Source organism: Paenibacillus sp. Z3-2 (assembly GCF_054161325.1).
Genome location: NZ_CP096397.1, coordinates 115,343 through 1,038,088, shown reverse-complemented (window position 1 = coordinate 1,038,088; position 922,746 = coordinate 115,343). Strand labels below are relative to the sequence as shown.

Sequence of the window (922,746 nt, the reverse complement as noted above, 5' to 3'; positions counted from 1 at the left end):
CCCGTTCAAAAAGTTTAATTAACGGTTCATATATGTCTAGATACTGGCTGATGCTCGGAGTATTCTCTGCGTACTTCGCCAACTGTAGATAGTATTCAAATATTCTTTTCACATATGAGTTTTGATTCAAATACGCAACAGCCTCCGAACTACAATAAGCTGAAATATCTAATTCCTCATCTTGATCTCCTAGCAGTTTCGCCACATTTGTAAATGCAGGTGGCATAGGCTTCAGCTGCTCCGCTTTATAAAATTGAGCCATTCTTCTGAGAAATTCATATCCGAGTTTAGTATCCTCCTCAGAGATAACAGTACCTACTAAAGCCCAATTTATATTATTTAGTTTGAATACTGCATTTTCCAATAACATTCTATTTCACCTCAACATTTAGTAATCAATCTCATCATCGTAGTACTTACCAAAATCCTTACTAGGATCGTAACCTGGAAAAGGTGGAGGATTGGGAGCTGTTACAGCAGCTTTATCATGAGCATTTTTCTCTGTATCTATTTTAAATGTCTCTAATTCCGCACTCCAAGTCGTCCGATCCCTCAAGGGCATTCCTTCACCCATTAACTCTTTTTCTCTCAATTCATGATTCGCTAATGTCTTAAACCAATCCTTCTCAGCTTCATTAAGATCACCATTTTGAGCTTTCTTCCAAGCATATGCTATATCCCCGTCGGCTTGAAAGTAGTTTTCTTTATACGGTTTACCTTCTATGGACAAATTATAAGTGCTCAAGAATAGATGTCTTTTCATGTTAGTAACTTGCTCTTCTGTCAGCCCTGTATTTTTAGCAACAATAGGTACATCCTCAATTCCTTTTGTTCTAATTTCAATATAATTTCTTTCAAGATACGCCTGAAATCCATCTTTAGGAGGTGTAATATATTTTTTCATTTCTCCAGGGTCTGTACTAAACGTGATTTCTTTATTATGTGAGTCTTTCTCCCCTTTCTCCGGCTTACCTCCACCAGACCCAATGTCGTCCTTCGAACGAAAAGCTTTGCCAAACAAAACATACGCCAAGGCCTGTCCCGTCATCGCTCCACCATAATAACCCATTCCATCCTGATCAATCTGTTTCTTCTGCTCATCCACAAATTGCTCTATATCAGACCTAGCCGTTCCCGTACCCCAGGCGGTATCCCATGCAAACTGAATTCCACGCCCAACGTCAACAACTTTGCCCACTGTCATGGCATATGCAAGACTGGTTACCGTACTGAACGGTTGATAGATGAGAGCCTCAGCCGTCTGTCCCATTCCAGTGATCGTTTCTCCAACGGATGTATTGAGCAGTCCAACTAGGAAGCCTCGTTTCAGCTCTTCCGGAATCTGTAGAGCAACCTCACCTGATCCATCCGTTGTTCTGAAGTTCATTGCAATAAACGTAAACTCTTTCTGGATTTCGTCCAATAGCCCGAGTGTAGTCGGGAACACTTCTTTCACCTGCATAAAATCCCAAAAGAAACGCTCTCCTGTCACACCCGACCAATCGGATTGCAACATATAGATGGATTTCTCCAGTTCCCAGACCATTCGCTCCAGTTCCTGTTTCTTCTGCTGGACCAATCGAGCTTTCTCGTCCAACACATCGGGATGTACCTGAATACGTTGCATTCTATCCTCACCGCCAACCTGACCGTAGTAGTTATACCTAAATTTTAACAAGTGAAGAGTTCGATTGGAATCAACCGGAGGATTCATTTTCTCGTTAAAGATTCAGTAAGCAGGAAATATTCATTAGCCAGATATTTTGCATATTCGTGCACTTTATATTCGATGGATGTACATCACATATGGACCAGCAAATCAGACGTGTATCACCCTCTATGAGTGTTCAACGAGTTCAACAAGAAATTGGGCCCCTCACTTCTGCTCCTTTCCCGGAACCGCTTATAGTCGAAGATAGGGACCTTTTTTGATGTTTGAATATAAGAAAAGGGAGCACTCTCTATCGCCTCTGAACGGCAGGAGAGCACTCCACTTTGGGTGGGAACTATTTATGAAATTAGCATTAATAATCTGCTTCCTGCCCAGAGTAAGTATCCAATTTGAATGGTTACATACATATTGTATTCTATAACCGTTAGTTTCCTTTGCCTTTTGGTCTTACTTAATTCTAGAAAATAAAAGAAGGTAACAATGAGTATAAGAATCACTGCTAATTCATTAATTGTTTCTAGGATGGATATACTCCTCATCTCCTTTCATACGAAAGAACCTCACCAATTTATTAGCCTCTATCACACTCACAATGATCATTCGTACCGTGGATTTAACGCATCTCTCCAAACGTCATCATCGTCGAAATCAACATTTTCCTCTTGAAAATAAGCTCGGCTCTCTTGCTCCAGACCATTCAAGATTTGGGGCCAATCGTTCTCGGTGATTTCTCTGGATTCAAAATCCCCAACAACGTTCAGCCATCGATGATTTAACTGTTGATACTCCTTAATTCTTGTTTTAAGCTCAGGTTTTACAGGATAATTAACGATATCCAATCTCTCGAACGTCATTCGCATACGATAAAGCGTAGGTGGAAATATGTCATCTTGACCTAAGCCATTTGTAAATAATGCTGCGGGTTTTGCCAGCCAGTTAGCTTCTTCGCTGAAACTTAGATTCATTAAGTTATACTTATTAATAATCTGTGTCATATCTGTAAAGTTGTAATAGATCTGGCTCGCTTGCTCTCCATCCTCAACCAGCTCATTTGTTATTTTCTCATTCTCCAGTATGCGGCTGAATAAAATATCATTATTGATAATCGCACTCTTCATATCAACGATATCTTGGCGGACATTCATCGTTAGATACTGTTCATACATTCGTTTTTCTTTATAGAAGCTATAGGTTAGCACGAGCAGGATCGCCAGTCCTAAGCATCCTATAATTAAAAGTCGCTTCTTTAGTATCATGTTTACATATTCTCCTAGGATTTTAATAGAAAGAAGCACCTCTACGTTTGATCTGGTAGAAGTGCCTGTAAGGGGTATCTGTAATTCAGTTGAAAGGTATGCGTCTGAAGCAATTCAAGGGTTGCGATTAGTTTAGGAGCCGCTTAATCTGCTTAGCTTCGCCTATCTATTCACATTGCGATCTCTCATGGCACCCAAAACAATGTTGTAATGATCTGGATCTTGGATATATACATTGATGAATTCCCAATCACCATGAGACTCACTGATCGGTTGGAACGGGATTATCCCGCCCTTGCTCCGTATGTCTTCAACGAGTTCATCGAGATCATCCCAACGTACATGAATATACGTATCCCATCCATAATCAGGGCCTTCCCACTCCGTTGGGTAATCTGTATGTTTCATCGAAGGTTTATTTGGACGTACATCTTCAGGAGATTTGGCTTGCTGAAGAATAACGATCATCCCATCCCGTTCTGCATGACCCCAACCATCGACCTTGCATCCAAGAACATCACGATAGTATTCCTTTGACCTCTCCAAGTTAGAAACCAGTCGAACCTGAATCGTTTTACCAAGCTCCAATTGACGTTCATCGATACTGCTGGCTAGCAGATTATCCAAACCTCATCCCTCCAACTATTCAAATATTGGATTAATCACTTGAATCCCCATCTTGAACGAATCACCCTTTTCTAATGGGAAAATGCAACTTGAAGTCGGCTGTCCTTCTCTCCAATCCGAAGTATAGCCCGTTGTACAGCTCAAATCCATAGGATCCTGATAGTTCATATTCGGATTGGTTAATCCAATCAAATAGGATGCCGTAAGCCTCACCAGCTTGGTCGATATCCCCTTTATACTCGTACGCAGCATATAGTCCTGCCGGAATATCATAACTGACCAGATCACCTGTTGAGCTTTGGTCTTGCCTTACTTCCACCCCAGCGATCCATTTGAATAAATCCGTATCCGGTTTGTAGTTGGGTGGGTCAATAAATACGCCATAAGTCACTGGCAAGCCTATGGGATCAGGCACTTCATTTTTTCTTTCATTGAATGACTGTTGTAACTTCGGAATAATCATTTGTTCTTTCGTATCCTTAAGAAGCGTCTCCACCATTAGCCCGATAATTCTAGTTCTTTCTCTGTGTATGATCTCTACAGATATCATCTACTTACATACCATTAAAACATTTCCATAGGGATCTCTGATATTAAACCAATGATTATTTTGAATTTCGGTGATGACTTCCACATTTTGAGCTTGTAGAAGTTCATATGATTTCTCGATGTCGTCTGATGCCAGTTGGATCACAGGAACGTTATGTATGCTTTCCGATGAATGAATCTTGCTGTCGAGTATGATATTCGTTCCCCCTTCCATTGGCAGGACGTAGATATGCCCGAAGAAAATCTCGCCATCAGATGGTAACCCGAACAATTGACAATACCAATCCCTTGCAGTTTCGATGTTACTTACCGGAATAAATACGCCTCTAACCTGGTTCAGCACTGACTTTACCATGCATTTTTGTCTCCATTCCATTTAGGATTTCGATTATACAACCGGGGACCCCTTTGAAAACTGCAGCTTGAAAAAAGGGGACATTTGAGGTCAATAACATTCAAATATATTCCAATACTGGGGTATACCCATATCTTACTTCCTCTTGCCCATGAGCACAAGCGTTCTTATCAAAACAATGAAGGAAGAATATCTTCCCTTCAAAAGGCTGGGGTCATGCGCATTGCCTCGTGTCAATTCACCCCGGGATATTCTTTTCGCCATTGATTATGCCACTTTTCCTTTAGCATGGAGGGCAGAGGTATGGGAACAGACAGTAATATATTCCCATATCACACAAGAGACAAATTCCGTGATAAACTAACGCTATGCTCCATTACAGCACCGATGCGTTGCTTGATAAGATTTTATATTGAAACTCGGAGGAATATGGATGAGAACGGCATTAACGAAATGGAACCGAATGAGTCTTATTAAACGAATTTTACTAGGAATTGTCTTGGGGATTATCTTGGCCCTGATCGTACCTGGTGCAACGGGAATTGCGCTTTTCGGTTCCTTATTTGTCTCAGCATTGAAGGCGGTTGCCCCAATCTTGGTGTTACTTTTGGTAATGGCCGCTATATCCAACCATCGAAAAGGTGTTCAAACCAATATGAAAAGGATTATCGTCCTTTACGTTATGAGTACCTTTCTGGCTGGGCTGCTCGCGGTTGCGGCAAGTTTCCTATTTCCGGTTACATTGACTTTGGTATCGGGCGTGCAAGAATTGACTCCACCTGATGGCATTGTCGAGGTCCTGAAGAGCTTGTTATTGAAGTTGGTTGATAATCCAGCAAGCGCACTGATGAACGCTAACTATATTGGTATTCTGGCTTGGGCCGTGCTGCTTGGTGTTGCTCTCAAAAGCTCCAGTGATAGCACCAAAAACCTGATTACTCAATTCTCGGAAGCTGTATCGAAGATTGTGAAATGGGTAATCCAATTTGCACCGTTCGGGATTATGGGTCTTATTTTTGACTCCATTACAACAAGCGGACTTTCGTCTTTGTTGGGTTACGGCAAATTACTTTCCGTTCTTGTTGGATGTATGTTGTTTACGGCGCTTGTTGTCAATCCGCTCATCGTGTATCTGAACATTCGTAAGAATCCATACCCCCTCGTCTTGCAGTGCTTAAGAGAAAGCGGGATCACGGCATTCTTTACACGAAGTTCTGCGGCGAACATTCCAGTCAATATGAGATTATGTGAAAAGTTAGGATTGGACAAGGATACGTATTCGGTATCCATCCCGTTGGGCGCTACGATTAATATGGCGGGGGCAGCCGTTACCATATCGGTCTTATCCCTTGCGGCCGTTCATACGATGGGTATTCAGGTGGATTTTGGGACAGCATTGATTCTCAGCGTGTTGTCCGCTGTCGCCGCTACGGGCGCCTCGGGTGTGGCAGGTGGCTCTCTTCTTCTTATTCCTATGGCATGCAGCTTGTTCGGTATATCGAATGATATTGCGATGCAAGTCGTTGGGGTTGGCTTCATCATCGGAGTGTTGCAAGACTCATTTGAAACGTCCCTGAATTCATCCTCGGATGTCTTGTTTACCGCGACAGCAGAATACGCTAAGAAACGTAAAGAAGGTAAGAAAACAGCAGTTCAGCACTAAACCAACAGCAGTTGGCCTACCATATCCCCTCCTGGTTACAGTGAAAAAAGGTCGCATGATGACATGTGATCAACACCGTAGACCCGAGGGGATTTCTTCGTTACAACGTAAAATGGAACAATAACTTCTGCAACATTTTTTCTCCATAGAAGAAGGCATGAGCACTCCGTTTTCTTGCATCAGCGATACACATTATTAAAAAATCCCCTTCAAGTAACCACATGTTCTGAACGAACACCGTTTACTTGAAGGGGATTGATCTGTACTCTACTTCTCGAATCGGAACCAGCCGAAGTCAAACTGACTGCCTGGCAGGAAGATAAAGCTTACTTTCTGTACATCTGTCACTTGCTCAAGCTCAAACACCCGTTCCTCATATCCACCCGACTGCGTGAACTCAACTAGTTGATTGCTCTGTCCGTCCGCACCTGCAAAGCGAATATGAATCGTATTCTTATCAATCGGTGAATGGCCGTAGATCACGAGCTTCGATGTGCCTTCTGCCGTAAAGTCCATGTTTTCAAACTCCAGCGACACATTGTTCCCGATACCTTCAACACGGTCACCCTCAATTTTGAACGTATCTCCATAGAGATGGTCACAGGATGCAGCAGCATTCTGTTCAAAGGCGCGGCTCTGGCGCTCGAAGGAGAATCCTTTAATATGAATCTTCTGCTTCAGTACAAAACAGATCGACGTAATTCCGCTAAGGCGTTTGGATAATTGGTACGTCTCTTCCTGGTACACATTCCAAATGGACTCTTTGTCATACACCACATCTGCGATCATCGTACTTCCTTCTTCATCCGGCATACCTTCCCAGATCTGAATGAAGTAGTCCTCCGTGGACAACGTAAAGATTGGAATGGTAATCGTATCGGAACCATACGGCCCGAAGTCAATATTACGGAAGCCTACGTGCGTCTCTCCGTCCCGACTTGTCGCTACTCCGCGTTCGTTGCCGTTACCAACCTCACCTTTGGTGTAATCGTACAGTCCGCCCGTGATGAAGCCGTATGGATCTTTGTACGCTGTGCCGAGACCGTCCGCCTTGAATTCCAGCTGGGAGATCAGTTTCGTTTTATCCGTACCGTTGGTACTGGTTGCGCGAAGCCGGAACTCCCCGTCTCCTATAGCCGATACTTTCACCGTATGTTGATGTTCACTGTTGTCGCCCGTTTCTGCTTGAACAGCTTCCACTTTAGCAATGTTAGACTCGATCCCAGCATCATTCACAACGGCCCACTCGATATCGCGGTAAGAAGTGTTCTCCGGATACAGCTTGGCGGTTACGACTAACTCCGGGTTGGACGGATCGAGCAACTGTCCTGCTTTACTGATAATCTCGATTTTCCGCAAAGGAATCTCCTGAGCATTCCCCGTAAGCACAGGACGTTCTTCATTGTTCATGAAAACAGGTTGTACTTGTTTCTCATCATTAAGTTCAGCCGCCACAACTAGAGATCCAAATTCAGCCGTAGCTCCTTCCAACCCTTCGGAAGATACCTCAATCCGTACCGTTCCAGGTTCATTCGTCGCTCCGATGATAGCCATCAGTTTGCCGCTGAATAGTCTTCTGCTAAGACCCTTGTATGGATCGTAGTCCGTGCTGTCCCCATTATCCAGACCCAGCAATCGTCCTGCACCAGTCACCTGAACTTGCACGCGGTTGTTCGCATTGTGCACCGGATTACCCGCTTCATCTTCCACATCAATTTCTACAAAAATAAGATCTGTGCCATTCGCTTGCAACTGCTCCCGATCCGCTTGCAGACGAATCTTCTTCGCATCCGTATAGGATCTTTGCACATCGGTTGCAATGATCTGGCCGTTCTCATCGTAAGCGATCGCTTTCAGCTCACCCTCTTCATAAGGCACTTTCCACCAGCCTGAAAGCTGTGTTCCATTAGCATGATCGATATCGTACGTGCCAATCGTTTTGCCGTTGAGTTGCAGCTCAATCTTCGGTGCGTTGCTGCACACGCGTACATCAATAATCTGCCCAGGGCTGAAATCCCAATAAGGGAACAGGTGAACCATCGGACTTTTCTTATAATCCGTCCAAGCCGCTTGGTAGATGTAATAGGAGTCTTTCGGGAACGTTGCGGTATCCAGCTGTCCAAAATACGAATTCTTCGTATGATACGGTGTCGGTTCTCCAATATAATCGAATCCGGTCCACAGGAACTGACCCAGCGAATACGGTGTATCCCGCTCTGCCAAAATGCAGTATTCTGCCGACTTCGCGCCCCAACTGGTCGTACTGTTACCCAAAGCCGAACACTGCTCATCATCATCTGCCAAAATCGGCTGTTCGAATGGGAAGTGATAAATACCACGACTTTGCACTACAGAAGACGTTTCACTACCATAGATGATCCAGTCCGGATGCTCTTCATGATGTTTGTCATAATATTTTTCCGCGTAGTTGTAACCTGCCAGCTTCACAATATCCGCGCATTTTTGTGCATTTTCCCAAGGCATATAGTTCGAACCAATCGTCACGCCTGCATTGCCTTTCGGATCAAATTCCAGCACATAATCCATCAGCATCCGGGTTACTTCCTGTCCACGCTCATCCGCATGGGTATCGTAAATTTCGTTCCCGATACTCCACATAATCAGACTGGCATGATTACGGTCGCGTTTCACCCAACTCTTCACATCGGTATGCACCCACTCCGGGAAAAATCTCGCATAATCGTATGGTGTTTTGGCACGTTCCCACATATCGAAGGCTTCAGACACAACCAGCATACCCATCTCATCCGCGAGTTCCATGAACTCTTTGGCAGGCATATTATGCGCGGTTCGGATAGCGTTAACGCCCATTTCTTTGAGCAAAACGAATCTTCTACGCAATGCCGTCAGGTTAAACGCAGCTCCCAGTGCCCCGAGATCATGGTGTTCACACACGCCGTTCAGCTTCATCTTGACTCCGTTCAGGTGGAACCCTTCATTGGCATCCAGCTTGATATTCCGGAATCCAATGCGCTGTGATACCGACTCCACTGTCCGATGTTCCTGATCATCCGAGGTCAATCGCAGCTCCGTCACTAGTTCATACAGATGTGGCGCATCCGGGCTCCACAGGTTAGGATTCACAACAATAAGCTGTTGGCTATCTGCCGATACAATCGCATTCTCACCCACCGAAGCCGTAACATTCGCCTGGCTGGATGCCACCACCTGACCTTCATACAAGATCGTATGCACCAGCTCTGCCTGCTGATTCTGTTCCAGGTTTAGCTCGGTATCCACTTCCACCTGCCAGCCATCCGGCTGCTGCTGAATCGATACATACGTTCCATCCGTAACAATATGGTTGCGGTCTCTCGTTTTCAGCCATACATGGCGATAGATTCCGGCTCCGGAATACCATCTGCTGTTCGGACTCTGATGCACTACTTTGACTATAATCTCATTGTCGCCTTCCACCAGTGCATTCGTGATCTCATGTTCAAAAGCAGAATATCCATACTTCCACTCCCCAACCAGCTGCCCGTTCACATACACCGAAGAGTCCATGTATACGCCATCAAAACAGAGCAAAAGCTGCTGCTCATCCTTCGTGTAATGGAACGTCTTGCGGTACCATCCAATGCTGTCTTCATACAGTTCAAGCGTATTATATATCAGCCAATCATGGGGAAGTTCCACAGGTTCATATACCAGACCCGCAGGTTCCGTAACATCAAGCTTGCTTTTCGCAAATTGCCATCCATCATTAAAAAGCCTCTTCTGATTCATGGTAGATTCTCACTTTCTTCATGTAAATTATGATTACGGTTACAACCTAAATATCGCTTTTTACGAAAACCTTTTCGGAAATAATCAAGTACCACTGTAACACATAACCCGATTATACCACCAGTCTCTTCCCTGTACCTCCATTTCATAAGATTTTTCAGCCATAATGATGAACATTTTATTCCACCAAGCATCGGACGCTCGATAACAACAAACCAAAAAGGCAACCCAATAAACGGGTCACCTTCTATATTTTATAAAGGCCAATATATCTTCTTTAGAGGCATTAATGATTTAGCCTCTGAATCAAATTCATCATAATGCTGATTAATCAACTCTACTAGCAAATCTGCATCTACCAAAGAAACAGGAATGTTAGAGCGTTCTGCTTCATATTTAGCCTCTCTGGTGAATCCACCTGTTGAAACATAAACCCCTTGATCACCGGGTCTTAAACCTCCGATAAAACTTCGAATTTCATTGGAGCCCATCGCGTTTTTTCTATGTTTAACTTCCACCATAATTCTAGGCTGTTGCAGCCCTAAACCATCTGGTGATGCAATAATATCTCTTCCTCGATCAGGTCCTTTTACAGATATTCTTGTTTTATATCCCATACCTCTTAAGACGCCAGCGACCAGACTCTGCATTTCTTCCCAATCCAGATGATTGAATTTGTCCTTTATAAATTCATGCGCTCTTTCAATGACATCTTCCTTGATTGTATCTAGTTCTGCCTGTTCTTTCTCAGTTTCTTCCGGTTGTGGCTGAAGAGGTTCGTGGTGTTTCTGTCTGAGAAAGTGCTCAAGCTCCTTCACTGTTTCATTCTGTAGTGCAAAAAGCGTCATGATAGACCCCAAACAATTGCGCGTATTCGCTGTCAGAACATCCCGTTCAACTAGTCCAGACCATGTCACCCTTCTATAGTGACTCTTGTCTGAGATCATTCCTTCTCCATAATGATAATCTGAATTGATTTCTCCAATAAGATATTCGCGTGTTTGCGGATTATATGTAACGACCAAATCTCCAGCTTTCATCTCTTGGGCAAATCTGTATAACTGACCCGCTGTAATGTTAACTTTACCGTCCTTATAATCAGGATATTCGTGGCGGAGCTTTTTCTTCACATCATCAATGTGTCTTATCTGTTCTAATGAACCTACTTCATTCCAGCCTATTGCAATCATCTGTGTGGATTTAAACTCTTCAAAAAGGTAAGCATTCTCACCCGCTCGAATAAACCAATTATTTCTGCTCATAACTTCCTCCATTATTTCTTATTTCTTATTTCTATTGTATTGTACTGTGAATTTTCGGCATGGATGTAGCATTCCCCTGCATGATTCTATAATAAAAAAGTGACCTGGATTATCCAAGCCACCACTTGTTACATAACATTATTCACTTCTTACATCTTTCCATCTCTTCATCCTATCCCTTGTAAAAAGGGTTCCACCCGTTGCCTTTGCCCGATGGCATCGCGCCTGGCACCCCATCCGCTTCAAGCAGCGGACGGACAACTAACTTCACGGGCCACTCCTTGCTCTCGAATATCGCATGAGCAAGCGCGGCCCGATCTGATTCGGGAAGCTGCACTTGTTGCAGCGCTTCCTTCCAAGCCTGCTCCGTGATCTCCCATAACTTCGTTTCGGGAATGTGATATACCTCGCTGAGTGCCTCCATGATCGCAGCCAGATTCACCTGCGTCCCCAAAGACTGCACATAGAAGATCAGCTTCTGAACCGTCTCATTATACAGGCTGTTCGAGTAGCCTGGACGAATATGATAGGCAGGATCTGCAATGCCATGCTTGTCCAGATAAGGCTGATGCAGACGCACGGAATCATGATCGCGGAACAAAAGACCTTGTACCTGATTATCTCGTAACACCAAACAGCAGTTCTGACCATGAATCTCAGGTACAACGCCCACCTTGAACAGACGCATCACGATATCATAGAACGTAGTAGCTATACTATTGTATAAATGGGGCACGTCCTCACTACTCAGGTCATCCCCCAGAATTTCCGTTAATAGATGATGCCCTTCCAGATTCACACCCAGTGCGGCCATTGGGATCACTTTATATGCTTCATCCAATAGCTCTGGGGGATACACTCGAATCTGCGCGGCCAGATGCCGGGGATGATCATCGAACAGTCCCATGGATTCCGGCATAAAGCCCCACCAGTTCTGTTCTTCACACATATACACCTTGTCCTTCAACGTCTCGTCACAAGCCACAGCCTGCCTTAGCATCCGTTCTCCAGCAAGACCATTCAGCAGCTTCACTACCGGAAGATAACGAGCAGCACCCAGTGACAGCACACTAACCGGAAGCTTGAGCATCCGAGTGGACTCGTTTGACGGGGCCATTGAGCGCAGAGACGATGTTGCCTGTACGTCGCCCACTTCTACATCCAATACGACAATGCTGCCTTCTTCGATCTCTCCAGTGAAGCGGGGCAGAATCACATGCTGCAATTGCCATGGATGAACAGGCATCGGCAGATATTCGTCCAACGTGATCCCTTTGCGGTCAAACTCGGCTTCCACTACTCCACGCTGAACATCGTCTAACACGTCCAAAATGGATAATCCATCTTCACAACCTTGCTGCACGGCATCCAGTCGTATAGCCACCCAACGCAGCGAAATCGCCTTCCCGAATTCCGCTGCATACCGTGTGACATCTTCTGGGTTGAATCCCACCTTGGCTTTGGACGATGGGTGAAATGGACGATCCCGCAATGCCGCAACGCGCTCACCTTTGATAAACCATTCATAAGCAGTCGCCGGGACGTTGGCGGACAGATACTGGACTTGTTCCCAGCCCAGAGCATACTGCTCCACAGCAATGTTCAGACTAGCAAGGAACTCCGCCACTCCGGGCTGCGCATAGGCCTCATCCGACAAAGCCTTCTGTAACACGGCACGCCCAACCTCTACCGGAGAATCAAGGAGAACCCAGCTTCCATCTGGCTTCTCCTCATAGATCGGTGAACCCTGAACCCATTGAATCGACTGTCTTACTCCTGCTTCAACCAGGCATAGTACACCTTGCGTATGCAATCTATATCGAGAAGTTACATTCTGATTGTGCTTTTCGCTATCATAGCCCTTGTACAATCGTCGGAACGGTGCAGGTGCCGTAGCAAAATCAATGAACGAATAACCCTCCAGTGGAAGCAGTTGCTCCGCCAAGAATGAATTCATCAGATCCGCCATAATCCGGCGTTCAGCGGCTTGCAGACTGGAACGCTTCATCAGTGTTGACATGATTATTGTCCTCCGTTAGATAATGGAATGCCGGGTGCGGATGCCCCAGAAAATCATGATGCGAGATGGTCCAGCAATAAGCTCCAGACTTTTCAAACAAAACAATGTCTCCCACGCGTAGCAGCGCTACCTCCGCATCGGAATGCATGCGATCCTTCGGTGTACATAGTTCACCTACCACATGAACTCGTCCATCCCTTACCTCAGGTCGAGCAAACGAGTGGTTCCATCGATCCGTCGCCATAATCTGAAACGGGTGGTTATGCCCCCATGAAGCAGGCAGACGACTGTGGTGCGTACCTCCCCTTAACACGGCAAAATACTGATCATGAGAAGTTTTGATATCCGTAACCTCTGCTGCATAATATCCGTGGTCTGCCACCAGCAGTCGACCCGATTCAAAATACAGCTGACCCCCGCGTGAAACAAGGCGCTGTCTGGCTTCACTTTGCTCCAGCAGAGAAGTGAATAATGGCCAGTCGAATCCGGGGCTACCGTCGTAAGTCACGCCGAATCCGCCTCCTGCATTCACTACTTCCACAGGTAGATCATACTTGTACTGCCACTGCTCCACCTTTTGCAAATACAGCTCAATCATCTCGGCATGCAGCCTGGCGTCCATATTGTTGGACAAGGAGTGAAAATGGAACCCGCTTAACCGAACCACACCCGCGCCTTCCACACGAATGAGTTCAATGGCTTCTTCCACTGTCTCTTCATCGATGCCAAAAGGACTTGGTCCACCGCCCATAACGATCTTCGTCCGAGGCAACGTACTGCTCCGCAGATTGATTCGGAGCAGTATGCGCACTTCCTGCGCTTGCTTCAGTTGTTGCTTGTGCACATGCTCCTTCTCTCGCTCTTTCGCAATCGCAATGATGCGCCGCAGCTCCAGCAGACTCTCCACATGGATATAACTCACGCCATTCTCAATTGCCAGCCGCAACTCGTTCTCCTTCTTGCCGGGACCTCCGAACAGAATCGGAACCTCTCGGCTTACAGCTCTAACCTTCAGCAGCTCTCCAATTGACGCCACTTCAAAGCCCTTCACGAATGGAAGCAACGCCTCAATGATCCGCGGATCTGGATTCGCCTTGATGGCGTAGAACAATTGTGTGTTCCGGGGCATGCTGTCCAACATCTGACGAACCTGTTCCTGAATGCCAGCCAGATCGTAGACATACGCACATACCGGGTCTTCCATCCCGCGTTGCAGTTCATCAATCGCATGCCATACACTTGGTTTCATATCTGCTCACCCGCATTCCTGTAGTCATTCCGTTTTTGAGCATATGCCCGAAACGCCGTATTCCGATCATCACCAAGCACGTATATATGTACTCCCCGCTCAGCCCAGAGCGACATGTCTTCCACGCCTCTAGCGACTGTTGCATAAGGTACTCCGCACTGCTGGGCGGTAGCATGTAATTCATCCAGCGCACGTCTCACATCCGGGTGCTCCGTCTGCCATGGAACGCCGAGGGATTGCGACAGATCCGCCGCCCCTTCCAATACAAAACTCACCTGAGGGTGAGAAAGGATCTGTGCACTTTGTCGAACGCCCTCCACACTTTCGATCATGGGTACAACCATCACTTGTTCGTTCGCTTCCTCAATATATTCGGTGAGCGGATATTTCCCGAATACACCGGGACGACCACTATTCAAGCTTCGCATGCCGAGCGGATGATAGTAGGCGTGACGAACCGCTTCCTCCACCTGCTCCATTTGCTCGACATGCGGAATGACGATGCCTTGTGCGCCACAGTCCAGCACTTTCAGAATCTCCGCTCGCTCCACTTTCGAGATGCGTACCAGCGGGGTTAGGCCGACCAGTTCCGCCGCACGGACCAACTCTTCCACCTGCTCCATGGATGTTACGGCATGTTCCAGATCAATAATGACAAAATCATATTCCGCATGTCCGATCATCTCAATGATCACCGGGTGTGGTATGGAAACAAAAAGGCCATATACGGGCTGTTTGCGTGCAATCTTTTCCTTCAGCGTGTTCATTCTCATTTGACTATTCCCTTTAATTCGGGTGTTCTCTTTGATTCAAGTGTATCCTTCGATACCTTGAGCGGATTGCTTGCCTTGCGGAAATATAACTCCCCATCCCCATACAGACGGCGCTTGGTCATCTCTTCGATCAATGCATCTTCGGCAAAAAGGTCAAATGCAGCGAATCGCTCTTCGTACTCCGGGTGCTCTCGCTGATAATCCACAATAACTCCCGCACATAGCTGCCAGAACGCTTCTTCCGACAGACCAAACTTCTCAAAGGCCAACGCAATATCTGTCATGCAGATAAAAAAGAATGCATCATACGTATAGTCACGAACTTCCGACACATCTCCCGCATAGATGAAGGAATACCGATTGAACTTGCGATGAGTTTCCGGCTCGGGGTTCAGCTTCGGTGCCCGTTCCGGGTACAAGAGTTGATCCGGCACATAGCGAACACCATCATGCAGATCCTTGATAATGATTCGTTTCGGCAGATCATCTTCCAGCACCAAAATGATATTCTGGGCATGGGATTCCAGCGCAATCCCGTGTGCATAGAGCAAATGTATAATCGGCAGTGTAACCGTGCCAACAAGGGCCTCGCTCCACTTTTTCACACCATGTCGTTCTACAGCATCCTGGATAAACGGAACACCATCCGGTTGTATCAACATCAACGCATTCAGCGGCCATGCCGTCTCACCTTCCTTCAGATGAACCGACACATTCTCCCGCCAGATGGCACCGAGTGTACCATAGGCCCGTCCATATTGGGTTGCAGGCAACTGCTCATACCGGAATGACAGTCCCATGATTTCTTTCAAAATGCCAAACTGCGTCTGCTGCAACAGCTCATCTTCACGAACAAGTTCTTCCAGCCAGTCGCTGATTAGCGGTGCGTTCTGGGTCGTGTGCTGTGCCAGAATACGTGTGCTCGACGTATTGGTGATGCTGAGGGCCAGCTTGATGTAAGGGGCTTCCGGATTCATCCGGTTCGAGAGTGAACGGATCGATTGCTGTGCGCGATAGGGCGAAGACGATGGACCAAGATACACGATGTCCCCATCCATCAGTTGCCGGGCATATACCGATTCCAACTGATGCTCCCACTGCCATGGATGAACTGGAATGAACACATAGCGATCACCAGCGTCAGCACTTATTTTTCCATCCACCTTGCTGCCTTTGCCACCAACGCTAGAGCCTATTAAGCTATCTTGTTGCAGGATCTGATGAAATCGCTGTACGTCCTCCGCGGTAAGATGCTGCCCTACCAATTCTTCAGAGCTATACCCCGCGGATACAGCGGTCTGAGCCAAATCTTTTTTCACAGCAACCCAGACTAATGCAACCTCCGTGTTAAACTCAGGGCCATAAGCCAGATTGTCTTTTAGGGAAAATCCCAACCTCGACTTATAGCTCGGGTGGTACAGATGGCCGTCAGTCATGTGACTTTCGAGCGCATCATAATGCCGATCTTCACTCGGAATGTTTAAGGGTAATATCGCCCGGCACTGGCTGTCTTTTGCCATCGTTTCGAGTAGTTCCTGGATAAAAGCTGTCACATTCGCACCCTTCAATGAGTTCAGCACGATTTCCTCCAGAAACAGATCCAGATCGATGCAGCGGACGCCTTCCCTTTGAATCGTTCCCTTCTTCACCTTCACCCGGCCAAATGAAAACTTCCGCTCGGCTTCACACGTGTACGCCACAGGTTTTCCTGACGATGTAAGTCCCTCGGTTCGCCATTCGCTCCCACTTACATGACTTTCCAGAATGCCTTCGAACCACATCGCCTCCAGTGTCTGCCGCATGATCCGTTCCTGTACACCCACGTAGACTGCTTCTGTCCTGCCGCCTGCTTCAGCCCTGTATCCCACGACTCCCACGCACTTCACTCCCTATTCGTTTCATTACATTGCTCACCGGCACGTAGGCCGGGGTCTGGCTGATCCCTCTTAGACAACTCACCAAGTTTTGTTTGGCCAAGAATGCATCCGTTGTCAGCAGATGTCGCACATAATCATTGCCCGTTCGTTCCAGTTCATCCACAAGTACCTCACGTACCTGCTTCCAGAAATGCTCCTCCGGTACGTTCACATCTCGCGCCATTGCATGAATCAGTGATCCTAGATGATTGACGATAAAATAGTAAGATGTCCGCGCCCAGGCTTTCTCTCGCGAATAAAACAGTAAATCGGACACGACGCGATCTTTCTCACGGATAAGTTCCTCATCCACACTGACCCCTTCCAGATCGCGAACGGTAAAAGCGACAGGCATGCCATCCTTTAAGGTCACAAGGGTATTCTGCAGATGAGCTTCAAAATGAATGCCTTTCTCACCCGCCGCCCGTACAATCGGCAGCAAAGAACATGCCAGATAACAATCCAGCCAGCGCTCCGCTATCTCACGTCCACCACCCAGCATTGTCATCAGTCGCGATCGCATCCCAGGAAGCGGTGCTTCAACCAGACTGGATAAGACATACGTATTCGCAGGCTCAAACTCAATGGGCCGATAAGCTATCGTAAACAGACTGGTTAACTCTTCATCATCAAAGGCACATGTCGCTATGCCTGTCTCATACGCAATATGAGTGTTCGGTTCAGCGCCGAAGCAGTCATGCTGGCTGACGTATTTGGAGGCATCCAGTGTTCTACGCATCTGCTCTGAGCTATTGGTACGAATCATGTTGGTGATCTGCATGTTCAATGACAACTTGATATTGCAGTTCCATGCGGGAACATAGACTGTGCGGACCGAAGAAGTTGGATAAACGGTTGGCCCCGCACTGCCGAGCAGAATTAATTTTTGATCTCGAATATAGTGCTGTACCTCGGACAGCTGTGATATGTACGCGTATTGCCATGGATGAACGGGCAGCAGCCCATACATTCCACTCTTTTCTTTTAAAATAGGCTCCACATGGCTCTTCAGGAGATCATGCAAATCCATTACCGCCTCATCATCCACCCATTCCTGCACGTAGACATCCTGCCTCACGGCGATATAACAGAGTTGAAACGATGTCCGTAGCTCCGGACTGTACTGCTGTACATCCTGCTCGCTGAAGCCTTTGGAGTTCTTCGGAAATGGATGAAATGGGTGACCATACAACAGAGACTGTTCCGATGTGCGATAGTCGTGGATGTCGAGACCGGCTGCTTGTTCGATATACAATGTAAGGTTGCCCACACTGTTATCTACCTTTTGTGCAAAATCTCTGGCATACGCCACCTCTACGCGATTCGTATTCTCATCAACTGGATGTACATTCTCCAACTCAAGTGAACTCTTCATTTCTATCGCACTCTTCAGCATTCCATGTTGATCCCAACTCTCACCCTGTGCCCCATCTCCACTTAGCTCACATGTGATCCAGAGAATCAGGTCGCGATAATGCACCGCATCCCCGCCAGATTCCATGCTGAGGTATTCATGCTCCCCCATGGCCGAATAGTAGGATAGCTGCCCTGTCACCGTCACCCCGCTGGCTTGAAAAGCAACAGCGTACGTCTGCGCAGTCGGATTGATCCGAATATCGCTTTTCTTCTCTAGCGCAAGCTCACGGATGTAACAGTTCAGCAGCAGCTTGCACGAATGTTCATGAGCCTGCTGCTCAGCTTCAGACCGGAGCTTGTTTTCCATCTCGAACAATGATGCCAACCTTCTTTCGGGTTATAAGTAAGACCAGGGGAAGTGTAAGCAGTATGGCGCAGCCAAGGCCGATACAGATCTCTTTGAGCGCTCCCCATTTGGCCATCTCCATGGATGTTCCTGCCCCGGCAAGCCATTGCCAGCGCATATCGTAATACAGGGTCATGCCCATCACTGCAAATGAAGAAGCCAGTCGCTCAATCGTGGTCGATAACACCGAGCCTTCATGCATGTCTTCCTCCGGTAACGCTTGCAAACCAATAGCAGAGATACTCATGCCTGATAAGCCAACGCCAATTCCCCGGCAAGCCATAAGCATACCAATGATCCAGATCGATGCTCCCATGGGCAGAACCGCAAACGAAAGGATCGATATCGACACCAGCAACGTGCCCCATGCGATAAAATGTATGGACCGACCACGATCCAGCAAGCTGCCGCCAATCCACATGAACAGACTTGTGCAGATGGATAAGGGAATGAACAGCGCACCGGACAGGGCCGGCGACAGGTGGAAGACATCCTGGAACAATAATGGCAATGCAAAGATCACGCCAAACATCACACAATCCTGAATCGTCGAGATCAGTACCGTCAGTGGAAATACAGCATTACGCCGCAGCAACTGGTATCGGATCAATGGTTCCTTGCGACCGTTCTCTGTCTGGACAAAACGAATGAGTAAAACCACACCCAGTGCAATCAGCAGCCAAGGTACCCATACCACCACAACAGGACTCGCGTACAACTGTACCCCCAGACTAAGAGCACCTACAGCACTGATCAGCATTATCACACTGGATGGATGCCATTTTTTCCTGCGGGCAGGGATATAGGTCTGAATGACTCGACCGCACCCAATGAACGAGAACACTGCCAGTGGCACATTGAGCCAGAACAACATTTCAAGCCGTCCATACTGAATGATGAATCCACCCAGCGTAGGCCCGGCAGCCGGAGCCAGCATAAGCAGCAAGCCCCACGCTCCAGTAATTCGTCCTCGCACCTCCGGTCCGTATACATCAAACAGCAGCACAAGTGATAACGGAATCATCAGCCCCGCGGCAACGCCATGCATGAAACGAACCAACAACAGTACTTCGATGGAGTGATAAAACAACGCACCTGCCACCGAGAACAGTCCATAGATACTGATGCCCAGCATGTATGTCTGCTTACGTCCCAGTCGGTCCACGATCAGGGAAGCCAGCGGCATCGTTAACGTCATGGCGAGCATGTACAGCGCGATGATCCATCCTCCTGCTGTCGTAGAGATCTGATAGTACTGCACGAAATAAGGTAGCAGCAGGTTAAATGCACTGTTGGTCAGCACCAGCGAAAAGGCACCGAGCAGAATCGCGAATAATACCGCATGCCTCTTCATCAGGGACAGTTTCAGCATGCCGCCGTTGCCAAGGCAATGGCTTCAGCCACCGATTTCTCAAAGATCGCAAGAATCGCGCTCGATTCCTGCTCTGTAATATTCAGTGGCGGCAGAAAACGAACAACAGCCGAATGACGCCCACCCAGTTCCACAATCAATCCATTCTTAAAGCATTCACGTTGAATAGATTCGGCCAGCGTTCCGTTTGGCAGATAATGTCCCAAGCGATCTTTGCGTCCTGTTGGATCAACCACCTCAACGCCAATCATCAGCCCTCTGCCTCGTACGTCACCAATCTCTGCATATCGCTCTTTCAATGCATTCAGTTGATTCATGAATTGCTCGCTACGCAGTTGCACGTTGTGCAGAACATCTTGCTCCCGAATATAACGAAGTGTCGCAAGTCCCGCAGCCATGGCCAGCTGATTGCCACGGAATGTGCCGGTGTGCGCTCCGGGCTGCCATTGATCCAGCTCTTCTTGGTAGATGACAACAGACATTGGCAGACTTCCGCCAACTGCTTTAGAACAGATGATCACATCGGGTATGATTCCGGCATGTTCAAATGAAAACATCCGGCCTGTACGTCCGATACCCGTCTGAACTTCGTCAATAATGAGTGGAATACTTCGCTCCGCCGTAATTCGGCGCAGCTCCTTGAGCCATTCGATATCCGCCGGAATCGCTCCACCTTCTCCCTGCACCGTCTCCACAATGACCCCGCAAGGTGCCGCAATACCGCTCTCGCAATCATCGAGCAAGTTCTCGATATACTGTGCACTTAACCGAGCCGTCATGCCGTCACCAACACCAAATGGGCAGCGGTACTCGTAAGGAAACGGCAGGAAATGTACATCGGGCAGCAGGCTTTGCAGATGTTGTTTCTTGCTCAAATTGCCACTCATCGACATCGTCGCTTGGGTTGAACCGTGATAACCGCCTTGAAAGGCAAGAATGGATTTGCCACCTGTAGCATGTTTGACCAGCTTAATGGCAGCTTCTACCGCATCGGCCCCGGTTGGACCACAGAACTGAATTTTGGCTTTATCTCGCATCTCTTCCGGAAGAATGGAGAATAGTTCTTGCATATATGAAAGCTTCAGCGGTGTTGCCAAATCCAGTGTATGTAGCGGAATCTGCTGATCCAGGACATCGCGAATGGCGTTGATCACCGTGTCATGGTTATGTCCCAGCGCCAATGTTCCTGCACCAGCCAGGCAGTCGTAGAATACGCGGCCTTCCGTATCGGTAATCTTCACCCCATGCGCCTTGCTAATGACTAGCGGGAAATGTCTGGGGTACGATCTTGCATTGGATTCCTTCTCATTTTGCAGCTTCAGATATTCCGTCTGTACCTCTACTGACATAGCCCTCTAACGCTCCTTATAATCGATTCAGGCTGAACCAGCTGCCTGTGACTCTTGTTCTGCATCTTTTAGCCGTTGTTATACGTCTTATATTCGAGTTGCTCCTGACACAGGTATTCCAGGTATAACCGAACCACATCACGTGTTGTTCCACCATGGGGAAAGACGTGGTGGGTCAGATCTGGCAAAGCGTTGACTTCCAGAATGCCCCCCTGTTCACCCGAGATGGGAGTTCGGATATCACGACAACGAACATCGATGCCTGCTACATCAATCTGAAGCGTTTTGGCCGCTTGAATGATCATTCGCGTATTCTCGGGATGAATGAATTCGGTACAATCCCTGTAGAACTCACTGATTTTTCCGGCGGCTGAATTACGGAGATCATATAGCTCGATTTCTTTTCCGGCGGCAGGTACCTCATCCATTGTTGTCCCTTGTGCACGCAATACCTCCAGCAGACATTCAGCTTCTGCATTAACCTCGGGAAATGCTTCATACTCGCCAATGGACGTCATCTCAATTCGATCCTGATTCAACTGTTTGATCAACGCCCGAACGGTTGAAGTCCCGTCACCCTCGACATAGACAGGCCGATACTCATTCACAGCTGCCACTTCACCGTTGATGATCAGCACTCTGTAATCAATTCCGGTCACATATTGCTGCAACATAATGCTGCTGCCATGGACACTTGCAAGACGAATGGCTGCCTCCAGTTCAGCTTGGGTTCGAACATCCAGTGTCACGCCCAAGCTGCTGCTCGCATCCAGCGGTTTCACCACAATGGAGCCGTATCTATTCAGAAAAGCTGCTGCATCGCTCCCCATCTCCGGGATCACGATAAATGATGGTACAGGCATCCCCTGCTCATGCAGCAACATATTGCATGCCTGCTTGTTCTTCGCGAGCAGTCCAGCGATTAACGGTAGACGATGAGATCTGGTTTTGTTAATGATGATCTGCTTGTCCCCTACAGACAGCTTCAGGAAATCTTCGCATCCTTCGACAAGGGGCTCACAAGTGATGCCCATTTCCGTTGCTTTTCTTATAATGAGTCGGTTTTGCAGATTATGAATCCCTTTCGGAAACACTGAAAATCCTCCTCGATCGAATGAAAGTATTCGCTCCTATATAAGTTGAAAAACTGCTTTTACACGAAACCACTGCGCGGTCAGAACCATCTTCCGATCGCTGTTATCACCAGATTTTTTTGAATCCCTTATACAAAGGGGAATTCCGGTGATAAAGGCGAAGCTTATGCTTACGATGCAGCTTTCTTGCAGAAAGCTTGTAGCTCCGCTTCTTCAGATCTGTTCTGCCCCCTCCGTTAACGTGTGAAATTTGAATTAAACTTATATTGCTCATACTCTCATCAATTTTTTGTAATTTGATATTGATAATGATTATCAATATCATACAAATTCTATTTTATGGCAATTCGAGATAGGTTGTCAATAATAAACTTTTAAGGAATAATGGTGCACCTTCTCCGGCGGTGAATACCCGTGAGGGAACGTCAAGCGGTAGAAAGGCCGTGCGGGCAATATTATGGAGCGATCAGGCCTCAGCCAGATATACACCTTGTTGAACCCTGTAACTTCTGAAAACAACACTACATAAAGACATATTAGCTAAACACATATAATATTCATGAATACAATCCATTTTCCAGAAACCATATATGTAAATTTTTTTCTACAACTTAACATGCAAATTTCTCTTCTTACTTCTAGCTTCATCTAATACATGTCTTTTTTGCTGGTGAATCATTATTCAGTAACATGCATCTAATCAAGATACCTACTGTAAAACAATTCCTGTAATTTCTTGTTGTACTATGATAGATTATCCATTGGAATAAAATCACATCTATAGATAGGGGAAATTGTAACGTGAAAAAGTCTTGGATTTTATCAATTATTATGAGTTTTGTCTTGCTTGGCGGGGTATTCGCACCTGCAGGGTCCTATGCCGCTGCTGCGGATGACTCAACCACTACATATTCGGAAGACGAATACTATGAAGTTGACACGACAGAAGAAGAACCGGAACTTACAGCAGAGGAAGCAGAATTCCTGGACTATCTGGATGCATTGACTACTCCTGCCGTTTACGAGAAGAAAGCATTGGATGCAGTAGGTGGCAGTACGTACATTACATCTTCCAATCGCAAATCCTTCTATCTGAAACTGAACAATACAGCCATCCCTAACTACACCAAGTATGTTTCCATGCTGAAACAGATCAAACCGGAGAACGCTGAACTGAAAAAAATCCATGCCAAACTGATCAAAGGAAGCTATGCTCAGCTTGAAGGATATCAATTGTTCAAAAAGTCTGTTGCCAAAACAAAAGTAAACAGCAAACTCCTTAAACAAGGTAATGACAAGATTGCAACGGGGATCAAAAGCATTCAACAATATCATGCCGAAATCAGAGCCTATGGCGAAAAACTGGGCTACCAAATGTAAAACAGCCACACATGTGTAGCGTTAGAATGCACTATTCTGGCGTTCACCGTGTGGAATGGAATCATCGCTTTATCCTTTTTAAATAATTTTGAAATTTAAGGAAAAAAAGTGTTTTCTTTTGCTGAGTTAGTTCGTATAATAACACTATAATCAAAAGGCTATGCTGCCGAAAGGTACAACCTCGTGAACAATTGAGGTTGTGCCTTTTTTGCGTTTAATGGCCACATTTATCTGAATTTCATCATCTAATGAGGAGTGATTCACATGATTCTTGAAGCCGTTTACCATCGCCCAAAACTCAATTGGTCTTATGCTTATGACCGCTCGACCATGCACCTCCGACTTCGGTCCAAACGTGGGGACCTGGATGCGGTGATTGCCATTACCGGAGACAAATATGCCTGGGATCGGACGATCACGCACATCCCCATGCATATCTTTGCTCAAGATGAAATGTTCGATTATTGGGAAGCTGAGACTTCACCTCCCTATCGCAGATTACGGTATGGATTCCAATTGATTCAGGGAGAGGAATCCGTCTGGATGACGGAGCGCGGATTCGAGCAGGCGCTGCCTGATCATCCACTCGAATTCTTTGATTTTCCATTTATGAACCCAGTCGACATTTTTGAACCGCCTGCCTGGGTTAAGGACGCTGTGTTTTATCAGATTTTCCCTGAACGTTATGCCAATGGCGATCCATCCATCAGTCCCAACCATGCAGAACCCTGGGGAGGGGAACCCACACCCGTGAACTTCTTTGGTGGAGACCTGCAAGGTGTGCTGGATCATCTGGATCATATAAGCAAACTTGGCATTAATGCCATCTACTTCTGTCCGCTGTTCGAGGCCACTACGAATCACAAATACAATACAGGCGATTACATGAAAGTTGATCCCCACTTTGGAACCAATGAACAGTTCAAGTCCTTTGTAGAGGCCTGTCATCAGCGCGGTATACGCGTCGTTCTGGATGCGGTGTTCAATCATTCCGGCAGAGAGTTCCCTCCTTTTGTCGATGTCATGAAGAATGGAGCCTCTTCCCCCTACGCAGACTGGTTCTATATCAAAGACTGGCCGCCGCGTGTCGAGGATGGCATTCCAACGTACGATACCTTTGCCTTTGAACCTCTCATGCCGAAGCTGAATACGGAACACCCTGAAGTGAAGGCGTACTTGCTCGAGGTAGGGCGGTACTGGATTGAGGAGATGGACATTGACGGATGGAGGCTCGATGTAGCCAACGAGGTGGATCATCAGTTCTGGCGCGAATTTCGTCAGACGGTAAAAGCCATCAAGCCCGACGCCTACCTGCTCGGTGAGATCTGGCATGATTCGCTCATGTGGCTTCAGGGAGACCAGTTCGATGCCGTGATGAATTACCCGTTTACCAATTCGGTATTGGACTATACGGTGCATGGCAAGCTCGATGGACTTGGCTTCGCGAATGAGATCGGCAAACTTCTCGCAGCTTATTCACAGCCTGTCACGGAAGCCGCCTTCAATCTGCTCGGAAGTCACGATACACCCAGACTGCTGACCTTGTGTGATGGAGATGAGCGCAAGATGAAGCTTGCGGTTACGTTGCTACTTACGTACCCAGGCGTGCCATGTATCTATTATGGAGACGAAGTGGGACTTGATGGGGGATATGATCCGGGTTGTCGCAAGTGTATGGAGTGGGATGAGGCCAAGCAGAACCGTGAGCTTCTGGAATTCTTCACCCGTACCATTGCCCTTCGTAAAGAGCACCCTGCTCTACGCAGCACGGAACTGAAGATCGTATATGCGAAAGCCGGTGATCCCTGTCTTGCCATCAAACGATTGGATTCGAATTCGGGTGAGCGTATCCTTCTTGTGCTTAATGCCGGTGATGAGCCGTGTACCCTTGAACTCCCCTTGGCAGATCGTAACGTCTGGCGAAATCTGTTCACATCCAACGCCGTGCAAGCTCGGCAAAATAAACTGACACTCGATCTGGAAGCATACGGATTCTCCTTACTGCAAATGGAGGTCAAACAACCTGCGAAAGCCTGATATGAATACGGCTAACAAGGGAATATAACCCTAAATAGGCTGTCCCTAGGTCATATTGATGACCAGGGACAGCCTATTTGGAGTCTTAAAAGTATGGATGCGGTTCTCTACTCTCCCGCCTGGTGTTCAGTGGTGGCCGCGACCTCTTCCCCAGACGAGGCGAAAGGCACCGAAATCATCGGTTTTCGTATTTTCTTCATTCTCGAACTTACGAGCACCTCTTGCGTAATCACGATTTTCTGCGGAATTTTGTATGAAGGCAGCTTGTCCCGACAATATGCCCAGATAGACCGCCGCAGATCTGTAAGAGTACACTCTGTAGCCAGTCGTACGGTCACCTTCACCCTCTGACCAGTGATACCGCTCTGTTCTCCCGAAACTACGGCTGCTTCTATACATTCCATCTGTTCCAGAACACCCTCAACTTCGGCAGGATACACTTTCCGTCCGCCTATATTAATGATCTCGGAACGACGTCCCAGAATGCGAATGTACTCCTGCTCCAACACAGCTTCATCGCCTGTTCGCAGCCACCCGTCCTCGGTAAAGGGGGATGGTGCATTCAGATATCCGATCATCGCGGTTTCTGTATAGATCTGCAATTCTCCTTCCACGGCCCGGCACTTGACCCCTTCATCTTGAATAGAGAATAGCAATGAGCCTGGCTCTTTGGAGCGGGTTGGCAGAATGCCAAGTTCAGACATGCCATAGGCTTGGATCGTCCGTAGTTGTGGAAACTTCCGGTTCCAGGCTGTCAGAACAGCTTCTGGCATCACTTCCGATCCGTACGACACCACTTCGAGACTGGACAGATCGTACCCCTCATCATTTCTGCCCAACAATAACAGATTCATGAATGTTGGGGAGACTGGCAGGGCCTGCACACGAAATTTCTCAATCGTCCGGCACACTTCTTCAGGTGATCGATCCGCAATGATACACAGACAACCCCCACTGGACAGGGTCTGTAACATGGTATTCACACCGCCGATATGATCAAACATCATGAATGGAATCGTTCGCAAGGGCCGAACCTGTCGCCGAAAACCCTGTAATAGCCGGTCTGCACGATGAACAGTCGCCTTGCTTACTCCGGTTGATCCAGATGAAAAGAGTACCAGTCCCCCAACGCCTTCCTGTTCAAGTGAAGATAACAACAAAGGAACCTCTCCAGAGGAGTCACATGTTTGCCGAATGCACAACTTGCCTTCTTCAACACCCAAACGCCTCTCCACTTGTGCCAGCAGGATATATTCCTGTCGTTTGACTTCAACCAGATGCCGATCCATCGGAAGCACGATACAACCTTGTCCGAGCAAAGCAATCAATGCTGCCGCTGCATAAGGGGAATAGTCTTCCTCCAGCGTGACGAGTTGCCCTGTCAGCCCTTCTGCCGTAATCCACGCACTCATGATGCCAACCTGTTCCAGCAGCCACCGATAGCTGTACTCCTGATCCTTCCAGATCAGCGCAGGATGCTCTCCCTGTTCTGCGAATCGCTCAAGCAAGAATTGGTTCACCATTCTGCATCCTCCTCACGGGCAGGTGACCATTGCTGTGCGAGATAATCAACCAGGGAACCTACGGTCTGATAGGGGCTTTCCGGCAAAGAAGCAGCTGCCATCTCCGCCAGAGCAGCTCCCATACCCGTGCCCCATCGATCTTCGATTCCCTGCTCTACCACTGCAAGTAATGACACGAGTTCCAGCGAATCCAGTTGCCCACTTCGTCCGTACAGCGGAGCGTTACCACCCTCACCAAGTGGAATCGATGTATTATGGTACGCATTCAACTCCTGGCAACTATCCAACACGATACGGAGCAGAGCCTCCCTGTGTTCTTGTCCAATCATCGGTACGGTCTGACGTTGGAAGCAATCTGCTTGAGGTATGGACTGTCGAAGTGACTCATACCATTGCCATTCATCGGTAACCAACATTTTAATTACACCTGTTAGCTGTACTTTCCACTGCTCACGCTGCTTTATCCGACTGACCTGAAGCATATTGTATGCCTTCTCCCACCGGACGATAATTTCGCTAAATTCTCTCGCATATTGATCAAGTGGAGAACCTAGCCATAAGACTGACTCCTGAAGCAAATCCCGCAGAAAATACCGGCTCCATCTCATATCAAACAGCAGACCGGATATCAGCATTTCATTGGCCTGCTTCCCTTCATCCTCCGCATACAATGCATCTATCAGTTGCAGAGACACCGCATGTCCAAAATAATAATCGCGCTCTCCTTGTGTAATCGTCCTGCCTGTCAGAAATTCTTCAATCTGTGTTGTCAGCGCCTGGGTCAACATATCGCGATAACCCGCAGAGTCCAGTTTCACAGTCGCCCGAATGTCCATGGTGCCATACGTTCGAAGTTCTTTGCGCTTGGCTTGTGCAAGCTCGGGGATGCTTTGGTTACCTTTCCAGAAGTCATGAAAGGCTGCTTGAGCAACCTTCCCCATATACTTGGAGGGAACGGGATCATAGACGTGGACATACTCATCTTCCATACCATACACGGCAATCCAATGGTCTACCAGATGTAGTCGGGAGCCTTGCTTCACGTGTTTGCGAATGTACTCGGGATTCTGATAATCCTCACCATAAGGCAGATGATAACTGGTTCCTGTAGCCAAAAAAAGCTCATCCTCGCTGATATGCTGCCGGATCAGCGTCTTCCCCTCTTCGAAGCTTCCCAGCTCCCGCTGACCATACATCTCCCAGATCGGTTCTGCATAGTCCAGCTTGTGAAAATAAGGCTTCACCAGTCCGTTATCCCCGCACGAAGGAAGGCTGTACAACCGACTTGCCGCCAGCAGTGCCAGACTTGTGATGGATCCTTGTCGATGGAGCACTTCATGAATCAGAGGAAAATTGCAGGGATAATGATAGGGAATGTCCAGCACCGGAGCGAATGAGTGAATGATCATTTTTTGCCTCCTGTTCCCATTTTGGCAGACGTACTGCCCCAGGATTGGATTAGGTAATGCACAGACATATCCTCTGTTGCTCGAAATACCCGATTGGCAATAGGCTTGCCATCCACATTAGTCTCAAAACGCCGGAAACCACGTGTAAACCGGAAGGAAAAGCCACTATCACGCGGGACTCGGTAACAACCTTCATATCGACCTTTACCGGAACGAACCAGCTTCATGCCCATGCCACCATATATCGTTTCCTGCGAATCTTCGTCGGGAGCTACCTCTGCACGAATGCAAACCTCTACGTGCGTAGACAATTCAGGAATGACCGTATAGATGCGTGTAGTAGACAGTTCCCCCACAGTCAGAGTGATGGATGCACTCCCAATACCGACCGGAATTAACTCTCCACTCGCACGAACCTGAAGTACATCCGGGGCACTCGATGAATAGTGCCCTTGCAACAGACTCTGAACCAATCCGCTTTCGTAATGCATTCGTGCATTAATGCAGACATTCATTCCACCCTGTAGCCCGATGACATCCCTGCCAAGCAGTTCGAGCGAAGATGGCTTACCCATGTGACCGAACATGTACAGTAACGGAAGGTGAACGCGTGCTCCCCAGTCGCCTTCCTGGTGACAAGCATCCGGCTGTTCCAGAAATGCCAACTCCTCACCCGATTCGACTCCTCGTTCAAGCAGTTGATGAGCTACCCTTCTGACCTGGGAGGGCAGAAACAAACCTTCCGTATCTCCAATATCCATCCACATTCGAACGGCGGGTACCTCCTCTGGCAAGCGGTACATGTCTTCTTCCAACAGTCCGCTTTCCGATGATTCGTCCAATTGCACATCCACATAGAATGGCGACATCATGATCAATTTTCCGAAAACATCCGGATTTCGCATCCCCATGTGCAATGTACAAAGTGCCGCGGCAGATGAACCCATCAGCCCGGTATTCGACTTGTCCGGCAGTGTACGGTAACGATGATCAATGAGCGGCTTGAGCTCATGAATGATGAAATGCTCATAGGCGATGCCTGAGCACCCCACACTCACGGCCTCTCTCTCAGGAGCAATGAAGTGGTAGAATTCGTTGCGCGTGACTGGACGGACATGTGCAATACCGACAATAATCAGTGATTCGATCTGCCCGGAGGCAATCAGACCGTCCGCTGCCTGATCCATATTCCACGTTTCATTGCCTGGTCCAGATGGGCCAAACGCCCGTTGCCCTGCATGTACGTACAGCACAGGATACTGCCGGTCTGTCTGCTCATGATAACCTGGCGGGAGATACACATAGATGTTGCGGATATTACCGAGCTGCGAGGCCTGAACGCCTTCCAAACATTCGATGACAGAATGGGTACTCAACTGATCATCAACCGCCTTTCTTCTCCCGATTCGACTGCATCATAGACAAATAACCCCGCCTCAGAAGAGACGGGGTTGTCCCAGAACACGTGAATGTCCCTGGAATACATAGCCCTTATATTGTGAATCTGCGAATAGTTTAAATCCCCGGACATGCTTTTGTAAACATAAAAATAGAAAATAAATGCTCTCAAAAAAGTTATTGACATAAGATCCAATATTTCTTACGATAGCGTTGTGATCATAACTCGAGGGCCATGCTTTTAAACCAGAGCGGTTTAGGACAACCCCGGTAACTCCCGAAGGAGATGCCGGGGTTGTTGGCGTGTCAAAAGGGGGGAAGTCTTCAATCCGCTGCGTATCATTCCGTTGTATTGAAAGCGCTATTATTCAAGAGCCAGGTTGGTTGTTTATCTAAACTACTACATTCACGAGAAGGGTGGATTACTATGTTTCAAATGGCCAAACGCGTACTCCTCAGCACAACACTGACACTCAGTTTACTTGCAGGGGGCGCACTTCCCTATCTGCCTGCTTCCGCGATCTATGCCGATGCGGATACCGCGGTTACCAACAAGCAGAACTTCAGCACAGACGTCATCTATCAGATCTTTACGGACCGCTTCCTGGACGGCAATCCTTCCAACAATCCCACTGGAGCTGCCTACGATGCCACTTGTAGCAACCTGAAGCTGTATTGTGGCGGTGACTGGCAGGGTTTGATCAACAAAATCAACGATAACTATTTCAGCGATCTGGGCGTTACGGCACTGTGGATCTCCCAACCAGTTGAAAATATCTTCGCTACGATCAACTACGGCGGCGTGATCAACACAGCATATCATGGCTACTGGGCACGTGACTTCAAGAAGACCAATCCAAATTTCGGAACAATGGCTGACTTTCAAAATCTGATTACGACCGCTCATGCCAAAGGTATCAAGATCGTAATTGACTTTGCACCGAACCATACGTCTCCTGCCATGGAAACCGATACGTCCTTTGCTGAGAATGGCAAGTTGTACGATAACGGTAATCTTGTTGGCGGATACACGAATGATACGAATGGATATTTCCATCACAACGGCGGCTCCGATTTTTCCTCCCTGGAGAATGGTATCTACAAAAACCTCTATGACCTGGCTGACCTGAATCACAATAACAGTACCATTGATCAATATTTCAAAGACGCGATCAAGCTCTGGCTTGATATGGGCGTGGACGGCATTCGCGTTGATGCGGTGAAACATATGCCTCTCGGCTGGCAAAAGAGCTGGATGTCCTCCATCTATGCACATAAACCTGTATTCACCTTCGGTGAATGGTTCCTGGGATCTGCTGCATCGGATGCGGATAACACGGAATTTGCCAATGAATCCGGGATGAGCTTGCTTGATTTCCGCTTTAACTCTGCTGTTCGTGACGTCTTCCGGGATAACACATCCAACATGTATGCTCTGGATTCGATGATTACGGGCACAGCCGCAGATTACAATCAGGTGAATGATCAAGTTACGTTCATCGACAACCATGATATGGATCGCTTCAAAACAAGTGCCGTGAACAATCGTCGTCTGGAACAGGCGCTGGCCTTCACGCTGACTTCACGCGGCGTACCTGCCATCTATTATGGTACCGAGCAGTATCTGACTGGAAACGGGGACCCTGATAATCGGGCCAAAATGCCATCCTTCTCCAAAACAACCACTGCCTTCAACGTGATCAGCAAGCTGGCACCTCTGCGCAAATCGAATCCGGCTATCGCGTATGGATCCACTCAGCAGCGCTGGATCAGTAATGATGTGTACGTCTATGAACGTAAATTCGGTAAAAGCGTAGCCGTGGTTGCAGTGAATCGCAATCTCTCCAATTCAACAAGTATCACGAATCTGAGCACTTCACTTCCAACAGGCAACTACACCGATGTACTGGGCGGCGCACTGAACGGTAATAACATCACTTCCACCAATGGCACCGTCTCTTCATTCACGCTGGCTGCCGGAGCAACCGCGGTCTGGCAGTATACCACGAGCGAAACGACACCAACTATCGGACATGTGGGTCCTGTCATGGGCAAACCGGGTAATGTCGTTACGATTAGCGGACGTGGATTCGGTTCCACCAAAGGTACGGTATACTTCGGTACATCAGCAGTTACCGGTGCAGCCATTACATCCTGGGAAGATACACAGATCAAAGTTACCATTCCAGCTGTTGCAGCAGGCAATTACGCTGTAAAAGTAGCTGCGAATGGCGTCAACAGCAATGCGTATAACAATTTCACTATCCTTACCGGTGATCAGGTTACTGTACGATTTGTCATTAACAATGCGTCCACCACACTCGGTCAGAACATCTATCTGACAGGCAACGTGGCAGAACTGGGCAACTGGAGTACGGGCACAACAGCTATTGGGCCTGCTTTCAATCAGGTTATCCACGCCTACCCAACCTGGTACTATGATGTGAGCGTGCCAGCCGGGAAACAACTGGAGTTCAAATTCTTCAAGAAAAATGGTGCGACCATTACGTGGGAAGGTGGTTCCAACCACACGTTCACCACACCAACCAGCGGTACAGCCACAGTCAATGTAAACTGGCAATAAGATAATCCGTCTACAAGCTAACCCGGAGTTACGCTAACACAGCGTATGCTCCGGGTTTTGCTATTGGATTATGCTATATAAGTTCCTCACATTTCTAATGATAGGTTCGGATGGACTTCAATGTGGTGGCTGCCAGAATACCTGTCGCCAGCAGCAATATGCCGACCCCTTGTAGCACAGAAGCTGCCCCCCATTGATCTGCCAATACGGAGACCACCGTCAATCCCAGAATGGGTGCCGTACTGGTAATGGTGCCGACCACGCCATAGACCCTTCCTTGCAGTTCGTCCGGAACCGCTGTCCTGAGCATAATCTGGGTGAGCATTGTGCAGCAGGCGAACATCGCACCTCCACCCACGATGAACGGCAGTGCCATCATTGGCGAGGATATGTTCGATAAAAGAATATATATCGGTCCCAAGACAATCAGCCCGATAAACACCCATCTCCCTCTTCGCTTCAATCGTTTTCCCGAAGCAATCAGCAACGCAGAGCCAATCATGTATCCCAGCGGAATACAAGTCTCAATCAATCCAAACTGTACCGGATTCGCCTCCCATACCTTGACCGCCATCACTTGAACCAGCATCATCTCCGACATGAAAAACAAAATCAGGACGGGATTGAGTAATACAATGGATCGGATCAGACGATTCCGATAGATGTAGCCAAATGAACTGCGCCACTCCTGAGCAAACGTGGTCACCTGACTAACGGATCGCTGTACCTCTGGAAAGCGGCCCGCCATCACTACACAGACTGCGGACAACAGGAAGGTTGCCCCTGTAATTAATATGGCAACGAATCCGCCAAATGTAGCAACAGCCACTCCCGCTGCGGCTAGTCCACTGATCCGGGCAAGGTTATCCACCATATGAATGGTTCCGGTTGCTTGTTGAATATGTTCCCTGCCTACCATACTTGCTACAGATGCGTGGAATGCAGGGGCCTGAAAAAGACTTGAAAACATGGAAAGCGAAAACAACAGCAGCACCACCGGGAACGGCGCATGCCAACCGAACAAGCTAATCGCAATCAGTACAGCCATTACGCCCCGAAATACATCCGAGGCCAGCATCAGTTTCCTGCGATCCAATCGGTCCGCGACCGTACCCGCCACCGATCCAAACAGAAAGCTGACGGCCATATTGCAGATCTGTACGGCGGCCATGCTCTTCGCACTCCCTGTGGTCTGTAGCACCCACAGGCTGATCGCAATCCCATTGAAGCAATCCCCAAAGACCGAGATGCCGTAGCCGTACAATATCCTGCGGAAGGTGACATTATGCCATAGTGTTCGCGGAGCTTTCGTATTATGCAACACAGCTTGTCCATTTTGGTATCCCGTAATCTCGGGCTCACTGGACGGGTTCATGCCCATACATCACGTTCCTCCCTAATCGTTATTCGAGCCCATACAGAACCAGGCACTTCCGCAGCAGTGTCAGTCGACAAAGACATGACATCACGGAAGTGCCTGGTTGGAGTGCCGCAGGTATCGCGGCTGACTATGCTGTTATGGCACGGTATTACCCTTTGGAAGCTCCTGCCGTCAGACCCTGAACAAGGAATCGCTGCAGGAAAACGAACAGCAGTGTAATTGGAATGGCGATCAGAACTGCACCCGCAGCGAACATCGTAAAGTTACTGTCCTGATACCGGTTGACCAGATCCCACATGCCTACTGCAAGCGTCCAGTTCTCCTTCGTTCGCAGCACCAGCCGGGCGAAGATAAAGTCCATCCACGCACCCGTGAAGCTGGTCAGCGCTACATAAGTTAGCATTGGCTTGGATAAGGGTAGGATGATGCTGGTGAATACCCGCAGGTGACTCGCACCATCCATGCGCGCCGCTTCGTCCAGGCTGCGCGGGATGGTGTCAAAGAAACCTTTGACGATAAATCCGCCCAGTACCGCTCCTGATGAATAGACCAAAATGAGCGCAGCGTGGGTGTCGAGCAATTTAATTTGCAGCAAAATGATATAGATTGCAATCATGCTCATGAAGCTCGGGAACATGCCGAGGATTAGCATGGTGGAGAGAATCGTTTTACGTCCACGGAAGCGGAAGCGGGACAAGGCATACATTCCGAGTGTCACCATCAACGTGGAGAAGATCATTGTGAAAAAGGCAATTTTCAGCGTATTCATATACCATCTGCCGTACATAAAGGACGGGTTATTGAACAGCTCGCCGTAATGGGTCAGCGTGAAAGCTTCCGGCCATAACCGTTCACTGAACAATGCCGCGCCGGGTCTCAGGGAAGAGAGAAAGATCCAGAGTACCGGATAGATGGAGACGACGGCGATGATCAGCAACAGCACATAACTCAGGCCCAAACGCAGCGGATTATTACGTGTCTTCATTGAATCATGTCCTCCTCCTTGAATGATTTGGAGCGGCGGAAGTTCCAGATGGAGAATGAAGCGATAATGAGGAAGATGATAATGCCTACCGCTGAAGCCATGTTGAATTTGTTATTGTCGAGCGTGAGCTTGTAGAGCCAGGTCACCAGCAGGTCCGTTGCCCCTGCGTACTGGTAGTCTCCCCGCAGCGGATTCCCGTTGGTCAGCAGGAAGATGACATTGAAGTTGTTGAAATTTCCGGCGAACTGCATGATGAGTACCGGGGTTGTGGCAAAAAGAATGAACGGCATTGTAATGATACGGAACTTCTGGAATGCCGATGCACCATCCACTTCGGCAGCCTCGTAAAGATCACGAGGGATGGCTGTCAATACACCCAGAATCAGCACCATACTGACCGGAATGCCGATCCACATGTTCACGACAATGACGGTGACCTTGGCCCAGAATGGATCTGTCAGCCAGGGTAATCCTTCCAGCCCAAACGCTCTCATGTACGTATTGATCGGACCAAACTGACCATTGAACAGATTACGCATGAGCAGCAAGGAGATGATCTGCGGGATCGCATAAGGCAAAATAAAGATCGTCCGCCACAGCTTCTTGAAGCGTATGCCCCGCTGTTCAATCAACAGCGCTACTAGCACGCCACCAAAATAGGTGGTGACTGTCGCCAGGATGGCCCAGATGACCGTCCAGGTCAGAACGCCGTAAAATGTCTGACTCCAGGATTTCAGCTGGATCAGATCACTGAACGTCTTGAAGCCTACCCAGTCCACGAGTTTTGCTGGCGGAATATGATCCGGGGCCGAATAGTTGGTAAACGCGATCGTGATCGTAAAAAGGATGGGCATAATTGTGAAGAAAAGAATGCCCAGTGCCGGGATGGACAGGAACAGATACGGAAAGTTTTTGTCCATCATGTTCCGAAGCGATGCCGCTGCGCTCAGGGTCTGCTTGCCTTCCTCCCTCGCGAGCCCCGTGACATACGCATCCCGAATATTCAGGATGTAGATCAGGATAAACACAAAAAACACCAGCAGTACGATAATGCCATCAAGCAGCAAAAAGATGGAATGGTCTCCCCTTTGAAGTACGGTGGATCCATTCACTTTGACAAAACGCTGTGTATTTTCCCCCAGTGTCCATATGCCCCATACGGCCTGTGACAGGCGAGGAAGCAGGTACGCAAGCCCTGCTCCCTCCAGTAACAGTAGACAAATCCCCTTAATCCATTGTCGATTGTACAGCTGTCCAAGACCTTGCAGTATGATGGAACATATAGCCGCTGTCATCCGGTGCTGTCTTTCCCTGTTCGGTCCAACAGGCACCGGGACATGCTGCTGTTGCATTCGCTCTCTCCTCCCCGCCTATTGCTAACCTGTATACATTGAACAAAAGAGCACTTACACTGACCACTCCGATGACAGAATAAGCTTCCGATCGCTGTTATCCCCAGATTTTTTTCGATCCCTTTTCCAAAAGGGAAAATCCGGTGATAAAGGCGAGTATATACTTCCGAAGTAGCTTTCTTTCAGAAAGCTTTTAGTTCCACTTCTTCAGCTTCCTTCTGTCCTCTCCGTTTTTGTGTAAATACGAAGTTCAATTTATGCAGCTCTTATGCATATCTTCGTATTCGTCGTTCGTCCTCATTGGACGGTTGCAAGGCTTTCCTGGATCTGTTTCACGGCGTTATCCAGTGATGCCTTCACATCCTTATCCGTATCCCATATATCCGTAATGGCCGAAGTGATCGGTCCCCATACGCTGTCCATGGCAGGAAGCGAAGGCATCGGTGTCGAGTTGTTGAACTGTTCCAGGAATGCCTTGTTGATCGGGTCCTCCTGCAACTTCGGATCAGCAGCTACGTTCTTGTTCGCAGGAAGTGTACCGTTCAGGTCAAAGTTCTCCATCTGTGCCTCTTCATTGGAAAGGTAAGCCGCCAGAAGTTTGGAGGCATTTGGATATTGCGTAAATGCATTCACATAATAAGCTTTAACGCCTGAGAAGGAGGTCATCGGTTTGCCATCGATTGCAGGAAGCGGAGCAACGCCAAAATCAATACCTGCATTGCGATAATCGGCAATGGTCCACGGACCGTTAATGTCCATAGCCAGCTTGCCGCTGGAGAATAATCCTTTTTTGATATCATAGTTCACGTCACCCATCTTGAGCGGCAGCACTTCCGACTTCAGCGTCTGCAAGAACTGTCCACCCTTCTGGGCTCCTTCGTTATTCAGACCGAGATCCGCACTGTCCATCCCGTTGTCTCCGAAAATATAACCGCCCTGCGAAGCCAGGAACGCATAATTATAGTAAAATTGCTGCAATTCCCACATCAACGCATATTGATTGGACTTCACATTATTGAACGTCTTGGCGAAACTGATGATCTCATCGAAGTTTTTCGGAGCTTCCGGATAGAGTGCCTTGTTATAGAAAAGGGCATAGGTCTCAACGCTGTACGGGTAGCCGTACAGGATATCCTTGAACGTCACTGCCTTCAGTGCGTTGTCGCTGGTGTTCTCTACGGTCTCTGCTTCGAATATGTCATTGGGCAGAATAAGTCCCGCCTCTGAAGCGCTACCAATCTTATCATGCGGGAAAACGACGACATCTGCCGCGAGACCCGCCGGGCCATCCGTTGTCAGTTTGGTTACCTGATCGGTTGGAGGCAACTCCTCCATTTTGACCGTTACCCCATACTTCTCTTCGAATTTTTTGGCTCTTTGCTCAATAAAGCTGCTTTGATTTTTGTCCTCCCAGATCACCAGGGTTGCGCCTTCTTCAGGCTGCAGGTTCTCGGCTGTCAGCTGTACAGCTTCCTCCGGATTCTCACCTGCCGTAGTTGGAGATGTGCTTCCACCTCCCGTAGAGCACGCAGCCAGCGTAAACGCCATCATAACGGACAATGTTGCCCCTTGCCATTTTCTCATGTAAAATGTCCCCTTCCCTCTGCTTGGTCCAACAAAGTTCGCGCTTTTCACCCTTTTGTCTGCGTAAGTTGGCAGGTTTTGCATTCCAAGTTCACTGTTGTACAAACGTTTGCTCAAATGGAAGACAAGATTACCTATCCGTTCAATATGTAGGGAGAAACAAGTCAACAATCATGTAATTACACTGATGTAAGCGCTACAATAACAATCACATCATACAATACTGCACTTTCTTTGCACAAACGTTTGCACAAGCCATATTCGTTCAATTTTAACCATTTTCCTTCTTCTACCTACAGTAATTTCCTGTTTCCTTGTTCTGACTCTTTCTTCCTTAATTTCACTTCGCGTACATCCCTTACTCGGCAGTTAGCAATTGATTTCTCGTATCCTTTGGATTACCATAGGAGAATATTTATACGATTGTTCAGAAGGGGTTTTTTTACATGATTACGATCAAGGATATTGCCAAATTGGCGGGTGTTTCCCCTTCTACAGTGTCACGGGTGATTTCCAACCATCCCAGAATCAGCACCGAGACGTCTCTCAAAGTGAAGCAAATCATGAAAGAATTGAACTACCATCCCAACATCATGGCGAAGAGCCTCGTTTCCAAAACTACGAATACCCTTGGGATTATGCTTCCGCGTCCTGCAGAAGAGTTGTTTCAGAATTACTTTTTCGGAGAACTGCTGCGAGGTATTATAACGCATGCCACCCGTATGAATTATGAATTGCTGCTAACAACCGAGACATCATCAGACAATGAATTGCATGCGATATCCCGCCTTGTGCACGGCCGTAGGGTGGATGGCATTCTGCTGCTCGGGTCCAAACGGGACGATCCCATCATTTCATTTTTGGAAGCGGAAAAGTTTCCTTTTGTGTTAATCGGGCGCAGTGAAGCTCATCCAAATGCCCCCATGGTGGATAACGATAATGTGCAGACCGCATATGATGCGACTCATCATCTGATCGCTCAAGGGCATACTCGAATCGGATTTGTCAGCGGCCCACCGGACATTACGTTATCGCATGATCGCATGCTAGGATACCAAAAAGCACTTGCCCAAGCCGGGCTGGATGCGAATAGTGATTGGATTGTGGAAGGAGAATTCCTGCAGGAAAGTGGATTCAGAGCCATGTCGCTGTTCATGTCCTTGCCGGACAGACCCACCGCAATTGTTGTCATTGATGACAATGTGGCCTTTGGGGTATTGAGAGCTCTTGCCGAGCTCCATTATCTGGTGCCTGAAGATATTAGTGTCGTCAGTTTTAACAATATTGCTTTATCGGAACTGGCTTCACCCCCACTAAGCTCTATAGATATCGGAACCTATCAGCTTGGTTACACAGCCGTTCAGGTGTTGTTGAAAATTCTAAGCGGGGAATCACAGCCTCATAATCCGGTCATTATTCCCCATCGTCTGATCGTGCGTGAATCCTCACTCTTTTCCAAGCCAAAGCCACCCTCAGATTGATTCATTTCGAGCATCCGTGTAGTAATGCAAACGTTTGTCCTACACGGGCTATGATGCTGTTATCTACAGTACATAGGTGCATAGGTGCATAAAAAAGAAGCCGCATAACTCATGCGGCTTCCTGACTTTACATACTATTTCTGTACTCCATGCTCGACTGCGCTTGAATGAATTAGTAAGAGCTCCAGCCAGCATCTGCTGTAACGACCGTTCCGTTCACGAAGCTGGACTCGTCAGATCCAAGGAACAAAGCCACTTTGGCGATCTCTTCGCTCGTTCCGATGCGAGGGTTGATTGCCATGCCAAGCTGTTGCCGCCCTGCACCGAAATGGCTAATACCTGCCATGGAGGCGCTGATGTTGGTTGCCACAGCGCCTGGAGCAATCGCATTACAGCGAATGCCTTGCTCAGCATACATGTACCCTGTATTTTTGGTGAAGCCCACGACCGCATGTTTGGAAGCCGTATAAGCTGCTCCTGCACGTCCGCCGTGTAGGCCACCTGCCGAAGCGATGTTCACGATGACGCCCTTTTGTTTTTCCAGGAAGATCGGCAATACTTTACGCGTTGTCCGCATCACACTGGTCGTGTTCACAGCGAACAATCTCTCCCACTTCTCATCCGTTACATCCGCTGCTGGCTCCATGCCATCCATAATTCCCGCATTGTTAACCAGAATATCTACTGTACCGTATGTGCTCACCGTCGTATCAATCAGATTTTGCACATCTTCTTCTTTGGCTACATTGGCCAGAACGACAATCGCTTCTCCGCCCTGTGCCTTAATATCATTGACTACCGCTTGTGCGGACTCTTCGTTAATATCCGATACGACTACTTTCGCACCTTCTAGAGCATACAACGTAGCAATTGCTTTCCCCATACCTGATCCAGCACCTGTAACAACTGCAACTTTATCTTGAAGTTTCATTTCATGTATCCTCCTTTGTCTATTCGTTTACAATAAGTTAACAAACAAATGTTCATTAACTCCTATCCTTAGTATAATAAGTCATAGCGTTTTACTTCAATCAGTAAAAGCTTGTCCAGTTGTACGTTAAACAACACTTATAAGCCTAAATGTACTTTAACTATTAAAGTAAACTATATAAATTGAACTAAACATTTACACGAAACGGAGAGGACAGAAATAACTTGAAGAAGCGCAAGCGTTCGCCTTTATCCCCGGATTTACCATTTATAAATGAATCAAAAAAATCTGGGGATAACAGCGATCGGAAGGTTGTTCTGTCATCGAAGTGGCCAGTGTAAATATTCTTTAGTTCAACTTATATAGCGAGGAGGAAAATAGATGTCTGAAACTCTAAGTTCAATGGACCGAAGAATTAAAAAATCAAAAGCTGCACTGAAGGATGCACTCATCCATTTGATGCAAAAACATCCCTTTAAAGAAATATCGATTACGGATATTGTGCAGCGTGCCGACCTGAATCGGGGAACTTTCTACCGACATTATCAGTACAAAGAAGACCTGTTCAACGAGATTATCGATGATGTGATTCAGGATCTGGTGACTTCTTTTCGCAAACCCTATCAAGGCTTGAAAGAGTTCGAGGTTGGTCTGATGCCTTCTTCGGCAATCACTATATTTGAGCATGTGCACCAACATGCACAATTCTACACACTGGTTGTGCAATCCGAGGCTTCTTCCAACTTCCAGCGCATGATCTGTGATGTTCTTCGCGATCTCTCCTTACAGGATCTGAACCAAATCTTCCCACAGCACATTAACCATGAACTGCTGGCAAGCTATCAATCTCATGCGATATTCGGCATGATCATGGAGTGGATTAGACAAGATTTCAAGCACAGCCCCGCCTACATGGCTGAGGAATTGTTCAAAATCATTCATTACAAGCCTGACAATGTCGTGTTGAAAGACTGAATATTCAAATCGCCATTCTTCCCTATAGCGTGGTCATTGAGAGGGATTTCAAGAAAGGTTTATCACCATAATAATGTAAATACATTCCTGTAATTTCTGGTATTGATATGTTAGATTATCCAATGGAATACAAACAAAAGGAGGATGACAATACATTTGAAGAAGTCGTGGATTATATCATTGATTACAAGTTTTGTTTTGCTTGGCGGAGCGCTTCTCTCTCCAGCCGCTTCTGCTGATGCAGCCAAAGTAGCAACCTCTACATATTCAGATCAGAGTTATGAAGAATTTAAAGAGTACACTACTCAGTTATTTGCTCTTGAAACTTATGAAGCCAAAGCCTTTACCGCTTTGGAAAGCATCGACACCCAGGTAACTTCAACGAATCGCAAGTCCATGTATCTTAAACTTACGAATACAGTGATCCCCAATTATACGAAATTGGTATCCAAGGCAAAACAAATCAAGCCTACCAACCCTAAACTTAAGAAAATCCACGACACATTTATCAAAGCAAGTTACACTCAGCTCGAAGGGTACCTCTTGTACCAAAAGGCAGTCTCCAAGAACAAAGTGAATTACACGTTACTAAAACAGGGTAATGCCAAAGTAAATACCGCTGGTGTTCTAATGGATCAATGCGAAGAACAGTTATACGCTTATGCAAGAGGCTTGGGGTATGACAGCTAGTACCTATCTTCATAGATGCCCAAAAAGCGACCATTCCCCATGCTTAATGAGGACCGGTCGCTTTTCTAGTTATAAAAAAAGATAACAATATAATGCGTATTTATTTCTCACTCTTTCTGATTACAGCCCCAACTTCTGCCCTTTCTCCAACCGCTGAATCTGCTGCTCGCCAGTATCCGCAAGTTCACGGAACTGGTTAATCGTCTCGCGCATTCTTGGTAGAGCTTCCTGCTTATAAAGACTGATGGAGTCAAGCGCAGACAACACATCGGTGAACGCCTGTTTCATCGTATCCACGGAGATGCTGGCTTCATACGCTTGCTTTTGGATGGCAATCCCCTGATCCTTGAGCATCTTGGAAGTACCTGCAATCAGATCATTGGTCGTCTGGTTCAGCAATTCAATCTTCTGCAATACAATCTTCTGATTATACAGAGCACTCGCTACAGTAACGGCAATTTTCAGTGCCGAGATGGTTACATTCTTCGCCCGGTCTACCCCTCGGATCAGTTCCTTGTTATTGCGGATGACTACTTCAATCGCCATGATACCCTGCTGGTTCACAACCAACATCTGCTGCAGATCCATGACCCGTTGGCGGAGCGGGAACAGCACTTCTTCCGTGATGAAACGAACTTTCTCGGGGTCCTCATTGCGGACCTTCGCCGCTTCAATCTGGGCGTCGATGGATTCATCCATAAGCACACCAAGCTGGATTTCCTTTTGCAATCGCTTGGTGAGCTCTCTCAGATTCTGTTGCTCAATCTCCAGCGTTGTATTATCGTTTCGGAGTGTGGATCTGCCCTTATCCAAGGAGGTTACGATGTCAGCGATGACTGTATCAGCCTTTTGGTATTTCAGGAAATAAGCGCGAAGCGGATTGAACAATTTCCCGAGGAAACCGGTCTTGGCGAAATCGACCACGCTCGGGTCGAGATCCTTCAGTTGCATATGCAGCTCGGTCAAGCCTTTGGCGACCTGACCGCCCTCGTCTCCTGTCTTGGACAGATGTCCAACGGAGACTTGAAGCAAGGCGTTTTTCTCAGAGGAGGATCTCATCGTGTTCATGCCAAAGCCGTCAATGGATTGCAGAATCTCTTTGCGTTTCTCCAGGGATTCAAGATCCAGTGTCATGATCATCTCTACGTTGGCATTCGCCACTTGTTGGAGCTCCGCGACCTCGGCGGGCACGGGTTTCACCTCTTCCTCAATCACCTTCTGAATTTCCTTCTGGCTCGGTATTTCCATTGAAAATGACATCTGCAGTTCCCCCTTTAGATTACATCTGTACGTTAAACAGGTTACCGATCTTGTACACGACATCGTCGGTATCGGCATTGATGCTTGCCGCTTCGTTAATGCTGGAGATGCTCTCCAAAGCTTTGATGTCCGCGTTGTATCCAATCGTATAGATCGGCACTTTGTACGTCTCGACCAGATCCCGGATATCCTTGAGGGTATGACCTTCGTTGGTCTCGCCATCACTCAAGACAAAAATCAACGGCTTCACGTTCGGATTAGCAGCCATATAATCTTCCAGCATCTTCATTGCTACTACGATCCCATCAAAAGTTGCCGTACCACCACCAGCTTGCAGACTATCGACGGTTCCGACAAACATGGACTGCTGGTTCGTATCATACTTGGCAATTGGCAGATTCACGGTTACCCCGCTGGAGTAAGAAACCAATCCAATACTGTTCTCTGTGCCCAGATACTTCTGACCTTTGCGCAAGGACTCCTTCAGTCGGTTAAGCGGTTCGCCGTCCATACTTCCGGATACGTCCGTCACGAACACGGCGGCAATGGGTTTGCTGCCGTTCTTCTTCTCTTTCCATACTTTCTGTGCGGACAGCAACGTTCCGCCATCCACGGTAGCCAGCTCGGATTTGTAATCCTGTAACCCGTTGAAACCGAACTCTTCCGCCGATTGTTGGTACTTCGCCTGAGTTACGAATTCCGCGAATTTCTGGATAATCTCCTGTTTGTTCTGTGGCAGTTGTCCCAATGCATACAGCGGGCTGTCATGTCTCACGCCAAATGGTGTAAAGACGTAACCACTCTTCAGATCAGCGGTATTCATATACGTCTGGTATTCGAGTACAAAGGCATCCAGTCTGCCTGACTTGGCAGCTTCCCGCATCTGAATCGTTGTTGAAGCGGTAAACGGCACATTGGTCTGGAACTTTTCGAATCCTTCAATGGCCTTCTCGCCAAGTGGATTGGTACTGTCATACGTATTCAGTGCGGTCACCAGGAAGTTAAGTCCTGTAGAACTGGCAAACGGATCGGTATATCCCATCGCGAGTTCATTGTTCGCAATCGCTTCGGTTACGGTTTTCACATTAACGGAGCCGTACGTATCAACCAGTGCGTCATATTTGGCTTTCGAAATAACAATCCCCGGAACATTCCCGACCAGTCGCTCGGACACCATCTCGGTCTTCACCCCACTGGCCTCAACCATCTCGCCCCACAGTTCGTTGGAGGGTGTAAATGCATCAGGTATATACTTGCCAGACTTGATATAATCGGTAGCCGTACCGGAGGCTATGTTGCGAATTTTGACCGATACCTGTGTGCCACCAACGGTAATATTGGCCTTGTTGAACTCCTCACTCACCTCGGTTAACCAGCCGTCTACCCCACTGCCCGACTTCTCTGTGGAAGAGAAGATTTCGACATAATCATTCGTTGTATTCTCTACAGCAATCGGAAATTTCGAGATATCCGGAAGTGATTCTGCCACATCGACCGGGTCGAGATCAATCTGCCCTTTGACCGGTTCCGCCGTTGCTGGCGCAATATCCGAGTACAATTCACCAAGCGCTTTACCTGCATTCTCTGTGCTCACCTGTGTCGTCGACTTGCCAAAGTTCGATGTTAAAGTAATTCCTGCATAGACCAGACCGAATACGAGTACCAGCATTACAATCGATATGAAAAAAAACTTTCCCTTCTTCGCCATACGAGCAACCCCTCACTGTCTGTATAATTTGGTGTGCTTGATTAACTGATCAATCTCCTGCATACAAGGCATCTGTTCAATATCTCCGGCTTCGAAGCTGTCGAGGCGTGAAATCTCCAATAACAACTGATCGAGCTTGAGCAAAATTTCCTCATTGGTGTGAAGCGAATTCTTCACATAAGACAGATAATCGTTGTATACCTTTGTTTTTTCCTGAAAAAGCTTCTGGGGAAGTGTGGAGGACTTGGATTTCATCATGTTGGCATAGTCGGCTTCATCGAATACATTCAACCGGTTCAACACACTGCGGATGTTCAGGTACAACAGCTTCTCCACTTCCAATGTGACCGAAGCGAATTTCTTGTAGCTCAGTTCCCCTGGATCAAAGCGTTGATGAAGCACGTTCAGGAGTGTTTCTTTTTTCTTTTTCATCCGGTTCAGTTGGGACAGTCCCAGCGTAATATCTTCTTCGAGAACTTTGATGCGTCTATAAAAAGATAATGCTTCCACATAATCTTCATGTGTTTCGATATGCTTCACGGGCAGGACTACCGGCTGTCTGAACAGCAAGGTGTAACTGCCATATAAGAGTGCCATTGCACTGCCGAACAGAAGGGTAACGGATAGCGCAGTTGTGAATGCACCCTCCTCGAAATTCAGCCCGATAAAGCCGGGTGAGAATGCCAGAACATTCACAGCCACAATACCGAAGATTAACCCCAACCATTTTATGTACTTGATCATGTTCAATCATCTGACCTCCTTTCATGTTAATTTCGGTGCTTCATGTCGTTATTTTCCTAATCAACTTAATCTTATTGTACATGATGTTAACGCTCCCAGGTGGATAACATTGGATATTTGGATACTCATAATATACGTGGTTTGGGCTTATCCCATTTCATATTTTCAGGGACAACGTGGAACTTGGCAGGGAAATTTTGTGGAAAAAGAAATGTTATCAGGTAATACGTGGAAAATAGCTACGCGTGTCATTTTTTATATAAGACTTGTCTGAAAAAAGAGCAAAATAAATACCCCGGCTATGGAGCCGGGGTAACACGTACAGCTGGCTGACATCGTGCACTACCGAAGCTTAAACAACGAATCCAGCGGAATGTGCAAGTCAGGATACACGACGGATTGAATCGTTTCCTGTTCTGTATACAGATGACGGGTCTGGTAACTGCCATCCTCCAGCGTGTACACATGGACGGTCTGATTGCCAGGATCAACGATCCAGTATTCATTCACGCCATATTTCTGATACAGGTTAAATTTTTCGTTAAAATCCTTTAACGCAGTTGAAGGCGATAACACCTCTATAATTAAAGAAGGCGCACCGTGGCAGCCACTTTTGGAAATCTGGTCTTTGGTGCACACCACAGATAGATCAGGTTGTACAACTTGATCTGGTACGTCGTATTGTTCATTTTCGCTAAAATACACATCGAAAGGGGCTACAAACACGAAACATTTTCGATTTTGAAAAAAAGTCCGTAAGGAGAAGTGCAGCTCACCCACAATAAACTGGTGCAATGAGGTGGGCGCTGGAGACATATTAAAGGCTTTGCCATTAATTAATTCCCATGACCCCTCCCATGTTAACCAATCCTGAAAGCTATACGTACCTTTATTATCTGGTTTGGCCACACTTCCAACCTCCTCTTTTACCTAATCCGTATTTTTGCTTTCATTATACCATTGTGTTTGCGCCTTTTCACACAACGCCTCTTTTCACGAAAAGATGGATTCCGGTTTGCTTCGCGTGGTGCGTACCTCTACGACTTTCCCAGCACAGCCATTGTCACCCAACGCTTGGAACACCACTGTAACGCTATCTTTACCCGCTGTAACGGTATCAGGAATATCATAGGTCACATAAAATACGTCGCCGATTTTGTTCATGTGAATTCGCTGCTCTCCGATAACAGTTCCATCCACGGTAATGCTGAATCGTCTATCATATAACGTACCTTCCCTTTCAAATGGAGAATGATCTCCGCCCCAATAGGCCACACATAGATAATTGGATGCCGTTCGATCCACTGCCAGTTGGTAACTGAAATAAGCCCCGCTGACACCAAAAGCCTCCCGCCACATATGCAGCTTGTTACGACTGTCCGTATACGACCCGTTGTGATGCTCCCCACGGCAGTTGCTATCCAGTTGATGTCCGATCTCATCCTGCTGACCATCCGCCTGAACCCTGTCGATCGTAATATCATTTAATTCTTTCTCAAGTGCATCACCTTCATCGTTAAACGGCCAATACACCGTATAGAACTCATGATGCACATCATAGAAGGGAACAAGCTTCACGGCTTCGCCCGTGGAAGTGACATCCTTGCTAAGTTCAAATGTTAACGTGCCTGCATCCACGACCTTGATCCACTCTCGTACATGCTTCTGCTTCGTCCAGATTACAGGTACGGGTGCGGTCTTGGGATTCAGCGCTGTTTCATCCACGATGGTGTCCTCGGGTAGACCCTCGCTTCCGAGTGCACCGGCGAGTACAATCGGGCCGTAGAGGAAGGCCACTTTGTGGGCATCATCCCGGGAGGTATACTGGCGGAGTGACATCGGCAGTGTGATGGTAATGACATCGCCCACTGTCCATGTGCGGTCGATGGAAAGATAGCCGGGTTCCATCCGTGTATACCGATGCTCCGTATCCCCGTTGACGGTTGCCGTCATTGGCTCTTGCAGCCATGAGGGCACGCGTAGTCTTAGATGGGCCGAGGCACTGCCTCCGGTGATCGTCAGGGTTACCTTTTCCGAATAAGGAAAATCGGTTTCGAGCTTCAGGGATATCCCCTGAGACGTCCAATCCAGCTGGGAAGCGATATACAGGTTGACGTACAGGTCATGCTCGTCTTCGAAATAGATGGCCTCGGCATATTTGCCCGGGTTCTCCATGCCTGACCCTGTACAGCACCACCAGGCCGTATCGTGTGTACCATAGATTTTGTAGTGACCTTGCAGCGTGGATGCAAAATACGTTTTGTTCCCGGTATCCGGGTCCTGCGTGCCCAGGATGTGATTGTAGATGGCGTTTTCATAATAGTCCATGTAGGCGCTATCGTGATTCCAGGCGAAAAGTTGTTTCGTCAGATGCATCATGTTGTGGGTACAGCAGCTCTCTCCTGTCTTGATCCCGAGACTCTCCATACCCTTCGCTTCATAATGCTCCGATATGCTCGTCGCGCCAAAGACGTAGGAACGATGATGAATGGTTGTATCCCAGAAAAATTCTGCCGCTGTCCGGTAACTCTCACGGGAGTGATCCTGATTGTAGATTTCGGCTGCACCAATCACTTTGGGAATCTGGGTATTGGCGTGTCTGCCTTGAAGATCATCCTGCTTGTGTTCCAATGGTCTAAGGATCAATTGATGAGTGAATTTATTAGCGATCTCAAGGTATAAGGCTTTGCCCGTGATCCCATACAAATGTGCAAATACTTCATTCATGCCCCCGTGCTCACTTTGAAGCATCGTCTGCATCTGTTCTTCTGTCATCGGGAGCAAACCTTCTACTGCCCAATCTGCAAATCGAGTCACCACCTCAAGTGCCTGTCCGTTGCCCGTCAGTTTATAGGCGTCAATCAGACCACGATAGATTTTGTGCACACTATACCAGGGAACCCAGTATTCACCGATGTTGAATCCACCAATATGTTCGGCGCGGAATGCGATGTGGAATGCTTCTTCGGACAAACCGCCGATATATCCGCTCCCCGTAGTCTGCTGGATTCTCGCCAGTTCGGTAACGGCATAATCCAACGTTTCTTTTAACGTGATATTCCCGGTCGCCTGATACGTTACAGCCAGCGCCGACAGATAATGTCCGAGGGAATGCCCGCTGATGGTGCGTGCCTCCCATCCCGCGTAGCGTTCTTTTCGGGCTGGTAACCCATGGGCTTCGAAGCACGGAGCCAGAAATCGATCAATATCCAGCGATAACAGGTAACGCTCCCCAACCTCTTGTGATGTTTGAAAAACACCATTTAACAGATCTACATGTTCCGGTCCCAAAAATCCTTTTTTCGTATCAATCATTACATTCACTCCTTCTCGGGATGTACTAGATAAGTTGAACTAAAGATTATTTACACTGACACTACGATGACAGAATAACCTTCCAATCGCTGTTATCCCCAGATTTTTTTGATCCCCTTTCTCAAGGGAAAATCCAGGGATAAAGGCGAACGCTCCGCTTTTTCAGGTTTTTTCTGTCCTCTCCGTTATCATGTAAATGATTAGTTCAACTTATATAGTTATCCATTCATTCTTGAGGGGTAAAATCCGTTTTATTATCCATATGACTAATACTCTTCAAACCACTGTAGAGCTTGAATATCCTCATATTATCAAATAGAATACAATTACATCAGACTCATAATCCAAGAAAAGGTGGATAAATCCGTCCTATGCAAAAGCTACTGGAACATTACCTGTGCGGCAAGTTCATATCCGAAGGGAACTGGAGCCACATGAGACGCAGCATGCCTGTTCACGAGATCATTTTGATGCTGGAAGGTGAGATGTACATCGCGGAAGAAGAGGAACAATATGTGGTTCGTGCCAACGATCTGTTGTTTCTGCGCGCTGGTCGCACCCACTATGGCTACCGGATCAGCGACGTACCTGTTAGCTTTTACTGGGTTCACTATGATGCCTTTCAGGCTGAATTCAATCACTTTAGGACACATGCCACCATTCAGGTGCCTTCCCTGGCCAATCAGTTATTTAAGCAATTGCTGCATGTGTCCTCCTTTTCACCGGAGGAAGCAGACGCAGCTTTGCTATTGTTGTTCAGAGAGCTGGAGCGTAATATTGAGACGGATTATCGCCCCCACAATGCGATTGTGGACCATATCTGCAAGTGGGTCGATATTCATCTGCATACGAACATTACGGTGAGTCAGATTGCGGAAAATTTTAATTTTAACAAAGACTATATCTCCAAAATGGTGAAACGCGAGAAAGGTACTGGACTCAAAACCTATATCCTCACAGAACGAATTCGTCGGGCGAAACAGTTGCTGCTGAATACCAATGCCAGTGTAAAAGAAATTGCCGGACAGTGCGGTTTCTCCGATTACAAGCTGTTCCTGCGCATGTTCAAGCAATACGAAGGCAATACGCCAACCGAATATCGCAATCACCTGTATTCTACACAGCTCAATCGTTGAGTCGCTTTGATCTATAGAAATGACTGAGTTAACTATGAAAATTTGAATTAATCGGATGGAGTCAATTATGATAAAATGCAAGAAAACTATATCCCACACTTAACCTATAAGAGAAGAGGAATTATAAGATGACAACGGCTGCCGTTACAATTCAACCTGCCACAGAGGCTGACCATCCAGAGATTGTTGATATCCTTGTTGCAAGTTACGCCGAGTACCGGGAAACATTTGAACAAAATGATCGATGGGAAGCATACCTGAAAGACATTAGAGAGTCTCTGGACAACCCTCATCTCAAACAATTGTGGATTGCCAAGATTGAGGATCACATTGTTGGGACCGTTCAATTATTCGAAACCGCGCACAAGGCTTATCCAAATTTTGAATTACCAATTGATTATCCGTTTATTCGGCTGTTGGGTGTCGATCCACAATGGAGAGGCCACGGAATCGGCAGAGAATTGCTCCAGCAATGCGTAGATTCTGCCAAAGAGATGGGCAAAAATACGGTGTACTTATATACGGGCGGTCAGATGGTTAACGCCATCCGGTTATATGAACGTTTCGGTATTGTAGAAGATGCGGAATTCAGCTCTGAGGGTACTGAAGGCAAGGCCATCTGCTATCGGTATGATTCCTAATGGAGTGTAACAGCGCACCGCGATCAGCGAGTGGAGAATGAAACATAAAACAGACCGCTCATCAATATGAACGGTCTGTTTTATGTTTATAAATGTCAACTATATAAGTTGCACTAATCATTTACACGATAACGGAGAGGTTATTCTGTCATCGAAGTGTCAGTGTAAATAATCTTTAGTTCAACTTATATAGCATTTGAATGTCAGCAATACTACAATGTCCGTCCATTCGTCTTCCTGAATCGAATTAGGGACCAGATAATCAGGAGCGCAAGCACGGCAATACAGATGCTAATGCTGAACCGATTACCTGCATCAAACACAAACATGACCGCAATGACACTGAGACACAACACGACGACTCCGGTTATATAAGGAAATCCCCAGACTTTGAATGTCGGTTGAACCGGATATCTCTTCCGCAGTTTTAGCTGTGATGAGGCAATACAGATCCATACAAGCATCACCACAAACCCCGGAACCGCAAGCAAGACACGGAACAGTTGATCCTGCGCGAACAGACCAAGCATGGAACCTGCGAGCAAGACTACTGCGCAGACCAACAATGTATTAACCGGACTACCGTTGCGATTCGTTTGCGACAATGCCTTAGGCGCTTCCCCACCCACTGCCATGGAGTGCATCATCCGGGATGCACCGTAGATCCCTGAGTTTGCTGCAGATAGGACCGCCGTCACCAAAATAAAGTTCATAATGTGTGCCGCTCCCGGCAGTCCCGTGGAGGCGAGCACCTGTACAAACGGACTGCTCTCCGGGCCAATCTCATTCCATGGAATGAGACCACAGATGATGAGAATCGGCAAGGTGAAGAACAGAATAATTCTGAGCATGAAATTGCCTACGATTTTGGGCATGACTTTTTCTGCATTTTCCGTCTCGGTCAGGGTCAGACCAATCAGCTCCGATCCCCCATAAGAGAACATGACCACAAGCAGTGCCGAGAAGATCGATGACCATCCATTCGGGAAGAACCCGCCTGCTTGCGTATAATTTTGCAGATAAGGGGTGTTATCACTTGGAATAATGCCAAAGATCAGTCCTGCGCCCAGAAAAATAAAAATAATGATCATGGCGATTTTGATCCCGGCCAGCCAAAATTCAAATTCCCCGAACACACCCACACTGAGCAGATTAACCAGTATAATAAACGCTGCACAAGCCAGACTCAGCATCCACAGCGGTACTTCACTGAACCAATACTGCAAAAAGCTCCCGGCGGCAATCACCTCAATGACACACACCGATAACCATAGAAAGCAGTACATCCATCCCATAACAAAGGAAACTCTGCTTCCGAATGCTTCCTGTACGAAGTCTTTCATATTTTTGTTCTTGTACACCGTAGCCATCTCCGCCATCGCGGCCATAACAACCAGCAGCAACAATCCGGCAAAAATGTACGTGACGATCACGCCCGGACCTGCGAGTCCGATCGTCTCTGCACTGCCTTTGAAAATTCCCGTTCCAATAACACCACCCATAGCCATAAAACTGATGTGTCTTGGTTTAAGCTTCTTCTGTAGTGTTCCTTCTGTCTGAGCCAATTCAAGTCCTCCTGATGTAAAAAACGTCTATAATGCTGTCTTGTTTCATATTTTTGCACAATTCCATAAACATAATGTCCAGTATACCCTATTGTCCATCAATCAGCCCAGAAGTTCCTTATGGCCAATTCATCCCAAACGTATAAGGACATAACCTATGTTTTATACCCCGCAATGGCATGAAGCAATCTGTGTACAATCCAGCTGATCAAACCACCAATATATCATACACGACTCCCTCCACCCTTTTCATAGCATGGTCCAGGTTTCATCATTGAGTTTATTCTACTCTTTTTCCAAACTTCAATATGTGTGATATGTTGCAAATAAAAAAACCAGCATTCTGTAACAACAGAATACCGGTTTCTCATGCGAATCCATTTAGATTGTCTTTGTCATAAACGCGCTGTTCGGGTCCAAAATATAATCTGCGAATGGTTTGCAATATTCGAATCCGAAGTCTTCATACAACTTCCGTGCCGGGATGAATGAATCCATTGAGCCCGTCTCCAGACTGATTCGCTTATAACCACGTTCTACTGCAACGTTCATAATATGGGACAAAATCTTCCTCGCTACACCTTTTCTCAAGTGAGCCGAAGCGGTACGCATTGACTTCAACTCTGCATGCTCTGGATCAAGTTCTTTGATAGCCCCGCAACCGAGTAAGTCGTCCCCTTCCCATGCACACCAGAAAGTAATTTCAGGCTTCTTGAGTCCATCCAGATTCAACGCATGAATACTCTCCGGTGGTGAATCGGCTACCATCCCTTGCAAGTGCTCTGCAATTAACGCCTTAACCTGTATTCCACTCAAATCATCCACTTTGATCTCCAAAACGTATCACTCCTGCCGACATTTTTATTGTATCTGTCATTGAATGTATATCGATTATTTCATATTACTACCATGTTAGGTTTCATGACAAGAGGCTGCTTATATCCACTGAAATACGCTATTGTGATTCACCTATAATTTCCAGTATGATGAGGCTATTCATACCAACAAAGGGAGACGCCTATGACACTAACAACGGATAACCTGTTCTATAGCACACGATTGAAAATGACGCCACCACGTCCTGAAGACGTGCAAACGATGCTGCTCTGGAACGAAGACCCGGAATATCTTCGGCATGTGGATACCGATATGGCCATCCCCTATTCGGAGAAACAGTTGGAAGATGAGGGAGATACGAAGAACAAGGAAGTGTACTTCAGACTTCGCACGCATGAAGACGATACCCTGATTGGTTTTGTCGTCATTCACAGCATTGAGTGGAATAACCGCTGCGGGCAGCTTGCCATTGGCATCGGACTTGCCGAACATCGCAACAAGGGATATGGCACCGAAGCGTTGAATCTTATTTTACGATATGCATTCCATGAGATGAACCTGGACCGGGTTGGCCTTGATGTCATCGCCTACAATGCCAAAGCAATCCGTTCCTATGAGAAGGCTGGTTTTCAGTTGGAAGGTCGGGCACGCTCAGCTGTATACCGTGATGGTAAGCGTTACGACCGCCTGATGATGGGAATTCTAAGACCAGAATGGGAAGCACACAATCAGATCCATACGGAGGGTGAACCAAGATGACCAAGAATGCAGAAGTCACTGAGTTTATTGAACAGATTCAGATTCCCTGGCAAGTTCAAGTCGCTGATCAATTGCGGCAATTGGTACATGATTCCATCCCTGATGTGCAGGAACGCGTGCAATACAAGAAACCTCATTTTCTGAAAAACGGGAATTACGCTGCGGTCATCTCGCCATCCAAACAGGCCGTATCCTTCACCATCTTCCATGCAACCGGACTCGATCTACCCGATGGGATATTTGAAGGCCCGGAAGAACGTAAAACGATCAAGATCAAGGAAAAGGATACGCCCGATTATGAATGGCTGGGCGGTCTGCTGACGCAGGCATCTGCAGAATTGTAGGAAAATCTGACGTACATTAAAGAGGCATCCCATGAAGTTCAAGAACTTACGGGATGCCTCTTTATGTCATAGTCTGTATACTACTGTCATTACAACCTAATTGGTCTTGTAGTACTATAGATAAGTTAATGGCTTATCATAGCTTCCACCATCAAGATTGTTGATAGGTTACGGCGGTCATCTGGCATGGCTCGCATATGAACATGTAGTACATTCCTTCACCGTATTCCTCGACCTCGCCCCAATCCAGTTGTGCGACAGCCTTCAATCGAGTAGAACAGCGTGGACATGTTGGGTACTCCGCATCCTGAACCCATCCCGGATGGCCACCGACCTGAGATAGCGATGGCTCCATCGCCCACTCACTGGCATGGAATGCATGACGTGGTGCGTTCGCAATCCGAAACTGTCGGCCCACATCTGGTGCAAGTTTTACATCGTCCTCCGGGTCAATGTCGTCCGCTCCCAAGGGCATGACATTATGTGAACTCCATAACGGTTCCCCCGCTGCATCCATCTCCATGTAAACCACACCGTAACTGCTGCATATCACGCAAGTCTGTATCTGAAGTCGCTGGGCATGCCAAGTCACGTCCTGCAGAACTGGATGCTTAACATCCAGACTAATTAAGGTCGTTAACATACCACCACACCATGGACAGCAATTCGTGCTCGGAGTCAGCATTGAGATTGAATCTCCGGTTATTGCCGCTTTATTTGCTTCACTCTCTTTTACTTTATAGAGTGAATAACTTGGCGTGGTGAATAATTCCCTGCGTTGCCCGTCTTTTGTGAGTTCCCAACCAGCTTCCGTGGTGTAATGCTCTGGTGTCACGAACAACTCACTCGCCCAGGAGGGCGGAGATTGTCTCCACTGCCTGAACTGCTGTACAACAACATCGTCACCGATATAGGCCAGTATGAGCAAAATATGGTTACGATTCTCGTCATCGGTGTTCACCTGCTGCAAAAGATGATTCCGCACTTCTGCCGAGGCACTTTTATATAAAATCGCCGGATAATAGATCTCCTGTTCCAACAACTCAGGAATTTCGGCGGTCAACGATACATCATGATAACAGACCAGATACAGCAGAATATCTTTGCCGGTATCTTCATCGCCTGTACGAATCCGTTGCATCGCATAATCCTTCATCTCATCTTGTTGTTCAACTGACAAAGACAGATACACCCGTTCCTTGGATTGTTCATATGGCACATAGCGAATTAATGGATCGCGAACCTGAGGTTCGTGCATGATTTTCAAAACTTCAACCGGGTCTGTGATGCCCGCATACAAGTTTACGTCACGCCGATTCGCTTCAATGTATCTCTGACGCTCTTCACGCTCCAACTCCTGCTTGCAAGGCATGCAATACCCACCTGTTCTAGCAGCCGTTGTTGGCAAAATGGTATTTGCACACCCTTCCCGTATACACAGAATTCGTTCTGTCATCCCTCCACCTCCTCTACGGTCTGATCGCTTGATCATGAAAAACACGCCACAACGTGGCGTGCTTGTCTCATGATCGTACACTAGTTACCCGTCTCTTATCTTAATAAGGAGATCAGTGATGTCCCAGCTGGTCCTTGGTGAACTCATAAAAGGCAAGCGCATCTTCACTGCTCGCAAAGCCTGCCTGAGCCATTTTTTCACTGCCTCCACCTTTGCCCTGGTAGGCTCCAAGATTGCCTTTGAAGAACGGTCCACAAGCCCATTCGGGCGGTTGTCCATTCTGTGCGAGAACAACTTTGGCCTCCGAGATACTGGCGAACAGTACAAGCCCTTCATGTTCTGCTGTCAGCTTGGTAGCCAGGCTCTGCATATCCTTCAGCGATTTGTCTTCAAAGACCTGAGCAATAACCAGCCCTTGCCGAGCAGCCAGCAGTTCCTCCGCATAATAGGCATCATTGGTTGTTTTCACTGCATTCAGCTCGGTTTGCAGCTGTTTTTGCTCCATTTCCATTTTCTCAATGCGCTCCAATAACTCGTCCTTACTGGTCTTTAATTTCACCATGATGCTATTGAGCACATTTTGTGTGGATGTGAATTCATTCAGCGCCCTTGTTCCACATTTGAAATAAATGCGGGTGCCGCCCTTCACTTTTTCGGTTTTCAACAGTTTGATGATACCGATCTCGCCTGTCGCCGACACATGGGTGCCGCCACAAGCATTATACTCCACACCCTCGATCTCGACGATGCGAATGTCTTCCGTTACCGTAGGCTGCTTCACCAGTGGCAATTGTGCGGCCTCTTCTGCTGTAACCCATGAAGTGTTGATACGAGCGTTACGATAGATCTGGCGATTCACCTCTTGTTCAATGGCGGTCAATTGATCCGCTCCCAGGTCAGCCGCAGCCACATCAATCGTGTCATACTCCGCTCCGAGGTGAAAACTGAGCGTCATCGCTTCCGTCAGCTTGAGCGTGATTGCCGATAACAAATGCTGTCCGGTATGCTGCTGCATATGATCGAATCTTCGCTCCCAGTCAAGCTCACAATGTACTTCAGTCTGTTCAGGCGCGCGTTCCAGCTTATGCCACACGTCACCATCTTCAATGTTCACATCCAGAACAGCGATGCCACCAATTTGTCCCAGATCACAAGGTTGTCCACCCCCATGCGGGTAAAAAGCAGTCTCCGCCAGTGTGACATATACGCCGTCTTCCTTGTCCACTCTGCCTGTAATATGTGTATTCCACTCCCGTGTGTAAGCAGAGTCATAATAGATTTTTTGCGTCATTAATGATCCCAATCCCTTCTCGTTCATATGGATTATCATAATCTCCAGATTACACTATCTGGAACCCTCAATCCAGTTTATGGCATACAAGATCGCACTTCATATCCAAAAGAACGCTCTGTGAGCGAAAATACCTTCTGATCAAGAATGAAACGTTGCAGGGGGATGCTTCTGGTCGGGGTATGCTCGACTTTTATCAAAAAAAAAAAAAAATAGAGTGATTAAACACTCTACTTTCTGAAAACTGTTTTAATAAACAACTTTTTATGAAGCCCTGTATCTAATAGATCGCTATCGGTCCGTAAGGTCCATCAATAATTTCAATTTTCGTTTCAAAAATATCTGTTAAAATTTCGGGGTCCATCACTTCTTTTACTGTTCCAAAAGCAGCGATTTGTCCGTCTTTCATCGCACATATTCGATCTGAATATTTGGCGGCAAAATTGATATCATGCATAACCGTCAGAATGGTTCTGCCAAATTCATTAGCAGCATATCTCAAATGCTCCATCATCCGAACAGAACGAGCAACATCAAGGTTGTTTAGAGGCTCGTCCAAAAGTACGTATTCCGTCTCTTGGCACAACACCATTGCGACATAGGCTCTTTGCCTTTGACCACCAGAAAGTTCATCTAGATATCTATTTTCCAAAGCAGTTAAGTCTAGAAAATCAATATATTTAGATATAATAGCTTCATCCTCATCCGTTAATCTTCCCTTAGAATAAGGAAAACGTCCAAACCCAGCAAGTTGTCTAACGGTAAGCCTTGTAACAAAATGATTTTCTTGTCGTAAAACCGTTACAATTTTAGCCAAGTCTTTTGACTTGGTCGTGGAAACATCCATATTGGCAACCTTAATTTGACCTTCATCCAAATCCAACAGTCTTCCAATCATTAGAAGTGTCGTCGACTTCCCCGCACCGTTGGGTCCAATTAAAGAAGTAAGACCGGCTTTGGGTATATGAATATTCAAAGGGCCTATCTCTACCTCGGCTGCATAGGACTTTTTGACATTATTGATCTGTATCATAAAGAACCCTTCCTTAAAATCACAATTAAAAATGTTAGTCCGCCAACCAATTCTATAATGATGGAAACAACACCTTGGGCATTGAAGACATGATTCATAATAAAGTATGCACCGGTTAAGATCACAAACCCTATAGCAAGAGCCATTGGGAAAACATATCTGTGATCATAGGTTTGCGCTGCCTGATAACTCAAAATCGCAACTAAAAATCCATAGAATGTAAGTGGTCCAACCAAAGCCGTCGAAATGGCCATCAAAATGGAAACCAGGACCAGCGTATAAATCACACTACTTTGATGTTTAGTTCCCAAGGAAGTCGAGACATCCTTACCCAGCGACAGTACATTTAACCTCTTGGCATTAGCAAGTAGCAGGATTGCTGCAATGATGACGATAGGAATCGCAATCGGGAAATAGGCAGAATCCGCATTATTCACGGAAGCAAACATTCTTGCCTGCAAAATATCAAATTCGGACGGTGCAAGAAGTCTTCTCATAAAAGAGGATACAGATCTCAGACCGGTCCCGATAATGATACCGACTAAAAGTAGAAGTTGTAAATTGCCGTATTTTCCGGAAAGCAACCATCCATAGAGGATTAAACACATGATGACCATTGCAGCAACTTGATATAAAAAGGAATCAACACCGCTAAAATTCACAAATACCGTAGCACCAAGGAAAAATATAGTACTCGTATGAATGGTTGAATAAATAGCATCAAAACCTAAAAGGGACGGAGTTATAATTTTATTATTCGTAATCGATTGAAAGGCAACCGTAGATAAACTTTGGCAAATTGCAGCGATGAGCATTGAAACCAGAGCGACTACTCTTCTTGTAACGACAGGTATGAAAGAAGGAGAAGATACCGGGACCGGATTGTTATAAATCAGCAGTCCAATCGATGCAAAAACGCCCAGAACAATCAATGTTATCAGCAAAATCCAATAACGCTTTTCTTCTTTCTTGGTACGGAAAGCTCTAGCTGATCTTTTTTTAGGACGACGGCTAGAATCGATTTCGATATTTAGTGGATTTCTACTTGCTAAGTCGCTCATCTTACCCTCCTTGTTGACCTCCTTTGTCTTAACAAAATGACAATAAATACGACGGCTCCCACTGTTCCAAGGATCATCGAGACAGGTATTTCAAAAGGCATGATAATGACTCGAGACAGGATATCACACACAATGATGCTGCCCATCCCTAATAAGCACACCCATGGCAGATTGCTCCTGAGATCGTCACCTCTAAACATGGAAACGATATTTGGGACAATTAACCCAAGAAAAGGCAGGTTCCCAATGACAGCTGCAACAATTCCAACGGCTAGTGAAATAAGCGCAGTCCCCATAAGAATGATCCTGTCATAATTTACGCCAAGACTGGTAGCCACATCTTCCCCTAGTCCGGCTAAAGTCAACCGATCAGCAAAAACAAAAATAAGAATAGTCACCAATACAATGAGCCAGAGATATTCATACCTGCCAATTTGCACAGATGAAAAGGAGCCTGCAAACCAGCTTTCGATATTTTGAGTCATTTGGAATACAAGCCCAACGAAAGTTGAAAATGCAGAAATGACTGCTCCAAGCATCATCCCAATAATGGGGACAACTAAAGACGAACGGAGTTTAACTTTCTTTAGAAACATAAAAAAAATCATCGTTCCTATAAAAGAAAAAATGATTGCGCCGGTCATTCTTAGTGTTAAACTCGGGGCAGGAAAGACCAGATAAATAAACATGATCCCCAGACCTGACCATTCCATTGTTCCTGTTGTGGTCGGTTCCACCAAGCGATTCTGTGTAATAAGCTGCATGACCAGGCCTGCCATGGCCATTGCGGCACCGGTAAGCATTAATGCAACAGTTCTTGGGACACGAGTGATGAAAAACATCTCCATTCCATCCGCTTGTCCCCGTATGTCATAGACTCCAATAAGCAGTGATGTAACGCCTAAAACAATAGTGGCTATAATTGCAATGATAAAAGGCAGGGTCCATAACCTTTTGTGATTATGACGCTGGGGTTGAGAATTCTCAACCCCGGCTATTTTTGGTATTAAATTTTTCAGCACTGCAGTATGCTCCTTTTACTGTTTAGCTAAAGCTTTCGTAAGGTTGTTAATCAACTCCAAGAAAGTTTCGATAGATTCATTAGTGTACGTATCGTTTGGAGCATAGACCAGTTGCTTTTTAGTAATAGCAGTGGTGTTTTGCAGAGCAGGTGAGTTATCAATAACGTCCTGAGCCGGAACCGAACCTTCTTCAGCAGATACAGCTGCATCACGATCCAGTACGAAAATCCAATCCGGATTGCTTTGTGCGATCGCTTCAACAGAAATATCATCACCTTGATGATCAGAAGAAGATTTGTCCACTTCTAGTGCCGGAACCCAGCCGAAAATGTCATACAATGGTCCCCACACGCGTCCAGTAAGAGGAGCCGAGAAACCAATGTTTCCACCAGATACGACAACACTCATAATTTTATCTTCACCGTTATAAGCGGCCTTAGCTTCTTCAATAGCCTTATCAAAATCAGCAATCAATTGAGTAGCTTCTTCTTGCTTTTCAAAAATTTTACCTAGATTGGTTGTTGCATCTTTAAGACCATTAACAAAGTTTTCTCCAGGTGATGCAGTTTCTTCAAGCTCAATATTAAGGTCAATTACTGCTGCATTAGGCACTAATTTTTTGATGTCTTCATAAAAGCCAGCAAATCTTTGACCAACAATGACAAGGTCAGGCTGTATAGATGCCAATAGTTCAAGATTTGGTTCGCGATGATTTCCAATATTTTGTACCGATTCATCGGACACATATGGTGAATCTGCTGGCATTACATCCTTCGGCGCTGCTGCTAGTTTGACTCCCCAAGCTGACAGAGTCTCAAATGTTCTGTTATCCAGAGCAACGACCTTCGTTGGATTTACAGGTACAGTCACTGTTCCATGAGCATCCGTAATTTCAACGGTTGTAGCTGCAGTAGCAGCATCGGAAGTTGCGGCCTCAGTATTAGCAGTACCAGAAGTAGCAGGTTCATTACTTGAACATGCTGCCAACACCAGAGTTAAAGCTGCAACCATAATAAACATTAATTTTGAAGAAATAGACTTTTTCATTTCATTTATATCCCCCTAGAATTCAGAAAATTTTGACTCAAACGCAACCTATTGTATTTGGATAAAATCAGTATCATATACCTCCTCAGCAACAAATGATAGTGATTATCAATATCAATAGTTTACATTATAACAAGTTAGCAGGCATTTTCAATACCTAATCGTTAATTTCATGGAAAAATTATGAAACAAATATTAAATTGTATGTGTTTATATGTATAAAAAACGACATTCTACCACAAAAAAAGAAGTATCACTATGTGATACTCCTTTTGCAGTAAGAACACTTTATAAATTTATATTTCTCATCGAGAACACTATTATTTCATCGACTCAGACAGTTCTGTGAAAATAACGCCCAGCGCATACGCGCCAGCGTCAGGGTAGCCCAGACTACGATCGCCGACGGTACCTGCACGGCCCATACGTGCCACGATATCTTCAGTTTTCTTCGCACCTTCAACAGCTGCTGCTGCACCTTTGGCAAAGGCGGTTTTGAAGTCATCTCCAGACTCCGCACTTTGCGTCCAGGAATCGGCACATGGAACGAGTGCATCGATCAAGGTTTTGTCGCCTACAACGGCACCACGTCCGAAGGAACGCTCTCCAGTAGACTGAATCCCTTGCACAGCTGCATGGATCATCTCCGCAAATTCAGCAACGTTCAATTGCTGTTTATCTCCTGCAGCTTTGCCAGCCGCACGGAATGCCGAACCCCAGATTGGGCCGGATGCGCCGCCACAATATTCCATGATGACCAAGGAACATGCATCGAGGAATGAACCGATATCTTTTTTATCTTCGTTAATGATATGATTCCATTCGCGTTTCAACTGGCGGAAGCCTTTTGCCACACTCATACCGAAATCGCCATCACCCGCATGGGAATCCAGTTCACAGAATGGTACTTCATTCTTGATAATGATCTCGCCCATTTTATCGATCAGATAAACGATGTTGTCCAACGAGAATTGATTGTTGCTAATCACCGCAGATGTTGCAGGCGTCTCCACTTCGTAGGATACCGGAGCGTCTTCACCCACGACAGCTTCAAGAGCCTCGGAATACGCCACTTGTGCCACTGGAGGACCGGATACTTTAAACGCAGGTGTATCACTTTCCTTGAACAACAGGGTTTTCAGCTCATCATCCAGTTTCAGGATCGTAACCGACGCACCCGCCATATCGATGCTTGTCATGTAGTTGCCGACAAACGTTGTAGCGACCTTCAGACCTGTATGTCCGGCAAGCTCACGTTGAACGGAATTGTTGAGCAGGTACAGTTCTTGCAAAGGTGTTGCGCCAAAACCATTCACAAGCACGGCAATCTCAGCAGAAGCATCCGTATCCAGCTTCATATCTGCGAGCAACGCCTCGACCATACGCCCTGCCAATTCATCCGCAGAAACGATCTTCTCCCGGCGAATTCCTGGCTCGCCATGTATCCCTACGCCGAATTCCATTTCATCTTCAGCAATCTCGAATGTAGGCGTGCCTTTGGCGGGTACGGTACAGGATGTGAATCCAAAACCAATACTGCGAACGTTCTGAGCTGCTTTCTCAGCAGCGGATTTCACATCGGCCAGACTGCGGCCTTCTTCCGCTGCTGCTCCGGCTATCTTGTGAACCAGTACAGTTCCGGCAACGCCGCGACGTCCAACGGTATACAAGCTGTCTTGGACAGCGATGTCATCCTCAACACGCACATACTGTACGTCGATGCCATCTTCTTCAGCCAGATGCGCTGCATTCTTGAAGTTCATCATGTCGCCGCTGTAGTTCTTGATGATCAAGAGTGTTCCCTTGTTGCTGGCTGTTGCCTTGATCGCTTGGTACACCTGGATTTGGGAAGGAGATGCGAACACATCTCCACATACCGCTGCATCCAACATGCCTCTCCCCACATAACCTGCGTGAGCCGGTTCATGTCCACTGCCGCCGCCACTGATCAGGCTGACTTTATCGGCCTGAATCTCTCTGCGCTTGATAACTTTATATTTTTTCAGGAATTCCAGCTCCGGGTGCGCGAGCGCAATTCCGTTGCACATTTCCATAACAACATGTTCTGCTTGGTTAATAATTTTCTTCATTATTTTGCCTCCCGGCGAGTTGCTTTGTACTCACGGCCCATGCGGTCAGCCGCTGCAATGGCAGCAGCCACTTCAGGAACGGTGATCGGGAACGGCATCGCGTGAATGGATTCTTCCGGAATACAAGCGATCTCTGCAACTTTCAACAGCTCTTCCTGACTAATGGTGTCTACACCAATGTCCGCCAAGCTGATAGGCAGTCCCACTTCGAGACAGAAGTCCATGACTTCGTGCAGCTCTTCGGTTGGTGCATTTTCGAGCACGAGTTGTGCGATCGTACCGAAGGATACTTTTTCACCGTGGAAGAAGTGATGTGTTCCCTCCAGAACAGTCAAACCGTTGTGGATTGCATGTGCTGCGGCCAGACCGCCACTTTCAAATCCAAGACCAGACAACAGAATGTTGGTCTCAACGATGTTTTCCAGCGCTTGTGTCACGACGTTGCTGTCACTGGCTACTTTCGCTTTTGCACCGTCAGTCAGCAGCATTTCATAACACAGTTTTGCCAGTGCAAGTGCCGCATTCGTCCCTACTGCAGATGGGGTATATCCTTCGCGGGAACCCATTGGCAGACTTGCGTTTACACGGGAGTAGGATTTCGCTGTTGCTCTTGCTTCGAAGTATGTAGAGAGCGCATCTCCCATACCGGATACGAGGAAACGTGTTGGTGCGTTGGCGATTACCGTTGTATCGACAAGAACCACACTTGGGCTTTGTTTGAAGTAAGCATAGTCATCAAAAGCACCTTCCGGTGTGTACAATACAGCAGAGTGACTTGTCGGTGCATCCGTTGCTGCAATGGTTGGGCAGATGATCAGTGCTTCGCCTTCAGCTACACATTTGGCAGCATCGATCGCTTTACCGCCACCGAGACCGATGGTAGAGTGACATCCTTTTTCTTTTGCAATCTCTTGCAAACGCGCAACTTCCTCACGGGAACATTCCCCTTTAAAACCGCTTTCAACAAACGTAATATTGAATTTCTCAGCAGTTGCATCGAGCTTCGCTTTTACACGCTGTACATCATCCGGATGTGCAATCAGTAAGGCTGATTCTCCGAAGGATTTAACAAAGTAACCCAGGTTCAACAACTCATCTTCGCCTTGTACATATTTGGTTGGGCTGATAAATGCTTTTCTCATATTAATATATGCCTCCTAAGGATATGGAATGGTGTAGTAAATACATTAAATTTTAATTTCTTGCAATTGACCTTAATATAACGCATGGGCAGCAGCTTTACAGTGGACTTTGATAACAAATTATTATAATTTACAATCGTAATTTTTTGCTTTTTAGTGCAATCATGGTATGTTATTGTCATGAGATGGTTGAATTTTGACCTCCCATAATACATTACCCGTCATCATTACATCTTAATATGTACAACTTGCTAACTTTTAACGGCCTAAATCATGAATCAGGTTAGCTATGGAGGTCTCGTCCAATGATTAAAGAATACCTGCATATCAATAAAATTCTCGACCTTAATAAATGGAAGCGTCTACAAGATTCTCTTGCTACAGTAACCAAACTGGCGATCCTCACCGTTGATTATAAAGGCATTCCCGTAACCAGTCACAGCAGCTGTCAGGCCTTCTGCCAGAATGTACGCAAAGACCCCGAGCTTCTCCCCTACTGCCAAAAATGTGATTCGCGTGGTGGTCTGGAAGCCGTTCGGTTAAATGAGCCCTATGTGTATCTATGCCATTTCAATATTATTGATATCGCCATTCCGATTACGATTGATGGCAAATATATCGGTGCCGTGATGGCAGGACAAGTGAAACTCGCCGACCCGGACAAGGGTAGTGATCTGGAACAGATTGTTACGTCCAAGAACGTACCCCTGCATGCAGCCAAGCTGGAGGAATTAAAGGATGATTACGCACAGCTGCCTGTGATGACCTATGAAGAGATTGTGAAAATCTCCAACATGTTATCCCTGCTCTGCAACTACATTGTAGAAGAAGCGCTCAACAAAAATCTGTTAGTTGAAATGTTCGAGAAGGCTTCAGGTCATCAGGAGTCACTGAACCTCTCCACCATACTGCCGGGTTATTCCATTCGTAATATCGAGTCGATCAAAAAAGAGATGACGAATGCGATTGCGGACGCCTATCTCAAAAATAGCCCAAGTGACACGGAAAGCTCCAGCCCGGTGCTTCAACCTGCTTTTGAATACATTCACAGTCACAAAAGCGAACAAGTTTCGCTCAAACAAATGGCCGACCTATGCCACCTGAGTCCGAGTTATTTCAGCAGGCTATTTGCCAAGGAAACAGGCGAAAACTTCACAACCTACCTGGCACAGCTCAAAATCAAGTGGGCCAAGCAATTGCTGGAGGTCACCGACATGCCTGTCTCACAGATCAGTGATGAGCTGGGATTCAGTGAATCAGGATATTTTATCAAAATATTCAAAAAGTTCGAGGAGATTACGCCCGCCCTCTATCGCAAATACATCCAGGAGAATATTCACTGACGTGCACAAAATACCCTGTCCAGCATGTGGACAAGGCAGGTATACATCTTTTCGTTTATTTCGTACATCATTTCTCTCTTTAGCTTATTATCTCACCTGTTTACGCAACTCGTGATCCAGCCATACCAATGCTGCAAGCAGTTTGTCTTGAGGAACTTGCTCATACCGATCGCCCGCAGAAAATTCAAAGGCGCAGCTGTTCCCACTCGTCTTGTTCAGATATGAAGTCATTCCAATGCCATACTGCTGAGCCATTTGCACCAGAATTGGTTCAACTTCGGCAGCAGCGAGCGCAAAGTGCACATGGAACATATTCGATACCGGTACCTCGGGCAAGGTATGTATCCCATGACACGCATTTAATAAGGAGGCCAGTTCTAGAGTCTGCTCGTAATAACGCTCCATTTTGCCAATCCGTTCATTGAAGTAATACTGGGAACTCAGAATATACGGATACAGACCGATCAGATCGCCCCCGTGCCGACGTTTCCATACTTTCGATTCCTGCATCACATCCGGATCACCCGCCAATATAGCACCCGCAATGCCTCCGATTCCTTTGTAAAAGGAAACATACACGCTATCAAACAGACTGCAGATCTCCGCAGGTGTCTTCTGATAATAGGGAGTAATCTCAAACAGGCGCGCCCCGTCCAGATGCAGCTTAATCCCGCGCTCACGGCAATAGGCCGAGATCGCTTCCAGTTCTTCATATGCTGGCAATTGCCCGCCAATCTCGCGTTGCGGAAGTTCCAACAGCAGGCAGGCAATGTCCTGATCGAGCGCCTGTATATCTTCCAATCGAATCAAGCGTTCCTTGTCCGCAAGTAAAATCGATTCAATCTGGTGAAGCTCTTTCAGTCCGTCTTCCTCATGGATTTCCAGATGGCATAGAGGGTGGTAAGCTACTCGCTTTACCCCTTTGCGGTCACACCAGATCCGTAATGCAATCTGCTGTGCCATCGTTCCACTCGGGAAAAATACAGCCGATTCCTTTCCCAGAACGTCCGCCATCTGTTGCTGAAATTCTTCAATGATGGGGCCGTTACCGTAGTGGTCACTGAACATCTCCCCATCGATCTGCTCCAGTACGTCCTGAAGCACCTTCACTTTGCGACTGCCATGACCCCCTACAATAAATTCTGCCTGATTAAAGGCATCAGCCAACGTTAACGCAGTTTCTTTCAAGATCACTCACTCCCTTATAGTGCATGTTCGTAAACGGACTTTTGAACAACCTCTTATAGTTCTGGTTCTGTAATGATCTCCACCAAAGCGCTGAGCGCACTAGATATATGTTCACCACGGGAATACACAAATCCTACTTCCAATCGGCAATAGGGATCAGGCAAAGACATCACTGCAATCTCACCTCTTGATTCTGCTTTGGTAACTGAAGACCGTGGCAGCAATGATACGCCTAGCCCGGCAGATACACCATTCAGAATCGTGTCCAGTGTTCCATATTCCATGATGTTAAGCGTGTGTATACCCTGATCTTTTAAAAAGGATTCCGCCTGAGTGCGATGTGTGCATCCGATCTCAAAAAACAACATCGGCCTGGACAATAACGTGCTTAATTGATGTACTCCAGGTTCGGCGATCAGCACCATTTCTTCGTCATACATCTTCATATAGTTGAGATCAGGATGGTCAATCGGGCCATATATTAAGGCACCATGCAATTCATGTTGAATGACCTTCTGGTTCAGTTCATGGGTCCCACCCGTGACAAGCGAATGCTGTACTGCCGGGTAGCATGAACTGTATTCAGCCAAGAGCGGCGTCAGAAAAGTGGAAGCTGCTGTCTCTATGGCACCCAGACGTAGCATGCCAGCTGGTGGGTTACCCACTTGCGTGGCCTGCTCTGCTTCATATAATAATTCCAATATTCTATCCGCATACCCAAGCAGGTTCTCGCCCGCTGGTGTGAGCGACATTCCTCGATTGGAACGATGAAAGAGCGGTACTTGCAGTTGAGTCTCCAACTGTTTAATCCGTGTTGTTACATTGGACTGCACATAATTGAGTGCGAGCGCAGCTTTACTGATGCTACCTTCGCGGGCAACCGCCTGAAATATTTTCAAATCACCTGCATCCATACCCTGATCACCTGCTTGATATCTATGATTTTAAATGATACTGACATTCATTTTTGTTCATTTTACGTGAATCTGTCCGATCTGTACAATGAGGCTCAGTAGTGAAGTACGGCTACATAGACAGGAGGAATATTGATCATGAAAGCTATTGTCCATTCAGGCCAGAGCGGCCTTGGAGGTCTTCGATATACAGAGTCAACATCTCGCACACCAAAGGCAGGGGAAGTACAAATCCAACTGAAAACTGCTGGAATTAACCATCGTGATCTGTTCATCATGGCAGGACGCACCAGTCAGGAACCCCCGCTCATTCCCGGTTCTGATGGGGCAGGTATCATCGTTGACATTGGCGAAGGCGTAAGAGAATTCACAATAGGAGATGAAGTCATTATCCACCCTACGCTCGGTTGGAACTACGCATCTGATGTACCTCTCGTTCCTGATATTGTGGGTGGTCCTACGGATGGAACGCTCGCACAATATATTACGTTGCCTGCCGAAAATGCTCTGCCTAAGCCAGCCCATCTATCCTGGGAAGAAGCAGGCGTGCTATCTCTCTCGGCGTTGACTGCCTACCGCGCCTTGTTCACTCGCGGTGAACTGAAACAAGGCGATGATATCCTCATTCCCGGCATTGGCGGTGGTGTAGCGACCTATGCCCTGCTCATGGCCGTAGCCGCTGGTGCACAGGTTACCGTCACCTCCAGAGGTGAAGCCAAAAGAAAAGAGGCGCTGCGCCTGGGTGCTACCCATGCGTTGGATAGTCATGGCAATTGGAGCATGCAGAACGATTTGGAATCTGTGGACATGATCTTGGACAGCATCGGACAAGCCATGTTCCCGAAATATTTTGATATAATCAGACCAGGTGGACGTATCGTGATGTATGGTGCAAGCTCAGGGGATAATCTAACCGTTCCGATTCGCTCTATCTTCTTCCCACAGGTCAGTCTGATCGGGACCTCTATGGGCAGCCGTGAAGAGTTTGTCCAGATGCTGCAATGGGTCGAGCAACATGACATACATCCTGTCATTGATGGCGTATATCCGTTGCAGGACACAGTGAAAGCTTTCAAGCGTATGGAAAAAGGCAAGCAGTTTGGCAATCTGGCTATAATTATGGAGTAACATCTGTCTGAGATGAATGGGGTGAATCTATCTGATCCGTATCGTTAAACGTATACTCATTGTTCTTGTCGCTATTATGCTTTTGGCCCAGATTCCTATATTGAAAGAAACCTTTGCCCGAGGAGTAACTACGTTATATGTGAAGATAAAGTATCCCGAACGTTCCTTTCAATTCCAGGATTTCATCTACGAATCTCATTTCGGAAGCTATATCATTTCTTATGCAGATCAAGACGGAACACCCATTCACCTGATGCTTGAACCAAAATTATTGCCTATTATGGTTACATATGATCCATTAGATCAGCCCATGAAAGACTAATCATTCTAAGACACTACCCAGCCTGTTTACCTTACCCAAGGTGAAATCAATGCATTGCAAAAAGCCATTCTGTTCCTCAAGTTTGAATCCGAGGAGACTCATTCCCTGCTCTATGCGGAAGTTCCCTCTGCCCAATTTCCATAATTTCGTTATACTGGTAAGCAAGACATCATGCTATTGGAGGAGAATCATGGAAACGGAAGCTTTGCGCAACGTGGAACAGTTGGCTCTGAAGAAACACAAGATTTACAAACAAAGCTTAATCAGGTACCTTGCACGCTCCATGCTGGCCAGTATGTTTATCGGATTCGGCGTCATCGTGGCGTTTAAGACAGGTAACTTCTTTTATACGGAGCAGTCCCCTTTCACCTATCCTATGGCAGCAATTACATTTGGCGCGGCCATCATTCTGATCGCATACGGTGGGGGTGACCTGTTCACAGGCAATACGTTCTATTACACGTATGCGGCGCTGCGTAAGAAACTTCGCTGGTTCGAAGTGGTCAAGCTGTGGATTGCGAGTTATAGCGGTAACCTGATGGGCGCAGCCGTATTTGCCCTGTTAATTTACCTGACGGGGTTGTTCGACTCGTCTGAGGTGAATGGGTTTCTGTTAAGCGTGGTGGAGCACAAGATGGAAGTTCCGACCATGCAGCTCTTTTTCCGGGGAATATTGTGTAACTGGCTCGTATGTATGGCGTTCTTTGTGCCGATGTTCATGAAGGAGAATGGCGCGAAAATGTTCGCCATGATGCTCTTTGTCTTCTGCTTCTTCATCTCGGGATATGAGCACAGCATCGCCAATATGTGTACGTTCGCGATTGCGCTCGTGCTGAACCATCCGGGGACGATCTCATTTGAAGGTGTGATTCACAACCTGGTTCCCGTGACTTTGGGTAATCTGGTGGGCGGTGTGCTGCTGATGGGCTTTATGTATTATGCGGTGAACAAACCGTTTCTGGATGAAGAGACGCATTAATCTTTGGCAAAAAAAGATCCCCTCCCGGCCCGTCATCGACCTTGGCTAACCGGTAAGGGAAACCATAAACACCCCGGTAATCTTCCCGTCTCAGGGAAAGTTGCCGGGGTGTTTATGTATGGACAGGCTCACGGATAAGCAGCCTGCCCTCCTTGCTATTAGCCATGTGTCACATGAACCACACATGGCCCCCATCCCGTGGGGTGACTAGCTGGCAGCAATCAGGTAGCCCTGCGTTGCCCGCTTGTCGACCCATCCGCGGCTTAGTAGTAATCCCGCCACGGAGTATATTCAATATCGTTGTCGCCACGCGTGACCACGATCATATTTTCCATTTTGCCCGTTTCCTTATTGGTACGGTAGATCATCGTACGCGTCTCGCCTTCCTCCGGCACAGAGAACAGGAATTTGTCCGCGACGAAGGATGAACCGAGTCCTGTCGCATGTTCCGTGAAGGCAGAGCCCGTCTTGCTTGTGAGCAGCAGACCAATGCCGTAGGCTGTAGCCGTTTGTGCCACTTTGCCAAAGAGATGCTCGCCTTGACTGGTCGTGTGCGTCTGCTCCGAATACTTATACTTTTCCGTATCTTTGCTATAGTCCACCACATTGCCCTGTTTATCCAGACTGATGCCGGTCGTTTCGCCCTTGTCGCTTTTCACCTGATACGTACCCACGATGGAATCCTCGGTAATTTTCACCGTCTTGCCCGTATTGGGGTCAGTCTGATAAATTACATCTTCATACTGAAGCCGAATGATATTCATGCTGGCCTGAATCTGCTGCGCCAGTTGTTCGTCGCCCATCTCTTCGGCTTTCTTCAGCATTTCTTCATAGTTTTGGTATTTCTCGGCATCCTTCTCATCCCATTCCTCCATGTTCTTTGGTGGGCCTGACGTTTTGTCTAGACCTTCGCCTTTATTTTTGCCCATGGTGGATAGCGCCCGCGCTGCGGTCAGGGCCGTCATGATTGCCTGGCTCACCGCCTCTTCATCTGTCGTGCGGAAACGCTCGGCAATTTTCTTAAGCTCCGACTGAATGGACAGAACCAGTTCCAGAACAGATTTCATCGTGCCTTGAGCCGTTGAATAATCGTTATAGAAACGTTCCCGTTCCATCCCGTCCCAATTGCTGCGCATGACACTCATCTTGCTGTCCAATGTGGACATGAATCCCGATAATTGCTGATGTGCCTGAGCGAACTGCCCACTGACCGTCTCCAGTTGTTCCGGTGTCACCTTAATTTGTGTCATTCTGCACGCTCCTCATCCTGGTCATTTATAACTCATGGCTATCAATTACCGACGATCTCTCGGCCTGTTCCTATTTGATCTCCAGATGCAATAGCGGAAACGGATTACCGGAACTATCCAACTCGGACCGTCCTATCTGTACAAATCCTATCTTTTGATAGAATCGGGCTGCTCCACTATTCTGCTCATTAACATCTACCTTGAGGTGATGACCTTTGATTTTGAAGGGCTCACCACTTGTTGATAGAACAGAATGTGATGCTCTTCCAAAAACGTATGTGTTTCCCGAACAGCACTCTCCCAGATTCCAACCAACTTGTCATGATCCTGTTCCCGATATGCAACGAGATTAACATGTCCAATGTATTCTCCCTTTTCTAGTAAAAGTAAAAGGCTATGTAAAAGCCCGATCCTGAGATCGGACTTATTTAACACATCAAATTTGAATTAACTCTACGTATATTTTACCATGTCCATTATTCAATCTGTATCCATAATTTCAATCTTGAGTCAACGCTCTACCCCCGTTTTCGGATTCCAGCGGAAGGTTGCTGCCGATTGGGAAGGCAGTACATATCGAAACGAATCTCCATCCATGACTACATCAAAGGAAACTTCTGCCTCACCCGTGTTAGCCGCAACCAGCACCATCGTTCCATCCGGATTGCGGAAGGCTACGTTCTCAATCTGACCCTGTTCTTGCGTGGAATCCACTCTTACAGCTCCCGGACGCACATAACGGCTGATGTGACCTAACGCATAATACTCTACATTTCTAGTGATTTCATTACTCTTCGGGTCAATCGTCACAACCCCACGGCAGTTCTCACAGCCGCCGTTCGTGGGTCCACCTTGCGGATCGAGTGCGATGTTCCAGAGCAGCACATTCTTCGCCCAGTTGCGAGGTGCACCTATGATGAGATTGGACATCTGCCAGCTCAGATTCTCGCCAAAATCAGGACTCCACTCCCCACCACTACATTCGGTAAAATAGATATTTTTGTCTGGGAAGCGCTCATGCACTTCCGACATGGCAGATGCATCACCTGCATAACAGTGGAAAGCAGATCCATCGATATAGGCAGCAGCCTGCTCATCACCGAGCACCTTGCTGGTATATTCGACCGCCTGATCCCAGTTATGGTCATACGCGATGATTCGCGTATCCAGTCCCGCATCCTGTAGCGCTGGGCCGAGATAATCCCGAATGAACATGGCTTGTTCTTCGGCTCCCATACTCATACTCGGATATTTATCCGAGGTGAACTCCGGTTCATTTTGCAACGTCATCCTGTAGATGGGAATGCCCTTCGCCTGATAAGCTTCGATATATTTCACAAAATATCTCGCGTACGCTTCATACACCTGGGGATCGTTGTAATCCAGATACCAGCCGTTAGTCGTCTTCTCCCCATATTTCATCCATGCAGGGGCTGTCCACGGGGTACCCAACACTTTAAGATCTGCTTTCAGCCCTGTCACACGCTCCAGCATATTCACAACTTCCTGATCCTTTTCAATCGAAAAGTGTTCCATGTCATAATCCGTGCCGGACTCGATATCATTATAGGTATAACTTGAAGCCGTGCCTGATTCATCTACCGAATAATCGGAGGCACCAATCGTATGACGTACCATGTCCATATTTAGCCCTTCCGTCGAGAACAGTTCCTTTAGTAGTTGTTCTTGCTGTTCCTCCGGAAGCTGGTTGATCAGATGCGCAGATGAACCCGTCATCGCTGCGCCGAAACCATCCATGGTCTGATAGGTCTTGTCCGGATCAATCTGTATGCTAAACCCCGACCGGGAAGGTTCAGGCTCCTGCGTTGTAGAATCTGAAGAGCTTGTGTCTGTATCATGATGATCTGCAATTGGAATGGGGTTCTGTGGTGTAAGCAGACTTTGCTGATCTCCCGTTGTTAACCAGACTTCGGCCGCTCTCTGCTTGTCTGCAACCGGTGGCGGAACGTGTTGTTCACTTCGGTTGAGGATAAGCCAGATTCCTACACCGACACAACAAACAGCGATTAACAGGATGATCCATCGTTTGGAATGCTCTCGCCAGCCTATGTTCATCACGCTTCACTCTCCTTCCATTGTGCAAAAAGCCGCGGCCACTAGGCCACGACTCATTTTCACTATATATATGAATTAGAACAAACTGCATTTCACACCGATGAATTCAATGGGGAGAACCACTTTTCGATCTCCTTTATTGCACTTTTATTTACCGGATTTACTTCCAATATTCACACTACCTGTCAGACGAATATCATCGGATGCACTGCCGACATACACTTGAACTTTACCCTTAGGCATTACCCATTCATGCGATGCTTCATCCCAATAGGACAGTGCGCTGCGATCCAGTTGAATGTTGACCCGTTGCTGCTTGCCAGCTTTGAGATCGACTTTCGCCCAGCCAGCAAGTTGTTTCTTCGGAGTCTCGACTTTGGTTGGCAGATTGCCGACATAGACCTGTACGACTTCTGCACCGTCAACTTTACCGGTATTACGCAGATTGAGGGATACTTCTACGGTTTCCTTATCGCCTTTACCTGTATTTTTCACATGCAGATTACGATAATTAAAATCGGTATACGACAGCCCGTGTCCAAAGGCGAACGCTGGTGTCATACCTTCTTTGTCATATCCTTTATACCCTACAAAGATACCTTCGGAATAGGTGCCTACCCCATTCACACCCGGGAATTGTTCCGCAGTGGATACCGGGGTCTGGGAATCATCTGATGGGAACGTCACCGGCAACTTACCGGATGGATTCACATCACCGAACAGCACACGTGCCACTGCGTTACCTTGTTCCTGACCTGCATACCAAGCCTGAACGATGGATGGCACTTCTTTTTGCCAGGAATCCATTTCAACAGCACGACCACTCATTTGCACCACGATCGTTTTCGGATTGGCTGCCGCTACCTTACGGATCAGCTGTTCCTGGTTATTCGGCAGTTCCAGATCGGAACGGTCCACGTAACCTTCACTGTCATACGTACGTGTCACGACAACCGCGACATCTGATTTTTTGGCCAGATCGACTGCTTTTTGCATTTTGGCATCCACAGCATCTTCAGGAGCTTCCCAGCCGAAACGAACTTGGGCTCCCATGTCATTACTGGATTGTACCGGGAAATCTGTACGATATTCAATCCGAATGTTGTGAGACTCGCCTTCTTTAAGTGTAATTTCTTTCTTTGTAGTGCTCAGTGTCGTACCTTGATTGTCTACCAGCAGCTGGTCATCCACGTATAGTTTTGCAGAACCCAGACTGGTCAGAGACAGTTTGTAATCACCTGTTTTCGGTGCCTTAATGGAACCTGTCCAGCGGGCGGACATTTTGCCATTGAACTCCGTGGGCGTCGTTGGAAGCTTGGATGACTGTGCATTGAAGCCTTCATAGTTGTAAAATCCAAGATTCATGTTGACCTGATTATCTGTACGAACCAGAGAAGGATTGCCTTCCATATCTTTGTTTGTCCAGTATTCGGCACGCAGGCCATATTCGGCACGGTCTGTACCATAGTCTCTTTCACTTTCCTGAGCATCCCCAGGCGATAAAAGAGTCGAAGGTACAGCCGATGGTCCATTAAATGCATCTCCTGCGGAGATTGGATCCGTTCCGGCTGCATATTTTACATCCACATCATTACCGGCACGATCACGAATGCCTTGCAGTGGACTTACGGTATACGTTGGATTAACCAGACTGCTACCTCCACCAGCAGCCGATGCGTTATCAGCATCCGGTCCGATGACAGCGATGGATTTCACGTTTTTATTGGACAGCGGTAGCGTATTATCGTTGTTTTGCAAAAGAACCATGCTCTCTTCTGCAATTTCACGTGCTTGTTTGCCGTCTTTCTTAGCATTGATTTGTGTATTCGTTACAGGGTTATCGAACAGCCCTTTATCGAACATTTGAAGCAAAATCCGTCTGACCTTTTCATCAATGGTTTGTTCGCTGACTTCACCTTTGTTTACGGCTTCAAGCAGCTTGCTTCCCCATTTGCCATATGGTTCACCCGGTGTTTCCAGATCGAGACCCGCGTTCGCGGATTCCACTGTACTGAAGTTGGCACCGTAGTCACTCATGACGAACCCTTCGAAGCCGAACTGGTCCTTAAGGACATCGGTCAGCATCTCCTTGTTCTCACAAGCATATGTACCGTTCACCTGGTTAAATGAACACATCGCGGAACCGAGATCCGCTTTTTCAACCATGGCTTGGAATGGACGCGCATAGACTTCCTGAATGGCACGCTCACTGGCTGTAGCATTGGTGGTGAAACGCTCTGTTTCCTGATTGTTCAAGATGTAGTGTTTCGCCGTTGCAATCACCGGGTTGCTTTGAATCCCGTTGACATACGCTGCACCCATGCCGGAAGCCAGCAGCGGATCTTCACCCAGGGATTCGAAGTTACGGGAACCCCACGGCGTACGTGCAATATCCAGTCCAGGACCCAGAACTACATTATGTGTTGTATCATGTGCTTCCTGACCGATCAGATCGCCATATTTCTCGGCAAGATCAGTATCCCAGGATGCTGCCAGCGCGATGGGTGCAGGCAGTGCCGTGGACTTTTTGTCCTGTACATCCGGGTTCGCAACCCGCACCCCTGCTGGTCCATCCGCCATCTGTAATGCCGGAATGCCGAGGCGCTCCAATCCATCATTATAGAAACCATAATAGTTATTTACTTTACCAGTTACGAATCCAACTTTCTCCTCCAGCGTCATCTCCTTGAGCAGCAGCTCGGTGCGTTCTTCCGCAGATAGAGATGTGTTCATCCATGGCCGATCGGCCCCGGATTCCGCCTCCGCGGCGAAGGCGTGTAGCGGCATAGCCGCAACCGCCACGATGATTAATAGCATAAACCATCGTTTGAGGAAAATCAGATTGAGTCTTCTGTTCATGTTGTAAGCTCTCCTTCTCTCTTGATCATTTTTCTCGCATACATCCTGAATACATGTATACAAGGGAATGCATACTGGTTGATCCCAGCCTTTCAAGCATTCAGGTCGTCCTGCACATGGCTTCTGAAACCGCAGCCTGCAAGCAAGTCAGCAGATTTCGCTTCCTAACGATAGCCGACCTGTTCATGAATTACATCCCCTTAAATTTGGTAAAAGCTTGATTGGAACGAGCCTAGTCCTTTGGAATCATCTCTATTTGAATTCAGATAACAGAATAAGAAAACGAATTATTTACATTTCCGTAACTACTTTAGAACAGATTCTTTACTTTTAAAAACAGTCAGTTCGACCCACTCCCGATCAACCAGTTAATGCAATTAATTATCAGATTAAGGAATATATTGAGATACTTTGGGTCCTAAGACTTTTCTAAATCGGTTTCAGATTCACTCCACGAGATAAACGAAAATAAAAAGCAACTGAAGTCCCCTTTAACAGGTTCTTCAGTTGCCTTTTATGATCCAAACTATAGTGATTAACCTTCAAGTTATACGCCGCCCTTAATAGGGCGATTCAATCGCTTCCTAGTTCTGTAATTGAGCCAGAATCTGCGGATCCTTGATCTTCTTATCTTCGGCGATCTCTGCAACATAGCCTGCCAACTCAAGCTGCACCCCTGTTAACGACTCGGCTCTTTCCAGCAATCCATCCATATACACCTGTACTCGAAAGGGCAGTCTGCCTCAAAATAAAATAAAAAATACGTACATATGTACCCCTAATGGACATCATAACTAAAATTCAATCCATATTCATGAGCCAATCCTCATGTTTACGTGGAACCACGGAACTATGGCCTACTTGCGTACATATACGCAAAAAAGCCGCACAGCCTCATATAAATATGGACTGCGCAGCTGCTAAGTTACCATTAGAACAGCTCATTTGGCTAATCGCAACGGACGAATGGTTACGGCCGCTGTCTTGAACCCAGGCATCCGGCAGAACGGGTCCAGTTCCGGTCGGGTTGCCCGATTCACATTCTGAACGCCGCCCCAATGCATCGGCACGAATAAGGTATCCTCCCGTATGGAATCCTTGATTCGCGAACGAACCGTGAAGCTTCCGTACACCGATTGAATCTCTACCCACTCCCCATCGTGAATGCGATGACGGGCAGCCGTAGCCGGATGAAGCTCAACGAAGTTCTCCAATTCACGGGCTGCGAGTGCCGGGCTACGATGTGTCTGCACCCCAGTAAGATAATGAGGAAGCACACGGCCATTGGTCAGAATCAAGGGGAATTCCGGAGATATATCATTCCATCCCGGACTGGATTCGAATGTGAATGCCGCTTTGCCATCCGGGTGGGCGAATCGTTCCCCAAACAGCAGCCCTTCTCCCTTCTCTTCCGGGGCAGAACACGGCCAGTACACACCTTTCTCGTTACGCAAACGCTCATAGGTAATGCCATAGTAATCCGCAACTCCACCACGGCTCGCCACACGAAGCTCATTAAAGATATCCTCAGCAGTGTCATATTGAAAGTAAGAGGCTTTGCCCACTTTTGCAGCAATTCGGCATAATATATCCCAATCATCGAGCGTTTCTCCTGGCGCAGGTCGCCCCTGTTCACGGAGTAGAACACGCCCCTCCAGATTGGTGAGTGTGCCTTCATTCTCCATATAAGATGTGACCGGCAGAACCAGATCGGCCATGCGCGCTGTCTCGGACAGAAACATATCTGCCACGATCAGAAAGTCCAGCTTGCGCAGACCTTCTTCCACCAAACGCACATTGGGATTGGATACGACCGGGTTGGAGCCCATTACGAGCAACGCCCGTATCTCCTGATCATGGACCTTCTCCATCATCTCATAGGCCGATACCCCTTTGCCTGGCAAACTTGCAGGGTCCACACCCCAGACGGATGCCACATAGGCACGATCGGCTTCATTTTCAATGGATCGATATCCTGGCAGCTGGTCAGCCTTCTGCCCATGCTCCCTTCCGCCTTGCCCATTCCCCTGACCTGTGATGGCGCCATATCCGCAGCCTTCTCTGCCGATTTTTCCAGTCGCCAGTACCAGATTCAGAAAGTGCCTCACGGCCATATGCCCATCCGTCTGCTGCTCCACACCACGTGCTGTCATGATCATGCCTGTCTTTGCCTCACCGTAAGCCATCGCCGCCTGACGAATCAGCGCCAGATCAACCCCGCACGCTTGTGCCGCCAGTTCGAGTTGCAGATCAGCCAACCCTTGTATTAATTGCTCGTAACCATGCGTTCGTTCGCCTATAAAATGAGGGTCCACCAATCCGGCATCCATAATCACTTTCAACATGGTATCCGCCAGCAGAGCATCCATGCCGGGCTTCACCTGCAAGTGAAGGTCGGCAATGGCTGCGGTTGCCGTCTTGCGTGGATCAATAACAATAATGAAGGCTCCGTTCTCCTTCGCCTGATTAAAGTACGGCAGAAGGGTAGGTTGACATTCTGCAATATTGGTACCTGCGAGTACAATGCAACCTGCCTTGGGAATATCAGACAGTCGGAACGTCAATCCGCGGTCCATCCCGAATACTTTACTTCCGGCAGAAGCCGCAGCTGACATACAGAACCGTCCATTATAGTCGATATATTTCGTCCCCAACGCAACCCTCGTGAACTTGCCCAGCAGGTAGGCTGTCTCATTCGTCAACGATCCGCCTCCGTACACCCCGACCGTATCTGCTCCATAAGAGTCTTTCAAGTCCTGAAACCGCTCTGCGATGGTCTGAATGGCTTCTTCCCAGGAACAGGGTTCAAGCTCGCCATCACTACGAATCAGCGGATGCATTAATCGTTGACCACTGAGCGCATGCTGATGAGCATTCATACCCTTGATACACAGTCTGCCCTGAGAGGCTTCATTCGGAACGCCCTGGACCGTGTACTCACCACGACGCTGGCCTGCAACAGGTGCAGCCAGTTCTTCAACAGTCATTTTGCATTGCACACTGCAATACGGACACTGGGTCTCCTTTACATAGAGCTTGGAGGCTGTTGGTTCTGAACTCACGGATAATCCCATCTTCCATCCCTGCCTTTCATCTATATATCAGCTTGAAGTGTAGCTGCAAGTTCCTTCTGCAACTGATCATCCAGCAGCGTTTCCCGAATCGACATGAATCCCAATCGCTCTGTCCATGCCCATAACGGCTCATCATACCAAGCCGTTTGGCGATACCACTGAAGACAGGCTGTTGCAAGCATAGCCGCTTGCCACTCCGTTTCAGCCACTCCAAGCAAGCCACCTTCCTTGACCGGATGCTCTGCATGACCGCCTGCATAGATCTCCCACCCAGCTGGTGAAGCCAGCAAGCCGATACCCTGCACCAGTGCGCTCACCAAGGACCCCGGCCCTGATGCGACGCCTATATTCACGGGTGCTGGCATCGCTGCACCGATCCAACGCGTACGAAGCTGTACAGCCAAGCTCCCTGCAGGCCTTGCATAGGATGAAAGCGGGATATGATCATCCCAGTGCACCTGAACCTCTGAGTGGCCTTCGATCTCATCATCCCTTGAAAGTTCAGCCTGATTTCCATTTTGTTCAACTAAATGATATCCCGTATTCATGATCTCTCTGTCATTAATCGATCGATTGGATACCTGTAAGTAATAATGGATTACGGGGCGACATACCGCGCAGCCTTGTTCCGACCCCCAATCCATTTTCTGCAGAATCAAAGGTATGTCTGGTAGGTCAATCTCCATACCAACGATGTCGTCCAGCATTTCCTTTAGTTCTGCATGCCCCAGCTCCGTACAACTGCAGACCGGCATTGAAGCAGGTTTATCCGGTGTAGCCACTGCACCACCGCTTTTTTTCAGGTTATGCGTATGTTTCAGCAGAGCAGCCACCATCGGGCGACAGCCACCGCATGAACCAGAAGCCTTCGTCTGTTCCTTCACCTGATCTGTCGTCTCGAGGCCCTGTTCCTGAATAGCCTTCATAATGGCAGCCTTGGTCACATTGTTGCAGGCACATACGGTCTCCTGAGCAGGTAATGCCGCAGCAGCCATCTCAGCCGGGTCCGGGGCCCCTTCACGCGGAGCCAATTCCGCTACATCCGCACCTCGTTGCACCAGTCCAAGCAATGCCGTTCCTTCAGCTGTATCTCCAAATAAAATGGCGCCGCGTACTTTGCCAGCCTGCATCAGTACTTTTTTGTATGTGCCTCGAATGCCATCCAGATGTTGAATTGCAGTCTGCATGCCTTCCCCGTTAATCTCACCCGCCGAGAAAACATCAACTCCCGATACCTTCAGTTGTGAGTAAGGAATTGAACCTTTGTATTCAGGCGTTTCCTGTCCACAGAGCTTACGTGCGAGCACCTTCCCCTGCTCGTATAAAGGGGCCACCAGCCCATAACTGATTCCCCGATGTTCGGCACATTCCCCAACTGCGTAGATATCCGGTACACTAGTGCGCATATAATCATCCACCATGATTGCCCGATTCGTAGCGATTCCGCTTCGTCTGGCCAGGTCCACATTCGGCCGAATCCCAACAGCGACAATGACAACCTGAGCTTCAAGCTTGGAACCATCTGTGAACAGCAGCCCTTGGGCCTGCGATCGCCCGGTAATTTTCTGCGTATTTTTGGCCAAAAGAAAGGACATGCCCTGCCCTTCGAGTTCCTGTTGAAGCATCGCGGCAGCCTTCTGATCCAACTGCCGATTCATAATGTAAGGGGCGTTATGGACCACCACAGCTTCCATGCCCAGATGCAGTAACCCACGCGCAGCCTCTAGTCCAAGCAATCCACCACCAATAACGGCGGCCTTGCGATATGCTTTGGAATAATCAGACATGCGCGTACAATCATCAATCGTTCGGAAGGACATGACCCGCTCTTTATCAATTCCCGGAATCGGTGGGATAAACGGTGAAGACCCTGTCGCCAGAATCAGAACATCATAGGTTTCTTTTATTCCGGATTCCGTCTCTATATATTTTCCACGGGTATCAATGCGGTGCACCGTCTCACCTGTACATAGCCGTATATGATGCTCGGCATACCAGGTCCAATCATTGATAATGATATCCTGTAACGAATGCTCACCCTGCAATACTTTCGATAGCATGATCCGATTGTAGTTGGGACGGGGTTCATTACCGTAGATTACAATCTCATACGTATTAGGCTCCAGTGCGATGATCTCTTCAACACACTTCACTCCAGCCATGCCATTCCCGATAATCACCAGTTTGCTTCTGCTCATGGGCTGCCCCCTATCTCTCTCACTCCTGAAAATAAACAGAAAAATCCCTTCTCCATGATTCGGAAAAGGGCACCGTTGCCTCCGGAATCCACACGCCATTGTGTGGATTCATATTAGATTCAGATTAAGGGAATCTCAATCATATGTCAACATAATTAACATGATAGTCCCGAAACATGCTTCAAAAATGCATTATTTAAAATCGCGTGTAATTTTTGTTGACATCTCTATTTTCTCTTGATTATAATTTGAATCAAAATCACAGTGCTGTGATCAACTCAGATGCGGGAACACAATGACGTGGACCGCCTGTCGGCAACGGGGCCGCAAATCGTTCATATCTGGACGAATTGCGGCCTTTTTCTGCCTCAACACGCACATAGACAAATCACGAAGATCTCAATTGGATGAGGAGCGATGATGGATGATGGAGAGCAAAAGTTTTTGGAAAAGCGGGCATAAGCCCACCCTCTTCGGGGCGTTTATGTATTTTGACATCAGTTTTATGATATGGGGGATGCTTGGTCCACTCGCAGTTGTCATAGCATTGGACTATCCGATGACTCCGCTGGAAAAGGCTAATCTGGTCGCGTTGCCTATCCTTGGTGGTTCCATCCTGCGGCTTGTGCTTGGCTTCATGTCTGATTATATGGGTCCGAAACTGACCGCACAGATCGGGATGCTCGTCACGCTGGTTCCTTTATTACTCGGCTGGTTATGGGTTGATTCTTTAAGCCAACTATACGTGGTAGCACTCTTACTGGGTGTGGCAGGTGCCTCCTTTGCCGCTGCGCTACCTCTGGCGGGTCAATGGTATGGCAAGGAGCATCAGGGTCTGGCCATGGGTATTGCCGGGGCGGGTAACAGCGGAACCGTACTCGCGACGTTGTTTGCCAATCGCTTGGCTACGCATTTTGGCAGCTGGGAAGTTGTGTTCGGACTTGCTATTATACCAATTGCAATCGTATTTGTTCTATTTTCTCTCTTTGCCAAGAATAGCCCTGACCGGCCTGAACCCAAGAAATTGTCCCAATACGGAAGTCTGCTCAAACAAAAAGATGCCTGGGTATTCTGTGCCTTCTATTGTGTAACCTTTGGCGGCTTCGTTGGATTATGTAACTATCTCACCATCTTCTTCAACACCCAGTACGGGCTCTCTCCTGTTCGTGCGGCAGACATTACCACCTTCTGTGTGATCGCAGGCAGTTTCTTCCGGCCTGTCGGGGGTTACCTGGCGGACAAAATTGGCGGAACACGTATGCTGACTTTCCTGTACACAGGAGCCTGTATCATGCTAATCGGTGTATCCTTCATGCCACCGCTTCCTGTTGTAGTCGTCATGTTGTTCCTCGGCATGATGTGTCTGGGAGCTGGAAATGGCTCCGTGTTCCAACTCGTACCCCAACGCTTTGGCAACGAGATCGGTCTGATGACAGGCATTGTAGGTGCCGCTGGCGGATTGGGCGGATACGCACTGCCGCTAATTCTCGGTCAACTGTATAGCAGCTATCAATCCTACACACCAGGCTTTGTTATTCTTAGCCTGATTGCAGCAGCTTCCCTGATCCTTGTGCTCTTCATGCAATCCCGCTGGCGTGTGAGCTGGTTGAGTCGAGGCAGCAAAGGCATGGCAGAATCGACGTCCCTCTCTTCGTGACGCATACAACAACTCGGCTGTTAACCACGGTACAGTGTTTGCGGGTGATCCATAAGTAACTAAAGGAACAGCGCAGCCCCGTCGGGGCAGCGCTGTTCCTTTGGTTACGGCTGTTCTTTCCACTTAAGATAAATACTTTTGAAGAACAATAACGGCATTATGGCCTCCGAATCCAAAGGAGTTAGACATCCCAATCCGTAGCTCTGCTTTTCTTGCCTTGTTAGGTACGTAATCCAGATCACATTCGGGGTCCCTCTGCTCTTGATTGATAGTTGGAGGAATGATGCCATGCCGCAGGCTTTGAATAAGGGAGATAGCCTCCGCACCTCCTGCTGCACCAAGCATATGTCCCGTCATGGATTTATTCGCCGTAACCGGTATGTCATAGGCAGCTGTCCCGAAAAGTTGCTTAATCGCTCTCGTCTCGGACAGGTCACCCGCCTCTGTACTGGTGGCATGAGCATTTATCACATCAATGTCTTCAGGTCCAATCTGAGCCTCTCTCAGTGATGCTTTCATCGCCAGATATGCACCCCGGCCTTCCGGATGGGTAGCTACCATATGATACGCATCTGAACTGGCACCATATCCAATCACTTCAGCAAGAATATTTGCCCCTCTTGCCCGTGCATGAGATAGTGACTCAACGACTAGAATTCCAGCGCCCTCCGCCATGACAAAACCGTCTCTCCCCGCATCAAATGGACGGCTTGCTGCTTGGAATGCTTCATTTCGTGTAGACAACGCTGTCGCATTACCAAAGCTCGCCAGTGACACTTCTGTAACAGCCGCTTCTGTCCCTCCAGCAATAATAACATCTGCTCCGCCATGACGGATTAACCGGAAAGCCTCTCCTATGGCTGTATTGCCAATGGAACAAGCCGTTACTGGCGACAATGTCGGCCCCCAGCAGCCAAACCTCATACTGACCATAGCCGCAGCCATATTGGAGATCATCATGGGTACCAGGGTTGGGCTGACTCGGGTGGGTCCCCGATCGGACAGAACCTTGCCTTGTTCCATCAATGTCTGGATGCCGCCTATGCCCGAACCAATATATACCCCTACGCGTTCGCGGTCCAGTTCGTCCATCACGAGGCCTGATTGCGATACAGCCTGATCCGCAGCAGCAACAGCAAATTGAACGAATCGATCCATGCGCCTTGCTTCCTTGCGTCCAAAACGCTCTTCACCATCAAAGTCACGGACCACACCAGCGATTTTCGTTTTGTACGAAGCTGTATCAAAATGTTCTATATGCGATATCCCTGACTTGCCCTTAATCAATCCGTTCCAGAATGTATCTACATCATTTCCCAAAGGAGAGATAACTCCCATCCCCGTAATCACGACTCGTTCCATGTCCATCCTCCTTCAGTGCTGTTGTCTACCTTACGCTTACGCTCTGCTACTAATAGTGCACTTTCGAATATCCTATTACAAGTTGTCAATTATAATAGTATAATGACTACCATGATAACGAGGATCGAAGGTGATGGATTGAACTACGATGTCAGGTTACAGGCCCTGTCCACTTTTCTGAAAACACAGCGTTCCAAAATTTCTCCGGAATCGGTGGGTTTACCCACAGGAAGTCGGCGCAGAACGCCTGGTCTGAGGAGAGAAGAGGTCTCCCAATTGGCAGGGGTGAGCACAACATGGTACACCTGGCTTGAGCAAGGTCGGGATATTCAGGTATCCCATTCCGTATTGGATAACATTGCTTCAGCACTAAGGCTTACTGCGGATGAACGAAAATATCTGTTTTCGCTCGCCATGGAACATCATTCGGAACTTCCCACGCTAGAAGAAGACCCTGTTCAACTTCACCCTTCCTTGCGTAAAATCTTGCAGGAACTTCAATATTGCCCTACGGTGATCTCGGATCGGCGTTGTTACATCGTCGGCTGGAATGACGCAGCCAGACATGTTTTTATGGATTTTGAACAGATTCCCCCCGAACAGCGGAATATGATCAGTCTGTTATTTGATCGAAAGGAATTTCGCAGGCTTGCGGTGAACTGGGAGGATTTTGTTAGCGGATTTCTGGCGATTTTCCGTGCCTATTATGGTCAGTATGTCGATGATGAATGGTATAATTTATTTCTGGATGACATGATGAACAAACATCCCGATTTCCATACCCTTTGGAAACAAAGCAGTGTCAGCAGTGCACCGGATGTCTTAATCGAATTCAGACATTCCAAAGCAGGCAAAATGTTGTTTGATCTGACTTCGTTGCAGGTTCAAGGCAGCTCCGATCTGCGTTGCAGTGTCTACACCCCGGCACCAGAAACTGCTACCGAACGCAAACTGATGCGCCTGATCGAGCGTGAAGCTGATTCACATCTTGGCAAGCATTAGAATCTCCCCCCGCTTGTCCAAGTCATGTTGGAACTTGGTATCCTTTTGTTGCAAGTTTTAATAATCAGGGTATACCATTAAACAGGTATATTACGTTAACACATGGATCGTAGACCTTCTACACGCAATGGGTTCAGAAAGGAATATCATGAACAAAGTGCTTATGATTGAGGAAGCAGGATATCAGGCCGCGCTTGAAGCTGTAGAAGACCATCTCTTACGTTATCGGCGCGGATAACATCATACCCCTCACCCTGCAAATACAGGGATAATGTATCTCCTAACATGTTATCGTCGCATACGAAGCATTTCGAGCATCTCCTGATCCCTTTGAATGACCAGGTGCCTGTATCGTTGATTTTGATTCAAATAGTACAGAAATAGGACAACCACAAAGAGGCAAATACACTGAAACAGCATAATTATCCCCATAATTGAAAGGGAAGGAGAATATGTCTTCACCACAATCGACTCATAAACAGTAATTAGCAGCAACGCTCCCAATACCCATTTGAGTATAAATCCCCTAATATAGTTAAAACTCAAGCTTATTGCGACAACAAACATCAGCTCTAACAATGCATACTGCCAATTCTCAAACAAGGGGTTAACCCCCATGTTCAATCCTGAAAACCCACATGCCTGCAAAAGTAGCAAATATGACCAAATTGTTAACTTTCTAAACACTTGTTAATAGCCTGCGGATTCCATAAAAAAAAGATCCAAGCGTTATCGCTCAGATCTTCAAATCTGTTCACATTAGGACTACATATTCACTATTCAAATGCCGGGATAGCAATATCTGCATATTTCTCTTCAAAGAAAGCTTTGACCTCTGGACCCGCCATACGCTTAGCCAACTTCTGAATGGCTTCAGAGTCCTTGTTATCCTCACGGGCAACCATGGTGATCGCAAAATGTGAATCATCCTTCTCGGTTAACAGTGCATCCTTCTTCGGTGTAAGACCGAGCGGACTGGCATATGCCGGAGTCATGGCTACCAGATCAGCATCATCCATCATGCGAGCCAGCATCAGCAAGTCCACTTCCTCGAACTTGAAGTTCTTCGTATTCTCGGTGATATCTGCCTGTGTGGCGTTAAAAGCTGCGCCGTCTTTCAGCTTAATTAATCCGTTTTGCTCCAGCATCACAAGAGAGCGACCAATGTTGGAAGGATCGTTCGCAATCGCAATGGTTGCACCTTCTGGCAATTCCTCAATGGATTTGTACTTCTTGGAGTAGCCTCCGTAGATGGCGTTATAGATGGGTTGTACTGCCACCAGATTCGCATTGTTTGCTTCATTATATTGGGTCATGTAGGGAACATGCTGGAAGAAGTTTGCGTCTACTTCCTTGTTCGCCAGTGCCGTATTCGGCTGAACGTTATCGGACAGTACAACAACTTCCAGATTGACGCCATCTTCCTTCAACAACGGTTTTACAATGTCCAGTACGTCTGTCATCGGTGGAATCAAAGTTGCTACTTTCAACGTAACTTCTTGTCCTGCCTGATCTTCCTTTGTTCCTTCTGCCGCAGGTGTTTCTTCTTTTTGTCCACAAGCAGCTACAACCAGCATCACTGCGAGCAACATAAGCATCATTTTTGCTTTCATTTCATGTCTACCCCTCATCGTATAATCTGTATTGGTTATTCTTAGTCTTGCTGAGTCTTGCTACCGACTACTGTACTTAGCCTGATTGGATTCAACCCTGTTCAGGATCTGCGATCCAGCCAGTGGGACAGTCTGCTACCTGTGAATTGGATCATCTGTACCAGGATAATCATAATGACGATCGTAAATACCATAATCTCCGTTTCGAAGCGCTGATAACCGTAGCGAATGGCAAAATCGCCAACCCCGCCGCCACCTACAATGCCCATCACCGTCGAGTAAGAGATGAAGCTGATGGTCGCTGTCGTAAGTCCAAGTACAAGGCCAGATCGTGCCTCCACATATAGGAATTTCACGACAAGCTGCATCGTCGATGCCCCCATGGATGAGGCGGCTTCAACCACTCCCTTGGGTACATCGAGCAACGCTTGCTCCACCAGTCTGGCGTAGTAAGCAATCGCAATGACCGAGAGTGGAACGGTTGCCGCCAGTGTACCGATGGACGTTCCCACGACGATTCGTGTGAATGGAATCATGAATACAACCAGCAGTAAGAACGGAAACGAACGAACGATGTTGACGACACTGCCGAGGATAAAGGACAGCGTTTGATTCTGATACCGTTGTCCTCTACGGAATAGGTACAGCAGTGTACCCAGAGGTAACCCGATCAGAACCGCTGCCGCAATGGAGATGCCCACCATGACAAAAGTCTCCCCAATCGCCTGCCATATCTCATGCTGATACTTCAGCACAGACTCAGGTAACCTCATGGCTTGTCCTCCTGTTCTGCCGGACGTGATAGAGTCGAACCTGTCATCCCGTATTTGTCACCCGCAAGTAAGGAGGTCAGCAGATCAGGCTGCGGGGCGGGGATACTGCTCACTTCCGCCTTAGACAATGTTCGAACGAGTCGCCCATCCTTCATCACGGATATCCTGTGACATAGTCTGCGAGCCACTTCCATTTCATGTGTCACTACGACAATGGTCACGCCCAGCGTTTCATTGATATGACGCAGCACATCCAGTATGCCGTTCGTAGTCTGTGGATCAAGCGAAGACGTCGGTTCATCACAGAGCAGCACATCCGGACGACTGGCGAGCGCTCGTGCAATGGCCACACGTTGCTTTTGCCCTCCGCTAAGCTGTGCAGGATATTGATCTGCCTTGTCTTCCAGTCCAACAAACCTCAGCACCTCAAGGCCACGTTCGACTCGCTGCGCACGGGATACACCCGCGAGTTCCAATGGCATGCAAACATTGCCACTCACCGTTCGGTTACTGACAAGGTTGAAGTGTTGAAAGATCATGCCAATGGACCTCCGTGCCTGACGCAGACTCCGCTCATTCATCTGGGTCAGGTGCTGCCCATTCACAACAACCTCACCATCATCCGGCTTTTCCAATCCGTTGAGCATCCGCAGAAGCGTGGATTTGCCTGCACCACTCGATCCTATAATGCCATGTATTTCTCCTTGTCCCACTTCGAGGGACACCGAGTTTAATGCTTCGAATCCCTGATCTGCACGAGAACCGCGCTCGTTATAACGTTTGCTTACACCATATAATGAGATCATGGAGAGTCCTCCCGTGAATGATCATGCATGGTTCTTCAAGAACACATGAAGAAAGCCCGCACAGCCGATAACCGGAGCGCGAGCAAGCCTGTTCATTTATAATAAATCAACATTCCATACGAAACAAGCCTTTAAGGTGAGATTGCCTCCTGCAGATGGCTAGCTTCATACAGACGAAAACGTCCGTTGGACGAACCCACATACACTTCATTTCCGATTCGGTTGATCATTCCATTCTTCGCATCCCGGTCCCGGTGCTCCGGGCTTCCCATCACAACGTCATGTACACGACCCAGCAGCGCTCCATTCTTTTTATTCAATACGAGCAAATTCTCATCCATAGGCAGCAGCAACTGATCACCAATGACCAGATAACTTCCCTGATTCGTTGGATACCTCAGAGCTGCAATTGTATCTTTGGCATTCCAGCGGGTCTTACCTGTCTTATAGTCCAAAGCTGCCGGGTAACCGTTTTTAATCACATATAATTGATCGTCCTCCACAAGTCCCCGTTCAATCTTGTTGTTTAACGTCCAACGTTTTTCCCCACTCTTGGCATCGTACAGGTTGGTTGTAAAGTCTTCATATTTTCCGTAATGATCGCCGTTTATGTTCTCACGGATCAACAGCATGCCATCATTCAGCTCTTCAAATCTCTGTCCTGCCCGAGCAGGAAATTGTGCAAGCTTCTTGCCCGTGTTCAGATCAAGCAGTTGCCACTGATTATCTAACAATAGCCATCTTTCCGTATTCGCGGTGGCAAATGGATCAAGACGCTCAATTCCATCAAAATATGCATCATTCACAACTTGTTCCAAGGTGGATCGTTTGGCCTTCAAGCTCCACACCGTTCGGCCTGATCGGGGATCAGCTGCAACCAGCTTATTTTTTTCCCAATACAACACATAAGGGTCATCTGCGCTCTTATTCAATAATTCATAACCCGTAGCCAGTTTTCGCGTCCACAATGTTTTTCCGTTTGCACTGTCCAGAACCGTCAACCAACTGTTGCTTGAACCCTCAACAACCGGGCTATCCACAACCACAACGTTCTTCGCAGCGGTGATGCCATTCAGTCTGAATTTCTGCTTAGGATTATACGTCCACGTAACCTGTCCGTTCTTCAAGTTCAGATGACGAATACGATCCACGTATTTTTTCTTGTCAGAGTCATAATCGGTGTAGATTGTAACGTATTGGCGTCCTGTATCCATCTCTGCCTGCTGTCTTCCAACCCCCCCGTTAATCCCCCATAATTTCTGGCCGGAATGTCGGTCAAGGGCATATATAGAACCTTCGTAGTAACCCCCGCTAAATCCACCGTCATCCCCTTTCATCAGGAGAACATCATCCGTGGCTGCTTGTAAAAAAGTGTAGTTAATATCCCCCCGGTTGGTCCATACCGGTCTCCAGGGGATGGTCATTGGCAGCGTTGTGCCATAGATTTTTGTCGTGAAATTATATTCATCTGCCCGACTGATGTTCCCATCGGAAACGACAGCATTTCGATCATTCTGTGGTAGATTCCAGCGTGTTCTGACCAGCTTGCCATTCTTATTGAATGTGACCAGATACTGCGCATCTTCCCGCTCATATCTCCAGGTCTGGCCGATACTCATCGCATAACCCGTGTCATTCAAATTGGCCGAACTCTCTTTCCAATCCGGTTCACCAAGCCATTGTTCGACTTGTTTGGAGGTGATTCCTGGACTCAACTTGATATCCGTCAAATGACGAAGCACCGAAGTCGGCAACGATGCATCCTGTTGGAACCAACCATCATTCACATTCATCTGCTGTTCTACAGCCTGTGCCTTGATCCAGAAGAGTCCTGGCCGATACGTGGAGGATTCCTTATTCCAGATTCGCGGGGCAATGGAGACCCCATACCATCCTTTCCACTTCGCAACAATAACAGCCTTATCTGTTAGCGCTTTCCCAAAAGGCCAGGTTGTAGAACTTTCTGGAGCCAGATACAGCTTACTGCCTGATTGGAGCGTGAAGCTCTGGGGAGCCATTTTCGTCATACTTCTGCTCTCCTTCAGCGCATACCACCTTGGCAGCCAGAAGTCTCCATGATCAGATGACTTGAGCTGTACCCACTCGCCACGATCCGATGCCAACGTATACTTTTCGCTTTTCGTCGTATAGTATTCAATCCTCATCTGGTCAGCAGCCACACTGCCGTCCCTCCTGTTTTTGAACAGAGGGATGTCATTCATGAGCGTAACGGTATCTCCTTGTCTGTAGGCCAACTTTGCAGTTAAGGCTTGGGAACTTGCCCCCAACGCTTGTGGCGTTGTAGCCGAAGCTTGTCCTCCAAGGGCGACCATTATGGAATCCAGCAGCATCCATCCCGTCAACAGCACAGCAGATACTCCAGTCAAGGTAATCCATTTGTAGCCTATTCTCTGCCAGTCAGGAACCGTCTTCACGCTCGTTCATCCCCATCCATTAGAAGTTATTTCCATATAGACGTCGCAAACAGGAAAAAGTTACCTTACACCTCAATATATTTCTCGCTATCTTCCAGTATTACCTTACATCCAACATCGTAGCATGATAAGGAAAGGTGACCCCCATGTAATAAGCAGCTGTTAAGGTGAGGATATAATAAAATACGAACCACAGATCTGCCCGGGAATAGCCGATCTGAATGTAATATGTTCGACGCGCGCCATCCGCGAACCCCTTCGCTTCCATCGCTACCGCCATTCGTTGTGCACGGCGAATACTCTGAGCCAGCAGCGGAATAGCATAACGCTTGAGTGTACCATACACGTTCCAGCGTGAGCCGCGTTGCCTTGTTCCACGAATACGAATGGCGTAACGGAGCGTCTGGAATTCATCCAGCAGAATCGGGATCATACGCATCGCGGCCAAAAAGCTATAGGCATATTTGGCGGGAAGCTTCCACTGCTGCATTAGGGAATAAAATAGTCTAACCGGCTTGGTTGTCAGTCCGAACAGCAAGCCAGCCACTGCCATGCTCAGCGAGCGAAATCCCAAGTGCAGTCCGCGATAGAAGCTCTCTTCTGTAATATGAATAAGTCCCCACTTATACCACGTGGTCTCTCCCTTACCAAACATCATCATACCTGTAGATGTGGAGATAAATACCAGAATGAATGGTGATGCATACAGCATCAATCTGTACCACGGGTGACCAGTCCAGCACAGTAACAGCATCATAGCCACAGCAACATTGGTCATTACATTCAGGTTATGAATGAGGATAACGATGACAAACATCATCGTCAGAATAATCATTTTTAATCCGGGATTGACGGCATGAAGCCAGGTTTCACGATGAGGAAACGACAGCTGCATCAGATAACCTCCCCTTATCCACCATCCACACTCGGGTGCAATATCTTTTTACAATCTCACGGTCATGAGTAACCATCACAATGGCTGTTCCTTCACGCCGCAATTGCTCCAGTTGTGCTAACATGGCGAACGTATTGCGGGCATCCTGCCCAAAAGTCGGTTCATCCAGCAGCAGAATTCGCTGCTCTCGGACCAGTGCGGAAGCCACGCTCAAGCGCCGCTTCTGTCCCATTGATAATTGGTAGGGATGACGCTCGGACAGGTCAATTAGTCCAAATTGCTTCAGCATGTGATCCGTTTTGACACGTCTTTCTTCCGCTGTAAGCCTGCCTCCAAGCAGGGAGAATCCCACTTCTTCCGCGACGGTGTTGGTCACAAATTGAAATTCAGGATTCTGAAATACAAACGCAATTCGATCTGCGAGTTGTTCCGTCCTGCCGGAGGGCTGACCATCAACCTGGTAATTACCTGTCGTTTTCAAAATATTCATCAGGGATAATAACAACGAACTTTTACCAGCTCCATTGGCTCCGACAATCCCAATCCAATCCCCATGCCATACCTTGGCCTGTTCCACCTGGATGAAGGGCGTTTTCCCACGCCATCCAGTGAACTGGTGTAAGTCCAGTGCAGGCTGATGTGGCGGTGATAAAGGCGATAGGGATGATACGTGAGATATCGGGGATATACCCGTTGTTTCGGATAAACCAGATGCTCGCTGTCTTTCCAAGCTCCCAAAGCCCTGATCCGCACAGGCCCGGAGTTCTCCAGCAATACTTCCCTCTTCCTCCTTTGTTGCCTGCTCCTGTTCCCGCTCTTCCCACACGCCTGGATACCAAATTCCATAAGCCTTCAATTTTTCCCTTTCTTCCGTAAATACCTGTTGCGAGGGGCCATCCGCCACGATCTCTCCCTCTGGAGATAACACAATAATCCGATCAACCATATCCACAATCTCATTAATTTTGTGTTCAACAATGATTAACGTTTTGTCACTGGCAATCCGTTTGACGGTATCCCACACCTGGGAAGTCCCTTCATCATCCAGTAATGCCGTGGGCTCATCCAGAAATAGCACCTCCGGGTCCATGGCCAACATCGATGCAATTGCAAGACGCTGCTTCATGCCCTGAGACATGGATTGGATCCATGTCCGATTCTGTTCAAAGGATAACCCGACCTGGTTCAGATAATATTCAATCAGATCCGCCATTTCTTCACGCGGTATATTTCGGTTCTCCAGCACAAATGCGATCTCTTCATCCGAATAGGACATACAGAATTGGGTGTCCGGGTCTTGAAAGACCACTCCGGCTTTGGCAGGAACCTGAATATCATCACATTTCATCGGGATCTCAACCGAACGTGGTATCAGACCGCTCAGGATTTGCAACAACGTCGATTTACCGGAGCCGCTAGGACCAAGCAACAATACTTTCTCCCCTTGACGCACAGAGAGAGACAAGCCCTGAAATACCAAGGCTTTCTCTCCCGGGAACTTGCATCTTAGATTCGTTACACTTACCGCTTGCGAATTCCCTTCCCCGTTCATCTAATCCAGAGCCTCATAATCCTGTTTGGATACCGGTCTGAGTGAGCGGGTTACACCTGTCAGTTCCAATGCTTTGGCGAGATAATAAGCGAACACTCCGGCAATCAGGATACTTCCAATGAAGCGGAAGCCGATAAATAACGTATAGTTCCATGCCGAGAGTGAATCAATATACCCGTACTGGTAATCCAGCACAAGCGAAGCCGCCGCTGCACCTATGGCTGCAAGACAGGTGACGAACAGATTGGTTTTTCGATACAGAAATGCGGCGAAGAATATCTCGGCTCCCAATCCTTGCAACAGACCATACACCAGTGTGGACATGCCCCATTCGCTGCCCAGAAAAGCACTCACCGTTGAAGCTGCAACCTCAGCAAGAATCGCCACCCCCGGCTTACGAATGATGACAAAAGCAAACGTGCCGGCCATAAACCACATGCCGTAGATCATCTGCTCTGCATGAACGCCGAATGGTTTCATCAGGTCATATGTAGGTCCCCATATCTTATAAATCACGCCAAACACCACTGCGATCACGATGGTTACCAGAATATCTGTTAGTTTCAATCGCTTGTTGCCTGCTGTTGTTGCCATCTTCTCTACTTCCTTCCTCTGCTCCCCGTCGGGTTTATTAAAGTAAACAAAAAAAAGCCTCCCCGGTTCCGGGCAGGCCTTACGTACAGTGTACAATTCTCACAATCATGTATTGGATGGTTGACGCAAAGACGGAATATCAATCCTTCTCTCTGTTGTAGCAAAAAGTTCACCACAGCCGAAAGAAGTCCTGTTGTTATCCCACGTTAATTTTCCACAATTCACCCTTACACATTGTAAATCCATGTTCTCTACGCTGGCATTACCCAGATCAGATGTACGGTCAGCGGCACAAGGCCACTCTCTCAGCCCAACTTCATTGAGCTCCCGGTTCACTTTATTTCATTGCTTCTAATGTACATCAGATGGGTATTTGTGGCAATGCCTTAATATTGCGTATTCCCGGACTGACTCGTTTTTCCTGAAGCGAAACCCTTGAACAACGTTGGTACTTTGGAATACCGTGTATTCGTGATTTTTCCTTGTGATGTACTGCTGTCTGTACGCATAATTGCATCTTTCACATTGGAAATGTTGGAGTTATCCAGGGTCATGTTAACTGCGAAGGAAGTTCCACCATTTTGGCGAACCAGCTTGCCAATATCATCTGCACGGAAATTTTTGATGTTAATCGTTCCGGCTGCATTCATCTGGAACACTTTATCATAGGCCTTGTACGCTGCTCCGCCGGTAATATTGACCGTTCCGGCCGACTTCAATGTTAGTGCATCCTCGCCCACGTCCTGCCAAACCACATTCGATATATTACAGTTTCCATAACAGTGAACACCATCGGCAGCAGGTGATCCGATATTTACATTTTTGAGCGTGGCCCCTGCCTCCAGGCGAAAGACTGGCTTTTGACCCTCTGCTTGAGATCCGTCGCCCAGTGTGGAGGGATTGGCTACAAAGGTTTTGCCTTGACCGTCATAGGTCGTATTCTTTGGAACAATAATAGTTGAATTTACAACCGTAGGTGCAGCCGCAGCCGGAACTGCACCAAATATGGAAGCAACCAAACCAGCGGACAGCAACAGCGTCAACATTTTTTTCATAACTTTATTCCTCCCTTATTCTCGTTTTTTGGTAGTACTAGCCTGAGCTTGTACTGGAAGTTCGCCAGAGGTGCACCTCTGTCTGAAATACAACCTAATCCTACCAAATAAGGAAGGGGACAAGAATAATCATTAGATCACGTTTACACTTCCCAGCATAGAACCTGATGTTTCAGCATGCTTTGTGGTCCCGTGTTTACTTGTTATGTACCGATATCAACTTCGGATATGCTCTATTTACAACCTCAATATACACAACAAAGACCACATCATCTGTTACAGACAACGTGATCTTATGAAAACATGATGGTATTCACTTTATATTCTAGGCTCCAAACCGCTGACGATACCCGCACTTCCGGCACAACTCTTCCACCGCTTCACGCTTGGAAAAACCATACACCAGATTGCTCGCTCGCTCACCCTCAATAATCTCCGAGAATGACTTCTCGTGCACGTTACCGAGGTTAATGACACCCTCACCATCAAGACAGCATGGAACCACCGTTCCATCCACTAGCACAGCCGCCTGACCGCGTAGTGCATGGCAAAATCCTTTCCCGTCATCTTCCGGTGCATCCAGACTCGGCCACTGGAACTCATGATCCTGGTTCAGGTATACATTTGGGGCGATTTTGACCCCGCTGCCTGGAACCACTTTTTCTTCAATACGAAAGTCCAGATTGAACTCACGTTCCAGCACTTCAAGGGTCTCCCGATTTCGATTCATCTGAGCATTCGTAAAGTTATCCTGCGTCAGATTCCACAGCCGGAATGAGATGATAACATTGTGCTTCACCGCTTCATGTACAAAAGACAAGATGTTGCTCAGGTACCCGTCACGATCGGTTGAACCTTCATGCCCATCGAAGCTGTGCAGAGAGAAGTTCATCTGCCGCAGCGCCGGTTTGCCAAGCAATTTATGCTGAGTCTTGGGCAGCAGCGTACCATTCGTTGTAATGTTCACCTTGAGTCCCTTCGCATGTGCGGAATCAAGCAGCAGATCTATTTTGGGATGCAACAAGGGTTCACCTTTGACATGTAAATAAATATGGTTGGTATGTGGTTTAACTTGATCCAGTATATTGTTGAAGACTTCAGGGTCAATGAATCCTTTGGCACGCTGTGTCTGCGGACAGAAGCTGCATGCCAGATTGCAGATACTTGTGATCTCAATATATACTTTTTTGAACGTTTTCAACTCGGGTCCCCATTCTGCTTAGGAGGGAGAAATCCCACCTGCATTTGTGATCCGGCCAATATGCGCCATCCCTATTATATCGGGTTCTTGAAACGAGGTAAATTGTTCGATTGTTCTAAGCACAACGAGGGACAAAAGAAATTCATTCCAACTGAAATTTGTATGATTACAACCTCGCTCCTCGGATCTGACTCCAAGTTCACCTCAACAATTCCATCATGCTGCCTCTTTACAGTTCATGTTCAAGTGATATATGCTGAACATACAACTGCATATCTTGTACATTTGCACTAGGGGAGCCCTGCGGCTGAGACGAATATGACTATTCGGACCCTTTGAACCTGATCTGGATCATACCAGCGGAGGGAAGTGGAGCGGCCTTTTAGTAAGCGGAATTTTATCATGTATATGTGAAGATAAATTGCGGATCTAACTTACAGACCCACTCATTTCTCCGGAAATGGGGGGGTCTTTTTTGTTTCTTTTGCAGAGCACAGGATGTCGTTGTTATTTCACCAGTCTGACATTAAGGGGGTGAGGATCAGATGGCCAACCATGTAACCATTCACAACGTAAGCTTCGCTTTTCCCGAAAAAAAAGATCCACCCGTACTCTCCAATGTGTCGCTTCAGGTTCAACAGAGAGAATTTGTCTCACTCATTGGCTCCAGCGGATCAGGTAAAAGCACGCTCTTCAAGCTGCTCGCAGGCTTGCATGAGCCAACCGTCGGCACCATCGACATTGCCGATGTACCGCAAGGACAACGGCTCGGACGAGTCGCCTATATGCCGCAGAAAGATCTGCTGTTATCCTGGCGGACCGTCTTGGAGAACTGCATGCTGCCTGCCGAGTTGGCACCAGGCCGACAGAACAAGGACAAGCTGCGGGCCGACATCATGGCTGGATTAGCCAGGTTCGGCCTGTCAGGTTATGAACATTCCTATCCGGATGAGTTATCCGGTGGCATGCGGCAGCGGGTAGCACTGCTTCGTACTTTGCTTACAGGCGGACAGCTCATGTTGCTGGATGAACCCTTCGGTGCGCTCGACGCCTTAACCAAACGAGAAATGCATCGCTGGTTGTTGGAGCTGTGGGAGGGCTTTGGCCAAACCGTCCTGTTTATTACACATGACATTGAAGAAGCATTGCTTTTAAGTGATCGTATTATTCTACTAACTCCAGGCGGACAAGGTCAGCAACTGCGGGAAATGACGGTTCCTTTGCCACGTCCAAGGCATTCGGACCTGATCTACGAACCGGCTCTCGTGCAGATGAGACGACAACTGGAGGAACAATTGCATGCGAAGCGATAAGGTTAGCGTCCAGACGTGGCTCTCGAAGTGGTTTTCCCAATATGGTTTGTTCATTCTGCTCATGCTCTTTTTACTGGCGATCTGGGAAACGATTGTACGTATGGGATGGGTGCCTTCCTTCATCATTCCTGCACCCACGGCCATCGCAGGCTCACTGGTTGAGCATCGTCGTCTGCTGCTGACCATACATCTGCCTGCTACCTTTATGGAGGTTGCTGTTGGTTTTGGCTTGTCCATAGTGACCGGAATTGCGCTGGCGACAGGCATGCATATGAATCGCTCGATTGAAAAGGCCTTATATCCCTTCATCGTGATCAGTCAGACGATCCCGCTGATTGCCCTGTCCCCCGTATTCATCCTGTGGTTCGGCTACACGCTGTGGAGTAAAGTCGCCGTGGTGTTCCTGATCGCGTTCTTCCCCATTGTGGTCAGTACCTACGATGGACTCCGCCAAGGCGACCCAGAACAGCGTGAACTACTACTCACCATGGGCGCCAGCAAATGGGATATTTTTCGCAAACTCCAGGTTCCGCTGGCACTCCCTTCATTTTTCTCGGGGCTAAAGATGTCTGTGGTGTACTGCGTGGTTGGGGCAACGATTGGCGAATGGCTCGGTGGCAGTAAAGGGCTCGGCTACTTCAGCCGCCGCATGTCCAGCAATATGAATACGGATGCGATGTTTGCCGCTATTGTGCTGTTATCCTTGCTGGGAATCATTTTGTTTGCACTGATTGCTTGGCTGGAGAAACGGTTTAGCTTACGGCGTCATCGTCATGGAGCCAAAAGGAAAGTTGGATAAAACTTAGACAGAAATTAGATGTAAATACAGGAGTTACGATCTTCAAAATATACCTTATGCACAATTTCAGCAGATCTTCAATCAGTACATTGTCACATTGTCCGTTAACATGCTGCTGTCCATTTTCTACAAATCAAAACGATGAAATGAGGAACTTCATTTATGAATAACAAAGGCATATATTCCCTGCTTCCCATCATGCTCATAAGCCTGTTGCTGATTGTTAGTGGATGCAGCACCACGAGTACTAGCAAAAACACGACAACAACAGATTCGGCAACCAATGCACAGCAAACAGACTCGTCTGTAACAGAACCAGCATCAGACGCCAAAGATAAACTGTCCATCATGCTCGACTGGTACCCGAATGCAGTACATTCCTTCTTCTACGTTGCTCAAGAAAAAGGATACTTTGCAGATCAAGGTCTCGATGTCGATATTCAGATGCCTGCGGATACCAATGATTCACTCAAACTTGTTGCTGCCGGGAAAATCGATCTGGCTCTAAGCTACCAACCCCAAATATTGCTCGCGCGTGGCGAGAACATTCCTGTACGTTCCATTGCTGCTGTCGTTCGGCATCCGCTGGTGCATCTGTTGACCGAAGCGAATGGCAACGTGAATTCACCCAAAGATCTTGAAAGAAAGACTGTCGGTTATTCCTCCATTCCTCTGTATGAAGCGATGGTGCATACGATGATTAGCCACGATGGCGGCAACCCCGACAACATGAATCTGGTCGACGTCGGGTTCGATCTGATTCCTTCGCTGGCTTCCGGACAGGCGGATGCGATAATGGGTGGTTTTATTAACCATGAACAATTGATTTTGGAGAAAGAAGGACATGCCATGAGATCGATTAACCCCGTCGATTATGGTGTGCCTGATTATTATGAATTGGTTCTGACCGCAAGTGAAGCTGGCATTGAAGCGAAAAAGGACCAGCTTACCCGGTTCGTCAAAGCGATCCAGGAGGGCCAGACATATGTAACGGAGCACCCAGAGGAAGCCTTGAATATTCTGCTGGCTCATGAGAATGAAACATCTCCGCTAGACGCCGAGATCGAAACCAAAAGTCTGGCTATTTTACTGCCACTTATGAATGAAGAAGGACAATCGTTTGGTCGGCAGGAAATGGAGTCGTGGGAGAATGTACGTGCATGGCTCGTTGTAAACGAATTGATTCCTGAAACAGTGAAAGCCGAGGATGCTTTTACTAATTTGCACGGAGAGTAAGTAAAATTTGAAGCGGTCTCAGAAATCTAAGGAACCTGAGCCACGCTATATCGGAATAACAACCGTTTGTAGCTTTTTAGTCAGAAGATTCTGGAAAGCATACAAAACAAGGAGGAAATTATATGTCTTATCTGGAACGTGTTCGTACGCAAAACCCGTTGGTACACAATATCACTAACCTTGTCGTGGCTCCCTTTACAGCCAATGGTCTGCTTGCACTTGGTGCGTCCCCTTTTATGGCCTATGCTCATGAGGAAGTTGCCGATGTCGCCAAGATGTCAGGAGCCGTGGTACTCAACATTGGTACACTCGATGACAAAGTAGTTCAGGCGATCCGATTGGCTGGTCAATCAGCTAATGCGCATCACGTGCCTGTGGTGCTCGATCCCGTCGGTGCAGGTGCAACCACCTATCGTACAGAAACCGTTCAGATGCTCGTTCGTGAACTCCGCCTCACGGTATTGCGCGGCAATGTGGCCGAAATCGCCAATGTCATCGGTGAGAGCTGGAGCATCAAAGGTGTGGACGCAGGATCAGGTGAGGGTGACCGGATCGGCATTGCGGAGCGGGCAGCACATAAGCTCGGCTGTGTCGTGGTCATTACGGGGAAAGAAGATATCATTACCGATGGACAATCCACATTCCTCACGAGTAATGGACATGCCCTGCTCACTCAGATCACGGGTGCTGGCTGTCTGCTAAGTTCGGTGATTGGCGCTTTTACAGCCATAGTGGAATCGGAAGCCGATCTTCTAGGCAGTGTTGTTGAAGCGCTCGCTTTTTATGGCGTAGCGGCTGAACTAGCGGCAGAGCACACGGCACATCAGGGGCCAGGCAGCTTCCAGATTGAGTTGTTGAATCAACTGGCACAAGTGACACCTGAACTCTTGGCAGAGCACGCACAGATACGTCAGATCCGTGGAGGTGCAGTATGAGCATTGCTCAAGCGCTAACCATTGCAGGCTCTGATAACGGGGGCGGCGCAGGAATTCAGGCTGATCTGAAAACGTTCCAGGAGCTTGGGGTATATGGCATGACCGTCATCACCGCTATTGCTGCTCAAAATACAACAGGTGTGCAGGGTGTCTTCCCCATCCCTTACGATGGTATCAAACAGCAACTGGACTCGACAGGTGAAGACTTTCAACCAACTGCAGCGAAGACCGGCATGTTATATAGTGCTGAGATTATTCGGCTTGTCGCTGAAAAATGGCAGCAATACCGTTGGTCTAATCTGGTCATCGACCCCGTGATGGTCGCCAAAGGTGGTGCTCCTCTACTTCAGCAGGAAGCTGTACAGGCGCTGGTCACGGAGCTATTGCCTCATGCCCTGATCACAACACCCAATATTCCGGAAGCAGAACTGCTCACTGGAATGTCCATTACGAATCTGAACGCCCGGGAAGAAGCCGCAAAGCAGATCGTACAGATGGGCTCGACGTATGCTTTGCTCAAAGGAGGCCATGATGAGGGTAGCGGCATGATTATTGATGTGCTCTACGATGGACAGACTTTTCACTATCTGGAGAATATTCGTGTGATCACACGCCATACGCATGGAACGGGGTGCACGTACTCTGCTGCCATCACCGCAGAGTTAGCTAAGGGTTCCTCGGTTCTGGCTGCCGTTACGACCGCGCGAGCATTCATTCAGGCAGCCATTGAAGATGAGCTGGGGATTGGGGCCGGACATGGGCCGACGAATCATTTTGCGTATCAGCGCAGACAGCGGGGTGAGCAGTGATGCGCCTTTGGGATGCAGAAGCCGTGCGACGCGCGATGCAGGTGTATTTGGTGATGGGCAGCGTCAATACGACGCAAGACCCGGTGGAAGTGCTGCGCCAGGCCATTGCTGGCGGCATCACGCTGTTCCAGTTCCGCGAAAAGGGAACTGGCGCCCTGGTCGGCGAAGCTCGCATCACGCTTGCGATGCAGCTTCGCGAGGTGTGCAGCCAGCACGGGGTCCCGTTCATCGTGAACGATGATGTGGAGCTGGCTGTAGCGGTGGAGGCCGACGGCGTGCATGTCGGCCAAGGAGATGCGGACGCGGCGCTGGTACGCGCCCGCATTGGAGAAGGGCGGATGCTTGGCGTATCCGCCCACTCTGTGGATGAGGCGCGCCGTGCGGTGCAGGCGGGCGCCGACTATCTTGGCGTCGGGCCCATGTACCCGACGCGCTCCAAAGCGGATGCCCACGCTGTGCTGGGCCCCGCAGGGGTGGCGGAACTGCGCGCCGCAGGCATCGCAGTTCCGATTGTGGGTATCGGCGGCATTACGCCCGATACCACGGCCGCCGTGATGGCGGCTGGAGCCGACGGCGTAGCCGTCATCTCCGCCATCGCGGGCGCGGCCGACGTGCGCGCAGCGGCTTCGCAGTTCGCTGCGGCAGTGCGCGGGATGCAGGCGTAGCCATGCTCTCCCTGCACTGCCAGCCCGTGGGCTGCACCGAATGCATATATGCAGCCCACACAACTGCTCGCTCTCCTCTCCATAACAGAGGAGCCTCACAAGCCCCTGCCGGTGCGGCAGTCTATGTCTTCGACTCAGAAGCGCATCCGCTCCCCTAAAGTGACTAATACAATAATCTAGTCACTTCTAGTCACCTAATCCATGAACAAGATGCAGCCTCCATGCTTGCATCTTGTTTTTTTTCATTTTCAACTGTTGACTCTCACGTAACGTGACACTGTACAATCGGTGTTGTAAGGAGGTTTCACACATGGCCATGAAGGTAAAAGAAGTTGCCGAACTCGCCTCGATCAGTGTGCGCACACTGCATCACTATGATGAGATCGGACTATTAACCCCGGACGAAGTAACTTCTGCCGGATATCGATTATATTCAGATGCCAATCTGGAACGGTTGCAGCAGATTTTGTTTTTCAAGGAACTCGACTTCTCTCTGAAGGAGATCAAAGACATTATAAACAACCCCTCCTTCGATCCGGAGGAAGCGCTAAATATGCATCGACTAATTCTATTGGAGAAGCGTCAACGCTTAGACCAGATGATTGCCACCATTGATAGAACAGTTTTACATGTGAGAGGAGAAATTAAAATGACAGCCAAAGAACAATTCGAAGGATTTGATTTTAGCCAGAATCCGTACGAACAGGAAGCGCGGGAGCGCTGGGGAGATCATGCCGTTGATCAGGCAAACCAGAAGCTGCACAGTCAGTCGGGCGAGAAGCAGAAGGCTCTATCCGATCAAATGAACGAAATCTACAGACATCTGGCTGCACTTCGTCACACAGAACCAGCATCTGCGGAGGCACAGGCCGGCATCAAAGAGTGGTACACTTGGCTGAACCAAATGGGAAACTACACACCTGAAGCCTTCAGAGGACTCGGTCAGATGTATGTGGACGATGAACGCTTCACACGCAATATTGATCAATTTGGCGATGGTTTGGCAGTATTCATGAGAGATGCCATGGCTGTATTTGCGGACCAAAACAAATAATGTAGACCTGTCTGCGCCGATTGCAGTATTAATCATCACTATTTCCATATGCAACGCCATTGTCATCAAGGGAGACATCTGATTCATGCTGTTTCAATAATCATGGACACGATATCGATATTGCCAATACTGTCGCCCATATACAAAAGGGACGTACGCCCTCTAAACTGTACCCCTTGTAAAGGACAATTAAAAAAAGGTTAGGCAACTTCAAGCTGCTGTCTGTATCGTACAGGCGGCAGTTTGTTTAAGTTCCATTGACCTCGATAATGATTGTAATAGATCATGTAGCTCTTCACTTCTTTCCTAACTTCTGCCAAGGTCATGCACGTTTTGAAATTCGTTTCATCTTTGAAATGCCCAAAGAATGACTCTTGTGGAGCGTTATCCCAACAATTTCCTCTACGGGACATGGATTGATTCAGCCCCATTTTCTTCACAAGCTTTTGGAACTTCGGATTGGTGTAGTGAAATCCTTGATCCGAATGAATCAAGGCATCCGGGGTGAGATGGCGATGTTTCTTGAGTTGTTTCAACGTGTCGATTGCAATGTCCAAACCAAGTGAAGCAGAGACTTCAAAGGCCAAAATCTCATTCGTTTCGGCATCTTTTATCGTTGATAGATAGGCACGCTTGTTTTTCCCATAGGTTAAATACGTGATGTCGGTTAAGAGAACTTTACCGGCGATCCCTTGCTTAAAAGCTCGCTTTAATATGTTGGGACAGGTTCGATGTTCTTGGGTCGCTTTAGCCAAACGACGCGCGGGATTTGCTTTTCGAATTGGACAAACGATGTTGTACTTTTGCATGACTCGACGGATGCGCTTGAGGTTGTATGTGACTCCATATTGATGCTCCAGCGTCATTTTGATTTGACGAGCCCCCTTCCTTCTTCCCCGGTAACGGTAGGCTTTCAGAAGAATCGCTTTGACTTTTTCATCGTTTTGTTCCTGTTTTTGACGATGTAATTGAGCATTTCCACTACGATATCGGTAATAGCCGGAACGTGAGACCCCTGCGATTTCACAAAGAACATGCACCTTTCTTTGGAAAGGGTATGTCTTCATCATCTGTTGGAATCAGTTCGAACTTTTGTGACGTACATAGTTTGATTTCTTTTTTTTCATCTGCCTTTCGAGTTGATCGAGCTTTTTTAAGAATTCATTCTCCGCCTCAAGCCATTTCATTTTTGCTTCCAAACGGGTGTATTTTTCTTCGAGACTTAATTCACGGGTCAGAGGACGGCCTGAGGCGTGTGTTCTAGCGTCTGTTAATCCAGTCGGCCCTTGTTCTTGAAAAGCTGTGAGCCAACGATTGGAAGCCTTCCGAATCCGGGTTGCACCCAAAGCATCAATGTCAAAACCCGCTTCCTGAAAAATCTCACTTGGAAGTTTACCTTGACCATACTCTTGAATAAATCGTTCTTTAAAAGCATCCATATATGTAATGGCTTTAGCACTGACATTTTTCACATAGGGATTTGTTCTTAACTGCATTTGCTCTTGAGTTGTAAATAACTTTTTAGACATCTGCTTCGACCACCGCTCCGTTTTTTTATTAATTGTACACAAAAAAGACCCTACAAGATGACCTTTTTAAAGTGTCTATCTTATAGGGTACAGTTTACTCAGGCGTCACGTCCCTTTATGTATCCAAGTAACTCAGCCGCAATGTGAACAACTCATATTGGTGTTCACTCTGAGCACTTTCTGAATATCTGCGATTGTTACCTTTACGAGTTCTCCGTGGTTTTGCCAACGGCAAGTGCAGCATAACGTAGATTGCTCTTTACTACGTTTTTCTTCCACTTCCTACATCCACCGTCTATCGAATTATGCTCTTGGTGCGTGATCCGTTGACGACGCGTCCGAAGCCAGGCTGGTTCTCGCCATCCGGCCAGGAATCTGCCATGCAGACACAATCGCAAGCACAATGAATAACAAATCAATCGGTTGACTGAAATACTCCTGGAAGGTTTCCACAAACGCACTGATCATCTCGCTATCAAACACGAGTTCCATCACGCTTACATCACCAAACAGTTCCGAAGTAAAGTATACCACCGTCAGATATTTACCCAGCAAAATGCCTACGAGAGCAAAAAGTACAGCTATGATCTTATGTACTGTCGCAATTTGTTTGTTCGAGAACAATACAACTGCGTAGCCCGTGAGCGCTCCAATCAAAATGGCAATGAGCCCTACCTCATACTCGGTCATTGCAGCAATAGCTGCCCATACAATGCCTCCCAGAATGGCTGCAATTAAGCCACCAATGATCGGCATACCGATTTTAATTCCTTGTTTCTCTTCCACGTTGTCTTTCCCTCCTGAGTCATGCTTATGCTTATTTTCCAGAATTCACCTATCTATGAAACCACAAAAAGACCTATTATTCAACAACTTTCTACTTTTAGTGACCATGTATCCATTATATTAGAATAGATATGTTAGGTGTCTGTTTCCATATTTACTTAGAAAAACGATTTTACATCTATCCAGAAACATCCCAAGCATTCTCATGATACGAAAAAACATCCCTTTAGCAGCCTAATAGCCGTAAAAGAGATGTTTGTCGTTACTTGTATCTTATTTTTATATTTGAGCTTCCTTGGAAGGCTGAATGACAGCTGCAATCTGTGCCAAAATGGCATCCACCGATGCCGGATCATGCACATCATACTCATCAATGTTCAGGCGTAACACAGGGCAGGCCGTAAACTGGTTAATCCATACCGAATAGCGCTCATGCATGTGCTCCCAGTACGAACGATCCGTTTGAATTTCCATCTCGCGTCCGCGTTCGGTAATACGGCTCAAAATCGACGGCAGACTGCCTTCCAGATAGATCAGTACATCTGGATGTGGGAAATACGGTGTCATCACCATCGCTTCAAACAAACTGCTGTATGTCTCGAAATCTGTAGCAGACATGGTTCCTTGATCCGCATGCATCTGTGCAAAAATGCCCGTATCTTCATAGATGGATCGATCCTGTACGAATCCTCCACCCAGTTCAAAAATCTTCTTCTGTTCCTTAAAGCGCTCCGCCAGGAAATAAATCTGCAAATGAAAGCTCCAACGCTCGAAATCATGATAGAACTTCTCCAAATAAGGATTGTGATCGACTTGCTCCAGAGAGGTCTTAAAATTCAAACGCTGTGCAAGTGCAGCTGTTAACGTGGATTTACCCACCCCAACCGTACCTGCTACCGTAATTAATGCATTCGTTGGAATGCCATAGTTATTCATATGATATACTCCTTTACCTGATTAACAATCTGCCTGAAGTGCTCAGGATGTTCTACAAAATCGAGTTGCTCCGCGTTGACTTTAATGATTACTGGCGGATTCGAGCTTTTGGCCAAATAGTCCATGCCAGTTTTGTAATCGACGATCAGTTGTTCCATATATGCCGGGTCCATGTCCTGCTCAAATGAGCGTCCACGTTTGTTAATGCGGTACATCAACGTTTCGAGTTCAGCTTCTATATAGAGCACCAGATTGGGCTTCGGCAGATCATCCGTTAACAGATGATAGATTTGACGGTATTTATCCCGTTTCGTTCCCTTTAAGGTACGATCGGCAAAAATCATATTTTTATAGATATGGTAGTCCGAAATGACAGGGGTATTCTGCTCTACGTAGTGAGCGCCCGTGTCTTCCAGTTGTTTAAACCGATTACACAGAAAAAACATTTCCAATTGGAAACTCCACTCGTCGATATCCTGATAAAAGGAAGCCAGAAATGGGTTCTCTTCTACGATTTCTTTAACCAGCGGAAGGTTCAATTCATGGGAAAGCATCGTTGCCAGCGTTGTTTTCCCCGCTCCGATCGGACCTTCCACGGCAATAAACGGGGCTGATTTCATCGTGTTCACTGTTCCTCCTCGTACTTATGCGTGTTTCCGTTTCTATATAGACCTCACCTATTGTATCACAGCTTTAAGGATTGGGACGCCAGTATTTTATGTATATAACAAGTCAAATCGGAACCAATACGATGCAAACCTTCTGTCACATACGTAATTAGTTCTCTATCTATTAAAATAACACGTTGTACACAATGTAATAAAAATAAAAAAAGACACACTCGAAATCATTCAAGTGTGTCTCTCTGTTGCTTGGCGGCGTCCTACTCTCCCAGGACCCTGCGGTCCAAGTACCATCGGCGCTAGAGGGCTTAACGGTCGTGTTCGGGATGGGTACGTGTGGAACCCCTCCGCCATCGCCACCAAACGCATAGCTTAGCTTACATTTCAGAGTTGTTGTTCCCTGAAAACTAGATTCGAAACGAAACATGCGATTTCAAACTTGCTATTGGATAAGCCCTCGACCGATTAGTACTGGTCAGCTCCATGCATTGCTGCACTTCCACCCCCAGCCTATCTACCTCGTCGTCTTCAAGGGGTCTTACATACTGGGAAATCTCATCTTGAGGGGGGCTTCACGCTTAGATGCTTTCAGCGTTTATCCCTTCCGTACATAGCTACCCAGCGGTGCTCCTGGCGGAACAACTGGTACACCAGCGGTACGTCCATCCCGGTCCTCTCGTACTAAGGACAGCTCCTCTCAAATTTCCTACGCCCACGACAGATAGGGACCGAACTGTCTCACGACGTTCTGAACCCAGCTCGCGTACCGCTTTAATGGGCGAACAGCCCAACCCTTGGGACCTACTTCAGCCCCAGGATGCGATGAGCCGACATCGAGGTGCCAAACCTCCCCGTCGATGTGGACTCTTGGGGGAGATAAGCCTGTTATCCCCAGGGTAGCTTTTATCCGTTGAGCGATGGCCCTTCCATGCGGTACCACCGGATCACTAAGCCCGACTTTCGTCCCTGCTCGACTTGTAGGTCTCGCAGTCAAGCTCCCTTATGCCTTTGCACTCTTCGAATGATTTCCAACCATTCTGAGGGAACCTTTGGGCGCCTCCGTTACTCTTTAGGAGGCGACCGCCCCAGTCAAACTGCCCACCTGACACTGTCCCCGCACCGGATTACGGTACCAGGTTAGAACCTAGATACGATCAGGGTGGTATCCCAACGTTGCCTCCACACAAGCTGGCGCTCATGCTTCAAAGGCTCCCACCTATCCTGTACAGATCGTACCCAAATTCAATATCAAGCTGCAGTAAAGCTCCATGGGGTCTTTCCGTCTTGTCGCGGGTAACCTGCATCTTCACAGGTATTAAAATTTCACCGGATCTCTCGTTGAGACAGCGCCCAAGTCGTTACGCCATTCGTGCGGGTCAGAATTTACCTGACAAGGAATTTCGCTACCTTAGGACCGTTATAGTTACGGCCGCCGTTTACTGGGGCTTCGGTTCACAGCTTCGGGATTACTCCCTAACCACTCCCCTTAACCTTCCAGCACCGGGCAGGCGTCAGCCCGTATACTTCGCCTTACGGCTTCGCACAGACCTGTGTTTTTGCTAAACAGTCGCTTGGGCCTTTTCACTGCGGCCCCCTCGTGCTATTCACACTACCGGGGCACCCCTTCTCCCGAAGTTACGGGGTCATTTTGCCGAGTTCCTTAACGAGAGTTCTTCCGCGCGCCTTAGAATACTCTTCTCGCCTACCTGTGTCGGTTTGCGGTACGGGCACCATCACCTGGCTAGAGGCTTTTCTTGGCAGTGTGAGATCATGACCTTCGCTACTGTAATTTTCACTCCCCATCACAGCTCAGCCTTACAATGTGCGGATTTGCCTACACATCAGCCTTACTGCTTAGACGGACATCCATCAGTCCGCGTCACTACCCTACTGCGTCCCCCCATTGCTCATAACGGCTTACGGTGGTACAGGAATTTCGACCTGTTGTCCTTCGACTACGCCTTTCGGCCTCGCCTTAGGTCCCGACTTACCCTGAGCGGACGAGCCTTCCTCAGGAACCCTTAGGCTTTCGGCGGATCAGATTCTCACTGATCTTTTCGTTACTCATACCGGCATTCTCACTTGTATAATGTCCAGCGCTCCTTACGGTACACCTTCAATCCTTATACAACGCTCCCCTACCCCTGATGCAAAGCATCAAGCCATAGCTTCGGTGGTGTGTTTAGCCCCGTTACATTTTCGGCGCAGAGTCACTCGACCAGTGAGCTATTACGCACTCTTTAAATGATGGCTGCTTCTAAGCCAACATCCTGGTTGTCTGTGCAACTCCACATCCTTTCCCACTTAACACACACTTGGGGACCTTAGCTGATGGTCTGGGCTGTTTCCCTTTTGACAATGGATCTTAGCACTCACTGTCTGACTCCCGGAAGTAAGTCTATGGCATTCGGAGTTTGACTGAGCTTGGTAACCCTTGCGGGCCCCGCACCCAATCAGTGCTCTACCTCCACGACTCTGTTTTCCGAGGCTAGCCCTAAAGCTATTTCGGGGAGAACCAGCTATCTCCGAGTTCGATTGGAATTTCTCCGCTACCCCCACCTCATCCCCGCATTTTTCAACATGCGTGGGTTCGGGCCTCCAGTGCGTGTTACCGCACCTTCACCCTGGACAGGGGTAGATCACCCGGTTTCGGGTCTACGTCCACGTACTAAGTCGCCCTATTCAGACTCGCTTTCGCTGCGGCTCCGGCTCTTCACCTTAACCTTGCACGGGAACGTAACTCGCCGGTTCATTCTACAAAAGGCACGCCATCACCCCTAAAACGGGCTCTGACTTTTTGTAAGCACACGGTTTCAGGTTCTATTTCACTCCCCTTCCGGGGTGCTTTTCACCTTTCCCTCACGGTACTGCTTCACTATCGGTCGCTAGGAAGTATTTAGCCTTGGCAGATGGTCCTGCCGGATTCATACGGGGTTTCACGTGCCCCGCACTACTCGGGATCCGTCTCGGAGGGAACCAACTTTCAATTACAGGGCTTTTACCTTCTTTGGCGGGCCTTTCCAGACCTCTTCGCTTAACCGGTTCCTTTGTAACTCCATGTGAGACGTCCCACAACCCCAAAGAGCAAGCTCTCTGGTTTGGGCTTCTCCGCGTTCGCTCGCCGCTACTGACGGAATCACTATTGTTTTCTCTTCCTCAGGGTACTTAGATGTTTCAGTTCCCCTGGTATGCCTCTGCACAACCTATGTATTCAGTTGTGAGTAACTGGAAATTACCCCAGCTGGGTTTCCCCATTCGGACACCCCCGGATCAAAGCTTGCTTACAGCTCCCCGAGGCAGTTTCGTTGTTCGCCACGTCCTTCATCGGCTCCTAGCGCCTAGGCATCCTCCGTGTGCTCTTAGTAGCTTAACCATATTGCTCCGGTTTTGACTGCTCGCTTCCCTTGTTTTGCTTGCGCAAAGCCAAAAGTCACTCCCATTCAATACCATCGCAAAAGCAATTAACTACCGTTTTTATTGAAACTTGTTTACACAAGTTCAGCTAAAAAGGAATGTTCTAATTCGCATTTACTTTCGTTTCGATATCTAGTTTTCAAAGAACAAGCTCCATGCAAAAGCAAGCTGTTTGAGAGTTTGAGCTCTCAAAACTGAGCAACGAGTGAGTGTTTTGCTCTTCATTTCATCCACACCAAGGTGAAGGACCGAAATGAATTGCGGTCGCAGGTTCAGTGAACCTGCTTATTTGAATGTTTCCGTTACAGGAAACGATTCTCCATAGAAAGGAGGTGATCCAGCCGCACCTTCCGATACGGCTACCTTGTTACGACTTCACCCCAATCATCTATCCCACCTTCGGCGGCTGGCTCCTTGCGGTTACCCCACCGACTTCGGGTGTTATAAACTCTCGTGGTGTGACGGGCGGTGTGTACAAGACCCGGGAACGTATTCACCGCGGCATGCTGATCCGCGATTACTAGCAATTCCGACTTCATGCAGGCGAGTTGCAGCCTGCAATCCGAACTGAGACCGGCTTTGTTGGGATTGGCTCCATCTCGCGATTTCGCAGCCCGTTGTACCGGCCATTGTAGTACGTGTGTAGCCCAGGTCATAAGGGGCATGATGATTTGACGTCATCCCCACCTTCCTCCGGTTTGTCACCGGCAGTCTATCTAGAGTGCCCACCCAAAGTGCTGGCAACTAAATATAAGGGTTGCGCTCGTTGCGGGACTTAACCCAACATCTCACGACACGAGCTGACGACAACCATGCACCACCTGTCTCCTCTGTCCCGAAGGAAAGATACATCTCTGTACCGATCAGAGGGATGTCAAGACCTGGTAAGGTTCTTCGCGTTGCTTCGAATTAAACCACATACTCCACTGCTTGTGCGGGTCCCCGTCAATTCCTTTGAGTTTCAGTCTTGCGACCGTACTCCCCAGGCGGAGTGCTTAATGTGTTAACTTCGGCACCAAGGGTATCGAAACCCCTAACACCTAGCACTCATCGTTTACGGCGTGGACTACCAGGGTATCTAATCCTGTTTGCTCCCCACGCTTTCGCGCCTCAGCGTCAGTTACAGCCCAGAGAGTCGCCTTCGCCACTGGTGTTCCTCCACATATCTACGCATTTCACCGCTACACGTGGAATTCCACTCTCCTCTTCTGCACTCAAGTCACCCAGTTTCCAGTGCGATCCGGGGTTGAGCCCCGGGATTAAACACCAGACTTAAATGACCGCCTGCGCGCGCTTTACGCCCAATAATTCCGGACAACGCTTGCCCCCTACGTATTACCGCGGCTGCTGGCACGTAGTTAGCCGGGGCTTTCTTCTCAGGTACCGTCACCTTGAGAGCAGTTACTCTCCCAAGCGTTCTTCCCTGGCAACAGAGCTTTACGATCCGAAAACCTTCATCACTCACGCGGCATTGCTCCGTCAGGCTTTCGCCCATTGCGGAAGATTCCCTACTGCTGCCTCCCGTAGGAGTCTGGGCCGTGTCTCAGTCCCAGTGTGGCCGATCACCCTCTCAGGTCGGCTACGCATCGTCGCCTTGGTGAGCCGTTACCTCACCAACTAGCTAATGCGCCGCAGGCCCATCCCCAAGTGACAGATTGCTCCGTCTTTCCAGTTCTCTTCAGGCGAAGAAAACAACTATTCGGTATTAGCTACCGTTTCCGGTAGTTGTCCCAAACTTGAGGGCAGGTTGCCTACGTGTTACTCACCCGTCCGCCGCTAGGTATCCAGGAAGCAAGCTTCCTATCAACTCCGCTCGACTTGCATGTATTAGGCATGCCGCCAGCGTTCGTCCTGAGCCAGGATCAAACTCTCCAATAAAGATGAATTTCAGTAGCGTGGTTAAACGCTATGAAAATCATCTCAAGTATTTGAAAAGAGCGATAAGCTCATTTTGAATCTGACGAGATTAAAAATCTCATTTGTGCTCCAGTCGATTCAAGCCAAGGCTTGTCTCAAACTTTCGCGTTCATTCTGCAAGCAGAATGTTTACTCACTCGTTGTTCAGTTTTCAAAGATCAAACTTGTTTCGTTGCCGAACGTTGTTCTCTTCAGCAACTCTTATATATTACCATGTCCGAACCAACTTTGCAAGCTCTTTTTTTAAGTTTCTTTCGAAGCTTATTTTATTCGCTTGCCGCACCGTGTAAACCGTGTTTTCTTGGCCGGATTAATAATATATCACGTATAGATATTAATTACAACACTTAATTTAATTAAATTCAATTTTGAAAATTGACTACCTTTTACTGTGTTGATCTCCATTTAGATTTATTAGGACTAAATCTCCTCTGATATATTTTAGCTTCATTAATAAGCTCAATTAAACTTATCCTTTTATCAACGTCATACAAGATTACAGGGGTACACTGAACGTTACCACGTGTATAAGTAGCAGTATTATAGAAGATAAACAAAAAAAGTGATGCACGCATATAACTATACGTGAACCACTTTTTTGTGTGTTATTACATTATATACCCTTTAATGCTGTGCCTGTGCTGTTGCTGGAGGCGTCATCGTCATTTGTCCATTACCCGCTTTTTGCATGCCAACTCTCAGCAATGTAATTCCCCACGTTATAACGGAGATCAACAGAAGATGAACCACGTATCCACCCACAGCTTCTCCACTATAGATCAAACGCATAAATCCCTGTACTCCATTGGAAGCAGGCAGAAAGTTTCCAATATAACGATAGAATGGCGCCAGCATCTCGGCTGGAATGATATTTCCTGCTGTCATCAACTGGAGCGGAACCATCGCTACATTAAATAGAGGGCCTGCATTGCCAAACAGGGCAAAACTCATTTGTGTAAAACAGATACAAGCCAGACTTACAAGCACATGATACAAATACAACGCGCCGAAGGAGCTCGCAACATCCGTGAACTGAAGAGCTACTGTATCCACAATTAGGGGAACGATCACCGCTATACACAATAACAGCATTTGCCGTCCCCAGAAGATTTCCCATTTGGAATGGTTACGCTTCATGATATTCGACGTAATATTGAACTGAATATTCATGGTCATTGAAGCAATGTAGGTGATAAAACCCAGAATCATGGGCAGCATCGATGTTGCAAAATCACTCACACTGTTCGTTTTATTAATTTCAGCCTTCACAGGCCCTTCATTCATTTTCGCCATCGCTTGTCCAATGGCTGCACTTAAATCGTCGCTGTTTATACTATCGTTATGGAGTGTCAATTCTACCTTGGATTCCAGAATCCCTTGACCCATTTGTGCGGTCATTCCGGTCGCAGCATGTTCCACAATGGATTTGGCTACATCCGCATTACCCTGATTGATATAAAAGGACAAGCTCGCCTCTGTTCCGCTACCAATCTGGTCAGCAAACCCTTCCGGAATCACAATAACCATCGCATAGTTACCCGCATTCATCTGTTGCTCGGCTTCCTTCGTAGAATCCAGCACATTTACCTGGAACGGGGCGAGCGTCTCAATCTGCTTCTGCACTTCTGTTCCCTGTGTCCCATCTTCGTTCACCAGCGCTACTTGAAGCTGATCTACTCTCTCCGTAGCTTGATGATAACCCGTCATCCAGATCACAACAAATAACAACGGAACAAGTAGTGCAAAAACCAATCCTATTTTCGTCTGTGGTACTTTCAAAAATTCTTTGAAGCTTTTCATTCGTTCACGACTCCCAATGGTTAAAATTAAAATAATTGCACTACATATATATGCACATGCACATATTTGGCCAAAAAAATTTATTTCATCTTCTCATAGATTCGATTCATCACATTCATGAATGCTTCAAGCTCTTCAGGGGAACATTCGGCGAGTGCCTCTTGCTCTTGTTGTTTTGCCTTGGGTGTCAGAACGTTATTCATTTCCAGTCCTTCCGCCGTCAAACAAAGCAAAACCGCTCGGCGATCCTGCGGATCTTCTTCTCTGGTCACCAGACCTTTGCGAATCAACTTGTCTATAATTTTCCCCACAGTTGTCTGGTCCCGAACGGTTAATTCAGCCAGTTTCTTCTGTGATATATGACTTCCCGCTTTGCTCAATTCGTTCAGAACTGCAAATTGTTCCGGCGTAATATCCTGTTCACTCAGATTTCTGGTTGTTGTTTTTTTGTATGCCAGATACGTACGTGACAAAATCAGCCCAAGTGGATTTTCATCCATATTTACAGGCATGCTGATGCTCCTTTCTCCATATAGTAGCACTACCATCTAATTTGCGTAAGATCTATATTATTACCAGATCTACAATACTGTCAATTTAATTTTTTATAATTCCAAACAAAAAGAGACCCACCCGATAGTCAGGCAGCTCTCTCCTCTGGCATCGTCAAGCCACACTTACTCGGGCTTGCCACTTGAAGTTTCGGTATCATCCTTCTTCTTCGTGCCTTTACTTTTATAAGGCTTCGGGGCACTTTTCGCCCGGTTAGCAGCTGCTTGCCAACGGTTCCAGCCTTTTTTGCCAGTACCGCGGCCGGTGCCGCCTTTTCCTTTTGCTTTGCTCATCTTATCACTCCATTAATCCTGTATATGCTTAAAAATGACCGTCCTCGGTAACCTATTATGCAACCCAGCCCATCTAATTCACTTCCAGCAATCTTATTATACCAAAAATCCACGTCTTTACGTCCATTTCCAGAAATCAATGTATTGTTATTCTGCTATGAAAGCGGTATAGTGGACATAATTGAAAGAGGAAGCTGCGTCTTCTTCGGGATTGTTACTGGTCAGCAGGCGATACCCAAACCAAGGCTGTTTATTAAGCCTTAGTTTGGGTTTTTTTGTTATTATTATGACCAATTGAGGTGATCAAGCAAACGTTATGGATTCATCTATGTGGACCGTGAGGAATTCGATATCAAGGAATTGAGACGTATCCGCAAACAGAGCTTCCACTGGTATCAAAAACTGATTGAAACGAATGGAGAAATCCGTTAATACCGTAATATCAAAAAAGTCGACTGCACATGTTTTTCCAAGTGTAGTCGACTTCTTTGGTTAATGCATTTATTTCCCAAAATGAAAATTACATTTCAGCCTTCGGTTGTTTTACCGTTTTGACCCCTCTGAGTACCCGTAAGGATAAAAGGAAACAGATTGCCAGAACGGCAGCTGCCGAAACGTAAGGATAGTTAATATTGACATCAAATAGTGCTCCAGCTACGATTGGACCTGCGATATTCCCCAAACTGGTGTACGCCGAGTTCAGTCCGGCCACAAAGCCCTGTTGTTCTTGTGCCAATTTGGACATCTGCGTACTAATTGCCGGACGCAAAATATCCATACCCAGAAACACGATGAAGGTTACGACAAGAATGAGCCAGTACGTATGCACGAACAAGGTCAACAGTACAAATACCGCTACAAATAACAGACAGACCGAAATGACCATCTTTTCACCAAACCGGTTGAGCAACCAACCGATCAATGATACTTGCACAACCGCGCCCGCGATGGAACCAAATGTAATAATGAATGCAATGTCTTTCGTCGTGAAACCAAACTTGTGATCCACAAACAGTGAAAATACCGTCTCATAGTTCGCCAGACCAAATGCCATAACAAACACGATAATCAAGCTGAAAAAGTACGGTTCACGGTACGAATTCAGCAATTGTGTTACCATACCCGGACCTTTAACCTTCGCTGCGCCAGCCACAGGTTTACTTTGCTCTCCTGTGCTTCGTGCCGATTCAGGCAAAATAATCATTGTAATGATCGCTGCCAATAAACCGGCAACCCCTGCCGCATAGAATGGAATTCGAATGCCAAAGTCTGCAATGTATCCACCAATTCCTGGACCAATGATAAATCCGGTTGTTATGGCTGCATTAATCAAGCCCATACCTTTGCCGCGTTCTTCCTCTGTCGTAATATCCGCGGTGTAGGCCATAACTGCCGGGAAGATCATCGCGGCTCCAATACCACCCAGCATACGGGCTGCGAAGAGCAACACCGGTGCATTAACTGCACCAAACATGAACTCCGATACAGCAAAGATCAGCATGCCGCCAACTATAATTTTCTTACGTCCCCAGGTATCCGACCAACGTCCTGCAAGAGGCGAGAACAGAAACTGGGTGAAGGAGAACGCCGCTACTAGCAAACCAACCGTGAACCCCGTGATATGCAGTAGATCCATATATGCAGGCATGATCGGTACAACCAGACCAATACCCGTAAAAACGAGAAAAATATTAAACATTAACAGCAGCAATGCGCCCCTGTTCCGTGTTAGTAATGCCATGATTCCATCCTCCGTAGTTGTCAGAATGTTGCTTAATCTTTATCTTTTGCAATGCCGTGCAAAAATACACTGGCAGCTTGACGGTACAAAGCGAGGGCCTGGTCAGACTCCATACCCCGTGACATCTGACTAAGACCAATAATGGTACTTTCTAAAATCAGTGCGAGATGATCTACATTGTCTGGTTTGAACTCACCGCTCTCAATCCCTTGTTCTATCATTTGTTTGTTAAATTGAAGATGCCGCTTGAACATCAAGGCAATTCGTTCCTCGATATCATTCTCTTTCTTCTCCCCGGTGAAGAACTCATCTGCTGCTTTGGTCAAAGGATGATTCATGTCATCCAGTATCAATTGTTCCGCCAAGCCGTAAATCTTCTCCGTGGAGGTGCGATAAAGATGCTCTTTAGCGGCCCAACTCTCTTCCCACTCCCGATCCCACTCATCGATTAGATAGAGGAACAGACCTTCTTTACTTTTAAAATGGTAATATATATTGCCCTTGCTGCTGCCCGTTGCAGCTACAATATCCTCAATGGACGTTGCTTTATAGCCTTTTTGTACAAAAAGGGCTTTGGAAGCATCCGCAAGTTTTTTCTTGGTCTGCTCAGTCTGAAGTTGTTTTTTATTCATATTCATTCGTTTCACTCCGTTCCATCCATACTGAACATTCGTTCTGTATTTTAACAGATACACTCAATATATGCAATCAAATAAAGGAGAATTAGCCATAGGCCAACTCTCCTTCCGCGTCTGATGGAACGGTAACGATAACTTTTCATAATTGAACCAGTCATCGTGGATAAAAAAATAACCTTCCTATATAAAGGAAGGCTCTACTTAATTTCATTTTATCACTCTGAAGGAAAAGCACTTAGATCCATATAGGAGACTTCCCATAGGTGATCATCCAGATCCTGAAAACTCCATCCATACATGAATCCGTGATCCTGTGGTTCGTTGTATGGCTTCGCTCCTGCATCTAGGGCAGCTTGTACAATCACATCCACCTGCTCACGGCTATCTACAGACAGGGCAACGATAACTTCGGTTGTATCGGCAGCATTGGAGATTTTTTTCGAGATGAAGGATTGGAAACGCTCCTCCACCAGAAGCATGGCATAAATGTTATCTCCGATGATCATACAGGTAGCGGAATCATCCGTAAAATTGGCATCAAACTCAAACCCCACCTTAGTAAAAAAATCAACGGATTTCTTCAAATCTTGGACAGGTAAATTGACAAAAATCTGCTTAGCACGAATAGCCACCATCGATCACCTCGAACTTATATAATAGATTCCACCTCAAAATAACATCTCGCGTATACGCTGTCAATTGAATATAATTAGTGATATTCCAACCTGTGAGGTGACACGGATGTTGTTCCGAATTGTTCGAAGTAAGTAGTCGTCGGGCTGGGTCAAAACGCGTACCAGCTATCACGGGACACGTCTGTCCTTTTGATCCTGTTCGACCATCTACACTAGAATGATAACGCACAACACTCCTGTCCTGTTCAAGAAAACTCACATTGGAGGAATACTAAAATGAAGAACAAAATAAACTATGCTGATTTTTATGAACGAGTAGGTCGCAAGAATGGCTGGAACTTCAGCTCTATGAACGTGGTCTCGGAAAATGTCGGATGGAACTTCTATGAGGAAGTTGTTCGCCATACGCGATCGTCCGATCTATTGTTGGATATTGGGACGGGTGGTGGAGAAGCTATTCTCTCCATTGCCAAAGAAGCCTTGTTATTAGTGGGAATCGATCTCTCTCAGGGAATGATTGAAACGGCACAGCATAATCTTCAGGCTACGGGCCCTCATCCCAATGTACGCTTTGTGCATATGGATGCAGAGAAACTGGCATTTCCCCAAAACTTTTTTAATCTGGTCTCCTCCAGACACTCCGGATTCTCTGCTTCAGAAGTCTTCAGAGTTCTTGCTGAGGGTGGGATATTTCTAACCCAGCAGGTCAGTGAACACGATAAATCCAACATTTCAGAAGCTTTTGGCCGTGGACAAAGCCTTGGCATTCGACCTGGCACATTGATGGAACGGTACACGCGTGAACTTCAAAAAGCAGGTTTCCATGACATTCAAGCCCGTGAATATAATGTAGTGGAATATTACGCTACACCCGAAGATTTGATGTTTCTCCTGACCCATGCACCAATTATTCCTAATTTCGGAGAAATTGAAACTGACTTGGAGCGCTTCCAGCAGTTTGTGGAAGAAAACCACGACGAGAAGGGCATTCGTACCAACTCGGCACGATTTATGATTACTGCAAGAAAATAAATGATTTCATATCTATAAAATAATATAAAAAAGCCCGGTCACATGTGAGAACCATAACATGATGGTGACCGGGCTGTTTATTATAATTGCACAACTATTCTATTGATTGCATCAGACTAATGCCTAATCTCCAACTTTTCCAGAAAAGGCTTCAATTTATCCACGACATAATGGCTTCCGCCCCGGCCGTTCACTTCTTCAATCACAGCGGATAACAGGAAGTCCCGTGACTCGGTATCAAACACCACGAAAAATCCGTTCTCTTGCCCCTTCTCGCCTTTCTTCGCTTTCAGTTCGGCTGTTCCTGTCTTACCGGCGAGTCCTCCAGGTATTGAGTTTAAGGTATGTGCCGTGCCTCCCTGTCGGGAGACAACTTCTCCCAAAGCATCCTTAACCGTATTCGCAACTTCGGGAGTAATAACCACCTCTGGGTCAGAAGTTTCTTTTCCCTCGATCAGGACAGGTCTCACCAATTTTCCTTCATTAATAAAAGGTGTAAATGACGACGCCAGATGAATCGGCGACATCAACATTTCTCCTTGTCCGTAGGACGTGTCAGCGAGCAACACCTCGGATGACAGATCCAGATTCGCTTCGTTAGCATACTGGCTCGGCTTCAGGTACAGTTCATCCAGTCCAAAGTTATCGCCAAAACCAAACTTCTGGATCCCCTCAATAAACTTGGTGCTGCCCATCTCTATGGCTTCCATTGCAAAGTAAATATTGTCCGAATACACCAGTGCATCGACCATATTCACCGGGGATAAACTCTTCACACGCTTGACATAATAACCGCCCCAACTATCGTCTTTACGCCATTGCAAGCCAGAGATATCATGTGTTTTGTCCGCTGTGGTCACCTTTTCCATTAGTCCCGCTGCGGCTGTAATCGCTTTGAAGGTTGATCCTGGTGCATACCGGGTAGTGACTCTGTTGATAAAAGGAAGCTTCTCATTCGCCGAGTAAGCATCCCACTCTGCCTGTGTAAGTCCTGTAACCATCTTGTTCGGATTATAGGAAGGCGCACTGACCAACGCCAGCAGGTTGCCGTCCGTCGGATTCATCAGAACCATCGCTCCGGCGTCTCCTCCGCTGGATAATGTCTGATACAATTTCTTCTGCTGCTTGGAGCTAATGGTCAGTTGAACATTCTGTCCATCTACAGCATCTTTTCGAATAAGCTCAGAAAGTGAGTTACCGGATTCATCGGTGATTTCAATCAGACCACCACGCTCACCGCGCAGCTGCTTCTCCATGGACTGCTCCAAACCTGCTTTGCCGATCCAATCTTCTGCACGATAATATCCTTCCGTATCCTTATCCAGATCTTCCTTGGTGGCTTTACGTACGTAACCAATCAGATGCGCCGCTGCCTCGCCGAGTGGATAATAACGGATTTCCTTGCTTTGCATTGTAACCCCACTTAAAGACGCCGGGACGTCAAACTCCTCTGTGGATGCAATCGGGACAAAATATTCCGGCTTCACCCATGTCTGCGCAAGCGCCTTGTGAATGGCATCTTCCGAAACCTGATAATGGCTCGCGATTCGGGCAATCATCTGATCCGGGTTATCACCGAGTTTCTCGGGTACAATGCCCCATTCATTCATCGTGCCCTTGGTAGCCAGCGGCAAACCATCACGATCCACAATGTTTCCACGATCCGGGAACAGTGTCCTCACTCGTACCTTACTCCCCTTAATCATGTCACTCAGGATCAGCGAAGGCTGCCAGTTAATTTGCCAGTTTTTTCCCCCATCCTCAAGCTCTTGTCGGACCAGTTTCAGTGTATGCGTCTCGCTGACTTCTCCCAAAAAGGTTGTCAGTTGCAGGTTATAGTCCACCTCATACGTATCCGTGTTTTTATCCTCAGCATCTGTTTTACTTCCATCGGCGGCCGTTTCGGTAACTTCCACAGGCTTAACCTCCGCCTTGATGGTGGATACTTCCATACCCGAATAGATCGCATTGTATTTCTCAACAAATTGTTCTTTGTTCATGCCCGACTCTTGCAGTGAAGCAGGTGTCATCAAGGTATATAGCTGATCGAACTCTTTTTTCTGCAGATGCTCTATGTACTGATTCACGGTAGTCTGGGGCTTCGCTTCTGCTTCTTTGTTATTCTGCATGTATAGATACATTCCGATGCCACCTGCAAATAATATGGGTAGCAGTCCGTACATTAACTTACGTTTGGATTTCATGGTTACATCACCTCTAATATACACTATAGATTTCCAGAGCCATTTAAACAATGAAACAAATCTGACGAATTTATCATTAAAAATAGCCGAAAGCTCACATAATATGTTTAAATAAGAAGAGTGAGATTACATACTAAAGCTTTTTTGCTATGCAAAAGGCTGAAAAGGAGCCCGATGATGGAAATCAGCTATTTTTTACTCCCCAAAGCCGAAGTGGCCTATATCAAGTCTACCGCTTCCATGAAAGATGCTATTGAGCAATTGGAATCGCACCACTACACCGCCATTCCCGTGATTGACCAGGATGGAAAATATGTTGCTACTCTGTCCGAAGGCGATTTGTTATGGAAAATGCGAAATACACCCGGCTTGACTTTCGATAATATGGATCAGGTTCAAGTCCATGAGATTAACAATCGGGTATATAATGAATGTGTCTACATTGAGGCTGAAATGGAGGATATGCTGACACTTGCAGCAGACCAAAATTTTGTACCCGTGGTAGATGTCGATCGTGTCTTCCTGGGTATTATCCGTCGTAAGGATATTATTGAATATTATACGCGCAACATTTCGGATTAGATTCAAGCGGACATCCCGTAATAAACGAATATTCAACTCGAAAGGGTACGCCTATGGTCAATGATTGGCCAACTGGGGTACCCTTTTCGTTGTATGGTATGGTCAGAATGGTCAGAATTACTCTACTTGCGCTTAGCCCGCTCTTCCTTGTAATAACTCAACACGTCTCTTGGGCTTGGTGTTAGATCATTCATTGCACCGTCTCCTCCTCCAGAACGAAGAACCACTCCAAAAAAGCATTGAAATCAGCCCACTGCGGCTTACTCTCGCCATTGAGAAACCGTTCGATCGACTCACCCAGTTCTACCAGCACCACTTCTCCCGTCTGACGGTTGTAGAAAAATCCACCTTCACCTTCAAAACTGTCCATAGGAATATACGCCTCGGGTAGCCCCAATGTGAGCTGTGCTACATTCACGTCTTCCATATATACGGTGTTCTCCATAAACCAGCAGATCTGATACAACTCCTGATGTCTGCTGTAAAAGGTCGGTCCATCCTCTGCATGTAAATAAAATTGTGCAAAATCCGACTGAAGATCAATCTCAAGCTTTTGCAGTGCTTCTTCGTATGCTGCGGGAACATCTTCATGCCACCAGCCTTGCTCCTGGCAATGATCAATCACTTTATTGGATAACATTGTAGGCCTCCTAATTCAATTTTGCTCATATCCAGATATGAGGAGGTGCACCATGACCTCTGTACACTTCAAGTTCCGGAATCCCTGCATGCTGATATGAAGTGGAAGGAAACCATTCAAAAAGGTGTGCTCTTCTGCACGCGCATTGTCCTACAGATACTGTATCAAAAGAGCAAGACGATTGGAAATACAACTCCATCTCCTAATTCTGGTGCAACTTTCTCCATAGTCATTCGTCTAACTACTGATTAAATCTAAAGGAGATGACTATGCGAATAACTTGCAGCCCCGGTTTTCCAGGAAGCATGATTGGATCGATTGATCTTCAACCATCGAAGTATTACACCGCACCCTCCATGAACAGCAAGATCACAGATCATGTTCATCCTGAAATCGTTACCCTTCCCTATGTGGAAGATCCGGAATTTGGATCACACTTTGACAGCATGAAGGTCATGAAGGGGACGTATAAAGATGAAATGCATGTGAGCTATGATGTGGAGTTTACGATTGATGTGGACAAAAAAGGGTACATAACGCAATTTGAGCATACGTTTCAGCTGGAACGTTATCTGGATCTGATCCGCACACAGTCCTATAAAGTAATTAAGACGAACTGGCGTGGACAAGCCTTTCACGTGATGACATATAGCTATCTGGAGGAAGTCATTAATCCGAAGAATGTTCTTTTTAAATGTAATCGCGTGGAGGATGTGTTTGTGGTAGCTGAGCTTGTCTCCAATCGCTCCGATGGAAATATGGCAGAGCACGATATCAGGGATCTTTACTTCCGTGCATTAATCTCGTCCCGAGATGATCTGTACCCTTTAGATTATATGTGTGAGCCTGATTTTGACCTGAGTCTCGACTGAATATAATATATACATGCCAGTTTTTTTCATTTTATAAAATTAGAAAGCATAGTATCCACTCCAGTTAATGTGATTAGTCGAATAAAGCCCCTGATCCTGTTGATCAGCGGCCTCCCTTGGTTTTATAACTATTGTTTCCCGATAGTTTAATCCATGCTTGTTGAAGCTATTCAAGACTAAAGACAATCTTTGTTCCCGTCTCCTTTTCACTGAATGGCTTAAAATATTCTATGAACGTTAACTCAAGTCCTGGAGTTTTATCAGGTATTGGCGGTGATACTACATAATTAGTAAAAGCATGACCTGAATGACCACCACCTTTTAGCATTCGGCAATCATATTCTTCTCCAATTTGCAATTCAAAATGGTGGTGATTATTAGCAAATGAGGGTACCTCAAACTCATCCCAATCAATATTGAAAGTCACTACACTTGCATTATTATATTGCTTTATTGAATTTAAAGTATAAAAGAAATTCCCTTTTTCGACTGATTTTAATACCGGTATATGTTTTCTGAAATCCGATGGATCAACCATTGGTTTATAATGCTCTTCACTTCTCAATGTTCCAAAAACGACTTTCAGAAAATCTTCGTAAAGTTCAAAAGTTTCCGCCCATTTAGAGATATATTCAAATGGTGGGAAACCAGGATTTTTGTTTGAAAGCTGTTTTCGAAGTTTCAACATTACACAAATTTGTTCGTCAATTTTATAAATTCGTTCGTCATAATGCTCCGTTGGGCGTTCAAAAGGCATTCGTTTCAACATTGATCTCCCCTTTACAATTGTAAAATTATAAAGTTACCTTGGCTTTGTTATCGAGTTCTATCAGAAATTATTCTCCGCCTTCAATAAACTATCCTGCCCGTTAGTTCAATGAAAAAGACAGCCGATTACTTGCCGGCTGTCTAAATTTAATTATCATAAGTCGTCCTAATGGGACTCACTGCAACTTTATGCTTACAATTTCGACTTATGGCAAACTTATGCTTTCAAATACATTTAAAATATAACGAAAACACCAAAATTCTAAGAATTTTCTGACATTATGGGTAAATATCTGATCCCTTTATGGCTTAAGTCTCAATCTGCACTAGAAATTAAATCGGATGACCGAATTGCTCCGCCCTTTCTGTCATTTTTCTCTCCAACCTCGCTCTTAGTCCGCTCATCCACTCCGGCTCATTTGACCACTGCTCTGCAACAGACCGAAGCACACGCACATAACCGTACAAGTCGGCAAAACGACGACATGCGGGGAACAACCTCTCCAGATCATAACGTTCTCCTGCCTTGGACCAATACCCGTTCAGGAATAGTTGCTTCTTCTGCTCCCATTGCTCAGGCTCGATCTCCTCACGTAAACTATCCAGACTCTGCTCTACATCCATCGCGTACCAGTGATACATCGAGTCATCAAAATCAATGGCATAACAAGCCTGGCTCCCTTCGTCATAGAAGACATTGTCCAGTTCAAAATCGTAGTGGATGAGTCCGAAATTATGCTGGGTTATCGGCCAAGTCTGAAAGTACGTTCGGAGAAACTCTACTTCGTTCAGAGCAGCCGTCTCTGTTGGAAAATCCTTCAGATTCTCCTGCATCCAATTCAATACATCCATGTAACTCCAGCGCCGCTTCTCCTCCTGCTCAGGCGTGAAAGTACGCGATAGCTGGTGCAGCTCGCCCAATGCCTGACCATAGCTGTACAGGATGGCATCATTCAACTCTATGCCTCCTAACTGTGATCCGGGTACTCGCTTGAAGACGGAAGCATAGTACGTCCCCCATGGCGTGTGGGCCTCTACGAGTTCTGTTCCAGAATGGGAAGGCACAGCCTCCATCGCTCCATAATGATTCATTCGAAGATATCGGAGGAACTCCAGTTCCGCGCTAAGATTGATTTGATTTTTTTCCTCTACCGGGGCAAAACGAAGCAATCGAACTTCCCCCTGATCTCTGAACGGATACACAGCATTGGAGGATATACGATAATACTGAAACATGTCCAACGACTCGGGATCGTAACTCCAATTCTTCAGAATCATCTCGGCAAGATCGTTATTTTGAAATAAATATTTTAATGTTAACATGGGCATTTCTCCTTTTTGATCGTTCATGTGCATTCCTTGTAGCCTTCGAATACCTATTTTTGCGCGCAAAAAGCCACAGGCTATACCTGCGGCTTTAAAAAATTCTGAGTGTATGAGAAATTTGCACAAGCAAATAAACCTCGCATACGCCAGAAAAAATGAGCAGTTATATCCCTATATATCGGCAGATCTCAGATCGACTGGGAAACTGGATGTGTTCCACCCTGCATCTGATGGTCTGCCGGAATTATTCAGTTCGTTCTTACCTTTATTGTAGTAATAGAACATACCATCTTAGACCGTCGTTTCATGACGCTCACTCCCTTCAAAAAACAACTGTTTCCATAATAACCCATATCCCGAATGTAAGCAATTACAAAATGACGATATTCCCAGCATCTTTTACTGGACAACCACCATCCGTTCGACCCTCTCGGTGTTGTCCTATTTCCATTCCGGTACCCTTCCATTCCCTGCTCGGAGATAACTCTACCTGTAATGTCGGCATTCATCACTCCCTGCATCATATCCGGTCTGCCTGTACGGTCATTCATACCGGCGGCGCCTCTTTCACCTCTAGGGAGTAGTCAACAGAGCATACAGCCCGATACCTGAACAGAGAAGCAAAAGAATGACCGAGAGAAAAATACTCCACTGCTGCATACCCAAAATGGGATTGTCCCCATACAAGGCATAGTTGTACTGTGCCCGAACCAACAAGGACGAAACAATAAACACCGCAACAAACACGAGCAGAATGAGATAAAACGATTTTTGCAGAATCTTAGACATGCCAAAACTCCTTTTCGAATACAGGATTCCGTGAGTATTATAATGGCTCTGGCTGAAAAATCGCTGAATTCAAACAAACTATTCAATTCGAAAACTAACGAATTATCCCTTTAATGTCGATAAAATACATTGGATACATAATATTAATATTTTTAACTAAAAGGAGATCAGAACATGGTTATTCAAAAAAGGTACATCCGCTCGTTACTCTCTCTTCCTCTGGCAGGCCTATTATTCATGCTGCTCGGGACCCAGCAGATCACTGCAGCCCCTGTCGACAGTCTGCTGCCTGAGCGAAGTGAGCAAGAAATTAGTCAGAAATGGACGCAATGGATGAGTGGTAAGGACCAGACAGCCACCTTCACACAGAACCCCTCGACCAAGGCACCTTACGTTGCTGGTGTAGTAAGTGATTCCACATTGGAACAGGCTCTAGGCGCAGCGAACTTTTATCGTTATCTTTCCGGGCTAGAGGGCGATCTTGTTCTGGACGCTACGCTCAATCGTCAAGCCCAACATGGAGCGGTTGTTGTTTCTACCGGAGAATTAACTCACTTCCCGGCTCGTCTGGCAGATATGCCGAAGGACTTTTTTGATCTGGGTGCCAAGTCGACTTCCAGTTCCAATCTGTACGCTTCTTATACTGCTACCGGCAACCTTGCTGTCAAAAGTGTTGAAGCATATATGGATGATTCGGATGCCAGCAATATTGGGGCACTCGGCCATCGCCGCTGGATTTTGAGTCCGCAACTGAAGAAGGTCGGTTTCGGGATTGCATCCCGGGACAACAAAAACTATGCAAGCCATTTCAGCACCATGCAAGTTATGGATACAAGCCGCTCAGGAAAACTCAATTACAATTACAACTTGTATCCGAACAAAGGGGCATTCCCTGTTGAAGCATTCCATGTGTCGCAAGCCTGGTCTGCACAGCTGAACCCGGACGTCTTTGCAAAGCCTACCAATTCCGAGGTACAGGTGGAGATCGTCCGTTCATCGGATCAGAAAACTTGGGTATTGGGATCTAAAACCCCGGTTAGCAGTGATCCTGCCAAAGCATTTTTCAACGTAAATACTGATGGTTATGGATATAACTACGCTGTCATTTTCCGCCCAGATAACTTGAAATCCCTGAAGGCAGGCGATACGTTCAACGTTCGCATTACCGGTTTGAAAAAGAAAGACGGGTCCAAAGCAGAAATTTCATACCAGACACGTTTCTTCTCGGTTAGCAACGCTTCTCAGGAGCCTGTGACCGATCCACAGAATCCTGGAACAGAACCACAAGACCCTGGAACACAGCCACAAGAACCGGATACGGGGTACGAGGATTACCTGGATAATCATCTGATGCAGTTCGAATATACAGCGGATCGCACACTGAAAGTACGGGGAACGCTCGCGGCTTATGCGAATAAAACGTTCTCTTTCCAAATCCACGGTCCTTCACCTGAAGAAAAACATATTCGCACTGAAACGGTGAAGCTGGATGCTAACGGTCGGTTCAGTCTGACCGTCCGCAATCTGGGTGTGTCTGATCTGACCATCTACTTGCAAGTAGACCCAAGCTTCATGTATTTCATTCCTACTGCCAGCAATTCAAACGTCACGTATTCCTTTGAATAGAAGTGAAGCAAGAGAATAGAAATAGAACAAAGTAAAATGAAGTAACGACCAAAGTAAAACCTAAAATCTAAATAAAAACAGTCGGAATGCATATGCATCCGACTGTTTTTATTGGTTTATGATATGAGTTTTAGTTGTAGGAGCTCAGTTCTTACGTTTCTTTTCCAGCACGATCTCCACATTTTCTTTCACCCGAAACTCCACAATCCGGCGGATGAGATCCTCAGGCAATGGCTGATCCAGCGGAAACTGTACTGATCCTTTCGCTCCTTTATACTTGGAGAGTTCCTCCTTGAACGCCAGGATTCCACTGGGAGCAGGGTAAAACCCAATATGATGCTGGTATGCGGCGAAATGAACCAGATTCCCATGCTGCGCATACGTGGGCATCTTGTAACTGATCTTCTCCTCGGCGTGTGGAGCCGACTCCCGAATAATCTGTCTTAACGCCTGCAATCTCACCTGTACATCGGGCGCAAACTCCGAGATATACTCATCTACCAACACAGAATAATGGTTACTCTCAGCCATCTGGGGCTCCTTCCACCACGGGGACATCTAATGGTTCGTGGTACGGGTATATTTGCTTATATTGTACTCCAAATGTACAAGCAGAACAGCTGGTGTGGAGAAAAATTCCACCCATCGATGTAACAAGCTGGACTGAGGTGTTCAATCAAGGGATCCGTACAGTAGAGCAGGAAGAACTTCATGCCCTGTACTCGTAAAGTATCTCCTATGCACTCGCCGGATTGGTCAGTACTATAGCGTCATAGCTCGACCATTGCGCATCAGATAATCTTCTTTCGTTTTGTAATCCGGCATGATGCTGCCGATCCGCCGCCAGAAAGAGCGATCATGATTCATGTGGTGAATATGGCACAGTTCATGAATGATGACATAATCAATCACTTCCAGTGGCGCCATCGCCAGGCGATAATTGAACGTAAGCTTTTTGTCCCAGCTGCAACTGCCCCACTTGGTGGGAGAATCTACGATCTCTACTGACTTCGGCTTCACCTTCAACTCCTGCTGATAGCGTCCGATGCGCTCCCCAATCATGCGTTTACACTCGGCAAAATAAAACTTCTTCAGATTCGCCCGCAACTCTTCTTCTGTAAGCCCCACTACAGGAATTAATTCATGCAATGCGTGCTCCTTGCCAAAAAGCAGAAACTTCCCCTTGCCCTCATCTTCGTATTCCTTGGCTTGAGGACCATCAAGCGCCCGCTGCATCAGAGCGGATTTCTTCAGAATCACATCCCCATGTTGCTCCACAAGTTGCCGGAGCATGTCTTCACTGGTACCATTGGGTGCTTTGATCGTGACCATGTAAGGCAAATCCATCGTGATGGAAACTTTTTTTCGTTTGCCGTATTCAACAAGACAGTTAATACTGTGATTATTTAATTCTATAGTTAGCATAACGCGCTCCACTTCTAAAAGTTATTCATTCAACCAAATCAAATTGTATACCATCTCCGGCTATAATGCATACTGTTCGGCGATATATATGTTCACATTGTATTTTCATTCATTAATATGTATTATTATTTAATTATGAAATCGGAGGTTTGATATGACTCATACAATAGATTCAGAACACAAAACCATTGAAGAACTATCGCTTAATCACTGGCAACCTTTGTCTACCTTACTATATGACGGCTGGGTACTGCGTTTTGCCAAAGGATATACCAAACGTGCCAACTCCATTCAACCCATACACTACTCGACTCTGGATGTGCATGAAAAGATTGAAGAATGTGAGCGCATCTATGCTTCCAATCAGTTAAGTACCATATTCAAAATCACGCCGTTTATTCAGCCGGATCATCTCGACCAACTTTTGCAAGACAAAGGGTATGCTGTTGTGGATCTCAGCCACCTCCAGACTCGGAGTCTGGAACATATCAAAGAGCCTGAGCACGATGCTGTACAGATTGACGAACAGTTAACCGGAGAGTGGCTGGATCACTTTTGCAGGTTAAATCAAGTGAATGATTTGCAACGGGAAACGACAGAACTAATGTTACATAACATCCGTACGCAGGTAGGTTTCATCTCGCTGTTGATCGACGGGCAAGTCGTCGCGTGCGGGTTCGGTGTAATCGAGCGTGGCTACATTGGATTGTATGACATCATTACAGACGTTAATTTCCGGAATCGGGGACTCGCTGAGCAGATGATCCTGCATCTATTGCATTGGGCAAAAAAACAGGGTGCCACGGCCAGTTATCTACAGGTTGTAGCCAATAATGCACCTGCGTTGAGGCTCTACGCCAAGTTGGGTTATTCGGAGATTTATAGCTATTGGTACAGAGTCAAAGAAATGAGTCAGTCCTGATCAAACTGAAACCAAAAACTGCCCTCCTCCTATAAAGGAAAGGCAGTTTTTAATTGCTCCGTGATTCTGAATAACTCTTCACACCGTTCAGCAGTTACTCCGTGCGCTTTTCTAAAATGGTAGCTTCACCAACACCTCATATTTCACGCCGGCTTGTATATTCTTGATGATCTCGCCTTCAATTCGTTGACCGTCAACATGAACTTCAATCGTCTGGACAGTTGCATCCTTCTTCATGTTCACGTTCAGCTCAGCCCCGCGGAACAAACGCGTAACCGATGCTTCGTTCCAATCTTCAGGCAACTGCGGACGCACTTGAAGTCCTTGGGCATGACCTTGCAGTCCGAACAGGCCATCGATCAGGCAACGATACACCCAAGGCACCGTACCGGTGTTGAACAGATGACTGGAGCGTCCAGCTGTACGTGGGAATTGACGATAAGCTCCGCGATAATAATTCGGGATAAATACAGGTAGCTGACCCCGCTGGAGAATATCCTCGGCATCGGGCCCCGGAATCATTTTACGCAGCAAACGATACGCCTTCTCCTTCTCTCCCACCAGGTACAACGCATAAATATAGAAAGCCGCCGCGTGATTGTACACTGCACCATTCTCTGCACTTCCCGGATGTTTCTGCGTAACACGACCTACATCCTCCCGCATGGCTGTGAAGGACGGCGCGAGCTTCTCGACACCATATGGCGTCTCCAATTGCTCCTCTACCGCACGGATTAACTTCTCCTGTTTCTCCTGATCCGCAGCACCGCTCATAAGTGCCCAGCTCTGAGGATTGATATAGATGCGTCCTTCTACGTCTTTGCTTACACCAAACACTACGTTATCATCCGTAATGCCGCGCGTATACCAGTCCCCATCCCACAAATACTCATTCGCTACCGCATTGGTCTGATTGGCTTCCTGACGGAATTCCTCTGCCACCTCGGCATGCCCTGCCTGTTCACCAATATCTGCCCACACATTGAATGCATATGCCGTCGCAATGGTCAGCCAGCCGGATACGCCTTTGCCTTTGTATCCCACCATATTCATCGGATCACACCAGTCACCCTGATTGATATAATTCAACCCGCGCGCATCACGCTCATGGATCAACCAGCGCATCGCAAGATTCATATGTTCCAGTACAGTAACCTTCTGTTCACTGTCTGTAAAAGGAACCAGTTCCTCCAGAATGCTATAGTCATTCGTTTCATCCAAATAGGTCTTCATACAGACCGGAAGCCAGATACAATGATCGGTATGAGGAACCTGATTAATATATTTCAGTTCTGCGTCCGGGTGCAAAATAATACCGTCTGGCATGGCGCCGCTTATATGCTGTTGAGACAGAGCAGTCAAGAACGCAGCCCGCGCAATCTGTGGCTGTATGTAACTCATGCCCATGTTGTCCTGCAAATAATTCCGCGTCTGCGGATCGGTTGTGAGACGATTGGTTTTGCCATGATAGTACATCTGGCGAGGTAGCCAGTGATTCACGACATTATCTAGCCAGCTGTCCGGTGTCTCAATCTGGATGTTCCCTTGCCCTTCTGCAATATAATCAGCATATTCCTGCTCGGCTCTGGCGAAACCATCCTGTCCATCCTTATTCTGTTTCACAAAGTAATGCTGACGAATGCTCTCAATCTCTGTCTCATCATGAGCCGGGCCAAAGATAAATCGATACGCCTGCTCAGCTCCCGCTTCCAACTCTACTCTGTATTGCAATGCAGCCACAGGTGTCTCATATCGCGCATCTCCACCAGCGAGTGTCTCCGACTGAAGTCCGGAAGGATTATGAAGTCCTCCTTCGCCTTCAAAGCTCTCATGATTCACTTCCCACGCGGTCGGTTGGTGATCTGCAAGCAGATAGGTTTTGTCACTGTAATTTTTGATTTTGCTATAATCCTGATATTTCTGATACGGCGTAATCGCTGAACAGACAATGCCCTGCAAATCTTCCACATATGAACCGGATTGGTTCATCCAGGACATATAACCGACCGTATAATACGGGTAGATACTCAGCTTGCGTTTTCTCGAAGACAGATTGGTCACCTTCACACGCCACAGCTCCATCACATCTTCCTTCGGCAGACGCAGAGACATCTCGACGCAAATGTCGTTCTGAATCACTTTCCAGTGAATATCGTGTTTACCGACAGCGAACGTATAGCTATCCGCTTGCTTGCGAACCGGTTCATACGGGGCGGAGAAGATTTCGCCATTTTCTTCATCTTTAATGTACACAAATCGTCCCGGATGGTGAGCATAGTATGGCTGCTCCGGTTGCATAAACGTCTTCGCTTCCAAGTTGGGCGCATACGAGTATTTGGCAGGTTCGGGCTGCATAAATTGGGCCACAGCGTACCCCCGGCAATTCACATGAATCATCATCTTTTCATTCCAAAGGAATCCGGATGCCTTCGGTAAACTTGTCGGGCTTGTCAGTTCAACATATTGATTATCTTCCGTTGCTTTAATCATCACTGAACCTCGCTTTCAGATTTTGGAGTCAAAAGACAGAAAACGTTTTAGGTAACTTGTATACAACTTTGTCCATTATAACACGGGAACGCTTACAAAGGGCTGAAAACTAAAAAAGAGCTGAGAAACTCAGCTCCGATTACGTTCCAATTGTTTTTCGATACCAAACCTGTCGATCTGTATCCAATACTCTGCAATTCGTTCGTCCTCTACTCGGTATACTGCGCTCGCAATTTCAATAACCGGGAGGTTCGTTGGACTGTATCCGTTCACTTCGCCAACATGGGTACCCATTTGTCTCCAGCGCACATAGACTTTATCGCCTTGCGTCAGCAACTCCTGAATTTCGAGTGGAAATCCCCCGTAAGCTTCGATCATTTCTCGCACATGATCCGCATAATCGGAAGGTGTTCGGGTCACCGTGACCTCTTCTTCAGATATCACTTGATGAGCCAGTACCTGTTCCGCCATCACGCTGCTTGCATAATCAGGATTTCGGCCTGATCGGACCTCTTCAAAAAAGGTTCTGACAATCTGTTCTGCTGTCATACGCCACCCCAGCCTCCCCAAATTATTCTTTTATATATATAAATATGTAGTAACTCTTCTATTTTACCATTGAACTCAAGCTACGGAATTACAACTGTTCTATTGTTCTACAGGACTTAGACCCTATTCTGGCATCCCATACTTCCTGTACAATGCCAACGATGAGACTGCTGCAAGTCAGAAAACGATAGCGGATAAGGATTACTGGCTTGATTCCGAGCTCGCTATGTTCAATGGCGAGAGCGATGCCAATGATTATTATGTGCAGAATGATCTCGAAGTCGCATCCATAAATGAGTACAAAACTAAGGCTGAGACTGAACTCAAAAAAGGAGAGAACCGGGTCATTCTCCGTTTCGCCTCACCTGTTGACTCTGATGAGCTCATGACAGCTGCTGGCGAAGCCCTTGCTGCAGTGGATGAAGCCCTTCTGAATACAGCACAATTAGCCACGCTCGGCAGTTATGCCATTTTGGAACCGAAACCAGATCAGAAATAATCCCATAATCATAAAAAATAACATAACCACAAAGAACTCCATTCACCTTCATCGGGAATGGAGTTCTTTGTTTAACTGGCCTATAATCGCTGGTGAGGATCCATAGGCCTTTTAAATTCAACGTTTACGGACTAACTGTACCGCCGTTAGCATTCAGTGTCTCGCCACTCACATAGCTGGATTCCTGGCTCGCCAGGAACACAAAGGCTGGAGCCATCTCGGCAGGTTGTCCTGCACGGCCAAGTGGTGTATTGGAGCCAAACTCAGCCAGCTTCTCAACTGGTTGTCCACCCACGACCTGAAGCGGTGTCCATACTGGACCTGGAGCAACAACGTTGACACGAATTCCTTTGCTACCCACCTGTTGAGCCAATGCTTTGCTGAACGTATTGATCGACGCCTTCGTAGTAGCATAATCCAAGAGGATTGGGGAAGGACTATACGCTTGAATGGAAGACGTGTTGATAATGGAGCTGCCCGGCTTCATGTGTTTTACAGCTGCTTTGCAGAGCCAGAACATGGAATAAACATTCGTTTTGAACGTCGCATCGAATTGCTCAGTGGTCAGATCCGCAATCTGCTCCACAAACTGCTGCTTACCCGCCACGTTAGCGAGGATATCAATCCCGCCAAGCTCTTTTACCGCAGATTCAATGAGTTCCTCGCAGTATTTCTCATCCTTCAGGTCACCTGGCATTTTGATCGCTTTACGCCCAGCTTCCTCAATCAGCTTCACGACTTCCTGCGCATCTGCTTCCTCTTCCGGAAGATATGCCAGAACAACATCTGCACCTTCACGGGCAAAAGCAATCGCTGCCGCCCGGCCAATTCCGCTGTCGGCTCCGGTCACAACCGCTTTGCGGCCAGTTAGACGTCCGCTACCTTTATAACTTTTCTCACCCGCATCGGGAACAGGTGTCATTTCACGCTGGAGCCCCGGCTCATCCTGTTGCTGTTTCCACTTTGGTGTAGCCTTCGGATATTGAGTCGTTGGATCTTGCATGGTGTGCTGGTCTTGATTCGCCATGATCAATTTCCTCCTCTGTTATTTACACGATACCCACCGTATAAACGTCTTTTTATTATTTGTTCTGAATTTCATTTACGTAAAAGTTGCACTCTTTCCTTTGTAACCGAGATGGGTGGAATTTAAACTGGACCTGCTACATTTCCTTGGCAACTATTCCGGCATTGAATCTCCCCTGACTGGAGATTGTATAATAGAACATGAGGTGATCTCGTTGAATACAAACAAAGTATCCATCGGTGAAACAGCCAAACTGATTGGCTCCACGGTGAAAACGATCCGTTATTATGATGAGATTGAACTCTTACAACCCTCCAGTCATAAGGAAGGCGGGCATCGACTCTATACAACACAAGACCTATGGCAACTCGAACTGATTACAACACTTCGTTATTTGAATTTCAGCATACCGGATATTCGAACGCTCATGTCTGGTGAACTGGCAGTAGCACAGGCACTGGATCTGCAGATTGAAGCTTTGAAAACCCAGATCGGCACAATGAATTCCATGCTCTCCATATTGCAACAAGCGAAGCAGCATGAAGAGAAACCTCACTGCATTCAGAACAGTCTCTCACCTATATCTCCAGTCTGGTAGAATCCCTAACGGCCAATGCGAGTAGACGGAAACCGAAAACAATTCGTTGCTACCAAGGTGGATGAATCTCATCTACTGGACAGCATTCCACAGGTTTGGAGAGTCTCGTTCCTGCACTTTTTCGACAAATACATGATGAAAACATGGGATTTCATCTCTACCCTAACTTGTAAAACATCGTTCTCCGATCCAAGTCTGCTTCTGAATCTGCCTAACTTAAAGAAAGTGCGATTGTCTGGCAGCGAGGTAAACCCCGAAGCTGGCAGCTTCAAAGTGTTGGAGGAACTGATGTTGCAGCGTGAAGGTAATCTGATCATGAAATAGAGCTCTAGAAAATAATAATGAATAAAGTTGCTGTATAAGCGGTACTGAAAACCACTCTTTTTGAACATGCACTTATATAGTAAACTGTTGAAAATGTGTCTATATTCAGGAGGTCGACTTATGCAGGAGCATCATGCAGAACGAGTTGAATTATTCGTTTCCAATACCCAGATCATCAAGAAGTCGTTCAAATGGCAACATGCGATGATTCATCGTCTGGTCGCCTTGCTCTATGCAACGGAGAATAAAGTTGCTGATGGGGAAGCCATTCGTCACAGCCATGAGTTGATTAAGCAAAACACGAAACTCTTCTCTGCATTCAGAGGTAATTCTTCCATCAGCATTGCTGCCATGCTCTCTCTTACCACAGATGAAGACACGAAGCTGGCAGACACCTTACATGTCTATGACTTAATGAAAGAGATCAAATTCCGCAACTCTGATTATCTGGTTATTGCTGCCTATCAGATCGCTACTCAGGCATCACCTGACCAGTTTCAGCATATGGTGGAGCGGGCCAAATCGTTTTACGCCGGCATGAAAGCGGAGCATCGTTTCCTTACTGGACAGGATGACTACATTTTTGCTGCCATGTTAGCCCTTTCCGATCTCAACGTGGATTCCGGTGTGGTACGCATGGAACAACTTTATCACGAATTAAAACCGGAATTCTCCTCCAGAAACAGTGTGCAGGCGTTAACACAAGTGTTGGTTCTTGGAGATGACAGCCCGGATGCAAGCGCTCGTGTGATTGCTTTGAATGAAGCTTTTCGCAAAAGGAATCTCCGAATGGACAAAACGTACACATTACCGTCTCTCGGAATACTCTCCCTGTTGCCTACTAACAGAGATTCATTAGTGGATCAAATCGTCGAAACACAGGACTGGTTACGGACTCAAAAGGGCTTCGGTGCCTGGTCGATCGATAAACAGGAATTGCTCCTGTTCTCCTCTGCGTTGATAGCCATTCAATATGTGGAGAATCTGCGAAATGGTGTTCTCACTTCGGCGATCTCAACCAGTATCACGAATATTATCATCGCACAGCAGGCCGCCATGGCAGCAGCTGCCGCAGCAGCGGCTGCAGCCGCTTCTTCATCATCTTCGAACTGACACTTAGAACTGACTAACGACTTGATAATCATTCCGCTGAGCAGTCGTAATGTTCATCTGAAACTCATAGCTCAGGTCGGCACGTGCGATGTCCAGCCTGAATTTGTCCTGAATGGTATAATTTCTATTCAAACCGAAAAAAGCCGCCATATTGGCGGCATGATGATGACTTTATTCTATTTTTCTTTGAATGATTAACCAACGAGACCTGCATCTCGGAACTCTTCCACGAAACTATCCAGCCAATCCGAACCATAGTCCAGCGCACCCATATCACTCTCAATAAAAGCAACATCCAGACCCATCACCCAGAATCTGCGAGCGATAATAAAGAGATCAACCGCCTGCTCATCTTCCGAAGAGAAACTTCTGACTGAACGATATCCCGCCATCAGTGCTTTCCATAACACTTCTTTTTGCTCACCGGACTGCCTCTTTCGAGCTTTCACTTGAGCTAAATCATAGGCACGCCAGCTATTGGCTGCCCACTCGAAGTCATAATGGATGAACTGATGTTCCTGTTGAAACGCATTGTTATTCCCATGCATATCGCCATGACACAAGCCGAAGTCGAGACCTTGATTAGAGACGGCAACAATGCGCTCTTTTAATGTTCTCGCAAACGTTTGAAGAAATGCTCCTGCTTCATTGTTCTCACCGATATAGTTGATAATTCGCTCAAGAGGTTCGTCTATAAGAAACTTCAGATCCAACTCATATCGTGGCAACTCCACGGTCACCTGATCCATGGTCATATGCAATTCAGCGGCAGATTGACCAAAAGCGTAACAGGACTCTTCATCCTCCAGATTATTTTCCGTACCCTCAATGTACCTAAACATCACACCCACCCGCTTGCCTTCCGCAGCCTCTAGCACAGTATATCCAGTGTCATCTTTCTTCTCGATGTATTCCCCAATGTCGGTGTGTTCCGCAGATGCTAGAACGTTCTTCAGTTGAGACAATACTGACAGCTCGTACTGAACATCTGCTTCCGTAATTTCAGTACGGTAGATTCGTAGAATATACAAACCTTTCGATGTGCGTACGCGATATGTATCATTCAATCCTCTGAGCCAAAATAAACATTCTTCCCACGTTCCAATGTCATACTGATCACTCAATGCAGACTCCAGGTACCTGGGGTTAAGCACTGAACGTAAAGCAGTCGGTTGAGTGGACATATATATGCTCCTTCAGTTTAATATACTATTTCTTTTTTGAGGAACGATGACACCTATTCACCGCCCAACCTATAACATAGTATATTTTTAATCTATTTTCCAGAATATATATTTTAATCTCACAAAATGCTATACTCCTATAACTCTTCTCTATTCATCCGATTAAACAGGGGTATTTGCACGGACTCGATTTCCAGATTTGAGAGCCCTCTTTGACTCTGAATCGGCATCAGCGTTCGACAAAGCAGCACATTCACGAAAGGCAAAATGTTTGCATCCCCTGCATTTCTGATCATCCAGATGCTTTAATGCAAAATGGATAGCTTTACCCGTGTGCTCAAACATATGATCCGTACCGATTTTTTCAACCAATCCCGTTCTCTTCAGCATCTCCAGAGGTTGCGTCTGAATGCCTGAAAGTAGAACCCTTCCCCCAAATCTCTCCATATGTTTGACAACATGGGCCAGATTGGACTCACCTGTCGTATCCATAAAGGGCACCTTGCCCATTCGCAACAGCAAAATACCTGGTCGCCGATGAATCGAATCCATGACCGACTTCTCAAACCTATCCGCTGCACCAAAGAATAACGGCCCTTCAACCGTATACAGGTTTATTTGCGGACAATCATGTCCTTCGTGGACCATGTGGGCCATGACTTTCTCATGTTTATGATTGGGATCGGGCAGCACTTTGGCAACCTTCATCATCTCACTCATCCGCTTAACAAATAAAAGGACGGCCATTATCAACCCAACCTCTACAGCCGTCGTTAAACTCGTGAATACGGTGAGTAAAAAGGTGGTGATCAGAACAAGCGAGTCGCTCGTTTTGGTTTTCATAACATACATGAACGACCTCCGTTCACTCATATTCCAGGCAACCATCATCAGGACTGGAGCCATACTGGCAAGTGGAATATGGGAAGCATATGGTGCGAACAGAAGAAGTACCAGTAGAACCACGATGCCATGAATAATTCCCGACAATGGCGATACAGCCCCGGATTTAATATTCGTAGCTGTACGTGCAATCGCTCCTGTTGCAGGAATACCACCGAATAGCGGGGCTACCACATTAGCGATCCCCTGCCCAATTAACTCTCGATTACTGTTATGCCGACTTCCAGTCATGCCATCAGCAACAACAGCAGACAGTAACGATTCAATTCCGCCCAACATGGCGATAACAAAAGCCGGTTGCAGCAAGCTCACAATTCGTTCCCAAGTGATCTCTGGCACCTGAAACTGAGGCAAGGAGTTAGGTATGGCGCCAAAGGATGATCCGATCGTCGCCACCTGCCCTTCAAAAAACAAAGCTGCAATAACTGTCGATAGAACCAACCCGACCAGCGATGCAGGCACCTTCGGCGCAAACCTCGGCACAAGCAGAATAACAGCCAGACAACTGCCTGCTGTCAGCAAACTATATATATTAATGGTTGAGATATGCATCCCGATTTCTTTCATATTGGACCAAAAATCTTCATGCTTCTCAATCCCGCGTAGTCCCAGAAAATTAGCAATCTGCCCACTGAAAATAATGACGGCAATACCCGCCGTAAATCCAATGGTCACGGGTCGTGGGATAAATTTAATCAACACCCCAAGTTTAAACAGCCCCATACATACAAGTATCAATCCGGCTATGATTCCAGCAATCAATAAATTCTCATATCCATACTGCATCACAACGGCGAAGAGGATCGGAATGAATGCCCCCGTCGGCCCGCCAATCTGGAACTTCGACCCACCCAGCAAGGAAATGAGAATCCCAGCGATTACCGTTGTGTACAAGCCATACTCCGGTTTGACGCCGGATGCGATAGCAAACGCCATACCGAGTGGAATCGCAATGATACCTACAATTAGTCCCGATAACAGATCCTTACGAAAAGCAGAACCGTTATATCCTGCATATCTCCCCGACCATTTCATCTGACTTAACCTTCTTTTCTTTATATATTTGAATATTTGAATATAATAGGAAGACTACGCCCCTGCGAGCACTCTGTCAATCGTAATGCTCACACCTGAGGCGTTGATTACATGCAAAAAACAAGAAGTTACCTGAATATTTCCGGTTCCTCTTGTTTAGCATGTTTATGTTTCTTTTCGGATATCTTCCAACATGGAAATGGCATCGACCAGATGATTGTCAAAAATCTGTTTGGCAACCTCCAGCAAGTCTTTAATCAAAGGGTCCCGTAGAGAGTATATGACCGTAGTCCCTTCTTTCAGTCCCTGCACAACATTTTTGCTGCGTAATACAGCCAATTGTTGCGAAACAGCAGAGCCTTCTGACCCCAGGATACTTTGCAACTCGTTGACGTTCTTCGCCCCTTCACTCAGCAACTCCAGAATCTGAATCCGCATGGGATGAGCCAAGGCTTTGAAAAAGTCCGCTTTAAACTGTTGTATGCTCTGATTCATACGTTATACCCCTTCATTCAAACTTTTGAATATATAAAGATCATACCATAGTTGTGATCAAAAATTTCATTCTATGTATTACTATAGGCGCTGTATCATAGGAATAGACAGGAATCAGCCTTGACCTTTAAGTATACTTCAACCTTTATACTACACATATAAATTAGCCAAAGACGCTAAGCGCAAAATCATTGACAATATCTCCAAATGAAAAGATGTCGGAGGGAAGCGACATCGACACTTGTCATAGCAATAAGCCCACGTCTCGGCTAAATCACCGCAGACCTGGGCTTATTATAAATATACCAATGGTAGGAGCTCTGACTGTCCTACACTAATTTCAAATCTCCAATCTTGGTAATCACCGTATCATACGGATATAATTCCACAGTTTGTTTCGCATGCTCCGTATCAATCGTCGTGGATTGAACCTGGTCGCTATTATTGATCACGACCAATATATTGCTCTCAGGGTAGTAGGCACACTCGGTATACAAGTTATCCGTGATATACTTCTCGTCACTCACTTCATTACCAGCAAAACGAATGAGATTATGCAACAATCTTGTATTTTCCCAATTGAATTCGAACGAAGACAGATAGATTCCTTGGCCTTTTCCGAAGGCGTGTGTGGTCAACGTAATGTTGCCATCTGTCTCGTGCAATACCTTGGCTGTTCCATCCGTAAGATATATGCTACCTGTACCTTTTGACGCGATAGTAGCAGCTTCCGGCACCAAACCATGCTCATCGTGAGCCTCATACGACCATTTTCCATGAACAACTCTTGCACCCGTATCCTCATCTACTCCAAGCACATGCGCCATTCTGAAAAAGCTGTCATACCCTTCAATCGCTGAAGGCTGGTTGATACCCATAAAGGTACCGCCTTCGTACACCCACTGGGTCAGGATGTCTACACATTGGTGGTCCCTCCAGTGCTCTCCACCACTCCAGGCAGATCCAGCGGAACCGGCATTAATGACAACATCCACATCCTTCAATGCGCCCTGACGAATATCTTCAAAATCAATGAATTTGACCTCGATCGGCAAACCGGCTAACGCCTCATTCACATGAATCAGATCATGCATATGCGTTTCATGGAAATGACCGGACAAGGTCCACGATCTTAACTTGCCCCAGCTATGCAGAACGGCCACCTTCGTCTTGATCTGATAAGGCTTTCCAGCCTGATGCAGCTCTTTCATTTCCCTGAATTCATGAGCGATCTTCTCGATGTAGTCCACAAAGTCCGGGTAAGGCTCAACCAGATGCAGATATCCACCCAGTCCAATCCGGTCAATCGACTCACGCAGCAGCGCACGCCGTATATTAATCCAATATTTCTTCGCATCAAGGGTAGGATCTCCGCCCTCTTTGAAGGTAGGAAGCCCGCCTAAGCCAACTGGGAACAAGTATGGATGTAATCGAATCTCATGGGTATCCACCTTAACGCCCGAGCACATTCTTGCCTCATAGCCGGAGAACACACATTTGATCATGCCGTCGAATCCAAACTCCTGAAAGCGATCATTATACGGCTCCATGCCTACCCAGCTGTCATCATAGAAGACATACGCCAGCTTGTCATGCTTGTGCACAATATCAATCAACTTTTTACCGAATTCAATCACAAAATCATTGATAAATGCCATCCAGTCCAGTTTGCGCTGATCCGCAGGCATATGAGTGACCTGAAATTTACCGCCATTCACAAAGTCTTCGGCAGAGAGCGAGTATCCATATTTCTGAGCAAACAGATCCAGCGCTCTCGAACTTACCGTGAAATCATATGAACCCCAATCCGAGAACAGATGGCGATTCCGCTCATCACTACCCCAGATCCAGGCGAAATTATAGAATAAGGAGGTGAACCGGACAACCGTTGTTTCCGGATGCTCTTGGCACCACTTTTCCATCCAGTCCAGCAGATACGTTTGCGTTTCTGTATAGATCGGGTCAATCTGCATCAGATGCTCTTTGTCCCAATTATTCGTTGTATGATTGTACATGGAAATCTCTTCCCATATCCGATAAACCATGAAACTCACCGTGTATTTATGCCAAGGAGCAACGCCAGTAATCACAACATTGCCAGATTCCCTTTCATAATTCCACTGTCCTCTAGGAACTTCTTCCCCAGTCGTTCGGTCGTACACCTGCCAATATTTAAACGCTTCTTTGGAATCATTCACCCTGAATTGTTCTGCGAAGAAGTCCTCCATCAGATAGATGGATACATAATCTTGCACAGCCACCTTCGGATTCGTAATGAGAAAACATTGCTGCAGCTTATCCAGATTACGGGATGCCCACTCATTATGATCCCGAATAATGCAGATGGTTGAATAGATACCGTATCCGGCATTGATAATCTCATCGGACAATTTTGTACCGTCACTGTCTCGAATCACATCGGCACCCCAGCGATCAGCAAGTTCCAGCGTCAGTGCCTCATAACCGGATTCTCCCGGTAGTGTAAAGGAGCCTTTGGTTGGTTTGGACATTTTGGTTCCCTCCCTATCTCAACATATCGGACAGAAAAGCGAGTGCCAGGCCCTGACCCCAGCCCTGAATCCAGTCTTTTGGAATATTGCGATAGCCATCCCGATCCTTCATCACCGCTGTACCGCCAGATACACCAAGCACGCGTCCATCTTCGCTAATGTTGCTCAGGATGCCTTCCAGTGCCTTTTGCACATATTTGGTATGCAGGGGATTCCCGTTATTGATCATGGCTGCTGCAATACCAGCGGAAGCCGACACCTCTTCATACGAATCTTCGTCATCCAGAACCGTACGCCACAAGCCGTTCTCGGTCTGCACCAGCTTGAGAGCCGCCAGTTGATCGCGAAGTGCACATTCAACATCCATACATTGCGGATACAAGTACCAATCGTTCAATTGCGGCTTCACTTGAGACATCGTATAAGCTCCCCAAGCGTTCGCTCTTCCCCAGTAAAATCCGGACATGTGGTCCTTGTTGATATTGTTATAGCCGTGATACCACAGACTGCTGCTCGGATCTTGCAGGTATTTGATATGCCAGTAATACTGATTCAGAGCATACTGAATCATGGCTTCGTCTTTTAATTTGCTACCTACGCGGAGTAAGAAAAATGCCGCCATAAACAGGGTATCTGCCCAAGCCTGTTCCGGAAAATCATTGGAAACGGATACCGTATGCTGAAGCACATGGTCTCCAAAGCGAAGCGCATGATTTTGGAGATAATCAACCTTACTCATGACAATATCCCAATATTTCTGATCCCCGGTTTCTTCATATAAAGTGATAAGCACATGGCCCATGGCACAAGTATTAACCGTCCAACTCGGCAGCCCCAGCTCGATATATTCGTCTGCCCATTTCACCAGCCTGTCCAGAATCTCTTGGTTGCCTGTCGTTTGATAGGCTCTGGATACGCCATAATAAGCCACACCGCCGGGCCAATCCCATGTCAGATCCATATCCAGTGTTTTCTTGGTAACGTTCTCGATTACGTGTAGAATCTGTTCCCTGTCATATTTCACTTGAAGCATTGTTATTCCCCTCTCCCTGCGCACACGCCCCCAAGTGCGCCCTGAGAGGTGTCCGTCCATTTTTGTAAACGCTTTACTTATTCCATTGTACGCAGTAAAATAGTCTCAATCTAAGCATATTCACAACAAAACTGCGCAATTTCAATCATTTATGAATGGGAGTACCGAATATGCCCAAAAAAAAGAAGCCTGTCATTGAATATCGGCACTATAGTCTGCCGATGAATTTTCCTATCCTGTTGTTAAGCGGAGAGCGTTGGAAGATTTCCGATATCAAAAGCGAACATCTTCATTTTCATAACCTTCTGGAGATTGGTGTCTGTCATTCGGATAGCGGCATCATGGAAATTAAGGGTGAATCCGTCCCCTTTCAAGCAGGTGATGTGACTTTTATTCCCAGATATCTGCCTCATACGACGTACAGTTCACCTAATACAGCCAGCCTGTGGTCCTATATCTTTTTTTCGCCAGACGAACTCTTTCAGCATACATTCAAAAGTACATATAGCGACTTCGAGCCAAATTTGCTGGCAGTAACGGGATCTAACTGTATCTTGAACAAGGAACAACATCCCAGGGTATACGCTCTTGCCACATCAATCATTGCGGAATTGGAACAACAAGATTCGTATTATCAGGAAAGTGCCTATGGACTATTATTGTCCCTTTATATCGAACTGCTTCGGATCCATTCAAAGAAGGAAAATATGATTGGTTCTGAACCCGAATCAGAGTCTGGCGTGAAAGGTGATCTTGTCATTTCTCCTGCTCTGGAGCATATCAACAAACACTATATGACAACCATATCCATCCATTTCCTGGCAGATTTATGCCATTTGAGTACAACTCATTTTCGCAGAAAATTCCATGAAATCATGGGTACAACTCCTCTCGATTTTCTCAACAGCACCCGAATTGAGGAGGCTTGTAAGCAATTAAAAAGCACAGATGCTTCTATTCTTTCGATCTCCGAACAGGTCGGTTTTCATTCCATTTCCAGTTTCAACCGTTGTTTCAATAAACTCATGGGGATATCTCCCAAAGTATGGCGCAAAGGTGCACAATCCGAAGTGCAATCCGCGAAAGCGTCGATATTGGAATTTACAGGGTGGGTGTAGCATATGGAAACGATCTATCAAGCAATTGCTATTGACTTGCTGTTGAACTGCCTGGATTGACAAAAAAACAGACCACAATCCAACGGAGGGATTACAGTCTGTTCCATTCTTCTAGTTGTTTTGCAAAACATCATTGCAGAGTTGTCCTTGGATTGAACGTATTTAACTCAAAGCGTCTCCGTAGTGAGCGTAAAGCCTTCGATCACGACATCTTCGTCCACTTCAATCATGATGCATCGTCTGCCTTGATGATTCACCTGCTTCACATACCTCAGATCTTGCGGGCTAACCGTAATCGTGGCAACCTTGGTTTCAATCTTGATGGACTTGGACGTAAACTTCGGCATAACGCTGGTTGCTTTCATTTCATAATTCTTGTTGTCCACGATGGTCTCGAATGCACGTTCCACTTTCTCTGTCGTCAGATCCTCTACACCGCTTGCGGTTAGTACACGCTCCAGATCTTTATAATCCAGCTTCGGAGGTTCTTCCTCATGGGACTCTTCGTTAATTTCGATGACTCGGTTAATCTCCTCGTATACATGTGCAATGGTGGCTGAATCGAGCTGTTCACCAGCCACTTCCTTCACGATATCTTCGAAGATCGCCCGCTCTTCCAGTGCGGTCACGGATCTTTCTCCATTCAATACATTTTCAACGAAATGCGGATCCGGGAAATTGGATTTTCCTGTGCAATATAGTACACGATTCACATCGGAGTAGTTGTCCGTCACGCTAGGGTACAGGAATCCTTGCTCTGGCGTGCTTAATTTGATAATCGGATCGACAATAACGTTGTATTTGAATTCTCTCTCCACGTAATCAAACAAGAGCGTTTTTCGCTGCTTCTCCGTGGAGTTTACACTGCACAGGATGAATGGATGGGCGAACACTTCATTCTTCTCGCTCTCTTCCGTAGCTTCGTTTCTAGCCTTGGTCGGCAGATAGTACTGTCCACGCACGAACGTGGCCACCATGTCCCGCTCATACTTCGCATCCACCAACATTCGATCCACGATCAGCAGCATCAGATCCTGCCATTCATCCGGATCACCTGTTACCAGAGCCTGGTGAAGCAGCACCTGCGCCGGGTCCTCCGCCGCTTCCTGGAACTTCAACTCAAACAACTTCTGATCCAATTCACCCATCAGCAATTTTTTGAAATTGCCCATGTAGAGCTCCTGCTTCTCTCTGTCCACCAGTTCGAACGGGTGACGCTCCCAGTGATAGACCTCATTCGTTTCCTTCGTAATGTACACGTTGAGAATATCGTAAATATTCAGTAGATCATGATCCAGTTTAAACTGCTTGCGTATATGCGCGACTTCTTTTTTATTCATATTGGATTCGGCAACTCCTTAGATATGTTTCTGGCTTTATTAGTATAAAGGATCGACAGAGAATTTGTTGACTAACTTGTTGCTTGACGGTTACTAGATTTGGGTTACCCAAGTACGTGATATTCACAACAACACAAAAAGGGAGACACTCTCTACATATACGAGCACCTCCTGTATGTGTTACATCTCCTGTTGTTCGAATCTATTGCAGCAATTACTATTTAACACCTTACATATTTGCGTTTGAACCCCGTCCGCCCTTTATCCACTGCCTTTTGGATATTCTCAGAGGCATTCAGCAGCTTGATCTTGGGTTTGTCCTTGTTCACTTCGACATTGCCAACAGCCTTGGCTATCTCCACCGCCTGATCGTGCAACGGTTGATAGGATGTTGCAACGGTAAACAGGAAGTTGTTCATCGAATATTTCGTTCGTTCCGGAGATTCATGAATTGTCTTTTTCACCTGTTCGAGCATCGCCATAATTTTATTTTCGGAAAACTCAGCATCCTTCCGGCTTCCGAGCAGCCAACAGTAACAGCTCCATCCCGCTGACATCCTCAGCTCGTCACCACTTGCAATCCACGCATCGGCTACCTCTTGCGCAATGTCTGTCTCGGATAACGTCACAGCAACGATGTAGTCGGAGATCATGTAAAAATAAGCGGCATCGATCCAGCGATCAAAATCGGCTGAAGTCATCACTTTGGGATCAGCAATTACACCTGCAAAGTACATCGCATCATAATTCCCCGTCGCGTATAGTTGCTCCGCCAAAGGTTGATCCTTTTTGATCTGCTTCGCGATTGGTTTCATCGCACCGGTTGCCACGCCAAAGAGCGGCTCATGCGCACCGTTGGAGATGTAGATTTTTTTCATTCGTTCTTTACCCAACGCTTCAAGCTCTTGCATAACCTCTTCCAAATTCATTTTAGCTGGCCCCTTTCTTTTGTTACTTTCCGTTACTACTGATCTAGCATCAAATTGTCTTCATTGTATCACAGCCAGTAGTCATGCTATACTTCCAAATCCTCACTATAAGATTACTTCACGTATAGATCTTCTTGGACTAGGGTGTGTTTCTTTTAACGGGTAACCACATCTAAAAATAAATAATCCTCCCCAAGAAGGATCGCCAGCAACCTTTTTGAACTCCGTTCTGAAAGGTGCCGGTCCACCAAGTTTTGTTTCACGGTCAATCATCTCATTTAATTGATTTAGTGGTTGCATGGCTAGCCCGAGATTTGTCCCGTATAGGTGAATCCTTTGCCATGCTCTACCTGCTCTTGCACGTTGTTCATTATCATTCATGTTTCTTACTGAGATTAATCCATAGGCTGTGGCTGTAGCTGTATGCGTATTTTTAGTTGATGATAACCAAAATTGATTATTTCTTTCATGTGACATGGGGGGTAATATTTTACCGAGTGCCCTTATCAAAAAGGAGCTGCCTTGTGCATCTAAAGTAATACCATCTCGTTCATCTTGTATGTCTTTCCAATTCTCTTTAAACCATTTATTACTTTCTACACTCATTTCCTCATCGGCTATAATGGCTTCTGTTGATTTTACAATTAAATTTCCTATCAATTTCTTTTCTTCTGAGGTGGAGAACCACGAGATTTTCACCGTTTCCTCATCGGCAATTAGATCTATTATATCTGTAAGTATTGATTTAGAAATCAATTGGTTAGGGTCATATTCTCCTCGGTGTGTATGTCTATGGGGAATGGCTTGATATAAGGGAGAGTCATATTTGGTCCCTTGAATAAGGTCAATACGAGCAATACAGTAGGGCTCAAGCTTGTTTGGCGAATAGGTCAATTTTGGATCATACCCATGTGCATTTGCAGATAATAGAAGATTCTCAATGGCACATCCGAGACCAATAAACATTTCCCTCCTCAACGGATCAAACGCTCCAAGATTTCTGCTCTCGTCTGCATATAATTCGATATACGTATCCGTTACTTTAAAGAGCCATGGTTGCGTGTTGTGTGGATTAGAAGCTAAGATTGCATCACTTACCAGGGCAAGTGGACCTTCTTCTATTTTTTCTTCACTCCTACTCCATGGTTCATAGGCAGGACCTTTTCCGGTGCTAAAGACACCTTGGTCAAACATCCTCCACGTTAACCCTGCAAATGAAATGACGAATACGGCCCCCCCTAATTTCTTTAAAAAAGATCTCCGAGTAACTTTTTCAGATTCAGCTTTCTCTGTACTGCTCATCTGATCTCCTCCAATCTCATTTTATGTATGGACCAATTACCGTCATAATGAGTTGAATACCCTGTTCCATTTGCTCTTTAGAGACAGTTTCATTATTGGTTTCAAGAAAAGCAAGCCAGTAGTTACTTATAATCCAGCATATGGTTAATAACGAATCCATCTGTGATGGGTCTTCAGGTAAGCGTAGAACACCAACTTCTATAAAAAGTTGAATAAATTCTTTTTGTTCATCCATGCGTTGTCCTTGTATTCGTTGATGTCTGTCTTTCAGGAGCGGATCCATCTTCATCAACACAATCAGTTCTCGATAGAAAAATCGGTATTTCCACTGTAATTGAAAGGTATATCTAATGATTGATTTCAGGTCCTCCAAGGTAGGCTGCCAATTCGAAACGGGAACCTGCCAAACCATATCCCATTCTTGAATCATTTTTTCTAATATAGCCCTAATGATTTCTTCTTTATTTTTGAAATGATAGTATAAATTCCCTGTGCTAATTCCCAATTCCTTTGCGATATGGTTTGTCGATACAGAACTAGTGCCTTCTAGATTAAACATGGCAATAGCTGTCTCCATAACTTTTTCTTTCGTTTTATTCAACTAACTCTCCCCCACCACAAAAATAGAGTAAATACTCTAACGTTAAATTTAGAGTATTTACTCTATTTTGTCAAATGAAAACGAATTAAGTGTGGGCGTATAACACAATAGCAGCTGAAATCAATTCATTACTGCTGGGATTAAAGCATTCCAATTCACTCCATTGACCTCACCTTCGAATCGATAAACTGGCTGATAATAGCCTTTCGAATCATAGGTGTAAGTCAGTTCATACTTGTTCACATTTAGTTCGTCCCCTTTTTTTAAGTTGTTATAGATCGAAAAGTTCCCCTTGAGAATTTCTTCGTATGCCTTAGCCGGACTGATAATATCAACCACTCGTACATAAATATTTTTATTCATAGAATAAAATAAATTCTGCGGAATCATAGGTTCTGCTGATGGGACAATCATAATCAGTCCGGTATCATAATCGCGGTCCCCCTTCGCGATATCTGTAACTGTTTTTCTGATATCCCATCGAACCGTGTCTCCATTTTGTGTGCTGAATATCGCTTTCTGAGGCAATAAGCCATTCTGAATCAACCAACTGCCATACTCTTGTCCTTGTTTGATTAAATCTTCCGGCTCTACAGGAGTGCTTGCTTCGGTATTAGATGAGAGCGACCATGTACCGCTATTTACGTCATAATTAAATGTATATTCTTTCCCCGCATTGTCAAGAAAACTCCAAACTCGGTTGTATCCATCAATAGATATGCTACCTTTCTGATGTAATTCAAAATAATCCTTCATTAGAGAGGAAACTCGTTTGGCATATTCCAGGTTGTGAATTTCACTGCTCCGATAAAGAGACACTTTCTCAGCCTCATCCGGTAACTTTGTGTTAAGCGTTATTTCGACTTGATTCATATTTTGAGAAGTAGCTGGACGTATGGAGAGATTACCGAGTTCTTTGTTGTAATAAATGATAAAAGCACTAGAAAAAATAAGCGTAAAGACTAGTGGTACGCAGAGTGCCTTCAATAGTGACCTTAGGGTGATCTTTCTTTGCTCAACACTGTCGAGGATCGCTCTCATCAACAAATATCCTGCAATACTGCCGAGTGTATTATGTAGAATATCATCAAGTTCAAATATTCCCCTGCCGGTGATCATCTGAAAAATTTCGATACCCAGCGTTACCAACAGCGATATGAGTAACACGGGCTTAACGTGACGCGTTTTCATTCCGATATGCGGAAGTATGAAACCGAGTGGTGCGAACATCAACATGTTAAAAATGATGAGCTGGAATTCGCTCACCGACCATTTATTCCATGCGTTTATATAGCCACTGAATAGCTCTAAATTGATCCAACCCTCATAATTAGCTCCTCTGCTAAATGTGGTTAACGTCATGACAATGACAAACCAACCCAAGATCAAAAATGACGCTATAAATTGCCTACTGGTTATGCTTCTTTTACCCCCTCTTTTCCTGTATGCAATGTATACTAAATAAGTAATACCGATTACAACAACTCCTGCGGCCAATGCAATAGCTAAGATAGGCAATAATCTGCCTATAACTTGTATTAAATCCATTTGTAACCCCTCCATTTATTTTATGTTCATGTCAGCATCTATTTGTTTAAAGTATAATCACTGTTGGTTTTAACTCCTATTTATCTATCTTTCACGAATCTTTCAAAAATGTAAGATTGCATGAATAAAAAAAGCATCCCTTGTTGAAGGAATGCTACCCCACTATTTTAAGTATTTCATTTCACATACATAGCAGCCTATGAATTAATTAACTTTTGTTACTGAAGATAATTTTCTACTCCAATTGTGGTTGGGGTAAACAAATGACAATACTGTCGCTCCAACAACACTTGGTAGTAAAATAAATGCAAAGAATCGAAGCGTAAAAACTCCACTCACATCGAAGTGTCCGTGAATGGTGCCTAAAATTTGTGTTGCAGTCATAATTGCAACATGAAATCCAATTGATGTCCATACATTTCCCGATATCGCCCTAAACACTCCTAGAATAATTGCAAAGCCAGGAATAAATTGAAGCTGTTCCACTGAATACATCGCCCCTATAAAATAGGCAAATATTGAGAACATCAGTGATTGTAAAATGATTACGCCCCAATGAGGGACTAATTCATTTAAGTAACGATATATATATCCTCTAAATATATATTCTTCAGGTAATGCTTCTAATAAAAATATAGTGATGAATAAAATCAAAATACTTAGCAATAGGTGATTCCAATCTGTATTTACTTTTATTTCAGCCCACCCAAGTATTAAACAAAAAAATAATCCAATAGATGCGGGTACCGTCCAGAGAAAGAAACCTAGACAAAATGAAAAGAGGTTCGTCCTAACATCTGCTTGCCCAAGTTGTTTCCACGGAATTTTGTCAATGTTCAGTCCCACTTGTATAAGAATAACGGTTAAAACAGTCGTGATTACAGCAATTAGAAAGTGCTTTAGAGGACTATATTCTTGCCCAATAAATGTGTCACTGAGATATGTTGTAAAATTCCAGATACTGATACCTAAAATCAGTACAGCAACAACTCTTATTAATATGTCTTTCATTTTGAATACCTTCATCCTATATCCTCCTTTAGATTTTAATTTCTACGAAATTTGGCACCATTCATTCTATGAAATTCTTCAATAAAAAAGAGCCTTTCAATTGCTTAGAAAGGCTTTAAACTCACTGCTAGATCATTTATTTCCCATAATACATTAGTTGTTACAGCACTCCACATGTGTCGAAAGCTCAATGAGATTATCCCTGACACGATGCGCTGTGAATGAAAGTGATTGAAGTTTACAACGTACTTCTCCGTAATTCATAAAAATACTGCACGGCTGGATGCTTTAACTTCACCTGCTCGGACATGTTCAGAATTCTCTTTTTGCCAACTCGTCTGTCCATTAAAGCCAGAATATTTAACAAAATATCCTTGCTCTCCAGATTATCTTCTATAGAAGTAGATAAAAACGTTGTAGCGACCACGGTAAAATTAGTTTTACTTAATGCGGTCTGTGCCAACAAAAGCTCTTTAGCATGTACAGAGATTTTTCTGCTTCTTGCCATGACTTCAAGACGATCCTCGGGAACGGGTCCTTTGACCTCTTTTCGTATAGCTTCAATCTCTTCATTGTTGACAGGAATCATGATCTCAGGATCGTTCTTGATCTCCTGCTCCGTCTGATACCAACGGATTGTGGTAGTTGCATCGCTCATATTGAGTACATTCTTTTTATCTACGGTAATATAACAATTGCCTGATTTATCAGGTGAATACCGATAGCTGGTTGCACGGTACTCTACTCTCCCAATTAACGCCGGACTAAGGAAACTCTCCAGTTGTTGCTTCAATTTGCTCCAGGACATAGATCCTCCTATTTTCAAAAGCCTACCGCACGAATTGCGGCGATCATTTCAAGTATCTTTTTTTCAACCCATCTCCGATATGGACACTCATCTAAAATTATAACACAGCCAAACTGAGCAATTCTCATGTTGATTTAGAGCCAGGTCCTATAGCTTACTTTGTTCGTTTAATAATACCGTTGAATCCAGTTATTGGTTTTAAATTCCCCCATGTGATAAACTTGCAGAAAATTATCTGCTTTCTATCAATCTTTCATTGCCTATCATTACGAAAATACGATGTTATTCAGAAGGAGAGGGTTACTTTAGTGGCTAAGAAAAAGACAACCTTACCTGCCCATATGGAGCAACTTATTAAAGATAATGGTATTTCTGCTGTAAAAGAGGTCTTTGAGCAATGTGAATGGGATGCCTCCGGGGGCTACAGTAAAGGTACAGCTCTCAGCTTTCGTCATATATCGGATGAATTGGTCCGCTGGCTGGTAGAGCAAGGGGCAGATATTAATGCACGGGACAAATATCAACGCACACCTTTACATGCCCATGCCTCACACTGGTCAGGAAATGTACCCCTGTTCCTTGAATTAGGTGCGGATCTGGACGCTGTGGATTACCAAAATGAAACACCGTTACATGCAGCGGTCAATGGGTATAGAACCAAAGTGGTTCAAGAGTTGGTAAACCAAGGCGCTACTATTAACGTAGAAAATAAACAGGGAAATACGCCATTAGCTAAGGGGTTAGTCAATTGCAGGAATAGCGATATAGTCAGTATATCGAAAATTTCAGCGATTCTGCTGGATGCTGGCGCAGCAGTCACCCCGGAAATGAAAGAGTCTGTGAAGCGGATCGGTAAGGATTTTCAATTCGTCCGTGAAAAGTTCAATAAGGACAAGGTAGATGAAGTTTCAGACGCGCTGAACAAACTGTACCAGTTATTTGATGTCGAGCCGGTAGCGAATCGGATCATGCACGATGGGACTGCACCCATTCAGGTAAAGGCAACCACTTGGCCTAAGCAACACCAAGAGTTGTGGGAATATCTCATCCCGGCCCAGGGACATGCGCAAACAGTGCAGGGAGAGGTCATCCGCATCACAGGGCGCGTATCCCATGAAATATTGGATAATGGCGGTGGAAACTGGGATGCGGAATATCGCAAGATGCTGGATGCACTGATTCGTCACCTGGGTACTGGCGCGCCACTATCTCCTGCACTTCTCCAAGAGGCAACAGACTTGGTCAGCAGGCTTCGCAATGGATCAGATTTTGATGCACCTGCCAGATTATCCGTGTTGGCAGTATTATGGGTGCTTGCGAATCCTCAGCCGGTTGCGATGGCACAGCCGGAGTATACGCGATAAATTCTAACCAAACATAAGTACAATACCTAAAAAAGAAGCGGAATCGTTCCCGCTTCTTTTTTTGTAATTTTCCAATCCATCTCAATTATTAGTCCCAACTTTGGTAGCTTAAATCCCGCGTTCCTCCGCCTCATCTTGATCCTTACTCCCAAATTCATTAAGTAACGTACGTACTTCACTTGTCGACTTGGCGTTCATTAAGCTGTTTCTGAGTTCACTTGCCCCTCGAAATCCACGGACATAGATTTTAAAGAAACGGGCAAGCGCGCTGAACGAACGTGGCGCCTGTCCTGAATATTGATCATGGAGATCCAGATGCAGCCTTAGCAGATCAAGCAACTCCTCACTGCTGTGTTCCTTCGGCGCCTTCTCAAAAGCAAACGGATTCTGGAAAATACCGCGTCCAATCATAATCCCATCCACACCATATTGCTCCACGAGTCTGAGGCCTGTCTCACGGTCAGGAATATCCCCATTAATCGTCAGCAGTGTATTGGGCGCTATCTCATCACGAAGCTTCTTAATCTCCGGGATCAGTTCCCAGTGAGCGTCTACTTTGCTCATTTCTTCTCTCGTCCGCAAGTGAATAGACAGATTCACAATGTCTTGTTGCAAGATATGAGTTAACCAGTCGCGCCATTCGTCTACAGCTGTGAAACCGAGCCTTGTTTTTACACTGACAGGTAGTCCCCCAGCTTTCGCTGCTTGAATAATATCGGCTGCGATTTCGGGACGGCAGATCAATCCGCTTCCTTTTCCATTCTCCGCTACATTCGCTACAGGGCACCCCATATTGATATCTATCCCTTTAAATCCTTCTTTTGCCATACCGATACTCATCTCACGAAAGAATTCCGGTTTATCTCCCCAGATATGAGCCACAATCGGCTGTTCATCCGCCGTAAATGTCAACCGCCCTCGCACACTATGGTGCCCCTCCGGGTGACAATAACTCTCTGTGTTCGCAAACTCCGTAAAAAATACATCCGGTCTGCCCGCTTCACTTACGACATGCCGAAACACAACATCCGTCACATCTTCCATCGGTGCCAGTATAAAAAATGGGCGTGGCAGTTCACGCCAAAAGTTTTCCTTTGTCATATCCAAACTCCTCTATACATACCAGGACAGACTATGTCCTCATTAATAGTAAAAAATCGTAACTCTTGCATCTGCTTGCCTATCATCTACATTAGAATTAACATTAACAGTTTTCGTTGCCATTCACATTATGCTGTCCTTGCTTCTTCACTTATACCATGCAAATGAACTTCATTCAAACATCAGTATCTGTTAGCACTTCCATTAGACCTTCAGATTATTGAAAGTTCGGTGATTTCGAAATTGCCCTTTCCCGATTTTATCACGTCTTCATTTGATTTTCAGCACGATTGCTCTTGCCGAACTGGACAAGCTCCTCTAAAATGAAGCTCGGCAGGCTTTTAACCTGTAAATCGTAATTTGGAGGAGGCCTGGATTATATATGGAAATTTCACTGGATATGATTAAAGACAAAGTCGAATGCTTGCAGGCTTATGACTTCCGCGAACTGGAACGAGCCATCGAAGAACGAATCGGAATGAACAAAGCGCTGCTGCTTCGGGTGAAGCAAGTTCAGCATCAAGTGACGTTTGACCCCTTTCGCAACAAGATGTTATATAGTGCAGTCGTACATTTTGCCGTAGATTGATGGACTAGAGTAGGGAATATGCGATTTCGCAAAAAGGAAATGGGCAGGTTATCCATTAGATAACCTGCCCAGCCAAAGCAACATGTAGCTAATCCATGGTCGCTGTTTCAGTTAATAAGGGGGAATACATCATGAGTGCATTGTTCTCTGTGATGAATTCATCTCTAATCAGTTCGCCCTCCTGATTGAAAACCTGCCGATGAAGCACATTTCTCCTCACGTAATCTCCCCAATACTGCTGCTCAATGCGGTGCTGCTTCTCATAGATTTCATAAGAATGCAGTGCTTTCTCGTCTGCACGCCATTCTCCTCGCAGCACATGATCTTTCAATTCCAGATGAAGCTGGTAACATGTTCTCGTCGGATTAGAGATCATCAGATCCAGATAATTATAAGCACACGTTGCCCCGCTTCCAAACGGTTGTGTGCGGTTAGAATCCGGGAATACATCATAACTGTGCCGATGACGCTCAACAACGGCGAGCGGTGTGTGCAGCGTCATCCAATAGATTCAGGTTAGAAAGCTGACAGAGCCCTCCGCCAACCCCAGGCTTGAAGCCGCCATAAAATAATACCATGCCCGGAACGTAACCTTTGCGTTCTGTAGTTTTACCAATCAGCTTCCAGTAGGACATCGTTTCACCAGGCTGAAGGAGAAGTCCATTCAGACGTGTAATTGCAATTGACAGATTGATTTCTTTGTTATGCTGAAGCCACATATCCACGTCCTTCAATTTTCGAAGGGTTGGTGTCTCATGCTTAAATACAACATGCGGGAGTCTTTCCTGCGAGAAGGATTTAGCGAATGAAGTGCCGTAAACCAGCCATTTGGCATACCTTCGCCAAGTATAGTATGTTTTTCCCAACATCAATCGCAGCTTGGATCTCGGAATGGGTTTCTTCATTACTTCATCAATCCTTCCTTCATATTCTTAAACACCATCTATCTCTTATAGGACGTTCTCCTCTTCACTCTGGTTACGACAAACTTACAAATCCGAAGTTATTTTTTTACATAGAGAAGGTTTCATAGAATAGACCGGGTATAATGAAGTCAAATGACAGTTCAGCATGATCTTTATTTTCATAATGAAGGAGGAGCATCCGTGGCATTTATTCCGTTAAACTGCCCCAATTGCAACGGAAGAATTGAATACAAGGAGGATGAAGTTTTAAAGTGTCCCTATTGTGAAACAGAGCTTTTATTGAAACAAAATCATGTCTACTATGTGGATCAGACCATTAACCATTACCACGGAACGCCTCCCAAGGCACCGCTGAAGCAGGCTGTCTCCGTAAAGCTAATGCTGATACTGATGTTAGTCCTAACTGGCGCCATCGGTACTTATTTTTATTATAGCAACAGCTCCACTCATCCAAAAACAGAGGCGGTTCTGCTCTCCTTTTTGCGGGATATCTTCGATAAAGGATCTGCCTTGCCGACAGAGGAGGAATTGGCTCGTCTGCGCTATTTGACCGTGGAGTATTCGGATAATGACCAATGGCAGTTTACCTACAGCTTCTCCGATCCCTTCAGCGATGAGCAGGCCGAGAAGATCACTTATATTACTCAGGACAAGAAACTGAATACCCAGAAGATCGATCAGAAAGATTTTGAAGCCTTTACGGGACTGACGGCATTGGATCTGAGCGGAACCTACGAAATCTCCCAATCGAATCAAACCACTTTCGCCCATATATCCGGTTTAAAAAGCTATGGCGGTGCTTTTAACGAATCCTTTAGCAATTTTTCAGGCTTCTTTGGTGACAAGTCTACAATTACGGAGCTTTCTACCCAGCTTCGCAGCAATCAGGAATTAGCCTTACTGCTGGAATTCCCTAATCTAAGCTCGTTATCCATTACCTATGTGGATGAGTCCGTAACAGATTTTTATCTATTGAACAAGCTGCCGCTCAAGTCCCTGTCGCTCACCTATGTCAATGAACTGGGATGGTTGTCGTCCATGACCGGGCTGTCATCCTTGTCCATACATTACAGTGAAGCTACAGACCTACAGCCGCTGTATGCCTTAACCCAGCTTGAGGAGCTTCAGCTTTCCTATTTAACGAATGTAAAGTCCATCGACTTTGTACAAAATATGCCTGCTCTACAAACGCTAGATATTGAAAATGTAAACTTTTCCAGTCTAGGGCGCTTGGCCGGTAAAAACTCCATTACTACACTACGCCTGGCTTCTCTAAGTCAGCTTAGCTCGGTAAAGTCCATAAACAGTCTACCCTCTCTGCGGGATTTAACGTTGTCCGGTTATTACAAGGAGGCAGAAGCGCTGACTTTGCCTAATGTAGTGCGGGTTGAAATACCGACCTCCTTTCTCCCGGGGCTGAAGGCTCCCGACGCAACCAGCCTGACGCTCCGTGGCGGAAGCGGAGCGTTTAATTTGGCGGCTCTGGCGAAATTCCCAAAACTGGAGCAGCTTTCCCTCTGGGAAATCAGTGAAATAACCCGTCTTGGCGCCCTGGACGGTTTGCCACGCCTACAGACTCTAAAAATTTACGACTCGTCACTGTACAAGGAGAGCGATGCTTTATTTCGTTTGAAGCAGGTGAAATCTCTGGTGTGCTCCGAATGCAGGCTGGATTTTGAACAAAAGGTTGCCGCAACGAACAGCGTGATTGAACATTTGACCTTAGAGCAGCCATATTTCAGCATAAACAACACCTCTGTTACTGAAGTTGACCAAATGATGCCTTACTTTGCCAACATGTCCGCTCTACGTTCCTTCACTCTGCAAGACAGCAATTTGGCTTCTCTTGAATTTATGAGTAACTGGCAGGCCATAGAAGAGCTTCATCTCGAGAACAATGCCATTTCCAATATCGAGACCCTAAGCCAGCTGCCTAATCTAAGAAAGGTATATCTATCCGGTAATTCCGTACAAAACAAATCCGTGCTTGGTACGGCTGTGCATGTATATTAACTATTTTCGCTAATACATCTGTATGATCAGTTTGTATGCCATAGATTGAAACAAAGACAAGAAGGGGTTCGAGAATCATGTATAAATTCTCGAACCCCTTATGTTTAGCTTCTAACCAACATCGCAACCGACTCCACATGCACCGTATGCGGGAACATGTCCACTGGCGTGACCTCCACCGTACGATACCCGCCATCCTCCAGCACACGTAGATCACGTGCCAATGTGCTTGGATTACAGCTCACATAAACCACTCGCTCCGGCTTCATCTCCAGAATCGTATCCAGCAAACGTGGATCGCAGCCCTTACGCGGTGGATCGACAACGATCACGTCGGCTTCGATGCCTTGTTCTTTCCAGCGCGGAATAACGTCCTCGGATGCACCAACTTCAAACTTCACGTTCTTCATGTCGTTCAACATCGCATTGCTGCGGGCATCTTCAATGGCTTCAGGCACAATCTCTACCCCGTACACCTGATCCGCATGTTGCGCGAGGAAAAGAGAAATCGTACCGATGCCGCAATAGGCATCAATGACTGTCTCTTTGCCACTCAATCCTGCATACTCTACCGTTTTCCCATACAGCACTTCCGTCTGCACCGGATTCACCTGATAGAACGAACGCGCCGAGATCGCAAACTGCACATCACCGATATAATCATAGATTACATCACGGCCCCAAAGGACGCGGGTCTCATCGCCAAAGATGACGTTGGTCTGCTTCTTGTTCACGTTCTGGCAGATACTCGCCACATGCGGAATCGCTTCACGGATACTGCCAATCCATTCGTCTTTGTACGGGATGTCTCGGCCATTGGTGACCAATACGAGCATCATCTCGCCTGTACGGAATGCCTTCTTCACGACTACGTGGCGCAACAAGCCGCGACCTGTCTCTTCGTTATATGCGCTGATTCCAAAATGACTGCCGATCTCCTTAACCTTCGCGACCACTTCGTCATTATGCTCATGCTGAATAAGACAGCTCTCCATATCAATGATCCGATGACTTCCTTTAGCGTAAAATCCACCTACTAAACCGCCCTCGGTCACTCCAATTGGCACCTGCGCCTTGTTCCGATAGCGCCATGGCTCGTCCATGCCCATCGTAGGTAGTACACGGATGCCCTGCTCCGCATCTTCTTCGTTCATGACACCTTCGAGCCGAAGTCGAATACGATTGCTCCCATTTTGTAATTCAGAAGGGGTTTGTTCAGGTTTGATCACCTGCTCCGCATCCTCCATCATCACGTTCAACTTGCCAATCCGTTGCAAATTATCTACCACCAACTGGCGTTTCCACGCAAGCTGTCCGGCATAACTCATATGCTGAATCTGACAGCCGCCGCACTGATCGTAGATTGGGCAAGGTGCGGACACACGATCCGGGCTTTCCTTCACGATCTCAAGCAGTTTGGCGTAGCCATACTGCTTCTTGGTTTTCATCACGCGCACACGCACGGTTTCACCTGGAAGGGCACCCTGCACGAAGAGCGTGTATCCATTCGCACGACCTACACCCTCACCGTCATGGTTCATACCAATGATGTCGATGACGGTCTCTTCATTTTTGTTAACGGGCAGTCCTTCGATTGGTGCAGATTCACGCGCTCTCCCCTTTGGACGAACGGCAGAAAGAGATGCGCCTTGTGGCCGCACCTCTTTTCCTTGCTGACGTGGTGATGGACGAGATGATTGACTTGGCTGACGGGACGCTGAAGCGTTCCCTTGCCCCTGAGAGGCAGCCGAATTCCGGCGGTTTTTTCCACGACCGCTGCGGTTCGTATTAGACAACGTACATTCACTTCTTTCTTTTTAGTATTTAACGATACAGCATCAAATGATGACGCAAATTTGTAAACGTAGCTGGCAGCGTGCCACCCAGTTCTCCATCGAGGTTCAACTGCACATAACCCGGCGACGTAACTTCCATATGACTCGTCTGGAAATGAACCACTTTCTTGTCGTTCAGATGCTCCCCACGTAGCGCGAGCGTTACAAGGCGGATCATATCGGCCAGATTACATTTGCGCACACCGATCACATCGAACAGACCATCATCAATGGTTGCACCCGGAGCCAGCTTCTCGAAGCCCCCAACCGAATTGGTATTGGCGATGAGGAATAACATGAATTCATCATGGATCTCTTCCTGACCGTCGGCGCGGATAATCAGCTCCTGTGGAGACAGGCTCGCCATTTTCTCAATACCCTTCATATAATAGGCCAGTTGCCCAATCATCGTTTTCAGACGACTCGGTACCTCATAGGTAAGTTCAGTCAATGATCCGCCACCGGCGATGTTGATAAAATATTTATCATTCGCTTTGCCCAGATCGAGCGGACGAAGCTGCTGGTTAATGACCAGATCCACGTAATCTTCCCACTGTCTAGGAATGCCAAGTGCACGTGCAAAATCATTTGTCGTTCCCAAAGGAAACACACCCAGCGGAGGACGATTCTCCCGCTCGGCCATACCGTTAATGACTTCGTACAATGTACCATCGCCGCCAGCAGCAATAATCATGTCATATCCGCGCTCAATTGCGAGTTCGGCTTCCCGGGTTGCGTCACCTTCACCCGTTGTTGCGTGACATGAAGCTTCAATACCACCTTGATCCAAACGCTGCAAAATATCAGCCAGACGTTTCTTCATTTCTTCCCGGCCTGAGGTCGGATTATATATTAAGCGAGCTTTTTTCATCTCATACGCCACCTATTCCACATTATCCATGAGTCTGAACGACCTCATAATCTTACGTTGCACGAGTCCACAGAAGGGCATATTTTTTACACCATAATGATCTTCCGTTAATTCTGCTCGAATCTTTCGTCTTACCTATATCTATGCATTAGGAATTCCGTCTCATTCCAAAGCCTTTATCTCCTATCATATCATCAAATGTAAAGATGTCCTAGCCTGTAATATATAAGTATATTTTTTCATATCCGTGCCTACTATTCCGTCCATTACCCAATAAACCTCTCGCACCGATCTTGAATCTGTCCCACTTACTTTTCTGTAAAATAGTCTCATTAATCAACCATTCTGCCCGCTTGGGCAGGAATTAGTCTCCGATAACCTCATATTATTATGACATAGATATGCTACAAATTTACAAATCTTGAGATGAAAAGATAAATAGTACGAATCATTTTCCAATATAGTCTTATTGCAACCTCAACCCAGTACCACATCATACCCCTGAAGGAGAAGTGTAAATGAAAAAAATCGTGTTAATGTTCATGGTTTCGCTTATGGCCTGTATTCCTTGGGTCACCGTTATTGAAGCGGCAGAAATTAATCATGATCAGGTTGTCGGATTCCAGGAAGTTACGCCTGTCACCGTAACGCAACAAGCAGCCAAGCGTTTTCAGCCTTTTCTGAAAGTCTATCATGGTTGCGTGCCTTTCCCCGCAGTGGATCAACAGGGCAATACCAGTGCTGGCTTGAACACATCCGGGTCATCCAATGGAAACTGTAGCTCAAGTACAGGCCAGGTCTACTCCCGTTCCACCTGGCACAATGGGGTATGGGCCATTATGTATTCGTGGTATTTCCCTAAAGACTCCCCTTCCACTGGACTCGGCCACCGTCATGATTGGGAAGGAATCGTCGTGTGGGTAGATAATCCGGCAGCGGCCAATCCTCAAATCCTCTCCATCGCGTATTCCGGTCACGGACAGTTCACCAAAGTCACACCGAGCAATACCAATACACAAGGCAATAATCCGTTGATATCCTATAATAGTACCTGGCCACTGAACCATCAGCTTGGCGTTACCAGCGCTGTAGGTGGAACACAGCCTTTAATCGGGTGGGATGACCTGACTCCCGCAGCCCGTAATGCGCTCAACACCACGGACTTTGGCAGTGCCAACGTGCCCATGAACGATAACAATTTCACGAACAATCTGAACAAAGCTTGGTTTAGGTAAAAAAGAGTAAAATCCCCTTCAAGCAGACACGGAGCTTGGAGGGGATTTCGTATGGATTGCTTTACCCAGATTCGTTCGAACCTGCTATTTCGCAGTCATACTGCGGGGACTTCACTTTATTTTAGAGCAGAAACTGCCTTTTTAAGCTCATCCCAATGAGGTGTGGGCCTTTGGGTTGTCTTTTTCCAATCGGCAAATGCATCATTTAAAGCTTCTATTTCGCCAAAAGAACCCGCCATCAGCTTATACATCGGAAGCATGCTATAGATTTTCAATATCAGATACAGCATCCGCTTATGCTTGCGGATCAGCTTGGCCTGTGCTTTCGGGATCATGGCGATGCCCATCGCCTCCAGTACAGCCATTCCCTCGTTCATGGCCCCGATCATGTGCAGGAGCTGTTTTTTGTTACCCTCCAGCTTCTTCAACTCTCGCTCTTCATTAAAACTCACCGCATTCAGCATCAAAATCGGGATGAGATGGCTTTTCAGCCAAGCATCGATATCTTCATTCACATCCAGCTTGTATTTTGCATTAACAAATGCCTGATCCAGCAGAGGTTGAAAAGGAATCTCACCGTCCAACGCGCCGATCACCATCAGTCCCTTTCCCACGCCTATGGACAGCATCCGATTGCCGTTCCGCTTCCCACCGCTAACGTGAAAACCAAACGCCACTCGCTTTTCCACCCGGCTATTCTCTTCCAGAAACGTCTGCATGCTTCGCGCATCCGCGTTGTTGCCTACAATCACAATGTTGTTACTCTTATTTTCAGCGAGAATGGGTAACACCAATGGAAAATCATTATATTTCATGACGACGAAAATTAGATCATAGATATCATCCTCTTTTAATTCTCTTGTTACACGAACCGGATCGACTGTTGTTTTAAACTGAAACACATGACGAATGACGATGCCATCCCTCTCCAACTCTTCAGCCCGTTTCCCTCTAGCCAGAACCGTAACGTCATTTCCTCCACGTACCAGAATGTGGGCCAGTTGACTGCCCAACACACCTGCGCCATATACTAAAATTTTCATTCGATATCCCTCTATTTCGAATTTTATGAATAATCGTTGCTTTATGAACATCTGTTGATAAAATAAGATTAACAAAGCACCTGCTGTGCTTCAATCGTTAAAATATCTGTTTCTGTTGAATAATCAACGAAATGCACATTATTGTTGAAAAGTATTATAGAAACATGAGTAGGAGGGGCCATGGACAGACGCGTATTCAAGACAAGAAAGGCCATTATGGAGGCTTTGGTGGGGCTACTGGAAGAGAAGGATTTCGAGCAGATTACGATCAATGACATTGCTGACCGTGCCAATGTCAACCGTGGCACCATTTATTTACACTACACGGATAAGTTTGATCTACTTGACCGATGCATTGAGACGTATTTGCAGCAATTGGTGGATACCTGTCTCAACGATAGTCCTACATCTCCGGTTACCGCCAAAGATGCGCTGCTGCGCACCTTCCGCTACCTTGAAGAGCATGCGGCAATTTATACCACACTTCTAACGAAAAAGGGGATTCCCGCATTCCGAAGCAAGCTGATGACACTTATGGTCCAGGGAGTCGAAGAACAAATGCACGCATGTGGCATCCAGCAGGGCATGAAAATGGAGATTACCGTGCAATTCCTGGCTTCAGCCGCCGTGGGCCTGCTGGAATGGTGGATCATGCATTCCATGCCTTATCCGGCGGAGGAAATCGTTGAGCAATTAATATCTATGCTGGAGCTTCATCTGAGTCTGCATGCTCCGGTAAATGGATAACCATCAAATAGCTTATCGTTCATATTGCCTCTCCCAACCTAGCCACATATTTACTTAATGAAAAATCCCACCAGATGGTGGGATTTTATACATATATAATTGCTTAAGTGTTAATATACTCAATCAGTAGTCTGGAATTCATTATTCACAAAGGAAATTACCAAGTATTTGAACCGAAAATAACCATACCAAAATTAAAACTCCATTTACTATCTTCACTACGTTGAAGGTTAGTTGTGAAATGGATTCCCACCTGAGTTCCTACACCAATAGCCAATACATCGATCCATCCCAGTCTATCGAAAGTTATTAAATAAGTTTCCCCAGAGATAGGATGTGTACCATTAACAGGTAATCCGTTCATTTGTACTTTATTATTTACACCCGGTCCAATTTGTTTGGCAGTTCCAGTATATGATGGAATTGAGATTCTCTGGCTATCAAGTTGATCCCAGCGGTAATAGGCTTTATCCATGCCTATGTAGTTTGAGTCTGTCGAATTTTCGTGCCAAAAAATTCTTACAGTTAATCTAACAGACTGGCTACTATCGGTTTTATCACCTCCGTTATCAAAGAAAGGAGTTATAATTTCACTATCATTTAAGGGAGATACTTCGACCGTTGAGGTAGTAACATACTGATGTTGTATTTCTCCAGTTTCTATATTTTTCAAATCCCTGTAAATACGAGTTTCATTTTTGGTAACTTCTACCTCACTTAAGACGTTAGAATCAGTTCCAGAGAAAATACTGTTTTTGTTCTTATCTTGAAGATCCGTAATAATCTTGGCGGGTATTTCTCTTATACTGTTTTTATCATTCAAGTCATATTCTCTTAAAACTTCAAACCCCTTAGGAATATCAGAATTATCAAGATTCGAACTTGCACTTATAGCTCCTCCTAATGGCGTAATGGATAATACCAAGCATAAGATACCGGAAAAAAATTTCTTGCTTTTTAACAATTTCATACTTTTTCCTCCTAAAATGATCTTATTTTCAATATTATGGTAACATTGGTTGTAAATTATTTCAAGTTTTTTCGACATTATGGTATAATTCATCTAAATATGGAGGTGTTTTTATGAAAAAAATAATAAGATTCGTTTTACTCATGGTTTTAACTACCATTTTTCTTGTAAGCTGCAATGATAATAATAGGGTTTGGAATGGTAAGAGCGAACATTGGAATGCTACCTTCCAAAGTAACGGTGAATATACTATTCAGTATATTGGAACCGAATCAGTTATTAATGATTTTTCTTATAAATTCAGTACGGATAATAATCTCAATGTGTATGGCAATATGAGTACTTTGTCACCTAAAACACATATCAAAGCGCAGGTGATCACCGACAATAATATAAGTGACGGACCAATTTATCTAAAAATAAATTGGAACGATAAAGACGAAAACCTTATATTGGAAAATGAATAGTACATCTAACAAAAAAGAAACCCCATCCAATTATTTAAATACTTGTTTTTTGGTTCTTTCTGGTATCCCCCACCCCAATCGGCCTCTATTCAATTCTGTTGAATAATCAACGAAATGCACATTATTGTTGAAAAGTATTATAGAAACATGAGTAGGAGGGGCCATGGACAGACGCGTATTCAAGACAAGAAAGGCCATTATGGAGGCTTTGGTGGGGCTACTGGAAGAGAAGGATTTCGAGCAGATTACGATCAATGACATTGCTGACCGTGCCAATGTCAACCGCGGCACTATTTATTTACACTACACGGATAAGTTTGATCTACTGGACCGATGCATTGAGACGTATTTGCAGCAATTGGTGGAAACCTGTTTCAACGATAGTCCTACATCTCCGGTTACCGCCAAAGATGCGCTGCTGCGCACCTTCCGTTACCTGGAACAGCATGCGGCCATTTATTCAACACTTCTAACCAAAAAAGGAATTCCCGCATTCCGAAGCAAGCTGATGACACTTATGGTCCGGGGAGTCGAGGAACAAATGGACGCGTGCGGTATCGAGGAAGGCATGAACAAGGAGATTACCGTGCAATTCCTGGCTTCTGCCGCCGTGGGCCTGCTGGAATGGTGGATCATGCATTCCATGCCTTATCCGGCGGAGGAAATGGTTGAGCAATTAATATCTTTGCTGGAGCTTCATCTGAGTCTGCATGCTCCGGTAAAGGGTTAATATCGCTTTAATCCCATGATTAATAAGGAGCCACGGATTGAATGAATAGGAGATCATAAGTTGCAGAGACTCCCCCCTGTATGCTGAATTTATCTTCGTACTCCTTATACATATTGATGAACAAACGTCGTAAACTGTGCCCAGATATCGATACTGCTTCTGAAGCGCTAGCTCCCATTCCTTTAACCGAATATAGAAAATCTCTTGCGGAAGCATACTTCTCCATATGAATCGAACGCTCACAAGCGAAACTAGAATATCCGGTTTCCTGAAGCATGGTTTCCCATTGAACAGGCGATTGAAACGAAAGTCCATGCCGCTGTGCTTCCATTTCATTGGCTCGATAAACTTCATTAAATGCCTCATGCATCTCATGAAATGTATCAGGCCCAAATGTTGTAAATATGAGCAAGCCCCCAGGGCGTAGCATTCGCCGAAGGTGACCCAGTGTTTCCTGCGGAGAACTTAGCCATTGAAAACAGGCGTTGGAAACAATGATATCCACTGAGCAAGCCGGGGCATTTACTGCCCACATTTCGATATCTGCTTGTAGAAGACGTAAACGATCCGTTGTACAACTCCCAGAACCTGGATGCTGCGCTGATAGGAACCGTTTTGAAGCCACTTCGATCATCTCGGGTGCAATGTCAAGTGCAGTAATATTCGCACTAGGCCATTCATTCACTACAATTTGAGTCAAAGCCCCCGTGCCACAACCGATCTCAAGAATGCTCGGATTACTTATGAACCCTTTGTTTTTCCATCCTGCGAGAGATCTTGCTAGCTGATCAGCCATAGAACGCTGAACATGAGCATGTGCATCATAAGAAATGGCACTACGATTAAATTGGCGTTGAACAGCCCTACTTCTACGAATGGTCATGCCACCATCTCCTCCATTCATCAGCTATGTGTACTTCCTTTCCCAAAAAGGGCGCATGTCCGCAGGCGGTTAATGTAACTAACTTAGCTTGAGGTAATTGAGTCATAAGCTCCAATCCAGCGCCGTAAGGACAAATCACATCTTCATTCCCGTGAATGAGAAGAACCGGACAATCGATATTTGACAGTTGAGACAAGCATTCCTCGCTTCGTAAAATCTGAAGACCTGCTAGTAGTGCTCGAGTTGTCCAGCTACCCATTTGAGGTAGACGTTCAGCAAGGCCTGTCTCCCATTCTTGCTCCGTAAACATGATCTTTCGAAATTTGGTTTCAACTGCATATCGATCCTTTAAGATCCCTTTGATCATCTGCCTAACGTATGCATCTGCCAAGCCGCGGTCAAACTCTTCTTCTGAGCGGGTAAAACGAGCCGTTGCACCGAACAGTACAAGGCCATCCACGTAACCTTTAGCCGCTAGTCTGAGCGCCAGTAAACCTCCGAGCGACCAACCTGATATCAGAAGCGGACGGTGAAACATTCTTTCCCTGCAAGCTGATCCTTCAATAAATAACATATTCCTAACTGCTGTTTCAGTTAAGCACAGCATTTCCTCTGGAGAATTGACAGCACTGTAATCTACAGAAATATGGCGAAAATCAGGCAATAACAGGCGAAGACGGTCAAACACCACATCTGGCATACTCCATCCCGTTAGCCATAATATGGTTCCGCTTGTCTCTTCTTCAATTTGCAGCGGATTATTATCTGAAGCATTCATGAGCTCAGCACCCTAACTGAAGCCCGATTTTGCAGATTAGTGCGCTGGCATTATTCAGTTCCTCAGGGGTATGGTCGGCTGATAAGGAGAAGCGAATTCGCGCGGTGCCATCAGGAACGGTAGGCGGCCGGATGGCGACCCCAGCAATACCGCCTGCTTCAAGTGCCTCACTGAAACGAAGAGCCCTTTCGTTATCACCGACCATTAGCGGTACAATAGGAGAGTCCCCGGTTCCAACGTTAAACCCGGCATCATAAAGCGAAGAACGAAATAATCTACTTGCCGAGTGGAGGCGTTCGCGACGCCAATGATCCGCCTGTACCAAAGTTAACGCTGTTGAAATACCAGCTACGAGAGAAGGCGGCAATGCCGTTGAGTAGATGAGCGGCCTGGCTTTGTTGATGAGAAAGCGGATTAATATTCGGCTGCCGCAGATATAAGCTCCATATAAACCGAATGATTTGCTAAACGTCCCCATATGCACATCTACATCATTTTGCAGACCAAGCTTAAAGCAAAGTCCTTCGCCCCGTTTCCCGTAGATGCCCCCGCTGTGCGCCTCATCCACCATCAGAATTGCCCCGTACTCATGTTTGAGGGCAACGAGTTCAAGCAAGTGTGCTTGATCACCATCCATTGAAAAGACGGCATCCGTAACAATCAGCTTACGTGGTTTATCCCGATGTTTGTTCAATAACACCTTCAGATGCTCTATATCATTATGTCGATACCGAGCATGTTCCGCACGGCTCAGCACAATACCGTCCACTATGCTGGCATGGTTTAATTGATCACTAAAAACCACATCACCCCGGCCTACAAGTGCACGAATGACACCAGAATTAGCCATATAGCCATTTGCAAAAACAAGCGCGGCTTCACTATGCTGCCAAGTGGCCAGTGCTTCTTCCAAGTGACCATAATGCGGCCGATTTCCAATAACAAGACGAGATGCCCCCGAGCCTCCTCCTTCGGTGAGAAGCATCTCGCGAATCGTATCAATGATAGCGGGATGTCGTGCAAGTCCTAGATAGTCATTGGAGGCCAGGTTGAGGAGCACTCGGTCTCCCCTCAACGTATAACCAGGACAATCTGGAACCGCGGCACTGTCACGCAAGTAACGTTCATTGGAGGCATCAGCCAATAACCCAAGTTCTTTTTCCATCCAGTTCATATTCCGTACCGCCCTAAAGTGCATTTAACTCAATCTCAAAACCCAAATCTTCAATCATTTGATAATCGTTCGATATTTCTTGACCTGCAGTTGTTAAATAATCACCTACAAAGAGTGAATTTGCAGCATACAGTGACAAAGGTTGCAGCGTACGGAGGTTGATTTCGCGTCCACCCGCAACACGAATCTCTTTAGATGGACAGATGAACCGAAATAGTGCCAGTACCTTTAGCGCCTTCATAGCCGGAGTGCGTCCTTTTCCTTCCAGAGGGGTCCCTGGTATCGCATTCAGGAAATTAATCGGAATCGAATCCGCATCAAGCTTACGGAGCGCGAAAGCCATCTCGACAATTTCCTGATTACTTTCCCCCATACCGATAATGACACCGGAGCAAGGGGACATGCCGTATGCTTTTACCTTTTCCACTGTTTCAATTCGCTGATCATAGGTATGAGTTGTGGTGATCAACGGATAATTGGTCTTGCTTGTGTTCAAGTTGTGGTTGTATCGGTGCACACCTGCTTCCGCCAAACGTTCTGCTTGGCCTTCCTTCAAGATTCCTAGACAAGCACAGATTTTAAGTGGCATCGTTTCACGGATTTCTTTTACCGCCTCTACAACTTGATCCAGCTCCTTATTCGTGGGACCTTTTCCTGAAGCTACAATGCAATAGGTTCCTGCTTTACGCGCCATAGCTTCGTGTGCTCCTGCAAGCAACGTTTCTTTGTCGAGCAAGCTATATTTTTGGATGGGTGCGGTGGATACGATGGATTGTGAGCAATAACCGCAATCTTCGGGACAAAAACCGCTTTTGGCGTTGATGATCATATTCAGCTTCACTTTTTTGCCGTAAAAATATTGTCTCACATGAAAAGCAGCTTGCATCAGCGGTAATACCTCATCGTCATTTGCTTCAAGTACGGCAAGCCCCTCTTCAATGGTTAAACATCCACCATTCAACGATCGATTCGCAATCGACAACCATTCTAGATTACTTACCGTTGTTTTCATATTTATTCATCCTCCCATGGATTGAACTGTTATTGCCTGTCTGATTGGTGTTAAACGGATCTTTTCTCGAATCACACGGATCAACAATTCCGTATTTATTTCGTCCATTAAGCGGGGAATGCGTCCAAGAAAGGATATGCCGCAATAACGTTCAATCAGATCCGCGTTCGTTGCAATGCTTGAGTCGTTATAAATCTCGTCAGATTCACCGTCGTTCAGAATAAAACCTACGATCGGAACCCCATGCTGCTGCAGGTATGACACAGTAAGAAGTGTGTGATTAATCGTACCTAGACCCGTCCGCGCAACGATCAAAGCCGGTGTCCGAAGCTTCGAGATCAAATCCACTACAAGAGAGTCTTCGGTCAGTGGAACAGCGACGCCGCCTGCCCCTTCGATGAGTACCCATTCGTATCGACTTGCCAACGACTGACCAGCGCTGATTATCTCCTGCAACGTAATAGCAACCCCAGCCTGCTTGGCAGCGAGCATCGGGGTAAGATGAGCTTTGAATGTAAATGTCGCAACATCCTCGGCACGCTCATGAATTCCGGTGTATTGCAAAAGACGTTCCGCATCGGTTTCTCCGCTACCAAGAAGTCCACCGGACTGCACGGGCTTCCAGACGCCTATATTCCGCTTTTCAGCACGAAGGGCGGCGACAAGAGCACCTGTAACGATTGTTTTCCCAACACCTGTGTCCGTACCTGTTACGAATAATCCGCGAATTACATTCATGTTTCCAAACCACCTTCGGTGACGTCACAAATTGATTTCATTAAGATATCGATCATTGCATCAAGCTCTGCCTCTGTGCTAGCAAGAGGAGGAATGAACACAACAACATTGCCAAGCGGTCTTGTAAGCATGCCAAGCTCTCTGGCCCGCCCGGTTACACGAACGCCGATACGTTCGGCCCAATCGTACGGTTCCCGAGTAGCTTTATCCCGTACAAGCTCAATTCCTAACATCAGTCCCTTTTGCCTGATATCACCGACGTGCGGAGAATCTTTAAGCGCTGAGAGCTTGTACTCTACAAAAGACGCCTTTGCTCTTACACCTTCTAACATGTTGCGCTCTTCAAACCGTTTCAAGCTAGCCAAAGCAACGGCGCAGCCGAGCGGGTTACCTGTAAAGGAATGACCATGGAAAAATGTTTTTTGCTCTTCATAATCGGCATAAAATGCGTTGTACACCTCATCTGTTGCCAGTGTCGCTGCCACAGGTAAATAGCCGCCTGTAAGGCCTTTGCCTACCACCATCAAATCAGGTGATACCTCTTCGAGATCACAAGCAAACATAGCGCCTGTCCTACCGAAGCCTGTCGCCACCTCATCGGCTATGAAAAGTACGCGATAAGTACGGCAAAGTGCCGCCATCTCGCGTAGACAGCCCTCTGGCATAATAAGGATGCTACTAGCCCCTTGCACAATCGGCTCCACGATGATAGCCGCGATTTCATCTGCACTGGTTTCAAGTAAATTACGTAATGCGATTAACGTAGCTTCCATTGCTTCCAGTTCGCCGTCCTCATGTCGATATACGTAAGGATATGGAATGACATAAGTAGGAAACATCATGGGACGGAACACAGCATGGTACAACGGAATTGCACCGACACTAACCGCACCAATCGTATCTCCGTGATAGGCTTGATTCATCGTAATAAACTTCGTTTTACCGGTTTCTCCTCGGTTCTTCCAGTATTGAAACGCCATTTTCACTGCGATCTCAACACCGGTTGCTCCCGAATCGGAATAAAATACTTTATTTAATCCTTCTGGGGAAATCTCTACTAGTTTCTCTGCAAGCTCAATAGCGGGCACATTAGCCATTCCGAGTAGAGTAGAATGTGCGACACGTTCCAACTGATCCGTTATTGCTTGGTTCAGCTCCGGTACGTTATGTCCGTGAACATTAAGCCAAACCGAGGAGAAGCCATCATAATAGGCACGTCCTTGGACGTCATACAGCATGATGCCTTCGCCTCGTTCAATAATGAGAGGATCGGAGTTATTGTAATCTTTCATCTGCGTAAAGGGGTTCCATAAATGAGCCTTATTTATAGCTGCAAGCCGTTCATAATGCGTCACAAGATATCACCTTCCGTTAGATCTTTTCAATTGTTAACCAAATTAATTATTTAGGTTAACAATTGAATGTTGACATCTTATCAGACAAAAACGTACCTGTAAAGAGAATCATTTCAGGATTTGTTTTGATTTATCCCCCCTAAAATTTACTAGATGGAACCTACGTGAGTGCGGACTGGCGGACTTCGAGAGATAGATTCAGACGACAATATTCCTCCATTAGAACCCTGATCCTTCACTCTCTCTGCGCGGATTGAACCCGGAATTTCGCCTCGTAGAGGGTTTTGCCAAACACAAAAAAAACACGCCTGATTCGGCGTGTTTTTTTGTGTTTGGCAGAGATTGAGCAGGAGGTACGAATCCTGATTATATAACTTAGGAGAATATTCGAGGACTATGATATAAGCCGTATCTCTTGACTGATTTCGCAGCCTTCATACTGAGCACTCCACATGTCTAAAGTGCAACAAAAACAAAAAAAAACGGCATCTCTGCCGTTTGTGTTTAAGCTGTTGTTAGAGCTGCAGGGAATAATAACCGCTGGTAGCGACCAGTTTTCCCTAAACTAAACCTTGACCTCATTACATCTCTCCAGCAAAATCTGGATCTGGCGCTCCAGCCACTGTCCAAGCAATGGATGCGGCAACAGCGTCTCACCACTGTACACATAGTCCAATTCCTGCAGTCGATCCGGAATTACATTCCTTGTGAAGTAACCAGCACTCAAAAACAGCGGCGCCACAATGACTCGGTTCCCCCGCTCTTCGCTCCAGTACTTCACTTTGTCGTGCACGCTCTCTGGATTAAGCAACGCATAATCGGTATGAGCTACACTACTCAACTCCTGTACGCGCTGTGCCAGGGAAGAAATCCCGGCTTCCCAGCGCTCGCGAAATCCATCATGAATACTCCCGTGCCCAACCAGCAGAATCGTCTCCTGCTCAGGTAGTTGTGAGAGTAACTTGACCTTGTCCCACACCATCACCGCGATATCCGGATCGTTATCCACTGGATAACCGAAGTGAACCCGAGCCTTTACATTAAATGGTTCAAGATCCGTTTCCCGCTCCGGTGCTTCCTTTGCGCCAATCGCAAATTCAATTTCATCCACATGTGTACTGCCAGACGACACGAACAGAGGTACAACCAGAATATCGGTTACACCTTGCGCTTCCAGTCGGTCGATACCGTCCTGGATCAGGCGTCCTTCCACAAGTTCAAGAAATCCCGCTTCAACTGGCAACGGGCTGGGCAGACTCAACCGGGAGATCGCGTCATCGACGGATTCCACCCAGGTCTGCTCCTGAGAACCGTGACTGATGATGAGTACACCCGGCTTCTTCATATTAACGTCCCAGGCGTTCCAGCGTCATTTTATAACCATCATTGCCGTAATTCAGGCAGCGTTTCACACGTGAAATCGTGGCTGTACTCGCGCCTGTCTCTGCTTCAATCTGGTTATACGTATTGCCTTTACCCAACATACGTGCCACTTCCAGCCGTTGGGACATGGATTGGATCTCGTTTACCGTGCAGAGGTCATCGAAAAAAACATAACACTCTTCAATATCTTTTAGAGTCAAGATAGCCTCAAATAGTTGTTCAATGCTTTTATCATTTAGCTTTTTCAGCTGCATTTCATCATCATCCCCTAGCGGTTACTGTGTACCTACATTGTACTCACCCTGAGTTGGTATTTCAAGCGTTACCGATTTCACGCACTACAGAATAAAAATACATGTTACCGCTTACAAAAGGTACTATTGTCCTCCCCTCGCGGACATCCAGTGAGATTATAGCGCTATATCCCAGTTTTCACCTGTATATTTCCGATTACTTATGTAGGAGTTCGACCACCCCAAATGTTACAAATTTGTGTCTAAACTTCATTTTCCTGTATGGAAACCTGCCAGCATGTCTACGCGCCCAAATCCGCAAATATCCCGTTTTCCGTGATACTCGCCTACGCCGTCTCTCCGCGAATGACATACAGTATAGCAAAAGGGAGTTCCACTAGGGTCTATGATGTACATCTGTCATGCAACTCATGGAACGCAATTCCGAAATCCAACATAGAAGGAACGTGATCGTTCATGCCACAGCATTATTATCACCGCCAGCCAGCACCAGGGCAGCGCCCGTCTTCTCATGCTCATCGGCAGGCGCATACTTCTGCCTATATGCCACACGGTGTGGTCCCGCGGTCTTTGAATGAAACTCAGATCCAACCGATGTATCCTGGCGTTGATCCACAATACCCGAATTTTGGCGAAGTCGAAGCATCTGCAATCGTACCGTATGGGCAAGGGGCTTCCGGCGGGAACTTTTATGGAGGGGGAGCTCAGGTGGTACCCCCAGTTCCGGTACAGGCGCCTGCTGCTTCAAACAGTTCCGGATTTTCATTAGCCAACATCGGTGAGTTAAAAGGAATGATCGACCGCTTCGGCGGAATTGACGGAATCATGAGCGGAATAGGCAAAATGCAAAAGGTCGTCGGTGGCATCCAGCAGATGGCTCCGATGATGAAGCTCGTTATGGGCATTCTGCCTTTTGGAAAAGGAAAAACGAATAAAAGCGCGGCCGATGCAGACTATGAAGAATATACGCCGCCACGAAAACGTACGCGCAAGCGTCGGAACAAACCAACAAGTCCCCCACGTCGCCGCAATACGACTCCAACCCGTCGCAAATCCAATTCCACGAAGCGCCGTCCCAAAAGTCGCAAAGGTTAAAAAAATCCAGGCACCCCCTTATAGAAGGCGGGTGCCTTAACGCCGTTTATCCATATACATAGAAAAATCCAGGAACTTACGTTCTTATTCTGTGAATTGAGGTATACTGGATAATAACGAAGGAGGCGGACCATGGAACTTTTCAAAGACAAATACACTCCCGCATTAATCGATCGGACCGGTGAACTGTTACGTCAATTCTATCCCAAGCTGGATACACAGCAATTTCGTGAATTGATTTTCGCTGAAGGCTGGGAACAGTTGGAGTTCAAAGCACGGATTCGCCGAATCACACTGGCCTTGACCGAAGTGCTGCCCGACAATTATGAAGAAGCCTTACATATCATCGAACAAGCAGCCCCTAATATGAGAGGTGTTGAATATCTGTTTGTACCGGATTATATCGAAGTGAATGGACTGGACCCCGCGGACTACGAGCTATCCATGAAGTATCTGACCGTCTTCACACCTTATTCCAGCTCCGAGTTCGCGGTACGCCCGTTTATTGAACGTTATCCCATCCAAACCATGAAGCACATGATGGCGTGGGCAGATAGCGACAACGAACATATCCGTAGACTTGCCAGTGAGGGTAGTCGGCCCCGTTTGCCATGGGGTGCCAAACTTCAGGGATTCATCACCGACCCCACACCGGTACTTCCAATTCTGCATGCGTTGAAAGCGGACGAGTCCCTGTATGTTCGCAAAAGTGTGGCCAATCACCTGAATGATATCTCCAAGGATCACCCTGAACTCGTCATGGATATGGCCACGACCTGGTACGGACAACATACACACACAGACTGGATTGTCCGGCATGCAAGTAGATCATTACTGAAGAAAGGACATCGCAAAGCGCTTAGTCTTTTTGGTTACAATGAGCAGGATTCCATTCACATAGAGCAGCTTCAGCTTGCTCACGATACAGTCGCTATTGGCGAGGATCTTCATTTTTCGTTTGATGTGGTCAACGAGAGTGGCGAGTCACAGATGCTCAGAATTGAGTACGAGATGGGCTATATGAAGGCAAACGGCAAACAGGCCCCTAAACGATTCAAATGTTCCGATAAAATGTACCCGACAGGCAGAACCAAGGTAGCCACCAAACAGTCGTTCAAAGTCATTACAACGAGAAAATATTATGCCGGCCTGCATACGCTTACCATTCTTGTGAATGGTAAAGAGGCAGCAACGACTTCTTTTGTTCTTGAGATGGAGTAACAGGAAGACATCGTAAGTTATACACAGCTGCTTGTAGCGGAATAGTTATTCACATGTGGATATCATTAAAAACATATTTAACCGAATGCAAAAGTCTGATACAGACGGGTATTCGGTTATTTGTGCGCTCCCGTCCCGATTGCTTCTTCCAAATTCCCCTGTTGACTTGGAGCACACTCCAAGTTGTACCATTCGGTGATCACCACCCCACATGCTTATACATTACTCATGAAAAGAGGAATAACAGATGCAAACGAAAAAGTACGCTCTAATTACTGGAGCCAACAAAGGAATCGGATTTGAAACCGCTCTGCAGTTAGGAAAAATGGGATATGTCATTCTCCTGGGAGCGAGAAATGAACGAAAAGGCGAGGAAGCAGCTCAACTCCTGGTTAACAAAAATATCGAGGCTCATGCAATCGTGCTTGATGTAACCCGCCAAGCTACCATTGAGGCAGCTGTCCATCAGATTAAGCAAAAGTTTGGCTCCCTGGACGTGCTGATTAATAATGCAGGAATCTCTGCTGGAGGGGCCACTCCGCCCAGTCAGATCTCTCTGGAGGACATTCGGAAAACCTACGACACCAAACTCTTCGGTATGATCTCCGTTACTCAGGCGATGCTGCCTTTATTACAGCAATCCTCTGCAGGCCGAATCGTCAACCTGACAAGTGGCCTCGGCTCACTTGCATATAATAGCGATCCCAAGCACGAACATGCCCAATTTAACCTACTCGCTTACAACAGCAGTAAAGCAGCCGTTAACATGTTCACCGTTACGCTTGCCAAAGAATTCAGAAACACACCGCTTAAGATCAATTCTGCTGATCCCGGCTTTACAGCAACCGACCTGAACGGCTTCACAGGATTAGGCACCGTGAAGCAAGCAGCTGCTATAGTTGTTAAGTTAGCTGTCCTGGATGAAAATGGTCCCTCAGGAGGATTCCATGGAAACGATGGAGAACTACCTTGGTAATTCCAATACTAAGGAGTCTGATCTCATGCAGAACATTCCAGACATCGTTACTTCCATCCGGGAAGCAGCTAATCTAACGGGTTTAACTGAAGATACCATCCGATATTATGAAAAAGTAGGCCTACTACCTTATGCAGAGAGAAAAGCGAACGGGCATCGACAATATAGCAAGGATCATATCCTTGGCATTATTTTTTTGACAAGACTCAAGGCCACCGGGATGACCATAGAACAAATGAAGCACTATCGAGAGCTATCTGAACAGGGACCTGAAACTCTGTCTACGAGATACTCCATCCTTGAAGAGCATCAGCGTAAAATTCAGCAGGAGATATCGAGACTGCATGAAACCTCAGACATTATAACGTATAAGCTCCAGCATTACCGGGAGATTTCAGAACATCCCAATCTTGATGACCCTCACTGTGACGCTAAATTCTAGAACATCCAGCGGCCTGCTGGAATTTTGGAGACCATAAGCGATGATCTTTTTTTGTGTATCCACATGTGCCAAAAAGATCATCGCTTGTTACATTATATACATTTTGATAACTGACACATTTGCCCTACTTAAACCAACCGCGCCTTACAAACCAGGCCACCATGCTGCCACCAAGCACAAACATCAACAGCAGCACCGCCCCGTACCCGAACTTCCACTGAAGCTCAGGCATATAGGCAAAGTTCATGCCATAGATTCCGGCGACCAGCGTGAGCGGCATAAATACAGTCGTTATTACCGTGAGTGTCTTCATGATCTGATTCATCCGGTTGGAGTTCAGGGAAATGTAACTGTCGCGCAGATCAGCCGTCATCTCCCGATCGGCTTCGATCATGTCCGTCAGCTTCAATAAATGGTCATAGATATCGGTAAAATAAGCCGTATGTTCCCCTGTTCGCTGCACATGCTGGGAGTTTACCACCCGATAGAGCAGATCCCGCATCGGTACTACTGTTCGTCTGAGCTTTAGCAATCGCGTGCGCAAGTCAAACACCTGGTTCATTAAGTCTTCAACCGACTCTTGTCCACCCCGGTTCTCCAGTTCAGCCAGTTCATCTTCAATGGCAAATAAAGACGGAAAATAATGATCGACCAACTTGTCCATCACCGTATAAGCTGCTGCCACTGGACCTCGCGCCCAGATGGTTCGTTCATGTGCATGATGCAACAACCGTTCCCACGCTTCATCCACTTCTTCCAATACACCATGATGAAAAGAAACAAGGAAGTTCGCTCCGAGAAACAAGTCAACCTCCTCGGCTTCCAATGTGGATGGATTCAGTGCATGCAGCACAAGAAACTGCAAATTATCATAATAATCGAGCTTAGGCCGTTGCAACACATGCAGACAATCCTCTATAGCTAAGGGGTGAAAATGAAAATATGTATCCAGCAAACGGCTTTCCTCTTCCGTTGGCTGGTTAAAATCTGCCCATACCCAGGCGTAATCGTTCAGATCCAGCTGTGTAAGCGGAACGTTAACGAAGACTTGATGTTCTCGTGTAATGGCGAGTGTACGAATCATAAATTAGACCACGTCCTTGTCCTGTATCTTTACGTTATTGTACACAGGTACCTTCAAACTCGACAACAAAAAAAGCCAACCCTGTTGGCTTCTCTCATTTCCCTATCCACAGTTCCCTGTATCCACAGGAATATCTTCTTTTGGTTTATCATTCCACGGATGGCTATCCACATATCCAGCCTGTCCACACGTTCATGCACAGGCGTCTCTTGATTTTGGTTGTATAATTGTCCACATATCCCGATATTCACACAGTTATGAACAGATTGTCTGGTAACCCCGAATTCGTTCGGGATAACTTCTGTATTTAGAAAATAATCCAGTAGAGCAATCCTGCCAGTCCCGCAGTAATCGGAATCGTAATGAACCATGTAATAATGATACGTCCAGCAAGTCCCCATTTCACAGCAGAGAAACGTTTCGCGGAACCTACACCCAGAATAGCCGATGTGATCGCGTGCGTTGTACTCACTGGAAGATGAAGCAACGTTGCTGTGAAAATAACGGATGCAGCTGACAGATCGGCGGCAAAACCGTTGATTGGTTCAATCTTAAAGATCTTGGTACCCATCGTTTTGATGATTTTCCAACCACCGATCGATGTACCCAGAGCCATTGCCGTTGCCGCAGAGATTTTAACCCACAGCGGAACATCCAGATTATCCTGCACACCTGCTGCTACGAGGGCAAAAGTAATGATACCCATTGCTTTCTGAGCATCATTGGTGCCGTGCGTGAATGCCTGCAATGCTGCCGTGAAAATCTGTACCGTACGGAAACCTTTGTTCACGTTATGTGGACTGCGTTTGGCGAAAATATATTTGAGAATTATCATGACCACATAACCGATTGCGAATGCAATCAGAGGCGATAACAACAACCCTCCGACAATATCCGTAAATCCGCTCCACTTCAGCTTATCCGATCCGGCACCTACGAATACCGCTCCTGCCAGGGCTCCAATAAGTGCATGTGACGAGGAAGACGGAATACCAAACCACCATGTAACCAGGTTCCAGATAATCGCTGCGATCAAGGTGACGATGACGACCTCGATCCCGTTATCCAGCGTGGTGGGGTCGGTCACACTCCCCCCAATCGTCTTCGCAACGCCTGTAAACATCATCGCACCGACAAAGTTCATCACCGCTGCCAGGAGGATCGCACGACGTGGCGTTAGTGCCCGTGTGGATACCGATGTGGCAATGGCATTGGCTGTATCGTGAAAACCATTGATGAAGTCAAACGCCAGTGCAAGGAAGACGACTATACCTAATACCCAAATCGTTGTTTCCATTATTCTCTGGCTCCTTAAGAATTACGCATAATGATGGATTCGAGCACATTCGCTACGTCTTCACAAGCATCCGTTGTCGTCTCAAGACGCTCGTAAATTTCCTTACGCTTGATCAGTTCAATCGGATCAGACACGGTAGCGAAGAGATGTTTGATACACATGCGCAGCACTTCGTCGCCCTGGTTTTCCAGATCATTCAAACGAATGGTGTACTCACGGATGGCCAGCAATTTTTTCTGTGACAGCAAATGAATCGCCTTCTGAATTTCGTAAGCCGATTGGCGCAAAATTTCAGAGAACTGAACGATGAATTCGTCCGGATCCGTCAGTTGGTACATATAGAAACGGGAAGCCGTTGCTTCGAGCCCGTCCAATACGTCATCAAGAGTTGTTGTCAGCTCCATAATATCATCGCGTTCGATCGGCGTGATAAATGTTTTGTTGAGTTCTGTAATGATCGTATGCACGTAATCATCACATTTCGACTCGTACTTCTTCATTTCATTGGCAAAAAGAGTCACATCCTGAAGGTTGGAAACATGCTGGGAGAAATAATCTGCCGCTTGAACAACCGTATCTGCCATGTTCTCCAGTGTCTCAAAAAATATATCCTTCTTCTTCTTAAGCTTCATAGCTCTATCCCCTTTACGAGAAATTGCCGATAACCGATGAAACATGAAATGACAACCTTTGATATCTTATCATATTTGTTTCAAGGTTTGTACAAAAGGTGCGATCCTTTTTTATATTCTTATCACATTAATCTGAAATGAATCTTAATTATTTGGAATAATGGCAAATTCAAGTCCATATTTTACACTGCGTTTACAATTCGACACCAAAATTTGGATCCGACACCATTCTTCTTTTCACGCAAAGGTAGAATTTAACGCCTTTTTGACGGCAAAATGGATCCTTCTTTCATCGTTTTCTTTCATTGCATTCGACTTTATTGAACTTATTGAACCGCCAATTTTACATGACTCGCAAACTCAGGTTGATTCGGAACAATGCTGATAAAGGTTTTGCCTGGCACAAGAGCCACTTCACTGCCACCCTGAACAAAACGGATAATGTCACCCTGCTTCTTCACCCACTGTCCACGGATCATTTTGCCCTTCTGAAACAGCATGGCCTCACCGCCCTGCTCCAGATTGACGGACAACCTGCCTACACTGTCGAGCACCTTATGATCTGCACCTGCCACTATAATGTTCGCTGCACCAAGCGGATTCCCGTTATCGAGATCCTGATCTGCTTTACCATTTACCATTCTCATATATCGTCCGCTAACTTCATCATAATCATACGTCACTCGATAACTATCCAATAAATAATGGATATCGAATTGCTTCACCGTCTCTCCTGCGGACGTCGCGCCTTCTTCGTTATAGATGTATACCGGGGACTTGAAGTCATGGCTGTATCCCTTGATATCTGCCCCCTCTCTTAGCTTGTCCGCTGAAGTATACAGATTATGTGGAGCTTTACGATCAGAGGAACGCCAGAAATATGGCCCACCATTCGAGATCTCATCCATATGCTGTTTCTGCTGCCTTTGCAAAATGGAATACGCCTCCGGGCTGCCTCCGGCATGAACAAGTACCCCATCGTAACTCTCGCCTAGTTCAATCAGATACGGACGTATGCTGCGTACAGGTCCAACCGTCTCAGCACCACCTTCACTCTGGAAGATTGCTATGAAACGGGTAATGCCTCCCTCTGCGAGGACTTCCAGAATGATATCCGCTGAACTCAGACCCGATTGGGGACGAGCTGCAGGGGCATTATTAATCATCACGGCGAGTGGACGCCGCGTAATGGCTTCATCTACAGGTAGACCAGTTAGAGGTGCTGTGAAAAGAGACGTACTGGGTTCCTCTACAGTCTGTTCTTCTTGCACAGGTGCAGGTGTCGGTTCTGGCTGAAGTGGCATCTGGGTCGCCTCTTGATTTTGGCAGGCAACAAGACTCAATGAGAGAATAAACAGCGATGCAGCCGATGTTGCTTTGTTCCATTTAAAAAGCTTCAATATAGGACCTCCTGAACGATATGGCCTAGTTCTAAGTTGTGATATATGTCTCATGTAGGCAACCATTTCACGTATTTCTTTCCATTTAATCACACACGATCTGATTTGTCTGCGCCCAGAAGGCCTTGATACATCATGTAATTCACATTTGAAACAGCATATCGCGGGGAAAATATGTCCTAAATGTGAACTTCTTAAACCTTACTTAAAATTTGAACTAGATTGTGATTTTAATCACAAACAAAACGACTTTTGAACTATACAATAAAGACATCAAAGGTGATCACTTAGAAAAACAAAAACAACACACACTAGATTCCATGAAGGAGTGGTTCATATGTTCAGCTTCAACCAATGGCTTAGAGAAAACAAAGTGGCAATGTGGATTTTGACAGTACTTCGGGTATACATCGGGTATGATTGGATGACTCACGGATGGAGCAAATTGACTGGCGGATTCCAAGCTGGCGGGTTCCTCGCCGGAGCAGTCGGCAAAGCAACCGGTGAAAACCCTACAGTTCAAGCATGGTGGGGAACATTTCTTGAGAAATTCGCTGTACCGAATGCAGGATTGTTCGACTTCATCATCCCGCTCGGTGAATTCCTTGTAGGTGTAGGACTCTTACTCGGCTGCTTTACAACACTGGCTGCCCTGATGGCTCTCGTCATGAACTTCGCGTTCCTCTTCTCGGGTACAGTAAGCACGAATGCTCAACTGGTTCTGATGCAAATCTTCCTGGTTGTTGCTGGTGCAAATGCAGGTAAAATCGGTCTGGATCACTGGGTACTGCCTTACCTTCGCGGATTGATCACTCGCAACAAAGGCAATCATCCTAAAGACACACCAACCATTAGCCCAACTCAAAAAACAGCTTAAGCAATCATTCATAGCATTCTCGGCCCTGCTCCCAATCCCCCTGGAGAGCAGGGCTTTTTGCTTTCCAAGATCATCCTGAATGCCCTGCCTGACTTGCCCATCCATAGAAAATCGTATTATGATGAACGTAAAGTTGAATATCAAAGGAGTACACGATATGCCGACACAGCGACGTCTTGAGACTGATGCGGACTTTCAGGAAGCCATGAATATGAAGTATAAGGTTCGCGTTTTCAAAGATAATCACCAGATTGATTCCGGTGGCATCATTATCCGTTTTGACAGCAACACCGTAGTTATACAATCCAGTGTCAGTGAACTCGCTTATCACTCGCGTACCGACTGTGAATTGTTCGAAATCCGCAAATAAGGACCCATTGCATAAATAAGGCTTCGTATCGAAAAAAGGTTCCTGTAACCCATCAAGTGGGTACAGAAACCTTTTTTTGTTTATTTATTATAATCGTATACTTTAAAACACGTTATCCTTACACACATCTATCTTGTTAGCCATAATCAGGCTGTTGTCTGTTCCAAGTTACACGCCGTCTCCAAACTGCCAGCAGTTCAAACTGAGCGTTCCATAAGGGTAAGACTGGAATAGACGCTTCGCTGATCGGGACATATCCGCTGTGCCCATCGCGTAGAACAAAGGCGCAAGATGTTCAGTACCATACGATGGAACTGCCGTACGTGCATGAGGGGCTTTTTTCTCATATTGAAACAGCTCTCTCGTGTTCCACTGCTCCAAGCGCTCCCCGATCCAGTTATCAAATTCCACTGCCCACTCTTGCGGTTCATCATTATTGCCAAGCAATCGTAAATTGTGAACCGTTCCACCACTACCGATAATCAGGACATTATCATGACGTAGCTGTTCCAGCATACGGCCAATATCATACTGTTCCTGCGGCGTACGCAACGAATCGACCGATACGGCGATCACAGGGATATTAGCCTTGGGGTACATATGCAGCAGGGGTACCCATACGCCGTGGTCCAAGCCCCGGCCTCGAATTGGCTGATGCGCCAGATTGCTGCGAGTGAACAACGCACATATCTCGTTCGCCAGATCCGGCTGACCAGATGCTCCGTACTCCATGGTATACATCGTAGAGGGAAATCCGTAAAAATCATGCAGGGTCTGATGTGTATCATCCATCGTCACAGACGGTTCGGGACAATCCCAATGCGCCGTAAATACGACAATGGCTTTTGGAGCCGGCAGCCTGCCTCCAAGCTGGTTCAGAAAATGAGTGTAGTCATTGCTCTCCACCGCCAGAGCGGGAGAACCATGCGCAATGAAAAGTGCGGGTAATGTCATTGCTGCCAACCTCCAGACACGGATAGAATGCTTACTCTTCTATTTTACCCTTAAGAAGGCGCTTTTCCAAGCTGACATCCCCAAACAGTTGCAATCCTCCACTTATATCATCCAGTGCTGCCAATCCTGCTCGATCTTCTGGCGCTCGCCCAGCCACTCTCTGGTACGCGTAATCAGCTGTTCCCGCTCTTTCCCTGAAGAGAAGGTGTGATCGCCCTGGAAGATGATCTCCTTGTCGCAGCGGCCCTCCTGGCGCATCCAGAATACCTTTTGATACAGGAATGCGTAGTCTACAGGGATAATCTCATCTGACGTACCGTGCACGACGAGTACATCGCCGCTAAACTTGACTGCTTCCTGGAATGGCTGTTGTTCAGCGAGAGACTCGAAGAAGGTCGGTGTGAATTTGTATCCGAGATAATCAGCCGCACCCAATTTCACACCTTGATCGTATACTTCCCGCCCCGTAATCTTCACGATATCATTGAATGGATAACCTACGGAGGACCACATAACCAGGTTCTTGACACGTTTGTCACGCACAGCAGTTAGTAATGCAACAGCACCACCCAGACTATGACCAATTAGTGTGACACGAGTCGGATCCACATCACTGCAATTGACTGCGTAATCTAGCACCGAACGGGTCTGTAGCACCATGGACTCCAGTCCCTCCGCTCCATACTCACCACTGCTCTCTCCGCAACCGATATAGTCGAAACGCAGAACCAGATAACCGTCTTCAGCCAATTCACGGGCAGTCTTCACAAACAGACGATCCACGCCGATGCGGCTACCAACAAAGCCATGGCAAATGACCGCCAGAGGTACTCGTTGCTGGCTCTTCTCCTCCTTGATGTCTTTCACGACCGGATAATGAATCGTGGCTGTTAATTCTTCCTGTCCATGACGGATACTGATCTGACGTTCCATGCCGATTTCCCCTTTCCATTCGTTACTTGTCTATGTTCAAATTGTTAATTATATATAATCCGATAAGTTTAGTGTGTATTAAGATTGTATTCATATATTATCATTCCGTAACCTGCAAGTCAACGTAAGTAGGAATCCTTTATAAATCTATTGCTAGTCTACATTTTATCGGTTTATGAGCGCAAAAAAATGAGCCGAGCTGATTACAGCTGGCCCATATGTTTGGACTTTAACCTACTTGGTAAAGGGTCTCTATTCGTAGCTTCTACGGAACATCTCGTGAGTTTCCACCCGTCCATTCCATTCATGCTCATGACCGGATTCACTGTTATCCCAAAAGCTTCTTCCTTGCAGATTACCGTCGGTCAGTTCTTCTGAGTATTCGGTATCCTCCAAGTTCTCCTCCAGAGGCACAACCTCGTCCAGCACTCCACGGGAGTTGCTGTTTAGCAGCAGCTTACGCGTCAAATCTGTTTGTTTATCCATAACAAGCACACTCCAATCTCGGATTTCTGTTGGAAATGCTACTATTGTGATGGAATCGGCTGCTCTTTATGCATACTTCACACAATCGTTAGAACTGGAAGGCGTGAGGGTATTTTTTTACATGAACCGGGGAAAAACCATAAACAATGCAGGCAGCATATGCCTCGGAATCCTTCCGCCGAAAGGAATGAATTCATGGAACATCTACTGGAGTGGATTCAACATCACGGAAAACTGGTGCTGTTGTGCACCTGTGTCATCCTGGCCTGTGTGTGGATATGGGCTCACCATGAACAGCTTTTTTATAAGGAATGACTTTGCGAAACGAGAGCCCTTCCCGTATACTAAAATACCGTCAGGGTCTTCGGACTTTTGGAAGATCAGAACGTGTGTAGACAGGGGGAGCAGTCATTGGGGATTTCCTATAAGAAACTTAAAGAAATACAGAATCGGCAAATTACCGAGATGAGTCGGATGACACCTGAAAATGTGAAACTGTATGACCAGATCAGCACGATTGCGCGCCATGCGCCAGCAGACGAGAGAGTACAGGAAGAGTGGATTCTCTCTGCAGGAAGAGCGATCGTACAGGCTCAGAAGGATAACAAGCCCGCTCGTGAGCTATATGGAGCTGATCTGGAGCAAGATATCCATACACAGCTCGGGTTAACAGGTACAGCACCCGAGGAGACGGCTGTCGTTGAGATGGGTAAACCGGGTCCATCCCGTAGTACAAGCCCATCAGCTTCAGCGAATAAGAAAGCCAACGTTGCAGAACCGCAACCAACTGAGAATCCAGCACCAGTGAAACGGACACCGAAATGGTATGCCATGATCGCGTGGGCAGCGTTGTCTTTTGTCATGCTAATCCAAGGCGGCGTTGGACTGTTCGTAGGCTGGACTGGCGGAGATACCGAACCTTTCCAACATATTAGCCTATTCTCACTGATCGTTGCCGCTATAGGCGGGATTGCTCTGGTTGTGATGCTTCGTCGGCTTGCAGAGCGACCGGATGATGAAGGAGCGGACAAGAACACCGTACCTAAGGTTAACCTTAAGGGAATCATCATCTATATCGTCATCGTGGTACTTGTGCTGTTTGTAGGGTATCCACTGCGTGATAAACTTCCGGTATTTGCGCTGGCTCCATGGGTGAGCACTCTAATCGGAGTTGTGGGACTTGCAACGTTACGTCCGTTCTTTGGAGAGAAGAAAAAAGCATAACATGGTATATGATCGATTAAGGGGCTTCACGAATTCGTGAGGTCTTTTTCCATTTGGAGCTGATTGCGATGCTTGATTCCTTGGCCTGGCGTCTCTCCAAACTCTCGCTTGTACATCCGAATGAAATAGTTCACTTCCATGCCTACGGTCTCTGCCGCCTCCCGTACACTTGCTCGTGGATGCTTGTTCAGCCAGTCCGAAGCCTTCTGCAAACGCAATCGCTGCATATACTGATGTCCTGTCACACCATAATGCTGGTGAAATAATCGGTTGAGATGCTGCACCGAATAACCCACTGCGTCAGCAACATGTTTCAATAACAGGTCGTCCTGGTAGTGCGTATGCATCAATGCTACTGCTCGGATGAGCGCCTCCTTGCCCGGATCGGACTCCTGATTAGAACGTGTTACAGCCACGTCCTCGGCCATAGATGATCCAACACCTACGATACCAACGTCAGAGGTGATCTTGGATTGTGCTATATCCAAAATAAGCTGGTAGATGAGGGCTGATGTGTTCCACATCTCCGTTGCTCCTTGATTCAGTGCGTGCCATAGATCTGTCATGCGTGACCAGATGATTTCAAAATCGGAGATGTGACAAGGCTCGATCTGAAGCAAACCAGCGGATTGAAGTACCGATCCCGCCGATGCACCGCCAATACCGATATAACCCAGTTCACCACTTGTTTTGGCATGTGGCACATACTCATGCGCAACCCCAGGTTCCATAACGAACAACTGTCCGGCTCCCATAGTCCATGCTCCTTTTCCAGGTAGCCTGAACTGCCCTTCGATGCCGCGTGACAAAAACAGCTGATACACCGGAAACCCATCCGGTCTGTGCCGTACTTTCTCTTCCTGCGTGCCCACACAATACAGGTATAGCGGCAACCGGGAATCCGGCAGGCCCGTCAAACGAAATGCAAGCATTCCATCATTCCTTTCGCCTCATAGGCTTCTACATAAAGTGAACTAAAGATATTTACACTATCCACTCCGTTTCGTGTAAATGTTTAGTTCGATCTATATAGCCATTTTCCCTTTATTATCCATTATTTTTTCCCGATGTAACAATGGTCTAAGGAACCTTTTTGGCGACAAGATTTTCAAAATGGAAATAAAAAAACTCCCCTTCTCTTTTAGAAAGGGAGTCAGCATTGTTACTTTCACTGAATGATATATTGTTCTTCTTGTAATGGCCGTTCCGGTCACGGATCGTTCCTTCGATCGCTGTTGTCTCCAAAATTTCTTGATTACCCTCTAGAAGGTAGAAATTCGGAGACAAAGGCGACCGCTGCCGCTTCTTCAGAATCGATTCCGTGCCCTTCACTACCTCTGGTCAGTTTCCAAAAAATTTATGCATCCAAACGTTAAACTTTGTTTTTATGGGGTATCTCCAGCAGATGCTTGTGTACCAGTACCATTGGAAGCACTTACTCCGCTATCCGTATTGGATGTTTGTGTATTGTCGCTTCCTTGGCCAGTTCCAGAAGAAGCTAGCGTGATAGGGAAATTAAATATTTCTGACCTGTTGTTTGTATATTTTACAGGATCATTAACTACGGATACTACCCTGATTTTATAATCTCCTGAACCGAGAACAACTCCATCTGAATCCGTTGAAGTACTGGTAATGTCAATGGATGCTGTTGAAGGATTGTTAGGACCACTAATTACATTCCCTATTGGGCTGCCCAGACCGTTATCGATTGTACTGCTCGATTTCTTAACAATATATATATCATAGCGTGCAATTCCAGTTTCGTCTTTAGGTTTAGTGAAACTAACATTGATTGCAGATGCACTTGCAGATGCTGTCACATCTTTTACACTCTCAACAGGCGTTGATGCCTGTTTCTTGGCATTAATTGTGAAAACAGGCGACGTAGTTATACTTGAATCCCGTTTACCATCAGATGATTCGGATAAAATAACAAACTTGTATGCTCCAGCTTTGATCTCGTCACCATTGCTATCGGATAAAGAAATGGGAAGCTCTGTTACTATACTTGTAGAAACATCTAGTGAATTGCTGGATTTCGCAGTTTTTTTAGCCGCATTTAGATCGAAAGTTGTAGATGCAGGTACTACCATTAACACATAGCGTCCAATGGCTTGCTCAGGAATTGGTTTTGTATATGTCACTTTTACATCGGTAGCATTACCTGCAGCTTGCTCTTCTTTCTTAACTTCAACGTTAGTGATTTTAACTGCCCCAACTGCACTAGTTACAGACAATTTAACATCTGCATAGGCCGTTGACAGCACATTGGATGAATTACCGGTATTACTTACCGCAAGTACAAATATGCGATAGTTCTCATCATTGCGAATATTTGTACCATCTGTTGTCTTTGTACCATCTAAAGTCAGGGTGTAATTTCCGCTTCCTCCAGCTTTATTTACCACTTTAAAATTGGAGTTCCGATTAGCTTCCGCCAAATTAAATCCACCCAAGTTGGATGTTTTAACTACAAATACACGGTAATGATACACGTTCGTCTCATTCGACGATCGATTAAATGTCACTCGCAGATCACGTCCATCTCCGTTATCCGCGATGTCCGTTGCAGTCACAGTGGTCGGAGCGGTAACAGCCGTGTTCGCAGTCAGTGTGATCTGAGAAGAATATGAAGACAACGCATTTTGACTTGAGTTCCCGCTATTGCTTACTGACATAACGAATACACGATAAGAAACACCATTGGTGATCCGATTCCCGCTTGTATCATACGCATTACTAGGAAGCGTAACGGACAGGTTACCGCCCGTTTTGTTCACTTGCGTGTAGTTGTTCGATGCATTTGCTGCGCTCAGCGTAAAGTTGCCCACATTACCGGAGCGTACAACGTATACTCGATATCCAGAGATTCTGGATTCGTCGGCTACTTTGTTGAAAGAAACCCGCAGATCGCGCCCATCACCGTAGTCGCTGATATCTGCAACAGCCAGGTTGCTAATGACTCCCGCATTACCGTTCGTTGTCAGTCTCAGCACTGTGGAGGAAGCTGACAGCGCATTGGTATATCCATTCTGCTGGTTGCCCACCGCCATCACGAAGATGCGATAATCTTGCAGATTCGTTACGTTATAACCACTCGTGTCTTTCATGGATGAAGGCAATGTTGTTGTAATGTTGTTGCCTGTTTTGTTCACCGTATAGTACAGACTGGAGGACAGGTTACTTGCCGTCGTCAAGTTAAAGCTGCTGGCAACCGAGTTGCGCACCACGAAGACCCGGTAGTTCGCCACCTTGGACTCATCCGATGAACGGTTGAAGCTCACCTGAATATCACGGCCATCTCCATAATCCGAGTTATCTCTCACTTGAGTAATCACTGGAGACGTTGCTGTGTTCACCGACAGCGTAAGTGAAGATGATGCTGCGGACAGCTTGCTGTCTGTTGTAGTATTTGTGCTTACCGACAGGATGTAAACGACATACGCTGTACCGCTTTTAATCAATTCGCCGGACGTATCCCGTGTCGAAGAAGTCAGCTTGCTTTTGACTGCAGAAGTGTTGCCTTTGTATATGATCGTGGAGTTCGCACTGGACACTTTGTTCGCTGCAGCCAGATTGAACGCGGAAGAGTCCTTCGCTTTAACAACAAATGCACGATAATACGTAATGTTCGATGTCGTGCTCGGCTGGGTGAAATTAATCTCCAGATCGCGTCCATCGCCATAGTCGCTAACATCTGCAGCACGCAGGCTTGTAACCGCCTGTACTGTGGATTTCACATTATTGAGCTTCAATGCTTGGGAAGACCAGTTCAATGCATTTTTATAGTTATTGCTGCTGTTTCCAACAGTCAGTACATACAAGCGATACGTTTCATTGCTATTGAGCAAATCCCCGTTCACGTCACGTGTCTGTGCATTGAGCGTCAGTTTCGGGTTGCTGCCATTCGGTGTAACCGATGTATAGTTCGCAGAAGGTACGGCAGACGCTGCCGACTCCGTAAAGCTATTCACATCGCGAGTTTTCACCAGCATAATCCGGTAAGCAGATACAGCCTTCTCTGAAGTTGGACGTGTGAAGCTCACGGTCAGGTCACGACCATCTCCATTACTTCCGGATACCGAACCGTAGATGTTCCATGCAGCATATTGTGTCTCATCCACTGGAGGCGTTGCCGTTGTCTTGATATCTACACGCTGATTGCGCGAGTTCCAGAACACTTTCTCTCCAAAAGCTTCACTGACAAAACGAATTGGAACCATCGTGTTGCCCTTAATCGTGTTCGCAGGTACATCCAGCGAGATCGCTTCCCCGTTGATGTATGCCGTTTTGGAACCAAGTTTCAAAGTAACTTCCTGATCATCGCGAGTTGCAACAATCGTTTTGGTTCTGTTGGTGTACGATACCTTCGCGTCCAATCCTTCAAAAATCGACCGAAGTGGAACCAGTACACGTCCACCTTTCATGACAGGTGCCTGAGCAGATGATAACTCTGCATCATTAATATATATACTGATTCTCGCGGCTGCATCCATAACCGACGTTGGAAGTGCGGACATCAGCATGGCCGATACAGCCAGAGCTGACATTACCTTCTTCACTTGTTTTCCTCCCGCTTTCCTCATATCCCATATCCCCATTCTCGCAATTAGTTAACATCGAAATAGATTCGCTGTTCATTTCATTAATTCCTGTATTTTCCTATGCACAACTAAGACGTTCCGATCAGCTCAAAAGTTTCCAGTTGTACAAAAAATATTTTCGCAGAAACATTCCTCTATCTTCCACCCTCCAAAAGTTAAAAATAACAGAAGAATTTGTCACCATTCCGCAACCACATCCTGTCCCAATTGGGTTAATGTAAAGTAACTAGTGAACAACGCCTATCATTTTCTCAACTACGGGAGGTTCATATCTATGACATCATCGTTCCAATCTGCCAAATGTAAAGGCATGCGCACCTTCATTACAGCTACCGCTATCGTCTTGCTGCTCCATACGGCTGTCGCTCCATTATCCGGAGTCGCTGCTGCCGCTTCTTCCAGTACAGATACCAAAGTCACAACTGCCAGTTCAACAAACATATATAAAACATTTCAGTCCATGCTCTACAAAAAGAACGGCTTGCCTGCCGCAGATACCTATCTCGAATCTCATATCAATCAAGTCACCACTCATCATGCAACCCTGATGGTCTTACAACTGGAGAATGCTCGCAATATGGCGCTGACAGCCATGACGGACCGCTTACTTGTACCTAATGTTCAGGACAAGATGATCAAGGCCTACAAGTGGAATGACAGCTTCACCCAACTCATGTCTCGCACCAAAGACACCAGTCTGCGTGCACTACTTCAGCAGGCACGGGATAGCGGCTATCGCCTGGTCATGCTGGAAGGTTCCCTTTATCCAATCATGAACTATATGTCTTTTCAGAAATATATCTCGTACGTAAAGCCGGACATCAAACAATACATTAATATCATGGCGGTCGAAACCAGTAACCTTGCCGCCGACGATGGTGCACTGGTTATTGGCTATCAGGAAATACTCAATCGCGCTTTGAATCAGGAACGATTCCTGAATGAATATCCCAAGTCCAATCGGGTACAACAGGTGAAAAACCTGATGAATAACTATACCTTGTATACGTTTTATGGCCTGAACAACACACCTCTATTTGACTATGAAACGAACAAAATGACTGCTAATGCCCAGAAAGGTTACAAAGCTGTCTTACAACGTAACTCATCCGAAGAAAGTGCCTTGCTGACCAAGCTCGAAAAGTTCATGGACATCGTAACCGAAGCCCAATTCGAGAAAACGGCTGCTGTCGAGAAATGGCTAGATCAGAATGTACCGGTTAGCAACTATGCGAATTATTGAGTTAATCCGTTCCCAGGGTTAAATCAGGGCCAAAATACAGCTAAGTTCCAAACAGATAACCACGACAAAAACCGCCACAGGATTCGCTCCTTGTGGCGGTTTCTTCTTGCTTCTATCGTCAAAACTGCTTAACACTTCAGCGCTCCGCACGATTGAATCGGTTTGACCATATGATTATACTCATGTCCCGCGATGACAATCACATCGTCTTTGACATATCCCTGCCGTTCGTACAGCATTAGCGCACGGCCGTTGTCCCGTTCTACAATCAGGGATACCTGCGAGTGACCCAGGTCTCTGCCCTGCTGCTCAAAAGCAGCCATCAGTGCCCTGCCGATACCCTGCCCCTGATAAGCTTCACTTACCGAGAGAGTATCCAGATAATACTCCCCCGGACGGGTTTCTTTGACCAAGGCATACTTCTCTTCCCGACTTCGTCCAGTTCGATTCAGAATCGGCTGATCCAGACGATCTGCTTCACCGCCATCATAGGCTACCAAAATCCCCGCAATCAGCCCATCCTGCTCCATCACTGTCACATGACGATAGCTAATCCGATTGTCTTCCTGCACATAGAACTCCTGCAAAATTTGCATCGCCTTCTCATGATCCGCCTCACCCGCAAGCGCGTATGCAATGTCCCCTATCGCCTGATACAACAATGGAATGACCTGATCTGCATCTTCTATGCACGCAGGTCTGATCCGAGGAGATGTTTCGTGGTGATCTGATTGCATTTTGGAATCATTCATCAGATTAACATGTTGAACAGATTAAGATTTTTGTTCAGCTCGGTATAGGCGATACCTTTGCGGTTCATGCGTTCAATGAGCGGGTGGTAATCTTCCTTGTACATCAGCTCGATGCCCACCAAGGCAGGGCCATTTTCCTTATCATGCTTTTTCGTATATTCAAAGCGGGTAATATCATCATTCTTTCCTAGAACTTCCTCCAGGAATTCACGTAAAGCTCCTGCACGCTGCGGGAAATTAACCATGAAATAATACTTCAGACCTTCATAGATGAGGGAACGTTCCTTGATCTCCTGCATCCGGTCAATATCGTTGTTTCCGCCGCTAATAACGCAGACCACCGTTTTGCCCACAATTTGCTCACGATATTGCTCAAGCGCCGCAACAGCCAAGGAACCGGCAGGCTCGACTACAATTGCATTTTCATTATATAGCTCCAGAATGGTCGTGCAGGCTTTGCCTTCTGGTACTTTCACAATATCATCCAGTGCACTGCTGCAGATCTCAAAGGTCAGATCACCAACCCGTTTCACCGCGGCACCATCCACGAATTTATCAATATCATCCAACGTAACCACCTGTTTGCGGAACATCGCCTCACTCATGGAAGCTGCCCCAAGTGGCTCCACACCAATGATGCGCGTCTCCGGACTCACGGTCTTCATGTAGGTTCCCACGCCGGCTGCCAGCCCTCCGCCCCCAATCGTCACGAACACATAGTCGGCATTCTCTTCGAGACTTTCCATGATTTCCATCGCTACCGTACCATTACCTGCAATAATTTTTGGTTGATCAAAAGGATGGATGAACGTCATACCCTGTTCGTCACATACACGCATCGCTTCTGCGTATGCATCGTCATAGGTATCCCCGATCAGCACCACTTCAACGTTGTTTCCGCCAAAGCGACGTACCTGCTTCACCTTTTGATTCGGCGTTGTACTCGGCATGAAGATTTTGCCGTTAATTCCGAGCGCATTACAGCTAAAAGCAACACCTTGAGCATGGTTGCCTGCACTCGCACAGACAATACCTTTCTCCATCTCGGCTGGTGTCAGACTGCGAATCATATTATAGGCGCCCCGAATTTTGAACGAGCGCACCACTTGAAGGTCTTCCCTTTTCAGATACACATTACAGTTATATTTGGCCGACAATACAGCATCCCGCTGCAACGGCGTTCTAACAATGACCTCACGCAGCACATGATGTGCGCGCACGATATCTTCCATGCCAACACTGGCACGACCGGGACTTGTGGTTCCCGTTGGTTCTTGTTCAACTGGTTTCATGTTGTCTCCACACTCCGCTTTTATGGTCTAGCAATGTCGCGCACTGCTTTTCTTTGTATTGTATCACTTTTGTTCTGTTCTTGCGCCTGAGCTCTTATCATTTATCATTCGTAAAATTTCGTCAATAATGACCTGTGGGTCTGTATATATAACCATATGACCGGACTGATCGGCTGTAATCCATCTCGCATTGGACAGCTGGCTCACTGTATGGCGATGCGCCGTGATGAGGGCCGGTCTGATTTTCCCCTCTCCCTTGCCCGGTTTCGTGCCCGAGATCACGCTGACTTCCAGATCACCCAGAGCCGGAGGATGTTCCAGCAACGCTGCCATGTCATTCAGAAATGTTTTGCTTTCCGCAAGCATCGTGCTGGCTGCCTGTACAGTGAAATCCTCCTTGAGGTGATCCGCAGCCACATCGTCAGGCTGAACACGTCCAGCCTTGCTGCCGAGCAACCGGTATAAGCCCGTTCGCGCCATGATTGGAATGAGGAAACCATTAATGGCAAAACTCTTTTTGGCCGTGTTCGAAAAATACAATTCACAATGCTCGTCTGATGGATCCACCAGAATAATGCCTCGTAATCGAGACCGATGTACAGCCGCAGCAGCCCGTACGATCGGACCTCCCCAGCTATGTCCAACCAGAATGAATGGACCCGAACCAAGAGCCGTCAGCAGATCCCCAAGATCCCCTGCAATGCGTTCAAGGCTGCGGGGAGCCGAGTCGACATCACTTCGTCCCGCCCCTGCCCTGTCATACACGACTGTGCGTACATGCTCAGCAATGGCTGGTGCAACCAGTCCCCAGTTAGATCTGGAGGCGCCCATACCGGACTCAAACACCACCGTCAGATCGCCTGTTCCCCTGGACATATAATGTAGTTTGCGACCATCGCGGGTCTGAACAAACGCACTTGAACCAAACGTATGTGAAGTAGGGTTAGGATTCATGTTCCCCTCCTGATTACATGCATAGTCATCTTTCACCGAATCTAATTGAAAATGATTATCAATTACTTCATTATAGAATAATCCATGCCTTACGACAACCATGTTGCTCAGCAAGTTACAGCCGTCCTGTCGCTACTATCACGTTTCAAGGATCTTTCCCCTCTCCACCGTTCTGCTAAGCCTCCTTTTTCCTTGTGAAAAAGAAAACCCGATCCATGATCGGATCGGGTAACTGTACCAGCCGCATAGTGGCTGGAGCTCACATAAACATTCTTACACCTGTGTCTTGAACCAAGCTGCCGCGGCTTCTGCCTCGGTACGAGTCAACTGATGACCCTGACGCTCCCAGTACATGTTTACCTCTGCACCTGCACCGCTGAGCAGCGAAGCAAGTTCCTCGGTTTCACGTCTTGGTACAATCGGATCGTTCTCGCCCGCACCAATGAACACAGGCAGACCTTTCATGTCCGGCAATTCCAGTCCGCGCAGCGGTACCATCGGATGATGCAAGATTGCACCTTTGAATACATCCGCTTGATGGAAAATCAGGCTTGCCGCAATGTTGGCACCGTTAGAGTAACCCAGTGCATACACGTTGGATCGATCGAAGCCATATTCCACCACAGCTGCATCTACAAAAGATCCCAGCTCAGCCGTACGAGCAATCAGATCCTCTTCATCAAAAACACCTTCGGCCAAACGGCGGAAGAAACGGGGCATCCCGTTCTCCGATACGTTCCCCCGCACCCCAAGTATGCCAGCTCCCGGTGCGATCATTTCTGCCAGACCAACCAGATCAGTCTCGGTTCCACCTGTGCCATGAAGCAACAGGATTGTTGGCGCATCCGGCTGAGCACCTGCTTTATAGATATGTTTCATTGTATTGGTTGTGGTCATGATTTGGACTCTCCTTTCCATTCACGTACTTCAATTCGTGGCAACAATTGTTCGATCTGTTCGCGCTGTGGTTCATACCATTCAGGCAGCATCAGTTTCTGGCCCATGCTCTCTTTTGGTTCATCCCGTGCAAATCCCGGAGGATCCGTCGCCAGCTCGAACAGTATACCTCCCGGCTCCCGGAAATACACAGCGTTGAAGTATTGACGGTCAATGACCGGCGTTGGATGATATCCCGATTGTTCAAGATCCTGCTGAATTTGTTCATGCTCCGCGTAATCTTTCGCACGCCATGCGATATGGTGGACCGTTCCGGCTCCGCCAATCCCGCGTTGGATGCCTGTAGACTGAATATCGATGATCTGACCAATATCGCCGCTTGCCTGAAGACGAAAAAGTCCGTTCTCTTCACCGACCTGCTCCAGACCCAGTTTGCTCACCAAGACGTCCATGGTTTTCTCAGGGACGTGACTGAACAATACGGCACCGCCAAATCCTTTGATGGCATGCTCGGGTGTCACACCGTTGAAAGTCCAGCTGCTTGGCTGACCACCTTCGCGCTCAACCAGTTCAAGCAGCAGACCGCCTTTGTCGAAGAAACGAATGTACTGCTCACCGAATCTGGTTTTATTTTCATATGGAATATCGAAGGAAGCAAGACGTTCTTTCCAGAAAGGCAGGCTTCCTACAGGAACCGCATATACGGTAACTCCAGTCTGACCGGAACCAATGACACCTCTTCTTGAATTTTGCTGTGGGAAAAAGGTAATGATTGTGCCCGGTGCACCCTGCTCATTCCCGTAATACAAGTGATACACGTCTGGTGCATCAAAGTTAATTGTTTTTTTCACCAGTCTGAGCGCCAATACACCTGCATAAAAATCAACGTTTTTCTGTGCATCGTCTACAAAAGCTGTAATGTGATGAATTCCTGAAGTTCTGAACATAATCTCCACTCCCTTGGTTTATTTACACAGACACTACGATGACAGAATAACCTTCCAATCGCTGTTATCCCCAGATTTTTTTGATTTCTTTTCCTAAGGGAAAATCCGGGGATAAAGGCGACCGCTTCGCTTTTTCAGGTTTTTTCTGTCCTCTTCGTACGTTTAAGTTCGACTTATTTCGCTTCTTTTATTTATTGCTTTTCTTATTTATCTTTAAATTAAGATTCTTTAAATTTATATTAGTCCATTAAACCACAATATGCAAGCTTTTATTTTAAAATTAAGATTTAAATAAAAAAAGAAAACAGGCCCCGATTACATCGGGAACCTGCTTAGCGTTAGAACGATTACGTTGATTCTTGTATTACATTTGTCTCACTGCTTCTTAAACCAGTTTCATTCTTTTTGGTGAATTCACCAAATCTTTGTGCTCGTATTCATCCTTGATATCTCCGACAATCTCTTCAAGGATATCCTCCATCGTAACCATACCTACCGTAGCACCTGCCTCGTTTTTCACGGTTGCAATGTGTACACGGCTTTGCTGCATCTGGATCAGTACATCCTTGATTGGAGAACGTTCGGAGAAACTCGGCGTATTGTGAACAAATGTCTCCATATTGAAGTCTCTGCCCGCAGCCACACTCGTCAGCATTTCTTTCGTGTTAATGAAGCCAACAAAATGAGCCTGATCCCCATTCGCAATAACAGGGTATCTCGTGTATTCGTGTCGATTCAGCATCTCAATGATCTGATCAAGCGGCATTTCTTTATTCAAGGTAACGATTTTATCTCTTGGAATCATAATTTCCTGAAGCAGACGCTCATCAAAAGCAAAAATGTTTTTGAGGTAGTCCAGCTCCGTCTGGTTGATCTCGCCACTCTCATAGCTCTGTGCCATAATCAGCTTCAGCTCTTCTTCCGAGTGAACGGTATCATGCCCGGCAGGTTTTACACCGAATATGCCAAGCAACAGACGAGCAGCTCCATTCAATGCATAGATGAACGGATTCATGATTTTACCGAACCAGTACAGTGGTGGTGCCAGCAACAACGTCATTCTCTCTGCAAACTGGATCGCCAGGGTTTTCGGTGCCAATTCACCAATAACCACGTGCAGGAACGTAATGATTGCCAGAGCGATACCGTAGGAAAGCACGGTAGACAACGCAGCCGGTACTTCCATTCGCTCAAACAGCGGATGCAGCATTTTCTCAACGGTAGGTTCACCCAAGGCTCCCAATACCAACGCCGTGATGGTAATCCCCAATTGACATGCAGACAGATAATAATCCAGGTTGTGCGCCACTTTTTTGGCCAGTACTGCCTTTTTGTTCCCTTCCGAGATCAATTGATCGATTCGGGACATCCGTACTTTAAGAATTGCAAATTCGGCTCCAACGAAAAAGGCTGTCAGACCTATAAATACGGCTACTAAAAATAAATTCAAGGCTATTATTCCGTCCAATGATTTCCCTCAGGTTGAGGGATTCACCTCCAAGTAAAATTTATATTAAGGTTGCACGATTGATGTTCCGGTGACGGCTCGTTCTTCCGATCGCCATTGCCTCCAAATTTCCCTGATTGTTGTTTTCAAAGGTTTAAAATTGGTTTGCAAACGCGAACGCTACGCTTCTTCAGAATCGATTCCGTCCCCTACACTGCTACGTTGCCAAAACACTTTAAATTTCTGAGGGCAATATCACGCCAGATCGCTTGTAGCTTCCTCAACCTGCGCACCGCTCACTCGTTCCAGAAGAACTTGCTTGATGTGATAATTTTCGGTGTCCACAACGGTCCAGACATAATCACCATGTTCTACCGTGTCGCCTTTTTCCACACCTACACCCTTCTGGTACTGAATCCATCCGGCCACGGTGTCCATCTCTTCATTACCTTCAAAGATAAGTCCGAACTGCCGCTCCACTTCATCCAAAAGTACCCGGCCGTTGATGAGATATTGATTCTCTCCGGTCTCCTGGATATCGGCCACCTCATCGGCATCGAATTCATCGCGAATCTCACCGACAAGCTCCTCCAGAATATCCTCCATTGTAATGATTCCCGAGGTACCGCCGTATTCATCCACGACCACGGCCATGTGTACACGTTCCTGCTGCATTTTTATCATCGCATCCTGGATACTTGTAACTTCGGAAACGAACGGGATCTCGCGAACGAATTCACTTAGTTGATACGATCTTGCAGCAACCATGTCAGGCAAAATCTTTTTCACATTCACGACGCCGACAATACGATCCTTGTCCCCATCCTCGATGACAGGGTAGCGTGAATAGTTATGTTCATCCAATATAGGAATAATATCGTCATAGGTCATATCCTGACTTAATGTCACCAGTTCCGTTCGCGGGACCATGATATCTTTAGCATCACGTTCATCGAACACAAATACATTTTCCAGATATGAAAGCTTGGTCTTGTTGTTCTCGTCACCTTCATAACTCTGGTTCATAATGATTCTGATCTCGTCCTCCGAGTAAGCTTGATCATGTTCCGCAGGTTTCACACCGAATCCCCGCAGAAGAACACGTGAGGCTCCATTCAGCGCCCAAATGAATGGGTACATGATTTTACCAAACCAGTATAATGATGGGGAGAGCATCAATGTCAGTTTTTCCGAAAACTGAATTGCCAGCGTTTTGGGCGCCATCTCACCTACAACCACATGCAAGAACGTGACGAGTATAAAGGCGATCGCATAAGAAGCAATCGACGAGACTGAAGCAGGTACGTCTAAATAATTGAATACCGGATATAACAATCTCTCAACCGTCGGTTTTCCGAGTGCACCCAGTCCCAATGCGGTGACCGTAATACCGAGCTGACAGGCCGACAGATAATAATCCAGGTCCGAGACAACTTTTTTGGCGAGTACTGCCTTTTTATTGCCTTCCGCAACCAGTTGATCCACTCTTGATGTACGAATTTTGACTACAGCAAACTCTGATGCTACGAAAAATGCAGTCAATGCAATCAAGATAATAAGTAATGCGATATTCAATATGGTAATTATGTCCAATGATTTCCCCGGTTCTCAGGGATTCACCTCCAGAGATAGTTACAGCGTGATCCGTTAACTACGTTAACCATTCATCCGCTGTTTGTCGTTCATCATGGCTTATAGCTTATGCCTTATATGAAATCGAATAATGATCATATTTGTAAATTTCGTACGGTTTGACCTTGTAAAATACAAAACAGGAATTCAAGATGAAGTCAATGACTTGCAGAAACTTCTCCATTCAAATCGGGTTACCCCTCATGCTGTCAATTGTTCCTCGCTTAACTCCACCTAGATTCGCCATTTGGACAATTTACAATATCGCCTACCCAATAGATATCCACCTCCCCTCATACTCATTCCTGTTTCCGAAAAGTATACCACGATTCCAGCACAACCATCCAGTTGCACGTTATGGTTTGGCACAAGCTTACAGTTTAATGTTCACAAATTAGTCTTTATGTATGTTATGTGCTTTATATAATATGTTTAGTATTACCTTATAATGTGATATTCTTCACATAATTAGTATAGTCCAATTTATAAAAATACTACCCTTTACTTTGGGTCATTAAACATGTGTGTTTACATAGCATACATCTATATACGCAACAAAGAGCCCGCAGGATGCAACAACCTTACGGTGCACATCTTTACGGGCTCTTCTATTTATCCTACACCAGTGCTTTAGCAGCAATATCCGTCCGCTGATGTTTGCCATCAAAATGGATACGTTCTGCCTGTGCATAGGCTTTGTTTCTAGCTTCCGCAATATCCGCGCCAAGGCCAACTACGCCCAGGATTCGTCCACCATTGGTGACCCAGTCTCCTGCTTCACTACGCGCTGTACCTGCGTGGAATACCACGGCATCATGTACTTGATCCAGTCCTTCAATGACTACGCCTTTGGCATAAGGACCCGGATAACCTCCTGAAGCAAGCACCACACATACTGCGGCTTCATCGCTCCATTCAATTTCAATGTCAGCCAGCTTGCCATGAACGGTGGCCCAGAAGATATCGAACAAGTCACTCTTCAACCGTGGCAAAACAACCTGTGTCTCGGGATCACCGAAACGTGCGTTGAACTCAATCGTTTTGGGTTTACCATCTGGTGATATCATCAGCCCGGCAAACAACACGCCTTGGAATGGGCGCCCTTCGGATACCATGGCCTTGGCTGTTGGTTTGATGATTGTCTCCACGGCTTCTTCAATAATGGATGCAGAGATATGTGGCAATGGTGAATATGTACCCATACCGCCTGTGTTTGGCCCCTGGTCATTATCGAATACAGGTTTGTGATCCTGTGCTGCAGCCATTGGACGAACCGTCTCACCATCGACAAAAGCCAGAATCGACATTTCCTGTCCTGCGAGGAATTCCTCGATAATCACTTTGGCTCCTGCTTCACCAAATACTTTCTCCACCATGATACTGCGAAGTGCCTGATCAGCCTCTTCACGGGAATAAGCTACCGTCACACCTTTGCCCGCTGCCAATCCATCTGCCTTGATGACAACCGGAATCGCTTGCTCATTCAGGTAAGCCTGTGCCTGTTCGTAATTATCGAATTTCTCATAGGCTGCGGTTGGAATATTGTATTTGTGCAGTAGATCCTTCATGAACGTCTTGCTACCTTCGATCTCTGCTGCATTACGACGTGGACCAAATACCGGAATACCTGTCGAATCAAATGCATCCACGATCCCATCCGCCAGCGGATCATCCGGACCAATAACCACCAGACCCACTTTAAGCTCTACAGCAAGAGCCTTTAGTTTATCGAATTCATTCACCGCAATGGCATGACACTCAGCGAGCTGAGCAATGCCTGCATTTCCCGGTGCACAGTGAATCTTGCCTGTCTTTGGACTCTTCGCCAGCGCCCAGATGATTGCATGTTCCCGGCCACCGCCGCCTATTACCAGAATATCCATTCGCTCTGTTCCCCCTCCGTGCATAACTGGATTTGCTACGCTATTGTGTGTTGAAAAACCTAAAAAAGAGGGGGTGTACCATAAGTCATTAGCATGACAGGCGACACCCCTTATTAAACCTTTTTCGCTCTAGTGTTTGAAGTGACGAACGCCTGTGAAGACCATGGCAATTCCGTATTCATTCGCTACTTTGATGGACTCTTCGTCTTTGATTGAGCCACCAGGTTGAATCACTGCCGTAATTCCGGCTTTTGCTGCCAGTTCCAGCGTATCACCCATTGGGAAGAACGCATCGGATGCCAGAATAGCACCTTTTGCTTGCTCGCCAGCTTGCTCAATCGCAATTTTGGCTGCACCCACACGATTCATTTGTCCAGCTCCCACACCTACGGTCATGTCATTCGCAGCAAGTACAATCGCGTTGGATTTCACGTGTTTAACTACTTTCCAGCCAAATAACAGCTGTTTCAGTTCTTCTTCCGATGGCGCACGATCGGTTACCACGTTCAGCTCGCTCGCTTCAATGGAGTGCACATCGGACTGTTGAACGATCATACCGCCGTCGATGGACGTTACCACGAATTGGCTCTCCCGTTTACGAGCAGCATTCAGTTCGCCCGTTTTGAGCAAACGAATGTTTTTCTTCTTCGTCAGGATATCGAGAGCCTCTTGCGTAAAGTCAGGAGCAAGTACGATTTCCAGGAAAATCTCGCTCAATTTGCCTGCTGTATCGCTATCGATAATGCGGTTCGCTGCCACAATGCCACCAAAGATAGACGTTGGATCTGCAGCATATGCTTTGCTGTAAGCTTCATAGATACTTACGCCAATGCCCACGCCGCATGGGTTCATATGTTTAACCGCGACAACGGCCGGTTCTTCAAATTCCTTGACGATCTGCAGAGCTGCATTCGCATCGTTGATGTTATTGTAAGACAACTCTTTGCCATGCAATTGCTCGGCTGTTGTCAATGTGTCTTGCGCCGCTAGCGGTTTGCGGTAGAATGCCGCCTGCTGGTGTGGATTTTCGCCGTAACGCAAATCCTGGAGTTTTTCGTAAGTAACCGTCAGACGCTCTGGCAACGGATCACCGTTCAGGTTGGAGAGATAGTCAGAAATAACTGCATCGTAAGCCGCTGTATGGCGGAACACTTTTGCCGCAAGCCGTTTGCGTGTTTCGAGTGTGGTATCTCCATTGCTGCGAACTTCTTCAAGCACCTTGCCGTAATCTGCTGTGTCAACAACGACACTAACAAAAGCATGGTTTTTGGCAGCAGAACGAAGCATCGTTGGACCACCGATATCGATGTTCTCGATCGCGTCTTCGTATGTTACATCCGGTTTGGCAATGGTATCTTGGAAGGGATACAGGTTTACGACAACGAGGTCGATATAATCCAGTCCGTTCTCTTCCATCTGGCGTTTATGCTCTTCGCTGTCACGAACAGCCAGCAACCCACCATGCACTGCTGGATGCAATGTTTTGACACGTCCGTCCATGATTTCCGGAAATCCGGTCACATCCGAAATTCCGATGACAGGTACGCCTTCCTTCGACAACAGGCTGCTTGTACCTCCTGTCGAAATAATCTCCACACCCATTTGCGACAGCTCTCGGCAAAAGTCCACGATGCCTGTTTTATCCCATACGCTGACCAGCGCTCTTTTGATACTCACAATATGCTCCTCCTTTAATGTCCCATGGCTTCGCGTTTCATGACGAAACACAGCCGATTTATTTCCCGAGAAATATCACAAAATGCGTACCAATATTCGACTTCTGTTATATAAGTGGAACCAAGATGTTTACACGGGACACTCCGATGACAGAACAACCTTCCAATCGCTGTTATCCCCAGATTTTTTGATTCCCTTTTCTTAAAGGGAAAATCCGGTGATAAAGGCGAACGCTTCGCTTTTTCAGGTTTTTTCTGTCCTCTCCGTTAATGTGTAAAAAAATTTCAACTTATATTAAACCGGTTTCTGTACTGTGACGTGACGTCCGTCTAACTGAACCAGACCTTGAGCGAACCAGGATACCACTTCAGGGTATAACTGCTGTTCGGCCGCATGAATGGAACGGCTGATTGATTCAGCAGTATCCCCTGGCAAAATGGGAACGGGATGCTGGGCAATAATCGGTCCTGTATCCATGCCACCGTCCACAAAGTGCACGGTCACGCCCGTAACTTTCACGCCATAGTCGAGAGCTTGTCCAATCGCATCCTTACCTGCAAATGCCGGTAGCAAGGACGGATGAATGTTAATCAACCGTCCTGCGTAACGATCCACTACAACCGAAGTCAGCAATCTCATATATCCCGCAAGAACGACCAAGTCGATCTTTTTGGATTCAAGCACTTCCACGATCTCTGCCTCATAGGCTTCACGGGAAGCATAATTTTTCGGAGTAAATAGATGACAATCCACGCCTGCGTGGTGTGCCCGCTGTACAACGCGTGCAGCCGGTTTATCACACACGAGCAGATCAACGGATGCATTCAGCCCACCGTTTCGTACTGCATCGACCAGTGACTGAAAGTTGGATCCTTCACCCGAGGCAAATACAGCTATGCGGTAGTTCGCCATTAAACATCCGCTCCCGTGAAGGTTACTCGCGCATCTCCTTCAATAACACGGCCAATGATGTACGCTTCTTCACCAGATGATTTCAGTTGTTGCAGAGCTTCCGCTGCATCTGCTTCGTTAACGACCAGTACAAGCCCAACACCCATATTAAATGTGGTGAACATGTCACGGTTCGAGACAGATCCCTTCTCCTGTAACAGGTTGAAGATCGGCAGGATCGGCCAAGAGCCGTAATCAATATCCACATTCACGTTGCTAGGCAACATACGTGGGATATTCTCGATGAAGCCGCCACCTGTAATATGAGCCATACCTTTTACTTTTACCTTTTCCAGTAGGGATAACAGAGGTTTAACATAGATCTTCGTAGGTTCCAGCAGGGAATCACCCAGCTTGGCGCCTAATTCCGCCACTTCATCATGCAGATCAAGTCCCGCATCTTCCAGCAAAAGTCTGCGTACCAGCGAGAATCCGTTACTATGGACACCGCTGGAGGCCAATCCAATCACTGTGTCGCCAGGGGCGATGGTTGTGCCGTTAATGATCTTCGCTTTGTCCACGATGCCCACCGTGAATCCGGCAATATCGTATTCGCCTTCACTGTACATGCCCGGCATCTCTGCCGTTTCGCCACCGATCAACGCACAGCCCGACTGATGACAGCCTTCAGCGATTCCCGCAACAATGGCTTCGATCTTCTCTGGAATGACTTTGTCACATGCCAGATAGTCAAGGAAGAAGAGTGGTTCTGCACCCTGTACCACAATGTCGTTCACACACATCGCTACCGCGTCGATTCCGATGGTATCGTGACGGTCCATGGCAAATGCAATTTTCAGCTTGGTGCCTACGCCGTCTGTACCAGATACAAGTACAGGCTCATCGTATTTATCTTTGTTCAAACCGAACAGGGCACCGAATCCACCCAGATCTGTCATCACTTCCGGACGGAAGGTACGTTTTACGTGTTTTTTCATCCGTTCAACCGCTTCATTACCTGCCGCGATATCGACGCCGGCCTTTTTATATGCTTCAGACAAGTGGAATCATCTCCTTTTTTTCGCCCCTCCTAAATCCTCCCGCCTGGGAGGACCCCATAGGACCTTGGCAGGCCCTCTGGACACCCGCCAAACAAGCGGTGCAGGGGTGGCTGGTGTGATCTTGCTATGGTTGGTTCGTACGTGTGCTCGCGGGGTTGTTCGCCGATTCCGTTGGCCGCAGGCCATCGGTCAGCGAACCCCGCGCGGTTGCGTCGCGAGGCAAGCCCGCAGGGCAGCTGCTTCGCCTGGCTGCCCTGGCCCCTGTTGCTCCGCAAGGCGGGGCTTAAGGGCTCGGGCTATGCCCGCTGGGCAGCTGCTTCGCCTGGCTGCCCTGGCCCCTGTTGCTCCGCAAGGCGGGGCTTAAGGGCTCGGGCTATGCCCGGGGGCAGCTGCTTCGCCTGGCTGCCCTTGCCCCTGTTGCTCCGCAAGGCGGGGCTTAAGGGCTCGGGCTACGCCCGGGGGCAGCTGCTTCGCCTGGCTGCCCTTGCCCCTGTTGCTCCGCAAGGCGGGGCTTAAGGGCTCGGGCTATGCCCGCTGGGCAGCTGCTTCGCCTGGCTACCCTGGCCCCTATTGCTCCGCAAGGCGGGGCTTAAGGGCTCGGGCTACGCCCGGGGGCAGCTGCTTCACCTGGCTGCCCTTGCCCCTGTTGCTCCGCAAGGCGGGGCTTAAGGGCTCGGGCTACGCCCGGGGCAGCTGCTTCGCCTGGCTGCCCTGGCCCCTGTTGCTCCGCAAGGCGGGGCTTAAGGGCTCGGGCTATGCCCGGGGGCAGCTGCTTCGCCTGGCTGCCCTTGCCCCTGTTGCTCCGCAAGGCGGGGCTTAAGGGCTCGGGCTACGCCCGGGGGCAGCTGCTTCGTGCGGCTGCCCTTGCCCTGTTGCTCCGCAAAGCGGGGCTTAAGGGCTCGGGCTATGCCCGGGGGCAGCTGGCTTCACACCGCTGCTTGGGCCCCTATTGCTCCGCAAAGTGGGGCTTAAGGGCTAACAGCTGCAGCCGAATTTTTCCTCGCCGCCAAAGTCGAGGCGGGTTGGGTAATCATTATCAAAACATGCGAGGCAAAGCCCGCCCTTGGGATCATTCTGATTATCTCCCTGTATCGATGCAATCAGTCCATCCGGACTGAGGAACGACAGGGAATCGGCATTAATTTCACGGCAGATTTCTTCCACAGACAGCTGTGAGGCGATCAATTCGCGGCTGTCAGGCGTATCAATGCCATAGAAACACGGGTTTTTGAAAGGTGGTGATGTAATGCGCACATGGACCTCGGTTGCTCCTGCATCACGTAGCATGTTCACGATCCGCCGGGAAGTTGTTCCCCGTACAATGGAGTCGTCAATCATGACCACACGTTTGCCTTCCACCACGCGACGCACAGCGCTCAGCTTCATCTTCACGCCTTGTTCCCGCAGTTCCTGGCTCGGCTGGATAAACGTACGTCCAGTGTATTTGTTCTTGATCATACCCATTTCGTAAGGAATACCCGTTTGCTCCGCATAACCTATTGCCGCGGAAATACTGGAGTCCGGTACACCTGTGACCAGATCCGCATCCACAAATGCCTCAATCGCCATCCGGCTTCCCATCCGTTTACGGGCAGCATGCTGGTTCGCACCATTCATATCACTATCCGGACGGGCAAAATAGATATACTCCATTGCACACAGCGCCTTGCGGTGTTTGTGATGATCGAAGCGATCCTCGTGCAGACCATCGGCATCCAGCACAAGCAATTCACCTGGTTCAATGTCACGGATCAATTCTGCCCCGATCGTTTCGAGTGCACAGGTCTCGGATGCAAACAGATACGCATCACCCAGCTTACCCATCGTGAGCGGACGAAGTCCGTGTGGATCAGAAGCAACAAGCAGCTTGTCATTGGTCATGATCAGAAATGCATAACCGCCCACAATGCGCTGGAACGCCTCTTTTGCCGCTTCAACAAGCCCTTTGGAGGATCTTGCAATTAGATGCGCAATGACCTCGGTATCACTTGTTGTTTGGAAAATGGAACCACTCTGCTCCAGCTCACGCCGGATCGTTGGTGCATTCACAATGTTTCCGTTAGTCGCTACTGCCAGATCACCATCACGGTATTTGAATACCAATGGCTGTGCGTTCGTCAGTTTACTGTCACCACTTGTTGAATACCGAACATGTCCAATGGAAATATCCCCGGTCAACGTCTGCATCAGGTCTTTGGTGAAAACTTCCTTCACCAGACCCATGCCGCGATGATAATTAAACTGGCTTCCATCACTCACACACATGCCTGCACTTTCTTCGCCCCGATGTTGCAGAGCATGCAGTCCATAATAGGAGAGCGAGGCTGCATCAGGGTGTCTGAACACCCCGAACACGCCACATTCTTCCTTCAATTTGTCGAGTCCTTCCTTGCCGGACCCTTCATTATAATAATCGCCTGTCCACAACGGTCCTGTCGTCAGTTCATGAGACATGGAATCGCATCCTCCCAGACCTGAGCCAAACCTCCTACAGGTTCGCTCACGGCTGATGTTCCGTTCAATTCAATCGTCAGGTTACTTCCTTCTACACGTCCAATCACAGTTACAGGTACACCGCGCTCACGTACAAATGCTTCAAGTTTCCCCGCTTGCTCTGGCGTAGCCGACAACAAGATACGGGATTGGCTCTCACTGAACAGGGCGTGATCTCCACGCAATGTCGTCTCTACATTTACCTGTGCTCCTACGTTACCGCTGATGCAAGACTCTGCGAGTGCAACAGCCAATCCGCCTTCAGACAAGTCGTGTGCCGAGCGAACGAGACCGGATTGAATAGCTTCCAACACCGTGCTGAGCAACGCTTTTTCCGTTTGCAAATTCAGCTCTGGCGGACGGCCTTCCGTTTGACCATGAACCGCGTATTGCAGCTCGCTGCCACCCAGTTCAGCTTTTGTTTCGCCGAGGAGGATGATAACATCGCCTTCGGATTTGAATGCTTGTGTCGTGATATGATCCGTATCATGAACGAGACCTACCATACCGACAACTGGCGTTGGATAGATGGAGCCTTTGGCGTTTTCGTTATACAGACTTACGTTACCACCGATAACCGGCGTATCCAGCACACGACAAGCTTCCGCCATACCGTCTACGGCTTTCTCCATTTGCCAGAAAATATCCGGCTTCTCCGGGTTACCGAAGTTCAGGTTGTCCGTGATCGCTAGCGGCTCCGCACCGGAACATACAATGTTACGCGCTGCTTCACTCACGGCAATCCGTCCACCAACTTCAGGATCAAGGTACACATAACGTCCATTACAGTCCGTTGTCATCGCGAGACCTTTGCGTGTGCCACGAATCGTAACTACGGCTGCATCCGAACCTGGACGAACTGCAGTGCTTGTACGCACCATGTAGTCATATTGATCATACACCCATTTTTTACTTGCTACTGTTGGTGAAGCCAGCACTTGTTTCAACGCTCTGCCGAGATCCGACACTTCGTCGTAACGAAGCGTGTCGATGGAAGCACTTTGCTCGTAGTACGCAGGCACAGAAGAAGGTTTGTCATACACTGGACATTCGTCGACCAATGCTGTTACTGGCATATCTCCGACCACTTCGCCATGGTGGATCAATTTCAGGCGACCGTCATCCGTTACTTTACCGACTTTGGCACAGATTACGCCCCAACGTTCAAAGATTTCCATCGCCTGCGCCTCATCCTTCGGCTCAACGACGAACAACATGCGTTCTTGGGATTCAGACAACATCATCTCGTAAGGCGTCATGCCTTCTTCACGCTGTGGTACCTGATCCAGATACAATTCCAGACCGTTACCCGCTTTACTTGCCATCTCTGCACTTGAACATGTCAGACCCGCAGCACCCATATCCTGAATACCGAGCACGATGCCCGTGTCGATCAACTCCAGACAGGATTCCATCACCAGTTTCTCCATAAACGGGTCACCGACCTGAACCGCTGTCCGTTGGGACTCGGATTCTTCCGTCAGTTCAACCGATGCAAAGGTTGCTCCATGAATACCATCCCGGCCTGTTGGTGGGCCCACATAGTAAACCGGGTTACCTACACCTTTAGCTACACCGCGCTGAATCTTGTCATGATCAATCAGACCCACACACATGGCATTTACCAGTGGATTACCTTCGTAGCTCTCATCAAACATGACTTCGCCTGCGACGGTAGGAATACCGATACAGTTACCGTATCCAGCAATACCCGCTACAACATGTTCGAACAAATATTTAACGCGATCGCTCTCCAGCTTGCCGAAACGAAGAGAGTTCAGCAAAGCTACTGGTCTTGCGCCCATGGAGAAAATATCACGGATAATGCCGCCCACACCTGTTGCCGCACCTTGATAAGGCTCAACCGCGGAAGGATGGTTATGGCTTTCAATTTTGAATACAACGGCCTGGTTATCACCGATATCCACGATACCGGCACCTTCACCTGGTCCCATCAGGACACGTGGTCCAGTAGTTGGGAAACGGCGCAGCAATGGCTTGGAGTTTTTATATGCACAATGCTCGGACCACATTACACTGAACACACCAATTTCCGTGTAATTTGGCTTGCGCCCCATGAACTCACAGATCAGCTCATACTCGCTGTCAGATACGCCCATTTGTGCGTAAAGTTTATGTTCTGCGACCTGTTCTGCTGTCGGTTCCTTAGCGGATAGCTGCTGCGTCATGCCGATCCCTCCATGCTTTCAAAATAGATGTAAACATACGTTTGCCGTCTTCCGAACCAAACAGTGAATCCACTGCACGCTCTGGATGCGGCATCATGCCGACCACGTTTCCAGCTTCGTTACAGACTCCTGCAATATCACCCAGGGAACCGTTCGGGTTGGTACCATACGTAAATACGATCTGGTTGTTCGCTTGCAGACTCGCGAGCGTCTCCTCATCGCAATAATAGTTGCCTTCGCCGTGAGCAATCGGGATGATAATCTCTTCACCGGGTGCATAGTCACGTGTAAAAGGAGTATCCGCGTTCGCCACTTTCAATACCGTATCGTGACAACGGAATTTCAGGGAGGTGTTGCGGATCAATGCACCTGGAAGCAATCCCGCTTCCGTCAGGATCTGGAATCCGTTGCAAATACCCAGAATATATTTACCTTGTTCAGCAGCTTTCGCTACCTCGTTCATTACCGGTGCAAAGCGGGAAATCGCTCCGCAGCGCAGGTAGTCACCATAAGAGAAACCACCCGGAACTAAAATACAATCATAAGCCGATAGATCTGTAGCCGTGTGCCATACATAATCAACCTCTTGCCCAATGGCATCTTCTACTGCCTTGTAACAGTCGATGTCGCAGTTGGAGCCAGGGAACACAAGAACTGCAAATTTCATGAGATTAACCCTCCAATTCGTAGCGGTAATCTTCAACAACGGTGTTGGCCAGCAGCTTTTCACACATGACTTTCAATCGTTTCTCCGCTTCCGCACGATCTGTTGTATCCAGGTTCAGTTCCATGACTTTACCGATCCGTACACTTTCCACTTCGTTGAATCCCATTGAATGCAGGGCTCCTTGAACAGCTACGCCTTGCGGGTCGAGTACGCTTTGCTTAATAGTGACATATACGGTTGCTTTGATCATGATCCTTATGTTCCTCCTCAGTAATGAACGGGATAAATGCTTTACGCTGTTAAAAAAAGTGACTTTTGGAGCTTGCTCCGGGGCGGATTGTTCTTCCGGTCGCTTGTTGTCCCCAGGTTTTTTGATTGTTTTGAACCGCTGTGCGGTCAAAACCCGGGGACAAAGGCGAACGCTAACGCTCCTTTAAGAACAATTCCGCCCCTCCGCTAGTCCATGCGACGTTTTTTAAAGGCCCAAACCTTTTACGTTGCACGGTGTGTAATGGTAGGGACTAACCATTACGTGAATTACATTAGTAACTATACTGTTTTTATATTGGTAGGCTTCCTGTATGGGAAGAGAAGTCTTTGTTCTTCAATTGCCTCATCCCCCAGTTTGACACTGGCGGAGGAAAGATTTGAGCTGGAGAAGCGTAAGCGTTCGCCTTTGCAACCGGAATGTTTCCTTTTGAAAAAAGGATCCAATCAAAACATTCCGGGGGCAACAGCGATCGAAAGCCAAACTTTCTCGTAGCACGCTCAAACGCTAGTCTCCTCAAACTTTCCCGAAGCTCACCTCAAACGTTAAACTTTATTATCTTGTTAAACGTTTATAAATATCGACGTATCTTGCGGTTGTTGCTTCAATTACCTCTTGTGGGAGTGGATCAGGTTTACTGTTCTTGTCCCAATCCGTTCCGGCAAGATAGGTGCGCACTGGCTCTTTATCCATGCTGTCGATCTCGATGTCCAGTTCATAGTTCTCTTTAGCCCAGAAGCGTGAAGCATCTGGAGTGAAGATTTCGTCAATCAGGATGACCTTGCCATCCACAATGCCGAACTCGAATTTGCAGTCTGCGAGAATGATGCCACGCTGATCGCAATAGTCACGAGCGAATTCGTACAGGCGCAAGCTTTTTTCCTGAAGCTCAACCGCGAGGGCGTCCCCGACTAGCTCTTTCATGCGATCCATTGGAATGTCTTCATCATGACCAACATCATTTTTCGCTGCCGGTGTGAAAATGGGCACTTCGAGCTTGGCGTTCTTGCGAAGTCCATCAGGCAGCTTAATACCGTTCACTTCACCGCTTGTCTCATATTGTCTCCATCCACCACCAGTGATGTATCCACGCACGACACATTCAATATCAATGCGTTGTGCTTTGCGGGTTACCATGATGCGGTCTTTGAGCAATTCGGGGTCTGTGATGAGATCACCCAGTTGATTCACATCGGTATGAACGACGTGGTTCTCCATCATTTCACCCGTCAATTCAAACCAGAAGCTGCTGAGTTTATTCAGTACGTTTCCTTTCTCAGGAACCGCCGGGTCCAACACGTAATCGAATGCCGAGATTCGGTCGGTAACCACGATCAGAAAATGTTCACCCAGATCGTACAATTCACGTACTTTTCCTTTATATAACAGAGGTGCTTTAACGAGATCTGCCGCAGTGGACAGTGCCATGGGCTCACCTTCTTTCAGGAGATGTAAAATATAAGTTCAATTCCCCTTATCACGCAGGCCACTCCGAATGCAGAACAACCTTTCGATCGCTGTTATTCCCGGATTTTTTTGATTCTACTTTTTCAAAGTATAAATCCGAAAATAAAGGCGAACGCTTCGCTTCTCCAGGTTTCTTCTGCCTTCTCCGTTCAGCGTGAACACATAATCAACCTATACTTTTAGGGAGTAGAATAATTCAAAGCCTAATATATTAATCGTTCAAGCCGAGCTTTTTGAAGATCGTATCCACGTGCTTCAGGTGCCATGACGGGTTGAACGCATCTGCAATTTCTTCTTCGTTCAGCACTTCCGTGATTTCCGGTGTGGATTTCACGATATCCTGGAACTGACGTTGTTCTTCCCATGCTTGCATCGCACGTGGTTGAACGGTATCGTATGCCTGCTCGCGGCTGAAACCTTTGTCGATCAGCTTTGTCATGATACGACCGGAGAATGGTACCCCGTAGGTACGCTCCATGTTGCGTTTCATGTTCTCAGGGAATACCGTCAGGTTCTTCACGATGTTACCAAAACGGTTCAGCATGTAGTTCAGCAGCATCGTTGCATCCGGCAGAATGATACGTTCTACGGAAGAATGTGAGATATCGCGCTCATGCCAGAGCGTTACGTTCTCGTATGCGGATACCATGTGTCCGCGAATAACGCGGGACAGACCTGAGATGTTTTCACTACCAATTGGGTTACGCTTGTGCGGCATTGCTGAAGATCCTTTTTGACCTTTAGCAAAAGCTTCTTCCACTTCACGGAACTCACTCTTCTGCAGTGCACGTACCTCAGTAGCGAACTTGTCCAGGGACGTTGCGATCAACGCCAGTGTAGCCATATATTCCGCGTGCCGGTCACGTTGCAATGTTTGAGTCGAGATCGGCGCAGGCTTCGTGCCCAGCTTCTCGCAGACAAACTCTTCGACAAACGGATCAATGTTCGCATACGTTCCAACTGCGCCTGAGATTTTGCCGTATTGTACATTGTCTGCTGCATGACGGAAACGCTCCAGGTTCCGTTTCATCTCTTCATGCCACAACGCCATTTTCAGTCCAAATGTTGTTGGCTCTGCATGTACCCCGTGTGTACGTCCCATCATTGGTGTGTGCTGATAAGCCAGTGCTTTTTCACGAAGAATTTCAATGAAATTCACGATATCCTTTTCCAGAATCTCATTGGCTTGACGCAGTACATAACCCAGAGCTGTATCCACGACATCTGTGGAAGTCAGTCCGTAATGCACCCATTTCCGCTCTGCTCCCAGACTTTCAGATACCGTACGCGTAAATGCGATAACGTCATGACGTGTTTCCTGTTCAATCTCATAGATTCGGTCGATGTCAAAAGATGCATTCTGACGAAGCAATGCCGCTTCTTCCTTAGGGATTACACCCAGTTCGGCCCATGCCTCACATGCACAAATTTCAACTTCCAGCCACGATTGGAATTTGTTTTCTTCTGTCCAGATGGCTCTCATTTCGGGTCTGCTATAACGTTCAATCATGAATTTGTATTCCTCCAGAGGTTAGTTTGTTCAATCCATTGTAATCCTTCTTCAACATCCTGACAGAGCAGATTCACATGCCCCATCTTCCGTCCTGTTTTCGCTTCGGTTTTACCATATATGTGAAGCTTGGGAATCACACCGAGTTCTATCGCTTCCGCATCAGGTTGCCCTGTTCTTGCGATAATGCCTTCCAGATGTTCTCCAAGCACATTGACCATAACGACCGGACTCAATAACGAAGTGTCACCCAGCGGTAATCCGCAGATCGCACGGATATGTTGTTCGAACTGTGATGTTGCACAGGCTTCCATCGTATAGTGTCCAGAATTGTGAGGTCTTGGTGCCAACTCGTTGACGTACAGTCTTCCATCCGCTGCTACAAACAGTTCCACAGCCAGCAGTCCAACAGCCTTCATCGATTCTGCCACCGCCGCTGCCAGTTTCTGTGCTTCAATCTGGATGCCTGCTGCGACTCTAGCCGGCACGATTGATGCATGCAAAATGTTGTTCATATGAATGTTCTCCGCTGGCGGGAACGTCTTGATCTCCCCATTTGTGCTACGTGCCACAACGACCGAAATCTCGCACTCAAACTTGATGAATTGCTCCAACACCAGTTCCGCACCAGCAGCTGCAAGTTCTTCGTATGCCGCAACAGCCTTACTCGCTTCCCGGATTACCCGTTGGCCTTTGCCATCGTAGCCTCCAGTCACCGTCTTCAGTACACATGGAACCCCAAGTTCGCTTACAGCTGCAAGCATTGTATCCGCACTTGTGATTTCCCGGTAAGGCGCGACTCTTACCCCAGCGGCTTCAATCGCTCGTTTTTCACGCAACCGATGTTGTGTGGTGTACAATAACGCACTTCCTTGCGGAACGTAGGACTCACGTTCGAGTAGCGCAGCGACTTCTGCATCTACATTTTCGAACTCATACGTAATGACATCGCATTGCCGAGCTAACTCAAGCGCAGCTTTGGCATCGTCATACCCGGCTTCGATCTGACGAGCAATTTGACCACAAGGTGCATCCGAGGCGGGATCCAGGGTAACCAATCGATAACCCATTGCCGTGCCTGCGAGCGTCATCATGCGTCCGAGCTGTCCGCCTCCAAGAATGCCAATGGTTGTTTTCCCGGGCAGCAGGACTTGCTGTAGTTCTCCTGCTATACCGGATTGGTTCCCGGCCCTACTCATAGTTCTTCACTGCTTTCGAGTACTTCTTGCTTGATCCGCTCTCTTCGAGCTTCAGAGCGACGTTGGACATCCGGGTCAAATGCACCGATCATCTGAGCTGCGAGCAGCCCTGCATTGGTAGCTCCCGCCTTACCGATTGCAACGGTTGCAACGGGAATTCCGCCAGGCATCTGAACAATGGACAACAAGGAATCGAGACCATTCAATGCTTTGGACTGAACCGGAACGCCAATGACTGGAAGCATCGTTTTGGCTGCTACCATCCCTGGTAGATGTGCTGCCCCGCCTGCACCTGCAATGATCACCTTGAATCCCCGATCAATCGCTTGCTCTGCGTATTCAAACATCAAATCCGGTGTACGATGGGCGGAGACCACCTTTTTCTCATACCCAATCTCCAGCTCGTCCAGCACCTCGCATGCATGTTTCATCGTTTCCCAATCCGACTTGCTGCCCATAATTACAGCGACTTGCAGTGACATGAATACATCCAACTCCCGTCTGAGCTTTTTTGATTACATCTGGTATTAATGAATTCATTTTACATGTGAAATGAAAAAATCCGCTACCCGCGAAAACATCACATTTTCTCCGGACACCGGACTCCAAGAAATACGTATCCCTCATTTGGGCATGCCAAAAGGGGCTTGCTGTCCGCATCTAATTGCATGCGACTCTCAGCCGTATCTCCTCGTAGTCCGGAAATTTACGGTTCCCGGGTAGATACTTCCGGGCCCTATTCCCGGCGTTATACGAGCAAATATCTATTCAAACCAGCTTGATTCGTTTTGTTATATCTTATTACACATTTCGTTCCTACTCGACCTTATTCTTACCTGATCGACACATCTAACATTCTAACAATCCCCTACAGCTAATGTCAACTTAAAGACGAACATTTAACATATTGACAAATATAATGTTCGGGAATTGCTTCATTAAATTCACTTAGTCATCCATTTCATCCCATAAAAGAAAGCCGGCTCCTCTTCAATCTCTCGAAGACAACCGGCTTCCTGCTTTTAGTGTGTTCACACACTTCATCTATTATTTTACGATTAGTACTGGAACCTGAGCATGCTGAACTACATTGTGACTGACACTACCCAGGACAAATTCCCGAATTCCACCCAGTCCGCGGCTACCAATAATAATGATATCAGAATTATTTTCTTTGGCAAAATCAAGCAACACTTCTGCAGCAGCCCCTTGAATCAGGTCCACGTTGGCCGTTACACCAGCAGCCCGGATTCGCTCTTTCGCTTCATCCGTCGTCTGCACCGCCAGATTGTAATAATCATTATTAAGTGAAGGTGGCAGCGGGGCCAACCCCTCACCAATGAATATACGCGGGAAATCAAAAGCATGAATGACATCCAATACAGCGTCCGGGGACACTTTAGCTAGCTCAATCGCACGATCAAGAGCTTTATTTGAAGCTTTGGAACCATCATAAGCCACTAATATTTTGGAAAATAACATGTGAATCCCGTCCCTTCCTTTATATGTAGAACACGCGAAGCAAGCTTCGGTCTGACATTCAATAAACTAACAGATAAATAAGAGAACCATATAACTCCTTAAACGTTCGGGAGCTACTATGAACCATTCATACGAATAAATTTACATATCAGACGAACCAACGATACACCTTTCACTCAGCTTGAAGGAATGGTTACGCCTGTGTTCCATGTGTTCATTGAATAAAGTAACCATAAATTACCGCATTCAGGAACAACAACAACGGAATACCAATGGTGAAGCTGGGATGTTTGGTTTTGTGCCTTTTCCGATACATCGCGATCCAGACTCCCAGAGCTCCGCCTATAAATGCAAGCAAGAATAACGTCCGTTCGGGTGTACGATCACGACGTTGCTGTGCACGCCTCTTATCATCCGACATCACCAGATAACCAACTACATTAATAAATAGAAACCACAATATAAGTCCAGTTTGCATAAAATTCTAGCGGTCCCCCTATCCCGGGACATCTCCCTGTCTTCATTATAGTCCTCAGCAGAGACATGTTCAACGTGGGCAGGGAACCGCATCATTTTGAAGAGACAATCTTGTTAGATCGACAGTTTAGATGATTTTAAGACTCCTGCTTGGGAATACCATTCAGACTTGGCACTCTTTTGGCTGCTTTGGCTGGACGAACAGCGATGTTCTCTTCCCGAATGCTATCTTTGTTCTGCTGGTTATGGATCTTTTCGGGTTTGTTATGCGGCATATGGGTATCACCTCCTTGGCTTACGTTGCCTGAAAACAGAGGATCTTATACCGCATCACATGTATGATTAGAGATACGCACAGCAATCACTCTCCATAACGTCAGTTATTCGCAACTAGCGTGAAATGCATGATACGATCTCCACTACCTCAGAGCTTGCTCTACTTTCCCTTTTTCTCCATAGCCGCCTTCAGCAGATCTCCAAGGTTAGACCCAATGGACTCCTGTTTCGCATATTGTTTCACCAGCTTTTGCTGATCCCGCTTATTCACATGCTGTTTGTCCTTATCCAATGTTTCTGTAATACCGCATGGTAGACATTGCACGTATAGCCCCGCCTTGCCTTCTTTGATTTCCATCTTTTTGTGGCACTGCGCACAACGACGATTGGACATTCTTTTCTCTGCCGAACGACGATAACCGCAGTCCTCGGTAGGACATACAAGGAATTTGCCACGCTTGCCCTTCTTCTCCAGTAATCGTGCATTACAGTCCGGGCAATGGCTATTCGACACATTATGTGGCTTATACTCCGCTTTGCTTCCTTTCACCGTAGACACAAGCTCTTTCGCCATTGAACGGATACTATCCAGGAATGGTCCTGGTTGCCCTTGCCCACGAGCGATGCGTTCCAATTCAGCTTCCCAGCGGGCCGTTAGATCCGGTGTACGCAGCTGCGGAGCAGCCAGTTCAATCAACTGTTTTCCTTTGCCGGTTGGATGCATGCTGTTGCCTTGACGATCTATGGTATCGGAACTAACCAGCTTCTCAATAATATCCGCTCGTGTCGCCGGAGTACCCAGCCCATACTTCTCCATTTGGGAAAGTAAAGCAGCTTCGGTATACCGTTTGGGCGGCATCGTCCGGCCACTTTTAATATGACAACGCTGAACTGTCACGGACTGTCCTTGCTGCACATCTGGCAAAAGCGCACGCTCATGGTCGGATGTATCATCAGCCCGGTCATCGTCATCATCGCTGTAATCACCGCCGTAGACTTCACGCCAACCACTTTCTTTCACCGTTGTGCCTTTGGCATGAAATGAGTCGTTCCCCACCTGAACCGTGATCGCAACCGAATCATACTTCGCTGCCGGATAGAACAGGCTGATAAAACGACGTACGATCAGATCGTACAACTTGCGTTCCTCCGGGTTCAGTTGATTCAGAAGCACCGTCTGCTCGGTGGGGATAATCGCATGGTGATCGGTTACTTTGCTGTCATCCACAATACGTTTGGTGATATTCAGATTTTTGCGCAGCAACGGACTTGCCAGCGATGCGTAAGGTCCAATGGCTACACTGTCCAGCCGTTCCTTCAACGTTGCTGTCATATCCGAAGTCAGGTATCGACTGTCCGTACGCGGATATGTCACTAGCTTGTGTTGTTCATACAAACGTTGCAGGACATTTGATGTTTGCTTCGCCGAGAAACCGTATTTCCGGTTGGCATCCCGTTGCAGTTCCGTCAGGTCATATGCCAGTGGATGTGGTTCTACCTTCTCGCTTTTCTTCACTTGAGCAATCGAGCCCTTGCGCCCGTCTACCCGTTTCTTTAATTCCTGAGTTTCTTGAGGATCGAAGATTCGCGAATCTCCTCCAGCCGCCCGCCACACAGCCTGAAAACCTCCCAGATCTGCCGTTAATGTCTCATACTCCTGCGAGCGGAAACCGTTAATTTCATTTTCCTTGTCCATAATCATGCCCAAGGTTGGCGTCTGAACCCGCCCAGCAGATAACTGTGCATTAAAACGAACGGTTAGTGCCCGTGTCACATTAAGTCCAATCATCCAGTCGGCTTCCGCCCGGCAACGTGCTGATTCGTAGAGACGGTCGAACTGACTGCCTGGCTTCAGCGATGCAAATCCGTCTTTGATCGCCTTATCCGTCTGGGATGAAATCCACAAGCGTTTAAAAGGTTTTTTCCACCCCGCCATCTGCATGATCCAACGGGCCAACAATTCTCCCTCACGGGCCGCATCCGTCGCAATGACTAGCTCACCTACATCTTGACGCTTCATCAGCTGCTGGACCGCTTTATATTGATGGTTGGTCTCTTTGAGCACCTTCAGTTTCGTACGGTCTGGCAGAATTGGCAGGTCCTCCAGATTCCATGTTGCATACTTCTTATCGTAATCCTCCGGCTCAGCTAATCCAACCAGATGCCCAAGCGCCCATGTAACGATATATTTTGGGCCTTCCATATAACTTTTATGTTTATCACGCGCACCCATGACTCTGGCTATTTCACGTGCTACAGATGGTTTTTCTGCGAGTACTAATGTCTTCACTTCATATCTCTTCCTCTCTGATCAAACCTTATGTCACTTTTATTCTATCTTTTCATTATATCATTTCGTGGTAAAGGTATGCTCTGTCTCCGTTCTTGCCTGTCTATTTCAGCATCTAGCCTCACATTCAAGTCAAGTGTAACATACATGTTATATTTAGTAACACATACGACTTTAATAGTTTTCCTGAGTACACGTAATCGGAAGCATCTATAAGAATTAATACTATAAAGTATTGATGTATACGTTTTTTTGGATAAATATAAACATTGTAAGATTACCTAACATAACTATAGAATGTGTCAAAAGCATATAAACCAGATTAACGAACACACACATCAATGGGACACACGAAGGGAGCGTGGATGCATGACTTATCATGGATCTGTATTGAAAAAAAGTGGGCCTTTGTTATTGGCGGGAGCTGTTGTTGCCACAACATGGGGAGGAACAGTTCCATCGGCATCCGCCGCAACGGCAACGCCTACGAGCAAAACTACGGTTGCAGCTGTAACCGCAGGTAAAGCGCCTGCTACTGCCGCAGCATTTGCTAAGGCCATGGAAGAAGCCGCAACACTTGCAGGTGTTCCTTTTACCATGGACAAGCTCTCTGGCTCAAGCGTACAACGTAAAGATGCTGCGATCGCCTTGCAACAATGGCTCGAACTTGATTCTACTGCGGAATCATTCAAAGATGTTCCAGATCAAGCTTCCTACGCGGGTGCTGTCGGTGCATTGAATACCGCAGGTTTAATGAGAGGTTATACCGAATCCCTCTTCCTTCCAAACGCTGTGCTTACGGAGAATGATCTATCTGTACTGAAAGACCGAATTTATAATTACATAAAACCGTTTGTCCTGGAGGAAGCAACCATCATGGATCTCCAGGCCGCGATGACGCAAGGAAAACTGACATCGAAAGAACTGGTTCAGAAATATCTGGACCGCATTGAAAAATACGATGATCAAGGTGTAAGCATAAACGCCGTATTAACATTGAACCCGGATGCACTCCAAATTGCGGAGCAGTTGGATGAAGAACGTGCAGCTCAAGGTGCTCGTGGACCTCTGCATGGCGTTCCGATTCTGGTCAAAGATAACTTCGATACCAACGATATGCCGACAACCGCAGGCTGTATCTGTCTGAAAGATTCCATTCCTGCTCACGATGCTGAACAAGTGAAGAAGCTCAAAGCATCTGGCGCCATTATTTTGGGTAAAACAAACCTGCATGAATTCGCATTCGGCATCACGACATCCAGCTCATTGGGTGGACAAACATTGAACCCTTACGCCCTGGACCACTATCCAGGTGGCTCGAGCGGAGGAACAGGTGCTGCCATTGCATCTAACTTTGCTGCAGCTGGCATGGGTACAGACACTGGCGGTTCGATCCGTATCCCGTCCAGCTTCAACAGCCTTGTGGGTATCCGTCCAACCATCGGACTGTCTAGCCGTGAGGGCATTATCCCATTGGCTTTGACACAGGATGTAGGTGGACCTATGGCTCGTACGGTTAGTGATGCTGCAATCATGTTGGATGCTACAGCCGGATATGACAAAAAGGATGTGGCTACAGCTTACGCAGTTGGAAAAATTCCTTCCAGCTATACGGACTTCTTGGATGTAAACGGGCTGAAAGGTGCACGCATAGGTGTGGCCACAGAACTCATCCCAAGTACCAAAGCTGAAGAAAAAGCCGTAGCTGACGTGATCAACACAGCTGTGGAAGAGCTGAAGTCACTAGGTGCTACCGCAGTTCCTATTTCCATCCCCAACTTGGCTGAGATCAACAAATACCCAAGTCTCAGCGGATATGAATTCAAGTTCCAACTGAATGACTATCTGGACTCATTAGGTGCAGATGCTCCATATCACAGTCTGTCCGAGATCATCGCTTCCGGAGAGTTCGACAAATCTCAGGAGCAATCCATGAAGACGCGGGATGCTCGCCAAACACTGGAGACTACCGAATATAAGGATATTGTTCTGAAGCGTACCCAAGTTACACGTGAGTCCCTGCTGAAAGTTATGGCAGACAACAACCTGGATGCTATCATTTATCCTACGTCTACACAGGCTGCTGGTGTTATTGGTGAAGGGCAATCATCAGGTGGTAATAACCGACTGAGTCCTTTCTCCGGCTTCCCGGCGATCACGGTCCCTGCTGGTTTCACAGCCGATGGTTTGCCTGTAGGTATGGAATTCCTTGGCCGCGCCTTTGATGAAGGAACCTTGATCAAGCTGGCTTACAGCTACGAACAAGGAACTCATCACCGCCAAGCCCCTAAGCTTACGCCATAAAGCATTTATGGGATTAAGCAATTCGTGTTAACTCAAAAAGAAACATAGCCATAATCGCATTCCTTCAAACGAACTACCTCACAAAAGAGCACCCAGACTTCATGACTGCATGAAGTCTGGGTGCTCTTTTATATTTTCTCCATTTATCTTTGTTACATATTGTTTAAGTCATTCTAACCCCTATCCGGTACGCCCCATTTGAGCACCAGACCCGCGTAAGTCAAGCCACCGCCAAAGCCAAATAGAGCTACGCTCTGTCCTTCTTTCAATTTCCCTTCATCCACTGCAAGTTGCAGCGCCAGCGGAATGGAAGCGGCAGATGTGTTCCCACGATACTCCACACTGGTTAAAGTACGTTCCAAGGGAACCGGTCCACGTTCGCATACAGCCTCAATCATTCTCATGTTGGCACTATGCGGGACAAACCAGTCAATCTGCTCAGGTCTTAATCCAGCTTTCGTTATAAGATTACCCAATTGCTCTGGAATCGTCCGTACAGCCCACTTATAAATCTCCCGGCCATTCTGAACTAAACAACCTTCACCCTGTAATGGTACACCATTCATCTCTGAAGACAGGCCACTCTTATAGAGATGTACACCACCCTCTCCATGCGTACCTGATATGGCTGCCATAAAGTCACCTTCTTCAGCCGCCGATCTCTCCACCAGAAAGGCTCCCGCTCCGTCACCAAACAATACGCAAGTCGTGCGGTCCGTGTAATCCGTAATTTTGGATAAAGTCTCTGCTCCAATAACCAGTACTTTACGGTACATTCCACTGGTCACCAGACTATCGGCTAGCTGTAGCCCGTAGGTAAAACCAGCGCATGCAGCATTTAAATCCAGTACGCCCGTGTGTGGGATTTTAAGGTTAGCTTGTACCCGGGATGCTGTACTTGGAAAAGCATATTCAGGTGTGCTGGTAGCCACAAGGATCATGTCCACATCTTCTACACTTACTTGGTAACGATGTATCATGTCTTCCACAGCCTTCGTAGCCAGGTCAGATACATATTGATCCTCAGCTGCAATTCTCCGTTCTCTCATGCCTGTACGCTGTACGATCCATTCGTCACTTGTCTCGACCAATTTCTCCAGATCAGCATTCGTTAATATTCGATCCGGTACATACGTCCCCATTGCCGTGATGGTTGCCTTTGATTGATGATTCATACCGGTACTCACCTCATTTGTTTTTTATTATTATAGCACTAAGTCTTAGAACTTGGTACTAATTTATGAGAAGACAGCTCAAATCTTTGCGAAATATAAAAGATGTACTCTCCTTGCTCCGCATAAAAACCGAGCCATCTCCACACCTCAGAGTCAATCTTGCCTTCAAGTAAAATATACAAGATACTTCTGCTTGTGGAAGGATGGAAGCATCGTTCAAGAGCGTTCAACACTAACTTTGCCCGACTGCTGGACTGTGGTTGTGTCCTGGCATATTGGGCAGCCACGCTTGATGAAACGGATACGATATCACATAGAGAACAGGCTATCGCAGAATCGGCAGCCTGTTCTCTAATTATAATAGCTAGTTTACGAACTTCACCTCCGGAAAGCGGCTATCCGGTCCTTTCATTAAGTTTCCGCCTTGATTTTTCAGATACATATCGAAGAAATCCAGCATATAGGCATTGATCACGGAGTTCGCCCTTTCGGGTGCAATCTTTCCTGTAATGCCCAGCATGTTGAAAATCGGAGAAATGAACTGTACATCGGCAAAATTCAAATGCTCCGTATTATCGATATAGAGGACTTGTCCCCCTTCGTCGACCGTTTCGCGCATCCGTTCAAGCTCTAACTTTTTATCTTCCGTTACTTGATCCTCCCACTCTCTTGTCGAGCCTATACGGTTAAGCTCTTCATCCGTGTAGACCCGGTTATCCATCACCCTTTTTAATTTTTCGGAATAGCTTTCCGAGTTGATGAACAAAAACGGCTTTCGCAGCCCCTCTCTTTCACGCAGTCGATAAAGCCCTCCATCTAAGTCTATTCCAACCGTGATTCTCGGATCGTAAGAAGCGTCATAGGCCGTCGCTCCGCCTATGGAATGACCGAACACCCCGACATGACCGAGATCGATCCTCCCTTTTAGATGACTTGGAATTTGCCCCGATTGAATGAGCTCGAATTGGTCCAGCGCAAATGCCACATCTTCGGTTAAAACTTTTCCCAACTTGTCTCGAACTCCCCTTCCCGTCCGGTAATCATGATCGGGCGAGAATAAGTTGTCGGTTGTGCTGGTCGTGATTCGACCGTCCGGAAACTTGGTCGCAAATGTATTGTAGGTGTGGTCGATCACAGCCACGATATATCCGTGACTCGCGAGATTTTCGGCTTGCGACGTGTGGAGGAACCTGGAAGAGACGTTTCCAGGATTTGAAAGGATCAACGGGTATAAGGCCTGTTCCAAGGAGACTTCGCCCCCCGAATATGAATGACTGGATACATACTTCAGGTGTTGAAAAGTAAATGCAGGAAGACCAAAGTTCTCCCCCATATAAGATAAAATTCGGGTATCAGGGATAAAGGGAGCGTACTCCCCAGTGCCGGCTTCAGTCGGATACCATACCTGAACCATCAATTCTCTCTTGCCCGTCGCGGTTTTTCCAAATGTCTCCTCCCGGTTAGGATCGACGAAATGGAAGACTTGCGTACCTACCTTCAACTTGCCGGTTGGCGCCGGAAGGTCGAATACGGGAAACACATAGTTAAGGCACGCTGTTGCGATTAACCCAATCACAATTAAAAGGGGACCCAGCACTCTACGGATTCGCGAGGTAGTCCGTACGGCTTTCTGCGTTATGAAAACATCTATAATTGAAAGCATAAGCATCAGGATCGTAAATCCGTATAAAAATAAAAGCTGAACCCTGTATCCTTCGACAAGAAGATGTATCACTAAAAAAAAGGAGCCTGCTCCGCTTGTCAGGAGCAAAGCAGATCTCCTGATACGTTGATTGAAAATAAATGGAATTATCAACAAAAAAACACTTGAAAAGAACAGCAGAATTTCAAAAAGCCTCACGCCAACTCCCCCTAAAAATTAATCCCATCAATGGATAGGATTAATATACAGGAGCAACAAGATTGATACCTATTGATCTAGATTACAATCGCCTTACACTCTTGTAAGATTGTTGTAAGTTGCCTACAATGGGGCAGAAAACAGCATGTTATGTGCTGGCTTCTTCCTTTCGGCAAAATTAGTTGTTTGTTTGTTTGTTTGTTTGTTTGTTTGTTTGTTTGTTTGTTTGTTCATCTATCAAGTATGTATCCAGGTTGCTGATTAAGTGCACACCTGGATATTTGAGGTGAATGGGTAGTAAAAAACAGCCCATCAAATCTGAGCTGTTCCTAATTTCATAGATCAAATTAGACAAAAAGAAAAACCACCACCGAATAACATCGGCAGTGGTTCTTTGCTTGGCGGCGTCCTACTCTCCCAGGACCCTGCGGTCCAAGTACCATCGGCGCTAGAGGGCTTAACGGTCGTGTTCGGGATGGGTACGTGTGGAACCCCTCCGCCATCGCCACCAAACGCATAGCTTAGCTTACATTTCAGAGTTGTTGTTCTCTGAAAACTAGATTCGAAACGAAACATGCGATTAGAACTTGCTATTGGATAAGCCCTCGACCGATTAGTACTGGTCAGCTCCATGCATTGCTGCACTTCCACCCCCAGCCTATCTACCTCGTCGTCTTCAAGGGGTCTTACATACTGGGAAATCTCATCTTGAGGGGGGCTTCACGCTTAGATGCTTTCAGCGTTTATCCCTTCCGTACATAGCTACCCAGCGGTGCTCCTGGCGGAACAACTGGTACACCAGCGGTACGTCCATCCCGGTCCTCTCGTACTAAGGACAGCTCCTCTCAAATTTCCTACGCCCACGACAGATAGGGACCGAACTGTCTCACGACGTTCTGAACCCAGCTCGCGTACCGCTTTAATGGGCGAACAGCCCAACCCTTGGGACCTACTTCAGCCCCAGGATGCGATGAGCCGACATCGAGGTGCCAAACCTCCCCGTCGATGTGGACTCTTGGGGGAGATAAGCCTGTTATCCCCAGGGTAGCTTTTATCCGTTGAGCGATGGCCCTTCCATGCGGTACCACCGGATCACTAAGCCCGACTTTCGTCCCTGCTCGACTTGTAGGTCTCGCAGTCAAGCTCCCTTATGCCTTTGCACTCTTCGAATGATTTCCAACCATTCTGAGGGAACCTTTGGGCGCCTCCGTTACTCTTTAGGAGGCGACCGCCCCAGTCAAACTGCCCACCTGACACTGTCCCCGCACCGGATTACGGTACCAGGTTAGAACCTAGATACGATCAGGGTGGTATCCCAACGTTGCCTCCACGCAAGCTGGCGCTCACGCTTCAAAGGCTCCCACCTATCCTGTACAGATCGTACCCAAATTCAATATCAAGCTGCAGTAAAGCTCCATGGGGTCTTTCCGTCTTGTCGCGGGTAACCTGCATCTTCACAGGTATTAAAATTTCACCGGATCTCTCGTTGAGACAGCGCCCAAGTCGTTACGCCATTCGTGCGGGTCAGAATTTACCTGACAAGGAATTTCGCTACCTTAGGACCGTTATAGTTACGGCCGCCGTTTACTGGGGCTTCGGTTCACAGCTTCGGGATTGCTCCCTAACCACTCCCCTTAACCTTCCAGCACCGGGCAGGCGTCAGCCCGTATACTTCGCCTTACGGCTTCGCACAGACCTGTGTTTTTGCTAAACAGTCGCTTGGGCCTTTTCACTGCGGCCCCCTCGTGCTATTCACACTACCGGGGCACCCCTTCTCCCGAAGTTACGGGGTCATTTTGCCGAGTTCCTTAACGAGAGTTCTTCCGCGCGCCTTAGAATACTCTTCTCGCCTACCTGTGTCGGTTTGCGGTACGGGCACCATCACCTGGCTAGAGGCTTTTCTTGGCAGTGTGAGATCATGACCTTCGCTACTGTAATTTTCACTCCCCATCACAGCTCAGCCTTACGATGTGCGGATTTGCCTACACATCAGCCTTACTGCTTAGACGGACATCCATCAGTCCGCGTCACTACCCTACTGCGTCCCCCCATTGCTCATAACGGCTTACGGTGGTACAGGAATTTCGACCTGTTGTCCTTCGACTACGCCTTTCGGCCTCGCCTTAGGTCCCGACTTACCCTGAGCGGACGAGCCTTCCTCAGGAACCCTTAGGCTTTCGGCGGATCAGATTCTCACTGATCTTTTCGTTACTCATACCGGCATTCTCACTTGTATAATGTCCAGCGCTCCTTACGGTACACCTTCAACCCTTATACAACGCTCCCCTACCCCTGATGCAAAGCATCAAGCCATAGCTTCGGTGGTGTGTTTAGCCCCGTTACATTTTCGGCGCAGAGTCACTCGACCAGTGAGCTATTACGCACTCTTTAAATGATGGCTGCTTCTAAGCCAACATCCTGGTTGTCTGTGCAACTCCACATCCTTTCCCACTTAACACACACTTGGGGACCTTAGCTGATGGTCTGGGCTGTTTCCCTTTTGACAATGGATCTTAGCACTCACTGTCTGACTCCCGGAAGTAAGTCTATGGCATTCGGAGTTTGACTGAGCTTGGTAACCCTTGCGGGCCCCGCACCCAATCAGTGCTCTACCTCCACGACTCTGTTTTCCGAGGCTAGCCCTAAAGCTATTTCGGGGAGAACCAGCTATCTCCGAGTTCGATTGGAATTTCTCCGCTACCCCCACCTCATCCCCGCATTTTTCAACATGCGTGGGTTCGGGCCTCCAGTGCGTGTTACCGCACCTTCACCCTGGACAGGGGTAGATCACCCGGTTTCGGGTCTACGTCCACGTACTATGTCGCCCTATTCAGACTCGCTTTCGCTGCGGCTCCGGCTCTTCACCTTAACCTTGCACGGGAACGTAACTCGCCGGTTCATTCTACAAAAGGCACGCCATCACCCCTAAAACGGGCTCTGACTTTTTGTAAGCACACGGTTTCAGGTTCTATTTCACTCCCCTTCCGGGGTGCTTTTCACCTTTCCCTCACGGTACTGCTTCACTATCGGTCGCTAGGAAGTATTTAGCCTTGGCAGATGGTCCTGCCGGATTCATACGGGGTTTCACGTGCCCCGCACTACTCGGGATCCGTCTCGGAGGGAACAGACTTTCAATTACAGGGCTTTTACCTTCTTTGGCGGGCCTTTCCAGACCTCTTCGCTTAACCGGTTCCTTTGTAACTCCATGTGAGACGTCCCACAACCCCAAAGAGCAAGCTCTCTGGTTTGGGCTTCTCCGCGTTCGCTCGCCGCTACTGACGGAATCACTATTGTTTTCTCTTCCTCAGGGTACTTAGATGTTTCAGTTCCCCTGGTATGCCTCTACACAACCTATGTATTCAGTTGTGAGTAACTGGAAATTACCCCAGCTGGGTTTCCCCATTCGGACACCCCCGGATCAAAGCTTGCTTACAGCTCCCCGAGGCAGTTTCGTTGTTCGCCACGTCCTTCATCGGCTCCTAGCGCCTAGGCATCCTCCGTGTGCTCTTAGTAGCTTAACCATATTGCTCCGGTTTTGACTGCTCGCTTCCCTTGTTTTGCTTGCGCAAAGCCAAAAGTCGCTCCCATTCAATACCATCGCAAAAGCAATTAACTACCGTTTTTATTGAAACTTGTTTGCACAAGTTCAGCTAAAAAGGAATGTTCTAATTCGCATTTACTTTCGTTTCGATATCTAGTTTTCAAAGAACAAGCTCCATGCAAAAGCAAGCTGTTTGAGAGTTTGAGCTCTCAAAACTGAGCAACGAGTGAGTGTTTTGCTCTTCATTTCATCCACACCAAGGTGAAGGACCGAAATGAATTGCGGTCGCAGGTTCTAAGAACCTGCTTATTTGAATGTTTCCACGCGGGAAACGATTCTCCATAGAAAGGAGGTGATCCAGCCGCACCTTCCGATACGGCTACCTTGTTACGACTTCACCCCAATCATCTATCCCACCTTCGGCGGCTGGCTCCTTGCGGTTACCCCACCGACTTCGGGTGTTATAAACTCTCGTGGTGTGACGGGCGGTGTGTACAAGACCCGGGAACGTATTCACCGCGGCATGCTGATCCGCGATTACTAGCAATTCCGACTTCATGCAGGCGAGTTGCAGCCTGCAATCCGAACTGAGACCGGCTTTGTTGGGATTGGCTCCATCTCGCGATTTCGCAGCCCGTTGTACCGGCCATTGTAGTACGTGTGTAGCCCAGGTCATAAGGGGCATGATGATTTGACGTCATCCCCACCTTCCTCCGGTTTGTCACCGGCAGTCTATCTAGAGTGCCCACCCGAAGTGCTGGCAACTAAATATAAGGGTTGCGCTCGTTGCGGGACTTAACCCAACATCTCACGACACGAGCTGACGACAACCATGCACCACCTGTCTCCTCTGTCCCGAAGGAAAGATACATCTCTGTACCGATCAGAGGGATGTCAAGACCTGGTAAGGTTCTTCGCGTTGCTTCGAATTAAACCACATACTCCACTGCTTGTGCGGGTCCCCGTCAATTCCTTTGAGTTTCAGTCTTGCGACCGTACTCCCCAGGCGGAGTGCTTAATGTGTTAACTTCGGCACCAAGGGTATCGAAACCCCTAACACCTAGCACTCATCGTTTACGGCGTGGACTACCAGGGTATCTAATCCTGTTTGCTCCCCACGCTTTCGCGCCTCAGCGTCAGTTACAGCCCAGAGAGTCGCCTTCGCCACTGGTGTTCCTCCACATATCTACGCATTTCACCGCTACACGTGGAATTCCACTCTCCTCTTCTGCACTCAAGTCACCCAGTTTCCAGTGCGATCCGGGGTTGAGCCCCGGGATTAAACACCAGACTTAAATGACCGCCTGCGCGCGCTTTACGCCCAATAATTCCGGACAACGCTTGCCCCCTACGTATTACCGCGGCTGCTGGCACGTAGTTAGCCGGGGCTTTCTTCTCAGGTACCGTCACCTTGAGAGCAGTTACTCTCCCAAGCGTTCTTCCCTGGCAACAGAGCTTTACGATCCGAAAACCTTCATCACTCACGCGGCATTGCTCCGTCAGGCTTTCGCCCATTGCGGAAGATTCCCTACTGCTGCCTCCCGTAGGAGTCTGGGCCGTGTCTCAGTCCCAGTGTGGCCGATCACCCTCTCAGGTCGGCTACGCATCGTCGCCTTGGTGAGCCGTTACCTCACCAACTAGCTAATGCGCCGCAGGCCCATCCCCAAGTGACAGATTGCTCCGTCTTTCCAGTTCTCTTCAGGCGAAGAAAACAACTATTCGGTATTAGCTACCGTTTCCGGTAGTTGTCCCAAACTTGAGGGCAGGTTGCCTACGTGTTACTCACCCGTCCGCCGCTAAGTATCAAGGAAGCAAGCTTCCTATCAACTCCGCTCGACTTGCATGTATTAGGCATGCCGCCAGCGTTCGTCCTGAGCCAGGATCAAACTCTCCAATAAATTGAAAAGAGCGATAAGCTCATTTTGAATCTGACGAGATTAAAAATCTCATTTGCGCTCCAGTCAATCCAAGCCAAGGCTTGTCTCCAACTTTCGCGTTCATTCTGCAAGCAGAATGTTTACTCACTCGTTGTTCAGTTTTCAAAGATCAAACTTGTTTTGTTACCGAACGCTGTTCTCTTCAGCAACTCTTATATAATATCATGTCCGAACCAACTTTGCAAGCTCTTTTTTTAAGTTTCTTTCGAAGCTTACTTCACTCGCTTGCCGCACCGTGGATCTCGTGTTTTTTTTTGGCCGGAAATAGAATATACCATGTACAGTTATGGAACGCAAGTCTTTTTTTCGAAAATATTAATCTTCAGAAAATAAGCACCCTATAATCCTTTTAACAAGTATCTCCTTATTATCGGCCAGATGATACATTTGGTTATAACTTTTAATAAATCGGAATAATCAACAAACTTGTACAGAGGGCATCCCGTAGAATCCCGCTCTGTAACATCCTTCTTTTATTGAAAGGAAGAACAGTATAGAGTCTTCATAATCATAGAAACTTATTACCCGATGATTTAAGTGGGTAAACAACCAAGAAATCATAGATCATTTTACGCGTTCCTTCTATTATAGAAGGAAACCATTTTTGAAATTCATTTTTTCCCATGAAAAGAATACAAAAAAAAAAAGCGAAAGCTTCGGGTTTGAACCCCGTGGCTTCCGCTTCTTTCGTTTATAAGATAAAAAGCTTATCTCAGCATTCTTCATAAAACTAACTTTAGTTTATTCCCCGCCAATAAATACGTATCGGCAGACTACAATGAGCGCCAAGATCCACATGAGCCAGTGAATCTTCACTTTGCGTTCTGTAACCAAGTTACTGAATACCGCCAGAATCACATAAGATACGATACCTGCAGAGATTCCGTTCGCGATTCCGCCTGTGAAAGGCATCAATACAATAGTAAGGAACGCGGGGAAAGCTTGCAGGAAATCATCCCACTCGATGCTGCGGACTTGACTCATCATAAGTACACCCACGATGATCAATGCCGGAGCAGTGGCAGCAGACGGGACAACCAGCGCAAGCGGCGCGATAAACAGGGCCAAAATGAACAGCAAACCTGTCGTTACGGAAGTCAGTCCTGTACGTCCACCCGCTTCAACGCCTGAAGCACTTTCAACGTATGCCGTAATGGTACTTGTACCCAGTGCAGCACCTGCGCTGACACCAACTGCATCGACGAGCATCGCTTTACCGATGGTTTTCTCGCCTTTTTTCTTATCCTTCATAATGCCCATACGTGTTGCCGTACCTACCATCGTACCGAACGTATCGAACAATTCAACGAAGGTAAAGATAAAGATGATCTCGAACAATCCCAGACTGATAGCACCTTTCAAATCCAGTTGTCCAACCGCCAGATCACTGAAGTTAGGCAACCAGCTTGCGCCCGAAAGACCACTCAGATTCGTAACACCCATCGGAATACCAATCAGCGTTGTTGCTACAATTCCGATCAGCAGAGCGCCTTTAACACGCATAACCATCAGAATAGCAATAAGGAGCAAACCGATCAGTGCAAGCAATGCATCATGGTGCGTTATAAAGTTACCCAATGATAGATTGAAGCTACTGCCTGGAATCGGCTGACTCAGATCTGCGTCTGGCGCAACATTAACCGTTACTGCCACAAGATTAGCAAGTTTGAAACCAATAATCGTAATAAAGAGACCGATACCAACCGTAATGGCCATTTTGATCGACTGCGGAACTGCAACAAGCAGCATTTGCCGAACTTTGGTTACGGTCAGGATAATGAACACAATACCAGAAAGGAACACTGCTCCGAGAGCTGCCTGCCAAGTAATCGCGCCATTTGAACTTAGAACGACAGTCATGAAGTATGCATTCAATCCCATACCTGGTGCGAGCGCAATCGGAATATTCACGAACAATCCCATAATAATAGTCATTAACCCGGCGCCGACGGCTGTTGCAAAAAATACGGCATTATCCGACATCCCCGCCCCGGCTTGACCCAAGAACAACGTATTCACAAAAAGAATGTAAGCCATTGTCATAAAGGTAGTGAGACCCGCAACAATCTCCGTTCTAACGTTTGTTCCGTTTTCTTTTAGTTTAAAAAAACGATCCATAATTCACTAACTCCCCCTTAGAGATGTTGAAGCCATATTGAAAAACGACAAATGACCCTGAAGATGATTCTTCCCCCAGGGCTCAGCTGATAAGGAGTGGCACTACGGCCTTTACTAAGAACAAAAAAAATTCTAATGTGCGTGATGTCCCCGCAATCATGTAGAATTCCTGTGCTCAGCCTTCTCCTCTTCGTAGCCAGATCATTAGGGTGATCTCGTAGAGACTCCCGGGCCAATTCCCGGGATTATACGAATTAGTATGCGCTATTTGTTTGTTTCCCATCACTATTTTAGGAGGGGAGTATCTGTTTTGTCAATGAGAAAAACGAATGTTAATCTCGTTGACCTCACATATCGTTCGTATTATTTAACAAAAGGAACCAGTTCAGCGGTTTACTATCCAATTAAATATGCTATACTCGGCAGATTTCCCACAGCCTATGTTCATTATGTCAGGATGGGATTTCTGTAGATTAATATAGAAAAGCTACTCTGATCAAAGGCTATGAAGCACTCTGATCAGGGTAGCTTATGTGTCTGATGCGTTTTAGCAATCAGTGAATGATGATATAGGAATAACGATGTCTCGTATTCCGAAGGCGTATACTCATTAGGTATATGGAGCACTTTGCGACATGTTCCAGTTCTCATTTTCACTGGATCAGTCCTATGTCAATTATATCTCTGTGTTCTGAGCATTCTCTATCTCTTGTTGTTCCAGATCTGTGTTCGTTGTTAAGTCAGAGGATAACTCCTGGTTTCTAGTCTGATCGGAAGAAGCATCCGCTGCCTCTAAGTTCACAAATGGAAATTCTCCCGAACCGGAGGCCAAGTCTTGCATTTCTGAACCGTATCCTGCCAGCATCACCATCAGAAACGCACTTCCAATGCCCATCTTCCATTTGCTCATATAGTCGGTTTTACGCATACATTCAATTCTCCCTTCAGTAGCCATATAGCTCTTAGTATGTACTTATTGTACAGGCCCGACCTGAAAGGATCATGAAGTGAACTTTAAAATGGGATGAAATTTTAAACAGAACCCTGTCATAAAAAAACTCCCTTCTATTTGCGAAATGCCGCAGATAAAAGAGAGCTTTTTTCAAAATATTCTTACGGGTGTATATCCTACTCCCACTCGATCGTTGCAGGTGGTTTGGATGTTACGTCATAGACGATACGGTTTACATTATCGACTTCGTTAACGATCCGTACGGAGATTTTCTCCAGCACATCCCAAGGGATACGTGCCCAGTCAGCAGTCATACCGTCGATGGACGTTACAGCACGGATACCTACAGTGTAGGAATACGTACGCGCATCACCCATAACGCCCACACTCTTCATGTTCGGAAGAGCTGTGAAGTATTGCCAGATCTCGCGATCAAGGCCGGCTTTAATAATTTCTTCACGCAGGATGTAATCCGAATCACGAACGATTTTGAGCTTGTCCTCGGTTACTTCGCCAAGTACACGAATCGCAAGACCCGGACCTGGGAACGGCTGACGCCATACGATAGCTTCAGGCAGACCGCACTCTTCGCCGACTTTACGCACTTCGTCCTTGAACAAGGCACTGAGTGGCTCGATCAGTTTGAAGTTCATGTCCTCAGGCAAGCCGCCCACATTGTGGTGGGATTTGATGGTCTGCGCAGTCGCTGTGCCACTTTCCACGATATCCGTGTACAGTGTACCTTGTGCCAAGAATTCGAAATCATCAAACTGCTTGGATTCTTCGTCAAATACGTAAATAAACTCGTTACCGATGATTTTACGTTTTTGTTCCGGATCATCTACGCCTGCCAGTTTGGACAGGAAGCGCTCCTGCGCATCGATTTTAACCACTTTCATGTCGAATTTGCCGACAAACGTCTCCATTACGCTTTCTGCTTCGCCTTTGCGCAGCAGACCATGGTCGATAAACATACATGTCAGTTGGTCACCAATGGCTTTGTGAAGCAGCGCAGCAACAACAGAAGAATCCACGCCACCACTCAGTGCACACAGTACTTTACCGTCGCCCACTTTTTCACGAATATCTTTGATCGTATCATCAATGAATGTCTCCATACTCCAGTTGCCTTCGCAACCACAGATTTCGAACAGGAAGTTACGAATCATATCGTTACCACGAACAGAGTGACGTACTTCCGGGTGGAACTGAACAGCATACAATTTGCGCTCTTCGTTACTCATTGCAGCGATTGGCGCACTTTCCGTGCCTGCATCCAGCTTGAAACCCGGAGGAAGTGTAACCACGTGGTCACCGTGACTCATCCATACCGTGTGCTCACCGTCGATACCTTGTGCGAGAGCAGCACCTGCTGCGAACTCGATGTCGGCTTTACCATATTCACGCTTCTCGGAACGTTCTACTTTACCTTCAAGCTGTTGGGCCATAAGTTGCATCCCGTAACAGATTCCGAAGATGGGAAGTCCAAGATCATAGATAGCCGGGTCCACATGCGGTGCATTTTCTGCATACACACTGGATGGTCCGCCAGAGAAAATGATTCCTCGTGGTGACATTTCTGCGATCTTCTCTGCCGGTGTGTTATACGGCAAAAGCTCGCTGTATACGCCGAGATCCCGAATTCTTCTGGCGATTAACTGGTTGTATTGGCCCCCGAAGTCAAGGACAACCACTATTTCATTTGGCTTATTCATTACCGTGCCTCCCTCAATTCAATGAAACTAATTATACGCAACGACAAAACATACCGTCAAGGAAAGGCGAAACTCCTTTTTTCGACATTTCAAAACAAGGGATACCGAATACCTTCGATTATGAGATTTCGAATAGAAAGCTTGGCAGCAAGATGATGGTTCAAGTGTATGATCGTGGAAAGACGCCTCGTTCTCAGCATAGCGAGAAAGGCGTCTTATGTATGGCCTACAACGATAAACTAAACGCTGCATTTAAAAACAGTGCGCCAGCCAATGGTGATCTTCATCTGCCCACAAATAGCCAAGCTCTATTGGAAAGCGATAGCGTTTGGTACCGCAGGTGCTTCGCATCTTTGGTGTAACGTTGTAACACCCTTGAGTTACAACGCCTGCAACCGCTGAGCCAGACGAAGTGCACGGCGCAGGAAGTCCAGACTGTCGGCGCGAAGCGGACGGTCTGGCCCGTACAGCAGCCGTTCCCAGTCGGCTGCAAACCGCGCGATGTCCGCGCCGTCCGCGCCTGCGGCCAGAGCCGGTGACGCTGCATATTCACGCAGCGTCATGCCCTGTGGCCGCGGACCGTACCGGCGCGCGAGCGCGGCCCAGACCGGAGCGGCTGCACGCAGTAGCCGCTCGCGGTCCGGAAAGCTGCTGCGTGGCCACGCCAGCAGCAGCCTGATCCGCAGCGCGGGGCGTAGCCGCCGCATGCGAACCAGAGCAGCGGCGACCAGCAGAGCCGCTGCCACAAGGGCTGCCGCGAGCCATGGCTCCGTGGCAATGGCCCGTGCGCGGGCGAGCAGCCACGCGCCCGCGTAAGCCACTCCGCCGCTTATATACGGCGGAGTCTCCGCAACAGGCTGCGCCCCGGCGAGTGCTGCGACATAATCGCCCACGCCTTGCGCCATGGTGAAGCCCGGCGTGGCCTCAAACGGCATCCAGCCTGCACCGGGAAAATACACCTCTACCCAGGAATGTGCATCTCCCTGGGAAATCATATACTGACCGGGTACATCCGGGTCAGCAACTCCAGGACCAAAACCTTTAACCCAGCGTGCGGGGATTCCTTCTGCACGCAGCAACACAATCATGGCTGTGGAGAAATGATTGCAATACCCCTGCCGTGTGACGAATAGAAAATCGTCCACAAAATCTGTTCCGCGCGGCGGCATACGGGTATCCAACGTGTATTCGGCATGATCAGCCAGGTAAGTTTTCACAGCTTGTACAGCATCATAACGGGTCTCACTGCCTTGAATGATTTCCTTGGCAAGAGTCTGCACCCGATCGGGAAGTGTCGTGGGCAATTGCAGATATGTCCTTCGAATGGCTGCCGGATCTTTCCCTTTATTCGTTTCCCCAAGCAGACGTAACTGTTCCGGGGATGCCACAGGAATCATGACGTCTGCCGAATAATTTTTAACCACCTTATCGCTTCCAGAGCCTGCGAGCCACAATGTTGCCGAATCGCGATTAGACAGCAAAGAAAGCATGTTTTCCTGGTTATCCTTGTTCTTATCCTGGAACGATACGTTGACCGGTATGCCCCCGGTAAAGAGTGGATTCGGTCCTTTCCACTCACGCTGCATCGTAACGGTTTGGCGAATGCGACTCCAATAGGTTGGATTCTCCCATCCATCTGTTCGCAGCAACCCGGATGAACTCGCCGTTTCGAAGCTTTGACCAGGATCACTCCAAGTACTACCGTTATAATATGAACGGGTCTCCCCTCGCCAATACGTCACTTCCGGACTCTTCGCTATAAAAAAAATGGAGTTCCCCTGTACCAACGGTGCTCCCATCGGCGCATCCGCTGTGCTATATCCTGTGACTGCCGTTGCAGCAGGGATACTACTGTGCTGTGTATAACCCGCCCAGCGAGCTAAGCGTTCACCAATCTGCTCCAAGGATATGCGTTCCGGTTGAGGAATGGAAGCAAACTGGCCAGGTAACGATGAGAATAGCACCATACCTGCGGAAGCAACGATAGTTACTGCGCTCCAACGACCATAGGGACTTCCTCGATAACTCGGAGTAGTGACTCCTCCGTTAAGGCGGAGTAACTGAAGCAGGGCCTGAATAAGAAGAATCCATAATACAGAACGTATCACTGAAGCATACACATCCAGACCCGCAAAGGATTCAAGCAGAAGCAGATAGAGCAGCGTTGCACTGCCAAACAGCATAACGCTTCGACGGTGCAATACAAGGGATTGTACCGAAGCCATGAGCATGCTCCAGCCGCACATCATGAGCAAACCTCTCGTTTCTGTGCTCATGGCGTGAAATCTCCAGTTGTTTATAAAAGTGTCCATGTCCGCTGAAAGTATTCCCAGATAAGCGGCCGCCCATCCGACAGGATCACTCCCTCCGTACATCAGACATAGTGCAGCAAGAGCAATGAATAATCGGATCAGTACTCCCATGATCCAACCTGTACGAATCACCCCCGCCAGCAACAGAGCTCCCGTTAATCCAGCCATCACAGACAAGAACCGTTCACTGCCCTGCTGATCTGATGATGTAACAGGATATATCCATTCCAGAGACAGTATGAGTAAAATGAATGAGATAAAGATTTTGTACAGGACAGGTACTATTACATATCCCTCATCCTTCGTGTCCACCACGGTGGAATTCGGTTGCTGGTTACCATTACGCTCCCACATCCGTTACCTCCGCCTTTCCCATTGAGGATAACGCGCTATCTGTAACCGAATGAATCGGCACCCCGCTGTGACGAAGCTGCTCCAACCTATCATATCCCAATCCATTCATCGATCTATCCGTTGATCCTAACTGGGTCGCCTCAGTCAGTTGCACCTCTACACTATAACCCGATCCGATTGCAGACAGGATCCAATCGGCCAGAACCTGATCCATTTTACCTGTGAGAACTATAATCCGTGACCCATTCGCCAATCTATCCAGCATCTCCGTGCGGAGCGAAACAGGGACAGATGGTACCTTGGATATCCGTGCTCCCGCGAGCTTGTCCAGGCCATGGCTTTCTGCATGCAATGGTCCCTGTTGCCATTGATCCTGTGCATCATAGCTCTTATCGCCGCCTTCCATCCAGAGATGATAAGGAATTTCATCCCGTTCTGCGGTATGAATCCAGCGGGCAGCCGCACGAACCACACGTTCAAAGGCAGGGGTATCCATGATCTCGGTCGGTTTCACGTTATAACCCGAAGCCCCTTCATAGACAAGAATGCCTAGCGAAGCTAAATCAGAGGTGTCCGGCAAAAAGGTCTGAAGTCTTCCCGTTTTGGCTGTACTTTTCCAATGGACACGTCCAAGTGGGTCCCCCTGCTGATATTCACGAAACTCAGGGCTACGGTTACCTTGGCTGGTTCTTCGCTCAGACAGAGCCCCTTCCATCATCGCAGCGAATCCTAAAGACTCACCATTCCCTAAAGCCGTTGCTTGAGGAACAACAATTAGGGGTGTATCACCTGCGGTCTCTGCGGAGAGCGTATTCCAGCCAAACATATCACCCCAGTACAATCTGCCCGTATCCCAGCTGTAGACCCCTCTGCGTAAACCGGAACATTCATATTGATAGGTGAATTGACGCCGTATTCCCGGAAAAATCAATTTGCGATGTACACCAGCAGGTGTGTTCTCACACAGGATGATCCATAACAATGGAACTCGGCACTTGAATTTCAACTCCACCACTACCTGTATTCCCTCGCCCGCCTCAATCCGGTTCGTGTGCATCTTTCGACGAATGTTAATTTGGCGTGGTCTGAACCAATGGAGAAGCAGACCTCCCGTGAACATCAAGAAAGCCATAATGGATAGGAACAACGCTGCTCTGCCTCCATGCCACTGATACAAAGAAGCGAAGGCCACCACCAAGACAGCACTCAAAATCCGTTGTCCCAGTGCAGTCATTGCCTCCGTCCCCTTCCCTGTGATGCCATTTGTACAGGTACCGGGACAGATGATAATGCTTCTTCAATGACTTGTACTTGCCCCCAAATCTCCGCTCTGTTCTGGGCCTTCAATTGAATACGATGAGAAAGGACAGGCACTGCCACCTCTTTCACATCATCCGGTATGACATAACTGCGTCCCTGAAGGTAGGCAAATGACTGCGCGGCTGCCATCCAGGCCAGTGTTCCGCGCGGACTGATACCCAGCCTTACTGCCGGAAGGCTGCGAGATGCCACAGCAACTGCCACCAGATACTGTTTGACGACAGGATCAACATGTACCTGTTTGACTTCACGCTGCATGGCTACGACCTCTTCAGCAAGCAGGACAGGGCGAAGTTCTTCGAGTACTTCCCTGCTTTGCATGCGGGTTAACAATTCCAGTTCCTGCTCTGGATCTGGATACCCCAGTCCAATCCTCATGATAAATCGATCCAGTTGTGCCTCAGGCAGACGGTACGTACCCCCGAATTGTAACGGATTCTGTGTCGCCAGCAGAAAGAAAGGGCGTGGCAAGGCGTAGGTTGTGCCATCGACCGTAATACGTCGTTCCTCCATTGCCTCCAGAAGGGCAGACTGAGTGCGGGGTGAAGCGCGATTTATTTCATCGGCCAGGACGATGTTGGACATGACAGGTCCGGGCCGAAACTTGAATTCAGCTGTATGCGGTTGATAGATCGAAGTACCCGTAACGTCTGCTGGCATCACATCGGACGTGAACTGAATCCGGCCCATGGAGCAATCCAGTGCAGAAGCAACAGCACGAACCAGCATCGTTTTCCCCGTACCCGGCACATCTTCCAGTAATATATGACCTCCACTGAGCATTGCAGTGAGGACATAACGAATCTCTTGTTTTTTACCGATAATCACACTTTCTACTCGCTTCATGACCCTGTTTAGCAATTCGACCGCATGTTCATGTTCCATTCGAATATAAGACATTTCTCCTGATCTCCTTCCGTTCATCAGCATTTTTGAGCATAGTAATCTATGATTCAGTGTTGCCCGGAAGTAGAGAGAATAGTCCTGCAAGAATGACTTTCTTTAGATCATTTTATACATAAATATGCTGTTCATCGCCGAAATAGATATCGATGGGCCTGCTTTCACAGTCCACTCTGTTTCATTGCTGTTTAATCCATGCACCCTTAATCCCATCTGCTCTAGTAATTCACGTAACGGAACCCAGGTGGTCCCCCCTTGACTCTGTACTGCTCCCGGTTCACTTAACCCTTTCGTTGTTAGTGTTCCGCTCACAACGTCTGCATGAATCGTTCTTTCCTTCCACACAGCTGTAGCTGTCTTTGATTCAGGGTCCCAGCGAGTGCTGCCCCCGAATTTTTTCATAAAGGTACGCAAAGGCACCATGATTCGTTGATCCTCCATGCGGAATTCGCCCGACTGTAGGGTAGCCGCAGCCAATCCCACCTCTACCTTCAGCTTCTTGCTCCCGAGCCACAACGTTGCATTCGCTTCTACATGCTCTGCAATCCAGGCTTTTCCTGGCACCTTGCGCCCTTTATACTTATCATCTGGATGTACACGGAATTGAACCGGCTGATCCGAACTCTTCATGATGTCAAAACGATATCCGTGATCACGATAATACTTGATGATACCCGGGAGTGCTTTCACCGTTTCAGCATGCGCACCTCCATCATGCATAAGCACAATGACAGAACGTGCTCCCGCAGGAACTTTGGTCGAATTTTTAAGGATTTCTTTTGCCGGAACACCTTTGCGCTTGGAATCCCCGCTGTCGACGTTCCAGTCCATGACCGTGTATCCGCCCAATTGCAGCAAATCAAAATAGCTTTGGTCAAAATGTCCGTAGGTTCCTCCTGGTGCTCGCACCAGATTCGGGCGGAAGCCAGTTATACGCTCCAGCACTTCCTCTGTCTGCTTAATCTGCTTCCAGAACACTTTGAAATCACGATACAGCTGTTCGTATTGATGATTGAACGTATGATTGCCCAAAGCATGTCCGTCCTCCACAAGCGCCCGAATTAACTCGGGATAACGTTCTGCCTGTTCACCCAGCACAAAAAATGTAGCCGGAACTTGCTCCTTGCGTAAAATATCCAATACGTCACGGGTATGGTTACCCGGTCCGTCGTCAAAACTCAGATAGACTACCTTGTCTTGGGCATTCTTTTCTGCGGAGATAGGCTCATCCGAGCCGGAAGCAGAAGACGCGTAAGCTACGCCTGCATAGGCAGCAAATGCACATAGCAAGATCGCAATTCGCAGGAGAATGCCAGACCATTGTCCAGATAAAAACGTATGTATGGATGTTACGGAGACTTCCCCTTTTTCCTTGATTCTGAATTCCGGTCTCTGTACCATTTACGAATCGACCTCCACCGTCTCTAGTAATTTGCTGATAGACTTCAGCAGATTTGTTAGAATTATATGGAGGCTTCATCGAAAAAAGACGCGATTTTGTTTAATATTTTTTCACAATTTGCTATGTAGCATGATTGATTCTTCGCTTCGGATTAGGTAGCATAATGGACAGGCAGAACGTATTCAAAACACTATGGAGAGGAATTATGCTCCCACCCCGTTTTCAGGAGAGTGAAATCTATTGGAATTGCTTGAGAAGATCCAACATTTGTTTGGGTCCTACGGATACAGCGTATTGTTTTTTGGCTTGTTGCTTGAATTCATCGCACTCCCCTTTCCGGGTGAAACGACGATGGCTTACGCCGGATTTCTCTCCTACAAAGGACATCTCGATTTCGGAATCCTCACCATACTGGCTTTTCTGGGAACGACGATTGGCATGACAATTACTTATTTTATTGGAGCCAAAGCAGGTCTGCCCTTCATCACTCGGTACGGAAAATGGTTTCTGTTGAAGCAGGACAAGCTCGATAAAACACAAAAGTGGTTTGGCAAGTATGGGAATGCCTTGATCTTCATCGGTTATTTCATTCCGGGGGTAAGGCATTTCACTGGATATTTCGCGGGCATAGCCGCGGTTCCTTTTCGCAAATTCGCCCTCTACGCCTATTCAGGCGCGCTCTTCTGGGTTGTGCTATTTCTGGGCATTGGTAAAATATTTGGCCCCCAGTGGAATGCCGTATTCCATCTGGCTCATCAATATGCTGCATATATCGTGGGAGGAATAGGCCTATTACTCATCGTGGCTGTGCTCTACCGTTACCGCAAAGCATGGGCAGCAAGATCCGTATCCAAGCCTGCCCCTGTTCGACAAAGACAAAAGTAAATTCGAATGAACGTCTATCTATAATTTCAAGTAAGGAGCCGCATGTCATCGCGGCTCCTTTTTGGTGTTATCCAAACGGAGGGAGAACCTTTCATTCTTTTTGTGATAATCCGAATTCATCCAGGTCATACTAACTTGCAAATATAGGATATATAAGGAGGATACATGATGAGTGCATCGGTACAGGACGGCCAAGATCTGAAGAAAATCTCTCCAAATCTGAATGAAAATACAACGTACTGCAAGCAAGTGATGGGACACAGCAATGACTTAATGATTCGTCCTCTGCAATGTTTGCATAAATGGCCTGCTGTCATGCTGTACATCGATGGAATGGTGGATGTAAAAATTCTGAATCACTCCATCATGGAATCCTTATTACATAAACGTGATCTTCCTGATTTTTCAGCGGATGATGAACATCTGAGTTACCTCCAAAATGATGTTCTGATCGCAAGTGATGTCCTGCTCGTCAATGATATGGATGAAGTGCTGAATGCCCTGCTGTCGGGATCAGCCGTACTTCTGCTTGAAGGTTCTGTACGAGGGCTGAAAATCGGTGCAGCCGGTTGGGAAGACCGGTCCATCGGGGAACCAGTCTCCCAGACTGTCGTTCGGGGTCCGATGGAAGGCTTTAATGAGAATCTGCGTACCAACACTTCATTAATTCGAAAACGAATCCGAGATTCACATCTCTGGATCGAAGAAAGAGAGATCGGTCGAGTTACCAAGACCCGAGTTGCTGTGCTCTATCTGGAACATGTCGTGGATCAGGAGATTGTGCAGGAACTAAGGCGAAGACTGGATGAGATTGAAATCGATAGCATTCTCGAGGGAGGATACATTGAAGAGCTGGTTCAGGATAAGACAGGGACCATTTTCCCAACAGTATATAATAGCGAACGACCCGATACCGTGTCCGCAGCACTGCTGGAAGGCCGGGTTGCAATCATTGTCGACGGGACACCCTTTGTTTTAGTTGTTCCCGCCTTGTTTGTTCATTTCTTTCAGTCACCTGAGGATTATTATCAGCGAGCTGATATCAGTACACTGATCCGATTGATCCGATATCTGGCCTTTTTTATCGCCTTGCTCTCTCCCTCCTTTTATATTGCCATTACTACTTTCCATCAGGAGATGCTTCCTACCAACCTTCTAATCAGTTTGGCGGCTCAGCGAGAAGGCGTACCTTTCCCCGCTTTTATTGAAGCCCTACTGATGGAGCTAACTTATGAGATTCTGCGAGAAGCCGGCATTCGGATACCGAAGACGGTCGGTCAGGCTGTGTCCATTGTGGGTACGCTTGTTATTGGTCAAGCCGCGGTAGATGCTGGGGTTGTATCCGCTGCAATGGTCATTATCGTATCCATCACTGCGATATCCAGTTATGTTATTCCGGAAAATGGGCTCTCTATCTCGGTACGCATGTTACGGTTCGTTCTGATGATCTTGGCCGCTGCCTTCGGATTCTATGGCATCCTGATTGTGCTGTTAATTACTGTAACCCACCTTTGCAGCTTACGTTCTTTCGGGGTACCGTATATGTCTCCTTTAGCACCCTTTATTCAGAAAGACCTCAAAGACACGATCTTTCGTGTACCCTGGTCCCACATGAAAACTCGGCCGCTCTCTACCAGCACAACAAATGAAGTTAGACAGTCCACTAAAAAAACGAAGCGGTAATTCGGTAAGGAGCGCACACCATGAATAGATGCTTACGCTTAATATTATATTGTGCCATTCTGCTTCCTCTCCTTACCGGATGCTGGGATCGCCAGGAACTGAATGGACTTGGCATTATGCTTGGTCTCGGTGTGGACAAAGATGGAGATATGATCAAAGTCAGTGCTCAGGTCGTTGTTCCAAATGAAGTATCTTCCAAGGCCGGGGGAGGGAAAGGCACACCCGTTACACAGTACGAAGCATCCGCTACAACCTTGTTCGAAGCCATTCAGAAATTAACGGAAACCAGCCCGCGCAAAATCTTCCTTGCACATATCCGGGTTCTGGTATTTGGCGAAGAATATGCACGCAAGGACGGAATATATGATGTTATTGAGGCGTTAATGCGCGAACCTACAGCAAGACCTGATTATTACGTCTTAGTTGCCAAAAATACTACTGCTTCACAGCTGCTTGACGTACTTACCCCTTTAGATAATACTCCAGCTGAAAAAATGTTTAACTCTCTCGATATATCTTCCAAGATCTGGTCTCCCACTACCACGGTAACCGGGGATGAATTACTGGAGTTCATGATATCACCTGGCATCCAACCCGTCATTATGGGGGTAGAGATCCTCGGTCCCAAAGTCCAAAGTGGGAATAAAGAGAATATATCGACCATCCGGTCGCCAGCTCGCCTCAACATGACGGGACTGAGTGTATTCAAGAAAGACAAGCTGATCGGCTGGTTAACGGAGGATGAATCCAAAGGCTACAACTATATCCGTGACAATGTAGTATCAACGGTCAGCCATATGCCTTGTCGCAAGAAGGGCAACGTGACGTTTAAGGAACTACGCACAACAACAAAAAGAAAAGCGGAAATCGTAAATGGTAAACCTGTAATCCACATTGATCTCAAGAATGTCTCATCCATCGGTGCAGTTGAATGTGGAATCAAGATTGGTTCGATGGAAGTTCTCAAAGAACTTGAAGCCGATAGTGAAGAACGGTTAATTGAACTGATGCAGAACTCTGTCAATTCAGTAAAACGCAAATTCAATGTCGATATATTTGGTTTTGGACAGGAAGTGTACCATGCAGATCCCAAGTTCTTCAAGAAGATAGAAAATGAGTGGGACAAGCATTTTGAAGAACTGAATATCAAATACAAAGCCAATGTGCAAATAAAACGTGTAGGTACACTGGATGATTCATTCAGAAATGAAATGAAGGAGTGAGAGAAGCGTGCTGATTACACTTGCAGTTATCGTCGTAGCAGCTATCATAGGCTGGATCGATCTTCCAGGTCTCATTCACCGGAAAGAGTGGCGAGAAACGGCCGTATACAGTGGAATGCTTCTCACCGCAACGGGGTTCGGCGTTATAGCTTCCAATCTATGGGAGTTCCCTAGTCCACTCTATATCATCATGTGGATCTACGACCCAGTGAACCATATATTAGCACGACTGACTGGAACCTAGGAGATAAGGGAGGGGCATATCATGCTTGAAAAGGGAAGGATCGGAACAAGACAATTATCCACCCTTACATTTATGTTGGTGGTTGGAGATATGATGCTGATCTACCCTTCCGTTATCACGTCCTATGCCAAGCAAGATGCCTGGATCTGTGCTCTTATTGGCGTTCCAATCGGTATGGCTCTCATGGCTATGATTATGAAATTGGGCAGTATGCATCAAGGGGAAAATCTGGTACAGATTTCCCGAAGTATTTTGGGTTTTTGGCCAGGCACCCTGTTGTCCTGTTTCTACTTGTTCTTCTTCATGATTGGTACATCTACACATACCCGGGAAGTCGGGGATTTCATGACTTCCCAGATCTTTCAGCACACCCCTATTCGTGTGATCATCCTTATATTTGTTATTGCTATAGGATGGGGCGTATATCATGGCTTGGAAACGATCGCAAGAACCAGTGAATTGCTTATGCCCATCATTATACTGTTCATCGTAATACTCGCCATATGCCTGCTACCACAGGTAGAAACCAGTAACCTCAAGCCAGTAACGGACATTGGCGTTGTCTCCCTAGCACAGGGTATTCTGGTGAGTATCATCTATCCAATTGGTGAAACCATCCCCATTTTGATGATCCTGCCCTACGTCGAGAGAAGCACTCACCGCATGCGTGATATTATCATTACAGCAGGGATTGGTAATCTGATCCTTGCCGTTCTGGTTACCATATCCATGCTCGTGCTCGGCCCTTTTCTAACCCAACATAATATATACGCTTCTTTTAATCTTTCTCAGAAGATTAGCATCGCCGGATTCTTCGAACGAATCGAGGTGATCATGGCTTGCTCATGGCTTATCTCTACCTATTTCAAAGCAATGATTTACTTATACGCCTTTATAGTCGGGTGCGCAGAACTCTTCAAGCTAAAGCATTTTAAAATGCTCATTCTGCCATCGACATTGCTCGTTTACGGAATGGCCAATCTCGTCGCGCCCAATTTGACATTTATTATCATTACAGTCGTTCCGTACTGGGTAGATTGGGATACCACGCTAGGTATCATTTTTCCCGGTATGATGATTCTAATTGCGTTAATGAAGTCCCGCAGAAAATCCAATTCGCAAGCTCAGCCAACCACAGAAGGATAATTCTAGAGGGTGCTATAGACATCAATCCATGGGAAGGAGCAGAAGAACATGTTGATGAAGGAAAAACTCACAATTCGGCAATTCACTCTGCTCACCTTCCTGGTTATGATTGGAGATATGGTTCTAATCTACCCTTCACTTGTTACCACAGTAGGCAAACAGGACGCATGGTTCTGTTCTTTCGTTGGTCTGCCAATTGGTCTTGGTATCATGTGGGTTCTATATAAACTGCATCGAACACATCCACAGTTGTCCCTTTTTGAAATATGTAACAAATTACTCGGAATATGGGCTGGCTCCTTACTTTCAGTTGCTTATCTATTTTATTTCGCTGTAGGTGCAGCCATAGGTGTTCGTGAGGTGGGTGACTTCATGACTACCCAGATTTATCTAAAGACGCCTATCCGAGTTATTATTCTGATGATTATTTGTACCCTTGCCTGGGGGCTAATTCATGGTTTCCGTACGATAGGGTTAAGCTCCGAACTGTTAGCCCCCATCGTTGTGGTATTTATAGCTTTTCTCTTCCTGGGGCTTCTTCCTCAAGCCAAAAGTGCTAATCTTCAGCCATACTTTGACATTCCCTGGATACATCTTGTAGAGTCAATGATTCGCGGAGCGTTTACCTCTTTTGGCGAACTTATCGTTCTATCCGTGTTTCTCCCTTATGTAAATCCCGGGCCTCATTTCAAACGGGATTTCTTGCTCGCTACTCTCTTTGGAGGATTACTGTTAAGCTTGCTATTGCTCCTCTCGCTTATGGTGATGGGACCTACATTGACGCAGCACAGCATCTATATCTCATACGCGCCCTTTCACAGAAAATTAATATCGGTAATTTCTTCGAACGAATTGAAGCATTCATGGCTATCGCCTGGTTGATCTCTACCTATTTCAAAAGTCTGCTGTATCTATTTGCCTTTGTGCTGGGAACAGCACAATTATTTCGATTAAAGACGTATAAGCCTCTCATTCTGCCTTCGTCCCTGCTGTTATTTGCCCTGGGTGTCCTGATTGCTCCGAATGTTATTTTCTATACGGATACGATCATGCCTGTATGGGTAGACTGGAATATCACCGTCAGCTTCATCATTCCATTGTTCCTCTTGCTGGTATATCGCATTCGTTCACGCAAAAGCAAACCATCACCCTCGGATCGCATACTTTCTTAAGCAAAAGCAGCATTTTTGAAGTACTCGGAATGCGGATATGCAAAAGGCTGTGTTCACGGCAACTTCCGCGAGCACAGCCTTTTAATGGTTTGTGAATATTTAACTGGCAGCCTATATGGCCTTCACAGCCTCAAGTGCAGCCTCAATATGTCCTTTGACCCGAACTTTAGACCAATCCTTGATCAAAGTCCCCTCTTCATCAATCAAGAAAGTGGAGCGTACGATGCCCATGTACTCCTTGCCATACATTTTCTTGAGCTGCCATACACCGTATTGCTCAGCTACGACGTGCTCTTCATCGGATAATAAAGTGAACGGCAGTCCATATTTGGCAATAAACTTATCATGCTGTTTCATCGGATCTGTACTGATCCCGAGAATGACCGTGTTCAGTCCCTCAAATTCAGCATGTCGATCCCGGAAATCACAAGCCTGTTGCGTACAGGACGACGTCATATCCTTGGGGTAAAAATAAAGCACTATCCGCTGTCCGCGGTAATCTGAAAGCTTTACCGGTTCTCCCGTACTGGACGGAAGCTCAAAATCCGGTGCCAATTGGCCTACATTTAACGTCATGTCAGTTCCCCCTAGTCTCGCCCCTGTATTATTATCAGGGCGTTATTATGATCCTGCTCCGCGATACCGCTTCACGCCATAATTCCATAGAAGTAAGCCCATGGAGCCAAACACCAACCCCATTACAGGTGTAAGCAGCGCCATACGATGCATCTCGGACCTCTCCAGAAACAATGCTGCAGGATAGATTCCCACAAAGGCAAACGGAATGATCCAGGTTAACAGCACCTGAATGGCACGGTTATAGATTGTTACCGGGTAACGTCCATACCCCTGAATGTTATACATCAACGGCAGGATACCTGTCGGCGCGTCCGAATAAAAGGACAGTGAAGTTAATGTGGTGTAGATGCCGGCATAGATCATTACAGAGCTGAGTGCCAAAATAATCAAGGCAGGAATATGCCACCACTCCAGCATCAGACCCATCTCTGCTCCGCTGAAGATCATGATGATCAAGCCGATAAGGGAGCCCACGAGTGCAGGCGGGTCTACATTTTCAAGCAAGATCTGGAACAGGTTATGTGCAGGGCGTGTCAAGATCCGATCCATCTCGCCTTTGACGATATATCGCTCACTGAATCCCCACAGATTGATAAAACAACTAAAGATGCCATAGGGCACCATAAAATATCCATATACAAAGAGTACTTCGCTCTCACTCCAGCCGCCGAGGTTATCCGTATGACGGAAGACCACAAAAATAAAGATCAGGTTGGTCGCCTGAAACAGAAGATCCGATAGGATCTCCACCCAGAAGTCGGCACGGTACGTAAGTCGTGTTTTCATGTAGTTCTTCAAATATTCCCAGATCAAACCCATATAGTACATATCTGTTATCCCCCTTGCACGAACAGACGCTTGCGCGCCTTACGCCAGATCAGTACCATCGGAAGCAGCAGCACGGCAAACCAGAACACCTGAATACCGAGCACACTCCAGATGGCTGTACCTTCCACTCTTCCAGTGAACACGGAACCGGGCAGATACGTAATGGCCTGAAAAGGCAATACTTTCATCACCGCAGACATCCAGCCTGGATATAAGCTGATCGGGATGATCAGACCGGAGAACAAATCGACCACGACGCGTTTCATGCGCATCATGCCTTCATTATTTTCCACAAAGAATGCCGCCAGTCCCGTTATCACATTAATCTGGGAATTAATGAGGAAACTGAAGAACAGCATGACGAGAAAGCCAATCCACGCTGATGGTGCCGTAGGCAGTTCAACCGGGAACAGCAGAATGGCAATGAGCATCCCCGGAATCATGAGGAGCAGAAAGCGGAAAATGCCTTCGCCAAGACCTTGCATCATTTTGACCATAACGTAGTTGATCGGTCTTATGAATTGAATCGCAATCGAACCATCACGAATGTCTGCGGCAATCTCGCGATCCAGGTTGTTGAAGTAAAAGGCACGTGCCATCCAGGATACGGCGATATATGTGGTCATCTGCGCTGCCGTGAAGCCACCAAGTTCACCACTGCTACCGTAAATGGCTTGCCAGGTAAAGTAATACACGCCGATATTCAGCGTATATATCAAAATGCCGGAGTAATAATTCACCCGGTATGCCAGCATCGTTAGAAAACGGATGCGCATAAAATCAATAAATGCACTATTCATCTCAGGATACACCCACCGCTTCTTTCCCTGCTCCCACAATCTCAGGACGCTCGGCGGAACCGGATTGGTAAATACTGCGCACAATCTCATCCGTGTTAATCTCAATAATCTGAATATCAGTAATATCGGCCTGTCCAACGACACGTCCAAGTACATCCGAAACATTCAGTTCCAGTGGAATCCATACGGATGCAGACAATTCGTTCTCTACTGTCCAACGCACAGGCAACGCAGCAGTCCACTCCTGCATCTGACTGATGTTGTGACCCGAGCCGAACTTGAAGCGGATTTCCCGTTCCTTGCCCCACTGGGACTTCAGATGATCCAGACCTCCATCATAGATGATGTTGCCTGCATCTAGCATAATGACCCGGGAACATAGCGCTTCAATGTCCTGTAAATCGTGGGTTGTGAGCAAAATGGTTGTCCCATGCTCTTTGTTCATGTCTTTCAGGAACTCCCGAATCTCCGACTTCACGACAATATCCAGACCAATGGTTGGCTCGTCCAGAAAAACAATACTCGGGTTATGCAACAAGGCTGCTACCAACTCACAGCGCATGCGCTGACCGAGACTGAGCTTCCGTACCGGACGGCTTAACAGATCCTGAAGCTGCAACCTCTCAACCAATTCATCCAACCGTTTGCGGAAGTCGGTCTCTCCTACACGATATACTTTGCGCAATAAATGGAAGGATTCGATAACGCCAATATCCCACCACAATTGACTGCGCTGACCAAAAACAACACCAATATTCTGTACAAACTTCTCCCGTTCCTGATACGGAACATATCCACCAACCGATATTTGCCCGGAAGTAGGCACCAAAATGCCGGTCAACATCTTGATTGTTGTTGATTTACCGGCACCGTTCTCCCCAATATATCCGCATATTTCGCCTTGCGGAATCTGAAATGAAATATCATTTACAGCCAATACCTCCTGGTATTGACGTGCAAACAGGTCCTGGAACGCGCCCTTAAGCCCACCTCGGCTTTTCTGGACGCTAAACGACTTGCGCAAATCTTTGACATCAATCGCCAGCATGATTATACCTCACTTGGATTTTGTTGAAATTGCTTGTAGCCCAAAAAGAAATTATAATGGTATCAGTCAAAATTCAGCAAGCTTTAAAAATAGTCTGGAGCCGCGTCCCGTGCCTGATGACGATGGAGACGTGAGCGGAAGGCTTCGGCTAGATTATACCAGAAACAACTTTGGACTTATTTTATATTTTATCTCAAATACAAAGGAGAGCTAGCATGACCAGAAAGACGAAGAGAACCATCTGGATTTCTCTTGCCGCCTTCGTGTTAATTATCGGTGGGGCAGCGGCATATTATTTCGGTTCTATTCTCAATCAGTTGGACGGTTTGGCAAAAGACGGTGATGAATCACCATTCGCAGGTATCGAGAATGTGGAGAAAGTAAATACTCCTGACCCTCCAAAATGGGAAGGCACAGAAACGGTAAATATTCTCGTTATGGGTGTCGATGCGCGCGGATTGAATAAAGGTGAAGTTCCCCGCTCCGACAGCATGATGGTTGTATCGCTTGACCCACTCACCAAAAAAATTAATCTGTTCTCCATTCTGCGCGACACATACGTCGATATTGACGGTTACGGTAAGGAGCGGATCAACACCGCGATTACTCATGGCCCTAACACAGCGATGCAAGCTGCCGGTGACCTGCTTGGTATTCCTGTACAGTATTATGTGTATACGGATTTCCAGGGATTCATCAAATTGGTGGATGCCGTTGGCGGCGTGGATTTTGATGTGGAGAAGGACATGCATTATACAAGTAAAGCAGACAATAATGAATACGATATTGATCTCAAAAAAGGTTATCAGCATCTGGATGGCGAAACGGCCCTCATGTACGTTCGTTTCCGTCATGATGCGATGTCGGATTTCGCTCGTTCCGAGCGTCAGCGAGAATTACTGAAAGCTGTGACGGCGAAAATGCAGTCCACAACAACCATTGCCAAGCTGCCTTCCATTCTGGAACAGGTTAATCCTTACGTGGATACGAATCTGACGCTCTCCGATATGTGGAAGCTGGGTGGCCTCGGTTACCAGAGCAGCATGAACGGTAGTGAGCAGATCCCGCCAATGAACCTGCTGAAAGAAGAACGGACAGCTGGTGGAGCACAGGTATTGACGGTTACGAATGAAGAGAAACTGAAGCAGCATATTCAGGATATTATTCATCCACCTGCTACAACGGATGATAGTACGACCAGCACCGAAGACAAAACAGCCAGTGGTGACGATCAAAAGTCAGAGCAACCGGCTCAGTAATGTAAAACATGCAGAGGGCAGCCATCACGCTGCCCTCTCGTTGTGCCCGGCTATATCATTATGAGAAAATCATCATATCTTTCTATGGCTTGTTACTTTATTATATTTTGAATCACGAAAGGAAGTTATCTTATGAATACATCACGTTCCCGTTCCGAACTTTTATACGCAGAAGCACTTGAACATATTGTAGGAGGTGTGAACAGTCCATCCCGCTCGTTCAAAGCCGTGGGTGGCGGTGCACCTGTATTTATGAAAAAAGCCCAAGGGGCCCACTTCTGGGATGTCGATGACAACCGTTATATTGATTATCTGGCCGCTTACGGACCGATTGTTACGGGACATGCCCACCCGCATATTACACAGGCGATTACGGAAGCAGCAGCAAATGGCGTTCTGTACGGTACTCCGACTGAACTTGAGATCAAACTCGCCAAAATGCTGAAGGAAGCGATCCCTTCCATGGACAAAGTACGTTTTGTAAACTCGGGTACGGAAGCGGTTATGACCACGATTCGGGTAGCTCGTGCCTATACCAAGCGCAACAAGATCGTAAAATTCGCTGGATGCTACCACGGTCACTCTGATCTCGTACTTGTGGCTGCCGGTTCTGGCCCGTCCACGCTGGGTATACCGGATAGTGCAGGCATTCCAACCAGTATTGCACAAGAAGTCATTACCGTGCCTTACAATGATCTGGATGCCCTCAAAGCTGCACTGGAGCACTGGGGTGACGATGTTGCTGCAGTCATGGTTGAACCGATCGTTGGTAACTTCGGTATGGTTATGCCGGAACCTGGCTTCCTGGAAGGCCTCTGTGCCATGACACGGGCTAACGGCTCACTGGTTATCTATGATGAAGTCATTACGGCTTTTCGTTTCCATTACGGTTCTACGCAGACGTACGCCGGGCTCGATAACCATGCAGAGATCGAACCAGATCTTACGGCTCTTGGTAAAATTATCGGCGGCGGCCTACCAATCGGTGCGTATGGCGGACGCAAACACGTTATGGAGCAGGTTGCTCCGCTCGGCCCTGCTTATCAGGCAGGAACGATGGCTGGTAACCCTGCATCCATCTCGGCTGGTATCGCATGTCTAGAGGTCCTGCACGGTGCGGGTGTATACGAAGAGATGGAACGTCTCGCTATAGACCTGACCGCAGGTCTGCAAGCTTCAGCTGACCGTCATGGGATTGCATTGACGATCAACCGGATTCGCGGCGCATTCTCCACCCACTTCTGTGACCATCCGGTTACGAACTACGATCATGCCCAAGACACGGACGGAGAACGTTTTGCTTCCTTCTTCCGTCACATGCTTGATCGTGGCATTAATCTGGCTCCGTCCAAATATGAAGCCTGGTTCCTGACAACTGCTCATACAGACGAGGATGTCCAAGCTACATTGGAAGCGGCAGAAGCTTCTTTCAAGGCGATGGCTCAGGAATAAATCGAATGAATTCTATCAACAATTTAGCGTACAAGCTGGTTGGTTGATGGTTAGCAATTCACCGAAAAAGGCGTCCAACAAGTGATCAACTTGTGTGGGCGCCTTTTGTTGTTCTTTGCAGTTTTAAAATCTCCTCCCGGATCTTCAGCATCCCTTCTTCAATTCGCTGCTTGGGCACATTGGAGATGTTCAATCGAAGCATTTGATCCTGATGCATCTGATATGTTGCCTCCGGATAATACCGTTCTGTCGTATCTACGATGACTCCGCGCTGTTGGAGCCGTGACACCAGAACACGAACTGGCATATCACCCGCCAAAGGTAGCACTGTGTGCTCTCCTCCTGTACGAGGGGCGTTCATAAATGGAGTAAAGTCTGGATATGCCTCCAGTTGCCCATGCACCGTGTGCATCCGGGCAGCATAGCGGTTACGAATCACTTTCCTGTGATGAGCAAACATTCCGCTGTGAACATAAATCTCCAGAGCAGCTTGAGACAGGACGGAAGTCTCGATATCGAGCATTTTTTTATAAGCACCGAAGGACTGGATTAGAGGTGAGGGCAGAACAGCTACGCCAATACGCAGGCCTGGAAACAGAATTTTGGAGTAACTTTTCAGATAGATCACCCTACCTTCTGTATCATAGGACCATAGCGGGTCCTGTTTCGTGTTGTCCTCCAGATCAGCCAGATAATCATCCTCCACCAGATAGACATCATACCGCTGTGCAAGCCGGATCAGTCTCTTCTTCTCAGCAACAGTCAATGAAGTCCCTATTGGATTGTGAAACCGCGGCATGACATAGAAAAACTTGATATCTCCTTCAGCGAACTGACGTTCAAGCGATGCCCAATCCAGCCCATCAAGAGCACGTCTCACACCTGCTATCGGCACATTCAATCCACTCAGTAGGGAGGGCATATTGTGATAGGTCGGTAGTTCCAGCAGCACTTTTTTCTTACCATTGGGAAAAGGCATCAACGCCAGTACAGCCAGTGCCTGTTGTACACCTGATGTGGTGAAAAACTGCTCCGATCTGGCAAATACCTGATAATCCGCAAACTGCTTCTGTAATAGCAGAATAAGCGAAGGTAATCCCTGATCTGTGCCGTACATGAACAGCTCCGCCTGCTTCTTCTCCATCGCCTGATCTACACAGTGACGAAAGTCAGCATAAGGAAATACCCTTGGATCGGGAGCAGCGGAAGCAAAGTCCAACGCCCCCTGCCAATCCATATCCTGAGCACCTGTCCCATTCTGTACGGCATAATAGCCGGATTGAGGTATGGCATACACCAAATGCCGCTGTTCCAGCCACTCATATGCACGAATCGCTGTACTTACACTGCATTGATACTGTTCTGCTACAACTCGAATGGCTGGAAGTCGAATGCCCTTGTCTGTCCACTGCCGACGATCTTGCTGCAACATTTGTTCCTGAATCCACTGCTCTAATGCTTCGGCAATTACTTCGTATTTTCTCACTGCACTCGCCCCTTCTCCATAATTGTACCGTTACAATTCATGCTTTTATCTATTGTAGCACGATGCACCCGGCAGTATATTAAATAAGGCCAGCACGTGCCTCGAACCTGATATGTTTCAGGACAATCAAAGATAAAACGGTATGACTACTGTATTGGAGGAGCATTCATGAACACAGCACACACTCGGGGATACGCTTATATCGCAGCTGTACTGTACGCAGCCATAATCGGCCTTTCCTTTTTATTTGTTAAAATGACCGTTACTGTAGCACATCCGATTGATGTGCTTGCCCACCGATTCGCCCTGTCGCTGATCGTTGTCAGCATTCCTGTAATATTCGGTTGGATCAAGATTCGGCTTAGCTTTCGTGATCTGTGGCGAATCATTCCACTGGGCCTACTGTCTCCTGTCTTATTTTTTGCCTTTCAAGCCTTTGGACTTGTGTCGTCGAACTCATCGGAGGCGGGAATTATTCAGGCCATGGCCCCTGTATTTACACTCGTTCTCGCTTCGATCTTCTTGAAAGAACGCACATCCACCATGCAGAAGATATTCCTGCTTCTGTCTGTCGCTGGAGTGGTCTTTATTTTCATGATGCAAGGAAGCGGCGTATCTGTGAGCAACCTGAAGGGCATTGCATTATTGCTGCTATCCACGGTCTGCTTTGCAGGTTATGGTGTGCTTGCGAGACCACTGACCCAGAAGTATAAACCGATAGAATTAACATGGGTCACACTGATGGTTGGCTGTATTGTGTTTAACGCCGTTTCCCTGATCCGACATGCTTCCAGCGGCTCCATGATGGACTATATCCAACCACTTGGAGACGTATCCTATCTCGGTGCACTCGCTTATCTCGCGATCCTCTCCACCATGATCTCCACCCTTCTCGCGAGCTATGCCCTAGCCCATCTGGAGGCATCCCAGATGAGCGTATTCAGCAATCTGTCCACACTTATCTCCATCGTAGGCGGAGCTTGGATACTGCATGAGCCGGTTGGTGGCTACCACTATATCGGGGCATTGCTAATCATCGCTGGTGTACTTGGCACCAATATGAGCGGCCGGAAACATAGGCTGGTCAGTGGGATCAAAGCGTGATATAATTCTGGAAATTGTAAATTGTTGTCATCCACGATGATGAAGAAAAGTACATATATCAGGATGTTACAGAGAGCCGGCGGTTGGTGGAAGCCGGTGCATCGGATGTGTGGAATGGACTTCGGAGTTCCAAGTTGAACAGAGTCTGTAACCTGTACCAGGAAAACAAACTTTCAGTAGGCGAGGCGGCATGTCCTGCCGTTATCCATGGACAGGATATCGATAGGCATAGGCGCTCGTAAACGCGCTTCTGGTAGATGCCTTAATCCATATCCCTCAAGTGGGCCGCAACAGAGCGGCCAATGAAGGTGGCACCGCGAGGCATAAGCTTCGTCCTTTATTCTGTTCCCTACCGGGGAATGGGATAAAGGACGAAGCTTTTTTTATTGAATACCTGCAGGCTGAAAGGAGGTGATGGTCGTGGAAGATGGCTGGTGGCGACAGCTCAACGTTGAAAAATTACTCAACCAAAGGAGAATAACCCATGAACAAAAACAACGATATTATTCTGACAGGAGATCGGACTACCGGACAGCTTCATCTCGGCCATTACGTAGGCAGTCTGCGCAGTCGGGTGCAATTGCAGGAAGAGTACAAAACGTATATTTTACTGGCAGATGTTCAGGCTCTCACCACCCATTATGATCAACCTGGGTTGATTGCGGATAGTGTACATCAAGTCACGTTAGATTACTTAGCCGTAGGCATTGATCCGAACAAGGCTACCCTGTTCATTCAATCCATGATTCCGGAAATTGCGGAATTAACCGTGATCTTCTCAATGTTTGTTACCGTCAATACACTTCGACATAACCCTACCATCAAGAGCGAAGCGCGTGATCGTGGATATACGGATCTATACTACGGATTCCTTGGGTATCCTGTTAGTCAGGCTGCAGATATTGCATTCTGCAAAGCAACCCTTGTTCCGGCAGGCGAAGATCAGATTCCTCATATTGAGACAGCGCGGAAGTTGGTCCGTCGATTCAATGAGCTATACGCTCCCATTCTGCCTGAACCCCGTATTCTGACCGGAGAGCGGCTTGGTGGGCTGGATGGCGTCGGTAAAATGAGCAAAAGCATGGGTAATGCGATCTCATTAAATGCAAGTCCAGGGGATGTAAAAGCCAAATTGACCAAGGCCAAGACAGATCCCGCTCGCATCCATCGATCTGACCCAGGACATCCGGATATCTGCCCTGTTTTCGCCTATCATCAGCTTTTCCGCAAGGAGAACGCAGACGAAATACATGCCAGTTGTAGCCAGGGGAAGATTGGATGTAAAGATTGTAAACAGATGGCAGGTGAAGCCATCAATGATCTGCTTGCTCCTTTTCGTGAACGACGGAATTATTATGAACAGCGTAATGATCAAGTGAAAGAGATTCTTATCGAAGGGACCCGTCAAGCAAGGAATGCTGCCCGTGAAACGATGCTGGAGTTACGAGAAGCCATGGGCATTCAGTATTTTTAAGCTCTAAGTGCTTGTATGAAGGGCTTCAATCACGTTAACACTGCTGAGGACAGTCTATTGGGAAAAGGGGACTCCTCAGCATGAAACGTACACAGCCATCTTTTTTGCAAGCCATGATGTTAATCATGTTATCCGTTGGTCTAATCTGCCACGTTCTGATTATTCCTGCCCTGTTGTCTGCGGCTAAAAGGGATTCCTGGATCTCTGTTCTTTTGTCTACAGGACCCTACCTTGTATTTGCGCTCATGCTTGCCTATGTTTCTCGTTTTCTCCAGCACCAAACGCTGCATGATTGGCTGACTTCCCATCTGGGTAAGCCTCTTGGCTTGCTATTACGGATTGGAAACAGCCTCTTTTTTCTGTCCATCATCTATTTCACTTTACACGATACCACCACCTGGGCAAAAACCAGTTACCTGACGGAAACACCTGTATTGGTTACAAGCATTGCCCTGATGTCTCTCTGTGCCTATGCGGCTTATAAAGGGATACGTTCTCTAGCATTTACAGCAGGATTAATCCTGCCACTTGTGGTGGTGCTTGGCTTCTATGTCGCAATCGTGAATACCCAATACAAGGATTACAGCCGTCTCCTCCCTGTGCTTGAACATGGATGGCATTCCGTTCTTCATGGCATGGTATACAGTCTATCGGGCATGTTTGAACTATTGTTCCTCTGGTACATACAGCCTCACCTGACCAAACGTATACGTGTATGGCAGTACCTGATGCTCGCACTCATTATTGTCGGACTGACCGTCGGCCCACTCATTGGTGCAATTGTGGAATTCAATCCTTATGAGGCTGCCAAAATGCGATATCCCGCTTTTGAAGAATGGCGAATTGCTTCTTTGGGAAAATACATCGCTCAGACCGACTTTTTTTCCATCTATCAATGGCTCGCTGGATCTTTCACTCGAATTAGTCTTGCGATGTATATTGTGGTAGAAATATGGAATATTAAGAGCGCCACCCGAAAGCTCATCAGCTGTATCTCATTAGGTGTCTTATTTATTGTCACCATGTTATACCGTCTGGCTGATTTAACATTTGAGAACCTGCTTGTCCATTACATATTCCCATTCAATCTCTTGTATCTGAGCGGACTGGCGGTTATTGCAACGATTGTGGCATTCATCAGTTCACGCCATCAGAGGAGGAAACATCATGGAGCACCAGAAGATTGACACCACGTCCCATGAAACACTGCTCGCCTCTTTGAAAGAGCAATTCAATCCCTGCGCCGATGTTGTTATTCAGACTTTTCCAGCCAAAGATGATACGGTGCTTCCAGTGATATTGCTGTATTGCGACGGTTTGGTCGATGCCAAACAAATCAATCAGTTCATTATCCCTCGGCTGGAACAGCATTCCTTGCTTATGGAAGAATCACGTCCTAAAGAAACGGAATTAACACTGAATCCGGTGAAAGACCTTAATAATGTCGATAATCTAAATCTTTTGATTTTTAGTGGGCAATTGTTGATATTTTTGGGGAGTGGGGGCCCGTCTTTCAGTATGGATATTGCGAGCATACCCGGTCGTAGTCCCGAGGAATCTGCCCTTGAGTCTTCAGTAAAAGGGCCACGTGATGGATTTACCGAAGAGCTATCCGTGAATATTGCTCTCATTCGCAAACGAATGAAAACATCCTCAATGTGTTATGAAAAATACGTAAAGGGCGGTCGTACACAGACAGCCATTGGTCTGCTATATATCAAAGATATTATTAATCCAGAAATCCTGAAAGAAGCAAGACACAATCTTGATCAGATTGAGATTGATGGCATTCTGGGCACCTCAATCATGGAACGGGCTGTTATGGGAGGGGTTCGCAGTATCTTTCCACTCACAGATAACACCGAACGTCCTGATTTTGTCGTTGATTCTCTATTAAACGGTCGTTTTGCTGTTTTGATCGAAGGTTCTCCTGTAGCGGTCATCGCGCCAACTACACTTTTCAATCAATTGAAGTCTCCGGAGGACGAGAGTACACCCTTTTTCATCGTTACTTTTGAACGGATTTTACGTATTTCCGGACTGCTGATCGCCTGTTTCTTCCCAGGCTTTTATATTGGCTTGACCAGCTTCAATGTGGAACAGATTCCCCTGCCTCTTCTGGCAACGATTGCTGGTACTCGAATGGGCCTGCCCATGCCGGTGACACTGGAAGCGTTCCTGATGATTTTTATGTTCGAGCTATTTAACGAAGCAGGGCGTAGGTTACCACGTGCGTTAGGGCAGACGGTCAGCGTCGTCGGCGGGCTTATTATTGGGGATGCTGCCATTCGCGCCGGGATTACGTCCCCTACCATTATTGTCACGGTAGCGATCTCAGTCATCTCTAGCTATATTCTCGTGAATACTGTGCTAAGCGGGGCTACTGCCCATATCCGGATCGGGATGCTACTCATCTCTTCCATTCTTGGATTATTCGGATTTATGATCGGACTATTCGCCCTGTTGGTGCATCTCGTATCCTTGGAATGTTATGGAGTTTCTTACTTGACGCCTGTTTCTCCCTACATTCCCGGAGACTTCACCCAGGCAGTATCCATGCCCCCTTCCATGAAAAGAACCCAGCGTCCAGCTGCACTTCATACACAGGATTCCACCCGCCGGAGGAAACGTCCGTGAAAAGTTGGGTATCCATAAGCGGCCTTCTTCTAAGCTGCTTAATCCTGCTAACGGGGTGCTGGGATTCCAAAGAGGTGCAAAGTATAAACTTCATTACGGCGATAGGAATTGACTATGTGGACAACCAGTATATTGCTTATGCCCAACTGATTGACTTCTCCAGTATTGCAAAACAGGAAACGCCAACTTCCCGGGAGACAAGGGATATATGGACTGGACGAGGCAAGGGTAGAACACTGAGTATGGCTATTAACGACTTGTATGAAACGTCACAGCAGCAAACGCTCTGGACTCATGTTAAAGCTATTGTTTTATCCAAAAAAGTGCTGGAAGGTCGACTGGAGGATATCTTTAACACACTTCTTCATTCAGGCCAATTAAGATATACACCCTGGATCTATGCTACAGAGCATAACATTCCGGATATACTCTCTCCCTCTGCATTGTTGAACCAATCCGCCCAGACCATTGAATTATTTGAGCCCATGAGGCTATACAAACAGCATTCCGGTTACGAACCTATCCGGCTCCATCAGCTTCTCGATGGATTACGGGAACCGGCTTCCGTCGTTCTTTTACCCTCGGTTTCAACGAGGAACGAGACCTGGTTCAACGGCGATAAAACGCCACCCCTTGTTAGAATGGATGGATTTTATGTGATATCCAAAGGCACAAGTCAGGGTAGAGTTGCAGGAGCAGACGCAGATGGTACACGATTAGTAAATTATGGGCGTGTGTATCAGTATCCATTGTATGTTTATGGGAACGGTGAGAAGACTCCAGACTTGACGCTGATGCTTCAAAATCCCAAGACTAGAATCAAGGCGAGGAAACAAGGAGAAGGCGTCACATTCGATCTGTTTACCTCGGTCAAAACCGCCATCACCGAAGATCATGGGGCTCCTCGGTCTCCAGATGCCATGGAACAAGAAGCCGAGAAACAGATCGAATCCCAAATCCGAGATACGTTCGAAAAAACCAAGTCACGCATGATTGATTCCTATGGTCTTGTGGAACACTTATATCGCCACAACCTTCCCTTATGGAAACAGGAAGTCTACAACCGGGCGGATCCACTCAAACGTTTTAAACTTGGTAAAGTGGAGGTCCACGTGGATATCCTGAATGCGAGCACGTATAAATACAGCGAAAAATGAAGAAAAAGAAGCCCCGTCCCTGCATTGGATGCAAGGTTACGGGGCTTCTTACCATCTCCAGCTATGCTGTCGATTGGCGAAGTTATCCTGATGGGTACGCCATGACACTCATCAAAGCCAATTCAGGCTGGGTCGTGTCCAAACGGCTGTACTGAATGATAACAGGGATGCTGCTCGAAACCGTAATCGCATAAGGCACGCCTGGCGGAATAGACTGCTCCCCGGATCGTAGTGATGCAGTGCGAATATGCTTTGTCCTTCTCGCTGGCACGTCAGCAACAATATCTTCAAGTGGCTCTCTGTCTTCAAAGTAAATCGTGATGCTCAGCTCTGCATCCGTTGCACTGGTGTTCAGGACACAGATACTCTCATGACTCTCAAGTGTACCTCGGCTCTCTGGGGGAATGTAGCCATCCGGAATAACCCAGTAGGTGTGACCTGTAGGTGCTGAAGCGTTCTTACGGGCAGACGTGCCTGCATCTGTCTGGTCAGGTGTCATTGAATATATCCTCCTCTTTTGCGATTGCAATATAGGTTAAAATCAATGGGCTCGCGGGGCAGACGCTTCGGCGGGCGGATCGGGCTGCGGGCCGCTGTTGGCTCGGGATTTCTATTATTTCCCCTTAGCAGAGGAAATCCCGCTCCAAAGGCGGACGCTTCGCTCCCTCTACCCGATTCCGCCCTCCTCCGCTGCTACGCTCGCCGGACTGATTTAAAAGTATTGCCTTCGCTATTCGCTGGGCAACTTTTGATGGCTCTTCACTTCGTTTACCTCGCTTAATGAAAATACAGACGCACAGGACTTAAAATCCTGCGGTAGCTTATCTCCTAGAGTAGTAAAATCAAGTCCTCTACAACTTCTGGGGTTACTCTCCTACCGCAGATACATCTGCAGCGGTTGCAATTGCAACTCACGGATGGCTTCTGCCACCTGATGGGCAAGGCGACGGGCGCCACGTTCCTGAAAGTGCGTGTTATCCTCCACGCCTGACGGGAAGTTCACATACTCGCCTGGCAGCACCCACATAAAATCTTCCTTGGTGCCTTCCACACCCGCCTGCTCGAACAGAAGGCGGCTCCGCTCAGCCAGATCGATCAGCGGAATATCTTCCTCTTCCGCCAGCTCACGCACGGCGATGATATAGTCGCCATGGGTATCATTCAATGTGCCATCATCCGCGAAATAGCGACGATGCACCGGGGTCACGAGTACCGGACGAGCCTTGGCTTCCCGGGCAGCATCAATATACTTTTTCAAATACTCCTTATATGTTGTGAATGGATCCGTCCCTCGTTCAGGGTCCGGCTTCTCATCGTTATGTCCAAATTGAATAAACAAAAAATCCTCTGGCTTCATTCGCTCCATTATAACGCTCAATCTGCCTTCATTAATAAAACTGCGGGAACTTCGGCCTGACTGGGCATGATTATCCACTGCCACATCATGTTTGAACTGTGCAGGCAGCAGTTGACCCCAACCGCAATACGGGTATCCACTTTCCGGCTGATCCGTTACGGTAGAATCCCCAGCAAGAAATACGGTCATGGTCTGATTCGCGAGAGTAATCTCCAATGCATTAATTCTTGGTGCAGGACCAGAGAATGACAGACGGAGCCTGCCCCCGCGAACAACCACCGAGAATCGGACCTCTGCGCATTGCCCAGGAAGTGTACGGATGGTTGGCAGTACGACCCTGCCTTCACCGGCTTTCACACGGGTTACCGTCTCGGCCAATTCATCACCTGTAACAAGTAAAACTTGATAGGTTCCATCAGGAAGATCCACGATGAACGATGCTTTGAGCGGAATACAAAAGCTTGAACGCAATCGGGCAGACACGGTCGTCTGCCCCTGATTGCTATGATATTGTTTGGTGGGATCCGACACATCGTCATCACCGCTCCGTTGTTTCTCATATACCAGAGAACCTGCTTCGAATCCATATCCTCCGCGATCCCCATACGAGGTTGCTGCAGTCACTTGCAGATAATCCTCTGTATCATCTGCTCTTCCCGAGTCCGGTCCAAAGTTAAACTTCCAGCTGGTCACGGACACTGCCTGGCCCTCTGCCGCTGCCTCCATGGCAACGGCCTGACTACCCTGAGCTTTATTCAAAAGGAACATCCTCCTTGTTTAACTTTCGTAAACGTTCATTCGGGCAAGAGGCAGAAAATTCTGCTTAGCCTTTCAGTCCGCTGGTGCTCATTCCTTGAACAATTTGTTTCTGGAAGATGAAGAACACAGCTACAACTGGAACCAGACTGACGATGGACATCGCGAACATTGCACCCCAGTTGGAAGCAGATTCGCTATCCAGGAACATTTTCAGTGCCATGGATACGGTATACTTCTCAGGCGAGTTCAGGTACAATACCGGACCGAGCAGATCCTCCCATCTCCAGTAGAAGGAGAAGATCGCTGCTGTCGCCAGAGAAGACTTGATCAGCGGCATAATAATCTGAATATAAAGCCTGAATTTGTTACATCCGTCGATGGTTGCAGCCTCATCCAGCTCCTTCGGAATGGTTCGTATGAACTGCACCATCAGGAAGATGAAGAATGGCATTCCGAAGAATGTTGGTACAACGATTGGCAAGATGGTATTCAGCCAGCCCAGCTTCGTGAAGATGATGTACTGAGGAACCAATACCACGTCATGCGGCAGCATCAGCGTCAACATCATCAAGGAGAACCAGAACGTGCGTCCCTTGAAATTCAGTCTGGCAAAACCGAAAGCGATCAGCGATGACGATATTACGGCACCGATGGTGGAAATAACCACGATTACAAGTGAGTTCGTGATGTAATCCATAAACGGTCTTCCCGCTGTGCCTTTCCAACCATCCACATAGTTGCTCCAGATCCACTCCGCAGGAAACAGGGTATCCGCGGTAACGAAGATTGTACGGCTTTCCTTGAATGAACTGAAGAGCATCCAGAGTACGGGATAGAGCATCAGGAGGGCAAGAGCTGCAACGAACAGGTGATAAACGGGCCATTTTATATTTCTCCAAACCATCGTTACTTCCCTCCTTCAGATTCGTAGAACACCCAGAACTTGGATGTCAGGAACACGGCTACCGTGAGTATACCGATCATGATGAGCATGATCCAGGCCATTGCCGAAGCATACCCCATGTTGTTAAACATAAATGCCTGACGGAACAGATACAGGGAGTACAGCATCGTACCGTCCATTGGACCGCCTTCGCCTTTGGAGATAATGTAAGCAGGTACGAAAGTCATGAATGCTCCAATCGTCTGCATAATCATATTGAACAGGACGATCGGGCTAAGCAGTGGCAAGGTGATGCTGAAAAATTTCCGTATAGGATTCGCGCCATCCACACCTGCTGCCTCGTACATCTCAGTGGGGATATTTTTGAGACCAGCCAGGAAGATCAGCATGGACGAACCGAACTGCCACACAGACAGTGAGATGAGCATAACCAGGGACGCATTCGGGTCACCAAACCAGCTTATAGGCCCGATCCCGATTGCCGTTAGAGCGCTGTTGATAACACCCTCATTACTGAAGAGGTTACGCCACATAATGGATACGGCCACACTACCACCGATAATAGATGGCAGGTAATACAGCGTCCGGTACGTTCCGATCATACGAGAGCCAGTGTTCAGGACCATCGCTACGAAGAGGGCAAAGATCAATCTTAACGGTACCCCAATGAATACATACAGAAACGTCACTTTGACCGAGTTCCAGTATTTCGGGTCATCAAAAAACATTTTGGTGTAGTTGTCGAGCCCAATCCACCGTGGAGAAGTGAACAAGTTATAACTTGTGAATGACATATATAAGGAAACAAACATGGGGATTAGCGTAAAGCCCAGGAATCCAATAATAAACGGGCTAATAAACGCATATCCGGTTAAGTTTCTACGTAACGACGAATACTGCCTCAATGGAACGAACCTCCTTCGTGGATCAGCTTGCCCCCAATCCTTGCTTCGGTTATCTGGACGGGGAGAAGGCCCTCGCATTCGCGAGTAGCCCCATTCCCGACCATCCCTGCAGTGGGATGAGCAAGCCATCATTCAACTGTTATTTATTGTTCGCAAGTACAGATTCGGCGTTCTTGCGGAATGTTTCTGCTGCTTGTTCGGCTGTGATCTTGCCAAAGTTCAACTCTTCAACCACATCTGCCAGCGATGAGATTACTTCTGGTGAACCCACAGGTGGCGGAGGGCTCATCGGGGAAGCCTTAGGCTCCATGGCTGCTACGAATTCAAAGACTTGTTTCGTTGCATCACTCAGCTCAGGTGCGATAGCTTCTTTGATAGCTCCTGAGATGGGTACGCCACGCTCACCTTTGATCAATTTGTTCGCTTCCACGTCATTCACCCAGAAATCAATGAATTTCGCTGCTTCTTCCTTCACTTTGGAGTTAGATGTTACACCCCAATACATACTTGGCTGCATGTAGAGACCCTTCTCCATGTCCGGTCCAGGCATAGGAGCGAACTCCAGTGGACGGTCAGCTACTTGCTGTACGGCTACAAACTGGTTAGACCATTGCCATATCCCAACGCCCTTACCCTTCACCAGATCTGACTCCTCAATAATGCCTTTGGTTTGGTTGGCTACATCCGGCGTAGGTGCTGCGCCCTGCTCAATCATGCGGCGCATAAGTCCAAAGAATTCCACAAACAATTGGTCATCATCATAACCAAGACCCGTTCCTTCTGCATTGTAAAGGGAATGTCCTTTGGTACGCAGGAAGTAATGGAAGAAAATATCCGGGGCTACGCCTCCATCCAAATACAGACCTTTCTCAGCGGCTTGTTTACCCAGTGCTTCGTACGATTCCCATGTCATATCTTCAGGAATTGCGTCGGCTCCCGCTTTTTGAAGTAGCGCAGGATCATATTGGAAGCCCAGAACGTTAACACCGGCAGGTACGCCGTATTGTTTACCGTTAATTACACCTGTGCTAATAACGTTTTCGGATACATCGTCCACTTTGATCTGGTTACCCAGATAAGGGGCCAAATCCTCTAGCTGACCATTCTGTGCATATTGGCTGATGTAGGAAATATCCATCTGAACGATGTCAGGCAGTTGATTTGCTGCTGCTTGTGGTGCAAGTTTTTTCCAGTAATCATCGAATGAAGCATATTCCACGTCGATTTTGACATTCGGGTTTTTCGTTTTGTACAGGTCGATGACCTTCTGTGTATATTCATGCCTTGCATCCGAGCCCCACCAAGCGATCCGCAGAGTAACCGAGTCATCCCCAGATGCTCCTTCAGTTCCTCCACCTGAGCTACATGCCGCTGTAAACACGAGCAATGCAGCCATCATCAGGAATATTGCCTTTTTCACCATGCCAATCTCCCCTTTTTATGTTGATATGGTTGTGCGAAGCGTTGCCTTCGTTACTGATAACGCTTTCACAAACTTGTTAATGTCATTTTCGCAAATGTACGACCAGAGTTGAATACACAAAACCGTCTTGTTGGTTCAAAAAACAGAGGAGGACAACAGTCCCCCTCACGGCGCTGTTCATCCTCCCCAGACACGAATCATATGATTGGTAGTGCATTGTTATATGCCGATCCTGCGGAATTCCGTAGGCGTCATCCCCGTCCACTTTTTGAACACCTGACTGAAATATTGTGAATTACCGCCGAATCCGAACAATTCGGCAAGCTCGAATACTTTCACATCCCCACCTCTGCGAATATGATCACACGCTCGTTCGATGCGCAGACGATTCACGTAGTTGGAGAAATTCTCGCCCGTGACTTTTTTGAAAATTTTGCCCAGATAATCTGGATTCATATATAACATCTGATGGGCGACTCCATTGAGTGAAAGATCTGCCTCTCCATAATGACGATCCACGATATCCATCATCTTCTCCACGGCTGAAGACTGACGACTTATATGGTTTTTATAATAACCAGAGGTTAACCGGGCTGCACTGCTCGCGACAAAAGACTTCAAAGCAGATAACGTATCCATGTGGGGCAACTCCGCCATACGCTGAGTAAATTCTGTTGCCTCTTCGGGCGGACAGACATGAATCATCGCCGAGTACAGCTGCACTACATACGAACGCGTCACTTCAATTTCCAACTGCTGACCCGATAATAGATCGAACAGACGATCTACCTCTGCGGCTGTTTCCTCGCAATTGCCCGATTTGATCAACTGACACAATTGCTCGGCATCCTGTTCTACATGCAACCCGTCGCATTCTCCGGCCAGAACCAGATCATTCTTCGTAATCAACTTGCCTTCACCGATAAAGAAGCGATGATTCAGATATTGCAATGCCTCACGGAACAAACGCCGAGACTCGATCATTCGATCTGCCTCGCTCAGTGCAGCGGTCACTTCCAATTTATATAGTCTGGTAAATGCATCCCGAACCTCTTCAATGCTCTCCTTCAGTCCAGCGGGATCAGCTGAATCCGCAAGTAGAATCAAGAGTCTACCTTCAATCGTTGTGCTTAACAGTACATGTGGGAGCAGATCGCTGGCGATATTTTTGATGGCAAACAAATGACTGTAATCATGTTCATCCGCAATCCGGAACAGCAGTAACCGAACTGCAGTATCTTCAAGTTTCAGATCAAATAGTTCCTGGTAATATTCCAAATCGACCGGCCCATAGGTTCGGTTCGTCATGAACTCCAGCAAAAATTGCTCCTTTACATGCGGAAGGACCCGTTGCAAACGCTGTTTCATCTCACCAGCGACATGCTCCTTCACCTGCGCATCCTGATGTTCCTGCAATAGTTCAGCCAGCGCGTCATGGATCTGATTCTCGTTACAGGGCTTGAGCAAATAATGTTTCACACCATACTGCATCGCTCTGCGGGCATATTCGAACTCTTTATAGCCAGATAACATAATGAACCGTACTCCCGGGTATGCTTCGGATGCTTTCTCTATGAGTCCTAGGCCATCCAGACCCGGCATGGATATATCCGTAATGATAATATCGGGCCTCGACTGCCCGATTTTGTCCAGTGCTTCAATCCCATTCCTCGCCGTACCCACTAATTCCGTACCTGCTGCGGCCCAATCGACCACTTGGGATATTCCCTCCAGAATGACACGTTCATCATCTACGAGCATCACTTTGTACATCGTCATCGTCCTCTCTAATCCAAGGTATGCTGATCGATACTACAGTTCCTGATCCGGGCTTGCTGCTCATCACCATTCTGCCTTCTTCGCCAAAGGTCAGCCTGATTCGTTCCTGGATGTTAGATAACCCAATGCCCTGTCCTCTTGTCTGTATGCGTCCCTCATGTAATTGTTCCAGGAATTCCGGTGTCATCCCTGGACCATCGTCCTCGACTTCAATAATGACTTGGTCTCCCTCTGCTCTCGCCCTTATTCGAATTCGGCAAGGATCAATGCTTGGTTCGAGTGCATAATGTATGGCGTTCTCCACCAGAGGCTGCAATGTTAACTTGGGAATTCGTGCTGAACCCACCTCAGGGGCAATGTCCATGTCAAAATCCAATCTTTCTTCAAAACGGGTGCGCTGAATTATAACGTAGCTGCGGACAATGTCCAGCTCTCTTTCCAGTGTGATCCACTTCTCTGTCATATTCACAGAGCTGCGCAGCAGGAATCCAAGCGCCTCAACCATTTCAGAGATCTGACGTTGTTTCTGTACTTTGGCCATCCAATTAATTGATTCAAGCGTGTTGTATAGAAAGTGAGGATTAATCTGTGCTTGAAGCGCTTTCAACTCAGTCTCACGAATCACCAGTTGCTTCGAATAATTCTCATCAATCAATTCACGAATCCGCTGAAGCATCATCTTGAATGTGCGATGCAGCAGCCCAACCTCATTCTGCGGAGACATTGGAACGTTACCAAGGGCAGCCTCCTCCAGTTTATCCAGATCACCTTTTTCGATATTACGCATCTTCTTGATCAACTGCGCAATCGGGTGGGTAATACTGCGGGAGAACTTTGCTCCAATGATGAGTGCTGCCAGAAAAATCATGATAAAAATGACCGTGACCAACTGTTTAACAAACTGAATTTTTTTAAACATCTGATCAAAAGGTGTGGTGTACAGGTACGTCCAGTCTGTGTAGGAAGAATTGGCACGGGCAACAAAGTGTCTACCCTGCTCAAACATGGCAATTCCATAGGGCTGGCTACGCTTCAGTTCCGATTCAATCTCAGCTTCACTTACCGAAGATTCGGTTGGATAGATTACTTCTTTTCCATCCGAGATCAATAACTGTGAGTCCTCTGCCGGTTCCTGCATCTGATCCTGTACGATTCGGTCCAGGCGTACTCGGATAATAAGAGTCCCGAGCTTATCCAGTGTAAATGCACCCCCAGTAAAAGATTTCACCTGTCGTACAGATAAAAGCCTTGCTTGTTTATCCCCGCTGGTGTGCCAGACATTAGAGCCTGTATATTGATCTCCCAGTGATACGAGTTCCTTTTGCTTCGACTCCGAAATCCCTTCGCGGTTCCCTGCAGCCATAACGTTATTATCATTATCGATAAATAGCATAGAATAGACGTATTTCTCAGAACCTGCATAAGCAACCAATCGGTTGGTAATTTTCTTGCGCAGACCATTTCTCTCATATCCCGTCTCGGCCTTTTCCAGTTGAAGCAGATATTGTTGAAGCGGCTCGTCTGACATCACCTTGAAGGAAAGATTGGAAACTTCACGTAGTTGATTCTCAATGCCTACTGAAGACATATTGAGGACCTGCGAGGATTTCTCATAGATCTGCCGGTCATAAATACTGAACACATATCGGAGTACGGATGCATAAAACGTAAAACTGATTAACATCAACAATCCGATAAGGAGAATCGTCTTATTATGAATCGGCATTGTTGTGAAAGCGTTCTTAATTTTGCTCATCCTAAGCGCTCCTTTGGCCTGCGAAGGGTGCTGTCTTGCTATGGGTTAGTGGTTATATTGTAAGTTATTTTCATATTTACACATCCATGGTCATCTGACAAGTCATATTTATACAACAATATAGAGATGAGTTTTGCACAATGCTCAAATCCAATTAAATAAGAAAGTTAGGGAAAAATGAAAGCCATTTCTATACTACACAAACTCTCAACAAGAAAAATGTATTATATTGTATATAAATGACTTTTTTTGTCTTTAATGTAGACATTTGTTTTTTATCGTGCTATAAATAGCATAGCGCTGAAATACAGGGATTATAACCCATTTTTTTAATAAAATGGAGGGTACAATCTTGAAATTCAAAAAAACAATTACTTCTACTTTAGCCGCAGCAATGCTATTAGGCGCCTTATCTGGGCCGGCTACTATTTTTGCAAGTCCCGCTCCTACGAAAACAGTTGTATCTGTTAGTTCAACAATCGTTCCCAACAATCTAACTACAAGATCTTTCCCTACTGTTTCATCTAATACAGTTACTATAACTCCAACTGCTGTAAATAATGGTGATGTAGGAGCACAAAATCTTATTTCAAATGTTATTAAAAAAGCAATCACTTCTGCCCTTCGCTACGGTGGAGACTACCTAGGTAAATTACTCTCAAAACTTAGTCCTAGTGCAGGTAATTTTGTGATCAAATATTCAAGTAAAATTGCAGATTTACTCGATTCTATTACGAACTGGCAAGAAAATATTATTGCTTCTGGACTTGTTAGTATTGGAGTCCCACCAGCAGAGGCTTATGAAATTGCAACATACATTGTTTGGTTAGCAGGACTTTAAATTAAAGGTAGTTGAAAAATACTTTTACCTCAATCAGACTTTATTACCAGTAATTTATTTAAAATTACTTTTTTAGCATAAACTTGAGGTAGTTGAAAAAATATACTTTACTTCTTAAGAAGTAAAGTATATTTTATTTTTATGGCAATTAAAGTAATTTAGATGTTAATAATCCCATAGGAGGAAATATGAATTCTACCCACATACTTATTCTCTTTATTTTGATACTTTTTCTTTTTGTATCACTAAATGAAATCATTAAGTTTATAGCTCGCAAAGATAAAGAATCACCCCCACCAGTACACGTAAGACTTTGGCTTATCCCTTTGTTATCTCTATTGATCATTGTGCCTGTTGCCTTTTTCACAGCATTATATAGTTTGTTCTTTTATACTTTTGGTGGAATGAGTAATTCGTTATATTTTGAACAGATTGGTGATGGGATTATATTTTCTGTATTTATTTTAATTGGATTTATATTCTTCGAAACAATCATTCATCCTATTATCATTGCTGCCTTGAACTATGGTGTGCAAAGACGGGTTTCAGTTTATACCAGAAATTCTGTCACAATAATAATAGACAGTATCATTATTTACTTTTTGGCCTCTATCTTTGAAGGGGTGTATATCCAAGATTTCTGGTCCGCTCTATCCATTTCAGTTTTCTATCATATTATGGAATGGATCTTCACCTGGATTCACCATCTGTACAAAAAGCGCAAAAGTAGTACAACCTTATAATTTCATTCAGTCTGCCAAGTAAAAATGCCGACGCCTTCCTAATCATAAAGGAAGGTGTCGGCATTCTCATTTTAATTAGTTTCGTATCTCCAAACCTTATTAATAAATACGTATATACGTTTTACGGATTCACAAAAACAGTTTTCAACTTCGCTACATATAGCACGTCAAACCCAAGGCCTTCGGCTACCATGGCAAGGGGGACGTACGTTTTGGACTCTTTGCCTACCTTGTTCAGGAATGCAGGTGTATCCACGGTAACGGATGCTCCGTTAACCTTCACTGCATTGGCACCGATCTTCACGGCAACCTTCCGGTCTTCGTATGTAATGGTTGCTGTTGAAGTTTTGTTATCCCATACTGTAGTGGCACCGACCGCGTTCACGATATCCTGGATCGCGACAAAGTTTTTGCCATTGCGGATAATCGGTTTGTACGGTGTATTCAATGTTTTACCACTCACGATAATATTCATCGGTTCACCTGTATCAGGTGCAGTCAGCTTCGTGTAGTCGCCCCAGATCGTTTTGGCAAATTCTTCGGCAATGGCTGCATATCCGAATTGATTCGGGTGGAAATCGCGATTTTTGATCATATGTGTCATGGTGCCTTCACCGCCAATAAACTCCTTAGCTACGTGAGCCACCTTTACATCGGTACCCTGAGCTGTGAATTGAGCTGCAATTCCATCAATAGTCTGGGTGAAGCCTTGCGATGCCTCCATAAGTTTGGCATAGAGGGCCTTGCCGGCTACTTCTGGCATCGGTTGATACTGGTCAGCGATGACCATTTTAGCTGTCGGATTGATCTCATGGATATCATTTATCGTTGCACTAACATTGGCTGTATATGTTGCGAGTAATTCTTTTACCTTCTCTTCCAGTTCCTGATCACTCAGTTTGTCTGCTGTACCGAGAAGCTCAGATACGTCATTTCCCCCAATGGTGATTGCAACCAGATTAGCCTGTGCTATGCTCTCTCGAATTGCAGCAGTATTTGCTCCAATCTGTCCCGCTCTTGGATCGGGAAGACTCGGCTGAATAGTTTCGGAAGTGAGTGTCTTGCCTTCCTTAATTGCGGTAGTGAAGTTCTTGAGGCCGCTGGTTTTCAAACCAGCAATCCCGTAGTTATCCACCTGTGTACGTCCATGCAGCAAACCCTGCTCATGCAGTCGTTCTACATAACCATAAGGCAATTCTTTCGTGTTGGGCTCATACCCAACCGTTATGGAATCTCCCAATGTGACGATGCGGAACTCCTGGGTTACAGCTACTGCATCATTCGTCGCAGTCAGCGAAGCCTCGTTTGTACCCGCTGGCGATACGCCAGTTTTGACATCAGCAGCATGTGCAGGCAATGCGGATGATGTGAAGAACAGCATTCCTGCCAACATGCTCGCCGTTATACCGGCAGCTGTATTTTCCCATATACGTTTACGCTTCATTCGGGGTAACACTCCTTTAATCGAATCTATAATTTTACACTAATGTATAGTACATCTGTCGCTCCAATGACATAAATTTGTGTAACTCTATTCTATCATTTAAGGGCAGGCCTTGTCCTCTCTGTCAGAAACACACATGAAAATAACAGACTCCCTGAGAGGAGCCTGTTATTGGTTATCTTACAACTATAGAGTTCGTGGTTCGTTAAGATTCGGGCTTTTCCGAGTCTACCGAATTCGTATGACTCGTGTTGCTCTCCGCTTTTTTCCCGGCAGCTCGATCCAGGTACCGATCATAACGATCGTCCACTTCGCGTACCATCTTCCGGTACTTTAATGTTTCCTCGACAATTGGATCACGTTCCGTCTGTATCCGAACTTCATATTTGGGAGGAATCAGCTGGCGTTCACGCTGATCGGTGTCGCCGGACTCTTCCATGTCCCCTTCCGTCAGCATTTCACTGAGCCGTCGTTCCAGTTCTTTGGATTCATCCATTGTTTTCGCTCCTTTAATTAAAGTCATACATGCGTTAACCATACTATTGGACGTCCACTTCGTGTACAGAACCATCTTCCGATCGCTGTTATCCCCAGATTTCTTTGATTCCCTTATCCAAGGGAGAAATCCGGTGATAAAGGCGAGCACTTCGTTTCTTCAGATGCTTTCTGTCCCCTCCGTTAATGTACAATTTACAGGTTATTAAAGCATGGATGAGTTGAATCAACTCACTCCAAGCCGGTAGCCTTCGCTTCCTTCAACACATCTGTCAATGCATCATGGATGTGGCCGTTGCTGGCAACCAGATGACTTACAGACAATTGATAAGGCGTTCCGATGGTGTCGGTAACCTTGCCACCGGATTCTTCCACCAGCAGCGCGCCTGCCGCAATATCCCATGGTTTCAATCCAATTTCAGTGTAGGCACTGAGACGCCCTGCAGCAACATATGCCAGATGCATGGCAGCAGATCCGCCTGCACGCAAGTTACGAACTTGCGGAGCAAGAGCCTGCACAGCGGCCATATTAAGCGGTAGCGCATAGGTCGTATCTGCCGGGAAACCAACCGCAATCAGACTCTGATTCAGTTCCTGCTCACCAGATACAACCATACGGTTTCCGTGAACGTATGCCCCTTTACCTTTTTCCGCAACAAACATCTCATCACGGGAAGGGTCGTATATCACGCCGACAATGACTTCACCTTTATGGGCCAAAGCAATGGATACCGAGTAAAACGGAAATCCATGTACAAAGTTCGTCGTTCCATCGACAGGATCAACAATCCAAAGGAACTCTTCCTCCTCTGCCTCTTTCAGTGCTTTTGCTGAAGCTTCCGGTCCCGGTTCTACGCCTTCTTCACCCAGAATAGCATGGCTGGGAAAATGGGTCAGAATCAGGCGGCGGATCATCTGCTCCGCTCCTTTATCCACTTCGGTGACCAGATCCTGAGGTGAATATTTGGTTCCCAGTTCGCTTACCGTTCCAAGACGACTCTTGATCCATTCACCGGCCTTGGAAGCTGCATTAATGGCAACGGCAGTATAGCTTTTGCTTGTCACGACATAAGGTTGCTTTTCCTTCTCATTCAAAGCGTTCACTCTACTTTCTATATCAATCTATGAAAAGTTGAAATTCTTGTTAAAAGTATACGCCTCACAGGTCGTAAAGTTTCTCGTTGCCCAGGCCCCTTTTGACACTACGGATGAATGATGACGGTAGACTCGTCCACCCACTCCACACCCTCTTCGTGATAGAATGCCAGCTTCTGCATCAGTTGCACAAGAGCCTCATCCTTACGTTTGGCCTCAATCATCACGTCAAGCCTCGGGGTGTCTGCTGCAATATGACGCAAGAAGTCGAGCACAGGCTCTACCTCTACACCATCAGCATGCCCTCGCAGATCCTTCTCGCTCTTCGGACTGGACACATGAATTTTGGGTGGCAATGGCTGATCAGCCGGTGAATCTGCCTGAGCGAGCGGTGAATCCCATGTTTTCAGGATATCAGGCCACAGATCCCATGGCTGTTCACCCTCATTATTGACCCACTGGTGATGAATATCCAGCACCATGGGCAATCCCAAGTGCTGACATACAGCGAGTGTCTCGGCCGCATTGAACGTTTTGTCATCATTTTCGAGTGTCAGTCGCTCCTGAATGTCCCGATCCAGCTTCAAAAAGTTCTCTTCAAAACGAAGCCCCGCCGAAGGCTTGTCCCCGTATGCACCACCAATATGTATATTGTTCTTGGCAGTGGCATTCAGACCCATGGCATCCAGCATCCGAACATGATGGCGAAGGTCGCGAATCGAGTTGTGCAGAACTTGCTCGCGAGGTGTACTAAGTACGGTAAAATGATCCGGGTGAAAGGACACACGCATATGATTCGCCTTCACAAAATCACCAATGGCCGCAAAGTCCTGCTTCAGTGCCGGGAATGGATCCCAGTCATTCAAGTCCTCGTGTGTCGCCAGTGGAATCAATTTGGAAGAGAAGCGATATACATGAATATGGCTACCCTTGTTGTGCCGGAGTAATCGTAGTGTATTGTGCAGGTTCTCGGCTGCAATCCGTTCGAGCTTGCGGATGGCTGCTTCCCTGTCATCAATTTTGTTAAAACTGGACATGGTCATGGTCCGGGAAGGTGAGGCATTCTCAACAAGCACGGACATTGCCACATAACCAAAACGTACGAGCATGAATTTCTTCCTCTCTGTTAGGGCGGAAAACCTGCACGGCATATTCAACCGTTAGGATGTACCGTCACTGTATATAACCAAGTTTTACCCTAAAAGAGTGACCATAATCGTATTCTGGCAAATCAGTCCATCCGCCCTACAATCACACTGAGCAACTATTCCTGTGCTTGCTCTCCGAAGAACATCTCATCCGCGAGTGCGGTCTGAACGCGTGATTCTTCCTCGGTCAGTTTGCGGATCAACTGCATCTCTACCTCGGTTACTTCTTGACCCTGGAAGTTGATCTCTGCAATGGAAACCACGATCTTCACGATGGCTACAGCCACGTTATCGGGTGTATAAGCAATGACTTTCTGGCCGGTAGGAAATACCCGAAAGCCTTGTTTAACCATTTTGCCGCGACCGTATTCAAGCAGTTCGTACAGTTCCTGCTCACTCTTGAACTTGCATACGGAATTGAATTCAGTCTGAAATCCCATGCATACCCCTCCTGATCTTGTCGTCTCAGGCTACGCCTGTACGCCGTTCTCGTAATTCAGTGCCTGCTTGCGGTTATAACGCTCCAGTGCCAGCTCAATCATGCGATCCAGCAGCTCGGCATACGACACACCTGTCTCGCGCCACAAGAGTGGGTACATGCTGTATGGTGTGAAACCAGGCATGGTGTTGACTTCATTAATAAGCAATGCACCGTCATTTTTCCGAATGAAGAAGTCCGCACGTGAAATCCCGTTACCTTCGATCGCACGGAACGCCTGCAATGCTGCTTCGCGAATGCGATCTGCAGCTTCGGGGTCAAGTGGTGCCGGAATCAGCATCTGTGACTGACCATCGATATACTTGGCTGCATAGTCATAATATTCACCGGAGGATACGATCTCCCCTGGAACGGAAGCCATAGGCTCGTCATTGCCAAGGACGCTTACCTCAACCTCGCGTGCTTCAACGAATTCTTCGATGACTACCTTCGTATCGTACCGAAGTGCGAACTCGACAGCGGTTTTCAGCTCATCACGGTTACGCGCTTTGGAGATGCCCACGCTGGAGCCCAGATTAGCCGGTTTGATAAAACAAGGATATCCCAGTTCATCTTCCACCTGTACGATCATTTCGTGCTCTGTCTGCTTCCATTGTGTCGCGTTAAAATACGTAAAGGCACACTGGTCAATACCAGCCTGTGCGAACAGCTTCTTCATGACCACTTTGTCCATGCCGCCAGCTGAAGCGAGTACACCTGCACCTACATATGGCATATCCGCCATCTCGAACATGCCCTGAATGGTGCCATCTTCACCAAACGTACCATGCAGCAGAGGGAACATCACGTCCAGGGCTTCTGCTCCGCCATACAATCGGCCAAACAGTGCATTCAGTGCATCTTGAGTTCCACCCGCCGATTGCTCCAGCTTCAAATCTTCAATCTGCGCGAACGGCGCATGCATGACAGGTCCTTTTTTCCATGTACCTTGCTTGGAGATATAAAAAGGAACCAGTTCATACTTCTCATAATCAAATGCGCTCGTTACAGCAAACGCCGTTTGCAGCGACACCTCATGCTCGCCTGACTTGCCGCCGTACACGACGCCTACTTTTAATTTATCCATACTCATGCGTAACCTCCGATTATCTGTGCCTGATGCTGTCACCCTTGCATGCTCAGCACCCTTGTTATTCTGCTTGCGTTACCTGGTCTTATTTTACACGGAACTGGATGTCTGCGTCACCGCATCCCGAAAATCTTTCGTCATTAAAACTCATCTGCAATATGAAAAAGCCGGTATACCGTCCGCTCTGTCCAAGCGTAAGAATCCCGGTAATCCCAATATCGGTGACGACTGCTCACCGTATGTGCGTTAACAAGCGGCATGCCGCCCGCATCAAATGCGGTCACAACGGTGCTGTGCTGAAATCTGCCGTCTCCATCCCAATCGTAAAGAATAACATCTCCGAGCATCAGCTGCTCGGGACGATCTACTGCTGTGGCAGTCAGACCCCAGCTGCTGCCTGACAAGTAACGCTCCAGACTATTGGAAACCGCCCAGCTGAAACTCCACATTTCGGAGCCGTTCACATACCCCTTATACCACCAGCCAGCTTCTCTTCTACCAGTATAGTGGATGGGTGCGCCCCCTGCAAAGAGACATTGGGACACGTAATTGGTGCAATCCACATCAAATTCCTCATATGCCGGATTCCCTGCATTCCACCATCGATCTGCATAGGCAACTGCCAGATCTCTACGATACGCCTGCTGCCTTGAGCTTCTGCCTTGACCCAGAACTTCCCGATTCAGCAGCGGCCGGTTCATCGCCTGTACAAAATCGGCTTGTTGAAAGGGACGCCCTTCTCCAGCTGGGCGACGCTCCGGCACTTCCCGCTCGACCCGTCCAATGATCCATCCATCACTCTGCCGCAGAAAGGTTAACCGCTCCCGCTCAATCCGGTCCTCCCGATGGGTGATCCCGTTCTTCTCGTAGAACAGCCTGCTGTACAATTGTACATCCACCACCGCTTCTTCCTGTCCATCCATGAGAGTGCGCACAAGCTTGGCGCTGGTCTCGCTGCGAAGAGGCACGGCGCGCCGCTTACGGTACCATTCGTCCAGCCTTGCCATACGCTCTCCCCGTTCTACCACGAAGTCAGGATCGGTAACAATCCGTTCGCTGGTCTGTGGACGGTAGTCGATCTCACAGCGATTGTACTGGTTCACGTAAGTGTATAAGGCACTCTTCCATTCCCGTTCCAAGCCTATGTCCCCCTTTGGCATGAGTTCTGTCTGAAGTATTTCATTGCGTATATAAACTCCTACTATTCATATGAGAGGGTCTTCGGTTGTATGTACGTGTCTCGGGATGAAGTCTCTGAATTCGGTAAATTCAGGTACATGCGATATCTTATTCCTTCTCGCTTCACGAAAACGCCTTCATTGGTTCAAAAGCTTGCTTGAACAGGCAAAAAGCCCTTTACGTACAGAGGTGAAAACGGTATACTTAAAACTAAAGTTATGATTATGAAATTACGTTTCACCTGATGAAACTAACAAACGAGAACACGGAACGATGAAGGCCTGTTCTTCACGTAAATGAACGTTTTCTTCATCTCACCGACACATCCCAAGGAGGTACATGTATGTCAGCAAAGAATCATTTCTCCGCCGCTCGCAGTCTTGAGGTTGGAGGCAAGTCTTACCGCTACTACAGTCTCGATGCTCTTCAGGAAGGCGGCCACGGCGATCTTTCCAGGCTCCCTTTCTCCATTAAAGTGTTGCTTGAAGCAGCAATTCGTCAATTCGACGGACGTGCCATTACCGAAGAACACGTAAAACAACTGACCGGCTGGGCAGATGGCCGTGACAATAACAAGGAAATTCCATTCATCCCTGCACGTATCGTTCTGCAGGATTTCACCGGTGTACCGGTTGTCGTTGATCTCGCTGCAATGCGTGATACTGTGAAAAAAGCAGGCGGCGATCCGAAACAAATCAACCCGCTCGTGCCCGTCGATCTCGTTATCGACCACTCCGTCATGGTTGATGCTTTCGGTACCAACGATGCACTTGATTACAATATCAAGGTCGAGTTCGAGCGTAATGAAGAGCGTTACCGCTTCTTGCGTTGGGCACAAACGGCATTCAACAACTTCCGTGCCGTTCCACCATCCACAGGGATCGTTCACCAGGTTAACCTGGAGTATCTCGCTTCCGTGGCAGCAACAAAAACCGTGGACGGTGAAACCGTTGTATTCCCGGATTCCCTCGTAGGTACAGACTCCCACACCACCATGATCAACGGACTTGGTGTTGTTGGTTGGGGTGTTGGTGGAATCGAGGCCGAAGCAGGCATGCTGGGCCAACCGCTTTATTTTGTAACACCGGACGTTATCGGTTTCAAACTGACAGGCAGCCTGAGCGAAGGCGCAACAGCAACGGATCTGGCACTTACCGTTACCCAATTGCTTCGTAAAAAAGGTGTTGTTGGTAAATTCGTTGAGTTCTACGGACCAGGTCTTGCCAACATCGGTCTGGCTGACCGTGCAACGGTAGCCAACATGGCACCTGAGTATGGCGCTACCATCGGTTTCTTCCCGGTTGATAGCGAAACGTTGAACTATCTGCGCAGCACTGGCCGTCCTGACGAACAGGTTGAATTGGTTGAAGCTTACTACAAAGCTCAAGGCATGTTCCGTACTTCCAGCACCGTTGATCCTGAATTCACAGATGTGATTGAACTGGATCTCGGCTCTGTTGTACCAAGTCTTGCAGGACCAAAACGTCCACAGGATCGCATCGAGCTGAAACAAATGAAAGAAAGCTTCAACAGCATCATTCGCACACCTGTAGATAAAGGCGGCTACGGTCTGAGCGATGAGAAAATCGAACAAACCGTACCTGTGAAGCATCCGAACGGTTCCACCAGTGAACTGAAAGCAGGCGCTGTTGTGATCGCGGCGATCACAAGTTGTACGAATACTTCGAATCCAAGTGTTATGGTCGGAGCAGGATTACTCGCGAAAAAAGCAGTTGAACGCGGCCTGACCAAACCAGGATATGTGAAAAGCAGTCTGACACCAGGTTCCCTTGTGGTTACCGAGTACCTGGAAAAAGCAGGTCTGATCACGTACCTCGACCAACTCGGATTCAACGTTGCCGGCTACGGTTGTGCAACATGTATCGGTAACTCCGGCCCACTGCCGGACGAAGTGAGCGAAGCCATTGCTGAGAACGATATGACCGTAGCGGCTGTATTGTCTGGTAACCGTAACTTCGAAGGCCGTGTGCATGCACAGGTTAAAGCCAACTATCTGGCATCTCCACCACTCGTTGTTGCATATGCACTTGCGGGTACTGTGAATATTGACTTTGAAACCGATCCAATCGGTTATGATACGAACAATGAGCCTGTATTCCTGAAGGACCTCTGGCCTAGCTCCGAGGAAATCAAGGATACCATCGCAAGTTCCCTGAACGCTCAGATGTTCCGCAACAAGTACGAGAACGTATTTACAGCCAACGAGCGTTGGAATGCGATTTCTGTACCGGAAGGCGAATTGTACGAGTGGGATCCGAATTCCACGTACATTCAGAATCCTCCGTTCTTCCAAGAGCTTGGCGACACGTTGAACGATATAGCGGATATCCGTTCTGCACGCGTTATGGCATTGCTTGCGGATTCCGTGACAACGGACCATATCTCGCCAGCAGGTAATATTGCAGCATCCAGCCCAGCTGGACTGTACTTGAAAGAGCATGGCGTAGAGCGCAAAGACTTCAACTCCTACGGTTCACGCCGTGGTAACCATGAAGTAATGATGCGTGGTACGTTCGCCAACATTCGTATTCGTAACCAGGTAGCTCCTGGTACAGAAGGCGGTATTACGAAGTACCTGCCGACGGACGAAGAAATGTCCATCTACGATGCTTCCATGAAGTATCAGGATGAAGGACAGAACCTGATCGTTATCGCTGGTAAAGAGTATGGTACAGGAAGCTCCCGTGACTGGGCGGCAAAAGGAACATTCCTGCTCGGCGTCAAAGCCGTTATCGCGGAAAGCTTCGAGCGGATTCACCGCAGTAACCTGGTGGGCATGGGCGTAATGCCATTGCAATTCCAGGAAGGTCACGGCTGGTCCAGCCTTGGTCTGAACGGACGTGAAACGTATGACATTACGGGTCTCAGCAATGATGTGAAACCAGGACAAGAGTTGAAAGTAACCGTAACTCGCGAGGACGGTACACAGTTCGACTTCCCTGTCATCGCTCGTCTGGACAGCATGGTCGACGTGGATTACTACCATAACGGCGGTATCCTACAAACCGTATTGCGTCAAATGATGAAAAAAGCTTAATTACATCAATATTTAATGTGATGAAGTTATACCAAAAAGCTCCCCGCTACGTGCGATTTGCACGTGATGGGGAGCTTTTTTTATATTATTTAATTGTCGATATGCTCGATCAATCTAATTTTAATTAGGTTCATATCATTTAAAAATCAATTCTCAATCCAACTTCCAACTCATCAAGTGGCTCGGCAATACGATATATACCCCTACAATTTAATTTTTCCACGTTAATCCAGTCCACAAAATCATCTCCACCATAACTACGACAAAAAATAGCGTATTCCAACTTACCCTCATAATTAATGGACTCCATATATTCTGTAAATGGATGTTTCCCCTCTATACTCTGCAAAAAATCGGAAAATTCAATTCTCCACTCTTCTATCTCCTCTGCGTATTGATCGGGGACATAATAGTAGAAACCATCTGGCGTATAATACGAAATTTTCATTATCATTTGGAAGGCCTCCTAGTAGCTCGTCGAATATTGATTTAGAGTTTTAAAATCTCCATACCTTCTTTCAATTGTTCCAACACAGCGGTATAGTACTCAATGCTATCCGCAAGTTCGCGTTCAGTCTTATGTATTAAATAATAGGAATATTTCTGCATCAACTCATGCTCGTTTAACTCAATGGGTAGGTGAATAATCTCAATGTCATCCGAGTTAAAATGGTATCGATATCCTCTTTCCGACCATCCCACTTTCATTACTGTTTTTATAACTAACAGCTCATCACGTGTACAGGATCTTATCAGATCTGATCTTTTCTGTTCTAAAGCACGCACTACTTCTTCATCGTAGTGATTATTTTTAGCTTCAGCAATTTCGCTTTCAATTTTAATAATGGCTTTCATTGTTCCTGCTAGTTCTTTAGCCAATGAATACAATGTGTGCCCTCCTTTTTTGTAAGAAATAGGTCCTAACGCGTCTTCTCTACTCTAACTCATTGGCAATGTCACTCGCAAAATTTACTGATTCTATCCTTAATTTGATACCTTATGAAAATACAAAAAAACTCCCCGTTACATGCATTCTGCACAATGATGGGGGAGCCGTGGGTCCAGTATGTGTGTGTCCTCTATTTCTATTGCTTCAAGGCCGACTTTCTTCTAGTGTCCAATATAATGTGATGCTTGATCCAACAGTTGAATTTTACCCATGATGAGAAACAAACACGACAGGGCAATTAGCGAGCCTCCGACCCATCTCGACATGATCACTCGCTCCGTGATCTGTTTTTCCGAAGCATCCTTTACGCTGTGTGGATACACGAGAAACATCAGCCCTGCGCTAATAAACAGTACAGCCATTATAATCAAGTTGATCCCCTCCTTACACGTGACTTTCCTTAGAATTTAACTTCTTCGCCGTCACACGGGATTCTCCTACCACCAACAACCTTTTCAGGCCGATGGCCGTGGTCATAATAATATATCCAATCAAGCCGCCGAGCGTATTGAGCATTAGATCATCCACATCAAATATACCCATACCCGTCAACAACTGTGTCACTTCATAGCCCAGACTGAGCAGCAGGGACAGCAGGAACACCTTTACTCCAGAATATAATTTGTTACCCGTCAGCACAGGAATGAAGATGCCCAGCGGGATAAAAGCCAGTATATTCCCTAGCAGATGGATTGCGGTGCCTGGACGATGTAACGACAGGCTGTTCCAGTCTCGTGAGATTTCCTGAAATGGCGTCAGGTTTACGGTTCGCGTATGGATCAGATCCGGTTGTTGCAAGAATGCCATAAGCCGAACCTTCACGATGCCAAAGTCGACGGGACTTCCTTTGAACAGAATCAGCTTGGTAAGTAAGTATACGTAGACAATGAACACGGCAATCCAAAGGATGTAATGTTTGGTTTTCTTCTGGTTGTTGTGCTTCATGTTGCTCTTCCTCCCTGGTGTTGCCCTGTTATTTCTTAACGGTAACGATGACGCCATCCATGTTATCACCCGATATTTCATATTGGCCTTGTTCAGGTATGTAAACGGTTGTATCTTGGGTGGCCCGATAATAGCGGATATGATACGCCTCATCCTCTACTTCCACAGTAATGTTCTCTTTCTCTTTTAGCAAATCAAGGTACTCCTCCAGCACCAGATTGTTCTTATGCATAACAGCACTATGTGGCAACCCCACATATCGGAAGTGCCATGGTTCATACTGAATACCCGTAATGCTCACCTTATCCTTCGGGTAACGTAGAATGAATCCGTACCTCCATGCATTTTTCTCCAGCCAAGCCCCCTCGGGTGCTTCATTCATGCTAGCCAATGTGGAGCCGACATCCAGGGATAACCCCAGATTGTGCTCACTGTGACCCGCAGGAAGTGCGTAGTCTGAACCCTTTTCCCGATAAAGCTCGTCCTGCTTCGCAAAGTCCCTGTAGCCACTACTGATGAGGAAATATCGTACTCCCTCTTCTCCTGCTGCCTCAACCATCTTCCGAAACTCCTGTGCCACCTGCCGTGATAACATAATTTTCTGATCCTGTATTCCATATCCACGAAGCAGATCATCCTCATGCGCCACATATACAATATCGGATTTGACCCCTTCCGCATGAACCGGGTATTGCTTATTAACCAGTAACAAGTTGCCCTTATGTACCTGATCCTGAATGTTTCCGGTGACGGATACGGTATAACCTGCCGGGTTTTCACGCGTATTCTGAATCTCAATGGGTAATTCATCCTTCTGCTGAAGCCATCCCGGTGACTGCGTAACGATATATCCGATCAAAATGATGCATATCAAAAAGCCCCACTTTTTCATGCTTGTTCCTCCTTTTACCTCATACATCAAGGATAGAGAAAACTAGTTAAAGAAAAAGCAGGGCAATTCTAAAGTTTTTCTTAAATTTGCTGTCAGACCTCAATGGAATACAGGTAAACGAACTTCGAATTGCGTCCGTACCACATCACTCTGGGCCGAAATCGTACCATCATGCTGTTCCACTATATTGCGTGCGATAAATAGGCCGAGACCTGTCCCACCCTCCTGAGGGGTCCTGGCACGATCTCCGGTGTAATACATATCGAAGATATGCGGCAATTCCTCCGGACGAATATGTCCACCATAGTTAATCACCTGAATGATAACCTGATCTGCATCGTGATATCCGTTAATATCCACATACATACCATCCTTGCCGTGCCGTGCAGCGTTAATCAGCAGATTCTCGAACACACGAGCCAGCAACTCACCATCACCGGAGATGGTAAGTTCAGTGTCTATTTTTAATCGGGTGGTCAGATGATTCTTCTCGAATACAGGATAGAGTTCTTCGTTCATCTGTTTTAGCAGTTCACTAAGATCCAGTGGTGTCTTGTTTATAGGCAGCATGCCATAATTCATGCGGGTAATTTCGAACAAATCATCAATCAGCTTCTCCAGACGCTGTGACTTGGTGAATGCAATCGACGTAAAGTGCCTGACCTGTTCCTCCGTCAGCTGATCATCCTTCATGAGCAGATCCAAATATCCAAGCACAGAGGTCAGCGGTGTTCGCAGGTCATGCGCCAGATTGACAACAAGCTGGTCCTTACTATTTTCAGCAAAATCCCCTCGTTCCACCGCTTCCCTTAGTTTCTCACTAGCCAAGTTTACATCCTCTGCAATCGTACCTAATTCGTCCTTGGATGAGATCTGTACACGATGCTGAAAGTCACCGTTGGCCAAATGCCTGATCCCTGTGGAAATATCCTTGAAATACGTCGCGTAAGGCTTGGTAAACCAGAAGAAGAATAGAATGGCGAGCGGGATAAATAAGATCAGGAAGAAATAGATATCTCCGATACTTTTCATAAAATGACGATATTCAGCGAGCTGATCTTCAGCACGGACACCCGAATAATAGGCTTGTAAAAGCTTGTAAATCCCATAGGTGATTGCGCCAGAGGCAAGCATGCTTAACCCTAACAACATAATCATGGTCGTGCGAAAACTTCTTCGTTTAGTCATTAAACGTATACCCCACACCCCAAATGGTTTTGATAAACTTATTCTTGTTCACATCTTCCCCAAGCTTTTTGCGCAATGTGCGAATATGGACCATCACCGTGTTCCCGCTCTCATAATAGGCTTCTCCCCACACTTGCTCAAAAATGCTTTCCGCACTAAACACCTGTTTGGGGTGGCTCGCGAGCAGATACAGAATGTCGAACTCCTTCGGTGTTAGTTCCACTGGTTTGCCGTAGAGTGTAACGCGATGTTGATCTGGCATGATGATGAGCCCGCCCTTCTCCAGATTGGTGCGCTGCATAGGCGCCGATTGGCTGAACTGCAGGGAACGACGCAACTGAGAGTTGACCCGGGCAACAAGCTCCATCGGATTGAAAGGTTTGGTCATATAATCATCGGCGCCCATCACAAGTCCCGTAATTTTGTCCATATCCGACGTTTTGGCACTCAGGAAAATGATCGGCAGATGATGCTGCTCCCGAATTTTGCGGGTTACTTCGTATCCGTCCATGCCAGGCATCATGATGTCCAGGATCGCCAAATCTATCGCCTGGGTCTGGACGGCTTGAACCGCCGCCTTCCCATCGAAGGCTTTAATGGTGTGATATCCTTCTTTTTGTAAATGCAATGCAACCAGGTCAGCAATCTCAACTTCATCGTCTGCGATCAGAATCGTAATTCGCTTCATTGCTTATTCCACTCCTATGTGTGATGCTCAACAATATAACATATTTGAATCCAACAGATAAACCAATGAAAGGAATCCATAGATATGAAACTGGAGCGTTTGTTAGCTATTGTGGTGCTACTCATCAATCGCGGACGAGTACAAGCCAAAGACTTGGCAGATACGTTCGAAGTATCCATCCGTACCATCTATCGGGACATTGATACATTGGGTCAAGCAGGCATTCCAGTGGTGACGTATCAGGGCGCAAGCGGCGGGATTGGTCTGGCAGAGGGCTACCGTCTGGATCGAAACGTATTAACAGACAAGGACCTCGCGTCCATCGTCACTGCACTGCGCAGCGTATCCACCTCCCATGCCAATGCGGCGCGTGAGCTTCTGGTGGAAAAACTAAGCAGCATCGTGCCTGAAGCCAAGAATGATGATTTTCAGGCCAATACCAATCGTTTCATCGTCGATTATTCAACCTGGACACATCCCGAAGCACTGCAACTTAAGCTTCAACTAATCGAACAGGGCATGGATCAATTACGACCTGTCACCTTTACCTACTGCAGTGCGGAAGGTACACAGACTCACCGAACTGCCGACCCTCATACCATCGTACTCAAGAAGCATTCCTGGTACCTGTATGCCTTTTGCCACGAGCGAAATCAGTTTCGCATGTTCAAGCTTGTACGTATGCAAGATGTCACGCTTGCGAATGAGCACTTCGAGCGTAAAGTTATTAACCCACAGGACAGACCCTGGCAGCAGGAATGGACCCGTCCGGGCAGTCAGGCTGGGTTAACCTTGAGATTCCATGCTCGCGTCCGTCATCTAGCGGAAGAATGGTTCGGGATTGAGAACGTCATCCCTGATGGAAATGGCTATTACATCAGCCAGGTTGCTTTTCCCGAGGATGCCTGGTTATACGGGTTCATTCTGGGCTTCGGCGCGGATGTTGAAGTATTGGAACCTCAGCATATTCGGGACGAAGTCTGCCGTATCGCCGAGCAAATTGTACAAAATTATATAACCCCGACTCAAACCTGACAGACAGCTGTCCAGTTCCTCCCCGTATACTTCAGATATATTCAATCTGTACATATCCAAGGAGGAATTAATAATGAACGTCACTGTATGTCAAAGCTGCGGAATGCCGCTGACAACCCCTGCTCAATTGGGCACCGAAGCAGATGGAAGCACGACCCGTGAATACTGTATCTATTGTTACAAGGAAGGCACGTTCGAACAGCCTGGTATTTCAATGGAAGGCATGACCGAGATGTGTACTGCCATTCTGAAGGACGAGGGCATGGACGAGGAATCTGCTCGGTCGATGCTGCGTAACCAGCTGCCCTTTTTGAAACGATGGCGTACTACTCCGGTTGATCAACATGCGGAATTCCTAGCGGGGAACTCAGCTGCTGATACTCATCCAGGTCAGGTAACAACAGACAATTCGTTCTCTACCCAGCCGGTTCGTTATGTCACGCTCCCAAGCAAACGTCTTGCTGGCGTATCCGCCCGTACAACCAATGCCATTGAGATCAGTGGCAAAGGCTGTATTCAGGGACTCTGGAACAATTATTTTGCCTCAGAGCACCTCCCTGCACCGGAAGCTGCCCGCTATGGCTGTTACGCGGATTACACCGATGGCATAACCGGAGAATACACCATACTGGTGGGGCATGAGGTCAGCTCCGATGAATCCTTACCTGAAGGATTGGATGACATTCTGCTCCCTCCTGCGACTTACGCCGTATTCACTTCCAGAAAAGGACCCATGGCAGAAGTTGTCGGCGAAGCATGGGGAGCCGTGTGGGCATGGGACAAACAAAGCGACCGGACCTTCACAGGAGATTTCGAATTGTATGATGAGCGCAGCCTGAATCCCGAAAGTGTACAAGTCGATATATACATCGCTGTTCGTCAAAATAGATAAAGAATACGATATACATCTCAGACAGAATCAAAGTTAGTTCGCATCCTTCTTCATATCACATCAGCTGCCGAGTTTGCTCGGCAGTTTTTTGTCATAACCGGAACTACATAACCACCTAAGCAACCCGACTATGGTACCAAGTTAGTTAGCATGCTTTGCATCATTCAACCAGATAATATGCCTCATATGCCGGTACCATTGACTTCCTTAGAATTAGGACTATTCACATAACAACCAATTCCATCCTCCCACATGAAACCTGTCATATCAGGTTCTTTACTCCTGAATTTCCCTAAAAACGTTTACATCTGCTCAATACGGGGTAAAATCACTACAATCCAATTGGATTTACATTCTAAAGTCATCTATTTCGTCTAACAAGTCATATGTACCTATATGCGCACCTGGCAACATAACCAGTCGAAATACATAATTTAAAAATAATGCATCAAAGGAGGAACCAAGATGATCCGCATGCCTATTCAGCAAATGATCCCGTACCACCACCAATATCCGCGCAACACGGCGACCACTGCTCCTAAAAAGGAGAATGAGAACACTCAAGGTCTATCCTTTCATGAAATTCTGCAGCAAAAAATGGCGAAGAAGAATGCGTCTCCTTCCCCTCGATAAAATGGCCACCGGACCTTATTCGAGTACGGTTATCAACCGTCTTTCCGCAGCTTGGCGGAAGGGCGGTTATTGGCGTTGAGCAACAAACAACTGTACAGTCCTCAGTCATGTTTTTATAATGGTTTAAATATCTTCAAGATCCATGACATATACGAACTGTAAAAGGGGACTTAGCCTATGATCACCATTGGTTGTTTTCACGCACACTATTCCAACATCGCTTTAATTGAAGAAACGCTTGCTCCTTATGGTGTTGAATTGGTCCATTACGTCGATCCAGGTTTGGATCGTCTTAAACATGATGCTGACTTTTCTGATGTGGTCATTCACGAAAAAGTAGCACAGACGCTCCACTGGATCGCTGAGTGTCATGCAGATGCCATTCTGGTCACGTGTACCCTCTTTGCGACAGTACTGGGGCAAGAAGCCAAACAGGTCCCTGTGCCTGTGATTGGCATAGATGATCCGCTATTGCAGGAAATGCGGCGAATATCAGAGGATTACATCATCGTTTTCACCAACCCCGCAACCATTGAAGGAACGATGGCACGGGTGAATCAGGCGTTACAGCAAGAGGAGGAAAATGGGCAACTATACGTTTCCCAGACACCTCAGACGGAAGCAGTGTGCATTCCGGGTACATTCGAGTTGATTATGCGCGGAGATAAGCGAGGGTATCACGAAGCGGTACGTGAAGGATTACAGCAGATTGCTGTGCAGTATCCCGGTAAAAGGGTAGTCGCAGCCCAGCTCTCCATGGCTCCTGCAGCTTCACAGGTTACAGCAGACATGGGCATTGATATCCACAGCCCGTTGGCATTGCTTGCGACGTATTTGGAAAAGAATTTGGGGTTAGTTCGTCAATAGTAGCGGATTTGGGGTGAAGTATTACAATCACTAAAGACATGTGAAAACCAATATATAGGTTCCTTTTGCAAAATATAAATGCTCTCGAATAAGAGCGTTTCAAATGGTATAACCACTTTGTACAGCCAACCTATGGTGGAAAATAGACTTACTTCCATCTGTAGGTAGTCCTATGAACTTCTCTTTTAACGACGTAATCGTGTTCCCCATGTTAATTATTGCGCTCCTAACATATATCGATCGTAAAAATAAGTGACCCGGCCACAGGTTGACAGCTTGACGGGTCACTTCATCTGAAACTGCTGCACTCGGAGGGATATCTACTGCAAATCCTGTTCAGGTCAGAGCTGATTACAAACAATTAAGAAACTGACATCACACAACATTCTTATTATCTACTCAGACTGTCTAAAATGCGCTGTAACGACGCCTAGGGCGTTTCGGTTTCGGAGAACCATCGTTTCGTTTGCATTCCGATTGTCACTGTATCAATCTCTTAAGACATTGATTAGGTAAAATTCAGCGAACATGATATTTTGCGTGTCGAGAAATAATACTTACACACACATTCTAATTGCTGACCTCAGCTCCTTGCCAAACGCTGGCATTAATCCTTTTTGTTATTTTTTTTAATAAATTCTGCAATTCTGATAAAACTCAGGTTCGTTAGTACATACAGGTCTTCTTGCAAAATTACTTCAAACTTTTTTTCAATATTAACAATAACTTTGATAAAATCAAGGGAATCCATATAATGCGACAATTCTAGATTCCCTTCCAGACTGGTCAGCAATTTAACCTCATTCAAAGTTCCTGACTCTTCAGCTCTTTGCAATAGATGAGCATTAATGATTTCAAGTAACTCTTGAGTAATCGTATCCATAGAATACATAAGACGCTCCTTTGTTCTAATATGTTGACACCCACAACAAAAAAATGTCTTTGATCCTCTTATTTCTTCAATAAAAAATTTTCATAAAAATTAAGCTCGGCATTATAAATGTTGCTGATTCGATCAGGCAATTGAGAAAATTGTTCAACTTTGAATTGATTGGAGTACACATACTTGGCCACGATCGCTCTAATAATGCTCCATTCATTAATAATACCATCTAGTATGACACATAAGGGCTCCTGTTCTATTTGCAAAAGTTCCAGCTTATAACGCTCGGCTTGTTTCGCCAAAATGAGTGAATTCAGCTTATCCAGTTGTTGCTCAGCATAATCTATGGATAACGGTTTTTTCTGCATTAACTTCCCATATAACAATTCTGAAACTTCTAGCAGTTGTTCTAGACCTGCTGTAATTACGTTCATATTTGCCCTAGTCATTTCTTGGTATTTTTCAGCTTCGTCAAGTGCCATTGAGTTAACTTGATTTAACTTGTAAAATTCATAATAGGAATCCTGTTTCATTGGTCCCTGATTGAATTTATAATCAAATGCAAAGTACGCCCGTTCCAAAGCATCCACCCCAATCGTTTTTTTGTCATAGGACAGATTCTCCATCTGTAAATGTTCAATTACATGGAAATCATCAGTCGAATCATCATATCCATGAACTAAAATGGTGTGTGGCAAATGTTTTTTTTGGAAAGTGTCTTTGCGCATCGGTATTTCGTAACAATCGACCCATAGCACAACAGGTCTCTCCATATCTATCGCATTCTTAATTTTATCAACGACTGTTCCGACAAACCGTTCCTTCTCGGCTGCGACTCCAAGCTCTACAAGAGCTTCTGAAAGGTCCTTGTTGGTCCTGTGAGAGATTCCGCAAAGCACTCCTCCCCCTGTCCGGGTCGTTTCGTACACAGCCCAATCGTTAATTAGTAATGGTAATATACCACGCTGAAAATGCCTTATAACCGGAAATAAAGAATTATACAAGCAGCTTTTATAATAAATTTCATTAAAAGGTTCTATGGGTTCAATGATCTTTTGCATCCCTTTTTCCCCGCTTTCGTTAGAGCACCCACTTAGTCCTCCACCTTAAAATTCGATTTTTTTAGAGCTCTCGCTATTTTTTCAAGCGTTTGGTCTCGTTCAATATCCAAATGGTCTACCGCAACTCCATGCTTTTCTAGTTCAACCTCGACCCGAACGACCAGTAAGGAGTGTCCGCCTAAGTCGTAAAAATTGTCATCCACCCTGATTACATCACGTTCGAACAGTTCGCCCCATATGCATGCCAAACGTTGCTCAAGTTCCGTATACTCACCGGACTCTCTTCCAACCAATAGTACATCATTGAAGGACTGTTGTTCGCGTATCGATCCTTGCGTCATTTGTTGATTTACATTCGCAGGGATGATCTCACTTAGAATTATTCGTGGTCGATTCGAATGTAAAATCAGGTCAAGTGCAGTCAACGCAGAATAAGGTTTAATATGATGGCTGATCATACTATTATTTTCATTGACGCTATCATCGACTGCCACTCCAAATTCCTTCCAGGCTGGCCAGTTAATAGAACAAGCCGTCATTCCTAATCTAGTTCGGTAGGATGCGAATGAATCCAGAAATCGGTTAGCAGCAGTATAGTCTCCCTGCCCCACTCCTCCGCTAAGCGAAGCAATCGACGAACACAGCACAAAAAAGTCAATGTCATTCTCTTTCGTGAGCATGTGTAAGTTCCACGTCCCCATTACTTTTGGGGATAAGACTTCTTCAATTTGCTCTTGGCTTCTTCTGAACAACATACCCTCTCCAGCGATTCCTGCTGCGTGAAAAATACCATTTACTTCTCCCAAGCTATCCCTAACTTGCTGGAAGAGCAACTTCATTTGATCGTAATCAGAAATATTTGCGCTGTAAGAATATATGGAGGAACCTCGGCTCTCCATTTCCTCGATGCTCTCAATAATGCGTTTTTGCTTAGGATCATCCCCCGCTTTAATTAAATTCCAATTTTCGCGGCTCGGTATTGGAGTCCGGCTTACAAGTACAATAGAGATTTGGCATTGCCTCGCCCAATGTTTGGCCACTTCTAAGCCAATATCTCCATGTCCTCCAGTAATAATATAAACACCATTGCTGCGAAGGGCACTCGTTTCCGTTTTCTTGAAATCTGCTCTTTCTAAGCTTTCTATATAACTAACACCGTTTCGGTACGCGCATTCCATCGTTTCTCTGATTGGTGATAAAATTTGTCCAAGTGTACGAGGCTCAATTGTTGTATCCAAATCAAAGCTGCGAGTATATAAGTACGGATGTTCTTGATGAATAACCTTCGCCATTCCAAGCATAGCGGCACCGATAGGATGAACGTTCTTTTCTTCTCCTATCACAGAGTTTGCTAACCTCGTAAGCATGGTAATCACCACTTCTTGCCTTCGCTGATTCTTGAGCAACGCTTTCGTTAAAGAAGCCAAACTATACAAGCCACGAACGAGACTTTCCTGCAGCTCCAAAGTTTGATGTGCCAACCTTTCCTCGAGATCAAAGCTATGAATGATATGTCCAATCTTCCCTACTTGTTCAATTAATAACAGGTAGTCTGAATCTTTGCTCGAAATTACATAATTACAATCAGTTACTTTTTTGAACTCGGATCCATAATAAACTTCAATATAATCCACGTTTTTATTTTCCAGAAATGTACTGATACGGTCGCATATTGGAGCAGTCGTTCGAAAAAAAACGGTTTTCCCGTCTATTTGTTCCGGGATCTTGTCCGTGAAATTTTTGGGGACCCATTTCGGCTGATAATAGTAACACTTCTCTTCATGTATGGATGTTAGAGTCTCTTGCCTCTCAACTGGCTGTACATGGTCTTTCGGAATGTTGATCCAGCATCTACTTTTAGAATAGCTGTAAGTTGGTAAACTTACTTTATTATAAGAATGTTTTGGATACAACTTTTTCCAATTCATCTCTGCTCCTTGCGTATAGGCCTGAGCAAAATCATGAAATATCCTTCCCGCATTAGATGTATCTTTGTTTACACTGAACAGCAGCTCCTTGACATGCTTAGAGTCGGCCGCAATTTCAGGATATTTTCTGCTAGCTTTATTAGCACTGACGTTATGGCTACCATAATAAATATGATGATCTTCCATCGTAACAAATGGAGTTCTAACAAACCGTTTCAATTGCTTAAGTAATTCTTCTATACTGCACACCTTTAATACTAAGCGATGAGTGTAGTGGCCTCTCCCCGTAGTAACGGTGTAACACACATCCCCTATGTTATAATGGTTGGCTGAACTCGATAGAAAACTTATATAATTATTAACAATATCCAACATGTTATCTTGCTCCATAGCAGATATCGTAAAAATATGAGAAAAACCGTCTACAAATGTCTCTTCTCGTTCAGGAGCCTCCTCTAAAACGACATGGCAATTCGTTCCGCTTAAACCAAATGCACTTACCCCGCATCTTCTTATCGAACTTGTTGAACGCTCCCAATGAATTAAATGGTTCGCAATATAAACTGGCGAATCAATCAATGATATATTAGGATTAAGATTTTTGAAATGTAGCATCGGTGGAATTTTTTCGTGCTTTAGGGCGAGCACTGCTTTAATAAAACCTGCAATTCCCGCTGCATGATCCAAGTGACCAATATTCGTTTTGACGGAACCGATAGCGCAAAATTTTGTCTTTGAGGTATGTCTGCGGAATGCATTATGTATTCCTTGGATTTCAATAGGATCACCCAGTTTTGTTCCCGTACTATTAGCTTCCAGGTATGAAATCGACTCGGGATTGATTCCGGCATCTTGCCATGCTTTGAGTATCACGCGCTCCTGTGCAGTCGGATTTGGTGCTGTCAGCCCCACTGAACTCCCATCATGATTCCATGCACTGCCCTTCACTACAGCATAAATATGATCATGGTCTAAAATCGCCTGATGAAGTGGCTTCAGCAAAACAGCTGCGACTCCCTCTCCCGAATTTGGTCCGCCCGAATCTGCATCGAATGGCCGAGTATACCCTTCTGACGATTCATAGCTCATTTTGTAGTCGTTCGAATGACTGTTCGGCAACATATCAATCTTGACGCTTCCAGCTATCGCCGTATTACATTCACCCGTTCGAATGGAACGACATGCCAGATGAAGTGCAGACAAAGATGAAGAACATGCAGTATCCACTACGCTGCTGGGTCCCTTAAAATCAAACGTATGGGAAATTCTACCTGCAATAATCGATTTTAAGTTTCCTGAATTTGTAAGACTCTCAAGCTCTGGAGCGGACATTTGCGCAAATGTTTTGTATTCAATTGGCCCGTCGCTTGATAATCCGACGAACACTCCAGTTTCGCTGCCAAACAGTTCCTGTCCCCCATATCCTGCATCTTCCATGGTAGCATAGACAGTCTCCAGAAAGAGCCTTTGATGCGGATCCATTAATCGAGCTTCAGTAGCGGTTAAAGAAAAAAACTTATAATCGAATGTATCAATATTGTGAAGATAAGTAGCTTTCTTGAATTCCTGATAAGTGAGACCTCTTTGTTTTAGCACGTCTGTAATATCTTTTTTGCGTATTTGTGGCAGTTCTTCAATTAAAGCTTTCCCTTCAACCATAGAATCCCAAAATTCATTTTTATTTTTTGCGCTTCCAATCTTACAAGATAAACCAATTACTGCAATATCTTTATTTGAGATTTGTTCAATTTGAATATTCTCATTCGTTAATAGCACTTCTGAAACATCAAAGTGGACTAGTCCTTTTTTCACAATGTGCCCTCCAATCTGAAACTTACTCTAATGTATGAATTGTAGAACAAAGGAGGAGAAGGAGATTTTCTCCCCTTCCCCTATTATCAATGTTCACTTCATACCCTTCATACCCTTCATACCCTTCATACCTTTAGTAGACCGGCCTTTTTTTCACACTGTTCAAGGATTTTCTCCAATAAGCTTACGAACTGACGAAGCAGTCTCTCAACCGAAGCTTGTAAAATTCTGCTGCGGTTGTACTCACATGTCATGGAAAGGATACGGCCATCCCCTCCACAGTTGAGCACGAGATCAAACTGTTTAGCAAATCCTGCCGGTAATGGGACAGCGTCTATAAATGCACAAAGTAACTGACCTTCTTGTTGTTCATAAGTAGTATACTTCACCTGGTCCCAATCAAATCGATCTTCCGTTTTCAGGTATCTGTCTACTATTTCAAAAACTTCCTCCAACTCTTCAGCTTCTTGGAACGAAACCTCAACTTGGCATAATACCTCACTTTCTAATAAGCAAGGCAAAATAACCGTTTCTGTTTGTGCGTATTCTGACATCAAATATGCAAAAGCAGTCATCAGCACAGATACCTTTTGGACGCTATAGTGACTTGAAACGCGTGCCAAGCTCTGCCCCATTTTTTCCGATAACTCAAAGCGCATTACATCGCCTGGAATGTATTCTCCCTGCTCTACCAAACCTAAGGTTGGGACTGCAAGGGGCTTCCAATTAAATGCTTGTTTCTGCGCATAATTCGTTTCGACGTACCGAGCCAATTGACGTACGTTCGGCTTTCCGAACAAATCAGCTAAAACAAATATGCCCGGATACTTTTTCTCTAACTTGGTATACACATCTATAATGCGCAATGAGTTCCCGCCCACATAAAAGAAGTTATCCAAAACCCCTATGTCACTTTTGTGAAGAACTGCCTGCCATATTTTTATAATTTCAGATTCAATCTTGGTAATAGGCGGTAATTTCTCTTCTTGATCATTCATTGTAATATCTGGAATAAGAAGCAATTTACGGTCGACCTTGCCGTTATTATTGAGTGGAATATTCTCCATCTCCACAAAATAGGACGGGATCATATAGTCCGGCAAACACTGAGACAAGTGAGCATGTATTTGGGCTACAGTTAGCGGCATGCTACATACCAGATACGCGCATAAATATGTCTGCCCTTGCTCCTCTTCATGGGCCAAGACGACTGCTTCGCGGATATGCGCATGCGCCAGAAGCTGCGTCTCAATCTCCCCGCATTCAATCCGGTAGCCGCGGATCTTCACTTGGTGGTCCATCCGGCCCAAGTACTCCAGATTGCCGTCTGGCAACCATCTCGCCAAATCCCCTGTCCGATACATTCGCGTCCCCGGCTCGAACGGGTTGTCTACAAATTTCTCCGCCGTGAGGTCCGGCCGGTTGAGATAGCCCCGCGCCAGGCCATCACCTGCGATGCATAGCTCCCCTGCGACGCCCATCGGCTGCAGTTGCCAGTTGTCATTCACAATGTACAGCTGCGTATTCGCGATCGGCCTCCCGACCCTCACGGATTGATCGGCGGTCACTTCTCGCACCGCGGACCAAATTGTCGTCTCCGTCGGACCGTACATATTGAACAGCACAGCCTTCGATTTGCTTTGCAGCTCCGCCAGCAGTTCCTCCGTCCAGGCCTCCCCACCGATCAGTATTTCCGTTACATTTTCTAGCCAAGTCTCAAAGCCCGCTGACAACAGCATCTTCAGTCTCGATGGCGTCATCTGCACCATCCCTATCTGCTCGTACTCGATTAGCGCCGCCAGCTGCTGAGGGTCCCTCTGCTCTTCTTCGTTGACCAACACGACCCGCATGCCTTGCGCCAACGACAGGAGCGTCTCCACCACCGAGATGTCGAACGATAGCGTCGTCGCAGATAAAATTGACTTCGCCGGAGTAAATGGAATCAATTGCCCCATCCCTGCAATAAAATTAACTACTGAACGGTGCTCAATCATGACCCCTTTCGGGTTCCCGGTGGTCCCCGAGGTATAGATCACATACGCCAAATACCCAGAATCCAACTTTATTGGCGGATTGACCTCGGATGACACTTCTCCTCCAGAGCTCAACTCGATGACCGTGCCTTCAAATCCGCAACGATCCAGGCCAGTTTGAACTAGTAGCACAGCCGCGCCACTGTCCTCAAGCATATACCGGATGCGCTCCGCAGGCAGCGATGGGTCGATTGGCACGTATGCCCCGCCGGCCTTCAAGATACCGTAAAGCCCGACCATCAGTTCCAGCGAACGTTCCGCCATAATGGCCACCATTCGATCTGGTCCTACACCTTGTCCACGCAGCGTCCACGCCAGCTGATTCGCCCGTGCATTCAACTCCGCGTAGGTCAATTGCTGATCTCCATACACCACCGCTACCGCATCCGGTGTCTTCTTCACCTGCGCTTCAAACAGTCCGTGGATTGTTGCTTCTCGTGGATAATCCATTGCCGTGTCGTTAAATGCATGTAGCTGCTGCTTCTCCTCGGATGTTATAAGCTCATACGAGCCAATGCTCGCTTTCGGCTGCTCGATCATTTGGGACACGAGCTGCACGAAGTGCCTCAGGTACCGTTCCACCGTCTCTTCGTTAAACAACGCGCGGCTGTATTCCAGCGTCAGCTGCAGTCCTTGCTCACGCTCCACCACATTCAGTGTGAAATCAAACTTCGTAGTCGGGTGGTTCAGTTCCACTGGACGAACCTCAACATTCGCTAACTCAAAGCGCGGCTGTTCCATGTTCTGCAGGATCAACATCGTGTCAAACAGCGGGTTGCGGCTCAGATCGCGTCGCACGTTCAGCTGCTCCACCAGTTCCTCGAACGGATAGTCCTGATGCTCAAACGCCGCCAGTGTCCGCTCTTTCACTTCCCATACGAAGTCCATGAACTGTTTGTCCCCCGATGGCGCGTTACGCAGAGCCAGCGTGTTGACAAACATGCCGATCATCGGTTCCGTATCGCCATGGGTCCGTCCGGACACCGGTGTACCCACCACGATATCGGTCTGCCCGGTATACTTGTGCAGCCACACGTTATACGCCGCCAGCAGCACCATGTACAGCGTTGCTCCGGTCTCTGTCGCAATTCGCTTCAGCCCTTCGGCTACCTCCGCACTGATCTGTGTATGGACCTGCCCGCCTTCGCTACTTGGTACCGCCGGACGTATCCGGTCGGTCGGCAGCTCCAGCACCGGCACTTCCTCCGCATACGCCGACAGCCAGTACGCTCCATGTGCCTGCATCCGCTCCACCTCGAGCGTGCTTTGTTGCCACACGGCGTAGTCTTTGTACTGGATCTGCAGCGGTGCCAACTCCTCGCCACCATACGCCGTGAGGAAGTCCGATACTAAAATATTCATCGACACGCCGTCCGACACGATATGATGCATGTCCCACAGCAACCAGTAGCGATCTTCCGCCAATCGCAGCAACTCAGCCCGCAGCAGCGGTGTCTGATCCAGCACGAACGGACGTACGAATCGTCGGCTGAACTCGCGCGCTTCCGCTTCTGCTACTTCCCGGTATACCCACTCTAACGGCACGTCTTCATGCACCTGTTGCCTCGGTTCACCATCGACCCAGATAAACGATGTACGTAGGGATTCGTGACGAGCGATGACTGAATGAATCGCTTGCTCCAGTCGACCGGCATCCACCTGCCCGACCAGTTCGATCACACCTGGCATGTTATACCGTGTACTCTCCGGATCCACTTCATGCAGTACATACAATCGCCGCTGCGACGACGACAGCGGGTAGGATGCCTGCGTTGCCGCGGGCTCGATCCGGCCGTAGTCGCTTTCATCCGCACTGCGCACATATTCAGACAATGCCTTCACTGTCGGTCGCGCGAATAGCTCCCGCAGCGGTAGCTGCACCGCCAGCTGCTGATGGATGCGTGTCACCAGTGTCACTGCTTTCAACGAGTGGCCGCCGCGCTCGAAGAACGAATCGCCGATACCAACCTCGTTTACGCCCAGCACCTCTGCGAATAGCTCTGCTAAGTGCGTCTCCAGCGCATCCCGCGGTGCTTCATAGGCTTTCGTGTATGCTTCCCGATCCGGTGCCGGCAGCATTTTGCGGTCCACCTTACCGTTATTGTTGAGTGGAATGTTCTCCATTTCCACAAAATAGGACGGGATCATATAGTCCGGCAAATACCGAGACAGGTGATCATGGATTTCGGCTACGGTCAGCGGCAGGCTGTATACCAGATAAGCACACAGGTATGCCTGCCCATGTTCATCGTTTCGAGACAACACGACCGCTTGACGGATGTGTTCATGCTCTTTCAGTCGAACTTCGATCTCCCCACATTCGATGCGATGCCCACGGATTTTCACTTGATGATCCATTCGTCCCATGTACACAAGGTTACCGTCCGGCTGCCATCTTCCCAAATCTCCCGTCCGATACATCTTCGTCCCCGGTTCGAACGGGTTATCCACGTATTTCTCCAGAGTCAATTCAGGTTGATTAATATAACCACGGCCCACACCTTCCCCGGCTATACATAGCTCACCCGCGACGCCAATAGGTTGCAATTGACCGTTTGGATCAACAACATAGTAGCGCATATTAGCATTAGGACTACCGATCGTCACGGTCTGCTCTGTGCTGACGTCCCGCAGCATTGACCACACCGTCGTTTCTGTCGGACCAAACATGTTATATATCGCCGCCGAAGATAGGGTCTGTAATTGATTCAACAGATCTTCTGTTAGCGCCTCCCCGCCAACCATGATGTCGCTCACACTCTCCAGCCAGGAGTAATCAGAACTAATAGCCAATAGCGTATGAAGTCTGGATGGCGTTGCCTGCAGCATCGCTATCTGATGGCGTTTAATTAGTTCGCTCAACTGCTGTGGATCCCTCTGCTGATCCTGGGTAGCTACAATAATCCGCATACCCTGGGTTAATGCCAGTAAAGTCTCCACGACCGAGATGTCAAAGGATAATGTCGCCGCAAATAAAATCGGCTTGGTCGGCTCGAATGCAATCCTCGCTGTCATTCCAAACAGGAAATTGACAACAGAACGATGCTCAATCATGACGCCTTTCGGTCGACCGGTCGTTCCCGAGGTGTACATCACATACGCCAAATGGTCTGGCATTACTATCACACCGGGGTTCGTTTCAAGTAGCTCTCCTGTCTCGGCAGTCTCGAATTCCAGAATACGCCCTTGGAACCCATACGTGTCTACACCCTGATGACGCAATAGTACACTTGCGCCGCTGTCTTTGAGCATTGATCGAATCCGTTCAAACGGCAACACCGGGTCGATCGGCAAATATGCACCGCCAGCCTTCAATATTCCCAGTAGACCGATAATCATGTCCAACGAACGCTCCGCTGCAATGCCCACTACCGTATCTGCTTGAACACCATTGTCTCGCAGTATCCATGACAACTGATTCGCTCGTGCGTTCAGCTCCGCGTAGGTCAGCTGCTTGTCGCCGCATATCACAGCCACCGCATCCGGCGTTTTCTCCACCTGCGCTTCAAACAGCCCGTGGATCGTCGCTTCCCGTGGATATTCTGCCGCCGTGTCGTTAAATGCATGTAGCTGCTGCTTCTCTTCTGATGTGACCAGCTCATACGAGCCAATGCTCGCTTCTGGCTGCGCGATCATTTGGGACACGAGCTGCACGAAGTGCCTCAGGTACCGTTCCACCGTCTCCTCGTTAAACAGATCGCGGCTGTATTCCAGCGTCAGCTGAAGTCCTGGCTCACGCTCCACCACATTCAGTGTGAAATCAAACTTCGTGGTCGGGTGGTTCAGTTCCACTGAACCAACCTCAACATTCGCTAACTCAAAGCGCGTCTGTGCCATGTTCTGCAGGATCAGCATCGTGTCAAACAACGGGTTGCGGCTCAGATCGCGTCGCACGTTCAGCTGCTCCACCAGTTCATCGAACGGATAGTCCTGATGCTCAAACGCGGCCAGGGTCCGCTCTTTCACTTCGCGCACGAAGTCCATGAACGGCTTGTCCCCCGACGGCGCGTTACGCAGTGCCAGCGTGTTGACAAACATGCCGATCATCGGCTCCGTATCCCCATGGGTCCGTCCCGACACTGGCGTGCCCACCACGATATCGGTCTGCCCGGTATACTTGTGCAGCCACACGTTATATGCCGCCAGCAGCACCATGTACAGCGTTGCTCCGGTCTCTGTCGCCATTCGCTTCAGCCCTTCGGCTACCTCCGCACTGATCTGTGTATGGACCTGCCCCCCTTCGCTACTTGGTACCGCCGGACGGATCCGGTCGGTCGGCAGCTCCAGCACCGGCACTTCCTCCGCATACGCCGACAGCCAGTACGCCTCCTGCACTTGCATCCGCTCCACCTCGAGCGTGCCCTGCTGCCAGACTGCGTAATCTTTGTACTGGATCCGCAGCGGCGCCAGTTCCTTCCCGGCATACGCCGCCAGGAAATCCGATATTAAAATTCCCATCGACATGCCGTCCGACACGATATGATGCATATCCCACAGTAGCCAATAACGATCTTCTGCTAATCGCAGCAACTCAGCCCGCAGCAGCGGTGCCTGATCCAGCACGAACGGTCGCACGAATCGTCGGCTGAACTCGCGCGCTTCTGCTTCTTCTACTTCCCGGTACACCCACTCCAACGGCACGTCTTCATACACCTGTTGCCTTGGTTCACCATCGATCCAGATGAACGATGTACGTAGGGATTCATGACGGGCGATGACCGAACGAATGGCTTGTCCCAGTCGACCGGCATCCACCTTCCCGACCAGTTCCATCACACCTGGCATGTTATACCGTGTGCTCTCCGGTTCCATCTCATGCAGCACATACAACCGCCTCTGCGCCGACGATAGCGGGTAGGATGCCTGCGCTACCGCGGGCTCAATCCGGCCGTAGTCGCTTTCATCTGCGCTGCGTACATAAGCTGCTAACGCCTTCACTGTCGGGCGCGCGAATAGCTCCCGCAAGGGTAGCTCCACCGCCAGCTGCTGATGGATGCGCGTCACCAGTGTCACTGCTTTCAACGAGTGGCCGCCGCGCTCGAAGAACGAATCGCCGATGCCAACCTCGTTGACCCCCAGTACCCCTGCGAACAGCTCCACCAATTGCGTCTCCAGCACATCCCGCGGTGCTTCATAGGCTTTCGTGTATGCTTCTCGATCCGGTGCCGGTAGCATTTTGCGGTCCACCTTACCGTTATTGTTGAGTGGAATGTTCTCCATTTCCACAAAATAGGACGGGATCATATAGTCCGGCAAATACCGAGACAGGTGATCATGGATTTCGGCTACGGTCAGCGGCAGGCTGTATACCAGATAAGCACACAGGTATGCCTGCCCATGTTCATCGTTTCGAGACAACACGACCGCTTGACGGATGTGTTCATGCTCTTTCAGTCGAACTTCGATCTCCCCACATTCGATGCGATGCCCACGGATTTTCACTTGATGATCCATTCGTCCCATGTACACAAGGTTACCGTCCGGCTGCCATCTTCCCAAATCTCCCGTCCGATACATCTTCGTCCCCGGTTCGAACGGGTTATCCACGTATTTCTCCAGAGTCAATTCAGGTTGATTAATATAACCACGGCCCACACCTTCCCCGGCTATACATAGCTCACCCGCGACGCCAATAGGTTGCAATTGACCGTTTGGATCAACAACATAGTAGCGCATATTAGCATTAGGACTACCGATCGTCACGGTCTGCTCTGTGCTGACGTCCCGCAGCATTGACCACACCGTCGTTTCTGTCGGACCAAACATGTTATATATCGCCGCCGAAGATAGGGTCTGCAATTGATTCAACAGATCTTCTGTGAGCGCCTCCCCGCCAACCATGATGTCGCTCACACTCTCCAGCCAAGAGTAATCAGAACGAATAGCCAATAGCGTATGAAGTCTGGATGGCGTTGCCTGCAGCATCGCTATCTGATGGCGTTTAATTAGTTCGGTCAACTGCTGTGGATCCCTCTGCTGATCCTGGGTAGCTACAATAATCCGCATACCCTGGGTTAATGCCAGTAAAGTCTCCACGACCGAGATGTCAAAGGATAATGTCGCCGCAAATAAAATCGGCTTGGTCGGCTCGAATGCAATCCTCGCTGTCATTCCAAACAGGAAATTGACAACAGAACGATGCTCAATCATGACGCCTTTCGGTCGACCGGTCGTTCCCGAGGTGTACATCACATACGCCAAATGGTCTGGCATTACTATCACACCGGGGTTCGTTTCAAGTAGCTCTCCTGTCTCAGCAGTCTCGAATTCCAGAATACGCCCTTGGAACCCATACGTGTCTACACCCTGATGACGCAATAGTACACTTGCGCCGCTGTCTTTGAGCATTGATCGAATCCGTTCAAACGGCAACACCGGGTCGATCGGCAAATATGCACCGCCAGCCTTCAATATTCCCAGTAGACCGATAATCATGTCCAACGAACGCTCCGCTGCAATGCCCACTACCGTATCTGCTTGAACACCATTGTCTCGCAGTATCCATGACAACTGATTCGCTCGTGCGTTCAGCTCCGCGTAGGTCAGCTGCTTGTCGCCGCATATCACAGCCACCGCATCCGGCGTTTTCTCCACCTGCGCTTCAAACAGCCCGTGGATCGTCGCTTCCCGTGGATATTCTGCCGCCGTGTCGTTAAATGCATGTAGCTGCTGCTTCTCTTCTGATGTGACCAGCTCATACGAGCCAATGCTCGCTTCTGGCTGCGCGATCATTTGGGACACGAGCTGCACGAAGTGCCTCAGGTACCGTTCCACCGTCTCCTCGTTAAACAGATCGCGGCTGTATTCCAGCGTCAGCTGAAGTCCTGGCTCACGCTCCACCACATTCAGTGTGAAATCAAACTTCGTGGTCGGGTGGTTCAGTTCCACTGAACCAACCTCAACATTCGCTAACTCAAAGCGCGTCTGTGCCATGTTCTGCAGGATCAGCATCGTGTCAAACAACGGGTTGCGGCTCAGATCGCGTCGCACGTTCAGCTGCTCCACCAGTTCATCGAACGGATAGTCCTGATGCTCAAACGCGGCCAGCGTCCGCTCTTTCACTTCACGCACGAAGTCCATGAACCGCTTGTCCCCCGATGGCGCGTTACGCAGTGCCAGCGTGTTGACAAACATGCCGATCATTGGCTCCGTATCCCCATGGGTCCGTCCGGACACCGGAGTGCCCACCACGATATCGGTCTGCCCGGTATACTTGTGCAGCCACACGTTATATGCCGCCAGCAGCACCATGTACAGCGTTGCTCCGGTCTCTGTCGCAATTCGCTTCAGTCCCTCGGCTACCTCCGCACTAATCTGCGTATGAACCTGCCCACCTTCACTGCTTGGCACCGCCGGACGTATCCGGTCGGTCGGCAGTTCCAGCACCGGCACTTCCTCGGCGTAGACCGATAGCCAGTATGCTTCATGCGCTTGCATCCGCTCCACCTCGAGCGTGCTTTGTTGCCACACGGCGTAGTCTTTGTACTGGATCTGCAGCGGTGCCAGCTCCTCGCCACCATACGCCGTGAGGAAGTCCGATACTAAAATATTCATCGACACGCCGTCCGACACGATATGATGCATGTCCCACAGCAACCAGTAGCGATCTTCCGCCAATCGCAGCAACTCAGCCCGCAGCAGCGGTGTCTGATCCAGCACGAACGGACGTACGAATCGTCGGCTGAACTCGCGCGCTTCCGCTTCTGCTACTTCCCGGTATACCCACTCTAACGGCACGTCTTCATGCACCTGTTGCCTCGGTTCACCATCGACCCAGATAAACGATGTACGTAGGGATTCGTGACGAGCGATGACTGAATGAATCGCTTGCTCCAGTCGACCGGCATCCACCTGCCCGACCAGTTCGATCACACCTGGCATGTTATACCGTGTACTCTCCGGATCCACTTCATGCAGTACATACAATCGCCGTTGCGCCGACGATAGTGGATAATCTTCATCCGGGTTCGCCGGTTCGATGGCGCTGTACGTCTTCTTCGACATTCCCTCAAGCTTCCGAGCCTGCTCCTTGATCGTCGGCAGTCGGAATACTTCCTGCAGCGTTAGCTCTAAATTCATCTTTTTCTGAACTTTGGATACCAGCGTGGTTGCCCGCAAGGAGTGCCCCCCGATTGCAAAGAAATCGTCCCACACACCAATGTTCTCTATATTAAGCACGTCCTGCCAAATACTAAGCAGCTTCAGTTCCGTTTCGGTGCTTGCCGCTTCATAACGTTCTTCCGAATGAACTCTAGCAACGGGTTCCGGCAACGCTTTGCGATCTATTTTGCCGTTAGGGGTGAGCGGCAAACACTCAATTGGTATCATGTACCCAGGGATCATGTATCCCGGCAGTGCTTGTCTCAGGTGCTCCCGAATATCTGCCGAAGACGTTTCCTCCTGTAACACCACATAGGCGCTCAAGTAGTTCCCTCCAGCGGCATCCTCTCGGTTTATCACTACCGCTTCGCGGACCGCCTCATGCTTCAGTAGCTGGTTCTCAATCTCACCCAACTCCACCCGGTACCCGCGGATCTTCACCTGGTAATCTTGACGTCCTAGAAACTCCATATTGCCGTCCGGCAGCATCCGTCCAATATCCCCCGTCCGATACATCCATCCTTGCGGTACAAATGGATTGACCATGAACGATGCACGTGTCTTGACCGGATCATTCAAATATCCTCTGGCTACGCCCACTCCCCCGATATACAGTTCCCCGGCCACCCCATACGGCACCGGATGCCGATCTGCATCCAGAATGTAAAAAGTGTTATTTCCCAGAGGCTTTCCGTACGGAATGCTCGTTTGATCGGTCAACACTTCCTCAATCGGGTAGTAGTTAGACCACACGGTTGCTTCCGTCGCTCCCCCAAGTCCTATCACATGAACATTCGGGAAATATACCTTCGCGCGTTCCATCAAATCGACCGGAATCCAGTCCCCGCTTACCAGTGCCAGCCGCAAAGTGTGCTGGCTGATTGCTTCGTTTTGTTCTGCTATACCATGCAGCACATGATTTAGCGTCGTCGGCACCGAGTCCCAGATCGTAATCGCTTCCTCTTCAAGCAGTAGCTGTATTTGTTTCGGATCCTGCACCTGCTCCTGACTTGCAATCACAATCTGGGCTCCAACCGCCAGTGGGCCGAAGATGTCATACACCGACAAGTCGAAGCACACCGAAGTAATGAATAACAGCCGATCTTCCTCATGCACGTCAAACTCCTGATTGACCCAGCTAATCAAGTTTACTGCCGAATGATGCTCAATCATGACTCCTTTCGGCTCTCCGGTCGAACCGGACGTGTAAATAATGTATGCCAGCTCGTGCGAATCTTTAGCAAGCTGAAGCACTTCACTCGAATGCTCGATCAGCGATGGATCCCGGCTATCGATGAATTGCGCAGACGTTTCTGCATACTCCCGATCGACCACAACAATCCGTACGTCTGCATGGCTGATGATATGTGCGATCCGGCTTTGCGGATAGTTCGGGTCCATCGGTACATACGCTGCCCCGGCTTTTAGAATCGCCAGCATACCCACGATCATCTCAAAGCCTCGCTCGGTCATCAATCCGACATGATCATTAACGTTCACCCCGCGTGCCTGTAGCCGCCAAGCCAATCGGTTCGAACGCTCGTTCAGTTCCCGATAAGTCAATAGCTGACCGTTCCAGCGTAAAGCCGGTCGCTCGGGTGTCTTCGCCGCTTGTTCCTCAAATAGTTGATGCAGTGTCTTCTCTACTGCGTACTGCATGTCAGTCCGGTTCCATTCATACACAATCTCTTGCCGTTCTGCTTCCGTCATCAGATGCTCCATCGACAAGAAATCCGTCTTCTCATCGCACAACGCTCCCAAGATGCGCTCGTACCAAACGAAGGCGGTATTGATTTCATGATCCTCAAAATAAGCCGACGCATATTTAATCTGCACGTTCAAGTTCTCAAGGAATTGCGATACCTCAAGGTCAAACCATGTATTCGTCATTTCGTTTGCTTCCAAGCTCATTGCCGCTGTCTCCGCTACCATTCCATCCTCCAGCTGTACTTCCTCCAGCACATGGAAATCCGTATAGTTAAACAGCGTATCGAAGATCGGGTTGACTGACGGGCTCGATACTTCGCCGATCGCATGGGCGATATCGACCAGGAACAGTTCATTCGCCTTCATGTGTGCAAGCTGCTGTTTTGTACGGCACACTAGTTCCGACTTGGACACTCGACGTGTGACTCCCATCCTGATTGGGACCGTATTTAGGAAACAGCCTAACACTTTATCCGCATCCTCAAGAGCTGGGCGGTCGTGGCTGACCACACCCGTGACAACCTCTTCCTCCGTCGTCAGAATGCCCAGCAGATACATATGCGCGCTCAAGCACAGTTCCTTGACGGTACACCCGTACCGCTTCGCCTGACGCTTCAAGGCTTCCAGCAACGTGCTGCTCAGTTGTCTGCGATACATTTTACTGACCGCTCCGCGGTCTCTCTTCTTACCTGCGTAGTTAAATGGCAACTTGTTGCGGGTATACCCCGCCAATTCATTGATCCAATATTGTCGACTTTCCTCATCGCTCTCCCGATATCGGTTGATCGCCACATAATTCTTGTAGCTGCTTTGTAGTGGCTTCATATCGATCTTTTTTTTCTGCAGCAGTTGCAGGTATATGTCTATGGCCTCTTGTTGAAAGGACGCCACGCTCCATCCATCCAGAATCGCATGATGGAACGTAAACACCAGACAATAATCATGCTGTGTATTCAGTCGGAACAAGCGAACTCGCCACAGCACCTCGCCATCGAACCGGAACACGTTACACTGGTCTTGTTCAATATATGCGCTAATGACATGTTCCTGCTCTTCTTGGCCAAGTAAAGAAATATCTTCTATTAAAAAATCAGGCACAATCCGGGCATGCACAATCTGGACTTCTTCCTCGAAATGCGTGAGGTCGAAGGTGGTACGCAGAATCGGATGCTTATCGGATAACCACTGCAGTGCTTCGGTAAACCGATCCGTCGATACGATCTTGAAATAGTATAAAAACTGATCGTGGTAGATTGGTTCCTCCGGTCGCAATCTCGAGTAGAACACCATACTCTGCTGTATTTTGCTCAGTGGATACACGTCCTCGTATGCTGCCGGCAGGTATTTCACCTGTTCTGGATCGTCCGTGATGCGCCGCTTCATCTGCTCCAGCATCTCCTGTCCCAACTCCAGCTGCCGATTTGGCTTGTGCTTCTGCGCTAAAATCTCCGCTAGCTCTTTGATGGTCTGATGCAGGTACAACTCTTTTAACGGGAGGGATGCGTCCAGGTCACGATTGATTCGGCTAACCAAACGAATGGCCTTGATCGAGTCACCGCCCAGCACAAAGAAGTTATCGTGGATACCGACCTGCTCCAATCCCAGCAAATCCTGCCAAATCTCTGCCAGTTGTTGCTGCTTCGGCGTGCTTGGCACCTCGTAATTGCTGCCGGGATGCTGCGCTTTCGGCACTGGTAACGTCTCGCGGTCCACCTTGCCGCTGGTATTTAGCGGGATGTTTTCCACTTCTACAACATAGGACGGGATCATGTATTCCGGCAATTGTACTGCCAAATGCGCCCGTAGTTCTTCAACGGAAACAGCCTCTTCACTCACGAGATATGCGCACAAGTATGCCTGTCCTTTCTCATCCTCGCGGGCCAGCACAACGGCTTCGCGAATATGCGCATGGGTCAAAAGCTGCGCCTCGATCTCCCCACACTCGATCCGGTAGCCCCGGATCTTCACCTGGTGGTCGATCCGGCCCAAGTACTCCAGATTGCCGTTCGGCAACCATCTTGCCAAATCCCCCGTTCGGTACATCCGCGTTCCCGGCTCTAACGGGTTGTCGACGAATTTCTCCGCCGTCAGCTCTGGCCGATTGAGGTACCCTCGCGCCAGGCCGTCACCTGCGATGCACAGTTCACCCGCAACACCCATCGGCTGCAGTTGGCCCTGATCATCCACAATGTACAGATGTGTATTCGCGATCGGCTTGCCGATCGGCACAGTCGCTTCCGCAAAGGTTGAAATACTGTCGTAATATGTGACATCGACTGTAGCTTCTGTCGGCCCATACAGGTTGTGAAGCGTTGTCTCGCTTCCTTCCAGTAGCTTGTAAAAACCCGTCACTTGCTGCGGCTTCAATGCTTCACCGCTGGCAAAGACCCGGTGCAAGCTACTCAGCTTTTCTTGATGGAACATCTTGCCCGCTTGCTCCAGGAAGACGCTCAGCATTGATGGTACAAAATGCATCACTGTGACCCCTTGCTGCTCAATTGTTTCAGCCAGTACCGCTGGATCTTTCTCTCCCTGCGGTGCAAGCATGCTGACCCGAGCACCAGTCATCCCCCACCAGAACAGTTCCCACACCGAAACGTCAAACGTAATCGGTGTCTTCTGCAAAATGACATCCTGTTCTCCAATCGGGTAGCGGTTCTGCATCCAGTAGAGACGGTTAATCACCGCCCGATGTTCAATCATGACCCCTTTCGGGTTTCCCGTGGTTCCCGAGGTATAGATCACATACGCCAAATGCCCCGAATCCAGGTTTAGCGGCAGATTCGCATCCGATGGCACTTCTCCTCCAGCGCTCAACTCGATAACCGTACCTTCAAATCCGCATGAATCCAGGCCAGGTTGAACGAGCAGCACAGCCGCGCCACTGTCCTCGAGCATATACCGGATGCGCTCCGCAGGTAGCGATGGGTCGATCGGCACGTAGGCCCCGCCAGCCTTCAAGATACCGTAAAGCCCGACCATCAGTTCCAGCGAGCGTTCCGCCATAATCGCCACCATGCGGTCTGGTCCTACACCTTGCTCGCGCAGCGTCCACGCCAGCTGATTGGCCCGTGCATTCAGCTCCGCATAGGTCAGCTGCTGATCTCCGTACACCACCGCCACCGCATCCGGCGTTTTCTCCACCTGTGCCTCGAATAGTCCGTGGATGGTCGCTTCCCGTGGATAATCCGCCGCCGTGTCATTAAATGCATGTAGCTGCTGTTTCTCTTCTAACGTGAGCAGCTCATACGAGCCAATGCTCGCTTCCGGCTGCGCTATCATTTGGGACACAAGTTGCACGAAGTGTCTCAGGTACCGTTCCACCGTCTCCTCGTTAAACAGATCGCGGCTGTATTCCAGCATCAGCTGCAGTCCTTGCTCACGCTCCACCACATTCAGTGTGAAATCAAACTTCGTAGTCGGGTGGTTCAGTTCCACTGGACGAACCTCAACATTCGCTAACTCAAAGCGCGGCTGTTCCATGTTCTGCAGGATCAACATCGTGTCAAACAGCGGGTTGCGGCTCAGATCGCGTCGCACGTTCAGCTGCTCCACCAGTTCCTCGAACGGATAGTCCTGATGCTCAAACGCCGCCAGTGTCCGCTCTTTCACTTCCCATACGAAGTCCATGAACTGTTTGTCCCCCGATGGCGCGTTACGCAGAGCCAGCGTGTTGACAAACATGCCGATCATCGGTTCCGTATCGCCATGGGTCCGTCCGGACACCGGTGTACCCACCACGATATCGGTCTGCCCGGTATACTTGTGCAGCCACACGTTATACGCCGCCAGCAGCACCATGTACAGCGTTGCTCCGGTCTCTGTCGCAATTCGCTTCAGCCCTTCGGCTACCTCCGCACTGATCTGTGTATGGACCTGCCCGCCTTCGCTACTTGGTACCGCCGGACGTATCCGGTCGGTCGGCAGCTCCAGCACCGGCACTTCCTCCGCATACGCCGACAGCCAGTACGCTCCATGTGCCTGCATCCGCTCCACCTCGAGCGTGCTTTGTTGCCACACGGCGTAGTCTTTGTACTGGATCTGCAGCGGTGCCAACTCCTCGCCACCATACGCCGTGAGGAAGTCCGATACTAAAATATTCATCGACACGCCGTCCGACACGATATGATGCATATCCCACAGCAACCAGTAGCGATCTTCCGTCAATCGCAGCAACTCAGCCCGCAGCAGCGGTGCCTGATCCAGCACGAACGGACGTACGAATCGTCGGCTGAACTCGCGCGCTTCTGCTTCTGCTACTTCCCGGTATACCCACTCTAACGACACGTCTTCATGCACCTGTTGCCTCGGTTCACCATCGACCCAGATAAACGATGTACGTAGGGATTCGTGACGAGCGATGACTGAATGAATCGCTTGCTCCAGTCGACCGGCATCCACCTGCCCGACCAGTTCCATCACACCTGGCATGTTATACCGTGTACTCTCCGGATCCACTTCATGCAGTACATACAATCGCCGCTGCGACGACGACAGCGGGTAGGATGCCTGCGTTGCCGCGGGCTCGATCCGGCCGTAGTCGCTTTCATCCGCACTGCGCACATATTCAGACAATGCCTTCACTGTCGGTCGCGCGAATAGCTCCCGCAGCGGTAGCTGCACCGCCAGTTGCTGATGGATGCGCGTCACCAGTGTCACTGCTTTCAGCGAATGACCCCCGCGCTCGAAGAACGAATCGCCGATACCAACCTCGTTTACGCCCAGCACCTCTGCGAATAGCTCTGCTAAGTGCGTCTCCAGCGCATCCCGCGGTGCTTCATAGGCTTTCGTGTATGCTTCCCGATCCGGTGCCGGCAGCATTTTGCGGTCCACCTTACCGTTATTGTTGAGTGGAATGTTCTCCATTTCCACAAAATAGGACGGGATCATATAGTCCGGCAAATACCGAGACAGGTGATCATGTATTTCGGCTACGGTCAGCGGCAGGCTGTATACCAGATAAGCACACAGGTATGCCTGCCCATGTTCATCGTTTCGAGACAACACGACCGCTTGACGGATGTGTTCATGCTCTTTCAGTCGAACTTCGATCTCCCCACATTCGATGCGATGCCCACGGATTTTCACTTGATGATCCATTCGTCCCATGTACACAAGGTTACCGTCCGGCTGCCATCTTCCCAAATCTCCCGTCCGATACATCTTCGTCCCCGGTTCGAACGGGTTATCCACGTATTTCTCCAGAGTCAATTCAGGTTGATTAATATAACCACGGCCCACACCTTCCCCGGCTATACATAGCTCACCCGCGACGCCAATAGGTTGCAATTGACCGTTTGGATCAACAACATAGTAGCGCATATTAGCATTAGGACTACCGATCGTCACGGTCTGCTCTGTGCTGACGTCCCGCAGCATTGACCAGACCGTCGTTTCTGTCGGACCAAACATGTTATATATCGCCGCCGAAGATAGGGTCTGCAATTGATTCAACAGATCTTCTGTGAGCGCCTCCCCGCCAACCATGATGTCGCTCACACTCTCCAGCCAAGAGTAATCAGAACGAATAGCCAATAGCGTATGAAGTCTGGATGGCGTTGCCTGCAGCATCGCTATCTGATGGCGTTTAATTAGTTCGGTCAACTGCTGTGGATCCCTCTGCTGATCCTGGGTAGCTACAATAATCCGCATACCCTGGGTTAATGCCAGTAAAGTCTCCACGACCGAGATGTCAAAGGATAATGTCGCCGCAAATAAAATCGGCTTGGTCGGCTCGAATGCAATCCTCGCTGTCATTCCAAACAGGAAATTGACAACAGAACGATGCTCAATCATGACGCCTTTCGGTCGACCGGTCGTTCCCGAGGTGTACATCACATACGCCAAATGGTCTGGCATTACTATCACACCGGGGTTCGTTTCAAGTAGCTCTCCTGTCTCAGCAGTCTCGAATTCCAGAATACGCCCTTGGAACCCATACGTGTCTACACCCTGATGACGCAATAGTACACTTGCGCCGCTGTCTTTGAGCATTGATCGAATCCGTTCAAACGGCAACACCGGGTCGATCGGCAAATATGCACCGCCAGCCTTCAATATTCCCAGTAGACCGATAATCATGTCCAACGAACGCTCCGCTGCAATGCCCACTACCGTATCTGCTTGAACACCATTGTCTCGCAGTATCCATGACAACTGATTCGCTCGTGCGTTCAGCTCCGCGTAGGTCAGCTGCTTGTCGCCGCATATCACAGCCACCGCATCCGGCGTTTTCTCCACCTGCGCTTCAAACAGCCCGTGGATCGTCGCTTCCCGTGGATATTCTGCCGCCGTGTCGTTAAATGCATGTAGCTGTTGCTTCTCTTCTGATGTGACCAGCTCATACGAGCCAATGCTCGCTTCTGGCTGCGCGATCATTTGGGACACGAGCTGCACGAAGTGCCTCAGGTACCGTTCCACCGTCTCCTCGTTAAACAGATCGCGGCTGTATTCCAGCGTCAGCTGAAGTCCTGGCTCACGCTCCACCACATTCAGTGTGAAATCAAATTTCGTGGTCGGGTGGTTTAGTTCCACTGGACGAACGTCAACATTCGTCAACTCGAAGCGCGTCTGTGCCATGTTCTGCAGGATCAGCATCGTGTCAAACAACGGGTTGCGGCTCAAGTCCCGGCGTACGTTCAGCTGTTCCACCAGTTCATCGAACGGATAGTCCTGATGCTCAAACGCGGCCAGGGTCCGCTCTTTCACTTCACGCACGAAATCCATGAACGGCTTGTCCCCCGACGGCGCGTTACGCAGTGCCAGCGTGTTGACAAACATGCCAATCATCGGCTCCGTATCCCCATGGGTCCGTCCCGACACTGGCGTGCCCACCACGATATCGGTCTGCCCGGTATACTTGTGCAGCCACACGTTATACGCCGCCAGCAGCACCATGTACAGCGTTGCTCCGGTCTCTGTCGCCATTCGCTTCAGCCCTTCGGCTACCTCTGCACTGATCTGTGTATGGACCTGCCCGCCTTCACTGCTTGGCGCCGCCGGACGGATCCGGTCGGTCGGCAGTTCCAGCACCGGCACTTCCTCCGCATACGCCGACAGCCAGTACGCCTCCTGCGCTTGCATCTGCTCCACCTCGAGCATGCCCTGCTGCCAGACCGCATAATCCTTGTACTGGATCCGTAGCGGCGCCAGGTTCTCACCGGCATACGCCGACAGGAAGTCCGACACCAGAATACTCATCGACACGCCATCCGACACGATATGATGCATATCCCACAGCAGCCAGTAGCGATCTTCCGTCAATCGCAGCAACTCAGCCCGCAGCAGCGGTGCCTGATTCAGCACAAACGGGCGTACGAAGCGCCGGGTGAGCTCCCGTGCTTGGTCTTCTTCTACATCTCGACATTCCCAGTCCAGTGTCACATCTTCATGCACCTGTTGTCTTGGTTCACCATCGACCCAGATAAACGATGTGCGCAGCGATTCGTGACGGGCGATGACCGAACGAATGGCTTGCTCCAGTCGATCTGCATCCACCTGCCCAGTCAGTTCCACGACACCCGGCATGTTGTAACGCGTGCTCTCCGGCTCCACTTCATGCAGCACGTACAACCGCCGTTGCGACGATGACAGTGGGTATGATACCTGCGCTACCGCGGGCTCGATCCGGCCGTAGTCACTTTCATCCGCACTGCGCACATAAGCTGCTAACGCCTTCACTGTCGGTCGCGCGAATAGCTCCCGCAACGGTAGCTCCACCTCCAACTGCTGATGGATGCGCGTCACCAGCGTCACTGCTTTCAGCGAGTGGCCGCCACGCTCGAAGAACGAATCGCCGATGCCAACCTCGTTGACCCCCAGCACCCCTGCGAACAGCTCCACCAATTGCGTCTCCAACGCATCCCGCGGTGCTTCATAGGTTGCAGTGTACGCCTCCCCATCCGGTATTGGCAGCGCCCTGCGATCCACCTTACCGTTGGTGTTAAGGGGGATGTTCTCCATTTCCACAAAGTGCGACGGGATCATGTAATCCGGCAGCTGTGTTGCCAAATGTGCCCGCAGTTCTGCAACGGGAACTGTTTCAGCACTTACAAGATATGCGCATAAGTACGCCTCGCCTTGCTCATCCTTCTGATCCATGACGACCGCTTCCCGTATATGCGCATGTGCCAGAAGCTGCGCCTCAATCTCTCCACACTCGATCCGGTAGCCGCGGATCTTCACTTGGTTGTCGATTCGGCCCAAGTACTCAAGATTGCCGTTCGGCAACCATCTTACCAAATCTCCTGTCCGGTACATCTTTGTTCCCGGCTCGAACGGGTTGTCTACAAATTTCTCCTCCGTCAGCTCCGGCCGATTAAGATAACCTCTTGCCAAACCATCACCGGCAATATACAACTCACCCACGACGCCTATTGATTGCAGCTGCTGATCCGCTCCGAGAACATAAGCCCGCAGCGTCGGAAGCGGCTTGCCAATGTTGCTGATGCCGCTTGTAATGTCCTCCTCACCCAGCTTCTTATACGTCACATGCACGGTCGTTTCCGTGGTCCCATACATGTTGATTAAATCTGTATTAGGATATTTTTGGCGCCACCCCACTAATTGGCTAGGCGATATGGCTTCTCCACCAAAGATCACCATTCGTACGGATAGCTTAGCGTTCGCTTCGTCCATTTCCCGGTGCGCCAGCGCATAAAACGCGCTAGGTGTCTGGTTCAACACCGTCACCCTCTCGTGTTGTAGCAGGCGGAGCATCTGTTCTGGGTCTCGTGCCGTCATCAGTGGTACGACGACCAGCTTGCCTCCATAGAGCAAAGCTCCGTACATTTCCCATACTGAGAAATCAAAGCAATACGAGTGGAACATCGTCCACACGTCTCGTTCGTCGAAATCAAACGCCATGCGGTCGTTGAACATCAGCCGTACCACGTTCCGATGCGTTATCATCGTCCCTTTTGGCTGTCCGGTCGTCCCTGAGGTATAGATTACATAGGCCAAATGCTCTGAATTCGTCGCCTGCGGTGGATTCTCCACTGGCATCGAATTCATTTCTCCGACATATACCCGGCATCCCTTAAACGGAAGCGCTTGCGTACGAAGCTCGACGTCACGCATTGTCACGAGCCATGCAGCTCCACTATCCGTCAGCGTATAAGCAATCCGGTCAGCTGGATAATCCGGATCAATCGGTACGTAGGCCCCACCAGCCTTCAAAATGCCTAACATCCCGACGATCATCTCTACCGAGCGATCCATCAGGATCGCCACAATACGATCCGGCCCTAGACCTTGCTCGAGCAACGTCCACGCTAGCTGATTTGCCTGCGTGTTCAATTCAGTATAGGTCAGCAGCTGATCCCCGTACACCACCGCAACCGCATCTGGCGTTTTTGCCACCTGTGCTTCAAACAGTCCGTGAATCGTTGCTTCCTGCGGATACGCCGCCGTCGTGTCGTTAAACGCATGCAGCAACTGCTGCTTCTCCTGATTCGAAACAATATCGATTTGGGAAAGCGGCGTATTCATCTGTTCCATCACTAATTCAAGGAAGTAAGTGAGCTGCTGCTTCAACTTGATCAGGCTATCATGAGCATAGCGACTAGCATCATATTGCAGTATAACTGAAAGTGTATCGTCCTCTTTTCGGAAAAATATATGTATGTTGCATTCAGAGAAGGCGGGATCAATAGTTTGATGTATGCTGTTAAGTGAGACAATCGTACTAAATTTCAACAACTCATTCCGGTTCATAGGCAGACCAGTTTTTTCAGAAATGTAAGTATGAGGAAACTTTTGATGTTTGGCGGCTTCAGTTAAGCCATCGCGAACCTGGATTAGCACGTCTCTGAAAGTACTGTCAGAGTTAATCCCGATGCGAATCGGTAATACAACCGAAGCAGATTCTTCACTTTCTCTCTTTTTTAGTGTGGGCATCCCCACTAATACATCCGTAAGATTCAAATACCTTGAAAGAAACGATAGCGTTCCTGACATTAATACCATGAACATTGCTTGTTCGGAATTCTTAGATAGTGACAATACACGATGTAAGGTTTCATTAGTAAGCTGATGTTCAACCTGTCGGAACGACTGATTGCCTGCAACACCTTCCCTCCCTTGAGAGATAGTTGTTGGTGCGGGAGAATCTGCGAGTTTTTCAAGCCAATAACTAACGGCTTCTGAATATCTACCACTAGAGGCCATAAGCCTAACGGTTAAAGAGTCCATTTTTGAACCTCCAATACATTTAATAACTTTATATTTAACCTACATCTCTACCCATCAGTTAAAGTATCTAGCACGAATTAGATGTAAAACCGCTTCCGTTGCTATAAAGTTAGTTCCTTCCCTGAAGCTGTTATTTCTTTTATCATCCTTCGAATAGCCTTATACGGTTCGATAACTTTTTGATATTTGCTTGGAGCTGAATTGTGCTTTTTTTTTGTAGATACGGCAGTAGATAAGCATAGTGTTTCACAATGCCCAGTAGCGATAAAAGCATAAATTAGGCAGTGTTGCCTCTTGTTCATGCACACTGTTCACAAAACCCGTTTCATTAATCGGTCAGCAAGCAAGGGTACAAAATCCCTTATGCTTTTGCAAAGAAACTGAAATCTTCGACACAAGTTGGCCGGTACAAATTGCGCGACTGCATGTAGCATGGAAATCGTTGCTCTTCCACTGCATCCCCCATGTTCTCAATAATGCCTCCAGTATTTGCCTCTGGTATGCACTAGTTTAATAACGCAGGAAACAATGTGGCACTATGCTCGGTGAGGAAAGTCTCTCATTTTCAACCTCTTGAAGTATTTGATAGGAGATCATACTTACGATCAAAGCTGAAAATTGTGCGTTAAGTTTTAACCGTATGTATTTGCGGGCTTCCCTCAAAATAAATTTTCTAAGAACGAAGCCAAGGACATCGTTGGCCGTTTCGAATAATCCGTGCGATCGGTACCAGAGTACCAAGCTTAGCCTACTCCAACATAATGTGAGCCTTGACTAAGAGTGAACTTTTTTTGTGATTAATAATATTTATTATAATTTATAATAAATATTTGGAATTGTATGTGATTACAATTCCAAATGAGAAAATAAAAAAAGAGAACCCTGTAATACCATCACCTTATGAGATGTGTTCTCATAACTAAGAATTAAAAATATTCCGAACGATTATTGTCCACCACTCCTTTTCAGCCACGAAGGGAGGCATCTAACACCCTGATGCCCTTTTCCCATTAAAGCGTATACTTCCAACTTATATTATATTTCATCCAATAATGCCCAGCAACCTGAAATATCATGCTGATGCCGGGGACCATCTCTAATCTTTCAGTTATGTGTCGATATTATATTCATGTACTAAAAGATTCATAAAATGCCTCAATGGAGATTTCCTCCTAATTCAAAAACAGAAAAGTTTTATCCCATTAAATTTATCTAAGAAGCAAAACTCGTTAATATAAGATTATCAAAAAGAAGAAAACAAGCTACTCCCGGTGAGGTACCAGAAACAGCTTGTTTTCTTCTTTTTCTATGTCCCTTTTTTAAATAATAAATCCAACAATAGACTTTTGTTTTGAATCGTCTATTTAATGGAAATAACATGTAATTTCTCGATCCTAATGGTTTTCTAACTTACTAGTGGCATTGTAGATATTCAAGTCTAAGCTGTGTAAAAATTTTTTTCATTTCTATATATACTTCTTGTTGAATACTTGCTTTTTGAAATGACTGAGCATTACCATCATCAAGCTTCATAGTATCAGTTTGCTTTTCAATTTGTCCTACTGCATAATTTTCTAGTGATTCTAATTGATCATAAAATTCCTGACTGTATTTCAACATTCTCTGTCACCTCCTTTAACAAAAAAAATCTCAATACAAGAAACATCCTAGGCTTATAATTTTCGCTTTCTTACCAAACCACTTACATCTACAGTTATTGGTGTTTGATTGAATTGATAATGTCGGTTTGCCTGTCGATTTAACGCTTTATAAATATTTTGGAGCAAACTTCATAAATAATATCGTCTATTGACACAGCAAAATTGTGGCAATACAATGAAAATATATCAAAGTTTGAATAGAAACACAATGTCACCCTTTTTCTCCTAGCTATAAAGAACTCTATAAATTATTGAAATTTTAAATAATTCAAATTTATACAAAAAAAACTAAATAGCACCTGGTTTGGAAGATGCAATGGAACGATGAACCAAAGTAATGTAAGCGTTTGAATAAATACTCTAATATATCGAAACATAAGAGGAGACAATACATATGCAAACTATAAAACTCCCCATTAATCCAACGCCTCCAATCATTGTTTATCAATATAGGGCCTTTCCTCTCTCAATTACATCAAATTACTCCGAAACGCTAACATGGTTTTACAGCAACTTTATTCATTTAAAGTGCAATCTAAATTTCATTAAAAATAAGGATGATTTTGATATTGACTTTATAGCAGGGAATATTTATGGAGGTATTCCTTGGCTAGACTATCTCGAAACTCAACATAAAACTGAAGATGAGCATGATCTATGCATGGATATTTTATCAAAAATCAATGAAGGATATTACTACTACTCTTTTGTAGATGAATATTATATTCCAAATAGACAGGCGTATAAGAAGTTTCATAATACACATGACTTACTTATATATGGTTATGATTTATCAAACAATCTTTTTAATGTAATTGGCTTCAATGAAAGAATGCAGTATGTAGAATCTTACGTTAGCTTTGACGATTTAGCTAAAGCTTTGAAGTTTTCTGAAGCTAACTATTCTAACTATATTAAGAAAAGAGAGAATATCAACTATAGCTTTGATAAATATAATGTAATAGATAAGTTAGAGGACTATCTGTTTTCTAATAATTGTGCAGGGAATCTTTCAAAGTATGATTTTGATAATCGAACAGAACATATGAGAGATCTAAACCATAATTTATCGAACGAAAATTGGGGTTTTGGGGTCGACGTATATACTCAACTTAATTTATTTTTCGATGCACTCATTGCCAAGGAAGTCAATGTTGATATTCGTCCATTACATTGTTTGTGGGAACATAAAAAGTGCATGTTTAATCGAATAAATTTCTTTTTTCAAAATCGTATGATTTATGATTCAGAAATAATAAATTCATATCAAAAGGTTGTATCACAAGCTGAGGTTGTCCGCTCATTGATGTTGAAGTATATGTTGACTAATGATATCTCTATTATAACTAAAATCAAATCTATCACTCATGAGCTTTGCATCAATGAAATTAGTATATTAAATAAAGTTGTCAAGCAACTACATAATAATTAGGAGCGTGAGATTATGCATATAACAAATGTAAATAAATTAGAAATTGATATTACCCATGTGTGTACACTTCAATGTTTTAACTGTGATAGAGGTTTATCTCTAATGCCAGGGGGCAAAGAGACAAATGTAAGTTTAGAACAAATAAATAAATTAATTGAACAAACGATTGATAATAATCATCATTGGGAACAGATAAGGATAATGGGGGGAGAGGCAACGGTTCACCCTGAATTTAATAAAATTATTCAAACTCTATATGATTATAAACAAAAATATAATAGATCCCTTAGATTAATTGTTGCTACCAATGGACATACTGAATTTACAAAGAATAAGTTAAACTGGCTGGAGCTTAACTATCCAAGTATTATTGTCGAGAATACAGCTAAGGTAAACAACTATCAAAAAGGATTTGACTTAATTCATTATGCTGCCAGTGACTTTAACGATGATCCTAATTATCAGTATAAAGGTTGTTGGACAACTGAGGCATGTGGGGTTGGATTAAATGCCTCTGGTTTTTATTGTTGTGCAGTTGGAGGGGCTATAGATAAATTTTTCAAATATGATATCGGGATTAAAGATTTGACAGAGGTAACTGTTGAGAATATGACTAAGATGTTCGAACCTTTATGCTCTAAATGCGGGAGACACGAATATATTCAAGTTGATAACAATAATATCGAAGTAGTTGTTTCTAAAACTTGGAAGGAATGTTTAGATAACTTTGACGCGGATAAAAAACTGGCAAGATATTAATAGAGATATATTTGTGAATATATCATATAACGTTTAACTACTAATTAGGTTGTTTTTCTGTCGTCTGGAATAAAATAGTCCTGCTCTGGTCATCGCCCGTCCATTTAAACGTTAAATTGAATAGTGAACTTTTCCTGAAATTCAAATTGGACGGGGAGATCTCAGAGCTTATCCTCTTAGATTATTCCAATTCTACTCACTTCTCTCTGTAGGCAAAATTCTTCTTTCATGTCTAGTCTGTACGTGAAAGTTCATGACTGTATTCAACCAAACTAAAAGCTCATTCCTCATATAAACTTGCAAATGAAATTAAAAACTTGCTCCTTTCCCGTAAAAACATGTATTGAGATTCTTATCCCGTACACAGTGTAATCTCAAAATCCCACTCATTTCGGCTACGTACTCATGTGATAACCTCTTGCCTTTTGCTTTCAGACCTTCCGATTCTAATATGCCAAACTTTCTACCTATCGCTAACAAATTTCCTCGTTCTTTGATTTCATTGTACGGATTATAATTTCCATTTCACTTTACTGGCATGACAAAAATCCCCTCTGGTTATAAGTGTTGTGTTCATTGTAACATGACCTCTTTCCTTCACTCTTTACCCTGAGGGGACCTTACCATGTTCTTTATTTAGCAACAGTCTGCAGAATAAGCAATCGTTTCGTAAGCAGTTATCACTAAAGGCCTGGGAATACACTATCCCAGCTTTTTCATGTTGTCCTCTGACGTCTAAAGTCCGCTAAATCCATAACAGAGATTCTAGTTCCAGCTTTTTAATCCGATTCCTACAAAAATCATCCCAAGGCTGGAACTAGAATTCTGTGACCTTTCAAATGGAAGTTTACCACACTGTAGTTTAACACAGTAATTCCATTCATATAAAATCATTCAGCATTCATGACTGAAATTAATTTGAATAGTGCAACAAACATTAATATTATTCAAAATGAATATTTTCGAATAATTCGATTTCCTCCTCTTCTTCATGTTGAAAGACTTCCATTTTTAATTCTCTAATACAAATGTAAGAATCCGTTGCAATAACTTTGTTAAGTTCACAAAATCCTTGTAGCAATCTCCTTGCCGTCCCATCATCAAATAAATCACGGCTATACTCTAAAGATAAATGTAGACCTTGTTGGGTTTCGACAACAACCATTGTCAAATCCATTTTCGTTGTCGAGTTATCTTGTTCAACGGTTCGGAGCTCAATATCTCCTAAATGGACTTTCGATTGCTCCATATTCTGCAGCACCAGCATTGTGTCAAACAAGGGGTTGCGACTCTGATCCCGTCGGATGTTCAGCTTCTCTACCAATTCTTCAAACGGATAGTCCTGATGCTCAAATGCCTTCAGTGTCTGTTGCTTCACGTCATGCACGAAGTCCATGAACCGCTTATCCCCGGACGGAGCGTTACGCAGTGCCAGCGTGTTCACAAACATTCCAATCATTGGCTCTGTATCACTATGTGTCCGTCCCGATACCGGTGTGCCGACCACAATATCAGTCTGTCTCGTGTACTTATGCAGCCACACGTTATATGCGGCCAGTAATACCATGTACAGTGTTGCTCCGGTTTCGGTGACGATCTGCTTCAGTCCATCCATTACGTCTGCATGAATCTCTGCATGAACCCGTCCGCCTTCACTGCTTGGTTTCGTCGGACGCATCCGGTCGGTCGGCAACTCCAGGACTGGTGCTTCCTCTGCATAGACTGACAGCCAGTATGCCTCATGTGCTTTCATCTGCTCTACCCCGAGCGTTCCCTGTTGCCACACCGCGTAGTCCTTGTACTGGATCTGTAGGGGTGCCAGTTCCTCCCCAGCATATGCAGCCATAAAGTCCGACACCAGAATACTCATCGACACGCCATCCGACACAATATGATGCATGTCCCACATAAGCCAGTATCGGTCTTCTGCTAATCGCAGCAGCTGAGTCCGCAGCAGAGGTCCCTTATCCAGCGCAAATGGTCGCACAAAATTATAGAGGAGTTCTTGGGCCTGCGCTTCATCGGTGGTATCTCGGAATCCCCATTCCAACGACACGTCTTCGTATACCTGTTGTCTCGGTTCACCGTTGATCCATATGAACGACGTGCGTAGCGATTCGTGGCGAGCGATGACCGAACGAATCGAATGTTCCAGCCGATTCGCATCGACCTGCCCGCTCAGTTCCACGACACCCGGCATGTTGTACCGCGTGCTCTCCGGGTCCATCTCATGCAGCACATACAACCGCCGTTGGGCTGACGAGAGCGGGTACGATGCCTGCACTGCCGCTGACTCAATCCGGCCGTAGTAGCTTTCGTCCGCACGGCGCACATATTCCGCCAGCGCCTTCACTGTTGGTTGTGCGAACAGCTCCCGGAGCGGCAGCTCCACCGCCAGCTGCTGATGGATGCGTGACACCAGCATCATCGCTTTCAACGAATGACCACCACGTTCGAAGAACGAGTCACCAATGCTGATTTCATTTACCCCCAGCACTGCTGCGAATAGATCCACTAGTTGCGTCTCTAACGCATCCCGCGGTGTTTCATAGACATGGGCCTTTGCTTCCCGGTCAGGCACTGAAAGTGCTTTGTGATCCACTTTGCCGTTAGTGTTGAGTGGAATATGATCCAACTCAACAAAATAGGAAGGGATCATATAGTCTGGCAGTTGTTCCGCTAAGTGCGCCCTCAGTTCCGCAACCGAGACTGTTTCGTCGCTCACAAGATATGCGCACAAGTATGCTTGTCCTGGCTCATCCTCACGTGCCATCACGACCGCTTCGCGGATATACGTTTGCGCGAGGAGCTGCGTTTCGACCTCCCCGCACTCAATACGGTAGCCGCGGATCTTTACTTGCTGGTCAATCCGTCCCAAGTATTCCAGGTTTCCATCTGACAACCATCTCGCCAAATCTCCGGTCCTGTACATTTGTTTCCCCGGCTCGAACGGGTTGTCTACGAATTTCTCCGCCGTCAGCTTCGGCTGGTTGAGGTACCCACGCGCCAGACCTTCACCTGCGATACACAACTCGCCCGCGACGCCAATCGGCTGCAACATGTCTTGGCTATCCAAAATATAGACCCGTACATTAAACAGCGGTTTCCCTATCGGGACGGTCCTCAACCCTTCTGCTGCCTTTTCGGCTGGCCACATCGTAGCGCATATTGTTATCTCCGTCGGCCCATATGCATTGATTAGATTAACGTAAGGGCTCCATTTGCGGACCACCTCCTGCGGACACGTGGACCCCGCGGGGATGACCGTTCTCAGTGAACGAACTTGCTCCGGGTCCATCTGCATTAAGTACGCAGGCGGCAGAGTGATTACTGTAATACCATTTTCTCGGATGTATTCTTCGAATCGATCGATGTGATGGATTACTTCAGTCGAAACTGTATGGAGCTGTGCACCATTACACAGGCTCATCACCATTTCCCATACGGACACATCAAACGAGAGTGAAGCAAATTGGAGAACCCGATCATCCTTTGTAACCTGTAGACTAAGTTTAAAGACAGATGTCAAGCTTGCCACACCTCGGTGCTCGATCATAACTCCTTTCGGCCGCCCCGTAGAGCCCGAAGTGTAGATGACATATGCCAGATGCTCTGGCCTGCTGATCGCTTGTAAGTCACCGTGGTCTAAGCTATTTTGCTCATTCTGCATTTCAAAGGTCGTATCTGCTTCGGTTCTTGTTATAGTCGTCAGTCCAAGCTTGGCTCCTGCAAATGCAGTTTCGGCCAGCAACTTCTCATGGCCTACTAGCCACTGGCTACCGCTGTCCTCCAACATGTAGCGAATGCGTTCAACTGGCAGTGCTGGATCAATTGGCAGGTACGCCCCGCCAGCCTTCAAGATACCGAAAATTCCGACGATCATCTCCACCGATCGTTCCGCTATAATCGCCACGATCCGATCCGGCCCCACACCTTGTTTTCGCAGGGTCCATGCCAGCTGATTCGCACGCACATTCAGCTCTGCATAGGTCAGCTGCTGATCGCCGTACACCACCGCCACCGCATCCGGCGTCTTCTCCACCTGGGCTTCAAACAACCCATGGATCGTTGCTTCCCGCGGATAATCCGCCGCTGTGTCATTGAATGCATGCAGCTGCTGCTTCTCCTCTGGCGTGACCAGCGCTATTGAACCCACCGGCCGCTGCACATCTACCAGCATGTGCTGTGCAATCTCTCGGATATGTCCCTCCATTCGCCGGATGAACGCTCCCTCGTATACCTTGGCGTTATACCGGAATTCAATCGATAACGCTTCGCCCGGCACTAACACCACCGTAAGGTCATAGTTCGTCTGCTCGTATGCTTCAACGTCACGGATCCCAAACGTAGCTTCGTCCCTCTCACCTGCTTGGCCCATCACCTCGGCGATCGGATAGTTTTCGAATACCAAAATGTGGTCGATCAACCCTTGCTTCAGTGGGCTCAGCCCTTGAATCTCATACAGCGGGTAATGGCTGTGCGCTTCTGACGTCAGCGCCGCATCCTGCACCTGCTGTAGCAGCGTCAGTACGCTCTGCCCCGGCGTACTACGGATTCGAACCGGCGTCGTATTGATAAACAGGCCAATCATCTGCTCGATCCCCGGCACTTCCGCCGGTCTTCCCGATACGACGGCACCAAATACGACATCCTCGCTCTGGTTGTACTTTTGCAATAGCACTCCCCAGATGGTCTGCATCACCGTGTTCACCGTCACCTGCGCCTCGCGTGCCAACTGCTCCAGCCCGCGGGTCAGCTCCTGATCCAGACGGAAGGCATGGTTCTTGATTCCCCCATGCTCGCTTTTTCCCGACGCTCGTGGCACACCCGTCTGTTGCTCATAGGTCGCCAAGTACTGGCTCCAGTACTGCCGCGCCGCGTCCCGGTCCTGCTGGTTGAGCCATTGCACATAGTGGCTAAATGGCTCTACGGGCCCTAGCTCGATCGGCTGGTTCGTTTGTAACCCCCGATAAATCGCCATCAGCTCCTGCGTCAGAATACTCAGGCACCAGCCGTCCATGAGGATGTGATGGAAGCTCCAGATGACATGCTGACCTCCATCTTCCCCAAGCACAAGTGTGACACGCATTAGTGCATCCTGGCTCAGGTCAAAGCCGCGTTGCCGATCTGCCTGCTTCATCGACTCCAGATCCGCTACCTGATCCCTCACCTGCAGATCCACTTGTCGTTCCTGCAACACTACCTGTACCGGTCGTCTCACCTGCTCGCTTGTGAACGCCGTACGCAGCATCTCATGCCTTTCCGTTAAACGCTCCAAGCTGGTCTTGAACACGGCAACATCCAGCCTGCCTTCCACCCGGAACGTAAACTGCTCGAAATACGTCGTCGCGTCTGGATCCAGCTGGGCATGAAACAACATGCCTTCCTGCATCGGCGTCAGCGGGTAAATGTCTTGCACCTTATAAGCATAGGTTTGCTGCAAGTCGCTCGCTTCCTTCGGTTCCACATCCACCAAACGGAAGTCACTCGCGGTCTTTTCGCTGTGCGTCTGTTGAATGCAGTGGGTCATCAGCCGCCGGAGTTGCGCTATGTACCGCGCCATCCAGCCTTCCACCATTTCTCTCCGGTACGTGTCCGCCGCATAGTCGCACGTAAACACCAGCTCTCCACCGATCACCATCCCGTTCATGCTCAGCTTGTACTCGCTCGGGCGGGTGGGGTCGATGCTGCTACTTGTCCCGTACACTGACGATTCAAATACATCCGTGGTCACGTCCCCATCGAACTGACCCAAGTAGTTAAAGCAGATCTCTGGACGAAGATTGAACTTCAGCTCCCGCTTGTGCTCCGCTGCCGTCAGATACTTCAGCACGCCATACCCGAGTCCTTTGTTCGGCACGCTACGTAGTCCTTCTTTCACCGCCTTGATACAGTCAGACAACGCCTCGCATGCCCCCAGGTCCAGCAAGGTCGGTACCATCGTCGTAAACCAGCCGACCGTACGGCTGACATCCACCCCTTCTCCGATCTCTTCCCGGCCATGCCCTTCCAGATCCACCATAAACCGCTCTTCGCCAGTCCATTCCTGCAGCGCCAGGCCCAGCCCTGTAAGCAAAATGTCATTGATTTCCGTATTGTACGCCCGGCCTACCTGATTCAAGAGCTGCGACGTTTCCTCCTGTGATAGCTGGATCGTAACTACTCCGGCGGTTTGGCCACCCACGAGCCCTTCATCCACGGGAAGTGCCGCAAAGGGCGTCTGCTCCATTTGCCTCCAATAATCGATTTCATTCCGCTGGGCCTCGCTGTCCGCATAGCGCGCCAATACCGCCGACCACGTCTGGAACGCGTCTGTCTTCTCCGGCAAGCGAATCTCCTCGCCTCGCTCCGCCTGTTCATACCCGGTCTGTATATCTTCGAACAGGATCCGCCACGATACCCCGTCCACCACCAGATGGTGGATCACGATCAGCAGATGATCCCCCTCTCGGGTTTTCATCAGCCCCAGGTGCATCAATGGCCCCTGCTCCAGATGCAATTTCCGCTGCAAACGGTCGGCTTCCGCCGGGATGCGTGTATCCAAATTTGTCTCGCTGCGCAAGTCAATCACGTCCAGACCAAAACTTGCCTCGGTCAGCCCGAGATTCCACTGCACGATGCCCTGAACTTCTTCCCGGTACCTCATCCGCAGTGCATCATGATGCGTGACGATCCGTTCAAACACACGCCGCAGGATGCCTTCATCGAATCCGGCCCGGCGATGCAGCATAACCGCCTGGTTATAATGATGTGGCAGCTGCACCGTACCCTCCAACAGTCTCTGCTGGATCGGCGTTAATCCCACTTCGCCTTCAACTGGCCCCTGATTAATCTGGTGGGCCAGCGGCTGCACATGCGAGCTTAGTTCCAGAATCGTCGGATACCGGAAGAGATCCCGGATTGCCAGGTGCAACTGGTGACCTCGCAGCCGCGCGGCGATCTGGACGGCTTTGATCGAATCCCCGCCCAGTTCAAAGAAGTTGTCTTGTATCCCGACTTGTTCGATTCGAAGCACGTCCTGCCATATCGTGACCAGCACGGCCTCTGTCTTGCTCCGCGGCGCGGCGTATTCCCTTGCTGCCTGCCCTCGATCTTGCGGCGCCGGCAGTGCTTTGCGGTCTACCTTACCGTTAGGGGTCAGCGGTAGCTTCTCCAATCCCACAAAGTACGACGGGATCATGTAATCCGGCAGTTGTGCCGCTAAATGTTCCCGTAGTTCTGCAACGGGAACCACTCCATCGGTCACGACATACGCGCACAAGTACGCCTGACCTTGCTCATCCTTCTGATCCATGACGACCACTTCCCGGATATACGCATGTGCTAGAAGCTGCGCCTCAATCTCCCCGCACTCGATCCGGTAGCCGCGGATCTTCACCTGATGGTCGATCCGGCCCAAGTACTCCAGATTGCCGTCCGACAACCATCTCGCTAAATCGCCTGTCCAATACATTTTCGTCCCCGGCTCAAACGGGTTGTCGACGAATTTCTCCGCCGTCAGCTCCGGCTGGTTAAGGTACCCCTGAGCGAGACCCTCACCTGCGATACATAGTTCACCCGCGACACCCATCGGCTGCAGCTGACGATGATCATTCACAATGTATAGCTGCGTATTCGCAATCGGCTTACCAATCGGTACAGACCCTTCCGCAAAGGTCGAAGCACTATCATAATACGTGACATCCACCGTGGCCTCTGTCGGCCCGTACAGGTTGTGAAGTGTTGCTTCACTTCCCTCCATGAGCTTATAAAAGCCGGTCACATGATGCGGCTTCAACGCTTCGCCACTGGCAAAGACACGGCGCAAGCTGCCGAGCTGCTCTCGGTTAAACGCATCTCCAGCCTGCTCCAAAAAGACGCTCAGCATCGATGGCACAAAATGCATCACCGTGACCCCATGATGTTCAATTCCTTCGGCAAGTACCACAGGATCTTTCTCCCCCTGCGGCGGAAGCAGGCAAACCCGGGCCCCGGTCATGCCCCACCAAAACAGCTCCCACACCGAAACGTCAAATGTAATCGGCGTCTTCTGCAACAGAACGTCTTGTTCTCCAATAGGGTAGCGGTTTTGCATCCAGTGCAGACGGTTAATCACTGCCCGATGCTCAATCATGACCCCTTTCGGGTTCCCGGTGGTTCCCGAGGTATAGATCACATACGCCAAATGCCCCGAATCCAGATTTAGCGGCGGATTGACCTCGGATGATGCTTCTCCTCCAGGGTTCAACTCGATGACCGTGCCTTTAAATCCACATGGATCCAGGCCAGGTTGAACGAGCAGCACAGCCGCGCCACTGTCCTCGAGCATATACCGGATGCGCTCCGCAGGTAGCGATGGGTCGATCGGCACGTATGCCCCGCCAGCCTTCAAGATACCGTAAAGCCCGACCATCAGTTCCAGCGAGCGTTCCGCCATAATCGCCACCATGCGGTCTGGTCCTACACCTTGCTCGCGCAGCGTCCACGCCAGCTGATTGGCCCGTGCATTCAGCTCCGCATAGGTCAGCTGCTGGTTACCGAATACAATAGCCACCGCATCTGGTGTCCGCTCAACCTGCGCTTCGAACAACCCATGAATCGTTGCTTCCCGCGGATATTCCGCCGCTGTGTCGTTAAATCCGTGCAACAATTGCTGTTTCTCCTCTGGGGTAACCAGCTCATACGTTCCAATCCTTGCTTCCGGCTGCGCTGTGATTTGGGACACCAGCTGCACAAAGTGCATCAGGTACCGCTTGGCTGTCGCCTCGTTAAACAGCGTGCTGCTGTATTCCAGCACTAGCTGCAGTCCTTGATCAATCTCCGTAACGTTCAACGTTAAGTCAAATTTCGTTGTCAGGTGGTTGAGCTCAACCGGACGAACCTTTACGCCCGCCAGCTCAAATCGTTCCTGCTCCATGTTCTGCAGCACCAGCATTGTATCAAACAATGGGTTGCGGCCCAGATCACGACGCACATCCAACTTCTCCACCAATTCCTCAAACGGATAGTCCTGATGGTCAAATGCCGCCAGTGTCCGTTCCTTCACTTCGCCTACGAAGTCCATGAATCGTTTCTCTCCCGACGGAGCGTTACGCAGCGCCAGCGTGTTCACGAACATCCCAATCATCGGCGCCATATCCTCATGCGTCCGTCCGGCCACCGGGGTCCCGACCACCATGTCTGTCTGCCCGGTATACTTGTGCAGCCACACGTTATACGCCGCCAGCAGCACCATGTACAGCGTTGCTCCCGTTTCATCCGCTATTCGTTTCAGCGCTTCTACGGTCTTGGCATTCACTTCCGTATGGACTTGCCCGCCTTCGCTACTTGGCACCGCCGGACGTATCCGGTCGGTCGGCAGTTCCAATACCGGTACTTCCTCGGCGTAGACCGATAGCCAGTACGCTTCATGCGCTTGCATCCGCTCCACCTCAAGCGTGCTCTGCTGCCACACGGCGTAGTCCTTGTACTGAATCCGCAGCGGTGTCAGTTCCTCTCCCGCATATGCCGTCATGAAATCCGACACCAACAGGGTCATCGACACCCCGTCCGACACAATATGGTGCATGTCCCACACCAACCAGTAGCGGTCTTCCTCCAGTCGCAGCAATGCAGCTCGGAGTAACGGCGCCTGTTCCAGCGCGAATGACCGCACGAACCGCTCACTGAACTCACGTGCTTCTGCTTCGTCTACTTCCCGGTAGATCCACTCCAACGGCACGTCTTCATGCACCTGTTGTCTTGGTTCACCGTCTACCCAGATAAACGACGTGCGTACGGATTCGTGACGATGGATGACCGACCGAATCGCTTGTGCCAGCCGATCTTCGTCGATCTTTCCGGCTAGTTCCATCACGCCCGGCATGTTGTACCGCGTGCTCGCCGGATCCACTTCATGCAGTACGTATAACCGCCGCTGCGCTGACGACAGCGGGTACGATGCCTGCGCTGCCGCGGGCTCGATCCGGCCGTAGTCGCTTTCTTCCGTGCTACGCACATATTCCGCCAATGCCTTCACTGTTGGTCGTGCGAACAACTCCCGCAGGGGTAGTTCCACTGCCAATTGCTGATGGATACGCGACACCAGCGTCACTGCTTTCAGGGAGTGACCCCCGCGCGCGAAGAACGAATCACCGATACCAACCTCGTTGACCCCCAGCACCTCTGCGAATAGCTCTGCTAAGTGCGTCTCCAGCGCATCCCGCGGTGCTTCATAGGCTGCACTGTACGCCTCCCCATCCGGTATCGGCAGCGCCTTGCGGTCCACCTTACCGTTAGTGTTAAGGGGGATGGTCTCCAATTCCACAAAGTGCGACGGGATCATGTAATCTGGCAGCTGGGCTGCCAAGTGTTCCCGCAGTTCTGCAACTGGAACCGTTTCATCACTTACAAGATACGCGCATAAGTACGCCTCTTCTTGCTCATCCTTCCGGTCCATGACGACCACTTCCCGGATATGCGCATGTGCCAGCAGTTGCGCCTCAATCTCTCCACACTCGATTCGATAACCGCGGATCTTCACCTGCTGATCCATCCGGCCCAAATACTCCAAATTGCAGTCCGGCAGCCATCTAGCCCAATCTCCCGTCCGGTACATTTTCGTCCCCGGCTCAAATGGGTTGTCGACGAATTTCTCCGCCGTCAGCTCCGGCTGGTTCACGTATCCGCGGGCCAGACCCTCCCCTGCGATGCACAGTTCACCTGCGACACCCATCGGCTGCAGCTGCCCCTGATCATCCACAATGTACAGCTGTGTATTGGCGATCGGTCCCCCAATAGTTACGGTCTGCTCAGCGGTCACTTCCCGCACTGCGGACCAAATCGTCGTCTCCGTCGGACCATACATATTGAACAGTGCCGCCTTGGATTTACTTTGCAAATCTGCTAGCAAATCGTCGGGCCATGCCTCTCCGCCGACCAGTACTTCCGTTACGCCTTCCAGCCATGCTTCGCAGCCCGCCGATAACAGCATCTTCAGGCGCGATGGCGTCATCTGCACCATGTCGATACCCTGGCGCTCAATCACTCCCGCCAGCTGCCGCGGATCCTTCTGCTGTTCTTCGCTCGCTATCACGACTCGCATGCCTTGCGTAAACGCCAGCAGCGTCTCTACCACCGAGATGTCGAACGATAGCGTAGTTGCCAATAACATGGATTTGGCCGGAGCGAATGGGATCACTCCTGTCATCCCTGTCATGAAGTTAACCACAGAGCGGTGTTCAATCATAACCCCTTTCGGGTTCCCAGTCGTGCCGGATGTGTAGATCAAATACGCCAAATCACTCGGCCTTGCCTGAAGCACAAGATTCTCTTGATCTGCTGTTTTCTCGGCTTCTGCCAAGTCCAGCACTGTACCCGCAAATCCACATGAATCCAGACCAGGATCTAACAGCAGCACTACCGCACCGCTGTCCCTAAGCATATACCCGATGCGTTCAGCAGGCAGCGATGGGTCAATCGGCAGGTACGCCCCGCCGGATTTCAGGATGCCATAGAGCCCGACCATCAGCTCCAGCGACCGTTCTGCCATAATCGCCACGATACACTCTGGTCCTACACCTTGCTCGCGCAGCGTCCACGCCAGCTGATTCGCCCGCGTGTTCAGTTCCGCATAGGTTAGCTGCTGATCTCCGTATACCACCGCCACTGCATCCGGCGTTTTCTCCACCTGGGCCTCGAATAGTCCGTGGATGGTCGCTTCCCGTGGATATTCTGCCGCCGTGTCGTTAAATGCATGTAGCTGCTCTTTCTCTTCTAACGTGAGCAGATCATACGAGCCAATGCTCGCTTTCGGCTGCTCGATCATTTGGGACACGAGCTGCACGAAGTGCCTCAGGTACCGTTCCACCGTCTCTTCGTTAAACAACGCGCGGCTGTATTCCAGCGTCAGCTGCAGTCCTTGCTCACGCTCCACCACATTCAGTGTGAAATCAAACTTCGTAGTCGGGTGGTTCAGTTCCACTGGACGAACCTCAACATTCGCTAACTCAAAGCGCGGCTGTTCCATGTTCTGCAGGATCAACATCGTGTCAAACAGCGGGTTGCGGCTCAGATCGCGTCGCACGTTCAGCTGCTCCACCAGTTCCTCGAACGGATAGTCCTGATGCTCAAACGCCGCCAGTGTCCGCTCTTTCACTTCCCATACGAAGTCCATGAACTGTTTGTCCCCCGATGGCGCGTTACGCAGAGCCAGCGTGTTGACAAACATGCCGATCATTGGCTCCGTATCCCCATGGGTCCGTCCGGACACCGGTGTACCCACCACGATATCGGTCTGCCCGGTATACTTGTGCAGCCACACGTTATATGCCGCCAGCAGCACCATGTACAGCGTTGCTCCGGTCTCTGTCGCAATTCGCTTCAGCCCTTCGGCTACCTCCGCACTGATCTGTGTATGGACCTGCCCGCCTTCGCTACTTGGCGCCGCCGGACGTATCCGGTCAGTCGGCAGTTCCAGCACCGGCACTTCCTCCGCATAGACTGAGAGCCAGTACGCTTCATGTGCCTGCATCCGCTCCACCTCGAGCGTGCTCTGCTGCCACACGGCGTAGTCTTTGTACTGAATCCGCAGCGGTGCCAGTTCCTCCCCGGCATATGCCGCTAGGAAATCTGACACCAACAGGGTCATCGACACCCCGTCCGACACAATATGGTGCATATCCCACACCAGCCAGTACCGGTCTTCTGACAATCGCAGCAACTCAGCCCGCAGCAGCGGTGCCTGACCCAGCACGAACGGACGTACGAAACGCCGTGTGTATTCCCGCGCCTGAGCTTCTTCTACATCCTGGAAATCCCATTCCCATGTCACATCTTCGTGCACCTGTTGTCTGGGTTCACCGTCGATCCAGATAAACGACGTGCGCAACGACTCGTGACGAGTGATGACCGAACGAATCGCTTGTTCCATTCGATCTGCATCGACCTTGCCGGCGAGTTCTACGACACCCGGCATGTTATACCGCGTGCTCGCCGACTCCATCTCGTGCAGTACGTATAACCGCCGTTGCGCTGACGACAGCGGGTACGATGCCTGCGCTACCGCGGGCTCGATCCGGCCATGGTCGCTTTCATCCAAGTTGCGGACATAGTCAGACAATGCCTTCACTGTTGGTCGCGCGAATAACTCCCGTAGGGGCAACTCTACCGCCAGCTGCTGATGAATGCGCGACACCAGCGTCACTGCTTTCAGCGAGTGACCACCGCGCTCGAAGAACGAATCACCGATACCAACCTCGTTGACCCCCAGCACCTCTGCGAATAGCTCTGCTAAGTGCGTCTCCAGCGCATCCCGCGGTGCTTCATAGGCTGCAGTGTACGCCTCCCCATCCGGTATCGGCAGCGCCTTGCGGTCCACCTTACCGTTAGTGTTAAGGGGGATGGTCTCCAATTCCACAAAGTACGACGGGATCATGTAATCTGGCAGCTGGGCTGCCAAGTGTTTCCGCAGTTCTGCAACTGGAACCGTTTCATCACTTACAAGATACGCGCATAAGTACGCCTCTTCCTGCTCATCCTTCCGGTCCATAACGACCACTTCCCGGATATGCGCATGTGCCAGCAGTTGCGCCTCAATCTCTCCACACTCGATTCGATAGCCGCGGATCTTCACCTGCTGATCCATCCGGCCCAAATACTCCAAATTGCCGTCCGGCAGCCATCTCGCCCAATCTCCCGTCCGGTACATCCGTGTTCCCGGTTCAAACGGGTTGTCGACAAATTTCTCCGCCGTCAGCTCCGGCCGATTGAGGTACCCACGCGCTAGGCCGTCTCCCGCGATGCACAGTTCACCCGCGACGCCCATCGGCTGTACTTGCCGATTATCATTCACAATGTACAGCTGCGTATTCGCAATCGGCCCCCCAACGGTCACAGTCTGGTTTGCGGTCACTTCCTGTACCGCGGACCAAATTGTCGTCTCCGTTGGACCGTACATATTGAACAATGTGGCCTTCGATTGGCTTTGCAGATTAGCCAGCAGTTCCTCCGTCCAAGCCTCCCCGCCGATCAGTATTTCCGTTACCCTTTCTAGCCACGTCTCGCAGCCCGCTGACAACAGCATCTTCAAGCGCGATGGCGTCATTTGCACCATCCCGATACGCTCACGCTCGATTAGTGCCGCCAGTTGCTGAGGCTCCTTATGTTGCTCTTCGCTCGCTACCACAACTCGCATGCCCTGTGTCAACGCCAGCAGCGTCTCCACCACCGAGATGTCAAACGATAGCGTCGTCGCAAATAACATGGATTTTGCCGGAGCAAAGGGAATCCTTTGCGCCATCCCTGCAATGAAATTAACTACTGAATGGTGCTCAATCATGACGCCTTTCGGATTCCCCGTGGTCCCCGAGGTATAGATCACATACGCCAAATGCCCCGAATCCAGATTTAGCGGCGGATTGACCTCGGATGGCACTTCTTCTCCCGGGCTCAACTCGATGACCGTGCCTTTAAATCCGCATGGATCCAGGCCAGGTTGAACGAGCAGCACAGCCGCGCCACTGTCCTCGAGCATATACCGGATGCGCTCCGCAGGCAGCGAAGGATCAATCGGTACATAGGCCCCGCCGGCCTTCAAGATACCGTAAAGCCCGACCATCAGTTCCAGCGAGCGTTCCGCCATAATCGCCACCATGCGGTCTGGTCCTACACCTTGCTCGCGCAGCGTCCACGCCAGCTGGTTGGCCCGTGCATTCAGCTCCGCATAGGTTAGCTGCTGATTACCATACACCACTGCCACCGCATCCGGCGTCTTCGCCACCTGCGCTTCAAACAGTCCGTGGATCGTCGCTTCCCGTGGATACGCTGCTGCCGTGTCATTAAACGCATGCAGCAACTGCTGTTTCTCTGCTGACGTGACCAGCTCATACGAACCAATGCTCGCTTCTGGCTGCTCTTTCATTTGGGACACCAGCTGTACGAAGTGTCTCAGGTACCGTTCCATCGTCTCCTCGTTAAACAGCGCGCGGCTGTATTCCAGCGTCAGCTGCAGTCCTTGCTCACGCTCCACCACATTCAGTGTGAAATCAAACTTCGTAGTCGGGTGGTTCAGTTCCACTGGACGAACCTCAACATTCGCTAACTCAAAGCGCGTCTGTTCCATGTTCTGAAGCACCAACATCGTGTCAAACAGCGGATTGCGGCTCAGATCACGGCGTACGTTCAGCTGCTCCACCAGTTCCTCGAACGGATAGTCCTGATGCTCGAATGCCGCCAGTGTCCGCTCTTTCACTTCCCGTACGAAGTCGATGAACGGCTTGTCTCCTGCTGGAGCATTACGCAATGCCAGCGTATTGACAAACATCCCGATCATCGGCTCCGTATCCCCATGGGTTCGACCCGACACCGGTGTGCCCACCACGATATCGGTCTGCCCGGTATACTTGTGCAGCCACACGTTATATGCCGCCAGCAGCACCATATACAGCGTTGCTCCGGTCTCTGTCGCAATTCGCTTCAGCCCTTCGGCTCCCTCCGCACTGATCTGTGTATGGACCTGCCCGCCTTCGCTACTTGGTACCGCCGGACGTATCCGGTCGGTCGGCAGCTCCAGTATCGGCACTTCCTCCGCATACGCCGACAGCCAGTACGCTTCATGTGCCTGCATCCGCTCCACCTCGAGCGTGCTTTGTTGCCACACGGCGTAGTCTTTGTACTGGATCTGCAGCGGTGCCAGCTCCTCGCCACCATACGCCGTGAGGAAGTCCGATACTAAAATATTCATCGACACGCCGTCCGACACGATATGGTGCATATCCCACACCAGCCAGTACCGGTCTTCTGACAATCGCAGCAACTCAGCCCGCAGCAGCGGTGCCTGACCCAGCACGAACGGACGTACGAAACGCCGTGTGTATTCCCGCGCCTGAGCTTCTTCTACATCCTGGAAATCCCATTCCCATGTCACATCTTCGTGCACCTGTTGTCTGGGTTCACCGTCGATCCAGATAAACGATGTGCGCAACGACTCGTGACGAGTGATGACCGAACGAATCGCTTGTTCCATTCGATCTGCATCGACCTTGCCGGCGAGTTCTACGACACCCGGCATGTTATACCGCGTGCTCGCCGACTCCATCTCGTGCAGTACGTATAACCGCCGTTGCGCTGACGACAGCGGGTACGATGCCTGCGCTACCGCGGGCTCGATCCGGCCGTAGTCCCTTTGTTCTGCCCAGCGTATATAGTCCGCTAAAGCCTTTACCGTCGGCCGTGCGAACAGCTCCCGCAATGGCAGCTCCACCGCCAGCTGCTGATGCACGCGCGATACCAAGGTCACTGCTTTCAGCGAGTGTCCTCCGCGCGCGAAGAACGAGTCGCCAATCCCTATCTCGCTTACGCCCAGCACTTCCGCAAATAAATCCGCCAAGTGCATTTCGAGTGCATCCCGCGGTGCTTCATAGGCTGCACTGTACGCTTCCCGATCTGGCGCTGGCAGCGCCTTGCGGTCCACCTTACCGTTGCTGGTAAGTGGAATCGTCTCCAGCTCCACAAAATAGGACGGGATCATGTATTCCGGCAGTTGTACTGCTAAACGCACCCGTAGTTCTTCAACGGAAACAGCCTCGTCACTCACGAGATATGCGCACAAGTATGCATGACCTTGTTCGTCCTCATGGGCCAGCACGACCGCTTCGCGAAGATGTGCATGGGTCAGTAACTGCGCCTCGATCTCCCCACACTCGATCCGGTAGCCCCGGATCTTCACTTGATGGTCCATCCGGCCTAAGTACGCTATGTTCCCATCCGGCAGCCATCTCGCCAAATCCCCCGTCCGATACATTTTCGTCCCCGGCTCAAACGGGTTGTCGACGAATTTCTCCGCCGTCAGCTCCGGCTGGTTAAAGTATCCGCGGGCCAGACCGTCACCTGCGATGCACAGCTCACCTGCCACACCCATCGGCTGCAGTTGCCCCTTACCATCCACAATGTACAACTGTGTATTCGCGATAGGCTTGCCGATTGGCACAGCCACTTCCGCAAAGGTTGAAGTACTGTCGTAATATGTGACATCGACTGTAGCTTCTGTCGGCCCGTACAGGTTATGAAGCGTTGCTCCGCTTCCTTCCATCAACTTGTAAAAGCCTGTCACATGCTGCGGCTTTAGCGCTTCGCCGCTGGCAAAGACCTGGCGCAAGCTGCCCAGCTTTTCTTGGTGGAACACCTGTCCCGCTTGCTCCAAGAAGACGCTCAGCATTGATGGCACAAAATGCATCACCGTGACCCCATGCTGTTCAATGGTTTCGGCCAGTACCGCGGGATCTTTCTCTCCCTGCGGTGCAAGCATGCAGACCCGAGCCCCTGTCATGCCCCACCAGAACAGTTCCCACACCGACACGTCAAACGTAATCGGTGTCTTCTGCAAAATGACGTCTTGTTCTCCGATAGGGTAGCGGTTCTGCATCCATTGCAGCCGGTTAATGACCGAACGATGCTCAATCATGACCCCTTTTGGCTTCCCTGTTGTCCCCGAGGTATAGATCACGTACGCCAAACTTCCAGAATCCTGCTCCAACGGCGGGTTGCTTTCGGATTGTGTTTGTCCCTCTGGTGCCAATTCAACGACGGCTCCTTCGAATCCGCATGGATCTAGGCCCGGCTCTAGCAGTAACACTACCGCGCCGCTGTCCCTAAGCATATACCCAATGCGCTCAGCAGGCAGCGATGGGTCAATGGGCAGGTACGCCCCGCCAGCTTTCAAGATGCCATAGAGCCCGACCATCAGCTCCAGTGAGCGTTCCGCCATAATCGCCACGATACACTCTGGACCTACACCTTGCTCGCGCAGTGTCCACGCCAGCTGATTCGCCCGCGCGTTCAGCTCCCCGTAGGTTAGCTGCTGTTCCCCGTACACAACCGCCACCGCATCCGGCGTCTTTGACACCTGGGCCTCAAACAATTGGTGTAACATCTTCTCTGTTTCATATGGTATATCCGTCAGGTTCCGTTCATATAACATCGCTTGCCGTTCCCCAGCTGTCACCAAGTGCTCCATCGACAAGTATTCCATCTCTTCATTACAAAGCGCTTCCAGAATGCGTTCGTACCAATTAAATGCCATTTCGATCTCTCGATCATCAAAATAGATTGATGCGTATTTGATCTGCATGTTCAAGTTCTGAAGGGTTTGCGATACTTCTAGATCCAGCAACGTATTTGTCATTTCGTTTGCTTCCAAGTTCAAAGCCGTCTCTGATACCAACTCGTGTCCCGGTCTCATCTCCTTCAGCACATGAAAATCCGTATAGTTAAACATCGTATCAAAGATAGGGTTGACTGACAGGCTTGACACTTCGCCAATCGCATCCGCGATATCAACCAAAACCAATTCATGCGCCTTCATTTGCTTAAGCTCCTGTTTCGTACGATTCACGAGCTCCCTCTTGACCACCTGACGCGTGACTTCCATGCGGATCGGCACCGTATTAACAAAACAGCCCAACACTTTGTCCGCATCCTCGATAGCCGGCCGGTCGTGACTTACCACACCTGTTACAATCTCTTCATCCGTCGTCAAGATGCCCAGCAAATATACATGAGCGCTTAAACACAGCTCCTTAACCGTACACCCGTAAAGCTTCGCCTGTCGCTTCAAAGGTCCAAGCAGCGTACTTTTTAGCTGCCTGCGGTATATTTTGCTAGCCACTCCGCGTTCTTTCTTCTTGCTCTCATAGTTAAACGGTAGTTTGTTTCGGGTATACCCCGCCATTTTATTGATCCAATATTGCCGACTTTCTTCATCGCTTTCTCGGAACCGGTTTATGGCCACATAGTCTTTGTAAGTACTTTGCAGCGGCTTGCCCTCGCTCCACTTTCCCTGCAGCAGTTGCTGATAAATGTCTCCAGCCTCTTGTCGGAAGGATGCCACACTCCAGCCGTCCAGAATGGCATGGTGGAATGTAGACACCATGCCATAATCATGCTGGGCATTGAGCCGGAACAAGTGCACTCGCCATAGCACCTCCCCGTCAAACCTGAACAAGTTGCGCTGGTCTTGTTCAATATACCTGCGGATGATGCTCTCTTGCTCCTCCTGGTGATGGGAGCTAACATCTTCGATTGATAATACAGGCGCAATCCGGTCGTGTACAATCTGGACCTCTTCTTCGAAATGCGTAAGATCGAAGGTGGTGCGCAGGATCGGATGCTTATCCGATAACCGCTGCAGCGCCTCTGCAAACCTAGCTGGTGACTCGATCTTGAGCTGAAATATAAATTGATCATGGTAAATGGGCTCCTCCGGCCGCAATCTTGAGTAGAACACCATGCTCTGCTGAATTTTGCTAAGCGGGTACACATCCTCCCAACTACCCGGCAGGTGCTTTGCTTGTTCCGGGTCATCCATAATGCGCCATTTCATCTGTGCCAGCATTTCATGCCCCTGCTCAAGCTGCCGGTTCGACTTACGCTCTTGCCCCAACAGCTCAGCCAACTCTGCGATGGTCTGACGCAGATACAATTCTTTTAACAACAAGTCTGCTTCCATCTCCCGATTTATCCGGCTTATTAGGCGGATCGCCTTAATTGAATCACCGCCAAGCACAAAGAAGTTATCATGGATGCCAATTTGCTTTACCTCCAACACATCCTGCCAAACTCCTGCCAATTGTTGCTGCCCCGGCGTGCTTGGCGCTTCATAAACACTACCTGTATGCGCCGCTTCTGGCGCCGGCAATGCCTTGCGGTCCAACTTGCCGTTGGTGGTGATTGGAATGGTGCCCAATTTAACAAAATAAGATGGGATCATGTAGTCTGGCAACTGTACCGCCAGGTACGCCCGCAGTTCAGGGACCGGAATTACTTCATCGCTCACAAAGTACGCGCACAAGTACGCCTGGCCTTGCTCATCCTTCCTATCGAAGACGACCGCTTCGCGGATATGTACATGGGTCAGAAGCTGCGCCTCAATCTCTCCGCACTCGATTCGGTAGCCCCGTATCTTCACTTGCTGGTCTATCCGGCCTAAGTACTCTAAGTTCCCATCCGGTAGCCATCTCGCCAGATCACCCGTACGGTACATCCTTGTCCCCGGATCAAACGGGTTGTCGATGAATTTCTCTGCTGTCAGCTCCGGCCGATTGAGGTACCCCCGGGCTAGTCCATCGCCCGCGATACATAGTTCACCCGCGATGCCTATCGGCTGCAGCTGCTGCCCTTCACCAAGAACATAAGCACTCAGCGTCGGAAGCGGCTTGCCAATGTTGTTGATGCCACTTGCGATTTCCGCATCACCCAGCTTCCTGTAAGTCACATGCACGGTCGTTTCCGTGATTCCATACATATTGACTAAATCCGTATTTGGATACTTCCTGCGCCATGCCCGCAATTGCCCCGGCGCCAGCGCTTCTCCGCCAAAGATTACAGTACGCACGCACAGTCCCGCGTCCGCCTCGTCCATCTCCCGTTGCGATAACGCATAAAACGCACTCGGTGTCTGGTTCAACACCGTTACTCGCTCTTGCCGTAGTAGCTGCACCATCTGCTCGGGATCTCTCGCCGTCATCAGCGGTACAATTACCAGCTTCCCTCCATACAGCAGCGCTCCGTACATTTCCCATACCGAGAAATCGAAGCAATACGAGTGATATAACGTCCACACGTCTTGGTCTCTAAAATCAAACACCATCTGGTCATTGAACAGGAGCCGTACCACGTTACGGTGTGTAGTCATTGATCCTTTCGGCTTTCCGCTCGTCCCGGAGGTATAGATCACGTAGGCCAAGTGAACTGGATTCACTATATGCGGTGGATTCTCTGCTGGCGACCAAGTCGTTTCTTCGACAAAGACCCAGTTTCCCTTAAACGATATCTCCTCTGTCCGGAGCTTGACGGCATAAGTTGTCACTAGCCACTTCGCTCCGCTGTCCCTTAGCGTATAGGTAATTCGCTCGGCTGGATAATCTGGATCGATTGGCACATATGCACCGTCGGCTTTCAAGATACCGAGTAGCCCGACAATCATCTCTACCGAGCGGTCCATCAGGATGGCCACAATCTGGTCTGGACCCACACCTTGCTCGCGCAGCGTCCACGCCAGCTGATTCGCCCGCGCGTTCAACTCCGCATAGGTCAGCTGCTGGTTACCGAATACAATAGCTACCGCATCTGGTGTCCGCTCTACCTGCGCTTCGAACAACCCATGAATCGTTGCTTCCCGCGGATATTCCGCCGCTGTGTCGTTAAATCCGTGCAACAATTGCTGTTTCTCCTCTGGCGTTACCAGCTCATACGTTCCAATCCTTGCTTCCGGCTGCGCTGTGATTTGGGACACCAGCTGCACAAAGTACATCAGGTACCGCTTGGCTGTCGCCTCGTTAAACAACGCGCTGCTGTATTCGAGTACTAGCTGCAGTCCTTGATCGAGCTCCATAACGTTCAACGTTAAGTCAAATTTCGTTGTCAGGTGGCTGATCTCAACCGGACGAACCTCTACGCCCACCAGCTCAAATCGCTCCTGCTCCATGTTCTGCAGCACCAGCATCGTATCAAACAACGGGTTGCGGCTCAGATCACGGCGCACATCCAGCTTCTCCACCAGTTCCTCAAACGGATAGTCCTGATGGTCAAATGCCGCCAGTGTCCGTTCCTTCACTTCACCTACGAAGTCCATGAACCGTTTCTCCCCCGACGGAGCGTTACGCAGCGCCAGCGTGTTCACGAACATCCCAATCATCGGCGCCATATCCTCATGCGTCCGTCCGGCCACCGGGGTCCCGACCACCATGTCCGTCTGCCCGGTATACTTGTGCAGCCACACGTTATACGCCGCCAGCAGCACCATGTACAGCGTTGCTCCCGTTTCATCCGCTATTCGTTTCAACGCTTCTACGGTCTTGGCATTCACTTCCGTATGGACTTGTCCGCCTTCGCTACTCAGCACCGCCGGACGTATCCGGTCGGTCGGCAGTTCCAGCACCGGCACTTCCTGGGCGTAGACCGATAGCCAATACGCTTCATGCGCTTGCATCCGCTCCACCTCAAGCGTGCTCTGCTGCCACACGGCGTAGTCCTTGTACTGAATCCGCAGCGGTGTCAGTTCCTCTCCGGCATATGCCGTCATGAAATCCGACACCAACAGGGTCATCGACACCCCGTCTGACACAATATGGTGCATGTCCCATACCAGCCAGTAGCGGTCTTCCGCCAGTCGCAGCAATGCAGCTCGGAGTAACGGCGCCTGTTCCAGCGCGAACGGTCGCACGAACCGCTCACTGAACTCACGTGCTTCTGCTTCGTCTACTTCCCGGTATACCCATTCAAACGGCACCTCGTCGTGCACCCGTTGTCTTGGTTCGCCATCTACCCAGATAAACGACGTGCGTAGGGATTCGTGACGATGGATGACCGACCGAATCGCTAGTACCAGCCGATCTACGTCGATCTTCCCTGTGAGTTCCATCACGCCCGGCATGTTGTACCGCGCGCTCTCCGGCTCCATCTCGTGCAGTACGGCCAATCGCCTCTGCGCCGATGACAACGGGTACGTGGACTGCGGCACTGCTAGCTCAATTCGGCCGTAGTTGCTTCGCTCCGTGCTACGCACATATTCCGCCAATGCCTTCACCGTCGGCCGCGCAAACAGCTCTCGCAATGGCAGCTCCACCGCCAGCTGCTGATGAATGCGCGACACCAAGGTCACTGCTTTCAGCGAGTGTCCCCCGCGCGTAAAGAACGAGTCGCTAATCCCTATCTCGCTTACGCCCAGCACTTCCGCAAATAACTCCGCCAAGTGCATCTCCAGTGCATCCCGCGGTGCTTCATAGCTTGCCGTGTACGCTTCCCGATCTGGTGCCGGCAGCGCTTTGCGGTCCACCTTGCCGTTGGTGTTGAGAGGGATGTTTTCCACTTCCACAACATAGGACGGGATCATGTATTCCGGCAATTGTACTGCCAGATACACTCGTAGTTCTTCAATGGAAACAGCCTCGTCACTCACGAGATATGCGCACAAGTATGCCTGACCTTGTTCGTCCTCGCAAGCCAGCACAACGGCTTCGCGAATATGCGCATGGGTCAAAAGCTGCGCCTCGATCTCCCCGCACTCGATCCGGTAGCCCCGGATCTTCACTTGATGGTCCATCCGGCCCAAGTACGCTATGTTCCCATCCGGCAGCCATCTTGCTAAATCACCCGTCCGGTACATTTTCGTCCCCGGCTCAAATGGGTTGTCGATGAATTTCTCCGCCGTCAGCTCCGGCTGGTTCACGTATCCGCGGGCCAGACCCTCCCCCGAGATGCACAGCTCACCTGCGACACCCATCGGCTGCAGCTGCCCCTGATCATCCACAATGTACAGCTGTGTATTGGCGATCGGTCCCCCAATAGTTACGGTCTGCTCAGCGGTCACTTCCCGCACTGCGGACCAAATCGTCGTCTCCGTCGGACCATACATATTGAACAGTGCCGCCTTGGATTTACTTTGCAAATCTGCTAGCAAGTCGTCGGGCCATGCCTCTCCGCCGACCAGTACTTCCGTTACGCCTTCCAGCCATGCTTCGCAGCCCGCCGATAACAGCATCTTCAGGCGCGATGGCGTCATCTGCACCATGTCGATACCCTGGCGCTCAATCAACCCCGCCAGCTGCTGCGGATCCTTCTGCTGTTCTTCGCTCGCTATCACGACTCGCATGCCCTGCGTAAACGCAAGCAGCGTCTCCACCACCGAGATGTCGAACGATAGCGTAGTTGCCAATAACATGGATTTGGCCGGAGCGAATGGGATCACTCCTGTCATCCCTGTCATGAAGTTAACCACAGAGCGGTGTTCAATCATAACCCCTTTCGGGTTCCCGGTCGTGCCGGATGTGTAGATCAAATACGCCAAATCACTCGGCCTTGCCTGAAGCACAAGATTCTCTTGAGCTGGTGTTTTCTCGGCTTCTGCCAAGTCCAGCACTGTACCCGCAAATCCACATGAATCCAGACCAGGATCTAACAGCAGCACTACCGCACCGCTGTCCCTAAGCATATACCCGATGCGTTCAGCAGGCAGCGATGGGTCAATCGGCAGGTACGCCCCGCCGGATTTCAGGATGCCATAGAGCCCGACCATCAGCTCCAGCGAGCGTTCTGCCATAATCGCCACGATACACTCTGGTCCTACACCTTGCTCGCGCAGCGTCCACGCCAGCTGATTCGCCCGTGCGTTCAGCTCCGCATAGGTCAGCTGCTGATCCCCGTACACGACTGCCACCGCATCCGGCGTTCTCTCTACCTGTATTTCGAACAGCTCGTGAATTGTTTTTTCCCGTGGATAATCTTCCGTCGTGTCATTAAATGCTTTTAGCTGCTGTTTCTCTTCTGAGGTGATAAGTGATATGGAACCCACCGGCCGCTCCGCATCCACCAGCATGTGCTGTGTGATCTCTCGGATATGCCCCTCCATTCGCCGAATGAACGCCTCCTCGTATACCTCGGCGTTGTACCGGAATTCAATCGACAACGCTTCCCCCGGGGATATCACGACTGTGAGGTCATAATTAGTCTGTTCATATATGTCGATGTCACGAATCCTAAATCCAGCTTCGTCTGTATCTCCTGCTTGCCCGATCGCTTCGGCAACCGGATAGTTCTCGAATACCAAAATGTGGTCAATTAGACCTTGCTTCATTGTGCTCAGCCCTTGAATCTCATACAGCGGATAATGGCTATGAGGTTCTGACCCCAGCGCCGCATCCTGCACCTGCTGCAGCAGCGTCATTACGCTCTGCTCGGAAGAGCTTCTAATCCGCACTGGTATCGTGTTGATAAACAGGCCTATCATCCGCTCTATTCCAGTTACTTCGGCCGATCTTCCCGATACAACTGCTCCAAATACCACATCTTCGCTCTGGTTGTACTTTTGCAGTAGCAGTCCCCAGATCGTTTGTATCACCGTGTTTAGCGTCACTTGGGCCTGGCGTGCCACCTGCTCCAGCCCTTGGGTGAGCTCCCGGTCCAGACGGAAGACATGCCCCTCCAGTTCGATTCCTCTTTGTTCTGCTTTCCCCGACGCTCGCGACACAATTGCCTGATGCTCATAGTTTACCAAGTACTGGCTCCAGTATTGCCGCGCTGCTTCCTTGTCCTGTCTTTCAATCCACTGCATGTATCGGCTAAATTGTATTGGCGTATCAAGTCGATTTGACTGATTAGTCTTTAAGGAGTGATAAATATGCGTGAATTCTTGCATAAGAATACTTACACACCAACCATCCATTAGGATATGGTGGAAGCTCCAAATCATTATGTATGAATTGGATTCTTTTTTTAGAACTGCTAATCGAATCAAAGGCCCTCTCAATAAGTTAAAACCCTCATCACGATCTTTCAATTTATAATTGTTTACATAAATAGACTTTTCACTTTCACTTAACTGAGAAATATCTTCGAAATTTAAGTCCGTATTTTTATTTTTCAATACAACTTGAACAGATTTCTTCACCTTTTCCCAGACAAAGATGGTTCGAAGTATATCGTATCGTTCAATCAGCTTCGCAAATGTCTGATTAACTAATGTCTCATTCAAATCACCTTCAAGCTCCAAGGTATATTGTTCAAAATACTCGTTTGATTTTTGAAACATCGAATGAAATAACATACCTTCTTGCATAGGCGTTAGATAATACATATCTTTTATTGAATCTCTTCCTATACTCATATTTCCCTCCCGAACATTTAGTTTAGATACTTAATGCCTTATCCTCATATCCTCATTAATAAAAACGTTTGGGGGATGTCTTTGCATCCTCCCCCAAACGTGCACTCGTTTTACCTAGTCTATTTGTTCAAGCAATGAGTAAATACTCTCAACTTCATCAATTTCTAATCCACTAGAACTAAAATCACTTGCAGTCTTTTCACTGTGTACCTGCTGGGTGCAGTGGGCGATTAGGCGGCGAAGCTGTTCTGCATAATGCGTCATCCAGCATTCTACCGTTTCTCGCCGGTACATCTCCGCTGCATATTCACACGTAAATACCAGCTCCCCACCAATCACCATCCCGTTCAAGCTCAGCTTGTACTCGCTCGGGCGGTTCGGGTCAATGCTGCTGCCTGTTCCGTATGCCGACGGTTCAAATACCCCCGTGGTCACATCCCAGTCGAACTGGCCCAAGTAGTTGAAGCAGATCTCCGGGTGAAGGGTAAACTCCAGCTCCTGCTTGTGCTCCGCTGCCGTCAGGTATTTCAGCACGCCATACCCGAGTCCTTTGTTCGGCACCCTGCGCAGTTCTTCTTTCACCGTCTTGATACAGTCAGATATCTCCTCGCATGCTTCTAAATCTAGCAGTGTCGGTACCATGGTCGTAAACCAGCCAACCGTACGGCTGACATCCAACGCTTCTCCAATCTCTTCCCGGCCATGCCCTTCTACGTCTACGATAAACCGATTCTCGCCGGTCCATTCCCGAAGCGCTAGGCCCAGCCCCGTTAGCAGGATGTCGTTGATTTCCGTAAAGTACGCCCGACCTACCTGGTTCAAGAGCTGTGACGTTTCCTCCCGTGAAAGCTGGATCGACACTGCTTCGACGGTTTGACCATCATCAAGCCTTTCATCCGCCGGCAGGTCCGCAACCGGTGTTTGCTCGATTTGTCTCCAATAAGCAATTTCACCCAGCTGGACCTCACTGTTCGCATAGTGCGCCAGTGCCGCAGACCACGTTTGAAACGCGTCCGTCTTCTCAGGAAAGCTAATCGCCTCGCCTCGCTGCGCCTGCTCATACCCGGTTTGCACATCTTCAAACAGGATCCGCCACGACACTCCGTCCACCATCAGATGGTGAATCACGATCAGCAGATGATCGCCCTCATCGGTCTTCATCAGCCCCAGGCGCATCAATGGCCCCTGCTCCAGATGCAATGCCCGTTGCAGGCGATCAGTTTCCGCGACGATTCGCGTATCCACGGCGGTTTCGCCACGCAAGTCGGTCACATCCAGACTAACACTTGCCTCTGCCAGCCCATGGTTCCACTGCACGAGACCCAGTGCTTCTTCCCGGTACCTCATTCGTAACGCATCGTGATGTGCAATAATCCGTTCAAACACACGCCGCAGGATGCCTTCGTCGAATCCGTCCCGGCGGTGCAGCATGACCGCCTGATTATAATAGTGTGGCAGCTGCGGCGACCGCTCCAACAACTCTTGCTGGATCGGCGTTAACCCCACTTCTCCTTCCACCATCCCCTGATCAATCTGGCGGGCTAGTGTCTGCACATGCATACTCAATTCCAGAATTGTCGGATGCTGGAACAGATCCCGAATTGCCAGGTGCAACTGATGGTCTCGGAGCCGCGCGGCAATCTGGACGGCTTTGATTGAGTCCCCGCCCAGTTCAAAGAAGTTGTCTTGTATCCCGACTTGTTCGATTTGAAGCACATCTTGCCATATGGTGACCAGTTCCACCTCTGTCTTGTTACGCGGGGCGAGGTATTCCCTTCCCGCTTGTACCAATCCTTGCGGCGCTGGCAGCACTTTGCGGTCCACCTTACCGTTGCTGCTAAGTGGAATGGTCTCCAGCTCCACAAAGTAAGACGGGATCATATAGTCTGGCAACTGGGCTGCCAAGTGTTCCCGTAGCTCAAGCACCGGAGCAGTTTCATCGCTCACAAGGTACGCGCACAAGTACGCCTGGCCCTGCTCGTCCTTCCTATCAACGACGACCGCTTCGCGGATATGCGCATGGGTCAAAAGCTGAGCCTCGATCTCCCCGCACTCGATCCGGTAGCCCCGGATCTTCACTTGATGGTCCATCCGGCCCAAGTACGCTATGTTCCCATCCGGCAGCCATCTTGCTAAATCGCCCGTCCGGTACATTTTCGTCCCCGGCTCAAATGGGTTGTCGATGAATTTCTCCGCCGTCAGCTCCGGCTGGTTCACGTATCCGCGGGCCAGACCCTCCCCCGAGATGCACAGCTCACCTGCGACACCCATCGGCTGCAGCTGCCCCTGATCATCCACAATGTACAGCTGTGTATTGGCGATCGGTCCCCCAATAGTTACGGTCTGCTCAGCGGTCACTTCCCGCACTGCGGACCAAATCGTCGTCTCCGTCGGACCATACATATTGAACAGTGCCGCCTTGGATTTACTTTGCAAATCTGCTAGCAAGTCGTCGGGCCATGCCTCTCCGCCGACCAGTACTTCCGTTACGCCTTCCAGCCATGCTTCGCAGCCCGCCGATAACAGCATCTTCAGGCGCGATGGCGTCATCTGCACCATGTCGATACCCTGGCGCTCAATCAACCCTGCCAGCTGCTGCGGGTCCTTCTGCTGTTCTTCGCTCGCTATCACGACTCGCATGCCCTGCGTAAACGCAAGCAGCGTCTCCACCACCGAGATGTCGAACGATAGCGTAGTTGCCAATAACATGGATTTGGCCGGAGCGAATGGGATCACTCCTGTCATCCCTGTCATGAAGTTAACCACAGAGCGGTGTTCAATCATAACCCCTTTCGGGTTCCCGGTCGTGCCGGATGTGTAGATCAAATACGCCAAATCACTCGGCCTTGCCTGAAGCACAAGATTCTCTTGAGCTGGTGTTTTCTCGGCTTCTGCCAAGTCCAGCACTGTACCCTCAAATCCACATGAATCCAGACCAGGATCTAACAGCAGCACTACCGCACCGCTGTCCCTAAGCATATACCCGATGCGTTCAGCAGGCAGCGATGGGTCAATCGGCAGGTACGCCCCGCCGGATTTCAGGATGCCATAGAGCCCGACCATCAGCTCCAGCGACCGTTCCGCCATAATCGCCACGATACACTCTGGTCCTACACCTTGCTCGCGCAGCGTCCACGCCAGCTGATTCGCCCGCGCGTTCAGCTCCGCATAGGTCAGCTGCTGATCCCCGTACACCACCGCTACCGCATCTGGCGTTTTCTCCACCTGTGCTTCGAACAACCCATGAATCGTTGCTTCCCGCGGATAATCCGTCACCGTGTCGTTGAATCCGTGCAGCAGCTGTTGTTTCTCCTCTGGGGTAACCAGCTCATACGAGCCAATGCTCGCTTCCGGCTGCTCGATCATTTGGCACACGAGCTGCACAAAGTGTCTCAGGTACCGTTCCACCGTTTCTTCGTCAAACAGCGCACGGCTGTATTCCAGCATCAGCTGAAGTCCTTGCTCACGCTCCACCACATTCAGTGTGAAATCAAACTTCGTGGTCGGGTGGTTCAGTTCCACTGGACGAACCTCAACATTCGCTAACTCAAAGCGCGGCTGTTCCATGTTCTGCAGCACCAGCATCGTGTCAAACAACGGGTTGCGGCTCAGATCGCGTCGCACGTTCAGCTGCTCCACCAGTTCCTCAAACGGATAGTCCTGATGCTCAAACGCCGCCAGTGTCCGCTCTTTCACTTCCCATACGAAGTCCATGAACTGTTTGTCCCCCGATGGCGCGTTACGCAGAGCCAGCGTGTTGACAAACATGCCGATCATTGGCTCCGTATCCCCATGGGTCCGTCCGGACACCGGCGTGCCCACCACGATATCGGTCTGCCCGGTATACTTGTGCAGCCACACGTTATATGCCGCCAGCAGTACCATATACAGCGTTGCTCCGGTCTCTGTCGCAATTCGCTTCAGTCCCTCGGCTACCTCCGCACTAATCTGCGTATGAACCTGCCCACCTTCACTGCTTGGCACCGCCGGACGTATCCGGTCGGTCGGCAGTTCCAGCACCGGCACTTCCTCGGCGTAGACCGATAGCCAGTATGCTTCATGCGCTTGCATCCGCTCCACCTCGAGCGTGCTTTGTTGCCACACGGCGTAGTCTTTGTACTGGATCCGCAGCGGTGTCAGTTCCTCTCCCGCATATGCCGTCATGAAATCCGACACCAACAGGGTCATCGACACCCCGTCCGACACAATATGATGCATGTCCCACACCAGCCAGTAGCGGTCTTCCGCCAGTCGCAGCAATGCAGCTCGGAGTAACGGCGCCTGTTCCATCGCGAATGGTCGCACGAACCGCTCACTGAACTCACGTGCTTCTGCTTCGTCTACTTCCCGGTAGATCCACTCAAACGGCACGTCTTCATGCACCTGTTGTCTTGGTTCGCCCTCTACCCAGATAAACGACGTGCGCAGGGATTCGTGCCGATGGATGACCGACCGAATCGCTTGTGCCAGCCGATCTTCGTCAATCTTCCCGGTGAGTTCCATCACGCCTGGCATGTTGTACCGCGTGCTCTCCGGCTCCATCTCGTGCAGCACGGCCAATCGCCGCTGCGCCGATGACAGTGGATACGTGGACTGCAGCACTGCTAGCTCAATTCGGCCGTAGTCCCTTTGTTCTGCCCAGCGTATATAGTCGGCCAGCGCCTTTACTGTCGGCCGCGCGAACAGCTCTCGCAGTGGCAGCCCCACCGCCAGCTGCTGATGCACGCGCGACACCAAGGTCACTGCTTTCAGCGAGTGTCCTCCGCGCGCGAAGAACGAGTCGCCAATACCTATCTCGCTTACGCCCAGCACTTCCGCAAATAAATCCGCCAAGTGCATCTCCAGTGCATCCCGCGGTGCTTCATAGCTTTCCGTGTACACTTCCCCTTCTGGCGCCGGTAACGCCTTGCGGTTCACCTTACCGTTGCTGGTAAGTGGAATCGTCTCCAGCTCCACAAAATAGGACGGGATCATATAATCCGGCAACTGAGCTGCCAAGTGTTCCCGTAGCTCCGGTACCGGAATCCCTTCATCGCTCACAAGATACGCGCATAAGTATGCCTCGCCTTGTTCATCCTCGCGGGCCAGCACGACCGCTTCGCGAAGATGTGCATGGGTCAGTAACTTCGCCTCGATTTCTCCGCACTCGATCCGGTAGCCGCGGATCTTCACTTGATGATCCATCCGGCCCAAGTATTCTACGTTCCCATCCGGCAGCCATCTCGCTAAATCCCCCGTCCGATACATTTTCGTCCCCGGCTCAAACGGGTTGTCGACGAATTTCTCTGCCGTCAGTTCCGGCTGGTTCACGTATCCGCGGGCCAGACCGTCCCCTGCGATGCACAGTTCACCCGCAACACCCTTCGGCTGTAGCTGCAAATGGTCATTCACAATATGCAGCTGTGTATTCGCGATCGGCTTGCCGATCGGCACTGCATCTTCCGCAAAGGTGGAAGCACTGTCGTAATACGTGACTTCGATTGTCGCTTCCGTCGGCCCGTACAGGTTGTGAAGCGTTGCTCCACTTCCTTCCAATAGCTTATAAAAACCGATCACTTGCTGCGGCTTCAATGCTTCGCCACTGGCAAAGACCCGGTGCAAGCTGCCCAGCTCTTTTCGGCTGAACACCTGGCCCGCTTGCTCCAGGAAGACGCTCAGCATTGATGGCACAAAATGCATCACCGTGACCCCATGCCGCTCAATCGTTTCGGCCAGTACCGCGGGATCTTTCTCTCCCTGCGGTGCAAGCATGCAGACCCGAGCCCCTGTCATGCCCCACCAGAACAGTTCCCACACCGACACGTCAAACGTAATCGGTGTCTTTTGCAACAGAACATCCTGCTCTCCCATAGGGTAGCGATGCTGCATCCACTGTAGCCGGTTGATAACGGAACGATGCTCAATCAAGACCCCCTTCGGGTTGCCTGTTGTCCCCGACGTATAGATCACGTATGCCAAACTTCCAGAATCCTGCTCTAACGGCGGGTTGGTTTCGGATTGCCCTTGTCGCTGAGGTATCAATTCAACGGCGGCCCCTTCGAAACCGCATGAATCGAGGCCAGGATCTAACAGCAGTACTACCGCACCGCTGTCTCTGAGCATATACCCGATGCGTTCAGCAGGTAGCGATGGGTCAATCGGCAGGTACGCCCCCCCAGCTTTCAGGATGCCATAGAGCCCGACCATTAGCTCCAGCGAGCGTTCCGCCATAATCGCCACGATACACTCTGGTCCCACACCTTGCTCGTGTAGCGTCCACGCCAGCTGATTCGCCCGCGCATTCAACTCCGCATAGGTCAACTGCTGATCTCCATACACCACTGCTACCGCATCTGGCGTCCGCTCTACCTGCGCTTCGAACAACCCATGAATCGTTGCTTCCCGCGGATATTCCGCCGCTGTGTCGTTAAATCCGTGCAGTAATTGCTGTTTCTCCTCTGGCGTTACCAGCTCATACGTACCAATCCTTGCTTCCGGCTGCGCTGTGATTTGGGACACCAGCTGCACAAAGTACATCAGGTACCGCTTGGCTGTCGCCTCGTTAAACAGCGTGCTGCTGTATTCGAGTACTAGCTGCAGTCCTTGGTCTTGTTCCATAACATTAAGTGTTAAGTCAAATTTCGTTGTCAGGTGGCTGATCTCAACCGGACGAACCTTTACGCCCGCCAGCTCAAATCGTTCCTGCTCCATGTTCTGCAGCACCAGCATCGTATCAAACAACGGGTTGCGGCTCAGATCACGGCGCACATCCAGCTTCTCCACCAGTTCCTCAAACGGATAGTCCTGATGGTCAAATGCCGCCAGTGTCCGTTCCTTCACTTCGCCTACGAAGTCCATGAATCGTTTCTCTCCCGACGGAGCGTTACGCAGCGCCAGCGTGTTCACGAACATCCCAATCATCGGCGCCATATCCTCATGCGTCCGTCCGGCCACCGGGGTCCCGACCACCATGTCCGTCTGCCCGGTATACTTGTGCAGCCACACGTTGTACGCCGCCAGCAGCACCATGTACAGCGTTGCTCCCGTTTCATCCGCTATTCGTTTCAGCGCTTCTACGGTCTTGGCATTCACTTCCGTATGGACTTGCCCGCCTTCGCTACTTGGCACCGCCGGACGTATCCGGTCGGTCGGCAGTTCCAATACCGGTACTTCCTCGGCGTAGACCGATAGCCAGTACGCTTCATGCGCTTGCATCCGCTCCACCTCAAGCGTGCTCTGCTGCCACACGGCGTAGTCCTTGTACTGAATCCGCAGCGGTGTCAGTTCCTTTTCAGCATATGCCGTCATGAAATCCGACACCAACAGGGTCATCGACACCCCGTCCGACACAATATGGTGCATGTCCCACATCAACCAGTAGCGGTCTTCCGCCAGTCGCAGCAATGCAGCTCGGAGTAACGGCGCCTGTTCCAGCGCGAACGGTCGCACGAACCGCTCACTGAACTCACGTGCTTCTGCTTCGTCTACTTCCCGGTATACCCATTCAAACGGCACCTCGTCGTGCACCTGTTGTCTCGGTTCGCCATCTACCCAGATAAACGACGTGCGCAGCGATTCGTGACGATGGATGACCGACCGAATCGCTTGTGCCAGCCGATCTTCGTCGATCTTCCCTGTGAGTTCCATCACGCCCGGCATGTTGTACCGCGTGCTCTCCGGCTCCATCTCGTGCAGTACGGCCAATCGCCGCTGCGCCGATGACAACGGGTACGATGCCTGCACTGCCGCGGATTCAATCCGGCCGTAGTCACTTTGTTCCGTGCTACGCACATAGTCCGCCAATGCCTTCACCGTCGGCCGCGCGAACAACTCCCGCAGGGGCAGCTCTACCGCCAGCTGCTGATGCACGCGCGATACCAAGGTCACTGCTTTCAGCGAGTGTCCTCCGCGCGCGAAGAACGAGTCGCCAATCCCCACCTCGCTTACGCCCAGCACTTCCGCAAATAGCTCCGCCAAGTGCATCTCCAGTGCATCCCGCGGCGCTTCATAAGCTTTCATGTATGTCTCTCGGTCTGGTTCCGGAAGTTCCTTGCGGTCCACCTTACCGTTGTTATTAAGTGGAATGGTCTCCAGCTCCACAAAATAGGACGGGATCATATAGTCTGGCAAATACCGAGACAGGTAAGCTCGTATTTCAGTTACTACTAGCGGCAAGCTGCATACCAGATAAGCGCATAGATATGCCTGCCCTTGCTCATCGTTCCGAGACAATACCACTGCTTGGCGGATGTGCTCGTACTCTTTCAGCTTAACTTCAATCTCTCCGCACTCAATACGATATCCCCTAATTTTCACTTGGTGGTCCATTCGTCCCATGTAGACAAGGTTACCGTCCGACTGCCATCTCCCAAAATCCCCTGTCCGATACATCCGCGTACCTGGCTCAAATGGGTTATCCACGTATTTCTTCATTGTCAGTTCATGCTCATTAATATAACCGCGTGCTAAACCGTCGCCTGCTATACATAGCTCCCCTACGACGCCAATCGGCTGTAGTTGATTATATGAATTTACAACATAGTACCGCATGTTAGCATTCGGACTTCCAATTGTCGCTGTCTTTTCTACGCTGACATCTCGCAACATCGACCAGACCGTCGTTTCCGTCGGGCCATACATGTTATATATCGCTGCAGAAGACAGTGATTGCAATTGATTCAGCAAATCCTCTGGTAGCGTCTCCCCGCCAACCATGATGTCGCTCACGCTCTCCAGCCAGGAATAATCAGAACCAACAGCTAATAGCGTATGAAGCCTTGAAGGTGTTCCTTGCACCATTGCTATTTTATAGCGCTTAATCAGTTCCGTTAATTGCTGCGGATCTCTCTGCTGATCCTGGGTCGCCACAATGATGCGCATGCCCCGGGTTAATGCCAGTAATGTCTCAACGACCGAGATATCGAAGGACAATGTCGCTGCGAATAGGATCGGCTTGGTCGGCTCAAATGTAATCCTCGCTGTCATACCAAAGAGAAAATTGACGACGGAGCGATGCTCGATCATTACGCCTTTCGGCTGACCGGTCGTCCCAGACGTGTATATCACATACGCCAAATGGCTTGGCATCACTGTGAAATTGGGATTCGTTTCAAGCCGTTCACTTGTCTCTACATCCTCAAATTGCAGCATACGCCCTTGAAACTCATAAGTTTCCATTCCCTGATGACGCAAAAGTACACGTGCGCCACTGTCCTTAAGCATCGATCGGATCCGTTCAAACGGTAACACCGGGTCGATCGGCAAATATGCACCGCCTGCCTTCAATATCCCTAGCAAGCCGATGATCATTTCTAACGAACGCTCAGCTGCAATTCCAATTACCGTATCCGGCCCCACACCTTGCTCACGCAGCGTCCACGCCAGCTGATTCGCCCGCGCGTTCAGCTCCGCATAGGTCAACTGCTGATCTCCATACACCACTGCTACCGCATCTGGCGTCCGCTCTACCTGCGCTTCGAACAACCCATGAATCGTTGCTTCCCGCGGATATTCCGCCGCTGTGTCGTTGAATCCGTGCAGCAATTGCTGTTTCTCCTCTGGGGTAACTAGCTCATACGTTCCAATCCTTGCTTCCGGCTGCGCTGTGATTTGGGACACCAGCTGTACAAAGTGCATCAGGTATCGTTCCACGGTCTCCTCATTAAACAGCGCGCTACTGTATTCCAACACTAGCTGCAGTCCTTGATCACTCTCTGTAATGTTTAGCAGCAGATCAAACTTTGTCGTCGAATGATGGAGCTCAACCGGACGAACCTTTACGCCTGCCAGCTCAAATCGTGCCTGCTCCATGTTCTGCAGCACCAGCATCGTATCAAACAACGGGTTGCGGCTCAGATCACGGCGCACATCCAGCTTCTCCACCAGTTCCTCAAACGGATAGTCCTGATGGTCAAATGCCGCCAGTGTCCGTTCCTTCACTTCGCCTACGAAGTCCATGAATCGTTTCTCCCCCGAAGGAGCGTTACGTAGCGCCAGCGTGTTCACGAACATTCCAATCATCGGCGCCATATCCTCATGCGTCCGTCCAGCCACCGGGGTCCCGACCACCATGTCCGTCTGCCCGGTATACTTGTGCAGCCACACGTTGTACGCCGCCAGCAGCACCATGTACAGCGTTGCTCCGGTATCAGCTGCAATCTGTCTCAGCGCTTCTACGGTCTTGGCATCCACTTCCGTGTTGACTTGTCCGCCTTCACTACTTGGCACCGATGGTCGCGTCCGGTCGGTCGGCAGCTCCAACACCGGCACTTCCTCCGCATAGGCCGTCAGCCAGTACGCTTCGTCCGCTTGCATCCGCTCCACCTCAAGCGTGCTCTGCTGCCACACGGCGTAGTCCTTGTACTGAATCCGCAGCGGTGCCAGTTCCTCTCCCGCATATGCCGTCATGAAATCCGACACCAGCAGGGTCAGCGACACCCCGTCCGACACAATATGGTGCATGTCCCACACCAGCCAGTAGCGGTCTTCCGCCAGTCGCAGCAATGCAGCCCGGAGTAGCGGCGCCTGTTCCAGCGCGAATGGTCGCACGAACCGCTCACTGAACTCCCGCGCTTCTGCTTCGTCTACTTCCCGGTATACCCATTCAAACGGTACGTCTTCATGCACCTGTTGTCTTGGTTCGCCCTCTACCCAGATAAACGACGTGCGCAGCGATTCGTGACGAGCAATGACCGACCGAATCGCTTGTGCCAGCCGATCTACGTCGATCTTCCCTGTGAGTTCCATCACGCCCGGCATGTTGTACCGCGTGCTTTCCGGCTCCATCTCGTGCAGCACAGCCAACCGCCGCTGCGCCGATGACAATGGATACGTGGACTGCGGCACTGCTAGCTCAATTCGGCCGTAGTCCCTTTGTTCTGCCCAGCGTATATAGTCCGCTAAAGCCTTTACCGTCGGCCGCGCGAACAGCTCCCGCAATGGCAGTTCCACCGCCAGCTGCTGATGCACGCGCGACACCAAGGTCACTGCTTTCAGCGAGTGTCCTCCGCGCGCGAAGAACGAGTCGCCAATACCTATCTCGCTTACGCCCAGCACTTCCGCAAATAAATCCGCCAAGTGCATCTCCAGTGCATCCCGCGGTGCTTCATAGCTTTCCGTGTACACTTCCCCTTCTGGCGCCGGTAGCGCCTTGCGGTTCACCTTACCGTTGCTGGTAAGTGGAATCGTCTCCAACTCCACAAAATAGGACGGGATCATATAATCCGGCAACTGAGCTGCCAAGTGTTCTCGTAACTCGGGTACCGCAACCGCTTCGTCACTCACAAGGTACGCGCACAGGTATGCCTCGCCTTGTTCGTCCTCGCGGGCCAGCACGACCGCTTCGCGAAGATGTGCATGGGTCAGTAACTGCGCCTCGATCTCTCCGCACTCGATCCGGTAGCCCCGGATCTTCACTTGATGATCCATCCGGCCCAAGTATTCTACGTTTCCATCCGGCAGCCATCTTGCCAGATCCCCTGTCCGATACATTTTCGTCCCCGGCTCAAACGGGTTGTCGACGAACTTCTCCGCCGTCAGCTCCGGCTGGTTAAAGTAACCCCGTGCCAATGCATCTCCCGCGATGTACAGCTCACCCACCACACCAATCGGTTGTAGCTGCACATGGTCATTCACAATATACAGCTGTGTATTCGCCAACGGTTTGCCGATCGGTATAGCCGTTTTCACCTGAGAGGACATGCAGTCAAAATAGGAAACTTCGGCCGCTTCCGTTGGCCCATACAGGTTGTGAAGCGTCGCCCCGCTTCCCTCCAGTAAGTTGTAAAAACCGGTCACATGCTGCGGCTTCAGTGCTTCACCGCTGGCGAAGACCCGGCGCAAGCTGCCCAGCTTTTCTTGGTGGAACACCTGGCCCGCTTGCTCCAGGAAGACGCTCAGCATCGATGGCACAAAATGCATTACTGTAACCCCATGCCACTCAATGGTTTCAGCCAATACCGCCGGATCTTTCTCTCCCTGCGGTGCAAGCATGCAGACCCGAGCCCCCGTCATGCCCCACCAGAACAACTCCGATACCGACACGTCAAACGTAATTGACGTCTTCTGCAGAATGACGTCCTGTTCTCCGATAGGGTAGCAGTTCTGCATCCATTGCAGCCGGTTAATGACCGAACGATGCTCCATCATGACGCCCTTCGGGTTGCCTGTTGTCCCCGACGTATAGATCACGTACGCCAAACTACCAGAATCCGGCTCTAACGGCGGGTTGCTTTCGGATTGCCCTTGCCCTTGAGGTGCCAATTCGACAACGGCTCCTTCGAATCCGCATGAATCCATGCCAGAATCCAACAGCAGTACTACCGCACCGCTGTCTCTGAGCATATACCCGATGCGTTCAGCAGGGAGCGATGGGTCAATCGGCAGGTACGCCCCCCCAGCTTTCAGGATGCCATAGAGCCCGACCATCAGCTCCAGCGAGCGTTCCGCCATAATCGCCACGATACACTCTGGTCCCACACCTTGCTCGCGCAGCGTCCACGCCAGCTGATTCGCCCGCGCGTTCAGCTCCGCATAGGTCAGCTGCTGATCCCCGTACACGCCTGCCACCGCATCTGGCGTCCGCTCCACCTGGGCTTCAAACAACCCATGAATGGTTTCTTCCCGCGGATAATCCGTCACCGTGTCGTTGAATCCGTGCAACAGCTGTTGTTTCTCCTCTGGAGTAACCAGCGCATACATACCAATCCTTGCTTCCGGCTGTACTGTGATTTGGGACACCAGCTGTACAAATTGCATCAGGTACCGCTTGGCCGTTGCCTCGTTAAACAGCGCGCTGCTGTATTCCAGCCACAACTGTAGTCCTTGATTTCCCTCCGTAATGTTTAGCAGCAGATCAAATTTCGTCGTCGAATGATGGAGTTCGACCGAACGAACGTCTACATCCGCCAGCTGCAAAGAGGCTTGCTCCATGTTCTGCAGCACCAACATCGTATCAAACAACGGGTTGCGGCCCAGATCACGACGCACATCCAGCTTCTCCACCAGTTCCTCAAACGGATAGTCCTGATGGTCAAATGCCGCCAGCGTCTGTTCCTTCACTTCACCCACGAAGTCCATGAATCGCTTCTCCCCCGACGGAGCGTTACGCAGCGCCAGCGTGTTCACGAACATCCCAATCATCGGCGCCATATCCTCATGCGTTCGTCCGGCCACCGGGGTCCCGACCACCATGTCCGTCTGCCCGGTATACTTGTGCAGCCACACGTTATACGCCGCCAGCAGCACCATGTACAGCGTTGCTCCCGTTTTATCCGCTATTCGTTTCAACGCTTCTACGGTCTTGGCATTCACTTCCGTATGGACTTGCCCGCCTTCGCTGCTTGGTACCGCCGGACGTATCCGGTCGGTCGGCAGTTCCAGCACCGGCACTTCCTCGGCGTAGACCGATAGCCAGTATGCTTCATGCGCTTGCATCCGCTCCACCTCAAGCGTGCTCTGCTGCCACACGGCGTAGTCCTTGTACTGAATCCGCAGCGGTGTCAGTTCCTTTTCAGCATATGCCGCTAGGAAGTCTGACACCAACAGGGTCATCGACACCCCGTCCGACACGATATGATGCATGTCCCACACCAGCCAGTAGCGGTCTTTCGCCAGTCGCAGCAGTGCAGCTCGGAGTAACGGCGCCTGTTCCAGCGCGAATGGTCGCACGAACCGCTCACTGAACTCACGTGCTTCTGCTTCGTCTACTTCCCGGTAGATCCACTCAAACGGCACGTCTTCATGCACCTGTTGTCTTGGTTCGCCATCTACCCAGATAAATGACGTGCGCAGGGATTCATGACGAGCAATGACCGACCGAATCGCTTGTGCCAGCCGATCTTCGTCTATCATTCCCGCTAGTTCCATCACACCCGGCATGTTGTATCGCGTGCTCTCCGGCTCCATCTCGTGCAGCACGGCCAATCGCCGCTGCGCCGATGACAATGGATACGTGGACTGCGGCGCTGCTGACTCAATCCGGCCGTAGTCCCTTTGTTCTGCCCGGCGTATATAGTCGGCCAAAGCCTTTACCGTCGGCCGCGCGAACAGCTCCCGCAATGGCAGCTCCACCGCCAGTTGCTGATGGATGCGTGACACCAAGGTCACTGCTTTCAGCGAGTGTCCCCCGCGCGTAAAGAACGATTCGCTAATCCCCATCTCGCTTACGCCCAGCACTTCCGCAAATAGCTCCGCCAAGTGCATCTCCAGGGCATCCCGCGGTGCTTCATAGCTTTCCGTGTACGCTTCCCGATCTGGCGCCGGCAGTGCCTTGCGGTCCACCTTACCGTTGCTGGTAAGTGGAATCGTCTCCAACTCTACAAAATAGGACGGGATCATATAGTCCGGCAGCTGGACTGACAAGTGTTCCCGTAGCTCGTGTACCGGAATCACTTCGTCACTCACAAGGTACGCGCACAAGTACGCCTGGCCTTCCTCGTCCTTCCTATCGACGACGACCGCTTCGCGAAGATGTGCATGAGTCAGTAACTGCGCCTCGATCTCCCCACACTCGATTCGGTAGCCCCGGATCTTCACTTGATGATCCATCCGGCCTAAGTACTCTACGTTCCCATCCGGCAGCCATCTTGCCAGATCCCCTGTCCGATACATTTTCGTCCCCGGCTCAAACGGGTTGTCGACGAATTTCTCTGCCGTCAGCTCTGGCTGGTTAAAGTACCCCCGCGCCAATGCGTCTCCCGCGATGTACAGCTCACCCACCACACCAATCGGTTGTAGCTGCACATGGTCATTCACAATATACAGCTGTGTATTCGCCAACGGTTTGCCGATCGGTATAGCCGTTTTCACCTGAGAGGACATGCAGTCAAAATAGGAAACTTCGGCCGCTTCCGTTGGCCCATACAGGTTGTGAAGCGTTGCTCCACTTCCTTCCAATAGCTTATAAAAACCGATCACTTGCTGCGGCTTCAATGCTTCGCCACTGGCAAAGACCCGGTGCAAGCTGCCCAGCTCTTTTCGGCTGAACACCTGGCCCGCTTGCTCCAGGAAGACGCTCAGCATCGATGGTACAAAATGCATTACTGTAACCCCATGCCGCTCAATGGTTTTGGCCAGTACTGCTGGATCTTTCTCTCCCTGCGGCGCAAGCATGCAGATCCGGGATCCGGTCATGCTCCACCAGAACAGCTCCAATACCGAAGCATCAAATGTGATTGGTGTCTTCTGCAACAGGACATCTTGCTCCCCAATAGGGTAGCAATGTTGCATCCATTGCAGCCGGTTAATGACCGAACGGTGACCCATCATGACCCCTTTCGGGTTCCCTGTTGTCCCTGAGGTGTAGATCACGTACGCCAAACTTCCAGAATTCTGCTCTAACGGCGGGTTGCTTTCGAATTGCCCTTGTCCTTGAGGTGCCAATTCGACGACAGCCCCTTCGAATCCGCATGGATCAAGGTCCGGATCTAGTAGCAGCACTACCGCACCGCTGTCTCTGAGCATATACCCGATGCGTTCTGCAGGCAGCGATGGGTCAATCGGCAGGTACGCCCCTCCGGATTTCAAGATGCCATAGAGCCCGACCATCAGCTCCAGCGAGCGTTCCGCCATAATCGCCACGATACATTCTGGTCCCACACCTTGCTCGCGAAGCGTCCACGCCAGCTGATTCGCCCGCGCGTTCAGCTCTCCGTAGGTCAGCTGCTGATCCCCATATACAACCGCTACCGCATCCGGCGTCCGCCCCACCTGAGCTTCGAACAGTTCGTGAATCGTTGCTTCCCGCGGATATTCCGCCGCTGTGTCGTTAAATCCGTGCAGCAGTTGCTGTTTCTCCTCTGGCGTTACCAGCTCATACGTTCCAATCCTTGCTTCCGGCTGCGCTGTGATTTGGGACACCAGCTGCACAAAGTGCATCAGGTACCGCTTGGCTGTCGCCTCGTTAAACAGCGTGCTGCTGTATTCCAGCACTAGCTGCAGTCCTTGATCAATCTCCGTAACGTTCAACGTTAAGTCAAATTTCGTTGTCAGGTGGTTGAGCTCAACCGGACGAACCTTTACGCCCGCCAGCTCAAATCGTTCCTGCTCCATGTTCTGCAGCACCAGCATTGTATCAAACAATGGGTTGCGGCCCAGATCACGACGCACATCCAACTTCTCCACCAATTCCTCAAACGGATAGTCCTGATGGTCAAATGCCGCCAGTGTCCGTTCCTTCACTTCGCCTACGAAGTCCATGAATCGTTTCTCTCCCGACGGAGCGTTACGCAGCGCCAGCGTGTTCACGAACATCCCAATCATCGGCGCCATATCCTCATGCGTCCGTCCGGCCACCGGGGTCCCGACCACCATGTCCGTCTGCCCGGTATACTTGTGCAGCCACACGTTGTACGCCGCCAGCAGCACCATGTACAGCGTTGCTCCCGTTTCATCCGCTATTCGTTTTAACGCTTCTACGGTCTTGGCATTCACTTCCGTATGGACTTGCCCGCCTTCGCTACTTGGCACCGCCGGACGTATCCGGTCGGTCGGCAGTTCCAATACCGGTACTTCCTCGGCGTAGACCGATAGCCAGTACGCTTCATGCGCTTGCATCCGCTCCACCTCAAGCGTGCTCTGCTGCCACACGGCGTAGTCCTTGTACTGAATCCGCAGCGGTGTCAGTTCCTTTTCAGCATATGCCGTCATGAAATCCGACACCAACAGGGTCATCGACACCCCGTCCGACACAATATGGTGCATGTCCCACATCAACCAGTAGCGGTCTTCCGCCAGTCGCAGCAATGCAGCTCGGAGTAACGGCGCCTGTTCCAGCGCGAACGGTCGCACGAACCGCTCACTGAACTCACGTGCTTCTGCTTCGTCTACTTCCCGGTATACCCATTCAAACGGCACCTCGTCGTGCACCTGTTGTCTCGGTTCGCCATCTACCCAGATAAACGACGTGCGCAGCGATTCGTGACGATGGATGACCGACCGAATCGCTTGTGCCAGCCGATCTTCGTCGATCTTCCCTGTGAGTTCCATCACGCCCGGCATGTTGTACCGCGTGCTCTCCGGCTCCATCTCGTGCAGTACGGCCAATCGCCGCTGCGCCGATGACAACGGGTACGATGCCTGCACTGCCGCGGATTCAATCCGGCCGTAGTCACTTTCGTCCTGGCTACGCACATAGTCCGCCAATGTCTTCACCGTCGGCCGCGCGAACAACTCCCGCAGGGGCAGCTCTACCGCCAGCTGCTGATGCACGCGCGATACCAAGGTCACTGCTTTCAGCGAGTGACCCCCGCGGGCAAAGAACGAGTCGCCAATGCCCACCTCGCTTACGCCCAGCACTTCCGCAAATAGCTCCGCCAAGTGCATTTCCAGTGCATCCCGCGGCGCTTCATAAGCTTTCATGTATGTCTCTCGGTCTAGTTCCGGGAGTGCCTTGCGGTCCACCTTACCGTTGCTGCTAAGTGGAATCGTCCCCAGCTCCACAAAATAGGACGGGATCATATAATCCGGCAACTGAGCTGCCAAGTGTTCCCGTAGCTCCGGTACCGGAATCACTTCGTCGCTCACAAGGTACGCGCACAGGTATGCTTCGCCTTGCTCATCCTCGCGGGCCAGCACGACCGCTTCGCGAAGATGTGCATGGGTCAGTAACTGTGCCTCGATCTCCCCGCACTCGATCCGGTAGCCCCGGATCTTCACTTGATGATCCATCCGGCCCAAGTATTCTACGTTCCCATCCGGCAGCCATCTCGCTAAATCCCCCGTCCGATACATTTTCGTCCCCGGCTCAAACGGGTTGTCGACGAATTTCTCCGCCGTCAGTTCCGGCTGGTTCACGTATCCGCGGGCCAGACCGTCCCCTGCGATGCACAGTTCACCCGCAACACCCTTCGGCTGTAGCTGCAAATGGTCATTCACAATATGCAGCTGTGTATTCGCGATCGGCTTGCCGATCGGCACTGCATCTTCCGCAAAGGTGGAAGCACTGTCGTAATACGTGACTTCGACTGTCGCTTCCGTCGGCCCGTATAGGTTGTGAAGTGTTGCTTCACTTCCCTCCATGAGCTTATAAAAACCTGTCACATGATGCGGCTTCAACGCTTCACCACTGGCAAAGACACGGCGCAAGCTGCCGAGCTGCTCTCCGTTAAACGCATCTCCAGCCTGCTCCAGAAAGACACTCAGCATCGATGGCACAAAATGCATCACCGTGACCCCACGCTGCTCAATCGTTTCGGCCAGTACCACTGGATCCTTCTCTCCCTGCGGTGCAAGCATGCAGACCCGAGCCCCCGTCATGCTCCACCAGAACAATTCCCACACCGACACGTCAAAAGTAATCGGTGTCTTTTGCAACAGAACGTCCTGCTCTCCCATGGGGTAGCGATGCTGCATCCACTGTAGCCGGTTGATAACGGAACGATGCTCAATCAAGACCCCCTTCGGGTTGCCTGTTGTCCCTGACGTATAGATCACGTACGCCAAACTTCCAGAATTCTGCTCCAACGGCGGGTTGCTTTCGGATTGTCCTTGTCTCTGAGGTATCAATTCAACGACGGCCCCTTCGAATCCGCAACGATCCAGGCCAGTTTGAACTAGTAGCACAGCCGCGCCACTGTCCTCAAGCATATACCGGATGCGCTCCGCAGGCAGCGATGGGTCGATTGGCACGTATGCCCCGCCGGCCTTCAAGATACCGTAAAGCCCGACCATCAGTTCCAGCGAACGTTCCGCCATAATGGCCACCATTCGATCTGGTCCTACACCTTGTCCACGCAGCGTCCACGCCAGCTGATTCGCCCGTGCATTCAACTCCGCGTAGGTCAATTGCTGATCTCCATACACCACCGCTACCGCATCCGGTGTCTTCTTCACCTGCGCTTCAAACAGTCCGTGGATTGTTGCTTCTCGTGGATAATTCATTGCCGTGTCGTTAAATGCATGTAGCTGCTGCTTCTCCTCGGATGTTATAAGCTCATACGAGCCAATGCTCGCTTTCGGCTGCTCGATCATTTGGGACACGAGCTGCACGAAGTGCCTCAGGTACCGTTCCACCGTCTCTTCGTTAAACAACGCGCGGCTGTATTCCAGCATCAGCTGCAGTCCTTGCTCACGCTCCACCACATTCAGTGTGAAATCAAACTTCGTAGTCGGGTGGTTCAGTTCCACTGGACGAACCTCAACATTCGCTAACTCAAAGCGCGGCTGTTCCATGTTCTGCAGGATCAACATCGTGTCAAACAGCGGGTTGCGGCTCAGATCGCGTCGCACGTTCAGCTGCTCCACCAGTTCCTCAAACGGATAGTCCTGATGGTCAAACGCCGCCAGTGTCCGCTCTTTCACTTCCCATACGAAGTCCATGAACTGTTTGTCCCCCGATGGCGCGTTACGCAGTGCCAGCGTGTTGACAAACATGCCGATCATCGGCTCCGCATCCCCATGGGTCCGTCCCGACACTGGCGTGCCCACCACGATATCGGTCTGCCCGGTATACTTGTGCAGCCACACGTTATATGCCGCCAGCAGCACCATATACAGCGTTGCTCCGGTCTCTGTCGCAATTCGCTTCAGTCCCTCGGCTACCTCCGCACTAATCTGCGTATGAACCTGCCCACCTTCACTGCTTGGCGCCGCCGGACGTATCCGGTCAGTCGGCAGTTCCAGCACCGGCACTTCCTCCGCATAGACTGAGAGCCAGTACGCTTCATGTGCCTGCATCCGCTCCACCTCGAGCGTGCTCTGCTGCCACACGGCGTAGTCTTTGTACTGAATCCGCAGCGGTGCCAGTTCCTCCCCGGCATATGCCGCTAGGAAATCTGACACCAACAGGGTCATCGACACCCCGTCCGACACAATATGATGCATGTCCCACACCAGCCAGTAGCGGTCTTCCGCCAGTCGCAGCAGTGCAGCTCGGAGTAACGGCGCCTGTTCCAGCGCAAACGGTCGCACGAACCGCTCACTGAACTCATGTGCCTCTGCTTCTTCTACTTCCCGGTAGATCCACTCAAACGGCACGTCTTCATGCACCTGTTGTCTTGGTTCGCCCTCTACCCAGATAAACGACGTGCGCAGTGATTCGTGCCGATGGATGACCGACCGAATCGCTTGTGCCAGCCGATCTTCGTCGATCTTCCCGGTGAGTTCCATCACGCCCGGCATGTTGTACCGCGTACTCTTCGGCTCCATCTCGTGCAGTACGGCCAATCGCCGCTGCGCCGATGACAATGGATACGTGGACTGCGGCGCTGCTGACTCAATCCGGCCATAGTTGCTTTGTTCCGTGCTACGCACATAGTCCGCCAATGCCTTCACCGTCGGCCGCGCGAACAACTCCCGCAATGGCAGCTCCACCGCCAGCTGCTGATGAATGCGTGACACCAAGGTCACTGCTTTCAGCGAGTGTCCCCCGCGCGCAAAGAACGATTCACCAATGCCCATCTCGCTTACGCCCAGCACTTCCGCAAATAACTCCGCCAAGTGTATCTCCAGTGCATCCCGCGGTGCTTCATAGCTTGCCGTGTACGCTTCCCGATCTGGTGCCGGCAGCGCTTTGCGGTCCACCTTGCCGTTGGTGTTGAGAGGGATGTTTTCCACTTCCACAACATAGGACGGGATCATGTATTCCGGCAATTGTACTGCCAGATACACTCGTAGTTCTTCAACGGAAACAGCCTCGTCACTCACGAGATATGCGCACAAGTATGCCTGACCTTGTTCGTCCTCGCGAGCCAGCACAACGGCTTCGCGAATATGCGCATGGGTCAAAAGCTGCGCCTCGATCTCCCCGCACTCGATCCGGTAGCCCCGGATCTTCACTTGATGGTCCATCCGGCCCAAGTACTCCAGATTGCCGTTCCGCAACCATCTTGCCAAATCCCCTGTCCGATACATTTTCGTCCCCGGCTCAAATGGGTTGTCGACGAATTTCTCCGCTGTCAGCTCTGGCCGATTGAGGTACCCTCGCGCCAGACCGTCCCCCGAGATGCACAGTTCACCTGCGACACCCATCGGCTGCAGTTGGCCCTGATCATCCACAATATACAGCTGTGTATTCGCAATCGGCCCTCCGATAGTCACGCTCTGTTCAGTGGTCACTTCCCGCACTGCCGACCAAATCGTCGTCTCCGTCGGACCATACATATTGAACAGTGCCGCCTTGGATTTACTTTGCAAATCTGCTAGCAAATCGTCGGGCCATGCCTCTCCGCCGACCAGTACTTCCGTTACGCCTTCCAGCCATGCTTCGCAGCCCGCCGATAACAGCATCTTCAGGCGCGATGGCGTCATCTGCACCATGTCGATACCCTGGCGCTCAATCAACCCCGCCAGCTGCTGCGGATCCTTCTGCTGTTCTTCGCTCGCTATCACGACTCGCATGCCTTGCGTAAACGCAAGCAGCGTCTCTACCACCGAGATGTCGAACGATAGCGTAGTTGCCAATAACATGGATTTGGCCGGAGCGAATGGGATCACTCCTGTCATCCCTGTCATGAAGTTAACCACGGAACGGTGTTCAATCATAACCCCTTTCGGGTTCCCAGTCGTGCCGGATGTGTAGATCAAATACGCCAAATCACTCGGCCTTGCCTGAAGCACAAGATTCTCTTGAGCTGCTGTTTTCTCGGCTTCTGCCAAGTCCAGCACTGTACCCTCAAATCCACATGAATCCAGACCAGGATCTAACAGCAGCACTACCGCACCGCTGTCCCTAAGCATATACCCGATGCGTTCAGCAGGCAGCGATGGGTCAATCGGCAGGTACGCCCCGCCGGATTTCAGGATGCCATAGAGCCCGACCATCAGCTCCAGCGACCGTTCTGCCATAATCGCCACGATACACTCTGGTCCTACACCTTGCTCGCGCAGCGTCCACGCCAGCTGATTCGCCCGCGTGTTCAGTTCCGCATAGGTTAGCTGCTGATCTCCGTACACCACCGCTACCGCATCTGGCGTCCGCTCTACCTGCGCTTCGAACAACCCATGAATCGTTGCTTCCCGCGGATATTCCGCCGCTGTGTCGTTGAATCCGTGCAGCAATTGCTGTTTCTCCTCTGGGGTAACTAGCTCATACGTTCCAATCCTTGCTTCCGGCTGCGCTGTGATTTGGGACACCAGCTGTACAAAGTGCATCAGGTATCGTTCCACGGTCTCCTCATTAAACAGCGCGCTACTGTATTCCAACACTAGCTGCAGTCCTTGATCACTCTCTGTAATGTTTAGCAGCAGATCAAACTTTGTCGTCGAATGATGGAGCTCAACCGGACGAACCTTTACGCCTGCCAGCTCAAATCGTGCCTGCTCCATGTTCTGCAGCACCAGCATCGTATCAAACAACGGGTTGCGGCTCAGATCACGGCGCACATCCAGCTTCTCCACCAGTTCCTCAAACGGATAGTCCTGATGGTCAAATGCCGCCAGTGTCCGTTCCTTCACTTCGCCTACGAAGTCCATGAATCGTTTCTCCCCCGAAGGAGCGTTACGTAGCGCCAGCGTGTTCACGAACATTCCAATCATCGGCGCCATATCCTCATGCGTCCGTCCAGCCACCGGGGTTCCGACCACCATGTCTGTCTGCCCGGTATACTTGTGCAGCCACACGTTATACGCCGCCAGCAGTACCATGTACAGCGTTGCTCCGGTATCAGCTGCAATCTGTCTCAGCGCTTCTACGGTCTTGGCATCCACTTCCGTGTTGACTTGTCCGCCTTCACTACTTGGCACCGATGGTCGCGTCCGGTCGGTCGGCAGCTCCAACACCGGCACTTCCTCCGCATAGGCCGTCAGCCAGTACGCTTCGTCCGCTTGCATCCGCTCCACCTCAAGCGTGCTCTGCTGCCACACGGCGTAGTCCTTGTACTGAATCCGCAGCGGTGCCAGTTCCTCTCCCGCATATGCCGTCATGAAATCCGACACCAGCAGGGTCAGCGACACCCCGTCCGACACAATATGGTGCATGTCCCACACCAGCCAGTAGCGGTCTTCCGCCAGTCGCAGCAATGCAGCCCGGAGTAGCGGCGCCTGTTCCAGCGCGAATGGTCGCACGAACCGCTCACTGAACTCCCGCGCTTCTGCTTCGTCTACTTCCCGGTATACCCATTCAAACGGTACGTCTTCATGCACCTGTTGTCTTGGTTCGCCCTCTACCCAGATAAACGACGTGCGCAGCGATTCGTGACGAGCAATGACCGACCGAATCGCTTGTGCCAGCCGATCTACGTCGATCTTCCCTGTGAGTTCCATCACGCCCGGCATGTTGTACCGCGTGCTTTCCGGCTCCATCTCGTGCAGCACAGCCAACCGCCGCTGCGCCGATGACAATGGATACGTGGACTGCGGCACTGCTAGCTCAATTCGGCCGTAGTCCCTTTGTTCTGCCCAGCGTATATAGTCCGCTAAAGCCTTTACCGTCGGCCGCGCGAACAGCTCCCGCAATGGCAGTTCCACCGCCAGCTGCTGATGCACGCGCGACACCAAGGTCACTGCTTTCAGCGAGTGTCCTCCGCGCGCGAAGAACGAGTCGCCAATACCTATCTCGCTTACGCCCAGCACTTCCGCAAATAAATCCGCCAAGTGCATCTCCAGTGCATCCCGCGGTGCTTCATAGCTTTCCGTGTACACTTCCCCTTCTGGCGCCGGTAGCGCCTTGCGGTTCACCTTACCGTTGCTGGTAAGTGGAATCGTCTCCAACTCCACAAAATAGGACGGGATCATATAATCCGGCAACTGAGCTGCCAAGTGTTCTCGTAACTCGGGTACCGCAACCGCTTCGTCACTCACAAGGTACGCGCACAGGTATGCCTCGCCTAGTTCGTCCTCGCGGGCCAGCACGACCGCTTCGCGAAGATGTGCATGGGTCAGTAACTGCGCCTCGATCTCTCCGCACTCGATCCGGTAGCCTCGGATCTTCACTTGATGATCCATCCGGCCCAAGTATTCTACGTTTCCATCCGGCAGCCATCTTGCCAGATCCCCTGTCCGATACATTTTCGTCCCCGGCTCAAACGGGTTGTCGACGAACTTCTCCGCCGTCAGCTCCGGCTGGTTAAAGTAACCCCGTGCCAATGCATCTCCCGCGATGTACAGCTCACCCACCACACCAATCGGTTGTAGCTGCACATGGTCATTCACAATATACAGCTGTGTATTCGCCAACGGTTTGCCGATCGGTATAGCCGTTTTCACCTGAGAGGACATGCAGTCAAAATAGGAAACTTCGGCCGCTTCCGTTGGCCCATACAGGTTGTGAAGCGTCGCCCCGCTTCCCTCCAGTAAGTTGTAAAAACCGGTCACATGCTGCGGCTTCAGTGCTTCACCGCTGGCGAAGACCCGGCGCAAGCTGCCCAGCTTTTCTTGGTGGAACACCTGGCCCGCTTGCTCCAGGAAGACGCTCAGCATTGATGGCACAAAATGCATTACTGTAACCCCATGCCACTCAATGGTTTCAGCCAATACCGCCGGATCTTTCTCTCCCTGCGGTGCAAGCATGCAGACCCGAGCCCCCGTCATGCCCCACCAGAACAACTCCGATACCGACACGTCAAACGTAATTGACGTCTTCTGCAGAATGACGTCCTGTTCTCCGATAGGGTAGCAGTTCTGCATCCATTGCAGCCGGTTAATGACCGAACGATGCTCCATCATGACGCCCTTCGGGTTGCCTGTTGTCCCCGACGTATAGATCACGTACGCCAAACTACCAGAATCCGGCTCTAACGGCGGGTTGCTTTCGGATTGCCCTTGCCCTTGAGGTGCCAATTCGACAACGGCTCCTTCGAATCCGCATGAATCCATGCCAGAATCCAACAGCAGTACTACCGCACCGCTGTCTCTGAGCATATACCCGATGCGTTCAGCAGGCAGCGATGGGTCAATCGGCAGGTACGCCCCTCCAGCTTTCAGGATGCCATAGAGCCCGACCATCAGCTCCAGCGAGCGTTCCGCCATAATCGCCACGATACACTCTGGTCCCACACCTTGCTCGCGCAGCGTCCACGCCAGCTGATTCGCCCGCGCGTTCAGCTCCGCATAGGTCAGCTGCTGATCCCCGTACACGACTGCAACCGCATCCGGCGTTCTCTCTACCTGTATTTCGAACAGCTCGTGAATTGTTTTTTCCCGTGGATAATCCGAAGCCGTGTCGTTAAATACATCTCTTAGCTGACTTTCTCCCACTTCATCTAATAGACGTACATCTTGAAGCATAAGACTAGGGTCTTGAATAATATTCTGGAGCATGACAGTGAAAGAATTATATATCTGTTCTACCATCTCATCAGAATGGTCAGCCTTATAATCAAAAATCAATTCTATTTCGCCAGTCTCAGACCAGTCTCTTATAAGCAACTGAAATGGATAATACTGATGCCCACTATGCACCTCGTTTGCTGTTACAGTTAGATTGTCTAACTTTTTAAAAATCCTAGTACCAGAATTATTTACAACAACAGAAAATAGCTGATCTATCCCCTTTTTTCGCAATTCCAACTCTTTTACTAAATCATCGTAAGGATATTTCTGATGAAAGTAACATGATATCAGTTCACGTTGTACATCCTTGCTAAATGAGTCAAAACTCTGCATAGCGCCTATTTGAACACGAAGCGGCATCGTACTGACGAACATACCCAATGTAGACTTCTCTTTCGATCCGGAGCGATTTGAAACTGGAGTTCCAATTACTAAATCGTTTTCCCCCGTAGTCCGATACAAATAAGCAAGCATTAACGACACAAACCAAGCATTTATTGAAATCCGGTTCTCATGAAGTCTTTCTCTGATCCCATCAGAAAGTTCTTTGTTGAGGTGGAACGATTTTCGTCTTCCAATCGATTCGCTTGTCATAAATTTGGAGGTTGGCATAGTCGTGGGAGACTCAAAGTCTTGATACTGTTGTAACCAGAATTTCTTGTCTTTTATGTACCTGTTAGACGCCAGATATTTTTTTTCATTATCAGCAAAATCTAGAAAGTTGCTTGACTTACCAACCGGATATTTTTCACCCTTCGCCAACTTTTCATAAATATCAAGAGTGTCTTCGTGCCACACATACCCCGACCAGCCATCAACAATAATGTGATGTGCCTTGATAATGTATCCGCATTCATTATCACTAATTTTAAATAAGGAAACGTAATATAAAGGACCATTCTCCAATTGGAACGGGATAGTTGCTTGCTTTTCTGTCCAAACTTTAAATTCCTCATGAGGGCTATCTAAATTACTGAAATCCATTAGAGGCAACGGGCTAATGCGGTGAGGCACATAATATTGATACGGATCACCATCCTGCCTACGGGAGAATCGCAATCCAAAACCTGCATGGTTGCTAAGATTATAGTGAATGGCTGTTTCAATCCACTCTAAATTCGCTTCCCCTTTAAAAACAAAATACAGCGTCACATTATTGATCGAAGTATTTGGATAATGCTGCTCCATCATCCAAACCCTCTTCTGTGCGTGTGTTAATGAAAATGTAGATTCACTCCCGCTTAACTGTTTCATACAAGTGAGTCCCCCTCTTAATTGTGCTTACTATGAATGAACTGACTAGTGAATTGACTTTAGATACTCAAATAAACTTTTGTCCCATGGACTTAACTCATCCTAACTATAATGACTCCTGACAACTAGCCAGAATTTAGACCTTTAATAAGAGCTTCTATAACAGATTGCGAATGGCTATGGATAAAAAAATGATCCCCATCAAATTCAAAATAATTGCAATCGCTATCACAAACTTGATCCCACTCTTTTATATCTCCTGACAGATTATCATCCTGCTTACCGTAAAAAATATATGTGTCACACAGGAGTTTGTCGCTTCTCTCTTGGAAACTATAAGTCTCGGATAAACGAAAGTCCGACCTAATGATAGGTAAAAAAAGATTCTTCAGTTCAGTATTTTCAAAAAATTGTGGCGGTGTTCCGCCTAATTCCATTAAGTGTTGTATAAACTCTTCATCCGGGAGCGTGTGAACGATTTTTTCATCCTTGTCTGGTACATGCGGGGCAGATCTTCCAGAGAAAAAAGCGATGCTTGGCTCCTTATAACCCATACTTCTCAGTTTATGAGTCGTTTCATATGCGAGAATCGCCCCCAAGCTATGCCCGAAAATCGCATAGGGATCTCCACTTAATTGCTGCACAATAATTGATGTAACATCTTCCACTACTTCTTCAAAAGATCGATAAAAGGGTTCGTGCACTCTCCTGCCCCTACCAGCCAACTCCACAGGGATAATCTCAGCGATTCCAATTAATTGACTTGACCATTGATTGTAGATGGCAGCAGAACCACCAGCGTAAGGTATACAAAATAATTTCATAATTCAAATCCATCTCTCACAGTTTATTTTTAAAATTCAGTCACTTAATATAAAAGTGTTCTCATCCTAAATGAGTCAGATGAAGAATAAAACTTAACGGTTGAAAACTCAAATTAATTTTTTATCCATTTAATGCCGTTCTCTTCAAATACAACAATTTTTCATAGAGTGTTTAATATAGATTTAAGAATACAAATGACAATACTTCACAAGGAATACTTAAAATCCATTATTGATACGGATTCGTCAAAATTACTATATAACTCTATTAAATTAGTAATTTCCAGGAATTCAGCTCTGTAATTAGATAGAAGAGTACATCCATCTTAAATACAGAAATTGACGGTTGTATACCCACATTTTCCATGGTATCCCTCTATATGCCAGTCGTCAAGTTGATTTTGGCTTTCAAGTTAGAGTTTTCACAAAGACAAATATAATCAGTTGTTACGTCTAACTATGTAATTCTATATTTTACCAAATGTAAGGAACATCCAATCAGAAACGCAACAAGACGGATGGGAGATTAAGATACTAATTGTTTGCCGATTTACACACTTTCTCTGTGTCAGTCTCATAATAGTGTAAGCAGACACAATCCATCACTGTCTTGTGTTATTGATAGTAATTGATCTATCAAACTATACAGACGAATAGGTCTCATAACTGGTATAAAATGAAAAGATCATCAACATCTGTGAGAGCAAGAAACAGATATATTGGCTCTGTAAATAATAATCTTAGAAGCTCAATGTTGTATGAATAATTTAACTATACAGTCTTGGTGAAACTCAATTAATTCGTTACAGTAGATCGTCAGGTAACATATTTGACCTGAGATCTCTCATTTTAGGTTATTTGGTTGATTTGGAATGTAATTTTCTCGTTTAGAGTTTCTTAAATCTCAGTGTTGATAATTCGGGGAATAAAATTAAAAATGATGGGTTGAGCGAAACAGAGCAAATAATCGAAGTTCGCCAGTTTGTCATACAAAGAGCTCGAGATGCCTTCGACCGATTAAATCATAAGTCGCGCATTTACTTATCACTTTGCTCTAGATGATTATGGAAACATGTTAATCAAACAACAAGTTATAGCTTTCAACAAAACAATTATCTGGTTTAACTCGCTTAACAACAACTCGTAGACGAAGAGCTTCCTATTTGCAAAACTTCAGATAAAGAATCCCGGCTCACAATGACATTGTGAGCCGTATTGTTAATTAAATGCACTCATATCGGTGGCAAAGGCACGAATGTCCTGCGTAATGCGCATGCTACAGAACTTCGGTCCGCACATGGAGCAGAAATGAGCTTCCTTGGCCCCTTCGGCTGGCAGCGTCTCATCATGGTAGGAAAGCGCACGTTCAGGGTCCAGTGACAGGTTAAACTGGTCACGCCAGCGGAACTCGAAGCGCGCTTTGGACAGGGCGTCATCCCGGCGCTGGGCACGTGGATGGCCTTTTGCCAGATCAGCGGCATGGGCTGCGATCTTGTAGGCGATAACCCCTTCCCGCACATCATCCTTGTTGGGCAGGCCTAGATGTTCTTTTGGCGTAACATAACAGAGCATGGACGTGCCGAACCAGCCAATCATGGCCGCCCCAATGGCGGATGTGATGTGATCGTATCCCGGGGCAATGTCGGTTGTCAGTGGACCCAGCGTATAGAACGGTGCTTCTTTGCAAATCTCCATCTGCAAGTCCACATTTTCCTTGATCTTGTGCATCGGCACGTGACCCGGGCCTTCAATCATCACTTGCACATCGTGCTTCCACGCGATCTGCGTCAGTTCTCCAAGCGTCGCCAGTTCCGCCATCTGTGCTTCATCGTTGGCATCGTAGATGCTGCCTGGGCGAAGTCCATCTCCCAGCGAGAACGCGACATCATACCTTTTCATAATCTCGCAGATTTCTTCAAAATGGGTGTACAAAAAGTTCTCCTGATGATGTGCAAGGCACCATGCTGCCATAATGGACCCACCGCGAGACACAATGCCTGTCATCCGCTTGGCCGTCATCGGGATATAACGCAGCAGCACGCCTGCATGAATCGTAAAGTAGTCCACACCCTGCTCTGCCTGCTCAATTAGCGTGTCACGGTATAACTCCCAGGTCAGTGCTTCCGCTTCGCCATTCACCTTCTCCAGCGCCTGATACAGCGGCACCGTACCGATTGGCACAGGGGAATTGCGGATAATCCATTCCCGGGTAGTATGAATGTCTTTGCCTGTGGACAGATCCATTACGGTATCCGACCCCCAGCGTACCGCCCAGGTCATCTTCTCCACCTCTTCCTCGATGGAAGAAGATACAGCAGAGTTGCCAATGTTGGCATTGATCTTCACATGAAAATGACGACCGATCAACATCGGCTCACTCTCCGGGTGATTGATGTTAGACGGCAGGATGGCTCTTCCACTCGCCAGCTCCTGGCGCACGAATTCCGGCTCCACGCCTTCACGAATGGCGGCAAACTCCATCTCTGCCGTAATGACTCCCTGCCTCGCATAATGCATCTGAGTCACACAGCGTCCTGTCTGTGCTCGCAGCGGTTTGCCACGCAATCCAGGGTACTCTTCGGCTCCAGCTCTCTTCCCTCCGGGCTTTAATCCGTTATCCTCGGGTTTAACTGTACGGCCTTGGTAAGCCTCGACATCGCCACGCTCTGTGATCCAGCGGGTACGCAGGGCTGGTAGACCTGCCCGGATATCGGCATGAAATTCGGGATCAGTCATCGGACCGCTCGTATCGTAGACACGCAGCGGCTCGTTATGCTCCACCCCTTGGGGAGTATTCGTGTCATGAAGGGCTATTTCACGCTCCGGGACAGCAATGTCCGGCCGTGAGCCCTGAATGTAGACTTTGCGGCTGCCCGGAAAGGGCTGAACCCGTCCGGCCGCCTCTGTTTTCTTTTCCACCTGCTGACCCGTATGTTCCTGTTCCATCGCTTGTTGTCCCGTTTGATTTCCTGTACTCATGTTCACTTTTCTCCTCCTTAGTGTTCCTTCGCTTGGATTGGTTGGTATCATCATTAGCTCGCTTACGTACCTGTCCCAAATCAACGCAATGCAGAGAAGAATGAGCGATCCTACACCAGACCAGAGGAGACATCATTCATGTACAGTTCACAACATAACGGAGGTTACCACAGATCATGAATCTATGAGACTTCTCTCCTTATCCAAGCCCACTTTTGCAGGTTATTGAAAAAGAAGCCCATGGAGTCCGCGCTATATCGCCTGTTCCCTGTATATAAAAAAGCCGGTCCCCGAAGGAACCGACTTTTATGTCCATCACCAATAATGCACCTTCAATCAGCTCCTTAACGGAGCACTGCAAGGGTCACATTATGTGGTGGTTGTGGTCATATCGCCGATTACTTCCCTACGCTGGTATGATCCAGATCAGGTGCAAAGGGTCCGGAATCTCATGCGATTCCGTCTCAGTCCGGACAGTTCGGACTCCCCCAGTAACGTTAACAAGTTGCGGCTTACACAAGCCGCTGTTCATATGCAATGAAGCTGGCCCCGCTGGGCCGTCCATTACAGAGTAGCGCAACCGGGACATAAAAACAACCTTTATATCCCAGATTACTAACTTAATTGGTGACAGACCTTACATCAACATCAGGATAACATGAGCCCCATCTGCGTAGCAGCTTCCTTTAGCACAGGTGCGTATTCGTGCAAAGTCTCCTGCGAAAGTCGGCTGACAGGTCCTGAGACCGAGAGCGCAGCTGCAATATTGCCTCTACGATCCATAATCGGCACCGATACCGCGGCAGCTCCCGGCTCACGTTCCTCGTAACTCGTGGCATATCCGTTATCCCGGATGTCTCCCATCTGCGCCAGATACACCGCTGGATCGATAAATACCGGCCATTCAGGCCCATTCATCAGTTCTTCACGGTCCTCGTCCGACGCAAACGCCATCAAGACTTTGCTGGAAGCCCCGACAGATAGCGGGAGTCTAACGCCGACGGGAGCAACACGGCGAATTGCCTGATCACTTTGTACAGCCTGAATCCGAATCCGTTCACTGCCATCACGCAGGTACAGACTTACGGTCTCTCCCAACCGGTCTCTCAGCCGCTCCATTGCAGGCAGCAGCAAAATCGCCGGATCATCACTGCGTGACATATGGGCTGATAGCTCCCAGATTCGTATGCCAAGTCGGTACTTCTCCGTTGCCGCATCCCGGATGACAAAGCCTCGATCCTCCAGCGTAGCCATCAGGCGATGCACTGTACTTTTGTGCAAACCAATCTGACTGGCAATTTCGGTGAGTCCCAGATCACTGCGCGTGGTAAAACATAATAATATATCCAGCGCCCGTTCTACAGCCCGGACGGTTAACTTACGATCTTCCATGGCATAATGCCCTCCTCATGTTTCATCACATGAAACTTGGTTACATAAATTATATGAGAAACGGTCTCATCTGTAAACCAAAAAGAGTTAAGATCTGAATAGGCCAAGTTATAAATATTTCCTTTTTATAAGACTAAATCCCCTGTAATTTACTCGCTAAGGGAATGTTACCCATATATCTTAAGAACTATATAACAATTGCGTAACAAATGCCCTCAATCAATTGACTTTGACTATATTGGAACATACGATAAAGATATATTACTTTAAGATATCGCTCTGAAGCAGGTTCTGAAATAGACGCAATTCTCTTTTCATGTCGTTGTTATCTTCAACTGAACTTCAAAGGAGGGGCCATTCATGTATCCAACATCCCAGAGCGAAGCCCCGCTGCAAACAAAAGTATCCGATCTGCCCTCTTCGTTATCACCGAGGCTGATTCGGTTCAAACATATTATCGTAGCGTTGCTGCTCTCCGTTGTATTTTTCCTGCTGTTTTGTTTTATTGCACTGCATGGTTATATCGCATGGGTATTATCCAATCCAACCGTAGCGCCTGTCTTCTCCAACCCGATGCAGGCCAAGAACATGAAGTACGAAGACATCACGTTTCCGGCAGCAGATGGCAGCCGGACGATGCAGGGATGGTATATTCCTGCTGACAACACTGCGAGCAAAACGATCATCTTCAGTCACGGATACGGTGCTAACCGGGAAGAAACATGGGTACCTATGTACGATCTGGCCCACTATGCTCATCAACTCGGGTTCAACGTGGTCATGTTCGATTACGGTTTTGCCTCCCAAGTGAACAAAGCTGTAGCCACAGGTGGCAAAGCCGAGTCACAGCAGTTGCTCGGTGCCATCCAGTTTGCCAAGCAGCGTGGTGCACAGGAATTGGTTGTCTGGGGCTTCTCGATGGGTGCCGGTACTGCGTTACAAACCGGACTCATTACGAAGGAAGTGGATGCGATGATTCTGGACAGTTCGTTCTTGCTTGAGCCGGACACACTGTACCACAACATTCACAACCAGATTGACCTCCCGCGTCAACCGACACTGGAGATTATGAAACTGTTGTTCCCCGTTCTGAATGGAACCGGATTACAGCAGATTCCGTATCAGGAAGTAAAAAAAGAGGACTATCCGTTCCCGATCTTCTTCATCCATGGTACGGAGGACGAGAAGGCGCCTTACCCGATTGCAGAGGAGCTCGCCGCCAACCAGACCAATCCGTACTCGGATGTATGGATTGTCCAGGACGCGCATCATGAACTTATTTTCCGAGAACACCCGAAGGAATATATTCGCCGTGTCTCTACGTTCCTGAGTCATGTAACGAAGACAAGCAGTGACGATGTGCAGAACACCAATAGTGGAGAATAACTGTATTTAATAATCGAGTTTCTCGTTGATTCTTGAGCCCTCCAGGGCTCTTTTTTTTGCATACATAGGACAACAGGCTAGTGGAATATACTCTTGGGACGCATTAAGCGACGGTCTGAGCATGCAATGAAATTCATCTGAAGGAGGTCCACCAGATATGAACTGGTATGGATATGGTCACCTGCTGCCTCTGCGGACATTGGAGGAAATTCGTTTCTGGAAAGAGCAGGAGAAAGAACATACACTCGTCATTCGTGCACTGGTCCCTGAACTGGAGCCCCCATACGTTAAGCTCCTGGAGGAATGGGAGGCTACTTTTGAGCACAGTGAGAGAGTAGCGAATCAGCTATTAAAGCAACTATTACCGGGAACCCATCCACCCGCCCCCTACATGATTGGTTGTGTTGATCAACTCATATCGGCTGCCCGCCAGGAATCCAGAGAGTTCATCAAACAGCTGTATGTTCTTCTGGAGCAAAGCGCTGCTGTTCAAGCTGTTCCGCTTGCCAAAGTACTCATTTTGCATTTTATCCGCGAATCAGAGTATTTCCTCGGCGTACTGGATACACTCGGTCAACCTGGCGTCATGCGAGATTCGACCACAGAGCAATCTTTTTCATTGGAAAATGCGTTGCAAACAACGATTTCAGGGAACATCAATCGAGAGGCTGTAGAAGCTCCATCTTCCATCGAGGGAAACGTGAATGCTCCTTCCCCTTCCGCACATATCCAATCAGCAGCCGTCCAACCACCTTCTACCGGAACAACTCAAACCATGCCCAGCACTACAGCACCTCCAGTAAAAGAAAAGCCAGTTCCCATTGGTGGGCACACACTGCCACCACTTCCCTATGCTTACAATGCGCTGGAGCCGCATATTGATGAGCTGACGATGCGTATCCATCATGACAAACACCATCAATCCTACGTGGATGGACTGAATGTAGCGGAGAAGAAGCTGGCTGAGTCGCGGAAAAAGAATAACTTTGAACTCATCAAGCACTGGGAACGTGAACTTGCCTTCAATGGGGCAGGCCACTACCTGCATACGATCTTCTGGACGATTATGAATCCTGCTGGCGGCGGCAAACCTTCCGGTATGCTCGCAGAGCAGATCAAACGGGATTTCGGTAGCTACGAAGCATTCAAGAACCAATTCACGGAAGCCGCGAACAAAGTAGAAGGCAGTGGCTGGGCGATGCTTGTCTGGAGCCCGAGAGCACACCGCTTGGAGATTTTGCAGGCAGAAAAACACCAGAACCTGTCCCAGTCCGACATCGTTCCACTCCTGCCTCTGGATGTCTGGGAACACGCCTACTATCTGAAGCATCAGAATGAACGTAAAAAGTATATCGAGGACTGGTGGAATGTCGTCTACTGGCCGGCTGTGGCCGAACGTTACGAAACGGCACGCAAGTTATTGTGGCCACCTTACTAACATCGGGATAAGAGTGTATGTAAAAAAAGAGATATCTCCAGCCGAATGACTGAAAGATATCTCTTCTAGAACTTCATACAAAAAAGCAAGTCTCCTGTTAAAGAGACTTGCTTGTATTTTGAGAGACTTCCTATTTCAAGATGCTCACTTAAGAAGCACAGCCCTCGCACGCCACATAGTTGTCGCCAACCTGTTTGCTAATTGCGATCAGGTCGCCCAACTTGATATCAGCTTCATCTGTAAACTCCAGATCGGCAATACGTGCAACGATCAGTGTAGCAGCCTCTTCCTTGCTTGTTGCCATTTGGCTGAACTCAGACTTTTCGCCTGTAGATACAACCTCATATAAGTACGTATATCTCAACGTTTCCATCCTAACACTCTCCTTCCGAAATCACATCATATCATCTCTATTACCCAATTCCAAGTCCAAGTAAAAAGAACTTAATCATAGCGCAGTTTCATCTGCTCAGCTGTCTGTCGTACCTCTTCAGAACCGACGCTTAACACGCGGCTTGTCTCCGCCTTGGGATAACGATTGCGCAGGGTTCGAACCAATGAGGCAGTATATGCCGCCGCAGAAGGCACACCTGCCAATTCTTTCAGACTGGCCATCGTGCCCGGCTGAACATCAGGATATCCTTCAATCGCCCCACCTGCTGCATGCTGATAGAATTTACGTACGTCTGCTGCCAATTGATCTCCCTGGCCTTCCACGATGATAAAAGCAGTAATGATATACGCCTTGGCTTGCCTGCGCTGGGCAATACCACAGAATTTAAGTCCACCTACACTGACATCATAATCCCCCGGGCAAAAAGCACCCTGCACTTCGCCTGTCTGCGCCTGATTCGACCACGGCGCTAGCGACTCGGCAATAATCGAAGCCATCTCCCGGAAATCATCATGAATATTAATGGCGTGTCCGGGATTAGGCAGAATCAGTGACACATTGACGATCCCTGGATTTAGAGGAACCGCGGCTCCTCCGGAAGGCCGGACACAGACCGCTGTACCCTGGCTTCTTATCCGTTCCATCGATTCTACAGCCTGTGGCAGCCTGCGGTCACGCAAACCCGCTACAAAGGCATCTGGATGTCGCCATATATGCGCAACAGGCAGATGTCCTACCCCGACCCGTCTGCACATGACTTCTTCCCATGCAAAAGCTTCGAGCACGCTGCTGCCGTGTCGCTTGAGTGGTGTCTCCCAGATTTGCAAACGCATTGTATGTTTATCCGCTTGTAGTCCCTTTTCCGGCTGAACCGGTTGATCTGAATGGGAAGGTACACTCATCGTTCCATTACCTCCGGCTAACGAATTCGGTTGTATGCATTCTATGAATGAGGAAAAACGCCATATATAAATAAGCCGGTTCCCCAGGGAACACGGCTTATTTATATCACATCCAATGGCTTCAGAAACTCGAAACTTCTGCTTCCAAAACCAAGAGGATCTAACCATCCGGCTTGTCCAGCAAGTGGACATACCCGATCTTAATCTTTTACCAAAGACAAGAACTCGGCACGTTGAGCGGGATTCTCACGGAAGGAACCACGTACAGCAGAGGTTACCGTCTTGCTTCCCGGCTTCTTCACACCGCGGGAACACATACACAAGTGCTCGCCCTCCACAACGACCATAACACCGTGTGGCTCTACGGCCTCTGTCAAAATGTCAGCGATCTGTGAAGTAATACGTTCCTGAACCTGCAGGCGACGTGTTACAGCTTCAACCAGACGAGCCATTTTGCTCAAACCGACGATTTTGCCGCTTGGTACATACCCAATATGCACCTTGCCAAAGAACGGCGCCATATGGTGCTCACATTGACTGTAGTAGACAATATCTTTAACGATAACCAGCTCTTCATGATTCTCGTCAAAAGTAACACCGAGCACATCGCGCGGGTCTACTTCATATCCGCCAAAAATTTCTTCATACATTCGGGTCACACGTGCAGGCGTTTCAAGCAGCCCTTCACGCGTACTATCTTCTCCGATCAATTTCAGGATCTGCTCTACATGATACTCGATCTTCTCCCGATTGTCGGACACTTTTGAATTCAAATAATCTTTAACGCCAGCCACTGCCGAACGCCTCCTTTCGAACCACATACGGTAAGCAGTTATTCACTGCTATTATTTTCGGCGGCCCGAATTTTTACGCGCAGGATGTTGTTGCGGCTGGGGCATTTTTGCTCCTGGCTGCTGGTTCTTCATCATCTGCTGGGCACGCTGCATTTGCTTGCCGTTCAGGTTGTAGCCCATTTGCTTCGCCATTTTCTGAAGCATGTCCGGATTGCTTTGCATTTTCTCAAGTTGTTTACGCAAGTAGAACACCCCGATGAAAAATCCCCCGACCAGACCAACAATCAATGTAATAATCGGAATTGCTATCTCCATCTCTTAGACACCTCTGTATGCATTCTAAAAAGCCTTATAGTCCGTGTCACTTCATGATGTTAAACACACATGTTGCAAACCTGACACAGACCGGATTTCCTGAAAGTATCATAGCATTTCCGCACGCCTTGAGCAAACGGATTTTCCAGTTGAACAGACCGCAAGCTAACTCATGACGGCTTCAATGAAAACGGTTGTATGCTGGGCCAGATCGATTTCGACCACATCCAGAGAATAACGTGTACTGCCGCGTGCCACTCGGATTACAGGTCTGCCTGGCAATCCCCGATGCTGACGCACAATGACTCCCGTCTCTTTGGTAGACAGCCTCACGGCTGTACCATTGGGATATACAGATACACTTTTGTTGAATTCAATCAGAATGTCTCGATCCAGCCTGGTGTTAGACATTGCCATCATCTCTTCACAGGCTTCATGTGGCAACAGGCTGTCCTGCGATAATCCATTAATCAGATTATCATAGATGTTAGCCGCACTAACGATTTTTGCAAACAGATGGATATCATTTCCCTTTATGCCTCTCGGCATGCCTGTGCCATCTACATGCTCATGATGTTGTAAGGCTGTATGGGCGACCAGCAGACTGAACTCCCGCTTGTTTTTAATCACTTCGAATCCGCGCCACGTATGATGCAGCGAAGAATTGGCAGCAGAACCACTGCCAGGGGGTTCCCCCACTTTTCCAATATCATGCAATAATGCCCCCACAGCAAGATCCTTCAGTTGGTTATAGTTGAGTCCCATATTCATTCCGATGACCGAAGACAACAAACATACATTCATCGCGTGAACATACTGCGCATTGTCTTTGGTGCGAATATCGGTGAGCTGCACCAGCAACTCACGCCCGTTCAGAACATCATTCAGCAGCTTGTCTATACTGAGAGCTACCCTTCTTGGACTCCAATCCTTCCCGGAACGCACCGCTTCAAGTGTGACACTCATTTCGTTAATTATTGCCCGTTTCGTGGTTTCATCCAGAATGTCTTCTGAATCCACATCTTTGTAAGCTTCATCCTGGATGTACAGCATGGTCACGCCAATACGTTTCAGCGTATTGACCATATATACGGTGAGCTGGACTCCGGCAGACAGCAGTACCGTACCATTACTGGAATATACCGTCTTGCCCAGAAGCTCCCCCGCTTCCACGCTCTCCACGTTTACATACTTCATGAACGTCCCCCGCTCTTACGATCGCTGCTCCAAAGCGAGCAATTGCTCCTTGGTTTGCAGACCGCCTACATAACCCACCAGTGTGCCGTCTTTACCGCTGATGCGGTGACAGGGAATAATAATCGGAATCGGATTCTTGCTAATGGCGTCCAGAACTGCACGAACAGCCTTGGGCCTGCCGATGATTTCCGCAACCTGTTGGTGTGATGAGGCCTCTCCATAAGATATATCGGACAGAACTTGCCATACTTGTAGCTGGAATGGTGTTCCAAGCCGATCAAGCTGCAATTCGAACGTCTTTCTTTCTTCTGTAAAATACTGTTGTAACTGCTTTGCAGCTTCGCTGAGCTTCTCTTCATTTTTCTCATATCGATACTCGCCAATCCAGGTACGGGCCCATTGCTGCAGGTGAGCTTCGCGTACGTGAAAGGCGCCAAAGTCGATGTGACACAGTCCTTCATCCGTAGCACATAACGTTAGTGTACCAATCGGTGTCAGTACCTCATCGTAGTATACTGGCTTGCCATGAAGCCCCGTAACTGCTGAAGGCTTCCACGCTGCGGCTTCCGGTTTGGCTGGCTGTGCAGATTGCTCACTACCCGGTTCAGTCGCAGCTTCCATTTTCAACTCCTGTTGTAATGCCTGTAATGTGTTGCGCTCATTATTCTTCTGTTCCTCTGGCTGCTTCTCACTCACTTGTCCAGCCTGTGGCTGTTTGGGTAAGGTCTCGGACGAACTCAGTCGTTCCTTGGCCTTCTGCAGCATGCTTAGTACGTTCCCATCTTGTTCGTTAGCGGCAGCTTCCCCAATTGCTCTCATGGCGTCTTCTCCTCCAATTCTGCTTAGCGCCCAGGCTGCAGTTCCCCGTAGCTCAGGGCGCGGATCACGTTTTAGTACTTCCGTAAGTTTGGGTACAGCACTTTTATCTTTGAAATTGCCCAGGGCAATAACGGCGTTACGTTGAATCGGCTTCTTGCCACGCCATGCGGCGGAACTCTGACCGAAACGTTCCTTGAACTCCCGGTTGCCAATATCCAGTAGTGGTAGGAGCAGCGGCTTCACAATCTCCGGATCGGGATGAAACTCGGGATGGTGATCCCAGTTCTTACCCCGGTTCTTCGGACAGACAATCTGACAAGTATCACAACCGTACAGACGATTACCGATTTTTAGCATAAACTCTTCATCCACGAACCCTTTCGTTTGGGTTACAAAAGAAATACACCGTGATGAATTTAACTGTCCGGGCCCTACTAATGCTCCTGTTGGACAGGCATCGATACATTTCGTACATTCACCACAGTCCTCAGTTACAGGTGTATCCGGCTGGAATGGAATATTCGTCACCAGTTCCCCGAGGAAAATCCATGAACCGAATTTGGGTGATATAATGGCACAGTTCTTGGCACTAAAACCAATCCCCGCACGCTGGGACACCGCACGATCTACCAGTGCTCCAGTGTCAACCATACTTTCGATCATGGCTTCAGGTACGCGCTCCCGTATGAAATTAACCAGCTTGTCCATGGCTGTACGCAGAACCTGGTGATAATCCTGCCCCCATGCGGAACGGGCAAAGATCCCCCGATAAGCTCCCGGCTCCGACTTCGGTGGATTCACCATCTTCGATGGGTATGCCACGGCTATCGCAATAAGTGAAGCGGGCTCGCCATCCTTCAACTCCGGACGTACCCTTTTCTCAAGATCAGGCTCTTCAAATCCGGACTCATACCCTTTAGCCCGATGCTGTTCGAGTATGGATTTTAGTGTTACGAAGGGTTCTGCCGAAGCAAATCCGATATCATCAATGCCCAGTCCGGGGCCAGCTTCTTTGATCTCCTGTTTTAACTTCTCCCATACGGAGGCTGCTTGTGCCGCCCCGGTCTGTACGCTCGTCATTTCTCTTTCCTCTTTTCTTCCGACACTTATTCCGTAAATAGTGAACGCCCGCCTCACGGTAAGAGAGGACAGGCGTTCATTTCTGTATATGCCTTGCATACTTGAATTCAAACGGAACGAGTCTATATAATTTAACGCAAAATGCGCTCTGAAGTTGTTGTCTCGCCAGTATTTTACAATTTTTTCAATTCAGAAAACGGCCAAAAAATAAATTCAGCCTTGCCTACAATCTCATCGGATGTAATACTGCCAAACACTCGGCTATCCTTACTCTTACCTTCATGACGATTATCCCCCATCACGAAGAAATGATCCGGCTCCAGTGTAATTGGGCCAAAATCCGGGTCTTGTACCTCAATATCAGTATACGTTTCCGCTTGCTGCTCGCCGTTCACATATAGATGGTGATCCCTGACCTCAATCGTATCTCCCGGAAGTCCAACGATCCGTTTAACCAGAAAATCCTTCTTCTCCACGCCTTCGCTTGGATCACGAAGAACAATCACATCTGATCGGGAAGGTGTGCCCAGATGATATACGATTTTGTTGACGAACAGACGATCTCGCTCAACCAGTGTCGGCTGCATGGACTGTCCCTTGACCATCGACAGGTTGAACACAAACAGGTTCAGCAGCATCATGATTACAAAAGCTACAACAATCGTTTTGACCCAATCCCACAGCTCAGCAACCCAGGATTTCCCCGGTTGTTCAGGCCTAGGCGGTTCATTACGTTGGTCGGAACTCACATGTTCCATTGAAAGGTTATTGGAATTCAAAGGGACACCTCGTTTATCAATTAGTTGAATTCAACGTGTATAATGAATGATCCTACTCCCTTTCAGTCTACTTCATTTGGAAGAGTGAAACAATTGGTTATGAGCACCAATCCCTTGGGTATGACGAGCGTACCCGGAACAACCGTATGGATTTAACAGAACTCGAAGACACCGGAGGAGTATAAGAAGGATGTGTGAAAACAGGAGGAATAATGCGTGAAGAACACTCGTATAAATAGAAAGGCACATCCCTCACGTTATTACACGCTAAGATATGCCTAATATGAAATGAAAATCTTTTTTTTATTTCTTTTTAAACATGCAAACTAAGCTTTTGACAAAATACTAAGATTCTGGAAAGCGCTCATAATCTGATTGGCACCGTAACCCATCGCTTCATATAGAGGCATAGCTACTTTGTTGTGCTCATCACCCGCCACCCATACTTGGCTGACTTTACGCTGCTGGAACCTTTGTTCCATAGCCTCGACAAGTGTTTTGCCGACTCCACGGCGACGATAGTCTGGATGTACCGCAATACGGTAGATACAACCCTGGTTGTGATCAATCGTACCGATCAAAGCGCCGACGAGGTCTCCCTCTTCTTCCGCAACCAAGATCAGGTCAGAATCCCATGACAATTGACGGGCAAACGGGCCCATCGTGTTCTCATAACACTCTTCCGATAGTGCAACCTGGAGAAGCTCCGTCATCTGGCTTGCATCACTCAACTGAAAGGAACGAACGTGCATGTCTTAAATCTCCCTTTTCGTTAGCTTAGATGAGGTTTTTTACAAAAAGGATTCCCTTTTTACCAAAAACCCAATGTTCATATAATGACAAAAAACGAGAAAATACCGCTTCTTCGTCAATTAAACCATACTTTACTCCATAAAACACGCATTTTCTTTTGAAAGCGCTTAATTGTAACCGTTTACAATGTAATTCTTCATATTTTCTCTTTTATTTCTATTAAAATCACATAAATATAATCATAAAGGGTAAAATATGTTTGTTATCTCTGGCCCATCATTAGATCAACACCTCGGGGTACTTAATAAACAAAAATGTTGCTTAATTAGCCCGAATGCGGTTTAATATTAGTGGCAAGGGTATTAATACATATGTACCTGTTCAAAAAACCTAAAATCTCAGGAGGTATTTCATTATGGCTTTTCAATTACCGGCACTTCCTTACGCTAACGACGCACTGGAACCACATATCGATGCAAAAACGATGGAAATCCACCACGATCGCCATCACAATACTTATGTAACCAACTTGAACGCAGCTCTGGAAAGCGCTCCTGAACTGCAAGAAAAAAGCTTGGAAGATCTGATTGCTAACCTTGACAGCGTACCTGAAGGCATCCGCACAGCGGTTCGCAACAATGGTGGCGGACATGCTAACCACAGCTTGTTCTGGGAAATCATCGGACCTAACGGCGGCGGCGCTCCTACAGGCGATATCGCAGCAGCAATCGATAGCGAACTGGGCGGCTATGACAAATTCAAAGAAGATTTCGCTAAAGCAGCTACAACTCGCTTCGGTTCCGGCTGGGCTTGGCTCGTAGTTGGTAAAGATGGCAAACTGTCCATCACTAGCACACCTAACCAAGACAGCCCTCTCTTCGAAGGTCTGACTCCGGTTCTGGGTCTGGATGTATGGGAGCACGCTTACTACCTGAACTACCAAAACAAACGTCCTGACTACATCGCCGCTTTCTGGAATGTAATCAACTGGGATGAAGTGAACAAACGTTACGCTTCTGCAAAATAAGACGGTTGACCTTAAACGGTTAACATATTAAAAAAGAGCCTGGATTGGTCATTATGACCGATCCAGGCTCTTTTGCTTTCATATCTTCATTATTCCCTAACATCTTCATAAGCGCCAGCAAAATAACTGCTGATTAGCTTCAAGAATATGTTGGGAAATGCCATCTTCTCCATATCTTCTGGACCGATCCAACGGTAGATCAGGCCATCGCCTTTACCTGTCCGTACATTCTGTCCTTCAGAAGCGCTCAGCTCCGATGAATGCATTGCGGCTGACTCAGGTGGCACAGCTGATGATAAGGCTGTGCCCTCCCCTGCCGCAGCCTGTGCATCGTAGGCGGCTCTCGCTTCCGCTGCGATCAGCGGAAGCTCACTGCTCTGGTCCTGCTCAGTACACTTGTACACCTGCAGGCTCCAGACAATGTGGCTGAACACATGCTCCGCATGGGTAGCCAGCCCTTCCGGGCGGGCAGCGAAGCCTTCCGCCCACAGACTGCCGGCCAGCAATGCCATGGCCGGCTCATCCGCCAGCGGCGCTGCTTTCTTGCCAGCTGCGGCGGGCACCGCGAGCACATGCGGCAGCTCCCACATGCGGGCGAGCAGGCCCGTATCGGGGCGCTGGCGCACAAGCACTTGGCCGCGATGCTCACCGCGGCCTTCCACAATCGCGACCAGCCGCTGCTCAGGGCGCGGCGGCTTTGCCTTGGTCTTGACCGGCAGTGTAAGCTCTCTTCCGGCGATGCGGCCGGAACATTGCTCCATGACCGGGCAAGTCAGGCAGTGCGGCGCTTTGGGTGTACACACCAGCGCACCAAGCTCCATCAGCGCCTGATTGAAATCACGCGCCCGCCCTTCCGGAATGAGCTCTCCTGCAAGCTCTTCCATCAACACCCGGGTGCTGCCCTTCATAATGTCCTCATCGATGAGGAAGTATCGGGACAGGACCCGCATGACATTGCCATCTACCGCAGGCTGCGGCTGGTTGAAGGCAATGCTGAGAATGGCCCCGGCAGTGTACGGGCCAACCCCTTTTAATGCGAAGACGGCCTGCTTGTCCTGCGGCATCTCGCCTCCGTGCAGCTCCATGACTTGTCTCGCAGCTGCCTGAAGATTACGTGCCCGGGAGTAATAACCGAGTCCCTCCCAATTTTTAAGAACATCTTCCTCCGGTGCTTCCGCCAGCGCCTGTACCGTCGGGAAGTTCCCGATAAAACGATTGAAATACGGAATCACCGTATCGACCCGCGTCTGCTGAAGCATAATCTCCGATACCCATGTAAAATACGGATTGTTGTGGCGACGCCACGGCAAATCCCGTCGGTTGATCATATACCAATCCAGCAAATTCACGCTGAAATGTCGTTTCTGTTCCATTAAACCCATTTTTCCGTCCTCTCCTATTGCCAAGCTAACTACTTCTCCATCTGTTCCACGATGGCAAACGCCGCCGCCAGTTCCGTCTGGTGCGTAATACTCAAATGAATGTCATATTGCTTGTCGTATGGCAGCTGCAGGCGTTCCCAGGCTTGACTGGATAGCGAGGCCACTGGACGTCCTGTCCCATCAGGCAGCACTTCAATGTCAGTGAACCCCATAATGCCACCGATCCCGCAGCCAAATGCCTTGGACACCGCTTCTTTTGCTGCAAATCGGCCGGATACAAACTCCGTCATCCGCTTCCCGCGATGGACCGCAATATCCCGCTCTGCTGGCGTTAAGATTCGTTTCATAAAAGCTTCCGCATGGCGACCAGACAGCAGCTTGCGCATACGTCCAATCTCCAGCACATCATTGCCAATGCCATATATCATCAACGTTCACCCGCTTAATCTTTTATACTGTAAGAGGTTATTCAAAAAGTCCGCTTTTGATTACGAAGGATGCCTAATGACATCATCAGCTTCGAACATGGAATTCAGCCAAATAAGTATATGCTTACGAAGGTTGTTTCCTCGGAAACATTGTAGTTGCTCACGTAGCTTATCCTACGCTCCGCTACTCCATTTCTAGCTTCATTCCATCTTCTCGGTACTGAAAACCGCTCTTTTTGAACCTTCATTGTAAAAGATCTCCATTCAATCACATGATCCGTAACTATCCGAACACGTATTCTATTGTAGCAGGAGGGGCGCTCAGAAGCGAGTACCTATCCGCATTACCATATATGCTAAAATATGAATCAGGAATCGTCTGAAACTCTTAGGAGGTCTGAATCATGCCCATAACTTTTGAATTGCCCACTGACGTAGATGCGATCATTCGCGGGGACTTTTTCCCTGCACAACAACCCGCTCAAGGGGTCATCATTCTGGCTCACGGATACAAAGGCTTCAAAGACTGGGGCATGTTCCCCTACGCAGCTTCACAGCTAAGCCAGACGCATCATGTGCTGACCTTCAATTTCTCTCACAACGGTATCGGCGAATATCTGGAGCAATTCTCCGAACTTGAAAAGTTCGCAGTGAATACCTACAGCCGGGAGCTTGCTGATCTCGCTCTGGTACTTGAATATGTGGCTACACAACCTGAACTCGCTGGACTTCCTGTGTACTTGGTTGGACATAGCCGAGGTGCAGGTGTAAGTCTCGTCTATGCACTGGATCATCCCGAGCAGGTGGAAGGTGTAATCTCCTGGAATGGGGTAACCAACCTGGATCTCTTTACACCAGAGCAAAAAGAAGAAATGCGCACACATGGCCGCAGCCATGTCATTAACGGACGTACAGGCCAGCAGATGCCACTGGACGTATCTATCCTGGAAGACCTGGACAAGCATAGCGAACGTTACGCTGTCATTGATCGCTTGGCTTCTTCCCCTGTGCGCGTAGCACTGATTCAGGGAACAGCGGATGGTCAACGTCTGCGTGACGGTTCTGCCGCACTTGTTCAAGCCCGTCCTGATATCCCATGGCACCAGATTCCAGAAGGGAACCACACGTTTAATACCGTACATCCATTCAAAGAAACAACTCCGCAACTGGAGCAAGCCATCACCCAGACCCTGCACCAGATCAAAGAATGGAGTAGTTGAACGTGTTCTCATTCCACTAAACTACACAACAAAAAGAGTCGCTGCTCAGGCAGTGACTCTTTTTTGTATTTCCTAATCTAACAATCATGCAGATCCATCCGTTTTAGATACCTGGAATGGCATTACGTTTGTGATGGGTACGCGTATAGAACGCTTCAAGGCGCTCTTGTGCAGCTGGATCGATCTGTTTGCCTTCAAGGTAGTCGCTGTTTGCTTCATACGAAATCCCCAGCTCCTCCTCATCCGTCTGACCTTCCCACAATCCTGCCGATGGTGCTTTGTCCAAAATGGCCTGTGGCACATTCAGATATGCTGCCAGCTGGCGTACCTGACGTTTGTTCAGGGTGCTCAGTGGCGTGATATCTACAGCGCCATCACCCCATTTGGTATAGAAACCCGTGATGGCTTCGGATGCATGATCCGTACCCACTACGAGCAGGTTTTCTTCAAACGAAAGTGCATATTGCATCACCATACGGGTTCTCGCTTTAACGTTACCTTTACCTTGGTGAGTCATATGGCGTGGGCTGCCCAGTGACTTGAAGCCTTGCTCTACTTCCAGTGCAATCTCGTTAACCGCATCTTCGATATTCGTTTCCAAGACATACTTCAGATCGTATGCTTTCGCTACAGCATAGCTGTGGTCGATATCGGATTGCTCACCATAAGGTTGGAACACACCCAGTGTTTTATACTCTTGATTGCTCTCTTCCGTAAGCTCGTCCGTCGCTTTTTTGCAAAGCGCCGTAGCCACAGCACTGTCAATACCGCCACTGATCGCGATCAGCAGGCCTTTGGCACCCGCATTTTTCACATATGTCTTCAGAAAATCAACACGCTTGCGTACTTCCTCTGCTTCATTAATGCTTGGTTTAACCTTCAATTCAGCGATGATCTGTTGTTGCAAACTCATCGTTAATACACCCCGTTTCTAAATGAATGAAATTTGATGCTTGAAAGGTCCGAATGGTTCAATAACCTTATCTATCCAAAATGAAACGCCCCGGCATCGGTTATCCGAAGAGCGGGGCGTTCTATGGAGCGAATTAACGGCAATAACGTTCAAATGCACTTTTGAGATCAGCCGCAATTTCCTCTGCAGAACGGTCTTCCACTTGATGACGCTCGATAAAGTGAACGAGTTCTCCGTCTTTCATCAGGGCGATGGACGGTGAAGATGGCGGATACGGTGCAAAGAATTCACGTGCTTTAGCAGTTGCTTCTTTGTCCTGACCAGCAAATACAGTGTACAGGTGATCCGGTGTAATATCGTTCTGGAGTGCTTGAGACACACCTGGGCGACATTGACCTGCGGCACATCCGCAGACAGAGTTGATTACGACCAGCGCCGTTCCTTTTGCATCCGGCAGACTTGCTTCCACTTCTTCAGGAGTACGCAACTCCTGAATGCCCAGACGAGTTAGCTCATCCCGCATTGGTTGAACCATATCTTTCATGTATTGATCAAATGACATCGACATTCGGTTTCACTCCTTATAAATGGTTATTCTATGATCTCGATAGAATTAAAGGCGATTAGCTATCCAAACAACGTTACATTCATATCGAATATTATGGATGTAACGATGTGCTATTTCTATTATACATCCATAAGCAATGAAAGCAAGATTCAGACAACGCCTGCGGAAAGGCTTCTTCTATAATATTATGTCTCATTGTCTGGGAAAAGATGCTGATTACCTAACGTTCAAATGCCACTTTGAAGGTAGTCCCCCGACCTTCCTCTGATTCCACGGTAATGGTTCCATTATGTCGTTCCACAATACTTAAACACATGGATAATCCAAGTCCGGTCCCCTTGGCTTTTGTCGTGAAAAAGGGTTCGAACAGCTTTTCCTTCTTCACTCTAGGTATACCGGGCCCTGTGTCACGTACACACAGTTCCACCTTGTCATCAACTATGCGCGTCTCGAGCGTAAGCACGCCTTTCTCATTCATGGCTTCCATCCCGTTACGGGCCAGATTGAGCACCACCTGTTTGATTTCTTTTGGATTGAGGTGCAGCTTCGGAACATTATGGGCCAGCATGAGTTCAATGCTCTGACCACGCAGGTTCGCATCAGCCCATAACAATGGACTGAGTTCATGAATGATATCATGCAACTGGGATTCCTCTTTTTCCGCAATCCGATCCTGGGCCAGCGATAGAAAATCATTAATGATACTATTCGCCCGATCCAATTCTTCCAGGACGATCCGGTAATAATGATCAAGGGAATCCGGACTCTTCTCCTGCATGAGTTGAAGAAAACCACGTACAACTGCCATAGGATTACGCACCTCATGCGTAATGCTTGCAGCCATCTGCCCCACCAGACTGAGACGATCCACATTATCCAATTCACTTCGCAACATCTCAAGCTCCGTGATATCCTGAATAATCAGCATGGCTCCTGTGACCTCTCTTACAGGCTCTGTTGAAAAGGCATAAATGGGCACGGTTCGGGACTGAAATACGTGAGCACCGTAACGAACGGTCAATCCATTAATCTCACCATGAACGACAGCTCTGCGAATGCTATTATCCATCTTGTCCGCCTGACCTTGTTCAACAAATTGGCTGGCGGGCCGGCCAATCAGATTAGGCGTGGTGTTACAGGGTAACTGATCTCTTGCTGTTTGTTCCATCATCTCATTGACGAACATGACTGTGCCTTCTTTATCTACAGTGGCAATGGAGAGAGGAACCGCATTCAGAATCTGATGAAGCTTCTCCATCTCGGCTATGTATCGTTGGTGAACTTCCGAGAGATGATGCTCCAGCCCGTGATAATGCTTCATCCGTTCCAGCCATAACAGACTCAGACTGCCCGCAACTATGGCTCCAACGGTATATCCAACTGCTGTAAGTACCATATAAGTTACAGAGTATGTGGAATCATTCTGAAGGGATGCGATCCACAACAGACTCGTTACAACCCGTTCCAGTGCAATCAGGGTGATCAGGATCGCCATTTTGCGCGAAGGTGTATTATGCTTGAATCGTTTGGCAGACAACCATACAATAGGATAGAGAAGAATGCCCGTATGAAGGAGAAATCCGAACAGATCATAGGGATGCGCGAAAAGGAAATAGAAAAGAATATGTAGTATGGACAGCGTTAAGCCTATAACGGACTTACAATACAAAATAACAAGTATTACAGGTACGATGCTTAGTGATATGGGTACAGTCACTGGACTCTCATGAAGCGCGAACATCAAACACAGTAGCATGCTCGCGACACTCGTCACAGCAAAAACGGTCTGCATCATTCCGGCATGTTCCAACTTGGCCACAGCCCGCCTGGAGAACCCCAGATGGAATAAGGGAATCAGGTATACCGCCGACCCCGCCAGCAGTACTTGTAAAAGAATGTCCTTTAACGCAACCACAATGCCATCTCCTCCTCCGCCTGCACATTCCCCCATGTATTTCTGATTAAAACATAGGCGACAGTATATTACAATATATCCCTTAAGGCTCCATAATAGAACTGCTCATATCTCTATTATATTTCATAAAAGGCCAGGAGTAGACACGGTTTACGTAAAACAGACAAAATCAATGAAAAAAGAGGGTAATAACTTATGTATGATGTTATCGTAATTGGTGGTGGATCCGCGGGCCTGATGGCTTGTGTTGCAGCTGCCGAGCATGGAGCTTCCGTTATTCTGCTGGATAAAGGAGATCAACTGGGTCGTAAACTCGGCATCTCTGGCGGAGGTCGTTGCAATGTAACTAATGCCAAGGAAACGGATGAACTCATCCGGCATATTCCGGGTAATGGACGCTTTTTATATAGTTCGTTTCAGAATCTGGACAATCAGGGGATTATGCGTTTCTTCGAGAATCTCGGAATTGCCCTGAAAGAAGAAGACAATGGGAGAATGTTCCCTGTAACCGATAAAGCAAAAACGGTCGTTGATGCGCTGGTAGGTAAAATTGCCTCCCTCGGGGTCGAGATTCGCACCAAAGAACCGGTCAAGGAAATTATTCAGAACGGTCAGCAGGTACAGGGTGTTAAATTGGTATCAGGTAAAACGATTCTTGGGCGCTCTGTCATTATCGCTACCGGCGGCAAGTCCGTACCGCAAACCGGATCAACCGGAGATGGTTATCCCTGGGCTGAAGCTGCGGGTCACACGATAACGGAGTTATATCCCACCGAAGTGCCCATTGTGTCTGGAGAGAGTTGGATTCAATCCAAAGAACTGCAAGGTTTGTCTTTGAGGGATGTTGCTTTATCCGTAGTGGATGCCAAAGGAAAGACGGTCATCTCCCATCGCGGGGATATGATCTTCACGCATTTTGGAGTATCTGGACCGGTTGCACTACGTTGTAGCCAGTTTATCCGTAAGGTTCAGATGAAGTCTGGAAACCCACAGGTCATGATGAGCATTGATCTGTTCCCGGAGCTGTCAGCAGGTCTACTAGAAACTCAGGTTCAGCAGGTATTGGAACAAGAATCCCGCAAGGCGGTCAAAAACATCTTGAAAACATGGGTTCCTGAACGCATGATTCCGTTGATGATGAAACGCGCCGAGATCAGCGATGACCTTACGTTCCACCATTTCCCCAAAGGCATGTTAAGCAACTTATGCGGGCTAATGAAGGCTTTTACCTTCCGTGCAGACGGAACAAGGTCGCTCAAAGAAGCCTTCGTTACTGGGGGAGGAGTCCACTTAAAGGAGATATACCCAAAAACAATGGAATCCAAGCTGCTGCCTGGACTATTCTTTTGCGGTGAAGTTCTGGACATTCACGGCTACACCGGAGGGTATAATATCACTGCTGCTTTCTCCACGGGATATACGGCTGGCATGCATGCGGCTGAATATAAACACGTTACATCATAATAGAGGTTACACTTTAACCTTATGTTGAATTAGCTCTGATGCCAAAAACCCCGATATCCACTATCTGTGGAGTATCGGGGTTTTTGGGTAGAAAAAATGGCTCGAACTGCTCTTAGCTTGTGATACTTCTATGCTTTGACGCTGCCTGAGAATCCATCAGCCGAATCATCGTATGCTGGGTCCTCGCTATGGTTATGGGTACCTTGCTCAGCCTGAATTCCCTGGTTTCCGCTCGCATACCCCTCATTCCAGTCCTCATTTACGAGATGAGCCGGAATTGAGATATTCTGAAACTGATCCAGCTCTTCCGTTTGAGATGCAAATACGGCACTTCCTCCATGAGACTGTACAATCTCCACGGCTGACTGAGGATCCTGGCGGTCTGTCGGAATGTACAATTCCAGCGGGCCAGACTGATATGGCTTATACCCCAATTCCTCCAAGGTTGCCCGTGCAGCATTCAACGCTGAACCGTCTGAGAAATGCACTTGTAGTTCGCTATTATCCATCATAATCTCTTCCTCCTTGCTACAGCTAATCTCTCATCATCCATAGATGAGATTCTTCTTCTATAGCATGGTCAGTTATAGCGCGTCATATGCTCTGAAGTACAAAGGAATTCTTTTAGGCTCGGGTAAGTCGAACCCATCCGGCAATAGTTAACACACAAAGTCCGAAGACCACCGCACCTGCGGCTGTCAGAATACCGACGATCCAACCAAGCCAGGCCAATCCCAGCGTGAATCCCATAAGAATACCAATGGGGACAAACAACATCTTAACCATCATTGAACCCGCACGATGCAGAGCATCCGAGTCATACGTTATGAGCTGAACATAGTCGGACGTTGCAAACACATCCCAGGAGCGATAAAACATCACCGTTAACATGATAATCAATAACGCACACACAATGACATTGACCGGGAAAGGCGGTAAGGCGACTGCCGCAATGGACAGTCCTCCAAGCTGTAAATACAATTTCATTGTGGCCGAGTTCCGGAAGAAGGCCTTGAATGCGATCTCTGCTGTCCGATTCGCGATCGAACGATTGCGTAATAGTTTACGTGGTTTACGGAAGATGATGGTCCGTGTTCGCGGAGCTTTCGGCTTGCTCACCGCCTGACTTAACATCAGAGCCGTCAATTGCAGCCTGCTTCGCAAATCTTCTCGCACATCTCCTTCAAACGTTCCTTTCATCAAGAGTCTCATCTGTCCGACTGTAATCAGAAGAAGGCCGGTCACCACAATACCAAACATGATTTTCCACGTCTGTTCATGCATCCATGATGTCGCGTGAATGGTCATGTAACCTAGGCCAATGACGAGAGGGATCATCTGAATCCAGCGCCGCCATCCTGTAAGTCGAACCTTCATCATATGTAGTATTATGGCTTGAAACGAAGCTACTGCACCGAACCAGACAGCCATAAGTGCAATCTGGAGATAAGACATCTCATAGACACGGGACCACAGAGGGGCAGTCAGTGCTGTAACCAAGATCATTTTTCCCAAATGTTGAAGACAGGCGCGGTATAGTCCTTGCCTCATCAACGTACGCATCCACAACGGTCTAGATTTCAAAAACAATACATCTGCTTCCTCCACAAAAATCAACACACCCCCGGTAAGCATAACGACGTCGATCAGCCCAGTCAGTACAGGTAAAGGTAAACCGGTCGCCCATGCAGGCAGCGATTTGGTCCACAGGCTCGTGTACCATCCAATCAGGTAGAGCAGACCCGGAACAAGAAGATATACCCACACCGTCCAATCCACTACGAGTCTGAGATTTTTCATTTGTTCCCTGAAATGCTCTTTGCGTCTTCGCCTGTATAAACGAAGTGGTGTATAACGCCCGGAAGTTTCCATCCTCTCTCACCCTCTCTCTATCTAAGACGTCAATATATCGAAACAGTCAAACAAAGAGGCTTCCGGTAATCCTGCTGTTTCACGGATCTCATCCAATGTTCCCTCGGCAGCAGATATGCCCGATGCAATTAAAATAAACCGATCGCATATTCGTTCAGCGGTATCCAGTACATGCGTAGACATGAGTACACCCGCACCACGCCGACGTTCGTCATCGAGTAATTTCAGAAAATCTTTGGTAGCACGCGGATCAAGTCCGATAAACGGCTCGTCCACAATATAGATATCCGGTGAAGCCAAAAATCCGATCATCAGCATCATTTTCTGCCGCATGCCCTTCGAGAAACTGGCCGGAAGATCATTCCTAACCTGATCCATTCCGAAACGAACCAGCAGTTCCTCCGCTCTGGCGACAAAGACCTCTTCCTCCATTTCATATGCCGCTGCGGCCAGATCAAGATGTTCCCACAGGGTCATATATTCGTAAAAAACCGGTTGTTCCGGGATATAGGCATAACGCCCCTCTCCCCCAATCGCCACTTCATAGTTGGCATGTTCCAGCAGACCCAGCAGCGTTTTGATCGTCGTACTTTTACCCGCACCATTTGGTCCGATAATACCCACCAGCTCTCCTCGCGCCACACTCATTCGAATGTTGCGTATGGTCGACTGTCCTGGTTCGTATCCTGCCTCTGTAATATGTACGTCCAATACAGACTCCTGTATCGCTGCACCTTCATGCTCTATCTTCATATCGAACACTCCTGTTCTGATTTGGGGCTTGTTAGATCATCTCATTTTATTGTATACGAGTTGTGTGCCGTTTGTTTGATCATTTTGAGCGTATTTGAAGGCAATCTATCTCTATCATTGTGTTATAATGTTAATACATACTAACGTTATTACATACTTACGTATTACTTTCACAAATTGGATCATACTATAGGAGGAATATACCATGAATGGTGGGGCTCAGATGAAAGAGGAGCATTCCAAAAGAAAAATACTTTCGCGCAAAATAGGAAAAATGGGGAACAGCTTGGGTATTAGCCTGCCTAAGGTTTTAATTGATAAGCTCCATGTTTCTCAGGGCGATGAGATTGAATTTATTGAGAACAGTCAAGGAGAAATTGTATTAAAAAAGGTGAAGCAAATGAAGTTACCCGAAAATGTACGACCCGAAGTACTGGAAGCTTTCTTCGACGTTTTTGAAGAAGATGAGGATATCCTCAATGATTTAAGGGATCGTTAAGATGACTGTATTCCTTACAATTGAAGAAGTAGTAGCCGCTCACCATTTTATGATGAAGAAGATGAATGATACAGCACAAGCTGGTGTAAAGGATTATACTTTGTTGGATTCTGCTATAAATAGACCTCTACAAAGTTTATTTGGAGAAGATGCCTATCCTTCCATATTTGATAAAGCTACAGCATTATTAGAGTCACTGGTTAAAAACCACTGTTTCTACAACGGAAATAAGCGGACAGCTTATCTTGTAACCAAGTCCTTTCTGCGAATAAATGGCTACTACCTGCAAATGGAACGTAAATATGCGGTGGAATTTATGGTCAACATTGCTGAGGGCAAGTACACATTTGAGAACATAGTACGCTTATTAGAAAAGTATTCAGAGGAACGATAGCTCTTTGTCTTATACATGCGAAAAAGAAGCAGGGGTTCTGGATCCCCTGCTTCTTCATGTCCAGAGAAGAAGCGACATCTCAAGGAGGATTTCACGAGATGATTAATGATCAAATTTTAAATGCTAAAAATGCAGATCTTGTGACATATCGCATGTTTTTCGCGGAAACAGAAGTTTACAATAAGTACATGGCGACATCCTGAATCGTCAAACATAACTAACCAACTCATATAAGTTGAAATAAACTTTTACAGGATAGACATAACGAAGAGGACCACCCTTCATCATTTCAACTTATAAAACTAATCTGAAAAGGCGGGATCAGCATGCTGGAATTACAAGAAATCGGAACCGAACGTTCACTTCATCTGTACCGCACCTTGGCCCAGACATTCAAGAGCGTGAATGAACACGCTGTATCCGGAAGCAAAGTGCATGGCTTCAACCCCACCGCTTACGGGGTGCTCGAAGTGTTATATATGAAAGGAGCTCAGCCGATACAACAGGTTGGTGCACAGCTTCTGCTGCAAAGCGGAAATGTGACCTATGTGATTGATAAGCTGGAGCAAAAAGGACTGTTACACCGGAAGCATTGTCCGCATGACAGACGTATCATTTTTGTGGAACTAACCGAAGAAGGTCAGCGCACCATGGATGATATCTATCCAGGTTATGCGGTGAAGATCGATCGTGCGGTCAGCGGACTGAGCGAGGAAGACAAGGAACTGTTGTCTGAACTTTTGGGAAGGCTTGCACACAGTGCAGACCGTTTATCCGTGAGTAGCTAGACCTTGCAAAAAGGATCAACAAAAATAACCGGATTTGCCTGACATCGGCGAATCCGGTTATTCGTATACATCCACTTTTATTTCGAGCCCTGTGGTTGCGGTGGAGCATCTGCATCTTCGGGTACAATTAAACGTTTGCGCAATGCCAGCGTCGTTACCCACGAGACTAGTGCAATGACAAACATAATGACAAACAGAGAATGCAAGCTTCCTTCCAGCACGCTGCGCAGTAGCGCCCATTTGTCATCAGATAGTGCAGCATCCGTATGCGGTGCAAGCAGTTCGTTCAGATCACTCTCCGATATTCCGGCCTCAGCCAGATTCTGCTCATTCGATAACGTTGAGATTCGATAGTTCAACCAAGTACCAAAAGCCGCTGCACCAATTGTCTGTCCCAATGTACGCATGAACGTATGCAGTGCCGTAGAGGAACCACGCTCTTTATACCCTACTGAAGACTGCGCAATAATGGTGAAGATTGTAAAAGCAAACCCGAAACCGAGACCATAAATAAAGGTCAGTATAAATAGCACAGCCTGCGGAGATGTCCCGCCCACCATGAACAGTCCACCCGATCCGATCGCAATTCCGGTTAATCCAATTAGTGCGGTCATACGTGATCCGATTTTCATTAACAGGCGGCCTGCCAACACACTACCAATGAGCCAACCCACTGACATCGGCGCGAGCAGCAGTCCAGATTCCGTCGCATTACCTCCCCGAACCCCCTGCACCCAGAGCGGCAAATAACTGGTCAAGCCGATCATCAGAGTACTGGTCAGTAGTCCGGCGATGTTCGCCACACGGATGTCCCGAATTCGGAACAAATGTAGTGGAACCATAGGGGCCTGAGCTCTTTTTTCCACCACAAAAAATAAAATAATAAACAGAGCGGCGACCACACTCAGCACAACAATTAACGGAGAACTCCAGGCATAATACTGCCCACCCGCCGACAGGACGAACAGCAATGCGGTAATACCCACCGTGAAGGTCAATGCACCGACATAATCAATTTTGGCCGTACGTGGAGAGATATCTTCCTTCAAATAACGGAATACAAACCACATCGCAAGCAAACCAAATGGCACATTAAAACCAAAGATCCACTGCCAGCCCAGATTATCTACAAAATAACCGCCAAGTAGCGGTCCAGCCAGAGAGGAAATACCCCACACGGAGCTAATCCAACCCTGGATTTTGCCACGTTCTTCAATAGCGTAGATGTCCCCAATAATCGTAAAGGTAACAGGGACTACCGCACCCGCACCGATCCCCTGAATGGCACGAAAAATAATCAACTGCTCCATATTCTGCGAAAGGCAGCACAGGAGTGAACCCAGTAAAAATAAGGCACAGCCAATTAGAAATACAGGCTTTCGTCCATACAGATCACTGATTTTGCCGAAAATGGGCGTACTCACAGCCATCGTCAGCAGATATGCGGTGAAAATCCAGCTAAGCAGCTGTACACTCCCCAGTTCACTGACAATGGTCGGTCCAGCTGGACCAATCACTGTGCCTTCAATCGCTGACAGAAATGTCGCCAGCAACAGGCCCGTCAAGATGAAACTGCGCTTCAAACCTCCAGTTGCATTCACAGAAACCCTTCTCTCTTCGTTCTCTATATATTGGTGATTCTCCAGCTTTGTTCTGTTTCTTCGTTTACGTGTAAATAAAAGAAACAATTATATATTGTCTCTTTTATTTACCTCGCTTGCGGAGGAACTCATCATACAACATGGAATACATCACCATATCCTTGTATCCGGTGGACGTATGCTGTACCTGACGCAGCAGTCCTTCCCGTGTGAAACCGCTGTTCGTCAGGAACTCGCCGGACGCCAGATTGCGTGGATCAACCAGCGCCTCGATCCGATTGAGTCCCATGGTCTCATACCCGAAGGGCAACAATGCCGAGAAAGCCTCCGTCATAAAACCGTTGCGCCAGTAGTCACGTCCCAGCTCATAACCGATCTCTCCCCGGAATGCGCCTTCAAGCTGCCATGTGTTGAATCCACAGCTGCCGATGAGCCTGCCTGTCTCTTTGAGTTCGATTCCCCATCGGATCGCATCCTCTTCCCCTGCCATATGATTAAGCAGCCCAATCATGTCCGCCGCCTCGCTTGTCCCAATCATGGGTGCAAGATTCATATAACGGGTTACCTCGCGATCTGACCAACATGCGAACATCTGGGCCGCATCCCGGCGACGCATTTTACGCAGACGAAGCCGCGCAGTCTCCATTTCGGGAATTCTCCCTTTGCATTTATACATATAAGACACTCCGATCCGATCCATCTCTGCAGACCATAAGATTCATTAGTCATCTAATCATAACCTGCGCCGAATGGCAACTATTCAGTCATGGACACACGTCAAAAAACCGGGCCCATTTCGCTCCCGGTCTTGGTGTACGTACGTATGGATCAATTCAAGGTTAAGTGATTCTTGGCCTCAAGGCTTGTCCAAATGAATGTTAGACTTTGGACGGTTTCTTGCCTTTCGCCAGCAATTCATCGCTAACCCGACCAAGCACAGTCGTGATTTCCTTGAATTCTTCAATGCCAGTCCCGGTTAGGCTCCATTGGTCCCCGTGGGCGGTCAGGAAGTTCTCCTGTGTCAGATGTTCAAGCTCCTGCTTGATCTCCCGCTCTCCAACGCGATATCCCCGTTCTTCCAATAGGGGCAGCGCCTCGTTAACGTTCAAATCCTGATTTTGCGCCAAATATAGAAGATGAATTCGTACAAAAAGATTCTGTACCTCTGCATGCATAAGCCAAGCTCCTTCCCGGGTTATAGCCCTCCGTGGTTGCTAAGTAATTACCCCATACAAGAAGCTGAGAAACAGGAGGATTCTTCAGGTATTCCCTTCCCTTTCCGAAATCCTCCGCTTGACTAACCGCATCCTCTGCACTATCTTGAAAATAAGTACCATTTTGCTCAGGAGGGTGATTTACCATGTTTCAAGCTGTTTCCTATGAAGGAACACGAAGTGAGCAGCACACCGCCGTCCTGGGACAGTTAAGTGCTCTGATCCGCGATGAACCTAGTGCGATTGCCAATCTGGCGAACGCTGCTGCGCTGCTCAATGTATTTATGACCGACACCAATTGGGTCGGCTTCTATCTGTATGATGGAAAAGAACTGGTCCTCGGTCCATTCCAAGGACTGCCTGCCTGCATCCGAATACCACTGGGACGTGGCGTATGCGGTACATCTGCTGCCGAAAAACGTACCATGGTCGTTGACGATGTGCATGCCTTCCCAGGCCACATTGCCTGTGATGCAGCATCCAATAGTGAGATCGTTGTACCGATCATCAAAGACGGGGAACTGTACGGGGTGCTGGATATCGACAGCCCGATCAAAAACCGTTTTGATGACGAAGACCGTGTCTTCCTGGAGAAAGCCGTACGTTTACTCACAGAGCAATTGTAGCATCATAACAAAGAGCGCAGTCCTCTAAAAGGTCTGCGCTCTTTGTTATCCATTATAGTTCACACCCATGTTCTTGCACGCCCATGTTACTTTATGCATCTAGGATAAATCCTGTTCCGCTTTAATCATCATCCCTTCACGTAAGAATTCAGCCAGACTCGGGTGGTAACCATCGTACATTTTGCGGAAATCTCGATGCTCGACGTACAGATTGGCCAGATCCCGATAGATATCAGCGGTGGGTGTATAATAACCCTTGATCCATTCAAGATGCCTGCCAATAATCCGTTGTACTTTCGCACTACCAGGTTCCAGTCCATCCTCAATGGCCTGTTGCAAGTCAAGATGAACCTGATCAATTTTCGCCTGGGAATCGAGATAATCTTCCTTTGACTTTAACTCCTGGTTTTCATGTAATGGGGATGAATTGGAAGATTGGATGTGGGACCTCTGATCGCCCTCTGTCTGCACATGATTCAAATCATGATTGACTGCATGGTTAGAACTCGCTTCATTCAGCAACTGGTGACGTCCCTTATTCACAAAACCGATATACAACTCATGTTCATCAAGTTCCTGTTCGCCTTGCAAATGGGAGATCGTTTTGTCCAGTGTCTGAATCAATCCATGCAGACGGAGGGCCTCCTCCAGAATCTCAATACGATGCCGCTGCATGATGCGAATGACATCCTGAGGGTCATCCCGAAGCATCAATTCAATCTCAGTCTCCTCCATGCCTACTTCCTTACAAAAAAGAATTTGCTGAAGTCTCAGCAATTCCGGCTTTTCATAATAGATATCCTCATCCAAACCTCCAAAGGCCGGATTCAGAAGACCCGTCTGCGCATACTGGCTCAGCTCACTCAGACTTACGCCTGACATTCCAGATACGTCAACCATGGAATATGCCATTTGAATACACCTCCTGCCTGTCCTGCAACTTCTAAGTTTAGGTTTATTTCATACTGCATTTTATTTGAATAGTGAGTGATTATAAGACTTTCGGCAATGCTGTACCGCTTTCATTCCGCTCGCGTTCTGGATAGGTACATCATGCTTACTTAGGTGATATGAGCGGCGTTTGATCAAATGAATTGCGGTATGTTAACTATTTATACCCCTCTCCTCAGATGTGAACCCGCAGTCAGGGAAGAATTCGTATGTATTTTTGAAACAGTTTTCCAGGATCTACATATGAAAGATCCTGTACCATTATCATGGCACAGGATCATACGAGAAATGAAGTGAATCACCCTTTATTAAACATGACAAACTTCAATTCCGTCATTTCCTCAACCGCATATTTTACACCTTCACGCCCGACACCACTCTGCTTCACCCCGCCATAGGGCATGTGGTCAACCCGGAACGTTGGAATATCATTAATCATCACTCCGCCTGCCTCGATCTGATCGACGGCATGGAGAGCCGTATGAATATCGTTCGTGAATACACCTGCCTGAAGCCCATAGATGGAATCGTTGACATGTTCAATGCCCTCTTCAACCGAATCCACGGTATTGATCACCACGATGGGAGCAAACACTTCCTGACAGGATACCTTCGCATCACGCGGAACGTTAACGAGCACCGTTGGACGCAGAACGCCTCCTTCAGCTTGATCGCCTGCTGCTACTTCAGCACCAGCCTGTTTGGCTTCTTCAATCCAGTCGAGCGTACGCTGTACATCCTTGGAGGTAATCAGTGCAGAGACCACCGTATCCGGGCTCAGCGGGTCCCCGACCACTACTTGTTTGGCCGCTTCAGCGAAACGCCGGATGAATTCTTCCGAGATGTCACGATGTACGTAGATTCGTTGTAGCGAGATACATACCTGTCCTTGATACGTGAAAGCACCGGTAACACATCGAGGAACCACTTTGTCCAGGTCTGCGTCCTTATCCACGATCACCGCTGCATTCGATCCAAGCTCGAGTGTCACGCGTTTCAGTCCTGCTTTGCTACGAATGCTCGTCCCCACCGCTGGACTGCCTGTAAACGTAATGTGAGCAACACGAGGGTGCTCCACAAGCACATCACCAATCGTTTTGCCATCACCACTCACTACGTTCAGTGCTCCATCTGGCAATCCTGCTTCTTGAAACAGATTAGCGATGTAATAGGAAGACAGCGGTGTCTGCTCTGCAGGCTTGAGAACAATCGTATTGCCCGCTGCCATTGCCGGACCTACCTTGTGAGCTACCAGATTCATTGGAAAATTAAACGGCGTTATTGCTCCAATGACGCCTAGAGGTTGCCGCATCGTATACCCGATGCGCCCTTCTCCACCTTTGGCTGCATCCATCGGAACCGTCTCTCCAGTCAGCCGCTTGGCTTCTTCGGCAGCAAAACGATAGGTTTCCACCGTACGGTCTACCTCAGCCCGCGCGGCGGTAATTGGTTTCGCTGCTTCAAGTGCAATGATTCGTGCCGCTTCTTCCTTCCGTTCTTCGAGCAAGGAGGATACTTTGTACAAAATATCTGCACGCTGATGTGCAGGCATCTGGCGCATTTCCTTCCCAGCTTGCACCGCAGCCGCAATAGCGGCCTCGGCCTCCACTGCTGAAGCCGAAGAGACTTCTGCCAGCGTTTCACCAGAGTATGGTGCCTGAAGTGCTTTATAATCTACGGATTCGGTCGGTTTGCCACCGATAAACAGATGTTGTTTTTTCATGAGCTGCACCCTCCATCCAATAATTACTTCAAATCCATAACGGTATGTTACCTTATCTATTTATACACTACTTTTGTGCCATCAACCCACTACAGTATGCGGCAATCATACCTTGTAACCTACCTGATGAGCCATAGTGGCGATCCTTTGCCAATGTACTATAAAGGATTTCATATCTTATTTAACCGTCAGGACGGGGCACTCTGCATGTTTTAACACACCATGGCTGACACTGCCCAAGATTATCTCTGCAAGCATGCCTTTGCCAGCCGTGCCCATCACAATTATTCCACAATCTCGTTCTCGCGCTACATTGCAGATCTCATTAACGGGGTCACCTGCGCATGATCCGAACCATCAACAGCAACCAATATACGTTTCAGCATGGCAATTCCTCCAGTGAATTAACCTGTGAATTAATGAGATGTAATGGCCGAATCAATATCCCGCAGATGATGGCGACGCACCAGCAGTACCATGACACCAACCAGAACCATGAATGCGCCAAAATAAAACGGCGTTTCCGGCAGGAACCACTCGGATAATTTACCCGCAAGCCATGGAGCAAGCGCACCACCCAGGAAACGGACGAAGCTGTATGCAGCAGAAGCAACAGAACGCTCCACAGGTGCAGCTTCCATAACCGCCGTTGTAATCAACGTGTTGTTAATCCCAAGGAAGATACCTGCTACAATGACTGCTACAATAACCGTAGTCGGTGAACCCATCACAGTACCGAATGCCATAACAACCAGATCAATCGCGAACAATGTAAGCATGACACTCATAGACGGCACCGATCCGAATCGGCGTTGCAATCTTGGTGCGACGAATACCGACGTTATCGCCAGCATCAGTCCCCAGCCAAAGAATACATAACCCAAGCCACGCTCATCCAGATTCATGACATATGGTGAATAAGCCATCAAGGTAAAGAAACCAAAGTTATACAGGAAGGCGGTAATCGCCAATGTTTTAAGTGAAGGATAACTTAATGCTTTGAGCGGATCGGACAGAGAACTGCGCGTTTTTGGTTTGGCCATCTTGGGCAGCATAAATGTAATGGTGATAAAGGCAATTGCCATCAGAACAGCCACCCCATAGAACGGCCCACGCCAGGAGATGGAACCCAGCTCACCACCAAGTAGCGGACCAACTGCAATCCCGAGACCAAGCGCTGCTTCGTACAAAATAATTGCCTTGGCTGTCCCTGATGTGGACAGTCCAACGATTGCAGGTAACGCGGTTGCGATGAATAAGGCATTACCGAGTCCCCAACCGACACGGTAACCAACCAGTGCACCCACCGTGTCTGAGGTACCGCCGAGGAAGGAGAAGATAATAATCAACAATATCCCGCTGAGCAGCGTCCACTTCACACCAATCCGGCTGGAGACAACACCTGTAATCAGCATCGCTACCCCGGTTACAGCATTATAACTGGTAAATAGCAGCGACACTTGGCTTTTGGATGCATGCAGCTGATCTGCAATTGCGGGCAGAATCGGGTCAACCAGGCCCAAACCCATAAAGGATATGATACATGCAAAGGCGACCGCCCATACCGCTCGCGGTTGGGATAACAATCCCCCACGTGATGACGGCAATTCGTCCGGTAATGATGGCTCTCTTTTCATACGTAATTCCTCCTGTGAATGATTTATGTGGTGAAGCATGTATTGAACTTGTTTTGAAAAACACTGTGAAAACGTTGAAAATATTGCGTTCGTTTTCATGAATAGAGGTAACAAAACGGCACAAATGACACCGGAGCCTCCGGTGTTTGTACAGGATCGCCACAGGTACTATGAAACTCACTCCATGTAGCGATTATTTGTTTGCAGTTTTGTTTATATAGATGCTAATTCGGTTAGCCGTCTTCATCACCCTGTGAATCATGTGCCTGTAACTTCTGAATACCGCTCCGGACGCGTTCACGCAGCTCTTCCAGTTCAGTCTGTACGGCATGTATGCTCTGAAGTTTTTGCTCAATCAGTTGCAACTGACCATCCAGCGTTGTTTCCATCGTGGTGAGCTTCTCGAGCCGTTCTCTCACTTCGGTCGTCTGCTGGTAGTCAAAACGTTGTTCGTTCAATGCATCTGCCGTTGCCACATAGGTATGTAGCTCCTGAAGAGAGAACCCCAGCACCTCTTTGGTGCGAACCACCTTTTTCAGATAATCCATATCCTCACGAGTGTATAGCCGCGTTCCGCCATCTGTCCGCTGAGGTGAAGGCATGACACCAATCTCTTCATAATACCGAATGGTTCGCTTGGTCAATCCGCATTCTTTGGCTACGTCGTCGATTTTATATAGACTCATTTCCTCCACCTCTTTCATATGTCTATACTGTTATGTACATAATTATATATAATATTAACGTTAACGTCAACGTTATATTCTATGCATGAAGTCTTAGCGAGTTTAACATCGCCTTCGATACGCTAACTTCAACACCAAAAGACCCGCTTCACACGCGGGTCTTGCTGTTCTAACCTATTCACTCATTGTACTTTATGCATTCTGTTCATTCTGTTGCTGTTGTGCACGCTGCATTTGCTTCAAACGGCCTTCGACTCTGGTAAACAGTCTGAACGTATAAAATCCTGTAGCCACCAGACTCAGAACCAAAGCTCGTACATCTGTAAGCCAGAATCCAATAATGCCGAATATCGTAATGATCACACCAAACTGCATCATCAGGTTGGCGCTATACTTTTGCGCTTCGTCCCATAACTCAGGATTACTCATTGCACGCGGGGTACGATAACCATATATACCGTTAATCATTTTCGGTGGTTTTTTGAACACCATCAACCCCAGAATGAAATAACACACCCCGATGATGATCCCAACTACTGCTCCTGTCAAAATGTTCTCCCCTTCTCTATATAACTTCCTAACTACATAATGCCATAAAAAATATAAAAACGGCTCTACGTATATACGAAGAGCCGCCTGGATCGTTTCGTAAACTTAGATATTCTTCACACGAAGTACACGCATGGCGTTCAGAACAGCCAGCACCGTGACACCGACATCGGAGAATACCGCTTCCCACATGGTGGCAATGCCGAACACTCCCAGTAGCAGGAATATCGCCTTAACACCCAGCGCAAACCCGATATTTTGCCATACGATCATTCGTGTACGCTTCGCAATGCGGATTGCGCTCGCTAGTTTCGACGGTTCATCCGTCATGATGACCACATCAGCTGCTTCAATGGCAGCATCCGAGCCAAGTCCACCCATGGCTACGCCCACATCGGCGCGTGCCAGCACTGGTGTGTCGTTGATACCATCACCGACAAATACCATTTTCTCCTTCGGAGACTTGGCAGCTTCCAGTTGCTCCAGCCGCTCGACTTTGTCCTGTGGCAGCAATTCAGCATAGACCTCATCTACACCCAGCTCGCGTCCTACCGCTTCACCCACAGCTTTGGCATCGCCTGTCAGCATGACCGTTTTGCGGATGCCGAGCTTCTTCAGTGCCCGAATGGCCGCGGCTGCATCATCCTTCACTTCATCAGCAATGATCAGATGACCAACATACGTGCCTTCTTCAGCAACGTGGACTATTGTCCCTGCCGTCTCTGGAGTGCTATACGCTATACCCGCCTGCTCCATTAATTTGGCGTTGCCCGCCAGCACTTCCCGACCATCCACGCTCACCTTGATCCCGTGTCCGGCAACTTCATCATAGCCTTCCACACCTTGCGTGGGAATCTCTTTGGCCCAAGCTGCACGAATGGATTCGGCAATTGGATGATTGGAATTTGCTTCGGCAATCGCTGCAAGCTCCATCAGTTCTTCTTCCGTACGTCCACCTTCGGGACGAATGGCTGTTACTTTGAATACACCTTTGGTTAGAGTACCCGTTTTATCAAAAACAACGACTTTCACATCATTCAACGCTTCAAGGTAGTTACTGCCTTTGATGAGAATACCGTTACGGGAAGCCGCTCCAATGCCACCAAAGAATCCAAGGGGAATCGAGACGACCAGCGCACAAGGACATGAGATAACCAGAAAGACCAGGGCGCGATAGATCCAATCGGCAAATGTTGCACCACTAAGTAGCAACGGTGGAACAAATGCAATCGAGGCTGCAAGGATCACAACAACCGGTGTGTAATACCGGGCGAATTTACTAATAAAATGTTCTGTTTTCGCTTTCCGACTGCTCGCGTTCTGCACCAGATCCAAAATTTTGGATACCGTTGATTCTCCAAACGTTTTGGTTACTTCAATCGTCAACATGCCGTTTTTGTTCACAAATCCACTCAGTACATCACTTCCGGGCTCCAGCTCACGAGGTACCGATTCACCTGTCAGAGCAGAAGTGTCCACCATGGAACGTCCAGTTCTAACGATACCATCCAATGGTACTCGCTCGCCCGCTTTCACTACAATCCGATCACCAATCCGTACGTCTTCTGGAGAAACCCGTTTGGTTTCGTCACCCGAACCCGTCAGGATATTCGCGTAATCCGGCCGAATGTCCATGAGCGCCTGAATGGACCTGCGTGATCGATTAACCGCCATACCCTGAAACAGCTCCCCGAGCTGATAGAAGAGCATGACTGCTACCCCTTCCGGATACTCTCCAATGGCAAAGGCACCCAAAGTAGCCACGGACATCAGGAAGTATTCATCGAATACCTGGCCACGAATAATGTTTTTGGACGCCTGGAGCACAATATCTCCCCCGGCAATCAGATAAGCGAGCGCATAGAGAGCAAATTGTGCCCAACCCTCCAGCGGTGACCAAATCGCGGCTGCGAGCAACACAGAACCTGCAGCAAGACGAGCAAGCAACTCTTTCGTCTGTCCCGCACCATGTTCATGCGAGTGGCCTGCACGGGCATCATCATGGGTATGGCCGTGATCATGTCCAGCATGATTTCCGTGCTCATGTGTATGACCATGTGTGCGTTCCTGTGAATCTCCGTGATCATGAGTATGCGAGTGGCTGCCATGTGAATGTCCATGATCATGTCCGGCATGGTCATGACTGTGGTCGTGCACACCAGCTGCACTCCCTGTATGGGTGTGCGCATGTCCGTTCACATGTTTTCCTTTTTCCGAGATGCGTATATGCGGCTCCAGCCGCAGCACTTTGCGCTTCGCTTCTTCCACTACCTGCTCATCCATGTCGGAAGTGGTGTGCATCGATAACGTTTTGGTAACGAAATTGACAGAGCATTCACTAATGCCTTTAATTTTTTTGACGCCATTCTCAATCTTCAATGCGCAGTTCGCACAATCCAGTCCATCAAGCAGCAGTTCCCTTTTCACCTGTTCCTGTCCGGTTCCCATGTGAATTCTCCCCTTTGCAGTACAAAAACGATGTTATATCCCATTACATTCAATATATGAGCATTCATTCATATGTTTAGTTACTCCTATTATATGCACGCCTAAACATGAGTGTCAACAATCGTTGTTGATTTTTCATACAGATTATGCTAATAGTAATCATTTCGCTTTAGACGGTTTTTGGATATAATAGGCGTATAGTTGTTAACATAGGCGGTGATAGGAAATGGAACAACCGGTTAAAGCACCAAGCGAATGTGATGCAGCCTGCTCAGGCACTGAAGCCGACGTGCTGACGATTCGCACTTCACTCATAGATCGGGAGACCTCTTCCGAGATGGCGGATTGGTTCAAGGCATTCAGTGATCCAACACGTCTACGTATTATTGATGCACTGTTACAGAAGGAATTATGTGTTCATGACCTGACGGTTCTGCTCGACATGGGGCAGTCGGCCATTTCACACCAGCTGCGTTCACTCCGCAACATGCGGATCGTCAAGCGGCGCAAGGAAGGCAAGACAGTATACTACTCTCTGGATGATGCTCATATTGAGCAGATTTTCCTGCAAACGCTCCAGCATATTAAACACAGCTAGGCAGCAGCCAAGCTTGTTCATGAAGAAGAACCCCCGCCTCTCGGCTATATGCCGATGGACGGGGGTTCTTCTTGGTAAGGGTACCGTTTTATCCAGGATGGATATAAAGTAACTACTCCTTCTGATTAACGATCAATTGGAGCTCGCCGCTTCGATTACAAAAGATTGTTCTTGTTCGGATCATACAGACCGGATCTGTCTTTGAACCAGTTGAAGATATGCGATACACATACTTTCAGCACTGCGTATCCTGGAACAGCGAGCAGAATGCCTACGACTCCAAACAGATTACCCGAAGTCAGAATTACAAAGATAATCGTAATAGGATGGATCTTCAGCGTTTTGCCCATGATCTGTGGAGAGATGAATTTACCTTCGATTAACTGCACAATCGTCCATACGGCAACCATCTTCAGCAGCATTACCGGCGAAGTGACCAGAGCCACGATCAACGCTGGTGTAATCGCAATTGCAGGTCCCAGATATGGAACAACACTCGTGAACGACGCGATAATCGCAAGAATCAGTGCGTAATCCAGACCAATGATCATATAACCGATGTAGAGCAGGATACCGATGCAGAAGCTGACGATGATCTGTCCACGAATGAATGAACTGATCTGGTGATTGATGTCTTCCAGCACATGCATTGCACCTGTACGGCTCTTGATCGGCAGGAAAGACAGAATTTTCGCCGGCAGCTTCTTGCCATCTTTTAGCAGATAGAACAGAATGAACGGAACCGTTACAATCGAGAGTACTGTCTCCGTGAAAGCTCCTAGGAACCCACCCAATGTGCTCCAGGTTGAGTCAAGAATTTCCGTGGCCTTCTGGGAGATCGTTCTCCACAGATCCTGCCAGTTCATGTTGAGCGTTTCCTGAACCTGACCGAACAGCTGACTGCCCGTCAATTCCTCAAATTGCTGTCTTACGGTCTCACTGTACGTTGGGAAATTCGCGACAAGCCCCATAATCTGATTACGAAGCACCGGAATGACCGCCAGCACGACGACCGTCAGAATGCCTCCAATCGCAAGATACAGGATCAGAATGGACCAGCCACGCTTAATCTTCGATCTTTCCATGATATCAACAATCGGATTCAGCAGATAGTAAAGTATGCCAGACAGAATAATAGGCAGTACAATGGTCTTGATGAGTACCGCCAGCGGATGAAGAACAAAGGATACTTTGGTCAGAACCATCACGTTCAGTCCCACCAACAGCAAAATTAACAGAAATAGAACAAACTTGTTGTTAAGAAAAAATCGCTTGAACCGATCCGGCCAAACGCGGGGTTGCTCAGGTTGCTCCATAGGCGTGTCGTCCTCTCTTATGACTCTTAATCAAAACTAAACTGTAAACTAGATAAATGCCCCATACATACGAATAAAAAATACCTTTGTACAAGCCAACATATGTATAACACTCTGGATTTATACGTATGGTGCTGATTAACCGTTTCAAATTAAACCGGTAAAGTCATTTTACCCCAAAATGAGTCTTCTGCCCCACACGAATCATTTGCAAAATCTCCCTATTCAAAAACGGCTCGCCTCACTGGGAGACGAACCGTACATTTGAAGCTATAGCTTACCATTAAGCCAGCTTTTACGCTGAAAATTAAGATTAAGCTTTTCCCGCCAATTGTGCGATTAACTCATAGGAGTGCAGACGTGCCTTATGATCATAGATCATCGACGTAATAATCAGCTCATCTGCCTGCGTCTGCCGAATGAAGGATTCCAACTGTCCACGTACCGTTTCTGGTGAACCGTTAACAGCCGCCTTCAGCGTCTGCTCAACACCAGCCTTCTCACGATCCGTCCATTTGCCTTCCATCTCTGCCGGAGGCTGTACCAATCCCGTTGTACCGCGAATAATGTTCAGGAACTGCTGTTGCATCGTTGTACCCAACCACGCTGCTTCCTCATCTGTATCCGCAACAACAGCGTTAACACCAACAATCACGTGCGGCTCCTTCAAGCTATCAGATGGTTGGAAGTTGTTTCGATACATTTCTAGGGCAATCCGGGTGTAATCGGGCGAGAAGTGGCTGGCAAAAGCAAACGGCAATCCCAGCTGACCCGCCAGACGAGCGCTGAAATCACTGGACCCCAGCAGGTAAATCGGAATATTCAGTCCTTCTCCCGGTACAGCGCGAACAGGCGCGTGATAAGATGTCGCCGAAGCATCAAAGTATGCTCTGAGTTCTGCCAGCAGCTCTGGGAAATCTTCACCGCTGTTCAGATCTTTGCGCAGTGCCAGCGATGTACGACGGTCACTTCCGGGTGCACGACCCAGTCCCAGATCGATTCTGCCAGGATACAGGGACTCCAATGTGCCGAACTGCTCTGCGATAACTAGCGGTGCATGGTTAGGGAGCATGATGCCTCCTGAACCCAGGCGAATCGTCTTGGTTCCACCAGCCAGGTATCCAATAACAACCGAAGTTGCGGAAGAGGCAATCCCCGGCATGTTGTGATGTTCAGCTACCCAGTAACGGTGATATCCCCAACGCTCTGCATGCTGTGCCAGATCGAGACTGTTGCGCAGTGCATCAGCAGGTGTTGCACCCACAACGACGGGAGCCAGATCCAGGATGGAAAGCTTAACGTCATTAATATGTTCTTTATGGGATGAAGCCGTATTTTCTGTAGTCATTACTATTTAATCTCCTTAATGATTATATTTTTGTATATCCAGATATATAGATTTATTATACCGCAAATGGATATGATGTGATAATCAACTGGCCGTTTACATCCGGACGGAATCCCTGCCTGCACCATGCATCCTAGCTTCCGTTCCGGCATCCGGCTTATAACTCGTTCTGCACGTACTCGGCAAACTGACGAATTGTCTCTTCGTTCCGTCGATAATACGTCCATTGTCCTCTACGCTCTGAGAGTAGCAAACCCGCCTTGAGCATAGTCAACAGATAACTGGATATAACCGACTGAGCCAGTCCAGCCTTCAGTTGAATCGTACCGACACAGATCCCGTTCTTGCCACCATCAGGATGCTGGGATAGTTCCAGCGGTGGAAAGTGTTGCTCCGGGTTCTTGAGCCACAATAAGATTTGTCTACGTGTCTCATTCGATAATGCTTTGAATATAAGTATAGGTTCCATGGGTACGATTATACCCCCTTTCATTCATTTTGCAAACACATGAACAAACAAACCGACTCTTAATCGAGTCGGTCTGGAATCATATGGAATGCGAATCTGGAATCTACATCTACTTCCGCATTAGAATTTCGTCGTAACCGTCTGTTTAACCTGATCCAACATCGCTTGATATGCTGGTGCATCCAGATACCCAATACTACCGAAGAGCAGATGATCTACAGCTTCAATGCCTACAAAATCGAAAATTCCTACGTCTGATGTTACTTTTAATCCAGCAGTCATGCCGATCTGGTCATATATTTCACTTGGTGTACCATGAGTATTGATGATGAGACCTTTTTTGCCTGTTAACAATTTCTGGATACCTGCTTCATCCGCTACATAAGCAAAACCATAGGCGAATACACGGTCAACATACCCTTTCAGTATGGCAGGAAGACCTGTCCACCAGATCGGGTAGATGAATGTAATGGCCTCTGCATCCGTAACAAACTGTTGCTCTGTAGCGATATCCTGTGGTGTCTGTCCTGCACGCATGGAAGCTGTATCGGCTTCAGTCAGTACAGGTTGGAATCCAAGCTTATATAAGTCACGAACAACCACTTCATGTCCTTGGGCTTCGAGAGCTTCTACAGCAGTATTGAGGATTGCGTTATTAAAGCTGTCTGTGTGTGGGTGAGCATATACGATAAGATGTTTCATAGTGTTAATCCCTCCAGATTTGGTTTGAGTTAGGTTGCAATGATTGGTTCTCGTTAATACATTCCACACACATAGATATCTATGAATGTGAGCAAAAAAATACTTGAGCTCTTCTGCCTCACCCCATCCAAGTCTGGAAGGTTGGCAGACAGAAGAATTCATACCCTATAATCTTCGAACAATAGTGGACAGCAAGCTCTCCAATTGCTCCGATTGTTCATCAGATAGGCCAGCGTAGATGATGTCATTAATCTGCTCTGATACCTGATGGAATATCGGTTCGAGTTGCTTCCCCTGTTCGGTTAGGCGAATCATCGTCACCCGGCTGTCTTCGGCACTCTTGCTGCGTTCAACATAACCGAGCTTCTCCAGCTTGTTGATGAGTACCGTTACCGTTGGTTGCGTACGTTGAACACGTTCCGCCAGCATTTTGATCGACAGCGTCTCTTCCCGGTATAAGAACATGAGTACATCCCCATGAGAAGGAACAATACCTGTCACCTCATGCTTTTCTAATTCGTGAACAATCCGTTTGTTAACATGATCTCTGATTCTTGCAATCAGTGCAATTGCGTTATATTTTGGCATGACCTCATTATACATAGATATCTATGTATTTTCAAGTTCTTTTTTATTAATAAGAAAATAGCCCGATAGTTTCATCCTTATCTTAGCGGAAAATATCGGGTTATTTTAATTTTAAACCTGTTTATATGGTTACACTATCAATGGATTTATTCTGAAATTAGTTAAGCCATTGGGTAACTTTTTCAATCGGTTGTCGGGTCTTCTCACGTTTTGGCTCCTCAGCACGATAACCGAATGCTGCCATTACCGAGATGTCCCATGCGCCTTCCTCCAGCAGCCCCTCTTCTTCCAGAATACGATGGACAGCCTCGCGGTTGAAACCTTCAATTGGACAAGAGTCAATCTCGATCTGAGCCGCAGCCGTCATCATATTGCCAAGCGCAATGTACGTCTGTTTGGATGCCCAATCGAATAGGGATCGTGGATTCTCAAGAATTCTCTGGTTATTCTGAAAATTCCCGTAGGCCGCACTTGTCAGCTCAAATACATCATCTGGCATTCCTTTCATTTCCTTCAGCATGTATTCCGCATAGGGAGAATTATAACTGGCATCTGACCGGGCCAAAATAACCACAAAATGACTTGCTGTTGCCAATTGTTTTTGAGCACCCGAAGAGACTTCCGACAGGCGTTTGCGCATATCCTTATTTTGTACAATCAGAAACTTCCACGGCTCAAAGCCAATCGAACTTGGGGATAATCTGCCTGTTTCCAATATAAATTGGAAATCCTCATCCGCGATTTTACGAGTATCGTCAAATACCTTTGTCGCATGCCGGAAATGATAAGCCTTCAAGATGTCTTCCTTTTTCTTTGCCTGTGTTGTAACTTCCATGGATCTCCACGTCCTTCTCTTTATATTTTTGTTGTATGTGCGATAGTTAGTGAATCTATTCCGAAAATGAAAAGTACGCACAATATGGTTTCTCAGTTTCAGAGGGGGAGTCTACAATTGTTCCATGAATTCTTTTTCCGAAATGACGGTGTATCCCTCTTGTCTCAGTAATGCAGAGGTGACACCTTCCCCCTGTACTTTATGATTGGCAAAGTTTCCAGCATATATGGTTTTCGTGCCACAGGACGGACTGAACTCCTTCAACACAACACACGACACATTCAATTTTTTGGCCCATTCCAATGTCTGATAAGCTCCCTTGATATACAAGTCTGTGACATCCTTGCCACTTTTCTCGATCACTTTCGCAGTGCCTGCCAGTACGTCTTTGCCTGTGCCACCGATAATCTCAGCTGGTTCACGGGGTGTGGAGAATCCGCCAAGCAGCTCTGGACATACCATCTTTGCCTGCTCCTGCTCCACAAGTTCCTGAATCTTTTCATCCAGACTCGCTGTTCCATTGTAACGGCAGGCTACTCCCGCCAGACATGAACTCACCAAATATTTCATTATGATCTCCTTATGCTCAATTCCATCTATGAAGTAAATTGTACCATATAGAATCAAGCCCTATAGCTCGCCTCTGGTAATCATCGAAATTTTTACATCTTCATTGTAGCGAACCCGTATAACATCTTTTGTCGACTCAAGTTCAAATGTGGCCATCCCTGGACTATCGGCTTCCCTATGAAGACTGTATCCCTGGAGGTTGACGTTAAATACTTCTTTAATCATCGGCCCTACCTCGTCCCTAAGGAGGGATTCCTTCACATCATAAATCTTCTGATGGTACGCCTCTACTTCATCCCAATTGGTAAAATCATTTCGATAAGAATTCTCCCCAATAATAGAGTAAACCTTAGTTTCTTCCCCTGTAATCATTTGAACCAAGTAATGATCATTGAAACTAATATTAATTATATCCTTCCCGATCTCATCATCTTTGGTACGACTTACACCCCTAAGTTTGGGAGATGTTTCACCGAATACTGCCTTCACAGCATCCTTGGCGTCTGCCAACACAGAATGAGATACTTGATCAGGACTGAGATCGCCTGAGATTGATACAGCTTTATCCTGCTGCCATACAATCTCTCCATAACTATTCTCATTTTCTAATGTTAATGTCGTATGTGATATCGGCTCCATTTCCCCTTGCTTCATACTCACATAACGTTGGACTGATACAGGTTTAAGCGTTGGAGTGCTGCCTATACTTTGCAAAAGCGATGGAACTTGACGCAAATAACGGTGCTCCAACTCGCTCGGCTGCATCTCACGTCTCATTCCTACTTCTCGCAAATTTCCTGTGGCGGCATCGAGCCATATCTGCGCGTACTCTTTCTCACTTTCATTTCCAGCCTCTACATATATTCTTCCGGAGACAGGCAAGTCTTCCACTTTCGTAATCCGCAGCTGTTTACCCAGATCATCCCGCATGGTGACCGCAACATTTCTTTTCATCTTAACCGTAAGCAGATTCACGCTCAGATCATCGGAAAACTGTAACGCTGCTGTAGGATAGACCTGCTCAATCACGGGCTTCACCAGCTGTCCATCATCCCAGATCCACAGGAACAAACCTGAAGCAATAACCAACGCACCTGCCGCTGCAACTAGAGGGGCACTTCTAGGACGGCCCTTGTGTGAAGAGTTGCCTATTCGCTGTCTAGACGGCCTGGAACGGCCCTCTGACTGCTCTCTCTGGCTTCCCATTTCCGACTTCTTCATCCACTCTACCTGTTGAAGCACCTTTCGCTTGTGATCCTCTGTAAAGGGAGACGACGCAAACGGTTCCTTCCGAATTTCCTTTTCCCATTGCTCATCCTTATGTGTCATTCGCTTCGCTCCTCCCAATGTTTTCGTACCTTGTCCTTACCTCGGGAAAGTCTGGATTTTACTGTGCCTGAGCTGATTTTCAACATCTCAGCAATCTCACTCGTCGTAAGCTCATACTTCAGATGCAGCAGCAGGATCTCCCGAAATTTCTTCGGCAACGCAAGAACAATATCCCAGATTTCATGGACATGCTCCTTACGCATCACTTCCATCTCGGCCGAAGGATGTGTATCTTTCTCTGGAATCATTATTCTTTGGCTTGAATGCTCTCGCTCTGTCTCCATGGAAAGTGTCTCTCCCCACAAGCTGCTACGAAAGAATTTGGATTTTCGATATGTAAACGTCGTGTTCCTAGTAATCGTCAGTAGCCACGTCTTCAGTGAGCACTCTCCCCGATAATGAGCGATCCCCGAGTATGCCCGAATAAACACTTCCTGTGACAAGTCATCTGCTAGTTCGGCACTTTTGGTCAGAAAATAAGCATAATTCCACACATCGTTCCCGTAATCATCCATCATGCTGCCGAGTGTGTAATTGTCGATGGTCTGAGCCTGTGCCAGAAATTGATAATCCAACTGTTGTTCACCTCACTTAATATGACTGAGTCTATTGTGGTTTGGTTCCCTATTTTGGACATTATTTCTTATTATTGTAGCAAAATAAAAAAACAGCATGTTCAATATCACTGAACACACTGATTCCTTCAAGTTTGCTTAGTTAGAAATCTCTATCAGAAGCTTTTAGGCGAACGCTCTTCTTCCTCAGTCTCTTTCTGCCCTCTAGTCTAACGAATCATTTTCATCGTTATACTTTAACCGTAGCAATCATCAGGAACATGGGTCTCCGGTTCTCATCTCGCATGCCAGGAACCAGTTCAATCATCTCCGGTGATGGCTTGGATTCAGCCACCTGCCCAATAGCAAACCCCGCCTTAACCAGTTCATTGAGATGTGTTGCCAGTGTGCGATGATATTTGACCACGTCCTGATTCAGAAAGTTCGCCACACGCTTCCCTTCATCGTGGTAATCATCCACGGGCCAGTGCAGAATCTCACCTTCGGGTCCGTAATGCCAATCCTGCGCAGCACGAGCGGTGAAGATGGGATGTTCAGATGAAAGCACGAACGTGCCACCTTGAACAAGACAGTCATTGATCTTGGCGTAGACCGCGTCTAACCGTTCAATATAATGCAAGGCAAGTGAACTGATCACAACATCAAATTGTCCAGGTGCAAAATCAATATCCTCAATCGCCAGTTGCTTGTACTGGATCTGTGGGTCGTCCGTCATCTCACGAGCACGCTGGAGCATATTTTCGGACAGATCTACACCGATCACTGAACTCGCTTGTTGCTCTCGCGCATACCGGCAGTGCCAACCAAAACCACATCCCAAATCCAGCACACGCTTGTTCTTCAAATCAGGCAACAAGGTCTGCAATTCATGCCATTCCCCGGCCGCATCCAGCCCTTGAATTGAACGAGCCATCTTACTATAGTTGTCGAAAAACTCAGCTTCATCGTATTTATTTTGTTTCATCAAGAGATTCCTCCCGCCTTATGAATATCCACCTAATCTACCACATAAACGATATTTAAACGCAAAAGTTGCCAAGCGAATTCATGCCGTGTTATCATACAGAACGAACGTTCAGTATTATTAAATACAGAATGAACATTCAGTTTACTAACGGAGGTCATTATGAATACGAATTGGACGCATCCATTGGAAGGGCAATCTGTAGGTAAAGCTTTTATTAGCTACCTTGTGCCTTCCGTATTGGGGATGCTGGTAGTTGCTTTTAATTTTATTATCGACGGTATTATGGTTGGACACAAACTGGGTTCTACCGCGATGGCCGGGATCGGCATTGCCTCTCCTGTCTATACGCTTTTTGTTGCCATGTCGCTATGGATTGGTATGGGTGGGGCAACCTTGTACTCCAATGCAATGGGTAGAAAAGATATAACCACAGCCAAACAAATTTTCACCAAATCCATTATGCTCATTATGCTAGTCACGATAGCTATTGGATATACTGCATATACCTTCAAAGACAAGCTGGTATACTCCCTCGGTGCTAACGCTGAGACCTTCCCGTTTGCTTCAGACTACATGAATATCATGTTGTTGTTCGGGTTCGTCTTCACCATTGAGAATGCACTCTCTGTCTTTGTTCGGAACGATGGGAATCCCAACACATCCATGTACGCTCAGATTACGTTTGCTGTAGCTAATATCATCATCAATTATGTAACATTGTATGTACTTGAGTGGGGTGTACGCGGTGTTGCCCTCGGTACAATTGTATCGGCATCCCTTGCGCTGCTTGTCCTGTTCACTCACTTTTTCAAAAAAACAAATAATCTCACATTCACCCGGTTCAAATGGAACAACAAATTGCTGGCCTCCCTGTTACTCATTGGCTTCCCCAGTTTTCTGGCTGAACTTGGTATGTCGGTCTTCTCCGTCTCTCATAACATCTCGATGGACCGCATAGCGGGTACGGATGGCGTAGCATCCTTTACCGTATTGAACTATATTCATGGTGTGGTACTGTTAGCATTCCTGGGTCTGGCATCCGCTGCTCAGCCTCTGGTCAGCTATTATCACGGTGCGAAACAGATGAAACGGGTACAACAAACGATACGTTTAGCCACCAAAACAGCGCTGGCATGCGGTATACTGTTACTGATTGTTGTTCAAATCGGTGCACCTTATTTCGTGCAAATCTTTGGAAACTTCAGTAGCAGCGTTACGGATAATGCCGTTTACGGATTACGCATATTTACATTTGCCTATGTGTTCATGGGTGTTAACTTTGTTATGAGCACCTATTTCCAATCTGTAGGTAATGCCAAAATGGCCATCTGGATCACAGCTGCGCGTGAGATGATCATCATGATTGCATTAATTGCAGTCCTCCCTTCATTCTTCGGTGTTACGGGTGTGTGGCTTGCTGTTCCGTTATCTGAAATGCTGGTTCTCGTCACGATAGCTGTGTACTATAGAAAACGATCCCTTACGGATCGGATAAACGCGTTACATCCTGAATAACGTTAACAGATAGTATAACGGCAACAGATAGAAGATAAATAGAACGTAGATAGAATGTAGGTAGACCTCATAAATAATTAAATAAACAAATACATGAAGCCCTGCACGATCCATATAGATCGGTCAGGGCTTTGTTTTTTTCTAACTTAGATGTAATTAGATGCGTATATCAAATCGGCCATTACTGTCTGTCGTTGCGTTTGCAATCTCCTTAGGTGTAGCTAGACCCAATCCGTTGGACAGAGGTTGGGCAGGTGGCGCATCCTTCGGAACGGCTGTACCGGCTCCTTGAGAGCTTTGCTGTGCAATCTGTGCCTCAATCTGCTTGATCTGCTGTTCAAGTTGTTTAGTCTTTGTCTCCTTAGTCTTCTCATCGTCCTTGCTTGATTGCACTAGAGTCTTCATATAAGTGAAGGTCTTGATACCGTCTTATCTGTAAAGTTAGTTGTTTCCCGATATAAAATAGTAAAACAAAAAGACACACTCGATATCATCAAGTGTGTCTTCATATTGCTTGGCGGCGTCCTACTCTCCCAGGACCCTGCGGTCCAAGTACCATCGGCGCTAGAGGGCTTAACGGTCGTGTTCGGGATGGGTACGTGTGGAACCCCTCCGCCATCGCCACCAAACGCATAGCTTAGCTTACATTTCAGAGTTGTTGTTCTCTGAAAACTAGATTCGAAACGAAACATGCGATTAGAACTTGCTATTGGATAAGCCCTCGACCGATTAGTACTGGTCAGCTCCATGCATTGCTGCACTTCCACCCCCAGCCTATCTACCTCGTCGTCTTCAAGGGGTCTTACATACTGGGAAATCTCATCTTGAGGGGGGCTTCACGCTTAGATGCTTTCAGCGTTTATCCCTTCCGTACATAGCTACCCAGCGGTGCTCCTGGCGGAACAACTGGTACACCAGCGGTACGTCCATCCCGGTCCTCTCGTACTAAGGACAGCTCCTCTCAAATTTCCTACGCCCACGACAGATAGGGACCGAACTGTCTCACGACGTTCTGAACCCAGCTCGCGTACCGCTTTAATGGGCGAACAGCCCAACCCTTGGGACCTACTTCAGCCCCAGGATGCGATGAGCCGACATCGAGGTGCCAAACCTCCCCGTCGATGTGGACTCTTGGGGGAGATAAGCCTGTTATCCCCAGGGTAGCTTTTATCCGTTGAGCGATGGCCCTTCCATGCGGTACCACCGGATCACTAAGCCCGACTTTCGTCCCTGCTCGACTTGTAGGTCTCGCAGTCAAGCTCCCTTATGCCTTTGCACTCTTCGAATGATTTCCAACCATTCTGAGGGAACCTTTGGGCGCCTCCGTTACTCTTTAGGAGGCGACCGCCCCAGTCAAACTGCCCACCTGACACTGTCCCCGCACCGGATTACGGTACCAGGTTAGAACCTAGATACGATCAGGGTGGTATCCCAACGTTGCCTCCATGCAAGCTGGCGCTCACACTTCAAAGGCTCCCACCTATCCTGTACAGATCGTACCCAAATTCAATATCAAGCTGCAGTAAAGCTCCATGGGGTCTTTCCGTCTTGTCGCGGGTAACCTGCATCTTCACAGGTATTAAAATTTCACCGGATCTCTCGTTGAGACAGCGCCCAAGTCGTTACGCCATTCGTGCGGGTCAGAATTTACCTGACAAGGAATTTCGCTACCTTAGGACCGTTATAGTTACGGCCGCCGTTTACTGGGGCTTCGGTTCACAGCTTCGGGATTACTCCCTAACCACTCCCCTTAACCTTCCAGCACCGGGCAGGCGTCAGCCCGTATACTTCGCCTTACGGCTTCGCACAGACCTGTGTTTTTGCTAAACAGTCGCTTGGGCCTTTTCACTGCGGCCCCCTCGTGCTATTCACACTACCGGGGCACCCCTTCTCCCGAAGTTACGGGGTCATTTTGCCGAGTTCCTTAACGAGAGTTCTTCCGCGCGCCTTAGAATACTCTTCTCGCCTACCTGTGTCGGTTTGCGGTACGGGCACCATCACCTGGCTAGAGGCTTTTCTTGGCAGTGTGAGATCATGACCTTCGCTACTGTAATTTTCACTCCCCATCACAGCTCAGCCTTACAATGTGCGGATTTGCCTACACATCAGCCTTACTGCTTAGACGGACATCCATCAGTCCGCGTCACTACCCTACTGCGTCCCCCCATTGCTCATAACGGCTTACGGTGGTACAGGAATTTCGACCTGTTGTCCTTCGACTACGCCTTTCGGCCTCGCCTTAGGTCCCGACTTACCCTGAGCGGACGAGCCTTCCTCAGGAACCCTTAGGCTTTCGGCGGATCAGATTCTCACTGATCTTTTCGTTACTCATACCGGCATTCTCACTTGTATAATGTCCAGCGCTCCTTACGGTACACCTTCAACCCTTATACAACGCTCCCCTACCCCTGATGCAAAGCATCAAGCCATAGCTTCGGTGGTGTGTTTAGCCCCGTTACATTTTCGGCGCAGAGTCACTCGACCAGTGAGCTATTACGCACTCTTTAAATGATGGCTGCTTCTAAGCCAACATCCTGGTTGTCTGTGCAACTCCACATCCTTTCCCACTTAACACACACTTGGGGACCTTAGCTGATGGTCTGGGCTGTTTCCCTTTTGACAATGGATCTTAGCACTCACTGTCTGACTCCCGGAAGTAAGTCTATGGCATTCGGAGTTTGACTGAGCTTGGTAACCCTTGCGGGCCCCGCACCCAATCAGTGCTCTACCTCCACGACTCTGTTTTCCGAGGCTAGCCCTAAAGCTATTTCGGGGAGAACCAGCTATCTCCGAGTTCGATTGGAATTTCTCCGCTACCCCCACCTCATCCCCGCATTTTTCAACATGCGTGGGTTCGGGCCTCCAGTGCGTGTTACCGCACCTTCACCCTGGACAGGGGTAGATCACCCGGTTTCGGGTCTACGTCCACGTACTATGTCGCCCTATTCAGACTCGCTTTCGCTGCGGCTCCGGCTCTTTACCTTAACCTTGCACGGGAACGTAACTCGCCGGTTCATTCTACAAAAGGCACGCCATCACCCCTAAAACGGGCTCTGACTTTTTGTAAGCACACGGTTTCAGGTTCTATTTCACTCCCCTTCCGGGGTGCTTTTCACCTTTCCCTCACGGTACTGCTTCACTATCGGTCGCTAGGAAGTATTTAGCCTTGGCAGATGGTCCTGCCGGATTCATACGGGGTTTCACGTGCCCCGCACTACTCGGGATCCGTCTCGGAGGGAACAGACTTTCAACTACAGGGCTTTTACCTTCTTTGGCGGGCCTTTCCAGACCTCTTCGCTTAACCGGTTCCTTTGTAACTCCATGTGAGACGTCCCACAACCCCAAAGAGCAAGCTCTCTGGTTTGGGCTTCTCCGCGTTCGCTCGCCGCTACTGACGGAATCACTATTGTTTTCTCTTCCTCAGGGTACTTAGATGTTTCAGTTCCCCTGGTATGCCTCTGCACAACCTATGTATTCAGTTGTGAGTAACTGGAAATTACCCCAGCTGGGTTTCCCCATTCGGACACCCCCGGATCAAAGCTTGCTTACAGCTCCCCGAGGCAGTTTCGTTGTTCGCCACGTCCTTCATCGGCTCCTAGCGCCTAGGCATCCTCCGTGTGCTCTTAGTAGCTTAACCATATTGCTCCGGTTTTGACTGCTCGCTTCCCTTGTTTTGCTTGCGCAAAGCCAAAAGTCGCTCCCATTCAATACCATCGCAAAAGCAATTAACTACCGTTTTTATTGAAACTTGTTTGCACAAGTTCAGCTAAAAAGGAATGTTCTAATTCGCATTTACTTTCGTTTCGATATCTAGTTTTCAAAGAACAAGCTCCATGCAAAAGCAAGCTGTTTGAGAGTTTGAGCTCTCAAAACTGAGCAACGAGTGAGTGTTTTGCTCTTCATTTCATCCACACCAAGGTGAAGGACCGAAATGAATTGCGATCGCAGGTTCTAAGAACCTGCTTATTTGAATGTTTCCACGCGGGAAACGATTCTCCATAGAAAGGAGGTGATCCAGCCGCACCTTCCGATACGGCTACCTTGTTACGACTTCACCCCAATCATCTATCCCACCTTCGGCGGCTGGCTCCTTGCGGTTACCCCACCGACTTCGGGTGTTATAAACTCTCGTGGTGTGACGGGCGGTGTGTACAAGACCCGGGAACGTATTCACCGCGGCATGCTGATCCGCGATTACTAGCAATTCCGACTTCATGCAGGCGAGTTGCAGCCTGCAATCCGAACTGAGACCGGCTTTGTTGGGATTGGCTCCATCTCGCGATTTCGCAGCCCGTTGTACCGGCCATTGTAGTACGTGTGTAGCCCAGGTCATAAGGGGCATGATGATTTGACGTCATCCCCACCTTCCTCCGGTTTGTCACCGGCAGTCTATCTAGAGTGCCCACCCGAAGTGCTGGCAACTAAATATAAGGGTTGCGCTCGTTGCGGGACTTAACCCAACATCTCACGACACGAGCTGACGACAACCATGCACCACCTGTCTCCTCTGTCCCGAAGGAAAGATACATCTCTGTACCGATCAGAGGGATGTCAAGACCTGGTAAGGTTCTTCGCGTTGCTTCGAATTAAACCACATACTCCACTGCTTGTGCGGGTCCCCGTCAATTCCTTTGAGTTTCAGTCTTGCGACCGTACTCCCCAGGCGGAGTGCTTAATGTGTTAACTTCGGCACCAAGGGTATCGAAACCCCTAACACCTAGCACTCATCGTTTACGGCGTGGACTACCAGGGTATCTAATCCTGTTTGCTCCCCACGCTTTCGCGCCTCAGCGTCAGTTACAGCCCAGAGAGTCGCCTTCGCCACTGGTGTTCCTCCACATATCTACGCATTTCACCGCTACACGTGGAATTCCACTCTCCTCTTCTGCACTCAAGTCACCCAGTTTCCAGTGCGATCCGGGGTTGAGCCCCGGGATTAAACACCAGACTTAAATGACCGCCTGCGCGCGCTTTACGCCCAATAATTCCGGACAACGCTTGCCCCCTACGTATTACCGCGGCTGCTGGCACGTAGTTAGCCGGGGCTTTCTTCTCAGGTACCGTCACCTTGAGAGCAGTTACTCTCCCAAGCGTTCTTCCCTGGCAACAGAGCTTTACGATCCGAAAACCTTCATCACTCACGCGGCATTGCTCCGTCAGGCTTTCGCCCATTGCGGAAGATTCCCTACTGCTGCCTCCCGTAGGAGTCTGGGCCGTGTCTCAGTCCCAGTGTGGCCGATCACCCTCTCAGGTCGGCTACGCATCGTCGCCTTGGTGAGCCGTTACCTCACCAACTAGCTAATGCGCCGCAGGCCCATCCCCAAGTGACAGATTGCTCCGTCTTTCCAGTTCTCTTCAGGCGAAGAAAACAACTATTCGGTATTAGCTACCGTTTCCGGTAGTTGTCCCAAACTTGAGGGCAGGTTGCCTACGTGTTACTCACCCGTCCGCCGCTAACCATCAGAGAAGCAAGCTTCTCTTCAAGTCCGCTCGACTTGCATGTATTAGGCATGCCGCCAGCGTTCGTCCTGAGCCAGGATCAAACTCTCCAATAAAGATGAATTTCAGTAGCGTGGTTAAACGCTATGAAAATCATCTCAAGTATTTGAAAAGAGCGATAAGCTCATTTTGAATCTGACGAGATTAAAAATCTCATTTGTGCTCCAGTCGATCCAAGCCAAGGCTTGTCTCAAACTTTCGCGTTCATTCTGCAAGCAGAATGTTTACTCACTCGTTGTTCAGTTTTCAAAGATCAAACTTGTTTCGTTACCGAATGTTGTTCTCTTCAGCAACTCTTATATATTATCATGTCCGAACCAACTTTGCAAGCCCTTTTTATAAGTTTCTTTCGAAGCTTATTTCATTCGCTTGCCGCACCGTGTAAACCGTGTTTTCTTGGCCGGACTAATAATATACCATGCGGAACAAGTACTTGTAAAGAGATAATTATTAAAATAACAAATCCATATTTTAACTGTATTACGGACCTTGAATCTAGGATGAAACCTTAGGTTCAATTGTATTATCTTGCAGCTTAATCTTTTCTACTTAATCTGTCTTTCCTCTATATATAGAAGATAACCCTCTCAACTCTCATATTCGAGACGAAAGGGTTACCTTCTAAAAATAATCTACATTTATTTACGTTCTACTTTATACCCTTTATCCTCAAGCAGTTTCACGATCCCGTGATCGCCCAGATAGTGTGCCGCGCCGACAACAATGAAATACTCCTCGCCTTTGCCGTTTTTCAGGTAGCCATCAATTTTATCCGCCATACCGATATTACGATCAACCAGCATTGCTTTGTTGTACTCTTCGTTAGTGGAGAAGCTATTTGTCAGTTCAAGCAGTTGCTCGTCATTACCCGTTTTCCACATCTCAGCCATTTCATTCACACTGCTATCCAGCACATCGAAGTTTTCAATTGTTGCTTTTAGTGTTTCCTCTTGTGTCTCTTTAGAAAAATCGTTAAACATGCCAAGTTGAGATTGATAAGTCTCCAGTTCAATAACTGGGAGTTTACGCTCGATTGCTTTCTGGATGAAATACAGATCCACTCCTGCAGAAGCTTCATACCCAGCCGTTGCCGACTTCAAGCTTGCGAGCGTGCTCTCTACCACCCAAGGCTTAAATGCATCCAAAGCGTTAGGCTCCAGACCATTTTTCTTCAATACATCGCCCAGCTTAGTATACGTTTCACTTGAAATGTGATCTTTCAGTGTTGTTCCATCTTGATACGAACCCAGACTCAGAACCAGCTTTTGCTGCTCTTCATCAGGGGCTTTGCTAATATCAATCTCTACACCGAGATAATCGGCTTCAGCAAAAGCTTCTTCAAGCTCTGGACGCAGTGGGTAGAAGCTCTCGTCGGCAATATGCATTGAGCCTACCAGATAGACCGTGTTTCCATTGCTTTCAACTTCCCACATGAAGCCGCGTCCACCGGTTTGAGCAGTTTCGGTTGCTCCGCCCTTGGATACCAACAGCACTGTGCGCGTTGCAGCATCCCAACGCACTTCATAACCCGCTGCATCACCAACGATGCGGATTGGAGCATACGTTACACCGTTAATGCGTGTAAGTTTGCTTTTGAGTGTAATCGTTTTGCCATCTACCACAGCCGTGATCGTATCATCTGTCGCAGTCGTCAGCTTCACGTCCATGGCATCCAGCGTAGTGCGCAGCGGAACCAATGTTGTGCCTTTCTCCAGGATCGGCGCTCCTGTAGCATATTTCACAGCTTGATCATTGACCATGACCGAAGTTCCCTGAGGAGCCGCCATTGCCGGCACTGCAGATGCGAGCAAACCTACCGAAATTGTAAGAGATAAGAGCGTGCGTTTCCAATTCTTCATATTATGTATTCTCCTTTAATAAATATAGTTGCCAATCATTTTAATAGAAAGGACATACTTAGATACTACGGATAAAGGTAGGAATTGGTGCCACTCCAAAAACGGAGCAGCACTTTCTCCCTTCATCTCTCATTAGATAAGAAACAATAAAAATGAAACCGTCATATAGGTTCAATGCTAGATATTCGCAAAGTTTAAGCTATTCCATGATAAATAGATACTGATCAGCGCCAGGAAAAAGAACGCTATAGAAACCTTCCGATTACCCCGCAGCTTCACTCCATATACGACGAAGAAAATAGCAATAGCTAATTTAGAGATGCTTTGGTAGTTGCCCTGCTCGGAAAAGGCTGAACTGCTAAATACAATTGAAAGTAGCAATGTAGTCAGAATCAATGCTTTAAACCACAGGGGTTCCCTCAAAAACTGTATATAGAACCCTTTTATCTGCTGCATGATCATTAATCCTCTCCTGAACTCGATTTAATATGACAACACAGAACAACACGGCACCATCTATCTTAGATCTTATATGCCTTCATGGCTTTGAATAATTCCTTGAAGGTTGGACGTTTACCGTACATCAGCACACCTGTGCGATAGATTTTGGCTGCAAGCCATCCGAAGATGATAATGGATACGATGAGAATCGCTAATGAAGTGAGAATCTCCCAAGTCGGTGCAACTCCTGCGCCGATTCGTACCAGAATCGCGGTCGGCGACGTGAACGGAATGAAGCTTGCGATTTTCAACAACAGAATGTTCGGCGTAGCAATACTGAAGATCGCAATATAGAAGGAAACGAGCGACAGCATCGTGATTGGTAGAACTGCCTGACCGAGTTCTTCAGTACGACTTACCATTGAACCAATGGCAGCGAACAACACGGCATATAAGAAGTAACCCAGAATGTAGAATATGAGTCCATATACAATAACCGCAATATTCACATCACTTACATTCATATTGAAATCACCTAACACTGCACGGTTATGTGGCAGCAAGACATTTCCGGCAACCACTGCTCCGAATATCCCGATTTGCAGCATACCCACCATGAAGATACCGATGATTTTACCAAACATCTGGCTGAGCGGAGATACACTTGTAATCAGAATCTCCATAATACGCGAGCTCTTCTCAGCTGTGATCTCAGAAGCAATCATATTACCTGTCATCATGGTCGAGGTAAACAGCAGGATGATCAGCAAGTACACCACAATATAGTTAATCGGGCTCATTGCACCTTCAGACTCAGTACCGGCTCCACTCTCATCTGTACTCAGGCTTTGTTCGGTGAGCTTCACAGGTGTTGTAATCAGTTCCTTCTGCTCCGCTGTGAGCACATCCTTTACAACCACATCCAGCTTCACACTTTGCAACGCAGCTTCGATGGATGCAATGATCTGAGGTGAGACTTCTTCGGTTGAATAGAGAATCGGCTGAGGGAACTCCTGCCCTGCAACAGTTTCAAACTTCAGATAGCCATCAGTAAGCCCAGCTTCTGCATCTGCTTTGAGAGCCGCCTCATCTTTGTTACCACTGGTAATGAATCGATAGGCCTGATCCCCTTGGGCTGAAGAGAAGCTCTCCAGTTTCTCGGAAACCTCAGGCTGCCCTGTACTCAGAAGACCAATATTTACAGGGTTGCTGCTAGAAGCCCCACCAATGGAACCACCATTGAATAAGGTAATGAAATATGGAACATTGAGTCCTATAGAAATTAAAAGTGCAAGTACAATGGTCGTCACCATGAATGATTTCGTTTTAACCTTGTTTTTAAAAGTAAACCCCGTAATCGTTCCCATTTTATTCATTCGACTCACCTACCTCACGAATAAAGATTTGGTTAAGCGTTGGTTCCTTGATCTCAAAGTGCTCCACTGTGGTCTGTGCCATCGCAGTTCTCAGAATCTCCTGAGCGGCTTCCACCTGGCCGATATGTATCAGGTATCCACGCTCATTCCGCTCGACTTTCTTCACACCAGGCAATTGCTCCAGTCCATCCACACTTCCAAGCGTACTCAGATACACTTGCTCACGCGGATAACGGCTCTTGATCTCTTTGATCTCTCCTTGCACTACGGTATTGGAGCGATGCAGAATAGTAATCTGACGGCATAATTCTTCAACGTGCTCCATCCGGTGTGTGGAGAACAGTATCGCTGTTCCTTCATCACGCAATTCCTTGACAGTGGATTTAAGTATTTCCACGTTCACTGGATCAAGTCCGCTGAACGCTTCATCCAGAATGAGAATCTGCGGTCTGTGCACAACTGCTGCGATAAAGCCCATTTTTTGCTGATTACCTTTAGATAACTCCTCAATCTTCTTATCGTAATACTCCGGTACTTCAAACCTTTCCAGCCAGTATTTGAGACTCTGGTCGGCATCTTTGCCACTCATGCCACGGAGCCGGGCCAGATAATTGATCTGCTCGCTGACCTTCACCTTCGGGTACAATCCGCGTTCTTCCGGGAGGTAACCCATAATCTGTTGTAATTCCGCGCTGTATGGTTTGCCGTTGTACTGAATACTCCCGCCATCCGGGTGGATCAGTCCAAGCACCATACGCATTGTTGTTGTTTTACCTGCACCATTGGCTCCGAGCAGCCCGTAAATCTCCCCTTCTTTTACATTGAGCGTGACTCCATTAACGGCTGTTTTGTCTGCATATTGCTTGACGACTTGCTTCAATTCTAATCGGTTCATCATTTATCGTCTCCCTTCGGTTATTTCCACTGTACAGGTGCATACCCGGCAATCCAGAATGCCAGCACTTCATCCAATTCCAAGTTACGGATTTTCAACACCCGGTTGCCTGCAAGCTCCAGCCTTTCCTGCGCCTCACTGACCCGGGTTGTTATCACACGAATCAGACCACTCTCTTCCAAATGTGACTCTACAATTCCAGGAATACTCTCTGGCCGTAGGTCCCCTTCATACCAGATCTCTTTCCACTGATCGAGCACGGTATCCTTCTCAGCCATTCCCAGCGACTGACCACGGTGCATTAACACAATGTAATCCGCAAGCCTTTTGACTTCATCCGCTATGTGTGTGGCAATCAGAATCGTGGTATCTCCCCCCGCCATAAAGCTTCGAAACTGTTCAACCATGACCTTCCAGGCGAAGGGATCCAAACCGGATGAAGGTTCATCCAACAGCAATAATCTCGGGCGAGCTGCGAGTGCAGCTGCAATCTCGAATTTCCGCCTTTCACCTTTGGACATTTTGATCAACTTCACATCACTGGGCACACCCATCTCATTCATGAGTTGGTTGAACATTTTCATATCCCAGCGCGGGTACCAATAGGCCCGAAAATGGGCTGCTTCCTGTGCAGTAATCCGATTCTCTTCGAGCCCAGCGTTGTCAGCCACAAAACTGATCTGCTGCCTCATCTCGAGGGGAAGCGATCCCTCATGCTCCTTCCCAAACCATATAATCTGGCCACTATCCGGCAACACCACTTGTTGTAGCATGTTAAGAAGTGTACTTTTGCCTGAACCGTTATGTCCCAGAATGGCAATTACGTACCCTTCCGGAATGGTCAAATCGATAGGGCCAATGACTCTGCGTTTTCGCATTTTGGATACACCGTTTAACTGAACTGCTATGGGTTCCATGTATGAATCACTCCCTCACTTCGAGTAAACAGCCTTCAGGATTTCCCGGAACAGATTCTCCATTTCTTCTTCCGTGCAACCTATTGCTTTTCCGGACTGCACCGCTGCCTGCATCGCTTCCTGCGCGGCCTTCAATCTATAACTTTCCTTGTCCCCTGCTTCGACCTGAGCCACAAATGTACCTGTCCCCTGCTTCGTACGAAGCAAGCCTTCATTCTCCAGATCCTGATAGACCCGTCTAACTGTGATGACACTACAGTTCAACGATCCGGCAAATTCACGAATGGACGGCAGATGTGTCCCCTCTCCTAATTGACCTGTAATAATTAATGATCTTAACTGATTTTCAATTTGGTGGTATAAAGGTTCAGCACTATTTTCATTAATTTGAATGGGTATGTTCACATCTTGCACCTCGCCCTCCGGTACAATCCAGTTTTGACACAACAGTGCCGGTTTCATCCTGTATTCGTACATAAGCTCAAATCTCATACATTTAACTCAGATCTCGATGAACCAGCTTCTTCAGCGTCAGACGACTAAACATCCATAATCCCGCTAAGCCAGCCACCAGAGCAATCCACATGATCGGAGATAGCAACCCCCATGATTTGCTTGCATCCAATACAACCCACAATCCGTAGCTGCCTGACATTTGAATCAGTAACGATATGCCAATCGTGAGAGGTACAAAAAGTGTGCTGAGAACCAAATATTTCTTGCCACTGTGCAGAAACTCTCCGTAAATATACAATCCTGTTACCACAAGTCCGTAACCTGTACAGGTAAGGCTAAAGGCCAGATATTGATCCCACCTGAATCCTCCGGAATGAAGGCTAACCACATATAGTGACCCATAGAAAAAAGCACCATTGTAAGTAAATGCGATCAGAGACTGTTGTAGCCTGGACCACATCACCGTCTGTTCAGGGATGGGAATTCTGCGGTAGTAGGCCAGCATCTGCGTGTAAGAATCTTCCTGTATGTAGCGGAAGGAGCGCCTGCAGAACATAAACCCTTGAAATGGCAACATGATCAAAAAGAAGGCATCTACTACAGGATTAATGAAATCTGACTGTTGTTGTCCTAATAACATCACACCACTCATGCTGCCCGTGTATATCATAAATATTGCAGACCACAGCCATTGGAGTTTATCCTTACTCATCTGGTTACGGGTCAACCACCACGCCTGTTTCCATTCGTTCATATGCCTGCCTGCCTTTCACCTGTCATTCAATCATGTTGCATACTGTGTTGACTGTGATTACTGTATATATCAATATACACAGTATACAGACCTGTTTCTTATCCCGTCAACCCCTAATTTTCCTGGATCAGGAAAATAAATTGGGAGATAGTTCAAGTTTACGTTAAAATAAAACACAATTCGTAATTAGAGAAAGGAACGTCGCATATATGGATTAGCTGGTTGATCCTCCGGGATGAACCTCGTCGTCACCAAGCCAAAAAAAAAAAGGCTGTACCCGTTATTGTGCGTAAACACAATTTCGGATACAGCCCTTTGCCGTTCTCTAGCACCTGTTAGAAGAAGAGGCCTTGCGATTAAACGAGGTTATAACCAATAGGCAGACTGCGATTGCTACGGATCGCACGAATCTCGGCCAGAGTCAACCGCTGATTCGTAGAGATCAGGGATTCCACGTCATTACCTCGGATCAGATCATCCAAATCTCTCAAGTTGGTATTGCCTCGGAAGACTCGGAACCCACCTTGAAAGTTAGGGCGCGTAAACACAACCAGCGTTGCATTCGAACTTGTAGAGAAGAAGCGCAGACTCTCCACCCCGTCCAAAATATTGTCCAGGTTACGAAGACCCGTGTTGCCACGATAGATGCGGCTTCTCCCTCTGTAGTTCTCTTCTGAATACACCGTAAGACGTGGATACGTTTGACTGACGTTGACTGTTTTTTTCATTTTGTTCCCCCCTCTCGAACTCATTCTATGAATGAATGAGAGAGGAAGCGTGGACGAATTATCTGCTAGATTCGTCCATTTTCATATTTTCAGAAGAAATGAGTAGCTTGCACCCAAGAAAGCCGATAGTGAGATGTCTTCTTTATACGCCGAGAATGGCTTCCCATACCGGACGTGTATGGCCACCAGGATATAACAGGTACAACAGGACATACACGATAACACCTGTCAGCGCCGAGCCGAACCAGATCATGGAAGTGAACTTGCCCCAGCGGCGATGCGTTCCGAACTTCTTTTTGAATCCCAGCACCAGTGTGGAGATCCCGAATATGGCAGCCACAGTAGCCAGAATGATATGAAAGATCAGAAATATCCGGTAAAAGATCTCCAGATCCGGGTCCCCGCCCCAAGCCGTATTGCCCACGAATACTGTGCGCGACATATAGATCACAAAGAAGATCAGAGCCGCAATCGCTCCTGCGACCATGGCGGACTGGTGTGCCTCACGTTTGCCCCGAATAATCAGTGCCCACCCAATTCCAACCAGGACTGCACTAATCACAATGAAAGAAGTGCTGATCGTGGGTAGCCAAAAATACATATCCATCGTGTGTTCCCCCTCTTGTCAGAACATTGCCTTAATTATTTGGCAGCCGGATTGAGCGGCCCTCCTGTGTCTCCTGCGGGATATGAATCATCGTCATCTTCCTGTTTCTCTTTCCGATACCATTGGAAAAAGACATAGGCCAGCATGGAGGCAAAAATCCCCTCCTGAATAAACTTCATCACAATGCCACCAACTTGCTGATCTTCTTTCGCCGAAGACAAAAAGTTGAAGAAGGCAGGCCCACCGAATGAGCGAAGTAACGCCGTGGAATCTCCGGATACACAATAACGCATGGCTTCAGCCCATACTGCCGGGTTGCTGTACGTCTGATACAACGGCTCGGACGCAAAGATAATCAATCCACACGCAGGCGTAAGCAGCACCATATTCAAGAAAATAAAACCGATCTTGGATAACCCCGATGCTTGTCTGCCTTCTGGTAACGGATTCAGCAATGTCCACCACATGAGCATGGAAGTAATGAACAGTGCAATGTAATACAACCGGTGAACGGTAAAATTCAGCATAACGTAGTCATGTACAATCGGCAGGTGATACAGCGAGAACAGCCCGTTAAAGAGCACTGCCGCAACGATCGGATGAGCGAGAAACGATAGCTGACGTGTTGGCAACCAGCGCACGATTCTCCGCCATACCCAGATTGGCAATCCTTTCATCATCAGCGGCGGGGCTACCAGATAAGAGAACGCCATGCTTACCATATGGAAGCTAAACATGACGTGACCGAGCAGATTAAAGGGCCCCGCTTGGGCCAGATACAGGACGAACAGCCCTGTAATAAACATGATTTTCTGTGCAGCAGTCGCTGGCTCTGCATCCTTTATTTGCTCGCTTAACGGTCCGACAAGCACTAAGTAGGCTGCAGCAATGATCAGAAATAAAGCCAATATAAGCGGACTCCACAAGTCGTTGAAGCTAAAGTATTGCAACCCGAGCATACGGGAAACCTCCCCGTGACCTAATTTGATTGTTGCCAGCATTCCTTGAATAAGATCCGTTCGCCAAAAAGGGGAAAAGACGGCGGCAATGCGCCGCCGCCATCTCTTTTACCACCAGACCCAATAGAGTGCCATAATGATGCACGTAAAGGCTACAAAAAAGCCAAAAGCCATGAACAGAATTGGCATCAAATGCCCTTTGTCCTTCATGTGCATCCAGTAACCTAATTGAACGAATACCTGAAGAATAGCCATGACGAGCAAAATAATAATCGTAAAGGTCGTGTTGACCCCTCCGGCAGAAGCGGCCGCAAATGCAATCAGCGTGAGAATAATGGAGAAAATAAACACTACGACGTGTTTCTGTGGCCCTTCCGTCCGGTGACGGTGTTTCACAGGTTGTTGATCTGTCTTATCCTGTGCCGACATATATTAGCCCACCTTTCCGAGCAGGTACACGACCGTAAAGATGAACACCCAGACCACGTCAATAAAGTGCCAGTACATTGCGGAGACGTATACTTTAGGTGCAGTTACGACCGTCAATCCTTTTTTGAACAGCTGCCCGATAATGATTCCGATCCACACAATACCGAAAGCAACGTGGGCTCCGTGGAATCCGACCAGTGTGTAAAATGCTGAACTGAATGCACTTGTAGTCATACCGAACTCTTTATGTTTCACATACTCATAGAACTCGTATATTTCCAGTGCGAGAAATCCCATTCCCAGTACCACTGTGATGCCCAGCCACAATGCCAATGCATCTCGTTTGCCCTTATGCATGGCCTGAATGGCAAATACACTCGTCAAACTACTGACCAGGAGAATGAACGTTGCAGCTGCCACGAGTGGCAGGTGGAACAGTTCATTCGCCGTAGGTCCATCATTGGTTTGGCCACGAAGAGCCAGGAAGGTAGCAAAGAGTGTACCGAACAGTACCGTCTCGCCGCCAAGGAACAGCCAGAAGGCAATAAGCTTGTTACGTCCTTCCAGCGTTGCTTTCTCCGGTTCATGCGGCAATTTGTCGTTCACCGGTTCGGCATGTGAGGTTGTCATGTTCTAGCCCCCTTCTCATCCTGATCCTCCGGTTCAATATGCCAGCCATGATCATCATAAAGTGAACGAAGTGCCATTGCGCCGAATGTGATTACGAGACCAATAATAACTACAATATAATTGTTGAAAATGGCATTCATAAACGCGTTTCCAAATTCATCGTTGCTGAACATCAAGCCAAGTCCTGCAATAAAGATACCTACTGACATCACAAACGGCAGCGGCGTTGCTGAAGGCATATGAATCGAACCTACAGGTTCTGCCGGTGTCATCTCCGTATGTCCTGCCATCTTTTCCTTCCAATAAGCATCAATTCCGCGTACCAGCGGAGTCTGCTTGAAGTTATATTCCGGCGGTGGAGATGGAATGGACCATTCCAGTGTACGGCCGTCTTCCCACGGATCGTTCGGTGCACCAGCCGGTTTTCTCGTTGTGATTACAATGTTCACGAGGAACATGATAACCCCAACACCCATCAGAAATGCACCGACGGAGCTGACCAGATTGAGCAGGTCAAAGTCCTGATTCGGCAAGTATGTAACAATCCGGCGCTGCATCCCCATCAGACCGAGGAAATGTTGTACAAAGAACGTTAATTGGAAACCGATCATAAATGTCCAGAATGTCCATTTGCCCAGTGTTTCGCTGAGAATACGTCCAAACATCTTCGGCCACCAGTAATGTAATCCTGAGAACAATCCAAGTACGAGTCCCCCAACAATAACGTAGTGGAAATGGGCTACAACAAAGTACGTATCATGGAACTGGAAGTCTGCCGGAGCAGATGCCAGCATAACGCCTGTAACGCCACCCATAACGAAGGTTGGGACGAATCCAACTGCGAACAGGTTTGCCGCTGTAAAACGGATCTGCCCACCCCACATCGTAAAGAGCCAGTTAAAAATCTTGATCCCTGTAGGTACGGCGATCAACATCGTGGAGATGGAGAAAAGCGCGTTGGCTACATTACCCAGACCCGTTGTAAACATGTGATGCGCCCATACCATGAAGCCCAGGAAAGCAATCAGGATGGTAGCAAATACCATGGAGCTGTATCCGAACAACCGTTTACGCGAGAAGGTCGGAATAACCTCCGAGATAATACCAAATGCCGGCAAGATAAGAATGTATACCTCCGGGTGTCCGAAGATCCAGAAGATGTGCTGCCAGAGTACCGGGTTACCGCCACCTGCGACATCGAAGAAATTCGCTCCCAGAATACGGTCAAACGTTAAGAGTACCAACCCTACCGTGATGGCAGGAAAAGCAAAAAGGATAATAGCAGATGTAATAAATGTCGTCCATGTAAACATCGGCATCCGCATGTAAGACATGCCTGGAGCACGCATTGTAATAATTGTCGCGAGGAAGTTAATGCCCCCAATAAGTGTTCCCAGACCCGCGATTTGAAGGCCTATGGTGTAGAAATCCACGCCATGTGTTCCACTATATTCACTGCCCGAAAGCGGCGTATATGAAGTCCAGCCCGCATCCGGTGCTCCGCCCATAACCCAGCTCAGGTTCAGTAACAGTCCACCAAACAGGAATGTCCAGAAACCAAGCGCGTTAAGAAACGGAAAAGCAACGTCCCGTGCCCCGATCTGTAAAGGCACAACAGCATTCATAATGGCAAAAATAAGCGGCATGACACCAAGGAAAATCATCGTTGTTCCGTGCATGGTAATCAATTCGTTGAAGACCTGTGCTGATACAAAATCATTCATCGGTTTCATCAATTGAATCCGAATCAAAATGGCTTCAATGCCGCCGATTCCAAAGAAAAATCCACCCGCAACCAAATAGAGAATGGCAATTTTTTTGTGATCGACGGTGGTGATCCAATCCATCAAGCCCCTGTACCTCTTGACGCTATGCGCATGAGCCAAGGTTGTGTACCCCCTTCTTCGTCCTTGCTGTTCTATTCATAGTCCAATTTGTAATTGGCCAGATATTCGGCAATTCCGTCGATTTCTTCATCCGTCAACCCAAGATCTTTGGGATTCGGCATGGTGTTACCCGGCTTCACGGATTGTGGATCATGGAGCCATTCTTTCATGTTATCCAGTACCGGATTACCTTCTTCCTGCCCCTCACGATAATTCAGCAGAATGCCTGCGACAGATTCTTTGCCGCCGATTCCCGTCAGGTCAGGTGCAACAGGTCCACCTTGATCGCCAACAGCGTGGCAAGAAAGACAGTTTGTTTTGAACTTTTCGGCCAATTGAGCATCTTCAGGAAGGACTGCGGGTGCTTTCATTTGATTCACCCATCTGTCAAAGGATTCCTGACTCACTGCTTTTACCTTAAATTCCATGAAAGCATGCGATCTGCCACATAATTCGGCACATTTACCGCGGTAAACGCCTTCATTTGGTGCGGAGAAACTGAACTTGTTAAGCGTTCCATCCGGGTTTGTGTCCATTTTGCCCGCCAGTGACGGCACCCAGAAGGAGTGAAGCACGTCAGCGGTTTTCAATTCAAATGCGATTTTGGTTCCGGTCGGGATGATGAGATCTTGAGCGGTGGTTACGTCATATTGAGGATAAGTGAATTCCCACCAATACTGATGCGAGGTGACTTGGACCTTAAGTGCATTTTTGTCATTAGACAGATCTTCGCCTTGGGCAAAAATCGTTTGTACCGTCGGTACTGCCAGAACAATAACCAGCAATAACGGAATGGCTGTCCATATTACTTCCAGCTTGAAATTACCTTCAACCTGTTCGGGCATCTCAGTCTGCCCGGCTCGTCTGCGAAACCGGATCAGGACATAGGCCGCTATGGCGAATACAATGATGAGCACCACGATCATAATCGCGATGGATAGCTTCATCAGATCGTATTGGCCTTGCGCCACAGGACCCTGAGGTTTCATTACCGACAAGTCTTCCCGCCCGCATGCGGATAGCAGCAAAGAGAACACCGCCAGCAAGGGGAGAATTCGCTTTGTAACCTGCCACTGTTTCATCATTGATCTACCCCACTTTTTTACGTTTTCGTAGATTACCGTTGTCGTTCGGTAGAAAGGCAACAAAAGGTACGTTTCAGCACGATACGCATAATCCTCTTCGTCATACAGAACGCTTACAAAAATAACGCTTCCAGTACTCCCGTCATTTCCTGCTCAGGGCATGTCTGCGCATTCTTCCAATTCATTCTATATGCTTCAATCACTTATTAAATATAAGTTGAGGGTATGATTTTGTCAATCTTTGGACACATGTTCACAAATTGTTCACTTTATGTAAAAAACCGCTCTGCAACTTGATTTGTAAACGATTTCAGTTAAAAATATTACACTCTACATTTGAAAATTTTTGCCAAATTTCGGTGATAAAACTTGATTTATTGGCGATTTTTCTCACATTGAAAACATGCGGTATTATGCAAAAGAAAGGTTCGTTTTTATGGAATACATCTTCCATATCAATCCAGAAGCCATACATACCGCTCCATACTGCCTTAATTAAGTCCAAAAACAGCATGGAGCATTTCTGAGAAGTTCAACTCAAGTTATCATCTTCACTGACCTTATCTCACGTGCCATTGGTCAGGATCAAAGGCCCATCCCCAGTTATGGCAACCGTGTGTTCATACTGAACTCCCCAACTGCCATCTACCGTTCTCACCGTCCATCCATCCTCATCCCATATAACGGCTCCGGACCTGCCTTTCGTAAAGATCGGTTCAATCGTAATGACCATCCCCTCGGTGAGCAGCATGCCCGTTCTACGTTTGCCATAAGGCAGTACATTCGGCGGCTCATGAATATACTGACCGATCCCATGACCGATGAGGGGCTTCACAATCCCGTACCGATATAGTCGGGCTGTTCGTTCAATGGCGCTTCCAATATCTCCGAGCGTATTGCCTGGGACTGCCTGTGCTATGGCTCGCTCAAGTGCTTTCTCCGTACGCCTCATCAACTTGCGAATGGATCTGCTTGGTTCACCAATTCCATATGTCCAGGCTGAGTCAGCAAGCCAGGTATCTTTGTTCACCACCATATCGATGGTCACCACATCCCCGCTTGCCAGCTCCTCATTGCTCGGAAATCCGTGGCACACCACTTCATTGACGGAGGCACAAGTCGCGTATGGATATCCTTTATACCCTTTTTGCTCTGGCGTTGCCCCATGTTCTGCGAGGAAATCTTCAACACGCTCGTTGATCTCTGCTGTTGTGATGCCGGGGACCATCCATTGCTCAATATGTTGGTGACAGCTTCGCAAAATTCGTCCTGCTTCCCGCATGTAGCCAATCTCTTCTTTGGTTTTCAAAATAGGGTCCACATGCATTCATCCTTCCCGCTGTAGGTGTACTCTCATATATATGCAGCAGGAACGCAAAAAAAACCGCCTGCCGGAGCTTAACGCCCGGGAGACGGTTCTATTCATTATCGGAACAGTATAATCAGAGTTGTGTGTTGTTTCAGGACACGGAAGAATCCATCTTGACAAGCTCATGCTCCACCACAGAAGTCAATTCTTCCTCATATCCACCCGTAATCCGGTATTTTCTCACGTACTCCTTCACGAATTTTTTTGGATCCTTAGGACGGAAAATCCGAGTCATTTCCCTCAAACTTTCTTTGACCTCATTGTGACCTTTCGTTGCCATTGTAATTCCCTCCCAAAACGTTGAAAGTGAATGCTCCGTTTAGAGAATGCCGAATAAGTCTTAAATGCCATCCATGAAGTTGTGTGCGCGGCTTAAAGCAAGCTTTAGGTCGGGAACCTCGCAGAAAGCAAGTACCTGACACTATAAATACCCGATATGATTCGGAATGAATCATAATCTTATTGTAGCATATTCGGAAGTATCTTACGACTTGACGATTTCCTCTAATAAATATAACGGTTCTTATGCCCAAAAAGTTTAATTCCGAATCATATGTAGTGATTACGAGCATTCTATACGGAATTAATATATCCAGCATAACACTGAACTATTCGGGGGATATTATCACGGACAACCCATACAGTTAAATTACTGGCATCCAAAGGAGGCGTCGTCTCATGGACCGCAAAGAACAGGATATGCTGCCCCTTTCGCATGAAAAGGTGGAAGTAGACGGTGTTTACATCAACGAAGCCGGACGTGAGGAACATCTGCACCGGGGACAACACTTCCCGGCTGACCCCGTTCTAGGCAAGTCGGAATGGAAACTGACCGAATATGCATATGATAATCACCACGAAGGACGAACCGATGAACGTTTGGTTCCCAAAGAAGACGATACCGACAAAAACGGCAAGATCAACAGCCCACGCAGACAGTTTCAGGGCGGGTAGTGATTATTTTCGTTTGAAGTGCTGAATTTTTCATCCGGACAGGGGCAGGTCATGCTGTAACTCAGCTGATCCGTCCCTGTTTCATGTTTTTGACTGTTCTTTCATTTGATCCTAGTAGGTAAATAAATTCACCGGTTCAGTTCTGTCCACCTCCCTCATAACCTAGTTAAAAAGGTCAAAGGAGGCTGGGCCGGATGTCCCCCATGAAATCATCTAGCGGTCTGGATGAAAATATTGCTGGCATGCTCTGTTATCTGTTTACCTTTGTAGGAGGAATTGTCTTTCTCGCTGTGGAGAAACGGAGTCGGTTTGTGCTATTCCATGCGCTGCAATCTGTAACGGTCTTTGGCATCATTATGGTCGGGCATGTATTGTCGGCTTTCCTTCCGTTGTTCGGGCCCCTCGTGGCATCGCTATTATCCCTGCTTGGTGTGGTGGTCTGGCTTATTATGGTCGTCACCAGTCTACAGGGGAAATGGCTGAAGCTGCCGTGGGTTGGGGATTTTGCAGAGAAACAGTTACGTCATCTGTAATCCCCGCTCATCATAGTTAAATAAAACAAAAAACACCGAAAACACGACTCTGCTGAGCCTGTTTTCGGTGTTTCGCATCTAAAAGTTTCTCTTTCATTTGTTCATGTGATTGAACATTCATAGCATAAACGATGTATGTCATTAACTATTCATGCTGTATATCATCATGGTTAACCTGCTTCAATATTCATCTTGTGAATTGTCTATTTATAACAGTTAACATAACAATCCTGCTGAACGATAAGCCTAACCTAATTCGGCTAATTAAGCTGACTTGCCTGTTTCTCCAAGGATGGCATCTGCCTGTTGTTCAGCCATCTTGGCGGCTGTTTCCTTGGTGCCCAGACCATTAAAGAGCAGGTTCATGAAGATCGCCGTGAAGCTGCCTGCGATGATACCATTGCCGAGCATAATCTGAGCCCAGGCGGGTGCACCTGCGAACAACTCAGGTACAACGGTAACTCCAAGTCCCATACCTACAGAACAAGCGATGACAAAAAGATTCTCATGTCGGTTCAGATCGACCTGACTGCCGATAATCCGAATGCCTGATGATACCACCATGCCGAACAAGGCCACCATGGCTCCGCCAAGAACTGCCCCTGGAACGAGCTGTGCGAGCGCCGCAATCTTCGGTACAAATCCAATGACCACCAGGATTCCACCAGCCACCACAATGACATCACGCGTTTTCACACGTGTCATCTGTACCAGTCCTACATTTTGCGAATACGTTGTATATGGGAACGAGTTGAAAATACCACCTAACACAATGGCCAGACCCTCTGCACGATAACCGCGGGCCAGATCCTTGGAAGACAGGTCCTTGTCCAGGATTTTGCCCAGAGCCATAAATACACCTGTGGACTCGGCCACGCTGACAATCGCCACCAGAATCATCGTCAGGATCGGTACAATCTCAAATGTCGGTCTGCCGAAGTAAAACGGCTGAACAACATGGAACCAACTTGCATCGCGAATAGGGGCAAAGTTCACTTCACCCATAAACCCTGCTGCCACTGTACCTACCAGCAGGCCAATCAGTACCGAGATGGAACGGATAAAACCTGTAGTGAATCGAGTCATTAGAATGATAAAGAGCAGCACGCCGAAACCGAGTAACAAGTTCACTCCACTGCCGAAATCTTCCGACCCCTGACCGCCGCCCAGATCGTGGAAAGCAACCGGAATCAAGGTTAGACCGATAATCGTAACCACCGAACCCGTGACCACGGGTGGAAAGAGCCGAATAAGCTTCCCAAAGATTCCGGAGAAGATCAATACGAACAGCCCGGAGGCAATAATCGCTCCGTAAATGGCAGATACTCCACTGTTCATCCCGATTAGGATCATCGGAGACACGGCCTGGAATGCACAACCGAGCATGACGGGCAGCCCTACGCCGAAATATTTATTTCCCCATACCTGAAGCAGTGTAGCCACACCACATGCGAGCAGGTCAATGGCAATAAGATAGGTTAGTTGTTCCTGTGTAAAGCCCAATGCGTTACTGACGATCAATGGGACAACGACGGCTCCTGCATACATCGCAAGCACGTGTTGAAGTCCGAGGGAGAACGTTTTGATTGGATGCCGATGCCGCTGAAAAATACGTTCGCGTGCCATATTAGTTCATGCCCTCCTCGTCCGCAAATGTAACCTGTCCATCCGACAGGGCCCCAATGCGAACCAGCGATTCCACACGGTATCCTGCTTCTTTCAGCAAGCGACCTCCTGGCTGGAATGCTTTTTCAATAACGATACCGATACCCACCACTTCTGCTCCGACCTGCTCCACAATGCGGGCCAGACCAAATGCCGCTTCACCATTCGCCAGAAAATCATCAATGATAAGCACTCGATCACCAGGCTTCATGAATTTCTTGGCTACGGTGATTTCATTCGTCTCCTGCTTGGTGAAAGAGTATACTTTCTCCACCAGAATGTCTTCCGTCAGTGTGAGTGACTTCTGCTTCCGTGCAAAAATCAGCGGTACATTCAGTTCCAACGCGGTCATGATGCCTGGTGCAATTCCTGACGACTCAATCGTCAGCACACGAGTAATATTCTCGCCTTCAAAGCGGCGAATGAATTCCTTGCCCACTTCCTTCATCAGAACCGGGTCCATCTGGTGATTCAGGAATGAATCCACTTTGAGTACTTGCTCGGACAGGACAATGCCTTCCTGTCTTACCTTGTCTTTTAACAATTGCATGCAATTCTTCCCCCTGAATGCCCTCTACACAGAAACCTACATGCCTATCCAATCACATGGTAAAAAAACAAAAAAAACGCCTTTTCACACGCTGCGGAAAAACCGGAGACGGGAAAGACGGACTTGTACGTATATGGACAAGCCGTATGGATGCTGCAAGTGCCTGGAAGGACAGAAAGAAACAAGATGTCACTCTGACACGTCAAACGCCAAACAGTCTATTCAGGATCAGATGTGAAGCTACCTGAACCTGCTTTTCAGTCAAACTGTCTGAGAATGATCTCATTCCAACCATACAAAATGTTGCAGCATCTTTCCCGTAGTCCGATCATTCCGGTGATCGGGTAGAGACATGCAGGCCTATTCCTGCACATATACGAGTAACGGCATATTTAATTTTTGGCTCCATGATTCGTTACAATGTATGATCGCGAACCTGAATATAAATGGTTAAACATAACTGACAATGTTAGAAGTATACCGAATCGACGGCGTGAAATAAAGAAGTATTTTCATGGAAATTGCGGAAACTTGTCTTAATTTGCAAACAAAGGGTGATTGGAATGTGTTTTTTATGTACAATATGAGGACGGAAGCGCGGATCTGAACGGATAATGCATAGAGACGCGGCCTACATCATCAATTAATGATCAAAGGAGATATGCAGACATGAAAGGCGTACTTAACGAATTCAAAGAGTTTGCCGTCCGCGGCAACGTCATCGATCTGGCGGTCGGTGTCATTATAGGGGCTGCTTTTGGTAAAATCGTCACCTCCCTTGTGAATGATATCATTATGCCTCCGGTTGGAAAACTGATGGGTGGAATCGACTTCAGCCAGAAAATCTTCAACCTGGACGGGGATATCAAAACAGCAAACGGAAAGGACATCACCACACTTGCTCAAGCCAATGAAGCTGGCGCTACGGTGATTGCTTACGGTCAGTTCATTAACGTCATGATTGATTTCCTCATCGTTGCGTTCTGTATTTTCATGCTCGTGAAGGGCATCAATTATCTCAAAAGCAAAGAACACAAAAAGCCCGAGCCGAAAAAAACGACCAAGGCTTGCAAGTATTGCCTATCCGAAGTTCCGGTTGCGGCTACCCGCTGCTCGCACTGTACTTCAGAACTCGAAGCAGAAGGCAGCGGCGCTCCGGCGTAATCACGATGAACGTTTAAAGACGCACCGAATTGAATTTCCGATATAAAAATTTTGATGCGGGGGCAACCTCTCACTAGCTAGGGTTTATGTATGAAAAGCTAAACATATGGGCTTAATTAACAATTTATTACGTATCTTAAAGGTTGAAGGTTCCACCGTAAAGGTGGGGCCTTTTTATGCCTAACATACATGTGTTACATGTGCTCCCCCATGAATGTCATTCGCATCCATGCTCGTGAACTAGAAACGGCGTGGCAGCAAATGCTCCAGAATCGACTTCAGATCCTTATCTTCTTTGTAAACTTCTTCCCCGGTATCAAGCTCTGTAACACGAATATATTCAAAGTTTGCCGAAGCATCCACTGGCTTGAACAACAATTGGGCCTCATCTTCCAAACGTACATTGAATCCCATATCCTTAAACATGGTGGTTAACTGACTGTTAGCAGGTTCTTGACCTTGCCCTACAAATATAAGTCCTCTAAGGCTTTTACGTTCCTGAGGTTGCGGATAAATCACCTGAAAGTGTACAATGCATTCCATACGATCGTTCCCCTTTCGTTTAAAACATACTTTGTGAAATTTTGAACTTTAAAAACTGCTATATAAGGAGATACGTTTCATGACCCCAGAACGTTTCGACATTTATGACGATCAGCAACATTGGATCGGTACAGCACTACGCAGTGAGGTCCATGCCAAAGGATATTGGCACCGTTCATTCCACTGCTGGATCGTGCGTGACGAAGGTGAGCAACGACGGGTTCTTTTTCAGCGGCGGCGTGATATTAAGGATACCTTCCCCGGATGTTACGACATTACAGCAGCAGGTCATCTCACCGCAGGTGAACAACTGCAAGACGCCAGTCGTGAGCTGGAGGAAGAACTGGGTGTGAATGCTCCATTCGAGGCACTAACCTATCTATTTACGGCTACACAGCAGCTCCAAGGAGAGGTCCGTGGTGTTCCATTCGTAGATCGGGAATTCAGTGCGGTCTATGGACTATGTCTCAACCAGTCTCTCGAAGCTTATGTTCTGCAGACCAGCGAGGTGGACAGCCTGTATGAAGTGCCCCTGGATGATCTGCTCGCCTTGTTTCGTAATGAGATCGACGTGATCCAAGCTACCGGAGTTCAGACCCAGCCGTTGACATCACCGCCACATTCCATCGGTCATAAGGACCCGTCAAGCGATCATGCAGCTTATGAACCAGAGCGTATCGTTCGCCAGATTCGGGCGAGGGAATTCGTGCCTCATGGTAAAGCTTATTATACGGATGTGCTGGAAGCTTTGTATCATGTGCCCAAAGATTGATCACGTAGAGTCCTGTTCAACCCGATCCAGTACAATCGAATATGTTCATAGCTTCATTTTCTCAAAAATAGCATAACTTCATACCCTTACTATCGACTTGACTGAAAACAGATGCTGTGACGAACATCACTGTCATATCTCAAACCAGCACAAACAGGCGTCTGCCTCTGGGGCAGCGCCTGTTATATGTACACCCGTATTCGTTACAGCGTGAACACTATCTGGCGTCAAATATCCATTCAATCACATGTCGATTAGTTGTCGATCTGCCTAGCTCTTGTCATCCTCTCCTGAAGGAGGAGAAGACCAGTAACGTGCAGAGAGTTCGCCGTACCGATGTCCATAGCGGGACTCCAGTTCCTCACCCATATCCTGTTCCAATTCATACAACACCAGCTCTTGAGCAAAATGATTCAGCAGCAGTCCGGTCATCACCGGATGCTCCGTAACTACGGCCTGTGTGGCGCATGATTCCCCGCGCATGCCCAGCATGCACCAGCGGCGATCCACCACCAAGGAGAATTTCCGACCATGACCTGTGCCATACAAAGGCAAACCCGGCCAAGGTACGGGCTGATCTAGTATACCTTCCCCACCATCACACGACCATAACAGCCGCACACCGCGAGCCTCAGCCTGCTGTAAGTCATTACGCAGTAGCTCCGCCTCTTCACGCCAAACGTCTACGACAATCTCATGCTGAGCTCCGGCCATTTCACGGCTCAGATTCTCAAACACGTTTTTGTCACCTTCGATGTTATAGAAGACAGGCTTCTCCGGTTCACTCTTGGGCATGCTGCTCTGGACATAATCCAGAGAGGTACGCATTTGATCGGAGATCATGCGGGTCAACTCCTCGGGCTTCAGCACACTGTACTTCGCTGGTTCCCCCGGACTACACCGCAAGAATCCACGCTGTTCGAGCCGTTGCAGGGTCGCATATACATTGGAACGGGACACGCCCAGCCGCTTCGCAACCTCATACCCTGAGGCTGATCCCTGGCGGGCGAGTTCCACCATAATTTTAGATTCCATCTCGGTAAACCCCAGATGACGCAAATGATGCAGCAGTTGGTCCATATTCCCGTCCCCCCATGCTGTCAGCCAACCCGCACTGCCTCACATTGATCCGGCAGGGCTTCTACTGCATCAGATCAGATCTGTTCCGCACCACAGCGCGGGCACCATTTCGAACCTTTGGGCAGCTCGGCTGCACAAATCTGACAATTCACCATTTCGCGTGACACTTCGGTCTGTACGTCCACCGTGTTCACAATCGGATTATTTTCTTTCCAGTAGCGGATGCGTTCGTCCAGTTCCTGCTGACGCTCACGTTCCCGTTGCATCTCTTCATCTCTGCGACGTTCCCACTCCGCATCGAACGCTTCCTTCTCTTCCTGGGTAAACTCCGTACTGTTATATTCCGATTCCGTCTCCAGATCGGCTATGGACGGAATGACTGTGTGATACGGCTCATCTTCCTCCAGCTCCACTTCAGGTGGCGCATCGTAGAAGTCCGGCTCCGGATTATGGGCCTGAGTCTGAGCTACAGCTGCTTCCTGTCTCGCGGCTGTGGTGGCTCCTGCCACTCCTGCAGCTCCTGCAGCTCCTACTGTAGGTGCTGGTGTCTTGAATTCACCCAACTTGCGTCCGCATTTAGGGCAGAAGTTAGCATCCAGGGAAGCAACGTGTCCACACTCGCACAACCGTTCATTCTTAAGCTGTGCAATCTTGTTGCGAAGCCCATCAATCTCGTCCTGCAATTCGTCGCACAGCTGCGACAGATCCACCATCTCTTTTTCTGCACGCGTCATATCCTGTGCCCGATAACCCTCATAGAAGATGCGACCCATATCTGTAAAATGGACTTCCTGTTCCTGTTGCAAGCCCACAATCTGGTTGTTCAGTTTCCCAATCTCAACGGCATGCTGGGCACGCTCTGTTGCTTTGTTCGCTCCGTCTTTGATGCGCTGAAGCAGTTTCATGACCATTCCTCCTCTGTCCCGTCAAAAACCAATATTATCATTTTAATTTTTAGTAGATTAGCATATTACATCCTTCATGCAAAATGCTCAGGCCTATAACTTATACGATATCATGCCAAAAAGTTGCGTATTCTCGTGCAGGTGCCCGTTTTATACCGATACTGGATGAAATCGGGGGCTTTCGTCAAGACCATACGTTCGGGTATAATGAAGCTTTGGCCATACTTAACCGCCTGATTAGGCAACTAACTCTATCATACCAATTTACAATGCGATTGTGAAAAGGGCAAATGGTTTACTTTTAACCGGGATAGTCCTATCCCTGAATGCATACAGAGGTGGATGAAACATGTTAAGTCCGAACTCAACGTTCTACCCCCGTCCGCTCGGGGTTACCCCGGCGGCGTCCCTGCCCCAGTCCCCGTCTGCTCCGCTGGAGACCAGTCGGCAACTCGTGGGCAATGATCAACAGGATGCCTTTTACTTTCGTTCTCTGGAAGAGGCAGGCATCAAGTTAAACGCACCACAAATCTCGGCAGTCCGTCACGGCAGAGGACCCATTCTGACCCTCGCCGGAGCCGGTTGTGGCAAAACGACTGTGCTGGCTGCAAGAGCTGGCTACCTCATAGAGGTCAGTGGCGTACATGCAGGCAGTATCCTGCTGGTGACGTTCACCAACAAGGCCGCCACCGAGATGAAAGACCGGATCGCCGCATTGCCAGGAATACGCCCAGCAGCGGCAAGAGCTGTCCAGGCTCGCACCTTCCACTCTTTTGCCCTGACATTGCTGCGTCATTACGGTGTGCAGGAAGAGATCTTTGGCGAGTCGCGAGCCCAGCATACGGTGCTGAAGATGCTTCTTCGCCAAAATGGCATGAGTGAAGCCTTCCAACCTGAAAGTCTGCTGGCCATGCTGTCGGCATGGAAGATGCAAGGATCGGAAACAACCGACCTGCCTGAAAAATCGCAGGAAGAACGCGATGCCAAGCGTGTCCTGCTAGGTTACGAAGCCTGGAAGCAGGATCGGGGCAAAATGGATTTTGATGATATTTTGCTACGCGCAGCTGCGCTGCTTCGTGATCCTGCTGTTCTGGGGCCACTTCAGAAGCGTTTCCAGTATATTATGGTCGATGAGTTCCAGGATACCAATCATCTGCAATATGAGATTGTACAAAAACTGGCTTCCGCCCACCGCAACCTGATGGTTGTGGGAGACGACGACCAGACGATCTATACCTTTAATGGCGCACGCCAGGAATCGATTTTGGAATTCGATAAAGTATACCCGGGTGCACGCATCGTGACGCTGGATATTAATTATCGAAGTGATGCACGCATTCTGGGACTCGGAAGCGAACTGGTCGCCCGCAATAAACGCAGACGTGACAAACGGCTGCGTGCCGCTGGAAACCGCGGCGATGCGCCCCGTTTCGCTACACCTTCCAATGCGGAAGAAGAAGCGGCGTGGGTCGTAAACCAGCTGTGTCAGCAGGTTGAAGAAGGGCAACACACCTATCGGGACATTGCAATTCTGCACCGGACAGCCAGCAGCAGCCGGGCTGTATTTGAGCAGCTTGTGTTGAAAGATGTGCCTTTTGTACAGCATGGTGCTTCTCCGGTCTTCTATGACCAGTCTCTCATCAGACCCCTGATGGATCATCTGCGTCTGTCCCTTGATCCACGCGCCATGGATGCTCTCCCCAGTGCATTGGGACCGCTCTATGTATCACGTGATGCGGGTCTGGAGTGGATTCAGCGCTGTGAACAACAACAGGCGAAAAAATATCCGCTCATCCATCTGGTGAAATGGGACAAGCTGAAACCGTTCCAGCAGGAACAGGTCAAGGAACGCATTAAGCTGATCAAATCACTGCACAAACTGAAGCCCATCATCGCCATTCAGGAGATGCGCAGGCAGTTCTACGACAAGTATATGGAAAGCGGTGATCCCAGCATCTTCACCCATTATAAGGAAACGATGCTGGAAACCCTGGATGAATTCGAAGCTGCTGTCAAAAAATTCGAAACGGTGGAAGAGTTCATTCAATTCGCGGATGAGCTCTCCCGCAGACACCGCGAGATGGAATCTCTGCGCCGTGCACAGGACAGTGACGCGGTACAGTTGATGACCATTCACCGGGCCAAAGGATTGGAGTTCCCCTGTGTATACTGGATTGGAGCCAGTGAAGGTATTGTGCCTCACAGTACAGCACTGCGCCAGGATATTCCTGAAGATCAGAAAGCTGCACTTGCTATGCAGCAGACAGACGCAGAGCTGGACATGGCGCTGGAAGAAGAACGCAGACTCGCCTATGTTGCCATCACAAGGGCCAAGCAGTACTTGTATGTTACCTCACCCGCGAGCCATCACGGAAAACCAGCGGATGTGTCCCGCTTCCTGCTTGAAGCCTTTGGCATGGAAGTTCCGGACAAACGCAAACCTCGTGAGGAGAGCCGGACGAGCGGTCAGACTTCATATGGCAAAGGCAATGGACAGTATGCCCGCTCGGGCTCGGGTGCCCGTTCCGAAGGAAGGGATGCGGCACAGCGCCGTGCTATCAACCACAGTGACCGTCGTGACTTCGAGGTCCACAACGAACGTGACGAGGATCGCCTTGGTGAACGGCGTGGCAGTGGTGAAATCCGCAACCATAAGGCGTTCAGCACCACAGGTGTGAGTCCGACAGCTGCTACCCCCTCCAGTTCACAGTCGCATACTTCAGGTTCAGGTAATGCTGAGCGTACGGAGACCGTTGCGATCTGGAAATGCAGTTCATCCACGTGCAAAGCGTGGCTAAGACAGAAGCCGGCTGTGCCTTCAAAGGCAACCAAGAAGGCATCATCGGGCCCTCCCGCCTGTCCCCTGTGTTCAGGATCGATGGAGGCTGGTACGCGTCAGGTCCCCGTAACGGGGAGATTTGGGAAATAAACGATACGGGATACCGTTATGGCTCGTTTCAGGGCGCTTTTTGCTGTTTATTAACAGTAGAAGCGTCTTTTTTCCATTTCAGAATGGAGGTTGGATTATGCAGGACGGCAAACAGCATCTGTATGTATCGGTAACACATAATCTTATTGAACAAACACAGAACGAATCTACATCCTTTGAAGTATTGGTGGATGATGAACAGTTGGGCCGATTGAAAGATCTGATGAAAGTGCTGGAGGATGACGATGCCTATACCTTGCAACGGGCTCCGGTACCCTACAAGTCGGCAGATCATGATGAGGCAACAGAGCAATTTTCGGATGGCATGACCTTGCTGTACACTTTTCTGTATGACCATGGCACGCCAGACACCCGACAGGCGATCGAGAGCATGAACGTGCTTCCGAGGCTGGAGAATACGGATTACGATGACCCGGGGTACGAGAATTCACCACTGAACAAATAACAGGATGCCAAAAAGCATGCGCAGCCGCAGAACACGGGGATGACGCATGCTTTTGTTATATAAAGCACAACAGGAACGTGAAATGGAGTTAATCCAGACGAATCTCCTGCCCTTTCTCAGCCGATTCGTAGATTCCGCACAGCATGCGCGTGGAAGTCACACCGTCCGCGATTGGACTGATTGGTTCTGTACCGTTCAGGCAGCAATCTACAAAATGGTCGATCTGGTTCTGGAATGCACTATGAATATGGAGACCCGTATTATCCGTCTGGGGTTCAATATTCAGGATGGTATTATTTTTCTCCGTGACGATCAGCGTCTCTGGCTCCAGTTCAAATCCCCCGTGCTCGCCGTATAACTTCACCGAAGACTCATCCTCACGTGCATGCAGGGTAAAGCTCACATCCACTGCCAGCGAAGCCCCGTTTTCAAACCGAATGAGCGCATTCGCCATATCTTCCACATCATTCACAGCTGCACTGTAGTCGGCCGCCTTGTAAAAAGAGAGATGTTCGATATGGGCACGATTGCCCAGCTTCCGATACGTATTACCACTGACCGAAACAGGTTTCGGTCTGCCCATCAGATACCAGCATTGGTCGATAATATGTACGCCCAGATCAATCAGGGGGCCTCCGCCGGAACGGCTTTTGTCAGCGAACCAACCGCCTGGATTGCCGTGACGCCGCAGAATGGAAGCTTTGGCATAATACAGTTCACCAAACTCCCCGGCATCAATGAATCGGCGCATCATCTGCATATTGTTATCATAACGCCGCACAAATCCAACGATAAACGTACGTCCACTCTTCTTCACCGCTTCTTCAATCCGCAGTGCATCTTCCACATTGGTTGCGACCGGTTTCTCCAGCAGTACATGCTTGCCTGCCTCCAGAGCAGCAATGGCAAACTCGGCGTGTGTATTATTCCAGGTACAGATACTGACAGCATCCACATGCGGGTCCTCCAGCATCTCCCGATAATCGGTGTACACGGATTGAGCATCATACTTCTGTGCAGCAGCCTTAGCCCGTTCTTCGTTCAGATCGCAGATCGCATAGATGACAGCATCCTCATTTTTGGCGTAACACCTCATATGAAGATCCGAGATTGATCCTGTACCGATCATTCCAATGTGTAGCATTTGTTTCGTGCTCATCATCGTCCTCCCTTCCTTTTACACAACTTCCAGAACATTATTATCGTCTAGTCTGCCCGCAGCATGCCTTCGTAAATACCCGGCGTCGAATTTTCGATCTTCACGGCACCCAGCGTTCGGGCATAGAAATCCACAGGTCCCGCTGATCCGATAATGGCATATCCGTATCCGTCCGCCTTCATCGCATGCATACAGGCCAGTAACAAGGCTGTGCCTACACCTTTGCCCCGTGCATCCTGGCTCACACCTGTCGGGCCGAAGAAGTTGCGGCATGTCGCTTCGTAACAGGCAAAACCAATCATTTTCCCATGCTCAACCGCAATATAACAAGACACGGGCTGACGTGCAAAAGCGACATCACATTCATCCACCCAAGCCTGACTAAAATGTGACCTTACCCAATCCAGTACAAGCTGTTTCTCTGGGGCAATGGCTCTTCGAATCACAATGGAGGATTCCTCCAGCGTTCTCAGTCCACTCTCTTGTTCCGGCAAACGATAGAGCGCTACCAACATATCACTCATCTAATCCGTTCCTCCTCGTACTTGAATGTGAAATATGGGACAAAGGTTAGGCCACTTACCTGAAATTAACCTGATCCTGCTGCTGATAACCTGGAATACATGCGAACTTTCAAAACTAAACTAACATGCTGCTTACATTCATTACACTCCAACTGCAACAATGGATCAAGTTGTCCCGTCTATAAACATGTAACGCGGCCTTAAGGAAGATTTTACCGCGACAGTACACAGATTAGAAGGGATGATTTTTGATGAAGAACAACATGAAAAAAGTAAGTGCCCTGATGGCCCTATCCATGGCACTGGGCGGTGGAGCCGCTTATGCAGCAACACTGGACAACACACAGCCAGTCCATCAAACATCCGTTTCAGCTAATAGTAACGCAGCTGATCCAGTAAATGTATCCGTGAATGGTGCGTCCATCTCCGATGGTTATTGGAACAAGGATGGCAAAGTAGCCATGATCCCACTGCGTGATCTTACCGAAGCACTGGGTATTGAACTGGAATGGAATAAAGAAACTAAAACTGCAGAGCTGACCCGAGGTGCTCTCTGGACTCAGGTAATCACAGGCAAGGATCAATATTCCGTGAATAAAATGCTGCTCACGCTGGGCACAGCGCCCGAAATCACAGGCGGCAAATTGTATGTACCGGTATCTTTTGCTGAAAAAGCTCTGCATGGACAAGTAAATACAACGGGGAATCAGGTGACCATCTACAGTGAAGAGGAAGTGAATACGGTTACTGAACGCGGTGTAATTACCAGAATCTCGAGCCAAGATAAATATAAGTCCATCCAGATTGGCGGTGCGGGTATGGATGGTATTGTACTCAACCTGAGCGATGATACGAAATTCATCTCAGTGGAGGGGAAAGAGATTGCACTGACTGATCTGGCCATTGGCATGAACGTGGAGGCTGAGCATTCCCAGATCACCACCCTTAGTCTGCCACCACAAACGCCGACCTATAAAGTCACTGTACTGGATGCAGCTGCAGCATCTGAGGCACAACCTAAAGAGGTTCTGGGTACGGCGGGTACAATTGAAAATGTAAAAACTACAGAAGGCCTTATCTCACAGATTGAGATTACAGGTACACGGTTAACAGAAACAGCTCCTGACCATGTCGTGCTGAACATCGACAAAGACACACTGATCGTGAACCACGAAGGTGAAACGGTAAAAGCTGAAGAACTGACCAAAGATGCCAAAGTTATCGGCTTTTATAGCCCTGTGCTGACACGCAGCCTGCCTCCAATCGGAACGGCATGGAAAGTGGTTGTGGAAGCACCTGCAGCAGAACTGGAAGCAAAATAATACGGTTTGTGAAAAGCGCGGGTTAAACATATGCTGGCTGTATATTGCAAACCGCATACATCTTCTGCCATATGTTGTATTGAGTGTGACGCATCACGATGACCAGCCTGCAACTATACGGTTAGCCTATCAAAACAACCTTATCCGCCTGTCTTCTGACAGGCATGGATAAGGTTGTTTTTTAATTTATGGAGTTATTTTTGTGACTATTTGGAGCGATACGTCTATTCGGGCTTACCTTCATCTTCAACGATTGCTTCCGCTTCAATCTCAACCATCAACAAGGGATCAATGAGTGCGCTAACTTCAACCATGGTGGCTACAGGCTGGATCTGTCCAAAAAATTCACCATGCGCCTTGCCAACTTCCTCCCATCTGGAGATATCGGTCACAAACATCCGGGTTCTCACCACATGCGACATGTCAGCACCCAACTCTTTCAGTGCGTTCTCAATCGTCTGCAAAATGAACCTCGTCTGTGCATAGGGATCACCTGCACCAACAACCAGACCCTCTTGCATCGCCGTTGTCCCTGCCACTTCAATTCGGTTACCTACACGGATGGCACGGCAATATCCCACCAACGGTTCAATGGGGAGCCCGTAAAAACCTGCTGTCTGCTCATTCTCTCTTCCCTCGCTAATTCCAACATCATTTTTGAACACAAAAATCCCCTGAATGACTGCCCATTGTTTAGATCAAGGACAGTCATTCAGGGGATTTCAGGAAAATTAGTATCTTATCTTTAAGGATAAGCATCCGGATTACAACTTAATATTAGCCTCATCGAAGTATTCTTCCAGAGTTAATCCACTCTTCGCTACATCCGACGCCAAATCCGTACCGATGTACCGGATATGCCAAGGCTCATAGACGTAACCTGTTGTATCTTCTTCACCTTGCAGATAACGGATAACATATCCATATTCTGCGGCGTGTTCAGCCAGCCACTGGCCTTCCTTCGATGTGCCAAATACCTCTTCCAGCACATTGCCTACACTCGGACTGGATACATCAATGGCTAGACCCGTCTGATGTTCACTTCTGCCTGGTACAGAGCTCACACGATCGGTATATTCTTGACCTTTGGTTTTGACATTGTTGTTGTAGATGGATACCTGACGCTGATATGAACGATAGCCAGACACCGCACGAAGCTCGATGCCATCCGCTTTTGCACCTGCAAACAACTTCTCCAGTGCCTCGGCAGCTTCCTTGCGCATATGCCGCTTCTCATGTGGTTCGTCGAAGGAGAACGGTACATTCGGCTCCACCAGATCGTCCGGCTCGTACCCTTCCGGCAGACTGCGTTGCTTGTTGACAATGACGGTCATAGACTCGGCATTGGTCACCACGGATTGTGCATCAATTGTCGTTTGCAGTGCGCTGATGCTGCGTTTCTCCATCAATGGATCTTCAGCTGTCGCACCATTCCCATCGTCCGAAGAACCCTGCTCTTCGCCCGCTGAAGCATTACCTGACTCACTGCCTGTGCCCTCATCGCTGTTGCCCGAAGATGAGGTATCATCGCCACCAGCATTGTCGCCGTCCGTTCCCTTATCCTCCGTAAAATGAACCGTTGTGCCGTCTGACTCTTGTTGTGTGTTACCTGCTCCATTCGGATCCTGGCTCTCCTCTGTGCCATTCTGGCAAGCGGCAAGCAATGCTCCGCATATCATCAATGAGGACAGCATAACCACAATGCGGCGCTGTCTTCCTGTACGTGATTTCATATAAAAACTCCTATCGCAATAATATAAATGTTATATCGTTGTCTGCGTGCAGTGTTCCCTGCGACAGTATACCTTAATTGGGAGCGAAGCTCCACCTGTAAAGACCTCCTTTAGAAGAGATCCGGATGAATATATATGGGCTGCACAGCTTGTATGATCGTTTTTTGGACTTTTAGAGTAACATCTCAGTGCTGAACACCATAGAAGTGAAATGGGAATACGCCTTCATATATCCAATATGCAAAATGCAAAATGCAAAAAGTGATTATGCAATAAAAACAAGCAGGGGTGATCTGAAGATCTCCCCCGCTCTGATGGGTGCATCATTTGGTTGCCGGGCTGTCCTTCTTCTTCTGGACAGCCTGCCACATCCGCGCCGCTACACGCTCGCGGATCAAATCCAGCCCTGCGGTGGCCGGCACGCCCGGCAGCAGCGCCGTCAGCTCCGGCAAGGCTGGCGGCTTGCCCGGCTGCGCGAGGCGCACCTCAACGGCGCCAAAGCCCGGCCCCGGCTGGTGCATGGCGCCGTCTGCAGCGGCCTCGGCGATCCACTCGCCGACGGCTGCGCCGCCTTCGCCGCCCCGCACTTGCGGGCGGCCAGCCGTTTCCGCTGCGCGGCCGGGGCCGCTGGGATCATGGGCGAGTTCCTCCGCCCATGCCCCCAGCACGCCGGCGAGCAGCGCTTCGCGCGGCAGGCCGGCGTGCGCCAGCTGCAGCAGCGGCTCGGCCGCGAGGCGCACGGCTACGGCGCGCTCAGCGGCCGCGGCATGCGCGCAGCCCGGGCGGCCGCAGGTGCACGCCACGGCCGCGCTGGCCGTGGCTGCGCCTGGCGAGCCCTCGGGCGCGAGCGTTGCCGGCAGTAGCCCGGCAAGCTCCTCAGGCGCCGGGCCGCCGCGCAGCAGGGCGTACAGCGTCAGCGGGCGCTCGCGCAGCTGAGCCAGTACAGCCTCGTGCTGGGCTTCGCTCAGTCGCGCTGGCGTTCCCGTGACCGTGAACATGCCTGCGGCTGATCCGGTCTTACCCTCAGCAGCGGAAGCGGAAACTTTCTGATCTGCATCCGCTGCTGTATTTACTTCTGCTGTCCATCCACCGGGGGACATATGCAGCTCGATCTTCCATTTTTCGCTCACAACAATCCCCCTTTCTCATCATCTATATTCTCCTGAATGTTCAAGGTCACAGCCACGTCTCACCCTGAAGCGAGATCAGACCACGCAGCTCATCATCCGACATCTCTGTCAGCCAGTTCTCACCTGAACCGACGACCTGCTCGGATAGTGCCTTCTTGCTCTCAATCAGTTCATCAATTCGTTCCTCCAGCGTCCCCTGACAGATCAGCTTGTGCACCTGCACGTTGCGATTCTGCCCGATTCGGAAGACACGGTCCGTCGCTTGGTTCTCGACCGCGGGATTCCACCACCGATCATAGTGAACCACATGACTCGCGCGTGTCAGATTCAGACCTACACCTCCGGCACGAAGAGATAGAACAAACATGGACGGACCCTCTCCCTTTTGGAAAGTCTCCACCATATCATCCCTTTGCGCCTTCGATACACCACCATGCAGGAAATACGGTTCTTCCTCATATCGCTGTTTCAGTCGTGACACCAGCAGATCTCCCATAGCAACATATTGAGTGAAGATCAGGGCAGATTCCCCGTTATCACGGATGGCATCCAGCAGTTCAAGCAATCGTTCCATCTTACCGGATGCCTCCGCCTTGCCATGGTCTTTCCGATTGCTGTCCGCCAGCACTGGATGATCACAGATCTGCTTGAGCTTGGTCAGAGACGATAGAACAATCCCCTTCCGGGCAATGCCGTTTCGGCCATCCAGACCACCCATCAGATCGTCTACCACGCGCTGGTACAACACCGTCTGCTCTGGCGTCAGCGAACAATAGGATTTCAGTTCAAGCTTCTCTGGCAGATCCTTGCGAATATCCGGATCACTTTTCAACCTGCGCAGCATGAATGGAGATACCAGTCGATGAAGCTCACGCAAGGATGCTGCATTTTCTTCGGATGGTCCCAGTCCCGTATAACGCTGACGGAACGATGAAGCTGTGCCCAGATACCCCGGATTGAGGAACTGGAAAATGGACCAGAGTTCGCTCAGTCGGTTCTCTACAGGTGTGCCCGTCATCGCAATACGGTGAAGTGTAGACAGACGCATCACACTTTGCGCTTGCTTGGTACGGTAGTTCTTAATATATTGAGCCTCATCCAGCACAATGGTGGACCAGTGTAACGAAGCCAGATCCGGCCCATCTCTGCCTGCCAGATGATAGGTCGTGAGTACAATGTCGTGGGTCTGCGCTTCTGCCTGGAATTCGCTCCCGTGCAACCGTTGTCCGCCATGGTGAATGTACAGCGACAGATCCGGGGCAAACCGTTTCAGTTCACGCTGCCAGTTCCCAAGCAACGAGGTGGGACACACAATGAGCGCAGGCAGATGAACGGGCTGCACATTCGTGTGCTCAGCCGCTGTGAATGAATCATCTGCTTCGTTCAGCATGTCATTCTCACGTGCTTCCTCTTCGGCTGCCTGCCGTTCCTCGTGTTTTCGATCCAGCAGACAGGTGATTACCTGAATTGTCTTCCCTAGTCCCATATCGTCCGCGAGACATACGCCGAAACCCAGCTCACGCATAGCGGATAACCATTGGTATCCACGTTCCTGATAAGGTCGTAATTCACCATGCAATTCTGCCGGAACCTGACGGGGCTCAATACTGCGAAGCACCTGTCCATCGAGTAGGAAAGCGAGTAATCCATCGGATTCTGCACCGAAGACGGAAAGACCCTTCCATGCGGAATCCTCCCCTTCATCCGCAGCCAGATGCAGCCATTCGGAGAGAGGCATATATTGTTCTTCTTCTTTTTTCATATAACGCAGGACTTGGCGAATCTCTTTCGTATCCACTTCAATCCATTCACCGCGGAACATGACATATGGAACAGTCGATTCAGCGAGCGCTGCCAGTTCCTCCGCCGTGACCGGTTTACCATCCAGCATGGGCTCCGCCTTGAAAGCAACCAGTTGTTCCATGCCAAGTGCCGATGTGGCTCCAGGCAACCGCTCTGTTCCCTGATTCAACATCTGCAGACGCAGTCCCGCACGACGTTTCCCGGCACGACTCCATTTGGAAGGCATGAGAACGGTTATCCCGGCCTTTTGCAGACGCGGAACGGCATGTGTAAGAAATTCAAAGAAACCCTGCTGCTCCAGCTTGATTCCCTCTGGACGAGCGATGAGCAGCGCCGTCTCCAGTTCAGGTGCCAGTTCTGCTGCATGCCCGATTGCCATCAACAACTGTTCTGCCGCCGAGGTATATAACACTTTCCCACGGTCGAGATCACGCTCCGGATGTGCCCAGATGGTACGTACAGGCAACCTCAGGCTCGTTTCCTGCTCACTGTCCACCCAAAAGCTGATTCCCCAGATCGTTTCATGCTCACCCAGCGGCGGTTCCAGCCGGAGTACCAGCTTCAATTGGCCTTCGGCAGGCGCCATTTCTCCTGCTCCTACGATCGGCATCGTGGTTCCACCGGCATCCTGTAACGTATGAATAAAGGCTGTCATATCGTCCGTAGGCCCTTGCACCGTTACAGGACGGAACATCGATATAAGACTGTTCCACCAGAGCTCAGCTACCGGGGAAGATCCACGTCGGTATGGCGTGCGGTAACGGGACAACTCACTGTCCATCCCCTCCAGCTCACTCGTCACTACAGCATGAATCATGCCACTCATGAATGAAAATAATACCGCCGCCCCTGCTTCCTCACGTGTTTCCGGTTCCAATGAAGCATAGGCTCCGGGAGCAGCCAAACCAATAGGAGGCATCGCTTCAGCGAGATCGCGGAAGCGTTCAATGTCTTCCTCTGACTGCAAGCGTGGCCGCCATACTCCGGTCAATGTCTCTTGCCCGGTCCGTCGACGTGCGCCCGTCTTGGCTGCGAATTCAGCCGATGGAGCAATTGCCCCCCGCAACAGCAGCTCCTGTGTGAACTGCGCCGCTTTGATCCAGTAACGCATCTCTTCTCCCACCTGAATTCCGGCTGCATTGAACAAACGGTCATCCCATTGCAGCAGCAACCTGAAGGCATCCTTGGGCAAGACTGCCAAGCCTTCCAATGTGCGTCCCAGCAGTTGACGCCGCTTCGTGTTCTTGGCTTCAGCCGTGTTCCTCAGCGGATTCGGCCAGCGCAGCTCTGCAAGACGCAGAGCGGCAGGCTGAAACAGACGACCCCCGTCGCCAAAATTCAACCTTCTTACCACGTGGCTCCATGCATCCACACGCGGTTCCGATGTTTCACCGGAAAAACAAAAAAATACGTCACCAAGCCATACTCCATACAGCGATTGCATCATTAAAGTCTCCCGTCATCCCTTCGCATTGTTACTCTCCATCATATACGAAAATGATCGGATTTAAAAACCTTTACCCATAAAAAGTGGTTATTTCGATGGTTAGGGCGTGTCTCAAAACTCGCTGAAGTGCATCTTTCACCCCCTTTTCGCCCCCTGCTGCGTCACTTTCCCTTGACGTGCCCCTGCACGCCTGCGGAAGACTTTCTTGCTTGGAACGAAAATTCGGCAAAATCTGCTTCCTTCGGAGTTTTCAGACACGCCCTAGCGGCACAAAAAAATGTCCCTTCTCCCGAAAAGCGGATGAGGAACATTTGGGTCAACCGAAGGATAATACTGAATATAGAAAGAATTACGGATCGTTACATTACGATGATCTGATCAAGCTGCCCAGCAGTACATCCAGGTTCAAAATGCCTGCACGATGGTCTTCACAGAACCCGATTTTGTCAAAAACACCAAGCATGAAACGGCGGTGTTCATCAGCCGGTTCCTCGAAACGATCGTAACTTACAACAGAATCGACCATATCTACGATCAGCGGTACGAATCCACCTTTGTAAGGCACCACAATAATACGTGTAGAAGAGGTATCCTCCTGGTCTGGCATGCCTAACAATACACGAAGACTCACAACCGAAACGACCTTACCATATAACGAAGCAAAGCCTCGGATCTCCGGACTTCCAAATGGAACTGTTGTTACCTGTACCATTCTGATGATCTCATGAACTTCATCAATTCGAAGTGCAAAGATCTGGTCTCCTACCGAAAAATTAATATATTGCATTCCCTCATCCATAAATATCCCCATACCCTCTCATTCCGTATAATCAGATCCATGTAAAATATTAAAATAAAATTACAAGAAGAGCACTTTATTTGGCAAAGTGACCTGCTTGTGGTTCACATTCACCAAGTCACCACAGGTAATTTCGTCCCATTAGTTGTTACTTTGGTGTATCGGTTATTTTCAAGCAAATGTTTAGGCTTCAGATCAATTTTGCCAACTTCAGCAGACGTTGCATTACCGGTTGCTGTCTTCGCTCTGCTCATTTGTTTGTGCCCATGCAGCGACTTGGTTCTGATCTGTTCACTTCCTCTACCAAAGGCCATGTAAAATTACCGCATCAACTGCCGATATAAATAGTATATACAGGGGTTGTTTCGGTTATGGAATTCCCCTATCAGAAAAATTGCTGTTGGAAGTCAGTCGTTTCAATACGGAGAGTAAGTAACCTGACATCAATCTCATTATTTTAGTTGCAAATAAAGACCAAAGATCGGCATGAAGCTGATCTCTGGTCTTTTTTATCCCCATATTTATGGATCTGTTTCTATGTTTTCAAATACTTGGAACAAAAAAACGGGATTTCTGTGGATAACTCATGTTTTCACTCCAAAAGGGCTATTTTGTCGAGAGAAAACATGAGTTATACCTGATTTGTGGATAAGTTGTGCACATATTGCACACATGTTGTGGATATCTTTAGTGTTTTATGTGGATATTCATTATTTTAATGTGGACATGTTGTGTATTTGTTTGTAAATCTGACGTAAAATCTGAATTTTCGCCCCAGTTATCCATTACTGTGGACACGTTGTGGACATGCCCGATTTCCTTTACTCTGGTTATTCCACCAGTTCACCCTGACGCATGATTAGCGTGTCATCGATATACACATCCGGCTTTTGCACAACTGCATCGATATGCACACCGGCAGCAATCATTCCACCGAATGTATTATTGCTGCCAAAAGCCACATGAATCGTACCATACACTTTCTCATCTTCCAGCACTACACCCATAATTCTCGCCTTGTTATTGGTCCCAATTCCAAATTCGCCGAGAAAGCGACCATCCCCCTCGCCAAGTGTTGCCAGTAATTGAGCCCCATCCGGGCCTTCAGCTGAAACCAAACGTCCTTCCTTGACGGTTAATATCATCGGTTCACGAAGTGCACCGATTCCAGCAACGGAGCCATCTACAACAATACGGCCTTCGCCTTTACCCTCAACCGGAGCAATATAGGCTTCTCCAGATGGCAAATTGCCTGATTCACCGGGGTTCAAGTACATGCCTGTGCTCGGTACACCGTTACGATCTTCAATGGAGAAGGAAAGACTATGGCCCTGCTTCTCTATTCGTACATGACGACCTGCAGTTAATAGAGCTGTCACCTTCTCGGTTAATGCCTTTACTTGTGAGTATTCAGCCGTAATTGCTCCGTTCATAAACATATCCTCTGTCATACCAGGCATGGTTGCCACTCGGGTTCCTGATGCAGCGGCTTGTTTGCGTGCCTGGGTATGGGTTAATGAATATCGCGTTACACACACGGCTACATCTGCCCGAATCATGGCATCCGCGATTGGCGCAGGTGGCTCTTCGCCGGATCTGCTGCGTTCCTTCATGATTAAGAGGACGGATTCTGCTCCAAGTGCTTTGCCTGCCTCATAGATGGATTCGGCCAAATCCTGTTTCATGTCGTCTGCGACAACCACCAGATTCTCTCCGCTGCGCAGCCCCAGACACTCGATTAGCACATTTTTACTGATCTCCACACGTTGCTGACTCATACATTCATCTCTCCTGTCTTTGGTTCATCTCTTCACAACTCGACTTGACCCTTTCGACAGTTTGCATGGGATTCCTGCATATCCGAACCGAATCTAAACTCATCTCACGTTACCAGACCATTCGACGAGGATTGCAGCTGTTTCCTTATACTGAAACGTCGGAAAGTAATGCCCATAGGGCACATCTATGCGTTTGATCTTCGGGTTCATATCCCGAGGATAGTGATACTCCGGATCTTCCTTGGCCCATACGACCAGCGCATTTTTGGCATAATGCTGACTTTCCATTTTCGCCCACAACATTGAACTGGCGCCTTTCCTCTGACCCGAGTGGATCCACCGCAACAGGTCTGCATGCGCTCCTGCAATGCGAGGGGATTGGAGACTGGAACGTATTCTCTTGCCCATGGTATGGGCCATAACACTGCCGTCGCCTACGCCGCCATATGCACTGAACATTTGAATCCAACTTTTCTCCGATCTGCCACGCAGCAGAGAGCGCATCAGCCCTCTTGGCATACGGGAAATCCATCTCAGCACATTTGGATTCGAATTGTTAGCTACTGGCTGAAGCAACCCCAACCGAATGTCTGTCCGCCCGCTGCGCATCTGTGCCGCAGCTGCAATAGCAGCACCGATCGAATGACCCACCAGCTTCACCGGACCTTCAAACTCACCGAGCGCCTGAAGCAATGCATCCACCTGACCTTCAAATGCTTCATCCACCTGATGCACGGGAGAACGTCCGAATCCAGCGAGATCGATTAGCCATACCGGGTTCCCGGTCCGTTCCCTAAGCTGTTGTCCCAAAGGTAACATCTCATCCGCAGATTGAAGCAAACCATGTACAATAATCCAAGGCTCTCCCTCACCCTCCCAACCAAGCATAGCCATATTTCCGCTCCGTGACCGAATATAATCTGTCGGAAAACCCTCAGGTAACGGCGTATAACGAAGACGATAGTCCAGATCGGCTGTAACCAGCGGAAGCTGTTCCCGGATGTCCGGCCAGGATTGCCCCATGCGTGTGAACAGTGCCTCCGTCTCTTCAACCGGGAATGACCTGTTGGTAATAAAAGCAACTGACTCCGCTGGAACACCACTGATGCGTGTACCCCCAGATTTCATGATCCATTGAATCCATGGTAATGGCACAGCCCCTTTGGGCTTGGGTACGTCCAGTTGCTGCGCCAGAAGTTGCAGCAGTTCCTTCATATTGGGGCTGTCTTCCTTCCGCGCCAATAGTGGATAGGTACCTCCAACTGGAGCGGTTTCCCTGGATAGAAAAACAAGCGTCTGTGCAACAATGTCATTCTCCACAAGCGGTAACCAATAGGATGAACCTCCCGGCACGACCGGCATAAGTCCTTTCTGAATCGCCTGAATGAGCAGCCCAATCCCGCCTGTTTGCTCGGTTTCACCGGTGGGACGCGGTCCAACCACTGTACTTGGATTCACAACGGATAAGGGATAGTTATGCTGCACTGCATGCTCGCGAATATGAAGATCGGCATGAAACTTCATCTCTTCATACGCACTTTCATTGTTATCCACATGCTCAACCTGTAGATAATTCCCCTGTTCATTCCGCTCTCCATAAGGACTCATATAACCAACAACGTGGATAAAGTGTCCCAATCCATGAGTACGGTGGATTTCCTGTGCTAGCTGTGCCACTTCTCTGGCTCCGTTCATAAATATCTGCTCTGCTACTTTTCGGTCCAAGGTAACGTCCATGGTTCCACCCGCATGTATGATTACATTTGCTTCAAGAGCACGCTCCCGATCCGCTGTAGTCATTCCAAGACCCGAATGGGATAAATCACCCGTAATAAATGTAATTTGGTCGAAATTCTTCACTCCATAAGCCTTCAGCACCGTTCTGGCTCGATGTTCCGAACGAACCAACAAGAGCAATTGTGCGTCTAACTGCGTGAGTTGTTTGACCGTTTCTTTGCCAATAAAACCTGTGCTGCCTGTCATGAAAATGATTGTTGCTAAAATATCAGGCTCGCTCCCTACCTGATTTATTTTTGTTGTATGTACACTCATTCTATTACGGCTCCTTTTAGTACTATATAGTACTAGTTATATTCAAAAAAAGAGCTTCGATTAACGAAGCATCTGACAAAACGTACGTGCCGATTGTTCTATGATCCCTACATCACGGGCAGTTCCCGCAAGAATAAGTGAACCTTCCAGGGCAGCAATAAATAACAAAGCGGCCGGTCCTGGCTCGATTCCTTGGCGAAATTCACCCCGATCCAAACCTTGCTGAAACAGCTTTTCCACCATAGGCCTAAGCTCACGAAAGAATCTGGATATGCTCTCCTTCACTTGGGGTGCAGTATCGGGTGTCTGCATATATAGCGTAACGAACGGACAGCTCCCTTCGTAATTTCGGCCTTCAATGCCTGCCGACAGCAATGCCATGAATGAGTAGATGCGTTCTTCCACCCCTCGCTCACGCTGACTGAGCAGCAAGTACAACTCTGATTCATACTGGGCAATCCAGTATTGCACCACGGCCTGAAGCAATTCCTCCTTGTTTTTAAAATGATAATAAATGTTGGACTTGGATACTCCACTTACCCGTACGACCTCATCCATGCTGACGTAGCTGTATCCCTGACGCAGGAATAACTGTGCAGCCACTTCAACTGCCTTCGTCCGGTTCACCGGATTGGAACTTTTTGATTTGGCAGATCCATTAGTCGATTTTTGATTTGTCATAATTAGAACTATATAGTACTAATTAAATAAAAACAAGTTTTCTGTTAACAAAAGATACTCTCTTGTTTTAAGTTCCACTCACTTGTCCACATTTAGAAAATTATATACACAAGATATCCACATATAGTATTAACTCTAGATTAAATACGTCATGGGATCATTAACCCGTTCCAGGTTATCCACATGTCTTCCGCTTTGATACAACAAAAAAGGCCAACCAGAATGTATCTGGCGGACCTTCCTTACACTTTATATCCCAACCGTTACTAACGGAGTGTCTGCTTCAAATCGAAGGTTTACTGTCACCAGCAATGATCGATTCCGTGCCTTGAAGCGGCAATCTGTTCTCCAGTCGGATGGCGACAAACAGGATTATCGTCACCGTAACACCAAGTGTTCCTAGCAGTACACCCGTGTTCTCCTGCCCCATCAGGGACAGCGGAAGTGCCAGCACCAGTGGGACAACAGATCTTGTAAATTGAGTGGCGAACGTTGATCTTCCCGACCACTTCATGGTCTCTTCGCGGCTGCGCAAGTTATCAAACATGACCGATCTTTGCATAATACGTGTCCGGTTAAACACAAACCCAAGCATGAATCCACAGATCAACGACACTGCAAACACTTGAACCGTGCCAATGATGATATCGATCACGCCAATCAGTATAAATAAATACATAGGAATTCGGTGTTCCCATTTACGAATCAGCGTTGCGAGAAAGGCACCCAGACCCATCGCTGCACCCATGGCCCCATACCGGGATGAATCCCAGTTATAGATATCATGGAACAAAATCGGTACGATAAAATTAATTGCTCCCAATTGTACGGTTAATACAACTACTGCCAGTATGGTCATGTTCAGAACTTTTTTCCGAATGGCGTCGGAGTACGTAATCTGCGGAGCCTCCGTTGTTGCTTTCTGTACGTTCTGCTCCACTTGACCGGATCGGGACAGAATCGGAATGAGCCAAGGAGCCATCATGCCCACAGCCAGCGTCACCATCAGTACTGTTGAGATCATTGGCAATCCACCTATACTGAGCAGGATTCCCGTTACTGCGCTCCCTCCAAATGCACCAATCTGAATCGCCGTCTGCAAGTCATGCGAGGCCTTGTGTGATTTGATTTTCCCGTCCAATACCATCTGGGACATGTAGATTTCCAGGCTCTGATTGGACAAAAACAGAATCACGGAGAAAATGCCGCCAATCAGGTATAAACCATACACATTGGTATTGCCTGAAAATTGAATCAAAAACACAAGCAGAAACACAATACCCAGAATACGGGCCAAGCTGAAAATCAGCAATGGTCGTTCTTTAAGGGCCGTTTTAAGGAAAAAGCTATACTTTTGCAGTAAAATAGGCACCAAACTCATTATCGTAATAATGATACTCAGATGAGTAATCGACCCGCCCTGTTCCAGTACAGACCAGATCAGGGTAATATTCAATATGGTATCTCCACATAAGGTAATAGACAGGAAGAGGATGAACAGAATGGTCTGCATCATTGCAGCTGTCTCACCTCAGCAACTTGCAAATCAAGCTTTTGTTCCAGAACTCTTGCGGCCTGTTTTACCGCTTCAATGTCCTCAGGACCCTCATATGGGGTACGCACAGACAGCAGACCTGTGATGTCGAATCCTTTTGGAGCAGAGTGGACCACTCTGCCTTTGGCAGCAACCGGATAATAAGCCCGGTATCTGACATCGCCTGCTGCCTCACCGCTGGTATTATTCAGCACCTTCCCGTCACGGTAGACAAATTTGATACAGGTTGCACACTTCGGAGCCGTTCGTTTCGCAAAATGGGCAGCAAGCGCATCCTCGCCCAGAAGACCGTAAGCATGGGCGGTCACCAGATCGGTCCCGTACACATCGCGGATATTGCGATAGACATGCCCACCACTGATACGACAGCTGAATTCCACCACTTTGTACTCCCCGTTTGCGTTTTGTCTGGCTTCAACGTTAAACAGTCCATTTTCAAGCTTCAGACCTGTGCATATTTGCCGAGCCATCTCACAAAGGTCTTGTTCCACATTGGATTCTCCCTGAAAGGGCAGGGTATATTCGTCCTCTTCAAAATAAGGACCTGGCATTCTGAGTTTGTTATGTACTCCCCCCAGATAAAACCTTCCGTTGACAACTACCCCATCCAGCGTGATCTCCTCACCCGGAAGAAACTCTTCAATCAGTGCTATTGCAGGACATTCATCATCGAAATACAGTCCCGATTGCGAAACGGCAAGTTGCGATATGCTATCAAAGGCCTGCTTCAATTCGGAAAGAGAATGAACGAGTGCTACATGGCTGCTGGATGCCGCCAGTGTCGGTTTGATAATAACCGGATAGCCTACACTTGCTGCTGCCGAAACGGCCTCATCCATCGTATTTACAGCATGAAATATCGGACAAGCTGTATTCTGCTGCTGCAAAAACTGACGTTGTCTGGACTTGTCTCTGGCAATTTCAGCTGCCTGAACAGGGATATCCTGTCTTCCCAATCCTTCATTCAATCTGGCATTCAGTACAATATCCGTCTCCTGCCAGGTAACAAAAAACGGAACTCCCTTTTCTCTCGCCTGCTCGATCATCTCTTCCACATTCTCATACTTGGGAAGAAGCTGAACGGACCGAAAGCGCGGATCTTGTTCATACCCAGGAACAGAGGTCCATAAATGGACCTCCTCAAAAATTCCCCCCAGAGCTTCAATATGATCCCCGTGCAGGGAAAAACCTTTTCTCATGAGCAGACCAACGGAGGACCGACTCATGCCAGAACCTCTTCTTTCGGCTGCTCCACGAACTCCAAAGCAATAATATACAACGTTCCATTCTCTCCAGCCTTGGAGGAGTGCACCGTGTTAGCCGGAAGCAGAATGCGGTCACCAGGCGTGCAATACAGCTCCCCTTCTTCTGTATAGAAAGTAATATCTCCACTTATGATTAAAAGGGTTTCGTCTGTAGGATGGGTATGGGATTTGTGCTCCCTGAATGGGGTATCTCTTTGAACCTCGACCGAACCGGTTACAGGCAGCAATTGCATTACAGCTTCTTCAAGTGTGACGTCAGACCCTTGGATATATTGAACTGAACTCATACTATTCCTCCTCATATGATGAAATGGGCATTGCGCTGTAGCAGAAACTTCGTTGGTATCTGGAATAAAATATTGCAGCCACTCCCGATTATTCGGACTTCCGTAGATCCCTAGATGCGGGAATGGATCAATTGCATCGTATTGCCGAAGCAAGCTTCGCACCAAATCCTTGGATTTATCTCCTTTTGGTGTTCCCAAGCCAATCGAATCAAAGACCCATCGGGGCTGAAAGGTAATCATGTATGTATTCGCACGTCTGCTCCTTCTGATCTCATGTGCTGGTGTGTTACAAACGACAAAAATGGGTTCCCCATGAAAACAAAATTCCCACAAAGGATCGTTCTCTTCATTCGGTATGGATTCTGGCCATTCTTTCAAGTCGATGGTGTGCAGCCGGGTCAGGATGGACCAAAATGTATGCTGATATTCATGGATGGATAAATCCTTGTCAATATTAAAGAATGTAACCATGGAAGTGTAGTTTCCAAAGCTCCTTGCCTGTTCCACATATTCTCTCAAGGCCTTTGCAAGCTCTTCTATGGAATCGTCTTCTACATCATCAAAAAAGGAGAACCGCAGCTCATTGCGATTAAGCCCCATGGAACCGAATATGCAGGGAAACCGTGGACTCTCACCGGTCATGTCCTTTTCAAAATACTCAAATTCCTGCTTTCTCCAATCATGACTATCCAATCTCTTCACATCAGCGTTATCTAGCAACAACCCAAAGCCCTCCTAGAATGGTTTATTGGTGAACCAGGACAAACTTGTCATGTAGTTCTAGAAGTTGTTTTCTAACGAATTCAATATCAGGGCCTTCCACAATGGCAAATCCGGATCTAGACATCGTATCGCGACCACCTGAAATGGACTGACCCGATGTATAGTTAATTCGGATATCAATAAGTCCCTCCATCGATTTAAAATCTTCTGCTGATGAGATACTCTCGATCTTGCCCACAGCAGATGGAAAATTAATCGCACCGGTGTACTTGCCTGAATTAACAAGGGTTGGGGCCTCATATATTCCCAGTTCCGTTTGAATGGCTGCATCAAACAGGTTAACCCGATGGGAATTCAACACCATTGGCGGAATGATGACAATACCCCCAATACGTGCTCCAATCTCTCCGAAGCAGATCTCACCATTCGGCAGAAGAAATACCTCTGCATGGAACACACTGTTACGTATTCCCAGCTTCCGTATGATCTCTTCGTTAAACGACTGCATCCGTTCCACATATTCATATTGGGTGTTAGCCGGATAACAGATCGTGCCGGAAGGGCGATCATTTTGGACGATTTCGAGACAATTAAACAAATATTCAGAGACGGAGGAAAATACAAGCTCACCTTCGGAAACGATGGAATCTATATGGAACTCCCTACCGGTGATAAATTCCTCAATGAGCACCGATTCCCGATTCCAGGAATGGCTGATATACTGCTCAAGCTCCTCTTGATTGCTAAGCTTGTACGTCATGATCGTCGCCCAGCCACTAATCGGTTTGATAATGATCGGAAAGCCAATACCTGCAACAATCTTTCTGATCTGCACGGCATTGGATGCTATACGTGTCTGTGACGTATGGATTCCCGCCTGCCGCAATGTCTCCTTCATGATCCACTTGTTCCGCACTGTCTCGGCCTGGTTCTTCTGAATGCCAGGGATACCAAAACGTGTTCTGAGATACCCTCCTGTTTCCACCACATTCTCAGTGGGGGCAATCACTCGTTCCACATCATACTCATCCAAAATGCGCTCAAAAACCTCTTCCACCTGATCAATCCGAGTAATATCGTTCACTTCGAACACAGCACTGAACAACCCCTCTGGTAATGAGGCAAATTGTTCATATCCTTGTTCCACCAACAAAATGTTGGTTGTATCCGATATTTTGGACAAGGCTTCGAGAAATCCGGTTTTGGTGTTAATTCGCTTGTCACACAGGAATACGATATCCTTCATAAAGAACTTCACCTCCAATTCAAATTTCTTTACTTTCTGCTATATTTTTCTATAATATGGATATTGGATGGGACTGTCAATCTAAAAATTCCAAATATTTAAATTTTGGCTATTTGTTGCCATGTCGTGTACTAACAACAGGTTGTAGACATTATACAAACACCTCCACCTTCTGTATTAGTCGAACCATTCATTCATATTTGCACTTTCTGACTGGAAATTTTCCCATTAAAAAAGGTGACTCCGATTAATAAACTGTACCCTATAAGATAGACACTTTAAAAAGGTCATCTTGTAGGGTCTTTTTTGTGTACAATTAATAAAAAAACGGAGCGGTGGTCGAAGCAGATGTCTAAAAAGTTATTTACAACTCAAGAGCAAATGCAGTTAAGAACAAATCCCTATGTGAAAAATGTCAGTGCTAAAGCCATTACATATATGGATGCTTTTAAAGAACGATTTATTCAAGAGTATGGTCAAGGTAAACTTCCAAGTGAGATTTTTCAGGAAGCGGGTTTTGACATTGATGCTTTGGGTGCAACCCGGATTCGGAAGGCTTCCAATCGTTGGCTCACAGCTTTTCAAGAACAAGGGCCGACTGGATTAACAGACGCTAGAACACACGCCTCAGGCCGTCCTCTGACCCGTGAATTAAGTCTCGAAGAAAAATACACCCGTTTGGAAGCAAAAATGAAATGGCTTGAGGCGGAGAATGAATTCTTAAAAAAGCTCGATCAACTCGAAAGGCAGATGAAAAAAAAGAAATCAAACTATGTACGTCACAAAAGTTCGAACTGATCCAACAGATGATGAAGACATACCCTTTCCAAAGAAAGGTGCATGTTCTTTGTGAAATCGCAGGGGTCTCACGTTCCGGCTATTACCGATATCGTAGTGGAAATGCTCAATTACATCGTCAAAAACAGGAACAAAACGATGAAAAAGTCAAAGCGATTCTTCTGAAAGCCTACCGTTACCGGGGAAGAAGGAAGGGGGCTCGTCAAATCAAAATGACGCTGGAGCATCAATATGGAGTCACATACAACCTCAAGCGCATCCGTCGAGTCATGCAAAAGTACAACATCGTTTGTCCAATTCGAAAAGCAAATCCCGCGCATTAAACCGAGCTTTTAAGCAAGGGATCGCCGGTAAAGTTCTCTTAACCGACATCACGTATTTAACCTATGGGAAAAACAAGCGTGCCTATTTATCAACGATAAAAGACGCCGAAACGAATGAGATTTTGGCCTATGAAGTCTCTGCTTCACTTGGTTTGGACATTGCAATCGACTCGTTGAAACAACTCAAGAAACATCGCCATCTCACCCCGGATGCCTTGATTCATTCGGATCAAGGATTTCACTACACCAATCCGAAGTTCCAAAAGCTTGTGAAGAAAATGGGGCTGAATCAATCCATGTCCCGTAGAGGAAATTGTTGGGATAACGCTCCACAAGAGTCATTCTTTGGGCATTTCAAAGATGAAACGAATTTCAAAACGTGCATGACCTTGGCAGAAGTTAGGAAAGAAGTGAAGAGCTACATGATCTATTACAATCATTATCGAGGTCAATGGAACTTAAACAAGCTGCCGCCTGTACGATACAGACAGCAGCTTGAAGTCGCCTAACCTTTTTTAAATTGTCCTTTACAAGGGGTACAGTTTATAATCTGGAGTCACCTTTTTTATGTTTTTTCTTATTCCCACATTCATTAAATAAATGAATGAATGAATGGGATTCTGTTATTTTTTCAGACTATCCCAGTTCTGTTGTAATGCATCAAGCAATCCGGCTTTATCCGATTTGCCTGCAACGTAAGCTTGAATGGTGCTACCGTACTCCTGTGGAACGCCTTCAGGGAAACGGTTGAAGTTCCAGCTGAGTGTTTTATTTTCCTGACTGTATTTCATAATTTCAGTGGCGAGGTCACCCAGATCCTCTTCGGATGCCGTGATAGAACTGAACGCCGGGATGAACTTGAATTCTTTCGTCATGTACTGTTTCCCGATATCCGAGGTTACGAGCCACTCCAGAAACTCTTTCGCTTCCGGTTTCACTTGGGAATTCTTATTCACAACCCAGTAGTTCGGCACGCCGACAAACAATTTGTCATTCGGTTCATTGTTAATTGGCATTGGCAGGATACCCAGATTCAGATTTGGATCGATTCCATCGATCTGTACTTGAGTCCAGTTTCCTTGTTGCATCATCGCTGCTTCTCCACTCGCAAACAGCGTTACTTGCGTATTGTAGTCGGTTGTCAGCGGGTTTTTGTTGCTATATTTCAACGTTAAGTCGAGCAAGTTGATCCAGTCGGTGAACACCTGGTTGCCAGGAATTTTCTCCGCGCTTTCGTTGAGCCCCTGGATGAATTTCACCGGATCTGCCTGATTCGCAAATGCCACGTTTACGTTATGGTTACCCAGCACCCACCACTCCTGATATCCGTTCGAGAAAGGCGTAATGCCTGCGGCCTGGAGTTTCTGTGCGGCCTGATCCAATTGTTCCAGTGTCGTTGGAATTTCAGTGATGCCTGCTTTTTGGAAGAGGTCTTTGTTATAAATGAAACCATAACCCTCCAGCGCGAGTGGCTGTCCGTAGAGCTTGCCGTCTTTGGTCATTGGCTCTTTGGCTACTTCGAGCGCATCCTTCGCCCATGATTCTCCAGACAGATCTTCCAGATATTCAAGCCATGTATCCAGCTCACGATAACCACCTACGTTGAAAATATCCGGTTGTTCGCCTGCGGCAAACTTGGCTTTCAGCGCAGCACCGTAGTCACTACCGCCACCCACGGTTTGGATATCCAGTTTCACGCCTGGATGGGAGGATTCATATTCCGCCTTAAGGCGATTAAGTGCTTCCGCAATTTCAACTTTGAATTGGAAAATTTTAATCGTTTTGTCCCCGGCAGCAGCTTCGCCACCACCTTGAGCATCCGTGTTGACCGGACTGCCGCTTTTATCCCCGTTGCCACAACCCGCAAGCATTACCGAAAAAGCAATCAGCATAAGCAACGTCAACTTTGTCATTCTTTTCATACATACACTCTCCCTATAGTAGTTTCAGTATAACAGTTCCACTAATGAATATTTACACTGGCACTCCGATGACCGATCGCTGTTATCTGGGCATCTTTCTCTTCAGGAGTCATGCCCAAGCTATGTGGGCATGACTCCCTTTGCACACCTCCATGCGAGGTGGGAACAAAGGGATCAGGATGCGATGCAGGAACGGAGCGTTCGCCTTTGATACTCGGTGGCTTCCTTGCCCTAATACATTCAGGCCACCGAGGAGCAACAACGACCGAAAGCGCAACTTGAGCCCGGCAGCGACCTGCACTCGCATTCCCCGCTTGATCCCGCCAGCGACCCTGCCCTAGCAACCCTCACCCTTTAACTGATCCAGCGGTAATCCCTTGAATGATATACTTCTGCATCAGCAGGAAGAAAATAATGATCGGCATAATGCCAAGTACAAGTGCTGGCAAGGCCAGATCCCATTGCTTCGTGTACTGACCGAAGAGTGCAAAGGTCGCAATCGGGATTGTACGCAGGTTGGAGCTTTGCAAGATCAGGGATGGAAGCAGATAATCATTCCAGATCCAGAGTGTGTTCAGAATAATGACGGTTACATACATCGGCTTCATGAGTGGAAATACAATCCGGAAGAACACCCCATAGACCGAGCTTCCGTCCACCCGGGCTGCCTCCTCAATCTCCAGTGGGACGGATTTCACGAATCCGTGGAACAGAAAGACTGACATCGGTGCCCCGAAACCGAGATAACAGATGATGAGTCCGCCAAGGCTATCGATCAGGCCCAGATTACTGGTTACAGTAACGAGTGGAATCATGATAGACTGGAACGGAATCACCATGGCGGCAATGAACATGCCGAACAAAATCCGGTTGAACCGGGTATTGCTGCGAACCATCCGGTACGCGGCCATGGAACTGATCAGCACAAGCAACAGATTGCTGACCACGGTAACGATAAGCGAGTTCATTAGCGCAGACGGGAAGTTAATTTTCCCCCAGGCGTTCGCATAGTTGCCCCACTGGAATACTTCTGGCCATGCAGCCGAATTGGTGAGCAGATCACCGAAGGTTTTGACCGAATTCACAAACAGGAAGTAGAACGGAACCAGGAATAAAAGTCCAATGAGTACCATGACAATTTCGGTTAGAATGGTACTGAAGCGGTAATTTTTCGTCGTCTCCATTAGGCTTCTACCTCCTTGCTCTTCGTCAGACGTACCTGAATCATGGTGATGATGGCAACGATTACGAAGAACACGAGCGCTTTGGCGGTTCCGATGCCATATCTGTTATTCACAAAAGCTTCATTGTAAATATTGAGTGCAACCGACTCTGTCGATCCGAATGGTCCGCCTTTGGTTAGCGACAGATTGAGATCGAACATTTTGAACGACCACGAGATTGCCAGGAACAGACAGATTGTCACACCCGGCATAATGAGCGGAAGAATGATGCTCCGCAATACCTGCCAGCGACTTGCGCCATCAATCTCGGCGGCTTCCAGCAGATCAGGGGACACATTCGTCAGGGATGAGATGTAGATGACCATCAGATATCCTGCGGTCTGCCACACAAATACAATAACAATACCCCAGAAGGCGGTCGGTTCGTCTCCCAGCCATGGAAGGTTGAAGAAGGACCAGCCGGTCACATCGCCTACTGCTGAAAACCCTTTCACAAATATGAACTGCCAGATAAAGCCGAGCAACAACCCACCGATCACGTTCGGCATAAAAAAGATCGTACGCAGAATGTTTCTCGTCTTAAGCGGTTTGGTCAGGAAATACGCCAGGAAAAAACCGATCACATTGGTCAGTACTACACCAACCACGGTAAAGCGTACCGTAAACCAAAACGCCGTTTGGAACTTGGGATCATTCGCAAAAACATGCACGAAGTTATCGAACCCTACCCAATTAATGTTCTCGGATACCCCGTTCCAGTCCGTGAAGGAATACACCATGCCAAGCAGGAAAGGGACCACGATGATGAGAATAAAAAACACGATGGAGGGACCCACGAACACGAGCTGCTGTAACAGCTGTGAAGATTTGCGATGCTTCATATCGTTCTCCCCTTCTATAGATGGATGAAATTAGTCTCTTTTTCTATTAAACTCCAATATCGCCTAGGGAAACACCGACCCTTGTGAACAGTTGGGGGTAAAATATTGTCCTTTCTTAACCTGCAACCAGAAGGGGTGTTCCGATGTCCAGATACTACAGTATACGCACCAAATTAATTGCTTTTATGCTGATTGCTACCACACTTCCACTGCTCGCATCAATCAGCATGACGTTTATTCAGACCAAGACGGCCCTGCGGGAACAGGCTGTCGAAGAGAACAAACGCCTGATCTATCAAGCTTCCACCAATCTCAACAACTATGTGGATAACGTGGCCAGAGCGTCGCTCGCTGTGTATAACGATCCGAACTTTCTGCGTAACCTGGCAAAAATTCCTGGTGATTATCGTGCGGTTGCCGAGGTGTACACTACTTTGCAGACGATACGCGCTGCTGTGCCGGATGTATTCCAGCTGTATTTGCACTCTTTTGCCGCTGATCAATCGACCTTAATTATGAGCCCCTTTCCGAAACGGGAGGAACGCAAACAAGCTTATTCCGACTCGCTTCATGGAAGAATGGGCGGTGACAACTCGGATATCTGGGTGGAATCGGCCCATATGAGTCACACTTACGGATTCAAGGCCGCCTCCGCCGATGACCCTGCAAGGACAGTCATTACCTTGCATCGGGTGATCAAGGATATTCCGTCCACCGAGCGTCTGGGTGTGCTCGCCATTGATCTGAATATGAATACCATTGCAGCAATCTGTCGCAGGTTGTATGATCCGGCTAAGGAACAGATCTATGTTGTGGATGGACAGAATCAGATCATTTATCAGGGACGGTCCGAGGTCAATCATACCGATGCATTACGAGAGGAAACGGCTAGTGAACTGACTATTGCACGATCTAGCGGTGGTACAGCCCAGAATGTCGCAGGACATTTTGAACAGGATCGTTCCATGTATGTATATCAGCAGCTCGGCAGCTCATATGCCGATTGGACCATCGTCAAACAGATCCCGAATGAGACGTTATACGCCAGAGCGACCACACTCACGTGGAATAACGCGATGATTGCCATTGCGGCACTTGTATTGGTCATTGTCGCAACCTTGTTCATCTCCATTCGAATCACGGGTCCGCTCAAGCAGCTCATGCGGTATATGAACCAGATTCAAGCGGGGCGTCTGCATGTGGATATCCATCTATCCAGCCGAGATGAATTCGGGGTGCTCGCTCGTCATTTCCGAGATATGATGGATACGGTAAATAACCTGATTCTACGGGAATATCGACTGGAAATCGCCAATAAGACCAATCAGCTTAAAGCGTTGCAAGCGCAGATTCATCCGCATTTTCTGTATAATACATTGCAATCCATCGGTACACTTGCCCTTCAACAGCAAGGTCAGCGGGCATATACACTGCTCTCTTCCCTATCGAAAATGCTGCGATACAGCATGCGGGATCAGACCTGTGTGACATTACGCGAAGAGGCGGAGCATGCCCGATTATATCTGGAACTGCAACAGGAGCGGTTCGGTGACCGCCTTGAGGTGAATTTGGATTTTGCCGAAGATACGCTATCTGTCGAAATGCCAAGAATGACGTTACAACCTTTAATTGAGAACTATTTCAAACATGGAGCAGATATTCAGCCTGGCAAAGGACACATATCCCTATCCAGCCGCCGGATCAACGAACATTGGATTGAAATAGAACTGAACAATAACGGCCCCTCCATACCTGAAGATAAGTTACTGGAGATCCAGGGATGGTTCCATCAAAGTCACACAGCAACCGGGTTATCCACGCAGGAATCCGACGAGTCTGAATCCATCGGTCTACGAAATGTGATACGCCGACTTCAATTGAACTCACATCCCGGTCACTCAGCCAGGCTTGAGATCAGTAATCGGGAACCAAATGGTGTGAAGATCACGGTTAAACTATACGCGGGAGAGTGAACAACATGAAGGCACTGCTTGTAGATGATGAAAAACATGTCCGCGATGCCATAAGGTTGCTTGGTCATTGGGAAGAGTTTGGTATTGATACGTTACTTGAAGCGGCAGACGGAGATGAAGCCATAGCTGCCATCACAGCACATCAACCTCAAATCATACTCAGTGACATGCGTATGCCGGGCAAGGACGGTATGGCATTACTTGAATGGATATCGGTTCATGCCACACACAGCAAGGTGCTGGTCATTAGTGGGTATGATGATTTTGAACTCGTGAGACATGCAATCAGACATGGAGGCATGGACTACCTGCTGAAACCTGTGGAAGCAGCCGAACTGAACGCATCCCTATTGAAAGCAATCACAGCCTGGGAAGAGGAGGATGCTGTTCGGATGCAATCCACAAGGCAATCCATTGTGGTTAATCGGATGCGGCCTCATTATCAGGATCGTCTGTTAACCGAACTTGCCGGTGGAAGAGGCAGCAGCCCATCACATATGCAGAGATTACAGGATGAGTTGAATCTCCCCAGTCTAGTCCCTGTCTGTAGTGTCGCTGTCACGAGTCTGTCCCATCTGGATGCAGACTGTCTGTCAAAATACCGCAGTCAACCGGACCTGCTTGTGTTCTCGGTGCTCAATATCTGTGCGGAGATGTTATCCACACCGGACGAAGGCGTAATGTTTCGCCAGTTGGATCAACCTGACGAGATTGTTCTGCTGCATTGGGGCCCACCCGCATCATTGGAACATATTCTGGACAAGGTCAATCATGGATTGGAGCAGACGATTCAGCGTCGGCTTCATTTCGGCATCTCCACCTGTGAATCCTACCCTGGCGGAATCTCAGCAGCCTATCTGGAGGCAAGTTCCAGGTTATGGCGACGTAATGCATTGCAAATCAAGCAGAGAATCCATGCTTCAATGGAATCATCTGGCGGGCTTAAAAATCGGCGTTTAACCGCCCATGAAGAGTCCATGCGTATGGCGGCCATGAGCTGCCGGGCTTCCAGTGTATCTGCTGCGGTCGCCGAATGGCTTGATCCGATCACTGAGCTTGATGTTGTCAGTGCCGAGCAGATTCAGCAATGGATCGATGAGCTGGAATGGATGCTGAGCCGCTGGCTTGATGATACGGCAAGCTCACCTCCCAAAGCAGAAGAAGTGACGGAAGAACAGTCTATCCCCTTTGCCGAATTACCTTTTGACCCTGAAGGAATGTTATCCTTGCCCCTGCTTCGTTCATTGTTGGAGCAACGGTTGCTTGCAGCTGGAAAGGCGCTGACCACTCATCACCACGCCAATCCTGACCCTATGAGCGAGATTGCGCGCTATATGGAAACCCATTATCAGGAGGACCTGTCCTTACAGCAGATTGCCGCGCGTTTCTACTTGAGCCGGGAGTATATCTCACGCAAATTCAAACAGCAATTTGGTCTGAACTGGTCGGAATATCTGGGCAAACTGCGAATCAACAACGCCAAACTGCTACTGCAAAATCCTTCTCTGCGAGTCGCCAAAATCTCGGAGATGGTTGGATTTCAGGACGAAAAGTATTTTAGCAAAGTATTCAAAAAAATGGAGGGCATCACGCCAGCGGAATACCGCAAAACATTATTGCAGGCTGGAACGTAAGAGCTTCAACTCAAAAGGACCCCTAACGGAGTCCTTTTTTGCACTTTATTTTGGAATCAGAAATATAAGATAGCTCATGACGACGGTTTGGCACTTTCTTTTCTAAGATAGGATACGATCCGAAAGATTGAGGCTACAGTCATCTACCCCGTAAAATCACTTCAGGTACAAGTCGTATGTAGATCAGTTCACCTGCAAGCTCCACCATCGTCTGTGTAACGATGACTGCCGCAGCTATAGTTGCCCATTCTGGCGGAAGTGCCAACGCCAGTGGCAGAACAACCAACGAATTCCGTGTAGCTGAACTGAAAATCAACGCCCGCCCTGCACCTGTGTTCAATCGAAACCCATTAGCAATAACACGTGATATCCAAGGCATCAGGATTAGAAAAGCAACGTAGATCGGGATCACGTTCACGATGATCGCCATATCATTATAGACTTTGCCAATCTGGGAGGCGACAACCACGATCAGCGCGAGTGCCATCATTGGAACCGGGAGCCATGCCGTGGCGTTCATGACCCGCTCCCCGCTCGTTTTACCTCTAGAGAGAACTTGTGTTACGACTGCGAGCAGTAGTGGAAGAACGATCAGGAACAGAAAAGCCTCCACGAACGGACCTACCTGCATGACCTGTGCTACCTCAGCACCCATCAATAGCCATAAATAAAACGGCAACAGGATCATTTGTACAACAAATAAAAGGGGTGTTGCGGCGAGCATCAGTTTCTCATTGCCCCTGCCGAGCTGCGTAAAGACAATGACATAATCAATACAGGGCGTTAACAGTACCAGATAGACTCCGATCAGAACGCCTGGTGATTGCGGAAATACCAGTGTAAGCAACCATACAACCACAGGCACAACGATAAAATTAGCTACCAGCAACGCGCCCATAAATCGCAGATTGGACCAAGACTCTTTTAACTGTAGAAAAGGAATCTGTACGAACATGCTATATAACAGAACAGCAAGTATGGGAGACACGGTGTAGTGCAAAGCATTTCCCCATTCAGGATTGCCCAGTCCTATCGCTGCTCCTGCGAACAACGCAATGACATAGAACCAAGTCTGTTGTTTCTCCATCATTTCTCTTGAAAACATTCTTTTCTTCCCCTCCTCTGGTTGGACATCGCGGGCATGGACATATTCCTGCTTCATTGCGCGTACATTGGGACAGAGTGCAACAAGTGAATTTTTTGCGGGTGTTATTAGAGTGTACAAGAACTGGGTATATTCATTGTAGACTGACCCGTGGTTCATTCATTTCGTTAATCCAAGGAGGAAACACAATGTCACGTAACAATCCGTACAAGTGGTTAAATGCCATTGGTTTTATCGTTGTAATTATCGTAAACTACCTTTCCAACGCTCTGCCGATCGGAGGCAAGACCAACAAAGAAGTATCGGATATGTACCCTGTGCTGCTTACACCTTCTGGCTATGCCTTCTCTATATGGGGTCTCATCTACCTGCTGCTTGCAGGATTCGTGATCTATCAGTTCGTGCCCGCTTCCTGGAAAAGGGATTCGATTACTCGTCTCGGGTATTGGTTCCTGGCAAGCTGTGCCTTCAACGTAGCATGGATTTTTGCTTTTCAAAACTTGCAGACTGGTCTCGCCTTACTAATCATTGTACTGCTTCTGTTGTCCTTGATCATGCTATATGTAAAAACACGTACAATTACCGTGCCAACCACTGCTGAGATCTGGCTTGTGAAGCTGCCATTCAGCATCTATCTCGGATGGATTAGCGTGGCAACGATTGTCAATGCAGCTGTCCTGTTATATAAAATTGGCTGGGATGGTTTTGGTATCAGCGAACCGACCTGGACGATCATTATGCTGATTGTGGGCATGATGCTGGCTGTACTCGTTAGCTTCCGTTATCGCGACAGTGTGTACCCACTTGTATTTACATGGGCCTATATCGCCATTGCACTTAAACAAAAGGATGTCACTTCCGTATATTACACGGCAATCATTATTGCGATCGTATTGGCCATCTATGCGGTATGGTTATTCTTCGCCCGCAATCAGGATCGCGATTGAGCGATTTCCTCCATTATAATGCAAAAACATAGCGCAAAAGCAAAAAGCCGATTCTGGTCATTTGACCTGAAATCGGCTTCTTATGTATACCATAGCGAATGAAGGTTGTCCTATTTCAGGGCAATAACCTCAATCTCCACCAGTGCATCTTTTGGCAAACGAGCAACTTCCACTGCACTGCGTGCAGGATACGGCTGTTCAAAGAACGTGCTATACACTTCATTCACAGGAACGAAGTCGTTCATATCCTTCAGGAACACCGTCGTTTTCACGATTTTATCCATACTTGTACCTGCTGCTTCAAGAATAGCCTTCACATTACTCAAAGACAGACGTGTCTGCTCCTGTACATCTGCACCGAATTCTCCCGTTTGGGGATTCAGGCCGAGCTGTCCGGAAGTATAGATGAAATCGCCCGCATCAACGGCTTGACTGTATGGACCAATGGCGCCTGGCGCCTGATCGGTAGAGATTGGTTTTTTCATGGACGAGTTCTCCTTCATGTTCGTTATCCTGCTGCCACAAGGAGTCAGGGTTCGAACTCATTTTTGTTGCCTATTATACCACGATCTACCTCAAGCGAGAAACGCTCCTCCCTAGCCACATGAAGCAAACAACTCGTTCAAAGGTTCTTAACCCCCGTCCGCGCCAAGGACATGAATGACTTCATTCGGGTAAACATGGTTTCCCTTGGCTTGCACCCGCGCAATATTCGTCATGGCCTGTGCAATGGTTCCGGCGTGGATCGCCCGGTATTTGTCCGCTCTGCCTTTCATCCAGCGATCCAGAAACTTCATGGCATGAGCAGCCATCTGCTCACCGAAACGCTTCTCGTTTCGATCTCCCAGGATTAAGGAAGGGCGGAAGATATGCAATGACTGAAAACCGATATCGGACAGTGCATCCTCCATTTCCCCCTTGGTCCGACTGTAGAAGACACGGGAACCTGCGCTTGCTCCCATGGAGGAGATCACAAGCATCTGTGGTACTTCATGCTGCTTTGCAAGTGTAGCTGCACGAACCGGGTAATGGTAATCCACCTGGCGGAAGTTCTCCTGACTGCCTGCTTTTTTAATCGTTGTACCCAAACAACAGTACAGGTCATCGATCCCGTCAAATAAGTGGTCTTGGCTCTCCAACTGCTCCCAGTCCACCACATGCTGTTCCAATTTGGGATGCTGTAGCTCAAGTGGACGTCTAACCAGTATGCGAACCAGGCTGTATGCCGGGTGATTCAGCAGGTTATGAACCAACAATTCGCCTACAAGTCCGGTGGCTCCAAGCACCATGGCTTTCCGTTCGAGACGATTCATATACATCCCTCCACTTCGCTACCTTTTTTGAAGTCAACCGATTCAATATCTATCTTAACAGTACACGACGTCCAAGGGTAAATGTAAGGATCAGCATCACTACACCAACTCCCACCTGAAATCCGTAGGCAGAGATCCAGGACAGTGCATCGGACCAGGTTTCCATCTTTTCATACAACCAGCCACCCATCAGCGGCCCAAGAAAAGAGGTTACTCCGGTTAGCGCCGAATAGACGGCGACAAACATCGGTCTTTCACTTTTGGGTGTGTCTCCGATCGTAAAGTTAAATGCCAGCTGATTGAATCCACCCACACCGATCCCAAGGAAGATATGAGATAGAAAGAGCGCAATCAACACGGGCATGAACGACATTAACCCCCACGATAGACAGGAAAGTGCGATGACGGGCAATGTCCAAAACAACAAGGTTTTGTTACTGAATCTGGCATTCAGATTGCCCCAGACATAGAACCCGGCCATCATGACCAGCGTCTGGACTACCGTGATCAGGGATACGGTCTGGTAATTGATGTTCAGCAGATCCAGCATCACATAGGAATAGAGCGGAACAATCAAGGTCTGGATCAATAACCAGGCAGCCAGGAACAGCGTAGCCTTCAGGAAAGAACGATCCTGGAACGGCTTGATAAACATACGCCAGAAAACCTTTTCGGTAGAACGTTCAAAGGGCACGTCCGGATAAAAGAAATAGATAACTGTGTTGGCAATGGCACAGATCCACACCGGAATAAACAGGATCAGAAAGCCCATTTCTCCGGGGTAACGGTCCAAAATAATGCCTCCTGCGAATAAGCATACGCTTCCAAGTGCATTCAAAATCGTATTTCGAATTCCAAAATAACGCCCTCTCACCTTGGCAGGTACGATATCGCCAATGAGTGAAGTCCAGATCATGCCGCCGATGGTATTCGATATAAAAGCAATCGTATATACACCAATATATACGCTTACCCACCACTCTTTGGGGAAAATGAACGGGATCAGTCCCGTTGCACTCCACAAGATACGATGTGTGCCCACGAACAGCAGCAGCATGCGTTTACGGCTGCGAATGCGCTGCATCCAGTAAGCTGCTCCGATCTGCGCAATGTTCACGAATGTGGTAATCGCGAGCACAAAGCCAATATGTCTCGACCCAGCCCCAAGGTACAACAGAAACCCGGTTAAGAACGGGCCTCCCAGCAATGTCTGTAAAATAATTGCCGGTACACCCTCCCATGTTGCAATCGATAAGTTAGTGCGTTGTGTCGAACCCTTGCGCCGTGGTTTGCTTGCTAACGGGGGAGGGTTAACGTTGACCGTCTTCTGTATGGGGATACACTCCTTAGACCGGGTTTCGAAAGCCGGTCGATGCTAGTTGTCACCCCAAATTCTACTCGCGGCACGAAGGTTGTCAACTCATTTTTTCACGGTTCAATGGAAGATAGAGATGGAAGGTGCTTCCCTTGCCTTCAGCGCTCTCAAGTTCAATCGATCCTCCCAGTAATCTGGCCAGATCCCGACTGATCGAGAGACCAAGTCCGGTTCCACCAAACTTGCGGCTAATCGATCCGTCTGCCTGCTGAAAGGCTTCAAATATAGAATGATGCTTGTCCTCGGGAATACCAATACCTGTATCCTGAACGGAGAAAACGAGCCATCGACTCTGAATGCCTGCATTTTTGATCTGTTTGGTGCTTACGGCCAGCGTGACCTTTCCCCGGTGAGTAAACTTAATGGCATTGGACATCAAATTCCGTAAAATCTGCTGAACCCGCTGGGGATCAGACCAGAGCATCTCGGGTAGTCCTTGCTTTTTGTCCAGAACCAACTGAATTCCCTTTTTCTCAGCAAGGAGCTGAAAATGGTTCATGGCATCTTCTGTAAGTTGTGCCACACTGATATCCTCGAGTGCAATATCCAGTCGCCCTGCTTCTACTTTGGATAGATCCAGAATATCGTTAATGAGCGTAAGCAGTTCCTGCCCGGAGTGGTCGATCATATTGGCAAAACGTACAATATCCTCCTGATCCATCGTATCAGCGTTCTCACTGATCATCTGGGCAAAGTTAATGACGCTATTCAGTGGCGTACGCAACTCATGTGACATATTGGCGAGAAATTCCGATTTGTACTGTGAGGCAATCATCAATTGTTTCGCTCGATCCTCCAGCACAATCTGAGCTTTCTGCAATTCTTCCTTCTGCACAGATAATAATCGGTTTGTGCTCTGTATCAACAATATTCGATTCTGTTCATTCTGAAAATCACGTAGAATAAATACAAAAATAAGACTCAATACAATGCCTGTAGGGAGTGTATAAGGCATAATATGTGAAAAGAAATATGTAGCCGGGATCACACCAAAGATAGCAATATTTACACTATTGACCACATTGACGATAACTGTAACGAGTATTCCTTTAATAATTAGTCTATAGTTGCTGCGCCTCATCCATATATTTAGACCAGCACAGATCACGCCCAGCAAAGACATGTTGAGCACTGCCGCCAATGTAGCATCCGTGATGCCAAAAGTCAGCCTGGACAACCCAATTCCAACACCCACGAGGATCACGCTATAAGGTTGTCTATACGTCAGAACGGCAACAATTAAAGGGACATAACGAAGATCAAAGACCACTTCATCGGTGAGTTGAAAGCCAAAAACTGTACTGATCCAGCCTGCAAAAATAAGGACAAGCACTGAACTGATCTGTTTCACTCGGGAAGAGGTACGTATTACGATATATTTATAGAACACACTAGCAAGATAGGCTATCGTTATAAGCATTCCCATATTCAATACGAACATTTTTGAAAATTGCATTCAACCACTCCTGTTGTCCGACTTTACTGGCCAATTACCTTCGTCCGTATGGTTTCTATCATATCATGCCCATTGAAACTTCGGCATTCCTTCTTCGTCAAAAAAATACACAAAAATACACAAATCAGGATTCAATTTGTGTGCTGGACGTAGTAAAATATATTGTTGTTTAAATTTTGAACAATTTAATTGCTAGGGTCATGTTCGTCGGAACATGGATGAAAGGAGAAAAGGTGTTGTGCAATTGTTAAAAAATAAATCCTATTGGCTGTCATTGAGTCTGATGCTGTCCTTGGCGGTTATGGGGATGTTCTATGATATTCTTAATAGTCCGGAACGCGGGTTCGTTATACTTGATTCGTCACTTGATCGGATCATCCCCTACGTACCTGCCATGTCCATTCCATATTTGGGCTGGTACCCGTTTGTATTCGGTGTGCTCGCTTACCTGTGTGCTAAGGATCGACTGACGTATTACCGCGTCTTGTTATCCATGAATATCTGTGTCTGGATCTGTTATCTGATCTACTTCAACTTTCAGACCATGGTACCGCGCCCGGAATTAACAGGTACAGGGTTGGGGGCATCTGTTCTTGGTTGGCTCTACAGTCAGGATCGTCCTTATAATTGTTTTCCAAGTATTCATTCCCTACACTCATATCTCGTGATGCGTGCTGTTCTCTCGGTTCCAAGCATCCGCAAACCCATCAAGCTCTTGGTAGTTGCCGGTGCAGCAACCATAATAGTATCCACGCTAATGATCAAACAACATGTGATCTATGACGCGCTGGGTGCAGTCATACTTGGCGAATGCGTTCTTACTATTGTAACCGGACTGGCTCTATATCGGAGACGCAGAAAAGAATCGAAGTGGACCGAGGGGATCAGCTGATCCCTCACTTCGACGGTTTCTGCAGATGCTGTTGTCGTCTCCATTCATCAATAAATAAGCCTGCAAAATAGGGATCCCATTGGGTCCCTTTTCCTTCTTCCAAAATCGTTAGCGCTTTCTCGTGACTCATCCCATTCCGGTATGGTCGATCAGACGTCATGGCATCAAAGGCATCCGCCACCGCAATGATGCGGCCAAAAAGCGGAATATCATCGCCAGCCATCCCATCCGGGTATCCTTTGCCATCATATCTCTCATGGTGAGATCTTACTCCTGGCAGGAAGTCCGCCATGGCATCAATGGGTTCTATTTGTAACAAAATACTTTCTCCCTGCACGGGATGTGTACGAATGATCGCGAATTCTTCATCGCTTAGCTTCCCATCCTTAAACAACACCTCATCAGGTATGCCAATTTTCCCAATATCATGGAGCAGGGCTGATTTGTACAATAAATCCGCCTGTTCTTCATTCATTCCGCTCAACTTGCCGATCATCAGCGAATACTCTGCTACACGCATGGAATGCCCTGCCGTGTATTTATCTCGGGCGTCCAATGCTGCCGCCAGCGTAGAAAAATAACTTTGCAGTAGCTGCCGATTACGTTCCTGTCTCATCTCAAGCCGATTAATCATCATATTGAAACCGGAGATCAGTGCAGAGAATTCATCCGCATACAAATCCGGAGCTCTTCTGCCAAGATCTCCCCCCTGAATGCGGTTCATTTCATGCGTCAGCTCAGCAACTGGATCACGAACATCACGAATCAACAGCCAGCTTCCCACCAGCGCAAACCCTGCGCCCAGAACAACGATGAGAATTCCCCACAGAATGTACTCTTTCGCAAATTCTTTGTCCATATACTGAAGCCGAATATATGTAGCCAAGAAAAATAAAAACAGAGGAAATAAGCCGATCAGTGCCGTACTTAGCTGAAATTTACGCTGGATCGATACCAGGATGCGCCCTCCCAGTGAGGGTTCCATCCCATATTGGGTTTTGCCTCGATGACGAATTTCAAGCAACAGGGGTCTAATCGCCCGTACCGTTAGGTAATACTCAATCAGCGCATGCATGATGGCAATCAGAAAGGCGCACGCTGCGGCCACCACAATATACCCGTAAGGGAACTCAAGCCACCCTGTGGATATCATCCAAATTGTTAATCCAGCTGCCGGAAGTGAAAAACCAAGCATGTGCGGACCCATAATCCGATATATGGTCTGTCCCGGAAAACGATGAATACTCTCATACATGCGATTCAAGTCATCTTTTTCATGATGCTCTGAAGCAAAAAATTGCCTTATAGGGCCCAACTGTACCCACAGCGTAATCAATTCTGCGACCAGCATGAACAGGATCGATATCAACACAATGACAATGAGTCGGAAAAATTGAATATTGGGTATCTGTAAGGTAGATACCATAGCCACTGTACCGACAACAAAAACAGCTGCCAGCGAACCGATCAGATAATTGCGTATCAGGCGAAAGATAAATGAACGGTATACTTCCAACTGAACCCCTCACTCTCTATGTGCAACCCGTTCTCCCTTAAGACACGGGGAGATTAAGGGTATTACCTTCTATTTGTTTATCGGTTACTCCGACTAAAAAAATTAATAAAATCCCCTGATCATATGCTGAAGCTCTACCTATCGAATCGTTTAAAAAACCGCCCCATTCCGCAGTACCTTGGTGGTACTCTGAAAAAACAAAAAGGCCGCCAGACCTGGAACGCTTCACTGCCTCGCCTGAAAGCCCATGAACATGTTGTTCCGCTTACGCCTTTCCTTTTTATTGCAAATAATTACAGCCTGTGGTATAATATAAAAGTTGTATTAAACAACCTCATATGATTTCTGTCTTCTTAAACCCCGGAATATTTTCTTCATGCTGCGACCGCAGCGAATTAAGTACAATCAACCTATGAAGATTGAAGAACCTGAATCACAATAACCCGGTATTACAGAGTTTCACAAGATGTTCCCATTCACACTGGCGCGGTCATCGGAGCCGCAAGGACAAAAGAGAGGTAGGGCTTTTGTTGTTTTGGATATCACTTATTCTTGAGAAGATTGAAAACATACACAAAGCACCCGGAATTGGGTTCCGGGTGTTTATCTATGTCTACATACCCTTCCATCACTTATAAAAAATAAAAAAAGGGACACCGCAGGATGAATTCCTATGCTGTCCCAATCTGATTATAAGAGCCTTACGCCTATCAATAATCTCAAGGTTTAGAGCCTTTTGAACCAGCCCCATTGTAACGTTCCACATTCAGCAAAGCTTTCTTGACTCACAATTAATTAGAAGAACATTGTTTTGGAGATAATCACCAGCAAGATGAACAGTACGAGGATCGTACCCATCGAACCCCAGCTTGAGCCACCATGACCATAGGATACTCCACAACCCTGGCTATAACCATGCATCATTGGAGCCTGATTAGGCTGATGTCCGTAACCGTAGCCCATCGGCATTGTACCGCAACCATAACCGTGCATAGTGTGACCTGTGTATTGATATCCATACATGTGTTCATTACCTCCCATATGTCCGTATACATGCCCATGTCCGTTCGGTGAGTTTGGTTTTACTTCGCTCATTGTTCATTCCTCCTTAACATTTGCCTACACCCCTAAGCTATGTATTCTGCCTACCTCTGGACCGGGCTATGGCCCTCATTTTGATAAAATGGGCGTTTAGCCATTGGACGAGCTTCCCCATTATCGCCGCATCCTCCGTCTTCCGCAGTCTATATCACCGTGGCTCTCCCCCCATGCTTGTCCATAACCAAAAAAACCCTACCGGTTGCCCGGCAGAGCTCGCCATATTATACCCAGAAAGATTTAGTGATGATTACGAGCAGAATGAACAGAACCAGGATTGCTCCAGTCGATGTCCAGCCGCCGTATCCTGCGCCTCCAACTACTTCACTCATACAGAACCCTCCTTTACCGATATATTAGGGTCCAAACGGTTTATTAGATCAGGAATGCTTTAGAGATGATGACCAACAAGATGAAAAGAACCAGAATCGCGCCAGTCGATGTCCATGCGCCGCCGTATCCACCTACTACTCCACTCATGTAAAACCCCTCCTTTGATTTGAGGTACAGTTCACTATATGCATCAATCCCATATGGGACCGGGCTCAGCTCGAAAATGGGCTATTCTTTTTCCACAGATTATTCTCGCATTGCGTATATATACAGGATTAGTTCTTAAGTCTGTCCGCTATGTTCAAATATGTTGAAGTCATAAAAAAATCTCACAGTTATATATGTAAAATGAGTGTACTATTGCTCAATAACGATACCAATACGGTATATTATTAGAATCATGCGTGTTAAATTCATACAAATTAACTTTCGGGTTTCGGTATCTCCGATTATAAAAAAATCAGTTACACGAACAAACCTTATAAAGAATATAACGCCGGTGTCTTGGAAGGGTCATATAAACACTCCTCGGGTACAGATGTTGTTCTTGTCCAGTATCTGATCCCGACCAATGCTGAACTCTACAGCATGACGTTAACCTATGCCAAAGATAAGTACGTGTACAAAAAGGACCAGCTTATAAACGCTAAGCTGGTCTTTTTGTCTTTCAGTTTATAGATGTTTATAGATGTCAGAAATTCACGTTAACTACACATATACACAATCTAAGCTTTGATTGATGACTTATAAAATACTGAATAACCGAATATACGGATTTTTACACTAAACCATTAATTCGGATGCGCCTGGAGCGATGTCAGTTTGTCCTGAACCGATTGTAACTTCTGTACGCTTGAGGCATCTGGTCTATCACGACGGTCGTCGATCTTGACGGATGTGGAGACACGCTGAGCTCCTGACAGAAACGGCGCTTCATGCAGAGCCGCAATTGCTGTAAAAATCTCGTGAAGCGGACCCTCAATAATAGTGCTCATGGAAGTTAACTGATATGTAATACCCCGTTGATGTTCCAATACCTTCTGCATGTCTGCCACATAACTGCTCAGACTGGTCGTTGCCGTTCCAATTGGAATGACAGTCACTTCTGCTATTGCCATTGTGCTCCGCCTCCTCTGGGCCCCGTGAACAACCGCTGCCGCTTATTTTTAGTCGATTTTTGACCATTTTTATTCTACCAGTTCAATACGTCATAATTCAAACTGACGTGAAGACGTCATTGGAAATGTTCAAAATTTTTTTTTGATAAATCTTCAAATCTTCCAGTCCTTTTCCTTTGCGGATTCCCCGCTTAAATGGTATACTCGGAATTACGTTTTACTGTATCGGCCCACTTTACAAACACAATATGTTGGGTTACAGTATGTTGACAGCTACAAAATGTAGTAACACTAGATTTCTCCGCTTCTATTAGTCACCTTCTGCAATCTCGTGAAAAACAGGATGAAATCACCTTCAAAGGCACGTCCCTGTAGGTGTAAATCGCTTTCTCGAAACAGAGTTGACATGGAGGTTAACGGGGCTGTTTGGACTGCATCCGGTATCCTCAAAACCACAGGTACATCTGCAATAGACAAAAGCTTACATAAGCACCCTTTTCTGTCGATATCCTGAACACTAAGACAGTGAGGAAGCCAGAGCATCCATGGGCATTTTCAGCCGCGAGGCGGGAGAATGCTTTTTATATGAGCATGTTCTGCGTTGTGCTGCTTTGTGCTCCTCAAGTTGAGCGATTTAAGATATGACCTGTCACCGCCGTTTCAGTCCGCAATACGCAACCTGTATCTTTTTCTCACCGTAAGAAGACACTCAATTCTTTATATAAAGAATTCTCCAATTTATCTCTTAAACATGCGAAAGCGAGGAATATTCATGCCACAAGTTGTGACCAAGCCGAACAATCGCCAGCTTGCCTTTGATGATATGCGCATCTCGGTATATGCCGACCGTATTCTGGAAGGACTGGATATGCTGGACAAGGAACGTCTGGTACGTGGGGTAAACAGCAAGCTCCGCCGTGATGAAGTTACCGGAGACGAGATCAGCAACGCTTTTATGATGAGCGCACTGGAACTGGTAACCAAAGAGGAGCCCAACTGGAAATTTGCAGCGGCAAGATCCCTGCTCACTTCCCTGTACAAAAAAGCGGCTACCAACCGCAGATACAAGTCTTACCCGGACGAGCCTTATGGGGCATTCCATCCTCTTCTTGTAGATCTCGTGAAAAAAGGGATCTACCGCGAAGAATTGCTGGAATGTTACACCAAAGAACAGATCGACGAACTTGCTGAGTGCATCGACTACCGCAACGATCTGCTCTTCGATTACATCGGCTTGCTCACACTGGCAGAACGTTACCTCGCTCACGATTTTGACGGAAAAGTAATGGAGTTGCCACAAGAGCGTTACATGGTTATTGCCATGTATCTGATGCATCAGGAGCCTGCTGAGAAACGTATGGATCTCGTCAAGGAAGCTTACTGGGCGATGAGCAACATGTATATGACAGCAGCTACACCTACGATGTCCAATGCAGGCAAAAAAGTGGCTGGACAACTCTCCAGTTGCTTCATCGATACCGTTGACGACTCACTTGAAGGTATCTTCGATTCCAATACCGATGTAGCGCGTCTGAGCAAAATGGGCGGCGGCATCGGCGTGTACCTCGGTAAAGTCAGAGCACGTGGGTCGGATATCCGTGGTCACAAAAACACAAGTTCCGGTGTAATCCCTTGGATTCGCCAACTAAATAATACAGCAGTCAGCGTAGATCAGCTCGGAACACGTAAAGGTGCTATTGCCGTATATCTGGATGTTTTCCACAAAGACATTCTGGCGTTCCTCGATCTGAAGCTGAATAACGGGGATGAGCGGATGCGTGCGCATGACGTATTCCACGGCATCTGTCTGCCTGACTTGTTCATGGAACGGGTATCCAGCCGCGGCGAATGGAGCTTGTTCTGCCCACACGAAACGAAGAAAGTGATGGGTTGGAAAGACGAGAACGGTCGTGCACTCGGACTGGAAGATTTCTACGATGAGTCCTTTGGCGCAGGTGCGTTCCGTGATAAATACGAAGAGGCGGTCAACCACCCGCTTTTGTCCCGTATCACAGTTCAGGCGATTGATATTATGAAACGTGTGATGAAATCCCAGCTGGAAACAGGTACGCCGTACATGTTCTACCGGGATACCGTTAACCGTGCGAACCCGAACCGTGCACACGGTATGGTCTACTCTTCCAACCTTTGTACCGAGATCATGCAGAACCAATCTGCCACTGTGGTAGAAAAGGAAGAACTCGTAACCAAAGATGGACAGACTCGCATCGTGATTTCCAAAGTGCCTGGCGACTTCGTTGTCTGCAACCTGAACTCCATTCACTTGGCACGTGCCGTACCTCACAATGTACTGGAGCGTCTGGTACCAATTCAGGTACGTATGCTGGACAACGTCATCGACATTAATAATATTGAAGTGCTGCAAGCCCAATATACCAACAGCCAATATCGTGCAGTCGGTCTGGGAACGTTCGGACTTCACCACCTGCTTGCCCTCGAAGGCATTCGCTGGGAGTCCGATGAAGCGGTAACGTATAACGATAATCTGTACGAAAAAATTAACTACCTGCTCGTGAAAGCCAGCATGGAGCTGTCCAAAGAAAAAGGACATTATCCGAAATTCAAAGGTTCCGATTGGGAGAGTGGTCACTACTTCGACCAACGCGAATACACATCAGGTGAGCGCGTAGGCGAGTTCGTAACAACTGAACAATGGAAAGAACTGCAAGCCGAAGTACGGCAAAACGGTGTACGTAATGCCTGGTTGTTCGCCATTGCACCTAACGGTTCCACGTCCATCATTGCCGGTTCAACAGCCAGCATTGACCCGCTCTATGAGCTGTTGTCTTATGAAGAGAAAACAACATACAAGATCGCCAATCCGGCACCAGATCTGTCCGAAAAAACGATCTGGTATTACAAAACGGCATTCATGGTCGATCAACATGCTTCCATCAATATGGCTGCTGCCCGTCAGCGTCATGTCGATCAGGGACAGAGCTTCAACCTGTATGTTCGTCCGGATATCAAAGCAACGGAATTCCTGGAACTGCACTTGCATGCCTGGAGAGCCGGCATGAAGTCAACTTATTATGTCCGTAGCCGGGCATTAACCATTGAAGAATGTGATTCTTGCTCAAGCTAAGTTTTGTCCGTATTAGAGAAGATTGACTAGATCCACGATGACCACCAGGGCATCCTGTTTTGATTGCAAAATGGCGTTGCCCTGGTTCTTTTTTGCCTAAAACACGATCACAGCATCGCAAGATGTTGATATAGATGGTTTTCCAAAGTTCTGTCGGCAGAACATTATGAAATTTCAAGGAGTGAACGGACTATGCAAGTACAGAAAATTTTCAACACCGAAGCCCCTAACCAATCGACCCGTATTATTGAAGGTGAATGCTCCGGTATCCTGAACTGGAATGACATCCGCATGCCTCATATGTACAAATTGTACAAAGTATTGCTGCTCAACCACTGGATCGCAGACGAAATTCCAATGTCCAAAGATGCTTCCCAGTTTGCCCAATTGGACGAGGAAGAACAACGTACGTTTAAAGTCAACATCTCTCTGCTCGCGGTACTTGATTCCATGCAGACGATGTTTGTCGGTGACGTAAAACGTTACTTTACCGATTCTTCACTCGAAGCGATCTCGGCCATTATCGGACAACAGGAAGTCGTTCATAACCAATCGTACTCCTATGTCCTGTCTTCGATCGTATCTGATCGGGAGCAAAAGGAAATTTTTGAATACTGGAAACATGATCCAGTCTTGCTTGACCGTAACCGTTTCATTGCAGACATCTACCAAACTTTCCGGGACGAGCCATCTCCACAGACGTTCTTCCAAGCTATGGTAGCCGATCTGGTACTCGAAGGCATCTTCTTCTATAGTACGTTTGCGTTCTTCTACAATCTGGCCCGTGACCAGAAAATGATGGCAACCAGCCAGATGATCTCTTATATCCAGCGCGATGAAAACCAACACTGTTACTTCTTCGCTGAAGTGTACAAACAGCTGCTGGTAGACTTCCCTGAATTGAACACACCTGAGAACATGGACTACGTATACAAAACAATCCATCGTGCTGTTGAGCTCGAAACTAACTGGGCACACTACACGCTCAGCAACGTACGCGGCATTGACCTGAACGAGTTGGAAGATTACATCAAGTACATCGCCAACAAACGTCTGCGTCTGATGGGTATGGAAAAAGCATATGAAGGTGTGGACGTAAACTGCATGCCTTGGATTAAACCATTCTCCGATGAAGCGTTGAATGCAACCAAAACAGACTTCTTCGAAGCCAAATCCCGTAACTACGGTAAAGTCGGCGACGATAACGGATTTGACGATTTGTAAAACCCTGCAGATTCAGTATTTCCGATATAAATAAGTACAAAATAAAACACTCCCTTCGATGGAACGCCTTCATGGCTATCTGCATGCGGGAGTGTTTTTTTGTCTCTTAACCTTGTAAGATAGTTTGGAAGAGATTCGCATCCCTCCTACGGAAGTGAGGCCTATTCATGGAAAAAGAACTGATGGAACAACTCAACTTATGGCATGAGCAGGACCAATTCAGTCTCATTATTGAACGTATTGAAAGTATCCCTGCCTCAGAGCGGGATTATAATCTGATCGGCCAACTTGCCAGAGCCTATAACAATGACGCACGCTACCGTGAAGCTATTCAACATTTGTTGTCTGTCCAGGAGCGAGGAGCAAACGATCCACTCTGGCAATACCGTTTGGGTTACGCATACTGTCACATAGCAAGCTATGAACATGCACTACTCGCTTTTGAAAGAGCTGACGAACTCCTGCCCCATGATGAATCTACGCTTGAATTCCTTCACCAGATTCGTCCCAGAGCAGAGAAGATGCGGCTGGATCGCCAACGTCATGAAGAGAATCTTGCAGCATTGGAGCAGAGTGGTACACAGAATCATCTAAGAGCCGCATCAGGGACTTACGCTCCAGCAACGTTCTGGGTACAAAGCGATTATGCGCAGGAAAATCATGTCTCGGAACCTTTTGACGAAGAACAAATTCTGTCCATTGAGAAGGAATTGGGCTATAAGCTGCCGGCTTCCTATATTCAACTGATGAATACCCAGAACGGCGGTATCCCCGCACTCACCGTATTCCCCACCCAAGAAGCGACTTCCTGGGCTGAGGATCACATTGCCATTTCAAGCCTGATGGGGATTGGACACGATAAAATATACGCGCTCGGTGGTGAGCTGGGAAGCCGGTTCATGATTGAAGATTGGGGATACCCGGATCTGGGAATTGTGATCTGTGATTGTCCATCCGCAGGTCATGATGTCGTCATGCTGGATTATCGATTCTGTGGTCCTGAAGGTGAACCCTGTGTTGTTCATGTGGATCAGGAAAATGATTATGAAATTACATATCTTGCGCCAAATTTTGAAGCTTTCATCCGTGGATTGGTCGATGAGGATACGTATGACCTGTCTGATGAAGAGGATGAGGACTAAAATCCAGGAGGGTCGAGCCGTATGACAACCCGTATATATTTTGGTTCCAATCAACTCGGTGAAGTGACAGCAGCTTCATTGCAAGATGCGCTGAATGAGTTCGATCTGGGAACCCTTGAAGATTATCGACGAACAGAAAAGGGAGTTATGGGCCAGACACTGCTCATTCGTTCTTCTAGCGGAGAATACATTCTGAAAGGTAACCCTTTATATCCAGGACAACTAGAGGAAGAAAAATTTTTCGTAGAACAACTGGCGAAACACACTTCCACTCCCGTCCCTGACCCCTATTTATTAAATAAAGATACCGATCTTCTGGGCTGGAGTTATGCTCTGATGCCCCGCCTGCCAGGCAATCACCTATATGATCCATCATTCCAGGCTACGCTAACAGAGCAAGATCAGGAAGAGATCGCCTGTATGTTTGCTCATACTTTGGCTGAACTGCACCGCTGGAAGGTGCCTGATGCGGGAGAATATGATCCTGTAGCGAAGCAGATTGTTTCTTTTGCAGGTAATTATCTGGACTGGTTGTACGGAACCATTCGGCACTGGTTACATGATGCTGAGAAGTACTCTGTGATTACGGATGAAGATGTTCAGTGGGTGGACGAGCAATTCAAGAATGCGGAATCGGCGTTCGAGTCCATGACCGTTCCCGGGTTTGTCATGGGAGACTTCAAGGTCGAGAATGTTCTGATTCAAAAAATGGATTCCCCTTCTGCAGACTGGCAGATTAGTGGTCTTTTTGATTTCACAACCTCCTATTTCGGAGATGGCACAGCCGACTTAACCAAAATGTCCACCAGATATATTCGTGAGGGTCAACCAGAGCTCGCCGCACAGTTCCTTCGCTGTTACCGGGATCTGGTCTGCACGGCGGATGTGGAAAAATGCGAACAATTCCGTTCACGTCTGAGTGTGCATCTGCTCTATCAACGTGTCTTGTGGTGGGGTGAAGCCAAAGCGACAGGACAAGTGACGTGGTCCGAGGAATTACCTTTTGCCCAGTGGGCGGAGCAGGACATCGATTCGATTCTCGCATTGCTGGATTAAGAGGTTCGGATGCATCAACTCCACACATCCGGGCTCACGTCATAAAGCCGCCAAAGATCAATGATGATCTCTGGCGGCTTTTGTCATACCACGATGGAATCTCACACGGCTTAAGCTTGTGCGACTGATGCCTCCTGATGTTTTTGCAAAAACGCCAACATCCGGCGGTATACGAGAATCTCATTTGCCTTTCTGGAGAAACCGTGGCCCTCATCGTCCAGAACGATATATTCCACATCAAGTCCCTTTGACTGGAGCGCAGCCACAATCTGATCAGATTCAGCCTTTACCACCCTTGGATCATTCGCCCCTTGAATAACCAGCATCGGATTCACCATCTGATCCAGATACGTGATTGGTGAATCCTTCGTTAACCGTTCGCGGTCACGGACCGGATCCCCCAGCCAGTTATCCATCATCGGCTTCCAGTCTTCCGGCACGGAATCCAGGAACGTGAACAGGTTGCATGGCCCAAAAATATCGACCGCAGCCCGGAACAGCTCCGGATGGCGTCCTGCCAGCAACAGGGTCATATACCCCCCATAACTTCCACCTACCACAAACAAGCGCTCCGGCGAGGTAATTCCCTGGTCAAACAGCCATTGGATCCCGGCAACACAGTCCAGCCTTGGGCCTTCGCCCCAATCCCGCTCAACCATCTTGACGAATTCCGCGCCATATCCGGTACTGCCCCGGAAGTTCGGAGCAAAAATATGATAGCCCTGAGCAAGCATCATCTGGAACATCGGCCGGAAAAACTTCGCTTCCGATGCTTGTGGCCCGCCATGCGGCCAAAATACGGTGTAGCCATTGGCCTGCTCCGGTTTTGCTTTGAACAAAAGAGCTTCAATCTCCAGTCCGTCGTAGGAGTTATACCGAATGACGTCAGGGTACACGAGATCACTTGGTTCCAGTCCGGTCACCCGATTGGCAGTCAGCGGCTCCCAGGACTCAACACCCGCCATTTTACGATAAATGTTATGCGGCTCAATTGCCCCACGCCCCAAAATATACACATTGCCAGCCTTGGTAACGGTCACCTGCTCGACTGTATCCAGCGGCATATCTACGCGCCGAGGCTGATCCGCATTTTTGTATAATGCATACATGCGATTCTCTGGCCCTGTAAGTGTCCAGAAGTATAATGTCTCGGAAGCCTGATGCCAGCGGATGATCTCCACATCTTCCCCTTCGATTCTGCACAATGGACGGAACTCACGGGTATCGATACGGTACTCAGCCACATAGGAATATGCCGAGTCATCATTCGTAATCAGCAGAAGGCGATTATCATCTGCAAAAAGTACATATGGAATCTGACTCTGCCGATCTGAAACGGGCACAATTAATTCGGACTCACCATTCCGATACAGATAGGCCTTCTGGTAGGTATTCGAATATACTTTCAAGATAACATAGGCCTGTTCATCCGCGCTTACAGCAACCAGCTGGCTGGTGGCCTCTTCCCCCTGATGCAGAAGCTCATCCTCTCCCGTCTCCAGATGAAGTCGGCGCGAATTGAGATAGTTCGGGTTACCTGCGCTGGTTATATAATACAATCGCTCTCCATCTTCCGATAAGTGGACGTAATAACAACGATCATTCGGCTCGGCCTTCACAACGGGCAGTGGAACGCCACCTTCCGGTTGGAGTGCATACAGATGATAGTTCTCATCACCATCCCGATCAAACGCGGTAAGAAGATGACGCCCTTGCGGGTCTGCTTTGATAAATTGACTGCTCTGATTCAAGTAGGTTAAAGGATACGGGTACCCCCCGGGCAAATCCATCGCCCAAATATTCGGCTGACCGTTCAGATTGCTGTCCATGAACAAACGTTTCTCGTCAGCCGATACGGCAAAATGCGAAATTCGATACGTCTGAAAATATTGCTCGACATCTGGTTTCGGGAACTGGATCATGACAAACCTCCTTGGATTGAACCAATGAATTTAACATTGGTAAATTAAGGTACTATTTGTCCATATTATAGGTAATGCCAATGTTTAGACAATAGATATGTGAGTTATAATTCTGGATTTTCTCCATTTGCACATCAAACTCATGGATAAAAGGTCATATGAGCTTTGTCTTCACGGTAATAATCCAACCTTTGCTTCATCGTACCTGTATGCAGTTCGAACAGATGACCATCCGGATCGGTGAAATATACAGAAGCTGCATCCCGCGGATCTCTTGGCCTTCCGGGAAGAATGTCAGCTCCGGCTGCTCGCAGATGTTGCACCGACTCTTCGAACTCCTCCTCTTTGACGGTAAATGCAATATGGGTATAGGTTCGTTCCGTATAGTTGCGAATAACATCCTCCTGATTCAGGGCGATCCACAGACCGGCAAGCTCAAAATAAGCCAGTTTGCGTCCTTTCACCTGAATTCGGGCCCCGAGAGCCTGCTCATAAAAGGTAATGGCCCGCTCCAGATTGGATACGGAAAAGCACAAATGATTAATTCCCTGAATATTCATGTGGCTCCTGACACCTCCATCAATTTTAGGATCTATCCTTATTATGGTATATTTTGTGCAAAAAACAACCGCTCTGCTGCTTCCTCCTGCACCTTCTTTTGGGCGAATGCATAGTTTATCCGTATCAATGAACGTTCGAGGAGGATGTAAAGCTCATGAATCCTGTTTATCCTTTTTATGGTGAGAAAACGGTGTGCAAGGAGCAAAAGCTCGCATTCCCGCCCCAGCATCAGGACCAGCAACCCGGACTGGAGACCCTGATGGTACCTGAACCAATCAGTGAAGACCCTGCCTATATCGGTAGCTGCAAACTCGAAGGAAAGGTTGCCATTATTACGGGTGGTGACAGTGGAATCGGCCGGGCGGCCGCCATCGCTTTTGCAAAAGAAGGGGCGGATATCGTCATTGCTTATCTATATGAACGGACAGATGCCGAAAGGACTCGCGAGCGAATCGAGGAATTGGGGCAGCGCTGTCTGTTAATCGAAATTGATCTCCGCTTAAAGAAAAACTGTGATGCTGTCATTCGCACGACCATGGAAACCTACGGGAAGATCGATATTCTGGTCAACAACCATGGCGTACAGTATGTGCAGCCAAGCATCGTTGATATTACAGAAGAACAGCTGTATCACACCTTTCAGACGAATGTGTTCGCCTATTTCTTTTTGATCCAGGCCGCTCTCCCGCATCTGTGCAAAGGCGCTTCCATCATCAATACAGCTTCCGTTACAGCATACAAAGGCAACACCCAATTAATCGACTACTCCTCCACCAAAGGAGCTGTCGTGTCGCTGACTCGTGTACTCGCCCAGTCGCTCGCTGCACAGGGGATTCGCGTGAATTCCATCGCCCCGGGACCTATCTGGACCCCGCTCATTCCTGCCAGTTTCTCTGCTGAGGATGTGCAGGTATTTGGAACAGATACGCCTATGGGTCGGGCTGGTCAGCCTTACGAACTGGCGGCAGCCTACGTCTATCTCGCTTCCCGCGATTCATCCTACGTCACAGGTGAATGCATTCATGTGAACGGCGGCGATATGGTAACAACTTAGGGTGATATCGTTAATTGATGTCACTCCACTTGGCAAAAACATTTCTGAACGATGTGCTGCTGATGTCAGGTTGGATTTGGCAAGTGTGACAGGATATCGGTTGTCCGGTTGCGAAGAAGGTTAGGAGTAGATCCGGTGATCCCGGAGCCTGACATCTTGCGACAAGGAGCTGAACGCCCAGATGAACTTTGATCCACTCTACCAACCGTACCCCTCTTACCGCGTGCCCGTGTATGCCAAGCAGGGCATGGTTGCCACTTCACAGCCACTGGCTGCACAGGCAGGTCTGGATGTATTGAAAAAAGGCGGCAACGCCATTGACGCCGCCATTGCAACTGCGGCAGCACTGACGGTGCTGGAGCCCACGTCCAATGGCATTGGAGGCGATGCTTTTGCCCTCGTCTGGACCGAGGGCAAACTGCATGGCCTGAATGCCAGCGGCCCTGCGCCTCAGGGCATATCCATTGAGGCGCTCCAAGCGGCAGGCCATACGGAGATGCCGAAGCTGGGAATTGTTCCGGTGACGGTGCCTGGCGCACCGGCGGGTTGGGCCGAGCTGAGTCGCCGCTTTGGGCGGCTCACGCTGGCGGAAGCGCTGGAACCGGCCATCCGCTATGCGGAGGAAGGTTACCCGCTTGCGCCAGGGCTGGCCCGCCACTGGGCAAGGGCAGCCGAGCTCTATGCACGCCAGGGTGATGCGGAAGCAGGGCGTGCGTGGTTTGAGACATTTGCTCCAGGCGGGCGTGTTCCCGCAGCTGGAGAGATGTGGCGCTCGTCGGATCATGCGGCGACTTTGCGCCAGATTGGCGAGAGCGAAGCGCGAGACTTTTACGAAGGAGAACTGGCCGAACGCATTCATTCCTTTATGGCAGAACACGGTGGTTATCTGACTCGCGAAGATCTGAAGGCTTTTCAGCCGGAGTGGGTTGATCCCATCTCCGTCTCCTATCGTGGATACGATGTATGGGAGATTCCGCCGAACGGACAAGGATTGATTGCTCTGGCGGCGCTTAATCTGCTGAAAGGTTACGCATTTGACGAGAAAGAATCCGTTCTGGCGTATCATCAGCAGCTCGAAGCCATGAAGCTGGCATTTGCCGATGGGGAAAAATATATTACCGAAGAACGCAACATGGGCGTGAGTGTGGAGGAACTGCTGTCCGAGGCCTACGCGGAAAAACGGCGCAAACTCATTGGTGATACCGCACGTGCACCTGAGGCAGGCGATCCACGCGCAAGTGGAACGGTCTATCTGGCAACAGCGGACGGTGAAGGCAACATGGTTTCCTTTATCCAAAGCAACTATATGGGCTTCGGGTCCGGACTGGTTGTTCCAGGGACAGGCATTGCATTGCAAAATCGCGGACACAACTTCTCACTGGACCCGAATCATGCAAACGCTCTGGAACCGGGTAAACGAACGTATCACACCATCATTCCGGGGTTCCTCACCCGCGGCAGCGAAGCGGTCGGTCCATTTGGCGTCATGGGCGGTTTCATGCAACCGCAAGGTCATGTGCAGGTGGTCATGAATACGATTGATTATCACCTGAACCCACAGGCTGCACTGGATTCTCCACGCTGGCAGTGGACGAAGGGCAAAACGATTCTTGTGGAACCCGGTTTCCCGCAACATATTGCACAGGCACTTGCCCGAAAAGGACATGATATTCAAGTGGCGCTCGATCCATCCCAGTTTGGACGCGGTCAGATCATCTGGCGGAACCCGGACAATGGCGTATTATGCGGCGGTACGGAAACGCGAGCCGATGGCTCCATTGCGGCTTGGTAAAACTCGCGTAACTTCTATTATAAGGACGGTTAAAAATATCCCGATGTGCTTCACATATCTGCTATTCAAATTCAAAGACACAACAGAGATGAATCATCTCTGCTGTGTCTTTTTTATTTTGAACATCGGCAAACAACAGACTGAAGTCATATGCGCCCCCTTTAACCAGATAAATGTAAAACCCATGTACAATTCATGAAACATATTAAGATTTGCGTAAATTTTCAATGTAAACCATAAATCACAGTACCCTTCTGTCCGATAAAGATAAAGGGGAATCTCACCACATATGTCACCCATATATGCGTATTTCTCCACATCTTAAGAACACCTGGAATCAAAAAGCGACTACAGAAATGAGGGTACAACACATGGAAACAAACAAGAGCATCCGATCAGTTCTCACCCTAATGATGATCCTGACGGTGCTGATGCTGGGAGCTTGTTCAGCCAATAATACAACAACGACAACAGATACCAGAACGAAAGTCGGTATTGTTCTTACGGAGGTTGGCCTGGGCGATCGCTCCTTTAATGATGCTGCTTTTAATGGGCTGGTTCAGGCCAGGGACGAGAAAAGTATTTTCTTTGACTATCGCGAACCGGGCGAGAATGGATCTGCTGGGGCTGCATTTGAGGAATTTGCGGTAGCGAAATTCGACCTGATTATTGGTCTGAGTGATACGGTCCAAGCCGACATGGAGAAGATCGCTGCCAAATATCCCGATCAGCAATTCCTGTTGATTGACAGTAAGTCCGAGTTATCCAATATTGCTTCCATCTCATTCCGGGCGGAAGAAGGAAGTTATCTGGCAGGCGTTATTGCCGCTATGGCTTCAACAGAAGATCGTGTCGGTTTCTTGGGTGGCATGGAGATACCCGTCCTTCGCAATTTCGAGCAGGGTTTTGAGCAAGGTGTCCTCGCTGTCAAGCCGAATGCAACAGTGGATGTCGTCTACGCAGGAGACTTCGGTAATGCCGATCTGGGTGAACAGCTCGCTGCACAGATGATTCAGGAAAAGGGCGCTGACGTGATCTACGTAGCTGCCGGACTCACAGGCGTGGGCGCACTGACGGAGATTCAGAAATTAGGGAAATACGCCATCGGCGTAGATACCGATCAGTTCTTTTTAGCGGAAAAAGCCATTCTGACATCCATGCTGAAAAATGTGGATGTATCCATCTATAATGCCGTTAACTCGTTCATTCAAAACAATCACACCTTCCCTCAAAAGGAAATCGTGGAGGGGCTGGCAGAGAACGCCGTAGGTCTGACCGCTCTACATAATATTACGCTTAGTGATGAACAACAGAAAACCTTCGATGATCTGAAAACACAGATCTCTTCCGGTCAAATCACAATTACGCTTGATCAATAACCCATCGGATTCGAGGAGGTACGCATATGAAACTACAGGGAAAACTGATACTTAATGCTTTGATCTCGCTACTTCTATGCCTTGCGCTGGTAGCCTATATCATCATGGAGTTGCTCGGTATGAATGCCAAAAATCAAAATCTGGTCCCTGCCATGCTCAAGGTGAGTGAACTGAACGCCAATCAGATTCAGACCCAGCAGGCACTGGACGTCTATTCATTCTCCATGACAGCAGGAAATCAGGACGCCGTACTCCGCTTGCTGGATGAAGGCCAAACGATGATCCAGGAGCTTACAGACGGATTGCTGGAAACGGATCAGCAGTTGCAGCTGATTCAGTCTATCCAGATGAAACTACAAGCTCTGAACCAGGGAGCCACCGAAGCGATGACCAAAATGAACAGTGCAGAAGCCAAGCGTTATAGCACTCGGGTTCGGGGCATACAGAACGATATCTATTCGTTGGATGAAATAACGCGAGATCGATATGATCAGTATACCGTCGATTTGGAGCGTGACATCCAGCAAACGTGGCAAGTCGCTCTCGGCGGAGCCATCGTGCTGCTCGTCGCCGTGATGTTGTTCAATATGTATACTTCACGTCAGATCGCCAAGCGCATTCGCACGCTCAAAGACGCCGCAGGACAGATTGCGGATGGTGACCTTACCCTGCAATTACCGGAAGCTCGGGGCAAAGATGAACTCGATGACCTGAGCCGTTCATTCCGTATCATGACTCATAATATCCGGGGCATTATTCAATCGATTGGCGCAGCCGGTCATCGTGTCGATCTGATGGCGCAAGACATTGACCGTGGGAATGATACGTCTCAAGCGATTGTGCAGCAAGTATCCCGTACAACCGAGGAACTGGCCGTTGGCAGTCAGAAGATTGCCGAGGACCTGAGTGAAACGGTCATCGTTGTGGACAAGATGCAATCTACCTTCAATAGTAATCTGAAGGCTACTTCCCAATCCGTGATCGATGGTCGTGAAGTATTAACTACCGTTGAAGAAGGTAATAAAGCCGTCGCGGAACAACTCCGCCTGGCCGAAGTGAACCGTCTGGCGATGTCAGAGGTGGAGCAGACGGTCCGGGAACTGGAAGACAGCGCGGTTCGAATCACCACGATGACCGCATATGTATCGGAAATTGCCAAGCAGACGACCATGCTCTCGTTAAATGCCTCCATTGAGGCTGCTCGTGCCGGAGAAGCCGGGCGCGGCTTCGCTGTCGTGGCAGGAGAGGTAAATAAGCTCGCGGAACAGTCTGCGCAATCGGTCAAGCATATCTATGCGGCTGTTGGCGAGATTACAACCTCCATGGACAAGGTGAAGAACTCGGTAGCGCAGAGCATGCAGCTATTCGGCGAACAGGAACAAGCTACCGGCCAGACCCGGGAATCCTTCTCCGCCATTCGTGAAAGTGTAGAGCGCATTAGCACCGGCATCCACCAGCTTGCGGAGGATATGCAGCATTCGAACGAGCTCAGTACACAGGTGCAGCAGGCCATCGAAAATATCAGTGCCATCACTGAGCAGTCAGCCGCCAGCAGTGAAGAGATTACAGCCTCCACGGCGGAACAACAACGTTCCTTCGCCGATGCGAGTATTAAGGTCAAGTCACTGCGTGATATCAGTGCAGAGATGCATCAGGAATTGCTGCGTTTCCGGCTGTAAGCAGGATGCAGGGATAATTCAGTCCGGACGTAGGCCGGATGCAGTTTAGATGCAGATGTTCGGCGAAGCCGGAAGCAGGCAGGATGAACATACAAGCAAATAAAGGGGAGCCTCCGTCATCATCATGACAGGGCTCCCCTTTTTGGTAGCTAACCATTATCGTTTCATCCAACAATCGATTCGTTTCAAAGATAGGAAAGTCGATAACATGACATCAACGCCTCAAATCCAAACGTTTATCGAACCCATCAGGCTTTATTGGGCGATTAATTGCAGATGATAAAATCTAGCGAATCGCAGGCACTCTATTCCCTAATTCAGCCGGTTTTTCAGGTGTTTTCTCTGAAATACACAGAAATAACGTGGATGAGGTTCGTTAGGCATTGAGCATTGAAAAATGAACAATGAGCAACGTGCAGGCATCTACTTTCGGTGCGCTGGTTCGTTGCATCATTTGCAGTTTGGAACCGAGTCGTCATCGGCAGTAGCCCAAAACCACGAGCTTGTCCCACACCTGCCCGTCCTCACAGTGCGTCGATGATGTCTCCAGCCAGCAGGGATGATGGATCGCCGCGCAGCAGGGCTGCTCGTTCGGCAGCCTGTCCGTGGAGATATACGCCGAACGCGGCGGCTTGCTCCGCGCTGAGCCCTTGGGCAAGCAGACCGGCGATGATGCCGGTCAATACGTCTCCGGCACCGCCCGTCGCCATGCCGGCGTGCCCGGTGGTGTTGATGTACGCCTCGCCGGATGTCGTTGCGATGACCGTTCGTGCTCCTTTGAGCACAAGGGTCACGCCCTGCTCGCGGGCGTATCTTGCAGCGTGCCCAATCCGGTCACGCTGCACCTCCGGGGTCGACATGCCCAGCAGTCGGCCCATCTCGCCAGGGTGCGGCGTCAGGATTGTCGCCGCACTTCGCTGGCCCCAGTCGCGAGGCCCATGTGGGCCAGCGTCTGCCAGCATGTTGAGGGCGTCCGCGTCGATGACGAGCGGACGATCCGTTTGTTGCCACAGACGGCGCAGCCAGTCTGTGTCGCCCTTGAAGCGGCCGATGCCCGGGCCGGTCGCGAGCACGTCGCGGCTCTCCGCGAGACGCAGCACGACGCCCGCGGAAGCCGCGTTCCATTCGCCGCTGTCGCCATCGGCGGCGGCGGCCAGCATGAGCTCGGGCACGGTGCCGATGACATGCGGCAACAGTGCCGCGGGCAGCGCCCATGTGGCGAGCCCGCAGCCTGCGCGCAGCGCGGCCTCGGCCGAGAGCAGGCCTGCGCCGCTCATCGGCAGACTTCCTGCGGCCAGCAATACGTGGCCGTAGGTGCCTTTGTGGCCGTCCGGTGCCCGGAGACGGCCTGTGTCCACGCGCAGCGCACCGCGCAGCACCTCGTCCGTCAGCAGACGGACCGAGGGGCCATGCTCCGGCGCAAGACGCGAGGGAATGCCGATGGCGCGCACTACGATGCGCCCCGCGGCAGAAGCGCCCGGGTACTGCACAAGCCCGCGCTTAAGCAGCGCAAGGCATACGGTCACCCGGGCTTGAATGCAGGGCTCGTACACCTCTCCAGTGTCGGCGTTCAGCCCGCTTGGCACATCGGCGGACACGACCGGCTTGCCGCTGTCGTTCGCCGCCTCAATCAGCGCCGCGTAAGCTCCTCGCGGCGCCCCCCGCGAGCCGGTGCCCAGCAGCGCATCCACGATGCCTGTGCACCGGCTGAAGTCCACGGCTTCGCGCCCGTGGACAACAACAGGGATGCCAAGCTGCGCAGCGGCATCCCGTTGCACAGCGGCTTCGCCCCGCAGTGCCTCCGGGGCATCGGCGTAGACCAATGTCACGCCAAGCCCTGCTTCAACCAAATGGCGCGCTGCCACCAGTCCGTCGCCGCCATTATTGCCCTTCCCGATCAGCATGTACCACTGCTGATCACCAGGGCGCTCCATCACCAGCGCCGGATCGGCGATGATGTCGCCACCATAACCTTGCCGATCGCCGGGCCCGGTGTGTGCCCGCCGCGCATCTGTCTTGCTGCTATAGCCAATATGCCCTGAATCCGAAAGCCAGCCTTCTTCCTGCTCTTCCCAGCACAGTTTGATCACTTCCTCGGCAATGGCTCGGCCTGCATTCTCCATCAGACTGGCTGCAGGAACACCCAACTGATGAATGGTATACTCATCCACAGCTCTCATCTGTTCAGCGGTTACGATAAACAACGTTCATCCCTCCCCGTGACATGGTCATCCTACAAGCACAACTTTGCAATCAAACTCTGCATCCTAATTTTATCGCTATCTTTCCCTCTACCTCATCCAGTTACCCCGATCCGTAACTTCTCCAAGCCTGCTACGCTTAATAACCTACCGTGAACCGTGATTGAATAAATTGTGGGTCGTCCAGTTCGTCCACCAAAGCGGCTGCAAAATCACCAACGGAAATGGAGCTCTCCCCGATATCATCCGTAATCACCCGGTTCATGCCAACCCGGAACTGGCCTGTCCGCCGTCCTGTTGTGATCGTTGCAGCAGGACTCATATACGTCCATTGAATATCCGATGCTTCAATCAGATCATATGCTTCTGCATGAGCTTTCGCCAGAGGCTTGACTTCCTCCGGGAATCCCGGCGTATCCATCAGCATATCACCGGAATCAGTCAGCAAGCTTCCTGCTCCACCAACCACAACCAGACGTCCTGCTTTTGCACGGCGCACACCCTCAATTAATGAACGTGTTACTTCCAGCATCTCTTCTTCTCCACCGAACCTCGGTCCATACGCACTCACTACCACTTCTTGTCCTGCTGCAAAATCTGCCACCTGATCCGGGTTAAGCAGATCTCCCTGTTCTACACGCAACCGCTCATGTACCATCTCAATCTTCGACGGATCACGTACTACCGCAGTCACTTCATGACCACGATCCATCAACTCCCAAAGTATCGTCTTGCCAATCGCTCCGGTTGCTCCAAAAATTGCAACTTTCATATTAAATCCCTCTTTTCTGTAAATATCATCTCATCAACTTACCGTTATTTTAATACTTAATCCTATTGTTATATACCTTAAACGGCTCACGCCATCTTAAACCGGATGTGAACAACTTGTAAACCTATCTCTTACAGCTGATATGTAGAAAACCAATCTTCACTTCTCTACCGGATGAAACACCGACACTCAGAAGTATCCCTCTCCCCACAATCAAGCAACATGGATCATGAAAAAAAGCCGCTAATGCGGCTATACTGAGATGATTTCATAATGATATGCAATTTAGTCTCACACCAATAATTCAGTTTCCGTTTCGCTAGGTAGTCGATCCTTCTTCTCCCTGCCTCCACCACATGCCCTCCGATTTCGGGCTGGTGTATTCAAATCCAAATTGAGCATACAGGCGATCAGCCGGAACATCCGCCAGCAGACTGACCAAACCACGTGCAGGTACTGCTTCACGTAGGTAGTTCATAATCTCGCTCATGATTAGTTTTCCATACCCCATTCCCTGAACATCCGGGTGTACAGCGATATCGACGACCTGAAAGAAACAACCGCCATCTCCAATCACTCGCCCCATGCCTACCAGCATATCTTCTTCACGCAGACATACGGCAAACAGACTATTCGGTAGCCCAATCTCAGCCCCCTCTCTGCTCATTGGACTAAGGCCGGCAATCTGCCGTAGAGCAAGGTACTCCACTGCTGCGGGTGGTGTGTGTTCAATATTCACATGATCCATGAATTGTGCCCCTTTCTGCTTGAATTCATCTACTTCCTGTGTAATAGTGAGAGAAAGCTTACGTGAAGCGTGTTTCATGATACGTGAAGTTGGTGCAAAGGAGGAAAAGGTGTGTTACAACGTTGGATTGAAGATCTAACATCGAACTCAGGCGCTGTGGCTGTGCTAGTTGGAATTATAGCTCTGCTTCTGGGAATATACATATGGTCTGCCACTGAAGTTCGCCGTAGCCACGAAAGGCGAATGAGAAGGATACGAGATACATTATACATAAGTACAGCCCTCTTGGGACAACTTACCATCCAGGAAAATCGGAAATATGAACAGTCGGAACATGAACATAACGATCTGATAACGGCAATGTTAGCCTGCAAAGCTGCATCTTACCTATCCCCTCAACTACAGGATCAGATCCGTGACTGTATCAAGGAACATGACCCTGCCAAACTCGGACTCATGCACAGAGCATTGGAACGAGAATGCACCGTATTATCAGATGAACTCAGCCGGGATACACAAACAGACCATTGGGGCACAGCAATCTGGACGATCCTTCGGCCCATAGCCGAGCCAGCGGCACTAGCAGCCACAGGGTTTCTGGTCGCAGATCTGGTATTTCGTCAGCGGATGTTGGACGTACCTGTGGACTCATGGGACAGCATCTTACCATGGATTCGCGCAGTTTCCCTGATGATCACAATAATATATGGTTATCTGCTCTGGGCCAGCCCACGTCAGGATACATCGGGTACAATCACCAAAACGCTTTCTTTGCTAATTGCGCTATGCTCCTTGCTCCATCTGATTGGACTTGTTGCCGCGCCTTATGCCCTTGGATTACAACTGATTTTATTCACCACAGGTTTCGGACTGACTGGAACCCGTTCTCGCAGTGATCGCCCTTATGCAGGGCATACCGAACCGGAACAAGCGAAGGAAGTGTCTACGGAGATTGAAGTGAGTCCATTACGTAAACCAGGTAACCATACTGGTGAATAACTTATGCTTAGCTCCTCCATTTTTTGACTTTAGAGGCTGGACTTTCATTAATTATATCCTGCGTGTTTCTTACAACGTAAAAAAGGGCTGAAACTACAATGTAGTTCAGCCCTTTTCTATATACTGATCTTTTCTTGCGAAGAATGATCGGAAGGTTATTCTGTCATCGAAGTGGCATGTGTAACGGTCTTGAGTTCATTTTATATAATGGATAATTACTTCACTTATTTGGCTACAACATGTGCAATGATACGACCCTTTTCGTACGTGACACTAACGTCATAACCCTCTGCAGTTACACTGTCGAATTCACCTGTAATTCCATTAGCCGTGATTAACGTAATATCTTTGGAACCTTCAATCTTATAGTTGGACAAGTCCAGATTCAGACTCCCTCCATCAATGTAGAGTTTTCTGCCGACATTCAGTTGATTGTTGCCATCAGCCACAACCAATTCCAACGTACCCTTATCCATAGTAAAGTTTCTATTCAAGTTTAATGCTCCGTCGACATCGACGACAACCGTTCCATTTTCTACATACAGATCACCCGAACCAAAAGCAGTTGCAGATTCTGCTACCAGCGTTCCGGCTTGCAGCAATGTTCCGCCTGTGTAGCTATTTTTCCCTGTCAATGTAAGTGTTCCTGTTCCTTTTTTCGTGAGCATTCCAGTACCAGTGATATCATTTCTCCACCAGTCTTGTGCATTGAAGCGCCCTTTGGAAGCGTCCATATCTACAGTTACATTGTTCAAGAATGCACCGTATCCATCCGCTGCTGATACCAGATCCAATCTACCCCAACCTTTGGATTCGTCCAAGACAGGATAACCGGAATCAATGGATGTTGTATACAACACTTCTCTGCGTTGCTCATCTGTTAAATACGGTTGTCGTGTTTCTAACAGAGCTTCTGCTCCTTGCGGTACAACTGGAGCCAAACCTTTGGTTCCTGTTTGTGGTAGACCGTACGTCAGCTTTTCTCTATAGAAGGCTTTATTGGCGTCGTGATCTTCCCATTTATTCTCATCGTATGCACTTTTGAAATTATAATCCTCTGTTACCGTGTGTGCATATTCATACAAACTCATATTTTTTTCCTTGGCTTCTGCTCCAAATACCTCTCCTGCATTTTCATAGGCCTTCTCTAACAATTCTTTGTTGTCGGCCTGATTGAATGCAAATGCAGTCATCGCTGTTGCTTGTATTCTTGCACCTATCACATCAAGCGGTGAGTGCATCCCAGCTACAATTCGATTCTCACCCATCTGAGCTGCTCTGGTTAAGAATTCAGAGAATCGTTCTGGCGTAGCATAAGCAAAAGGAAGCACGGATAAGTATGATGCACTTGTATGACCGCTTGGATATCCGCCGTCTTTTCCTCTTCCATCCTCAGCGATTCGTTTGACATAGCTTAGTGCAGGAATAAGTTCAACGTTCGTTTCATATTGTTGGTACTGTTTTTCACCTGTTGTTTTCTTTCCTCCCGAAGCCAAAGGTACTTCTTTCGTCTCACCTTCACCCAATGTTTCCCATACAGGCAGTCCTTTGCTATCAACAACCTCTTTCACTTCTCCGTTTGAATTCATTCTCCATGGTCTTGGGGAAGAGTAGAAGTATTTCGCAGGGTTAGATGAAGCAGGGATTTTGAATCGAACCAGATCAACTAAAGCGACCATGTCTGCAAGCTCCGTTTTAGCCCAGTCGCTTCCGATACCCTGACTTTCATCTTCCGTCGTTTCTTCTGTCAATAAAATATTCATCTCATCCACACTTCGTTCAACGTTTGTCTGTGGCTTAACGATATCTACATACGTATTAGCCAACGGACCAAAGGCTTCGATCATGCTATAGATCTTATCTCTTTGGTCATCGTAGTAGGCTGCCAAAGCCTCTTCACCCGTGCGGTTTTGCGTGACATCTTCTACATATTTAATATTTGCTTCCCAAGTCGCTTTATTTCGGATCTCTGCATTCGCAAATGTTTTCTGATCGGCAACTGCTACTGTTGGATCGTTCTTAAAGCCGTCATAATATGGGGACGGTCCATCGCCATACTTTGCAACCTTATCATTAACTCCAGGTGTAGTTGCCGCTGTTCCATCTCTCCATTCCGGTTGGTTCATGGACCATACTTGTTCGAAACCGTCCAAAATATCAATAAACGGATTGGATTCCGCAATATTTTTCAAGGTGTCGTCTCCAGCATTGGCTCCATGCTCCACGGCAGATAAACGAGCTTCATCTGCTAGGGGATTAACATTCAGTACGGTTGCCGTTCCTGTTGGCTTAGCTGGTTTGGCAGCTGTCGTAGAATCTGTTTCTACAGCCTTAACGAGTGCAGACACTGCTTCGGCACGAGTAATTGAATTAAGCGGTTTGAAGCTTCCATCTGCATAGCCGGCGATAATTTTCGCTGCTGCCGCTCCACCTACAGCTCCCTTGCTCCACGCCGCAATAGAGGATGAATCACTAAACACATTCGCTGCTGTTTCATTTAACTCCAAATTAAGAATGCCAGCGATCACTTTAGCTGCTTCCTGACGTGTGATCGGATCTTGCGGCTTCATTGTGCCATCGGTGTATCCATCTATATATCCATTCGCATTTGCAATAGAAATTGCTTCGTAATACCATGCACTCTCAGACACATCGTTAAAGGTAATTTTAGCTTGTCCTGAATATCCAAAAGCACCGTTTACCAAGTTCATAAATTCTGCTCTGGTGATATACGTGTTCGGTTTAAATGAACGATCCAGGTAGCCTCGAATTAATCCTTCATCACCCCATGCTTGAATATTTGCTTCCGCCCAGTGTCCTTTAATATCAGAGAACTGAATCTTCTGATCGGCTGCAAAACTTTTCTCTGCAAACGTCGGACCTACCATAGACAACATTAGAAGTAGTGCCAGTGACTTTTTAAGTGGTTTTCTCATGGCTTGCAAATACACGCTCCCATTATCGTAAATTAATTTTTTTGCTTCTGCGTCAGCAAATGAGTAAGAAAGTCTCTATCCAGATGTCTGATCTGCCGTTACTGTAGCATTAGGGGGCGATTGGTATCTATAGAACAAATTCCGTTTTATATCAAAATCGTACGTTCTGGAGCTTTTATGCCAAGAAAAATGGAGGAAATACTATATTCGTCAATTAGAATATCTTTTTTTGTAAACGTTTCATTAACTGAAAGTAAATTATTCAGGTTAAGTTTGTTAAATTTCGGTCAACATGATTTCTAGTCCTCGGCCTACTATATAATGATGAAGTTGTTTAGACATGAGAAGTGAAGGGGGAAAAAAGATGCGTAAGCCATTTCAGTCTGTGAGATCCAGGATGGTTTTTTCCTATCTCGCTGTCGTCCTTGTCATCTCGCTTCTTTTCGGTTCCATTTTATATCTCTTCTTCTCCCATCAATACAGCAAAGAAATTCGAATCAATAATCAGCTGTCGCTGAAAAATACCGTCAATTATATTGAAAGCTCCGTCATCCAGAAGGTGAATCAGGTCTATCTGTCTCTGGCTTTGGGTAGCTCCATCAATATTGATTTAGATAGCATAAAAGGAAACCATGGCAAGATTCTGGACATCGAACAATTACTCAAAAGTAAGGTGCAAAATTATTCCGACCTCATTGAAGCCATTCATGTGTACGATGCGAAGAACCATTGGATGATCTCATCTGTATATGGGCTGTTGCTCTATGAGGACACGCCTTCGAGTGCGGATCATACTACGGATTGGATTGTTGCGATGAAAGAGACTGAAGAAAGCTCCTTATGGATGCAGACTCGCATGGTTCCTCAGGATGCGTATATTGAATCGCCTGAGCAGACCAACGTGAGCCCTTTGATTTCCTATGTTCACAGCTACCCGTTTCAATCTTCTGGACAAGACAGTAAGGTCATGATAGCTATTGATATCAAAGAATCAGCGATCAGTCAGATCATTAAAAATATGATTCCTTCTGACTATGATAGTACATTAATCGTAGATCAGGACGGGACCGTCATTTCTGCCGCAGACAAATCCTTGTTAGGTAGCTCCACGGAGGAGAATTTATCTCAGTCGTTGCTCTCCATTCATTCTTCAGATGAGAGCTTCACGCCTGTATTTAACCATGGCTCTTATGTCGTGTCCCAAGATCAATTCAAAGGAAATGGATGGCGGATTTACACCACCACACCCAATAAAAGTTTTTATAATAAATTGGATAGTTTGAAGGAAATCTCGATTCTTCTTTGCTTGTTAGCTATCGCGGTTGGAATTGCGATGTCGTCCATCTTTACGACCGCCAATTATAGTCCTCTAAAGCGAATCCTGAATAATATCAAGAGCCGGATGGATAGCCCCACCAGCCTCAAACAGGATGAATATCGCTTCATTGATACGGCAATTAACAGTCTGTCCAACAAAGTGGATAGTCTGGAGGAAACCCTGCAAGCCAATCACAAAATGATTAAGCATAGCATCATGCTCAATATGTTAAATAATCGATTCACACCCGAGGAACTTACGGAGCAACTGCAGTCTGTTCACATTTCAATGGCCTACTCTCGCTTCCGTTGCATCATCATTGACCCCGTCAATGAGAAATGGAAGGATCTGCAGCCACGACAGTTGCAGCATACGTTGTATACGATGATCCAGCAACTGGAGATCGCAGAAATGGACGGAACTCAACTGCTGGCAGAGGAATTGCAGGATCACAAAATAGCAGTAATCATCTGTACCAACCAACCCGAAGAACCTCTCTCTGATCACATTGTGGACTTTATTCACACTGAGGCAAGAAACAGGTTCGGTCTGGATTTCGTATTATCACTGGGCGGATGGGTAGAGCATTTCACGAAGATCCACACTAGCTATCATCAGGCGAATACCTTGATTCGATACAGCTATTTCTTTCCCGATCAGTCTGCCATTCAGGATCTTGATCTTCTGAACAGGGAAACCAGCAGCTTGGAAATTCCGGACACATACCTCGTAAACTTTGAGAAAAAATTGCAGACTCGTGATGTACACGATACGGTTCAGGCCATTCAGGAGTTGGTTGCGACGATAAAGGAAGGCATGTATTCAGCCGAATACAGTCGGATCATATTACTAAAAACGGTCTCCATTTACGCTGAGTGTATCAGTCAGGTTCGTTGGCAACCCACCGATGCCAGCTCATTGAATTTGTACAAGCAATTTGCATCGTTCTACAATATCAACCGCTATTCGGAATGGATGATCCATCTCGTGACCGAATTTGTGATGCATATGGAGAAGCGAAGCGAGGTACGGAGTGTGGATACCATCTCGGCGGTCAAAGCCTATATTCACGAGAACTTATCGGGCGATCTCACGCTGGATCATGTCTCAGAACAAGTATTCATCAGCCCTAAATATCTCAGCAAACTCTTCAAGGAAGAAACCGGGATTGTCTATTCCGAATATGTTACGAACCAGAGGATGGAACGTGCACGGGAACTCATGACACAACGCGAAATTACGGTTGAGCAGGTCGCAAATACGGTTGGTTACCGTACCCCTGCTTATTTCATTAAGAAGTTCAAAGAAATTCACGGCTGTACACCGAAAAACTTCATGCGCAGTCTAATGGAATAGGGATCTATATAGGTTCAATTTATAAAATCAGGAAAGGAGCTGCTATGAACCTCAACCTTTCAAAAAAACTATATCTATTGTTTGCTACATCTATTCTTATTGGATTGATGAGCGGTTGTACCGTTCTAAACAGGGAATCAGCACAAGTGCAACAGCAGGAACATTCAGCAAGCTCTGAGAAGGACACAGCACCGGAATACACGATTTCCTGGACCATGCATCAAAATGTCCCTGTTCCTGAGAACGCTGAGATGATTACCTATATTGAGGATCAGTTTGATGTCAATCTGGAGGTGTGGAACCTTGAGAACAAGCGCTATGAAGAGCTGATGGAACTGGAGCTGGTTCAAGGGAAGATACCGGATCTGTTCCGAATCAGACAGCCGCATGATCTGCTCAAGTATCAGATGCAAGGGGTATTAGCAGAAATTCCATCGGATGTTCTTGAAGAACATGCACCGAATATTGTAAAGCGAATTCGCGATTATGATTCACGTTACTTGGAGTACGGAAAAATAAACGGCGGCTTATATGGGATTCCGGTCATCAATCAGACTAACATCTATCAAACCCCTGTCGTATACCGAGAGGACTGGCTTACGCGGCTTGGTCTGGACGTTCCGAAGACATTAGATGAATTCGAAACGGTTATGTATGCTTTTGCCAAAGATGATCCGGACGGAAATGGTAAACAGGATACGTATGGCCTATCCAAGGAGGGCTTAAATGTTGTATTTGGCGCGTTTGGACAGTCCGTTTTTACCGAGCAGCTGTACTTTAATGAGAAGAACAACCAACTCGTAATCGGCGCTTTGGAGCCTGAGATGAAAAAGGCCCTGACTTATATGAAAAAGTGGTATCGGGACGGGATTATCGACCAAGAATTTATAACCGGCGAGAATAAAGGCGGCTATAAGCATCTATCCCATGCCTTTATTAATGGAAAAATTGGGATGACTTCGATGGGCAACTACTATCATTGGAATCAAGCAGGAGATTACAGTGTCCCCAACGAAAATGGCCAAGAAACCCCAGTAAAAGCCTCGTTTAATGTGAATGAGCTGCTACAGAAGAACGCAGCTGCAGAGATTGTATTTGGTTCTCCTGTTATTGGTCCGGATGGACATAGCGGTTCTAAAGGAAATAATCTGCTGATGAATTTTATTGCTATTGGAGCTGAGGCTGCGAAAGAGCCGGGGAAACTGGAGAAAATTCTGGAGATACTGGATTATGTAAGTGCCAACCCCGATCCGGCCGAGCAGATCAAAATGGAGTATGGCCTTCCAGGAAAGCACTGGGACTGGAGCGCTGAACCTTCAAGATCGTTTCATTTACTTCCTCCATATAGCAGTATGGAGAATTACACCAATATGATTGGCTCAAGTATCGGCATGATGGTTCCAGGTACGCCTTCGGACAAACGTGAACAGTGGGCTGCATCTGCAGGGTTGACGGAGCATGGTATCTATAATCGCCTGGAGGTTGCAACCCCTGCTCTGATTCAATATTCATCTGAGTTGATTCGCATGAGAGACAGAGCGTACATCTCCATCATCACTGGCGATCAGCCTGTGGGGTATTTCGATACCTTTGTGGAAGAATTCATGGATGCAGGTGGGCAACAGGTGCTACTTGAAGCGAATAAATGGTCTAAGGAGAATTTGGAGACAAATCCTGCCCAATAGGCGGGACGTATTGGAAGCGACGTCACTCTCTATCCCTTCGCACTCGCATTCGATCCGCGCAGGGATCGGGGTGAAGTGCTTCGTGCAGTGCTGCCGGATTTGGAGGTGCTACCTGAGGGCGTATTTTCAAAACGCTTGCGCTCGGTCCGCTCCATCTGCACAATCTGACCTTCGTGTACCACGATGTGCAATGAACCAAACTCCATGTCATTCAGCTGTCCGGCAATTCGGTCCAACCATACCTCATCCACTTTTAACGGCTTAGCCATAGAGCCGCCTCCTCTTCTCGGGCTACTGCCCGCTATAGTCCTCGATGCGTTGTCATCCAACTGATTTATAATTCATTCTTATCCAACCTATATACTTGGTTTATACATTAGCAGGGCTTCCAGTAGCTGTCAATCTGTATTTTCTTCTTCTCATAATCACTTTTCTGAAACCGCTTTGTGTCCAAGCCAGCTCTTGAGCAGCAACGTGGCGAGAGCCAGAATAAGTAATAAGGACGCCACGGCAAACGAAGCCGAGAATTGATATTCGTTATACAAAATCTCCACATGCAGCGGCAGCGTATTCGTCTCTCCGCGGATATGTCCTGATACCACAGACACGGCTCCGAACTCGCCCATAGCACGGGCATTACACAGAATTATACCGTACAGCAACCCCCATTTGATGTTGGGTAAAGTTACACTCCAGAAGATTCGCCACCCGGAAGCACCCAGCGTAACCGCTGCTTCCTCTTCCCTGGTTCCCTGGTCCTCCATCAGTGGAATCAGCTCCCTCGCTACGAAGGGGAAGGTAATAAACAACGTTGCAATGACAATGCCCGGCAGCGCAAAAATGATTTTGATATCATGCTCGGACAGCCACGGCCCAAACCACCCATTCGAACCAAAGACCAATACAAAAATCAACCCGCCCACCACAGGCGAGATCGAAAAGGGAAGATCAATCAGGGTGATCATGAGCCCCTTGCCTTTGAACTGGAACTTGGTAATGACCCAGGCAGCAGCCACACCAAATACCGTATTCAACGGTACCGTAATCGCCGCAACCAATAACGTAAGCTTCAGCGCAGACATGGCATCCGGTTCGGTAAGAGCCGCGATATATACGCCCCAGCCTTGCTTCAACGCCTCCATGAGCACGATTACCAACGGTAGAATCAACAGCCATATCAACACCAGACTTGCCAATCCGATTAACAACCATTTGACCCATGGAGCTTCCGTCGTTGCACGGTTTGTTCCACGGCCGGTCTTTATGGGTGGAACAGGGCTCAGTGGGACGGAACCCGCCATATGCTGCACCTCCTTTGGTTTGGGTGAGTGACATCTGTTTGTCCCCTTATTCCATCTTGCTTCATCGTCATGCTCTGCCCGCCTTCCGGCTCCAACGCTGCAAGGAATTAATAATCAGCAAGAGGATGAAAGAAACCAGCAGCAGCAGCAAAGCAACAGCTGTAGCACCTGCATAATCGAACTGCTCCAGCTTGGCCATGATCAGCAAGGGGGCAATTTCCGTTTTCATCGGCATATTGCCTGAGATAAATACAACGGAGCCATATTCGCCAATGCCCCGGGCAAAAGCCAGAGCAAACCCGGTCAGCAGCGGCGGAATCAGATCCGGCAGCAGAATGGTACGGAATATCCGCCATCGCCCTGCTCCCAGTGTGGCAGCCGCCTCTTCTACCTCCGCCTCCAGTTCCTCCAGCACAGGCTGCACTGTACGTACCACAAATGGAATTCCGATAAACATCAGTGCCAGCGTAATCCCGGCCTGTGAATAGGCCAGCTTAATACCCAAAGGCTCTACAAATTGTCCAATCCAGCCATTGCCGGCATAGATCGCCGTAAGGGCAACCCCTGCTACTGCCGTCGGCAAGGCAAAGGGCAGATCAATGACCGCATCAAACAGCCTTTTGCCCGGGAATTCATACCGAACAAGCACCCATGCCAGGAGTAGCCCCAGCACGAGATCAATCAGGGCCGCTGCACCTGCGGTCAGGAAGCTGACTTGGAAGGAAGCTAGCACCCTGGGGTTGGTCGCAACCTCAATCATGGTTGCCCACGTCAGCCCTGTGGAGTTAAACAACAGCGCAGCCAATGGAATAAGTACAACCAGGCTCAGGTAGAGTACACTGTAACCCATCGTTAATCCGAATCCCGGCAATGTGCGTCTCCGCGCCACCATCACCTTGCTCATGCACGTTCATCCTCTCTGCCTTCAGCCGGTAAGGCTGGTTGGCCGCTCACAGCGCGATTGATCAGGTGTCCATTGAACAGAGCAACCTTAGCTGCCTGGAACATAGATCTGGTCGAAGATACCACCGTCATTGAAATGTTTGGCTTGGGTATCCCGCCATGTTCCAAATACATCATTCAATGTGAACAGTTCAAGCGCCGGGAACTGATCCTTGAATTTTTCCTCCACGCTATCCAGCGTTGGGCGGTAATAATTTTCAGCAGCAATCGTCTGTCCCTCTTCACTGTACAAATATTTCAGATAGGCATCCGCCACGTCGCGGCTTCCTTTTTTGTCTGCATTTTTGTCCACAATCGCAACCGGTGGTTCAGCCAAAATACTGACGGAAGGCACAACAATATCGAATTTGTCCGGACCCAACTCTTTTACCGATAGGAAAGCTTCATTCTCCCAGGCAAGCAGCACATCACCGATGCCACGTTCAACAAACGTCGTCGTAGACCCGCGCGCACCCGAATCCAGTACAGGCGCATGCTTGAACAATTCTCCAACGAATTCCTTCGCCTTCTCTTCGTCATTGTTGTTTTGCTTGAGGGCATATCCCCATGCCGCCAAATAGTTCCAACGTGCTCCACCGGACGTTTTGGGGTTCGGGGTGATGACTTGTGTATCCCCTTTGATCAGATCATCCCAGTCCTTGATGCCTTTTGGATTGCCTTTACGTACAAGGAATACAATCGTAGAGGTATACGGCGCGCTGTTATGCTCGTATTTATCCTGCCAGCCTTCGTTAATCAGACCTTTATCTTCAATCGCATCAATGTCGTATCCCAGTGCCAGCGTCACCACATCCGCATCCAGTCCGTCAATGACAGAACGACTCTGCTTACCCGAGCCCCCGTGGGATTGCTTGATGGTCACTTCCTGACCTTTCTCTTTCAGCCAATGCGCCGCAAACGCTTTGTTATATTGCTCATAGAGTTCCCGCGTTGGGTCATAGGAAACATTCAGCAGTTCGATGGCCTTGGCCCCTTCTGTGCCGCCTTCCGCTCCCCCTGATGTTCCTGCCGCACTGGACCCGCCGCTATCCGATCCGCATGCTGCCAGAACTCCTGTTAACACCAGTGCCAGACCAACCAGAATACCCTTGTGAATTCTCTTTTTCATTAAATAACACTCCCCCGATATAGATCTGCATGACTACCTCAGGCCGGCTGAACAGGATGGAACGCCCCATAAAAAAACAAGAAGACGGAGGAACCCCCGCGCACTTCTCCCCATAAAGTCATGCCGGCTTAAGGCCGTGCATGCTCCATCCGGAAAGGATGCGCTGCGGTGTTCCTCCGTCTATACGGTGAGAACGTTATTCTGTTCAGGTTGTATTGTTGCATGTGTCTGTAAAATGACCGCTTTCACAATGAAAGCAGATTCATTTTTTATTATTCCTACCTGTTTAGTAAGTTATATACGTATAATAAAGGCAGTCTATATACCTGTCAAACGTTTTTTCCGATTTTTACCGGATTTCTGCACCATTGGCAAAAAAAGAGGAACAACGAACCAACGTCCGTTGTTCCCCTCAGCGATTCTTATCCTTCACTGTCTATTGTAAACATGAACGGAATTGGACTGCCACGCCTAGTCCATTCCTCATCTGCCCGCATACCGGATATTGGGTACCGGTGGTGTGCTCATGCCTTCTCCGAGATAAAAGCCGGTGTGCGGCGGTTGATTGTAGGCTACATTTTGCCAAGCGACGCCAAGACGGTACACCGGATCATGCATCAGCGTGTAGATGCGTTTGTCCGTAACTGCTGTTGTGGTATAGATCCGCAGCGCTGAGCTGTCATTCGTCCGCCATACCACTTCCTCTCTCCAGTCCCCGAACAGATCGGCCTGCAGATTCGGCGTAGACTTGGTTCCGTTATTGGAAGATACGCCGGATGCAGTGAGCAGGTTCACCGTCGTGCTGTTGGCATAGTTCCACTTGTCGATTCGGTTGCTGTCCAGCAGTTCACGGAGCAAGTCACCATCCCACCAGATACCAAAATTCGTGGAAGAAGGTAGGGTTGTTCCGAGTTTCTGCCCTTTGGCCGTGTACAGGCTGCCGTCTGCCCATACTTCGGCGCCTTTATATCTTGGATCGATATCCGCCGCCATGCCGCGTCCAATATCCTTCGTTGTTTTGACTCCCCAGATTAACTGGCCAGTACCTGCATCACGGAATTCCACTCCGGCATTGGATGGCGTCTCATGAACCTGAAATACCTCAAGTCCGGGGCGATCCGGGTCCAGGTCACTCAGATGCATGGCATCGCCATGATGAAGTCCTGTCGTGTACAATCCTTTGCCGTTGTCATCCACCGCCATGGCACCATAGACGATCTCGTCTTTCCCATCTCCATCCACGTCCGCCACACTCAGATTGTGATTGCCTTGCCCAGCATAACCGGAATTGCCAGATGTATTGGAATCAAATGTCCATTGTTTGGTCAGCTGTCCATTCCGCCAGTTATAGGCCACAAGCACACTGCGCGTATAATACCCGCGAGCCATCACCAGACTTGGACGCTCTCCATCAAGGTAAGCAATGGCAGCAAGGAATCGGTCTACCCTATTGCCGTAGTTGTCTCCCCAACTGGATACATTGCCACGTGCTGGCTCGTAGTTCACCGTGGAGAGCGCTTTGCCAGTCTGTCCATTGAATACCGTCAGGAATTCGGGGCCAGACAATACATAACCGCTGGAATTGCGGTAATCCTTGCTTGCATCCCCGATGACCACGCCAGTGCCATCCTTAGTGCCATCGGCTGTTTTCATCGCGACCTCGGCTTTGCCGTCACCGTCGAGATCGTAGACCATGAACTGGGTGTAGTGAGCACCCGCACGGATATTTTTGCCCAGACTAATTCGCCAGAGGCGTGTTCCGTTTAATTTGTAGGCATCGATAAACACTTCCCCCGTATAACCGCTCTGGGAGTTATCCTTGGCGTTGGAGGGGTCCCACTTCACGATCAATTCATACTCACCATCACCATCCAGGTCACCTGCACTGGCATCATTGGCACTGTAGGTGTAGGCTACTCCATCGGGCGTTGTCCCACCTGCGGGTACATTAAGCGGTACAGACAGATAGTTGTTGCCCCATACGCTCACTGCCGCTGAAGCAGCCTGCTCCGTTCCACTGACTACAGCACGAACCGTGTATTTGGAACTGCTTGTCCCACTTGCATCCTGAAGGTTGGTGCTGTTCGTGATGGGCGATGCGTTCACCTTGGTTCCATCCCGATAGACGTTAAACGATACATTCGAACCTTCCGTACCCAAGAGTCGCCAACTGACAAACACACCTGTCCCGGTCTTTACAGCCACCACACCGCGATCCAGAAATTCCATCTGCCTTGCACCCGCTGCATGCGTTACAGGCGTGTTGCCCAAGCCAAGCGAAGTAACCAACAACGCGGAACTCAACAACGATACTCCGGCTGTACGTAATGTGCGCTTCCACAGTGATGATCGATTTCCCATAAACAATTGCCTCCCCAATTGTATTGGTAAGCCCGATGCCCTTGTAGCGCCATCTCTTATGTAAGCGCTTTAATATATTCATTTTAAATTAAACATATAATTCCATCTATAGGTCTAATTTAGTAATTATGTGGTTAGTACATAAACAAGCCGAAGGATTTCTCCCTCGGCTCTAACTAACGTATATCATTTAAAACAAGATTGATTGGTGCAATGTTTCTTTTTCGACTGTTTAGCCTCCACCCCATCCATGTCCCATCAGCACTATAAGCTCAGGATTTATGATGATGGAACTACATAGAAATAGAAGTAACGACCATTTTTTCTGCATTAATCCGATGCACCTCACTTGTTAGAGATTTGAATTTTTGTTTTGCAACTGAATCGGCCTGATCCCTGTATTGCTCAAACAGGGTCATACACGTGATGATATTCCGATCACTATTTATTTTAACTGAAAAATGCAAACCTTCCAAAATTAGATTAATTGCATTACGCCGATGTTTTGTAAGATTATATACTCCTAAATCACTTAAAAACTGTGCGTAATTCTCACCCATAATTGAATGATTGTACTCCCCAAATTCAGTCTTGTATGTACGTAAGGGGATATAGTCGGAGAAACGATCCAAAATGTGATCAATGTTAACGCCAAATTTATTTGCAGCTTGGACTATATATCGAAGGGCGATGAAAATTTCGTCTTTACGTCCCTCAATATAGTCTACATAATCGGGAATGACTTCAACTTCGCCAGACATTAAACGATAGAGATACGTATTAGCCACAGCCCACTCTTCAAACTGCTTCAAGATACGACGGGATTCCTCATCGTCCTCTTTCACCCATCTTTGTCCGTCAGCATATAACTTCACAAAGTCGAGTGCTCGGACATAGTCCCTGTGTTCCTCATATACGGTAGATTGAATTAACCAGGAGTACAATATATAAAAGTATATTGGTCGCTCTGTTCGTTTCAGCTCTTGATCCTTACGTTTACGATTTCTAGGTGCCTCATAATGTATTTGGGCTAAATGAAGCATTCTGTTGGCAAGTTCGTTAACTTTGTTCCACTTATGCACTGAGCCGAAAGAATGAATCAAATGTTTCAGCGCATCCAGTTGATACGACTCATCCAGTCGATCCACATAGGGCTCGAACAAGGTAGCCGTCCTTAGATTTTCCTCCAGGTTCTCACCTTGTCCAATTAGAAACATGCGATACTGACACATGGCAAGCCGTTCAGAATGCTGATATTTCTCAACTTCACTCACACTCTTATATAACAATGCCGCGCTAGACCACTGATTTTGTTCAAACAATTGTTCTGCCATCTCAAATAGTTCTGTCGCATAATCCAGGTCGTCCAGTAGCCGATGAAGAATCTGCTCAATGCAGTCCAGCCGATTCAGTTCGGCACTTCGGAGAATGAACGGTCTGATCCGCCGCATGGATACGGAATAAGCGAAACATTCTTCCACATAGTCGGCAAAAAAATGATCCGCTGCCACGCCCATTCCTGATGAGATCGCTATTAGCTGGCTCACGGATATGGGACGATTCCCATGTAAAATACGGCTAATTGTGCCTGTATTAATGCCAGATACTTCCGAGAATCGGGAGAGCGTCATGTTGTTCTTATCGATAAACTGGGTTAATTGCTCCCGAATTGAATTTGCAGGTTCCAAGGAAAGCACCACCCTTCGTGCAACATCCAGATTTTAGGTTTCATCACCATATATTCTGATCATAATGAACGTTCGAACGATGGTCAATAAAAAAATGTGATAATTGCCACTATTTTCAAGTTAATCCCTTAAAAATACTAAAAAAAGCTGTAAAACCATGCGTTCCTCCATGATTTCACAGCTATAGATCACTTTTCAGATGTAATATTCCACTTACACTTCTCAATTCACCGTATTACAACTCATACCACAGGCGCAATACATACCGGACGAGGCAGTTCCAGCTTGAACCCGTTATGTGTCAGACGCCCGTCTTCTTCACTGATCTGGAAACCTACGAGGTTATTGCTATCCTGGTTCGCCACCACTAGAATGCCACCTGGAAGCAGATTGAAGTTACGCGGTGTCTGCCCAATCGTGGACGTCCACTCTACGGCTTCCAACTTACCGCTCTCCTGATCAATGTGATAGAGCACGATGCTGTCATCTCCCCGATTGGATGCATACAGGAAACGACCACATGGAGATACACGGATGTCCGCAGCCGTCCCTTCTCCCTTATGCCCTTCTGGAAGTGTCGAGATGTGCTGCAACGTAGTGAACTCACCTCTGCGCTCATCGTACAGGAATGCCGTAACCGTGTTGTCCAATTCATTGATTACATAAGCCCACTTGGAGTTGGGATGGAACACAAGATGCCTTGGGCCAGCGCCTGGCCGCTGATTCGTCTCACGATGCGTAACCAGACGTCCTTCTTCCAAGCGATACACAATAATCTGATCCAGGCCAAGGTCACACACGACAGCATACTGTCCGGAGGGATCTGGCTGGATGGAATGTGCATGTGGCCCTTCCTGGCGTTCTTCGTTGATTCCACTTCCCGTGTGCTCCACCCATGCACTCATCTCACCGAGCGTCCCCTGATCGCCTACCGGGAATACATTGACACTGCCGCTACTATAGTTGGATGTGAATACCCATTGACCATCCTTCGAGACAGACACATAACATGGGGAAGCCCCTCTGGTCTGCTTTCGATCCATCAGGTGCAGTTCACTCGTTGCCGCATCTCTCCGATAAACCAACACTTCTCCCTCGTCTGTCTCACTCGCCACATATAGACAGTTTGCGTCCGGGCATACCGCCAGATAAGAAGGATTGCTCACACCCTCCATGTGATTCACGATTCGCATCTCTCCTGTATCCGTATTCAGCGCACATAGGAATATGCCCGGTTCATCCGCTGAAGCATACGTACCTGTATAGAAAAACGTTTCCTGAGTTGTGACTGGTTCCATATCTAATCTCTCCCTTATCCTGTATTTTCATTGGTCTGATTCTTCCCACTGGTATGTACTTACCCAATTCACGGGCAACTGCTTCACTTCCTGTAACGTGGCTTTCTAAATTATATCAAAATCAGTGGGCGCTCTCATTCTGTCATTGACTCCCTTATACCCTCTCACCATAATACAGAGTATGAGACCTAACAACAGACCACCCCTACTGCGTAAATCTGACGGATTTCGTATGCAAAAACTCATTGTGCTTCCGGACCCGCTGCTGCAAGAAGCCGCAGCTTATCCAGTCACGTCCGGGTTATACGTTACGGATATCGGTTACTTTCACGAAGCAGAACATCATTACCGTGACCGTCCCGATGGTTGTGAATCACATATTCTGATGTACTGTTCCCAAGGCACAGGCTGGTATACGATAGATGGCGGCAAGACGTATGAAGTCCGCCCGGGAAACCTCATCATACTGCCAGCACATATTCCTCATGTGTATGGTGCCAACGCAGCTGAACCATGGAGCATCTTCTGGATTCATCTACGCGGCGATCACGCTTTATCCTACATAGAACCATTGTTGACCCATCATATTTCTACTATGCCACCGGCCAAGGCTCAGAAATGGCTTGAGCTTTTCCATGAATGTTACGGCGCGTTAGAGACGGGTTACTCCATACAGACAATGACTTATGCCTCCCAGATTATTGGTTATATGCTTGGTATGCTTGCTTATGGGCCGGAAACGACAGGAACAGATGGCGGGGTCGTCAGTAGCAAACGTGCGGCCGAACAATCTGTTCAGTATATGCTGAAGCATCTGGAGAACGGAATCACTCTCAAGGAACTGGCAACTCACGCGCGGCTGTCTGTCCCTCATTACTCACAGTTGTTCAAGCAAGCTACCGGGCATTCGCCCATCGATTATTTTCTGCGGCTCAAGATCCAGCATTCCTGTCGCTATCTGGACTTTACCGATTGGACCGTGAAGCAGATCAGTTCCGAGCTTGGTTTCAAGGACCCCTACTACTTCTCCCGTCTGTTCAGCAAAATGATGGGACGTTCGCCCACGGACTATCGAAATAAATCCAAAGGTTAGAGGCCGTGCCTTCACTTAACCCTTTCTGAATGATCATGAATTCAGTTGGAAAATTGCAGCAACCTTTTGTACAGAAGGGTCGTCTATAGGAGCAAATAACTTTTATATAAAGGATTATCCCTGAAAAAGTGAGGCGAACCTATCATGAAAAAAAATATGATTGCTGCATTAACTGCCGGAGCTCTGCTCACGCTCTCTCTAAGTGCAGGACCAATGAACGCGGCGCCAGCCCAATTTACGGATATTCAAGGCGTGGCAGGAGCGGACAAAATCGAATCTCTTCATCAGGATGGATTCATCCAAGGCGTGAGCGACAGCTTGTTCAAGCCTGAACAGGAGTTAAATACCGCTCAAGGCATCCAATTAATTGCCGACGGACTGAATCTGAATCTGGACACCATTCGTTTTATCCAACAGCCACTGCCAAGTGACCACTTCTCTAATGTAAAAGATGGCGTATGGTACAGTGATTCATTTATCCGCGCCCAATATAATGGAATTCAGATGTCACAGGATATTGATCCGTCCAAAGCGCTCACTCGTGAACAGTACACCCTGTTCCTGATGCAAGGCATTGAAGCCAAAGGCGGTCTGCCGATGATTAATATCAAACCTGTGGACATTAACGACGAACAGAAACTTACGCCAGAGTATCAAGGTGCCATACAGCGCTCTCTGGTTCTCAAAATCAATGCACTGGATGCCGACGGCAACTTCAATCCCAAACAAACGATTACTCGTGCCGAAGCAGCCGTTATGATGTATAACGCAATCGAGTATCTGGAATCTTTCCATGCACCGCAAATCCCGGAAACACCTGAGAAGTAATATTTCTATGAAAAAGCTGCCTCTTCGGTAGAACCCACATATGCCAAACAGCCGCATCTTCCTTTAACAGGAATGTGCGGCTGTCTGCATTATACCTATATGACTGATGTAATCATCAGATTAGCTTTTTAACTTAGAAAGAACCTTTAACTACAACTTCGGACAACGGTAAACGTCCTGATGGGTGGGCTGGCTGTGCAGCTTTACCTACCGTGATTAACAATGTTGGCACAAAACGTGCTGGAATGTTGAAGGTTTCAATCAATTTCTGCGGATTGTATCCACCGATCGGGCAAGTGTCGTAACCCAGGGAGCGTGCAGCAAGCATAATATTTTGGGATGCAAAGGAAGCATTGCGGATCGCTTCATCGCGAGCCGTTTGCGGGCTTTGGTAAGCACCGTTGATCTGCCCAACCAATGCGTCGCGAATCTCAGCAGTCAATGCGCCAGCTTCCACAGCTTGATCATAGATCACCGTGTTACGGTTCGCTTCGAGATCTCCGAGAACAGCAATTGTAACGGAACTGTCTGTGATTTGACTTTGTCCATAAGCAACTGGGAGCAATTTAGCTTTGTCCGCTTCGGATTCAATCACGAGGAATCTCCAATGTTGCAGGTTCCATGAAGACGGTGCTTCCCCAGCTGCTGTCAAGATTGCGTTTAGATCAGCTTCAGGCAATTCAAAACCTTTTTCGTATTTTTTGACCGCATGACGTTCGCTAATAACGCGAAGTGTTTCATTTTTTTCAATGCCTGACATGTGTTCCACTCCCCAGACTCTATTTTGTTTGTTTTTCTTTTTTACATTCGCAAGGCGATTTTGATACCAACTCTACCAAAGGCTTGCCTTCCGAAAATAACATCAGCGCAGACGACCTCTCCTCATCTGTGTTCACGTTATGCCCGGAATCGCTTGAAACCATTCAATGGATCTTTCACCGGAGCATACGCCCATTCCATAACCAGTCGATCACGAACCTGTCCACCAGGCCTGACTAAACCAAGGTCACATCAAAAAGGACCATGGTTGTCGAATCCGTCAGGACTTCTCTTTGCCAGGCAATCCATCCAGCGACAAGTTACATGCTTCTCCATGACCTATACGCTGCTTCACATCCTCTATGGATATACGATCAAAATAGGCGCTTAGTGCCTCTTCGCCTCCGTCGTAAATGTTCCCCATCACGGCCTGCATATTGGAAGATACCACGCACGATGACCCGGACTCCCCTGAACACCAGTTCGGACCAAGTGAACCGCCAGCAACGAGTCTGTACATTTCTCCAAGCTTAATCTCCTCACTTGTACGGCTAAGCAAGTACCCGCCATGAGCACCTTCCTTCGTTGTGAGGTAACCATGCTTGCGCAGAACACTAAGTACCTTGCGGACTCTGGCCGGATGCGTACCCACACTCTGGGACAAGTCTTCACTATTGGCCATACACTCATCTCTCATTGAGAGAAAAACAAGACAATGCACCGCAATGGTAAATTCACTGTTCATAACTCACTCCCTTCCCGGCATACTACACCGATGGACTTCGACCCAAGGTAAGTATAACTGTCATTATATGAATAACAGTTATGTTTGTCAACTTTCACTCAAGATGGAATCACACGTGTTTTTTCCTGTTATACCAATACTTACAGCCCTCTACAAAATCAAGCCAAGAGGACACATCCTATCGCCATTTCAACCTAAAAAGAACAAAAAAGTGAGCCTTTCGCTACGCGAAGGGCTCCAATAAGATAGACATATGAAAGGGCTTACGTGATTATTATAATCGGTAATCTTCAATTTGAAAACGCTTTTTTTGTAAAGTGCATCATTATTTAAATTTTTTTTTATTCGATCAAAAAGAATAACAGGTATTGCTAAAACTAATGACATTAGTTATGATACTAATATCATTAGTTTTAAGGAGGGTTTATCGATGCGCCTTACCCGAGAATTTGATGTCATTCAAGTTACATTCCTTCCAAAGCTCTTCCCTGTGAACGTATATCTTGTTGAAGAGCAAGATGGATTAACCTTAATTGATGCCGGAATGCCCTTTAGTTTCAAGGGGATCTTGGCAACTGCCCAGTCCCTTGGCAAACCCATCACCAGAATCATTCTAACTCATGCTCATAGCGACCATATCGGTGCACTGGACCTTCTTAAAGAGGCTCTCCCCCAAGCGGAAGTCTTCATCTCCAGACGGGATGCCCGGCTACTGGCGGGAGATACTTCCCTACTCCCAGGTGAGCCACAGACCCCGGTGCGCGGCGGTGTTCCCAAACCTCAAGCGGTTCGGACCCAGCCGGACCACTTGCTGGATGACGGCGACCGGATTGGTTCACTGGTTGCCGTTGCCTCACCAGGCCATACACCGGGGCACATGGCCTTCATGGATACGCGTAGCCGCGTGCTCATCGCTGGCGACGCGTACCAGCTGCAAGGCGGCCTGGCTGTATCCGGCCGCGTGCGCCCTCTCTTCCCGTTCCCCGCGCTGGCGACGTGGAACCGCGAAGCGGCTCTGGCCAGCGCGAAGCGCTTGGCGGAGCTGGAACCGTCCGTGCTGGCGGTAGGCCACGGACGGATGCTGCGCCAGCCCGCTGCCGCCATGCGCGCGGCAACCGCTGATGCACAGCAGCGGCTCGGCTTTGCCGGGGGGCAACTGTGAGCCCCCGGCAAGGGCTGGATCGCGGCGCTCTGCTCAGCGCCGCCGCCCAGCTTGCTGACAGCGACGGCTTTCGGGCGCTGACACTGGCCGCGTTGGCCCAGCGGCTGGATGTGCGCTCGCCGTCGCTCTACAACCACATCAGCGGACTGCCCGGGCTTCGCCAGGAAATGGCGCTGATGTCCGTACAACAGCTTAGCCATGCACTAACGGCGGCTAAGGCAGACCGTACCGGCGACGAAGCCATTCAGGACGTCGCCGCGGCATACATCGGCTTCGTCCGCGAGCACCCTGGGCTATACGAAGCCTCATTTCATGCCCCGGACCGCGAGGAGCCACAACTCGCCGCGGCCAGCACAGCCACGCTGGAACTGCTGCTTCATACCTTGCAGCCCTACCCGCTAACCGAAGCGGAAGCATTGCATGCCGTTCGTGGTTTGCGCAGCCTCTGCCATGGGTTTGCCTCCATTGAGGCACAAGGCGGCTTCGGCATGAACTTTGATCCAGACGAAAGTCTGCGTCTGACCGTATCTGCATTTCTGCATGGACTCCATCATCTTCATCAGGAGCAGTAGATCCGCGGCAATCACAAAAAAAGCACTGCAGAGCTCTGCAGTGTTTTTAACCTTGCAATCCCATGATCGAATATAGGGAGCATCCCATACATACATCAATTCTTATTTTGTTTTCCGTTCACTTTTTCCATTGTCTTAGCGATCTCTATTACTGAATTTTTGTCTAATTTAGAAGTATCGATCTCCATATAAGTATCTTCCTGAATCCAAGTCAGAATCCCACCAGTGGGTTGTTTCCCTATATATGAAACATACCAACCAGTACTCCCATTAATATCTACTCGTTCCCCATTAGGCTCTAATTGAACTTTATACGGGATCATCTTTGATTGTTCTGATCCCGTTTTGATGTCTATTGTTACGAGTTCCTTTTCAACGATAGAATTGTTTTTCAGTTGTCTAATTCCAAAAACATATTGATCGTTTTTGTCAAAATAATTGATTAAAATATAATCTATTTTTGAAGCACGGTGTTCAGGTGATTTTATTTCATAATGGGTTGCAGATTTCATTATCTTTGGTACATAAATATTAAAATCCGTTACTTTGTTTATTTCCATAATCGCTTCGTTGTCATGTACTGATAAACACCATAGATTTGATAATAGTACTGCTATAGTTACACCAATTACTTTTAACACATAAACACCCACTTTAAATTCCTCTTTCATCATATTGTGTTCTTTACTAATTGTTTTAATACAGAAGGGAACTGGGGTGACGATCAAAATCACTAGCGTACGTACAGGTACGGATCGAGCTACAACTTGCATTGCACATGGCGATATGACTTTGCTTTCACACGATGCCTATAACCAAGCTTCTGCTCGTAGCTTCATAAATCCCTATTATGTATATCTCCGTTCCTCTCCTAGGTGGAACGGCCTTTCTCTGTCCTCTCATCATCGGAACGGTTTCTCTACAACCACCCTACGGCCACTGCTGCCGACCTTCCTCTACCTCCTGCAAAATATGCTTCATCACTGGCACATACACCTTCCAGTAGAACATGTCAGGAATATCTTTCTGATCTGGCGTAAGCTTGGCCCGGATAACATCCCAGCCTCGGATTCGGCGCCAGAAAGAATAATGCTTCATCTCTCCGAAGGACCCTGCCATGTAGTACGATCGATTATAGTCATCGGATCGGACAAGTGCAGCAAATTCCGCGGGTATCCCAGCATCCCCCAGCTTCTGCTTGCCTGTCTCCGTCAGATCGGTCTTATACCAGGCCAGTATGGAATTCTTCTCTTGCGGCACAATGATATCGAACCAGCCAGTGTAATGAATATCCTGCGTTATGCCGCTCCAATCTCTGCCTTCCGGTGTAAATGCAACCTGTATATTGCTTGTCTTCACATCTGGGCCTTTCTCCAGCACCATGACCTGTCCATCCACATGCGCCAGCAGAATGCCAGCCCCGTGATAAGGCCACTTTTTCTTCTCTCGCTTCTCATAGTTCGTCCGAACCCACCGAGGTACTTCGCCCTTACTTTGCAGATTAGATACCGACTTTCCTTGCCATCCACTGCTACCCACTCCCAAGGTGGGATACAATTGCTCCCTTGTCATCTTGGAAGCTGTATTCGCTAATGCGCTGTATTCGGCGACAATCGTTACACCTTTATAAGCCGCTTCGCGAATCTTCTGCACATCATATATCGTTAATCCTTCATAGATTGCATCTTGTCTCCGTTCATTCTTCGGTGTAGACAGGCTACTCCGATTCGCCGTCAGATAGATCAGATCCGTGTCCGTCACCTCATCAGGCAGCAATCGCTTCATCTGAATAAGACCATCCTGAATGTCATAGCCATAATAATCCTCTTCATACGAGTAGTGTTCCCCTGTATGTTGTACGATCTTCTGTTGATTCAGAAGCCAGACCAATCCCTTGTGTCCCTGATAGGACAAGTCCGGTCTGCTCTTGTCAATAATCATGATATTAAGCGGAACCGGGGCCTGGGATTGCCACATAATCCAGGGGACAACCAGCACCACCGATACCACTGTAAAACAAGCCAACGTCCACATCGTGACTGGCCTGTAATTTTTTTTCATGAAGCACCTTCCTCCTTGCTCTGTTCCAAGGTATATTGCCCGGATCGGCGGATAGATCAGCCCAATCCATTTCTGCTGTTCTTGGTCATGGCGCTTGTAACCGCCGACTTCCATAACCCGGTTCTTTTTGAATACCCAGAATCCCTCTATGATGTGAACCGATGAGTTTAATAGATATCCATTTTTGCCCAATCATTGCACGATTTCCCCTTAATCGAATAAACGGCCTTACAACGGGCACAATAATACAAAATTTTCAAATACACCCTGTGAATATAGATCGGGTATATGATACACTAAGCTTTCTATCGGCTTTCTGCGTTTGTGATATAATAGGAACTGAAAATTCCGGCAATTCGTACTGGTTTCCGGATCTCCGGATAACATATTATTCCAGAAAGAGGGAGTTCTACGTGGCTCAAATCAGTCCGTACTACCTGCAAATCGGGGCAACCGTGGGTATGCTCGTCATGGCCCTGCTTGCCATCTTCATCCGCATGAAAGCCAGTCACAGACCGGTGACCATTCGCAAAATCCTTATTCCTCCGCTCGGCATGAGCACAGGATTTCTCATGTTTGTTGTACCGGAGACACATGTTCCTCTACTCTGGGCATTCATTGCATTGCTGGTGGGCTGGTTCCTGTTCTCGTATCCCCTCATTCGCAGTACACGGTTTGAACGCGTAGGTGAAGAGATTTATGCCACGCGTTCCCGCAGCTTTGCTTTCATTCTGCTCGGATTGCTGGCTGTACGCCTGATCCTGCATGAAGTCATTCAGCGATATGTAAGTATTCCGCAGACAGGCGGATTATTCTTCCTGCTGGCCTTCGGCATGATAGTACGCTGGCGTGTATATATGTACAAACACTACAAAGAAGTGCTGGTGGCGGAACACTAGTCACATACACAGACCACGCACAGGTTCACCAAAAAAAGACACATTCTGTTACACCATTGGTGTACAGAACATGTCTTTTTTTGTTTTCAACCTCGTTGGAGATTGAAGCTGTAAACCATTCGATATCTATTCAGGATCTGCAACCTTCACCAGCTGCTTGCCCAGATTATCTCCCGAGAAGAGACCCATGAATGCTTCCGGTGTCTGTTCGAACCCGTCCACAATGTTCTCTTCATACTGGATATGACCTTCCTTAATCCATTTCGCCAATTTGGCGCGGCCTTCCTTGAAGGATTTCGTGTAATCACCCAGCAGGAAGCCTTTCATCAATGCTGTGTTCGTTAACAGCAACGTCTGTGGACGCATGCCGATATCCGGCTTCTCCAGATTATAGGAAGAGATCTGACCGCATAACGGAATACGTGCATTCCGATTAATGTGGCGCAACACTGCATCCGAGATGTCACCGCCCACATTATCGAAGTAGACGTCCACGCCATCGGGGCAAGCCCGTTCAATGGCTGCTGACATATCCTGCTCCTTCTTGTAGTTTAAGACCACGTCGAAGCCCAGCTTTTCTTTTAGATACGCACACTTCTCGTCAGAGCCTGCAATACCAACCACGCGTGCTCCTACAATTTTACCAATCTGACCTGCAATCATGCCTACCGCTCCGGCCGCTCCCGATACAACTACCGTTTCGCCGTCCTTGGGTTTGCCGATGTCTTCCATACCAAAATAAGCCGTCAGACCCGTCAGGCCCAGCGCACCCAGGTAAGCCGTGATTGGTGCTTCTTCGGTATCAATCAGCGAAAGATCAGCCGTATTCACTGCGGCGTATTGCTGCCAGCCCCACATGCCGGATACGAGATCTCCTTTGCGCAGATTCGGCTCCGAAGATTCCACAACCTGCCCAATGGTTCCACCCTTGATCACTTCATTCAAAGCGTACGGTGCAGCGTAAGATTTCGTATCTTTCATGCGGCCCCGCATGTACGGGTCAACCGACAAATATAATGTACGTACCAGGACTTGCCCAGCTTCCGGTTCAGGAAGAGGTGCTTCAATGAAGTTGAAATTCTCTCTCGATGGGGCACCTTCGGGACGAGACGCAAGTACGATCTGTTTATTTACAGACACCAAAATTACCTCCTTGTTGCCAAGTGGACGCAAGGTTAACCCTTGTCAGCTGAAATCACTCACCACTGGCTCTGTGTTATCACTTCTTAATAGTTTAAACCGAAACAGGCGGATCACAAACGTGGGCCGCCTTGAAATATGCAAATATCGTCACATTGTAGCTGCTTTTAGCTAATTATTGTGCTGTCAAAATCACAGGACCGTCTGCTGTAATCGCAATCGTATGTTCATACTGGGCAGACAGACTGCCATCCATAGTACGCGCAGTCCATCCATCCGAATCCAGCTTGCTGCGGTACGTACCGATGTTCAGCATCGGTTCAATCGTAATAACCATGCCTTCCTTGAGACGTGGACCCCGATGTGGTGGACCATAGTGAGGGACTTGTGGTTCCTCATGCATCTTCTCCCCAATGCCGTGTCCAATAAACTCACGTACAACCGATAGACCTTCACCTTCTGCATACACCTGAATGGCGTGGGAGATATCACCGATCCGGTTGCCAACTACGGCAAGTTCAATCCCTTTGTACAAGGAGGTTTTGGTTACATCCAACAGATGTTGTGCTTCCGGAGTCACTTCACCTACGGCATAAGACCAAGCCGAATCCGCCAGCCAGCCATTCAGATTAACCACCATATCGATTGTGACGATATCGCCGTCTTTCAGTGCATATTTCCCCGGGAACCCGTGACAGATCACATCATTAACCGACGCACATGTCGCATATTGGTATCCGTTGTATCCCTTTTGTTCCGGCGTAGCGCCATTTTTCTTCATAAAAGACTCTGCAAACTGATCGATCTCCTGTGTCGTAATACCTGGACGAATCATTTTCGCAATTTCTCTATGGCACGCGGCGAGAATTTCTCCGGCTTTTCTCATATATTCAATCTGTTCTTTGGTCTTCAACGTAATCATTACAACTACTCCTTGTCCGTTAAGATCTTATCCTGTCTTCTATTGTAACGCGAAACGCTCAAAATAAAAAATTCCGTGTAATCAGCAACATCCTATTATACGCGTGGCCCTTGTCCAATGAATATACTTTTCCATAAAAAACTCGAAACCCGTTCATATCTGGCCGCGTATATGCTTAAAACAGTTGAAGTCGAAAGGGTGAAAGCTCATGTTCAAAAAGATTATTGGTAAACTTATTGATTCCAAATCTTCATCTCACCGCAAACGTTATAGCTCCTCGGACAGGCGCTCATATAAACGTCACAGCAGTTCCTCCGGCAAGCGTTCCTACAAGCGCTATTCTTCTTCGGATGTGAAATATAGAGACAGCCGCAGCGGCTCTGGTTATTACAAAAGCAGAAAATATAGCTCCAGCTAAGCTGCTGTCATTACTGCTTTTAATAAGTAATGATCGTTCCAGCTCAGTGGACGCTAAAGAATATGTAACAAAGGGGTGTTCGTCAGCCGTACTTACGGCCAGCAGAACACCCCTTTTGATTGTTTCCTTTTATTTATCAGTATGTATCAATTTTGCTGATTTTGATGTCTTAATGCCTCAATGTAGCAAATTCGCTTATCCATGGAGAACGAATAATACACTTTAAATTTATCAACCAAGATCCGGTATGTCCCTTGCCAGGATGGTTCCTGAGCTGGCATGGATTCCGCCATGACAGCCACCTTCATCTCAATTCTCCGAACTAATTGAATCTTATAGAGCTTTGTCTCTTCCTGAGTGAAACGAACACTTCCAATTTGAGCGAGAGCCTGTCTTGCTGAAGGTGTCCACTTGATCAACATCTATAACTTTCCTTTTTCAATTGCGTCAATTATATCATCTGTAGAGTAGACCCTACCCGAAGAAATATCCTTTTTAGCTTGCGTAATTAAAGTTTTAAGCTCCAGATCACTTTCTATTTCTTCCTGAACCACGTTTTCCAGCGGCTTGATTAAATAATGCTTACCTTCGATATCCACAATGGTGTCTTCTTTGCTATGAAACCATGTTTTGAATAATTCGGCATGATCGCCTTCAAGTTTTTTAAGCATATGAGGAATCGCCTCCTACAACGTTTAGTTCCTAACCATTATATCATTCACCCCACTGTTTTGATACGTTATGAATTTAACAGATAAAAGGAAAAAGACCCCTACAGATATAACACGAAGAGGTCCCGGATAATAAATATGGGTTCACCTGTAGAACTTATTTCATCTTACTTTCTCCAACACATGGTCCATCTCTGCCAGTAACTCCGTCGCTCCACCCTTATAACCCGGGCGAAGTCCAAGGAGTCGCTCCAGCATGTGGTGCAATTCCGGCGTAAGATCAAGTTCCTCCTGCCAGCTGGCTGGTTCTCGGCCCTTCTCTGGCTCATAGGCGGAATACAGCATAAAGAGAAGAAAGTGTCCGATGTCCTGCAGATCATGATCCGGTGTAGCCGGTTCATCTTCAGGCTCAGGTACTTCTCGCATACGTCGCTTCAGCTCCGGCAACAACGGCTCCCCCAAGCTTCTTGCCAAGCCAAAGTCAATCAGATGAACCGTCCCTTCACGTAAAATAACATTAGGAATACGCACATCTCCATGAATATATCCTTGCTCATGCACATGAGCCACCGGAGCTAGCAGTTGACCTGCCAGTTCCAGACATTCCCGCTCCGTATATTGGAGACCTTGCTCGAATATGCATTCTTCCAATGTCTGTCCACGGACATACTCGGTAACGATATAACTTCGTCTCCCCGATGTGAACATATCCAACAGATCAGGGATCGCCGGATGGTGCAGATGTTTCATCACGTCCGCCTCCCGCTCCAATAAGTGCGCAGAGAGTCTGCCCTTGCTGGGCTTGGACTCCTTCAACGCCACTTCCCTTCCGGTTCGGTCGTCCGTACACAGATATGTCAGCCCATAGCTCCCCATACCCAGCAATGCCTGTATCGTATAACGCTCAGCGATGGTCGTTCCTTCTTGCCGAGGACGGTCAGTCCATAGCCCGAGCAATCTTTGCCAACTTCGTCGCAGCTCCACAGATCCTCCCATGCCAGCTCCCTGATCCACTCAGTCTGTTTCTATACCGAGCAGTCCGTTGCCAGTCTTCATGTTGTATGGAGCTTATTATATCAGGCTGCTACTGCAAAATCACGGAAGGGCAAGAACCTGTCGCTTCAGGCTTCCTTATGCTTCTTGGGCAGAAGTCCGAACAACATGCGCAGTGATGTTCCTTTGGGTTTGCGTTTTCTCTCCTGAAAGCTGCGCAGGTTGGTCACAAGTTCACGATCCCGCTCTTCCTCCAGCTTCTCATTCATCCATAAGCGCTGTTTCTCCATCTGTTCCTGAAGCGCCATATGTGTCTCTGCCAGATGCTGAAGTGTCAGCTCCAGTTCATCAACCCGCTGTTGCAACAACTGTACCTGATCATCCTGTTGTTGTTCCACAGCACCATAAGTCACCTCACTTACCAGTTGTCCCAGACCCTCATAGGATCTCAGATTACCCGTTACTTCAGGTTGTTCAGGGAATACTGCTGACATCGATGTTGCTGCGCATTCCGGCTCTGACATACGCTCGATACTCACCACAGGTACATCCACTACAGGTACACCTACTTCGGGCAGATCCGGAGCCAATACAGTCACAACAGCATCAGCGAGGGGCAGATTATGCTCTCTGAGTTCGGCCATCAGACGTTCAATGCACTCGATGTCAACTGATTTGAATAGTCTGGATTTGTTGGCGGACCGTTCGAACCGGTATCCCTGCTCTTCCAGTGCCGCCGCATATTTACGAAGAGTACTGGCACCTATGCCCAGGCTCTTGGCCGTTTCCGTCGTTGCTCCTGCTTCTTCAATCATCATTAATTCCCTCCCGGAATGAAGTCTTTTGGGAATCAATTTCATAATACCTTTAGTGAGTTATGAAATTGATTCTTGGATAAGAACATTATGGCTTCAGCGTTCCTTTTTGGAACCGTCATCGGATCGGGGCAACCTGTCTAAGAGATCAAGTGTGTTTTTCTTTTGCTTGTCCATATGTATTCGTCAGCCTCTCGGCAGATCCCTTTGGCGGTTTTGTTCTGTTTCTGCGGATTCCTAAGAACTTTTGTCAGGTATATGATTCGCACAAATAACCCTCGATCCGACAATGAGCATGAATGCTGTCATGTCGAATGATACAGGTGCAAACGCCGTCAAATCATATGATCATGAATTATCCATGTCAATTTTGTTAACTCCGTTGCTCCAATACGCTCCCGCGATAGTGGATATCATTGCTGCATAACTTTTTCATGTGTTATCTTATGTAACGTAGAAGTGCATTTGAGCATAAAATAAAGGACTATACTTAACATAGGACGCGTAAGTGATGAATAAATATCAATGTAAATGGGGGCTGAACGGCAGTGTTAGGAAAATCAGGTAAAGTAGCGGTGATCGGGGCGGGTCTTGTCGGTTCGAGTTGCGCGTATTCCATGATTAATCAATCGATATGCAGGGAAATTATGATGGTGGACCGGACGTATGACCGTGCTGTAGCACAGGCACTGGATTTTTCCCATTGTATGGACTTCACACATAACCGCACCAAAGTATATGCAGGAACGTACGCCGATTGCGGCAATATGGATGTGATTATCTTAACTGCCGGGGCGAATCCCAAGCCAGGACAGACAAGGCTGGATATTCTGGAGGAAGCGGAGTCGATTGCCAAAGACATCGTGGTTCCGATCATGAACAGCGGGTTTAACGGGATTTTTGTCGTCGCTGCTAATCCGGTTGACATAGTAACTTATATGGTATGGAAATTATCAGGCCTGCCGCGTGAGCATGTCATCGGTACAGGGACGTCCATTGACTCTTCACGGCTCAAAACACTGCTGTCTGAAGTCTTCTCCATCGACCCACGCAGTGTGCATGGTTATGCTCTCGGGGAGCATGGAGAATCCCAGTTCGTAGCCTGGTCGCATGTGACCATCGGCGGTAAACCGATTATGCACATTATGGATCAGCACAAGGAGCGTTTCAAACATCTGGATCTGGACGATATCGCACGTAAAACGAAGGATGCTGGCTGGGAGATCTTTACCCGTAAAGGCTCTACTCAATTCGGGATCGGCAACGCCCTCGCACACATCACCCGTTCCATCCTCAATGACGAACACAAAATCATCGCTGTATCGGCTATTCTGGACGGAGAGTACGAGCAGCACAACGTCTGCGTTGGTGTTCCCGCCATCATCGGCGGAAATGGCATACAAGAGATTATCGAATTGAATCTGGATGCCACGGAACGTGAGAAATTCAACAATTCCTGTGAAATCCTATCAGGTAACATCAATCGTCTGACATTGGCATAACCCATTCGTATACAGCTTATCTTCATAAGCTTCAGCGACTTCAATCGGTCAACGCAAACACGCCAATAACACTCCATCTGAGGAGGTTTATTGGCGTATTTGCGTTTATGATTTTACATTTAGGCTGTTGTTCAACTCGGGGCAAGCTGCGGTTCGTCCGTTGGTCCCCACTGCTGTAACACCCGCTTCAACTCACTCAGCATAACCGGTTTGCTAATAAAGTCACGCATGCCTATCTCCAGACAGGCTTCCTTGTCTTCACGTTTGGCAGTGCCTGTCACTGCAATGATGGGGGGTATGCGATCCTGTGGAATTAGTCGGTGTAACAGGTCTGTCGCCTTAAGACCGTCCATGACAGGCATATGAATGTCCATCAGCACAATATCATAGGCATTCTGAGAGATGGCATCAATGGCTTCCACGCCATTGGTACATACATCTGCGTGGTAACCGAGCTTCTCCAGATATTCTCGCAGAATTTTCCGGTTTACCGGATGATCCTCAGCCACGAGAATCCGCATAGCTACCTTGTCACTTTGGCGTGTACGATCATGATGAAATTGACTTGCTGTCTGTTCTGCCGAAGCGTCTACACTTGTCGCAGGAACAGCAAACCGGAAGGTGGAACCTTCTCCTTCTGTGCTCTCGACACTGATACTGCCACCCATAATCTCAACAAGCCGTTTCGAGATGACCAGTCCCAAACCAGTTCCGCCATACTTGCGGTTAATCACCGGATGCAGCTGAGAGAACGACTGGAACAACTGATCCAGCTTATCAGCCGGAATACCGATGCCTGTATCTTGCACGGCAAAATCAAGCACGCTGTCTTCAGGCTTCCTACCCTTGATGATATCCACATTCACATCAATGCTCCCCCGGTCTGTGAACTTGAGCGCATTGCCAACCAGATTCACCAGGATCTGCCGGATACGCATGGAGTCCCCTACCATGAATTCAGGGATGTTTGGATTGAGACGAAATCTGATCTCCAGCTGTTTCTCATCTGCACGAGGTTTAAACAGTTCGGCAACCTGTTCCAGCATCTTGCGCAATGCAAATGGCTCATAAGCCAGTGCCATTTTACCCGATTCAAGCTTACTGAAGTCCAAAATATCATTAAGGATGTTCAGCAGTGCATCGCCGCTGTCTTGAATAATCTCGGCATACTCACGCTGTTCTTCTGATAAATCAGTACCAATCAATAACTCTGTCATCCCCACGATCCCGTTCATCGGTGTCCGGATTTCATGGCTGACCATCGATAGAAACTCTGACTTGGCCTGAGCTGCCAGCTCAGCTGTCTCTTTAGCACGTACAATTTCACGTTCGTCAGTCATGTCATTGAATACGACTACCGCGCCCTGAATCTGTCCCTGTTCAATAATCGGCGTCACCTGATACTGCACCAGAAAACTGCTGCCATCTTTACGCCAGAACACGTCTTCCTTGATTGACCGTCTCTGTCCATCCAACACGGTCATGTGGATGGGGCACTCTTCTTTTGGGAAATGACTTCCGTCTGCACGGGTGTGATGGATAATGGGATGGGAGTTTTTGCCGATGAATTCTTTCCCCTCATAACCGAACATCGAAGCTGCTGCAGGATTCATAAACATGGTGATTCCATCCGCATCCAAACCATATATTCCTTCGGTAACCGTATTGAGAATAAGCTCATGTTGCTTGCTAAGCTCCTGAATCCGTTCCGTATATTCCTTACGCTCGGTAATATCAGACACGATTCCATAGACGCCTACCACTTCTTTATCCACAATAATGGGCACATTCGTAACCGACACTTCGATCTTCCGGCCACTTGAATTGACAATTCTAGTCTCATAATATTGTGGATCGCCTTGCTTAACCTTGTCAAAGTTCGTTTTACCGTATTGAACTTCACATTTATCCAGATTGGACAAAAACGATTTGCCAATAAGCTTATTGCGTGGAACAGCCAGCATTTGGACTAACTTGCTGTTCACCGCACTATATTCGCCTTCCAGATTCAGTGAATACACGGCTGCCGGATTATATTCGAACAGCGATCTGTATCGTTGACGACTTTCTCGAAGTCGTCTGTCTGCATCTTTGTGCTGGGTAATATCCCTGCTGATGCTGACAATCTGCGTACTCTTGCCATGCTCTCCAGCCACGGGCTTCGCCAATGTCTCCATCCAGATATAGTGTCCCTTTTTGTGTAACACACGCATCTTGCAGCCATTACCAATCTTCGAAAGCTCCATAGGATCAGGATAATCTCCCGGATAACAATAATCCTTGAAGGACTTTCCGGTAACTTCCTCCGGCTTATAGCCAAGCAAGGTGTACACGGAAGGTGAGACATATAACAGCTCGCCATCCGTTGTACAGGTCGTAATCAGATCTTGCGCATGGTCAGCGAGCACCTGATATTTCTCCCGAGTCTCCTGAAGTTCACGTTCCACTTCCAAGATATCGCTAACATCTTTGGCAATGCCGTAGATTCCCACCACTTCTTCACCCTCCGTGATGGGCACATACGTTATCTGTGCCTGTTTCAAGGAACCGTCTTTATGATAAAAAGTAATGGAATTATTGACTGAACGTCCACCCAGCACCTCTTTAATATATTCTTTGCGTGAATTTTCACTGTCCGGAGGACAGATCTGATTACGACTCATACGAATCAAGTCATCCAGTGTATAGCCCGATATCCGCTCTACCGAGGGATTAGCATCCATATAGTTTCCATCGATGTCCATCACATAAATGGCATCCGGGTGGTTAAAAAACAATGATTGGTAAGAATTTCCCTCAGAAATAATGCGCTTCAGGGTTTCCGTTTTATTAACATCCAAGGCTTACCCCTCTTTTCTCAGCCAATATCTTCGTCTATCAACAGGAATTGATTATTCCCGTAGAAATGGGCTTACCCTCGAATAACCATGCAAGCCTGCCTAGAAACAGCTTTTTTTTATTTTACCAGACTCTCGTCTCATTTTGCCTACAATCGATGATTAAATTCACATAATGTGTGATGAAGTAGTTGAATTTGAATTACGAATTAATATATTTCAGAAAATTAACGATACATTTTGTATCGAAAGGCTATAATCGTTAAAAAGTGTTTTTGAACTACGGAGAGGACGGATGAATCATGCTGCCCAACAGAGTTAAGGTTGCTTATGGCAAACTAAGAGGCTTGGCCGTTTTTGGTAAGATCCAGCCCTCGATCGGCCTGCTGCCACGAATCAGGGGTAAGGTGTATCTGAATAAATTTGGTGATTTGCAGGTGGGGAAGAGGCTTAACATCATAGGTCAACCTTGGGGAACCCAGTTAACTGTGATTAAGGGCGCACGATTAACTATTGGTGATGACGTCATGATTAATGCCGGTGTGGGAATTGCGGCTAACGTAGAGGTGACGATCGGCAATAACGTTATGATTGGTCCGCGAACAAGCATATTCGATAGTGCCTATCACCGGATTGATTCGCTGGATGACGGAAGCCAGACTGCCAAGCGGATTGTAATTCAGGATAATGCCTGGATTGGTACAGGGGCGCTCATACTTCCCGGTGTCACCATCGGCAGAAATGCAGTCGTGGCTGCGGGAAGCACAGTAACCAAAGATGTCCCCGAGAATACGCTTGTAGCCGGAGCACCAGCCAAGATCATTCGGGAGCTGACCATTCATGATGGGTGGGTCAGACATTAGAAAAAATCCTCCTGAAGCATACATACAATAGAGCTTTGCATGTTCTGCCTAAGAAGGATTTTGATCTTACGATAATCAGGCGTATAACGAATTATTCAAATTTCTTTTTTCGCAAAATACATCATCCCGATTCCAATGAAAATGACAGCACTGCCTCCAACGACTGCCAGCATCGTCATCAGTGGAACGTTGTAGGCTCCGAAACCTCCGCCGTCCACAGGTGTCATCAGAATCATCGGTTGTGCCCATGGATAATACGGCCCGTATGTCGCCGAGTTCACAATGAGAATATTCGGTACAGTCAGTGCAAAATTCAGTGCGAGCGGTGCGGCAAAGCTGCTCCACACCAATGAAACGAACATCTGCAGGGCAGCGAGTGGTACACAGGCCAACAATCCAAGCAGTAGTTTGCCCACCAAGAATCCCCAAGGGATTGGCCCCGTGATGCCATGAATCAACCCTGCCAGCAGAATCGACATCAGCAACAATGCTTGCGTACCCGCCAGAAGCATGAGTACAATCGTCAGTTTGCCTGCATATACACCTGAACGTGTGAGCGGTAAAACCAGCATCTGCTTCCACCCTCCTCCTGCATGCTCGAAACGGCAGACAAAGGACGTGAACACGCCGGTCAGCATCGGTAACAGGAGTAATCCATGCAGGACGACCATGGCGGTCATTAATACCTGCCAATTCCCCGACGGAGTGGACAATAGTCCGATGAGCAGCGCAATGAGTGGACTGATCAGAATTAGAAGCCATATGGGCGATTTACCCATTTTCAGCCGTTCAGCGGATAGAATTCGGAAATATGTTGTTGCAAAGCTCATATCAGGCCACATCCTTCCGGCTAAAGTGCACCATACCCAGCAACAGAATCAATAACCCCATACCTGCACCCATGCCTGCATACAGGTATGGATTGGGTCCATTCCAAGCCATCTGTGGCCAAGCTAGCGGAAAGTTCGGCGAGATACTGAGTGCGAACATGCCCGTTATCGCGAGAACAATGCCCAGTGTCACAGGAAGTGCCTGATTCTTGTTTACCATGGTGAGCCATAACTCCAGTGACAACACCGGAAGCGAGCCAGCCAAAGGTAGCAGCCCCAGCTTGATCGCATGCGTCCAAGGGATGTCACTGGCATGGAATCCGAGGATCAGACCCAGACCTACAATCCCTGCAGTTAGCAGCAAGCAGGAGATCACCAGCAGCAGACAGGCAAGCAGAAACTTGGCTAAATACACGGCTGGTCTGGGAATCGGCATAGCAAGCAGCTGTTTCCATGATCCCTGTTCATGCTCGACATTAGCGATCATGGAACTGAGAATCGTTGCTCCCAGCATCAGGGACAACGGCACAAAGACAACTACATTGCCGAGCAATCCGCCCCACAGGTTATCTGCATACTGCTCTTTCAGATAGTCCAGACGCAATCCGAAGTTAAGCGCCTGCATCGCGATCAATCCAAGAGGAGCCAGGAAAACGAGAAACCAGATTCCCTTCCCTCGAATCTTGAGCCAATCCGAAGACAATGCACGTCCCGTCATATGGATGCCCCCTCGCCAATGACCCGCATGAACAGATCTTCCAGAGACTGACGCTGTTCCTCCACACGATACACATCATGATCCTGCTCAATCAATCGTCGCAAAAGCAGTGCAACCGAAGGGTTATCCATATAGGGGAATGTTAACGCAGAACCTTGTCGCTGACCGAATTGACCCTGTTCTCTGGCCAGCTTCATGGCCTCTTCCGGCTCGGAAACCGTTAACCGAATAGAGCTGCCCGTCTGACTATGCAGACTCGCAATGGTATCCTGAAGCACCATCTTGCCTTCACGAATAATACCGACGCGGCTTGCCATCTGTTCGACCTCGCTCAGTAAATGGCTGGAAACGAGTACGGTAATGCCATGTTCCAGAGGCATGCGCTTGATCAATTCCCGAATCTCCTGAATGCCCGCAGGATCAAGCCCATTCGTCGGCTCGTCCAGAATTAGCAGCTCCGGTTCACCCAGCAAAGCGCTGGCTATACCAAGGCGCTGCTTCATCCCAAGGGAATATCCCTTTACCGAACGTTTGGCATCCTTGGTCAGATCTACAATGGACAGCACTTCAGCAATTCTCGATTTCGGTACATTGATTATCCGGCGCAGTGTTTCCAGGTTTTCCACCGCATTTAGATGTCCATAATAGGACGGATATTCGACCAGTGAACCAACACGGCGCAGAATGTCCATGCGATCCTTGCGGATATCCTTGTCGAAGACACGGATCACGCCTTTGGTTGGTTTAATCAAGCCGAGAAGCATGCGAATCGTTGTGGTTTTGCCGGCACCGTTAGGACCGAGGAAGCCGTAGATATCTCCCTTTTTAATGTGCAGATCAAGTTCACGGACCGCTGCACGGTCCCGGTATGTTTTCCATAGATTAGCCGTTTGAATAATATTTTCACTCATTGTATGATCACCTCAGAACTATCGTAACCGTCCAAGGTTAAAGCCAAGGTAGTCTCCAGTTTAAGTTTAGTTTAAAAAAACTATTCCCGCGGTTTGTTGCTTCCCGCACCACTGTAGATATACGTTCGGACACCCGCATCGGAACTGTCTACCCGCTTGCGCAGTCCCATCTCACGAATCAACAGGTCTACAATGGATAAGCCGAGACCCGTGCCTTTCGTGTCAGAATCCTGCTGCAGTCCAGGACCCCGATCCTGAACAACAATGGCCGTCTCGCCCTGAATCTCCTGCGTTGTTATGCCAATATACTTCCCGCTCGCGGCATGACGGATCACGTTCTGGAACAGATTATCGAGAATACGACGCATACCCTGTTCATCCATTTGCCATATCAAAGGTTTCTCCGGCAGGTCGATATCAATCTCGAATTGTTCTTTCTCCCAGACGGGATACCATGAGGCGGCTGTCTCTCTAACGATACGAAGCATATCTTTCTCTTCCAGCTTCAGTGTATATTTCCCGCTCGTAAGCAAATTATAGGATAACATGTTGTCAATGAGGCCGTCGAGATCCTCCATCTTCGCTTCCATGCGATGTAATGAGTGGATGCCTTGTTCGCTGAGATCTTCTTTATGCAGTGCATGCATATGCCCTCGAATTACCGTTAACGGCGTGCGAAGATCATGGGAAAGCCCGGCAATGAGACGTTTGCGCAATAGTTCTTCCTCGCGTTCCCGGTGACGACTGTCAGTGAGTTGATGCACCATCTGATTGAATGAATCCTCCAGCTGACCAATCTCATCTGACTGACGAATGTCAACCGGAAGTGGAATGCCTACCTTACCCGGGGTCATCATTGCCGTCTGCAACCGAATAAGCCTTTTGCGAATACGTGCGAAGAAGAGAATCGACAAGATAATGAAGATCAGAAAGATGATGGTCATTACGATACCGAGATACAAGAGTTCCATCGGCCAGTTACTCTGTTTCATTTGCAAAAGCGACCGCGGCACTTCAATGATCATGAATCCCTGTCCTTTGTCCTGCTCATCTCCGCCAATATATGCAACGACGGTCAGTGGATCGCGAAAGGAAGCTTCTTTCATGAATTGCACCGTATTGTTCACATTCCATAAGGCTGGAATATAAGTCTCTGTCGTTTGCCCGGAATCCAGTGACCATCTCAATATCGTGTCTGTCAGACCATCCGGCGATGTGGATTCCAGAAGCGTTACATCTTCACCCCCAAGAATAAAGACGGTTTCGCCGCTAGAATTCACACGATACATGGAAGATTTGGGATACGTACCATGTAATTGCTCCAATCGGGCCCTGATCTCTTCATCCGAAGCACCATCCAGATTCTCGGATTCACGCGACCAAAGGTTACTGATCCGGGTAACGTCACCGTAAGGTGCCGCTCGGTCCGTGTTCGTACTATTCACTACGACAATATATATAACGGATATGATTGGAAGGACAACAGGCACAAACAATATAGCCGCCAGGATCAGGATGATATATCGGGACATTAAAGATCGACCAAATCGAAGTTTGCCCTGCCCGGTTTGCTTATAATTATGATCCATGCGCTGTTCTCCTTTCTTGCTCTTCCTTGCTCTGAACCACTGGATCATGGCTTCTTCACACGATATCCAACACCACGGACCGTCTGAATAATAGCAGGATTAGCCGGATCAAGCTCCAGCTTCTCGCGCAGATGTCGAATATGTACCATTAAGGTCTTGTCCCCATCCAGATATGGCTCGTTCCATACGGCTTCATAGATCTGCTCTTTGGTTCGAATCATGCCCATATGTCGTAACAGGTAGGTGAAGATATGGAACTGTTTGCCCGATAAAACAACCTCATCCCCCGTCTCATCATTGACGATCCGGTTATCTTTCTCATAGATCGAGAGATGATCCAGCTTCAAAGCCGCATCGGATGAGATCACAGTTCCTGCTTTCCGTAGCTGAACTTCAATTCGGGCAGCCAGTTCATCGGGGTGAAACGGCTTGGTCACATAGTCATCGGCAAAATCAAGACCATGGAGCTTATCGTCAATAGACGTTCTGGCTGATAACATGACAATAGGAATAGCCGGATGTTCCTTTTTGAGTCGCTGTCCGACTGTGAATCCATCCAGCCCTGGCAGCATGACATCCAGAATGATCAATGAGCAGCCAACAACAGCTTCAGCTGCACCTTCACCACTTCCGAGCCAGATCACTTCATAACCGCGCTCCTCCAGATCAGCTCTTACCCATGTTGCAATTTCCGTGTCATCTTCAATGTATAACAGTTTGGTTTTCATACGCGTATTCGTTTCCTTTCTACACCAGTTGGGTTAATTATATCTTAATCATTAGCTTGCGTGATGTCATGTCATACCAGTCCACGAAGTACATAACATGTTTATAAATAACGGGAGGGAACTAAAATGCTGCTCGAAGCCATCTATCATCAACCGAAGCGGAACTGGGCCTATGCCTACGATCAGGATACAATCCGCCTGCGTCTTCGTTCCAAAAAGAATGATCTGACCGAAGTACATGCCTTGACCGGGGATAAATATGCGTGGGATGAAACCAAAGCCCTGGTTCCTTTAACCAAGTTTACGACAGACTCCATGTTCGATTATTACGAAGGTGAAGTGAAGCCTCCATACCATCGGCTGAAGTACTCTTTTCTATTACAAGACGGAGACGAACAGATCTGGATGACCGAGACGGGCTTCCAGGAAGAAGAACCGGACGATCCAAGTCGCATGTTCCAATTCCCCTACATTCATGCCGGGGCCGTATTCACACCCCCTGAATGGGTGAAGGATGCGGTATTCTATCAGATTTTCCCCGAACGATTTGCCAACGGCAATCCTGAGATCAATCCGGACAATGTAGAACCCTGGGGCGGCGAGCCAACACCGTTTAATTTCTTCGGTGGTGATCTTCAGGGCGTGATCGACCATCTCGATTATCTCAGTGAACTCGGCATCAATGCGATCTACTTCACCCCCATCTTCGAGGCAACGACCAATCATAAATATGATACAGAAGATTATCTGCGGGTAGATCGCCACTTCGGTGACGCAGATACCGTGAAACGACTGGTTAAGCTATGCCATGCGCGTGGGATTCGTGTATTGCTGGACGCCGTGTTCAATCATTCCGGGAAGACCTTTGCACCATTCGTCGATGTGCAGAAGAACGGAGAACAATCCCAATACAAGGACTGGTTCCATGTACACGAATTCCCGCTGGATGTGAAGGATGGCATTCCTACGTATGAGACATTCGGATTCGAAGCGCACATGCCGAAGCTGAATACGGAGAATGCCGAGGTTAAGGCCTATCTGTTGGAGGTTGCCGAGTATTGGATCAAGGAAGTGGGTGCGGACGGATGGCGGCTGGATGTCGCGGATGAAGTGGATGATGCCTTCTGGCGTGATTTCCGTCGTGTAGTCAAGGCCGCTAATCCGGAAGCCTATATTCTGGGTGAAGTCTGGAATGAGTCCTCTGCCTGGCTGCAGGGCGATCAGTTCGATGCTTCCATGAACTATCCGTTTACCGATGCCGTGAATGCCTTTTTTGTGAAAAATACGCTGCATGCCGAACAGTTCGCCAACTCCATCGGTCGACAGTTATCCCGCTATCCGCTTCAGGCCAGCGAAGTAGCATTCAACTTGCTGGACAGCCACGATACCCCGCGTCTGCTCACCCTGTGTGAGGGCGATCAGCGCAAGATGAAGCTGGCTGCGTTATTCCAGTTCAGTTACATGGGTGCTCCGTGCATCTATTACGGAGACGAGATTGGAATGGACGGCGAACAAGATCCGGGTTGCCGGAAATGCATGGAATGGGACGAAGCGAAGCAGGACCGGGAGTTGCTCGACTTTTATCAGAAACTGATCTCACTACGTCATGCTCATCCTGCCCTGCGTGCGGAAGGCACCATTCGTTTCCTGCAGGCTCGCCCCGACGGCAGCCAACTGGTACTCGAACGGCAAGATGATGAGGAACGCATCCTGATCTTGTTCAATCGTTCAGAGGAGACAGCTATTGTCGAACTGGAAGCAGGTGACGGGGAATGGACAGAGCTATTCGGCGGAAACCATCGTACTGCCAAGGATGATGGCGTGCTTGCCATTGAATTGCCTGCGTATGGATATGCTGTACTGAGTACGGCTGTGAGTCAGAGATCATCATCTTAATACACATACATCTGTCAACATATTTATGAAATACATCCTAGTTTCACCTAATCCCAAAACAAGCGTCCTGCATGACCTGGATTCAGGTTTGCGGACGCTTGTTTTGGGATTAGCCGTTATGCACATGTCACAGCTTATTTTCTCGGCACGGCCTGTTGTCAGATTAAACCTGAGAATCAGGTGTTTCCGGCTCTGCACGTTTTGCTTTCGGTTTGGCCAGCTTTTGCATCATTTTGCGGCCTGTTGGTGTCTGAGCCAATCCGCCTTGGGCTGTCTCCCGGTGACGGCTCGGCATCGCACTGCCTACTTCCAGCATGACGTCTATGACTTCGTCTGACGGGATGGCACTACGCACACCGGCCAATGCCATATCGGCCGCAGCCAGTGCTGTGACGGCACCCAGTCCGTTACGGACGATGCACGGAATTTCGACGAGGCCTGCGACTGGATCGCAGATGAGGCCCAGTGTATTTTTTAACGCCAAGCCAACAGCATGAACGACTTGCTCCGGTGTACCTCCACGCAGTTCAACCATGGCACCCGCAGCCATACCAATCGCAGAACCCACTTCCGCCTGACAGCCACCTTCGGCACCGGAAATAAATGAATTGTTCGCAATAACATAACCGATTGCCCCAGCACAGAACAACCCGTTAACCAAGTGTTCGTCCGTCCAGCCAAACCGCTCCTGTGAACTGATAAACACACCAGGAATAATGCCGCAGGAACCGGCTGTTGGTGTTGCCACGATGCGGCCCATGGAAGCATTCACTTCGGATACACACAGGGCATACGCCATCGCAAGTGCAGAAGCATCACCAGAGCAAGTCTCACCTTTGCGAATATACTCGGCCATTTTCTTGCCGTCTCCACCCGTTAACCCGCTCCGTGATGTGGTATCTTCCGTTAATCCCTTGTGTACTGCTTCCTTCATCACTTGATAATAGTCCGACATCTGCTGCACCACGTTCGCTTCAAGCGTATTCGTTTCCTGGACCTGCTCCTCAATCATCAGTTGAGCAATGGTTTTGGATTCCGCGGTACAGATCGTATTCAGTTCGTGCAAATGTTTAAACCGCATCCGAATCAACTCCTCTCTTCAAATCAATGACACGAATGTCCAGTACATGGTCGAGCGAACGCAGACGCTTCAACATATCCGGATTAGGCACGCCGTCCATCTCCATTGCCGTCAGCGCTTCACCATCCCGAGCTTTCCGATCCACCTGCATATAGCCGATGTTAACTCCCGATGAACTGATCGTAGACGTCACTGACGCAAGTACGCCTGCTTTGTCAGCATGCCGCAGAACAAGTGTAGGGAATTCACCACTGATCTGGACACGAAAATCATTCATCGCATGCACCGATACGCTGCCGCCACCAATGGAAGCCCCGATCAAGGAGCAGGTACGTTCTCCATGCCATAACTCAATTTTGACCGTATTCGGATGCGGAGCAGGCAGGCCGCTTGTATAAAACTCAACCTCCATGCCCGCTTCTTCTGCGTATTGCTCTGCATCCGGGATACGCGGATCGTCTGTGACATAGTCCAGCAGACCGCCGATCAGTGCCAGATCCGTGCCGTGACCCTGATACGTATCTGCAAATGAACCGTACAGCGTCAGTCGCGCCCGATCCGGCGTACAACCGAGCCACTGGCGAGCAATTCTCCCTAACCTTGCCGCTCCAGCTGTATGTGAACTTGAAGGCCCCGTCATCGACGGGCCAATAATTGAAAAAACATCTTTAAATCGCACCTTGTAACCCTCCAATTGTATTCGTCATTTCCATCCAGATCCCATTCCACAATGTTTTTTTTACTGAATGATGACATCAAAAAAAGGACAGAAGAAGGCCTCAGGCCCTCTCTCTGTCCTCGATACCTGAGAGTTTCATGACCAGCAGTGTCCAAGGACAAGGTGAATCCCTGCGATTACAGGCAAGGTCACCGGGCTAACTGATCATATACCCCTTGGGTGGCGCAGTTCGCGCACTCTCCAGAGTTGCGTCCAACGATGGTACATTTACCTGAGAGATTAACCACTGCGCCGGGTGCACAGCAGCTTGCTCCTTCGGTGCCTGAACACTAGCCCTTTTGCTCGGCTAACCCAGGTCTCTCCCGCTCGTTATCATCCGCTTATATTCACTTCCTCGTTCAACTCACATCGAACGTATGTCTTCTATTCAATTGGATCATATCTGAATCATATCTGGTACATATACTTACAGATTAATATGCTACACATTATATGTCAATAAAAGTGACGTATAATTATCATCTTTATCACTCATTAGGAATGATTAGGCAGCTTCAATTCATTTATCCAAGCTTGAAGCTTCTCTTTCGTCCATCCTTCGTTTTCACCCATGACGGAGTACCGCAAGCCATTTTCACTCCATGATATGTTCCGAATGCTCTTCATATATGAACCCTCGGTGTTACGAACCTTAATCTTGGCTTCATCCGGCAAAAGTGTATCGTCCACATTTTCTTCCGGCATCTTGAATACCGTCAGGCTGACTTCTACCTTGTCGTCACGTACATAATACAAGGTTACTTCATCTCTGCTCAGCTCACCGCCCAACGTAGACATTTCGATCCGTGATCGTTCGAATTCTCCACTCATGTCCTGTAGGAACGGCTGTTCCAACGCTTTTTCCGCTTCCTCCAGGGTCACTTCGGAATTCTGCATCATATCGTTCAAGTCCTTCACATCGACCTCCTTAGGGATGTCAATTACGAAAGTATCCTTTGTGAATTCAGGGTCATACTGAATCGGATCATAGACCATTTCTGATTTTCCATCCCCATACGCGCTGTTTACTTTGACAATCATCCACGTTTTGGGGTCTACCCAATACTCTGAAGATATGGAGAATGCGCCTTCTTCTTTTGGTGTCAATTCAATATGAATGACGTCCTGTCCATGAAGTTTCTCCTGTCCCATCATATTCACATTATGCGTAGTACGTAACCGCTCTAGTTGATCAACCAATATTTGTTTCTGGGTTTGATTAGGCTGTTGTGACACGGATGATGCATCCATGGAATATGCTGCTCCTGTTTCTTTTTCATAAAGGATGATCTCCTTTCCGTTATTAACTGCGTAACTGACATTGCCATTCTCGGATGTTTCCGTGCGCTTTCGTCCAGTTTCACCATCTACCCATTCCTTAATTTGCATGGTGTTAGTCAGCTTGTCGTCCGCCCATATCTTCATCACACCTTCCGCATAATATGAGGCAGGTTCTGTTTCTGCTGAGACAACCTTCTCGATCATATCGTCTCCTGACATAGCCAGCATATCCTTCTCCGCGCAACCTCCAAGCAGGGCGCCTGCAAGCAAAGCAGTACCCAGCATCATCCATCCTTTTTTCATCATCTTACCCATCCTCTCTGCGTTTACATTCTCCATGTTCAGGCAATCGGCATGCTGCCAGCGTTCCATATCCTTCGTATGACCACATGCGCATATCCCCTCCGTGCTTTATTGCAACCCGTTTGGCTATACTCAATCCCAATCCCGAACCACCTGCATACGTCTTCTCCTCCTGATTCTGGTGTTGAACATAGGGTTCGAAGATACGAATGAGCTGTTCTTCAGGAATAGCAGGACCTTCATTTTGTACTATGATCAATGTTGCCCCCGCCCTGTAGTTATCCAATTCATCTCCAAGCGAGGGAATAATCCATTCTGGGAGCTCCCCATCTGAAGCAATAACCCCTAGTCCCATTACACCGTTCGTCCTTGTGTGGCGTAGTGCATTATTTATCAGATTATCTGTCAGGCGCATCAGTTGTTCGGGATGAACTCGGTACAGTTGATCTGTGCGGACATCCATCTTCACGTCAATCTGCCCACGCTCGGCAAGTCCCTCATAGCTCCCAAGCAGCATATCGAAAAACTCCTCACCTTCCACCTCAACCATGGCCATCTCCGATTCACTGGAACCCAGCGCCGTATACATCTCAAGTTCACTAATCATCTGTTTCATCCGCTCCACATTCCCGAGCAGCACATCCTGATATTCCTGCCTTTCAAGGCGTTCCAGTTGACGATCACCGTTAAGTACTTCCGTATAGGCACTAATGGACATCAACGGTGTTTTCAGATCATGGGATAACGAGGCAATCATGAGCTCTTTTTCTTTTTGCTCCCTTTCCACATCAGCCTGAGTTTGTCTGATCTTGTCTTGCATTGCATCAAACTGTTGGAGCAATGTGCCCATTTCATCATGACGAACAGGTACCACATCCGGAGCAGCCTCTCCCCGTGCAAAAGCATCCATTCGTTCTATGAGATATTTCATCGGCCGAAAGAGCTTTCGGGATAGAAGCCGCAGCACTGTACCGTATAACAGGATAAAGAAAGCAGCAGCGAGACCCAAGACCCAGGTTGTCCGCAAGGATATGCCTTCCAGCCAATCTCCACGCAGCATGACGATTTCGTAAATGCCAACCAACTCACCTTTTTCCCACACGGGTTTTTTCAGTGAGAATGTGCGATGACGAATCTGTAAGTTGTACAAATTACGATACAGCTCCGTACCCCCAACGGTGTAAGCTCCAGCAGACCATGTACTCCCCCCCGATGTATACACCCGAATCCCTGTTGGTAAATACAGATCAAAGTTCACCCGACCATTCTCCAATTCGGAGAGTGCAGCGAAGGCATCAGGTGATTGTAGCCGGTACAGTCCCGGGTCAGATAAAGCCATTTCAATAGGGGCCATTTGTCCGGACAACTCTACATATTCCGTTACGGCACGCTGATCATTGTAATAGTTATACAGGGAGTACAGCGCCCACCCAGCAACGACAGGCAGCAGCATTACAATGAGGAAGGCAAGCATTAACCAGTACTTCAGCTTCATTCCTCAGGCTCTCCCACGAACCGGTAGCCACTGCCCCACACCGTCTGAATCCAGCGTGGATGATGGGGCTCGTCACCAAGCTTAGCCCGAAGGCTCTTCACATGAACTGTGACTGTACTCGAGTTCCCCGCCTCTGGCTGACCCCAGACATGTTCATACAGTTCCGCCTTGGTAAACACCCGGCCCGGATGAGAGGCAAGCAGTATGAGCAAAGCCCATTCCTTGTTGGTTAGTGCCACATGTTTTCCATGAAGCTGTGCGCGCTGATTCAGATAATCGATCGATAACCCATCGTTATACTGCCGATCTGTCGAATCCGGCTCTACGCCCTGATATCTGCGGTACCTATTCAGATGAGATTTAATGCGAGCTGTAAGTTCTGTTAGACTGAAGGGCTTCGTAATATAATCGTCAGCTCCCAACCCAAGCCCCCTGACTTTGCTCTCTTCCTCGATTCGAGCACTCATCATGAGCAGCGGAACATCGCTGATCAGCCTAATGTTTTTGCATACAGTGAACCCATCCATCTCCGGCAGCATCAGATCCAGCAGGACTAATTGATAGGTCCCCTCCCTAAAGTCTTCCCAGCTCTCCAAACCGCTTGATGCCCAAGTTACCCCATAACCCTCATGACGTAGATGATCTCTCAAAATTCGGGCAATCTCCGGATCATCCTCCACCAGCAATATATTCTCGCTGTCTCTCATCGCTGCTTCATCCTCCCATGACTGTATTGTAGCTAAGAAATGTTGGCTCTCCGCAGAGTTTATACTTTCTTCATAAATGTCCATTACGATTGTTATCTAATGCATGCAAAAAGAGCCCCCCGATTGTTCAGGACGCCCAGGTAATATTCACAATCTTAATCCTAAGTTATAGCTCCTCAAAAAGGAAACACCTCATAACTCATAGAAGATGCTCTCGTTCTGTACATAGGGTTTACAATACTTGCTGCACAGCTTCGGCATGCGGTCTTTCATCCACTCGTGTCTCGATTCATTCGCCATCTGAAAGGCATAATAACCCAGTGTGAAGATCAACATGAACCCTTCCATTAACCGGATATCCCGATCCGTTAGCGGTGCACTCTGTTTCGTGTAACCAGATAGAAACTGTTGACGCTCCTCCCGGTTGAACATAAGTGCTGCTCCTCCAGCATCAAAAAGATAGTACCCATACCCGTATAGACAAAAATCAATCATAGATATACCCTGATCTGTTATCAGCAGATTATTGCGGGTAATATCCCCATGAATGACTCCCCATGTCTCCGCATGCTGTGGGTACGTTACTAACTGCTCATTAATGTTCTCGAACGTCTCTCGAAGCAGATCAAAGTCTTCTGTGGTAAAAATCCCAAGTCTGACGCCTTCCTTCAGTTGCTCCAGCATCACATTATTTTCTTGGATGCTTCCATAGGCTGGGCGGACAGCCATCTGAGCTGTCTGCCTTTGCCCGCCGTCGCCTTGATGAACTCCACTCATCCCAGTGCTTTCATCCGTACCCCAAGCCTCTTCAGATGTTTCCTGTACACGACCCCATTGATGAAGCGTCTGCAATTGAGCACCCAGGTCATTGATTTGCTTTGTTGTCAGGCGCTCTCCCTGCTGGATGTCCCTGCCCTCAATCCACTCCAGTACTGTACAACAGATCTCTTCCCCCGCTTCACTTGTCCATACCGTTACCCATTCGCCTGATGCATTTCGTACAGGGTACTGCACACGCAATGCTGTGGTTTCGTTTAATTCGTAGAGCATGTTCATCTCCGCTTCCAGTGCAGGAAGCGTATGTTGCATCCCTGACATACTTGCATATGCGGCTTGATGTATACGCAACAGATACTTCTGCCCGCTCGCTTCATCCACGACATGGTACGTCAGATTCTCGTTGTGACGAATATAGGAAACGACAGGTTTTTCAATCGTGTAGTTCTGTATGATATCAGTTGCCATGTGGTCATAAGACATCTTATCCGTAGTGATTATCAACATCTCCTTCGGAGTTATGTAAACGTTCTCTTCATACTAAATATCGTAGCATAATGTTTATTCCGCATACAGAAAATCTCCCAAAATTATAAATTAAAAAAAGCACAACCCCCGAACAATCGTCCAGGCATTGTGCTTTCTTTTATCTCTATTTATTTCTTTATCTCTATTACTCTATGTTACACTCCATGATCCAATTAACCGAAACGTCCCATAATGTATTCTTGCGTTAGGCGATTGTCCGGGTTCGTGAAAATGTGCTCTGTATCCCCGTGCTCAACCATACTTCCCAGATAGAAATAAGCCGTGTAATCCGAGATACGTGCCGCCTGCTGCATGTTATGGGTAACAATGACAATCCGCAGATCTTTCTTAAGCTCGGTAATCAATTCCTCAACCTTACCCGTGGATACTGGATCAAGGGCAGATGCCGGCTCATCGAGCAGCAGAATCTGTGGTTCAACAGACAAAGCGCGAGCGATACATAGACGCTGCTGTTGTCCGCCGGACAGAGACAGAGCTGACTCATGCAGTCTGTCCTTCACTTCATCCCAGAGCGCAGCACGGCGCAAGCTTTTTTCCACAATTTCATCCAGTGCCTTCTTACTCTTCGTACCGCGGTAGCGGGGGCCAAACGCGATATTGTTGTAGATGGACTTATGAAAAGGATTCGGCTTCTGCCACACCATGCCAATCTTCTGGCGAAGCTTGATTACATCGGTTCCAGGCTCATTCAGATCGTTACCGTCCATCCAGATATGTCCCTCTGTGCGGGAACCGGCAATCTCGTCGTTCATCCGGTTAAGCGACCGGAGGAATGTGGATTTACCGCAACCAGACGGTCCAATAAGAGCCGTTACGCTTGCTTCGGGAAACGTCAGGCTGATCTGCTTGACCGCCTGGAAATGTCCATAATATATGCTTAACTGTTCCGTACCAAAAGGTATGGCCATGTTGGTTCCTCCTTATTTCGAAGCTGTCATGCGGCGGAATACAACCCGGCCGATCCAGCGTGCACTTAGATTGAACGCCAGTACGAGAATGACAAGCACGGCGGATGCCCCTGCTGCCACTTCTTTGGAATCTGGCCCAATGCCTTCACTGTTCACTTTCCAGATATGGACAGCAAGTGTCTCTGCCGGACGGAAAGGATTAAGCGGTGATCTTGGACTCGTCGGATTCCAATCTGTAAAGTCCAATGGTGGACTACTCATACCTGCGGTGAACATCAGCGCGGCTGCTTCACCGAAGATCCGGCCAGAAGCCAGGATCGTACCCGTAATCAAGCTCGGCAATGCTACAGGCAGCAGAATAGAAGTGATAATCTTCCACTTGGACAGTCCAAGCGCCAGACCTGCTTCCTTCTGTTCCTTCGGAACGGCCCGGAAAGCCTGCTCCGTTGTCCGTACCATCAGTGGCAAGTTAAAGATCGCCAGAGCCAAGGCACCCGAGATCAGGGAGAAACCAAGACCAAATGTATTTACAAGCAATAAGAGACCAAACAAACCGATAACGATGGAAGGGAATGATGACAATACTTCAACGACCAGACGAATGAAGCTGGTGATCCTGCCTGGTTTGGCGTATTCCGCCATGTAAATTCCGCCGCCCCATCCGAGTGGAATGGTAACAATCAAGGTCAGAATTAGCAAGAATACGGAGTTAAAGAGCTGTGGACCAATTCCGCCGCCACCCTTAAGCAACTGTGGTGCGCTTGTCAGGAAGTTCCAGCTAATATGTCCAATTCCTCTAAACATGATGAATCCAAGCAGACCGAGCAATAGAATAACAATGAACAGGGCCAATACAACGATAACGGATGTTGCAACTTTATCTACCGTCTTTGCCTTCATTTTCATACCCGGTTCCTCCTTTCAAGCAGGCGAACCAGAATGACGAAGACAAATGTCATCACCAGCAGGACAAGCGCCATACTCCACAGTGCATTGTTATGAACAGAACCCATCGTGGTGTTACCCATGCTGAGTGTAATTACACTTGTTAATGTTGAAGCCGATTCGAGCAAGGATGTTGGAACATGCGGTGCATTACCGATAACCATCTGCACAGCAAGTGCCTCACCAAAAGCACGGGCCATACCCAAAACGACACCTGTCAACAAAGCAGGCAAGGTCGTTGGAATAATGACACGGTAGATGGTTTGCCAACGAGTGGCACCCAGTGCGTACGAGGATTCACGCAATCCTTTTGGCAAAGCGGACAATGCATCTGCCATAATACTTGTCACCGTAGGAAGAATCATTACAGCGAGAACAAGACATCCGGCTGCAATCCCGACGCCTGTCCCACCAAAGATACTGCGCAGTAAGGGTACGATAACACTCAGACCTATAAATCCGTACACAACGGACGGAATTCCAGACAAGAGCTCAATCGCAGGTTGCAATATCTTTTTCCCTTTACCCGGGACAATTTCTGTCATGAAGAGTGCTGCACACAAGCCAAGCGGACTTGCGATCACTGCTGCAAGCAAGGTTGTAATGAAAGAACCTGTAATGAACGGCAATGCCCCGTAGAAAGCAGGTTCTCCAGTTGGATTCCACGTTTTCCCACCAAGAAATTCACTTATGCTTATTCCATTTTGGAAAAATGTTGATAGTCCCTTGGACGCTACAAAATAAACAATGGAAAACATGACAACGATCAGGAAAACGACACAAATCGACGTATAGATCCGTCCCGTCCACTCTTCCCAATAATGTTTCTCTTTTAAGGGCCGGCGCGGTTTCAACTTGTTATTCATTACCGTTCCCCCTTCGGTCTGTTCCATAACAACCATCCTTCTATAGTAGAATTAATGCAAAATATGGGATTATTTCAGAGCAAACCGCGTAAAGAGGCGGGACCTAAGTCCGCCTCTTTCGCCGTATGCGCAAGTTCAAAGATTATTGAATCACATTACCTGCTGCATCGCGTTTTACTTTCATACCTGACATTGGAATGTATCCAAGTTCTGTCACGTCATTTTGTTGAATTTCGTCACTCAAGATGTAGTCCAAGAATGCTTGTGTTGCTGCATCTGGCTTACCTTTCGTATACATGTGCTCGTAAGCCCATACTGGGTAAGTTCCTGCTTCTACGTTCTCAACTGTTGCTTCTACACCTTCGTATTTCAACACTTGCAAGCTGTCATCCAAGTAAGACAAGGCAAGGTAACCAATAGCACCTGGTGTTTCAGCTACCAATTTTCTTACGTTACCAGAAGAATCTTCTTGAATTGAACCTGGGATATCATCCATTTTTGCACCAAGTGCATACTTCTCAAATGTCGCGCGAGTACCTGAACTACCCGGACGGTTTACAATAACGATTGCTTGATCCGCACCACCAACGTCTTTCCAGTTCGTTACTTTACCGGAGAAAATGTCGATCAGTTGTTGCTTCGTCAAATCTTCTACACCTGTATCTTTGTTGCTAACTGGTGCCATAGCTACAACCGCTACTTGATGGTCAACCAGTTCTTTTACTTTGGCTTCGTCCTCCAGCTTCTCTTCTGCAAATACATCAGAGTTACCGATTGTAGCTTGTCCGTCAGATACTTGTGTCAAACCAGTACCACTACCGCCACCTTGAACTTGAACCGTTACGTTCTTATATTCATCAACTGCCATAAATTTCTGTCCAGCTTGTTCTACCAGAGGTAGCAATGCTGTCGATCCGACTGCCAGAATGTTACCGCTAAGCTCAGTAGCAGCTTCTCCCGATCCATTGCTTGCGGCACCCTCTGTACCAGCGTCATTCTTCGATCCGCATGCTGCGAGTACCAGTACGAACGTTAAGGTCATCAAAATAAACGGCAACTTTTTAAACATGTTTTGTTTTCCTCCCCCAATGTAGTGATGGCGTTTTGTGAATTTGTTTGTTCACCATCAACTCTTTACTCATTGTAGTTTCAGTATGTCATCTTAAAATCAGTGTTTTGTAAACGCAATGTTAAAAATGTCGGCAGCATTTTGAAATATTTGGGATTCACTTTGCGCTGAAGTGGCCGCTTCGGGAACGGACGTTGTTTCAATCGCTGTTATCCCCGTATCTATATGATTTACTATTCCCAAGGAATACATCCGGGGATAAAGGCGAACGCTTCGCTTTTCCACAATCGTTCCGTTCCCTTCGCTGTGTCAGCGCTCGTTGGATCTTAGGCATTTCAATCTCCTGCCTGGGGTGTAGGCAAAGAAGGCCAGCCCTATAATAGGCTGACCTGATGTAAATTCTTTAATGGAGAAAGAGACTTGTTTCTTCTATGTTATCTTCACACCTTTGCGGGACAGCACGTGCAGCCACAGCAATGGGCAAGTGATCCAATCGGGATCATTTTGGGACCCAGATCGGAACCAATGAATTGGCATAGATCATTGCACCGCACTATGCGCGGAAGAAAGTTGAACTAAAGAATTTACACTGGACACTCCGATGACAGAACAACCTTCCGATCGCTGTTATCCCCATATTTTTTTGATTCCTTTTATAAAGGGTAAATCCGGGGATAAGGCGATGTATATGCTTCCGAAGTAGCTTTCTTGCAGAAAGCTTTTAGCTCCGCTTCTTCAGGTTCTTTCTATCCTCTCCGTTTCGTGTAAACGTTTAGTTCAATTTATATAGTAGGTTTCGCTATCCCCATATCAGGATTAACGCTACTCTTATCCTTGGGTGTATCCTCCACCATCTTGAACATGCCGAGCAGTCCTTGTAATTGTTCTGCCATGCTATTCAGATGTGCTGAGGATGATGCAATCTCTTCTACCGATGCCAGTTGTTCTTGCGAAGATGCAGACACGGATTCTGTATTCGCAGCCGATTCCTGGGTCACATTGGAAATGTCGCTCATTGCCTTGGCAACGTGGGATGCAGCGCTCTCCAGCTGCTTCGTTGTTTCGGACAAGTCATCCAATGTATGAACAGCATCTTCCACCGCCTCCCGAATCTGGGCAAACGATTGTCCTGATGTATTCACAGCCTCAATGCCTTCTCCCACTCGCGTCTGAGCAGCATTCATGGCGATAAGAGCAGCATCCATGTCCTGACGGATATTGTGTACCAGCTCACCGATCTGCCCTGCCGAGCTACCGGATTCTTCTGCCAGTTTACGCACTTCTCCAGCTACAACAGCAAACCCACGACCCGCATCCCCCGCTCTTGCCGCTTCAATGGAAGCATTCAATGCGAGCAAGTTGGTTTGTTTGGAGATCGATGCGATAACATCAACCATACTGCCAATCTCAACCGAACGGGCATTCAGAGACCGGACTACCGTTCCGAGCTGTTCCACCGTTTCCTGAATACTGTTCATCTGCACAACAGCCTGTCCTGCTGCCTCATTCCCAGAAGAAGCTGCTCCGGACGTATTACGCATATTGGCTGTGATCGATTGCACACGTTCCGACATCACCCGAACATCTTCTGCCATTCGGCTCATCTGTCCAGATCCGTCTCTCACACTGTTCACTTGCTGCTCTGCACCTTCAGCCAGTTCCTGAATGGCTAATGTTGAATGTTCAATCGCTTTGGTGGTTTGTTCTGCACTGGCAGACAATTCTTGAGAAGAAGCTGACACTTGCTCTGTCGTTTCCTGTACACCGAGAATCATCATCCGCAGATTATCAACCATACGCTCGAAATACTTCGCCAGATCACCGACTTCATCTTTGCGTCCTGTTTCCATTTTTACAGTCAGATCACCTTTACTTACAGCTCTGGCTGATTCCTGCAGTCGTTTGATTGGACGCAGCATGGAACGCGTGAACCAGATAATAAAGATGAGCGTAAGGAACGTGGCCGCAAGAATAACTATAAATGTAGCCATGCGAATGTCCTTACTCGCATCGGTTATTTCACTCTTGAGCATCGTGCCAGCAATTTTCCAGCCCGTTGCTTCATTCGTTGAGAAAATCATCATCTTCGGCTGATCGTTGAATACGTATTCGAATTGACCTTCCGGACCTTCATACATTTCATCCAGCAATCCACTCGTTTCCGGCGTACCTGCATCTACTACAGGGGATACGACATAATTTTTGTTCGCATCCATAATCATGACGTAGCCTTCTTTACCCACCTTAATGGATGCCTGCTCTTGCAGATCTGTCAGATCCAGAGACAAACCGACCACACCGGATTGGTCTTTTAATGTTTTGGAGATAAATACAACGGCAACGCCGTCCGTATTAACGGATACAGCTGATACGACGGGTGCACCTGGCTTCTCCATCGCAAGTTTGTACCACTCCCGCTCCCTAGGATCATAATTGGCCTCTTGAGCATTTCCAGTCTTGGCCTTACCCCGCACCATAACTCCCTCTTGGGTTCCTACAAAGATGTTCAGAGCATCCGGATGCAAGCCCAGATATTGCTCCAGTTTCACCTGAACCTCAGGACTATCGTTCTCTCCTTTAATGAGGGCTGAATCAATGGCATCTGCAAAATAGTTAATGTCATGAATCTTGTAATTCACTTGGCTTTCTACAATGGTATTGGCCGTGTTCACACTTTGCTGGGCGCTGTCTACTAATTGTCCTTGTACGCCATCTTCAGCCATCGTTAGTGTGATCAAGCCTATGGCCAGACTTGGCAGGAGCAGAACTGCCAAGAAAGAGATCAATAGTTTGTTCCTTATATTCCATACGAAACCTTTCTTTTTATTCTTCTTTTTATTTTTATTTTGTTTTGGTTTGGCGGGTTTTGCCGCTTTCATTATTTTATTATCCTGAGCTTCACTCATTGCTTTCTCCCCCTCTAAATGTAGAAATGGCCTCTTTCTTTGTATGTATGAATCAATCTACAAGGCTTATCTTATATATCGGCTAATGGAGAGTATTTATTTGAGAGAAAAAGTGCAGGCACACCAAACAAGCCACTTCTGATCAGAAGTGACTTGTACAATGTAAGGTTGCTGTTTTTATTCAATAAAACTAGACAGAGTGTTAGAATACGGGCCATCTGGGGGTTGTGCCGAAGGTTTACCGAAATAGTAGCCTTGTGCAAGCTCAATACCTATAGAACGGCAGAATTCAAACTCTTCCATTCGCTCGATCCCCTCTGCAAGTACTTGACCTCCAAATCGACTCGACATCTCAACAATATGAAGAATCTTCTGTTGTTTGGTCGAATCCTGATCACAACGGTCAATAAGACTTCGATCTATTTTGACAAAATCCGGTTCTAACCGATTCATCAACTCTATTGTCGAATATCCAGCACCCACATCATCCAGTGCAACGGACATTCCATGGGATCGATACACCTCAAAGATATGCTGCAGGATGGACATATGCTGAATCTGCTCTGTTTCCACGACTTCAAACACAAAATCTTTAGGGTCAAGCGAAAGACGTTCAATCGCTTCAAACGTATGTGTCAGACAATATTCGGGGTTATATATGGAGGAAGGCAGGAAATTCACGAAGCGTTTAACACCAGGCGGCAAAAATAGGGCACTGGTCTCTATAGCAGTAATACGCGCAGTTCGATCCAGAAAAGAATGTAACCCGGTCGCTCGCGCAACTTCAAATAATTCATAGGAACTGAAGGATTTTCCATGATCAGACGGACGAAGTAAAAACTCATACCCAATAATTTGCTCCGATGCATCAACGATGGGCTGCATATGACTGCTGAATTCGTGCTCCAAAATAATGGTAACCAGATCGGCATGTTTGAAACGAGATTGCTGCATACATAGACTGATCCAGCTTTCATTGCTGGCCTTTTCGTATAAAGGCATAATCTGAACGGTTAGGGAGTGAGTTAACGTTGGCTCCATTTGCACGATCTCCTCTATCAAGCTCTGAACCGCCTCAAGATTCGAGAAATGCATCCACATCATGTCATCCGACGTTTCGATAGGTCTTCCCGGCGTTTGCAGCGCTTCCAGCAAAGCAGGGGAATTGGGACGCAGGTACAAGGTACCTTGACCCTCTATAGGATAGATTGGACTGCAGCCACTGCAATTCATGTAGGACCCCCTTGCCAATTTATGATTCCATGTCCATTAATGTTTACTTGTATATACCCAAAGTTTGTAAATATTATATCATGGGTCTTGAAATTAATCTCTACTATTTGATGACTTCCTGTATGACGGTTATTGGAACAAATATATTCAAATTTGCAGAAAAAAAGACCGACAGTCTGATGACTGTCGGTCTCTTCCTCACCGCTTATTAATCTTAAGAAGCGGGAATCACGATTTTCTGTCCAACTTTCAAGTTGTGCACATTTGAGATTTGGTTAGCTGTCGCAAGCTTACGCCAGTCCACACCATATTTCAAACCGATGCGGTACAGGTTATCTCCTTTTTTCACTACATATACAACCTTGTTGTTGGTTGCCGGTTTCTCAGGTTGTGGCTTAGGCGTTGGCGTTGGTTTAGGCGTTGGAGCTGGCTCCGTACCAGTTTCAGGTGTTGTCGTTGCTTCACCTGTCAATTTCAAGCCATACTCCGCAAATCCTTCCTTGTTCATACCGATGAACGACATCGCTGGATTCGCTTCAACCAGATCCTTCGCATCCGGTGAAGAAGCAAACACAACTTCAAGATCGTTCAGGGCCGCTGCAGTTACACCAGCAGATGGTTTGATTGGTGCCAGGGACCAGTTGCCGTCCGCTGCTGGATTAATCGTTTTATTTTCACGGATGTAGTCGATGATCACTTGACGGTTCTCATCTGGTGCAGCCAGAACGATTCGTTTGCCGTCCGGGTTAGCCAACTTGGACGAAGAAGCACGGTAGTTATTCGTCGCTACAATGAATTTTTGTGCTGGGTCAACCGGTTTGCCGTTAAAGCTCAGATCCTTAATCCGGCTAGCGGATGCATTAACAATCACAGCTTTGCTATCATATTTGGCTGGTTGGGTTACATCAATCTGATACGTTACGCCATCGATAACATCGAAGTTGTACGTTGGGAAATCATTGTTGATCAGTTGTTGTTGTCCACCTTTGGCCGGGTCGATCTGATTGAATTGGCCTGCAGACCATTCCAGCCATTCTTTCAGTTCTGCGCCGTTAACCATTACAGCATGTACCGTATTTGGATACACGTACAGGTCCGCTACGTTTTTGATCGCAATGGTTCCTGTAGGAATATTCGTGTAATACGAAGCACCTGAACGTCCACCCGCTTTGAATGGAGCACCTGCGGATAATACAGGAATTTTCTCATATTCCGTACCTTGCATATGTTTTTCAACATACCATTTCTGTGCATTCGTTACGATCTGAATGGATGGATCATCCTGAACCAGCGCGAAGAAGCTGTTGATTGGTGCAGTCGTTTCGCCCACCGGACCACGTACATACTCCAATGTACCTTCATGCTCTTCATGAACTGCATCAATGATGTCCTGATCCGCTTCTACCAGTGGCTTTTTGTTGGCTGTGTCATAGATTGGGCGTGCTTCCGTTTTGGAATCAACCACTTTCCATTTGCCATCTACCAACTCCAGATCGAGATCGATAATTCCAAGGTGATCACCCCAGAAACCTGGCTCTACAGCAGGAACGCCATTAATGGTGCCCTTCTCCAGGTCTACCCCTTTTTTGCCGGCAAAATCAGCACTTGGGAACACTTTGTGGGCATGTCCAAACAGAATGGCATTAATGCCTTCAACTTGGCTCAGATACAATACGGAGTTCTCCATCAGATCCGTTTGAGGAATTTCCTCAAATCCGGAGTGAGGAATAGCTACAATAATGTCTGCACCTTTTGCTTTCATCTCAGGAATGAATTTTTTCGCAGTAGCGATAATATCTTTGGCGATTACTTTGCCTTCAAGATTAGCGCTGTCCCACTGCATGATTTGTGGCGGCACGAATCCGATCACACCCACTTTGATCGTATGTTCCTTGCCAGTCTCATCCGTTACTTTTTTGTCCAAAATCTCATATGGTGTGAAATAGTTCTTGTCATTCGTCTCATCATCATCACCATCGTCTACATAGACATTAGCATTAATGTAAGGGAAGTTCGCTCCCTCCAGCGTCATGTCCAGGAAGTCCAGACCATAGTTGAATTCATGGTTACCGATGTTACCTGCATCATAATCGAGCAGATTCATCGCTTTATATACAGGGTGAGTCTCACCCTTTTTCAATGGATCAATCTTCGCAACATAGTCTCCCAGCGGGTTACCCTGAATCAGATCACCATTATCGAACAGCAGGCTGTTCTTGGCTTCGTCACGTGCTTTCTTGATCAGTGTAGCTGTTTTGGCGAGTCCATACTGGTCTGTCTCTTTGTCGGAATAGTAGTCATAGTTAACCAGATTGTCATGAATGTCTGTTGTTTCCATGATCCGCAGTTTAACCTTGGCAGCATCCGCAGCCGATACAGGTACCGGAAATACCGCAAGCACGTTTAATGCAACCAAAGCGGCAGTCAGGCTTGATAATACTTTTTTACTCGTTTTCAAAATAACCCCTCCCGGTTATGTACATTGAATCATGCATCTAATAGGCAAACGAACAGGCGCAGAAAAGAGATAGATTTCATGGGTTGTGCGTACTGACGCTCTGATGACATGCATCGGAATTTCAGGTAAGTTTATCTCACATGAACATCTATTTATGTCTGTGCTTGTCGTTTACATTCCAAATCATAACGCAATGTTCAGCCATTGGAAAGCATTATTTTTTACATTACCCGCACATACCAAGCCGAGTTTACATTATCATGCGTTATTTCGACATTTTTTTCAATATTTTAGTAGGTATACAGTGCTTATTTGTTTCAAAATACGTATATTACATACGCCTTACATTGATATCCATTTCATCATTATTCATCCACACCAAAAACCGTGAAGCCTACATGGCTTTCACGGTTGGATTGAACTCTGCGTGTATTTCCGCATACGGAAGCTAAGTGCAGAGGTTATTTTCATATTCGAATTATTGTTCCCATACGTGGTGCTCGTGGTCTTTCCCTGTGTATTCAATACGAGCTGGTGTGATGTCCAGAATGACATAGTTCGGATCGTTAGGTCCATCGAACCATGCCTTCAGTTCGTCGTTCCATACCTGCTCACGCAAGCTTTCATTCTTCGTCACTTCACAGGTTCCTTCGATCTCAACTACTTCCTTGGAGCCACCAGCCTCATAACCGAGCAGAAGGCTAACATTCGGATTATTCTCCAGCTCTTCGACTTTGTGTGTGCGGCGGTTCGTTGCCAAATGAATGTTCAGTCCATCGTTAAAAAGCGCCATATAACGGGATTTTGGTTTACCGTTCTCCACAGTGGAGAAGCTGCAAAAAGGGTTGTTTTCCAATGCTTTTACAATGTTTTGTTCCAATTCAGTCTGATTCATGGGAAGTGCTCCTTTCGGTTTGAGGGAATGTTGGAAGGACTGTGTAGGCGGCCGTTCCGGGTACGGATCGTTCTTTGAATCGCTGTTGTCTAGCAATGGTCCTGATCTTTGCCTCGTATATATTGGATTAAAGACGCTTTACACTGACACTGCGATGACAGAACAACCTTCCAATCGCTGTTATCCCCAGATTTTTTTGATTCCCTTTCTCAAGGGAAAAATCCGGTGATAAAGGCGAACGCTTCGCTTTTTCAGGTTTCTTCTGTCCTCTCCGTTATCGTGTAAATGTTTAATTCCAAAAGATATATAAGTGAAATCTAGGACACAAGCGAACGCTTCGCTCTCCAGAATCGATTCCATCCCCTCCACTACGTCTACAGTTCTTCCAATCAAGGGTGGTGTATAAATTATTACAACTTCAATACTTGCTAATTAGATTGTTCTATTAGCTTTTTGCAAAATCAAAAGGACCTTCTTCAATTAACAAGATAATCAGAGAGCAAGTCGATTTTAATTATGCAAATGCTTTTGTAATAAGCCTGTACTTATAGTGTACCCACCTCACCTATGGTGAATCCATGAACCGATACGCAAACGTGACAAAATTGGAAAAGCTATTTATAAAAATGTTTACATAAAGGGGTTAGCACGATATTTCTTCTTGGCTGATTTAATTCAGATCTCCAAGATAGATTGAGGAAGAGCCCGATGTAAGTAGCAACTCGCCAATCGTTTTAGGATATAAACGAATCTGGGACAGATCTTCAAGTGCAATCCATTCCACGGCGACTTGGTAGTCGTCAGGATTGGAGCCTTCAAAAATAGTTGCCTCCGGATCCTTCAGGCTGCACGCAAAATAAAATTCAACCTGGTGGATATCTGCATCCCACTCGGCGAATTCATGGTTTTTTCCGATATACTCACGGATATGTAACAGTTCTCCCACGTTCACAGCCTGACCAATCTCCTCCAGACATTCGCGCGCGACCGCATCCTTGAGTTCTTCACCCTTCTCCTGTCCCCCACCTGGGAACACATAAGCGGTACCATATTGGTCTTCCAGCCGGATGACCAGCAATCGTGCATCCTGCACAATGACGGCCTTTGCCGAGTTGCGTATGGGTTTCATTCTGTTCTTCACTCCTTGTCATTCCAAGTTTCACATATCAATTTAACAAAACAATCTGTAAACTGTTGTTCTGCTGAACAGACATATCATCCAGCTGTTTGCGCGGAGAGCTTAATTCCTTCCGATTCCAGTACCCGACGAATCTCTTGCGCAAATGCCAGAGCATTCGCTCCGTCACCGTGGATACAGACAGTCTCTGCCTTAATGGGAATCCGCGTACCATCCGTGGATACAACCACTCCCTCTTTCGCCATCCGAAGCACTTGAGCAATCGCTTGTCCCGAATCTTCAATGAGGGCTCCGGCTTGGCTGCGAGGAGTTAACTTCCCATCCGTCCCATAGGTTCGATCCGCAAACACCTCGCTCACACTGCGCAGACCGATGCGATCCGCAGCGTTAATCAGCTCACTGCCCGCCAGACCATACAGATACAGTTCGGGCTGCACTTGATAGATCGCCTCCGCGATGGCTTCAGCAAGCTTCGCATCTTCTGCGGCCATATTGTACAAGGCACCGTGCGGTTTCACGTGATGCATGTGCCCCCCACTTGCACGGACAAAGGCATCCAGCGCACCGATCTGATATACCACCATATCATATGCTTCCTGCGGCGTAATCTCCATTCGTCTCCTGCCAAACCCTTGAAGATCCGGCAAGCCGGGATGGGCTCCAATCACAACCTGATGCTCCAGCGCTCTCTCCACGGTCAGTCGCATCGTAGCTGGGTCCCCTGCATGAAAACCGCAGGCAATATTAGCTGACGTAATCAAGGGTAGAATGGCCTCATCCGATAGAGTGCGATATATACCATAACTTTCGCCCAGATCACAATTGATATCCAAGGTATTCGAGGTATTCATTGAGTGCCCTCCATTTCTGCCATTCTTCTTCGTATCAGCTTGTCGATGAGCTGCATGTTGCATTCCTCTTCCATGTACAACTGCCGGGCTTGATCATGCGTAATCTGTTTAAAAGAAATTCGGGAGCCTGGCTTGGCCTGAGCCAAAATTGGCATATCTACCCGGGTTACCTGTGCAATCACAGGATAACCTCCAATCGTCTGATGGTCTGCCATCAAGATGATGGGCTGCCCATCCGGCGGCACCTGCACCGTGCCATAGGTAACAGCTTCAGACAACCGATCCAACGGTTGATCCAGCACCAGCCTTGACCCTTGCAATCGATAGCCCATCCGATCCGATTGCGGAGAAATCACATATTTTTCGCCATAGAATTGCTCCAGACTTTCTTGGCTGAACAGCAAACTGTCCTTGCTCTGCATTACGCGAATAACAGATCTGCCATCATAGTCAGGTCTTTCCCACTTAGACAAGAACCACGCAGGCGCCAATATTCGGTGGTCCCGTTCATTCTCCTTTACCTGCTTCTCCATCCGCTCCATCCATACTCGCGCTTCAACAGAAGGTTCCCCCGTAGACAACAGATCCCCCACGTGCAAAGCTCGCCCCTCCACACCGCCAAGACCTGTCTTGAGATCTGTACTTCGACTACCCATGACTTCAGGTACAGCTATTCCACCCGCAATCGCCAGATAACCGCGCAAGCCATGACGACATTGGCCAAACTTTAGTAAACTTCCTGCACGCAGCAGCACAGGACGCCATAACGGTATAGGCAGATGATCCACGGTTGCCGTCAGATCGGCTCCACATAATGAGACAAGCTGGCTCTCCTGGAACCGAAGCTCTGGCCCCCTCATCGTCATCTCAAGTACCGCTGCATGACGGGAATTACCAACAAGCATATTAGCCGCTCTGGCCGCAAAGGTGTCCATGACCCCGACAGGATGAATACCATACCGGCGATAGCCGGTTCTGCCTTCATCCTGAACGGTAGATAACAGACCAGCTCGGATCACTTCAATACTCATCCTTCGCCCTCCTTCCACTTTAGCTCCAGGTACTCCTGCATCGTAATCTGTTCAAATCGAACCCGATCACCTGCTGCCAGCAAACTCGGCACATGCTCATCCGGACGAAACAACCGGAGCGGCGTTCGTCCGATACATTGCCAGCCTCCAGGTGTGTCTACCGGATAGATTCCCGTCTGCTTGCCACCAATACCTACTGTACCAGCCTCAACCCGGAGCCTTGGCGTTGCTCGTCTGGGCGTAGCAATCCGTTCAGATAACCCGCCGAGATAAGGAAAACCCGGTGCGAATCCAATCATGTGTACGAGATAGTCCCCGGCTGTATGTATCGCAATAACTTCCTCTGGGGTCAGTCCATGTTTAATAGCAACATAGTCCAGATCAGGCCCCCAGTCGCCACCGTAACATACGGGAATTGTGACCGTTCTGGGTTTGTCTTGTACGGATTCCTTCATTTGATTCAACTGTTGAAGTAGAATCTGGCATAACTGAGGGTAAGAGGAGATGAACGGATCATAGAACAGCGTGACGGACGTGTATGAAGGTACCCATTCGATCATGGCAGGCAACGTGGACTTTTCCAACAAAGCACATATGGACATCACCCTGCGGTGTACGACTTCAGACAAGTCATCCCCGCAATCGATAATAACGGCTGTTTCACCCAGCGGAGATAGCATCTCCTTCGTCCATGAATACGGCTGTTTGGTCACGTCATCTCCCCCTTTTCCCACATTCACATATCTAATATCCCGTTACTTCTCTCTTTCTAATACCTGCAATATCATAGACCGAACTGCTGGAAACGGCTCAGCTACTTCCGTCCGGATCGCAAAATAGAGTGTCTGCAAAAACAGACGCACATTCAGTCTCATCTGACTGCTTTCCAGAAGTGATCTGTTCTCTGCCTTATCTCCTGGATGAAGGGAATCGATCCACACCGTAATATCCTTTTGCTCCAACAGATTGCGACGAAGAATGGTAATTACAGCATGCGCTATTCGCTGATCCTCATCATGGATGTAAACCACACTGGATTCCGTTATTTTTACAGCGAGTGCATGCAGAAGTTCCAGCAGATCCGTTCGCTCCAGATATGGCGATTGTGCCAGATCTTCAACTGCATCCGCCGCGTGTGCTGGAGCATGCGCCCAACCCTTATCATCGACGTAGCCGCGAACATCTTTTTCACGTTCCAGATATGTAGTCAACCGATGATGAATACCCGCGATATCCTCCTTGTTCAGGAAAGGTCGCTGACGATCTACATTCAGAATTGGAGGCAGTAACAACACGGAGAACGTCCGCGTAAATACACTGTCCGTTCCCTGCTCACCGATTCCATAGAAAAGGTGCTGATCGTCCAGCGCCAACTGTAATATATGCCGAAGTTGGTCTTGCGAAAATACACCCTGCCTAATCCAGGTCGCAAACGTAACATAGATCAATTCATCTCGCAGAACAGGGTCGGGACTGCCAATATGATTCATCATATGCAGCGCCAATTCGTAAGGCTGTTCCACGTAATCAATGGATAGATTAGCCGACTGGATATGTTGTAATTTTTGCTTTAATGTCAGAGCATTCATCTATCGTGACTCCCCAGACGAATCCAAGTGCATGCTGCAATTGTACAATTCGCATTGCCAGACATTCTCTTTCTTGGCGATCCGGGTAATGGATGTGTTGGACAGCTTCACGCTGATATCCAGTTCAGGCACCAGACCTCGCAGTGTATTCCGCAGGACAGCTCCGTGACTGACAACGATCACTCTTCCATCGGGGTGCTGCTGTACAATATCCTCAAGCACCGCACTGCCTCGAACAGTTCCTGCATCCGCAAGCTCCCGTCCGAGATCCAGGGTACTCCAGTCCACTCCCCACTTGGCTATGCGTTCCGCTTCCGTCGTTCCTTCGACCTGTCCTCCGCCCATTTCACGAAGCCTAGGGTCCAGATGTATCTCCTGAATGCCCAGGCGGTCACCGATGATGCGAGCCGTCTCACTTGCACGCTCCAAGTCACTTGCATAGATGGCATCCCAGGATTCCTCGGCCAGTCTCGCAGCAAGTAATACTGCCTGTTCCCTTCCATCCTGATCCAGCGGATTATCCGTCTGTCCCTGAGAACGTTTTTCCTTATTCCACGCTGTGCTTCCATGGCGAATCAATGCGATTTGGGTCATGGTTGTTCCTCACCTTTTTCTATATGAAGTTCATCTTCTGTAAAATGTTTTCGTGCCTTCGGTTTGGCAAATTTGCCACCATTATATTGAGCAGACTCGTTTCTCGGAATCGAGAGACTGTCCCACGCTGTTTCTTTAAGCATTTTCGCGGCAAATACAATCTGTCCTACATGATACGGATAATGTGCCAATTGCCGAATAATAGCTTCCATGACGGTGTGTCCTTCATTGCGAATGTATATGATGTGAGACAATTGTTCCGGGGTAAACGAACGAAGGGCTTCGAGTAGACAATTCCAGCCTTCCTCCCATTTGACGAGCAACTCTTCACGGGTTGAGATATCATTCACGAATTCGGCATCTCGTTCGCGCCACGGTTTCTCTCCATCTGTTGTCAGTACATCTGTCCAACGGGACAGCATATTGCCCCATAAATGTTTTACGATAACAGCAATGCTGTTCGCGTCTTCATTCCAGGATTGAAACAACTGCTCGGGCTCCAGTTGTGCCATGGCTTTTTCTCCGAGCTGCTTGTAATACAAAAATTGTTTCTCGGCTGTCTCCAGAAAAACCTGATTCATATCCATCCGTTAACCACCCTTCGGAAAAGTATGATGACCCCTGATCACGTTCAGACAGATACACGTTACATGTTACTTTATTCCGGGAATGAGAACGTACCGTCTGCATTCGGTTCAAATGGAATGACTTTACGCACCGCATCCAGATTGAGCTCTCCATAGATATGTGGATAGAGTTCATTCAATTCGTAGAGATCCTCATATACCAGTTCCGGCTTTAACGCCTTCTCATCAATACTGAGCAATAACAGATCTGTGCGACCTGCATAATATTGCCCGGCTACCCATGGAATCTGTTCCTTGGTGGAACAATGAATGAATCCGTCCGTCTCCAGGCTATCTGGTGCATACTCACTTCCCTTTGATACTTGCTCCCACAAAGAACGGGAAATAATACTGTAGATCATGGTTCCGCCTCCTTCAATTTCTGCGATGTGCTCTATGCATCATTGGGAGTATTATAGATCATCCCGGATACGGGAGTACACTTTTTGATCTGTAAATACACCTTTGATCTTCAACTGTTTGCGTAGCAAACCTTCGTACGACATGCCCAGCTTCTCCATTACACGTTCGGAGCCCACATTGCCTGCATTGCATTTCCCCTCCAGACGATTGCAGTCCAGTTCCTGAAAGCAATAATCCACGATGGGTTGCATCGCTTCAGCTGCGAGGCCCTTGCCCCAGTGATCACTGGCTATGGCGTACCCCACTTCAGCACTCTGCATGGATTCGTTGAGATGAAAAATACCACCTCTCCCGATCAACGTTCCTGTTTCCTTCAGGACAAAAGCCCAGATATGTACCGTTTTCCGTTCATAATTATCCATTACCCGCTGAATATATTGTATCGAATCCTCCATCGTCTCATGGCAGTTCCACAAGCTTTGCTGACTCACTCGCGGATCAGAGGCGAACGCATAATAATCTTCGAGATCATCCATCGTAAGGCGCCTCAGTCTTAACCGCTGGGTTTCAAATTGGGGCAATTCAGCAAAAAGTTTTTCTATATTCACTCAGAGCACCTCCCTGATTCACTTCAGTTCATCATCCCGCCATCTTATTTCTCAGAAAATAACGGTCTATCACAACCATGCACAGAATACCGACTGTATACCGAATCAGATCGATCACCAGGAACCCATGTCCCAAAACAAGAGCACCCCATACGGTTGAACGTATCTCAATTAGCCAAGGTGTCTGAATCAACTGTGAGAACTCAATGAGCCAGCTAAACACACAGCTAAAACACATCGCCCATACCAAGCTGCGACGAGGCCACATCATGCGTACTCCGAAATAGATCATGCCTGCCCATAATGCATCTCCGAAATGTGCATGTACCCAACCCGGCAATCGTTCACCGAAGTGTCTGGATGCGAGTCCTGCCGCCATGGTTATCATGACGGCAAAAAAATAGATCAGCCTGTCTTTGATAGGCACGCTTTTCAATCGATCACACGCCTTCATCAAGCACTTGTAAAATAAACTGCGTTTTGGCAGCGGTATACGATTCCCTGTCTTCCTTGTTCTCGTCAGCCAGCTTCGCCTTCAGGACAGCGTAAGCTTCCACCAGATCTGGGCGTTTTCTCAGCACATCCCGAAACCTGATTTGGCGATCCCAACGTTCCTCTCCCGGGCGCATCAGATGAAGGTGTAAAGCTCTCTTCCCATCCTTAACCCTGACCCAGAATCTTCTGTATTCCCGGCCATCCAGTTCAGGCGGAACATAGTTCCAGCCTACCGGATTCAGCTGATCCGCAATCAGATCCATGTCATCCCATGACTGTACCTCTGCCATCAGATCAATAATGGGCTTGGCGGGTAACCCTGGAATAGATGTACTTCCGATATGTTCGAATCGATGAATATTAAACTGCTGTAAAAGGTATTGGAGTTGCCGAATTTCTTCCCGAGCCTGCACACTCCAATTGGGGTTAGCCGGAGCAATTTCTACCGGCTCTGTAGCCCAGGCAGGCCAGTTTTCCGGTTGTAATGGATCTGTCATTCCCAAGCTCACTCCTTGATTTCGTTGGATTTCTATATATCCAAAAAGGAGCGTATGTCTACGCCCCTAGTTGTCTGTAACCTTGATGATATTGATGATTTTAACAGTGTCATGCACTGAATTTATCTTCGGATTAATGCAAAATGCTTCATTAGTATGAAGATGAAGATTTATTTTACCGTAACAGGGATCGTCACTTTTTTGTTGCCCCATTTGGCCGTTATGGACGTTTTACCTTTGCCTACAGCGACAATCTTGCCATTCGTTACTGTGGCTACGCCAGGCTTCGTGCTACTCCACACCGCACTGTTGGTCACAACAGTGGTCTTGCCCGTATCATACTGGGCCATCACACTCAGCGTTGTACTTCCCTGCGGGGACAAGACCAATTTTTTCTGGCCTGTAATCAACTTTTTGAGCAAAGGCACAACGGTAACCTCTGCCTTTATTGTCTGATTTTGATAAGTTCCTGTCAAGGTCGCTTGTCCTTCGGTCAGCGTCTTAACGGCTCCATTTTTCACGATCGCTACATTGGTGTTGGAAGAGGTCCATATGACCTGTTTCGAAAGGTTGATCGTTTTGCCATTCGCGTAGGTCCCGATGACCTTCAACGCTTTGGACTTCTTAATATTCAGCTGCATAGTTGCAGGGGTAACCTCTACTTTGGTGATCACATCCGTTACGGCAACGGGAACTTTCACGATAGTTGACCCGTATTTGCCTTGCAGCAATACTCTGCCTGGTGTGTTGCCTTTAATTTTCCCATTTTCCAACACAGCCGAGTTACTTGATACCGACCACACAATCTCAGACGTCACATCCTCTTCCTTACCGTTCGCACGGACAATGCTTACTTTGGGAAGAGTGCTTTCGCTACCTTTAACAAAACTATAAGATTTCGGTGAAGCTTTGATGCTTTTGATCTTCTCCTGCACCTGGACAACCAACTGGGCTTTTGCCCCGTCTACCTGTGCAAAAATGGTTGCTTCGCCCGCGGCCACAGCCTTAACCTTACCTTTCACCATCGTTGCAACTGCTGCATTGCTGGTGGACCATGTGACACCTTCGGTAACATCCTGTTTGTTATCAAAACCTTCTACGGTTGCCATTACTTGAAGCGTAGCTGTCTCGGATACACTCAACTTCTGCGGGCTGCTATTGGTTATTTCAATCGATGTCACATCACCCGTTGCCGCCAAGGCTAACGAAGGAACCATTACGGCTAACGCGATTATTAGAGCAAGCGTGCCTCGAAGAGCCAGTTTGATTCTACTCATTTTTATCTCCATCTCCCATAATCCAATATTTTACTTCTATTATATTATATCGGATACGAATTGCATAAAGTTGAATAACAAATTGAGAGTCTTGGAACAATTCATGATTTCCATTGTATAATATGGGAAGGTCGCGTAATACTGTTTTAATAAACCTAAAAGATGGGGGTGGGATATGTATGATCGAAAGGAATTTGCTTGATATGGTTTCACCTAAAAATAACCGTAAACGTATGAAAGCTATCGTCACTTCGACATCCACTAAGATTCGTCCTGAAGACGAAATGGTTCTACTGATGAAAACAGCCCGCAATCGTTTCAAAAAAGCCCTTGAATCTGGAAAAATTGAAATCATTAACGAGCGTGAATGGAAGCTGCGTTAAAGAATATAGGTGAACCATGGAACGTATTCAAACACCAGAAATGCAGAAAAGAATTAAATGGGCTAAACGAAAATTGAAGGAACTTGCAGCTGATGTGACCAAAAGTGATTTAAAAGAGTTCTATGTTATGGGTATTATTACTCCTATTCTTGATGAATTAGATGCAGATCCAGCCATTATTGTTGGGGGACACGCTGTTGAACTATACACTTCTGGAAGTTACAAGACAGCTGATGTTGATCTGGTCATGATCAGAGATGATTTAGCCCGAAGTTTATTTGATCATCTGGGTTTCGTCCGCGAAGGAAGACATTATTATGTCTCCGAAATGGACATCCCTATCGAAATACCTTCTGATACACTGGAAGGTTCAAAAGACAAGATTATCAAATTATTAACACCTGAAGGCTACTGCTACGTAATTGGAATAGACGACCTTATTTTGGATCGATTGAGAGCCTCCGAGTACTGGACAGATGCCCGAAGCTTGGAATGGGCACGTTACCTGATTTACAGTCAATTTGATACGATTGATTTAACATACATGAGAAAAGTTACAGCCGAGGAAGATCCCAAATTGGCAGCTCGACTTGAACAAGAGTACCAGTGGGTAACAGATCATATGTTTAATTAGAAGGAACCCCGGTCAAGGGGTTCCTTTTCTGATTCTTCACTTCCATAGGCGTTACCTAACCTCTCTACTTCACTTCATCCTGCTCTGGCAAAATCAAGCTCTCGGCACCGCCCATATAGGGCCGCAGGGCTTCCGGAATGCGAATGCTTCCATCCTCCTGCTGATGATTCTCAAGCAACGGAATCAGGATACGTGGCGACGCCACCGCCGTATTATTCAGCGTGTGACAATACGCCAACTTGCCTTCGGCATCCACGCAACGAATATTCGAACGACGAGCCTGAAAATCATGCAGATTCGACGACGAATGGGTTTCTCCATATGCACCGCGGCTTGGCATCCAGGTCTCGATGTCGTACTGTTTGTACGTCTTCTGCGACATATCCCCGGTACACACGGCCACAACACGATAAGGCAGTTCAAGTAATTGCAGCAATTCCTCGGCGTGTCCCGTAATCTCTTGCAACATGCGCTCCGATTCTTCTGCATCAGGGGCACAGAGAATGACCTGCTCGACTTTGGCAAACTGGTGGACACGATACAATCCGCGTACATCACGTCCGCCGGAGCCAACCTCACTGCGGAAACACGTCGATACCGCGGCCAGCTTCACCGGCTCTTGAACATCGACAATCTCATCCGCATAATACGAGACCAGCGGCACTTCAGAAGTTCCCACCAGCCACTTGTTCTCCCCTTCGAGTTCGTAGACTTGATCTCGACCGGTTGGGAAGAATCCGGTGTTCACCAGCGCATCCTCCCTGACCATCAGGGGAACCTCCATTGGTGTAAACCCGTGCTTCAGCAGCAAATCAAGCGCAAGTTGCTGCACAGCCCGATGCAACAGTAGGCCAGCGCCTTTCAATACATAGCTTCGCGTCCCGCCAATCTTCACTCCACGGGGAATATCGATCAGATTATGCAACTCCCCAAGTTCCACGTGATCTTTGGTAGCGTACTCGAACGCTGGTAACTCTCCCACACGTCGCAGCTCTACATTATCCGCATCCGACGAGCCATTGGGGGTATCCGGGGATACGATATTGGGCACCAGCCATTGCAGCTTGGTTACTTCCTCCTGCACAGGGGCCAGCCTCGCTTCTACCTGTTCCAACTGTTCATTGAGCTGCTTCACCTGCGTCCGCAAACCCTCAGCCTGCTCCCGCTTACCAGCCTGCATAAGCCTCCCAATATCCGCGGATAGCGTATTACGCAACCTGCGACCTTCTTCCGATTCCTGTAAAAGTGCTCTGCGTTCCTCATCCCGCTCCAGCAATGTACGAATGCTGATCTTGATTTTCTTCCCGTCTGCAGCCGCCTGAACCTCTTCTGCATGTGCCCGAATCCACTTCATTTCTAACATGGTCACCGTCTCCTTTGGCTGTAAAAATACAAAGAGCGCCCTCATCCCTTGGGACGAGGAGCGCTCTGCTCGCGGTGCCACCCAACTTGCTGAATCAGGATATCCTGCTTCCAGCCTCTTGGTCCGCGATAACGGGCGGTTCCGGTTAACTTGGGGAAATATCGCTCCCCTGGCGAAAACGCCTCCGAGTTGGATGCTCTTCAACGGCATGTTCCGATCTGTAATTGTTGTGTCTCAGTATATACGAACGCTGGACCAAATTGCAAACTTCTGTATCTATCAGGAATTCATGGCACAACTTAACATGTCCTGTTATGATAGACTTTGTCTCCTAGATTGCGCTTTATTGTGATCCTCAATTTATGTATATAAGTAGAAGGAGTTCTTTATGAAAAAATTACTTTGGATCGGATGTCTATCCTATTTCCTTATTGGACTTGCCCATGTTGTGCTCGGTTCCATTCTACCGGTTGCACTTGAACATTACGGCAAAGATTACAGCCAGGGCGGGACGCTGATCTTCGCTCAATTTGCCGGATTCCTGGGCGGCGTATTGTTATCTCCATGGCTGAACCGACGCTTCGGTAAACGCGGAGGTCTGTTAATCGCCACAGCACTGCTCTGTATCGCGGAATTAGCCTACATGCTGCTGCCACCATGGGGCTGGATGTTCGTCATCGCACCCGCGGCCGGCTTCGGATTCGGGATGATTGAAGCTGTCATTGGCACCATTATCATCGCTGCAATCAAAGACAATACGGCCGTTGCCATGAGCCGACTTGAAGTGTTATTCGGGATCGGGGCGATGGTCATGCCGCTCATTGCCAGCGGTCTGATTGCTGCCGGATACTGGCGCCTCTCTTTTCTGGTTGTTGCGATCTGTGCAGCGCTGACCTTTGTTTTCTGGGTGAAGGGATCATTCGGTGAACTGGATCAAGTATTGGATCGAAGGAAGCCAGTGAATGCTTCGGGACATACTCACACTGCCGGGACATCAGGTGAACTGCATTCCGCAGTTGCCAGCACACCCGGTTCAACCTATCGTGGCCGTAACCTGACTCTTCTGGTACTATTCGTCCTGTTCTTCTTCCTGTATGTTGGCACGGAGATGAGTCTTGCGAACTTCATGCCAGCGATCCTGATTGAGAAAATGAACATGAAGGAAGCCGGAGCAGCGCTTAGCGTCACTTGTTTCTGGATTGCCATGTCTGTCGGACGACTCTTCGCCGGATATATCGCAGAGAAATTCCAATACCGCGTCTATGTCCTGTATAGTTGTCTCGCTTCTGTTCTCTTGTTAATGGTATTCCCATATACAAACCAAATCTGGTCTGCATTTCTTATTATCTTACTGCTTGGACTTGCGATGTCAGGGATATTCTCCATTGCCCTTGTCTTCGCCAGTAAACTGCTGCCTGGAACAGAAGAATCCACACCCAGTATCTTGATTGCCTCAGGTGGGGTCGGCGGTGCTATTCTGCCTTTGACCACGGGATGGAGTCTTGATCATTTGGAGGTTAATCAATCTGCATGGATGCTTGCCATCTTTGCGGTTGGCCTGCTTGTCATTAGCGTGATCACGTATCAATGGCAGAACAAACATATAGTGGATTCTGCGACTTAACAGTTATGTGTTTATCCTTTCCTGAAAATTAACTATTAAATATATCAAGATGTCCACCTTCATAAACTGATGGCGGACATCTTTTTTGTAGTGTTATTCTGTTCTAACGAGACTAGCACACTATAACCTCGAATTATTGCGTTGCACAAGATTGCCCAGGAAATACTTTGGGCACAGCTGCATCACACACTTTTGTTAACAACAGGCATTACAGGCCCATTATCCTTGATGAATTTACCGAATACATATCGTACGAGAGGTCCCAAAATGATCAATTGATATGGAAGAGCAAGGCTGAAGTTACGAGCGATTGTATGAAGGTACGTACGAAGTACGGATGCCCCATTTAATTGATCCGCCAGATATGCCGACATCATTCCATACAAGGACATGATCAGAACCATGCCAATCACCATGAATAATGACATGGCAAGCACACCCAAAATCTTGTTGGACTTGTCAAAGGGCAAGGAAAAAGCAATCTTTTTCGCTATAGGTCCAACTATGAAAGACTCCACCAGGAACGCGATCACAAAACATAATATGAATTGAAGCAGTATCTCAAGCGGGGACATCTTACCGAGTAACCCACTGTGCCATAGATTGAAGAACATCATGACGACGACCATCCCTGTACACATCATTAATCCAAAAATAATTTGTTCCTTCTTGCTTGTTGGCACTTCTCTCATCCTCTCTGTTTACTTTGACAATTATAGAGATGACGAACCCCTCCACATAAGTGAACATTCCGTGAACAATTAGACGGGTACTCCAATGAAATTATATCTCCCGTGTGATGACTTGCAGGTACTCAATTCAAAAGATGGGGTTCTTTCCTACAACAGAAATTTCCAGAGAAAAGACAGTTTGGATAAAGCTGTGATTGCCATTCGTTTGAAAACAGAGCCTTTCTGATTCGTAGATTCTGCTGGATGCTCACCTTTATTCACACGCGTACTATGTGCACGTTTGATATCCATAGCCTCTGTTAGTTCGTTGGCGAATGCAGAACCAGAAATGACCACAGCAGATTCGGTATTTAGAAAGGCGGATCTGGGATCAAGATTATACGAACCAACCATGCTGAGGTAACCATCCATAACAAATGATTTGCCGTGTATGGAATAAGGGCCTTGGTATTCATAAATGGCCAGACTGGTATCAAGCAACCGTTTCTTAGAGCTTAAGTATCCCGCGAAAGCCAAAGGGTTAGGGGTCTGCTGGATTGAATTGGTTAGCATGACCCATTCTGCTTTTGGATTCATCGACAGATGTACTGCTTTCTTCATTTTCTTGGTAGGAATGGCATATGGCGTCTGAAGGTACACTTTCGACTTTGCTTGATTGGCGAAATGAACAAATGCTCTCCACATGGTCGGGTCTTTATACAGCCTTTGGATTGGATTGTGAATGAAAGCGACGTGGTCGGAATGAAGAGCTCCTTGAGCCCATTCCTTCGGCAACACTTTAACAAAAGGATCGCTCTGAGCCCGAGCTTTTTTATATAACTGAGCCAGCCGAGCCAGCTCTTTTAACCCCTTTGCATGATGCTGACGTTTTGCATGTTTTTCTGGTTTGGTGAATGGATGGTTCCATAACCGATCTATATATTTTTTCATTTCAACAACCGTGGTGTTCGTATTATGGTTTGGATTGTAAACAAGGACATCCCGATCGAATACATAGTCTTTTTGGGGTTGCAATGCCATGTATCTATCACCAATATTTTGGCCGCCAATGATGCCATATGTGTTGTCGACAAGAAGGATTTTGTCATGCAGACGGTTATGCCATGTCCATGGCATAACTATGTGGAGTGGTTCATAATACCTTAACTCCACATTGGGGTGAGCTGCAATGGCATCTGGAATATCACGCAATTCTCCGCGCATGTTGTGAAAAATCCCGTCTAAAATGATTCGAACATGAACACCCCGATCAGCTGCATCGAATAAAGCAGCAAAAAAGAGTTGAGATGTTTTTCCTTTTTGGATGGAGTAATAAGCCAGGTCGATGCTTGTTTTCGCCTCTCGAATGGTCTGGATTCTCACCTGACCGGATTGAAAGCCGTCCTCCAAGAGCAATACGCGATCTGTCGTACTTCCTGCTGTTAACGATTTTTGCATATCCGTATTTTCAATAGTAGATGGAGACAGAACCAAAAATAAAAGGTAAGCTGTGAAAAAAACGTATACACAATAGGACAGAATAATTGCGAATATGGTTTTAAAGATCATTCAGTACGCCCCCATTTTTATGTAAAAAGTAATTATTTGTATAGCAGTACTATCTCCTTCTGTATCTAAATTATGTTGTTTAATTAATCAAGCGACTCCGGTCAAGGTCAAACGATCAAAAGCTCAGCTCGGAGCGACTCAGAAACAGGTAGGCTATGACCCGAAATCCGATGCTTTTGCACTCAGTCAGCTTTCCTTTTATAATTCGCCACGATAATTGATAAAAATCACACATCTAGAGAGGTCGTTATACGCATGTATAATGGCCTCTTTGATTAATTCATACGTGCCCCCATCCAGTTCCTGACTGGACACGTTCCACCTGCTGGCCTATAATTACCCTAGTAATGCCCGTAACTTCATAGTTTCCCAGGGGAGTCGGAATTGGCCGGCTGAGAGTGTATCCCACCAAGATACTAACCCTTAGACCTGATCTGGATCATGCCAGCGTAGGAATCGGAGTATATCGAATTGGCACAGCCCTATGGCTGAACGCCACCTCTCTAACGCCTGCACGCGTCCCGGATTACGGGGCGCTTTTTTGACGTTCTTTTTGAATAAAAAATAACGTCATCCAGATCTCAACTGGTATAAATCTGTCGATTTATGCAAGATGATTGGATATGAAGCCAAGGAGTACCCCGTGCCACTCGGCCGGACATACCGAAGGAGAGAACCACAGATGAAATGGCGTAAAACAATGGGATTGTTGCTCTTATGTGTGCTTATGGTGACTGTAGCCGCATGTGGCGGCAAAGAAGCTGCCCCAGCAGGGCAGAACGGCAACACGAATACGGAAAGCAGCAACGAAGGTGACACTGCCGCCCTGAAAGATATTAAAGTGGTGCTCGACTGGACACCGAATACGAATCATACCGGCCTGTATGCCGCTGTAGATCAAGGTTTTTACAAGGCTGAGGGCTTGAACGTAGAGATTGTACAACCAGGTGCCGGTGGCGCAGATACAATGGTTGCCTCCAATGAAGCGCCTTTTGGCGTAAGCTATCAGGAGAGTGTAACTCAAGCCCGCACACAGGGTGTTCCATTAATCTCCATCGCAGCAGTTATTCAGCATAATACATCCGGATTCGCTGCTCCGGCGGATCGGAATATTAATTCACCGAAAGACTTTGAAGGCAAAACCTATGGCGGTTGGGGTTCCCCAGTGGAAGAAGCCGTGATGCAATCCATTATGGAAGGCGACGGAGCCGATGTATCCAAAGTGAAAAATATTAACATGGGTGATGCCGACTTTTTCACCGCAGTGAAACGGGACATTGATTTCGCGTGGATTTTCTACGCCTGGACGGGTATCGAAGCCGAACTGCGCGGGGAACCGATCGACATGTTATATGTGAAGGATTATTCAGAAGCATTGGATTACTACACGCCTGTCCTCGTAACGAACGAGCAGACGATTCAGAATGACCCTGATCTGGTGAAAGCATTCCTGAAAGCCACTTCCGAAGGGTATCAATATGCGATTGATCATCCCGAAGACGCAGCGAACATTCTGATCAAGGCCGTACCGGATCTGGACAAGGAATTGGTACTGGCAAGCCAGAAATGGCTTAGTCCGAAGTACACGGATGACGCCCCGCGTTGGGGTGAACAAAAACAGGAAGTATGGCAGAACTACACCGACTGGATGTTTAGCAAAAAACTGCTGGATGAACAGATCGATGTGAGCAAGGCATATACGAACGAGTTTTTACCCAAATAATAATCTAACTGTTAAGTTGACCTTTATGTACACAAGAACGAAGAGTGCAGAACCCATCTGAAGAAACAAAGTGTTCGCCTTTATCCCGGGATTTCCCCATTGAAAAGGAATCAAGAAATCCGGGGATAACAGCGATCGGAGGAGGGTACTGCAATCGGAGTGGTAAAGTGTACATTCGCTATGTTCGACTTATACCACCCATTCGAAAGGAGCCGTGATCTCTCATGGCAAGCACACTGCTTAGCATTCAAGTTATTCCGAAAACGCCAAATGGCGAGAACTCTTATCCTTACGTAGATCGCGCCATTGAAGTTATTCAACAATCTGGCCTGAAGTATCAGGTGAACCCGCTCGACACCACCATGGAGGGGGAACTGGAGGAACTGTTGGAGGTTGTCCGCAAGATGCATGAGGTACTCGTGGAAGCTGGCAGCCCAAGCATCATCTCCCAGATCAAAATCGCCCATAGCCCTACTGGCTTCAGCATGGATACCCTGACGGAGAAATATCGCTAATGCACGCCTATTTCAAAAGCGTATGGCCGCCCTTTGTGGCGGTTATTCTCTTTATAGCGATATGGCAGGGGGCCGTTTCCCTGTTCCATATCGAGAAATGGATGCTGCCGGCACCGTCCGACATCGCCCGCGAAGCGGCATCCCAGGCCGAGCGACTTGGCATGCACGCCTCCGCAACCATTCAGTTAACGCTGATCGGATTCGCGGCAGGCACGGCGGTCGGATTGCTGATTGCGATGGTGCTCCATTTGGTCCCTTTTCTCAAATCAGCCCTGTATCCTTTACTTATTCTTAGTCAAAATATTCCGACCATCGCGCTGGCGCCGCTCCTGTTAATCTGGTTCGGATTCGGGCTGCTGCCCAAGCTGATTACGATCATCCTGGTCTGCTTCTTTCCCGTTGCGGTGGCGGCCATGGACGGCTTGACCCGTACTGATGCCGCGATGATGAACTATATGCGCATGGCTGGTGCCAAACGTCACCAGATCTTCTGGAAGTTGGAGCTTCCCCATGCCCTGCCATCGGTGTTCTCCGGTGTCAAAATTGCCGCTACCTATAGCGTGATGGGTGCCATCATCGCCGAATGGATTGGTGCAGACAAGGGCATTGGATATTATATGATGCTGCAAAAGTCAGCTTATCGCACAGATCGCCTATTCGTGGCCATCATGATTATTGTCGCGCTCAGCTTGCTGCTCTTCCTGCTCATTGCGCTACTGGAGAAGCTGCTCGTGCGCTGGCGTCCACAGAAGCGGTAATAAAATGTGTGGATATACCAAGTAGTACACAGTGTGGCATGATGCCATAGTAGTTGTGAATAACACGTATGCACATCTCACAAGGGGAAGCTGTGATGACAATTAAATAAGAAGATGTAATCTGTATATTAGGAAGTGATGACCATATGAATTGGCAACAGGACGAACAAGTCCAGCCTGTACGAGGACCACGCGCAATGGAGCCAAAGCACGGTGAAAAGCTTCACCCGGCTACCCCTGATCGACCTGACAATACTGCTAATGCTCTGGTTCCGCCTGCACTGGACGTCATTGACGTTCATGCATCATTCCGCGAACGGCGGAGCAGGCTACCGGTTCTGAACGGGCTGTCCCTGACTGTCGAGCAAGGTGAGTTTGTCGCTATCGTTGGGCCATCCGGCTGTGGCAAAAGCACCCTGTTCCATATCATCGGCGGTCTGCTGAAGCCACAGGAAGGCCAAGTGCTGATGAACGGTCAGAAGGTAACGGGACACCGTGGCAAGATTAGTTATATGCCACAACAGCCTGCCCTCTTCCCTTGGCGTACCATTGAAGACAATGTACTGCTTGCTGGTGAAGTAGCCACACATGCTCCCCCTCGGGCCGAAGCACTTGCAGAGGCTCGAAAGTGGTTAAGCAGCGTGGGTCTTGCCGGGTTCGAGCAGGCCTATCCTCATATGCTGTCGGGCGGAATGCAGCAGCGTGCTGCATTTCTGCGCGCCCTGCTCAGTCCGCAGGAACTGATGCTGCTGGACGAACCTTTCAGCGCACTGGATGCACTGACACGTAGCGACATGCAGCGCTGGCTGCTCGATATCTGGGAACAGAACCGCCGCTCGGTGCTGTTCATCACCCACAATATCGAAGAAGCATTGCTGCTTGCGGATCGGGTCTATGTGTTATCCAACCGACCTGCAACGGTGTTGCACGAGGTGCATGTTCCTTTTGATCGCCCAAGACGAGAAGAAATTACGGAAGAATCCGCATTCCTCGAACGTAAACGGCAGATTGCACAGTGGATGAGAGAAGAACAACAGAAAGCCCGGCTATCTTGATAGCGCGGGTTTTTAAGTTATTATTTTCCTTTAATGGGTGATCCGCCATGAGAAATTCTGCGTAACATCGTTAAAATATATATGAACACAAGGAGGAATTCCCTCATGCATTCTCAAGCTTTCGCACCATTGATTGACGCTCATATTCACTTGGATCAGTACACCCCTGACGAACAACGTGAGATGCTGCTCACTTTCCCTTCTCAGCAGGTTGAAGCGGTCATTGCGGTATCCATGAATCTTGCTTCTGCCCAAGCCAATCTGGAGCTTGCAAAGCAACACCCCCGCACCATCTATCCGGCCTTCGGTTTCCATCCGGAACAGGAACTGCCTTCCGCTGCAGAAATGGACCTGTTCTTCCAATGGATCGAGAAGCATATTGGACAAGCTACAGCCATAGGAGAAGTCGGGCTCCCCTATTACAACCGTCAGGAAGCGGAGCATGCAGGGCAGCGCTTCGATCAGAGCGGGTATATCGAACTGCTTGAACGTTTCATCCAGCTCGGCAAAAAGCACAACAAACCGCTTGTCCTTCATGCGGTATACGAAGATGCGGATATCGTCTGTGATTTGCTGGAGAAATATCAGTTCCGACGCGCCCATTTCCACTGGTTCAAGGGATCTCACGAAACCATCCGTCGCATGGCTGACAACGGCTATTTCATCTCTTTCACGCCAGATATTCATTACGAAGAAGAGATTCGTGAACTCGCCCGGCAATATCCATCGGAGCAAGTCATGGCCGAGACCGACGGACCTTGGCCCTTCGAAGGGCCGTTTCAGGGACGAATGACACACCCGGTCATGACCAGACAGGTTATCCAGGCATGGAGTGAGATCACCGGCATGGGAACGGAACGGGCAGCTCGTCTCTTTTATCAGAACACAAAGCGTTTCTACGGCTTAACTTGAGTACAATCAGGTAACAGCAAGTACACTCGCTCGTCCTGCCAATACAGCACAACACATTACAACTCAGCACAAAGAAGCCAGTCGGCTTTGCCCCGACTGACTTCTAATCTACATATCAAACTTAACGCTTCAAGAATCCTTTGCCTTCCAAGAACGGTCTCACCTGCAACCGTGTCGGCTCAGTCAGGCGCTTCGCCATCAGTTCGGACCACGGAGTCGTTCGTTCACCATTAGTCCGTTCTTTCATGTACGCCGTCGTTGTCTCATCATAGCGCTCAACACCTTGCAGGGTCTGCTCGGCATTATAACGATTATGATGAAGGACTGCATCCAGTGGCAGACGTGGCCGAATTCCCGTTTCCTGATCTGCAACACCAATACACATGCCATACACCGGATATACCCCCTCCGGTAATCCCAACAGCTCAGCGACTTCCTCAATCCGGGTGCGAAGCCCGCCAATATATACAATTCCGAATCCGAGTGACTCTGCTGCAAGAGCGGCGTTCTGAGAAGCCAGTGCAGCATCAATCGTGGCTACCATGAAATTCTCGGTCGAATCGGCATACGATTCCTTTTCAGGAAGATGACGTTTCGCAGCATCACTCAGTCGATATAGATCAGCACACCATACGAGGAACACGGGACATTCATTGACGTAGGCCTGATTGCCTGCCAATTCAGCAAGCTTGGATTTCTGTTCTATGTCAGTCACAGCAATCACGGTATAGGCTTGCACACTACTTGAAGAGGAAGCCATCTGACCCGCCGCTACGATGGCTGCAAGCTGCTCATCACTCACCGGGTCTGGCTTGAATTTGCGTACAGAGCGGTGTTTCATCATCAATTCAATGGTTTCATTCATGGCTGTTCACTCCCAATCCTCGAAGTACGAACTCAATCGTCTGCTCAGCGAGCTCTTCTGTATTCATGTCTTGATAATCAAAGCCAAATCGTGAGTTCTTGGCCCGTTTGTGTGCCAAAGCCACACCCATCACCTGAAGCATCGCATAAGATACGGACTCGATCTGGAACAATCCCTGGTCCTTTCCTTCTTGCAGAAGCTCCCTCACTCGGGTCCAGACGGGGTCCAGGAAACGAAATACGGTAGCTGTGCGATGTGTACGAAGTGTAATTTCTAGCTGCACAATATCGCTCATCTCCCGATCCGTCATCGTGAACTTCACAACTTCACCAATAATTCGTCGGATACCTTCCACAGGCGAGGACATGGACTCTTCCGCCAGCGAGTTCATCATATGATCCGGGAAAAAATGCTCAAATAAGGCTTCGAACACCTTTTCTTTGCCGCCAAAATGGTATGAGACCAGTGACACGTTCGCACCCGCCTCATCACAGATTTGACGAACACTCGTCCCGTCATACCCCTGCTGTGCAAAAAGCTTCTTGGCTGCAAGCAATATCCTCGTTTTGATATCCAATTCCGGTTCAGTCATTCCGTCCCGCTCCCTCTTGTCCGTTCATTTCATTCGCTCCAGCTCAAGGGCTGTAGTCAGGTACTGTATCTGTCTATTATATTACACCAAGCACCCCGATGAAAATCATCGGGGTGCTTGTCCTATCCTATGATGCAATGGTATGGATCTGCTGTATTAGTTGTTCGCTTGAGCAGGGCTTGGAGCCATAGCTGGCATGCGTTGTTTTTTCAGCAACGTCACAACCAGTGACAAAGCAACTGCAATCAACAGTACAATCACGATGGAGCCCGCAGCGGATTGTACTCCTGGGCCTCCCAACTGAACGCTCAGAATCCCCTGAACGGCGTATGTTGCAGGCAGGTACTGGCCAATGCCGCTATAGAAGCTGTTCAGCAATTCACGTGGTACCATGGCACCGGAGGATACCAGTTGCAAGGACAGTGAAATGATGTTGAACAGACTTCCTGCTGGTCCGATGCAGATCAGGAAGAACTGGGAGAAGAACATGAACGTGCACAGGAAGAGCGCCTGGAACAACCAGAATGCAACGAATCCTTGTTCAATCTGTCCGCCCAATGCCACGATCAGTGATGATCCCAGCAGGGAAACGACCAATGCAGAACCCACGTTAATAACTACTCTCGCGCCAAACAAAGTCAAACGGGAATAGGTAGATGACAACATGCCCATCGCTGTCTGGAGATTCATCCCCATGATCATGGCTCCTACATACGAAGCCAGTACCATCATCATTGGCACCATCTGATTATTCATCCCGTTAACCGGATTGATGGACGTTGTCGTTCCTTCCACTCGGGTAGTCAGGTTCGTAGCGGCTTCAGCAGCCTGATCCGCAGGCGTACCTGAAGCCGTCAACACGGTCTGCACCCCTTGTGCTGTAGCTTGTTTGTTAATCGTGTTTGTCACACTTTGTGATACACCTTGCATCATACTTTTAATCGTAACCGGGTTCGCTTCATTAATGGTGTATTTAATCTCGGCGGTGGAGCCGGCCGTCTGAAGCAATTCGTTAAATCCAGCCGGGATATCCAGCACCATGTGTACTTGGTGATGATTCAGCTGGTCCAACGCTTCAGCCGCACTCAGATTGGATACGGTATGAAAAGGCAGTGTTCCTGCGAGTGAATCCGCTATTCCTTTGGACATTTCGCCGTCCTCGTTCACAATCGCAACCGTCAATTCTTTCGTACGGTCATTTACTCCAGAATATGCGGTCATCCAGATCACGCTAAAGATCACTTGGAACATAAGTGCTGTTACGATCCCTACAATCACTGGCGGTTTTTTGAACAATGTACGTAAAGCCTGTAACATAAAAGGTGTCCTCCATTACTCAAATAATTCAAATTTGATTTAAACAATTGTTTGAATCAAACGATCGTTTAAATTTTATGTGAATATGTCCATATTGTCAACTCATTTTTTGAAAAATTCAGAAAACATAAGCTTTATTCATGAATGTAATTGATCCATTTTCATAAAAGAGCATTACGCTATCCTTTTCCCCTAGAAAAGAACATCTATATCAGCTGTATCAGCGATTCAGGATGAAACTTTTGGCGACTCATCTGTATTTTTCTCAACAAAAAAAACGGTCCGCCGCAGCGAACCGCGCATTTATTTACCTTCACTTTATTACAATGAGACGTAGGATATCGATTTAAACAAAGATCGTTCAGACATTTCTTTTCAGTTTCATACGTTGCAGACGCAGTGCATTCAGGACAACCGACACGGAGCTGAAAGCCATTGCTGCCCCTGCCAGCCATGGAGCCAAGAAGCCAACTGCCGCAATTGGAATACCAATAACGTTGTATCCGAGTGCCCAGAACAGGTTTTGTTTGATGTTACCCATCGTGCGCCGGCTCATCTCAATCGCATCTGCAATGCTGTTCAGATCACCACGCATCAGTGTAATATCTGCCGCTTCCATCGCTACATCCGTTCCAGTTCCGATGGCCATCCCAATATCAGCTGTAGCGAGTGCCGGAGCATCATTAATGCCATCACCCACCATAGCGACTTTCAGGCCACTCTCCTGAAGTTTCTTCACTTCCGCAGCTTTACCTTCCGGCAGCACCTCAGCCAGCACTTTACCGATCCCTGCCTGTTCTGCTACAGCACGAGCAGTGCGTTCGTTGTCTCCCGTAATCATGATGACATCGATCCCCATCGCCTGAAGACGACCGATGGCTTCACGAGAGGTATCCTTGATGGTGTCAGCCACCGCTACGATCCCTGCCCACTGACCATCCACCGCAACCAGCATCGCTGTACGACCCTGCTCCTCCAAACGGTTCATCTGCTGAACGGTTTCCTCAGAGACATTCACCTTTGCATCCGCAAGCAAACGACGCGTGCCGACCAGAATTTCCTGCCCTTTTGCTGAAGCTCGCACGCCGTATCCCGGGATGTTCTCGAACTTCTCTGTTGGGGTTAGCTCCAGACCCTTGGCAAGAATGCCTGCAACAATCGCCTCTGCCAGCGGATGCTCGGAACTCTGTTCGGCCGCTCCTACACGCTCAAGCAGATCGGATTCCGTCCAATTCGGAGCCGTGATAACATCCGTAAGGACCGGTTTACCTTGGGTTACTGTACCTGTTTTGTCAAGCACCACGGTCTGAATCTGTTGTGCCGACTCCAGATGTTCTCCACCCTTGAACAGAATGCCATATTCAGCCGCACGTCCTGATCCAGCCATGACAGAGGTCGGCGTTGCCAGCCCCAGTGCACATGGACAGGCAATGACAAGCACGGCAATCGCTTTTTCAAGGGAACCAGCGAAGTCACCCGGACTTGCGAACAGATACCAGATCAGGAATGTCAACGCGGCTATGCCAACAACAATTGGAACAAATATGCCTGAAATGACATCTGCAATCCGCTGGATTGGTGCTTTGGAGCCCTGCGCTTGCTCGACTACTTTGATGATTTGGGACAAAGCCGTGTCGGAGCCCACTCGGGTCGCCCGAAGACGTAATACCCCATTCTTATTCATTGTTGCCCCTGTAACGGGATCTCCAGGCTTTTTATCCACGGGAAGGCTCTCTCCACTTAGCATGGATTCGTCCACAGAGGATTGCCCTTCTTCAACGATACCATCCACTGGGATGCTGTCCCCCGGCTTCACCAGGACCAAATCACCCACCGCAACATATGCGGCAGGTACCAAGACTTCCTGTCCGTCCCGGATGACACGTGCTTCACGCGGAGCCAGTTCAATCAAGCTTTTGATCGCCTGTGAAGAGCGACCTTTCGCCACAGCTTCGAACCATTTTCCCAGTAGAATTAACGTAATTAAAATTGCACTTGTCTCATAATAGAGTTCTACCGAAGGCATGGCGGCTGTGCTCGTTCCCATTGCTCCGTGATCCATCGTCGTCGTAGAGGGTAAGTACCCACTGGATAGCGTCAGATATAGACTGTAGAAAAACGCTGCGCTGGTACCCAGTGCGACGAGGACGTCCATATTGGCGCTGCGGTTGCGCAGTGCTTTGTATGCTCCCACATAAAACTGCCACCCAATCACGAACTGTACTGGTGTGGCCAGTAGCAGCTGGAACCAAGGGTTCATGAACAGCTCAGGTACATAGATTCCGGATGTGAACGAGAAATGCCCTACCATTGCCCACAGCAAAGGAATAGATAACAAAGCAGATATCATCCATTTCCACTTTTTGCGTTGTAGCTCCCGCTCACGGACAGATGTGGTCTCTTCCTGCGTCAGTTGCGGTTCAGCACCGTATCCCATCTGCTTGATCTTGGCGATAATATCCGAAGGTTTGAGTGCGCCGGCCGCATATTCGACATGCCCTGTCTCCAGCGCCAGATTCACATTCGCCTGAGATACCCCCGGCAGTCGGGAAAGACCCTTTTCAATCCGGGCAGAACAGGCTGCACACGTCATACCGGTGATATTCAGATCAACCGATTCTGTCACCGTACCGTAGCCCAATGCTTCCACCTTATCTCGCAAGGCACTCACGTTGGTTATCTTCGGATCATAGGAAACGGTTGCCTGTTCAATGGCAAGATTCACATTGGCCTGCTGCACTCCTTCCATACGGGACAATCCCTTTTCGACTCGCGTCGAACATGCGGCACAGGTCATCCCCGTGATGTGTAGTGTTGTCTTTAGTCCTGGTGCATCTGCCATAGGTGGCATGGGTGTGGGTTCTGCTGATCTATCCATTGGTTTATTCGTTGCGTTATCCATCATGCCAGCTCCTTTCATATCGATTCATTTCATTATATCTCTTATCGACATACCCCTTAGGGGTATATATCAGACAGAAAATTAGGCTTAAACCTGACTCGTGGGAAAAGGCCTTTGACCTCTTTTTATCCATGAGAATGTTCGGTTTAAGCCTGTAATTCCGTTAGACTACATCGTATCCCTGATCTTCTATCGCAGCCTTGATCTGATCCACGTTCACCGTCTGCTCGTCATATTCCACGGCTACCGTTCCCGCTGCCAGATCAACCTTACCACTCGCCCCGGTATTCTTCACAGCCTCTTCAACCGATTTCACACAGTGATTGCAGGACATTCCCGTAACGTTCAACGTAACATTAGACATTGTAAATTCCTCCTTGGGGTATATTAAAATGATATCTTTGATTGAATTGACCTAACTTACTTCATTAACTTCCGCATCGTAACCAGCAGTTCATCCACAACCTCATGTTCACCAGCCTGAATGCGCTCAACGATACAACTCTTCATATGGCCTTCAAGCAGAAGCTTGCCTACCGAATTAAGAGCAGACTGAGCCGCGGCAATCTGTGTCAGCACATCATCACAGTACGTATCCTTCTCAATTAATCCCTTGATTCCGCGAATCTGACCTTCTACACGGTTCAAACGAGATACCAGGTTACTCTTCATCTCCTGCGAATGGTGACTCTTGCGCACATGCTTCCCATCACTGCCCTCGGCATGACAGGATGCCGCTTCTAGAACTGTATCCGAAGCTTCAGTTGTTGAATCAGTCACGGAGGATTGTAAAGGTTCCTCGGGATGGCTCTGATGATCCATCATGAACACCCCTTTTCTTTCGTTCTTTTCTAAGAGTAACATACCCCATAGGGGTATTCAAGGTTGTTTTGATATTTTGATAAAAATGGTTGAATTCTCTGACTTTAAATAGAGCGGTGCATCTTACAAGGTATATTCCATCCTGCTGCTGCGGACGACCAGACCTAACTGTTCATAGAAGGCCTGCGCGCCAGAGTTAAAAGTCGACACGGATAATTCCAGGCTATCTGCCTGAAGCTCTCTCCCTAGCTCGATTAATGCCTGTATTAGCTGCTTGCCTGTTCCTTGGCCCCGCTGCTTGGTATCCACTACAAGTTCATGGATGTATAACATCTTGCGATCCACCATCAATGAGTTATCTTGAATAACACTTAACTGCGCACTCCCGTAACCCAGAATCAAGCCCGTTTCCGAAGACTCGGCAACATACAGATAACGCTTGTCCGTTTCCAGTAGTTCGGTGAATTCCTTTTCCTCCATTCTGGTCTCTAACGCTCTGTATATATCCGGGCGCGCCTCGACATGCATCTGGTGCAGCTCATCCATCAACAACGACACGCCCGAGTAGTCCCTCAGTTCTGCCTTTCTGATGTTAATCGTCCCCATACTCATACCCATCACTCTTTCACCTAATGAATTTTACATTATTATACAACGAAAAAGCAGATACCATCAGGGTACCTGCCTCGCTAATTTTGTTTTCATTCTACAAAGTGAATGGAATGCGTATGTTGATTATTTTTTGGAAGATGCATTTCCTTCATTAAAAGCAACAGGTGATGGCTTCGCTGCCCACTCGTCCGCCTGCGGCTCAATGTCCACTCCGCTCAAAATCTTCTTTTTCTCCATCAAGGAATCCCCGTCTTCATCCAGCTTGTTGCGAATTTCCGCCTCGTCCTGAGGTTGATTGTTCTGTGTCATCGTAGAATCCTCCCTTATGTGTTCATCTTCAATATGATGTTCCTTTATATAACTTACCCATTTTCTACATTATCATTCTCTGCGAGGGACAGACGAAGAGCTAACGAATCTCAGACACGTTATTTCACAGTAAATCGTCAGAATGGATCGAAAAGGGGGCTATCCGGGCATTAGCGTGCCTACGATTCTTTAGATTTCCACACTTGCTATTTCCGTAGGAATAAGACATGCTGAGTTCGTTAAGTGGATACACCCCCCTTTTCAGGAGAGCCCACAATCACAGGAAACACTTATCGTCGATACAATACTAACTCCTTTAGCGCAAAAAAGGCATCCCTCTGGTCAAATTCATGACCTTACAGGATGCCTCTTATAGTCCACTTCAGGTGGACGTTTAATCGATTTGTTTACTTGTTTCCTATTACGCCTGATCCTGACGAGCAAGCGTGGCTAGCGCACGCAGCGCTGCATTAATCTCGCGCTCCACCGCTTGTCCAACCGCATCCGTATGCGGATCATACTCGGCAGCCAGATCGCTGTCCGCGAATCCATCGATTGCGACAATCGCTCCGGCGCGAGCGCCACGCAAGGTGCTAACGATGTAGAGCGCCGCAATTTCCATCTCGGCAGCAAGTGCTCCAGCCTGCTTGTATTTGCGATGTGGGATCTCTTCCACACCTGCGAAGAATGCATCCAGCGTTACGGTGATACCAACGCCCACTTTGCCTGCAAACGTCGTAGCCTCCTCGCTCCCATGCTCACGAGCAGCCTCGATCAGCGCTTGTGTAACTCCAATATCCGCTACCGCTGGGAAACCATCCGGCACCAGTTGGCGAGTCAACCCGTCCGAACGGACGGCCGCTGTACTCACAATCACACTGCCTGCCGGATAATCGGCTGTATACGATCCAGCTGTACCTACACGAATCAGAGTTGTTACACCCGCGCGAATCAATTCCTCGAAGCAGACAGCTGCTCCAGGTGAACCTACACCATGGCTGACCACAGCGATCTGTACCCCTTCATACAAACCAACAAACGTGCGATACTCCCGACTGAACGCCAGTTCTCTCGCCTGCTCCAGCTTGCGGGAAATCTTCTCTGCACGTGCCGGATCACCACAAACGATGGCATATGCCGGCATGTCCTCCGAATGAATCTGCAAAATAGGCATCAACATCTTAATCAAACTCCTTCTTCGTCCACTCGTCTTCCGGAATCGGCAGATCTTCACCCGAGAAGCGTTGTTCCTTGAACGGATCGGCAAAATGGTGGAAACCATTCACTTCCCAGAATCCGTTACGGTCTTCTGTCATAAACTCCAGACCACGTATCCACTTCGCACTCTTCCAGAAGTAGAGTTGGGGTACGACCATGCGCAGCGGAAAACCATGCTTGGGCGTCAGTGGCTCACCATTGTATTTGAATGCAAGCAATACGTCATCATGCATCAATTCTTCGAGTGGTACATTCGTCTCATAATCATGATCTGCATGGATCATGACGTATTTGGCTTCTGGCTTAACCCCAAGGAGCTTCACAAAATCAGAGAAGCGAATACCTTCCCACGGTGTATCGAATTTCGACCAACGGGTAACACAGTGAATATCACTCACCGTGTTCACCTGAGGCATGGCCTGAAGCTCGGCCAAAGAGAACACCTTCTCTTCCTCCACTTCGCCGAATACCTTCAGGTCCCATGTGGAAAGGTCATACTCTGGCACTTCCCCTTCATGCAGAATCGGGAATTTCTCTGTCAGCATCTGTCCCGGCGGCAGACGATCTCCGTGATCGTTGCCTGTTTTGGATGCCGGGGTTTTACTTTTTTTCAAACGTTCAGCCTTGTTATGCAAGTGGGATTCCTCCTTCTTTATCTGCCTTTAACTTAGGCATTCAGGAATTAACGCGAGCTTCCGCCCGCTTTCAGTGCATCCTGTGCATAGGTACGGTCTTTGAAAAAGAACATCGCGACCAGCGTCACAATATACGGTAGCATCAACGTGAAATGGGTTGGCAGGGAGAATCCTTGCAGACGAATACTCAATGCTTCCATGAAGCCGAACAGCACACTGGAACCCATGACGCCAAGCGGATTCGCTTGTCCCAGCATCGTTGCCACCAGCGCGATAAAACCACGACCAGCAGTCATGCCTTCGGTAAACATCGTCACCTGACCGAGCGACAGCTGTGCGCCAGCCAGAGCACACAATACGCCGCACATCAGAACGGCACCGTACTGGATGCCACGTACCTTGATCCCGATACTCTGTGCTGCAATCGGGTTCTCACCAACCGAGCGCAGACGGAAGCCGGATACACTTTTGAATAGATAAAATTGCAATGCAATCACGAGCACAATGCCGAGGTAGACTAGCGGACTATGTCCCGATATTACATCGCCCACCCACGGAATGTCCTTAATCAGCGGAATATCCCATTTAGGAAGTCCTACCATATCTTTGTCGTAGTATGCACCTTTTACATCAAAAATCGCCCGTAGTGCAAAGGTCGTCACCCCCGCAGCCAGGAAATTCAGTGAGATCCCGACCACGATGGCGTTGGCCTTCAGATTAATACTTATAAAGGCAAACAGCGCCGAGAATAACATCACAATAATAATGGAAAAGAGTACAGCCAACAGTACATTACCAAACAAATAATTACCGACAATAGCGGAGAACGCACCGATCAGAACCAGTCCTTCAAGACCGACGTTGAACAGACCGACACGAGAACATAAAGCCCCACCGAGCGCTGCAAGCAGGATTGGAGTCATAATCCGCAAGGTTGAGCCAAACATGGCTGCATCAAACAGTTGTTGCATTGGACTTTTTCTCCTTTCTCCGCTTCAGGAATGAATAACCGATCTGAGCTGATACAAATAACGTCAAGACCGCCTGGATAACACTGCCGACTTCCAGCGGCACATCCGTATTCCGTTCCATTCCCATCGCACCTGTCTGTAACGCAGCCAGCAGAATGGCTGCCACAGCTGTACCGAGTGGATGCGAGCGTGCAAGCAGGGTCGCCATAATGCCGCTCCAGGCATAGCTTGCGGATGACAGCGAGCCATCAAGGAAACGGTACTGTGTACCGAGCACTTCCCCTGCACCCGCTAGGCCTGCAAGTCCGCCACTGATGACCATGGACAGCATCATCATGCGAATACGGCGAACACCACCGTAGGTTGCAAATGAAGGGTTGCTGCCAAGCATACGGATCTCGTAACCGGTCACCGTTTTGTGAGTGAACCAGTAGATCAGAATAGCCGCTACAATGGCAATAATGAAGCCGGCATGCAGCCCCATGCCTTGGAACAGCTTCGGCAACCAGATACTCTGATCAATCATCGGAGTCTGTGCCATTGCCGCTGATCCTGTACGGTCCTTGAATGGATAGGAGACCATGTAGCCCCCGAAATAAATCGCAATATAGTTAAGTAGTAAAGTTGTGATCAACAGATTCATGCCGAAGCGTGCATCCAGCCAACCTGCAAACAGGGACCAGATTCCCCCGGCAAGTATACCTGCTACAATCGCAGCAATACACACGAACCAGCCTGGTCCTGGCAGATAGAGCGCCGTGAGCGCAGCACTGAGTCCGCCAAGAATCATCTGGCCTTCGGCTCCCATATTGAAGAATCCGGCACGGAATGCCAGCGCTACACCAAGTCCAGCCAAGATGATTGGTGTGGAACGAGCCAGCGTATTGGTGAAGAAGTAGAAGTTGCCGAAGGCCCCTTTCCACATCTCCGCATACGTATCCACCACATTACCACCAACGATCAGAATCGCCACAGCTCCTGCAATCAGACCGATGAGTACGGCAAGCAGCGGCTGTACGAGTCCGCGAAGTGTTTCTTTTACCCGATTCATATCCGCTCTTTCCCTCCTGCCATTAACAAGCTGATCTGTTCCTCAGTCGCTTCCTCTGCTCTCAGTTCTCCGGCAATTTCGCCTTCATACATGACAATAATCCGATCAGATAATTGCAAAATCTCGGACAGCTCCGATGAAATGAGCAGAATTCCCGCACCTTCACTACGTTTGCGTAGTAATTCGGCATGAATCGTCTCCATCGCTCCGATATCCACACCACGTGTTGGTTCAGCTGCAATCAGAAACGGTGTATCCTGTGCAAATTCACGAGCAGCAATCAACTTTTGCAAGTTTCCTCCGGACAGAAACTGTGCCTTGGTTTCCGCAGAACCCGTCTTGATGCTGAACTGTTGGATCCAACTCTCTACCATCGTTCTAGCTGCTTTGGCTTTGATGATGCCACGTGACTGCAAACGATGATGGTGCCCCATCAGTCCGTTCTCGCGAACGCTCGCATCCTTGGCTGCTCCCCACATGTAGCGATCTTCCGGAATATGAGCAAGTCCATGCTCCCGGATGCGCCGTACAGGCCAGTTCGTTGTATCCTGCCCGGAGAGCAAGACGCGACCACTGTCCGCCTTACGCAGTCCGGCAATGACCTGAATCAGTTCCGACTGGCCGTTACCCGAGATGCCAGCTATACCAACAACCTCACCTTTTCGAACCTCCATATGGATCTCCTTGAGCGCTGAACGATCCTTCGCTCCGGACAGATTGACCGCTTCCACTTGAAGCACTGCTTCGGCTGGGACCGATGGCTGCTTGTCCATACGCACAAGTTCACGACCAACCATCAGACGGGACAATTCCTCCACATGTGTATCTTTGGCTTCCAACGTACCTGTCACCTGACCATCGCGAAGCACCGTGATTCGGTCGGCTACATCCATGACTTCTTGCAGCTTGTGCGTGATTAGTACGAAGGTTTTGCCCAGCTTGGCGAGAGATTTCATATTCGCCAGCAGTTCCTTCACTTCAAGCGGTGTCAGTACCGCCGAAGGTTCGTCCAATATAATGATGTCTGCGCCCTGATGCAGCACCTTGAGAATTTCAACACGCTGCTGCATGCCAAGCGGGCACTCGGACACTTTTTTCCACGGGTCCACCGGCATACCATATTTTCTGCCAAGCTCATTTACCTGGGCCGCTGCCTTTTTGCGGTCAAATGCACCTGCTTTAGCCGGTTCACGTCCGATCACGATGTTCTCCGCCACCGTAAAGGAAGGGAACAGCATGAAATGCTGATGCACCATGCCAATGCCACTTGCCATAGCTTGGGACGGCGTGGCAAAATCCACCTCGCGTCCACGGACTTTGATCGTGCCTGACGTGGGCTGTTCCATACCATACAGCATGCGCATCAGGGTTGTTTTACCAGCTCCGTTCTCACCCACAAGGGCATGAATCTCTCCCTCACGCAAATTAAAACGGATGTCCCGGTTAGCGGTGAAGCCGCCGTACTTCTTCGTAATCTGCTCCATCTCCAACAGCATATCTCGCGTTCGCTCCCCTCAGTTCAACTTAAAAAGGTTACACTCGCCACTACGATGACAGAACAACCTTCCGATCGCCGTTATCCCCAGATTTTTTTGATTCCCTTTTGACACGGGAAAATCCGGGGATAAATGCGAGGTGTATGCTTCCGAAGCAGCTTTCTTTCAGAAAGCTTTTAGCATTGCTTCTCCAGGTTATTTCTGTCCTCTTCGTTATCGTGTAAACGATAAGTTGAACATATACTGGTCATTTAATAGCAGCAAAACCGGCTGCCTGATCGGGCAGCCGGCTGATCCATTCCATTACTCAATCATCGTATAGAACATTCGAGACATTCGAAACTATTGCTGCAATGGATCTTTAACTACGATTTTGCCTGATACGATATCATCGTTGATTGCTTTCACTTGGTCGATTACTTCTTGTCCAACGAAAGCATTCAGCGGAGATTCGCTATCACGTGTCACGTAAGTCAGGCCTACACCGTCTTCCTTCAAGCCGTAGTTTACTGCGCCTGCTTTGAAGTTGCCTTCTACGAAATCTTTTACAGTCTCATAAGCAACCGTATCCGTTGACTTCAATTGAGACAATACGATATGTTCCGGGTCTTCAACAGTACGGTCCGTATCCTGACCGGAAGTGTAGAAACCTTTTTCTTTGGCTGCTTCGAACACACCAAGATCGCCTACAGCGGATGCGCCAGCGATGAAGTCAGCACCTTTGCCGAATTGTACCAGTGCCAATTCTTTGGCTTTGGCCGGGTCATTAAATCCACCTACATAGTTCACGAGGAATTCTGCATCCGGATTCACGGATTCCAATCCAGCTTTGAAACCTTCCGTATATTTCTTGATCAATGGTACATCCATTGCTGCGATCATGCCGACTTTGTCTGTTTTGGTGGACAATCCAGCAGCTGCACCGAGCAGGTACGCCCCTTCATATTCACGGAAACCAACGCTACGAACGTTAGGCAGATCAACGGTTGTATCTACAATCGCAAAGGATTTGTCCGGATTTTCTGCAGCGACTTTCTTCAATGCATCTTCCGCCTGGAATGTTGCTGTAATAATCAGATCATAATTCTCAGCAACGGCAGCGCGCAGATTTTGTTCAAATGCTGCCGGGTCTGTCGATTCAATGGTCTTGGTGTCTACTTTGAATTCTTCGCCTGCTCTTTTGAAGCCTTCATCCATCTGTACAAAGAAAGGGTTAACCCCTATTTTTTCGGGAAGTACGAGGGCCATCCGAAGAGATTTCTCCGCATCACTGCCTTGGGCGGATTGTTCGTCTTTGGAAGCCGAATTCCCACAAGCTGCCAACAAAATAGCCAACATGATGATCGATAAGACGAACGATAAACCTCTTTTCATTTTGAAAATACCCCTTTTCAACATTCTTTTTTCTTATCCTAGCGGATACTGTCGATCCTTGTCAATAAATCTTTGAGCGTATACACTCAATTAGAATATAATTGACGATTTGCTTTCTAACATGCTCTGGAAAACGCTTTATATCAAGCTTTTTTTTCGTTGACATCCAGCGCGTCTCCGTGCTAAAGTCAATCCAATTATTCTATTCTGATAGGATTTGTCAGAATTATAACCCAGAGCTGATCATTTTCCAACCCATTTTAAAGGAGGCTATTCATTTGAAAAAAATCACCCAGATCACACTGGCGGCTCTACTCGCCGCTCCGGTAACATTCGGCAGCCTAAGCTTGCCCGCTTCCGCTTCTGCAGCATCTGCAACTCCAACTAAACCAACCACCTCACAAAGCGTCAAAGGACCGGTAGCTCAGGCTCCATTCGCTTATACGGAAAACGCAGCGGATTTTGCTCAATTCTTGCAAGCGAAATACAACATTCAACTGCCGCAACAGATTACCAAAGGTGATTTCATTCAAGCCATTGCAGCCATTACGGGAACAACTCAAGCAAGCGATAGTGAAGCCCAGGCTCCAGCCTTTACCGATCTGGCATCTGGTGATTCTTCTTATGATGCTGCCGTATCCTTATACAATAATGGGGTTCTTACGGGTACAGAAGTACGTGCCAAAGATCAACTGAGCACTTATGCAGCGGTCTTCATCGCGGTGAAAGCCGCTGGATTCAAGGAACTTGCTTACACGTATCCCGCAGAGAAAACGGCTAAAGCCCTTGCCAAGGTTGGCATTAGCCCGAACCGTGTTCAGGGACAAGCTGCACAGGAACTGGCTGCAGCCATCGATACGGGCCTGATTCCCGAAAGCCTGTACCCTTCTCTCCTTAAAGGTGGCGTAGCAAGCAAGGATTTCGCCAACACATTACTTGGACGCGTCCTGATCAGCCAAGGAAAATATAAACATGAGATTGGTCGTTCCGGCGATGCGGACATCTATTCCAAACTGTATGCTGCATATCGCACAGCGGATCTGATCGAATCACCTGAGCTGAGAAAGATTGTGGATCAGGCTTTGCGCGATGATCTCGTAACAGGTTACAACCTGAAGGATAGCCGCTTTGATTCCAACTTTATCGATGAGCTGACACTTACTTACGGCCACGATAATATCCAGCATGCTGTACAGTTGATTGGTTTGCTGCGTAGCGAGAGTATTGATGCTGATGTGCAATTTCAACCCAAGACATCTGCCTTCATTTATTTGAAGGAATGGGGCGAGCCGAAGGAAACGCCAGACTATAAAGTGACACAGATCGAGAACGGCAACTATATTGCCTCTGCGAAGGAATATGACATTCAATTCGAGTTCAACAATGCGGCAGACAAAGTCCGCTTCAATGATATTGTGCTGAAATATGCCAAGAAGAACAGTGATAGTACATCTCCACTGATTCTCAGTTCGTGGTGGCAACCGTTGTATTATTCACCAACCGCTTTGGCCAACTATCCGGTCATTTCCAATAATAAGATCGCGCTTGGCAATTACTATGCTCAGTCCTTCTCACTGAAGGAGAACGCCAAAACCATTCGTGAAGGGTTCTTGAAACTAGCCCCTGATGCCGACATTACTACGTATGACTTCTGGGTAGATCAACCTTTCTTCAATTATCTGAACGGTGGATCCGAATAACATAAACTCCCTTTCCAACCGAATTTAAACTCGTATTTTGGCAACACAAGCAGCCGTCTTTACCGAATGTTAGAAGGGTTTCGACCCATAGATTCGTAAAGGCGGTTTTTTGTTCAGCATTTTTCAAATTTCTTCCTAATAATCATTTTTCTCGTGCAGGAATTACCAATAAAAGGTCGAATGTCTTAAGTACACAAACACGCAATCAACTTACACATTTCCGAACGAACAGGGGTTACACATGGTATACGATGGTATTCTTCTAGGCTTGATCGTTGGATTTTTCCGGGGTGGGTTGCGGCATGGGCTTAACCAGTTTGCAGCACTCAAGCTGCGAAGCGGCTGGATTTTCCCTGTATTGCTGCTAATCCAGTTCTTTATTTTCTATCTACAGGAACGCTTGGAATGGGTGGCATCCATCAATGGTTATCTCTTTGCCGCTGTCTACATTACAGGGCTCGCATTTCTGTGGCTCAACAGGCACCACACTGGTTTCATGCTCATCTGGATTGGGGTGTTTCTCAATTTTGCGGTGATGGTTGTCAACGGTGGACGCATGCCTGTTTCTGTAGAAGCTTCTGCTGTATTAGGACCCTATTATGTAGACATGCTCCGGGAAGGCGGAGCCATATCGAAGCATTTCATGATGGATGCGTCAACACACCTGCCTTTCCTCGGTGATATCATCCCGCTGTCCAGCCCTTATCCACGGACTCAGGTGATCAGCATCGGTGATGTTGTCATGAACGTTGGCATATTCCTTTTTATCCAGTACATGATGGTAAATCGGGATAAAAAGGCTGTGCAGCCCGCTAAAACTCATCAGGCTTGAAGAGGTTTGGTCGACTCCAAGGAAGGGAGGTCTTCTACATGAAAAAATTTGAAGGTGTGAAATATTCCCGCATTGTCATCAACGCAATTATCGTGGCTTCTGTCGTTGTGGCATTAACTTCGGGATACAAGCTGGGCGGCTAGTATCCATACCGCCAAACAAGACAAACAGGCTGCCAGCGGCCTGTTTTTTCTTTCTGGATTTTTGGTAGGCAACTTGGTATGTTATACATCTATATAGTATGAATCAATATATACATCAAGAGTAGACTAAACCAAGCAGGAGATTTTTTATGAACTTTATTCGTAACCTTATCCATAAGGCAGATCGAAGCAGTCTGTATGTTATTTTGCTTAGTTGCACGGGTATCGGTGTTTTTCTGTACATGAACAAATGGTCTTATCTTCATCTGTCCACCTCAGATTGGGTTATGGTCTACACCATGCTGGGGGCAGCGTTGATTCTGGATTATTTTACATTTCAGATTCCACCCAAAGGCAATCAGCAATCCATGGATTCATCGGTATACCTTGCCTGTATATTCATGTTTGGCGGAGCTTTCAGTCTGTCTGTGCTGCTCCCTGTCTCCATCATCCTGCTAATCAAAGAGCGCAAGCTCACCTGGTGGAAACACATCGTCAACTTCAGCATCTATAGTCTTATGATTACAGGAGCTGCTGCCGTGTTTGAGTGGACTGGCGGGCAATCGGGAACGTTGGACGGATATAACCTGTTTCCTTATTTCGCTGCGCTCGCAGCCTACTTCATTATTAACACGATCACACTCGGCTTGTTCTTTCATTTCTCCACGAAGGATGCATTACAGCAGATGAAGCGGGCATTTGTCACTGAATCCCTGTTAGTTTATCTATGTACGCTGATTCTGGCGCTTGTTTTAACGATTCTGGTTGTGCATAACGGTGTACTCGGTCTGCTCTTATATCTGAGTCTCAGTATTCTGCTCTCCCACGCATTCAGGCAGTTGTTTGTCATGTATCAGACGATTGAGGAGAAGGCCAACACGGATCAACGCACAGGTCTGTTCAACCATAGTTATTTCGAAAGCATGTTGGAAAGTGCACTGGCTACCGCACGCACACAGGGAACCCCGCTCTGTCTGGGACTTATTGATATCGATGATTTCAAAAAGTATAATGACCGGTTTGGCCACCTTCAAGGTGACAGCCTGCTGGCCCTGCTTGGGGATTTTCTGGTGCGGAAGACGGAAGGTACACCGATCACCGCCTTTCGTTATGGAGGGGAAGAGTTCACGTTGCTCATGCCAGGCATGGAGCTGGACGAATCCTACAGGTTCATGAACAAGCTGCGCAAACAACTGAACGACACGCCGTTTGAAGGCGTTGAAGTGTTTCCACACGGATGTCTCTCCTTCTCTGCTGGCGTCGCCCCCTATCAGGTGGATATGTATAACAAATCCCAACTCGTGGATCAGGCGGATAAAGCACTGTATTATGCGAAGAAGCAGGGCAAAAACAACGTGCACCGCCACGGCAGCAATGATGGCATGGAGCATGAGATTGATCTGGTACAGGATGTACGTGACATCGAGCAGCAGCTCAATCTGTTTAGATACAAGGATATGGATACGTTCAAACATTCCAAACGGGTCTATAAATATGCACTCGATATTAGTGAATTGCTCAAGCTGGACAATGCGGAGAAACGGCGTTTTGTGCTGGGAGCACTGATTCATGATATCGGCAAACTGGAGATTCCCTGGTCCATCCTCAACAAGAAGGAAAAGCTAACCGCAGAAGAATGGGAAACGATTAAAGGACATGTCACTTGGGGCAAAAAAATGGTGATCACAAACGATCGCTTCGCTGATCTGATTCCGTATATTGAATTGCACCACGAGCGCTATGATGGCAAAGGTTATCCTTATGGCCTGAAGGGGAACGAGATCCCCCGGCTGTGCCGGATGCTGACCGTGATTGACTCCTTTGATGCCATGACGACAGAGCGGCCATATCAGGAGACCAAGAACGTGGAGGAAGCCATTCGGGAGCTACGCGCATGTTCGGGTTCACAGTTCGACCCGGAGCTGGCTGAGTTATTCATTCGATATATTGAGAAAAGAACCGCTCAACAACAGTTGCTGTAAAATGACGGAGCTTCTTCTACATCCTCTGGAAAATTCAAAGCGCTATCCCCGGTCTGATCGGAGATAGCGCCATTTTCATTTTCATGGAATGAATCGTACACCAGACTGCTTCATTCTCGTGCAGATTCTACATTAAGATTTGGTATTCAGCTCATGTGAGGTCTGATGCAGCTCTTTAATCATCTGCTGCAAAAACATGTTGTCTTGGCGACTGATACCGTGCTGATTGTCTTGAACAAGCATCTGATGAATGTTCTTTTTGAGCAATTCACTGCGACGTTCCAATACTTCTTGACTCATGTTGTTGCGTCACTCCTTAACATGTTTTGTAATGAATTCACGTTCTTTATTAAGTATAGAGGACCTTCCCCAATAGGGAAAACGGACTCAGCCTTCCTCAGCTGTGCACACCAACCCTCACCTAGCGTGACAACATTTCACCCCTTGTTGTTCTTAGATATCCTTCTAAATACTCCCTGATCCTCCCCAAGTTCCTCCAGAGGTACAGACTAGGGTCTTGGACAACCTTGCGTTATAATGGTCCCATCCCCGCATAATTAAAGTGCGTCATTAAGCTAATCCTAGATCAAAGGAGTTCTGCATTCATGTCCTACAAACAAATCAAATGGATGATCCTGCTGATCCCCACTTTCACAGTAGGCATCTGGGAATATATTCGCCATCAGTTCCTGATACCGTACCTTTCGATGGATGCCGGGAACTGGTTAACACCCGTCATTGTGTACCTCGTCAGCGTGACACTGCTCAGCCGATTATTCCGCATGCTTGAAGGCGCAAGGGCAGCTCTGGAGCAGGAGCGGGCAGCCAAGGCCGCACTGGAAGCCCGTGACCAATTGGCCCGGGAACTTCATGATGGCATATCCCAATCCCTTTTCCTGCTGTCGGTAAAAACGGACAAGGCAGGCCGTAGCTTGGCAGGAAGCGGACATGAGCACGAGATCCAGGAGATTCAAAAGACCGTGCATGAAGTCAATACATATGTGAGGCAAGCCATTGCCCAGTTGCGTTATGTTCCTTCCTCTGCTGAGGTACATGAGAAAATCTCGCTGCATGCGCAGGTCGAAGTGCTCGTCAAGGAAACGGTACCTGGTGCACAGGTTCAGTGGGAACTAAGCGGTGTAACGTTCTCTGCCAAGGAGCAAGTGGAACTGCTGGCCTGTATCCGGGAAGGTCTGCTGAATGTACGCAAACATGCGCAGGCTACCCACGTTCAGATTCACGCGGAGGGTAATCCGTTTGCCTGGTTCATTTATATTCAGGATAATGGGAATGGACTAGATGGAGATCCTCTTCATCTGAAGGATCGGTACGGACTGCGAATTACGAAGGAACGTGCTGCCGAGATGGGTTGGTCGTTTACCCTCGATTCAAGACCCGGCCATACGCGAATGACAATTGGAAAGGAGCATGCTTAACATGGAACACGTACGTGTATTAGTTGTTGATGATCATGCGCATGCGCGTGAAGCGATCTGTAGCATTTTATCCGAGGACAGCCTGTTTGAAGTGATTGGTACAGCTTCGAATGGACAGGAAGCGCTGGAGTTGACCGGACAATGGATGCCTGACCTGATCCTGATGGACGTGCAGATGCCGGACATGGATGGACTGGAAGCCACCCGTCAGATCAAGCTGCGATTTCCATATGTTATTGTTGTGATGGTCACGGTATCGGATGATGTGACCTTTCTGTTCGAAGCACTGAAACAAGGCGCTCAGGGATATTTGCTTAAAAATCTAACGCCTTCCACCTGGCTTGAGTACCTGCGCGCCATCGTCAGTGACGATGCACCGCTCAGCAAGGAACTAGCTTACCGGATTTTGCAAGAGTTTCCCGCACCACGTAGCGAAGATGTGCAAGATAACCCGCTAACGGCACGGGAGCTTGAGATTCTGCAATGGGTATCCGCAGGATATACCAATCGGGAGATTGCTGATCAGCTCGGCATTTCAGACCAGACGGTAAAGAATCATCTGAAGAACATTTTGCAGAAGCTCCAGCTTGAGAATCGGGTGCAACTCACCCGCTACGCTCTCGAGAGCGGGCTTGCAGGACGCAAGCTTCGCAAATAATCACGCTGCTCCGTAGCAGGTGAATCGGTGTGAAGTAGCATAGCATTCATGCTTTTGTCACAATTATGCAGACCAATTCGTTTTTTTATAGCCCAATGTAGTCATACGCACTCATTTTGGACAAAGTTATAATGGGTTAGATTATGTTCAAAAGGCCATGAGTGACTACAAATCTATAACCTGAGGGTGATGATTTTTTGATTTTTACAAGCTTTACCCTGAAATGGGGCAAACGGCACTGGGCATTAGTCACCTGCCTGATGCTCGTATGCTGCCTTGTTATGCCACAGTGGGCATCCGCCCATGCTTATATTGTTAAGGCTTCGCCTGGAGAGAACGAGATACTCGTAACCGCTCCGGAGCGGTTAACGCTGGAGTTCAACGAATCCTTGCAGACGGCCTTTTATGATATCAAAATTACCGGGCCTGACGGCAATCAGGCAGACGACGGAAACGTGCAGATCGATGCGAATCGCCCTCATATCCTGGAGACTGGTCTGCAGGGAGTACTCGGAAACGGAACATATGCCGTCAATTGGAAAGCTGTATCTGCCGATGGGCATCCGATTCAGGGAGCGTATGTTTTCCATATCGGTGAACCTTCCGGATCGCCTGCCGGGCTGAGTGATCTTACATCAGGTTCCGGTTCAACAGGTGGGCCGCTAAAATGGATTGTATCCCTGACAGACTGGATTCAGTATCTCGGACTGTCTATCATTCTGGGTACACTCGCATTCCTGCTGCTGCGGATCGCCCCAACTTCCATGGCTAGAGAACCTATGGACGTTCCAGGTAGCTACAGGCTGTTATGGATCAGCTATGCTGCTGCTTCTTTCGCTGCTCTGGTCAGTTTGCCACTGAACACATTGTATGAATCGGGTGTGGCGCTAGGCGAACTGAGCTGGGCACTAATCGGAAGTGCACTGAAGCTGACATCCTTTGGTCAGATCTGGATGGTACAGATGTTGATTGTCATGCTGCTGGCAGTTACCATTCTCTCCGGTTATGATCGGGATCGATCCATCCGTGTTCGTATCTGGTCATCGTACGGATCACTTGTGCTCGTGCTTGGCTGGTTGTTCACGCATGCCATGACAGGGCACCCAGCTGCTGCCGATCAACGTGCACTGGCGATTGCCATGGATTTCATACATCTGATCGGTGCTGCTTTCTGGATTGGCGCACTAACCGCCATGGCGATATGTCTGCCTCCACTGGCGGATAAGCTGCCATCGAAGGTTCGAGGGGAAGTCTACTGGGTTGCCATCCGCAGGTTTACCGCCTGGGGGATTGGTGCCGTAGCCGCTCTGATTGCTACAGGAATATACAGCAGTCTGATTATTCTGCCTGCACCCGTGCTGACCTCCTTGTTCACTTCTGCCTACGGCCTTGTATTAATCGGCAAGATCGTCCTGCTTATTGTGATGCTTGTCTTCGCCTGGCGTCATGCCCGACTGGCAAGAGCAGCAACGGGAAGAAGATTATCCGGCAGCCTCAAAGCCGAACTTGCTACCGGTGCTGTGATTCTCGCTCTGGCTGCCGTGCTGACACATCAGTCACCGGGACAACCAGCAGCGGTCGGACCGTATCAGGAGACGAAGACTACGGAAGATGGCTCAGCGATCACACTTCAGGTGAGTCCCAATGTGACGGGAGAGAACCAATTCGAAGTGGACGTCAAACGTGCAGATGGCAGTATCGTTACTGATCTGGAACAGATCACGCTGTCACTTACACATCTGGACATGGATATGGGGGTCTATGAGATTACCATTCCGAAAAATGACACGGGTGTGTACAAGGCTGAAGATTATATCTCCATGCCTGGACGTTGGAATATCAAGGTACACCTCCTGACTAAAACGTTGGATTCACTGGATGCTGAATTCGAGATCGACACCGCCAAGCCATAGTTGCACAACGTTCAGTTTGAAAGCGACCCAATCTAAAATCAGTGTTGCTACAAACTGCAAATGTAGCTAAGGGGAGGAAATTGATTCTGGAGAAGCGAAGCACTCGCCTTTATTCCCGAATTTCAACTTACTATATAAATTAAACTATCATTTACACTGAAACGGAGAGGACAGAACAAACCTGAAAAAGCGAAGCTAAAAGCTTTCTGCAAGAAAGCTGCATCGGAAGCATACGCTTCGCGTTTATCACCGGATTTTCCCCTTTGAGAAAAGGGAATCGAAAAATCTGGGAATAACGGTGGTCGAAAGAACCATTCGTAACCGAAACGGTGCCTTTGCAGAACGTAGACACTCATTTAAGAAAATGGGCCGAATCATATAAGATAAAAACTGAGAGGGGTTATTTATTTTGAAGAAAACATCATGGATTTCCAAACTAACATCCACTATTGCAACAGGTACCGCAGCATTCATGCTATTCGCTGGATTCGCCAGCGCTCACGTTACGGTCAGCCCATCCGTTGCTCAGACAAGCGCATGGCAGACGTATACGATTAAGATTCCTTCCGAGAAAGAATTGCCTACAACCAAGATCACGATGAAAGTTCCCGAAGGTGTTGCCTTCAAGCAATATCAACCACTGGCAGGCTGGAAAATCACCACAGAGAAGAACGATTCCAATGAAGTAACATCCATTACTTGGGAGATTGACGGAGATAACGAAGGCATTCTGGCAGGACAATTCCAGCAGTTCAACTTCGTTGCGCAGAACCCTAAGGCTGAAGCTGAAGTAGCTTGGGATGCCTTCCAATATTACAGCGATGGCAGTATTGTAGAATGGACAGGCCAGCCTAGTGACAGCAACCCGCACAGTATTACAACGATTAGCGAAGATCCAGCTGCTGCGGGTAATGCTGCGGCAGGTGGAGATCATCATAGTGCCGGTTCTGCCAACGAAGGGCATGATAGTGCAGGAACAGAAGGAGCCGCTGGTGATAACGCGGCTACTGACGATACCCAAGCAAACGATGATACTACACTGGGCGATGCACTTAATGACACCGTTACAGGTGAGTCGAACAACACGGATACAGATCCAGGTACACTGAAGCTTCAACAAGCAACATTGATCGTATCCATTTTGGCTCTGATTCTATCCTTCCTGGGAATCGCTCTGGCGACTCGTCGCAAGAAACGTTAAGAACTAACTTGCGATTTAGATAACTTAACTTGATACAAATTGAGATAAGAAAAGAAGCCTATGGCATCGGGATCAACCCCGATGTACCATAGGCTTTTTTTTAGCTATCTGCATTCTTGGTTTGGGTTTGGCTACCCATTTTCATTTCATTCCACGGTTTATGCGCTCAAGCATGCCCGATCCACTTTCACACTCATCTTAACGCTGATTACCATCCGCAATATGGCCACAGCATTGACGCTCGTTAGCGTTCCTGATCCGTCTGGATCATAAACTCAATGTATTGCAGCAAGCTCTTCTTCTGCTGTTCAATGGATTGAATACGTCTGGACAGGCCCGCAAAAAACTCTTCAATCTGCTGTCTTGTATGATCTGCGGAGTGGCCTTTCCAATCGTTCAAGCGACTGTATAGCGTCCTTGCTTCCTGCTCATCGGCTTGCAGACGGGCAAGCAGCTGTGTCAGTTCTTTTTCCGCAATCCGAAGATCATTCAATTCCACCAGCAATTGTCCACCCACTCGTGTCCCCCCTATGTACGTAATATCACCAACGCTAGCCACCCAGAAATCTAATTAAAAATGAACCGGACTCTCGTCCGCCTGCCGGAAGGCATCCGCCTTCTCATCAATAAAGTTCAGGAACTGGCTGGTGTGTTTCATATGCCATGTGCCAAGCTCATGAATGGACGCGTCCAGTTGGGTGACAATTGGCTCCAGCCTGCGACTGCGGCTTGTATGCAGGTATTGCGCCATGCGGGTTCGCACCTGATTCAGCTCCGCATTGCACTGTTGTGCATTTTGCTTCCACCGCGAAGCCACACTTTTCAGTTCTTCCGGCGTTACCTGAATCAGACCGGAAGCTGCTACCGCCGAAGCCACACCTCCACCGCCACCTGACTTGGAACGTAACGGACCGAAGTTCTTGCCGAACGGTCCCATGTGATCCATAAGCCGCGGTGAATAACGGACTCTCTCCCCGGTAATCGGATCATACAAGTCATTCGAGATATAACCATTCTTGAAATCATATTGATCCAAACTGTGGTAGTTCTCTCCGCCAAACGAGTTCTTGGCTTTATCAATAATACTCACGCCATCATTCGCGGAGTCATAATCGGAGTTGATGTAATAAGTCGATCCAACATGCCGATCATATCCTCCCAGGGTTCCGCTGGCTACCAGATCACTCGGACTTGCATAGTTCACAACCTGTCCGTCAAATGCACCCGCTTCAGCCTGACGTCGCACTTCTGGCGTCAAATTACCCATTACGGATGGCGCACTGAATGTCACAGCAGGAATACCTGTATAAGCCGACGCATATTGTGCGTTCCCCCCACCCAGGGAATGCCCGGTCATCGAGAAATCCAGATCCTTATGCTTGCTCTGCATCTGATTAGCATAGTCTTCGGCTTGATACATCTGGTTGGCCCAGCCTGTAGGAGAGACGGTCTTTTCAATATCTTTTACGCGATCACCTGTCCAGTTCTGCACATCTTTTACTCTGTCATCGGCCCAATTCTCCACTTTGGATATACCTGTGAAGTCCTTGACGCCTTTAACCCCTTTGTCAAGCCATTCTGGCGTAAGATTGTTGATAAAATTCCCCGTCTCCTGTTGCCCCTTGCGAATCAACTCTCCGCCCCCGATGCGTCCATCCATCACAAAATCAGGTACAGAGCGATCCAAGGACGCGCTTCCTTCTGTCCCGCGATAGGCAATGACCGCTTCTTTGGTCTCGGGATTATAAAATGTCACGGCATCAAAACCGGAAAAACTATTGCTTTCTGTCCCCTCAAGAACCTGCCAGCCGGGCAGTTCTGTTAATCGATCTCCAGCCTTTTGATCCTGATAGGCTAGATCAGACATCGTTTTATACGTTTCATCATCAATATTGGACCCGTTACTCAATAACTACACCTCCCATTTATTTGGCGTATGGATCATGTCCCTTGGCCATCATTGCTTCCTCAATTTCAGGACTGATAACCAGGTTCTTGGTTATCTTCTTTTTGTAATCGTACGAAATGCCGAAACTCTGGTCTTCATGATCTTTTACATGCCCTTTCAGCCCAATCTGTGATACTGCCATTTCCGGCAATAACTCTTTGCTTGTAATTACAACATCCAGTTCGAACTTCTGCTTGAAGTGCTGAACTACAGTTGTTTCAGCCTCTAAGTACAGAGCTTCCTTCTCACCTGCATTCATGTTCTGACAACCTCCCAGAAATATAGTAAACACCATTATCAGTGCGGATAAACCTCTTAGCCATCCTGTACGTTTAATACGGATCCCCCCTCATGGTTGAACGGTAGAACTCACTATATGTGAAATACACCTTGTTCATCTGTTACCTGCATCATAGTACAAAATCAACATGGACCACATCGGCTGACAGAATCGTTTTCATGTAACTTTCTTCCTATATGATTCAAATAGAACACTTTGGTGTACATTACCCGCTTTCCTATTTGTTGCATCACCCACATGATAATTTTCCCACCAACGACAAAAAGGGCCTGCTCTTCGTAAGAGCGGCCCTCCTGTTTACCATGTTGAACTGTTATGCCAATGCCATCTGCAGCGCAGTCAGCGCAATCCCGATAACAAATCCGGTAACGGCTCCGTTGATCCGAATCCATTGCAGATCCTGTCCAACCTTATCTTCAATCATCGAAACCAAAGTAGCATTGTCCATTTTGTCCACATTTTCACGTACCAGTTTACCGATTTTGGAATGGTTTTTCTCCAGTAGTGTAGTGACACCCTCCACAATCTTGGCGTTCATGCTTGTCATCAATTCATGATCTGCACGTAAGTCAGATAATACCCGTTCAATGGCTGGCAGTGCATACGTATCTACATAACGTCCGTCTTCCATCGCGGCGAGCGCCTTATCTCTCATTTCGGTGAGCTTGTTCAGCACAGTCTCCTCCGCGTTCCAGCCCTCAAGCATGTTGTTCTTCCAGCTATTCACGCCCTCTTGCACACCTTCGCTCATGGCGATGCGCACCGTCTGGGTACGTACCATATCAAGCACCTTGTACCTCAAAGCACTGCCTTCACGTTTCATATCCTCTACCCGATCGAAGAGATATCCTTGTAAAATGCCACCCAGACGCTCCTCGTTCATATAACCCAGGAACGCATTCATCGCAAATTGCATTAATCCGTTCATCTGTATGCCGCTGATGGCTTTCATGCCGCTTTCACCCAAAAACATGACCGTCTCGGGCTTAACCAGCCACTCCTCGGCTTGCTTCAATCCGTAGTCCAGCGCTTTCGCGTCATAACCTCGCTCTGTCATCTGGTGAGCAGCCCGTTCCAGAATCGGGCCCAGATCGAAGGCACCAGCCTGTGACTTGATCTCACCCGCTACGAGCGGAGCAATCTGTTCTAACGGCAGACCCGCCAGAATTCGTTTGCAAAGCGTATCAATCATGGTCTTGATCCCGTCACTGTGAAGCTCACGTGTCAACGTGTCGAGCACCGTTTCTGCTGCTTTGAAATCTGCGATCTTCTCGGTGATGCTGTCTTTGTTGAGCAAGTTATTCTCTACTGCGGAGACCAGACCTTCCGTCATTTTATCGCGATTTTTCGGCAACAATGCCGTGTGCGGAATGGGAATACCGAGTGGGTGACGGAATAGTGCCGTAACTGCGAACCAGTCCGCAAGTCCACCCACAAGTCCCGCTTCAAACGATCCTACCAGCAACTTGCCCACAGGAACACCCTGGAACGGCAATGATGCAGCAAATCCAGCTCCCATCACCACGAGAGACCAGGCTGCAGCTTTTTTGGTTTGTTTAGGTTTGGCCATTGTAATCTTGCTCCTTTATGATTAATCGCACGGCCCGGAACAGTCCGATTCCGCACTTCTACGTTTCTTATATAAACTCTCCACTAGCGAAGTCTTAACTTCCATATTTCGTATACTTCATCTTATCACCCACAAGCGTCAAAACCAAACCTCTGCTTGGCAAAAAAGGACATTTGGGGTGTTTACTTCGTAAAATGGATCGCTTCCTTTTCCAATACCAGGAGTATTTTAGTATAATCAATCAAGACGGCCCCTTCTATATCGATTGGCCGCCAAACAGCAGGGTAATTACATAGTGGAACAATGATGGATCAATAAGAGGAGGAATTTCGGATCATGAAACACGTGCAGGACACAACCACGCTCTATAACGGAGTCAAAATGCCATGGCTGGGTTTTGGGGTATTCAAAGTTAAAGACGGAGACGAAGTCGTTCAAGCTGTCAAAACGGCCATTCAAGCTGGTTATCGCAGCATTGACACAGCCAAAGCGTATAACAACGAAACCGGTGTCGCTCAGGGTATTCGTGAATCTGGAGTGGCTCGTGAGGATCTGTTCATTACCACTAAAGTATGGAATAACGATCAGGGATATGAATCCACGCTAGCTGCCTTCGAAGCCAGCATGGAACGACTCGAACTGGAGTATCTGGATCTCTATCTCATCCATTGGCCGGTTAAGGGCAAGTACAAAGATACATGGCGAGCGCTGGAAAAACTCCACAATGAAGGACGCATCCGTGCGATCGGCGTGAGCAATTTCCAGATTCATCACCTGGAAGATCTGATGATTGATGCCACGATCAAACCTGCAGTCAATCAGGTGGAGCTTCACCCACTGCTGATTCAGTCAGAGCTTCGTGAATACTGCAACAAACATCAGATTCAGATCGAAGCCTGGTCCCCGCTCGGACAAGGTCATCTGATGGATCACCCATTGCTTCAGGACATCGCCGCCAAATACAGCAAGTCTCCTGCACAAGTGATCCTGCGCTGGGATCTGCAGAACGGCATCGTAACCATACCGAAATCCGTTACACCTGAGCGTATTCGCGCGAATGCCGATCTCTACGATTTCGAATTGACTGCTGAAGAAATAGAGCAGATTAACGGCCTGAACGAAAACAAACGCTTTGGTTCTGATCCCGACAACTTTAACTTTTAACTATATCATTCAAATCATTCAAAAAACTCCCGATACGGATGCCCTGAGCATCTCGGATCGGGAGTTTTGATATGAATTCTATTCGCTTTTGGATACCAGCTTGAAATCATCAAAGTGGAAACCTGGCGCTACCACGCATGTTACCAGCACAGGCTCATCACCCAGCGGGCGTGCAGTCTGCCATACGCCGGCAGGAACGAGCACCTGTGGCGATTGTCCCGCAGCAATATCCATACCCAGAATGAGAACTTCCTCATTCTCCGGGTTCTCCCCGTTGCCACCCAGCTTCAGTTCGATGGGACTGCCACTGTGCCACAGCCAAAGTTCATCCGATAGAACCGTATGCCACTCGGAGATTTCATGCGCATGCAGCAGGAAATACGTGGAACTAGCCGAGAATCTTGGGCCGGAGTACGCGTCAGGCAGAACGGATTGTGGAATCTGATACGATGCCTTCCATTCTTCCTTATACCAACCGCCTTCAACGTGAGGTTGCATATTGAGCGCAGCAACCAATGGCGATAATTCATGTGTCGTCATAACCTGTTTCCTTCCTTCCAAATCATATTGGAGACACTCCTTATCCAGAGTTTCGCCTCACTCTCCCTACTCTAAAACATCATTCAGGTTTTGTCACCTTGACAGCACACATGAGGCATGCAGATTCGTTCTCCCGATTTTCATCCATAAGATTAAAGAAATATGGACCTCCAATGACAGCGTTTACAAAAAGATGGATTTTCCGTTATGATATGGATATCGCTGTTAATCCGTGAAGCAGAGAGGAGCTGTACCATGAGTCTCATAGAGGATCGGATTGGACCCAAATATCGAATCGGTGAACATGCATTTACCATTGAACATATGCGCAGACATGACGGGAACGGTATGTCACAGCCTCACGCTCATCCATTCTACGAATTGTATTACCTGCTCGAAGGAGAACGAGTCTATTCCATGAATGGTCAGATTCTGTCCGCTCGCAAGGGTGATTTCATTCTGATCAATCCTCATGATGTACATACGACCTCCAAAGGAAGTATTCCCGGCTTTGAACGATTTCTAATCGGTTTTTCGCCTGCTTTTGCAACAGGGATGGAGCTCGGCATATGTGGTTTGCTGCCATTTGATTGTTCCAGACTGCTTCGTCTGCCTGAGGCGGAACAGCCCGAGATGGAGCGCATATTGTGGCAGATGCTGCAAGAATGCAAAGAACGCCGCCCTCATTATGAGATTGCGGTACGAAGTCTGCTTGCCCAACTTTTGATCCGTATTCATCGGGTAGAGGAGGTCATCCGGCAGTCATGCCCTGGTCCTTTGCATCCGATGCAGGACAAAATCAGTGAAATTGTCACTTATGTGAATAGCAACTACACGGAACCACTCACTCTGGAGGGTGCAGCTAGTCGCTTTTATATCAGCCCATCCTATCTGAGCCGGATGTTCAGCCGATTTACCGGATTTCGGTTCAGCGAATACTTGCGTGTTGTCCGAGTCCGAGAGGCACAGCGAAGACTGCTTTCCACACAAGAGCGTGTACAAATGATCGCAGAAAAGGTAGGATTCGAGCATACGGCTCATTTTAACAAAACATTCAAACAGGTCACCGGTACAACGCCTTTGCGCTATCGCAAGGAACACCGGTAGATCCTCAGACCACATCATATAGAAGCCGAGTGGGTAGCCTTGCTCCAGAGATTACGTATTCCTTATATCGTGAAGCACCACGATTACTGGATATATGGCTACGCCACTGCGGCTGAATTTGACCAACTTGTATAAACCTTATTACATACCTTTTACCTGCGAATGATCACGCCACTTCTCACCTCAGGACCAACAGAGATCTGGCGACCGTCTGTGTCTGCATCAGCTTCTCGGCAAACAATGCCTGCGGATTCGTGTCCTGTCACCATCAGAAGTCGGCCATCCACGCCCTTGCCCTGAATGCGCTCTAACTCCGCCCCTTTGCACTGGTGCAAATGAATCAGCGGACCTTCGGTGATCTGCGCCTGCAATTCAGCGATATGCAGATGTTTCGCATGAGCACATTGGACTCCACTGCGGGCTTGTACGCTGTAGCGCTGAATGATCACGCCATCCAAAGGCAATTCCGGCAATCCACTCACGAGCAACGCAGTATCGGCACCGGCACAGACCACATCCGATATTCGAATATCACGGAACACCGGAGTCTCTTCACTAATCTCCTGAGACAGGTCACTACCCCGGGCAGATCCTTCCTGATTCGCATAGAAAAAGGAAAACGAGATCGCTTCCATAATGATATCTTTCATATAGATGCGCTCAATCTGAATATCCTCAACTACCCCGCCGCGCCCACGTGCGCTTTTGAAGCGAAGTCCAATGTCTGTTCCGATAAACGTACAATCGGATACTCGCACATGCCGCACGCCACCGGACATTTCACTGCCAATGACAAACCCGCCATGACCGTGATACACGGTGCAATCCCGAATGGTGATGAACTCCGATGGAAGACCCAGTTCACGACCTTCAGCATCTTTGCCTGATTTTAGACAGATCGCATCATCACCGACATCGAATACACTTTGTTCCACCACCACATGACGGCAGGATTCAATGTCCAGCCCATCTCCATTCTGGGAGAACCACGGATTCCGCACACTCACATTACGAATGGTGATATGCTCGGATGCCCAGGGATGGAGATTCCATGCAGGCGAATTCTGGAACGTTGGACCGTCCAGCAATACCCGTTTACATCTCCGTAAACTGACCATGTTAGGGCGCAAAAAGTCTCTTACCTCTTCATAGGATGCCACATCACGTACCTGCTCCTGATGCAAACGATTCGCAATGGTACCGCCTTCAAGTGCAGCTGTGGTAGGCCACCAGATCTCTTCATCTCCACCGGATTGCTCAACAACACCACCCGAAGCCACCAATCGGTTCCACTGTGAAGTGGTCATTTTCGAACGTTTCACTGGTCGCCAAGCTTCACCGCCACCATCCCATATCCCCTTACCGGTAATCGCAATATCCTCCAGTTGATCACCATCAATCGGAGATTGGCAACGAACAGCCTGCCAGCCCTCGAAGCTCGATGCAATTAATGGGTATTGATCAAAATCTCGACTGAACGTAACTAACGCCCCGGCTTCCACGTGTAGCTCGATCCGGCTGCGCAGTGCAATTGGACCTGTTAGCCATACCCCGGCAGGAATCACAATTCTGCCACCTCCTGCTTCGGCACACGCCGCGATGGCAAGCCGAAACATTTCTGTGTTATCCGTTACGCCATCTCCAACAGCTCCATAGTCTGTAAGCTGAAAATCCTGAGCAGGAATGACAGGCAAATCGGCTTCATAAGCTCGAACGTTGGTCTCGGCACTTGCTCCTGTCGATAATGGGGAGTGATATGTATTCATCGTGCAGAATCATCCTCTCTACCTGTAATGGAATTGTTATGGGATCCATACATCGCTTTTGCTTTCCTTACTTACGTTCAAACGGATGCTCTCTCGCTCCATCATATCAACGGCGTGATGTGCAGGGTTGAGCTTTCTTGCCATGTACACGTGGAACTTGATGCTATTTGTTTTGTTGATCAGAGTCATAAATCAAACATCACTTCCAGTATACTATATACATCTATTCCAAAGGTTGGTAAACAACTAGGAGATTAGATTCATTTTTCTGTCAGGATTCGTCACAAGAGTTTTAATAACATAACAGATATATAACACATTTACTGGCTATAGCCCTAGAAACTCCATTACTTATGTCACGTTTTATAACAAACCAATTGCCATAAGCAGGATGACTATGTATGATTAAATAACTAGTTTCAATTTATTCCTTATTATCCCTTTTACAAACAGACGTTGCAGAAAGGATGGGGTGTACTCTTGATTGAATTTAGGGGTGTCCAGAAGCATTTCGGTCATTTTCATGTCCTCAAGGATATCCATCTTCACATCGAAGAAGGAGAGGTCGTCGTCATTATCGGACCTTCCGGCTCCGGCAAAAGCACGTTACTCCGCTGTATTAACCGCCTGGAGACCATTACCGAAGGTGAACTTGTCGTCAGTGGGATCCCTCTACATCAGAAAAAGGTGGATATTAACCTCTTCCGCCGTGACATCGGCATGGTATTTCAACACTTCAATCTCTATCCTCACAAAAAAGTCATCGATAACATTACCCTTGCACCGATGAAGGTGCGCAAACAACCCAAAGAACAGGCAGCCGCAACGGCAATGAAGTATCTGACCCGAGTGGGCATTGCTGACAAAGCAGACAGTTATCCCTCCCAGTTGTCCGGTGGACAGCAACAACGGGTAGCCATCGCCAGAGGACTCGCCATGGAGCCCAAAATCATGCTTTTTGATGAACCTACCTCTGCACTTGATCCCGAGATGATCGGAGAAGTCCTCGATGTTATGCGTTCCCTTGCCCATAATGGCATGACCATGGTCGTCGTTACTCATGAGATGGGATTCGCCCGTGAAGTTGCGGACCGGGTCATCTTCATGGACGAAGGCCGAATTGTAGAAGAGGCCACCGCCGCTGAATTTTTTGACAACCCCAGAGAAGAACGAGCACAGCAATTCCTGAGCCGTCTGATTCATCATTGAGAATAATCCAATATTCCATTTTGAAAGGGGTCTTTATTCATGAAGAAATTATTGAAATGGCCATCATTTATGCTTGTCCTCATTCTCTCGCTGGTATTGTCAGGTTGTAGTACAGGCGAGGAGAGTAGCAGCAGTGGCGGTTCTGGCGGGGATGCTGAAGCCAAAGGAACAATCGAGCAGATTAAAGAGCGCGGCAAACTCATTGCCGGTGTGAAATATGATACAAAGCTGTTCGGATTGAAAGATCCCGCAAGTGGTAACGTTGAGGGGTTCGATATTGATATCGCCAAAGCACTCGCCAAACAGATCCTTGGAGATGAAACGAAAGTCGAGTTGAAAGAGGTCACTTCCAAGACGCGCATTCCCATGCTGCAAAACGGAGACATCGACATCATTATCGCCACGATGACGATTACGGATGAGCGTAAGGAACAGGTGGATTTCAGTGATGTTTACTTCGAGGCAGGCCAATCCCTGCTGGTGAAAAACGACAGTGCCATTACCGGCCTGGAAAGCCTTAGCGGGGTGAAAGTGCTCGCAGTGAAAGGCTCCACCTCCGCTCAGAACATTCGCGAGAAAGCCCCGGATGCCGAGGTGCTTGAATTCGATAACTATCAGGATGCGTTCACCGCTCTCAAAGCCGGTAAAGGTGAAGCGCTGACCACGGATAACATCATCCTCATCGGCATGCAACAGACGGATAATAACTTCCAATTGGTTGGTGGCAATTTCACAAGCGAACCTTATGGTATGGCCATTCGCAAAGGCGACACCGCCTTCGTGGAAGAAGTCAACACGCTGCTCAAAAGCATGAAAGACAGCGGGGAATATGACACATTGCATGAGAAATGGCTGGGCTCCAAGCCCGAGTAACCCGAATTAAGATGGGTACGCGGCGAATTCGTCTGCTAGATGCGATGCATGAGCAGACGTAATCGCCGTTTCTACATCTGGAGAACGGAGGCTTCGCCTATATGGGCACATTGGATTTTAGCGTACTGATGCGACACTCAGATCGTTTTCTGGAAGGATTCCTGAATACCATTCAAGTGAGCATTATAGCTCTGGTCGGCAGCTTTATCCTTGGCGCAATCCTGGCCATCTTTCGGATATCCCCTGTGAAACCACTGAACTGGATCGGTACGGCTTTTGTGGAATTTATCCGAAACATCCCTCTGCTGCTGGTTGTGTTTTTCTTCTATCTCGGACTGCCTGCACTCGGCATTTCTCTGGATGGATTTGTCTCTGGTACTCTGGGTCTGACCATCTACACCGCCGCTTTCATTGCCGAAGCGATCCGAGCAGGCATTCAGACTGTGCCGCGTGGACAGCTGGAAGCAGCAAGGTCTTCTGGCTTGTCCTATGTACAGGCCATGAACCTGATCATTCTGCCACAGGCCATCAAGATTGTGTTGCCGTCCATTGGCAACCAGTTTATCAACCTGGTCAAAAACTCATCCATTCTCGCCGTCGTTGCCGGGATGGATCTGATGTATTTTGCCGACTTGGTCAACTCGGATACGTTCCAGCCGCTAAGTGTGTACACCATTGTCGCGCTGTTCTATCTGGTGCTGACGCTACCACTCAGCTTCCTGGTGCATTATATGGAGCGCAGGTTCGGACAGAGCGATGCAGAGGCGCGTACCAAGGGTAAGCCGAAGAAGAACAAACCGGCGGGTCAGGTCACCATGTAACAGATCGGCCTGTACCTACAGTCCATGCTCCATCTATTGATCTTCGATATTCCATTCCTGCACACAGAAGGAGGCTAATAAAATATGGACTTTAGCGGGGCCTATGCGTGGCCCAACCTTCGTTTTCTGCTTCAAGGATTCCTGATCACCCTGCAGGTAGCAGGGCTATCCATTGTATTCAGCTTCGTGCTCGGAACTGTGTTGGGTACGGTGCGGTATACCCGCATCCCTATTCTGTCACAGATTGTGGCAGTGATCGTGGATACAATCCGGAATCTGCCGCTATTGCTCATCATTTTCTTCATCCACATCGTACTTCCGCAGCTCGGGATCAAAATGTCCGTCTTCTGGTCCACGGTCGTTGGACTGAGTCTGTTCGAAGGTGCGATGATCGCCGAGATCGTCCGTAGCGGTCTGAAGTCCGTTGAGCGCGGTCAGGTGGAAGCGGCCCGTTCCTCTGGCCTGAGCTACATGCAGACCCTCGGTGGCATCATCATGCCACAGGCGCTACGCCGCATGTCCCCGCCGATGGTCAGTCAGTTCATCTCACTGCTGAAGGATACTTCACTGGCGATCATCATCTCCCTGCCGGAGCTAATGCACAACGTGCAGATCCTTGGCGGTCAAAGTTTCGATTACATCATCCCGGCCCTGCTGCTCGCAGCCGTATTGTATTTTGTCATCAACTACGCGCTGTCCATTGTCGCAAGGCGACTTGAGGCACGGATGAATTAATGAAGCCTAACCCCTTTGCTCGCGAAAGCACACTAAAGTCCAGGTAAGCACATTCCCGTGCATACCTGGACTTTTTCGTATCACTCGGCGGCTTAACTTAACCACTTCCAATTACCGCTCCGTTGCGACGTAATTCCGTCTGAAGCAGTGATATCGGCAGTTCCACCGGATCAAGCTTCATCTTCACTGTTAGTGCAGCAGCTGTCCCTGCGGCCTCCCCGGTAGCCATACAACTTGGAGTCAGCCTTGTCGTTGCATGCGCCTCATGTGTGGTGGAGATGCAGCGTCCTGCCGCCAGCAGATTGCGAATATTGTGAGAAATCAGACAGCGGTACGGAATATCGTACGCCCCGTCTCCCTCTATAAAGGCAGCCACAACGCCTTGACCCGAAGGGTCATGGATATCAATCGGATAACCGCTTCTAGCAATTACATCGTCGAACTTCCGTCCAGCAACCACATCTGCCTGGGTCAAAGCGTAATGTCCAATGATCCGTCTCGATTCACGAATACCAATCTGCGGTGCTACTGCCGAGATCGAAGCCCGTTCGAACCCTGGGACATCATGCTGTAAAAACTCAGCGATCATCAGCACCTGTCTCCGTCCTTCCTGTTCAGCAGAGGTCAGATCCTCGGCATCTGTCGCATCAAGTCCCTGCACCCGGGTACAATTAATCAGCACTTCGTCCTCTGCCGGTCCGGTAAAAAAAAGCACCTGGTCGCGATTAATCGGCACACCTGCTTTTTTCCACTGGGAATAGAAACCACTCACCCCGGTTAACGGGATGCTGTCCAGTTCAGCAAAGGGGGTTTTCACATAGAAATCCTCCGGATGCTCCTGCATGTATTGTTTTACTCGTCCAAGATCCACACCACGCATACGAAATTTCATGGTCATCGGCTGCGACTGATGATCCCCGTCTCGTCCTTTTGCCACAGAAGCACCCGCAAGATAAGCCAGATCCGCATCCCCGCTTGTATCCACAAATACATTCGCATGGAACTCTTTTCGTCCAGACTTGTTTGTCACTCGTACCGCTTCCACCCGATCATCCCCAACAACCACTTCGTCCACAAAGCTGTGCAGTAACAGCCGGACACCAGCCTCCTGCAACATCTCTGCCGCAACCACCTGAAAGATGGCTGGATGGTACGGTGTGACGGTATGCACAAATCCGACTGTATCGCGCAGATGCCCCGGGGAGCCGCCACGTGCCTGCAAACGATCCACAATCTCCTGCGCAATACCTTTAATAACCTGCTCACCGCGCTCCGTATGGAAAGTCATCCAGGGATAGACCATAGCAGCGGTTGACATTCCTCCAACGAATCCATATCGCTCCACCAGCACTGTCCGTATACCCTGCCGTCCAGCCGCAATGGCTGCCGCTATCCCCGCAGGGCCCCCTCCCACAATAACGACATCTGCCTCTTCCTTTTTCATGCTCATCCGTTCACGCAAATGTTGTCCCTCCTTCCGTTCTATTGCACGTATTACACGGTTTACTCTTTCAGTCCCGTCATGGCGACCCCCTCAATGAAGCGCCGTTGTGCCAGGAAAAAAACAATTAACAGTGGCAAGGTTGCCATGACGGTGGCGCTCATCAGATATTGCCAGGCTGTACCCACTTCATCTGTAAACAGGGATAATCCAAGCGGCAGCGTCATTAGATCACGCGAGTTAATGAAGATTAACGGATCAAAAAACTCATTCCAGATGGTCACAAACGTGAAGATCGTCAGCGTAGCCATACCCGGCTTGGCAATGGGCAGCATAATTCGCGCATATATTCGGAATCGGTTGCAGCCGTCAATCATCGCCGCTTCCTCAAGCTCAGTTGGCACCGTAATGAAGAACTGCCGCATCACAAAGATGCCAAACACGCCCCCCGCACCAAAGATCGGCAGCAAAATTAACGGAAGATGGGTATCAATCCACCCCAGTTGCCGCATGAATAGAAACATCGGAATCGCTGTCACCTCATGGGGAATCATCATCGCACTCAGCAGGATGAGAAATACCACATTACGTCCCTTAAACGGAATTTTGGCGAATGCATAACCAGCGAGAGAGGCAAAGAATACTGTTCCCATCACAACCAATGCAGAAATGTAGATACTGTTCCAATAAAAACGGTGAAACGGAATCAATCGAAAGACATCGATGTAGTTCTGAAATCGGAATGTATCCGGTATCCACTGCGGTGGATAGGTAAATATACTCTGAGGCTCCTTGAATGACGTCGATATCATCCAGATAAATGGCACAATCATAATGAGCGAGATCAGGGTCAGCAACAAATACGTCCCCAGGGTACTTCCTATCTTCCGCCCCGAAGGACTAGGCATCGCCTTCATTGAATACCCACCTCTTTCGGAGCTGCCATTGCAGCAGTGTCAGAATCAGCACGATGAAGAACAGCACATACGCAAGAGCAGAAGCATAGCCGAACTGAAATAATTTGAATGCTTTTTCCCAGATATAATAAACCAATACCTTTGTACTGTTGCTCGGCCCGCCCTGTGTCATCACGTAGATCTGCCCGAATACTTTGAGTGAACCAATCACGGTCATGACTACTGTCAAAAATACGGTTGGCGTGATCATGGGCAGCGTGACGTGGAAGAAGGTTCCCCTTCTGCCCGCCCCGTCCAATGTTGCTGCTTCGTACAGTGAACGCGGTACCTGCTGAATCGCTGCAATGAACAGCACCATATTCAAACCTACATTTTTCAGCACACTCGTCACAATAACCGCCGGCATCGCCAGATCCTCATTGTAGAGCCAGGCCGGACCCTTGATGCCCGCCATCAATAGAAGCTGATTAATCAATCCCGACTCTGTCGCATACATCAGCTTCCACACGATGGCCCATACGATTAACGAGGTCATGACCGGAACAAAGATGGCGGTTCGGAAAATTCCGATGCCCCGCAGATTTCTGGATAATAGCAACGCGAGCAGCAGGGCGAGCACAATATTAAGCGGCACCAGCCCCGCTGTGAAATAAACCGTATTGGCGAGCACTTTCCAGAACATGGCGTCTGTAATAATATTCCGGTAATTATCCAATCCAATAAAATGATGATCCCCCAGCAGCGGCCAATCGGTCAGGCTCATGTATAACGCCAAACCCATGGGAAACAGCAGCAGCAGGGTAAACCCGAGCACCATCGGGGACACAAACAGCCACCCCGCGATCTGGGCCTCTCTGGCGAGAGGCCCCCTTCTTTTGCGCTTGCGTGGATAGGTCACAATCAGGCCCCCCTTTATTAGACTTCTCCCCTGAAGCTGGGGTTGTTCTGGCATCGGAGTCGCAAGTGTACATATTCTTTAGTTCAACTTATATAGTCTGGACGGTTCAGACTGTCGATCGCATTGCGGAACGAGTTCACGGCCCTTCGCAGCTGTTCCTCGGTGTTACCTGTTACGACCGCTCCAATCATAATTGCTTTAACCCCCGTATCGCGCAGCACCCGAACATCCTCCGGTACCAGCTTTCGCTGGGAAGGAACTAATACCGGAACCTGGGCTTGCAAGACCAGACGGCGATACTTAAGCACATCCGCGAAGCTCAGCGGTGTACCATATTCCTTTCCGGGTACAATGGATGCCTCCAGAGCGGTGAAGCCGAAGTGCGTTGCCGATGTTACGAGGGAAGCATCATATTCCTCATTGATCGCAAACGTTGGGTCCAGCCCCAAGTCATTCAACATGAAGGAAGGCAAGTGATGTGCATAGATGGAATAGAAATCAAAGCCCAGCCCCCCAAGACGCTCTACATCCTCCCTTCGTGCTCCATCTATACTGCCAGAAGGTACGACCCCAAGCGGACCACCAAATTCGGCACGAATCGCCCGAAACACCTCGGCATAGCTGTCCAATGGGCCAAAGTGATTCCCGCTGGCGCGATGACCGACATTATAATGCACCTTCAGTGCATCAGCACCCTCTTCCATGGCTGCCCGGGCCAAGGATAGATCGTTCTCAGGTAGGCTGACCACCAGCGACAGCGGTTTCCGCTCAAGTAATTCTTTGAATTTACCCATCATTCTCACCTCCAGTTTCGATCGAAAATTAGGGTTGCAGCACACTTTGGATCTCTTCCTGCATTTGTTTCAGGTTATCCTCAGCTGTCGCTGTACGGGCAAACAGTCGGTCAAATCCCTGTAATACCGCATTGTCGATATCCTGCCAACGGATATGACCGGGAATTAAGCGCGCTTTCGGCATTTCATCAATGACCGCCTGCACGATATGCTCTTTGCTCGGGTTATTCGGCTGAAGAATGAATGCATCTGAGTTCAGAACAGAGGTACGCGGAGGTACAAAGTAGGTGGCTGTCGCCTGAATACCCTGCTCACTGGCAAAATACTTCAACAGCTTCTTCGTTTCCTCTGGATGTTTGCTGTCGTTGAACATGGCATATCCGGCCTGCCCCAGCATCGGCACACTGCCTTGAGAGCCGGAAGGCATAGGAGCGATGCTCCATTCAAAATCCGTAATCTCCCTTGTTTTTGAAACATAGCTGTAATTATCAAAGAACATGCCCACATTACCTGCATCGAAGCTGACCTGCTCGCCCGCCTTCGGGTGTGATTCATCGGTAAACATCATGCGCTCCAGTAATTTTAAGGTCTGTACACCATAGGCATCGTTCCAGGTGAACGTTGTCATGCCTTCGTCGAATGGACCGCTTCCATTGGACCAAGAGTAGGAGGAAAGCACCGCCCAGGTCTTCCAGTCGCGAAAAAAGTTGGCGCCATAGACTCGGTTGCTCGCATCCTTGCTGGTAATGGCTTTGGCCGACTCTTCGAACTGTTCCCATGTCCATTGTCCTTGAGTGGCAAGTGTGTTTGGATCAGTCAGGCCGACCTTGTCGAACAGCGTTTTATTGTAAAACATGACCACCGGAGGTGTAGAAAAAGGTAGCCCCAGCAGTTGATCGCCATCACGGAACAAATCCAATGTACTTGGAATATAATCATCCAGCTTAAACTGTGCATCATCCTTGAACTCGGATACATCGGCCAGAATGTGGTTGGACTTGAATTGTGGTACCATTCGCTCCGATACCCAGGCAAGATCGGGAAGAGAGCCTCCGGCGGCAAGCACCGAAATTTTTTGCTGGTATTCTGCGAAAGGTACGGATTCCATCGTTACCTTGATGCCTGGATTTTCCTGCGTGAAGTCATTGATCAGCTTGTTGTACACATCCATATGCGCCTGATTGCCCCACATCATGAACTTCAGCTCGACCTCTTCATTCTCCCCGCCTGCACTGCCAGATTCACTGCTGGAATTGGAGCTTGCGCACGCGATTGAAGCCATCATCATGAGTACAAGCATCAGTATCAGTCCTGCTTTTTTCATGGAAATCCCCCTTATGGACGTCGTGGTATACATGTGCAACCAAAGTATAACGAAAGCATCGTCCCCTCTTAAATCACGTCAAATACAGAAATGGTATGGTTTTTCAAGAGATACTGAATCGGTCTCGATATTCTCCTGCGGTCCATCCCACCTGCTGCTTGAACACCAACATGAAGTGTTTGGGGCTCTGATGCCCGGATAACCGTGCCACATCATAGATTTTGAGACCCGTGTTGATCAACAGCCACTTGGCCCGCTCCATACGTGCCACAGCGATGTATTCCGAATAGTTGGTTCCCGTTTCATTCTTGAACAGCTGACTTAAATAGGTGGGATTCAGGTTAACAAGTGCTGCTACCGTCTGAAGCCGCAGATCCCCGTCGGGATGCTGCTTGATGTGCTCTTTCACATCTCGGATAATCTTCCGCATATCTCCTCCAGCGTGCTCAGCCTTCCCGGATGGCTCCGTGATCAAAAGGGTTGAAATTCCGTACCTTCGATCCAGCAGCAATTGCATTTTTTGTATACATAATGCCAGTTCATGACGTTCGATCGGCTTCAGCAGGTAGTTTAACACCCCGTACTCCATCGCTCTGCGTGCATATTCAAACTCACCGTAGCCGCTGATGATGAGCATCAGCAGTTCAGGGTACATATCTCTTGCTTTCGATACTAATGTCAATCCGTCCATTTCACGCATGCGAATATCCGTGATTAACACATCCGGCACTTCACACCTCAGAAAATCCAGTGCCTCGGTTCCGCTCGCAGCTTCACCCGTTACCTTGAACTGAGGAGACACTTGTACAATCAGCTCTCTCAGTCCTTGACGGATGACCGTCTCATCCTCTACAAGCAATACTTTGTACATACGCTTCATTCCCCTTTCGGTAGAAGTTGAATGGATATCGTGACTACCAGACCCTGCCCGGGACTTCCATCGATGCTTAGGCTGCCGCTTTCTCCATATATGAGGCGAAGCCTTTGGGCGATATTGTTGAGTCCCAGACTATCACCGGCATGGCAACGTAATGCCTCATGGGCAGGCTGTCTGGAGATGGCTTCGTTTAACTCATCCATCTCTGCCTGAGCCATACCCTTACCGTTGTCTCGCACGCTAATCAGCAGTTCGTGGTCGAATTTCAAGGCAGATATCCAGATCATTCCCCCATCTTCCTGCCCTTCAATGCCATGGTAGACTGCATTCTCCACCAGCGGTTGCAGCATCAGCTTGGGAATCAAACATTCCGTTACTGCTTCATCAATGTCATAGATGACCTCTAACTTGCCATCGTAACGTACCTGTTGAATGCGTACATAGGATTGTACAAAAGCCAGTTCTTCCCCAAGGGGAACCATCCGGTCCACCTTATCAATCGTATAGCGCAGCAGCTTGCCAAGCGCCGTCACCATGTCCGATACCTCAGCATGCTTCTGGCGAATGGCCATCATGTTAATGGACTCCAGCGTGTTGTATATAAAATGGGGATTCATCTGGCTTTGTAACGCTGACAACTCTGCCTCCCGCTCTTGAATGCCCAGCAGAAACACCTCATTGAACAGTCGATGAATCTCTTCCATCATTCGGTTAAATCCCCGGCTAATCTGTCCGAATTCATCACTGCTGAAGTGTGCTACACGCTGGCTGAAATCTCCCTGCTCCACCCGAATCATGTGGTGCTTCAGTCGAATCAGTGGCCGGGTGATACGATAAGATAACAGAACCGCCAGAATCGCTATACCCGCCATACACAACACTGCGAACCATATTGTAAAGGTGAGCATCTCACCCGACTCCTTTTGAATCACGGCAATAGGTGTAAGACTGATCACCGAAAGCCCGGAATAACTGGAATGGTGTTGTACGTAGAGATAGGGCTGCCCATCCAGAACAACTTTTTGGTTTCCTGCATAGCTTTGAAGCTGTCCATGCATTAGCAACTGGTCGTACGCAGACATTCCTCCGGTTGAGGTCCGTTCGAACAGAAGACGCTGCTTGCTATCTACAATCATCAGGCTTGCATCTTGCTCATAATTCAGATTGGATAACAACTGCCCGAAGGCCTCCAGACGGATGTCAATCAGAATGTAACCCAATCGCTGGAGCGTGCCCGGATCTCGAAGCACTCTGCCCACTGATATATACGATTCTTGCTGACCGCCCGTGTAATAGCCGGGTTCATGCGGAGGAAGCAGGCGCCATGTCCCTTCCGAGTCTTCAAGCTCTGCAAACCAGTCATCCTGCCTGCTGTCCCATACCGGCTTGACCGCCAGCGAATCGAGATTGGAGAACAGAATGCCGCTGTTGCTGATCAGATGTATTCCCCGAATCTCGGGCCTGTCATAAGCTTGACCCGATGTGTACAGCTTCATTTTCAGATAATCCTCAGACCTCGCCCATGCACCCGACCCCATTGAAGCGTTGTATTTGCCCAGAATGCCAAGCACCATCTGATCGTAAAGCGGCAAGAGCGACAACCGCTCAAAGTCCTTCAGCAACCGATTCAGATTGGCGTTAATCTGGCGAACCAGTTCAATGGTGAACTGCTCGGTCTTGCGATCCATCGTCTGCGAGAAATGCTTGTAGTTCATCATTCCCTGCAAACTTAGCGGCAACAACGTCAGCGCCAGGAACAACAGGAGCAACTTGGTGCGCAGGTTTACGTTTTTCCCAAAATAACTGTGTACCTTGTCCATCATTTCCGTTCATCCCTCCCTCTCCCGATCATTGTATGAGCCCCCTTCACAGATCAATCTGGATATAACTGGGGTCATCATATCCAGTTTTAATGATCATCCGCTATCCTGCCAATCCTGGAATTGGTACGGAATTTCAAGTTATACGCATTGGTTTCAGGGTGAACGCAAAAAAAGCCGACTGTATCGCTACAGTCGACTACGCTATTTCTATAGAACACTAATTAGACAAAAAAACCGACTGCATTATGCAATCGGTTGTCTGTTCCTGAGATGGCTTTTATATTTGAATCGATTATATTCATTAATAAGCTCGTCCAGTACCATGGACTGTCGGAGGACTTTGTTGTCCTGCATGCCATGATTCTCCGCCAAACGACTCAACTCTTGCCTGTTCCGTTCGATTTTATCTGTGATCTGTACCGGTTCACTCACAGCATGCACCCCCTCTTTGTATAACATTTTAGGATACATTGCCAAAAAATTCATATTATATTCCTTTGCAGAATAAAATGTTTATTTACATAAGTTTTCAAAGAAATTCAGCCTTTTTCATACTTATATGTTGAACTAAAAATTAAATTGTAAATAAGAAAAAAAGTATTCGGGACCCGAATACTTTTTACTTATTTACTTCGTAATGAATTTGCTAAATACAACAGTAACATCCCTACAAATATCAATAATATTCCTTCAATTTTATACGACCAAATCTCTGAGTTTATGAAACTACCAAAGATATCAGACGTATCAGACTTAACATTTTGGTATTCTGCAAAAACCAACATAGCTTTGTCCATACCCCAATCAGTACTTTGAGCAATAAACTGAAATCCAATAACAAATAATACAAATGAACAGATAAGGGCTAATAAGGAAATCATTTTACTTTTCAAATTTAAATTCTCCTTTGATAATACAATATTAGAAATAGAAACCTAAAAACTCAATTAAAGTAAATATCATCTCAGTCTATTCCATGTTACGTATAATCTCAGCAGATTCTATTTTCCACGTGATATTATTGCGAGTCATCCTAAAAATTAGAGCGCCCGATTTGATATCCGTGATTTGATTTATGTCGTCATAAATAATGATCTCGAAACTGGCAAGCACTTCCTTTGAATTTGAATTACTATTAATTGTTTTATAAGTGACACTAGGTCTGTGGAGATTATTAATAGTATGATAATTCAGGAATTGAATCACAGAATCAGGATAGGTGTAAGACGTGCTCTCATTCTTAAAAAAATGGGACAGATCATGTTCTATCACTCGCTCGGGTGATTTGAATACATATACTCCTCCAATCCCCCCTATTAAAATAGCCAGTGAAAGAGCCAATAGAATAATCGTTTTTTTTCTGACCATGTGGCTGCCTCCTAAAGCATAAAATAAGTATATTTATTTGTAGGTGTGTGTTTTGATAAAAGATATCTAATGTTAAATTTTTCATTATAAAGTGTTTAAAAAATCAAGCCTATAATGGAAATAATTATGTTTAAAAAGCTTAACACAGATAACATTGTCTGTGTTAAGCTTTAAATTATTTTGAGTATATTAATAAGACATTTTCCCTTTAGTTTTCCAATCATTTCTATAACCTTCGGATTTAAATATGTCTTTAGCAGGAGTAGAACGATTAGGTTCAACTCTATATTGATGTTGTGCGATCTCGATAATATCTTTATTACTATAGAAATAAGTTGAATAAACCCAATTTATAGGAAGGTAACCAAACGAGTCGGGAAGATAGTAAGTTGTAGCCGCATTCTTAATACTACCATTGCTATTGTATGTTACTGCTTCATGTTTCCAGTACCATTCTTGTTGGTAGGTTTCAAAATAACTTTTAAAAGAGCCGTTGCGGTAAACCTGACCCGTTTTCTTTGCTAATCTAAAATAGCCAGTTGCATCACCACTACCCTGTAATCCTTTAAGCAAATCATTTTGTAATTCCCCTACAAAAAAACCAACAACGTAATTAGAAATAAGTTTTCCTGATAACAGTGAAAAATACTTTTCATAAGACTTAGCTGCTAAATTAGAGCGTAGATTTTTTTTAACCGAGTCAAATTTTGTTTGTTCGACTATAGGCTCAAAAGATGTGACAATTCGTACGTCTCCCTCATCATTTCTTTCTGCGAAAGGAGTGACATTATCATTCCCAGATTTTTTTAAGTTTGCGATTTGTTTTTTCAAGAAATTTGCATCATTCGTATTCTTATAGCTGAGCTTGTAGTAATCATAGATATATTTTGTCCCATCAGAGGCAGTTTCTTCTTCTGTTTTGTATAAAGTCATATCGTCAACGATATTCCCAAGATATTCAGTATTTATTTTTTCTGGAATAACAATATTGAATTTATTATAATTTTCTATTACTTGATCATCAGAAAGTTCACCGATAAATACACCTGGTTCAACTTCTTTGATCTTATTTTCATTTGCAGAAGCGGATACAGTTAGTGATGGAACCAAAAGAACAAATATGAGTAATGTCGAAATAAAACCTTTAATTTTCTTCATTGTACAACCTCCATGTAGTTTAAAATATTAATCCCAAATAGTAAGTCTATATCCATTTACAATTATAGAACTGTGATATCTTTGAACTTAGAATTTTTATTATAATCATTAATTAAAATATATCTGTATCCTAACGATGTGATCACCTCCGTTTTGAAGGAAACTTTAAGCTTTTCATAAAAACTGAAATAGTAATATAATCGGCCTGAGAAAACCTTATAATATTATGCAAAAAATATTAAAATAGTATTTTTATGAATAAAATACCTATAAAATATTTAAAATCAATCCTCACCGTTCAGATTAGCTAATCAAATCATTTAGCTTCACAAAAAGAATCCATTGAATACGTTTGGATATAATACCATTTTACTTTTTCACATTAATTGCTAAGGTATATCGATTATATTCATTAATCAATTCATCCAATGCTTTGGACTGCTCAAGCACTTTCACATTCGGGATTCCATATTGATCTACCAAGCGACTCAACTCTTGCCGACCTTGCTCGATTTGGTCTTTCAAGATACTCCGTTCTCTCATAGCATGTACCCCTCTAGGACATTCTGGAAAATATTCAATATGAGTAAGCTATTAGTTTCGCTAATGACTACAGGTGCTTTTTAGAACATAATATGTTTTGCATAATATTGTAAAAACAAATCTTTAGAAAAGGCATTGCGCTCTGCTTAATCCTTTATCAAAATACAAAACAGCCTACCTCAAAAGCAGATAGGCTGTTTGTTTTATTTAATATTTATCGTCTTAAATAATTGTGAATACGTCTCTTGCTGGGACAAACTAGCTTGCTGTCTGTAAGTTCCGTATAAATCAACGCATTTTACTGTCATGTGATCGTCTTGGTTCAAAGTTGAAAGAGATAAATTATAAAGTATTATATCTATACCGTTTTGGTAATCTTGTCGATTGCATTTATACTTTGCAAGTTCATAATTAAACAACATATATCTATGAGTTATAATTCGTGAATTGCACCCTCTATCTAAATAAAATCGCTTGATTTTGTCTTCATATTCTTCTAAATCAAACTCAATTTTAAGAGATTGTTCATTAGCAACTTCAATAATATTAATAAAGGCAGTTAACGTTTCCTCAGAGTAAGCTTCCAGGTAATTAAGATACTCATGTATAAATTCTTGATTTCCAGACATTAAATTAATAGTTATACGATTTCCTTGAGCCCATCTCTTAAATTTGGCTATCATAACCCCTTCTTCTTCTGATGGACCAGAAATATCAACTACTCTCTCATAAATATCTGTATATTTTAAAGCCACTGCATATTCTTTACGTGCTTTAAACACACTTGCCTTTAACAGATTCGCATAAGCTTTGTAAGTAATTAAAGGATAAGCCGTAATACGTTTAGCCTCTGCTCGAGACTTAAATCTTAATAATGCATCCGATTTTCTTTCTAATTTTTCTGCCAATGAATAAACCTTTTTCCATAAATCCATTGTACTATATACATTAGCCAGTTCCTTAATCGCATCCAATTGTAATTCTTCATTGAGCTTCTCTACATAAACCTCTAAACGAATTGCTGCATTAAGGTTATCAAACTTTTTTAAATTTATACTAATAAGAAATATACGATATTGGCACATAGCCAACCGTTCAGAGTGCTGATATTTTTCGCATTCAGACACACATTCATACAGAATAAGTGCTGCCTGCTTCATTCCTTTGTTATACAATTCTTCAGCTATTTCAAACAACTCATCAATGTATGAATGATCATCTGTCACATGAGTAATGACTTGTTGAATAACATCCAGCTTGCCAAGCTCAGCACAACGATATATAAACGGTTCTAAGCGTCTCCAATGGGGTGCAGATTCAATAAAATATTCCACACCATACATATCATAAAAGCACCCCTGTTCCAAACCCATTGCAGAGGTAATCCGGTCTAGTTGGTTCATTGAAATAAGTCTGGTTCCTCTGATGATAGCACTTAATGTACCCACATTAATGTCAACAATTTCTGAAAACTGCTGTAGTTTATACCCATTGTCTTTCAAGTATTTATCAAAATAGGAACGTATATTGTGCATCTTCTTCATCGTCCCTTCCCAGATATTTCATTATCAAAAAGTCGGCAAACTTAACTTTTCTACTACATTTTTGTAATTTCTGATCTGTTTTTCATTGGCTTCGCTCCTATACTCCCCGTACAAATCTAAACATTTAATACACATCAGGTCATCTTTACTTGAAGAAGAGAGTTCTAAACACATGAGTAAGGCATCAATCCCAAGTAAGTAATTACGTTGTTTTATTTGATAATATCCCAATTCATAGTAAAAATCTTGATACCCGTGGTTTAACATTTGATCGTTATAACCACCTTTAAAGTGCATGTCTGTATTAAACAATTTGATCTGGTTCTTAAATCTATCTAAAGCAAAGTCAATGTTAAAAGAATACTGATTAGCTGCTTGCAAAATATTAACGAATCCAGCTAATATTTCTGATGGGTTGTTTTCGATATAATCCAAATAAGAATCGATTACATTTTCTTGACCAAGCATTAATTGGGAGGCATATTGATTCCCTTCCCCCCATACTCGGAAAAAATCTATTATTTGTTGATCCTCTTGTGTAGGATTCCCAAGCTCAACTATTTCCAAGTATTTTTCTGTATACTTTAGGACATTTTCATATTCCTTACGGGCATCATAAACGCTTGCTATTAATAAGTGTGCATAGGCTACATATGTAAAAAGAGGATAGGCTGTTAGCCTTCTTTTATTTTTTCGCCTACGAGATTGAATTTTTAATTGGAATTCTGCTTTCCGTTCCAGTTCCCGTGCCCATGTGTCGACCTTGTCCCACAAATGTATCGTCATATACACGTTAGCCAAGTCTTTAATTGCATCCAATTGCACTTCTTCATTTAATTTATCAATATAAGGTTCGAACTTTACTGCTGCATTGAGATTGTCAAATTTACTCAGTGTTTTATGAAGCAAGAAAATGCGGTACTGGCAAAGGGCCAACCGCTCCGAGTGTTGATACTTCTCACTACCGGCCACACATTCATATATAATGAGTGCAGATTCATTGGTGCTTTTATTATAGAGACTCTCTGCCACATTAAATAACTCATCAATATAGGATTGATCATCTGTTACATGAGTAATGACTTGTTGTATAATATCTAGCTTACCAAGTTCAGCACAACGAAATAAATACGGTTCTAATCGCCTCCAATGGGGCGCAGATTCAATAAAACATTCAACTCCATACATTTCATAAAAGTACCCCTGTTCCAAACCCATTGCTGATGTGATTTGGTCTAGTTGATTCATTGACATAAGTCTGGTTCCTCTGATGATAGCACTTAACGTACCCACATTAATGTCAGCTATTTCTGAAACTTGCTGTAGTTTATATCCCTTATTCTTCAAGTGACTTTCAATATAGGAACGTATATCGGACATTGTCTTCATCGTCCTTCCCCAGATGTTTTACTATCGAAAAGTTGGTACACTTAACTTAACTATTAGTTTTATATACTGCTCTTCCTGGGTCTTACTAGCAGAATTTCTGTATTTTCCGTACAAATCAATGCATTTGATACACATTAGATCTTCATTACATGAAGATGAACGTTCCAAGCTAGTAATTAGATGTTCTATTCCCTGTTCAATTTGGTTCTGTTTCAATCTGTATTTTGCTAGTTCGTAGAATAAGCGTATATATCTAAAATTTGATGCCTGTTCGTTATATATTTCTTTTACATGTCTTGCCGCTTTAATTTGATCAATGTGATTTTGGAATCTATTTAATTCATGGTCAATATTAAAAGAGTACTGATTTGCCGCCTGTATAATATAGGCGAGTGCTGTTAAAATTTCGGCATGATTAACATCTAGGTAATTCAAATAACGGTTTAAGCCTTCGAAGTCACCTGATAGTATTTTGTACAAATATCGATTGCCCTCAGCCCAGCCCTTGAATCGATCTATCAATTCTTGCTCTTCCTCTGTTGGATTTTTAACCCCATCCATAATATCCTCATAAACATCTGTGTACTCCAAAGCTTTCATATATTGCTTACGTTCTTCAGATACATTTGCCATGAGCAGATTAGCATAAGCTTTATAAGTAAATAGAGGATAAAAGGCTATTCTTGGTTTTCTGTTCCGTCTCATAGATTGAAGTTGAACTTGGAATTCAGTTCTTAGAATCAATTCATTAGCCAGTTCAAAAACCTTATCCCATAGATTTATCGCGCCATACAAATTAGCTAAATCTTTAATCGCATCCAGTTGTACTTCCTCATTCAATTTTTCGATAAAAGGTTCAAACTTTACTGCGGCATTTAAGTTATTGAATTTATTCAGTGTTTTATGAAGCAGAAAAATACGGTACTGGCATAAGGCCAACCGCTCGGAGTGTTGATATTTTTCACTGTCTGCCACACATTCATACAAAATAAGAGCTACTTCTTTTAATCCTCTAGCAAAAAAGCTTTCAGCTACATCAAATAATTCTTCTATATATGATCGATCGTCCGTTACATGAGTGATGACTTGTTGTATACAATCCAGCTTACAAAGCTCAGCACACTCATATAGATATGGCTCCAAACGTCTCCAGTGGGGCGAAGATTCTATGAAGGATTCAACCCCATAACTCTCATAAAAATACCCTTTCTCTAATCCCATAACAGAAGTAATCTGATTCAGTTGGTTCATAGACATTGGCCTGTTGCCTTTAAGAATGGCACTTAAAGTTCCAACATTAATTCCAGTAATATCGGAAAAATGCTGCAACTTGAGATTCTGCTCTCTCATATATTTCTCAATAAGTACTCTTATTTTAGGTACCAATTCCACTGTCTCACCTCCGTCATTAGAACCACTTATAATTCAATTTCATATAATAAATGTTATTTTAATCCTGTATTTTACATTGGTCAATCTATGAAAATACAAAAAAGCTTATTTCCTCACTCCGAAATAAGCCGATAAAGTATCCATAGTGATCCTTTTTATATATTACAATTTCCCGGTACCATGACCTGATGGTGCATACATCCGATCTTTCACATCAAACTGACTTATAGGGAAATTGCTAATAATCACAACACTACACAAGAGTATAGTTATGATTTTTTTTATTTTCATAATAGCTGTAAACCTCCTCCATTAGATTGCGATAGTTATTTTCTATTTCTTTAGATGCAAAAGACCTGTATCTCTCAAAGAGAGCAATACATTGTATTATGTCATTAGAATTATTAATTCTAATAGCTGAACTCAGACAAGAGACAAGCTTCTGCATTCCTTCTGCGTATCGCTCTCTGTTAAAAAGATACATTGCCAGCTCAAATAAAAGTTTAGAGTATTGGTCATTCTTTATTTGTTCATTGTATCCTTCTGTTAAGGTTTTATCACTCAACATTAGATTAATGGAATTATCAAATTTTAGTAAAATATGATCTATATCCATTTCATAATTATTTGCCGCTTCAATAATTTTAACAAGAGCAGTAAGAGTTTCTCCTTCACTTTGCTCAACCCAAGCTAGATACACGGGGAGAACCTCTTTCTTCCCCATCATCAAATTATATAAGTAGGTGTTGGCCTCAGTCCAACTACTAAACATATCAATATAAAATATATCTTCGTCACTAAAATTTAACACACTAGCTAATTCAGCATTTTTTCTTGTATATAACAGTGCCTCAGTGTACTCACCTTTCCACTCACATGCGGTGGCCTTGAGCAAGTTTGAATATGCCTGATATACAAATAACGGATAAGCTGTAACTCTATCTTCTTTATTCACTTTTTTCTTTGTATACGATTGGATAATTTCAGCTTTCCGTCCTAAATCATCAGCAAGAGAAAATGACTTATCCCAATACCGGAGCGAAGCATACGTATTCGCCAGGTCTTTTATCGCATCCAGTTGTCGTTCCTCATCCAGCCGATTAATATACGGTTCAAAATGTACTGCCGCACGGAGATTCTCATGCTGGTCCTGACCGAGAGATAGCGTGAAGATCCGATATTGGCACAGCGCCAGACGTTCCGAGTGTTGATATTTCTCGCATTCTGCCACACATTCATACAACATCCGCGCAGCCTTCTGCTGTCCACGTTCAAGCATGCCTTCAGCCAATTCGAACAACTCCGAGATATACGAGCGATCATCCGTTACTTCCTGGATAACCCTCTGAATACATTCCAGCTTGTCCAATTCAGCACAGCGCTGCAGGAATGGCTCCAGCCTTCTCCAGTGGGGTGCCGATTCCACGAAACATTCAGCCCCATAAATCTCGTAGAAATATCCTTCTTCCAGCTTCATGCCCTGGGTAATCAGATCCAGCTGTGCCATAGCGATGGGCCGAGTCCCCTTAATGATCGCACTGAGCGTTCCGGCGTTAACCCCCGATATGTCGGCAAAATACTGTAAGGTGTACCCTTGTTTCCTGATGTAGTCCTCAATATATGAGCGTATCGTAGTTGTAGGTTCCATGTATCCCACCTCCACAATGAAAATCCATAATTTTGAATTTATATGATATGCACAATTTTAATCCTAAATTTTACAGCGGTCAATAAAAATCGTGGCAATTACCTTCACATATATGCATCGAAGCATGAAATGAATGTTTGCTTATAGAAAAAATCCATTAGAAGAATTAGAAAGAACGTGATACATTTAATGCAACTTACATATCCTACTATCTCAATAGGATTATACAACACAAAATTATTAATTCAGTTCAAGGAGAAGGTCAGATGAAATTTGCCTTGTTTAGTCTCATGATGAATCTGCCTAATGCAGTAACCGGGGAAGCTCTGACGACTCAGCAGAAATTCCACAATATATTAGAGCAAGCGAAGTTGGCTGAACGACTGGGATTCGATGCCTATGGAATCGGTGAACGACACGGTGCACCGTTTCTATCTTCCTCACCGCCTGTCGTATTAACGGCAATAGCCGCAGCAACCACACGCATCCGGTTACTAACCACCGTCACTGTTCTTAGTATACTTGATCCAGTCCGGGTTGCCGAGGATTATGCCACGTTGGATCAATTATCGGGCGGACGGCTGGACATGATCATCGGGAAAGGCAATGACCCTCGGCACTATCCGCTGTTCGGCATAAGCGAAGAGGAACAATGGGATTCACTCGATGAACGCTACCATCTGCTAAGACGGCTGTGGTCTGAAGAGAATGTAACCTGGCAGGGAACATATCGCCCTCCGCTTGAGGGAGTTACCACGTGGCCTAGGCCACTTCAGCAATCCATCCCGATCTGGCATGGTAGCGCGTCCAGCACTGTATCGACCGAACTCGCTGCCAAATATGGCGAGCCGCTCTTCACGTCGAACTCTTTTCATCCGCAAGCCAAATACAAAGCGTTAATCGATCATTATCGGGAGCGCCTTGATTATTATGGTCATGATCCGCAGCAGGCAGTGATTGGCTCCGGTGCCGGCAGTCTATATCTTGCGGATACCGGTGAAGAAGCTATCCGCCGCTACAAGCCATATTATGAAGCGTTCCATGCCACCGCCGCCGCACAGCATAACCAGTCTCCCTTCACCGATCTGGAGGATAACATCGCACGAGGTCCCGTGTTGATCGGCAGTCCCGAGCAGGTCATTGAGAAAATTCTGGACTATCATGCCGCTTACGGACATCAGGCGCTGAGTATCAGCGTAGATGGATTAACGCATAGCGAGCAGTTGGAGCAAGTGGAGCGTTTTGCCAAGGAAGTGGCCCCTATACTACGTCGTGAACTGCCCAGTTCGGTGTGGAACGAACCCCCGGTGTTAAGCGAGCACTCATCCTCCCTTTCCTCCAACGTTACAGATTCATGGCCCACAGTCATCGCACCTATATTCCAGGTTTAAGTTTCTCCCACGTACAATACACACATGTTCCTTCCAGGGTAATTCCTACGAATTGCCCTCCTCCCTCTTTCTACTTCCTCTCATCGGTATTGTCGCTCTCCCTACATCTACTTGGACTGAATGCCTCCAAACAGGGAATTTAGCAACACCTCTACATAGGAATCATCCATCGCTTCCCCCGTCACTAACATACGATAGAACACCGGCCCATAGATCAGATCAATGTACAATCCAATGTCTACTCCTGCCTTCAATTCGCCACGCTCCACACCCTTCTCCAGAATTCCCCGAGCTTCACGTCGACGTGGTTGGATGTATCTTGTACGGTATTCTTCGGCAAGCCCTGCATCCGACTGCCCTTCCCCAATAATCTGTGTGATGACCTTGCCTTCCCGACTGGTCAAAAAACGAACCAGATTACTCGCATGTATGCGTATATCTTCAGATACCGAACCTGTATCCGGTACTGGCAATCTTGACGTTGCAGCTGACATATATCCGTCCATAATGACGGCGCCTTTGTTCGGCCACCATTTGTAGATGGTGGCTTTGCTCACCTGTGCACGTTCAGCGATCTTCTCGATCGTAACTGCCCCGAATCCGTACTCCAACAACAACTCATACGATGCTGTAAGAATGGCATTCTGGGTTTCCATGTTACGCGGACGTCCTCTTTTGGCAGTCATCTTGAGCCCTCCTGGATGTAAATTAATTCATAGTTCTCATCATCAGTCATATTCTTAAAAACGATACGTTCATTATACTAAACTGCGATGAGCACACACAATTACATCCTCGGCTCACCTTTTATATTCACAAAAAATTTCAACGCCTATTTACAATACTAAACGTTTAGTTTATTATAATTCGTAATTAGTGTACGTAACGTTTAGTAATTGGCGATTTTAATATTACCTGTTTATAGGTACTACTAATTTAGAACTGTGGAGGATGATTATGATGGATATGAGACAACAAGTGAAGAGGGAGCCTGTGCCCACCTGGATTATTTTTTTGCTGGCCTCAGCTTGTGGATTAATCGTGGCAAACCTGTATTATGCTCAGACTGTTATCGGACCGATTAGCATGACCACAGGGCTGTCTTCTGCCGCTGCCGGATTGATTGTAACGTTGACACAGATTGGCTATGTCATTGGTTTGCTATTTATCGTACCGCTCAGTGACATTACGGAGAATCGGCGCTTGGTCGTGCTATTCCTGATCGTACTGGTCGTTGCCCTGATTGCTGCGGCTTTCTCGCCCACTGCTGTTGTATTTCTGACTGCCTCTCTATTCATTGGCATAGGTTCTGTTGTTGCTCAAATTCTGGTACCCTATGCGACATATCTTACTTCCGAAGAACAACGCGGACAGGTGGTCGGCAATGTAATGAGCGGTCTGCTGCTAGGCATCATGCTCGCTCGTCCTGTGGCAAGCTTCATCACCAGCCTCTTCGGATGGCAGACGGTCTTTGTATTCTCGGCTATTGTCATAGCACTTCTGATGTTGCTTCTATCCCGTGCTCTTCCTGCTCGCAAGCCTGAACCCACCTTGAAATACGGGCAATTAATCGTCTCCTTGGGCACACTATTCAGAACGATGCCTTTGTTACGCCGTCGGGCGTTCTATCAAGCCAGTCTGTTTGGTGCTTTTAGTTTATTCTGGACTACGGTTCCACTCAGGCTGGCTAACGATTTCGGCATGTCACAGCAAGGAATTGCCTGGTTCGCACTGGCTGGTGTTGGAGGTGCTATCGCCGCTCCCATCGCCGGGAGACTGGCAGATCGCGGACTAACACGTATTCTGACGGGTGCTGCCATGGTGATTGCTGCTGCGTCATTCGGTCTGGCTTATGTGTTCCAGAACCACTCCACGTTTGCACTGATTCTGCTTGTGATTGTGGCGATCACACTGGATATGGCCGTGTCGGGAAATCTGGTGCTGGGTCAACGCATTATCTATTCGTTAGGAAGTGAAGCGAGAGGACGTGTGAACGGTATATTCATGTCAATCTTTTTTGTCGGCGGAGCTATCGGATCCTCTCTTGGAAGCTGGTCTTATGCGAATGGAGGATGGAGTCTCACAACGCTGATTGGCCTGATCATGCCACTGCTCGCCTTGGTGTATTACTTTACGGAAAAGAAAGCGGCAGTTGTCAGCAATCTATAACGATCCTTTCATATGTAAAGAAGGGCAGAGTGATCTCTAAGATCAGCTTCTGCCCTTATGTTATGTTCATACCCAATTTGACACGATGTGCAGTCGCATCATCACTTGGGCTTTGTCTTATTTTGAGCCTTATTCACCAGGACTTTGTTATTTCATGACACTGAATTTTTTGGTCGCTGCCCTAACTTGATCATCTTCTCCCCAAACAATGACACCTACCACTTTGGTAGCTTCCAATTCCATCGAAGCAATCTCAACTGCATATTGTTCAAAGGCATTGTTGAGCGACTGACCTGTCTGTGAAAAAACAATATGACTCAGTCCATCGCTGCCATCTGAGCAGGACTTGACCAGGTTGATCAGCTGATTCTCCCCAGCCTTCAGAATGACAGTGCTATATCGGATGCCCGCATGCTGAACGCCGCTATGATCCAGCACAGGTTGATCAGCATATAACCCCGGCTCATTCAGGGCTGCTTGTCCCATTAACAGGGCAGCCACATTAGCGGCGGCGCCAGGTTCCAGATTTTTATCCAGTATAATAGCAATTCTCTTCATATGACTGCATTCACCCTCTGTGTATTTTGTGTAAAACATACCCATGGCATGTTGATTCCCTCACGCAACACCTTGTAGGTCACAAGCCCGTAATGATCAGCGCATAGCTGATTCGTGAGCGCAATGGAATTCTCCGTGTTGTGCAGAACCTTTCTACAGGCTTCGGGGTTGGACGATACGGTGCTGTTCTCTCTATAGGTTGTATCAAGTTCAGATAACAAGTATGTGGTTGCTGGATGATGATAGATAATATCGATGTGATCTGGACATACCGCATGGTATCCGGATAGAACCAGCGCAGGAATCTTTTCAACAAAGCTCTCAGACACCGCTAGTTCAGAATCCATGATGAAGCTGTTGAGCTTGGGATACGCCCCGGGGACCAGCAGGCAGGAAATGATCCCTGATCTCAAGTCTTCCGCAGCCGCTTCAAATTCGGGGTATGGCTTGATTCGTTCCGAGTTGCCTAGCTTCTTCGCGATATGCATGCTGCAAGTCAGGAATCCTTCATCGTCTCCCAGCGTTCCCAGTATGGCATATTTCTCTTTAACGATCTCCATTTATTTCTATTTCCTCCTTTTTATTTCTAATCCGCTAAAGATCGTATACCAAAAAATCCCTATTGTCAATTAACACTTTAACGCAACATAAATATGTATTTTGGTTCATATTTTTAACTAAAAGGTGTATTCAAAATGGAAAATATTGAGCTATAATGTTATGAAATGAATTTTTACTATTTTTATCATTTTGCTGAAAGGGGATATACGAGAACGTATGAAAACGATTGTATACATATCTGATTTCAGGCTACCTACCGGATTAAACTTCGTTAAACCGTTGCAGAAATTGGCGGATCACAAGAAAATTCTGATTATTGAACGGTACAATCTGCATCATGCCGAGCGGCTCCAGGATTTCTTTGATGAAATTAGGTATGTTGATCATCTTGAATCTGTGGATGCCATTCGGGAGCATATGATCGAGATTCGTGAAACCCATTCCATCACAGCTTTGTTAACGCCGGGTGAGAATGCCATTGAGATCGGTGGTCAGCTCCGCTCCGAATTCGGGATCCCCGGTATGCAGCGCAATCAGGCTGAGGCTGTTCGCAACAAATGGATCATGAAACAAATGCTGCATCAACGCGGAATTCGGACCTCTGAAATTGCAATTGCTCTACATGAACAGGACTATATTCGTTTCACTGCTGTACACGGCTTCCCGATTATTGTGAAGCCACTCAGCGGATATGGAAGTATCAATACGTTCAAATTATCCAGCATGGATGAACTGACACATTATCTACACCATACAAGACAAGCACAGCAAAGGGATTTGCTGGAGGAATTCATCCACGGAACGGAGTTTCATTGTGATTCCATTGTGTCTAAGGGCAAGGTTGCATTTGCATCCGTTTCCCAATACTTGTATAACTGCCTGGATATTGCGACGAAGCAGAAACCTCCGGCCAGTATTACGTTCCCTGAAGGCACGGAAGCTGATTTTATCCATCACATCAAAGAACTCAATGAACGGGTCATTGCTGCCTTGGGTATCAATCAATCCGTAACACATGCCGAACTTTTTCTGACTCCGGAAGGAGAAGTGGTGTTTGGAGAAATTGGTGCAAGAATCGGGGGATCGCATGTCATGCCTCCTTGTATCAAGAACACCCATGGCGTTGATTTCTTCGAAGCCGTCACTGATCTGGAAGTTGGAATATATGAATTTAAGCAACAGGAGACGAGCCATAAATTCACAGGCATGATCTGCTTCCCTTCACGCGCAGGGGTAATTCAACACATATCCGGAATAGCGGATTACGCGGATATCCCTGGCATCGTTGAGTTCAATGTATCCTATCAAGTGGGGCAACGCGCAGGGGACGTAAACGATACCATGACCCGATCAGGGTATGCTATCGTGGAGGGTGATTCGTTCGAGGAATTGCGTCAAACCCTGCTGGATATGTACAATCGCTTCAAGATTGAAGTGACGGTTGCTGAAACCGTATAAGATGTACGGATATCCTTACCGTTTTTGGTCTGGAGTGACGGTTACCTTGGGGAGGGCTGGAATTATTGTCGTTATTCAAAACCTACGCGGGTCTGAGCCGCGATATCTATTATCTCTGTTTAGCCAGAACGATTAACAGCACGGGAGATTTTGTATTCTCCCTGATTACCTTGGTGCTTACGTTGCAGATGGGCATGGATGTGGTCAGTGCAGGGATTTTTGTGTCCATGGCAGCCCTGATTAGCGGACCCGGTGTACTTCTCGGCGGCTATTTAAGCGATCTTATGGGCAAAAAAACAATTATTGTCATCGGGCAACTGTTGTCTGCCATCATGATTATAAGCTGCTCTTTTTGGTCAGGCACCATTACAGTTGGTTATCTTCTGATTGCAGTCATGTTCTTCATCAGTATTACCCGGCCTGCTTATAATGCACTAATTATTCAACTGTGCACGGAGGAGAAAGAGCGAAAGTCCGCCTTTTCCCTCATGTATCTGGGGGCCAATCTGGGTATAGCCATCGGACCACTGGTCGCCGGTTTTTTTATCAAGGATCATGTCAACATTGTCTTTATAAGTATCGGTACCGTGTTTCTGATATCTACCTTTATTATCATCAACCAGGTTAAGATCGGCACACGCAAGGAATTGGCATCAACAAGCAGCGAACATACTGGACAACAACAAGAACAACAATTATCGAGCCAACTACCTTCGCCGTTATTCAGACTCCTGTTGAAAAATCCACTCGTTGCCTTCTTCATCGTCGTGTCATTCCTTAACTATTTTATCTATATGCAATACTCATTTAGCCTCCCACTCCAGATGAATCACTCGTTTGGCGAGAACGGGGCAGCATATTACGGCTCTGTCATGACCATTAATGCCATTAGCGTCATTATTCTTACCACCGTGATCCTGTCCGCTACACGCACATTAACTGCCCTAAACTCCATAGCCACAGGCGCACTCTTCTATGGAATCGGATTTGGAGCATTGAACCTGTTGGGTTACTTCCCCCATTTTTCCATCGTCGCCTTATCCACGGTGCTGTGGACCATTGGAGAGATTCTCGTGCAGACCAATATCAATCTGTATATTGCTTCGCGTGTACCCGATACACATCAGGGACGGTTTAATGGCTTGTTGTTATTCGTAGGCTGCCTGGGTTACACACTTAGTCCATATTTAACAGGCATTTTCATCAAAAGCATGGACATGGAAAGTGTATGGATCATTATTCTGGCTTTCAGTGTGTTCTATGCGTTGTGTATGATCATTCTCTGGTATATCGAAAAAAGCTCAACCAAGAAAAGCGAAACAGAGCCACTTGATTTCTCAAAGAGCATCTAAACTTCGGGTCTACATCGTCCGCAAGTGGCTATAGCACGCAAGATAGAATACCCAGAACTGTTCAGTACGGAAAATACATGACTTTGAATACGTTCCTTTTCATAAGTAAACAAAGGGCTGAGCGATCCATAGGATCGGCTTCTGCCCTTTGTTTCTTTATGTTCACACCAAAACAGGCAAATGGGCATTGGCATCATACTCGATCAACGGCTTACCCTCATGTAATCTCTGCACCAGATCTGGATTGGCGATAAACGGTCTACCGAACGCAGCCAAATCTATGATTCCCTTGCCAATAGCGTGCTCCGCGGTCTGAACATCCAGATCACCCACACCAATGATGGTGCCATCCCACCGACTTCGAATCCGCTCGTGAAAGGACTGCTCCCCTTCCCACGCTTTCTCATAATGATCTGTCGAGGGGTGCAAGATCGTAATTCCCGTCTCGCGGAACAAGTTCAGATATGCATTGATCATTCCAGCTTGGTCTGCCCATGCATAGGATGCATCATCGTCCTTTTTCTCGGAGAATCGTACCGATATGCGATCCACACTGATTTCTTTTTTCACAGCCAAAATAATATCCCGGAGGAACCTCAATCTGCCCGCAGTGTCGCCTCCGTATTCGTCTGTTCTGTGGTTGGTCTTCTCATTGATAAACTGGTCGATCAAATACCCATGCGCAGCATGAAGCTCGATCCCATCGAACCCTGCCAGAACCGCATTGCGAGCAGCCGTTTGAAAACAATGAATCGTATCCGCTATATCCTGTGCACTCATCGCTTGGGGCACCTGATACGGCTTATGCAGCTTATGAACTTTTCCCTCTGCCGCAAGGCTTGAAGGTGCCAGTGGGGTTGTTCCGATCAGATCGGAGTGGGACAACCTGCCGACATGCCACAGCTGAGCAATAATGGTTCCGCCATGTCTGTGAACAGCATCCGTTACCCTTTTCCAAGAAGCCGTCTGTTCATCTGTATATAGACCGGGGATGCCATAGGTACCTTTGCCTGCCAGATTCGGGTTAATGCCCTCGGTAATGATAAGTCCCACACCATCTCGCGCACGCTGCTCATAATATGCTACCATCTCATCCGTCACGGTCCCCTCCTGATCATCAGCAAAGCCCCGGGTCAACGGAGCCATCACAATTCGGTTCCTTAATTCCCATTGATGAATCGTCACCGGGCTCAATAATGTTGAACGTGTATTCATTTTATTCATGTCATATCCCTACTCTCTTCGTCATTAAGGATATTGTAAGGCGGCCCTGATATATCGTAAAATGATTGAAATATATAGTTGTATCTCTCATAGAGATACCTAACATCAACATCTGCGAAAGTAATGAAGTTAATCCACGTTCAGGAGGATACAGCATGGAACTTTCCGATATCGATATTGTTCTCGCGGTAGCACGTTCAGGCAAAATCTCACAGGCCGCCAAAGAACTGAATTACGCGCAATCCAATGTCACCACACGCATCAAAAAACTGGAGCAGGAATATCAAATACAGCTATTCAACCGATTTCCCAAAGGCGTTGTACTGACCTCCAAAGGAGAGCAGTTTGTCCAATATGCGACACAGATTCACAACCTTTTGCACGATCTGAAGCAGGATATGACCGATCCAGGTGAGCCTGCTGGCACACTGAAAATTGGCATTGTGGAAACGGCGGCATCCAGCCGCTTTATGGAGATTCTGAATGAATATCAAACAACCTACCCGATGGTATCCATCTCACTCGTTAACGCCACTTCACCCAAAGTACTGCGCAAGAAAATACAGGACGATGAGATTGATGGTGCCTTTATCAGTGGGGCTTGTGTGAAGGAAGGACTGAAAGTGGAATACGAGATGCAAGACACGGTGCATATCATATCCAAACAGATGGACACACCACCCGAAAGTCTGTGCCAAGTATCTTGGGTTGTTTTCCCCGAGGGCTGCCCCTATCGTGAAATGACCGAAGGATTTTTGCAGGAAGAGGGGCTGTCCGCTCGTAATATCATCGAAGTGAGTACGATGGAAAACCTGCTCAGCTGTGTGGAGTCTGGAATTGCTTTTACCATTATGCCGTGCAATGTTATTCACAAAAGACCAGATCATTTCTCTGTATTCGACTTAGCCGAGCGATTCACACATACTACAACCACCTTTGTTCGCGGTGAGGGTCGTTATGTCAGCAGTGCGCTCGATCAATTCGTGAAGCTGCTGAACCAGAAGTGCATTACGTTCTGATATAGGTACCCTAGCCCCCTCTTCAACTTATTGAACTTAGAACATATGAAATAAAAGCAAAAGGCACTCATAATGAGTGCCTTTTGTTTTTATTTCCACTATACATTCAACTAACGCTTATTCCACCTTGAATCGCGCAGCCGATTCTGCTAGCTTTTGCGTCAATTGATCGATCGTATCGACCATGTTTGCCAACTGCTGTACCGTCGAGGACTGCTCCATCATGGTTGCCGTTACTTCCTCCACCGAAGCAGATACCTGCTCACCTGAAGCGGACAAACTGTGGGCTGACTCCAGTACGTCATCCTTGTTCTGCAACATCTCTTGCATCTGTGCTGCCATCGTGGCGATTTGTTGATTGATTACCGTTACTTTCTCCAGAATCATATCGAACGCCTGACGAGTCTGCAAGACAAGCTCATCCTGTCTGGACGAGATGGTGTGAATTTCCGCAACACTTTGGTTGTTCTCGGCTACATCGGCCAGATTCTGCTCGATGATGCTGGAGATTTCCTTGGACTGGCGGGAACTCTGCTCTGCCAGATTGCGAATCTCTTCGGCTACAACTGCAAATCCTCTGCCATGTTCTCCAGCCCGTGATGCTTCAATGGAAGCATTCAATGCAAGCAGATTGGTCTGCTTGGCAATCTGGCTGATGGCTTCCGTGATCTGATTAATACTGCCCGAACTCGTTTGAAGTTTGAGCGTAATCTCCGAGATTTTCTCTACTTCCCGTTCGTTCACCTCATTAATACGCATCAATTCATTGACGACTTGATTCCCGTTGTGGAACACAGATTCGATCTCATCTGCTCTCGCCTTCACATCCTGGGCACTGCTGTTCATGGCAGCCACTTTATCACCGAAGCTGTTGAATTTGCCTGCAATCTGCTCGGTATCTTCGGATTGGGCCTCCATCGCCTTCGCGATCCCCATGGACGTCGCTGATGTCTCATCAATGGATCTTGCCGTCTGTCTCGATGTTTCCTCCAGCTCCTGAGTGCTGGCTTGAAGAACATGGATCGAACTATTCATATCGCTAATCAGGTTTCTGTTCTGCTCCACCATGCCATTGAAGCTCTCCGCCAGGTCCTTGAATTCGCTGTTATATCTACCATTGGCCTTGACGGTCAGATTCCCTTGAGCAAGCTGTTGGAACAGCCCGATCAGACGAACGATAGGTCTCGTAATACTACGAGAGATCAATAACCCTACGCCAATAGCCAGAACAATTCCGATCAATGTTACGATAACCATCTGGCGCTGCATATCCTCTAATGGACGTTTGATATCATCATAATCGTCTATGATTACCACGGAGAGATCTGCGCCAGGAATCTGATTGATACGATAGTAGATGTCATCTCGATCCATCGAAGTGATTTTCACTTTATCGGTGGCTCTGGCCTCCATAAGTTCCATGGCGTCCTTGTCCTCTTCCAGCGTTTGTCCCACAACGGAAGGGTCCAGTGAATCATACATGATGATGCCGCTACGACTCAGCACTTCAACTCTGCCTTGACCATTAATCTTAATGTCTCTAAGTTGTCCCAGGAAGAAGCTGCTGTCCACCGACATGGCGAACACACCCAGTATATTCCCCTGTTCATCGGTGATAGGCTCTGAGAATGCAATAATAAGCTTCTTGCTAGTCTTAGAGACGACCGCGTCACTGATGAAGGATTTCCCCTGTATGGACTCCTTAAAATATTCCCGATCTCCCCGTGACTGCCCAATGACATCCGGCATGGTTCCCGCCACCATGGTTCCTTCCTTGTCAAACACGAACAGGTCCGGCTTGGTGCCTGCCGTGTTGGATATACTGTCGGTGAGAATCGTATTCGCTCTATTGAAGTATGGATTCTCATCTGTAAAAAAGGTTTCATCTGTCATTTCGTTGGTATCACGCAACTGCAAGAGTTCTTTGAACGTGTTATGTACGGATATCGCATGACTCATCTGTTGTTGAAGCTGCATGGCTGTCCATATCCCTTCCCCAAGGCGGTCTGCCATCACATTAATCTCATCTTTGCTTTTCCTGACCACTACATCAGATGAAATCATATAACTTGTGGTCGTTGCACCAAGCAGAACCAAAACAACCAATACACTGATCATGATGGGCAACTTGATTTTAAGCGACATATTTCTGAGCTTATAACCTATTCCTTGTCTCTTTCCCATTTTTCACTTTCTCCTCACTTCCCTGAACCATTTCTATCGTAACGATGTATATTCATTATCGGAAAGATGCACAGAGGAATTGATCAATTAGGGAGATATTGCCACTGTTTTTCTTTGTTATGTTCTGACAGCAACACAAAAAAACTGCCTATCAGATCGACAACATCCAATTCCGGAATGGATTTTGCCGATACTTAACAGACAGTTTTCAGAATTACATGATGAATGGATTACGATTACTTGCGCAATCTCCGGGAACTCAGCACGTGATGACCATTCTGCAGGAATGTGCTGCGTGTATTCTTCATCTGCTCGATCCGCCGCTCAGCCAGACGATCTGCGGCAACATAGGTTGCGATCCCCTCCGTGCGCGAGCTTTCGAATATTTTCTCCAGATTGGTGTAGATCCCTCCGATCTTGCTCCACGCCCGATCTGCATTATAACCGTGCAGCTCATCTGCGATATTAATCACGCCTCCCGCATTGATAACATAGTCAGGCGCGTATACGATGCCCATATCATATAATTGATCTCCATGACGGGTCTCCAATAGCTGATTATTGGCACAGCCCGCTACCACCTTCGCCTTGAGCGTCTTGAGCGTATCATCATTAATCGTACCGCCCAGCGCACATGGTGCATAGATATCACACTCCACACCGGTGATGTCTGCGGGATCAACAGCGGTCGCGCCGAAGCGATCCACAGCCTGTTTCACCGAGTCCTTATGGATATCCGTAACAATCAGACGTGCACCTTCCTCATACAGATATTTGCACAGATGCATCGCGACATTGCCCACACCTTGGACCGCTATTGTTTTACCTTCCAGCATATCCGTACCAAATGCCTCTTTGGCTGCTGCCTTGATCCCGCGATATACACCCCAGGCAGTTGCAGGCGATGGATTACCCGATGAACCATAGCTCGCCGAGATGCCTGTCACATAATCGGTTTCCTGATAGATCAGATTCATGTCCTCTTCCGTCGTTCCCACATCTTCGGCCGTGATATAACGTCCGTTCAGCCCTTGAATGTACCGGCCAAAAGCCCGAAACATCGCTTCATTTTTGTCACGCCTTGGGTCTCCGATAATGACGGTTTTACCGCCGCCCAGATTCAGGCCAGATACCGCATTCTTATATGTCATACCGCGGGCAAGGCGCAGGGCATCTTCAATGGCTGCTTCTTCCGAAGCGTATGTCCACATCCGCGTGCCTCCCAGCGCAGGGCCGAGTGTTGTGTCGTGTATGGCGATTATTGCTTTTAACCCTGAATTTCGATCCTGGCACAGAACCAGTTCCTCATAATCGTGATACTCCATTGCTTCAAACCAACTCATGTGCTAACCGTCTCCTCCAACCATTTTTGCGATCCAATCAACATTGTTCTCTATTTATTTACCATCCTCTATTGTACCCACGAATACCCATTTTGTGCAAAATCACATCACAATGTCAGAGAAGCATCGGTCGATATTTCTCGTATGGCGGGAGCAAAGCTATCGAACTTCAGATTATAATTTTATCGTCTATCAATAGAAAAACCTCTCTCCCTTACAGGAAAAAGGTCTACTTCCCACTGAATCGTTCACATTTAAGATAGTGTCTCAACCACATTAATTGGATGCAGATCTCCTTCCACCGCAAATGAGGCCTGTCCCGTCTCTTCGGAGACAACCAGTACAACGGCGTCCGTCAATTCACTTAATCCAAGCGCAGCCCGATGACGGGTGCCTATCTTTCGTTCATGCACTTCCGCCTGGGATAAAGGCAACACATTACCAGCGGATACAATCTGATTGCCACGAATGAGAACAGCCCCGTCATGCAGAGGCGCACCGGGGATAAACAGCGATTCCAGCAACGCATGCGTCACTCTTGCATCCACAGCCACGCCTGAGTGAATGATCGACTCCAACGGAACTTTCCGTTCAATCACAATCAGCGCACCATATCTCCGGTCAGAAAGATGCTGTACGCTCGATGTTAATTCGGCAAACTTCTCGGTAAAGGGCGACAGATAACAATCCAGATAAAAAGAAGAGGCGAGCACCTCGATCTGCTTAATCTCCGCTCGGATCTCTGCAAACTGCCCCAACAGACAGACACTGTCATTGTCAAAACGGGATAACGTCATGTTCATTCGATCCGCCACACGATGCAGGTCTGCCTTGAGCTTCTGCCTCATCGATGAACTGTCACAGTCTGCTTGCTGAGTCATCATTCGCCGCCTCCTCTGGTTGGGTTGGGCTTCACGCCGCATTAATAGTACCCATACCTTCCCCTCCAGAGCAGGTATTTATGCAATGGCAGGGCTGTAGGAGCTAGTCTTCGTGATTGTAACGGGTATAACAAGCAAAAAAGAGCCTGTCCGCAAACCTCCACGGTCAGACCCTATTCGCCTAATGATTTGATGTCCTGTTTATTTCACTTATTGCGCTTTACCGTATGAACCTGTCTTAAATGTAGTCGGGTCATACCATTTGTACCCTGCCGCAGGTGTAGCCCATGGTTCAAGTTGCGGCTCGGTGGACGCGGCCGGAGCTTCCATAGGAAGCAGGCTTGTTGCCGTATCCAATGTCAGTCCAGGCACTTGTGCCAGACTGGTATAGCTCTCTTTGACTGCGAGCCATTTCACGGTATTCACGAGGAAAGTAGCATCATCCACTTCTTTGAATCCATCATAGGTTTTCTTGGTAGCGCCAGTCTCTTCACGCAAATATTTCGGAGTAGCATCTTCCACAGGTGAAGAGTCGCCAATAAATGCAGCTTTGCCCGCACCGATCTTCGCAATGGCAGCATAGGCACCTTCAGCTCGTCCACCACCATTGTATACGCCCTGATCCACGGCATTGCCCCACTTGGACACGCCACTTGGTACATACACCAATCCTTTGGCCTTGTTCGGATCCATAATTGCAATGGTTGATCCGGCATGCATGGCTACAGAATTAACCCCAGCCGTAATACCGAAGGATTGTGCAGGTGCAACGATATCCGATGCATTCGCATCGCCGAGAGAATTATAGCGGAAACGAACACCAAAGTTGGTCGCGAGCCAGTCTGAGCTAATTACCCCTTGCATGGCAGGTGATTCCGCTTCGGCCGACGACATGCCTTTGGCTGGATTCAGGAAGGCACCACGACGATAACCGTTGAATACTTCGGAAGAATCCCAGCGGTTTTTGTTGCGGTCTGCATTATAGTGATCGGAGATGAAGAAGATACTTCCTCCGTTCTGTACATACTGCACGAGCGCAGCCTGCTCTGTTGCCTTGAACGGCACGTTGGCTTCACCAATGATGAAGACGTGGTAATCTTTCAATTTATTATAGGTGATGGCTTGCTCACCAAATGTATACGGGATACTGCGTTCCAGCTGATCCACTGCAAAGCCTGCGTTTCGCAAACCGTTGGCAAAATCCGAAAATGCCCCGTCGATAATCCAGTCGGCAGCACCTGCTGTCTGGGCGTGGGTATTATCGAACAATACTTTCTTGCCAGTACCGTCCGGCAGTGTTGTCCCCGGGTTCGGTTCTGGATCAGGATTGGTTGTTCCGGAGGAAAGCGTGATGGAAGTTGGATTTTTGACTCCTGCATAGCTGTTATAGGCACCCAAGGTTCCGGTTACGATGATCTTTTTGCCTACAAGACTCGGGTTGGAAGCCAGTCCATATTGCGAACGGAAAGATGCGGAAATCTGTACATCCAATAATCTGGCGTTGGTCCGCTCTGATGCTGAATCTGCAATCAGAACATTAAAATCATTGGCATACGGAGATGTAAATTTCGCGGTAAGTGACCCGGTAGCATGTCCAACAATGATCCCTTCAACCGTCGCCGTTCCTCCACCGCTCTGGGCAGCGATGGCCTGAGATACCGTAAGTGGTGCTGCAGCTTGTACCGGACTCTGTGAACCCGGCCCGAGCAATGCGGTTGCCATCATGATAAAGACCAGGAATGCCCCGATCCAGTGCTGCCATAACGCCTTCTTCATATTCCCTTTCTCCTCCTCCAAATTACCTGATAATGGGTTATCCTCCTTTAATTTAATGGTTCATATGCTGAATTCCTCTTTCTTTTTGTAAAATTGTTGCAAAAGTTTAGAAATTGAGTCTATTTGCCCATGTGCTGTGGATGAGCCTTTTTTCTGAAAAAAGTTAAATTCGTTACGGACTTGGGATTGCATTTTTCCGTCGTTCATTGCATAATAAGTATATAACTGTGATAATGATTATCATTATTGGACCTGTCTCTATGTACCTGTCTACTGTATATGATTTTACGATTTTATAGATAAAGGGGAACGAACATCGAATGAATACACCTCTGCAAAAGGCTGACCTGCAGCTTGACGATTATTTGGATCTTCTGAACCTGGCAACCAATCTGGGTGATACGAAATGGCAAAAGGAAATTATTCGCAAGCTGGCGTATACGTATCCCGCAGTTCAATGTAAACAACCGCAATAGCATTCGACATATATCATAGATACACAGCATAGCTCATGACCGATTCTTTCGTTGAATCCGTTACGGGCTATTTTGTTGTACAATGTACAGTAAATTATTCCAACGTGAAGGAGTGAATAACGATGCAATTGGAGACCGACAGACTGATCATCCGAGAGATTCGGGAGACGGACTGGGAGAGGATTCATGCCTATACCTCCATGACGGAAGTTACACAGCATACAGCATGGGGACCGAATACCGAAGAGGATACACGAGCATACGTGCAGTTTGTGTTGGACATGCAGCAGGCACAACCAAGAGAGGGGTTTGAACTTGCGATATGTTTGAAAAGTGACGGGGCTCTCCTCGGCGGAGTAGGTATTCACGTTATGGAGAAAACCAATGCAGAGATCGGTTACGTCCTCCATCCCGCTTACCAAGGAAAAGGTTATGCCGCCGAGGCAGCCCTCGCTATACTGGATTTTGGTTTCAACGAACTGGGCATTCACCGGATTTACGCCAAATGTCGCCCGAACAACACAGCTTCGGAAAATGTCATGAAGAAGATTGGTATGCAGCGAGAAGGTCTGCTGCGGGAGCACTGGTTCTACAAAGGTTCCTTTCATGACTCGGTGATCTATTCGATTCTCGCCAGGGAATATGTCGGCCAATGGAGACCAAATGCTACATAGTTAATTTTCCGCATACATCAAAAAAGCTGACACCGATTATACGGATGCCAGCTCTTTTTATCATTCTCCGTAACGACCCCAATCGCCAATGGAGGTACAAACCCGGAATAAGCTATTTTTACAACCGGCACAGCTCTACTGGACAGCTTGGGAATGTCGGACATCCACACATGCAGCGCAGGGCTGCCAGATCCCGAATCATCAGTTTGCCATCCATCATATCCAGCGTACCTTGTTCTTTCCATGCTCCCAGCATCCGCGTTACACTCTCCCGGGTAGCTCCAATCATCTCGGCAAGTTCGGTATGGTTCAACTTCATATCCAGCACGATGCCATCCGGTGTAGCCTTACCATACGAGTTGCTGGCACGGATCAGTGTCGAAGCGAGGGCACCCGCCTTGCCATAGAGCAGCAAATCACGGAATCTCGACTGGGTAATCCGCTGCGACAGGGCCATCCATTGCAAGAATTTCAAGGCCAGATCGCCATGTTTGCTGAGTATACTTTCCAGATCGCCAAGCGAGATAATGGCCAGTTCCCCTTTTTCCGCCATCTCTGCACTATAGCTATGATTCAGTCCGCCGATGCCGCCGAACTCACCGATGAGATCGCCGCTTTGCTGAATCGATAGGATAATTTCCTTGCCATCCTCCGTCGACTTGGTCATTTTCACTCGTCCCGTACGAATGTAGTACAGATATCCGGCTTCATCGCCTTCGAGAAAGAGACTATACCCCGACTTTACCCGTTTGGGTTGCATTTTCGCTTCAATCAGGTCCCATTGCTCAGGTGTAACGAACGAAAGGATTCCGCCTGTTTCTCGTGTCATTTTGCCCGCCTCCGTTTGTTTCTGCTCTGTTCTTTGGGTTGTTCTTTCCACAAATACTGTACCCATAACCTTCGTCCCCCTCGGTGATTCCTTATGTATACATCATATCGCGAAAGTAGCTTCAGGGTTATCGGGGGATTACCTGATCATTAACGAGAAACTCCCTGAATTTGCTGTGAGAAAAGTCACATTTCACTGATATGCCCCATCCATCGCATTTCTTCAATCCCTTGCTGTACCTGATTCAGGAGTCCTCCACTGCCCAGGTTCAGTAAATTATAGAACGGAAATAGGGGTTTTCCCTGAATTACAATGTACGAGAAAGGGTCTACAATAGAACTAACATCGTAATACCCTTACTTTAAGTGCGTGTTCAAAAAGAACGGTTTTCAGTACCGAGAAGATGGGATGAAGCTAGAAATGGAGTAGCGGAGCGTAGGGAAAACTACGTGAGTAACGGACATTTCGGCTGAGTTCCATATTCGATGCTGATGATGCCGCTAGGCATCCTTCGTAATCAAAAGCGGACTTTTTGAACAACCTCTGTTAATGATAATGATTACACGTTATGTACGCTATAATCCGAAAAAGGAAGTGTCCTCTCATGCATGATGAACTGTCATCTGGCATTCAGGAGATGATTGACGGCCTGCGCCTGAACACATCCAGCGACTTCTGTGGACTTGCCTGTTTGAACGGGACAATGCTACGCTGGAAGTATACCTCTGGGGCTAGTAATGAACGGGTGAAACGCATGGAAATGCGTCCCGGACAAGATCTGGTAGGCACAGCCCTTCGGACTGGGCGCACAGCCCGATCCGATGCACAATCCACAGGGGAGCATACCCCCGGTCGCTGCCCGTTAATGCTTGCTGAGCGGCTGGTAAGTGCCATAGCGGTACCTGTGTTTCAGGAAGGAAGCGTGCCTGGGGCCGTGCTGCTCGTTGGCAGCAGACTGCCTTGTACCTTTTCACCGAATATGATCCGGCAGACCGAACAAGTCGCTCTACATCTGGAGCCGCACGTATATGGATAAAAAGTTTGTACTAGAGAGTGAGAGAAGCTATTCGGAGATTTAAGCTCTGAATGGCTTCTTTTTTGTTATGATATAGATAGAACTGTGGAATCGGACAGGGGGAAATGATGTGATTCAACTATTAGTTGTAGACGACCATGTTGTCGTGCGCTCCGGGCTGATCGCCTTACTGGAAGGAAAGAATGATATACATATCGTTGGAGATGCCGCTGACGGCGATGAAGCCATTGCCAAGGCTCAAGAATTGAAACCAGATGTCGTCTTGATGGATTTCAGCATGCCGCCAGGCAAAGACGGCCTGACGGCTACCGCTGAATTGAAAAAATTAATGCCGGATCTCGCGATCCTGATTCTGACGATGCATGATGATGAGGAGTACCTTTTCCGAGCGATTCATGCCGGAGCTTCCGGTTACATCCTCAAGAGCGCGCCGCACGAAGAATTGCTGGCCGCTATACGCTCTGTGGCAGATGGCAGTGCTTACTTGTACCCGAGTGCGACCAAACGGCTGATGAGCGAATACCTCGACAAAGCCAAACAGGAAAACGCCGGACCTTATGACACACTTTCCGATCGGGAGAAAGAAATTCTGTCCTGGATCGCCAAGGGATACGCTAACAAGGAAATCGCCGAACATCTGATCATCAGTGTCAAGACGGTCGAATCCCACAAAAGCAATCTGATGGAGAAGCTTGGCCTGCGTACACGACCGGAACTGGTGAAGTTCGCCATGAAAAAGGGGTTGTTGAACTTTGAGTAGTGCACGCAAGAACAGACTAAGTGGACTCGCAGACCAGCCCGTACGCCTCCTGCTGAACGAGATCGACAACCACATTACCGATAATGAATTTCGCAGCAGGTTGAAGGGTTCCCTGCATCAACTGAGTGATCTGAAATTTGCTCTGGATGAGTCCTCCATTGTTGCTCTCACGGACCGCAAAGGGAAAATCCAATATGTGAATGATAAATTCTGTGAGATCTCGCAGTATGAACGCGAGGAACTGATCGGTAAGGATCATCGAATCATTAATTCCGGATACCATGGCAAAAACTTTATGAAAAACCTGTGGGACACAATATCCTCAGGTAAGGTATGGAACGGGGAGATTCGCAATCGTGCCAGAGATGGCAGTTATTATTGGGTCAACACCACCATCGTGCCTTTCCTCGATAACGATGGCGAGCCATATCAATATCTGGCTGTACGTAGTGAGGTAACCAAGCTGAAATCTGTCGAAGGCGAGTTGCAGAAGATGATGTCCCAAGTAATGAACATTCAGGAAGAGGAGCGACGCCGGATCTCGCGTGAACTGCATGACGGGATCGGACAAAGTCTCTTCTCTCTGGTTATTCAGATGGACCGACTACTGGCAGATCAGCCTCAACCGGGCGTCGAAGCACTGCGAAAACAGGTCACGGGCATCATGGAAGATGTGCGCGGCATGGCATGGGAACTAAGGCCATCCGTTCTGGATGACCTCGGTGTTGTCCCGGCAATTCGGACTTACATTGAGAATTATACCCGTCACTACGGGATCGAAGTGGATCTGGAATGTAACTTGCGCAAGCGACTGGAGATGAACCGGGAGATTGCCATATACCGGATTATCCAGGAAGCCTTAACGAATGTCGCGAAGTATGCCGATGTTGCCGAGGCACGTGTTGCTGTAGAAGATGCGGAAGACATGACGATGGTTATTATTGAAGACCAGGGTGCTGGATTCAGCGAAGCAACCGCTGGCAATGGTGTTGGATTGTTCAGCATGGAAGAGCGTGCCCGTGGAGCAGGCGGAACGTTGAGAGTTTCTTCCGAGCCTGGCGAAGGGACAACCGTCACCCTTTTCCTGCCCAAGACAGCACAGGCATAACCGCACATGCCTCGTATCGTGCTTTGCGCTTCACTCCAGCTTATCTATATTTAACGGCTGCTCGCTATTGGACTGTGCGAGTGGTCTTTTTATTTCCGATTGGACAAAATGACAAAATGAAAGCTCAAAATCGGTCAAATTCAATAATCATGATAAATAGATTGACTCCAGTTACGATTCGTCATTAAACTATGAATGCCACATACACATTGTATGTTCAGTAAAATTTCAATTCATTTCATATAGCGAGAGAAAAGGATGGTCAACATGTCAGAGAAACGCTCCTCCAAGGGAGGGGAAATTCCACAAATGTACAATCTGGACGAGATGGATCGCAAAATCATCGCCGCGCTTCACCATAACAGCCGAATATCCTATACGGATCTGGGTACACAGATTGGGTTGTCACGTGTAGCCGTCCAAGCTCGCATTAATGCTTTATCGGAAAAAGGAATCATCGAACGCTTCACCGTGGTGATCAACCCTGGCAAGGTTGGGCTACAGGTCTCCGCCTTTTTCAATGTCGATGTTGAACCGCCCTTCCTGGATGAAGTCGCGGAGAAACTGGACGAAGAACCGGCCGTCACCAGCCTCTATCATATGACAGGCCCGAGTACCCTGCACATGCACGGTATTTTTGCGGATATGGAAGAGATGGAGCAGTTCTTGCTCGAGAAGCTCTACAAGATGCCAGGCATCGTCAAAGTCGAATCACAGCTGTTGTTGAAACGCTATAAAAGCCGGATGGGCATGAGACTCTAGGAGGAAATCAGCATGGGTTGGAAAGATTACAAAGGTCTCGTGATCGGAATGGTCCGAACCGGGATTCTCGGATATGGCGGTGGACCTTCGGTTATTCCATTGATCCGTTATGAAGCTATTACGCGTTATAAATGGGTCAGTGATGAGGAGTTCGGCGAGATTTTGGCTATCGCTAACGCCCTTCCCGGTCCTATTGCGACCAAGATGGCCGCATATTTGGGTTATAAAACCAAAGGTGTACTGGGCGCGATTGTGTCCGTACTCGCTCACATTTTACCGACAAGCATTGCTATCATTGCTCTGCTCGGTTCCATGTACGCGCTGCGCGAGTCGAAAGTGGTAGCAGGCATGGTAGCCGCCGTTCGGCCGGTCATTTTTGTCATGCTGGGTATGATGGCTTATGAATTCGCCATGAAAGCCTGGAAGGGACTCGGCAAGGTCTTTGCCGCCCTGTTTGGCGTAATTGCCTTTGTACTATTGCAACTGCTGGATATCCATCCGGGGATTGTGATCGCGGTTTTCCTTGGATACGGTGTCTTCCATCTGGATCTGGTCCAGCGCTTCAAGTCCAAAGGCAAGTCCGATAAGGGGGTGTCCTAAGGATGCTCCAGACCTGGTGGGAATTATTTTGGGGATTTTTCGTAGCAAACATCTTGGGATATGGGGGCGGCCCGGCTTCCATTCCGCTCATGCAGGAAGAAATTGTGAACCACTACCAATGGATGACCACCGAGCAATTCGGTGATGTGCTGGCGATTGGTAACGCCCTTCCCGGCCCGATTGCAACCAAAATTGCTGCATTCGTCGGGTATCACGTGGCAGGCTGGTTTGGGGCATTTATCGCAAGCTTTGCTACAATCGTACCTTCCGCAACCGCATTAATTATATTACTTCGTCTATTGAACAAACATCGTACTTCACCGAAAGTTAAAGGCATGACCCTGCTCGTGCAGCCTGTTATCGCTGTACTCATGATCCTGCTTACATGGGAATTCGGTCAGTTATCCACCGATTCCATCGGCATCTGGCAGACGTTGATCATTGCAGCCATCTCGCTCTGGGTCATGACCAAAACCAAGCTGCATCCGGCCATTCTGATCGTGATTGCTTTTGCCTATGGTGCACTGGTACTGTCGCACACGATGTAATTTTAATTGTGATAATATAATTCATGATTATATTTATCCTTCAAGCTACTGATGCCATAGCTGCATCAGTAGCTTGTTTATTATATATAACACTCCGTATACCATTGCCAGCATCGGCCTATCCAAGGTAAGTAGCAACCAGACGGGCAGACCGAATAGGACGATTTCGAAGCCCAGATGTACCCATCCCGTCAATGGATATGCTGCTTGTGGAGACCCCCATAGTCCCCATAATACTGCGACCAGTACAGGAGCAACAATACTCAGAACAACTCTGCCCCAACCTCCGTTTCCTACCCTGAACCCCCAATATGCATATATGGCAAGTGCACATAACTCCAAAATAAACCGTACAGCGAGATTCATTGACTGCAGTGAAGAAAGTATACTCGATCAGCTCCTTTGAGTTAAAACTAACTATATTAGTTTAATCTCATCTTATACTAATGCCGTTAGTTTAACAAGATAGTATGCAACAAAAATACGGTGATGCCAGCTCTTAAGCTGACACCACCGCAAATTGAATTGTACGCTTACGTTCGCATTACAAGACCCATTTACTTCGCTTCAACCACGACAGTTACTTTGGTTTTTACACCTGCAAATGTTACGGTAATCGTTGCTTTACCTTTGCCATTTGCCTGAATGATGCCGTCTTTCACCGATGCTGTCGCAATACGGGAAGACTTCCAGAGAGCCGGTTTGGATACATTAGCTTCACTGCCATCGGCATACGTTGCAGTTGCCGCCACAGTTACTTTTTCTCCTGGCTTCATGGTCAATGTTACTTTATCGGTCTGCAAATATTTCAGTGTATCCACATCTACCGCAATGGTTACAGACTTGCTGCCGTATTTAGCTGTAATTTTAGCTTTACCTGAACCTATAGCTTTGACTTTACCTTTGGTTACCTGTGCTACTTTGTAACTGTTGGTTTTCCATTCAGCTTTGTCTGTTACATCACGCTCGCTACCGTCGCTCAAGAAAGCAGTTACCGTCAGATCAGCTGTATCACCTGATTTCAGGGAAAGAGCCGGTTCGGAAGCTTCAATACGTGAGATGACATCCACTTCGACCTGAATGGTCACTTTTTTGGAGCCGTATTCTGCCGTGATATTGGCTTTACCACTGCTGTTACCCGTGATCACACCTTTTTTCACATCAGCTACACGTGAGTTGCTTGATTTCCAGGTTGCTTCGGATGTTACATCCAGCGTGTTGCCATCTTCATCCGTACCTGTTAGAAGGATATTCTGTGTTTCTTTGGCGGACAGAACAACGAAGTTCACATCTGCTTCCAGTCCACTTGCCATACCTACTTCAACAGGCAGAGTCAGCGTTTTGCCTTCAATCTTCGCTGTGATGGTCGCTTTACCTGTAGCAACACCTGTGATAACCCCTTTGCTATCTACCTCAGCGATTTTGTCACTGCTGCTGCTCCAGGTTGCATCTTCGGATACATCCTTGGATGTTTCACCGTACAACGCCAGTACTTTGGCATTGGTCGTTCCTCCAACGGCTACAGAAGCTTTCTTCTTGTCCATCTCATACTTATCTGCTACGTCTACATTCACTGTGAATTTAACCGTTTTACCGCCATAAGCTACAGTGATCGTAGCCGTACCGGATTTGTATGCGATCAAATCGCCGTTGGATACATATACAACATCTGCATTGCTTGAAGTCCATGTTGCTTTGGAAGTTACAACTTCTGTGCTTCCATCAATATACTCTGCATTGGCCACCAATGTCTTGGACTTGTTATCACCCGTAACACTCATGGCGAGCTTGTCATTTACATCTTTGATATCCAAATATCTTGCCGTATCTACATCGACAGCAATTTCGACTGTTTTACCACTATAAGTGGCTTTGATCGTTGTCGAACCTGCACTAATGGCTGTAACCTGTCCCTTGAATACTGTCGCAACTTTCTCGTTGCTGGATGTCCAAGTTGCTTGATCCGTTACATTCACATCGCTACTGTTCGGATATGAAGCTGTTACAACGACATTAGCCGTTTTGGTTGTCTCATTCAAACGGAAGAAAATACTTTGTTTCTCCACACTCAGTTTGCTGGTCAGATCCACATCCACGTCAACGGATACTGATTTCGTACCGTATTTGGCTGTGATCTTGGCAGAACCTGCCGAATATCCTGTGATTTCACCCTTAAGAACATCTGCAACCTTCTCATTGCTGGATGTCCACTCCGCCAGATCGGTTACATCTTTGGTTGTGCCATCTGGATAAGTAGCCGTCACGTTCACACTTTCACTTTTGTTCAACAACAAGTTAACTTGCTGTTTATCTACATCTACACGTTTAACCACTTCAACGTTAACATCCACCGTCACGCTTTGGCTGCCAACCTTGGCTGTGATGACGGCCGTACCCGCGCTTTGTCCAGTTACTTTACCATTCACAACGGTAGCAACCTTCTCATCACTGGTAGACCATTCTGCAGTCTCGGATGCCTTTTCACTTGTAGTGTTGTCACTATACGTTGCTGTCAAAATAATGTCTTTCGTGTCTCCCGTACGCAATTCCAGACTTTGCACGTTTTTCGAAAGAGCTTTGACCTTCTTCGTTACTTTCACTTGAACGGTCTGACTCTGACCCTGGTACGCTGCGGTAATCGTTGCTGTACCTTCCTTTTTGGCTGTAATTGCGCCATTATATACAGTTGCTATCGAAGTATCACTGGTACTCCAGGATGAACTGATCGTTACGTTTGTCGACGTATTATCAGAATATACCCCTGTTACCGTAACAGAACTGGAATCACCAACTTCGAGCGACATTTCATTCTTGGAAACCACAATTTTGGACAGTTCTTTATCTGCCGCAGCGGCCAAGCCTACGTTGGATATACTCAGCATCAACACCAGCATCATCACCATGTACTTGGTCAATCTTGGCTTTAACATCATTTCCCCCCGATTATCATCATTTTTTTCCTTATCTTTAATGTCGGCAAGTTCTTCCCAGATGTTTAGACTTTCAGGAAATTTTCAGGTAATTCTGTGGAAATTAATTCATTCGCTCCTCCTGTTCCGACTAATTCATACCTGCGAATATTGCGCATAACCTATGTATAGTGATTGTCTTGAACTTCATTTCACAGGATCGGGGGAAGCATATGCGCCAGCCTTTTGATTACATCGGATATTGGGAGGAGACGTATCGTTCGGGTGAGACTTCTGGGAGGGGTTCATACGGGGTATTGGCCGAATTCAAGGCCGAAGTTGTGAACGGATTAATTCAACGCGAAGGCATTCATCGTGTCATTGAGTTTGGATGTGGGGATGGCAACCAGTTGCAATACATGAACTATGAGGATTACCTGGGTGTTGATGTGGCAGCCTCTTCCGTAAAACGCTGTGCTTCCCAGTTTGCCAAAGATTCGTCCAAGAGCTTCATGCTGTATACACCAGGACTGTGGGTTAACCGAGGTTTCCTGCAAGCCGATCTGACGGTCTGTCTGGATGTGCTGTATCATATTACAGATGAAACAGATTTTCGCAATACCCTCTACGATGTTCTGCACTCTTCCACAGCATGGGTGGTGCTATACACGCGTTTGAAAGAAGACGGCAACCCGGGGATTGATACAATCCAGGACCGTAATCTGTTCGAGTATCTGTTCGACTACCCTGATTTCAAAGTTCATGAGATTATTCCGCAGCGCTATCCGGATCAATCTTCTGCCGACTTTGTCATTCTGAGACGCACGCCTTCAAAATGAGACACGTCCTTTTCAATAGAGCATAACAACTACCAATCTCTATAAACCAACGGGATTCGCACGAGTACGATCTTCATAGGTTAGCTTCTTCTTTCGTCTTCCTTCGCTTATGTACATCATCCGCCTCTGTCTCCAATAGAAAAGATATCGTTCCTAATATTGGAGACAGCCACACCCGGGCAGGTGATGATGGATTTTCTACTGGTGCTACTACTAACTACTGAATATATAACTGATTTATGATTTTAATCGAATGCATCAACTCGAAGGCTAATAATATGACCCTACTGATTAGTTCTAAGCTTTACTTCATTCTGTGCGTAGTTCTCCATTCTTCTTTAAAATAACCCCGCACGTCCACGCAGCTTCGCCAGCGCTTCCATATAGAAATAATCGCCGTATATAATCGGCACATTCAGCCCTCGCCCTTCCGGGTAATGCACCGTTCCCTGCATGATCAGACCTTCTTCCGCTGCCGAGTCGCCGGAGCTATAGTTCTCATGCAAACCGCGGACGATTCGTTCTCCCGCGGCGGCGTAGGTTTCGCCGCGTGGCGACAGCTTCGCCAGCTCTAGCAACCCGCTCGCGGCAATTGCCGCAGCGGACGAGTCCCACGCCACCTGATGCTCCGCAGGTGCGCGGAAATCCCACACCGGCACGATCTCTTCGCCAAGCATGGCGAGGAAGAAATCGGCCGCACGCTCCGCTGTCTCCAGATATCGGGCTTCGCCCGTATACCGGAAAGACAGCGCAAACCCGTGCAACGCCCAGGCGGTGCCCCGCGCCCAGGCGGAACCCGGAGCATGGCCCTGTCCGCCATGCTCTCGCAGCTTCTGCCCCGTGTGTGTATCGAACTCCACCACGTGGCAGATGGACCCGTCAGCGCGGATGAATTCGCGCGCCACGGTGTCCGCATGCGCTTCCGCCAGCCAGCGGAAGCGAGGGTCGCCGCTCTGCTCGGATGCCCAGTAGAGCAGCGGCAGGTTCATCATGCTGTCAATGATGGCTACGCCGCGCGTATCCATTGCTGACGAGCTGAAGTTCCAGGCGCGGATGAACTCACCGCGCACGTGGAAGCGGGCAGCGAGCAGGTTGGCGGCAAGCATGCCACGCCGCCGTCCATCCGCGCTGCCCGTCTGGCGGTAGTTGGCTACGCCACTAAGCAGCCAGATGAACCCCAGATCGTGATCGACCGATTCGGGATCACGCAGACAACCTTCCAGTTGCCGCTCACAGCTTTCGGCAATGCGATGTAGCGGAGCTGCCGCTTCACTTTCCGGAGATTCCCCATAGATCAGCCATAACAATCCAGGCCAGAAACCTGCTGTCCACCATTCCGGATCATTCCGGTCATACGTCCCCTGCGGGGAGATGTGCGGGAATGTATCCTTAATCCGCTTCGCATTCCGAATCGTTTTGGCAGCTCCCTGTTGCCACGCTTCCTCTAACCATTTTACCGACGTTGATGTGTTCATGAACATATCCCTCCTCGATTCAATACCAGACTTTAACCCCCGACCTGAACACCTTCATGTAACCTCACCCAAGCGGATTGTAAATGTCAGACTACGGGCTCCGCTCATTTCAATTCGCGCTTCCCTCAGTAACCCATTGCGGGGGGCCACGGCCTGCTCCTCCAGATGAATAATGGCCCCCTGATCCAGTGCTGTAGATTCTTCATACGCTCTCCGATACTCCGTTCGTACACTATGATCCGTTAAGCCGCAGCCATCGCATAGGCTGGTGTAGCATAATACCTCTCCACACCCGAGAACGGATCTATAATTGCACCATCACTATCCTGATATGATGTGTAAGCGCGAACAACACTCTCAACAAGCGCCAGCTTGCGATCCCGATTCCAGCCTTCTGTCGGAGCTGGGCCCGCTTGTTCTGCCAACGTACGGTAACGTTTCGAGTTAATCTTCATGGATACGTGAAAGCAGATGTATATTTACTCAATCATGTTCACCTCGTTTTCTCCCATTTTCGGTTCTATGATGAAGATTACCTTACATATCGTTTCACGTGGATCAGGACTTTCTAACCGAACATCTGTTTCATCAATCACACCTGTCCATGATAGTGACGTCCGATAGAATGTGACTGGAACATTGTCATGGTCAACTGTGTCCATTGCCTCCGTAAGGACTTGCCACTGGTTCGCATCATATGTCATGTGGACTGTTCCATGTACACCTTGCCAGCGAAGATTACCGCTCTTCACCACTTCAGGCTTCAATCTGCTCATCCATCGCTCTACAACGCTTGAACACCCTGCACCTGAATCGTCCACCGAAGATGATTTTTCAGCCGAAGACACAATCCTGCTTTTCCATTGAAAACGGTCAATCATACGCAATTCTGCCCTATCTCTGCTACTGTCAGGACCTATTCTCCAATGAAATTGGCGCATATAACGAGCCAGCGAAGCAGCTCCAGGGTATGCGGATGTCAGATCCAATGTTGTATCCAGCTCACAGCTATCCTTTGCCAGATTTGCCTCCAACACTTGGGCTTGCGCTTGCCGACCCGAGCTTTGCTCCTGACCTTCAATGAGCGGAACGCTATGCCCGGATGATGAGATGTGGAACAACTGCTCTCTACCTGGTGCAAAATAGGCTTGGCTATACAACCCTGCTCCTGGATCACATAGGATGTTCTCACCACCGCAATGGATAATGAACTGCCCTAGATCATTATGGTTATGAGGTTCGTCGTTATGCCCGCCTTTAACGGAAATAGCAACATGAAGGGGGGCGCTGTTCGTACGTTGTGTACCCGGACAATCGATCGTGCCCTTTGCAATCATCCAGCCCAGATTTTGAAAAACAATTCCACGTTCAGACTGTGCAACGGCTTCTTCGTCACCATATACTTCCGGATCGCTCCACATCACGTTCCGCAGCAGATGAGCCCAGCGATGACAGGGATCATCGGTAAGCAGTGGAATGTGAAGCGGCAGATCCATTTGTAACCCAACTCGGGATGCAAGCAGGGAGAGTAATCCGGAAGGAATCTCTTCCTGCTCGGCACTGTCCGAATAGTTCACAAATATGCCGCCCGACAGATGAACTCGCAGCGGGAAGGCTGCGATTGCTGCGACTTTGGAACCCGTCAACAGATCTAGTTCACCCTCACTATACTCACGAAGCATCTCGGCATAATAGGTAAAATAACCGAAGCCATATACCCAATATCCAATACCTTCGGCACAGCCGCCATCCTCGCCATAACCGCTCAGGAATGCGTTCATACAACTGACTGTTTGGCAGATCGATTCCCGTAGTGTTGGCTCATCCTCCAACAGCAACAATGCAGCCATGCCACAGCAGCCACCACAGACCGCCGACCAGTTGTGATCCGCTGTCTGCCAGTGGAACTTCCGTTGATCCCGGTAAAGCGGAGTGAAGATTCGCCGCTCTGCTTCGAACCTGATCCGCTCTATGACAAGGCGATCCAGCCGCTCGGCGTGAATCGTTACAACTTCGGCCAGCATATGTACCGTCTCTGCGGCGAACAGATCGATGTTTCCATCCACCTGATCGACCTCTCCCGTACCCAGATGCGCTGTCAAACACCACGTATACTCACCACATATGTCCCACAACATTTCTTCCAACGCTTGCAGTGCATCCGGCCTGGCCGTGTCCAATGCGAGCATCGCCACAGCAGCCAGTCTGCCCCTTCGATCAAAATAAGCCTCCTCATAGGCTTTCCGCTCACCTGTATCGCTGAACTGTCGATATAGACGGAACGACAAGGAAGGTATGGGTTCGTTCAAGGCACGTTCACCGTAAGCCTTCAAGTCCGTGTATAGCGTAGTCAACTCAGGCCGGGCTAACTTCTCCAAGAGTCTGTCGGCGCTTAGGGAACTCACTGCTTTGCTCTCATTTCCACGTTTGTTTATGTTTTCATTTTCGACTTCGTGAATGGAATCTTCCATTGGATTCACCACTCTTCGTTAATGGAATGTCATACCAATATTATAATGTAATCGATTTCATTTTACCGGATTTCATAACACTTTTGAAGAATTATCCATTAGAAACCTTTCCACGACCTTACGTCCTTCTCCTTCCTAACCAAAAAAAAGAAGAACCCTCGTCAGGTTCTCCGTTGTATTCTGCCTGTCAGCACAGGCTTTTTATGGCTATCTCATACCCTTATCCAATCCTTAACACCTGTTCCCGCTGCCCAAATCGCAACTGTTCCGTTATTGTTACACAATCGCAAGTGGAGAATTTTGTACAACAGATAACCACTGACGTGCAATCAGCTCATGACCTGCTGCGGTTGGATGCACGCCATCCCACAACCAGTATGCTGCATCCGCCTGCTTCAGGGCATCGTTGAACGTTTGTTGCAATGGTACCCACACAGCCCCGAATTCTTCAGCGAGACCTTGCGCCAGATTCTGATACTGACCAATATGCTCTTCCCAAGCCTCCCATTTCTCCACAGTCGCTCCGGTTTTCAGAATAAACGGCTCCAGCAAAATCAGACCCGTATCCGGCATCACTTCCCTTGTTTCTTCTAGCAAGTGACGATATGCTCGTCCGAAACGATCCGTAATCCCGCTAGGCTCTCCATTCATCGTGCGCCAGGCATCATTAACCCCAATCAGGATGCTGATCAGATCGGGTTTCAGACTAATCGTATCCTCATTCCAGCGTGCGTACAGATCGGATACCCGATCCCCGCTGATGCCTCTGTTATAGAATGTCTTATGCTTGCCGGCCAGTTCCATACCCAGTTTGCTGGAGATCAGATACGCATACCCGTGACCGAGAAAATGATTCGGATCATCATTGCGTGATCTTCCCCCATCTGTAATCGAGTCTCCCTGAAACAATATAACGGATGGACTTGTACTCATGATTGAAATCGTTCCTTCCTCTTGTGCAAAATGGAAACACTGAACACCTCAGTCTCCATTTTATCCCTTTCGGCTACAATAGAAAATAGCGTTTTCATAACTATATAAGTTGAACTACATATATTTACACCGACACTACGATGACAGAACAACCTTCCAATCGCTGTTATCCCCAGATTTTTTTGATTCCCTTTTCAGAAGGGAAAAATCCGAGGATAAAGGCGAACGCTTCGCTTTTTCAGGTTTTTTCTGTCCTCTCCGTTATCGTGTAATTGATTAATTCATCTTATATAGATACCCATCTATGAATTCCTCGGTTCTTTCTCCACATGGCCTCCGCCCTGGAAGGCTGTCTCGTCGTGTTTATCGGGTACGCCCCTAAGCTTTGCCTCTTCCCACAGTTCGGCTGCATCATCCTGAGGATGGTATCCCATCTTCTGTGCCAGGTAGCCAATATCATAGTAATTGTCTGTATTCGCTGAAGTCCCATACAGATTCAGATATTTCATATCCGAATCCGCCTCAATACAGCACTCGGCAAGTTGAACCATGTCCCTGGGCGAGATCCAGATGTGGGCAGAGCGCTCCGAGTGCGGGTATGTATCACCCGAGAAGTTCCCTATCCGAATGTTGAATGAGGACAAGTTATATTTGTCGACGTAATACCGTCCCAGCAGTTCAATATAACATTTGCTAAGTCCATAGAAACTGTCCGGTCGGTACGGATCATCCACTTCAATATCCTCTCCGGTAGGATAGAAGCCTGTCGCATGGTTGGAGCTTGCAAAAATCACCCGCTGAACACCGTTCAACCGTGCAGCTTCATATACGTGGTAGGCTCCAGTTACATTGATCGGCAGAACTTTGCCCAGAAAATCTTCCTCATCCTTGGCCCATGCAATGTGCAGAACGGTGTGAACTCCCTGCATCAGTTCTTTCAAGCGTTCCCCGTCTGTCACATCCATAGCTACAATGCCAGCTTTCTCGTCTTCATGCAGATCGGCCGCAACGATGTCGTACGTGCCCTTGGATCTCAGCCCCTCCAACAGAGTGCGACCAATGACTCCAGCAGCTCCCGTAATTAACAGCTTGCGCTTTTGTTCACTCATGAATCCAGCTCCCTTCGCTCAGATAGGTTATCTGTCCTCTATAGAACAGTATTAACCGATCAGGCGAAGGAATTACCGGATATTACAATAGAACCTAGCAATTATCCGATCAAATATCGCAAGATCATCATCGCCACAATACCGACCAATACGGTTCCAAGCAGACTGCGTGTCCAGATGGCTACCGCAATCGTAGGCAGGGATGCCCACAAGGCCGCATTCTGCATAATCGGCACTAACTGGTTGTCCGACATGAATAGTTCCTGACCGATCAGTGCTGCCATGACCGCTACGGGTACATATTCAAGCCAGCGTAACAACCACAGTGGAATCTGTATCTTGCTGAACAGCATCAGTGGCAGTACACGCGGGATAAATGTTAACAACGCTGAACCCATAATAATCCAAAATACATCCCATCTTACTTCCATCGTTCCATGAACACTCCCATCGTTGCCGCAATGACCGCAGCCACAATAACACTCATGCTGCCAAGTGAAGCCATACTGGCGAAGATTACACAGACCACGGCGATAATCGCCACATTAATGTGTATTTTTTTATTTTTGCGATGCACCAGCTGGAGTACAACCAGTCCGATAAACATCGCTGGCAATGCATAATCCAGACCCAGTCGTTCCGGGTTGGTGATCCAGCGTCCAAAGTATGCTCCCGCCATATTGGCTACGAACCAGTTCAGGTACGCGGTAATATTCAGACCGTGCATCCACCGTTCACTGAGCCTTTCCCTGCCAATAGCACGCGTCATCGCCACACCGAATGACTCGTCGGTAAGCAGTGAACCAATCCACATATTTTTAAGCGGGGTCAGATGCCGAAAATACGGTGATACAGCTGCACTGAGCAGCAAATGACGAAGATTCACAAAAAATATGGTGAACATGATGGCTAGTGCTGACCCATTCGATGCGAGCATGCCTGCTGCAATAAACTGAGCTGATCCTGCATATAGGATCAGGCTGAGCAGAGCCGTTTCCGCCAGACTCAGACCTGCGGTCATTTCAATGACACCCGCAGCAAAGCCAATACTCAAATAGCCAAGCAGGGTTGGGATACAATCCTTGACCCCCTGCATGAAAGTGGCATGATCCTGGACCTCTTCCGTGTTCTTCTGCATAGATATCTGTTGTGTACTTTGGTCCAACTCCGGTACAACCCCTCTCCAATTTCTGTCTCCATCAGCCGATATATATCGATGAGTACCCATTCAGGTGCATTTTTCAATGAAAACAGCTTTCTCTGTGTATTCACCATAACAACGTCCATTCCTTAAGCATGTGGCATATTACATCTTTCGCGCCACATTAATTTAGAAATATACCACAAGATGTGCACTAAGGGAGAGACAGATTACTTTTTATAGAACAGATGTAATCCTAAATACCTATAAAACCAAAAAATATTTTCATAAAATGCATAAATAATGTTGAATAAACTCGAATTATGTCATACGATAGCACCAGAAACATCTGGAAATGTTGGAATCCTTACCAGCAAGGAGCCAAAAGAACGCTTCAGAAAGCGAGTCAGCAGAGGAAGATATCTCCTGCATGGAAGCAATCTCCCCCTCTGTAGCTCAGAGAGATGTTCTCCGTTCCATCGGCATTCGTTTCCGATATGGTATGGATCTAATCAATGGATTGCACCACTTCGGCTGTGCTTGCAGACATCTGCTGTGAGGCAGCTGCAATTACGATGACAGAATAACCTTCTTATCGCTGTTATCTCCAGATTTTTCTATTCCCTTTTCCGAAGGGGAAGATCCGTGGATAGCATACACTTCGCCTAAAAGCTTTCTTTCAGAAAGCTTTTAGGCGAAGTGTATGCTTCCGGAGTAGCTTTCTTGCAGAAAGCTTGTAGCTTCGCTTTTTCAGGTTTTTTCTGTCCTCTCCGTTATCGTGCAAAAGATTAGTTCAACTTATATAACAAATAGTCTATAACCCAAAAGCCCCTTTGCCATCATATTGGCAAAGGGGCTTTTGGGTTATGAAGAGTCATGAAATTTGGATAGAAAATGTCCTTCCTATTCAGCAGATTGCTTTTTATCTCCATGGTACCCTTGATCTCCATAGGGTTCTAATTGTTCAAACCAGCGATTCAAACATTTGGCCAATGCATCCTTTGTATCATAATAAGGGTTATCGTCTTGCTTCAATATCTCCAGCACTTCGATCACGAAGGCATTCTCTCCATATTCATTCCATTCAGCCTGCAACCTTCGATTCAGATGGCTGCCCATCTGTAGCATAAACCGTTGTCCATTAATGGTTTTCAGATTAAGTGTACTATCGATATAGACTTTGCCGTTACGTTCATTCCGAATCTGGTAGACGCCCGCTTCCGTCTTGACTTCCTTCGCCTGTTCCTGCAGTTCTTTGCGACGATCCATGTTCTCCCGCTCCCCCTTTTCTTTGCGACCCTGTTTTCTATCTTGGGCACTCTGTTGATCTGCACGGCTTCCCAGCCAATACTGACTGCCATCTGGCTCACGCTCCATCAAGCCATAGTCGATCAGGTACCTCCTTATTTCTACGTAATCGTCATAGACTTCCTTCAGCAGCTCATTGACCTGTTTCTCGGAATATTTGCGCTCTGTATCGAATCGTTTGGCTATCTCAGTGAGCACGATATATTTATGTTTTTGCTGCATATGAAACGTCGTCAGTGGACCGCTGGTGCCTTCTGGAAAATACTTGCTTAGCACCTTCTCCCGATCCTGTTCTGTAATATCAAATGAATCACGATGAATTGTATGTCCATGTCTTGTCACCGGCGACACCCATTCAGCTTGAGTCTGGGTATCCTTACTTTTGAGAAGCTCCATTAATGCCAGGAATATCTTGGCCTGCCGTTCCTTCTCCTTCAATACAAACCGGTGATTCCGAATCGTGGAAGCACTCCCGATGCCAAGGGCCTTCTGTACTTCAGCATCCTTCTTGCCTTCATGGAATTGCGCCAGCAAGCCCCGCTGGACATCAGACAATCCGGTTACGCTTTTATCCAACTCCAGTAAATACTCAAATACCGATCCATGAACCTTCTCGATATGAACACGCATATAGCGGGCTGCCTCATAGAGCACCCCTTCTTCAGGGTAGATAATCCCCGCCTCTGTCCTGTATCCGCAGCAGATGCATATATAGGCGGGACCTTCCTCCATATAACCACGCTTGATCTCTTCCAACGAAGCTGTTTGTAACCAGGATTCTGATGATTTCATGTAAAAGCTCCTTTTTTATCATTGTTATGGTCATTTGAAATTAATATCAATCAACTAATCATTATTTTAGTTTGTTTATTTATAGACATAATATAATTTTGTTTGTTATATGTCAATATACTGAAAGAGATGTTGTATTGGAAGACATCACGAATACCTCTGTACAAAAGAAAAAGACCGCAGAGTGTATCCCTGCAGTCTCATTTCAATCACTGTTACAACTTAAACCGTTCAATCATGCTTTGCAGATCTTCAGCCATACGTGACAATGCCGCCGAAGATGCTGCAACCTCTTCCATCGTGGCCAACTGCTCTTGGGCAGCAGCTGATCCATCTTCTGTTCCAGAGGCAATTCTGTCCGACAGAACCATCGTATCATTCACTGCCTTGTTGATATGACCCATACCCCCATCAATCTGACGGGAAGCCGCGGATACTTCTCCAGCTTGTGCAGCTACCAACTGTACGGCGGTGCGAATGTTATGGAAAGCTTCGCCCGCTTCCGTAACCATCTGCGAACTCTTGACCATCCCTTCTCCCGTCCGGGCAAAGGTCGATTGCACCGCATTGGTTTTCTCCTGCATCTCATGCATAAGCGCATTAATCCGCTCGGCTGAAGCGCCTGAACTGTGAGCCAGTGTCTTCACTTCGTTGGCTACAACCGCGAATCCGCGCCCTTGCTCGCCAGCTCTTGAAGCTTCAATGGAAGCATTTAATGCGAGGATGTTCGTCTGCTTGGCAATGGCCGTAATCTCGGCCACAATCACAAGAATCTCTTCATTTTTCGCTCGCAGATCCTCAATTACGACAGACATGGCTTTACTTTCGTCATTCACCTGCTGAATATGGGTAACTGCTTCTTCCACGGTAACCATACCCGCTTCCGACTTGGTGGATGCATCAAGAGCGATACGAGCAGTATCTTCAGCACTTGATGAGATTTCTTTAACTCCAATGGACATTTCACCCACGAGTTGACCTGTAGCAGCAAGGCTGTTGTTTTGCAAAGTCGTTCCTTCAGCTGCATCCTGCATCAGTTCAGCCACTTGTTCTGTGGCCTTGGATGTCTGCTCCGAACTTGCCATTAGCTCTTCAGAAGATGCTGCCAGCTGGCTGGACGTATCATGTACTTCTCCTAGCACACTACGGAGTGAAGTCGTCATCATATCGAAGCTTTCTCCAAGCTGTCCGAACTCATCCTTACGCTGCAAACCTACACGAACCGTTAGATCCCCTGCACTTACTTGGGATGCTGCCTGCGTCAATTGCAGTAATGGCCGGTGAATGCTGCGGATAATGAAAACAAGCAAAATCAACCCAATAACTAATGCAGATGCCACAATCGTAATTGAACGGATCAAAATAGGCATTACGGCTTCCGTTGCTTCCGAAGGAACCATCTCACCAACAATTTTCCAACCCGTCACCGGATTAGTAAAATACACAGCTTCCACTTCGCGACCATCATATGTATACTTCACAGTACCACTTTCCTGCGTATACATCTCATTAATATAACTTTCATCCGACTGTGTGCCGGATTCAATATTGTAGTGGAACAGGAATTTACCCCCGTTATCCAGCATGTACAGTCTTCCTTCTTTACCAATGTGTATCTGATCAACGGATTCTTTCAGATGATTGAGACTGACATTGGCTCCGAATACCCCTTTGCCGTCAGCCAGCTTGGCCGCTGCGGTCACAACCCATTCGCCCGTCGAAGCCGACTGGAACGTATCTGAGATTACTGGTACATCCTGGGACATCCCCATCGTATACCATGAACGTTCTCGAGGATCATAATTCTGTTCCTCGGATTCAGGGGACTTCATCCAGCTGCCATCTTCGGCACCTGCGGTAAGTACTCCCAGTTCCTTGTGATTTTGAGACATCCGATCCATCTGCCTTTGAAGTGCAGGTGATTTGTTAATAATATCGTTTGAGGTAATACCCGCGGCCATCTGTGCTGCGTTATCCTTCTCCATATCCAACATCTGATTAATCTGTAGACTAAGCATTTCTGTTTTGGCCTGTGCGGAACGAATAATTTCTTGCTTAACCTGGTCAGCCGCTTTTTGATAAGACAACCATCCCACGGTGATGCTCGGTACTATCAGGAACAGGAGCAATGCAGCAACCAGGCGTTTTTTTACGGTTAAAGTAAACCAGTTTCGAATCCTTTTCTTCATTTAACTACCCCCATCATAAATCTCCACCTCTCCTTTTATCGGACAAATGCTGTAAAAATATTATGTATATATACTAAATGGAACAAATTTAATTTTTTCAAGCAGAGCTGATGATGAAGACTCCTCATTTCCCTTCGTTTTGACCCCCTCCACGAGATCGTTTACAATGCTCATAAGCTGGTTATTCATGAAACGATTGGAAGGAGAGGATTCAAATCTTACGCAAGTCAAATGAAAGACAACGTTTTTCCACTGTATATTCATCCATGTTCCGCATTCTGTTAGCGCTCATCCTGTGCGCAGGCCCCATTCTGGGACAAGCTGGTATCACGGCATCCGCAGCGCAGGCGACGCAAGCAGTTCACATTGAAGTGAATGGTGAGCAACAATCCTGGAAGAACGCACCACTTATATTCAAAGGTTCAACGTTTGTTCCACTGAGGGATGTGGTCACATCGGTTAAAGGCACGTTGAAATGGGATAATCGCACCAAGACGGCTACCATTACCGTTGGCAGAGACAAGCTGATCCATCAGGCTGGCAGCAATTCCATTAAGGTAAACCAGGTCGATCTGGCCACAGGGGTGAATTCACGTACGGTTAACGGTACCTTGATGGTCCCTGTCCGGGCCATGGCTAATGCAATCAAGGCCGATATCAAAGTCCAACGCACAGCTACAGGTCAGATGAGTGTGAATATGGTAACCGATCAAGTCAGCCTGCTGAACAGCGAGGTTGCCAGCGTAGATACGTATCTGCGCGAAATTAACTATCCAGGTATGGCTCTGATTGCCCGCGATGGTGAGGTACTTCTGAAGCAAGGCTACGGACTTGCCGACGAACAGACGCTGAATCGCCCGGATCAGAAGACCCGAATCGCATCGCTTAGCAAATCTTTCACGGCTGCGTCCATTCTGAGTCTAGTTGAGGATGGTAAGATTAATGTACAAGATCCAATCTCCAAGTATATCTCCGGTATACCGAAGGGAGATCAGATCACGCTGCATATGCTGTTGTCTCAGACTTCAGGTCTGCCATCTGCATTCGGCAGGGGTGAAGGAACTTCGATGGAAGAGACTGTGGAAGAGATTCGCCACAAAACGCTGAAGTTCGAACCGGGGAGTGCCTATCTGTACAGCAACAGCGGGTATGTTCTGCTCGCATACGTCGTTGAACAGGTATCCGGCATGAGTTATGCCGATTACGTGCAGCAGACGATACTGAAACCACTTGGCATGAAAAATTCGGGAGAGGCTTCCCGTAAAGTGCATACGATTAGTGGTTTTATTCAACAAGATAACGCATGGGTAACTGCTCCTTACTATGTGTCTCAATCCGGGTCAGGAACCATCTATTCCACGGTGGACGATATGCTCAAATGGGATCGTGCGCTGTATACAGACAAGATTCTAAGCCAGGATACGATTGAACAGATGTATGAGCCTTACTCCGATAAAAACTATGGCTACGCTTGGATTCTCAAAGAAAACGGCACGAATCGTACCGTCTTCCATAACGGTAGTGGTGGCGGGTTCGCCACAGCCTTTTCACGTAATCTGTCCGATGACATCACGATTATCCTGCTCGGCAACCACGCAGGTATGGACATGACTTCACTTTTGGATGAAGTTGAGGCAAAAACAGCCAAAGCACTGCAACTGCAATAATTTATATTTTCATAAAGAGTAATAAGAGGCGATCTTTCAGCAGGATCGTCTCTTTCATATAGATAAATTTGATACATATTCAATTCTAAAAAGAAACATTTTTACATATTTACCGTTTATACTATGTAGGTATATTTTGGAAGTGTACTTATAGATCTAATATTAGTCGAGGTGCATAATGAAGAAAACCATTTTACTACTGTTTTTGAGCCTGTTCTTACTCTTTTTGCTCCCTAATCAGGGAAATGCCGCTGCAAGCACGTCGAAAATCTTTATGGATGGAGAGGAATTAGTCCTCCCAAATGATGTACAGGTGACGATTATCAATAAAAACGTGATGATCCCGATTCGTGTCGTTGCCGAAAATTTGAAATTCAAAGTCGATTGGAACCAGCAAGCACACACTGTAAAAATCCAGCAAGATCAACAGATCATCTCTCTAACCGTGGACCAAAAACAAGCCATGGTTGCTGACAAGCAGGTCACCTTGAACACAGCACCGCAAATTTTGAATAAAACCCTGGTGGTGCCCATTCGATTTGTCAGTGAACAAATGGGGCTTAAGGTAAAATGGAACAATCAAGACAAGATTGTATACTTAACAAACACCAACAAGGACCCTGCTGTTGACCCTGGCAACAGTTCAGGGAATGGGGACTCCTCTTCTGTCGTCCAGGTTACCGATATCCAATTTGCCAACAATCAGCTTGTGTTATCCACGGATGGGGCAGTTCAGCCAGTAGTAACGACCCTCAAGTACCCTGATCGTCTGGTTGTGGACTTGCCTGGAGCCGTCTTTGGCGATCTATCCCAACCGCTGGATCAAGGATTCAATGGCAAGCTGGATGTGAGCGGTTATCCCAATGTGACGGAAGTGAGATATTCCCTTTTCAAACGAGATCCCGGGCAAGTTCGAATTGTTGTAGAATTAAATCATGTGAAGGATGTCCAGTATAGCCAGAATGTGATTGCCGACAAGCTGATTATTGATCTGAATGTTGCGGGAGACAACGTCGCACCTGCTCCTGTCACTCCAGTAGGCGATTCAGGACGCAAGGTCGTTGTGATCGATCCAGGACACGGCGGCAGTGATCCAGGGACGATCAGCATCACTAACCAACCCGAGAAGGACTACAATCTGGTATTGGCTCACAAAGTACAAGCCCTGCTGCTTAATGAACCCCATATCGAATTGGTAATGACTCGTGAGGGTGATACTTATCCGACCCGCCCTGAGCGTGTGCAGCTCGCCAATCAATTAAATGCAGATGTATTTGTATCTATCCATGGCAATAGTGTGAAGTCCGCCCCCCAAGCGACAGGTACGGAGACATATTATTATCAACGCAGTAACAGCAAGGAATTAGCCCATATCATTCATCAACGTTTGGTGAAAGCCATGGGGCTCAGAGATCGTGGTGTGAAAAATGGCAACTTGGAAGTGATTCGAGACACGACCATGCCTGCAGTGCTTTTGGAAGTGGGATTCCTGAGTAATGTGCTCGATGAGGAACGGATGTCATCCGATGACGTACAGATGAGAGCCGCTCAAGCGATAGCCGATGGAATTAAGGAGTATTTGGGTCTATAAATCATAAAATAAATTATTAGATGAAGGAAGTGATCCTTTGAATAAGAAGCTAGGTTGGGCACTTATATTATCATGTTTGATCCTTATCGGAGTTGGATGTGCTCAGAAGCCAGTGAGTGAATCCGGATCGAATGAACCCAACCCATCCGAAACGGAGGTGGATCTGGGCAAAATGAACACACAAGTCGTCGATGTTTATATGGCTGATTCTCAGGTTCTGGAGCTTCAAAAAACAGAGCAGGAAATTGAATACAAGGATGATTCCGAGAAATACGAAAAAACATATGCAGCTATGCAAACTAACACCGATTCGGAGCTCGTTTCCCTCTGGGAGCAGGTTGAATTGCTCTCTATCCAATATGCAGAGGGCACGGTGACTTTTGATGTTCATATCCCCGCTGAAGCCAACCTCGGTACCAGTGGAGAGTTGCTCGCATTGGAAGCTTTAACAACAACGATGTTTCAATTTGATGAAGTGAACAGCCTGGATATACTGGTGGATGGTGAAGCCGTTGATAGTTTAATGGGTCATGCCGAACTGGAGCACCCCATTCATCGCGAACCCTAAATGATCACACAACAATGAAAAAGAACGTCCCCATGGACGTTCTCAGATAACGTAACAATCAATTCATGCACAACTCACACATATAGCTCGTCTCCAGCAGACAGTGAATGTATAACTGTTCCCGGTGACGGGCTATTTCTGAGCAAACCTTCTCTTAATCTGTCTGTCTCTGCCCGGTCAGCATGCACAAGAACCGTATGTCTTGCTGGAATCCCATGCAGCATCTGTTCGACATCCTTCCAGCCCTGATGCACTTTATAGCGTATTTTTCGCACCTCACACGCTCCATACTTATCAGGAACCCGTAGCAGCTTATCAGCAAATGTACCGTGAGCAACATGCCCAGTGAGCAGAATCAGATTTTCCTCCCTGTCCGATAATTGGCTATAATACCAACGGGCAAGCGAGGACTGCATCATGCCGTCCGGAATGAACCATAGCGAAGCAGCATGTTGTTCCAACAGTTGTTCCCGCTCTTGGGTGGTCGTAGGCAGATCCCATCCTCGTCCGGTCAGAAAGCCATCAATTTCGTCTTTCAACGAACTTCCGGTGACATGCTCTCCCTTCTCCCTCAACCAGTACGGGACATGAATAAGCTGCTTCATGCCATCCACCAGTCCTTGTTCCACTACGATTGGAACAGCCGGGAATTGTTGCTGTGCCCACAGTATGATCTCCTGTCCACGCCCTACGACAGGCATGGGTAGCAGCACCTTTCCACCTTGAGCAATCGTTTGGTGAATGGCTCGTTCCAGCTGTTCCAGTTTGTCAGCCTGTGTATCTTGGTCCGTACCGTAGGCAGCATCAACGATCGCCAGATCTACCAGCCCGACTGAAGATATTGCTGCTACGTCTGCTACGTCTGCTACGTTCGATGTGAAATTTCCCTGCTTCATGGGTAACTCCATGGATACAAGTGTTCTTGACGACGCCTCTGATGCAACAGATTTCTGATCTTGTGACGTTATCAATTCTCCAGCCTTTTGCCCACTGTTGATAGCGATTAGTTGCTCCGTACCCCACTGCTCGCTGCTCGGAGCATCAAACACCAGATTTTCACGAGTTATGTCTGCCTGTGAGAACGCCTCCGCTGGACAATCCTCCTGTAAAAGCATCGATTCGGACGTGTAGTCCCCGGAATAGAAAATCCGCTTAGCTTCCACTTCAAGCCCAAACCACACGGATCCAGCCAGATGTCCACTCCGTCCCCACATCACTTTTGCTTCGGGAATGGGTTCGAACCAGGTTTGGGGTACCCCCTCATCCTCCAGATACCGATAACGAATAGCTTGCTCATCTGCTTCATTATAAGGAAGTTCTTCACCTACACGCTCTACAAACCTGCGCCAGTTGGCAAAATACGTACGCAGCTGCGCCCTCGTCTCCCTCGTCATCCATACTTCACCCTGGTAGCCCATCTTATACAGCAAAGGTATGGCGACTGAATGGTCCTCATGGGCGTGGGACAACAGGACCGCATCCAGTTGCGGAACAATCTCCGGGTCAATCAGTGGATACTCGCCCGTGCCTTCTTTTTTCACACCACAATCCAGCAAAAGGCGAAAATTGCTCCCGCTCAGGAGATAGGCGGAACGTCCATGTTCCCCTGCACCGCCCCATACGTTCAGTTTGATCATGATGCATTCCACTTTCTCTTTGAATTCAGCATTTCAATTCCAAGCAGCATGAGCACCGTCATGCCTACAGTCACAACGGCCATCGCCATTCCGAGTGATACCTGACCTTGTTCGAATTGGGCAAAAATATACGTAGCCGACGTCTGCATCGACGGTGGAAGAATCAACAACGAACCTACCAGTTCCCGGGTAGCAATCGTAAAGGTCATCATCCAGCCGGCGAGCATGCCGGGCAGGATCAGCGGGATCAGGATACGCCGCAGAATATACAGCGGCTTCCCGCCAAAGACTTGCCCCGCCTGGAACAATGTTCCATCAATCTGGGTAAAGCTCGATTTTACATACTGCACGGTGTAAGGCAAGAAGAGAACAACGTACGTGAGAACAACCATGCCGTAGGTGTTATACAACGTGACTGGCATCCAAGGTGAGTTCCAGAAGAGAATCAGACCCACCACCATCACGATGCCCGGCACTGTATTAGGCAACAGACTGAACAAGTCAATCACACGCTGCATGAATGAAGACGATCTGCCGATAGCTAGCGCAAAACCCGTACCGATAATAACAGCAACGGTTGAAGCCGCGAGAGATAGTCCCAGACTGTTCCCGATCGCCTTCATACTTACCGAACCCCAAGATAACAGCTCCTTGTAATGATCCAATGTCAGGTTATCAAAAGCGAGTCCCGATCCCCGTAGCTTCATGGTCGAAGCGGCGATGATGGAGAAATACGGGATACCTATCGACATAATCAACAGGATCGCAAGATACACCCCGCACAACCATCCTGCTCCGCCACGAAGGGAATATCGCTTCGAACGTTGCCCCTTCCCACCTACCAGACGATACGTGAACTTTCGACTCATGGCAGACTGCATATACCACATCACCAGACAGACGGACAGCAACACCGATGCCAGTGAAGTCGCCTTGCCGAAATCAATCGGCCAACTGGAGATGTACTTATGGATCTCGGAGGTCATGACATAATAGCCAATCTTACGCCCGAAGGTTGCCGGTGTTCCGAATTCCGCAATCGTTTTGACAAAGACCAGCATGATCCCCATGCCGTAGGACGACAACAATAAGGGTAAAATAATGCGTCTGAAACGGTACCCCGCACGTGCACCATGCACGGCTCCCGCTTCTTCCAGATTACCACCGATGCGGATTAATGCATCCCGAAGCAGCAGATACAGGAATGGGAACAGGTGCAAGCTCATGATGAGCACCATGCCCCAGAAGCTGAAGAACAGCTCACTCCAGCCCGCAGATGAGGGCACCCATTGCTGCAGATATCCCCCTTTTTGCATAAACAGAATCCATCCCATTGATCCGATATACGGCGGAGTCATGAAGGGAATCATCAGGATCACATCCACCCAGCGATGCTCGCCCATACGGGTCTTCGCCATCATCCAGGCAAGCGGCAGCGCCAGCAGTGTGGTTACCGCTACAACGCAAATGCCAAGCCAGACGGAGTTCAGCAATACACCGGATAGATGATGACCTGTAATCGTGCGAATCGGTGCCATCCAGTCCCATTGTCCGTCTGGATACACACTTTGCCAGAAGATCAGCAAGAGCGGCACGCCAATGCTTATGGTCAGCAGAAAGAGGGCCAGAATCACGCCCACTCTCCGAAAAATTCGGTTGTTGTCCATTACAACAGGTTTCACTACGTTCACCTCACATGACTTTCCACAGACAGCAGGTATTCCTTTTGCCTAATTGTCTTTTTGTACTGTGCCTTACTTAAAAGTCTCCGAAAAACGTGCTGCTGTTTCTTCGCCATGCTCGCTCATCCAGTTCCAATCCACTTTAAGTTGTGGAATATCCTTCACATTGGCACGGTTGGTCGCTTCAATGTCTTCACGGCCCGGAATCAGATAAGCATCAGCAACGAGCTTCTGTGCTTCATCGGACAACAAGTAGTCAATGAACGCTTTAGCGTTCTCTACATTTGGACTGGATTTCAGAATCGCTGCCGGTCTTGGGCTGATTACCGTACCTTCCTCAGGATATACGATATCCAGTGGCTCACCTTTTGCCTTGGAGGAATACGCCATGTAGTCCACACCTGCCGCTACGATGCTTTTGGCACCCGTGATGACGGGATCAAGTGCTTCCTGATTGGCGCCTGCCATCGCTACACCATTGGCTTTATAGGCACTCAGTAAATCCCATCCTTTTTCACCATTCGCACTCAGGTACCCTGTGATGAAGTCGAGTGCTGAACCTGATAATGTAGGGTCGGGAATGTTCACTGCATCTTTCCACGCAGGCGTAGCAAGCTCTGCCCAACTTGTTGGTGGTGTAGACACCAGTTTGGTGTTATACACAATACCCAGTGCGGAAGCGCTGCTACTGAAGTAGTTGCCCTCTGCATCTGACCAATCCTTGTTCAGCTTGTCTGCATTGGCTGCATCAGGATAAGGCATAGTCAGTCCATCGGCTTTCAGAGCCTGTGCTGAAGGTAAAGAGGCCAGAATGACAACGTCTGCCACCGGATTGGACTTCTCTGCTTCCATACGAGCCAAAATTTTGCCTGTTGTTCCCTGGAACATCTCGACTTCGATACCTGTTTTGTCCGTAAATCCGCTTACGATGTTATCCGCCAGCTTCTGTGGGCCAGCACTGTACAATACCAACTTGCCGCCAGCCGGTTTCGTTGTTTCCGCCGCCGCTGTGTTTCCTTCACCCGCGGGTTGTGCCGCGTTGCCTGTGGTTGTGTTCCCTGTACTACATCCGAACAAACTGATACTCATTACCGCAGTTAATAACAGCATTGCACTCTTTTTCCGTGTTTTCATCCCTAACATCTCATTCCATCTCCCTTGGTTTCTGTTTGATTTTCACTACTTTAATTGGCGGCTGCTATAACTTCTCTGTGCTTCACACTCGGGTTGTCATAACCATCCATTCGGCATATCCGCTCGGGGGCTATATGAAGCTGAACCCGCTCTCCTACCCGTACTCTTTGGTTCATATAGGCTGTCCATACGCCCAGCCCTTCCATCTGCACTCGTACTTCGTAACGCTCACCTACATAGCTGACACTAAGTACCGTCCCCGGATAACACAGATCATCATGACCTGTTTTGTTCCAGGTAACATGCTCCGGACGTACCATCGATTGGTTAGGCGTGAGCCAATTGGACTTTCCGATAAACGAAGCGACATACGGATCACTTGGGGCCGAGTAGATCGTTTCCGGGCTTCCCTTTTGCAATATCCGCCCTTTCTGCATCACCACAATCTCATCTGACATCGACATCGCTTCAATCTGATCATGTGTGACGTACAGCGCAGTCAGTCCCATGTCCCGAACCAGTGACATCATCTCAATCCGCATCTCTTCCCGGAGTACAGCATCCAGTGCACTCAGTGGCTCATCGAACAGGATCACACCAGGTCTGACAGCTACGGCTCTGGCAAAAGCAACCCGTTGCTGCTGTCCACCAGACAGCTGATGAGGATATCGATCTTCCATGCCTTGCAGGCGAACCATGTCAAGTGCTTCGTTCACCTTTTGCCGCAGATCGGATTTCTGTTTTCCGGCCTTCAGGCCAAACGCTACATTTTCGTATACGGTCATATGCGGCCATAATGCAAAATCCTGAAACACCATGCCCAGATTACGCTTGTGTGTCGGTATATCAATCCGCTTCGCCGCAGAGTAGATACACTGACCATCTGCACGAATCTCCCCCGCATCCGGCTGCTCCAGCCCGGCCAACATGCGGAGCAGAGTTGTTTTGCCGCAGCCCGATGGGCCGAGAAGTGTCGTGAACTTTCCATGTTCAAGCGTTAGATCTGTCGGCAGCAGTGCGGGTGTTTGATTAAATGATTTTTGAATTCCAGTCATCTCTAATTTCATAAGCATCCCTGCCTGTCTTTTGTTACTTGATCTCTTGCACTGTTCTCAGTCTAACGTCCGCTTTCGCGAGTTGTATGTCTTGTTTGTAAAATTGGAATTAACTTTTTAGATGAATTCTGTTGATGTTCATAGATTAAATCTATAGTAGGTGAACTAAATTAATTTTCATGTTTTCGCTTCGATTACAGCACCATCTTCCGATCGCTGTTATCCCAGATTTCTTATATTCCCTTTATGAAGGGAGAAATCCGGGGATAAAGGCGAAGCATATGCTTCCGAAGCAGCTTTCTTCCAGAAAGCTTTTGGCTTCGCTTCTTCAGATTGGTTCTGTACTCTCCGTCTTTATGAAAACATTAGATCATCTTATATATTGGGGCTAGTAGAAATGAGAGGAGTGTTGGGACATTGAATCTGATCAAATTGCAAATTGTTGAGCTGATCGACAAACATCATCACATGACAAGCGTGGCCGAGTTACTGGGGATCAAGCAACCCACCGTTACATTTCATATGAAGTCATTGGAGGAAGAGATGGGTGTGCGATTATTCGAATCGCGCAGTGGCAAGACGTTTCTAACCGAGGCCGGACAAGCTCTGCTGCATTACTCCGTTAAAATCAATGCTCTAACCCAAGAAGCACGACGGGTTGTAAAAGAATATGACAGTCTCTATCGGGGCACCCTGCACATTGGGGCAAGCTATGTACCCGCTACATACCTGCTGCCCTCCATGCTCAATACCTTTTCGCAGGAATTCCCTGGCATCCGTATCGTCTTATCCGTCAAACCATCACCTGTCATTCGCGAGATGCTGATTCGACATCAGATTGATCTGGGTGTGATCTCTTCCGAGCCGTTTGTTGGACCCGCGCTGCAAGCCGAGACGCTGTGTGAAGACGACCTGGTATTGATCTGTTCTCCGCAGCATAGGTTGGCCCAGCATGATGTATTAACACCTGATCATATCGCACAGATCCCTTTTGCCTTACATGGCAATGAATCCAGTACTCGGCGGTTAACCAATCAATGGCTCGCGCAACATGACATTCGTTTGCGGAGCACCGTAGAGATGGATTCCCTGGAAGCGATCAAACAACTCGTGTTACTCGGGGGGCATGTCTCATTCATGTCTCGGATGGCGGTACAATGGGAGGAACAACACGGGCTCATTCAAGTTCTCCCCATTCCAGGAGAGCAGGCACCCCGCCATATTTACACTGTACATAACAAGGACCGTCACCCGTCAGTTCAGGTGAACCGCTTCAAAGAAGTACTACGAGAGGTGAGTCACGGATTTCCCCTTTTCCATGCATGACTGACCTGACCCTCAATAAAGTATCGTTAACCATTCATCAAATCTATGCAGGGTTAACGCAATGAGCTCTCCCCGTTAATCGCTTTCATATATTCGGGCGATAAAGTTGAGTCTGTACGTTAATCCAGATTAGGAGAGTGATTGGTTTTGAAAAAGTGGAAAAAGGTAACCGCCTCATTGATGCTGAGCATCGTAACATTGGGAAGTGGAATGACATTTCTGGGAGCACCACAGGCTTCAGCTGCTGCCAATGCCGTTCCTGCTTATGAAGTGAAGTTTCTGGCCAAGCCGGAACTTGTATTGAATACCGATGGGACACCACGCAGTGAAGTGATTCAGACACTCGGCCTGAATTCCACGCCCAGAAATATTAACGTAGAGTACTTCGACACCAATTCTCTCGGATTGGATCAGCAAGGATGGAACGTCCGTTTTCGTAAAAAAGATGACAAAAATAATTACGAATTGACCTACAAAAAGCGGTACCCAGTGATCAATGGCGACATCAACGCAGCGCTGACTCTGGCTAATCAAGAGGGTTTTGATGAATCGGATGATAATTACGAGGCTGAGATTGATTGGGGATATGGTAAACAAACTTTAAGCTTCTCCAACACCAAAAAAGTCGATACCAAGGCGACAGGTGTCCAACTTCCTTCTGAAAAGGAAGCCTTGAACATGTTATTGGACAAGCTTCCAGGCAAATTGAAAAACTGGACTGCCTCCAACTGGGGCAAACAACAGCTTACGCAATCTCGTGCCTATGGTCCGGTAACGTTCCAACGATATGAAGGTACATGGAATGGTCAAGAGCTTACACTCGAAGTATGGCCGATCCGTGACGCAGCAGGTACAGGTATTGAGAATATCGTAGAAGTCTCTTTCAAAACTGATGATGCTGTAGCCGTATCCGGACTGCGCACTCAACTGCTGCAATTGCTGGAGAACAATAACTGGCTGATTCCTGCCGATGGCTTGAAAACACAGACGATTCTGGAAAGATACTAATCGCGGGCTCTAACTTAAAAAGACAAGCTCCTCTCCTACGATGTACGCAGGAAGAGGGGCTTGTCGTTTTTGTGTAGTGAACGAAATGAAATTATAGACTCAAACAAAAGAGCCCCCGCTATAAGCAAAGGCTCTTCTATACGTTATTAGGAAGCGGGTGATGGGAATCGAACCCACGCTATTAGCTTGGAAGGCTAAAGTTCTACCATTGAACTACACCCGCAAATAAAAAAATCGGGATGACACGATTTGAACATGCGACCCCCTGGTCCCAAACCAGGTGCTCTACCAAGCTGAGCTACATCCCGATACTTATGAAAATAATGGCGCGCCCTGAGAGATTCGAACTCCCGGCCTTTTGATTCGTAGTCAAACGCTCTATCCAGCTGAGCTAAGGGCGCAAATATTGGAGCGGACGACGGGAATCGAACCCGCGACCCTCGCCTTGGCAAGGCGATGCTCTACCGCTGAGCCACGTCCGCAAAATATATGGTGCGGTCGAGAGGACTCGAACCTCCACGGGGGGTTAGCCCACACGGACCTGAACCGTGCGCGTCTGCCAATTCCGCCACGACCGCAAAATATAATGGTGAGTCATGAAGGGCTCGAACCTTCGACACCCTGATTAAAAGTCAGGTGCTCTACCAACTGAGCTAATGACTCATAGTGAAATGGCTGGGGATATAGGATTTGAACCTATGCATGACGGAGTCAAAGTCCGTTGCCTTACCGCTTGGCTAATCCCCATTAAAAAATCATGGGGCGATCGAGGGGAATTGAACCCCCGAATGCCGGATCCACAAACCGGTGCGTTAACCACTTCGCCACGACCGCCATAGAGTAAGCCATTCATCCACTAAGAGAATCTTAGTATTAACATTTTTACTTGTAATATACATTCTATTACAAATTCAGATGTAAATACTAAAAATGGTGCCGGCGAGAGGACTTGAACCCCCAACCTACTGATTACAAGTCAGTTGCTCTACCAGTTGAGCTACACCGGCACGGTGCATATTTAATTAAAAAATGGCGGAACCGACGGGATTCGAACCCGCGATCTCCTGCGTGACAGGCAGGCATGTTAGGCCAACTACACCACGGTTCCAGATCACTTTCTCAAAGGAAAGTATAATTGCGGGGGCAGGATTTGAACCTGCGGCCTTCGGGTTATGAGCCCGACGAGCTACCGGGCTGCTCCACCCCGCGTCGTTATAAAAGTTATATGGTGGAGGCTGAGGGGATCGAACCCCCGACCCTCTGCTTGTAAGGCAGATGCTCTCCCAGCTGAGCTAAGCCTCCATATTATGACCCGTAGGGGATTCGAACCCCTGTTACCTCCGTGAAAGGGAGGTGTCTTAACCCCTTGACCAACGGGCCTTGCTAAAAATTATCTGGCGGAGAGAGAGGGATTCGAACCCTCGAGACGCTTGTGACGCCTACACGATTTCCAATCGTGCTCCTTCGGCCAGCTCGGACACCTCTCCATATGGCTCCCCGAACAGGGCTCGAACCTGTGACAACTCGATTAACAGTCGAGTGCTCTACCAACTGAGCTATCAGGGAATGGTGGAGCCAAGCGGGATCGAACCGCTGACCTCCTGCTTGCAAGGCAGGCGCTCTCCCAGCTGAGCTATGGCCCCATACACTGTTGTATTTCTTGCTGTGGTATTACTATGGGCCCTGGTGGACTCGAACCACCGGCCTCACCCTTATCAGAGGTGCGCTCTAACCAACTGAGCTAAGGGCCCTAATATATATCCCTTATTCCTTGGCAAAGGGGGCAAAAAAAATACCCCAAAGGGAAATCGCTTGGCGGCGTCCTACTCTCCCAGGACCCTGCGGTCCAAGTACCATCGGCGCTAGAGGGCTTAACGGTCGTGTTCGGGATGGGTACGTGTGGAACCCCTCCGCCATCGCCACCAAACGTGATTTGTCGAAGCATAGCTTCTTGAAATCAGATATGGAACTGAAAATCATACACACGTTCTGTGATGTACCAATTTTCATTTCAGAGTTGTTGTTCTCTGAAAACTAGATTCGAAACGAAACATGCGATTTAAAACTTGCTATTGGATAAGCCCTCGACCGATTAGTACTGGTCAGCTCCATGCATTGCTGCACTTCCACCCCCAGCCTATCTACCTCGTCGTCTTCAAGGGGTCTTACATACTGGGAAATCTCATCTTGAGGGGGGCTTCACGCTTAGATGCTTTCAGCGTTTATCCCTTCCGTACATAGCTACCCAGCGGTGCTCCTGGCGGAACAACTGGTACACCAGCGGTACGTCCATCCCGGTCCTCTCGTACTAAGGACAGCTCCTCTCAAATTTCCTACGCCCACGACAGATAGGGACCGAACTGTCTCACGACGTTCTGAACCCAGCTCGCGTACCGCTTTAATGGGCGAACAGCCCAACCCTTGGGACCTACTTCAGCCCCAGGATGCGATGAGCCGACATCGAGGTGCCAAACCTCCCCGTCGATGTGGACTCTTGGGGGAGATAAGCCTGTTATCCCCAGGGTAGCTTTTATCCGTTGAGCGATGGCCCTTCCATGCGGTACCACCGGATCACTAAGCCCGACTTTCGTCCCTGCTCGACTTGTAGGTCTCGCAGTCAAGCTCCCTTATGCCTTTGCACTCTTCGAATGATTTCCAACCATTCTGAGGGAACCTTTGGGCGCCTCCGTTACTCTTTAGGAGGCGACCGCCCCAGTCAAACTGCCCACCTGACACTGTCCCCGCACCGGATTACGGTACCAGGTTAGAACCTAGATACGATCAGGGTGGTATCCCAACGTTGCCTCCACGCAAGCTGGCGCTCACGTTTCAAAGGCTCCCACCTATCCTGTACAGATCGTACCCAAATTCAATATCAAGCTGCAGTAAAGCTCCATGGGGTCTTTCCGTCTTGTCGCGGGTAACCTGCATCTTCACAGGTATTAAAATTTCACCGGATCTCTCGTTGAGACAGCGCCCAAGTCGTTACGCCATTCGTGCGGGTCAGAATTTACCTGACAAGGAATTTCGCTACCTTAGGACCGTTATAGTTACGGCCGCCGTTTACTGGGGCTTCGGTTCACAGCTTCGGGACTAGTCCCTAACCACTCCCCTTAACCTTCCAGCACCGGGCAGGCGTCAGCCCGTATACTTCGCCTTACGGCTTCGCACAGACCTGTGTTTTTGCTAAACAGTCGCTTGGGCCTTTTCACTGCGGCCCCCTCGTGCTATTCACACTACCGGGGCACCCCTTCTCCCGAAGTTACGGGGTCATTTTGCCGAGTTCCTTAACGAGAGTTCTTCCGCGCGCCTTAGAATACTCTTCTCGCCTACCTGTGTCGGTTTGCGGTACGGGCACCATCACCTGGCTAGAGGCTTTTCTTGGCAGTGTGAGATCATGACCTTCGCTACTGTAATTTTCACTCCCCATCACAGCTCAGCCTTACGATGTGCGGATTTGCCTACACATCAGCCTTACTGCTTAGACGGACATCCATCAGTCCGCGTCACTACCCTACTGCGTCCCCCCATTGCTCATAACGGCTTACGGTGGTACAGGAATTTCGACCTGTTGTCCTTCGACTACGCCTTTCGGCCTCGCCTTAGGTCCCGACTTACCCTGAGCGGACGAGCCTTCCTCAGGAACCCTTAGGCTTTCGGCGGATCAGATTCTCACTGATCTTTTCGTTACTCATACCGGCATTCTCACTTGTATAATGTCCAGCGCTCCTTACGGTACACCTTCAACCCTTATACAACGCTCCCCTACCCCTGATGCAAAGCATCAAGCCATAGCTTCGGTGGTGTGTTTAGCCCCGTTACATTTTCGGCGCAGAGTCACTCGACCAGTGAGCTATTACGCACTCTTTAAATGATGGCTGCTTCTAAGCCAACATCCTGGTTGTCTGTGCAACTCCACATCCTTTCCCACTTAACACACACTTGGGGACCTTAGCTGATGGTCTGGGCTGTTTCCCTTTTGACAATGGATCTTAGCACTCACTGTCTGACTCCCGGAAGTAAGTCTATGGCATTCGGAGTTTGACTGAGCTTGGTAACCCTTGCGGGCCCCGCACCCAATCAGTGCTCTACCTCCACGACTCTGTTTTCCGAGGCTAGCCCTAAAGCTATTTCGGGGAGAACCAGCTATCTCCGAGTTCGATTGGAATTTCTCCGCTACCCCCACCTCATCCCCGCATTTTTCAACATGCGTGGGTTCGGGCCTCCAGTGCGTGTTACCGCACCTTCACCCTGGACAGGGGTAGATCACCCGGTTTCGGGTCTACGTCCACGTACTATGTCGCCCTATTCAGACTCGCTTTCGCTGCGGCTCCGGCTCTTCACCTTAACCTTGCACGGGAACGTAACTCGCCGGTTCATTCTACAAAAGGCACGCCATCACCCCTAAAACGGGCTCTGACTTTTTGTAAGCACACGGTTTCAGGTTCTATTTCACTCCCCTTCCGGGGTGCTTTTCACCTTTCCCTCACGGTACTGCTTCACTATCGGTCGCTAGGAAGTATTTAGCCTTGGCAGATGGTCCTGCCGGATTCATACGGGGTTTCACGTGCCCCGCACTACTCGGGATCCGTCTCGGAGGGAACAGACTTTCAACTACAGGGCTTTTACCTTCTTTGGCGGGCCTTTCCAGACCTCTTCGCTTAACCGGTTCCTTTGTAACTCCATGTGAGACGTCCCACAACCCCAAAGAGCAAGCTCTCTGGTTTGGGCTTCTCCGCGTTCGCTCGCCGCTACTGACGGAATCACTATTGTTTTCTCTTCCTCAGGGTACTTAGATGTTTCAGTTCCCCTGGTATGCCTCTGCACAACCTATGTATTCAGTTGTGAGTAACTGGAAATTACCCCAGCTGGGTTTCCCCATTCGGACACCCCCGGATCAAAGCTTGCTTACAGCTCCCCGAGGCAGTTTCGTTGTTCGCCACGTCCTTCATCGGCTCCTAGCGCCTAGGCATCCTCCGTGTGCTCTTAGTAGCTTAACCATATTGCTCCGGTTTTGACTGCTCGCTTCCCTTGTTTTGCTTGCGCAAAGCCAAAAGTCACTCCCATTCAATACCATCGCAAAAGCAATTAACTACCGTTTTTATTGAAACTTGTTTACACAAGTTCAGCTAAAAAGGAATGTTCTAATTCGCATTTACTTTCGTTTCGATATCTAGTTTTCAAAGAACAAGCTCCATGCAAAAGCAAGCTGTTTGAGAGTTTGAGCTCTCAAAACTGAGCAACGAGTGAGTGTTTTGCAGCTAAGCTGCGTATTTGAATGTTTCCACGCGGGAAACGATTCTCCATAGAAAGGAGGTGATCCAGCCGCACCTTCCGATACGGCTACCTTGTTACGACTTCACCCCAATCATCTATCCCACCTTCGGCGGCTGGCTCCTTGCGGTTACCCCACCGACTTCGGGTGTTATAAACTCTCGTGGTGTGACGGGCGGTGTGTACAAGACCCGGGAACGTATTCACCGCGGCATGCTGATCCGCGATTACTAGCAATTCCGACTTCATGCAGGCGAGTTGCAGCCTGCAATCCGAACTGAGACCGGCTTTGTTGGGATTGGCTCCATCTCGCGATTTCGCAGCCCGTTGTACCGGCCATTGTAGTACGTGTGTAGCCCAGGTCATAAGGGGCATGATGATTTGACGTCATCCCCACCTTCCTCCGGTTTGTCACCGGCAGTCTATCTAGAGTGCCCACCCGAAGTGCTGGCAACTAAATATAAGGGTTGCGCTCGTTGCGGGACTTAACCCAACATCTCACGACACGAGCTGACGACAACCATGCACCACCTGTCTCCTCTGTCCCGAAGGAAAGGTACATCTCTGTACCGGTCAGAGGGATGTCAAGACCTGGTAAGGTTCTTCGCGTTGCTTCGAATTAAACCACATACTCCACTGCTTGTGCGGGTCCCCGTCAATTCCTTTGAGTTTCAGTCTTGCGACCGTACTCCCCAGGCGGAGTGCTTAATGTGTTAACTTCGGCACCAAGGGTATCGAAACCCCTAACACCTAGCACTCATCGTTTACGGCGTGGACTACCAGGGTATCTAATCCTGTTTGCTCCCCACGCTTTCGCGCCTCAGCGTCAGTTACAGCCCAGAGAGTCGCCTTCGCCACTGGTGTTCCTCCACATATCTACGCATTTCACCGCTACACGTGGAATTCCACTCTCCTCTTCTGCACTCAAGTCACCCAGTTTCCAGTGCGATCCGGGGTTGAGCCCCGGGATTAAACACCAGACTTAAATGACCGCCTGCGCGCGCTTTACGCCCAATAATTCCGGACAACGCTTGCCCCCTACGTATTACCGCGGCTGCTGGCACGTAGTTAGCCGGGGCTTTCTTCTCAGGTACCGTCACCTTGAGAGCAGTTACTCTCCCAAGCGTTCTTCCCTGGCAACAGAGCTTTACGATCCGAAAACCTTCATCACTCACGCGGCATTGCTCCGTCAGGCTTTCGCCCATTGCGGAAGATTCCCTACTGCTGCCTCCCGTAGGAGTCTGGGCCGTGTCTCAGTCCCAGTGTGGCCGATCACCCTCTCAGGTCGGCTACGCATCGTCGCCTTGGTGAGCCGTTACCTCACCAACTAGCTAATGCGCCGCAGGCCCATCCCCAAGTGACAGATTACTCCGTCTTTCCAGTTCTCTTCAGGCGAAGAAAACAACTATTCGGTATTAGCTACCGTTTCCGGTAGTTGTCCCAAACTTGAGGGCAGGTTGCCTACGTGTTACTCACCCGTCCGCCGCTAACCATCAGAGAAGCAAGCTTCTCATCAAGTCCGCTCGACTTGCATGTATTAGGCATGCCGCCAGCGTTCGTCCTGAGCCAGGATCAAACTCTCCAATAAAGTATTGAAAAGAGCGATAAGCTCATTTTGAATCTGACGAGATTAAAAATCTCATTTGTGCTCCAGTTAATCCAAGCCAAGGCTGTTTCAAACTTTCGCGTTTATTCTGCAAGCAGAATGTTTACTCACTCGTTGTTCAGTTTTCAAAGATCAAACTTGTTTTGTTACCGAGTGTTGTTCTCCTCAGCAACTTTTATATCTTATCACATCCGAACCAACTTAGCAAGCTCTTTTTTTTAAGTTTCTTTCGAAGCTTATTTCATTCGCTTGCCGCACCGTGTGAACCGTGTTTTCTTGGCCGGAATTAGAATATACCATGTACAGATTTACAATGCAAGTCTTTTTTTGATAAAGAAAACAACCTGCTTCATCCGCCCAATATGTAATCTGTCACCCCGGTACTATCAATAACCTCAGCATCCTTATTACGAGCTTCTATTATACTTATCCAATATACTTAACCAGGGAAGCCACATCCATTACGATTTTAGAGGACATACATTGTGACTAGCCCTGGTTTTCGGAAATCTCTTTTTCTCTTTTCTTATTATATAAAGAAGACTATTACACCTTAAGCACTACATTAATACCCAGCTTCTCTTTTCATTGCTTATAATATCCGCTTACCAAGTAAAGAAGCGATTAGTTCTACCCCAAGTCTCGCCGTATGTCTATTGTGATCAAGCAATGGGTTCACCTCAACCAGTTCCATGGACGTAACTTGATTCGTGGAAGCAAGTAGCTCTAATGCGTAATGCGCCTCTCGGTAATTCAAACCACCCGGTACAGGTGTGCCCACCCCCGGAGCTTCACGCGGATCCAGACAGTCCATGTCAAAGCTGACATGAATACCGTCCGTTCCTTCTCCAGCTATAGCTATTGCTTGCTCTATAACTCGTTGTATACCCATTCTATCAATATCATGCATCGTAAATGCTTGGATGCCCAGTCCCTTAATCTGTTCCTTCTCATACTCATCCAGATCACGCAGACCAATATAGACCAAGTTGGATGGATCTATAAATGCGCCTGCTCCAGCAATGTGAGACAGGTTATATGCAGTATGACCCAAAGAAGCAGCCACACTCATCCCATGCATGTTACCGGACAAGCTTCGTTCTTCCGTATTCAAGTCTGCGTGCGCATCAAACCAGATCACCCCCAGATTAGAATAATGCGCAGTTAATCCGGCGAAAGTACCTATTGCTACACTATGATCTCCTCCAAGCACAAGCGGAAAGGCCCCCTCCTCTACCGCAACAGATACTTCATTAAACACATTCTCGCTGACCTGACGTACTTCGTTTAAATATTTCACGCGATTACGCTCAGCAGGGACAGACGGATCAGTTGGACACTCTACCCGCACTTCTTTGGAAAGCACTAGCCCCAGGCTCGCGATCTCCCGCTTCAGTCCAGCTGTAATTAATTCATCGGGCCCCAACTCTGCACCGCCTCTCGCTCCACCGAGTCCGAAAGGAACCTTAATGATGGCAACATTGCGCCGAACAGAAGTATGACTTGTATTAATAGAAGTATCTTGTATGCCATCAAGAACATCATCATCATTTTTCATGTAGGTTAGCTCCTTCATTGGTTGTCAAAACCAACTCAATTCTCTCCAATGCCCAGTCAATCTCGGACTCTTTAATCGTTAGTGGTGGAGCAAACCGAATGGTAGTCTCATGGGTTTCTTTGCACAGCAGTCCAGCAGACATCAAACGTTCGCAATAGGGACGTGCTGATCCATACAACTCAACCCCAATAAATAAACCTCTACCCCGAATATCCTTTATAGCCGAACTGCGAATATCACGAAGTCTTTTCATAAAATAGTTGCCCAGATGCTCCGATTGCTCGGCGAGCTTCTCATCTTCAAGGACTTTCAGAGCCGCTACAGCCACGGCGCAGGCGAGTGGATTCCCGCCAAACGTAGAACCATGAGACCCAGGCTCAAACAAATCCAGTATCTCCGCATTAGCAGCGATAGCCGAGATTGGCATGACTCCTCCTCCCAGCGCCTTGCCCATAATCCAGATATCTGGTTCAGCACCTTCCCAGTCAGAGGCAAAACGGCGACCCGTTCTTCCAAAACCGGTCTGGATCTCATCAGATACAGTCAGCACCTGCTGTTGTTTGCACAATGCAAAAGCTTCAGCCAGATATCCATCGGGCGGGATAACAATTCCAGCTTCACCCTGAATAGGCTCAACAAGAAAGCCAGCCGTATTCGGTGTAATGGCTTGTTTCAGTGCTTCAATGTCTCCATAAGGGATAATTCGGAATCCAGGTGTAAACGGTCCAAAATCTTTTTTATACTCCGCTGAAGAAGAAAAGGACGTAACCGTCAAAGTTCTTCCGTGAAAGTTACCAGAACATACGATAATTTCGGCTTGGTTCTCCGGCACACCTTTAGAACGATAAGCCCACCGGCGCACTGCCTTTACCGCAGTCTCCACTGCTTCCGCTCCTGTATTCATGGCAAGAATCTTGGATTTCCCTGTGAACTGTGAGAGTTTCTGATAGAAAAGAGAAGCTGAAGAACTATGGAATGCCCTTGATGTCAGCGTAACCTGATCTGCCTGATCCTTGAGCGCCTGTATAATCACAGGATGTCTGTGACCATGATTCAATGCAGAGTATGCACTTAACATATCCATATAACGGCGGCCTTCAGGATCTTCTACCCATACTCCTTCCGCCTGTTCAATAACAATAGGGAGTGGATGATAATTAGGTGCAGCATAACGCTCCGACCAATCAATTAACATTTTGGAATCTGACATACACGCCCAACACCTTTCCAAAATATTGTATACAAAATACAATATCAATGTATGCGATACCACCGCCATTTACGACTACATCCCACTATTTCCACAGCAGCCTACTCCCAGCTCTTCTTCGAATCCTTAATCAATAGTTATCGAGAAGTAGACAGTTTACGTTCCCACCAGGAGAGCAAGTTGGCCAGTGTAAATGTGATTATAAAGTAGAGTCCGGCGGCAACAAGCAGCGGAGCAAGGGGCTGGAACGTCACTCCCTGAACCGTTCTGGCCGTGTATATAATCTCGGCTATGCCGATCATGGAGACTAGCGAAGAATCTTTAATGATAATAATGAATTCATTGCCGATAGCCGGGAGCATGTTACGAAAAGCCTGTGGCAGTATAATGTAACGAAGTGTCATACCATGCGTCATGCCAAGGGAGCGCGAAGCTTCCGTCTGTCCTTTATCAATCGCTTGAATCCCGGCCCTGAACACCTCCGCCATATAAGCTGAGCTATTCATAGTTAGAGCCACCACCCCCGACATAAATGCCGGCAAGTTCACACCTATAACCGTCAGACCATAATGAATAATAAGAATCTGTACCAGCATCGGCGTCCCTCGAATGAGTTCAATATACGCCGATGCCACAAATCTAATTGGCCATACTCGTGATATCCGCATTAGTGCCATGATCACACCAAACAACGTACCAAACAATACACCGAAGAAGGAAAGCTCAAGCGTAACCCACGCACTTCGTGCATAATCCTGCCAATGCTCTGATAGAAAGGAAAAATCTAAATTCACGGCATATCCCTCACTCGTCCGTTTTATTCACCGAGCATCTCATTCGCTTCAACGACAAAACGTTCAATATCTCCATTCGATTTGAGCTTTTCCAATGTAGTGTTGATCTGATCCAGCAGCTTCTGATTACCTTTCTTCACCGCGATGGCCGAACCACCCTCATCTTCAGCCTGGGCAATCTCTACACCCGCAACAACAAGCCCCTTTTGGTTGCTCACATACTGCTCCGCCACCGGCTTCTCCAGAATAAGTGCGTCTACGCGGCCCGTCTGCAATTCCAGAATCAGTTCAGGTATTTTGGCGAGAGAAGTGAGCTTTGCTCCCCCTATTTCCTGAGCGATCCCTTCCTGAATGGAACTCTTCTGTACGCCAACCTGCTTGCCCGAGAGATCATCCATGGACTTCAATGCCGCATCTTCGCCTTCTCTAACGAGTACAGCCTGTTCTGCATAATAGTAGATATCTGTAAAATCAACGTTCTTCTTGCGTTCCTCGGTAGGGGTTAAGCCCGATATTACAAAATCGACTTTATCCGTACCAAGGGCCATAAGAAGGCCGTCAAAGTCCATGTCCTCAATCTTCAATTCAGCTCCCATATCAGCCGCAATCGCTTTGGCAATCTCGATGTCAAAACCTACGATGGTATCTTTACCATCAATTTTCTTATGAAATTCATAAGGTGCATAGTCTGCACTGGTTCCAAGCACGATTATTTCCTTTTCCGTAGAGCTACTTCCCGAGGATGAAGCAGATTCCGATCCGGTTCCTGTCGTTTTTTCCTGCCCGCAAGCGGACATGATCACAATCACTAACAACAGCATCATTGGCAACAGCACTTTTTTCACACATCATACCCCTATTCTTTTTTTTGAATGAGCAGCATAATTAATTCGTATACAATATACATAAGACAATATATGGTCTTATATGTAAGTAATACTAACAAACAGTCTGGTTTATCACAATCATTTTTCAAACAATTATACGCTCCAATTCCATAAAATATGCTATATATAACACAGCACTTACATCGGTTGAAACATGAAGTCTGCTTGCCCAACTTCCCCCTCGGTGTTAAGATGATAAAAACTTGAAACTCCTGAACGGCGCGCACAGTACGGCCCCACACCCACCCAATCATCACTATACATAGAAAGGAGGATTCGGTATGGAGGTACCCAAATACCGGTCCTTGAAAGATCACGTATACGATTACATTGCCCAGAAGATTCAGGACGGGACGCTACTTCCCAATCAGAAGATCAACGAAGCCGAGATATGCAAAAAGCTGGACATCAGTCGCACGCCCACCCGGGAGGCGCTTTTTCAGCTGGCTTCGGACAATCTGCTGCAATACATCCCACGCAGGGGATTTATTGTCACTCCTTTTGATGCAGGCAAAAAACTGGAGTTCTCCCAGGCAATCGGTGTACTGGAGGCACTTGCTGCCACACTCGCAGCAGATCACCTCAAACCGTCCGAACTGATGGAGATGGAAACTTTGGTTGTCCGAATGGACGAGGATATTAGCCAACTTGATCTTGCGACTTATAACAAGAACCAATACCAGTTCCATAACCTCTACATCCAGCGATGTGGTAACGCCACAGTAATTGAGATGTTAAACACGTTGAAGAACAGCTTCATCAGGCAGTCATATGTTAGTGATAATAAGCCAAAGCTGTCTGAGGTACTGCTCGAAGTCAATGAAGAGCACCGTCAAATTTTAAATGCGTTTAGAGCCAAGGATAAGTTACAACTGGAATCCCTGCTTAAGCACCATTGGCGTATTATCGATAACGATATGCTGTAATAAGAGATATCCCAACACACCAAAGGCAACCCACACTATTGTGAGTTGCCTTTTTTCTGTCTTTCCTTTTTGAGCTCCAACGGTGCCCTAGCCGCAAAAACAGCATATCCTAATTTTTTACCGTATTTAGCAAGTAAACGATCATTGGTGCGACTCATACGCTGCATACGTTCATCTTCATACCAATTCTTATCCATCTCGCGATGTGGATCATGATCCACACCCCACTTTCCCATGGATCGCGAATGCTCTTTAACTTCAATCTTGGTAAAACCACACTGTTTGAGGCGCTTTCTCCACGCTGTCACCGTTGCCAGGGTTCGTATGCCGTAAAATTGTTTCAGCCTGCGGCTCATTAATTCGGTCTTCCGTCCGGATAGAACCATCTCCCGATCCACCAAAAGTCCAGTCGGCTTCAAAACTCTTCTATATTCAGCAAATGCACTCCGCCATGAGGTGAATATCGTAACCGACTCCACAAATATCACATCAAAATGATTTTCCGGAAAAGGTAGCGCTGCTACATCGGCCTGAACAAATCGAACATCCACCCGTTCTCGTCTCGCTCGTCGAACTGCCTTATCCAGCATGTGGCGATGCAGATCAATCGCGGTTACCCGATAGCCACTTTTAGCCAGGTAACATGCTGTCCTCCCCGTGCCACACCCTATCTCAAGGACATGACTACCCACAGGCAGAGATAAGTCATCCAGCAACTTCATCGTTGCCAAAAAACCTCCGGGATGGGCACTTCCCTCCCCTAACCGAGCCAGCATGTCATGATATTCCAAGCAACATCCCCTCCCTCACTCCTACCAGTGTATGGAACAGACTCAAAAAGGCTCCTCCCTATTCGATTTCCCGGGTACTCGTCCATACCAATTCCTCTTCTATTTACTATGATATACAAACCGTTGATTTTAGCGGCAAACCGCAACAATGAGGGGGATATGCATGCATAGAATTCATCCGGTATGTGAAGAGACGGTGTCTCCGCACGTGGGACGTTCCGTTTGTCTTATTATGAAAGACGGTAAGCATATGTACGGCACACTTGGAGGTTGCCGGGATGGAAAGGTATATTTGAATGGATGCTTCGAGGGACCGCGCCTGTCTTCAGTGAAATCCAAGCAACAACTTCGTAGAAACAATAAGAAAAACGCAGTATCAGCTAAGAAAGCAAAATCTTCAGCTTACGGTGGTTATGGTGGATACGGAGGATATGGTTATGGTGGCTATGGCTACGGTGCAGGGTATGAACTCGCTCTTGTGTCTACACTACTGTTGCTCCCATTCCTTTTCATCTAACCCCAATCTAAGAGTGGTCTAAAATTATAGTCATAACAAAGAACCTTTTCGCTATATGCAAAAAGGTTCTTTGTCTTGTTCGTACTATACACGTCAATTACAATGTAATTTCAGTTAGAAATGATACAAAAAAAGGCATTCGCCAAAACGAATGCCGGGAACTTCATATTTAATACCCTTACCTTCGCACAGGGTGTCTGTTTAATCTTAAAAAAAAACACCTCGTTAGAGGCGGGTAAGCTATGTTAAATCCGATTTCCTTTAGGCATCGTTTTCAGATTACTATTCGAATTCTCAAGCAATGGTAGCATCCTGGTCGTGCTAACCATCTCAGAAGCACATATCGGACAAGTAGGTACGTTATCAAACGCAAAATTGTCCCGCATCCATCCTTTGCACGTATCACTCGTACATTCCCAGATTGCCGCATCAGCTTGTGGAATCTCTTCCAACGGTTTTTTGCGATTATACATGACTTCTACCCCCTTTGTTATGGAAAAACATCTAACCGACGTTATTTCACAGAAGCCAACACTTAGCGGAAGTTTTACGTTCCACCGAACTTCTGCCTCGACAACTATTGGGCCAACTTTTGTATAACTGATCAAAAAAAAGAAGCTGCCTTTACCATTATAACATGTTAAAGGCAGCTATGCTTTAATTACAGTTTTACAACTTCTTCTGCTTGAGGACCACGGTTTCCTTGTACAATTTTAAATTGCACGCGTTGACCTTCGTCCAGCGTTTTGAAGCCTTCGCCTGTAATAGCGCTGAAGTGTACGAATACATCTTCTCCGCCTTCAACTTCGATGAAACCGAAGCCTTTATCAGCGTTGAACCATTTTACTGTTCCGTTTTGCATGTGAATTACACCTCCAAATAAAGATTAACATGTTCCTTTGTTCTTTGCAGCAAGCAAATAAAAATTCACACATTGAAAAAGGTACCAGTCATAAACCTATAAGTGATCGCCCTTTACAATATATGAATTAGGTTTTCCACTCTCTACAACTTGTTTTTATTATAACTCCAATTCAGCCAAAAAGCAAATCTTTGTATTTTCTTTTCAAACAGCTTTGGAAATACATGTTATTAACTGCACGGGGACAGGGTTTATCACGCTTATGGCCCAGCCGCTCGTGTACGGTCTTATGAAAGGATATGCAGATCTAATCCAGCTTATACATTTTTTTATATAATATTTTGACATGCATATCCAACACAACCAAAGAACTATCTTACTACATTTTAACACCCTACGTCCATGCCCACATAAATGCATCCCGATCCCAGGCGATCTGCCCACGATGAAGCTTACGGAAAGCCTTCTTCACTTCCTTGGACAATGACGTATTGCCGTTCTCGTTCACAAAAACAAACTCTTCCCCAAAATGGGTCTTCACATATTCTATTGCAGCTTCCTGATGAAGGGTTCCTGTGAATTTAATCTCCTGAACCATCCATTCTGCTACGCCCTGTGCTGTCTTTTCCACAATATCACCTACTGTCTGTACCTAATGTGCGGATAGGCAGGCTTCGTATCATAAACATACCTGTCTTCCCGCCAGACTGAAGTATACCATGTTCCAACCACTGACGGGAAACCGTATCATAACTTCAGGTGGGATCGTTAACGACCAACCGTAGTACGCTGCTTGCTTCTTTTGAAAGGAACAGATGTATTCGTTCGATGGCTCCACACCAACCATGCACAGTATACAATCAGTACTGCCAGTATAAACAGATCGTAGGGTAGTGTTCCTGTATCTTGCAGGTCATTCCCGAGAAACTGAATCAGATTATGTATGAAATGAAACAAGATAAGCGGTACGATATTTCCGTTCTTCAGCATTAATAACGCCAGCACAGCTCCCATGAGCAGCGCATAGATCAATTGCATGATCGTATCCGTCATATTCTGACCAGACAATGCGTTCAGGAGATGTGTGATTGAAAATAAGATGCTGGAGGTCACGACTGCGGCAACTGCACTTTTTTGAAGCAATGTTTTGAAAATAAGCCCGCGATAGATCGTTTCCTCCACAAAAGCTACGAGCAAGGTGAAAAAGACGAAAAAGGCCACCTTGGACAGGGTTAGCTCCCCAAATCCTTTCAGGGCAATTGTACCCAGTACAAGGAGTAATGGAATATAATACTTTGCGTGCCCAGCCGGGATACTTCGCAAGGAACGGAATCCAGTCTCTCCCCACTTGCGCTTTAACGTCAGATAGATAATTAGCACAATGGCGATGGGTGTAAAGGAAATAAGTACAGGGAAAGTGTAATCAAGTTGCTTTATCGTTGCAATGGCTCCTGCAGCAAATACGGCCAACAAGAGAAGCAGCTCAATAATCACGACGGTGAGCACGGGTTTACGCTTGGAAAAAGAATGTTTTGGCTTGGATGGCGAACTAATCATGCATTGTTCCCCCTCGCTTCATTTACTTTTTTCGTTGTCACAAGAACTTGTATGCCAATATAGTTGTATCATATGATCAGTATAATGAATATCCCTATTATGGATAAAACTATAAAAGTAACAAAAAAGAGACTTATCTCAAATGCTTTTCCCCTAAAATCAGGTATGGCTCACGCTTGGATCTGTCCATTATAGTATTACAAGAGTTCAATGCTGCAGGGGTGTAGCGACTCTCCAACGTCATATATCTATGAAGTGCCATTAAAATGATAGTTTCACAATGCATAATGAAAATCAGGGGGATACTATGAAAGCATTCTTTCAGCGCTGGGGGCATTTACTAGCTATTTTGTGCATACCGCTCCAAGGGTCGATTTACGTTTTTCTAGGCAGTAGTACCGGAAGTGATGTGTTCTACAATTATGCCTGGATTGATACACAGATTCCTTTTATCAGAGAATTTATCTATCCATACATTAGCTGGATGCCCATTCTGTACCTTGGATTTCTCTATCTGGGTCTGACGAACAAGTCGCTATTCTGGCGTACGTTGATTACCTATAATGTTGGTGTTATGGCTGCGAATATCTTTTTTGCAGTATTTCCCACCTATGTACCACGCCCAGAGGTCAATGGTACCGATCTAAGCAGCTTCTTTGTACAATTCATCTATACAAACGATGCACCCTATAATTGTTTCCCAAGTGTGCACTGTCTCACCAGTTACTTGTTGTTTATCATCATCAACAGACACTTGAACTTCAAGCCGTTCGCACGAATATCCTGGTCAGTATGGCTGTGGTTAATTATTGCTTCGACCGTATTTGTGAAACAGCATTCCCTGTTGGATGTGGCTGGCGGGATCTTGTTTGCGGAAGCGGCGTATTGGGCTGTGCATGTCTTTGCTGTTCGACTGGAGCAGACACGTAAGAAAAACAAGCAACTGTTGAAGAGTCACCATTCCAGCAGTAATACGTAATACCTAATAATATATGTGACGGTGGGATGATTATCCTTCTATATCAACAAAAAGAGGGCCTAGGCCCTCTTTTACTTTATACAGATTTGGTTAAACCTATTATATAGAAGAACTTTGATGAGTTTGAGTTTATTACGTGTTCATACTATAGGTGGACGTTCATGGAGCAGATCGGATGGTGCACTTCCGGTTATACGCTTGAATATGCGGTAAAAGTAAGACAGGTCTCGGTAGCCGAGAAATTCGGCAATTTCCTGAATGGAGAGTTGTGACTCGGTGAGTAGATATATCGCTCTTTTCATTCGTTGATCATGGACATACTGGCTGATGGTCTGATTCGTCATGCTTTTGAATAATGCAGCAGCATAATTGGGGGTCTTACCAATCTCATCTCCGAGTTCTTCCTTCGTCACTCTCTCCCGATAATGCCGCTCAATGTATCGCTTCATCCGTTCAGCATGATTATGTCTCTCCGGCGGGATGACTCCCCGATCAAGCTCTCTGTTCATATAAATCAACACTTCCATCAATAAGGCTTGGCTCATCATGACATAATAAGATGGACGCTCCTGCCACTGCTGATGGATAGCGCTCATACGTTGATGAATTAGTTCATAACATCCGGGTTTATGCCGCAAAGCCTCATACCGCTCCAGTGCAGGCAAACCTTCCGTAAGACCACGCTGCAGTTGAATCACAATCTGTGTGTGCGTTACCGTAGGAATACTCTTGCCATAATACGGGACACCACCTGGAATGAGTAGCAATTCACCCTTTTCCATGATCTGTTTATCACCGTTCACCCAATATACACATTTCCCATATGTAACCAAGCTAAGCCGCCAAGTCTCTTGAGTTTGCACAGCTTCTTCGTACCAACCAACACCATTAATGTGTCGTACTTCAAGTGGAGTAACCATAACACACCTCATTACTGGACTATACTCTAACCATTGTACTATAGTTCATACCCTGTTTCGACAGAAAACGCTACAATACACATATAAGCTTAAATATGAGGAGGAAATTAGCATGTTAAAAACAAAAATTATTTGTACCATGGGACCTGCTTGTGACTCAATCGAATTATTGAAAGTAATGATTCAGGAAGGTATGACCGTTGCCCGTTTGAACATGGCTCATGGCGAACTGGAAGATCACGTTACACGGATTAACAACATCCGGAAAGCGGCTTCCGAACTGAACACCTATGTACCGATCATGATGGACATCAAAGGGCCGGAAGTACGTATCGGCAAACTGAAAGAAGCATCCTGCCACCTGCAAGCTGGCAAAGAACTGATCCTGACTACCGAAGAAATTCTCGGTGACGCTGAGCGTATCTCAGTTAACTATCCGGAACTGAACCTCGTTGTAAAACCTGGCGATCGTATCCTCATCGATGATGGCCTTGTGGATCTGACTGTACTGTCCGTAGAGGGTTCCGATATCCATTGTAAAATTATCAGTGGCGGCATTCTGAAACCACGCAAAGGGGTTAACTTGCCAGGAATCAAAACGACACTGCCAGGTGTAACCGAGCGTGACGTTATGCACATCGGATTCGGCATCGAAAACGATATCGAAATTATTGCAGCATCCTTTGTTCGTAAAGGCGACGACATCCGTGAAATTCGCAGCATTCTGAAAGAGCGCGGCGTAGAACACGTACAGATCATCTCCAAAATCGAAAACCAGGAAGGTATGACGAACCTGGATGATATCATTGAAGCATCTGACGGTATCATGGTAGCTCGTGGTGATCTCGGGGTTGAAGTACCGATCGAAGACGTTCCGATGATGCAAAAAGAAATGATCGATAAATGTAACCGCGCGGGTAAACCGGTTATCGTAGCTACACACATGCTGGAGTCCATGCAAGTGAACCCACGCCCTACTCGTTCCGAAGTTAGTGACGTGGCGAATGCTGTACTTCAAGGTGCAGACGTTGTGATGTTGTCCGGTGAATCAGCTGCTGGTAAATATCCGGTACAATCCGTGCGCACAATGGCTGCTGTTGCTCGCCGTGCTGAAACGATGATCGATTACAAAGAGCAATTCGCACAAAAATCGGCTCAACAGATCGCTGATATTACTGAAGTTATCAGTCAGGGCGCTGTAAGTTCTTCCCTCGTACTGAATGCAAAAGCAATCATCACTTCGACTGAGAGTGGATTCACAGCGCGTATGATCTCCAAGTATCGTCCAAAAGCACCGATCATCGCAGTTACACAACATGAAGAAGTATTGGCAAAAATCTGCCTGCTCTCCGGTGTCATTCCGGTTATGGGCGACAAAGTAACCACAACGGATGAAATGTTCGAGTCTGCTACACGTAACGCTATCAAAACAGGTTACATCGAAAAAGGTGACATTATTGTATTGTCCGCTGGTGTTCCCATTGGCCAATCCGGTAATACGAACCTGATTAAAGTTCAACAAGTATAATTGAGCAGATGAAAATGTCTCTATAAATAGAATTACAAAAAACAACCGGGAGCAGAAATGCCTCCCGGTTGTTTTTGTTGATGTTGTGTGCCCACCATCATGATGTTAAAACTAACGGCTTCGAGCTTATAAATTTCGAGAATGATTAACCCGATCCTAATTGACCTGCTCCTTGTTCTTCTCATGAGTAACATCTCGATTAGTTCCAGCTACACGCAGCGGTACTCCATCATGATCCCGAATGGTCTCCCTGCCGGCATGATACCACCGACACTCTCCGTCTTTGCGTTGCAAACGATAATCAGATATTTCATCAGTTCCCTGAAATTCAATGCCATATACATAAATCATTCATGATTGCCTCTTGCCGGTTACCAGCCAAAATTCAGCGTTTTCCCAGTCTCCACCCAAGTTTTGATGCTGCTCAGAATCATCCACCAGCTGCTCTGTGCACTCGCAAAGGAAGGATGGTTTTCTGTAAATTGATCATTGATCAGCGTCAGCTTCGTACACTCACCCACAGTCTCCAACTGAAAGACGACTCTGGATTGAAGCTCGGCATGATTCGCATGGTACGACGGTCCAGGATGCTCCTGATAACTGAGTGTGGACAGTGGTTCGAATTCTAATATATTTCCATACACATGGACAGTCTCTGTACCATCATTGCCCGGCCCTACATAAGCAAACGGTTGACCTGGTTGGAAATTGGTACGAAGTTCGCTGCCGAAAAAACTGTTCCGTGTGCCATCTGGTGATATTAGAGCATTCCACACGTCATCTAGTCCTGCATTGATATAGAATTCATATTTCAGTTCCATGCACTCACTCCCTTTATGTATTGGATACGCGATCTGCCGACCTCGCACTCCTATCCTATCGTTATACCCCAAAGGCCGTATTGTAAAAACGCGACAACAGGTAAAAATATAAGCTTTCTTTAAGTGTCCCGGAATGTTTATACCATGATCCAAACGCGTTGTGCCCATATAGTGCTTTCTCAGAAGATCAGATATACTGAACTGGAATGAAATAACAGTACCTGCTCAAGATGATAAGATGAAACTAGAAAGGAATGGAGAGATGAGCCAATCCACGAATATCATGGGTATCCCGTTTCCCAATGTAACGATGGATCAGACTGTTGCGATCCTTGGTGAAGTCATAGATCAGGATAGCACTGAACTATTCCATGTCATCACAGGCAATCCCGAGATCGTCATGTCCTGCCAAAAGAATGCTTCCCTTCGCAAAGTTGTCGGTCAAGCCGGGTTGGTTACGGCAGACGGTGCTGGCATTGTGATGGTATCCCGTTTTCGGGGCGGAAAGTTAACTGAACGGGTAACCGGTTGTGATCTGCTATTTCGTTTATTGGAGGAAGGCGATCGAAAACACTGGTCATTCTACATGCTGGGAGCAGAGGAAAGCGTCAGTGAACAGGCAGTAAAGGTCATTGCACAACGCTATCCCGGAGTAATCGTAAAAGGTAGACACCATGGTTATTTCCAGGCAGATGAGGAACAACAGATTGTGGAAGAGATTCGTACTGCTCAACCAGACTTTCTTATCGTAGCTCTGGGTGCACCCCATGCCGAACACTGGATTAGCAACTATCGACACCAGTTGAACGCTCGTGTAGCCATAGGTGTAGGAGGTAGTCTGGATATCGTGGCTGGCAAAACCAAACGTGCTCCTGCGATGTGGCAGAAGCTTAACCTGGAATGGCTCTATCGCCTTCTCAGTCAACCTTCGAGATGGCGCAGGCAACTCATTTTACCCCGTTTTGCTGTGCGTGCATTGTTGTTCAGAGAGTCTAAATAATGTGAGATGAGCAGGAGGGGGTGTCGGATGAAACAGGTGGAACAAGGTGCCAGACCCAGTATGGGCCTGCTGAATCTGAATGAAGGTGACCATAAATATCAACTGACACGCCATGCTCCTTCCGAAGCACTTCGCCCTTTTGTTAAACACTACTGGATCGTATCATGGGATCTGACTGGACTTGAAGCGTATCCCCAACATGTCGTGCCCAACCCCTGTGTCAATTTGGTTGTGGAACGGAACAATACGTTTTTCTTCGGCCCATCGGGACGTAAATTCACCTATCTTGTGCGCGGGAAAGGTCGTGTTTTTGGCGTGAAGTTCAAACCAGGAGGGTTCTATCCCTTCCTCCGGGTACCTGTCTCTTCACTGTACGGACAACCGATGGATGTATCCAGTATTCTTGATGTCACAGCGAGCGCGATGGAAGAGCGGCTGCTTGGAGATGGGGATGATGCATATAAAATCAATTACATCGATCAGCTATTATCTGCACACCTTCCAGTTGAGGATGCTCAAACGACGCTGGTTAGCGGCATTGTGCAACAGATTGAACAGAACCGGGAGATGTTGAGAGTAGATGATCTGTCTTCATATTGGAATATTCATAAAAGAAAGCTCCAACGCCTGTTCAATCAGTATGTGGGCATCGGACCCAAAACCGTAATCAAGTTGTATCGTCTGCAGAATGCTGCAGAATCGATGGAGCAGGGGCTTCACTGTGATCTGGTTAAGCTGTCTCAAGATCTCGGATATCATGATCAATCCCACTTCATTCGAGATTTCAAATCTATTATCGGCAGTACACCGGAGGAGTATATGCACTCCAAACAACTGAATAGCGAGCGCCGCGGGCTAATGAATTAAAACCTGTCCTGAACAATCAGGACAGGCGAATGACTTCGATGGTATCCCCGGTATGGATTGCCCCTTCGCATTCTACCGAGCAGACAATCCCACGTTTTTTGCGAGCGGCTGGCACGAATTTTTTGCGCAAACCGTCTTGTTCGTAGAATTGCTCAATCATTTTTCCTGGATGCACACAGGGAAGGTTCTCCCCTTCGCATATTAACCCCGTCCCGTCCGGAAATAGAAGCCGAGTTCCAGCAGGCAGTTCAGTTAATCGATCAATGCCACGGACCAGCATATTGGCACCAAGCCACTCTGGACGCACTTCAGGAATGTTCATTTTCTCAGCAATAAGAGCACATTCCTCCTCTGACACCATACTGATCTGCCTGCGATTCGCAATCGGTGTACCCCGCTTGTAGATTTTCTGGCGTGAGTCCGCCGGACGAAGCAGACCATAATGGCGATCATTCGGAATTCCCGCAAGCTCAATATCGATAAAAGGGACGACTCGTGTCACAAATGTGGATGGATCATCAGCTAACAAAACGAATTGCACAGTTCCCATAGTGATCTCCTCTCTTTTTAGTGAATCGCTTCTTAATTGTTCATTATTACCCAATGGATGGTTTTTCGACAATCGGCGTATGCTTATCTTTGTACGATTTGTTTTATTTTAACATCATAAGCCCATAGTAAAATGAGAAACACTGATATATAATGCACAATTAAATTGTTAAAAATTAAATTTGCTCTTCCCGTTCTTGATGTAAAGATTTATACTAAGACGGACAAGTAAATAAATTACATATTAGAAAGCAAGGTGTTTCATTTGATTAGTATCATTTTTGTAGCTCTTGTAGCTGTCGAACACATCTATATCATGGTGATGGAGATGTTCATGTGGACTCGTCCACGCACAATGAAAACCTTCAATCTCACGCCCGAGTTCGCCAAATCTACCAAATCCCTCGCGGCCAACCAAGGCCTTTACAATGGATTTCTCGCTGCAGGTCTGATCTGGGGACTCGTATATCCGGATGCTGCCGTTGGACAGCATATTCAGATTTTCTTCCTGGCTTGTGTAATTATCGCGGCCCTCTATGGAGGAGTAACTGCTTCACGGTCAATCATTATCAAACAAGGATTGCCTGCGATCATAGCATTGTTTCTGGTCTTGTTCCTGTAATTTCCTGTCGATAGGTGCATTGCTGCGATTCATCTTAACTCCTTTATGGTAAGGTAGTGAATAGATAGCAGTGTACAATGACCAGAATCAATCTGGGATAGGAAGGAGAACATGTTATGGGATTGTTCGACAAGCTTCGACGGCGCAAAAAGGAGAACGTACCCACAGGCGGCACTGTAGAATCGACGAATTACAGTGAAACCATCGTGGGTTTTGTCCTGTTGGAGCGTGACGATTGTGATTTTGACCTCTTCATTAGGAACATGAAAAACGAGTGGGATATCAAGATTGAGGAACGCCCGGAGGAGGGCAATCTCTTTTTTGAGGTAAATGGAATGCAGGTGGTATGTGCTCACATTGCCGCGCCTGTACCTGACCGTGAAGTTGAGGAGAATGCCAAACTAAACATCCTTTGGCGAGAAGCAGAACAAGTCACCTCACGGCACCAGTCTCAGATTATCGTATCCGTTCTGAACGCAACAAATGCAATTGAGGGACATGTTCTGTTCACTCAGACTGCGAGTGCGTTATTACAGTTGAACCACGCACTTGCAATATATATGGCTCCGCTTGTTGTTGAAGCCCGCCAATATGTTGAGACGAGCCGCGGAATCAAGCATGATGAGTTGCCCGTCTCGCTCTGGATTTTCATCGGATTATTCCAAAATGCCGAAGGCGCTTCAGCTTATACTTACGGACTACGTAACTTCGGAAAAGAAGAATTGGAGATTATACAATCGTCTGAGTCCTTAAGTGATGTATTCGAGATGATGTTCATAACCACAACGTATGTCGTTGAAAAAGACGTTACATTGCATGACGGGGAAACACTTGGTTTCTCAGCAGAACAAAAGTTGAGCATTTCCCTTTCCAAAGGTGTAGCGACGGAAGGTAACAGTTTGAAGATTGGATTCTAAACTTACTTATGTGCTCGTGGAGCATCAGAAATACTGATAGAGTGGGGTATGAAGCGGGCCAGTGTAGCCATAGGCGGTGCGATCGCCAAAATGCAATTGAATCGGATTGCCAAAGAATCAGCACATCAGACTGAATTTCAATGGGAAACGTATGACGAGGCTTTGGCATTTTTGTTGAAATAAATCGAATTATTGCTACGCAAGTGTAAAGAGAATATGTGGATGCTACATGGCAAAAGGAAGGGCGTTTCCGATGAGGAAGCGCCTTTCCCTTTTAACGTACCACTGCGCTTGTTTAGTTTTTCTTCCTAAGTTAAAGAATGGATTTATCGCTTAAGATTCTGAAGCGCTCACTCGTACCATCGTTACCGATGTACCACATAGGCCTTTCTCCACAAATCCCATCCGCTTATATAAGCGAATCGCTTCGTTATCCGGGTCTACGCTGAGCGAGACTGCTTCAATTCCCCGCCGTTTGGCTTCATCCAGTGCAGTCTGAAGCAGTAAGGTGCCTACTCCTTTTCCGCGTGCATCTTCAATTACAGCCATCCCCATCTCTGGCGTAGCTGCATTCACATAACCGTATCCCGCATTCTGATCCATATAGAATCGTAATGTTATTGAACCTAATCTCTTCCCATACTGGTCTACCGCAACATACCCAAAATCCCCTTCTCTTCCCCAGTCTTCAACGTATTTGGATAGCTCAGGCGTATGTATACTTTCGAGTTGGAGAGGTTCATCACCTTCTCGTGTATGCAGGGATGCATATAACATCTCCCACAGAAAGGGGATATCCTGTTCCTCAATCGGACGTACATGATAGTCGGTCTTGGTCATGTTTGCTCCTCCTTCAACTTCTGATATAGGCGTTCCATCTCATTCAGATTAAACTCATTAGTAATCTCGTAATCCTCAAGTTGGTCTCTCGTTTTCGCCTCGCTGTAGATCGAGATGGATTTTTCATTATAAAACGTCAGTCCGAATCCATTGGTAAAGCGACCTTCTTTATTAATGGTAAGTCGCCATTCATAGTAATATGGACTCCTTTGAGCAGTATCGATATCCTTCATTTTTTTAAGTTCAACATCCTTCAACAGCTTCAGCATGTCTCTAATCTCTTTGGGATCTGTAATCGTCACTTCATCATCTTCATTATACGGATCTGCACTTGAAATTTTTCTAATGGTCAGTCGATCCAATCTATCCAGCATGCTCATATGATCTGTAACCTCTGCTCGAAACGTGGTGTGTTGCCCGGAAACATACATGGGTACCGCAATTGCCACAGCCACGATAATCGTGACGATACCCATAATCAGCTTGATTCGTTTACTCATCCCAATCCCCTCTCAATATCCACACAAACATATGAATTGGTAATTATTGATATTCTCAAGTATATCATCTCAATCTTTCTGTACCAATGTCATTTCTTATTCCTTACTTATCTAAAATTTGAACTAAAAATGACGATATACTTCATAAGCTCCATTCATTCTTACACATCCATGACATCCCGAGGCTATACTCGGCCAGTTTCAACAAGTGAGCATGATCAACAAATCGCTTGGAACAACATGTTCGCCACGCACGATAATATGTGATTTGAAGAAGTATAGGCGTGTAATTGTAAAACGCTTGGGGGAATTGAAATGAAGCTCAAACCAAAATTAATGATCATGTTTCTTGCCGCTGTGTTGATCACCGCACTGCCACTAGCTTCACTTGGCTTGGTTCAAACCGAAAAGCAAGCCACGCGTAATGTTGACTCCACACTGAATGGCTTAATGTCTTCTTCGGCAAATCAGTTGGACGGCTGGATCAGCAGTAATGCCAAAGTGATCGAAACGTTAGGTTTTGTCATCCAGGAAGGCGTGCCCGAGGGAGAACTCACGCAAGAATACTTTAACATTATGAAGCTTGGCAGTAATAAAGAGAGCCTGTCGGATCTATATTACGGGTCAGAAGAAGAAGGCAGCTTCATGAATGGTTCAGACTGGACTCCCGATTCAGATTATGATCCAAGACAGCGTCCTTGGTATCAGAAAGCGAAGCAGGCTAATCAGTTAACATTCTCTGATCCCTATCTGGATATGATGTCGGAGCAATATGCGGTGTCGATTGCCATGCCGGTCCAAAATAAAGACGGCGCATTGCAAGGGGTTGTCGCAGGCGACTTGTTGCTCTCTACACTTACCGATACCGTGGCAAAAATAAATCTGAATGGGTTGGGCTACACCTTTTTAATCGATAAAAACGGACTACTTCTGGCTCACCCTGACGATAAACTGGTGAACACCTCCGCCAAGGAAAATACAGAGTTAAACCCGCTGCTGGCAGATATGCAGACGAATCCGTCAGGTCAGAAGCCATTCCAATATAACGATGAGAAATATCTGTTGTTCTATCATCAGATTCCAAGCACCGGCTGGGTTGTAGGCTCCATCATCTCCGAGAAGCTGGCCTACGCTGAGTATTATGAATTGCGCAATAACTACATTCTCATTATCGGCATTACGTTATTGGTTGTGCTGGCAAGTGCCTATTGGATCGCAACACTCTTCATCAAGCCACTGAGAAGTCTGCATGGAACGTCCCGCCAGATGTCGAGTGGTGATTTTACAGGACGGGTGCAGATCAAAGGCAAAGATGAGTTCGCTGAACTTGGCATGGCATTCAATCAGATGTCCGATCAGCTTAGCTCGCTGTTCAGACAAGTAACGGCTTCTGCCGATCGCGTACAAAGTATCTCAGGTGAGATGCAAGAGCATACAGATAACACCAAGCGCATCGCAGAGCAGATCTCCATTGCCACTGATGAACTCGCTCAAGGCTCCAGTACACAGGCTGAATCCGTGTATGATGGCTCAAGCCGTCTGTCGGAGATGAGTGATAGTGTCGGCGGCATTAATCGCAGTGTCGAGCAGTCCGTAACGATGATGCGTGAGGCAGGAGAAGCCATGCTGGCTGGACTACAGGCGGTAGATCACCAGGTGGAACTTTCGGATGGCAACCGCCAATCGATTGACCGTGTAGGTGAATCCATCACCCTACTGGCAGACAAATCACAGAAGATTGAGGGCATCGTCAGCATGATTCAAGCTATTGCCTCCCAGACCAACCTGCTGGCCCTGAACGCTTCCATTGAAGCAGCCAGAGCGGGTGAACATGGACGTGGATTCGCAGTGGTTGCCGAGGAAGTGCGCAAACTGGCTGAACAATCCGCAGGCTCTGCTCAGGATATTATCGTATTGCTGAATGAAATTCAGTCAGCTAGCCGCCAAAGTGTGAGCGAAGTCGATTCTACTGAACATGGTATTGAGCAGCAGGTCACTGCCGTGCATGAGATGCGCAATTCGTTTATGCGAATCAAGCAATCCATTGAAGGCATCGACAACCAGCTTCAACAAGTATCGTCTGCAACAACCGAATTGGATAACAGCTCTGGCAAGATTGCTGAAGTGATCTCCAGTGTTGCGGCCATGTCCGAACAGAGCGCCGCTTCAACGGAGGAGGTTGCCTCTTCGACGCAAGAACAGTTCAATTATATTACCAGTATCTCGGAACGCTCCAATGAACTGGCTCAACAAGCCAATACGCTCGCTGAAGAAGTGAAAAAGTTCAAGATATAAATCAACAAGCCGCGATCTCCCATAGGGTGAACGCGGCTTGTTTAATATGTTACGTTACATATTAAGTATGAGAGATGGAACGGCACTCGTATCTGCATAAAAGAATATGACACATGTATGCATAGACTCATGGCTGGTCAACGTACGCAGGAAGCGTCATTGTTTTCAGCCCAATACACGGCCTGCTGATTCTCGGATGACCAGTTCGGGCTTCAGGACAATCTTCTGTGGTTCATTTCGCTCATCCTTCAGCTCTTCAATCAACAGATCTACAGCGCGATGCCCCAGATCTTCAATCGGCTGGGCAACCGTCGTAAGCGGTGGACTGGTTACAGAGGCCAGAATGGTATTATCAAATCCGATAATCGACACATCCTCTGGCACGCGTAGGCCCAGCTCTTTGGCTGCCTGAAGTGCACCGATGGCCTGAATGTCATTACAGCAGAACAAGCCTGTTGGGTGATCGTTCTCACCAAGCAGCAGTAACGCCTCTTTTTTGGCCGAGCTCAGGTCAGCCGCCGATTCTCTGATCTGATTCGGTTCCAGCGTATATCCCGCCTTATTCAACGTTTCGCGGAATCCACGCACACGTTCCTGACTACTGCTGACTTTGGACGGTTCCGACAGCACTGCTACACGAGTATGCCCAAGTTCAAGCAGATGCTGTGCTGCAAGCGTGCCGCCAAGCAAGTCGTCAATGGTGACTGTATGCACCGACAGTGAGGGCATATGGCGAGCAATCAAAGCGACAGGGATGGACTGTTGCAAGAGAGGTGACAAGATGTCGGCATTATCGATCCCCGTTCCGATCATCATGCCATCTACCCTTTTTTGCTGGAGCAGATTCAGGTAACGCTCTACCCGCTCGTCCTTATTATCGGTACTGCAGATGACCACGCTGTATCCCAATTGACGGCTTCGATCCTCCACCGCTCTGGCGAGTTCTGCAAAATACGGGTTGGATATGTCCGGTACGAGCAGTCCCAATGTATATGTCTGCTTACCTGTAAGTGCGGCTGCGATCGCGCTGGGTTGATAGTGAAGGCGTTCCATGATCTCCATAATCTCGGCGCGCCGCTTCTCGCTGATCTTGCCTTTGCCATTAATGACCTGTGAGACGGTTGCAATAGATACACCCGCCTCGCGTGCGATATCGTATATGGTTGCTTTCATTGTTTTTCCCCATTTGTGCTATATATAAGTTTCGTTATACATGAATCAATTTCATAATACCTTTAGCTGCTTCAATCAAGGCTAAATATAGATCAAAATGGTTCAATTTGTCTATATTTAGTTACAGAAATCCATTTTTAGTGAGTTATGAAATTGATCGCATAGATAATTGTTCTCTTCTCATTATGCAGGGGGAAGTCTGCATACGCAACTTGGAGCCAGCACAATGTGCTCAGCATAAACCGTTTTACTTTTTCATCAACCACTCGTGGTCAGGGTCATTATGGAATTTCCAAGTCCGGGTTGGTCCAGCCATTACGTTCAAATAGTACACCTCATAACCGGGAGGAGCACCTACTGGATGATATCCGTCCGGAACAAGCACCACTTCACCGTTCTTCACTGCAAGTGTCTCATCCACAGAACGATCATCCGTGTATATCCGCTGAATGGCAAACCCCTGTTCAGGCTGTACACGGAAATAATACGTTTCTTCCAGCAAAGATTCATCTGGGAGTGCGTCCCGATCATGCTTATGTGGCGGGTAACTAGACCAATGCCCATCGGGTGTAAATACCTCAACAACGAGCAAACTGTCCGCTTCCTTCTGCTCCGGCAAAATGTTGTGAATCTGGCGCTCCAGATTGCCATAACCTCTCGCCTCTACTCCTACATCTTCCGGTGCAATGAGACGGGCCGGATACGTGCCTTTACCGGGTGCAACACATATAGCGATTTCCAGTTCGGTACGTGCTGTGATCTGCACTTGATCGGAAGTTGAGACGTAGACCGAATACGGGGGGATTTTCTCGAAAACACTCATTCTTTTCCCGATATTATCCCATGTGTTCTCCCGAGTACTTACATTAGCGAAGCCGCTGAGAAGCACCACACAGAGTTCCTGATCACCACTCTCACGGGTTAGCGTCTCCCCCTCCGCCAGCTTCGCTACCTGAAAGCCAACATACTCCCACCCAGCCGATTCCGGTGTTACGTTTATAAGCGTACCGTCTCCCTCCGGGTTGGACACGGGTTTCACAATACGTTCTGACATCTTGTCATCCACTCCTTTCTGTAGTCGTCCACAACAACTATAAAAAACAAAAGCTTTAACTATTAGGAAAATCCACCTATGGCGTTGCCGTTTGCGATTCCAGTGATACCCCAGGAACTTCACTCAGCTTCACAGGTCTTCCCTGCTCCATCGACATCTTCGCTGCCAGCGCAATTCGTTCTGCCTGTACGGCATCGTGGCCATCTACGATAACGGGTGTATCATGGATGATCGCATCGATAAAGAGGGCTGTCTCCTGCACATACGCTTCATTGTAGCGTTCCAGGAAAAAGTGCAATGGTTTGTCGCGCATGAGCCCAGTTGCTGTACTAATCTCAGCCGTATTGGGATGATCGTTCGCCGCTGTGGCGCTGCCCTTCGAGCCGAATACTTCGACTCGCTGATCATACCCATATACAGCCTGACGGCTGTTATCAATAACACCAATCGCTCCATTAGCAAAAGTCATCGTAACAATTGCTGTATCCACATCGCCATGTTCTGCAAAGACCGGATTGATCAGCACGTTGCCCTGAGCGTACACTTCTTCCACTTCACTCCCGGACAGATACCGAGCCATGTCAAAGTCGTGGATCATCATGTCCATGAAGATCCCGCCAGACACCCGGATGTACTCCGCAGGCGGTGGGCTCGGGTCGCGAGAAGTAATCTTGATAATATGCGGATCACCAATCGTACCATCCTGCACATGTGCACGTACCCGTCTGAAGTTGTGATCGAAGCGGCGGTTAAACCCGATTTGCAGCTTCACGCCAGCCTTTTGCACTGCTGCTACAGCCGCTTGGGTCTGCGCTAGATCCATGCTCACCGGCTTTTCACAGAAGATGTGTTTCCCTGCCTGAGCGGCCTGTTCAATCAACGGTACATGTGTGTCTGTTGAAGAACAGATCAGCACAGCATCTACATTAGGCATTGAGATCAACTGGCTACTGTCTGTCGTTACAACAGGAATGCCTCGTCTGGAGGCCCAAGCCTCAAGTTCAGGACCGGCGAACAAGTCACTGATTCCCACAATCTCGGCATGCGGGTTGCGCAGAAGATTGTCTGCATGAATTTTGCCGATCCGTCCAGCACCGATGATGCCAATTCTCACTTTGTCCTTGCCCATTCCGTTATCCTCCCTATGTGCGTCCATATGGGCTTGGCGTTCCCCTTAGCCCGAGTTATGCTCTGGTTGGTTATTACCAGCGTGCCGTTACCATCTTCTTGCGAGTGTAGAACTCAACACCATCCGTGCCATTGGCATGCAGATCACCGTAGAAGGACTTTTTCCAGCCGGAAAACGGGAAGAATGCCATTGGCGCAGGTACGCCCAGGTTAATCCCCAACATGCCCGCATCAATTGTTTCACGGAATTGACGCATACTCGCCCCGCTGCGGGTGAACAGACACGCACCATTACCAAAGTCGGAACGGTTCGCCAGCTCCACAGCTTCCTCCAGCGTAGACACTCTTGCTACCGAGAGTACGGGAGCAAAGATCTCATCCTGCCAGATTTTCATATTACTCTGCACTTGGTCGAATACTGTCGGTCCTACAAAATAACCGGATTCCCCTGTCGCTTGATCCTTACGTCCATCCCGGATCAAAGCCGCGCCTTCCAGCTCTCCGGCTTCAATGTAACGGAGTGTGCGCTCTTTATGTGGTCCACGGATTACGGGACCGAGGAACACACCCTCATCCATGCCGTTACCGATGGTAATGCGATCTGCTGCTTCCACCAACTTTTGTACGAGTGTGTCAGCCACATCACCTACAGCTACAACAACCGAACAGGCCATGCAACGTTCTCCTGCTGAACCAAAAGCTGCACTCGTAATCTCTTTCACCGTCAGATCCAGATCGGCGTCCGGCATAACGATCGAGTGGTTCTTGGCACCCGCGAGTGCCTGTACCCGTTTGCCATGCTTGGATGCAGTGGTGTAGACATATTCAGCCACAGGCTGTGAGCCGACAAAAGAGATCGCTTGAACATCCTTGTGTTCCAGCAGACCGTTCACGACATCATGCGCACCGTGAACGATGTTGAGCACACCGTCCGGAAGCCCTGCTTCCTTGAACAGCTCTGCCAAGCGGCCTGCCAGCAGCGGTGTACGCTCGGACGGCTTCAGAACAAAGGTGTTACCACACGCAATAGCCAGCGGGAACATCCAGCAAGGGACCATCATCGGGAAGTTGAACGGGGTAATTCCCCCAATTACGCCGATTGGGTACCGGTACATGCCCGACTCCAGTCCTGTTGCGATGTCAGGCAGTTGTTTACCCATCATCAGATTCGGGGCACCTGCCGCGAATTCGACGCATTCAATGCCACGCAATACTTCACCGTACGCTTCGGCGTAGCTTTTGCCGTTCTCCAGTGTTACCAAGCGAGCGAGCTCTTCCCAATGCTCCACTAGCAGCTGCTGGTAGCGGAACAGAATACGTGCACGGCGTGGAACCGGTGTGCCGCTCCAGGATTTGAATGCTTCCCGTGCCGTCTGTACGGCCAGATCTACGTCCGCTTGTTCAGACAGTGGCACGTGTGCAATAACCTCTTCTGTAGCCGGGTTCACAACCGGCTCCGTACGAGTTGCCGCTGGGGTTACCCAGGCACCTCCGATCCAGTTTTGTACCATTGTCGCTGTTGCAGATGCTTCAGAAATCCCTTTTCCCATAGCCCTGTCTCCCTTCGCTTATGTGTGATCGCTTATGTCCAACTTGTTCATTGTTATAGATCTGTATGAGCACGTTATTCAAAGTATTGCAACGTCCTTCAGGACACGGTAATCTCGCCCCGATTGCAACGTTCGATGTAATCATTCACCTGTTCTACCGTTGGCATCGCATCCGAACAGCTGTGGCTCGAAATGACGATACTTGCTGCCCCACTGCCGTACGCCATACTGCGCTCAATCGTCCAGCCCTGCATCAATCCATACAGGAACCCTGCCGCATAGGAGTCGCCTGCACCGAACGTTTTGACCACTTTTGCCGGATAGCTGTCAGCACGGTGGGAAAGCCCTTCACGCGTATAAGCAATGGACCCTTCCTTGCCGTGTTTGATTACAACGATGTTGGCTGAGAAATCAAACCATTTCTGTGCAGTTATCTGATCGCTATGATCTGGATTATGGTCGAATGTCTCCATCATGTCGAACTCTTCACGTGTGCCCAGGATGATATCGCATTTCTCGGCTGCGAGGTTGTAATACACCGCTGTCTCTTCATCTGATGTCCATGTGTATGGACGATAGTCCAGATCAAACACAATAACTGTGCCATGCTTTTTTGCATATGTTAGTGCCTGTAATACGGCTTCACGGGATGGGCTCTGAGCGAGAGCCGTGCCTGAGATTAGCAGTACTTTGGAGTCGGCAATTAACTGCTCTTGTACCTCTTGCGCCTGTAATAACAGATCAGCTACATTGTCCCGGTACATCAGGATACTGCAATCGGCTGGGCTCTTGATTTCGGTAAAAGCAAGCCCGGTCACCGCTCCGGTGTCATCTGTCACCACATTTGATGTGTCGATGCCGTTCTTCTCCAAATAACTCTGGATGAATCTGCCCATCTGGTCACCTGCGATTTTGCCGATAAAAGCTGTCTCCATACCCAGCCTGGACATGCCAATCGTAATGTTGGCTGGAGAGCCACCCACATATTTCGTGAACGTCATCGTCTCTTCCATCGGGCGATTGATCTCATTGGCATTCAAGTCGATACACAGACGGCCAATCGCGGTGAAATCCTTCTTCCTTGATTCTGGAAAGGATACATAGGTCATTGCATGTGAGCCCCTTTCTGTGTTGAGATTTAACATGGTTTGTGGTTTGTATGGATATCTAGACCAGTTACTCATTCCATCGTGAGGACTCGTAAACGGTTAGAGTAGGTCAGTATTTATTTTCCAATCGTAACGTAATACTCTTGCTGGCCTTCTTCATTTCTATCCCGCGAGAGGACTCGAACCTCCACGGTTCCTTCACTTCATGGGTATATTCCTCTCCCCATCGCTATGCCTGGTATCAGCTCTGCTGGTATAACGCCTTCATATAGTTCAAAGATCGCTTCGCATACTCATACGGGTTATGAATTGCAGGGTCCTGTTCTCCTTCAAGCATCGCCCAGCCATCGTACCCTCGTGTAATCAGTTCCTGAAGAATGGGAGCAAAATCAATGCATCCATCCCCTGGTACGGTGAACACCCCTCTACGAATACAGCCGACAAAATCAGACTGCTCCGCACGTGCTTCATCCAGCACATGGGGGCGGATATCCTTCAGATGGATATAAGCGATCCGGTCATAATGTTTACGCAGCAGTTCAAGCGGATCAGCTCCACCATAGTAGGCATGACCTGTGTCATAGAGCAGATACACGAGAGAAGGATCTGTCAGCTCCATCAGTCGATCGATCTCATCCGGTTGTTCTACCACCGTGCCTCCATGATGATGGTATGTGAGCTTCAACCCGTGTTCCCGGGCAATGGCTCCTGCTTCATTTAACCCTTCAGCGAGGATATGCCATTCGGATTCCCTGAGTCTGAGCACTTCTTTTTCATTCGGTGTCCGTCTTGGATCAAAATGAAGTGACCCACCTACCTCCGCCGTACTGATCACCTTACTGCCCATGGATTGCAGGAATTCCGCATGTCTGCGATAACCGTCCAACTCCGACTGACGATACGCCGGATCAGAGAACAGTACCGATTTCCACTGGGAGACTAGATTGATATTCCTCTTGCTCAGTTCTTCACGCAGTATAGCGGGATCGGTTGGATACTTACGTCCCATCTCTGTACCTGTCAGCCCAAGACGCTGAATGTCATCCAGAATCTGTGCACACGTTGTGGCATCGCCATGCTCCTTCACATCTTCCCCGACCCAATTGATCGGATGAATCCCAAGCTGGAATGGCAGCTTGCTCATTGCTCCACGTCTCCTTTGTCGTTCAACATTGTAGTTCAATCGGAATGTAGTACTCATAGTTTCAATTCGATAAATACGTCCACTGATCTCATACTGTGGGGGAGTTCAGATAAGGCTACATTTTAGAAGGAATACTCTATTAAATCAGATTAAAAAGGTCTTGCTTTGGCACGGTTTGCTTGCATGGTGTGATGCGCATGAACTACCTTTTCCTCGGCAGATACTTCTGGCACACCTACATTCCACCATGACTCATAACCACCTGCATTGGTTCCAGGCACGACCGGAATCTCAATCAACGTACTCACCGTTTCGTTCTTCGCATCTCGGATTGCTTGTTCCAGCTGTTCTGCCGTCTCCGCTCTATAGGATTTGGCTCCCATGCTTCGGGCGTGAGCTGCAAAGTCCATTGGCATGTAGTCCCCGGTCAATCGTCCACTTTCTGACTCCCGATAACGGAACTCATTGCCGAACCCGTCACTACCATGTTCCCGCTGCAAATTATGAATACACTGGAATCCATTGTTGTTGAATAATAGAACGGTCATCTTCTTCTGTTCCTGCAAACTGGTCACAAACTCCGAATGCAGCATCAGATAACTGCCATCCCCTACCATGGCGTACACTTCACGATCTGGCTCGGCAAGTGCTGCTCCGAACGCTCCGCTTACCTCGTACCCCATGCAGGAGAACCCATACTCCATATGATATGTTTTTGGTTCAGACGCACGCCACAGACGATGCAGATCACCTGGCAGACTACCTGCCGCACACACGATGACGGAAGATGGATCAATCGTCCGGTTAACTACGCCGACTGCTGTAGTCTGTGCCAGCCCTGCTTCATGTTCTGCTCCATACAGCCTATCCACTTCTGCATTCCACTCAGCGCGGAGATCAGCGACTTCGGATGAGCCATAGGCACTGCGGTATTGTCTTTGCTGCAATTCCTTTTGCAAAGCCTGCAATCCTTCTCGTGCATCCGCCAAAATGGCTTCCCCACCAAGCTTGGCAGCATCCATGCCGTTCAGGTTGATGTTAATGAATGACGCTTCCGGATGTTGAAAAGCAGAGCGGGACGCCGTCGTAAAATCCGAGAACCGCGTACCGACGCCGATCACCACATCCGCTTCTCTCGCCAGCCTATTGGCTGCCAGAGAGCCAGTAACCCCGATGGCTCCCACATTCAGTGGGTGGTCCCAAGAGACTGCGCTCTTGCCCGCCTGCGTCTCGGCGATCGGAATACCAAATGCCTCGGCGAACTCGACGAGCTGGGCGGATGCCTCAGAGTACAACACACCGCCGCCTGCAACGAGCAGCGGCTTTCTGCCTCGGGCAATCTGCTGCGTTGCCCGTTCAATGGCTGCCTGTACCGGGGGGCGACGGTCCAGATAGTGTACTTTGCGGGCGAAGAACGATTCAGGATAATCGTACGCCTCTGCCTGCACATCCTGCGGCAGTGCGAGCGTAACAGCTCCCGTCTCTGCCGGGTCGGTAAGCACACGCATGGCCTGTGCAGCAGCAATCATCAACTGTTCAGGACGAACTATGCGATCCCAGTATTTACTGACGGCTTTGAATGGATCAGTGGCTGAGATTGTATAATCACTACTCACTTCCAACTGCTGAAGTACCGGGTCTGGTTCCCGTGTAGCAAAGTTATCTCCAGGAAGCAATAAAACCGGAATCCGGTTCACCGTTGCGGTAGCCGCTGCTGTAATCATATTTAAAGCACCCGGACCAATGGATGTTGTACATGCATAGATTTGTCTGCGGTTCTTCTGTTTGGCGTAGGCCGCTGCCGTATGCACCATACCTTGTTCGTTCTTCCCTTGCATATACGTCAGGCTTCCCGAACTGCGCTCCAACGCTTCTCCAATGCCAGTTACGTTGCCATGTCCAAAGATGCCGATGATCCCTTTCACAAACTTGGTTTCCACACCGTCAACCGAGATATATTGCTGATCCAGGTATCGAAGCAGTGCCTGAGCCATCGTTAATCGAATGGTTGTCATGAATTGATCGCCTTCCTTTCCTTTACGGGTTAAGCGCTTAATCTACGTTAAGTTTAAGCGCCTTACCCCTAAAGGTTAAGCGCTTAATTGATATGGTATTACAGGCTGATGATTTACGCAAGCTATTTTTGTAAGCGTTTTATAAATTGCGATAAAACAACGGTAATTTATTGTTGTAAGATCTGTTAGACCTGCTTCATTTGAGAGCTCTCCACAATAATCGCCAATATACCTATGAATGCAAAAAAAGAAAGAGACGGTGAGTACCATCTCTTTCTTTTACGATATATAAGCGGGTGATGGGAATCGAACCCACGCTATTAGCTTGGAAGGCTAAAGTTCTACCATTGAACTACACCCGCATAACAACAATCGGGATGACACGATTTGAACATGCGACCCCCTGGTCCCAAACCAGGTGCTCTACCAAGCTGAGCTACATCCCGTTATATATACCGGCGAGAGGACTCGAACCTCCACGGTTTCCCACTCGATTTTGAGTCGAGCGCGTCTGCCATTCCGCCACGCCGGCAAAATATGAAGTTATAATGGCGCGCCCTGAGAGATTCGAACTCCCGGCCTTTTGATTCGTAGTCAAACGCTCTATCCAGCTGAGCTAAGGGCGCAAATATTGGAGCGGAAGACGGGAATCGAACCCGCGACCCTCGCCTTGGCAAGGCGATGCTCTACCGCTGAGCCACTTCCGCAAATAAAGAATGCGCGTGGAGGGACTTGAACCCCCACGTCAAAGACGCTAGATCCTAAGTCTAGTGCGTCTGCCAATTCCGCCACACGCGCATATGATGGTGAGTCATGAAGGGCTCGAACCTTCGACACCCTGATTAAAAGTCAGGTGCTCTACCAACTGAGCTAATGACTCATAGAAAACTGGTGGAGGATGATGGATTCGAACCACCGAACCCGTACGGGAGCAGATTTACAGTCTGATGCGTTTGGCCGCTTCGCTAATCCTCCAGGATTACATGGTGCCGGCGAGAGGACTTGAACCCCCAACCTACTGATTACAAGTCAGTTGCTCTACCAGTTGAGCTACACCGGCGTATAACAGGTGTTATATATGGTGGCTCGGGACGGAATCGAACCGCCGACACGAGGATTTTCAGTCCTCTGCTCTACCGACTGAGCTACCGAGCCTTACTATATTAAAAAATGGCGGAACCGACGGGATTCGAACCCGCGATCTCCTGCGTGACAGGCAGGCATGTTAGGCCAACTACACCACGGTTCCAGATCACTTTCCCAAAGGAAAGTATAATTGCGGGGGCAGGATTTGAACCTGCGGCCTTCGGGTTATGAGCCCGACGAGCTACCGGGCTGCTCCACCCCGCGTCGTTATAAAAGTTATATATGGTGGAGGCTGAGGGGATCGAACCCCCGACCCTCTGCTTGTAAGGCAGATGCTCTCCCAGCTGAGCTAAGCCTCCATATTATGACCCGTAGGGGATTCGAACCCCTGTTACCTCCGTGAAAGGGAGGTGTCTTAACCCCTTGACCAACGGGCCTTACTGGCTCCCCGAACAGGGCTCGAACCTGTGACAACTCGATTAACAGTCGAGTGCTCTACCAACTGAGCTATCAGGGAATGGTGGAGCCAAGCGGGATCGAACCGCTGACCTCCTGCTTGCAAGGCAGGCGCTCTCCCAGCTGAGCTATGGCCCCATACACTGTTGTATTTCTTGTTGTGGTATTACTATGGGCCCTGGTGGACTCGAACCACCGGCCTCACCCTTATCAGAGGTGCGCTCTAACCAACTGAGCTAAGGGCCCTTATCAAATTTCGAAAAAAAATACCCCCAAAGGGGTTTCGCTTGGCGGCGTCCTACTCTCCCAGGACCCTGCGGTCCAAGTACCATCGGCGCTAGAGGGCTTAACGGTCGTGTTCGGGATGGGTACGTGTGGAACCCCTCCGCCATCGCCACCAAACGTATAGCTTAGCTTACATTTCAGAGTTGTTGTTCTCTGAAAACTAGATTCGAAACGAAACATGCGAATTCAAACTTGCAAATTGGATAAGCCCTCGACCGATTAGTACTGGTCAGCTCCATGCATTGCTGCACTTCCACCCCCAGCCTATCTACCTCGTCGTCTTCAAGGGGTCTTACATACTGGGAAATCTCATCTTGAGGGGGGCTTCACGCTTAGATGCTTTCAGCGTTTATCCCTTCCGTACATAGCTACCCAGCGGTGCTCCTGGCGGAACAACTGGTACACCAGCGGTACGTCCATCCCGGTCCTCTCGTACTAAGGACAGCTCCTCTCAAATTTCCTACGCCCACGACAGATAGGGACCGAACTGTCTCACGACGTTCTGAACCCAGCTCGCGTACCGCTTTAATGGGCGAACAGCCCAACCCTTGGGACCTACTTCAGCCCCAGGATGCGATGAGCCGACATCGAGGTGCCAAACCTCCCCGTCGATGTGGACTCTTGGGGGAGATAAGCCTGTTATCCCCAGGGTAGCTTTTATCCGTTGAGCGATGGCCCTTCCATGCGGTACCACCGGATCACTAAGCCCGACTTTCGTCCCTGCTCGACTTGTAGGTCTCGCAGTCAAGCTCCCTTATGCCTTTGCACTCTTCGAATGATTTCCAACCATTCTGAGGGAACCTTTGGGCGCCTCCGTTACTCTTTAGGAGGCGACCGCCCCAGTCAAACTGCCCACCTGACACTGTCCCCGCACCGGATTACGGTACCAGGTTAGAACCTAGATACGATCAGGGTGGTATCCCAACGTTGCCTCCACGCAAGCTGGCGCTCACGCTTCAAAGGCTCCCACCTATCCTGTACAGATCGTACCCAAATTCAATATCAAGCTGCAGTAAAGCTCCATGGGGTCTTTCCGTCTTGTCGCGGGTAACCTGCATCTTCACAGGTATTAAAATTTCACCGGATCTCTCGTTGAGACAGCGCCCAAGTCGTTACGCCATTCGTGCGGGTCAGAATTTACCTGACAAGGAATTTCGCTACCTTAGGACCGTTATAGTTACGGCCGCCGTTTACTGGGGCTTCGGTTCACAGCTTCGGGATTACTCCCTAACCACTCCCCTTAACCTTCCAGCACCGGGCAGGCGTCAGCCCGTATACTTCGCCTTACGGCTTCGCACAGACCTGTGTTTTTGCTAAACAGTCGCTTGGGCCTTTTCACTGCGGCCCCCTCGTGCTATTCACACTACCGGGGCACCCCTTCTCCCGAAGTTACGGGGTCATTTTGCCGAGTTCCTTAACGAGAGTTCTTCCGCGCGCCTTAGAATACTCTTCTCGCCTACCTGTGTCGGTTTGCGGTACGGGCACCATCACCTGGCTAGAGGCTTTTCTTGGCAGTGTGAGATCATGACCTTCGCTACTGTAATTTTCACTCCCCATCACAGCTCAGCCTTACGATGTGCGGATTTGCCTACACATCAGCCTTACTGCTTAGACGGACATCCATCAGTCCGCGTCACTACCCTACTGCGTCCCCCCATTGCTCATAACGGCTTACGGTGGTACAGGAATTTCGACCTGTTGTCCTTCGACTACGCCTTTCGGCCTCGCCTTAGGTCCCGACTTACCCTGAGCGGACGAGCCTTCCTCAGGAACCCTTAGGCTTTCGGCGGATCAGATTCTCACTGATCTTTTCGTTACTCATACCGGCATTCTCACTTGTATAATGTCCAGCGCTCCTTACGGTACACCTTCAACCCTTATACAACGCTCCCCTACCCCTGATACATCGTATCAAGCCATAGCTTCGGTGGTGTGTTTAGCCCCGTTACATTTTCGGCGCAGAGTCACTCGACCAGTGAGCTATTACGCACTCTTTAAATGATGGCTGCTTCTAAGCCAACATCCTGGTTGTCTGTGCAACTCCACATCCTTTCCCACTTAACACACACTTGGGGACCTTAGCTGATGGTCTGGGCTGTTTCCCTTTTGACAATGGATCTTAGCACTCACTGTCTGACTCCCGGAAGTAAGTCTATGGCATTCGGAGTTTGACTGAGCTTGGTAACCCTTGCGGGCCCCGCACCCAATCAGTGCTCTACCTCCACGACTCTGTTTTCCGAGGCTAGCCCTAAAGCTATTTCGGGGAGAACCAGCTATCTCCGAGTTCGATTGGAATTTCTCCGCTACCCCCACCTCATCCCCGCATTTTTCAACATGCGTGGGTTCGGGCCTCCAGTGCGTGTTACCGCACCTTCACCCTGGACAGGGGTAGATCACCCGGTTTCGGGTCTACGTCCACGTACTATGTCGCCCTATTCAGACTCGCTTTCGCTGCGGCTCCGGCTCTTCACCTTAACCTTGCACGGGAACGTAACTCGCCGGTTCATTCTACAAAAGGCACGCCATCACCCCTAAAACGGGCTCTGACTTTTTGTAAGCACACGGTTTCAGGTTCTATTTCACTCCCCTTCCGGGGTGCTTTTCACCTTTCCCTCACGGTACTGCTTCACTATCGGTCGCTAGGAAGTATTTAGCCTTGGCAGATGGTCCTGCCGGATTCATACGGGGTTTCACGTGCCCCGCACTACTCGGGATCCGTCTCGGAGGGAACAGACTTTCAATTACAGGGCTTTTACCTTCTTTGGCGGGCCTTTCCAGACCTCTTCGCTTAACCGGTTCCTTTGTAACTCCATGTGAGACGTCCCACAACCCCAAAGAGCAAGCTCTCTGGTTTGGGCTTCTCCGCGTTCGCTCGCCGCTACTGACGGAATCACTATTGTTTTCTCTTCCTCAGGGTACTTAGATGTTTCAGTTCCCCTGGTATGCCTCTACACAACCTATGTATTCAGTTGTGAGTAACTGGAAATTACCCCAGCTGGGTTTCCCCATTCGGACACCCCCGGATCAAAGCTTGCTTACAGCTCCCCGAGGCAGTTTCGTTGTTCGCCACGTCCTTCATCGGCTCCTAGCGCCTAGGCATCCTCCGTGTGCTCTTAGTAGCTTAACCATATTGCTCCGGTTTTGACTGCTCGCTTCCCTTGTTTTGCTTGCGCAAAGCCAAAAGTCACTCCCATTCAATACCATCGCAAAAGCAATTAACTACCGTTTTTATTGAAACTTGTTTACACAAGTTCAGCTAAAAAGGAATGTTCTAATTCGCATTTACTTTCGTTTCGATATCTAGTTTTCAAAGAACAAGCTCCATGCAAAAGCAAGCTGTTTGAGAGTTTGAGCTCTCAAAACTGAGCAACGAGTGAGTGTTTTGCAGCTAAGCTGCGTATTTGAATGTTTCCACGCGGGAAACGATTCTCCATAGAAAGGAGGTGATCCAGCCGCACCTTCCGATACGGCTACCTTGTTACGACTTCACCCCAATCATCTATCCCACCTTCGGCGGCTGGCTCCTTGCGGTTACCCCACCGACTTCGGGTGTTATAAACTCTCGTGGTGTGACGGGCGGTGTGTACAAGACCCGGGAACGTATTCACCGCGGCATGCTGATCCGCGATTACTAGCAATTCCGACTTCATGCAGGCGAGTTGCAGCCTGCAATCCGAACTGAGACCGGCTTTGTTGGGATTGGCTCCATCTCGCGATTTCGCAGCCCGTTGTACCGGCCATTGTAGTACGTGTGTAGCCCAGGTCATAAGGGGCATGATGATTTGACGTCATCCCCACCTTCCTCCGGTTTGTCACCGGCAGTCTATCTAGAGTGCCCACCCGAAGTGCTGGCAACTAAATATAAGGGTTGCGCTCGTTGCGGGACTTAACCCAACATCTCACGACACGAGCTGACGACAACCATGCACCACCTGTCTCCTCTGTCCCGAAGGAAAGGTACATCTCTGTACCGGTCAGAGGGATGTCAAGACCTGGTAAGGTTCTTCGCGTTGCTTCGAATTAAACCACATACTCCACTGCTTGTGCGGGTCCCCGTCAATTCCTTTGAGTTTCAGTCTTGCGACCGTACTCCCCAGGCGGAGTGCTTAATGTGTTAACTTCGGCACCAAGGGTATCGAAACCCCTAACACCTAGCACTCATCGTTTACGGCGTGGACTACCAGGGTATCTAATCCTGTTTGCTCCCCACGCTTTCGCGCCTCAGCGTCAGTTACAGCCCAGAGAGTCGCCTTCGCCACTGGTGTTCCTCCACATATCTACGCATTTCACCGCTACACGTGGAATTCCACTCTCCTCTTCTGCACTCAAGTCACCCAGTTTCCAGTGCGATCCGGGGTTGAGCCCCGGGATTAAACACCAGACTTAAATGACCGCCTGCGCGCGCTTTACGCCCAATAATTCCGGACAACGCTTGCCCCCTACGTATTACCGCGGCTGCTGGCACGTAGTTAGCCGGGGCTTTCTTCTCAGGTACCGTCACCTTGAGAGCAGTTACTCTCCCAAGCGTTCTTCCCTGGCAACAGAGCTTTACGATCCGAAAACCTTCATCACTCACGCGGCATTGCTCCGTCAGGCTTTCGCCCATTGCGGAAGATTCCCTACTGCTGCCTCCCGTAGGAGTCTGGGCCGTGTCTCAGTCCCAGTGTGGCCGATCACCCTCTCAGGTCGGCTACGCATCGTCGCCTTGGTGAGCCGTTACCTCACCAACTAGCTAATGCGCCGCAGGCCCATCCCCAAGTGACAGATTGCTCCGTCTTTCCAGTTCTCTTCAGGCGAAGAAAACAATTATTCGGTATTAGCTACCGTTTCCGGTAGTTGTCCCAAACTTGAGGGCAGGTTGCCTACGTGTTACTCACCCGTCCGCCGCTAAGTATCAAGGAAGCAAGCTCCCTATCAACTCCGCTCGACTTGCATGTATTAGGCATGCCGCCAGCGTTCGTCCTGAGCCAGGATCAAACTCTCCAATAAAGATGAATTTCAGTAGCGTGGTTAAACGCTATAAAAATCATCTCAAGTATTTGAAAAGAGCGATAAGCTCATTTTGAATCTGACGAGATTAAAAATCTCATTTGTGCTCCAGTCGATTCAAGCCAAGGCTTGTCTCCAACTTTCGCGTTCATTCTGCAAGCAGAATGTTTACTCACTCGTTGTTCAGTTTTCAAAGATCAAACTTATTTCGTTACCGAGTGTTGTTCTCCTCAGCAACTTTTATATCATAACACTTCCGAACCAACTTAGCAAGCTCTTTTTTTTAAGTTTCTTTCGAAGCTTATTTTGTTTTGCCTGCACACACTTTGTTTCTCGTGTTTTTTTTGGCCGGAAATAGAATATACCATATGAACAATATAATTACTACTTGTAAAATATCCCACCAATGACCTTATTGCTTCTTTGATATAATCTCTTTTCAAACTCTTCAATGGACGGCAATATCCTCTTACTATACCCGACATGCCCTCGCTAGTCTAATCTGTCTCAATATAGGTTGTGTACAGATCCGATCAACATCATTACGTTCTATATAATAAGAAACACAATACCTTATTGGAGAACAATGCTATCTATTATTTTGATATATCGAATATAGTAATTTGAACTTACTCTTCTGTGAGCATGATAAGTTATGGTCTTCACTTCTATACTCTTACTCTTTGAACCTGCCCATCACTATCGTGTCGTGATAACGTCCATCCGCGTGTCGCCGATCCTTTTTCAAAACACCTTCGATTCCGAAGCCACACTTTTGATATAGCTCAATTGCCTTTTTGTTTGATGCCAGCACGTTCAAGGTCATCTTCTCTACACCACTCTGGTCTGCCCACTCTATAGACTTCTCCAACAAGTTCTTGCCAATCCCATGTCCCCAGAACTCCCTGGCTACACACACACCGAACTCAACCTTATGGCAAAAGCGCTTCAACTCTGTGCCTTCACATCGGGAGTATCCCACTATCTCACCCGCTACTACAGCAACGAGGAATATATTACGCCGCTTCTCGCTATCCAAATGGATGATACGCCGAAACCCAGCTGCATCGATATAAGCCTCGCCCTCTTCACGATCCATGTTCTCCGTTTCCCCGTCCAGTTGTACACGAAGTGAAGACAAGGCTTCAGCATCCTTTTCCTCTGCCGATCTAATCGAGTAAGATACTCCTTTAATGTAATACTCCTGTTGTTCGATAATCATTAGAACCAATCCGCCTATTCCTCTTTATTTAATTTAATATACTCTCTATTGCTCTAACCAACCTCAGACGGACTCTTGCCTGTAAGCATCTTGAACACCTGACTGAAATACGTGGCATTACGGAACCCCGTCATCTCACTTACCTCGTATACCATGTAATGTCCCGACTGCAACAGTTCCAACGCTCTCTGAATCCGGTACCCATTCAAATAACTGACGAAATTCTCTCCAGTCACCCTTTTGAACAGTTGACTCAGATACTTTGGATGCACGAATAGCCCCTTGGCTATTGCTTCAAAACTAATCTCTTCGGCGTAATGCAGTTCCACATACTGTTTCACCTGCTCTATCAGTTTATTGCTTTTCTTCTCGCCCATCTCTTTGCGTATCTGATCCAGCCAGTTGCAGATAATACGGTCCATCCAGTTTACCAGATCATGCAATGCATATTTTGATTGAATTTCACGCAAAAAATCACTCATCGCTAGCGGCGGCGTTAACATAGGGTGGAGTCGGTTCCAGCTATGCATCAATGTGTCAAACAGACTGACGGCCACAACCTGTACATCCTGTATCCCAACACATTTCCCCTCTTTCAGCAAAAGGCGAATATGATGCCATACCTCTTCCGCCAGGTCAGGTCTAATATCCGCCCAAGCCTCATTCCATTGACGAAGCAATAATGAATAATCGGTCACACTTGGTTCTGTATCCATTGATGCTTCATAGTGGTAGATACGACTTCCACCTTGAAACTCTGCTGTTTCCACCGCTTCCCTGCTCTCCAGATAAGAGTCTATCACCTCACATGGGTGACTTTTGGATCTTCCGATTCCGGCACTTACTTCGATTTTCAGATACGTAAAGATCTGATCGATCATCCTCTCCACAAGTAGCAAGATTTCCTCCATTTGATCTTTATCTCCTAATAGAAGCAACACAAATACCTGATCTGAGTAATCAACAATCTCTACCTGACCTCCCGCCATGTGCTCGGATTGCTCCTTTACCGTCTCCTGAATAATATCGGCTGCCCCATAGCGGAGAAGCTGCCAGTCCCGTTCTTTCATCCGTGTCAGAAATACGGGGCGATTCAGTTGCAGACTAATGGCGCGTGCCTGTGAGGACATATGAATGCCTATATACTCCATGCGTTCTTTAGGCAGCTCATCTGCCCGATATCGCGTAGTCAGCAGTTCGTGAAGAAATTGTTTGCGCAGATAGGGAAGTACCCGTCCAACCTCCTGCTTGTACGTCCGCTCCAGCCGCTCATGTCGCTCTCGTACATCTTGCTCCAATAATACCTCCCGCAACACAGACTCAATCTCCTCCACCTCTGCCGGCTTCAGCAAAAAGTGATTCACACCCCAGCGCATGGCTGCACGGGCGTTCTCGAATTCGTCATATCCACTAAGGATGATAATCGGCAGATGGGGATGATCACGCCTCAGCGCCTGTGTAATCTCAAGCCCGGTCATCCCGGGTAGATAGACGTCGGTCATGACGAGATCTGGATGCATGCGGTGGAACAACTCCAGCGCATGCAAGCCATTGGAAGCTGTACCTGCAATGCTGAGGCCCAGTGAAGGCCAATCGATATGTTCGGTTAGAGCCTTAACAATATGCGGATCGTCATCTACAAGCATAATGGTCTTCATCCTTTTTCACCGTCCAGCCACAGATTTAATTGCTCGTCGGTCTCTATACGCGGCAGCGTAATGGTCACTTCCACGCCACCCAACTCTCCATCACTCAGTTGAACGCCATATCTCTTCCCGCAATACAGCTGAATGCGCTGATGTACATTCCGTACACCGATACCACACGTGTCTTCCAGCTCCCAGCCTTCCGGTAAACCTTGCCCATTATCCGTGATGCGAATGACGATATCTGAGTGATAGCCTTCTGCTTCGTGCATATGCACCTGAATTCGAAGTGTGCCTTCTTCGGGATGCCCGTGCATAACGGCATTTTCGATAAAGGGCTGCAAAATGATCTTGGGAATGTAACAGCCGCGAATACGCGGATCAATCTGTTCCTGATATTGAATAGAGAAGGGTAGACGCTCTGACTGAATGCTGACGTAGCAACGTGCATGCTCCAACTCATCCCGCACCTGAATAAACAATCTCCCTCCACTCAATCCGATCCGTAACAGCTTACTGAGTTGTACAATCATGCGACTGATGTCTTTGGCTTCGTAATCTAGTGCACGCCAGTGGATCATGTCGAGGGTGTTATATAGAAAATGGGGTTTGATCTGAGCCTCAAGCAAGCCCGTCTGGGCTTCCCGCTTGGCACGGCTCTCATCCTTCACCTGTTCCATCAGCGTCGTGAGTTGTGAAGCCATGTGATTGAAGCCATAAGCCAAGTGGGCGTATTCCTCTGTGAAAGACAACTGAACCCGGGTATTGAAATCCCCTTTCTCCAATTGTCTCATCCGCTTGATCAATTGGCGTAGAGGACGAATAATCCGCCGCACGAAGAGATACGCGAGTACTGCCGAGAATAACAACCCCAGCACCGCAATGCCGAGGATCTGCCATCCTGCTTGCCTGACTGGAGATAAAAGCATATGAACCGGGATCGTCTGCACCAGACGCCACTGAAGCATGGCTGGTCTGGAATATAGCACAAGCTGTGAACCACCGGACTGACCGGAGACCACTTCGAATCCGTCTTCTCCACGCTGGACGTGTTCCTGAATCCAGGCACTGTCTACTATAGAAGGAGAATCCCCATCTCCACCACTTGTATTAGAGTCATCTGGCCACTTAGATCCCTCAACGGGATTAGATTCCCCCATCTGCATGACGACTTTGCCAGCCGTGTCCACCAGCAATACCTTTCCATCCAACACCATAGGCATATCCGCAAACCTGCGTACAATGTCAGCACGACTCAGTCGAATGAGCACATAGGCCACCGTACCCCCTCGGCTGTCAAAGATTCGCTGGGCGTACCCGATTAATGATTGACCAGATTCATTCTCGCGCAAAGGTACCCATGCTGCATCTGCCTGCTCCAGTGCATCGAACCAGGAATCACCGGATATCGTGTCTACCGGGAAGATGCGATCAGGCATGGTGACAGCAACACCGTTAAATGCATCCGTGTACAACTCTATAGAAGTAATACCTTCACTGACGACCAGCGTATGATCCAATATGCGGGATACTTCCCGCCGTTGATGAATCTGCGAAAGTCTCCCTGTCTCCATCGTTTCGAGCAAACTGGACAGTTCCCGATTGCTTGCCAAAGCGTAGGCATTGCCCGTTACACTTGTGATAAAGTCAAATCCCCGTCGTGTGCTCTCGTTCAGAAGAGCCAGACGTGCTTTGCTAATCTCGGCAAAGGTGACTGCTGAGAAAGACTGATATGCCAGCCAGACCACAACCGAGACGAGCAGGAGATTAAACGCAATAAAGCAAGTCACCATCAATGTGGAGAGCTTGCTTTGTTGCAGCTTTTGATTAATAAATGAAGACCATCTTCCTTTCCGCATGCGAAAATCAACTCGTTTCGTCTTGGAATTACCCTTTGAGTCCAGAGGTTGCGATTCCTTCCACGAAGTACTTTTGACACACGATAAATACGATAAAACATGGCACCAGCGACAATACCGACATCGCAAACATTGGACCCCAATCGGATTGAGAGCTGGAATCAAGGAACAAACGCAGACCTAACGGCACTGTATATTTGCTCACGTCGCTCAGGTAGATCAACTGACTGAAGAAGTCATCCCATGTCCACAAGAACGTGAAAATCATCGTAGTGACCAGTGCTGGGAAAGCCAGTGGAATGATGATTTTGGTATATATTTTCACAGGACCGCATCCATCAATGGTAGCTGCCTCATCCAACTCTTTAGGCAATCCCCGGAAGAACTGCACCATGAGAAAAATGAAGAATGCGTCCGTCGCCAGCCATTTTGGCACGACGAGAGGCAAATACGTATTCACCCACTCCAAGTGGTTGAAAAGGATATACTGCGGGATCAGCGTCACATGATGTGGCAGCATGATCGTCATGAGCATCAGGCCGAAGCAGATAGCTTTGAAACGAAAATTCAGTCGGGCGAAGGCATACGCCGCCATAGAGCAAGAGATGACATTGCCCAGCACAGCTCCAAGCGACAGGATGACAGAGTTGGTCAGGAAGCGGGAGAACGGATTACCCTGAATCCCCGACCAGCCATTCATGTAATTTTGCCAATTCCATTCCTGCGGCCAGAACCAGGTCTCTGTAAAGATCATATGTCCCGGTTTGAACGAGCTGCCCAGCATCCAGAGAATCGGATAGAGCATGACAAAGGCGATGCCTGAGATCAGCACATGTTTGCCGAAGACCCATGCTGTGGAGTTCCGTTGTCCAATCATGATTTTCCACCATCCTCATAGTGCACCCACAGCTTGCTGCTGCGGAATACGAGCAATGTAAATACGCCAATCAGGATCACCAGCACCCAGGCCATCGCGGAAGCATAGCCCATCTGAAAGAACGAGAATCCTTTTTTGTACAGATACAGAGAGTACATTAAGGTTGAATTCACTGGCCCTCCGCTACCGTTACTGATAACAAAAGCCTGTGTGAACGATTGAAAGGACGTAATCAGCTGCATCACGAGATTGAAGAAGATGACAGGTGACAGAATCGGCAACGTTATATAGAAGAATCTCCGCAGAGGACCTGCACCATCTACCGCTGAGGCTTCATCATACTCGGGTGGAATCTGCTTCAGGCCAGCCAGAAAAATAATCATCGAGGATCCGAACTGCCATACGGATAACAGGACGATGGAGTACAGGGCATACTTCGGATTCGCAACCCAATCGGGAGCTTTAATGCCTACCATGGCAAGGACACTATTGAGCAGCCCATCCCCACCCAGCATTTTACGCCACAACATCGCAATCGCCACGCTACCCCCAAGCAATGTCGGGATGTAATACACCGTCCGGTAAATACCGAGTCCTCGAATCCCTTTGTTGAGCAACATGGCTACCAGTAGCGCAAAGATCAACTTGACCGGTACGGATACAGCGACATACGTGAAGGTGACTTTGAGCGACTGGGTAAACAGTTTATCCGATGTAAACATCGTGTTGTAGTTATCCAGACCGACCCAGGAAGGGGCGGCCAGGATACTGTAATCAGTGAACGAGATGTATAACGATACCAACATGGGACCAAGGGTTAGAAATAACAATCCGACAAGCCATGGGGCGAGGAACAGAAGCGCTGCTCCATTGTGGGCATATCTCCGTTTCACCCGCCGGGTAGTTACACGCTCGATTCGGGCTTGACTGACCTGTGATGTCGTCATCTTCGCAACCTCCCCGCAGAATTAGAAGTCTGGAACGGTTTCAATGGTTTATTGACTCGATCCAAGCGTAGCCTTCGCTCCTTCAATAAACTGTGCAATCACATCTGGAGTACTGCCTTGACCGAAGGCGATCTGCTCGCTTGCGCTCTTGAAACTCGTGTCCACTTCAGCAAATCCTTGCGGGTATGGCGGGTCAATCTCACTCGAATGCTTCGATACAGTATCGATAAATTGGAAAATAACTTGCTCCGCTTCCGGCAGTTTTGGCTGCATCTGCTCACGAATGCTTGAGTTAACCGGCACACCACGTTCAGAACCGAGAATGGCAGTTGCTTCTGGATCATTCACCATGAAATCGATGAACATAGCCACTTCTTTCGGATGTTTTGTTTTGCCATAACCGGATAGGAACTGACCTGGCTTCAGGTATTCGCCAATTTGCTGCTCGTTAACACCATGCGGAAGCACTTGTATGCCCAGTTTATGATCCTGGTTTTTGTTCACTTGCTGGAATGTCAGTAGCTGGTTGGACCACGCAAAATCCATAGCGGCTGTGCCCAGTGAAATTGGGCGTGTCTCCAGTGCGTTGGTTGTGGATGCCGTTATCTCCGCTGTGGTCACTCCACCATTCTCACGAAGTGCACCCCACATGTCGAACCATTGTTGAAGCTCCTCGCTGGTAGCGGTCATCGTGCCACCGTCAAACAATCCTTTCCCGGACTGTCGGATAAATACCTCAAACATATTCGTTGTACCGGAAATGTCTGCAGATCCGTAGAACCCCTCACCTTTGGCTGCGGCGATCTTGGTCGCAATATCCCCAAAATCCTTCCATGTCCAGCTCTCTTGTGGTTCTTCTATACCTAATTCCTGAAATACGGTGGCGTCATAGATGACACCTGGTGCGTTAACTCCGAGGGTAATCGCATATAATTTATCGTCAATCGAACCGGCTGTAATCATGCTCTGATCATGATCCTCTGTCCGCAGCTCTTTGCTCTCTGCAAACGGGGTCAGGTCAAGCAAGGCACCACGCCGGGCAAAGTCAGTCAGAAAGGCGTAATCCATCTGGATGATATCCGGTGCATTCGAACCGGCTACCTGTGTAGTCAACTTGTCAAAGTAACCGTCCCAACCGGAATATTCAGGCTTAATGGTGATTCCCGGATGTTTCTCTTCAAACAATTGGATCACTTTGGTCGTCAGATCATGTCTAGTCTGTGATCCCCACCAGGTCATGCGCAGTTCAACCTTACCTGATGAATCTCCTTCATTTCCACTTGCTTCACCAGAAGAAGATGGTGTATCGGTGGCCCCTCCAGAACAGGCTGTAGCGAACAATAACAGGGACAGGCAGAACAGGGTTACCCACTTTTTTGTAATCATCATAAATGAATTTCCTCCCCTTCTTGCATTTATGGAATCGCTTACAAACCTATTGTATCGGTCCATTGCTGCACATGACATAAACAAAAGTAAGCTTTCCTGTCAAAAAAGTAAGGAGTTACAGGAATCAAAAACCACCAGGAATGATATTCCCGGCGGCTTAGTTCCCGTATCGGTATGATTACGGGTATACATCCATGATACGTGAAGAAGAAGATAGCGGGTTGATATGGAACGAAAGTATGAAAATCAGATGGAGTGCGTGACGGCAGGTGAAGTCACTTTGTGATCAGCCAAATGATTCTTCATTTTTGCAACCTCAGTTCCTGCCAGCATCATAATGCCTATTCCGTGATTGTCATTGGTGACGGTACGCAAGTCCTGATCATAATACTCTGCCGTAAACGCATATCTCGAACCGCTGCACACGCCATGCACATTCCCTTGACGATCAATCGCTTTGCAGATGAGTCCCTTCCATGCCCGCTGGGCAGCTGTGACGTAAACTTCAGGGTCTTTGAACCAGCCAAAACGCACACCACGTGCAAAGCCATAGGCAAACATGGCTGTACATGAGGCTTCTTCATACGTCTGTGAGTCATTCAACACCTGATGCCATAACCCGCCTTCCCCTTGAAGTGCTGCATACCCTTCACATAGTTCGTTGAAAAATTCAATTAAAGCTGGGCGCTCAGAATGCTCCTTCGGCAAAGCTTCCAGCACCTCCGTCAACGAAAACAGTGTCCAGCCGTTTCCGCGTCCCCATGGAATCTGCGTTGCCTGTCCGTATTTGAAATCATATACGTGAGACATAATCTTGAACTCAGCCATGAACAGATATTTCCGATACAATAAAAACTGTCTGGCGGCTTCATCCAGTGCGGATGAGCTTCCCTTCACACGGGCATATCGAACGAGAAACGGCGTGCTCATATAGAGGTCATCTGCCCACATGGTATTCTCGGCATACTCCCCTACGCATGTACGATAAAACGCACCATCTTCTTGTCGTTCCAAACGGGAAAGCATGAAGTCCGCAATCCGCTCAGCAATTGGAAGAAACGTTGGTTCATGGCACTCGGAGTACGCTTCCAGCATCGCTGAACCAAAAGAACCGCAGTTATCCAGCATTTTCAGCATGACCAGTTGTTGATTAACTGCTGGGAAACCATATTGCTCCCGATCCCATAATGAGTACTCATACATCTGGGTACATGCCTGCACATGCTCAGCCGCATAACGTGTAATGTCCGGTCTCTGCAGATAACGCCCAGTCCGTAATAGACCATATACAGTGACACCCAATGGATAATCCCAGCGGCCATAATTGGTCACACTGCCCACTGTCCATTTGTTGCTTAACATGGCGTTTTCATAATAGGGTCTGATCCAAGCATCCGGTCGATCCAATCGCCAATATGTCTGTTCCAGCCCTGTTTGGTACACTCGGTCCGTTCGAGTCAGATCCTGCAAATCCGGTTCAACCTCCGACTCAAAAGGCCCAACATATAACCAAGACTCTCCAGTAGCACCGTGCACACGCTGAGGAAGTTCAAGTGAAAGCGGCTTACCCGAAACGGTTGCATTCAAATTAAAATGCCAAGGTTCAGCCGTATCGTTGCATTCACTTCGGACAAGCAGGTCACTCCGTCCAAAAGAGATTGGTATATCCACTTCGAACGTACCCGCTTCCTTCACCTGTGCCACAGGCTTGCCGCTAATCCATATACTTAAAGAACCCGAAGATTGACCTGACAATCGCACTGGACTCCCGGTTGAATCGTTATTGTTCAGATGGGTCCAAGCATAAGCATGCCGACCTGGAAGATGCCCATATATTCGCTCAAGGGCTGGTTTTGAATCATCCTGATCAGACCAGCCTGTCTCAGGCAGCCACTTTAAACTGTAATCTGCTTCTTGTCCAAGCAGGTCCAGTTGCTTACTTGCGGCCCGATCCGGTTGGGAGAATATCCACCCTGCTTGTCCCTGTCTCTCCTGAAACGGAGCAAGGATGTTCAAAATGCGCACTTTACCTTCATCTGATCCGAACTGGCAACCGAAGCCGGCAGGCGTGTTTTTCATTTCCAGCCAAATAGTGTTCCAACCAGGCTTGATGTCGATGCTGAGCTTCACCGTTGCGTCTGGACTAATCTCATCCATTACCGTAGAGCGATAGACCATCTGCTCATTGAAGTAGAAACGAACAGGCCCATAACAGCGGACCAGTATATCCAGGTTTCGGTCCTCATCCCCCCAGACCAGTGCAGCTGCGTAAGATATATGGTCTTTAGGTGCGCAAGGAAAGCGTTTACCTAAATTCAGATCATAAAGCCCTTTTTCATTTTGCAAAATACCAGACTTCTGAAATACCCGATATACAAAATCAGCCTGCGCATTGGCTCCAATATACCTCTCGGCCAGTACCTTCAGTACCTGATCCTGATCTTCTCCAAATCGGTAATACATACTCTGCGGTTCACTGAAATAGGTCGTCATCGTTGGCACACATCCTTCTCCCGTTGAAATAAAGTCTTATATCGTTGCATTCATACCATCCACACTGGAGCACCAACTCATAAGCAGTAATGAAGTATAGCGCTTAACCCAGGTGGATAATCCCCTTACCGGAAATAGGCATGTCCCTTGGTTATCTTCTGAATAGCCGAATAATAATCCCAGTATAACTGACATGTTCTGTGGTGGCTACAGATTTTTGATTACGCTTACAATTATATTGAATTTATTCGCCTTGTCTCTCCAGGTTAACTTAAATTTAAACAATGGTTTAAAAACGAGAAAACGTTACCGATATAAATACTAGATTGAAAAATTCCACTTTTTGTATCGGGAAGGAAAGATGCACATTGAATACTCTTGAATCTCTGGTAAATGCTATGCCTTTTGTTAGCCAAATGTTCCGTGACGACATATCCATATCCATTAATGATCATGAGAAAGTATTGTATTTTTCCGAGGCAAAAAGTCTGGAGATTGGTGTAAAGGTTGGGGATGAGCTGCATGATGACTATAAACATTTCAAAATGCTGACTAACAGAGATTCCCGTACCGTGGCACGCATGCCTGGTGATCTGCAGGGCAGACCCTTTGATGCCATCTTGATTCCTATTAAAGAAAACGATCAAGTCGTTGGTATATTGGGTGTAAACTACGCGCTGGATAGCCATATGACCCTCGAAAATCTGATTCGTGAAAATGAAACAACCATTAATGCTCTCGTTGGTGGCATTCAGCAGATTGCTGCACATTCCGAAGAACTCTCCGCGACATCGGAAGAGATTCTGCGCAATTCCAAAAAAGCTTCCGAGAACTCGGTCAGTGTAAGTAAAGTAACGAACGTCATTCGTGAAGTATCTGAACAAACCAACCTGCTTGGACTCAACGCCATGATTGAGGCAGCTCGTGTTGGCGATCAGGGGGCCGGCTTCGGCGTGGTGGCCAGTGAAGTGCGTAAGCTGTCCGATCATACGAAACAAGCAGCGGCTGATATTGAATCATCACTCGGCAGTGTACAAGAATCCATGAAACATATGGAGCAGGAGATCGGTCAGATTACAACCGCAACGGTGGATCAGGCCAAGCTCGTTACCGAATTCATGGAAAGTATTGAACAGCTTAGCGAGACAAGTGCGAATCTGAAAAAGTTTGTACATCAGATGCTGGCACTCGAATAGTACTAGTATTAGCCCAATTACACAACAAAAAGAACAAACAATATGATATGTACATAGGAAATTTATTTTGGATGGAAAAAGCCTCCGCCTACACTTCCCTTTACAGGAAGTCAGCGGAGGCTTTGTTTCGTATTTGCGGTGATATCCCATTTATAGTCGAATGGCTGTTATATCTCTACAGCAACGCCGTAATGGTCGGACACGACCGGCCCGTTTTTACCGTTCAAGACCACGGTGGAAGACTTGGCCTGGATTGGACGATTGGAGAAGATATAGTCGATCCGCAGATCGTGCTTGTTGTCTGCCCAGCCGGCAATGGCCTTCACCACGGTTGCTCCATTATCCTTTTGCAATGCTGTGGTATACAGGTCGTTCCAGCCTTTGCTCATCATATAATCATAGCCTTCATCACGTACTTCAGCCACATTATTGAAGTCACCCATCATATATAACGGTTGATCCATGTAGGGTACAAGCTTGCTCTCCGTCAAATCCCATTGTCCCTTGAACGGTTCCTGCGCATCATCCCACCAGTTGTAGTGTCCGTTCACGAACCAGGTTGCTTCACCTTGGACGACTGTCTCGATTCCCACAATCTTGCGTGTACGGTAATTGTTATAATCCCTCATGTGAGACACGTATTCTCCAAAAGCCTGCTTAATCGGCGTCCGGCTAAGGATCGCCAGTCCTTCGTCGTATTTACCGAACCCGACATGGGCGGGAATCCACGTCCAGTAATATTGCTCTGTCAGCTGCTGAAGCAGGACGTAGGCATAGTTATCTTTTTTAATCACAGCATCCGATTCAGTAGTATAATACATCTTCAGTTCTTCTTCAGAAAGCGCCGCTTCCTGCATGGATTGGTTGACCTCCTGCATGGAAATCACATCGAATTGATGTGTATTGATAAAATCAGCCAGCTGACTGATCTTGTTCAGTTGATCCTCTTCCGCCCAAGCGTGTGTGTTTAACGTAAGTATTTTCATATGCTCTCTCCTGTTGTTTGTAGTATGACCGTTTCCTCGGCCTGCATCGTTCCTGATAGGAATACATACCATAAGCATACACAATATGGTGCATTCTTGCATGTCTGCCGCCAGCAGAACCGAAATGTTCATCCTGGTTCCTGTTGGTCTAAAATAACTTCAAATTCTTCATAACCCATGCACGAATTGGCTCATAACTGATATGATGGATACATCAAATTCACAACATGACGTCATAGACGTGGTGATTATTGAACTTATGTTTACCCCAGGAGATGGAATGATGAACATACCCAATAACATGAGAATGGATGATGCGCAGTGGCAACAATTGATTCGGGAAGTTGCAGAGCATTTTAACAACCTGACGATTATGCGCGGATTCCAATATTATAAACAGAAACGTGTCGGACCATTAACTTATTCCGAACAACAAGGGATTTCGGCCGTTGTACAAGGATCGGAAGAGTACGAGGTCACACTGAGCATGCAATCCCTGTCTACCAGTTATTGTACCTGCCCGGTGAGTTCCCTTTGCAAACATATGACTGCTGTATTGATGAGTTATGCCGAGCAACTGGAGCGACCTGTGCATGCCATTGTGAATGCGCACTCCAGTACCGCACTCAAACAAACGACTAAACCTGTCGGGGCCATATCCGCAGGACAATCCAGCTACGCAGATGCCCATCATGAAGAGCAGGATATGGATATTCCGGACAACCAATACAGCCAGATCAAGGAGCGTGCAACAGAACTTGCCGATCTCGAAATCTCGGAATGGCACGAACTATTCCACTCATGTCTGAGACGGCTGGGGACTGGCACAGCAAGCACATCCTACGTACAAGAAGCAACGGACGAGCTATATGCCATTAAACCAAGGCTGCCCGCTGCAATGGACCAACTTTTTGAACTGCATGTGCAGCTGCACCTTATGCGATTCTGTGTGCCTCCGTCCCGTAACTCCATCACGCATACCCCTGTGTACTTGAGCTACCCCGCCCAGCTCGCGGTGGATGCACTTCAGAAAGACATTGAACGGATCTTTAACCATCCTTTAGACCTGTCAGGTCTAAAGGGAAACAAGCTTGAACAACATTGGAACAGACTGGCCGAAACCTCGGCTTATTTACGTAAACAGATGATGTCGGAGACAGCCAGCATGATGTTCTTCACTCCGATCTATCGACAACTGTGGTTGAACTGGATTGTGTCTGAGCTTCAAGAGTCTCAGGACATGCTGAACTCGGAACAGGCCATATTAAATGATATAGAGCGCGGTATAATCGCCGCTTCTGCACCATCCCAATCAGGTGAAAGTGTCTTGAGTGGCGCTCAAAGTAGTACAACTAGTAGCGATAGACCAAGCAAAGCCGTAACTCTGCCCCTGCCACTGGTACTCGGACAGAGCTGGATGCACTTCCATCTGGGGCAGGATGATCAGGCGTGGCAACGACTCGTCCATGGAAGCTCAGCCTATGGCATCCCGCCAGGAGATCTGTTGCATTTTCTCCATGTACTCGCAGATTCGGCTGAATGGAAGCGGCTGGGGGATTGGTTGGTACAACTGGGCCCCCTTCTGGCGAATCGACGCAACACACCTTTGAATGATTACATGCATCTATGGGATACGGCCATTCATCATCTGCCCGATGCAGAGAACCGCATGTGGGACACGCTTGTCAGTATGCTTCCCCACTCCCGCTCCGCCTACGAGGATGCCATGCATTCCCGTGGACAGTGGCGCAGGTGGATTGATTTTCAGCTGAGTACGGGAACGGAACCTCTCGAATTCCGCGTAGCGATGCTGCAACCAATCGAAAAAGATGCACCTGAGCTACTTCTCCCCTTCTATCATCAGGCCGTGGAGCGTTATATCGGACACAAAAACAGGGACGGATACAAAGCAGCCGTGAAGCTGCTGAAACGTCTGTCCAAAATCTATAAGAAATTAAAGCAAGAAGCGCACTGGGAGCAATTTATCACCACACTCGCTGTTCGTAACAGTCGGCTGCGCGCCCTGCAGGAAGAGCTTCGGAAAGGTAAACTGATCTCATGAGCTTAATTCATCCTTACACTGAAACGATTGAGGTTCACGTCGCTTTAACCGGATATGGCGATGCTTTGTTTTATGGAGCACTCAACACGCACCACTTTGTATCCGGACAGTCGCTTAAGCAGCGATTGTTCGCCTGGCATGTGCCTTCCTTCTACGGCACCGAACTGGAAGTTCGGCAGATCGAAGAGATTGAGCTGGTTGTTCTGCCAGCGGAAGAAGTGATTCCCTTCTTTGCAGACATGCATACCCTGCTTCATATTGAATGGAAATGGGATGAACAGGCTGAACATCTGATTCGACTGGCTCCCGCGCTCGCAACATCTATTGAGAAACGCAAATACGTACCCAGCTTTGAAGCCTACCGTGCAGGACAGCTTCAGTGGACTTGGGACCCGGATAGCTTGAAGAAGCAGGATCGGGTCTCTCTCAGTAAAGCGATTCAACAAACCGATGAGAGCTATGCCGAAGGACTTGGGGCGGCCTACTCCGCCTTCGTATTCCAGCGCTGGTACAGTTCGGAAGAAGCTGCGACGGATCTGCGGCGTGAATTTCCGCAGTTGTTCCCAGAGCGCGGCTCTCTCCCTAAGACAGCCGGAATGGACGCCCAGTCCTGGCTCGTATCCATTGGTTGGAAGGCAGATGCAGCACCCTTCAGACCCATGTTGCAATTGCAGGAGCCAGACGATGATGAGCCATCATGGCGACTGCGACTGGTATTACAGAATAAGCTGGATGCCGCCGTATTGGTACCCGTCATGCTGGATTCGCGTGGCAGGCTTGAAGGCGAATGGCCCGAGGTATGGACACCGTTCATTCTGGATCGTTCTGCCGGGTGGCTGGATCAACTGCGCGCACATCTGCCGCGTCTTGGAAGCTCCATTAGCGGCAGGCGGGATGTGCTGAGTGATCCTTTGGAAGATCAGGAAGCCTGGCAGTTCCTGACGCAGGATAGCGGCCGGTTGCTCGCAGCGGGCTGGCAAGTTCTGCTCCCTGGTTGGTGGGAAGCAGCCCGTAAGAAGAAACCAAAGCTTCGCGCCAAGGTGCAGCCGGAAGAAGGCAGTGAGCGGGGACAGTCGTTCTTTGGACTGGACTCGATTATTCATTTTGACTGGCGCATCGCCATTGGTGACACGGACCTCAGTGAAGATGAATTCGCCGACCTTGTTGCCCGTAATGAACGATTGGTTCGCTTCCGCGGAGAATGGGTCCCGCTCGACCCCGATCTGCTGGAACAGATTCGTCGGGCCATGGGCGGTGTAGATCGGGAACAGGGACTCTCGTTCCAGGATATTCTGCATCTGCATTTGCTGCATAATGAACAGCGCGAATATCGCAATCAGAAATGGAAGGAAGGACAGCAAACCGAGGAAGAGCAGCAACCACAGGATGATCAGAACATTCGGCTTGAGGTAGAGCTGAATGAGCACCTGAACCGGGTTATTGCACAACTCGGGGGCGGACAAGGCGGTGCACCATCCTTACCCATTCCGACAGGGCTTCATGCCGAGCTACGATCGTATCAGAAGGAAGGTTTTGCATGGCTTGGATTTCTCCGCAGATTCGGACTTGGGGCATGTCTTGCCGATGATATGGGGCTCGGAAAAACCATTCAATTCATCACGTATCTGTTACACATCAAGGATCATGAACCACGTAAGCCGGGACAAGCCCCGGTACTTCTGATCTGCCCAACTTCCGTACTGGGCAACTGGCAGAAGGAGATTAGCCGCTTCGCCCCCTCCATTAATGTCAGTCTGCATTACGGGGCACGTCGATTAAGCGGAGATGAATTCCGGGAGCAGACCGAGCAGGTGGATATTATTATCACGTCCTTTGCTACAGCTACACTGGATCAGGAGATGTTACAAACCTACACCTGGGCATGTATCTGTCTCGATGAAGCACAGAATATCAAAAACGCCCAGACCAAACAGTCGCTGGCCGTCCGCAGTTTCCCGGCAAAACACCGCATCGCCATGACGGGTACGCCGATCGAGAATCGGTTGTCCGAGCTGTGGTCAATCTATGATTTTATCAATCCAGGATATCTGGGCAACGCCCGGGCATTCCAGACTCGCTTCATCAGTGCTATCGAAAAAGACAAAGATGAGCAGCGGATGCAGGACCTGCAGCAATTGGTGAAGCCGTTCATGCTGCGCCGGAAGAAAAAAGATCCGAATATCCAACTCGATCTGCCGGACAAAAACGAGATGAAGACCTACATTCACCTTACGGGTGAACAAAGTGCTTTGTATGACCAGTCCGTGCAGGCCCTGATGGATAAAATGAAAGAGCTGGAAGGCATCAAGCGCAAAGGTGCGATTCTATCGGCGTTAACCCAGCTTAAACAGTTGTGTGATCACCCTCTGCTGCTAACGAAAGAAGCTTTGCCGGAGGAACTACCCGAGGACGGCGCACTGACATCCTCTTATGACGTGTATAGCCCGCAGGATATGGCGATGCTGATCAGCCGCTCTGCGAAGCTGGAACGACTGATGGAGCTTGTGCGTGAATTGCGGGACGAAGGCGAGCGATGCCTGATTTTCACCCAATATATCGGTATGGGACAGATGCTGCAGCAGGTACTGCGTCAGGAGTTACAGGAACCTGTATTGTACCTGCATGGGGGTACGTCCAAAACGGCGCGGGATCGCATGATTGAGGAATTCCAATCCCGTACATTGCCTGAGGACAAGCAACCGTCCGTCTTCATTTTGTCCATCAAGGCAGGCGGTGTGGGATTGAATCTGACCGCAGCCAACCATGTCTTCCATTTTGACCGCTGGTGGAACCCTGCTGTTGAGAATCAAGCCACCGACCGGGCGTACCGAATGGGTCAGACCAAAGATGTTCAGGTGCATAAATTCATCTCTCTTGGCACATTGGAGGAGCGGATCGACGAGATGTTGGAGAGCAAGCAGCAGCTCAGCGATAACATCATCACAAGCTCCGAGAATTGGATTACCGAATTGTCGACAGACGAGTTGAAGGATCTGTTCACTCGGCGTCGTGATTGGTCGGGCTAACTCGGATTGAAGAAAACAGCATAAAGACTGGGTCCGACTAGGATTTAGATGAGTTATATAATAAGAAAAGGAAACACAAAAAGAGCGAAGCAACTCACTTTATTGAAGAGTTCGATCACAACGAAAATGTTCAGATCGATCTGGTTAGCCCTAAGGGTGGGAACGTACCTCTTGATCCGAAAAGTCTCGGCGATTCTCTGGATGAGAGCACCAAGGCCTATTTCGAGAACGAAACGTTCATGAACCAATTGAAAAATACGTTGAAACCTAGCGAAGTAAACGCGAGTGACTACGATGGAATCTACTTCACAGGGGGTCACGGTACGATGTGGGATTTCCCGGACAATGCCGAACTGCAGGAGCTTCCTCGTGATATCTATGAAAAAGGTGGCGTTGTATCCGGCGTGTGCCACGGTGTTACAGCTCTGCTGAATGTGAAGCTGTCCAACGGCCTGCTTTTGATCAAAGACAAAACCGTTTCCGGCTTCACGAATGAAGAAGAAGCATTGGTTCAACAAACCGAGTATGTTCCTTTCCTGCTGGAAGATGCATTGAGAGAACGCGCTGCACAATACGATAAAGCTGCTGCATTCAGCTCCTATGTCACAACAGATGGCCGCGTGGTCACAGGACAGAATCCGCAATCCAGCAAAGCTGTAGCGGAAAGTGTTAAACAATTGCTGGGTCTGTAAAATATAGATGAACAAATCAAAACAGCACGTATTCCGTCATGATCTGACAGAGCACGTGCTGTTTTTGCTAGTGATTTCCACGTATAGAAGCTTCCGTCGCTGTTGTTCCAGCCAAACGCTTCACGATATAAGGCACGGTCACCGACGTCAGGATCACAGCAAAAGCAATCTGAGCGATAGCTGTATCCACATAAGGCGCATACGCCGGATTGAATTCGGCAGCCATCGATGGCACCACCATGGACAATCCAGCAACCGAGCATGTCGCAGCCGCCGCGTAACCGGGCCGTCTTAGTATCGTGCGATCAATTCCAATGAGCGGCAGCATACAGATCAGCAAAAATATCACCGTTACCAGCAAGCCGGACATACTGGACTGAAATGCAATACGCAGATCAATATTGGACCCAAAGCTTGTGCCCAGAAAAGGCAGCAGAATCAATGTTCCCGGAGCGAACATCTTCTGTATATTGCTGTCCAGATTACCAAGCAATATGCCGATGAAGAAAGGCACCAGCGTAGCAAGTACACTGAGGTAATCGATACCGACGCCGCTTGCCGAATTCAATATCATGACCGGAATAACCGGTACGGCGATCAGATTCAGAATGCCAAACGCAGCACGATCCACATCATCTCCATACGTGTTCATCAAGGCCAGGTATAATCCAGGATTACAACTGGTCAGAACGGCAATGAAGGCTACCGCTGACACTCCTCCAACCCCACTGATACCGAAAAAGTGTACAAACGCCCAGCCGAACAGGCAGCTGATGAGGATGCGTGAAATACAGAGCACTCCTGCTCTCTTTAATGTCACCAGAAGCTGTGACAAGTTAAGCTGCGTTCCTGATATCAGTAAAATCATACCGATCAGCACCATGGTACCTTTCGATGTGAACAGCGCTGTCGTTGGATCTCCGATCTGAAAGAACGATGGAAACATTGTGTTGATGACCGCGGCAGCCAGCATAGGAACAATCAGCAAGCCGCCGGGTATTTTTTTGATACGACCCAGAATATTCATGCTCTGTTACAGTTCTGCTCCGTTGGTACGGATCACATTCTGATACCAGAAGAACGAATCCTTACGATATCTTTCGAGCGTACCATTGCCATAGTCATCCTGATCTACATAGATAAATCCGTACCGTTTGCTCATCTCGGAAGTCCCTGAACTGATCATATCGATGGGTCCCCACATCGTGTATCCCAACACTTCGACTCCATCGGCGATGGCGAGTCCCATCTGTTCGATATGTTTGCTCAGGAAATCAATCCGGTATGGATCGTTGATCGTTCCATCTTCATTCAACTTATCGTAGAAGCCTGAGCTGTTCTCCAGAATGAAGACAGGTTTTTGATACCGATCATAGACGAGATTAAGCGTATACCGCAGGCCAATCGGATCAATCTGCCAACCCCACTCGTTAGCGGGTAGATGCGGGTTTTTATATACACTGTGTACATTGCCTGCCGTTAGTTCGAGCTGCTCTGTATCACTACTGGATATCATGGAGTTGTAATACGACATCCCCACGAAATCAGCCGTGTGTGCGCGAATGCTATCCAAATCGCCATCCTCGATATTAAGCTGGATCTCCTTGTTTTTGAAATACGTTTTACTATAGTAAGGATACTCGCCTTTATTAAGCACATCCAAGTAAAATTGATTTTTCATCTGATCATCCTGTTGCATCTGAAGTGCATCCTCCGGCTTGCAAGTGTAAGGATACGTTGTGAAATACGCGACCATACTTCCGATCTTGTTATTCGCATCGATCTCATGTGCCATCTTGGTTGCTCTGGACGCAGCTACAAATTGATGATGCAGCCCCTGGAACAGCATTTCTTCATAATTCGGAGCATCATAATCAATGATTCCCAGCGTCTTGGCCGATGCTTTCACGCTCATGTTGATCTCGTTGAACGTCACCCAATATTTCACTTTGCCCTTGTAGCGATTGAACAGTACATCACAATAGTTCACATACAGATCGATCAGCTTGCGGTTATACCATCCTCCGAACTTGTCCATCAGTACAATTGGCGTATCAAAGTGACTGATGGTGATCAGGGGCTCCATCCCATATTTTAGACATTCATCAATCACCTGATCATAGAACTTTAGTGCCTTTTCGTTCGGAGCAGCATCATCACCACCCGGAAATACTCTGGCCCATGAAATCGAATAACGAAATACTTTGAAGCCCATCTCGGCGAACAAGGCGATATCCTCACGGAAAGAATGATAGAAATCAATTCCCCGGCGCTTCGGATATTTAACCGTATCCGGGTCATTCCTGGCCTCTTCAATCATCTCCCAATTCACTCTGATCTGCTTGGTCACTTTGCGGTCGTTCTTCTCGTTAAACTTCATCACTTCTGGAATGGTCAGGCTCTTGCCATCTACATTATAAGCTCCCTCTGCCTGACAGGCAGACAGTGCACCGCCCCACAAAAAATCTTTTGGAAAATTGGAACTAGTCATTTTAGTTTCCTCCTGTTATTACGTGTTATTAAGGTCTTATTTCAGGTTTTATGGGATCAGCTTCATTAGCGCTTCGCTCTCCCGGATCGGTCCGCTGGTCGCTGTGGTCAGTACATCTCCATACTGTTGCATGTTGGTTACCACAATCGATGTAATCGTGTTATATCCTGCTGACGTAATGCCTTCTGGATCAAACTCCACCAATAAATCGCCAGCCTTGATTGTCTGTCCCTGTTCGATATGAGCGTTAAAATATTTTCCTTTCAGACTAACGGTATCCACCCCGATATGGATCAGGATCTCGACACCATTCACTGCCTTTAGTCCAATGGCGTGTTTGGTGCGATAAAGCGCTTCGACTACCCCGTCAAATGGAGCGTATACCTTGCCATCTGTCGGAACAATCGCAATACCTTTACCCATTAACTCTTGGGCAAATGCTTGATCTTCCACTTCAGAGATCGGTTTGATCTCCCCTGTCATTGGACTAACGATAAGCATGTCAGAGGATATGGATGTCTGTGATGATACTGTCTCTGAAGTTGCCTTTGTGACAACGGCTGTTGGATTGTCATTTACCTTATCCGTAGCTTGTTGCTGTTTGGCTCCTTCTGTACCTTCCTTGATGCCTGCCATCAACGTGAACACAAAGCCGAGTACAACTGCGGCAATACAACCAATAACGACATACATGTAACGATCAGATGTATACGTGCCAATTGCCAATACACCTGGAAGTGAAATTGCATTCGCTGTTGTATGCACCAAGCTGTAGAATCCACCGACTAATCCACCTGCAAGACAACCTGCGAAAAAGGGACGTTTATATTTCAGCGTTACACCATAAATCGCCGGCTCGGTAATCCCGAACAACGCGGTGAATCCACTCGAAGCAGCCGCTGATTTCATCGTTTTACTCTTCGTCAGTACAAACACACCGAAGGCTGCTCCAGCCTGAGCCAAATTCGCCGCCAGTGCCGTTGGTAACAGCACGGTTGCACCCAGTGTAGCCACTTGTTGAACCTGAATCGGCATGATGGCATAGTGCATACCGAACATAACCATAATTGGTTTGAAAAATCCAAGAATTGCACCAGCAAGAACACCTGCGGTGGAGAACAATGAGTTAATACCATTGGTCAACCAGTCACCAATATATGATCCTACTGGGCCAAGCACGATTAGTTCCACGGGAATCATAATAAACAAAACAATCATTGGGGTAAGCAGGACCTGCAGAAACTTGGGAATCACTCGATTGACGATTGGATACACATAACTCATGATCCATACCGCCAGAATGATGGGAATGACGGAAGATGAATATTTCATCAACAGGATCGGCATGCCAAGAAAATCAATGCTGTTCACACCCGTCTCAGCAATCTGGGACGCAGCGTTCAGAATGATGGGGTGCATCAGCCCCGCAGCCAGAGCTACCGCCAAATAGGGATTGGTTTTGAAACGGTTTGCAGCACTAACAGCCAGGAAGAACGGCATGAAGTAGAAAATACAGTCCCCGATCATGTTAATGATCGTCAGAAAGCCTGAACCCTCCAGATACCCCATTGCAGCTATAACGGTGGCCAAACATTTGATCATCCCGCAACCCACAAGTGCTGGCAGAACAGGCGTGAATATACCTGCAATGGTTTCCAGTACTACATTGACAGGGTTGCGTCTCTTTTTCGGTCCACGATCTGTGGACTCCGCAAGTTCGCCAATCTTGTCAGAAGTCAGATTCTTCACTTCACTGTATACCGCGTCTACTTTGGCACCGATAACAACCTGAATCTGTCCTCCGGAATTTTGTGCCTTAAGCACGCCTTCGAGCTGATCCAGCGCCTTGAGGTCTGCTTTGCTATCATCCTTCAATACGAATCTCAAACGGGTTGCACAGTGTGTCAGACCCGATATATTTTGCTCGCCGCCAACAAGCTCAAGTACGTTTTTTGCCAAGTCTTTATTGTTCATGACCCTTCTCCTCTACATCAACTGAAATGGTTATATAAAAAATGACCAAGCCGGGGAATCGTCATTCCCTACGCTTGGTCATGCCTGATCGAATCAGTAACAGTCCATAATGGTTATGCAATTGGTTAGTTCGATATTAATCGTTGGATATGCAGAATCAGATATAACTTTTCATCATCAGAACAGGTCCAGCCGTAATTATTTTTCAGGAAATCAGCAATCTTCTCCACACAAGCCAGTTCCTTCGGAAACTTCTCTTTGACCATCAGGAAAAGCGACTCATTCTCATCCTTGAGCGATGTACCGCTCATCTGTCGCATGATGAAATATCTGATATGTGTCGCAAATCGCATAAAGTGAATGGAGTCTTCCTGAAAATCAATTTTGAGAGCATATTTGATCACGGACAGGATCTCGCCCGTAACTGTGGTTACCTTAGTGGTATCCGTCATCTCTCCCGAGCCAACCTGTGCATTAACAAAATGCAGAGCAATCAGTGTTGTTTCGGCTGTCGGCAGAGCAATATCCATTTTTTCCTGAATCAGCTTCAGCGCAGCCTCCCCCACCCGGGTCTCGTCCGGATAGAGTGTCCGCACTTCCCATTCCAGCGGATTTTTGATACTGATGCCTTCTCTGGTTCGGGTTAATGCAAAACTGATATGGTCAGACAGGGTGAGAAGCAGGTTCGGGTTAAATTGTTTATTCAAAATCTGACTGCCCAGCTTGATCACTTCCTCAGCGAGATAAATATCCTCAATCGGAATGCTGTTCAGCAGGTCATACATACGGATATTCTTCGGTGCTACGAAAATTTTCTCCACCAAGTCCGTCTCCGTCAGCTCATAAGGCGTTTTCAGAAATCCGACCCCTTTACCTACGACGAATACTTCTTCGTTGTTATCATTAATGGCAATCGCCACATTGTTATTCACTTTCTTAATAACCTTCAATGTCCTCACCCCCCGACGAAAATAAAAAAAGACCGAAAGCGATTACAGTTAAATAATCGAATTCGGTCATGCCTGGTTCGCCCAGTAACAGTCCGTGTTATGCATATATTTATTATTATATGCCTGTTCTTCAAAAAGTCAATCCGTCAATATCAGGAAAAGAATACGCTCTTCTCTGACTGAAGGGGACATGCCATAGGAATACGTCATATATAACAGCATCTTTTTCACTATAAGTGCGTGTTCAAAAAGATCGGTTTTCAGTACCAAGAAGATGGGATGAAGCTAGAAATGGAGTAGCGGAGCGTAGGAAAACTACGTGAGCAACGGACATTTCGGCTGAATTCCATATTCGATGTCTGATGATGCCACCAGGCATCCTTTGTAATCAAAAGCGGACTTTTTGAACAACCTCTATAAAAATTAATTGTGACCATATAAGCCCACTGGAAGTCTAATTCATGTAAAACAAACGGGGAGTTGAATCCCTGTAACCCAAGAAAGGAGCTGCTATCCATGGATCCAACCGATCTCATTCATCAGGCGATATCCGGAGATCGCGATGCCTTTATCAGGCTCATCAGAGAAATTGAAAACTCTCTATACAATACGGCAAAATCCATGCTTCGAAAAGAGGAGGATGTGGCTGATGCCATTCAAGAGACGATTTTGAAAGCCTATAAATCACTCCATACGATTCGGGAACCTCACTATTTCAAAACGTGGATATTCCGTATCCTGATTAATGAATGCAACACCCTATTGTCCCGTCGCTCCCTCTCCACGTCCTATGCAGAGGTGCCCGCAAAGCAGGAATCCTCCAGTCCCTTCGATGAGGTAGATATGAGAGAAGCCGTTGATCGGCTTGACGAACAAAAGAGAGTTGTCATCGTGCTGCATTATTTCGAAGATCTCTCCCTGCGGCAGGTAGCAGAGGCGCTCGATATATCCGAAAGCGCGGTGAAAATGCGATTAAGCCGTGCACGACAGGAGCTGTATCACAAATTCAAAAACTTTCGGGAGGTAAAACTACATGTCAAACCCGTTTAATATCGATCAGGAATTAAGAGAACAGGCGAAGGAGCGACCCGTCATGTCAGAAATTGTGCGCAATCGAATCGATGCCACGCTGGAATCACTGCCGGAAGCAACCATGCTGAATTCAGAACAATCTCGTAACCCTCGTCTTCGTAGAGGTCTACGTCGTACAGCCGCAGCAACGATTGTAGCGGGAGTGTTAGGTATAACCGTCTTTGCCTCTGGATTTGTGTCTCCTGTTATGGCTGATTCTCTACGCAGCATCCCGCTGGTTGGCAGTCTCTTCAGCTCTATTGAAGCCGATATGGGATTACGCACTGCAGGAGACGAAGGTCTGACGAAATTCGTAAACAGCAATGTATCGTTCAAAGACGTGAAGCTGGAAGTGAAGGAGACCATATATGATGGTACTCGCGCAGCCTTTTTGGTTCATATCACTGCACCCAACCTGAAAAATGGTGAGTATGACAATGGCAAGGACATCGTGAAGCTTAGCGATGGAATGGATAATGTCTTTTTCAACGTCAATGGTACACGCCAGGAAGGCGGCTTATTCTACGGCCCTGCAGGGCAAACGCAGCCAGATACATTACTGTTCGAGCAAGTAATCCCCGCTAACCAAGCTGCTGCCGGACTGCCAGATCAGTTCAACGCTGAGGTCACATTCACTTTGCAGGGCATTTATCACGAATTTGAGCTGAGCATCCCGTTCACGAAAACGACTGAGGATATTCAGCATATTGAACCCAACGTCGTCGTCTCCAATGACCTGATTACCGCATCCGTTATGAAAGCTCAGGTTACGCCGATTACAACACGTCTATCCACGGTGATCTCACTTCATGGTAAGAGCATGCTAACGGCTAAAGATGAAGAGCAATTACGAAATATAGGGTTTGCAATTTTCGATGATCAGGGCCAGCAATTGACCGCATTAAGTGCGGAGGGCTTGTATGGGGGCAATCAATTAACATCTGAACGGATCTATGCCACCACTCCTGGCAACTCAACATATTTGGTCGTGAAGCCATTTGAGATTGAAGATGATTTTACGGAAGAGATTAAAGATCGGCAGTTCATCAAGGGGATGGACATGAAAATCGAGCTGAATCAACCGTAACCATCTATTCATAAAGGAGTTTTCTTCATGTCCATTCAACATACGGTTGAGTCCATAACTATACTGGGTCCACTATTTATTCTGTTCCTGATTGCTCTGGTGTTGTACACCAGGGCAAACCAGAGCAGGTACACGATAAGGCAGTACATCTCTATCCTTACATTTGCTGTATATATTCTGGCGGTTATGCATTTTGTCTTCTTCCCCATCGACGTCAATATTGGTATGTATGCCAATCAGACGCCATGGTACAAAACCATTCAGTTCATTCCCATTCTTACGTTGGATATCCCCAGTTTTGCACTGAATATGCTGTTGTTTATGCCACTCGGCTTCATGCTGCCTCTGATTAGACCTTCGGCAGACTCGGTGAGAAAAGCTGTGCGGAGTGGGTTAATCTTCAGCTTTTCCATTGAAATGCTGCAGCTCATCATCCGGGTTACTCTCGGTAATGGCCGTACTACGGACATAAACGATCTGATCGCGAATACAGTCGGCAGCATCATTGGTTACTTCATTTTTCACAGAATTACAAAACTCGCGATAGGCCAGCGGTTCATGATCCCATGGCGGCTACCGGATCGCTTCTTCTAAACAATCGTAGGCGAAAAAAATCTCTCTTCCATTCGGATTGGATACAGGCAAAACATGGTCACTTCCCTCAGATGAAAAAAGTAAAGCGCTGTGGTACAATGAAGGAATTGTGTATTCACAGACAGACATGTGGGTAAAGGTGCTGAATTGATTCTGGATCAGTGCTCTTTATCCATGATTATGCTGCCATTCTAGGGAGGCTTATGGAACAACCATGCTCATTATTGGTATCGCCGGAGGAACCGGCTCCGGTAAAACGACGGTAGCTCGCTCCGTCATAGACCGTCTGGGATCAGGTAAGGTTACGTTTATATCCCAAGACAATTATTACAAAGACCAGTCGCAGCTCACACCTGAGCAACGCCGACTCACCAATTACGATCACCCGTTTGCATTCGATAATGATCTGTTGATTGAGCATCTCACCCTGTTGAAAAAAGGCCAAGCGGCGTATGCTCCCGTATATGACTTCACCATAGATAACCGTGCTGCCAATGAGACGGTTGAACTGGCACCGAACCACATTGTCATTGTAGAAGGATTGCATGTGCTGATTGACGAACATCTTCGCAGTCTGATGGACATCAAAGTATTTGTTGATACCGATTCCGATGTGCGGATTCTACGTAGAGTGCTGCGAGACATTGAAGAACGCGGACGCACGATCCAATCCGTGTACAAACAATATCTAGAAACAGTAAAACCAATGCACGATGCATTTATCGAGCCATCCAAAAAGTATGCTGACATCATTATTCCAGAAGGCGGACATAATGAAGTAGGCATTCAGATGTTATCCATCCTCACCGAGAAATACCTCACCGGAGAGAATTGGAACGGCGCTTAATTTTGTTGCAAAGCAACACAAAAGAAATCCAGGTTACGATACAGCGTAATCTGGATTTTTTGTTGATTTTTCATTTATAATAGTCCCCAATAGTTGAAAGGAGATCTACCCTATGGCTACTTTTGAAGAGTTTATGCAGCATGACATCCGGGTTGGTACAGTGGTGGAAGCCGAACCCTTCCCCAAGGCTCGTATTCCCGCCATTAAAATGACGATCGACTTCGGACCACTTGGCCTGAAACGTTCCAGTGCTCAGATCACCCAACGCTACACGCCTGACATGATGATCGGCAAACAGGTGATAGCTGTAGTTAACTTCCCGCCCCGGCGGATTGCCGGATTTGTCTCTGAAGTACTCGTGCTGGGCGGCGTGCCTGAGGAAGGCGATGTTGTCTTGCTCTCTCCGGATAGCCCATTACCTAACGGAACACCGATAGCCTGATTTTATATGGAGTAGCGAAAAACCACATCGGTGTTATCCCGACAGACTTTCCTGAAGAATCCCCATCCGCCCTTTTTCCTCTTCCTGCTTCTGCTTCTGCGCCTTCATCTTATGCTTCATTTCCCTCACGGACAACACTGAAGCCATCAGGCTACGGGTATAGGGATGATTCGCTGAACTGGTCAGCTGAGAACTCTCTACGACTTCAACGACTTCCCCCTGATACATCACGGCAATTCGATCACTTACCTGTTGCACCACTGCGAGATCATGCGAGATGAAAATAGATGAGATGCCTGTTTCCTTTCTCAACTCCAGCAACAAATCCAGGATCTGCTGCTGAATGGAAACATCCAGTGCAGAGGTAGCTTCATCGAACAGGATGATGTCTGGCCGAACACCAATCGCACGAGCAATGACTGCTCTCTGCTGCTCTCCCCCGCTCAGTTCGTGTGGATATTTACCTGCCGTCGCAGCAGACAACCCTACCCGTTCCAACAGCCTGAGCACTTCCTGCTCCGCTTGTTGGCCCTTCATTATTTTATAATTAATGAGTGGCTCCCGGATAAAAGCTCCAATCTTCATTCGCGGATTAAAGGTAGCCGAAGGCTCCTGGAAAACCATCTGGATCCGCTCTCGTTGATAGCGTAGTGCCTTTCCGTTCAATCGGGTAATATCCTGCTGACGATAGCGAATCTGTCCTGACGTCACTCGTTCCAGATGGGTTACACATCTAGCCAGTGTGCTCTTCCCGCTACCACTCTCCCCGACAATCCCCAGACATTCTCCCGGATACAGTTCCAAATGAACAGCTTTCAGCGCATCAACTGCCCTATGTCCCTTTAACTCGTAAGTTTTGCACAGGTTTCTCAGTTCCAGAATCGGTAACTCCTTATGAGCCATGAACATTCCCCTCCAATTCAGGTACAGCACTCAGCAGTTTACGGGTATATTCATGCCGAGCGTCAGATATGACGCGGAGAGTATCTCCCATCTCAACCAATGTACCACCCTGCATGACACCAATTCGGTCCGCCATATGAGCTGCAATGGCAATGTTATGCGTTACGATGATCATGCCTGTCCCCTGGCGGGAACGAAGCTCGCTCAATCGGTTCATCACTTCATTCTGTGTTGTCACATCCAGCGCACTTGTCGGCTCATCCGCAAGCAGAAGTTCCGGTTCCATCGTAACCGCCATAGCTATCGCCGTTCGTTGTTTCATCCCCCCACTAAGCTGCGAGGGATAGGCACGCATGATTCGTTCCGGATCATCCAATCCCATGTCCGATAGCATATTCATAGCCATGGTCTGAGCTGCTTTTCTGGACACTTTGAAATGAGTACAAATCGCTTCAATATACTGACTGCCGATGCTGCGAATCGGATTAAGATACGAACCACTGTCCTGAAATACAATGGCAATCCGCTTCCCACGCACTCCACCCCAATCCAACCGCGACTCACGTAGAAGCACTTTTTCCTGAAAAGAAATCTCTCCCCCGGTGTATCGGCCACCTTCTGGAAGCAGGCCAAGCAAGGCCCGAATCAGGGTTGATTTTCCGCTGCCGCTTTCACCTACAATCCCGATAATCTCCCCCTTATTCATGGAGAAGGACAAGTCCTGCAGAGCCATAGAGTCACCCTTATAGGTTACGGAAAGGTTGTTGACACTAAGCAAGGGCCTCATTACTGTCCAACCTTAATATTACGATCCAGCAGATAGAAATCGATGGGATACATCGTCGCACCTTGCACGTTGCTTTTACTCACAATATTAATCGGGGTATAGGTCAAAAACATATATGCTGCATCGTCCAGAATCATCTGTTGGGCCTCTGCCGCGAGGGCATACCTTTTCTCTACGTCAAACTCGGAGTGAAGGCGAGTAATTACCTCATCCAGCTTCGGATTGCTATATCCGCCCACATTCCATTCCGCGCCCGTCATGAAGTAGAAATCCAGAATATACTGCGGGTCACCCGTGATGCCTGTATTAATACTTGTTAAAGCGAGATCGTAATTCCCGCTCTTCTGATGATCGGTCAGATCCTCATAAGAGGTCATCTCCAACTGAACGCCAATCTCTTTAAGCTGGGATTGCATTGCAGCAGCCACAATCGAATCGGACTCGTAAGCGGAGTTGAGAATCAGCTGTAACGACAGCTTCTTTCCATCTTTTTCACGAATGCCATCGCCACCTGTATCCTTGAAACCAGCCCCATCCAGAAACTGTTTGGCTTTCTCCGGTTCGTAATCATATCCTTTGATCTTGTCATAGCCAAAAGGCAGTGCTGACGTGAATGGTCCTTTGGCAGCCTGACCGCCCACCAGTGTATTCGCGTACATCTCCCGGTCAATACCATATGAGATCGCACGGCGAACCTCCGGATCACTCAGCAGCGGATTGGTTGTGTTGAACCATACGAATTGGGTACGCAGACTGGGAATTTCGTCAATGGTGTATTGACTCTTGTCCTGGAATAATGCCAAACTGCTGCGCCCCACGTTACTTGCTACATTAATCTCTCCGGACTGCAGGGCAAGGGCACGGGTGCTGTCATCCTTGATATATTTCAACGTCAATGTGTCGACATCTGCCGCACCGCCCCAATACCCGTCATACTTTTTCACCTGTATCTCCTGATCCGGCGTATAACCCGTCACCATAAATGGCCCGGTAGCAATAGGCTCGCTCTTGAATTTGGATGTATCTGCACTGGTATCCACGATGATAAACAGTGGCTCAGCAATATTACCAAGCAGGGACGCATAAGGTTCTGTCGTCTTGATCGTCAGATCTTGTCCTTCTGCAGTCATCGAGGCCACTGGCACAGTCACTTGTCCTCTTTCGTTTAGCTCAATGGAGCGCTCAATCGATTTTTTTACTGCGTCTGCGGTTACCTTATTTCCGTTATGGAAAGTTACACCCTCCCGAATATGAAAATGCCAAGTTGTGTCATCAACACGTTCCCACGTGTCTGCAATTTTAGGAACCAGCTTCATATTCTCATCAAACTGAATCAGTGTCTCACCAATCGCTGCACGCGTGAGCGTCCAGCCGTTCCATTCCTCTGCCGGGTCCAGATTGCTTCCAAGCCAGAACAGGGCCACATTCAGATGAGTTGGTGCGCTTGTCGTACCATTGTCCGTAACCGCTGACTTCTCCGTTGCATCAGACGAGGTCGATGGATTATTGGTGGTGCCACAAGCTGCAAGCAAGAACACAACGAACATGGATACGATGGTGAGCAGGATCGATTTTGGAAAATTCCTCTTCATTCTGGTTCCTCCAGTTAAGTTGTATTTTTCTTGGGATCAAGCACGTCTCGCAGGCTGTCTCCCAGTAAATTAAAAATAATAACAGTGCTAAATATCGCCAGGCCCGGATATATCAACAGCCAAGGCGCAGTCTGCAGGTATCTTCTGCCTTCATTCAACATGGCCCCCCACTCGGGGTTCGGTGGCTGCGCACCGAGTCCGAGAAAAGATAACCCCGAGATGGACAGCATCATGCCACCCACATCCATCATCGCCATGACGATGAGTGGTGACATCATATTGGGCAGGATCGTCCTGCCAATGATCTGTATCTTACGTGCTCCGCTGAAAGCAGCGGCAGCGACATATTCCTTTTGCTGAAGGGAAATGACCAGGCTTCTGGCCATCCGTGCATACTTCGCCCACCAGACAACCGACAATGCCAGCACCGTATTGAATAATCCCGGCCCAAGCATCCCCACCACGGCGATCGCAAAAATCAGGCCCGGAAATGCCATTAGTGTGTCGGACAACCGCATGAGAATCGTATCCGTCACACCCCGGGCGAAACCGGCGATGACCCCAATCGCTACGCCTAACACGAATACAATGCCAATCATCATAAAGGTAAGCAGCAGTGAGGTTCGCGCTCCGTATAGCAGACGGGACAATACACAGCGACCTAGCTGATCGGTTCCAAGCGGATATTCGGCGCTGGATGGCTGCAACACTTTGGCAAAATTCGTTGCAAGTGGATCGTGTGGTGCGAGCAGCGGCGCAACCATGGCGAGAATAATCCAGAAGACGGTTAGAGATAACAGGAATGTGAACCAGCGATTCTGCAGTAATACAAGTCTGAAGGCTCTCATCTATACATCCACATCCAGTCGGATTCGGGGATCACGAAGATGTGTCCATACATCAACCAGCAGATTCAGTGTGACATATATGATCGCCATCCAGATGACATACCCCTGAATCAGCGGATAATCCCGTGTGAAAATGGCGTCTACTGCCATCTGACCAACGCCAGGCCATACAAATAAACTTTCGACAATCGCTGCACCACCTAACAAAGCTCCCGTCGTCATACCCATAAGGGTAACGATCGGCAGCAGGGCATTGGGGAGAATATGACGCAAAATAATGATCGACTCCTTCACACCTCTGGATCTTGCTCCGATCACATAGTTCTGGCTTGTCTCCTCAAGCAGGACCGTACGAATCTGTCTGCTGTACTGGGCAACAAGTGGAATCGCGAGTGTACATGCAGGCAGAATCAGACTATTCCATCCGGATTTGCCCATCACCGGCAGCAGCTTCAGCTGTACGCCGAAGACCAACATGAGCAACATACCCAACCAGAAGCTGGGCATCGATAATCCGGCAAAAGAGAATAAACGAATAACAAAATCCAGCCATTTATTACGATAGACAGCCGACAACATCCCCAATGGAAAGGAAACCAGAATAACCAGAATCATAGCGCTTCCTGTTAGCCAAAGCGTTGCCGGGAGCCGTGCCATCAGCACGTCCAGTACTGGACGTTTGTATTTATATGACGTACCAAAATCTCCGGTCACTACCTGTCCCAGCCATGTCCCGTATCGATAGAGAAAAGGCTCGTCCAATCCAAGCTCTGACCTCACCTGTCTGACCAGTTCATCGGATGACGTTACCCCTGTAGACATGAGCATAAGTCTGGCTGGATCCCCAGGAGACAGATAGGTTAGCAGGAATGTCAGAAACGTGATGCCGAACAATACGACAACCAGTTGTAATAAACGCTTAACGATATATCTGCTCAAGTGCTCAAACGTCCTTCCCCAAAACTTTATGTATGTGCCATGATGTTCTCCGTCCACAGCTCCGCTGAAAACATATAAATTCTATCAAAAAAGGCGTCCCTCTCCGTGTTACTGGATGAGGACGCCTTAAATAAACAGATTTTCAGAAAAAATCATGCTCTCTAAACACCTTCCTATCTCCCGTAGGGTACTACTGTGTTTGTTAAACCTGGCAGGTCTCCTGGCTCCAGAATCATGGTCATTGCAGCTCCTTCCCGGTCTAAACCAGTGGATTATCGCTACCTGACTCCTCTGTTACAGTGGCGGGACCGCGCCGGTATTACACCGGACTTCCCTATTAAGCTTTCACCCTGACGGGCGAAGCACCAAGTTCCACATATTCAATTGCACTTCTGTATCAGTATAGCGGGACGACGATTAATGATCAAAACTTTATTTTCAAATTTAAAACACTGGATACGTCTAACCACGAATTCTCGAACCCTTCGGAGACACCCCCGTCACACGCTTAAACATCTTTGAAAATAATAATGGGTCCGTATAACCCACCGAATGAGCTACTTCACTAACGGAAAGTCCGGGGTTCTGAAGAAGATCAGCAGCACGATTCATACGGTACTCCAGAAAAAATGACTGTAGCGACTTGCCGTATCGTTCCTTGAACAATCCCGACAGATATGTGCGGTCCAGCCCCACGGCGTGGGCAATATCCAGAATGGAGGTCCGCTGGCTGTACCTGTTCTCCATAAACTGAACTGCCTGCCTGATGTACTCTTCTTTGTTCGAAAGAAGCTGTCCCTCCTCTTCCTCTACCGATGACGATGAGATCAACTCCGCTATCAGGCGGTACAACAGACTCTGGTTCATCACATCCCCTCCCAAATACGCGGAGGCCTGAACCATCTCTGAGTACAGGTGCTCCATTGTATTCGTATCACGGGCATCATACACTGGATGCTCTGGACTTAATCGGGCACGTTGCATGAATGCCTTGGCTTGCACACCTTTAAATCCAAACCACGAATACGTCCAGGGATCCTTCGGATCTGCCTCATAATGAATAAGCATGTCCGGGAGTATGACGAAGCCCTGTCCCTGAGTCAACTTGTATTCTTGGCCCCCCATATACACAATCCCCCGTCCTTCATGGATGTAGTGCACAATGTAAGAATCACGTACACCCGGTCCCCAATAATGCCCAGGATCACATGCCTCCCACCCGAAAAACAACAAAACCAGCTCCATCTGTGTCCAGCCCGTGGGAACCACATTCATCTCAATGCGACTCATTTTCTGCCCTCCATTCTGACTTCATTCCACTTGTCTCTCCATTCAATCTAATTACATTATAACAGCTAAACTGATCAAATATTAGTTGAAAGCGGAAACAAAAATGGGATTATGACATGTTTGAAAGGGGTTGAGCCATAGTTATATGCGCCGAATCGGCCTATAGTTGGGGTACAACATTTTTCAGGGAGGCTAAACTTAAATGAATAAAATTACGTTCCTCGGTGCAGGCAGCACCGTCTTTGTTAAAAATGTATTGGGTGATGTCATGATGACCGAAGCACTGCAAGATTTTGAGCTGGCATTGTTCGATATTGATGCTGAACGCTTGAGCGACTCAGAGCGTTTGTTGACCAGTCTGGCCCGTTCGATTGGAAGTCGTTGTGTCATTAACGTATATCATGACCGCAAAGAAGCGCTGCGCGGAGCCAAATATGTCATCAACGCCATTCAGGTGGGTGGGTATGATCCATGCACCATTACGGACTTCGAAATTCCAAAGAAATACGGACTGCGTCAAACGATTGCAGACACACTCGGTATCGGTGGAATTTTCCGTAACTTGCGGACGATTCCGGTCATGCTGGATTTTGCCCGGGATATGCAGGAAGTATGTCCGGATGCATGGTTCCTGAACTATACCAACCCGATGGCCGTGCTTACCAACGTCATGAACGTGCATGGTGGGATCAAAACCGTAGGATTGTGTCATAGTGTGCAGGTATGTGTACCGCATCTGTTTGATGCACTGGGGATCGATCAGACGGGTGTCGTAGCCAAAATTGCAGGCATCAACCACATGGCGTGGCTGCTCGAAGTTACAAAAGACGGGCAGGATCTGTACCCCGAAATTAAACGTCTGGCGAAGGAAAAACAGAAGGAACAGCATGGTGACATGGTTCGTTTTGAGCTGATGCAGCGTTTTGGCTATTATGTAACAGAGTCCTCCGAGCACAATGCTGAGTACCACCCTTACTTCATCAAACGCAACTACCCGGAGCTAATCGAACGCTTCAACATTCCACTGGATGAGTATCCACGCCGCTGTGTGAACCAGATTGAAGGCTGGAAAGAGATGCGTACCAAGCTGTTTGCCAGCGAAAATATTGAACATACCCGCAGCCGGGAATACGCATCGCATATTATGGAAGCCATGGAGACGAACCAACCTTACAAAATTGGCGGCAACGTCATGAACAACGGACTGATTACGAACCTGCCGCGCGAGGCATGTGTCGAGGTACCTTGTCTGGTCGATGGATCAGGAATCAGCCCTACGTACATTGGTGACCTGCCTCCACAACTCGCGGCATTGAACCGAACAAACATCAACACCCAACTGCTGACGATTGAAGCAGCAATCACTGGCAAGAAGGAACATATCTATCACGCCGCCATGCTTGATCCGCACACAGCTGCAGAACTGTCTATTGATGACATCGTAGCCATGTGTGATGAGTTGATTGAGGCTCACGGCGACTGGCTGCCAAAATACACGTCATAATATAAAAGCACCGTTTCCTTTGCTGCTAAAGGGGACGGTGTTTTGTTCCATTTCATAGCGCTCATCTGCTGAATCGTGCATCGCATCACTTATAAGAAACGCCCTGTGTCAATTAAACCTTATTCGGCTGGGAGCAAAAAGCGATAACCAATGCCCGGCTCCGTCTGAATATATCGGGGATTCGTCGGATCTTCCTTTAATTTTTTACGCAGATGTCCTACATATACCCGGAGGTAATGACTGTCAGACTCATGATGATGCCCTCCCCATACTTGTTGCAAAAGCTGACGCTGGGTGATGATCTTTCCCGCATTGGAAGCGAGCACTTTCAGCATCTCATATTCCGTTGGAGTTAATTTGACCAAAGTTCCCTCCAGTTCGACCTGCCTTTGGGCCAGATCAATCGTAAGTGATCCGAAGCGCAATATGGGCTCATCCGTCGTTTTGGCTACATGACGCAGCGCAACCCGAATACGGGCAACCAACTCCCCCATCCCGAAGGGTTTGGTCACATAATCATCTGCACCACCATCCAGCGCGGCAATTTTATCTCCCTCCTGATCCTTCGCTGTCAGCACGATAATCGGCACCTGCGACCATTCGCGAATCCGGCGAAGCACCTCCATACCGGACATGCCCGGCAAACCGAGATCAAGGATGATCAGATCCGGATGTACAATGCTGGCCTGAATGACACCCTCTTCGCCATCCCCGCACTCGTGGAGTTCGAATTGGTGTGCCTGAAGGGTGACCTTGAGCAATTTGCGAATCTGCGGCTCATCATCGATCACCAGTATGCGAGCCCCTAGTGTTGCGTTCATTTTATTCTTCAACCTCTCCTTGTTCTGAATAGGGAAACCGTGGTCCGTGAGCCTCCATGGGGATATCTATGCGCATTCTCGTTCCCCCGCCAGGATTCGGCTCTGCTACAATGGTACCTCCGTGGACTTCCACAATGCCTTTGCAGATGGCCAGACCAAGCCCCGTCCCTGTGACATGCTGAGTAGACTCTGAGCGATAGAACTTATCGAATATACGTTTTCTTTCTGCTTCTGGTATACCGATGCCTTGATCAGCGACCATGATCGTCAAATGACTCGGACTGTCATCACTCGCCACAGTGATGACAATCAGGCTTTCATGAGGAGAATATTTGATGGCGTTGCTGATGATATTGACCAGCACCTGCTCCAGCAATACTTCATCTCCGTAAATGAAGACCGGAGCACCAGGAAGTTCAACTTGAATGTTGCGATGCGGACTGAATTCCCGAACCTGTGTCAGTACAACGCTGATTATATCCTCCACGTCACACCATTTCCGGTTCAGTTGCAACATGCCGCTCTCCAGCCGAACCATACCCAGCAGATTTGTGACGAGACGATTCATACGCATGGCCCCATCCCGAATGTTGCCCGTTAATTCTCTCCGATCATCGGGTGTAAAAAGAGTATCATTCTCCAACAATCCCGTAGCCGAGCCGATAATGGCGGTTAGGGGAGTACGCAATTCATGAGAGACAGAGTCCAGCAGCGCTGTGCGTATGCGCTCCGATTCGGCTGTGATCTGCGCCAATCGGGCCTCTTCCGCCAGCTTCACTCGGGCAATGGCACCTGCCGCCAGACCTCCGCATGCTTCCAGCAGACGAAGCTGTTCTTGCTGCTCATGAACCTCGCCAGCGTCCATGCTCACGGCGAGCACGCCATGAAGCTGCTCCTCTGTGCGTAGCGGCACGTAAAGTCCGGGAGATTCCCGCAAAGTGGGTGATCCCTTACCGGCGATCTGTCCGTGATAATATACCCATTTGGCAATGGCAATCTCCGACTCCCCATCGCCCCAGCCACCCCCTTCTCCTTCTAATGTGGATGGGGAAGAGCTCGTAACCAGCAGATCCCCCTGCCCATCGGGGAGATACACAGCCGCCGGCTTACCCAAGGTAAGCGATACTTGGGTTGCAATATTAACCAGCAGCGTGTTCAGATCAGTAATGGCTGTCATCTGACGACTCAATGCGTATAGGGAGTTCGTCGTGGCCTCGCGTGCTTTTACCATCTCCAGCTGTTGTCGTAGTCGACCTGCAAGACTCGCAGTTAAAATGGCCACCGCAAGATACACGACAAAGGAGATGAGATATCTCAAATCCTCAACCGTAAAGCTCAGATATGGGGGTACAAAAAAGAAGTCAAACATAATGACGCTAAAACTCGCGGCATATACAGCTGGCCCCATTCCCCAATACACGGCACTCACCAGTACGGGAAACAGGTATATCAGCGCTACATTAACCAGATCACCACTCATATCGATGACATGAAGCAGCAAGGTTAGCAGTGTCACCCCGAGGGTCACCCATACATATGCCGGAACCCGTTTTCCATGAGATGCCCGCGTTTCTTTTTTTACTTGTTCAGAAAACATCCATTCACATCCCGCTCAGTTCATAATCGTAATCTGCAACGATCAATACATCCAGATGCCGCGACAAGCGCACAAGTCGGTTGACCACCGAGCCTGAGCCGCGGTAGCCATTCAGCCACCACAGCCGTCTTGCCTGCCCCACCACCAACTGGGTTGCTCGCGCCTCCGATGCTTTACTTGCCAAAATCTCAGGTACATCCCGCAGTTTTGGACTGTGGTGGATGTGAAATTGACCGCCAAGCCGAATGGTCAGCTGCTCCAACGCTTCCAGATGGCACTTCACTTCGTCACTCATGGACTCACCGATGTGGATATGATGTACATGCCAGATGGCTTTTAGACGATAAGCCATACGGAATCCACGTCGGATCAGCCGCTCGGCATGACGATCACTGCTTACACATACGAAGACTGCTTCCTGTCTTCGCCAAGGTCCTCGAAGTGCAATTTTGGCCTGCTGTGCTTCAAGCCGTTCATCCACATCGTCCGCCAATTCACGCAGGGCAAGTTCACGCAAGGCAATCAGATTGCCGATTTTGAAGAAATTCGCAAGGGCTTGCTCGACCTTGGCAGTTGCATAGATTTTACCCTCCCTCATGCGCTGCCGCAAGGCCTGGGGCGCCACATCAATCAACTGCACCTCATCCGCCATCTGAATGATCCGATCGGGTACGGTCTCGCGGACACGAACACCTGTAATATGTTCAACGGCATCATTCAGACTTTCGAGATGCTGTACGTTCATTGTGGTAATCACCGAGATGCCTGCATTCAGCAGGAGCAGAACATCTTCATAACGCTTTTGCCGAACACTCCCGGGTACATTCGTATGCGCCAGTTCATCCACAAGCACCACTTCTGGACAAAGATGTAGAATGGCCTCCGTGTCCATCTCTTCCAGACGAGTTCCCTGATAAACTCTTTGCGCACGAGGGATCACAGACAGGTGGCCAATCTGCTCCACAGTTTCCGCCCGCCCATGGGTCTCCAGCAAGCCGATCTGCACATCAATGCTCTTGCGGAGCAAATCATTGCCTTCCCGCAGCATCATGTAGGTTTTGCCCACACCTGGTGCGGCTCCGATATATATTTTGAATGTGCCGCGCTGAATCTGACCAATCTGTTCCTTCATTTCCTGCTCGCTTAGTCTGCGGTATGTCAGTGACTCCACATCGTTAACTTTAGCCGGAACCACACGTTCACCCTCCCGGGCCGTTCGATCAGCAACCAGAAACAGGTCGACACCACGTAATCTGCGCAGCAACGAGTTAACAACGGACCCTTGCCACAGTTCCTGCCAGCGTGTACGCCGGGAGTGTCCCATCACAATGCGGGTAATCTGGTGCTCCATTGCGTAACGCGCCAGCGTAAACGGGATGTTGCGACGGTGTAAAATAGACAACTCCTCCATATGGCCGCCAAACTTCTCTACCAGCTTGATCATATTGCGCCGAAATACGGTTGCCTCCTTGGTTAATGGCTGCTTCATATTCCGAAAAACAACGGCGCACAAATCACCATTCAGCCGTTTGGCAATCTGTTGCCCACGCCGGATATAGATGGAGCCGTTCCAATGATATTGCGTGGACACCAGAATCCGCTCCATGATGCCTGTCGTGACGGTAATTCCCATCTCCTCCCGATGCTCACGCAGGGATTCATTCACCCCTTCCGCAACCAATTTCAGGGCCAGTTCGCGCAGAATACCCAGATTACCTTGACGAAATACAGCTTTACCCTCATGTCCCTGCAAATGACCCTCTGCAAGACGGTTCAGTATCGTTTCCGGCGTGACGTCTATCAGCTTCACTTCATCCGCAAGCTCCAATGTATCGGCAGGCACCGTATATTCTGCTGCGATCCCCGTAAGTTGTCGTGCCAGCTCGGTATACCCTTCCAGCTCATACACATTCACCGTTGTCATGACACTGATGTTGTTTCGGAGCAAGAACTGAATGTCCTCCAGCCGGGTAGCATAGCGAGCGCCTTCTCTGTTGCGATGTGCCAAACCATCCACCAGCACAACCTCCGGATTACGCGCCATTAGTGCATCCAAGTTCAAATCCTTCATCTCTACATCATCACTCTGGCGTACCCAGTGAATGCTTGGAATCCTTTCGAGTGCGCCAAGTTGCTCCACCGTTTCCGGTCTGCGCATCGTGGACACGGCACAGATGACCACATCAATGCCCTGCTCACGCAACGTGTTCCCTTCCCGCAGCATGTGATACGTTTTGCCCGATCCGCTGACTGGGCCGATGTAGATTTTGAGCGTACCCTGCTGCAGCTTCGTAATCATCTTCAGCATCTCTTCCGGTGACTTGCGCTTGAAGCTGTCTTCCATCTGTCCCACTCCCCTCCCGATATATCGTGAGCAGGCTAATACATTCGTCCTTTATTTCAGTTCTGCTGTCAGCGCCAGATTCAGAGCTGTTACATTCACACGCCGCTCCCCGAATATACCCATCTGACGGCCTTCCGTATGCTCATTTACAATTTGCATAAGCTGCTGTTCACTAATTCCCGTAGCTTCGCTAATGCGCGGGATCTGCACCTCAGCAGCTTCAGGAGACAGATCAGGGTCAAGTCCCGAACCTGAACCCGTCACGAGATCAGCGGGGATCTGCTGCATTCCCGGGTTTTCCTGTCTAAGCTGAGCAATCTTTTCCTTCATCTCGCTGATATACTCCTCTGAAGCTACGGCGCGATTCGAACCGGCTGAAGCCGTTGGGTCATAACTGGCATTCGATGCCCGGGGCTGGAACAGCCCCGGCGATTGTATTTCCTGCGCCAGCAGTGACGAGCCGATGATTTTCTCATCTTGCGTAATCAGACTTCCATTCGCCTGCGCAGGAAAGAGAAGCTGGGCTACGCCAGTCGTTACGAGCGGGTAGATTAGGCCGCAGATCAGCATAAGTACGACGGATAACCGTATAGCGGGCAAGAACATGTTCATACAGATCACTTCCTATTTTTCATTAGGATAAAAGAATAATGTTGATAAGCGTTGTTATCTCGTTAAAGAATTCCCGACAGAACCAAGTCAATCAGTTTAATCCCGATAAAAGGCACAATCACACCGCCTACGCCGTAGATAAACACATTGCGCCCGAGCAGCCTTTCGGCTGACATCGCCCGGTACTTAACCCCTTTCATCGCTATGGGAATGAGCAGTGGAATAATAATAGCGTTGAAGATTAGCGCTGACAGAATCGCAGACTGCGGTGAAGCTAGCTTCATAATATTCAGAGCCTGGAGCTGCGGCATGGCGAGAATGAACATGGCTGGAATGATGGCAAAATACTTCGCGATATCATTGGATATCGAAAAGGTTGTGAGCGCGCCGCGTGTAATCAGCAGCTGTTTGCCAATGGAGACAACCGACAATAGCTTGGTCGGGTCAGAATCCAAGTCAATCATGTTGGCCGCTTCTTTGGCCGCCATGGTGCCCGAATTCATCGCCAGGCCCACATCGGCCTGCGCCAGAGCAGGAGCATCGTTCGTACCATCGCCCGTCATGGCGACGAGTTTGCCCTCCTGCTGCTCTTTTTTGATCGCCGCAATCTTGTCCTCGGGCTTCGCTTCAGCAATAAAATCATCCACGCCCGCTTCCAACGCTATGGTCGCTGCGGTCAGCGGATTATCTCCTGTACACATAATGGTCTTGATGCCCATGGCGCGCATCTCGGCGAACTTCTCTTTCAGCCCTGGCTTCACGGTATCTTTCAAATAGATCACACCGTAGATTCGCTCATCGATGGCTACAGCAAGCGGCGTGCCTCCAGCCTTCGCAATACGATTTGCAATCTCATCCAGATCATCGGGTATGCGGCCTCCTTCGGAAGCAATATAACGTTTGATCGCATCCACGGCACCTTTACGAATCTTCATACCGTTACTCAGATTGAGACCGGACATCCGAGTCTCTGCTGTGAATTCCACATTTTCCGCATTCGCATACTCCGTCTCAGACCAGCTCTGGCCTTGTTTGCCTGCCAGTTCCACAACAGAACGTCCTTCCGGGGTCTCATCCCGTACAGAAGCCTGTAAAGCAGCTTGCGTCATCTCTGATGCAGTTATGCCCTGAACAGGAATGAATTCAGATGCCATACGGTTTCCGTATGTGATCGTCCCCGTTTTGTCCAAAATCAACGTATCGATATCCCCGGCCGCTTCCACCGCTTTACCCGACATGGCCAGCACATTGAACTGCGTTACACGGTCCATTCCTGCAATACCAATGGCGGATAGCAATCCCCCGATTGTAGTTGGAATTAGGCAGACGAGCAGCGCGATCAGAGTCGCCAGATCCAGTCGAATACCCAGGTAATTCGCCATCGGAACCATCGTCAGAATAACAATTAGAAAGATCAGGGTTAATACGGCGAGCAGGGTTGTCAGCGCGATTTCATTGGGTGTTTTCTGGCGCTGTGCACCCTCAACCAGAGAGATCATCCGGTCAAGGAATGACTCCCCCGGATCGGTCTGAACACGCATGACGATGTAATCGGACACGACGCGTGTACCTCCGGTAACGGAGGAGAAATCGCCTCCTGCCTCCTTGATAACTGGTGCGGATTCTCCCGTAATGGCCGATTCATCAATGGATGCCAATCCTTCTGTAATTTCACCGTCCGTTGGGATCAGTTCACCGACTTCCACACGGACCATATCGCCTTTTTTCAACTGGGTCGAAGAGACTTGCCGGATTGTTCCATCCTTCTGCACCAGATTGGCCAGGGTGTCCGACTTCGTCTTGCGTAACGTATCCGCCTGTGCCTTACCTCTGCCTTCTGCAAGTGCCTCCGCGAAGTTAGCGAACAGCAGCGTGAACAGCAAAATGAAAAACACGGCGATGTTGTACCCACGCCCAGCCTCGGATGCGGTGAAGAGATCGGGATTAATGCATAATAAGAGCGTAATGAATGTACCTACCTCGACAATAAACATGACCGGATTTTTGATCATGACCACCGGATTTAGCTTCTTGAACGCATCCAGTGAAGCCTGAAGTATCATATCCTTGCTTAACGATCGTTTCGATCCGGGATCACGTTGAATATTACCGCGGTTGTTATCCGGCTCATTGCCCTTCGATCTGAACATTTCTGTATCCATGTGTTGCATCGTCTGCTCCTTCTTTCGTTCGACTACATTCATCGTGCAATGCCACCTCCATACGTTACGTCCTTGCACCAATTCCTCTGTTGCTCCCCTGTTATATCCCTCATTGAATCATCGCCAGATGCTCTGCAATCGGTCCAAGGGCAAGCGATGGGAAGAACGTAAGCGCGCCGACTACAACGATCATCATGACCAAGGTGCCAGCAAACAGAGGTGTGTGTGTACGCAGTGTACCTGTAGTTACCGGCACAACCCGCTTCGTAGCGAGTGAACCCGCAATGGCCAGCATGGCGATCATCGAAGCGTACCTTCCCAGCAGCATAACGATACCAATCGCAATGTTGTAAAAGTCTGTATTGGCATTTAGTCCGGCAAAAGCCGATCCATTATTGGCCGCACCTGAGGCAAAAGCATAGAGAACCTCAGTCAGACCATGCATGCCCCCATTCGAGATGGAGGCAATGGCTTCAGGCCGCAGAAGCGCAAGTGCCGTTGGCGCAAGAATAATCAAAGGATGAATGAGCAACGCAATGGATGCGAGCTTCACCTCTTTGCCCTCAATTTTTTTGCCCAGAAACTCAGGTGTTCGTCCCACCATCAATCCACAGATAAACACAGCCAGAATCACATACAACAGTCCGTTGATTAGCCCTACTCCTTTGCCGCCAAACACGTTATTGAGCATCATCTGAGCCAGTGATACCATGCCTCCAAGTGGAGTGAGCGACTCGTGCATATTATTGACCGAACCTGTTGTAGCCGCTGTCGTGACCGCCGTGAATAAAGCCGATTCGGATATGCCGAACCTGACCTCTTTCCCCTCCATATTGCCTTGAAGGCCTGCTGCATCCAGTGCCGGTACACCGCGATATTCGGAGACAAATACGGTGGTCAACATCACAAGGAAAAGAAAACTCATCGCTGCGAACAATGCCCAACCCTGCTTCCGGTTATTGACCATCAAGCCGAAGGCGTATATCAGTGCAGTGGGTAACAGCATCATACAGACGATATGCACCAGATTGCTCAGGGCCGTCGGATTCTCGAATGGATGTGCAGCATTGGTTCCAAACCAGCCACCACCGTTGGTGCCAATGTGTTTGATCGACTCCAGTGAGGCGACCAGTCCACGTGAGATGGTCTGCTGCGCGCCTTCCAGCGTGGTAGCGTTCACCGCTCCTGCGAGCGTCTGAGGCACACCCTGGAACACGAGGAACAAGGCTACGATGAAGCTCAGTGGTAAAAAAATTCTCGTAATCGACCGTACAAGGTCGACATAGAAGTTGCCCAGTTCATCCCGGCGGCCTACCAGTCCGCGAATGAATGCAATGGCTACTGCGAATCCCGTCGCTGCCGACGTAAACATTGGGAACGTCACTGCCAGCATCTGTGACAGGTACGACAGGGCATTCTCGCCCGTATACGACTGCCAGTTCGTGTTGGTCATAAAAGATACAGCCGTATTAAATGCCTGTGCGGCAGGCATATTCCCGATCCCATCCGGGTTAAGTGGCAAATACTTTTGCAGCCGCAGCACCAAAAACATCAACACCAACATCACGAAGTTGGAGAGGAGAACCGCCGTAAGATACTTTTTCCACCCCATTGTTTCGTTCTCACGCACTCCCATCACTCGATAGAGCAGTCGCTCCGGTCCGCCAAAAACCTGATCCAGTCCCGTCCGTTGTCCATCGAACACGTTTACTATATATTTTCCTACCGGTTTCACCAGCAGCAGGATGATTAGCAGCGTCACCGCTACTTGCACTACACCAATACCCATATCCGTATTTCCTCCCTATTCGACGTTCCCTTGTTCCCGTATTACGCACATGGCCAGCATCAGAATTTCTCCGGCTTCACCAGCACATAACCGAGATAAATCACCAGTGCGAGCACAATCATGCCGATGACGATCATCTGGCTTCCCCCTCTCTACCCTCAAGCCTTCTCGCAGAATTGCACAAATCCCCAAAACACCGCAAACACCAGCACAACCAATCCAATCATCGTGGCATCATTCAACATTCGCCCTTCCTCCCTCTCTCACCGTTCTCTGCACCTGCTACATGTAAAATCGTAATACGAAACGCTGTAAAAAAGGGGTAAAGAAATACCTCCACAGGTGTAAAAAAAGCGTAAAAAAGACCCGCTCTCCTCAGCTCTGGGCTGAAAAGAACGGGTCTATGATCGTTTTTATACGGAGCAATCTATTACCTACTAGTCATTTCAAGAACTACGTGTAGGCATTTTCCTAACATTTTGAATACTAGTTGGTGGCTTGTTCGTCATGTACTTGTTAAAAAAGTCCGTGTTTATTCCTGTCATATGATGAAAGAAGGAAGTTTCCACTTTCCAATCCTCCTCAATCATATAACGGATATCCACAAGGCCTTTCTTGGAGAGCAGGTCAATAATGGTTTTGATTCGCATCGGTTTTTGAAGCGGAATTGTATGATCAAAAGGTTCCTTTTCCAAGTATCCTCTTCGGTGCATCGCCGCATAGAAATTACGATGATCCTTTGCCTCCATCATCCCTAAATGGGCTGCTCTGTACCCCAGCACTTGTAATGAAGTCTTCCATTTCTTTTTCAAGTCAAGATATTGATCGGGATTCGTCTTGTGAGTGATATCATTCATGTCCAATGAAAACTCTTCCTCAGGCAATAAAAATGCCCCCGCAAACAGATTGGCTTCATTCTCAATCAATTTGTGTTCTTTTCGGTCCAGATTGACAAACTCCAGACGATAATGAAGCAACAAATGACCAAGTTCATGTGCAATATCAAAATTCCTGCGAACCGCGGAACGTTTTATGTTACCCAGTATGATAAACGGACGATCGTTTCGCGTCCAAAGGCTGTACGCATCAATTTCCTCACCGATCGCCTTCTCAAAAACGTAAACACCACTTTTTTCAATCCAGAACATCAGGTTCTCATTCGTAGATGGCTCCAGATTAAGCCGTTGCCGCGCAAGATGTGCAACATAATGAATCTGAGTATCACGATCATCGTCTGAATGATTCATATATTCAATGGCCTCTTCCCTCAACTTGATGATATTCAGTGTGGGGAGGCTAATCTGAGCGGTGATATAATTGATGAACGTATCCAAATATTCTACGTGTTTTGCTTCTGTCTGTGTCTTGGAGATTACATTCAACACTTTTGAACGATAGGCGATGTTCATGACATCAATATTGGAGGAATTCATATGCTGTGCTAACATATCTTTTGCGTAAAAATACTTGCTTTTCACACTGAAAATGCGTTTCAACTCATTCACAATTGGCACTTTGGGAGAGGTATACGCATTTTCATATTGCCAGACTGCTTGTTCTGTCACACCTAATTGTTCGGAGAGCTGCTTTCTCGAATAACCATGCATGATCCGTAAATTGGTCAAATTTTCACCAACGAACATGCTGCTCCCTCCTTACTGGACTGCGAACCACCAGGGAATCAACCCCGTTGTTCTTCTTCCAAAATTTCAATATCATAAGCCGCCGGATCGACGATATCTTCCATATCTGGTGCAAGTACCTCACGGTCACTTTCATTTAACTCAGCACCTGAGATCAGATCCGACAAATCTTCTATAAAATAAGCTATATTATCATGCGGATTGGGCAGATAATGCTGAACCTTCGAAATTTGATATGCATCATCAATGGCATAAGTGAGTATGTGAAATTCATTATACGTAGATGCAAAATGTTCAACTTCTTCTTTCACACGACTGACCTGACTCTCTGAGAGTGGAAAAGACAGTTGCTCTACTCTCTCGACCTTACCTTGTCCAGTATGGAATGGTTGGCTTAAGGAGAATTTTAAGTCTTTATTAATCTTGGAGAGATCATGTAGATACGTACGGAACGCCCCCTTGTTATCGTCACCCATAGGTATCTTGGCTCTGGAAAAACTATTTTCATTAAAATAGGCAGCGTTCTTAATCAGAAATAGAACTTTTGAATCTGCGTGTGTGAACTGTAGGTAATCCCACGTTAAACCTGCTTTGGATTTTTTGTGAGTGAATCCCTCTTCACCGCGTTCAATGCAATAATCTGCGATTTTGCTCTCAATAAAATTACCCTTTGTCCAAGCAAAGGCTGAACTAATCTTCATGTTCGCTTTCCGATCTTTACGGTGTTCAATATAGTCATGGTATCCTTCAACAATAGCATCAACAATCATCTGACTATGTTCCGACTTGAACTTATATTGTTCCATATGGATCACTCCGATTCAGAAATATGAAGGCAAGTTATATTTTAATCGAAATTCGCATGCAAGGATATGATTTTTTTTGTTATTTTTAAAGTGAACCGGATTTTAATGGCCTCTATCCAAATGGATTCTGTGCCCACTGCAATAATCTCTTTTTCGTGATTTTGCCATGCGAGGTATGTTTGACGACTTTCCCTTGATCAAGCAACAGTATCTGTGGTGACTCATGATGAACCTCGGTCTCTTCCGCAATGTGGCGGGATAACGAGCGACTTTCAATCACTTTGACGATGCGGTAATCCATGGGTTGTTTGGGATCGGATGCATTGGTGCCTACAAACGCAATAAACTCTCTGTACGCTCTCGCACTGGTTGGACACGTCGTGCTGTGCTTCAGAATAAGCACCGGATGATCCTGTGAACGCTGGATTGCCTCTTCCCAGTCACCTGGTTTGTGCAATTCCCGGACATGCTCACTGAGCATATCTTCCGAGTCTGAACCTGCACGATTGCTAGCCACTGAACCAATGACAATGCCAAGCGCCACGCCAAAAGCAATCCCGAGTCCAAGCTGCTGCGTAGCCGTACCAATGATGACTCCCATAGCCGTTCCTATAGCAAGCCATAAGGCTTGATGATTTACTTTTTTCTTCATGCAGATCTTCCCTTTCTGAAATATGTATATCAATGCTATGTATATCAATGCTATATTTTCCACCTTATATTCTGATCAAATTATAGCATAGGCTTCAGCGAGCGGGCTTTGAAAATCTTTGTCTTTAGGTACAGATTTCAGTGATTGGATTTATGCAAAATGCTCATTTGTGATACACTGATTGTAATTTGGAAACGATGAACATGAAGAATGGATTGGAAGGGCGGAAATTCCATATGACATACGCATTTATGATTGAACCGCAGGATTTTATTGCGTTGGAGAACGAAGATGAGCTGATTGAGAAATGTCAGGAGTGGGGCCTGCTTTCCGGTAAAGCGACCAAACTCAAAACGTTCTATTATAAAGGAAACGGATTGAACATGCCGTGCACCATCATTGGATATGTCGATCACATGGCAGCCGTTATTCAACTGGATAATGGACAAAAGCATTGTATTCACCCGTCTTATCTGAAGGAAATGCAAGCCTCTAGCTACAACGCCAGAAGCATAAGCACAGCTGGATCAGAACGCAGCACGGAACCCTCAACTTCGGATACAGTCGCACCAGTTACCCCTGCTGATGTTACGCCAACTCCCGATGCACTGGCTAACCCGGATGAAATTCCGGTTGATCTGGATGATGCGGACGACACGGACACAGATGAATTCTCCTCGGGGCTGAAGGGTGATCCGGATGGGTTGGTGGAAGAGTATATTGGACCTCAAACCGGGGCAGCCAGTGAAGCCAAACCTAAAGCCAAAACAGCAAGCAAAGCCAAGACCGTCAAGATTGATCTGCCAGAAGGCAAAGTGAAGATGAGTGCCGTTGTCAAAGAATTCACCACTGTGCCGAATCACTTCTCTGACAATGATGATGAAGTCATCATCTATGAAGCAGTTACCATCACGGAGCCAGACGTCATCGATGTTGGGGAAGCCTGGTCGAGTCACAGTGCTACTGTTAAGAAACAAGAACTGGAAGTGGGAGATGTTATCACGTTTGAAGCGAAAATTATCAAGAAGAAGCTGACACGTAACCCAGTTCCCTATAAAATCAACAACCCTTCCAAGATTCAGAAGGAAGGTTAATCTCACTCCGTACAAGAAAAAATATAAAAACCTCCAAGACTGCCTGAAGCAGATCGCGGAGGTTTTTGCAATTTGAAAGCTATTTAGTGAAGAGTACACTCTTAAGCTTGTTCCGGTGTAGCACTGATCTGAAACTGTACACCGAACTTGTCAACTACCGAGCCGTAGGCTGGACTCCAGAACGTCTCTTGTATCGGCATTTTCACTTCGCCGCCGTCTTGCAGTTGGTTGAAAATTGCTTTGGCTTCTTCCGCCGTATCCGTGTTCACCGTAACCGTAACATGATTACCTACAGTGTGAGGCATACCTGGAAATGTATCGGACAACATTAATACCGAGTTGCCAATCTGCAAAGAAGCATGCATAATACGGTCTTTCGCTTCGGGCGGGATGGGGTGATTCGGGTCAGATGGACCGTCGCCAAATGTTTGAAGCGCCAGCACTTCGGCTCCAAATGCCTTTTGATAAAATTCTACCGCTTCACGTCCATTACCGTCTGTTACCAGATACACATTCAAGCTAATCGACATGCGTTCTTCATCTCCTTGGGCTCTTGTAATTATACGATTCACGCCACTTGCGACATGAGTATATATGAACAGGTTGTCCTTTGACAAGGATATATTTTTTCACTCAACTTCTGCAGACTTTTACACGATTAGGATTACCAACATATTCTTGATCCATCCCTCTCCTACTACTTCTTGCACTTGCATAGCACATTCTGTCCCTTTCCGATAAAAAAAAGACCACTCTCCCGAATCCTGTCGGTAAAATGGTTGTGTTCAATCCTATAAAGTTATCGCGTTTGAACGATGCTATCTATTTCACTTTTCAATAAGAGGTATCTGTGAACACTTCTCATGATCGGGACCTTCGTTAGTTTGTTCTTGTCCACGTACAGTTTCATCTGGTCTTTGGTCAAACCGAGCAAACTTCCAGCTTCCGATACCGTCAATACTACCTCTGGGTTCGTAGCATTAAACGTCCTCTTTACTTTCTGATTCCAGTCCTCGAATACCTGCATAGATCAGCGACCTCTCCTATCCATAGCCAGTTATTATCAGGCTGAATGTATCTATTATACCATACTTGTGCTACTTGTAGCTTAATCCTTGCACAGAACCATATTCTGTTAGGCTTATTCGACTGCTTTAGCATGACAAAAAGAGCCACTTCTGAACGTGGCCCTTGATAGTATCTCCATAATATTCTTACGCTTCTTCCCAGAAGCGACGCAGGTTGTCCATGGCGATCTTGGATGCCGATTTGCATTCCTCCATGCCCTCGAACTCTACTGTAATGTTGCCATCGTAACCGGAATCTTTGATCAGCTTTACAATTTTGCGGATCGGAATATCCCCTTGCCCAACGATGGCACCACGAAGGAAATTGCCGTAGGCCGTCAGAAACCACTCACCCTCACCCGGATGCTCATCATAAGGACGGAAGTAGAAGTCTTTGAAGTGGACCAGAGAAGCGTACGGCAGATTTTTCATGACACCGATGATGGGGTTCTCATCCACACACATGAAATTGCCAATATCGAGTGTTGTTTTGAAGTTGGGACGATCTACAGCATGCAGGACACGCTGCACCCGGTCACTCGCCTGCACGCTGAAGCCGTGATTCTCAATGGTTGTGGTGATACCAAACTGCGCGGCATAGTCCGCAATAATCTGGCTTCCCCGTACCATCAGAGGCAGATGTTCCTCGAACCAGGCAATGGTCATCTTCTCTTTCGGCAGGGTAAACGCCGTTACGTCATGACGCATATGTTTTACACCCATACGGTGTACGACATCCACATGCCTTTTGACACGAGCCATCTCTTCTGCAAACGCCTCTTCCGTCTCCTGCACGAAATTCGCTGGCATTGAGTAGTTGGACAGTTCAATACCCGCAATCGCCGCCCGCTCCCGAATCGCATCCGCCAGATCAGGATTATCCTCCACGGTATAACCGTAAGGCACCATCTCCATATGCTCGCCGCCGTTCGCCGCAATCCAGTCGATTACATCCAGCACCGTCATCTCACCCGAATTCAAATCGTTCAACAAACTATACGTGCTCAGGCCCACTTTCATCTGCTCAACTCCCTATCGATATTGTTGGATAAATTGAACTGCCTTGCGAATGTCCTTCTCCGGCTGATCGCCTACCTCACGTTCAATTGTCAGATAACCGGTGTACCCAATCTCCTGAAGAGCTGCAAAGTATCCGTCAAAATCAACGCCACCCTCACCCAGTGGCACCTCACGGAAAAACGTCCCGGAAGAGACCATCTCGGCAATCTTATCGTGATCCATAGGCGCATAACCGACTGCACCGTATACATCTCTTGGGTCCACTTCCTTCAGCCGCACCCCATCCTTCACATGGGTATGTACGATGTAATCCTTAAGCAGATGAACGCCCCGCGCCGGATCATCTCCGGTCACCATCACCATATTCGCCGGGTCAAAATTCACCGATACTCCGTTGGTCGACAGCGTATCCAGAAACCCTTTCAAATCAGCAGCCGTTTCCGGTCCTGTTTCAATGGCAAAGTATGCACCAACGCTTTTGGCGTATTGGCCCAGTTCCTCACAAGCAGCGTGCAGCGTAGCGTAGACTTCCGATGAGGGGTCATGCGGAACAATGCCGATATGTGTTGTGACGATGTTGGTGCCCAGATCCAAAGCGAGATCCACGATCCGCTTCGACTTCTCTACTTTCCACGGATTATCTTCCTTGACCTGAAACCCATGTCCGCCCAGATCGCCGACCAATGCTGAAATTTCGAGACCCAGAGAATCGATGTAACTCTTTAACTCTTTGCGCGCCGCAGGAGATAAATTTTCGGGATCCATCTCTCCCTTGACGGCGTAGATCTGCACACCTTCTGCACCTACGTCTTTGGCTTTGTTCAACCCTTCCCGTACGCCTACACCAAAGCTATCCACGATGACACCGATCTTGTTCGTTAATTTCATGTCATACCTCCTGAAGATTACGTATTTGGGTTCACCGGAACAAGTTTCACCGACTTAATCTCATACGGTTTGAAGGTTAGTTCGAATGCTCCATTCGCACCAGCCAACGGATGGATCTCATCCTCCAACAGATTAATGGTAGATGCCTTGATTTCCTTTTCAGCCCACTGGACATGCACCGTTTCTCTACTTCCTGATGATTCATAGAAACGCAGCACCGTTCCCGAGCCATCTTCTGCAGCCTTAATTGCATCCAGAATGACATGCTCACTCTGGAACTGAACCCAAGCGTGTTCGGCTGGCAATGGACCGGAATGCTGACTCGCTGCCACAACTTCCACCGGATGATTAAGCTCCATCGCCCGGCGAACCACGGCAGCTTGTCGCCAATCGCCCTGATGGGGCAGGAATGAATACGTGAATTCATGATTGCCCTGATCGGCATGTTCATCCGGCCATTTCGGGGCACGGAGCAGGGACAGACGGAGTGTGCGATCCTTGATGTCATACCCGTACTTGCAATCATTCAGCAAACTCACACCACTGTTGCCCTCTGAGATATCCGCCCAGCGATGCCCGCAGACCTCAAACTGTGCCTGTTCCCAACTGGTGTTGTTATGGGTCGGACGCTCCAGCGCTCCAAACGGAATCTCATAGGCTGCTTTGGCTGCCACCAGATCCACCGGAAAGGCCACCTTCAGCAGCTTATGGCTCTCATTCCAGTTCACTTTCGTATGGAAATCAACCCGCCGCTGGTGGCGATGCAAAATGATATCCTGGCTGATCTCGGAGTGATTCAGCTTCCAGCGAAAACGCAGTACATCTCGCGTAGCACCGTGCTGTACAACCTCTCTGGAGATCAACTGCACTGCACCTGCCCGCTGGGATTCAAATCGTGGATCGATATCCCATGCATCCCAGTACGTCGGTTTGTCGTGGAAAAACTGCCACTCATTCGCCCGATCACCGGGCTTCAGCCAGTCACGTCCTACCATTTTGTCATACCATCTAGTGATCTCTCCCAAGTCATTGAACTCAAGGGTATAGAACTCGGTGTCCCATGTGGAAGGGAAGGATTCTTCTTCCCTTACTGAAAGGATAACATCCGGTGCCTCGCGCAGCCATATAGTTGTATACCCAAAGGCAGGAATCGATGGAACATGCACGAGCAGTGTATACTTGTCTTCCTTTTGCTCAAGATCACAGGCCAGACGGTTCCCTTGACGGTCAAATGCAGCCAATCCGGCGAGGCGGGCATCCCCTGTAATAGTGATATTCTCTCCACGTTCCCAACCAAGGCTGTTGAATATAATGTAGGGGAGACCATCCACTCCATCTGTCGTAACCCTTTCCGCAAGGTTATCCAGCGTTTCCCGCAGTGCGGATGTACCGAGTGTAAATACCTTCGTGTACTCCTCGGTGGACGTTACGTATACTTCAGGAATCGACGTCCCCGGAATAATATCATGGAATTGGTTGAGCATGATCAGCTTCCAGCCTTCATCCAGGCCATTCTTTCTGTGCGCGGCGCAAGCTCCGGCAAACTGCCCCCAGATCTCCGCTTCCCGATACAATACCTCTGCCTTTCGGTTGCTACGTTTGTTCCTCGCATGAGTCGTGTACGTCCCGCGATGCAGCTCCAGGTACAAGTCCCCGTGCCATTTCGGCAACGTCGGTTTATTTATTGATATGTCTTCAAAAAAAGCGCCTGCTGTGCTGAATTTGCTGATCGGCTGTCCCACCATAAAATGGGACCGCTCCGCAAACTCCACCATCTCATCGGTTACGCCACCACCACCATCGCCATGTCCGTAAAGCAACATTTGCTCAGGGTGCACATCCTTTTGCTTGTATGATTGCCAATGTTCATCCACATCTTTGGGCCTTGTGTGCTCATTCACCCCATGATTCAGATAAGCGAGCACCGAAGTACCATCAATGCCTACCCAGTCGAACAGGTCATAAGGGAACGCATTGGTATCATTCCAATTCAGCTTCGTGGTCATAAAATAAGGGATATCCGCCAACTTAAGCATCTGCGGTAAGGAAGCACAGTAGCCGAAGGTATCGGGCAGCCATTCAATGTTGGATCGTTTGCCAAACTCCGCCTGATAGAAGTTCTGTCCATATAGAATCTGTCGAACCAATGACTCGCCGCTCGGAATATTCAGATCCGGTTCCACCCACATGCCTCCAACCAATTCCCAGCGGCCTTCGGCAATGCGGGCTTTCACTCGCTCGTACAGCTCCGGGTAATGATCCTTCACGAAGGCATACAGCTGCGGCTGGCTCTGGGAATACACAAAGTCTGGGTACGTGTCCATCAACGTACACATGGTCGAGAACGTGCGACTGGACTTGCGAACCGTCTCACGTACAGGCCACAGCCAGGCAATATCAATGTGGGATTGTCCAACCAGATGCATGAAGCCACTTCGATACTCCTCCGGGTCTTCCTGCTGTACCGACTGAGCCAATGCATGTTCGAAGTTCTGTATCCAGGCTGCATCACTCCACCGGTCTGGGTCATTGTACATCTCATCCATCACCTGATGAATGGCCTGAGTAAGCACCATCCGCTTGGGCTCCTTCTCGGTATATGCCCGGAGTGACTCCGCGAGTACCGTAACGCTGTACATCAGGCTCTGCAATGGCTGATTAACATGAACCAATGCTGCCCGGATGCCCCGAATGGGCGGCTGAATAACGGCTTGTCGGTTGAGTGGATCATGCGGCTCTGGAATCGGATCGTAGAGTTCAATCTCCAACTGCGGCGTATTCCCTGCCCGACTTCTTGGCAGAGGTACAAATCCGTGATTTCGATCCAGTCCGTGATAAGGTATGCCATTCACCTTCAACAGCCCTTCTCCTCCGGCTTCAAAGATCAACCCAACGGCTTGATCCTCCCAACTGTCCGGAATCTCCATACGTTTACTTAAAAAATATGTCGTTCCGTGTACGCTGTTGAGCGGATTCAAGCTTTGCATTGCCTTGTCTGTCTGCTCATCTTTATGTTCATATCCCTGTTCGTACTCGTATTCCCCTGGCCGAATGTATCTGGCTCTCTGCATCTCCCACGCTGGAAGCTCGATCGTATCCAGCCATTGCCGCTGCTTCAGATCTTCGATGAATCGCTGAATTCGAATCATACCTCCACCCCCACCTTCTGGATCTGCAGACTGCAAGCAGTCCATTCTGTGGAACTACGGCCAACCATGAGCCTGAATTCACCCGGTTCCACGACAGACTGGAGACGGGAGTCGACCAGTGCGAGGTGTTCCTTTTGCACAGGGAACGTAACGGTTTGGGTCTGTCCTGGCTCCAGATGGATTTTACGAAAACCTTTCAGTGACATTTCAGCCCGGGTGACCGAAGCCGATACATCGGTGATATACAACTGCACAACCTCGCTTCCCGCAACCGCGCCGGTATTCGTGACTTTCACCTGCACCTGTGCCTCGTCTTCCGGGCCGATTACGTCCGGTATAACCCTTACATTCTCGTATTTGAATTCGGTATAGCTCAGTCCATATCCGAACGGATACTGCGGCGCAAGATCCATCTCCAGATACCGCTTGCCACGAGTGCGTTTGGCATGATAGTAGACTGGGAGTTGACCAACATGCTTGGGAATGGAGACGGTCAGGCGACCCGATGGGTTCACATCGCCAAACAGAATATCTGCAATTGCGTTACCGCCTTCCTGTCCTGGGTACCACGCTTCCACAATGGCATGAACATGCTCATCAATCCAAGGTTCAGCAATGGGGCGGCCGTTAATATACACCACAATAACCGGTTTTCCCAACTTATGTACCTCCTGCACCAGCTCCAATTGAACACCCATGAGATTCAGGGATGCCCGATCAATACCCTCACCGCACTCCATGTCGTTCCATGGATCATCGGTTACCACAGACGCACCTGTCCGCAAGTCTATCGTACCTTCGCCAAAATCGCGGGCACTGGACCCTCCCATCACCATCACAATGGCATCCGCCTGTTCCGCACAGGCCAGCGCTTGCGCAAAGCCCTCTCTGGAGTCGCCTTTAATCCGGCAGCCAGGCGCGTACACCACCTGACCCGAATCAGTGCCAAGCTTGCGCGTAATGCCATCCAGTACCGTGACGATCTGCTCTCTCGGCTGTGGCGAGGTATAGTCCCCAAGTTGGTTATAGATATGGTTCGCGTTCGGACCAATGACGGCCAGCTTCGTGCCTGTTTTGGAGAGTGGCAGGGTAGCCCCTTCATTTTTGAGTAAAATAATCCCTTCTTGTGCAACTTCCCTCGCCAGCTGAATATGATCCTCGGATCCGATGACTTGTTCAGCAAAGTCAGGATCTACGAAAGGCTGTTCAAATAACCCGAGTCTGAATTTCAACTCCAACACCCGCCACACAGCCAAGTCCAGATCCTTCTCTTCGATCAGCCCCTGCTCCAACGCCTGACCGAGATGTTTGCGGTACATGTACCCGGACATCTCCATGTCTACCCCTGCCTGAAGGGACTGAGCCACGGCCTGCTCCCCGTTCTCAGCGGTGTTATGTCCATGGACCAGCATCTGAATGGCGCCAAAATCAGTAATCACGAATCCTTCAAAACCCCACTGCTCACGCAGAAGGTCATTCAGCAGATACGTACTGGACGTGCAAGGTACACCATCAATCTCGTTATACGCGGTCATGACAGAGCATGCTCCGGCTTCCACCGCTTTTTTGAACGGCAACAGATCTATTTCATGCAATTCACGTAATCCCATATGCACAGGTGCTGCATTACGCCCACCCTCCGAGCTGCCATAAGCCGCAAAATGCTTGAGTGTCGCGACAATCGTCTGGTTGGAATCGAGGCGATCACCCTGTAGTCCCTTCATCGCTTCTACTGCGAATTCACCAATCAAGTAGGGATCCTCCGCAAAACACTCCTCCGTCCGTCCCCATCTCGGGTCACGCACCACATCAAGCACTGGAGAGTAGGTTGCCGCTCCTCCCTGACTCCGGGTCTCCACAGCGATGGCTTCACACATCTTGCGGTATAACTCCATGTTCCACGTGCTGCCTACTGTTAACGGTACGGGAAACACAGTTGCTCCAATCGCCATATGTCCATGGGAACACTCTTCTCCGAACAAAATGGGAATGCCCAGCCGGGAATGCTCCATGGCATACTGCTGAATGACATTCGTCGCGACAGCCCCCTGCCGTGGGGACAGCCCCGTCTCAAGCGTCACTTCAGTCCATGGGTCGGCCCGAAGCACACCGTACAGAGAACCGACACCACCCTGTTCCATGTCCGCTTTGAACTCTTCCGTCACCTGTACTGTACCATCTGCTGCTTTATCATACGTCTTCCACCCCATCGGCTGAATGAGTTGTCCAATCTTCTCTGCTGTTGTCATCCGTCCGATCAGATCCTGAACCCGTTCCTGAATGGGAAGCGAAGCATCTTTATAGTCCATATGCACATTCTCCTTATGCGTTCGGAATTAGTTAGGCGCATTGCACTCACATGGCTTTGCGGTAGTCACTTGGTGCCACCCCCACCACGTTCTTGAAAGCCCGGTTGAAGGAATTATAGTTCGTGTAACCCACTTCCTCACTGATCTCCTGAATAGCCTTATCCGTCTCCTGCATGAGCAACTTGGCTTTTTCGATGCGATGACTAATGAGCAGATCCACAAACTTCTCCCCAATCTCATCCTTGAAAAGCTTGCTCAGATACTTCGGATTAATATCGAATAGATCACTAAGGTAGTTCAGTGACAGATCGGGATTGTTGTAATGCTCTTCAATGTATTTGCGAATCTCCAGAATATGTGATCTGTGTTTTCGGGAACAATGCAGCGTCTGCATCTGCAGCGCCAGTTCCCTGAATCCTTCCCAGCACAGCTCACGCAGATCGTCTAACGTCTCCCAGCCCTCAAGCCTTGGAAGAAGTGGAGTGAATATCGCTGCCCACGACTCCTGATACTCTCGTGGAAGTTCAGCGAATTCCCGATTGTAATGCTGAAATAACAATTGGATCGTATTCATAATCTCCTGACGGGACAGGACAGACTCACTAATCTGTTCAAATAGCCTATCAAAATGCTTTTCCCACACATCGTCCGATAAGCGCATTGCCTGTACCAGCAATGAGATGGTCTTCAGGAACTCATACACATCATTGGTCGAATTCGGCACATCGCTACAGGGAATGATACGATTCATCCCGAGTACAGCCTTGTACTCCAGCGCGTGCACAGCTTCTTTCAATGAAGCTCTCAGTCCCCGAATATCGACGGCAACCCGACCAACACCGATGGTCACAGTGAAGTTCAGATACTGATCGACTCTATCCAGATAACCAGCGAGCAATTGATGTTCGGTCTCCTCAGCCTGTTCCATTTCCGGAATCCAGAGGATGGCGTACAAACGCTGGTCGGAGATCCACTCAGCCCATACTTCCGTTCCTTCATGACATGCACTCTCCTGCAGAATGCTGGATAACACGAATTTCAGGAGGGATTGGTCCTGGTGATGATACTCCGTCACAAATGCATCATACCGATCCATCTCGACTACCATGACGGCCCAACGATGCTCCAGCTCAGGCAGTTTGAACTTCTTCATCTCTGCTGTCAGCTCGCTACCCGTAAAGTCTCGTGTGCCTTCCAAGAGTTCCTGAAAGAACATTCTTTTCTGCAAAATCAGATTCTCTTCATGCTCCTCCTGATACTGCCTCGTCTGATCAATCATGCGTTCCAGTGTCGTATGGATGAATCGGAACTCATTCTCCTTGCCATAGTTCAGCCCCGATTGCTTCTGCGAAGAGACGGTCTGAATTAACGTGACAATCTGCTGAATTGGCTTATAATTCCTGCGGGTCACATAGATCACCCACACTACCCCGATTAATACAACCACTACCGCAAAAGCAAACCAGATATTATAAAATTGCAGAGCCCATTTGACGATTTCGCCATTATTGAGACCTGTCTGCACCTTCCATCCGCTATAGCTTGAGGTGAATTCGGAGAAGACTTCTCCCGACGTGGTTTTAGTAGAAGCTTTAACTCCTTCTGACATGCTGCTATCCCACAGATTGCCGCCCGAACGGTTGAAGATGTTCACAAACGTAAATTCCGGATCATACATCTGCATGATGGATTTCCTCAGGGTACTCAGGTCCACGTTCGTGACCACAAGTCCTTTGCCGTTTCCTACACTTCGCACAATCGTAATCACTTGCTCAGCTGCTTGCGAAGAAAAAGCTCGGAACGCTCGTGCTCCTGCCCACTTCTGTTCATCCCTTGACCGGCTGTCTGCAATAAATTCTGCATCCGGGAACTCTTCAATCGGGACAGCCTTCCCGTTACTGAAGACCGTGCCATCCCCGTATCGAACGAGATAAATCGAATCAATCAGCGGATACTCTATTTTCAATTCATCAACCACCTGGACCGCCTGAATGCCGGCATATACATCTTCGCTGCCAGATACCGAGAAATAATTCTTCAAGTTAGGGTTGGTCAAAATCTCACGCAGTACCTTGAAGTCGATGGAACGCAGGGAGTTGTCCAGATATTGCGTGACCTGGGAGGCCAGGAATTCATTGGCCTTGAGTGCTTCTCTACGATTCTGTTCATTGAATACCTGGAAGAAAATGAAGAATAGAATGGTCGTCACAATAAAGAAAACAGGCAGATACGATAACAGCAAACGCCTAAACCAATTGTTGTTCATCTCCGAGATCCCCCCACAACTGTTTATACGCATGATGACAATCACAATTCCTCGCGTTGGTTGTTCATTTTCCCATAAATATTCAGTAAATGATATTGGATGACGTGGGGTTGTCATAGGAGAAGACCATCCCGGTCACGGGTGACAGACGGGACAGCCTCTATATTGATTCCTTCAACAATTATTGATTCTTCTCAATGGCACGCTGGTAGATTTCAAGGTAATTACTCAGTCCAAGGCCATCGAAGCCTTTGACATACGAATCCCATTCCTTATCAATGCTCTTGCTGCCAATAATGAACTGTGCCATATTCGTCTGCACATAATCCTTGATTGCGGTAGTCAGTTGTGCAGCTGATTCCGTATCCTCTGGTCGAATAAACACGTTCGCAGGGTACACTTCTTTGGGTCCATAAGGTTCATACACATTGGTTGCTTGAGCCAGACGTGTACCGTAACCCTCTGCTTCTAATGGATTCTGTCCTTCTGCAAACAAATTACGGAACGTGTTGGACAAGTCATGCGCTCCGATCTGTGACCAGCTCTCGTTCACAACGACGTTCGGATCACGCTCAGGCAGGTTGTAGTAGCTGTATTTGGCCGGCTCGCCATTGATGTTTTTCTCATCAGCATCTGCTTTCTTCCAGCCCTTGCCTTCGGTTGGACCATACTCCGCGTACAGTGCACCTTCCTCACTGAACATGTAGTCGACAATTTTGATGGCAGCAATCTGCTGTGCTTCTGTCGCTTTGTTCGTGATGGCAAACTCAAACTCACCTACGCTCTGTGTGGCGCCTGTCGTTTGCACCCCATCCGGTCCTTTCAATGGAGGAACGATCTCCCAGTGCTGGTGACGGGTGATGTCTTTGTCATAGGTATTCACGAGATAACTGACCAGCGCCGTCGTAATGGAGCCGACCACTTCATCGCCTTCCTTGTTGCCCAGTTGTCCGATTGCCTGATCATTTTGTGTAAAGGAAGCCGGATCAATCAGGCCATCTGCATACAGCTTGTTCATGTACTCCAGCCCTTTCTTCCAGCCTTCCTGATTAGCGGCAAAACTCACCTTGCCATCGTTCACGATCAGGTACTTGTCGTTATCATTGTAGATAAAGCTATTCATCAGGTAGGCATCAATGTTGCCATTCCATACATACTTGTTCGGTGCACCTGTAAGTGGAATCTCGTCCGCTTTCCCATTACCATTCGGATCTTGTGTCTTAAACGCCTTCAGAACTGTATACAGTTCATCTGTTGTGGTTGGCATTTTCAGACCCAAATTATCGAGCCACTCTGTGTTGATCCAGTATTTCTGTGCATACGTACAGTGGTAACATTCATTGAAGATCGGCAGCGCATAGATGTTGCCATCCGGTGCTGTGATGGCTTCTTTGAAGTATGGCTTCTCTTCAATAATCTTGGTCAGATTCGGACCATACTTCTGAATTAGATCTTGCAGCGGAAGAAACACGCCCTGTTTTCCATAGGTTTGAAGGTCTGAGGTGGTGAACTTGCCGTGAAGAAACACTTCGGGATAATCACCACTAGCCAGCAGCAATTGTCTGCGATCCTGCAAAGCGTCTGTTGGGGCCAGATCCCATTTCAGGGTCACGTCGAACTTGTCTTCGATAAATTGGGTAAATTCATTCTCTTCCATGGACGCTTTGCCTTGCGGAGCAAAGAAGGTCATTGTGACAGGACCTCCGCTCTCACCGCTACCGTCGCTACCACCCGATTCCTCGGATGAACTGCATGCGGACAACAAAGCCATCGAAGCAAAGACCAGAAACAACATCGAAATCCAAGATTTTCTCAATCTGACTCCTCCTTTTTGTTCATAACGGCAAATTATTGGGTTGTAGTGCAAGCATATAAAATCGACCCCGGAAGCCGGCGTGTTCCTTCACCTCCTTTCAAGAGGCAACCGGGCTCAATTCACAAGGATTAACCTTTGAGGGAACCAACCATGACCCCTTTGACAAAATGCTTCTGTACAAATGGATACATGATCAGAATGGGAATGCTCGCAACAACAATCAGTGCATATTTCAACACCTGCTCAAACCCTTGATCCCGCATCTGTTGGCTGGTGTTGGCGAGCATCGCCGGATCAGCCGCGTTCAGGATGAGCAGATTGCGAAGCACGTATTGCAGAGGGAACAACTTCTCGGAACGCAGGTAGATCAGTGCATCAAAATACGCATTCCAGTGACCTACGGCATACATGAGTGTCATGACTGCCAGAATAGGCTTCGATAAGGGAAGAACCACGCTGACCAGATACCGGATATCCCGGCAACCGTCCATTTCTGCGGCCTCTCCAAGCTCTTCCGGGATGGAAGACTGGAAGAACGTTCTCGCCACGATGACCTGGAACACCGCGAGCGCCCCGGGCAGCCACATCGCCCAGCGTGTATCGAGCAGGTGCAAGTCCTTCATCAACAGGTAGGTGGGAATCAGACCGCCATCAAAGAACATTGTGATCATCATGAAAATGATGATCACCCCTCGTCCGTAGAACGACTTGCGTGATAGGGGATACGCCAGCATGACGGTCAGTGCCACGTTAATGAACGTGCCTACTACGGTGTAAATGATCGTGTTATAGAAACCGAGCATAAGCTGTTGGCTTTTGAATATGGAGATGTACGCCTTGATATTAAAATCGACCGGGAACAGCCACACCTGACCGGATGTCACGGCTCGTGAAGAGCTAAACGAAGAACTGATGATATACAAGAGCGGGTAAAACACCGTTAGCAGTATGGCGAACAGAAAGATATAGTTGAATGTCATGAAAATACGATCACCGAGCGGGTCCTTGATCCGGTTACGATTAATCAGGTTGAACATGGATAAGCTCCTCCTTTACCACAAGCTGTTCTGGGATACTTTGCGGGATATGCCGTTGACGATAACCAGCAGGATCAGGTTGATAATGGAGTTGAAGAACCCTACTGCCGAGGAGAAGCTGAAATTTGCCCCGATCAGACCGACCTTGTACACATACGTGGAGATGACCTCCGAAGCGCTTGTGTTGAGCGGATTCTGCATCAGGTATATTTTCTCGAAGCCCACGCCCATAATACTTCCCAGACTCAGAATCAGCATGATGACGGTGACTGGAACGAGTGTTGGAAGGTCGATGTGCCAGATTTTCCGAAGCCTTGATGCGCCGTCCATCTTTGCTGCTTCATAGAGAGATGGATCAACACCAGCAAGGGCGGCAATGTATATGATTGATGAATATCCCATGCCCTGCCAGACACCTGACCAGACATATATCGATTTGAAGTATTCGGGAATACCCATGAAGTTGGTCATCGGGAAGCCGAGCAGTGTGAACAACTTGTCTACCACGCCCACATGCGGGGAGAGCATCAGAATGATAATGGATACCATGACAACCGTGGAGATAAAATGCGGAGCGTAGGTAACCATCTGCACGGTCTTCTTAAAGTAACCCGTTCGAATCTCATTCAGCGCCAGGGCCAGCAGGATCGGAATGGGGAAACCCGCAATTAAGGAATAGAAGCTGATTCCTATCGTATTCTTGATCAGTAGCCAAAAGTTTGGAGATTGGAAGAAGGCTTCAAAGTGTTTGAATCCGACCCACGGGCTTCCCCAGATTCCTTTGACTACACTGAAGTCCTTGAAGGCGATCTGGACACCCACCATAGGAATGTACTTGAAGATCAACAGATACAACACCGGGGGCAGCACGAGCAGGTATAGCTCCCAGTGCTTCTTGAGGCTTTTGATGAATGGATGCTGCCGCTTGGGCTCCACATGTTTCCTCTGCTGGAGTTCCATCTTGGCGGGTATGCTTTCCGTAGCTCGACTCATTTGCGTCACTCCTTCTACACCTCAAGTGTAATAATACATTACATTTACATCCCTTAAACATCCTTTTTTCTGTTCTTAATTCCCTGTTTAACAAAGATGATGTAAACATTCATATCAGGTAGCGCTTTCTTGATTTGATAGTACCTCGTACAGTAATCTTTTATCAATTTGCAATTTTCTCCGACTTCTCTTTATTCTAAAAAACCTTGTGTGGCAAGCGATTGCGGGCCATTTCTATTGGGAATTGTGTCCCTTATGTATGAATATAAAAATCCCGGAGGCTGTTATATCTCCCCCGGAATTGACATGGTATTCTATGCGCTTATGACCAATCTGAACGTGTATGTGATCGGTGCTTCACTGGTTGCAGCGGATTGTGGCAGATCCACAAGAAGCCCATCTTCTGTCTGCTGATACGAAAGTACGTCATCGGTGCCGACGAGTTCGATCCGCTCTACCTTTTCCGGATAAGGAATGATTAACTGTGGTTGTACGGTCTCATTCTCGTTTCGGTATATACGGAAGGCGTATACAGTGTTGATCTCTTCTTTCTGCGTGAAAGCCCAATCCTTCGTAAAATAAGGCCCGCATATCCGGGTTCCATAAACACCTTCTCCGTGAGTACCCAGCCATTCACCGAGGCCCTTGATGCCTCGAATTGCCCCTTTTGGCAGACGCCCATCGGGTTGCGGTCCTACATTCAGTGCCAGGTTACCACCCTTGGACACGACTTCGAGTAGAATATGTGCCAGCTGTCTTCCCGTTTTATACTGATCATCGAATCCGAAGGCAAAGGAGTTGCCCACGGTAATACAACTTTCCCATGGAATATTCATCGGATGTTCCGGTATGGTCTGCTCGGGAGTAACGATATTCTCATACGGCCCACCCACGGTGCGATCTGCGGACAGAAGCCACGGCTGTGTGGTCTGACGCGCCCGTTCCACGACTTCACCCAGCCTGATATCCTGACCGTGGCGACCTTCGCGCACCCACCCAGCATCCAGCCACAGACATTCGATCCGTCCGTAATTCGTCAGCAGCTCCATGATCTGCTCATGTGTGAACTCCACGAATTTCTCCCACAGCCATGGATACTTATGGGGATCATACGAGGGCCCGCGCCACATATGACGTCCACGCTCCATGCCTGGTGCCCAGTAATACGGGGTATGCCAGTCCGCTTTGGAGAAGTACGCTGAGATGCCCAGTCCTTTGGCCCGGAAAGCGTCAAATAGCGCTCGACAGATGTCTGCATACTTATGAGTATGAAAAGGCGTGTCCTTTCCCGTAATCCGGTAATCCGTCGTCTTGGTATCCCACATGCAGAAACCGTCATGGTGCTTGGTGGTAAACAGGAAGTATTTGAATCCGTTGTCTGCCGCCATCTGTGCCCATTCCTCGGGCTGGAAGCGAATCGGATTGAAGGTTTTGTTCAGATCGAAATATTCCCGTTTGAAGTCTTCCATATCATCCGTCCAGTCGATGTCGTCGCGCGACCAATCGCCATCCTCGTCGCTCAGCGCCCAGGACTCCACGAGACCAAGCTGGGAATAGGGTCCCCAGTGCATCATTAGCCCCAGCTTCTGGTCTTTGAACCACTCCAATCGCTCATTCAGCAGCGGATCTTCCGGTTTGATCCACTCTTCCTCTTTGCTAAAATTGTGCACGCCAGCTTCCACGATCTGTTCTTCCTGCTCCAGTACGGTTTCTTTGGTTTCGCTCATCCTGATTCATCTCCTTTGGATTAGATAAAAGATAAACCATACATGTTACGCCCGGTCACTCCAAGTGCAGTACCATCTTCCGATCGCTGTTATCCCCAGATTTCTTTCATTTCACTTTATAATTGTTGGAAATCCGGTGATAAAGGCGAGCGCTTCGCTTCTTCAGATTGGTTCTGCACTCTTCGTTTTGGCGTAAACGCTTAGTTTAACTATTAAGGGGCGTAGTAACTCCGTTATTTCGAGTGCAGTGCTATCTCCAATCATTATGGACCCGGATTTTCCTCTTCTCTCCAGGAAAAACCGGGGAGAAGAGCGAGCGCATTGCTGCTTCGGATTCGTTCTGCACTTTCCGTTTTGGCGTAAACGGTTCGTGTAACTATTAAGGGGCGTAGTCTGCACGTCGTTGTGAGTGTGGTAGCATTTTCGTAGTGCAATGCTACTTTTACAGTGTGATTTCGCGGCCTTGGCGTGCTGATTCGTAGATGGCGCAGAGCATTTTCATGACCTCGACCCCATCCTCGACGGGGCTAAGGGTTTCTTTGCGGCCTTGTGTGCTGTCGATAAAATGGTTGATTTCATTGCGGAACGAGCCCATAAAATCGAATGATTTGAAATCCACCTGCGGCGTCATGTTCAAAATAGTGTTGAATTTCTCTCCAATGATCGAAATTTCCGGCTCCAGCTCGGCACCGCCTTTGTCGCCATATAGTTTGACCGAGGTCTCATCCGCTTTGGCATGAAGCGTGAAGCTGACGTCCACGAGCAGGCTCGCACCGTTCTCGAAACGAATCAGGGCATTCGCCATGTCCTCAACGGTGTTCTGCTCCGCATCATAGTCCGCTGCTTTGTAGAACGACAGATTGTTAATGTTCGAGCGGTTCCCCAACCGGTTGGACACGTTAGCGGAGACGGACTTTACCTTCGGTCTGCCCATCAGATACCAGCAGATATCGATTACATGCACCCCGATATCGATCAGCGGGCCGCCGCCGGAGCGGTTGATATCCGAGAACCAGCCACCCGGATTGCCCAGACGACGCAGACTGGAGGCTTTGGCATAATAGATCTCGCCCAGTTCACCCTCGTCGATAAACTTCTTCAGAATCTGTGCATTGTCGCTATAGCGGCGAACAAGACCGACCTGCAGCAGCTTTCCGCTGCGACGAACGGCCTTCTCTACTTCGAGCGCATCTTCCACCGTTTGGCAGAGTGGTTTCTCACATAACACGTTTTTGCCCGCGTCCAGAGCAGCAATGCTAATCTCCGCATGGGAGTCGTTCCATGTACAGATGCTGACGGAATGAATCTCAGGCAGTGCGAGCAATTCCTTGTAATCGGTAAACACGTGAGGGGCATTATATTGCTTCGCCACTTCTGCGGCACGTTCTGCATTCAGGTCACAGATAGCGTATATTTCAACATCCGGGTTACTGGCATAGGCTTGCAAATGGCAATCGGATATGGATCCGGCACCGATGACGGCGACTTTCAATTTGGACATAGTGCTGATTCCTCCATAAATAAAATAATTGAAGTTCTGCGGAGTAGACGTTCCGGTTGCGAATCGTTCTTCCGATCGCTCTTATCCCCAGATTTCTTTAATCCCCTTCTTGCAAAGGGGAAATCCGGTGATAAAGGCGCACGCTTCACTTCTTCAGAATCGATTTCGCCCCCTTCACTACCTTTCCTGACTGAACTAACTTTCTGTTTGAGCCATAAGTAACAAGTCATATTTCATTTAAAACAAGTACTCAGCCCTATGCCTCTTTCCATAAGCGGCGGACGTTATCCATGGCAATGCGTGAGGCGGTTTTGCAATCCTCCATGCCTTCAAATTCAACCGAGATATATCCGTCATACCCGGATTGTTTCAACACACGGAATACCTCAGGCATGTCGATATCGCCTTGGCCCACAATGGCACCGCGCAGGTAGTTGCCATGCGAGGTTTGGAACCACCCTTCACCGGGATTCCGGTAGGAAGGTCTCCAGTAGAAGTCTTTGGCGTGCACGATCGATGCGTACGGAATATTATTTTTTACGGCACTCACCGGATCTTCATCCACACAGAGGAAATTGCCGACATCCAGCGTGGTCTTGAAGTTGCTCCGCGCTGTTTCGTGTAGCAAACGCTGAATTCGCTCACTCGACTGCACATAGTACCCATGGTTCTCCACGCTTGTTGTAATCCCAAAACCTGCTGCATAATCGGCTATTCGCTGACACGCCTTCACCAGTACCGGCAGGTCGATCTCGAACTGTGCTACGGTTCCTTCTGATGCAGGGCGGAAAGCCACGTCATGACGCATTAGCTTCACGCCGAGCGCTGATGCCACATCCACATGTCGCATCACATTCTGAATCTCTTGCTCCAACGTGTCGGCGTCCTCTTGCACAACAAAGTTAGCGCCAATAGCATAATTGGAAATGTCGATCCCGACCTCTTTTGCCACAGCTTTAATCTCATCAATTAATTCCGGATTATCAATCAAACTGAATCCCATCGGAACAATCTCCACATGCTCCCCGCCCTGATCAGCAATCCAGCGAATAGCATCCGGCACGGTTAATTCTTTGCGATCCAGTGCTTGTTGAAGACTGTAGGTGCTGAGTCCAACTTTCATTTTCCCTCATCCTCTCCTGTAGTCGATGTCCATACCCAACGTATACCTTTTTCCGGCGGACACGACAATTGCCAATAATCGTTTGGCTCTACTTTTTTCCTTTTCTAACCCAAATCCGGTGTATCCGCGAACGTTACGGCCAGTTCAGACGTCTGATGGAGCTCGAATATCATGATTTCATTCTCACCTTCATGAAGGAGTGGAGCAGGTACATACAACGTTTTTTGCGGACCTTTATTCCAGTATCGCCCCAGGTTGAATCCGTTTACAAATACAACTCCCTTGGTCCAGTTATCCAGACGCAGAAAAGTATCTCTTACATCCGTGATATGAAACTCTCCTCGATAAAATGCTGGTCCCTGTACTTCGTTAATTGTTTCGCTAATCATATCGCTGAATTGCAAACCCGACAGATCGGTTAAGGGCAGACAATGAATCGTCCAATCATATAAAAATTGAAAACCATGCCGCACCCCCTCCGTAATCCCCTTCGGATCTCTCAGATACGGGCCATAGTTGATTCGCCCCATATTTTCAACAAGAATCAATAGTTCTGCGCCCTCTGGCGGCACTTCAAAGGATACCGACAATGTTGTATTGCCGCGTTCCAGAACACCCTGAAATTGCCCATCCACAAACACAAGCGCACGGTCACGCACCTCCTGAACCACCAGTTCCTGTCGCTCTCTGAGCCCGGATATCCGGGTCTGATAACCAATAAAGCCATAATCCTGACCCAGTTTCTCCATCGGTTCCGGATTCGTACGTTGTACCGGGACTGATATCCGGTCCAACTGCGCCAGTAATGATGCCTGCTGGGTCAACTCCACTCGCCCATAGGCGATGGTCCCCTTCGGTTCTGGGAGCACAAGCCCACCCATATCTTCGTTGCTATACCGAGCAATAAGATCACGCACCGCATGGAATTTCGCTGTCGGCTCCCCGGATTCACTAAGCAGTGAATCGTAGTCGTAACTTGTAATCGTTGGTTCGTATTGATCCTTCTGCTGACAGTTCGCCCCGTTGTAAAATCCGAAGTTCGTTCCTCCGTGGAACATATAAAAGTTAACCGAAGCTCCTGCTCGAAGCATCTCCTCAAACACACCAGCCACATCTGCGGCTTCTCGGGTATGATGTGACTCTCCCCAGTGGTCGAACCAGCCGTTCCAGTACTCCATGCACATCAAAGGTTCGTCTGCCTGATATTCACACAGCTTGGCGAACGCTCCCTCCGTCCCTGATCCAAAATTGACCGTAGCCAGATGCCCTGGCACTGATCCCGCTTGTAGCATGTGGTCTGTCGGTCCATCTGAAGTAAATAACAACACATCCATACCACGCTCCACCATGCCATCACGTAAATATCGCAGGTAACTCGCGTCATTCCCGAAGCTGCCGTACTCATTTTCAATCTGCATCGCGATGATCGGCCCGCCATTGGTGCTTAGCAGGGGCTTCAATTTGGGCAAAAGCACATCATAATAACGATCCACATTCGCCAGAAATTTTGCATCATTACACCGAAGATGGATGTCATCATCCGCGAGCAACCAGGAAGGCAATCCGCCAAACTCCCACTCGGCACATATATAAGGACTTGGGCGAACAATCACATGTAGACCCACATCTCCCGCAATGCGAATAAATCGTTCCAGATCAGCCATACCTTCAAAAGAATACTGCCCGGGCTGCGGCTCATGGACATTCCACGGCACATACGTTTCCACTGTATTGAAACCGCAGGCTTTCAACTTAAGTAGTCGATCCTCCCAATATTCGGGGACCACTCTGAAATAATGAATTGCACCCGAAATAATCCGAATAGGCTCGCCATCATACATGAATTGAGACCCTTTATACGTCAGCACGGACATTTTACACAACTCCTTGTTCGCTCAGATATATGCCTAACCCGGACAACGTAGGGTGCCATCTGGATTCATGAATGGTTAATCGTATCCTTCTCGATGTGACCTGTCGGAAACAGCAAATTCGCTTATACCCCACCACTGTCCCCGTGTAGAACGCTTCCCAACCACCATCCGCCCTCTGTGACTCCAGTGTAAAATGCTCAATCCGTTGGCCTGTCTGAATATGCTCCATCAGCACCACCCGGTCAAAAGATCGTTCCTCCTGCAAATCCAGCTCGATCCAAGCCTGCTCCGTTCCTTCGTTCGGACACCAATACGTATCCCTGTCTTCCGTCAGCACCTCCGATACGGCATGCTGTTCATCCATCGTCTCCGATGCTTCTACCAGCGCCTGCAAGGCCAAATTTTCCTGAAAAATGGTACGCAGCGAATCTCCCAATTCCTGTAGTCGCTCCACATCCCGTTCGTGAATGAGACCACGCGTATCCGGTGGCAGATTGAGTAAAAAGGTGGCGTTGCCCCCCACTGCGCCGTAATAGACGGAGAGCAGTTCTTCCAATGTTTTGACCTGATCATCTTCACTGGCATGATAGAACCATCCTGGGCGAATCGAGGTATTCACCTCGGCAGGGTACCAGATCAGTTGGTCCCCTTGGGAACGAATGACCTCTCGGCTTCCCAAATCACTGTCCTGCGTATTCATCTTTCTGGCAAACTCACCATCATCCACCTGCTGCGATTGCTCTTGAATCTTCTCATTATCCTGCATATGCGCTGGTACAACGCTCCATTCCGATTCCCGCGTATGTCCCGCTTCATTACCACACCAGCGAACATCCGGACCACATACCGAGATGACAGCTTCAGGCTGGAGCTCACGAATAAGCGCATAATATGCGTCCCAGTCATAGACCTGCCTTTTGCCATTTGGGCCCTCCCCACACGCTCCGTCGAACCATACACAGCAGATATCGCCATAATTCGTAAGCAGCTCGCGTAACTGTTGGAGGAAAAACTCGTTATACCTTGCCGAATCTCCGTAGGAGGCTTCATGCCGATCCCAAGGAGAAAGGTACACGCCAAACTTCAATCCACCCTCACGGCAGGCATCGGCGACTTCCCGAACCAAATCCCCCGCACCGTTCCTCCACGGACTGGCTGCAACCGTGTGCTCTGTAAACTGGCTGGGCCACAGACAGAATCCATCATGATGCTTGCACGTCAAGATTAGCCCATTCATCCCCGCAGCCTTGCATGCCTGCACCCATTGCGCTGCGCTCAGTTCAGAAGGATTGAAGATGACCGGGTCTTCCTCCCCAGTTCCCCATTCCCGATCCGTGAATGTATTTACCGTAAAATGAATAAACGCGTAGAACTCCATCTCCTGCCATCTCAATTGGCGTTCGGATGGGCTGACCTGTGCTGCGGCCTTAATCCATTCGGCTGGCTGCAATCCATGATTCATGGCGTATCACTCCTTCAAATCGTAGGGTTGAATGGCACGTAACAATTGCTGCTTGGCTTCTGCGACCATTTGTGGATCAATGGGAAGTTCGAAGCTACCTTCATACCGCACGCCTGATCCCATATGTATCTCTGTAATACCTGTTTGTTTTACAAGGGTTTGTATCCCGTCTATGGTTACCCCTGAGCCCGCCATAACGATGATATTCAATGCTTGCCCCAGTTCCTGAAGCTGTCTCAGTTCCAGTAAGGCTTCAGGGGCTGTCTGTTTCCCTCCTGATGTAAGCACGCGCTCCACAGTGCCCAATGTGCTAATGGCCTTGAGTACCGCCACCGGGCTTGCGCTCACATCAATTGCACGATGAAACGTAACGCCCAACCCCTGAGCTTCGGCCATACATAATTGCAAGGTTATGAGGTCCACTTCCGCATCTTCTGTAAGAGCACCGATCACGATGCCAGTGGCTCCAAGTTCCCTCGCCACGCGTATATCTCGAGTGATAGCGTGGATGTCATCTGTGCTATAGCGGAACGAGCGGCTATGTGGACGGATCATGACATACACCGGGATGGATACTTGGGACACCACATGCTCAATAACACCATAACTGGGGGTAAGCCCGCCTTCGGACATCGCAGACACTAGTTCAATCCGATCTGCCCCTCCCTCTTCAGCTGCTTTGGCATCTGCCGCATCCACAGCGATGACTTCCAATACAGGCTGTCTTTTCATAAGGGTCGCTCCCTTCATCCATATTAATCATAAGACGCGCTCAAATCAGAAATGCTTAACCCGCTTTCTCATCCGATCGTTCCAGCATCCATGGATATGATCGTACTGGTACACTACACCGCTCCATGACATAAAGGACCGACAAAGTGCATCATCAGTGCTCCTGCGGTCCTTCCTCATCATTATGGGCAACGGTCAGCTTCCAGATCGCAATCTGCAAAGGCTGACCTTCCTGAAAGATATATGGTTTGTCGGCAATGATCTTCATGAATGGATTCTCCTTTGTGACCGGAATAGGGATGGCAAATAGAGAGTGCAACGGACATCAGTACCATGTCTGATTGAATTTTGTTATTTTTGTTATCTATAATGTTATTATTTATTAGCAATAGTCTAAAACGTTAGGATCAGAACGTCAATACAAAAAAAAGACACCCGGAGGGTGTCTTCATGTCTCAGATAACCTTCTAGGTTATCCGAGCTTTTTCTATTTTTTACGCCGAGCCTTCGTCATTCGATTAAACATGATCAGTGCAGCAATCAACATGGCAATCATGGCAATATTACTCGCTGCTTCTTGTGTTAAGCCGAACAGAACTCCCAGGTTGGTCACCAAGCTTCTCACAATCAGCGCTACCACAACCAGCAGGATTGGACTCAAAAAATTATAATTTCTCATTCCTCGCAACACCCCTGACCCCATTCTTCAGAACTACGAATCTCATAACACTATCATAACAGTAGCTATTCTGTGTTACAACAAAGGACACCCGCGTACAGTGTCCTTTGTCATACCAACGTATTCTACTTTTGATGACAGAACAACCTTTCGATTGCTGTTATCACCTGATATTTCCGATTATCTTCTACACCTGCTTGAATTCGATCCAGTCAATCTGGAGGCCTGGTTTCGTGAAGTCCAGTTTCAATTCATACAGTCCTGCTTCAAGGTCTACTTTGACAAGTTTCTGTCTGATCCATTTGCCTTCCGTACCATTCGTTTGGATGGTAGTCACCAACTGGTCGTTCAGGAGCAGATTACATGCACTTTGAGCGAGTTCCGGCTCTGGGGACATGATCTGTACGATAATCCGGTAATGGCCTGCCTCGTCCACTTTCATGTAGACAGGTTCAGTTACTGCAGGTTTCACCTGTGCGTTCTCAACCAGCGCCTGAGCTTGTGCAGCAGATAGGGAGGCATTCGCTTGGAACGAAGCGACGTTCTCCACGATCTCGTGTTTTCTGCCGGACACCGGTGCATTCATGATGAACTTGCAGATGTTGATTGCCGAGCGTTGCAGCTCTCCACGAGTCAATGTTCCATTTTCCAAAGATTCAATCGTGTTATCGTCCCAGCCGTTGATCTCTGCGCCGTAGTTCGGTACAACCATGTAGAGATCATTCTGGGCACGGATCATCCAGTTGGTATATTTGCGATCAGCCTCTCCGCCTTCGGTCACATCATTCATAATGGCCCACCAGTCCGTCATTACGATACCCTCAAAGTTCCATTCTCCGCGTAAAATCGTGGTGTTCAGGTCGTAATTGGATGCCGCCCAGTGCCCGTTAACCGGGTTGTAGGAGGTCATGATAGAGTTCGCTCCGCCTTCTTTTACAGCGATTTCGAACCCTTTCAGGTAAATTTCACGCAGTGCACGCTCAGAGACAACGGCATCTACTTTGCTACGGTGTTTCTCTTGATTGTTGCAGGCAAAGTGTTTCAGTGTGGCATTGGAACCACCCTTCATAATGCCTTTCGTACATGCTGCCGCAAATACACCCGAGATCAGTGGATCTTCGGAGAAGTATTCAAAGTTCCGGCCATTGAGCGGGCTCCGGCGGATATTGAGTCCAGGTCCGAGCAGGGTATCCACCTGATTTCTCAGCAGTTCCTGTCCTTCCATCACATACAACTCTTCAACGAGATCCTTGTTCCATGTCGCCGCAAGCAACGTACCAATGGATACCTGTGTTGCCTTCTCGCCACTATCCATACGAATACCGGACGGGCCATCTGCCGTACATGCTACCGGAATACCGTAGTTGAACAGGCTGTCGCTGACACCACCAAATGCGGATGCCGTCCCTGAAGTAACGAGCGGGCTGCTCATGCCTTCGCCTCGGATAATTGCCGCCAGATCCTGATCACTTAGTTGAGCGATGAAGGCTTCCAGACTCACTTTGCCAGCCTTAACGTCACTCAGCTTGTATCCCTGATTACCCGTCTGCTCCAGCGTTTGCGGGAGATTCTCTTCAATTCGGTTCGCCATGGATACCTTACGCTTCGGCACTTCGGAATAAGTCAGTTCATATGATCCATCTTCCTTGCGAAGACCTGGTTTCATCCGTGTAAAGTCTTCGGTTGGTGCCATCGCTTCTTGCAGTTGCTCCACCAATTGAAGGGATTCGATAACATATCCATCCTGGCCATCGATGCTGATGTGCTGCACTTGTTTCACGCTGGTTCCTACATGCAGTCGGTATGTGCCTTCTTCTAATACGTACGCGGAAGTAAGACCTGTAACACCCGCATCATCATAGGATGCCATGGCATGAATCGGGAAGCTGATCGTCAGAAGTTCTGACTCGCCCGGCTGCAACAATCCTGTTTTGCCAAAAGCCACCAAAGCCTTCACGGGTTGTCCCAGTTTACCTTGTGGTGCTTCATAATAGACCTGTACAACCTCTTTGCCCGCATATGTTGTACCTGAGTTGGTCACATTCACACGTACTTCGATGTAGGTTTCGCCGTCTTTGGACACTGACTTTGCTTCTTCATGCTGGGTCAAAAACGTCGTATAAGACAGACCGTAACCAAATTCATACTGTACTCGCTCAGGTCGAAACGTTTCGAAATAACGATAACCTACATAGATATCTTCCTGATACAGGTTCTTGAACTCATTGCCGTAGTTGCTGGTCGAAGGGTAATCTTCGATGGAATATGCAATCGTATCTGTCAGTTTACCACTCGGTGTAACGTCGCCTGCCAGCACATCAGCAATCGCATTGCCACCCTCCATACCACCATGCCAAGAGTAAATTACGCCTTGGATCGGATGTAGATACGTTTCATTCAACCAGCTCATGTCGATGATATTCGAGACATTCAGCACGACAATTGTGTGTTCGAACTGCGAAGTGACTTGTTTCAACATCGCTTTCTCATCTTCTGTCAGTTGGTAACTTCCTGGCGCATCCGCATTATCCTGATCTTCTCCCGCTGTACGTCCAATCACGATAATTGCTTTGCTGGACTTGCTTCTGGCCTGTGCAACCAGTTCATCTGTCAAGGGCATTTCTTTCTGATTCCATGGCTCGGCCGCCCATACTTTTCCGCCATCATCGAATGGATTTTCCTCAATCCACTTTTCATAGACAGCTGCCAGCTCTTCATTAACGGTAATATTCTTTTTGCTGCGAAGACCATCTAGCAGATTCGTTGTGTACGCCACATGAACACTACCGCCTGAACCTGTACCACTGCGATAATAATTGACTTGAATTCGACCAAAAACTGAAACGTTTTCGTTTTCGCGAAGCGGAAGCACTTGGCCTTCATTTCTGAGTAAAACGGCTCCTTCTGCGGCAACCGTACGACTAAATTCTGCAAACCCTTCCAATGGAACTCCGATTTGATGTGTGCTCAATGATTTCCCTCCTGATTGTCATCCCCATATCTACGAATCGCTATATATAAAATGAACTAACAAAACGTACACTCATTTTATAAAAAGATATTCTATGATCTGGTAGATTCACTTGTACATAGTCTCATATTAACAGATTCTATAGAAGAAATTAAATTAGATTTGCGCTTAATCTATATTATGAAGGCTTGTCCACGATTAGTGGCATAACAAAAAGCCACGGACGCCTGTTGTCCGTGACTTTTCTTCATTTTAGATCACTACATCAAGTTGTAAGTTTCGCATACACCAGGAAGAATAACATCTCTTCGCCCATGATGACATAAGCCGGAACCCGATAGACCAGATCTACAAGGACAAATGCCACCAGCAGCCCTACCATCACCGCCAGATGACGCGGGCCGAGTCGTAGGTGTGCAGGTCTGTAACGATGGAACACAAGGGAGGTCGACAAGAAATACAGTAGCGCTGATCCAAATACAAACCCCAGCATGAACACATAGTTTAGCTGATTCTGATACAACAGTTGAATAGACGCGGCGATCATGCTCATGGAGATGTAGATGAACAGATGTCCGTATATAATCGCTTGCCCGGCAGTCTGAATCTCTTTGCTGACCTTTTTCTCCACGTTGTCGAAGTATTGCCACCATATCGCAATGACAAATATGGACGTAAAGGCGGCAAATAGAATGGATTCCATATCCCAATGATCAGCTTGCAGGACTGCGATAATACTAACTACCGATTCACCCAGCAGGATGAGTGTAAAGAGCGCAAAACGTTCCAACAAGTGATGGGTCTGAACTGGTACTTTCACCAGATTTTTGCGTCCGATCAGCGGAAGGACGATGTCCACAGCAATCCCCGCATACAAAATCACGTAGCGTAACCAGGAATCGAAGAACAATGAACCTGATGAGATCAATATCCCAATGAGGAAACAGATACCCAAGTAACGGGCCGCTTGCTGTTGATGTTCGCCTTTTGACTTGTGAGCCGTCAGATACTGAATGGCCGTAAACGCCCGTGAACCGATATAACCCACGAAGAAGGACAGGTAATATTGGTCAAAATGGGTAGAGAGACTCGCCGTCATAACCATAACGGACAGGAGCTGAAGGATGAGAAATATTCTATGGATCAGGATGTCTTGCCCATAACGGTTAATAAACAAGGTCTGACCGACCCATGCCCACCAAACAGGGATAAAAATAAGCACAAACTTCATTAAATATTCAAACGTAATTACTCCGTGTTCGGCATGCAACAAGACATGACCCGCTTTGGCGACCGCTGCTACGAAGAGCAGATCGTAAAACAGCTCCAGCCAGGTAACCTTTTTCTCCATCATCCTTCAATGCTCCTTTAACTTCCTCATAATACGACTCATGTTGCTCACCCAGTTACCTACTCGCTGACCTGGTGACGCGCCCAGAGGAAAAGCTCTGAGCGCCATCTACCTTACTTCATTGTACTGTAGCAGGTACGAGCGTTCTTACCACGATTGGTTGCAGATTGTCCTCAATTTGAGGGCGGTATTTCTCGAACCACTCAGGCAGCATCAATTTTTGTCCAAGCGAATCAGCAGGTTCATCTTTGGCAAAGCCAGGAGGATCTGTAGCAATTTCGAACAGGATGCCGCCAGCTTCTCTGAAGTAGATTGCGTTAAAGTACTGACGATCCCGAACTGGAGTAGGTTGGTAGCCATATTCGCGTACAGCTTCACTCCACTGTGCATGCTCCTTATCGTCTTTGGCGCGCCATGCAATATGGTGCACTGTTCCTGCGCCGCCCATGCCGAGAGCCATGCGGGTCACCGGAACATCTACGACATTACCGATATCCCCGCTGGACCGGAAACGGGCATACTCCTCATTTTCACTCACTCTGATGAATCCCATGATTTTCTCAAGAGCATCCATCGTTCTTTGCGGGTTAATACTGAACAGGACAGCACCACCGAAGCCTTTGATTGCTTTATCTGTTGGATTTCCTTCATGTGCCCAAGTGCTGGCTGCTCCCTCTTCCCGTTCAACAAGCTCCAGCCGCAAGCCTTCGCTATCTTCGAATTGAAGCAGCTCCTCATTGAAGCGACTTGTCTTGGTTACCTCAATGTTATACTGTTCCAGCCGGTTCTGCCAGAAGCCCATCGACCCAGGAGGAATGACATAGGAAGTGATGCCGACCTGACCTCCGCCAATTATGCCCCGTGGTGATCCAGCAGATGGGAAGAAGGTGATGATAGTACCTGGGCTTCCGTGTTCATCGCCAAAATACAGATGATATACATCAGGTGCATCGAAGTTGATTGTTTTTTTCACGAGACGAAGTCCCAGAACTCCGGCATAAAAATCAACGTTGGCCTGTGGATCGCCTGCGAAAGCTGTAATATGGTGAATACCTGCTGTTTGAATAGTCATGATTAATTCCTCCTTGGTTTGGTAAGCATGTTTTGAATTAATTAGGTATCAGTGTAATTTGATTTTGATTATTTATAGTAATTTGTATTATCTTTAAATTAAGATTTATGATCGTTTGAAGTCTAGTTATTATTTTTGAGAAGCCTGTTCCTGTCTCAATTTGTCAGGAGTCACGTCATCGCCGTTCGGATCATAGATGGTTACATTCAGCAGAATATCGTTGATCGAACCGCGAAAGGTTTGCAGATATTCCTGACGAAGACGAATCTGTTCCGCTTGCTCCATCTCTGTCAATCCGCCCTCTTTAGCTTTTCTTGAAAGTTCATTTATTCTGGTCAATGTTGGGATCATCTTGATCTCTCCTCGTGTAATGGATTAAAGATATTTGTTTTTGGTTGTTATTTATATTCAAATTAAATATCTTAAGTTAAAGATAAATGAGTGATCGGTTGTCAACTCTTCTATCAAAATTAAATTATGAATCCGTTCCTCTGCTCTCCGCCATGTTGCTTTAACTATGAGTCGACAAAAAAAAGGGCTAGCTCCGCAATATCTCAACTACTGCTGGACTAGCCCTTCATTTATTTATTTATTTATTTTATTAGCCCAGCTTCTGACCACAGTTTGGACAGAAGTTGGCTCCTTCATTTTTGGCTCCACAGTTCGGGCAGAAGTTTGGCTTCTTGTTACCTTCTGTAGATGGAGAGTTACCTGAATCACCGTTGCTATTTCCCGCTGGCTTCTGGTCGGCATTCTGGTTCGATGACGCATTGGAATTGTTGTTCTGGTTCTGGTTTTGGCCTTGGTTCTGGTTCATGTTCTTCATCATTTCATTGGCCATGTTCATCCCCATCATCATACCCGCCATATCCGAAGCTGCGCCGCCGCCTTGTACTTTACCGGATGAGATGCCATCTGTCATGCTGACCTGCTGATACTTCTGCAGATTACCAATCATCTCATGCGAAGCGGTCTTCGTAATCATATCCTGAATCTCTTTCGGATAATTGAAGCTCATCACCTGAAAACCGGTAATTCCAATGCCGATGTCCATCATCTGCATATCCAGATCTTCCTGAATACCCTTGGCAATATCCGATGCATTGGCCTGCAGGTTGAACATATCCTTCCCTTCACGGCTAATCCACTTCATTAGAAGCTGATCCAGCACGGAAGTGATTCGGATTTTGACATCCTCTACCAGATAACTCTGTTTGATGCCTGCAATCTTATCAATCAGGGTCACATAGTCACTCACTTTAAAATTAAATGTTCCGTTGGCCCGAATCGGCATTCCGCCCGGGAGCTGTGGTGTCGGAATCAACACCGGACTTTGTGTGCCCCAGCGCACGGTGAACTCTTTTGTGTTTACAAACAATACTTCGACCCGCATGCCGCTGTTGAATCCGAATTTGAATCCTTTTAATGTAGAAAGGAATGGGATAATCTCGGAATCGATATTAAATGATCCTTCGTCCTCGAAAATCCCCTCCACTTTACCGTTATTCAGGAAAATGGCGTCTTGACCCGAACGGATGATCAGTTTACTCCCCTTCTTGATCTCCCGGTTGCTCCACTTCCAAAATATCATGTCATCTCTGAACTCTTCCCATTCCACCACATTCGAAAATTGATTTCTGAAAAACCCCATACTCGTTCCCATCCCTTCTAATTAAAAAATCCGCATACGCATTAGTGACTAGAACGAACCTCTACTTCCACTGTGTGAGTGACCGCCTCGGGAGGTACCGCCGCCGCCGCCTCCATTGTTATTGTTCTTCTCGATCTTGCGCTTGGTTACGGTTGTACGGATATAACGATCCTGACGATCAATTACACTGGAATTGCTTGAATCCTCATAAGTCGCACGATTGACCGTGACACGTCCCCCGGAACGATAAGTCATAACACCAACAAAAATACCCCCAAGAACCACCGATACTCCTAACTGAAACCAACCGTTGAACAAGATATTGTTTGGATTCACACCAGGTTCATACCCCATATATTTGTAAGAGAGCTCAATATATTTCTCAAATGCGAGTTTATAATTCCCACTGGACAATTCAGAGGTAATCCGGGTACGGATAGAATCAAGCCGCTCATCGTCCAGATACTCTTTTGCCTTATAAAATCCAGCCAGATACACTTCGCGATTATTCATGTCCATCGTCAATATGACAGCATTGCCATGTTCTTTATCGTATCCTAGCCCCTGCTCATCATAAAAATCTTCAGTTAAGAGCATAACATCCTGATTCTCAACATTATTTGTTGTCAAAATAACAAAGTCCGTCTGCCGTTCGGCACCATACTGATTCGCCAGTGCATTCAGTTCACTTATCTCCTGCTCACTTAGCAGGTTGGCCTCATCGTAGATGAGATTTTTGCTCTCCGCTGCGGATGCCGATGACATGGGAATCAACGGAGCAACAAGGGTTATCATAAGTAAAATGAGCGTAGCCATCACTGCCAGAGGGGTTCTTTTTCTCATAAGAATCCACCTCCCATCATCCAGGAAACCAACTTCAGTGACAACAACGAGACCGCAGAGACCCCTGCGAACCATCCAGCCACTTTGGCTTTGCTGATCGGCGGTTTGCCGACCACCTTACCTGTCTGACCATTCATGGCAAACGTGTACTGTGCCCGATTATAGTCATAGTTGACCATCCACACGGGGAGCAGCACATAATCCGCATTTTTGAGTGTGGTATCAATCTGTTTGTCCGTGTAGCTCACACTGCTATAACCGGATACGGTTGAAGCAATATAAGAATCAATGTAAGATCTCGTCTTATCCTTGGCCCGTGGGAAAAGTTCCTCGTCTGTATAACTGTATTTTTCCGCAATATACCCTGCCAGATACGGGGTCTTGAACAATTTCAGCTGATTATATGGAAAAGGCTCCAGCTTATCCATTAGTTCATCCTTCATTTTCTCCGATGCATCAATGGGCAGATTCACGTAATTCAGCCGAATTCTGCGGTATATATCGAAATGCTGTGTTTCCGTGTAATGGTAGTCGCCCTGGGTGTAAGATCTGACCTTGGTGCCACGACCATGCACTTCGATTTTGTTATGTAACTCGTACAACCAGAACGGCACGTACATGCCGGTAATGCTCTGAATCCGATCGGCGGACATGAAGCCACTTGGCGTTAAGAGGCCGTTTCTGCACCACTTTTTGAATGCCTGCTTGGCTTGATCCTTGTTAATGGAAAAGGGAATCACCATCGCGGGGGCTAGATTGCCCGTCAGTCGATCACTCAGCACAACCGCTGCACCGCAGAAACTGCAAGTCGTCGCACTGGTCTCCGGCTCTGTCACGATGTCAGCTCCGCAGCTGTTACAGTGGTATTCCTTAACCTCATTCTCCGTGAACACCTGTCTCTTCAAGGGATCTGGAATCTGCTCTATGTTGTCCTGACGGCCGCAGCTGGGACAGGATAATGCGCCTGACACACTGTCAAAGATCATGCCACTGCCACAGTTCGGACATTTATATTCAATAACCGGCATTTGCTCACCTCAATGTTAACGAAATATGATTCTAATTGACACTGTATAACTTCGCTGGCAGAACAACCTTCCGATCGCTCTTAAAGGCGAAGTGTTTGCTTCCGATGCAGCTTTCTTTCAGAAAGCTTGTAGCTCCGCTTCTTCAGCTTATTTCTGCCCTCTACGTTGTAGTGTACAAGTTAAACTCCCTTCTTCAGCTTTTCCTGGATCGCTGCGAGTTCTTCCTCTGCACTTGGCGACGCATTCTCATTATTACCCGCATCCGCGTTCATTTCCCTCTCCAATTGAGCAATTAATTCGTCCAAATCATCTTCCTGTGCTCCAGCGCGAAGTTCTGCCAAAGCCTCTGCTTCGTTCAGCGCCTGGTTCGCCTTGTCTTCCATCGCTTTCAGTGCAGCATCAGTTCTGCCCGCAGATGCACTCCGTTCATTGGCCTGTTGCTGTGCCTTCGCATCTGCCATTCGACCTTTCAGTTCTTCATGCCGTGCTTCCAGTTGCCCCAGATCTGCAACCAATTTATCATTCATATGCTTCATCATCTTCGCTTTGGCGGAAGCTCGCTCATAGGCAGCCTGTAATTCGTTCAATTTGTCAGCCAGCTTCACTTTCTTCTCCAGAAAACCACGTGCCTTGTCTTCGTCTCCCGACTCCGCTGATTTCTCAGCATACCGTTGCAATTTCTTGACCTCGGCGCTGCACTCATCCAATGCTCGCTTCGCCCGGCTCTCATCCGACAGCACCGCCGCCGTCTCCGCTTTTACCTGACCCAGATCACTGCTCAGGCTGCGCATATACTCATTCACGCTCTTCTCCGGGTCTTCCGCCCGCGACAAGATGTGGTTCACGTTCGCCTTCATCACGTCTCTAAACCTCGATAAGATTCCCATTACTTGTTCCTCCTCCGAAAAGTTCATATGTATACTATAATACATGAATACGGCGACATACGTTTCACATTTCACGATTGCAAGTGGAGTGAATACGATCCAAATCCATACTATAACAACGCAATATAAGAAAAGACGAGTACTTATAGTGTCGCCTCATGATCCTGTAAAAACACACAAAACGCGATCATTCCTTAAGATCTAATCCTTTTCTAACTTTAACAAATCCCTACCTGATCTATGGTTCAACCGGAAGGCCCCACTTCATCACATTCGACTCGAAGAGTTATGGCGACATACCACTTAGGCATTTTGCAAATATAACAGTGTTGGCTCCCCCCAAAGGTGCCATTCCTCCGCAAGTTGGCTATAATAAGGGGATCAATGATTTCTATAAAAGGCAGGAAAATTATGCGTACACGAGTTCACTTTATCGCTCCCTACCAATCGATGATTCCTATCATACAAGAGTGCATTCCTCGCTTTCCCCAGTTAGCCATTCAGACGGACGTGGGCGATTTGGCGAACGGTGTGGAATTAGCAACTCAAGCTGAGAAAAACGGTGCAGAGATTATCATCAGCCGCGGCGGAACGGCCCAATTGATTAAGAAAGCCGTGACCATTCCCGTCATTGATGTGCAGTTATCGGGCTATGATATGATTCGTTCACTTACACTGGCGAGCCAGTTTAACGGCCAAACGGCTATCGTTGGCTTCTCCAACATCACCTCTGGTGCACAATCCATTATTGATCTGATGGATCTGCCCCTCAAGGTCTATACCATACATAGCTCGGAAGATGTAGCTCGATTGCTCCTGGAGTTGAAAGCTTCCGGGTACCGTCAGATTGTCGGAGATGTGATCACCGTCAATACCGCGAAGACCTATGGTCTGGAGGGATTGTTGATCCAATCCGGCCAGGAATCCATCCTTAGAGCGATGGAGGATGCACAGCTGGTCTACCGTTATTTGAGCAAAAATCATGCGATATCGATCATCCTGAATGACCTGGTTACACAGGAACATCCGAATTTACTTATTTTAAATGAACGGAATGAAGTGGTGTTCGAGAACCTGACCGATTTCGAGAAAAATCCACTGACCGATAATCACATATATCTGACCAACACCAGCCTGGAATTCCATCAATCCCAGATCCAAAATGTGTTCATGGTAGACGATTACCAGCTCACGGTCAACGCGTATGAAACAACTCTGAACAACAAGAGCTACAAGGTATATATGCTGGAAAAAGGACAACCCTATGCCTTTGCACAATTCGGCATAACAACTTTTACGGATGCATCGATGGAGCCCATTGTTGCTGATTCCCCTGCCATGCAGGCGGTATTGAAGAACATTCGGGCACTCTACGAGAATCATGAACCGATCTATCTGCGGGGTGAAGCGGATTCCGGTAAATCTTTTCTGGTCAAACACATTCATCAGATGTACTCCGGTGGCGGACTGCTGTTACAGATAGATCTCACGCAAGTTCCGCCCGGTCATTTGCACAAGATACCACTCGCCAAGGTTCGAAATGTAGAGATTAATCATATGGAAGCACGTATGGAAGATTCGGAGCTGCTCTCCTTTATCCAAAACTGTCTTCAAAGCCAGATTGGGGTGTTTATACTCGGGGAGCAGGCATTGAACCCACAGTGGTCACTTGATCTGGAGCTTAATACGATTATGATGCCAAATCTTGCGGATAGACCGGAGGATCTGGCTCCACTGATGCAGCATTTCCTTACAGATTACTACCAGAAATATGGAACTACAGCGGTGAGAATAAAAGAAGATGCGCTACAGATAATTCGGGATCAGATCACGAATATGAATGTCAACCAGTTGAAGCATCTGATCAAGCAGGCTGCACTCAACGAACAGGATTATGTCATCACCACGGCTACCTTGTCCCGCTTGCTCGAGCAGCAACCTTCTTCAAGCCAAATGAGGTTGAATGGTACGCTGAAGGAGATTGAGAAAGAAGTTATTCAGTTCGTTCTCCAGGAGGAAAATAATAATCAATCGAAGGCCGCAGAGCGCCTTGGGATTAATCGAGCCACATTATGGCGTAAACTTAAAGATTAACTTTAAGTTTACGTCTTTTTTATCGCCTTTACGTGTTGCATTTTTAAACAGTTTATCATGCATTTAAAATTTACAATAATTTATTGTTGCTATATTAAACGATATGGGATAACATAATCCTGCAAGCGCTTCATAAAAACGATTACTTCATAAGGAGCTACTACTATGAACATTAAAGCAACTTTAGATCGTATCCCTGGCGGTATGATGGTCGTTCCCCTGTTACTCGGTGCAACCATTAATACATTCTTCCCGAATGCCCTGCGCATTGGCGGATTCACGGAAGCTCTCTTCGTTAACAGTTCCAGTACGTTGATTGCACTATTCCTGTTGATTGCGGGTACACAGATTACGTTCAAAACAGCAGGTTCATCCGTCGGCAAGGGCGTTACCTTGCTGGTCGTCAAGTGGGCGATCGGTGCAGCACTCGGTCTCGTTGCCATTCTATTTGCTGACTCAAGTGGATTATTCCTGGGTCTTGCCCCACTTGCCATTATTGCCGCAATGACCAACTCGAACGGCGGTTTGTACATTGCACTCGCTGGTCAATACGGTAAAGAAGATGACAAAGCAGCCTATCCGTTCCTCGCACTCAGCGATGGCCCTTTCCTAACCATGGTAGCGCTCTCCATTTTCGGTGCAATGGGCTTCGCCAATGGCATGTTCTCTCCTATGGCATTCGTTGCTGTATTGCTTCCGCTCATCGTTGGTGTCATTATTGGTAATCTGGACCGCAATCTGGCGGAGTGGCTGCACAAAGGCAGCGACAAACTTGTTCCGTTCTTCGCCTTCTCACTGGGTATGGGAATCAACTTCTCGTCGATCATCCAAGGTGGACTTGGTGGAATCATGCTTGGCGTTCTGACCGTTCTTCTCACAGGCGGAATTGGATATCTGTTGTTCAAAGCTATTGGCTGGAATCCCATCGTTGGTGCTTCCGAAGGTTCAACTGCCGGGAATGCGGTAGGTACACCTGCGGCCATCGTGGCTGCTAATGCTTCATTTGGACCTATTGCCGAGATTGCAACAGTACAGATTGCCGCGAGTGTGGTTACTACGGCCATCCTGCTACCGATCTTCATCGGGTTCCTCTCCAAACGACTGGAGAAATCAGGCGGAGTCGAGAAATACAATCAACGACCCACCACATAAATGGTTTTCACCTGATCTAACGTGCTCAATCTGTTTTTAATTGGTGATCTGAACGGATTTTCTATAAAAAGTGTGTTTACAAGGAGGGATGACTGCATGAAATTAGCCATTATTGCAGATGATTTGACCGGCGCCAATGACAGCGGGGTGCAGCTTGCCCGCCATGGCTTGAAGACCAGTGTACTTTTTAATATGGATGAGGAGCCTCTTACACGTTATGATGCCGTCGTCTTTGATACAGATAGTCGTTCCATATCCCCGCAGGAAGCGTATAACCGTGTGTATCGTGCAGCTGAATTGCTGACGAACAATGGATTTGAGACAATTTTCAAAAAGATGGATTCAACCATGCGTGGAAATATCGGCATCGAGATTGATGCCCTGTATGATGTCGTCAAACCTGATTTTATGATGATCGCTCCGGGCTATCCGAAAAATAACCGTACCATTCTGGAGGGTGTTCATTATCTGAACGGCGTTCCGCTCGCTGAAACCGAGATTGCGAATGATCCGAAGACACCTGTAACTCTTTCCTACCTTCCAGATCTGCTGAAACAGCAGACTAATTACGAAGTGGGCGAGATTACGATAGCTGATCTGGAAGTTGGCCAAGGCCACATTCAATCGAAACTAGACCAGTTTAAACAAAATAACATTCCGTATGTACTCGTAGATTCCACAGAAGAACGGCATCTGGAGATGATCTTGCAGATGACTCGCGAACTGGATTATACCTTTGCCTGGGCAGGGTCTGCTGGCATTGCCAACTACCTCCCTGCTCACTACGAGCTTGAATCCAAGTCTGCCGAACTCACGATACCAGAGAATCCGGGTCCCATCCTGACGGTTGTGGGCAGCGTGAACAAAAATTCCCGCGAGCAGTTAAAGCTGCTGCTGAAACAGACCCGCATCTCGTCCGTTTCTTTCCACTCCTTCAAGGCTGTATCTGCATCCGTAGACCGAGCAGAGGAAATGGAACGTGTATATGCAGAGGTAAGATCCAAAGCGCTGGAAGGACAAGATGTCGTCCTCTACTCCACCGCAGAACAAGTCGATATTGAACTGGCACGGGCAACGGGCGAAATGCGCGGTCTCAACCACACGGAAGTCAGCAATGAAATTGTACTCGCGATGGGTGAGATCTGTGCCAGACTGCTGGAAGAGGGACTTTTCAAAGGGGTATCCATGACTGGTGGCGATACGGCTAAGCAAATCTGTCTGAAATGGAATATTAGCGGCTTCGAGCTGCTGGATGAGCTTGAAATCGGCGTGCCGATCTCCAAGTTTATCGGGATTGATGATCTGCATGTGATTACCAAAGCAGGCGGGTTCGGTAAACCGGATGTCTTTATCCATGCGATTCAAAAATTAAAAGGAGGTATTCTCGTATGAAACCTACAATCGGAATTACAATGGGCGACGCAGCAGGTATTGGACCGGAGATTATTATGAAAGCACTGGGTCATCAAGAGATGTACGATCAGTGCAATCCACTCGTTATCGGTGATGCGAAGATTCTAGAGCGTGTGTTGCCAGTCATCGGCTCAAGTCTGAACGTTAACGCGATTCAAGAGCCTTCTGAAGCCAAGTATGAATTCGGTACTGTGGATGTGATTGATCTGAACCTCGTTCCTGCGGATCTGGAATATGGTAAAGTATCTGCCGTGGCTGGAGATGCAGCATTCCAGTTTCTCGCCAAAGCCATTGATCTTGCCAAAAAACAGCAGATTCACTCCATCTGCACCGCACCTTTGAACAAAGAAGCTTTGCATCAAGGCGGGCACCTGTATCCGGGGCACACCGAGATTTTGGCTGACCTGACGGATACGCAGGACTTCTCGATGATGCTGACCACGCCGAATCTGCGCGTTATTCACCTGACAACACACATGGGTCTGATCGATGCCATTGCGAGTATTAACCCGGAAAGAACCTACACCGTCGTGAAGCTTGCTCATGATACGTTGAAAAAAGCAGGCTTTGAGAATCCGCGCGTTGCCGTATGCGGAATCAATCCTCATGCCGGGGAGAACGGCTTGTTCGGTAATGGAGAAGAAGAAGAGAAACTGCAGCCCGGCATTGAACGTGCACAGCAAGAAGGCATTAACGTTGTTGGTCCACTGCCGGCGGACACACTCTTCTTCCGCGCTGGTCGCGGTGACTTCGATATCGTCGTAGCTTGCTACCACGACCAAGGTCACGCACCGATCAAGGTAATGGGCATCGAAGAAGGTGTGAACATCACCGTTGGCCTGAAAGGCGGCATCATTCGTACGTCTGTCGATCACGGTACAGCCTTCGATATCGCTGGCAAAAACATCGCCGATGATAAAAGTATGCTGGCTGCCATTCGCTCTGCCATTGAGCTGGCACCGAAGGACCAGGGATAACAGCAAGCGTCATTGCCGCACATAAGCGAGTCTGATCGTGAGATCATATGCAAACGTATTGGTGTATAGAAGGAAAAGGCAATCCCTTTGTAAGTTAAGGGATTGCCTTTTTTGTATGTTCTCTATACATTCTTGGCTGTCGCCATTCATCAGCACATCGTTACGGATATCACCAGATCAACCCGCCTCAAGTCAGCGCTCAGGTTTACCCATCATGTTCGCCACTTCACGTTCACTCTGTGAATGTCTACTTCGGCGATAGGCACTCGGTGACATGCCATTGAGTTTATTGAAGATGCGATTGAACTGTGAGAAACTGGCGAAGCCGCATTGTGCCGCAATATAGGTAATTTTTTTGTTGGAGTTCAGAAGCATCTGTTGAGCATTGCGAATTCGGGTCATCTGAATATACTCCGTAAATGTAAAGCCTGTGACTTTGTTGAACTGACGGGATAAATGATGAGCACTTACGAAAAATCGTTTGGATATCTCTTCGAGCGATAGCTCATTTTGGTAATGACTGTGAATATATGATGCAATAGCATACATCCGTTGGGACATGGACGAGCCTGTCTCTTCACGAACGTAGCTATTCTCAGCTGAGTATCGATGAATTGCGCAGAGAAACTCAACGAACTTGCCATGAACTGCAACCGAATGAAGTACTGAGGGATTCTGTGATAACATAAAGATTTCGTTTAAAGGAGCCAATACCGCCTGGCGCCGTTCTTCTGTAAATCGAAATATCGGGATTGGTTCATCAAAGATCGAAAACAGTTCTGTGTAACCGCTCTCAAGACTAGGTGTATTACGTGGTATTGGCAAAGGTGATCATCAATCGTTTGGGTGGCACTCCCTTGGGATATTGCGTTTTGTGCAGTAAGGAAGGCCGCAGCAGAACGATATCATAAGGCTGAATCTCGTACAAACTGCCTTCAATGATGTGTGCAGCCGTGCGATCCAGAAGAATACAGATCTCATAGAAATCGTGAAAATGCTGAAACTCCATATTCAGTTCATGGGAGCGTTCATCATAATCCAGATGATAAAACAGTGAATCTCCAGGCTGGTTGATATGGATCGCATATCCCTGTTCGTATGCCAAAACGGAATGTGTCATGGACATGCCCCCTCTTCCCAATACTAATGAGTTCATTTTAGCATGAAATGCAATAAAAATACGCTATTTTCAGCATACAATACATAGTTTGACGCTGTTTCTGTTTGGTATGATAAAGTTGATATATTAGCGCTTGCATTAACTTTGATCCAACAACGACTACAGCCTGTACTTACTATAAACCGAGGTGGGAAACCAACATGATAATGAATTCCTTGTATACTCGAATCCATACCATTGCGAAACACTTGGAACGTGCACGACTGACCTCCAAGACATATATACCCGAGCTTTATCATAAAGAAAGTGGTTATCACTCCTGGGAACTGGTTCATGAGGACCCTTCCTCCTGGAACGTGTTTCGTAAAGGTGATGGCTGGGGCGGTAAAGATGTGCACAGCTGCTTCAAAACCCGGATTCGCATCCCGGATCATATGGAAGGAAAAAAAGTCGTTTGTACCATCGTCACTGGTGCTGATGATATCTGGAACTATGATAATCCGCAATTCCTAGCATTTCTGAATGGGGAATTGATCTGCGGTCTGGACGTGAACCATACTGAGATCGATCTGACAGATGCTGCGGTAAAAGGTGAAGAATTCGAACTGGCACTCTATGCGTACTGTAGTACTTCGGCAGCAGATGTATTTCTCAATGTATATGTAGCTGAGCATCATCAGCCTGTCACGGATTTATATTACGATCTCAAAGCTGCACTTGATGCCGCAGATCTACTGCGTGAGGATGATCTGGAGCGGCTGAAGTTGATTGAACATCTGAATCAGGCGGTAAATCTACTGGATTTGCGTCAGGAAAACAGTACTACTTTTCATGCATCGGTGCTGGAAGCCCGCCTCTATATGCAAAATCATATCTACGGTGAAACTCGCCCTGCGGGTGATCACATCCCTACCGTTCACTGCATCGGACATACCCATATTGATGTGGCATGGCTATGGACACTCGATCAGACACGGGAAAAGGTCATCCGGAGTTTTGCGAGTGTACTCTACTTAATGGACAAGTTTCCCGAGTATACTTTCATGTCCTCGCAACCCCAGTTATATGCGTATTTAAAAGCCGATTATCCATCTCTATATGAGAAAATCAAGGAAAAAGTGGCCGAAGGCCGCTGGGAAGCGGAAGGTTCGATGTGGCTGGAAGCCGACTGCAACCTGATCTCGGGCGAATCCATGATCCGTCAGATTATATATGGAAAGCGTTTCTTCAAGGAAGAGTTTGGCGTGGAGAACCGTGTTCTCTGGTTGCCGGATGTATTCGGTTATAGCGCGGCGATGCCACAGATTATGCGCAAGAGCGGCATTGATTATTTTATGACAACCAAAATCGCCTGGAATGATACAAACCAGATTCCAAACGACACGATGTACTGGAGAGGAATCGACGGATCTGAGGTTTTAACCCATTTCATTACAGCGACAGACTATGACAAGCATCCTGATTTCAGGCAGCGCCGCTTCGAGACGACCTACAACGGGCGATTCAATGCATCTCAAGTCAAGGGCACATGGCAACGATACCAGAACAAAAATATCAATGCAGATGTGTTACAGTGTTACGGCTTCGGCGATGGGGGCGGCGGTCCAACCGAGGAGATGCTGGAGCACGGCAGACGGCTTGAAAAAGGGTTGCCAGGCGTACCGGACGTGAAACGTACCTTTGTACGAGAGTTCTTCGAGAAGCTGGAACAGAATCTGGACGATGTCCGCTGCGTTCCACGCTGGTCGGGAGAGCTCTATCTGGAATACCACCGGGGAACTTACACGTCCATGGCTCGTAACAAGCGATATAACCGGCATAGTGAATTTGCGCTGGCGGATGCCGAGCTGTATTCCATGATTCATCGTGAGGCGGATGCACGAGCGGTCTACCCAACCGATGCACTGGAGCATGCATGGAAGCTGACGATGCTGAACCAGTTCCATGATATTCTCCCAGGTAGCTCCATTGAGCAGGTCTATGTGGATTCGAAGGAGCAATATGAAGAGGTCATTCATGTCACAGATGAGCTGAAGAACAGTGCCCTGAACGGCATTGTGAGCAGCATTACGTCTGACGGCGAAGCCATTGTGGTATTCAACCCGACCGGATTCGAACGAACGGATGTGGTTGAACTTCCTTCTTTTGCGAGAAATGTGACCGTCTATGATGGTGATCGTCCAGTACCGAGCCAGCATGCGCTGGATGGTGGGTTAGTATTCCTCGCTGAAAATGTACCGGCATCCGGGTATAAGACTTTCCGCATCACGTCGGATGTGGCCGCCGATCTGGGTGCTGGTGCTGGCGTGTCGGTTGCACAATGGCAAGCAGACCAGCACCACATCCATACACCTTGGTACGATATTCACCTGAATGAAAGTGCCGAGTTCGTATCCGTATGGGACAAGCTGGAGGGCCGTGAGTTGCTTCAGCCTGGCGAGCGCGGTAACGTGCTGCAAGTATTCGAGGATCGACCTGCAGAATACGAGGCGTGGAACATTGACGATTATTACGAACAGCATATGTGGGAGATTAATGACCTCCAGTCGCTGGAGTGGATTGAAAGTGGGCCTGTGCGTTCCGTGCTGCAAGTGAAGCGACAGTTCCTGGAATCTGTTATTAAGCAGACAATCATCTTCTATGCGCATACGCGCCGGATCGATTTCCGTACATTTGTAGATTGGAAGCAGGAGCACCTGTTATTGAAAGCCGCCTTCCCGCTGGATATCTGGAGTGAGAAAGCGGTCTATGAAATCCAGTACGGTAACGTGGAGCGTGCTACCCACCGTAATACAAGCTGGGATCAGGCACGATTTGAAGTATGCGGACAGAAGTGGGCCGATCTGGCGGAGAACGGGTACGGCGCTGCTCTGTTGAATGACTGCAAATACGGATATGATATTCATAACTCCGTCATGCGTTTGTCGTTGATCAAAAGTGCCACGTATCCCAATGAGAACGCCGATAAGGAGCAGCATGTGTTCACGTACTCCCTCTATCCGCACAAAGGAGATTTCCGTGAGGGACGTGTCATCCAAGCTGCTTATGATATCAACCGTCCTCTGGTTGCCCGTGAGATTGCATCACAAACCGGAACGCTGCCTGGGGTGTGGTCACTCGCATCGGTGGATCAGGAGAATGTCGTGTTGGAGGTTATCAAAAAAGCCGAGAACAACGATGATATGATCATCCGGATGTACGAAGCACATGGTCGCCGCAGTCGGGCTTCACTTCAGCTGCCTGAAGGATCAGGTGCCACAGCATATGCTTGTGATCTATTAGAGAATAACGAAGCGGATTGCATCGTGGAGAATGGCCGAATTTCTTTTGATATTAAACCGTACGAGATACTAACCTTCCGGATTCCGATGGGTTAGCAAGAGTTTACTTTCGGCTATGTAGCCGTAACCACTCAATACGGGTGCTTCTTGTCATTGCTGACAGGGGCACTCTTTTCTTTTGTACTCCCCTCTATTCCTATGCATACAAAAACACCCCCGGAATACCATCGGTAGAGCCAGCAGGCTTTACCATGTTTATTCACAGGGGTTTCTGATCACTAATGGTAGATTATACTGCAACCCACTTAGACAGCGGATACGTCATCCTTAAAATTCTTCGTACTCGCTCGGGTCCTGATCCCACAATCGTCCATCTGGACGGCTAAATGAAGAGACAACTTCCATCTCCTGCGCAGTCAGCTCATAATCGAAAATATCGATATTCTCTTGCTGATGCTGAAGCGAACTTGCCTTCGGAATTGGAATGGAGCCCAGCTGGATATGCCAGCGCAAGATGATTTGGGTAGGCGTTTTCCCATGGGTTTTCGCGATGCGGAGGATTTTTTCGTCTTTGACGATATCCTGCACAGCATCATTGCCACGTCCGATTGGACTCCAGGACTCGTTCACAATGCCATGCTTCGCGTCCTGTTCCCGCTGATTAGCTTGGTCAAAAAATGGATGCAGCTCAATCTGATTCAGACTCGGCGCTACCCCCGTCTCCTTAATCAGGCGTTCATTGTGCTCAGGCAAGAAGTTACTTACTCCGATGGAACGGATATACCCGCGTTTTTTCGCTTCAATTAGAGCCTGCCATGCCTCCACATACACATCCTTTTTGGGATTGGGCCAGTGGATCAGGTAGAGGTCATAATAATCTAAGTCGGCTCTATACAGGGATTCCTGGATCGCCACGAGTGCCTTGTCATGGGCGTGATAGCGCCCCGGCAGCTTCGAGGAAATCAGCAGTTCTTCTCTGGCGATGGAGCTATGCTTGATGGCTTTGCCCACTGTTGCTTCATTCTCATAGTTGTATGCTGTATCAATCAACCGATAACCCGTATCCATTGCGGATGCGATCGATTTCACACCTTCTTCTCCTTTTAAACTATAGGTACCGAACCCAATTGCAGGTACTTTCAAGCCATCATTCAATGTATATTCCGGAATTTGATGATTCATGTAAGAACTCTCCTTTGCGAAAATATTCTTTTACCCTTATCTAGAGAAACATTTACCCTCTCGAATTATCTTAACCCCTTGTATATGCTTGAATCAAATCGCACAACTATTGCTGAGTTCACTTATTAAATGTAAAAAGAAGACGCCTGTCACAAAAGGACCAGCGTCTTTTGATATAGTGCCTCACAACGCACACGATACATCTTACATTAGAAATTGGTTGCAATAATTTTGGCTGCTGTACTTTCGTCGATGAAATCCATAACCGAAATGCCAAAGCGGCCTTTGGTATTGGTCGTAAAGAATGTGTTCACTTTCGGGTTCATATAGTCTTTTATGGAGCGAATGTTGGGAATACCGAACCAACCCGGGTCATAACCACTTGTGTAGTTAATGTACAACCAAGCAGAATTTTGGGATTTGGATTCGTTGTACATATTTTGAATATCCGACCATTTCTTGTTCTTATCTGATACTTTAAAATAATCTTGAATCTTCATACTTGCTGCATTCTGAATGTTAAAGGTGGTGTTCTCTTGCCATGCAGTAGCATTAATACCATACGCGGATTGGCTCATATCAAATCTTCTCAGCAATACGATCTTGCCTTTTGCTTCCCCAAGGGTAGGGATGCGGTCGGTTAGCAGCCATTTATCAGGATTCTTGGCGACATAGGATTTGAATGTTTCCTCATACGTGCGCGTATTATTCGCAGGTGTATGCTCTTCTTTCACACTCATAATAATGGTTTCGGATGGATTATTGTTTAGAAAGCCAATGACCGCATTTAATACATCATCAAAATTTTGATTCTGATAGATAGCCCCGTGATGAATGGTGAATGCATCCCCGTAATGTCTAGTGCGAACATCAAGGAAACGGACACCCACGTTCAATTGCTGGGCAATGGTCAGATCCTGTGTCTTTGCCGTTCCATTAATCGGTTCATACAAGGCACCGGAGTCATGCGTTCCTGGGATCGAAAGAGAAGAAAGCGGGGTGTTAGCAGGGAGTGATCCCATCCAATTGGAATTGCTGTAAGCGGAAGAAACACCAGTCAATGTCCATGAAAAGAGAGTTACGAATGCAAGGGCCAGGCTTATTCTCTTGAACAATGTAAATACCACCTTTGCTTGTTTTGGTTTTTCCCTGATCATTAAGCGGCGCCAGCTTGATGATCACATCACCTGTAATAGGCTGATGTTGATTCCCTATGGATGTCTAGATGTCTATACTTCAACTCTACTTCGCTATTGTTTGCATGTTATTACGTCCAGGTAAAATTGAAATTAATTGCACCACGAATTTTAGAAAGTGGGTTTAAACGTAAAAACGGCCACCAATTTTAAACATGGGAAACACAAAAACGACCACCTATCGGTGGCCGCACCTCTCTCAATACTCTCGTGCATATTGCTTTTCCTCTTTCAGTTGCACAATATCATGTCCGGTTGGATTCTGGAACGCACGAAGCCCAAATGTCGAAGCAACTGCAAAGATATGATCAAAGATATCCGCTTGAATCGATTCGTATACTCCCCAGGCAGTATCATTACTAAAAGCATAGATCTCCAGGGGTAGCCCGTTATCTCCCGGCGCCAGCTGTCTGACAATGAGCGTCATATCCTTATGAATTTTTGGATGATTTCTCAAATACTGATGGATATATTCCCTGAACACACCCACATTCGTGAGCTTTCTTCCGTTCACATTACTTACCGTATTCACCTGATGCTCCATGTTGTATGCATGAATTTCTTTTGTTTTTGCCGTGACATAATCAGTCAGGTATTGAATCTTCTCAAATTCCGCCACCATCTCCTCGGTACAAAAACGGATACTGCTAATATCAATATAGACGCTTCGCTTAATCCTTCTGCCGCCGGATACCTGCATACTTCTCCAGTTCCTGAAGGAATCGGAAATCAGGGCGTAGCTCGGAATCATCGTAATGGTCTTATCAAAATTCATAACCTTTACCGTGTTCAGTGTAATGTCGATAACATCACCGTCTGCATTATATTTCGGCATTTCAATCCAGTCGCCTACGCGCACCATATCATTCGAGGATAGTTGAACGCCGGCTACCAGACCCAATATGGAATCCTTGAACACCAGCATCAGTACAGCCGATAACGCACCAAGTCCACTGAGAATAATCAACGGATTCTGTCCGATCATGTTGGAAATGACGACAATACCACCAATGATGTATAGCACAATTTTCGCGACTTGAATGTATCCCTTAATCGGTCTGATCTTGGAGACATCATAGGTACGATAGATATCATCAAACACATTGAGCAGTGCGTTGAGCACCGTAATCATAATAACGATCATGTATGTCATCGCAGCCTTTTCGATCAAGGCTTGATAGGATGGAAAGATATAAGCAGAATAATAGATGATAATTGCTGGCACGAGATGTGACAGCTTGTGGAATACTTTTTTCTCTACAATAATGTGGCCCCACTTGTGCCGATTGTTATTGATGATCCGATTAATCATTTTCAGCACGATTCTTTTGGCTATATAATTCGCCACCACCGAGATCACAGCTATAAAAATAACCATAATTATATTCGAAAGATATCCAATGGTTGGCTCACTCATGCCCATTCCCTCTAGTTGATTTCTGATAAAGTCCATTGTTTCCTCCTGACATCGTCTAGTTTAGCCTATTATTATAAAGTAGTTTGGGATGGTAAGCAAAATGTACCTCTCCCACTCATTTACCATCGGCGTTTTTCATTTATTTTAATCCAAGATAGTCCTCACAGCATCTTGGAATTGTCTAGCTCTACCATTTGCGGGATGTGGAACATGGTCATGCTTGATTCGATGGAGGCATAACGTGTCTGCTGACTTTCTGCCAATAGCCACAATCTGAGCATCGGGATTCAGTTGGATAATCTCTCTAGCATATTGCAGCCCATCCTCTAACTCTGCAGAAGTCGGCGTTCGATTCGTCATCATGTTTTGAGAAGATTGATAAGGATGAAAGGGATAGATGTTCCAAAATATAAAGTCCGTTGACTTCCACCTTGAACTGGATAACACTTCACCCCATATAATGGATGCTGTCGGTTCTGCGAAACCATACAGTGCCTGACTCCGGTTAGGTTTGACGATATTGGGCAGGCTTGTTCGGATGCCTGGATCGCCTGAAAAAATCATCTGGTGATTCACCAGCGAGTGCTTCCCGGTAACCATTCGCTCGGACGTCAAAGGTACGCCAGAGAACCTCGCCCCTTGATAGCCCACGGCTTCAGCAATAAAAATGTACCGAACCTTGGACATTCTTGGTTCCAAATACCTGACCAAATGTTCAGAACGAATCTTCACCGCTTCAGGGCCGATATCATAGCCCGTCACATAATCTCTCCAAGGATTACTCACATTTACTGGCGAGACATATGCTTGTACTCCTGCAACAAACTCGCGGATCTGTTGCTGCGTTTGGCTCATGCTTTTTTTCCTCCTTTGGGAGATTACAGAGTATATCGGGCTTATATCAGCTTATTTTACAAAGATTATATCATAAACAGAAAAACCACCAACCAGAACACTGGTTGATGGCTTTTGACTCTCTAATGGAGGCGAGGGGAGTCGAACCCCTGTCCGAAGATAACGGCACATAAGCTTCTACGGGTGTAGTCACAGTTTTGATGTCACCCGAGTGTCAGTAACCCAAAAGAACAGGATTAGCCCAAGCAGGTATGGACTCAACACAATAGATTAAATTACCCTGTATGATTTCAGCAACAATTAAAGGCTCGTATGTATTATCAATGATGATAACCTGATCTGCGATGGCTAGAGCCGGTTTAAGGTTCTTCAATGACTGACCATATCGATAACGAATGTCTTCTTCTGCAATCCAATGTCCACCTTGTTCAACACGAGATGCAACACGATCTATATGCATTTGAACATCCTCAAGACCGATATAGTATACGACAATTTCGTAACTGTTTTCTTTAGCAATTTCCATATGTTTTAAAACAAATGATCCGGACAATGTCGTTTCAATAGCGAAGTTTACACCGCTTTTAATGAGAGATCTGATTCTTTTCACAGCTTCCCTGCCAGCAGACAGGTCAGCACTGCGCGGATTCTCTGGCTTCAACTCTCTTGCAATTTGATCCGGATCAACCAGTTCACCAAGCCACTCTCTCATTTGCATACTGAGTGTACTTTTCCCTGCTCCATTCGTTCCAGCAAACACAGTCATGACTGGTTTGATTTCACTCATGATACTCAAACTCCTGGCGTTTCCCAGTAGCATCAAATATAATTTCGAATTTATTACCCGCAGCATCCTCACGAACACGTTTGTTGTTCTTTATATAATAAATAGAGGCACCTGATTCTTTAGCTTGTTTCCGTGCATGTTGATTGGCTTTATTTAAAATTTCTTGGAGCTGTTCTCGATTTTCGAACATTTTGAGTCCCCCAATCTAAATTTATGCTTATTATATCATAAACAGAAAAACCACCAACCAGAACACTGGTTGGTGGCTTTTACTTACTCTAATGGAGGCGAGGGGAGTCGAACCCCTGTCCGAAGATAACGACACATAAGCTTCTACGGGTGTAGTCACAGTTTTGATGTCACCCGAGTATCGCCCCGTAACCGGCTATACGTTGGGTCAGCCTGATTGTCTTCTTCAGCACACCCCAGGCGGAGATGTGACAGCGTATCCCACTACTTGTTAGCCCCTAATCCTGTCACATGGGCGATGCAGGTTAGAAGCACGCACACAGTTTCTTAGGCTGCGAAAGCGTAGTTTGTTTGTTGTTTGCCGTTTAATAGGCTTTAGCGTTGATGAAGCGGACGCGTCCCCACTACCCGCTACCCATGCTCGAACTATCCCCGTCGAATCCATAAACGCCCCCTCAATGAAGAAGGGCTCCAGGATTAATCCGTGAATACGGAGCAAAGGTGCTACACATCTTTTTCCTCCAAGGTAAAAAGATGCTTCTTTCAAACTCGGCATTCCTGTCTGCTACATGAGTAATCATATCACAGGACAGATTGTCGATATAGTATAGATTGCTGGAAGGCGTTCCAACAGGTGAGCAACTGTGCAAGTATATCCAATGCAACAGATGGCTCAATCGTCTACATATTATACCTCGTCACCAATCGGAAGTAAAGTTTACCCAGATCAGATCACGAACAACTGCACCTAAGTAACTTACCCATGATTAATGTAAACTACGCAACAGTCTGATATTTCATATTTCAGCACCTATAAAGCTCATGCTTCTGGTGCCTCCCTCCAATGCATAACAGCAAAATTCATCACAGCACACATCAGCAATTCACATCACATTACCCTTCCCAATACAAAAAAAGCCTCAATCTTGCCCATTGCAGGGCAAACCTTGAGACTCCTTAACTCATACATCAATCTTCCTAGCTCCATCACAAAAACTAACTTATACACCTAAAGTAAGGCTTTTCACGCACATCGCTCCACTTAACGTGCAACCTTCTGCTTCTCGCGCAGTACCCGTTGGATATCACGTTGAGCATCGCGCTTGGCTGCAGTCTCCCGTTTATCATACTGCTTCTTACCTTTACCCAGGCCAAGCAAAAGCTTTGCATAACCATTGCGGATATAGATTTTCAGCGGCACAATGCTGTACCCGTCCTGTTTCGACAGCCCGAGCAGCTTGTGAATCTGCACTTTATGCATCAACAACTTGCGTGTACGTGTCGGATCGAGTGGATTATTTCGGTTCCCTTGTTCAAAAGGACTAATATGCATATTGTGAATATGAATCTCACCGTTTCGAATCGTGGCAAATGCATCTCCAATATTCGCACGGCCGTTACGAAGAGATTTGATCTCCGTTCCGGTAAGCACCATGCCCGCTTCATACGTATCTTCAATGAAGTAGTCATGGGAAGCCTTTTTATTCTGTGCAAGCACTTTACTCTGTCCATCATTCTTGCCCATGTCCTCACTCCTTCTCCGTAAAATAAGCCGGTACCATGCTCTATAGCAGCACCCAATGTTGCACCAAGGTACCACGTGCCAGACCTTAATTGTAGCAAGTACGGCTGTTAAAATCAAGAAAGAGGCGACCTCTGCCGCCCCTCCTCATTACACCACTTTCAGACTGTGCGAAACAACACACCGGCTGAAGTGACTATTTTCTCCAACGCTTAACCTGGAGGAACGAATTGTAATCCATTTCTCCAAGTTACGTTAGCTTTATTTTTTCTTTTTCCGTACAAAAGCTGCCGTACCAGCTGCACCTTTGCTCTTCTTCCGCTTGCGTCGTGGTGCTCCACCTTCCTGAGCGCCACCAGGAGTTGCATTTTCTCCAATAAATACGCCGCTCGGCGAAGTGTTTTTGCGTCCACTTCCGCCTTTGCCACCTTTACCGCCGCCCTTGCCGGACTTAAAGCTTCCTTCACCACGACCGCTGCCGCTGTTCAGCCCACTTCCTTGTCCACCGGTTGAACTACTATCCGATCCACCCGATGTAGAGCTATATCCGCCTTTACCTGAGCCAAAACCAAAGCTCAACGCGCCTTTGCCCCGGCCAGTTGACCCACCAGCATCACCAGCACGACGCTCAACTTTTGGTTTGCCACCGCCCTTACCTGCGTAGCCACCAGATGAGCCCGCGCCTGCACTCGCTGCTCCACCGCGACCGCCACGTCCACCTTTGCTGCTTTCTTCCGTTGATCTGCCACCACGGCTGGCTCCAGCACCTGTCGAACTGCCTTTGCCGCCACGTGAACCGCTGAATCCACCTGGTCCACTCTTGGCACCGCCGCGTCCGCCGCCGCTACCAGGACGTCCACCTTTACCGCCACGTCCGCCACTGAAGCCGCCAGGACGTTCAGCGCGAGGTTTCATATCCACCATTTCAAAATCAATCGTGTACTCCTCCATGCTTACACGTGCGACACGGATCTTCACTTCATCACCGATACGGAAGACTTTCGAAGTACGTTCACCAATCAGAGCCATATGCTGATCGTCAAAATGGTAATAGTCGTCCGTTAGCGCGCTCAGGCGAATCAGGCCTTCAACCGTGTTTTCCAACTCAATAAACATACCGAAGCTGGTCACACTGCTGATCATGCCTTCGAACTCTTCGCCTACTTTATCGAGCATATACTCAGCTTTTTTCATTTTCTCTGTATCCCGCTCAGCTTCTACCGCAACACGTTCACGTTCCGAAGACTGCTGGGCAATATCAGACATGCGCCCAGCCAGATACTCATGACGGTTCTCCGGCAAAGCGCCTTTGTTCTCAATCACTTCGCGAATCACCCGATGAATCACGAGATCGGGATAACGACGAATCGGAGACGTAAAGTGACTGTAGAATTCTGCTGCAAGTCCAAAGTGACCCGACATTTCAGAATCATACTTCGCCTGTTTCATGGAACGTAGCATCATCGTACTGATCACGGTTTGTTCTTTCGTACCGTTAATATCCTCCAGCAAAGACTGAAGTGCACGTGGATGAATCGCGTTGCCACGTCCTTTGACCTGATATCCAAAATTCGCCGCAAAGGCGAGGAAATTTTGCAGTTTTTCCTGATCCGGGTCTTCATGCACACGATAGATGAACGGAACCTTCAACCAGTGGAAATGCTCTGCCACCGTTTCATTGGCTGCAAGCATGAATTCCTCAATGATTTGCTCCGCAATCGAACGCTCCCGTTTCACGATATCCACTGGTTTGCATTCGGCGTCTACAATGATTTTGGATTCTTCAAAATCAAAGTCAACTGCACCACGACGCATACGCATGGCACGCAGTTTCAAAGCAATCTCTTTCATTAGATGGAAATCATCCACCAGATCCTTATAACGCTCGAGCAATTCCGGCTCTTCGCCTTCAAGGATTTTACGAACGTTAGAATACGTCATACGCTCTTTGGTTTTAATAACACTCGTAAAGATGTCATGTTTCACGACCTTCATCTGGTCGTTGAACTCCATCTCACAAGACAAAGTCAAGCGATCTACCTGTGGGTTCAAACTACAGATCCCGTTGGATAGACGCTGTGGCAACATCGGAATAACCCGGTCCACCAGATAAACACTGCATCCGCGGTTGTACGCTTCCTGATCCAATAAAGAATTCTCCTGCACATAATAGCCAACGTCGGCAATGTGAACACCAAGACGATAGTTGCCATTAGGCAGTTTCTCTACGTTAACAGCATCATCCAAGTCCTTGGCATCTTCGCCATCAATCGTGACAATGTTAAGTCCACGCAAATCACGGCGACCCTGTTGTACAATCTCTTCATCGGTGATGGAGTCTGGAGCTTTCTCAGCTTCATGGACCACTTCGTCCGGGAAAGCTTCAGGTAGCTGATGCTTGCGAATAACGGACAGAATATCAATACCCGGCTCATCCTTATGACCAAGGATCTCGATCACTTCACCCTCGGCTGCAGCACGGCCCTCCGGATAGCTGACGATCTTTGCTACGACTTTCTGTCCATCAACAGCCCCTGCAAAGTTGGTACGCGGGATGAAAATATCGCGATTAATCCGTTTGTCATCCGGAATGACGAAGCCGTACACCTCATGGCTTTGGAACACACCAACGACTTGCGTCACAGCGCGAGTAACAATGCGAACGATCTCACCTTCAAGGCGACCGCCAGACGGTCCTTGTGACGTGACTTTAACCAATACCGTGTCTCCATTCATCGCACTCTTCATATCATTGGCGTGAATGTACACATCCGGGTGCTCCCGATCCTCAGGAATGAGGAAAGCGAACCCTTTGGCGTGAGCCTGTAAACGTCCGCGTACCAAATCCATGCGCTCTGGCATACCATAGCGATTGTTACGGGTCAGCAAAACTTTACCGGATTCCTCCAGCGTATTAAGCATAATCAAAAAGGCTTTGAAATCAGCTGCATCTTCGATCGCGAAGTGCTGTTCCAACTCCTGATAAGTCATGGGTTTATAAGCGGTTTCCCGCATGAAATCGAGCAATTGTTGTTCTGTTATCATTAATATATTCACCTCGGGAAACATAAAAGTGTATTCAAGTCTCATCTCTTTATGTATCGGAATACTTACCATTTTCATGATACACATAGCCACTGCCGTGTAGAGTGTAGTAGTGCAACCATACTATCTCATACCCTAGTATACACGAATTCAATCCGGACCATCCGTACCTCGCAAAAAAACCACATTGGCCTGGCGCTCCTCTATAATCACGCTTTCACATATCTCTACAGACATTTTATGCGATACAGGTGCAGTACGCATCTGGAAAGGGAGTGGACCGAAAAATTTTCTGTACACATGACATTCATTATAAGGAGTGAATTCGCGTAACGAATAAGCGAGGGACATACCATACATGATAGGGGTGTTTCACGCTAAGGAAGGAATTCTGAACAGAAGTTGAGAAGAAGACCGAAAAATCATGGAGTCTATTGTTCATTGGGAAACTTTGGACGCATAAGAATTTATTAAAAAACCCCCGTTTCTCCACGAAACGAAGGTTTATCAATTAAGCCATTAGCTTAAGAGCTATTCATTGCCCAGCTGAACCAACTCTTACTTGGAAACAACCGTAACAATAATAGATAAAATCATAAATCCTGCACCCAGTACCACCGTTGCACGTTGCAGGAAGAGATCCAATCCGCGCGCTTTCGTTTTACCGAAAAGATGTTCCGCACCACCGGAGATGGCACCCGCCAAACCAGCGCTTTTCCCGTGCTGCAGCAATACTACAGTGATTAGACCGATCGAGAAGACAACGAGCAGCAATTTCAAAGCAATATCCATTCTTTCCACCTCCTACCCATGTGGGCATAACATCTCACCATAAAAACAGTTACTTTAATTGTAACATAGCTATTGTTGTGATACAAGTAGTGCAGTTCATGCAATCCCCTAAATTTCACCATCTACCCGATTCATACGGTATAGCATTACTCCGTTTCAATAAAAAAGACAAGCCGGTTACCCGGCTTGCCCGTAAAAGCTGGATATCCAGCTTATTTTTTAAGGTTGTAGAATCCTTTAAGACCATTGTATTGAGCCAATTCACCCAGTTGATCCTCAATGCGAAGCAATTGGTTGTATTTCGCAATACGGTCTGTACGGGAAGGAGCACCCGTTTTGATTTGACCAGCGTTAGTTGCAACAGCGATGTCAGCGATTGTGCTGTCTTCGGACTCACCGGAACGGTGGGAGATTACAGCTGTGTATCCAGCACGTTTAGCCATTTCGATTGCATCGAATGTTTCAGTCAATGTACCGATTTGGTTAACTTTGATCAGGATGGAGTTACCGATACCTTCGTTGATACCTTTACCCAGACGCTCAGTGTTCGTTACGAACAAGTCGTCACCAACGAGTTGTACTTTGTCTCCCAGTTTTTCTGTGAGCAATTTCCAACCATCCCAGTCATCTTCGGACATACCGTCTTCGATTGTGATGATTGGGTATTTCTCAACCCATGAAGCCAGAAGGTCAACATACTCAGCGGAAGTGTAAGATTTACCTTCACCTGTAAGTGTGTATTTACCATCTTTGTAGAACTCAGTGGAAGCTACGTCCATACCCAGGAATACGTCAACGCCTGGTTTGTAACCTGCTTTTTCAATAGCTTCGATAATTGTAGTGATTGCTTCTTCGTTCGAACCAAGGTTCGGTGCGAAACCACCTTCGTCACCTACAGCTGTGTTCAGGCCTTTGGAGCTCAGAACGGATTTCAGGTTGTGGAAGATTTCTGCGCCTACGCGAAGAGCTTCTTTGAATGTTGGTGCTCCAACAGGAAGAACCATGAACTCTTGAACGTCGATGTTGTTGTCAGCATGCTCACCACCGTTGATGATGTTCATCATTGGTACTGGAAGTGCTTTAGCGTTGAATCCGCCCAGGTAAACGTACAAAGGCAGGTCCAGAGCGTCAGCAGCTGCGCGAGCTACTGCCATGGATACAGCCAGGATTGCGTTAGCACCCAATTTAGCTTTGTTTGGCGTACCATCCAAAGCGATCATCAATTTGTCGATACCCAGTTGATCCAATGCATCCATACCGATAACTTCTGGAGCGATTGTTTCGTTTACGTTTTTAACAGCTTGCAGAACGCCTTTACCGAGGTAACGGGATTTGTCGCCATCGCGAAGCTCAACAGCTTCGTGGGCACCAGTGGATGCACCAGATGGAACGATTGCGCGTCCGATTGCGCCGGACTCCAGGTATACTTCAACTTCTACTGTAGGGTTACCGCGGGAGTCGAGGACTTCGCGAGCGTACACGTCAGAAATAATAGTCATTTGTGATAATCTCCTTTAATTTTAAATTTATTTTGAATACGTTCAGAATAATTAAGTTTCACCAGACCACTCCGCATGCAGTACCATCTTCCGATCGCTGTTATCCCCTGATTCCTTTGAACTTATTTTCATAAGTTGGAATCATGTGATAAAGGCGAACGCTACGCTTCTTCAGATCGGTTCTGCCCGCTTCGTTCAGGTTCCACTTAGTTTTATTCGACAACCTATTAAAACTAATTATTTACGGGTAGCGATGACGGATGTTCCAGTCATTTCTTCCGGTTTAGGCAATTGCATCAGGTCAAGGATCGTTGGCGCGATATCCGCCAGAATTCCGCCTTCACGCAGGGTTACATTTGCATCGGTAACGATGAATGGAACGGGGTTCGTTGTATGAGCTGTGAACGGACGTCCTTTCTCATCGAACACCATATCCGCGTTACCATGATCCGCAGTGATCAGTACAACGCCGCCTTTGGCAAGTACTGCATCTACAACACGACCCATGCACTCATCTGTTACTTCAACCGCTTTGATGGTAGGCTCCAGCATGCCGGAGTGTCCAACCATGTCAGGGTTAGCAAAGTTCAGAATGATGGCGTCATGTTTGTCTGCTTCAATCTCGCGAACACATGCATCAGCCACTTCATACGCGCTCATCTCCGGTTGCAGGTCATACGTTGCAACTTTTGGTGAGTTGATCAGTACGCGAGTTTCGCCTGGGAGCTCCACATCACGACCGCCGCTGAAGAAGAAGGTAACGTGGGGGTATTTCTCCGTTTCTGCAATACGCAGTTGTTTTTTGTTGTTCTGTACCAGAACTTCACCCAACGTGTTGTCGAGGTTCTTCGGCGAATAAGCCACATAACCTTCAACCGTCTCGCTGAACAAAGTTAAGCAAACAAAGTGCAAGCCCACAGGGAACTTCGGACCACGATCGAAACCGCGGAAATCCTGGTTCGTGAATACTTGCGACAACTGGATCGCACGGTCAGGACGGAAGTTGAGGAAGATGACGGAATCGCCGCTTTCCACCAAACCTACCGGCTCACCATCCGCTTTGACGATAACCGTTGGTTCAACGAATTCATCAAATACGGATTTCTCATACGATTCTTCAACCGCTTTGAGTGGGTCAGTGTATTTCGGTCCATCTCCATAAACGATAGCGCGGTATGATTTCTCAACCCGTTCCCAACGTTTGTCACGGTCCATCGCGTAATAGCGACCTTGAACCGTTGCGATTTTCCCTACACCAACTTCTTCAATTTTGGCGATCAGCTTCTGCATGAAGTCTCTACCACTGTCTGGCATAACATCACGGCCATCCATGAAGGCATGAATATATACATCGTTCATTCCTTCTTTTTTGGCCAGATCCAGCATAGCAAACAGGTGGTCGATGTGACTATGTACGCCGCCATCGGACAACAAACCGTAGAGATGAAGTTTTTTACCGCTTTGTTTCGCTTCACGAACAGCTTTGACAAGTGTTTCATTGTCGTAGAACTCACCGTCGCGAATGGATTTGGAGATACGGGTCAAATCCTGGTATACGATCCGGCCGGCACCAATGTTCAGGTGACCTACCTCGGAATTCCCCATTTGCCCTTCTGGCAAACCTACAGCTTCACCGCAAGCAGTGAGCGTTGTATGTGGGAATTGGCTCATGAAACGGTCATAGTTAGGTTTCTTGGCTTGCGCTACCGCATTCCCTTCCACCGTGTTACGAAGACCAAAGCCATCCATGATGATCAGTGCTACAGGTTTTGGAGCTGTCATCTTACTTCGCCCCCTCAACAAGCGCGATGAACGAAGCCGGCTGCAAGCTAGCACCGCCAACAAGTGCGCCGTCGATGTCGCTTTGTCCGAGGTATTCTGTTACGTTCTCTGGTTTAACACTGCCGCCGTATTGAATACGAACTGCACTCGCAACCGTCTCGTTGTACAGATCCTTCACCAGCGTGCGGATGTAAGCAATAACTTCATTCGCATCTTGGGAAGTGGAGGATTTGCCTGTACCAATCGCCCAGATTGGCTCATAAGCGATAACGACTTGTGCCGCTTGCTCTGCAGACAGACCTGCCAAAGCAGCTTCGGTTTGCACTTTGCATACGTCTTTCGTTTGGTTCGCTTCGCGCTCTTCAAGCGTCTCACCAAGGCAGAAGATTGGAGTCAATCCGTGACGGAATGCTGCATGCAACTTTTTATTGACAGTCTCATCGGTTTCCGCAAAATATTGACGGCGCTCCGAGTGACCAATAATGACGTAATCCACACCCAGGTCTTTCAGCATTACACCACTGATTTCACCTGTGAATGCACCGTTGTCTTCAAAATGAAGATTTTGTGCACCAATTTTGATGTTTGTGCCTTTAACGGCTTCTACCAGGGATGGCAGATTTGTAAACGGTGCGCAGATTACAGTTTCCACGCCTTCAACTTCCGCTTTTCCTTTAACTTCCTGAATGAAGTCATTGGATTCGGAAACCGTTTTGAACATTTTCCAGTTACCTGCGATAATCGGTGTTCTCATGGGTTTCAACTCCTTCATGCTATAGACTACTAAAACTTACTTGTCGTTCAATGCCACAACGCCTGGAAGTACTTTACCTTCCATGAACTCGAGCGATGCACCGCCACCTGTAGAGATGTGGTTCATTTTGTCAGCCAATTTGAACTTCTCAGCTGCTGCTGCGGAGTCGCCGCCACCAATTACAGTGTAAGCTTCTGTCTCTGCGCAAGCTTCTGCTACTGCACGAGTACCGTGGGAGAATGGCTCGATTTCAAATACACCCATTGGTCCGTTCCATACAACCAATTTGGAGTTTTTGATTACGTCAGCATAGATCTCACGTGTTTTAGGACCGATGTCGATGCCTTCCCAATCTGCTGGGATGCCATCGATGTCAACGATTTGTGTGTTTGCTTTCGCACTGAAATCGTCAGACACTACGATATCTACCGGCAGGTAGAAGTTTTTGCCCAGTTTTTTCGCTTTTTCGATGAAACCGAGAGCAACATCAAGTTTGGAATCATCCAGCAAGGATTGTCCAATTTCATGTCCTTGTGCTTTGAAGAACGTGTAAGTCAGACCGCCACCGATGATCACGTTGTCTGCAATGTTCAGCAGGTTGTCGATTACATCAATTTTGTCCTTAACTTTGGATCCACCAATGATAGCTGTGAAAGGACGCTCAGGGTTGGAGATTGCTTTACCCAACACTTCAAGTTCTTTCTCCATCAACAAACCGGACACTGCTGGAAGCAAGTGAGCGATTCCTTCAGTCGAAGCGTGTGCTCTGTGAGCCGCGCCAAACGCATCGTTAACGAAAACATCAGCCAGTTCAGCAAATTGTTTTGCGAGTTCCGAATCGTTTTTCTCTTCGCCTGCGTGGAAACGAACGTTTTCAAGCAACAATACGTCCCCGTTGTTCAGTTCAGCGATTTGAGCTTTAACAGCGTCGCCAACAGAATCGTCAGCTTTAACAACTGTTTTACCAAGCAATTCAGACAAACGCTCAGCTGCTGGAGTCAAACGCAAGGATTCAACCACTTCGCCGTTAGGACGACCCATGTGGCTTGCCAAAATGACTTTAGCGCCTTTTTCAATCAAGAAGTTGATTGTAGGAAGCGTTGCACGAATACGTTTGTCATCTGTAATTTTACCATCTTCGAGCGGCACATTGAAATCTACACGGACAAAAGCCCGTTTTCCTGTCAATTCGATATCGCGTACACTTTTTTTGTTCATCTGTATTTCCTCCGCACCCATGTATTTGGTGGACCAATCAAGAGCTAGAATCCCCTGTCAATCCTGGTGTTTTTGAGAAATTTGCAAAATGTAGATATATAAAGAGCGGAAACAATAGCATCTGTTTCCGCTCTATGTTATTGCAGATATTACTTAATCATTTTTGCAAAGTGCTCCAAAGTGCGAACCAGTTGAGCAGTGTAGGACATTTCGTTGTCATACCAAGCTACAGTTTTAACCAATTGTTGGTCGCCAACAGTCAGAACTTTAGTTTGAGTTGCATCAAACAGGGAACCGAAAGTGATTCCTTGGATATCGGAAGATACGATTTCGTCTTCAGTGTATCCGAAAGTTTCTGGATCGGAAGCTTCTTGCATTGCTGCGTTAACTTCTTCAGCTGTTACTTTTTTGTTCAGAACAGTTACGAGCTCAGTCAGGGAACCAGTAGCTACTGGTACACGTTGAGCTGCACCATCAAGGATGCCTTGCAGTTCTGGGATTACCAGACCAATTGCTTTAGCAGCACCAGTTGTGTTAGGGATGATGTTTTCAGCTGCTGCGCGAGCACGACGGAAGTCACCTTTAGGGTGTGGAGCATCCAACGTGTTTTGGTCGCCAGTGTAAGCGTGAATTGTAGTCATCAAACCTTGAACGATTCCGAATTTGTCTTGCAACGTTTTTGCCATAGGTGCCAGGCAGTTCGTTGTGCAAGATGCGCCGGAGATTACAGTTTCAGTACCGTCGAGGATTTCATGGTTTACGTTGTAAACGATGGTTTTCATGTCGCCAGTAGCTGGTGCGGAAATAACAACTTTCTTAGCTCCGCCTTTCAAGTGTTTCTCAGCTGCTTCTTTCGTTGTGAAGAAACCAGTACATTCCAGAACGATATCTACGCCCAGGTCGCCCCAAGGAAGTTCTTCCGGGTTACGGTTAGCCAATACTTTAACTTCTTTGCCGTTCACTTTAAAGAAGCCATCGTGTACTTCAACATCGCCATCGAAGCGACCTTGAGTTGTATCATATTTGAGCAAATGAGCCAGCATTTTAGCGTCAGTCAAGTCGTTGATTGCTACTACCTCGATGCCTGCTACATTTTGAATACGGCGGAATGCCAAGCGTCCAATACGTCCAAAACCGTTAATACCTACTTTAATCATGAGTAAGTTCCTCCCAAGTTTTGATTAATTTTTTTTATGAAACTTATATATTCAAGACAGACGGTGAAGTCCGTCAAGACAACAATGGTGTGGTGAAAAGTAATCTCTTATTCCATTTCGGCAACGATGACTTTGGCAGCAGCCTCATCAATAATCAGAATATCTTCCTGACCAAATCGCAGCACGGAGTGTATTGCAGCGGCTTTGCTTTTGCCACCTGCAATTCCGATCACGACATCGGTTCGTTCAATATCCTGCAATCGCATGCCCAGTGTAAGCATGGTATGTACCACCTCACCCTGATCATTGAAGTAATACCCAAAAGATTCAGATACGGCCCCTTGCTCTTGAAGTTCATCTACAATCTCCGTTGCAAGTTTGCGTCTTTTTGCCATCTCCACGGCATCACCAATTCCATGAATAACAATCCGCGATTGCCTGATCAGCTGTAAAATCTCCTGAACACCGGGATCCTGGATTAAAGATTCATAGGCATGATCACTTAGCAAATCCGGTACATGCAGGAGTTTGTATTGCGCTCCTACCCGTTTTGCCATTGTGGATGCGATCGTATTCGCCTGAATTTCAAGGCTTTCTCCTAGTCCACCGCGTGCCGGTACGAACCAGACACCTTTGAGAGATGTTGGTGGATTAAGTTGCTCTGCGACTTCGGCCGTTGTTGATCCGCCAGTAACGGCGACAACGTCGTTGTCACTCATGATATTGCCGAGAGCCTTCGCTCCGGCTCTGCCCAGTTCCCTTTTGGCAAACGGAGATACGTCCGAATCACCAGGAACCACAACTACCTTTTGCAGACCGTAGGCTTGCTTGATGCGCTCTTCCAGCTCGGATAATCCGAACAACTCTTTGGCTACGGGCTCTAACTGCTGCAGCAAATCATACCCTGCCTCGCTGATCTTCATTCCTGCACTGTCAATTTCAATAAGTCCCTGAGCCTTTAACAGATCGGTCTCAGCCCTCAGAACCCGCTCGGTCATCTGCATGGAATTAGCTAACGTTCTCCGTCCGATCACATCCGATAACATGATCTGTTGCAGAATCGTATACCTCTTTTTCAAGATATCCATGAGATCAGGCAGAAGCTGCTTTTGTACTTCTAAAATCGTTCGCATGCTTTCCACTCCCGCAAGTTCTCGTTCCAAGCTCTCTTTCGTGGCCCTAAAACGTCCCGGGTTAACTTTTTAAGTCCCACGTTTATTCTACCTAAAACTGACGTGACATGCAAGTGTTTCAACGTGTTATTTCGACACGTTTCAGGCGTTTGTACGCGCCTATTTTCACAATCCTAGACTTCCGTGATCAAGGACCGCCTTACGCATACCATATATAGAAGAAATAAATTATTTTCATCTACATATCGCTCAGAATTACATTTTATACTGCATGTCCAAAACCTCTAATAGCATTTACTTAAATGCACTCTTTATCCACTCTTCTTTATCATGATCATTTTTAGGTCAATCCAAACCACATCCACAATGAACTGCTTGCAATTAAATATTTCATGAGCTATAATCATTATTGCTGTCACATAATGTGCGCCCGTGGTCCAATGGATATGACGTAGGCCTCCGAAGCCTGAGATCCAAGTTCGATTCTTGGCGGGCGCGCCACTTTTTATTTAACAGCTCATAACCCTTTTAACCAATGAAACCGGAAAGGTTTCTTTTTTTTTGCAAGTTAGTTTGACTTTCTTTGACTTTTTGTTTGGAATTGTTTATTATGTGGGTAATACGGTAACAGTTTAAGTAGAAACACCAATAACATTTACATTTCCGAGGAGGTTTTTCACGTGAGTTTTATTCCTATGGTCGTTGAACAGAGCAACCGGGGTGAGCGCGCCTATGACATCTACTCCAGATTGCTGAAGGATCGTATTATTTTCCTTGGTAGCGATGTTAATGACGTTGTGGCTAATGCTATCATGGCACAGATGTTGTTCCTGGCTGCGGAAGATCCGGAGAAAGACATTCACTTATACATCAACAGCCCAGGCGGATCGATTACAGCTGGTATGGCCATTTATGATACAATGCAATTCATCAAACCGGATGTATCTACCATCTGTGTAGGTATGGCGGCTTCCATGGGTGCATTCTTGTTGAATGCCGGTGCAAAAGGCAAACGTTTTGCGTTGCCTAACAGTGAGATTATGATTCACCAACCACTTGGTGGTGCTCAAGGTCAAGCTTCCGACATCGAAATTCGTGCTCGCCGCATCCTGAAAATGCGTGATACCTTGAACCGCATCATCTCTGAGCGTTCAGGTCAACCGCTGGAGCGGATCGAGAAAGATACAGATCGTGACTACTTCATGAGTGCTGCTGAAGCTGCCGATTACGGTATCATTGATAAAGTTATCGAAAACGTAGGTTCCCAAGGCATCTAATTGTGTCCATACGCAAAGAAGCCCTCGTCATATCCATGACGAGGGCTTCTTTTTTCACTTTATAAGAAAGATAACATTAAAGTGCACAACAATGATTGCTTACTTGCTTCCCGTTACTTCGCTGAAAGGTTCGGTACCTTTAGGAAGAAGTTCTTTGTACGTAAATGGCATTTCGGGGAATCCCTCTGCGTATGCCGTATATTCATACAACTGGAAGAACACAACTACACCCGTTGGTGTCACATAGAAATCTTGATCTTTATTCAACCCTTTGTAACCTTCGAGGTAGCCACCGCGAGCTTTCAGTTGTTCGCCCACTTTTTTACTCAATGTCTCGCGTATGGTTTTGTTATTTTGCAGCACATCATCTAACGTAAGCTCCTTGCCTGTGTCCAGTGCAAAGGTGTGGCCTGTTCGGTATGTCATACCATGAGCACCAGCATAGTCCTCATATCGTTGTGTAATGAGTCCAAGTACACCTCTTTCATTGTACGTCACTACATAAGAGCTCTCGAATGCATATGGACGGTCGGCTGTTGCACCACCAAACTCAGATATCTGTTTCTTGAAGTCGGCTACATATGTATCCACTTCGTCTTTCAACACTTTGTTGATCGCTGTTTCAGCCTCTTTGCTGGCAAGTCCACTCACTTGCGGATACTGAACATCCACTTCGGCACTTTTCACTGTGACATTGACTGTCGCCGCTTTAACTTTCACACTATTTTGTTTCACCTTGCTGAGCGTCAACGTTTTGGTTTTGCCATCCCAATTCCCCTGTACACCCAGATAATCTCTCATTGCTGAGAATGGAATATACAACCTGCCGTTGATCAGCTTGGCGTCCACTTGAGGATAGTAGTTGTTGATTCTGACACTTGGCTGACCGTCCATAAGACTAATTGTCATCGTGTTATTGGCTGCTGTCAGAGCATATTCTTTGGTCTTCGCATCATATTTCAGCGTTCCACCTGCTACATCTTTGACTGCCGTAAGAGATACCCAGGTTGAACCTCCTTGAAGGAGTCCTTTTTGAGTCAGTGTTTTCCCACCCGATTTCAGAGTCACCTCAGCCGGGGTTGTCACTTTCGAGGATACAGAAGCTGCTTGAACTGAACTATCCTGCCACACCGCACCGCTTCCTACAATAATTCCTGCTGCAAGCAGCGCACTTGTCCATTTTTTCCATGATGTCATATATAAAACTCCTCTCTGAATTCACAATTAGGGATCATTGCGTATGTAATCTTGACCTGTTCTTATATTTCATACGCTCACCTCTCTATTATAATTAACCCGATTTCGAAAAGGTTTACAGCCTCAGTTACAATGTTGATGATTATCCGACGGAAAAAATAACGGGATATGACCTTTTTGTCACGAACATCTTTACAAAAAAGATACCAAAATACAGCATTTTGTGTAGCTTGAACAATCTCCTATCCCTACTAACTTCACCAAAGTTTGCTTTTGCAACAAAAAAAGACCCTGTCCACAGGACGAAGTCTTTGTCATTATTTCTTGTTATCCCTTCGAATGATAATTGAAAGGACGTTCAATCTTACAATCTTACTTCTTCAATCTCGCTTATTTCATTTCATACGTGATATTCAGGATCGTGCTTACTTTAACTTGGCCTGTTTTAATCTCTGTGCCACCAGCTGTATCTGCTGCCTTGGACATCAAAGACTCACTTGCATAGAACACAGGCACGTTGGCATCGCCTTGGCTCACGGAAAGAACAGCACCGAGTTGACGTTTAACCGCTTTTGCAATCGCTCCAGCTTTTACATCTGCATTGGCAACTGCTTTCTCAATGACTTGGGACTCATAATTTTCCGGATTTTCTACAGTGAAGCGTACGTTCTCAATGTTGTTAGCACCTGCCCCCGAAGCAGCATCGAGCAACTCGCCGATTTTGTCCATCTCACGATATGTGATCGTCAGCGTATGATGCGCTGTGTATCCTTTAACTTGTTGTCCTTCTTTTTCGCTATACGTGTAATTGGGTTGTACAGAGAACTGACTGGTTTGAATATCATCTGTACTGATCTTCCACGTATTCTTGAGCAGGTTGGTTACTTTGGAAACTTTAGCAGCATTGGCTTTTTGGGCAGATGCAGCTGTCTCCGCAGTACTGTTCACACCAATGGACAGATAAGCGATATCAGGTTTAACCTGAATCTCACCTTTACCCACCACATTAATTACATTCTGTTGTACACCCTGAACCTCTGCAGCGTAAGCATAGTTACTTGGTGTAACCCATGCTGTTCCTCCAACAAGCAACGTACTTGCCACCAGCACTGCACCGAACGGTTTCATCCATTGTTTACCCATCACGATAGCCTCCTTATGTGTTAACATCTCAAACGTTAATCAATTTGATACCTTAACAGACGGGACAAATTCCATAATGTTGCACTTGACGATCGTGAAAACGGTAAAAACGCAAAAAAGCCCCTTTCGGGACTTCTTCCTGAATTCAAGCACAGCATAGTCTTATTGGTTTTCAAGCTCTTCCTTGCTTACCAAACTAACTAAAGCGTTTACAGCCTGTTCGGCATCCGCGCCTTCTGCACTAATATGGATTTCCGTACCTGTGCTAATCGCAAGGCTCATGATCCCCATGATACTTTTTGCATTAACTTTTTTGTCGTCCTTCTCGACGAACACTTCAGATGAGTACTTATTCGCTTCTTGAACGAAAAGTGCCGCAGGTCTGGCATGGAGACCCGTTTTCAAACGGACAACTACCGGGTGCTTTGTCATGGAAACTTACCCCCTATTATAAAATCTGGACATTAAATACACAATTATATTTATACAACATTATAACATTAACCCGTTCAGGACACTAGAAGAAAAAAACTCAGGTTACTTTGGAGGGCATAATCATGCCCCATTTTGCCTTTTGTACATCGCACCAAGTTACCTGAGTGACTCTTCTCGCTTCTTAACGGATAACTAAACCGACGGTTTGTTCCATAGAAACAAGCGACCTTGTTAATTTACCCTACTACGTATCAACCTTAACCATACCGTTCTGCTCGTACTTTTTCTGCCAGCTCATCAATTTTACGTAGCCGATGGTTCACACCCGACTTGCTGACTGTACCTTTAAGGAGTTCGCCGACTTCCTTCAAGTTGATATCCGGATGAGCCAGTCGAACCTCCGCAACTTCACGAAGCTTCTCAGGCAACGATTCCAGGCCAACTTCCTTTTGCAGCAACCGGATATTATCAATTTGTCTTACCGCCGCTCCGATCGTTTTATTCAGGTTGGCGGTCTCGCAATTGACAATCCGGTTAACGGAGTTACGCATGTCTCGCATGATTCGTACGTCTTCAAACTTGAACAAGGCCTGATGAGCACCAATGATGCTGAGCAGCTCAATGATTTTCTCGCCTTCCTTGATGTATAGGATGAATCCTTTTTTCCGTTCTATACACCGGGCATTCAGATGAAATTCATTGGCCAGATCAACCAGTGCCTGACAGTGTTCCTCATACATGGACGCAATCTCCAGATGGTAGGAAGAACCTTCCGGATTATTGACCGATCCACCTGCCAGAAATGCACCGCGAAGATAGGCCCGTTTACAACAGTTTTGCTGAAATAACTCTGCATTGATCCCTGGTGTAAACAGAAAGCCTTCAGATACAATATGAAGAGTATTGAGAATCTCCTGTACCATGGTTGGAATACGAACAATATATACATTGTTCTTTTTCAGCCGCATTTTTTTGCGGACCAGTAATTCCGTATGCACTTGAAAATGCTTTTTAAGCAGAGAGTATGCCCGTCTTGCAATGGCGGCATTCTCCGTCGAAATATCCAAGATGACTTTTTTATTCGATAACTGCACCGCACCAAGCATACGGATGAGGGCTGAAAGTTCCGCCTTTTCGCAGCACGGTTCGCTCTCGATCATGGTTAACTCTTTTTTGGTCTGTGCTGCAAACGACATGGGACTTCACCTCTTCCGTAACATCCAATTTTGTACCAGTTGGTAGATGTGATGACTTAGCTTGTCGGCATCATGACGTAGATAGGTTTTGAACAGAACAAGCGTATCTGCAACCACCTGATAACCAGCACTTTCGAGTACATTCATATCCAGTACAACTGGTTTTGCTCCTTTTTCCGCATACTTATTCTGTACTTGCAGCGGAATATCACCATTATTTACGATAACATAGTCGAAGAGCTGATGACCTATATGCTCGTGTACCGCCTTAAGGTGGTCACTTACCGTATAGTTATCTGTTTCTCCTGGCTGTGTCATGACATTACAGATAAACATCTTCACCGCATCAGCCTCTACCACAGCCTCGGCCAGCTTCGGTACGAGTAGATTGGGAAGGATGCTGGTATATAGGCTGCCGGGTCCGATTAAAATCGCGTCTGCTTGACGAATGGCCTCTACCGCCTCTGGCAACGGCTCCACGTGATCCGGTTCAAGGAAAACGCGTTTGATGCGTCCGCCTGCTTCAGGGATCTTGGACTCACCTGTAATAATTGTCCCATCTTCCATCTCAGCATGCAACACAACGGCCTGACCAGCAGCTGGTAATACCTCACCTCGAACGGCAAACACGCGGCTAAGTTCCCGCACCGCGGTCACGAAGTCGCCCGAAATATCCGTCATTGCAGCCAAAATCAAATTTCCCAGGCTGTGGCCTGCAAGCCCCGCGCCTGTATTAAAACGGTATTTCAACATATCTGAAAGCAATGGTTCTACATCAGCCAGTGCCGTAAGCACGTTGCGAATGTCGCCCGGAGGCGGCATTTGTAGCTCATTGCGCAGGATGCCTGAACTTCCACCATCATCTGCAACTGTAACGATGGCCGTGATATCCAGCGGCTTCTCTTTCAAACCGCGCAACATCACGGATAATCCGGTTCCGCCGCCCATTACAACTATTCTCGGACGTTCTCTTCGTGGTCCGGCCTCTTTCATCCCTTCACCCTCTTCAATGACGGTCCCGGTCAGCGTCGCGATGGCTTACGGTGACAGCTTCAGTCTCGCTGCTTCCCAACATCTTGCCCAAATATTCCGATATTGCTACCGAACGATGCTTGCCTCCGGTACAGCCGATTCCAATAATAACCTGGCTTTTGCCTTCCTTCCGGTATTGCGGAATCAGGAAATGCAGCATATCCAGCAGCTTCGTCAGAAACGCCTGTGTCTCCGGCCATTTCATGACATATTCATACACATCACTATTCTGTCCCGTATTCGGACGTAAATGATCAATATAATGTGGATTCGGTAAAAAACGTACATCAAACACCAGATCGGCATCGATTGGAATGCCATACTTGAATCCGAACGACGTAATATTCACCGACAGCATTTGGCTTTCCAGATGAGAAAAGCGAGATATAATGCGTTCTTTCAGTTGAGCAGGCTTCATTGTACTTGTATTCAGTACCTGAGTTGCAGAGTTTTTGAGTTCCTCCAGCATCTTGCGCTCCAGCCGGATGCCGTCCAGCGGCATACCCTCAGGAGCCAGCGGATGCCTCCGCCTGCTTTCTTTGTAACGCTGAACAAGTACAGAATCTGTAGCATCCAGGAATAAAATTTCGCAATGAATGGTAAAATGATCTTTAATATAGTTCAAAGACTCGGACAGAGCCGTAAAGAATTCACGCCCGCGCAGATCGATAACCAATGCAACTTTACCAATCTTGCCATTTGACTGTTCAATCAGTTCCGCAAATTTTGGAATCAATACCGGCGGCAGATTATCCACACAGAAGAAACCCAGATCCTCCAGGCTCTGTACTGCAATCGTTTTACCTGCTCCGGACATGCCCGTAATGATAATGAGCGTGGCGCCTGTGCCTGGTGAGCCTTCACCTTCAAGCATAAATGTCCCCTCCTTATCATATTGCTGTCTTCATATATTGTTACGAGGTTACTAGGAACGCAAGAGAAGACCTGCTGCACCCACAATACCTGCATTATTACCAAGTGTAGCTTCCAGAATCTGAACCCCTTCTTGCAGCGGTTCCGGTGTCAACTTAGCAAATACGGTACGAATTTCATCGAACAAGAAATTACCTGCTTTGGATACGCCACCACCGATGATGAACATCTCCGGGTTAATGACAGCTGCTACAGTAGCCATGGACTTGCCCAGGTAGAAGGCCGCACGATTTACAATGCGCTGTGCCACTTCATCACCTGCCTTCGCAGCATCGAATACTTCCTTGGCTGCAATCTTGTCGACGAGTGCCAGTGACGTATGATCACCGCGTTCTACTGCATCCTTCGCCATACGGATAATTCCTGTTGCAGACGATACCGTTTCAACACATCCCATTTTACCACAGCCGCACTTGATGGCCTCCAGATCAGGTACAACACTGATATGACCCAGTTCTCCCGCCATACCAGAGAATCCCTGATAGATATTACCATTCAAGATCAAGCCTCCGCCAACACCCGTACCAAGTGTATAACATACGCAATTGTCTACGCCTTTGCCGGCACCTGCCCATACTTCACCCAGTGCAGCTACGTTCGCATCGTTATCTATTTTGATTGGCTTGCCCAAACGTTCTTCCAGAATCGAACGAATGGCTACATTCCGAAATCCGATGTTAGGGGCATGAACGATAATTCCCTCACGTACATTCGTGAAACCGGCCACTCCAGCACCTACACCCTCCAGCTGTTCCCAACTGTAAGGTGATTCGGCTACGATATGTCGGACATACTTCTCGATGTTGGCGATGACCGTGTCTACGCCCTTATCCACTTCAGTCGGTCCTTCATACGTATGCATTAGCTGACCTTGTTCATCGCATATACCGACCTTGATTGCTGTTCCGCCGAGATCGACCCCAACGTAGATTTTCTCAGACATGCTGCAAGCCACCTTTATCTATCTAAAATAGTTTAAGTCCTACGTACCAACTATAATTGAAGGATACGCCTGGGTCAAGACGATAAGACCTTGGATACACTATGCTCCGTTAGGGTTGTGAACCACATCACACACCATTTTTGAATACGTATACACCCTCCCTTTCTCCTATTAAAAAACGAGCCTCATTCTCTCTTAATAGAAACGGAAGCCTCAACTCATGATATTGCCTCTTCACTCGTTCCATTCATAAAAAATGACAACTGTCACCTAAAAGTCATGACAATGTTTACTAAATCCCCAGCGAATTTTTCCGTAAGATGAAATTATCTTATAGAACAGAACGAGGGACGTGAATAATGATGAATCTGGATTCAACGGTTATACATTTAAACAACGTAAGCAAGCGCTTTGGAAACAAACATGCTGTTCGACATATCTCACTGAAGATCACCAGCGGCTCAATTGTGGCCATACTCGGGCCCAACGGTGCAGGCAAAACAACGACCATGCAAATGATGCTAGGACTGTCCAGTCCTTCCTCAGGCAAGGTGACTGTGCTGGGACTGGCACCGAATCATAAACAGGTTCGTCAACGGATGGGTGCCATGTTACAGGATGTCAGTGTCATGGACGGACTTACCATCCGAGAGATTATTCGTCTGGTTCGCAGCTACTATCCTACCCCACTGGATGCAAACGTGATTGAAGCGTTAACCGGTCTTGCGCCAGATGCTTTGAACCGAAGAACAGAGAAGCTGTCCGGCGGACAGAAGCGCAGCCTGAATTTTGCACTTGCCATGGCTGGTAACCCTGACGTTCTCTTCTTCGATGAACCTACCGTCGGAATGGATTCCGCGACCCGCAGGCATTTCTGGACGCAGATCCGCACGCTTGCGCAGCAAGGCAAAACCGTGGTTTTCACCACCCACTACTTGCATGAAGCAGATGAAGCGGCCGATCGAATTATCCTGTTTAATGAAGGCTCCATCGTCGCAGACGGAACACCTCACAGCATCAAGGAGGGAATCACGAAGCGAACTCTATCCTTCTCAATCTCCAACCACCTTATGGTAAACGATTCAACACATGGGGATAACACTTACGCTGATCTGGACATCCGCACTCAGATTGGAAATTTGCACGGGGTGGACAAGATTGAGTATCGAAAAGACCGATACATTCTTCATACCCAAGATACAGATGCACTCATCCGCCATATCATTACCGTTCAGCTTCCAGTTGAGGAAATCCGAATTGAAGCCGGACAGCTGGACGATGCCTACGCAACATTGCTCGAAACCATAAAGGAGGATCATTAATATGTCCATGCTGTTGGCCCAATCCCGAGTGGAGATGCTTCGTATGTCACGCAATGTCTATTTTATCTTCTGGTCTTTATTGATGCCTGTACTATTCTACATCCTGTACACACGCATATTTACCACAGATGCTGTGGATGCTCAGCAATGGAATGCACATTATCTGATGTCCATGACCTGCTTCAGCGTGATGGGCTCGTCCATCATGACTCTTGGCATTCGTCTTGTTCAGGAGAGAGTGCATGGGTGGGTTACTTATCTTCGAGTTACACCACTGCCAAACTCGATTTATTTTGGTGGTAAAATGGTTGGTCAGACCTTCATCCACCTGTGCTCAATTATCATCATTTTTATATCCGGTTATCTGATTAACGGTGTTTCCCTTACTGCATCACAGTGGATTGGTTCTGCACTCTGGATTCTGGCTGGCTCTTTACCTTTTCTTGCACTAGGTACATGCATTGGCACGTTCCGCCGGGTCGAAACTGCCAGCGGATTGAGCAACGCCTTGTATCTCTCCCTCGCCTTGCTTGGAGGAATGTGGATGCCGCTTGATGTCATGCCGGAGTGGCTTGGGCAGATCGGCAGCTGGTTACCTTCACACAGTTTTGGCAATGGAGCATGGGTCATCATAACCGGAGGTGTGCCTCATATGCGGGATATCCTTATTTTAGCAGCGTATCTGGGGGGATTTATGTTACTATCCACATATATCCGCAACAAACAGAAGGAGGCCTAATCTTCACATATGCTTCAACGCTTTGAGCTTTTTCCTAAACGATACGGTATCTATCCTTATATCTGGATGATCTATTTAGCAATGCCTTTGTACTACCTGGTGGACGCGCGAGGACATGAGCAGTATATCGGGATTACGGCCTTTGCCGTATTTGTTCTAACCTATCGACAGCTCTATATGATTGCAGGCACAGCTCTCTTTTCCTATTGGCTTAGCCTGCAGATGTCATGTGTTCTCGTCCTTACCTTGGTCATCGATCCCAATATGTTCTTTCTTGGATTTTTTACGGCGAATTTCATTGGATGGTATTCGGAGAAGCGTGCCTTTCGCTTGTTTCTGTTCATCTTCGCTGTTATTCAGACCATTCCGATGGTCATTACCATAATCCTCGATCGACTCAGTACCGAGCAGTTGCTGTTCTTTACTCCGTTCTATCTCATCATGCTGGTTTCACCTTATGGCATTAGAACCATGCTAGATAGACAACAGTTGGAAGCCAAGCTCGATGAAGCACAACAGCATATTAAGGAGCTAATCAAGCGAGAAGAACGTATGCGTATTGCCCGCGATCTGCACGATACGATGGGTCACACGCTCTCTTTGATTACATTGAAGAGTGAACTCGTTACCAAGCTTATCGCCAAGAATCCCGAACGAGCCACACAGGAAGCACGCGAAATTGAGCGAACCTCACGTGCTGCCTTACGAGAAGTGCGTCAACTCGTCTCCGATATGCGGGCCATCAGCATTGTGGAGGCATTGGCTGATGCCAAAGAAACCTTGAAAAGTGCCGACATCGAACTCTCACTGACCGGAGAACAAGAATCTTATGCTGATGTGCCTGACTTGACTCAGAACATGGCAAGTCTCTGCATTCTCGAGTCCGTGACAAACATCGTAAAGCACAGCAAAGCTACTCTAGGTATAATTCAACTGGAACGAATACCTGACGGAATCAGGATTATGGTCCAAGATAATGGCATTGGCATGAGCCCAGATAAACATCACGGAAATGGACTGAAGGGAATGTCAGAGCGCATGGATTTGATCGATGGCTCATTTCAGATTTCCTCGGGTTTGAAAGGAACCACGGTCGTCTTTCTCTTTCCCTTAATCGCTAGCGAACCACAAGGAGGAATATCATTATGATTCGTATATTAATTGCTGAGGATCAACGCATGTTACGTGGTGCTCTAGCCTCCCTGCTCGATCTTGAAGATGATTTTGAAGTCATTGGAGAAGCAGGGAATGGAGAAGAAGCCCTAAAGCAGACTGTGACTCTTCAGCCAGATCTTTGCCTGTTGGATATTGAAATGCCTGTGATGAGTGGACTTGATGTAGCTGAACGCATGCAGCAGCTTGGTCTCAGTTGTCGGATAATCATCCTCACGACGTTTGCTCGGCCTGGGTTCCTGGAACGGGCTATACAAGCTGGAGTTCAGGGTTACCTGCTCAAGGATGAGCCCAGTGACCGCTTGGCCGAGGCCATTCGGCGTGTAATGAACGGGGGACGCGAAGTGTCACCTGAGCTCGTTTTTGGCGCGGCCAAAGCCGTTAACCCTTTAACGGAACGGGAGAAGGAAGTGCTCAAGCTAGCAGCTACCGGGATGAATGCCAATCATATTGCTGCCTCCCTGCATCTCTCTTATGGAACGGTACGCAATTACTTATCCGAGGCTTTCGCCAAGCTGGATGCCAAGAACCGGATGGAGGCCGTTGCCATTGCCGAGGAAAAGGGTTGGCTATAATGGTGAACTGTCGTTCGCGAAGCACGATATATGGTCCAGAGGAACTTCATTCAATATCCATTACACCTTCCAGTGTATGGCATAGAAAAAAACGCCTTCCCACAAACTGGAGGCGTTTTAGTCTTTTTATAAACATCTGTACTTCACAGGATTCAGCCGTTCTTCAGCTACAAGTTATAACTTCGTTTCCACACGTACCGGCTCTTCTGTCTTCTCCATCTTGTTCACATCCAGAATATCGAGCAGGAACACGAAGATTGGAATACCAATGATCAGTCCCCAGATCCCCAGGAAGTGTTGCGACAGAATCAGTACGATAAAGGTGTAGAACATCGGCAATTTGGTCTTGTGTGCCATGAGCTTCGGATTCAGGAAGTAAGTCTCCAGCGCATGAATGATAATAATCATGATGATCACGATAATACTCAGTTTCAGTCCACCCATCTGATACCCAATCAGACAGAGCGGTACCAGAGAGATGATCACCCCTGCCACAGGCACCAAACTTAACATAAATACGAGAATGGTCAATGCGAACAAATACGGATATCCAAGAATCCATAGCCCCAGCATCGTCAGCACCGTATTGAATACAGCAATCAGCAATTGTGCCTCAATGACTTTACCGAAAGAAGAAACGAATTTATCGCCCAAGTAAGCAACTTCCGTATAAAACCATCCGATTTTGCTTGTTTTGAACTTGGACGTGAATTTGGATATCTCCTGCTTCTGCAACAAGAAGAACAGACTCAGAATGATAACGAGCAGTATAAACTCCAACCATTTGCTCAATGCGAAAATATATTTCAATGCATCATTGGTATAATTTTTGATATCGAAGGATTGAAGGTAACCCGCAATCTTGGAGGCAAAATTATCACCATCTGCACTGTCCAGAAATTTCATAATCTCGTTCGTCAACTGAACGACCTGATCCACAATCCGCGGTGAATATCTGGATATACCAAGCACAATCACTGCGATAACGATCATATAGAGCAGGATGACCACGACTTTATAATTGACTGGAAATAGCCGATTCAGACCACCTGTAATGAAATGCTGTAGCCTGTTCATGACATACGTCACCAGGAACAACAGCAGAATCATGTGAAGCATACTCCCCATACTGAACAAAATTAAACAGAATAAGAGCAGAATCAAAAACCGTCTCACTGTTGCATTTTGTAACCAATCTTTTATCATTTCCCCCAAAATCTTCACCTCACAGCTAATATGCCCCATATGTATACGAACTCATGCCCACTTTAGTTTCAAAAAAAGAGAAGCCTTCCGGCTTCTCTCATTTCATGAGACTTCCCGTTGTCTCTTGTTCCTAGTCTATGCCTAACCTCACGGATGTCATGCTTACTTATCCAACGTTTCGCTCCAGTCATGCACAATGCTTCCTTCAAGGAATTTCTCGCAATCCATCGCAGCCATACAACCTGATCCAGCTGCCGTAATGGCTTGACGGTACTTTGTATCCTGAACATCACCGCAGGCAAATACACCCGGAATATTGGTCTCCGTTGTTCCCGGTTTAACCACAACATAGCCATGTTCGTCCAGTGTGATCGCATTACCCAGGAATCCGGTATTTGGCGTGTGACCAATGGCAACGAATACGCCATCCGCTTCAAGCAACTCTTCTTGCCCCGTCTCATTGTTGCGTACCTTCAGCCCTTTGACACCCATCGCTTCAGGCACAACCTCAAGTGGAGTACGGTTCAGCGCCCACTTCACCTTCTCATTGCTGCGAGCCCGATCCTGCATAATCTTGGATGCACGCAATTCATCACGGCGGTGAACCAATGTGACGTCTGTTGCAAAACGAGTCAGGAAACTCGCTTCCTCCATCGCGGAGTCACCACCGCCCACGACCACGATTTTTTTGCCGCGGAAGAAGAAACCGTCACATGTCGCGCATGTACTTACACCACGTCCCACATTTTCCTGCTCGCCCGGAATACCGAGATAACGAGCGGATGCACCTGTGGAGATAATAATCGATTCAGCTTCCAATTCGCCGATTCCGCCAACCTTGATCTTGAAAGGCTGTTTACTGAAATCAACTTCTTCCACCCAACCGTTTTTGAATTCCGCTCCAAAACGTTCTGCTTGCTTACGCATATTGTCCATCAGTTCAGGACCCATGATACCTTGCGGGAAACCAGGGAAATTCTCAACCTCCGTTGTCGTCGTCAATTGACCACCCGGCTGAAGACCTTCGATAACCAGTGGGTTCAGATTAGCACGAGCCAGATATATCGCTGCTGTCAGACCCGCAGGTCCCGTTCCGATCACAATCGTTCTGTATTTAGACATATAGATACAGCCTCCTTAATAAGGTGAGAGTGTGTTGTACTAGCGATGAACTTGCCAAGATGATATCCTACAGGCGTTTACAAGGCCCATTCGTTAAGTTTACCCGTTTTCCCGGTTGTTGTATCCTTCACCTTATGATGTCTTTCTGAAAACGAGTTGAAGCGCACTGAACTTTCTAAATAAGTGGCGGGTTGCTGTTGCACACGCGATGGATCTGCTTGGCATATTTGCTAACCGTTGATGCCGATATCCCGTACCGTTCAGCTATGCTTTGATAGGTAACGGGTCGACTGTGATTCTTTGCAGCCAAATATTCAAGTCCCGCAGCCCAGCCCTCAATTTGCTTCGTACCCGGAACCTCGGGATGTACCCGGGATACATAATCCGTCCAGATCCGTTCCATCTCATGCTGCAACTCGGCCTTTGCCTCAGACATTTGCAGTGCACGATCAACAACCGCTTGCCAATGGGTAGTCGAGTGAGATTCCGTTTGCTCTGATGTGGATTGAGCTTTCCCAATGGACTTCAAGGCTACAGGAGACAGGGGTCGAACCACCTGAGTGTTCCGATCCTCGTGTTCAGCCGATATCAATCCATTCAGCACAACTCTTGCTGCCTCAAGCAAATCTGGTTCTTCTCCTGGCTCCTCAATGAAAGATTGTAGCGCCTGCTGTACCTCATAATCGCCGATCATTCCAAGCGCATGAATAACCTGCAGCTTCGTTGCCCGATCACCATGTCGTAAAGCCCAGAAGAACGATGAACGAATCAGTGGATCATTCTTCATTTCTTCAGGTATACCGTTACCATAGTTCTCCCACTGTCTGAACTGCTCATCAAATGGCAGATGATAGTGATAACTCAGCTTCTCAGGCTCTTGCTCGCCTTGCCGAACAGCCTCAAGACCTGACAGATAGTATCGAGATACTTCCGAACCCGGATCAAGCTTGGACACAAGATGCCATAGACGCTCGGCAGCATCATAACGCTCTGTATTATAAGCTGCTACTGCTGCATAATGAGCAAGTGCCGGATCACCAGCCGTCTCTTCATCCTTGAGCAAACGCCGAAAATGAACATAGGCCGTATCGTGCTGACCCAAAATTCCCATCGTTGTAGCTAGTTTGTAGACTTGTTCGTGCTGGAATGGCACGATGACACGCAATTTTTTGATCAGAAGCAGGACTTGATCAGCCCGGTTCTCATTTTGATGGAAAATAGCGAGATTGCAAAGTGCATGCAGATTCCCTGGTTCCTGTTCAAGCACTTCTGCAATAGTCTCTTTTGCTTTGGGGAACAGCCCCATATAATAGTAGGCGAGTGCCAGATTGTTACGGGCAGCCAGGTAATCAGGATAATCCGATGACATGCCTTCGAGCAGCTCAGCAGCCTGTGCAAATTTTCCTTCTTCCAACAGTTCCCGTGCCTGATCGTGTTCCACTACACCTTTGCGCGATTTGATTCGATTCAGTTTGGCCGGACGATCCAGCTCATAGTACAGAAGCTCCATCATCTCTTCAGCTTCCGTCATGAACTGACCCTGGGTGTCCTCCTCCAAGTAGGTAACAAGTGCTTGCTCGGCTTCCTCAAACCGATCCATATTTGCATAATTGTTCGCCATATAGAAATAACATTCCGTCATCGACGGATCTACCGCTTCCAGCACGTTAGCCAAAATGGCATTGGAGGCTTCGTAATCCCCCTTCTCCGATAATATACCCGCCATATTACAATGATTCACCGGATTTTCCGGTTCGTATTCAACAGCTTTGCGAAAATATTTTAATGCCTTGTCGACATGATTACGGTCCAGCGAGCGGACAGCTCTTTCAAAGAAGAAAGAAGCATCCAAGTGAATCGGTATAATATTGGCAAGGTGTCCCTCAGCCCGCACTAGCTTGCCCTTCATCTCCAAGGCACCTCCTCTTTGCATTTCATTCATACTCTTCAGTATACCACATCTTAAGGCCCACATCTCAATATGTAGTTTCATGTCGTTTATGAAAAAAATGCAAATAAAGATGACATTCCATCATGCACGGATGAAATGCCATCTTTATTTTTTGCCAACAGATAATACTCAGGTAACTACATCAATCGAAACTGCATTAGATCAACTAAAATGATAGACCTTGTTAACATGCGAGGAATAGAGTCTCAATCGCTTCAATTCTTCAACGCCATCGAAGGAGAAAGTGAAATATGAATGGTCTTATCGAAAGGTGTCATGAAATTGAACAGCACAACCTTACACTTGTCCGGCAGTTTTGCCTCCCGAACACTTGCTGCCAGATGCCCCAACTCGCCTCCAGTAATCTCTAACCAGTCTTCTCCGCAGGTATAGCGCAATGTACCGCCTTTCCACAAGTAGTGGCCCTCACTCGTTTCAATCGCATCCTCGCAGGTCAGCTCACCTTCGCTTCCGAATACAAAGGACAACTGCATCATAATGTCCTCCGGTTCCTTCCCTGAGAGATGCATGGTCCATCCGTTTTGGGTTGGCTGCAACTCTGCCCCTACATGGAACGTCTGCTCATGGGTGAGCTGACGGCTCTGATGAGGTAGCAAGTACCATGGACTGATGGCTGATGCGGCCGATTCCGGCAACAGATTCGCAGGAACTGGGCCGTAGTAGCCTTTTTTCTGCTCGCCAGTCAGTCGATACCCTTCGGACAGCCTTGTCATTTGCTGCATAGGTACATACCCTGGATTAAAATAAGAGGCCAGTTGAACAGCCAACAAGCGCACCTTGCCATGACGAAGAGCGAAGAAGGAAGGAACTTCTGTCATCACAGTCACACTCGTATCACCATCCCGAATTCGGGCTACGGGAGCACCAAAGTCCGTATGCATCCGGCTGTGCGAGATATGTCCGTGATGCCCTACTGCGTCCATCTGCTCCAGATATTCTCCCCGCACAAAATGTTCATTGAGCATGACCTCATACTGTTCCGGTAATGCATCACGTGTGTTATTCGTCTGCTGAAGCTCCGGCTCAAGCATTAATCGAATGAGCGTATTCACTGAGCATACACCCGGATCTGTCAATGTATTTCCCGCCCAGGACGCCATGCCAGCAAAGAGTGGATCGCCATCCAGCCGTGCCAGAATGGCATATGGCAGATAATAAGGTGACAGATCATGAACACTGCCCAGATCCTGTCGCCCTGAATAGTCCGTAACAATCTCGCCCGTAGGATGCACAAGGTACATCATCATGCGAAGATTGAACCTCACCGGTTCAAGTAGTTCAGGACGATTGAGCAGGCGCGCGGCATGAATTAACATGATGTCGCTAACTGCGCTGTATATGCCATTGCTCCGTTCCGTCCACTCCCCATCGGGTGTAATATCCATCCCTTCATCCATCCACTGCTCTGCGCGCCGCACAGCTTCCTCCAGATCAAATAGTTCATGCAGGAAACCGAGCGCCGCGCATAGCACCCAGCGATGATTTGGCGTATGACAGCCTCCCGTAAGCATGGTTGGGATTGTCCGTTCCAGAAACAGCCTCATATTGTCCAATACAGGTTGCAGCGGCTCCCATTCCTGTTGCAGAAGAAGCTGATACAACTGCGAATACCCTACAACGACAAATGCAGTATCCGGAGGAGAATGGTAGTTGGTCCAGCCAGGCGATATTGAACCGTCTTCATGCTGGAAGCGAAGTACATATTCCGTAGCTAATAGCAGTCGATTTAACAACGCCTCATCCTGGTAATATACGGAGTCCGGATTGGAGATCGCTGCTCCCCAGTAACACATATCCGTGGGCGTTCCTGTCGTGTGGTTGACCCAGGCAACACCTGTGAAGGGATCAATTGTCCCTCCATAGTAACGGCTTTCCGGATCAAGCATCTGCCGAGATATGCCTCTTTCTACCGCTCTGTCATTACTGTCCACCAGTTGTTTGTACATGTGCAGTCCCTCCAACCAATGCATTCTCCCGATGTGAAAAGTATGCTGCTTCCGCTCATACCGCCCGTAACGTGAGTTCATTTTTCCTCGTCAGTATATATCATCTTTCTACAAAATCGCTAGAAATCCGTTCTTGTTCAACCACATTTTTATGTGGTTTTCATCACCGAGAAAACAGCCGTTGAACCACAAGCTTTGAACACGCAGAATGTTCCTAATATCACGACTCCTATTCTGCTAATCTGCCACTCCAAGCTTCTTCATAAGCAAGTCATGACTCTCGTGGATCTCTTCTGGCTTACAGGCAGACTTCAACTCGTATACCTTCACCTGTGCCCGGAGAATCATCGGCAGATAGGCATCATAGAAGTTCACGTCCTTACTGTGTACATAAGGGCACCAGTGGTCAGAGAGGCCCAGTGTCTCATGGATATGAACACCTACGATATCATTCATCAGGTCCTGCATTTCACCTACACTGTCGTAAAGGCCCATTCGGTCCATCATAATGGCATGACCCGTATCGTACCAGATACCAACCGGAGCCCCTTTGAGGGCAGCGATGATGGTCTTGGCTTCGGCAAGGGTAGGAATCTGTTGTGGTCTGGATCTCGTCTCGATTCCGAAACGAACATCCAGACCTTTAGCTGCTGCCCGATTGCATACCTCATCCAGACTGGCGATAATTTTCTCCACATACCCTGAACTGAGGGCTTCCCGCCGCTCCATCAATTCAGCCCATTTGCTGCGATACTTCGGTGAATCCGGACCTTCCTCGTGATAGAGCTTTCCAAGATCTTTGCTGATATCCTCAGGAAAAGGTACTTCCCCAGGGTGTACGACGACAGCTTTAGCCCCATAACGATGGGCATATTCTGCCGACTCAACAAGTAACTCTATTGCCCGCTGACGTTTAACCTCATCCTCGAATCCAAGCAGGACGGAATCCGTACCATAATCGGGATCAGGGTCATGTGGAAACGTATTATGGACACTGGAGATACCGATGTCTCCGCGTTCAATCATGGGCTCAATCGTCGTGAGCATTTCCTTCGTTACGTTATAATTGAGCTCAACCTGGCGAAAGCCAAGTTCGGCAATCTCCCGAATCATGGTTTCCCCGACATCATGTTTTCGGATATTCCAGCATGTGGAGAACGAATATATACCCTTATCTATGTGCTGCATCTGTTTTCCTCCTCCTTCCCATTGGCTGGAGCTTACCCAGCTTTTTTATATCAACCTTTTACCGCGCCAAGCATCGCACCGCTGACAAAATACTTTTGCAGCCACGGATAGACAAGCAGAATCGGTACAGTTGCAAAAATAACGGTCGCTGCCTTGAGACTTTCGGGTGTCAGTGGTGCACGGTTAGCACCTTCCATCAGCGTAAGTTCACTCACCATGTTGTTTTGTACCATTTGGAAGAGCTTGAGCTGTAGCGGGTACAGATTCGGATCATTAATATACAAGAGAGAATCCTGGAATCCATTCCAGCGTCCAACTGCATAGAACAGGGCTAATGTAGCCATTACAGGCATGGATAGTGGAAGTATGATTTTGAATAGTGTGTGTACATGTGAGCTGCCGTCGATTTCTGCTGATTCTTCCAGACTTTCAGGAATGCCTCTGAAAAATGAGATCAGGATAATCAGGTTAAATGGACTAACCAGTCCCGGTAAGATCAGTGCCCAGACTGAATTAAGCATATTGAGATCACGAATGAGCAAATACTCGGGAATCATCCCGCCACTGAAGAACATCGTAATGATGATGACATACATGAAGAGCTTGCGCCCTTTTAATTTTTTCTTGGTTAGCGGGTAAGCAGCAGCAAGTGTGAATAACATGCACAACACTGTGGTTGCCACTGTCAGAACAGTCGTAAAGCCCAGTGAATATAGCATGGATTGATCAGAGAATACTTGAATATACGCATCCCAGTTAAATTCTTTAGGAAAAATGGTCACTTCTCCCGAAGTAATAGCCCGGTTAGAACTTAGAGATATCGCAATGGTGTGCAAAAATGGAGCCAGACAGAATATAACAAACAAACTGATAAAAGAGATATTAACGATATCAAAAATCCGATTTGAGGTGCGTTCACTCATATGCGCACAGCTCCTTTACTGATGGTCTATACATACAAGCCGATTGGCGTATCTTTCATGCTTTGAAAACTTATAAAATACCTTCGCCGGTTGCCTTCTTTGAAATATAGTTTGAACCAAGTACAAAGATTAGCCCTACCACGGCCTGGAATAGCCCTACGACAGTTGCAAGCGTGTATTGTCCTGATTCAAGACCAACTCTGTATACAAAGGTACTAAGTACATCTGAATATTCACGTACCGCTGTGTTACCGATAATATAAGGCCGATCAAAGCCGATGCTGACCATATGTCCGAGATTAAGAATGAGCAAGGTCACAATGGTTGGTTTAATACTTGGCAGCGTAATATGCCAGATTCTCTTCAGTCTTGAAGCTCCGTCAATCTCGGCAGCCTCAAACAATTCCTTGTTCACGCCGGTCAGTGCCGCCAAATAAAGAATGGTACCCCATCCTGCACTCTGCCAGACACCTGTGAACAGGTACGTCACAAGCCATGGGTTTTTCTCTGTCAAAAATGGTATTGAATTTAAGCCCATACTCTCCAACACACCGTTAACCATACCGGATTGATTGCCGAACAATTGGTATACAATTCCCCCGATGATAACCCAGGAGATAAAGTGAGGAATGTACAGAATCGTTTGCGATATTTTTTTGAACCATTTGAATCGAACTTCATAGAGCATGATGGCCAATATAATTGGAGCAGGGAACGAAACAAGCAGGTCGAGGAAATTTAGCATGAAAGTGTTTCGCAATGTGGTGTAAAAGTCCCGCATTCCAAAAACCTCACGAAAAGCATCGAAACCGATCCACTCACTGCCGTTGATGCCCTGAAACAAGTTGAAATCCTTAAAAGCGATCTGAACCCCGTACATTGGGCCGTAACGAAAGATCAAGAAGTAGATCAGAGGCAGTGAGATGAGCGCATATAATTGCCAATACCTTTTCAAGTATGTGATGGTCAAGTCGGTTTCCTCCTATCAACAGAGAAACGGCTGTGCCGCCCATACTGGCGGCACACGTTCCTTCCAAAGTTATGCGGTAAATTACATATTGATTTAGTAATCACAAGATGAACCAGTTTATTTGATAACGCTTACTGAAGTGCTGCTTCAAGCTCTTTCTTCAGTTCTGTGCCACCCAGTGACATGAAATCATTCATTTCTTTTTCATATACCGCTTCGAAGTCTGCCGGTTTAGCCATCGCAGTTTTCACAATAAGCACTTTCAGCTTATCATTTAGCGCTGTACCATATTTAGATTCTGCTTCAATTGGTTTGCTGAAGATAACCGGGCCGATCGTATCCGTATTAGCGATATCAATGGACTGTCTCATCAGCTCTTGGTTACGTTCTGGGAAGCCTGCAATCCATGCGGCTTCATTGGCTGACTGATCTCCAACTACTTTACCGTTGGCAATAATGGCCATGTCACCACCGTTGTAGAGACGATCTTTGACATCCTGTGGTGCATCATCTTTAACAACTGGTACACCATCAACCATATCGTAATTTTCACCTTCGACACCGGTGTTCATCTCCAGCAAGTTCGTTCCAGAAGCCATCCAGTCTAGGTATTTCACTGCTTCAACCGAACGTTTGCTGCTTTTTGGAATCATGATGTACATACCGTTGCTACCATAACGTGATTTGATGTGTTTGTTGTCCACATTCGGGTTGGTGTAAGCGTCAACTGCTACAACTTTGCTATCCGGTACATTTTTGTACAAATTATCAAGCATACCCTCTGCATATAGAATCTGACCTACGTCCTCAGACATGTAGCCAATATTACCGTTCTGGAAGTCTTTGACCAATTGCGTTTTTTCTTCATCAAGACTGAAGTCTTTGCTGATCAGGCCTTCATTGTAAAGCTTGTTAAGGAACTGCATCGCATCTTTGAAGCCATCATGCAATGGTAGCTCGTAACGCTGACTGTACGTAAGCCCATCTTGTACGGGTTTAATAAAGGAGTAAATCAATGTTTCGTACTGCGCTGGGGCAAGTGCCATACCCATTGGGATGTTTTTGCTGCCCAGATTGCCCGGATCTTTCTCTTTGAATGCCTTCAACGTTTCGTACAGCTCATCCGTTGTTGTTGGAGCATTCATGCCGACTTTATCGAGCCAATCCTGACGGATATATGAGTTGTAACGAGCCGTAATGGCACGTTTACCCGGAATAGCGAATTGCTGACCTTCAAGCTGACCGAATTTCAACAGGTCTTCGCCGAGATATTCTTTTAAGTTAGGTGCATGTTCATTAAGAAGTTCACCTACGTCAGTTAGACCACCTTGCTGAGCGTAACGGTAGAACACACTGGAGTCGTATACAAACACAATATCTGGAACGTCGCTGGGGCTGGCCATTAACACGTTGAGCTTGGTTGTTTCTTCTGAACGTTGAACAGGTACGAATTGCACATCAATGTTATTCGGATCGCCGAATTTCTCTTGAACAAATTTAGTTAAGTAGTTGTTCGTGATCGTATGTGGAGAAGGACTATTACCGCGATCAAATACCTCCACCTTTAAAGTAACGCGCTCGCCATTTCCTGATGTTCCACCTTCAGCTGATTCTTCTGATGCTGATGAGCATCCCGCAAGTAAAGAAACGCCCATTACCATCGTAAGCGCCAAACCCATCCATTTCTTCAGACTCCCCTTGGTTGCTTTTCTTGTCATTTTGTCATCCCCTTTGGCTTTGCGTGAATGTTTAAAGCTTGCCCAGAGTATTTCACATTTTTCCAACCCTCTGCAATAAACCAGTTTCGGAAGCGCTTTCAAACGGATTATGGTTTATACACTATGCTCATTTTCGCACACTGACTATTTTCCTGAACCCGCGCTATCTCAGGCTTTAACAGCAATATGTCTCCTAAGATGCCGGCTTGCCTGACCCATTGCAGATAAACCATTTTCACATACAGCCTATAATCGGAAACCCCAACAAAAAAGGCATACCTCCATAATCCCCTTCGCGAGCAGGTAAATCCGATTTCAGTTTAATGTCCGATCAATAGAAAAGGGTGAACTCCTGTCTCCCTCCTCTCCGAACGAAAAAGGAATGCAAGAAATTCACCCTATACTTCATTTCTGATGTATGAACATCAGATACACGTGCTATTCTTCGGGTGCTCGGTGTTCACGTTTCAAACGTCGATAATCTCCTGGTGTAATCCCCGTTACCCGCTTAAATACACGCCCCAAAGTAATCCCGTTAGCATACCCTACCTTCAGGGCAATGTCCTGTAATGAATGATCCGTTTTTATAAGCAACTGTTCCGTTTCCTTCATGCGAAGCTCTGTAACAAAATCAACAAACTTCATGTTGAATTCTGTCTTGAACAAATAACTCGCATGCTTGCCTGTAATCTGGAATCGATCACTCAAATGTTTTAATGAAAGATCCGGATTTGCGAACTGCTCTTCAATATAATTTTTCATCTCGTTAACCATTGCCTTGTAACTCTTGGTTTCGGTTACCGCTACATATGTTCTGAACAGATCCGTCAGATTATCGAACAGAAGACCTTTGACATCTTGGAGTGTCTCTGCTTCTTCCATCAACTGTAGCCACTTGTTAATATTCTCTTCTGACAATGCCTCCTGCAGCTCTTCCGACATCATGGCCACTTCTCTGCTGAGCATCTGTAGCATCGCCTGGATTAGGGAATGAATCTCATCATCCGGCAGCTTATTTTGTTCAAACGCTGTAAATATCTCCTCTAGCTGATCACGCCACTGGGTACTGGACATCCGGAATCGTTTCACGAAGTCGGCAATCATCTGCAGATACGTGTAGGTATCCAGCAATGGATGCTGGTGTTCTCCACACTCCGCCTGACCCACATCCCCATTCATTAACAGTTTACGTTGCATCACTGCCTCAGCCGCCGCATAGGAATTCTGAATCGAACCTAAACCGTCAGAAATTGGCCCAATGCCAAAGCGTAAGGAAATACGTAGGTTTTGTTCAACCCATGATTTACATTCCTCCGCAAGAACGCGAATCTGTCCGGCCATATCCTTGTTATCCCGCTGTTCTATAAACACAAAGAGGATTGCGATACGATCTGCACTGATCCATTCTGTCCAGCATTGTACCCCTGTATTGCGGGATAGCTCTTGCAGAACATTCATTAGGGCAAATTTCAAAGTGTTCTGCTCGCCTCTTGTATACCTCTCCTGAAACCCCTTTTCATAGCGGTCAATCTCACCAACCACAACAATAAAACGTGATGTGTCATGTACCTCATCCAACGGGGATAGCTCCTTTAGCTGTTCAGCAGCATGATCCGTATGTTCCCCATGCAGCAAAGCATTAAACAGCTTACTGCGTTGCATAAGTACATTTTCTCTACTCTTCTTATCATAATCCATCATATGATTAATCAGATTCTCAAGCACACCATCAATCATCTTCATCTCATCGGTACGAACACCGGAATGTTCGAACGCCCGAATCTGATGTGATTCGATCCGGTTCATGATGATCTGAATAGGCTTATAGTTACGACGAGTAATATACACGATATAGACGATCGCACAGAGGACAGTCACAATGGCAATGATCACCCACACATAGGACACAACAGATACCCAGCCAAACAAGTTCCCTGCCTTGATTCCGCTCGATAATGTCCAACCCAGTCTTTCCAGGGGTAAGTTATTCAGCTCTTGTCCATCTACTGAACCCTCCCCATCAGAATGTGCGTTATACACCACTTGGCCATCGCGATCCGTAATTGTCAGAAATGACAGTTGCCCATTGACCATACTGTCTACACTTTGCTCGATGCTACTCATCTTGATATTAATGACCAGGGTACCTTGGGATCCAAAAGGTAAAGGCATATCTTTATTTATGGTTAACACCCGAATAGGGGTACGTTGTACGGATTCAGCATCGAATTCCCGAACGGGCTGCCAGCCCGATCCAGTTGACCCGTTGGCCATTTGATCAATCCATGCTTTATCAGAGAAACTTTCCACTTCTCTGGAGCCACTTACCGTTAGAACATGTTGATTTCTCTTGTCATAGAGATAAATGGATTGAATCCATGAGGAAGAATTGGTCATCTCACGCAAACTCTGTGCAATGGTATACACGTTATCGGAGCTGGTCTGGCTTGTATTATTAAAATAAAGTTTATAGGCCTGTTGACTCTGCACCGTTTCCAGGATGGATAGTTCAATATCTCTGATCGTGCGATCTACCGTGTCCAAAAGATAACTGGAGGAAATGCGGTCTGCTTTTCGGGTTTCCTCCCTGGAGATATCATTAATAAATACAAACGCGATAAAAATGAGTATGGTCACGGTAAGAAAAAAAATCGGAAAATACGAAAAAAGTAACCGATAATACCAATTACGAGACAATAGACCCCACTCCTCACTCCACGATGCCAATATTCATCAGCCGTGGTTCTACTGTTCAGCATCCGTCACACCTCTGGGATGAACCCCATATATGATAACGCTATCATAACTAATTTTATGTTATTATAGCACAAGCCTCCGAGCAGTAATGCAAGAATTGAATTCCTAGAGTCAAAACAAAAAAACCGTGCTGAGCAGGCAAGCAACTCAGACACGGAACAGCTAATCAAGCTTAGCAACATTTAATACCTCGATGCGCTAAATACCAGAATCCTTAAACAATGTAGCCATGGAACCACCATCCACAATAATGCGTACGGCGCGGGCCAACATTGGCGCAACAGGTAACACTTTGAAGCATTCAGGGTGGTCATCTGGCAGTGCGATCGAGTCCGTAACGACCACCTCTTCAATAGACGGGTGATTCAATTTACTCACTGCCCCATCCGAGAACAATCCGTGTGTTGCACATACATATACATTTTTGGACCCACGTTCCTTCAACCCTTCCACGACATTCAGAATAGTCGTTCCGGTATCGATTAGATCCTCAATAATAATAGGTGTCCGGCCTTCGACATCACCAATGACATGGGTGATCACCGATTCATTATGGCTTGGCCGTTTCTTGATCATAATGGCAAATGGAGAATCCAGACGATTCGCCAGCTTCTCTGCCATTGATGCTCGTCCCGCATCTGGGGAAACCACGACAGGGTTCTCAATGCCTTTACTTAACAGATAATCACTAATCAGATCCAGCGATGTCATATGGTCAACCGGAATGTTGAAGAATCCCTGAATGGCCGCTGCGTGCAGATCGATCGTTACCACCCGATTGGCCCCAGCTGTCGTTAATACATCTGCTACCATCTTAGCCGAGATCGGCTCCCGAGGAGCAGATTTACGCTCTTGACGAGCATAGCCATAATAAGGAACAATGATGTTCACTGTACGTGCAGAAGCCCTCTTCGCGGCATCAATCATCACAAGCAGTTCAACAAACAACTCATTGATCGGATGAGACAACGACTGTATCAGAAACACATCGCAATTACGGATCGTTTCTTCATAATGAACGTATATTTCTCCGCTCTTGAACCGGGACAGCTTGATCTTGCCCAGTTGTACTCCCAGCTTGTCACATACCTGTTCTGCCAGCTTAGGGTTCGATGAACCGGAAAAAATACGTAACGAATGCTGCATAATGCCCTCCCGAGGGTTGAAGTCCCTATATAATCCCTTATCTAAAAGCGAGTGTTCAAAAAGACCGGTTTTCAGTACCGAGAAGATGGGATAAAGCTAGAAATGGAGTAGCGGAGCGTAGGCAAAACTACGTGAGCAACGGAGCGTAGGCAAAACTACGTGAGCAACGGACATTTCGGCTGAATTCCAGCTTCGATGCTGAAGATGCCATTAGGCATCCTTCGTAATCAAAGGCGGACTTTTTGAACTACCTCTAAAAGGTTATTTCCTACCCTCATTATACTCCACTGGCTTATACATTTAAAGGAATGAACGAGCGATGACGGCCTTCGAAAACAGCGACCTCCGTACAGCCCAGCTCATGCAAGAGAGCCTCCGCTTCAGGCAAGTAATCCCCCAGCTTCAGTGGGTCATGTGCATCAGAGCCCATGGTTAATGGAATACCCAAGCGAATAGCTTCCGTTAGCATCCTGCGACTAGGGAACATCTCTGCACACGGTTTCGATAACCCGGAAGCATTCAGCTCCATGGCGCAGCCACTTTTTGCAATAGCCTGCAGCGCTGCGTTCTCCAGTGAGATACGTTCTTCTGTTTGCTCTGCTGAAGGAACAAAGCCGAAGCGTTTAATGACATCCGTATGGCCCATAATATCGTACATGCCCGTGGCAGCTGCCTTGCTTACGGCATCGTAGTACTGACGATATACTTCAAGTACGTCTTTGCCTTCCCAATGATGGGTCTGGCGGAAGTCCGTAATGTCCCATTCCCCGAGGAAATGAACAGAGCCTATCACATAGTCCCATGGATAACGCTCGATGATCGCACGGATCTCTGTTTCCCAGCCTTCAATGTAGTCACCTTCCAGACCAACGCGCACGTCAATCTGCCCACGGTAACGTTCTTTCAAGGAGAAGCACTCTTCCACGTAACGCGGCAGTTCATCCATAGGCATCGCCATTTCCGGATAATATTGAGCCGGATCCACATGCAACAAGGGCATGTGATCGGACAATCCAATCTGGGATAGCCCGATCTCCACCCCGCGTTGCACGTATTCCTCCAGTTTGCCGACGGCATGTCCACACCGCTCATGGTGTGTGTGATAGTCTATACGCACGATGCTCGCCTCCTAATCGCGGCGAGGCCGTTCATGACGGCGGCTCAGCTCTGACATAATGTCGTCCAGCGGCAGCTTGCGCTCTTGTAACAGGACGAGCAGGTGATACATCAGGTCACTGACTTCCAGGCGAAGCTCGTCATTATCTTTATTTTTGGCGGCGATGATCGTCTCGGACGCTTCTTCACCGATTTTCTTCAGGATTTTATCTACACCTTTATCGAACAAATACGTTGTATATGCACCCTCAGGGCGCTCACGTTCACGCTCTGCAATAACGGATTCCAGTTCAGCCAATACCTCAAAGCGACTTTCGGAACTGGAGTTTGCAGCATTCGCACCGGTCCCATCCGAAGCCTTGTCCGCCGATTTCTCTGGCAAACCAATGATCTCATTATGGAAACAAGTTACCGCACCTGTATGGCAAGCAGGACCATTTGGTTTGACCTCAACCAACAAGGTGTCGCCGTCACAATCATATTTCAGGGAAGTAATCGTCTGCACGTTGCCAGATGTTGCACCTTTATGCCACAACTCCTGACGCGAGCGTGACCAGAACCAGGTCTCACCGGATTCCAGCGACAACTTCAGGGATTCGCGATTCATATAAGCCATCATTAAGACTTTCCGTGTATCCACATCCTGCACAATTGCAGGAACCAAACCATCACTCCAACGAATGTGTTCCACAACCTGTTCCAAGGACAGCTGTTCCTTGATTTCATCGCTCACTTTAGTCACGGATCTCCACCCCTTGTTCTCTCAAATGTTGTTTTAGCGCCGGTACGGCGATTTCTTTGTAATGGAAAATCGTTGCGGCCAGACCCGCATCCGCTTTGCCTGTGGTGAATACATCATAGAAATGAGATTCCTTGCCCGCACCGCCCGATGCGATGACCGGAATACGCACAGATTCGGATACCGCTGCCGTCAGTTTCAGATCAAAACCGTCTTTCGTTCCGTCCGCGTCCATACTTGTTAGCAGAATCTCTCCCGCGCCTAATGCCTCAGCTTGCTTAACCCATTCCAGTGCCTTGATTCCGGAAGGTTTCCGTCCACCGTGCGTGTAGACCTCCCACTCGCCCCAAGCCTCGTTATACTTGGCATCGATTGCTACCACAATACATTGCGATCCGAAGCGACGTGCGCCATCGGCAATTAACTGTGGATTAAGTACCGCCGCTGTATTCACTGCAATCTTGTCTGCCCCTGCACGGAGAATACGCTTCATATCCTCCACCTTGGAGATGCCACCGCCTACGGTGAAAGGAATAGCAATCTCGCCTGCCGTCTGCCGTACGACTTCTTCCATCGTTTCGCGACCTTCTACCGAAGCGGAGATATCGAGAAATACCAATTCGTCCGCGCCCTCGCGGTCATATAGCGCCGCCAGCTCTACCGGATCACCCGCATCGCGGAGATTAACGAAGTTGACGCCTTTGACGACCCGGCCGTCCTTCACGTCCAGACAGGGGATGATTCTTTTTGCCAGCATGCTACCTCTTCCTCTCTACCCGAATATCCTCTACTTGTTTACCGCACGTACTGCTTCAGACAGATCGATGCTTCCAGTATACAGCGCTTTGCCCACGATTGCTCCACCAACACCATCATCCGCATGACGACTCAGACGAAGCAGATCATCCATCACACTTACACCACCGGAAGCAATAACCGTCCGTCCACTCGCCTTGGCAAGAGACACAATCGCTTCGACATTAGGACCTTGCATCATGCCATCACGGGATATATCCGTAAAGATAAACGTTTCTGCCCCGTATGCCGCCAGTTCCTTCGCGAGTACCTCTGCCTGTACTTCGGATGTTTCAAGCCATCCGCGGGTTGCCACGTAACCATTACGTGCATCGATACCAATGGCCACTTTATCCCCGTAACGTCCCAGTACTTCCTCTGTAAAAGCACGATCTTCAATCGCTGCTGTCCCAATGATCAGTCGGCTAACACCCAGACCCAGCAAACGCTCAACATCCGCTACCGTACGAAGTCCGCCACCAACCTGAACGGGTACGTTCACAGCCGAGGCAATCCGTCCGATCAGCTCATCATTAACGGGATGCCCCGCTTTGGCACCATCCAGATCCACCAGATGAACGTATGTACCGCCTTGCTTCTCCCAGGATAGAGCCACTTGAACCGGGTCATCATTATACACGGTCTCCTGATTATAATCTCCCTGCACCAGTCTTACACATTTGCCGTCCCGGATATCAATCGCCGGATATAGGATAAAAGATGACATACAAGGCCTCCTGAATATTGATTAGATTTGTACGCTTATTACATACTGACGATATGAACTCTATTGGTACGCTGGATTTCGTGCCTACGTGTTTAACTCCAGATATTTTATAAATTAGAAGAGACGAGCAATGCTCACATACCGGGTATGCTATGTTTAACACTCCGTAGCAGTGTATCACTCCGTCTCGGATCATATGAATTATACTCAGATCACACCTGTTTCTCTGGACTTGCGTAGACTATGTGTTCGCTCTCTTGCACTAGTCCTATTGTCCACGGATTCCAGAGACATTTACCTTTGTACAGGCGCTCCTGTCAGAGCCAGAAAGTTACCAAGCAGCTTCATGCCAAGTTCACCACTTTTCTCCGGGTGGAATTGCATGCCGAAGTTAGACCCTCTGCCTACAATGGCTGTAACCGGATGTCCGTAATCCGTCACCGCCAGCAGATCGTCCCTATTTTCAGTAAGTGCATGATAGGAATGGACAAAATAAACGTGACCTGCCTCAAGTCCCATAAATAGCGGGTTTTCGGCATGTAGGAATTCTAAACGGTTCCAGCCCATATGAGGAACTTTCAGTTCTCCTGGTGCGAAACGCACCACTTTACCTGGCAGAATATCCAGTCCCACATGCTCGCCATGCTCTTCACTCGAGCTGAACAACAGCTGCATGCCCAGACAGATACCGAGCAGTGGCTTGGATCCGGCAGAAGCTTCCTTCACCACCGTATCTAGTCCACTCTCCCGCAGATGAACCATCGCATCACCAAAAGCACCTACGCCTGGCAGAATGACACCATCTGCACCAAGAATCTCTTCCCGGTCACCCGTGACCAGCGCTTCGTAGCCAAGACGTTCGACCGCTTTGCCGACGCTGTGCAGGTTCCCCATACCGTAATCGACAATTGCAATCGCCATCGTCTACAGCACTCCCTTCGTGGAAGGCACACCCGTTACACGTGGATCAATCATCGTTGCCTCATCCAGTGCACGTCCCAATGCCTTAAAGATCGCTTCAATCATGTGGTGGGTGTTCTGTCCATAGTGCACAATAACATGCAACGTAATCCGAGCTTCCAGCGCCAATTTCCACAGGAATTCATGCACCAACTCCGTGGAGAAACTACCTACCTGTTGGGAAGGGTATTCTGCACGGTATTCAAAGTGAGGTCGGTTACTCACATCGATAATGACTTGAGCAAGCGCCTCGTCCATCGGTACAAAAACACTGGCGTAGCGCTTGATCCCGCGTTTGCCACCCAAAGCTTCACGCAACGTCTGCCCCAGACAGATGCCGATGTCTTCAACTGTGTGGTGATCATCGATGTCGATATCTCCGCGAGCCTGCACGGTCAGGTCGAATTGACCGTGCTTCGTGAACAGATCCAGCATATGGTTCAGGAAGGGCACATCCGTTTCAATCGTGGATTGTCCCGTTCCATCTACAGCAAAAGCCAATTGGATATTGGTCTCGTTTGTTTTGCGATCAACCTCTGCTTGGCGCACCGCACCTTTGTTTCCAAGTTCCACTCCATTATTTTGCTTATCCATTGTCTGATTCCGCCTTTCCTTCCTGTTCTAACCGTACAGCGATTGCACGGGCATGTCCCTCAAGACCCTCATGGCGGGCCAACTCTATGATAGCCGCTCCGTTCTGCAGCAGCGCTTCTTTACTGTAATAGATCAGACTGGACTTCTTGATAAAATCATCCACATCCACCGGTGAACTGAACCGCGCAGTTCCATTGGTCGGAATAATATGATTCGGTCCGGCAAAATAATCCCCTACCGGCTCCGAACTGTACGGGCCGAGGAAGATCGCGCCGGCATTTTCGATCCGGCCAGCGTAAGCCATTGGCTCCTGCACCATGATCTCCAGATGCTCCGGTGCGAGCCGGTTCACCACATCGATTCCCTCATCGATGGAATCGACTACTATAATCGCGCCATACTGCTCCACGGAAGCAGCAGCGATATCCCGCCGCGGCAGCACAGCAAGCTGGCGCTGCACTTCGCCCTGCACGGCTTCCGCCAGCGAGGCCGAATTGGTGACGAGAATGGCCGATGCCATCTCGTCATGTTCCGCCTGCGACAACAGGTCTGCGGCGACATACACCGGATTCGCCGTATCATCGGCGAGCACCACAATCTCACTCGGCCCGGCGATACTGTCGATATCGACCGCACCGTACACCTCGCGCTTCGCGAGCGCCACGTAAATATTGCCCGGTCCACAGATCTTGTCGACCGGGGCAATGCTTTCCGTGCCGTAAGCCAGGGCGGCGATGGCCTGAGCGCCGCCAACCCGGTACATCTCGCTCACGCCTGCTTCCGCAGCAGCAACGAGAATGTACGGGTCAATACCTTCGCCGCCGTTCGTAGACGGCGGCGTCACGAGAACAATCTCCGGCACGCCTGCCACCTGTGCCGGAATCACATTCATCAGCACAGACGATGGATACGCTGCTTTGCCGCCAGGTACATAGACACCGACCCGCTTCAGCGGTCGGATGACCTGGCCCAGCAGACTGCCGTCCGGCTGCCAATCCATCCAAGAATTGCGTTTCTGCTTCTCGTGAAACGCACGAATGTTGGCGGCAGCTTGGCGAATCGCCGTCACAAAGGATGGCTCCACAGCTGCATAAGCAGCCTGCAGCTCATCCTGCGGCACGCGTAGCTCCGCTGCCGTCAGCTTCGTGCGGTCCAGCTGTTCCGTGTAACGCAGCAGGGCCTTATCTCCCTCCCAGCGAATGTCGCTGACAATACGCCGTACCGTTTCATTTTGCTCCGGCGTACCATACTCTACTTCACGCTTCAGATCAAACTCCCGTGCAGGTACAATTTTCATGTGTACAACCTCCTTATCCCCTGTAATGCCTGCCTATTTATGCCGATTCGTTTCTTTGTTGTGCCTCTTACCTTTGCTTTACATGTTTCTCATCTATATTTCCGACGCATTAGTTTATCCCCGAAGACTTCCCGCTGAAATCTCATTCGAAGCCGGAATGACCTGCTGAAGTGCATCACACAAAGCCTGGATTCGTGCATTTTTCATCCGATAACTTACCCGATTGGCGATAAGACGGCTCGTGATATCCAGAATGCCTGTCATCTCCACAAGTCCGTTCTCGCGCAGCGTCTGACCTGTCTCCACCAGATCGACAATCCGGTCTGCCAGACCAATCAGGGGTGCAAGCTCAATGGAACCATTCAGCTTGATCACCTCGACCTGCTGTCCCTGCTCCCGGAAATACTGTGAAGCAATCCTTGGATACTTCGTTGCCACACGTTGCTGGATGCCTGGCTTCCAGTCGGGAAGTCCGATCACAGACATACGGCACTGGGCGATTCCCAGATTCAACAGTTCGTACACGTCCCGATCTTCCTCCAGCAGAACGTCTTTACCGACAATTCCGATATCGGCAACACCGTACTCCACATACGTTGGAACATCCACGGGCTTCGCCATGATGAATTCCATTCCCGCTTCCGGTACTTCAATGACCAGTCTGCGTGTATCGTCCACGTCTTCTGGAATATCCAGTCCCGCTTCACGGAACAATTTGGAGGCTTTTTTATAGATTCGTCCCTTCGGCATGGCCACCTTCAGAATATCCGACATCTCAGCGTCCCCCTTCTTCAGATCCGTAAGTAATAACCTGCTCAGCCTGAACAATTGTTGCACCACTCGATACAGCATTTCCCTCAGCTCCGTCTTCAGGAAGAAGGAGTGTCACTACATTTTGACCCATACTGCGTAATCTTGCTGCTTCTGTTAGTGCCTCGGCCCGACGTTTCGAGCTATATTGGATAAGTATTGGTTTTTTCTCTTCAATGATAATGCCATGAACGCCATCAATAATCCGGTTGGTTTTCAGTGCAAAGCCTGTAGCTGGCAACGAGCGCCCAAACTGTTGTAACAGATTATCATACCGTCCGCCGCTACATACCGGTGAGCCCAGTTCTGCCGCATACCCTTCAAACGTCATGCCCGTATAATAGGAGAAATCACCGATCATCGTCAGATCAATCAGTACATGCTCGGATACACCGTAAGCCTCCAACACTTCGAATACCGCACACAGATGTGCAATCGATTGAGCTGCTTCAGCGCTTGAACTTAGCTCTGCCGCATGTGTGCATACTTCCTTACCACCACGTAGACGCAGGATCGCTTCGAGCTGTTCTTTCAGCTTAGGCTCCAGATTCAATGCTTCAATTGACTGGCGATAGCCGACATAATCACGTCCGAGCAGACCTTCCTTCAATTGCTCCTGCTCAGCGGTCTGGCCTGGAATCACTTCCTCCAATAATCCGTTCAGGAATCCCATATGCCCCATTGCTATTTTAAAAGAAGATACCCCCGCTGCCTGCAAAGAGGCAATTGCTAACGCAACAACTTCTGCATCCGCTTCAGGTGAGTCGTCCCCGACCAGCTCCACGCCTGTCTGGAAGAATTCAGCTTCACGTCCAGCTTCCTCTTCAATGGAACGGAATACGTTCGCATGGTAGGATAGACGCAGCGGTAACTGCTCATCTTTGAGCATAGACGAAACTACACGTGCTATCGGAGCCGTTAGATCCGATCTCAGCACCAGCGTGGTTCCGCGGCTGTTCAATAATTTAAACAGTTTTCGATCCGATGTAGAGCTTGCTACACCTACCGTGTCGTAGTATTCAATCGTTGGTGTAATGATCTGACGGTAACCCCAGCGTTCCATGCATTCCAGTACATTTCGTTCAATCGTCCGCAGCTTGGATACTACATGTGGTGTATAGTCGCGGAAGCCGGTCGGTTTTTCAAAACCTTTTGGTTTGGACATTGGTAATATTCACCCCGAGTCAGTAATTTAAGAGTCGCCCTCGTTCTATTTCAACAGGATTTATGTAGTGTAAATCCCCCATTCTATCTTTATAAACCTGAATCACCGTATTGCTTCCAAAAGCAAAAGCCTTCAACTATTGGTTTAGTTCAGTCTTTATCATGTTTAATTCTTTCCAAACACTTTCATATGGTAAAGTGCTAACAAACTAAAGGATATGGGATATGATAACATGAAATCCGCATTACCGTCAACAATACCGAGGCTTGAACGTCCTTGGATAAAGATATCGTTATATACACGCACCGTTACCCTTACCAATCGGTATTTATATACGAAAAAAGCTGCTATCAGCAGCTTTTTACTTCGAATCAACTTTCATTGATTTATATTGATTTATCAATTTATGGACTTAATGCACACTGCCCTGAGAAGGATCATCCATGTTAAAGACAGTCTCTTCCGTAGAAGTTGCCGAATGTGATAGATCACGCAGTGGATTGCCTCCAACAAAAGCTCCTGGAGCAACATCCTTATGTACGACAGCTCCGGCAGCCACAACGGCTCCATCCCCTATAGTTACTCCGGGCAGAATTGTTGTATTGGCACCAATCAGTACATTTTCCCCGATAATCACCTCACCGAGCCTGTACTCCTTAATAAGATACTCATGAGCGAGAATTGTTGTGTTGTAACCGATGACCGAGTTTTCACCAACCGTTATTTTCTCCGGAAAGAACACATCTACCATCACCATGAGGCCAAAGGCTGTGTGTTTTCCCACCTTCATACCGAGCATCCGGCGGTATATCCAGTTCTTCACCGATAGAATCGGACAGTAGCGTGATAACTGGATCCAGATAAAATTACGAACGCCCTTCCACGGACTCACTGTCTTGTAGATATGCCAAAGTGCATTCTGGTCCTCTACCGGATAGCGGGTTACTTTTCTCATGAACGTTCCGTTTCAATACGGATGAGTTTCAACAAATCTCTCATATCATGCAGCATGTGATCGGGGCCATATCCGTTCAGGATCGTTTCTCCTTTAAGAGACCATGCAACCCCTGCTGAGAGAGCGCCAGCATTTTGTGCCGATTGGATATCCACCGGACTGTCACCCACCATTAAGGTTTTGGCAGGATCAGCACCCAGTTCCTTCATGGCTTTCAGTACAGGTTCAGCGTGCGGCTTCGGATTCGTTACGTCGGTAACTGTTACAATCGTCTTCATATACTTCAGTAGATCAAAACGCTCCAGCACCTTTAATGTAGATGGACGAATTTTGGTTGTGACCACACCCATTACAATGCCAGTCTGATGCAGAGCTTCTACTACCTCAATAACATGCGGAAAAGGTCTAACCATCGCTTCATGATGGATATCATTATAGGCACGGTAACCTTTCACGTACTCGGAGACTTCCTCCTGTCCTGAGAAGGTGCGCATTTGCTGCTCCAGTGTGCCACCCATATGCGGGATAATCTGTTCCCGTGTCCATGGAGCTGAATGTTCCCATCCCCCCATAACATGCTGGAATGAGCTGATAATCAGCTCATTGGTATCAATTATCGTTCCATCCAGATCGAACAGTACCGTGTCAATCATGCTGCATTACTCCTTTTTATCATCAACTTGCTTCGGATCGTCTTTGGCTGGAGGCGTTACCTTACTCTCTTTGCCAGCAACCGTTCCCGTATGCTCCATATCATCTGCAGGAACTTTAGTCGATACAATCGGATCACTGTAACGAACATCCGCTTTACCTGTCACTCTTCTCACCACAATGAATACAACAGCAACAATTATGATGCCAATAGCGAGCAGTTGTGAGATTCTCACATTACCGTATGCAGGATCAAGATACCCTTGTTCGAAGCCCATTGCAGTCATTGGAGACCACAACCCGTCCACTAATGAAGCAACCCACTGCGGAGCCTGGAAGCCCAGACTGTCCGTACGCAAAGCTTCAATGAAGAAGCGGCCAATGGAGTACCAGATGAAATAAGACATGAACAGTTCACCTGAACGCAGAAACTTCTGACGACGCAGAACCAGCAGCAAAACCAAGCCAACGAGACTCCACATCGATTCATACAAAAACGCAGGATGGTGGAACACGCCGTCTATGTTCATTTGATTCACAATAAAGTCTGGCAGATGAAGCTTGTCTCTCAAAAATGATTCTTCCACAGGACCGCCGTAGGCTTCCTGGTTCACAAAATTCCCCCAGCGACCAATTAACTGTCCAACAATCAGTCCAGGCGCACAGATATCGGCCATACGCCAGAAGTTATACCCTTTACGACGGAAGAAAATAACTGCACAGATGATAGCACCGATAAGTGCACCGTAGATGGCAATACCGCCATTCCATATTTTAAAGACATCCCAGAAATTATCCTTATAATCTTCCCATTTAAATGCTACGTAGTAGATGCGGGCACCAATGATGGCAGATGGCACACCCAACAGAACCATGTCCATGAACACTTCCTGCGGGATATTGTATCTTTTACCTTCCCGGATCACGAGCAATAGTCCTACAAGTGCCGCGGCACCAAGAATAAGCCCGTACCAGTGAACCTTTAACGCTCCGATAGAGAACGCGATCGGGTCCAACAGTAATAATGTATCCATTCATTCACACTCCTATAAATTCGATCAATCGCACGCATGACGAAAGGTTGGCATGCCCTGCGCCTTCAGAGAAGCAGTACATGTCAACCATTTATCATAAGTTCAATTTATATATGCTTCTTAATCCATGTCTTCCATATCTTCCGAGATGGTTGCTGTCAGCTTGTTCGTGAATTGCAGTGCAGCATTAAGACCCATCTGTTTCAGACGATAGTTCATGCCGGCCACTTCGATAATAACGGCCAAGTTCCGTCCCGGACGAACAGGAATCGTAACGAGAGGCACATCGGTATCAATGATCCGTGTAGTCTCCTCATCCAGACCCAGACGATCATATTGTTTATCCTGCTGCCATGCTTCCAGACGTACAACCAAGGTAATCCGTTTATTATTACGAACCGCACCGGCTCCGAACAAAGTCATAACATTGATGATGCCAACGCCTCGAATTTCGAGTAAATGGCGGATCAATTCAGGTGCAGTACCATGCAGCTGAAAGTCTGATGTTTGGCGGATTTCTACGGCATCATCGGCAATCAGCCGGTGTCCGCGTTTAACCAGTTCAAGCGCTGTTTCGCTCTTACCAATACCGCTACTACCTGTGATCAACATACCAACCCCGTATACATCACACAGTACACCATGAATCGTTGCAGTAGGTGCTAATTTGCCCTCCAAAAATCCGGTAATCCGGCTGGACAGAATCGTTGTGGCCATATTACTGCGCAATACAGCCAGGTCCCGCTCTTCACTGATATCAATCAGTTCTTGTGGAACTTCAAGTCCGCGCGTTACAACGATACAAGGCGTCTCTTCCGTACAAAGACGTTGCATACGATCACGTCGTTCTTGCTCTGGCAACATTGCGAAAAAAGCAAGCTCCGTTCTTCCAAGCAACTGTACGCGTTCTTGTGGATGGTATTCAAAATAACCGGCCATTTCCAGACCAGGACGGTTCAGATCATCTACCGTAATGACTCTTTTCAGTCCTTGAGATCCAGAAACAACCTCCAACTGAAACTGCTGTACCAATTCGGATACTTTCACTTTTTTCGCCATTTGTCTCTTCCTTTCAGCATTCGCTGTCTCTCTATGTAATTCAGATCGTGTATCAGTTCTTTCCATTATTGGCGCATTCACAACATTGGGTACAGATTGCATACCCTTCCAACAGTCGATTCTCTTAATAATAAGAAGACAGACCTTCAAATAATCTTAAATGAATTCCGGGCTGAATGCAATCGCGGCCTGCCACAACCATTGGTAAGAAAAGTCTTCTGATCGAAGCCGTATCGAGGATGCTACATTCGTGGTTTAGTAGATTTCTTAAGATCTTCGAATCCTTCAGCCCCGCTGAAAACGTATAGATTCAATAATCTTAAAAAAGCCCCTTCCAGCAATAACGGAAGGGGCTCTCAATAGAATGTATAATTGCGTTAACTGTCAGGTTCCATCGTCACCGAGGAATCTCAGTATTATTAGTCTTGAAGAAGTACGTTCACTTCAGTCTCTTTGTCAAAGATATGAACTTTGTTCATGTCGATGGCCATTTTAACTGTGGAACCATCACGAGTGTTAGAACGTCCGTCTACACGTGCGATCGTTGTATCATTACCAACACCGCTCAGGTAGAGGAGCATTTCGTGACCCAAGTTCTCTGTTACATCTACGTGAGTAGAGAATACAGAGTTCGGGGATGCTTCTAGGAATACTGGCTCTTCGTGAATGTCTTCTGGACGAACACCCAGAATCACTTCTTTGCCAATGTATCCTCTAGATTTCAACACTTGTGCTTTACCTTGCGGGATTTCTACATCCACGCCTGGAGCTACGAAGTGAAGATTAGCACCTTGCTCAGCCAGTTTACCCGAGATAAAGTTCATTGTCGGGGAACCGATGAAACCAGCTACGAACAGGTTAGCCGGCAGGTTATACAACTCTTCCGGAGAAGCTGCTTGTTGGATGATACCATCCTTCATAACAACGATCCGATCACCCATCGTCATAGCTTCGATCTGGTCATGCGTTACGTAGATAACAGTCGTTTCCAAACGTTTCGCAAGTTTAGTGATCTCTGCACGCATTTGACCACGCAGTTTAGCATCCAAGTTGGAGAGAGGCTCATCCATCAAGAACACTTGTGGATCACGGACAATCGCACGTCCCAAAGCGACACGTTGACGTTGACCACCGGACAAGGCCTTAGGTTTACGCTCAAGCAAATGCTCGATATCCAGGATTTTAGCTGCTTCACGTACACGTTTGTCGATCTCATCTTTTTTAACCTTACGCAATTTCAAACCAAACGCCATGTTTTGATATACGCTCATATGCGGATACAAGGCATAGGATTGGAATACCATCGCGATATCGCGGTCTTTAGGTGCAACATCATTAACGACACGGTCACCGATATAGAGTTTACCTTCAGAAATTTCCTCAAGGCCTGCGATCATACGCAGTGTTGTTGATTTACCACAACCGGACGGACCTACCAATACCAGAAATTCTTTATCTTTAATGTCCAGGTTAATGTCAACTACAGTTGCTTTATCAGAACCCGGGTATTTTTTGAAAATATGCTCTAAACGTACTCCAGCCATGATTGTTGCCTCCTCAGAGATCATTTTGTAATCGAATACAATTTGTATTTTTATAATACCCTATCTACGTGAAGTTTGACTATTCGCAAACTGCACAAAAATATCAATGCTTTTTCGTCACTTTGTACATAAGCAGCAAAAACTGCACCAGAACAGCACTTTCGAAGTGCCTCACATCATAGCCAATCTCCTGTTTGATCTTGTCCAGACGGTATACCAACGTGTTACGATGAATGAAAAGACGTTTAGCTGTCTCGCTAACATTACAGTCCAGGCTAAAAAAGGTTTCAAGCGTAGCAAGCGTCTCACTGTCATTGAAGATTAACGTGTCTTTGCCTGTTTCCTGTATAAAACGTATGCGTTGTTCATCTGGAATGCTCGCTACCAACCGCTCCAGGTGCAGATCCCATGGAAGATGGATATGCTGCGTAACATGGAACGCCCTGCCCAATTGAACACTCTCTTTAAGAAGAGCTGTGACCGATACTAGTTGTTGTGCCGGAATGCATGGTAGGGATGCAGAGAGATGGAACACGCCTGCCCACTCACTTGCGACCAATTCATGCAGCCCCAGACAAAAAGCGTTCAATGAATCCTTTTTGGCTTCCGTTGTATCTTCCTCGGCTTCTTCTGTAACAATCTCTTTATCACCCATAAAAATCCACTCTTGCTCACCTAATGGAATCAATACAATTTCCTCGCCAAAGTAACTCTCGAGCAACTTGTTGAGTTCCTTGGAACGTAAACGATGTGCATCCGGTGTATCCCCTTGCAGCAAGAACAGAATCTTCTCCGTATTCAATCCTGCCGCCACTACAAACCGATCAGGAACAGCTTCAGAATCCTGCTTGGTTGGTTGTTCGATCTGCTCTTTAAGCCAGAGACCCAATTCAGTTAGATACTGCTCTCTATCATTCTCATATACAACAGGCTGTGCCTCAGCGGTTAGTCCCGTGTTAGTACGGATCAAAAGCTCAATTAATTGCCGTGTTTCCACAGTGATAGACCTTGCAGCGCATCCCCAACACACGACGGTCTCTTCTTTTTCATTCATCCGAACCTTAAAAAATATACGCTCTCCCGTATTCAGACTGATCACATTGGATAATGAACCTTGAGATCTAGATTGATCAGGCAGCTCCTGACTCTCACCTTCATCAACAAAGTTCTCCGAATTTCCATGAAGAGCAACCAAATTCTCCACAGATTGCATCCATTCTTGTATTGTGATTTCGTATTCATCCAAAGTTGTACCTATAATGACTTCAATTTGTTGTTTTAGATCAGGTATGAGCTTCATATAATGAACGCCACCACTCTGCTTATTTTCTACTATTTTATCATATCTTGCACAGCATTAATAAATATCCATATTCAGCTAAAATTACATAACAAAAAAGAGTGACTAATCAAATTAATGATTAATCACTCTTTTCTAAAAGATGAGTCATGAAGGGCTCGAACCTTCGACACCCTGATTAAAAGTCAGGTGCTCTACCAACTGAGCTAATGACTCATAAAACTGGTGGAGGATGATGGATTCGAACCACCGAACCCGTACGGGAGCAGATTTACAGTCTGATGCGTTTGGCCACTTCGCTAATCCTCCAAGGATTAAAGGTGGCTCGGGACGGAATCGAACCGCCGACACGAGGATTTTCAGTCCTCTGCTCTACCGACTGAGCTACCGAGCCATATTTAATTTTTAGGATTAATGGCGGAACCGACGGGATTCGAACCCGCGATCTCCTGCGTGACAGGCAGGCATGTTAGGCCAACTACACCACGGTTCCAGGCATTAATGGTGCCGGCGAGAGGACTTGAACCCCCAACCTACTGATTACAAGTCAGTTGCTCTACCAGTTGAGCTACACCGGCGTATATGGTGGAGGCTGAGGGGATCGAACCCCCGACCCTCTGCTTGTAAGGCAGATGCTCTCCCAGCTGAGCTAAGCCTCCTGGGTAATATGGTAGCGGCGGAGGGGATCGAACCCCCGACCTTACGGGTATGAACCGTACGCTCTAGCCAGCTGAGCTACACCGCCATATTAATTGTGTCTTGATTGCTTGTCCATCTTAAGGTAAAGATGGCGGAGAGAGAGGGATTCGAACCCTCGCACCGCTTACGCAGTCTAACCCCTTAGCAGAGGGTCCCCTTATAGCCACTTGGGTATCTCTCCAAATAACAATCTTCAACATCATTCAAGGATTGCTCCCTGAAAACTAGATTCGAAACGAAACATGCGATTTAAAACTTGCTATTGGATAAGCCCTCGACCGATTAGTACTGGTCAGCTCCATGCATTGCTGCACTTCCACCCCCAGCCTATCTACCTCGTCGTCTTCAAGGGGTCTTACATACTGGGAAATCTCATCTTGAGGGGGGCTTCACGCTTAGATGCTTTCAGCGTTTATCCCTTCCGTACATAGCTACCCAGCGGTGCTCCTGGCGGAACAACTGGTACACCAGCGGTACGTCCATCCCGGTCCTCTCGTACTAAGGACAGCTCCTCTCAAATTTCCTACGCCCACGACAGATAGGGACCGAACTGTCTCACGACGTTCTGAACCCAGCTCGCGTACCGCTTTAATGGGCGAACAGCCCAACCCTTGGGACCTACTTCAGCCCCAGGATGCGATGAGCCGACATCGAGGTGCCAAACCTCCCCGTCGATGTGGACTCTTGGGGGAGATAAGCCTGTTATCCCCAGGGTAGCTTTTATCCGTTGAGCGATGGCCCTTCCATGCGGTACCACCGGATCACTAAGCCCGACTTTCGTCCCTGCTCGACTTGTAGGTCTCGCAGTCAAGCTCCCTTATGCCTTTGCACTCTTCGAATGATTTCCAACCATTCTGAGGGAACCTTTGGGCGCCTCCGTTACTCTTTAGGAGGCGACCGCCCCAGTCAAACTGCCCACCTGACACTGTCCCCGCACCGGATTACGGTACCAGGTTAGAACCTAGATACGATCAGGGTGGTATCCCAACGTTGCCTCCACGCAAGCTGGCGCTCACGTTTCAAAGGCTCCCACCTATCCTGTACAGATCGTACCCAAATTCAATATCAAGCTGCAGTAAAGCTCCATGGGGTCTTTCCGTCTTGTCGCGGGTAACCTGCATCTTCACAGGTATTAAAATTTCACCGGATCTCTCGTTGAGACAGCGCCCAAGTCGTTACGCCATTCGTGCGGGTCAGAATTTACCTGACAAGGAATTTCGCTACCTTAGGACCGTTATAGTTACGGCCGCCGTTTACTGGGGCTTCGGTTCACAGCTTCGGGATTGCTCCCTAACCACTCCCCTTAACCTTCCAGCACCGGGCAGGCGTCAGCCCGTATACTTCGCCTTACGGCTTCGCACAGACCTGTGTTTTTGCTAAACAGTCGCTTGGGCCTTTTCACTGCGGCCCCCTCGTGCTATTCACACTACCGGGGCACCCCTTCTCCCGAAGTTACGGGGTCATTTTGCCGAGTTCCTTAACGAGAGTTCTTCCGCGCGCCTTAGAATACTCTTCTCGCCTACCTGTGTCGGTTTGCGGTACGGGCACCATCACCTGGCTAGAGGCTTTTCTTGGCAGTGTGAGATCATGACCTTCGCTACTGTAATTTTCACTCCCCATCACAGCTCAGCCTTACGATGTGCGGATTTGCCTACACATCAGCCTTACTGCTTAGACGGACATCCATCAGTCCGCGTCACTACCCTACTGCGTCCCCCCATTGCTCATAACGGCTTACGGTGGTACAGGAATTTCGACCTGTTGTCCTTCGACTACGCCTTTCGGCCTTGCCTTAGGTCCCGACTTACCCTGAGCGGACGAGCCTTCCTCAGGAACCCTTAGGCTTTCGGCGGATCAGATTCTCACTGATCTTTTCGTTACTCATACCGGCATTCTCACTTGTATAATGTCCAGCGCTCCTTACGGTACACCTTCAACCCTTATACAACGCTCCCCTACCCCTGATGCAAAGCATCAAGCCATAGCTTCGGTGGTGTGTTTAGCCCCGTTACATTTTCGGCGCAGAGTCACTCGACCAGTGAGCTATTACGCACTCTTTAAATGATGGCTGCTTCTAAGCCAACATCCTGGTTGTCTGTGCAACTCCACATCCTTTCCCACTTAACACACACTTGGGGACCTTAGCTGATGGTCTGGGCTGTTTCCCTTTTGACAATGGATCTTAGCACTCACTGTCTGACTCCCGGAAGTAAGTCTATGGCATTCGGAGTTTGACTGAGCTTGGTAACCCTTGCGGGCCCCGCACCCAATCAGTGCTCTACCTCCACGACTCTGTTTTCCGAGGCTAGCCCTAAAGCTATTTCGGGGAGAACCAGCTATCTCCGAGTTCGATTGGAATTTCTCCGCTACCCCCACCTCATCCCCGCATTTTTCAACATGCGTGGGTTCGGGCCTCCAGTGCGTGTTACCGCACCTTCACCCTGGACAGGGGTAGATCACCCGGTTTCGGGTCTACGTCCACGTACTATGTCGCCCTATTCAGACTCGCTTTCGCTGCGGCTCCGGCTCTTCACCTTAACCTTGCACGGGAACGTAACTCGCCGGTTCATTCTACAAAAGGCACGCCATCACCCCTAAAACGGGCTCTGACTTTTTGTAAGCACACGGTTTCAGGTTCTATTTCACTCCCCTTCCGGGGTGCTTTTCACCTTTCCCTCACGGTACTGCTTCACTATCGGTCGCTAGGAAGTATTTAGCCTTGGCAGATGGTCCTGCCGGATTCATACGGGGTTTCACGTGCCCCGCACTACTCGGGATCCGTCTCGGAGGGAACAGACTTTCAACTACAGGGCTTTTACCTTCTTTGGCGGGCCTTTCCAGACCTCTTCGCTTAACCGGTTCCTTTGTAACTCCATGTGAGACGTCCCACAACCCCAAAGAGCAAGCTCTCTGGTTTGGGCTTCTCCGCGTTCGCTCGCCGCTACTGACGGAATCACTATTGTTTTCTCTTCCTCAGGGTACTTAGATGTTTCAGTTCCCCTGGTATGCCTCTGCACAACCTATGTATTCAGTTGTGAGTAACTGGAAATTACCCCAGCTGGGTTTCCCCATTCGGACACCCCCGGATCAAAGCTTGCTTACAGCTCCCCGAGGCAGTTTCGTTGTTCGCCACGTCCTTCATCGGCTCCTAGCGCCTAGGCATCCTCCGTGTGCTCTTAGTAGCTTAACCATATTGCTCCGGTTTTGACTGCTCGCTTCCCTTGTTTTGCTTGCGCAAAGCCAAAAGTCACTCCCATTCAATACCATCGCAAAAGCAATTAACTACCGTTTTTATTGAAACTTGTTTTAACACAAGTTCAGCTAAAAAGGAATGTTCTAATTCGCATTACTTTCGTTTCGATATCTAGTTTTCAAAGAACAAACTTGTAAAACAATTTTGGTGGAGCCAAGCGGGATCGAACCGCTGACCTCCTGCTTGCAAGGCAGGCGCTCTCCCAGCTGAGCTATGGCCCCATATGAAATTAAAAAGTGTAGATGGTGGGCCCTGGTGGACTCGAACCACCGGCCTCACCCTTATCAGAGGTGCGCTCTAACCAACTGAGCTAAGGGCCCACATTATATATACTATTTGAACCCAAAATGGGTTACGCTTGGCGGCATTCTACTCTCCCAGGACCCTGCGGTCCAAGTACCATTGACGCTGAAGGGCTTAACGGTCGTGTTCGGGATGGGAACGTGTGGAACCCCTTCGCTATCGCCACCAAACGTTTGAGAGTTTGAGCTCTCAAAACTGAGCAACGAGTGAGTGTTTTGCTCTTCATTTCATCCACACCAAGGTGAAGGACCGAAATGAATTGCGGTCGCAGGTTCTAAGAACCTGCTTATTTGAATGTTTCCACTCGGGAAACGATTCTCCATAGAAAGGAGGTGATCCAGCCGCACCTTCCGATACGGCTACCTTGTTACGACTTCACCCCAATCATCTATCCCACCTTCGGCGGCTGGCTCCTTGCGGTTACCCCACCGACTTCGGGTGTTATAAACTCTCATGGTGTGACGGGCGGTGTGTACAAGACCCGGGAACGTATTCACCGCGGCATGCTGATCCGCGATTACTAGCAATTCCGACTTCATGCAGGCGAGTTGCAGCCTGCAATCCGAACTGAGACCGGCTTTGTTGGGATTGGCTCCATCTCGCGATTTCGCAGCCCGTTGTACCGGCCATTGTAGTACGTGTGTAGCCCAGGTCATAAGGGGCATGATGATTTGACGTCATCCCCACCTTCCTCCGGTTTGTCACCGGCAGTCTATCTAGAGTGCCCACCCGAAGTGCTGGCAACTAAATATAAGGGTTGCGCTCGTTGCGGGACTTAACCCAACATCTCACGACACGAGCTGACGACAACCATGCACCACCTGTCTCCTCTGTCCCGAAGGAAAGGTACATCTCTGTACCGGTCAGAGGGATGTCAAGACCTGGTAAGGTTCTTCGCGTTGCTTCGAATTAAACCACATACTCCACTGCTTGTGCGGGTCCCCGTCAATTCCTTTGAGTTTCAGTCTTGCGACCGTACTCCCCAGGCGGAGTGCTTAATGTGTTAACTTCGGCACCAAGGGTATCGAAACCCCTAACACCTAGCACTCATCGTTTACGGCGTGGACTACCAGGGTATCTAATCCTGTTTGCTCCCCACGCTTTCGCGCCTCAGCGTCAGTTACAGCCCAGAGAGTCGCCTTCGCCACTGGTGTTCCTCCACATATCTACGCATTTCACCGCTACACGTGGAATTCCACTCTCCTCTTCTGCACTCAAGTCACCCAGTTTCCAGTGCGATCCGGGGTTGAGCCCCGGGATTAAACACCAGACTTAAATGACCGCCTGCGCGCGCTTTACGCCCAATAATTCCGGACAACGCTTGCCCCCTACGTATTACCGCGGCTGCTGGCACGTAGTTAGCCGGGGCTTTCTTCTCAGGTACCGTCACCTTGAGAGCAGTTACTCTCCCAAGCGTTCTTCCCTGGCAACAGAGCTTTACGATCCGAAAACCTTCATCACTCACGCGGCATTGCTCCGTCAGGCTTTCGCCCATTGCGGAAGATTCCCTACTGCTGCCTCCCGTAGGAGTCTGGGCCGTGTCTCAGTCCCAGTGTGGCCGATCACCCTCTCAGGTCGGCTACGCATCGTCGCCTTGGTGAGCCGTTACCTCACCAACTAGCTAATGCGCCGCAGGCCCATCCCCAAGTGACAGATTGCTCCGTCTTTCCAGTTCTCTTCAGGCGAAGAAAACAATTATTCGGTATTAGCTACCGTTTCCGGTAGTTGTCCCAAACTTGAGGGCAGGTTGCCTACGTGTTACTCACCCGTCCGCCGCTAACCATCAGAGAAGCAAGCTTCTCTTCAAGTCCGCTCGACTTGCATGTATTAGGCATGCCGCCAGCGTTCGTCCTGAGCCAGGATCAAACTCTCCAATAAAGTATTGAAAAGAGCGATAAGCTCATTTTGAATCTGACGAGATTAAAAATCTCATTTGTGCTCCAGTTGATCCAAGCCAAGGCTGGTTTCAAACTTTCGCGTTCATCCTGCAAGCAGAATGTTTACTCACTCGTTGTTCAGTTTTCAAAGATCAAACTTGTTTTTTTGTCACCATTTTCTCTCAGCGGCGACTTTTATAATATATCACACTTCGTTTGTTTTGGTCAAGTGTTTTTTTGAAATTCTTTTTCGAAGTTCGTAATGAACTTCTTCATTTCATCAAAAGCATGTAACCAAGCAAGCAAAGCAACGAGATATAATGTACCATATAAATATCCTAGGAGTCAACTATCCGAACAAAGAAATTTTCAGCCCCAATAACAGGCCCACACCTGGCAATCCCAAAACAGTTACAGTCCCTATCGTTGCAGGGTTCAGCGGGATGTAGACACCTGTAATCCAGCCGGAATAATTCACGATGTATATCCCTACTGCAGCCAGCACCAGATGAATTCCGAAAGACGTGAAAAATGATAACCCTATTCGCTTTCTGAACAATACAACGATAAGTCCCAGTAACGATAAAACCAATACACTCCCCAATATAATACTCTTCATATGGTACACCTCCGTGTTTAATGTAAATCTAACTCTACATACTAACCCCTCGCTGTGATGTAACATCATCATTTGCTCTGGCTCGCTTCGCTCTCTTCAAATGAATCTGGTACTTCCGTTCGGCCGCCTCCAACACATAAATGGCATAATCAATCTCATCCTGCCCCTGCGCATCTTCGAACTGTCTCATTGCCCGCTCCCATTCCTGCTTTGCCAACTGAATATCTTCATAGATTTGATCCGCCTCAAGTTCCTTCAACATTCTGTTGTGCTTCTCCATCGAGTTCCGTGTATTTCGCCACATAAACATAAACTCTCCCCCTCCTGATCAGTGCAGCATATTCTCATACTTATCAGGGAAAGGACAAACTTAGAACTTGAACATTTCATTTTCCTCACAAAAAAAGAGAGCCCTAAGGCTCTCTTGGCAAAAAGAATCATATTTAGAACACGAAGTTTCTCGGAAGTACACTGTGTTTAAAACAAATACACTAACGCATCTCCCTGCGCCCTTCCAAGGCTTTCGAAAGAGTCACCTCATCGGCATACTCCAGATCGCCTCCTACAGGCAATCCATGGGCAATTCGAGTCACACTGATCTCAAACGGACGCACCAAGCGGGAGATGTACATCGCTGTAGCCTCGCCCTCAATATTGGGGTTCGTCGCCAGAATGATCTCTTTTATACGTTCATCACTTAATCGAATCAGAAGTTCCTTCAAACGAATATCGTCCGGACCAATTCCCTCCATAGGTGAAATCGCGCCCTGTAACACATGATAGTATCCATCGAATTCTTTGGTGCGCTCCATGGCCACCAGATCTTTCGAATCCTGGACTACACAGATTACAGAGACATCCCTGGACTTATCCTGACAGATGCGACACGGGTCCGTATCGGTAATATTACAACACACCGAACAGTAATGAAGGTTACGCTTCACACTCACGAGTGCTTTGGCAAAATCGATAACGTCATCTTCCTTCATGTTAAGCACATGAAAAGCTAAACGCGCCGCTGTCTTGGGGCCCACACCTGGCAAACGGGTAAAGGCATCAATCAGCTTGGCTATTGGTTCGGGATAATACAATCGATTATGTCTCCTTTGACAGGATCAATTTAAATTAAAATAGTCCCGGAATATTCATGCCGCCTGTGAACTTGCCCATATCTTTGTTGGCAATCTCATCAGCTTTGGCCATTGCATCATTAACTGCTGTCATAACGAGATCCTGCAACATTTCAACATCTTCCGGATCTACCGCTTCAGGTTTGATCGTGATAGCAAGCAATTTCTTGTGTCCGTTAACTTCAGCAGTTACAACCCCGCCGCCGGAGGTACCTTGGACTGTTTTGTCCGCCAGTTCCTCTTGTGCTTTCAGCATTTGCTCCTGCATCTTCTTCACTTGTTTCATCATTTGGTTCATGTTGTTCATAATTATTCATCTCCTTTGTTATAGTTATCGCGCTATGCGCATTATTCTTTGATCACTACAAGATCCTCACCAAAGAGCTGGATAGCTTCATCAATCCAAGGCTGTTTGTTGCCTGAACCGCCGTCTTCATGCTCAGGTTCAAGCTTAAAGTCCTCCTTTGGCGCTTCAGAAGCTCCTTCCATTGCTCCGGTCCAATCTTTGAGCATCATCGTCACCAATCGCGCCGGACGCCCAAGTTGTTCGGACAACACCCGCTCAATGACTTCGCGGTTAGCCGGCTTCTCCGTCGTTTCACGGTGAATATTGTTTTTAAAGGCAACCAGAACGTTGTCTTCAAGCAATGAAACCGGCTCACCATCCACAAACCAGGCGTGAACGGTAACTCTTTCTTCCTTCACTCGTTGCAGGATCTGACTCCACTTTTTGCTGATCTCCGCGAACTCAGGGGCTCCTTTGCGTGCAACATATTGATCCAACTGGGCAGGTAGCTTCGCAGGCGAGTTCCCTCTCGATACAGGGGCTCTTGTTGCCGGACGCGATGGAGCACTTGATGTACCCTCTCCACCAGACAACCCACTCTTAAGTGCACGATCCAATTTCTTCTCCAGCTCAGCAAGCTGCTGCTTCAAGCGGTTGATCTCTCCCCCATCAGCAGGCGCCGCATGAGATGAAGCTCCCACCTGAACAGAAGCCTCTCCTTGTGCTGGGATACTACACAGTTTAAGCAATGCGACTTCAAATAATGTCTGTGGCTGTACCGCATATTTCATTTCACTCTGGTACCGATTAAGGGTGTCGATCATGTGGAACAGTTGTTCCTTGGTGAATGACTCCGCCATATCACGGAAAGCTTCCGGATTAAGTACCCGGTCCGTCAGCTTGTCTGCATTAGGTACCATCTTAATCATAAGCAAATCACGGAAATAATACAGTAAATTCTCCATGCACTTGTCTGCACTCTTTCCTTCATGCATAAAGCCTTCAATCATCTGCAAAATATGACCAACATCACCTTTGAGCAGTGAAGCAGCCAGTTTGGCAAATTGCTCTGAAGCAATGCCACCCGTCATGTCCATAACCTGCTGGTACGTTACTCGTCCATCCGTAAATGAAGAGATCTGATCCAGCACACTAAGCGCATCCCTCATTCCACCGTCCGATAACCTGGCAATGTATTGGAGGGCGTCTTGGTCAGCTTCCATGCCTTCTTGTTCACAGATCAGTGTAAGCCTTGCTGTCTGCTCCTCCAGGGAAACCCGGCGAAAATCAAATCGCTGACAGCGCGATATAATGGTAGCCGGAAGGCGATGTGGTTCCGTTGTTGCCAAAATAAACATCACATGTGGCGGTGGCTCTTCCAATGTTTTGAGCAAAGCATTGAATGCCTCCGTCGTCAGCATGTGCACTTCATCAATAATATAGACTTTCTGCCGGACTTCGGTTGGCGCATATTTAACCTTTTCCCGAAGATCACGGATTTCCTCAACGCCCCGATTGGATGCAGCATCAATCTCCTGCACATCCATCACAGCGCCAGTCGTAATCCTGCGGCAAGCTTCACACTCGTTACAAGGTTCAGGTGCAGGACCACGTTCGCAGTTCACAGCTTTGGCCAAAATCTTGGCGGCACTCGTCTTTCCCGTTCCTCTGGGCCCGCTAAATAAGTAGGCATGGGAAGTCCGCTGTTCACGAATCGCGTTCTGCAAGGTCTGAATAATATGCTGTTGTCCCACCATATCTTGAAACGACTGGGGACGCCAAGCCCGGTATAACGCGATATGCTCCATGATGCGTTACCTTCCTTCCACTTCGCATTCGAGTCCTTTGTCGTTCCCCTATTATACTATATTCCAGGGTGAATCCAAACTTTATCTGACTCATTCATGCATGGTTTTTTAAGACATATCAAAAAGACCCCTGCATACATACAACTGCAAAGGTCTCTACATTTAAATGGTAAGCCGTGCACCTGCTATCGATATTTGCGATCCAAGTGGCACCCCTGAACAATAGCTCGGGCTAGGCGACCCTCCGGCACAAGAGTGATCTCACTTATGGCTGCTTCCTTCCGGACCTGACCAGGTTCATGAGTACTCATTGCGGAGGACCCAACCGTCAACACCACGTTCAGGGACCAAACCTCACATCGACAAAACCTCTAGCAGGAATTCAACCTCGCTATAGCGGATTGCGAGTTACAGGGCACCGCTACCTCCCCATCTAGCACGGTAAGAAATAGTATAACGTAAGGTTATCCAAATTGCAACCAGAAGGAACGTGGAAACAATTAGACACACATAATGCATATAAAAAAACCCCTGCCGGATCGGCAGGGGTGGGTTGGATGCAATTAGCAGACAACTCCAAGAATTGTCCTATTAGATTCCGTATTTCTTCTTGAAACGATCAACACGGCCGCCAGCATCGATAAACTTCTGTTTACCTGTGAAGAACGGGTGGCACGCGGAGCAAATCTCTACACGAAGTCCGTCTTTAACCGAACCTGTCTCAAAAGTATTCCCGCAAGCGCAAGATACTTGACCAATCGTGTAATTAGGATGAATTGCTTCTTTCATTACCTTTCACCTCTTTCCGCCCTGAGCCTCAAGCGGACCCAGAGTAAATGGCACAACTCTGAGATTATAACACGGTCTACTGCCTGTTGCAATCCATTATTGTTAAGAGGTAATCAACCTTTTTGGACGTGCCATTCCAGCTGGTGGAACGTGAGTATACGATCCGATTACAACATCAGGCAACTCGTCTTCAAAGATCTCTATCATCTGCTTCATGCCCAAGATATCACCTTGAGCTGGAGGAATTAACTCCAGATAGCTCTCCGGATCAATATTGAGATTACGCATCTGAATCAAACGCAGATCAGTTCTTCGTGCAAATTCAATCATTGCCTCAATCTCTTCCTCACGATCTGTTACGCCTGGAAAGATTAAATAGTTAATGGAGGTGTATACCCCCTGCTGAGCTGCGTATTTCATCGACTTCTCGACATTGGCCAAGGTATAGCCACGCGGCTTATAGTAGGCGTTATAATGGTCATCCAGTGCACTAATTGTACTTACGCGCATCAGATCCAACCCAGCGTCTACAATTCCTCTAATGTGATCATTCAGACCGGCATTGGTATTAATGTTGATATACCCCATATCCGTGACGGAACGCACTTCCCGAATGGCTTCAATAATCAGCTTGGCCTGCGTGGAAGGCTCCCCTTCACAACCTTGTCCAAAGCTAATGATGGATTCAGGTGTCTTCAGGTGCTCCATCATGACTTGCACAATCTCATCCACACGCGGGCGGAAGTTCATACGTGTCTGCGGGGAAACAAATCCACTATCATCTGGTTGCTCGGAGATACATCCGAAACAGCCCGCATTACAGGAATAGGATACCGGCACTCCGCCTTCCCAACGATTCAGGAACGTGTTCGATGAAGTTAGACATTCATATCCGAGCGCACAATTGGACAGATGGGTATAAAGACGATTCTCGGGATATTGCTCCGTCAACCGTTTAACTCCGGAACGCACATCATCCCGATCACAGTTGAGTGGATTCCATTGGTCAGGACTATCCGACTTCGCAGCCGTGACATAGAAACCGCCATCTTTCCAAACTACTGCGGAATAGCCGAACAACGGCAATTTATACTCTTTATCCGTCTTCACATAACCAGGGAGACACAAACGAGTGAATCCCTGTGGAAGCAACGCACCTACAGCCTGTGTGTCCGTTGGCATCGGCAACATCTCACCTGTATCCGGGTCCATACCAATGGGCCGAGTACTTGGGAGTCCAACCAAAGTTGCACCCTCCGGCAAAGGGATCAGTTCATCCTCCATAATTTCAACGATCATATCTCCGCTGCGGGCAAGCCCGTACAGGGATGGGTGATCAAATACATTACCTTTTTCATCTGCGTATACTAAATACATGATGTTCTCCTCACATCTAATGGGTTAAACCTAACGACGAGTGTATTGTAAAATTCACAGCAACGCTGCTAAACGCATGTTATTGGTCGAACGACGCTTATGTCGATGTACCTGACGTAGCTGTCTGTCTTGGTGAGCGGCGGGTTGTTGTTGTCCCCGAATTGCTTGTTGGACTATTACCAGCTGAATCAAATGCCGCCAAAAATTCTGCATTTGTCTTGCTGTTGCGAAGTTTCTTCAGGAAACCTTCGACAAAGTCATGGGAATCATTCATGTTCTTGCGAATTGCCCAGATGGTATCGAGCTCTTCCTTGCTGAGCAACACTTCTTCACGACGCGTACCAGAACGACGAATGTCGATTGCCGGGAATATACGACGTTCAGCCAGACGACGGTCCAGATGCAACTCCATATTACCCGTACCCTTAAACTCTTCGTAAATGACGTCATCCATACGTGAACCGGTATCAATTAATGCCGTTGCCAGGATGGTCAAGCTTCCGCCTTCTTCCACATTCCGTGCAGAACCGAAGAACCGTTTCGGACGATGGAATGCAGCTGGGTCAATACCACCACTAAGCGTACGACCAGATGGTGGAATAACCAGGTTATATGCACGGGCAAGACGTGTAATGCTATCCAGCAGGATAACGACATCCTTTTTAGCCTCAACCAGACGAAGCGCACGTTCAAGCACCAATTCCGCCACCTTGATATGGTTCTCAGGCAGTTCATCAAATGTCGAAGCCACAACTTCCCCTTTAACCGAACGTGACATATCCGTTACTTCCTCTGGACGTTCATCAATCAACAGGACAAACAGTTCAATTTCTGGATTGTTAGTTGAGATGCTGTTGGCAATTTCTTTGAGGAGAAGCGTTTTACCCGCTTTGGGAGGTGCTACGATCAATCCGCGCTGTCCCAATCCTACCGGGGCGAGCACATCCATAATGCGTGTGGACAAATGGTTGGGGGATGTTTCGAGAACCAGTTTTTTCTGCGGATACAGTGGGGTTAGTGCCGGGAAGTGAAGTCGCTCTGCAGCCGCCGATGGATTCTCACCATTTACAGCGTTGACTTGCAACAAACCGAAGTATCTCTCGTTTTCCTTAGGCGTTCTACACTTACCTGATACGAGGTCACCTGTTCTTAGGTCAAACTTGCGAATCTGAGAAGCTGAGATGTAGATGTCTTCCGTGCTTGGCAAGTAGTTGATCGGCCGAAGAAATCCGTAACCTTCAGGTAAAATTTCGAGTACGCCTTGCATGAACATCAGACCGCTTTGTTCAGCTTGTGCGCGTAATATAGCAAAGATTAATTCTTTCTTTTTTAACGTACCATAGTAAGGAATCTGATATTTTTTGGCCAGCTTGTAGAGGTCCGTTAGTTTCATTTCTTCCAAATCGGAAATTTGTAGATCCATATAATAACCACCTATTCAATTAATAAGTCCGTGTGAAATGGATAGTTTCGCTAGATGTTCCGGCTATAGAGCGTAGCGTCTGCCACAATCTCTTCTGTCCATTGTACGGAATGTAACCGTTATAATGCAAATACTTGTCTTTGAGTGTAAGTTTCCGGGTGGGATGGCCATATTCGGCATAATCCGCTAATGAGTGAACTCGATGCAATGAGGCGATCGATCCAGGTAGACCGGCTATGGAGCGCAGGTTCAAACAAAACCGGGGGTTGGGGAAAGAGAAATGATGTTCTTACAGCCATATGAAGTTTGATTCAAAAAAAGACCCTCCGGTAAAGGAAACAGAAACATTTCGTCTTATGCCGGAGAGACTGAGAACTCTATTAAAACAGGTTTACCCAATTGCTGAAAGGATATGCAATCCAGCTAAAATAAACATGTGCATGACATAATCATACATGATGCTTACGAATTAATCGGTTTCCCGCCATACATCTGCTCCAAGCAGACGAAGATTGGTCACCAGGTGATCGTAACCACGGTCGATATATTCGACCCCCGTTACTTCAGTCACACCTTCACTGACGGTGAGACCTGCAATCACCAGCGCTGCTCCAGCACGAAGATCGGATGCTTTTACTTTGGCCGCGTTCAATGCACTGCCTTCAATAATCGCTGACCGGCCTTCTACCCGAATCTTAGCGCCCATCCGCACCAGTTCTGGCACGTGCTTGAACCGATTACTGTATACAAAGTCGCTCAGGACACTCACACCGGTTGCCTGTGTTAAAACACTGGTCATTGGTGACTGTAAATCGGTTGGAAAACCAGGATATACAAGTGCCTTCACGTCCACGTGGTTATAGTTTGGTTTACCAATGACACGTATACTTTCGTCCAATTCCTCAATGCCAACACCCATCTCCAGCAACTTTGCCGTTAAAGCCTCCAGATGTTTGGGAATCACATTGTCGATCAGAACATCACCGTGCGTTGCCGCTGCAGCGATCATATACGTACCTGCTTGAATACGATCCGGAATGATGGAATGACGACAGCCTTTAAGCTCCGAAACCCCTTCAATACGGATTGTTTCGGTACCTGCACCCTTGATGCTGGCACCCATGGAATTCAGAAGCGTTGCTACATCTATAATCTCAGGCTCTTTAGCCGCGTTTTCGATAATTGTAGAGCCTTTGGCACGAGTAGCCGCCAGCATGATATTAATGGTTGCACCGACACTGCTTACATCAAGATAGATCTTTGCTCCACGCAGCTCTTTGGCATGCAAATGAATGGAGCCGTGTTCGTTTGTTACGGTTGCGCCAAGCGCTTCAAACCCTTTGATATGTTGATCAATTGGACGAGGCTCGAAATTACAGCCCCCTGGTAAACCTATGGTCGCTTCTTTGAAACGCCCTAATAATGCACCCATCATATAATACGAAGCACGAAGCTTCTTCACGGGACCATTCGGCATAGGAATGGATTTGATGTCAGAAGGATCAATCTTCATCTGACTGCCTTCCCAAGTCACATGTGCTCCGAGTTCCTCCAAAATTTCTGCATAAACCGCCACATCACTCAAAAGTGGAAGGTTGTCCAACACGACTTCTGACTCGGCAAGCAATGCTGCAGGAATAAGCGCAATGGCGCTGTTCTTGGCGCCGCTTATAGTTACAGTTCCCTGTAACGGACGTCCGCCACTAATCATCAATTTTTCCATAAAGCTTAATGTCCCCCTACGTGTTTTGCAGCCGATGAACGGCAATACGTGCTGTTGGCTTCCGATGTAGAAATAAGGTGTGAAAATGGAAAGACACCGGCTAGGCGGTGTTCTTCCATTTCACAGTATGGAACTGGTAAAGATAAATTACGCTTTGTTGTTGGAACCAAATTCGCGGATTTTACCTTTAACTGTTTCTTTGATTGCATCACGGCCTGGTACGATGAATGTACGTGGATCGTAAGCATCTGGTTTAGCTGCAAGCACTTCACGAACCACTTTTGCGAAAGCAATTTGGTTCTCTGTGTTTACGTTGATTTTGGATGTACCCAGGGAAATAGCTTTGTCGATGTCGTGTTTAGGAATACCTGTACCACCGTGCAATACGAGTGGGACTTGTACCGCGTCACGAACTTCTTCCATTTCTTTGAAGCCCAGGTTAGGCTCGCCATGGTAAGGACCGTGTACGGAACCAAGAGCTGGTGCCAATGTGTCGATACCTGTTTCTTTAACGATACGGATACACTCGTTCAGGTCAGCATACATGATACCGCCGATAACGTCGTCTTCTTGTCCGCCTACAGTACCTACTTCAGCTTCTACAGAAACGCCTTTAGCGTGTGCATATTCAACAACTTTTTTAGTCATTTCGATGTTCTCATCGATAGAGTGGTGGGAACCGTCGATCATAACGGATGTGAATCCAGCATCGATCGCTTCTTTACACTTGTCGAAGCTTGAACCGTGGTCCAGGTGAATTGCAACTGGAACAGTGATTTTCATGTCGTGAATGAGTCCTTCTACCATTTTAACTACAGTGTAGAAGCCACCAATGTGACGTGCTGCGCCTTCGGATACACCCAGGATTACTGGGGATTTCTCTTCTTCAGCAGCACCAAGAATCGCTTGAGTCCACTCAAGGTTATTGATGTTGTATTGACCAACTGCATATTTTCCTTCAAGTGCTTTGTTCAACATGTCTGTCATAGATACTAATGGCATGGTTTCAATCCTCCTAGGGGTTTGGGTTGTGTCTATGGTTTTTAGCCGAAATCACATACGGGCTTATTATACCACATCCCATGTCAAATACTAAACAAGCATTTGCAAAAATGCTGTGCTTTGCAGCACAGTTTTCATAGACACCGCTTTATGACTTCCCCATTTCCAATATTCCCCGGATGATGGAGTGAAATACCCCATTTTTCCACCACGCACCTTCTATGTTCTCACACGCAAAAAAATCCTGTATCTACAGGATTCAGCTGCATTTGTTGGCAGCACCATTGCGAAGCTGCATATTCACAGCCACTCGCATCTCATCAATATCAAATGGTTTTGTAAAATGCATGAGTGCCCCGAGATCCGTGGCTTCCTTAATCATGTCCAGCTCGCCATAAGCGGTCATCATAATGACCTTGATATCTGGATCAATTTCTTTAATATGCTTCAGGATTTCCAGGCCGTCCATCCCAGGAATCTTCATATCGAGTAGTACCAGATCAGGCTTATCATTGTTCACAATTTCCAGGGCGATCTTGCCGTTGGGTGCTTGAAACGTGTTATATCCTTCACTGCCGAACACTTCCATTAACAGGATTCGAATACCATTCTGGTCATCAACAATCAAAACTTTTTTATCTTCCACTCTTTAACCTCCTAGAATTAGGAAAGCATTGTACACCTTCGAATCTGGATAACTATCCCATAGTCGTCATGATAAGTATTCTACCTCTTCCATTAAAATCCTGCTACCTTCATAAAATGACAAAAAGCATTTTGAACTGCTTTTCACGCAAAAAAAGGGATATTCCGGCATCCGCTATGGTTGCCAGGAACATCCCCAATATCTATTACATTAACACTAAAACCATGTATTATTTCTGTGCATTCTCCAGAGAAGCTTTCACGAACTCACGGAACAATGGTTGCGGACGGTTAGGACGGGAAGTGAATTCCGGGTGGAATTGTACTGCCAAGAACCATGGGTGTCCTGGAAGTTCCACAATCTCAACCAGACGTCCATCCGGGGATGTACCCGAGATAACCAGTCCTGCTTTTTCGATCGCTTCACGGTATTCATTATTGAACTCATACCGGTGACGGTGTCTCTCATACACCAGCTCGTCATCATAACAAGCCATTGCCAAAGATCCTTCCTGAAGCTTACAAGGATACAGACCCAGACGCATTGTGCCACCCAGATTTTCGATATCTTTTTGCTCAGGCAACAGATCGATTACCGGGAATTCCGTAGCCGGATTAATCTCGGAGCTGTTCGCACCATTCAAGCCAACGATGGAACGTGCATATTCAATAACGGAAACCTGCATACCCAGGCAAATACCGAAGAACGGAATTTGTTTCTCACGGGCATAACGGATTGCTGATACTTTACCTTCGATACCCCGGTCTCCAAATCCACCAGGAACCAAGATGCCGCCGACGCCATGTAACAGGTCGCCTACATTCTCATCGGTGATATCTTCGGAATGAATCCAGCGAATCTTCACATCTGCATTGGATGCAAATCCTGCATGAGACAAGGACTCAACAACACTCAAGTAGGCATCATGCAGCGCTACATATTTACCAACAATAGCGATCTCAACCGTATGCTCCAGCTTGTTGATCCGGTCAACCAGCCCTTCCCACTCGCTCATATCCGGTGCAGGAGTAGTCAGTTTCAGGTGGTTTACTACAATCTCATCCAAGCCTTCTTCACGCAGGTTCAGAGGTACTTGATACAACGTGTCTGCATCGCGACATTCAACTACAGCATTCTCATCAATGTCGCAGAAAAGAGCGATTTTGGCTTTCATGTCGTTAGACAATTCATATTCCGTACGGCACACAATGACATTCGGTTGAATACCGATGCTACGCAGTTCCTTAACACTATGCTGCGTTGGTTTTGTTTTCACTTCACCTGCTGCCTTGATGTAAGGAATAAGAGTTACATGGATGTACATCACATTGTCGCGACCTACATCACTCTTGATTTGACGAATGGCTTCCAGGAAAGGCAAACTCTCGATGTCGCCCACTGTTCCGCCAATTTCCGTAATAACAACATCCGAACCCGCTTCACGTCCAGCTCGGAATACACGCTCTTTGATCTCGTTCGTAATGTGTGGAATAACTTGTACCGTTCCGCCCAGATATTCCCCGCGTCGCTCTTTGCTGATGACGGAGGAGTATACTTTACCAGTCGTGACGTTGCTGTTTTTGGAGAGATTGATATCAATAAAACGTTCATAGTGGCCAAGGTCCAGATCCGTTTCCGCGCCATCATCCGTTACAAAAACCTCGCCATGCTGATAAGGACTCATTGTCCCTGGGTCGATGTTGATGTATGGATCAAATTTTTGAATCGTTACCTTAAGCCCTCTGTTTTTCAGCAATCTGCCCAGCGAAGCAGCCGTAATCCCTTTGCCTAGGGAGGACACAACTCCGCCCGTCACGAAAATATACTTTGTCACTGTTATTACCCTCCTAATATAAATACAGAAATTCAGGCGATATATGGTGTTATCGTAACCTGTTTCCCAGGTAATCATCGTTAAAAAGAGCAATGGCAGAAATTCCCTGCATCTGCCGAACTGCTCTTTCTGCGAAGACGGTTTAAATACACGTTGTGTTACAGCAAAAAATGGTGCAAACATTCCGGTAGCCATCATTCCATTTGGTGTTTTTGATATACAAAAACGGGCCACGAAATGTTGGCCGGGAGCATGCGGAAATGAAAACATATTGCAAAATTATGCCTCTAAAAATACAAAAAAAAGTACTCCCGCAGGACGGGGCACCTTCTATAAAAAACATAAATATATTGTCGCTCATTCATAAGCCCATGCAATAGTTTACCCGTTACCCCGTCCGCTGTCAAGGCTGACTATTCCGGGGAAACGGGTAAATTATAGACGTCAAAAATGACTACCGATTATCAGAATCGTCGTCAAATTCATCCTCGTTTTCGGACTCTTCTTCGTCTTCTTCGAGGTCTTCATCTTCCAGATCGTCATCTTCGACCAGCACTTCTTCTTCGCTGTCTTCTTCATCAAAGATGTCGTCTTCGTCTTCATCTTCTTCGTCTTCTTCTTCGTCTTTATCCGTGCTGTCGAAGTCTCCGTCGCTGTTATAGCTGTCTTCTTCTTCACCGAAGTCTTCATCTTCCAGATCATCGTCTTCATCGTTGATGATACGCGGACGCTTCGCACCCGTCATGGAATCTTCTGTTCCGGCTACCGGATACCAGCGCTTCAAGCCCCACAGACTCGTACCGACGCAAGCAAAACGGCCATCGATATTAATCTCGGTATATAGCTGGGCGATAAACTCGTTGATTTCTTCATCAGTCATTCCGCGCTGCTTCGCTACCTCGTTCATCAAGTCACGATAGTAATACGGCGTATTAGCCGCTTTCAGCACCATAAAGGCAAGGTCCACCAAAGGGATCTCTTTTACCTTTTCTTTATCAATTTTCAGGTTGAGCGAGGTACTCACTGCAGACACTTCCTCTCACACAAAATTCACTTTTTAACCCCTACGAACTGGACTGTTACGTATAACATATCCATTAACAAACCTAAGTAAAACCTATTTAGCGTTAAAAAGCAAGTTTTTATGTATGGATGTGAAGCAAATGCGGAGAGCAGGTCCACTCTATCCATATAATTCAACGTGAAGTGACATCGAACTCATAGGTATACCCTCTTTTGTTAACGAGACAACTCCATAATAAAAAAGACGGAGTCCCCTCCGCCTTCTGACTGTATACCCTTTAAGGATTGCTCCTCACCAGGTTCCCCGCAAGAGCCCTCTAGCTCTCCATCCATCATATGTCCCTGCGCCCGTTTTGACACGAAGAGAATGTGTTTTTGTAAAAAAAGGGCAAGTTCCCCATGCGGCGGGATGAGCGCATTCATAGAATACCTCAGCATGTTCATCCCGAAGGGGGCTGCCCATTATGGACTATACTGGTTTATTGCATCAATTGATTAACGGAATGCGACGCCCTGAACCAGAACAGGGAGGGCGATATTTGATCCGATTTGCCAAACCGCAGCAGTATGAGGCCTGTCTCGTAGAATTGTCTCGAATGCGGAATGAATTCACTGACCTTGAAGCTGTCCGCTCCTCGCGACTGGCTCGTTCCATTATCGCTCCAGCGCAACGCCCGGAGGATCTGTACCGTTATGGGGATGAGATTACGATTGAAGCAGACGTACCCATCTCACTTCACGCCACCGCACTTCACAGCAAACCGAGCAATGCCCAAGGCATACCCTGGGGAGTGAAGCAGATTCGGGCACCCAAAGTATGGTCTGTGTCTACAGGACACCGGATTAAAATCGGTGTGATTGATACGGGTGCTGATTATCACCACCCTGATCTTCGTTATTCCCTGGCACGCGGAATCAACCTGTTAAACCGCAGCCTGCTTCCCCATGATGACAATGGACACGGTACCCACATTGCAGGGACTATCGCTGCAGCCAACAGCACCGCAGGCATGATTGGTGTAGCTCCACGCTCCCTGATCTATCCGGTGAAGGCATTTGACCACAACGGATCAGCTTATGTATCCGACATTGTGCTTGGCATCGACTGGTGTGTACGCAACAAGGTCGATATCATCAATATGAGCTTTGGCATGAAAACACGCAGCAAGGCACTTCTTGACGTGGTCAATCGTGCATATCATGCCGGCATCGTCATTGTTGCTTCGTCAGGAAATGACGGCAAACGCCGCAGTATTGATTATCCGGCAAGGTATCCGCAGACCATATCCGTTGGGGCAACCGACAAAAACAGACGTATTGCGTCCTTCAGCAATCGGGGCGCATACGTGGATGTCTATGCACCCGGTGATAAAATCGTATCCTCCTGGGTACAAGGCAAGCATCACGAGATGAGCGGCACATCCATGGCGACATCCCATGTGAGCGGTGCAATCGCCTTGCTGCTTGCGAAGCATCCCGGACTATCCCCCAGTGAAATTAAGACACTCGTGAAACGTGCTACGATCCCGCTACGCGCCCGCAAGACCACCACCGCGAAAAGCAAGGTACGCGGTGGTGAGATTGACGCCCTGCGGCTAATGCAGGAGGGCGGGGAGTAATCCTGCTATGCCCAGCTGTCAGCAGGAATCGCTTGAAGCTGGGCGAACGCAGTCTCTCGGCCAGAAAGTACACGCGCGAGTGGATATTGCGTAGCCGGCTGAGCCTCTAGGTTGCGCCCGCTGCGATGGCAGAGCAGGGCAGGCTTGTGTACTCGCAGGCAGGCTGATTTCCTCAGCCACGAGTACACAAAAAAAGTCTCCATGTACCACGTTGATTACGCAACGTGAGCATGGAGACTTTTTTGCCTTAGGCAGAGCGGCGATGTGCCGCGGGCCTGGATTTACATTTTGTCTGGAGCGGTTACGCCTACCAGACGAAGCGCTGTTGCGATAACGGTACGCACAGCACCGATCAGCGCCAGACGCGCCTGAGTTTGCTGCGCGTCTTCCGTAATAACGCGTTCTGCACGGTAGTAGCTGTGGAACAGGGATGCCAGCTCGTATACGTAACGGATGATGCGGTGAGGCGCATATCCTGTTGCCGCTGCCGAGATTTCTTCAGGCAGCTCTCCCATTTTGCGGAGAAGGTCATACTCGTGGTCTGTTGTCAGCTTGGACAGGTCGATCTGTGCCAGTGGCAGCAGCTCAATACCCTGTTCTTCAGCCTGACGATATACACTGCATACACGTGCATGCGCATATTGTACGTAGAATACCGGATTCTCATTGGATGTCGAAATAGCAAGGTCCATGTCAAAGTCCAGATGGGAGTCCATGCTGCGCATTGTGAAGAAGTAACGGATGGCATCAATGCCGACTTCATCCATCAGGTCTTCCATCGTTACAGCTTTACCCGTACGCTTGGACATCTTCACTTTTTCACCGTTCTGGAACAAGCTCACCATCTGTGCAATCAAGACCACCAGTTTATCAGGGTCATTGCCCAGTGCTTGCATGGCGGCCTTCATCCGTGGAATATATCCGTGGTGATCCGCACCCCAGATGTTGATCATTGTGTCGTATCCACGCGCATATTTGTCACGGTGATAAGCAATGTCCGGCGTCAGATAAGTATACGTGCCATCGTTCTTGATCAATACACGTTCTTTGTCGTCACCGTACTGCATCGTTTTCAGCCAAGTTGCTCCATCTTGCTCATAGATCTCATTGCGGTCACGCAATTCATCAAGCACTCGAAGCACTTCTCCATTGTCATACAGGGAAGTTTCGCTGAACCAGATGTCAAAATTAACACGGAAGCGATTCAAGTCACGTTTGATCTTGTCCAATTCCTTCTCCAGGCCAAAGTCACGGAAATAAGCCGCACGGTCACCGGGATGTATAGACAACAATTCTTCACCCTTTTCAGCAACAAGCTGCTTGGCGAATCCTTTAATATCTTCACCGTGATAACCGTCTTCTGGCATCTCAGCATCCTGACCCAGCTCTTGCAGATAACGAGCTTCAATGGATCGAGCCAGATTAAACACCTGATTACCTGCGTCATTAATGTAGTACTCACGGGTTACATCATATCCTGCATAATCGAGGATGTTACATAGTGCATCACCTACAGCTGCTCCACGGGCATGACCCAGATGCAAACTGCCTGTCGGGTTGGCACTGACGAATTCCATCTCGACTTTGCGTCCTTCTCCGATTGTAATTCTTCCGTAATCTTCACCCTGTTCCTGCACAAGCTCAAGTACCGGGTAAAGGTAACTCTTGTCCAATTTGAAGTTAATGAATCCCGGACCAGCAATCTCAGCTTTCTCAATTCCTGCTTCAGCCAGATTTAGATTGGTAATAATCTCTTCAGCAATCTGACGGGGATTGCGCTTGGCAATCTTGGTCAGCTGCATAGCAGCATTGGTCGCCAAGTCCCCGTGTGTCTTCTCACGTGGTACTTCCAATGTGATGGCTGGCAATTCTTCCTGCGTAACAATTCCGGCTGCCACAATGGCATTGCCGATGGCCGTGCTTACCCGTTCGTTAATCGTATCTAGTGGATTACGTGTCATGAAATTGGTTCCTCCTGTATATGCAAACTAATCGCGAAATTTCCGGATTCTTCATCAAAGCGGTAAAAGTCGTAGCTCCACGCTGCGCGTGCGCTCAATCCCTGAATGGAAAGTTCCAGCTTCTGTGTATGCGTGGACAGGGCAAACGACATGTATGGTGATCGATAGAAACCAGGAAGCTTCCGATTCAATTCAAAAGTCTGCTCCGATTCCACCTCACCATGACGTATAATCTTGATGGATTGTCCGCCCAGCTTCAATGTTGTACGGGTTGTACCTCCCTCAGGTCCAACCTGCGGTTCTTCATAACGAACATAAAGAACGGACCCTTTTAACACGGCTTCACCCTGCATTTCCTGCAGCACATCTTCACCTTCATAACGGCTGTGCAGCCGGATGTGTACCGGTCGCATGTTCGACATGAATGTTAACCTCCATTATATTCGAGGCGACGCAAAATCAGGCACGGCCGGTGAGAACAGCCCTTCCTGTATTGTTGTGTCGCTATACGCGCTCATATTCCCGGATAGCTCGCTATCCTACACTCTACTGTATAACTATATCCAGTTCCCTCGCTCAATTCAAATCCAAATTCAGAGTTTTTCCTCATGAAGCCAAAAAAAGAAGAGCCACACCTGTAAAGTGCAACTCCCTTTTGCTTCATTATAATGAGATTCGTTCATCAGATCAGGCCCATTGCGATTCATAAGGAAAAGGACATGTCGACTCACTCAGTTTCGCTCGCACCTGTACGAGACAACCACAATGCCTGCAGGTTGTGCCATATTGCAATCCCGGGCAAGCGGAGCAGATGGATAGTCGACGCTCATATTCCTCATCCTGCACCGTCGGACGCGAACGTGAGGCAATCTCCACAAGTCTGGCCATTTTGGCGTCGCTAACCTTCACATCATACTGTTCATTGCACCCCTTGCAAGGTTCCTGCCTTTTCATGCATTAACCCTCTACAGCGAGCACCCCAACCGATGCTGGTGGAAGGACAAAACGCAGTGTGTTATTCTCCAGTGTGATTCCATCCCACGTCACAGGCTGAACGTGACTTGGTTGTTCAAAGGTATTGAATGCACCAAAATCAGTATGATGCAGAATCTGCCCGGATACTTTAGCCACTTGAGCTGCTTCCAGCTGGCATACGACTTCCAACTCATCCGTGTGGCTCAGATTACAAGCTGTCACATGGATGACCCCATCCTTGTTACGGGAGGCTGATAAGCTGAGCTGTGGAATAGTCTCTTCCCCGAATGTGTATCCCGGGCTTTCATAATTCAGATCCAGTCGCTGCGCATCCATATGCACCTGATACATATCAAATACATGATACGTAGGTGTCAGGAGCATTTTGTCCCCTTCTGTGAGCACAAGCGATTGAAGCACATTGACGATCTGCGCAAGATTTGCCATGTGTACCCGTTTATTATGTTGATTAAAAATATTCAGATTAACGCCTGCAAGCACAGCATCCCGCATCGTATTCTGTTGATAAAGGAATCCTGGATTGGTTCCCGGCTCAACGTTATACCACGTGCCCCATTCGTCCACAATAATGCCGACTCTGCCCTCTGGATCATATTTGTCCATAATCTCGGAGTGCTTCACCAGCAATTCATCCATATATAACGTTTTCTTCAAGGTGGTGAACCACTCAACCTCTCCGAATCCTGTGGCTGCACCTTTATCATTCCACTCTCCTGTAGGGATGGTGTAATAATGAAGACTGATTCCGTCCATAAAGCGAGCAGCCTCCCGCATCAGCACTTCCATCCATTCATAGTTGCCTTCGTTGGGTCCACAAGCGATCTTATAGATCTCGTTCCCGGAATAGTTACGTACGTATGTAGCATACCGGCGATATTCATCCGCATAATATTCAGGGCGCATATTCCCGCCACATCCCCAGTTCTCATTCCCTACGCCAAAATACTTCAGTTTCCACGGCTCTTCCCGGCCGTTGCTCTTACGCCAGTTCGCCATTGGGGATTCGCCGTCAAATGTGATGTACTCCACCCATTCCTGCATCTCCTGGACCGTACCACTACCCAGGTTACCGCTGATATACGGCTCCGTACCGAGCAGCTCACACAGTCTCAAGAATTCATGTGTACCAAAGTGATTATTTTCTTCCACACCGCCCCAATGCGTATTGATCATACGAGCACGCTCACTCTTCGGGCCCACGCCATCTTTCCAGTGATATTCATCGGCAAAACAACCACCTGGCCAGCGAAGAACTGGAATATTAAGCTTCTGCAAGGCAGTCAATACATCATTTCGGATCCCATCCGTATTCGGAATAGGTGAATTTTCTCCTACCCACAAGCCCTCATATATACAACGTCCCAAGTGTTCGGAAAAGTGACCATATATATTGCGATTTATTAATCCTTGATCTGAATCAGCCTTTAGAATAACATCAACCATAATTTCAACCTCCAATAAATGTATTGTTATCGCTTACAATAACTTGTTTTGGAGCAGGTTTCAACCGTTATTATTTCCACGCAAATAAGCCCCTTCCTGTGTAGTTGATCAGGAAGAGGCTTATTTGTTATACAAACTCATGCAGAGACATGCCAAATTGAATTTTATACATTTCTAATTTGGATTTGTCTGGTTGTTATTTCAGAATAACAGATCACTTAACCCTGTTCTGAGGGTAACAATATTTTTTGTGTCCACGCTCATCCAGTCGTATCATTAAGAAAATCAATATCGGTAAGAGTGATTCTCACTAAACGTTGTGAGCTCTAGGTTAAATCGGAAATGTCTGGATACCAATGATAACAAACTGATCCTTAAGAATAGGCATAATATTAAGATAGGATCATCCCACAGCAGAATATCTGCATGTGTGAGCCTATACTAACACAAGCAATAAATGGTAGAGGCATAGGAACATACGTGCTATAATTAATGTTATGGACTTTTGAATAACGGTGGATGTTTTCTGATCACGGTGCAGCTTCCCTAGAGGGGGTGACGTCGATGGTCAAACTTGGGGCGTTGCTTGATGTGATCCGATGGATTGCTGCGATCCTCAGTATTGTACTGAGTGGGCGAAAGCTTTACCGTTGGTTACGCAAAAAGTTTCGTAGCAAGCGAAAACCCACCTCATAAGGTCGGAAGCCTGACGGTGGGTTTCGCTTGAATAGCATTATTTAGTTCATGCGCGCCGTGGCAATCCACAGCCTTTCGGTCCTAAGAGTCTTTACCGTTGGCGCGGTAAGGGCTCTTTTTTTAGTATATGGTCGAACCCGATCACCATATACTTCACGAGTGTAATATATCAACTCATATACTACTGAATACTGTTGTAGTCATTATAACATAGCAGAATAGTTTTTGATATATTATCCAGTCGTTCCTTAGCTGAAATAGTTGAGACACGCGGATAAACGTTAGCAATAAAAAAATGCTCTCTCCTGCGCAGATTTGAAACCACGCAGACAGAGAGCATTATGTTTATTCGATCATTCTGTAATTACTTCACGAATCCAAGCAGCATTTCACGGATCATCTTCGCAGCTACAATCTGTGTCTGTTGTGTTGGATCATAGATTGGTGCTACTTCAACCAGATCGCAACCGACTACATTTACATCAGATCCTGCAATCATGTGGATGGCTTCAAGCAGTTCTTTGGATGTAATGCCGCCCGCTTCTGCTGTACCTGTTCCTGGCGCTGCAGATGGATCAAGCACATCGATGTCGATGGTCACATATACCGGACGGTTGCCCATCTTCGGAAGAGCTTCCTTCATTGGAGCTGCCACTTCAAACGGATAGAAGTTGATGTTCTCGCGACCATACTGGAACTCCTCACGGGAGCC

Annotated in this window: 712 protein-coding genes, 45 tRNA genes, 18 rRNA genes, 2 other RNA genes, 7 pseudogenes, 9 riboswitches and 1 other annotated feature (2 of these 794 only partly in view); of the genes and pseudogenes, 192 read left to right on the top strand and 592 right to left on the bottom strand. The window is 47.8% G+C overall.

Going from position 1 to position 922,746, the window contains the following annotated elements; genetic code table 11:
* From M1D71_RS04470 to M1D71_RS04445, 6 genes are all read right to left on the bottom strand, one after another.
* A protein-coding gene (locus M1D71_RS04470; protein WP_458125425.1) for a hypothetical protein crosses the window boundary here: on the bottom strand, nt 1–370 show its 5' portion. Its footprint begins 119 nt before the window's first position; only the first 370 of its 489 coding nucleotides appear in the window; it begins with the start codon at nt 368–370; its stop codon lies beyond the left edge, outside the window.
* An 18-nt stretch (nt 371–388) separates the two neighbouring features.
* Nucleotides 389–1,627 (bottom strand): WXG100 family type VII secretion target, encoded by a 1,239-nt coding sequence (locus M1D71_RS04465; RefSeq protein ID WP_458125424.1) that lies wholly within the window; start codon nt 1,625–1,627, stop codon nt 389–391.
* A gap of 641 nt (nt 1,628–2,268) precedes the next feature.
* Nucleotides 2,269–2,928 carry a hypothetical protein gene (locus tag M1D71_RS04460; protein WP_458125423.1) on the bottom strand — a complete coding sequence of 220 codons (660 nt, stop codon included), beginning with the start codon at nt 2,926–2,928 and terminating at the stop codon, nt 2,269–2,271.
* A gap of 162 nt (nt 2,929–3,090) precedes the next feature.
* Nucleotides 3,091–3,555, bottom strand: coding sequence for a VOC family protein (locus M1D71_RS04455; protein WP_458125422.1), 465 nt, complete (start codon nt 3,553–3,555; stop codon nt 3,091–3,093).
* Nucleotides 3,556–3,616: 61 nt separating this feature from the next.
* The gene (locus tag M1D71_RS04450; RefSeq protein WP_458125421.1) at nt 3,617–4,054 is read right to left on the bottom strand and encodes a GyrI-like domain-containing protein; all 438 of its coding nucleotides are present in this window, start codon (nt 4,052–4,054) and stop codon (nt 3,617–3,619) included.
* Nucleotides 4,055–4,105: 51 nt separating this feature from the next.
* Nucleotides 4,106–4,459 carry a VOC family protein gene (locus M1D71_RS04445; RefSeq protein WP_458125420.1) on the bottom strand — a complete coding sequence of 118 codons (354 nt, stop codon included), beginning with the start codon at nt 4,457–4,459 and terminating at the stop codon, nt 4,106–4,108.
* A gap of 433 nt (nt 4,460–4,892) precedes the next feature.
* On the opposite strand from M1D71_RS04445, the gene sstT reads away from it, so the two are divergent.
* Entirely contained in the window at nt 4,893–6,122 is a 1,230-nt protein-coding gene (gene sstT / locus M1D71_RS04440) for a serine/threonine transporter SstT (protein ID WP_458125419.1), read from the top strand.
* 267 nt (nt 6,123–6,389) lie between these two features.
* On the opposite strand, the gene M1D71_RS04435 is transcribed toward sstT, so the two are convergent.
* The 10 genes from M1D71_RS04435 to M1D71_RS04390 all read right to left on the bottom strand — a co-directional run bounded on the left by M1D71_RS04435 (nt 6,390) and on the right by M1D71_RS04390 (nt 22,669).
* Entirely contained in the window at nt 6,390–9,872 is a 3,483-nt protein-coding gene (locus tag M1D71_RS04435) for a glycoside hydrolase family 2 TIM barrel-domain containing protein (protein WP_458125418.1), read from the bottom strand.
* 254 nt (nt 9,873–10,126) lie between these two features.
* Nucleotides 10,127–11,134 carry a restriction endonuclease gene (locus tag M1D71_RS04430; protein ID WP_458125417.1) on the bottom strand — a complete coding sequence of 336 codons (1,008 nt, stop codon included), beginning with the start codon at nt 11,132–11,134 and terminating at the stop codon, nt 10,127–10,129.
* 172 nt (nt 11,135–11,306) lie between these two features.
* Nucleotides 11,307–13,154: an IucA/IucC family protein gene (locus M1D71_RS04425; protein ID WP_458125416.1), complete on the bottom strand. Its 1,848-nt coding sequence runs from the start codon at nt 13,152–13,154 to the stop codon at nt 11,307–11,309.
* A complete protein-coding gene (locus tag M1D71_RS04420; RefSeq protein WP_458125415.1) occupies nt 13,114–14,403 on the bottom strand; it encodes a type III PLP-dependent enzyme in 1,290 nt (429 codons plus the stop codon). Before M1D71_RS04420 ends, M1D71_RS04425 begins: the two co-directional genes overlap by 41 nt.
* Nucleotides 14,400–15,176, bottom strand: a complete 777-nt coding sequence (locus tag M1D71_RS04415) for an HpcH/HpaI aldolase family protein (protein WP_458125414.1) — start codon at nt 15,174–15,176, stop codon at nt 14,400–14,402. Before M1D71_RS04415 ends, M1D71_RS04420 begins: the two co-directional genes overlap by 4 nt.
* Nucleotides 15,173–17,053, bottom strand: a complete 1,881-nt coding sequence (locus M1D71_RS04410; RefSeq protein WP_458125413.1) for an IucA/IucC family protein — start codon at nt 17,051–17,053, stop codon at nt 15,173–15,175. Before M1D71_RS04410 ends, M1D71_RS04415 begins: the two co-directional genes overlap by 4 nt.
* Nucleotides 17,028–18,815 carry an IucA/IucC family protein gene (locus M1D71_RS04405; protein WP_458127160.1) on the bottom strand — a complete coding sequence of 596 codons (1,788 nt, stop codon included), beginning with the start codon at nt 18,813–18,815 and terminating at the stop codon, nt 17,028–17,030. Before M1D71_RS04405 ends, M1D71_RS04410 begins: the two co-directional genes overlap by 26 nt.
* On the bottom strand, nt 18,793–20,226 hold the full coding sequence (locus tag M1D71_RS04400) for an MFS transporter (RefSeq protein WP_458125412.1): 1,434 nt from the start codon (nt 20,224–20,226) through the stop codon (nt 18,793–18,795). Before M1D71_RS04400 ends, M1D71_RS04405 begins: the two co-directional genes overlap by 23 nt.
* A complete protein-coding gene (locus M1D71_RS04395; RefSeq protein WP_458125411.1) occupies nt 20,220–21,575 on the bottom strand; it encodes a diaminobutyrate--2-oxoglutarate transaminase in 1,356 nt (451 codons plus the stop codon). The genes M1D71_RS04400 and M1D71_RS04395 overlap by 7 nt, the downstream gene beginning before the upstream one ends.
* A gap of 68 nt (nt 21,576–21,643) precedes the next feature.
* Entirely contained in the window at nt 21,644–22,669 is a 1,026-nt protein-coding gene (locus M1D71_RS04390; RefSeq protein ID WP_458125410.1) for an ATP-grasp domain-containing protein, read from the bottom strand.
* 801 nt (nt 22,670–23,470) lie between these two features.
* On the opposite strand from M1D71_RS04390, the gene M1D71_RS04385 reads away from it, so the two are divergent.
* Both M1D71_RS04385 and M1D71_RS04380 read left to right on the top strand, forming a co-directional pair.
* Nucleotides 23,471–24,049: a hypothetical protein gene (locus M1D71_RS04385; protein ID WP_458125409.1), complete on the top strand. Its 579-nt coding sequence runs from the start codon at nt 23,471–23,473 to the stop codon at nt 24,047–24,049.
* Between the two features lie 264 nt (nt 24,050–24,313).
* Nucleotides 24,314–26,086, top strand: a complete 1,773-nt coding sequence (locus M1D71_RS04380; RefSeq protein WP_458125408.1) for an alpha-glycosidase — start codon at nt 24,314–24,316, stop codon at nt 26,084–26,086.
* A 107-nt stretch (nt 26,087–26,193) separates the two neighbouring features.
* On the opposite strand, the gene M1D71_RS04375 is transcribed toward M1D71_RS04380, so the two are convergent.
* Genes M1D71_RS04375 through M1D71_RS04365 form a run of 3 tightly spaced genes read right to left on the bottom strand, consistent with a single transcriptional unit; the run spans nt 26,194 to nt 30,394 of the window.
* A complete protein-coding gene (locus M1D71_RS04375) occupies nt 26,194–27,609 on the bottom strand; it encodes an ANL family adenylate-forming protein (protein WP_458125407.1) in 1,416 nt (471 codons plus the stop codon).
* Nucleotides 27,603–29,018 carry a hypothetical protein gene (locus M1D71_RS04370; protein WP_458125406.1) on the bottom strand — a complete coding sequence of 472 codons (1,416 nt, stop codon included), beginning with the start codon at nt 29,016–29,018 and terminating at the stop codon, nt 27,603–27,605. The genes M1D71_RS04375 and M1D71_RS04370 overlap by 7 nt, the downstream gene beginning before the upstream one ends.
* Nucleotides 29,015–30,394 carry an alpha/beta hydrolase gene (locus tag M1D71_RS04365; RefSeq protein WP_458125405.1) on the bottom strand — a complete coding sequence of 460 codons (1,380 nt, stop codon included), beginning with the start codon at nt 30,392–30,394 and terminating at the stop codon, nt 29,015–29,017. Before M1D71_RS04365 ends, M1D71_RS04370 begins: the two co-directional genes overlap by 4 nt.
* A gap of 449 nt (nt 30,395–30,843) precedes the next feature.
* Between M1D71_RS04365 and M1D71_RS04360 the strand changes: the two genes are divergently transcribed.
* Entirely contained in the window at nt 30,844–33,000 is a 2,157-nt protein-coding gene (locus M1D71_RS04360) for an alpha-amylase family glycosyl hydrolase (RefSeq protein WP_458125404.1), read from the top strand.
* 94 nt (nt 33,001–33,094) lie between these two features.
* Here the strand turns inward: M1D71_RS04360 and M1D71_RS04355 are convergent, their stop codons facing one another.
* The 4 genes from M1D71_RS04355 to M1D71_RS04340 form a co-directional block, all read right to left on the bottom strand.
* A complete protein-coding gene (locus M1D71_RS04355; protein ID WP_458125403.1) occupies nt 33,095–34,381 on the bottom strand; it encodes an MFS transporter in 1,287 nt (428 codons plus the stop codon).
* Nucleotides 34,382–34,529: 148 nt separating this feature from the next.
* The gene (locus M1D71_RS04350) at nt 34,530–35,366 is read right to left on the bottom strand and encodes a sugar ABC transporter permease (RefSeq protein ID WP_458125402.1); all 837 of its coding nucleotides are present in this window, start codon (nt 35,364–35,366) and stop codon (nt 34,530–34,532) included.
* Nucleotides 35,363–36,718 (bottom strand): ABC transporter permease subunit, encoded by a 1,356-nt coding sequence (locus M1D71_RS04345; protein WP_458125401.1) that lies wholly within the window; start codon nt 36,716–36,718, stop codon nt 35,363–35,365. Before M1D71_RS04345 ends, M1D71_RS04350 begins: the two co-directional genes overlap by 4 nt.
* A 297-nt stretch (nt 36,719–37,015) precedes the next feature.
* Nucleotides 37,016–38,302, bottom strand: a complete 1,287-nt coding sequence (locus M1D71_RS04340; RefSeq protein WP_458125400.1) for a sugar ABC transporter substrate-binding protein — start codon at nt 38,300–38,302, stop codon at nt 37,016–37,018.
* A 446-nt stretch (nt 38,303–38,748) separates the two neighbouring features.
* Between M1D71_RS04340 and M1D71_RS04335 the strand changes: the two genes are divergently transcribed.
* Nucleotides 38,749–39,783: a LacI family DNA-binding transcriptional regulator gene (locus M1D71_RS04335; RefSeq protein ID WP_458125399.1), complete on the top strand. Its 1,035-nt coding sequence runs from the start codon at nt 38,749–38,751 to the stop codon at nt 39,781–39,783.
* A 172-nt stretch (nt 39,784–39,955) separates the two neighbouring features.
* Here the strand turns inward: M1D71_RS04335 and M1D71_RS04330 are convergent, their stop codons facing one another.
* Nucleotides 39,956–40,714, bottom strand: coding sequence for an SDR family oxidoreductase (locus tag M1D71_RS04330; RefSeq protein ID WP_458125398.1), 759 nt, complete (start codon nt 40,712–40,714; stop codon nt 39,956–39,958).
* A 381-nt stretch (nt 40,715–41,095) separates the two neighbouring features.
* On the opposite strand from M1D71_RS04330, the gene M1D71_RS04325 reads away from it, so the two are divergent.
* Together M1D71_RS04325 and M1D71_RS04320 are read left to right on the top strand one after the other, a co-directional pair.
* Nucleotides 41,096–41,689, top strand: coding sequence for a TetR/AcrR family transcriptional regulator (locus M1D71_RS04325; RefSeq protein ID WP_458125397.1), 594 nt, complete (start codon nt 41,096–41,098; stop codon nt 41,687–41,689).
* A gap of 144 nt (nt 41,690–41,833) precedes the next feature.
* On the top strand, nt 41,834–42,379 hold the full coding sequence (locus M1D71_RS04320) for a hypothetical protein (protein ID WP_458125396.1): 546 nt from the start codon (nt 41,834–41,836) through the stop codon (nt 42,377–42,379).
* Between the two features lie 120 nt (nt 42,380–42,499).
* Here M1D71_RS04320 and M1D71_RS04315 read toward each other — a convergent pair whose 3' ends face one another.
* From M1D71_RS04315 to M1D71_RS04295, 5 genes are all read right to left on the bottom strand, one after another.
* Complete coding sequence (locus M1D71_RS04315; RefSeq protein ID WP_458125395.1) at nt 42,500–43,639, bottom strand: toxic anion resistance protein; 1,140 nt, start codon at nt 43,637–43,639, stop codon at nt 42,500–42,502.
* Between the two features lie 19 nt (nt 43,640–43,658).
* Nucleotides 43,659–45,347: a VWA domain-containing protein gene (locus M1D71_RS04310; RefSeq protein ID WP_458125394.1), complete on the bottom strand. Its 1,689-nt coding sequence runs from the start codon at nt 45,345–45,347 to the stop codon at nt 43,659–43,661.
* 12 nt (nt 45,348–45,359) lie between these two features.
* On the bottom strand, nt 45,360–46,091 hold the full coding sequence (locus tag M1D71_RS04305; RefSeq protein ID WP_458127159.1) for a hypothetical protein: 732 nt from the start codon (nt 46,089–46,091) through the stop codon (nt 45,360–45,362).
* A gap of 342 nt (nt 46,092–46,433) precedes the next feature.
* Nucleotides 46,434–47,000, bottom strand: coding sequence for a Uma2 family endonuclease (locus M1D71_RS04300; protein ID WP_458125393.1), 567 nt, complete (start codon nt 46,998–47,000; stop codon nt 46,434–46,436).
* A gap of 84 nt (nt 47,001–47,084) precedes the next feature.
* Entirely contained in the window at nt 47,085–49,406 is a 2,322-nt protein-coding gene (locus M1D71_RS04295) for a beta-L-arabinofuranosidase domain-containing protein (protein ID WP_458125392.1), read from the bottom strand.
* Nucleotides 49,407–49,777: 371 nt separating this feature from the next.
* Here M1D71_RS04295 and M1D71_RS04290 point away from each other — a divergent pair, with 371 nt between their 5' ends.
* A complete protein-coding gene (locus M1D71_RS04290) occupies nt 49,778–50,542 on the top strand; it encodes an AraC family transcriptional regulator (protein WP_458125391.1) in 765 nt (254 codons plus the stop codon).
* A 128-nt stretch (nt 50,543–50,670) separates the two neighbouring features.
* Nucleotides 50,671–51,183, top strand: coding sequence for a GNAT family N-acetyltransferase (locus tag M1D71_RS04285; protein ID WP_458125390.1), 513 nt, complete (start codon nt 50,671–50,673; stop codon nt 51,181–51,183).
* Between the two features lie 212 nt (nt 51,184–51,395).
* Here M1D71_RS04285 and M1D71_RS04280 read toward each other — a convergent pair whose 3' ends face one another.
* Together M1D71_RS04280 and M1D71_RS04275 are read right to left on the bottom strand one after the other, a co-directional pair.
* A complete protein-coding gene (locus tag M1D71_RS04280; RefSeq protein WP_458127158.1) occupies nt 51,396–52,691 on the bottom strand; it encodes an amino acid permease in 1,296 nt (431 codons plus the stop codon).
* 438 nt (nt 52,692–53,129) lie between these two features.
* Nucleotides 53,130–53,585, bottom strand: a complete 456-nt coding sequence (locus M1D71_RS04275; RefSeq protein ID WP_458125389.1) for a GNAT family N-acetyltransferase — start codon at nt 53,583–53,585, stop codon at nt 53,130–53,132.
* 183 nt (nt 53,586–53,768) lie between these two features.
* On the opposite strand from M1D71_RS04275, the gene M1D71_RS04270 reads away from it, so the two are divergent.
* Together M1D71_RS04270 and M1D71_RS04265 are read left to right on the top strand one after the other, a co-directional pair.
* A complete protein-coding gene (locus M1D71_RS04270; RefSeq protein ID WP_458125388.1) occupies nt 53,769–54,344 on the top strand; it encodes a GNAT family N-acetyltransferase in 576 nt (191 codons plus the stop codon).
* Nucleotides 54,341–54,688: a DUF1801 domain-containing protein gene (locus M1D71_RS04265; protein ID WP_458125387.1), complete on the top strand. Its 348-nt coding sequence runs from the start codon at nt 54,341–54,343 to the stop codon at nt 54,686–54,688. Before M1D71_RS04270 ends, M1D71_RS04265 begins: the two co-directional genes overlap by 4 nt.
* A gap of 151 nt (nt 54,689–54,839) precedes the next feature.
* On the opposite strand, the gene M1D71_RS04260 is transcribed toward M1D71_RS04265, so the two are convergent.
* From M1D71_RS04260 to M1D71_RS04225, 8 genes are all read right to left on the bottom strand, one after another.
* Nucleotides 54,840–56,144 (bottom strand): DUF1963 domain-containing protein, encoded by a 1,305-nt coding sequence (locus M1D71_RS04260; protein ID WP_458125386.1) that lies wholly within the window; start codon nt 56,142–56,144, stop codon nt 54,840–54,842.
* 112 nt (nt 56,145–56,256) lie between these two features.
* Nucleotides 56,257–57,435 (bottom strand): alanyl-tRNA editing protein, encoded by a 1,179-nt coding sequence (locus M1D71_RS04255; RefSeq protein ID WP_458127157.1) that lies wholly within the window; start codon nt 57,433–57,435, stop codon nt 56,257–56,259.
* 280 nt (nt 57,436–57,715) lie between these two features.
* Complete coding sequence (locus M1D71_RS04250) at nt 57,716–58,468, bottom strand: iron ABC transporter ATP-binding protein (protein WP_145321180.1); 753 nt, start codon at nt 58,466–58,468, stop codon at nt 57,716–57,718.
* Complete coding sequence (locus tag M1D71_RS04245; RefSeq protein WP_458125385.1) at nt 58,465–59,529, bottom strand: iron chelate uptake ABC transporter family permease subunit; 1,065 nt, start codon at nt 59,527–59,529, stop codon at nt 58,465–58,467. The genes M1D71_RS04250 and M1D71_RS04245 overlap by 4 nt, the downstream gene beginning before the upstream one ends.
* The gene (locus M1D71_RS04240) at nt 59,526–60,536 is read right to left on the bottom strand and encodes an ABC transporter permease (RefSeq protein WP_458127156.1); all 1,011 of its coding nucleotides are present in this window, start codon (nt 60,534–60,536) and stop codon (nt 59,526–59,528) included. Before M1D71_RS04240 ends, M1D71_RS04245 begins: the two co-directional genes overlap by 4 nt.
* Nucleotides 60,537–60,566: 30 nt before the next feature.
* Nucleotides 60,567–61,598 carry a siderophore ABC transporter substrate-binding protein gene (locus M1D71_RS04235; RefSeq protein WP_458125384.1) on the bottom strand — a complete coding sequence of 344 codons (1,032 nt, stop codon included), beginning with the start codon at nt 61,596–61,598 and terminating at the stop codon, nt 60,567–60,569.
* A gap of 320 nt (nt 61,599–61,918) precedes the next feature.
* Entirely contained in the window at nt 61,919–63,688 is a 1,770-nt protein-coding gene (dhaK, locus tag M1D71_RS04230) for a dihydroxyacetone kinase subunit DhaK (RefSeq protein WP_458125383.1), read from the bottom strand.
* Nucleotides 63,688–64,830 (bottom strand): glycerol dehydrogenase, encoded by a 1,143-nt coding sequence (locus M1D71_RS04225; RefSeq protein ID WP_458125382.1) that lies wholly within the window; start codon nt 64,828–64,830, stop codon nt 63,688–63,690. Before M1D71_RS04225 ends, dhaK begins: the two co-directional genes overlap by 1 nt.
* A 305-nt stretch (nt 64,831–65,135) precedes the next feature.
* Here M1D71_RS04225 and M1D71_RS04220 point away from each other — a divergent pair, with 305 nt between their 5' ends.
* Nucleotides 65,136–66,173: a PocR ligand-binding domain-containing protein gene (locus M1D71_RS04220; protein WP_458125381.1), complete on the top strand. Its 1,038-nt coding sequence runs from the start codon at nt 65,136–65,138 to the stop codon at nt 66,171–66,173.
* Nucleotides 66,174–66,260: 87 nt separating this feature from the next.
* Here M1D71_RS04220 and M1D71_RS04215 read toward each other — a convergent pair whose 3' ends face one another.
* Both M1D71_RS04215 and M1D71_RS04210 read right to left on the bottom strand, forming a co-directional pair.
* Nucleotides 66,261–67,361, bottom strand: coding sequence for a threonine aldolase family protein (locus tag M1D71_RS04215; protein WP_458125380.1), 1,101 nt, complete (start codon nt 67,359–67,361; stop codon nt 66,261–66,263).
* Nucleotides 67,362–67,414: 53 nt separating this feature from the next.
* Complete coding sequence (locus M1D71_RS04210) at nt 67,415–68,275, bottom strand: LysR family transcriptional regulator (protein ID WP_458125379.1); 861 nt, start codon at nt 68,273–68,275, stop codon at nt 67,415–67,417.
* Between the two features lie 138 nt (nt 68,276–68,413).
* On the opposite strand from M1D71_RS04210, the gene M1D71_RS04205 reads away from it, so the two are divergent.
* From M1D71_RS04205 to M1D71_RS04195, 3 genes are all read left to right on the top strand, one after another.
* Complete coding sequence (locus M1D71_RS04205) at nt 68,414–69,403, top strand: quinone oxidoreductase family protein (RefSeq protein ID WP_458125378.1); 990 nt, start codon at nt 68,414–68,416, stop codon at nt 69,401–69,403.
* A 139-nt stretch (nt 69,404–69,542) separates the two neighbouring features.
* The gene (locus tag M1D71_RS04200) at nt 69,543–69,725 is read left to right on the top strand and encodes a hypothetical protein (RefSeq protein WP_458125377.1); all 183 of its coding nucleotides are present in this window, start codon (nt 69,543–69,545) and stop codon (nt 69,723–69,725) included.
* Nucleotides 69,726–69,915: 190 nt separating this feature from the next.
* Entirely contained in the window at nt 69,916–70,704 is a 789-nt protein-coding gene (locus M1D71_RS04195; protein ID WP_458125376.1) for a formate/nitrite transporter family protein, read from the top strand.
* A gap of 263 nt (nt 70,705–70,967) precedes the next feature.
* Here M1D71_RS04195 and M1D71_RS04190 read toward each other — a convergent pair whose 3' ends face one another.
* The 5 genes from M1D71_RS04190 to nirB form a co-directional block, all read right to left on the bottom strand.
* Nucleotides 70,968–71,954 carry a WXG100 family type VII secretion target gene (locus tag M1D71_RS04190; RefSeq protein WP_458125375.1) on the bottom strand — a complete coding sequence of 329 codons (987 nt, stop codon included), beginning with the start codon at nt 71,952–71,954 and terminating at the stop codon, nt 70,968–70,970.
* A 510-nt stretch (nt 71,955–72,464) separates the two neighbouring features.
* Entirely contained in the window at nt 72,465–74,030 is a 1,566-nt protein-coding gene (locus M1D71_RS04185) for a glycoside hydrolase family 30 protein (protein ID WP_458127155.1), read from the bottom strand.
* A gap of 147 nt (nt 74,031–74,177) precedes the next feature.
* Nucleotides 74,178–76,889, bottom strand: coding sequence for a glycoside hydrolase family 3 C-terminal domain-containing protein (locus M1D71_RS04180; RefSeq protein WP_458125374.1), 2,712 nt, complete (start codon nt 76,887–76,889; stop codon nt 74,178–74,180).
* Nucleotides 76,890–77,830: 941 nt separating this feature from the next.
* Nucleotides 77,831–79,963, bottom strand: a complete 2,133-nt coding sequence (nasC, locus tag M1D71_RS04175) for an assimilatory nitrate reductase catalytic subunit NasC (protein WP_458125373.1) — start codon at nt 79,961–79,963, stop codon at nt 77,831–77,833.
* 20 nt (nt 79,964–79,983) lie between these two features.
* Nucleotides 79,984–82,161, bottom strand: a complete 2,178-nt coding sequence (gene nirB, locus M1D71_RS04170; protein ID WP_458125372.1) for a nitrite reductase large subunit NirB — start codon at nt 82,159–82,161, stop codon at nt 79,984–79,986.
* 427 nt (nt 82,162–82,588) lie between these two features.
* Between nirB and M1D71_RS04165 the strand changes: the two genes are divergently transcribed.
* Nucleotides 82,589–83,818, top strand: coding sequence for a nitrate/nitrite transporter (locus tag M1D71_RS04165; protein ID WP_458127154.1), 1,230 nt, complete (start codon nt 82,589–82,591; stop codon nt 83,816–83,818).
* 123 nt (nt 83,819–83,941) lie between these two features.
* Here M1D71_RS04165 and fabF read toward each other — a convergent pair whose 3' ends face one another.
* A complete protein-coding gene (gene fabF / locus M1D71_RS04160) occupies nt 83,942–85,180 on the bottom strand; it encodes a beta-ketoacyl-ACP synthase II (RefSeq protein ID WP_458125371.1) in 1,239 nt (412 codons plus the stop codon).
* 138 nt (nt 85,181–85,318) lie between these two features.
* Between fabF and M1D71_RS04155 the strand changes: the two genes are divergently transcribed.
* Nucleotides 85,319–86,182 carry a helix-turn-helix transcriptional regulator gene (locus M1D71_RS04155; RefSeq protein ID WP_458125370.1) on the top strand — a complete coding sequence of 288 codons (864 nt, stop codon included), beginning with the start codon at nt 85,319–85,321 and terminating at the stop codon, nt 86,180–86,182.
* Between the two features lie 776 nt (nt 86,183–86,958).
* Here M1D71_RS04155 and M1D71_RS04150 read toward each other — a convergent pair.
* From M1D71_RS04150 to M1D71_RS04110, 9 genes are all read right to left on the bottom strand, one after another.
* On the bottom strand, nt 86,959–87,813 hold the full coding sequence (locus M1D71_RS04150) for a MetQ/NlpA family ABC transporter substrate-binding protein (protein ID WP_458125369.1): 855 nt from the start codon (nt 87,811–87,813) through the stop codon (nt 86,959–86,961).
* A gap of 83 nt (nt 87,814–87,896) precedes the next feature.
* Nucleotides 87,897–88,568: a methionine ABC transporter permease gene (locus tag M1D71_RS04145; RefSeq protein ID WP_458125368.1), complete on the bottom strand. Its 672-nt coding sequence runs from the start codon at nt 88,566–88,568 to the stop codon at nt 87,897–87,899.
* The gene (locus tag M1D71_RS04140) at nt 88,565–89,374 is read right to left on the bottom strand and encodes a methionine ABC transporter ATP-binding protein (RefSeq protein ID WP_458125367.1); all 810 of its coding nucleotides are present in this window, start codon (nt 89,372–89,374) and stop codon (nt 88,565–88,567) included. The genes M1D71_RS04145 and M1D71_RS04140 overlap by 4 nt, the downstream gene beginning before the upstream one ends.
* Before the next feature lie 131 nt (nt 89,375–89,505).
* Entirely contained in the window at nt 89,506–91,809 is a 2,304-nt protein-coding gene (locus M1D71_RS04135) for an outer membrane protein assembly factor BamB family protein (protein ID WP_458125366.1), read from the bottom strand.
* A 100-nt stretch (nt 91,810–91,909) separates the two neighbouring features.
* Complete coding sequence (locus M1D71_RS04130; protein ID WP_458125365.1) at nt 91,910–92,704, bottom strand: energy-coupling factor transporter transmembrane component T family protein; 795 nt, start codon at nt 92,702–92,704, stop codon at nt 91,910–91,912.
* Entirely contained in the window at nt 92,679–94,256 is a 1,578-nt protein-coding gene (locus tag M1D71_RS04125; protein ID WP_458125364.1) for an ABC transporter ATP-binding protein, read from the bottom strand. The genes M1D71_RS04130 and M1D71_RS04125 overlap by 26 nt, the downstream gene beginning before the upstream one ends.
* The gene (locus M1D71_RS04120; RefSeq protein WP_338591077.1) at nt 94,257–94,850 is read right to left on the bottom strand and encodes an ECF transporter S component; all 594 of its coding nucleotides are present in this window, start codon (nt 94,848–94,850) and stop codon (nt 94,257–94,259) included. It abuts the gene before it with no gap.
* A 386-nt stretch (nt 94,851–95,236) separates the two neighbouring features.
* Nucleotides 95,237–95,905, bottom strand: coding sequence for a pectate lyase (locus M1D71_RS04115; protein WP_458125363.1), 669 nt, complete (start codon nt 95,903–95,905; stop codon nt 95,237–95,239).
* 325 nt (nt 95,906–96,230) lie between these two features.
* The gene (locus M1D71_RS04110; protein ID WP_458125362.1) at nt 96,231–97,106 is read right to left on the bottom strand and encodes a radical SAM/SPASM domain-containing protein; all 876 of its coding nucleotides are present in this window, start codon (nt 97,104–97,106) and stop codon (nt 96,231–96,233) included.
* A 282-nt stretch (nt 97,107–97,388) separates the two neighbouring features.
* Nucleotides 97,389–97,491, top strand: a riboswitch (TPP riboswitch).
* 160 nt (nt 97,492–97,651) lie between these two features.
* Here M1D71_RS04110 and M1D71_RS04105 point away from each other — a divergent pair.
* The 7 genes from M1D71_RS04105 to M1D71_RS04075 all read left to right on the top strand — a co-directional run bounded on the left by M1D71_RS04105 (nt 97,652) and on the right by M1D71_RS04075 (nt 103,917).
* Complete coding sequence (locus M1D71_RS04105; protein WP_458125361.1) at nt 97,652–98,419, top strand: ABC transporter ATP-binding protein; 768 nt, start codon at nt 97,652–97,654, stop codon at nt 98,417–98,419.
* On the top strand, nt 98,406–99,218 hold the full coding sequence (locus tag M1D71_RS04100) for an ABC transporter permease (protein ID WP_458125360.1): 813 nt from the start codon (nt 98,406–98,408) through the stop codon (nt 99,216–99,218). Before M1D71_RS04105 ends, M1D71_RS04100 begins: the two co-directional genes overlap by 14 nt.
* A gap of 162 nt (nt 99,219–99,380) precedes the next feature.
* Nucleotides 99,381–100,454 (top strand): ABC transporter substrate-binding protein, encoded by a 1,074-nt coding sequence (locus M1D71_RS04095; RefSeq protein WP_458125359.1) that lies wholly within the window; start codon nt 99,381–99,383, stop codon nt 100,452–100,454.
* A 122-nt stretch (nt 100,455–100,576) separates the two neighbouring features.
* Nucleotides 100,577–101,389, top strand: a complete 813-nt coding sequence (gene thiM, locus M1D71_RS04090; RefSeq protein WP_458125358.1) for a hydroxyethylthiazole kinase — start codon at nt 100,577–100,579, stop codon at nt 101,387–101,389.
* Complete coding sequence (gene thiD, locus M1D71_RS04085) at nt 101,386–102,198, top strand: bifunctional hydroxymethylpyrimidine kinase/phosphomethylpyrimidine kinase (protein WP_458125357.1); 813 nt, start codon at nt 101,386–101,388, stop codon at nt 102,196–102,198. The genes thiM and thiD overlap by 4 nt, the downstream gene beginning before the upstream one ends.
* On the top strand, nt 102,198–102,863 hold the full coding sequence (gene thiE / locus M1D71_RS04080) for a thiamine phosphate synthase (RefSeq protein WP_458125356.1): 666 nt from the start codon (nt 102,198–102,200) through the stop codon (nt 102,861–102,863). The genes thiD and thiE overlap by 1 nt, the downstream gene beginning before the upstream one ends.
* Nucleotides 102,864–103,173: 310 nt before the next feature.
* The gene (locus tag M1D71_RS04075; protein WP_458125355.1) at nt 103,174–103,917 is read left to right on the top strand and encodes a MerR family transcriptional regulator; all 744 of its coding nucleotides are present in this window, start codon (nt 103,174–103,176) and stop codon (nt 103,915–103,917) included.
* 200 nt (nt 103,918–104,117) lie between these two features.
* Here the strand turns inward: M1D71_RS04075 and M1D71_RS04070 are convergent.
* The 10 genes and pseudogenes from M1D71_RS04070 to M1D71_RS04025 all read right to left on the bottom strand — a co-directional run bounded on the left by M1D71_RS04070 (nt 104,118) and on the right by M1D71_RS04025 (nt 115,767).
* Nucleotides 104,118–105,446: pseudogene (locus M1D71_RS04070) on the bottom strand (IS3 family transposase).
* A gap of 303 nt (nt 105,447–105,749) precedes the next feature.
* A complete protein-coding gene (locus M1D71_RS04065) occupies nt 105,750–106,232 on the bottom strand; it encodes a hypothetical protein (protein WP_458125354.1) in 483 nt (160 codons plus the stop codon).
* A gap of 279 nt (nt 106,233–106,511) precedes the next feature.
* Complete coding sequence (locus M1D71_RS04060; RefSeq protein WP_458125353.1) at nt 106,512–107,168, bottom strand: deoxynucleoside kinase; 657 nt, start codon at nt 107,166–107,168, stop codon at nt 106,512–106,514.
* Entirely contained in the window at nt 107,165–107,788 is a 624-nt protein-coding gene (locus tag M1D71_RS04055; RefSeq protein ID WP_458125352.1) for a deoxynucleoside kinase, read from the bottom strand. Before M1D71_RS04055 ends, M1D71_RS04060 begins: the two co-directional genes overlap by 4 nt.
* A gap of 250 nt (nt 107,789–108,038) precedes the next feature.
* Nucleotides 108,039–108,155, bottom strand: a 5S ribosomal RNA gene (rrf, locus tag M1D71_RS04050).
* A gap of 81 nt (nt 108,156–108,236) precedes the next feature.
* A 23S ribosomal RNA gene (locus M1D71_RS04045) occupies nt 108,237–111,164 on the bottom strand.
* A 366-nt stretch (nt 111,165–111,530) separates the two neighbouring features.
* Nucleotides 111,531–113,083, bottom strand: a 16S ribosomal RNA gene (locus tag M1D71_RS04040).
* Together the 16S, 23S and 5S rRNA genes form the textbook arrangement of a ribosomal RNA operon.
* A gap of 663 nt (nt 113,084–113,746) precedes the next feature.
* The gene (locus M1D71_RS04035) at nt 113,747–114,922 is read right to left on the bottom strand and encodes a YhgE/Pip domain-containing protein (RefSeq protein ID WP_458125351.1); all 1,176 of its coding nucleotides are present in this window, start codon (nt 114,920–114,922) and stop codon (nt 113,747–113,749) included.
* An 80-nt stretch (nt 114,923–115,002) separates the two neighbouring features.
* A complete protein-coding gene (locus tag M1D71_RS04030; RefSeq protein WP_036605963.1) occupies nt 115,003–115,434 on the bottom strand; it encodes a MarR family winged helix-turn-helix transcriptional regulator in 432 nt (143 codons plus the stop codon).
* Nucleotides 115,435–115,599: 165 nt separating this feature from the next.
* Nucleotides 115,600–115,767 (bottom strand): DUF3934 family protein, encoded by a 168-nt coding sequence (locus tag M1D71_RS04025; RefSeq protein ID WP_090904771.1) that lies wholly within the window; start codon nt 115,765–115,767, stop codon nt 115,600–115,602.
* 303 nt (nt 115,768–116,070) lie between these two features.
* On the opposite strand from M1D71_RS04025, the pseudogene M1D71_RS04020 reads away from it, so the two are divergent.
* Nucleotides 116,071–116,199: pseudogene (locus M1D71_RS04020) on the top strand (family 1 glycosylhydrolase); the annotation flags it as partial.
* 88 nt (nt 116,200–116,287) lie between these two features.
* Here M1D71_RS04020 and M1D71_RS04015 read toward each other — a convergent pair.
* The 3 genes from M1D71_RS04015 to M1D71_RS04005 form a co-directional block, all read right to left on the bottom strand.
* Nucleotides 116,288–117,508: an MFS transporter gene (locus M1D71_RS04015; RefSeq protein WP_458125350.1), complete on the bottom strand. Its 1,221-nt coding sequence runs from the start codon at nt 117,506–117,508 to the stop codon at nt 116,288–116,290.
* Nucleotides 117,509–117,540: 32 nt separating this feature from the next.
* Complete coding sequence (locus M1D71_RS04010; protein ID WP_458127153.1) at nt 117,541–118,140, bottom strand: TetR/AcrR family transcriptional regulator; 600 nt, start codon at nt 118,138–118,140, stop codon at nt 117,541–117,543.
* Nucleotides 118,141–118,361: 221 nt separating this feature from the next.
* Nucleotides 118,362–118,778 (bottom strand): VOC family protein, encoded by a 417-nt coding sequence (locus tag M1D71_RS04005; RefSeq protein ID WP_458127152.1) that lies wholly within the window; start codon nt 118,776–118,778, stop codon nt 118,362–118,364.
* Between the two features lie 279 nt (nt 118,779–119,057).
* Between M1D71_RS04005 and M1D71_RS04000 the strand changes: the two genes are divergently transcribed.
* The gene (locus tag M1D71_RS04000) at nt 119,058–119,813 is read left to right on the top strand and encodes a class I SAM-dependent methyltransferase (RefSeq protein ID WP_458125349.1); all 756 of its coding nucleotides are present in this window, start codon (nt 119,058–119,060) and stop codon (nt 119,811–119,813) included.
* 116 nt (nt 119,814–119,929) lie between these two features.
* Here the strand turns inward: M1D71_RS04000 and pbp4 are convergent, their stop codons facing one another.
* Nucleotides 119,930–122,017 (bottom strand): penicillin-binding protein PBP4(5), encoded by a 2,088-nt coding sequence (gene pbp4 / locus M1D71_RS03995; RefSeq protein WP_458125348.1) that lies wholly within the window; start codon nt 122,015–122,017, stop codon nt 119,930–119,932.
* A 177-nt stretch (nt 122,018–122,194) separates the two neighbouring features.
* Here pbp4 and M1D71_RS03990 point away from each other — a divergent pair, with 177 nt between their 5' ends.
* Nucleotides 122,195–122,599, top strand: a complete 405-nt coding sequence (locus M1D71_RS03990; RefSeq protein WP_458125347.1) for a CBS domain-containing protein — start codon at nt 122,195–122,197, stop codon at nt 122,597–122,599.
* A 190-nt stretch (nt 122,600–122,789) separates the two neighbouring features.
* Here M1D71_RS03990 and M1D71_RS03985 read toward each other — a convergent pair whose 3' ends face one another.
* Nucleotides 122,790–123,239, bottom strand: coding sequence for a hypothetical protein (locus M1D71_RS03985; RefSeq protein WP_458125346.1), 450 nt, complete (start codon nt 123,237–123,239; stop codon nt 122,790–122,792).
* 269 nt (nt 123,240–123,508) lie between these two features.
* On the opposite strand from M1D71_RS03985, the gene M1D71_RS03980 reads away from it, so the two are divergent.
* Nucleotides 123,509–124,111, top strand: coding sequence for a hypothetical protein (locus M1D71_RS03980; RefSeq protein WP_458125345.1), 603 nt, complete (start codon nt 123,509–123,511; stop codon nt 124,109–124,111).
* Nucleotides 124,112–124,277: 166 nt separating this feature from the next.
* Here the strand turns inward: M1D71_RS03980 and M1D71_RS03975 are convergent, their stop codons facing one another.
* The 3 genes from M1D71_RS03975 to M1D71_RS03965 form a co-directional block, all read right to left on the bottom strand.
* On the bottom strand, nt 124,278–124,880 hold the full coding sequence (locus M1D71_RS03975; protein ID WP_458125344.1) for a hypothetical protein: 603 nt from the start codon (nt 124,878–124,880) through the stop codon (nt 124,278–124,280).
* Between the two features lie 332 nt (nt 124,881–125,212).
* On the bottom strand, nt 125,213–126,202 hold the full coding sequence (locus M1D71_RS03970; protein WP_458125343.1) for a phosphotransferase enzyme family protein: 990 nt from the start codon (nt 126,200–126,202) through the stop codon (nt 125,213–125,215).
* A gap of 576 nt (nt 126,203–126,778) precedes the next feature.
* A complete protein-coding gene (locus tag M1D71_RS03965) occupies nt 126,779–126,994 on the bottom strand; it encodes a hypothetical protein (RefSeq protein WP_458125342.1) in 216 nt (71 codons plus the stop codon).
* A 174-nt stretch (nt 126,995–127,168) separates the two neighbouring features.
* Here M1D71_RS03965 and M1D71_RS03960 point away from each other — a divergent pair, with 174 nt between their 5' ends.
* Entirely contained in the window at nt 127,169–128,620 is a 1,452-nt protein-coding gene (locus M1D71_RS03960; protein ID WP_458125341.1) for a CAP domain-containing protein, read from the top strand.
* 144 nt (nt 128,621–128,764) lie between these two features.
* Here the strand turns inward: M1D71_RS03960 and M1D71_RS03955 are convergent, their stop codons facing one another.
* Both M1D71_RS03955 and M1D71_RS03950 read right to left on the bottom strand, forming a co-directional pair.
* Nucleotides 128,765–129,151: an iron chaperone gene (locus tag M1D71_RS03955; protein ID WP_458125340.1), complete on the bottom strand. Its 387-nt coding sequence runs from the start codon at nt 129,149–129,151 to the stop codon at nt 128,765–128,767.
* A gap of 231 nt (nt 129,152–129,382) precedes the next feature.
* Nucleotides 129,383–130,045, bottom strand: coding sequence for a M48 family metallopeptidase (locus M1D71_RS03950; RefSeq protein WP_458125339.1), 663 nt, complete (start codon nt 130,043–130,045; stop codon nt 129,383–129,385).
* Nucleotides 130,046–130,199: 154 nt separating this feature from the next.
* On the opposite strand from M1D71_RS03950, the gene M1D71_RS03945 reads away from it, so the two are divergent.
* Entirely contained in the window at nt 130,200–130,967 is a 768-nt protein-coding gene (locus M1D71_RS03945) for a GNAT family N-acetyltransferase (RefSeq protein ID WP_458125338.1), read from the top strand.
* A 111-nt stretch (nt 130,968–131,078) separates the two neighbouring features.
* Here the strand turns inward: M1D71_RS03945 and M1D71_RS03940 are convergent, their stop codons facing one another.
* Both M1D71_RS03940 and M1D71_RS03935 read right to left on the bottom strand, forming a co-directional pair.
* Nucleotides 131,079–133,457 carry a GH36-type glycosyl hydrolase domain-containing protein gene (locus tag M1D71_RS03940; RefSeq protein WP_458125337.1) on the bottom strand — a complete coding sequence of 793 codons (2,379 nt, stop codon included), beginning with the start codon at nt 133,455–133,457 and terminating at the stop codon, nt 131,079–131,081.
* A 129-nt stretch (nt 133,458–133,586) separates the two neighbouring features.
* A complete protein-coding gene (locus M1D71_RS03935; RefSeq protein ID WP_458125336.1) occupies nt 133,587–134,006 on the bottom strand; it encodes an ester cyclase in 420 nt (139 codons plus the stop codon).
* 226 nt (nt 134,007–134,232) lie between these two features.
* On the opposite strand from M1D71_RS03935, the gene M1D71_RS03930 reads away from it, so the two are divergent.
* On the top strand, nt 134,233–134,505 hold the full coding sequence (locus M1D71_RS03930) for a hypothetical protein (RefSeq protein ID WP_458125335.1): 273 nt from the start codon (nt 134,233–134,235) through the stop codon (nt 134,503–134,505).
* Between the two features lie 124 nt (nt 134,506–134,629).
* Here M1D71_RS03930 and M1D71_RS03925 read toward each other — a convergent pair whose 3' ends face one another.
* Complete coding sequence (locus M1D71_RS03925) at nt 134,630–135,508, bottom strand: SDR family oxidoreductase (RefSeq protein WP_458127151.1); 879 nt, start codon at nt 135,506–135,508, stop codon at nt 134,630–134,632.
* A 238-nt stretch (nt 135,509–135,746) separates the two neighbouring features.
* Between M1D71_RS03925 and M1D71_RS03920 the strand changes: the two genes are divergently transcribed.
* The 3 genes from M1D71_RS03920 (at nt 135,747) to M1D71_RS03910 (ending at nt 137,567) form a co-directional block, all read left to right on the top strand.
* Complete coding sequence (locus M1D71_RS03920) at nt 135,747–136,130, top strand: MerR family transcriptional regulator (RefSeq protein ID WP_458125334.1); 384 nt, start codon at nt 135,747–135,749, stop codon at nt 136,128–136,130.
* 15 nt (nt 136,131–136,145) lie between these two features.
* A complete protein-coding gene (locus M1D71_RS03915; RefSeq protein WP_458125333.1) occupies nt 136,146–136,454 on the top strand; it encodes a hypothetical protein in 309 nt (102 codons plus the stop codon).
* Nucleotides 136,455–136,574: 120 nt separating this feature from the next.
* A complete protein-coding gene (locus M1D71_RS03910) occupies nt 136,575–137,567 on the top strand; it encodes a DUF4003 family protein (protein ID WP_458125332.1) in 993 nt (330 codons plus the stop codon).
* 3 nt (nt 137,568–137,570) lie between these two features.
* Here the strand turns inward: M1D71_RS03910 and M1D71_RS03905 are convergent, their stop codons facing one another.
* The 6 genes from M1D71_RS03905 to M1D71_RS03880 all read right to left on the bottom strand — a co-directional run bounded on the left by M1D71_RS03905 (nt 137,571) and on the right by M1D71_RS03880 (nt 144,727).
* Nucleotides 137,571–137,699, bottom strand: coding sequence for a hypothetical protein (locus tag M1D71_RS03905; protein ID WP_458125331.1), 129 nt, complete (start codon nt 137,697–137,699; stop codon nt 137,571–137,573).
* Nucleotides 137,700–137,761: 62 nt separating this feature from the next.
* A complete protein-coding gene (locus tag M1D71_RS03900) occupies nt 137,762–138,751 on the bottom strand; it encodes a phosphotransferase (protein ID WP_458125330.1) in 990 nt (329 codons plus the stop codon).
* Nucleotides 138,752–138,913: 162 nt separating this feature from the next.
* Complete coding sequence (locus M1D71_RS03895) at nt 138,914–140,689, bottom strand: SulP family inorganic anion transporter (RefSeq protein WP_458125329.1); 1,776 nt, start codon at nt 140,687–140,689, stop codon at nt 138,914–138,916.
* Between the two features lie 165 nt (nt 140,690–140,854).
* Entirely contained in the window at nt 140,855–141,184 is a 330-nt protein-coding gene (locus tag M1D71_RS03890; protein WP_062836296.1) for an ArsR/SmtB family transcription factor, read from the bottom strand.
* 329 nt (nt 141,185–141,513) lie between these two features.
* The gene (gene gnpA / locus M1D71_RS03885) at nt 141,514–143,694 is read right to left on the bottom strand and encodes a 1,3-beta-galactosyl-N-acetylhexosamine phosphorylase (RefSeq protein WP_458125328.1); all 2,181 of its coding nucleotides are present in this window, start codon (nt 143,692–143,694) and stop codon (nt 141,514–141,516) included.
* Between the two features lie 13 nt (nt 143,695–143,707).
* The gene (locus tag M1D71_RS03880) at nt 143,708–144,727 is read right to left on the bottom strand and encodes a glycoside hydrolase family 88/105 protein (RefSeq protein ID WP_458125327.1); all 1,020 of its coding nucleotides are present in this window, start codon (nt 144,725–144,727) and stop codon (nt 143,708–143,710) included.
* 170 nt (nt 144,728–144,897) lie between these two features.
* Here M1D71_RS03880 and M1D71_RS03875 point away from each other — a divergent pair, with 170 nt between their 5' ends.
* Nucleotides 144,898–145,845: an AraC family transcriptional regulator gene (locus M1D71_RS03875; protein WP_458125326.1), complete on the top strand. Its 948-nt coding sequence runs from the start codon at nt 144,898–144,900 to the stop codon at nt 145,843–145,845.
* A gap of 167 nt (nt 145,846–146,012) precedes the next feature.
* Here the strand turns inward: M1D71_RS03875 and M1D71_RS03870 are convergent, their stop codons facing one another.
* From M1D71_RS03870 to M1D71_RS03840, 7 genes are all read right to left on the bottom strand, one after another.
* Nucleotides 146,013–147,185 (bottom strand): DUF4317 domain-containing protein, encoded by a 1,173-nt coding sequence (locus tag M1D71_RS03870; protein WP_458125325.1) that lies wholly within the window; start codon nt 147,183–147,185, stop codon nt 146,013–146,015.
* 221 nt (nt 147,186–147,406) lie between these two features.
* Nucleotides 147,407–148,114, bottom strand: coding sequence for a DNA alkylation repair protein (locus tag M1D71_RS03865; protein ID WP_458125324.1), 708 nt, complete (start codon nt 148,112–148,114; stop codon nt 147,407–147,409).
* 105 nt (nt 148,115–148,219) lie between these two features.
* Complete coding sequence (locus tag M1D71_RS03860; RefSeq protein WP_458125323.1) at nt 148,220–149,416, bottom strand: Acg family FMN-binding oxidoreductase; 1,197 nt, start codon at nt 149,414–149,416, stop codon at nt 148,220–148,222.
* A 16-nt stretch (nt 149,417–149,432) separates the two neighbouring features.
* Nucleotides 149,433–150,017 (bottom strand): TetR/AcrR family transcriptional regulator, encoded by a 585-nt coding sequence (locus tag M1D71_RS03855; RefSeq protein ID WP_458125322.1) that lies wholly within the window; start codon nt 150,015–150,017, stop codon nt 149,433–149,435.
* 120 nt (nt 150,018–150,137) lie between these two features.
* Nucleotides 150,138–151,565 carry a VanZ family protein gene (locus M1D71_RS03850; protein ID WP_458125321.1) on the bottom strand — a complete coding sequence of 476 codons (1,428 nt, stop codon included), beginning with the start codon at nt 151,563–151,565 and terminating at the stop codon, nt 150,138–150,140.
* Nucleotides 151,566–151,769: 204 nt separating this feature from the next.
* The gene (locus M1D71_RS03845; protein ID WP_458125320.1) at nt 151,770–152,591 is read right to left on the bottom strand and encodes a CPBP family intramembrane glutamic endopeptidase; all 822 of its coding nucleotides are present in this window, start codon (nt 152,589–152,591) and stop codon (nt 151,770–151,772) included.
* 223 nt (nt 152,592–152,814) lie between these two features.
* Nucleotides 152,815–153,384, bottom strand: coding sequence for an SF0329 family protein (locus M1D71_RS03840; RefSeq protein WP_458125319.1), 570 nt, complete (start codon nt 153,382–153,384; stop codon nt 152,815–152,817).
* Nucleotides 153,385–153,692: 308 nt separating this feature from the next.
* Here M1D71_RS03840 and M1D71_RS03835 point away from each other — a divergent pair, with 308 nt between their 5' ends.
* Nucleotides 153,693–154,748: an ankyrin repeat domain-containing protein gene (locus tag M1D71_RS03835; RefSeq protein WP_458125318.1), complete on the top strand. Its 1,056-nt coding sequence runs from the start codon at nt 153,693–153,695 to the stop codon at nt 154,746–154,748.
* Between the two features lie 108 nt (nt 154,749–154,856).
* On the opposite strand, the gene M1D71_RS03830 is transcribed toward M1D71_RS03835, so the two are convergent.
* Nucleotides 154,857–155,849 (bottom strand): tRNA dihydrouridine synthase, encoded by a 993-nt coding sequence (locus tag M1D71_RS03830; RefSeq protein WP_458125317.1) that lies wholly within the window; start codon nt 155,847–155,849, stop codon nt 154,857–154,859.
* Nucleotides 155,850–156,231: 382 nt separating this feature from the next.
* Between M1D71_RS03830 and M1D71_RS03825 the strand changes: the two genes are divergently transcribed.
* Nucleotides 156,232–156,438, top strand: a complete 207-nt coding sequence (locus M1D71_RS03825; RefSeq protein WP_458125316.1) for a DUF2536 family protein — start codon at nt 156,232–156,234, stop codon at nt 156,436–156,438.
* Between the two features lie 88 nt (nt 156,439–156,526).
* Here the strand turns inward: M1D71_RS03825 and M1D71_RS03820 are convergent.
* Nucleotides 156,527–157,355, bottom strand: a pseudogene (locus M1D71_RS03820) (VanW family protein).
* A 189-nt stretch (nt 157,356–157,544) separates the two neighbouring features.
* Between M1D71_RS03820 and M1D71_RS03815 the strand changes: the two are divergent.
* Nucleotides 157,545–159,377 (top strand): leucine-rich repeat domain-containing protein, encoded by a 1,833-nt coding sequence (locus tag M1D71_RS03815; RefSeq protein ID WP_458125315.1) that lies wholly within the window; start codon nt 157,545–157,547, stop codon nt 159,375–159,377.
* Between the two features lie 104 nt (nt 159,378–159,481).
* On the opposite strand, the gene rlmD is transcribed toward M1D71_RS03815, so the two are convergent.
* Both rlmD and M1D71_RS03805 read right to left on the bottom strand, forming a co-directional pair.
* Nucleotides 159,482–161,173, bottom strand: a complete 1,692-nt coding sequence (gene rlmD, locus M1D71_RS03810) for a 23S rRNA (uracil(1939)-C(5))-methyltransferase RlmD (protein ID WP_458125314.1) — start codon at nt 161,171–161,173, stop codon at nt 159,482–159,484.
* A 28-nt stretch (nt 161,174–161,201) separates the two neighbouring features.
* Complete coding sequence (locus M1D71_RS03805) at nt 161,202–162,083, bottom strand: diacylglycerol kinase (protein ID WP_017690659.1); 882 nt, start codon at nt 162,081–162,083, stop codon at nt 161,202–161,204.
* Between the two features lie 518 nt (nt 162,084–162,601).
* Between M1D71_RS03805 and M1D71_RS03800 the strand changes: the two genes are divergently transcribed.
* On the top strand, nt 162,602–163,318 hold the full coding sequence (locus M1D71_RS03800) for an NPP1 family protein (protein ID WP_458125313.1): 717 nt from the start codon (nt 162,602–162,604) through the stop codon (nt 163,316–163,318).
* A 116-nt stretch (nt 163,319–163,434) separates the two neighbouring features.
* Here M1D71_RS03800 and M1D71_RS03795 read toward each other — a convergent pair whose 3' ends face one another.
* Nucleotides 163,435–164,361, bottom strand: a complete 927-nt coding sequence (locus M1D71_RS03795) for a ketopantoate reductase family protein (protein WP_458125312.1) — start codon at nt 164,359–164,361, stop codon at nt 163,435–163,437.
* A gap of 180 nt (nt 164,362–164,541) precedes the next feature.
* On the opposite strand from M1D71_RS03795, the gene M1D71_RS03790 reads away from it, so the two are divergent.
* Nucleotides 164,542–165,108, top strand: coding sequence for a TetR/AcrR family transcriptional regulator (locus M1D71_RS03790; RefSeq protein WP_458125311.1), 567 nt, complete (start codon nt 164,542–164,544; stop codon nt 165,106–165,108).
* Nucleotides 165,109–165,265: 157 nt separating this feature from the next.
* Here M1D71_RS03790 and M1D71_RS03785 read toward each other — a convergent pair whose 3' ends face one another.
* Nucleotides 165,266–166,078 (bottom strand): hypothetical protein, encoded by an 813-nt coding sequence (locus tag M1D71_RS03785; protein WP_458125310.1) that lies wholly within the window; start codon nt 166,076–166,078, stop codon nt 165,266–165,268.
* A 113-nt stretch (nt 166,079–166,191) separates the two neighbouring features.
* On the opposite strand from M1D71_RS03785, the gene M1D71_RS03780 reads away from it, so the two are divergent.
* Complete coding sequence (locus M1D71_RS03780; RefSeq protein WP_458125309.1) at nt 166,192–166,545, top strand: hypothetical protein; 354 nt, start codon at nt 166,192–166,194, stop codon at nt 166,543–166,545.
* A 163-nt stretch (nt 166,546–166,708) separates the two neighbouring features.
* Nucleotides 166,709–167,275, top strand: coding sequence for a TetR/AcrR family transcriptional regulator (locus M1D71_RS03775; RefSeq protein WP_458125308.1), 567 nt, complete (start codon nt 166,709–166,711; stop codon nt 167,273–167,275).
* A 19-nt stretch (nt 167,276–167,294) separates the two neighbouring features.
* On the opposite strand, the gene bioC is transcribed toward M1D71_RS03775, so the two are convergent.
* The 8 genes from bioC to M1D71_RS03735 all read right to left on the bottom strand — a co-directional run bounded on the left by bioC (nt 167,295) and on the right by M1D71_RS03735 (nt 174,852).
* Nucleotides 167,295–168,158: a malonyl-ACP O-methyltransferase BioC gene (bioC, locus tag M1D71_RS03770; protein ID WP_458125307.1), complete on the bottom strand. Its 864-nt coding sequence runs from the start codon at nt 168,156–168,158 to the stop codon at nt 167,295–167,297.
* Entirely contained in the window at nt 168,145–168,936 is a 792-nt protein-coding gene (locus M1D71_RS03765) for an alpha/beta fold hydrolase (RefSeq protein WP_458125306.1), read from the bottom strand. Before M1D71_RS03765 ends, bioC begins: the two co-directional genes overlap by 14 nt.
* Nucleotides 168,937–168,940: 4 nt before the next feature.
* Nucleotides 168,941–170,110, bottom strand: coding sequence for an 8-amino-7-oxononanoate synthase (gene bioF, locus M1D71_RS03760; RefSeq protein ID WP_458125305.1), 1,170 nt, complete (start codon nt 170,108–170,110; stop codon nt 168,941–168,943).
* A 13-nt stretch (nt 170,111–170,123) separates the two neighbouring features.
* Nucleotides 170,124–171,122, bottom strand: a complete 999-nt coding sequence (gene bioB, locus M1D71_RS03755) for a biotin synthase BioB (RefSeq protein WP_458125304.1) — start codon at nt 171,120–171,122, stop codon at nt 170,124–170,126.
* 6 nt (nt 171,123–171,128) lie between these two features.
* The gene (gene bioD / locus M1D71_RS03750; RefSeq protein WP_458125303.1) at nt 171,129–171,860 is read right to left on the bottom strand and encodes a dethiobiotin synthase; all 732 of its coding nucleotides are present in this window, start codon (nt 171,858–171,860) and stop codon (nt 171,129–171,131) included.
* Nucleotides 171,857–173,215 carry an adenosylmethionine--8-amino-7-oxononanoate transaminase gene (bioA, locus tag M1D71_RS03745; protein ID WP_458125302.1) on the bottom strand — a complete coding sequence of 453 codons (1,359 nt, stop codon included), beginning with the start codon at nt 173,213–173,215 and terminating at the stop codon, nt 171,857–171,859. The genes bioD and bioA overlap by 4 nt, the downstream gene beginning before the upstream one ends.
* Before the next feature lie 565 nt (nt 173,216–173,780).
* Nucleotides 173,781–174,560, bottom strand: a complete 780-nt coding sequence (locus M1D71_RS03740; protein ID WP_458125301.1) for a sirohydrochlorin chelatase — start codon at nt 174,558–174,560, stop codon at nt 173,781–173,783.
* Between the two features lies 1 nt (nt 174,561).
* A complete protein-coding gene (locus M1D71_RS03735) occupies nt 174,562–174,852 on the bottom strand; it encodes a YerC/YecD family TrpR-related protein (protein WP_017690665.1) in 291 nt (96 codons plus the stop codon).
* A gap of 456 nt (nt 174,853–175,308) precedes the next feature.
* Between M1D71_RS03735 and M1D71_RS03730 the strand changes: the two genes are divergently transcribed.
* The 4 genes from M1D71_RS03730 (at nt 175,309) to M1D71_RS03715 (ending at nt 178,586) form a co-directional block, all read left to right on the top strand.
* Entirely contained in the window at nt 175,309–175,947 is a 639-nt protein-coding gene (locus tag M1D71_RS03730) for a tyrosine protein kinase (RefSeq protein ID WP_458125300.1), read from the top strand.
* Nucleotides 175,948–176,079: 132 nt separating this feature from the next.
* Complete coding sequence (locus M1D71_RS03725) at nt 176,080–177,168, top strand: DNA alkylation repair protein (protein ID WP_458125299.1); 1,089 nt, start codon at nt 176,080–176,082, stop codon at nt 177,166–177,168.
* A gap of 247 nt (nt 177,169–177,415) precedes the next feature.
* The gene (locus M1D71_RS03720; protein ID WP_458125298.1) at nt 177,416–178,144 is read left to right on the top strand and encodes an SDR family oxidoreductase; all 729 of its coding nucleotides are present in this window, start codon (nt 177,416–177,418) and stop codon (nt 178,142–178,144) included.
* On the top strand, nt 178,116–178,586 hold the full coding sequence (locus M1D71_RS03715; protein WP_336765317.1) for a MerR family transcriptional regulator: 471 nt from the start codon (nt 178,116–178,118) through the stop codon (nt 178,584–178,586). The genes M1D71_RS03720 and M1D71_RS03715 overlap by 29 nt, the downstream gene beginning before the upstream one ends.
* Before the next feature lie 124 nt (nt 178,587–178,710).
* Here the strand turns inward: M1D71_RS03715 and corA are convergent, their stop codons facing one another.
* The 4 genes from corA to M1D71_RS03695 form a co-directional block, all read right to left on the bottom strand.
* A complete protein-coding gene (gene corA / locus M1D71_RS03710) occupies nt 178,711–179,670 on the bottom strand; it encodes a magnesium/cobalt transporter CorA (protein ID WP_458125297.1) in 960 nt (319 codons plus the stop codon).
* Between the two features lie 307 nt (nt 179,671–179,977).
* Nucleotides 179,978–180,967 carry an anion permease gene (locus M1D71_RS03705; RefSeq protein ID WP_458125296.1) on the bottom strand — a complete coding sequence of 330 codons (990 nt, stop codon included), beginning with the start codon at nt 180,965–180,967 and terminating at the stop codon, nt 179,978–179,980.
* Between the two features lie 14 nt (nt 180,968–180,981).
* The gene (locus tag M1D71_RS03700) at nt 180,982–181,599 is read right to left on the bottom strand and encodes a DUF47 domain-containing protein (protein WP_076215091.1); all 618 of its coding nucleotides are present in this window, start codon (nt 181,597–181,599) and stop codon (nt 180,982–180,984) included.
* 326 nt (nt 181,600–181,925) lie between these two features.
* Nucleotides 181,926–182,999, bottom strand: a complete 1,074-nt coding sequence (locus M1D71_RS03695) for a DUF3048 domain-containing protein (protein ID WP_458125295.1) — start codon at nt 182,997–182,999, stop codon at nt 181,926–181,928.
* 337 nt (nt 183,000–183,336) lie between these two features.
* Here M1D71_RS03695 and M1D71_RS03690 point away from each other — a divergent pair, with 337 nt between their 5' ends.
* Together M1D71_RS03690 and M1D71_RS03685 are read left to right on the top strand one after the other, a co-directional pair.
* Entirely contained in the window at nt 183,337–183,876 is a 540-nt protein-coding gene (locus M1D71_RS03690; protein WP_062836230.1) for a DoxX family protein, read from the top strand.
* A 157-nt stretch (nt 183,877–184,033) separates the two neighbouring features.
* A complete protein-coding gene (locus tag M1D71_RS03685; RefSeq protein ID WP_458125294.1) occupies nt 184,034–184,246 on the top strand; it encodes a hypothetical protein in 213 nt (70 codons plus the stop codon).
* 168 nt (nt 184,247–184,414) lie between these two features.
* Here the strand turns inward: M1D71_RS03685 and M1D71_RS03680 are convergent, their stop codons facing one another.
* From M1D71_RS03680 to M1D71_RS03670, 3 genes are all read right to left on the bottom strand, one after another.
* Entirely contained in the window at nt 184,415–185,200 is a 786-nt protein-coding gene (locus tag M1D71_RS03680; RefSeq protein ID WP_458125293.1) for a DODA-type extradiol aromatic ring-opening family dioxygenase, read from the bottom strand.
* Nucleotides 185,201–185,302: 102 nt separating this feature from the next.
* Nucleotides 185,303–186,133 carry an alpha/beta hydrolase gene (locus tag M1D71_RS03675; protein ID WP_458125292.1) on the bottom strand — a complete coding sequence of 277 codons (831 nt, stop codon included), beginning with the start codon at nt 186,131–186,133 and terminating at the stop codon, nt 185,303–185,305.
* A gap of 252 nt (nt 186,134–186,385) precedes the next feature.
* Nucleotides 186,386–186,619, bottom strand: coding sequence for a hypothetical protein (locus tag M1D71_RS03670; RefSeq protein ID WP_458125291.1), 234 nt, complete (start codon nt 186,617–186,619; stop codon nt 186,386–186,388).
* Between the two features lie 411 nt (nt 186,620–187,030).
* Between M1D71_RS03670 and M1D71_RS03665 the strand changes: the two genes are divergently transcribed.
* The gene (locus tag M1D71_RS03665) at nt 187,031–187,843 is read left to right on the top strand and encodes a hypothetical protein (protein WP_458125290.1); all 813 of its coding nucleotides are present in this window, start codon (nt 187,031–187,033) and stop codon (nt 187,841–187,843) included.
* A gap of 26 nt (nt 187,844–187,869) precedes the next feature.
* On the opposite strand, the gene M1D71_RS03660 is transcribed toward M1D71_RS03665, so the two are convergent.
* Together M1D71_RS03660 and M1D71_RS03655 are read right to left on the bottom strand one after the other, a co-directional pair.
* Complete coding sequence (locus M1D71_RS03660) at nt 187,870–188,775, bottom strand: AraC family transcriptional regulator (protein ID WP_458125289.1); 906 nt, start codon at nt 188,773–188,775, stop codon at nt 187,870–187,872.
* Nucleotides 188,776–189,228: 453 nt separating this feature from the next.
* The gene (locus M1D71_RS03655; RefSeq protein ID WP_458125288.1) at nt 189,229–192,408 is read right to left on the bottom strand and encodes a stalk domain-containing protein; all 3,180 of its coding nucleotides are present in this window, start codon (nt 192,406–192,408) and stop codon (nt 189,229–189,231) included.
* 316 nt (nt 192,409–192,724) lie between these two features.
* Between M1D71_RS03655 and M1D71_RS03650 the strand changes: the two genes are divergently transcribed.
* Nucleotides 192,725–193,693, top strand: a complete 969-nt coding sequence (locus M1D71_RS03650; protein WP_458125287.1) for a hypothetical protein — start codon at nt 192,725–192,727, stop codon at nt 193,691–193,693.
* Between the two features lie 128 nt (nt 193,694–193,821).
* Here the strand turns inward: M1D71_RS03650 and M1D71_RS03645 are convergent, their stop codons facing one another.
* The 11 genes from M1D71_RS03645 to purM form a co-directional block, all read right to left on the bottom strand.
* Entirely contained in the window at nt 193,822–194,445 is a 624-nt protein-coding gene (locus M1D71_RS03645) for a GNAT family N-acetyltransferase (RefSeq protein ID WP_458125286.1), read from the bottom strand.
* Entirely contained in the window at nt 194,445–195,737 is a 1,293-nt protein-coding gene (ilvA, locus tag M1D71_RS03640) for a threonine ammonia-lyase IlvA (RefSeq protein WP_458125285.1), read from the bottom strand. Before ilvA ends, M1D71_RS03645 begins: the two co-directional genes overlap by 1 nt.
* A gap of 63 nt (nt 195,738–195,800) precedes the next feature.
* Nucleotides 195,801–196,691, bottom strand: coding sequence for an alpha/beta fold hydrolase (locus M1D71_RS03635; protein ID WP_458125284.1), 891 nt, complete (start codon nt 196,689–196,691; stop codon nt 195,801–195,803).
* Nucleotides 196,692–196,964: 273 nt separating this feature from the next.
* On the bottom strand, nt 196,965–197,570 hold the full coding sequence (locus tag M1D71_RS03630) for an alpha/beta hydrolase (protein WP_458127150.1): 606 nt from the start codon (nt 197,568–197,570) through the stop codon (nt 196,965–196,967).
* A 14-nt stretch (nt 197,571–197,584) separates the two neighbouring features.
* Nucleotides 197,585–198,535 carry a ring-cleaving dioxygenase gene (locus M1D71_RS03625; protein WP_458125283.1) on the bottom strand — a complete coding sequence of 317 codons (951 nt, stop codon included), beginning with the start codon at nt 198,533–198,535 and terminating at the stop codon, nt 197,585–197,587.
* A 385-nt stretch (nt 198,536–198,920) separates the two neighbouring features.
* Nucleotides 198,921–200,003 carry a hemolysin family protein gene (locus M1D71_RS03620; protein ID WP_458125282.1) on the bottom strand — a complete coding sequence of 361 codons (1,083 nt, stop codon included), beginning with the start codon at nt 200,001–200,003 and terminating at the stop codon, nt 198,921–198,923.
* 234 nt (nt 200,004–200,237) lie between these two features.
* Nucleotides 200,238–201,575 carry a hemolysin family protein gene (locus tag M1D71_RS03615; RefSeq protein WP_458125281.1) on the bottom strand — a complete coding sequence of 446 codons (1,338 nt, stop codon included), beginning with the start codon at nt 201,573–201,575 and terminating at the stop codon, nt 200,238–200,240.
* A gap of 656 nt (nt 201,576–202,231) precedes the next feature.
* On the bottom strand, nt 202,232–203,497 hold the full coding sequence (gene purD, locus M1D71_RS03610) for a phosphoribosylamine--glycine ligase (protein WP_458125280.1): 1,266 nt from the start codon (nt 203,495–203,497) through the stop codon (nt 202,232–202,234).
* 129 nt (nt 203,498–203,626) lie between these two features.
* On the bottom strand, nt 203,627–205,174 hold the full coding sequence (purH, locus tag M1D71_RS03605; protein WP_076333433.1) for a bifunctional phosphoribosylaminoimidazolecarboxamide formyltransferase/IMP cyclohydrolase: 1,548 nt from the start codon (nt 205,172–205,174) through the stop codon (nt 203,627–203,629).
* A gap of 294 nt (nt 205,175–205,468) precedes the next feature.
* Nucleotides 205,469–206,086, bottom strand: coding sequence for a phosphoribosylglycinamide formyltransferase (gene purN / locus M1D71_RS03600; RefSeq protein ID WP_458125279.1), 618 nt, complete (start codon nt 206,084–206,086; stop codon nt 205,469–205,471).
* A complete protein-coding gene (gene purM / locus M1D71_RS03595) occupies nt 206,086–207,126 on the bottom strand; it encodes a phosphoribosylformylglycinamidine cyclo-ligase (RefSeq protein ID WP_458125278.1) in 1,041 nt (346 codons plus the stop codon). The genes purN and purM overlap by 1 nt, the downstream gene beginning before the upstream one ends.
* 64 nt (nt 207,127–207,190) lie before the next feature.
* On the opposite strand from purM, the gene M1D71_RS03590 reads away from it, so the two are divergent.
* A complete protein-coding gene (locus M1D71_RS03590; RefSeq protein WP_458125277.1) occupies nt 207,191–207,490 on the top strand; it encodes a hypothetical protein in 300 nt (99 codons plus the stop codon).
* Nucleotides 207,491–208,101: 611 nt separating this feature from the next.
* Here M1D71_RS03590 and purF read toward each other — a convergent pair.
* The 12 genes from purF to M1D71_RS03530 all read right to left on the bottom strand — a co-directional run bounded on the left by purF (nt 208,102) and on the right by M1D71_RS03530 (nt 221,444).
* Nucleotides 208,102–209,580: an amidophosphoribosyltransferase gene (gene purF / locus M1D71_RS03585; protein ID WP_145326169.1), complete on the bottom strand. Its 1,479-nt coding sequence runs from the start codon at nt 209,578–209,580 to the stop codon at nt 208,102–208,104.
* On the bottom strand, nt 209,565–211,808 hold the full coding sequence (purL, locus tag M1D71_RS03580; RefSeq protein ID WP_458125276.1) for a phosphoribosylformylglycinamidine synthase subunit PurL: 2,244 nt from the start codon (nt 211,806–211,808) through the stop codon (nt 209,565–209,567). The genes purF and purL overlap by 16 nt, the downstream gene beginning before the upstream one ends.
* Nucleotides 211,786–212,475 carry a phosphoribosylformylglycinamidine synthase subunit PurQ gene (gene purQ, locus M1D71_RS03575; protein WP_036606071.1) on the bottom strand — a complete coding sequence of 230 codons (690 nt, stop codon included), beginning with the start codon at nt 212,473–212,475 and terminating at the stop codon, nt 211,786–211,788. The genes purL and purQ overlap by 23 nt, the downstream gene beginning before the upstream one ends.
* A gap of 4 nt (nt 212,476–212,479) precedes the next feature.
* Nucleotides 212,480–212,725, bottom strand: a complete 246-nt coding sequence (gene purS / locus M1D71_RS03570; RefSeq protein ID WP_017690695.1) for a phosphoribosylformylglycinamidine synthase subunit PurS — start codon at nt 212,723–212,725, stop codon at nt 212,480–212,482.
* A 573-nt stretch (nt 212,726–213,298) separates the two neighbouring features.
* Complete coding sequence (locus M1D71_RS03565; RefSeq protein ID WP_458125275.1) at nt 213,299–214,171, bottom strand: phosphoribosylaminoimidazolesuccinocarboxamide synthase; 873 nt, start codon at nt 214,169–214,171, stop codon at nt 213,299–213,301.
* Nucleotides 214,172–214,421: 250 nt separating this feature from the next.
* Nucleotides 214,422–215,720: an adenylosuccinate lyase gene (gene purB / locus M1D71_RS03560; protein ID WP_047840491.1), complete on the bottom strand. Its 1,299-nt coding sequence runs from the start codon at nt 215,718–215,720 to the stop codon at nt 214,422–214,424.
* The gene (gene purK / locus M1D71_RS03555; protein ID WP_458125274.1) at nt 215,717–216,919 is read right to left on the bottom strand and encodes a 5-(carboxyamino)imidazole ribonucleotide synthase; all 1,203 of its coding nucleotides are present in this window, start codon (nt 216,917–216,919) and stop codon (nt 215,717–215,719) included. Before purK ends, purB begins: the two co-directional genes overlap by 4 nt.
* Nucleotides 216,916–217,401 carry a 5-(carboxyamino)imidazole ribonucleotide mutase gene (gene purE, locus M1D71_RS03550; RefSeq protein WP_017690699.1) on the bottom strand — a complete coding sequence of 162 codons (486 nt, stop codon included), beginning with the start codon at nt 217,399–217,401 and terminating at the stop codon, nt 216,916–216,918. Before purE ends, purK begins: the two co-directional genes overlap by 4 nt.
* Before the next feature lie 192 nt (nt 217,402–217,593).
* A riboswitch (purine riboswitch) is annotated at nt 217,594–217,695 on the bottom strand.
* Between the two features lie 271 nt (nt 217,696–217,966).
* Nucleotides 217,967–218,401 (bottom strand): universal stress protein, encoded by a 435-nt coding sequence (locus M1D71_RS03545; protein ID WP_336765296.1) that lies wholly within the window; start codon nt 218,399–218,401, stop codon nt 217,967–217,969.
* A gap of 214 nt (nt 218,402–218,615) precedes the next feature.
* Nucleotides 218,616–218,879 carry a DUF1294 domain-containing protein gene (locus tag M1D71_RS03540; RefSeq protein WP_017690702.1) on the bottom strand — a complete coding sequence of 88 codons (264 nt, stop codon included), beginning with the start codon at nt 218,877–218,879 and terminating at the stop codon, nt 218,616–218,618.
* Between the two features lie 136 nt (nt 218,880–219,015).
* Nucleotides 219,016–219,153 carry a hypothetical protein gene (locus M1D71_RS03535; RefSeq protein WP_186327993.1) on the bottom strand — a complete coding sequence of 46 codons (138 nt, stop codon included), beginning with the start codon at nt 219,151–219,153 and terminating at the stop codon, nt 219,016–219,018.
* A gap of 161 nt (nt 219,154–219,314) precedes the next feature.
* Nucleotides 219,315–221,444 carry a DNA topoisomerase III gene (locus M1D71_RS03530; protein WP_458125273.1) on the bottom strand — a complete coding sequence of 710 codons (2,130 nt, stop codon included), beginning with the start codon at nt 221,442–221,444 and terminating at the stop codon, nt 219,315–219,317.
* A gap of 369 nt (nt 221,445–221,813) precedes the next feature.
* Here M1D71_RS03530 and M1D71_RS03525 point away from each other — a divergent pair, with 369 nt between their 5' ends.
* Nucleotides 221,814–223,748 (top strand): amidase family protein, encoded by a 1,935-nt coding sequence (locus M1D71_RS03525; protein WP_458125272.1) that lies wholly within the window; start codon nt 221,814–221,816, stop codon nt 223,746–223,748.
* A gap of 173 nt (nt 223,749–223,921) precedes the next feature.
* Here M1D71_RS03525 and M1D71_RS03520 read toward each other — a convergent pair whose 3' ends face one another.
* From M1D71_RS03520 to M1D71_RS03465, 12 genes are all read right to left on the bottom strand, one after another.
* Nucleotides 223,922–224,923: a beta-ketoacyl-ACP synthase 3 gene (locus M1D71_RS03520; protein ID WP_458125271.1), complete on the bottom strand. Its 1,002-nt coding sequence runs from the start codon at nt 224,921–224,923 to the stop codon at nt 223,922–223,924.
* Nucleotides 224,924–225,287: 364 nt separating this feature from the next.
* On the bottom strand, nt 225,288–226,784 hold the full coding sequence (locus M1D71_RS03515) for an alpha/beta hydrolase family protein (protein WP_458125270.1): 1,497 nt from the start codon (nt 226,782–226,784) through the stop codon (nt 225,288–225,290).
* Between the two features lie 396 nt (nt 226,785–227,180).
* Nucleotides 227,181–227,297, bottom strand: a 5S ribosomal RNA gene (gene rrf, locus M1D71_RS03510).
* Between the two features lie 80 nt (nt 227,298–227,377).
* Nucleotides 227,378–230,305 (bottom strand): 23S ribosomal RNA (locus tag M1D71_RS03505).
* Nucleotides 230,306–230,670: 365 nt separating this feature from the next.
* Nucleotides 230,671–232,223, bottom strand: a 16S ribosomal RNA gene (locus M1D71_RS03500).
* A 780-nt stretch (nt 232,224–233,003) separates the two neighbouring features.
* Nucleotides 233,004–234,380, bottom strand: coding sequence for an NCS2 family permease (locus tag M1D71_RS03495; protein ID WP_458125269.1), 1,377 nt, complete (start codon nt 234,378–234,380; stop codon nt 233,004–233,006).
* A gap of 173 nt (nt 234,381–234,553) precedes the next feature.
* Nucleotides 234,554–234,653: riboswitch (purine riboswitch) on the bottom strand.
* A gap of 403 nt (nt 234,654–235,056) precedes the next feature.
* Nucleotides 235,057–235,308, bottom strand: coding sequence for a hypothetical protein (locus tag M1D71_RS03490; RefSeq protein ID WP_458125268.1), 252 nt, complete (start codon nt 235,306–235,308; stop codon nt 235,057–235,059).
* Between the two features lie 200 nt (nt 235,309–235,508).
* On the bottom strand, nt 235,509–237,047 hold the full coding sequence (gene guaA, locus M1D71_RS03485; protein ID WP_458125267.1) for a glutamine-hydrolyzing GMP synthase: 1,539 nt from the start codon (nt 237,045–237,047) through the stop codon (nt 235,509–235,511).
* A gap of 380 nt (nt 237,048–237,427) precedes the next feature.
* Nucleotides 237,428–239,713, bottom strand: coding sequence for a transglutaminase-like domain-containing protein (locus tag M1D71_RS03480; RefSeq protein WP_458125266.1), 2,286 nt, complete (start codon nt 239,711–239,713; stop codon nt 237,428–237,430).
* Nucleotides 239,700–240,947 (bottom strand): DUF58 domain-containing protein, encoded by a 1,248-nt coding sequence (locus tag M1D71_RS03475; RefSeq protein WP_458125265.1) that lies wholly within the window; start codon nt 240,945–240,947, stop codon nt 239,700–239,702. Before M1D71_RS03475 ends, M1D71_RS03480 begins: the two co-directional genes overlap by 14 nt.
* Nucleotides 240,944–241,933 carry an AAA family ATPase gene (locus tag M1D71_RS03470; protein ID WP_458125264.1) on the bottom strand — a complete coding sequence of 330 codons (990 nt, stop codon included), beginning with the start codon at nt 241,931–241,933 and terminating at the stop codon, nt 240,944–240,946. The genes M1D71_RS03475 and M1D71_RS03470 overlap by 4 nt, the downstream gene beginning before the upstream one ends.
* 102 nt (nt 241,934–242,035) lie before the next feature.
* On the bottom strand, nt 242,036–243,337 hold the full coding sequence (locus M1D71_RS03465) for a polysaccharide deacetylase (RefSeq protein WP_458125263.1): 1,302 nt from the start codon (nt 243,335–243,337) through the stop codon (nt 242,036–242,038).
* A gap of 241 nt (nt 243,338–243,578) precedes the next feature.
* On the opposite strand from M1D71_RS03465, the gene M1D71_RS03460 reads away from it, so the two are divergent.
* From M1D71_RS03460 to M1D71_RS03430, 7 genes are all read left to right on the top strand, one after another.
* Nucleotides 243,579–244,223 carry a DedA family protein gene (locus M1D71_RS03460; RefSeq protein WP_458125262.1) on the top strand — a complete coding sequence of 215 codons (645 nt, stop codon included), beginning with the start codon at nt 243,579–243,581 and terminating at the stop codon, nt 244,221–244,223.
* A 168-nt stretch (nt 244,224–244,391) separates the two neighbouring features.
* Nucleotides 244,392–245,906 (top strand): spore germination protein, encoded by a 1,515-nt coding sequence (locus M1D71_RS03455; protein WP_458125261.1) that lies wholly within the window; start codon nt 244,392–244,394, stop codon nt 245,904–245,906.
* Between the two features lie 20 nt (nt 245,907–245,926).
* Nucleotides 245,927–247,129 (top strand): Ger(x)C family spore germination protein, encoded by a 1,203-nt coding sequence (locus M1D71_RS03450; protein ID WP_458125260.1) that lies wholly within the window; start codon nt 245,927–245,929, stop codon nt 247,127–247,129.
* A gap of 7 nt (nt 247,130–247,136) precedes the next feature.
* Nucleotides 247,137–247,373 (top strand): hypothetical protein, encoded by a 237-nt coding sequence (locus M1D71_RS03445; RefSeq protein ID WP_458125259.1) that lies wholly within the window; start codon nt 247,137–247,139, stop codon nt 247,371–247,373.
* A gap of 21 nt (nt 247,374–247,394) precedes the next feature.
* Complete coding sequence (locus M1D71_RS03440) at nt 247,395–248,519, top strand: GerAB/ArcD/ProY family transporter (protein WP_458125258.1); 1,125 nt, start codon at nt 247,395–247,397, stop codon at nt 248,517–248,519.
* Between the two features lie 48 nt (nt 248,520–248,567).
* Complete coding sequence (locus tag M1D71_RS03435) at nt 248,568–249,401, top strand: GerAB/ArcD/ProY family transporter (RefSeq protein ID WP_458125257.1); 834 nt, start codon at nt 248,568–248,570, stop codon at nt 249,399–249,401.
* A complete protein-coding gene (locus M1D71_RS03430; protein WP_458125256.1) occupies nt 249,383–249,691 on the top strand; it encodes a hypothetical protein in 309 nt (102 codons plus the stop codon). Before M1D71_RS03435 ends, M1D71_RS03430 begins: the two co-directional genes overlap by 19 nt.
* Nucleotides 249,692–249,802: 111 nt before the next feature.
* Here the strand turns inward: M1D71_RS03430 and bcp are convergent, their stop codons facing one another.
* The 4 genes from bcp to M1D71_RS03410 are packed head-to-tail and all read right to left on the bottom strand — an operon-like array spanning nt 249,803 to nt 252,946.
* On the bottom strand, nt 249,803–250,267 hold the full coding sequence (bcp, locus tag M1D71_RS03425; protein WP_458125255.1) for a thioredoxin-dependent thiol peroxidase: 465 nt from the start codon (nt 250,265–250,267) through the stop codon (nt 249,803–249,805).
* Nucleotides 250,268–250,312: 45 nt separating this feature from the next.
* Nucleotides 250,313–251,098 carry an ABC transporter permease gene (locus M1D71_RS03420; RefSeq protein WP_458125254.1) on the bottom strand — a complete coding sequence of 262 codons (786 nt, stop codon included), beginning with the start codon at nt 251,096–251,098 and terminating at the stop codon, nt 250,313–250,315.
* Nucleotides 251,099–251,103: 5 nt separating this feature from the next.
* The gene (locus M1D71_RS03415) at nt 251,104–251,898 is read right to left on the bottom strand and encodes an ABC transporter permease (protein ID WP_036614077.1); all 795 of its coding nucleotides are present in this window, start codon (nt 251,896–251,898) and stop codon (nt 251,104–251,106) included.
* Nucleotide 251,899: 1 nt separating this feature from the next.
* Nucleotides 251,900–252,946, bottom strand: a complete 1,047-nt coding sequence (locus tag M1D71_RS03410) for an ABC transporter ATP-binding protein (protein ID WP_458125253.1) — start codon at nt 252,944–252,946, stop codon at nt 251,900–251,902.
* Between the two features lie 215 nt (nt 252,947–253,161).
* Between M1D71_RS03410 and M1D71_RS03405 the strand changes: the two genes are divergently transcribed.
* Nucleotides 253,162–254,205: an LCP family protein gene (locus M1D71_RS03405; RefSeq protein ID WP_458125252.1), complete on the top strand. Its 1,044-nt coding sequence runs from the start codon at nt 253,162–253,164 to the stop codon at nt 254,203–254,205.
* Nucleotides 254,206–254,337: 132 nt separating this feature from the next.
* Nucleotides 254,338–255,657, top strand: a complete 1,320-nt coding sequence (locus tag M1D71_RS03400; RefSeq protein WP_458125251.1) for a glutamate-1-semialdehyde 2,1-aminomutase — start codon at nt 254,338–254,340, stop codon at nt 255,655–255,657.
* An 85-nt stretch (nt 255,658–255,742) separates the two neighbouring features.
* Here the strand turns inward: M1D71_RS03400 and M1D71_RS03395 are convergent, their stop codons facing one another.
* Nucleotides 255,743–257,143, bottom strand: coding sequence for an aminotransferase-like domain-containing protein (locus tag M1D71_RS03395; RefSeq protein ID WP_458125250.1), 1,401 nt, complete (start codon nt 257,141–257,143; stop codon nt 255,743–255,745).
* 168 nt (nt 257,144–257,311) lie between these two features.
* On the opposite strand from M1D71_RS03395, the gene M1D71_RS03390 reads away from it, so the two are divergent.
* From M1D71_RS03390 to M1D71_RS03370, 5 genes are all read left to right on the top strand, one after another.
* Nucleotides 257,312–258,247: a DMT family transporter gene (locus M1D71_RS03390; RefSeq protein ID WP_458125249.1), complete on the top strand. Its 936-nt coding sequence runs from the start codon at nt 257,312–257,314 to the stop codon at nt 258,245–258,247.
* Between the two features lie 27 nt (nt 258,248–258,274).
* Nucleotides 258,275–258,588: a binding site (T-box leader), on the top strand.
* Between the two features lie 143 nt (nt 258,589–258,731).
* Complete coding sequence (gene trpS, locus M1D71_RS03385; protein WP_458125248.1) at nt 258,732–259,721, top strand: tryptophan--tRNA ligase; 990 nt, start codon at nt 258,732–258,734, stop codon at nt 259,719–259,721.
* 80 nt (nt 259,722–259,801) lie between these two features.
* Nucleotides 259,802–260,908, top strand: a complete 1,107-nt coding sequence (locus M1D71_RS03380; RefSeq protein WP_458125247.1) for a GerAB/ArcD/ProY family transporter — start codon at nt 259,802–259,804, stop codon at nt 260,906–260,908.
* Nucleotides 260,889–262,358: a spore germination protein gene (locus M1D71_RS03375; protein ID WP_458125246.1), complete on the top strand. Its 1,470-nt coding sequence runs from the start codon at nt 260,889–260,891 to the stop codon at nt 262,356–262,358. The genes M1D71_RS03380 and M1D71_RS03375 overlap by 20 nt, the downstream gene beginning before the upstream one ends.
* Nucleotides 262,355–263,515: a Ger(x)C family spore germination protein gene (locus M1D71_RS03370; RefSeq protein ID WP_458125245.1), complete on the top strand. Its 1,161-nt coding sequence runs from the start codon at nt 262,355–262,357 to the stop codon at nt 263,513–263,515. The genes M1D71_RS03375 and M1D71_RS03370 overlap by 4 nt, the downstream gene beginning before the upstream one ends.
* Before the next feature lie 82 nt (nt 263,516–263,597).
* Here the strand turns inward: M1D71_RS03370 and M1D71_RS03365 are convergent, their stop codons facing one another.
* The 7 genes from M1D71_RS03365 to M1D71_RS03335 form a co-directional block, all read right to left on the bottom strand.
* Nucleotides 263,598–264,014 (bottom strand): sensory rhodopsin transducer, encoded by a 417-nt coding sequence (locus M1D71_RS03365; protein ID WP_458125244.1) that lies wholly within the window; start codon nt 264,012–264,014, stop codon nt 263,598–263,600.
* Nucleotides 264,015–264,389: 375 nt separating this feature from the next.
* Complete coding sequence (locus M1D71_RS03360) at nt 264,390–265,598, bottom strand: rhamnogalacturonan acetylesterase (RefSeq protein ID WP_458127149.1); 1,209 nt, start codon at nt 265,596–265,598, stop codon at nt 264,390–264,392.
* Between the two features lie 97 nt (nt 265,599–265,695).
* Complete coding sequence (locus M1D71_RS03355) at nt 265,696–266,535, bottom strand: carbohydrate ABC transporter permease (RefSeq protein ID WP_347388636.1); 840 nt, start codon at nt 266,533–266,535, stop codon at nt 265,696–265,698.
* A gap of 2 nt (nt 266,536–266,537) precedes the next feature.
* Nucleotides 266,538–267,440, bottom strand: a complete 903-nt coding sequence (locus tag M1D71_RS03350) for a carbohydrate ABC transporter permease (protein WP_347388637.1) — start codon at nt 267,438–267,440, stop codon at nt 266,538–266,540.
* A 139-nt stretch (nt 267,441–267,579) separates the two neighbouring features.
* Nucleotides 267,580–268,863 carry an ABC transporter substrate-binding protein gene (locus M1D71_RS03345; RefSeq protein WP_458125243.1) on the bottom strand — a complete coding sequence of 428 codons (1,284 nt, stop codon included), beginning with the start codon at nt 268,861–268,863 and terminating at the stop codon, nt 267,580–267,582.
* 219 nt (nt 268,864–269,082) lie between these two features.
* Entirely contained in the window at nt 269,083–270,636 is a 1,554-nt protein-coding gene (locus M1D71_RS03340) for a response regulator transcription factor (RefSeq protein WP_458125242.1), read from the bottom strand.
* Nucleotides 270,611–272,398 carry a histidine kinase gene (locus M1D71_RS03335; RefSeq protein ID WP_458125241.1) on the bottom strand — a complete coding sequence of 596 codons (1,788 nt, stop codon included), beginning with the start codon at nt 272,396–272,398 and terminating at the stop codon, nt 270,611–270,613. The genes M1D71_RS03340 and M1D71_RS03335 overlap by 26 nt, the downstream gene beginning before the upstream one ends.
* 352 nt (nt 272,399–272,750) lie before the next feature.
* Here M1D71_RS03335 and M1D71_RS03330 point away from each other — a divergent pair, with 352 nt between their 5' ends.
* Both M1D71_RS03330 and M1D71_RS03325 read left to right on the top strand, forming a co-directional pair.
* Complete coding sequence (locus M1D71_RS03330; RefSeq protein ID WP_458125240.1) at nt 272,751–273,239, top strand: hypothetical protein; 489 nt, start codon at nt 272,751–272,753, stop codon at nt 273,237–273,239.
* Between the two features lie 188 nt (nt 273,240–273,427).
* Nucleotides 273,428–273,982 (top strand): hypothetical protein, encoded by a 555-nt coding sequence (locus tag M1D71_RS03325; RefSeq protein ID WP_458125239.1) that lies wholly within the window; start codon nt 273,428–273,430, stop codon nt 273,980–273,982.
* Nucleotides 273,983–274,103: 121 nt separating this feature from the next.
* On the opposite strand, the gene M1D71_RS03320 is transcribed toward M1D71_RS03325, so the two are convergent.
* The 7 genes from M1D71_RS03320 to M1D71_RS03290 all read right to left on the bottom strand — a co-directional run bounded on the left by M1D71_RS03320 (nt 274,104) and on the right by M1D71_RS03290 (nt 280,892).
* Complete coding sequence (locus M1D71_RS03320) at nt 274,104–275,426, bottom strand: stalk domain-containing protein (protein ID WP_458125238.1); 1,323 nt, start codon at nt 275,424–275,426, stop codon at nt 274,104–274,106.
* Between the two features lie 205 nt (nt 275,427–275,631).
* A complete protein-coding gene (locus M1D71_RS03315) occupies nt 275,632–275,922 on the bottom strand; it encodes a hypothetical protein (RefSeq protein ID WP_458125237.1) in 291 nt (96 codons plus the stop codon).
* Nucleotides 275,923–276,152: 230 nt separating this feature from the next.
* On the bottom strand, nt 276,153–277,016 hold the full coding sequence (locus M1D71_RS03310) for an inositol monophosphatase family protein (protein ID WP_458125236.1): 864 nt from the start codon (nt 277,014–277,016) through the stop codon (nt 276,153–276,155).
* A 107-nt stretch (nt 277,017–277,123) separates the two neighbouring features.
* Nucleotides 277,124–278,125: a UV DNA damage repair endonuclease UvsE gene (gene uvsE, locus M1D71_RS03305; RefSeq protein WP_458125235.1), complete on the bottom strand. Its 1,002-nt coding sequence runs from the start codon at nt 278,123–278,125 to the stop codon at nt 277,124–277,126.
* Nucleotides 278,126–278,280: 155 nt separating this feature from the next.
* Nucleotides 278,281–278,604 carry a hypothetical protein gene (locus M1D71_RS03300; RefSeq protein ID WP_336765484.1) on the bottom strand — a complete coding sequence of 108 codons (324 nt, stop codon included), beginning with the start codon at nt 278,602–278,604 and terminating at the stop codon, nt 278,281–278,283.
* Between the two features lie 30 nt (nt 278,605–278,634).
* Nucleotides 278,635–279,735 (bottom strand): D-alanine--D-alanine ligase, encoded by a 1,101-nt coding sequence (locus M1D71_RS03295; protein WP_458125234.1) that lies wholly within the window; start codon nt 279,733–279,735, stop codon nt 278,635–278,637.
* A gap of 137 nt (nt 279,736–279,872) precedes the next feature.
* Complete coding sequence (locus tag M1D71_RS03290) at nt 279,873–280,892, bottom strand: amidase domain-containing protein (RefSeq protein WP_458125233.1); 1,020 nt, start codon at nt 280,890–280,892, stop codon at nt 279,873–279,875.
* Nucleotides 280,893–281,254: 362 nt separating this feature from the next.
* Here M1D71_RS03290 and acnA point away from each other — a divergent pair, with 362 nt between their 5' ends.
* Nucleotides 281,255–283,969 carry an aconitate hydratase AcnA gene (gene acnA, locus M1D71_RS03285; RefSeq protein ID WP_458125232.1) on the top strand — a complete coding sequence of 905 codons (2,715 nt, stop codon included), beginning with the start codon at nt 281,255–281,257 and terminating at the stop codon, nt 283,967–283,969.
* A gap of 139 nt (nt 283,970–284,108) precedes the next feature.
* Here the strand turns inward: acnA and M1D71_RS03280 are convergent, their stop codons facing one another.
* The 7 genes from M1D71_RS03280 to M1D71_RS03250 all read right to left on the bottom strand — a co-directional run bounded on the left by M1D71_RS03280 (nt 284,109) and on the right by M1D71_RS03250 (nt 288,631).
* Entirely contained in the window at nt 284,109–284,423 is a 315-nt protein-coding gene (locus M1D71_RS03280) for a hypothetical protein (protein WP_458125231.1), read from the bottom strand.
* Nucleotides 284,424–284,458: 35 nt separating this feature from the next.
* On the bottom strand, nt 284,459–284,857 hold the full coding sequence (locus M1D71_RS03275) for a hypothetical protein (RefSeq protein ID WP_458125230.1): 399 nt from the start codon (nt 284,855–284,857) through the stop codon (nt 284,459–284,461).
* A gap of 222 nt (nt 284,858–285,079) precedes the next feature.
* Entirely contained in the window at nt 285,080–285,289 is a 210-nt protein-coding gene (locus tag M1D71_RS03270; protein WP_458125229.1) for a hypothetical protein, read from the bottom strand.
* A 13-nt stretch (nt 285,290–285,302) separates the two neighbouring features.
* Complete coding sequence (locus M1D71_RS03265) at nt 285,303–285,863, bottom strand: VanZ family protein (protein WP_458125228.1); 561 nt, start codon at nt 285,861–285,863, stop codon at nt 285,303–285,305.
* A 28-nt stretch (nt 285,864–285,891) separates the two neighbouring features.
* Entirely contained in the window at nt 285,892–286,755 is an 864-nt protein-coding gene (locus tag M1D71_RS03260) for a M15 family metallopeptidase (protein ID WP_458125227.1), read from the bottom strand.
* 99 nt (nt 286,756–286,854) lie between these two features.
* Entirely contained in the window at nt 286,855–287,943 is a 1,089-nt protein-coding gene (locus M1D71_RS03255; protein ID WP_458125226.1) for an ATP-binding protein, read from the bottom strand.
* The gene (locus M1D71_RS03250; RefSeq protein ID WP_458125225.1) at nt 287,936–288,631 is read right to left on the bottom strand and encodes a response regulator transcription factor; all 696 of its coding nucleotides are present in this window, start codon (nt 288,629–288,631) and stop codon (nt 287,936–287,938) included. The genes M1D71_RS03255 and M1D71_RS03250 overlap by 8 nt, the downstream gene beginning before the upstream one ends.
* Nucleotides 288,632–288,715: 84 nt before the next feature.
* Here M1D71_RS03250 and M1D71_RS03245 point away from each other — a divergent pair, with 84 nt between their 5' ends.
* From M1D71_RS03245 to M1D71_RS03230, 4 genes are all read left to right on the top strand, one after another.
* Complete coding sequence (locus M1D71_RS03245; protein ID WP_458125224.1) at nt 288,716–289,666, top strand: helix-turn-helix transcriptional regulator; 951 nt, start codon at nt 288,716–288,718, stop codon at nt 289,664–289,666.
* A gap of 73 nt (nt 289,667–289,739) precedes the next feature.
* Nucleotides 289,740–290,558 carry a zinc ribbon domain-containing protein gene (locus M1D71_RS03240; RefSeq protein ID WP_458125223.1) on the top strand — a complete coding sequence of 273 codons (819 nt, stop codon included), beginning with the start codon at nt 289,740–289,742 and terminating at the stop codon, nt 290,556–290,558.
* Nucleotides 290,559–291,023: 465 nt separating this feature from the next.
* On the top strand, nt 291,024–291,191 hold the full coding sequence (locus tag M1D71_RS03235; RefSeq protein ID WP_458125222.1) for a hypothetical protein: 168 nt from the start codon (nt 291,024–291,026) through the stop codon (nt 291,189–291,191).
* A gap of 177 nt (nt 291,192–291,368) precedes the next feature.
* Nucleotides 291,369–292,058 carry a hypothetical protein gene (locus tag M1D71_RS03230; protein WP_458125221.1) on the top strand — a complete coding sequence of 230 codons (690 nt, stop codon included), beginning with the start codon at nt 291,369–291,371 and terminating at the stop codon, nt 292,056–292,058.
* Nucleotides 292,059–292,665: 607 nt separating this feature from the next.
* Here the strand turns inward: M1D71_RS03230 and M1D71_RS03225 are convergent.
* The 5 genes from M1D71_RS03225 to M1D71_RS03205 all read right to left on the bottom strand — a co-directional run bounded on the left by M1D71_RS03225 (nt 292,666) and on the right by M1D71_RS03205 (nt 321,393).
* Nucleotides 292,666–292,941 (bottom strand): hypothetical protein, encoded by a 276-nt coding sequence (locus tag M1D71_RS03225; protein ID WP_458125220.1) that lies wholly within the window; start codon nt 292,939–292,941, stop codon nt 292,666–292,668.
* A gap of 68 nt (nt 292,942–293,009) precedes the next feature.
* Nucleotides 293,010–294,002 carry a BtrH N-terminal domain-containing protein gene (locus M1D71_RS03220; protein WP_458125219.1) on the bottom strand — a complete coding sequence of 331 codons (993 nt, stop codon included), beginning with the start codon at nt 294,000–294,002 and terminating at the stop codon, nt 293,010–293,012.
* A gap of 32 nt (nt 294,003–294,034) precedes the next feature.
* Entirely contained in the window at nt 294,035–297,742 is a 3,708-nt protein-coding gene (locus M1D71_RS03215; protein ID WP_458125218.1) for an SDR family NAD(P)-dependent oxidoreductase, read from the bottom strand.
* A 125-nt stretch (nt 297,743–297,867) separates the two neighbouring features.
* Complete coding sequence (locus M1D71_RS03210; RefSeq protein ID WP_458127148.1) at nt 297,868–319,749, bottom strand: non-ribosomal peptide synthase/polyketide synthase; 21,882 nt, start codon at nt 319,747–319,749, stop codon at nt 297,868–297,870.
* Nucleotides 319,750–321,186: 1,437 nt separating this feature from the next.
* Complete coding sequence (locus tag M1D71_RS03205) at nt 321,187–321,393, bottom strand: hypothetical protein (RefSeq protein WP_347388820.1); 207 nt, start codon at nt 321,391–321,393, stop codon at nt 321,187–321,189.
* A gap of 435 nt (nt 321,394–321,828) precedes the next feature.
* On the opposite strand from M1D71_RS03205, the gene M1D71_RS03200 reads away from it, so the two are divergent.
* Nucleotides 321,829–322,866: a hypothetical protein gene (locus tag M1D71_RS03200; protein ID WP_458125217.1), complete on the top strand. Its 1,038-nt coding sequence runs from the start codon at nt 321,829–321,831 to the stop codon at nt 322,864–322,866.
* A gap of 12 nt (nt 322,867–322,878) precedes the next feature.
* Nucleotides 322,879–323,625 carry a radical SAM protein gene (locus M1D71_RS03195; RefSeq protein WP_458125216.1) on the top strand — a complete coding sequence of 249 codons (747 nt, stop codon included), beginning with the start codon at nt 322,879–322,881 and terminating at the stop codon, nt 323,623–323,625.
* 943 nt (nt 323,626–324,568) lie between these two features.
* Here M1D71_RS03195 and M1D71_RS03190 read toward each other — a convergent pair.
* The 5 genes and pseudogenes from M1D71_RS03190 to M1D71_RS03170 all read right to left on the bottom strand — a co-directional run.
* Nucleotides 324,569–338,314: pseudogene (locus M1D71_RS03190) on the bottom strand (amino acid adenylation domain-containing protein); the annotation flags it as partial.
* Between the two features lie 177 nt (nt 338,315–338,491).
* Nucleotides 338,492–375,616: pseudogene (locus M1D71_RS03185) on the bottom strand (non-ribosomal peptide synthase/polyketide synthase); the annotation flags it as partial.
* Nucleotides 375,617–375,804: 188 nt separating this feature from the next.
* Entirely contained in the window at nt 375,805–376,503 is a 699-nt protein-coding gene (locus M1D71_RS03180) for a thioesterase II family protein (protein WP_458125215.1), read from the bottom strand.
* 1,218 nt (nt 376,504–377,721) lie between these two features.
* Entirely contained in the window at nt 377,722–379,449 is a 1,728-nt protein-coding gene (thiC, locus tag M1D71_RS03175) for a phosphomethylpyrimidine synthase ThiC (RefSeq protein WP_458127147.1), read from the bottom strand.
* A gap of 419 nt (nt 379,450–379,868) precedes the next feature.
* A riboswitch (TPP riboswitch) is annotated at nt 379,869–379,982 on the bottom strand.
* Between the two features lie 148 nt (nt 379,983–380,130).
* Nucleotides 380,131–380,874 (bottom strand): IclR family transcriptional regulator, encoded by a 744-nt coding sequence (locus M1D71_RS03170; RefSeq protein ID WP_458125214.1) that lies wholly within the window; start codon nt 380,872–380,874, stop codon nt 380,131–380,133.
* A gap of 360 nt (nt 380,875–381,234) precedes the next feature.
* On the opposite strand from M1D71_RS03170, the gene M1D71_RS03165 reads away from it, so the two are divergent.
* The gene (locus M1D71_RS03165; RefSeq protein ID WP_458125213.1) at nt 381,235–382,260 is read left to right on the top strand and encodes an alpha/beta hydrolase; all 1,026 of its coding nucleotides are present in this window, start codon (nt 381,235–381,237) and stop codon (nt 382,258–382,260) included.
* 157 nt (nt 382,261–382,417) lie between these two features.
* The gene (locus M1D71_RS03160; RefSeq protein ID WP_458125212.1) at nt 382,418–383,698 is read left to right on the top strand and encodes a Fe-Mn family superoxide dismutase; all 1,281 of its coding nucleotides are present in this window, start codon (nt 382,418–382,420) and stop codon (nt 383,696–383,698) included.
* 148 nt (nt 383,699–383,846) lie between these two features.
* On the opposite strand, the gene M1D71_RS03155 is transcribed toward M1D71_RS03160, so the two are convergent.
* The 8 genes from M1D71_RS03155 to M1D71_RS03120 form a co-directional block, all read right to left on the bottom strand.
* The gene (locus M1D71_RS03155; protein ID WP_145326466.1) at nt 383,847–384,071 is read right to left on the bottom strand and encodes a hypothetical protein; all 225 of its coding nucleotides are present in this window, start codon (nt 384,069–384,071) and stop codon (nt 383,847–383,849) included.
* A gap of 71 nt (nt 384,072–384,142) precedes the next feature.
* Complete coding sequence (locus M1D71_RS03150; protein WP_458125211.1) at nt 384,143–384,994, bottom strand: lipoate--protein ligase family protein; 852 nt, start codon at nt 384,992–384,994, stop codon at nt 384,143–384,145.
* Between the two features lie 200 nt (nt 384,995–385,194).
* Entirely contained in the window at nt 385,195–385,788 is a 594-nt protein-coding gene (gene folE, locus M1D71_RS03145; protein WP_036668229.1) for a GTP cyclohydrolase I FolE, read from the bottom strand.
* Between the two features lie 51 nt (nt 385,789–385,839).
* Nucleotides 385,840–386,103 carry a YneF family protein gene (locus M1D71_RS03140; protein ID WP_458125210.1) on the bottom strand — a complete coding sequence of 88 codons (264 nt, stop codon included), beginning with the start codon at nt 386,101–386,103 and terminating at the stop codon, nt 385,840–385,842.
* Between the two features lie 165 nt (nt 386,104–386,268).
* Nucleotides 386,269–387,300: an HD domain-containing phosphohydrolase gene (locus M1D71_RS03135; RefSeq protein ID WP_458125209.1), complete on the bottom strand. Its 1,032-nt coding sequence runs from the start codon at nt 387,298–387,300 to the stop codon at nt 386,269–386,271.
* 15 nt (nt 387,301–387,315) lie between these two features.
* Nucleotides 387,316–389,199 (bottom strand): tRNA epoxyqueuosine(34) reductase QueG, encoded by a 1,884-nt coding sequence (gene queG, locus M1D71_RS03130; protein ID WP_458125208.1) that lies wholly within the window; start codon nt 389,197–389,199, stop codon nt 387,316–387,318.
* A 173-nt stretch (nt 389,200–389,372) separates the two neighbouring features.
* Nucleotides 389,373–389,978, bottom strand: a complete 606-nt coding sequence (lepB, locus tag M1D71_RS03125; protein WP_458125207.1) for a signal peptidase I — start codon at nt 389,976–389,978, stop codon at nt 389,373–389,375.
* 326 nt (nt 389,979–390,304) lie between these two features.
* On the bottom strand, nt 390,305–390,730 hold the full coding sequence (locus tag M1D71_RS03120) for a GNAT family N-acetyltransferase (RefSeq protein WP_458125206.1): 426 nt from the start codon (nt 390,728–390,730) through the stop codon (nt 390,305–390,307).
* A 416-nt stretch (nt 390,731–391,146) separates the two neighbouring features.
* Here M1D71_RS03120 and M1D71_RS03115 point away from each other — a divergent pair, with 416 nt between their 5' ends.
* Nucleotides 391,147–391,758: a superoxide dismutase gene (locus M1D71_RS03115; RefSeq protein ID WP_458125205.1), complete on the top strand. Its 612-nt coding sequence runs from the start codon at nt 391,147–391,149 to the stop codon at nt 391,756–391,758.
* A gap of 89 nt (nt 391,759–391,847) precedes the next feature.
* Here the strand turns inward: M1D71_RS03115 and mutY are convergent, their stop codons facing one another.
* Both mutY and acpS read right to left on the bottom strand, forming a co-directional pair.
* Nucleotides 391,848–393,140, bottom strand: coding sequence for an A/G-specific adenine glycosylase (gene mutY, locus M1D71_RS03110; protein ID WP_458125204.1), 1,293 nt, complete (start codon nt 393,138–393,140; stop codon nt 391,848–391,850).
* 29 nt (nt 393,141–393,169) lie between these two features.
* Entirely contained in the window at nt 393,170–393,568 is a 399-nt protein-coding gene (acpS, locus tag M1D71_RS03105) for a holo-ACP synthase (RefSeq protein WP_458125203.1), read from the bottom strand.
* Between the two features lie 404 nt (nt 393,569–393,972).
* Here acpS and M1D71_RS03100 point away from each other — a divergent pair, with 404 nt between their 5' ends.
* Nucleotides 393,973–394,788 carry an alpha/beta hydrolase family protein gene (locus M1D71_RS03100; protein ID WP_458125202.1) on the top strand — a complete coding sequence of 272 codons (816 nt, stop codon included), beginning with the start codon at nt 393,973–393,975 and terminating at the stop codon, nt 394,786–394,788.
* 103 nt (nt 394,789–394,891) lie between these two features.
* Here the strand turns inward: M1D71_RS03100 and nadE are convergent, their stop codons facing one another.
* The 3 genes from nadE to M1D71_RS03085 form a co-directional block, all read right to left on the bottom strand.
* Entirely contained in the window at nt 394,892–395,701 is an 810-nt protein-coding gene (gene nadE, locus M1D71_RS03095) for an ammonia-dependent NAD(+) synthetase (protein ID WP_458125201.1), read from the bottom strand.
* A 133-nt stretch (nt 395,702–395,834) separates the two neighbouring features.
* Nucleotides 395,835–396,269 (bottom strand): BrxA/BrxB family bacilliredoxin, encoded by a 435-nt coding sequence (locus M1D71_RS03090; protein ID WP_145326477.1) that lies wholly within the window; start codon nt 396,267–396,269, stop codon nt 395,835–395,837.
* 220 nt (nt 396,270–396,489) lie between these two features.
* Nucleotides 396,490–398,184 (bottom strand): two-component system sensor histidine kinase NtrB, encoded by a 1,695-nt coding sequence (locus M1D71_RS03085; protein WP_458125200.1) that lies wholly within the window; start codon nt 398,182–398,184, stop codon nt 396,490–396,492.
* 195 nt (nt 398,185–398,379) lie between these two features.
* Here M1D71_RS03085 and M1D71_RS03080 point away from each other — a divergent pair, with 195 nt between their 5' ends.
* Nucleotides 398,380–399,648, top strand: coding sequence for an NAD(P)/FAD-dependent oxidoreductase (locus tag M1D71_RS03080; RefSeq protein ID WP_458125199.1), 1,269 nt, complete (start codon nt 398,380–398,382; stop codon nt 399,646–399,648).
* 128 nt (nt 399,649–399,776) lie between these two features.
* Here M1D71_RS03080 and M1D71_RS03075 read toward each other — a convergent pair whose 3' ends face one another.
* The 3 genes from M1D71_RS03075 to M1D71_RS03065 form a co-directional block, all read right to left on the bottom strand.
* The gene (locus M1D71_RS03075) at nt 399,777–400,160 is read right to left on the bottom strand and encodes a hypothetical protein (protein ID WP_458125198.1); all 384 of its coding nucleotides are present in this window, start codon (nt 400,158–400,160) and stop codon (nt 399,777–399,779) included.
* A 112-nt stretch (nt 400,161–400,272) separates the two neighbouring features.
* Nucleotides 400,273–401,520, bottom strand: a complete 1,248-nt coding sequence (locus M1D71_RS03070) for an ABC transporter permease (protein WP_458125197.1) — start codon at nt 401,518–401,520, stop codon at nt 400,273–400,275.
* Between the two features lie 21 nt (nt 401,521–401,541).
* Complete coding sequence (locus tag M1D71_RS03065) at nt 401,542–402,273, bottom strand: ABC transporter ATP-binding protein (RefSeq protein WP_458125196.1); 732 nt, start codon at nt 402,271–402,273, stop codon at nt 401,542–401,544.
* Nucleotides 402,274–402,478: 205 nt separating this feature from the next.
* Here M1D71_RS03065 and M1D71_RS03060 point away from each other — a divergent pair, with 205 nt between their 5' ends.
* From M1D71_RS03060 to M1D71_RS03050, 3 genes are all read left to right on the top strand, one after another.
* Nucleotides 402,479–402,772 carry an AbrB/MazE/SpoVT family DNA-binding domain-containing protein gene (locus M1D71_RS03060; RefSeq protein ID WP_458125195.1) on the top strand — a complete coding sequence of 98 codons (294 nt, stop codon included), beginning with the start codon at nt 402,479–402,481 and terminating at the stop codon, nt 402,770–402,772.
* 1 nt (nt 402,773) lies between these two features.
* Nucleotides 402,774–403,166, top strand: coding sequence for a type II toxin-antitoxin system death-on-curing family toxin (locus M1D71_RS03055; RefSeq protein ID WP_458125194.1), 393 nt, complete (start codon nt 402,774–402,776; stop codon nt 403,164–403,166).
* 326 nt (nt 403,167–403,492) lie between these two features.
* The gene (locus M1D71_RS03050) at nt 403,493–403,954 is read left to right on the top strand and encodes a MarR family winged helix-turn-helix transcriptional regulator (protein WP_458125193.1); all 462 of its coding nucleotides are present in this window, start codon (nt 403,493–403,495) and stop codon (nt 403,952–403,954) included.
* A 77-nt stretch (nt 403,955–404,031) separates the two neighbouring features.
* On the opposite strand, the gene M1D71_RS03045 is transcribed toward M1D71_RS03050, so the two are convergent.
* From M1D71_RS03045 to M1D71_RS03035, 3 genes are all read right to left on the bottom strand, one after another.
* A complete protein-coding gene (locus tag M1D71_RS03045) occupies nt 404,032–405,537 on the bottom strand; it encodes an MDR family MFS transporter (protein WP_458127146.1) in 1,506 nt (501 codons plus the stop codon).
* Between the two features lie 121 nt (nt 405,538–405,658).
* Nucleotides 405,659–406,201, bottom strand: coding sequence for a GNAT family N-acetyltransferase (locus tag M1D71_RS03040; protein ID WP_458125192.1), 543 nt, complete (start codon nt 406,199–406,201; stop codon nt 405,659–405,661).
* 232 nt (nt 406,202–406,433) lie between these two features.
* Entirely contained in the window at nt 406,434–406,730 is a 297-nt protein-coding gene (locus M1D71_RS03035) for a hypothetical protein (RefSeq protein ID WP_458125191.1), read from the bottom strand.
* Between the two features lie 185 nt (nt 406,731–406,915).
* On the opposite strand from M1D71_RS03035, the gene M1D71_RS03030 reads away from it, so the two are divergent.
* On the top strand, nt 406,916–407,395 hold the full coding sequence (locus tag M1D71_RS03030; protein ID WP_458125190.1) for a GAF domain-containing protein: 480 nt from the start codon (nt 406,916–406,918) through the stop codon (nt 407,393–407,395).
* 99 nt (nt 407,396–407,494) lie between these two features.
* Here the strand turns inward: M1D71_RS03030 and M1D71_RS03025 are convergent, their stop codons facing one another.
* The 7 genes from M1D71_RS03025 to M1D71_RS02995 all read right to left on the bottom strand — a co-directional run bounded on the left by M1D71_RS03025 (nt 407,495) and on the right by M1D71_RS02995 (nt 415,389).
* The gene (locus tag M1D71_RS03025; protein WP_458125189.1) at nt 407,495–408,307 is read right to left on the bottom strand and encodes a MerR family transcriptional regulator; all 813 of its coding nucleotides are present in this window, start codon (nt 408,305–408,307) and stop codon (nt 407,495–407,497) included.
* A gap of 337 nt (nt 408,308–408,644) precedes the next feature.
* Complete coding sequence (locus tag M1D71_RS03020) at nt 408,645–410,069, bottom strand: aldehyde dehydrogenase family protein (protein ID WP_458125188.1); 1,425 nt, start codon at nt 410,067–410,069, stop codon at nt 408,645–408,647.
* 177 nt (nt 410,070–410,246) lie between these two features.
* Nucleotides 410,247–410,351: a universal stress protein gene (locus tag M1D71_RS03015; RefSeq protein WP_458125187.1), complete on the bottom strand. Its 105-nt coding sequence runs from the start codon at nt 410,349–410,351 to the stop codon at nt 410,247–410,249.
* 134 nt (nt 410,352–410,485) lie between these two features.
* A complete protein-coding gene (locus M1D71_RS03010; RefSeq protein ID WP_458125186.1) occupies nt 410,486–411,706 on the bottom strand; it encodes an MFS transporter in 1,221 nt (406 codons plus the stop codon).
* Between the two features lie 233 nt (nt 411,707–411,939).
* Nucleotides 411,940–412,392, bottom strand: coding sequence for a MerR family transcriptional regulator (locus tag M1D71_RS03005; RefSeq protein ID WP_458125185.1), 453 nt, complete (start codon nt 412,390–412,392; stop codon nt 411,940–411,942).
* Nucleotides 412,393–412,584: 192 nt separating this feature from the next.
* Nucleotides 412,585–412,941 carry an SdpI family protein gene (locus tag M1D71_RS03000; RefSeq protein ID WP_062837654.1) on the bottom strand — a complete coding sequence of 119 codons (357 nt, stop codon included), beginning with the start codon at nt 412,939–412,941 and terminating at the stop codon, nt 412,585–412,587.
* Nucleotides 412,942–413,046: 105 nt separating this feature from the next.
* Nucleotides 413,047–415,389, bottom strand: coding sequence for a heavy metal translocating P-type ATPase (locus M1D71_RS02995; protein WP_458125184.1), 2,343 nt, complete (start codon nt 415,387–415,389; stop codon nt 413,047–413,049).
* A 226-nt stretch (nt 415,390–415,615) separates the two neighbouring features.
* On the opposite strand from M1D71_RS02995, the gene M1D71_RS02990 reads away from it, so the two are divergent.
* The gene (locus tag M1D71_RS02990) at nt 415,616–415,987 is read left to right on the top strand and encodes an ArsR/SmtB family transcription factor (RefSeq protein WP_458125183.1); all 372 of its coding nucleotides are present in this window, start codon (nt 415,616–415,618) and stop codon (nt 415,985–415,987) included.
* 155 nt (nt 415,988–416,142) lie between these two features.
* On the opposite strand, the gene M1D71_RS02985 is transcribed toward M1D71_RS02990, so the two are convergent.
* The 10 genes from M1D71_RS02985 to M1D71_RS02940 all read right to left on the bottom strand — a co-directional run bounded on the left by M1D71_RS02985 (nt 416,143) and on the right by M1D71_RS02940 (nt 424,683).
* A complete protein-coding gene (locus tag M1D71_RS02985; protein WP_458125182.1) occupies nt 416,143–417,303 on the bottom strand; it encodes an AI-2E family transporter in 1,161 nt (386 codons plus the stop codon).
* Between the two features lie 313 nt (nt 417,304–417,616).
* A complete protein-coding gene (locus M1D71_RS02980) occupies nt 417,617–418,651 on the bottom strand; it encodes an LLM class flavin-dependent oxidoreductase (RefSeq protein WP_458125181.1) in 1,035 nt (344 codons plus the stop codon).
* 157 nt (nt 418,652–418,808) lie between these two features.
* A complete protein-coding gene (locus M1D71_RS02975) occupies nt 418,809–419,120 on the bottom strand; it encodes an ArsR/SmtB family transcription factor (RefSeq protein ID WP_017690814.1) in 312 nt (103 codons plus the stop codon).
* A 120-nt stretch (nt 419,121–419,240) separates the two neighbouring features.
* On the bottom strand, nt 419,241–419,822 hold the full coding sequence (locus tag M1D71_RS02970; RefSeq protein WP_458125180.1) for an NAD(P)H-dependent oxidoreductase: 582 nt from the start codon (nt 419,820–419,822) through the stop codon (nt 419,241–419,243).
* A gap of 165 nt (nt 419,823–419,987) precedes the next feature.
* Nucleotides 419,988–420,410 (bottom strand): MarR family winged helix-turn-helix transcriptional regulator, encoded by a 423-nt coding sequence (locus tag M1D71_RS02965; RefSeq protein WP_458125179.1) that lies wholly within the window; start codon nt 420,408–420,410, stop codon nt 419,988–419,990.
* 157 nt (nt 420,411–420,567) lie between these two features.
* Entirely contained in the window at nt 420,568–421,245 is a 678-nt protein-coding gene (locus M1D71_RS02960) for an NAD(P)H-dependent oxidoreductase (protein ID WP_458125178.1), read from the bottom strand.
* Nucleotides 421,246–421,356: 111 nt separating this feature from the next.
* Nucleotides 421,357–421,815, bottom strand: a complete 459-nt coding sequence (locus M1D71_RS02955; protein WP_458125177.1) for a DUF523 domain-containing protein — start codon at nt 421,813–421,815, stop codon at nt 421,357–421,359.
* A gap of 60 nt (nt 421,816–421,875) precedes the next feature.
* Nucleotides 421,876–423,144, bottom strand: coding sequence for a hypothetical protein (locus M1D71_RS02950; protein WP_458125176.1), 1,269 nt, complete (start codon nt 423,142–423,144; stop codon nt 421,876–421,878).
* Complete coding sequence (locus tag M1D71_RS02945; protein ID WP_458125175.1) at nt 423,141–423,719, bottom strand: RNA polymerase sigma factor; 579 nt, start codon at nt 423,717–423,719, stop codon at nt 423,141–423,143. Before M1D71_RS02945 ends, M1D71_RS02950 begins: the two co-directional genes overlap by 4 nt.
* A gap of 229 nt (nt 423,720–423,948) precedes the next feature.
* Nucleotides 423,949–424,683 (bottom strand): class I SAM-dependent methyltransferase, encoded by a 735-nt coding sequence (locus M1D71_RS02940; protein ID WP_458125174.1) that lies wholly within the window; start codon nt 424,681–424,683, stop codon nt 423,949–423,951.
* Nucleotides 424,684–424,845: 162 nt separating this feature from the next.
* Between M1D71_RS02940 and M1D71_RS02935 the strand changes: the two genes are divergently transcribed.
* Nucleotides 424,846–426,201, top strand: coding sequence for an MATE family efflux transporter (locus M1D71_RS02935; RefSeq protein ID WP_458125173.1), 1,356 nt, complete (start codon nt 424,846–424,848; stop codon nt 426,199–426,201).
* 156 nt (nt 426,202–426,357) lie between these two features.
* On the opposite strand, the gene M1D71_RS02930 is transcribed toward M1D71_RS02935, so the two are convergent.
* The 20 genes from M1D71_RS02930 to M1D71_RS02835 all read right to left on the bottom strand — a co-directional run bounded on the left by M1D71_RS02930 (nt 426,358) and on the right by M1D71_RS02835 (nt 446,371).
* Nucleotides 426,358–426,594 (bottom strand): hypothetical protein, encoded by a 237-nt coding sequence (locus M1D71_RS02930; protein WP_458125172.1) that lies wholly within the window; start codon nt 426,592–426,594, stop codon nt 426,358–426,360.
* Between the two features lie 119 nt (nt 426,595–426,713).
* Nucleotides 426,714–426,830, bottom strand: a 5S ribosomal RNA gene (rrf, locus tag M1D71_RS02925).
* 80 nt (nt 426,831–426,910) lie between these two features.
* Nucleotides 426,911–429,838: ribosomal RNA gene (locus tag M1D71_RS02920) — 23S ribosomal RNA — on the bottom strand.
* A gap of 365 nt (nt 429,839–430,203) precedes the next feature.
* Nucleotides 430,204–431,756: ribosomal RNA gene (locus tag M1D71_RS02915) — 16S ribosomal RNA — on the bottom strand.
* Between the two features lie 582 nt (nt 431,757–432,338).
* Nucleotides 432,339–433,559 (bottom strand): TraB/GumN family protein, encoded by a 1,221-nt coding sequence (locus M1D71_RS02910; protein WP_458125171.1) that lies wholly within the window; start codon nt 433,557–433,559, stop codon nt 432,339–432,341.
* A gap of 177 nt (nt 433,560–433,736) precedes the next feature.
* Entirely contained in the window at nt 433,737–434,021 is a 285-nt protein-coding gene (locus tag M1D71_RS02905) for a hypothetical protein (RefSeq protein ID WP_458125170.1), read from the bottom strand.
* A gap of 59 nt (nt 434,022–434,080) precedes the next feature.
* Entirely contained in the window at nt 434,081–435,376 is a 1,296-nt protein-coding gene (locus tag M1D71_RS02900; protein ID WP_458125169.1) for an ABC transporter permease, read from the bottom strand.
* A complete protein-coding gene (locus tag M1D71_RS02895; RefSeq protein WP_458127145.1) occupies nt 435,369–436,271 on the bottom strand; it encodes an ABC transporter ATP-binding protein in 903 nt (300 codons plus the stop codon). The genes M1D71_RS02900 and M1D71_RS02895 overlap by 8 nt, the downstream gene beginning before the upstream one ends.
* A 20-nt stretch (nt 436,272–436,291) precedes the next feature.
* Nucleotides 436,292–437,188 (bottom strand): ATP-binding cassette domain-containing protein, encoded by an 897-nt coding sequence (locus M1D71_RS02890; protein WP_458125168.1) that lies wholly within the window; start codon nt 437,186–437,188, stop codon nt 436,292–436,294.
* Nucleotides 437,189–437,203: 15 nt separating this feature from the next.
* Complete coding sequence (locus M1D71_RS02885; RefSeq protein WP_458127144.1) at nt 437,204–437,593, bottom strand: GntR family transcriptional regulator; 390 nt, start codon at nt 437,591–437,593, stop codon at nt 437,204–437,206.
* A 91-nt stretch (nt 437,594–437,684) separates the two neighbouring features.
* Complete coding sequence (locus M1D71_RS02880; protein WP_458125167.1) at nt 437,685–438,398, bottom strand: hypothetical protein; 714 nt, start codon at nt 438,396–438,398, stop codon at nt 437,685–437,687.
* Nucleotides 438,399–438,754: 356 nt separating this feature from the next.
* Complete coding sequence (locus M1D71_RS02875; protein ID WP_458125166.1) at nt 438,755–439,126, bottom strand: hypothetical protein; 372 nt, start codon at nt 439,124–439,126, stop codon at nt 438,755–438,757.
* Nucleotides 439,127–439,268: 142 nt separating this feature from the next.
* Nucleotides 439,269–439,733 (bottom strand): DUF420 domain-containing protein, encoded by a 465-nt coding sequence (locus M1D71_RS02870; RefSeq protein ID WP_145325545.1) that lies wholly within the window; start codon nt 439,731–439,733, stop codon nt 439,269–439,271.
* A 35-nt stretch (nt 439,734–439,768) separates the two neighbouring features.
* On the bottom strand, nt 439,769–440,692 hold the full coding sequence (ctaG, locus tag M1D71_RS02865; RefSeq protein ID WP_458125165.1) for a cytochrome c oxidase assembly factor CtaG: 924 nt from the start codon (nt 440,690–440,692) through the stop codon (nt 439,769–439,771).
* Nucleotides 440,693–440,800: 108 nt separating this feature from the next.
* Nucleotides 440,801–441,121, bottom strand: a complete 321-nt coding sequence (locus M1D71_RS02860; protein WP_076332731.1) for a cytochrome C oxidase subunit IV family protein — start codon at nt 441,119–441,121, stop codon at nt 440,801–440,803.
* Between the two features lie 3 nt (nt 441,122–441,124).
* A complete protein-coding gene (locus M1D71_RS02855; RefSeq protein ID WP_047840264.1) occupies nt 441,125–441,751 on the bottom strand; it encodes a cytochrome c oxidase subunit 3 in 627 nt (208 codons plus the stop codon).
* Nucleotides 441,748–443,598, bottom strand: a complete 1,851-nt coding sequence (gene ctaD, locus M1D71_RS02850; protein ID WP_458127143.1) for a cytochrome c oxidase subunit I — start codon at nt 443,596–443,598, stop codon at nt 441,748–441,750. Before ctaD ends, M1D71_RS02855 begins: the two co-directional genes overlap by 4 nt.
* 71 nt (nt 443,599–443,669) lie before the next feature.
* Nucleotides 443,670–444,722 carry a cytochrome c oxidase subunit II gene (gene coxB / locus M1D71_RS02845; protein ID WP_458125164.1) on the bottom strand — a complete coding sequence of 351 codons (1,053 nt, stop codon included), beginning with the start codon at nt 444,720–444,722 and terminating at the stop codon, nt 443,670–443,672.
* A 565-nt stretch (nt 444,723–445,287) separates the two neighbouring features.
* The gene (gene map / locus M1D71_RS02840) at nt 445,288–446,049 is read right to left on the bottom strand and encodes a type I methionyl aminopeptidase (RefSeq protein WP_458125163.1); all 762 of its coding nucleotides are present in this window, start codon (nt 446,047–446,049) and stop codon (nt 445,288–445,290) included.
* Nucleotides 446,050–446,182: 133 nt separating this feature from the next.
* Nucleotides 446,183–446,371, bottom strand: a complete 189-nt coding sequence (locus tag M1D71_RS02835; RefSeq protein ID WP_017690840.1) for a hypothetical protein — start codon at nt 446,369–446,371, stop codon at nt 446,183–446,185.
* Nucleotides 446,372–446,769: 398 nt separating this feature from the next.
* Between M1D71_RS02835 and M1D71_RS02830 the strand changes: the two genes are divergently transcribed.
* Both M1D71_RS02830 and M1D71_RS02825 read left to right on the top strand, forming a co-directional pair.
* Nucleotides 446,770–447,045 (top strand): transposase, encoded by a 276-nt coding sequence (locus tag M1D71_RS02830; protein WP_458125162.1) that lies wholly within the window; start codon nt 446,770–446,772, stop codon nt 447,043–447,045.
* Between the two features lie 194 nt (nt 447,046–447,239).
* Nucleotides 447,240–447,578 carry a DUF4870 domain-containing protein gene (locus tag M1D71_RS02825; RefSeq protein WP_047840268.1) on the top strand — a complete coding sequence of 113 codons (339 nt, stop codon included), beginning with the start codon at nt 447,240–447,242 and terminating at the stop codon, nt 447,576–447,578.
* Between the two features lie 264 nt (nt 447,579–447,842).
* On the opposite strand, the gene M1D71_RS02820 is transcribed toward M1D71_RS02825, so the two are convergent.
* Together M1D71_RS02820 and M1D71_RS02815 are read right to left on the bottom strand one after the other, a co-directional pair.
* On the bottom strand, nt 447,843–449,204 hold the full coding sequence (locus M1D71_RS02820) for a nucleobase:cation symporter-2 family protein (protein WP_289391047.1): 1,362 nt from the start codon (nt 449,202–449,204) through the stop codon (nt 447,843–447,845).
* A gap of 1 nt (nt 449,205) precedes the next feature.
* Nucleotides 449,206–449,793, bottom strand: a complete 588-nt coding sequence (locus M1D71_RS02815) for a xanthine phosphoribosyltransferase (RefSeq protein ID WP_307540132.1) — start codon at nt 449,791–449,793, stop codon at nt 449,206–449,208.
* A 300-nt stretch (nt 449,794–450,093) separates the two neighbouring features.
* Nucleotides 450,094–450,193: riboswitch (purine riboswitch) on the bottom strand.
* Between the two features lie 269 nt (nt 450,194–450,462).
* Between M1D71_RS02815 and mscL the strand changes: the two genes are divergently transcribed.
* Complete coding sequence (gene mscL / locus M1D71_RS02810; RefSeq protein WP_458125161.1) at nt 450,463–450,957, top strand: large conductance mechanosensitive channel protein MscL; 495 nt, start codon at nt 450,463–450,465, stop codon at nt 450,955–450,957.
* 240 nt (nt 450,958–451,197) lie between these two features.
* On the opposite strand, the gene M1D71_RS02805 is transcribed toward mscL, so the two are convergent.
* Nucleotides 451,198–451,500 (bottom strand): hypothetical protein, encoded by a 303-nt coding sequence (locus tag M1D71_RS02805; protein WP_056695593.1) that lies wholly within the window; start codon nt 451,498–451,500, stop codon nt 451,198–451,200.
* Nucleotides 451,501–451,579: 79 nt separating this feature from the next.
* On the opposite strand from M1D71_RS02805, the gene M1D71_RS02800 reads away from it, so the two are divergent.
* The gene (locus tag M1D71_RS02800; protein ID WP_458125160.1) at nt 451,580–452,272 is read left to right on the top strand and encodes an NUDIX hydrolase; all 693 of its coding nucleotides are present in this window, start codon (nt 451,580–451,582) and stop codon (nt 452,270–452,272) included.
* Nucleotides 452,273–452,542: 270 nt separating this feature from the next.
* Here the strand turns inward: M1D71_RS02800 and M1D71_RS02795 are convergent, their stop codons facing one another.
* Nucleotides 452,543–453,352, bottom strand: coding sequence for a TrmB family transcriptional regulator (locus tag M1D71_RS02795; protein ID WP_458125159.1), 810 nt, complete (start codon nt 453,350–453,352; stop codon nt 452,543–452,545).
* A 74-nt stretch (nt 453,353–453,426) separates the two neighbouring features.
* Nucleotides 453,427–454,257 carry a zinc ribbon domain-containing protein gene (locus tag M1D71_RS02790; RefSeq protein WP_458125158.1) on the bottom strand — a complete coding sequence of 277 codons (831 nt, stop codon included), beginning with the start codon at nt 454,255–454,257 and terminating at the stop codon, nt 453,427–453,429.
* A gap of 349 nt (nt 454,258–454,606) precedes the next feature.
* Here M1D71_RS02790 and M1D71_RS02785 point away from each other — a divergent pair, with 349 nt between their 5' ends.
* Together M1D71_RS02785 and M1D71_RS02780 are read left to right on the top strand one after the other, a co-directional pair.
* Nucleotides 454,607–457,186, top strand: coding sequence for a UvrD-helicase domain-containing protein (locus tag M1D71_RS02785; RefSeq protein WP_458125157.1), 2,580 nt, complete (start codon nt 454,607–454,609; stop codon nt 457,184–457,186).
* 97 nt (nt 457,187–457,283) lie between these two features.
* Nucleotides 457,284–457,652 (top strand): hypothetical protein, encoded by a 369-nt coding sequence (locus M1D71_RS02780; RefSeq protein ID WP_458125156.1) that lies wholly within the window; start codon nt 457,284–457,286, stop codon nt 457,650–457,652.
* An 88-nt stretch (nt 457,653–457,740) separates the two neighbouring features.
* On the opposite strand, the gene M1D71_RS02775 is transcribed toward M1D71_RS02780, so the two are convergent.
* Both M1D71_RS02775 and M1D71_RS02770 read right to left on the bottom strand, forming a co-directional pair.
* Nucleotides 457,741–458,811: a Gfo/Idh/MocA family protein gene (locus M1D71_RS02775; RefSeq protein WP_458127142.1), complete on the bottom strand. Its 1,071-nt coding sequence runs from the start codon at nt 458,809–458,811 to the stop codon at nt 457,741–457,743.
* Nucleotides 458,812–458,858: 47 nt separating this feature from the next.
* A complete protein-coding gene (locus M1D71_RS02770) occupies nt 458,859–459,335 on the bottom strand; it encodes a GNAT family N-acetyltransferase (RefSeq protein WP_339181627.1) in 477 nt (158 codons plus the stop codon).
* Between the two features lie 251 nt (nt 459,336–459,586).
* Between M1D71_RS02770 and M1D71_RS02765 the strand changes: the two genes are divergently transcribed.
* Entirely contained in the window at nt 459,587–460,657 is a 1,071-nt protein-coding gene (locus M1D71_RS02765; RefSeq protein ID WP_458125155.1) for a copper amine oxidase N-terminal domain-containing protein, read from the top strand.
* A gap of 224 nt (nt 460,658–460,881) precedes the next feature.
* Here M1D71_RS02765 and M1D71_RS02760 read toward each other — a convergent pair whose 3' ends face one another.
* From M1D71_RS02760 to M1D71_RS02700, 13 genes are all read right to left on the bottom strand, one after another.
* Complete coding sequence (locus M1D71_RS02760; protein WP_458125154.1) at nt 460,882–461,322, bottom strand: RidA family protein; 441 nt, start codon at nt 461,320–461,322, stop codon at nt 460,882–460,884.
* Nucleotides 461,323–461,421: 99 nt separating this feature from the next.
* The gene (locus M1D71_RS02755) at nt 461,422–462,390 is read right to left on the bottom strand and encodes a M15 family metallopeptidase (protein WP_458125153.1); all 969 of its coding nucleotides are present in this window, start codon (nt 462,388–462,390) and stop codon (nt 461,422–461,424) included.
* Nucleotides 462,391–462,713: 323 nt separating this feature from the next.
* The gene (locus M1D71_RS02750) at nt 462,714–463,520 is read right to left on the bottom strand and encodes a hypothetical protein (protein WP_458125152.1); all 807 of its coding nucleotides are present in this window, start codon (nt 463,518–463,520) and stop codon (nt 462,714–462,716) included.
* A gap of 46 nt (nt 463,521–463,566) precedes the next feature.
* Nucleotides 463,567–466,770, bottom strand: a complete 3,204-nt coding sequence (locus tag M1D71_RS02745; protein ID WP_458125151.1) for a DEAD/DEAH box helicase — start codon at nt 466,768–466,770, stop codon at nt 463,567–463,569.
* A gap of 364 nt (nt 466,771–467,134) precedes the next feature.
* Nucleotides 467,135–467,557: a chemotaxis protein CheW gene (locus M1D71_RS02740; protein ID WP_458125150.1), complete on the bottom strand. Its 423-nt coding sequence runs from the start codon at nt 467,555–467,557 to the stop codon at nt 467,135–467,137.
* A 122-nt stretch (nt 467,558–467,679) separates the two neighbouring features.
* Nucleotides 467,680–467,883, bottom strand: a complete 204-nt coding sequence (locus tag M1D71_RS02735) for a hypothetical protein (RefSeq protein WP_458125149.1) — start codon at nt 467,881–467,883, stop codon at nt 467,680–467,682.
* Nucleotides 467,884–468,399: 516 nt separating this feature from the next.
* Nucleotides 468,400–469,347, bottom strand: coding sequence for an aminopeptidase (locus tag M1D71_RS02730; protein WP_458125148.1), 948 nt, complete (start codon nt 469,345–469,347; stop codon nt 468,400–468,402).
* 99 nt (nt 469,348–469,446) lie between these two features.
* Complete coding sequence (locus M1D71_RS02725; RefSeq protein ID WP_458125147.1) at nt 469,447–471,399, bottom strand: alpha/beta fold hydrolase; 1,953 nt, start codon at nt 471,397–471,399, stop codon at nt 469,447–469,449.
* Nucleotides 471,400–471,459: 60 nt separating this feature from the next.
* Entirely contained in the window at nt 471,460–472,026 is a 567-nt protein-coding gene (locus tag M1D71_RS02720) for a TetR/AcrR family transcriptional regulator (protein WP_458127141.1), read from the bottom strand.
* A 337-nt stretch (nt 472,027–472,363) separates the two neighbouring features.
* On the bottom strand, nt 472,364–473,596 hold the full coding sequence (locus tag M1D71_RS02715; protein WP_458125146.1) for an MFS transporter: 1,233 nt from the start codon (nt 473,594–473,596) through the stop codon (nt 472,364–472,366).
* Nucleotides 473,593–474,861 (bottom strand): ATP-grasp domain-containing protein, encoded by a 1,269-nt coding sequence (locus M1D71_RS02710; protein ID WP_458125145.1) that lies wholly within the window; start codon nt 474,859–474,861, stop codon nt 473,593–473,595. The genes M1D71_RS02715 and M1D71_RS02710 overlap by 4 nt, the downstream gene beginning before the upstream one ends.
* Nucleotides 474,858–475,910, bottom strand: coding sequence for a YqcI/YcgG family protein (locus M1D71_RS02705; RefSeq protein WP_458125144.1), 1,053 nt, complete (start codon nt 475,908–475,910; stop codon nt 474,858–474,860). Before M1D71_RS02705 ends, M1D71_RS02710 begins: the two co-directional genes overlap by 4 nt.
* A 22-nt stretch (nt 475,911–475,932) precedes the next feature.
* Nucleotides 475,933–477,156, bottom strand: coding sequence for an ATP-grasp domain-containing protein (locus M1D71_RS02700; protein ID WP_458125143.1), 1,224 nt, complete (start codon nt 477,154–477,156; stop codon nt 475,933–475,935).
* Nucleotides 477,157–477,504: 348 nt separating this feature from the next.
* On the opposite strand from M1D71_RS02700, the pseudogene M1D71_RS02695 reads away from it, so the two are divergent.
* Nucleotides 477,505–478,786, top strand: a pseudogene (locus M1D71_RS02695) (IS3 family transposase).
* 114 nt (nt 478,787–478,900) lie between these two features.
* On the opposite strand, the gene M1D71_RS02690 reads toward M1D71_RS02695, so the two are convergent.
* From M1D71_RS02690 to M1D71_RS02680, 3 genes are all read right to left on the bottom strand, one after another.
* A complete protein-coding gene (locus tag M1D71_RS02690; RefSeq protein WP_458125142.1) occupies nt 478,901–480,199 on the bottom strand; it encodes an ABC transporter substrate-binding protein in 1,299 nt (432 codons plus the stop codon).
* 347 nt (nt 480,200–480,546) lie between these two features.
* Nucleotides 480,547–481,383 (bottom strand): carbohydrate ABC transporter permease, encoded by an 837-nt coding sequence (locus tag M1D71_RS02685; protein ID WP_458125141.1) that lies wholly within the window; start codon nt 481,381–481,383, stop codon nt 480,547–480,549.
* On the bottom strand, nt 481,383–482,264 hold the full coding sequence (locus M1D71_RS02680) for a carbohydrate ABC transporter permease (RefSeq protein ID WP_036607341.1): 882 nt from the start codon (nt 482,262–482,264) through the stop codon (nt 481,383–481,385). The genes M1D71_RS02685 and M1D71_RS02680 overlap by 1 nt, the downstream gene beginning before the upstream one ends.
* Before the next feature lie 143 nt (nt 482,265–482,407).
* Between M1D71_RS02680 and M1D71_RS02675 the strand changes: the two genes are divergently transcribed.
* Together M1D71_RS02675 and M1D71_RS02670 are read left to right on the top strand one after the other, a co-directional pair.
* Entirely contained in the window at nt 482,408–484,237 is a 1,830-nt protein-coding gene (locus tag M1D71_RS02675; protein WP_458125140.1) for a cache domain-containing sensor histidine kinase, read from the top strand.
* Nucleotides 484,238–484,242: 5 nt separating this feature from the next.
* Nucleotides 484,243–485,871 (top strand): response regulator transcription factor, encoded by a 1,629-nt coding sequence (locus M1D71_RS02670; protein WP_458125139.1) that lies wholly within the window; start codon nt 484,243–484,245, stop codon nt 485,869–485,871.
* Between the two features lie 139 nt (nt 485,872–486,010).
* Here M1D71_RS02670 and M1D71_RS02665 read toward each other — a convergent pair whose 3' ends face one another.
* Nucleotides 486,011–486,976, bottom strand: a complete 966-nt coding sequence (locus M1D71_RS02665) for an arsenic resistance protein (RefSeq protein ID WP_458125138.1) — start codon at nt 486,974–486,976, stop codon at nt 486,011–486,013.
* 188 nt (nt 486,977–487,164) lie between these two features.
* Here M1D71_RS02665 and M1D71_RS02660 point away from each other — a divergent pair, with 188 nt between their 5' ends.
* Nucleotides 487,165–487,923 carry a tryptophan-rich sensory protein gene (locus tag M1D71_RS02660; protein ID WP_458125137.1) on the top strand — a complete coding sequence of 253 codons (759 nt, stop codon included), beginning with the start codon at nt 487,165–487,167 and terminating at the stop codon, nt 487,921–487,923.
* A 110-nt stretch (nt 487,924–488,033) separates the two neighbouring features.
* Here the strand turns inward: M1D71_RS02660 and M1D71_RS02655 are convergent, their stop codons facing one another.
* From M1D71_RS02655 to M1D71_RS02640, 4 genes are all read right to left on the bottom strand, one after another.
* Complete coding sequence (locus tag M1D71_RS02655) at nt 488,034–488,408, bottom strand: RidA family protein (RefSeq protein ID WP_017690870.1); 375 nt, start codon at nt 488,406–488,408, stop codon at nt 488,034–488,036.
* A 147-nt stretch (nt 488,409–488,555) separates the two neighbouring features.
* Nucleotides 488,556–489,236: an oxidoreductase gene (locus tag M1D71_RS02650; protein WP_458125136.1), complete on the bottom strand. Its 681-nt coding sequence runs from the start codon at nt 489,234–489,236 to the stop codon at nt 488,556–488,558.
* 49 nt (nt 489,237–489,285) lie between these two features.
* On the bottom strand, nt 489,286–490,443 hold the full coding sequence (locus tag M1D71_RS02645) for an MFS transporter (protein ID WP_458125135.1): 1,158 nt from the start codon (nt 490,441–490,443) through the stop codon (nt 489,286–489,288).
* A gap of 208 nt (nt 490,444–490,651) precedes the next feature.
* Nucleotides 490,652–492,067: a sensor histidine kinase gene (locus M1D71_RS02640; protein WP_458125134.1), complete on the bottom strand. Its 1,416-nt coding sequence runs from the start codon at nt 492,065–492,067 to the stop codon at nt 490,652–490,654.
* Nucleotides 492,068–492,305: 238 nt separating this feature from the next.
* Between M1D71_RS02640 and M1D71_RS02635 the strand changes: the two genes are divergently transcribed.
* Entirely contained in the window at nt 492,306–492,959 is a 654-nt protein-coding gene (locus M1D71_RS02635; protein ID WP_458125133.1) for a phosphatase PAP2 family protein, read from the top strand.
* Nucleotides 492,960–492,963: 4 nt separating this feature from the next.
* Here the strand turns inward: M1D71_RS02635 and M1D71_RS02630 are convergent, their stop codons facing one another.
* The 5 genes from M1D71_RS02630 to M1D71_RS02610 all read right to left on the bottom strand — a co-directional run bounded on the left by M1D71_RS02630 (nt 492,964) and on the right by M1D71_RS02610 (nt 497,024).
* Nucleotides 492,964–494,475: an HD domain-containing phosphohydrolase gene (locus tag M1D71_RS02630; protein WP_458125132.1), complete on the bottom strand. Its 1,512-nt coding sequence runs from the start codon at nt 494,473–494,475 to the stop codon at nt 492,964–492,966.
* A gap of 795 nt (nt 494,476–495,270) precedes the next feature.
* The gene (locus M1D71_RS02625; RefSeq protein WP_458125131.1) at nt 495,271–495,570 is read right to left on the bottom strand and encodes a hypothetical protein; all 300 of its coding nucleotides are present in this window, start codon (nt 495,568–495,570) and stop codon (nt 495,271–495,273) included.
* A 227-nt stretch (nt 495,571–495,797) separates the two neighbouring features.
* Complete coding sequence (locus tag M1D71_RS02620; protein WP_221825910.1) at nt 495,798–495,905, bottom strand: YjcZ family sporulation protein; 108 nt, start codon at nt 495,903–495,905, stop codon at nt 495,798–495,800.
* Between the two features lie 43 nt (nt 495,906–495,948).
* Complete coding sequence (locus M1D71_RS02615) at nt 495,949–496,053, bottom strand: hypothetical protein (RefSeq protein WP_017690880.1); 105 nt, start codon at nt 496,051–496,053, stop codon at nt 495,949–495,951.
* 644 nt (nt 496,054–496,697) lie between these two features.
* Nucleotides 496,698–497,024 carry an MTH1187 family thiamine-binding protein gene (locus M1D71_RS02610; RefSeq protein ID WP_458125130.1) on the bottom strand — a complete coding sequence of 109 codons (327 nt, stop codon included), beginning with the start codon at nt 497,022–497,024 and terminating at the stop codon, nt 496,698–496,700.
* Between the two features lie 772 nt (nt 497,025–497,796).
* Here M1D71_RS02610 and M1D71_RS02605 point away from each other — a divergent pair.
* From M1D71_RS02605 to M1D71_RS02590, 4 genes are all read left to right on the top strand, one after another.
* Nucleotides 497,797–500,130 carry a ribonucleoside-diphosphate reductase subunit alpha gene (locus tag M1D71_RS02605; protein WP_458125129.1) on the top strand — a complete coding sequence of 778 codons (2,334 nt, stop codon included), beginning with the start codon at nt 497,797–497,799 and terminating at the stop codon, nt 500,128–500,130.
* Between the two features lie 192 nt (nt 500,131–500,322).
* Nucleotides 500,323–501,354 (top strand): ribonucleotide-diphosphate reductase subunit beta, encoded by a 1,032-nt coding sequence (locus M1D71_RS02600; protein WP_458125128.1) that lies wholly within the window; start codon nt 500,323–500,325, stop codon nt 501,352–501,354.
* 167 nt (nt 501,355–501,521) lie between these two features.
* Nucleotides 501,522–502,496 (top strand): SMI1/KNR4 family protein, encoded by a 975-nt coding sequence (locus M1D71_RS02595; RefSeq protein ID WP_458125127.1) that lies wholly within the window; start codon nt 501,522–501,524, stop codon nt 502,494–502,496.
* Nucleotides 502,497–502,517: 21 nt separating this feature from the next.
* Nucleotides 502,518–503,552, top strand: coding sequence for a phosphotransferase family protein (locus tag M1D71_RS02590; protein ID WP_458125126.1), 1,035 nt, complete (start codon nt 502,518–502,520; stop codon nt 503,550–503,552).
* A gap of 110 nt (nt 503,553–503,662) precedes the next feature.
* Here the strand turns inward: M1D71_RS02590 and M1D71_RS02585 are convergent, their stop codons facing one another.
* Nucleotides 503,663–505,474 (bottom strand): S9 family peptidase, encoded by a 1,812-nt coding sequence (locus M1D71_RS02585; protein ID WP_458125125.1) that lies wholly within the window; start codon nt 505,472–505,474, stop codon nt 503,663–503,665.
* A gap of 140 nt (nt 505,475–505,614) precedes the next feature.
* Nucleotides 505,615–506,034, bottom strand: coding sequence for a metallothiol transferase FosB (fosB, locus tag M1D71_RS02580; RefSeq protein ID WP_145325609.1), 420 nt, complete (start codon nt 506,032–506,034; stop codon nt 505,615–505,617).
* A gap of 155 nt (nt 506,035–506,189) precedes the next feature.
* Between fosB and M1D71_RS02575 the strand changes: the two genes are divergently transcribed.
* From M1D71_RS02575 to M1D71_RS02560, 4 genes are all read left to right on the top strand, one after another.
* Nucleotides 506,190–507,089: a glucose 1-dehydrogenase gene (locus tag M1D71_RS02575; protein ID WP_458125124.1), complete on the top strand. Its 900-nt coding sequence runs from the start codon at nt 506,190–506,192 to the stop codon at nt 507,087–507,089.
* A 181-nt stretch (nt 507,090–507,270) separates the two neighbouring features.
* The gene (locus M1D71_RS02570; RefSeq protein ID WP_458125123.1) at nt 507,271–508,881 is read left to right on the top strand and encodes a gamma-glutamyltransferase family protein; all 1,611 of its coding nucleotides are present in this window, start codon (nt 507,271–507,273) and stop codon (nt 508,879–508,881) included.
* A 371-nt stretch (nt 508,882–509,252) separates the two neighbouring features.
* Complete coding sequence (locus tag M1D71_RS02565) at nt 509,253–510,260, top strand: BMP family lipoprotein (RefSeq protein ID WP_458125122.1); 1,008 nt, start codon at nt 509,253–509,255, stop codon at nt 510,258–510,260.
* Between the two features lie 26 nt (nt 510,261–510,286).
* Nucleotides 510,287–511,939 carry a methyl-accepting chemotaxis protein gene (locus M1D71_RS02560; RefSeq protein ID WP_458125121.1) on the top strand — a complete coding sequence of 551 codons (1,653 nt, stop codon included), beginning with the start codon at nt 510,287–510,289 and terminating at the stop codon, nt 511,937–511,939.
* Nucleotides 511,940–512,463: 524 nt separating this feature from the next.
* Here M1D71_RS02560 and M1D71_RS02555 read toward each other — a convergent pair.
* From M1D71_RS02555 to M1D71_RS02545, 3 genes are all read right to left on the bottom strand, one after another.
* Complete coding sequence (locus tag M1D71_RS02555; protein WP_458125120.1) at nt 512,464–514,143, bottom strand: NAD(P)H-hydrate dehydratase; 1,680 nt, start codon at nt 514,141–514,143, stop codon at nt 512,464–512,466.
* A gap of 136 nt (nt 514,144–514,279) precedes the next feature.
* Nucleotides 514,280–514,912 (bottom strand): NAD(P)-dependent oxidoreductase, encoded by a 633-nt coding sequence (locus tag M1D71_RS02550; protein WP_458125119.1) that lies wholly within the window; start codon nt 514,910–514,912, stop codon nt 514,280–514,282.
* Between the two features lie 319 nt (nt 514,913–515,231).
* Nucleotides 515,232–515,660, bottom strand: a complete 429-nt coding sequence (locus M1D71_RS02545; RefSeq protein ID WP_458125118.1) for a GNAT family N-acetyltransferase — start codon at nt 515,658–515,660, stop codon at nt 515,232–515,234.
* A gap of 111 nt (nt 515,661–515,771) precedes the next feature.
* On the opposite strand from M1D71_RS02545, the gene M1D71_RS02540 reads away from it, so the two are divergent.
* Nucleotides 515,772–516,659 carry a hypothetical protein gene (locus M1D71_RS02540; RefSeq protein ID WP_458125117.1) on the top strand — a complete coding sequence of 296 codons (888 nt, stop codon included), beginning with the start codon at nt 515,772–515,774 and terminating at the stop codon, nt 516,657–516,659.
* Between the two features lie 224 nt (nt 516,660–516,883).
* Here the strand turns inward: M1D71_RS02540 and M1D71_RS02535 are convergent, their stop codons facing one another.
* The gene (locus M1D71_RS02535; protein ID WP_458127140.1) at nt 516,884–519,595 is read right to left on the bottom strand and encodes an S-layer homology domain-containing protein; all 2,712 of its coding nucleotides are present in this window, start codon (nt 519,593–519,595) and stop codon (nt 516,884–516,886) included.
* A 364-nt stretch (nt 519,596–519,959) separates the two neighbouring features.
* Here M1D71_RS02535 and M1D71_RS02530 point away from each other — a divergent pair, with 364 nt between their 5' ends.
* Nucleotides 519,960–522,269, top strand: a complete 2,310-nt coding sequence (locus tag M1D71_RS02530; protein WP_458125116.1) for an AraC family transcriptional regulator — start codon at nt 519,960–519,962, stop codon at nt 522,267–522,269.
* Between the two features lie 146 nt (nt 522,270–522,415).
* Nucleotides 522,416–523,954: an extracellular solute-binding protein gene (locus tag M1D71_RS02525; RefSeq protein WP_458125115.1), complete on the top strand. Its 1,539-nt coding sequence runs from the start codon at nt 522,416–522,418 to the stop codon at nt 523,952–523,954.
* Between the two features lie 29 nt (nt 523,955–523,983).
* On the opposite strand, the gene M1D71_RS02520 is transcribed toward M1D71_RS02525, so the two are convergent.
* The 7 genes from M1D71_RS02520 to M1D71_RS02490 form a co-directional block, all read right to left on the bottom strand.
* Entirely contained in the window at nt 523,984–524,223 is a 240-nt protein-coding gene (locus tag M1D71_RS02520) for a YezD family protein (RefSeq protein ID WP_458125114.1), read from the bottom strand.
* Nucleotides 524,224–524,379: 156 nt separating this feature from the next.
* Entirely contained in the window at nt 524,380–525,255 is an 876-nt protein-coding gene (gene cysW / locus M1D71_RS02515; RefSeq protein ID WP_458125113.1) for a sulfate ABC transporter permease subunit CysW, read from the bottom strand.
* 67 nt (nt 525,256–525,322) lie between these two features.
* Nucleotides 525,323–526,159 (bottom strand): sulfate ABC transporter permease subunit CysT, encoded by an 837-nt coding sequence (gene cysT / locus M1D71_RS02510; protein WP_145325621.1) that lies wholly within the window; start codon nt 526,157–526,159, stop codon nt 525,323–525,325.
* Between the two features lie 87 nt (nt 526,160–526,246).
* Nucleotides 526,247–527,326 carry a sulfate ABC transporter substrate-binding protein gene (locus M1D71_RS02505; RefSeq protein ID WP_458125112.1) on the bottom strand — a complete coding sequence of 360 codons (1,080 nt, stop codon included), beginning with the start codon at nt 527,324–527,326 and terminating at the stop codon, nt 526,247–526,249.
* Nucleotides 527,327–527,809: 483 nt separating this feature from the next.
* Entirely contained in the window at nt 527,810–529,687 is a 1,878-nt protein-coding gene (locus M1D71_RS02500; protein WP_458125111.1) for a rhamnogalacturonan lyase, read from the bottom strand.
* A gap of 293 nt (nt 529,688–529,980) precedes the next feature.
* Complete coding sequence (locus M1D71_RS02495) at nt 529,981–531,375, bottom strand: helix-turn-helix domain-containing protein (protein ID WP_458125110.1); 1,395 nt, start codon at nt 531,373–531,375, stop codon at nt 529,981–529,983.
* 242 nt (nt 531,376–531,617) lie between these two features.
* Nucleotides 531,618–532,673, bottom strand: coding sequence for a lactonase family protein (locus tag M1D71_RS02490; RefSeq protein ID WP_458125109.1), 1,056 nt, complete (start codon nt 532,671–532,673; stop codon nt 531,618–531,620).
* Between the two features lie 232 nt (nt 532,674–532,905).
* Between M1D71_RS02490 and M1D71_RS02485 the strand changes: the two genes are divergently transcribed.
* Both M1D71_RS02485 and M1D71_RS02480 read left to right on the top strand, forming a co-directional pair.
* Nucleotides 532,906–533,766, top strand: a complete 861-nt coding sequence (locus tag M1D71_RS02485; RefSeq protein WP_458125108.1) for an AraC family transcriptional regulator — start codon at nt 532,906–532,908, stop codon at nt 533,764–533,766.
* Between the two features lie 144 nt (nt 533,767–533,910).
* Entirely contained in the window at nt 533,911–534,594 is a 684-nt protein-coding gene (locus tag M1D71_RS02480; RefSeq protein WP_458125107.1) for an S-layer homology domain-containing protein, read from the top strand.
* Nucleotides 534,595–534,727: 133 nt separating this feature from the next.
* On the opposite strand, the gene M1D71_RS02475 is transcribed toward M1D71_RS02480, so the two are convergent.
* Nucleotides 534,728–535,354 (bottom strand): nitroreductase family protein, encoded by a 627-nt coding sequence (locus M1D71_RS02475; RefSeq protein ID WP_458125106.1) that lies wholly within the window; start codon nt 535,352–535,354, stop codon nt 534,728–534,730.
* Nucleotides 535,355–535,633: 279 nt separating this feature from the next.
* Nucleotides 535,634–536,098 (bottom strand): RrF2 family transcriptional regulator, encoded by a 465-nt coding sequence (locus tag M1D71_RS02470; protein WP_458125105.1) that lies wholly within the window; start codon nt 536,096–536,098, stop codon nt 535,634–535,636.
* Between the two features lie 430 nt (nt 536,099–536,528).
* On the opposite strand from M1D71_RS02470, the gene M1D71_RS02465 reads away from it, so the two are divergent.
* Nucleotides 536,529–537,260, top strand: coding sequence for an MBL fold metallo-hydrolase (locus M1D71_RS02465; RefSeq protein ID WP_458125104.1), 732 nt, complete (start codon nt 536,529–536,531; stop codon nt 537,258–537,260).
* The gene (locus tag M1D71_RS02460; protein WP_458125103.1) at nt 537,257–537,832 is read left to right on the top strand and encodes a TetR-like C-terminal domain-containing protein; all 576 of its coding nucleotides are present in this window, start codon (nt 537,257–537,259) and stop codon (nt 537,830–537,832) included. Before M1D71_RS02465 ends, M1D71_RS02460 begins: the two co-directional genes overlap by 4 nt.
* A 95-nt stretch (nt 537,833–537,927) precedes the next feature.
* Here the strand turns inward: M1D71_RS02460 and M1D71_RS02455 are convergent, their stop codons facing one another.
* Entirely contained in the window at nt 537,928–538,506 is a 579-nt protein-coding gene (locus tag M1D71_RS02455; protein ID WP_458125102.1) for a hypothetical protein, read from the bottom strand.
* A 256-nt stretch (nt 538,507–538,762) separates the two neighbouring features.
* A complete protein-coding gene (locus M1D71_RS02450; RefSeq protein ID WP_458125101.1) occupies nt 538,763–539,893 on the bottom strand; it encodes a hypothetical protein in 1,131 nt (376 codons plus the stop codon).
* Nucleotides 539,894–540,306: 413 nt separating this feature from the next.
* Between M1D71_RS02450 and M1D71_RS02445 the strand changes: the two genes are divergently transcribed.
* Nucleotides 540,307–540,792: a CcdC family protein gene (locus M1D71_RS02445; protein WP_458125100.1), complete on the top strand. Its 486-nt coding sequence runs from the start codon at nt 540,307–540,309 to the stop codon at nt 540,790–540,792.
* 126 nt (nt 540,793–540,918) lie between these two features.
* On the opposite strand, the gene M1D71_RS02440 is transcribed toward M1D71_RS02445, so the two are convergent.
* The 6 genes from M1D71_RS02440 to M1D71_RS02415 all read right to left on the bottom strand — a co-directional run bounded on the left by M1D71_RS02440 (nt 540,919) and on the right by M1D71_RS02415 (nt 545,754).
* Complete coding sequence (locus tag M1D71_RS02440) at nt 540,919–541,932, bottom strand: NADP-dependent oxidoreductase (protein ID WP_458125099.1); 1,014 nt, start codon at nt 541,930–541,932, stop codon at nt 540,919–540,921.
* 175 nt (nt 541,933–542,107) lie between these two features.
* Entirely contained in the window at nt 542,108–542,854 is a 747-nt protein-coding gene (gene map, locus M1D71_RS02435) for a type I methionyl aminopeptidase (RefSeq protein WP_458125098.1), read from the bottom strand.
* Nucleotides 542,855–543,418: 564 nt separating this feature from the next.
* A complete protein-coding gene (locus tag M1D71_RS02430; protein ID WP_458125097.1) occupies nt 543,419–543,694 on the bottom strand; it encodes a type II toxin-antitoxin system RelE/ParE family toxin in 276 nt (91 codons plus the stop codon).
* Nucleotides 543,695–543,943, bottom strand: a complete 249-nt coding sequence (locus M1D71_RS02425) for a hypothetical protein (RefSeq protein ID WP_458125096.1) — start codon at nt 543,941–543,943, stop codon at nt 543,695–543,697. It abuts the gene before it with no gap.
* Between the two features lie 162 nt (nt 543,944–544,105).
* Nucleotides 544,106–544,927: a serine/threonine protein kinase gene (locus M1D71_RS02420; protein ID WP_458125095.1), complete on the bottom strand. Its 822-nt coding sequence runs from the start codon at nt 544,925–544,927 to the stop codon at nt 544,106–544,108.
* A 137-nt stretch (nt 544,928–545,064) separates the two neighbouring features.
* The gene (locus tag M1D71_RS02415; protein WP_458125094.1) at nt 545,065–545,754 is read right to left on the bottom strand and encodes a hypothetical protein; all 690 of its coding nucleotides are present in this window, start codon (nt 545,752–545,754) and stop codon (nt 545,065–545,067) included.
* 545 nt (nt 545,755–546,299) lie between these two features.
* Between M1D71_RS02415 and M1D71_RS02410 the strand changes: the two genes are divergently transcribed.
* Nucleotides 546,300–547,253, top strand: coding sequence for an L-lactate dehydrogenase (locus M1D71_RS02410; RefSeq protein ID WP_145325640.1), 954 nt, complete (start codon nt 546,300–546,302; stop codon nt 547,251–547,253).
* 131 nt (nt 547,254–547,384) lie between these two features.
* On the opposite strand, the gene M1D71_RS02405 is transcribed toward M1D71_RS02410, so the two are convergent.
* Nucleotides 547,385–550,093, bottom strand: coding sequence for a PAS domain S-box protein (locus tag M1D71_RS02405; protein WP_458125093.1), 2,709 nt, complete (start codon nt 550,091–550,093; stop codon nt 547,385–547,387).
* A gap of 299 nt (nt 550,094–550,392) precedes the next feature.
* Between M1D71_RS02405 and M1D71_RS02400 the strand changes: the two genes are divergently transcribed.
* The gene (locus tag M1D71_RS02400) at nt 550,393–550,953 is read left to right on the top strand and encodes an acyltransferase (RefSeq protein ID WP_458125092.1); all 561 of its coding nucleotides are present in this window, start codon (nt 550,393–550,395) and stop codon (nt 550,951–550,953) included.
* A 95-nt stretch (nt 550,954–551,048) separates the two neighbouring features.
* Here the strand turns inward: M1D71_RS02400 and M1D71_RS02395 are convergent, their stop codons facing one another.
* From M1D71_RS02395 to M1D71_RS02375, 5 genes are all read right to left on the bottom strand, one after another.
* Nucleotides 551,049–551,783, bottom strand: a complete 735-nt coding sequence (locus M1D71_RS02395) for an ABC transporter permease (RefSeq protein WP_458125091.1) — start codon at nt 551,781–551,783, stop codon at nt 551,049–551,051.
* A gap of 1 nt (nt 551,784) precedes the next feature.
* Entirely contained in the window at nt 551,785–552,501 is a 717-nt protein-coding gene (locus tag M1D71_RS02390; RefSeq protein ID WP_458125090.1) for an ABC transporter permease, read from the bottom strand.
* The gene (locus M1D71_RS02385; protein WP_458125089.1) at nt 552,498–553,412 is read right to left on the bottom strand and encodes an ABC transporter ATP-binding protein; all 915 of its coding nucleotides are present in this window, start codon (nt 553,410–553,412) and stop codon (nt 552,498–552,500) included. The genes M1D71_RS02390 and M1D71_RS02385 overlap by 4 nt, the downstream gene beginning before the upstream one ends.
* Nucleotides 553,413–553,492: 80 nt before the next feature.
* On the bottom strand, nt 553,493–555,001 hold the full coding sequence (locus tag M1D71_RS02380; protein WP_458125088.1) for a HAMP domain-containing sensor histidine kinase: 1,509 nt from the start codon (nt 554,999–555,001) through the stop codon (nt 553,493–553,495).
* Between the two features lie 44 nt (nt 555,002–555,045).
* The gene (locus tag M1D71_RS02375) at nt 555,046–555,729 is read right to left on the bottom strand and encodes a response regulator transcription factor (RefSeq protein WP_458125087.1); all 684 of its coding nucleotides are present in this window, start codon (nt 555,727–555,729) and stop codon (nt 555,046–555,048) included.
* A gap of 126 nt (nt 555,730–555,855) precedes the next feature.
* On the opposite strand from M1D71_RS02375, the gene M1D71_RS02370 reads away from it, so the two are divergent.
* Entirely contained in the window at nt 555,856–557,625 is a 1,770-nt protein-coding gene (locus tag M1D71_RS02370; RefSeq protein ID WP_458125086.1) for an alpha-glycosidase, read from the top strand.
* A 163-nt stretch (nt 557,626–557,788) separates the two neighbouring features.
* Here the strand turns inward: M1D71_RS02370 and sdaAA are convergent, their stop codons facing one another.
* The 26 genes from sdaAA to M1D71_RS02240 form a co-directional block, all read right to left on the bottom strand.
* Nucleotides 557,789–558,706: an L-serine ammonia-lyase, iron-sulfur-dependent, subunit alpha gene (gene sdaAA / locus M1D71_RS02365; protein WP_458125085.1), complete on the bottom strand. Its 918-nt coding sequence runs from the start codon at nt 558,704–558,706 to the stop codon at nt 557,789–557,791.
* On the bottom strand, nt 558,696–559,385 hold the full coding sequence (gene sdaAB / locus M1D71_RS02360) for an L-serine ammonia-lyase, iron-sulfur-dependent subunit beta (RefSeq protein WP_458125084.1): 690 nt from the start codon (nt 559,383–559,385) through the stop codon (nt 558,696–558,698). The genes sdaAA and sdaAB overlap by 11 nt, the downstream gene beginning before the upstream one ends.
* Before the next feature lie 111 nt (nt 559,386–559,496).
* A riboswitch (glycine riboswitch) is annotated at nt 559,497–559,631 on the bottom strand.
* Between the two features lie 4 nt (nt 559,632–559,635).
* Nucleotides 559,636–559,760: riboswitch (glycine riboswitch) on the bottom strand.
* Between the two features lie 159 nt (nt 559,761–559,919).
* The gene (locus tag M1D71_RS02355) at nt 559,920–561,011 is read right to left on the bottom strand and encodes a LolA family protein (RefSeq protein WP_458125083.1); all 1,092 of its coding nucleotides are present in this window, start codon (nt 561,009–561,011) and stop codon (nt 559,920–559,922) included.
* Nucleotide 561,012: 1 nt separating this feature from the next.
* Nucleotides 561,013–562,503: an ATP-binding protein gene (locus tag M1D71_RS02350; protein ID WP_458125082.1), complete on the bottom strand. Its 1,491-nt coding sequence runs from the start codon at nt 562,501–562,503 to the stop codon at nt 561,013–561,015.
* On the bottom strand, nt 562,500–563,210 hold the full coding sequence (locus tag M1D71_RS02345) for a response regulator transcription factor (protein ID WP_458125081.1): 711 nt from the start codon (nt 563,208–563,210) through the stop codon (nt 562,500–562,502). The genes M1D71_RS02350 and M1D71_RS02345 overlap by 4 nt, the downstream gene beginning before the upstream one ends.
* 192 nt (nt 563,211–563,402) lie before the next feature.
* Nucleotides 563,403–564,455, bottom strand: coding sequence for a phosphotransferase enzyme family protein (locus tag M1D71_RS02340; protein ID WP_458125080.1), 1,053 nt, complete (start codon nt 564,453–564,455; stop codon nt 563,403–563,405).
* Nucleotides 564,456–564,688: 233 nt separating this feature from the next.
* Nucleotides 564,689–565,444, bottom strand: a complete 756-nt coding sequence (gene pstB, locus M1D71_RS02335; RefSeq protein WP_145325655.1) for a phosphate ABC transporter ATP-binding protein PstB — start codon at nt 565,442–565,444, stop codon at nt 564,689–564,691.
* 12 nt (nt 565,445–565,456) lie between these two features.
* Entirely contained in the window at nt 565,457–566,344 is an 888-nt protein-coding gene (gene pstA, locus M1D71_RS02330) for a phosphate ABC transporter permease PstA (protein WP_458127139.1), read from the bottom strand.
* A gap of 2 nt (nt 566,345–566,346) precedes the next feature.
* On the bottom strand, nt 566,347–567,282 hold the full coding sequence (pstC, locus tag M1D71_RS02325; RefSeq protein ID WP_458125079.1) for a phosphate ABC transporter permease subunit PstC: 936 nt from the start codon (nt 567,280–567,282) through the stop codon (nt 566,347–566,349).
* A 115-nt stretch (nt 567,283–567,397) separates the two neighbouring features.
* Nucleotides 567,398–568,324, bottom strand: a complete 927-nt coding sequence (locus M1D71_RS02320) for a phosphate ABC transporter substrate-binding protein (protein ID WP_458125078.1) — start codon at nt 568,322–568,324, stop codon at nt 567,398–567,400.
* Between the two features lie 782 nt (nt 568,325–569,106).
* Entirely contained in the window at nt 569,107–571,230 is a 2,124-nt protein-coding gene (locus M1D71_RS02315) for a methyl-accepting chemotaxis protein (RefSeq protein ID WP_458125077.1), read from the bottom strand.
* A 177-nt stretch (nt 571,231–571,407) separates the two neighbouring features.
* Complete coding sequence (locus M1D71_RS02310) at nt 571,408–572,463, bottom strand: EAL domain-containing protein (RefSeq protein ID WP_458125076.1); 1,056 nt, start codon at nt 572,461–572,463, stop codon at nt 571,408–571,410.
* 214 nt (nt 572,464–572,677) lie between these two features.
* Complete coding sequence (locus M1D71_RS02305; protein WP_458125075.1) at nt 572,678–574,921, bottom strand: bifunctional 2',3'-cyclic-nucleotide 2'-phosphodiesterase/3'-nucleotidase; 2,244 nt, start codon at nt 574,919–574,921, stop codon at nt 572,678–572,680.
* Nucleotides 574,922–575,399: 478 nt separating this feature from the next.
* Nucleotides 575,400–575,816 carry a pyridoxamine 5'-phosphate oxidase family protein gene (locus M1D71_RS02300; protein WP_458125074.1) on the bottom strand — a complete coding sequence of 139 codons (417 nt, stop codon included), beginning with the start codon at nt 575,814–575,816 and terminating at the stop codon, nt 575,400–575,402.
* A gap of 670 nt (nt 575,817–576,486) precedes the next feature.
* Nucleotides 576,487–576,945 carry an NUDIX domain-containing protein gene (locus M1D71_RS02295; protein WP_458125073.1) on the bottom strand — a complete coding sequence of 153 codons (459 nt, stop codon included), beginning with the start codon at nt 576,943–576,945 and terminating at the stop codon, nt 576,487–576,489.
* Nucleotides 576,946–577,031: 86 nt separating this feature from the next.
* The gene (locus M1D71_RS02290; protein WP_458125072.1) at nt 577,032–577,805 is read right to left on the bottom strand and encodes a LamB/YcsF family protein; all 774 of its coding nucleotides are present in this window, start codon (nt 577,803–577,805) and stop codon (nt 577,032–577,034) included.
* A complete protein-coding gene (locus M1D71_RS02285) occupies nt 577,802–578,836 on the bottom strand; it encodes a 5-oxoprolinase subunit C family protein (protein WP_458125071.1) in 1,035 nt (344 codons plus the stop codon). Before M1D71_RS02285 ends, M1D71_RS02290 begins: the two co-directional genes overlap by 4 nt.
* Entirely contained in the window at nt 578,833–579,549 is a 717-nt protein-coding gene (gene pxpB, locus M1D71_RS02280; protein ID WP_458125070.1) for a 5-oxoprolinase subunit PxpB, read from the bottom strand. Before pxpB ends, M1D71_RS02285 begins: the two co-directional genes overlap by 4 nt.
* A gap of 42 nt (nt 579,550–579,591) precedes the next feature.
* On the bottom strand, nt 579,592–580,425 hold the full coding sequence (locus M1D71_RS02275) for a DUF2785 domain-containing protein (RefSeq protein WP_458125069.1): 834 nt from the start codon (nt 580,423–580,425) through the stop codon (nt 579,592–579,594).
* Entirely contained in the window at nt 580,426–581,019 is a 594-nt protein-coding gene (locus M1D71_RS02270) for a histidine phosphatase family protein (protein ID WP_458125068.1), read from the bottom strand. It lies immediately after the preceding gene.
* Nucleotides 581,016–581,606, bottom strand: coding sequence for a DUF1572 family protein (locus M1D71_RS02265; RefSeq protein WP_458125067.1), 591 nt, complete (start codon nt 581,604–581,606; stop codon nt 581,016–581,018). Before M1D71_RS02265 ends, M1D71_RS02270 begins: the two co-directional genes overlap by 4 nt.
* A 71-nt stretch (nt 581,607–581,677) precedes the next feature.
* Complete coding sequence (locus tag M1D71_RS02260) at nt 581,678–582,007, bottom strand: DUF952 domain-containing protein (RefSeq protein WP_145325668.1); 330 nt, start codon at nt 582,005–582,007, stop codon at nt 581,678–581,680.
* 51 nt (nt 582,008–582,058) lie between these two features.
* Nucleotides 582,059–582,616, bottom strand: coding sequence for a GNAT family N-acetyltransferase (locus M1D71_RS02255; RefSeq protein ID WP_458125066.1), 558 nt, complete (start codon nt 582,614–582,616; stop codon nt 582,059–582,061).
* Between the two features lie 31 nt (nt 582,617–582,647).
* Nucleotides 582,648–583,043: a ribosomal maturation YjgA family protein gene (locus M1D71_RS02250; RefSeq protein ID WP_458127138.1), complete on the bottom strand. Its 396-nt coding sequence runs from the start codon at nt 583,041–583,043 to the stop codon at nt 582,648–582,650.
* Between the two features lie 13 nt (nt 583,044–583,056).
* Nucleotides 583,057–583,608, bottom strand: a complete 552-nt coding sequence (locus M1D71_RS02245; RefSeq protein WP_458125065.1) for a GrpB family protein — start codon at nt 583,606–583,608, stop codon at nt 583,057–583,059.
* A 170-nt stretch (nt 583,609–583,778) separates the two neighbouring features.
* Nucleotides 583,779–584,885: an Ig-like domain-containing protein gene (locus M1D71_RS02240; RefSeq protein WP_458125064.1), complete on the bottom strand. Its 1,107-nt coding sequence runs from the start codon at nt 584,883–584,885 to the stop codon at nt 583,779–583,781.
* Nucleotides 584,886–585,064: 179 nt separating this feature from the next.
* On the opposite strand from M1D71_RS02240, the gene M1D71_RS02235 reads away from it, so the two are divergent.
* Together M1D71_RS02235 and M1D71_RS02230 are read left to right on the top strand one after the other, a co-directional pair.
* Nucleotides 585,065–585,268 carry a hypothetical protein gene (locus tag M1D71_RS02235; protein ID WP_458125063.1) on the top strand — a complete coding sequence of 68 codons (204 nt, stop codon included), beginning with the start codon at nt 585,065–585,067 and terminating at the stop codon, nt 585,266–585,268.
* Between the two features lie 16 nt (nt 585,269–585,284).
* Nucleotides 585,285–585,902, top strand: a complete 618-nt coding sequence (locus M1D71_RS02230; protein ID WP_458125062.1) for a hypothetical protein — start codon at nt 585,285–585,287, stop codon at nt 585,900–585,902.
* 64 nt (nt 585,903–585,966) lie between these two features.
* Here M1D71_RS02230 and serS read toward each other — a convergent pair whose 3' ends face one another.
* On the bottom strand, nt 585,967–587,265 hold the full coding sequence (serS, locus tag M1D71_RS02225; RefSeq protein ID WP_458125061.1) for a serine--tRNA ligase: 1,299 nt from the start codon (nt 587,263–587,265) through the stop codon (nt 585,967–585,969).
* A gap of 388 nt (nt 587,266–587,653) precedes the next feature.
* Between serS and M1D71_RS02220 the strand changes: the two genes are divergently transcribed.
* Nucleotides 587,654–588,889, top strand: coding sequence for an MFS transporter (locus M1D71_RS02220; protein ID WP_458125060.1), 1,236 nt, complete (start codon nt 587,654–587,656; stop codon nt 588,887–588,889).
* Nucleotides 588,890–589,071: 182 nt separating this feature from the next.
* Here M1D71_RS02220 and M1D71_RS02215 read toward each other — a convergent pair whose 3' ends face one another.
* Together M1D71_RS02215 and M1D71_RS02210 are read right to left on the bottom strand one after the other, a co-directional pair.
* Nucleotides 589,072–589,572 (bottom strand): hypothetical protein, encoded by a 501-nt coding sequence (locus tag M1D71_RS02215; protein ID WP_458125059.1) that lies wholly within the window; start codon nt 589,570–589,572, stop codon nt 589,072–589,074.
* Nucleotides 589,573–589,728: 156 nt separating this feature from the next.
* On the bottom strand, nt 589,729–591,129 hold the full coding sequence (locus tag M1D71_RS02210; protein WP_458125058.1) for a phospholipase D-like domain-containing protein: 1,401 nt from the start codon (nt 591,127–591,129) through the stop codon (nt 589,729–589,731).
* A gap of 361 nt (nt 591,130–591,490) precedes the next feature.
* Nucleotides 591,491–591,603, top strand: a riboswitch (TPP riboswitch).
* A 208-nt stretch (nt 591,604–591,811) separates the two neighbouring features.
* Here M1D71_RS02210 and M1D71_RS02205 point away from each other — a divergent pair.
* The 5 genes from M1D71_RS02205 (at nt 591,812) to M1D71_RS02185 (ending at nt 596,092) form a co-directional block, all read left to right on the top strand.
* On the top strand, nt 591,812–592,852 hold the full coding sequence (locus M1D71_RS02205; RefSeq protein WP_458125057.1) for an ABC transporter substrate-binding protein: 1,041 nt from the start codon (nt 591,812–591,814) through the stop codon (nt 592,850–592,852).
* A gap of 224 nt (nt 592,853–593,076) precedes the next feature.
* Nucleotides 593,077–593,367: an MTH1187 family thiamine-binding protein gene (locus tag M1D71_RS02200; protein WP_105601532.1), complete on the top strand. Its 291-nt coding sequence runs from the start codon at nt 593,077–593,079 to the stop codon at nt 593,365–593,367.
* Nucleotides 593,367–594,125: an ABC transporter permease gene (locus M1D71_RS02195; protein WP_264933521.1), complete on the top strand. Its 759-nt coding sequence runs from the start codon at nt 593,367–593,369 to the stop codon at nt 594,123–594,125. The genes M1D71_RS02200 and M1D71_RS02195 overlap by 1 nt, the downstream gene beginning before the upstream one ends.
* Before the next feature lie 146 nt (nt 594,126–594,271).
* Nucleotides 594,272–595,180: an ABC transporter ATP-binding protein gene (locus tag M1D71_RS02190; protein WP_458125056.1), complete on the top strand. Its 909-nt coding sequence runs from the start codon at nt 594,272–594,274 to the stop codon at nt 595,178–595,180.
* A 105-nt stretch (nt 595,181–595,285) separates the two neighbouring features.
* On the top strand, nt 595,286–596,092 hold the full coding sequence (locus M1D71_RS02185) for a TatD family hydrolase (protein ID WP_458125055.1): 807 nt from the start codon (nt 595,286–595,288) through the stop codon (nt 596,090–596,092).
* Nucleotides 596,093–596,213: 121 nt separating this feature from the next.
* Here M1D71_RS02185 and nfsA read toward each other — a convergent pair whose 3' ends face one another.
* From nfsA to M1D71_RS02115, 14 genes are all read right to left on the bottom strand, one after another.
* Nucleotides 596,214–596,957 carry an oxygen-insensitive NADPH nitroreductase gene (nfsA, locus tag M1D71_RS02180; protein WP_458125054.1) on the bottom strand — a complete coding sequence of 248 codons (744 nt, stop codon included), beginning with the start codon at nt 596,955–596,957 and terminating at the stop codon, nt 596,214–596,216.
* Nucleotides 596,950–597,549 (bottom strand): TetR family transcriptional regulator, encoded by a 600-nt coding sequence (locus M1D71_RS02175; RefSeq protein WP_458125053.1) that lies wholly within the window; start codon nt 597,547–597,549, stop codon nt 596,950–596,952. Before M1D71_RS02175 ends, nfsA begins: the two co-directional genes overlap by 8 nt.
* 156 nt (nt 597,550–597,705) lie before the next feature.
* Complete coding sequence (locus tag M1D71_RS02170) at nt 597,706–598,866, bottom strand: YhgE/Pip domain-containing protein (protein WP_458125052.1); 1,161 nt, start codon at nt 598,864–598,866, stop codon at nt 597,706–597,708.
* A gap of 361 nt (nt 598,867–599,227) precedes the next feature.
* Complete coding sequence (locus M1D71_RS02165; protein ID WP_458127137.1) at nt 599,228–601,717, bottom strand: heavy metal translocating P-type ATPase; 2,490 nt, start codon at nt 601,715–601,717, stop codon at nt 599,228–599,230.
* A 214-nt stretch (nt 601,718–601,931) separates the two neighbouring features.
* Nucleotides 601,932–602,132: a copper ion binding protein gene (locus M1D71_RS02160; RefSeq protein ID WP_017691004.1), complete on the bottom strand. Its 201-nt coding sequence runs from the start codon at nt 602,130–602,132 to the stop codon at nt 601,932–601,934.
* A 56-nt stretch (nt 602,133–602,188) separates the two neighbouring features.
* Nucleotides 602,189–602,590 (bottom strand): metal-sensitive transcriptional regulator, encoded by a 402-nt coding sequence (locus M1D71_RS02155; protein ID WP_458127136.1) that lies wholly within the window; start codon nt 602,588–602,590, stop codon nt 602,189–602,191.
* Between the two features lie 123 nt (nt 602,591–602,713).
* A complete protein-coding gene (locus tag M1D71_RS02150) occupies nt 602,714–603,208 on the bottom strand; it encodes an N-acetyltransferase family protein (RefSeq protein WP_458125051.1) in 495 nt (164 codons plus the stop codon).
* A gap of 117 nt (nt 603,209–603,325) precedes the next feature.
* Nucleotides 603,326–603,511: a hypothetical protein gene (locus tag M1D71_RS02145; RefSeq protein ID WP_017691007.1), complete on the bottom strand. Its 186-nt coding sequence runs from the start codon at nt 603,509–603,511 to the stop codon at nt 603,326–603,328.
* A gap of 421 nt (nt 603,512–603,932) precedes the next feature.
* Nucleotides 603,933–604,691 (bottom strand): nucleoside phosphorylase, encoded by a 759-nt coding sequence (locus tag M1D71_RS02140; protein WP_458125050.1) that lies wholly within the window; start codon nt 604,689–604,691, stop codon nt 603,933–603,935.
* A 1-nt stretch (nt 604,692) separates the two neighbouring features.
* Nucleotides 604,693–605,364 carry a sulfite oxidase-like oxidoreductase gene (locus M1D71_RS02135; protein WP_036673147.1) on the bottom strand — a complete coding sequence of 224 codons (672 nt, stop codon included), beginning with the start codon at nt 605,362–605,364 and terminating at the stop codon, nt 604,693–604,695.
* A gap of 47 nt (nt 605,365–605,411) precedes the next feature.
* Nucleotides 605,412–606,335, bottom strand: coding sequence for an ABC transporter permease (locus M1D71_RS02130; protein WP_017691011.1), 924 nt, complete (start codon nt 606,333–606,335; stop codon nt 605,412–605,414).
* Nucleotides 606,319–607,386 carry an ABC transporter permease gene (locus M1D71_RS02125; protein WP_458125049.1) on the bottom strand — a complete coding sequence of 356 codons (1,068 nt, stop codon included), beginning with the start codon at nt 607,384–607,386 and terminating at the stop codon, nt 606,319–606,321. Before M1D71_RS02125 ends, M1D71_RS02130 begins: the two co-directional genes overlap by 17 nt.
* A complete protein-coding gene (locus tag M1D71_RS02120; RefSeq protein ID WP_458125048.1) occupies nt 607,383–608,882 on the bottom strand; it encodes an ABC transporter ATP-binding protein in 1,500 nt (499 codons plus the stop codon). The genes M1D71_RS02125 and M1D71_RS02120 overlap by 4 nt, the downstream gene beginning before the upstream one ends.
* A 342-nt stretch (nt 608,883–609,224) precedes the next feature.
* Nucleotides 609,225–610,256, bottom strand: a complete 1,032-nt coding sequence (locus M1D71_RS02115) for a BMP family lipoprotein (protein WP_458125047.1) — start codon at nt 610,254–610,256, stop codon at nt 609,225–609,227.
* 278 nt (nt 610,257–610,534) lie between these two features.
* Here M1D71_RS02115 and M1D71_RS02110 point away from each other — a divergent pair, with 278 nt between their 5' ends.
* From M1D71_RS02110 to M1D71_RS02100, 3 genes are all read left to right on the top strand, one after another.
* Nucleotides 610,535–611,956: a hypothetical protein gene (locus M1D71_RS02110; RefSeq protein WP_458125046.1), complete on the top strand. Its 1,422-nt coding sequence runs from the start codon at nt 610,535–610,537 to the stop codon at nt 611,954–611,956.
* A gap of 241 nt (nt 611,957–612,197) precedes the next feature.
* Nucleotides 612,198–612,788 (top strand): DUF5317 domain-containing protein, encoded by a 591-nt coding sequence (locus M1D71_RS02105; RefSeq protein ID WP_458125045.1) that lies wholly within the window; start codon nt 612,198–612,200, stop codon nt 612,786–612,788.
* Nucleotides 612,789–613,080: 292 nt separating this feature from the next.
* Nucleotides 613,081–614,913 carry a bifunctional diguanylate cyclase/phosphohydrolase gene (locus M1D71_RS02100; RefSeq protein WP_458125044.1) on the top strand — a complete coding sequence of 611 codons (1,833 nt, stop codon included), beginning with the start codon at nt 613,081–613,083 and terminating at the stop codon, nt 614,911–614,913.
* A gap of 132 nt (nt 614,914–615,045) precedes the next feature.
* Here the strand turns inward: M1D71_RS02100 and M1D71_RS02095 are convergent, their stop codons facing one another.
* Nucleotides 615,046–615,213, bottom strand: a complete 168-nt coding sequence (locus M1D71_RS02095) for a hypothetical protein (RefSeq protein WP_017691019.1) — start codon at nt 615,211–615,213, stop codon at nt 615,046–615,048.
* 305 nt (nt 615,214–615,518) lie between these two features.
* On the opposite strand from M1D71_RS02095, the gene M1D71_RS02090 reads away from it, so the two are divergent.
* From M1D71_RS02090 to M1D71_RS02075, 4 genes are all read left to right on the top strand, one after another.
* Nucleotides 615,519–616,349 carry a sensor histidine kinase gene (locus M1D71_RS02090; RefSeq protein WP_458125043.1) on the top strand — a complete coding sequence of 277 codons (831 nt, stop codon included), beginning with the start codon at nt 615,519–615,521 and terminating at the stop codon, nt 616,347–616,349.
* Nucleotide 616,350: 1 nt separating this feature from the next.
* A complete protein-coding gene (locus M1D71_RS02085; RefSeq protein ID WP_017691021.1) occupies nt 616,351–617,007 on the top strand; it encodes a response regulator in 657 nt (218 codons plus the stop codon).
* A gap of 197 nt (nt 617,008–617,204) precedes the next feature.
* Nucleotides 617,205–618,920, top strand: a complete 1,716-nt coding sequence (locus tag M1D71_RS02080) for a copper resistance CopC/CopD family protein (RefSeq protein ID WP_458125042.1) — start codon at nt 617,205–617,207, stop codon at nt 618,918–618,920.
* Nucleotides 618,921–619,329: 409 nt separating this feature from the next.
* Entirely contained in the window at nt 619,330–620,121 is a 792-nt protein-coding gene (locus M1D71_RS02075; RefSeq protein WP_458125041.1) for a YcnI family copper-binding membrane protein, read from the top strand.
* A 244-nt stretch (nt 620,122–620,365) separates the two neighbouring features.
* Here M1D71_RS02075 and M1D71_RS02070 read toward each other — a convergent pair whose 3' ends face one another.
* The 4 genes from M1D71_RS02070 to M1D71_RS02055 all read right to left on the bottom strand — a co-directional run bounded on the left by M1D71_RS02070 (nt 620,366) and on the right by M1D71_RS02055 (nt 623,940).
* Entirely contained in the window at nt 620,366–620,638 is a 273-nt protein-coding gene (locus tag M1D71_RS02070) for a hypothetical protein (RefSeq protein ID WP_458125040.1), read from the bottom strand.
* Between the two features lie 54 nt (nt 620,639–620,692).
* Nucleotides 620,693–622,030 carry a lipase family protein gene (locus tag M1D71_RS02065; RefSeq protein ID WP_458125039.1) on the bottom strand — a complete coding sequence of 446 codons (1,338 nt, stop codon included), beginning with the start codon at nt 622,028–622,030 and terminating at the stop codon, nt 620,693–620,695.
* 16 nt (nt 622,031–622,046) lie between these two features.
* Nucleotides 622,047–622,328 (bottom strand): hypothetical protein, encoded by a 282-nt coding sequence (locus M1D71_RS02060; protein ID WP_458125038.1) that lies wholly within the window; start codon nt 622,326–622,328, stop codon nt 622,047–622,049.
* Nucleotides 622,329–622,683: 355 nt separating this feature from the next.
* Entirely contained in the window at nt 622,684–623,940 is a 1,257-nt protein-coding gene (locus M1D71_RS02055) for a DUF445 domain-containing protein (RefSeq protein WP_458125037.1), read from the bottom strand.
* A 336-nt stretch (nt 623,941–624,276) separates the two neighbouring features.
* Between M1D71_RS02055 and M1D71_RS02050 the strand changes: the two genes are divergently transcribed.
* Nucleotides 624,277–625,104, top strand: coding sequence for an aldo/keto reductase (locus M1D71_RS02050; RefSeq protein WP_458125036.1), 828 nt, complete (start codon nt 624,277–624,279; stop codon nt 625,102–625,104).
* Nucleotides 625,105–625,182: 78 nt separating this feature from the next.
* On the opposite strand, the gene M1D71_RS02045 is transcribed toward M1D71_RS02050, so the two are convergent.
* Nucleotides 625,183–625,644 carry a cupin domain-containing protein gene (locus M1D71_RS02045; RefSeq protein WP_336763991.1) on the bottom strand — a complete coding sequence of 154 codons (462 nt, stop codon included), beginning with the start codon at nt 625,642–625,644 and terminating at the stop codon, nt 625,183–625,185.
* Nucleotides 625,645–625,899: 255 nt separating this feature from the next.
* On the opposite strand from M1D71_RS02045, the gene M1D71_RS02040 reads away from it, so the two are divergent.
* The gene (locus M1D71_RS02040; RefSeq protein ID WP_458125035.1) at nt 625,900–626,751 is read left to right on the top strand and encodes an AraC family transcriptional regulator; all 852 of its coding nucleotides are present in this window, start codon (nt 625,900–625,902) and stop codon (nt 626,749–626,751) included.
* Between the two features lie 152 nt (nt 626,752–626,903).
* On the opposite strand, the gene M1D71_RS02035 is transcribed toward M1D71_RS02040, so the two are convergent.
* The gene (locus M1D71_RS02035) at nt 626,904–628,517 is read right to left on the bottom strand and encodes a glycoside hydrolase family 28 protein (protein WP_458125034.1); all 1,614 of its coding nucleotides are present in this window, start codon (nt 628,515–628,517) and stop codon (nt 626,904–626,906) included.
* Nucleotides 628,518–628,997: 480 nt separating this feature from the next.
* Here M1D71_RS02035 and M1D71_RS02030 point away from each other — a divergent pair, with 480 nt between their 5' ends.
* The 4 genes from M1D71_RS02030 to M1D71_RS02015 all read left to right on the top strand — a co-directional run bounded on the left by M1D71_RS02030 (nt 628,998) and on the right by M1D71_RS02015 (nt 632,155).
* Nucleotides 628,998–629,726 (top strand): amino acid ABC transporter ATP-binding protein, encoded by a 729-nt coding sequence (locus M1D71_RS02030; RefSeq protein WP_421893485.1) that lies wholly within the window; start codon nt 628,998–629,000, stop codon nt 629,724–629,726.
* Nucleotides 629,727–629,765: 39 nt separating this feature from the next.
* The gene (locus tag M1D71_RS02025; RefSeq protein WP_145325711.1) at nt 629,766–630,599 is read left to right on the top strand and encodes a transporter substrate-binding domain-containing protein; all 834 of its coding nucleotides are present in this window, start codon (nt 629,766–629,768) and stop codon (nt 630,597–630,599) included.
* Nucleotides 630,600–630,700: 101 nt separating this feature from the next.
* Nucleotides 630,701–631,420, top strand: a complete 720-nt coding sequence (locus M1D71_RS02020) for an amino acid ABC transporter permease (protein ID WP_458125033.1) — start codon at nt 630,701–630,703, stop codon at nt 631,418–631,420.
* Between the two features lie 84 nt (nt 631,421–631,504).
* Nucleotides 631,505–632,155 (top strand): amino acid ABC transporter permease, encoded by a 651-nt coding sequence (locus M1D71_RS02015; protein WP_458125032.1) that lies wholly within the window; start codon nt 631,505–631,507, stop codon nt 632,153–632,155.
* A gap of 97 nt (nt 632,156–632,252) precedes the next feature.
* Here the strand turns inward: M1D71_RS02015 and M1D71_RS02010 are convergent, their stop codons facing one another.
* The 16 genes from M1D71_RS02010 to M1D71_RS01935 all read right to left on the bottom strand — a co-directional run bounded on the left by M1D71_RS02010 (nt 632,253) and on the right by M1D71_RS01935 (nt 649,271).
* Complete coding sequence (locus M1D71_RS02010) at nt 632,253–633,599, bottom strand: FAD-dependent oxidoreductase (RefSeq protein WP_458127135.1); 1,347 nt, start codon at nt 633,597–633,599, stop codon at nt 632,253–632,255.
* Between the two features lie 59 nt (nt 633,600–633,658).
* Nucleotides 633,659–634,513 carry a carbohydrate ABC transporter permease gene (locus M1D71_RS02005; RefSeq protein ID WP_458125031.1) on the bottom strand — a complete coding sequence of 285 codons (855 nt, stop codon included), beginning with the start codon at nt 634,511–634,513 and terminating at the stop codon, nt 633,659–633,661.
* Nucleotides 634,497–635,411 (bottom strand): carbohydrate ABC transporter permease, encoded by a 915-nt coding sequence (locus M1D71_RS02000; RefSeq protein WP_458125030.1) that lies wholly within the window; start codon nt 635,409–635,411, stop codon nt 634,497–634,499. Before M1D71_RS02000 ends, M1D71_RS02005 begins: the two co-directional genes overlap by 17 nt.
* Nucleotides 635,412–635,494: 83 nt before the next feature.
* Entirely contained in the window at nt 635,495–636,208 is a 714-nt protein-coding gene (locus tag M1D71_RS01995; protein ID WP_458125029.1) for a hypothetical protein, read from the bottom strand.
* A gap of 25 nt (nt 636,209–636,233) precedes the next feature.
* On the bottom strand, nt 636,234–637,529 hold the full coding sequence (locus M1D71_RS01990; RefSeq protein ID WP_458125028.1) for an ABC transporter substrate-binding protein: 1,296 nt from the start codon (nt 637,527–637,529) through the stop codon (nt 636,234–636,236).
* A 103-nt stretch (nt 637,530–637,632) separates the two neighbouring features.
* Entirely contained in the window at nt 637,633–638,400 is a 768-nt protein-coding gene (locus M1D71_RS01985) for a response regulator transcription factor (RefSeq protein WP_458125027.1), read from the bottom strand.
* Nucleotides 638,401–638,405: 5 nt separating this feature from the next.
* A complete protein-coding gene (locus M1D71_RS01980) occupies nt 638,406–640,229 on the bottom strand; it encodes a sensor histidine kinase (RefSeq protein ID WP_458125026.1) in 1,824 nt (607 codons plus the stop codon).
* A gap of 243 nt (nt 640,230–640,472) precedes the next feature.
* Nucleotides 640,473–640,661: an aspartyl-phosphate phosphatase Spo0E family protein gene (locus tag M1D71_RS01975; RefSeq protein WP_036616818.1), complete on the bottom strand. Its 189-nt coding sequence runs from the start codon at nt 640,659–640,661 to the stop codon at nt 640,473–640,475.
* Nucleotides 640,662–640,852: 191 nt separating this feature from the next.
* Entirely contained in the window at nt 640,853–641,122 is a 270-nt protein-coding gene (locus M1D71_RS01970) for a hypothetical protein (RefSeq protein WP_458125025.1), read from the bottom strand.
* A 76-nt stretch (nt 641,123–641,198) separates the two neighbouring features.
* Entirely contained in the window at nt 641,199–641,597 is a 399-nt protein-coding gene (locus tag M1D71_RS01965; RefSeq protein WP_458125024.1) for a hypothetical protein, read from the bottom strand.
* Nucleotides 641,598–641,786: 189 nt separating this feature from the next.
* Nucleotides 641,787–642,755 (bottom strand): hypothetical protein, encoded by a 969-nt coding sequence (locus tag M1D71_RS01960; RefSeq protein WP_458125023.1) that lies wholly within the window; start codon nt 642,753–642,755, stop codon nt 641,787–641,789.
* A 369-nt stretch (nt 642,756–643,124) separates the two neighbouring features.
* On the bottom strand, nt 643,125–643,298 hold the full coding sequence (locus tag M1D71_RS01955) for a Spo0E family sporulation regulatory protein-aspartic acid phosphatase (protein WP_458125022.1): 174 nt from the start codon (nt 643,296–643,298) through the stop codon (nt 643,125–643,127).
* A gap of 203 nt (nt 643,299–643,501) precedes the next feature.
* The gene (locus M1D71_RS01950) at nt 643,502–644,842 is read right to left on the bottom strand and encodes a helix-turn-helix domain-containing protein (RefSeq protein WP_458125021.1); all 1,341 of its coding nucleotides are present in this window, start codon (nt 644,840–644,842) and stop codon (nt 643,502–643,504) included.
* A gap of 24 nt (nt 644,843–644,866) precedes the next feature.
* Nucleotides 644,867–646,222 carry a helix-turn-helix domain-containing protein gene (locus M1D71_RS01945; RefSeq protein ID WP_458125020.1) on the bottom strand — a complete coding sequence of 452 codons (1,356 nt, stop codon included), beginning with the start codon at nt 646,220–646,222 and terminating at the stop codon, nt 644,867–644,869.
* Nucleotides 646,223–646,252: 30 nt separating this feature from the next.
* Nucleotides 646,253–647,623, bottom strand: coding sequence for a helix-turn-helix domain-containing protein (locus M1D71_RS01940; protein WP_458125019.1), 1,371 nt, complete (start codon nt 647,621–647,623; stop codon nt 646,253–646,255).
* A 253-nt stretch (nt 647,624–647,876) separates the two neighbouring features.
* The gene (locus M1D71_RS01935; RefSeq protein ID WP_458125018.1) at nt 647,877–649,271 is read right to left on the bottom strand and encodes a transcriptional regulator; all 1,395 of its coding nucleotides are present in this window, start codon (nt 649,269–649,271) and stop codon (nt 647,877–647,879) included.
* 266 nt (nt 649,272–649,537) lie between these two features.
* Between M1D71_RS01935 and M1D71_RS01930 the strand changes: the two genes are divergently transcribed.
* Nucleotides 649,538–650,662: an LLM class flavin-dependent oxidoreductase gene (locus M1D71_RS01930; protein WP_458125017.1), complete on the top strand. Its 1,125-nt coding sequence runs from the start codon at nt 649,538–649,540 to the stop codon at nt 650,660–650,662.
* 107 nt (nt 650,663–650,769) lie between these two features.
* Here the strand turns inward: M1D71_RS01930 and M1D71_RS01925 are convergent, their stop codons facing one another.
* Complete coding sequence (locus tag M1D71_RS01925) at nt 650,770–651,348, bottom strand: TetR/AcrR family transcriptional regulator (RefSeq protein WP_458125016.1); 579 nt, start codon at nt 651,346–651,348, stop codon at nt 650,770–650,772.
* Between the two features lie 271 nt (nt 651,349–651,619).
* On the opposite strand from M1D71_RS01925, the gene M1D71_RS01920 reads away from it, so the two are divergent.
* On the top strand, nt 651,620–652,831 hold the full coding sequence (locus M1D71_RS01920) for an MFS transporter (RefSeq protein WP_458125015.1): 1,212 nt from the start codon (nt 651,620–651,622) through the stop codon (nt 652,829–652,831).
* Between the two features lie 147 nt (nt 652,832–652,978).
* Here M1D71_RS01920 and M1D71_RS01915 read toward each other — a convergent pair whose 3' ends face one another.
* Together M1D71_RS01915 and M1D71_RS01910 are read right to left on the bottom strand one after the other, a co-directional pair.
* A complete protein-coding gene (locus M1D71_RS01915) occupies nt 652,979–653,389 on the bottom strand; it encodes a DUF2000 family protein (RefSeq protein WP_458125014.1) in 411 nt (136 codons plus the stop codon).
* Nucleotides 653,386–653,949 carry a hypothetical protein gene (locus M1D71_RS01910; protein ID WP_458125013.1) on the bottom strand — a complete coding sequence of 188 codons (564 nt, stop codon included), beginning with the start codon at nt 653,947–653,949 and terminating at the stop codon, nt 653,386–653,388. Before M1D71_RS01910 ends, M1D71_RS01915 begins: the two co-directional genes overlap by 4 nt.
* Nucleotides 653,950–654,166: 217 nt before the next feature.
* Between M1D71_RS01910 and M1D71_RS01905 the strand changes: the two genes are divergently transcribed.
* Nucleotides 654,167–655,408: an ATP-grasp domain-containing protein gene (locus M1D71_RS01905; RefSeq protein ID WP_458125012.1), complete on the top strand. Its 1,242-nt coding sequence runs from the start codon at nt 654,167–654,169 to the stop codon at nt 655,406–655,408.
* Nucleotides 655,409–655,473: 65 nt separating this feature from the next.
* Nucleotides 655,474–656,760 (top strand): MFS transporter, encoded by a 1,287-nt coding sequence (locus M1D71_RS01900; RefSeq protein ID WP_458125011.1) that lies wholly within the window; start codon nt 655,474–655,476, stop codon nt 656,758–656,760.
* Nucleotides 656,761–656,922: 162 nt separating this feature from the next.
* On the opposite strand, the gene M1D71_RS01895 is transcribed toward M1D71_RS01900, so the two are convergent.
* Entirely contained in the window at nt 656,923–657,984 is a 1,062-nt protein-coding gene (locus tag M1D71_RS01895) for an alkene reductase (RefSeq protein WP_458125010.1), read from the bottom strand.
* 155 nt (nt 657,985–658,139) lie between these two features.
* Between M1D71_RS01895 and M1D71_RS01890 the strand changes: the two genes are divergently transcribed.
* Complete coding sequence (locus M1D71_RS01890) at nt 658,140–659,003, top strand: LysR family transcriptional regulator (protein ID WP_458125009.1); 864 nt, start codon at nt 658,140–658,142, stop codon at nt 659,001–659,003.
* Between the two features lie 117 nt (nt 659,004–659,120).
* Here the strand turns inward: M1D71_RS01890 and M1D71_RS01885 are convergent, their stop codons facing one another.
* From M1D71_RS01885 to M1D71_RS01870, 4 genes are all read right to left on the bottom strand, one after another.
* The gene (locus tag M1D71_RS01885) at nt 659,121–661,187 is read right to left on the bottom strand and encodes a methyl-accepting chemotaxis protein (RefSeq protein ID WP_458125008.1); all 2,067 of its coding nucleotides are present in this window, start codon (nt 661,185–661,187) and stop codon (nt 659,121–659,123) included.
* Between the two features lie 236 nt (nt 661,188–661,423).
* Entirely contained in the window at nt 661,424–662,530 is a 1,107-nt protein-coding gene (locus M1D71_RS01880; protein ID WP_458125007.1) for a Glu/Leu/Phe/Val family dehydrogenase, read from the bottom strand.
* A gap of 254 nt (nt 662,531–662,784) precedes the next feature.
* Nucleotides 662,785–663,414, bottom strand: a complete 630-nt coding sequence (gene cdaS, locus M1D71_RS01875) for a sporulation-specific diadenylate cyclase CdaS (protein ID WP_458125006.1) — start codon at nt 663,412–663,414, stop codon at nt 662,785–662,787.
* 207 nt (nt 663,415–663,621) lie between these two features.
* Nucleotides 663,622–665,136 carry a DUF6359 domain-containing protein gene (locus tag M1D71_RS01870; RefSeq protein ID WP_458127134.1) on the bottom strand — a complete coding sequence of 505 codons (1,515 nt, stop codon included), beginning with the start codon at nt 665,134–665,136 and terminating at the stop codon, nt 663,622–663,624.
* Between the two features lie 371 nt (nt 665,137–665,507).
* On the opposite strand from M1D71_RS01870, the gene M1D71_RS01865 reads away from it, so the two are divergent.
* Together M1D71_RS01865 and M1D71_RS01860 are read left to right on the top strand one after the other, a co-directional pair.
* A complete protein-coding gene (locus tag M1D71_RS01865) occupies nt 665,508–665,663 on the top strand; it encodes a hypothetical protein (protein WP_167350941.1) in 156 nt (51 codons plus the stop codon).
* A gap of 122 nt (nt 665,664–665,785) precedes the next feature.
* Nucleotides 665,786–666,337, top strand: a complete 552-nt coding sequence (locus tag M1D71_RS01860) for a GNAT family N-acetyltransferase (protein WP_458125005.1) — start codon at nt 665,786–665,788, stop codon at nt 666,335–666,337.
* 118 nt (nt 666,338–666,455) lie between these two features.
* On the opposite strand, the gene M1D71_RS01855 is transcribed toward M1D71_RS01860, so the two are convergent.
* Nucleotides 666,456–667,232 carry a Crp/Fnr family transcriptional regulator gene (locus tag M1D71_RS01855; RefSeq protein ID WP_458125004.1) on the bottom strand — a complete coding sequence of 259 codons (777 nt, stop codon included), beginning with the start codon at nt 667,230–667,232 and terminating at the stop codon, nt 666,456–666,458.
* 538 nt (nt 667,233–667,770) lie between these two features.
* Here M1D71_RS01855 and M1D71_RS01850 point away from each other — a divergent pair.
* From M1D71_RS01850 to M1D71_RS01825, 6 genes are all read left to right on the top strand, one after another.
* Nucleotides 667,771–668,202, top strand: coding sequence for a GAF domain-containing protein (locus M1D71_RS01850; protein WP_458125003.1), 432 nt, complete (start codon nt 667,771–667,773; stop codon nt 668,200–668,202).
* Nucleotides 668,203–668,311: 109 nt separating this feature from the next.
* Nucleotides 668,312–668,962, top strand: coding sequence for a response regulator (locus tag M1D71_RS01845; RefSeq protein WP_458125002.1), 651 nt, complete (start codon nt 668,312–668,314; stop codon nt 668,960–668,962).
* Nucleotides 668,955–670,070, top strand: coding sequence for a PAS domain-containing sensor histidine kinase (locus M1D71_RS01840; protein ID WP_458125001.1), 1,116 nt, complete (start codon nt 668,955–668,957; stop codon nt 670,068–670,070). Before M1D71_RS01845 ends, M1D71_RS01840 begins: the two co-directional genes overlap by 8 nt.
* Before the next feature lie 267 nt (nt 670,071–670,337).
* A complete protein-coding gene (locus M1D71_RS01835) occupies nt 670,338–670,832 on the top strand; it encodes an Lrp/AsnC family transcriptional regulator (RefSeq protein ID WP_036616550.1) in 495 nt (164 codons plus the stop codon).
* A 12-nt stretch (nt 670,833–670,844) separates the two neighbouring features.
* A complete protein-coding gene (locus tag M1D71_RS01830) occupies nt 670,845–671,432 on the top strand; it encodes a chromate transporter (RefSeq protein WP_458125000.1) in 588 nt (195 codons plus the stop codon).
* Nucleotides 671,433–671,434: 2 nt separating this feature from the next.
* Nucleotides 671,435–671,980: a chromate transporter gene (locus tag M1D71_RS01825; protein WP_458124999.1), complete on the top strand. Its 546-nt coding sequence runs from the start codon at nt 671,435–671,437 to the stop codon at nt 671,978–671,980.
* Between the two features lie 45 nt (nt 671,981–672,025).
* Here the strand turns inward: M1D71_RS01825 and M1D71_RS01820 are convergent, their stop codons facing one another.
* Both M1D71_RS01820 and M1D71_RS01815 read right to left on the bottom strand, forming a co-directional pair.
* Entirely contained in the window at nt 672,026–672,346 is a 321-nt protein-coding gene (locus M1D71_RS01820) for a YrdB family protein (protein ID WP_458124998.1), read from the bottom strand.
* Between the two features lie 191 nt (nt 672,347–672,537).
* The gene (locus M1D71_RS01815) at nt 672,538–674,910 is read right to left on the bottom strand and encodes an Ig-like domain-containing protein (RefSeq protein ID WP_458124997.1); all 2,373 of its coding nucleotides are present in this window, start codon (nt 674,908–674,910) and stop codon (nt 672,538–672,540) included.
* 212 nt (nt 674,911–675,122) lie between these two features.
* Between M1D71_RS01815 and M1D71_RS01810 the strand changes: the two genes are divergently transcribed.
* Entirely contained in the window at nt 675,123–675,728 is a 606-nt protein-coding gene (locus M1D71_RS01810; RefSeq protein WP_458124996.1) for a methyltransferase domain-containing protein, read from the top strand.
* A gap of 338 nt (nt 675,729–676,066) precedes the next feature.
* On the opposite strand, the gene M1D71_RS01805 is transcribed toward M1D71_RS01810, so the two are convergent.
* The 7 genes from M1D71_RS01805 to M1D71_RS01775 all read right to left on the bottom strand — a co-directional run bounded on the left by M1D71_RS01805 (nt 676,067) and on the right by M1D71_RS01775 (nt 682,854).
* Nucleotides 676,067–677,203 (bottom strand): glycoside hydrolase family 88 protein, encoded by a 1,137-nt coding sequence (locus tag M1D71_RS01805; protein ID WP_458124995.1) that lies wholly within the window; start codon nt 677,201–677,203, stop codon nt 676,067–676,069.
* A 242-nt stretch (nt 677,204–677,445) separates the two neighbouring features.
* Nucleotides 677,446–677,658: a hypothetical protein gene (locus M1D71_RS01800; protein WP_458124994.1), complete on the bottom strand. Its 213-nt coding sequence runs from the start codon at nt 677,656–677,658 to the stop codon at nt 677,446–677,448.
* A 24-nt stretch (nt 677,659–677,682) separates the two neighbouring features.
* On the bottom strand, nt 677,683–679,674 hold the full coding sequence (locus tag M1D71_RS01795) for a hypothetical protein (protein ID WP_458124993.1): 1,992 nt from the start codon (nt 679,672–679,674) through the stop codon (nt 677,683–677,685).
* A 276-nt stretch (nt 679,675–679,950) separates the two neighbouring features.
* A complete protein-coding gene (locus tag M1D71_RS01790) occupies nt 679,951–680,607 on the bottom strand; it encodes an SGNH/GDSL hydrolase family protein (protein WP_458124992.1) in 657 nt (218 codons plus the stop codon).
* A gap of 302 nt (nt 680,608–680,909) precedes the next feature.
* Nucleotides 680,910–681,716 (bottom strand): NAD-dependent epimerase/dehydratase family protein, encoded by an 807-nt coding sequence (locus M1D71_RS01785; protein WP_458124991.1) that lies wholly within the window; start codon nt 681,714–681,716, stop codon nt 680,910–680,912.
* 101 nt (nt 681,717–681,817) lie between these two features.
* Entirely contained in the window at nt 681,818–682,147 is a 330-nt protein-coding gene (locus M1D71_RS01780) for an AzlD domain-containing protein (protein ID WP_458124990.1), read from the bottom strand.
* Nucleotides 682,138–682,854: an AzlC family ABC transporter permease gene (locus M1D71_RS01775; RefSeq protein ID WP_458127133.1), complete on the bottom strand. Its 717-nt coding sequence runs from the start codon at nt 682,852–682,854 to the stop codon at nt 682,138–682,140. The genes M1D71_RS01780 and M1D71_RS01775 overlap by 10 nt, the downstream gene beginning before the upstream one ends.
* 433 nt (nt 682,855–683,287) lie before the next feature.
* Here M1D71_RS01775 and M1D71_RS01770 point away from each other — a divergent pair, with 433 nt between their 5' ends.
* Nucleotides 683,288–683,416 carry a hypothetical protein gene (locus M1D71_RS01770; RefSeq protein WP_458124989.1) on the top strand — a complete coding sequence of 43 codons (129 nt, stop codon included), beginning with the start codon at nt 683,288–683,290 and terminating at the stop codon, nt 683,414–683,416.
* Between the two features lie 344 nt (nt 683,417–683,760).
* On the opposite strand, the gene M1D71_RS01765 is transcribed toward M1D71_RS01770, so the two are convergent.
* Nucleotides 683,761–684,957, bottom strand: a complete 1,197-nt coding sequence (locus M1D71_RS01765) for a DUF2087 domain-containing protein (protein ID WP_458124988.1) — start codon at nt 684,955–684,957, stop codon at nt 683,761–683,763.
* 215 nt (nt 684,958–685,172) lie between these two features.
* Nucleotides 685,173–687,146 (bottom strand): methyl-accepting chemotaxis protein, encoded by a 1,974-nt coding sequence (locus tag M1D71_RS01760; RefSeq protein WP_458124987.1) that lies wholly within the window; start codon nt 687,144–687,146, stop codon nt 685,173–685,175.
* Between the two features lie 266 nt (nt 687,147–687,412).
* Between M1D71_RS01760 and M1D71_RS01755 the strand changes: the two genes are divergently transcribed.
* The 3 genes from M1D71_RS01755 (at nt 687,413) to M1D71_RS01745 (ending at nt 690,972) form a co-directional block, all read left to right on the top strand.
* Entirely contained in the window at nt 687,413–688,813 is a 1,401-nt protein-coding gene (locus tag M1D71_RS01755; RefSeq protein WP_458124986.1) for a serine hydrolase, read from the top strand.
* Nucleotides 688,814–688,991: 178 nt separating this feature from the next.
* The gene (locus tag M1D71_RS01750) at nt 688,992–690,404 is read left to right on the top strand and encodes an N-acetylmuramoyl-L-alanine amidase (protein ID WP_458124985.1); all 1,413 of its coding nucleotides are present in this window, start codon (nt 688,992–688,994) and stop codon (nt 690,402–690,404) included.
* 37 nt (nt 690,405–690,441) lie between these two features.
* Nucleotides 690,442–690,972, top strand: a complete 531-nt coding sequence (locus M1D71_RS01745; RefSeq protein WP_458124984.1) for a GerMN domain-containing protein — start codon at nt 690,442–690,444, stop codon at nt 690,970–690,972.
* A 74-nt stretch (nt 690,973–691,046) separates the two neighbouring features.
* Here M1D71_RS01745 and M1D71_RS01740 read toward each other — a convergent pair whose 3' ends face one another.
* The 4 genes from M1D71_RS01740 to M1D71_RS01725 all read right to left on the bottom strand — a co-directional run bounded on the left by M1D71_RS01740 (nt 691,047) and on the right by M1D71_RS01725 (nt 696,492).
* Nucleotides 691,047–692,609, bottom strand: a complete 1,563-nt coding sequence (locus tag M1D71_RS01740; RefSeq protein ID WP_458124983.1) for an MBL fold metallo-hydrolase — start codon at nt 692,607–692,609, stop codon at nt 691,047–691,049.
* A complete protein-coding gene (locus tag M1D71_RS01735; protein ID WP_458127132.1) occupies nt 692,606–694,276 on the bottom strand; it encodes an ABC transporter permease in 1,671 nt (556 codons plus the stop codon). The genes M1D71_RS01740 and M1D71_RS01735 overlap by 4 nt, the downstream gene beginning before the upstream one ends.
* Before the next feature lie 87 nt (nt 694,277–694,363).
* Nucleotides 694,364–695,434: an ABC transporter substrate-binding protein gene (locus tag M1D71_RS01730; RefSeq protein WP_458124982.1), complete on the bottom strand. Its 1,071-nt coding sequence runs from the start codon at nt 695,432–695,434 to the stop codon at nt 694,364–694,366.
* A 41-nt stretch (nt 695,435–695,475) separates the two neighbouring features.
* Nucleotides 695,476–696,492: an ABC transporter ATP-binding protein gene (locus tag M1D71_RS01725; RefSeq protein WP_458124981.1), complete on the bottom strand. Its 1,017-nt coding sequence runs from the start codon at nt 696,490–696,492 to the stop codon at nt 695,476–695,478.
* A gap of 405 nt (nt 696,493–696,897) precedes the next feature.
* Between M1D71_RS01725 and M1D71_RS01720 the strand changes: the two genes are divergently transcribed.
* Nucleotides 696,898–697,806 (top strand): LysR family transcriptional regulator, encoded by a 909-nt coding sequence (locus M1D71_RS01720; protein WP_458124980.1) that lies wholly within the window; start codon nt 696,898–696,900, stop codon nt 697,804–697,806.
* Nucleotides 697,807–697,953: 147 nt separating this feature from the next.
* Nucleotides 697,954–698,814, top strand: a complete 861-nt coding sequence (locus tag M1D71_RS01715; protein ID WP_458124979.1) for a hypothetical protein — start codon at nt 697,954–697,956, stop codon at nt 698,812–698,814.
* A gap of 152 nt (nt 698,815–698,966) precedes the next feature.
* Here M1D71_RS01715 and M1D71_RS01710 read toward each other — a convergent pair.
* From M1D71_RS01710 to M1D71_RS01595, 24 genes are all read right to left on the bottom strand, one after another.
* Nucleotides 698,967–699,037 (bottom strand) — tRNA-Gly (locus M1D71_RS01710).
* Nucleotides 699,038–699,048: 11 nt separating this feature from the next.
* A tRNA-Pro gene (locus M1D71_RS01705) sits at nt 699,049–699,122 on the bottom strand.
* A gap of 16 nt (nt 699,123–699,138) precedes the next feature.
* Nucleotides 699,139–699,215 (bottom strand) — tRNA-Arg (locus tag M1D71_RS01700).
* A 6-nt stretch (nt 699,216–699,221) separates the two neighbouring features.
* Nucleotides 699,222–699,296 (bottom strand) — tRNA-Gly (locus M1D71_RS01695).
* Between the two features lie 8 nt (nt 699,297–699,304).
* Nucleotides 699,305–699,392 (bottom strand) — tRNA-Leu (locus M1D71_RS01690).
* 9 nt (nt 699,393–699,401) lie between these two features.
* Nucleotides 699,402–699,477 (bottom strand) — tRNA-Lys (locus M1D71_RS01685).
* A 9-nt stretch (nt 699,478–699,486) separates the two neighbouring features.
* A tRNA-Gln gene (locus tag M1D71_RS01680) sits at nt 699,487–699,561 on the bottom strand.
* 11 nt (nt 699,562–699,572) lie between these two features.
* Nucleotides 699,573–699,648 (bottom strand) — tRNA-His (locus M1D71_RS01675).
* A gap of 97 nt (nt 699,649–699,745) precedes the next feature.
* Nucleotides 699,746–699,821, bottom strand: a tRNA-Thr gene (locus M1D71_RS01670).
* A 23-nt stretch (nt 699,822–699,844) separates the two neighbouring features.
* Nucleotides 699,845–699,922 (bottom strand) — tRNA-Asp (locus tag M1D71_RS01665).
* A gap of 27 nt (nt 699,923–699,949) precedes the next feature.
* Nucleotides 699,950–700,023 (bottom strand) — tRNA-Met (locus tag M1D71_RS01660).
* 17 nt (nt 700,024–700,040) lie between these two features.
* Nucleotides 700,041–700,116 (bottom strand) — tRNA-Val (locus M1D71_RS01655).
* Between the two features lie 6 nt (nt 700,117–700,122).
* Nucleotides 700,123–700,194 (bottom strand) — tRNA-Glu (locus M1D71_RS01650).
* Nucleotides 700,195–700,209: 15 nt separating this feature from the next.
* Nucleotides 700,210–700,301, bottom strand: a tRNA-Ser gene (locus M1D71_RS01645).
* A 3-nt stretch (nt 700,302–700,304) separates the two neighbouring features.
* Nucleotides 700,305–700,380, bottom strand: a tRNA-Asn gene (locus M1D71_RS01640).
* A 1-nt stretch (nt 700,381) separates the two neighbouring features.
* Nucleotides 700,382–700,457 (bottom strand) — tRNA-Ala (locus M1D71_RS01635).
* 34 nt (nt 700,458–700,491) lie between these two features.
* Nucleotides 700,492–700,565, bottom strand: a tRNA-Ile gene (locus tag M1D71_RS01630).
* Between the two features lie 59 nt (nt 700,566–700,624).
* A 5S ribosomal RNA gene (gene rrf, locus M1D71_RS01625) occupies nt 700,625–700,741 on the bottom strand.
* 145 nt (nt 700,742–700,886) lie between these two features.
* Nucleotides 700,887–703,814, bottom strand: a 23S ribosomal RNA gene (locus M1D71_RS01620).
* 309 nt (nt 703,815–704,123) lie between these two features.
* Nucleotides 704,124–705,676: ribosomal RNA gene (locus tag M1D71_RS01615) — 16S ribosomal RNA — on the bottom strand.
* Between the two features lie 610 nt (nt 705,677–706,286).
* Nucleotides 706,287–707,252, bottom strand: coding sequence for an arginase (gene rocF / locus M1D71_RS01610; RefSeq protein WP_458124978.1), 966 nt, complete (start codon nt 707,250–707,252; stop codon nt 706,287–706,289).
* Nucleotides 707,242–708,462, bottom strand: coding sequence for an ornithine--oxo-acid transaminase (locus M1D71_RS01605; RefSeq protein WP_458124977.1), 1,221 nt, complete (start codon nt 708,460–708,462; stop codon nt 707,242–707,244). The genes rocF and M1D71_RS01605 overlap by 11 nt, the downstream gene beginning before the upstream one ends.
* A gap of 137 nt (nt 708,463–708,599) precedes the next feature.
* Nucleotides 708,600–709,256 (bottom strand): amino acid ABC transporter permease, encoded by a 657-nt coding sequence (locus tag M1D71_RS01600; RefSeq protein ID WP_458124976.1) that lies wholly within the window; start codon nt 709,254–709,256, stop codon nt 708,600–708,602.
* Between the two features lie 23 nt (nt 709,257–709,279).
* The gene (locus tag M1D71_RS01595; RefSeq protein ID WP_458124975.1) at nt 709,280–710,101 is read right to left on the bottom strand and encodes a transporter substrate-binding domain-containing protein; all 822 of its coding nucleotides are present in this window, start codon (nt 710,099–710,101) and stop codon (nt 709,280–709,282) included.
* Between the two features lie 323 nt (nt 710,102–710,424).
* Between M1D71_RS01595 and M1D71_RS01590 the strand changes: the two genes are divergently transcribed.
* Nucleotides 710,425–711,069 (top strand): GntR family transcriptional regulator, encoded by a 645-nt coding sequence (locus M1D71_RS01590; protein ID WP_458124974.1) that lies wholly within the window; start codon nt 710,425–710,427, stop codon nt 711,067–711,069.
* A 35-nt stretch (nt 711,070–711,104) separates the two neighbouring features.
* Here the strand turns inward: M1D71_RS01590 and M1D71_RS01585 are convergent, their stop codons facing one another.
* Entirely contained in the window at nt 711,105–711,860 is a 756-nt protein-coding gene (locus M1D71_RS01585) for a class I SAM-dependent methyltransferase (protein ID WP_458124973.1), read from the bottom strand.
* A 163-nt stretch (nt 711,861–712,023) separates the two neighbouring features.
* Here M1D71_RS01585 and M1D71_RS01580 point away from each other — a divergent pair, with 163 nt between their 5' ends.
* Nucleotides 712,024–712,377: a hypothetical protein gene (locus M1D71_RS01580; protein ID WP_458124972.1), complete on the top strand. Its 354-nt coding sequence runs from the start codon at nt 712,024–712,026 to the stop codon at nt 712,375–712,377.
* A gap of 245 nt (nt 712,378–712,622) precedes the next feature.
* Here the strand turns inward: M1D71_RS01580 and M1D71_RS01575 are convergent, their stop codons facing one another.
* The 4 genes from M1D71_RS01575 to M1D71_RS01560 all read right to left on the bottom strand — a co-directional run bounded on the left by M1D71_RS01575 (nt 712,623) and on the right by M1D71_RS01560 (nt 714,796).
* Nucleotides 712,623–712,850, bottom strand: a complete 228-nt coding sequence (locus M1D71_RS01575; protein ID WP_017691121.1) for a cold-shock protein — start codon at nt 712,848–712,850, stop codon at nt 712,623–712,625.
* Between the two features lie 188 nt (nt 712,851–713,038).
* Nucleotides 713,039–713,239: a cold-shock protein gene (locus M1D71_RS01570; protein WP_024633772.1), complete on the bottom strand. Its 201-nt coding sequence runs from the start codon at nt 713,237–713,239 to the stop codon at nt 713,039–713,041.
* 394 nt (nt 713,240–713,633) lie between these two features.
* Nucleotides 713,634–713,870: a DUF6953 family protein gene (locus M1D71_RS01565; protein WP_036607962.1), complete on the bottom strand. Its 237-nt coding sequence runs from the start codon at nt 713,868–713,870 to the stop codon at nt 713,634–713,636.
* A 137-nt stretch (nt 713,871–714,007) separates the two neighbouring features.
* Nucleotides 714,008–714,796 carry a CPBP family intramembrane glutamic endopeptidase gene (locus tag M1D71_RS01560; RefSeq protein ID WP_458124971.1) on the bottom strand — a complete coding sequence of 263 codons (789 nt, stop codon included), beginning with the start codon at nt 714,794–714,796 and terminating at the stop codon, nt 714,008–714,010.
* A gap of 307 nt (nt 714,797–715,103) precedes the next feature.
* Between M1D71_RS01560 and M1D71_RS01555 the strand changes: the two genes are divergently transcribed.
* Nucleotides 715,104–715,775, top strand: coding sequence for a phosphatase PAP2 family protein (locus tag M1D71_RS01555; RefSeq protein WP_458124970.1), 672 nt, complete (start codon nt 715,104–715,106; stop codon nt 715,773–715,775).
* Between the two features lie 140 nt (nt 715,776–715,915).
* Here M1D71_RS01555 and M1D71_RS01550 read toward each other — a convergent pair whose 3' ends face one another.
* Nucleotides 715,916–716,695 carry a helix-turn-helix transcriptional regulator gene (locus tag M1D71_RS01550; RefSeq protein WP_458124969.1) on the bottom strand — a complete coding sequence of 260 codons (780 nt, stop codon included), beginning with the start codon at nt 716,693–716,695 and terminating at the stop codon, nt 715,916–715,918.
* Between the two features lie 112 nt (nt 716,696–716,807).
* Here M1D71_RS01550 and pyk point away from each other — a divergent pair, with 112 nt between their 5' ends.
* Entirely contained in the window at nt 716,808–718,223 is a 1,416-nt protein-coding gene (pyk, locus tag M1D71_RS01545; RefSeq protein WP_339239141.1) for a pyruvate kinase, read from the top strand.
* Nucleotides 718,224–718,388: 165 nt separating this feature from the next.
* Here pyk and M1D71_RS01540 read toward each other — a convergent pair.
* Nucleotides 718,389–718,526: pseudogene (locus M1D71_RS01540) on the bottom strand (PAS domain-containing protein); the annotation flags it as partial.
* Nucleotides 718,527–718,594: 68 nt separating this feature from the next.
* On the bottom strand, nt 718,595–719,044 hold the full coding sequence (locus M1D71_RS01535; RefSeq protein ID WP_458124968.1) for an SRPBCC family protein: 450 nt from the start codon (nt 719,042–719,044) through the stop codon (nt 718,595–718,597).
* Between the two features lie 262 nt (nt 719,045–719,306).
* Here M1D71_RS01535 and M1D71_RS01530 point away from each other — a divergent pair, with 262 nt between their 5' ends.
* A complete protein-coding gene (locus M1D71_RS01530; RefSeq protein WP_458124967.1) occupies nt 719,307–720,044 on the top strand; it encodes a WecB/TagA/CpsF family glycosyltransferase in 738 nt (245 codons plus the stop codon).
* A 27-nt stretch (nt 720,045–720,071) separates the two neighbouring features.
* Complete coding sequence (locus tag M1D71_RS01525; RefSeq protein WP_458124966.1) at nt 720,072–720,911, top strand: DUF6597 domain-containing transcriptional factor; 840 nt, start codon at nt 720,072–720,074, stop codon at nt 720,909–720,911.
* 16 nt (nt 720,912–720,927) lie between these two features.
* Here M1D71_RS01525 and M1D71_RS01520 read toward each other — a convergent pair whose 3' ends face one another.
* Entirely contained in the window at nt 720,928–721,461 is a 534-nt protein-coding gene (locus M1D71_RS01520) for an MOSC domain-containing protein (protein ID WP_458124965.1), read from the bottom strand.
* 315 nt (nt 721,462–721,776) lie between these two features.
* On the opposite strand from M1D71_RS01520, the gene M1D71_RS01515 reads away from it, so the two are divergent.
* From M1D71_RS01515 to M1D71_RS01505, 3 genes are all read left to right on the top strand, one after another.
* Complete coding sequence (locus M1D71_RS01515; protein ID WP_458127131.1) at nt 721,777–722,082, top strand: DUF1304 domain-containing protein; 306 nt, start codon at nt 721,777–721,779, stop codon at nt 722,080–722,082.
* Between the two features lie 116 nt (nt 722,083–722,198).
* Nucleotides 722,199–722,999 (top strand): DUF4261 domain-containing protein, encoded by an 801-nt coding sequence (locus M1D71_RS01510; RefSeq protein WP_458124964.1) that lies wholly within the window; start codon nt 722,199–722,201, stop codon nt 722,997–722,999.
* 48 nt (nt 723,000–723,047) lie between these two features.
* On the top strand, nt 723,048–723,182 hold the full coding sequence (locus M1D71_RS01505) for a hypothetical protein (protein ID WP_458124963.1): 135 nt from the start codon (nt 723,048–723,050) through the stop codon (nt 723,180–723,182).
* A 150-nt stretch (nt 723,183–723,332) separates the two neighbouring features.
* Here M1D71_RS01505 and M1D71_RS01500 read toward each other — a convergent pair whose 3' ends face one another.
* Both M1D71_RS01500 and M1D71_RS01495 read right to left on the bottom strand, forming a co-directional pair.
* On the bottom strand, nt 723,333–723,839 hold the full coding sequence (locus M1D71_RS01500; protein WP_458124962.1) for an N-acetyltransferase family protein: 507 nt from the start codon (nt 723,837–723,839) through the stop codon (nt 723,333–723,335).
* Nucleotides 723,836–724,339 carry a hypothetical protein gene (locus tag M1D71_RS01495; protein WP_458124961.1) on the bottom strand — a complete coding sequence of 168 codons (504 nt, stop codon included), beginning with the start codon at nt 724,337–724,339 and terminating at the stop codon, nt 723,836–723,838. The genes M1D71_RS01500 and M1D71_RS01495 overlap by 4 nt, the downstream gene beginning before the upstream one ends.
* A 315-nt stretch (nt 724,340–724,654) precedes the next feature.
* Here M1D71_RS01495 and M1D71_RS01490 point away from each other — a divergent pair, with 315 nt between their 5' ends.
* On the top strand, nt 724,655–726,634 hold the full coding sequence (locus M1D71_RS01490; RefSeq protein WP_458124960.1) for a methyl-accepting chemotaxis protein: 1,980 nt from the start codon (nt 724,655–724,657) through the stop codon (nt 726,632–726,634).
* Nucleotides 726,635–726,799: 165 nt separating this feature from the next.
* Here the strand turns inward: M1D71_RS01490 and M1D71_RS01485 are convergent, their stop codons facing one another.
* The 34 genes from M1D71_RS01485 to M1D71_RS01320 form a co-directional block, all read right to left on the bottom strand.
* Nucleotides 726,800–727,807 (bottom strand): LacI family DNA-binding transcriptional regulator, encoded by a 1,008-nt coding sequence (locus M1D71_RS01485; RefSeq protein ID WP_458124959.1) that lies wholly within the window; start codon nt 727,805–727,807, stop codon nt 726,800–726,802.
* Nucleotides 727,808–728,054: 247 nt separating this feature from the next.
* Nucleotides 728,055–728,861 carry a 5-deoxy-glucuronate isomerase gene (iolB, locus tag M1D71_RS01480; RefSeq protein WP_458124958.1) on the bottom strand — a complete coding sequence of 269 codons (807 nt, stop codon included), beginning with the start codon at nt 728,859–728,861 and terminating at the stop codon, nt 728,055–728,057.
* Between the two features lie 76 nt (nt 728,862–728,937).
* Complete coding sequence (iolG, locus tag M1D71_RS01475; RefSeq protein WP_458124957.1) at nt 728,938–729,990, bottom strand: inositol 2-dehydrogenase; 1,053 nt, start codon at nt 729,988–729,990, stop codon at nt 728,938–728,940.
* Nucleotides 729,991–730,063: 73 nt separating this feature from the next.
* A complete protein-coding gene (locus M1D71_RS01470) occupies nt 730,064–731,539 on the bottom strand; it encodes a CoA-acylating methylmalonate-semialdehyde dehydrogenase (protein WP_458124956.1) in 1,476 nt (491 codons plus the stop codon).
* A 98-nt stretch (nt 731,540–731,637) separates the two neighbouring features.
* Nucleotides 731,638–732,648 (bottom strand): 5-dehydro-2-deoxygluconokinase, encoded by a 1,011-nt coding sequence (iolC, locus tag M1D71_RS01465; protein WP_458124955.1) that lies wholly within the window; start codon nt 732,646–732,648, stop codon nt 731,638–731,640.
* A gap of 241 nt (nt 732,649–732,889) precedes the next feature.
* Entirely contained in the window at nt 732,890–733,792 is a 903-nt protein-coding gene (gene iolE / locus M1D71_RS01460; protein WP_458124954.1) for a myo-inosose-2 dehydratase, read from the bottom strand.
* A gap of 149 nt (nt 733,793–733,941) precedes the next feature.
* Nucleotides 733,942–735,807, bottom strand: a complete 1,866-nt coding sequence (gene iolD, locus M1D71_RS01455) for a 3D-(3,5/4)-trihydroxycyclohexane-1,2-dione acylhydrolase (decyclizing) (protein WP_458124953.1) — start codon at nt 735,805–735,807, stop codon at nt 733,942–733,944.
* Nucleotides 735,808–736,098: 291 nt separating this feature from the next.
* A tRNA-Gly gene (locus tag M1D71_RS01450) sits at nt 736,099–736,169 on the bottom strand.
* A gap of 10 nt (nt 736,170–736,179) precedes the next feature.
* Nucleotides 736,180–736,253 (bottom strand) — tRNA-Pro (locus M1D71_RS01445).
* Nucleotides 736,254–736,260: 7 nt separating this feature from the next.
* Nucleotides 736,261–736,339 (bottom strand) — tRNA-Leu (locus tag M1D71_RS01440).
* 17 nt (nt 736,340–736,356) lie between these two features.
* Nucleotides 736,357–736,433, bottom strand: a tRNA-Arg gene (locus M1D71_RS01435).
* 6 nt (nt 736,434–736,439) lie between these two features.
* Nucleotides 736,440–736,514 (bottom strand) — tRNA-Gly (locus tag M1D71_RS01430).
* Nucleotides 736,515–736,524: 10 nt separating this feature from the next.
* Nucleotides 736,525–736,605 (bottom strand) — tRNA-Leu (locus M1D71_RS01425).
* A gap of 6 nt (nt 736,606–736,611) precedes the next feature.
* A tRNA-Lys gene (locus M1D71_RS01420) sits at nt 736,612–736,687 on the bottom strand.
* Nucleotides 736,688–736,696: 9 nt separating this feature from the next.
* Nucleotides 736,697–736,782, bottom strand: a tRNA-Tyr gene (locus M1D71_RS01415).
* A 9-nt stretch (nt 736,783–736,791) separates the two neighbouring features.
* Nucleotides 736,792–736,867, bottom strand: a tRNA-Thr gene (locus M1D71_RS01410).
* 19 nt (nt 736,868–736,886) lie between these two features.
* Nucleotides 736,887–736,962, bottom strand: a tRNA-Phe gene (locus M1D71_RS01405).
* A 16-nt stretch (nt 736,963–736,978) separates the two neighbouring features.
* A tRNA-Asp gene (locus M1D71_RS01400) sits at nt 736,979–737,056 on the bottom strand.
* Between the two features lie 27 nt (nt 737,057–737,083).
* Nucleotides 737,084–737,157: transfer RNA gene (locus M1D71_RS01395), tRNA-Met, on the bottom strand.
* A 19-nt stretch (nt 737,158–737,176) separates the two neighbouring features.
* Nucleotides 737,177–737,252: transfer RNA gene (locus M1D71_RS01390), tRNA-Val, on the bottom strand.
* A 6-nt stretch (nt 737,253–737,258) separates the two neighbouring features.
* Nucleotides 737,259–737,330: transfer RNA gene (locus tag M1D71_RS01385), tRNA-Glu, on the bottom strand.
* A 4-nt stretch (nt 737,331–737,334) separates the two neighbouring features.
* Nucleotides 737,335–737,410 (bottom strand) — tRNA-Asn (locus tag M1D71_RS01380).
* 1 nt (nt 737,411) lies between these two features.
* Nucleotides 737,412–737,487, bottom strand: a tRNA-Ala gene (locus M1D71_RS01375).
* Between the two features lie 34 nt (nt 737,488–737,521).
* Nucleotides 737,522–737,595: transfer RNA gene (locus M1D71_RS01370), tRNA-Ile, on the bottom strand.
* Between the two features lie 39 nt (nt 737,596–737,634).
* A 5S ribosomal RNA gene (gene rrf, locus M1D71_RS01365) occupies nt 737,635–737,751 on the bottom strand.
* An 82-nt stretch (nt 737,752–737,833) separates the two neighbouring features.
* Nucleotides 737,834–740,761: ribosomal RNA gene (locus tag M1D71_RS01360) — 23S ribosomal RNA — on the bottom strand.
* 309 nt (nt 740,762–741,070) lie between these two features.
* Nucleotides 741,071–742,623 (bottom strand): 16S ribosomal RNA (locus M1D71_RS01355).
* Nucleotides 742,624–743,299: 676 nt separating this feature from the next.
* Nucleotides 743,300–743,845, bottom strand: a complete 546-nt coding sequence (locus M1D71_RS01350; RefSeq protein ID WP_458124952.1) for an N-acetyltransferase family protein — start codon at nt 743,843–743,845, stop codon at nt 743,300–743,302.
* A gap of 53 nt (nt 743,846–743,898) precedes the next feature.
* Nucleotides 743,899–745,491, bottom strand: a complete 1,593-nt coding sequence (locus tag M1D71_RS01345) for a response regulator (RefSeq protein WP_458124951.1) — start codon at nt 745,489–745,491, stop codon at nt 743,899–743,901.
* 8 nt (nt 745,492–745,499) lie between these two features.
* Nucleotides 745,500–747,350 (bottom strand): cache domain-containing sensor histidine kinase, encoded by a 1,851-nt coding sequence (locus M1D71_RS01340; protein ID WP_458124950.1) that lies wholly within the window; start codon nt 747,348–747,350, stop codon nt 745,500–745,502.
* A gap of 28 nt (nt 747,351–747,378) precedes the next feature.
* The gene (locus M1D71_RS01335) at nt 747,379–748,227 is read right to left on the bottom strand and encodes a carbohydrate ABC transporter permease (RefSeq protein WP_458124949.1); all 849 of its coding nucleotides are present in this window, start codon (nt 748,225–748,227) and stop codon (nt 747,379–747,381) included.
* Nucleotides 748,224–749,174: a carbohydrate ABC transporter permease gene (locus M1D71_RS01330; RefSeq protein ID WP_458124948.1), complete on the bottom strand. Its 951-nt coding sequence runs from the start codon at nt 749,172–749,174 to the stop codon at nt 748,224–748,226. The genes M1D71_RS01335 and M1D71_RS01330 overlap by 4 nt, the downstream gene beginning before the upstream one ends.
* A 48-nt stretch (nt 749,175–749,222) precedes the next feature.
* A complete protein-coding gene (locus M1D71_RS01325) occupies nt 749,223–750,563 on the bottom strand; it encodes an ABC transporter substrate-binding protein (RefSeq protein ID WP_458124947.1) in 1,341 nt (446 codons plus the stop codon).
* 246 nt (nt 750,564–750,809) lie between these two features.
* A complete protein-coding gene (locus M1D71_RS01320; protein WP_458127130.1) occupies nt 750,810–753,056 on the bottom strand; it encodes a glycoside hydrolase family 88/105 protein in 2,247 nt (748 codons plus the stop codon).
* Between the two features lie 368 nt (nt 753,057–753,424).
* On the opposite strand from M1D71_RS01320, the gene M1D71_RS01315 reads away from it, so the two are divergent.
* Entirely contained in the window at nt 753,425–754,252 is an 828-nt protein-coding gene (locus M1D71_RS01315; RefSeq protein WP_145326323.1) for a methyl-accepting chemotaxis protein, read from the top strand.
* A 167-nt stretch (nt 754,253–754,419) separates the two neighbouring features.
* Here M1D71_RS01315 and M1D71_RS01310 read toward each other — a convergent pair whose 3' ends face one another.
* Entirely contained in the window at nt 754,420–755,238 is an 819-nt protein-coding gene (locus tag M1D71_RS01310) for an endonuclease/exonuclease/phosphatase family protein (protein ID WP_458124946.1), read from the bottom strand.
* 283 nt (nt 755,239–755,521) lie between these two features.
* Between M1D71_RS01310 and M1D71_RS01305 the strand changes: the two genes are divergently transcribed.
* From M1D71_RS01305 to M1D71_RS01295, 3 genes are all read left to right on the top strand, one after another.
* The gene (locus M1D71_RS01305; RefSeq protein ID WP_458124945.1) at nt 755,522–757,300 is read left to right on the top strand and encodes an SWIM zinc finger family protein; all 1,779 of its coding nucleotides are present in this window, start codon (nt 755,522–755,524) and stop codon (nt 757,298–757,300) included.
* A gap of 5 nt (nt 757,301–757,305) precedes the next feature.
* On the top strand, nt 757,306–760,326 hold the full coding sequence (locus tag M1D71_RS01300) for a DEAD/DEAH box helicase (protein WP_458127129.1): 3,021 nt from the start codon (nt 757,306–757,308) through the stop codon (nt 760,324–760,326).
* Between the two features lie 101 nt (nt 760,327–760,427).
* On the top strand, nt 760,428–761,018 hold the full coding sequence (locus tag M1D71_RS01295) for a type 1 glutamine amidotransferase domain-containing protein (protein WP_458127128.1): 591 nt from the start codon (nt 760,428–760,430) through the stop codon (nt 761,016–761,018).
* A 67-nt stretch (nt 761,019–761,085) separates the two neighbouring features.
* Here M1D71_RS01295 and M1D71_RS01290 read toward each other — a convergent pair whose 3' ends face one another.
* From M1D71_RS01290 to M1D71_RS01275, 4 genes are all read right to left on the bottom strand, one after another.
* Nucleotides 761,086–762,045, bottom strand: a complete 960-nt coding sequence (locus M1D71_RS01290) for a 2-keto-3-deoxygluconate permease (RefSeq protein ID WP_458124944.1) — start codon at nt 762,043–762,045, stop codon at nt 761,086–761,088.
* Nucleotides 762,046–762,051: 6 nt separating this feature from the next.
* Nucleotides 762,052–763,509, bottom strand: a complete 1,458-nt coding sequence (locus M1D71_RS01285) for a glycoside hydrolase family 1 protein (RefSeq protein WP_458124943.1) — start codon at nt 763,507–763,509, stop codon at nt 762,052–762,054.
* Between the two features lie 48 nt (nt 763,510–763,557).
* Complete coding sequence (locus M1D71_RS01280; protein WP_458124942.1) at nt 763,558–765,483, bottom strand: beta-glucoside-specific PTS transporter subunit IIABC; 1,926 nt, start codon at nt 765,481–765,483, stop codon at nt 763,558–763,560.
* Nucleotides 765,484–765,608: 125 nt separating this feature from the next.
* Nucleotides 765,609–766,442, bottom strand: a complete 834-nt coding sequence (locus tag M1D71_RS01275) for a PRD domain-containing protein (protein ID WP_310341871.1) — start codon at nt 766,440–766,442, stop codon at nt 765,609–765,611.
* 507 nt (nt 766,443–766,949) lie between these two features.
* Between M1D71_RS01275 and M1D71_RS01270 the strand changes: the two genes are divergently transcribed.
* The 5 genes from M1D71_RS01270 to csaA all read left to right on the top strand — a co-directional run bounded on the left by M1D71_RS01270 (nt 766,950) and on the right by csaA (nt 770,474).
* Entirely contained in the window at nt 766,950–767,483 is a 534-nt protein-coding gene (locus M1D71_RS01270) for an RNA polymerase sigma factor (protein WP_458124941.1), read from the top strand.
* Nucleotides 767,467–768,591, top strand: coding sequence for a DUF4179 domain-containing protein (locus M1D71_RS01265; protein WP_458124940.1), 1,125 nt, complete (start codon nt 767,467–767,469; stop codon nt 768,589–768,591). Before M1D71_RS01270 ends, M1D71_RS01265 begins: the two co-directional genes overlap by 17 nt.
* A 27-nt stretch (nt 768,592–768,618) precedes the next feature.
* Nucleotides 768,619–769,185, top strand: a complete 567-nt coding sequence (locus tag M1D71_RS01260) for a VanZ family protein (RefSeq protein ID WP_458124939.1) — start codon at nt 768,619–768,621, stop codon at nt 769,183–769,185.
* Between the two features lie 214 nt (nt 769,186–769,399).
* Nucleotides 769,400–770,032: a uridine kinase gene (gene udk / locus M1D71_RS01255; RefSeq protein ID WP_017691162.1), complete on the top strand. Its 633-nt coding sequence runs from the start codon at nt 769,400–769,402 to the stop codon at nt 770,030–770,032.
* A 112-nt stretch (nt 770,033–770,144) separates the two neighbouring features.
* Nucleotides 770,145–770,474 (top strand): chaperone CsaA, encoded by a 330-nt coding sequence (gene csaA / locus M1D71_RS01250; RefSeq protein ID WP_458124938.1) that lies wholly within the window; start codon nt 770,145–770,147, stop codon nt 770,472–770,474.
* Between the two features lie 33 nt (nt 770,475–770,507).
* Here csaA and M1D71_RS01245 read toward each other — a convergent pair whose 3' ends face one another.
* The 6 genes from M1D71_RS01245 to M1D71_RS01220 all read right to left on the bottom strand — a co-directional run bounded on the left by M1D71_RS01245 (nt 770,508) and on the right by M1D71_RS01220 (nt 776,833).
* Nucleotides 770,508–771,377: an ABC transporter ATP-binding protein gene (locus M1D71_RS01245; RefSeq protein ID WP_458124937.1), complete on the bottom strand. Its 870-nt coding sequence runs from the start codon at nt 771,375–771,377 to the stop codon at nt 770,508–770,510.
* Entirely contained in the window at nt 771,367–772,110 is a 744-nt protein-coding gene (locus tag M1D71_RS01240; protein ID WP_458124936.1) for an ABC transporter ATP-binding protein, read from the bottom strand. Before M1D71_RS01240 ends, M1D71_RS01245 begins: the two co-directional genes overlap by 11 nt.
* Nucleotides 772,111–772,163: 53 nt before the next feature.
* Complete coding sequence (locus tag M1D71_RS01235; protein WP_458124935.1) at nt 772,164–773,756, bottom strand: ABC transporter substrate-binding protein; 1,593 nt, start codon at nt 773,754–773,756, stop codon at nt 772,164–772,166.
* 14 nt (nt 773,757–773,770) lie between these two features.
* The gene (gene nikC / locus M1D71_RS01230; RefSeq protein WP_145326338.1) at nt 773,771–774,604 is read right to left on the bottom strand and encodes a nickel transporter permease; all 834 of its coding nucleotides are present in this window, start codon (nt 774,602–774,604) and stop codon (nt 773,771–773,773) included.
* Nucleotides 774,605–775,543: a nickel ABC transporter permease gene (gene nikB, locus M1D71_RS01225; protein WP_458124934.1), complete on the bottom strand. Its 939-nt coding sequence runs from the start codon at nt 775,541–775,543 to the stop codon at nt 774,605–774,607. It lies immediately after the preceding gene.
* A gap of 193 nt (nt 775,544–775,736) precedes the next feature.
* Nucleotides 775,737–775,928: riboswitch (cobalamin riboswitch) on the bottom strand.
* Nucleotides 775,929–776,005: 77 nt separating this feature from the next.
* Nucleotides 776,006–776,833, bottom strand: a complete 828-nt coding sequence (locus tag M1D71_RS01220) for an AraC family transcriptional regulator (protein ID WP_458124933.1) — start codon at nt 776,831–776,833, stop codon at nt 776,006–776,008.
* 202 nt (nt 776,834–777,035) lie between these two features.
* Between M1D71_RS01220 and melA the strand changes: the two genes are divergently transcribed.
* Nucleotides 777,036–778,337, top strand: coding sequence for an alpha-galactosidase (melA, locus tag M1D71_RS01215; RefSeq protein WP_458124932.1), 1,302 nt, complete (start codon nt 777,036–777,038; stop codon nt 778,335–778,337).
* 119 nt (nt 778,338–778,456) lie between these two features.
* Here melA and M1D71_RS01210 read toward each other — a convergent pair whose 3' ends face one another.
* From M1D71_RS01210 to ytxJ, 10 genes are all read right to left on the bottom strand, one after another.
* Nucleotides 778,457–779,158: a response regulator gene (locus M1D71_RS01210; protein ID WP_458124931.1), complete on the bottom strand. Its 702-nt coding sequence runs from the start codon at nt 779,156–779,158 to the stop codon at nt 778,457–778,459.
* Between the two features lies 1 nt (nt 779,159).
* On the bottom strand, nt 779,160–780,755 hold the full coding sequence (locus tag M1D71_RS01205; protein ID WP_458124930.1) for an ATP-binding protein: 1,596 nt from the start codon (nt 780,753–780,755) through the stop codon (nt 779,160–779,162).
* Between the two features lie 4 nt (nt 780,756–780,759).
* Entirely contained in the window at nt 780,760–783,099 is a 2,340-nt protein-coding gene (locus M1D71_RS01200; protein WP_458127127.1) for a histidine kinase, read from the bottom strand.
* Between the two features lie 51 nt (nt 783,100–783,150).
* Complete coding sequence (gene kdpC, locus M1D71_RS01195) at nt 783,151–783,711, bottom strand: potassium-transporting ATPase subunit KdpC (RefSeq protein ID WP_458124929.1); 561 nt, start codon at nt 783,709–783,711, stop codon at nt 783,151–783,153.
* A gap of 62 nt (nt 783,712–783,773) precedes the next feature.
* The gene (gene kdpB / locus M1D71_RS01190; RefSeq protein ID WP_458127126.1) at nt 783,774–785,774 is read right to left on the bottom strand and encodes a potassium-transporting ATPase subunit KdpB; all 2,001 of its coding nucleotides are present in this window, start codon (nt 785,772–785,774) and stop codon (nt 783,774–783,776) included.
* 208 nt (nt 785,775–785,982) lie between these two features.
* Nucleotides 785,983–787,662 carry a potassium-transporting ATPase subunit KdpA gene (gene kdpA, locus M1D71_RS01185; protein ID WP_458124928.1) on the bottom strand — a complete coding sequence of 560 codons (1,680 nt, stop codon included), beginning with the start codon at nt 787,660–787,662 and terminating at the stop codon, nt 785,983–785,985.
* Nucleotides 787,663–787,721: 59 nt separating this feature from the next.
* A complete protein-coding gene (locus M1D71_RS01180; RefSeq protein WP_353884092.1) occupies nt 787,722–787,784 on the bottom strand; it encodes a potassium-transporting ATPase subunit F in 63 nt (20 codons plus the stop codon).
* A 324-nt stretch (nt 787,785–788,108) separates the two neighbouring features.
* Nucleotides 788,109–789,305 carry a spr1629 family repressor/antitoxin gene (locus M1D71_RS01175; RefSeq protein WP_458124927.1) on the bottom strand — a complete coding sequence of 399 codons (1,197 nt, stop codon included), beginning with the start codon at nt 789,303–789,305 and terminating at the stop codon, nt 788,109–788,111.
* A gap of 38 nt (nt 789,306–789,343) precedes the next feature.
* Nucleotides 789,344–790,111, bottom strand: coding sequence for a spr1630 family ClpXP-sensitive toxin (locus tag M1D71_RS01170; protein WP_458124926.1), 768 nt, complete (start codon nt 790,109–790,111; stop codon nt 789,344–789,346).
* A gap of 112 nt (nt 790,112–790,223) precedes the next feature.
* Nucleotides 790,224–790,763 (bottom strand): bacillithiol system redox-active protein YtxJ, encoded by a 540-nt coding sequence (ytxJ, locus tag M1D71_RS01165; RefSeq protein WP_458124925.1) that lies wholly within the window; start codon nt 790,761–790,763, stop codon nt 790,224–790,226.
* Between the two features lie 236 nt (nt 790,764–790,999).
* Between ytxJ and M1D71_RS01160 the strand changes: the two genes are divergently transcribed.
* A complete protein-coding gene (locus M1D71_RS01160; protein ID WP_458124924.1) occupies nt 791,000–791,857 on the top strand; it encodes a hypothetical protein in 858 nt (285 codons plus the stop codon).
* Between the two features lie 101 nt (nt 791,858–791,958).
* Here M1D71_RS01160 and M1D71_RS01155 read toward each other — a convergent pair whose 3' ends face one another.
* The 25 genes from M1D71_RS01155 to M1D71_RS01035 form a co-directional block, all read right to left on the bottom strand.
* The gene (locus tag M1D71_RS01155) at nt 791,959–792,387 is read right to left on the bottom strand and encodes a VOC family protein (protein ID WP_458124923.1); all 429 of its coding nucleotides are present in this window, start codon (nt 792,385–792,387) and stop codon (nt 791,959–791,961) included.
* A gap of 269 nt (nt 792,388–792,656) precedes the next feature.
* Nucleotides 792,657–792,884: a DNA-binding protein gene (locus M1D71_RS01150; protein ID WP_145326349.1), complete on the bottom strand. Its 228-nt coding sequence runs from the start codon at nt 792,882–792,884 to the stop codon at nt 792,657–792,659.
* A gap of 187 nt (nt 792,885–793,071) precedes the next feature.
* Nucleotides 793,072–793,944, bottom strand: a complete 873-nt coding sequence (locus tag M1D71_RS01145; RefSeq protein WP_458124922.1) for a sugar phosphate isomerase/epimerase family protein — start codon at nt 793,942–793,944, stop codon at nt 793,072–793,074.
* A gap of 12 nt (nt 793,945–793,956) precedes the next feature.
* Nucleotides 793,957–794,832: a sugar phosphate isomerase/epimerase family protein gene (locus tag M1D71_RS01140; protein ID WP_458124921.1), complete on the bottom strand. Its 876-nt coding sequence runs from the start codon at nt 794,830–794,832 to the stop codon at nt 793,957–793,959.
* A 17-nt stretch (nt 794,833–794,849) separates the two neighbouring features.
* Complete coding sequence (locus M1D71_RS01135) at nt 794,850–797,981, bottom strand: alpha-mannosidase (RefSeq protein ID WP_458124920.1); 3,132 nt, start codon at nt 797,979–797,981, stop codon at nt 794,850–794,852.
* Nucleotides 797,978–800,290 carry a glycoside hydrolase family 3 N-terminal domain-containing protein gene (locus M1D71_RS01130; protein WP_458124919.1) on the bottom strand — a complete coding sequence of 771 codons (2,313 nt, stop codon included), beginning with the start codon at nt 800,288–800,290 and terminating at the stop codon, nt 797,978–797,980. The genes M1D71_RS01135 and M1D71_RS01130 overlap by 4 nt, the downstream gene beginning before the upstream one ends.
* Nucleotides 800,291–800,336: 46 nt before the next feature.
* The gene (locus M1D71_RS01125) at nt 800,337–802,556 is read right to left on the bottom strand and encodes a helix-turn-helix domain-containing protein (RefSeq protein WP_458124918.1); all 2,220 of its coding nucleotides are present in this window, start codon (nt 802,554–802,556) and stop codon (nt 800,337–800,339) included.
* 181 nt (nt 802,557–802,737) lie between these two features.
* Nucleotides 802,738–804,372 carry an ABC transporter substrate-binding protein gene (locus tag M1D71_RS01120; protein ID WP_458124917.1) on the bottom strand — a complete coding sequence of 545 codons (1,635 nt, stop codon included), beginning with the start codon at nt 804,370–804,372 and terminating at the stop codon, nt 802,738–802,740.
* Nucleotides 804,373–804,500: 128 nt separating this feature from the next.
* Nucleotides 804,501–805,409, bottom strand: coding sequence for a carbohydrate ABC transporter permease (locus tag M1D71_RS01115; RefSeq protein WP_458124916.1), 909 nt, complete (start codon nt 805,407–805,409; stop codon nt 804,501–804,503).
* Between the two features lie 15 nt (nt 805,410–805,424).
* Nucleotides 805,425–806,402 carry an ABC transporter permease gene (locus M1D71_RS01110; protein ID WP_105602244.1) on the bottom strand — a complete coding sequence of 326 codons (978 nt, stop codon included), beginning with the start codon at nt 806,400–806,402 and terminating at the stop codon, nt 805,425–805,427.
* A 314-nt stretch (nt 806,403–806,716) separates the two neighbouring features.
* Nucleotides 806,717–808,129, bottom strand: coding sequence for an alpha-L-fucosidase (locus M1D71_RS01105; protein WP_458124915.1), 1,413 nt, complete (start codon nt 808,127–808,129; stop codon nt 806,717–806,719).
* A 442-nt stretch (nt 808,130–808,571) separates the two neighbouring features.
* Nucleotides 808,572–809,630 carry a Gfo/Idh/MocA family protein gene (locus M1D71_RS01100; protein ID WP_458124914.1) on the bottom strand — a complete coding sequence of 353 codons (1,059 nt, stop codon included), beginning with the start codon at nt 809,628–809,630 and terminating at the stop codon, nt 808,572–808,574.
* Nucleotides 809,631–809,886: 256 nt separating this feature from the next.
* On the bottom strand, nt 809,887–810,753 hold the full coding sequence (locus tag M1D71_RS01095) for a sugar phosphate isomerase/epimerase family protein (RefSeq protein ID WP_458124913.1): 867 nt from the start codon (nt 810,751–810,753) through the stop codon (nt 809,887–809,889).
* 104 nt (nt 810,754–810,857) lie between these two features.
* Nucleotides 810,858–812,627, bottom strand: a complete 1,770-nt coding sequence (locus M1D71_RS01090; RefSeq protein WP_458124912.1) for a beta-galactosidase — start codon at nt 812,625–812,627, stop codon at nt 810,858–810,860.
* Between the two features lies 1 nt (nt 812,628).
* On the bottom strand, nt 812,629–814,089 hold the full coding sequence (locus M1D71_RS01085) for an alpha-L-fucosidase (RefSeq protein WP_458124911.1): 1,461 nt from the start codon (nt 814,087–814,089) through the stop codon (nt 812,629–812,631).
* Nucleotides 814,090–814,095: 6 nt separating this feature from the next.
* Nucleotides 814,096–814,821, bottom strand: a complete 726-nt coding sequence (locus M1D71_RS01080; protein ID WP_458124910.1) for a copper homeostasis protein CutC — start codon at nt 814,819–814,821, stop codon at nt 814,096–814,098.
* A gap of 487 nt (nt 814,822–815,308) precedes the next feature.
* Nucleotides 815,309–815,500 carry a hypothetical protein gene (locus tag M1D71_RS01075; RefSeq protein ID WP_458124909.1) on the bottom strand — a complete coding sequence of 64 codons (192 nt, stop codon included), beginning with the start codon at nt 815,498–815,500 and terminating at the stop codon, nt 815,309–815,311.
* Between the two features lie 187 nt (nt 815,501–815,687).
* Complete coding sequence (locus M1D71_RS01070) at nt 815,688–818,471, bottom strand: glycoside hydrolase family 3 C-terminal domain-containing protein (protein ID WP_458124908.1); 2,784 nt, start codon at nt 818,469–818,471, stop codon at nt 815,688–815,690.
* 265 nt (nt 818,472–818,736) lie between these two features.
* A complete protein-coding gene (locus tag M1D71_RS01065; protein ID WP_458124907.1) occupies nt 818,737–819,825 on the bottom strand; it encodes a low temperature requirement protein A in 1,089 nt (362 codons plus the stop codon).
* A 115-nt stretch (nt 819,826–819,940) separates the two neighbouring features.
* Entirely contained in the window at nt 819,941–820,894 is a 954-nt protein-coding gene (locus M1D71_RS01060) for a ring-cleaving dioxygenase (protein WP_458124906.1), read from the bottom strand.
* 129 nt (nt 820,895–821,023) lie between these two features.
* The gene (locus M1D71_RS01055; protein ID WP_458124905.1) at nt 821,024–821,245 is read right to left on the bottom strand and encodes a DUF896 domain-containing protein; all 222 of its coding nucleotides are present in this window, start codon (nt 821,243–821,245) and stop codon (nt 821,024–821,026) included.
* A 250-nt stretch (nt 821,246–821,495) separates the two neighbouring features.
* A complete protein-coding gene (locus M1D71_RS01050) occupies nt 821,496–822,545 on the bottom strand; it encodes an SPFH domain-containing protein (RefSeq protein WP_458124904.1) in 1,050 nt (349 codons plus the stop codon).
* Nucleotides 822,546–822,593: 48 nt separating this feature from the next.
* Nucleotides 822,594–823,388 carry a TPM domain-containing protein gene (locus M1D71_RS01045; RefSeq protein WP_458124903.1) on the bottom strand — a complete coding sequence of 265 codons (795 nt, stop codon included), beginning with the start codon at nt 823,386–823,388 and terminating at the stop codon, nt 822,594–822,596.
* Nucleotides 823,385–824,416, bottom strand: a complete 1,032-nt coding sequence (locus M1D71_RS01040) for a TFIIB-type zinc ribbon-containing protein (protein ID WP_458124902.1) — start codon at nt 824,414–824,416, stop codon at nt 823,385–823,387. The genes M1D71_RS01045 and M1D71_RS01040 overlap by 4 nt, the downstream gene beginning before the upstream one ends.
* Nucleotides 824,417–824,595: 179 nt before the next feature.
* The gene (locus M1D71_RS01035) at nt 824,596–825,303 is read right to left on the bottom strand and encodes a PspA/IM30 family protein (RefSeq protein ID WP_458124901.1); all 708 of its coding nucleotides are present in this window, start codon (nt 825,301–825,303) and stop codon (nt 824,596–824,598) included.
* A gap of 411 nt (nt 825,304–825,714) precedes the next feature.
* Here M1D71_RS01035 and M1D71_RS01030 point away from each other — a divergent pair, with 411 nt between their 5' ends.
* The 4 genes from M1D71_RS01030 to pdxA all read left to right on the top strand — a co-directional run bounded on the left by M1D71_RS01030 (nt 825,715) and on the right by pdxA (nt 830,939).
* Nucleotides 825,715–827,397 (top strand): PrpR N-terminal domain-containing protein, encoded by a 1,683-nt coding sequence (locus M1D71_RS01030; RefSeq protein ID WP_458124900.1) that lies wholly within the window; start codon nt 825,715–825,717, stop codon nt 827,395–827,397.
* A 165-nt stretch (nt 827,398–827,562) separates the two neighbouring features.
* The gene (locus tag M1D71_RS01025) at nt 827,563–828,549 is read left to right on the top strand and encodes a 2-keto-3-deoxygluconate permease (protein ID WP_062837727.1); all 987 of its coding nucleotides are present in this window, start codon (nt 827,563–827,565) and stop codon (nt 828,547–828,549) included.
* A gap of 96 nt (nt 828,550–828,645) precedes the next feature.
* Complete coding sequence (locus M1D71_RS01020; protein WP_458124899.1) at nt 828,646–829,941, top strand: four-carbon acid sugar kinase family protein; 1,296 nt, start codon at nt 828,646–828,648, stop codon at nt 829,939–829,941.
* On the top strand, nt 829,938–830,939 hold the full coding sequence (gene pdxA / locus M1D71_RS01015) for a 4-hydroxythreonine-4-phosphate dehydrogenase PdxA (RefSeq protein ID WP_017691213.1): 1,002 nt from the start codon (nt 829,938–829,940) through the stop codon (nt 830,937–830,939). Before M1D71_RS01020 ends, pdxA begins: the two co-directional genes overlap by 4 nt.
* Nucleotides 830,940–831,131: 192 nt before the next feature.
* Here the strand turns inward: pdxA and M1D71_RS01010 are convergent, their stop codons facing one another.
* On the bottom strand, nt 831,132–831,764 hold the full coding sequence (locus M1D71_RS01010; RefSeq protein WP_458124898.1) for a helix-turn-helix transcriptional regulator: 633 nt from the start codon (nt 831,762–831,764) through the stop codon (nt 831,132–831,134).
* On the bottom strand, nt 831,748–832,059 hold the full coding sequence (locus M1D71_RS01005; protein ID WP_458124897.1) for an AraC family ligand binding domain-containing protein: 312 nt from the start codon (nt 832,057–832,059) through the stop codon (nt 831,748–831,750). The genes M1D71_RS01010 and M1D71_RS01005 overlap by 17 nt, the downstream gene beginning before the upstream one ends.
* Nucleotides 832,060–832,259: 200 nt before the next feature.
* On the opposite strand from M1D71_RS01005, the gene M1D71_RS01000 reads away from it, so the two are divergent.
* The gene (locus tag M1D71_RS01000) at nt 832,260–835,436 is read left to right on the top strand and encodes an alpha-mannosidase (RefSeq protein ID WP_458124896.1); all 3,177 of its coding nucleotides are present in this window, start codon (nt 832,260–832,262) and stop codon (nt 835,434–835,436) included.
* A 231-nt stretch (nt 835,437–835,667) separates the two neighbouring features.
* Here M1D71_RS01000 and M1D71_RS00995 read toward each other — a convergent pair whose 3' ends face one another.
* The 16 genes from M1D71_RS00995 to M1D71_RS00920 all read right to left on the bottom strand — a co-directional run bounded on the left by M1D71_RS00995 (nt 835,668) and on the right by M1D71_RS00920 (nt 853,868).
* Nucleotides 835,668–836,522, bottom strand: a complete 855-nt coding sequence (locus tag M1D71_RS00995; protein ID WP_458124895.1) for an aldo/keto reductase — start codon at nt 836,520–836,522, stop codon at nt 835,668–835,670.
* A gap of 209 nt (nt 836,523–836,731) precedes the next feature.
* On the bottom strand, nt 836,732–837,637 hold the full coding sequence (locus M1D71_RS00990) for a phosphatidylinositol-specific phospholipase C (RefSeq protein ID WP_458124894.1): 906 nt from the start codon (nt 837,635–837,637) through the stop codon (nt 836,732–836,734).
* A 280-nt stretch (nt 837,638–837,917) separates the two neighbouring features.
* Nucleotides 837,918–839,171 carry a mechanosensitive ion channel family protein gene (locus M1D71_RS00985; protein WP_458124893.1) on the bottom strand — a complete coding sequence of 418 codons (1,254 nt, stop codon included), beginning with the start codon at nt 839,169–839,171 and terminating at the stop codon, nt 837,918–837,920.
* Between the two features lie 108 nt (nt 839,172–839,279).
* Nucleotides 839,280–839,990 (bottom strand): uracil-DNA glycosylase, encoded by a 711-nt coding sequence (locus tag M1D71_RS00980; RefSeq protein WP_458124892.1) that lies wholly within the window; start codon nt 839,988–839,990, stop codon nt 839,280–839,282.
* 214 nt (nt 839,991–840,204) lie between these two features.
* Complete coding sequence (locus tag M1D71_RS00975; RefSeq protein ID WP_458124891.1) at nt 840,205–840,777, bottom strand: zeta toxin family protein; 573 nt, start codon at nt 840,775–840,777, stop codon at nt 840,205–840,207.
* A complete protein-coding gene (locus M1D71_RS00970; RefSeq protein WP_458124890.1) occupies nt 840,770–840,967 on the bottom strand; it encodes a hypothetical protein in 198 nt (65 codons plus the stop codon). The genes M1D71_RS00975 and M1D71_RS00970 overlap by 8 nt, the downstream gene beginning before the upstream one ends.
* An 89-nt stretch (nt 840,968–841,056) precedes the next feature.
* Nucleotides 841,057–841,421: a transfer-messenger RNA gene (gene ssrA, locus M1D71_RS00965) on the bottom strand.
* Nucleotides 841,422–842,008: 587 nt separating this feature from the next.
* Nucleotides 842,009–842,491, bottom strand: a complete 483-nt coding sequence (gene smpB / locus M1D71_RS00960) for an SsrA-binding protein SmpB (RefSeq protein WP_036674736.1) — start codon at nt 842,489–842,491, stop codon at nt 842,009–842,011.
* A 258-nt stretch (nt 842,492–842,749) separates the two neighbouring features.
* Complete coding sequence (rnr, locus tag M1D71_RS00955; RefSeq protein WP_458124889.1) at nt 842,750–845,533, bottom strand: ribonuclease R; 2,784 nt, start codon at nt 845,531–845,533, stop codon at nt 842,750–842,752.
* 558 nt (nt 845,534–846,091) lie between these two features.
* On the bottom strand, nt 846,092–846,325 hold the full coding sequence (gene secG / locus M1D71_RS00950) for a preprotein translocase subunit SecG (protein ID WP_062837740.1): 234 nt from the start codon (nt 846,323–846,325) through the stop codon (nt 846,092–846,094).
* Between the two features lie 212 nt (nt 846,326–846,537).
* Nucleotides 846,538–847,824 (bottom strand): phosphopyruvate hydratase, encoded by a 1,287-nt coding sequence (gene eno, locus M1D71_RS00945; RefSeq protein WP_458124888.1) that lies wholly within the window; start codon nt 847,822–847,824, stop codon nt 846,538–846,540.
* A 237-nt stretch (nt 847,825–848,061) separates the two neighbouring features.
* Nucleotides 848,062–849,606, bottom strand: coding sequence for a 2,3-bisphosphoglycerate-independent phosphoglycerate mutase (gene gpmI, locus M1D71_RS00940; protein WP_458124887.1), 1,545 nt, complete (start codon nt 849,604–849,606; stop codon nt 848,062–848,064).
* A gap of 1 nt (nt 849,607) precedes the next feature.
* A complete protein-coding gene (gene tpiA, locus M1D71_RS00935) occupies nt 849,608–850,360 on the bottom strand; it encodes a triose-phosphate isomerase (RefSeq protein ID WP_017691241.1) in 753 nt (250 codons plus the stop codon).
* Between the two features lie 36 nt (nt 850,361–850,396).
* Nucleotides 850,397–851,578 (bottom strand): phosphoglycerate kinase, encoded by a 1,182-nt coding sequence (locus M1D71_RS00930; RefSeq protein ID WP_076216887.1) that lies wholly within the window; start codon nt 851,576–851,578, stop codon nt 850,397–850,399.
* A gap of 149 nt (nt 851,579–851,727) precedes the next feature.
* On the bottom strand, nt 851,728–852,735 hold the full coding sequence (gene gap, locus M1D71_RS00925) for a type I glyceraldehyde-3-phosphate dehydrogenase (RefSeq protein ID WP_017691243.1): 1,008 nt from the start codon (nt 852,733–852,735) through the stop codon (nt 851,728–851,730).
* 107 nt (nt 852,736–852,842) lie between these two features.
* Entirely contained in the window at nt 852,843–853,868 is a 1,026-nt protein-coding gene (locus M1D71_RS00920) for a sugar-binding transcriptional regulator (protein WP_458124886.1), read from the bottom strand.
* A 426-nt stretch (nt 853,869–854,294) separates the two neighbouring features.
* On the opposite strand from M1D71_RS00920, the gene M1D71_RS00915 reads away from it, so the two are divergent.
* Nucleotides 854,295–854,369 (top strand) — tRNA-Arg (locus M1D71_RS00915).
* Nucleotides 854,370–854,548: 179 nt separating this feature from the next.
* A complete protein-coding gene (clpP, locus tag M1D71_RS00910) occupies nt 854,549–855,145 on the top strand; it encodes an ATP-dependent Clp endopeptidase proteolytic subunit ClpP (RefSeq protein ID WP_017691245.1) in 597 nt (198 codons plus the stop codon).
* A gap of 99 nt (nt 855,146–855,244) precedes the next feature.
* Here the strand turns inward: clpP and M1D71_RS00905 are convergent, their stop codons facing one another.
* The 7 genes from M1D71_RS00905 to M1D71_RS00875 all read right to left on the bottom strand — a co-directional run bounded on the left by M1D71_RS00905 (nt 855,245) and on the right by M1D71_RS00875 (nt 862,024).
* Complete coding sequence (locus M1D71_RS00905) at nt 855,245–856,342, bottom strand: PdaC/SigV domain-containing protein (RefSeq protein ID WP_458124885.1); 1,098 nt, start codon at nt 856,340–856,342, stop codon at nt 855,245–855,247.
* A gap of 390 nt (nt 856,343–856,732) precedes the next feature.
* Entirely contained in the window at nt 856,733–857,485 is a 753-nt protein-coding gene (locus tag M1D71_RS00900) for an SIMPL domain-containing protein (RefSeq protein ID WP_458124884.1), read from the bottom strand.
* 162 nt (nt 857,486–857,647) lie between these two features.
* Nucleotides 857,648–857,917, bottom strand: a complete 270-nt coding sequence (locus M1D71_RS00895) for an HPr family phosphocarrier protein (protein ID WP_056695263.1) — start codon at nt 857,915–857,917, stop codon at nt 857,648–857,650.
* A 260-nt stretch (nt 857,918–858,177) separates the two neighbouring features.
* Nucleotides 858,178–859,116, bottom strand: coding sequence for a DNA-binding protein WhiA (gene whiA, locus M1D71_RS00890; RefSeq protein ID WP_458124883.1), 939 nt, complete (start codon nt 859,114–859,116; stop codon nt 858,178–858,180).
* Between the two features lie 6 nt (nt 859,117–859,122).
* Nucleotides 859,123–860,109, bottom strand: coding sequence for a gluconeogenesis factor YvcK family protein (locus M1D71_RS00885; protein WP_017691250.1), 987 nt, complete (start codon nt 860,107–860,109; stop codon nt 859,123–859,125).
* Nucleotides 860,110–860,122: 13 nt separating this feature from the next.
* Nucleotides 860,123–861,022: an RNase adapter RapZ gene (rapZ, locus tag M1D71_RS00880; RefSeq protein WP_017691251.1), complete on the bottom strand. Its 900-nt coding sequence runs from the start codon at nt 861,020–861,022 to the stop codon at nt 860,123–860,125.
* 51 nt (nt 861,023–861,073) lie between these two features.
* Nucleotides 861,074–862,024 carry an ROK family glucokinase gene (locus tag M1D71_RS00875; protein ID WP_062837749.1) on the bottom strand — a complete coding sequence of 317 codons (951 nt, stop codon included), beginning with the start codon at nt 862,022–862,024 and terminating at the stop codon, nt 861,074–861,076.
* A 359-nt stretch (nt 862,025–862,383) separates the two neighbouring features.
* Between M1D71_RS00875 and M1D71_RS00870 the strand changes: the two genes are divergently transcribed.
* The 4 genes from M1D71_RS00870 to M1D71_RS00855 are packed head-to-tail and all read left to right on the top strand — an operon-like array spanning nt 862,384 to nt 865,833.
* Nucleotides 862,384–863,346 carry an ABC transporter ATP-binding protein gene (locus M1D71_RS00870; RefSeq protein WP_458124882.1) on the top strand — a complete coding sequence of 321 codons (963 nt, stop codon included), beginning with the start codon at nt 862,384–862,386 and terminating at the stop codon, nt 863,344–863,346.
* 1 nt (nt 863,347) lies between these two features.
* Nucleotides 863,348–864,085, top strand: a complete 738-nt coding sequence (locus tag M1D71_RS00865) for an ABC transporter permease (RefSeq protein ID WP_458124881.1) — start codon at nt 863,348–863,350, stop codon at nt 864,083–864,085.
* 9 nt (nt 864,086–864,094) lie between these two features.
* Nucleotides 864,095–865,234: a sensor histidine kinase gene (locus M1D71_RS00860; protein WP_458124880.1), complete on the top strand. Its 1,140-nt coding sequence runs from the start codon at nt 864,095–864,097 to the stop codon at nt 865,232–865,234.
* Entirely contained in the window at nt 865,231–865,833 is a 603-nt protein-coding gene (locus tag M1D71_RS00855; RefSeq protein ID WP_458124879.1) for a response regulator, read from the top strand. Before M1D71_RS00860 ends, M1D71_RS00855 begins: the two co-directional genes overlap by 4 nt.
* Before the next feature lie 174 nt (nt 865,834–866,007).
* Here the strand turns inward: M1D71_RS00855 and M1D71_RS00850 are convergent, their stop codons facing one another.
* The 52 genes from M1D71_RS00850 to rpoE form a co-directional block, all read right to left on the bottom strand.
* Nucleotides 866,008–866,943, bottom strand: coding sequence for an AI-2E family transporter (locus M1D71_RS00850; protein WP_458124878.1), 936 nt, complete (start codon nt 866,941–866,943; stop codon nt 866,008–866,010).
* A gap of 258 nt (nt 866,944–867,201) precedes the next feature.
* Nucleotides 867,202–868,161, bottom strand: coding sequence for a thioredoxin-disulfide reductase (gene trxB, locus M1D71_RS00845; RefSeq protein WP_145326394.1), 960 nt, complete (start codon nt 868,159–868,161; stop codon nt 867,202–867,204).
* Nucleotides 868,162–868,336: 175 nt separating this feature from the next.
* On the bottom strand, nt 868,337–870,070 hold the full coding sequence (locus M1D71_RS00840; RefSeq protein WP_458124877.1) for a tetratricopeptide repeat protein: 1,734 nt from the start codon (nt 870,068–870,070) through the stop codon (nt 868,337–868,339).
* Between the two features lie 257 nt (nt 870,071–870,327).
* Complete coding sequence (locus tag M1D71_RS00835) at nt 870,328–872,079, bottom strand: hypothetical protein (RefSeq protein WP_458124876.1); 1,752 nt, start codon at nt 872,077–872,079, stop codon at nt 870,328–870,330.
* A gap of 237 nt (nt 872,080–872,316) precedes the next feature.
* On the bottom strand, nt 872,317–873,267 hold the full coding sequence (locus M1D71_RS00830; RefSeq protein ID WP_458124875.1) for a sugar phosphate isomerase/epimerase family protein: 951 nt from the start codon (nt 873,265–873,267) through the stop codon (nt 872,317–872,319).
* A 50-nt stretch (nt 873,268–873,317) separates the two neighbouring features.
* Entirely contained in the window at nt 873,318–874,190 is an 873-nt protein-coding gene (locus M1D71_RS00825; RefSeq protein ID WP_458124874.1) for a carbohydrate ABC transporter permease, read from the bottom strand.
* A gap of 70 nt (nt 874,191–874,260) precedes the next feature.
* A complete protein-coding gene (locus tag M1D71_RS00820) occupies nt 874,261–875,160 on the bottom strand; it encodes an ABC transporter permease (protein WP_062837760.1) in 900 nt (299 codons plus the stop codon).
* A gap of 131 nt (nt 875,161–875,291) precedes the next feature.
* Nucleotides 875,292–876,878: an extracellular solute-binding protein gene (locus tag M1D71_RS00815; RefSeq protein ID WP_458124873.1), complete on the bottom strand. Its 1,587-nt coding sequence runs from the start codon at nt 876,876–876,878 to the stop codon at nt 875,292–875,294.
* 438 nt (nt 876,879–877,316) lie between these two features.
* Nucleotides 877,317–879,575: a helix-turn-helix domain-containing protein gene (locus M1D71_RS00810; protein ID WP_458124872.1), complete on the bottom strand. Its 2,259-nt coding sequence runs from the start codon at nt 879,573–879,575 to the stop codon at nt 877,317–877,319.
* Between the two features lie 258 nt (nt 879,576–879,833).
* Nucleotides 879,834–880,781, bottom strand: coding sequence for a ribose-phosphate diphosphokinase (locus tag M1D71_RS00805; protein WP_253504789.1), 948 nt, complete (start codon nt 880,779–880,781; stop codon nt 879,834–879,836).
* A gap of 292 nt (nt 880,782–881,073) precedes the next feature.
* Nucleotides 881,074–881,898 carry a histidinol-phosphatase HisJ gene (hisJ, locus tag M1D71_RS00800; RefSeq protein ID WP_458124871.1) on the bottom strand — a complete coding sequence of 275 codons (825 nt, stop codon included), beginning with the start codon at nt 881,896–881,898 and terminating at the stop codon, nt 881,074–881,076.
* A gap of 12 nt (nt 881,899–881,910) precedes the next feature.
* On the bottom strand, nt 881,911–882,630 hold the full coding sequence (gene hisIE / locus M1D71_RS00795; protein ID WP_458127125.1) for a bifunctional phosphoribosyl-AMP cyclohydrolase/phosphoribosyl-ATP diphosphatase HisIE: 720 nt from the start codon (nt 882,628–882,630) through the stop codon (nt 881,911–881,913).
* Nucleotide 882,631: 1 nt separating this feature from the next.
* Nucleotides 882,632–883,393: an imidazole glycerol phosphate synthase subunit HisF gene (gene hisF, locus M1D71_RS00790; RefSeq protein ID WP_090904961.1), complete on the bottom strand. Its 762-nt coding sequence runs from the start codon at nt 883,391–883,393 to the stop codon at nt 882,632–882,634.
* A 30-nt stretch (nt 883,394–883,423) separates the two neighbouring features.
* A complete protein-coding gene (gene hisA / locus M1D71_RS00785; RefSeq protein ID WP_047841450.1) occupies nt 883,424–884,158 on the bottom strand; it encodes a 1-(5-phosphoribosyl)-5-[(5-phosphoribosylamino)methylideneamino]imidazole-4-carboxamide isomerase in 735 nt (244 codons plus the stop codon).
* A gap of 294 nt (nt 884,159–884,452) precedes the next feature.
* A complete protein-coding gene (hisH, locus tag M1D71_RS00780) occupies nt 884,453–885,079 on the bottom strand; it encodes an imidazole glycerol phosphate synthase subunit HisH (protein WP_458124870.1) in 627 nt (208 codons plus the stop codon).
* 3 nt (nt 885,080–885,082) lie between these two features.
* Nucleotides 885,083–885,712 carry an imidazoleglycerol-phosphate dehydratase HisB gene (gene hisB / locus M1D71_RS00775; RefSeq protein WP_458124869.1) on the bottom strand — a complete coding sequence of 210 codons (630 nt, stop codon included), beginning with the start codon at nt 885,710–885,712 and terminating at the stop codon, nt 885,083–885,085.
* Nucleotides 885,705–887,009 (bottom strand): histidinol dehydrogenase, encoded by a 1,305-nt coding sequence (gene hisD / locus M1D71_RS00770; protein ID WP_458124868.1) that lies wholly within the window; start codon nt 887,007–887,009, stop codon nt 885,705–885,707. The genes hisB and hisD overlap by 8 nt, the downstream gene beginning before the upstream one ends.
* A gap of 114 nt (nt 887,010–887,123) precedes the next feature.
* Nucleotides 887,124–887,783 (bottom strand): ATP phosphoribosyltransferase, encoded by a 660-nt coding sequence (gene hisG / locus M1D71_RS00765; RefSeq protein WP_091012003.1) that lies wholly within the window; start codon nt 887,781–887,783, stop codon nt 887,124–887,126.
* A 1-nt stretch (nt 887,784) separates the two neighbouring features.
* Nucleotides 887,785–888,984: an ATP phosphoribosyltransferase regulatory subunit gene (locus M1D71_RS00760; RefSeq protein WP_458124867.1), complete on the bottom strand. Its 1,200-nt coding sequence runs from the start codon at nt 888,982–888,984 to the stop codon at nt 887,785–887,787.
* A gap of 412 nt (nt 888,985–889,396) precedes the next feature.
* Entirely contained in the window at nt 889,397–889,939 is a 543-nt protein-coding gene (locus M1D71_RS00755) for an acyltransferase (protein WP_458124866.1), read from the bottom strand.
* Nucleotides 889,936–890,592, bottom strand: coding sequence for a pyrophosphatase PpaX (gene ppaX / locus M1D71_RS00750; protein WP_458124865.1), 657 nt, complete (start codon nt 890,590–890,592; stop codon nt 889,936–889,938). Before ppaX ends, M1D71_RS00755 begins: the two co-directional genes overlap by 4 nt.
* Before the next feature lie 6 nt (nt 890,593–890,598).
* Nucleotides 890,599–891,624 carry a prolipoprotein diacylglyceryl transferase gene (gene lgt / locus M1D71_RS00745; protein WP_458124864.1) on the bottom strand — a complete coding sequence of 342 codons (1,026 nt, stop codon included), beginning with the start codon at nt 891,622–891,624 and terminating at the stop codon, nt 890,599–890,601.
* 120 nt (nt 891,625–891,744) lie between these two features.
* The gene (gene hprK / locus M1D71_RS00740; RefSeq protein WP_458124863.1) at nt 891,745–892,683 is read right to left on the bottom strand and encodes an HPr(Ser) kinase/phosphatase; all 939 of its coding nucleotides are present in this window, start codon (nt 892,681–892,683) and stop codon (nt 891,745–891,747) included.
* A 419-nt stretch (nt 892,684–893,102) separates the two neighbouring features.
* A complete protein-coding gene (locus M1D71_RS00735) occupies nt 893,103–894,227 on the bottom strand; it encodes an ABC transporter ATP-binding protein (protein WP_062837775.1) in 1,125 nt (374 codons plus the stop codon).
* A 103-nt stretch (nt 894,228–894,330) separates the two neighbouring features.
* Complete coding sequence (locus tag M1D71_RS00730; RefSeq protein WP_458124862.1) at nt 894,331–895,527, bottom strand: PucR family transcriptional regulator; 1,197 nt, start codon at nt 895,525–895,527, stop codon at nt 894,331–894,333.
* Nucleotides 895,528–895,670: 143 nt separating this feature from the next.
* A tRNA-Lys gene (locus M1D71_RS00725) sits at nt 895,671–895,743 on the bottom strand.
* A gap of 7 nt (nt 895,744–895,750) precedes the next feature.
* Nucleotides 895,751–895,836: transfer RNA gene (locus M1D71_RS00720), tRNA-Tyr, on the bottom strand.
* Between the two features lie 12 nt (nt 895,837–895,848).
* Nucleotides 895,849–895,921: transfer RNA gene (locus M1D71_RS00715), tRNA-Phe, on the bottom strand.
* A 21-nt stretch (nt 895,922–895,942) separates the two neighbouring features.
* Nucleotides 895,943–896,020 (bottom strand) — tRNA-Asp (locus M1D71_RS00710).
* A 9-nt stretch (nt 896,021–896,029) separates the two neighbouring features.
* Nucleotides 896,030–896,105: transfer RNA gene (locus M1D71_RS00705), tRNA-Thr, on the bottom strand.
* A gap of 5 nt (nt 896,106–896,110) precedes the next feature.
* Nucleotides 896,111–896,186, bottom strand: a tRNA-Val gene (locus M1D71_RS00700).
* Between the two features lie 9 nt (nt 896,187–896,195).
* Nucleotides 896,196–896,272, bottom strand: a tRNA-Met gene (locus tag M1D71_RS00695).
* Between the two features lie 43 nt (nt 896,273–896,315).
* A tRNA-Ser gene (locus M1D71_RS00690) sits at nt 896,316–896,407 on the bottom strand.
* Nucleotides 896,408–896,488: 81 nt separating this feature from the next.
* Nucleotides 896,489–899,416: ribosomal RNA gene (locus M1D71_RS00685) — 23S ribosomal RNA — on the bottom strand.
* A 208-nt stretch (nt 899,417–899,624) separates the two neighbouring features.
* A tRNA-Ala gene (locus tag M1D71_RS00680) sits at nt 899,625–899,700 on the bottom strand.
* A 22-nt stretch (nt 899,701–899,722) separates the two neighbouring features.
* Nucleotides 899,723–899,799, bottom strand: a tRNA-Ile gene (locus M1D71_RS00675).
* A gap of 36 nt (nt 899,800–899,835) precedes the next feature.
* Nucleotides 899,836–899,952: ribosomal RNA gene (gene rrf / locus M1D71_RS00670) — 5S ribosomal RNA — on the bottom strand.
* A gap of 155 nt (nt 899,953–900,107) precedes the next feature.
* A 16S ribosomal RNA gene (locus M1D71_RS00665) occupies nt 900,108–901,660 on the bottom strand.
* Between the two features lie 348 nt (nt 901,661–902,008).
* Complete coding sequence (locus M1D71_RS00660; protein ID WP_458124861.1) at nt 902,009–902,278, bottom strand: pro-sigmaK processing inhibitor BofA family protein; 270 nt, start codon at nt 902,276–902,278, stop codon at nt 902,009–902,011.
* 34 nt (nt 902,279–902,312) lie between these two features.
* Complete coding sequence (locus tag M1D71_RS00655) at nt 902,313–902,540, bottom strand: DUF2508 family protein (protein ID WP_458127124.1); 228 nt, start codon at nt 902,538–902,540, stop codon at nt 902,313–902,315.
* Between the two features lie 229 nt (nt 902,541–902,769).
* A complete protein-coding gene (gene recR, locus M1D71_RS00650) occupies nt 902,770–903,369 on the bottom strand; it encodes a recombination mediator RecR (protein ID WP_062838113.1) in 600 nt (199 codons plus the stop codon).
* A 34-nt stretch (nt 903,370–903,403) separates the two neighbouring features.
* A complete protein-coding gene (locus tag M1D71_RS00645; protein ID WP_036607248.1) occupies nt 903,404–903,715 on the bottom strand; it encodes a YbaB/EbfC family nucleoid-associated protein in 312 nt (103 codons plus the stop codon).
* Nucleotides 903,716–903,756: 41 nt separating this feature from the next.
* Nucleotides 903,757–905,502 (bottom strand): DNA polymerase III subunit gamma/tau, encoded by a 1,746-nt coding sequence (dnaX, locus tag M1D71_RS00640; RefSeq protein WP_458124860.1) that lies wholly within the window; start codon nt 905,500–905,502, stop codon nt 903,757–903,759.
* 174 nt (nt 905,503–905,676) lie between these two features.
* Nucleotides 905,677–905,944: signal recognition particle sRNA large type (gene ffs / locus M1D71_RS00635), an RNA gene on the bottom strand.
* 149 nt (nt 905,945–906,093) lie between these two features.
* Complete coding sequence (gene rpmE / locus M1D71_RS00630; RefSeq protein ID WP_036607255.1) at nt 906,094–906,291, bottom strand: 50S ribosomal protein L31; 198 nt, start codon at nt 906,289–906,291, stop codon at nt 906,094–906,096.
* Nucleotides 906,292–906,393: 102 nt separating this feature from the next.
* Complete coding sequence (locus tag M1D71_RS00625; RefSeq protein ID WP_145326614.1) at nt 906,394–907,668, bottom strand: radical SAM protein; 1,275 nt, start codon at nt 907,666–907,668, stop codon at nt 906,394–906,396.
* Nucleotides 907,669–907,765: 97 nt separating this feature from the next.
* On the bottom strand, nt 907,766–909,091 hold the full coding sequence (gene rho, locus M1D71_RS00620) for a transcription termination factor Rho (RefSeq protein WP_036607258.1): 1,326 nt from the start codon (nt 909,089–909,091) through the stop codon (nt 907,766–907,768).
* A gap of 469 nt (nt 909,092–909,560) precedes the next feature.
* The gene (locus M1D71_RS00615) at nt 909,561–910,814 is read right to left on the bottom strand and encodes a UDP-N-acetylglucosamine 1-carboxyvinyltransferase (protein ID WP_458124859.1); all 1,254 of its coding nucleotides are present in this window, start codon (nt 910,812–910,814) and stop codon (nt 909,561–909,563) included.
* Nucleotides 910,815–910,961: 147 nt separating this feature from the next.
* Nucleotides 910,962–911,816: a class II fructose-1,6-bisphosphate aldolase gene (fba, locus tag M1D71_RS00610; protein ID WP_145326613.1), complete on the bottom strand. Its 855-nt coding sequence runs from the start codon at nt 911,814–911,816 to the stop codon at nt 910,962–910,964.
* A 259-nt stretch (nt 911,817–912,075) separates the two neighbouring features.
* Complete coding sequence (locus tag M1D71_RS00605) at nt 912,076–912,462, bottom strand: response regulator (protein WP_458124858.1); 387 nt, start codon at nt 912,460–912,462, stop codon at nt 912,076–912,078.
* A 229-nt stretch (nt 912,463–912,691) separates the two neighbouring features.
* Nucleotides 912,692–914,296 (bottom strand): CTP synthase, encoded by a 1,605-nt coding sequence (locus M1D71_RS00600; protein WP_145326611.1) that lies wholly within the window; start codon nt 914,294–914,296, stop codon nt 912,692–912,694.
* Nucleotides 914,297–914,750: 454 nt separating this feature from the next.
* Nucleotides 914,751–915,320: a DNA-directed RNA polymerase subunit delta gene (gene rpoE, locus M1D71_RS00595; protein WP_458124857.1), complete on the bottom strand. Its 570-nt coding sequence runs from the start codon at nt 915,318–915,320 to the stop codon at nt 914,751–914,753.
* 463 nt (nt 915,321–915,783) lie between these two features.
* Here rpoE and M1D71_RS00590 point away from each other — a divergent pair, with 463 nt between their 5' ends.
* Nucleotides 915,784–916,938 (top strand): S8 family peptidase, encoded by a 1,155-nt coding sequence (locus M1D71_RS00590; protein WP_458124856.1) that lies wholly within the window; start codon nt 915,784–915,786, stop codon nt 916,936–916,938.
* Between the two features lie 5 nt (nt 916,939–916,943).
* Here M1D71_RS00590 and M1D71_RS00585 read toward each other — a convergent pair whose 3' ends face one another.
* The 5 genes from M1D71_RS00585 to M1D71_RS00565 form a co-directional block, all read right to left on the bottom strand.
* Nucleotides 916,944–917,126 carry a hypothetical protein gene (locus M1D71_RS00585; protein ID WP_458124855.1) on the bottom strand — a complete coding sequence of 61 codons (183 nt, stop codon included), beginning with the start codon at nt 917,124–917,126 and terminating at the stop codon, nt 916,944–916,946.
* 93 nt (nt 917,127–917,219) lie between these two features.
* Nucleotides 917,220–918,899 (bottom strand): arginine--tRNA ligase, encoded by a 1,680-nt coding sequence (gene argS / locus M1D71_RS00580; RefSeq protein ID WP_458124854.1) that lies wholly within the window; start codon nt 918,897–918,899, stop codon nt 917,220–917,222.
* Complete coding sequence (locus M1D71_RS00575) at nt 918,896–919,321, bottom strand: DUF1934 domain-containing protein (protein WP_458124853.1); 426 nt, start codon at nt 919,319–919,321, stop codon at nt 918,896–918,898. Before M1D71_RS00575 ends, argS begins: the two co-directional genes overlap by 4 nt.
* A gap of 265 nt (nt 919,322–919,586) precedes the next feature.
* Nucleotides 919,587–919,853, bottom strand: coding sequence for a DUF6171 family protein (locus M1D71_RS00570; protein WP_458124852.1), 267 nt, complete (start codon nt 919,851–919,853; stop codon nt 919,587–919,589).
* Between the two features lie 3 nt (nt 919,854–919,856).
* Nucleotides 919,857–921,338 carry an alpha-N-arabinofuranosidase gene (locus M1D71_RS00565; protein ID WP_458124851.1) on the bottom strand — a complete coding sequence of 494 codons (1,482 nt, stop codon included), beginning with the start codon at nt 921,336–921,338 and terminating at the stop codon, nt 919,857–919,859.
* Between the two features lie 564 nt (nt 921,339–921,902).
* Between M1D71_RS00565 and M1D71_RS00560 the strand changes: the two genes are divergently transcribed.
* The gene (locus M1D71_RS00560; protein WP_458124850.1) at nt 921,903–922,034 is read left to right on the top strand and encodes a hypothetical protein; all 132 of its coding nucleotides are present in this window, start codon (nt 921,903–921,905) and stop codon (nt 922,032–922,034) included.
* 364 nt (nt 922,035–922,398) lie between these two features.
* Here the strand turns inward: M1D71_RS00560 and speB are convergent, their stop codons facing one another.
* Nucleotides 922,399–922,746: the 3' end of an agmatinase gene (gene speB, locus M1D71_RS00555; RefSeq protein WP_458124849.1), read on the bottom strand. 522 nt of this gene lie beyond the right edge of the window; the window shows 348 of its 870 coding nt (coding positions 523–870); the start codon falls outside the window, past its right edge — the gene reads right to left on this strand; its stop codon occupies nt 922,399–922,401.

What these genes read in the sequence shown, in the direction of transcription:
- M1D71_RS04465 (WP_458125424.1), bottom strand. Translation starts at nt 1,627, where the DNA reads ATGCAACGTATTCAGGTACATCCCGATGTGTTGGACGAGAAAGCTCGA.
- M1D71_RS04460 (WP_458125423.1), bottom strand. Translation starts at nt 2,928, where the DNA reads ATGATACTAAAGAAGCGACTTTTAATTATAGGATGCTTAGGACTGGCG.
- M1D71_RS04450 (WP_458125421.1), bottom strand. Translation starts at nt 4,054, where the DNA reads ATGGTGGAGACGCTTCTTAAGGATACGAAAGAACAAATGATTATTCCG.
- M1D71_RS04445 (WP_458125420.1), bottom strand. Translation starts at nt 4,459, where the DNA reads ATGGTAAAGTCAGTGCTGAACCAGGTTAGAGGCGTATTTATTCCGGTA.
- sstT (WP_458125419.1), top strand. Translation starts at nt 4,893, where the DNA reads ATGAGAACGGCATTAACGAAATGGAACCGAATGAGTCTTATTAAACGA.
- M1D71_RS04435 (WP_458125418.1), bottom strand. Translation starts at nt 9,872, where the DNA reads ATGAATCAGAAGAGGCTTTTTAATGATGGATGGCAATTTGCGAAAAGC.
- M1D71_RS04430 (WP_458125417.1), bottom strand. Translation starts at nt 11,134, where the DNA reads ATGAGCAGAAATAATTGGTTTATTCGAGCGGGTGAGAATGCTTACCTT.
- M1D71_RS04425 (WP_458125416.1), bottom strand. Translation starts at nt 13,154, where the DNA reads ATGTCAACACTGATGAAGCGTTCCAGTCTGCAAGCCGCTGAACGCCGG.
- M1D71_RS04420 (WP_458125415.1), bottom strand. Translation starts at nt 14,403, where the DNA reads ATGAAACCAAGTGTATGGCATGCGATTGATGAACTGCAACGCGGGATG.
- M1D71_RS04415 (WP_458125414.1), bottom strand. Translation starts at nt 15,176, where the DNA reads ATGAGAATGAACACGCTGAAGGAAAAGATTGCACGCAAACAGCCCGTA.
- M1D71_RS04405 (WP_458127160.1), bottom strand. Translation starts at nt 18,815, where the DNA reads ATGGAAAACAAGCTCCGGTCTGAAGCTGAGCAGCAGGCTCATGAACAT.
- M1D71_RS04400 (WP_458125412.1), bottom strand. Translation starts at nt 20,226, where the DNA reads ATGCTGAAACTGTCCCTGATGAAGAGGCATGCGGTATTATTCGCGATT.
- M1D71_RS04395 (WP_458125411.1), bottom strand. Translation starts at nt 21,575, where the DNA reads ATGTCAGTAGAGGTACAGACGGAATATCTGAAGCTGCAAAATGAGAAG.
- M1D71_RS04380 (WP_458125408.1), top strand. Translation starts at nt 24,314, where the DNA reads ATGATTCTTGAAGCCGTTTACCATCGCCCAAAACTCAATTGGTCTTAT.
- M1D71_RS04375 (WP_458125407.1), bottom strand. Translation starts at nt 27,609, where the DNA reads ATGGTGAACCAATTCTTGCTTGAGCGATTCGCAGAACAGGGAGAGCAT.
- M1D71_RS04370 (WP_458125406.1), bottom strand. Translation starts at nt 29,018, where the DNA reads ATGATCATTCACTCATTCGCTCCGGTGCTGGACATTCCCTATCATTAT.
- M1D71_RS04360 (WP_458125404.1), top strand. Translation starts at nt 30,844, where the DNA reads ATGTTTCAAATGGCCAAACGCGTACTCCTCAGCACAACACTGACACTC.
- M1D71_RS04355 (WP_458125403.1), bottom strand. Translation starts at nt 34,381, where the DNA reads ATGGGCATGAACCCGTCCAGTGAGCCCGAGATTACGGGATACCAAAAT.
- M1D71_RS04350 (WP_458125402.1), bottom strand. Translation starts at nt 35,366, where the DNA reads ATGAAGACACGTAATAATCCGCTGCGTTTGGGCCTGAGTTATGTGCTG.
- M1D71_RS04345 (WP_458125401.1), bottom strand. Translation starts at nt 36,718, where the DNA reads ATGCAACAGCAGCATGTCCCGGTGCCTGTTGGACCGAACAGGGAAAGA.
- M1D71_RS04340 (WP_458125400.1), bottom strand. Translation starts at nt 38,302, where the DNA reads ATGAGAAAATGGCAAGGGGCAACATTGTCCGTTATGATGGCGTTTACG.
- M1D71_RS04335 (WP_458125399.1), top strand. Translation starts at nt 38,749, where the DNA reads ATGATTACGATCAAGGATATTGCCAAATTGGCGGGTGTTTCCCCTTCT.
- M1D71_RS04330 (WP_458125398.1), bottom strand. Translation starts at nt 40,714, where the DNA reads ATGAAACTTCAAGATAAAGTTGCAGTTGTTACAGGTGCTGGATCAGGT.
- M1D71_RS04325 (WP_458125397.1), top strand. Translation starts at nt 41,096, where the DNA reads ATGTCTGAAACTCTAAGTTCAATGGACCGAAGAATTAAAAAATCAAAA.
- M1D71_RS04320 (WP_458125396.1), top strand. Translation starts at nt 41,834, where the DNA reads ATGACAATACATTTGAAGAAGTCGTGGATTATATCATTGATTACAAGT.
- M1D71_RS04315 (WP_458125395.1), bottom strand. Translation starts at nt 43,639, where the DNA reads ATGTCATTTTCAATGGAAATACCGAGCCAGAAGGAAATTCAGAAGGTG.
- M1D71_RS04310 (WP_458125394.1), bottom strand. Translation starts at nt 45,347, where the DNA reads ATGGCGAAGAAGGGAAAGTTTTTTTTCATATCGATTGTAATGCTGGTA.
- M1D71_RS04305 (WP_458127159.1), bottom strand. Translation starts at nt 46,091, where the DNA reads ATGATCAAGTACATAAAATGGTTGGGGTTAATCTTCGGTATTGTGGCT.
- M1D71_RS04295 (WP_458125392.1), bottom strand. Translation starts at nt 49,406, where the DNA reads ATGATTGATACGAAAAAAGGATTTTTGGGACCGGAACATGTAGATCTG.
- M1D71_RS04290 (WP_458125391.1), top strand. Translation starts at nt 49,778, where the DNA reads ATGCAAAAGCTACTGGAACATTACCTGTGCGGCAAGTTCATATCCGAA.
- M1D71_RS04285 (WP_458125390.1), top strand. Translation starts at nt 50,671, where the DNA reads ATGACAACGGCTGCCGTTACAATTCAACCTGCCACAGAGGCTGACCAT.
- M1D71_RS04280 (WP_458127158.1), bottom strand. Translation starts at nt 52,691, where the DNA reads ATGGCTATGGGTGGTGTTATTGGAACGGGAATTTTCAAAGGCAGTGCA.
- M1D71_RS04270 (WP_458125388.1), top strand. Translation starts at nt 53,769, where the DNA reads ATGACACTAACAACGGATAACCTGTTCTATAGCACACGATTGAAAATG.
- M1D71_RS04265 (WP_458125387.1), top strand. Translation starts at nt 54,341, where the DNA reads ATGACCAAGAATGCAGAAGTCACTGAGTTTATTGAACAGATTCAGATT.
- M1D71_RS04260 (WP_458125386.1), bottom strand. Translation starts at nt 56,144, where the DNA reads ATGACAGAACGAATTCTGTGTATACGGGAAGGGTGTGCAAATACCATT.
- M1D71_RS04255 (WP_458127157.1), bottom strand. Translation starts at nt 57,435, where the DNA reads ATGACGCAAAAAATCTATTATGACTCTGCTTACACACGGGAGTGGAAT.
- M1D71_RS04250 (WP_145321180.1), bottom strand. Translation starts at nt 58,468, where the DNA reads ATGATACAGATCAATAATGTCAAAAAGTCCTATGCAGCCGAGGTAGAG.
- M1D71_RS04245 (WP_458125385.1), bottom strand. Translation starts at nt 59,529, where the DNA reads ATGAGCGACTTAGCAAGTAGAAATCCACTAAATATCGAAATCGATTCT.
- M1D71_RS04235 (WP_458125384.1), bottom strand. Translation starts at nt 61,598, where the DNA reads ATGAAAAAGTCTATTTCTTCAAAATTAATGTTTATTATGGTTGCAGCT.
- dhaK (WP_458125383.1), bottom strand. Translation starts at nt 63,688, where the DNA reads ATGAAGAAAATTATTAACCAAGCAGAACATGTTGTTATGGAAATGTGC.
- M1D71_RS04225 (WP_458125382.1), bottom strand. Translation starts at nt 64,830, where the DNA reads ATGAGAAAAGCATTTATCAGCCCAACCAAATATGTACAAGGCGAAGAT.
- M1D71_RS04220 (WP_458125381.1), top strand. Translation starts at nt 65,136, where the DNA reads ATGATTAAAGAATACCTGCATATCAATAAAATTCTCGACCTTAATAAA.
- M1D71_RS04210 (WP_458125379.1), bottom strand. Translation starts at nt 68,275, where the DNA reads ATGGATGCAGGTGATTTGAAAATATTTCAGGCGGTTGCCCGCGAAGGT.
- M1D71_RS04205 (WP_458125378.1), top strand. Translation starts at nt 68,414, where the DNA reads ATGAAAGCTATTGTCCATTCAGGCCAGAGCGGCCTTGGAGGTCTTCGA.
- M1D71_RS04195 (WP_458125376.1), top strand. Translation starts at nt 69,916, where the DNA reads ATGGAAACGGAAGCTTTGCGCAACGTGGAACAGTTGGCTCTGAAGAAA.
- M1D71_RS04190 (WP_458125375.1), bottom strand. Translation starts at nt 71,954, where the DNA reads ATGACACAAATTAAGGTGACACCGGAACAACTGGAGACGGTCAGTGGG.
- M1D71_RS04185 (WP_458127155.1), bottom strand. Translation starts at nt 74,030, where the DNA reads ATGAACATAGGCTGGCGAGAGCATTCCAAACGATGGATCATCCTGTTA.
- M1D71_RS04180 (WP_458125374.1), bottom strand. Translation starts at nt 76,889, where the DNA reads ATGAACAGAAGACTCAATCTGATTTTCCTCAAACGATGGTTTATGCTA.
- nasC (WP_458125373.1), bottom strand. Translation starts at nt 79,963, where the DNA reads ATGGGATTATCCGTGAGTTCAGAACCAACAGCCTCCAAGCTCTATGTA.
- nirB (WP_458125372.1), bottom strand. Translation starts at nt 82,161, where the DNA reads ATGAGCAGAAGCAAACTGGTGATTATCGGGAATGGCATGGCTGGAGTG.
- M1D71_RS04165 (WP_458127154.1), top strand. Translation starts at nt 82,589, where the DNA reads ATGGAGAGCAAAAGTTTTTGGAAAAGCGGGCATAAGCCCACCCTCTTC.
- fabF (WP_458125371.1), bottom strand. Translation starts at nt 85,180, where the DNA reads ATGGAACGAGTCGTGATTACGGGGATGGGAGTTATCTCTCCTTTGGGA.
- M1D71_RS04150 (WP_458125369.1), bottom strand. Translation starts at nt 87,813, where the DNA reads ATGAGGGGTAGACATGAAATGAAAGCAAAAATGATGCTTATGTTGCTC.
- M1D71_RS04145 (WP_458125368.1), bottom strand. Translation starts at nt 88,568, where the DNA reads ATGAGGTTACCTGAGTCTGTGCTGAAGTATCAGCATGAGATATGGCAG.
- M1D71_RS04140 (WP_458125367.1), bottom strand. Translation starts at nt 89,374, where the DNA reads ATGATCTCATTATATGGTGTAAGCAAACGTTATAACGAGCGCGGTTCT.
- M1D71_RS04130 (WP_458125365.1), bottom strand. Translation starts at nt 92,704, where the DNA reads ATGCAGCTGTCGTTTCCTCATCGTGAAACCTGGCTTCATGCCGTCAAT.
- M1D71_RS04125 (WP_458125364.1), bottom strand. Translation starts at nt 94,256, where the DNA reads ATGAACGGGGAAGGGAATTCGCAAGCGGTAAGTGTAACGAATCTAAGA.
- M1D71_RS04120 (WP_338591077.1), bottom strand. Translation starts at nt 94,850, where the DNA reads ATGGCAACAACAGCAGGCAACAAGCGATTGAAACTAACAGATATTCTG.
- M1D71_RS04115 (WP_458125363.1), bottom strand. Translation starts at nt 95,905, where the DNA reads ATGAAAAAAATGTTGACGCTGTTGCTGTCCGCTGGTTTGGTTGCTTCC.
- M1D71_RS04105 (WP_458125361.1), top strand. Translation starts at nt 97,652, where the DNA reads ATGGCCAACCATGTAACCATTCACAACGTAAGCTTCGCTTTTCCCGAA.
- M1D71_RS04100 (WP_458125360.1), top strand. Translation starts at nt 98,406, where the DNA reads ATGCGAAGCGATAAGGTTAGCGTCCAGACGTGGCTCTCGAAGTGGTTT.
- M1D71_RS04095 (WP_458125359.1), top strand. Translation starts at nt 99,381, where the DNA reads ATGAATAACAAAGGCATATATTCCCTGCTTCCCATCATGCTCATAAGC.
- thiM (WP_458125358.1), top strand. Translation starts at nt 100,577, where the DNA reads ATGTCTTATCTGGAACGTGTTCGTACGCAAAACCCGTTGGTACACAAT.
- thiD (WP_458125357.1), top strand. Translation starts at nt 101,386, where the DNA reads ATGAGCATTGCTCAAGCGCTAACCATTGCAGGCTCTGATAACGGGGGC.
- thiE (WP_458125356.1), top strand. Translation starts at nt 102,198, where the DNA reads ATGCGCCTTTGGGATGCAGAAGCCGTGCGACGCGCGATGCAGGTGTAT.
- M1D71_RS04075 (WP_458125355.1), top strand. Translation starts at nt 103,174, where the DNA reads ATGGCCATGAAGGTAAAAGAAGTTGCCGAACTCGCCTCGATCAGTGTG.
- M1D71_RS04060 (WP_458125353.1), bottom strand. Translation starts at nt 107,168, where the DNA reads ATGAATAACTATGGCATTCCAACGAATGCATTAATTACGGTAGCAGGT.
- M1D71_RS04055 (WP_458125352.1), bottom strand. Translation starts at nt 107,788, where the DNA reads ATGAAATCAGCCCCGTTTATTGCCGTGGAAGGTCCGATCGGAGCGGGG.
- M1D71_RS04035 (WP_458125351.1), bottom strand. Translation starts at nt 114,922, where the DNA reads ATGAAAAGCTTCAAAGAATTTTTGAAAGTACCACAGACGAAAATAGGA.
- M1D71_RS04030 (WP_036605963.1), bottom strand. Translation starts at nt 115,434, where the DNA reads ATGCCTGTAAATATGGATGAAAATCCACTTGGGCTGATTTTGTCACGT.
- M1D71_RS04025 (WP_090904771.1), bottom strand. Translation starts at nt 115,767, where the DNA reads ATGAGCAAAGCAAAAGGAAAAGGCGGCACCGGCCGCGGTACTGGCAAA.
- M1D71_RS04015 (WP_458125350.1), bottom strand. Translation starts at nt 117,508, where the DNA reads ATGGCATTACTAACACGGAACAGGGGCGCATTGCTGCTGTTAATGTTT.
- M1D71_RS04010 (WP_458127153.1), bottom strand. Translation starts at nt 118,140, where the DNA reads ATGAATAAAAAACAACTTCAGACTGAGCAGACCAAGAAAAAACTTGCG.
- M1D71_RS04000 (WP_458125349.1), top strand. Translation starts at nt 119,058, where the DNA reads ATGAAGAACAAAATAAACTATGCTGATTTTTATGAACGAGTAGGTCGC.
- pbp4 (WP_458125348.1), bottom strand. Translation starts at nt 122,017, where the DNA reads ATGAAATCCAAACGTAAGTTAATGTACGGACTGCTACCCATATTATTT.
- M1D71_RS03990 (WP_458125347.1), top strand. Translation starts at nt 122,195, where the DNA reads ATGGAAATCAGCTATTTTTTACTCCCCAAAGCCGAAGTGGCCTATATC.
- M1D71_RS03985 (WP_458125346.1), bottom strand. Translation starts at nt 123,239, where the DNA reads ATGTTATCCAATAAAGTGATTGATCATTGCCAGGAGCAAGGCTGGTGG.
- M1D71_RS03980 (WP_458125345.1), top strand. Translation starts at nt 123,509, where the DNA reads ATGCGAATAACTTGCAGCCCCGGTTTTCCAGGAAGCATGATTGGATCG.
- M1D71_RS03975 (WP_458125344.1), bottom strand. Translation starts at nt 124,880, where the DNA reads ATGTTGAAACGAATGCCTTTTGAACGCCCAACGGAGCATTATGACGAA.
- M1D71_RS03970 (WP_458125343.1), bottom strand. Translation starts at nt 126,202, where the DNA reads ATGTTAACATTAAAATATTTATTTCAAAATAACGATCTTGCCGAGATG.
- M1D71_RS03965 (WP_458125342.1), bottom strand. Translation starts at nt 126,994, where the DNA reads ATGTCTAAGATTCTGCAAAAATCGTTTTATCTCATTCTGCTCGTGTTT.
- M1D71_RS03960 (WP_458125341.1), top strand. Translation starts at nt 127,169, where the DNA reads ATGGTTATTCAAAAAAGGTACATCCGCTCGTTACTCTCTCTTCCTCTG.
- M1D71_RS03955 (WP_458125340.1), bottom strand. Translation starts at nt 129,151, where the DNA reads ATGGCTGAGAGTAACCATTATTCTGTGTTGGTAGATGAGTATATCTCG.
- M1D71_RS03950 (WP_458125339.1), bottom strand. Translation starts at nt 130,045, where the DNA reads ATGCTAACTATAGAATTAAATAATCACAGTATTAACTGTCTTGTTGAA.
- M1D71_RS03945 (WP_458125338.1), top strand. Translation starts at nt 130,200, where the DNA reads ATGACTCATACAATAGATTCAGAACACAAAACCATTGAAGAACTATCG.
- M1D71_RS03940 (WP_458125337.1), bottom strand. Translation starts at nt 133,457, where the DNA reads ATGATTAAAGCAACGGAAGATAATCAATATGTTGAACTGACAAGCCCG.
- M1D71_RS03935 (WP_458125336.1), bottom strand. Translation starts at nt 134,006, where the DNA reads ATGACAGCAGAACAGATTGTCAGAACCTTTTTTGAAGAGGTCCGATCA.
- M1D71_RS03930 (WP_458125335.1), top strand. Translation starts at nt 134,233, where the DNA reads ATGTTCAATGGCGAGAGCGATGCCAATGATTATTATGTGCAGAATGAT.
- M1D71_RS03925 (WP_458127151.1), bottom strand. Translation starts at nt 135,508, where the DNA reads ATGCAAGATCCAACGACTCAATATCCGAAGGCTACACCAAAGTGGAAA.
- M1D71_RS03915 (WP_458125333.1), top strand. Translation starts at nt 136,146, where the DNA reads ATGCGAGTAGACGGAAACCGAAAACAATTCGTTGCTACCAAGGTGGAT.
- M1D71_RS03910 (WP_458125332.1), top strand. Translation starts at nt 136,575, where the DNA reads ATGCAGGAGCATCATGCAGAACGAGTTGAATTATTCGTTTCCAATACC.
- M1D71_RS03900 (WP_458125330.1), bottom strand. Translation starts at nt 138,751, where the DNA reads ATGTCCACTCAACCGACTGCTTTACGTTCAGTGCTTAACCCCAGGTAC.
- M1D71_RS03895 (WP_458125329.1), bottom strand. Translation starts at nt 140,689, where the DNA reads ATGAAATGGTCGGGGAGATATGCAGGATATAACGGTTCTGCTTTTCGT.
- M1D71_RS03890 (WP_062836296.1), bottom strand. Translation starts at nt 141,184, where the DNA reads ATGAATCAGAGCATACAACAGTTTAAAGCGGACTTTTTCAAAGCCTTG.
- gnpA (WP_458125328.1), bottom strand. Translation starts at nt 143,694, where the DNA reads ATGTCCAAACCAACCAAAGGCTCCTTTACACTACCGGGAGAATCCGGT.
- M1D71_RS03880 (WP_458125327.1), bottom strand. Translation starts at nt 144,727, where the DNA reads ATGCTTCAAGTGAAATATGACAGGGAACAGATTCTACACGTAATCGAG.
- M1D71_RS03875 (WP_458125326.1), top strand. Translation starts at nt 144,898, where the DNA reads ATGCCCAAAAAAAAGAAGCCTGTCATTGAATATCGGCACTATAGTCTG.
- M1D71_RS03870 (WP_458125325.1), bottom strand. Translation starts at nt 147,185, where the DNA reads ATGAATAAAAAAGAAGTCGCGCATATACGCAAGCAGTTTAAACTGGAT.
- M1D71_RS03865 (WP_458125324.1), bottom strand. Translation starts at nt 148,114, where the DNA reads ATGAATTTGGAAGAGGTTATGCAAGAGCTTGAAGCGTTGGGTAAAGAA.
- M1D71_RS03860 (WP_458125323.1), bottom strand. Translation starts at nt 149,416, where the DNA reads ATGAGCAGTACAGAGAAAGCTGAATCTGAAAAAGTTACTCGGAGATCT.
- M1D71_RS03850 (WP_458125321.1), bottom strand. Translation starts at nt 151,565, where the DNA reads ATGGATTTAATACAAGTTATAGGCAGATTATTGCCTATCTTAGCTATT.
- M1D71_RS03845 (WP_458125320.1), bottom strand. Translation starts at nt 152,591, where the DNA reads ATGAAGGTATTCAAAATGAAAGACATATTAATAAGAGTTGTTGCTGTA.
- M1D71_RS03840 (WP_458125319.1), bottom strand. Translation starts at nt 153,384, where the DNA reads ATGTCCTGGAGCAAATTGAAGCAACAACTGGAGAGTTTCCTTAGTCCG.
- M1D71_RS03830 (WP_458125317.1), bottom strand. Translation starts at nt 155,849, where the DNA reads ATGACAAAGGAAAACTTTTGGCGTGAACTGCCACGCCCATTTTTTATA.
- M1D71_RS03825 (WP_458125316.1), top strand. Translation starts at nt 156,232, where the DNA reads ATGGAAATTTCACTGGATATGATTAAAGACAAAGTCGAATGCTTGCAG.
- M1D71_RS03805 (WP_017690659.1), bottom strand. Translation starts at nt 162,083, where the DNA reads ATGAAAAAAGCTCGCTTAATATATAATCCGACCTCAGGCCGGGAAGAA.
- M1D71_RS03800 (WP_458125313.1), top strand. Translation starts at nt 162,602, where the DNA reads ATGAAAAAAATCGTGTTAATGTTCATGGTTTCGCTTATGGCCTGTATT.
- M1D71_RS03795 (WP_458125312.1), bottom strand. Translation starts at nt 164,361, where the DNA reads ATGAAAATTTTAGTATATGGCGCAGGTGTGTTGGGCAGTCAACTGGCC.
- M1D71_RS03790 (WP_458125311.1), top strand. Translation starts at nt 164,542, where the DNA reads ATGGACAGACGCGTATTCAAGACAAGAAAGGCCATTATGGAGGCTTTG.
- M1D71_RS03785 (WP_458125310.1), bottom strand. Translation starts at nt 166,078, where the DNA reads ATGAAATTGTTAAAAAGCAAGAAATTTTTTTCCGGTATCTTATGCTTG.
- M1D71_RS03780 (WP_458125309.1), top strand. Translation starts at nt 166,192, where the DNA reads ATGAAAAAAATAATAAGATTCGTTTTACTCATGGTTTTAACTACCATT.
- M1D71_RS03775 (WP_458125308.1), top strand. Translation starts at nt 166,709, where the DNA reads ATGGACAGACGCGTATTCAAGACAAGAAAGGCCATTATGGAGGCTTTG.
- bioC (WP_458125307.1), bottom strand. Translation starts at nt 168,158, where the DNA reads ATGACCATTCGTAGAAGTAGGGCTGTTCAACGCCAATTTAATCGTAGT.
- M1D71_RS03765 (WP_458125306.1), bottom strand. Translation starts at nt 168,936, where the DNA reads ATGAATGCTTCAGATAATAATCCGCTGCAAATTGAAGAAGAGACAAGC.
- bioF (WP_458125305.1), bottom strand. Translation starts at nt 170,110, where the DNA reads ATGAACTGGATGGAAAAAGAACTTGGGTTATTGGCTGATGCCTCCAAT.
- bioB (WP_458125304.1), bottom strand. Translation starts at nt 171,122, where the DNA reads ATGAAAACAACGGTAAGTAATCTAGAATGGTTGTCGATTGCGAATCGA.
- bioD (WP_458125303.1), bottom strand. Translation starts at nt 171,860, where the DNA reads ATGAATGTAATTCGCGGATTATTCGTAACAGGTACGGACACAGGTGTT.
- M1D71_RS03740 (WP_458125301.1), bottom strand. Translation starts at nt 174,560, where the DNA reads ATGAAGAAGCCGGGTGTACTCATCATCAGTCACGGTTCTCAGGAGCAG.
- M1D71_RS03735 (WP_017690665.1), bottom strand. Translation starts at nt 174,852, where the DNA reads ATGCAGCTGAAAAAGCTAAATGATAAAAGCATTGAACAACTATTTGAG.
- M1D71_RS03730 (WP_458125300.1), top strand. Translation starts at nt 175,309, where the DNA reads ATGCCACAGCATTATTATCACCGCCAGCCAGCACCAGGGCAGCGCCCG.
- M1D71_RS03725 (WP_458125299.1), top strand. Translation starts at nt 176,080, where the DNA reads ATGGAACTTTTCAAAGACAAATACACTCCCGCATTAATCGATCGGACC.
- M1D71_RS03720 (WP_458125298.1), top strand. Translation starts at nt 177,416, where the DNA reads ATGCAAACGAAAAAGTACGCTCTAATTACTGGAGCCAACAAAGGAATC.
- M1D71_RS03715 (WP_336765317.1), top strand. Translation starts at nt 178,116, where the DNA reads ATGGAAACGATGGAGAACTACCTTGGTAATTCCAATACTAAGGAGTCT.
- corA (WP_458125297.1), bottom strand. Translation starts at nt 179,670, where the DNA reads ATGATTCGTACACTCGCCATTACACGAGAACATCAAGTCTTCGTTAAC.
- M1D71_RS03705 (WP_458125296.1), bottom strand. Translation starts at nt 180,967, where the DNA reads ATGGAAACAACGATTTGGGTATTAGGTATAGTCGTCTTCCTTGCACTG.
- M1D71_RS03700 (WP_076215091.1), bottom strand. Translation starts at nt 181,599, where the DNA reads ATGAAGCTTAAGAAGAAGAAGGATATATTTTTTGAGACACTGGAGAAC.
- M1D71_RS03690 (WP_062836230.1), top strand. Translation starts at nt 183,337, where the DNA reads ATGTTCAGCTTCAACCAATGGCTTAGAGAAAACAAAGTGGCAATGTGG.
- M1D71_RS03685 (WP_458125294.1), top strand. Translation starts at nt 184,034, where the DNA reads ATGCCGACACAGCGACGTCTTGAGACTGATGCGGACTTTCAGGAAGCC.
- M1D71_RS03680 (WP_458125293.1), bottom strand. Translation starts at nt 185,200, where the DNA reads ATGACATTACCCGCACTTTTCATTGCGCATGGTTCTCCCGCTCTGGCG.
- M1D71_RS03675 (WP_458125292.1), bottom strand. Translation starts at nt 186,133, where the DNA reads ATGGAACGTCAGATCAGTATCCGTCATGGACAGGAAGAATTAACAGCC.
- M1D71_RS03670 (WP_458125291.1), bottom strand. Translation starts at nt 186,619, where the DNA reads ATGGATAAACAAACAGATTTGACGCGTAAGCTGCTGCTAAACAGCAAC.
- M1D71_RS03660 (WP_458125289.1), bottom strand. Translation starts at nt 188,775, where the DNA reads ATGCTTGCATTTCGTTTGACGGGCCTGCCGGATTCCCGGTTGCCGCTA.
- M1D71_RS03650 (WP_458125287.1), top strand. Translation starts at nt 192,725, where the DNA reads ATGACATCATCGTTCCAATCTGCCAAATGTAAAGGCATGCGCACCTTC.
- M1D71_RS03645 (WP_458125286.1), bottom strand. Translation starts at nt 194,445, where the DNA reads ATGAATGATTCCAAAATGCAATCAGATCACCACGAAACATCTCCTCGG.
- ilvA (WP_458125285.1), bottom strand. Translation starts at nt 195,737, where the DNA reads ATGAAACCAGTTGAACAAGAACCAACGGGAACCACAAGTCCCGGTCGT.
- M1D71_RS03635 (WP_458125284.1), bottom strand. Translation starts at nt 196,691, where the DNA reads ATGAATCCTAACCCTACTTCACATACGTTTGGTTCAAGTGCGTTTGTT.
- M1D71_RS03630 (WP_458127150.1), bottom strand. Translation starts at nt 197,570, where the DNA reads ATGAAACATATCTATAAAGCAGGTGCTCAGCCGGATGCGCCAACAATC.
- M1D71_RS03625 (WP_458125283.1), bottom strand. Translation starts at nt 198,535, where the DNA reads ATGTTCAGAACTTCAGGAATTCATCACATTACAGCTTTTGTAGACGAT.
- purD (WP_458125280.1), bottom strand. Translation starts at nt 203,497, where the DNA reads ATGGATATTCTGGTAATAGGCGGCGGTGGCCGGGAACATGCAATCATC.
- purN (WP_458125279.1), bottom strand. Translation starts at nt 206,086, where the DNA reads ATGGCGAACTACCGCATAGCTGTATTTGCCTCGGGTGAAGGATCCAAC.
- purF (WP_145326169.1), bottom strand. Translation starts at nt 209,580, where the DNA reads ATGTCTCATGAACTGACGACAGGACCGTTGTGGACAGGCGATTATTAT.
- purL (WP_458125276.1), bottom strand. Translation starts at nt 211,808, where the DNA reads ATGACGCAGCAGCTATCCGCTAAGGAACCGACAGCAGAACAGGTCGCA.
- purQ (WP_036606071.1), bottom strand. Translation starts at nt 212,475, where the DNA reads ATGAAATTTGCAGTTCTTGTGTTCCCTGGCTCCAACTGCGACATCGAC.
- purS (WP_017690695.1), bottom strand. Translation starts at nt 212,725, where the DNA reads ATGATCAAAGCAACCGTATATGTCACTATTAAGCAAAGCGTACTCGAC.
- M1D71_RS03565 (WP_458125275.1), bottom strand. Translation starts at nt 214,171, where the DNA reads ATGGCACTGTCCACTGCGGCAGATCTCGTTAAAGCACCTCTGTTATAT.
- purB (WP_047840491.1), bottom strand. Translation starts at nt 215,720, where the DNA reads ATGATTGAACGTTATAGCAGACCCGAAATGAGAGCCATCTGGACAGAA.
- purK (WP_458125274.1), bottom strand. Translation starts at nt 216,919, where the DNA reads ATGAGTAGGGCCGGGAACCAATCCGGTATAGCAGGAGAACTACAGCAA.
- purE (WP_017690699.1), bottom strand. Translation starts at nt 217,401, where the DNA reads ATGTCACTGCAAGTCGCTGTAATTATGGGCAGCAAGTCGGATTGGGAA.
- M1D71_RS03545 (WP_336765296.1), bottom strand. Translation starts at nt 218,401, where the DNA reads ATGTTATTTTCCAAAATATTAGTGGCTTATGATGGTTCCAAAGCTTCA.
- M1D71_RS03540 (WP_017690702.1), bottom strand. Translation starts at nt 218,879, where the DNA reads ATGCAAACTGGACTTATATTGTGGTTTCTATTTATTAATGTAGTTGGT.
- M1D71_RS03535 (WP_186327993.1), bottom strand. Translation starts at nt 219,153, where the DNA reads ATGCCGCATAACAAACCCGAAAAGATCCATAACCAGCAGAACAAAGAT.
- M1D71_RS03525 (WP_458125272.1), top strand. Translation starts at nt 221,814, where the DNA reads ATGACTTATCATGGATCTGTATTGAAAAAAAGTGGGCCTTTGTTATTG.
- M1D71_RS03520 (WP_458125271.1), bottom strand. Translation starts at nt 224,923, where the DNA reads ATGAATCATCAATCAAAGGCAACCATCACGGCAATGGGGACGTATGTA.
- M1D71_RS03495 (WP_458125269.1), bottom strand. Translation starts at nt 234,380, where the DNA reads ATGGATCGTTTTTTTAAACTAAAAGAAAACGGAACAAACGTTAGAACG.
- M1D71_RS03490 (WP_458125268.1), bottom strand. Translation starts at nt 235,308, where the DNA reads ATGCGTAAAACCGACTATATGAGCAAATGGAAGATGGGCATTGGAAGT.
- guaA (WP_458125267.1), bottom strand. Translation starts at nt 237,047, where the DNA reads ATGAATAAGCCAAATGAAATAGTGGTTGTCCTTGACTTCGGGGGCCAA.
- M1D71_RS03480 (WP_458125266.1), bottom strand. Translation starts at nt 239,713, where the DNA reads ATGTGGGAGCGTAATGGTAACCAGCAACCGAATTCCACCGTGGTGGAC.
- M1D71_RS03475 (WP_458125265.1), bottom strand. Translation starts at nt 240,947, where the DNA reads ATGACTGCACTGGGACAACGGATTTTGAGTGCTGTCTTGGTGGTGGCC.
- M1D71_RS03470 (WP_458125264.1), bottom strand. Translation starts at nt 241,933, where the DNA reads ATGTCTTATATTCGAATGGAACATGAACATGCGGTCGAATTGCTAAAC.
- M1D71_RS03465 (WP_458125263.1), bottom strand. Translation starts at nt 243,337, where the DNA reads ATGGTACAGAGACCGGAATTCAGAATCAAGGAAAAAGGGGAAGTCTCC.
- M1D71_RS03455 (WP_458125261.1), top strand. Translation starts at nt 244,392, where the DNA reads ATGAGTGCATCGGTACAGGACGGCCAAGATCTGAAGAAAATCTCTCCA.
- M1D71_RS03450 (WP_458125260.1), top strand. Translation starts at nt 245,927, where the DNA reads ATGAATAGATGCTTACGCTTAATATTATATTGTGCCATTCTGCTTCCT.
- M1D71_RS03440 (WP_458125258.1), top strand. Translation starts at nt 247,395, where the DNA reads ATGCTTGAAAAGGGAAGGATCGGAACAAGACAATTATCCACCCTTACA.
- M1D71_RS03435 (WP_458125257.1), top strand. Translation starts at nt 248,568, where the DNA reads ATGTTGATGAAGGAAAAACTCACAATTCGGCAATTCACTCTGCTCACC.
- M1D71_RS03430 (WP_458125256.1), top strand. Translation starts at nt 249,383, where the DNA reads ATGGCTATCGCCTGGTTGATCTCTACCTATTTCAAAAGTCTGCTGTAT.
- bcp (WP_458125255.1), bottom strand. Translation starts at nt 250,267, where the DNA reads ATGACGTTAAATGTAGGCCAATTGGCACCGGATTTTGAGCTTCCGTCC.
- M1D71_RS03420 (WP_458125254.1), bottom strand. Translation starts at nt 251,098, where the DNA reads ATGTACTATATGGGTTTGATCTGGGAATATTTGAAGAACTACATGAAA.
- M1D71_RS03415 (WP_036614077.1), bottom strand. Translation starts at nt 251,898, where the DNA reads ATGAATAGTGCATTTATTGATTTTATGCGCATCCGTTTTCTAACGATG.
- M1D71_RS03410 (WP_458125253.1), bottom strand. Translation starts at nt 252,946, where the DNA reads ATGCTGGCGATTGATGTCAAAGATTTGCGCAAGTCGTTTAGCGTCCAG.
- M1D71_RS03405 (WP_458125252.1), top strand. Translation starts at nt 253,162, where the DNA reads ATGACCAGAAAGACGAAGAGAACCATCTGGATTTCTCTTGCCGCCTTC.
- M1D71_RS03400 (WP_458125251.1), top strand. Translation starts at nt 254,338, where the DNA reads ATGAATACATCACGTTCCCGTTCCGAACTTTTATACGCAGAAGCACTT.
- M1D71_RS03390 (WP_458125249.1), top strand. Translation starts at nt 257,312, where the DNA reads ATGAACACAGCACACACTCGGGGATACGCTTATATCGCAGCTGTACTG.
- trpS (WP_458125248.1), top strand. Translation starts at nt 258,732, where the DNA reads ATGAACAAAAACAACGATATTATTCTGACAGGAGATCGGACTACCGGA.
- M1D71_RS03380 (WP_458125247.1), top strand. Translation starts at nt 259,802, where the DNA reads ATGAAACGTACACAGCCATCTTTTTTGCAAGCCATGATGTTAATCATG.
- M1D71_RS03375 (WP_458125246.1), top strand. Translation starts at nt 260,889, where the DNA reads ATGGAGCACCAGAAGATTGACACCACGTCCCATGAAACACTGCTCGCC.
- M1D71_RS03365 (WP_458125244.1), bottom strand. Translation starts at nt 264,014, where the DNA reads ATGACACCTGACCAGACAGATGCAGGCACGTCTGCCCGTAAGAACGCT.
- M1D71_RS03360 (WP_458127149.1), bottom strand. Translation starts at nt 265,598, where the DNA reads ATGGAGGCAGCGGCAGAGGGCCAGGCAGTGTCCGTGACCAGCTGGAAG.
- M1D71_RS03355 (WP_347388636.1), bottom strand. Translation starts at nt 266,535, where the DNA reads ATGGTTTGGAGAAATATAAAATGGCCCGTTTATCACCTGTTCGTTGCA.
- M1D71_RS03345 (WP_458125243.1), bottom strand. Translation starts at nt 268,863, where the DNA reads ATGGTGAAAAAGGCAATATTCCTGATGATGGCTGCATTGCTCGTGTTT.
- M1D71_RS03340 (WP_458125242.1), bottom strand. Translation starts at nt 270,636, where the DNA reads ATGTACAAAGTGATGCTCGTAGATGATGAACGTGTCATTCTGGAGGGA.
- M1D71_RS03335 (WP_458125241.1), bottom strand. Translation starts at nt 272,398, where the DNA reads ATGAGCAAAATTAAGAACGCTTTCACAACAATGCCGATTCATAATAAG.
- M1D71_RS03325 (WP_458125239.1), top strand. Translation starts at nt 273,428, where the DNA reads ATGAATTCTACCCACATACTTATTCTCTTTATTTTGATACTTTTTCTT.
- M1D71_RS03320 (WP_458125238.1), bottom strand. Translation starts at nt 275,426, where the DNA reads ATGAAGCGTAAACGTATATGGGAAAATACAGCTGCCGGTATAACGGCG.
- M1D71_RS03315 (WP_458125237.1), bottom strand. Translation starts at nt 275,922, where the DNA reads ATGGATGAATCCAAAGAACTGGAACGACGGCTCAGTGAAATGCTGACG.
- uvsE (WP_458125235.1), bottom strand. Translation starts at nt 278,125, where the DNA reads ATGCTCGTACGTTTTGGTTATGTGGCAATGTCCGTGCTTGTTGAGAAT.
- M1D71_RS03300 (WP_336765484.1), bottom strand. Translation starts at nt 278,604, where the DNA reads ATGGGATTTCAGACTGAATTCAATTCCGTATGCAAGTTCAAGAGTGAG.
- M1D71_RS03295 (WP_458125234.1), bottom strand. Translation starts at nt 279,735, where the DNA reads ATGAGTATGGATAAATTAAAAGTAGGCGTCGTGTACGGCGGCAAGTCA.
- M1D71_RS03290 (WP_458125233.1), bottom strand. Translation starts at nt 280,892, where the DNA reads ATGCCAAAGGGGGACATAGGCTTGGAACGGGAATGGAAGAGTGCCTTA.
- acnA (WP_458125232.1), top strand. Translation starts at nt 281,255, where the DNA reads ATGTCAGCAAAGAATCATTTCTCCGCCGCTCGCAGTCTTGAGGTTGGA.
- M1D71_RS03280 (WP_458125231.1), bottom strand. Translation starts at nt 284,423, where the DNA reads ATGATAATGAAAATTTCGTATTATACGCCAGATGGTTTCTACTATTAT.
- M1D71_RS03265 (WP_458125228.1), bottom strand. Translation starts at nt 285,863, where the DNA reads ATGAAGCACAACAACCAGAAGAAAACCAAACATTACATCCTTTGGATT.
- M1D71_RS03260 (WP_458125227.1), bottom strand. Translation starts at nt 286,755, where the DNA reads ATGAAAAAGTGGGGCTTTTTGATATGCATCATTTTGATCGGATATATC.
- M1D71_RS03255 (WP_458125226.1), bottom strand. Translation starts at nt 287,943, where the DNA reads ATGACTAAACGAAGAAGTTTTCGCACGACCATGATTATGTTGTTAGGG.
- M1D71_RS03250 (WP_458125225.1), bottom strand. Translation starts at nt 288,631, where the DNA reads ATGAAGCGAATTACGATTCTGATCGCAGACGATGAAGTTGAGATTGCT.
- M1D71_RS03245 (WP_458125224.1), top strand. Translation starts at nt 288,716, where the DNA reads ATGAAACTGGAGCGTTTGTTAGCTATTGTGGTGCTACTCATCAATCGC.
- M1D71_RS03240 (WP_458125223.1), top strand. Translation starts at nt 289,740, where the DNA reads ATGAACGTCACTGTATGTCAAAGCTGCGGAATGCCGCTGACAACCCCT.
- M1D71_RS03235 (WP_458125222.1), top strand. Translation starts at nt 291,024, where the DNA reads ATGATCCGCATGCCTATTCAGCAAATGATCCCGTACCACCACCAATAT.
- M1D71_RS03230 (WP_458125221.1), top strand. Translation starts at nt 291,369, where the DNA reads ATGATCACCATTGGTTGTTTTCACGCACACTATTCCAACATCGCTTTA.
- M1D71_RS03225 (WP_458125220.1), bottom strand. Translation starts at nt 292,941, where the DNA reads ATGGATACGATTACTCAAGAGTTACTTGAAATCATTAATGCTCATCTA.
- M1D71_RS03220 (WP_458125219.1), bottom strand. Translation starts at nt 294,002, where the DNA reads ATGCAAAAGATCATTGAACCCATAGAACCTTTTAATGAAATTTATTAT.
- M1D71_RS03210 (WP_458127148.1), bottom strand. Translation starts at nt 319,749, where the DNA reads ATGGCCTCTAGTGGTAGATATTCAGAAGCCGTTAGTTATTGGCTTGAA.
- M1D71_RS03205 (WP_347388820.1), bottom strand. Translation starts at nt 321,393, where the DNA reads ATGTTGAAATACAGTCAGGAATTTTATGATCAATTAGAATCACTAGAA.
- M1D71_RS03200 (WP_458125217.1), top strand. Translation starts at nt 321,829, where the DNA reads ATGCAAACTATAAAACTCCCCATTAATCCAACGCCTCCAATCATTGTT.
- M1D71_RS03195 (WP_458125216.1), top strand. Translation starts at nt 322,879, where the DNA reads ATGCATATAACAAATGTAAATAAATTAGAAATTGATATTACCCATGTG.
- M1D71_RS03180 (WP_458125215.1), bottom strand. Translation starts at nt 376,503, where the DNA reads ATGAAATTATTTTGTATACCTTACGCTGGTGGTTCTGCTGCCATCTAC.
- thiC (WP_458127147.1), bottom strand. Translation starts at nt 379,449, where the DNA reads ATGGAACAGGAACATACGGGTCAGCAGGTGGAAAAGAAAACAGAGGCG.
- M1D71_RS03170 (WP_458125214.1), bottom strand. Translation starts at nt 380,874, where the DNA reads ATGGAAGATCGTAAGTTAACCGTCCGGGCTGTAGAACGGGCGCTGGAT.
- M1D71_RS03165 (WP_458125213.1), top strand. Translation starts at nt 381,235, where the DNA reads ATGTATCCAACATCCCAGAGCGAAGCCCCGCTGCAAACAAAAGTATCC.
- M1D71_RS03160 (WP_458125212.1), top strand. Translation starts at nt 382,418, where the DNA reads ATGAACTGGTATGGATATGGTCACCTGCTGCCTCTGCGGACATTGGAG.
- M1D71_RS03155 (WP_145326466.1), bottom strand. Translation starts at nt 384,071, where the DNA reads ATGGAAACGTTGAGATATACGTACTTATATGAGGTTGTATCTACAGGC.
- M1D71_RS03150 (WP_458125211.1), bottom strand. Translation starts at nt 384,994, where the DNA reads ATGAGTGTACCTTCCCATTCAGATCAACCGGTTCAGCCGGAAAAGGGA.
- M1D71_RS03140 (WP_458125210.1), bottom strand. Translation starts at nt 386,103, where the DNA reads ATGGAGATAGCAATTCCGATTATTACATTGATTGTTGGTCTGGTCGGG.
- M1D71_RS03135 (WP_458125209.1), bottom strand. Translation starts at nt 387,300, where the DNA reads ATGAAGTATGTAAACGTGGAGAGCGTGGAAGCGGGGGAGCTTCTGGGC.
- queG (WP_458125208.1), bottom strand. Translation starts at nt 389,199, where the DNA reads ATGACGAGCGTACAGACCGGGGCGGCACAAGCAGCCTCCGTATGGGAG.
- M1D71_RS03120 (WP_458125206.1), bottom strand. Translation starts at nt 390,730, where the DNA reads ATGCACGTTCGTTCCTTTCAGTTGAGTGATGCAAGCCAGATGACGGAG.
- M1D71_RS03115 (WP_458125205.1), top strand. Translation starts at nt 391,147, where the DNA reads ATGGCTTTTCAATTACCGGCACTTCCTTACGCTAACGACGCACTGGAA.
- mutY (WP_458125204.1), bottom strand. Translation starts at nt 393,140, where the DNA reads ATGGGTTTAATGGAACAGAAACGACATTTCAGCGTGAATTTGCTGGAT.
- acpS (WP_458125203.1), bottom strand. Translation starts at nt 393,568, where the DNA reads ATGATATATGGCATTGGCAATGATGTGCTGGAGATTGGACGTATGCGC.
- M1D71_RS03100 (WP_458125202.1), top strand. Translation starts at nt 393,973, where the DNA reads ATGCCCATAACTTTTGAATTGCCCACTGACGTAGATGCGATCATTCGC.
- nadE (WP_458125201.1), bottom strand. Translation starts at nt 395,701, where the DNA reads ATGAGTTTGCAACAACAGATCATCGCTGAATTGAAGGTTAAACCAAGC.
- M1D71_RS03090 (WP_145326477.1), bottom strand. Translation starts at nt 396,269, where the DNA reads ATGTCGATGTCATTTGATCAATACATGAAAGATATGGTTCAACCAATG.
- M1D71_RS03080 (WP_458125199.1), top strand. Translation starts at nt 398,380, where the DNA reads ATGTATGATGTTATCGTAATTGGTGGTGGATCCGCGGGCCTGATGGCT.
- M1D71_RS03075 (WP_458125198.1), bottom strand. Translation starts at nt 400,160, where the DNA reads ATGATGGATAATAGCGAACTACAAGTGCATTTCTCAGACGGTTCAGCG.
- M1D71_RS03070 (WP_458125197.1), bottom strand. Translation starts at nt 401,520, where the DNA reads ATGGAAACTTCCGGGCGTTATACACCACTTCGTTTATACAGGCGAAGA.
- M1D71_RS03065 (WP_458125196.1), bottom strand. Translation starts at nt 402,273, where the DNA reads ATGAAGATAGAGCATGAAGGTGCAGCGATACAGGAGTCTGTATTGGAC.
- M1D71_RS03060 (WP_458125195.1), top strand. Translation starts at nt 402,479, where the DNA reads ATGAATGGTGGGGCTCAGATGAAAGAGGAGCATTCCAAAAGAAAAATA.
- M1D71_RS03055 (WP_458125194.1), top strand. Translation starts at nt 402,774, where the DNA reads ATGACTGTATTCCTTACAATTGAAGAAGTAGTAGCCGCTCACCATTTT.
- M1D71_RS03050 (WP_458125193.1), top strand. Translation starts at nt 403,493, where the DNA reads ATGCTGGAATTACAAGAAATCGGAACCGAACGTTCACTTCATCTGTAC.
- M1D71_RS03040 (WP_458125192.1), bottom strand. Translation starts at nt 406,201, where the DNA reads ATGGAGACTGCGCGGCTTCGTCTGCGTAAAATGCGTCGCCGGGATGCG.
- M1D71_RS03035 (WP_458125191.1), bottom strand. Translation starts at nt 406,730, where the DNA reads ATGCATGCAGAGGTACAGAATCTTTTTGTACGAATTCATCTTCTATAT.
- M1D71_RS03030 (WP_458125190.1), top strand. Translation starts at nt 406,916, where the DNA reads ATGTTTCAAGCTGTTTCCTATGAAGGAACACGAAGTGAGCAGCACACC.
- M1D71_RS03025 (WP_458125189.1), bottom strand. Translation starts at nt 408,307, where the DNA reads ATGGCATATTCCATGGTTGACGTATCTGGAATGTCAGGCGTAAGTCTG.
- M1D71_RS03020 (WP_458125188.1), bottom strand. Translation starts at nt 410,069, where the DNA reads ATGAAAAAACAACATCTGTTTATCGGTGGCAAACCGACCGAATCCGTA.
- M1D71_RS03010 (WP_458125186.1), bottom strand. Translation starts at nt 411,706, where the DNA reads ATGAAAAGAGAGCCATCATTACCGGACGAATTGCCGTCATCACGTGGG.
- M1D71_RS03005 (WP_458125185.1), bottom strand. Translation starts at nt 412,392, where the DNA reads ATGAGTCTATATAAAATCGACGACGTAGCCAAAGAATGCGGATTGACC.
- M1D71_RS02995 (WP_458125184.1), bottom strand. Translation starts at nt 415,389, where the DNA reads ATGGGAACCGGACAGGAACAGGTGAAAAGGGAACTGCTGCTTGATGGA.
- M1D71_RS02990 (WP_458125183.1), top strand. Translation starts at nt 415,616, where the DNA reads ATGGAACAACCGGTTAAAGCACCAAGCGAATGTGATGCAGCCTGCTCA.
- M1D71_RS02985 (WP_458125182.1), bottom strand. Translation starts at nt 417,303, where the DNA reads ATGGAGCAACCTGAGCAACCCCGCGTTTGGCCGGATCGGTTCAAGCGA.
- M1D71_RS02980 (WP_458125181.1), bottom strand. Translation starts at nt 418,651, where the DNA reads ATGACTACAGAAAATACGGCTTCATCCCATAAAGAACATATTAATGAC.
- M1D71_RS02975 (WP_017690814.1), bottom strand. Translation starts at nt 419,120, where the DNA reads ATGGAACCTATACTTATATTCAAAGCATTATCGAATGAGACACGTAGA.
- M1D71_RS02970 (WP_458125180.1), bottom strand. Translation starts at nt 419,822, where the DNA reads ATGAAACATCTTATCGTATATGCTCACCCACACACAGACAGCTTTAAT.
- M1D71_RS02965 (WP_458125179.1), bottom strand. Translation starts at nt 420,410, where the DNA reads ATGCCAAAATATAACGCAATTGCACTGATTGCAAGAATCAGAGATCAT.
- M1D71_RS02960 (WP_458125178.1), bottom strand. Translation starts at nt 421,245, where the DNA reads ATGGAAGTTACAACACAGGCAAAGAAAAAGGAAGACATCTTGAAGGCT.
- M1D71_RS02955 (WP_458125177.1), bottom strand. Translation starts at nt 421,815, where the DNA reads ATGAAATATTTGGTGAGTTCATGTCTGGCGGGAGTAGCCTGCCGTTAC.
- M1D71_RS02950 (WP_458125176.1), bottom strand. Translation starts at nt 423,144, where the DNA reads ATGACACATAAGGATGAGCAATGGGAAAAGGAAATTCGGAAGGAACCG.
- M1D71_RS02940 (WP_458125174.1), bottom strand. Translation starts at nt 424,683, where the DNA reads ATGAAACAAAATAAATACGATGAAGCTGAGTTTTTCGACAACTATAGT.
- M1D71_RS02935 (WP_458125173.1), top strand. Translation starts at nt 424,846, where the DNA reads ATGAATACGAATTGGACGCATCCATTGGAAGGGCAATCTGTAGGTAAA.
- M1D71_RS02910 (WP_458125171.1), bottom strand. Translation starts at nt 433,559, where the DNA reads ATGAAGAATTGGAAACGCACGCTCTTATCTCTTACAATTTCGGTAGGT.
- M1D71_RS02905 (WP_458125170.1), bottom strand. Translation starts at nt 434,021, where the DNA reads ATGATCATGCAGCAGATAAAAGGGTTCTATATACAGTTTTTGAGGGAA.
- M1D71_RS02900 (WP_458125169.1), bottom strand. Translation starts at nt 435,376, where the DNA reads ATGAATAAAATGGGAACGATTACGGGGTTTACTTTTAAAAACAAGGTT.
- M1D71_RS02895 (WP_458127145.1), bottom strand. Translation starts at nt 436,271, where the DNA reads ATGAACCGATTAGAATTGAAGCAAGTCGTCAAGCAATATGCAGACAAA.
- M1D71_RS02890 (WP_458125168.1), bottom strand. Translation starts at nt 437,188, where the DNA reads ATGGAACCCATAGCAGTTCAGTTAAACGGTGTATCCAAAATGCGAAAA.
- M1D71_RS02880 (WP_458125167.1), bottom strand. Translation starts at nt 438,398, where the DNA reads ATGAACGAATGGAAACAGGCGTGGTGGTTGACCCGTAACCAGATGAGT.
- M1D71_RS02875 (WP_458125166.1), bottom strand. Translation starts at nt 439,126, where the DNA reads ATGAAAAAAACAGTCAACGTCAGTCAAACGTATCCACGTCTTACGGTG.
- M1D71_RS02870 (WP_145325545.1), bottom strand. Translation starts at nt 439,733, where the DNA reads ATGGATATGTATTTTTGGCTACCCACGATCAGCACTTCTTTCATTGTG.
- ctaG (WP_458125165.1), bottom strand. Translation starts at nt 440,692, where the DNA reads ATGCTCGGGTTGCAATACTTTAGCTTCAACGACTTGTGGAGTCCGCTT.
- M1D71_RS02860 (WP_076332731.1), bottom strand. Translation starts at nt 441,121, where the DNA reads ATGTCGGCACAGGATAAGACAGATCAACAACCTGTGAAACACCGTCAC.
- M1D71_RS02855 (WP_047840264.1), bottom strand. Translation starts at nt 441,751, where the DNA reads ATGACAACCTCACATGCCGAACCGGTGAACGACAAATTGCCGCATGAA.
- ctaD (WP_458127143.1), bottom strand. Translation starts at nt 443,598, where the DNA reads ATGGATTGGATCACCACCGTCGATCACAAAAAAATTGCCATTCTCTAT.
- coxB (WP_458125164.1), bottom strand. Translation starts at nt 444,722, where the DNA reads ATGATGAAACAGTGGCAGGTTACAAAGCGAATTCTCCCCTTGCTGGCG.
- map (WP_458125163.1), bottom strand. Translation starts at nt 446,049, where the DNA reads ATGCATGTGGACCCTATTTTGAAAACCAAAGAAGAGATTGGCTACATG.
- M1D71_RS02835 (WP_017690840.1), bottom strand. Translation starts at nt 446,371, where the DNA reads ATGGCAACGAAAGGTCACAATGAGGTCAAAGAAAGTTTGAGGGAAATG.
- M1D71_RS02830 (WP_458125162.1), top strand. Translation starts at nt 446,770, where the DNA reads ATGGACCGCAAAGAACAGGATATGCTGCCCCTTTCGCATGAAAAGGTG.
- M1D71_RS02825 (WP_047840268.1), top strand. Translation starts at nt 447,240, where the DNA reads ATGTCCCCCATGAAATCATCTAGCGGTCTGGATGAAAATATTGCTGGC.
- M1D71_RS02820 (WP_289391047.1), bottom strand. Translation starts at nt 449,204, where the DNA reads ATGGCACGCGAACGTATTTTTCAGCGGCATCGGCATCCAATCAAAACG.
- M1D71_RS02815 (WP_307540132.1), bottom strand. Translation starts at nt 449,793, where the DNA reads ATGCAATTGTTAAAAGACAAGGTAAGACAGGAAGGCATTGTCCTGTCC.
- mscL (WP_458125161.1), top strand. Translation starts at nt 450,463, where the DNA reads ATGAAAGGCGTACTTAACGAATTCAAAGAGTTTGCCGTCCGCGGCAAC.
- M1D71_RS02805 (WP_056695593.1), bottom strand. Translation starts at nt 451,500, where the DNA reads ATGGAATGCATTGTACACTTTCAGGTGATTTATCCGCAACCTCAGGAA.
- M1D71_RS02800 (WP_458125160.1), top strand. Translation starts at nt 451,580, where the DNA reads ATGACCCCAGAACGTTTCGACATTTATGACGATCAGCAACATTGGATC.
- M1D71_RS02795 (WP_458125159.1), bottom strand. Translation starts at nt 453,352, where the DNA reads ATGGACCAACTGCTGCATCATTTGCGTCATCTGGGGTTTACCGAGATG.
- M1D71_RS02790 (WP_458125158.1), bottom strand. Translation starts at nt 454,257, where the DNA reads ATGAAACTGCTTCAGCGCATCAAAGACGGAGCGAACAAAGCAACAGAG.
- M1D71_RS02785 (WP_458125157.1), top strand. Translation starts at nt 454,607, where the DNA reads ATGTTAAGTCCGAACTCAACGTTCTACCCCCGTCCGCTCGGGGTTACC.
- M1D71_RS02780 (WP_458125156.1), top strand. Translation starts at nt 457,284, where the DNA reads ATGCAGGACGGCAAACAGCATCTGTATGTATCGGTAACACATAATCTT.
- M1D71_RS02775 (WP_458127142.1), bottom strand. Translation starts at nt 458,811, where the DNA reads ATGAGCACGAAACAAATGCTACACATTGGAATGATCGGTACAGGATCA.
- M1D71_RS02770 (WP_339181627.1), bottom strand. Translation starts at nt 459,335, where the DNA reads ATGAGTGATATGTTGGTAGCGCTCTATCGTTTGCCGGAACAAGAGAGT.
- M1D71_RS02765 (WP_458125155.1), top strand. Translation starts at nt 459,587, where the DNA reads ATGAAGAACAACATGAAAAAAGTAAGTGCCCTGATGGCCCTATCCATG.
- M1D71_RS02755 (WP_458125153.1), bottom strand. Translation starts at nt 462,390, where the DNA reads ATGAAATCACGTACAGGAAGACAGCGCCGCATTGTGGTTATGCTGTCC.
- M1D71_RS02745 (WP_458125151.1), bottom strand. Translation starts at nt 466,770, where the DNA reads ATGATGCAATCGCTGTATGGAGTATGGCTTGGTGACGTATTTTTTTGT.
- M1D71_RS02740 (WP_458125150.1), bottom strand. Translation starts at nt 467,557, where the DNA reads ATGCAATATATTAATTTTTCGGTAGGAGACCAGATCTTTGCACTTCGA.
- M1D71_RS02735 (WP_458125149.1), bottom strand. Translation starts at nt 467,883, where the DNA reads ATGGCCTTTGGTAGAGGAAGTGAACAGATCAGAACCAAGTCGCTGCAT.
- M1D71_RS02730 (WP_458125148.1), bottom strand. Translation starts at nt 469,347, where the DNA reads ATGAGTCAGCAACGTGTGGAGATCAGTAAAAATGTGCTAATCGAGTGT.
- M1D71_RS02725 (WP_458125147.1), bottom strand. Translation starts at nt 471,399, where the DNA reads ATGAGTGTACATACAACAAAAATAAATCAGGTAGGGAGCGAGCCTGAT.
- M1D71_RS02715 (WP_458125146.1), bottom strand. Translation starts at nt 473,596, where the DNA reads ATGATGCAGACCATTCTGTTCATCCTCTTCCTGTCTATTACCTTATGT.
- M1D71_RS02710 (WP_458125145.1), bottom strand. Translation starts at nt 474,861, where the DNA reads ATGAGTCGGTCCTCCGTTGGTCTGCTCATGAGAAAAGGTTTTTCCCTG.
- M1D71_RS02700 (WP_458125143.1), bottom strand. Translation starts at nt 477,156, where the DNA reads ATGAAGGATATCGTATTCCTGTGTGACAAGCGAATTAACACCAAAACC.
- M1D71_RS02690 (WP_458125142.1), bottom strand. Translation starts at nt 480,199, where the DNA reads ATGAAAAGAATGACAAAGTTGACGTTGCTTATGCTGATTGCTTTTTCG.
- M1D71_RS02685 (WP_458125141.1), bottom strand. Translation starts at nt 481,383, where the DNA reads ATGGAGACGACGAAAAATTACCGCTTCAGTACCATTCTAACCGAAATT.
- M1D71_RS02680 (WP_036607341.1), bottom strand. Translation starts at nt 482,264, where the DNA reads ATGAAGCATCGCAAATCTTCACAGCTGTTACAGCAGCTCGTGTTCGTG.
- M1D71_RS02675 (WP_458125140.1), top strand. Translation starts at nt 482,408, where the DNA reads ATGTCCAGATACTACAGTATACGCACCAAATTAATTGCTTTTATGCTG.
- M1D71_RS02670 (WP_458125139.1), top strand. Translation starts at nt 484,243, where the DNA reads ATGAAGGCACTGCTTGTAGATGATGAAAAACATGTCCGCGATGCCATA.
- M1D71_RS02665 (WP_458125138.1), bottom strand. Translation starts at nt 486,976, where the DNA reads ATGTTTTCAAGAGAAATGATGGAGAAACAACAGACTTGGTTCTATGTC.
- M1D71_RS02660 (WP_458125137.1), top strand. Translation starts at nt 487,165, where the DNA reads ATGTCACGTAACAATCCGTACAAGTGGTTAAATGCCATTGGTTTTATC.
- M1D71_RS02655 (WP_017690870.1), bottom strand. Translation starts at nt 488,408, where the DNA reads ATGAAAAAACCAATCTCTACCGATCAGGCGCCAGGCGCCATTGGTCCA.
- M1D71_RS02650 (WP_458125136.1), bottom strand. Translation starts at nt 489,236, where the DNA reads ATGAATCGTCTCGAACGGAAAGCCATGGTGCTTGGAGCCACCGGACTT.
- M1D71_RS02640 (WP_458125134.1), bottom strand. Translation starts at nt 492,067, where the DNA reads ATGCAATTTTCAAAAATGTTCGTATTGAATATGGGAATGCTTATAACG.
- M1D71_RS02625 (WP_458125131.1), bottom strand. Translation starts at nt 495,570, where the DNA reads ATGAGCGAAGTAAAACCAAACTCACCGAACGGACATGGGCATGTATAC.
- M1D71_RS02620 (WP_221825910.1), bottom strand. Translation starts at nt 495,905, where the DNA reads ATGAGTGAAGTAGTTGGAGGCGCAGGATACGGCGGCTGGACATCGACT.
- M1D71_RS02615 (WP_017690880.1), bottom strand. Translation starts at nt 496,053, where the DNA reads ATGAGTGGAGTAGTAGGTGGATACGGCGGCGCATGGACATCGACTGGC.
- M1D71_RS02610 (WP_458125130.1), bottom strand. Translation starts at nt 497,024, where the DNA reads ATGGCAATAGCAGAAGTGACTGTCATTCCAATTGGAACGGCAACGACC.
- M1D71_RS02605 (WP_458125129.1), top strand. Translation starts at nt 497,797, where the DNA reads ATGCCACAAGTTGTGACCAAGCCGAACAATCGCCAGCTTGCCTTTGAT.
- M1D71_RS02600 (WP_458125128.1), top strand. Translation starts at nt 500,323, where the DNA reads ATGCAAGTACAGAAAATTTTCAACACCGAAGCCCCTAACCAATCGACC.
- M1D71_RS02595 (WP_458125127.1), top strand. Translation starts at nt 501,522, where the DNA reads ATGGAAAAAGAACTGATGGAACAACTCAACTTATGGCATGAGCAGGAC.
- M1D71_RS02590 (WP_458125126.1), top strand. Translation starts at nt 502,518, where the DNA reads ATGACAACCCGTATATATTTTGGTTCCAATCAACTCGGTGAAGTGACA.
- M1D71_RS02585 (WP_458125125.1), bottom strand. Translation starts at nt 505,474, where the DNA reads ATGATCCAGTTCCCGAAACCAGATGTCGAGCAATATTTTCAGACGTAT.
- fosB (WP_145325609.1), bottom strand. Translation starts at nt 506,034, where the DNA reads ATGAATATTCAGGGAATTAATCATTTGTGCTTTTCCGTATCCAATCTG.
- M1D71_RS02575 (WP_458125124.1), top strand. Translation starts at nt 506,190, where the DNA reads ATGAATCCTGTTTATCCTTTTTATGGTGAGAAAACGGTGTGCAAGGAG.
- M1D71_RS02570 (WP_458125123.1), top strand. Translation starts at nt 507,271, where the DNA reads ATGAACTTTGATCCACTCTACCAACCGTACCCCTCTTACCGCGTGCCC.
- M1D71_RS02565 (WP_458125122.1), top strand. Translation starts at nt 509,253, where the DNA reads ATGGAAACAAACAAGAGCATCCGATCAGTTCTCACCCTAATGATGATC.
- M1D71_RS02560 (WP_458125121.1), top strand. Translation starts at nt 510,287, where the DNA reads ATGAAACTACAGGGAAAACTGATACTTAATGCTTTGATCTCGCTACTT.
- M1D71_RS02550 (WP_458125119.1), bottom strand. Translation starts at nt 514,912, where the DNA reads ATGAAAGTTGCAATTTTTGGAGCAACCGGAGCGATTGGCAAGACGATA.
- M1D71_RS02545 (WP_458125118.1), bottom strand. Translation starts at nt 515,660, where the DNA reads ATGGATCATGTGAATATTGAACACACACCACCCGCAGCAGTGGAGTAC.
- M1D71_RS02535 (WP_458127140.1), bottom strand. Translation starts at nt 519,595, where the DNA reads ATGAGAAAACCACTTAAAAAGTCACTGGCACTACTTCTAATGTTGTCT.
- M1D71_RS02530 (WP_458125116.1), top strand. Translation starts at nt 519,960, where the DNA reads ATGCGTAAGCCATTTCAGTCTGTGAGATCCAGGATGGTTTTTTCCTAT.
- M1D71_RS02520 (WP_458125114.1), bottom strand. Translation starts at nt 524,223, where the DNA reads ATGGCTAAGCCGTTAAAAGTGGATGAGGTATGGTTGGACCGAATTGCC.
- cysW (WP_458125113.1), bottom strand. Translation starts at nt 525,255, where the DNA reads ATGGCGGGTTCCGTCCCACTGAGCCCTGTTCCACCCATAAAGACCGGC.
- cysT (WP_145325621.1), bottom strand. Translation starts at nt 526,159, where the DNA reads ATGAGCAAGGTGATGGTGGCGCGGAGACGCACATTGCCGGGATTCGGA.
- M1D71_RS02505 (WP_458125112.1), bottom strand. Translation starts at nt 527,326, where the DNA reads ATGAAAAAGAGAATTCACAAGGGTATTCTGGTTGGTCTGGCACTGGTG.
- M1D71_RS02500 (WP_458125111.1), bottom strand. Translation starts at nt 529,687, where the DNA reads ATGGGAAATCGATCATCACTGTGGAAGCGCACATTACGTACAGCCGGA.
- M1D71_RS02490 (WP_458125109.1), bottom strand. Translation starts at nt 532,673, where the DNA reads ATGGAACCAGTCACAACTCAGGAAACGTTTTTCTATACAGGTACGTAT.
- M1D71_RS02485 (WP_458125108.1), top strand. Translation starts at nt 532,906, where the DNA reads ATGCAAAAACTCATTGTGCTTCCGGACCCGCTGCTGCAAGAAGCCGCA.
- M1D71_RS02480 (WP_458125107.1), top strand. Translation starts at nt 533,911, where the DNA reads ATGAAAAAAAATATGATTGCTGCATTAACTGCCGGAGCTCTGCTCACG.
- M1D71_RS02475 (WP_458125106.1), bottom strand. Translation starts at nt 535,354, where the DNA reads ATGTCAGGCATTGAAAAAAATGAAACACTTCGCGTTATTAGCGAACGT.
- M1D71_RS02470 (WP_458125105.1), bottom strand. Translation starts at nt 536,098, where the DNA reads ATGAACAGTGAATTTACCATTGCGGTGCATTGTCTTGTTTTTCTCTCA.
- M1D71_RS02465 (WP_458125104.1), top strand. Translation starts at nt 536,529, where the DNA reads ATGCGCCTTACCCGAGAATTTGATGTCATTCAAGTTACATTCCTTCCA.
- M1D71_RS02455 (WP_458125102.1), bottom strand. Translation starts at nt 538,506, where the DNA reads ATGATGAAAGAGGAATTTAAAGTGGGTGTTTATGTGTTAAAAGTAATT.
- M1D71_RS02450 (WP_458125101.1), bottom strand. Translation starts at nt 539,893, where the DNA reads ATGAAAAAAAATTACAGGCCAGTCACGATGTGGACGTTGGCTTGTTTT.
- map (WP_458125098.1), bottom strand. Translation starts at nt 542,854, where the DNA reads ATGATTACGTTGAAGACCAAAGAACAGATTGAATATATGAGAAAAGCC.
- M1D71_RS02430 (WP_458125097.1), bottom strand. Translation starts at nt 543,694, where the DNA reads ATGTTGATCAAGTGGACACCTTCAGCAAGACAGGCTCTCGCTCAAATT.
- M1D71_RS02425 (WP_458125096.1), bottom strand. Translation starts at nt 543,943, where the DNA reads ATGCTTAAAAAACTTGAAGGCGATCATGCCGAATTATTCAAAACATGG.
- M1D71_RS02415 (WP_458125094.1), bottom strand. Translation starts at nt 545,754, where the DNA reads ATGATGATTGAAGAAGCAGGAGCAACGACGGAAACGGCCAAGAGCCTG.
- M1D71_RS02400 (WP_458125092.1), top strand. Translation starts at nt 550,393, where the DNA reads ATGCTGCCCAACAGAGTTAAGGTTGCTTATGGCAAACTAAGAGGCTTG.
- M1D71_RS02395 (WP_458125091.1), bottom strand. Translation starts at nt 551,783, where the DNA reads ATGAGCTTTGCAACAACATATTTCCGAATTCTATCCGCTGAACGGCTG.
- M1D71_RS02390 (WP_458125090.1), bottom strand. Translation starts at nt 552,501, where the DNA reads ATGACGGGACGTGCATTGTCTTCGGATTGGCTCAAGATTCGAGGGAAG.
- M1D71_RS02385 (WP_458125089.1), bottom strand. Translation starts at nt 553,412, where the DNA reads ATGAGTGAAAATATTATTCAAACGGCTAATCTATGGAAAACATACCGG.
- M1D71_RS02380 (WP_458125088.1), bottom strand. Translation starts at nt 555,001, where the DNA reads ATGGATCATAATTATAAGCAAACCGGGCAGGGCAAACTTCGATTTGGT.
- M1D71_RS02375 (WP_458125087.1), bottom strand. Translation starts at nt 555,729, where the DNA reads ATGAAAACCAAACTGTTATACATTGAAGATGACACGGAAATTGCAACA.
- M1D71_RS02370 (WP_458125086.1), top strand. Translation starts at nt 555,856, where the DNA reads ATGCTGCTCGAAGCCATCTATCATCAACCGAAGCGGAACTGGGCCTAT.
- sdaAA (WP_458125085.1), bottom strand. Translation starts at nt 558,706, where the DNA reads ATGCGGTTTAAACATTTGCACGAACTGAATACGATCTGTACCGCGGAA.
- M1D71_RS02355 (WP_458125083.1), bottom strand. Translation starts at nt 561,011, where the DNA reads ATGATGAAAAAAGGATGGATGATGCTGGGTACTGCTTTGCTTGCAGGC.
- M1D71_RS02350 (WP_458125082.1), bottom strand. Translation starts at nt 562,503, where the DNA reads ATGAAGCTGAAGTACTGGTTAATGCTTGCCTTCCTCATTGTAATGCTG.
- M1D71_RS02345 (WP_458125081.1), bottom strand. Translation starts at nt 563,210, where the DNA reads ATGAGAGACAGCGAGAATATATTGCTGGTGGAGGATGATCCGGAGATT.
- M1D71_RS02340 (WP_458125080.1), bottom strand. Translation starts at nt 564,455, where the DNA reads ATGGCAACTGATATCATACAGAACTACACGATTGAAAAACCTGTCGTT.
- pstB (WP_145325655.1), bottom strand. Translation starts at nt 565,444, where the DNA reads ATGGCCATACCTTTTGGTACGGAACAGTTAAGCATATATTATGGACAT.
- pstA (WP_458127139.1), bottom strand. Translation starts at nt 566,344, where the DNA reads ATGAAGGCAAAGACGGTAGATAAAGTTGCAACATCCGTTATCGTTGTA.
- pstC (WP_458125079.1), bottom strand. Translation starts at nt 567,282, where the DNA reads ATGGAACAGACCGAAGGGGGAACGGTAATGAATAACAAGTTGAAACCG.
- M1D71_RS02320 (WP_458125078.1), bottom strand. Translation starts at nt 568,324, where the DNA reads ATGTTTAAAAAGTTGCCGTTTATTTTGATGACCTTAACGTTCGTACTG.
- M1D71_RS02315 (WP_458125077.1), bottom strand. Translation starts at nt 571,230, where the DNA reads ATGAGTGAAGCTCAGGATAATAAAATAATGAAAGCGGCAAAACCCGCC.
- M1D71_RS02310 (WP_458125076.1), bottom strand. Translation starts at nt 572,463, where the DNA reads ATGAATTGCAGTGGCTGCAGTCCAATCTATCCTATAGAGGGTCAAGGT.
- M1D71_RS02300 (WP_458125074.1), bottom strand. Translation starts at nt 575,816, where the DNA reads ATGAATCAGACTGAATTGGAACAAAACATTGTAAAAGCATTGGAAAAC.
- M1D71_RS02295 (WP_458125073.1), bottom strand. Translation starts at nt 576,945, where the DNA reads ATGAAACCCATACGCAACTCGGCAAAGGCCGTCATTGTGCAGGATGCA.
- M1D71_RS02290 (WP_458125072.1), bottom strand. Translation starts at nt 577,805, where the DNA reads ATGAATACCTCGAATACCTTGGATATCAATTGTGATCTGGGCGAAAGT.
- M1D71_RS02285 (WP_458125071.1), bottom strand. Translation starts at nt 578,836, where the DNA reads ATGAGTATTGAAGTGATCCGAGCTGGTCTGTTATCTACCGTTCAGGAT.
- M1D71_RS02275 (WP_458125069.1), bottom strand. Translation starts at nt 580,425, where the DNA reads ATGAATGCTCTGACATTAAAGCAAAAATTACAACATATCCAGTCGGCT.
- M1D71_RS02270 (WP_458125068.1), bottom strand. Translation starts at nt 581,019, where the DNA reads ATGACCCAAATCGCATTGATTCGCCATGGAAGCACAGCGTGGAATAAG.
- M1D71_RS02265 (WP_458125067.1), bottom strand. Translation starts at nt 581,606, where the DNA reads ATGGATATGAATCAGGTTTTTCTGGAGACAGCCGAGAAACAATTTTTG.
- M1D71_RS02260 (WP_145325668.1), bottom strand. Translation starts at nt 582,007, where the DNA reads ATGATCTACAGTATTATTTCCCGTTCTTTGTGGGAGCAAGTATCAAAG.
- M1D71_RS02245 (WP_458125065.1), bottom strand. Translation starts at nt 583,608, where the DNA reads ATGACAGATCCATTACAACCGGAAAACTGGCCTGCCTGGGCTACAGAG.
- M1D71_RS02240 (WP_458125064.1), bottom strand. Translation starts at nt 584,885, where the DNA reads ATGAGTAGAATCAAACTGGCTCTTCGAGGCACGCTTGCTCTAATAATC.
- M1D71_RS02235 (WP_458125063.1), top strand. Translation starts at nt 585,065, where the DNA reads ATGATCGAAAGGAATTTGCTTGATATGGTTTCACCTAAAAATAACCGT.
- M1D71_RS02230 (WP_458125062.1), top strand. Translation starts at nt 585,285, where the DNA reads ATGGAACGTATTCAAACACCAGAAATGCAGAAAAGAATTAAATGGGCT.
- serS (WP_458125061.1), bottom strand. Translation starts at nt 587,265, where the DNA reads ATGTTAGAAATGAAGTGGATTCGGGCACATGCAGAAGAGGTTCAGGCG.
- M1D71_RS02220 (WP_458125060.1), top strand. Translation starts at nt 587,654, where the DNA reads ATGAAAAAATTACTTTGGATCGGATGTCTATCCTATTTCCTTATTGGA.
- M1D71_RS02210 (WP_458125058.1), bottom strand. Translation starts at nt 591,129, where the DNA reads ATGATCTTTAAAACCATATTCGCAATTATTCTGTCCTATTGTGTATAC.
- M1D71_RS02205 (WP_458125057.1), top strand. Translation starts at nt 591,812, where the DNA reads ATGAAATGGCGTAAAACAATGGGATTGTTGCTCTTATGTGTGCTTATG.
- M1D71_RS02200 (WP_105601532.1), top strand. Translation starts at nt 593,077, where the DNA reads ATGGCAAGCACACTGCTTAGCATTCAAGTTATTCCGAAAACGCCAAAT.
- M1D71_RS02195 (WP_264933521.1), top strand. Translation starts at nt 593,367, where the DNA reads ATGCACGCCTATTTCAAAAGCGTATGGCCGCCCTTTGTGGCGGTTATT.
- M1D71_RS02190 (WP_458125056.1), top strand. Translation starts at nt 594,272, where the DNA reads ATGAATTGGCAACAGGACGAACAAGTCCAGCCTGTACGAGGACCACGC.
- M1D71_RS02185 (WP_458125055.1), top strand. Translation starts at nt 595,286, where the DNA reads ATGCATTCTCAAGCTTTCGCACCATTGATTGACGCTCATATTCACTTG.
- nfsA (WP_458125054.1), bottom strand. Translation starts at nt 596,957, where the DNA reads ATGAATGAAACCATTGAATTGATGATGAAACACCGCTCTGTACGCAAA.
- M1D71_RS02175 (WP_458125053.1), bottom strand. Translation starts at nt 597,549, where the DNA reads ATGACTGAACCGGAATTGGATATCAAAACGAGGATATTGCTTGCAGCC.
- M1D71_RS02170 (WP_458125052.1), bottom strand. Translation starts at nt 598,866, where the DNA reads ATGTTACAGGCTTTACGTACATTGTTCAAAAAACCGCCAGTGATTGTA.
- M1D71_RS02165 (WP_458127137.1), bottom strand. Translation starts at nt 601,717, where the DNA reads ATGCCACCTATGGCAGATGCACCAGGACTAAAGACAACACTACACATC.
- M1D71_RS02160 (WP_017691004.1), bottom strand. Translation starts at nt 602,132, where the DNA reads ATGTCTAATGTTACGTTGAACGTTACGGGAATGTCCTGCAATCACTGT.
- M1D71_RS02155 (WP_458127136.1), bottom strand. Translation starts at nt 602,590, where the DNA reads ATGGATCATCAGAGCCATCCCGAGGAACCTTTACAATCCTCCGTGACT.
- M1D71_RS02150 (WP_458125051.1), bottom strand. Translation starts at nt 603,208, where the DNA reads ATGGGTATGAGTATGGGGACGATTAACATCAGAAAGGCAGAACTGAGG.
- M1D71_RS02145 (WP_017691007.1), bottom strand. Translation starts at nt 603,511, where the DNA reads ATGACACAGAACAATCAACCTCAGGACGAGGCGGAAATTCGCAACAAG.
- M1D71_RS02140 (WP_458125050.1), bottom strand. Translation starts at nt 604,691, where the DNA reads ATGTTGATGCCTATTTTGCAGATTCATTCGGAGGACATGCCGGCATAT.
- M1D71_RS02130 (WP_017691011.1), bottom strand. Translation starts at nt 606,335, where the DNA reads ATGCAACAACTGTTTGATGCAGCCATGTTTGGCTCAACCTTGCGGATT.
- M1D71_RS02125 (WP_458125049.1), bottom strand. Translation starts at nt 607,386, where the DNA reads ATGAATCGGGTAAAAGAAACACTTCGCGGACTCGTACAGCCGCTGCTT.
- M1D71_RS02120 (WP_458125048.1), bottom strand. Translation starts at nt 608,882, where the DNA reads ATGCTGTTGGAGATGGAGCAGATTACGAAGAAGTACGGCGGCTTCACC.
- M1D71_RS02115 (WP_458125047.1), bottom strand. Translation starts at nt 610,256, where the DNA reads ATGAAAAGAGGTTTATCGTTCGTCTTATCGATCATCATGTTGGCTATT.
- M1D71_RS02105 (WP_458125045.1), top strand. Translation starts at nt 612,198, where the DNA reads ATGGTATACGATGGTATTCTTCTAGGCTTGATCGTTGGATTTTTCCGG.
- M1D71_RS02100 (WP_458125044.1), top strand. Translation starts at nt 613,081, where the DNA reads ATGAACTTTATTCGTAACCTTATCCATAAGGCAGATCGAAGCAGTCTG.
- M1D71_RS02095 (WP_017691019.1), bottom strand. Translation starts at nt 615,213, where the DNA reads ATGAGTCAAGAAGTATTGGAACGTCGCAGTGAATTGCTCAAAAAGAAC.
- M1D71_RS02090 (WP_458125043.1), top strand. Translation starts at nt 615,519, where the DNA reads ATGTCCTACAAACAAATCAAATGGATGATCCTGCTGATCCCCACTTTC.
- M1D71_RS02085 (WP_017691021.1), top strand. Translation starts at nt 616,351, where the DNA reads ATGGAACACGTACGTGTATTAGTTGTTGATGATCATGCGCATGCGCGT.
- M1D71_RS02060 (WP_458125038.1), bottom strand. Translation starts at nt 622,328, where the DNA reads ATGAATGCAGGTGAGAAGGAAGCTCTGTACTTAGAGGCTGAAACAACT.
- M1D71_RS02055 (WP_458125037.1), bottom strand. Translation starts at nt 623,940, where the DNA reads ATGGCCAAACCTAAACAAACCAAAAAAGCTGCAGCCTGGTCTCTCGTG.
- M1D71_RS02050 (WP_458125036.1), top strand. Translation starts at nt 624,277, where the DNA reads ATGAAACACGTGCAGGACACAACCACGCTCTATAACGGAGTCAAAATG.
- M1D71_RS02045 (WP_336763991.1), bottom strand. Translation starts at nt 625,644, where the DNA reads ATGACGACACATGAATTATCGCCATTGGTTGCTGCGCTCAATATGCAA.
- M1D71_RS02040 (WP_458125035.1), top strand. Translation starts at nt 625,900, where the DNA reads ATGAGTCTCATAGAGGATCGGATTGGACCCAAATATCGAATCGGTGAA.
- M1D71_RS02035 (WP_458125034.1), bottom strand. Translation starts at nt 628,517, where the DNA reads ATGAATACATATCACTCCCCATTATCGACAGGAGCAAGTGCCGAGACC.
- M1D71_RS02025 (WP_145325711.1), top strand. Translation starts at nt 629,766, where the DNA reads ATGAAGAAATTATTGAAATGGCCATCATTTATGCTTGTCCTCATTCTC.
- M1D71_RS02020 (WP_458125033.1), top strand. Translation starts at nt 630,701, where the DNA reads ATGGGCACATTGGATTTTAGCGTACTGATGCGACACTCAGATCGTTTT.
- M1D71_RS02015 (WP_458125032.1), top strand. Translation starts at nt 631,505, where the DNA reads ATGGACTTTAGCGGGGCCTATGCGTGGCCCAACCTTCGTTTTCTGCTT.
- M1D71_RS02010 (WP_458127135.1), bottom strand. Translation starts at nt 633,599, where the DNA reads ATGAAAAAGGAAGAGGCAGATGTCGTTATTGTGGGAGGGGGCCCTGCG.
- M1D71_RS02005 (WP_458125031.1), bottom strand. Translation starts at nt 634,513, where the DNA reads ATGAAGGCGATGCCTAGTCCTTCGGGGCGGAAGATAGGAAGTACCCTG.
- M1D71_RS01995 (WP_458125029.1), bottom strand. Translation starts at nt 636,208, where the DNA reads ATGATGGGTAAATTCAAAGAATTACTTGAGCGGAAACCGCTGTCGCTG.
- M1D71_RS01990 (WP_458125028.1), bottom strand. Translation starts at nt 637,529, where the DNA reads ATGAAAAAAGCAGGACTGATACTGATGCTTGTACTCATGATGATGGCT.
- M1D71_RS01985 (WP_458125027.1), bottom strand. Translation starts at nt 638,400, where the DNA reads ATGTACAAAGTATTGCTTGTAGAGGATGAGACGGTCATCCGTCAAGGA.
- M1D71_RS01980 (WP_458125026.1), bottom strand. Translation starts at nt 640,229, where the DNA reads ATGATGGACAAGGTACACAGTTATTTTGGGAAAAACGTAAACCTGCGC.
- M1D71_RS01965 (WP_458125024.1), bottom strand. Translation starts at nt 641,597, where the DNA reads ATGGTCAGAAAAAAAACGATTATTCTATTGGCTCTTTCACTGGCTATT.
- M1D71_RS01960 (WP_458125023.1), bottom strand. Translation starts at nt 642,755, where the DNA reads ATGAAGAAAATTAAAGGTTTTATTTCGACATTACTCATATTTGTTCTT.
- M1D71_RS01955 (WP_458125022.1), bottom strand. Translation starts at nt 643,298, where the DNA reads ATGAGAGAACGGAGTATCTTGAAAGACCAAATCGAGCAAGGTCGGCAA.
- M1D71_RS01950 (WP_458125021.1), bottom strand. Translation starts at nt 644,842, where the DNA reads ATGAAGAAGATGCACAATATACGTTCCTATTTTGATAAATACTTGAAA.
- M1D71_RS01945 (WP_458125020.1), bottom strand. Translation starts at nt 646,222, where the DNA reads ATGTCCGATATACGTTCCTATATTGAAAGTCACTTGAAGAATAAGGGA.
- M1D71_RS01935 (WP_458125018.1), bottom strand. Translation starts at nt 649,271, where the DNA reads ATGGAACCTACAACTACGATACGCTCATATATTGAGGACTACATCAGG.
- M1D71_RS01930 (WP_458125017.1), top strand. Translation starts at nt 649,538, where the DNA reads ATGAAATTTGCCTTGTTTAGTCTCATGATGAATCTGCCTAATGCAGTA.
- M1D71_RS01925 (WP_458125016.1), bottom strand. Translation starts at nt 651,348, where the DNA reads ATGACTGCCAAAAGAGGACGTCCGCGTAACATGGAAACCCAGAATGCC.
- M1D71_RS01920 (WP_458125015.1), top strand. Translation starts at nt 651,620, where the DNA reads ATGATGGATATGAGACAACAAGTGAAGAGGGAGCCTGTGCCCACCTGG.
- M1D71_RS01915 (WP_458125014.1), bottom strand. Translation starts at nt 653,389, where the DNA reads ATGAAGAGAATTGCTATTATACTGGATAAAAATCTGGAACCTGGCGCC.
- M1D71_RS01910 (WP_458125013.1), bottom strand. Translation starts at nt 653,949, where the DNA reads ATGGAGATCGTTAAAGAGAAATATGCCATACTGGGAACGCTGGGAGAC.
- M1D71_RS01905 (WP_458125012.1), top strand. Translation starts at nt 654,167, where the DNA reads ATGAAAACGATTGTATACATATCTGATTTCAGGCTACCTACCGGATTA.
- M1D71_RS01895 (WP_458125010.1), bottom strand. Translation starts at nt 657,984, where the DNA reads ATGAATAAAATGAATACACGTTCAACATTATTGAGCCCGGTGACGATT.
- M1D71_RS01890 (WP_458125009.1), top strand. Translation starts at nt 658,140, where the DNA reads ATGGAACTTTCCGATATCGATATTGTTCTCGCGGTAGCACGTTCAGGC.
- M1D71_RS01885 (WP_458125008.1), bottom strand. Translation starts at nt 661,187, where the DNA reads ATGGGAAAGAGACAAGGAATAGGTTATAAGCTCAGAAATATGTCGCTT.
- M1D71_RS01880 (WP_458125007.1), bottom strand. Translation starts at nt 662,530, where the DNA reads ATGAGTTGGTTTGAAGCAATGGAGTATCACGATTATGAGGAACTGGTT.
- cdaS (WP_458125006.1), bottom strand. Translation starts at nt 663,414, where the DNA reads ATGATGACTCAGCAAGCAGACTGTGACAGTTCATCGATGAGGCAGAAG.
- M1D71_RS01870 (WP_458127134.1), bottom strand. Translation starts at nt 665,136, where the DNA reads ATGATGGCAACCGCATTGCTCGGGCCGGGTTCACAGAGTCCGGTACAA.
- M1D71_RS01865 (WP_167350941.1), top strand. Translation starts at nt 665,508, where the DNA reads ATGAATACACCTCTGCAAAAGGCTGACCTGCAGCTTGACGATTATTTG.
- M1D71_RS01860 (WP_458125005.1), top strand. Translation starts at nt 665,786, where the DNA reads ATGCAATTGGAGACCGACAGACTGATCATCCGAGAGATTCGGGAGACG.
- M1D71_RS01855 (WP_458125004.1), bottom strand. Translation starts at nt 667,232, where the DNA reads ATGGGTACAGTATTTGTGGAAAGAACAACCCAAAGAACAGAGCAGAAA.
- M1D71_RS01850 (WP_458125003.1), top strand. Translation starts at nt 667,771, where the DNA reads ATGCATGATGAACTGTCATCTGGCATTCAGGAGATGATTGACGGCCTG.
- M1D71_RS01835 (WP_036616550.1), top strand. Translation starts at nt 670,338, where the DNA reads ATGTCAGAGAAACGCTCCTCCAAGGGAGGGGAAATTCCACAAATGTAC.
- M1D71_RS01830 (WP_458125000.1), top strand. Translation starts at nt 670,845, where the DNA reads ATGGGTTGGAAAGATTACAAAGGTCTCGTGATCGGAATGGTCCGAACC.
- M1D71_RS01825 (WP_458124999.1), top strand. Translation starts at nt 671,435, where the DNA reads ATGCTCCAGACCTGGTGGGAATTATTTTGGGGATTTTTCGTAGCAAAC.
- M1D71_RS01820 (WP_458124998.1), bottom strand. Translation starts at nt 672,346, where the DNA reads ATGAATCTCGCTGTACGGTTTATTTTGGAGTTATGTGCACTTGCCATA.
- M1D71_RS01815 (WP_458124997.1), bottom strand. Translation starts at nt 674,910, where the DNA reads ATGTTAAAGCCAAGATTGACCAAGTACATGGTGATGATGCTGGTGTTG.
- M1D71_RS01810 (WP_458124996.1), top strand. Translation starts at nt 675,123, where the DNA reads ATGCGCCAGCCTTTTGATTACATCGGATATTGGGAGGAGACGTATCGT.
- M1D71_RS01805 (WP_458124995.1), bottom strand. Translation starts at nt 677,203, where the DNA reads ATGAACACATCAACGTCGGTAAAATGGTTAGAGGAAGCGTGGCAACAG.
- M1D71_RS01800 (WP_458124994.1), bottom strand. Translation starts at nt 677,658, where the DNA reads ATGAAGATTAACTCGAAACGTTACCGTACGTTGGCAGAACAAGCGGGC.
- M1D71_RS01795 (WP_458124993.1), bottom strand. Translation starts at nt 679,674, where the DNA reads ATGGAAGATTCCATTCACGAAGTCGAAAATGAAAACATAAACAAACGT.
- M1D71_RS01790 (WP_458124992.1), bottom strand. Translation starts at nt 680,607, where the DNA reads ATGAGTACAAGTCCATCCGTTATATTGTTTCAGGGAGACTCGATTACA.
- M1D71_RS01785 (WP_458124991.1), bottom strand. Translation starts at nt 681,716, where the DNA reads ATGAGTGAACAAAAGCGCAAGCTGTTAATTACGGGAGCTGCTGGAGTC.
- M1D71_RS01780 (WP_458124990.1), bottom strand. Translation starts at nt 682,147, where the DNA reads ATGGAAGTAAGATGGGATGTATTTTGGATTATTATGGGTTCAGCGTTG.
- M1D71_RS01775 (WP_458127133.1), bottom strand. Translation starts at nt 682,854, where the DNA reads ATGCAGAAGAACACGGAAGAGGTCCAGGATCATGCCACTTTCATGCAG.
- M1D71_RS01770 (WP_458124989.1), top strand. Translation starts at nt 683,288, where the DNA reads ATGGAAGCAATCTCCCCCTCTGTAGCTCAGAGAGATGTTCTCCGTTCC.
- M1D71_RS01765 (WP_458124988.1), bottom strand. Translation starts at nt 684,957, where the DNA reads ATGAAATCATCAGAATCCTGGTTACAAACAGCTTCGTTGGAAGAGATC.
- M1D71_RS01760 (WP_458124987.1), bottom strand. Translation starts at nt 687,146, where the DNA reads ATGAAGAAAAGGATTCGAAACTGGTTTACTTTAACCGTAAAAAAACGC.
- M1D71_RS01755 (WP_458124986.1), top strand. Translation starts at nt 687,413, where the DNA reads ATGTTCCGCATTCTGTTAGCGCTCATCCTGTGCGCAGGCCCCATTCTG.
- M1D71_RS01750 (WP_458124985.1), top strand. Translation starts at nt 688,992, where the DNA reads ATGAAGAAAACCATTTTACTACTGTTTTTGAGCCTGTTCTTACTCTTT.
- M1D71_RS01740 (WP_458124983.1), bottom strand. Translation starts at nt 692,609, where the DNA reads ATGATCAAACTGAACGTATGGGGCGGTGCAGGGGAACATGGACGTTCC.
- M1D71_RS01735 (WP_458127132.1), bottom strand. Translation starts at nt 694,276, where the DNA reads ATGGACAACAACCGAATTTTTCGGAGAGTGGGCGTGATTCTGGCCCTC.
- M1D71_RS01730 (WP_458124982.1), bottom strand. Translation starts at nt 695,434, where the DNA reads ATGTTAGGGATGAAAACACGGAAAAAGAGTGCAATGCTGTTATTAACT.
- M1D71_RS01725 (WP_458124981.1), bottom strand. Translation starts at nt 696,492, where the DNA reads ATGAAATTAGAGATGACTGGAATTCAAAAATCATTTAATCAAACACCC.
- rocF (WP_458124978.1), bottom strand. Translation starts at nt 707,252, where the DNA reads ATGAAAAATGATGATGATGTTCTTGATGGCATACAAGATACTTCTATT.
- M1D71_RS01605 (WP_458124977.1), bottom strand. Translation starts at nt 708,462, where the DNA reads ATGTCAGATTCCAAAATGTTAATTGATTGGTCGGAGCGTTATGCTGCA.
- M1D71_RS01590 (WP_458124974.1), top strand. Translation starts at nt 710,425, where the DNA reads ATGGAGGTACCCAAATACCGGTCCTTGAAAGATCACGTATACGATTAC.
- M1D71_RS01580 (WP_458124972.1), top strand. Translation starts at nt 712,024, where the DNA reads ATGCATAGAATTCATCCGGTATGTGAAGAGACGGTGTCTCCGCACGTG.
- M1D71_RS01575 (WP_017691121.1), bottom strand. Translation starts at nt 712,850, where the DNA reads ATGTATAATCGCAAAAAACCGTTGGAAGAGATTCCACAAGCTGATGCG.
- M1D71_RS01570 (WP_024633772.1), bottom strand. Translation starts at nt 713,239, where the DNA reads ATGCAAAACGGAACAGTAAAATGGTTCAACGCTGATAAAGGCTTCGGT.
- M1D71_RS01560 (WP_458124971.1), bottom strand. Translation starts at nt 714,796, where the DNA reads ATGATTAGTTCGCCATCCAAGCCAAAACATTCTTTTTCCAAGCGTAAA.
- M1D71_RS01555 (WP_458124970.1), top strand. Translation starts at nt 715,104, where the DNA reads ATGAAAGCATTCTTTCAGCGCTGGGGGCATTTACTAGCTATTTTGTGC.
- M1D71_RS01550 (WP_458124969.1), bottom strand. Translation starts at nt 716,695, where the DNA reads ATGGTTACTCCACTTGAAGTACGACACATTAATGGTGTTGGTTGGTAC.
- pyk (WP_339239141.1), top strand. Translation starts at nt 716,808, where the DNA reads ATGTTAAAAACAAAAATTATTTGTACCATGGGACCTGCTTGTGACTCA.
- M1D71_RS01535 (WP_458124968.1), bottom strand. Translation starts at nt 719,044, where the DNA reads ATGGAACTGAAATATGAATTCTATATCAATGCAGGACTAGATGACGTG.
- M1D71_RS01530 (WP_458124967.1), top strand. Translation starts at nt 719,307, where the DNA reads ATGAGCCAATCCACGAATATCATGGGTATCCCGTTTCCCAATGTAACG.
- M1D71_RS01525 (WP_458124966.1), top strand. Translation starts at nt 720,072, where the DNA reads ATGAAACAGGTGGAACAAGGTGCCAGACCCAGTATGGGCCTGCTGAAT.
- M1D71_RS01520 (WP_458124965.1), bottom strand. Translation starts at nt 721,461, where the DNA reads ATGGGAACTGTGCAATTCGTTTTGTTAGCTGATGATCCATCCACATTT.
- M1D71_RS01515 (WP_458127131.1), top strand. Translation starts at nt 721,777, where the DNA reads ATGGTGATGGAGATGTTCATGTGGACTCGTCCACGCACAATGAAAACC.
- M1D71_RS01510 (WP_458124964.1), top strand. Translation starts at nt 722,199, where the DNA reads ATGGGATTGTTCGACAAGCTTCGACGGCGCAAAAAGGAGAACGTACCC.
- M1D71_RS01505 (WP_458124963.1), top strand. Translation starts at nt 723,048, where the DNA reads ATGAAGCGGGCCAGTGTAGCCATAGGCGGTGCGATCGCCAAAATGCAA.
- M1D71_RS01500 (WP_458124962.1), bottom strand. Translation starts at nt 723,839, where the DNA reads ATGACCAAGACCGACTATCATGTACGTCCGATTGAGGAACAGGATATC.
- M1D71_RS01495 (WP_458124961.1), bottom strand. Translation starts at nt 724,339, where the DNA reads ATGAGTAAACGAATCAAGCTGATTATGGGTATCGTCACGATTATCGTG.
- M1D71_RS01490 (WP_458124960.1), top strand. Translation starts at nt 724,655, where the DNA reads ATGAAGCTCAAACCAAAATTAATGATCATGTTTCTTGCCGCTGTGTTG.
- M1D71_RS01485 (WP_458124959.1), bottom strand. Translation starts at nt 727,807, where the DNA reads ATGAAAGCAACCATATACGATATCGCACGCGAGGCGGGTGTATCTATT.
- iolB (WP_458124958.1), bottom strand. Translation starts at nt 728,861, where the DNA reads ATGTCAGAACGTATTGTGAAACCCGTGTCCAACCCGGAGGGAGACGGT.
- iolG (WP_458124957.1), bottom strand. Translation starts at nt 729,990, where the DNA reads ATGGGCAAGGACAAAGTGAGAATTGGCATCATCGGTGCTGGACGGATC.
- M1D71_RS01470 (WP_458124956.1), bottom strand. Translation starts at nt 731,539, where the DNA reads ATGGGAAAAGGGATTTCTGAAGCATCTGCAACAGCGACAATGGTACAA.
- iolC (WP_458124955.1), bottom strand. Translation starts at nt 732,648, where the DNA reads ATGACCTATGTATCCTTTCCAGAATCAAGGAAGAAGGATTTCACCGCG.
- iolE (WP_458124954.1), bottom strand. Translation starts at nt 733,792, where the DNA reads ATGAGCAAGCTGCCATTCCAGCTTGGGATTCATCCGATCAATTGGGTC.
- iolD (WP_458124953.1), bottom strand. Translation starts at nt 735,807, where the DNA reads ATGACAACCATTCGATTAACGATGGCTCAGGCACTGCTTCGATACCTG.
- M1D71_RS01350 (WP_458124952.1), bottom strand. Translation starts at nt 743,845, where the DNA reads ATGATTATCGAACAACAGGAGTATTACATTAAAGGAGTATCTTACTCG.
- M1D71_RS01345 (WP_458124951.1), bottom strand. Translation starts at nt 745,491, where the DNA reads ATGCTTGTAGATGACGATCCGCATATTGTTAAGGCTCTAACCGAACAT.
- M1D71_RS01340 (WP_458124950.1), bottom strand. Translation starts at nt 747,350, where the DNA reads ATGCGGAAAGGAAGATGGTCTTCATTTATTAATCAAAAGCTGCAACAA.
- M1D71_RS01335 (WP_458124949.1), bottom strand. Translation starts at nt 748,227, where the DNA reads ATGATTGGACAACGGAACTCCACAGCATGGGTCTTCGGCAAACATGTG.
- M1D71_RS01330 (WP_458124948.1), bottom strand. Translation starts at nt 749,174, where the DNA reads ATGACGACATCACAGGTCAGTCAAGCCCGAATCGAGCGTGTAACTACC.
- M1D71_RS01325 (WP_458124947.1), bottom strand. Translation starts at nt 750,563, where the DNA reads ATGATGATTACAAAAAAGTGGGTAACCCTGTTCTGCCTGTCCCTGTTA.
- M1D71_RS01320 (WP_458127130.1), bottom strand. Translation starts at nt 753,056, where the DNA reads ATGACGACCTATTTCAGTGAACCGCAGAGTATGTATTACCGATTTGGA.
- M1D71_RS01310 (WP_458124946.1), bottom strand. Translation starts at nt 755,238, where the DNA reads ATGAAAATACTTACGTTAAACACACACGCTTGGGCGGAAGAGGATCAA.
- M1D71_RS01305 (WP_458124945.1), top strand. Translation starts at nt 755,522, where the DNA reads ATGAACATACCCAATAACATGAGAATGGATGATGCGCAGTGGCAACAA.
- M1D71_RS01290 (WP_458124944.1), bottom strand. Translation starts at nt 762,045, where the DNA reads ATGAATATTCTGGGTCGTATCAAAAAAATACCCGGCGGCTTGCTGATT.
- M1D71_RS01285 (WP_458124943.1), bottom strand. Translation starts at nt 763,509, where the DNA reads ATGACTAGTTCCAATTTTCCAAAAGATTTTTTGTGGGGCGGTGCACTG.
- M1D71_RS01280 (WP_458124942.1), bottom strand. Translation starts at nt 765,483, where the DNA reads ATGAACAATAAAGACTTGGCAAAAAACGTACTTGAGCTTGTTGGCGGC.
- M1D71_RS01270 (WP_458124941.1), top strand. Translation starts at nt 766,950, where the DNA reads ATGGATCCAACCGATCTCATTCATCAGGCGATATCCGGAGATCGCGAT.
- M1D71_RS01265 (WP_458124940.1), top strand. Translation starts at nt 767,467, where the DNA reads ATGTCAAACCCGTTTAATATCGATCAGGAATTAAGAGAACAGGCGAAG.
- M1D71_RS01260 (WP_458124939.1), top strand. Translation starts at nt 768,619, where the DNA reads ATGTCCATTCAACATACGGTTGAGTCCATAACTATACTGGGTCCACTA.
- udk (WP_017691162.1), top strand. Translation starts at nt 769,400, where the DNA reads ATGCTCATTATTGGTATCGCCGGAGGAACCGGCTCCGGTAAAACGACG.
- csaA (WP_458124938.1), top strand. Translation starts at nt 770,145, where the DNA reads ATGGCTACTTTTGAAGAGTTTATGCAGCATGACATCCGGGTTGGTACA.
- M1D71_RS01245 (WP_458124937.1), bottom strand. Translation starts at nt 771,377, where the DNA reads ATGGCTCATAAGGAGTTACCGATTCTGGAACTGAGAAACCTGTGCAAA.
- M1D71_RS01240 (WP_458124936.1), bottom strand. Translation starts at nt 772,110, where the DNA reads ATGGCTCTGCAGGACTTGTCCTTCTCCATGAATAAGGGGGAGATTATC.
- M1D71_RS01235 (WP_458124935.1), bottom strand. Translation starts at nt 773,756, where the DNA reads ATGAAGAGGAATTTTCCAAAATCGATCCTGCTCACCATCGTATCCATG.
- nikC (WP_145326338.1), bottom strand. Translation starts at nt 774,604, where the DNA reads ATGAGAGCCTTCAGACTTGTATTACTGCAGAATCGCTGGTTCACATTC.
- M1D71_RS01220 (WP_458124933.1), bottom strand. Translation starts at nt 776,833, where the DNA reads ATGAGTCGCATTGAGATGAATGTGGTTCCCACGGGCTGGACACAGATG.
- melA (WP_458124932.1), top strand. Translation starts at nt 777,036, where the DNA reads ATGAATAAAATTACGTTCCTCGGTGCAGGCAGCACCGTCTTTGTTAAA.
- M1D71_RS01210 (WP_458124931.1), bottom strand. Translation starts at nt 779,158, where the DNA reads ATGAACGCAACACTAGGGGCTCGCATACTGGTGATCGATGATGAGCCG.
- M1D71_RS01205 (WP_458124930.1), bottom strand. Translation starts at nt 780,755, where the DNA reads ATGTTTTCTGAACAAGTAAAAAAAGAAACGCGGGCATCTCATGGAAAA.
- M1D71_RS01200 (WP_458127127.1), bottom strand. Translation starts at nt 783,099, where the DNA reads ATGGAAGACAGCTTCAAGCGCAAGTCACCGGAAGAGATGCTGAAGATG.
- kdpC (WP_458124929.1), bottom strand. Translation starts at nt 783,711, where the DNA reads ATGAACATGTTCTTGCCCGCTATACGGTTATCCGTCGTACTTATGCTG.
- kdpB (WP_458127126.1), bottom strand. Translation starts at nt 785,774, where the DNA reads ATGATACTTCAGGCTTCACTGGATGCGTTCAAGAAGCTAAATCCGGTG.
- kdpA (WP_458124928.1), bottom strand. Translation starts at nt 787,662, where the DNA reads ATGGGTATTGGTGTAGTGCAAGTAGCGGTGACGCTGCTAATCATCCTG.
- M1D71_RS01175 (WP_458124927.1), bottom strand. Translation starts at nt 789,305, where the DNA reads ATGTTCGTTGGTGAAAATTTGACCAATTTACGGATCATGCATGGTTAT.
- M1D71_RS01170 (WP_458124926.1), bottom strand. Translation starts at nt 790,111, where the DNA reads ATGGAACAATATAAGTTCAAGTCGGAACATAGTCAGATGATTGTTGAT.
- ytxJ (WP_458124925.1), bottom strand. Translation starts at nt 790,763, where the DNA reads ATGAAGAAAAAAGTAAATCATCAAGCCTTATGGCTTGCTATAGGAACG.
- M1D71_RS01160 (WP_458124924.1), top strand. Translation starts at nt 791,000, where the DNA reads ATGACATACGCATTTATGATTGAACCGCAGGATTTTATTGCGTTGGAG.
- M1D71_RS01155 (WP_458124923.1), bottom strand. Translation starts at nt 792,387, where the DNA reads ATGTCGATTAGCTTGAATGTGTATCTGGTAACAGACGGTAATGGACGT.
- M1D71_RS01150 (WP_145326349.1), bottom strand. Translation starts at nt 792,884, where the DNA reads ATGCAGGTATTCGAGGACTGGAATCAGAAAGTAAAGAGGACGTTTAAT.
- M1D71_RS01145 (WP_458124922.1), bottom strand. Translation starts at nt 793,944, where the DNA reads ATGAAAGTGGGCCTGAGCACGTATAGTTTGTTGAACGATTTGAATTCG.
- M1D71_RS01140 (WP_458124921.1), bottom strand. Translation starts at nt 794,832, where the DNA reads ATGAAATTAACGAACAAGATCGGTGTCATCGTGGATAGCTTTGGTGTA.
- M1D71_RS01135 (WP_458124920.1), bottom strand. Translation starts at nt 797,981, where the DNA reads ATGATTCGAATTCAGCGATTCATCGAAGATCTGAAGCAGCGGCAATGG.
- M1D71_RS01130 (WP_458124919.1), bottom strand. Translation starts at nt 800,290, where the DNA reads ATGGACTATAAAGATGCTTCGCTTCCCATTCAGGAACGGGTTCAGGAT.
- M1D71_RS01125 (WP_458124918.1), bottom strand. Translation starts at nt 802,556, where the DNA reads ATGAACAACAATTGGTTTAGGCGTTTGCTGTTATCGTATCTGCCTGTT.
- M1D71_RS01115 (WP_458124916.1), bottom strand. Translation starts at nt 805,409, where the DNA reads ATGTTCAACCTGATTAATCGTAACCGGATCAAGGACCCGCTCGGTGAT.
- M1D71_RS01110 (WP_105602244.1), bottom strand. Translation starts at nt 806,402, where the DNA reads ATGAGTCGAGCTACGGAAAGCATACCCGCCAAGATGGAACTCCAGCAG.
- M1D71_RS01105 (WP_458124915.1), bottom strand. Translation starts at nt 808,129, where the DNA reads ATGAGCGAAACCAAAGAAACCGTACTGGAGCAGGAAGAACAGATCGTG.
- M1D71_RS01100 (WP_458124914.1), bottom strand. Translation starts at nt 809,630, where the DNA reads ATGTCCAAATTGAAAGTCGCCGTCATCGGTGCCGGATCCATATCCGAT.
- M1D71_RS01095 (WP_458124913.1), bottom strand. Translation starts at nt 810,753, where the DNA reads ATGAAAGTTGGACTCAGCACCTACAGTCTTCAACAAGCACTGGATCGC.
- M1D71_RS01090 (WP_458124912.1), bottom strand. Translation starts at nt 812,627, where the DNA reads ATGTCCGTGCTGACGTATAAAGGGTCTCAATTCATGTATGATGGCGAG.
- M1D71_RS01085 (WP_458124911.1), bottom strand. Translation starts at nt 814,089, where the DNA reads ATGAATCATGGATTGCAGCCAGCCGAATGGATTAAGGCCGCAGCACAG.
- M1D71_RS01080 (WP_458124910.1), bottom strand. Translation starts at nt 814,821, where the DNA reads ATGAAAAGACAGCCTGTATTGGAAGTCATCGCTGTGGATGCGGCAGAT.
- M1D71_RS01075 (WP_458124909.1), bottom strand. Translation starts at nt 815,500, where the DNA reads ATGAGAAATTATAATTTTTTGAGTCCAATCCTGCTGGTTGTGGTAGCG.
- M1D71_RS01065 (WP_458124907.1), bottom strand. Translation starts at nt 819,825, where the DNA reads ATGATGGAGAAAAAGGTTACCTGGCTGGAGCTGTTTTACGATCTGCTC.
- M1D71_RS01060 (WP_458124906.1), bottom strand. Translation starts at nt 820,894, where the DNA reads ATGACTATTCAAACAGCAGGTATTCACCATATTACAGCTTTCGCAGGC.
- M1D71_RS01055 (WP_458124905.1), bottom strand. Translation starts at nt 821,245, where the DNA reads ATGATCCCAACATTGACCAGAATAAATGAACTTTCAAGAAAAGCTAAA.
- M1D71_RS01050 (WP_458124904.1), bottom strand. Translation starts at nt 822,545, where the DNA reads ATGGGGTTTTTCAGAAATCAATTTTCGAATGTGGTGGAATGGGAAGAG.
- M1D71_RS01045 (WP_458124903.1), bottom strand. Translation starts at nt 823,388, where the DNA reads ATGAGAAAAAGAACCCCTCTGGCAGTGATGGCTACGCTCATTTTACTT.
- M1D71_RS01040 (WP_458124902.1), bottom strand. Translation starts at nt 824,416, where the DNA reads ATGCCGGTTATTGAATATAAATGTCCGAACTGTGGCAGTGGCATGATC.
- M1D71_RS01035 (WP_458124901.1), bottom strand. Translation starts at nt 825,303, where the DNA reads ATGGGAATCTTATCGAGGTTTAGAGACGTGATGAAGGCGAACGTGAAC.
- M1D71_RS01030 (WP_458124900.1), top strand. Translation starts at nt 825,715, where the DNA reads ATGCGTACACGAGTTCACTTTATCGCTCCCTACCAATCGATGATTCCT.
- M1D71_RS01025 (WP_062837727.1), top strand. Translation starts at nt 827,563, where the DNA reads ATGAACATTAAAGCAACTTTAGATCGTATCCCTGGCGGTATGATGGTC.
- M1D71_RS01020 (WP_458124899.1), top strand. Translation starts at nt 828,646, where the DNA reads ATGAAATTAGCCATTATTGCAGATGATTTGACCGGCGCCAATGACAGC.
- pdxA (WP_017691213.1), top strand. Translation starts at nt 829,938, where the DNA reads ATGAAACCTACAATCGGAATTACAATGGGCGACGCAGCAGGTATTGGA.
- M1D71_RS01005 (WP_458124897.1), bottom strand. Translation starts at nt 832,059, where the DNA reads ATGACACATTCCGTTTTGGCATACGAACAGGGATATGCGATCCATATC.
- M1D71_RS01000 (WP_458124896.1), top strand. Translation starts at nt 832,260, where the DNA reads ATGATAATGAATTCCTTGTATACTCGAATCCATACCATTGCGAAACAC.
- M1D71_RS00995 (WP_458124895.1), bottom strand. Translation starts at nt 836,522, where the DNA reads ATGAATCATCAAATTCCGGAATATACATTGAATGATGGCTTGAAAGTA.
- M1D71_RS00985 (WP_458124893.1), bottom strand. Translation starts at nt 839,171, where the DNA reads ATGGACTTTATCAGAAATCAACTAGAGGGAATGGGCATGAGTGAGCCA.
- M1D71_RS00980 (WP_458124892.1), bottom strand. Translation starts at nt 839,990, where the DNA reads ATGAGCCAAACGCAGCAACAGATCCGCGAGTTTGTTGCAGGAGTACAA.
- M1D71_RS00975 (WP_458124891.1), bottom strand. Translation starts at nt 840,777, where the DNA reads ATGAGTGAAATCAAACCAGTCATGACTGTGTTTGCTGGAACGAATGGA.
- M1D71_RS00970 (WP_458124890.1), bottom strand. Translation starts at nt 840,967, where the DNA reads ATGTTCGAAAATCGAGAACAGCTCCAAGAAATTTTAAATAAAGCCAAT.
- smpB (WP_036674736.1), bottom strand. Translation starts at nt 842,491, where the DNA reads ATGGGCAAGAATGATGGACAGAGTAAAGTGCTTGCACAGAATAAAAAG.
- rnr (WP_458124889.1), bottom strand. Translation starts at nt 845,533, where the DNA reads ATGATAACAGAACAACAATTGCTCGATTTCATGCGGGAAACCGCTTAT.
- secG (WP_062837740.1), bottom strand. Translation starts at nt 846,325, where the DNA reads ATGGATATTGCTTTGAAATTGCTGCTCGTTGTCTTCTCGATCGGTCTA.
- eno (WP_458124888.1), bottom strand. Translation starts at nt 847,824, where the DNA reads ATGACTATTATTTCTGACGTGTACGCTCGCGAAGTCCTCGACTCCCGC.
- gpmI (WP_458124887.1), bottom strand. Translation starts at nt 849,606, where the DNA reads ATGACAGCTCCAAAACCTGTAGCACTGATCATCATGGATGGCTTTGGT.
- tpiA (WP_017691241.1), bottom strand. Translation starts at nt 850,360, where the DNA reads ATGAGAACACCGATTATCGCAGGTAACTGGAAAATGTTCAAAACGGTT.
- M1D71_RS00930 (WP_076216887.1), bottom strand. Translation starts at nt 851,578, where the DNA reads ATGAACAAAAAAAGTGTACGCGATATCGAATTGACAGGAAAACGGGCT.
- gap (WP_017691243.1), bottom strand. Translation starts at nt 852,735, where the DNA reads ATGATTAAAGTAGGTATTAACGGTTTTGGACGTATTGGACGCTTGGCA.
- M1D71_RS00920 (WP_458124886.1), bottom strand. Translation starts at nt 853,868, where the DNA reads ATGCGAACGATTTTAGAAGTACAAAAGCAGCTTCTGCCTGATCTCATG.
- M1D71_RS00905 (WP_458124885.1), bottom strand. Translation starts at nt 856,342, where the DNA reads ATGACATCATGGAAAAAATGGACAAGTGCGCTGCTTGCAGCAGGAATT.
- M1D71_RS00900 (WP_458124884.1), bottom strand. Translation starts at nt 857,485, where the DNA reads ATGGGTAAACAATGGATGAAACCGTTCGGTGCAGTGCTGGTGGCAAGT.
- M1D71_RS00895 (WP_056695263.1), bottom strand. Translation starts at nt 857,917, where the DNA reads ATGACAAAGCACCCGGTAGTTGTCCGTTTGAAAACGGGTCTCCATGCC.
- whiA (WP_458124883.1), bottom strand. Translation starts at nt 859,116, where the DNA reads ATGTCGTTTGCAGCACAGACCAAAAAAGAGTTAACCATGATCGAGAGC.
- M1D71_RS00885 (WP_017691250.1), bottom strand. Translation starts at nt 860,109, where the DNA reads ATGAAAGAGGCCGGACCACGAAGAGAACGTCCGAGAATAGTTGTAATG.
- rapZ (WP_017691251.1), bottom strand. Translation starts at nt 861,022, where the DNA reads ATGCTTGAAGGTGAAGGCTCACCAGGCACAGGCGCCACGCTCATTATC.
- M1D71_RS00875 (WP_062837749.1), bottom strand. Translation starts at nt 862,024, where the DNA reads ATGTCTGAGAAAATCTACGTTGGGGTCGATCTCGGCGGAACAGCAATC.
- M1D71_RS00870 (WP_458124882.1), top strand. Translation starts at nt 862,384, where the DNA reads ATGATGAATCTGGATTCAACGGTTATACATTTAAACAACGTAAGCAAG.
- M1D71_RS00865 (WP_458124881.1), top strand. Translation starts at nt 863,348, where the DNA reads ATGTCCATGCTGTTGGCCCAATCCCGAGTGGAGATGCTTCGTATGTCA.
- M1D71_RS00860 (WP_458124880.1), top strand. Translation starts at nt 864,095, where the DNA reads ATGCTTCAACGCTTTGAGCTTTTTCCTAAACGATACGGTATCTATCCT.
- M1D71_RS00855 (WP_458124879.1), top strand. Translation starts at nt 865,231, where the DNA reads ATGATTCGTATATTAATTGCTGAGGATCAACGCATGTTACGTGGTGCT.
- M1D71_RS00850 (WP_458124878.1), bottom strand. Translation starts at nt 866,943, where the DNA reads ATGATTCTGCTGTTGTTCCTGGTGACGTATGTCATGAACAGGCTACAG.
- trxB (WP_145326394.1), bottom strand. Translation starts at nt 868,161, where the DNA reads ATGTCTAAATACAGAACGATTGTGATCGGAACGGGACCTGCGGGTCTG.
- M1D71_RS00840 (WP_458124877.1), bottom strand. Translation starts at nt 870,070, where the DNA reads ATGAAGGGCAAGCTAGTGCGGGCTGAGGGACACCTTGCCAATATTATA.
- M1D71_RS00835 (WP_458124876.1), bottom strand. Translation starts at nt 872,079, where the DNA reads ATGTACAAACAACTGGTGGACAGTAATGACAGAGCGGTAGAAAGAGGC.
- M1D71_RS00830 (WP_458124875.1), bottom strand. Translation starts at nt 873,267, where the DNA reads ATGCAGCACATAGATAAGGGTATATATTCGTTCTCCACATGCTGGAAT.
- M1D71_RS00825 (WP_458124874.1), bottom strand. Translation starts at nt 874,190, where the DNA reads ATGAGTGAACGCACCTCAAATCGGATTTTTGATATCGTTAATATCTCT.
- M1D71_RS00815 (WP_458124873.1), bottom strand. Translation starts at nt 876,878, where the DNA reads ATGACAAGAAAAGCAACCAAGGGGAGTCTGAAGAAATGGATGGGTTTG.
- M1D71_RS00805 (WP_253504789.1), bottom strand. Translation starts at nt 880,781, where the DNA reads ATGCAGCATTCGTTACGTATTTTTTCCGGTTCATCGAACCCTAAGCTG.
- hisF (WP_090904961.1), bottom strand. Translation starts at nt 883,393, where the DNA reads ATGCTGGCAAAAAGAATCATCCCCTGTCTGGACGTGAAGGACGGCCGG.
- hisA (WP_047841450.1), bottom strand. Translation starts at nt 884,158, where the DNA reads ATGTCATCTTTTATCCTATATCCGGCGATTGATATCCGGGACGGCAAA.
- hisH (WP_458124870.1), bottom strand. Translation starts at nt 885,079, where the DNA reads ATGGCGATTGCAATTGTCGATTACGGTATGGGGAACCTGCACAGCGTC.
- hisB (WP_458124869.1), bottom strand. Translation starts at nt 885,712, where the DNA reads ATGGATAAGCAAAATAATGGAGTGGAACTTGGAAACAAAGGTGCGGTG.
- hisD (WP_458124868.1), bottom strand. Translation starts at nt 887,009, where the DNA reads ATGAAAATTGTACCTGCACGGGAGTTTGATCTGAAGCGTGAAGTAGAG.
- hisG (WP_091012003.1), bottom strand. Translation starts at nt 887,783, where the DNA reads ATGTCGGATATTCTGAAGGTGGCCATGCCGAAGGGACGAATCTATAAA.
- M1D71_RS00760 (WP_458124867.1), bottom strand. Translation starts at nt 888,984, where the DNA reads ATGTCCAAACCAAAAGGTTTTGAAAAACCGACCGGCTTCCGCGACTAT.
- M1D71_RS00755 (WP_458124866.1), bottom strand. Translation starts at nt 889,939, where the DNA reads ATGAGAAAAGTAACCCGCTATCCGGTAGAGGACCAGAATGCACTTTGG.
- ppaX (WP_458124865.1), bottom strand. Translation starts at nt 890,592, where the DNA reads ATGATTGACACGGTACTGTTCGATCTGGATGGAACGATAATTGATACC.
- lgt (WP_458124864.1), bottom strand. Translation starts at nt 891,624, where the DNA reads ATGGATACATTATTACTGTTGGACCCGATCGCGTTCTCTATCGGAGCG.
- hprK (WP_458124863.1), bottom strand. Translation starts at nt 892,683, where the DNA reads ATGGCGAAAAAAGTGAAAGTATCCGAATTGGTACAGCAGTTTCAGTTG.
- M1D71_RS00735 (WP_062837775.1), bottom strand. Translation starts at nt 894,227, where the DNA reads ATGGCTGGAGTACGTTTAGAGCATATTTTCAAAAAATACCCGGGTTCT.
- M1D71_RS00730 (WP_458124862.1), bottom strand. Translation starts at nt 895,527, where the DNA reads ATGAAGCTCATACCTGATCTAAAACAACAAATTGAAGTCATTATAGGT.
- M1D71_RS00660 (WP_458124861.1), bottom strand. Translation starts at nt 902,278, where the DNA reads ATGAAGAGTATTATATTGGGGAGTGTATTGGTTTTATCGTTACTGGGA.
- M1D71_RS00655 (WP_458127124.1), bottom strand. Translation starts at nt 902,540, where the DNA reads ATGTTGAAGGAACTTGAGGCGGATCAAATCTATGAAGATATTCAGTTG.
- M1D71_RS00645 (WP_036607248.1), bottom strand. Translation starts at nt 903,715, where the DNA reads ATGAACAACATGAACCAAATGATGAAACAAGTGAAGAAGATGCAGGAG.
- dnaX (WP_458124860.1), bottom strand. Translation starts at nt 905,502, where the DNA reads ATGGAGCATATCGCGTTATACCGGGCTTGGCGTCCCCAGTCGTTTCAA.
- rpmE (WP_036607255.1), bottom strand. Translation starts at nt 906,291, where the DNA reads ATGAAAGAAGCAATTCATCCTAATTACACGATTGGTCAAGTATCTTGC.
- M1D71_RS00625 (WP_145326614.1), bottom strand. Translation starts at nt 907,668, where the DNA reads ATGTATTTAGTATACGCAGATGAAAAAGGTAATGTATTTGATCACCCA.
- rho (WP_036607258.1), bottom strand. Translation starts at nt 909,091, where the DNA reads ATGGATCTACAAATTTCCGATTTGGAAGAAATGAAACTAACGGACCTC.
- M1D71_RS00615 (WP_458124859.1), bottom strand. Translation starts at nt 910,814, where the DNA reads ATGGAAAAATTGATGATTAGTGGCGGACGTCCGTTACAGGGAACTGTA.
- fba (WP_145326613.1), bottom strand. Translation starts at nt 911,816, where the DNA reads ATGCCATTAGTATCTATGACAGACATGTTGAACAAAGCACTTGAAGGA.
- M1D71_RS00590 (WP_458124856.1), top strand. Translation starts at nt 915,784, where the DNA reads ATGGACTATACTGGTTTATTGCATCAATTGATTAACGGAATGCGACGC.
- argS (WP_458124854.1), bottom strand. Translation starts at nt 918,899, where the DNA reads ATGACACGTAATCCACTAGATACGATTAACGAACGGGTAAGCACGGCC.
- M1D71_RS00575 (WP_458124853.1), bottom strand. Translation starts at nt 919,321, where the DNA reads ATGTCGAACATGCGACCGGTACACATCCGGCTGCACAGCCGTTATGAA.
- M1D71_RS00570 (WP_458124852.1), bottom strand. Translation starts at nt 919,853, where the DNA reads ATGAAAAGGCAGGAACCTTGCAAGGGGTGCAATGAACAGTATGATGTG.
- M1D71_RS00565 (WP_458124851.1), bottom strand. Translation starts at nt 921,338, where the DNA reads ATGGTTGATGTTATTCTAAAGGCTGATTCAGATCAAGGATTAATAAAT.
- M1D71_RS00560 (WP_458124850.1), top strand. Translation starts at nt 921,903, where the DNA reads ATGGTCAAACTTGGGGCGTTGCTTGATGTGATCCGATGGATTGCTGCG.